Genomic DNA, 901,733 nt, shown 5'->3' with positions numbered 1-901,733 from the left:
CAGGCCATGACCCTGCGCGGTCTGGGCCGCGAATTCGGCGTCTCGATGACCCCCGCGCGCGAGGCGGTGCGCCGGCTCGTCTCCGAGGGGGCGCTGTTCCTGTCGGCCTCGGGGCGCGTCTCGACGCCCGAATTGTCCAACGAACGGATCGAGGAACTGGCCGCGATCCGCGCCCTGCTGGAGCCCGAACTGTCGGCCCGCGCCCTGCCCCGCGCCCACCCCGCCCTCGATCGACGGATGGAGGCGATCAACGCCGCCATCGCGCAGAACGTCGCCCGCCCGGGATGCCGTCGCCTATATCCGCGCCAACCTCGAGTTTCACCGCACGCTCTATCTGCGGGCGCAGGCGCCCGCGATGCTGGCGCTGGCCGAAACCGTCTGGTTGCAAATGGGCCCGACCATGCGGGCGCTCTACGGGCGATTGAACCGGACCGAGCCACCCCAGCACCACAAACTGATCCTAGGCGCGCTCAAGGCCGGCGACGAGCCGGGCCTGCGCCTCGCCGTTCGGGCCGATGTCACCCAAGGGCTGCGATTGCTCGCCACCTGATCTCCTCTTTATCCCGGAAATATGCACGCGCGGCACGCGCGTCAGCCTTGCAAGGGGGTCAAGACCCCTTGCAAGGCTTGCCCGGGCGACGCCACAGGCGGCGCGGCCCTCGGGCCTCAATCCCCGATCGACAGAACGCTTTCGGGCAACCAGCCGTGACGCCCGTCGCCCAGACGACAAAACCACCACCCCGCATGGGCCCGGACCAGCGTGACACGCGTGCCCGGTGCGACCGTCGCTTCGGTCGTATCGAACGCCCCTTTTGCGCGGCCGTCCACGACCCAACCCTCGGGCAACCAGCCGCCCAGTCCCTTTTCATTGACACACCAGCGCCAGCCGGGGTTCTCGGGGTCCGTGCCTCCGAGCGTCAGGGCCTCGCCCCGCGCCACGCGCAGCGCAGGTGTGTAGCTGGCCGTCCAGGGGGCGGTAACGCGGGCTGTCTCAGCTATGGATCGGCCCGTCCCCGCAGGCCAGCGCGGCCTCGCGCACGGCCTCGGAATAGGTCGGGTGGGCGTGACAGGTCAGCGCCAGATCCTGCGCGCTGGCGCCGAATTCCATCGCAACGCAGATCTCGTGGATCAGGTCCCCCGCCATGGGCCCGATGATATGCGCGCCCAAAATGCGGTCGGTTTCCTTGTCGGCCAAGATCTTGACGAAGCCGTCGGCGGCGAAATTCGCCTTGGCGCGACCGTTCCCCATGAACGAGAACTTGCCGACCTTGTAGGCGCGGCCCGCCTCTTTCAGGGCGTCTTCCGTCTGGCCGACGCTGGCGACCTCGGGGTGGGTGTAGATCACGCCGGGGATCACGTCGTAATTCACGTGCCCATGCTTGCCGGCGACCACCTCGGCCACGGCCATGCCCTCGTCCTCGGCCTTGTGGGCCAGCATCGGACCGGCGATGGCGTCGCCGATAGCATAGACGCCCTTCACATTGGTCGCCCAATGGCCATCGGTCTTGATCTGGCCGCGCTCGGTCATCTCGACGCCAAGCGCATCGAGGCCAAGGCCGTCGGTATAGGGCTTGCGCCCCGTCGCCACCAGAACGACATCGGCATCGACAGTCGCCTCGCTGTCATCCTTGCGCAGCTTGTAGGTGACTTTCGCCTTGGTCTTTGTGGCCTCGACCTTCTGCACGGCCGCGCCGAGGGTGAAGGACAGGCCCTGTTTCGTCAGCAGCTTCTGGAAGGTCTTGCAGACCTCGCCATCCATGCCCGGCGTGATCTGGTCGAGAAACTCGATCACCTGCACCTCGGTGCCCAGCCGCGCATAGACCGAGCCAAGCTCAAGCCCGATCACGCCCGCGCCGATCACGACCATCTTCTTGGGGATCTTGGGCAACGCCAGCGCGCCCTCGGAGGTGACCACGACCTTCTCGTCGACCTCGATGCCAGGCAGGGCGGAGGGTACGGAACCACTTGCGATGATGATGTTTTTCGCCTCGTGCACCGCGTCGCCGACCTTGACCTTGCCGGCCTCGGGGATCGAACCCCAGCCTTTCAGCCAGTCGATCTTGTTCTTCTTGAACAGAAACTCGATGCCCTTGGTGTTCTGGCCGATCACGTCGTCCTTGTACGCCTGCATCTGTTTCCAGTCGACCGAGGGGGATTTACCCTTGAGGCCCATCTTCGCGAAATTGTGTTCCGCTTCATGCAGTTGGTGCGAGGCATGCAAGAGCGCCTTGGAGGGGATGCAGCCGATGTTCAGGCAGGTGCCACCGAGCGTCTCGCGCCCCTCGACGCACGCGGTTTTCAGGCCCAGCTGCGCGCAGCGGATGGCGCAGACATAGCCGCCGGGGCCGGATCCGATCACGATGACATCGTACTGGGACATGGGGGACTCCTATCCAATTTCTTGCGGTCACAGGGCGTACACACCCTGTACACACCCCGTACATACACGAGGCTGGGTTGCGATGCGCGGCAGAGCGGGACGCCGCGCGATGAAAATGGCCGTCGCGGGGCCTAGATCAGCGCCGCGATCAGCATGGTGACGGTCGCGACAAAGCCCACCGCCCAGATCAGGCTGCGCCACGGGGTCAGACCCTGCGCATAGGCCGGCACGTAGAAGATGCGCGAGATCAGGTAAGCATGCGCGCAAAGCTGCGTCACAGTGGTGGACTGGTCCGAGATCGAGATGACGACGGCGGCGATGCCGAAGAGGATCAGCCCCTCGAAATGGTTGTTCATCGCGCGCTGGAAGCGGCCCGCGATGCCGGTCAACTCGCGCTTTTCATCGCGCGGAGAGGCGGCATAGTCGGTGCCGACCTGCCCCTGCGCCGTGACGGAGAAAAGGGCGATCTGCACGACCTGCCAGAGCGCGGCGAGGGTGAGGACGGTGAGTTCGGTGGTCATTTTAATTCTCTGCTTCTTAAATACCGACTAGCTCAACCCGAATGAGCCGTGTCACTCGCTGCGCGTGAAGCTCTCAACCGAAAAAAGTATCATCTCGATTTCGATACCATCGGCCAAGTTATCGTCCTCGTCGTCGATTGAAAGTTCTACCGTTCCTTCAATTTGACATGGCGATTGAAGCGTTTCGAACAATTCCAACTCACACCCTTCAATGTCTCGCCGAACATTGCGCCCCGCATCGAGCAAAATGCGATATCGCCCCGTCCCATCCGCAAAGTAGATTCGATCGCCGCCGAAGAGGGTGCCAATTGCGCCAGAAATCTGAGTCTCTGACCCGTTAAGCCCCTCATAAAAGGCGCTTACAGCGGCTTCCAAAGCTGGCGTGCCTGAAAGCACTTCTTGGCTGGAAGAAATGCTGGGCAACATGATGGACGTTGCGGCCACGATCACTGTTAAGGCGTTTTTTCGAAACAAGCTCTATCTCCATTTCACAGATCCATCAGCAGGCGCCGGGGATCTTCCAACGCCTCTTTCACGCGGACGAGGAAGGTCACGGCGCCTTTGCCGTCGACGATACGGTGATCGTAGCTGAGGGCCAGATACATCATCGGGCGGATCTTGATCTCGCCGTTGATGACCATCGGGCGGTCCTGGATCTTGTGCATGCCCAGGATACCCGATTGCGGCGGGTTAAGGATGGGCGAGGACATGAGCGAGCCGTAGACACCGCCGTTCGAGATGGTGAAGGTGCCGCCCTGCATCTCGGCCATGGACAGTTTTCCGTCGCGGGCGCGCTTGCCCTTTTCGGCGATCGCCTTTTCCAGCCCGGCAAAGGACATCTGGTCGGCGTCGCGGATGACCGGCACGACAAGGCCCTGGGGCGTGCCGGCGGCGATGCCCATATGGACGAAGTTCTTGTAGACGATTTCATTGCCGTCGATCTCGGCATTCACTTCGGGCACTTCGCGCAGGGCGTGGCAGCAGGCCTTGGTGAAGAAGGACATGAAGCCCAGGCGCACGCCGTGCTTCTTCTCGAACTCGTCCTTGTACTGTTTGCGCAGGGCCATCGTCTCGGTCATGTCCACCTCGTTAAAGGTGGTCAGGATCGCGGCGGTGTTCTGCGCGTCCTTGAGGCGGCGGGCGATGGTCTGGCGCAGGCGGGTCATCTTGACCCGTTCCTCGCGCGCGGCATCCTCGGCCGGGCTGGGCGCACGCGGGGCTGCGGCGGGGGCCGGGGCCGGGGCGGCGGCGGTTGCGGCGGCGGCAGCACCCGAGGCGGCCTTCATCACGTCTTCCTTCATGATGCGGCCATCCTTGCCGGTGCCCTGCACATTGGCCTGATCGATGCCCTTTTCGGCCATCAGCTTCTTGGCCGAGGGGGCGTCTTCGACATCCTTGCCGGTGCCGGCGGCGGGGGCGCTGGAGGTCGGCGCGGGGGCGCTGGCCTGCGCCGAAGCGGCGGCCCCTTCGCCCGCCGTCAGGAGGGCCAGCTTGCCGCCCGCCTCGACCGTATCACCTTCCGCGGCGAGGATTTCGGACAGGACACCCGCGGCCGGGGCCGGCACCTCGACCGAAACCTTGTCGGTTTCCAACTCGCAGAGCATTTCATCCTGCGCAACGCTGTCACCGGCTTTCTTGAACCAGGTCGACACGGTCGCCTCGGTCACGCTTTCGCCCAAGGCGGGGACCATCACGTCAACGGCTTCCCCACCGTCCGAGGCGGCGGGGGCAGCCTCGGCTTTGGCCTCGGGCTTGGCGGCGGGGGCCGCGCCCGCGCCTTCGCTGAGCGTGGCCAGCAAGGCGTCGACGCCCACGGTGTCGCCCTCGCCGGCGACGATCTCGCCCAGAGTGCCGGCGGCGGGGCTGGGCACCTCGACCGTCACCTTGTCGGTTTCCAACTCGCACAGCATTTCGTCTACCGCGACGGCATCACCGGGTTGCTTGAACCAGGTGGCCACGGTGGCCTCGGTGACGCTTTCGCCCAAGGTGGGGACGCGAACTTCGATCGACATGTCTTGTTACCCTTCGATGGTCAGCGCGTCGTTCACGAGCGCGGCTTGTTGGGATTTGTGTTGGCTGGCGAGACCCGTCGCCGGCGAAGCGCTGGCGGCGCGACCGGCGTAGCGGGGGCGCGCATGGGTGGCGCCGATGCGGCCCAGCACCCATTCGAGATTCGGCTCGACGAAGCTCCAGGCGCCCTGGTTCTTGGGCTCTTCCTGGCACCAGACGATCTCGGCCTCCTTGAAGCGGCCCAGCTCCTTCATCAGCGACAGCGCCGGGAAGGGGTAGAACTGTTCGAGACGCAGGAGATAGACGTCGTCGATGCCGCGGGCGTCGCGTTCCTCGAGCAGGTCGAAATAAACCTTGCCCGACGAGATCACGACGCGGCGGATCTTGTCGTCAGCCGCCAGTTTCGTGTCGGAATGGCCCTTTTCGGCGTCATCCCACAGCACACGGTGGAAGCTGGACCCGGTGGTGAAATCGGCGGCGTCGGAAATCGCCAGCTTGTGCCGCAACAGCGATTTCGGCGTCATCAGGACCAGCGGCTTGCGGAAGCTGCGGTGGATCTGGCGGCGCAGAATGTGGAAATAGTTCGCCGGGGTCGAGCAGTTGGCGACGATCCAGTTGTCCTCGGCCGACATTTGCAGGAAGCGTTCGAGACGGGCCGAGGAGTGTTCGGGCCCCTGCCCTTCGAAGCCGTGCGGCAGCAGCATGACAAGGCCCGACATGCGCAGCCACTTGCGCTCGCCAGAGCTGATGAACTGGTCGAACATGATCTGGGCACCGTTGGCGAAATCGCCGAACTGCGCCTCCCACATCACCAGCGCGTTGGGTTCGGCGAGGCTGTAGCCGTATTCGAAGCCCAGCACCGCGTATTCCGACAGCATCGAGTCGATGACTTCGTATTTCTGCTGCCCCTCGCGGATATGGTTGAGAGGATAATACCGATCCTCGGTCGTCTGGTCGATCAGGCCGGAATGGCGCTGGCTGAACGTGCCGCGCGTGCTGTCCTGCCCCGACAGGCGGACGGGGTAGCCCTCGGTCAGCAGGCTGCCGAAGGCCAGCGCCTCGGCGGTGGCCCAGTCGAAGCCCTGGCCGCTGTCGAACATCTGCTTTTTCGACTCGAGCAGACGCCCCACCGTCTTGTGCAGGCTGAACCCCTCGGGAACGGTGGTCAGCGCGCGGCCCACATCGGCCATGGTTTCGGGCGCGATGGCGGTTTCGCCGCGCTGGTATTCCTCGCCCTCGCGATTGAGATGTGACCAGCGCCCGTCCAGCCAGTCGGCCTTGTTGGGCTTGTATTCCTTGCCGCGCTCGAACTCTTCGTTCAGATGGCTCTGGAAGGCCGCCTTCATGTCCTCGATCTCGCCCTCGGGGATCAGGCCGTCCTGGACCAGACGCTCGGTATAGAGCTGCAGCGTGGTCTTCTGCGTCTTGATCTTCTTGTACATCAGCGGGTTGGTGAACATGGGCTCATCGCCCTCGTTGTGACCGAACCGGCGGTAGCAGAACATGTCGATGACCACGTCCTTGCCGAATTTCTGGCGGAACTCGATGGCCACCTTGGCGGCGTGAACCACGGCCTCGGGGTCGTCGCCGTTGACGTGGAAAATCGGCGCCTCGACCATCAGGGCGATGTCGGTGGGATAGGGCGACGAGCGCGAGAAATGCGGCGCGGTGGTAAAACCGATCTGGTTGTTCACCACGAAATGGATCGTGCCGCCGGTGCGGTGCCCGCGCAGGCCCGACAGGCCAAAGCCCTCGGCCACGACACCCTGCCCGGCAAAGGCCGCGTCGCCGTGCAACAGCACGGCCACGACCTGCTTGCGTTCGGCATCGCCCAACTGGTCCTGCTTGGCGCGCACCTTGCCGAGGACCACGGGGTTCACCGCCTCGAGATGGCTGGGGTTCGCCGTCAGCGACAGGTGCACGGTGTTGCCGTCGAACTCGCGGTCGCTGGACGCGCCGAGATGGTATTTCACGTCGCCCGAGCCATCGACATCCTCGGGCTTGAAGCTGCCGCCCTGGAACTCGTTGAAGATGGCGCGATAGGGTTTCTGCATCACGTTGGCCAGAACCGACAGGCGGCCCCGGTGCGGCATGCCGATGACGACCTCGTTCACGCCGAGAGCGCCGCCGCGCTTGATGATCTGCTCCATCGCGGGGATCAGCGATTCGCCGCCATCCAGGCCAAAGCGCTTGGTGCCCATGTACTTGACGTGCAGGAATTTCTCGAAGCCCTCGGCCTCGACCATCTTGTTCAGGATGGCCTTGCGCCCCTCGCGGGTAAACGCGATTTCCTTGCCGAAACCTTCGATGCGTTCCTTGAGCCAGGCGGCCTGTTCCGGATCGGAGATATGCATGTATTGCAGCGCGAAGGTGCCGCAATAGGTGCGTTTCACGATCTCGAGGATCTGCCGGATCGAACCCATTTGCAGGCCCAGCACATTGTCGAGGAAGATCGGCCGATCCAGATCGGCCTCGGTGAAGCCGTAGGATTTCGGGTCAAGCTCGGGGTGCGGGGTCTGGTCGCGCATGCCCAGCGGGTCGAGATCGGCCACCAGATGGCCGCGGATCCGGTAGGCGCGGATCAGCATCAGCGCCCGGATCGAGTCGAGCACGGCGCGCTGCACCTGGCTGTCGCTCAGCTCGACGCCCTTTTCCTCGGCCTTTTCCTTGATCTTGCGGCCGGCTTCCTTGACCTCGGCCTGGGCTGCGGGCCAGTCGCCGGTCAGCGCGTTGGTCCAGTCGTCGCTGGGCTGCGGCGGCCAGTCGGCGCGCGCCCAGGACGGGCCCTGCGCCTCGGCCTTCACGTCGATCTCGGAGTCGCCCAAGGCCGCGAAAAACGCGCGCCAGCCTTCGTCGACCGCATTCGGATCATTGGCGTATTGCGCGTAGAGCTGTTCGAGATAGGCGGCGTTGTGCCCCTGCATGAAGCTCGAGGCATGGAACTGGTCGTTGGGGGACTGGTCGGTCATTTGAGCACCTTTGGTGAGCGGGTCGCCGCCGGCGCGCAAGACCGGGCGCGGCGGCGCAGTGAAATATCAGTCGTTCGACGCCATGGTGATCGCCGCACCCTCGGACAGGGGAACGCCAAGCGGTACGGGCGGCGCCATCTCGAGCGCGGCTTGCGGCGGGGTGGGCAGCGCGACGAAGGTCGCGGCGGCCAGCGCCAGAAGGGCCGCGGCCCCGAGACCGTGGGCCATGCGCCAATAGGCGATCCGGCTGAGTTCCTTTTCCGTCGTCATGGCTGCGGCTCCTCCCCGTAGCTATACGCCTGTCCCTTGCGGCTGCCGGGCCATGTCACGGCCCCCCCGTTGTCCGGGGGGCGTGTTCCGGCCGGCGGTCACGGACCGGGCGTGGCGTGCCCCGTCCCGACCGGGTGTGCCCCCCGCGCAGGCCGGCCAGGCGGTCACGGGCCGCGTGCCCGTGGCCCGCCCTGCGATCCGGCATGTGTCTGCGCGGGTGGGCATGATGTCAGCCGATCGCTTTCAGGACTGCCTCGCCTAGACCGGCGGGGCTGTCGGCGACCACGATCCCGGCGCTTTGCATCGCCTCGATCTTGTCCTCGGCACCGCCCTTGCCGCCGGCGACGATGGCGCCGGCGTGGCCCATGCGACGGCCCGGCGGGGCGGTACGGCCCGCGATGAAGCCTGCGGTCGGCTTCCAGCGGCCCTTTTTCTTCTCGTCGGCAAGGAACTGGGCGGCCTCTTCCTCGGCCGAGCCGCCGATCTCGCCGATCATGATGATCGCCTCGGTCTCGTCATCGGCGAGGAACCATTCCAGCACGTCGATATGTTCGGTCCCCTTGATCGGGTCGCCGCCAATGCCGACGCAGGTCGACTGGCCAAGGCCCACATCGGTGGTCTGCTTGACCGCCTCGTAGGTCAGCGTGCCTGAGCGGGACACGACGCCGACCTTGCCACGCTTGTGGATATGGCCGGGCATGATGCCGATCTTGCAGGCGTCGGGCGTGATGACACCGGGGCAGTTCGGCCCGATCAGGACCGCATCCGAGTTTTCCAGCGCGCGCTTGACCTTCATCATGTCGAGCACCGGGATGCCTTCGGTGATGCAGACGATCAGGTCCATCTCGGCGTCGATCGCCTCGAGGATCGAGTCGGCGGCAAAGGGCGGGGGCACGTAGATGACCGATGCGTTGGCCTCGGTCGCGTGCCTGGCCTCGTGCACCGAGTTGAAGACGGGCAGGTCCAGATGGGTCTGGCCGCCTTTGCCGGGGGTGACGCCGCCGACCATCTTGGTGCCGTAGGCGATGGCCTGTTCGGAGTGGAAAGTGCCCTGAGAGCCGGTGAAGCCCTGACAGATGACCTTGGTGTTCTTGTCTACGAGGACTGCCATTTTCCTTACCCCTTGACCGCTTTGACGATCTTCTCGGCACCGTCCTTGAGGTCGTCTGCCGCGATCACGTTCAGGCCCGAGGATGCGATGATCTCCTTGCCCTTTTCGACATTGGTCCCTTCGAGGCGCACCACCAGCGGCACCTGAAGGCCGACTTCCTTCACCGCAGCGATCACGCCCTCGGCGATGATGTCGCAGCGCATGATGCCGCCGAAGATGTTGACCAGGATGCCCTTCACGTTCTCGTCGGAAGTGATGATCTTGAACGCCTCGGTCACTTTTTCCTTGGTCGCACCGCCGCCCACGTCGAGGAAGTTGGCCGGTTCGGCGCCATAGAGCTTGATGATGTCCATGGTCGCCATGGCCAGGCCCGCGCCGTTGACCATGCAGCCGATCTCGCCATCGAGCGCGATGTAGTTGAGGTCGTATTTGGACGCTTCGAGTTCCTTGGGGTCCTCCTCGGTCACGTCGCGCAGGTCGGCCACGTCGGGCTGGCGATAGAGCGCGTTGCCGTCAAAGCCCAGCTTGGCGTCGAGCAGCTTGAGATTGCCGTCGGTCGTGACGATCAGCGGGTTGATCTCGAGCATCTCCATGTCCTTCTCGGTGAAGGCCTTGTAGAGGCAGCCGAGAAGCGACACGCATTGCTTGACCTGCGGCCCCTCGAGCCCGAGGGCGAAGGCGACGCGGCGGCCGTGATAGGGCATGTAGCCCGTGACCGGATCGATCGAGAAATTCAGGATCTTCTCGGGGGTCGAGGCCGCGACGTCCTCGATATCCATGCCACCTTCGGTCGAGGCGACGATCGAGATGCGGCTGCTCTGACGGTCGACGAGAAAGGCAAGGTACAGCTCGCGGGCGATGTCCGAGCCGTCTTCGATATAGACGCGGTTGACCTGCTTGCCGGCAGGGCCCGTCTGATGCGTGACGAGGGTACGGCCGAGCATCTTCTTGGCCTCTTCGGCGGCCTCTTCGACCGACCGGGCCAGGCGCACACCGCCCTTTTCGCCCGCGATCTCCTCGACGAAGTGGCCCTTGCCGCGGCCGCCGGCGTGGATCTGCGCCTTGACCACCCAAATGGGTCCGTCGAGTTCGCCCGCAATTGTCTTTGCCTCTTCGGCCCGGGTCACGAGGTGACCTTCGGAAACCGGGGCGCCGTAGTCGCGAAGCAGGGCCTTCGCCTGGTATTCATGAATGTTCATGAAACTGTCCCGTCACTGGTGCTAGTCGCCTAACGCTTAAGCACAACCGGAACGCGCATTACAGGCAAAAACCGCGCGAAGCCCTGTTCAGGCTACAAAAACCGACATTTGTGATCACAGCCGGAAAAAGTGTGATCACACGTTAGCGGCATCAGATGTATGCGGCGGCATACTGAAACGACTCAGGACGTCGCCGGCGACTCGGTCTGGACCGCCCGCTGTGTCAGCGTCAGGCAAAGCCGCGTGGCCAGGGCCATGTCCTGCACCGAGATCCATTCCAGCGGCCCGTGAATATTCTGCATGCCGGTAAAGAGGTTGGGGCACGGCACCCCCATTTCCGTCAGGCGCGAGCCATCGGTGCCGCCCCGGATCGGCACGCTGACCGCCTCCAGCCCAAGTTCGCGCAGTGCATCGCGCGCAAGCTCGACCGGCGTCATGTCCTGCTCGAGCCAGTAGCGCATGTTGCGATACTGCTTGCGGATCTCGCAGGTGATCCTGGCGCGCGGTTCGGTCGTCTGCACAGCGGCGCAGACCTGTCTGATCATCTCTCCCTTGGCGGCCAGGCCCTCGCGCTCGAAATCGCGCAGGATGAACCGCAGGCTGGCATGGGCCGCATTGCCATTGAGGTCGGTCACCATCCAGAACCCGTCGCGATCGGCGGTCGTCTCGGGCGTCATGGTGGCTTGCGGCAGCATGTCGATGATCCTGGCCGCGAGGTGCAGGGCGTTGACCAGCTTGCCGGTGGCGAAGCCGGGGTGGATCGACACGCCCTCGATCTCGACATGGGCGCCATCGGCCGAGAAGGTCTCGTATTCCAGTTCGCCGACCTTGCCGCCATCGAAGGTGTAGGCGAAATCGGCGCCCAGATCCTGCGGCAGGCGTTCGTCCACACCGCGTCCGATTTCCTCGTCGGGGGTAAAGGCGATGCGCACGGGGCCGCGTGTCATGGCGGGGTCGGCCAGCATCTGGCGCGCGGCGGTCATGATGATCGCGACCCCCGCCTTGTCATCGGCCCCCAAGAGCGTCGTGCCCGAGGCGGTGACGATGTCATGGCCCTGCTTTTCGGCAAGGTAGGGAAACGCCTCGGGGGTCAATTGCAATTCGGGCGCATCGGGGTAGGTGATCGCGCCGCCATTATACCCGCGGATGACGCGCGGCTTGACCCCGGTGGCGTTGAACTGCGGGGCCGTATCGACATGGGCGAGAAAGCCGATGGTCGGGCCCGGCACGGTGCCGGGAATGGTGGCCAGCACCGCGCCATAATCGGTGAGGGTCACGTCCTGCGCGCCCATTTCCCTCAATTCCGCCACCAGCAGGTGCTGCATGTCGAGCTGGATCGCGGTCGAGGGCTGGCTGGGCGAGGTCTCGTCGCTCTGGCTGTCGATGGCGGTGTAGCGCAACAGGCGCTGTTCCAGTTCGGCGTCGAAATCGCGGGGCATGGGCGGCGTCCTTTTGGTCACGCGGCGATGAAGCGACCGGACGGGGGTGAAGTCAACCACCCCCGGATGAGAAAACCCTTGCCCAAACCCCGGTGTGGTCGGCATTTTTCCAACCGACGTTATCGTTTGCGAACAGGGATTTGAGATGCGCATTCTTACCGTCGGTCGCGCCATAGGGGCGGCTGTGCTGGTCGGCCTGGCGGGTGCGGCCCTTGGGTCAGCCACCGCCCAGACGAATGGCTGGGGCCCGATCTTCGACCCCGACCGCTTTGGGCCGGGGCAAGGGGCCTGCTGGACCCGCGGCGAGAATGCCGCTTGCCTGATGCTGACCTGCCGCGGTGGCGGGCCGTTCGAAATCGGCTTGGTGGCTTTTGGCGGTGCATTCGGTCATGAGCCGCTCTTGCCCGTGTTCATTCGGGTGGATGGCGGGCAGACCCACCGCCTCTACATGACGCCGCTGAACCTGGTGGAGTACCAGCATGCAGCGATCCCCTATGACCCGTCCCGCCATGGCACGTTGCTGCGCGCCTTGCGCAACGCGCAAAGCGTGACCGTCGCGCTGTATCAGGCGGACTCGAACCCCCTGCCCTATGTGCTGGGCAACCGCCCGGCGGCGGTGGATCGCGCCATGGCCACCTGCGGTGCGGCCCCATTGACCGCGCCGGTGGTCACGCCCGCAACCGATGGCGCGCGCTTCGTCCGCGTGGACCCGCAGCTGCGCGACCCGCAGGCGACGGCGCTGGCCGCGCAAGTCATGGCGGGCGTCCTCGCGCAACAGCCTGAAACGGATGTGTCAGCCAGCCTGGCTGCCCTGCCGGATGGCCGGCGCATCCTGGTGGTGGAGCATGGGGTGAGCACATACAGCTACGGCATCACGGGGGTGGGCACATTCGTCTTCACCGCCGCGCCGGGTGGTGCGCTTCGGCCGGCCTACCAGACCACCGGCGTGGCGGCCTGGCTGGATACCGCGCAGCTGTCCGAGGGGTTTCCCGACCTCTGGGTACAGAACTACCGTGGGATCAACCAGCCCTATGGCGTCTGGCGACATATCGGCGGACGCTACGTGCATCAGCGCAACGTGCCATCGCAATGAGCCACGAAAAAGGGCGGCCACCAGGGCCGCCCTTTGGCTTTCTCAAAGACCGCCGATCAGGCGAGGGTTTCGTCGATGCCCTTGCAGGCGTCGACAAGGCCCTTCACGGCGTTGACCGAGTTGTCGAACATAGCCTGTTCGTCCTTGGTCAGCTGGATCTCGACGATGCGCTCGATACCGCCCGCGCCGATCACGGTGGGCACGCCGACGTAGAAGCCCTTGAGCCCGAACTGCCCGTCGCACCAAGCGGCACAGGGCAGGACGCGCTTTTGATCCTTGAGGTAGGCTTCGGCCATTTCGATGGCCGAGGTGGCGGGCGCATAGAAGGCCGAGCCGGTTTTCAGCAGGCCGACGATCTCGGCGCCGCCGTCACGGGTGCGCTGCACGATGGCGTCCAGCTTGTCCTGCGTGGTCCAGCCCATTTCGACAAGGTCGGGCAGCGGGATGCCGGCGACGGTCGAATAGCGCACCGACGGCACCATCGTGTCACCATGGCCGCCCAGCACGAAGGCGGTGACATCCTTCATCGAGACGTCGAATTCCTCGGCCAGGAAATGACGGAAGCGGGCGCTGTCCAGCACACCGGCCATGCCGCAGACCTTTTCCGGGGGCAGGCCCGAGAATTGCTGTAGCGCCCAGACCATCGCGTCGAGAGGATTGGTGATGCAGATGACGAACGCGTCGGGGGCATTGTCGCGGATGCCTTCGCCCACGGCCTTCATGACCTTGAGGTTGATGCCCAAAAGGTCATCGCGGCTCATGCCCGGCTTGCGCGGGACACCGGCGGTGACGATGCAGACATCGGCGCCCGCGATATCGGCATAGTCGTTCGTGCCCTTGAGCTTGGCATCGAATTTCTCGGACGGGCCGGATTCGGCGATGTCGAGCGCCTTGCCCTGGGGCGTGCCCTCGGCAATGTCGAACAGGACGACATCGCCCAGTTCCTTCAGCGCGGCGAGGTGGGCAAGCGTGCCACCGATCTGGCCTGCGCCGATCAGTGCAATCTTGGGTCTGGCCATGAGATTGTTCTCCAAGTCCCTCGTTGATATTGCCGGGAGGGGTAGCCGCACGCCCCGCCTCGCGCAAGCCCGCTGCGGCGCGGCGGCCCGGCCAATCGCCGGCGCAGGCCCCGGCGGGGGGCGGCAAACACCTGCTTTGACAGGACAATTCGAGCCGGCACCGCACGCGATGCGGGGGCCGCCTTGCGAGGGACGTCGGCCATTTCACCCCTGCACCGCCGGCGCGGGCCCCGACCGCCAGGGCCCATGGGCCTGCGATTCTCTCTGGCGGGATTGCGGCGATGCGCACGCAACCGGGGATTGAAGAGCGCCCGACTTGCGCCCTCTGCGCAAGCCGCCGACACCCGAAACGCACGGCGGCGCGCAACAATATTTCTTCTGCGGCGCAGCATTTTTAACTTGATTTCACGTCGGCAGCATGGTTCCTGACGCGCCAAAGGATGGCATACCAAGATATGCGGAGGGTCTCATGGGACATCGCGCGCACCCGTATCGGTCGGTTCTGTATATTCCGGGCTCCAAGCCCCGGGCGCTTGAAAAGGCCAAGACCATGGCCGTGGACGCGATCATCTTCGACCTCGAAGATGCCGTCGCGGCCGAGGAAAAACCCAATGCACGCAAGCTTTTGGCCGAAACACTGGCCCGGGGCGGCTATGGCCCGCGCGCGCAGCTGGTGCGCATCAATGGCTTCGACACAGAATGGGGCAATGACGATCTGGACGCCATCGCCGCAATCGGGCCGCAGGCGATTCTCGTGCCCAAGGTGAACAAGGCCACCGATATCGAGAAACTGGCCGACCGGCTGGATGCCTATTCCGAGACCGCGAACACGACCATCTGGGCCATGATGGAAACGCCGATGGGCATCCTGAACGCGATGCATATCGCCGAGGCCCCGCGCATGGCGGGCTTCATCATGGGCACCAACGACCTGGCCAAGGAACTGGGCAGCCGCACGCGTGGCGCGATGCTGACCTCGTTGCAGACCTGTCTTCTGGCGGCGCGCGCGCATGGCATCGTCTGCGTCGACGGTGTCTACAACGCGTTCCGCGATGAGGAGGGTCTGCGTGCCGAATGCGAGGAAGGGCGCGATTACGGGTTCGACGGCAAGACGGTGATCCACCCCGCGCAGGTCGCGATCGCGAACGAGGTCTTCGCCCCGTCGGACGACGAGATCGACCTCGCCCGCCGACAGATCGCCGCCTATGAGGAGGCCGTGGCCGAAGGTCAGGCCGTGGCCGTGGTCGATGGCAAGATCGTCGAAAACCTGCATGTCGACACCGCCCGCGCCACGCTGGCCAAGGCGCGCGCCATTGCCGAGCTGGAGGCCGCCGAGGCCGCCTGACATCTTGCTTGCGGCCCGCACTCGTGTCAGGTCCGCAAGCAACGCAATTCGGCAGCAGTGGAGAGGCTACCATGGGCTACCTACTACTTATTCTCGGCATCGCGCTCTGGATCGGCGGGCATCTGTTCAAGCGGCTGGTCCCGGCCAAGCGGGCCGCGATGGGCGACAAGGGCAAGGGGCTGGTGGCCGTGGCGCTGCTGGCCGCCATCGTGCTGATGGTGATCGGCTATCGGTCGGCCGCGCTGGTGACCGTCTGGGTTCCGCCGAGTTTCATGATCCATATCAGCAACCTGCTGGTGCTGATCGGGTTCTGGTTCTTTGCGCTTTCGGGCGTCGCCGGCACGATGTCGGCCCGCGTGCGCCACAAACAGCTGACCGGCGTGAAAAGCTGGGCGGTTGGGCACCTGCTGGTGAACGGCGATCTGGCCTCGATCCTGCTGTTCGGGGGCATGCTGTTCTGGGCGGTATTGTCGGTGATCCTGATCAACAAGGCCGAACCGACCTGGGAGCGCCCCGCCAATCCCAGCGTCAAGAACGACGCGATCGCCTTTGGTGTGGCGCTGGTGCTCTATGGCATCGTCGCGCTGATCCACACCTGGCTGGGGTATTACCCCTTCCCCGTGGGGGGCGCATGACCCTCTACCGCTTCCTGACCGAAGACGACACGCAGGCCTTTTGCCACAAGGTGTCGGAGGCGATCGCGAAGGGGTGGACGCCATATGGCGACCCGCAATACGCCTTTGACGCGGCCCGCGGCGTGATGCGCTGCGGGCAGGCCGTCACCAAAGAGGTAGACACCCCCTATTCCCCTGACATGAAACTGGGAGCGCAGTGACCTCATGCCCAAGGATGCAGGCCCGCAGGCCAAGACCAACCCCGGCCGTTTCTTCGAGGATTACACCGTCGGCGACGTGATCCAGCATGCGGTGCCGCGCACGGTATCGGGCGGCGAGCGGGCGCTCTATCACGCGCTCTACCCGGCGCGCCACGCGCTCTATTCCTCGGACGAGTTCGCGCGCGCCAGCGGGCTGCCCGAAAGCCCGTTGGACGATCTGGCGGCGTTTCACATCGTGTTCGGCAAATCGGTACCGGATGTCTCGCTGAACGCGGTGGCCAATCTCGGCTATGCCGAGGCGCGCTGGCTGCGGCCGGTCTATGTGGGCGACACGATCCGGTCCTCGTCCGAGGTGATCGGGCTGAAACAGAACAGTTCGGGCAAGACCGGGGTGGTGTATGTGCGCACCACGGGGCGCAACCAGCACGGTCTGGCGGTGATGGAATTCGCCCGTTGGGTGATGGTGCGCAAACGCGACCTCGATGCCCCCGCGCCCGAAACGGTGGTGCCCGAGCTTGCCCCGTCGGTGAAACCGGAAAAGCTGGTCATGCCCGGCGGGATCGATTTTTCGGCCTATGATTTCGTCCAGGCCGGCGAGCCGCATCGCCTGTCGGATTATCAGGTGGGCGAGGTCATCGACCATGTCGATGGCGTCACCATCGAGGAAGCCGAGCACATGATGGCCACGCGCCTGTGGCAGAACACGTCGAAAACCCATTTCGACGCCACCCCGCGCGAGGATCGCAAGCGCCTGATTTATGGCGGTCACGTCATGTCGATGGCGCGGGCACTGTCCTTCAACGGGCTGGCCAATGCGCAATGCCTCGTCGCGATCAACGGCGGCAGCCACACCAACCCGTGTTTCGCAGGCGACACCGTGCGCGCCTGGTCCGAGGTGCTGGAGATCGCCGAAACGCCGGCGCCGGGCGTTGGCGCGATCCGCCTGCGGCTGGTCGCGGTGAAAGAGGGCGGCATGGCCGGGCAGTTGAAGGGCGAGGATGGCAAGTACCTGCCGCATGTCCTGCTGGACCTCGACTACTGGGCGCTGATGCCCGTCTAGGCGGGGCCGGTTTTCTCGAGAAAACCGTCCGGAAAACTCGCGTTTTCCGGACAGGCGTTTGTCGATCGGTGCGCCGTGTGCGGGATCTCTGTGCGATGTGCCGGGGCGGTTTCCGCTGCTGAGCGACGGGCCCTTGCGCAGGGCGGCGGCACCGCGGTGTTTGTCATCGCCAAGACCGTGACGAGGCGCACAGTTCGTGATCACACGTTGAAATTTCGTGATCACAAAATGCAAATTGCGGCGTTTAGACCCAGGATTCGGCCCCGATTTCTTGCCATTCGACGTGACAGTTCCGCAAAACCCGCTATGGATATGGGCAAACGACCCGACCACAGCTCAACCAAAAGGGGTGTCCGCCATGGCCGACGTGAACCGCGGCAACCGTCCGCTGTCACCGCATCTGCAGGTCTACCGCCCGCAGCTCAATTCCATCACTTCGATCCTGAACCGCATCACCGGCAACGCGATGCTGGTCTCGGCGGTGCTGATCGTCTGGTGGCTCATCGCGGCGGCCACGGGGGCGGCCTATTTCGACACGGTGAACGGTCTGATCACCTCGGTGCTCGGCGATATCGTGATGTCGCTGTCGGTGCTCGGCCTTTGGTATCATGCGCTTGGCGGCGTGCGGCACCTGATCTGGGACACCGGACGCGGCCTCGAGGTGGACACCGCCGACAAGATGGGCTGGGGCATGATCATCGGATCGGTCGCGCTCACCTTCCTGACACTGATCGCGATCTGAGGAGACACGCCATGGGCTACATGACCGACCGCAAGCGTGTCGAAGGGCTGGGTTCGGCCCATACCGGCACGCATCACTTCTGGAGCATGACCGTCACCTCGGTGGCGCTGCTTGTTCTGACCCCGTTTTTCCTGGCCGTGATCGGGCCGCTGCTGGGCGCGACACACGCCGAGGTTGTGGCCAGCCTCGGGCGGCCGATCCCGGCGCTGGTCGTCGCGGCCTTTCTGGTTGTGGGCATGCATCACTTCCGCCTCGGTGTGACAACGCTGATCGAGGACTATGTGCAGGGTCTGGCGCGCAAGATCTGGATCATCGCCATGACGATTGTCAGCTACGCCATCGCGGCGGCCGGCATCGTCGCGCTGGCGCAAATCGCGCTCTGAAGCAGGAGAGGTTCCGCGATGAAAGACATGACAAACATGACGGCAAGCTATGACATCACCGAGCACGATTATGACGTCGTGGTGGTGGGGGCCGGCGGATCGGGCCTGCGCGCCACGCTTGGCATGGCCGAACAGGGCCTCAAGACCGCCTGCGTGACCAAGGTTTTCCCGACGCGCAGCCATACGGTCGCAGCCCAGGGCGGGATCGCCGCCAGCCTTGGCAACATGGGGCCGGACCACTGGCACTGGCACATGTACGATACCGTGAAAGGGTCGGACTGGCTGGGTGATACGGACGCGATGGAATACCTCGCCCGCGAGGCGCCCAAGGCCGTCTACGAGCTGGAGCATTACGGGGTTCCGTTCAGCCGCACCGAAGAGGGCAAGATCTATCAGCGCCCCTTTGGCGGTCACACGACCGAGTTCGGCGAAGGCCCCCCGGTGCAGCGCACCTGCGCCGCCGCCGACCGCACCGGGCATGCCATCCTGCATACGCTTTATGGCCAGTCGCTGAAGAACAACGCGGAATTCTACATCGAGTATTTCGCGACCGACCTGCTGATGACCGAGGACGGCCGCTGCGTCGGCGTCGTGGCGTGGAAACTGGATGACGGCACGCTGCATGTCTTCCGCTCCAAGATGGTCGTGCTGGCCACGGGCGGTTATGGCCGCGCCTATTTCTCGGCCACTTCGGCGCATACCTGCACCGGCGACGGCGGCGGCATGGTCGCGCGCCAGGGCCTGCCGCTACAGGACATGGAGTTCGTGCAGTTCCACCCGACCGGAATTTATGGCGCGGGCTGCCTGATCACCGAGGGGGCGCGTGGCGAAGGCGGCTACCTGACCAATTCCGAGGGGGAGCGGTTCATGGAACGCTATGCGCCCACCTACAAGGATCTGGCCAGCCGTGACGTGGTATCGCGCTGCATGACGATGGAAATCCGCGAAGGCCGCGGCGTGGGCGAGGGCAAGGATCACATCCACCTGCACCTGAACCACCTGCCGCCCGAAACGCTGGCCCTGCGCCTGCCGGGCATCTCGGAATCGGCGCGCATCTTTGCCGGGGTCGATGTCACCAAGGAACCGATCCCGGTGCTGCCGACGGTGCATTACAACATGGGCGGCATCCCCACGAACTACTGGGGCGAGGTTCTGAACCCGACGAAAAAGAACCCCGACGCGATCGTGCCCGGCCTGATGGCCGTGGGCGAAGCGGGTTGTGCCAGTGTGCACGGGGCGAACCGCCTTGGCTCGAACAGCCTGATCGACCTTGTGGTATTCGGGCGGGCCGCCGGCATTCGCGCCGCCGAGGTGGTGGACCCGTCCGAGGCGACGCCGGACGTGCCGCGCGCCTCGCTCGACTACGCGCTGGCGCGCTTCGACGGCATCCGCCATGCGAACGGGGCCACGCCGACCGCCGAGTTGCGCCTTGAGATGCAAAAGACGATGCAGGCCGACGCCGCCGTTTTCCGCACCGACAAGACGCTGGCCGAGGGGGTCGAAAAGATGAAAGGCGTCGCCTCCAAGCTCGACGACCTTCATGTGACCGACAAGTCGCTGATCTGGAACTCGGACCTGATGGAAACGCTGGAGCTGACCAACCTCATGCCGAACGCGATGGCCACCATCGTCTCGGCCGAGGCGCGCAAGGAAAGCCGGGGCGCCCACGCGCACGAGGATTACCCCGATCGCGACGACGAAACCTGGCGCAAGCACACACTGGCCGTCGTCGATGGCGAGAAGGTCGACCTGGATTACCGCCCTGTGCACCTGAACCCGCTGATCGGGCACAACGAGGGCGGCATCGACCTCGACAAGATCAAGCCCAAGGCGCGCGTCTACTGACGCGCCCGACGGACCGAGACCGGAGAAAGCATTATGGTTGAACTGGCCCTGCCCAAGAATTCCCGCATCAAGACCGGCAAGACATGGCCCAAGCCCGAGGGCGCCACGAACCTGCGCAAGTTCCAGGTGTATCGCTGGAACCCCGACGATGGCGAAAACCCGCGCGTCGATACCTACTGGGTCGACATGGACACGTGCGGGCCGATGGTTCTGGACGCGCTGATCAAGATCAAGAACGAGATCGACCCCACGCTGACCTTCCGCCGGTCCTGCCGCGAGGGCATCTGCGGGTCCTGCGCGATGAATATCGACGGCATCAACACGCTGGCCTGCATCTACGGCATGGACGAGATCAAGGGCGACGTGAAGATCTACCCCCTGCCCCACATGCCCGTGGTCAAGGACCTGATCCCGGACCTGACGCATTTCTACGCCCAGCACGCCAGCATCATGCCGTGGCTGGAGACCAAGACGCAGCGCCCCGAACACGAATGGCGCCAGTCGATCGAGGATCGCAAGAAACTCGACGGTCTTTATGAGTGCGTGATGTGCGCCTCCTGCTCGACCTCGTGCCCCAGCTACTGGTGGAACGGCGACCGCTACCTTGGGCCGGCCGCGCTGCTGCATGCCTATCGCTGGATCATCGACAGCCGCGACGAGGCGACGGGCGAGCGTCTGGACGATCTGGAAGATCCGTTCAAACTCTATCGCTGCCACACGATCATGAACTGCGCCAAGACCTGCCCCAAGGATCTGAACCCGGCCAAGGCCATCGCCGAGATCAAGAAGATGATGGTCGAGCGACAGCTCTGATCGACAGCCAAACGGCCCGTTTGCGCCGCACGGGATGACCTCTCCGGACCTCCGGGGAGGTTTTTTCATGGCCCGCCCTTTGGACCCGTTGCACGGGCAAGGCCATGATGCAGGCGGTCGAGCGGCTGACCGGCCTGCCGCTGCGTCAGGTTTTCGCGTCGTGCATGGCGGTATTGCCGAACTGTCGGATGTACAGTGGTCCACCAAGGCATACCTTTGCGTCCGAGGGAGGGTCATTGATTACGCCTGAGAGGCACCATGACCGAGCAACAGCACACGCCCGCCCAATCGCCCGCCGAAGAAGCCCTTGCGGTTCTGGAACAGGCCTGGGCCTACTATACCCCCGAGAAGCAGCCCGAGCTGGACGACAACGAGTATATCGACCTGCCCGTCGCCGCCTGAGCGCTGCCGTGTTCCGGGGCCCCGCCGCACCGGCGGACCCTGATCGGGGCGGGGCAGTCGGCCTGTCGCCGGTGCCCATGCTTGCATGGCGGCGGTTTTCTGCGATCCTCGGGCCGTGAAGAAAACAGGCGCCCCGAGATGACATCGCCGCGACACAGCCCCCCACCCGACGCCGAGGCCCGCCGGGCCATTGCCCCGGTGATCTGTTATCCGGTCTCGACCCTGCCGGCGCCCGACCCCATGCGCATGCGGCTGGCCCGTGAAGGGCTGGTGAAACGGCACGAGGTGCGTCGTCCCCCCGCGCGAGGCCCGAACCTTTCGCGCCAGGGCCGGCCAAGTGATCCGCATACGCAGCATCGAGGGGCCGCAGGTGGGCGATCTGAACCTGTGGAATGCCGACGACCTGTCCGAGCGGTTCTATTCCGGCAAGCCCGCGCCCTTCATGGCACCCACGTGACCACCGGCGACCGGCTGTGGTCCAGTTTTCCGGCGCTGCGCCCGATGGCGACGATCGTCGCCGATAGCCTGGATTGGTACGGCATCGACCCGTTCGGCGGGTCGGTCCATGACGTGATCGGCACGCGCTGCGATCCCTACACGCACAACCTCTTGTCGGGCGGACAGTATCACCACTGCTGCCATTCCAACCTGACCCGCGCACTGGCCGAGGAAACCGGCCTGCCCCTGGCCGAGGCCGAGGGCCATGTCCATGACGTGCTGAACGTCTTCATGTGCACCGGGTTCACCCGCGACACCGGCCAGTATTTCATGAAGGCCAGCCCCGTGCGCCCCGGCGATCACATCGATTTTCTGGCCGAGATCGACCTGCTTGGTGCGCTGTCGGCCTGCCCCGGCGGCGATTGCGGGGCCGAGCATTCCAGCGACACCGCGCCCTGTCATCCGCTGTTGGTCGAGCTGTTCGACTGCGCCGCCACGCCGGGCCACACAGCGCCACCCGTAAATGGCTACGTCCGCAGCCACGGGCGCTAGTGGCCGAAAAACGCGCGTTTTTCGAGCAGGAATTCTTGAGAATTCCTTTCCGTTTTCCTCGAGGAAAACGCGTGCAAAGAAAAAATTGTCAGCACTCGAAGAAACCCCTTGATCCGACTCGCGTTTGGCCCCATCTGCCTGCGCACGGACGCCAACGCACGCGCCTCTGTCACGGGTGGCAAGCCCCACAGGCCCAACCACCGCAGTTACGTAGCGACGGTAACGTCTCCTTTCGGCACTGAGCCGGCCTATCCGGGCCCCCGGTCTTATCGGAGATGACCATGACTGCTACGTTTACCGGCCTTTCGGCCGCAGCCCCCGTTTCGTCGCGCCTCGAGTCCTTTGCCCGCGCGCATGTCTTCGAGCGCCCGACGCTGATCCTCGATATCGACCGCGTCGAAGCGCAGTATCACGCGCTTTCCGCCGGACTTGGCCGCGCCGCCATCCACTATGCCGTCAAGGCCAACCCCGCCCCCGAGATCCTCGAGCGTCTGGCCGCCATCGGCGGGCATTTCGACGCCGCCTCGCGCCGCGAGATCGAGCTTTGCCTTGCCGCCGGCGCCCATGCCGAGGACATTTCGTTCGGCAACACGGTCAAGAAACCCGCCGACATCGCCTTTGCCCATGCTGTCGGGGTCGAGATCTTTGCCGCCGACGCCGCCGAAGAACTGGAAAAGATCGCCGAGCATGCTCCCGGCGCGCAGGTCTATATCCGCCTGCTGGTCGACGCCTCGGGCGCAGACTGGCCGCTGACGCGCAAATTCGGCACCTCGCATGACGTCGCGCTGGAACTGATGGCGCAGGCACGCGCGCTGGGGCTGCGCCCGGTCGGCCTGTCCTTCCATGTCGGCAGCCAGACGCGCGACCCGATGATGTGGGCGCCGGTCCTCGACCAGATCGCGCAGGTGTGGCACGCCGGTCGTGCCGCGGGTTTTGAGCTCGACCTGTTGAACATCGGCGGCGGGTTCCCGGCGTTTTACGGCGACGACATTCCGCACCCGACGGCCTATGCCGCCCGCGTGGCCGAGTTGGTCGCCGAGCGGTTTGGCGACGTACCCCGCATCATGGCCGAACCCGGCCGTGGCCTGGTGGCCGAGGCTGGACTGATCGCCGCCGAGGTTCTGCTGGTCTCGCGCAAGTCGCATGACGATCTGCACCGTTGGGTGATGCTGGATATCGGCAAATTCTCGGGGCTGGCCGAAACCATGGACGAGGCGATCCGCTACCAGTTCGTCACCGACCGCGATCACGAGGCGATGGGCCCCTGCATCTTGGCCGGCCCGTCCTGCGACAGCGCCGATGTGCTGTACGAGAAACGTCCCGTGTCCCTGCCACTGGGGCTGAAGGCCGGCGACCGCATCCTGATCCGGGCCTGCGGTGCCTACACGTCGAGCTATGCCTCTGTCGGGTTCAACGGCTTTCCGCCGCTGGATGTCGTGGTGATCTGATCCGGCACCGGGTAGAGCGCGTCAGCAATAGCGCTCCACCCCACCGTATTGCGCATCGGAATAGCGGTCGCCATGGGCAAAGCCCGCGGGCAGGATCGCCTCGATCTCGGCCAGATCCTGCGCGCTCAGGACGATGTCGTCGGCGCGGACGAGGTCGCGCAGGTTCGCCGCCGTTCGCGTGCCCGGAATGGGCAGAATGTGGTCGCCCTGTGCCAGCGTCCAGGCCACCGCCGTAGCGGCCGTGGACCAGCCGCGCGCGCGGCACCAATCCTGGAACGGGGCGATGGCGGCCTTGTTGGCGCTGAAATTCGGCTCGACGAAACGGGGGTTGGCCTGCCGGAAATCCTCGGGCGGGAAGTCTTCGCGCCGTGGAAAGCGATCGGCGAAGATGCCGCGCCCCACGGGTGAGAAGGCCACGAAGGTCACGCCAAGCTCGGCACAGGTCTGGATCATGCCAAGCTCGGGCTGGCGCGTCCAAAGCGAGTATTCCGACTGCACGGCGGCCACGGGATGGACCGCATGGGCGCGCCGCAGGGTCGCGGGGGCCACCTCGGACAGGCCGATGGCCCCGATCAGCCCCTCGGCGATGAAGCCCGCCAGCGTTTCCATCACCTCTTCGATGGGGCGGTCGGCCTCGCGGCGGTGGATGTAGAACAGATCGACACTGTCACGGCCCAAGCGTTCGAGCGATCCTTCGAGCGAGCGGCGCAGCGCCTCGGCGTCGTTGCGGAAATGGCGGGTCGGCTTGGGGTAGATGCCCGCCTTGGTCGCCAGGGTGACCGGCGCGTTCGTTTGCGCCAGATAGGCCCCGATCGCCCGCTCGCTGATGCCCATGCCATAGATCTCGGCCACATCCCAATGGGTGATGCCCAGATCGATGGCGGCGGCCAGGCAAGCGTGGCTTTCGCCCTCGGTCGTGGCGCCGTAAACGCCGCCGAAGCTCATGCAGCCAAGGCCGACGGCCCCAACCTTCTGGCCTGCAATCCTCCGCTTCAGTTTCATGCGAAGGCCGCCTCGAGCGCGATTTCGACCATATCGGAAAAGGACGATTGCCGATCTTCCGAGGGCAACGCCTCGTGCGTCAGCAGATGATCCGACACCGTCAGCACCGCCAGCGCGCGGCACCCGTGGCGCGCGGCGAGGGTATACAGCTCGGCCGCCTCCATTTCGACGGCCAAAATACCGTGGCGGGTCATCTGCTCGTTCAGATCGGGGCGTTCATCATAGAAGACATCCGAGGAATAGATTCCGCCAACATGGGTCGTGATGCCCTTCGCCCGTGCCGCTGCATTCGCCGCTTCGAGCAATCCGTAATCGGCACAAGGGGCGAAATTCAATTCGCGAAAGATACCCCGCGATGGGGTCGACAGGGTCGAGGAGGTCATTGCCAGAACCACGTCGCGCAGTTTGACATAATCCTGCATAGCGCCGGTCGAGCCGATGCGGATCAGCGTCCTGGCCCCGTAATCGCGGATCAATTCATTGGCATAGATCGACAGGCTGGGCATTCCCATGCCCGATCCATGGATCGTGACGGGATTGCCGCGCCAGGTGCCGGTAAAGCCCAGCATGCCGCGGATTTCATTCACGCAGACCGGGTTTTCCAGAAAGGTTTCCGCCGCCCATTTCGCACGCAGCGGGTCGCCGGGCATGAGAACGGTTTCCGCGATCTCGCCCGGCTTGGCGCCAATGTGAATGGTCATGGTTCAGATTGCCAGATCGTCCAGCGACTTGCCTGCGGCAAGGGCATCCTTGATCCATTGCGGTTGACGGCCACGCCCGGTCCAGGTCTGGCTGCCATCGTCGGGGTTGGCGTATTTCGGAACGCCCTTGGTCTTGGTCTTTGCGCCTTTTGCGCCCATGACATCCTCAAGGGAAAACCCGAACTCCTGCGCCGCCTTTTGCGCGGCAATCAGGGCTTCCTGTTTCCTTCGTTTTTCGAAATCGGCAATCGCGGCATCCACCTCCTTGCGGTGGGCCTTCAACTCTTCAAGCGACATCTTTTCGAGGTTCTTGGCCATTCGTTTCGTCCCAATTCCCATTGCCGTAAAGTCATACTTCATTTCCCTTGCGACGTTTTTGTCGCAAGGGCAAGGCAAAAGGTTAACTGGTCGACTTGGCCAAATATTCCGGAGTCACTCGGCCGCAATGGATTCCGGGTCGGCGCAGGCCACGATATCCATCATGATCCGGTTCAATTCGAAGTCCTTGGGCGTGTACACGCGCGCCACGCCATAGCCCAACAGGGTTTGCGCGTCCTCGTCCGGAATGATGCCACCGACAAGGACGGGAATATGATCCATGCCTTCGGCGCGCAGACGGTCCATGACCTCGCGGATCAGGGGAATGTGGCTGCCCGACAGGATCGACAGGCCAATGACATGAACCTCTTCGGTCTTGGCGGCTTCGATGATTTCGGCCGGGGTCAGGCGAATCCCTTCGTAGGAAATATCCATGCCGCAATCGCGCGCACGGAAGGCGATTTGCTCGGCACCATTGGAATGGCCGTCGAGCCCCGGCTTGCCCACGAGGAATTTCAGCCGGCGTCCCAGGCTGTCGCTGACGGCATCCACGGCGGCGCGGATGTCATCCAGCCCTTCGGTCTTGTTCGACACCGATTTCGACACGCCGGTGGGCCCGCGATACTGACCGTGAACCGCGCGCATGACGCCCGACCATTCGCCGGTCGTCGCACCCGCCTTGGCCGCGGCGATCGAAGCGGGCATGATGTTGCGCCCCTCGGTGGCGGCGGCGCGCAGATCGGCCAGCGCGCCTTGCACTGCGGCTTCGTCCCGCGCCTCGCGCCAGGCGTTCAGGCGGTCAATCTGGTCGGCCTCGACACCGGGATCGACGGTCATGATGCCGCCATCCTCGCCCATCAGCGGCGAGGGTTCGGATTGGGTGTACTTGTTCACGCCGACAACGGTCGTGTCGCCACGTTCGATCCCGCCGACGCGATCGGCATTGGACTCGACCAACCGCGACTTCATGTATTCGATTGCGGCGATCGGCCCCGCCCATCGAGTCGAGATTGGCCAGTTCGGCGCGCGCGCCCGCTTTCAACTCTTCGACCTTGGCATCGACAACGGGGTTACCGTCGAACAGATCGCCATATTCCAGAAGGTCGGTTTCAAAGGCCATGATCTGCTGCATGCGCATCGACCATTGCTGATCCCAGGGGCGCGGCAGGCCCAGCGCCTCGTTCCAGGCGGGCAGCTGCACGGCGCGGGCGCGGGCCTTTTTCGAGAGCGTCACGGCCAGCATCTCGATCAGGATGCGGTAGACGTTGTTTTCCGGCTGCTGTTCCGTCAGGCCGAGCGAGTTGACCTGCACCCCATATCGGAAGCGGCGGTATTTCGCATCTTCGACGCCATAACGTTCGGCGCAGATTTCATCCCACAGATCGACGAAGGCGCGCATCTTGCACATCTCGGTGACGAAGCGGATGCCGGCATTCACGAAGAAGGAGATGCGCCCGACCAGGCGCGGGAAGTCTTCCGCCGGGACGCACGGGCGCAACTCATCCAGCACGGCAATCGCGGTGCCCAGCGCATAGGCCAGTTCCTGCTCGGGCGTCGCGCCGGCCTCTTGCAGGTGGTAGGAACACACATTCATCGGGTTCCACTTGGGCACGTTGGTATAGCAGTACTCGGCCACGTCCGCGATCATGCGCAGCGAAGGTTTCGGCGGACAGATATAGGTGCCGCGGCTGAGGTATTCCTTGATCAGGTCGTTCTGCACCGTGCCCTGAAGCTTGGAAATGTCGGCGCCCTGTTCCTCGGCCACGGCGATGTAGAGCGACAACAGCCACGGCGCGGTGGCGTTGATCGTCATCGAGGTGTTCATCTGCTCAAGCGGGATCTCGTCGAACAGCGTTCGCATGTCGCCCAGATGGCAGATCGGAACCCCGACCTTGCCCACCTCGCCCCGTGCAAGGACATGGTCGCTGTCATAGCCCGTTTGGGTCGGCAGATCGAACGCGACCGACAGGCCCGTTTGACCCTTGGCCAGGTTGCCGCGGTAAAGCGCGTTCGACGCCTTGGCGGTGGAATGACCGGCATAGGTACGGATGAGCCATGGCTTGTCACGGGTTTGGGCGGTCACGGGCGGGCCTCCTGAATCAGTTTGCCGCAATTTCATTGCGCACAGTGGGATATATGTAAAACAATCTGTCCCTGTCAATTCGCTGCGTTGCGGCAAGCCGGGGATGCAGGGCTCAGGCGGAACCGTAGCACGAAAAAGTTGAACCATCGTGCCGCGATCCTTTGGCCGGCGCAACGGCAGCGATTGTTTTGCGCGCGCAATACTGCCAGCTTGCAGGCCATGACGACCCCGGTAACCCTGCCGCTCTGGCTGTTCATCCTGATCCTGCTGTTCGCCGCAGTTACCTTTGCCTCGCACTTTCTGTTTCCGTCGGTGCGCTGGTTCCTGCGGCGTAGGCTCGAGGCGGCGGTCGAGCAGCTCAACACGCGGCTGGCCCGCCCGATCCAGCCCTTCAAACTGGCGCGCCGCATGGATACGGTTCGGCGGCTGATCTACGACCCTGAGGTGGCGCAGGCGATCGCGGATCATGCCCATGCAAACGGCATCCGCGAGGATGTCGCCTTCCAGAAGGCCGAACGCTACGCCCGCGAGATCGTGCCCGGCTTTTCCGCCTTTACCTATTTCAGCTTTGCCATCCGTGTCGCGCGCCTGCTCAGCCAGTCACTCTATCGCGTGCGTCTGGCCCATGCCAATGACCCGGCGCTCGAATCGGTGCCGACGACCTCCACCGTCATCTTCGTGATGAACCACCGCTCGAACATGGATTACGTGCTGGTGACGTGGCTGGTGGCCGAACGCTCGGCGCTGGCCTATGCGGTGGGGGAATGGGCGCGGGTCTGGCCTCTGCGGCAACTGGTGCGCGCCATGGGCGGCTATTTCATCCGCCGCCGCTACAACAACGCGCTCTATCGCAGGGTGCTGGCCCGCTATGTGCAGATGGCGACCGAGGCGGGCGTCACGCAGGCGGTCTTTCCCGAAGGCGGGCTCAGCCGGACCGGTGCGCTTGGCAAACCGAAGCTGGGTTTGATCTCGTACATCCTCGACGGGTTCCAGCCGGGCGTCTCGCGCGACGTGGTCTTTGTGCCGGTGGCGCTGAATTACGACCGGGTGATGGAAGACCGCAATCTGATCGACGCGCATCTGAACGGCACGCGGCGCTTTCGGTTTTCCGTCCGCCCGATCTATCGCTATCTGCGGCGGCAGATCTGGTTGCGCCTGACGGGCCGGTTCCACCGCTATGGCTATGCCGCGGTCAGTTTCGGCGACCCGCTCAGCCTGACCGAGTTCCTGTCGCAGGGTCACGTGGACGACGCCGAGGCGCTGGGGGCGAACCTGATGGACCGGATCGCGCGTGTCATGCCCGTGACGCCGGTGCCTCTGGTGGCGCATGCCCTGGCCCAGGGCGTCACCAGCCACGCCGCCCTGACGCGTCGGGTCGCCGCGCAGATCGCCGCGGCTGACGCGGCCGGCATCACGGTTCACGTGCCCCGCGCCGACCCTGACTATACGGTCGAGGTCGGGCTGCGCGGCCTGATGGAGCGTCGCATGATCACGCGCGATGGGGACCGGATCGAGGTCACCGACCCCGGCCGCCCCATCGTGGCGTTCTATGCCAATTCCGTCGCGCATCTGCTCGATCCCATCTCTGAAACGCCCAAGGTGGTGTCGTGCGAATAACCGTACAGACTGATGACAGCCTGATTGTGGATTGTCCGCGCAGGGGCGGTCTGTTCCTGTTTTTCTTCGGCGGGATGGGGGCGCTCCTGGCTATTCTGGCCGGATTGGCGGACCCGCCGAATTTCCTTGCCATTCTGGTTGGCCTGATCTTTGCGGGCTTTGGGGCGGCGGCAGCCTGGCACGCCGGGCCGAACCAGTTGCATCTGAGCAGAACCAACGGTCTGGCAACGGTCAGCCGGCACAAACCGCTGGGCACCAAGACGGAAACCTACCCATTGGCCGAGGTCGACGACGTGATGAGCGGGCGCTGTCTGGACTCCGGCGGCCATGGCCTCGCGTTTGAACTGGCCAGTGGCACGGTGGTCAAAGTGACGGATCCCAACCACCACAATCCCGAGGCGCAAACGGTCGGCCGCGAGATCCGGCAGTGGCTGAAGGCGGCAGGCTACCGCTGACCGCTTGCGACATAATATTTCACGAACCGGCATTTTCCTGTTTGCTTTGTTGCGCGGCTGAATCTATGAGTTGCTGCAGCATCAAGACACGATTCCGCATTGCGGCATCGCACCGACCAAGGAGGACGCCCGGTCATGGCACTCGACAGCAACCCCGCGATCGCGGACTACGATGCGCCCAAGAAAGACCTTTACGAGATGGGCGAGATCCCGCCCCTCGGGCATGTCCCGGCGCAGATGTATGGCTGGGTGCTGCGGCAGGAACGGCATGGCGAACCGACCGAGGCGCTGAAGGTCGAAGTCATCGACACCCCCAAGCTCGACAGCCATGACGTGCTGGTTCTCGTGATGGCAGCGGGCGTGAACTATAACGGTGTCTGGGCCTGTCTGGGGCAGCCGGTATCGGTGTTCCTGCAGCACAAGGCGCCCTATGCGGTGATCGGCTCGGACGCGGCGGGGATCGTCTGGGCCGTGGGCGACAAGGTCACACGCTGGAAGGTTGGCGACGAGGTCGTCGTCCACTGCAACCAGGATGACGGCGACGACGAGGAATGCAACGGCGGCGACCCGATGCTGTCACCGTCGCAGCGTATCTGGGGCTACGAGACCGCCGATGGCAGCTTTGCCCAATTCACCCGCGTGCAGGCGCAACAGCTGATGCCGCGGCCCAAGCACCTGAGCTGGGAAGAGTCGGCCTGTTACACGCTCACCTTGGCCACGGCCTACCGGATGCTTTTCGGCCACGAGCCGCACGACCTGAAACCGGGCCAGAACGTTCTCGTCTGGGGCGCGTCGGGCGGCCTTGGTTCGTTCGCAATCCAGTTGATCAACACGGCCGGCGCCAATGCGATCGGCGTGATCTCCGAGGAGGACAAGCGCCAGTTCGTCATGGACCTGGGCGCCAAGGGCGTGATCAACCGCAAGGATTTCAAGTGCTGGGGCCGCCTGCCCGAAGTCGGCACCGAGGAATACAAGGAATGGTTCGGCGAGGTCCGCAAATTCGGCAAGGCGATCTGGGACATCACCGGCAAGGGCGTGAATGTCGACATGGTCTTCGAGCATCCGGGCGAGGCAACCTTTCCCGTCTCGACCTTTGTCGTCAAGCGCGGCGGCATGGTCGTGATCTGCGCCGGCACCTCGGGCTATAACTGCACCTTCGACGTGCGCCACATGTGGTCGCACCAGAAACGTCTGCAGGGCAGCCATTTCGCGCATCTCAAGCAGGCGTCCGCGGCCAACAAGCTGATGCTCGAGCGTCGCCTCGACCCCTGCATGTCCGAAGTCTTTCCCTGGGACGACCTGCCCGAGGCGCATATGAAGATGCGCCGCAACGAACACAAACCCGGCAACATGGCGGTTCTGGTGCAGGCCCCCAAGACCGGGCTGCGCACGCTTGAGGATGTGCTCGAGGCCGGCCCGACCGCGTCATGATCACCTGACATCGATACGCCGTCACCCTCACCGGCGGCGTCACACCAGCCCCGCGCCCATCCTCACCAAGGCGCGGGGCTGATTTTTTTGCGCCCGCGCTGCGCAGCAGAATTCCCTCAAATCCGCCCCGTTTCCGTCAACACCGGGCGGTAGGACCGGCGTGACTCGAGCTATGCGGGGGCGTCATGGGCGACACCGGTTTCATTGTGGTTGGTATCTTGTTGAGTGTCGTGACGCTTAGACGCTTGGCGACCCGCATTGGGCGGCGGCGGCGCATACGGTCGCCCGCTCCGGCAAGGGCCCGTGTGGTCCAGCGGGCCTTTCCATTTGCGCCGGGGCAACGTGCCATCGCGGCAGAGCGGCGGCGCGCCCGAACGCTCCACATCCCGGACGCCGCAATCGCACGGTTCGTCGCAACCTACCGCGCGCGCGGCATGTCCGAATTGGAGGCGCTGCGGAAGCTGAACGCCGACATTGTCCGCGACCGCGGCCGCTGGCAGGGCGGACATGTGCGGGCGGTGCGCCCCGTTCACAGTGCCCTACTGGAGGGGCGCCCGCACCCATGTTTTGACCGTTTGGTCAAGCTTGCCTTCGCCCGCCGCCCGTGACACGGTTTCGCCCGACCGATCCAAGACAGCGCGACAGATCATGACCGACGCCCAGACCGCCACGGATGCCAGCGTGCGGACCGCTCCGTCCGACCAGTTGCCGCAACTCCATCTACCGCGCAATGCAGGCACTGGGCTCGACCTCGACTGGGTCGCGCGGGTGCAGGCCAACACCTCGGCCATCGAACGTCGCGCCGCCACCCTGCCCGGCCGCCGCAGCGTGAAAAAGGCCTACCAGGCCGCGTGGCTGGCCCGCGCGGTCACATGCATCGACCTGACGACGCTGGCGGGCGATGACACGCCGGGGCGCGTGCGGCGCCTCTGCGCCAAGGCCCGCCAACCGGTGCGCGCCGACATTCTGGATGCGCTCGACCTGCCCGCGATCACGACCGGCGCCGTCTGCGTCTATCACGAGATGGTGCCCACGGCGGTCGAGGCGCTTGAGGGGACGGGCATTCCCATCGCCGCCGTGTCCACCGGCTTTCCCGCCGGTTTGTCGCCCTATCATCTGCGGGTGAAGGAAATCGAGGAAAGCGTGAAGGCCGGCGCGAAAGAGATCGACATCGTCATCTCGCGCCGCCATGTCCTGACCGGGAACTGGCAGGCGCTTTATGACGAAATGGCCGAGTTTCGCGCCGCCTGCGGGGATGCGCATGTCAAGGCGATCCTTGCCACGGGCGAGTTGGGCACGCTGCGCAATGTGGCGCGCGCCTCGCTCGTGTGCATGATGGCGGGGGCCGATTTCATCAAGACATCGACCGGCAAGGAAAGCGTGAACGCAACCCTGCCCGTGACGCTGACCATGATCCGCGCCATCCGGGCCTACGAGGCCGCGACCGGGTTCAAGGTGGGCTACAAACCTGCTGGCGGCATCTCCAAGGCCAAGGACGCGCTGGTCTATCTCTCGATGATCAAGGAGGAGTTGGGCGACCGCTGGCTGCGCCCCGACCTGTTCCGCTTCGGCGCGTCGTCGCTGCTTGGCGATATCGAGCGGCAGTTGGAACATCACGCCACGGGCCAGTATTCGGCCAGTTACCGGCATCCGATGGGATGATTGGAGTGGGGTGTGTTTTCCTGCAGGAAAACACGCCGAAAAACTCGAGTTTTTCGGGTCGGAAACCTGAAGATTTCCGTGTCCGGCAAAAGGATGAGGATCGCAAATGACCGCCCGCGAGATTTTCGACACGATGGAGTATGGCCCCGCGCCCGAAAGCGACGCGGAGGCGCGCGAGTGGATCGCCACGCGCGGCCCGGATTTCGGGCATTTCGTAGAAGGCGCGTTCACCGATGCCGGGCAGGGGTTCGCCGCGAAGAACCCGGCAACCGGCGAGGAGTTGGCGCGACTGACCCAGGGCAGCGCCCATGACGTCGAGGTGGCCGTTGCCGCCGCGTCCAAGGCATTTCCAAAATGGTCGAACCTGCCGGGGCATGCGCGGGCGAAATACCTCTATGCCCTGGCGCGGTTGTTGCAAAAACACGCGCGCTTGTTCGCGGTGCTGGAATCGCTCGATAACGGCAAGCCGATCCGCGAAAGCCGCGATATCGACGTGCCGCTGGCGCAGCGTCATTTCTACTATCACGCCGGTCTGGCGCAATTGATGGACAGCGAGATGCCGGGTCATGCGCCCCTTGGCGTCTGCGGTCAGATCATCCCCTGGAACTTTCCGCTGCTGATGCTGGCGTGGAAGATCGCGCCGGCTTTGGCCGCCGGGAACACGGTGGTTCTGAAACCGGCCGAATACACCTCGCTGACGGCTCTGCTGTTCGCCGATATCTGCCGCGAGGCGGGGTTGCCCAAGGGTGTAGTCAATATCGTCACCGGCGACGGCGCAACCGGCGAGGCGCTGGTCACCCACCCGGACGTGGCCAAGATCGCCTTTACCGGATCGACCGCCGTGGGTCGCCGCATCCGCGAGGCGACGGCGGGATCGGGCAAGTCGCTGACGCTCGAATTGGGCGGGAAATCCCCCTACATCGTCTTCGACGACGCCGACATCGACAGCGCCATCGAGGGGCTGGTCGATGCCATCTGGTTCAACCAGGGGCAGGTCTGCTGCGCGGGCTCGCGCCTGCTGGTGCAGGAAGGCATCGCCGAGGATTTCCACACGCGGCTCAAGACCCGCATGGATCGCTTGCGCGTCGGCGACCCGCTGGACAAATGCATCGACGTGGGCGCGCTGGTGGACCCCATCCAGCACCAGACGATCACGCGCATGGTGGAGGCCAATAGCGAAGGGCAGGTCTATCGCGCGCAGGTGGCGAGCCCGAGACGGGCTGTTTCTATCCGCCGACGCTGATCACCGGCCTCAGCCCCGCCGCGCCGCTGATGCAGGAGGAAATCTTTGGCCCGGTGTTGGTCTCGACCACCTTCCGCACGCCGTCCGAGGCGGTGGACCTGGCCAACAACACGCGTTACGGGCTGGCCGCGACAGTCTGGAGCGAGAACCTGAACCTCGCGCTCGACATCGCGCCAAAACTGGCCGCCGGCGTGGTCTGGGTCAACGCCACCAACCTGTTCGACGCGGCCGCCCCCTTTGGCGGTGTGCGCGAGAGCGGGTTCGGCCGCGAAGGCGGGTGGGAGGGGGTGTCGGCCTACCTGAAACCCACGACCAAGCTGATGCCGCGCAAGCCGGTCGCGCCCTTTCCCGCCCCCGATACGGTCGAGGCACCGGGCCTGGACCGCACCGCCAAGATGTATATCGGCGGCAAACAGGCGCGCCCCGACAGCGGCTATTCGCGGCCCGTCTGGTCGAAACGAGGAGAGCTTTTGGGCCATGTCGGACTTGGCAACCGAAAGGATATCCGCAACGCGGTCGAGGCGGCGCGCGGCGCCGCGGGCTGGTCAAAGACCACCGGGCATCTGCGCGCGCAGATCCTGTATTACATCGCCGAAAACCTGTCGGCCCGCGCCGAAGAGTTTGCCGAGCGTGTCCGCGCCCTGACCGCCATCAACGCGGCCAAGGCCGAGGCGGAAGTCGAGGTCTCGATCGCGCGGCTGTTCAGCTACGCGGCCTGGGCGGACAAATTCGATGGCGCAGTGAAATCCGTGCCGATCCGGGGCGTGGCCATGGCCATGCGCGAGCCGGTCGGGATCATCGGCGCCCTGGCGCCTGAGGACGCACCCCTGCTTGGGGCAGTGTCGCTGATCGCGCCGGCCATCGCCATGGGCAACCGCGTGGTGTTGGTGCCCTCGGGCCCGTACCCGCTGGCCGCAACCGACCTGTACCAGGTACTCGACACGTCGGACGTACCGGGGGGCGTCGTCAATATCGTAACGGGCGATGCGGCGGATATCGCCACGGCGCTGGCCGGGCATCAGGAGGTCGATGCGCTGTGGAATTTCTCGACCGCGGATCAGGCGGTGATCGACAGCGCCTCGGCCGGGAACCTCAAGCGCGTCTGGGCGCCTGCGGGCAGCCCCGATTGGCGCGGCAGCGCGGGCGAGGGGCGTGCCTTTCTCGAGGCGGCCACAGAGGTGAAAACGATCTGGGTGCCCTATGGCGAATGACCGCGGCAGGGATTGCGCCGCGGCCTTGCCGCGTCGCTCGGCAAAGCGGCTCAAGGGGCATCGAGCCCCTTTCGCCGCTGGTTTGCATATTTGAAGGATAAAGATCGAGAGTCGCGGGATCAGCCGCGGCCCGCGGCCCAGTCTTTCAGCTTGGCCCACCGCACGGCGCTGCGATCCGCGATGGGCACGAGCACGCGATCTTCGAACCGCTCCCAGATGCGCCAGGCCATGAACAGGATCAGCGCCATGGCCAGCAGGATCACGATGTTGAGCCATGGGAACAAGGCGGTGTCGGGCCCGTCCACCTGTTCCATGCCGACCGCGTTGGGATAGGTTGTCAGCAGGCGCGACCGCCACCCGTAATGGGTGACCGCCACCCAGGTGGGGTTGTCCGCGGCCGAGGACAGGCTGGCGGCCTCGGCCTGCAGGTCGGCCGAATCGAGCTTGAAATAGGGGGGCCAGCCGAAGCCGGTATCCTCGTTGCGATACACGCGCACATCGCCATTCGGCGCGATCGTATTGATCAGGCGCAAGTCCCGGCTATCGGGATTTGCACCGCCGCTGTCGCCTTGCGCATAGAAGATGCGGTTCAGACCCGAGAAATCGGTTCGAATGATCTCGGTATCCGTGACCCGGACGATATCGCGTTGGGGCAGCGTGTAGTGGAGGAATGCCCCGAGGAAAAGGGCCAGCAGCGACAGGAAGATGATCCGGGGCCAATGCATGGGAAGCGATCCTTCAGTTGGTCAGATACACGGTCAGTGTCAGCCCCGACAGGGGCAGAACATATACCAGAAACACAAGCCATTTCCGCAGGCTCGCGGCGCGCGGCTCCAGGCGTTCGGCAACCCATTCGGCGCGGTCGCCCGGTCGCCCTTCCATCACCCAATCCTCTTCCAGCTGCATTTTCGCGCCGGCGCGAAAGTAGAAATAGAGGCTTATGTAGACGACCGTCAGCCCGACGAGCAGGAAGATCGACAATCGGCCCAGATTCAGCATCAGCCACGGGTCCCTTCATTGGCGTTACCCAAGATATAAGCCATCCGGTCGGTGAATGGCAGGGCTTGCCGGTCGCGTCATGCGGGCGCAGTGTGGGGCCATGACAGCCGACACGCCCTTTCTCGATGCGGTCACCGCGCGCAAGGCCGACCTGGTCGCGTTGACCCGCGACCTGATCCGTATTCCCACGCTGAACCCGCCGGGCCGCTGCTATCGCGAGATCTGCGATTATCTGGCGGCGTATCTGTCCGCGCGCGGGTTCGCCTGCGAGATGATCCGCGCCAAGGGGGCACCGGCCGATAGCGACCGCCATCCGCGCTGGAACCTTGTGGCGCGGATCGAGGGCGCGCGGCCCGGCGATTGCGTGCATTTCAACGGCCACCACGATGTGGTCGAGGTCGGCCATGGCTGGACGGTCGACCCCTTTGGCGGCGAGGTGAAGGACGGGCGCGTCTACGGGCGCGGCGCCTGCGACATGAAAGGCGGCCTCGCGAGCGCGGTGATCGCGGCCGAAGCCTTTGTCGCGACCCAGCCCGATTTTGCCGGCGCGATCGAGATCAGCGCCACGGCAGACGAGGAATCGGGGGGGTATGGCGGTGTCGCCTATCTGGCAGAACGGGGCTATTTCGCCCCGGACCGCGTTCAGCATGTCATCATCCCCGAACCGCTGAACAAGGATCGCATCTGCCTGGGGCATCGCGGCGTCTGGTGGGCCGAGATCGAGACCCATGGCCGAATCGCCCATGGCTCGATGCCCTTTCTCGGCGATTGCGCGGTGCGCCATATGGGGGCCGTTCTGGCCGAGATGGAGGCGACGCTGTTCCCCCTCGTTGATGGGCAAAACCACCGAGATGCCGGTGGTGCCCGAGGGCGCGCGGCATTCGACCCTGAACATCAACGCCATCCATGGCGGCGAGCCCGAGCAGGACCCCGACTATACCGGCCTGCCCGCCCCTTGCGTGCCCGACCGTTGCCGCATCACCATCGACCGGCGTTTCCTGATCGAAGAGGACATCGCCGAGGTGAAGGCCGAGATGACGACCCTGCTGGAGCGCGTGCGCGCCAAACGGCCCGGGTTTTCCTACGAGATTCGCGACCTGTTCGAGGTGCAGCCGACGATGACCGACCGCGACGCGCCCGTGGTGCGCACGGTCGAAGAGGCCATCGCCCGCGTGCTGCATCGGCAGGCCGATTTCGTCGTGTCTCCGGGCACATACGATCAGAAACACATCGATCGTATCGGCAAGTTGCAGAACTGCATCGCCTACGGGCCGGGCATCCTGGACCTGGCCCACCAGCCGGACGAATGGGTCGGCATCGACGATATGGTCGATGCGGCAGCGGTCATGGCGCTGACATTGAAGGAGTTGCTGGGCTGACGCCTCAGGCGCGTTCGACAAAGCCCAGATGCGCCAGCGCGCGGGCCGCCATCTCGCGTGCGGCCTGATCGCCGCTGAGCAGATCGTCATTGAGGTGGCGGATCATCGGCGACAGCGCGCGGGCGCTGGTCTGATCGCGGATGAAGGCGGCGACGTTTTCCTTGGCGACGGCCAGGATGTCCTCGGAATTCGGCACGCTCATCTGTCCCCCGAATCGTGATAGCCCTGCCCAAAGGTTAACGCATTTTCCGCCGCGCGAGTCACCGCACGACAGGAATGCGACAATTGCAATGCTGTGCGCCGCCGCGAAAACATGCATTTTCCCCAAGATTTTTGCACTCTGCCGCGCCAATATGCGGCGACGTGCCACCATAGGGAGAGACGCACATCATGATCCGTTCGCTTCGCACCGGCGCCGCGATCCTTGCGCTGACGGCAGGCACCGCGCTTGCACAACAGACCGACATTACCATCGGGATGGTTCTGGAGCCGCCAAATCTCGACCCCACGGGCGGGGCGGCCGCCGCCATCGACGAGGTGGTCTATGCCAATGTGTTCGAAGGGCTGACGCGCTTTGCTTCGGACGGGTCGATCGTGTCCGGCCTCGCCGAAAGCTGGGAGATCTCCGAGGATGGCACGACCTACACCTTCACCCTGCGCGAGGGCGTGACCTTTCACGACGGTTCGGCGATGACGGCCTATGATGTCGTCTTCAGCCTGGATCGCGCGCGTGCCGAGGGATCGACCAACGCGCAGCCGTCGCTTTTCGCCAACATCGTCCTGGTCGAGGCCGTGGATGACACGACCGTCGAGGTTACGCTGGATGGGCCGGACGGGGCGTTTCTGTTCGATATGGCCTGGGGGGATGCGGTGATCGTGTCGCCCGACAGCGCCGAGACCAACGCGACCAACCCCATCGGCACCGGCCCGTTTCGGTTCGTGGAATGGGCGCAGGGCGACCGGGTAGAGCTGACGCGCTATGACGCCTATTGGGGCGATGCCCCAGCGCTCGAAGACGCGACCTTCCGTTTCGTCTCGGACCCCAACGCCGCTTTCGCCGCGATGATGGCGGGCGATGTCGATGCCTTCCCGAACTTCCCCGCGCCCGAAACGCTGTCGAGTTTCGAGGCAGATCCGCGGTTTTCGGTCATCGTCGGTTCGACCGAGGGCGAAACGATCCTTGCCATGAACAACGCTCAACCGCCGCTGGATGACATCCGGGTGCGGCAGGCGATCAGCCACGCGATCAACCGTCAGGATATCATCGATGGGGCGATGTTCGGCTATGGCACGCCCATCGGCACGCATTTCGCGCCGCACAATCCCGACTATGTCGATCTGACCGCCAATTCGGCCTACGACCCCGACGCCGCCCGCGCCCTGCTGGAGGAGGCCGGGGCCACCGATCTGACCCTGCGGTTGATGCTGCCGCCGCCGTCCTATGCGCGGCGCGGCGGCGAGATCATCGCGGCGCAACTGCGCGAGGTCGGGATCGAGACCGAGATCACCAACCTGGAATGGGCGCAGTGGCTGGAACAGGTGTTCCGTGGCTATGATTTCGACCTGACCATCGTCAGCCATACCGAACCCGCCGACATCAACATCTACGCAAATCCCGAGTATTACTTCCAATACGACAACGACGCCTTCCAGGCGTTGATGGAAGAGCTGGCGACGACCTCGGACCCCGCCGCGCGGACCGCGTTGAACCAGCAGGCCCAGCAGATGATCGCCGCGGATTTCGTCAACGGCTATCTGTTCCAGCTGGCCAAGACGGGCGTGGCGAATGCCGATATCGAAGGCTTGTGGGAGAACTCGCCCACGCAGGCCAACGATCTGACCGGCGTGCGCTGGGTCGAGTGACCGCCGCGTGACTGTCGCCGAAAAGCCCGGCCTGTGCTGGGCTTTTCATGTTCAGGCCGCCTGTACGATGTCCTCTGCCTCGGGCAGTTTCAGCACCACCGCGCCCTTGCGCCGGCGGCTTTCGACATGGGCATAGGCGGCGTGGATCTGATCGAAGGGATAGACGCGGTCGATCACCGGACGCAGGCGCCCCGCCTCGATCATGTCCGACAGGCGTTTCAGACCGGCCTTGCTGTCACCATTCACCTTCAGGATCAGGGTGTGCCCACTGCGCCTCGCCTTGCGCGCGGCCAAAACGTCGCCAAGCCCGAAATTCAGCGGAACAAACCGCCCGCCATCGGCCAGCATCGGGGCCGCGGTTCGGTACTCCATGACGCCGATCGTTTCCAGCACCACGTCGAAGGGGCCGGTCAGCGCCGCCGGATCGCTCTTGCGGTAATCGACGAAGGCATCCGCCCCCAACCCCTCGACTAGCGCGCGGTTTGCGCCACTCGCCACACCCGTCACATGCGCCCCCAGCGCCTTGGCGATCTGCACCGCATACGCCCCGACACCGCCCGAGGCACCGACGATCAGCACCCGCTCGCCCGGTTTGACCTGCGCGAAACGGTCGAGGAATTCCAGCGCCGCCTGCGCGCCGAAGGGGATCGCCGCCGCCTGCGTGTCGGTCAACCCGGCGGGGGTGGCAAGGACCGCACCCTCGGCCTTTACGGCGATGTACTCGGCATGCGCCCCGCCCCAGGCGAAGCCAAAGACACGGTCGCCCGGCCGAAACCCGGTCACGCCCGTGCCCACCGCAACGACCTCGCCGGCATAATCCGAGCCGAGCACCGCGTTGCGCGGTGCGAACAGGCCGAACATCATCCGCCCCGCCAGTTTGCTGATCAGGCCGGGAAAGGCCGCCGCGCGCAGCCGCCAATCCGCCGTCGTCACCCCTGCCGCGCCGACGCGTACCAGAATGTCGCCGGCCTTTGGGTCTGGGCGTGCGATGTCGGTGATATGGACCACATCGGCCGGGCCGTAGGTCTTGTAAACTGCCGCTTTCATGATCGGCCTCCTTTCAAAATCTCCGTCTGCCTTGGAGGTGGATATATTCATGCGCCAAAATTGAATAAATTGACGAATATGGCATTCATGTTATGCGTTTATGCATGGATTGGCGGAGCATCACCTTCGACTGGACCCGCGCGCGCGCGTTCCTCGTCACGGCCGAGGAGGGATCATTGTCGGCCGCCGCCCGCGCCCTTGGCCTGACCCAGCCCACGCTGGGACGGCAGGTGGCGGCGTTCGAAGAGGAGCTTGGCGTGACGCTGTTCACCCGCGCGGGCAAGCGGATGGACCTGACCGAGGCCGGGCTGAAACTGATCGATCATGTGCGCGCGATGGGCGCGGCGGCCAACGCCCTGTCGCTGGCGGCCAGCGGACAGTCGGACGAGATCGCAGGCGAGGTGACGGTCACCGCTTCGGATCTTTATGCCGCGCATATCCTGCCGCCGGTGATCGCCCGTCTGCGGGACGATGCGCCGGGGCTACGCATCACCGTCATCGCCTCGAACGCCGTACGCGACCTGATGCGGCGCGAGGCCGATATCGCCATTCGCCATGTGCGCCCCACCCAGCCCGACCTGACCGCGCGCCTAATCACCCATGACGAGGCGTGGCTTTACGCATCCGCCGACCTGATCGCGCGGCTGGGGCCGGTGCAAAACCCGGCGGACCTGAGGGATGCGCCCTTCATCGGCTATGACGCGACCGATACCTATCTGCGCCTTCTGGGCGAGCAGGGGTACAGCCTGACGCCTGACAATTTCCCCGTCCTGACCGAGGATCACCACGTGCAATGGGCACTGGCGCAGGCTGGGGTCGGCATGATCGCGGCACCGGCCTGGCTGGGCGATGCCGAGTCGGAGTTCGTGCGCGTGCTGCCCGGCACCGACCCGCTGGTGCGGTTCCCCGTCTGGCTGGTCGCCCATCGCGAGGTCCACAATTCCCGCCGTGTGCGGCTGGTTTATGACCGTCTGGCCGAGGAGATTGCTCGCACCGTGCAAACCGGGTGACAGCCGGAAAACTCGAGTTTTCCGTCCCGTTTTCCTCGAGGACAACGCTCCCCCTGACAACCCGACGAAAAAGGCCCCCGCCGGGGCGGGGGCCGGATCGTCATGAAATGACTTTGGGGAATTACATCGGCGGGATGGCGAAGAACATCGTCTCGCCCGAATGGTCGTCGACCCCGTCATTGTCGGTCGAGATCCACATCGTGCCGTCGGGCGCGATGGCCAGACCCTCGACCTTGTCGAGGACATAACCGCCCGTCGACGTCAGATAAGGCAGCAGGTCGACCACCAGGTCCGGTTCCAGCACGGCGGGGGTTTCGCCCAGCGCAACCATGCCGTCCAGTGCCGACAAGTGCACGCGGGTGATGATCTTGGTCACCGCGCGGGTATCAAGCTGGTTGTCGCGCTCGATGAAGTAGACGAAATCGCCATGCGCCACGATCTCCGACAGGCCGACCCAACCGGTGTCGGGATCGGTCAGCGGGTAGTGGATGACCGACCAGTCCTCGGTCTCCAGGTTGTAGCCCAGAACCTTGGCGTGGTTGTCCGGGTCGTCGCGCCATTCGCGCTGCACCGCGATATAGAGCATGTCATCGACGCGGGTGATCCCCTCGAAGCCGAAGCGGCGTTCGACGGCCAGCAAAGCGTCGGGCAACGTGATGTAGTCCTCGATCGCGCCATCGGCACCCACGTGGTAGATCGCGTGCGGCACCAAACGGTCGCTGCGCCCTTCCGAGGCGATCCAGAAACCACCCTCGGCGTCCAGCGTGATGCCTTCCATGTCCAGCAGTTGGGCAGGCTGGCCTTCGCGCGTGACGCGGATGGCATTGACGATGCGGGCCGGGGTTTGGCTGACATCGATGTGGAAGATCGTCGGCTGCATCCCGTAGAAGCTGTCGGAGACGGCGTAGATCGTGCCATCCTCGGCCATGACCTGACCCGAGATCGCACCCCAGCCGGTCAACTCGTCCATGCCGGCACTGGTCAGGTGCGGGTAGACCGCGGGCGCTTCCTGGTATTCGAACAACATGACATGGGCGCGGGGGCCGGCATCGTCGGTTTCGTTGGCCGAGACCAGGAGGTTGCGCTCGGGGATGGTTACATAGCCTTCCGGCCCGATGCCCGAGGGCAGCAGCTGCATCAGCACGGGCGCGGCGGGGTCGGTCACGTCATAGACGCCCACGACCGAGCCACGTTCCGAGCCGACGAAGACCATCGGCGTGCCGCCGAACGTGTCCACCGTGATCGACTCGGGCTCGACACCTTTGTTCGCCGAGCGCCCCTCGGGGTAGTGGCCGATCTCAATGATCGCGCGTTCGAAATCGAGGCCGCTTTCGTAAACCACGGTGCCGTCCTGGTGAAAGATCGTCCAGCCGCGGCTGCCGCCATCCATGTCGCCCTCATTGGCGGTGGCGAAATGATCTGCGTCGATCCAGGCGACCGAATCCGGCTCGCGCGGCACGGTGATGGTCTGGTCGAAGACCAGCGCGCCCTCTTCCTCGGTGTCGGCACCTTCGAGCGTGACCTCACCGGCAGAGAAATGGCTCAGCACCTCTCCCGCCGCATTCAGGACAACCATGTGGTTGTTCTCCTGCATCGTCACGACGATCTCGTTCTCGGCGTTGATCGCCACGAATTCCGGCTCGGGGTCTTCGGGCGACACCTCGGCCAGTCCCGTGACGTCAGCCATGATCAGGCTGTCGCAAACCAGCCCATCCTCGGCGGTCTCGACGATGGCGACGAAACCGGCGGGCATCTGACCGGTGCGGCCATCGCCCAGATCCTCGTCGCGCTCGTTCTCGATGGCGACGGTGACAAAGCTGCCGTCGGGGGCGACGGCGACGCTGTCGGGCTGGCCGCCCAGATCACAGGTGGCCAGGACCTCGCGGCTGTCGACGTCGATCGCGTGCAGCACGCCGGACGTGTTGACGTAATCCGCCGAGGTGTTCTCGCCCAGGTAGGCGATCTGGCCCATCACGGCGACCGAGGTCGGCTCGCCCTCCAGCTCGATCACACCGGCGGCGGCGGGATTGGCCGGGTCGGTGATGTCGATGAACCCGACCACGCCCGCGGGGCTGTCGGTATAGACCAGCGTCATGCCATCCGCCGTGGCGGAAATGATCTCGGCCGAGGATTCGTCCGCCGCCGGCATGTTGTCAGCCACGCGGAACGAGGCGATGCGGTTGAAGTTCATGTCTTGCGCGAAGGCCGGGCCGGCCGTCAGGGCCAGCGCCGAGGTCAGCGTCAGAAAGCGGGTGGTCATACGGATCCCCCAGGGGTTGTCGCAGAATTGCACCCGCTTCCTTTGGCGCATGGCCATGACGGTGACGTTACGGCCACATGTCAGTTTCATGACGGCACGGGGCATGGATCGCAAGCGTGGGCGCGCCGCCCTGCCCCGCGAGCGCCAGGGCCCGATCAGATCACGTTGTGGTCCGGGCCATAAGGGAAACCGGTGATGTCCTCGGCGCCGTCTGCGGTCACGATCAGGATGTCATGCTCGCGGTAGCCGCCCGCGCCCGGCTGCCCCTCGGGGATGGTCAGCATCGGCTCCATCGAGATGACCATGCCGGGTTCCAGCACGGTGTCGATGTCTTCGCGCAGTTCCAGCCCCGCTTCGCGGCCATAGTAATGCGACAGCACGCCAAAGGAATGGCCATAGCCGAAGCTGCGATATTGCAGCATGTCACGTTCGGCAAAGAAATCGTTGATCGCGTGGGTGATCCCGGCACAGGTCGCGCCCGGCTTGATCAGGCTCATGCCCAACTCGTGCGCGCCGACATTCGCCTGCCAATAGGCGAGCGAGGCGTCATCGACCTCGCCCACGAAAAGGGTGCGTTCCAACGCGGTGTAGTAGCCCGAAATCATCGGGAAGGTATTCAGCGACAGGATATCGCCGCGCGCCAGCTTGCGCGCTGTCACCGGGTTATGCGCGCCATCTGTGTTGATGCCGGACTGGAACCAGACCCATGTGTCGCGGTACTCGGCATCGGGGAAGCGCGCGGCGATCTCGGCCTCCATCGCGTCGCGGCCCGCCATGGCCACGTCGATCTCGCGCGCACCTTCGCGGATGGCATCACGGATGGCGTAGCCACCGACATCGGCCACCTTGGCGCCCGCACGGATCAATTCGCGTTCCGCTTCGGATTTCACCATGCGCTGGCGCATCGTCTGCGGCGCGATATCGAGCGTGGATTGCGGCCGCAGCAGATGGCGCAGCTTTTCGCATTGCGCCAGCGTCATGTGATCCTCTTCGATGCCGATGCGCCGCCCGGTGCCCGCCACATGGGCCACCGCGCGCCAGTAATTGTCACGCTCCCAATCGGTGTAGGTGATCGCATCACAGGCACAGCGCCGCCACGGCTGGCCCGCGTCGATGCCCGCGCTGATGACCACCGCGTCCGAGGCCGTCACGACAAGGCCATATGGCCGCCCGAAGGCGCAGTAGAGGAAGCCGGAGTAATAGGCGATATTGTGCATCGAGGTCAGGACGACCGCGTCCAGACCATGCGCATCCATGATCGACCGCAGGCCCATCAGACGGCTGTCATACTCGGCCAGAGTGAACGGCAGCGGGGCCTTTTCGCCATTGTGAAATCGGAAGAACTGGGGGCGCTCCATCGGCCGACCCTCCTTGTACAAGACATGCCCCGGCGTTCAGGGCGGAGGGGCCATGAGGTGGAGCGACGCCATCGCCCCGGCCAAGCGTCATTATCCAAGGCGCGCACGCCTGCGCAAGTCCCCTCTGGCACGGGGCACGCGCGGCGTCTAACGTCGGGGCCATGCTGCGTTACCTCCTGACCCGCGCCCTGTCTCTGACGCTGTCCCTGATCGTGGCCAGCGTGGTGATCTTCGCGGTGATCGAGGTGATCCCCGGCGATCCCGCCACCTACATGCTGGGTCTGAACGCAACCGATGAGACACTGGCCGCCCTGCGGGATGAGCTTGGCCTCGGGGGCAGCGCGCTCGGCCGCTATCTCGACTGGGTCGGGGGCATGCTGACGGGGGATTTCGGCATCTCCTACACCTACCGCGTTCCGGTGGCCGAGTTGGTGCTGGACCGGTTGCAGGTCTCGCTGCCGCTGGCGGCGATGGCACTGGCGCTGTCCACGCTGATCGCCTTTCCCATCGGCATCCTTGCGGCATCGAACCGGGGCGGCGTGGTGGATTACGGCATCATGGGCGCGACACAACTGAGCATCGCCGTGCCGAATTTCTGGTTCGCGATGCTGCTTGTGCTGCTGTTCGCGGTGACGCTGCACTGGTTTTCGGCAGGTGGGTTTCCCGGCTGGGAGGACCCCCTTCTGGCGCTGAAATCCCTGACCCTGCCCGCCATCGCGCTGGCCCTGCCGCAGGCCTCGATCCTTGCGCGCGTCATGCGCTCCGCATTGCTGGAGACGTTCTCGCAGGATTACATGCGCACGGCGCGGGCCAAGGGGCTGACGCGCGGGCAGACCATCCGCCGCCATGCCCTGCGCAACGCGCTGATCCCGGTGCTGACGATCATCGGCCTGCAATTTTCCTTTCTGCTGGCCGGCGCCATCATCATCGAGAACGTTTTCTTCCTTCCCGGCCTCGGGCGGCTGATCTTTCAGGGCATCACCCAGCGCGACCTGATCGTGGTGGAATCCGTGACCATGCTGCTGGTCTTCTCCGTGATCCTCGTGACCTTCCTTGTCGATATCACCTATGCGCTGGTCGACCCGAGGTTGCGCCGCAGATGAGACGCCTGCCCCCTGCCCTTATCCTCGGAGGGGTCCTGTCCGGGGCCTTTCTGATCGTCGCGCTGATCTCGCTCGTCTGGGTGCCCTACCCGGTCGATGGCGTCTCCATCGCGGACCGACTGCAACCCGCCAGCCTTGCGCACCCGCTCGGCACCGACCAGTTGGGCCGCGATGTGCTGTCGCTTTTAATGGTGGGCGCGCAAACCTCGATCGCGGTGGCGATCCTTGCGGTGGGCATCGGCATGGGCCTTGGCGTGCCGCTGGGCCTGGCCGCCGCCGCCCGGCGCGGCAGCCTTCTGGACGAGGTCATCATGCGTGGCAACGACCTGATCTTTGCCTTCCCGTCGCTGGTCATCGCCATCCTGATCACGGCGCGCTACGGCCCCTCGGCCACCAACGCGATCATCGCCATCGGCATCTTCAACATCCCCGTTTTCGCCCGCGTGGCGCGCGGGGGCGCGCTGCCGCTCTGGACGCTGGATTACATCCTTGCCGCCCGCACCGCCGGCAAGGGCCGCATCCGCATCAGCGCGGAACACATCCTGCCCAATATCGCCAACCTGCTGATTGTGCAGGCGACGATCCAGTTCAGCTTGGGCATCCTTGCCGAGGCCGCGCTCAGCTACGTGGGCCTTGGCGCGCAACCGCCCACGCCCAGTTGGGGCCGCATGCTGGCCGAGGCGCAGACGATGATCTACACCCACCCGATGCTGGCCGTCCTGCCCGGTCTGGCCATCGTGCTGATGGTGCTGGGGCTGAACCTGATGGGCGACGGGTTGCGCGACGTGCTCGACCCGCGGCTCAGGCGGGGGCGGTCATGATCGCGCTCGACCGCCTGTCGCTGTCCATCCACGGCCAGCCGATCCTGCACGACCTGTCGCTGGACATCGCGCCGGGCGAGATCTTCGGGCTGGTGGGCGAGTCTGGCTCGGGCAAATCCATGACCGCGTTGGCCTTGATGGGCCTGCTGCCCACCGGCGCGGAAACCACCGGCCGCGCCAATCTCGACGGCACCGACCTTCTGGCATTGTCCGAGGCCGCGCTGTGCCGCCTGCGCGGCAACGAGATCGGCATGATCTTTCAGGAACCGATGACGGCGCTGAACCCGGTGCAGACCATCGGCGCGCAGGTGGCCGAGACGCTGCTGATCCATGGCACCGAAAGCCGGGCCGAGGCCCGCGCCATCGCCCGCGACCGGCTGGACCGCGTCGGCCTCAAGCATATCCCGATGGACCGCTATCCGCACGAGCTGTCGGGCGGCCAGAGACAACGCGTCTGCATCGCCGCCGCCATCGCGCTGCACCCGCGTCTGCTGATCGCCGATGAACCCACCACCGCGCTGGACGTGACCACGCAGGCACAGATCCTCGACCTGCTGCGCGATATCGTGGCGGACGAGGGGATGTCGCTCCTGCTCATCACCCATGACCTCGCCGTGGTGGCCGACATGGCCGACCGCATCGCCGTGATGCAAAAGGGCGAGATCGTGGAAACCGGGCCGACCGAGACCGTCCTCACACGGCAGGACCACCCTTATACTCGCGCGCTCTTCGCCGCCTCCTCGCATCAGCCCCAGCGCGCCGCGCATCCCGACCCGGCCCCCTTGCTGGCCGTCGAAAACGTCACCCGCAGCTATCCCGGCCCGCGTCAGGGGTTTCGCAGTGGCCCGCCCCTTCATGCCGTCGATGGGGTCAGCTTTGCGCTGCATCAGGGCGAAAGCCTTGGCCTTGTCGGGGAATCCGGCTGCGGAAAATCCACCCTCACGCGCGCGATCCTGGGGCTCGACCCGATCCAGGGCGGTGCGATCCGCCTCAACGGCACGCCGGTCAATCCGCAAATGCCGCGCGCTGCGCGCGCCGATATCCAAGTCGTGTTTCAGGACCCATATGGCAGTTTCAATCCCCGCTGGCGGGTCGAGCGGCTGATCGCGGAACCCTTCCACCTGCTGCCCGATCCGCCGCGCGGGACGCAACGCCGCGACCGCGTGGCCGAGGCACTGTCGGCCGTCCACCTGTCGCCCGACGACATGCACAAATACCCGCACGAGTTTTCGGGCGGCCAGCGGCAGCGCATCGCCATCGCCCGCGCGCTGATCACCCGCCCCAAACTCCTGGTGCTGGACGAGGCGGTATCGGCCCTCGACGTCTCGGTCCGCGCGCGTATCCTCGATCTGCTGGCCGAGTTGCAGGACGCCTTTCACCTGTCCTACCTTTTCATCAGCCATGACCTGACCGTGGTGCGCGCCATCACCGACCGCGTCATGGTCATGCAGGCGGGCAAGATCGTCGAAGAAGGGGCGACCGAAGCCGTCTTCAGCAGGCCGCGCCACGCCTACACGCAGACCCTTCTTCGGGCCGCCCCACGCCTGCCCGACCATATCGGAGGATCCCATGACACCCTGGTTTGACCCGACCCAAATCTTCATCGGCGGCCGCTGGCGGCCCTGTGCCGGTGGCCAGACCCTGCCCCTCGAAAACCCCTCGACCGGCGAAGAGATCGGGCGCATCGCGCGCGGCGACCACCGCGACGTCGACTCCGCCGTGCAGGCCGCCGAGGCGGCGTTGCAGGGCGAATGGGGCACCCTGACCGCAGCCGAGCGCGGTCGGCTGCTGCTGCATCTGGGCCAGTTGGTGACCGAGCATTTCGACCAACTGGCCGAGATGGAGGCGACCGATGTCGGCAAACCCCTGCAACAGGCCAAGAACGACGTCACCGCGCTGCGCGCTATTGCGAATTCTACGGCGGTGCCGCCGACAAGGTTATGGGCGAAACGATCCCGTTTCAGACCGGGTTCACCGTCTATACCTTGCGCGAACCCCATGGCGTGACCGGCCATATCGTGCCGTGGAACTACCCGATGCAGATCATCGGGCGCTCGATCGGCGCGGCGCTGGCCATGGGCAATGCGTGCGTGCTGAAACCGGCCGAGGAGGCGTGTCTGACAGCGCTGGCCTTTGCCGATCTCGCGCGGCAGGCCGGGTTCCCGCCCGGTGCGCTGAACGTGGTGGCGGGCCTGGGGGACGAGGCCGGCGCGGCGCTGACCGCCCATCCGGGCGTGCGTCACCTGTCCTTTACCGGCTCCGTCGCCACGGGGCGCAAGGTGCAGGCGGCGGCGGCCGAAAACCTGATCCCCGTCACGCTCGAACTGGGCGGGAAATCGCCTCAGCTCGTGTTCAAGGATGCCGATCTGGACAAGGCGCTGCCCTTCCTCGTCAATGCGGGCATCCAGAACGCGGGCCAGACCTGTTCGGCCTCCTCCCGCATCCTCGTGCAACGCGACCGCATGGACGAGGTGACCGAGCGCATGGCCGAGGCCTATCGCGGCCTGCGGGTCGGCCCGGCGATGGCCGATCTGAATGTCGGCCCGCTGATCTCGGCCCGCCAGAAAGAGATTGTGGAAAGCTACCTGTCGCTGGCCGACCCCGCACAGATTGCCGCGCAGGGCACTGTGCTGGATAACGCCCCCAAGGGCGGCCACTACGTCGCGCCCACGCTGATCTCGGACCTCGCCCCCGACCACCGCCTTGCGCAAGAGGAAATCTTCGGCCCCGTGCAGGTGCTGCTGCCCTTCGAGGATGAGGAGGACGCCGTACGCATCGCCAATGGCACGGCCTATGGCCTCGTCGCCTCGGTCTGGTCATCGGATGGCGGGCGGCAGATGCGGCTGGCCAAACGCCTGCGCGCGGGGCAGGTCTTTTTGAACAACTACGGCGCCGCGGGCGGGGTCGAGCTGCCCTTTGGCGGGGTCGGGCATTCGGGACACGGGCGCGAAAAGGGGTTCGAGGCGCTCTATGGCTTTTCGGCCCTGAAAACCGTCGCCGCCCATCACGGGTAATACCCATCGCCAAGGCCCGCGCTGGCCCGGCAGGGCACACCGGCCTCGCGGGGGCTTTCCCTCTTCCCGCGCGCCCGCTAGCCTCATAACGACCCTCTGGAGGCACCATGTCACGCTTCGGCAAATTCCCCATCTTCGCGCTGCTGATTGCGCTTGCGGCGCTGGCCGCGGCGCTGTTCGGGGCGCTGCACAACCAGATCAGCTATTCCGTCGGCCCCAGCTATTTCACCGATTTCAAGTTCACACAGTTCGGCACCGATCCCCAGATGGCCCCGCGCCTGGCCGCCGCCCTGGTGGGCGCTCAGGCCAGTTGGTGGGTCGGGGCGCTTGTGGCGCTGCCGGCCTTTCTGTTCGGGTTGGTCGCCGTGCCACGCAATGTCAGCTATTTCGCCGCCGGGATCGGCGCCATCGGGCTGGTCGTGGTGCTGGCCACCTTTGCCGCCATCGCCGGCATGCTCGGCGGGATCATCGTGACCGCGACCGGCTGGCTGGAGGGGGCCGTGTCCCTGCCCGAGGGTGTCGACCGGGCAGAGTTCCTGCGCGCGGGCTTCATGCACGATGCCAGCACTATCGGCGCGGGGCTGGGGGCGATCCTTGCCTTCTGGCCCATGCGCCGCGCCCGCCAGATCGACGCGATGCGTCACGCCCGACAGGAAAAGGCCCCGAACGAATGACCCAACTCCCCCATTTCGGCATCGAGACGCTGCGCCGGCCGGTCCAGCCCGCCGATTGCGACATCCTCGGGCACATGAACGTGGCGCGCTACGTCGATGCCGTCTCTGATGCGATGTTTTCGCTGATGACGCGCTTTGGCCTGTCGCGCATCGCCATGGCCGAAAAGCGCGTCGGCCTCGTTGCTGCCCATCTCGAAGCCGATTACCGGGCCGAACTGCTCTCGGGCGACGTGATGGTGATGCAAAGCAGGGTCGAACATGTGGGCACGAAATCGGCCCGCTTCGCGCACCGGCTCTACCGTGTCGATACCGCCGCGCTGGCCTTCGAGGCCAGCCATGTCTCGGTCTTTTTCGACCTCGACGCCCGCCGCGCCGCGCCCTTTCCCGATGACATTCGCGCGGCCTTGCAGGATCTGCTCGGCACGAAAGGAGAGGCCGATGCGGCTTGAGGGCAAAAACGCCATCGTCACCGGCGGCGGATCGGGCTTTGGTGCCGGGATCGCGCGCATCTTCGCCCGCGAGGGCGCGCAGGTGATGGTCGCCGACATCAACGCCGAGGCCGCCCGCGCCATAGCCGAAGAGGTGGGCGGCATCGCGCAAACGGTGGATGTGGCCGACGGCGCCTCGGTCGCCGCGATGACACAGGCCGCCTTGACCGCATGGGGCCGGATCGACATCCTTGTGAACAACGCGGGCATCACCCACCTGCCGAAGCCCCTGGAAGACGTCAGTGAGGAAGAGTTCGACCGCGTCCTCGCCGTCAACGCCAAGTCCGTCTACCTGACCGCGCGCGAAATCGTGCCGCAGATGAAGGCGCAGGGCGCGGGCGCGATCCTCAACATCGCCTCGACCGCCGGCCTTTCGCCGCGCCCCCGGCTGAACTGGTACAATGCCTCCAAGGGCTGGATGATCACCGCGACCAAGGCCATGGCCGTGGAGCTTGCCCCCGCCGGCATCCGCGTCAACGCGCTGGCCCCCGTGGCTGGTGAAACCCCGCTTCTGTCCAGTTTCATGGGCGAGGACACGCCCGAGATGCGGGCGAAATTCCTGTCGACCATCCCGATCGGGCGGTTTTCGACGCCGGACGATATGGGCGAGGCGGCGGCGTTCCTGTGTTCCGACGCGGCCTCGATGATCACCGGCGTCGCGATGGAGGTGGACGGGGGGCGCTGCATCTGATGCCCCGCCTCGCCCGCCTGCCCGCCGAGATCACTGTCTTTGCGGGCGATTTCGCCAGCCAACCCCTGGCCTTCGCACATCTGTGGGATGTCGCGCCCGATCTCGACCTCGACCATGTCGAGGTGATCCCCCGTGCGAATGCCGCAAAACGCCTCGCCCCCTATTTCGACGCGGCCACCATCGCGCGCCTGACCGCCCATCCGCAGGATACCCTGATCCTCGTCCTGCCCGCCGCCCATGCCACGCCCGATTGCCCCCTGGGCGCGACCGACCGCCTGACGGCCCTCGGTCCGATCCGGGGGCAGGTGCCCCAGCTGATCCGGAAAGGCATCACGCCATGATCCGGCCCGGCCCGCGCAACCTGATCACCGATGTCGCGGGGCTGCGCGTGGGCAACGCGCAGGATGAGCGCATCAAGACAGGCGTCACGGTTCTGGTGGGCGAGCGTCCCTTTACCGCCGCCGTGCATGTCATGGGCGGCGCGCCGGGCACGCGCGAAACCGACCTCCTGGCCCCCGACAAGACGGTGCAGGAGGCGGACGCGTTGGTCCTGTCTGGCGGATCGGCCTTTGGCCTCGACGCCGCCTCGGGGGTGGCCGATGCCCTGCGCGCGCAGGGGCGCGGCTTTGTCGTGGGGGACCAGACCGTGCCCATCGTGCCCGGCGCGATCCTGTTCGACCTGATCAATGGCGGCGACAAGGCCTGGCCGGAAAACCCGTACAAGGCGCTCGGCCAAGCCGCGTTGGGGGCCGCGGGAGAGGCATTCGCGCTCGGCAGTGTCGGCGCGGGCACGGGTGCTCTGATCGCCGATCTCAAGGGCGGGCTTGGGTCCACATCGGCCGTGGTGAACGGGGTCACGGTCGGCGCCCTGGCAGCGGTCAATGCGCTGGGGCGCGTGACGGTCGGCGAGAGCGCCCATTTCTGGGGCCGCCCCGTTCGAGATGGGGGGCGAGTTCGGCGGACGGGGCCCGGCGCCACCAGAGGCGTTCGACCCAAACGAGATTCCGCCCGTGAAAGGTGGCGAGGCGCGCAACACCACAATCGCCATCGTCGCCACCGATGCCGCCCTGACCCAGGCACAGGCCACCCGCATGGCCGTGGCCGCCCATGACGGTTTTGCCCGCGCCATCTGGCCAAGCCACACGCCCATGGACGGCGACCTGGTCTTCGTGGCCGCGACCGGCGCACGCTCGCTGGCCGACCCCCTCGGCGATCCGCTGATCCTCGGGCATGTGGCGGCATTGTGCATGGCGCGGGCGATCGCGCGCGGCGTCTATGCCGCGACGGGCCGCGGCGGTGACGTGATGCCCACATGGCAGGACCGCTTCGGCTGACCTCGCCTGCGGGGGGCGGCAAGTTGGGCTTTCCATCCCTATCGAGACGCCAGCGGACGCGGTACACTGACCCACCTGCCTCATTTCGGAAAGCCTACCATGCGCCGCTTGTTCCTCGCTCTTACCGCCACCGCCCTCTGCGCCCCGGTCTCGGCCCAGGCCGATGACATCACCGATGCGCTCTCTGCCGCGATCGCCGCCTATGAAAATGGCGAGATCCAGGATGCGCTCGGCGAAATCGCCTATGCCACCCAATTGCTCAACGAATTGCAGGCCGAGGGGCTCGAGACGTTCCTGCCCGCCGCTCTGGATGGCTGGACCCGCACCATCTCGGACGAGTCCGCCACCGCGCTCGGCTTCATGGGCGGCGGATCCGCGGCCGAGGCCAGCTATTCCGGCGCCGCCGGCAGTTTCACCGTCACCTATGTCGCCGACAATCCGATGGTCGGCGCAATGGCCGGGATGCTGGGCAATGCCTCGCTGATGGCCGCCATGGGGCGTATCGAACGCATCAATGGCGAAAACTTCCTCCAGGCCGATGGCGAGTTGTCGGCGCTGATCGGCGGGCGCGTCCTGATTCAGGCCAGCGGCAGCCCGACCGAGGCGATGATCGCGCATCTCGAACAGGTCGATTTCGACGCGCTTGGCAGTTTCAGCCAGTAGAGGCGCGGGCTATCACTCACCTGAAACGAAAACCGCCCCGGACCAGAATGGCCGGGGCGGTCTCCACATCTCAAAGGCGGTCGGGTCGGACCACGCTCAGTTCAGGCGCGCCTTTACCTCGGTGATCGACTGGTCGATCAACGCGTTGGCATCGGCGGCGGCCAACTGGCCCTGGATCAGTTCGCCGGCGGCACTGATCGCCACTTCGACGGCCCGATCGCGTACCGCGCGGACGGCCTTGGCCTCGGCGCTGCCGATCTGCTCCTCGGCAGCTTGCAGACGCCGCTGGATCGATGCTTCGAGGTCCAGCTTGGCCTGATCGGCCGCCGTCTGCGCATCGGCGCGGGCCTGCGCCACGATCCGCTCGGACTGCTCGGCCACTTCGCGCTGCTTGCGCTCGTAGCTGGCCAGCAGGGTCTGGGCCTCTTCCCGCAGGGCGCGGGCCTCGTCCAGTTCCGATTTGATGCCTTCGGCGCGCTGGTCCAGCATGCCCCCCAGCATCGACGGCACGTTGAAATAGAACAGGATCGAAAGGAACAGAAGGAAACCGATCAACACCACGAAATCGGTGTTGAACAGCGACGTGAAGTCATAGCCCGACTCGCCGGCAGCAAGCGCCGGACCAGCCAGGACCATGGCAAGGGTCAGGGTCAGAGCAGTACGCATCAGGCTTGTCCCCTCATCCGGGCCGTGATCGCGGCGTTGATGGCATTGGCGTCGACCGTTTTACCGGGCGCGACGGCCGCCACGATCTCGGCGGTGACGTCCCGGGCGACCTCTTCAACCGATTGCGCCGCGCTGGCCTGGATCTCGGCGATCCGGGCTTCGCTTTCGGCGGCTTTCGCGGCGATCTGTTCATCGGCGCGTGCGGTGGCTTCGGCCAGCCCGGCCTGAATCTCGGCGCGGGTTTCGTCGGCGATGCGGTGCGCCTCGGCGCGGGCATCGGCCAAGGCCTTGTCATACGCCTTTTCGGCCTCGGCCGCCTGACGCTTGAGGTCTTCGGCTGCCGCAAGGTCGTTGGTCAGCGTCCCCTGACGTTCGGCCAGAACCGCCGCGATCCGCGGCAGCGCGACCTTGTCGAGGATCAGCCAGATCGCCAAGAGCGTGACGACCAGCCAGAAGATCTGGTTCGGGAAGGTCGAAAAATCGAGCTGCGGCATTCCCGGCCCCGCGCTATGCGCGGCGTCCGCGGCCCCGTGCGCGGCGTCTGCTGCGCTATGTGTGGCGTCTTCGGCCATGATGTCCTCCTGGAACCGGGGTTACTGCGGGGCGAGGCGATATCTCGGCCACGCCCCGGCCGTAAGGAAGGTTCGGAAGGTGCCTTAGACGGCGAACATCAGCAGCAGGGCGACGAGGAAGGCAAAGATGCCCAGCGCCTCGGCGAATGCGATGCCGATGAAGAGGGTCGCGGTCTGCCCGGCGGCGGCCGACGGGTTGCGCAGGGCACCGGCGAGGAAGTTGCCGGCCACGTGGCCCACACCGATGGCGGCGGCGCCGGAACCGATTGCGGCGAGGCCAGCGCCGATGAACTGACCCATTTGTGCGATATCGCCTTCCATTGTCCTATCTCCTTACGTTGGAAGTTCGAGAAATCGGTGAGGGGGGCGGGCCAAATGCAGCCCGATCCCTCAGTGATGCGGATGCAGGGCGTCTTTCAGATAGACGCAGGTAAGAATGGTGAACACGTAGGCCTGGATGGCCGACACCAGCACCTCGAGCCCGTAGATCGCCACGACGCCGAGGATGGGGGCGATGCCCGCCAAGCCCATGGCCCCGGCAAAGCCCGCGAACACCTTGAGCACGGCGTGACCGGCCATCAAGTTGCCGGCCAGACGAATGGAGTGGCTGACCGGGCGCACGAAATACGAGATCACCTCGATGATGGCCAGGACGGGGCGCAACGCCAGCGGGGCCGATGCCACCCAGAAGAGGCTCAGGAACCCGGCACCGTTTTTGATGAAGCCGACCGCGGTCACCGTGATGAATACCGCCGCCGCCAGGATCGCGGTCACCGCGATGTGCGAGGTGGTGGTAAAGCTCATCGGGATCAGCCCGAGGAAATTGGCGAACAGGATAAACAGGAACAGCGTGAAGATGTAGGGGAAGAACGGCAGCGCGTCCTTGCCGGCCACGTCCTCGACCATCTTGCGCACGAAGCCATAGGCCAATTCCGCCATCGACTGGCTGCGCGAGGGGATCACGGCCCGCCCGCGCGTGCCCAGCACCATCAACGCCGCGACCGAGGCGATGGCCAGCGCCATCCACAAGGTCACGTTGGTCGGCGTGTACCAATGCACCGGGCCGTCGCCGAACAGCGGGCTCACAATGAACTGGTCCATCGGGTGAATGTTCGGGCCGTCCATGGTGTATTCGTCCACCAGGCCGAGGATGAAGAGCACTGCCGCGATCGCGATCAGCACGAAAAAGACGATACGGCCCGAGCCGGCCTTGCCTTGCGTATTGGTGCTTTCGCTCGCCACGTCCCTCTACCCCTTGTCTTGCCCATCGGCCGCGTCCCGTGCCGCGGCCCTGTCAATTTCGCTCCGCTGTACCTCTTCGGCCGAGCGGATCATCGTCTTGACCCCGGCGATGAAGCCCAGGATCGTGAAAACCACCATCAGCCATGGCCGTGTGCCCAACAGGGCATCGAGGCCGTAGCCGATCCCGAACCCGAGGCCCAAACCGGCCACCAGCTCGATCACCATCCGCCAGGCCAGTTGCGCCTGGGAATAATGCTCTTCCGTGTGGGGTTTCTCCGGCGCTTGCCGGGCTTTTGCCTGCGCCAGCTTTTCCTCCAGCGCCTTCAGGCGGTCGCTTTGGGTCGGCTCGGACATGGCAAAAGACACCCCTGGGGAAGTCGAGCGGAACCTAGGCAGGGACCCGTCCGGAGTCAACGCGCATTAGAGTGAGTCAAATTCACGACAACCCATTGCTTTTGAATGCTTATTTTCATCCGCGGCCAAACGGCCACACCTGCGCCGCCGCAAATCCATATTCAACCGTTCGGTTGACCAAACCCGCCCGGCCTCGCTAACTGCGGCAATGTCCAGGCGGCTCGATCATGTCTTTGCGGCCCTCGCCGACCCGACGCGGCGGGCGATCCTGTCGATGCTGCTCGAGGATGACATGGCCGTCACCGACGTGGCCGAGCCGTTCGAGATGTCGCTGGCCGCGATCTCGAAACACCTGACCATCCTCGCCGGGGCCGGCCTGATCACGCAGGAAAAGCGCGGGCGCGTGAAATGGTGCAAGCTGGACCCGGACGCCCTGAAAGAGGCGTCGGTCTGGATGCAGGGCTTTGGCCAGTTCGAGCCGGTCAACCTCGATGCGTTCGAGGCCTTTCTGGCGCAGCAGTTGCGCGACACCCCCGACGAGGGGCCCGAAGGTTAGGCCCCAGGCCCGTCGCCCACGCGCAAGGACGCCCGGATGAACTTGGCCGCGCTGCGGTAATGGCTGGGGCCCGAGGCCTCGGCATAGCGCCCCGTGGTCCATCCGGTGCCGCCCGGCATCGGCCCACCATAGAGCGTGTCGTCGGACGCCGCCGTGATCCAGTCGAGCAGGCGCCTGTGCTGCGCGCTCAGCCATGCGCGCGCCTCGTCCCAGGACAGGCCGGCATATGTTTCGCGCAGCGCCGCGTTGTAGGGTTTCAGCTGGTTCCATTTCACCCCGTGGTCGGGCATCTCGACCGGGCCGCCGCCGGCCCCCTCCTCCAACCACTGAAAGAACAGGCCGATCCAATGGGCGCGATGGGCCAGCACGTCCTTGATCGTGGTGCCCTCGGCATCGGGCCGGCTAGCATCGGTCTCGGGCAACGCCTCGATCAGGCGGGTCAGCTTGGCCCATTCCTTTTCCGTGATCGCGATCAACCCGGTTTTTGTCGTGGCTGCGGGCATGGTGCATCCTACTGTGCCGCGGATGCTAGGGAGCACGCGCAAGGCGCGCCATGATCCGGCGCAAGCCCCCGGCTATTCCTTGAGCAGCAACGCCACCGCGCCAAAGCTCAACCCCACCCCGACCAGCACAAGACCCGGCGGCACCGGCTGACCCAGCGCCAGTTCCCACAACAGCACCCAGCTGGGCGTGAGGTAGGTATAGGCCATCACCTTGGCCGAGGGCAGGCGCATCGACGCGTATTGCACCAGGAAGACGGTGGTCGAACTGGCGATCAGCGCGACATAGATCAACGTCACCCAGACCAGCGGGCGCAGGCCCATCCAGTCGGTCGCCAGGATATCCCCCGCGCCGTAGATCAACAGGATGCCGGCACAGGCCGACAGCGTCAGCAGGGTAAAGACCAGCACCGGCTCGCCCCGGTTCAGCCAGCGCACGGCGGGTGTATAGGCCGCATGCGCGACGCAGCCCCAGAAAAAGATCGCCTCGCCGCGCCCGACCTCGAAAGCGGTCAAGGCCGCCCAGTCGGCGCGAAAGATCACCCACAGCGCGCCCAGCGCCCCGATGCCCAGCGCCGCGACGATGCGCGGGCTGACCCCCTGGCGCAGCATCAGCCAGCCAAAGCCCGCGCTCATCACCGGGGTCAGGGTGAACACGGCGGCCGCCGACACGGGCGGCGCGGTTTTCAGCCCCTCGAACATCGTCACGAAATAGACGGCAAAGAACCCGCCAAGGATCAGGTAACGCCACGGCGCGGCCCAGGCAAAACCCGGCACCCCACCCCGCACCCGCACCACCGCCCAGATCGCGACGGCGGCAATGACGAAGCGGGTGGCGTTCAGTGCGGTCGGGGCGATCTCGTTGGCGATCTGCCCACCCAGCGAAAACGACCCCGCCACGAGCGCCGAAAAGGCCAGCATCGCCAGATGCCCGCGCCGCCCCTCTGCCGATGGGTCTGCGAAGGCGGTGCTGCTCACTCCACGGGCCAGGTCTTCACCTGTTCCTTGAGGTGCTTGAGAAAGGTCTGCACCTTGGCCGTGCGGTGCAGGTCCATATGGGTGACCAGCCAGACCTTGGCCGACCAATCCTCCATCGGGGGCAGCATGTCGACAAGATCGCCGGTGTTGCGCTGATCCCAGCCGGCGACAAAGCCGATGCCGATCCCGGCCAGAACAGCCTCTTTCACCGTTTCCATGTGCGAGGCGCGGAAGACCACCGCCTGGTCGGGCACGGTTTCCATCAGCCAGCGATAGAAGGGCGCGCGCGGCGTATCCTCGTTCGGCCCGATGAAGCGGTGCGCATCCAGGCTGTCTTCGGTCAGCATGCCATGCCTGGCGACATAGTCGGGGCTGGCGACCAGGCGGATCGTCTGGGTGAAAAACGGCTGCACCACATTGTCGGGCTGATCGGGCAGCTTGCCCGCGCGGATGGCCACATGCGCCTCGCCATATTCCAGCCGGAACAGCCGCGCGTCCGAGATCAACCTGACGCGCACATCGGGGTGGCGATCCTGAAACTGGGCGATCGTCGGCACCAGGAGCGGCGAGAGCGAGGCCAGCGACGTGACCAGCAGATCGCCCGTCACCTCGTCGCCGCGCCCCCTGATGCGCCCGGCCAGTTGCGTGAACTGGTCATCGGCCTGCCCCGCCACCGACAGCAGGTCCTGACCGGCCTCGGTCGCGGTGTAGCCGCGCGCATGGCGTTGGAACAGTTTTGCGCCCAGCCGCCCCTCCAACGCGTCGATATGGCGGATGACCGTCGCGTGATGCACGCCCAGAACCTCGGCCGCACCCGAGACCGTCCCCATGCGCGCCACCTGAAACGCGGTGCGGATCTCGTCCCAATTGTCCATGCGGTCACCGTGCAACTGCTCACAACTCGGCCGGAATGTCGCCTGTCCTGTTCGGCGATGCAATAGAGAAGCGCAGGACACGCGCCCCGGGCCATTCGTGCGTTTTTGCAGGGTTGGCCGCGCCTTTTCGCAAATTGCACGCCCCCGCGAACAGGCCAAGTTTGACGGCAGTGCTCATCCCACCCTGTCACAAGGATCTTCACATGCCCCAGACCGTTCTCCGCATAGATGCCTCCGCCCGCCGCGAAGGCTCCGTGTCGCGCGACCTGACCGACCGCATCCTCGCCCGCCTCGCCCCCGAGGCGCAGGTGACCGTGCGCGACTTGGCCCATGGCCTGCCCCTGATCGACGCGGACTGGGTCGAGGCCAATTTCACCCAGGCCGAGGCCCGCACCCCGGCGCAGCGCCAGACCCTGGCGCTGTCCGACACGCTGGTGGCCGAACTGACCGCCGCCGACCTGATCGTGATCGGGTTACCGATCTACAATTTCGGCGTGCCGGCCGCGCTCAAGGCCTGGGTGGATCAGGTCGCGCGTGCCGGCGTCACCTTTCGCTACACGGAAGCCGGCCCCGAGGGGCTGCTGACCGGCAAACGCGCCATCGTCGCCGTCGCTTCGGGCGGAACCGAGGCCGGGTCCGAAATCGACTTCGCCACCGGCTACCTGCGGCATGTGCTGGGCTTCATCGGCATCACCGAGGTCGAGGTGGTCGCCGCCGACCGGCTGATGCTGGATGCCGACAGCAGCCTGAAAAAGGCCAGCGCACAGGTCGACACCCTGCGCGCGGCCTGATCCCGCACCCTGCCGCACGCGCCCCGTTCTCGCGGGGCGCGCCGCGTGCTAGGCTCCGGGGCATGTGGAAACTGGCCCTTGCCCTTGTCACCCTGCCGCTGGCCGCAGCGGCGCAAACCTGCACGCTGGATTTCACCGTGACCATCACGCAAGGGGTCGGCCCCTTCCCCCCCGGGGCCGAGGTGCAGGGCCATGCCACCTATACCGCCGAAGGGCGCTCCTTCCGGCAGGAGGGGGGCGCCACCGCCCATATGGTCGAGGGCGAGATGGTGCTCGACGGGCTCAGCCACGGCGATGTCTGGACCCTCATCACCACGTCGCGCGCACAGGCCGCAGATCTCGTGGGCCTTTACGTGGCCCGCGCCGAGGGGTTCAGCTTTGCCGGGGTCGAATTCGACGGCCCCATGCAACTGACCCTGTTCGGCGAACCGGGCGCGCGCGCCACGAACGATCCGCCCAGCACGCAGGCCGATTTCGACCTGATGAACCTGCGCCGCGCCTTTACGCTCCATTCCCACCGCAGCGGGCGCGACATGCTCTCGGGCGAAGTCACGCGCCTGATCGCGCAATGCAGCTGACCGCCCGCCACGCTTGACTCGCGGCGCCTGTGCGCGTAACGACCCGCCGACAACCCGGAACGCGCCAGCTTTCCGGTCCTGTGCCATTCGGCAGGATCGCCCCCCGTCAGCGAGGATTCGCCCACGGGGGTCAAGGTCCGTTCGGGCATCGCCCATCGGAGCCTGCCGGATCGGCTGACAGGGCCTTGGTGCAACCCGGACCGCCCCTTACCTTTGGGGCACCCGAGACGAAAAGGGGGCAATGGCCCATGTTCGAGAACCTGTCAGAACGCCTTGGTGGCGTCTTTGATCGCCTGACGAAACAGGGCGCGCTGTCCGAGGATGACGTGCGCACCGCCATGCGCGAGGTGCGCGTCGCCCTGCTCGAGGCCGATGTCTCGCTGCCCGTCGCGCGGCAATTCATCAAGGCGGTCGAGAAAAAGGCCACCGGCGCGGCCGTCACAAAATCGGTCACGCCCGGCCAGCAGGTCGTCAAGATCGTCCATGACGAATTGGTCCATGTCCTGACCGGCGACGAAGACCCCGGCAAGCTGAAGATCGACAGCCCGCCCGCGCCGATCCTGATGGTCGGCCTGCAGGGCTCGGGCAAGACGACGACCACCGCCAAGCTGGCCAAGCGTTTGAAAGAGCGCGAGGGCAAGAAGGTGCTGATGGCCTCGCTCGACACCAACCGCCCCGCGGCCATGGAACAGTTGGCGATTCTCGGCACCCAGATCGGCGTCGACACCCTGCCCATCGTCAGGGGCGAGGACCCCGTCGCCATCGCCAGGCGCGCCAAGACGCAGGCCAGCCTTGGCGGCTATGACGTCTACATGCTCGATACCGCGGGCCGGTTGCATATCGACGAGGAACTGATCGCCCAGGCCGCCGCCGTGCGCGACGTGGCCAACCCGCGCGAGACGCTGTTGGTGGTCGACGGCCTGACCGGTCAGGACGCCGTGAACGTGGCCGAGGAGTTTGACGACAAGATCGGCGTCTCGGGCGTCGTCCTGACCCGGATGGACGGCGACGGGCGCGGCGGGGCCGCCCTGTCAATGCGCGCCATCACCGGCAAGCCCATCCGCTTCGTGGGCCTGGGCGAAAAGATGGACGCGATCGAGACCTTCGAGCCCGAGCGCATCGCCGGCCGCATCCTCGGCATGGGCGATATCGTATCGCTTGTCGAAAAGGCGCAGGAAGTGCTCGAGGCCGAACAGGCCGAGCGCATGATGAAGCGCTTCCAGAAGGGTCAGTTCAACATGAACGACCTCAAGGGCCAGCTGGAACAGATGCTCAAGATGGGCGGCATGCAGGGCATGATGTCGATGATGCCCGGCATGGCCAAGATGCAAAAGCAGCTTGATGACGCCGGCATGGACGACAAGGTGATCAAGCGCCAGATCGCGCTGATCCAGTCCATGACGAAAAAGGAACGCGCCAACCCCGCCCTGTTGCAGGCCAGCCGCAAGAAACGCATCGCCGCCGGCGCGGGGCAGGATGTGTCCGACCTCAACAAACTGCTCAAGATGCAGCGCCAGATGTCTGACGCGATGAAAAAGCTCGGCAAGATGGGCAAGAAGGGCATGATGAAGGGCGGCCTTGGCGCGCTGATGGGCAAGGGCGCGCCCGAGGCGCTCAAGGGCATGGACCCGTCCAAGATGGACCCCGCCGAAATGGAAAAGGCCGCGCGCCAGATGGGCATGGGCGGCCTGCCCGGCCTTGGTGGCGGCGCCCTGCCCCCGGGCCTCGGCGGGTTCGGCAAGAAGAAATGATCGCGCATCTGACCGATACACCGGTCCTGCGGACCGAGCGGCTGGTTCTGCGCGCGCCCAAGGCGTCGGATTTCGACGCCCTGGTCCCGTTCATCACCTCCGACCGGGCGCGCTTTGTCGGCGGTGGCGCGGACAAGACGCTCGGCGATGCGTGGCGCATTCTCGCGATCTTTGCGGGCCACTGGCATCTGCGCGGCTTTGGCCTGTTCGTCGCCGAAGACGCTCGCACCGGCACACCCATCGGGTCCGTCGGGCCGTGGTATCCCGGGGACTGGCCCGAGCACGAACTGGGCTGGACGATCTGGGCCCCCGAGGCCGAGGGCAAGGGCTGTGCCTTCGAGGCGGTGATGCGCGTGCGCGCCCATGCCTATGACGATCTCGGCTGGCAAACGGCGGTCAGTTATATCGACGAGCGCAACGACCGCTCGCTGGCGCTGGCCCGCCGGCTTGGCTGCACCCGTGACCTGGACGCCACCCGCCCCGACCGCGACGAGCCGCTGCAGGTCTGGCGTCACCCCGCCCCGGCCGAGGAGGGCGGCCAATGACCCGCCGCCAGCCGCCTGTGTATGTACGGCCCGTGTACGGGGTGTGTACGCCCTGTGCCCCCCGCCCCACCGCCCTGTCAGAGGCCCGCCCATGACCGATGCCACCACCCGCGCCGCCGAAATCCTCAAGGGCCACCGCGAGTCGATCGACCGCCTCGACGCGATCCTGATCTACACGCTCGGCGAACGGTTCAAGCACACCCAGGCCGTCGGCAAGCTCAAGGCCGAACACGACCTTCCCCCGTCCGACCCCGCGCGCGAAGCCGCCCAGGTCGCACGTCTCGAAGACCTGGCCGAACGGGCCGATCTCGACCCGGTTTTCGCTAGGAAATTCCTGCGCTTCGTCATCGACGAGGTCATCCGTCACCACGAACAACACCAATCGTAGGGCGGAATTTATCCCGCCTTCACAAGCCATATCAAGGAGTTACACCATGGCAATGAAAATCCGACTGGCCCGCGGCGGCTCGAAAAAGCGTCCCTTCTACCGCATCGTGGCCACCGACAGCCGCATGCCCCGCGATGGCCGCTTCATCGAAAAGCTCGGCACCTATAACCCGCTCCTGCCCAAGGACAGCGAAGAGCGCGTGAAGATGAACATGGAGCGCGTTCAGTACTGGCTCGACCAGGGCGCCCAGCCCACCGACCGGATCAGCCGCTTCCTCGAGGCCGCCGGCGTCGTCGAAAAGAAAGAGCGCGCCAACATGAAAAAGGCCCAGCCCGGCAAGAAGGCGCAGGAACGCGCCGAGGAAAAGGCCGCCAAGGCCGCCGCCGCCGAGGCGCCGGCCGAAGAAACGGCCGACTGATCAGGCCATTATCGGGCGCGCACCCATTCGGGCGCGCCCGGTGCGACCGGGCATATTGGCACGATCCGACACCCAGCGCCAAAGCGCGTCATGGCTCTGCCGCCGGAGGGTTACATGATCCTCGTGGCGTTGGGCCTTGCCGCCATAGGCATCTATTTCCTTGTCTTCGGAGATGCGCCCGCGCGCCTTGTCGGGGTCGTGTTCATCGCAATCGCGGCGGTGTTCGCCTTCCTTATGTGGGTGGCCCTGACACAGGACCGCGCCGCACTGCCCCCGCCCCCGACCGCGAGAGGAGCTGTCCATGGCTGACAAGGTCTGTGTCGGCGCAATCGCCGGTTCCTTCGGCGTGCGCGGCGAGGTGCGGCTGAAGAGCTTCTGCGCCACCCCCGACGACATCGCCACCTACGGCCCGCTGAGCACCGAGGACGGCCGCCGCAGCTTCGATATCCAGCTGACGCGCCCCGTCAAGGCGGGTTTCGCCGCCCGCCTCTCGGGCGTCACCTCGAAGGAGGCGGCCGACGCCCTGCGCGGCACCCGCCTCTTCGCCCCGCGCAGCGCCCTGCCCAGCCTGCCCGACGATGAATATTACCATGCCGACCTGATCGGCCTGTCCGCTCAGGACACCGGCGGCCAGCCCCGCGGCAAGGTCTCGGCCGTCCTGAACCATGGCGCCAGCGACCTGCTGGAGTTGCGCGTGCCCGGGCAGAAAGGCACCGTCCTCGTCCCCTTCACGCTCGAGATCGTGCCCACCGTGGATCTGGCCCAGGGTCGGATCGTCATCGACCCGCCCGAGGGTCTCTTCGACGACTGATCCCATCTTTATCCCTCAAATATGCCCGCGCGGACCGCGCCAGCGCCCAATGGGGCTCGATGCCCCTTTGCGCGCTTTCCCGGGCGACGGCAGGGCCGGCGCAAACCCTGCCCATTGCGCAGGGCGGCAACCCATCTTAATCCCACCTCATGACAAACCCGCCGTCGAAATCCCATGGTCGCCTGTCGATCTCGGCCAATCTGACGCCCCGCGATCTGATGGACGAGAGCAAACGCCTGCACGGGGCGTGGTGCGCCAAGATCGTGACCCTCTTCCCCGACGTGTTTCCCGGTGTGCTGGGGGCGTCGCTGACCGGCCGCGCCCTCAAGGATGGGCTTTGGGCGCTCGAACCGATCGACCTGCGTCCCTTTGGTACGGGCAAGCACCGGCAGGTCGATGACACGCCGGCTGGCGGCGGTGCGGGCCTGGTGATGCGCGCGGACGTGCTGGGCCGTGCGCTGTCGATGGCGGCCAGGGGCACGCCCGACGACCCCGCCCGCTGGCCGCGCGTCTATCTCAGCCCGCGCGGCAAACCCTTCACGCAAGCCGACGCACGGCGGTTTGCACGGGCCGAGGGGATGACGATGCTCTGCGGCCGTTTTGAAGGCGTTGATGAGCGCGTGATCGAAGAATACGGGCTGGAGGAAATCAGCCTTGGCGATTTCGTCCTGACCGGCGGCGAGATCGCCGCGCAGGCCGTGCTGGACGCCACGGTGCGGCTGATCCCCGGCGTTCTGGGCAACGCCGCCTCGACCGAGGAAGAGAGCTTCTCCGACGGTTTGCTGGAACACCCCCAATACACCAAGCCCGCCGAATGGAAGGGCCGCAAGATCCCCGATGTGCTGCTGTCGGGGCATCATGGCGAGATCGAAAAATGGCGCCGCGCCGAGGCCGAGCGCCTGACGCGGGCGCGCCGCCCCGATCTTTGGGCGGAGTACCTGAAACGAAAGGGTTGATCGCCCGCCCCGCCCCCCTTATACGGCGCAGGTCCGGGGCCGGAATCGGTCAGCCGGATCGTCGTTCTTTTTACCGCGTGCGCACCTTCGGCGACCGCAAAGGCGGGAGCGACATGACAAGGCAAGGATTGACCGCATCTCCGGCGGGCGCCCCCGAAACGGGATCAAGGCGGACCCGGTCGAAGTTCGGAGCTCTGGGTTGACGAGACACCTTCGCGGGCACAACCGCGAGCATCGATAGATAGGAGACGGGTCCAATGGATCTGATCGCACAACTGGAGGCCGAGCAGATCGCCGAGCTCGGCAAATCCATCCCGGATTTCAAGGCAGGCGACACCGTGCGCGTCGGTTACAAGGTGACCGAGGGCACCCGCACCCGCGTGCAGAATTACGAGGGCGTCTGCATCGCACGCAAGAACGGCAGCGGCATCGCCGGGTCGTTCACCGTGCGCAAGATTTCGTTCGGCGAGGGCGTCGAGCGTGTCTTCCCCCTCTACTCGACCAACATCGAGTCGATCGAGGTGGTCCGCCGCGGCCGCGTGCGCCGCGCCAAGATGTACTACCTGCGCTCGCGTCGGGGCAAATCCGCCCGGATCGCCGAGGACAGCACCTACAAGCCCAAGCCGGGCGCCGAAGCGTAAGGAGCGGCGAGATGAAAAAGGATATCCATCCCGATTATCACGTCATCGACGTGAAAATGACGAACGGCGACATCGTGCAGATGCGCTCGACCTGGGGTTCGGAAGGCGACACCCTGTCGCTCGACATCGACCCCTCGGTGCACCCGGCATGGACCGGCGGCGGCACCCGCCTGATGGACCAGGGCGGCCGCGTGTCGAAGTTCAAGAAGAAATACGAAGGCCTCGGCTTCTGAGCCGTATCGCCGCGCTGGATGTTTTCAAACGCCGTCCTTCGGGGCGGCGTTTTTCTTTGCGTTCACCGCGGCGCGCCTGTTTCGGGCGGTATCACGCGTATCCCGCGACCGGAGCGTGGGTCGCGAACACATGGCGTCGCCCCAGCATGCTGCGCTGTGCCTCCTCCGCCCGGCGCAGCCGCAACAGCAGAGTCAGCCACGTCAGTTCCAGCAGGTCGCGCTGCGCTCGGCTGCCGCCGAGACGTTCATGCTGCCCCATCACGGGTGCAAGCTGGTCCAGTGCAGTCTCGAATTCGCCCCGGGCAATGGCGCCCCAGGCCCGCGCCACCGGTCGAACGAGGTCAGCCGCATAGCCTTTCTGCACATCGACAAGCACCCCCAATCGATCCCCCTCGCCCGCCATGGCATGGGCGAGCGCCGCATGCATATCGACAAAGCTCTGGCCCGGCTCGGGAAAGAAACGGGCGGCATAGGCGCTGATGTCGTGCCAGCGGTCGGGTGCGACCACGGCTCCGGCAATCTCGGCCCGCCACAGAAGTGCGGATGTGTCCGTCAGGATGTTGATTGGCAACGACCTCGACGCCCCCGGCTTGATCGCCGTGTCCAGCGTATCCCACATGGCGGCGAAGTCGCCCCGGTCCAGCGCCCAGAGCGCCCGGTGCCAACTCAGGTGCCCATGCAGGACAGCGCGGCGATCATAGCCCGCGATCCAACGATCCAGAAACGATCGGCCGGCCTCCGCCTCGCCAGTCTCGGATAATGTATGGGCCTTGAAATGCGCGCCATTGGCATTTGAGTCATTCAGGGCAAGCGACCGGTCCATCAGGGTTAGCGCCTCGTCCAGGCGGCCCACCTCGCATAGCGACAGGGCGTGCATCGACATCATCCACCAATCCTCGCCATAGGCGGGCAAAAGACGGGCCTGTAGGCCAGCAACTCGGCCTCCCGCCCGACAACGCCCGAAAAGCCGATGAGACCGAAGATGTTGGTGCAGATCTGAGCCACCAACGCGTCGCGCGGAAACACGTCGATATGGGCGAGAACGGCGGCTCGCGCCTCTGGCATGCGCCCATCGACAAGCAAGCCCAATACGGCGATATGGGCCTTTTCGCGGTCACTGAGGCCGCCGGTCAAAGCGCGGGCGCGGGCCATGGCGGCCTTTGCCCGTGGCGCATCGTTTTCATACATGGCGGCCCGCGCGAGACCGGCATGGGCCAGCGCGAACCCGCAATCGGCGGCGATGGCCTCTTCGAACGCATCGCATGCCCCCCAAGATGCCGCCAGAACATGATCGATACCGCTGCAATAGGCCTCGGTCGCCCTTTCGGACCCTGTCCCGAGGGCATTGCCGTAGCGATCCGAGCGGGTCATCGATATCCTCCCCTGTCGATGCGCCTGTCCAAGTGCCGATGCAGCGGAGTCGCACAGCGGCGAAATTCAGACGGGACAAGCTTAACCTTCTGCACCCGTTTTCGTATATTCGGCCCATAAATCGCGCCCCATTGCACGAGGGCGCCCATATGTTGGGGAACGGGCCGTGGCACATATCATCGTCCTTGGGAACGAAAAGGGCGGGTCTGGGAAATCGACCACCGCGATGCATGTGGCGACGGCTCTGGCGCGTTTGGGGCATGTCGTGGGCGCGTTGGATCTGGACCTGCGACAACGCAGTTTCGGTCGCTATGTCGAGAACCGGCAGAACACCATTGCCAAACGTGAGATGGATCTGGCCTGTCCGATCCTGATGGATCTGCCCGATCTCAGCCCCGATGATCTGGCGCCGGGCGAGAACATCTATGATCGCCGCCTGTCGGCTGCCGTGGCCGAGCACGAGGCGCGTTGCGATTTCATCGTCATCGACTGCCCCGGCAGTCACACGCGCCTCAGCCAAGTGGCCCACAGCCTTGCCGATACCCTGATCACGCCGATGAACGACAGTTTCGTCGATTTCGACCTGCTGGCGCGCATCGACCCCGAGACCTACGAGATAAAGGGCCCCAGCGTCTATTCCGAGATGGTCTGGCATGCCCGGCAGTTGCGCGCCCGCGCCGGGCTGGAGCCGATGGACTGGATCGTGGTGCGCAACCGCCTTGGCGCGCAGGAAATGCACAACAAGCGCAAGGTCGGGCGCGCGATGGAGGACCTGTCGAAACGCATCGGCTTCCGCGTCGCGCCGGGTTTCAACGAGCGCGTGATTTTCCGCGAACTGTTCCCCACGGGCATGACATTGCTGGACCTGCGCGAACTGGGGGTCGAACGGCTGAACATCTCGAACCTCGCGGCCCGGCAGGAGTTGCGCGACCTTGTCCGTGCGTTGAACCTGCCCGGTGTCGAGGTGGATTTCTGAGCCGCCAACCCGGTTGGCGGGGCACAGCCCTGCACAGGGGCTTGATGTGCAGGGCTGGCCGGTATTGGTGACATCCGGCAGGGCTGTGGGGACAGACCGGATGTCATCGCGGGATCACCCCCGCTGCGGGGCGAAGGGAACACGCCACCGGTAACAGCTTTGCGACAGGTCCGGCGCTGCGCGCCGCTTATCCACAACTAATCGCAAAACCCAAAGAAAAAGGCCCCGCGCATCCCAGCCCTTTGCAGTAAATGTTGCAACCGCCGAAGATGTTCTTCGGCGGTTGTTTCCTCTTCAGGCGAAGAGGTCTTTCGCGTAGATTCTACCTTTCGCCAGCCCCAATTTCATCGCCGGCGTTTCCTTGGTCTTGTGATGCCCCATCCAGTTATGGACGAAGCGGTAGATCTCGATGATTTTCACCATTGTCCCAGGATTGTAGAGGTAGTGTCGGTCCCAAGCCCGGCCATTGTTGCTGGGTGTATGCCCCGGACGCGCGGCGAAGCGCAGATTACTGCGCACTTTGTGAAAGTATTGATCGACGCTGCGTAGGGTTGCGAGGCGCATTAGACGGGCTCGCCGATCTGGGTCCATCTCGGGCCGATCTGTCAGGATCCGCACCTTTCGGTTTGGCTCTGCCTTGGTATGAAACGGCCAATCGAACGGAGCGTCGAGAGGATGACCGACGAGCATCTGGCTGATGATATGATCAGTGATCTTAATCGCGTCTTCCGCGGGCATTGTGCTCCATTGAGATCTTCCAATGCCTGACGCGAGTTCCAACGCGATCTTGCCGTCATTGACGATCATATTCCGTTGATCGTTGGACTTGTGCTTGTCGAACGCGACGACTGCAATGTCGGCCTTTCCTTCTTTGATCCGGGGCGCGAAGGCGGAAATGAAGGACAGCGCCAGACCGGAATCCCCGTCGAGAACGAAAACAAATCGCTCATCTCCCTTTCCGAGGCATCGACGCAAATAGAAGGCGTGAGCGGCTTGCAGAATGTCTTGACGCACCAAGGCACCGCGATGGGGTAGTTGGAGGCCGAGATCGACTTCAGGTGCCTCCAAAGGATGGATGGAGACCTTCTGGGTGATCTTGTCTATGTATTTTTTGAACTCAGACTCAGGCCATACCCGTGCCTGTTGGCGGAACGCGCGGGGTAAGGCGAAATCCCCGACGGCAATCATCTCTGCCTCGACATCTGGTAGATCAACATCGGGATCGAGTGCAAGATGAGCGGCCATGATGTATCCGCTATTCGCGTGGGCCGTGCAGAGGTGCTGTGCGGCGATCTGTGCCCGAGTGCGCTTATTCGGCCAGTTGAGATGCAAGGTTTGGGAGTCGGTGGCAAAGCGGCGGCCGACGGTTTCCCAGCGCACGACCTCGAACATCCTTTCGCGCGTGGCGTTGAAGTCGATGACCTGGTCGTAGATGAAGTCGATCTTGGCATACACATCCCGCGCCGACATCTCCGTGAAATCGCAAATCTTCGAGATCGGGGTGCCGTTCGTCAAAAGCCATAGGATGTCGCGGTTGGTGTGGCTGCGCTTCTGCCGGCGGATACTCGATCCCACTGAATAGGACTTCAGGCAGGCCTTACACTTCCACCGCTGTGCGCCGTTCGCGGTCTTCCCCGACTTGCGATAGAGGTCAGGATACGCATCGCGGCCCTTGCCGTGATTACAGCATCCCTCGTTCTGGCAGGCATCTTTCGGCGTCGCCGCTACATAAACCTTCCGCAGGCGTTTGTATTCCTGAACGATGGCCCGGTTGTTCTTGAGAATGGAATGATGGCCGCAGGCTCCGCACGCATACGATTTCTCAGATCCAGAGCCTATCACCTTTCCGTGCGGTTGGTTCGATTTGACAGTGCTGCGGTTTTTCCCTCTTCTGTCATAAGGGTCTGGCGGCACCGTAAATAGCCCGCATTGCGGATTGCGGCAGAAGTTGATGTCGATCCCAAGGCAAGGCTGCGGCAACCGCCGTTTCGGATCTGTCGAAGATATTTTCGAGAGTGCGTTCAACGAAAACCCCTGGAAAACCGCCACATACTGTGTGGTCAGGGGGAAGGTTGGCCAAAATCTGGCCAACCTAAGAAATCACTGCATCATTTACTGCAAAGGGCTGGCCGCGCATCGCGGGGCCTTTCCACATGTCGAACGAGGGGATTGCCTCAGTCGTTGTTCTGCTTGAGGGCAGCGCCGAGGATATCGCCAAGCGAGGCGCCGGCATCGGACGAGCCGAACTGTTCCACGGCCTCTTTCTCTTCGGCGATCTCGCGGGCCTTGATCGACAGGCCCAGACGGCGCGACTTGGCGTCGACATTGGTGACGCGCACGTCGACCTTGTCGCCCACCTGGAAGCGCTCGGGGCGCTGCTCGGCGCGGTCACGCGACAGGTCCGAGCGGCGGATGAAGGACTTCATGCCCTCATACTCGACCTCGATGCCGCCATCCTCGATCGCGGTGACCTCGACAGTGATGATCGAGCCACGCTTCACGCCGTCCACGGCCTCGGCGAAGGGATCGCCGTCAACCGCCTTGATCGACAGCGAGATGCGTTCCTTGTCGGTGTCGACTTCGGTCACGACCGCCTGGACGACATCGCCCTTGCGGTAGTTCTGGATGGCGTCCTCGCCACGACCTTCCCAGGTCAGGTCGGAGAGGTGGACCATGCCGTCGATGTCGTTGTCGAGACCCACGAACAGACCGAACTCGGTGATGTTCTTGACCTCGCCCTCGACCTGCGTGCCGACGGGGTATTGTTCTTCGAACACTTCCCACGGGTTGCGCATGGTCTGCTTGAGACCCAGCGACACGCGACGCTTGGCGGTGTCGATTTCCAGCACCATGACCTCGACCTCTTGCGAGGTGGAGACGATCTTGCCGGGGTGCACGTTCTTCTTGGTCCAAGACATCTCGGACACGTGGACCAGACCCTCGACGCCGGGCTCCAGCTCGACGAAGGCACCGTAGTCGGTGATGTTCGTCACGCGGCCGGTATGCACCGAATCCAGCGGGTACTTGGCTTCGACGGCATCCCACGGGTCGGCCTGCAGCTGCTTCATGCCCAGGCTGATACGGTGGGTTTCCTTGTTGACCTTGATGACCTGCACCTTGACGGTTTCGCCGATCGACAGGATTTCCTTGGGGTCGTTGACGCGGCGCCACGCCATGTCGGTGACGTGCAGCAGGCCGTCCACACCACCCAGATCGACGAAGGCGCCGTATTCGGTGATGTTCTTGACCACGCCGTCGACCACGTCGCCCTCGTTGAGCTTGGCGATGACCTCGGCGCGCTGTTCGGCGCGGCTTTCTTCAAGGATGGCACGGCGCGAGACCACGATATTGCCGCGGCGGCGATCCATCTTGAGGATCTGGAACGGCTGCTTGAGGCCCATCAACGGGCCGGCATCGCGCACCGGGCGCACATCGACCTGAGAGCCGGGCAGGAAGGCCACGGCACCGCCCAGATCGACGGTGAAGCCACCCTTGACGCGGCCGAAGATGGCGCCTTCGACGCGCTCTTCGTCGGCATAGGCTTTTTCCAGACGGTCCCAGGCGGCTTCGCGCTTGGCCATTTCGTGGCTGATGACAGCCTCGCCGCGCGCGTTCTCGACGTTGCGCAGGTAAACCTCGACCTCGTCGCCAACGGCGATCTGGGGGGCTTCACCGGGGGCTGCGAATTCCTTGAGATCGACGCGGCCTTCCATCTTGTAGCCAACGTCGATGATGGCCTGGCCCGCCTCGATGGCGATGACCTTGCCACGCACGACCGAGCCTTCTTCGGGCGTGTCGATTTCGAAGCTTTCGTTCAGGAGGGCTTCGAATTCCTCCATGGTTGCTTTAGCGCACATACGGCAATCAGATCCTTTTCGGTTCTATTCTGGCCGAGCGGTTGTCTCCGCCGGTCTTTCAACGGGTTGGTCTCTTGGCGGCCAGATCAACGCAAACAATCAGGGCCGGGGAATGCCCGACCCTGCTCGAATCCGCGATGTTGACCATCGGCTTGACGCGCGCGGTATAGGCCGGACATCCCTGCAATGCAAGCCTTGGCGCGTAGGTTGGCAATCCACCCCGCGCAGCTCTCCGGTGCCGTCCATCAGCACGGCGACGGCCGCGAAGCGGATCATCGCACCCCCTGCGCGCGCGCCAGCAGCAGCACCCCGCAGGCCCCAAGCCCTGCAACCGCCACCAGCCCGATCGCAAGCGCATGTGGACCCGGCATGGCCGCAACCGTCAGGGCCAAGGCCGCGAGGGCACCACAGGCGGCAAGGCGGAGCGCGGCCGTGACACTGGTTGTCAGCACCGCCAGTCCCGCGAACACCAAGGCGACGACGATACTCCATTTGAGCCAGGCCATTGCCTCGACCCAGAAAAACTTCTGGATATCCGCGCCGATCACAGCCGATACCACGACCGAGGCAAACGCCATCGCCCAACCGAACCGTGCCGCGACGCGGCCGTACGAAATGGCAAGCACGATCAAGGCCGACAGGAACAACGGGGCGCTGACGAACCAGTTTTCGGGACGGCCGTTGACGCCGTCTTCCTCGAGCACAGCCAGCCATGTTTGCGATGCGACGGCGCCCGCCGCAGCACAAGCGAGGATCACCAGAAATGCGCCCGCCAATGCGCGCGGCCTGAGGCCTAGGGTGAGACGGAGCACACCCGCCAGCGGACGGTCGGCGAAGGTCGCCGCAAAGGTCAACGCCGCCGCCAGAAAGGCGATCATGCCGAAGAGTTCGGTGGTTTCCTCGGCGGCGGCCCAGAAGGCGTGGCTGGCACGTCTTGGGACGCCCGCCTCGTCCAGACCCGCGATTTCGAAATGCTCGAACACGGGGATCAAGGTGAAACAGACAACGCCCAGAACGATCAGGCCGGCCCCCAACCGGCTGCGGGAAAGCTGCACGAGGCCAAAGGCGGTCATGTATGCGGGCACCACCAGGATGAACGCCGCGATCATCACGCCCCACGCGGTGTCGGGCCGCCATAGGGCCAGTCTTTCGTGGAATGATCCGAGTCGTCCAAGGAAAGACCCACGAACACGAGCCCCAGGAAAAGCCAACCGAACCGAAAGACGGATCGCCTCTCGTCACGGGGCTCGGCCGCGAAACACAGCAGGAACGCAGACCCGGCCATGAGCAGCACCATGGACGAAAACCAGACCCCGAGGACGTTTTCCTGCGCCAGGTTCCCTTGCAGCAAGAGCCTGTAGGCAAGCGGCCAATCCTGCCAATCCATTTGTTCCCGCCACCAGAACTCCACCACGAGCCAAGTCGCCGCAAAACACACCAGTGTAATGAGCACCAATGTAGCGATCAGAACGAGACCTGCCTTGGCCTTCAGCGGGATCGTTACCCAAGCCTTTCCGGTTTCGTCACGTCCGATATCGCGTACTGCCGGCCGTGCGCCCATTTCTTTGGAAACAGGTGCCAAGGCATCACCTCCAATTCGCCCCTCAATAATGAACATGGCCAATAGACGTGACGCTTTGCAAGCCCTTCGAGTCAGCCGCGGCGCGCCCTGATTTCGGCCACGGCCCGGGCCACCGCCGCCTCGATACTCAGGTCCGATGTATCGACGATCGCCGCATCCTCGGCGGGGAGCAGGGGCGCGACAGCCCTGTTGGCATCGCGCGCGTCGCGCTCGCGCACATCGGACAGCACATCGGCATAGTCGGCCGCGATCCCGCGTTCGGTCAATTCGCTGTGGCGGCGGGCCGCGCGCACCTCGGCGCTGGCGGTCACGAACAGCTTGGCCTCGGCCTCGGGGCAGATCACGGTGCCGATGTCGCGCCCGTCCAGCACCGCCCCCCCTGCCCGCCGCGCAAAGGCGCGCTGATAATCGACCAGCGCGGCGCGCACCTCGGGGATGACGGCCACCTTCGACGCGGCCTGCGCCACGTCCGGGCCGCGCAGGGCATCGGGATCGGCAAGGTCCTCTTGCGTCAGGCCCTCCGCCGCGCCAACGGGGTCTTCGCCGCGCAGCATGCGCGCGCCCACGGCCCGGTAAAGAAGCCCGGTATCGAGATGGGCAAAGCCGAAATGCGCAGCAACAGCCCGGCTGATCGTGCCCTTGCCCGCAGCGGCAGGGCCATCAATGGCCACGGTAAAGCTCATCTTCTTCCCCTTCTGGCGTGAAACACCGCGAAGCCGAGGGCCGAGATCAACACGACACATGCCGCCCCCACAAGCCGGAATTTCCACAGCGTCAGCAGGCTGGCCCGCGCGACGGCCTCGGGCCGCAGGGCATCGGGCCCCTGCATCATCAACCGCGCCACGACCGCGTTCTCGGCCATGTCGAGGGCGAAATAGATCACCGCCGGCAGCGCCGCGAGGGGGGCCAGCCGCGGCGCCACGGGGCGCAGCGCCAGCACCGTACCGAAACCAAGCACCCCCAGCAGACCGATCGGAAAGATCGTGTCGGCCATGCGTTCCGGCCCTATGTAAAAGCGCCGCCCTTCTGGCCCCAGGGCCGTCAGATAGGTGCTAACCGCCGCCAGATCGTACCCCGCGATCCGGGTATCGAGCAGCGCTGCGCCCCCGGCCATCTGCCGCAGCGTCGGCACCGTCCAGAGCTGTAGCAGCCCGCCCCCGAGCAGCAGGATCGCAACGCTGGCCAGCAAGGGGCGCATGGCCTCAAGCCCTGTCGATCTCGGCCCCGAGGCCGCGCATCAGCGGCTCGAAAATCGGGAAGCTCGTGGCAATGGGGCCGCCGTCATCCACGCCCACAGGCGCCTGTGTCGAAAGACCGAGGCACAGGAACGACATCGCGATCCGATGATCGAGATGAGTGGCGCAGGTCGCGCCCCCTTTCACGCCCCCCGCGCCGCGCCCGTGCACGATCCACCAATCGGGGCCATCCTCGACCTCGACCCCGCAGGCGCGCAAGCCGTCAGCCATGGCGGCGATCCGGTCGCTTTCCTTGACGCGCAGTTCCTTGACGCCGCGCATGACCGTGGGCCCCGCGGCATTGGCCGCCACGACCGACAGGATCGGATATTCGTCGATCATGCTGGCGGCGCGGGCGGGGGGCACCTCGACCCCCGTCATGTCGGGCGAATAGCGCGCGCGCAGGTCGGCGACCGGCTCGCCCCCTTCCTCGCGCAGGTTTTCATAGGTCAGGTCGGCGCCCATCTCGATCAGCGTCTCGAACAGGCCGGCGCGCGTGGGGTTCAGCCCGATATTCGGCACCAGCACGTCCGAGCCCTCGGCGATCAGCGCGGCGCAGACCGGAAACGCCGCGCTGGAGGGATCGCGCGGCACGGTGATCGTCTGCGGCCTCAGTTCCGGCTGGCCGGTCAGGGTGATGACACGGCCCTCATCCGTGACCTCGGTGGTGATCTCGGCGCCGAAGCCCGCCAGCATCCGTTCGGTATGGTCGCGCGTCGCCTCGGCCTCGATCACGACGGTCTGGCCCGGCGCGTTCAGCCCGGCCAGCAGCACGGCCGATTTCACCTGCGCCGAGGGGACGGGCACGGTGTAGCGCACCGGCAACGGCGCGGCCGCGCCGACCAGCGTCATGGGCAAACGCCCGCCCGCGCGCCCCACCGACCGGCAGCCGAACAGCGCCAAGGGGTCCGTCACCCGCGCCATCGGCCGCGACCGCAGCGAGGCATCGCCGGTGAAGGTCACGGTAATCGGGGTCGTGGCCATCGCCCCCATGATCAGGCGCACGCCGGTGCCCGAATTGCCGCAGTCAAGCACGTCGTCGGGCTCGGCGAAGCCGCCCACGCCGACACCATGCACATGCCAGGTGCCGTCGCCGTCGCGCCTGACCTCGGCCCCAAAGGCGCGCATCGCCTTGGCCGTGTCCAACACGTCCTGCCCTTCCAGCAGACCCGTGATGCGCGTCTCGCCCACGGCCATCGCGCCCAGGATCAAGGATCGGTGCGAAATCGACTTGTCGCCGGGCACATGCGCCTCGCCCGTCAGCGCGGCGCCCTTGCGGGCCATCATCGGAACCGGATCGCCATGGCCGGACATGCGCCGCCCTCCCCTCGTGTCAGTCGCGGGGGTGATAAACGCGGGCGCGCGCCCCGTCCACACCCCGCACACACGCGCCGGTGAATTGGTGCGGCCAAGCGCCCGGTACGGGCGCAAGGCGCGGGCGATCGCCCCAACGGGGCGTGAGGCCGCGCCTCCCCCGGGCGACGCCGAAGGCGGCGCAATCCCTTTGCGGTGTCAGCGCCGCCGAAAGGTCAGGTAGTGTGGCACGCGCCCCTCGCGCAGAGCCTTCTGCTCATAGCGGGTCGAGATCCAGTCGCCCCAGGGTTCGCGCCAATCGCGCGGCCCCTCGGCCAGCCACTCGAACCCCGCGCGCGGCACCTCCTCCAGCGTCTGGCGGACATAGTCCGGGATATCGGTCGCCACGCGGAACTCGGCCCCCGGCTTGAGAACACGCGCCAGCGGCTCAAGGTGTTCGGGTGTCACGAAGCGGCGGCGGTGGTGGCGCTTTTTCGGCCAGGGATCGGGGTAGAGCAGGAAGGCCTTGGAGATGGATTGATCCGGCAGCACGTCGAACAGGTCGCGCGCATCGCCGGGATGGATGCGCAGGTTGTCCACACCGCTCGCCCGGATCTTGCCCAGCAGCATGGCCACGCCGTTGATGTAGGGTTCTGCCCCGATGATCCCGACCTGCGGGTTCTGCTCGGCCTGATGGATCATGTGCTCACCACCGCCGAACCCGACCTCGAGCCAGACTTCGCGCCCGCCGAACAGATCGCCAAGGTCCAGCGGCCGCCGCTCGGGGTTCTCGTCCCAACCGACAGGCCCGGGCGACAGGGCGGTCAGGTCCTGTTCCAGATAGACCTCCTGACTGTCGCGCAGGTGCTTGCCCTTGCGGCGGCCGTAGAAATTGCGGTGCGGGCGCTTGGGCAGGTCTTGCATGGTCACGATCCTCTGGCGCGGCGGCCCCGTCCTCTAGCCCAAGGGCTGCCGCGCCTCAATCCCCCGGGGCCTCAGACAGCCACGCGCGCGCTGCTGTCCCAGGTGCCGGCCGCGGCAAGGATGCGCTCGGGGGTCTCGAACCGCTGGCGCAGGATGCGTTCGTAAAGCGCCCCTTCGCCGTCGCGATCCACCTCGCCCACCGCGCCGGTCAGCAGGCGCAGCGCCTCGGCCAGCGTATCGACCGTGCCCGAGCCTTCGTCGAATTGGGCCTTCTTGCGCCACACCAGATCGGCGGGCAAAAGATCGGCGCAGGCCTTGCGCAGGATCCATTTCTCGGTCGTCTCGCCGGTGCTTTCCTTGGCCTGCGGGTCGGTGCGGCAGAGTTTCAGGCTGGCCGGGATCGACTGGGCGAAGTCGATCAATTCGCGGTCCAGGAACGGTGTCCGCGCCTCGAGGCTTTCGGACATGGTCACGCGGTCCACCCGTTGCAGGTTGATGTTGTGCATCGTGCCCAGGCTGCGGGTCAGCTCATCGGCCAGGGCGCGGGGGTTGTCCACGTAGTCGTGGTGATAGGCGTAGCCGGCGAACAGCTCGTCCGCCCCCTCTCCGGTCAGGACGGCCTTGACCTCTTTGACGGCCAGTTGGGCGGCGAACAGCGTCGGAATGGCCGAACGCACCAGGTCGATATCGGCGGATTCGAGATGGTAGATCACATGCGGAATGGCGTCGGCCAGATCCTGCGCCGTGAAGACATGCTCGCGGTGGTCCGATCCGATGTGGTCGGCGACGCGCCGCGCGGCCAGCAGGTCGGGCGAGCCTTCGGTGCCCACGGAAAAGGTCTTGAGCGGCCCGCGTCCCTGATCGCGCAGCCCCTTCTGCGCGATGGCCGCGATGATCGAGCTGTCGAGCCCCCCAGACAGGAAACTGCCCACTTCGACATCCGCGACCATCCATTTCGCCACGGCCTCTTCCAGAACCAGCCGCAACTCGCGCGCGGTGCGGTCCACGTCGAACTCGGCCTCGGCCTCGGCGGCGCCATGGGGCGTGCGATACCAGTGCCGCCAGCCATCGCGGCTGTCGAAAAGGGTGCCGGGCGGGATCGCCTCGACGCTTTCGACGGGCACCCCGTCAAACGCCTTGAGTTCCGAGGCAAAGGCATGGCCGCCCCCGATCCTGGCCACGTAAAGCGGCTTGATGCCCAAAGGGTCGCGCGCGGCGATCACGCGCTTGGGCGTGGCCAACACAAAGGCAAACATGCCATCCAGCTTGGAAATCCAGCGGCTTTCGCCCGAGCGGAACAGGTGCAGGATCGTTTCGCTGTCGCTTTCCGTCTCGAAGGCGCTTTCGCCAAGGATCGCACGCAGGTCAGCGTGGTTGTAGATCTCGCCATTGGCCACCAGCATGTCGCCCGTCTGGTAGATCGGCTGGTCGCCATCCTCGGGCCCGATGATCGACAGGCGGCAATGGGCCATGACCACGGGCGCGCCCTCAAGCCGCGCGACCTGCACAGCGTCGGGCCCGCGATGGGCGATCTTGTGGATCATTTTCGACGCGAGCGTTTCGTCTCCGACATTCCAGAGACAGACGAAGCCGCACATGAGGGGCCTTCCTTTCCTTTGGCGAGTGCTTAGTTTTCAAGGGACCCACCATAGTGGTCTCGGCCCGAGACGAAAGGAGGTGTGGGGATGTTTTCTCATTCGATCCGTCTGTTCGACCTGTTCGGGTTCGAAATCCGCATCGATGCCAGTTGGCTGCTGATCGCCGCCCTGATCGTCTGGAGCCTGTCCTCGGGCTATTTCCCGCAGGTTCTGCCGGGACTCGACCCCACCGGGTATCTGATCCTGTCGGTGGTGGCGATGCTGGGCCTGTTCGGCAGCCTGATCCTGCATGAACTGGCGCATTCGCTGGTCGCGCGGCGCTACGGTCTGGGCGTGGGGGGCATCACCCTGTTCCTGTTCGGTGGCGTCGCGCAGTTGGAGGACGAGCCGCAAAGCGCCGCCTCGGAATTCTGGATCGCGATCGCCGGGCCGGCGATGAGTTTCGCGCTGGCCGGGGCCTTTGGTCTGATCGCGCTCGTTGCCGGTGACGGGGTGGCCGGGATGCTTGTCGCTTACCTCGCCTCGATCAACCTGATCCTGGCGGTGTTCAACCTCGTGCCGGCCTTTCCGCTCGATGGCGGGCGGGTGCTGCGCGCCTGGCTCTGGAACCGCTCGGGCGACATGCTCGAGGCGACGCGCAAGGCCAGCACGGCGGGCACCGTCTTTGCCCTGTTCCTGATGGGTCTGGGGCTGTTTTCGGTGATGTCGGGCGGCGGCATCGGCGGGGTCTGGATGGGCCTGATCGGCCTCTTCGTGCTGAATGCCAGCCGCGGCACCTATCAGCATCTCGTCACGCAGACCAGCCTGCGCGGGGTCCGCGTGTCCGAGTTGATGACGTCCAATCCTTATTGCGCGCAGCCCGACATGACATTGGCCGATGTGGCCGATCACGTGATGCTGGCCCATGGCGTCAGCTTCCTGCCCGTGGTCGAGAACGGTGTCCTGCTGGGGCATGTGGACACCGCGCTGATGCGGGCGGTCCCCCGCGCCGAGTGGACGCGGACAGCGGTGGGCGATGTCTTTGCCCCACTGGATGACAGCACGATGATCGCCGCGCATGCCCCGGCGGCCGAGGCACTGGACAAGCTTGCCGGCGGGGGCCAGCGCAAGCTGCTGGTGGCCGATGGGCGCCGATTGCAGGGCGTTCTGAGCGTGCGCGACCTGATGGGCCATATCAGTGTCATGCAGGAACTGGGGCGCGGCGTCGGCTCCCCACCCCGCTAGGTCGACTTGGGACAGGAAAGGCTTGGGCCATGTTGCCACTGTTGATCGCTGTCGTCTCGACCCTGGGGCTTGCCCTTGCCGTTATGCTCAGCTGGCGGGCGGCGCAATCGGCGCGCACCCCGCAGGGCGCGGTGGGTTGGGTCGTGTTCCTGCTGAGCGCGCCTTATATCGGTATCTTCGTCTACGCGATTTTCGGGCCGCACCGCTACATGCGCAAAAGCCGCCTGCGGCGGGCCAGCCGCGACCTGTTCGACGACAAGCGGCCGGACCCGGCGCGGGCGGACGCGGTGGCCGTGGGGGGCTTTGATCGCCGTCCGTTCGAACGCATCGCCAATCTGCCCTTCGTCGCCGGCAACAGCGTCGACTTGCTGATCGACGGTCAGGCTGCCTTCGACGCCATGTTCGCGGCCATCGACCGGGCCGAGACGGATCTGCTGGTGCAGTTCTACACCTTTCGCGACGACAGGATCGGAACCGAGATGATCGACCGGCTGATCGCCGCGGCAGAGCGCGGGGTCGGCGTCAGGCTTTATACCGATGCGGTCGGCTCCAGCGGGTTGAGCCGCGCCGCCATCCGGCGCATGGAAGCGGCCGGGATCGAGGGGGTCGCGGGCCGACGCCGAACACCCCTTGTACGCCGGCTTCAGATCAACTTTCGCAACCACCGCAAGACCCTGATCGTCGATGGGCGCGAGGCCTTCATCGGCGGGCTTAACGTGGGTGACGAATACCTTGGACGCGACCCCGAGATCGGCGCGTGGCGCGACACGTTCTGTCGCATCACCGGGCCGATGGTGCTGCAATTGCAGGTCGTGTTTGCCGAAGACTGGCACTGGCTGACCGGGCAATCGCTGCGCAACGAGATCGGCTGGTCGCGCCCGCAGGAGACCGGCACGGTCGAGGGCCTGACCGTCGCCACCGGCCCCACCGAGGACGAGGACGGCGCATCGGCGATGTATTTCGCGGCCATCTCGGCGGCCCGCCAACGGGTCTGGATCAGTTCCCCCTATTGCGTGCCCGACCTGGCGCTGCTGTCGGCGTTGAAACTGGCCGCTGCGCGCGGCTGTGACGTGCGCCTGCTGCTGCCCGAGCGCATCGACCACCATTTGCCCTGGCTGGCGGCCTTTGCCTATTTCGACGAGTTGACCGCGGCCGGGGTCGGCATCTGGCGGTATCAGGCCGGGTTCGTGCATCAAAAGGTCTTTCTGGTCGATGACGGGCTGTGCGGGATCGGCAGCACGAATTTCGACAACCGCTCGTTCCGGCTGAACTTCGAAACGATGGGGGTGTTTCTGGATCACCCCTTGGCCGAGCAGGTCGAAGACATGCTGAGCGCCGATTTCGCAAACGCCACGCGGCTGACCAAGACCTTGGGCGAACAACCCCTCACCATCCGCCTGGGCGCGCCTCTGGCGCGGTTGGTGGCGCCTGTGCTTTAAGACCCGGATGCGCGTTCTGAGCTATAACATCCGCAAGGCCGTGGGCCTGGATCGGCGACGCAACCCCGAGCGGGTCATGTCCGTCATCGCCGAAAGCGGGGCCGACGTGGTGATCCTGCAAGAGGCGGACAAGCGGCTGCCCCCGCGCCCCGCCGCGATCCCCCGACATCTGATCGATCTGGAAAGCGACTATGACGTGGTGGACCTGGCCGCCACCGATGTGAGCCTTGGCTGGCACGGCAATGCCGTTCTGGTCAAACCGGGAATCGACGTCCTGGGGGTTGACCGGCTGATGCTGCCGGGGCTGGAACCGCGCGGCGCGGTGCGCGTCCAACTGGCCGCGCCGCGTGTGGGCGATATCAGCGTGATCGGGGCGCATCTGGGCCTGCTGCGACGCTGGCGGCGGCGTCAGTTGGCCGCGATCCGCTCGCATGTCGCGCCCCAGGATCGGGCCCACACCATCATCGCCGGAGATTTCAACGAATGGGCGCCGCGCGGCGGGTTCGAGCCGCTGGGGCGCGAGTTCACGGTCATGTCGCCCGGGCGCAGCTTTCACACCGCCTATCCGGTCGCCCCGCTGGATCGCTTCGCCCATGGTGCGGCGCTGAGGGTCACCGACAGCGGCACGATCCGGCACGGCGAGGCACGCCATGCCTCGGATCATATGCCGATCTGGGCGGATTTCGCACCGGCCCGGTAGCGGGCCGGCGCGCGCAACATCGATCAGACGGCGGCCTTGAGCGCCTCGACCAGATCGGTGCGTTCCCACGAAAACCCGCCATCTTCCTCGGGCGCACGCCCGAAATGGCCATAGGCCGCGGTGCGGGTGTAGATCGGGCGGTTCAGACCCAGTTGCGTGCGAATGCCGCGCGGCGTCAGACACATCGTGTCTCGGATGGCCTTCTCGATCTCGGACTCATGCACCTCACCCGTGCCATGCGTCTCGGCATAGATCGACAGCGGTTCGGCCACGCCGATGGCATAGGACAGCTGGATGGTGCAGCGTTTGGCCATGCCGGCGGCGACCACGTTCTTGGCAAGGTAGCGCGCGGCATAGGCGGCCGAGCGGTCCACCTTGGTCGGGTCCTTGCCCGAGAAGGCACCGCCGCCGTGGGGCGCGGCCCCGCCATAGGTGTCGACGATGATCTTGCGCCCGGTCAGGCCCGCGTCCCCGTCGGGGCCCCCGATGACGAACCTGCCGGTCGGGTTCACGTGCCAGACGGTCTGATCGTTCAGCCAGTCCGTCGGCAGAACCTCGCGGATATAGGGCTCGACCACGGCGCGCACGTCGTCGGAGGTCATGCTTGCGTCCAGATGCTGCGTGGACAGCACGATCGAGGCAACCTCGACCGGGCGGCCATCCTCGTAGCGCAGGGTCAACTGGCTTTTGGCATCGGGGCCGAGCGTCGGCTCCTGCCCGGATTTGCGCACCTCGGCCAGACGGCGCAGAATCGCGTGGGAATACAGGATCGGCGCAGGCATCAACTCGGGCGTTTCATCGACGGCGAAGCCGAACATGATGCCCTGATCCCCGGCGCCCTCGTCCTTGTCCTCGGCCGCGTCGACGCCTTGGGCGATATGCGCGGATTGCTCGTGCAGCAGGTTCGTCACCTCGACGGTTTCGTGGTGAAACTTCTCCTGCTCGTAGCCGATATCCTTGATGCAGGCGCGGGCGATATCGCCGATGTGATCCATGTAGTCATGCAGCTTGGCCTTGTCGGACAGGCCCACCTCGCCCCCGATGACCACGCGGTTGGTGGTGGCGAATGTCTCGCAGGCGACGCGCGCCTCGGGTTCCTCCGCAAGGAAGGCATCGAGTACGGCGTCCGAGATGCGGTCGCAGACTTTGTCGGGGTGCCCCTCAGAGACGGACTCGGAGGTGAAGAGATAGTTCGATCGGGCCATGAAGGTTGCTCCATTGAAAACAAGGTCCCCGCGCCAGGAAGCCGTTGCGAGGCTGACTTGGCTTACGCCCTTGTTCCCAGAGGTTCAATGCCGTGCGCGCCTGCGGCCTGCGGCAATTGTGGCAAGGCCGGCGAAAAGCACGACGATCAGGATCGGCACATCGCCCGTCCGCGCATAGAGCGTGGGCGGCAAGGCCGGGGGCAGCGCCACGTCCAGCGCCCCCGCCTCGCCAAGCGGCAGGGCGGCCACGACCCGGCCGCGCGCGTCGATCACGCCCGAGATGCCGGTATTGGCCGCGCGCAGCAGCGGCAGACCCTGTTCGGCGGCGCGCAGGCGGGCCAGCGCCAGGTGCTGATACGGGCCGGAAAACGTGCCGAACCAGGCGTCATTCGTGATGTGCAGCATCCAGTCGGGCCGGGTATCGACCCGGCGGATATCAGTGGGAAAGATCGCCTCGTAGCAGATCATCGGAAAGGCGGTACCCAAGGCGCCCAGATCAAGGGTCGTTGGCCCCTCTCCGGGCGTGTAGCCGCCCGGCAGCACCTCGGCCAGGCCCCGCAGCCCCCAATCGGCCAGCCTGTCGCCGAAGGGCAGGTACTCGCCAAAGGGCACGAGGCGATGCTTGTCATAGACGCCCTGAACGCGGCCATCCGGCCCCAACAGCGCCAGGCTGTTGACCGGCCGATCGTCGCGAAAGCGCTGCGCGCCGATGACGACCGGGGCCGCCCCGGCGGCCTGGGCGATGCGGGCGCGGCTGGCATCCGAGCGGTCCAGCAATTGCGGCAGGCTGGTTTCCGGCCAGACCACCAGATCCGGCGCGCGCCCCTCGGGCGCGGTTGCGGTCAGGTCGAGGCCGCGTTGAAAGAACACCTCGATCATGTCGCGGCGCCATTTCAGATGTTGCGGCGCGTTCGGCTGGATCAATCGCACGACCGGGGCGTCGGCGGCTGGCCGCGGCGCGGATGGCGCGGGCAGCAGGCCGACGCCCACCGCCACGGCCCCGAACACAGCCACCGCCAGCCGCGATCGCCCCCTGTGGACGAGCACGACCAGAGCGGTCGCCGTGAACAGAACCAGCGCCGTCAGGCCAAGGGGCCCGACTAGGGCCGATAGCGGCAAGAGCGGCGTGTCGATCAGGATATGCCCCGGCTGCGCCCAGGGGAAGCCGGTGAACAGGACGCCGCGCGCGGCCTCGGACAGGGTCAGCGCCGCGGCGAACGCGATCGCCCGCAGGGCCGACTCGCCATTTGGCACAAGCCTGGCCGCGATCCACCCGGCCACCGCCCAGAAGAGCGCCAGCCCGCCAGCCATCAACACCAGGGCGAAGGGCGCCATCCATCCGTGACGCTCGGCATCGACGAAAAACGGCTCGACGATCCAATGCAGGGCCGTCGCGAAATGCGCCGTCCCGGCCACCCATGCCAAAAGCGCGGCCCGCCCCGGTGCAGCCGCCACCGATATCAGGCCACACAGCGCGACAAAGCCGGCCAGCGCCAGCCACCACAGATCGAACGGGGCCTGGCCCAACGCCGCCGCGACCCCGCCGAGCACGGCAATGCCAAGCGCCGGCCAGCGCGCCGCGAACAGGCCGGCCGGAACGTCCCGATGGATGCCCGATGGATGCGTCACCGCTGTGGCAGGCGCACGCGCAACCGCTTGATCCGGCGGGGATCGGCGTCGATCACCTCGAACTCGACCCCGGTCTCTTCATGGGGCACGACCTCGCCCCGCGCGGGCACGCGGCCGGTCAACAAGAAGACGAGACCGCCAAGCGTATCGACCTCTTCCTCGTCCTCGTCTTCGGTCAGGGACAGGCCGATCTCGGTTTCGAACTCGGCCAAGGGCGCGCGAGCCAGCGCGATGAAGGATCCATCCTTTTCCCGCGTCCAGGGCTGCGCCTCTTCGATGTCGTGCTCGTCCTCGATTTCACCGATCACCTGTTCGATCAGGTCCTCGATGGTCACCAGCCCGTCCACACCGCCATATTCGTCGATCACCAGCGCCATATGCGTGCGCTGTGTCTGCATCTTGGCCAGCAAGACGCCGATCGGCATGGATGGCGGCGCATAAAGCAGCGGGCGCAGCATGGTGCGCAGCGAGAAATCCGTGGCCGTTCCGTTGAACCCGTATCTCAGCGCCACGTCCTTGAGGTGGACCATCCCCGTCGGGCTGTCGAGCGTGCCGTCATAGACCGGCAGGCGTGTCAGGCCCGAGTCGCGAAACACCTCGACCAGGTCGGGCAATCCCATGTCGCAGGGCACCGAGACGATCTCGACCCGCGGGATGGCCACGTCCTCGACCCGCAGATGCCGCAGGTTGGACATGCCGAAAGGACGCTGGCCCGCAGGCTGCGCCTCGGATGCATGCTGTTGGGAACTGTCGTCCTCGGCCTCGACCGTCGGGGGGGGTGCTGCCGAAGATCCGTGAAAAGAAACCCGGCCTCTGGGCGGGGGTGTCATCCTCTAAGTCCTGCGCGCCATGCGCCGCGGGAGACGAGGGATCGGGGTTCGAGCTCATTGCTCCTTTCCAGATATCCAAAACCGGGCCAGATGTGCCCGTCGCATCAATATGGGTCAGGGACCCCCAGTCTGGCAAGGATGCGCGTCTCAAGACCCTCCATCAATTCGGCATCGGGGTCGGTTTCGTGATCGAACCCGAGCAGATGCAACAGCCCGTGGACCAGCAGATGGCCGAGATGATGCTCGAAGGAGTTGCCGGCCTCGGTCGCCTCGCGTGCGCAGGTCTCGTAGGCCAGGGCGATATCCCCCAACTCCTCGGGCGGGCCCTGCGGGCCGGGCGCGGGCAGGTCGGGCATGGCGCCGGGGGTCGGGGCGGCACGCTCTTGCGATGGCCAGGACAGGACATTGGTCGGCGTGGGTCTGCCCCTGAAATCGGCATTCAGCGCCGCGATGCGTTCATCGTCACAGGCCAGAAGGCTGACGGCAAAAAGGCCCGGGTCGAGCGACATCTCGGACAGTGTCGCATCAAAGGCCGCCTGGGCCAGTGCGGCCAGGGCGTTCTCGTCCCAGTCCGGAGTCTCGATAAGGATGTCGATCTCGGTCATGCGGCCCCCTAGCATCCCGGCCACGGGTCCTGCCAGTCAGTAATGCGGCAGCTTCTCGCCCCGTGCGGCATGACCGGCGATCAGGGCGACGCGCTTGGCGCGCGTCTCGGGGCGCTTGGCCTGGGCAAGATAGCGCAGAACGTTGCGCCGATAGGACGGGGCCGCGCTCGCGAACCACGCTTTCCCGCCCTGCGCCGCCAGCGCGTCGCGCAGATCCTCGGGCACGGCGAAGTCATCGACCGGGTCCGACGTGTGCCATAGCGCGCCCGCCTGCGCCGCCTGCAGGGCGGCCAGTCCGGGCGGCCGCATTCGGCCCTCGGCGATCAGACGCTCGGCGCGGAGTTTGTAGCTGCGGGCCCAAACGCTCTGCTTGCGCGGGGCGATCAGTTGCATGCTGCGGTTTTCGTCCAGCTTCATGCGCCGCCCGTCGATCCAACCATAAGCGACCAGAGCATCCAGCACCTGCTCGCGGCTGACATAATTCGCCCGGTGCGCGGCTTTCCAGGTCACCAGCCAGACCGATGGCCCGGTATGGTTTTCGGCCAGCCACTCCCACAATTGGGACGGGGCGGTGATTTCGATACGCTCAAGGGCAGGTGCTGATGACATGTCGGCATAGCTAGCGCGCTATAGCAGCGCGGCGATGGTTCGTGCTGCACGCTGCCCTGACAGACACGCGCCGCCCACCGTCGTCGCAAGTGGCCCCGGCGCGGCCTTGCCCGCGAAAAATATCCGCTCCCCCACGGGATCCATGGCCGCCAAACGCGCGCCCCCGGCACCAGGCACCGCCCGAGAGCAGCCCCCGAGGCTCAAGGGGTCGGCGACCCAATCGTGCCAGAACACGGTTTCCACCTGTGCGCCGATCACGGCCCCGAGCGCCCCGGAGAGGCTGCGGCGCGGGGCATCTGGATAAAGGTGGATCAAGGCCCCCTGTCCCGTTTCCAACGCGGCAAGATCGAGGGCGAATTCAGGCGCATCGCGCAGCGGCGCGCGGCCGCTTGCCAACGGTCGCCAACCGCCAGACCCGCCAGGGAGCGGGCGGGGTACCCGACCCGGTCACGCGCCTCAACGATGACAACCCGTCATCCTTGCGCCTGCATGTGGCGGGCGGCGGCGATTCCGGCGGCCCCGGCGCCGATGACGGCAACATCGGTATCGACGACCGGCTGCGCATGAAGGCGAGCAGGCATTGCGATGGCAGTTGAGGCGGTGGCAAGGAACCGGCGACGCTGGTTCATGCGCCTGCCGCCCGCATCAGCCCTGCGGCGCCTCCTTGTCATAGGCTTCGATGATCCTTGCGACCATCGGGTGGCGTACGACATCCTTGGCCGTGAAGTAGTTGAAGCTGATCCCCTCGATTCCGCCAAGGATGCGCTCGGCCTCGACAAGGCCGCTCATCTGACCGCGGGGCAGGTCGACCTGGCTGCGGTCGCCGGTGATGACCATGCGGCTGCCCTGCCCCAGGCGGGTCAGGAACATCTTCATCTGCATGGTCGAGGCATTCTGCGCCTCGTCCAGCACGACATAGGCGTTCGAAAGGGTGCGGCCCCGCATGAAGGCCAAGGGCGCGATCTCGATGGTCTTTTCCTCGATCAGCTTGCCCAGTTGCTTGGCCGGCAGGAAATCGTTCAGCGCGTCGTAGAGCGGCTGCATGTACGGGTCGACCTTGTCCTTCATGTCGCCGGGCAGAAAGCCCAGACGCTCGCCCGCCTCGACGGCCGGACGCGACAGGATGATCTTGTCGACATGGCCGTTGATCATCTGGTTCACCGCGACGGCCACGGCGAGATAGGTCTTGCCGGTGCCCGCCGGGCCGATGCCAAAGGCCAGTTCGTTGCCGTAGAGGTTGCGCACATAGTCCTGCTGCGCGCGTGTTCGCGGCTCGATCGTTTTCTTGCGCGTCCCGATTTCCAACGGACCCGCGCCGAACATCTCCATCTGATCACCGTCGCGCGCGCCGGTCTCCTCGCCCGAATTGCCCAGGCGCACGATCGCGTCGATATCGCCGGGTTCGATGGACTTGCCGGTTTCCAACCTTGCATAAAGCCCCTCGAGCACGCCGGCCGCCTCTTCGCGGGCGTCCCCCAGCAAGGCAAGCTCATTGCCCCGGCGCAGGATGTGCACGGAAAGAAGGTGTTCGACCTGGGCAAGATTGCGGTCAAACTCGCCACAGAGTTCGATCAACAGGCGATTGTCCGGAAATTCCAGCAGTCGTTCGACGGGCGGCTCGGCAGCGGGCTGCGGCAGCGTTGTTGTCGCCAAACGGGTTCTCCCATCCTGAGGGTGGCTAACATCTCAAGACTGACCGTGCCGAGGCACGAACGCAACCTGTTGTGTCACCCGTCACGAAAATTTCTTGATCCTGTGTCCAAGGGCATCGCAGGGGCTGAAACCAAAACGGGCGCCCAAGGGCGCCCGCGTCGTTCAAGCAAGGGTCTTGGATCAGAACCCGGGCGTGAAGTCCGGGATGCCGGGGTTCCGGCTGATGTCGCCAACAATAGAATTCGGCGGTGCCACGTTGGTGCAGACCGGCAGGCCCGACACCGGGTCTCGGCGCAGATCCCAGTACCCTTCCAGACCGTCGTCGATCATCCAGTGGTGGCACCCATCGGGATCGATCCAAATGCCGGCTTCAAGTTGGCTCAGGCTGCCCGCATCCACACCTGTGTCCTCGCCGATCGCCACGAGGCGCGCACCATCGGTGCTTTGACAGGCAGTGAGTGCAACAGTCGAAAGGACGAGGACGACAACGGCCCGTGCAGAAAACTTCTCGGTCATGGCGGTCACCTGTAGCACACGATTTCGACGCGACGGTTGCGCTGCATATTCGCGGCGCTGTCGTTGGGGGCGACCGGACGGCGCTCGCCGTAGCCGATCTCGCGCGCGACACGCGCCCCGACCGAGCGGGCCACGTTTGCGACAGACGCGGCGCGACGCTGGCTCAGGCGCATGTTGTATTCATCCGAGGCGCGGCTGTCGGTGTGGCCATAGATGGCATAGGCAAAGGCCCCGGCGCTCGAGAAGAACTGCTGCAACTGCTGCCGCCCCGTGCTGGTCAGGCGCGCACTGTCCGTATGGAACAGGACGTCGGTATTCGAGACAGCGCAGGTGTTGACGTCGAGGCAAACCGGCATGCCATCCTGCGGATTAACGCGGCCCGACATATAACCTTCTACCCCGCCATCGGCGACCCAGTGCAAACATCCGTCGGGATCCACCCAAAGGCCCGGCTCGACACGCCCGGTCACGGTCACGGTATCCTGCGCCAGGGCAGACCCGGCGCCGATGGTCCACGCACTTGCCAACACGGCAATCATGCCGATGGTGCGCGCGGACATGCGTGTAAGTTTGTCAATCACACCATCATCCCCCATTCACTTGACGATCGCATGTTCAGCGTGGCAGCGCGATATGCGAAAACTCTATTGATATCCGAACTTTAGCATCTTTCATCCACAAGGGAAGCGGAATCTGGCGCAGCCTGTTGCCGCCGCGGAAACAGCATCTGGGTGTTTCACCGACTGTTGCGACAACATAGGCCTATCGCACAGGACCAGCGGGGCCGCCGCCCCCCGATGCCCCATCCTTGGACGACATGGGCACAGGGCTGGCCCCTTGGGCACCGGGGGGCCTGCTTGCCCATCAGAACAAGGGGCAAGCCGCGCTATGCCGGCGCCAAAGCTCGGCCAATGACGGTTTTCCGCCCCCCGCATGCGATTCGCCGTGATACGCTTGACCGCCTACGCCGGATGCACGGCCTACCGCTGTCACGGTATGCTGATTGGGTCATGGCCCCGTCCTTGCCCCTGCCTTCGGTCGTTTGAATGTGTCCAACTGGGGGAGGACCAAGACCATGACCAGAGCTCTGATGATGGCCGGCTGCGCCGTCGGTTGCATGGCCGGCGCGCCGGCCGCCATCGCGCAGGACCATGCCTATCAGCTGTCGACCCAACGCCATGTCATCACGATCAGCTGTTATCGCGGCCCGTGGGAAGACGTGATCTGGGACCGGCCGAACCCGGTCTTCACCGACAGCCTCGTCAGCGCCGGCTATACCTTTCCCGAGGCCCACGCCATTGCCGAACGGGTCTGCCGCGACCCGGCGACGGTCAACCGCCCCAACGGGATGGTCAACGTGATGACCCGCATTCTGTCCGAGACCCCGCCGCGCCGCAGGTAGTCCCGTTCAGCCCACCAATCGCCCGGCAAGCGAGTTCGGGCCGCTGTCGACGAGTGTCGACGGGCGCGATCTGCCCCTTGAGCGTCTCGGGGCCGTCGACATGGACGGCGTGCAGGTACTCGGACTTGCCGACCATCTGGCCCGGCATGCGCCCCGGTTTTTCGAACAGAACCGACACCCTGCGCCCGACCATGGCGTCCTGCGCGGCCCGCTGCTGCCGGGTCAGCAGCGCCTGCAAACGTTGCAGCCGGTCGTCGGCCTCGGCCGGATCGACGGTGGCGCGCTCGGCCGCAGGCGTGCCGGGACGCGCGGAATATTTGAAGGAATAGGCCGTGCCGTAGCCCACGGTTTCTACCAGATCGAGTGTCGCCTGGAAATCCGCCTCGGTTTCGCCTGGGAACCCGACGATGAAGTCCCCTGACAGGTGCAGATCGGGGCGCGCGGCGCGGATGCGTTCGATCAGGCGGAGATAAGCCTCGGCGGTATGCTTGCGGTTCATCGCCTTCAGCACCTTGTCCGATCCCGCCTGCACGGGCAGGTGCAGGTATGGCATCAGCTTGTCGCAATCGCCATGCGCGGCGATCAGGTCCTCGTCCATGTCGTTGGGGTGCGAAGTGGTGAAGCGGATGCGATCCAACCCGTCGATTGTCGCCATCTCGCGGATCAGGCGGGCCAGACCCCATTCGCCGCCATCGGGCCCTGCGCCATGATAGGCATTCACGTTCTGGCCCAGCAGGGTGATCTCGCGCACGCCGCGGTCGATCAGGTCGCGCGCCTCGCGCAGCAGACGGTCGGCCGGGCGACTGACCTCGGCCCCACGCGTGTAGGGCACGACGCAGAACGAGCAGAACTTGTCACACCCTTCCTGCACCGTCAGGAACGCCGTCGGCCCGCGCCGCGCCTTGCGGCCCTTGGGCAGATGGGCGAACTTGTCTTCCTCGGGGAAATCGGTGTCGAGCGCCTTTTCCCCGCGCGCCAGCGCCTCCATCATGGTGGGCAGGCGATGGTAGGTCTGGGGCCCCACCACCAGATCGACCATGGGCTGGCGGTGCATGATCTCTTCGCCTTCGGCCTGCGCGACACACCCCGCCACCCCGATCTTGAGATCGGGATTGGCCGCGCGCAGGGGTTTCAGGCGACCAAGCTCGGAATAGACCTTTTCCGCGGCCTTCTCGCGGATATGGCAGGTGTTGAGCAGGATCATGTCGGCGCCTTCGGCGCTGTCCACCTGCTGATACCCCTGCGCCCCCAGCGCCTCGGCCATGCGTTCGCTGTCATAGACATTCATCTGGCAGCCGTAGGTCTTGACGAAGAGTTTCTTTGTCCCGGTCATGGCGCGCGCTTTCCACAAGGGTTTGTTGACCTGCGGGATGTATCGCATGGACGCGGGGCTATCAACGCCCCCAAAGGCCAAGCGGCGCGGACAGACGATTGCAATTCGCCATCTGCAGGGTCACTTTGGCAAAAACCGGGCAGGCATGGATGGAACGGGCAGGCATGGATTTCGACACGCTTGAACAGTTTGCGGGCTCGGCCGCCGGCACGTTCGGCAAAGGCCCCTTCGCCATGGTGATCGCCGAGGATGCCACGGAACTGACCTCGACGCTCGACCATGTGCAGTCCTTGGGGTTTCGCGCCATCTTCGTGGTGGCCCCCGACGGCCTGGCCGTGCCGCCGCCGCCGGCCACGTCGGAAGTCGTGCGGCATGTCATCCGCCATCCGTCCCGCCGCAGGGGGACCGCGCAAAAGGCCGTGAACGCCCTGATCGCGTTGGTTCCGGGGGAATGGATCCACTACTGTTTCAATGGCGAATACCTGTTCTTTCCATTTTGCGAGGATCGCACGGTCGGTGAGCTGACGACCTGGGTCATGGAGGAGCGGCGAACCGCCATCCTCACCTATGTCATCGACCTTTACGCGCCTAACCTGAACACCCATCCCGACGCGGTCTGCCTCGATACCGCGCTTCTGGACAGTTCCGGCTACTATGCCGAAACCCGCCGCAACGACGCAGGCGACATTCTTGACCGGCAACTGAACTTTTACGGCGGGCTGCGCTGGCGGTTCGAGGAACATGTCGCCCAGCCCAAGCGCAAGATCGACCGCGTCGGGCTGTTCCAGGCCATGCCGGGGCTGAAACTGCGCGACGATCACACGCTGAGCGACGAGGAAATGAACACCTATGCCTGCCCATGGCATCATTCCCTATCGGCGGCGATCTGTTCGTTCCGCGTGGCCAAGGCCCTGCGCACCAATCCCGGCTCGCGCTACGACATCTCGGATTTCCGCTGGCACAAATCCGTTCCCTTCCGATGGTCGTCGCTGCAATTGATGGAGCTTGGGCTGATGGAGCCGGGGCAGTGGTTCTGACGCCCTGACAGCGCGCCCGGCCCAGCAAAAGGGGCGGCCCATCGGGACCGCCCCCTGACTTGTGGCGTACGACCGGGATCAGGCGGTTTCCGTCTCGGACGTCACGCCACCGGCCTCGATCGCGGCGGGGCGATGGGACGCGATCTCGATCCTCCGGGGTTTCAACGCCTCGGGCACTTCGCGCACCAGATCGACATGCAGCATGCCGTTTTCATGGGCCGCCCCGGTCACGCGCACATGGTCGGCCAGGTGAAAGCGCTTCTCGAAGGCCCGCGTGGCGATCCCGCGATGCAGGAACGTGCGCGGCGTGTCATCCTTGGCCTTGCGCGCCGAAATCACCAGTTCGGCCTCGCGCTGCTCGACGGTCAATTCGTCTTCGGCGAAACCGGCCACGGCGATCGAGATGCGATAGGCATCCTCGCCGGTCTTTTCGATGTTGTAGGGCGGATAGGTGCTGGTGGCGGTGTCCTGCGTCATGACACGGTCCAGCATGTCGGCCATCCGGTCGAACCCGACCGTGGCGCGGTAAAGGGGCGAAAGATCATAGCTTCGCATGGTCATCCTCCGTTGAGCGACAACATATGTGAAACAGCCCCGTCATTCGGGCGCTGTCATGGAATGTACCGGCCCGTCCGTGGCCCCGGCACATCCGTGATCTGGGAAGACCCGCCGCACAATTCAAGCCCGGCGCAACGGCATCAAGGCCGGATGAAATGTGCCCCGAGGCGCCCGCGATCGGGGCGCATCGTACCGCCGGCAGCGCCCGTCGCGGCCCCGGCCCTTTGCGACAACAGGACAGGCAGCGCAGCCTCGATTGCCACCGAGACCGAACGCGGCTGCCCCGTCGCGGCCCGCCCGGTGGCCGACATCACCGCCACGACCCGAGGGCCATGCGCGGTCATCCGCAGGACCGGGGCGCCGGAACTGCCGCGATCGATGCGGCACGACAGGCTGCGCACCACGCCCTGCCCGCCCAGGATCGTGCACCTGTCTTGCAGGGAGGGCGCGTCTTCGCGGTCTGCCCCGTATGACACCACCGTGACCGCGCCGCGCAGGGGGGCCGCCCCGCCCGCTGCAATCGGCGCGAAACGGGCCGAACCGACGGGCAGATCGAGCTCGAGCAAGGCCAGATCCCGTGCGATCATGTCCATCTCGATACCGCGCAGCACGGAATAGCCCGGCATCACGTGTCCGCGCCGGATGTGGCGAATGGCCTCGGGCCGACCGTTGCGCAACCCCGCCTGAAAGCTGAGGTCACGGTCATCCAGACGCGCCCCGCTGTCGGGATGGAACAGGCAATGGGCCGCCGTCAGCACCAGATCGGGCGCGATCAGGGTCGCGGTGCAAAAGCCGATCCCCGTGTCCAGCCGTCCCACGGCCTCCCAGCCGCGGCTGTCATCGCCGGTCTGCAGGACGCGCAGGGGGCTATCCTGCTGCGCGATGGCGGGACAGGCGAACAGAAGCGTCAGAAGAAAACCGAAAAGGCGTTGCATGCGCGCCTGCGAGTTGGAACCGAGTCGCCCTGACCCTGCCGCGGCAATCCGGCGAAACTTGGGCCGCGCGGCCGGGTGCGGTGTTTTTCATCGCCGACTTGTCGTGGATCAAGGCCGCCGATGGTTCGCAGGTGCAGCCATGGCGGACGCCAACTACCCCGAGGAGATGACGATGGCCCCTGCATGGTCTTGCACCCGTATTCCACAGCTCGCCCTGGCCTTGGCCGTAACCCTCGCCACCCCGGCCGCGGCGAACGACACCTGCCGTTGGGCCAATGACGGCGACTGTGACGATCCGTCGATCTACGGCGCGGTATCGGGGCTGTGCGACCCGGGCACCGACACCAGCGATTGCACGGGTTACGTGCCGCCCCTCGATATCAGCGATATCTGCCTTTTCGCCAATGACGGCGAATGCGACGACCCCAGCGTCGCGGGCCACGTGACCACCTCGTGCGCGCCGGGCACCGACAACACCGATTGCGGCATCGTCTCGCTCGAACCGATGGAGCCGATGGACGACGAACCCCTCGGCGATGCCTGCCCGCCCGGCACGATCGTGGTCGACGGTCGCTGCATCGACGAAGACCTGATGATCGAGGAAGAGCCTGCGGCCGAGAAATAATGGCCGACACGGCCTGAGCCCGCACCGCGCGGCGCGGCGCTGTCTCCGGCAGTGCTCAGCGCAGGATCGGCACCGCCGCTGCGCCATGGCGGGTCAGGGCCGGCGGCATCGGCCCGCCCGTCGCCCAGTCGAGCAATTCGACCGTGTGCACGATCGGGATCTCGGTCCCCGACCCGATCTGCATCATGCAACCGATATTCCCGGCCGAGATGATGTCGGGCTTCGTCATTTCCAGCGTTTCGACCTTGCGCGCCTTCAGTTCCTTCGAAATCTCGGGCTGCATGAGGTTGTAGGTGCCCGCCGACCCGCAACACAGGTGACTGTCGACAGGCTCGACCACCTTGAACCCGGCCGCCTTCAGCAAATCCTTGGGCAATGTCTTGATCTGCTGGCCATGCTGCAGGGAACAGGCCGCGTGATAGGCCACCTTCAGCGGTGTCTCGGACGACACTGCGGCCCCCTCGGGCAGACCCAGGTTGGTGACGACCTCGGACACGTCCATCGCGATGCCGGCAACGGTGGCGGCCTCCCTGGCCAGGGCGTCCTGACGGAACATATGGCCATAGTCCTTGACGGTCGTGCCACAGCCGCTGGTGTTGATGACGATCGCGTCCAGCCCCTCGCCCTGCATCTCCTGCGTCCACGCCCGGATATTCCGCGCCGCCGAGGCATGGCTTTCGTCGGATTTGCCCATGTGATGGGTCAGCGCCCCGCAGCATCCCTGCCCGTCGGCGATCACCACCTCGGCCCCCAGCCGGGTCAGCAACCGGATGGTCGCGTCGTTGATGTCGGTGTTCAATGCCCGTTGCGCGCAACCGGTCATCAGCGCCACGCGCATCCGCCGGTCGCCCTCGGCCGGGAAGACCTGCGCGTCGTCGTTGCGGCTGACCGGCGGGATGTGCTTGGGCGCCATCTCCAACATTGCCTTCAGCCGCGCATCCGGCATCAGAAAGGCAAAGGGCCGCCCGATCCTGGCGCCCCAAAGCGCCAGCCGAAACCGCCCCGGATAGGGCAGGATACGCGCCAAGATCCAGCGCAGGGCGCGGTCGGAAAACGGGCGTTTGTAGGTCTGTTCGATATACTCGCGCGCGTGATCGACAAGGTGCATGTAATGCACGCCCGAGGGGCAGGTCGTCATGCAGGCCAGGCAAGACAGGCAGCGGTCGATATGCTTGACCGTCTTCTCATCCGCCGGGCGACCGGATTCAAGCATGTCCTTGATGAGATAGATCCTGCCGCGGGGGCTGTCCAACTCGTCTCCCAGCACCTGGTAGGTCGGACAGGTCGCGGTGCAGAACCCGCAATGCACGCAGGTCCGCAGGATCTCGTTCGAGCGCGCGGTGGCCGCATCCTTGAGCTGGTCCGGTGTGAAACTCGTCTGCATCGGCTACCCCATCAAGCCGGGGTTCAGGATACCCCGAGGATCGAATTTCTCGCGCAACCCCTGAGAGAGGCGCGCCAGCGGCTCCGGCTCGGGCTGGAACACCGGGATCTCTGCGCGCGTCGCCGCGCTGGCCCGGATCAGCGTCGCGTGTCCCTCGAACCTCCCCAGACGCGCGCGCAGATCCGTGCCCTCGGGCACCAATGCCCAGATCAGCCCACCGCCCCAGTCGAGCATCACCTGCCCCCCGCAGCGCGCAGCGATCTCGGCCCCGTCCGACGGTTTGACCGACAGGCGCCAGACATCCCCCGGCCGGCCGGCAAACACCTCGACATCGCGGATCTGCCGCCACAGGGCCGCGACTTGCGCGCCGTCGGTCTCCACATCCGCCGCACCGAAACCCCGCAAGGCATCGACCAGGCGTTCGGACCGATAGCGCACGCTGTCGGCGAACCCTTCGAGGCGCAGCGCCGTCAGCGGGCCGCCCTCGGCATTGGGCAGATGCGCCGCTCCGCTCACCTCGAAGGGAGAGCCAAGCGCGGCCGCCATTGCCTCGACGGCCTGGGCCGGGGTCAGGCCCGCCACGCTCACACAGGCCTGCGCCGCAGGGGCGGGCAACACCTTGAAGCTCACTTCGCTCAAGATGCCCAAGGTTCCGTAACTCCCGGCCATCAGCTTGACGAGGTCGTAGCCGGTGACGTTCTTCATCACGCGCCCGCCATTCTTCAGGCGCGTGCCCGCCCCGTCGACAAAGCGCACGCCGATCAGGCTGTCGCGACAAGCCCCGGCCTGGATGCGCCGCGGCCCCGAGGCGTTCGTGGCCACGACACCCCCGATGGTCGGGTCGCCCTGCCGCCCCAGGAGTTTCCGAAAATCCACCGGTTCGAAGGGCAGGCGCTGGTTCTCGGCCGCCAGCACCCGCTCGACCTCGGCCAGCGGCGTCCCCGCGCCCGCCACCACGGTCAATGCACCCGGTTCGTAAAGTTCGATACCCGACAGGCCCGCCACCGACAGCGGCGTCCCCTCCACAGGCCGCCCCACCGGCCGGGTCCCCCCACCCATGATGCGCAACGGTCCTTCGGCCAAGGCCACCATGTCGCTCAATTCCGTCTCACTGGCAGGGGTCAGCACCACGCCCGCTCCTTCATCTTGGCAAAAAAACTCCGGGGGGTGCGGGGGGCTGGCCCCCCGCCGGGTCGCCGCCGTCAGGCGGCGAAACCCCTGCGCTCGGCGGACACCGCCAGGGGAAACACCTTGGCCGGGTTCAGCAGCCAGGTCGGGTCGAACACGTCCTTGACCCGCATCTGCGCCTCCAGATCGTCCGGCTCGAACTGCGTCGTCATCAGGTCGCGCTTCTCGATGCCCACGCCATGCTCGCCGGTCAGGCAACCGCCAACCTCGACACACAGCTTCAGGATTTCCGCTCCAAAGGCCTCGCAGGTTTCCAGATCGCCCGGCTTGTTCGCATCGAACAGGATCAGCGGGTGCATGTTGCCATCGCCTGCATGGAACACGTTGGCCACGTCCAGGCCGAACTCCTTCGACATCTCGCCGATCCGCCCCAGCACATGGGGCAGCGACGACACCGGGATCGTTCCGTCCAGGCACATGTAATCGTTGATGTTGCCCATCGCGCCAAAAGCCGATTTGCGGCCCAGCCAGATGCGCGCCGCCTCGTCCGCCGATTGCGCCTCGCGCAGTTCCACCGGGTTGTGACGCCGGGCGATCTGGGTAATGACGCCCAGTTGCTCGGCGATCTCGGCCTCGGACCCTTCGACCTCGACGATCAGCAGTGCCTCGCAATCGGGATAGCCCGCCTTGGCGAAATCCTCGGTCGCGCGGATGCAGGGACGGTCCATGAACTCGATGGCCACGGGCAGAACGCCGGCCTTGATGATGTCGCTGACGCATTCGCCCGCGACCTCGTTGCTGTCATATCCGATCAGAACGGGCCGCGCGCCCTCGGGCTTGCGCAGGATGCGCAGCGTCGCCTCGGTCACCACGCCCAACTGCCCCTCGGAGCCACAGATCAGACCGAGCAGGTCATAACTCGCCGCATCCAGATGCGCGCCGCCGATCTCAATCACCTCGCCCGCCATCGTGACCATGGTCACGCCCAGCAGGTTGTTCGTCGTGACGCCATATTTCAGGCAATGCGCCCCGCCCGAATTCATCGCGATATTGCCCGCGATGGCGCAGGCCAGCTGGCTGGAGGGATCGGGAGCGTAAAAAAAATCTTCCTGTTCGACCGCGCCCGTCACGCTCAGGTTCGTGCGCCCCGACTGCACGCGGATAAAGCGGTTGTCGTAATCGACCTCGAGCACCTTGTTCATGCGCGCGACACCCAGGATCACGCTGTCGGCCGTGGGCAACGCCCCCCCGGCCAGCGACGTCCCTGCCCCGCGGGGCACCACCGGGACGCCTTCGTCGTGGCAGATCTTCAACACGGCCGCGACCTCTTCGGTGGTCGAGGGCAGAACAGCCGCCAGAGGCGGGCATTTATACGCGGTCAGGGCATCGCATTCATAGGCGCGCGTTTCGGTCTCGTCGTGGATAACGGCGGTCTTGGGCAAAACCGATTGCAGGCGCGCCACGATACGTCCCTTGCGGGACAGAACGGCATGATCGGGTGTGGGCATCTCCATGGGCGGTCCTCCTCCGTGTCGCCTAGGAATTGGTAAAGAAATATAACCAATCATACATCAAAGCAATGAAAATTCCCCTGAGACATTCTCGCACCTTGCGCAGCGCGCCGCCGGGCGTCACTGGTGGCGCCATGGAATGGGTTAAAGTCCTTCATTTGTTGTGCGTTCTCGGGTGGATGACGGGCATCTTCGCGGTGCCCCGCGCGCTGATCTACTGGAAACGCGAATACGCGAGGATCGGTGAATTCGGACCGACCGGCGATCTGACCATCCGCATCTACCGCTTTTCCCTGGGTCTTGGCGTGATCGCGATTCTTTCGGGGATCTACCTGTTCTGGTGGTGGGGCTGGCCCGTCTGGGCCTGGGTCAAGCTGGGCCTCGTCACGGCCCTCGCGGCGCATTACGGCTGGACCGGGAAACTGGTGTTGCGCGCCCGCAAGGGGCAGTTCGACGAAAGCGACTTCTATCTGCGCGTGTTCAACGAAATCAGCGTTCTGGCCGTCATCGTCGTGCTGTACCTGGTGGTGTTCAAACCGTTCTGATCCACCCGTTGCACGGGCAATACAGGCCCCCACCTAATGATCCGCGCGTCACGGACGAGCCTGTCCCGTAGCGTCACCACTGGGCCCTGTGCTCAGGCAGCGGTCGGGCTGCGCCGCTGCGCTATTGTCGGCCTTCGCGCAGCCAGCCCGCCAGCATCAGCCCCGCCGCCATCAGCAGCAGCAGCCATGTGGGCAGCAAGGCGGATACGGTCACGTCCGTCGTCAGATAGGCATCGCGCGAGGTCAGGCCGATCCATCCCCGCCCCGAGGCATTCCGCCCCTCGGCGACCCGGCGCAGATCCGGCACCCCGTCCTGCAGCTGGTGAATGCCCCCCGACAAGGGCGCGACCACATCGGCCAGACGGTCGCCCGAGGCGATGGTTTCCTCGAACTCGCGCGGCGCGGCGGGCCCCAGGGCAATAACCGTCTCCAGGTCGCCGTCCGTCAGACGATACAGCCCCTGATCGGCCCCCAGGATCTCGGCCGAGAAGCGGCCGGGCGCGGTTGGCTCCAGCGTGATGACCTCTTCGGTGCCATCGGGCGCGGTGACCACGACATCGCCCACCCCGTCGGCCAGGGTCCGGCGCGTGATCGTGATCGACTGGCCCTCGGCCTGTGCGACAAGGGCCTCTTCCTCGAGATCGGGTTCACCCATCATCCAATGGGCCAGCCGCCGCAACAACTCCAGCTGCGGGCCGCCTCCTTCATAGCCGCGATCCCACAGCCACGCATGATCCGAGGCCAGTTGCGCCACCCGTCCCTCGCCCACACGGTCCAGCATCAAGAGCGGGCTGCCCTCGGCCCCGGTCATCACGGTCTGACCGCCGCGATCCAACAGTTCGATCTGGCGCAACCAGCGGCCCCAGGGGGCATCACTGTCGGCAAGCGCTGTATGCGCCGATTGCAGCCCCGAGGTGACCGGGTGACGTGCGCCCAGATCCGAGATTTCCGGCAGGAAGGGCGCGGAAATTACCCGTGCCGTCGGCTCGCCGGGCAGGATTTCCGACAAAGGCGTGCGATAGAGCGAGGCCGCCGAGGCGAAATCCGGCCCCGCCGCCAGCAACAGGGCGCCGCCATCTTCGACGTAGCGCCGGATATTGTCGATATAGAGCATCGGCAGAATGCCGCGCCGCTGGTAGCGGTCGAAGATGATCAGGTCGAACTCGTCCACCGCCTCCATGAACAACTCGCGCGTCGGAAAGGCGATCAGCGACAACTCGGACACCGGCACGCCGTCCTGCTTGTCGGGCGGGCGCAGGATGGTGAAATGCACAAGATCCACCGCCGGATCGGATTTCAACAGGTTGCGCCATGTGCGCTGGCCCGGGTGCGGCTCGCCCGAAACCAACAACACGCGCAGCCGGTCGCGGATGCCGTTGATCTGAACCACGGCCGCATTGTTGCGATCGGTCAGTTCGCCCGCCGCGTCGGGGACGGTGAATTGCACGACGTTCTGGCCGGCATGGTCCAGCGTCAGCGGCAGTTGCAATGTCTCGCCAACGGGAACCTGATAGCTTTGCGCCTCGCCCCCATCGATGGCGATCCGGATTTCGGCCCGCCCCGCCAGATCCGCGGGCACCGCGCCCTGATCCTCGATGCGCAGCGTCATGGCAAACTCTTCGCCGATGATGGCAAAGGCCGGCGCGGTCTCGATCACCAGGCGGCGATCCCAATCCGTGTCGCGCCCCGTCAGCAAGGCATGGATCGGGGCGGGCATGTCGGGCACCAAGGCGGCGTCATGCAACTGCCCATCGGTCAGCAGGATGGCCCCGGCGATACGGGCGCGCGGCGTTTCGGCCATCATGCGCCCCAACTCGGCCATTAGCAGGGTGCCGGCGTTGTCCGGCGCGTCCGCGACGCGTGCGACACGCAACTCCATCCCAAGGGCGGCGACCTCCTGTTCGAGGCGGCCCAGGGCGTCGGCGGTCTGGTCTTCGCGGTCGGCGAGGCGCTGGCTGGCCGACTGGTCGACGACCAGCAGAACGATGTCCGACAGCGGCTCGCGGTCTTCGGATTGCAGGGACGGGTTCAGCAACGCCAGAAGCAGTGTCGCCCCGGCCAGCAGGCGATAGGGCCAGCCGGACAGGCCGCGCCAGATCGACAGGGCGACGACCACCACCACCGCGGCAGCCAGGCCATAGAGGACCAGCAGCGGCAGAAGCGGATCGATCAGGATCTGTCGGGCGAATTCCATGCTCACTGTCCCAATCGGTCAAGCAGGGCGGGCACATGCACCTGGTCGGATTTGTAGTTGCCCGACAGGACATGCATCACGAGGTTCACGCCAAAGCGATAGGCGATCTCGCGCTGGCGGTCGCCGGTCATGCCGCGGCCCACCGGGAACATCGGGCGGCCCATCTCGGTCACGGCCCAGGCGGCGGCCCAGTCGTTGCCGCCGATCAGGACAGGCGTCACCCCGTCATTGAGGTTGCGAAACGGCATCCCCTCGATCTGTTCGGCATCGGGCGGCGCGGCCTCGACCCAGACATCGGGGCTGACGTGACGGCCGGGAAAAGCCTGCAACAGGTAGAAGGTGCGCGTCAGGACGTGATCCTCGGGGATCGGTTCGAGCGGTGGAATATCCAGTGGGGCCGCCAACGCCCGCAGGTGCCGCCCCTCGGGCGTGCCCGAGCCGAAAGCCCCGATATGCGCGTCCCGCGTGTCGAAGACGATCATGCCGCCGCCCCGCAAATAGTCGTTCAGGCGCCGGTAAGCCTGCGGTGACGGGATCGGCTGATCGACCGTGACCGGCCAATAGAGCATCGGAAAAAACGTCAACTCGTCGCTTTCCAGATCGACACCCATCGGGGCCGCGGGCTCGACCGAGGTTCGGTTCCACAAGACGGTCGACAGGCCCATCAGACCGGCGCGGCTGACCTCGTCCAACTGCGCGTCACCGGTCAGGACATAAGCCAGTGTCACCTCGGACGTAGCCAGCAGGGCCAACTCGTCGTCGCCGGCAGGATCCTGCGCCTGCGCCTCCGGGGCCAGAAGCACACAGGCCAGCACGATCGCTGCCCCGCGCGACAGGCCCGACAGACGCCCCGCCAGCCACAGCGCCACAATCGCGTCCACCAGCAGCAGGATCAGCGCCCCTGTCAGGAAGGCCGCCATAAGGTCCGTCGGCGCGATGGCGGTCATCCCCTCGACAGGGATGCGCGCCGGCCAGTTGGCGGCGGTCAATGTCATGTCCTCGGAGATCACGTTGCGCGCGACGCGGCGCTCGCCATCCGAATAGAGACCGGGCAGCAGATCCGCCGACAGGGGCGCCTCGGCCAGATCCGCGCCGGCGACGCCCGGCCGCGTACCCGCCTCGCGCAATACGCCGAACCCGTCGAGCACCTCTTCCGGCACCCAGGTCGTGCCCGCCAGTTCCGCTGCGTCGGGCGTCGCGGGCCGGGTGGACACGGCAAGACGTTCCAGCATCTGCACGAACAGGCCCGACAAGGGCAGGCTGGACCATTCGGCATTGGCCGTAACGTGAAAGAGCACCACGCTGCCCTGCCCCAACGGAGCCCGCGTGACCAACGGCGTGCCATCCGACAGCGAGGCGATGGTGCGCTCGGACAGGGTCGGATCGGGCTGCGCCATCACCTGCGAGGACACGCGCACATCCTCGGGGATTGCAAGGCCGAAAAACGGCGAGCTCTCGGCAAAGGGGCGCAGGGCCTTTGGCTCGCCCCAGGACATGGCGCCCCCAACCGTCCGGCCGCCCGCGCGCAGACGCACCGGCATCAGCGGTCCGGCACTGTCGCGCGCCAGGTCCGAGGCCGCAAGGCGCGGCCCGGCAAAGCGCAGCAGCAGGCCACCATTTTCGACCCAGTCGATCAGGCGCTCTTCGACCTCGGCCGAAATCGTGGCGACATCGGCCAGGATGATCGCATCGGGGCTGGCCAGCAGCATGTCGGCCAACGTCCCCTCCATCAGGTCGGCGGTCGGGGCGAGCGCCTGGCGCAGGTAATGCAGCGGCGACAGCAGCGCCTGCCCCTCGTCCTCGCCCCCGGCATCGATCAAGGCGACCTCGCGGCGCTGCAACCCGTCATCGGCCAGCGCGACCGCCCCGGCCGATCGTTCGCCCACGATCTCGAAACGCGTGATCCGGTTGCGCAGCTCGGGCGGCAGATCGAATTCGGCCTCGGCCCGCGTCGCGCCCGCGGCAAACGTGGCGCTGGCACGCGACAGTTCACGCGGAATGCCCACAGGGTCCAACCCATGCGCGGCGACCGTGACGTCACGCGGCCCGGTGCCGCCCTGCCGCGTCAGCGGCGCATGGATCACGCCGTCGGCGTAGCGCGGCGGCGACAGGGCCAGCACATCGCGCGCGCCCTGGAAAACCGTGACAGGCCCGACCGCTTCGAGGGCATCGAACAGGTCGTCGCGGCCGGGATGCGCCAGCCCGTCCGAGAACCACAGCACCTCCAGCCCCGGACCAAGCCCCTCGGCCCAGTTTGCGGCCGCGGTGAAATCGGGCACGAAGGGCGACGGCTCCAACCCGGCGACGCGCGCAATCCAGCTGTTGGCCGATTGCAGGGCCAGATCGCCCGGCGGCAGATCGGTCAACTGCACCAGCGCCACCGTGCGCCCGGCGCGCCCCGCCTCTTGCAGGGCCAGCCGCGCCCGGTCCAACCGTGCCGACCAATCCCGCGCCGAGGCCCAGGAACTGTCCATCACGACCAGAAGCGGCGCGTCGCTGTCGCCACGGTCCTGCTGCGGGTTCAGAACCGGGCCGGCAAATCCGACAATCGCCGCAGCGACCGCCAACATGCGCAACAGCAGCAGCCACCATGGCGTCTTGTCCGTCTGGCTTTCGTCATCCTTCAGCCCCAGCAACAAGGCGACACCGGGAAAACGCCGGCGGATAGGTGCAGGCGGCACCGCGCGCAACAGCCACCACAGGATCGGCAGTGCGATAAGGGCCGTCAGGAGCAGCGGCGCGGTAAAGGCCAGCGATCCGATCATGGGCACGCACCCATCCGGTTCGCGAGACCCGTTTTTCTCGAGAGAAACGAGACGATTTCCTCAAGGAAATCGGCCCGGAAAACTCGAGTTTTCCGCTCCCCGCTCATGCCCGCACCTTTTCCAGGGCGCGGTAGATCCACAACAGCGTGGGCTCGGCCGGTTGGTCGGTGTGATGGATTGCAAAGCGCCAGCCGGTCCGCCGGGTCGCGCGGTCGAGGCGATCCTTGCGCTCGGCCAGCCGCGCCAGATACTCGTCGCGCAAGGATTTCGCCTTCAGCGTCTCGAACCGAATGGCACCTGACATCGACTCGAACACCGTGCGCCCGTCATAGGGGAACGCCTCTTCATCGGGGTCGAGCACCTGCACCAGGGCGCCCTTGACGCCGCGATCGGCGGCGCGGCCCAGGACCTCTTCGATGGGGGCCGGGTCGCCAAGGAAATCCGAGAAAAACACCGCACGGCTGCCCATGGGCATGACCTTGGGACGCGGCACGCCATAGTCGCCGGCCTCGTGCCCATCCATCAGCGCCTGCGCCATGCGCACAAGCTGACCCCGGCCGCCCCGCGGCGGCTCGTTCAGATGGGTCAGCCCCACACGCTCGCCGCCATGCACGGCCAGAATGCCGACCGCCATCGCCAATGTCTGCGCGCGGCGCAGCTTCGACGGGCGCGACGCCGACCCGGTAAAGGTCATCGAGGCCGCGTCGTCGACGCCCAGCATCACCGATTGCGCCGCCTGCCATTCCGTCTGGCGCAGGAAATGCCCGTCCGACCGGGCCGAGCGGCGCCAGTCGATCGCGCGCATCGCGTCGCCGGCCTCGGCCGGACGATATTGCCAGAACTCGTCACCCGTGCCCGCCCGTTTGCGCCCATGTGTGCCCAGAAGGATCGTCGCCGACAGATGCTGCGCATCGGCCATGAGCGCGGGCAGCGTGCCGGCCAGCGCCTCGGAGCGCGACCGCAGCGTGTCGGGCGTATGGAGGGCGGATTGGCTCAAGCCGCGGCCTCGATGCGCGTCACGCGCGCCGTGACCTCGTCGATCACCTGCTCCAGCACACGGCCCTCGGCCCGCGCGGCAAAGCTCAGCGCCATGCGGTGCGACAGGACCGCCCGCGCCAGCGCCGCGACATCCTCGACCGACGGGGCGAGGCGGCCATCCAGCACCGCGCGCGCGCGCGCCGTCAGCATCAGCGCCTGCGCCGCACGCGGGCCGGGGCCCCGAGGCGACGGACGATTTCACCACATCGGGTGCCTCGTCGCTTTCGGGGCGGCAGGCGCGCACCAGATCGAGGATCGCCTCGACCACAGCCTCGCCCACCGGCATCTGGCGCACCAGCTTTTGTGCCGCGATCAGCGACGGGCCATCGAACACCTGATGCGCGGTCGCCTGTTGCAGGCCCGTCGTGGCAATGAGAATGCCCCGCTCGGTCTCGCGGTCGGGGTAGTCCACGTCGATCTTGACGAGAAAGCGGTCAAGCTGCGCTTCGGGCAGGGGGTAGGTGCCCTCCTGCTCGATCGGGTTCTGCGTCGCGAGCACGTGAAAGGGCGCGGGCAGCGGCCGGTGTTCGCCGGCAATCGTGACCTCGCGTTCCTGCATCGCCTGAAGCAGCGCGGATTGCGTGCGCGGGCTGGCGCGGTTGATTTCATCGGCCATCAGAAGCTGACAGAAAATCGGCCCCTCGATGAAGCGGAAGGATCGTGTGCCATCGGCGCCCGTTTCCAGAACCTCGGACCCGAGGATATCGGCGGGCATCAGGTCGGGTGTGAACTGGATGCGGTTCTCGCTCAGGCCCATCACGGTGGACAGGGTATCGACCAGCAGGGTCTTGCCAAGGCCGGGCAGACCCATCAACAGCGCATGCCCCCCCGACAGCATCGCGGCCAGCGACAGGTCCACCACCTGTTCCTGCCCGATGATGCGGGTGGCGATCGACGTCTTGGCCTCGGCCAGCCGCTGCCCCAGCGCCTCGATCTCGGCCACCAGGGTTTCCGGCGGCGAAGTGGGGGTGTCGACCATGGCAATGCTCCGCGCAATGAATATGTAGTGACAGGTAACAGACCTATTCCGCCGATCACAAATGGCAAAAGCCGGAAGGGGACAAATCATCGTGACCCGCCAGAGCGACCGCGCCACCGACACCGCCGCCACGCCCGGCCCCGACAGCCTGATCGCCGCCGCGAAACAGGCGCAGAAGGCCGGCAAACTGCCGCCCGTCGATCAATGGAACCCGCCCTTTTGCGGCGATCTCGACATGGAGATCAAACGCGACGGCACGTGGTTCTACGAAGGCACGCCCATCGGCCGCAAGCCGCTGGTGCGGCTGTTCTCGACCATTCTCAAACGCGAAGGCGACGCCTATTTCCTCGTCACCCCGGTCGAGAAAGTCGGCATCCGGGTCGAGGATGCGCCGTTCGTGGCTGTCGATTTCGAGACCGCGGGCGCGGGGCGCGCGCAGGTCATCACCTTCACGACCAATGTCGGCGATACGGTCATCGCAGGCCCCGACCATGCCATCCGGGTGCTGCGCGGCGGCGACGGCGAACCCTCGCCCTATGTCCACATCCGCGCCGGGTTGGAGGCCCTGATCGACCGCAAGAGCTTTTACCGGCTGGTGGATGTCGGAGAGGCGCACCGCGTCGACGGCACCGATTGGTTCGGAGTCTGGTCACAGGGTACGTTCTTCCGCATCATTCCGATCGCGGAGCTGGACCTTTAGGGCGCGATCCGGTCAGGCGGTTTCGAGGCTGGCGAACCGCGCAATTTCCGCCTTGGCCTGCTCGATCGAGCCGATACAGGCATCGACCGGCGGCAACCCCTCCATCAGGTGCGGATCCGAAAGGATGCGCCCCGACAGGACCAGGTGGGCCGTCGGACGGACCTCGCGTACCGCGTGGATCACGCGGACAAGCGCGGGCCGTGAATGCGCGCCCGAACAGGACAGGCCGATCACCGGCCGATCGTCACGGGCAAGGCGGGCCACGACCTCGTCATGCTCCTGCCCGAGGATCAGGCCGACATCCCATCCGTTTCTGCGGAACAGGTCGGCGGCCATGATCACGCCCAGGGTATGCTGCTCGCCCGGAACAGCGCAGAACACCGCTGCGCCAGACGCCGCGGTGGCGGGGGCAGACGTTGTCTTGCGCGGCGCAGGCATCTTTCGCATGATCTGCTGGATGCGCGCCGTGGCCAGGGTGACATCCATGAACGGCAGCCGGTCGCTTTCCCACAGGTCGCCCAGATGACGGGCGGCGGCGGCCAGATGATCGATGCAGACCTCTTCGACCGACACCCCGGCGGCGATCATGTCGGCGACGATCAATTCCGCCGACTCGTCATCGATGTCGCACAGCGCGCAGGCCAGCGCCGCCGCTACCGGCGACCCCAGAACGCCACGCGCGGCGTCCGAGATATCGGCACTGCGACGTTCGGAGCATAAACGGTTCATGGCTTTTTCCACCAAGGCCGCCACGGCATCGTTGGATAGCTGGCAGCGTTCCTGCGGGCCTTGGGTCACCGGGCCCGGTGCATCCGGGGGGGCGAAACGGTCATTCGAATGAAGCGTCACGGTCGTGATCCGTCTGATTAATCTTCGCCGACTCCTCCTGACAGGAGCGGCCGTATGGGGTGAGTCCGACCCGAGCCTATATCAGCGCGTGTGTCAATCAAGATTGACAGCCCGGTTTTTTTCGACATGTCCAAGATAAATGACAGGCGCCACGCGCAGGGCGGAAATTGTCAATTGAAAACAATAGCGCTCGGGTCGTCCGGGCCGCCCGCCGCACCCCTGCGAATCAATCGACACGGGCGTGCAAGGCGCGTGGCCTGTACCCGGCCCGAAGGCGCGGATGGCGAAATCCTGCCCTGCCGCCGCCTACACATGCGACGCCTGCCCAAAATTTCAGTATTTGAGAGAAGTGGCGCACCGGGGAGGATTCGAACCCCCGACCCCTTGATTCGTAGTCAAGTACTCTATCCAGCTGAGCTACCGGTGCGTAGGGGCGGCGTTTACCCCCCTGCGCCGGGGGTTGCAAGCGGGAATTCGCGCTGTCGCCACAATCGTTCCGTTACGGAAGGGACGCGACCCCGGAGGGCAGGAACAGCGAAAAGACCGTCCCGTCGGGGCCGGTTTCCACAAGCTCGAGCCGCCCGCCATGGCCGCGGACGATCTCGGCCGCGATGGCCAGGCCCAGCCCCGATCCGCCCTTGCGCGCCCCGCCGTGGAAGGGCTTGAACAGGTGGTCGCGCGCCTTTTTCGGCAAGCCCGGCCCGGTATCGGCAACGCGGATGCACCATCCATCTTCGGTCTCGCGGCCCTGAATGCTGATCTCACCGGGAACGCCGTGCGCGGCGATGGCCTGACGCGCATTGCGCACGAGGTTGGACAGGACGCGGTGCAATTGTTCGGGATCGGCCCGCAGGATCATGCCGTTTGGCACGTCGCAACCATAGCTGATCAAGGCGTCGGCATCGGTCAGGCGTTCGTTCTCGATCACGTCTTCGGCCAGATCGGACAGGGCAAAACGCTCCAGCTTGGGGGGCGGCTCCTCGGCCCGGCCAAAGGCCAGCGTCGCCTCGGTCAGGTTGACCGCCCGCGTCAACGAGGCCACCAGCTTGGGCGTGGTGCGCTGCACCGCGGGGTCGGTCGAGGTGTCGAGGCGGTCGGCCATCAGCGTGGCGGTGGTCAGGATATTGCGCAGATCGTGGCTGATCTTCGCCACGGCCTCGCCCAGCTGGGCCAGGCGCTCGCGCTGACGCAAGGACGCGGTCAGTTGCGTCTGCAAGGTTTGCAGCGTCGATTCCGCTTCTCTCAACTCGCGCACCGAGGCGCGCGGCTCGAGGATGCGCGACGCGTCTTCTGGGGCATCGGCATAGCTGGTCATCGCAAAGACCAGCCGCTTGATCGGCACCACCAGCAGCCGCTGCACCGCGATGAACAGCAAGGCCGCGGTAAAGATCGAGATCATCGCCGACAGCACCAGGATACGCAGGCCGTAGTCCAGCATCTCGGCCCTCAGCGGCGCGGTGCGCATCGTCACCTCGATCAGCAGGCCCGCCTCTCGCACCGGCTCGCCGATCACACGGATGGTCTCGTCCTGCTGGCGGAGAAGGCGCCGCAACGCATCGCGCACAAGCTCCACACCCGTGGGCGAGCGCAGATCGAACGAGTAGGACACGGGCTGGATGTCGTTCGACGCCAGGATCAGCTGCCGCGCCTCGTCGCGGCGCAAGACGACATTCAGCACCCCCGCGTTTTCAAGCAACTCCGCCTCGAGCGCATCGTCGATCATGCCATCGGTCGCCAACAGCGCCAGCGAGGCGATCTGCGCCCGTTCGAGACGGGCCAGCAGGTAATCCTCGCGGAAGCGCGCGATGGAGGGCACGAAAATGAAGATCTCGGCCAGCATCACGAAGATGATGGTCAGGATCAGAAAGCGCCCTGATAGCGAATTGGCCACGCCGCGCGGTACTCCTTGACGGTGCCCGGGGCCGTCAGGGAACGACGCGCTGGATCAGGCGCACCACCCGTTTGACCCAAGGGTTCTCGAACAGCTTTGGAGAGAAATAGGCCCCCGCGGCGCGTTTGTTAATCTCTCCCATCGTGGGATAGGGCGCGACCATGCCGGCGATGGCCGACATTTTCATGCCATTCGCGATGGCCAGCGCCCAGGTCTGGATCAGATCGCCCGCGCCCGCGCCGACGATGGTGGCGCCTACCGGCTTGCCCTTGACGACCATGACCTTGGCGAAACCTTTGGTCTGCCCCGACGCGATGGCTCGGTCGTTATGGGCAAACTCGGCCCGCGCCACGAACAGGTTGTCACCATGTGCCTTGCGCGCCTGCGCCTCGGTCAGGCCGACCTGCGCCAGTTCCGGGTCGGTGTAGGTCGCCCAGGGGATATGCGCCGTCTTGGCCTTGGCGGGCAGGCCGAACAGCAACGGGCGGATGACCAGCCCGCCGTGATACCCCGCAACGTGGGTGAACTGCATGCCCCCCGCCACATCACCCACGGCATAGACCCGCTTGTTGGACGCGCGCAGGCGGTCATCGACCTTTACCCCGCGTGCGTTTAAAGCCACGCCGGCCTTTTCCAGATCGAGCGTGTCGACATTCGCCTGCCGCCCGACCGCTACCAACAGGTGCGAGCCGGAGAAACTGCGCCCCTCCTCGGTTTCCAGCGTGATCTCGCCCTCGCGGCCCGACACGCGGGCGACCTGCGCGCCTTCGACGATCTCGATCCCCTCGGCGCGCAGCGTCGCCAGAACGATCTCGGCCGCTTCGGGGTCATCTTTTCCGAGGGCCTTGTCGCCCTCCAGCACGGTCACCTCGCAGCCCAGCCGCCGATGCGCCTGCGCCATCTCCATGCCGATGGGGCCGCCACCGATGATCAGCAGGTGTCGCGGACGTTCGCGCAGGTCGAAAACCGTCTCGTTGGTGTAATGCGGCACCGTCTCCAGGCCGGGGATCGGCGGCACCAGCGGGCGCGAGCCGGTGGCGATCACAAAGCGGCGCGCCGTGACCACCGTGTCGCCCGCCTGCACCTCGGTTTCCGAGATGAACCGTGCCATCTGGCGGATGACCTTCACGCCAAGGCCCTCGAACCGCTCCTGGCTGTCCACCGGGGCGATGGTGTCGATCGCCGCGCGCACATGGTCCTTGGCCGCCGCAAAATCGGGCTTGGGGTCATGGCCCGCCACGCCGAACGCCGTCTGCGCGGTGTGATGCGCCTTGTGGCCGGCCGCAAGCAGCGCCTTGGACGGCACGCAGCCGAAATTCAGGCAGTCTCCGCCCATCTCGTGCCCTTCGATCAGCACCACGCGCGCGCCCATCTGCACCGCGCCAGCCGCCACCGACAGCCCGCCAGAGCCCGCGCCGATGATGCAGATATCGGTCTCGATCCGGTCGGTCATGTCAAAGGCCTTTCTTGCCGCGGAAAACGCGCAGAATGATCGGAAGCAGAGCCAGCGCCGCCAAGCCCAGCAGCGGCAGCAGGATCTGCGGCTCGAAGATGATGCCAAGGTCGGGCGTCTCGCCACGGGCGAAGACCTCGGACAGGCCCGCGCCCACGGATGTATAGACAACCGCGCCGGGGATGATCCCGAGGAAGGTCGAGATCGCGAATCGCGACAGCGGCACGTTGACAAGCGCCGGCACGATATTGGCGACAAAGAACGGGACGGCCGGCACCAGTCGGATCAGGAACAGCATCGACCACTGATTCTCGTCGATGCCCGCCTTGATCCGCCGAACCGTACCCTCGGACGCGTCCATGCGCGCGGCCAGTTTTTCGCCCAGCCCCCAGCGCGCGGCGAGGAAGATGGCCGTCGCCCCAAGGGTGGCGGCGATCACGTTGAACAGCGCGCCGGGAAAGGTCGCGAACAGGAACCCGCCCGTCAGCGTGGCGATGGTGGCGCCGGGCAGCGAAAAGGCCACGATCGCCACGTAGATCGCGATGAACACCAGCGCCGTGGCCGCGTAGTTGCCATCGCGAAAGGCGATCAGCCGCTCGCGATTTTCGGCCAGCGCCTCGAAAGTCAGCGTATCGCGCAGGAAATACCAGCCCAGCCCCGCGACCACCGCGATCAGCGCCAGCAGCACCAGCCGCCCAAGGGGGGATTTGCGTGTGTCGTCCGTCACGGTTCGGTCCATTGCAATCACCTTTCCCCAGTCTTGACCAGTGCGATGCCTTCTACATGCGCCCCATCGGTCGCCGGTGACAGCCCCCTCACGCCCGAGTGATGGCGCGTGACGCATGGTGGGTAAACCGTGACGGACCGCATGGTTTTCCGTAACACTCGTGGCCGGAGTGTTACGCGCGAAAGGCCCCGCCCGATGCAGCCCATCCTGGTCAGCGCCTGCCTGTTGGGCCGACCCGTGCGCTACGATGGCCGCGCCAAGCCATTGCAGGCCCCGCTTCTGGCGCGTTGGCAGGCCGAGGGCCGGCTGATCCCGATCTGCCCCGAGGTCGCGGCCGGGCTGCTCACACCCCGCCCGGCATCCGAGATTGCGCCGGGTGACGATGCGGCGGCGGTTCTGGACGGTCACGGGGCGATCCGGACAAGGGACGGCGCCGATGTCACCGCCGCCTTTGTGGACGGCGCCGCGCAAACGGTTGCCCTGGCCCGGCATCATGGCTGTCGGCACGCCTTGCTGATCGATGGCAGCCCGTCCTGCGGGTCGGGCTTTGTCTATTCGGGCCGCTTCGACGGGCTGCGACAACCGGGCCGGGGTGTCGTGGCCGAGGCGCTGATCCGCGCCGGGGTCGCGGTTTTCGCGCCCGCGCAGATCGCGCAGCTTGCCGCCGCGCTGGAAAGCTGAATTTCGCGCGCCGGCTTTGTTGACATGTGACCGCAGAGTCCGTATCAGCGCGCTTCATCATGGATTCCCGCCGTATCGAGAGACGCGCTTCCGCGCGCCCCGGCATGGCCCGAGACGCAAGACGCGGAGAGAGACGATGTCGAAACGCACCTTCCAGCCTTCGAACCTGGTTCGCAAGCGCCGCCACGGGTTCCGCGCGCGCATGGCCACCAAGGCCGGCCGCAAGATCCTGAACGCGCGCCGCGCCCGCGGCCGCAAGTCGCTGAGCGCCTGATCGCGCAACGCGGCTCTGGTGCCATGGCACCCGCTGAGGATACGCCCCTGCCGACCGATGCGTCGCCGGGGGCGTTTTCTGTTGCGACGCTGACCAAGCGGCCGGATTTCCTGCGCGCCGCCCGCGCCGGCCGCGCCCCCTGCCCAGCCTTTCTGCTGCAAGCCCGCCAGCGCGCGCCCGACGAGCCATCCCAGACACAGATCCGCGTGGGCTTCACCTGTTCCAAGAAGGTCGGCAATGCCGTCGCGCGAAACCGCGCCAAGCGTCGACTGCGCGAGGTCGCCCGCGCGGTTCTGCCGCTGGAGGGACAACCCGGTTGGGACTATGTTCTGATCGGGCGCAAGGACGAGACCGCCACGCGCGATTTCGTCGCCATGCAGGACGACCTGCGCCGCGCGTTGAGGAAACTGCACCGATGACCCCGCTGGCCTATATCGTCTCGCTCCCCGTCCGCTTTTACCGCGCGGTGTTCAGCCCCTGGGTCGGCCATTCCTGCCGCTATCACCCGACCTGTTCGGCCTATGCCATGGAAGCCTTGGAAAAACACGGCGCGATCAAGGGCGGCTGGCTGGCCGCGCGCCGCATCCTGCGTTGCAACCCGTGGGGCGGATGCGGCATCGACAACGTGCCGGACTGAGCGGTCAGCCGAAACGTAGCCACGTACCCCCGTCCGAGGCCAGACGCGTCGGGATCTCGCGCCGGTCCACCGCGCCCCGGATCGTGTGCAGAACATCCTCCATGAAATGCGCGTCCTCGAACCACCAGGTATGCGCCGGGTAGTCGAGATGCGCGAAATCCTGGCGATTCGCGTCGAAATAGGGCCCGCAATTGATGTCGATCGCCTTTTGCGGCGGCTCGTCGATGATGCCGATGCGACCCGCGCGCGGGGCCACGCCGATGCGCTTGATGTCGGACAGCGACAGGACGTTGTCGAACGGGTTGTGGTAATTCGTCAGCCGCACGCAGTGGCGGTAGAGCGACGAGGATTTCGAACTGTCCGCCGCCAGCGAGGCCGCCGACACATCCGCCGAGATCAGCATCACCTGGCTGACCGACCAGCTGTGGGCCGCGACGCCGGGGCGATCATCGGCATCGTCAAAGGCCTCGCGCACCACATAGGCGCCGGTCGAATGCGCGATCAGGTGCAGGTTCACGAAACAGTCGGGTCGTTGCAGCCGCGCGAAACTGGCGATGCCTTCGGTGACCAGCCGAAAGGCCGACATCTTGGCGTCCAGCCGATCCTCCAGGTAATTCAGCGCCATGTTTGCCGCCGGCCAGTCAAAGCTGACGACGACGCCCTCGAAACCCATCCCCTCCAGATGCGCGCGGATCCTGCGGTGGCGGGCCAGCATCACCTCTTGCGCGGTGTTGAAGCCGTGGATGTAGAACAGGATATCGCCGCGCGGCCCGTCATTCTGCGGGCCATGGCGGGCGGCCTCGAACACCGCGTCGACCCAGGCGGATTTGCGGATGACATGGGTGGGCGTCGGGGCCGGTTCATGTGCAGGGACCGCCAGGAAATGGCTCGCCCCCGGTTCGGCGATGAAGGCCCCCTGCCGGATGGAGCGGACGGAGAACACGTAATCCATGGAGCAACCCTCCCTTCGTTCCATCCAGTATGCGCGAGGCTGGCGTCGCGGCGAAATGATGGTTTTCCCCTAGGCAGAAGATCGCGCAGGGGATAGACGGGCGCCCATGCTGGACCGCGAAAACCAACCACAGACCGACGAGGCGGGGGACGATATTCACCCGCTGTTTCACGGCGCGCCGAAAACGACCGAGTTCAAGAAACTGCGCAAGCGCATCATCAAGGACACGCGCGAGGCGATCGAGCGTTACGGCATGATCGAACGGCGTGCGCCGGATGCCCCGCGCTAGAAATGGCTGGTGTGCCTATCGGGCGGCAAGGACAGCTACACCCTGCTGGCCGCCCTGACGGAATTGCAATGGCGCGGCCTTTTGCCGGTGGACCTGTTGGCGTGCAATCTCGACCAGGGGCAGCCGGGGTTTCCCGCCACCGTCCTGCCCGAGTTCCTGACGAACATGGGCGTGCCCCATCGCATCGAATACGCCGACACCTATTCCATCGTGATGGACAAGGTGCCCCAGGGCCGGACCTATTGCGCGCTCTGCTCGCGTCTGCGGCGCGGCAACCTTTACCGCATCGCGCGCGAGGAAGGCTGTAGCGCGGTGGTTCTGGGCCATCACCGCGACGACATTCTGGAAACCTTTTTCCTGAACCTCTTTCACGGCGGCAAACTGGCCACGATGCCGCCCAAGCTGCTCAATGACGAGGGCGACCTGTTCGTTCTGCGCCCCCTGGCCCATGTGGCCGAGGCCGATTGCGACCGTTTCGCGCGGGCCATGGGGTACCCGATCATTCCCTGCGACCTGTGCGGCAGTCAGGACGGCCTGCAACGCCAGGCAATCAAGCGCATGCTCGACGGGTGGGAGGAAAAGGCCCCCGGCCGGCGGGGCAAGATGTTTTCGGCCCTGATGAGCGCGCGGCCCTCGCATCTGCTGGATGCGGGCCTGTTCGATTTCGCCAGGCTGTCGCGGTCCGACACGGGCCCTGACGGGGGTTAGCGGACGGTTTCGCGCGCGTCTTTGCACCTGTCAACAAAGGCCCCCGCGCGGAAAACCCCTCTTGACCTTTGCACCCCCCTTCTGTTGAACCCACGTGACTTGAAAGCAAGGGGTCCAACCAATCATGGAAGACAACCGCAACCTCATTCTGGCCACCGGCCTGAGCATGCTGGTCATCCTGGTCTGGTTCGTTCTTTTCCCGCCGCCGGAACCGGTCGAGGATCCGAACGCGACCCCGATCTCGGAACAGGTCGGCGCCGATCCGGGCAGTGCCGACATGGCCGTCGCGCCGCCCGCGGCGGACGATATCGCCGATCCGTCCGCCGCGATGGACCCCGCCGAGATGACCGAGGTCGCGCTGGAAGAGGCTGCGCGCCTCGTCATCGAGACACCCGCTGTCGAAGGCACGATTTCGCTGCTTGGCGGGCGGATCGACGACCTGTCCTTGCGCAATTACGACGAAACGCTCGACCCCGACTCGGAGATCGTGCGCCTGCTGTCGCCGGTCGGCACGGCCGAGCCTTATTATGCGCTTTATGGCTGGGCCCCGGGTGGCGACCTCGGCTTCGATCAGGTGCCGGGCGCGGAAACCCCCTGGACCGTGGAGGAGGGCGACGCGCTCACCCCCGACAGCCCGGTTGTCCTGCGTTGGGAAAACGGCGATGGCCTGATCTTTCGCCGGGTGATCGAAATCGACGACGACTTCATGTTCACCGTCACCCAGTCGGTCGAGAACACCGGCGAGGCAGAGGCGCGCCTTGCCCCCTACGGCATCGTGGCGCGCCATGGCCTGCCCGAGGATCTGCAGAACTTCTTCATCCTGCACGAAGGCGTGGTGCGCAAGGTGGACGGCCAGCTTGACGAATTGGCCTATGACGATCTGCCCGACCTCGACATGATCGCCCGCGAAGGCACCCCGGCCGAGGTGGTCGATGTCCTGGAAAACGGCTGGATCGGCTTTACCGACAAGTACTGGATGACCACGCTCATCCCCGGCGCGGGCCAGGCCTTTACCTCGGTCACGAAATACGTCGCCGGCGCCGATATCTACCAGACCGAGGCGCGCATGCCCGCGATGTCGGTCGCGCCCGGCCAAACCGCCGAGATGACGACCCAGCTGTTTGCCGGCGCCAAGGAATGGGAGACCATCCGCGAATACCAGAACGAAGGCGGCGTTGATCGCTTTGTGGATTCGATCGACTGGGGATGGTTCTACTTCCTGACCAAGCCGATGTTCTGGCTGCTGCACAACCTGAACCTGCTGATCGGCAACATGGGTCTGGCCATCATCGCGCTGACCCTGATCGTCAAGGCCGTGCTCTTCCCGCTGGCCTACAAATCCTACGTCTCGATGGCCAAGATGCGCGAGCTGCAGCCGGAGATGGAGAAACTCAAGGAACGCGCCGGCGACGACCGGGAAGCGCTGCAGCGCGGGATGATGGAGCTTTACAAGAAGAACAAGGTGAACCCCGCCTCGGGCTGTCTGCCGATCCTGTTGCAGATCCCGATCTTCTTTTCGCTCTACAAGGTGATCTTCGTCACGCTCGAGTTGCGCCACGCGCCGTTCTTTGGCTGGCTCAACGACCTCAGCGCGCCCGATCCCTCGTCGATCTTCAACCTCTATGGCCTGCTGCCCTACGCCGCCCCGGAACCGGGCACGATCATGGCGCTGATCTTCATCGGCATCCTGCCGCTGCTGCTGGGGGTCTCGATGTGGCTGCAGCAGAAACTGAACCCGCAGCCGACCGATCCGACGCAGGCCGCGATCTTTGCCTGGCTGCCCTGGGTGTTCATGTTCATGCTGGGCAGCTTTGCCAGCGGCCTGCTGGTTTACTGGATCGCGAACAACACGATCACCTTCATCCAGCAATACACGATCATGCGCAGCCAAGGGTACAAGCCCGACGTGTTCGGCAACATCCGCAGCAGCTTCAAACGCAAGAAATCCGACAGCTGATGCAGGCCCGGCTGGCCCATATCTGGCGGCACCCGATCAAGGGCATCGGGGCCGAACCGCTGGAGCGGGTCGGCCTGACGCCGGGCCGCCCCCTGCCGCTCGATCGCGCCTGGGCGGTGCTTGAGGATGGGGGCGAGGCGGGCCCCGGCTGGCGGTCCTGCCGCAACTTTCTGCGTGGCGCCAAAGGCCCATCGCTGATGGCCGTGACCGCGCGGGTCGCGGGCGACACGATCCATCTGTCCCACCCCGACCGTCCCGATCTGTCGGTCACCCCGCCCGAGGGGGCCACGGCGCTGTTCGACTGGCTGCGCCCGATCTACCCCGCCGATCGCCGCCCCCCCGCCGCGCTGGTGCAAAGCCCGCCCGAGGGGATGTCGGACGCGCCCTTCGCGTCGGTCTCGGTGCTCAACCTGTCCTCGCTGCGCGCACTGTCGCAAAAGGTCGGCCAACCGCTCGACCCGCGGCGGTTCCGCGGCAACCTGTGGCTCGACGGTCTTGCGCCATGGGAAGAGTTCGACCTGATCGGCAAGACGCTGGCCATCGGCCACGCGCGGATGGAGATCGTTGAAGCCATCGGCCGCTGCCGCGCGACCGAGGCCAACCCCGACACCGGCCGCCGCGACGCCCCTACCCTGCAAGCGCTGGAAGAGGGCTGGGGTCATACCGAGTTCGGCGTCTACGCCACGGTGCAAACAGGCGGTGAGATCGCCCTTGGCGACGCGGCGACTTGGGCATGAGCACACCCCTGCCCTTTCCCCTGGCCGAAGACCCCGACGCCGCCACCGCAGAGGCCGCACGCAAACTGTTCGCAGGCGGGGCCGAGTTTCTGAAAGGTGTCGTGGCGATGGACGGGCTGCCACCCGATGATCGCGCCGAGGTCTGCTTTGCCGGGCGGTCGAACGTGGGCAAATCGACCCTGATCAATGCCCTGACCGGCCGCAAGGCGCTGGCCCGTGCTTCGAACACACCGGGGCGGACGCAGGAAATCAACTATTTCACGCTGGGGGATGGCCATTACCTCGTCGATCTGCCCGGCTATGGCTATGCCGAGGCCCCCGTGGATGTGGTGCGCCGTTGGCAGGCGCTGCTCAAGGCGTATCTCTCGGGGCGCGCCACGCTGCGCCGGGCCTTCGTGCTGGTGGACATGCGCCACGGGATCAAACCCGTGGACGAAGAGATCATGGCGTTGCTCGACACCTCGGCGGTGACGTTCCAGGTCGTTCTGACCAAGGCCGACAAGGTCAAGGAGAAGGACCGCGACCGGGTTTTGCGGCAGGTGCGCGAAAAGCTGTCGAAACACCCCGCCGCCTTCCCCGAGATCGTGCAGACCTCGTCGGAAAAAGGTCAGGGCATCACCACGCTGCGCGCCATCATCGCCGGTCTGGCCTGAGCGACCTTCACAATCGGTGCGCCCGCGCCTATTGAGGGGCAACGCTTTTCGGTGCAGCCATGAAGACCCAGGACATGACCCGCGATTACCTCGCCACCGCCCGGACCCTGTCCGAGGCACTGCCCTACCTCCAACGCTATGACGATGCGACCGTGGTCATCAAGTTCGGCGGCAACGCCATGGGCGACGACGCGGCGATGGCCAGTTTCGCGCGCGACATCGTGTTGCTGCGCCAGGTGCGGGTGAACCCCGTCGTCGTGCATGGGGGCGGCCCTATGATCAACGAAATGCTGGCCAGGCTCGGGGTCACGTCCGAGTTTGTGGGCGGCAAGCGCGTCACCGACCAGCAGACCGTCGAAGTGGTCGAGATGGTGCTGTCGGGCCTTGTGAACAAGCGGATCGTGCAGGCGATCAACGCGCAGGGCGGCAAGGCGGTGGGCCTGTCGGGCAAGGATGCGGGGCTGATCACCTGCGATCCGGCCGACCCCAGGCTGGGCTTCGTGGGCGAGCCGAACACGGTGAACCCGCAGGTTCTGACCAACCTGTTCGGCGACGGCATGATCCCGGTGATCGCGCCCCTCGGGGCGGGCCGGAACGGGGAAACATTCAACATCAACGGCGACACGGCGGCGGGTGCCATCGCGGCGGCGCTGAATGCCGACCGCCTGCTTTTGTTGACGAATGTCGCTGGCGTGAAGAACGAGGCGGGCGAGGTGGTGACGGCCCTGAGCGCGGCCGAGGTCGAGCAGATGACGCGCGGCGGCACCATCGCGGGCGGCATGATCCCCAAGACGGAAACCGCGCTTGCCGCCGTGCGCAACGGCGTGCGCGCCTGCACCATCGTGGATGGGCGGGTGCCGAATGCCGTGCTGCTGGAACTGTTCACCGAGCATGGCGCGGGGTCGATGATCCGCGCGTAGCGGGCCCTGGGCGGCGGGTCACAGCCTGTACACATCCTGTACACACCCCGTGCATACATCCTGTCGGACGCGCCATGGCGCTGGCGCCGCGCATCGCCTCTCGCCAGATGGCCGCGGCTGCCCTACCGTCCGACCATGACCAGCTATTCGGATATCGCGACTCGGGCCGCGGCGCAGCACCTGGAGGTTTGCGGCGCCTTTCACCCCGTCGCGGGGGATGGCGCGCCCGAGGGATGCGCGACGCTGCTCCTGCTGGGCCCGCGCGAGCCGGGGTTCTGGGCGCATGTCACGGCCGCGCCCGAGTTCCACGACACCGGCGCGGACCCGGTGGATCGCTGGTCGCGCCGCGTGATCACCGAACTGGCCGACGCGCTGGGGGGCCGCGCGCTGATGCCGCTGGACGGGCCGCCTTGGCAGCCCTTCGTGGCCTGGGCCTATCGCTCGGGGCGGACATGGCGCAGCCCGGTTGCCCTGCTGGTGCATGACGGGGCCGGTCTGATGCTGTCCTATCGCGGGGCGCTGAGCCTGCCGTTTCACGTCGATCTGCCGCCAGCGCCCGCCGCGCCGCCCTGCGCCACCTGTCCGCAGCCTTGTGCGCGGGCCTGTCCCGTCGCAGCCCTGTCGGCCGAGGGCTATGACACGGCCACCTGCCACGCCTTTCTCGACACCGACGCCGGGGCCGACTGCATGCGCGGGGGCGTGCGCCGCGCGGCGGGCCTGCCCGGTCAGCCACGGCTAGGCCGCGACCCTGCCCAATCCGCCTATCACATGCGATCGTTCCACCCATGAGCCGAACCCTGATCCTGATCCGTCACGCGAAATCCGACTGGGGCGATGCCGGCCTGGCCGATCACGAGCGCCCGCTGAACGACCGTGGCCGCAGAAGCGCGCCGCGTATCGGCCATTGGTTGGCAGAAGGCGGGTATCATCCCGATATGGCGATGGTCTCGAGCGCCCGCCGCACGCAGGACACCTGGGACCGGATCGCGCGGGAACTGACGGATGCGCCGGCCCCGATCCTCAGCCATGGGCTCTATAACGCGGCGCCCGCGGATTTGCTGACGGCGATCCGCAGCGTCGAAGGGGTCGGAACCCTTGCGATCGTGGCGCATAATCCCGGCATCGGAAGCCTTGCCTGGTCGCTGTGCGACAGCCCGCCGCAGCATCCGAAATTCGGCCTTTACCCCACCGGGGCGACCCTGGTTCTGCGGTTCCGGGGAAAGGACTGGCGCGACACCGCGCCCGGACGCGGAGAAGTCGTGGCCTTTGTGACGCCGCGCGACCTGCCCGGGCGCGGCTGATTGACCGGGCCGGTTGACCGAACAGGCCGAAAGATGCCTGAGTGTTGCGACGGTGGGGACAGGGGATACAGGGGACATCGATATATGACGAACACCCTCGTCGCGATCATCAAGACCGCGGAGGATATGGGTTTGCTGCACCAGACCGCCGAGGATGAGGCCCTGAACGGCCGCTCGATCCGGCTGGGGGGCGCGATCTGATCAATTTCGCTTCGTGCAGTTACCTTGGGCTCGAGACGGACCCGCGGCTGAAGGCGGGGGCCATCGCCGCGACCGAACGTTACGGGACGCAATTCTCGGCCTCGCGGGCCTTTGTCGCCGCGCCGCCCTATGCCGAGGTCGAGGACGCGCTACGCCGGATCACCGGGCGCCCCACCCTGCTTGCGCCGTCGACATCGCTTGCCCATCAGGCGGTGCTGCCGGTTCTGGTGGATCGCGACGATCTGGTGCTGGTCGACCGCCAGAGCCACGCCTCGGTGCAGATCACGACCGAGATCCTGTCGGCGCGGGGGGCGCGTGTGCAGACGGTCCCGCATAACGATGTCGCGGCCATCGAACGCAAGCTGTCGCAGGCCCCGGACGGCACGCGGGTCTGGCTATTGATCGACGGAATCTATTCGATGTTCGGCGACATGGCCCCGTTCGACGCGCTCGACGATCTGCTGGCGCGGTTTTCGGGCCTGCATCTGTATGTTGACGACGCCCATGCCACCGGATGGATGGGCCGCCACGGGCGCGGTGCGGCGCTGGAGCGTTGGCCCGACCATCCCCGTGTGATCGTGGCCTTGTCCCTGAACAAGTGCTTTGCCTGCGCGGGCGGGGCCCTGGCGCTGGCCGACGACGCGCAGGCGCAGCGCGTGCGCTACCAGGGGGCGGCGTTGATGTTTTCCGGCCCGGTGCAACCGCCCATGCTGGGGGCGATCGGGGCCTCGGCCGCGCTGCATCTGTCGCGCGACCTGGCCGGCCTGCAATCGGAGTTGATGGCGCGCATCCGGCATTTCAACCGCCAGGCGGCGCGCGCGGGGCTGACCGTGATGTCGGAGGCCGAAACGCCGATGCGCTACATCAGGATCGGCGACACCACGCAGACCATTCGCGCCGGGATGGCCCTGCAACAGGCCGGGTTCTTTGTCAGCACGGTGGGCCATCCCGCCGTGCCGCATCGCGACACCGGAGTGCGCCTTTCCCTGACGCGGCATCACCGGATGGCCGATATCGACGCCGTGATCGGCGCGCTGGCCGCCCATATGGGCGAGTCGCAGGCCACAGCGGCGCAGTGACCGGCCGATGGTGCAGACCGGCGCCGCGCTGACCCCCTCGGAACGCATCCTGTGGCGCAGCGGGCCGAACCTGATCACCGTCTTCGCGCAGACACAGGGCGCCATCGACGCCGCGCGGGCGCTGGCGGGGGTGATGGCGCTGGCGCGGTCGGACGACCGGTTGCGCCGCGTGGTTCAGGATGGCCCATTGCCGCAATGGGGGCCCGAACAGGCGCTGGATCCGGCGGCGCATCTGAAAGTGCTGCGCGCGCCGGGGCTGATCGGGCCTGAGGGGGCCGCAACACTGCTGGATACGCTGCGGCGGCAGGCGCTGCCCGGCGACCGGCCCGGCTGGCAGGCGGTGGTGGTCAATCCCGATGGGCCGTCAGACCGGGCGGTGTCGGGCCTTGCGCTGCATCTCGATCACGCGATCGGGGATGGCACGCGGCTGGCGCGCGCCTTGCTTGGGGCTTGGCGGCACGGGTCTGCACCTGACGGCCTGAACATGGCCCTGCCGGTGACCACATTCGAGGACCTGTCCCGCACGGTCGATCCGCGCATCGATGCGGTGCCGCCCGCCACGCTGCGGCTGCGCCTGCCGTCCGGGGGCGCGTCGGGACGGATCGGGGCCTTGATCCGCGCCGGGGCCGTCGTGCTGGAACGGCAAGAGCTCTTCGGTGTCCTGCCGCCGCGCCAGCGCGCGTCGGTGTCCATCGCCCGCTTTGCCAGCCGTCACAGCGCGCAGGGGGCGCTGCGCAATGATGCGCGCATGGTCCGGATGCGCGTGAGCGAAAGCGCCGGCGACATCCGGGGCCTGCGCATCGTGCCGCCCCCGCCCGAGGCGCTGTATCGCCTGAAGCTGGGTCTTGGCGGCGTGCTGCCGGCCCGCTGGCTGCGCCGCGCGGTCGATGCCGAGTTCTCGGCCCCCGGCCAGGTGCTGACGATCATTCCGGGGCATGCGGGGTGGCTCGAGGTCGGCGGGGCGCCGATCCGCTCGGTCATGGCGCTGGCCCCGGCGATGGGGCATCCGCCGCTGGCCCTGACCGGCGTCAGTTATCGCGGCGAGATGCACCTGACGGTCTCGGCCCGCGGGCCGGACGGCCGGGGCGTCTCGGCCGAGGCGGCCGAGACGCTGCGCGACGCGCTGGTGGCGACATAGAAAAAGGGCCGGCGCATCCGGGCGCCGGCCCCTGACCCCGATGTCGGGTGCGCGACGGGCGTCAGTGCCCGAGGATCTGGCTGAGGAACAGCTTTGTCCGGTCGCTTTGCGGATTGTTGAAAAACTCTTCGGGCTCGTTCTGTTCGACGATCTGGCCCGCATCCATGAAGATCACCCGGTTGGCCACCTGCCGGGCAAAGCCCATCTCATGCGTCACGCAGAGCATGGTCATGCCTTCCTCGGCGAGCTGGATCATGGTGTCGAGCACCTCCTTGATCATCTCGGGGTCCAGCGCCGAGGTCGGCTCGTCGAAGAGCATGATGCGCGGCTTCATGCACAGGCTGCGCGCGATGGCGACACGTTGCTGCTGACCGCCCGAGAGCTGGCCGGGGTATTTGTCGGCCTGTTCGGGGATCTTCACCTTTTCCAGGAAATGCATCGCCACTTCCTCGGCCTCTCTCTTGGGCGTCTTGCGCACCCAGATCGGGGCCAGCGTGCAGTTTTCCATGATCGTCAGATGCGGGAACAGGTTGAAGTGCTGGAACACCATCCCGACCTCGGAGCGGATCTTGTCGATGTTCTTGAGGTCGTTGGACAGAAGCGTGCCATCGACGGTGATCCGGCCCTGCTGATGCTCTTCCAGCGCGTTGATGCACCGGATCAGCGTGGATTTGCCCGACCCCGAGGGGCCGCAGATCACGATGCGTTCGCCCCGGTTCACCGTCAGGTCGATGTCGCGCAGCACGTGAAAGGTGCCATACCACTTGTTCATGTTGCGGATCTCGATGGCGACCTCGTCCGAGACGGTCATCTGCGAGCGATCGATATCGCGGGCTTGTGCGGTTGCGTCGGTCATGTGTCAGACCCCCCTCAGCGGTGATCGGTGCGCAATTTGCGCTCGAGATATTGCGAATAGCGGCTCATCGAATAGCACGCGATGAAGAAGCAGAGCCCGATGAAGATGAAGAGCTCCCAGTAGACACCGTTCCAGTCGGTCGAGGCCCGGATCGCGTTGGAGAAGCCGATCGGATCCAGCAGGCCGATGAAGACCACCAGCGTCGTGTCCTTGAACAGGCCGATGAAGGTCGAGACGATGCCGGGGATCGAGATCTTGAGCGCCTGCGGCAGGATGATGAGGCGCATCGACTGCCAGTAATCGAGGCCGAGGCTGTCGGCCCCCTCGTACTGACCGCGTGGCAGGGCGGCGAGGCCCCCACGCACCACCTCGGCGATATAGGCCGAGGCGAAAAGCGTCACCATGATGATCACGCGCAGCATCAGGTCGAAATTCGAGCCCGGCGGCAGGAAGTAGTTGAGCAGCAGCGACGCGGTGAACAGCCAGACGATCAGCGGCACGCCGCGGATCACCTCGATGAAGATCACCGAGAACTTGTTGATGATGAACAGGTCCGACTGGCGCCCGAGGGCCAGAACGATCCCCAGCGGCAGCGACAGGATGATGCCCGCGATGCCGATCACGAAGGCCAGCATGAAGCCGCCGAAATCGTCCGAGGGCACGAACTCGATCCCGATGGGCGCAATGGCGCCCAAGGCCCCGGCCAGAGGACCGGCGGCGAAGAACCAGTACAGGATCGGCACCACGATGGCCGCGATCGTCCCACCCAGGTTGCCAATGATCGGCGTCAGGAACCTGAAGGCGACCCAGCCGACCACAAAGCCGACCGCAACGGCCAGCGGCCCCCAGATGGTGCCGCCCCAGAGCAGCCAGTACAGGACGAACGGGGACATGGCGGTGAATGCGAGAAGCTTGCGTGGCAGACCGTCATAAAGCACCGGGGCGATGGCCCCGAGGAACAGGACCAGCGCCAGAACCGGACGCCAGTACAGTTCGGACGGGTAGAAGCCGAACATCAACTGGTCCCAGCGATCGGTCAGTACGGCCCAGCAGGCCACCTCGACACCTTCGCCATAGCGGGCGTCGCGGATCTCGCGGCATTCCGACAGGCTGCCGGCATCCCAGATTCCGTTGACCATCCAGCCAAGCACATGGCTGAGCAACCAGTAGATGACGTAGATCGAGACCAGCGTCAGGATCGTGTTCGCAACCGAGGAAAACAGGTTCTCGCGCAGCCACTTGATCACGCCCTTCTCGGCGACGGGCGGGTCCTTTTCCGGCAGCATCTCGCGGCGGACGAAGGCGGTGGCAAGGGCGCTTTCTGCGTGCGTATCGCTCATGTCACCGCTCCTTCAGTTTGACGGAGTTGTTGTAGATGTTCATCAGGCCCGAGATGATCAGGGACGTGGCCAGATAGAACAGGCCCAGAAGCAACATGCCCTCGAGCTCGCGCCCGGTCTGGTTGATGGTGATCCCCCCAAGGGTGGATCGCACATCCATGTAGCCCACGGCGATGGCCAGCGACGAGTTCTTGGTCAGATTCAGATATTGCGAGATCAGCGGCGGGATGATCACGCGTAGGGCCTGGGGCAGGATCACCAGGTTCATCGTGCGGTTCGGGCGCAGGCCAAGGGCATAGGAGGCCTCGGTCTGGCCGCGCGACACCGACAGGATGCCGGCGCGCACGATCTCAGCGATGAAGGCCCCGGTATAGAGCGACAGCGCGAACCACAGCGCGATCAGCGAGTTTCGCAGCTGGATGCCGCCGGTGAAGTTGAACCCGCCCAGTTCGGGATAGTTCAGCGACACGGGGCGACCGAGGATGAAATAGAACAGCACCGCGGGCACGAAGAACAACGCCATCGACACCCAGAACACCGGCAGGATGTCCCCGGTGGCCTCTTGCCGCTTGCGGGCATAGCGCCGGAAGGCCCAGATCGCGACCAGCGACAGCAGGAAGACGGCGATCAGGATACCCGAGTTGGGCCCCCAGACAGGCGCCGGAATGAAGATGCCGCGGTTGGTGACCGCGACCGAGTCGAACAGGATCATCGACGCTTCGGCGTCGGGACCTCGGAAATCGCGGGGCTGCGGTGTGGATTCGGTCATCACGGCGAAGATGACGATGATCCACAGAAGCAGCGGAATGTTGCGGAACCCCTCGACATAGACGGACATCAGGCGCGCCACGATCCAGTTCTTGGACAGGCGCAGCACCCCGGCGAACACGCCCAGGATCGTGGCCATGATACAGCCGAGGAAGGCCACCAGAAGGGTGTTGAGAATACCGACGATCGCGGCGCGGCCATGAGTCGAGTCGTTGGAATACTCGATCAGGCGCTGGTTGATGTCATAGCCGGCGCGGTTGAAGAGAAACCCGAAATCGAAATCCTTGCCCAGCGCGGACAGGTTCTGAACGGTGTTGTTGGCCAGCCAGACGAGCCCCGACATGATCAGGATGAAGGCGACCACCTGGATGGTCATCGACCGATATCGGGTGTCGTATATCAGCTGGCTGAGTCGGAAGGAGTCGGAAGGTGGGTCCGATATGGTCGCCATGTCTGCCCCCGGATTTGGATAAAGGGATCCCGCAAGACAACCGCGTTACGCCAGTTCGTCCATGTCGATCCGAATTTCAGCTTGGATGCGGCGTCACGTGCCGCCGAGGCGGAAGGGCGCGGTCATGCCGCGCCCTTCCTTTGGGTAGATCTTAGCGGAACGGGGGCGAGTAGAGCAGGCCGCCATCGGTCCACTGGGCGTTCAGACCACGCGCCAGACCGATCGGGGTGTTTTCGCCGATGTTGCCCTCGAAGATTTCGCCGTAGTTGCCCACCGACGAGATCACGTTGACTAGCCAGTCGCTTTCGAGGCCGAGCATCGCGCCCAGTTCACCCTCGGTGCCGAGCATGCGGTTGATCTCGGGGTTCTCGGTGCCGGCGGCCAGTTCCATGACGTTGGCCGAGGTGATGCCCAGCTCTTCTGCCGAGATCAGGCCGTTCAGCGTCCAGCGGACGATGTCGCCCCATTCGTTGTCGCCGTGGCGAACGAGCGGGCCGAGCGGCTCTTTCGAGACGATCTCGGGCAGAACGACATGCGCCGCGGGATCCTCGAAGGTGGCGCGCGTTGCGGCCAGACCGGAGGCGTCGGTGGTGTACACGTCGCAGGCACCGGCAAGGTACTGCTGCTGAGCCTCGGCATTCGTTTCGATCGGCACGGGCTCGTAGCTCATGTTGTTCGACGCGAAGAAGTCGGCGAGGTTCAGTTCGGTCGTGGTGCCGGTCTGGATGCAGACGGTCGCGCCGTCGAGTTCCATGGCCGACGACACGCCGAGGTCACGCGGAACCATGAAGCCCTGACCGTCGTAGTAGTTCACGCCGGTGAATTCGAAGGACAGATCGACATCGCGCGAGAAGGTCCAGGTGGTGTTGCGGGCCAGCATGTCGATCTCGCCCGAGGCCAGCGCGGTAAAGCGGGTCTGGCCGGTGGTCGGCACGAATTCGACAGCCATCGGATCGCCAAGCACAGCAGCAGCAACGGCGCGGCAGACGGAAACGTCAAAGCCCTGCCATTCGCCGTTGGCGTCGGGCGCGGCAAAGCCGGTCAGGCCGGTGGTCACGCCACAGTTGAGCGAGCCGCGCTCCTGCACCTCTTCCAGCGTCGACGCCGAAGCGAGACCGGCGGTCAGGCCGGCGACGGCGATCGTGCCGAGAAATACGGATTTCTTCATTTTTACCTCTTCCTGATGGACAACCCTTGGGGGCCGTTTTTATGCGCCCCTCGGGCGTTGCAGTGGTCCGTGAGAGTCTTTCACCCCCCTCACTGCCCGTAAAATGGGCAAAGAAGCGCCGACAGGTCAAGGGAAACAGGGAGGAAATCGGTCCGACCGCCGCCAAGCTGCGCCCGCGCGTTAAGCACTTGATGCGTAATTGTGCAATCACGCCTTTGGGATGGCCAGTCGGGCGTCACTCGCCGGATGCGAGATGCCAGAACCACGCGGCATGGGAAAACTGGCCCGCCTTGTGGGCGGCCATGGCGTCGGCTTCTTCGTCACGGCCCCATTGTTCGATCTGCCAGTCTTCATCGATTCGGCTCAGCCGCCACGCGTCGTCGGGGGGCAGGCGGCCATAGGCCACCGCCAGCCCAAGCACCGCCGACCCCGACAGCGTCACCAGATCGTGCAGCGCCGTCAGGCGAAAGGGCCCGGTTTCGGCGATGACCTGCCCCAGACGGTCGAGGCTGTCGCGGGGCTGGGCCACAGGCAGGACCCCGGCGGTCGGAAAAAGGCGCGCGCCAAGCCTGTCGGCGGCCCAATCGAGCAAGGGGTCCCAATCGGCCGTCTGGCGCGCCACCAGTTCATCGGGGTGATCGGCGCGGTGGCACAGAAGGTCGGTTTCTCCGTAGGCGGCCAGCATCTCGGCCACTTCGGCGTGCTGGGTGGCCACGCGGTCGATCGCGGCGTTGGCCGAGCGGGTGACCGGCATGGTCAGGGGGGCGATCTCGTCTTGCTGGGCATCCCATTCGAGCGCGATCGCCTGCGCCATGTCTTCGGAGGGCAGGATCATCGCGGCCTTGGCCGGGGTGCGGACGGGGCGCCCATCGAGCAAGACCTGCCATCCGTCCGCGTCGCGGGTGACGGTGGCCTGTTTCCAGAATCGCTTGGCTTTCCATTCGGTCATGGTCGTTGAAATACCTTTTCGAGCGCGCCCGGCAAGTCGTCGAACCGGTCGAGCACGGCGCAGGCGCCGGCGGCCATCAGCGCCTCGGGCCGGTGATAGCCCCACGCGACGCCCAGCGCGTGAATGCCCGCCGCGCGGCCCATCTGGATGTCATAGGTCGTATCGCCAAGGATCACGGCATGATCGGCGGCGACCCCGGTCTCGAGCAGGCAGGCCGCGATCATCGCGGGATGGGGTTTTGACGGGTGGTCATCGGCGACCTGCACCGTGTGGAACAGCGGCGCGATGTCATGCATCTCGAACAGATGCGTCAGGCCGCGCCGGGATTTGCCCGTCGCCACGCCCAGCAGGGTGAAATCCTGCGCCGCGAGGCCGGTCAACTGGTCGCGCGCGCCGGGAAACAAAGGGGAAAGCGCCGCGTCGTCATCGGCCACGCGCAGGGCGGCAAACGCCCCTTTGTAGGCCTCGACGAGGGGCGCGGTCAGGTCGGGGCGGTCGGGCGCCAGCCGCGCCATGGCGACAGGCAGGGACAGGCCGACGATCTGCAGAATCTCGGCCCGCGGCGGGGTCGACAGGCCGTTGGCGGCAAAGGCCTGCGCCATGGCCGCCAGGATATGCGCCTGACTGTCCACCAGCGTGCCATCCACGTCGAAGATCACCAGACGCAGGTCGGTCATTCGAGATCCTCGAACGGGTCGGTCGGCACGTCATTGGCATGCCAGCCCAGCGTGTCCCAGGTGCGGGCCATGTGATCGGGCAAGGGCGCGGTCAGGTGCAGATGCGCGCCGGTCATGGGGTGGGTTAGCGTGAGGGACCGCGCATGCAGGTGCAGCTTGCGGCTGATCTCTCCGCCCAGTTGCGCCCCCCAGCCATCGCCAAGGTTCTCCTGCCCCGAGCCGCCGTATTTGCCATCGCCGATAATGGGATGCCCCATCTCGGCCATATGCGCGCGCAACTGGTGGGTACGGCCGGTCACCGGCACCAGCGCGCACCAGCTGACGCGCCCGCCAAGGCCCGACAGCACGGCGTAATCGGTCACGGCGCGCTTGGCATCGGGGGTGCTGTCGACCTCGGCGGGATGGATGCAGAGCATCTTTTCGCCCTCGCCCCCCTTGCCGTGACCCGGTGCCTTGACCAGCCCGTAGCGGATCGTGCCCATGCGCGGGATCGGCACGCCGGCAACCGCGGCCCAGTAGATCTTGCGCGTCTCGCGGGCGCGAAAGGCGGCGGTCAGAGCCTTGGCCCCTTCACGCGTGCGCGCCAACAGCAGGATGCCCGAGGTGTCCTTGTCGAGCCGGTGCACGAGGCGCGGCTTGTCGTTGAGCCCGAATTTCAGCGCCTCGGCCATGCCGTCCACGTGGCGCGTCTGCTTGCTGCCGCCCTGGGTGGGCAGGCCCGGCGGCTTGTTCAGCGCGATGATATGGTCGTCGCGGTAGATCACGCAGGCGCGGATCAGCTTGGCGTCCGCCTCGGGCACGGTTTCGCGCACCGGCGCGGGGGCCTCGGCCTCGGGCAGCGGCGGCACGCGCACCGCTTGGCCGGTCTCGACGCGGGTCGAGGCCTTGACCCGCCCGCCATCGACACGGATCTCGCCCTTGCGGCAGCCCTTTTCGATGCGACCTTGGGTGATCTGCGGGAAACGCCGTTTCAGCCAGCGGTCGAGGCGTTGATCGCCCTCACCCTCGGCCACGGTGATGGTTTGAACGCCACTCATGCTGCGAAACTCCGAGACAGGGCGAGGCCGACAAACAGCGCCGTAATGGACAGGACGACATTGGCCAGCACATAGGCCGCGGCAAGGCCCAACGCGCCCCGTTCATACAGCGTGACCGCCTCGAGCGAGAAGGCCGAGAAGGTGGTGAAGCCACCCAGGATGCCCGTCGCCACGAAGGGCGACAGGTGGGTCAGCCCGCGCTGCGCGGCCATGCCGATGAACAGGCCCATGGCGAAGGAACCGAGGACATTGACCGTGATGACGCCCAGCGGAAAGGCCAGATGGCCAAAGGCCCGCACCAGACCGACACCGGTCAGGTAGCGCAGGCTGGCGCCGATGGCCCCGCCAAGGGCGACTTGGAGAACGGTCGAAAACATGCGCCGGGGATGGGCGCGCGCGGGGCGCTTGTCAACCGCGCTGGCGCTTCTTGCGCAGGCCTTCGAACCAGTCGAGGCGCTTTTTCAGGTCACGCTCGAAGCCGCGCTCGACCGGGTGGTAGAAATGCGCGCGCCCCATGCGTTCGGGGAAATAGTTCTGCCCCGAAAACCCGTCTTCGGCATCGTGGTCATAGGCATAGCCCGCGCCATAGCCCTGCTCTTTCATCATCTTGGTGGGCGCGTTCATGATGTGTTTGGGCGGCGGCAGGGAGCCGGTTGATTTCGCCGAGGCGCGCGAATCCTTGTAGGCGGTGTAGGCCGCGTTCGATTTCGGCGCGAGGGCGAGGTAGATCACCGCCTGCGCCAGCGCCAATTCCCCCTCGGGGGAGCCGAGCCGTTCAAAGGTTTCCCAGGCATCGAGGCATTGGCGCTGCGCCTGCGGGTCGGCCAGCCCGATATCCTCGACCGACATGCGGGTGATGCGCCGCGCGAGGAAACGCGGGTCTTCGCCGCCCTCCAGCATCCGCGCCAGCCAATACAGCGCCGCGTCCGGGTCTGACCCGCGCACCGATTTGTGCAAGGCCGAGATCAGGTTGTAATGCGCCTCGCCCGATTTGTCGTATTGCGCGGCACGGCGTTGCAGGCGATGCGCCAGCGCCGAGGTATCCAGCGGTGCGCCCGTCTCCCACGCCGCGACCTGCTCTACAAGGTTGAGCAGCGCACGCCCATCGCCATCGGCCATGTCCCGCAGGGCATGGCGCGCCTCGGGCGTCAGCGGCAGGGTCTTGCCCAATTCCAGCTCGGCCCGTTCCAGCAACTGGTCCAGCGCCCCCTCGTCCAGCAGGTTCAAGACCAGCACCTGCGCGCGCGACAGGACGGCGGCGTTCAACTCGAACGACGGGTTTTCGGTGGTGGCACCCACCAACAGGATGGTCCCATCCTCCATATGCGGCAGGAAGCCGTCCTGTTGCGCCTTGTTGAAGCGGTGGATCTCGTCCACGAAGAGCAGCGTCCCCTGCCCGTTCGCATGGCGATGGCGCGCGGCCTCGAACACTTTGCGCAGTTCCGGCACGCCGGTGAAGATCGCACTGATCTGGACGAAATGCAGGTCCGTTTCATCGGCCAGCAGGCGCGCGATGGTGGTCTTGCCCACGCCGGGCGGCCCCCAGAAGATCAGCGAGGGCAGGCTGCCCGCATCGAGCATGACGCGCAGGCTGCCCTCGGGGCCAAGCAGGTGGTCCTGCCCGATGACCTCGGACAGGGCGCGCGGGCGCAGGCGGTCGGCCAGGGGCCTGGGGCCCCTGGCGGTGTCCGCGGTCGTCGCCGCGGGGGCGGTGTCGAACAGGTCGGGCATGACCGGGCGAGCGTATCCCGCCCGGACGCCCCCCTCAATGCATCTTCGACGCCATCGAGACGAAGTAGACGCGGTGCGGCACGCCGGCGAAACTCATCTCGGGGCCCGCCGGCACCATGTCGATGCCGAGGCGTCGGGCCAGGCGCGGGATCAGCGTGGGCAAGAGGCCGATCAGGATCGTGGCCCCCTGCGCGCGGGCCGAGCGCACCATGTGCCCCATCAGGGACATCTGCACGCGGCGGCGGATCTCGGTCGGCACGTCATCGACCACGAACAGGCGGTTCGCATCCCAGATATGATCGGCGATCGGGGCCGGTTCCCACAGCAGGTTGCCGGGGATCGTATCGAGCAGCCCGCGCTGCGCATCGCGCACCATGTAGCTGTAGATGCCGCATTTCGCCGTGGTGGGGGTCAGGCGCACCCCGGCCATGACCCGGCCGTTTTCATGCACGCAGACCCAGCGGCTCTGCGCGGTGTCATACTGGTCGAATTCCATGCCGGCCTCTTCGGGCAAGTCCCACTGCTTGCCTTCGATGAAGGTGCGGTGGCGCGCCTTGAGCATGTTGGCGAAAAGCGGGCCGTAGGTGTGCATGTTGTCGAAAGAGAGCGTTGCAGTTTCCATGTCAAAGAGTCCTCTCGGGTGGTTGTGGTCAACAAACGCACCGCGGGGACGACCCTTTTGCCTCTGCTGTCATCCAGACCCTAGATGAACCCGTACTCCTTTGCCCTTTGCACCGCTTCGGCCGTTGTGCGGGCCATCAGCTTTTGCCGGGCGGAGGTCAGGCGCGCCTTGAGGGCACTTTCGGAAATTCCAAGTTTGGCTGCGGCAGCTGCATGGCGGTCCCCCTCCGCGATACATTTCAGGGCGTCGGCCTGCGCCTTGGACAGGCGGGCCGGCGGTTCCGACAGGTCGTGCATGCGCTGCACGATCCTGAGAATGTGTTCCATCTCGTTTTCGGCGAACTCGCGGTCCTGGCGGCTGGCGCCGGCGATGGTGCGCGACGACATCGGCCCGATCGAGGCGATCATCCCGTAGGTCAGGCCATACCCCGCGGCCTCCGCCATGATGCCGAACGGATCGGGCAGACCGATCTCGCTCCAGCGGCGGGTGCCGGTATGGCTGAGGCCCCAGGCCAATGTCGGGTCGCGCAATCCGTAGAGCTTCGCGGTGTAAACCTCCTGCCAGGCGTCGGGATAGGTGTTCACCATGATAAGGGGCGAGACGTATCTAATGTGTAAACCGACGGCGAAACCGGCCGGCGCCGCCAGAGACAACTCGTGCAGAAGAAGATCGAGAACGGGTGCTTTAGACATGAACCTGACCAAAAGAACATGTCCTTTTAGACAGGTCCCCGAGTCGGGGGTCAACGCAAAAGCGTATGCGAGCCCGTCTCTCGTTACGTCGCGACACGCGGCAAACGAAAAAGCCCCCGCCTGAACGGCGGGGGCTGTTGGGTGCCACCCTTGGATGGGGGCGGCCTGTCGGGCGGGATTACTCCGCGTCGAACTCGGCCATGTCCTCTTCGCGGGCGCGGTCTGCGGCGCCCTTGGCGTCGGACATCGCGGTCGACGAATTCGATGATCGCCATCGGCGCCATGTCACCATAGCGGAAGCCGGCCTTCAGCACGCGAACATAGCCGCCCTGGCGTTCGGCGTAGCGGGGGCCGAGCACCTCGAACAGCTTGGCGACATGCATGTCCTGCTTGAGCTGCGACGCGGCCTGACGGCGGGCATGAAGATCGCCGCGCTTGCCCAGCGTGATCAGCTTTTCGACGATGCGGCGCAATTCCTTGGCCTTGGGCAGGGTCGTCTTGATCTGTTCATGTTCGATCAGCGACCCGGCCATGTTGGCGAACATCGCCTTGCGGTGTTCATGGGTCCGGTTCAGGCGGCGGTATCCGCGAGCGTGACGCATTTTCTATCTCCTGGTCTCGTTTTGCTTTGTCCGGGGGTCCATGCGTGGCGGACCCCTCTCCTTGGGGCGGGATGCCCTTGTCGTCCCCGGCCGTCCGAGCATTGGCGGGGGCGGCGGACCGCCCCCGAAACCGTCAGAAGTTGTCTTCGTACTTCTTGGCCAGTTCCTCGATATTGTCGGGCGGCCAATCGACGATATCCATCCCCAGATGCAGGCCCATGCCGGACAGCACTTCCTTGATCTCGTTCAGCGACTTCCGGCCGAAGTTCGGGGTGCGCAGCATCTCGGCTTCGGTCTTCTGGATCAGGTCGCCGATATAGACGATATTGTCGTTCTTGAGGCAGTTGGCAGACCGGACCGACAATTCGAGCTCGTCCACCTTCTTGAGCAGAAGCGGGTTGAACTCCAGATCGTCCTCGTCGTCCTGACGGCCGGCGGCCTCGGGCTCGTCGAAATTCACGAAGATCGACAACTGGTCCTGCAGGATGCGCGCGGCATAGGCCACGGCATCATCAGGCGTGACCGATCCGTCGGTTTCCAGCTTGAGCGTCAGCTTGTCATAGTCGAGCACCTGCCCCTCGCGGGTGGGCTGCACGTCGTAGGACACCTTTTTCACCGGCGAGTAGATCGCGTCGATCGGCATCAGGCCGATGGGCGCATCCTCGGGGCGGTTCTTGTCCGCCGACACATAGCCCTTACCGGTGTTGACCGTCAGTTCCATGTAGAGGTCCGCGCCCTCGTCGAGGTGGCAGATCACGTGATCCTTGTTCAGGATCTCGATGCCCGCGCTTTCCGAGATATCGCCCGCGGTGACGAGCTTCGGCCCCTTGGCCGAAATCGACAGGCGCTTGGGGCCTTCGGCTTCCATGCGGATGGCGACGCCCTTGAGGTTCAGAACGATGTCGGTCACGTCCTCACGCACGCCGGCGACCGACGAAAACTCGTGCAGGACACCGTCGATCTGGACGCTAGTGATGGCCGCGCCCTGAAGCGAGCTCATCAGCACGCGGCGCAGGGCGTTGCCCAGCGTCAGGCCAAAGCCCCGCTCGAGCGGCTCGGCCACGACCGAGGCCTTGCGGGCCGGGTCGGTGCCGGGGTTCACGACCAGTTGGGTCGGTTTGATAAGCTCTTGCCAATTCTTGTGGATCATGCGTCGCCTCCATACTTGTACCGGGTGGATCCGATGGCCCGGTACGCCCGAGGATCAAAATGACAGCGGCGGGCCGCGCGCATGCGCACGCAACCCGCCAGAAAAACTGTTCGCTTACACGCGGCGGCGCTTGGGCGGACGGCAGCCGTTATGGGCCATCGGCGTCACGTCACGGATCGACGTGATCTGAAAGCCGACAGCGGCCAGCGCGCGCAGCGCCGACTCGCGGCCCGATCCGGGGCCCTGCACTTCGACTTCCAGCGTCTTGACGCCGTGTTCCTGTGCCTTGCGGCCGGCATCTTCGGCGGCCATCTGCGCGGCATAGGGGGTCGATTTGCGGCTGCCCTTGAACCCCATCGTGCCGGCGGACGACCAGGAAATGGCGTTGCCCTGCACGTCGGAAATCAGGATCTTGGTGTTGTTGAAGGACGAATTCACATGGGCCACACCGGTGGCGATGTTCTTCGAAACCTTGCGCTTGGCGGGACGACGATCGCGTGCCATTGAACCAGCCCTCCCTTATTTCTTTTTGCCGGCAATGGCCTTTGCGGGGCCCTTGCGCGTGCGTGCGTTGGTGTGCGTGCGCTGACCGCGAACCGGCAGGTTGCGGCGATGGCGCAGACCGCGGTAGCAGCCCAGGTCCATCAGACGCTTGATGTTCATCTGGGTCTCGCGGCGCAGGTCGCCCTCGACGGTGAAATTCGCGTCGATATGCTCGCGGATCTGCAGAACCTCGGCGTCGCTCAGTTCGTTGACGCGACGGCTCTCGTCGATGCCGACGGCGGCGCAGATTTCCTTGGCCGAGGACTGGCCAATTCCGGTGATGTAGGTGAGCGCGATCGGAACGCGCTTGGCGGTGGGAATGTTCACGCCGGCAATACGTGCCACGTCAATTGTCCTTTCGTTGCGAGCCCGTAGCGCCAGGCCCTTTTTTCACAACGTTAGCCCGGCGCATCGCGCGACCGGGCCGCAGTCATCTCTACAGGTGGTGTGTCGCGGCCGGGACACCCCGAATCGAGACACGCTTTTCCTTGCGGAAGTGGTGCGCATATTGGGGATCGGTGACATCGTCAACCCCTGCCGCGGCAATCGGCCCCGACACGCGCCGATTCAGCCCAGGATCGCCTTGATCGCGGCCGCGACCTCGTCGATCTGGCCCAGACCGTCGATGGACTGAAGCTGCCCCTTGGCGTGGTAATAGCCGATCAGGGGCGAGGTCTTCTTGTAGTACTCCATCAGCCGCACCTTCATGCTTTCGGCATTGTCGTCGGCGCGCACGGGCTGCCCCGCGGCCGCGGCCTCGGTGGCGCGGTTGACGACCCGTTGTACAAGCACGTCGTCATCGACCTGCATCTCGATCACGGCATCGAGGGTCTGCCCCTCGTCGGCCAGAAGATCGCCAAGGGCATCGGCCTGCGCCAGGGTGCGGGGGAACCCGTCGAAGATGAACCCGGCGGCTTTGACGGTCGCCAGCTTTTCGCGGATCAGCCCGATCACGATCTCGTCGGTGACAAGCTCGCCACGGGCCATGACCTCGGCCACGCGGTTGCCCATCTCGGTGCCGCTGCCCTTGGCCTCGCGCAGCATGTCGCCGGTCGAGAGCTGAACCATGCCGCGCTCTTCGACCAGAATGCCGGCCTGGGTGCCTTTGCCCGCGCCGGGCGGTCCGAGAAGAATGATGTTCATCGACGTGCGGGCCCTTTCCGTGCCTTCGATTTGCCGCCCTTGCGCCCGCGCAGCTGCGATTTCTCAAGCAGCCCCTCGTATTGATGCGCCAAGAGATGCGATTGGATCTGTTGCACGGTGTCCATGCCCACCGAGACGATAATCAGGATCGAGGTACCCCCGAAATAGGCGGTGATGGCCAGGTTGGTGCGCACGATTTCTGGCAGCAACACGACCAGCGCCAGATAGGCCGAGCCCAGAACGAGAATGCGGTTCACCACGTAATCGAGGTATTCGGCCGTCCGCTTGCCGGGACGGATACCCGGCACGAAACCGTTCTGGTTCTTGAGGTTGTCGGCCACGTCCTCGGTCTTGAACGACACATTGAGGGTGTAGAAATAGGTGAAGAAGATCACCATGCCGGCAAAGAACGCCAGATAGAGCGGCTGACCGGGCCCGAAATTGGCCAGGACCCACGACATGACCGGGCTGGTCGCCTGACCGCCCGAAAAGGTCGTCAGCGTCGTGGGCAGCAACAACAGCGACGAGGCGAAGATCGCCGGGATCACACCGGCCGGGTTCACCTTGATCGGCAGGTGGCTGGACCCGCCGTCATAGACCTTCATCCCCACTTGCCGGCGGGGATACTGGATGTGGATCTTGCGCAAGGACCGTTCCATGAACACGACGAAGAACAGCGTCGCGGTCAGCATGAAGATCACACCCAGAACGGCCGGCGTGGTCAACGAGCCGGAGCGCCCCGATTCAAAGAACTGCGCCAAGGCGGCGGGAATCTCGGCGATGATGCCGACAAAGATGATCAGCGAGATGCCGTTGCCGATGCCGCGTTGCGTGATCTGCTCGCCCAGCCACATCAGGAACATCGTGCCGCCGACCAGCGTGATGACGCAGGCCGCGCGGAAGAACCAGCCCGGATCGGCCGCCAGACCGCCGGATTCCATGCTGACGGCAAGGCCATAGGCCTGAGCCGTGGCCAGGGCGACGGTGCCGTAGCGCGTGTACTGGTTCAGCTTTTTGCGACCCTGTTCGCCCTCTTTCTTGAGCTGCTCGAGCGCGGGAACCATCGACGCCATCAGCTGGACGATGATCGAGGCCGAGATATAGGGCATGATCCCGAGGGCAAAGACCCCCATCCGCGACAGCGCGCCGCCGGTGAACATGTTCAGCACGCCGCCAAGACCGGCTGCCGCCTGCTCGAAGAAGTTGCGCAGTTCGACACCGTCGATGCCCGGAACGGGAATGTAGGTGCCGACGCGGTAGATGATCAGAAGACCGAGGGTGAACACGATGCGCTGGCGCAATTCGGTCGCTCTGCCGAATGCCTTCCAGCTCATGTTCGCGGCCATTTGCTCCGCTGCTGATGCCATGCCGCCTCTCTTATGCGCGATGCGCCGCAAGACCGGTCCATGCGGTCCTGCGGCGCGAATAATCCTGAGTTACGATGTAGGCGGCGTGGCAACCGCCCACAAGCGCCGAAAGGGGCAGCCGCCCCCAAACGGGTTATTCCGCCGCAGCCGCTGCCGTCGTCGTCAGCGAGCCGCCGGCCTTTTCAACCGCGGCCACTGCCGCCTTCGAGGCGCCGGTCACGGTGATGGTCAGCTTGGAGGTCACCTCGCCTTTGGCAAGCACGCGCACGCCGTCCAGCTTGCGCCGCACCAGGCCCGATGCCACCAGCGCATCCTCGGTGATCTCGGCCCCCGCATCCAGCTTGCCGGCCTCGACGAATTTCTCGATCAGGCCGAGGTTCACAACAGCGAATTCCTTGCGGTTGGGCTTGTTGAAGCCACGCTTGGGAAGACGCTGGTAGAGCGGCATCTGGCCGCCCTCGTAGCCGGCGATGGCCACACCCGAACGCGACTTCTGGCCCTTGATACCACGGCCGGCGGTCTTGCCCTTGCCCGAGCCGGGGCCGCGGCCCACGCGTTTCTTGGTTTTCGTTGCGCCGGGATTGTCGCGCAGTTCATGCAATTTCATGTCGCTTCTCCTTGGCCGGAACCGCCCCCGAAGCGAGGTGGGACAGACACGGCTTTTCTTGATTGCTTGATGTGGCCCGGTCGGCCACCGGGGGCGTATAGGCGGAGTCGGACGCCAAGGCAAGCCCCAGCCCCTGGAACGCGAAACGCCCCCGGCATGCGGGGGCGGCTGCGATCTTGCAGTCGAAGGGCGGGGTCAGCCGCGCTCTTCGACGATCTCGACCAGATGCGGGATCTTGTTGATCATGCCGCGGACCGAGGGGGTATCCTCCAACTCGCGGGTCTTGTGCATCTTGTTCAGGCCCAGGCCGATCAGCGTCTTGCGCTGGATCTCGGGGCGACGGATCGGCGAGCCGATCTGCTTGACGACGATGGTCTTTGCCATGGGTCTCAGGCCTCCTCGGCGACTTGGCTGGATTCGGCCGGCGCTTCGTCACGCTTGGGCAGGATGTCAGCCACTTTCTTGCCACGACGCGCGGCCACCATGCGGGGCGAGCTTTCGTTGCGGAGGCCGTCCAGCGTGGCGCGGATCATGTTGTAGGGGTTCTGGGTGCCGGTCGATTTGGCGACCACGTCCTTGATGCCCAGCATCTCGAACACGGCGCGCATCGGACCACCGGCGATGATCCCGGTGCCTTCCGGCGCGGTGCGCATGACGACCTTGCCGGCGCCGTGATGGCCCTTGACGTCGTGATGCAGGGTGCGACCCTCTTTCAGCGGCACGCGGATCAGGTTGCGCTTGGCCTGCTCGGTCGCCTTGCGGATCGCCTCGGGGACCTCCTTGGCCTTGCCCTTGCCAAAGCCGACGCGACCCCGCTGGTCACCGACCACGACGAGCGCGGCGAAGCCGAAACGCTTGCCCCCCTTCACGGTCTTGGAGACGCGGTTGATCGCGACCAGACGGTCGGCGAATTCGGGGGTTTCCTCGCGCTCGTCGCGGCGGCGACCCCGGCGTTCGTTACGTTCTGCCATATGTGGCATCCTTTCAGTGTCTGGCGCGTCCCGCGCCCCTTGGTCCGATCGCAGTGGGCGCGATGCCCCCCGATCATCGAGGCGGCGAGACGCCACCCCGCCGCCTGCACATCTTACGTCGCCAGCATGGCGATCAGAACTTCAGCCCGCCGTCACGCGCGGCATCGGCCAAGGCCTTGATGCGCCCGTGATAGAGGAAGCCGCCACGGTCGAAGAAGCATTCCTCGACACCCTTGGCCTTGGCCCGCTCGGCGATGGTGGCGCCGATCTTGGCCGCGGCTTCGGCGTTGTTCTTGCCGACGACGCCGAGATCCTTTTCCAGCGTCGAGGCAGAGGCCAGCGTCACGCCGTTGGTGTCGTCGATCAGCTGCACGCTGATGTTCTTGTTCGACCGATGGACGGACAGACGCGGACGCCCACCCGCCAGGGTGCGAAGCTTGTTCCGGTTGCGCAGACGGCGCTTGAGGAACAGTTCTCGTTTGCTGAGTGCCATATCCGTCGCCCTTACTTCTTCTTGCCTTCCTTGCGGAAGATGTACTCATCCTTGTAGCGGATGCCCTTGCCCTTGTAGGGCTCGGGGGCGCGCCATTCGCGGATATTCGCCGCGACCTGGCCCACCAGTTGCTGATCTGCGCCCTCGACGACCACTTCGGTCTGCTTCGGGCAGGTGACGGTGACACCCTCGGGCACCGCGAATTCCACGTCGTGGCTATAGCCCAGCGACAGTTTCAGGGTGTTGCCCTGCATCTGTGCACGGTAGCCGACGCCCTGGATTTCCAGTTCCTTCTTGAAGCCGTCGGTCACGCCGGTCACCAGGTTCTGAACCATGGTGCGCGACATGCCCCACTGCTGGCGGGCGCGCTTGGACTTGCCGCGCGGGGTGACCGCAACGGTGTTGTCCTCGACCGCGATGGTGACATCGTCGGTCGCGGTGAAGCTGCGGGTGCCTTTCGGCCCCTTCACCTCAACGGTCTGGCCGGACACGGTGGCGGAAACGCCCCCGGGCAGCTCGACCGGTTTTTTACCAATACGAGACATTGCCAAACCTCCTTAGAAGACGGTGCAGAGCACTTCGCCGCCAACATTGGCCGCGCGTGCCGAGGCGTCCGACATCACGCCACGCGAGGTGGACACGATCGAGACACCCAGGCCCTGCCGGACCTGCGGGATGTCGCTGACGCCCATGTAGACGCGGCGGCCCGGCTTCGACACGCGCTTCAGTTCACGGATCACCGGGGTGCCCTCGTAATACTTCAGCGAGATGTCGAAGGTCGGGTGACCGTTCGCATCGGTGGCCTGTTCGTAGCCGCGGATGTAGCCTTCGTCGGCCAGCACGTCGAGCACGCGTGCGCGCTGCTTGGAGGCCGGGGTCGAGACCACGGATTTGCCGCGCATCTGTGCGTTGCGGATGCGTGTCAGCATATCACCAAGAGGATCATTCATCTCTCAAACCCCCCTTACCAGCTGGACTTGACCATGCCGGGGATCTGGCCGTTCGAGGCCAGATCACGCAGCTTGATCCGCGAGATTTTCAGCTTGCGGTAATACGCCTTGGGGCGACCGGTCAGCTGGCAACGGTTGTGCAGGCGCGTGGGCGAGCTGTTGCGCGGCAGTTTCGCCAGCTTGAGGCGGGCCTTGAAACGCTCTTCCATTGGCTTGTCTTCGTCGTTTGCGATCTCTTTCAGCGCGGCACGCTTGGCGGCGTATTTGGCCACCAGCTTCTGCCGCTTGAGTTCGCGCTCAACCATGGATTTCTTAGCCATGTGTCACTCTCCTCCCGCGATCAGCTGTTGAAAGGCATGTTGAAATGCTTCAACAGCGCCTTCGCTTCCGCGTCGGTTTTCGCGGTGGTGCAGATGATGACGTCGATGCCCCAGACTTCGTCGACCTTGTCGAAGTTGATCTCGGGAAAGACGATGTGTTCCTTGATGCCCATGGCGTAGTTGCCACGGCCGTCGAAGGCCGAGCCCTTCACGCCGCGAAAGTCGCGGACGCGCGGCAGGGCCACGGTGACCAGACGGTCAAGGAAGTCGTACATGCGGTCGCCGCGCAGGGTGACCTTGGCGCCCAGCGGCATGCCCTCACGGACGCGGAAGCCGGCGATCGACTTCTTTGCCTTGGTGATGACGGCCTGCTGGCCCGCAATCGCGGTCAGGTCTTCCTGGGCCGACTTGGCCTTCTTGGAGTCCTTCACGCTTTCGGCCCCGGCGCCGATGTTCAGGACGATCTTGTCCAGACGCGGGATCATCATGTCGTTCGAATAGCCGAACTCTTCCTTCATCGCGGCCTTGATCTGGTCGCGGAAGAGCGTCTTGAGGCGCGGGGTATAGGTGGCGGTATCAAGCATCGATCACGTCCCCCGTGGTCTTGGCGACACGCACCTTCTTGCCGTCTTCGATCTTGAAGCCGACGCGGGTGGGTTTGCCGTTGGCGTCCAGCAGGGCCAGGTTCGACAGCTGGATGGGCATCGGCTGCGGAATGCGGCCGCCCTGGCTGGACTGGCTTTGCTTGGTGTGGCGGATGGCGATGTTGATGCCGTCGACGATGGCCTTGCCGTCCTTGGGCATGACGGCGGTAATCTCGCCCTCTTTACCCTTGTCCTTGCCGGCCAGAACGACGACGCGGTCGCCTTTTTTCAGTTTCGCAGCCATCAGAGCACCTCCGGCGCCAGCGAAATGATCTTCATGAAGTTCTTCGCGCGCAACTCGCGAACCACCGGCCCGAAGATACGGGTGCCGATCGGCTCGTTGTTGTTGTTGAGGATGACGGCGGCGTTGCGATCGAAACGGATCGCGGTGCCGTCTTCGCGGCGAACTTCCTTGGCGGTGCGCACGACGACGGCCTTGCGGACATCGCCCTTCTTCACGCGACCGCGCGGGATGGCTTCCTTCACGGACACGACGATGATGTCACCCACCGACGCGTATTTCCGCTTGGACCCACCCAGAACCTTGATGCACTGAACACGGCGTGCGCCGGAGTTGTCAGCGACATCCAGATTGGTCTGCATCTGGATCATTTGGTTTCTCCCGACCTTTGGAGCCGCCTGATCAGGACATAAGGCTCCAGGGTTTCGCTAAAACAGGGGATGTGCGGGCGCGTCAGACGCGCTCGACCACCTCCCAGCGTTTCGTCTTCGACATGGGTGCGCATTCCTGAATGCGCACGGTATCCCCGACCTTGTACTGGTTGTCAGCATCATGGGCGCGGTACTTCTTCGACTTCCGGATCGTCTTTTGCAGAACCGGGTGCTTGAAGCGACGCTCGACCGACACGGTGACGGTCTGGGCGTTGGTGTCCGAGGTGACGGTGCCTTGCAGGATACGCTTGGGCATTCTCAGGCCTCCGTGCTTGCGGCGGCTGCCGCTTTCTCGTTCAGGATCGTTTTCACGCGCGCGGTATCGCGCTTGACGGCGCGCATGCGGGCGGTGTTCTCCAGCTGACCGGTGGCCTGCTGGAAACGGAGGTTGAAGGCCTCCTTCTTCAGCTGGACGAGCTGATCACGCAGCTGGTCCGGCGTCTTGTCACGCAGTTCATTGGCGTTCATCGCCTTGCTTTCCTCTCAATAACACCGGGGCGCCCCAAGGGAATCGGGTCACGCCAAATCCGGTGGATTTCGGAATGAGGGCGCCGGATACTCCGAGTCCCCCGATAAAGCAACCCCCGATGCCGGGTTTGCCCCCTTTTTGCGGGGGCACGGGCCGCGAAACGGGCGCAAGCCCCCTCGCCCCGCCCTGGCGCTTGCGGTATCACGCGGCCATGGCACAGATCAAATCGCTCTTCGCGACCCGTCTCTATCACGCGAAACTCTCCGACCTCGGTCAGCCCGTCGACGCGGAAGAGTTGGAAAACTCCTGCCTCGTCATCGCCGAGGATGACGAGGCGGGGCAGGACTGGTGCGAGGAAAACGGCTATCCCGGCTATACCTCTTACGCGTCGCTGACCGACCTGCCCTGGCGGTTTCCCATCTTCGCCGATCTGGTCAAGGTTCTGGACGCCCATGTCGCGGCCTTTGCCGCGGATCTGGAGTTCGACCTTGGCGAGGGCAAGCTGGTGCTGGAGGATCTGTGGATCAACATCCTGCCCGAGGGCGGGACCCATTCCAGCCATATCCACCCGCATTCGGTGATTTCCGGCACGACATATGTCGCCATGCCCGAGGGCACCTCGGCCCTCAAGCTGGAAGACCCGCGGTCGGCCATGATGATGGCCCGCCCCCACCCGCCGCAAGGGCGCACGAGAGGAATTGCAGCCTTTCATCTATGTGACGCCCGCCGTGGGCGATGTGCTGCTATGGGAGAGCTGGCTGCGCCACGAGGTACCGATGAACATGGCCGAGGACGAGCGCATCTCGGTCAGTTTCAACTACAAGTGGGTCTGATCGGAATTGCCGCAGGCCGGGCTCTGGCCGGCTGAGTGCTGATCGCTACCTCGTCCCGAAACGGATGGAGGCAACGACCATGGACGCGATCGCCCTGTTGACGGCGGCCGTGCTGCTTGGCGGCATGGTGTTTTTCAGTTTCGGCTTCGCGCCGGTGCTCTTCGCGCAACTGCCGATGGAGCGGGTGCGCCCGCTGCTGCGCGGCACATTTCCCTTTTACTACCTAGCCATCGTCGGCTTGTCGGCGGTCGCGGCCTCGCTCGCGGCCTTTGTCGATCTGACGGCCGCCGGCCTGTTCGCGGGGATCCTGTTCAGCACGCTCTATTCGCGCCAGATCCTGATGCACCAGATCAACGCGGCCACGGATCGTGACGATCAACCGGCTTTCAAGCGACTGCACGGCCTGTCGGTCGTGATCCAACTGGTGCAGATCGGGTTAGCGGGCTGGGCCGTGTTGCTGTTGTCCTGAGGCCGCGCCCCGCTGTCATATAAAGAAAAAACCCCCGGACGGGCCGGGGGCTTTCCATTCTCAACCGGGGTGCGGCGCGGACAGCTCTGCGAGACCGGCTCCGCCGCACCCGCGGGGATTGGTTTCACCAATCCTCGCGGACCACGGTGCGGGTCTTGATCGGCAGCTTCATCGCGGCCAGGCGCAGGGCCTCGCGGGCGACGGTCTCGGACACGCCATCGATCTCGAACATGATCCGTCCCGGCTTGACCTTGCAGGCCCAGTAATCGACCGAGCCCTTACCTTTACCCATCCGAACTTCGACGGGCTTCGAGGTGACGGGCAGATCGGGGAAGATCCGGATCCAGACGCGGCCCTGACGCTTCATGTGACGCGTCATGGCCCGGCGGGCGGCTTCGATCTGACGGGCGGTGACCCGCTCGGGCTGAAGCGCCTTGAGGCCGTAGGTGCCAAAGTTCAGATCCGACCCACCCTTGGCGTCGCCACGGATACGGCCCTTGTGTTGTTTGCGGAATTTCGTGCGCTTGGGTTGCAGCATCTCTCAAACTCCTCAGCGGTCGCGGCGCGGACGCGGCCCGCCGCCTTCCTGAAGCTCCGCATGACGACGATCGCGGGCACTGGGATCGTGCTCCATGATCTCGCCTTTGAAGATCCAGACCTTGATGCCGATGATGCCATAGGGCGTCTCGGCCTCGGACAGGGCATAGTCGATGTCGGCACGCAGGGTGTGCAGGGGCACGCGGCCTTCGCGATACCACTCGGTTCGGGCGATCTCGGCACCGCCAAGGCGGCCCGCGACGTTCACCCGAATACCCAGCGCTCCCATGCGCATGGCGTTCTGCACGGCGCGCTTCATGGCACGACGGAAGGACACGCGACGCTCGAGCTGCTGCGCGATCGACTCGGCCACCAGCTGGGCGTCCAGCTCGGGCTTGCGGACCTCGACGATGTTGAGGTGCAGCTCGCTGTCCGTCATCTTGGCCAGCTTCTTGCGCAGGGTTTCGATGTCTGCGCCTTTCTTGCCGATGATGACACCCGGACGGGCGGTGTGGATCGTGACGCGGCACTTGCGGTGCGGACGTTCAATGATGACCTTCGACACGCCAGCCTGCTTGCACTCTTCCTCGATGAATTCGCGGATCGCGATATCCTCGAGCAGGAGATCACCGTACTCTTTCGTGTCGGCGTACCAGCGGCTGTCCCAGGTGCGGTTCACCTGGAGGCGCATACCAATCGGGTTGACCTTGTGACCCATTATGCTTGCTCCTCGACCTGGCGAACCGTGATGGTCAGCTCGCTGAACGGCTTGTGAATACGGCCGAAACGACCGCGGGCGCGCGGACGGCCGCGCTTCATCACCAGGTTCTTGCCGACCCAGGCTTCGGCGACGACCAGTTCGTCGACGTCGAGACCGTGGTTGTTCTCGGCATTGGCGATGGCGGACTGAAGGCATTTCTTCACGTCCATGGCGATGCGCTTTTTCGAGAAGGTCAGGTCCGACAGGGCCTTTTCCACCTTCTTGCCGCGGATCATCGCCGCCACCAGGTTCAGTTTCTGGGGCGAGGTGCGCAGCATGCGCAGCTTGGCCATCGCCTCGTTATCCGCCACGCGGCGGGGATTCTTATCCTTGCCCATGGCTTACTTCCTCTTGGCTTTCTTGTCGGCGGCGTGACCGTAATAGGTGCGCGTCGGTGCGTATTCACCGAACTTCTGACCGATCATGTCCTCGGTGACGTTCACCGGGATATGCTTCTGGCCATTGTAGACGCCAAAGGTCAGGCCCACGAATTGCGGAAGGATCGTCGAGCGGCGCGACCAGATCTTGATGACCTCGTTGCGGCCCGACTCGCGGGATTTCTCAGCCTTCTTGAGGACGTAAGAGTCGACAAAAGGCCCTTTCCAGACGGAACGCGACATGTCTTAGCGCCCTTTCTTCTTGGCGTGCCGCGAGCGGATGATCAGCTTCTGGCTCGCCTTGTTCTTGTTGCGGGTGCGCTTGCCCTTGGTGTCGACACCCCAGGGCGAAACCGGCGTACGGCCGCCCGAGGTCCGACCTTCACCACCACCATGGGGGTGATCGATCGGGTTCATCGCGACGCCGCGAACGGCGGGGCGCTTGCCCATATGGCGGGTGCGGCCGGCCTTGCCGAAATTCTGGTTCGAGTTGTCGGGGTTCGAGACCGCGCCAACCGTTGCCATGCATTCCTGGCGAACCAAGCGCAGCTCGCCCGAGGACAGGCGGATTTGGGCGTAGCCACCGTCGCGGCCGACGAACTGGGCATAGGTGCCCGCGGCACGCGCGATCTGACCGCCCTTGCCGGGCTTCAGCTCGATGTTGTGGACGATCGTGCCGATCGGCATCCCCGAGAAGGGCATCGCGTTACCGGGCTTGATGTCGGCTTTGCTGCCTGCGACGACGCTGTCGCCAACGGCGAGGCGCTGCGGCGCCAGGATATAGGCCTGCTCGCCGTCCTGGTAACGGACCAGGGCGATGAAGGCGGTGCGGTTGGGGTCGTATTCGATACGTTCGACCGTGGCCGGAACGTCGAACTTGGTCCGCTTGAAATCGACGACGCGATAAAGACGCTTCGCCCCGCCGCCGCGGCGGCGTGCGGTGATCCGTCCGGTATTGTTCCGGCCGCCCTTTTTCGTCAGACCCTCGGTGAGGGACTTGACCGGGCGACCTTTCCAAAGCTCCGAACGGTCGATCAGAACCAGCCCACGCTGGCCCGGCGTCGTCGGTTTGTACGACTTGAGTGCCATGCTTTCTGTCTTCCGTTGCTTTGCGGGGGGTCAGCCCCGGTGGTGAAGGGCCCCGAAGGTCCCCGATTCTTTCAAAAACGACGGCCCCGGATGGTGCCGGGGCCGAAGCGATGTCGCCGTCTATTAAAGACCGGTCGACACGTCAATGGTGTTGCCCTCTTCGAGGGTCACATAGGCCTTCTTGACGTCCTTGCGCGTGCCGATCTGGCCGCGGAACCGCTTGACCTTGCCCTTGGTGACGACGGTGTTGACCGCCTTGACCTTCACACCAAAGAGCGTTTCGACCGCTTCCTTGATCTGCGGCTTGTTCGCGTCGATCGCGACTTCGAAAACCACGGCGTTGTTCTCCGACGCCATCGTGGATTTCTCGGTGATGATCGGCTTGCGGATCACGTCGTAATGTTCTGCCTTCACGCTCATTTCAGTCGAGCCTCCAGAGCTTCGACACCCGCCTTGGTCAACACGAGCGTGTCGCGCTTGAGGATGTCATAGACATTGGCACCCACCGACGGCAGCACATCGAGACCCTCGATGTTGCGCGCGGCCATGGCGAAGTTCTCGTTCACCTCGGCCCCGTCGATGATCAGGGCGCGCTTCCAGCCCAGTTCCTTGACCTGCTTGGCCAGGGCGCTGGTCTTGGGCGCGTCCATCGCGGCGGTGTCGATCACGACCAGTTCGCCCGCCGCCATCTTGGCCGAAAGCGCATGCTTCAGGCCCAGCTTGCGGAACTTCTTGGGCAGGTCGTGGGCGTGGCTGCGGGGCGTCGGGCCCTTGTAGATACCACCCTTGCGGAAGATCGGCGCGTTGCGGTCACCGTGGCGTGCGCCGCCGGTGCCCTTCTGGCGATAGATCTTCTTGGTCGAGTAGCTGGTCTCGGACCGGGTCTTGACCTTGTGCGTTCCGGCCTGCGCCTTGTTACGCTGCCAGCGGACGACGCGGTGCAGGATGTCGGCGCGCGGCTCAAGTCCGAAGACATCGTCGCCGAGCTCGACCGAACCGGCCGTGCCGCCGTCGAGTTTGATCACGTCGAGTTTCATTCCTCACCGTCCTTCTTCTCGGCTTCGATCTGGGCTTCGGCCTCTTTCAGCGCGGCCTCTTCGGCGGCTGCCGCTTCTGCGGCGGCGGCTTCTGCGGCGGCTGCTTCTTCGGCGGCTGCTTCGGCGGCGGCGGCTTCTGCGGCCTTGGCGGCCTCTTCAGCGGCCGACTTCAGCGCGGCGGGCAGAATGGCGTTTTCCGGGAACGGCTTTTTCACCGCATCCTTGATCGTCACCCAACCGCCCTTGGAGCCGGGAACGGCCCCCTTGACCATGATCAGGCCCCGCGCGGCGTCGGTCTTGACGACTTGCAGGTTCTGCGTGGTCACGCGGGCGGCGCCCATGTGGCCGGCCATTTTCTTGCCCTTGAAGACGCGGCCGGGGTCCTGACACTGACCGGTCGAGCCGTGCGAGCGGTGGCTGATCGACACACCGTGCGAGGCGCGCAGGCCGCCGAAATTGTGCCGCTTCATGGCACCGGCGAAGCCTTTACCGATCGAGGTGCCCGAAACGTCCACGAACTGACCTTCGAAGTAATGGTCGGCGGTGATTTCCTCACCCACACCGATCAGGTTGTCGGGGTCGACGCGGAACTCGGCCAGCTTCCGCTTGGGCGCGACAGACGCCTTTGCGTAATGGCCACGCATCGGCGCGGACACGCGCTTGGCCTTGGCGGCACCGGCACCCAACTGGACGGCGCTGTAGCCATCCGTGTCGGCGGTGCGCTGCGCCACGACCTGGCAGCCGTCCAGCGACAAAACGGTGACGGGAACCTGACGCCCGTCTTCCATGAACAGCCGGGTCATGCCCAGCTTCTTGGCGATCACTCCAGAGCGCAACATGTTGGTCACCCCCCTCAGACCTTGATCTCGACATCCACGCCGGCGGCGAGGTCGAGCTTCATCAGCGCGTCCACCGTCTGCGGGGTCGGATCGACGATATCGAGAAGACGCTTGTGGGTGCGGATTTCCCACTGGTCGCGGCTTTTCTTGTCAACGTGGGGGCCACGCAGAACGGTGAACTTCTCGATCTTGTTGGGCAGCGGGATCGGGCCGCGCACCTGCGCGCCGGTCCGCTTGGCGGTGTTCACGATTTCCTGCGTCGAGGCATCGAGAACCCGGTAATCGAACGCCTTGAGGCGGATCCGGATATTCTGGCTGGCAATCGCCATGATCTCATTCCTTTCAGTTGAGAGGAGGGAGCGTTGCCGCGCCCCTCGTCGAACCGGTTTCGTTTGGCCGGGCTGGGCACCGGCGAAGGCCGCGCAATATCGCGCGACCTTCGGCTTTTCAAGTCATCGATCGGACCGCCTGGAGGGTTTTTTGCACCCTCGCGTCGCGGCAAGGCGGCGCCGGCCATCGGCCGGCCCCCGGTTCACTCGATGATTTTCGAGACGACGCCTGCCCCGACGGTGCGGCCGCCTTCGCGGATGGCGAAGCGCAGGCCGTCTTCCATGGCGATCGGGGCGATCAGCTCGACCGAGAACTTCAGGTTGTCGCCCGGCATCACCATCTCCGTGCCCTCGGGCAGCGTCACCGTCCCGGTCACGTCCGTCGTGCGGAAGTAGAACTGCGGCCGGTAGTTGGCGAAGAACGGCGTGTGACGGCCACCCTCTTCCTTCGTCAGAATGTAGGCCTCGGCCTCGAACTTCGTGTGCGGCGTCACCGAGCCCGGCTTGCAGAGAACCTGGCCACGCTCGACGCCGTCACGGTCCACACCGCGCAGCAGGGCGCCGATGTTGTCGCCCGCTTCGCCGCGATCCAGCAGCTTGCGGAACATCTCGACGCCCGTGCAGGTCGTCTTGGTGGTGTCCTTGATGCCGACGATCTCGATCTCGTCGCCCACGTTGATCACGCCACGCTCGACACGGCCCGTCACGACCGTGCCGCGGCCCGAGATCGAGAACACGTCCTCGATCGGCATCAGGAACGGCTGGTCCACGGCGCGCTCGGGCGTCGGAATGTACGCGTCGACCGCCGCCATCAGCTCCTTGATCTTCTCTTCGCCGATCTCGGGATCACGCCCCTCCATCGCCGCCAGAGCCGAGCCGGCCACGATCGGAATGTCGTCGCCGGGGAAGTCGTACGAGCTCAGCAGCTCGCGGATTTCCATCTCGACCAGTTCCAGAAGCTCTTCGTCGTCGACCTGGTCCACCTTGTTCATGAACACCACCAGCGCGGGAACGCCCACCTGGCGGGCCAGCAGGATGTGCTCGCGCGTCTGCGGCATCGGGCCGTCGGCCGCGTTCACCACCAGGATCGCGCCGTCCATCTGCGCCGCCCCCGTGATCATGTTCTTCACGTAGTCGGCGTGGCCGGGGCAGTCGACGTGGGCGTAGTGGCGCGCGTCCGTCTCGTATTCCACATGCGCCGTCGAGATCGTGATCCCCCGCGCCTTCTCCTCGGGCGCACCGTCAATCTGGTCATACGCCTGAAAATCACCGAAATACTTCGTGATCGCCGCCGTCAGCGTCGTCTTGCCATGGTCAACATGGCCAACCGTGCCGATGTTCACATGCGGTTTGTTACGTTCAAACTTTGCCTTTGCCATGATGGCCTCCTTGACTTGGTGCGGGCCGGCGCAGCGACCCTACGGTGTGGGGCGGGCGGCGCGACCGCCCCGCCGTTATGCGTATTTCGACTGGATCTCTTCCGAGATGTTCTGCGGAACCGGCTCGTAATGGTCGAACTGCATCGTGAACTGCGCCCGGCCCGAAGACATCGAGCGCAGCGTGTTGATGTAGCCGAACATGTTGGCCAGCGGCACGAAGGCGTTGATCGCGATGGCATTGCCGCGCGGTTCCTGCCCGGTCACCTGACCGCGACGCGAGGTGAGGTCGCCGATGATGCCACCGGTGTATTCCTCGGGCGTCACGACCTCGACCTTCATCATCGGTTCCAGCAGCTTGGCGCCGGCCTTTTTCAGACCTTCGCGCATGGCCATCCGCGAGGCGATCTCGAAGGCCAGAACCGACGAGTCGACATCGTGGAACTTGCCGTCGATGAGCGCCACCTTGAAGTCGATCACGGGGAAGCCGGCCAGCGGGCCGCTATCCATCACCGACTTGATGCCTTTTTCGACGCCCGGGATGTATTCCTTGGGCACGGCACCGCCGACGATGCGGGACTCGAACGAATAGCCTTCGCCCGCCTCGGTCGGCGAGATGATGAGCTTGACCTCGGCGAACTGGCCCGACCCACCCGACTGTTTCTTGTGGGTGTAGGTGTGTTCGATCTCGTGACCGATGGTCTCGCGATAGGCCACCTGCGGGGCGCCGATGTTGGCCTCGACCTTGAACTCGCGCTTGAGGCGGTCGACCAGGATGTCGAGGTGAAGTTCGCCCATGCCCTTCATGATGGTCTGCCCCGACTCGAGGTCGGTTTCGACGCGGAAGGACGGGTCTTCGGCGGCCAGACGGGCCAGACCCTGGGACATCTTTTCCTGGTCGGCCTTGGTCTTGGGCTCGACGGCGATCTCGATCACCGGATCGGGGAAGGTCATCGTTTCCAGAACGACCGGGTCCTGCGCGTCGCACAGCGTGTCACCGGTGGTGGTCTCTTTCAGACCGGCCAGCGCGATGATGTCGCCTGCGAAGGCTTCTTCGATCTCTTCGCGATTGTTCGAGTGCATCATCATCATGCGACCGATGCGCTCTTTCTTGCCCTTGGTCGAGTTGAGGATCGAGTCGCCCTTCTTCATGATGCCCGAATAGATCCGGGTGAAGGTCAGCGAGCCGACGAACGGGTCGTTCATGATCTTGAAGGCCAGACCGGCGAACGGCATGTTGTCATCGGCACGGCGGGCGATGTTGCGGGTTTCTTCCTCGTCGCCGGGTTTGAAGCCCATGTAATCGACCACGTCCAGCGGGCCGGGCAGGAAGTCGATCACGGCGTTAAGCAGCGGCTGCACGCCCTTGTTCTTGAAGGCCGAGCCACCCAGAACCGGCACGAAGGACAGGTTCAGACAGCCCTTGCGCACCAGCTTGCGCAGGGTGTCGACATCGGGCTCTTCGCCTTCGAGATAGGCCATCATGGCATCGTCGTCTTGCTCGACGGCGTTCTCGATCAGCTTGGCGCGCCATTCGTCGGCCGTGGCCTTGAGTTCGTCACGGATCGGCTGACGCGTCCAGGAGGCCCCGAGGTCTTCGCCGACCCAGGTCCACTCTTCCATGGTGATGAGGTCGACGATGCCTTCCAGCTTGTCCTCGGCCCCGATCGGGAAGTTGACCGGAACGGGGGTCGCACCGGTGCGGTCCTTGATCATCTGCACGCAGTTGAAGAAGTCGGCGCCGATCTTGTCCATCTTGTTGACGAAGACCAGACGCGGCACCTTGTAGCGGTCGGCCTGACGCCAGACCGTTTCGGTCTGGGGCTCGACACCGGCGTTGCCGTCGAGCAGCGCCACGGCGCCGTCGAGCACGGCCAGCGACCGCTCGACCTCGATGGTGAAGTCCACGTGGCCGGGTGTGTCGATGATGTTGAAGCGATGCTTCTCGGTCTGGGCGTCGGTGCCCGTTTCGGTGCGTTCCCAGAAGGTGGTCGTCGCAGCCGAGGTGATGGTGATCCCCCGCTCCTGCTCCTGCTCCATCCAGTCCATCGTCGCTGCGCCATCATGCACCTCGCCGATCTTGTGGGACTTGCCGGTGTAGTAAAGGATGCGCTCGGTCGTCGTGGTCTTGCCGGCGTCGATATGCGCCATGATCCCGAAATTGCGGTAGCGCTCGAGCGGATAATCGCGTGCCATGGGGGTGTCCTCAGGCTTGGGTGGGGTGAATTACCAACGGTAGTGGCTGAACGCCTTGTTGGCGTCGGCCATCTTGTGTGTATCTTCGCGCTTTTTCACGGCGGACCCGCGCGAGTTCACGGCATCGACCAGCTCACCGGCCAGACGCTCTTCCATGGTGTTTTCGTTGCGCGCGCGCGCGGCGTTGATCAGCCAGCGGATGGCCAGGGCTTCGCGACGCTCGGGGCGCACTTCGACGGGCACCTGGTAGGTGGCACCACCCACACGGCGCGAGCGAACCTCGACCGCCGGCTTGATGTTGTCGAGCGCCTCGTGGAACACCTCGACGGGTGCGCGCTTGAGGCGGCCCTCGACGCGATCGAACGCGTTGTAGACAATGGTTTCTGCGACCGACTTCTTGCCGTCGATCATCAGGTTGTTCATGAATTTGGTCAGAACGCGGTCGCCGAACTTGGCGTCGGGCAGGACTTCGCGTTTTTCTGCGCGGTGACGACGGGACATGGCTGTATCCTCTTACTTCGGCTTCTTGGCGCCGTATTTCGAACGACGCTGCTTACGATCCTTGACGCCCTGGGTATCCAGAACACCGCGCAGGATGTGGTAGCGCACACCGGGAAGGTCTTTCACACGACCGCCGCGGATCAGGACCACCGAGTGCTCCTGAAGGTTGTGGCTTTCGCCGGGGATGTAGCTGATCACCTCGTAACCGTTGGTCAGGCGCACCTTCGCCACCTTCCGCATGGCCGAGTTCGGCTTTTTCGGGGTGGTGGTGTAGACGCGCGTGCAAACGCCACGTTTTTGCGGGCAGCTTTCCAAGTGCTGGGACTTGGACCTTTTAACTTTGGGCTGCCGCGGCTTGCGGATCAGCTGTTGAATCGTCGGCATTCGGTTCCCCGTCTTGCTCACTCATGTCAGATGGCGCATCGCTTGCACGAAAACACCAAACCCGCATGCATCCCTTCCCTACCTGGAGGACGCTGCGGCGGAATTCTCAGAGGATCGGGGCACCAAAACGGCCCGGATCGTGACCACTCAATTCTGTAGCTCGGCCATGCGAAACACCCGGAAACGCCCGGCCAAGTGGCGCGGGGTATAGGTGGAGTCGCCGCATGTGTCAACAGCACGCCGAGGCGCCGGTTTCTAGCCGTGATCCAGAGCCTGCCACGCCATCGCGAACGCGTCCAGATCAATATCGAATCGGGTTTTCAGAAGGGCACCCAGATCACCCGGCGCATTGGCGACCGGGGCCGTCGCATTCCACGGTGTCCTGGCATCGTTCGTGGCATGGTCGCCGCGAATGAACATCACCTGCTCGGTCAGGCTGACGAAGGGCACGCGATGCCAGATCTTGTGATGCGGAAAGTCCATGATGGTGCCCGTATCGTCCGGGCGCAGATAGAGGGCAAGGCCCGGCGTCCAGCACATGGTCAGGAACAGATGCGGCACGATCGCGCCGGTGTCGCATGCCTCGAGCACCATGCCCTTGCCCTGATCCAGGGCCAGCCGGCCGGTTGCAGACACAAGTTTCCTGACGCGCGGCCAGTTGCGGCGGAGCGATTGCACGTAATTCACCGCCACCGCGTCGTCATCGTCGAGCCGGAACTCGGCGACGGTCGCGGCTTGCGGATCGCGACCGGCCCAAAGCACCTCGCGGCAGACGGATCGATGATCGCCTGCGGCTCGAAACACCGGGACAATCTGGGGCAAATCGGCGATCAGGCGCATCAGCCGGTCGCGCCAGGGCTGGGGGAAATCCTCGCCCAGTAACAGGTGCAGGGTGAAATCCTTGTCCGTCTGGGCCCGCAGCGCCGGCAGGGCCACGTGCTCGAACCATGTCAGGCGCTGGTCCAGCCGGATCGGCGAATAAAGGGCGGCGCGTCGCTCCTCGAGATCTTCATGGTACTTCTTGAACCCACCCGTGCAGGGAAACGAGAACCGGCACAATCCCTGAACCTGCACGCGGTCAACCATGCGCCGCCCCGTCCCGCTCGTGCCGCGCGGCCCGGCGCAGCGCCCGCTCGCGCAGCAGGGTGTAGATCCCTGTTCCCATCACGACCGCCGCCCCGCAAAGGGCCAGGGCATTGGGCCACTCGCCAAACACGGCCAACCCCAGCACGAGCGCGAAGACGAGCGAGGTGTATCGGAACGGGGCCGTGAACCCCACCTGCCCCACCCGCATGACAAGGATGGAAAAGACATAGCCGCCGATGATGAAGACCGAGGCCAACGAGATCAGCCCGGCCTCGCGCCAGCCGATCGGCGCCCACGGTTCGAACGCCGAGGCGACGCCGCCAAAGACACAGACCGCGGCCGCCGTGATGACGGCCACGGTGCTGCTGGGGACCTCGGCGCTGAAGGAGCGCGTGGCCATTTCGCGCCCGGTGATCAGCAGGACGGCCACCAAGGCAAACAGCGAGTAGGCGTTGAACCCATCCGTTCCCGGTTGCACGATCATCATTACACCGGCAAAGCCCACGCCCACCGCCGTCAAGCGACGCCACCCCAACGGTTCGCGGAATACCAGCGCTGCGGCCAGGGTCACCGTCAGCGGCAGGGCCGACAGGATCGCTGTGGCGTTGGCTATGGCCATGTTCACCAGCGCCGTCAGAAAGAACACCATGGCCGCCACCTCGAACACGGTGCGCCAGATCACCCGCCCCCGATCGCCGCGCGGGATGCGAAAGCTGAGCCGACCAAAGGCCGCCACGGTCATCGCCATCAGCGCGGTCGTCAAAAGCCCGCGCAGGAACACGATCTGGAACAGCGGCACATCGTCGGCCAACAGCTTGACGCAGGCATCATTCAAGGTGAAGGACGCCATGCTGGCCATCATGTACAGCGCCCCGCGCAGGTTCGAGGCGTCGGTCATTCGGCTTCCTGCTGCAATTCGGCCATCTGGGGGATGATCTTTTTCGGTGCCAGCGCAAAGCGCTTGCGCAACAGGTTGCGGGCCTGCCAGTCGGGCAAGGCCCGCGCGCCCGGCGGGATCGAACGGTCGCTATCGTTATGTCCATGCAAGGTGCGCACGAACATGTAGTCGTTGGGGTCGATCCAGCAGCGCACATGCGACGCCAGTTTTCTGTGATTCCACCGAAAGATATTGGCGGTGCTGTCCAGCGTCGTGATCATGGCGCTGGCCAGACCCAGGGGCTCTTTCTCGGAAAAATCGTAGAAGCGTTCATTCTCGGGGCGGTTCATGTCCCAATAGACGCCGCGATGAAAACACACGGCAGCGGGGGTCTCGGCATCCGCCCAGCCAAGGTCAATCAGTTTGTCGGCAATCGCGCGCGTGCGTTCGATATAGTCGATGGCGACGGCGTCGTCGTCGTCGATGCGAAACCCGGTGATGAAATCCGGCTCGCCATCCACGCCGCGCCGAAACGCGCGGCGGGTCGAGTTGAGCGGCCCCGCCGCCTCGAGCGTGCAAACCTCGAGAAACGGGTAGACCCCCATCAACCCTTTGAGCCGCTTGCGCCAGCGATAGGGCATGGTGTCCCCGATCAGGGCGACAAGGCGAAAATCGGGGTCGGTTTGGGCGGCCAGCGAGGGCAGGCAGATATTCTCGAAATACGCAAAGCGGCGGCGCATGCGCGCAATGGCATAAAGCTCTTGCTGGGCCTTTTCGAAACCACCCTTCTGCGTGACGAAGCCCCCTTCGCCCAAGTAGGAAAAGCGGCATACACCCACGATCTGGTTTTCGGCGCCCATGTCACCCCGTGCACTGATCCATAGCCCCCTCGCCCGAGACCCTAGGGCAAAGACGGAGGCGGGGGAATCCCCCTGACTGATGGTCAGAAATCAGGCTCGGTGATCTCGAACTGCTGGCCTTCGGTTTCCGCCCCCGGCATCGCGCTCAGATGATCGACCCGGGCACGCAATGGGCCCGAATTCATCGCCGCCAGCATTGCATCCACGGCCTCGGGCGCGCCTTCGATCAGGGCCGAAACCGAGCCGTCACGTTCGTTTCTGACCCATCCCACGACCCCGCGGCGCGTGGCCTCGCGCCGCGTCCATTCGCGGAAGCCCACACCCTGCACGCGGCCGGTGACGCTGACCATCATCGATTTGACCTCGGTGTTCATCGTGTCTCCTTGCCGTAGCTGCGTCTTGCACGGGTCAAAGATGGCCCTCCGGCATAGCGCTGCAAGGGTGTGACGCTGGACTCTGGTGGGCATGCTCTGCATCTTCGCGCCAAACCCTGCGGGCAAACGACACGGTCCGACCATGTTCCAAAACGACACCGACAGCGCGCGGCCGCCGTTCTTTTGGCTGCATATCAAGAAAAGCGCCGGTCAATCGACGCGCGCCCGTCTGCACCCGCATTACGTGACCGTGGACCGAACGCATCGCATTCAGAACTTTCCCGACAGCACGCCGCGCGAATGGAACGACATCCTCAACAATTACCGCGTGCCCTTGGGCCGCTGGCAGTTCCGGCGCGCGCTGTATGCGCGCGATTTCTTGTACAAGGATGAATGGCCGGCCATGCCGCGCTTTGCCTTCAGCCGCGACCCGCTGGACCGATGCCTCAGCGCCTTTTTCTATCTCGACAAGCCCGGGCGGCGCGGCGGGGTAATCAGCCGTGGTGCGATGATCCCGTTCCGTCCCTTGCGGCAGGCCGCGATCGGCTACCGGTTCGATCGCTACCTGCGCAAGATCGAGGATGTCCGAGCCAGCGATCGTAACGACGCGCCACATGGTCTGCATTTCGCGACCCATACGGCCGCCATGTGGCCCGACATTTCGGATGACGCGGGGACCTGCCTTCTGTCGCATGTCTTTGACCTGCGGCAGATGGAACTGGGGCTGGCGCTGATTCACGACCTGTGTGGGTTGCCGCTGCCAGAGCGGCCAAGGACCGAGCGGGTGAACGAAAACAAGCGGCGACTGGAGTTTACCCCGACGCGCCGCCAGATCACCAAGGTCGAACAACTCTATGAACAGGATTTCGTCCTGCATCACGATCGGCTGCACCGGTTCGACTGACGCGCAATCGGGCGAAACGAAAAACGCCCCGGCGAAGCGGGGCGTTTTCCAGGTTCTTCTACAGGGCGATCACTCGGCGGCGTCGCCGGCCTCGTCCTGCTCGGGGGCGGCCAGGGCTGCGGCCGCTTCGGCCTCGGCCCGGGCGGCTTCGATCACGTCGGAGTCGCGCGACTTGGCGATGCGCTCGACCCGCTGGGTTGCGCCGCCGGTCCCGGCCGGGATCAGACGACCCACGATGACGTTTTCCTTCAGGCCGACCAGCTTGTCCCGCTTGCCCTGAACCGAGGCTTCGGTCAGCACGCGCGTGGTCTCCTGGAAGGACGCGGCCGAGATGAAGGACCGGGTCTGCAGCGAGGCCTTGGTGATGCCGAGGAGGATCGGCTCGCCTTCGGCGGGGCGGCGCCCGTCGGCGATGGCCTTTTCGTTCATCGCGTCGAACTCGGCCTTATCGACATGCTCGCCCTTGAGTAGCGTGGTCTCGCCGGAGTCGAGGATCTCCCACTTTTGCAGCATCTGGCGAACGATCACCTCGATGTGCTTGTCGTTGATCTTCACACCCTGCAGGCGATAGACGTCCTGCACCTCGTCGATGAGGTAATCGGCCAGCGCCTCGACCCCCATGATCCGCAGAATGTCATGCGGCGCCGGGTTGCCATCCATGATGTAGTCGCCCTTCTGGACGAAATCGCCCTCGGCCACCGGGATGTGCTTGCCCTTGGGCACCATGTATTCCACGGGCTCCAGGCTGTCGTCGGCGGGAACGATGCCGATGCGACGCTTGTTTTTGAAGTCGCGGCCGAATTTCACGTAGCCATCGAGCTCGGCGATGATTGCGTGATCTTTCGGACGGCGCGCCTCGAACAGTTCGGCCACACGCGGCAGACCGCCGGTGATGTCCTTTGTCTTGGCGCCTTCGCGCGGGATACGGGCGACCACGTCGCCGGCTTCGACCTTCTGGCCATCCTCGATGGACAGGATCGCATCCACCGACATCGGATAGGTCACCGGGTTGCCCGCATCGTTGCGGACCGGTTCGCCATCTTCGCCGACGATCAGGATCTCGGGCTTGAGCTCGTTGCCCTTGGGCGCCGTGCGCCAGTCCGAGACGATCTTTTGCGTCATGCCGGTTGCGTCATCGGTATCCTCGCGGATCGACACGCCCGAGACGAGATCGACGAATTTCGCCGTCCCCGCCTTTTCGGCGATGATCGGCAGGGTGTAGGGATCCCATTCGAACAGGCGGTCGCCGCGGGCGACCTTCTGGCCGTCCTTGACCATCACCTTGGTGCCGTAGCCCAGCTTGAAGCTGGCCCGCTCGGCGCCCTGATCGTCCTTGACCACCAGTTGCATGTTGCGGCCCATCACGATCTGCTCGCCAGCCGTGTTTTCCAGCAGGTTCGGGTTGGCGAAATCGACCGTGCCTTCGACGTTGGCCTCCTGGAAGGACTGTTGACCACCCTGCGCAACGCCGCCGATGTGGAAGGTCCGCATCGTCAGCTGCGTGCCCGGCTCGCCGATCGACTGCGCCGCGATGATGCCGACGGCCTCGCCGACATTCACCTTGGTGCCGCGCGCCAGGTCACGCCCGTAGCAGGTGGCGCAGACGCCTTCCTCTGCCTCGCAGGTCAGCGGGCTGCGGATCGCGATCTCAAGCACACCGGCCTGCTCGATCGCGTCGGCCTTGCGTTCGTCGATCAATTCACCCTTGGCGCAGATCACCTCGTCGGTGCCCGGCACCATCACGTCCTCGCCGGCGGTCCGGCCAAGGATACGCTCGGCAAGCGAGGCCACGACCTCGCCGTCATTGACGGCGGGCTTGGCGGTGATCGTGTTCTCGGTCCCGCAATCGTTCATGCGCACGATGCAATCCTGCGCCACGTCCACCAGACGACGGGTCAGGTAGCCCGAGTTCGCGGTCTTGAGCGCGGTGTCCGACAGACCCTTGCGCGCACCGTGGGTGGAGTTGAAGTACTCCAGCACGGTCAGACCTTCCTTGAAGTTCGAGATGATCGGCGTCTCGATGATCTCGCCCGAGGGTTTGGCCATCAGGCCGCGCATCCCGCCCAGTTGCTTCATCTGCGTGACCGAACCACGCGCACCCGAATGGGCCATCATGTAGACCGAGTTCGGTTCCATCTCGGCGTCGTTCTCGTCGCGCTTGGCCGACGAGATGGTGGCCATCATGGCATCCGTCACCTTGTCGTTGGCTTTCGACCAGGCATCGATGACCTTGTTGTACTTCTCACCCTGGGTGATCAGGCCATCCATGTACTGCTGTTCGAATTCCTTGACCTGTTCGCGGGTCTCGTCGACCAGCGTCCACTTGGTGTCGGGGATGACCATGTCATCCTTGCCGAAGGAAATGCCGGCCTTGAACGCCTCGCGGAAGCCCATCGTCATGATCTGGTCGCAGAAGATGACCGACTCCTTCTGACCGCAATAACGGTAGACGGTGTCGATGACCTGCTGCACCTCTTTCTTGCGCAGCAGGCGGTTGACCAGATCGAAGGGTGCCTTGGCATTCAGCGGCAGCAGATCGCCCAGCAAAACGCGACCGGGGGTCGTGTCGAAGCGTTGGAACACCTCGTTGCCTTCTTCGTCGATCTGACGCACGCGCGCCTTGACCTTCGAGTGCAGGTGAACCTCGCCAGCGTCGAGCGCGTGGCGCACCTCCTCGACATCGGCGAAGATCATGCCCTCGCCCTTCATGCCTTCACGTTCGAGGGTCACGTAGTACAGGCCAAGGATCATGTCCTGCGACGGCACGATGATCGGCGCACCGTTGGCGGGCGACAGCACGTTGTTCGTCGACATCATCAGCACACGGGCCTCGAGCTGGGCTTCCAGCGAGAGGGGGACGTGTACGGCCATCTGGTCACCGTCGAAGTCGGCGTTGAAGGCCGAACAGACCAGCGGGTGCAGCTGGATCGCCTTGCCTTCGATCAGAACGGGCTCGAACGCCTGGATGCCCAGGCGGTGCAGCGTCGGCGCACGGTTCAGCATAACGGGGTGTTCGCGGATCACCTCGTCGAGGATATCCCACACCTCGGGGCGTTCCTTCTCGACCAGCTTCTTCGCCTGCTTGACGGTCGAGGACAGGCCCTTGGCCTCGAGCCGCGAGTAGATGAACGGCTTGAACAGCTCCAGCGCCATCTTCTTGGGCAAGCCGCACTGGTGCAGTTTCAACTCCGGACCGGTCACGATGACCGAGCGGCCCGAGAAGTCGACGCGCTTGCCCAGAAGGTTCTGGCGGAAGCGGCCCTGCTTGCCCTTGAGCATGTCCGAGAGCGATTTCAGCGGGCGCTTGTTGGCCCCCGTGATCACGCGGCCGCGGCGGCCGTTGTCGAACAGAGCATCGACCGATTCCTGCAACATCCGCTTTTCGTTGCGGATGATGATGTCGGGCGCGCGCAGCTCGATCAGGCGCTTGAGGCGGTTGTTGCGGTTGATCACCCGCCGATACAGGTCGTTCAGGTCCGAGGTCGCAAAGCGGCCACCATCCAGCGGCACCAGCGGGCGCAGTTCCGGCGGGATGACCGGAATGACCGTCATGACCATCCATTCGGGGCGGTTGCCCGACTCGAGGAAGTTCTCCACGATCTTGAGGCGCTTGATGATCTTCTTGGGCTTCAACTCGCCCGTGGCTTCCTTGAGGTCCTCGCGCAGTTGCGCGGCCTCGGCCTCGAGGTCGATATTGGCCAGCATCTCGCGGATGGCCTCGGCGCCGATATTGGCCTGGAACGCGTCGGCGCCATAGGCGTCCTGCGCATCCATGAACTCTTCCTCGGTCATCATCTGACCGTAGGTGAGGTCGGTCAGGCCCGGCTCGATCACCACGTAGTTTTCGAAATACAGCACGCGCTCGAGGTCGCGCAGTGTCATGTCCAGCATCAGGCCGATGCGCGAGGGCAGCGACTTGAGGAACCAGATATGCGCCACGGGCGAGGCCAGCTCGATATGGCCCATCCGCTCGCGGCGGACCTTTTGCAGCGTCACCTCGACGCCGCATTTCTCGCAGACGACGCCGCGATACTTCATGCGCTTGTACTTGCCGCAGAGGCATTCGTAATCCTTGGTCGGGCCAAAGATGCGCGCACAGAACAGGCCGTCACGCTCGGGCTTGAACGTGCGGTAGTTGATCGTCTCGGGCTTCTTGATCTCGCCGTAGGACCAGCTGAGGATGCGCTCGGGGCTGGCCAGCGACACCTTGATCTCGTCGAAGGCCTTGGGCGGGGTCAGCGGGTTGAACGGGTTGTTGGTGAGTTCCTGGTTCATATCGAATCCTTAAAAGACAGGCGCAGAGGGGCGGGGGCGACCGCGTTGGGCCGCCCCGGACAGGGTCGTGCGGTTATTCCGCGGCGATCCCGTCTTCGTCGTCCTCCGCATCCAGGAGTTCCATGTTGAGGCCCAGGCCGCGGACCTCCTTGACGAGCACGTTGAACGATTCCGGCACGCCGGCTTCGAAGTTGTCCTCGCCCTTGACAATCGACTCGTAGACCTTGGTCCGGCCGGCCACGTCGTCCGACTTCACCGTCAGCATTTCCTGCAGGGTGTAGGCGGCGCCGTAAGCTTCCAGCGCCCAGACCTCCATCTCGCCGAAACGCTGGCCACCGAACTGCGCCTTGCCCCCCAGCGGCTGCTGGGTGACGAGGCTGTAGGGCCCGGTCGAACGCGCGTGGATCTTGTCGTCGACCAGATGGTGCAGTTTCAGCAGGTACTTGACCCCCACGGTGACCTGACGGGCGAATTGCTCGCCCGTGCGGCCATCGAACAGGTCCGACTGGCCCGACTGGTCAAAGCCGGCGCGCACCAGCGCGTCGTTCACGTCGGGCTCTTTCGCACCGTCGAAGACCGGGGTCGCGATCGGCACACCCCGCGTCACGTTGCCAGCGGCCTCGAGCACCTGATCCTCGTCCATCTCGGCAAAGGCCATGTCATAGACCTCGTCGCCATAGGCGATTTTCAACGCGTCCTTGACCGGCGTCATGTCGCCCGAACGGCGATACTCGTCCAGCGCCTCGTCGATCTGGATGCCCAGACCGCGCGCGGCCCAGCCCATATGCGTCTCGAGGATCTGACCCACGTTCATACGCGAGGGCACGCCCAACGGGTTCAGCACGAAATCGACGGGGGTGCCATCGGCGAGGAACGGCATGTCCTCCATCGGCACCACCTTGGAGATCACGCCCTTGTTCCCGTGACGGCCGGCCATTTTGTCACCCGGCTGCAGCTTGCGCTTCACGGCGATGAAGACCTTGACCATCTTCATCACGCCCGGCGGCAGGTCGTCGCCACGGCGGACCTTTTCGACCTTGTCCTCGAACCGGTGATCGAGCGCCCGCTTCTGCGCCTCGAACTGCTGGTTCAGGGCCTCGACATGGGCCGCGTCCTGTTCGTCGCCCAGCGCCAGTTGCCACCACTGGCCGCGGCTGAGCGTGCCCAGCAGATCCTCGGTGATCTCGGAGCCGGACTTGACGCCCTTGGGCCCCTTCACCGCGGTCTTGCCGAGGATCATGGTCTTGAGGCGCGCGTAGATGTTGCGCTCGAGAATGGCCATCTCGTCGTCGCGGTCCCGCGCGAGGCGTTCGACCTCTTCGCGCTCGATCTGCAGCGCGCGCTCGTCCTTCTCCACACCGTGGCGATTGAAGACGCGCACTTCGACGACCGTGCCGAAATCACCCGGCGGCAGGCGCAGCGAGGTGTCGCGCACGTCCGAGGCCTTTTCCCCGAAGATGGCGCGCAGAAGCTTTTCTTCCGGCGTCATCGGGCTTTCGCCCTTGGGGGTGATCTTGCCCACGAGGATGTCGCCCGGCCCCACCTCGGCGCCGATATAGACGATGCCCGCCTCGTCGAGGTTGCGCAGGGCTTCCTCGCCGACATTCGGGATGTCGCGGGTGATTTCCTCGGGCCCGAGCTTGGTGTCGCGGGCGGCGACCTCGAACTCCTCGATATGGATCGAGGTGAAGACGTCGTCGCGCACGATGCGTTCCGAGATCAGGATCGAGTCCTCGTAGTTGTAGCCGTTCCAGGGCATGAAGGCGACGACCACGTTCTTGCCGAGCGCGAGTTCCCCCATGTCGGTCGAGGGGCCGTCGGCGATGACCTCACCCTTGCCGACCTTGTCGCCCACCTTCACCAGCGGGCGCTGGTTGATGCAGGTGTTCTGGTTCGACCGCTGGAACTTGCGCAGGCGATAGATGTCCACGCCGGCATCGCCAAGCTCCAGATCCTCGGTGGCGCGCACGACGATACGCTGCGCATCGACCTGGTCGATGACGCCGGCGCGACGCGCCTGGATGGCCGCGCCCGAGTCGATGGCCACCTTGCGCTCCATCCCGGTGCCCACGAAGGGGGCATCGGCCTGAAGCAACGGCACCGCCTGACGCTGCATGTTCGAGCCCATCAGCGCGCGGTTGGCGTCGTCGTTTTCCAGGAACGGAATGAGCGAGGCCGCGACCGACACCAACTGCTTGGGCGACACGTCGATCAGATCCACCGCCTCGTTCGGGGCCAGCGTGTATTCACCGGCCTGACGGGTGTTGACCATCTCGTTGATGAACTTGCCACCCTCGTCGAGATTGGCGTTTGCCTGCGCCACCGTATGGCGCATTTCCTCGGTCGCGGACATGTATTGTACATCGTCCGTCACCTGGCCGTTCTCGACCTTGCGATAGGGCGTTTCGATGAAGCCGTACTTGTTCACGCGGGCAAAGGTGGCGAGGCTGTTGATCAGGCCGATGTTCGGACCTTCCGGCGTTTCGATCGGGCACATGCGACCGTAGTGGGTCGGGTGGACGTCGCGCACCTCGAAGCCCGCACGTTCGCGCGTCAGGCCGCCCGGCCCGAGCGCCGACAGACGACGCTTGTGCGTCACTTCCGACAGCGGGTTGGTCTGGTCCATGAACTGCGACAGCTGCGACGAGCCGAAGAATTCGCGCACCGCGGCGGCGGCCGGTTTCGCGTTGATCAGGTCCTGCGGCATGACCGTGTCGATCTCGACCGAGGACATGCGCTCCTTGATGGCGCGCTCCATCCGCAGAAGGCCCACTCGATACTGGTTTTCCATCAACTCGCCGACCGAGCGCACCCGACGGTTGCCGAGGTGGTCGATGTCGTCGATATCGCCGCGCCCGTCCCGCAGATCCACCAGCGCCTTGATACAGGCGATGATGTCCTCGCGGCGCAGGGTGCGCTGCGTATCCTCGGCATCGAGGTCGAGACGCATGTTCATCTTGACCCGGCCCACGGCCGACAGGTCGTAGCGCTCGCCATCGAAGAAGAGCTGATCGAACAAGGCCGAGGCTGCGTCGACGGTGGGCGGCTCGCCCGGACGCATGACGCGGTAGATATCCATCAACGCGGTTTCCCGGTTGAGGTTCTTGTCGGTCGCCATGGTGTTGCGCATGTACGGGCCGACCGACACGTTGTCGATGTCGAGCACCGGGATGTCGGTGATGCCGGCGTCCAGCAGTTCCTTGAGGGTGCCGCCGGTGACCTCACCGTCCTTGTCGACCTCCCAGGTCAACTCGTCGCCGGCCTCGACATAGATCGCGCCGGTGTCCTCGTTGATGATGTCCTTAGCGACATAGCGGCCGACGATATGGTCGAACGGCACCAGCAGGTCCGTGATCTCGCCCGCGTCGATGATCTGCTTGACTGCGCGCGGGGTGACCTTTTTGCCCGCTTCGCAGATCACCTCGCCGGTGGCCGCGTCGACCAGATCGAAACTGGGCCGCGTGCCGCGCACCCGCTCGGGGAAGAACTTGGTGACCCAGCCCTTGTTCTTCTCCAGCTTGAAATCGACCGTGTCATAATAGGCATCCATGATGCCTTCCTGATCGAGGCCGAGCGCATAGAGCAGCGTGGTGACCGGCAGCTTGCGGCGACGGTCGATGCGCGCAAAGACGATATCCTTGGCGTCGAACTCGAAATCCAGCCACGAGCCGCGATAGGGGATGATCCGGCAGGCGAACAGCAGCTTGCCCGAACTGTGCGTCTTGCCCTTGTCATGGTCGAAGAACACGCCGGGCGAGCGGTGCATCTGGCTGACGATCACACGCTCGGTGCCGTTGACGATGAAAGTGCCGTTGGGCGTCATCAGGGGCATGTCGCCCATGAACACGTCCTGTTCCTTGATGTCCTTGACCGATTTCGCGCCGGTGTCCTCGTCGACATCGAACACGATCAGACGCAGGGTGACCTTGAGCGGCGCGGCATAGGTCAGGTCGCGCTGCTGGCACTCTTCCACGTCGAATTTCGGCTGTTCCAGCTCGTATTTCACGAACTCCAGCACGGCGGTCTCGTTGAAGTCCTTGATCGGGAACACCGACTGGAACACACCCATGATGCCTTCGCCGTCGGTCGGGTTTTCCTGATCGCCGGATTTGAGGAACAGGTCGTAGGACGACTTCTGCACCTCGATCAGGTTCGGCATTTCCAGCACTTCGTGGATCTTGCCGTAGAATTTGCGGATACGTTTCTGGCCTGCGTAGGTCTGAGCCATGCTCGTGCGCACCTTTCCGTTGTCTCGTGCCGCCCACGCGCCGTCGGGTCACCGGCGGAGGCGCACTGAAACCTCAAGACGGGCGAGGTCCATTCATGCGCGCCCGCCCAATGGCACGCTCCCGACCTCTTGTTTCGCCGCCTTGGGGAAGGCCCTGACCTGCAGGGCCCTCGCCAAGACGCGGACGGCTGGACCCGGGAAAGACCCGGGCCCAGCCCATTTTTTGTGCGGGTCGGCGCCGGGCATCCCCCGGCACCACCGCTATCGTCCGGCTCAGGCCAGCTCGACCTCGGCGCCAGCTGCTTCCAGCTTGCCCTTGATCTCTTCGGCTTCGGCCTTGTCGACGCCTTCCTTGATCTTGCCGCCCGACTCGACCAGGTCCTTGGCTTCTTTCAGGCCCAGACCGGTGATCGCGCGCACTTCCTTGATCACGTTGATCTTCTGGGCGCCGGCGTTCTTCAGAACGACGTCGAATTCGGTCTGCTCTTCGGCGGCGTCTGCGCCGCCCTCGGCGGGACCAGCCATCATCACGGCGCCGCCGGCGGCGGGCTCGATGCCGTATTCGTCCTTGAGGATGGTCTTGAGTTCCTGGGCTTCCAGGAGGGTCAGACCGACGATCTCTTCTGCGAGTTTCTTCAGATCAGCCATTTTTCAGATTCCGTATGTAAGTGTGTGTTCCAACGCCGCAAGATGCGGGGATGTCGGGATGCCTTAGGCCGCCTCGGCCTTTTCCTCGATGGTGGAAAGGATGGAGGCGATATTCGAAGCAGGTGCGCCAATGGCCCCGGCGATGTTCGACGCGGGTGCCCCGATGCAGGCGGCGATGGAGGCGATAAGCTCCTCGCGCGACGGCAGCTTGGACACCGCGGTAACACCGGCGCGGTCCAGAACGTTTCCATCCATGGCCCCGCCCAGGATCTCGAACTTGTCGTTATCCTTGGCATAGGCTTCGGCGACCTTGGCCGCAGCCACGGGATCTTCCGAATAGGACAGAACGGTCATGCCCGTGAGAAATTGGGCGATGTCGGCGACATCGGTCCCCTCAAGGGCGATCTTGGCGAGCCTGTTCTTGGCGACGCGAACGGACCCACCGGCGTCGCGCATGCGACCCCGCAGATCCTGCATCTCGGCAACCGTGAGACCCTCGTAGTGGGCAACCACCACGACGCCAGAGCTTTCGAAGATCTGGCCGAGTTCCTCGACCACTTTCTCTTTCTGGGCTCTATCCACAGGTTTTCTCCAGTTTGGGGGTTTCCCCCCGGCTCTTGTCTACCGGATCACTCCGGCGGTTTTGGTCCGTGGACAACGGGAACCAACCCCGCCGGGCGCTCGACGGGAGCCCTCGGCAAAATGGTCTGATCCCGTCTCGGGCAGGATTTATTGAGGTCCTATCACCTCAACCCACCGTCTAGGACGAAACACAAAAGAGCGCGTGACGAATCGCGCGCTCCGATGCAAGGGGGTGGATATCGCCAAGAACGCCATTTGCCAAGCCCCCTCGCGCCCAGCAACGCGGGCCATGAAAAAAGGCCGGGCGTTGCCGCCCGGCCCAATTCACATCGTCTCCGACTGCACTCAGTCGTTGCCGGTGGCGCTGTCCAGGGCGATCGAAACCCCGGGCCCCATGGTCGAGCTGAGCGAGACCTTCTTGAGATACGCCCCTTTTGCACCCGACGGCTTGGCCTTGTTCACCGCATCGACGAAGGCGCGCACGTTCTCGGCCAGCTTCGGCGCATCGAAGGACGCCTTGCCGATACCGGCATGCACCACCCCGGCCTTTTCCGCCTTGAACTGGACCTGACCGCCCTTGGCCGCCTCGACGGCCTCTTTGACGTCCATGGTCACGGTGCCGACCTTGGGGTTCGGCATCAGGTTGCGGGGGCCCAGCACCTTGCCCAGACGGCCGACGATCGGCATCATGTCGGGGGTGGCGATGCAGCGGTCGAAGTCGATCGTGCCGCCCTGGATGGTTTCCATCAGGTCCTCGGCGCCGACGATATCGGCCCCGGCCTCTTTCGCTTCGTCGGCCTTGGGGCCACGGGCGAACACGGCAACGCGCACGGTCTTGCCGGTGCCGTTGGGCAGGTTGACCGTGCCACGAACCATCTGGTCGGCGTGACGCGGGTCAACACCCAGGTTCATCGCGATCTCGACGCTTTCGTCGAACTTGGTGTTCGAGTTCGCCTTGATCAGGTCCACCGCCTCTTCGACGGTGATGTCTTCCTTGCCGGCGAAGGCTTCGCGGGCGGACTTGAGACGCTTTCCAATCTTGCCCATGATTTACCCCTTCACCTCGATACCCATCGAGTTGGCCGAGCCAACGATGATCTTCATTGCGGCCTCGACGTCATTCGCGCTGAGGTCCTTCATCTTCGCTTCGGCGATCTCGCGCACCTGGGCGACGGTCACGGTTGCCACGGTCTCGCGGCCCGGATTCTCGGCGCCACGGGGACGGTTGCGCTTGCCCTGGTTCTTCAGACCGGCCGCCTTTTTCAGGTAGTAGGACGCCGGGGGCGTCTTGATGTCCATGGTGAAGGACTTGTCCTGATAATAGGTGATCACGGTCGGGCAGGGGGCGCCCTGCTCCATCTCCTGGGTCTTGGCGTTGAACGCCTTGCAGAATTCCATGATGTTGATGCCGCGCTGACCCAGGGCGGGGCCCACCGGCGGCGAGGGGTTGGCTTGACCTGCAGGGATCTGCAGCTTCATGGTGCCAGCAAGTTTCTTGGCCATATGGCCTCTCCTTCTGTCCAACAGCCCCCCGACGCGTCAGGCGGCCTTTGTTAGCGTGGTTGCGGTCCGGCGGTCGCGACCGCCTCGCCTCCCACGATGGAATGCCGTCATCGACGACCCGCGCGCTTTACATCCCGGTCGGGTCGATTGCAAGGACCGTTCCGGCCGCCCCACAGATCCTTGACAAAGATCAAGGCGACGGGCGCGCACTGGCGCAGACTTGGCCCGCGACAGGCGTCGCTACAGGCAAACGCGGGGGAGGACATCATGATCGGCAGGGTTACGATCTGCATCGCGATGGCGGTGTGCTCGGTCATCCCGGCGTTCGCGCAGATGAGCGTCGCCGAACGGCTGGACGACAACCGGCCCCTCATCGCCGCCTGGCGCAGCGTATCCGGCGGCTTTCCGGAGGGCACCCTGGCAGGCATTCGGCACGCGCTCGAGCATGGCGTCGACATGATCGACCTGCATGTGCAACGCACTGGCGACGGTCGCCATATCGTGTTTCACGACGCCTACCTCAACCGCATGACCGATGTGCAAACAGTCTACCCCGAGGGGACCCCAGGCGGCCCGTCGCGCGCGGCGCGGGGCGGGCGCGATTACCTCGGGGACTATACGCTCGACGACTTGCGCGCCCTCAGCCTGCTGGTCGACGGCGCAGCATCCGAGCACCCGATCCCGACCCTCGAGGAGGCGCTGGATCTTATCGACGGTCGCGCGCTGGCCGTTCTGACCTACAGGCCTTCGATCGCGAGGGGTTGGTGGCATTGCTGGCGGCGCGCGAAACCGGGCATCTGCTCGTCTACAGCGTTGACCCCAACATCGTGCGTGACATCGCCGAAACGACGGGCGTGGCAGGCTACGCGGCCATCCACCGATCGCGGGTGTCGGACATGACCGATACCATGAGTGTCTTCGAGACGGCGCGCGACACGATCGGCGGGCATCTTCTGGCAGCGCATGTGCGCCACCTGCAAGATCTGACGTCCGAGCTGATGGCCCGTGCCGAGGTCTACGGGATCGCCCTGTCGGTTTCCGGGCACAGTCCAGAGGATACGGCCCTGGCCGAGACCGGCGATGCAGGGCCGTGGCGCGAAGCCTTGGCGGCGGGGGCCGATATCTACTGGACCAGCCTTCCGGCGCGGGTCGTGGCCATTCGCGACGAATAGGCCCCGAAGCGTCAGATTTGCTTGGACACCTGGGTGAATTCCAGTTCGACCGGCGTGGCGCGACCAAAGATCGACACCGTCACCTTCAGGCGCTGGTTGTCGTCGTCGACCTCTTCGACCATGCCGTCGAAATCCTCGAACGGGCCTTCGTTGACCTTGACCTTTTCACCGACCTCGAAGGTGATGGTCGAGCGCGGTTGTGCCTCGCCTTCTTCAACGCGGTTGAGGATCGTGTTCACCTCGTCATCGCGCATGGGCATGGGGCGGCCCTGCGGCCCGAGAAACCCTGTCACGCGGGCGATCGAGTTGATCGCGTGATACCCTTCGTCCGTCATTTCCATGCGCACCAGCACGTAGCCGGGCATGAAGCGGCGCGGCACGGTCACTTTCTTGCCGCGGCGCACCTCGATGACTTCCTCTTCGGGCACGAGCACTTCCTCGATCACCTCTTCGAGGCCCTTCTCGGCCACGGCGGTGCGGATCTGTTCGGCCACCCGCTTTTCGAAATTGGACAGCACGCTGACCGAATACCACCGTTTCGCCATGTCTCGTCTCAGCCCCTTGACCGCCCGACCCTGATGCGGGCCGGTTCACTTGCATTTCATCACCCGGGCGTGCCGGGCAGGCCCCCAACAAAAACAGCGCGCATCACATGTCCGACGCGCGCCAATTTTCGGGAGTGACCGCGCCTTACCCTTGCGACCGGGTAAAATCAAGGGGGCGGCGCATCGGTCAGCCGAAGATCGTCAGGATCAACTCCAACCCCTGCCGGATCACCCAATCGACGAAAAAGAAGAAAATGGCGAAAACAACGGCCATCAGGAACACCATGGCGGTGGTCACCAGCACCTCGCGGCGGGTCGGCCAGACGACCTTGGCGATCTCGGCGCGGGTCTGCTGGAGAAACTGGAAAGGATTGGCCATGGCTTGGTCCCTTGTGTCGGATCAGGGTGCATATACGCATGACGATCCCAGGGCGCAAGCGATGCGTCACCGCAAGATCACGGCTGGCGCGCGCCGGGCTGCATGATAGCCTGAAGCCACCCGTTCGGAGGCACGACAGTGGACGCCGCACATGACACCGATCGCCCGGACGAGGCGATCCTCATTCTGGGTGCCGCCGTGTGGCCCGGCGAACGGCCCTCACCCACGTTGAAACGGCGGACCGAAATGGCCGCGCGCCTTTGGCATGCCGGGCGCGGGCGTGCGGTCATACCCTGTGGCGGGCTTGGGCGACACCCGCCCTCCGAGGCCGAAGTGATGCGCCGCCTGCTCATCGCGGCCCATGTCCCGGCCGAGGCGATCCACCTCGAGGACCGCTCGGTGCGCACGGGGGAAAACATCCGTTTCGCCCAGCCGATCCTTGCGCGACTGTCCCTCGGACGCGCGCTGATCGTGACCGACCGCTATCACCTGCCCCGCGTGCGGTTGCTCGCGCGGCGCGCGGGGTTGCGCGCCGACGTGGCCGCCCCGCCGCTGCGCGGGGGGCGGATCTGGCCGCAGATCAAAGGGGCCTTGCGGGAAATCGCGGCCTATGGTGTTGCGCTGTTGGGGTTCCGCAACTGAGCCGCCCCCCTAGCGATAGACCTGAACGTCGATGCGCGAGGGTTGGCCGTTCCAGCCATAGACCTGCACCACGACCGTCGCACCGCCATTGATGATGTTCTGGCGCGCAACGGGGTCGGCGCTGCCCTGCATGATCAACTGTTCCATCCGGCCACGGGCGTTGTAGTCGCCGAACCAGGGGTCCCATTCATCCCCGGGCTGCGAAATGCCGAAGCGATGCACATTCGCCCGATCCGCCGCAGGATCTGCCAATGCTCGGTCAGGCGCAAACCGTTGGAATTATACAGGTCCTGCCCGCCGATATAGGCCGTGTACTGGCCCAAGAACTGCTGCGCGACGGCGGGCGCCGCCGCCAGGCCGGACAGGGCCACGGCAAGGGCGGTGACAAGGGCGAGATACGCGGTTCGAATCATGGCTGAAACCTCCTGGGGGTTCGTTTCAGCAGCAATCATAAACCGGCCCGTGCCAGTGGGGGCATGACGCAGGTCAAGGCGTCGGACCGCAGATGGCATGCGCCCACGCGCCTGCCAGGCGTGCCGCGGCGGCCAGGCCACACTAGTGCGCCATGCGTTGAGGTTCTTCAAATGGTCGGATCTGACTTGGCAGGGGCGGAGGGACTCGAACCCCCGACCGTCGGATTTGGAATCCGATGCTCTACCAACTGAGCTACACCCCTGTGTCGCACAGCGGGATAGGCGCATTTCGCAGACTTGTCCAGACGCGAAACCGCGGTTTTCCCGGCCTGTCATGGGGCAAGCCACGGCTAGCCAGAGCGGATCGCGCCATGCGCCGAGGCACGGGCGCAGGGACACGCCGGTTTTTCAGCGAATGCGCGACACGGCACGCGCGACTGCCCCCTGACAGAGCAACCCGTCAGGCCATGTCACGCGTCGCCCCACGGCCCGTGCAGCCCGGTTTCCCCCGGCCTGTCCAGCCGTTCGAACCCATGCGCGCCGAACCTGTCGCGCAGCCCCTGGATCAGGTTGGCCGTTCCCCGCGCCTGCCTGAGCTGGTCGAAATGGCCCAAGGCCGCGGACAGCGCCGGCACCGGCACACCGGCCAGCGTCGCCTCGGCGACAACGCGCCTGAGCGCGGGAACCCCGTCTTGCAGGCGGCGGGCAAATCCGGGGGCAAAGGCCAGCAGGCTGTCGGGCCCATCTTGCGCCAGGGCGTCGGCCATTTCGTCAAGCAGCCCCGAGCGGATGATACACCCCGCCCGCCAGATCTGCGCCACCATGGCCAGCGACATGTCCCACCCCTCGTCACGGGCCGCGCGGGCCAACAGGGCGAAGCCCTGAGAATAGGCCAGGATCTTGCCCGCCAGCAATGCCCGTTCAAAGTTGTCATCGGGCAGAGCGATCGCGCGCTTGGGTTGCGGGAACAGGCGCGCGCCCGCGCTGCGCCATGCGTCTTCACCCGACAGCACCCGCGCCGTCACCGCGGCCTCGACAGCGGGCAAGGGGGCGGCCCGGCGCTGCGCATCCATCACCGTCCAGCGGCCCGTGCCTTTTTGCCCGGCCCGGTCGCGGATCAGCGACAGGATGGGCTTGCCGGTCTCGGGGTCGGTCGTGCCCGCGACCTCGGCGGTGATCTCGATCAGATAGCTTTCCAGCGGCCCCGCGTTCCACCGCCCAAAGACCTGCGCGATCTCGGCATCGGGGCGCCGTTGCCCGTCGCGCATCAGGCCATAGACCTCGGCGATCATCTGCATGTCGGCATACTCGATGCCGTTGTGAACGGCCTTGACGAAATGCCCTGCCCCGCCGTGACCCAGCCACGCCACACAGGGGGTCGCGTCGAACCGCGCCGCGATGTCATCAAGGATCGGCCCCACGGCCGCATAGGCCTCGGGCGCACCCCCGGCCATCATCGACGGCCCATGCCGCGCGCCCTCGGCGCCGCCCGACACGCCCAGCCCGAGATACCCCAGACCGTCGCGCTGCAGGCTTTCGGCGCGGGCCGCGCTGTCCTGCCAGTCCGAATTGCCGCCGTCGATGAGAATATCCCCGGTGTCCAGCAGCGGGCGCAGCGCGGCGATCTGCTCATCGACCGGCGCGCCGGCCGGAACCATCAACAGGATGCGGCGCGGCCGCGCCAAACCGTCAACGAAAGCGTTCAGCGTCTCGGCCGGCACGATCCGGTCGGCAAGCGGCCCCGCCCCCTCGACAAAGCGCCGCGTCCTGTCCGACGTGCGATTGAACACGGCGATGACATGGCCTGCCTCGGCGATATTGAGGGCAAGGTTCGCGCCCATCGTGCCAAGGCCGATCAAGCCGATCTCGGGGGTGCGCGTCATCAGGGGCCTCCTTTGCTGTGCGGCAGTCCCTGTCAGATGGGTTCTTTCACGCCGCAACCAACCTGCCTCAGCGGCGGGTGGCCTGTTCAAGCATGCTCAGATCGGCCCCGCAAATGGCCGCCTCATGGGCGAGGATTTTCTCGATTGGCCAATCCCACCACGCGATGTCGAGCAGTCGGGCCGCCACCTCGGGGGCAAAGCGTGGTCGCACGCGCCGCGCCGGGTTGCCCGCCATCACCGAATAGGGCGCAACATCGCCCGCGACGACCGCCCCGGCGCCGATGATCGCGCCCGAGCCGATGCGCGCACCCGGCAAGATGCGCGCGCCCGTGCCGATCCAGACATCGTTGCCGATCACGGTATCGGGACCGGGCGCGGGCATGGAGGCCCGCCCCTCGACCGGGCCGCCCCCGAACACCGCGAAGGGGAAAGTGGAAAACCCGTCATGACGGTGATTGGCCGATGCGGTGATGAACTCGACCCCGCTGGCGATCTGGCAGAATTTCCCGATCACCAGCCGTTCGGGACTGAACGGATAGAGATAGGGCGCCAGATGCGCGGCCCAATCGGCGGGCGGATGATGCGCCGAGGCGTAGGAATAGGCGCCGACCCCCATGCGCGGATGGTCGATGACGGCGGACAGAAAGACGGTGCCGGCGTGGCGGCTGCCATCGGGCAGCGGGATGGGATGCGGCATGTCGGGGGCGGGAAAAGGACGGAGTCCGGGCATGGATAAGCCTTTGTCTTTGTTGCGATCAGGACTGAGCAATCAAAGCGGCTGATCCATCTGCGCCTCCCGTTGTCGATAGGTCCTGCTATCACGCCGACGCGACCGGCGCAAATCGCGGCAAAGGCCGCTCAGGGTCGGGGGCGGCCCTGTGCAAACAGCAAAAAGCCGCGGGCGATGCCGCGGCTTTTCTCGATGTCAGTCGGCCCGTGGACCGTTGGACTGTCGGACGAATGGCCTGATGGCCATCGGCCGGCCCCCGGTTCACTCGATGATTTTCGAGACGACGCCTGCCCCGACGGTGCGGCCGCCTTCGCGGATGGCGAAGCGCAGGCCGTCTTCCATGGCGATCGGGGCGATCAGCTCGACCGAGAACTTCAGGTTGTCGCCCGGCATCACCATCTCCGTGCCCTCGGGCAGCGTCACCGTCCCGGTCACGTCCGTCGTGCGGAAGTAGAACTGCGGCCGGTAGTTGGCGAAGAACGGCGTGTGACGGCCACCCTCTTCCTTCGTCAGAATGTAGGCCTCGGCCTCGAACTTCGTGTGCGGCGTCACCGAGCCCGGCTTGCAGAGAACCTGGCCACGCTCGACGCCGTCACGGTCCACACCGCGCAGCAGGGCGCCGATGTTGTCGCCCGCTTCGCCGCGATCCAGCAGCTTGCGGAACATCTCGACGCCCGTGCAGGTCGTCTTGGTGGTGTCCTTGATGCCGACGATCTCGATCTCGTCGCCCACGTTGATCACGCCACGCTCGACACGGCCCGTCACGACCGTGCCGCGGCCCGAGATCGAGAACACGTCCTCGATCGGCATCAGGAACGGCTGGTCCACGGCGCGCTCGGGCGTCGGAATGTACGCGTCGACCGCCGCCATCAGCTCCTTGATCTTCTCTTCGCCGATCTCGGGATCACGCCCCTCCATCGCCGCCAGAGCCGAGCCGGCCACGATCGGAATGTCGTCGCCGGGGAAGTCGTACGAGCTCAGCAGCTCGCGGATTTCCATCTCGACCAGTTCCAGAAGCTCTTCGTCGTCGACCTGGTCCACCTTGTTCATGAACACCACCAGCGCGGGAACGCCCACCTGGCGGGCCAGCAGGATGTGCTCGCGCGTCTGCGGCATCGGGCCGTCGGCCGCGTTCACCACCAGGATCGCGCCGTCCATCTGCGCCGCCCCCGTGATCATGTTCTTCACGTAGTCGGCGTGGCCGGGGCAGTCGACGTGGGCGTAGTGGCGCGCGTCCGTCTCGTATTCCACATGCGCCGTCGAGATCGTGATCCCCCGCGCCTTCTCCTCGGGCGCACCGTCAATCTGGTCATACGCCTGAAAATCACCGAAATACTTCGTGATCGCCGCCGTCAGCGTCGTCTTGCCATGGTCAACATGGCCAACCGTGCCGATGTTCACATGCGGTTTGTTACGTTCAAACTTTGCCTTTGCCATTGGCTGGCGCCCCGTCCGTTCGGGGGCCCCTCCGCACGGTTCGTGCCGGGGCCCGGTTCAACATCGCGGGCGACGTATTCGGCCCGCGCGAAAAAATCAAGGTGCGATCTGACCTGCGACCGGGGAACCGGCCCCACGACGGCCGCGTGCCCCAGCGCTCTCCCCGGTTACTGCGTTGCGGCCGCGGCGGGCTCGGGCGTGGCCTCGGCCTCCTCGGCAAGCGCCTCGACGGCGTCGAGCGACTCTTCCGCCGCGTTGGGGTCGATGCTGAACCAGTCTGGGTTTTCCAGCATGAACAACTGGATACGGCGCGCGGCATTGCGGGCGAGGATCTGCATCTGCTCGTTTCGGCTGCGCGCGATCCCCGATCCGACCAGCATGGTCTCGGCGCTTGCGCCTTCGAACACCATGATCTGCTCGGGTTCGTCATGCAGTTTGCGGCCCAACTCGTCATCCCAGATGTTGACCGACAGGATCAAAACCGAGCGCGGCTGCAACACGATCGGAATGCCCGGGGGCGCAAGGGCGTAACCGTCGACGGCCACGCCGATATGGTAGAGGCGGTCGCCCTCATAGGCGCCGAACCGGCGGTCGATCTCGGATTCGAGGATCGCGACCCATTCCTCGGGTTCGGCATTGCGCGAGGGCGGGACCTGCTGCGCGTTGTCGGCCACCACGATGTTATGGGCCAGGCGGAAGTCGCCCATATCGGGAAGGTCTTCCTCCAGCGGGTCGCCGGCGGCACAGGCCGCCAGAAGCGCGACAAGGGCAAGCGGGGCAAAGCGGGACAGGCGCATCTGGATACGTCTCCTCGGCAAGGTGTTGCCGCCGTCGATAACGCAGGCCGGGCCGAAAGGTAAACCCACCCGCCATCACAGCCCGGTCAGCGTGACCTTCCTGCCGATGCGGCGCGACGCAGGGCTCAGGTGAACCGATTGTCGCGCGGGAAGCCGCGCGGCGCCATCCGGCCGGCGCTGGCGCGTTTTCCGGCCCATTCGGTCAGGTCGGCCTCGGTCCGGGTGCGCCCGGCGGGATCGAGCCAGCTCAGCCCATCGGAAAGGCGGAAGCTGCGCGCGTCCGACAGGCCGCCATCCTTGTATTTCTGCAGGCGCACGCCCTTGCCACGGGCCATCTCGGGCAACTCGGCAATCGGGAACACCAGCAACTTGCGGTTTTCGCCGACCACCGCGACCTCGTCGTCGCCGTCGGCCAGGGGCACGCAGACCTTGGCCACCACATCGCCACGGACGTTGAGCACCTGCTTGCCGGTGCGGGTCTGCGCCAGCATCTCGTCCTCGGGCACGATGAACCCATCGCCCGACGACGACGCCAACAGCCGCTTGCCGCCGGGCCGGTACACGAACAGGTCCACGATCTCGGCCTCATTGGGCAGATCGACCATCAGGCGCACGGGCTCGCCCAGGCCGCGCCCCCCAGGCAGATTGGCCGCCGGCAGGGTGTAAACGCGGCCCTGCGAGCCGAGGATCAGCAACTTGTCCGTGGTTTCGGTATGAAAGACGAAGCGCCCTTCGTCGCCATCGCGGAACTTCAGGTCCGAGGACAGGTCGATATGCCCCTTCATCGCCCGGATCCAGCCCATGCGCGAACAGACCACCGTAATCGGCTCGCGCTCGATCATCGCCTCGATCGGCACGTCCGGGGTTTCGCCCGCCTCGGCAAAGCCGGTGCGCCGCGCCCCGCCCGGCGTCTTGGCACCGAAGCGCGCGCGCACGTCGCGCAGCTCGTCGGCGATGCGGCCCCATTGCAGGGCCTCATCCGACAGAAGGTCCTCGAGGTCGGCGCGCTCCTCCATCAGGGCGTCACGCTCGCGGATCAGTTCCATTTCCTCGAGCCGCCGCAAGCTGCGCAGACGCATGTTGAGGATGGCCTCGGCCTGCACCTCGGTCAGTTCGCCATCGCCCGGCGGCGGCGTGGCGTAATCCGCCTCGGAGGTGGCGCGCACGAAGGACCGGCCCCAATCCTCGCGCATGAGGGCCGGCTTGGGCGCCTCGTCGTAGCGGATGATGTCGATGACGCGGTCGAGGTTCAGGAACGCGATCAGGAAGCCTTCCAACACCTCGAGGCGATGGTCGATCTTTTCCAGCCGGTGCTGCGCGCGGCGCAACAGAACCTCGCGGCGATGATCGAGAAATGCGCGCAGAACCTCCTTCAGCGAACAGACCTTGGGCGTGCGCCCGTCGATCAGCACGTTCATGTTCAGGCTGAACCGGGTTTCCAGATCGGACTGGCGAAACAGTGTGCCCATCAGCACGTCGGGGTCCACGTTCTTGCTGCGCGGTTCGAGAATGATCCGGATGTCATCGGCCGATTCGTCGCGCACATCGGCCAGGATCGGAACCTTCTTTGTCTGGATCAGCTCGGCCAGTTTTTCGATCAGCTTCGATTTCTGCACCTGATGGGGGATCTCGGTGACGACGATCTGCCACTGTCCCCGGCCCAGATCCTCGGTCTCCCATCTGGCGCGCAGGCGGAACGCGCCGCGGCCTGTGCGATAGGCCTCGGCGATGTTTTCGCGCGGCTCGACAATGGTGCCGCCGGTCGGGAAATCGGGACCAGGCACATAGTTCAGCAGCGTCTCGTCGCGCGCGTCGGGGGTCTTGATCAGGTGCAGACAGGCGCCGACCAGCTCGTCGAGGTTATGCGGCGGAATGTTGGTCGCCATGCCCACGGCGATCCCGCTTGCGCCATTGGCCAGAAGGTTCGGCACCGTGGCGGGCAGAACCTCGGGCTCTTGCAGCGTGCCATCGTAATTGTCGCGAAAATCAACGGCGTTCTCGTCGAGACCCTGCATCAGCGCCTCGGCCATCGCCGTCATGCGCGCCTCGGTGTAGCGGCTGGCGGCGGGGTTGTCGCCGTCGATATTTCCGAAATTGCCCTGACCGTCGACAAGCGGGTAGCGAATGACGAAATCCTGCGCCAGACGGGCCATCGCATCGTAGATCGCGGCGTCGCCATGCGGGTGATAGTTCCCCATCACGTCGCCCGAGATCTTGGCCGATTTCCGAAACCCACCGGTCGAGCCGAGGCGCAGTTCGCGCATCGCATACAGGATGCGCCGATGCACCGGCTTCAGCCCATCGCGCGCATCGGGCAGGGCCCGGTGCATGATCGTCGACAGCGCATATTGCAGGTAGCGCGATCCAATCGCGCGCGAGAGCGGCTCGGCGCTTAGCCGGTCATCATCCAACCGGTCATCTTGTGGGGGGTCCTGCTCGGTCATACTATGGGCTGTGATAGACCGGCCGGAAACATGCGGCAAGCCGACAACGGCTGGCCAACGGGAATGAGTTGTGGAAAAGGTCGGGGGGGCGGGACCGGTCGGCGCCCCATACACCCGCGAGACGCCAAGCAAGGGATCCGAGCGGCACATGTTGCGACTGACGCTGATCTTGTTCGTGGTGATCTGGGCGGTGCTGATCATCTTTTCCGACGCCCCGCCCGAGGTCATGACGCGCGCGCCCGCGCCGACCGAGGATGTGCCCGGCGCGCCGGATGCCGCCCCCCGGGACGCAGCCCTGCGCGAAACAGCGGATGGGCGGCTGGTGCTGACCACCGAGACGGGGGACGAACTGGTGATCGACCTGGTCGTCGACCCCGGCCAAGGCGCCCTGGACAGGCCCGCGCGCCCGCTGTCGCCAGACGCCCCGGTATCCGCCGCCCCGCAAGAGCCCTCGGCCGATCCCCTGCCCCCAGCGACCCCCGCGCGGACCGAGGCCGCGCCGCGTTTGCGCGTGACCGGCGATCGCGTCAATTTCCGGGCCGGCCCCTCGACGGATGACGCGATCCTGACGGCGCTGACCCAAGGCGAGATCGTCGAACTGATCGAACGCGCGCCCGATGGCTGGGCGCATCTGCGCGTGGTCGCAACCGGTTTGACCGGCTACATGTCCGAGGATTTCCTGGCGCCGGCCAACTGACGCCGGTTGCCCGGCGGCGCGGCCTGACCTAACCCTTGCGCCAAACGGCATGCACGCGGAGACGCCCATGGGCAGGTCCATCCTCATCACCGGCAGTTCGTCGGGCATCGGCCACGCCGCGGCGCATGGGCTGAAGGCGCGCGGCTGGCATGTGATCGCCAGCGTCCGACAGGCCGCCGATGTCCAGAAACTGCGCGACGCGGGGTTCGACAGCGTACAGTTGGACTATGCCGACCCCCGCAGCGTCGACCAGGGGCTGTCCGAGGCGCTGGAGCTGACCGGCGGCCGCCTAGACGCCCTGTTCAACAACGGCGCTTTCGGCCTGCCCGGCGCGGTCGAGGATCTGCCCCGCGGCGCACTGGAGGAGATTTTCGCGGCGAACCTCTTCGGCGTGCATGACCTGACCCGGCGTGTCATTCCCCTGATGCGGGCACAGGGAAAGGGGCGCATCGTGCAGCATTCCTCGGTTCTGGGCTATGTCACATACAAATGGCGCGGGGCCTATGTCGCGACGAAATACGCGCTCGAGGGGCTGACCGACACGTTGCGCCTGGAAATGCGCGATACGCCCTTGCATATCGTCACGCTCAACACCGGGCCGGTCACCTCGGACCTGAGGGTCAAGTCGATCCCACGGTTCGAACGCTGGATCGACTGGGAGAACAGCGCGCGCGCCGACCTCTATCGCAGCAGCCTGCTCAAACGCCTGTACGAGGCGCGCGGCCCCGATCCGTTCGAACTTCCGCCCGAGGCGGTGGTGAAGAAACTGGTGCATGCCCTCGAAAGCCCCCGCCCGCGGGCCCGCTACTACATCACCGCCCCCGCCCATATCGCGGCCGGGTTGCGGCGGGCTCTGCCGACCCGCGCGCTCGACTGGGTGCTCGACCGGGGTTAAACAGGTCGGACCGCCGCGCAGTTTGTGGACCGCGTGCCCATGACATCGCCCTCGACCCGGCCAAGAAAGAGACGTTCCCATGACCGAAGACCCGCTACTGATCATCGCGATGCTGGCTTGCCTCGTCGTGCTCGTGATCCTGCTTCTGGGCATCAACTCGTTCCGCAAGGGCGGGGCGGACGCCTCGAAGCAGTCGAACAAGTACATGCAATGGCGCCTGATCGCCCAGTTCGTCGCGGTCGTGCTGATCGCGATCTTCGTCTTTTTCCGCGGGCAGCAGGGGGGCTGACAGTGCGCGCGGCCTCGGGGCGCCCCCCGGTTGCGCGGGCGGATCGGCGCTCAAGACGATGAAAAGGCTTCAAAACGCTCGCCCGGCGACAAATTTTGTTGTACATTGACATTATGTCGCATGTTGCAGGTCCCCGTCCCTACTCTCGCGCGGAATATGTTTCCGACGCCGTCGTCCATCTCGCCGGAATTGCCGCGGCGCTGATCGCGGGCCCGATCCTGGTCGCCCTGGCGGCCATCCGGATCGGGGACGCGACGGCCATCACGGCCATGACCATCTACGCGCTGACCTTGCTGGCGATGCTGACATGTTCGGCGCTTTACAACATGATCCGTCGCCCCGACTGGGCCGACAGGCTGCGCCGCCTCGACCAATCCGCCATCTATTTCAAGATCGCCGGCACCTACACGCCCTTTGTGGCGCTGATGCCCGGATCGCCCGGCTTTCTGGCCGCGATCTGGGGCGTGGCGGCGGCCGGGGCCTCGATCGTGATCTTCAGCGCGCGCAAGCGGATGCTGATCGCGCTGGTGCTGTATCTCGGGCTTGGCTGGGCCGGCGCGGTGCTGGGCGGCCCGCTCTTGTCCGGGCTCAGCGGTTGGGGCCTGGCCCTGTTGGCGACGGGCGGCATCCTCTATTCCTCGGGCGTGGTGTTCCTGATGTGGCACAAGCTGCCGTTTCACAACACGATCTGGCATGTCTTCGTTCTGGCCGCGACCATCGCCTGTTACGCCGCCATCTGCATCGAGGTGCTGGGCCGCTCGGCGGTGGCGTGAAACGGCCCAGGCCGCTTTGACGCGGCGTCGATGATGCGCCCCGCGTCGATTTTGGCCTGTTTTCGCCTGACCGATATGTCTATCACTCACCCTGGTGAGGATTGGACGGGGCCCTAAATCCCCTGAATGATCGAAAGAGGAGACGTGCCGATGAAGGTCCTGGTACCTGTAAAGCGCGTGATCGACTACAACGTGAAGGTCCGTGTCAAGGCGGATGGGTCCGGTGTCGATCTCGCCAACGTGAAGATGTCCATGAACCCCTTTGACGAGATCGCCGTCGAAGAGGCGATCCGCCTGAAAGAGGCGGGCAAGGCCGACGAGGTCGTGGCCGTGTCCATCGGGGTCAAGCAGGCCCAGGAAACCCTTCGCACCGCGCTGGCGATGGGTGCCGACCGCGCGATCCTGATCGTGGCCGCCGACGACGTCCACCAGGATATCGAGCCGCTGGCCGTCGCCAAGATCCTCAAGGCCGTGATCGACGAGGAACAGCCGGGGCTGGTTCTGGCCGGCAAGCAGGCGATCGACAACGACATGAACGCCACCGGCCAGATGCTTTCTGCCCTTCTGGGCTGGAGCCAGGCTACCTTCGCCTCGGGCGTCGAGATCGAGGGCGACACCGCTAATGTCACGCGCGAGGTCGATGGCGGGTTGCAGACCATTGCGGTCAAGATGCCCGCGATCGTCACCGTAGACCTGCGCCTGAACGAGCCGCGCTATGCCTCGCTGCCCAACATCATGAAGGCCAAGAAAAAGCCGCTGGATGAAAAGACCGCCGCCGATTTCGGCGTCGACATCACGCCGCGCCTCGAGGTGCTGAAAACCAGCGAACCGGCCGAACGCAAGGCCGGCATCATGGTCGGATCGGTGGATGAACTTGTCGAGAAACTGAAAACCGAAGCGGGGGTGATCTGATGGCTGTTCTGCTTCTTGCCGAAGTGACGGGCGGGGAACTGGCGATGGACGCCACGGCCAAGGCCGTGACCGCCGCACAATCGCTGGGTGAGGTCACCGTGCTGTGTGCGGGGGCCTCGGCCAAGGCCGCCGCCGACACGGCCGCCACGATCGAGGGTGTGGCCAAGGTGCTCTGCGCCGAGGGCGACAGTCTGGGCCACCGTCTGGCCGAGGCGACCGCCGATCTGATCGTCGGTCTGGCCGGCGATTACAGCCATATCGTTGCACCGGCCACGACCGACGCCAAGAACATCATGCCGCGCGTCGCGGCCCTGCTGGATGTCATGGTGATCTCGGATGCCTCGGGCGTCGTCGATGCCGATACGTTCGAACGCCCCGTCTATGCCGGCAACGCCGTGCAGACCGTGAAGTCGTCGGATGCGACCAAGGTCATCACCTTCCGCACCTCGACCTTCGATGCGGCGGGCACCGGCAACGCGGCCCCGGTCGAGATGGTCGATGCCCCGGCGGCCTCGGGCCTGTCGGAATGGGTCGAGGACAAGGTCGCCGAAAGCGATCGTCCGGAACTGACCAGTGCGGGGATCGTCGTGTCGGGTGGCCGCGGCGTCGGCTCGGAAGAGCAGTTCGCCCTGATCGAGACCCTGGCCGACAAGCTGGGCGCTGCCGTTGGCGCCAGCCGCGCCGCGGTCGATTCGGGCTATGCCCCGAATGACTGGCAGGTGGGCCAGACCGGCAAGGTTGTCGCGCCCGAACTGTACATCGCGGTCGGGATCTCGGGCGCGATCCAGCACCTTGCGGGCATGAAGGACAGCAAGGTCATCGTGGCCATCAACAAGGACGAGGAAGCGCCGATCTTCCAGGTGGCCGATTACGGCCTCGTGGCCGACCTGTTCGACGCGGTGCCGGAACTGACCGGCAAGATCTGATCGCGCATCGCATCGACCGTCATTCGAACGCCCCGCGCCCGTGACCGGACGCGGGGCGTTTTTCGTTCATCCGGATGCTTGGCACGGCTGCATCAGCGCGGCCAAGCCTTCGGCCGCGCATCGATGCGCCTCCGGGCCCGGCAAGGCGCGCGCGGCCGCTTCCTCGCCCGGGCCGTAGAACATGCCGCGCAACGCATGGGTCCGTTTGGCCCGAGAGGAGACGGCGACTGTCAAAGACGCGGCCTGCGCGGCGACCTCCTCCAACAAAGGGGCGGTGATGAACATCGGTTCGCCGGCCGCGACACGACCACCCGGCGTCACCTCCTCGGGCGGACGCCGCGACAGCCAGAGCAGATGGACCGGGGCCGGGGCCGACGCGAGGAACCTGAGCATTCGGGCCCGCCATGCCGTGCGCAGCTCGTGCTGCAGAATGGCAAAGCGGTCCCGTGAACAGGCGCGCAGATGCGTCAACAAATGGCCGGTAAAGTGGAACTCGGTGAAATCCACCTCGGGATAAACGGTTTGCAGCATGGTCGAGGCCTTGAGAAACCGGTCATTGCGACGCGGGTGGACGGTATAGAACCGGTTCGACATGTTCTGCGCCCCGGTGATCTGCAACACGATCGCCCGCGCCTTGTGCATCCCAGCGCGGATCGCGCGATCGCCCAGGATCACGTCCAGCCCGGCACCCATCACCCCCATATTCACGACCGGCGCCTCGAGCCGGCGCATCAGTTGCGCAGGATAGGGGTCGTGAACGAAACGGCCGAAGGTTTCGGTCGCCCCGAGACACAGGACGAAAGGCCGGGTCAGATCGCTTGCCGGCCCCCGGAACCGCAGAACGGAACCGGGGTAGGCAACGGGCTGATAATCGAGGGGCATGTGCCCCCTGTATTCGAAACTCATGCTGTTGCTCCCACCAATGGTTGGACTCACCCGCAGCCACGGTCTCAGGAAGAGATTTCGACTTTCCTAAAGCGCTGTTTTTCAGTTATTTTTTCGGAATCTTGATTTGATTGCGACAGTCCGCGCCGCAAGCGCTCAATGACTTGTGCCCGGGTGGCACTGGCGCGTAATCTCTGCGCGCAGGGCAGCCCGCCCATGCACCCAGACAGGAGAACACATCCATGCAGGTGGCAAAGATCGGAATCGTGGGCGCGGGCCAGATGGGCAATGGCATTGCCCATGTCTGTTCTCTGGCGGGATATGATGTCGTGATGTCCGATATCAGCGAGGACGCCCTGGCCAAGGCGATGTCGCTGATCGACAAAAACATGAGCCGCCAGGTCAGCCGCGGCAAGATCAGCGATGCCGAAAAGGACGGAGCCCTGGGCCGGATCACGACGACCACCGATCTGGCGCAGGTCGGTCCCTCGGACCTGATCATCGAGGCGGCGACCGAACGCGAAACCGTCAAGCAGGCAATCTTCGAAGATCTCGGGCCGCATTTGCTGCCGCACACGATCCTGACCTCGAACACCTCGTCCATCTCGATCACGCGGCTGGCCAGCCGCACCGACCGGCCCGAGAAATTCATGGGGTTCCACTTCATGAACCCGGTGCCGGTGATGCAACTGGTCGAGCTGATCCGCGGGATCGCCACCGACGAAGAGACGTTCCGAGCCTGCAAGGAAGTCGTGGATCGCCTTGGCAAGACCTCGGCCACGGCCGAGGATTTCCCCGCCTTCATCGTGAACCGCATCCTGATGCCGATGATCAACGAGGCGGTCTATACGCTCTACGAAGGGGTGGGCAGTGTCCGCTCGATCGACGAGTCGATGAAGCTTGGCGCCAATCACCCGATGGGGCCGCTGGAACTGGCGGATTTCATCGGGCTGGATACCTGCCTTGCCATCATGAACGTGCTGCATGACGGGCTGGCCGACACGAAGTACCGCCCCTGCCCCCTGTTGACGAAATATGTCGAGGCCGGCTGGCTGGGCCGCAAGACGCAGCGCGGCTTTTACGATTATCGCGGCGACGAGCCCGTGCCCACCCGCTGACGGGCGGTCGCGCAGCGCTTCAAACGCGCCGGTCGGGATCGTCCTTGAGCGAGAGCGTATGGGCGCGCAGCCACGCCATGAACTCGCGCGGTTTGCCGATACGTCCCGACCATTCCGCAGGCGTGATGGGGTGCCCGATGATCGGCGCCTGCGGTTTGTCGAAACTGTGCACCACCTCGTGGATCAACAGCCCCTGACGCAGGATCGGCGAAATGCGGTTGGCCATCTGGTACCAGCGCGAATTCGCGCCGGTGAAATTGCACGGTACGATCGTGGCGCCAGTGGTGCGGATCAGCTTGGCGGTGAACACGTTCCACTCGCCCTCGATCGCGGGTCCGAACATGCTGTCGGCGGCCGCGACCGCGCCCGACGGAAACAGCGCGATCAGACCGGACGCCTTCAGATGCGTCATCGCCTCGTGGCGCATGGCCAGCATCTTTTTCTGTGCATCGGGCTCATGCGGAAACGGGACCGGGATCATGAAGCTGGCCGCCGCCTCGTCGATTCCGGTCAAAAGGGCGCGCGTCAGGATGCGGTAATCCAGACGGCGCCGACCGATCAGATCGGCCAGGATCATCCCGTCGACCAGGCCATGGGGATGATTGGCGACGAAGACGACCGGCCCCTCGGCCGGGATGCGCGCAAGTTGGTGTTCGGGCGTCTGCAGGTCGATGCCCATCACCTTCATCGTCGCGGGCCAAAAGGCCTGCCCTTTATGGTCGCCCAACTGTTCGAATTGCCGCACGCGGCGGATGATGGTGACCTTTCCGGTCATCCATTCGATGGCCTTGATCGTCGTGCGCACCAGAGGGTTGGCAAAGCTGTTGGCGTAGGTCAGCGAGCGGCGGTCATAGATGTTTCCGCCATCCGAATGCAGCGCCGGAGCAGGCGGAGAGACCGTGTTATGGTGTTGGGTGTCCGTCACGCGCCCTGGTCCCATAGCCGTGTGGCTTTTCGACCGGCCCGCTCAGTTCCCTTCGCCGAACCGGTCTGCCACGAGGTCCTCGAGCGCATCGGCCAATGGTTCCGCCTCGGGGCCCGAAGTTTCCACTTCAATAGTGGTTCCCATGGAAGCTGCCAACATCAAAAGGCCCATGATCGAGTCACCGGCAGCGCTCAGCCCATCCTTGCGCACGGTTGCCGTTGCGTCATGCCCTTCGACCACTTCGACGAACCGGGCCGAGGCCCGCGCATGCAGACCTTTGACATTCACGATCTTCAAATCGCGTGTGATCGTGTGGCCATGGGTCATTCCGGGGCTCCGTCGAAACTGTTGATGTAGCGCCGGCCGGCCTCGGCGGCGCGGTCCACGGCCTCGTCCACGGGCAGGTTGCGCGATTTCGCAAGCTTGATCATCATGGGCAGGTTCACCCCGGTCAGGATCTTCCGGTTCGACGGGCGGCAAGCGCGCAGGCTGAGGTTCGAGGGCGAACCGCCATACATGTCCGTCACCACGACCACCCCGTCCCCGACATCGACAGTGTCGGCGGCGTCGCAGATCTCGCGCGTGCGGGCGGCGCGGTCGTCTTCGGGACCGACCGAGATCGCAACCATCGCCGGCTGCGGGCCGACCACATGTTCGGTCGCCCGCATCAACTCGGATGCAAGCCCCCCATGGGCTACGATGACGATCCCGATCACCTCAGCTAGGCCTCTGACATGTCTCGCCGCGATGCCGACAGGCGTCGCCGCTCCACTTCCCTGTGCCGTTTAGACACCTGCCAACCGGCCTCTGCAAGATGCGCGTACAGCTTTTCGGCCATCGCGACCGACCGGTGTTGCCCGCCCGTGCATCCGAACGCGACCGTCAGATGGCTTTTGCCTTCGTCGCGAAAGGCCGGCAGCAACAGGTCCAGCATCTGGCGCACCTGCGCTTCGAACGGGGCGCAGCGCGCATCCTCGGCGATGTAGGTCTGCACCGCCGCATCCCGTCCATCCGCCGCTCGCAGGCCTGCGTCCCAATGCGGGTTGCGCAGAAACCGGCAGTCAAAGACCAGGTCCGCCCCCGTCGGCACCCCGCGCCGATACGAAAACGACAGAACCGTCACGGCAAGGCTTTGAGTGCCGTCCGGCGCGAACAGGCGCGTGATCTCCTTGCGCAGGTCGTGCGGCGTCAGGCCGGAGGTGTCGATCAGGATCGAGGCGTCGCCGCGCACCGGGCCGAGAAGGTCGCGCTCGAGCACGATCCCGTTGAACGGATCGGCATCCGGGGCCAGCGGATGCCGCCGCCGCGTTTCGGAATAGCGTCGCTGCAACGTATGTGGATCGCAGTCGAGAAACAGCAGATCGACCGCAACACCCGGCGTCGCCTTGAGCCGCCCCAGCGCGTCGAGCAGGCGCTCGGCGCTGAAATCCCGGTTGCGCGCATCCATCCCCAGCGCCATCGGGCGATCGGGCGCCCCGCCTTCGAGCAGGCGCGGCAGCAGGCTGAGGGGCAGATTGTCGATCGCCTCGTAGCCGAGATCCTCCAGCGTGTTGATGGCGGTCGATCTCCCTGCCCCCGATGGCCCGGTCACAAGGACGACAGGCACCGATGCGCCGCCGGGATTGGTGGGGGGCGTGGCCTCGGGGTCGGTGGGGTCCGTCATGATCGCGTGTCTCGCCGATGGGAACAGGGGGATGAGATGTCAGAACAGGTGGCCTGTTTTCGCAGAAGTCAAACGTCATGGCGCCCGAACCGCACCATCTGCAGAACCGCAGCCGCCAGGCCGGGCGTGTTGGCGCCCAGGACCAGCGGGATGTCATGGGCCCCGACCCTCAGCCTGCGGTTGGGGGGCAGGCGCGCCTCCTCCGCACGGTCGAGATCGACGACCAGGGCCAGCGACGCCTGCGCGGTAATCGGCCCCGCCTGCAAAAGGCCGACCTGCCGTGCCTCGATGAGGGGCGGCGCATCATCCGGCCGCAGAAGGACAGGCCCCTCGGCCGAGGGCGCAAGCCACACGCCATCGTCGCTGACAAGCGAGGTGCCATGGGCCATCAGCGCCAGGGCCAGCATGGATTTCCCACGGCCCGAGGCCCCGAGGATCAGGACCGCGCGGCCCCCATGCGCGACCGCCGTTGCGTTGAAGTAGTAGCGCCCGTCTTTCTGGGACACAGCGCGTGCGGTCAGGTCGTCGGCCGTGTTCAGGCGCGCCATGGCGGCCGCGCCATCATCAAATGGGCAAGCCCACGACGAAGCGGGCCCCCAAAGGCTCGGACGTGGCGTCGAAATCTGTCGGCCGTATGTTTTCAGCCCAGATCACGCCGCCATGCGCCTCGACGATCTGTTTCGAAATCGCAAGGCCGAGGCCGGAATGGTTGCCGAACTGCGACACGGGGCGTTCCGAATAGAACCTGTTGAAGACCTTGGTCAGGGCCTCTTCGGGGATGCCGGGGCCGGTATCCTCGACCACGACGAGGACGCGGTTTTCGCGGCGACGCGTCCACAGGCGGACGGCGTCCCCCTCCTCGCAGAACGAGATGGCATTGCCCAACAGGTTGACGAATACCTGCGCCAGCCGCCCCTCCAGGCCCGAGATCACGATCGGATCCGCGGGCAGGTCGGTGATGAAATCGACGCCTTTCTTGCCCGCCTCCTCGGAATGGTATTGCGACAGGTTTTCCAGCGTGTGGACGAGATTGAACTCCTCCTCCTCTTCCTTGACCAGTTCGCTGTCGAGGCGCGAGGCGTTGGAGATGTCGGACACCAGACGATCGAGCCGCTGAACATCGTGTTCGATCACTTCCAGCAGGCGGTTGCGCTGCTCGTCGGTGCGCGCGACGCGCATCGTGCCGACCGCCGAGCGCAGAGAGGCCAGAGGGTTCTTGATTTCATGGCTGACATCGGCGGCGAATTGTTCGTTCGCGTCGATGCGGTCATAGAGGGCCGAGACCATGCCGCGCAGCGCCCCGGAAAGGCGTCCGATCTCGTCCGGGCGTCCGGTCAGATCCGGGATGCGCACCCGTGTCGGGCTCATCTTGCGGGCGTTCTTGTCCCGCCCCAGCTCGGCCGCGGCGGCCAGGTCGGACAAGGGGTTCGCGATGGTTGACGCCAGAACCAGGCTGAGCCCGATGGAGACAAGCAACGCCACGACGAACATCTGCAAGAGCTGTTCGCGTTCGACGCGGACCAGCTGATCGATCTCGCCCGCCGCCGTGGTCACCACGAGAACGCCGAGCGTGCCGCCCGCCCCCTCGACCGGGGTGGCGGCGGCGTAGGACGTGCCGCCCGCCCCGGCCCCGCGCCGCAGGATGGTCACCCCCTCCAGGGCGGGCGCGACAAGCGATTGCGCGAACTCGACCGAGGCCTGGCGCGGCGGGTCCATTTGCGTCGCCCCGAAGAGCCGGGACAAGGCGTTCCATGTAACGTTCAGAAACTCGGTAATGACCAGGGGATCGTCGGTCTGCACCTCGAGCCCGCGCACGGGTCGGGCCGGCGCGCCAGGCGTCTGCCGGGTCGAGGTCACCAAGGTGCCGTTGGGATCGAAGATGTAGATCTCCACGCCTTGCGCCACACCGATCCGGCTGAGGACCAGATCGGCATCGATGCCGTCCCCCGTCAGCAGATTGGCCGGCGCATTGGCCGGCAGGCTGGCCTCGACCACATCGGCGAGCAACTGCGCCTCGACCGCGAGGGCCCGCTCGCGCTGCTGCACGAGGCTGTCGCGAAACGGGGTCAGATACATCACCCCCGCGACCAGCACCACGATGCTGAGCAGGTTGAACATGATGATCTTGCGCGCAAGCGGCGACCGGTTGAGCGCAATGACGTTGCGGCGCTGCCGGGCGGCGCGCAGTTCCGATTCAACGGTGCCCCCGGGCCGGTCCCAATCCTCGCCCAGCACGATATCGGCGCGCGCATCGGCACGGCGATTGGTCATGGAAAGATCCGCGGGCACAGTGGCGCCCCCTTATTCTTCGTTGTAGCGATAACCGATCCCGTACAGCGTCTCGATGGCCGAAAAGTCGTCATCCACCGAGCGCATCTTCTTGCGCAGCCGCTTGATGTGGCTGTCGATGGTGCGGTCATCGACATAGACCTGTTCGTCATAGGCGACATCCATCAACTGATCGCGGCTCTTGACGAAGCCGGGACGCGAGGCCAGCGCCTGCAGCAGCAGGAATTCGGTCACGGTCAGGGACACATCCTTGCCCTTCCAGCTCACTGAATGGCGCAGCGGGTCCATCGACAGTTCGCCACGCACCATGACGGCGCTCTCCTCGGGCACGCCGGCGGCATCCGAGGCGATCGCCTCTTGCCGGCGCAGGATCGAGCGTATGCGTTCGACAAGGAGACGCTGCGAAAAGGGCTTTTTCACGTAATCGTCGGCGCCCATGCGCAGACCCATCAATTCGTCGATCTCGTCGTCCTTGGACGTCAGGAAGATGACCGGAACCTTGGATTTCTGGCGCAGCCGTTGCAGCAGATCCATACCGTCCATGCGCGGCATCTTGATGTCGAACACACCCAGATCGGGCAAGCGCCGGCTGAACGCATCAAGCGCCGACTGGCCATCGTTGTAGGTTTCGACGTCGAAGCCTTCGGCCTCGAGAGTCATGGAGACGGACGTCAGGATATTCCTGTCGTCATCGACCAAAGCGATCCTCGCCATCTTGTGTTCCCTTTTACTGCTCAATTTGCCTTATTTTTATCACATTCTCCCGTTTCCGCGGGCGATAATCAATCTGAAACTTGCGAATCGTCCCGGCCACGCCCCTCTCACCCTGCCAAAAACCCTTTAATGAGTCGTTTAGGGCACACTTGCCGCAGCAGGGCGCCCTGCGTTGCGTATTCCGAACGCCATTCGCACGAAAATTTCGCATGGTTGCGCTAACTGCGCCCAAGCGTCCTGTTCAGATGCAAAAACGTCATGTTATACGCGCCGCAGCGCGAGACGGTCGGCCTGTGCGTGGGCCCGCCACGCCATGGAAACAGCCCGCAACGGCCCAGGAGCATTCAGACATGATCGAAGGACGCGTGAACCCGGCGCAGACGCTGGAAAAACAGGGTATCACTGGCCTTGGCACGGTCCATTACAACCTGCTTGAACCCGCGCTGATCGAAGCGGCGCTGCGCAGGGAGGAAGGCAAACTGGGCAATGGCGGCACGTTGCTGGTGTCGACGGGCAAGTTCACGGGCCGCTCGCCCAAGGACAAGCATGTCGTCAAGACGCCCGACGTCGCGGATGAGATCTGGTGGGACAACAACGCCGAAATGGCGCCCGACGCCTTTGACCGCCTGCATGCCGACATGCTGGACCACATGAAGGGACGTGAGTTTTTTGTCCAGGATCTGCACGGCGGCGCCGACGCGGAATTGAAACTGGACGTGCGCGTGGTGACCGAGCTGGCCTGGCACAGCCTGTTCAGCCGCACGATGCTGCGCCGACCGATGCGCGAGACACTGGACAGTTTCGCGCCCGAGTTCACCGTGATCAACTGCCCCAGCTTCAAGGCCGACCCCGAGCGTCACGGCTGCCGCACGGAAACCGTCATCGCGATGAACTTCGCCAAGAAGCTGATCCTGATCTGCGACACGGAATATGCCGGCGAGATCAAGAAATCGGTGTTCACGCTGCTCAACTACATCCTGCCGAGCAAGGGTGTGATGCCGATGCATTGCTCGGCCAACCACGCCATCGGCGCGCCCGCCGACAGCGCGGTGTTCTTCGGCCTGTCGGGCACCGGCAAGACGACGCTGTCGGCCGACCCGTCGCGGACGCTGATCGGTGACGACGAACACGGGTGGTCGGACAACGGCATCTTCAATTTCGAGGGCGGCTGTTACGCCAAGACGATCAACCTGCGGCAAGAGGCCGAGCCCGAGATTTACGCCACGACGCAGAAATTCGGCACCGTGATCGAGAACATGGTCTACGACCCGGACACGCTGGTCCTGGATTTCGACGATGACAGCCTGACGGCCAACATGCGGTGCGCCTACCCGCTGGAAGAGATCTCGAATGCCTCCGAAAGCGGGATGGCCGGCCATCCCAGGAATATCGTGATGCTGACCTGTGACGCGTTTGGTGTCCTGCCGCCGATCGCGCGCCTGACCCCGGCGCAGGCGATGTATCACTTCCTGTCCGGTTTCACCTCGAAGGTGGCCGGCACAGAGCGCGGCGTGACCGAGCCCGAGCCGACCTTTTCCACCTGTTTCGGCGCGCCCTTCATGCCGCGCCGGCCCGAAGTTTACGGCAAGCTGCTGCAGGACAAGATCCACGCGCACGAGGCGACCTGCTGGCTGGTCAATACCGGCTGGACGGGGGGCGCCTATGGCACCGGCTCGCGCATGCCGATCCGCGCCACCCGCGCGCTGCTGACCGCCGCGCTGGATGGATCGCTGAATGCGGTCGAGTTCCGGCGCGATGCCAATTTCGGCTTCGACGTGCCGACGACCTGCGAGGGCGTCGATGACCTGCTGCTCGATCCGCGCCGCACCTGGGACGACCCCGAGGCCTATGACCGCCAGGCGGCCAAGCTGGTGTCGATGTTCGCCGAGAACTTCGCGCAATATGTGCCGTATATCGACGAGGATGTGAAAGACGCCGCGATCGGCTGATCCCGGCATCACCGGCATGACGAACCACGCCCGCAGGCCGCTTGCTTGCGGGCGTGGTTGTTTCTGGCCCTTGCGCTGCTAGGCTTCTGGCGGTGTCACGGGGTGTTCAGCGGGGGAATTTCATGTTTCGCGCCTTGGTCTTGTCGCTGTGTCTGGCCGCTGTCCCCGTCTGGGCACAGGACGCCGCGCCGCCGGACCCTGCCGAGCCCTTGGAGAACCCCTATTTTGGCCCGGCCGTTTCGGATGTGGAATGGGGTGTCTATTGCGCCCAGGACCCGGTGCGCGTCGAAGAGGCCCCCGGCACCGCCGCAGGCAGCATCAACATCGTCCCCGACCTGCCGCGCATCCGCTACCAGCAGACCGTCGTTCCCGCCGAGATCGGCATCGCCTTTGGCGTTCTGGCGCGCGTCTGGCCCGACAGCGGTATCGAAACGGTCGATGTGACGGTCACCCACCCACCCTACCCCGACAGCGGCATCACGGTCGAGCGCTGGCAGAACATCATCAGCGACGCGGAGTTGTCGCTCTACGGGTTCAGCTTCGAGGTGCCGGAGGAGCTGGTGACAGGCTCCTGGACCCTGAGGGCCGAGGCGAACGGCGCAGTGTTGTTTCAGGTGCGCTTTGACGTCGTGCCCCCCGACCTTGCCCCCCACTGTGATCGCGGCCTGTCAGGGCGGGTTCATGTCCTGAACGGCCTCAGCCCATCAGGCCGCGCCGCACCAGGTTGGCCCCGGCCAGAATCAGCACGATCAGGGTCGCGCGGCGAAACACGACCGGGTTCAGCCGGTCCGACAGGCGAAACCCGACCTGCATCCCCAGAAACGCCGGGATCAGAAGGGCCGCCGAAAACGGGGCGGTGGTCAGGTTCAGCACGCCCGATTGCAGATGCCCGGCCAACAGGCTGACGGACCCCAGACCATAAACGACGCCCTGCACCAGCATCTGCTTGGCCTTGGGCGTTTCCAAGGCGATCAGATACAGCACGGTTGGCGGCCCCCAGGTGCCGGTCATGCCCCCCAACGCCCCCGACAAGGCCCCGATGCCCCATTCGGCCAGACGCCTTCGGTGCTGGGGAATGTGAAAGGTGACCCCCATCAGCTGGATAACCGACAAGACCACCACCGGCACACCGAGGATCAGATAGAAGAGTTGCGTTGGCACCGCGGTCACGAATTGCGCGACGATGACGATCATCACGCAGACGATCAGGATATAGCGCCAGTATTGGCGGATCGTGGCCATCGCCTCGGCCCCGCCGAATCGCGCGACCTGCAGGATGTTCGACAGGACGATCGGCAGGATGATGCCAGCGATCGCGATCAGAGGGTCAAGAAAAAGTGACAGGCCCGAGATCATGATCAACGGCATGGCAAAGCCGATGGCGCCTTTGACGAAGCCGGCGCACAAGGTGACCCCGACAGCGGCGACGAAAGCCCATAAAGGCATGAGTGACAAACTGTCCTGAAGCATGGCACGATCCTGTTTGTGACCTCATATCCCCGTTCGCGACGCGCTGCAGCGCAAAAATCACCGCGACACTTTCGTGCGCAACATGGCAAAAACTGGCATTTTTGTTGCGCTGCAGGTGCAAACGCCCTAAGTCAGCCGATAACCACACGAGATGTGCCATTTTGAAGGAGACCGACGATGCCCCGTGACGGACAGCCGATCCCCGAAACCGACGTGATCCTGCCGGATCTGTTGTCGCTGACGAAGGCCGCCATCGCGCCCGCCCAGGTGATGCTGGACACCGCCAAGGAGCGCCTGCGCGCCGAGGTCACCAAAGATGGCCGCATTTCGGGCGGGCTGGTCGAGGCGAACCAGACCGCCGCGCATGGGTTGGCCTGGCTGGCCACCTATGTCGAGGCCCTGCGCCAGATGCAGGCCTGGGCCGAAAAACTGCAGGGCGAGGGCAAGTTCGGCGAGGTCGAGCAGCTGATCCAGCAGATCGCGTTCGGCGAATACCTCTGGCAGCTTTATGGCGGCATCCCGATGAGCCAGGGCGAAATGCTGCGCCCGCAGGACATCGGCCTGACGCAGGAAGACCAGCGCGCGCTCATGATCCCCGAGGTCATGACCCTGGCCCAGGGCGGCAACACGCAGGCCGCGCGCACCCGCCTTGTCGAGTTGATGCAGGAGCGCGCAGCCGAGATCACGGTCGGCGCGTCGGGCCTCGACGAAGAACTCGAAATGATCCGCGAGCAATTCCGCCGCTACTCGGTCGATCGCATCCTTCCCCATGCCCATGAATGGCACCTGAAGGACGAATTGATCCCGATGGAGGTGATCGAGGAACTGGCCGAGATGGGTGTCTTCGGCCTGACCATTCCCGAGGAATACGGTGGCTTTGGCCTGTCCAAGGCGTCGATGTGCGTCGTGTCCGAGGAACTGTCGCGTGGCTATATCGGCGTCGGCAGCCTTGGCACCCGCTCGGAAATCGCGGCCGAACTGATCCTGGCCGGCGGCACCGAGGAGCAAAAGCAGAAATGGCTTCCGGCGCTTGCCTCGGCCGAGAAGCTGCCGACCGCCGTCTTCACCGAACCCAACACCGGGTCCGATCTGGGCAGCCTGCGCACCCGCGCGGTCAAGGACGAGACCGGCGACTATAAGGTGACGGGCAACAAGACCTGGATCACCCACGCCTCGCGGACCCATGTCATGACGTTGTTGGCGCGCACCGATCCGAACACGACCGACTACAAGGGCCTGTCGATGTTCCTGGCCGAGAAGGAGCCGGGCACCGACGAGCACCCATTCCCAACCGAGGGGATGACCGGCGGCGAGATCGAGGTTCTGGGCTATCGCGGCATGAAGGAATACGAGCTGGGATTCGACGATTTCCACGTGAAGGGTGAAAACCTCTTGGGCGGCGAGGAAGGCAAGGGCTTCAAGCAGCTCATGGAGACGTTTGAATCGGCTCGCATCCAGACCGCCGCCCGCGCCATCGGCGTCGCGCAGTCGGCGCTGGACGTCGCGATGCAATACGCACAGGATCGCAAGCAGTTCGGCAAATCTCTGATCGCGTTTCCGCGCGTGTCGGGCAAACTGGCCATGATGGCGGTCGAGATCATGATCGCGCGTCAGCTGACCTATTTCTCGGCCTGGGAAAAGGACGAGGGGCGGCGCTGCGATGTCGAGGCCGGCATGGCGAAATTGCTCGGCGCCCGCGTGGCTTGGGCCTGTGCCGATAACGGGTTGCAGATCCACGGCGGCAACGGTTTCGCGCTGGAATACACCATCAGCCGCATCCTGTGCGACGCGCGCATCCTGAACATCTTCGAGGGTGCCGCCGAAATTCAGGCGCAGGTGATCGCGCGGCGCTTGTTGGGCTGAGCGGGTCGGCGGGGGCTGTCTGCCCCCGCACCCCCGAGAGTTTTTTCGCCAAGATGAAGGGGCGGGTTGCCAAAGGGCAGCCCGTCCTTTTTCGTTGCAGCATGCGTGCCTTCCTCGCCCTGCCCCTCCCGCCTGACACCGCAACGGCCCTCTTGCGTCTGCAAGAGGGGTTTTCCTTCGGCAAACCGGTGCCCGAGGAAAACCTGCACCTCACGCTCGCCTTCCTCGGTGATGTGTCCGAGACAGAGCTTGCCGACATCGACATGGCGCTTGGCGGGTTGGGCTGGCCATCCTTTGACGTGGCATTCGAGGGGCTGGACAGTTTTACGGAGATGGATCGCGGGTTGATCTTTGCCGCGGTGCGCCACTCGGACGCGCTCGATGGGTTGCAGGCCAAGATCACACGCCTTGTGCGCGCCGCCGGGATCGCTCTGCCCCGGCGGCGGTTCCGGCCCCATGTGACGTTGATCCGCGCCAATCGCCGGCCGAGGGGCATGGACCGAGACCGGATTGCCGCACAGTTGGGCGCCCGCGCGGAGATGCCGGGCTTCAGGGCCGAGGCCGTGGTGCTGTACGGGTCTACCCTGACACCGGGTGGGGCCATTCACGAGGCCTTAGCCCGCTATCCCCTGGCCGATCCGTTGGCCTGACGCGCAAGCAGATCGACAAAGCGTTGCCGCGCGGGCGGAAGCGGTTTTTCCCCTAGGGAGGGTGCAAGATGGTGTGCCAGGAAATGACCGGTTGTCGTCAGGCCGGCCAATACCTCGTCCGGGCCGCTTGCCGGCGCGCCTGACAAGCAGGCCGGGAAGGGCAGCAGACGATCGGCCCAGTCGCCCGCCCCCTGGCGCGACACGGCCCGCCCGGTCCGCGGCGAGATGAAGGCGAGGTCCTCGTTCGTGCCGGTGACGGCGCAGGCATCCAAAGCCAGACCGAACCCTGTTTCATCCAGCAGCGCCCGTTCCCAGCCCAGATAGGCCTCGGGCCATCTGGCCGCCCCGAGCCCATCGAGCAGCGCCTTTGATCGGGCATAGAGCGCCGGGTGCGCCTCGCGTTCCGGCAGGCAGAAGGACAAGAGCGCGCAGACAGCGCCCAACCCTGCCAGCGCCACGCGGTCGCCCATGACCTCGGGGGCACGGGCCGCGATGGGTTCGACCTTGAAACTGCCCAGATGGTCCGACAGGCGCGCGCGCCATGTCACGTCGAGCTGTGCGCCCGGCTGCAAATGCGGTGCCAGGCGGCGCGAGGCCCCGCCCGGCACGACCCCGAGATGGCGGCCCTGCGCTTTGGTGAACATCTCGAGAATGGCAGCGGTTTCGCCGTGCCGCCGCATCGTCAGCAAGATCCCGTCCGCGCGCCATTCCATGGGGCGCACTATCCGGCGGGCCGGTGTGCTTGTCCATGGCCGGGCTGCGTGGCAGGGTCTGGCGCATGTTTCCGACCCTGACCCGACCAGCCCGCCGACGCGCCCTGCTGATCGCCCTCGGGGCGTGGTTCGCGTTGCTGGCGCAATGGGTCTATCTGGTCGACCAGATGGGCACCGGGCCGGTCGAAACCCTGTTAGCCATGACCCGGTTCTTTACCATCCCGACGGCGGCGCTGGTGGTCGTAACTCTGGCTGCGGTGAATTTCCGCAAGATACGGGGCGTCGGGGCGCCCTGGCTGGCCGCCCTGACCCTGTCGGAATTGGTCGTGGCGGTGGTCTATCATGCGCGGTTGTCCCAGCTTTGGGAGCCGACCGGCATCGGGTGGTGGGCCGATCTTGGGTTGCACACGATCCTTCCCGGCGCCGTGCTGCTATGGTGGCTGTTCGATGCTCCCAAGCGGGCGCTGGTCTGGGCCGATCTGCCGATCTTCATTTTGTGGCCGTCGATCTACGGGGCCTATGTGCTGGGATGGGCGGCGCAGGATGGGATCTATCCCTATCCGTTCATGGATGTGAGCGCCTTGGGGCCGGCGCGGGTTGCCGCGACATTGGGCATGTATCTGATCGCGATGCTGTTGGCCGGCGTCGTCTTTATCGCAATCGGCCGCTACGCAGACCGCTAGGTCAGACCAGGCTCGTCCAACAGATGACGGCCCGCGCGATCCTCGACCTCGACGACCCAGAGATCGGGGTCGACGTCGCGCTGCCGCGCGATGGCTGCGTCAACCGTGGCCTCCTGCCCCTCGGCCAGCACGACCCACGCCCTGTCGCCGGTCATCAGATCGAAACTGCGCTGGAACGCACGCGCCGTGCCGTCGAGCGTGTTGAGCTTGACCAGCACCGCTCCGGCGGTGTCATCCCCATGCGCCACGACAAAGGCGGGGATATCGGCCAGCCGCAGCCGCGCCAGATAGGCCTGCACCCAGAACTCGGCCGTCAGCCGTGCCATGCGCTTCAATTCCCGTCGCGGAAATCGAGACCCATTTCCGAATAGCGCTCGGCCTCGTCCAACCAGTTGGGCCGCACCTTGACCTGTAGGAACAGGTGAACCTTTCGCCCGAGGAACTCTTCCAACTCTTCGCGCGCGGCCTTGGAGATCGCCTTGATGGTCTCGCCGCCCTTGCCCAGCAAGATGCCCTTGTGCCCGTCGCGCGCGACATAGACCACCTGGTCGATCCGGGCCGAGCCATCCTTGCGTTCTTGCCAGCTTTCGGTTTCGACGGTCAGTTGATAGGGCAATTCCTGGTGCAGGCGCAGGGTCAGCTTCTCGCGGGTCATCTCCGCGGCGATCATGCGCATGGGCAAATCCGCGATCTGGTCCTCGGGGTAAAGCCATGGCCCCTCGGGCATCGCTTGGGCAAGCCAGCGGCGCAGATCGTCGACGCCGTATCCCTTTTCCGCCGAGATCAGGAAGGTTTCCTCGAACGGGTAGGCGGCGTTCATCTCTTCGGTCAGCTTCAACAAGACGGGGGCCTCGACACGGTCGATCTTGTTGATGGCCAAGGCGATGCGGCGACCCCCGGCCTTTTCGGTCAGGCTGTCGAGAATGGCCTGAACCCCCTCTGTCTTGCCGCGATGCGCCTCGATCAGCAGGACGACCACATCGGCATCCGCTGCCCCCGTCCAGGCGGCGGCGACCATGGCGCGATCCAGCCGTCGGCGGGGGCGGAACAGGCCTGGCGTGTCGACAAAGACGATCTGGCTGTGATCCTCGATCGCCACACCGCGAATGCGGGCCCGCGTAGTCTGGACCTTGTGCGTGACGATCGAGACCTTGGCCCCGACCATCCGGTTCAAAAGGGTGGATTTGCCCGCGTTGGGCTCTCCGATCAGGGCAACGAATCCGGCGCGGGTGGTCATGGCGGGTATCCTCGTGACATCAGACCGAGGGCTTTAGCCGCAAACGCGCCACGACGCCAGCCCACGCCGCGCGCAGCGCCGGTCAGCCGGAGGTCAAACGCTCCAGCAGGGCGCGGGCGGCGGCCTGTTCGGCCTGCCGTTTCACGCGGGCCTCGGCGCGGGCGCTTTCGCCTGTTTCCATGCGGGCCTCGACCGTGAAGACCGGCGCATGATCCGGGCCGGTGCGCGCCACCTCGGTGTAGCGCGGCGGGGTTTGGCCCCGCGCCTGTGCCCATTCCTGCAACGCCGTCTTGGGATCGCGCGCATCCTCGGCCACGCGTTCCAGACGCTCGCCCCAAAGACGCAGGACAAGATTCTGCGCCACGTCGAACCCGGCATCGAGGTAGACGGCCGCGATCACGGCCTCCATCGCATCGCCCAAAAGGGCGGTCTTGCGCCGCCCCCCCGTCGTCATTTCGGATTTGCCCAGGCGCAGAACGGCACCCAGATTGATCTCGCGCGCGACCTCGGCGCAGGCTTCCTTGCGGACCAGTGCATTGAAGCGCGGGGCAAGCGTGCCTTCCTTGGCGGTCTGGTCGCGCTGCAGCACGGCCTGTGCCATCACCAGCCCCAGCACCCGGTCCCCAAGGAATTCGAGCCGCTGATTATCGGGACGACTGGCCGAGGATAGCGAGGAATGGGTCAAGGCGCGCAGGATGAGATCCTCATCGGAAAACCGATGCCCCAGCCGGTCACAAAAGGCGATCACTTCGCGCGCCAGCGCCATGGTCAGTCGATCCGGTGAAAGAAACGATCCGCGCGCCAGGTCCAGAAATAGATCATGCGCTGCCCGGCAGAAGAGAAAATGACACGGTCCGCGCGGCCGAGAAGGTTTTCGAACGGTACGAACCCGACGCCCCCGACAGATTGCGGAAACCGAGAGTCGACAGAGTTGTCTCGGTTGTCACCCATTACGAAATACTGGCCCTCGGGCACGACATATTCCGGCGTGTTGTCGCCACGCGTCCCATCCTGAATGTTAAGGATCGAGTGGCTGACACCGCCCGGCAAGGTTTCGGTCGCCCGCTCTTTCTCGCAGGTTGCGCCCTCTCCGACCGGCGCGTTGGAACAGCGCGGCAAGTGGCCGATCGGGCCCTGCCGTTCATAGATTTCCTCGAACGGAGCCTCGGGTGTGATCTCGACCGCTTCGCCATTGATGTGCAGGCGGCCGTCGATCACCTGCACCCGGTCCCCCGGAAGGCCGATCACCCGTTTGATGAAATCCTCGCCGTTCACCGGGTGACGAAAGACGACGACATCGCCGCGTTCGGGTTCGCGCCCAAAGAGCCGTCCGTCGAAGGGACACATCGAGAACGGGCAGGAATGGCGCGAGTAGCCATAGGCCATCTTGTTGACGAACAGGAAATCGCCGATCAGCAACGTGTCTTTCATCGACCCGGACGGAATCCAGAACGGCTGAAAGAACAGGGTCCGAAAGACGCCTGCGATCAGCAGGGCGTATATGATGGTCTTGATCGTTTCCCAGATACCGTCTTGCTTGGCTTTTGCCGCTGCCATGGTCCTGCCTTTTCGCTGCCTGCCTCTCGACCGTTCCCGCGGTTCATGCGGCCCGCGGGGGCGCAAGTCAAGCAACCCCCTGCGCCTTGCGGCCCCGGCTGACCGTCAGCTCAGACGCCGCCGCGAGACCGGTCCGACCTGTGGGCGCTTTGCCTCTTCGTCCTCGGGCAGGGCTTCGATCAGGACCTGCGCATGCGCCCAGGGGTGATCATCGGTCAAAGTGACATGGATCACGGCGACATAGCCCTCGGGCGTCATCTGGTGCAGGCGTTCCTTGGCCCAGCCGGTGACCTCCATCACCGGTTGCCCCGATTGCAGGTTGGTGACGGCCATGTCGCGCCAAGCGATCCCCATGCGAAGGCCGGTTCCGAGCGCTTTGGAACATGCCTCCTTGGCGGCCCAGCGTTTGGCATAGGTCGCGGCGGGGTCTTTCATGCGTTCGGCGCGGGTCTGCTCGGTCACCGTGAACACGCGGTTGCGAAAACGATCGCCGAAGCGGTCAAGGGCACGCTGGATGCGTTCGATATTCGCAAGGTCTGTACCGATGCCGAGGATCATCTGGTCGTTTTCTCTCTCAACGGAGGGTCCGGGGGCGTGGGGCCGGGCGCCGGATGGTGCCGGGCGGCCCGCCGCCCTTGTCGCCCCCACACCTGCCGATTTGCGCCACGGGATGCAAGATCGCGCGTGCGCCGCGCCGGATGCGCAACGCCTTAGGCGCGGGCCGCGTCCATCGCCGCGCGCATTTGCGCAATGGCGGCCGGCAACCCCACGAACACGGCCTCGCCGATCAGGAAATGGCCGATGTTCAACTCGGCCACCTCGGGCAGGGCCGCGACGGGCGCGACGGTGTCATAGGTCAGGCCATGGCCCATATGCACCTCGAGCCCGAGATCCGCCGCCTGTTTCGCACCATCAACCAGCCGGGCCAGTTCCGCGTCGCGCGCGGCCATGTCGCCCTCGGCATGGAAATCGCAATAAGCCCCGGTGTGCAGTTCGATGACCGGGGCCCCGATGCGGTGCGCCGCCTCGATCTGGGCCGGATCGGACGCAATGAACAGCGACACGCGCATGCCCGCATCACGCAAAGGTGCAATGAAATCGGCCAGCCTGTTCTGATCGGCGGCCACTTCGAGGCCGCCTTCGGTCGTGCGTTCCTCGCGGCGTTCGGGCACGATGCAGGCGGCGTGCGGACGATGGGCGAGGGCAATACGCTGCATCTCGTCGGTTGCGGCCATTTCGAAATTCAGCGGAATGGAAATGGCGTCCATGATCGCGTCGATATCGGCGTCGCGGATGTGGCGGCGATCTTCACGCAGATGGGCGGTGATGCCATCGGCCCCGGCCTGCTGGGCCATCACCGCCGCGCGCACCGGATCGGGCAGCGCCCCGCCACGGGCATTCCTGAGGGTGGCCACATGGTCGATATTCACACCCAGACGCAACTTGCGCTCTGTCATCTCATCCCCTTTCGGCCTCGGCCTGTCGGCTGAGCTTTTCCATCTTGGCCCGCAATCGCGACGCGCGGCGTTTCTGATATGCGCGGATGACCGAAACGCTCAGGTAGTAGCAGGTCAGCGCACAGATAAGCCCCGGCACAACCCCGCCAACCATCCACGGAAAAAAGACATCGTTATAGAAGATCCGCAGATCGCCCCAATGGGCCTGTGCCGGGGTGAACATCGCGATGATATTGTGCCACAGGTCACCGGCCGCACCGCCGAATTTGGCGAAGATCGATTCGTCCACCTCGCCGCGCGGGCTGGTGCCCAAAAGGAAATGCCCGGTCTGTATCGAGATGATGGCGATCGGCACATAGGTCAGCGGATTGCCCAGAAAGGTGGACAGAAGGGCCGCCAGGATCGAGCCGCGCATGACCTTGGCCAGAAGCGCCGCCACCACGAAATGCAGGCCGAAGAACGGCGTGAAGATGGTGAAGGTGCCTGCGAAGACCCCGCGGGCGATCTGTTCAGGCGTTCCGGGCAGTCGACGCAGCCTGTGCTGCACATACTGAAAGGCCCGGCCCCAGCCACCGCGGGGCCAGATCGCTTCGGCCACGATCCTGAGCCATGACCGTTGGTCCCGCCTCTTGAAGACCAAGCTGCCTTTCCTCTCCTCATCGGGCCCGTCCGCCGGGGCACCGCCTCGTCCTTGCGGGCTGCCTCAGGGGCGCCGGTCGAGATCGCGCACCCGGTGCATGCTGGCAACGTCGCTATCTGCCTCGACCGCCATCATCGCCGCGTGCAGATGCTCGGCGTCCCGCACATCAACATCGACAAGGATACGGTAGAAATCCGGCTTCCGATCAATGAAATGCAGATCCGAGATATTTGCGTTCTGCTCACCGATCAATGTGCAGATGCGCCCCAAGGTTCCCTTTTGATTCGAGAGCGTGACATCCAGCGTCACGTTGTGGGTCGGGGCGTGGCGACCCTCGGTCCAGTGCAGATCGATCCAGCGCTGGGGCGTGTCGTCGAAATCAGCCAGCGCCTCGCAATCGATCGCGTGCACGACAGGCCCCTTGCCCGGATAGGTGATGCCGACAATGCGCTCGCCCGGAACGGGCTGACAGCATTGCGCACGGCGCGTCTCGGCACCCGGCGGAAGACCGATGACGGCGCGGCGTTCCTCGATCTCGCCGCCGATATCGTCGTTGACCAGTTCGGGGTAGAGCATCGACACGACCTGCCGCCCCGACAGTTCGGCCGATCCGATTCGCGCCAGAACCTCGTCGCCTGTCGCAAGGTTCAGCGCCTTGGCCGCGGTCATCAGCGCCTTTTCGGTGGCCCGCTTGTCCACCTGCTCGAAGGCCACGCGCGCCAGTTCGCGGCCCAGCTTGATGTAGCGTTCGCGGTCGACCTCGCGCAGGTTGCGCCGAATCGCGGCCTTGGCCCGGCCCGTGGCCACGATATCCAGCCAGGTCGCCTGCGGCGTCTGCCCCTCGGCGGTGATGATCTCGACCGATTGACCGTTCTTCAGCCGCGTCCACAAGGGCACGCGCAGACCGTCCACCTTGGCCCCGACGCAGGAGTGACCGATTCGCGTGTGAATCGAATAGGCGAAATCGATCGGCGTCGCCCCTTTGGGCAGTTTCACGACATCACCCTTTGGCGTGAAGCAGAACACCTGGTCGGAATACATCTCGAGCTTCACATGTTCGAGAAACTCGTCGTGATCCTCGGCATTCTCGAAGCGTTCGGTCAGGCTTTCCAGCCATTTCGCCGGATCGACGGCAAAGGGGTTCTTGGCGCGCACACCGTCGCGATAGGACCAGTGCGCGGCCACGCCGGCCTCGGCCACTTCGTGCATCTGGCGGGTGCGGATCTGCACCTCGACCCGTTTGCCGTCACGCCCCGAGACGGTGGTGTGGATCGAGCGGTAGCCGTTCGATTTCGGCTGGCTGATATAGTCCTTGAACCGGGTGGGAACGGCGCGCCAGCGCTGGTGGATGGCCCCCAGCACGCGGTAGCAGTCATCCTCGGTCTCGGTGATGACGCGGAACCCGTAGATGTCGGACAGACGCGAAAAGGCCAACTGCTTTTCCTGCATCTTGCGCCAGATCGAAAACGGCTTTTTCGCGCGACCGAACACGTCGGCCTTGACCCCGTGCTTGTCGAGGATGTGCTCGATATCCTCGGTGATCTTGGGGATCACGTCGCCGGTTTCCTTTTGCAACGTGATGAAACGGCGAATGATCGAGGCGCGCGCCTCGGGGTTGAGCACGCGAAAGGCAAGGTCCTCGAGTTCTTCGCGCATCCATTGCATCCCCATGCGGCCGGCAAGCGGTGCATAGATGTCCATGGTTTCATGCGCTTTTTTCGCCTGCTTCTCGGGCGGCATGTGGCGGATGGTGCGCATGTTGTGCAGCCGGTCCGCCAGCTTGACCAGGATCACGCGCAGATCCTTGGACATGGCCATGAACAGCTTGCGGAAATTCTCGGCCTGCTTGGTTTCGCGGCTGGACAGTTCCAGGTTCGTCAGCTTGGTGACACCATCGACCAGTTCGGCCACGTCACGGCCGAATTTCTGCGCGATCTCGGAATAGGTGCCCTTGGTGTCCTCGATCGTGTCGTGCAACAGCGCGGTCGCAATGGTCGCATCATCCAGCCGCTGTTCGGTCAGGATGGCGGCCACTGCAACGGGATGGGTGAAATAGGGCTCGCCCGAGTGGCGCGTCTGCCCCTCGTGCATGGCCTTGGCATAGGCGTAGGCGCCGCGGAGCAGCGCCTCGTTCGTTTTCGGATTGTAATTCTTTACAAGGCTGAGCAGGTCGTCGGCGTCGATCATGAACGGGTCGTCAGCTCCACCAACACCGGGCTACCGCGGCGGCTTACTTCTGACCCTGCGCTTCCATAAGGGCACGCAGCATCTGCTCTTCGTCCATGTCATCCTCGGCGGGGCGATCACGCTCAACGCCCTGCAAAAGCGCCATCGCGTCCTCTTCGGGCTCATCGACCTCGATCTGGGTCTGATGACTTTCGATCAGACGCTCGCGCAGGTCGTCGGCGCCTTGGGTTTCCTCGGCGATCTCGCGCAGGGCGACGACGGGGTTCTTGTCGTTGTCGCGATCGACGGTCAGCGCCGCGCCCGAGGCGATCTCGCGCGCCCGGTGCGAGGCGAGCATCACCAGCTCGAACCGGTTCGGAACCTTGTCAACGCAGTCTTCAACCGTCACGCGGGCCATGGAGCACTCCGACCTTGCTTTGGGATAAGTTCGAACGGATGTCATAACGGCCTTTGCGGCCCTTGACAACCGGAATTCAGGTCAGGGGGACGACCGCCTCCAGCTCGGGCCGTGGCAGCGCCAACGCCAGATCGCGCGCCGTCTTGCCCAGCGCGGGGTGGCGCCAGTCCGGCGCGAAAAAGACCATCGGTTTCAGCACGAAGGCGCGTTCCTGCATCGCGGGGTGGGGTATCACGATTTCGTCGTCGGTCAGAACGCGATCGATCGGCGCCATGTCGCGCAGCGCCTTGTGCCGCGCCGGATCGGGCCAGATCCGATCGCCCAAGGCCACAATGTCGATATCGATGGCCCGCGGGGCCCATCGCCCTGCCTTGCGATCCTCGGCGCGGTTGAACTCGGCCTCGATACCAAAGGCCGCCTGTATGAAGGCCGCCGGGTTGTCAGCCTCGATCGCGACGACCGCATTCACGAAATCCGGCCCGTTGCCTGCCGGGTAGGCCGGCGTCCGATACAACCCGCCGCCATGCAAGCGCCTGCCCCCCGGCAGAGCGCAAAGGCGCTCCAATGCATGCAGCACGCCTGCCTTGGGCGACGCGAAGGGTCCCGGCAGATTTGCGCCGAGCGCCACATAGACGGTGCCCGGCGCGTTTGCGGCCTGCACGGAAAGGGGGGCTACATCAGTGGGAAGGTGCATGTCATTTCGTTTGCAAATGGACGCGGTTCGTCGCCATATGGCAGATGACGTCACGGCATGACAATTGCACGGTCGACAAAGAACCGAACAACAGGTTTGAGCATGGCGGGCAGGTGCTATGCGCCATTGCGCCTTGCACATCGGTGGCCGATACTTGATGACGCGTCTTCGGGTCGCGAGGGGATCCGGGAGCTTGCCCGGGTGGGGACAGCCTCGCGCGAAGCTTTTGAGAACGGGGTTGTTTCGAATGTTTTATCGGGACGAACGGCTGGCGCTGTTCATAGACGGCTCGAACCTTTACGCTGCTGCAAAGGCGCTGGGGTTTGACATCGACTATAAGCTGTTGCGCCAGGAATTCATGCAGCGCGGCAAGCTGCTGCGCGCCTTCTACTACACCGCGCTTCTGGAAAACGACGACTATTCACCGATCCGCCCGCTGGTGGATTGGCTGCACTACAACGGCTTCACCATGGTGACCAAGCCCGCCAAGGAGTTCACCGACTCCAGCGGCCGGCGCAAGGTCAAGGGCAACATGGACATCGAACTGGCCGTGGACGCGATGGAAACCGCAGAACACGTCGATCACATCGTCCTGTTTTCGGGTGACGGCGATTTTCGCCCCCTGGTCGAGGCGGTGCAACGCAAGGGCGTGCGCGTCTCGGTGGTATCGACCATCCGCAGCCAACCGCCGATGATCGCCGATGACCTCCGGCGGCAGGCGGACAATTTCATCGAGCTGGACGAGCTGAAGGACGTCATCGGCCGCCCCCCGCGGGAACCGCGCCAAGATCGCGTCGACGCCGAAATCGACGCCGACTGACCGGCAGCCCTTCCGTCGCGCCCTACCGCCCCGCCGACGGGGCAGACATCGTCGGGCGCGGCAGTTCGCCCGCGCAGCTTGGGCTGGACGGGCCGGGGGGCGGGCGATACCTGTTGGACATGCCTGATCTGTTTTCGTCGCCATAGGCCGCATCATGACCAAGCCCCCCCTGACCCTTTACCTTGCCGCACCGCGCGGGTTCTGTGCCGGCGTGGATCGCGCGATCAAGATCGTCGAGATGGCGCTGCAGAAATGGGGCGCGCCCGTCTATGTGCGGCACGAGATCGTGCATAACAAATTCGTGGTCGACGATCTGCGCGACAAGGGCGCGGTCTTTGTCGAGGAACTGGACGAGTGTCCGCAGGATCGGCCCGTCATCTTCTCGGCCCATGGCGTGCCGAAATCCGTCCCCGCCGAAGCGCAGCGCCGTGAGATGATCTATGTCGATGCGACCTGCCCGTTGGTGTCGAAGGTGCATATCGAGGCCGCGCGCCATCATGAGAACGGCCTTCAGATGATCATGATCGGCCACGAGGGGCACCCTGAGACCGTCGGCACGATGGGCCAACTGCCCGAGGGCGAGGTCTTGCTCGTCGAAACGGTCGAGGATGTGGCCACGGTTGAGGTCCGCGACCCCGACACCCTGGCCTTTGTCACGCAGACCACCCTGTCGCTGGACGATACCGCCGACATCGTGGCCGCGCTGAAAGCACGCTTTCCCAACATCGTCGGCCCCCACAAGGAAGACATCTGCTACGCCACAACCAACCGGCAAGAGGCCGTCAAGGCGATGGCTCCAAAAGCCGAGGCGATGTTGGTCGTGGGGGCGCCGAATTCCTCGAACTCGCGACGGCTGGTCGAGGTGGGTGCGCGGGCCGGCTGCCAGTATGCCCAGCTGGTGCAACGCGCGACCGATATCGATTGGCGCGCGCTCGAGGGGATCTCGACCCTTGGGATCACCGCCGGCGCCAGCGCCCCCGAGGTGCTGATCAACGAGGTGATCGACGCCTTTCGCGACCGCTACGACGTGACCGTCGAAGTTATCGAGACCGCCCAGGAAAACGTCGAGTTCAAGGTGCCGCGGGTGTTGCGCGTTCCTGCATGAGCGACGCCGCCACGATCGCCGTCTATGCACGGGCGGCAAGGCGCTATGCGGCGAAAGACCTTGCCCCGCATGACCTCGACCATGGCGACGACATCGCCGCCTTCTCTGCCCTCCTGCCACCGGGCGGGCGAATCCTCGATCTCGGCTGTGGGCCGGGGCGTTGGGCCGCCGCCTTTCACAAGGCCGGGTATCTGGTGGATGCCACCGATGTGACACCCGAAATGGCGGCCCTTGCGCGGCGCCGCTATGGGCTGACGGTACGTGTCGAACCTTTCGAGGCGCTCTCGGCCCGGTCGTACTACGACGGCATCTGGGCCAATTTCAGCCTTCTGCACAGTGCGAAATCCGATCTGCCTGGCCTGCTGCAGCGGCTGCACATGGCGTTGATGCCCGGCGGCGCACTGCATCTCGGCATGAAGCTGGGAACCGGCGAACAGCGCTGCGATCTTGGCCGCCGCTTTGCCTATTACGGGCAAGACGAGCTTCGCTCGCTGCTCGCATCCACCCGCTTCACGGTGACGCGCAGCCGCACCGGCAACGGATGGGGCGACCCGTCGGGGGGCGATACCTTCGTCATTCTGACGGCGATCGCGTCCGGCTGAACCCGATTGACGCAGGACCCGATCCCGGCCTTCATGATCCCATGCTGAGCACGCAATTCCTGCTGACCGCCCTTGTCGTCGTGATCGCCCCCGGAACGGGGGTGATCTACACCCTTGCCGTGGGTCTTGGACGCGGGCGCATCCCCTCGATCTGGGCCGCGCTTGGGTGCACCTTCGGCATTGTTCCGCACTTGCTGGCCGCGACACTGGGGCTGGCCGCCGTGCTGCATACCTCGGCGGTGCTGTTCAACATAGTGAAATTCGCAGGCGTGGCCTACCTGCTATACCTTGCCTACAGCGCCTTGCGCTCGGGCGGCGCGCTCAGGGTCGAGCCGCGCACACAGGCTGAACCGGGCCTTGCCGTTGCGCGTCGCGGCGCGCTGATCAACATCCTCAACCCCAAGCTGTCGATCTTCTTCCTGTCGCTGCTGACCCCTTTCCTGAGTGGCTCGCCCGAAACGGTGACGCGGGAAATCCTGGTCTTGGGGGGTGTTTTCATGGCCATGACATTTGCGGTGTTCGCGGTCTACGGCCTGTTCGCGGCCGCGGCACGGGATTGGATCCTCGGCTCGGCGCGCGTGATGGCATGGTTGAACAGATCCTTCGCCGCGATCTTTGCCCTGCTGGCGGGACGTCTTGCGTTCGAACGCTCCTGAGGGGTCTTGCCCCATGCGCGTTCGACAGGCAGATAACGCCCCATGACGCGCATACCCCTGACCCCGCTTCTGCTCGGCCTCGCTGGCCTGACCCCCTTTGTCTGGGGGGCCGATCACCAGCATCTGGCCCGACCTTGCCCCCTTGTCCTCGGTCATCCTGCCGCCGCGCCTGAACGGGCCGGTCCTGCTGCAGGTCTACGGCCTGACGATCCTGAGCTTCATGGCCGGTGTCATCTGGGGGTTTGCCACACGCTTCGACGGGCCGACCGCCAACCTGTTCTATGCCTTGTCCGTCCTGCCGCCGATCTGGGGGTTTCTGACGGCATCCGGCGCGACACAGCCCGCCCTGTGGACCCTGATTGTCGGGTTTGTCGTGCTGCTGCCGATCGACTGGAGCGCGCATCGCGCCAAGGTCGCGCCGGAGTGGTGGATGAGCCTGCGCCTGTTGCTGACGGCTGTCGTCGTGATCTGCCTCGGTCTTGGGGCCGTGCTGGCATGAGCGACGCGCGCACACTGGACGCCTATCGCGATCGCGCGGATCAGTATGCCGCCCTGCCGATCACGGATACGCAACGCCGCAGCCTCGAGGGGTTCCTGGCGCGCCTGCCGCCGGGCGCGCATATCCTCGACCTCGGCTGCGGGCCCGGCGTGCATGCGCGCCTGATGTCCGAGGCCGGCATGCGTGTCATCGGATACGACCCATGCCCCGAGTTCGTCGCAACAGCCCGCCGCCATCGCGTCGATACGCATCTTTGCGGCGCGGAGGATCTGACGGCCACGGCCGCGTTCGACGCGGTCTGGGCCAGTTTCAGCCTGCTGCACGCCGAAAGACACCAGATGGGACGGCATCTGACGGCCATCGGCCGGGCCCTGACGCCCAACGGGCTGCTGTTTCTGGGCCTCAAACTGGGCACGGGCGCAGGGCGCGACAGGCTGGGCCGCTTTTACACCTACTATTCCGAGGAAGAGCTGGTCGCGCTGCTGGCGCAAACGGGGTTCGAGGTGATCCATACCGAAACCGGCAAAGAGACGGGGCTTGCCGGCCGGGCAGAGCCTTTCATCCTGATGACGGCGCGCCATGGCTGAGTTATTCGCCTATACAGATGGCGCCTGTTCCGGGAACCCCGGACCGGGCGGTTGGGGGGCGCTGTTGCAGGCCAAGACCGGCGAGACCGTCCTGAAGGAACGCACCCTGAAAGGCGGCGAAGCGCAGACCACCAACAACCGGATGGAGTTGCTGGCCGCGATCTCGGCGCTCGAGGCGCTGGAACGCCCCTCGAAGATCACCGTCGTGACCGACAGTGCCTATGTCAAAGGCGGCATCACCGCATGGCTGTTCAGCTGGAAAAAGAACGGCTGGAAGACCTCGACGAAGAAACCGGTGAAGAACGAAGACCTGTGGCGCCGGCTGGACGAGGCCGCACGCCGCCACGATGTGACATGGGAATGGGTCAAGGGCCATGCCGGGCACCCCGAAAACGAACGCGCCGATGAATTGGCGCGCGCCGGAATGAAGCCGTTCAAATGAACGTCGTGCTGGCCCTCGACTATGTCTCGGCGCTGATCTTTGCGCTGTCGGGGGCACTGGCGGCCAGCCGCGCGCAACTGGACATCGTGGGCTTTGCCTTTCTGGCCGGCCTGACGGCGGTGGGTGGCGGCACGGTGCGTGACCTGCTGCTGGACCGGAACCCGGTGTTCTGGATCGCCGATCCCGTGCCCTTGCTGATCGCGGGGGCTGCTGCGCTGATCGTTTTCTTCACCGCTCATCTGCTGGAGAGCCGAAAGACCGTGCTGGTCTGGCTGGATGCGCTGGCCTTGCCGGTCGCCGTCGCAGCCGGGGTGCGGGCGGCGACCGAAATGGACCAAAGCCTGACCATCGTCATCCTGATGGGTGTGACGACGGGGTGCTTCGGCGGTCTGTTGCGCGACATCGTCGCGAACGAGGTGCCATTGCTGATCCGGCAGAACGAGCTCTATGTCACAGCGGCCCTGGGCGGGGCCTGCGCCGCGGTCGGCGCGGGCCTGATCACCAGCCAGCCCGCAGTGCCAATGGCCACCTGTATCGCCGTCAGTTTCGCCCTGCGCGCCGGGTCGCTTGCGTTCGGATGGTCGCTGCCCGTCTACAAGCCCCGCCCCCCAAGATCCTAGGCGCGCTGCAAGCCGAAAATCCTTTTCGAAGGATTTTCGGCCAGGACTCAATCGAAGGTGCCCGTCACCCGCCCCAGCAACATGAAGGCCCGCGCAGTCCGTGTATCGGCCAGGCGGGCGATTTCCTCGTCGCTGGCATTCTTCTCGAACCCCATGAAGGTTCGGTCGAAATGGCGCAGGAAGTGATGCGCCGCATCGCGAAACACCGGGTCCTTTTTCATGCGGCCCGCCGCCAGCACGAGGGACGAGCGATCATGGATCCCCCCCAGGGCCGCGACAGGGCGACCGCGTTCGCCTTGCGCAAAGCGGCGCCAGATCTCGGGCCGCGCGCGATCGGGGCGCAGATCGTCCATGTAGATGCCATCCTGGCTGAGCAACGTCAGAACGTCCTGGCTGGCCCGGATAAGGCGTTCGGTCCCCCGATCCTCGAGCGCGCGGCGCAGCGTGCGAAAGCCTTCCTTGTCGTGCTCGTTCTCGGGAAAGTTCAGTGCCTTGATGAAGTCGGAGACGGAAATCGGATCGCGTTCGGGCGTTTGCGACAGCGCCAGCGCGAGGGCCGGCTGCGGCGCCTCGGATTCCGGATCGGCAGAGGGGCCGATCGCCGCCCGCACCTCGGGCGGGGGCGCGGCGCGCATCGATGTGAACGTGGCCGGGCGCGCATCCGACGCGCTACCCCCCTGGCTGGCCACCAGTTCGTCGAGCTTTCTCACCAGGTCCGGCTTGAGGTCGAGTGCCTGTTTTTGCTGTTGCTCGACATAGGCCGCCCGCATCGCGTCGATGGAGGCCTGCAGTCGCGCCGCTTCCTGCCGCAACGCGCGGGCGGTTCGGGCCGCCATGGCCGCCACCCAGATCAGGGCCACCGGCAAAAGGATCGCCAGCACCGACAGGATCATGCCGGCCATTCCGGCGCCGCCATTGTCGCCATCGTCGAAGCCGAACAGCACCACCGCCGCCAGCCAGATCAGGGACAGCGCACCTGCGATGATTTCGATGGCCGTGATCCTGGGCTCGGGCCCGCTGCGGGCGTAAAGACCGAGGTCCAGGGACGAAGGCTTGGAGTCATCTTGCATCGGGTGGCGGCGACCTCAGCACAGGCAGTCAGACAGGGTGTGGCCGTCCGCGAGCCCGTTCAGACGTAGGAGATCGTGAGGATCTCGTATTCCTTGGTGCCGCCCGGCGTCCTGACATCGACGGTATCGCCCTCTTCCTTGCCGATCAAGGCGCGCGCAAGGGGCGACTTGATGTTGAGAAGGCCCTTTTCGATATCCGCCTCGGCCTCGCCCACGATCTGGTATTTCTTTTCGACGTCATCTTCGTCGACCAGCACGACCGTGGCGCCGAACTTGATGGGTCCCGACAGGGTTTTGGGGTCGATGACCTGCGCAAGGCCAAGCATGCCCTCAAGCTCCTTGATGCGCCCCTCGATGAATGACTGCTTTTCGCGGGCCGAATGGTACTCGGCGTTTTCCGACAGGTCGCCATGTTCCCGCGCTTCGGCGATCGCCTGGATGATCGCCGGGCGCTCGACGGTACGCAGTTTTTTCAGTTCGTCGTTCAGGGCCTTGTGGCCCGCGGGTGTCATCGGGATCTTTTCCATTGGACCTGTTCTTTGGAAAAAAGCGTAAGGGTTCGGCACGTTGGTTGATGGACCGTAAGGCCGGAACCTTGCGGGTTCAACACCGATCATGGGGCGCGCGCCCGGCGCGGCGCGACCGGTCCATGGGGCCTAGCGCGACCCGCCCCTGAGCCCGATTTCGACCGTGCCGGAGACAGACACCCCCGGCGTCGCGCGATCGGGCGTTTCGGGCTCGCCATCCGCACCGCAGGCCGCCAGCAGGACGGCGCAGAGCGCCAGGGGCAACAGGGACCGTTTCGTCGTCATGCCAGCCTCTCCTTCCAGCGGGCGATTTGCAGGCGCACCTGGTCCGGGGCCGTTCCCCCGTACGAGGTGCGCGAAGCGATCGAGTTGTGAACGCCCAGCACGTCGAAGACACCCTCGGTGATCCCGGAGTTGACGCCTTGCATGTCCGCAAGCGTCAGGTCGGGCAGATCACACCCCTTGTCTTCGGCCAGCTTGACCAGAGCGCCCGTGACATGATGCGCCTCGCGGAACGGCATGTCCAGTTCCCGCACCAGCCAGTCGGCCAGATCGGTCGCGGTGGAAAACCCGCTGGCCGCGGCCGTTTCCAATGCGGGGCGGTTTGCGGACATATCGCGCACCATCCCCTCCATCGCGGCTAGCGCCAGCATCAGGCTGTCGGCGGCGTCGAAGACCTGTTCCTTGTCCTCTTGCATGTCCTTGGAATAGGCCAGCGGCAGCCCCTTCATCACCGTCAGCAGGCCCACATTGGCCCCCAGGATGCGCCCGATCTTGGCGCGGATCAGCTCGGCCGCGTCGGGGTTCTTTTTCTGCGGCATGATCGACGACCCGGTCGAAAACCGGTCCGACAGGGCGACGAAACGGAACTGCGCCGAGGACCAGATCACCAGCTCTTCCGAGAAGCGCGACAGGTGCATGGCGCAGATGGTCGCCGAGGACAGGAATTCCAACGCGAAATCCCGGTCGCTGACGGCGTCGAGCGAATTGGCGCAAGGCGCTTCGAACCCCAACGCCTCGGCCGTCATGTGCCGGTCGATGGGAAAGGAGGTGCCAGCCAGCGCCGCCGCGCCGAGGGGGCATTCGTTCATGCGCGCGCGGGCATCGCGGAACCGGCTGGCGTCGCGGCCGAACATTTCGACATAGGCCATCATGTGATGGCCCCAGGTCACCGGCTGCGCGGTTTGCAGATGGGTAAAGCCGGGCATGACCCAATCGGCCCCGGCCTCGGCCTGTGTCAGCAGGGCGCGCTGCAGCGCCTCGAGCCCCGCGATGGCGGCGTCGATCTGATCGCGCACCCAAAGGCGAAAATCGGTCGCCACCTGATCGTTGCGCGACCGGGCGGTGTGCAGGCGGCCCGCCGGTTCGCCCAGCAGATCCTTCAGCCGGGCCTCGACATTCATGTGGATGTCTTCCAGCGCGGTCGAAAACGCGAATGTGCCGGCCTCGATCTCTGACAATACGGTGAGCAGCCCTTCCCGGATGGCCTCGGCGTCGCTATCCCTCAGGATGCCCGTGGCTGCCAGCATGGCGGCATGGGCGCGGGAGCCTTCGATGTCTTGCCGCGCCAGTCGTTTGTCGAACCCGATCGAGGCATTGATCGCCTCCATGATCGCGTCCGGCCCGGCGGCAAAGCGGCCGCCCCACATCGTGTTGGAGCCCGTGTCAGACATGTCCAGTCGCCCTTCGGAGGGAGTGAAAAGATGATCCGCAGCATGTGCGCGTTCGTGCTCTACATCGGCCTTGGCCTCGGTGCAAATGCCGCCGCCGCGCAGGACCTGTCGGATTTGACCACCGGCGAGATGCGCGGCCTCGTGCTGCACGATACGCCGCAGGACATCTCGACCGGCCCCTATCTGCGCGAAGACGAGACCGAGGGGCGCCTGTCCGATTTCGAAGGCCAGGTGATCGTCCTGAATTTCTGGGCCACGTGGTGCGCCCCCTGCCGCGAGGAAATGCCGGCGCTCAACACCTTGCAGGAAACCCTGGGCAGCGACACGTTCCGGGTGGTGACACTTGCCACCGGGCGCAATCCGCCCCAGGCCATTCGCCGCTTTTTCGAGGAAGAGGGCGTGACCGCCCTGCCCCAGTATCGCGATATCAACCAGCAGATCGCACGTGATATGGGCGTGTTTGGCCTGCCGATCACCGTCATTCTCGACCGCGACGGGCAGGAAATCGCCCGGCTGCGGGGCGACGCCGACTGGGCCAGCCCCGAGGCGATGACCCTGATCGAGGCGCTGATCGCCGACGGGTGATCGCCGATTTCCCTACGGGACAACAGACGAAAAAACCGGGTTTCTCCCTCGCGACGCCGCAACGCCGGTCGAGGGAAAAAACGTTTCCCGCCGAACCTTACCCCTGCGAAAGCGCCGCGACAGGTGCGTAACGCGGGCAACCGACGAGGTGGTCGTTGATCAACCCGGTGGCCTGCATCCAGGCATAGACGATCGTCGGGCCGCAGAACCGAAAGCCCGCCCGCTTCAGATCCTTCGATATGCCCTCGGACAGGGGGGTGAAGGCCGGCACCTCGGCCAATGTCGTCCACCTGTTCTGGATCGGGGTGCCGTCGACGTAATCCCACATGCGGTCTGCGAACCCGCGGCCCTCCTCCATCTCGAGGAAGGCGCGGGCGTTTCCGATCGTCGCCTCGATCTTGCCACGGTGGCGGACAATCCCCGGATTCTCCAGCAGCCGCAGGACCTCGGGCTCGCCCCAGGCGGCGATCACCTCGGGGTCGAACCCGGCGAAGGCGTCGCGAAACGCCTCGCGCTTGCGCAGAATCGTGATCCAGCTGAGGCCGGCCTGGAACCCGTCGAGGATCAGTTTTTCCCACAAGGCCCGGCTGTCGCGTTCGGGCACGCCCCATTCGGTATCGTGGTAGGCGACATAAAGCGGGTCGGTGCCACACCATCCGCAACGCCCGCTTTCCGTGTCACGCATTGTCCGCGCCTTTCTGCCTGCAATTAGAACAAAATGTGAAATTTCACCGATTCTTAAGAGCTGTGGCGGCATTACGTCCATCGAAGGATGCACGGAGGTGGAGATATGCGGCGCAAAGGGCACGATCTGATCGAACCCGGCCTTGGCAGCCCGCTCGAGGTCGCAATCAGCCAGCGGGACCGCGGCACCATGGCCATGGTCGAACAGGCGCTGGCCCGCAACGATGCCGTGCTCGCCTTTCAGCCGATCATCCGCGCGGACGGGCAAGGCGTCGCCTTCTGGGAGGGGTTGATCCGGATCCTCGACGAAACCGGCCGGATCATACCGGCGCGCGATTTCATGGGTGCTGTGGAAGACCGCGATCTTGGCCGCCAGATCGATTGTGCCGCCCTGCTTGCGGGTCTGCGGACATTGCATCAGCACCCCACCCTGCGCCTGTCGATCAACATGTCGGCCCGGTCGGTTGGTTACCCGAAATGGATGAAGATCCTGAAAGGGTTTCTCAAGTACCGGCCCGACGTGGTCGAACGGCTGATCCTCGAAATCACCGAAAGCTCGGCCATGCAGATGCCCGAGATCGTGGCCATTTTCATGGAGGAATTGCAGGACAAAGGCGTCACCTTCGCGCTGGATGACTTTGGCGCAGGCTATACGGCCTTCCGCCACCTCAAGCAGTTCTGCTTCGACATCCTCAAGATCGATGGCCAGTTCTCGCGCGGGGTACACGAAGACGCCGACAACCAGGTCCTGTCCGAGGCGCTGATTTCCCTCGGCCGGCATTTCGACATGCTGGTCGTTGCCGAAGCGGTCGAGACCCAGGCCGAAGCACAATGGCTGACACAGGCCGGCGTCGATTGCATGCAGGGCTATCTCTTCGGTGCGCCCAGCCTGAGGCCGCCCTGGGCCCAGACGGCCGACCCCACCGCGCGCCGCGCCTGACCAGGCACCTGGTCCCGACCACGCAATCGGCCGGCCCCGGACGCGGGCGGGACAAAGCGTGACGCTGGGACACACTGTCGGTTGTATCGACCCCATACGGATTCTATCAAAGATGGCGAGACAGCTGCGAACGACCCCCTCTCGGGTGAGTGGGACGGCTGCAGGACACAAGGAAAGGGACATTCATGACCAACGTCGTCATCGCCTCGGCCGCGCGCACCCCCGTGGGAAGCTTCTTGGGCTCATTCGCAAACACACCGGCCCATGAGCTGGGCCGCATCGTTCTCGAGGCGGTGGCTGACCGCGCCGGCGTCGACAAGTCCGAGATCAGCGAAACCATCCTCGGGCAGGTCCTGACCGCCGCGCAGGGTCAGAACCCCGCTCGTCAGGCCCATATCAACGCGGGCTTCCCGAAAGAGGCCGCGGCATGGGGCATCAACCAGGTCTGCGGGTCGGGCCTGCGGGCGGTGGCGCTGGGTGCACAGCACATCATGCTGGGCGATGCGGAGATCGTCATTGCAGGCGGCCAGGAAAACATGTCGATGAGCCCCCACTGCCGCCCCCCTGCGCCAGGGTCAGAAAATGGGCGACATGCAATATATCGACACGATGATTCGCGACGGCCTGTGGGATGCCTTCAACGGCTATCACATGGGCCAGACCGCCGAAAACGTGGCCCAACAGTGGCAGATCAGCCGCGACATGCAGGACGAATTCGCCGTCGCCAGCCAGAACAAGGCCGAGGCCGCCCAGAAAGAGGGTCGGTTCGCCGACGAGATCACGGCCGTGACCATCAAGACCCGCAAGGGCGACATCGTCGTGGACAGCGATGAATACATCCGCCACGGCGCGACGATGGAAGCGATGCAGAAACTGCGCCCCGCCTTCACCAAGGACGGCTCGGTCACGGCCGCGAACGCAAGCGGCCTAAACGACGGCGCCGCCGCAACCCTCCTGATGAGCGCCGACGAGGCCGAGAAGCGCGGGATCGAACCGCTGGCACGGATCGCGTCCTACGCAACGGCCGGTCTCGACCCCTCGATCATGGGCGTCGGGCCGATCTACGCCTCGCGCAAGGCACTGGACAAGGCGGGCTGGTCGGTCGACGACCTCGATCTGGTGGAGGCAAACGAAGCCTTTGCCGCGCAGGCCTGTGCCGTGAACAAGGACATGGGCTGGGATCCGGCCATCGTGAACGTGAACGGCGGTGCCATCGCCATCGGCCACCCGATCGGCGCCTCGGGGGCCCGCGTCCTGAACACGCTGCTTTTCGAAATGAAGCGCCGTGACGCCAAGAAAGGCCTCGCGACCCTTTGCATCGGCGGCGGAATGGGTGTGGCGCTGTGCGTCGAACGCCCCTGACCGACATTGAACACGAAAACGGGCCCCGCGCGGCCCGTTTTTCGTGATGGCCGCCCTGCCGGACCCCGAGCAACTCGTTTTCTCTGGCGGTGGCCTGCGCTGCTTCTGGCAGGGGGGCTTTCTGTCACGCGTGCAGCAGGCGCGGCGCTTGTCCCCGGCGCGCATCACGGGGGTCGAGCGGCGGGGCGCTGGCGGGTGCGGCCTGGATATCTGGGACCGAACACCGGCTGCTCGAGGAGATGTGTGCCGCCTTCGAGTCACGCGATCATAACCTCGACCTGTTCAACACCGATGGCGACGGCATCACCCCGCACCAACGCATTTATTGCGATGTCGTGGCCCGCGTGCTGGATGCCGACGCAGCGCAACGGCTGGCGGACGGCCCGCAGTTTCAGATCCAGATCGCCCACCCCCCGGACCAGTGCCCACCCGACGCTGACGGGCACCGCGCTGACCGCAGCCTACGAGGCCGAGTTGCACAGCGTGAACAGCCCGCATTTCAGTTGGGCCGAGAAACTGGGCCTGCACGCCCATCTGGTCGATGCAAACACGGCCGCGCGCGAGGGGCGTCTCGTCGATCTGGTCACCGCCGCCGCGGTGATCCCGCCCGTGTTCGAACCGCCCCTGTGGGAGGGCAAGCGCGTGGTCGATGGCGGCATGGCCGACCAGGCCCCGATGCCCACACCCGATCGGGGCGTCACATGGGTGTTACTGACGCGGGCCTACAAGCGGCTGCCGCAGGTCGAGGGGCGCCATTACATCTGGCCCGGAGATGAAACACCGGCCGACAAGATCGATTTCACCGACCCGCAGAAATTGCGCGACACATGGGATCTGGGCGTAAGTGACGCAGAAAAATGGCTTTCTGCATGAGCAATATTGTTGCGCTTGCAGGCGCAGCACAATAACAAAGTTTCCAATTATCCAAGCCAGAAACGGAGGAGACCATGGCTAGAGTTGCGCTCGTCACCGGCGGCACCCGCGGGATCGGGGAAGCCATTTCCAAGGCACTGAAGGCCGAGGGCTACGAGGTCGCCGCGACCTATGCCGGCAATGACGAGAAGGCCGCCAAGTTCACGGAAGAAACCGGGATCAAGACCTACAAGTGGAATGTGGCCGACTACGAATCCTCAAAGGACGGGCTTGCCAAGGTCGAGGCCGATCTTGGCCCGATCGACGTGGTTGTGGCAAATGCGGGCATCACGCGCGATGCCCCGTTTCACAAGATGTCGCCCGAGCAGTGGCACGAGGTGATCGATACGAACCTGACCGGCGTGTTCAACACGGTCCACCCGATCTGGCCCGGCATGCGCGAGCGCAAGTTCGGCCGCATCATCGTGATTTCCTCGATCAACGGTCAAAAGGGCCAGTTCGCGCAGGTGAATTACGCCGCGACCAAGGCCGGTGACCTGGGCATCATCAAGAGCCTCGCCCAAGAGGGCGCGCGCGCCGGCATCACGGCAAATGCCATCTGCCCCGGCTACATCGCGACCGAGATGGTCATGGCCGTTCCGGAAAAGGTGCGCGAATCGATCATCGGGCAAATCCCGGCAGGCCGCCTGGGCGAACCCGAAGAGATCGCACGCTGCGTCGTGTTCCTGGCCTCGGACGATGCCGGCTTTATCAACGGGTCGACCATTTCGGCCAACGGCGCCCAGTTCTTCGTCTGATCCGCGCCGCAGCAATGAAAAGGCCGGGGTCTGCCCCGGCCTTTTTGGCATCGGTCATGCGCGTCGTTCAGCCACGGCGCAGATGAAACAGACGGCCGACCAGGCCGGCCACATATCTCGCGCGCTCGCGACGGGCGCGGTCGACGATGTCATTGATGTGTTTCTGAGACGAAATCGCGTACATCGGTGAGTTCCTTGTCCTAAGGTCTTCACCTCCCCTGCGTATTGAAATAGGGGCTTACGGCTCCCCAAACCACCAGAATTACGGAAGATCGGGGTTTCCCCAAACGCAATGCTTGACAGGGGTCAACAAATCGGATCGCAGGGTCGACCCGATGTCGTCTGGGCTGTGCCCTGCACAGGCCGGGCACGCCAAATCGCTGGGGCGTGGCGCGGGCCCGGTGGACCCGCGCCGGCCCGATCAGATTTCCAGACGGGTGATTTCTTCTTTGAGGCGGAGTTTTTCTTTCTTCAACTCTCGCACGGTGAGGTCGTCGGTTCCGGGACTGCGCTCAGCCTCCTCGACGCGGGCAGAAAGGGTCGCATGCTTCTTCTTGAGTTCCTGAAGATGTGCACCAAGCGACATCGGCCGTCCTCCTCTGGTTATGTAACACTTGCATGTACACTGCAGCACGGATTTCGCGTCTTGTCATCCCTTGCAAATGTCCGGAAATTGCCTACCGGCGATATCGATTTCACCCCCAGTCGATCGGCGCCCCGTCCCGCAGGACCGACGCGGCCACGGGGGCGAAATCATCGCCGTCCTTTTCATGCCGAACCCCGGCGTGCAGGACCAAAGGGGCCAACAGGGTGAACGGCGCCTTGCCCCCCTTTCGCGCCCGGAGCAGAATGCGCCGTGCGGGCCGGCCCATCCGCGATTGCAGCGGCAAGATCGAGATCGCCCCAAACCCGCCCGCCAGCGCCGCCAGGCAGTCGGGCAAACGGTCGGCCGATTGTATCATCGTGAGCCAGCCTTTCGGCCTGAGCCGTGCCCGTGCCGCCCCAATCCAGACCGACAGGGGCGTGGCCTCGCGCAAGGCCGCCTCGCGCCCGTCGTCGCGCGCCGCCGTGCCGTCGCCTGTCGCGAAATAGGGCGGGTTGGCAATCACATGGTCGAAGGATCGCGCCCGAAGTGCCGCCGGCAATGCCGCAAGATCGGCCAATGTCACGTCCAGCCCGTTGCGGCGGGCCAGATCGGCATAGGCGGCCTGCCGTTCAACGCCCATGATCCGCACATCCGGCACACGGGCCCGCAGACACAGAGAGGCCACCCCGACCCCACAACCCAGTTCCAGAACGGACTGCCCCGCCCGTGCCGGACAGGCGGCCGCCAGAAAGACCGGGTCGGTGCCCGCACGATAGCCGCGGGCCGGTTGCCATGCGTGGACACGCCCCCCGAGGAAGGCGTCGCATGTCAGACCGCCCTCGTTCATTCCGTCACGGGCAGGTCGTTGTCACGCAGAATCGCGCGCGCCAGATGGGCATCTTCGCGGCGCACCATCAGGCGACGCGGCAATACGCCTATGGACCCTTCGAGAACGCTCATATGGACGTCCATCTCGAAGACCTCTATACCCTCGCCCGACATGAGCGCCGAGGCAAAAGCGATCTGGGTCGGGTCGTTGCTGCGCATCACCTCTAGCATGAGTCGGCATGTAGGCCCCCCGCCTGCACTTGTCGAGTGACACGGAAGGACTGGGCCCATGAGCCTCGACGATGCCGCCACGAAACCGCACGAGCGGATGCAGGCCGCGCTGGCCGATGACCTTGCCGCCGTGGGCGACCTGATCCGGGCGCGGATGGCGTCGCAGCATGCCCCGCGCATCCCCGAGGTCACGGCGCATCTGGTCGAGGCGGGCGGCAAGCGGGTGCGCCCGATGCTGACGCTGGCGGCGGCCCGGCTGTGCGGCTACGATGGCGACGCGCATCAGAAACTGGCCGCGACGGTCGAGTTCATCCATACCGCCACCCTGCTGCACGACGATGTCGTGGACGAAAGCCAGAAGCGGCGCGGACGGCCCACCGCCAACCTGCTGTGGGACAACAAGTCGAGCGTCCTGGTGGGCGACTACCTGTTTGCACGCTCGTTCCAGTTGATGGTCGAAACGGGAAACCTGCGGGTCTTGAACATCCTGTCCAACGCGGCCGCCACGATTGCCGAAGGCGAGGTGCTGCAACTGACTGCGGCCATGAACCTTGCCACGACCGAAGAGATCTACCTGCAGGTGATCCGAGGCAAAACCGCGGCCCTGTTCGAGGCGGCCTGCGAGGTCGGCGGCGTCATCTCGGGCCAGGACGAGCGCGTGGTGACGGCGCTGGCCACCTATGGCGATGGGCTGGGCGTGGCCTTCCAGATGGCGGATGACCTGCTAGATTGGGGCGGGGCCGGCGGTGAGATCGGCAAGAATACCGGCGACGATTTCCGCGAACGCAAACTGACCCTACCCGTGATCCGCGCCGTGGAACGCGCGGATGCCGATGAACGCGCCTTTTGGAAACGGACCATCGAAAAGGGCGACCAGCAGGATGGCGATCTGGAGCAGGCCATGGACCTGTTGCGCCGCCACGGCACGCTGGAGGAAACGCGGGACGTCGCCAACGGCCATGTCGCGAACGCCAAGGCCGCCCTGTCGATCCTGCCCGAGCATCCGCTGCGCGAGATGATGATCGACCTGGCCGACTATGTCGTGGCCCGGCTGAACTGAGGCCGAATAATCTTCGGCAAGATTATTCGGCGCGGCGGCCTATGCCGCGCGCACGGCGCCCGAGTCGACCCACCAGTCGGGTTTGCTCTCGCCGATCCGGGCGGCGGCCATCTGTGCTGCCTCGGCGCTGCCGAACAGGCCAAAACAGGTGCCGCCCGATCCGCTCATCCTTGCCAGCAGGCAGCCCGGTTGCGCCTCGAGATGGTCAAGAACCTCTCCGATAACGGGCACCAGCGCGCGGGCCGGGGCCTCGAGGTCGTTGCGGGCGTGGCAGAGATAGGCGACCAGCGACGGCAGATCCGTCCAGTCGGGCTCCGGCAATGCGGCATTCTCGGCGTGGGTGAGCGCCTTGAAAACCGGGCCGGTGGGCACCTCGACGCCGGCATTGGCAAGGACCATCCACAAGGCGGGCAGGTCGGGCAGGTCGCACACGACCTCGCCGATCCCTTGCATCCGTGCCGGGCGTCCGAACAGGCACACGGGCACATCGGCGCCGAGGGGCAGGACCTCTTGTGGCGCGGGTCGTGGCCGCGCCCAGAGGTCGGACAAGCCGCGCAGGGCGCTTGCGGCGTCCGACGATCCGCCGCCGATGCCCCCGGCCGGCGGCAAGGTCTTGTCCAGCGTGATCGCTGCACCGCGCCCTGCCGCCAACCATTCGGCTGCGCGCCAGACGAGATTGCGGCTGTCGGTCGGAATATCGGCTGCCCGCGGGCCCGTCACCGAAAGGCTCAGGTCCGGGGCGTCGGATATCGTCAGACGATCACCGATATCCGCGAAGACAACGATCGAGTCGAGCAGATGATAGCCGTCGTCGCGCCGTCCGGTGACGTGCAGCGCCAGATTGACCTTTGCGGGGGCGAATTCTTGGATCACTGGGTTTCGCCAACTCCGCCTTCTTCCTCGAGGACGCGATCCAGGCCGATCTCCAGCTTGCGGCGGATGCGGGTCGCATCTTCGTCCTCGGGGTCGAAACTCAGGGCGCGTTCCCATTGGAACCGCGCCTCGCGTTCGCGTCCGACCATCCAGTAGACGTCACCAAGATGGTCGTTCACGATCGGATCGGTCGGCAATAGCTGCACGGCCCGTTCCATCGGCTCGACCGCTTCGTCGAAACGTCCCAGGCGGTAAAAGACCCACCCCAGCGAGTCGACGATATACCCGCTGTCGGGACGGGCCGCGACGGCGCGTTCGATCATGCCAAGGGCCTCGTCAAGGTTGCGGCGCTGTTCCACCAGGGAATAGCCCAGGTAATTCAGGACCTGCGGCTGTTCGGGATTGAGTTCGAGAGCCCGGCGGAAATCGGCCTCGGCGGCGTCCCAATCATCGGTGCGATGATGACAGATCCCGCGGGCGTAATGCACGAACCAGTAGCGGGGCTGGTCGGTATCCACCAGGTCGAGCGCGGCGGTGTAGGCGTCGATCGCCCCCTGGCAGTTTTCGGCCCGCCGGAGCATGTCGGCATAACCGGCCAGAACGCTGGCCAGGTCCGGGCGCTCTTGGGCCAGTTGGGCCAGCACATCGGTCGCCCGCTCGATATCGCCCATTTCCTCGATGGCCTCGGCGCGGCCCATCTGGGCCTCGACATACTGGTCGCTGTCGGCGGGCACCGCGCCATAGGCGTCGGCGGCAAGCGCAAACTGTCCGCTGTCATAGAGCAGCTCGGCCGCAAGCATCCTCGCGTCGGCATGATCCGGTGCGATCTCTGCGGCCGCGCGGGCGTAGATCAGGGGCAGGTTGGACGGGGCATCACCACCCAGCGCCTGAGCGACGGTGAAAAAGACCTCGGCCACCCCTTCGGCGGCGGTGGCGACAAACCCGTAGGGCCCTTCGGCCCCCGCCCCGATGCGCGCCTGCAATTCGAGCAGGGCCGGGTCCGGAACCTGCTGCGTATACCCATCCAGCAGATCGAGGGCGTCGGCCCGGCGGCCCAGTTGCACCAGGATTTCGGCCCGCCCGCGGACAACACGTTCCGTCTGGCTGATGCGCACCATCGCGTCGCTGGACAACAGGGCGTCGGCCCGCTCGAAATTGCCCGTGGCCGCATGGGCCAGCGCCAAGTGCAATGCACCCAGTTCGGCCATCAGCCGATCCTCGGCGATCGTTTCGAAAATGCGCACTGCACGGGACATGTCACCCGCCCCAAGGCTGAGCCAGCCCAGTGCCAGATCGTCGATGAAGGGCCCGGCCCCGCGGCCTTGCCCGATTTCGGCGCGCACGCGATCCCATTCCTGCAACCGGATCAATTCGACCAGTCGCACGAGGTTGATCAGCTCTTGTCCACCGGTGCTGTCGGGCATGTCTTCGGCAATCGCGGCGGCACGCCCGAAATTGCCCAGCGCCGCATTGGCAAAGACGGCATTCCCGATCAGCAGCGGATTGCCGGGATCGGCCAGCAGGGCACTTTCGAAATAGGCGGCCGCCTCGCGGTGATCGCCACCGATCACGGCCGCCCGCGCGGCGAGGTAGGGCCCGGCGAGGCCGCTTTGCGCCGCGCCCATGGCGGCATGCCCCCCTTCCTCGGCATGGGCGGACGGCACGAGAGTCCCCAGCGCCCCCGCCGATCAAGGTCGCGCGAAAGAACGAGCGAATGGCAGCCATGCAGTGTCTCCTCGGTGCGTCATGGGGGAGACTAGGTCGCGTGCGGGGCAAGGGCAATCCGACCGCCCCGCCCCGACGCGGCCTTTTCATCACATGTTCGGGTAATTCGGCCCGTCACCGCCCTGCGGCACGGTCCAGTGGATATTCTGCGACGGATCCTTGATGTCGCAGGTCTTGCAGTGCACGCAGTTCTGGAAATTGATGACAAAGCGCGGCGCCTCGTCCTTTTCCTCGACCACCTCGTACACGCCGGCCGGGCAGTAACGCTGCGCCGGTTCGGCGTATTCGGGCAGGTTCACCTTGATCGGGATCTCGGGATCCTTGAGTTGCAGGTGCGAGGGTTGGCTTTCCTCGTGGTTGGTCATCGAGAAGCTGACATTCGTCAGCCGATCGAAGCTGATCTTGCCGTCGGGCTTGGGGTAGTCGATCGGCTTGTATTCCTCGGCCTTGCCCGTGTGCTCGGCATCGGACATACGATGCTTGAGCGTGCCGAAGGGGTTCCAGCCCGTCAGGCTGCCGACCCACATGTCGATCCCGCCCAGGATGACACCGCCGACGATCCCGTAATGCGACCAGAGCGGTTTGACGTTGCGCACCGGCTTGAGGTCGCGCGCGATGGGCCCGTCCTCGTGGATGTAGTCGTCATAGGCGGTCAATTCGTCGCCCGAACGCCCCTCGGCGATGGCGGCGGCCGCGGCCTCGGCGGCTTCGATGCCGGACAGCATCGCGTTGTGGTTGCCCTTGATGCGCGGCACGTTCACCAGTCCGACGCCACAGCCCAGCACCGCCGCGCCGGGCGCCACCGCCTTGGGCATGGATTGCCAGCCGCCCTCGGAAATGGCGCGCGCGCCATAGGCCACGCGCTTGCCGCCTTTCAGCAGGTCTTCGATCATCGGGTGATGCTTGAACCGCTGGAATTCCTGGTAGGGCGACAGGTAGGGGTTTTCGTAGTTCAGATGCACCACGAAGCCCACGTAAACTTGGTTGTTCTCGAGGTGATAGACGAACGATCCGCCGCCCGCGTTCTTGCCCAGAGGCCACCCCATCGTGTGCATGACATGGCCCGGCTTGTGTTTGGCGGGGTCGATTTCCCAGATCTCTTTCATGCCGATGCCGAATTTCTGCGGGCATTTGCCGTTCTGCAGACCGTATTTCGCCATCACCTCCTTGGTGAGCGAGCCGCGCACCCCTTCGCCCAGGAAGACATACTTGCCGTGCAGTTCCATCCCCGGTTCGTAGCCGTCGCCGGGTGTGCCATCGGGGTTCTTGCCGAACTCGCCCGCGACGACACCCTTGACCTCGCCATTTTCGCCATAGACCAGTTCCGAGCAGGCCATGCCGGGGAAGACTTCGACCCCCAGTTCCTCGGCCTGTTCGGCCAGCCAGCGGCAGACATTGCCCATCGAGACGATGTAATTGCCGTGGTTGTTCATCAGGCGCGGCATCACCGAGTTGGGGATGCGCATGCCGCCGGCGGCGCCGATGATGTAGAACTTGTCGTCGGCCACAGGCGTGTTCAGCGGCGCGCCCTTTTCCTTCCAGTCCGGGATCAACTGGTTCAGGCCGACCGGGTCGAGGATGGCCCCCGACAGGATATGCGCCCCGACTTCCGACCCCTTCTCGAGCAGCACGACGCTGAGATCGGGGTTGATCTGCTTGAGACGGATCGCGGCGGACAGGCCCGAGGGGCCGGCACCGACGATGACCACGTCATATTCCATGCTCTCGCGTTCGATATCGGACATCCACTTCCCTCTGGTTCGTGTCGTGACCCTGCTCTGAGACCACATCTCGCGCAACAATCTTTCGCGAAGGCCTATTGGACAAGACGGCGGTGGTCAATCATGACCCGGCAGCACGTTGTCGCAGCGCAGCATCGGATCGGCAATTTGTCCAGCCCTTGACGACATGCCTCGGGCGATGTGACCTCGGCCCGCGTCGGGCTAGGTGCCCGTCGAGACCATATCGGGGGTGTCATGCGTTACGTCTATCTTCTGCTCGTCATCGTCGGGGCGATTGTGCCCTGGATGTATTTCTATGCCTGGTTCGCCGAACATGGCTGGGCGTTGGGCCCGATGATCGACGCCTGGTATGTCAACGATGCCACCAGCGCGCTGGTCTACGATCTGACCATCGCTGCCGTGGCCCTGACGGTCTGGGCCCTGGTCGAGGCGTTCGGGAAAAGGGACTGGTGGTTCCTTCTGGTCATTCCGGCGACCTTCGGCATCGGGGTCAGTTGCGGCCTGCCGCTGGCGCTGTTCCTCAAGACGCGGACGCCCGCAACCGCCTAGGCCCCTGGCCAGGTGTCCGACAGGCGATAGCCCGCCGGAAAGGGATCGGTCGGGTCGAGCATGTGCTGATGCGTGCCGGTGATCCAGGCCTGACCCGAGATCTCGGGCCGGATGGCAGGGCGTTGCCCGACATGGGCCTCACCCAGAATCTGCCCCTCGAATTCCGTCCCGAGGATGGACACCCCGGTGAACCGATTCCCCACGCCCATCCGGCCCGTGGCGTGCAACAGCGCCATGCGGGCCGACAGGGCCGTGCCGGTGGGCGAGCGATCGATCTTGCCGGGGCGGATGGCGACAACGGATTGCGCGCGATAACCCCCGGGCGCATCCAGCAGCGTGCCCGCAAAAAGGCAAAAGGAATGGTGCGTCCAGTCGGGTCGTTCCGGGTGGTCGAAGCTCATCGCGGCATCGGCGGCGGCCGTGATCCGCACCCCAAGTTCGGCCAGGGCGCGCGCATTGGCGGGCGTCAGCTCCAGCCCGATATCGGCGGCGTCGACAACCACGAAACTGTCACCGCCAAAGGCGGTATCGACCCGCAGGCGGCCAAGGCCGGGCACCTCGATCCGCGCGTCCAATTCGACGGCAAAGGCGGGCAGGTTCTCGACCGTCACGCGCGTGACCTTGCCGCCCTCGCATCTGGCGCGAATGTGGATCAGGCCGCCGGGCGCCTCGAGCGTCAGTTCGGTCACGGGCTCGACCATGGCGATGATGCCGGTTTCCAAAAGGACGGTGGCGACGCAGATCGCGTTCGAGCCTGACATGGGCGGCGTATCGTCAGGCTCCATGATGATGAACCCGGCATCGGCGCGCGGATCCTTCGGCGGCACCAGAAGGTTCACATGCCGAAAGACACCACCGCGCGGTTCGTTCAGGACCAGCGCCCGCAAGGTGCCATCGCGCGCGATCCAGCGGCGCTGGTCCCACAAGGTGTCGCCCGGCGGCGGCGCGACACCGCCGGTGATGACATCGCCGACCTCGCCCGCCGCATGGGCCGAGACGGTGTGGATGACGCGACTTGTCCTCACACCGTCAGGATGGTGGAGCCGGTGGTCTTGCGCGCCTCGAGCGCGCGATGCGCCTCGGCCACATCCTCGAGCGGGAACCGCTGATCGATGCGGATCTTCACATCCCCGGCCGTGACCTTTTCGAACAGGTCGCGCGCCATCTGCTGGCAGGTCTCGTGATCGGCGATATGGGTGAACAGCGTCGGGCGCGTGATCTTGAGCGAGCCCTTGGCCCCCAGCGTGGCGACCGCAAAGGGTGGCACCGGGCCGGACGCATTGCCGAACGAGATCATGAAGCCCAAGGGCCGCAGACTGTCCAGCGAGCCCTCGAACGTGTCGGCGCCCACGGCGTCCATCACGACGTCCACACCCTTGCCATCGGTCAGGTCCCGCAAGCGGGCGACCCAATCCTCGTCACGGTAGTTGATGCAGGCATCCGCGCCGTGATCGAGCGCCAACTGGCACTTGGCCTCGGTGCCTGCGGTCCCGATCAGGCGAATGCCGTCAGATTTCGCCCATTGGCAGGCGATCAGCCCCACGCCCCCGGCAGCGGCGTGAAACAGAACGGTGTCGCCCGCCGCAATCGGTGTCGTGCGCCGGAACAGGTATTGCACGGTCAGCCCCTTGAGCATCATAGCCGCGCCATCTTCGAAGCTGATGGCATCGGGCAGCGGACAAACCTGTGCCGCGGGCATCACGCGCTCTTCCGTGTAGGCACCGGGCGGTTGCGCGGCATAGGCGGCGCGATCACCGACCTTCAGATGCGTCACGCCCTCGCCCACAGCCTCGATCACGCCGGAGGCCTCCATCCCCAAAGCGTGCGGCAGGGTCATCGGATACAGGCCGGATCGCTGGTAGCAGTCGATGAAGTTCAGCCCTACCGCCTTGTGCCGGATGCGGATCTCGCCGGGGCCGGGCGCGCCGACCTCCCGGTCGATGATCTTGAACTGTTCCGGGCCGCCATGGGCCTCGATGATCGCGGTTTTTGCCATGGTCTTCCCCCTCGCGCTTTGGTCACGGGTCAGCCTAGCCGGGACACGGGCGGCGTCCAGCCTATTTGAATGTGCGGTGGGGGATGATATGCGGCCCCGCGCAGGTGAACAGGGCGCAGACAGCGCAAGGGCAGAGCCATGGACCATTTTCTTTATCGCGACGGCACGCTTTTTGCCGAAGACGTGCCGATCCGCGACATCGCCGCGTCTGTGGGAACGCCGTTCTACGTCTATTCCTGCGCGACCCTGACCCGTCATTACCGCCTGTTCGAAGAGGCGCTGTCGGGCCTCGATCACCTGGTCTGCTTTGCCGTGAAATCGAACGGAAACCAGGCGGTTCTGGCCCATTTGGCCAAGCTTGGCGCAGGGATGGACGTGGTGTCCGGCGGGGAATACCGCCGCGCCAGGGCCGCGGGCGTGCCGGGTGAGCGGATCGTCTTTTCCGGCGTCGGGAAAACCGCAGAGGAAATGCGGCTGGCGCTGGAGGGCGGCATCCGGCAATTCAACCTGGAATCCGAACCCGAAATGCAGCGGCTGTCGCGCGTGGCCAGCGAGATGGGCACGATCGCCCCCGTCACCGTTCGGGTGAACCCCGATGTCGACGCGCGCACCCACGAAAAGATCGCCACCGGCAAATCCGAAAACAAGTTCGGCATCCCCATCGCCCGCGCCCGCGAGGTCTATGCCGAAGCCGCCGCCCTGCCCGGTTTGGATGTCATCGGCATAGACGTGCATATCGGCAGCCAGTTGACCGATCTCGAACCGTTCGAGATCGCCTATGAAAAAGTGGCCGAGCTGACCCGTCAGTTGCGTGCCGACGGGCATGACATCCGCCGCCTCGACCTGGGAGGCGGCCTCGGCATTCCCTATGAACGCTCGAACAGCGCCCCACCCCTGCCCATCGAATACGGCGAGGTGATCAAGCGCACGGTCGGCGATCTGGACGTCGAGGTCGAGATCGAGCCGGGGCGCCTGATTTCGGGCAATGCCGGGCTGCTGGTGTCCGGGGTCACCTATGTCAAACAAGGCGAAGGGCGCGATTTCCTGATCCTGGATGCCGCGATGAACGACCTGATCCGCCCGGCCATGTATGGCGCGTGGCATGACATCATCCCCGTCGAGGAACCCGCGCCCGGTGTCGACCAGACCCCTTACGACATTGTCGGGCCGGTCTGCGAATCGGGCGATACCTTTGCCAAACAGCGCCATATGCCCCCCTTGGCCGAGGGCGATCTGGTCGCCTTCCGATCCGCAGGGGCCTATGGCGCGGTGATGGCCTCGGAATACAACACGCGCCCCCTGATCCCCGAGGTGCTGGTGAAAGACGATCACTTCGCCGTCATCCGGGCCCGACCGACATTTGACGAGATCATCAAACGCGATACTGTTCCCGAGTGGCTATGAGGCCCGGCAACCGGGGCAGATGCACCCCGAGAGGGAAATCTTGACCGATCAGACCACCCCCAAGGATGCGGCGCTTGCGCGCCTGATCTGGCCCCTGCGCCTGACGCGCCTTGGGATGGTGGCTGAACGCGTGGCGCGGGCATTCTGGCCCTTGTGGTCCATTGTTTTCCTGGCCGTGGCGGCGTTTGCCTTTGGTCTGGCCACCGCGCTGTCGCAGCCACAGCTATGGGCGGTGATGGGGACTGTCGGCATCGCGGTGATCTGGGCAATCGTCCGCGGCCTGCGCCGGTTCCGCATGCCAAGCCGTGGCGAGGCGCTGGACCGTCTGGATGCAACCATGCCGGGGCGACCGATCACGGCGCTTCTGGATCACCCCACCGTCGGCGCCGGCGACCCGGCCAGTCAATCGGTCTGGGCGGCGCATATCGCGCGCATGGCCGACCGCGCCAGCCATGCCCAAGCCCCGCCCCCCGATCTGCGACTGTCTGCAAACGACCCCTATGCCCTGCGCTACATGGCAGCCACCGCGATCGCGATGGCGCTGTTGTTCGGCACGTTGGGTCGGGTGGCGGATGTGGGCCAAGCCGTCGTACTGGGGCCGGGTGCGGCCTCGGCCAGCGGCCCCTCGTGGGAGGGTTGGGTCGAACCGCCGATCTATACCGGCCTGCCCTCACTCTATCTGGCCGACATCACGGACGAGCGCTTCGACGCCCCGGCAGGGTCGCGCATCAGCTTGCGGTTCTATGGCGACCCGAACGACATCACGGTCGAAACCGATGTGGGCGATCTGCCCCCGGTCGGCGAAAACCCGACCCTGTCGCGCAACGTGACGCTGGAACGCTCTGGAACGCTGTCGATCTTTGGCCCCTCGGGGGCGCGGAGTTGGGACATTTCGATGCTGGCAGACGCCCCGCCCGCCGTCGCGCTCGAGGGCGAGGTGGAACCGGGGCCGCCGGGACAGATGCAGCTCAGCTTCACGGCCACGGACGATTACGGGGTCGTGTCGGGCACGGCCACCCTGCGCCTGAACCCCGACGCCGCCGATCGCCGCTATGGCCTGCGGATCGCGCCGGAACCGCGCGAGGCGCTGGTCCTCAGCCTGCCCATGCCCTTCCGCGGCGGGCGCGAGGCGTTCACCGAGGTGATGGTCGAGGACCTGTCCGAGCATCCCTTCGCCAACCTGCCCGTCAGCCTGACACTGACCGTTACCGACGATGCGGGCCAGATCGGCACCGTCAGCTACGATGTGCCCCGCCTGCCCGGACGACGCTTTTTCGACCCCCTCGCCAATGCCGTGATCGAAATGCGCCGCGACATCCTGTGGAACCGCGAAAACGCAGCGCGGGCCGCAGACCTGTTGCGCGCCATCACCTACCACCCCGAGGAGGGCCTCGACGAGGGCGCTTACCTGCAATTGCGCACGGCGATCAGACGGCTTGAATCGGGCATCGACTCGATCAGCGCCGAAACACGCGATCAGGTGGCCGAGATCCTTTGGAACGTGGCGCTGGAATTGGAAGATGGCGATCTGGACGACGCGCTCGAGCGGCTGCGCCGGGCCCAGGAACGCCTGTCCGAGGCGATGCGGCAAGGGGCCAGCGACGAGGAAATCGCCCAGCTCATGCAAGAGTTGCGCGAGGCGATGAACGACTACATGCAGCAACTGGCCGAGAATGCCGAGCCGAGTGACGGCACCGATGAGCCGGATCAGGGCGAGCGCATGGAAATGTCGATGGCCGATCTCGACGAGATGCTGCGCCGGATCGAAGAGCTGATGCAGGAAGGCCGCATGGCCGAGGCGCAGGAAATGCTCAACGCGCTTCAGCAGATGCTGGAGAACATGGAGATCACCCAGGGCGAAGGCGGCGATGGCCCCCAAACCCCCGGCCAACAGGCGATGGAGGGGCTGCAGGACACGCTGCGCGACCAGCAGGACCTGTCGGACGACAGCTTCAGCGAGTTGCAGGAACAGTTCGGCGGCCAGCCCCAGGGTCAGCCGCAGCCGGGCCAGCAGCCCGGACAGCAGGGCCAGCAGCCCGGCCAGCAACAGCCGGGGCAACAGGGGCAGCAGCCCGGTCAACAACCCGGTCAGCCCGGCCAGCAACCCGGTCAGCAGCAGGACGGGCAAATGCCCGGCAATCAGCAGGGCGCAGGTCAGGGCGGCGAGAATGACGGCATGACGCTGGCCGAACGCCAGGAGGCGCTGCGCCGGCAACTCGAGGAACAGGCCCGTCGCCTGCCCGGCACCGGCAGCGAAGCGGGCGACGAGGCCCTGCGCCGTCTGGACGAGGCCGGACGCGCGATGGACGAGGCGGCCGAAGCGCTGGAAAACGGCGATATCGCCGGCGCGCTCGACCTGCAATCCGAGGCGATGGAAGGCCTGCGCGAGGGAATGAGCGAACTGGGCCGTGCCCTGGCGCAGGACGAGGGGCGCGAGCCGGGCCAGGGCCAGGCCGAGGGGTCGATGGCCCCCGACCGTCCCTTGCAGGACCCGCTGGGTCGGCAGGCTGGCAATGCGGGGTCGATGGGATCGGACGAAGACATGGAAGCGCGCGAAGAGATGTTCCGCCGCTCACGTGAATTGCTGGATGAATTGCGCCGCCGCTCGTCCGAGCAGGACCGCCCGCAGATCGAGCTGGACTACCTGCGGCGCCTGTTGGATCAGTTCTAGGGCGTCCGCGTCACTTCGCCTGATCGCGTCCGGGTCACAGCTGACGGTCGTCGCCCAAAAGCCCCTGAACAACGCCGTCCAGCCAAATCCGCGCCGCATCCACCAGACCGACGAAGCGCGCGATCACGGGCTCGGCCTGCGGCAGCCAGTCGGTCAAGAGGCCGGCATTGACATAGGCCCATGTCAGCGCCGCCGCGACCATCAGGCTCAGGGCAAAGCCCAGCCGCGTGCCGCGGCGGCGACGCAGCGCCGTATCGACGGTGTCCACATCGCTGGCGTCCGCCTCGCTGGCCGCGCGGTCGCCCGTGGCCCGCAGGGTCGAGTTGATCTCTTCGATATCCGGCAAAAGGTCACGTCGCGTTCCCTCGGCATGTCGCGTGCTGCCTTGGTGCACATCGAACGCGTCGCGCGCCTCGTGTAGATCGTCGGCATCCGGGGTCGGCTTGGCACGGCCGCGCCCGGCAGGTTGATCCAGCGGCATCTCGGCCTGGGTTTCGACCGGATCGGGCTGACCGCGCCGCAACCGCGCTTCGCGCTCGGCTTCCTGCCGCAGGATTCGCGCACCTCGGGGTCGATCGGGCGCCGCGGTCTGGGGCCCGCAGCCGCCGTCCTGTCCGACCCTTGCGGGTCGGTCGCGCCGGGATCCTGCGCCTGTGTGGCCGCGTCCGCCTCGGCGGGGTCCGGGCCGCGGGTCGGATCGGCGGACGGCCCAGCCTCCGCCTCGGGCGCGGCGGGCGCTTCTGGTTCGGGGCGTCGTCCGGGTTGAAACCAGGTCGATCCGCAATTCGAGCATTGGACATCCCGGCCATCGGGCGGAATGAGACCATCGTCCACCTCGTAGCGGGCACCGCAATTGGGGCAAGTCAGCCGCATGAGATCCAAGCTTTCTCTGTCAGCGCTGCGGGTCCCGGTCCGTGCCGCAACCAGCCTGTTGACAACTTGTATCAACGCCCCCCGCGCTTTCCAAGCATCCCTTTTCAGACAGCTTTTTCGGTCTTGCACCACCCCCACGCGGCGGACCCTGCCCACCGACAGAGGCCCCTGCGATTGCAACGCCGCCTCATTAGTTGCAAGACAGGGGCGGACAGAAGCGGGGGCAAACCGTGATCGAAATGGACGAGGCCGCCTATGGCTATGGCAACGAACCCTTGCTCGAGGGGCTGTCGCTGCAATTGCCGCGGGGGTCCTTTCACTTTCTGACCGGGCCGTCGGGCGCGGGCAAGACAACGTTCCTCAAGCTCTGCTATGCCGAACTGCTGCCAACGGCGGGCCATGTCACCCTTCTGGGTCAGGACGCGGCGGCCCTGGCTCGCGATGACGTGGCCGATCTGCGCCGCCGGATCGGCGTCGTCCATCAGGATTGCCAGTTTCTCGACCATTTGCCGACAGCCGAGAATATCGCCCTGCCCTTGACCGTCGCGGGGCGCGCCACGCCCGATCAGGCCGCCAACCTGTCCGAGTTGATCTCGTGGGTCGGTCTGAAATCGCGTGCCCATGCGCTGCCCCCGGAACTGTCGGGCGGCGAGAGGCAACGCGCCGCCCTGGCCCGCGCGATCATCATGGATCCCGACGTCATCCTGGCCGACGAGCCCACGGGCAATGTCGATTGGGACATGTCGCTGCGGCTGCTGCAACTGCTTGTCGAGTTGAACCGCATGGGCAAGACGGTGGTGATCGCCACCCACGATCTGCCGCTGATCCGCGCGGCGAAAAGCCAGGTTCAGGCCCGTGTGCTGCGCCTGCAGAGTGGGCGCATCTCGGTTGCGGGGGCGGACCTATGAGCATCCTGAGCGACCTTGTGGCCCTGATGCGGGGCGATGCGCAGGCCGATCGGGTGGTTCCCCGAACGGGACAGGCCGCGCGGCTGTCGCTCGCAACCTCGGCGGCGATGGCGTTTCTGGCGGTGTTCGCGATGGCGCTGTCCATGGCCTCGGGCCGGCTGGCCGATCGCTGGTCGGATGCCTTGGCGCGCACCTCGACCATACGGCTTTCGGCCCCGGCCGCCGAAGTCGAAGCGCAGACCTGGGCGGTGCTGACCGTTCTGCAGCAAACGCCCGGCGTCGACTCGGCCCGCGCCCTGACGGACGAGGAACAACAGGCGTTGCTGGCCCCCTGGTTCGGCCCGGAACTGCCGGTCGAGGATTTGCCCATCCCGCGCCTGATCGAAGTGACCGAAACCGCCCAGGGTTATGACGCCGACGGGTTGCGCCAACGGCTGGCGGCCGAGGCACCGGGCGCCGTTCTGGACGATCACACGCGCTGGCGGCGGCCCCTGGTCGAAGCGGCGGGGCGCCTGCGCCTGTTGGGGGGGATCTCGCTGATCCTGATCCTTGGCGCGACCGGGGCGATGGTGACGCTGGCCGCGCAATCGGCGCTGGCCGCGAACGAACAGGTGATCCGCGTCACAAGGCTGGTAGGGGCGCGCGATGCCTATATCGCGCGGGCATTCGTGCGCCGCTTCACCTTGCGGGCCTTGACGGGCGCTGCAGTGGGCACCGCCTTGGGCGTATTGGCCGTGGTGCTGTTGCCCGGCGCGGGGGACAGCGACAGCTTTCTGACCGGCCTTGGCTTTGCCGGACGCCAATGGCTTTGGCCGCTGACGATCCCGATCCTGGCGGCCATCACCGCATTCGCCGCGACGCGCGTCGCGGCCTTCCGTACCTTGAGGGGCCTGAAATGATCCAGTGGGCGCGATCGCTATTGTTCATCCTGCAGATGTATGCCGCGATGCCGATCATCGCGATCCTCTATCTGCCCTGGGCCTTGGCCAGCCGGGCGGGGGCCCATGCCGCCTGCCATGCCTATTGCCGCTGGGTGATCTGGACAGCGGGCTGGATGGTGAACCTGCGCTCCGAGGTGCGGGGCACCCCGCCCACGGACGAGGTTCTGATCGCCGCCAAGCATCAGTCCTTTCTGGATATCATCCTGATCTACAACGCCATCCCGCGCGGTAAATTCATCATGAAACGCGAGTTGATCTATGCCCCGATCCTCGGGCAATACGCGCTGCGCATCGGCTGCGTGCCGGTGAACCGGGGCAAACGCGCCCAGGCGATACAGCAGATGATGGAGGGGGTGAAATCGGGAAAGCAGGAGCCCGGGCAACTGATCATCTACCCACAGGGCACCCGCGTCGCCCCCGGCGTGGATGTGCCCTACAAGATCGGCAGTGGGGTGCTCTATCGCGAGTTGGACCAGCCCTGTGTGCCGGTCGCCACCAATGTCGGCGTCTTCTGGCCACGCCACGGACTCTATCGCAAGCCGGGGCTGGCGGTGGTCGAGTTCCTGCCACGGATCGAGCCGGGTCTGCCAACCGAGCAGTTCATGGCGCGCCTGCGGGACGAGGTTGAAACCGCCTCGACGGCGCTGATGGCAGAGGCCGGCTTTCAGCGGGACGCGGCATGAGGTTCATCGACACGATTGCGCAGCTCGACGCCGTCTATGACGCCGATGTCGTGCGCGCGTCCCTGACCAAGGTCGCCGATCATCTGACGCCGCTTTACCGCAAATGGATCGAGGCCGCGCGGTTCTGTGTTCTGGCCACCGTCGGCCCCGAAGGCACCGACGCCAGCCCGCGGGGCGATGACGGGCCCGTGGTGCGCGTGCTGGATGCACGCACCCTCGCCCTGCCCGACTGGCGCGGCAACAACCGCATCGACAGCCTGCGCAATATCGTGCGCGACGGGCGCGTCAGCCTGATGTTCATGGTCCCGGGCTCCGACAATGTGATGCGCATCAATGGCACCGCCCGGCTGACCGCCGACCCGCACATGACCGGCAGCTTTCTGCAAAGGGGCAAACATCCGCGGAGCGTGATCGTCGTGACGGTGGACGAGGTCTACTATCAGTGTGCCAAGGCGCTGATGCGCTCGGACCTTTGGGCGCGCGGTGACGAAAGCGCGCGGGTGCCCACGGCCGGTCAGATGACCCGCCAGATGGACGCAGGCTTTGACGCCGAAACCTACGACCGGACCTATCCAGAACAGGCAAAGGAGCGGATGTGGTAACGCGGATCCTGAGCCGGGTGTTCTTTGGCGCGGCGGTCGTCTTTCTGGCCCTCTTGGCCGTTCTCGCCGGCTATGCCCTGACCGGGAACCTTTACGACTGCGCCGAGGGCGGCCGCATATGCCGCGAAGGGATCGGCGCGCTCTATATCGGGTTGATCCTGCTGACGGCCTCGGCGGCCAGCTTCACCATTGGCGCGTGGATCAGGTCTGCGGGCTAGGCCGCACCGATCTCGGACAGCGAAACATCCGCCTCATGGTCGCGGCCATAGGCGACAAGCCCGATCGAGCGCACCTCCTCGGGGGCGATACGGCTGCGCATCAAGCGGCCGGAGGGCTCGAACCCGGACAAGGGCAGGGTCACCTCGGACCATGTCGCCGTCGTCGGAAAGCCCGCCTGAAAATATTGCCAGGGCAGGCGGGTGCGGGTTGTGCGCAGATGAATGAAATAGCGCTCGCCATTGCCCCGCACGCGCAGGCGCAGCGCCGTGGTGCCCGCGGGCAAACCGTCGGGAAGGGCCGTTCGCGTCTGGATGAACCCGCCCCTGTTTTCGGTCGATACGGTGCCTGTCAGGCGGATCGCGCCGCCCTCCATACGCGCCTGCCCCTGCGAGACACCGCCCATGACGGTATCGGCAAGGTAGGACCAGTCGAGATCTGCAACCGGGGTCATGGTGCCAAGCTGTAACGCATGCGCGTCCCGAGGCAAGGCCAACAGGCTGGCAGGTAGCGCGGCGAGAAGCGCGCGGCGCGAAATCACGCCGCCAGCCCCTTGGACCCCATGTCGAGGTATTTGCGCCGCCGCGACGCGATCAACTCGTCGCGTGTCGCGTCCTTGAGTTGGGCCAGCATCGCGCGGATGGATTTGCCGACCTCTGTGATGGTGGCCTCGGTATCGCGTTGGGCACCGCCCAAAGGCTCCTTGATGACCAGGTCGCAAACGCCCAGCTTGTGCAGATCCTGCGCCGTCAGGCGCAGGGCCTCGGCGGCCTCTCGCATCTTTTCGGCGTCCTTCCAAAGGATCGAGGCGCAACCCTCGGGCGAAATGACCGAATAGACCGAGTGTTCCAGCATCGCCAGTCGGTCGGCGGTGGCAAAGGCCACGGCCCCGCCGGACCCGCCCTCACCGATGATGATGGAAATCACCGGCACACCGACTTGCAGGCATTTCTCGGTCGAGCGGGCAATCGCCTCGGACTGGCCGCGTTCCTCGGCCCCCTTGCCGGGATAAGCCCCGGGCGTGTCGACCAGGGTGATGACCGGCAGGCCAAAGCGATCGGCCATGTCCATCAGGCGCACCGCCTTGCGATACCCCTCGGGGCGGGCCATGCCGAAATTGCGCTCGATCCGGGTCTTGGTGTCATGGCCCTTTTCATGGCCAATGACGATGACGGGCTGATCGTCGAATCGCGCCAGCCCCCCCATGACCGCATGATCGTCGGCAAAGTTCCGATCGCCGGCCAGCGGCGTATACTCGGTGAACAAGGCCTTGATATAGGCCTCGCAATGGGGCCGTTCGGGGTGACGGGCCACCTGGCATTTCCGCCAGGGGGTCAGGTTCTTGTACAGATCGACCAGCATGTCGGCCGCCTTCTTGTCCAGCGCGGCGGCCTCGTCCTCGACATTCGCCTCTTCGTTGCGGCGCGCCAGGGCGCGCAATTCCTCGGCCTTGCCCTCAAGCTCGGCCAGCGGTTTTTCGAAGTCGAGATAGTGCATGGCGGCGTTCACCCGTTCCGTTGCGTCCTGCGGTATATGGCCGGGGTGCCGCCCGGATGCAACAAGCCGCGGCAAGGGCCGCGACCCGGATCTGATGTGCACCATCGAAAAACCTTCCAGAAGGTTTTTCGGCGCCGAAGATTGTTCGTGAACAATCTTCCCGTCAGCTGGCGGCGATCATCTCGGCCTGCTTGACGATCACCTCGGCCTGCTTGATCGAGGCGATATCGACCAGACGTCCCTTGTAGACGGTTGCGCCGGCGCCTTCGGCCTTGGCCTTTTCCATAGCTTCCAGGATTTCGCGTGCCTCGGCCACGGCGTCCTCGGACGGGGTGAAGACCTCGTTGGCCAGCGTCACCTGCTTGGGGTGGATCGCCCATTTGCCGACCATGCCCAGCGTGGCCGAGCGGCGAGCCTGTGCGCGGAAGCCCTCATCATCCGAGAAATCGCCGAACGGGCCGTCGACCGGCAGAACCCCATGCGTGCGGCAAGCGGCGACTATGGCGGCCTGCGCCCAGTGCCACGGATCGCTGTAATGGCGCTGTCCCTCGTGGTGCATGTAGTAGTTTTCCTGCGTGCCGCCGATGCCCGTGGTCTGCATCCCCATCGACGCCGCGAAATCGGCGGCGCCCAGGCTCATGGCGTGCAGGCGGGGGCTGGCGGCGGCGATGTCCTCGACATGGGCGATGCCGGCGGCCGATTCGATGATGACCTCGAACCCGATGGCTTTGCCCCGCCCCTTGGCGGCCTCGATCGACGACACGAGCGCGTCGACGGCGTAGATGTCGGATGCGTTGCCCACCTTGGGGATCATGATCTGGTCAAGGCGCTCGCTGGCCTGTTCCAGCAGGTCGACCACGTCGCGATACCAGTACGGGCTGTCGAGCCCGTTGATCCGAACGCTCAGCGTCTTGCTGCCCCAATCCACATCGCCGATGGCCGCGATGACGTTCTTGCGGGCCTCGGTCTTGTCATCGGGGGCGACCGAATCTTCGAGGTCGAGGTTGATCACATCCGCGTCCGAGCCGGCCATCTTCTCGAAGATCGCAGGGCGCGAGCCGGGGCCGAACAACTGGCAGCGGTTTGGGCGGGCGACGGGTTGCGGCTGAATGCGAAAGCTCATGGCAGCTCCTGGGATGTATGCGACAGTATATTTCGTACAATTCGGGCCGAGGGATAGAATGCTGCGCAAGCAAGCGCAAGTGCTGCACTGCCGCAAACCCGTGCGGCATGGCCACCCCGGGGACCCGCCCGCCCTAGCGCCGGCGATCGCGCTTTCGCGTCCGGCGGCGTTGCGCCGCCTCGGTCGGGATCAGGATCAGCGCCGCGCTTGCGCCGAGGATCGCGTCGATGCCCGGGGAACCAAAACTCAGGTGAAACAGCGACCTGAGAAAGTACAGGACCAGAACGGCGCCAAAGGCGATCAGGATGGATGGCACGATGCCATTATGCGTCCAGCCCCATTTCTCGAACAGGTACGCCACGATACCGGCCAGCATCAGCGACCCGAAGAACGAAAACAGGATCATGTCAGGCTGTCCCTTCCTCTGTGCCCAGCATCGTGCCGGGGCTGAGCCTTGCGCCGCGCAGCCAGTCGGCGGTCGCCATGGGCGGCTTGCCTTGGGGCTGCACGCGCGTGATCTCGACCGCACCCCGGCCGCAGGCGACGGTCAAGCCGTCCAGCACCTCGCCCGGCCTGCCCGCACCCGCTGCCATTCGCGACCCCAGCAGTTTCACCCGCGTGCCCGCGATCATGGTCCAGGCGCCCGGAAAAGGCGAGAGGCCGCGGATCTTGCGATCGATCGCCTCGGCTGGCTCGGTCCAGTCGACACGCGCCTCGGCCTTGTCGATCTTTTCGGCATAGGTCACGCCCTCATCGGACTGCATCTTGGGCGACAGATCGGGAAGACGACGCAGCGCGTCGACAATGGCCTCGGCCCCCAGGACCGAGAGGCGGTCATGCAACGCGGCGGCGGTTTCCTCGGGGTGGATGGGGATGGCCCGGCGCAACAGGACCGGGCCCGTGTCCAGACCCGCCTCCATCTGCATGATGCAAACGCCGGTTTCCGCATCACCCGCCATGATCGCGCGCTGGATCGGCGCTGCCCCGCGCCAGCGCGGCAGCAGACTGGCATGGATGTTCAAGCAGCCATGCAGTGGCGCATCGAGCACGGGCTGCGGCAGGATCAGCCCGTAGGCGACCACCACGGCAACATCCGCCTGCAGGGCGGCAAAATCCGCCTGCGCCGCGTCGTTGCGCAGGCTTTTGGGGTGGCGCACCGGCAGGTTATGCGCCTCGGCCGCGACATGCACGGGGCTTTTGCGATCTTTCTTGCCGCGTCCCGCGGGCCGGGGCGGTTGGGAATAGACACAGGCCACCTCGTGCCCCTCGGCCACGAGCGCCTCGAGGACGGGAACCGAGAACTCGGGCGTGCCCATGAAGATCAGGCGCATCAGGTGGCTTTCCTTGCTTTGCGCAGCAGCATGTCACGCTTTACCTTGGACAGGTTGTCGAAATACATGCGCCCGTTCAGGTGATCGATCTGATGCTGAACCGAGGTGGCCCACAGGCCCGTGAACTCGCGCCGGACGCGCAGGCCATGATGATCGGTGAAGGCGACGACCACAGGGTCAGGCCGAACAATGCGGGCATGCACCCCCGGCAGGTTCGGGCTGCCCTCGTCATGGGGGCGGGTGCCGGGGCCCGATGCAACGATTTCGGGGTTGGCCAGCCGCACGGCAAAGCCGCGTTCGTCGCTGGCATCGACCACGGCAAGGCGCAGCATCACGCCGATCTGCGGCGCGGCAAGGCCAACGCCCGGCACCGCCTCCATCGTGTCGATCATGTCGTCCCAGATGCCGCGGATCTCGTCGGTGACCTCGGCCACGGGCTCGGCCGGGGTGCGCAGGCGTTTGTCAGGCCACGGAATACAGGGGCGTGCGGTCATGGCGCGGCGGCCTCGGTGATGAGGATGCCATCGAGGTGGTCACGCTCGTGCTGGACGCAGACGGCGTCGAACCCGTCAAACCGCGCCTGACGGACCTCGCCCGACAGAGCGCACCAGCGCAGGTCCACCCATGCGGGCCGCGTGACGCGCACGGCACGGTCGGGGATCGACAGGCAGCGTTCCTCGTAGATCGCCGTGTTCTCGGACGCGGCAACGATCTCGGGGTTCACGAAGACCGTGGGGCTCGGCTTTCCCGCCTTCCACGTCGTGTCAGTGACGAAGATGCGCGCCGACACACCGATCTGCGGCGCGGCAAGGCCGCGACCCTCGGCCGCATAAAGCGTTTGCAGAAGGTCCATCGCCAACTCGCCCAAGGCTCCGTCGAACCGCTCGACCGCCGCGCAGCGCCGCGACACCACCGGGTCGGGGGCAAGGACGACCGGGCGCACCGCCATCAGCCGGCTTCCCGCGCGCGCTCTTTCTTGAGCTTGACCATTTTGCGGGTGATCATCTGACGCTTGAGCGGCTTGAGGTAATCGATGAACAGCTTGCCGTTCAGATGGTCGATCTCGTGTTGCACACAGGTTGCCCACAGCCCGTCGAAGGTTTCGCGCTGTGCGTTCCCGTCGCGGTCCATCCAGGCGACCGTCACCTCGGCGGGGCGCTCGACATCGGCAAATATCTCGGGAATTGACAGGCAGCCTTCCTCGTAGACATTCATCTCGTCCGACTGTGCGACGACCTCGGGGTTGAACATGGCGACAGGACGGGACGTGCCCCCTTCGTCCTTGGCGCAGTCCAGCACGATCAGGCGGTTCATCACGCCGATCTGCGGCGCGGCCAGGCCGATACCGGGCGCCGCATACATGGTTTCCAGCATGTCATCGGCCAGCACCCGCAAATCGTCCGAAAGGTCGGGAACGGGCGCGACCACCTTTTTCAGACGCGGGTCGGGATGGATCAGGATGGGTCTTATCATGCCGTTCAAATAAGCGATCCGGGCCGCGCTCGCAACTCGGGCCCGGCAGGCAACTTGACCTTGCGCGGGCAAGACGGGAGAAATCTTGCGATCCCCTTGGTGGCTGGTTGCGCATGCGTGGCGAAATATCCCTATCATCGGGAATAACTAGGACATATGTTCCATTTTTTGGGATTGATTTGGAACCATCATTCTGGTTCTTGACGAAAAGACGAACAAAACCGGTTGCAGGGCACAGACATGAGTTTCGACGAGATCATCGACCGACGCGGCACGCATTGCGTCAAATGGGATGCCATGGAGTCCATTTATGGTGTTTCCCCCGACACCGGGCTGGCCATGTGGGTCGCCGACATGGATTTCCGCCCGCCAAACTGCGTGCAGGACGCCGTGCGTGCGATGCTCGATCACGGGATCTATGGCTATTTCGGCGACGACAGCGCCTACAATGCTGCGATCCAGTGGTGGATGGACCATCGCCACGGCTGGATGGTGAACCCCGAGTGGATCTTTACCACCCATGGGCTGGTGAACGGCACGTCCATGTGCCTCGACGCCTTCACGAACGAGGGCGAAGGGGTGGTTTTGTTCACGCCCGTCTATCACGCCTTCGCCAAGGTGATCCGCGCCTCGAACCGCGACCTGCGCGAATTGGAGATGGCGATCGAGGATGGCATCTACCGCCTCGATTTCGAGGCATTCGACGCCCAGATGACCGGCAACGAAAAGATGCTGGTCTTCTGCTCGCCCCATAATCCCGGTGGCCGCGTCTGGACCCGCGAAGAGCTCGAGGGCGTGGCCGAGTTCGCGCGCCGCCATGACCTGATCGTCGTGTCCGACGAGATTCACCATGATCTGGTGATGCCGGGGCAGTCGCATATCCCGATGGCGAAAATCGATGGTCTGGCCGACCGGCTGGTGATGATGACGGCCGCCACCAAGACCTTCAACATCGCCGGCGCCCATGTCGGCAACGTGATCATTGCCGATCCCGACCTGCGCGCCCGCTTCGGCGCACGGATGATGGCCCTTGGCATGTCCCCCAACAGTTTCGGCCTGCACATGGTTACCGCCGCCTACTCGCCCGAGGGCGCGGCCTGGGTGGACGAGTTGATGCGCTATGTCGCCACGAATGCCCAGGTGTTCGATGCCGGGATCGCGGACATTCCCGGCGTCACCTCGATGCCGCTGCAATCCACTTACCTGTCCTGGGTCGATTTCTCGGGCACCGGCATGGCGCGCGAGGAATTCACCGCCCGTGTCGAGAAACAGGCCGGGATTGCCGCGAACCACGGGCCGACCTTTGGCAAAGGCGGCGACAGTTGGCTGCGCTTCAACCTTGCCGCGCCGCGCTCGGTGATCGAGGATGCGGTCTCACGGCTGCAACGCGCCTTCGGCGATCTTCAATAGACGTCACGCGCCACGGCGCTGACGCAACAGATACAGGGCGAGGCTGCCGATGACGACGGCCCCGCCCGCCAGCATCAGCGGCGTGGGGGCCTCGCCATAGCCCAGCCAGACCCACAGCGGCCCCAGCACGGTTTCCAGCAGCATCAGCAGCGACACGTTCGCCGCCGCCGTGTGACGCGCGGCGACTGACAGCGCAAAGAACCCGGCTGGCAGGATCAGCACGCCTGTGATGGCAATCGCCCAGACCGCGCCGTGGTCCATCTGCGCCGGCCCGGTGAGGGCCACCCCCACCGCGCCTGCCACCAACGCGCCACCCCCGACGGCCGGCAGAATGGGCAATCCGCCCGCCCGCCGGATCAGCACGAAGGAAAAGGCAAGGCAGGCCGCCACACCCAACCCCATCAGACCGCCCCAAAGGCTGGCCGCGTCCCACGGGGCGCTTGCATCGGGCTTTCCCAAAATGGCCAGCGCGATCCCGGCCAGAACAGCGGTGATGGTCACCCATGTTGCGCGACTGGTCGGCTCGCCCAGCATCAACCGCGAGAAAACGGCGGCAAAAACCGGCACCGTCGCCACGCCAAGCAGAACAACCGTGACCGGCGCGATGGCGATCCCGATGGAGAACAGGGCCCCGTTCACCGCCTGAGACAGGACAACGCCCAGCCCCGCCAGACTGGCCAGCGCCGCGATATCGGCACGCCGTTTCCCATGGCGCAACACGGCCCAGACAGACAGCATCACCGCGCCCATCAGCACACCGCGCCAGCCCAGCATCTGCAGGCCGTCCATACCGGACATCCGCATCAACAGCGTGTCGGGGGTCAGCATCAGGGCCCCGACCGCCGCCAGCGCGACACCGAAAAGGGGATGGTGCCGGCTCATGCCAGTGCCCTGATCAACTCAGCCTCATGCCCATGGCCAAGGATCCACCCCTCGACAGGGTCCCCTTCGGCCAGCATGACGTTTAGCCGCGCGGGCGACAGCCGCGACAGGGCCCGCGCAAGCGACCTGACCTGCACCGCATCGAGGATGTCGCCGTCGCGCATCTGCGACTTGATCGCCCCATCGATCAGGCCCGGATACAGCTCGGCCAGCACGATCGGGCGATCCGCCTCTTGAAACGGGGCGACGGCCAGGTCATCGCCATAGCGGTCCCGCAACGCCTGCAACCTGGGGATGCCCAGCAGCGCCTGCGACCCGACCGACCCTGCGCCCATCAGCTGAAAACAGGATTTCGCGCGCGGCACCCGGTGTTCGATCCGGCGGCGTTCGTCGAAGGCAAAACCTGCATAGGCGGGTTTGCGAAACGGCAGGCCGGCCACCGCCCGGGATTGGGGGTGGCCCCAGAACGGCCCGTCACCCTCGAACAGGCTGTTCAGCGCGGCGGCCACATTAAAACGATTGTTCGCGTTGCGGTCGTCATCCTCGATGCGCCGGGCCAACTCCGCCCACAGCGCCAGCGGATCGTCCGAGCCTGTGACCGCCCGCCCAAAGCCCATCGGATAGGCGAAAGGAAAATCGAAAACCACAAGAACCCGCCGCCCGGCCCGAAGCTCTGCATCCATAAGGCCGGTCAACCAGAGCAGCGCATGGGCCCTTGTGCGATGGTAGCTGCCGGCCAGCCGCCCGTTCCGCGCCATGCCGATATGAATCGCGTCCTTGCTGGGTTTCGCGGGCGAGGGGGCGGCCCGCGCCGACCAATCCACCACCAGGATGGTGTCGAACGCCGCGGTCCGGGCCTGCAGGATCATGTCCGCCTTGGCCAGGTCTTCGGGCGTGTTCACGTTGAAGAACGCCTCCGCATCCTCGAACAGCACGCTTTGCGCGCCCACGCTGTCGGCCCAGAGCCGGACCTTGCGCATGCTCTGCGCCAAGGCGGCGCGCAAATCGTCCCGCAACCCGACGGACCACAGGCCCGCCACCGGATGCAGCCCATCGGCCGCCTCGGCCAGCACCGCCGGGGCGTCGATGCGCGCCAAGCGGGCGACAAGGTCCGGCGGCAGGAACGGCGTGTCGACCGCCACCGTCACGACCCGCCCTGCGCCGCAGGCCGCGGCCCAGTCCATCGCCGCGAGGATGCCGCCCAAGGGGCCCTGCCCCGGCACGGCGTCGGGGATCACGGGCAGCCCCACGGCGCGAAACGGGTCAGCAAGGGGCGCGTTCACCGCCAGCGCGGAACACTGCGCCGCCATACGCGCGGCGACATGCGCCACCAGCGGGCGGCCCGCCAGGTCGGCAAACGGCTTGTCCCCGCCGATCCGCCGCCCATCGCCCCCGCAGGATCACACCGGGCACATCGTTCAACGCCGCCGCCATGACACCCCGTCATTCCCCCCATCACCATTGCGCGTTTGCATCCCGCGCCGCGCCGGTCTACCCCGCCCGGAAACACAGGGGTAGACCACGCCATGCCATCTGCCAATTCCCCCCGCGCCGCATTCTGGCGCGGCGCCCGCGATGCCGCGCCCTTCACCATCGTCGTCGTGCCCTTCGGCGCGCTTTTCGGCGTGGTCGGCACCGAGGCCGGCCTCGACCTGTGGCAGGTGATGGGGTTCTCCTTTCTGGTGATCGCCGGGGCCTCGCAATTCGCCGCCCTGCAACTGATGACGGAAAACGCCCCTGCCTTTGTCGCGGTCGCCTCGGCGCTGGCCGTCAACCTGCGCATGGCGATGTATTCCGCCTCGCTCGCGCCGCATCTGGGGGCCGCACCGATCTGGAAACGCGCCCTGATCGCCTACCTGACCGTCGATCAGACCTATGCCCTTGCCGTCCAGCGCTACGAGGATGAGCCCACCGCGCCCCTTGCGGAAAAGATCGCCTTTTTCTTCGGTGCCTGCCTGCCCATCGTCCCGCTCTGGTATCTCGCCTCGCTCGGCGGGATCCTCGCCGGAAGCGCCATTCCCTCGGACTGGGGCCTCGACTTCATCGTTCCGATCACCTTCCTCGCCCTGGTCGCACCGGGGCTGCGCACCATGGCCCATGTCGCCGCCGCTCTGGCCGCCGTCATCCTCGCGCTTCTGGCCGCGGGTTTGCCCTGGAACCTCGGGCTGCTGGTCGGCGGCCTGGGCGGCATGATCGTCGGGGCCGAGGTCGAACGCCGCATGACACGCGCGGGGACCTTCCAATGACATTCAGCGACGCCGAAATCTGGATGATCATCGCCGCGCTCGGGGCGGGCACGTTCCTGATCCGGTTTTCCTTTCTCGGGCTGATCGGGGACCGCCCCCTGCCCGAATGGTTGCTGCGTCACCTGCGCTACACGCCCGTGGCCATCCTGCCCGCCCTTGTCGCGCCGCTTGTCGTCTGGCCCGAGGCCACGGGGGGCCAACCCGACCCGACGCGCCTGGGCGCGGCCGCGATCACGATCGCCGTCGGCTACATCCTGAAAAGCCCACTTTGGGCCATCGTCAGCGGCATCGTCGCCTTCCTCGGCCTCGGCGCGCTTTTCTGACCCATCTTTATCCTTAAAATATGCTCGGGGGAGCGCGAGGGGGCAGACAGCACCCTCGCACGGGTCGACGCGCGTCAGCGCGGCGAAACCCCGCTCAGACCGGCAAGGCGGTGGTCTTGAACACGGTCTTCAGGGCAAAGCTCGACTGCATCTGCGCCACGCCGGGTAGCCGCGCCAGCGATTGGCGGTGGATGCGCGCGAAATCCTCTGAATCCCGCGCCACAACCTTCAGCATGTAATCCGCCGTGCCCGCCATCAGGTGACATTCCAGGACATCGGGCACCCGCGCCACGGCCTTCTCGAAGGCATCCAGGATTTCATCCGACTGCCCCCGCAAACTGATCTCGACGAACACGGTCGTTACCCGCCCCACCGCGCGCGGGTGCAACAGGGCCACGTAATCGCGGATCACCCCGGCCGCCTCCAGCCGTTGCACCCGCCTGTGGCAGGCCGAGGGCGACAGATGCACCTTCTCGCTCAACTCCGCATGCGTCATTCGCCCGTCGCGCTGCAGAACCCGCAGAATCGAACGGTCCATATCGTCCAGCTCGGGGAATGCGCGGATTTCCTGCGCCATCACCGCCTCCATCGGTAAAATCTTGCAAATGACATGCCAGACCGGGGGCAGGTTTCAAAGCATGTGATCGCAACTTGCGGCAGGATTGGGGGGATCCAGACGGAAAGGGAGGTTTCCATGCTGATCGGTTGCCCGAAAGAGATCAAACCACAAGAGTACCGCGTCGGCCTGACGCCCGCCGCCGCGAACGAGGCCATCGCCCACGGCCATCACGTCCTGATCGAGGCGGGCGCCGGGGCAGGCGCCGGGTTCGAGGACGAGGATTACCGCGCCGTCGGGGCCGAGATCGTCGCCACGGCCGACGCCGTGTTCGACCGCGCCGAGATGATCGTCAAGGTCAAGGAGCCACAGGCCATCGAACGCCAGCGTCTGCGCGCGGGACAGGTCCTGTTCACCTACCTGCATCTGGCCCCCGACCCGGACCAGACACGCGATTTGCTGGACAGCGGCGTCACCGCCATCGCCTACGAGACCGTGACCGCGCCCACAGGCGGCCTGCCTCTGCTGGCCCCCATGTCCGAGGTTGCCGGCAAACTGGCCCCACAGATGGGGGCCTGGGCGCTGCAAAAGGCCAATGGCGGGCGCGGCGTTCTGTTGGGCGGGGTGCCAGGCGTCGCGCCCGCCCGCGTGCTGGTCATCGGCGCCGGTGTTGTCGGCACCCAGGCCGCGCGCGTCGCCGCCGGGATGGGGGCCGACGTGACGGTCCTCGACCGGTCCCTGCCACGCCTGCGTCAACTCGATGACCTGTTCCGCGGGACATTTCGCACCGGCTATGCCAGTGCCGAGGCCGTGGCCGAGGCCCTGCCGACAGTCGACATGGTCATCGGCGCGGTCCTGATCCCCGGTGCCGCCGCGCCCAAGCTGGTCAGCCGCGCGCAACTGGCCAGCATGCAGCACGGCGCGGTCATGGTGGATGTCGCCATCGATCAGGGCGGGTGTTTCGAAACCTCGCACGCCACGACGCACCAGGACCCGATCTACGAGGTGGACGGCATCATCCATTATTGCGTCGCCAACATGCCGGGCGCGGTGGCGCGGTCCGCGACCCAGGCCCTTGGCAATGCCACCATGCCCTTCCTGTTGGACATCGCCGACAAGGGCTGGCGGCAGGCCTGCGCCGACGATCTGCATCTGCTGGCGGGCCTGAACGCCCACGAGGGCAGGCTGACGAATTACGAGGTTGGCAAGGCCCTCGGGATCGACGTGACCTCGCCCAGCCTGATCGTGAAAAATTGACCTGATCGCGACGGAACCCTACGGCGGATGCGTGGGACGAATATTGCCACTCGAATCCCGCCGGAGTTTTCCCGATGTTGAACCGTCTTTCCCCGTATTGGCTTTGGGCCTTGCTCAGCCTTCCCCCGGTGCTCTGGACCTACGAGGCGATGACCTCGAGCAATGAGCGCATCATCCACATCCTCGTGCACCCGACCGGCGAATGGGCCGCGCGCCTCTTGATCGTCACGATGATGGCGACCCCGCTGATGCTGCTGTTCAAGGGCTGGCGCGGCCCGCGCTGGCTGCGCAAGAACCGCCGTTACCTTGGCGTTGCGGCCTTTGGCTATGCCGCCTTGCACACGGTGTTCTACCTGATCGACAAGGGCAGCATGACCCGCGTGCTGGGCGAGTTGGAGCGCACCGATATCTGGGCGGGCTGGATCGCCTTCCTGATCTTTGTGCCGCTGGCCATCACCTCAATGGATGCTGCGCAAAAGGTGATGGGCAAGCACTGGAAGACCCTGCAACGCACCACCTATATCGCCGCCGCCTTCACGCTGTTGCACTGGGCCGCATTGCATGACTGGGGCCATCCGGGCGCCGCGATCGTCCATTTCGCGCCTCTTATCGCGCTCGAGACCTATCGCGTCTGGTACTGGTACCTGCGTCCTCGGGGCCCACGCCTGGCGAACGCCTGAAGCCCTCGATAGAACCCGAGACAGGCCCGACGCTTTCGGCGGGCCTGTTTCTTGCACGCCAGATGCATCAGTTCGTTTTCAAGGCGTCGCGGATTTCCAACAGAACTTCCAACTCGGTCGGACCTTTCGGCGTCTCGGCCTCGGTGCCGGCATCCTCAGCCTCTTTCGCGGTCGCTTCCTTGATGCGGTTCACCATTTTCACCAGCATGAAAACGACGAAAGCCACGATCAGGAAATTGATGACCGCCATGATGAAATTGCCGATGGCAAAAACCGGCGCGCCGGCCTCCTGCGCGGCGGAAAGCGACGCATAGCTTTCGCCATCGAGCGAATAGAACCAGCCCGAAAAATCGATACCGCCGGTAAAAAGTGCGATGATCGGGTTGATGAGGTCGCCCACGAGCGAGGTGACGATCGCGGTAAAGGCCGCACCGATGATGATACCCACGGCCATGTCCATGACATTGCCGCGCGCGATGAAGTCCCTGAACTCGTTGAGCATTTGGTCGTTTCCTTGGTGCCCGTTTCCCTGGTGGCCGGACCTTCGCCCGAGCCACCCGCGACGGAGTGTAGCACCCGGCAATCGAACAGTTGCAAGAAAAACAGGGCTCAGCTGCCGGCGCGGATCATGTCGGCGGCCTTTTCCGCGATCATCACTGTCGGCGCGTTCGTGTTGCCCCCGACGATGCGCGGCATCACCGAGGCATCGACAACGCGCAGCCCGTCAACACCATTCAGCCGCAGATCGGGCGCCACGACAGCCTCGGCATCATCGCCCATCCGGCAGGTGCCGACAGGGTGATAGATCGTGTCGGCCCGCGCGCGAATATCGGCCTCGAGCGCGGCATCGCTGCCATCGTTGGGATAAAGCCGCTTGCCCCGCCACGGCGCGAGCGCCTCGGCCCCCATGATCGCCTCAAGGCGCCGGGCCGCCTTGACCATCACCGCCAGGTCGCGCGGGTCGGACAGGAATTTCGGATCGATCCGCGGGGGCGCGCCCGGCTTTGCGCTCGTCAGGCCGACCTCGCCACGCGACTGCGGGTAAAGCGCGCAGATATGCGCCGAAAAGCCATCGGCGCCGTGCAGTTTGCGCATGTGTTGATCCACGATGCCGATCACGAAATGGATCTGCAGATCGGCATGATCGAGGCCCGGATCTGATTTCAGGAAGGCCCCGCCCTCGGCCATGGGCGAGGCGAACAGCCCCTCGCCCGTTTTGCGCCATCGGAGCGCGGCCTTGCCCAACCGCCCGAACCCGCGCGGGTTGAGACCGACGACATCGCGCCGGAGCGAGCGGTACGAGATCGTGTGATCGAGATGATCCTGCAGGTTCTTTCCGACACCCTCGGACAGGTGAACCGGCGCAATGCCATGGGCGCGCAATTCCGCCTCGGGGCCGATGCCCGACAGCATCAACAGCTGCGGCGAGCCGAAGGCCCCAGCCGACAGGATCACCTCGCGACGCGCCCGGATGCGGCTGCGCCGGCCCTTGCGGCGCAGGCGGATGCCGGTGGCGCGCCCGTCCTCGACCACCAGTTTTTCCACCAGTGCCCGCGTGAGGACGGTCAGGTTCGGCCGACCCATGGCCGGGAACAGGTAGGCCGCCGCGACCGAGCAGCGTTCCCCCACCTGCGGCCCGTCATGGAACTGGGTCACGTGGTAGAGGCCCGCACCATCGGGCGCGCCGTTATTGAAATCATCACAGCGCGGGATCTGGCATTGCCCGCACGCGTCCAGAAAGGCGCGGCTGATCTTGCGCGGCGCGGATTGGGCGCGCACCTGCAACGGCCCATCACCCCCATGATGCGGCCCGGCCCCGCCCTGAAAGCGTTCGGCGCGCAGAAACAGGGGTTTGACACTGTCCCAATCCCAACCGTCGCAGCCAAGATCGGCCCAATGGTCGTAGTCCGCCGGGGTCCCTCGGACATAGAGCATCGCGTTGATGGCCGACGATCCGCCAAGGGCCTTGCCGCGCGCCTGAAACCCGCGCCGCCCGTTCAATTGCGGCTGCGGAACGGTCCGATACGCCCAGTTGTTGATGCGAGGGCGGCCCGACACCATCGTGGCCACCAAAGCGGGCGCGCGGATAAAGATGTCGCGCCCGTCGCCCCCGGCCTCGACAAGGATGACCGAGATCTTGGGGTCCTGCGACAGGCGCGCGGCCAGAACGCACCCCGCGCTGCCGCCGCCGACGATGACGTAATCCGCCTGCATGCTCGCAACACTGGCGCGCGACCGGGCTTCGGCCAAGCGGAACCCTGCGTCAGCCCGGCAGTTTGCCGGTCAGGACGTAGCGCAGAACCTCGACCACCTGCCGCGGCTCTTCAGCCACGGCCAGGGCCGCGGCATGCACCTCTTTCAGCGCATGCTGATGCTCGGGCATCGACAGTACGATCATCGGCTTGCCCAAAGCGGCGGCGTAGCCCGCGTCAAAGGCCGCGTTCCACTGCTTGTACTTCTCGCCAAAGCGCACAACGACCACATCGGCGTTCTCGATCCCGTGCCGCGTGCGGATGGCATTCACCATCGCGCCCTTGTGGTCATGCCAGTACTTGTTCGGCTCGTCGCCAAGGATCGCAACACCGCAATCATCGCTGGCGGCATGATCGGTCACCGGGCCTGAAAATGTCACATCCAGGTCCTTCGCGCCCTCGACGATCTGTTCGCGCCAATCGGTGTGGATCTCGCCCGAGAGGTATACTTTCATGTCTCGCTCCCTTTTCGCTTTCCCCTGTCGACCGGCGCGCTGGCTCAGCCGCGCAGCGTCCCGCCGGTGGCCTTGCCGACCTTTTCGACGATCTTCGCCCCGACCGCTTCGATCTCGTCCTCGGTCAGGGTGCCCCTGGTGGGCTGCATCCGCACCGTCAACGCGATGGATTTCTTGCCCTCGCCAAGGCTGCCGCCGACGAATTCGTCGAAGACGCGCACCTCTTCGATCAGGGCCTTGTCGGCCCCGGCGGCGGCATTCATAAGGTTCAGCGCCTCGACCTGGGCGTCGACGACAAAGGCGAAATCGCGTTCGACCGCCTGGTATTCCGGCATGACCGCCGCACCCCGGCTGGCGCCCTGCGATTTCGGCATCGGCACCTCGGCGGGGAAGAGGGTAAAAGCCATCGCGGGGCCCTTCACGTCCATCGCCGACAGCACGCGCGGATGCACTTCGCCAAAGATGCCCAGCACCTTTTTCGGGCCCAGACAGATCACACCATGCCGGCCGGGATGCCACCAATCGGGCCCGCCGCGTAGGATCTGCGCCTTGGCGGGCGCGCCGATGGCCGACAGCACGGCCTCGGCGTCGGCCTTGACGTCGAACAGGTCGATCGGGCGACGCGCGCCATGCGGATCACGCGGGCCGGTATGCCCCACCAACAGGCCGGTGGCCTGCAGATGCTGCTCACCCGGCTCGCCGCCCTGGAAGGCATGTCCGACCTCGAACAGGGCCAGATCCATCATGCCGCGCGCCTGGTTGCGGGCCGCGGCCTGCAACAGACCCGGCAGCAGATGCGGGCGCATATGGCTCATTTCCGAACTGATCGGGTTCTCAAGCATGACGTCATCGGTGCCGCCGCCAAACAGCGCGGCCGAGGCACGGTCGATGAAGCTGTAGGTGACGCATTCGTTGTAGCCCAATGCCGCACAGGTCCGCCGCGCCGCGCGTTCGCGCAGTTGCATCGGCGTCAGGACCGGGGCGGGCACGCCCGGCTTGGTCCTGCGCATCGGCTTGGGCTCAAGCTTGGTCAGCGAGGCGACGCGCGCGACCTCTTCCACAAGATCGGCCTCCCCCTGTACGTCGCGACGCCAGGACGGCACCCAAACCTCGAGCACATCGCCCGTGCCCGTTGCCGAAAAGCCCAGATCGGTCAGGATGCGCGCCTGCTCTTGCTTGGGGATCTCCATCCCGACAAGGCTGATGACGCGCGCGGTATCGAGCGGGTAGCTGCGCGCGGTTTTCAGCGCGGCGCCGGCCTCGACCACCTCGGACGGCGCACCGCCACACAGGTCGAGGATCATGCGCGTCGCGGCCTCAAGTCCCGGCAGCGTGTAATCTGGGTCAACGCCGCGCTCGAACCGATAGCGCGCGTCGGAGTGGATTTTCAGATCACGTCCCGTATAGGCGATCTGGATCGGGTCCCAATAGGCGGATTCGAGGAACACGTTCACAGTGTCTTCGGTGCAGCCCGACTCTTCGCCGCCCATGATGCCGGCGATGCTTTCTGGGCCATCCTCGCCCGATATGATGATCTGCCCCTTGGCGAAGGTATAGGTCCGCTCGTCCAGGGCCAGCAGCTCCTCGCCACCCTCGGCGCGGTGCACCCGGACGTCGCCCTTGACCTTGTCCGCGTCGAACACGTGCAGCGGGCGGTTCATGTCATAGGTGAAGAAATTGGTGATATCGACCAAGGCCGAGATCGGGCGCAGACCGATGGCGCGCAGACGATCCTGCAACCATGCGGGCGACGGGCCGTTCTTGACGCCCCGGATCAGGCGGCCGGTGAAATGCGGCGCGCCGTCCAGCGTGTCGTCGTCGATGGTCACGCCGATGGGGCACGGAAACGCCCCCGGCAACGGGTCGACCGAATAGGGCTTCAGCTTGCCGATCCCCCGCGCGGCCAGGTCGCGGGCGATACCGCGCACGCCCAGCGCGTCCTGCCGGTTCGGGGTGATCGCGATCTCGATCACCGGGTCGACCTTGGCCGGATCATTGGCGGCCAGCCAGTCGACGAAGCGCTCGCCCACCTCGCCCGAGGGCAGTTCGATAATGCCGGAATGCTCGTCGCTCAGTTCCAGCTCACGTTCCGAGGCCATCATGCCGTGGCTTTCGACGCCACGGATCTTGCCCACCGACAGGGTGACATCGATCCCCGGCACATAGTCGCCCGGCTTGGCCAGCACGACGGTAATCCCCGCACGCGCATTGGGGGCCCCGCAAACGATCTGCTTGTCGCCCTCGTCGGTCTCGACCACGCAGACGCGCAGGCGGTCTGCATCGGGGTGCTGCTCGGCCGAAACGACCTTGGCGAGCGTGAAGGACGACAACCGCGCACCGCGATCCTCGACGCCCTCGACCTCAAGGCCCAGATCGGTCAGCGCCTCGGCGATCTCATCGACCGACGCCTCGGTTTCGAGGTGATCCTTCAACCACGACAGCGTGAATTTCATTGGCCGCAACCCCTTCGCAAGTCCGGCCCCGCGCTTAGCGCAGACAGGCCCGGATTGGAAGGCTGCCGCGCCTGGATGGGTCGGGATTCCCGCCATTTCGCGTTTGCAGGTCGCAGTGTATCTGAAGGGTCATGATCAAACGGCCCTGCGGGGGCGAGGCCGACACGCGAAAGGACGATCCAGATGCGCCGTTTCATGGCCCTTGCCGCGCTTGCCTGCGGGCTTGCTGCCCCTGTTGCCGCCACTGCCGAACGGGTGGCGATCCAATCCTGGCAGAACCGCGAATATGCCTGTTTCGATGGCGGCTATCTTGCCGCCAGTTGCCCCGGCAACCGCGCCCATGTCTTCGAGATCGAACGCCTTGGCGGAAACGAAGTGGCGTTCCGCGATCCGGCCTCGGGGCGGTATCTAAGGGCGGGCGTCACGGAAAACGCGCTGATGGCCCTGGGCGGGGATCGCATCGGTGGGTGGGAGCGTTTCGAGATGACCCAGACGGGCGGCACGTTCCACCTCCGATCGGTGCAGAACGGCCAATATGTGCGCGCCGGGATCGGGCAGCAGACGCTGTTCGGGGCCGTCTCGCCCCATGCGCGCGGTTGGGAAGAGTTCCGCATTTTCCCGGTCGGCACCCCGTCGGAGGTTTCCTTGGAAAACGACCACGAAACACCCGTCCTTTTCGCCGGCGCCTGGGTGCTGGACCGCGTGCTCGATGCCTCGGGGCAGGATGTCCGCTTCAACGACCGCATGGCCCGCATGCGCCCGGTCGAGATCGACGCGCAGGGGCGGCTGCATTTCACCTTCGGCTGCAACCAGATCAACGGCCAACTGCTGCAACGCGGCGACCGGATCGGCGTCGCCGGCGGCGGGGTCATGACCACGCGCATGGCCTGCCCCGGCCCCGAGATGGAGCTTGAGCGCATCGTCTCGGCGAGCTTTGCCAGCGCCGCGCATTTCGCGATCAACGGCAACCGGTGGAGCCTTCGCGACGCCAATCACCAACTGCGGCTGGAATTCGTCCGCCAGTAAAGGCGTCATTCCTCGTCGCGGACGATATCGGGCACGCCCAGTTTCGCGGTCAACCGCTCCATCTCGCGCTGGACGAGGCTGATATTGCTGTCGCGCACGGTGGGCAAGAGGGCGCGGGCGCGGCGCACCTCGGCATAGTCGAGTTTCGCCGCGATCACCTCTTCGCCCTCGCCCGCCTGCGCCAGAACGCGGCCGAACGGGTCGAGGATGCGCGAGCCGCCCCAGAAGGTTAGATCTTCCTCGACGCCGCAGCGGTTCACCATGATCGACGGCGCGCCGTACATCATGGAATAGAACTTCATCGTCGTGGCCCAACTGTCGGGGTTGTCGAACTCGTCCCCCACGGCCTCGCGCCCCGAAGAAATCGGCGCGGTCAGCAGGGTCGCCCCGTGCAGAAAAGACAGGTGCACCAGCGCGGGATTATACAGATCGGCACAGATCAGCAGCCCCATGCGCCAATCGCCCGGCATCGGGTGCGTGTCGACGAAGCGGCCCAGCGCGTAATACTTCGTCTCGATCAAGCGGCCATAACTGGGCAGGTTCAGCTTGCGGTGGATATAGACCAGCTTGCCGTTCTTCAGCACCGCGGCCGCGTTGTAGAACTGCGCGGCGGGGCCTTCCTCGATGAAGCCGACCACGACCTCCATCTCGCCCGCCGCCTTCGACAGGTCGAGCAGCCGTGTATCGTCGCGGTGCATCGCCACGTTCAGCAGGTTTTCAGCGCCGTAATGGCCCGCCAGCGACAGCTCGGGGAAGACAAGGCAGTCGATCCCGAGATTTTTCGCCTGCCGGATCAGCCTGTGATGGGTGGCGAGGTTCGTGTCGAGATCCCCGATGGCCGAGGCCATCTGCGCCGCGCCGAGATTCAGATAGCGTGTCATGGAAGCCCCCTATGCCATTTCCCCGCGCCCCGTGCCGAAAACCGGCGCTTGGGTCAAGCTTGGCTGTCGTCGGGCGGGGTGTCGCGGTTCCTGACGCGGATCGAGGTCAGCCAGCGATCCACCAGAAAGACCGGCGCAAGGATGATCGTCCAGGTCAGCGTGTTCAGCAGCGTCCAGGTCAGTTTTTGCCCCGTAGGCATGTCGGAGCGCCACAGGAACACATGCGCGATCACGATCAATGTGACGAGGGCGAGAACGATCCAGGTGGAGCGGCGGAGCTTCGGCATGGGGAACAGATGGCGCGTGTCAGCGCGATGGCAAGGTAGGGCGGGACTTGTCCCGCCTCTCCCGGCGCGGCGGGACAAGTCCCGCCCTACGCAATGCGGCGGCCGGGCGCGTGATGCCCGTGGCGGTGAGGGCCGAAGCAAAAAGGCTCCGCTGGGGCCTTTCAGGCCCGAACGGGCGGAGCCCCGGACAGGCGCTCGCCCGGCGCCTTCGGCGCTATTCGGGCATGCAAGGAAACTCGGTTGCCAGCGCAATTATTGCTACATCGATAGGGTCTTCGCCCCATGATCGGGGTGAGTTCCTTAGCCAGTTAACATACGCCTGAACCGCCGCTTCGACGGATGGAGGTTGTCCAGCAACGAACTCGGGCGCGAAACCTCTACCAATCGAGTTACAATTGTAGGCCAATACCTGACCGACACCGCGCATAATGGATGCGCACTGGGTTGCTGAGTTGACACGGTTGAAAAACTGAGGCGTTGGATCGACCGCTAAATCGCCTCCGGAAAGACTTAGGAACGCTTCGCAGCCGCCCAGTAAATCTCTAGCAGTTTGCATACTGTTGGTCTGTCCGAATGCTACGCTCGTAGCGAACAGGAAACCAAAACAAATCGCGCTTAGCCCTTTCACCCCTCACACCCCGCTATGCACCGCCGGCACCTGCAACGCGCTGAACCCATAATGCCGCAGCCAGCGCAGGTCTGAATCAAAGAATGCCCGCAAATCGGGAATCCCGTATTTCAGCATCGCGATGCGGTCGATCCCCATGCCGAAGGCAAAGCCCTGCCACTGGCCCGGGTCCACGCCCGCTGCCTGTAGCACCTTGGGGTGCACCATGCCGCTGCCCAGCACTTCCAGCCAGTCGTCACCCTCGCCCACTTTCACGGTGCCGCCTTCGAAGGAGCACTGGATATCGACCTCGGCGGAGGGTTCGGTGAAGGGGAAATGCGAGGCGCGGAAGCGGGTTTTGACCTTGGTGCCGAAATAGGCGGTGAAGAATTCCTCCAACACCCATTTCAGGTTCGCCATGGATAGGTCACGGTCGATGGCCAGCCCCTCGACCTGGTGGAACATGGGCGTGTGCGTCTGGTCGTAATCGGCGCGATAGACGCGGCCCGGGGCGATCACGCGGCAGGGCGCGCCATGCGCCTCCATATGGCGGATCTGCACGGGGCTGGTGTGGGTGCGCAGCACGTGGGGCGGGCGGCCATCCCCCTCGGCGCGGTGGGTATAGAACGTGTCCATCTCCGCGCGGGCGGGATGGTGGCCGGGGATGTTCAGCGCGTCGAAATTGTACCAGTCGGTCTCGATCTGCGGGCCCTCGGCCACCGAGAAGCCCATATCGGCGAAAATCGCCGTGACCTCTTCGGTCACTTGGCTGACGGGGTGGATGGTGCCGGCGCGGCGGTGGCGCGCGGGCAGGGTCACGTCGAGCCACTCGGCCTGCAGGCGGGCATCCAGCGCGGCATCGGCCAGCGCCTGTTTCTTGGCGGCCAGCGCGCTGTTCACCTCGTCCTTCAGGGCGTTCAGCGCGGGGCCGGCGGTCTGGCGTTCCTCGGGCGTCATCTTGCCCAGCTCGCGCATCTTGAGGCTGATCTCGCCCTTCTTGCCGATGGCCGCCACGCGGATTTCTTCCAGCGCGGCCTCGTCGCCCGCCTTACCGATCCGCTCCAGCCAGGTGGCGCGCAAGCTGTCCAAACCGTCCATCGAAGCCATCTCCGCCCAAGAAAAAATCCGCGCCCTCACCTAGCAGAGAGGGGGCGGATTGCAAGGCGGCCGCGCAGCCGACGACCGGGCGGGGGGAGGCCCGGCGACGCCGATGCCGTCAGGTGCCGTCCTTGCCGGCAAAGGCCGATTTGCGGCCCCGCACCTCGAGCGCGCGGCGCGACAGCGTCACCTTGCCGTTCTGCGCGTAGATCGTGGTCGGTGGGTCGGCCTTGTGCCGTTTCTCGGCCACGGTGATCGAGTCGTAGAACCGCACACCCTGCAACTCCTTCGCGATCTCGTCGAAGGGAAACATCGCGTCCTGATCGGTGTACCAGCTATGCATCCGGTCCACGAGGCGCTTGGCGTATTCGATCCAGCTTGCCTCGTTACGATAACCGCCACCAAATCCGGGCCAGTACGAGCTATGGCAATCCTCGACCACGTAGATACCGCGATCGCTGACATGGGGCCAAAGCGCCTCGAAGCTGGCGATCTGGTGGGCGCAGACATGGCTGCCGTCATCAAGGATCACGTCGAAGGGCCCGTGTTTCGCCGCCAGATCGGCCAGAAAGCCCGGATCGGCCTGGTTGCCGATCTCGACACTGGTTCCGTCCTCGGCGTGCCGGGCACAATCGGGGTCGATATCGACGAAGGTCAGGCGCGATCCGTCGGCAAAGAACCCTTTCCACATCGGGATCGAGCCGCCCTTGAACACGCCGATTTCCAGAAACGAGATCGGGTGCTGGCGAAACCGGGTCATCTCGCGCTCGTAGACCTCGAAATAATGCACCCATTTCGAGAGCAGCCGATCATCGGTGCGCTTGAGATAATCGGAAAAATAGCTCATCGGCCCTGCCCGCAAAGAAAAACCCCCGCCAGACTGTCGCCCGGCAGGGGTTGAAACTCAAGCGATCCGAGGTCGGATCAGAGCGCGGCCTTGGCCTGATCCACGATGGCGCCGAATGCCTCGGGCTCGTGCACGGCCAGATCGGCCAGAACCTTGCGGTCGACCTCGATACCGGCCAGCGCCAGACCGTTGATGAAACGCGAATAGGTCAGGCTTTCATCATGGGCGCGCACGGCGGCGTTGATGCGCTGGATCCAGAGCGACCGGAACTGACGCTTGCGGGCCTTGCGATCGCGCGTGGCGTACTGGTTGGCCTTGTCGACGGCCTGGGTCGCCGTGCGGAAGTTGCGCGACCGGGCGCCATAGTAACCTTTGGCCTGGTCGATAACCTTCTTGTGGCGGCGATGGGTGACGGTTCCACCTTTGGTGCGGGACATTTCAGCGCCTCCTCAGCGGTCGTAGGGCATGTAGGACTTGACGATCTTCGCATCGGGTTCGGACAGGGTCGTCGTCCCGCGTGCGTTGCGGATGAACTTGTTCGTCCGCTTGATCATCCCGTGCCGTTTGCCGGCCTGAGCAGCGACCACCTTGCCGGTGCCCGTCACCTTGAAGCGCTTCTTGGCGCTCGATTTCGTCTTCATCTTCGGCATTTCCGTCTCCTTGTCTCGAAGCGGTTCGGGCGCGACTCGGCATGCCGTATCAAGGCCGGCCGCACCGTTGGAGCGCGTCGCATACCGCCAAACCCCGCCGCTGGCAAGCCTCAGTTCAGGATGCGCGCCGCGACCAGGACGAAGGCGTCGGGAATGTCCCAGAAATCCAACCCATCCGGCAGGGCCATGTGGACATAAACGAACAGGCCGATCCCGATGCCAAGGCTGATCAGCGCCGCGACCGGCCAGGTGCGGTTGACCCAGCCCGACAGAACCGACGCAAAGGCCATGCCCGAGACGATGGTGGCGATGACCAGCAGGATGTCGGCGGGCACGGCGGGCAGTGTCAATCGCGGGTCACTCCGGATCGGTGGCGTAAATCAGGCGTTCGGCACAAGGTGCCACGCGCAGGATGTTGGTGGAACCCTGCACGTTGAAGGGGACGCCCGCGACCACGATGATCTGGTCCTCTTCGCCGGCGAACCCGCCCGAGCGCGCGGCCCGCGCGGCCGAAACCACCGCCCCCTTGAAGCGCGTCAAGGCGTCGGTCATGAAACAGCTCGTCCCCCAATGCAGGCACATGCGCCGCGCCACACCGACAAGGGGGGTCAGCGCGATGATCGGCACGCGCGGGCGTTCGCGCGCCACCAGCGCGGCGGTGGTGCCAGACTGGGTGAAGCAACAGATCGCCTTGATATCGACGGTTTCGGCGATCTCGCGTGCCGCGGCGACGATGGCATCGGCGGTCGAACTGCGGTCGACGGCGCGCGAGGCCACCATGATGTCACGAAAAAATCGGATCGCCTTCGACCTCGAGCGCCACGTTATGCATGGTGGCGACGGCTTCGACCGGGTAATTGCCGGCCGCTGACTCGGCCGACAGCATGACCGCATCGGCCCCCTCGTAGAGTGCGGTGGCCACGTCCGAGACCTCGGCGCGGGTGGGCATCGGGCTTTCGATCATCGACTCGAGCATCTGGGTCGCCACGATCACGGGCTTGGCCGCGGCCCGGCATTGCCGCACCAGACGCTTCTGGATCGGGGGCACGGCATGCACAGGCAGTTCCACGCCCAGATCGCCGCGCGCCACCATGATCCCGTCCGAGGCCGCGAGGATTTCGTCAAACGATTTCACCGCGGCCGGTTTCTCGATCTTCGACAGGATCGCTGCACGCCCACGGGTCAGGCTGCGCGCCTCGTCCACATCGGCGGCGCGCTGAACGAAACTCAGCGCCAGCCAATCCACCCCCAGGCTGCACACGAACTCCAGATCGTCGCGGTCCTTGTCCGAGAGCGCGGCCAGGGGCAGAACCACGTCGGGAACATTCACACCCTTGCGGTTCGAGATCGGCCCGCCCGACATCACCGTGCAATCGGCGAAATCCGCCCCGCAGGCATCGACGCGCAAACGCACCTTGCCATCGTTGACCAGCAATCGCGCGCCGGGCTCAAGCGCTTCGAAGATTTCCCGGTGCGGCAACTGCACGCGGGTCGCATCGCCCGGCGTGGCGTCAAGGTCGAAGCGGAAGGCCGCGCCATCCTGCAGCTCGTGCCCCTCGTCATTCGCGAACGTGCCGCAGCGCAGCTTGGGCCCCTGCAGATCGGCGAGGATCGCAATCGGACGGCCGGTGTCCTTTTCGACCTGACGGATCGCGGCATGCCGCGCGCGGATCTCGTCATGGCTGCCATGGCTCATGTTGAGGCGGAACACGTTGGCCCCTGCCTCGAACAGGGCCCGGATCATGTCATACCCATCCGAGGCCGGCCCGAGGGTCGCGACGATCTTGACGTTTCTTCCGGTGTTCATGGGCCTGATGCCCCCCTTGGTGCTCGTTATTCTCGACCCTCACAGGGCTATGTTTGCGCTCACATCCGCGCCTTGCGCCTCTCTTGGCGCAAAAGAGGCCGCAGGACAAGCTGGCAGCCTTGGCGCCCTCTGGCGCTTTTGTCCGCCACGTTCTAAGTGCCCAAGGCGAATGACGCGAGGATGACAGACAGGTGACCGCCCCGTTTCATATCGAAGGCAGCGACCGGGACAGCCGCTGGGTCGTGACCTGCGACCATGCTTCGAATCGCGTCCCGCCCGAGGTGGCAAACGGCGATCTGGGCCTGCCGCCCGAGGACATGGCCCGACACATCGCCTATGATGTCGGCGCGGCGGGTGTGGCGCGCAGCCTGGCTGCAGCGCTGAACGCCCCGGTGATCCTGTCGGATTTCTCGCGCCTGGTGATCGACCCCAACCGGGGCGAGGACGATCCGACCCTGCTGATGAAGATCTATGACGGGTCGATCATTCCCGCGAACCGGCACGCCGAAGCCGCCGAGATCGAACGGCGGCTGGACCTGTTTCATCGACCCTACCATCGCGCGCTCGAGGGGCTGCTTGCGGCGCGCACGGACCCGGTGATCGTGTCGATCCATTCCTTCACGCGACAACTGCGCGGGCACGCAGCACGCCCGTGGCATGTGGGTGTCCTTTATGCCGGGGATACGCGCCTGGCCCTGCCGCTCTTGGCGCGGCTGAACGACGATCCCGACCTGTGCGTCGGCGACAACGCGCCCTATTCCGGGCATCTGCCCAACGACGCGCTGGACCGTCACGGCGTGCAACCGGGCCGGCCGCATGTACTGATCGAGCTGCGCAACGACCTGATCGCGCAAGAGGCCGATCAGGTGGCTTGGGGCGCAAGGCTGGCCCCCATGCTTGACGCCGCGTTGAAGATTTCCGAGGTCTGAATCCAAAGGGAGGACACGCGACATGGACGACAAGACGAGAACCGAGCTGGAAGCCGCCGCCTTTCGCCGGCTGCTGCAACACCTCGATGAACGGAAGGACGTGCAGAATATCGACCTGATGACCCTGTCGGGGTTCTGTCGAAACTGCCTGAGCCGCTGGTATCAGGAAGCCGCTGTCGAGCGCGGCATCGACATGGGCAAGGAAGAAGCCCGCGAGGTGGTCTATGGCGAGCCCTACACGGAGTGGAAAGCCAAGTACCAGACCGAGGCGAGCGCCGAGCAGAAAGCCGCCTTTGCGAAATCGCACCCGGATCACTGAGCGCCACCCTTGGGGGCGCTGCCCCCCAAACCCCCGGAGGTTTTCTGCCAAGCTGAGCAGGGCCGGGCGCGAGCGGGTCGGGCGATGGGCCGGCCGGTTCAGGCTGCCTTTGCGCTGGCTTCAGCGCGCAAAAAGGCCGGTTTGTCCGGCTGGCTGAGCTCGGGCGCGTGGCGGTAGCCGCCAAGGTCGAACTCGACAATCCCGGCAGGATCGGTCAGGCGGCGTTCGGTGATGAACCGGGCCATCGCGCCGCGCGCCTTTTTCGCATAGAAGCTGACGATCTTGGGACCGCCGGGCTTGTCTTCGAGAAAGACCGGAGTGATGACCTTGAGCGTCAGGGCCGCACGGTCGGCGGCCGTGAAGTATTCGACCGAGGCGCAATTTATCAGCGTGTCGGTGCCCAGCGCCCTGGCCTGTGCATTAAGCGCCTCGGCAATGCGGTCGCCCCACCAATCATAGAGCGTCTTGCCGCGCGGCGTGGCCAGCCGCGTTCCCATTTCCAGACGGTAGGGGCGCATCGCGTCGAGCGGACGCAGCACCCCGTAAAGCCCCGAGAGAATGCGCAAACGATCCTGGGCAAAGCGCAGATCGTCGGCGTCGAGGCTGGTCGCCTCCAGTCCGGCATAGGTGTCGCCCGCAAAGGCCAGCGCCGCGGGGCGCAGATCTTCAGGCTCTTCGGAATAGCGCGCAAAGCGTTCAGCGTTCAGCTTGGCCAGATCCTCGGAAATGCTCATCAGCTTTTGCAACTCGCCAACCGAAAGGCCGCGCGCGACATCAGCCAGGTCATCGGCCTGATCCTGGAAGACAGGCGTGGTCATTTCAGCTTTGCGGGGCGCCCAATCGAGACGTTTCGCAGGGGAAATGACGGTCAGCATGGGCGATCCTCCGAGGCGGTCTTGGGGTGATTCTGGGGGGATGTAAGGCGGCGGTGCGGGGTTATCCAGCCTCGCGCAGCACATCGAGAAAGGCATCGGCGTAGCGCTCGGCACGACGTTCGCCCAACAGACGCTCGACCGTGGACCTGTCGCTGGGGCGCAGATCGGCCAGTTTCGCCAATTGCGCCGGCGAACAGGACAGTGGCTTGTCGAGGCCCGTATCGCCACGCGCCAGATCGGTCTGCACGGCCAGCAGCCGATCATAGAGGGATCCGGCCGCGCGCCCTGCCAGCTTGCGCCGGGCGGGGTGCAGGGGGGCTGCGGCCTCGCCGGTGATGACGCCCAGAAACGCATCCCCGTAGCGCTCCAGCTTGGTCGCGCCGACGCCCGAGATCCGCGCCACGTCGTCCAGCGTCTGCGGGCGTGTCTCGGCCATTTCGATCAAGGTGCGGTCGGTAAATATGACATAGGCCGGAACGCGCGCCGCCTCGGCCAGGGCGCGGCGCTTGGCCTTGAGCGCGGACAAGAGCGGCGCGTCCTCGTCGGAGACCAGCATCCGGGCGGCGGGGCGGCGGCTGGCGGATTTCGCGATGGTGTCGCGGCGCAGCGTGATCTCGGCCTCGCCCTTGAGGATCGGGCGCGCCGCCTCGGTCATGCGCAGCGCGCCGTGCCGTGCCGGATCGGGGCGCACCAGATCATGACCCATCATCTGGCGAAACACGGCCTGCCATCCCCGCCGGTTGAAATCCGTGCCCACGCCGAAGGTCGGCAAACGATCATGGCCACGGGCCTGCACCTTGTCGGTGGGGTTTCCCAGCAGAATGTCGATCAGGTGGCCGGTGCCGAAATACTCGCCCGTCCGCAGAATGGCGCTGAGCGCCTTGCGCACGGCGGTCGTGGCATCGAAGGTCTCGGGCGCTTGGGTGCACAGATCGCAGTTGCCGCAGGGCTGCGCCTCTTCGCCGAAATACCCCAGCAGCTTCTGACGGCGGCAGGTGATCGCCTCGGCCAGACCCAGAAGGGCGTTCAGGCGCGCGTGATCGGCGGCCTTGCGTTCCGGCGGGGCCAGGCCCTCGTCGATCTGCTGGCGGCGAAACCGGATATCGTCGGGCCCATAGAGCGTGAGCGTATCGGCCGGTGCGCCATCGCGGCCGGCGCGCCCGATCTCCTGGTAGTAGGCTTCGATGCTTTTGGGCAGATCGGCCTGCGCCACCCAGCGAATATCGGGCTTGTCCACCCCCATGCCGAAGGCGACGGTGGCGACCACGATCAGCCCGTCCTCGGTCGCGAAGCGGTGTTCCACATGGCGACGGTCCTGTGCCTCCATCCCGCCGTGATAGTGACAGGCCGAATGCCCCGCCTCGCGCAATGCGGCCGCCAACGCCTCGGTCTTGGCGCGGGTGCCGCAATAGACGATGCCGGACTGGCCCTTGCGGGCGGCGGCATAGCTGAGGATTTGCTGACGCGGCTGGTTCTTGACCTCGAAGGCCAGCGACAGGTTCGGGCGGTCAAAGCCGCGCAGAAAGGTTTCGGGCGGCGCACCGTCGAACAGGCGATTGACGATTTCGGCCCGCGTTTCAGCGTCGGCGGTGGCGGTAAAGGCGGCCAGCGGCACGCCCAGCGCCCGCCGCAGCGCCCCGATGCGCAGGTAGTCGGGGCGGAAATCATGGCCCCACTGGCTGACGCAATGGGCCTCGTCCACGGCGATCAGTGACACCCCCGCGCGGGTCAGCAGACGTTCGGCCCCCGACGAGGCAAGCCGCTCGGGCGCGATATAGAGAAGCTTCAGCCGCCCCTCATCAAGGGCTTGCCACACGGCATCGGTTTCTTCCGGTGTGTTGCCCGAGGTCAGCGCGCCGGCCTCGACCCCCAGTTCGCGCAAGCCGCGCACCTGATCGCGCATCAGCGCAATGAGGGGCGAAATGACCACGGTGACGCCCGTCCGCATCAGCGCGGGCAACTGAAAGCACAAGGATTTGCCGCCCCCCGTCGGCATGATGGCCAACACGTTATGGCCCGCGGCGACGGCGCCGACGATCTCTTCCTGGCCGGGGCGGAACCCCGGAAAGCCAAAGACCTGCGAGAGGAGGGCGGATGCGTCTGGGCGGGTCTCCAGCATGGATGTGCGGGGGCCTGTGTTTTTTTGGGGTCTGCTCGATTGCCGATAAGCGTCCCATATTGCGGTTTGGTTAACAAGCCCTGCCAGATGTGGTGCGCTGTTCGCTGTGTCGCATCTCGACAAATTCCCCTTAAGTTGGAAAACGTCTTTGGCTAAGACGTGATGCGAAAAATCCTGATATGGGAGGGTTGGCACGCATGCTGCCCCGTCTTACCGCCTTGATCCTTGCTTCGGCGCTTGCAGGCGTGCTGCCTTTGGCCGGACCCGTCGCCGCGCAGGACGCAGACCCCGAGGTTACCCTGCGGTTCCAGCATTTCGTCTCGCCGCTCTCGGCGAACCCCAGCCATTTCATGGAGCCTTGGGCGCAGGCGATCGAGGATCAGTCGGGCGGCCGCATCGCGGTCGAGATCTACCCGTTCATGCAATTGGGAGGCGCCGCCCCCAGCCAGTATGACCTGATCCGCGACGGGGCGATCGATGGTGGCTGGGTGATTCCCGGCTATCAGCCGGGCCGGTTCCCCGAGGCCGAGGCGCTGGAGCTGCCCTTCATGGTGACGAAATCCGGCGAAGAGGCCAGCCGTGCCGCCTGGCGCTTCACGCAGGAATACCTGATGGACGATTTCGCCGATGTGCACCTGATCGCGGCGCATATGCACGGGCGCGGCCTGATGCATGTGAACGGCCCCGCCATCGAGGACATCGCGGATCTTGACGGGCTGCGCCTGCGCGGGCCCTCGCGGCCGGCGACGCTATTGCTGGAGCGCCTTGGGGCGACGCCGGTGGGCATGCCCGTGCCCGCCTTCCCCGAGGCGCTGGCGCGCGGAGTTGTGGATGGCGGCGTGATCACGTGGGAGATGTCGCCGTCGCTGCGGCTGGACGAACTGGTGCAAAGCCATACCGACGTGGCCGGCGACCGGTCGCTCTACAACCTCTATTTCATCTGGGCTATGAACCGCGACGTCTACGAGGGGCTGCCCGAGGACCTGCGCGCGGTGATCGACGCCAATTCCGGCATGATGGCCAGCGCATGGGCCGGGCGCGCCCATGATATCGGCGATGCCGAAGGCCGCGCCGCGATGGAAGCGGCCGGCAACGAGATCGCGACTTTGTCCGAAGACGTGACCGCCCAGGATCCGCGCCCTCGGCGAAGAGGTGACGCAGGCCTGGATCGAAGAGGTCACGGCACGGGGCCTCGCGGGGCGGCGCTGGTCGACTCGGTTCGCCGCTACGTTGCAGAGGAAACCGGCACCGGCACGGTGCCCCTGGCGGAATAGTCCACTTTACGAGTGTTTTCGTAACGAGTGGGAAGGCCGTTCCTTTTGGGACGGCCTTCTTTATTTCGGCGCTGGTTCCACACGCGCGGCGGGAAGACCGAGCATGGCGGCAATCTCGGCCATATCCCGAATGATCCGCGCCCCCTGCGCCGACAGACGCGCCCCGTCACCCGTGGGCGCATAGCCAAGACAGGGCATGTTGGCGCGGCGGGCGGCCTCGGCCCCCGTAGCGCTGTCCTCGACCACAATGCAGCGCTCTGGCGCGACGCCACACGCGCGGGCCGCATGCTGGAACAGCGCCGGGTCCGGCTTGGCGGTGCCAAGCGTATGGGCCGAATACCGGCGCCCCTCAAAACGCGGTGCCAACCCGGTCGCGCCCAGCGTGATCGCCATCTTTTCCTCGCTGCCGTTGGACGCCACGCAATAGGGCAGACCGGCGGCGTCGAGCCTGTCGAGCAGCGCCGAAATACCCGGGATCGGGTCCACCCCCTCGCGCAGCCTGGCGTAGGTTTCGGCATAGATCCGGTCGACCCAGTCATCGGGCAGATCGGCCCCGAGGTCGCGGGCCTTGGCCCCCACCCCGGCCATCGTGCCGCCGACGAACAGGCCCATCGCCTGGTCCAGCGTCAGCGTCAGGCCGTGACGCGCGAGGTTGTCCACCAGCACCCGGTTGGACAGCGGCTCGCTATCGACCAGCACGCCGTCACAGTCGAAAATGACAAGATCGGGCGTCATGCGGTGCCCTCCGCGCGCAGCAGGGTCAGGGTGGTGCCGCCATAGCTGCGCTGATCGATCTGGCTCAGGCCCGCGGGCGGCAGGGGCGGGGCGTTTTCCTCCCACACGATCATGGCCCCCGGCGCGATCCAGCCACCGGCCAGCGCGCTGCGCACTGCAAGATCCCCAAGGCCCTGCGAGTAAGGCGGATCGAGAAAAACCAGATCGAAGGGCTTGCCCCGGTTCTCGCCAAGCGTCGTCGCATCGCGTCGAAACACCTTGGTCGTGCCCTGCGCGGCGCAAAGCCCGATATTTTCGCGCAGCAGTGCGCGGGCCGCCCCGCCATCATCGACAAAGGTGACATGGGCGGCACCACGGCTGAGCGCCTCGAGCCCCAGCGCCCCGGTGCCCGCGAACAGATCCAGCACGCGCGCGCCGGTCACCGGGTCGGCGTGCCTGCCGTTCATCAGCAGGTTGAACAGGCTTTCGCGCACACGGTCGGTGGTGGGGCGCAGGTGCGCGCCCGCGTCTCCCGCGCCAAGCTCGGCCAGTTTCTTGCCACGCCAACGCCCGGCCACGATCCGCATGGCGCTCAGCCTTTCAGCAACGGTTTCAGATCGGCCGCGGCGTCCGCGATGATCGCCGGATCGGGCGATTTGCCCGCCTCGATCAGACGCTTGCCGATCATGTAGCCGCGCGCATCGTTCATCGCATCGACGGCCAAGAGCCTCTCGCCCGCGTAATACCAATGCGACCGCGCCCCGTCCCCATCGCGCACCACAACACGGTCGTAGCCCCGGTTCAGGCCCGCGATCTGGAGTTTCACGTCATACTGGTCGGACCAGAACCACGGCTTCGGGTCATACGCCTCGCCCGCGCCGAGAATGTTCTTGGCCACCACCTCGGCCTGGTCGATGGCGTTCTGCACCGATTCCAGCCGGATACGGTCGCCGCGAAACGGCAGCGAGGCGCAATCCCCTGCGGCCCAGATCGCCGGATCGCTGGTGCGGCCCTGCACGTCGGTGGCGATGCCGTTGTCGATCTCGACGCCCGCCACCTCGGCCAATGTGGTCGCCGGTGTGATCCCGATGCCGACAATCACCAGATCCACCGGCACCTGGGTGCCGTCGCCAAGGATGGCGCCGGTGACGTGATCCTCGCCCACCAGACGCTCCAGCCCCACGCCCTCGCGGATCGTCACATCGTGGCGCGTATGAAGGTCGCGGAACCAATCACTGGTCTCGGGGGCGGCCACGCGTTGCAGGATGCGCTCGGCCATTTCGATCAGCGTGACCTCCATCCCCTTCTTGCGGCAGACGGCGGCGGCCTCCAGCCCGATATAACCGCCCCCCACGATCAGGGCGCGGCGGCCATCGACCACTTCTGGGGCCATCTCGTCCACATCGCGCAAGGTGCGCACGACATGCACGCCCGGCAATTCGCCCCCGATGGCGGCGGGCAGGCGGCGCGGCACCGACCCCGTGGCCAGCACCAACGCGTCGTAATCCAGCGGATGCCCCGCCGCGATCACCTTTCGGTCGGCGCGGTCGATGGCATCGACGCGGGTGTCCAGCATCAGGTCGATCCCGTTTTCGGCGTAATAGCTTTCCGGACGCAGGAACAGCCGCTCGAGGGCCATCTCGCCCAGCAGATAGGCCTTGGACAGCGGCGGGCGCTGGTAGGGCGGCACATGTTCCTCGCCGATCAGGGTGACCTGTCCCGCGAACCCCTCGGATCGCAGTTTGGCCACGCAGGCCGCCCCGGCCTGCCCGGCCCCCACGACAACGATCTTTTCCATGGTCCCTGCCCCTTTGCGACTGGCGTCCTGCGCGGCGGACCCTATATGCCGCTGGTGCGGATAGACAAGCGAAGGAGACGCGCCAAATGCCCATTTCCGTCGGAGATACCCTGCCCGATGCAACGCTGGTTCAGATGGGCGCGGACGGGCCCGAACAGGTTCAGCTGAGCGACAAGGTGAAGGGGCGCAAGGTGGTGATTTTTGCCGTGCCCGGTGCCTTTACCCCCACCTGCCATTCGGCCCATGTGCCCAGTTTTGTCCGCACCAAGGGCGATTTCGACGCCAAGGGCGTTGACGAGATCATCTGCATCTCGGTCAACGACCCCTTCGTGATGGGCGCCTGGGGCGAGGCCACAGGCGCAACCGCGGCCGGCATCACCATGCTGGGCGATGCCGAAAGCGCCTTTACCACCGCCATCGGTATGGATTTCACCGCGCCGCCCGCCGGGTTGATTGCGCGCTCGGGGCGGTATGCGATGTATGTCGAGGACGGGGTGGTCAAGGTCTTGCACGCCGAGGAAAACCCCGGCGTCTGCGAAACCTCGGGCGGCGAAGCGCTGCTGTCCGCGATCTGAGGCGCGGGATGGTCGCGATCGGCGATACACTGCCCGATGCGCGCTTCGTCCGCATGGGCGAGGCCGGACCGGAAGAGGTCTCGCTGACCGACAAGGCCAAGGGCCGGCGCATCGTGCTTGTCGCGGTGCCCGGTGCCTTCACGCCGACCTGCGATGCCAGGCATCTGCGCAGTTTCGTGCGCACCAAGATCCAGTTCGACGCCAAGGGCATCGACGAAATCCTGTGCATCTCGGTCAACGATGCGCATGTGATGCGGCTATGGGGCGAGACGACGGGCGCGACGGCTGCGGGGATCACCCTGCTGGCGGATGCCGACAGCAGCTTCACCCGCGCCATGGGGATGACCTACACCAAGCCCGAGGTCGGGTTCCACGACCGGTCCAGACGCTACGCGCTTGTGGCCGAGGATGGCGTCATAACGCACCTTCAGGTCGAGCAACCCGGCGAATGCGCGATCTCGACCGGCGAGGCTTTGCTTGCCGTGATCTGACCCGCGCCGGCCCTGCGGGCTGCGGGCCGGTTTTCATTGCCAAGCGATCCGGCGGCCCGCATCTTGATGCAATGACACCCATGCCCAAGCTGATCGCGACGCTTTTCCTTTTGGCGGCCGTCCCCGGATCGGCACAGCCTGTCGCTTGCCCGACCGGAACACTTACGGTGGATGCCGGGTCCGACGCCCTGCGCGGCAGCCTTTGCCAATCGGCAGAAACCCTGCTGGCACGGCTGGCCGACTGTGGCTTGCCCCAGCAGCGCCCGATCAACATCGTCGAGGTGGACACGGTCGCGCACCCCTTTGCCGACTGTCTTGCGGCATATGATTGCGCCTTCGACCGGATCAGGCTTGTTGTCCGCGACGACTATGGCGACCTGGTTGCAGCCGACGATCCATACATGTCTTTCCCGCCCGAGGTGCTGATCCACACGCTCCTGTCGCACGAGTTGACCCACGCGTTGATCGAGCAGAACAGCGCCGATCGTGAGGTTCCCCTGATCGATCACGAGTACATCGCCAACGCACTTGAGCTTGAATTGATGGACCCCGCATGGCGGCAGACGATCCTTGATCACGCGATGCTCGACCGGCCCAGCGACAGCCGGATCGACATCTGGATCTATCGGATGAGCCCGCGCCGCTTTGCCGCCAATGCCTGGCTGCACTTCCGACAGGCGGACAACGGGTGTGCCTTGATCGGTCGGCTGCTGTCGGGTGAGGTCAGCTTTGATGCGGCCAAACCATGAACCTGACACAAAGCCGGTGACCTATTCGGCCGCGCTTGGCGCTGCAACCCGGATTGGCGCGTTGTCATGCACCACGGTGCGCGTCGGGAACGGAATGCCGATGCCGCCGGCGTCGAACGCCTCTTTCATCGCACGCGTCATGTCGGCCTGATAGGCGAAATACTCGCCGGAATCGACCCAGGCGCGGACAAGGAAATCGACCGAACTGTCCCCCAGGCTGTTCACCTGCACGAAAGGTTCGGGGTCGGAATGGGTGCGGCGGTCCGCGATCAGGGTTTCGCGGATGATGCGTTCGGCTTCGGCCAAGTTCGAATCGTAGCTGACCCCGAATGTCCACTCGGCCCGGCGGGTGGGGTAGGCCGAGTAATTCTTGATCTCGTTGCCCCAGACCTCGGAATTGGGGATCAGGATCTGCACATTCCCCAGGGATGCAAGCTCGGTCATGTTCAGAGTGATGGATTTCACCGTGCCCATCTCGCCCGCCACCTCGACGAAATCACCCACCTTTATCGGGCGGAAGATGATGATCATGATCCCCGCCGCGAGGTTCGACAACGTCCCTTGCAGCGCCAGACCGATGGCGACGCCGGCGGCACCGATGGCGGCCACCAGCGACGTGGTGCGCACACCGAACGTGTTGAGAATGAACAGCACCGCAAAGGCCAGGATGACGTAACGTGCGATATTGGCCAGAAAGCCGAACAGCGTTTGGTCAAGCTGCCGGTGCGCCTCGGCCAGACGCGCGATCCGGCGACGCACCCAGCCCGCCACCACGAAGGCCGCGACCAGCAGCACGATGGCCAGCACCACGTCCCCCAACAGGGCTGCCAGAAACTCGACCGTGAACAGATCGCCGATGGTCACGCCATTGGCGATCTCGGTGGACAGGATGCTGTCGAAATCCATGCAAGCTCCTTCCCGTGCCACGCGCAGGTGGTACGGCCTTATCCGTTGTCTGTGCGAGGTGGGTCAGGTGCCGTCGGCGAAACGGTCCATCTTCGAGGCCATGGCCACGTCGAGATTCGACAACCCGCCCACGTCATGGGTGGTCAAGGTGACCTCGACGGTCTTGTAGACGTTGAACCATTCGGGGTGGTGCCCCATGTGCTCGGCCACCAGCGCGACGCGTGTCATCCAGCCGAAGGCGTCGTTGAAATCGTCAAATGTGAACCGCTTGGCGATGGCATCGCGGCCCTCGACCTCGGCCCACCCGTGATTGGCCAGCGCGCTCAGCGCATTGGCGCGGTCATCCCCGGTCAACTTGTGCGGCGTGGTCATTCCTGTTCCTCCACATGGGCTTTCTTGAACGGACCATAGGTGGTCAGCACTTCGATCTCTTCGTCTACCGCCGCGCGCTCGGCCTGCAGGTAGCGCGCGATGGCCTCGGCAAAGCCGGCGTCGCGCACCCAATGCAGCGAATGGGTGGTCACCGGCATGTAACCCCGGGCCAGCTTGTGGGTTCCCTGCGCGCCGGCCTCGACGGTTTTCAGCCCGTGTTCGATGGCGAAATCCATCGCCCTGTAATAGCACAGTTCGAAATGCAGGCAGGGGTGGTCTTCGATGCAGCCCCAGTAGCGGCCATACAGCGACTCGCGCCCGATGAAGTTCAGCGCCCCGGCCACGGGGCGGCCGCCGCGCACGGCCAGCACCAGCAGCATGTCGTCGCGCAGACTGTCCTGCGCGACGTCGAAAAAGCGGCGCGTCAGATACGGCGTGCCCCATTTCCGCGCGCCGGTATCCTGATAGAACCGCCAGAAGCTGTCCCAGTGTTCGGGGCGGATCTGATCCCCGGTCAGGGCGACGATCTCGCCGCCGAACGCCTGCGCCCGCTGGCGTTCCTTGCGGATGTTCTTGCGCTTGCGCGAACTCAGCGACCCGAGGAAATCGTCGAACGTGTCGTACCAGTGGTTTTCCCAGTGAAACTGCTGGCTCCAACGGCGCATTAGGCCCATGCGGTCGCCGTCCTGCGCCTCACCCTCGGTGCAAAAGGTGATGTGCAGCGAGCTCAGGTCATGATCGGCGGCCAGTTGCACCGCGCCTTGCACCAGGGCGGCGCGGCCGGTCTCTTCCCAGCCGGGCCTGGTCAGCAGGCGACGCCCGGTGGCGGGGGTAAAGGGCACGGCCATTTGCAGCTTGGGGTAATAGCGCCCACCGGCGCGCTCATAGGCGTGCGCCCAGTTGTGATCGAAGATGTACTCGCCCTGGCTGTGCCCCTTGGCATAGAGCGGGGCGGTGCCGATGACCTCGCCATTGGCGCGCGCGACGAGGTAGCGCGGCTCCCACCCGCTGCCGGGCCCGACCGAGCGCGAGGTTTCCAGCGCCGCAAGGAAGCGATGGGTGGTGAACGGATCGGCCGGACGCCCCCCGTCGGCGGCTTCGGGGCAGGCACAGGCATCCCATTCGGCCGGGTCGATCCCGGAGAGGGTCGAAAGGACCTCGATCTCGATGGTGGGGCTGCCGTCCACGGGCCGCAACCTCCGGTCTTGTCGCTGCAATACGCTTCAAGATGGGGCCGCGTGCGGGCGCGTCAATTCCCTTGGCGCCTCGCGCGCCGTCAACCGGGGATGGGCGGCACATACCCTTCGAAGGTGATGTTGTCGGCCACGCGCCGCGCCTCGGCTTCGACCTGGGGGCTGGTGACCGTCCAACACAGAACCGGGGTGCCCTGCCCCTTCAACTCGGCGACGCGGGGACTGCCCAGATCGGTCCAGTCGTGGCTGATGAACCCCGCACCAACCTGCCCGAAGGCCCGGATCGAGCGCAAGGCATGGCAGGTCTCGGCGGCGAGATGGGGCCATTTCGACGGAATGAACCCGCAGGTGACGAGGCCGCGGGGAACCGCTGGGGCGATCTCGCGCAGCACGCCGATCATGTAGGGGTTGAAACTCATGACCGCCGCCGGGCCGTCATAAGCCGCCAAATCCTGAGCCACGGCGCGTTCCAGCGCCCCGTCATCGGCGCCAATGCCGCCCGACTGGTCCTTGAGCTCGATCAGCAGCGGCACCTGCCCGCCCACGACCTCGAGCACATGGCGCAGGGTCGGAATGTGATCCTCGGACCCGGCAAGGCGCAGATCGCACAACTCGCGCGCCGGGCGGCCCCGCACGGGGCCCGAGGCATGAGTCATCCGGTCCAGCGTGTCGTCGTGAAAGACCATCGCCTGCCCGTCCGCCGAAAGCTGGACATCAATCTCGATGCCGTATCCCGCCCGCATCGCCCGGCGGATCGCCGCCAGGCTGTTTTCCGGGATACCCTGCGACATGTCGTGCAACGCACGATGTGCGATCGGGGCCTTGAGGAATTCGGGGGCGATGAGCATGGTCTCAACTCCGGATCTGGAAGATCCCCTCGATTTCGACCGCGACGCCAAAGGGCAGCGAGGCCGCGCTGACCGCCGAGCGGGCATGCCGCCCCTTGTCGCCCAGCGCCTCGACGAGGAAATCCGACGCCCCGTTCACCACCGCCGGCTGCTCGCCGAATTCGGGGGTCGAGTTGACGAAACCGGTCAGCTTCACCACGCGTTCCAGCCGGTCGATCTCGCCGCCGCAGGCGGCCTTGAGCTGTGCCAGAAGCGCGATGGCGCAGTGCCGGGCAGCGGCGGCGGCGGTGGCCGTATCCATATCGGCACCCAGCTTGCCCTTGATCATTTGGCCATCGGCCATCGAGATCTGGCCGGACACATAGACCATGTCGCCCGCAACCACGAACGGGACGTAATTGGCCGCGGGGGCCGGGGCATCGGGCAGGGTCACGCCCAGCTCTGCAAGGCGTGTTTCGATCTCACCGCTCATCGGGGTCTCTCCGTTTCTGAACCGGCCCGCGCCGTCGCGGCGCGGCCGGATTAGGTCGTCGCGCCGGAGGCTAGCGGGGACGCCACCAAAGGGAAAGGGCCGAAACGGCGCGCCCGCCGATCAGCTTTCGCGGAAGGCGCGGTTGAAATAGTCGGCAATCGGTTCCAGCAGGTATTCCAGCGGAGTCCGGTCGGCGGTGCGGATGAACGCCTGCACCGGCATGCCGGGAATCAGCCGTTTGTCCCCCAACAGCGCGATCTGGCTTTCATCCATGACGATCTCGGCGCGGTAGAAACTGCCGCCCGTGGCCTCGTCGACGAAGGCATCGGCCGAAACCAGCGTGACCTGCCCGGTCAGATCGGGCACTTCGCGCTGCGGAAAGGCCGGAAAGCGCAGCATCACATCCTGCCCGACAAACACCTGATCGACATCGATGGCGGGCACCTGCACGCCAAGGACCAGCGGCCGGCCGTCGGGCACGATATACCCGATCGGATCGGCGGGCCGTACGACGCCGCGGTCGCCGAACACCGTCAGGCCGAACACGATGCCCGACACCGGCGCCCGCAATTCGCGCTCGGTTAGGTTCCGCTCCAGAGCCGCGACCCGTTCGGCGGCTTCCTGTTCCGAGGCGCGGATCTCGCGCAGTTCCGCGATCGCCTCCTCGCGCCGCGAGATCGAGCGCTGCAAGATGGCCAGCTCGACCTCGACCGTTCGCTCGGCTGCCTCGGCCCGGCTTGCCTCGATCCCGGCCAGCTGCCCGCGCATCCGGGCCGCCTCGCGTTGCAGGTTCAGCACCGGCCCGCTCAATCCGACACCGCGCTCGAGGGCATCGCTCTGCCGCGCCAGATCCTCTTCGACGATGGCCAGCTGCTCCTGCAGCGCGGTTTCCTGGGCGTCGAACCCGTCGATCTGCAGGGCGATCTGACTGAGGCGGCGCGACAGTTGGCGCACCTCGCTCTGCAGCGTGTCGGCGCGGGCCTGAAACAGGTTGCGTTGCCCGTCGAGGAAATCGGCAACCTCCGGGTCCTCGGCCGCCTGCGCCAGCAGATCGGGGGCAAACTGCACGGCCTCATCGCCGTCGCGTTCCGCCTCCAGCCGGGCGCGGCGCGCCCGCAACTCGGCCAGCCTGTCACGCTGCACCGCAAGGTCGCTTTGCACATCCGCGCCATCAAATCGCAGGATCAGCGCGCCTTGCGCGATCCGGTCGCCCTCGTCGACGAACAATTCGGCCACCAGCCCGCCCTCGGGGTGTTGCAGCGGCTGACGGTTGCGATCGACCTCGATCTGTCCCGCGGCAATGACGGCCCCGGCCAGCCGCGATGTCATCGCCCAGCCGAAAAACCCGGCGATCAAAAGCAGCATCGCAAACAGCCCGATCAGCATGGGTCCCCGCACCGACCAGGCCGGTCGCGCGCGCTCTTTCTCGACCGGGTGGGGCATCTTGTCGGGCGACCCGCCGCGTTCGGGGCCGGTCGGCGCGGGGCCGCCGCTGTCGCGCGGGCTCATGTCACACCTCCGGGGCCGGCATCGGGCCGCTTGATGTCCTTGTAGTTGCGCAGCGCCTTTTCCAGCACCTCTCGGGTCGGGCCGAAGGCGGTGGGCACACCATCCTTGAGCACCATCAAGCGGTCGCATTCCTTGATCGCGCTGGGGCGGTGCGCCATGATCAACACGGCCCGACCGTCGGCCTTGAGGTCCTGCACGACGCGGTTCAGCGCCTCGGACCCGTCATTGTCCAGGGCCGAGTTCGGCTCGTCCAACACCAGGATCACCGGGTCGCTGTAAAGCGCCCGCGCCAGGCCGATCCGCTGGATCTGTCCACCCGACAGCCGCGCCGACATGCCGCTGACGCGCGTGTCGTAGCCGTTCGGCAAAGCCAGGATCAGGTCATGGGCCGCGGCGCGTTTCGCCGCCTCGACCACGCGCGCGCCATCGAATTGACCGTCGAGGCGCGCGATGTTCTCGGCGATGGTGCCGTTGAACAGGGTCACCGCCTGCGGCAGATAGCCGATCAGTTGCCCCAGAACATCGGGATCGTACTGGTCGAGGGACGCCCCATCGAGGCGGATTTGTCCGGCCGAGGGCTGCCAGACGCCCGTGACCGTCCGCGCCAGGGTGGATTTCCCCGACCCCGATGGGCCGATCACGCCAACGGCGCTGCCCGGCGTCACGACCAGGTTCACACCCCGCAGGGTCGGGCGCCCGCTGCCCGGCGGCACCACCGACAACTGCGACACCTCGAGTCGCGCGCGCGGGCGCGGCAAGGGCATGCGCGGCAACTCCTCGGGCTCCGCCTCCAGCAGATCGCCCAATCGGCGCCAACCCTGCCATGCCTCGGCGATCGCCTGCCATTGGCCGATGGCCAACTCGATCGGGGCCAGCGCGCGCCCCAGCAGGATCGACCCCGCGATCATGGCCCCGGCCGACAATTCGCCACGCAGGACCAGATAGGCCGCAAGGCCCAGGATCGCCGATTGCAGGAACAGGCGCAGCGTGCGGGTCGTCGTGGTGAACCCGCCCACGCGGTCGGCGGCCAGCATCGCGTCATCCAGCGCCTGCGCCCGCTGTGCGTGCCACCGGTCGAAGGCCGCCCGCGTCATGCCCAGCGAGCGGATCAATTCCGCCTCGCCCTGCATTTCGGCGGCCATCTGTTCGGCCTTCTGGTTGGCCATCGCCGCCTCGGCCAATGGGTCGCGCGAGACCCGCTGGTTGAGCAGCGTGATCGCGATCAGCACGCCGCCGCCGGCAAGCGCCAGCCAGCCCAACCACGGGTGAAACATGAAAATCGCCGCCACGAAAAGCGGCGTCCAGGGCAGGTCGAACACCGCCATGAACACGGGCGAGGCCGTCAGCCGCTGCACCGCAGCCAGATCGCGCAGCGCGGGCTGTGTCGCGCCGCTGCGCCGGGCATGGGCCAGCGACGCCCGGAAGATGCGGTTTTCCATGTCTTCCTGCAGACGTGCCCCGAACCGCGCCCCGACGCGCCCCCGCGCGAAATCCAGAAACCCCATCATCAGGAAAAGAAACGCCACCAGGATCGTCAGCGCCAAAAGCGTTTCTTCCGAGCCCGAGCCCAGAACCCGGTCATAGACCTGCAACATGTAGATCGGTCCGGTCAGCATCAGAACGTTCACGCCCATGCTGAACGCGCCGATCGACCACAACAGCCACCCGTTGCGCCGTCGGAATGCGCGCAACTCGGCGCTGCCCGTGCGCCCCTTGGCCCGTGCTGCCGCCGACCCTGCCGTTTTCGCGTTCTGGCGCGTCACCTGTCCTCCGATTTCTGCAACGCCGATCCGGCCGCAACTGTCTGTCACATGCCCGCTTCTGTCTGGCACGGCAAGGTTGACGCTTTTCTAATGGGCGCCGGTGTGGCCCGCCGACCGCGCGCACCCTTTCGCATGGCGGCGGTTAGGCATAAGCTTGGGACGTGATAGGTTGTCCGGGGATGCTGCCAAGTGCCTTGCAAGTCACATCTGCCGCGCCGTTCAGGGCGTGACGTCGCGTTGCGCCTCTGGTCGCTTGGCGCCCTTGCCGTGTTGACGGCCTGCGGGCCGGCGACCCTGCCACCCGGCGACATGATCGAAGACGCGCACGAGGCGCAGAATCGCTCGGCCCACGCGCTGAACCTGGCGCTGGACCGGGCATTGGTCGGGCCGGCCTCGGACGGGTACGGCGATGCCATCCCGCAACCCGTGCGGCGCGGCGTCAGCAATTTCGCCTCGAACCTGAGCCAGCCGGGCTATGTGCTGAACAACCTGTTGCAGCTGCGGCTGGACGATGCGGCGCGCAACACGTTGCGTTTCGCGATCAACACGACCGTCGGGATCGGGGGGCTGTTCGACCCCGCCGGCGAGATCGGCCTGACCGCCGAAGAGACCGATTTCGGCGAAACCATGCATGTCTATGGCCTGCCCGAGGGCGATTATGTCGTCCTGCCGGTCGTGGGCCCTTCGACCACGCGCGATACGGTCGGCATGGTCGTCGATTTCGCCCTGAACCCGCTGCGCCACGTTGTCGACCCGCCCGAAAGCGCCTACCTGACCCTCGCCCGGATCGGGGCCGGGGTGGATAGCCGGTACGAGTTCGGCAGCACCGTCGAGGATGTTCTCTACGGCTCTCAGGACAGCTATCTGCAGATGCGTTCGCTCTATCTGCAAAACCGCCGCTACGAGTTGCGCGGCGACGATCCGTCCGCCTATCTCGATCCCTATCTCGAGGGCGACACGGCCCAGGCCGGGCCCGCCCCCTCCGCCGATCCGCTGGCCGACCCCTATTACGATCCCTATTCGGACCCGTATTTCGACCCTTACGCCCAATGACCGCCCATCGCCCCAGACCCAGACCCAGACCCAGACCCAAGGATTGCCGAGAATGCCCCGCACTGCCCTGCGCCCAGATCGCCGCCGCGCCCTGACCCGATTGGGGGCGGCAAGCCTTGTCGCGGTCGTGCCGGCCCTCGGCGCGCCTCGTCCGGCCCTGGCCCAGTCGGGGCCGCAGGCCGAGGCCTTGGTAACGCGCGCGGTGGCCGATGTGATGCGCATCATCAATTCCGGCCGCAGCGAAGGGGCCATGCTGCGCGACTTTCGCACCATCTTTCGGAATTACGGGGACGTGCCCGTGATCGCGCGCTCGGTGCTCGGGCCGCCGGCGCGCACCGCCAGCAGCGCCCAGTTGCGCGCCTTTTCCGAAGCCTTCGAGATCTACATCTCGAACAAGTACGGCCGCCGTTTCCGCGAATTCATCGGCTCGCAGATCACCGTCACCGGCTCGCGCCCGGTGCGCAGTTTCATCGAGGTCATCTCGGTCGTGGATCAGCCCGGCTATGCCCCCTACGACCTGCGCTGGTTCGTTTCGGACGGGTCGGGCAGCCCGCGGTTCTTCAACCTGATCATCGAAGGCGTGAACCTGATGATCTCGGAACGGACGGAAATCGGCTCCATGCTCGAGGCCCGCCGCGGCGATATCGATGCGCTGACCCGCGACTTGCGCGCCATGTGACGGGGCGGGCCCCCGAGGCGCCCTTGCGCCGAGCGGCCCGACCGAGCGGCTTCCCCTTGCGGGAAGCCCGAGGAAGGGCCGATTGCCCTGCGGCGCCTGGCCGGGGCCTCAGTTTCGGCCCAACAGCCCGCCAAGCACCTCCATTAGGATCTGTTCGGCAAGGTCGGGGCGGCGGCCCTGCGGCTGCTCCTCGACGATCTGCGGGGCGGGGCGGGCCTCGGCCACGGGGTCGATCATCGGCAACGGGCGTGGCGGCAGATCGCGGTGGATCTCTTCCATCGTCTGCCGCCAGATCTCGGCCGGCAAGCCGCCGCCCGTGACGCCCGACAACGGGGTGTTGTCGTCATATCCCATCCAGACGCCCGCCACGTAATCGGCGGTAAATCCCAGGAACCACGCATCGCGCGCCGCCTGCGTGGTGCCCGTCTTGCCCGCGACCGGCCGGTCGGGCAGCGCCGCGCGGCGGCCCGTGCCGCTGGCGACGACCTCGGACATCATGTAGGTCAGTTGCCGCGCCGCGAATTCCGAGATCACGCGCTCGCGAATGCCGGTGCGTTGTTCGAACATCGGCGTGTCGTCGCCCAGCAGGCGCAATTCCTGCACCGCATAGGGGCGCACGGCGGACCCGCCGTTGAGGATGCCGGCAAAGGCGCCGGTCATTTCGATCAGGGTCGATTCCGAGGCCCCCAGCGCCAGCGCGGGGCCCGCCGCCAGATCGCTTTCGATGCCGAATTCCGAGGCGACGGTGCGCACCAGATCCAGGCCCACCTCATCGGCGATCCGCACCGCCGGCGTGTTCAGCGAGGTCCTCAGCGCGTCGGTCAGCGTCACTTCGCCGTAATACTCGCCCGTGTAATTGGTCGGCGAATACGGCCCCGAACCGGGCACGTTCAGGGTCAGCGGCGCATCCAGGATCATGTCGTCGAACCGCCAGCCCAGGTCCAGCGCCGTGGCATAGACGAAGGGCTTGAAGGCCGATCCCGTCTGCCGCATCGCCTGGCTTGCGCGGTTGAACAGGCCCGCCCCTTGTGTGTCGCGGCCCCCGACCATGGCCCGCACCGCGCCATCGGCGCTCATCACCACGATGGCGGCCTGCGCCTCGGACCCGGCGCGCACCTGGTTTTCGAACACGTTTTGCAGCGCACGCTCGGCGGCGGCCTGCATCTCGGGGTCGAAGGTGGTGCGGATGACCACATCCTCGGTGGTCTCGCGCGTCAGGAAATCCGGCCCCTCGGCCATGATCCAGTCGGCAAAGGACCCGCCGATATTCTGCTCGGCCGCCTGGGACAGACGCGCGGGGTTGGCGCGCGCGGCATCGGCCTCGGCCGCGCTCAGGTAGCCCTGCTCCTCCATCAGGTTGAGAATGACATTGGCGCGTTCCTGCGCCCGTTCCAGATTGCGCGTGGGCGCGTAATAGGACGGCGCGACCAGCAAGCCGGCCAGCATCGCGGCCTGCTGCGGGGTCACCTCGGCGGCCGAAACGCTGAAATAGCGTTGCGCGGCGGCCTCGAACCCCCGGGCCCCGGCGCCCAGATAGGCGCGGTTGAGGTAGATCGACAGGATCTCGTCCTTGGAATAGCGCAACTCCATCGCCAGCGAGAACGGGACCTCCTGGATCTTGCGCCACAGCGAGTTTTCGCGGCAGTCGGATTCATACTCGGCCTCGGTGGCCCAGATCTCGGGGTCATAGGCCACACCCAGACACATCAGCTTGGCCACCTGCTGCGTTATGGTCGACCCGCCGTGCCCTGACAGGGGGCCGCGCCCCTCGCTCAGGTTGATGCGGATGGCGCTGGCGATGCCGCGCGGCGAAATTCCCAGATGCCGGTAAAAGCGCCGATCCTCGGTCGCCACAACGGCGTTGACTAGATGCGGGCTGACGGTTTCGGCGTCAATCATCCCGCCGAACTGTTCGCCGCGCCAGGCAAAGACATTGCCGTCGCGATCCAGCATCGTGACGGATCCGCGCGCCCGGGCGTCGCGACGGCGCCGACCTCCTCGGGCAGTTGCATGTAGTAATAGCCCGTGGCGGCGGCCAGGATCAGCATCACCGCCACGGCCCCGCGCCAGATCAGCCCCCAGATGATGCGAAACACCAACCGGACGCCATAGGCGATCCAGCCGAACAGGCCGCGGGGCCGTGGCGCCGCGGCGCGACGACGGCGCGCCTTGCGGCTGCCGGCGGTACCGCCACCGCCCGACCCGGCCTTGCGGCGCGGGGCCTGCGCGCGCTTGGCCTGCGGCTGCGACCGGCGGTCGGCCACGAGTTTGCGCGGTCCGCGCGTGGATGGCCTGCGGCCTTGTCCCGAAGTGCTCATGTGAAAACTGCCTTTCGGCGGCTGCCTGCATTTTGCCCGAATGTAGTCAAAATCGAGTCGCATGTGGAGAGGCGACGCCGCGGCGCCGCATAATTGTGCTGCTCAAAACTTAGGCACTGCGCGCGATTTGCGCAAAAAATTTGCATAATCACCTCTGGGTTGTGCAAAATCTGCACCCCTTCGTTGCTCTACGCGTTGTCGCAGCCTGTCTTGAGGTCCGTGACGTCCCCACGCCGTGCCCTGCGGCCTTCGGGGGCGGGGACACCAGCAACCGGAAGGGTGACAGCAGTGAAACTCATCATCGCAGCGATCAAGCCGTTCAAGCTCGAGGAGGTGCGCGAAGCGCTCACCTCCATCGGTGTGCGCGGCATGATGGTGACCGAGATCAAGGGCTTCGGCTCTCAGTCGGGTCACACCGAAATCTACCGCGGCGCCGAATATGCCGTGAACTTCGTGCCGAAAGTGAAACTCGAGATCGTGGTGGCGGCCTCGATGGCCGACCAGGTGGTCGAGACCATCCAGACAACCGCCAAGACCGACAAGATCGGTGACGGCAAGATCTTCGTTCTCGATGTGGAAAGCGCCGTGCGCGTCCGCACCGGCGAGACCAATGACGACGCTCTCTGAGCGCCCCTTTTCACGAAAAGGACATGACTCGATGAATACCAAGTATTTCCTGCCTCTTGCCGCCGTCGCCACGGCTGCAATGCTGCCCACCATGGGCTTTGCCCAAGAGGCCGAGGCCGCCCCTGCCATCAGCGATGAGGTGGTCTGGATCTTCAACACCCTGCTGTTCCTGATCGGCGGGTTCCTCGTCTTCTTCATGGCCGCGGGTTTCGCCATGCTCGAAGGCGGGCTGGTGCGCTCGAAGAACGTCACCATGCAGATGACCAAGAATGTCGGCCTCTTCTCGCTGGCGGCCATCATGTATTGGCTGATCGGCTACAACCTGATGTACCCGCTGGGGGATTGGGCGATCGAAGGCTACTTCTCGGGTCTGTTCCCGTCCTGGGGCGTGCTCGAGCCGGTCTACCTCAACGACATGGGTCTCGAAGGCGCCGATGACGCCGCCTACGCCTCGACCGGGTCGGACTTCATCTTCCAGCTGATGTTCTGTGCCGCAACGGCCTCGATCGTCTCCGGTGCGCTGGCCGAACGGATCAAGCTGTGGCCCTTCCTGATCTTCACCATGATCCTGACCGGCTTCATCTACCCGCTCACGGCCTCGTGGCAGTGGGGCGGCGGCTGGCTGTCCGAAGCCGGTTTCTCGGACTTCGCCGGGTCGACCGTCGTGCACGCCTGCGGTGCCGCCGCCGCTCTGGCCGGTGCCATCGTGCTGGGCCCGCGTCTGGGCAAGTACGGCAAGGATGGCAAGATCCACCCGATGCCGGGCTCGAACCTGGCGCTGGCAACGCTTGGCATGTTCATCCTTTGGCTCGGCTGGTTCGGCTTCAACGGCGGCTCGCAGCTGGCGATGGGCTCGGTCGGTGACGTGGCCGACGTGTCGCGCATCTTCTCCAACACCAACATGGCCGCGGCCTCGGGTGCTGTCGCCGCACTGGTCCTGACGCAGCTGGTCTATGGCAAGGCCGACCTGACGATGGTGCTGAACGGCGCGCTGGCCGGCCTGGTCTCGATCACAGCCGAGCCGCTGGCCCCCACGCTCTTCGGCGCGCTGTGGATCGGGGCGATCGGTGGTGTCATCGTGGTCTTCACCGTCCCTTTCCTCGACAAGCTCAAGATCGACGATGTCGTCGGCGCCATCCCCGTGCACGGCTTTGCCGGGATCTGGGGCACCATCGCCGTCATCTTCTACGGCGACGCGGCGATCGGCACGCAGCTTCTGGGGATCGTCGCGATCTGCGGCACCACCTTCGTGCTGTCGCTGATCTTCTGGTTCATCCTCAAGGCCACCATGGGCATCCGTGTCTCGGAAGAGGCCGAGATGGCGGGCCTCGACGTGGCCGAGCTGGGCATGGAAGCCTACCCCGAGTTCGCCAAAGGCTGATCTCGCGCAGACATCAATCGGAAAGGGCGTCCCGCCGGGGCGCCCTTTTCGCATTGCGGCACAGGGTCGGCAGCCGCGACACGATCCTGGCGGGTGACAGGCACGCGCGACATCCCTAGCCTGCCCAAGGGGAAGGAGGAGGCCCCGTGCATGCCGAACCATCTGATCCGTGCAGCCTTTGCCCTGGCGCTCTCCGCCGCCCCGCTCTCGGCCCAGGGTCTCGAGGCCGAACAGATCGCCCCCGGCATCTGGGTCCTCGAAGGCCCGGCCGAACAGCGGAGCGCCGATAACCTTGGCAACAACGCCACCTTCGGCCTGATCGACACCGCCGACGGCGCGATCCTGATCGATCCGGGTGGAACATGGGCGGGGGCCGAGGCGCTGGACGCGGTCATCGGTCGCCTGACCGACCACCCCATCACGACGGTCATCAACACCGGCGGGCAAGACCACCGTTGGATGGGGAACGGCTATTGGCAGGCCCAGGGCGCCGAGGTCATCGCGTCCGAGGTCGCCGTGGCCGATCAACAGGCCCGCGCCTCGCTGCAACTGAGCATGCTGCGGGAACTGGTGGGCGAGGCGGGGCTGGCCCGAACGAACCCCGCCCCGGCCGATGTGACCTTTTCCGGGCACTATGCCTTCACCCAAGGTGGGGTGTCGGTCGAACTTTTTCACCAGGCCCCGGCCCACACGCCCGGCGACAGTTTCGTCTGGCTGCCCGAGGCCGGCATCGTCTTTGCCGGCGATATCGTCTTTGTGGGGCGCCTGCTGGGGATCCTCGAGGTGTCCGACAGCGCCGGCTGGATCGAAAGCTTCGACGCCATGGCAGCGCTTGAGCCGCGCATCGTCGTGCCCGGCCACGGGCCCGCGACATCGCTTGCGACCGCCCGCGCCGACACCCGCGACTACCTCGTCGCGATGCGGGCGGCGATGCGCGCCCATATCGACGCGGGCGGCGACATTCTGGGCGCGGTCGCCGTGGATCAATCCGCCTTTGAGCATCTCGACCAGTTCGAGGCCCTGGCCGGTCGCAACGCACAAACCCTGTTCCAGCAGATGGAATGGGAATGACGCGCGCGGTGCGCGCGCAGAATTTTCCGGAAAATTCTGCGGCCCGGAGGCTCAGACCTGTTTGCGCATCTTCTTGGGGGCGCCATCGGCGGGGTTGGTGCCCATGTAGTCCAGGCCACTTTCCTTCCAGCCGGTGAACCCGCTGCCCATATGGGCGACCTTGTCCACGCCCGAGGCCAGGATGCGTTCGGCGACCATCCTGGATCGGATCCCCGACCCGCAATGCAGCACCAGGGGGCGTTCGTCATGGGGCACGAAACTGGGCTCGAAATCCTGCATCGGCAGCAGCAGGGCGCCATAGATATGTTCGTGCACGTATTCGTTGGGCGTGCGCACATCCAGCAAAACGATCTCGCCGTGTTTCAAGGCGCGCTCGACCTCTTCGGGGGTCCATGTCTCCAGCGTTCCGCCGGCCAAGTCCTCGGTGTCCATTGCGTGTCCTTTCTCGTGCATGCTGTTGGGGACGCGGGATCAACTCGGGCAACGTCCCATCCGCCGGCAGGGTTTCACATTCCGGCGGAAAAACAATCCGTCTTCCCTGCAATCCGGCTATGTCACAACAAAAAAGGGCGCCCCGTGGGGACGCCCTTTTTCAACGTGATCCGTCGGACTGCCAGATTACACGGCCTCGTCGATCCACTTCTGCAGCGCGGCCTTGGGGGCGGCGCCGATCTTGTTCGAGACGACCTCGCCGTCCTTGAACATGAACAGGGCCGGAATGCCGCGCACGCCCATCTGCATCGGCGATTGCGGGTTCTCGTCCACATTCACCTTCACGATCTTGACCTTGCCGTCATATTCGTCCGACAGCTCTTCCAGCGCGGGGCCGATCTGCTTGCAGGGGCCGCACCACTCGGCCCAGAAATCGACGACCACGGGGATGTCGGACTGGCGCACTTCGGCATCGAAAGTGGCGTCGGTAACGGGAACGGTTGCCATTGACTTGGCCCTCCTGAGCGGGATCCTTGGGGGTGTCTGTTAACGCGGACGCAAGGTATGGACGGTCCTTGGCAAGGTCAAGCGCGCGCGGCACGGGCCAGGGCCGCACTCACCAGATCGTGCGGCAGCGGCATCAACGCGCGCGTCCGCGACCACAGGATCGCAACCTCGACGCGCCGGTCCGGATAGATCGCGCGCAGCATCTCGTCATACGCCCCCATTTGCCGCAAAAGGCCCTCGGGCGTGTCCTCGGGGCGGTCGGGGACCACGCGGTTGGTCTTGTAATCCACGGCCAGCACATGATCCGGCGTCACGATCAGCCGATCGATCACGCCCATCATCGGCGCCTGCAACACGGTGCTGCGGCCGACCAGTTCCACCTCGGCCAGGGCCTCGGGCGCAAAGACATGCGCCAAGGCCGGATCGGTCAGCACACCCGTGGCCTCGGCCAACAGCGGGGCGAGCGCGGCCGCGTCGACATCCGGCGCCTCGAGCGCGGCGATGCCCGGCGCGGCGGCGGCCCAGGACGGTTGCGGCAGACGCGGCAGATGTTCCAGCAAATGATGCACCAGACGCCCCCGGCGCAACGCATCGGCCGCGCCCGCCCCACCCTCGGCCGGAAGGGCCTTGTCCCCGCCGAGATCCGAGGGGGTGATCACCCGCTCGGCGCGCTGCACCACCGGGGCCGGCGCCGCAACCCAAGCCGGCAGTGACGGCCGCGTCGCCCGCTCGGCCCCCGCCCTGCCCCGCAGCGGAAAATCGCCCCGTTGCAGGCGCACCCCCTCGCCCTCGGCCCCCGGCACGGTCAGGGGGGTGGTGCCCATCCCCTCCATCGCGGCTTTGACGATGTTGTACCACGACCCGTCCGCGGCCGTCCCGACGGGCCCCGCCGCCGCCACGATCAGCCAGCTTTCGGCCCGTGTCAGCGCGACATAAAGCAGGCGGTTGGCCTCTTCGCGGTCACGCTCGGACTTGGCGATCTGGCCTGCGCGCACCGGGTCGGTCATGTCGCCGCGCACGCCCGCCCAGACCAGCGGGCCGCCGCCCTCGGGGGTGACCAGATGCACACCGGGCGGGCGCCCGCGCATCTGCGCGCAATCGGGCAGGATGACCACCGGTGCCTCCAGCCCCTTGGCCCCGTGCACCGTCATCACGCGGATCTGGCCCTTGGCCTGCGCGAGGTCACGCTTGACCATCACCTCACCCGACTCCAGCCAGCCGACGAACCCGGTCAGGCTGGGCACCTCCATCCGTTCGTAATTCAGTGCCTGCGACAGGATGGCGTCGATCGCATCCTCGGCCTCGGACCCCAGCCGCGCGATCAGACGCCGCCGCCCGTCATGGCGCACCAGCGCACGTTCCAGCAGGTCATAGGGCCGCAGGAAATCCGCCTGGTTGCGCAAATCGCGCAGCATCGCGACGGTCTCGGGCCAATCGGCCTCCCGCGCACGCAGCGCGCCCCAAAGGTAGCCCTTGCGCCCATGCGCCAGCCGGAAAAGCGCATCTTCGTCCCACCCGGCCAGGGGCGAGCGCAGCACGGCGGCCAGCGACAGGTCATCCTCGGGGGTGGCCAGAAACCGCATCAGCGCGATCAGGTCCTTGACCGCAATGGGCGCGGTCAGTTGCGCCCGATCCACCCCGGCGATGGGCAAATCGCGTTTCTTGATTTCCGAGATGATCTTGCGAAACAGGGCGGAGCGGCGCTGCACGAGGATCAGGATATCGCCCGCCTGAACCGGGCGGCGCGTGCCGTCGACCTCGATCTCGGGTCCCTCGGCCAGCATCGCGTCGATCCGGTCGGCCAGCAGGCGGGCCAGACGCGCGCTGTGGTGGTCTTCGGCCACGATGTCGCGCGGATCGTCCCAATCGGGGTCTTCGGGGTCGTCGGCCTTGGGGATCACCGGCCACAGATCGACCCGTCCCGGTTTGTCGGCCTTGAACGCCCTGTGCAGAATGCCCTCGCCCACCCCCGGCGCGGCCCCGCCTGCGCAGACCGCGTCGACCAGATCGAGGATCGGCGCGGCCGAGCGGAAGGACCAGACCAGTTCGCGGTCGGCCAGCGTCTGACCGATGCCGCGCAACCGGTCCGAAAACAGATCGCGCATCCGGTCGAAGCCTGCCGGGTCCGCCCCCTGAAAGGAATAGATCGACTGTTTCTTGTCGCCCACAACGAAAATGGTGCGCGTCACGTCGGCTCGCGCGCCTTCGCCTGCCGCGAAATCCTCGGCCAGGCGGGCGACGATATCCCATTGCTCGGGGCTGGTATCCTGCGCTTCGTCTACAAGAATGTGATCGATCCCGCCGTCCAGACGGAACAGCACCCATTGCGCCACCCCCGGCGCATTCAACAGCGCGCGCGTCTTGCCGATCAGGTCGTCGAAATCCAGCCAGCCGCGCGCCTGCTTGGCCCGCCCGTAGGCCGGCAGGAATGCGGCGGCGAACAGGTGCAGCGCATGGATGCGCCGCGCCGTGATCAGGCCCACGCGCAAGGGGCGCGTTGCCTCCATCCGCTCGGTCAGCGCGACCCACCCGGCCAGCGCGTCCGGGTCCATCTGTTTGCGCATGGCGGCATTGCCGATCTTGTCGCCCTTGGCGTTAAAGGGCGTTTTCGTCTTTTCCCCCGACAGGCAGAGGTCTTCGAGCGCGGCAAGCGTGGACAGGGTCATCTCTTCCCACGGCATGTCGCGCAATTCACGGTGCAAGCGGCCGGTATTGCGCGCCTCGGGGTCCAGATGCGGCCAGATCGAGTCGCAAATGTCCCGTTCTTCGCCGGTCAGGGCATGGGCGATCACACCCTCGTCCGTCAGGCCCGCATCGATGCCCACCCAGGCGCAGATGTCTTCCCAACCCATCGGGTCCGACAGCGCCTCGGCCTTGCTGGCCGCGGCACGCGCCAGGGCGACGATCCCGGCCTCGTCCGACAGGTAGGGCACCACCGCGTCGATGGCGTGCTGTGCCGCCGGGTCATCGGCCATCTGGTCCAGGATCTCGGCGATCAGACGGGCCTGCACGCGTTCGTCGATCTCGGTAAACCCGGGCGAGACCTGCGCCTCGAGCGGGAAGCGCCGCAGCACCGAGGAACAGAAGGAATGGATCGTCTGGATCTTGAGACCGCCCGGCGCCTCGATCGCGCGGGCAAAGAGCGTGCGTGCCTCGGACAGCAGGTCGGGCGTCAGCCGATCCGCGCCCACGCCCACCTGCATCAGCACGTCGCGCAAGGCGTCATCCTGCGCCATCGCCCAGGCACCAAGACGTTTGAACAGGCGGTTCTGCATCTCCATCGCGGCGGCCTTGGTGTATGTCAGGCACAGGATGCGCTCGGGCTCGACCCCATCCAGCAAGAGCCGCGCCACACGGTCTGTCAGCACCCGCGTCTTGCCCGAACCCGCATTGGCCGACAGCCAGGTCGAGGCATCAGGCCGTGCCGCAATCACCTGTGCCTCGGTCGCGGCGGTCATCTGCCCCGTCTCAGTCATCGGTCCGCCCCACCGGCAGCACCTGCGCCGCCTCGGTTTCATCCCATTCGCCATAGCGCGCCAGATGGTCGAAATCGCGCGTATAGCGCGCCTCGAACACCGCGCGCCGCGCGCTATAGCCCGTGCGCGGGTCGTTGAAATGCCCCAACAGGCGCTGCAGGCCGGCCCGAATCTCGGCCAGATCCTGCGGCGTCGGATCATGGGCCACCGTCGCCGGGGTCGCGCCCAGCCCCAGATAGGCGATATGCGCCGCCAGATCGGGGCCGTCCTGCCCGTCAAAGGCGCCATCCTCGGCCATCAGCGCCTCGATCCACAATTGCTTGGTAAAGGCGCGCTCCTGATCCTCGCTGGGCACCTGTCCGGTCTTGTAGTCGTAGATGGCCACGCCCCCGTCGCTCAGGCGGTCCAACCGGTCGGCGGTGCCGGTCAGGGTCACCGCCATCCCCGGCACGCCCCAACTGGCAGGGCTTTCCAGCAACCATGGCGCGCCACAGCTGCGCCGCTCGGCCTCGGTCTTGAGGAAATGCGGCGCGACACGGTCCAGCCTTGCGCGCCAGACCCGGCGCGCGGCCGGCCATGGGGCACGCGCGGCCAGAACATCGTCGGCGATCTCCATCAAGCGGGCCGCCGCATGCGCGGGCAGGCCGGCGCGCGTTTCCTCGACAAAGACCCGCAGGATATCGTGCAGCACGGTGCCCCGCTCGCCCGCGTCGGGGTCCTGGCGCAACGGCTCCAACGGCTTCAGGCGCAAGACTTTGCGCGCGTAGATCTCGTAGGGGTCGCGGATCAGCGTCTCGACCTGCGTGACCGACAATTGCCGGGGCCGAGCCGCAAGCGGCGGGGCCGGGGCCGGACGCGAGGCCGGGCGCGCCGCGGCGAGTTGCGCCTCGGTCGGGCTGGCCAGCGCCTCGGCCATCGCGATCCAGGCATCGCCACGGTGGCGCATCCCGTCCAGAACCGCCTTGGAGGTCTCGCTCGCCCCGTCCAGCAGGTTCGTCAGACGGTTCAGCCAGCGCGCCGGCACCGTGTCGGTTTCGGCATCGCGTCTGGCCCGCGACAGCCAGACCTCGGGCGCGGCGATGGCCTGCTGGAAATCATGCGCCGACAGGCCGATCACCCGGTCCGGCAGGCGCAGGCCCGCCGCCGCCCGCAAGGGGCGGTTCATCCACGGGTCGGCCTCGGGCGCGGCGGGCCAGGTGCCCTCGTTCAACCCCGCCAGTATCACCAGATCGGCGCCCTGAACGCGGGCTTCCTGCGTGCCCCAGATCAGGACCTGGGCATGCGGGCGCAGCCCGTCGCGCACCTGCCGGTCGGCGATCAGCCCGCCGAACATGTCGGCGTAGTCGCGCGCACTCATCGCGCCGCCCGCGCCCCCCTCGGCCCGCAATTCGGCCAGAAGCCGCGCCAGATCTTCGCCCGCCGCCTCGCGGTACAGCTCGCCCGTATCGGCCCCCGCCTGCCCCGTCGCCAACGCCTCGGCCAGCACCACATGGCGGGCGACATGATCGGCAAAGGGCAGATCGCCATTGGCCTGCGGCGGCAACAGGACGCGACCCACCCAATCCGCCCACTCTTGCGCGGCCGGATCCTCCTGGCGCGCGGCCCAGGCGTTCAACGTCGCAGGGTCGGGAAACCCCGTCTTGCCGCGCAACCCGCGCAACTCGAATTCGCGCAGCAGGCGCAGATGCGGGCCGCGATCCGTTCCCGAATGGCACATCGGGTTCGACAGGATGGCCACGAAGACCTCGGCCGTGACCGGCCCGCAAAAGACCTCGGCCACCAAGCGCAGAAAACGCCCCGCCACGGTCTGATCCAAGGGCGTGCCCGCGCTGTCATCGGGCGTGATGCGCCAGCGATCCAGCGCGGCGGCCACCTGCCGCGTCAGGATCCGGTCGGGCGACACCAGCGCGCCGCGCCGCCCCTTATCCACCGCCTGTCGCAGGCGCAGCGCGATGGCCCCGGCCTCGATCTGCGGGCTGGGCGCCTCGAGCAGGGTCACGCCCTCGAACGCGCCGCCAAGATCGGGCAGGTGCGGCCCCTCCTTGCGCCATTGATCGGTCACCGGGGCCGGGCGCAGGGCCAGTGATACGGCGGCGTTGCGCGCGCGGTTGACCGGGGTCATGGCCGGCGCCCAATCGGGCAGGGTCGCAGGATCCAGCCCCAGCATCTCGGCAATCCGCGCCAGCCGGAATTGCGGATGATCCTCGCCCGCAAGGCCCTGCCCCTGACGGTCCTGCAACAGGCGCGCCCAGATCGCGGCCGGCATCTCGCGGTCGAGGCCGGGCAGGATCACCGCCCCCTGCGGCAGGCGCGCAACCGCCGCCATCAGCCGTGCGGTCGCCCCCCGCGACCCGGTCGATCCGGCCACGATCACCGGGTGGCCGGGCGGGGCGACCTCCCACTGGCGGATCAGGTGGTCGGTGACACGCGCCGCGCGCGCCTCGGGCGTCAGCGACGCCTCTTCGGCGAAATACGCGGTGATCGCGGTGACAAAGGTCTGCGCCCGCGCCCAGTGGTCCGAATGGCTGCCCACGTCCAGATCATGGATCATCTCGGGCGTCACGCGTTCCTCGAACATCTCGGCCATCAGGTCGGCCAGACTGTCCGACAGGTCATAAAGCGCGGTGCGCGGGGCCAGATCGGGCGCGGCATCGATCAGCCGCCCGATCTGCTCGGCCAGCATCAAGCGCAACCGCAGGGGCGAGATCGCCGGGGGCAGGCCCGCCAGATCGGCCAGATCGCCCAGCGCCGTGACCGGCCGGATGCGGGGCAAGAACCCCGGCCCGCGTTCGGCATAGAGCGTCTGGATCCGGCGCTGCAGACGGGCGTTCGCCACATGGATCTCGACCCGCGCGATCGCCTCGGGCGGCTGTGTGGCCAGGCGCGCATCCAGTCCCACGATCAGGGCGGCGCAGAAATCGACGCCGATCGGGGTGGCGAACAGCCGCGGCGCGGCCTCGTGGTCAAACAGCATGGTCACCGTCCAGCATCCGTTCCGCCGCCGCGATCCCGTCGGGATGGCCCACATCGGCCCAATGCCCGGCATGGACCACCCCGAACAGGCGGCCTTCGTCCATCATCTCCTGCCAGATGTCGCGCAGCGAGAACACGCGCTCCCTCCGCGCAGCCACCGGTGCGGGGTCGAGGATTTGCGCCCCGGTATAGACAAACCCGTCCGGTCCCTTGTCCCAGTGCAGCCGCCCCTCAGCCCCCAATCCGAAATCGCCGCCGCCCGTGCGCCCCACCGCCCGTGCGCGCGGTACCAGCAGCAAAAGCGCCCCCATGCGCCCCCCGTCCCAAGCGGCCTCGAGCGTCGGCAACGCGTCGGGGCCGGACCAGACCGCATCGGCGTTCAGCGTGAAAAGCGGGGCCTGCCCCAGCACGGACAGCGCATTCTTCACACCGCCCCCCGAATCCAGGATATCCGGCGTTTCCTGCAGGAAATGCAGGTCATCGCCGCGGCGGGTGACGGCGTCGCGCATCTGCGCGGCCCGGTAATGGCCATTGACCGCGATCGGGGCCGCCGCCCCGGCGCGGGCCGCCGCCAGCGCATGATCGATCAGGGCCTGCCCCCCGACCTCGATCAGGGGTTTGGGCCGGTCCTGCGTCAGGCTGCCCATGCGCGTGCCGAACCCGGCGGCCAGGATCATGCAGGCGCGCGTCATGGCAGGCTCCAATGCGCCGTGCGCTGCAACAGCTCCTCGACCGGCGCGCGTAGCGGCGCAAGTTCGGGCGAGGCTAGCGCGCGACGGATCAGGCTGCGCGTGCGCGGCAGAAACCGGGCATACCCGGCCTTGCCATGCAGCGTCGCAAGGCGCCGAAAAACCCCAAGGATGCGGATGTTGCGCTGCAACGACAGGGTGTCGATGCGCGCCTGGGCCTCTTGGCGGGGCATCGCGGTCTGGGCCGAAAAATCTTCTACAAGATTTTTTCGCCAACCCGCGGGGATGTCACGCCGCACATCATCGAGCAGCGAGGCCAGATCATACCCCAACGGCAGACGCAGCGCGTCCTGATAATCCAGCAGGCCGATCCGGGCCGCGCCCGCGCGGTCGGGCAGCCAGATCAGGTTGTCGCCATGAACATCGCGCAGCGCAAGGCCCGGCGCGCCCCCGGAATGTTGCCGCAGCGCCTGGGTCAGGGCCGCGCGCAGCCGGGCGCGCAAGGCGCCGACATCACCGCCCTCAGCCTTCAGCAGGGCACAAGGCAGATCGGCCATCTCGGCCATTTCCCCGGCATCGGGCGCACGCAAGCCCGCCGGCGGTGCCTCGGCCGCCAGCCGCGCCAACACCCGCGCCGTTGTGCCATAGGCGTCCGCGGCGACAGCCGGGCTCTCTTGCAGCAGGCGCGACAGGGTCATGTCGCCCAGATCTTCCATAAGGATCAGGCCCGCGTCGGGCTCGGCGGCGAATTCCTCGGGGGCGGACAGGCCCAGGTGACGCAGATGCCCCCCGATGCGCCGAAATGCATCGAGGCTGGCGCGCTCGGCGGGCGTCGCACAGGGCGCGACCATCAGGATCGCGCGCGCCCCGTCGGCGGCTGTCAGCCGCAAATAGAACCGCTGTGAGGCATCGCCGGCCAGACGCACCGCCTGCGCGCCGCCCCAGCCTGACCGCTCCAGAAACGCCTCTTGCCGGTCGCTCATGGCGCGGCCCCGATACAGGCCGCAAGGCGCGCGGCCAGATCCCCCGCACCCGACAGATCCAGCATACGCGCGTCCTCTCCGCTCACCGTCAGCCGAGCCAGCGCCGCCCCGGTGGGCCAGTCCGGGGCCATGCGTTCGGGCCATTCGATCAGGCAGATCGCGCCCTCCATCGCCTCGTCGAGGCCCAGTTCGAAGATCTCGTCGGGATGCGACAGGCGATAAAGATCGGCGTGCCAGATCTCGGCCCTCGGGGCCTCATAGGTCTGCACGAGGGTGAAACTCGGCGAGGGGATGTCCTCTTGCGCCCCGTCAGGCCCCAGTGCCGCCCGGATCAGCGCCCGCGCCAGATGCGTCTTTCCGCTGCCCAACTCGCCCGACAAGAGCAGCGCGTCGCCCTTGCGCAACACGCCCGCCCAGCGCCGCGCCAAGGCGTCGGTTGCCTCGGGCGCGGGCAAGGCGACACGGGCCAGCACGGGCCAGTCGGGCAGATCGTCGGATCGGGGGGCGGTCGTCATCGGCGGCAGTGTAGCCATCCGACAACGCCCCGCAAGCACGACCGTTCAGCGGTCGTCCGGGACCGGCGGCGCATAGGGCGGGATTGCCGCTTCGGCCATGCCGGCGACGGCGCGGGGCCGGGGCGGCGGGGCATAGGTCGCCTGACTGTCCGAGGCGATGGCCGGCCAGGCCAGCGGGTCCGTCCAATCGCTTTCGAGGGACTGGAACCGCACAAGCGTGGCCCCGCCGCGCAAGGGGGCGACACGGCAGGCGATGCGCTCGTCCTCTTGCGTGGTGACCACGTCGACCCAGGGCGCGCGGTCGATCTGGAACGCGGCGAACTGACGGATATCGCTCCACAGGCCGGTGGGCTGGCATCGCGCCTGCCACAGGCGGGTCGCATCGATCAGGCGCGGCGGGATGTCGGCCGTGCGCGGGTCATCCCCCCACGAGCTTGGCATAGGCGGCATTCGACAGCATCATCTGCCCGTCGCGCCCAAAGACCGCCAGGGCCGCGGCATCGTCCTCGAGCACGGACCGGTAGAGGTCCAGATCGGCCCGGAACTGCCGCGTCAACGTCACCTCCTGGCTGATATCCTCGAACAGCAGCGCAACCGCGCCGTCGGGGTGGGGCCGGCCCGTCACCCGCAAACTGTCGCCGTCGGGCAGGGTCCACAATTCCTGATAGGTGCCATCGGCCGCCCCCTCTTCCAAGCGGGCGATCTGGTCACGCCAGCTGCGGTAATCGCGCGGCTCGGGCATGCGCCGCCGCTCGCGCAGATGGTCGAGAAACTCGACCAGGCTGGGCCGCGCCGACAGAAAGTCGATCCCGAGGGTCGATTGGGTCACCAGTGCCGGGTTGAACATCACAAGGTTCCGGCGCTTGTCGAAGACGGCCAGCCCGGTGGGCAGGCTGGCAAAGGTCTTGGACAGGGTCTGCACGAAACTGCGCAGAGAGGTTTCGGCCGCAACCAGCCGGTCGATCGGGCGCGCCATGCAGATCGCCGCGCCACCCGGCTGCGGCTCGGCCGAGACCTCGAACCACGCGGCGGCGTCGGGGTCGGCCGCCGCGAGGCTGCATCGGCGCACGGTGCCTTGTGCCGGCAGGGGGGTCACCTGGTCGCCGAACACCTGCGGCAACGGCCAGCCCAGCGATGCGCGCCCATGCTCGCCGGCCAGAAAACGCTCGGCCAGCGCCAGATAGGCGGCGTTGGCCCAGACAATGCGCCGCTCGTCGTCCTGTTTCCAGGTCGGGATCGCCGTCGCGTCCAGGATCGCGCGCATGTCGCCGACCTCTTCCTGCAACTTGGCAAAGGTCTGGCCATCGACCACGGCGCGGCCATCGCCCGGCTCGGCCGGCCCGACCGACAGGACCAGCCGCCCCTCTTCCTGCCGGCCGGAAACCGATAGCCGGTCATCCCCCATCTGTCCTGTCAGGGCAAAGGCCTCGCCGCGTTTGCGCAGCGCGCGCATGCATCCGGGCACGTCCGGGTGCAGCCCGCCCAGGACCTCGCCAAGCATGTCATAGGCCCCGGTGCGGTCGGCGTTCTCCGGCAGAAAGGCGTCCCCCTCGGCGACCGGCGACAACAGGTAGCCTTCGCGGAACTCGTAACGGTGCAGCAGGTCGAGTTGCGGCCGCAAGGCGGCGGGCCGCAGCGCATCCGGCGCGGCCCGCCCCGGCGCCAGCTTTGCGGTCATGATCAGCGCCAGAACCGCGGTCAGCAGGCTGATCGCCGCGAATGCGAGATATGCCACCCCGTCCGGAAAGATCATGCTTCAGCCTCGCGCCAGGTTGCCCCCGACGCTCAGCGTGACGCAGAACGGTTAACAGGCGGTTAAGCGCAGGCGCGCGCATCAACGGTACGTCATCCCTCAGGCCGTGATCGGCTGGTTCTGCCCCAGCGGCGCATTGGCCTCGTCCTGGTGCAGGGCGATGGCGTCGCGCGGCCAGACCAGTTCGACCATGGCGCCATTGCGCGGCGGCGTATCCTCGTCCAGCAGGAACGGGTCCGAGGCATTGTGAAAGGTCACCTTGGCCCCGGATCGTTCGAGCAACGTCTTGGCGATGAACAGGCCCAGGCCCATCCCCTCGTAGCCGGGCCTCTGGCTGTCGCTGTCGCGCGAGCGGCGGCGCAGGAACGGGTCGCCCAGACGCCCCAGCAGGTCGGGCGGAAAACCCGGCCCGTCATCGACGATCTTCACCTTGATCTCGCCATTGATCCACTGCCCGTCGATCCAGACGCGGGTTTCGGCGAAATCGACGGCATTCTGCACGAAATTGCGCAGACCGTGGATGATCTCGGGCTTGCGCCAGACGATCGGCTGGGGCCCGGTGCAGCCGCCCGCCGGGCCGAAGGCGGTCACGATCTCGATCCCGCGGTCGGAATGGGGTTCGGCCGCCTCGCGCACGATTTCTTCCAACGGGGCCGAACGCATGTGCAGATCGTCCTTCCCGGCCCGGCCCATCGAGCGCATGATATCGCGGCAGCGATCGGCCTGATCGCGGATCAGGCGCGCATCCTCGGCCAGTTCGGGGTAGTTCTCCAACTCTTCGGCCAGTTCGGTCGACACCAGCTTGATCGTGGCCAGCGGTGTCCCCAACTCGTGCGCGGCGGCGGCCACCACGCCGCCCAGGTCGGTCAGCTTCTGCTCGCGCGCCAACGCCATCTGCGTCGCCAGCAGGGCCTGGCTCATCGAATGCGATTCCGAGCTGATGCGCCGGGCATAGGCCGACAGGAAGACGATGCCGATCACGATCGCCATCCAGAACCCCAGGATGTAGAGATCGGGCAATTCCATGATCTCGCCCGTCGACAGGGTCAGCGGCACGTGGAAATACGCCAGGAGCGAGATCAACCCGATGGCCAGGGCCCCCAGAATCGCCGTCGAGCGCATGGTCAGCGCCGTCGCCGAGATCGTCACCGGCCCCAGGATCAGCAGGGCAAAGGGGTTGTTCAGCCCGCCGGTCAGAAACAGCAGGAAACTCAACTGCGCCAGGTCGAACAGCAGCGTCAGCATCGCGTCGCGATCACTCAGGCGCTGGTTCTCGGGGAAAATCGTCATCGCGATGAGGTTCGACACGACGCTGGCCCCGATCGCCAGGAAACACAGGCCCAGTTCGACCCGCAGGCCGAAATAGAAACTGGCCAGCACCACCGTCATCGTCTGCCCCAGGATCGCCAGCCAGCGCAGAACCAGCAGCGTGCGCAGGCGCACCCAGTCGCTGCGCGTGTCCTGGCGCACCAGGTCGAGGGCGGGATCGGTCGTGAGGCTCATCAGGGGCGTTCCGTCGCAGGGACAACGAGATGAATTGATAGGCCGGCCCACTTAGGTATTCAACGACGCCCTGACTGCAAACGACCGGATCACCGCCATGTCCCGCATCTATGCCATTGCCTCTGTCATCCTGATCGCCCTGCTTCTGGCCGGCGCCGGGATCGCCGTTCTGATGGGCCGCATGAGCGGCGCGGAGGACCAGTTTGCCCAATGCCGCGGCAGCGCCATCGCCGGCGGCGGCGCCCAGTTGGGCGGCCCCTTCACGCTGGTGTCGGAAACCGGCGATACCGTTACCGATGCCGATGTCGTCACCGGGCCCACGATCCTGTATTTCGGGTATACGTTTTGCCCCGATGTCTGCCCTCTGGATACGGTGCGCAACGCCGAGGCGGTCGATATCCTCGACACGATGGGGCACGAGGTTCTGCCCGTCATGATCTCGGTCGATCCCGAGCGCGACACGCCCGAGGTGATGGCCGCCTTCACCGACAACGTGCATCCCCGCATGCTGGGCCTGACCGGCACGCTCGATCAAACCGATGCCGCGGCCGATGCCTATCGCGTCTATTACCGCGTGAACCGCGAAGGCGACGATCCCTATTACCTCGTCGATCACTCGGCCTTTTCCTACCTCGTGCTGCCCGAGCATGGCTTTGTCGAGTTCTTCAATCGCGAGACCACCCCGCGGCAGATGGCCGACACCACCGCCTGCTTCATCGAGGCCGCCGCAGGCGGCAGTTGAGCCCGGCGGCTCGTGCAGAAAACCGGGGCGGAAAAACCGACAGAGCGGATATCACAATCGATGCGCGACAAATTGACCCCGCGTCGCACTGCTCTATAAGGAAGCTCTAGCAAGACCGAAGGACATCAGCGCATGACGCAAGACCGCAACCTGAGAGACATCGGGGCAGACAAGTCCCTGCTGATCGTCGATGACGACGAACCGTTTCTGCGCAGGCTGCAACGCGCGATGGAAAAGCGCGGCTTCGAGGTCGAGGCCGCCGGGTCGGTCGCCGGCGGCAAGGCGATCTGCACGGCGCGGCCGCCCGCCTATGCGGTGGTCGATCTGCGGCTCGAGGATGGCAACGGCCTCGACGTGGTCGAAACCCTGCGTGAAAAACGCCCGGACAGCCGCATTGTCGTGCTCACGGGCTATGGCGCCATCGCCACCGCCGTGGCCGCGGTCAAGATCGGCGCGACCGACTACCTGTCGAAACCGGCCGATGCCAATGACATCACCGCGGCCCTGCTGGCCGAGGAAGAAGAGATGCCCGCCCCCGCCCGAGAACCCGATGTCGGCGGATCGCGTGCGGTGGGAGCATATCCAGCGCGTCTACGAGCTTTGCGACCGCAACGTGTCGGAAACCGCGCGCCGTCTGAACATGCATCGCCGCACGCTTCAGCGCATCCTTGCCAAGCGCAGCCCGCGCTGACACCACCCATCTTTGCGTCGCGCGCGCCTTGCGCTATAGCGCGCGGGGCCCTTGGCCCGTTGCCTGACCCGAGCGAAAGACTTGCCCATGCGCCGCCCCGTCGCCCTGATTGCCCTGTGTGCCGTTCTGCTGTCGGCCTGCGTCGGCACCCGCGAACCCGAGATCCCGCCCCTCACGCTGGATGGCCAGGGGATCGAACCCACCGTCTCCGGCCTGCGCATCGATTTCGGCCGCGCACAGGTGGGCGTGATCGAAACCGTGTCGCGCCTGCTGGATGAGCGTCCGGCCCAGGTCGTCACCCAGACCGAATGCGGCGCAGGCCCCATCACCGCAGCAAGCTGGGAGGATGGCCTGACGCTGAATTTCGTCGAGGGCAGCTTCCTCGGCTGGACCAGCAGCGACCCTGATCTGCCGGTCGCAGGCGGCTTCCGTCCCGGCCAGTTGCGGGTGCAGATGCCGCAGGTCAGCTTTCAGGTGACGACCCTGGGCGACGAGTTCTCGCGCGGCGGGGTGGCCGGCCTGCTGGACCCGACGGGCGAACAGATCGCGCTGCTCTGGTCCGGCGTCACCTGTTTCTTCCGATAACCGGTTTCAGGGCGTCATCGATCGCCTGAGCCACGTGACGAAGGTCTTGACCCGGGGCGGCATCGGCCCCGGCAGATGCACGAGGTGATAGGCCAGCGGGCTGTCGGATTGCTCGGCCAGCACCACCAACCGCCCCTCGGCCAGATCGCCCTCGACCACCGCGCGCGGTTGCACCGACACGCCGGCCCCGCTGCGGCAGGCGGCCAGCACCATCGGGTTGGTTTCCAGCCGCGTGGCCTGCAAGGCATCGGGGTCGATACCGCCCGCGCGCAGCCAGGCGTAGAACTCCGCATCCTGCGGATCGACCAGCCAGCGCAGCCTGTCCAGGCGTTTCAACGCGCCCTCCGCCTCGGGGTCGGGCCAGGCCCCGGCCAGCCGCTGCGCCACCTGCGGCGCGGCGACGGCCACGATGCCGGGGTCGGTCAGGCGCAGGGACTCGAGCCCCGGCCAGTCGCCGCGCCCATAGCGGATCGCCAGGTCATAGCCGTCGCGCCGCAGGTCCGACACGCGCGCCTCGGCCGACACGCTCAGCGGCACCTCGGGATGCGCCGACCAGAACTGCGCCAGGCGCGGCATCAGCCAGGCTTCGGCAAAACTGGGCGTCGTGGTGACCGTCACCGGCCGGTCGGCGCGCCCCTGCATCAACGCCCGCACGCCGCCCGCGATTTCCCCGAACCCCGCCGACAGGTCCCGCGCCAGGCGTGCGCCGGCCTCGGTCGGGGCCACGCCCCGCCCCGCCCGCGCCATCAGGGCCTGGCCAAAATGCGCCTCGAGCGTGCGCACATGCTGGGCAATGGCGGCATGGGTGACGTTCAGCGCGCGCGCCGCCTCGGAATACGAGCCCAGCCGCGCCGCCGCCTCGAACGCCCGGAGCGCCGAAAGCGAGGGGATATCACGCCAGTCCATCTGAAAGTTCTGCTAACATGTTGGCAGTATTGCTGACTCGGCCCGTCGGCACAATACGGCTAGGGTCAAACCCATCACAAGCCGCAGGAGACCCGCCATGTTCACGATTTTCGCAAACAGCTTCATGACCGCCTCGCGCCAGAAAGACTGGGGCGCACCCGATCCGCACCCGATCCCTGAGCGTCGCGTGCGCCACAAGCCCCGGACCGAACGCCGTGAACTGAACGGCCCGCGCCGCTGGCTGTAAGCCGTCGGCCCACAGGCATGGAACTTACAGGTTCGGGCGGCGGTCAGACCAGGTCATAACGCTTCAGCACCTTGTCCACGATCTGCCCGTCGCCCAGCCGCACGCCCTTTTGCCGCCCCCAATCCTCGAACCCGCAGGATTGGTAATAGGTCAGCCCGCTGGCGTTATCGGCACGGATATTGGCGTTGATCCACGCATATCCGAGGGTTCTGGCCGCCGCCTTGGTCGCCTCCATCAGCCGCGACCCGATGCCAACCCCCTGCCAGCCCGGTTTGGCGAAGGTGGCGATCTCGGCGGCCTCGGGCGGCAGATAGGCACCGCCGCGCGTGATCCATTGAAAGCCCACGATTTCCCCATCGGGCGTTTCGGCCACCAGCCACGACGCGGCGTCGCGCTCGGCCCTCATCCGGTCCACGAAATAGGACGCGTCGATGCGCCCGGTCATTGCGGTCGTCCCGCCGATCGCGATCACGTCGTTCAGAATGGCCGCCATTTCGCGCGCGTCCAGATCATGGGCGGGGCGGACGTGCAATTGCGTCATGGCTCAAGCTCCAACAGGTGATGAATGATACGGCCCTCCTGCCGCGCGGGGCGAAAGCCCATGGCGCGGTAATAGCCAAGGGCCTGCGCGGATGTGGCAGAGATCGAGGCGACGATAATGCGCAGCCCGGCCGCCCGCGCGGCCTGTCGCGACTGCGCGAACAGGCGCCGCCCGGCGCCTCGCCCTTGCATTTCGGGCGCAAGATGCGTCCCGATGATGCCCCACCCCGCAGGCACCCCCCAACGGGTGTCGCCGGTTGACCGCCTGAGCGATTGCACCCCGCCAAGGCCGCCATCCGCTTCGACCACATGAACGGCGATCCGGTCGGGATGGGCGATATAGTCGGCCAGCACCGCATCGGCATCCTTGGTCCAGGACCGGATGCCCGAGGCAAGGATCGCGTCGAAAACCGGGGCCAGCGCGGCCGCATCCTCGGGCCGAGCCGGGCGGATCCGCAGCAGACCCTCGCTCACAGCGCCGCCATCAGCGCCGCGTGGCGCGCGGTGAACTCGGCGCGGACCTCGGCCGGCGGGCGCAGGCGCAGGGTCAGGCCCTCGACCAACGCCGCATCCGGCCGGCCAAAGAACCGGTCGGCCTCGGCCTCGGCGAACCCGGCCAGTTGCACCGCCTCCAGCCAGGCCGAGATGCGATCGGCCCGCTTGATCGCCGCCTTCACCGTCTTGGGCAGGATGGCCGGCAACCCGAACCTCAGGTGGATCGCGGCGGTCAGGCGCGTATCCAGCTCGCCATAGCCCGGCCCGACCGCGGCCTTGACCGGGCTTATCATGTCGCCGATCACGTACTCGGGCGCGTCATGCAGCAGCGCGGCCAGACGCCATTTCACCGGCGCCTGCGGCTGCAGGCGGGTGTGGATTTCCTCGACCAGGATGGAATGCTCGGCCACCGAATAGGCGAAATCGCCCCGCGTCTGCCCGTTCCAGCGCGCAACAAAGGCAAGGCCATGGGCGATATCCTCGATCTCGATATCCATCGGCGTCGGGTCCAGCAGGTCCAGACGGCGGCCGGACAACATGCGTTGCCACGCGCGCGGGGGGGCTTTGGGCATGGGCGGGTCCCGTTGGCAGTTTCGCGCCGGGTTTAGCAAGGCCCGGCCGGCACGAAAAGCGCATACGCCCCCGCATTGATTGCGCCCACATGCCGCCGCGTTGCCGTTGCCCATGTCCGGTGCTATGTGCCCGCCCAACGCATTCGCTGTAAATGGAGCCTCGGACATGGGCACGGACTATATCGTCAAGGACATCACGCTCGCCGACTATGGCCGCAAGGAACTGGACATCGCCGAAACCGAAATGCCGGGCCTGATGGCCCTGCGCGAGGAATACGGCGCCTCCAAGCCGCTCAAGGGCGCGCGCATCGCCGGGTCGCTGCACATGACGATCCAGACGGCTGTCCTGATCGAGACGCTGGTCGAGCTGGGCGCCGATGTGCGCTGGGCCTCGTGCAACATCTTCTCGACACAGGATCACGCCGCCGCCGCGATCGCCGCGGGCGGCACGCCGGTTTTTGCCGTCAAGGGCGAAACGCTCGAGGAATACTGGGACTATTGCGACCGCATCTTCCATTTCGAGGAAGGCGGCGCGAACATGATCCTGGACGATGGCGGTGACGCGACCCTGTATGTTCTGCTGGGCGCCCGTGTCGAAGAGGGCGAGACCGACCTGATCGAGGTGCCGACCAGCGAGGAAGAGGTCGCGCTGTTTGCCCAGATCAAGAAGCGCCTGGCCGAAAGCCCCGGCTGGTTCACCAAGCAGCGCCACATGATCCAGGGCGTGACCGAGGAAACCACCACCGGCGTGCATCGCCTGTATCAGATGATGGAGAAAGGCCACCTGCCCTTCCCCGCCATCAACGTGAACGACAGCGTCACCAAGTCGAAATTCGACAACAAGTACGGCTGCAAGGAAAGCCTTGTCGACGGCATCCGCCGCGCCACCGACACGATGATGGCCGGCAAGGTCGCCGTCGTCTGCGGCTATGGCGATGTGGGCAAGGGCTCGGCCGCGTCGCTCAGCGGGGCGGGCGCGCGCGTCAAGGTAACCGAAGCCGACCCGATCTGCGCGCTGCAGGCCGCGATGGACGGCTACGAGGTCGTCCTGCTGGAAGACGTGCTGCACGACGCCGACATCTTCATCACCACCACCGGCAACAAGGATGTCATCCGCATCGAGCACATGCGCGAGATGAAGGACATGGCGATCGTCGGGAATATCGGCCATTTCGACAACGAAATTCAGGTCGCCGCGCTGAAGAACCACAAGTGGACCAACATCAAGGATCAGGTGGACATGATCGAAATGCCCTCGGGCAGCCGCATCATCCTGCTGTCCGAGGGGCGTCTGTTGAACCTTGGCAACGCCACAGGCCACCCGTCCTTCGTGATGTCGGCCAGCTTCACCAACCAGGTGCTGGCCCAGATCGAGCTGTTCACCCGCGGCGAGGACTACGAGAACCGCGTCTATATCCTGCCCAAACTGCTGGATGAAAAGGTGGCGCGCCTGCATCTGAAGAAGATCGGCGTGAAACTGACCGAACTGGCCAAGGAACAGGCCGACTATATCGGCGTGCCGGTCGAGGGCCCGTACAAGCCCGAACACTACCGCTACTGAGGCCAAAAAGCTTGCACCGGGCGGCAGGGTCGCGTTCATGGTTGGCATGAACCGACCTGTCGCCCGGTGCATCCTACTGCCGGCATGGATGTCGCCCCGCTGCAGGGCCCATCGGCGGGACGGGCCGCGCTACGACGGGCGCTGAACAGTCACAGGGCATCGGGGGCGGCGCAATGCGCATCATCATCTATGGCATGGGCGCGGTCGGGGGCGTTGTGGCGGCGGCGCTGGCGCGGTCGGGCCAGTCGGTGATCGGCATCGCGCGCGGCGCGATGGCACAGGCGGTTGCGGCGCGGGGCCTGCGCCTGCGCGCGCCGGGTCTGGACGCGTGGGTCCCGGTTCCGGTGGTGTGCCACCCCTCCGAGATCGACTGGCGCGATGACGACCTGATCCTGCTTTGCATGAAAAGCCAGGACACGCAGGCCGCGCTCGAGGATCTGCGTAGCGCCGGCGTCACGCGGCAGGCCCTTTTTTGCGCCCAGAACGGCGTGGCCAACGAAAGCGCGGCGCTGCGGCTGTTTCCCAATGTGCATGGCGTCACGGTGATGATGCCCGCGCTTTACCTTGTGCCGGGCGAGGTCGCGGTGTTCACCGAGCCGAAATTCGGAATCTTCGATCTGGGCCGCTACCCCGGTGGCGTCGACGCGGACGACCGGCGCATGGCCACCGCGCTCGAGGCGGCGATGATCGCCACCAATCTGCTGCCGGACGTGATGGCCAGCAAGCGCGGCAAGCTGCTGCTGAACCTTGGGAATATCCTGAAGGCGGCCCTCGGGCATCAGGCCGAGACCGGCACGTTGGGCCAGCGGGTGCGCGCCGAGGCCGAAGCGGTCTTTCGCGCGGCGGGGCTGGACTGGCAGCCACCGGAAGAAACCGACGCCCAGCGCGATGCCCTGATGCGGCCGGTCGACTCGTTGCCCGGGGTCGCACGGGTCGGCGGCTCGACGAATCAGAGCCTGCTGCGAGGGGCGATCCGGTTGGAAACGGATTACCTGAACGGGGAGATCGCGCTGTTGGGTCGGTTGCATGGCCTGGACACGCCGCTGAACGCGGGGCTATGCCGCGTGGCGGCGCATCTGGCGGTCAAGCGTCTGCGCCCCGGCGACATGACCCTGCCCGAGGTGGAGGCCATGCTGGCCATGGATCAGACCGAACCGATCTGAACGCAGACTCGGGGGGGCAGGCATCCCGCGGCGATACGGAACACGCGTCGGAGCGGCGCCGCCCCTTTTGCGGGGCACGGCCTCGGCCCGCCGAAAGACCGGACGGGTCGGAGAGAGTGCGCATATCCGATCCCGCTGAACCTGGGCCCTTCGGGGGCTGTCTTCGGCCAGGGGCGAGACCATGCTTGAGAGAGATCGCGATCACGGGCCACGTTAGCCCGAAAGGGTAAAGATCTCGCTAACGGCACCGCGAAACGGGGCGGCGCGCCCCGTGGGGCAAAGTTTTTCTTCGCAGACCTGCGGGTTGCGGGTAACGTCCACGCCGCGCCGGTGCGCCAGACGAAGGGCTGGCCGGAAAAGCCCGATGCGCAAAACGACACTTGAAGGGGGAACCAAAGATGGGCAAGCGCGACGACCTGATCGCTCACTACGCCGAGGACCTGCGCAACAAATGCGGGATCGAGCCGGATATGGACCTGTTGACCAAGGTCACGATCGGCTGCGGCCCGGCGATCTACGATGCCGATGCCTCGACCGTGGCCGGCAGCCAGGAGCACGAGCTGGAAACGGTGAAGAACAACTTCCTGGTCAAGAAGCTGGGCCTGTCCGACGGCCCCGAGCTGATGGACGCCATCAACAGCGTGATCGAGACCTACGGCAAATCCGAGCGCAACAAGTATCGCGCCGTGGTCTATTACATGCTGACCAAGCATTTCGGCAAAGAGAGCGTTTACGGCTGATCGCGCGCGTTGCGACGGCAATGGGTCCGCCGGAAGGCGGGCCTTTTTCGTAGGGTTTGAAGACAAATCGCCTCGAATGCTGCGGGCATTTCCTTTGATCCCCGGCACCCGGTTGCGGTAAACAGGGATCAGCCCGGCAGGATGACGGGCCCGACATTCGAACACACGTGGAGCGAGCAAATCGTGTGTGGGTGATGGAGGGTCCCGCCGATCGGGGCCCTCCATTTTTTCAGATGCCAGGCGGTGTCAGATCACAGGCCGCCCATCGCGCAGATGGTCTGGAACTCGGCCTCGGTCACGGGCTGGACGGACAGGCGCGAATTGGTCACCAGCACCATCTGGGCCAGATCCTCGCGCGCCTTGATCTGTTCGAGCATCACGGGATCGGGCAGGCTTTCCAGCGCCTTGATGTCCACGCACTCCCAGCGGTCGTCATCGGTGGTGCTGTCGGGATGGGCTTCGGCGATCACCTCGACCAGGCCAACCACCGCCTTTTCCTTTTGCGAATGGTAGAAGAACCCCCTGTCGCCCACCGCCATCTCGCGCATGAAATTGCGCGCCTGGTAGTTGCGGACGCCATCCCATTCCTCGCCTGCGTCGCCCTTGGCGATCTGATCGTCCCACGACCATGTGGACGGTTCGGATTTGAACAGCCAGTAGCGCATCGGGCTCACTCCGGTTTCAGGGGGCGTGACAGCAGGGTTTCCAATACCGTCGCCAAGTCAACCCGCCCATCGGCCAGGGCGGCGACCGCATCGGCCAGGGGCGTCTCCAGCGTGGCATCGGCCGCGATCTGGCGCGCGGTGTGCAGCCCTTCGACGGTCACGTCCTCGGGCAGGGTTTCGCCATGGGCCAGCGCCACGCCAAAACGGAAATTGCGCGATTTCTCGGACCCGCAGGTCAGGATCAGGTCACCCAGTCCGGACAGGCCCGTCAAGGTCTCTTCCCGGGCGCCGGCGGCGCGGGCGACGCGCGCCATCTCGGCGAAACCGCGCGCGATCAGCGCGGCGCGGGCCGAGTCGCCCAGCCCCGCGCCGATGACCGCGCCCGCGGCAATGGCGATGACATTCTTCAGCGCCCCGCCCAGTTCGGCGCCGACCACATCGGTACTGCGATAAAGCCGCAGCGCTGGGGTGGACAGCGCGTGCTGCAGCGTTTCGCCCACGGCATCATCGGCGCAGGCGATGGTCAGCGCCGTGGGCAGACCGGCGGCGATATCCACCGCGAAACTCGGGCCGGTCAATTGTGCCGGCACCGCACCGGGTGCGGCATCGGCGATCAGCGCGGTCGGAAACCGGCCCGTCGCCCGGTCGATCCCCTTGGCGCAGGAAACGAGGTAGCGGGCGGTCGGCCGCGTGTCGCGCAGGAACGCCCCGAGCGATTGGGTCGGCACCGCCAAAAGGGCGATCGGGGCCTCGGTCGCGGGGTCGTCGGTGACGCGCACCCCGTCGGGAAAGCGCACACCGGGCAGGCGACGGGTGTTTCGCGGGCGGCCTGCATCCGGGATGCGCCTTCGCGCGCCCAGAGCGTCACCGGGTGACCCGCGCGCGCATAGGTGATGGCCAGGGCCGTACCAAAGGCGCCCGCGCCGTAGACCATCAAGGGCGTGCTCATGCCTTGGCCCCTTTCCTGCCCGATCCGATCAAGGGTTTCGCCGCGCGATCCAGTGGCCAGCGCGGCCGCGCCGACAAGGTCATGTCATCCCGGCGCCCGGCCTCGAAGGCCAGCAATCCGGCATAGGCGATCATCGCCGCGTTGTCGGTGCACAGGCTGAGTGGCGGGGCGAGGAACGGCACACTTGCCGCCTCGGCCACCGTTGTCAGGCGCGCGCGCAGGCTCTGGTTGGCGGCCACGCCCCCGGCGACGGCAAAGGCGGTCAGCCCCTGGCAGGCGGCCAGCGCGCGGGCGGATTTGCCCGCCAGCACATCGGCCGCCGCCGCCTGGAACGCGGCGCAAAGGTCGGCGCGGTCCTGCGGGGTAAGCCCGCCCTGCGCCTCGGTCAATTGATCGCGGGTGCGGATCACGGCGGTTTTCAGGCCCGAGAAACTGAGGTCGCATCCGGGGCGATCCATCAGGGGGCGCGGCAGCGCGAAGCGGGTCGCGTCGCCCGCCCGCGCCTCGGCCTGGACCGAAGGGCCACCGGGTTGCGGCAGGCCGAGGATGCGTGCGACCTTGTCGAAGGCCTCGCCCGGGGCGTCGTCGATCGTGCCGCCGAGACGGCGGAACGTCTCGGGGCCGTCGACGCGCAAGAATTGGCAATGCCCGCCCGAAACCAGCAGCATCAGGTAGGGAAAGGCCGCCCCGTCGGTCAGGCGCGGGGTCAGGGCATGGCCAGCGAGGTGGTTCACCCCGATCAGCGGTTTGCCCGCCCCCATGGCCAGCCCCTTGGCGGCCATGACCCCGGCCAGCACCCCCCCGATCAGGCCGGGCCCACTTGTAACCGCTATCGCGTCAATATCGGTTAATGCAGCGCCTGCCTCGGCCAGGGCCTGCTCGACCATCAGATCCAGCTTTTCGGTATGGGCGCGCGCGGCGATCTCGGGCACCACGCCGCCGAAGGCCGCGTGCAGATCGGTCTGGCTGGACACGACCGAGGACAGGATCGCGGGCGCATCGCCCGGCCCGCGCAGCACGGCGGCGGCGGTGTCGTCGCAACTGGATTCCAGGCCGAGGATCAGGGGCGCGCGGGGCATGTGGCAAAGACGGCCGAACCCGGCCTTGGCATTTGTGTCGTTGGAGCAAGGCAGGTAACACTCTGCCCGATGTCTGACAATCCACCCCCCCTTGTCCTGCTGACGCGCCCCAGGGCGCAATCCGAGCGGTTCGCCCGCGCGCTGGACACACGCCTGCCGGGGGTCGCGGTGGCCATCGCCCCCCTGATGGAGGTGGTGCCCCTGCCCGCCCCGCCCGAGGCGCGGACGGCACCGACCATGATCTTCACGTCGGAAAACGCGGTCCCGCAGGCCGGGGCCGGACAGGGCCGGCTGGCCTGGTGCGTCGGGACCCGGACCCAGGCGGCCGCCCGCGCGGCGGGGTTCAGGGCGCATTCGGTGGACGGCACGGCCAATGACCTCGTGGCACGGCTGGCCCAGGACCCGCCCCCCGGCCCGATCTGGCACCTGCATGGCGTGCATGTGCGCGGCGACGTAGCCAAACGGTTGTGCCGCGCCGGGCTGGATGTCCGCGAGGCGGCCGTCTACGATCAGCGCGAAATGCCGCCGGACGCGACCCTTGACGCGGCCCTGGCGCGGGACGGGGTGATCGCGCCGGTCTTTTCGCCGCGCTCGGCCAAGCTGCTGGCGCAGGCCGCCGAGGGCGCGGACGCCGCGCGACTCACCCTTGTCGCGATCAGTGCGGCGGCGCGCGATGCCCTGCCGGCGGCCTGGCAAGACCGGACGATCTTGGCCGAAACCCCGGACGCGGCGGCCATTCTGGAGGCGATCGCGCGACGGATTGGCACCTAGCGGCCGGTTGAGCCGCATGAAACGGTAATTTAGGCTGACTCTCGCCCGGTGTCAGGTTAATTAGACAGTCGGGCGCGCAAGATAGAAGGACTCAGGTGGTGGCGAGACGATCCTCGAAAGGCTCTGACGGGGCCAGCGATACGCGCGACGAAACCCAGATCCCCGAAACGACCCCGCCCGAGGGGGACATCGGACAGGATAGCATCCCCCCCGAAACCGGGAGCGGGGCCGACGAGGCGATGATGCCCCCCGATGACGGGGCCGAGACCGTCACGGTGGCAGATGCCGAAACGGTCGCCCCGGATGCGGATATGGCCGACACCCCCGAAACGACGTCAGACCCGGTGCCCGACGCGACGGGTATCTTCGCGGATGTTCCTGCAGATCCCGCCGAGGACAGCATGTCGCCCGAGGGCGAGGACACCATCGACGCCGAAGCCGCTGAGACGGCCGACGCGGACGGCGACGCATCTGAGCGGGACGACGAGACGCCCGGCACCGAGGGTGAAGACACTCTTGCCGCCGTCGAGGCCGACAGCGATGCCGCGCCCGAGGCACCCGAGGCACCCGAGGCTAAAACACCCGAAACCGAGAAACCGAACACCCCGCCGCCGGCGACCGTCGTCGAAAAGCGTGGGCCGGGTTTTGTGCCGCTGCTCCTGGGGGGTGTGGTCGCCGCCGGGTTGGGCTATGGCGCGACCTACATGGGCTATCTGCCGATGCCGGCCGATGATGCCGCCGCCAGCCGCCTGGAAAGCGTGATCGCGCAGCAATCCGAAACCCTCAGCGCCCTGCAGGCGCAGGTGACGGCCCTGGGTGAGGCCCCCGCCACCGCCGGGGTCGATCTTGCGCCGCTGAGCGAGCAGATCGGCGCGCTCGAGACACGCCTGAGCGAAACCACCGATACGATCGCGGACCTGGCGACGCGGATCACCACGCTGGAGGATCGGCCACTGTTTTCGGGCGATGTCGACGCCGATCTTGCGGCCGCGGCCGAAACCGTGACCGAGTTGGAAGGCCAGTTGCGCGCCCAGGAGGAAGAAGCCGCCCGGATCGAGGCCGAGGCCACCGCCGCGCAAGACGCCGCCGCCGAGGCGGCCGCCCAGGCCGAGGCCGCCATCGCCGAGGCCGAGGCCCAGGCGCAGGCCGCGCTGGAAGAGGCCGCCGCCGAGGCCGCGCTGGGCGAATTGCGCATCGCGGTCACGACCGGTGCCCCCTTTGCCGAGGCCGTCGCCACCATCTCCGCCGCGACCGAGGTGCCCCAGGCCCTGACCGCCGCCGCCGAAAACGGTGTCGCCACCGTCGAAGAGTTGCAGGATGGCTTTCCGGCCGCCGCCCGCGCGGCCCTGCCGGTCGCCTTGCGCGAAACCGCCGGCGAAGACCCGGTGGAGCGGTTCACGGCCTTCCTTCAGGGGCAGGTCGGCGGACGCTCGATCGAGCCGCGCGAAGGCGATGACCCCGACGCGGTGCTGTCGCGGGCCCAGGCCGCCGTCGATCGCGCCGATTTCGCCGCCGCGCTGACCGAGATCGCGGCCCTGCCCGAAACGGCACAGGCCGAAATGGCCGACTGGATGGCCCAGGCCGAAACACGCGCCGCTGTAGATGCGGCCCTGGTGACCGTCGCCGACGCGCTCGCCGGCAGCAACTGAGAAGGGACGCCGCAAAATGCTCTGGTCTCTGCTGAAAGTACTGATCTTCATCGCCATCGTGGGTTTGCTGACGCTGGGCGTCGGCTACCTGACCGAGATGCAGGATGCCGCCGTCCTGACGGTGGCCGGGCGCGAGTTCGTCCTGACGCCCTTGATCGCGATCCTCGGGGCGCTGGCGCTGCTGATCTCGGTCTGGGTGTTGTTCAAACTCGTGGGGCTGCTGATCGCCACCTTGCGGTTCCTCAACGGGGACGAAACCGCCATCAGCCGCTATTTTGACCGCCGCTCCGAGCGCAAGGGCTATGAGGCCCTGAGCGAGGGCATGATGGCACTGGCCGCCGGCGAAGGGCGACTGGCCATCCGCAAGGCCGAGCGGGCCGAGAAATACCTCGGGCGGCCCGAACTGACCAAGCTGGTCGTGGCCCAGGGCGCCGAGATGGTCGGCGATCGCAAGCTTGCCACCGACACCTACAAGGCGCTGGTCACCGACGACCGCACCCGCTTCGTGGGCGTGCGTGGCCTGATGAAGCAAAAGCTCGAGGATGGCGACACCGACACCGCGCTCGAGCTGGGCAAACGCGCCCTGGTCCTGCGGCCCAAGAACGAGGAGGTGCAGACCAAACTGCTGGATCTTCAGGCCCGGTCCGAGGATTGGCAGGGTGCGCGTCAGACGCTGGCCGCGGCGCTCAAGTCCGGCAACATACCGCGCGACATGCACAAGCGCCGAGATGCCGTTCTGGCTCTGGCCCATGCGCGCGAGGCCATGGCCGAGGGCAAGGTGGCCGAGGCCACGCGCGAAGCGAACGCGGCCAATGCCATGGCGCCGGGGCTGGTGCCTGCCGCCGTCATGGCCGCACGCCTGGCGATTGCCGATGGCAAGCCGCGCGTCGCCACCAAGATCCTCAAGACAGCCTGGGACAGCACACCGCACCCCGATCTGGCCGCCGCCTTTGCCGCCATCGCGCCAGACGAGTCGCCGTCCGATCGCCTCAAGCGCTTTCGTCCGTTGCTGGCCAAGCATGCCAGCGATCCCGAATCCAAGATGCTCGAGGCGGAGTTGCACATCGCGGCCGAGGATTTCCCCGCCGCCCGTCGGGCCCTTGGCGATCTGGCCGAAACCCTTCCGACCGCACGGTCGCTGACCATCATGGCGGCGATCGAACGCGGCCAGGGTGCCGAGGACCGTGTCGTGCGGGCGTGGCTGGCCAAGGCCGTGACCGCCTCGCGCGGGCCGCAGTGGATCTGCGAGGTTGACGGCAAGGCCTATCCCGAATGGCAACCGGTCACCGATGGCGGCTTTGACACGCTGACCTGGAAGACGGCCCCGCAATCCGAGGCGGCGCTGGCCGGCCCGGCGCAGATGCTGCCCCTGATCGTTGGCGCGCTGGAGGATCAGACACCGGGATCGGCAGCGGCGCAGGAGGCCGAGATCGTCGAGGACGCCGCCCCGGCCCAGGCCGCGGATACCGCAACCCCCGGCGATGCGCAGCCCGCCGAGGCGCCAGCCGAAGAAAGGCCGACGCCGGAACGGGCCTGAGCCTGATATCGACAGCAAAAGGGGGCGGCCTGCCGGGTCGCCCCCTTTTCTTTTCGCTTGCGTCATTTGATGCGGAATTGGGTCGCAGCATGTGATTGACGCCGCAAGACCATCTGATAAAAGCAGGCCGTTCTCGACAGACGGCCCCTGGCCGTCACGGTGAACGCCGCTGTAGCTCAGCTGGTAGAGCACGTCATTCGTAATGATGGGGTCGGGGGTTCGAGTCCCTTCAGCGGCACCAGACCTCCTGAACAGTCAAGGCACGTCAAGAACCTGCGATCGGCCGCGCTGAAGCAGGCCGACGGGTGGCCTCGCGCCCCCTGACGCTTCGTGAGTCACGGGACACGCAGGCGGGACGGTCGGCCGGGCGACGCAGTCCGACCCGGTTGTGCCGTGCTGCGCGCCCTTGCGCCATTCGGCCCGGAGAAGACGCGTGAAAGGGAAAGGCGCGCCATGCGCTCACCCCCCCGCCTGAGGCGGGGAAAGCCCCTGTCAGCCACGCGAGGCGCCGGGACGGTACGGCGGAACCAGACCTGCGCCCGTTTCGGGAAACCCGAGGGCGCGCGGCCGGCGGTGCCCACGCCGCAACGGCGAACGGGTGGCTATGGGGCCGACTGTCAGGGCCCGACCAGTTGCTTCAACGGAGCGACAGGATCACTTTTCGCGATCCATGCCTTATCGCTCCAGAGCAGATCGTGGATGGTGCTGGACGGAATATACCCTGTCGGCGCATCCGAGATCAGCCGCAGGATCCGCGGGATGTCATGCTTGGAACATGCCTTGTCCAATTGCTCCAGCAGGACGGTCAAATTCTCGAATGACAGGCAATCCTCGGAGGCACACATGATTCGCGGGTGGCTTGTCGGCTGCGGATTGTCGCCAATCAACAGCTCTTCATAGAGCTTTTCGGCCGGTCGCAAGCCGGCGATCACGATTTCGATGTCGCCATCTTGCTCGTTTCCGGCATCGGTGCGCCGATAGGGTTTGAGGCCGTGCAGCCGCACCATCTGCTCCGCGAGGTCGAGAATTCGGACGGGCTGCCCCATATCGAGCACGAAGACCTCGCCCCCCCGCGCCATGGCGCCGGCCTGAATCACCAGTTCGGCGGCCTCGGGGATGGTCATGAAGTAGCGCGTCATCTCGGGATGGGTCACCGTCACGGGCCCGCCCTTGCGGATCTGGTCGTGAAACCGCGGAATCACCGACCCGGAGGACCCGAGAACATTGCCGAAGCGCACCATCGAGATCGTCATCCCGACCTCGTCGAGCGCCAGGGCCTGACAGATCAACTCGGCCAACCGCTTGGACGCCCCCATGGCGTTGGTCGGGCGCACGGCCTTGTCCGTCGAAACGAGGGTGAAGTCGCGCACGCCATGATCTCGCGCCGCCTTGATCAGCGAGAAGGTCCCGAAAACGTTGTTGCGGATGCCTTCGATGACATTCTGTTCGACCAGCGGCACATGCTTGTACGCGGCGGCGTGAAAGACGGTATTCACATTGTAGCGGATCATGATCTTGGCCATCCGATCCGCGTTCTGCACCGACCCCATCAAGGGAACGATATTGGTGGTATAGTCGCCCTCGAGCTTCGCGATCTGCAATTCCTCGTGGATCGTGTAGAGCGCAAACTCGGAAATATCCAACAGGATCAGGGTCTCGGGGCGACTGGTCAGGATCTTGCGGCACAGTTCACTGCCGATCGAGCCGCCCGCGCCCGTCACAAGCACCGTCCGGCTTTCGATCTTGCGGTGCATCAGATCCGCGCGCGGCGGAACGGGGTCGCGCCCGAGAAGGTCTTCGGGGGCCACGGAGCGCAGCTCGTTGATGGCATGCTTGCCCGACACCAGGTCGGCCAGCCCCGGCACCGTCATCACCTGCACCGAGAGCGGCTCGAGTCGGGAGACGATCCTGTTTCGCTCGGCGCGACCGAGTTTCGGCATGGCGAGCAGAACGACTCCGGCCTGATAGCGGTCCAGCAGATGCTGAAGCATGTGGGGGGCATAGACCTTGCACCCGCCGATCTGGCTTTTGTGCAGGCTGGCGTCGTCATCGACAAAAGCCACCGGGTTGAATTCGATCCCCTGGCGCAGCCCATGCATCAGCTGACGCCCCGACGATCCGGCCCCGTATATGATGACATTCCGCGACTTGTTCGCGCGCCGCGCGATACTGAGCAACCGCACGACCATGCGCGCGCCGCCGACCAGCAGGAAGAGCACGATCGCATAGATGCCCGGCACCGACCGCGGCACCGGCAGATCCATCTGCAACGCGGCCGCGAACATCACGATGGCAGACGCGATCGCGCCTATCCCGATGGTCCGGATCATCGAACTGGCGATGTAGCGCACCACGGCCTGGTACAGACCCAGGGCCCAGAATGCCGCGATCGTGAGCGGAATGACGGGCAGCAGGACGCTCCAACTCGCCGTGTTGGAAGCGAAGCGCAGACCATCGAGCCGAAGCAGCATGGCGAGGGCAAAGGCGACGCAGATGATCGCGACATCGATGAAGGCCTGAACCAGGCGCTTCTGCCGACGGCTCAGTGCAAAGATGAAATCCAGAAATCGTTCCATTGTTCCATTGTTCCACCACCGCGAAAACTACATGTGCGCGCCGTGGTCGCGCCGTCGTGAACAAACGTCGTAACGTTCCCTGAGGTTATCGAAGGTCCGGAGTCATTGCCGCCTCATATGCTGCACTCGCAGCATTTCGTGGGGGCCGTGGCATAAATGCGCTGACCTTGTCGGGTTTTCCCTTGCGCGGCATGGTCATCACCACGGTGTCGGCCAAGGTCGGCACCCCTCGACAGAGTGGCAGATCACAAGGACCGCGCCGGACAGCGCGCCCCCTGGCCACCCGTGTGCTGCGGCTACGTCAACTTTGCGTGCTGTAGTACTTCGAGGAATAACTGTCATAGCCGTACTGGCCGGCGTAGCCGTAGGTCTTGAGCTTTTTCAGATCCACCTGCGACATGACGATCCCGTCTGCCGGATGACCGACCGTTTCGAGCATCTGGAGCCCCTGGCGCAGTTGCGTTTTCGACGTGCTCGACCAACGGGCTGCGAAGACGGTGACATCGGCATAGGCGGCCAGAACGCGCGCATCGGGCACGGCCAGCACGGGCGGTGCGTCGATCACGATGTAATCGTAGCGGTGGCGCAGGGCCTCCATCAGATCGCCAAAGCGGCGTGACGAGAACAGGTCCACGGCGTTGACCTTTGCCTCGCCGCCGCTCAGCACGTCGACGCCAAGATCGGGGTCGAGCAAATCCGCGGCATCGAGATCGAGACGCCCCAGAAGAACATCCGCAAGCGATGCGCCGGGGTCATGATCGACATAGGCGCGCAGTGTCTGCCGCCGGATGTCGGCCTCGAGCAGCAGGGCGCGTTTCCCCTCCATGGCACCCAGCAGCCGGCTCAAGGCGATGGCAAGCGTGGTTTTGCCCTCGGACGGTATCGAAGATGTCATGAGGATGACCTGCGGCTGGCGGTCGATGCTGGCCATCAGGATGGATGTGCGCAGGTTCCGCACGGCCTCGGAAAAGACGGAATTGGGCTGCGAGTTGAGCAGCGCCAGAACCTCGCGCCGGTCGGTGGTCGGCAGGGCCGGCACCGTGCCCAGCACCGGCATGCCCGTCAGGTCCCGCAACTCGTCGGTGGTGCGGAAACCGGCAAACCGCCATTCGCGGACGAGGACAATCGCGATGCCGAGCAACGCCCCGAGCATCAGGCCAAGCATGACATAGAGGGATTTCCTCGGGCTCGACGCGCCGCGTGGCACCGCCTCGGACAGGACGCGCGCGTCGGCGGTTTCCAGACCCTGCTGGACGCTGGCCTCCTGCAGGCGGGTCAGAAACGTCTCGTACAAAAGGCGGGCGGCGTTCACTTCACGCTCGAGCTGCTGCAAGGCGATCAGTTCCGCGGATTGTGCCGCGATACGGCTTGCCAGATCGCTTTCGGATTGCCGCAATGTCTCAAGCTGCTGGGCCGCGCGCTCGCTGTTGGCGATAAGGGTTGCGATCACGTCTTCGACGGCTGCATTCGCTTCGACCCTGTCCAGACGCCCCATGCGGAAGCGCTGGGTGATGGACAAAAGGCGCGACTCGCCACTGGCCTCTGCGGCGGAGATCAAGGCGTCGAAATCGCCCCGCGCCGAAACCAGGTTGGCAAGAATGGATTGCTCATCGGCAAGGCGCTGTGCCTGATCCTCGATCCGCTCGCGCAATTCGCGCAACTGGATGTTCTGCGCCTGCACGAGGTCGGCCGACACGACGTTGGATTCCTCGGTCTGCGCGGCCAGTTGCCGTTCCAGTTCGGCCACATTGGCCTGCAATTCGGTCGTGCGGTCGCTGAGAAAGCTGATGGCGCGCGTCGTGGCGTCCAGTTTGCGGCGAATCTGGCTGTCGATATAGATCCCGGCCAGGCGGTTCACGATCATGGCCGATTTCTGCGGATCCGTGGTTTCGATCTCGATGTTGAACACGCGCGTGGAGCGGAGGTTTTCGACATTGACGCGATTGATGACCGAGTCGATCACCGAGGCGCGCATCCGCGCATCGCTGGGCAAGGCCCGCTCGATCCCGCGCACCCAGTTCAAAGCCCTCGTTCGAAACGGCAGATCCCGGAGCGCACCGTTGAATTCCGGGTCGGCGACAAGGTCGAGGTCATCCACCAACTGCCCGATCAGATCGCGTGACAGGATCACCTCGATCTCGGTATTCAACGCCACCGAGTCCGTGCCGGCGCCGGAAAAGACGCTGTCGATTTCCGAGATCACCATCTGCGTGTCGCCGCTTTCGACGGCGACGGTCGCACGCGCCGGGTACAGCGGCACGGCCACGACGAAGGCCTGATAGACCGCAAACAAGATGCCCAGAACGGTGGTGAGGACGATAACCCACTTGCCGCGCCAGATCGTTCTCAGCAGTTCGACCAGATCGATCTCGTCCTGCGAGTCCTGTTCAGGTCCATTGCTTGGGAACGAGGTCATGTCTTGCATTTTGTCCGCCACCATCCGCACCGAGTATTCCCGACCCCTGCCGGGCTGCATTGGCCGTAGCGGCAATACACACCCATGCCAAGTCTAGACGACCCGTCCGTTACTGCACAGCGCGCGTCCGACGGGATGCGCGCCGGCTCCACGCTGTACGACATTCAGTTGTTCAAACGATTACCCAGGTTCAGGGTCGGAAGCGCCAGGGAAATGAAGCGGTTCCAGCGGGCAATCGGTTGCGCTGCGACAAAGACCACATCGCCCGGCCGCATTTCAAAGCGCGTTGCCAGCACCATGTTCGCCGCGTTGCGGCCATCCAGTCGATAGGCGGTCACACGGCGCAGCGTCGTTCCATCTTCGTAGGGCGCGCGCATCACGTAGATCTGACCGGGGTTGCCGGTGCTTTGCTGCACGCCGCCGGCATCCAGCAACACATCCGCAAGCACGGCGACATTCTCGTAAGGAAGAGCGAACCGGCCCGGATTCGGCACCTCGCCCATGATGTAGACATGCTCGCGGCTTTCCGCGCCAAGATCGAGACGCGCCTGGAAGTTGCTGCGCGTTTCCTGCAGCGCCCCGCGACGAATCGAGATCTCGGCCTGCAATTCCGAAATCGCGGCCGCACGCACCGAGCGGTTGTAGTTCGCGCGCGCGATCTGTTCCTGGAAAAAGGCCTGCGCCAGGTCGAGGTCGTAGTCGGTATCGACAAAGACACTGTCCCCGCTCAACATCCGCAGGCGGCGCAAGGAGTTTTCGGCATAAAAATCGTTGAGCGGGATCTGGTACAGCGTGCCATCACGATAGATACGGATCACGGTGTAATCGGCATCCCGCGCGTTCACGCCGCCCCGCTGCGCCAAGACCTCGTCCAGGGTGACGGACTGGATCGTGATCGGCACGACGCCGGGGCTGCCGACGGCGCCGCCGACCGACACCCGCTGCGAGTTGAACTCGGCAATCTCGAGGCTGAAGGTCGGATCGATCCGGGCGTCGATCAGCCTTTGGAAAATCGCATCTTCGGCCGCATCCAGCGTCATGCCGCCAACCATGATGCGCCCGATCGACGGCACCGAAATCATGCCATCGTCCTGAACGGTGTATCCTTGGCGCTGGTTCTGAGCCGCGACGAGGCCGGCAAGTTCCTCGACGGTGGATTGGCCGCGCGGCGTGGCCAGGATCAGCACGTCGCCCACGCCGATGCGATACGGCTCGGGGTTCACGACGGGCGGCGCGCGCAGGACGGTTGCGCCGGGGCGGGCCTCGGGATCGAAAACCTGGTCCGGCAGGCGCGGCGCCCGGGGCGGTGTCGATCCACTTGCGATCAAGGAAAACGCATCCGGCAAATCCTGCGGTGCGTAGGGCGCATTGTTTGCCTGACGCACGACAAAGGCCGAGATGTCGACGACCTCGATCTCCTCCACGCCGGCCACATCGTTGATATCGCTGGCAACATAGGCGGAGCCGCATCCCGACACCAGAAACGCAATTGCCACGGCAACCAAGGATTTAAGATACATGTTCGACAGCCGTCTTGTTGTGTACGCCCCTGCAAAGCGACAAATTGCGGGACGTCTTGGCAGCAACACCGCGGGTGTTGCTATGCGTCCGCCCACCTGCTTCGCAGTTGTTCTTTTGATCGCGGTTTTACCGGCCTTGCTTGCGCGGTACGAGGCGTGAGGATATGGCCCTCGGGATTGAGGCCCAACCGATGCATTTTCGGCACACCAATTGGCGGCCACAAGTTGAGACAGGGAACACATGACGAAACGGGACAACTGGGCATCGCCATCTCCAACCCGGACGACCTTTCTGGTGGGCGACATCCATGGGTGCGCCGCCGAACTCGAACATCTCATGCAACTGGTCGAAGCCGAGTTCGACTATGCGATATCGGGGGATCCGGCCCTTGTCTTTGTTGGCGACTACATCGATCGCGGGCCGGACTCTGCCGTGGTTCTTGAGTTCCTGCACGGGGCGCAGACCGAAGCGCCGGATCTGATCACCTGCCTTCTGGGCAATCACGAGCGCATGATGCTCGACTTTCTCGACGATCCGACCGGCCCGGCAAAACGATGGCTGCGTCATGGCGGGCTGGAAACGGTGGCCAGCATGGGGTTGCGTGCGCAGGTCACCAGCGAAGGCGGCGATGCGGCCGCGCTTGTCGATCTTGCCTTCGACATCCGCGCAGCCTTGGGCGCCGACAGGATCGCATGGTTGCAAGCGCTGCCGCTGTCCTGGAACTCGGGCACGTTGTGGGCCGTTCATGCCGCCGCGGATCCGGCCCTGCCGATGCCTGCGCAAGAGGCAAACACGTTGCTCTGGGGCACCAGCAGCTTTGGCCGCATCGACCGCACCGACGCCCAATGGGTCGCTTACGGGCATGTCCCGGTCGAGGACCCGAAGGCGGAGCGCGGCCGCGTGCCCCTGGACACCGGGGCCGTTTACGGCGGGCCGTTGACCGCCGCACGGATCGACCCGGACGGGTTGGTGCGCTTCATCCAGACCAGATAGCCCGCTGTCTCCGTTACCGCCGTCAGAGCGAGAGGGTGACACCCGACCGGAGGGCCAGATACGCCTCGGTCTGCGCGATCTCGGACGGTGTGAAGGACGCGCCGCGAATGACGAGCCCATGCAGACAGATCGTCGCGAACGATCCGTTGCGTGCGCCGATCACGACCGGATCATTGCGAAAACCCGGCCCCGTCGCATCGTCCCCCGCAAGGGCAACTGTCGGCGGTGGTGCGCCATTGATCCGCAAGCCGATCTTGGCGACTTGCCCCGTCGCCGACATGTCGAAATACACGCCATGCACATCGTCGCGCTGACCGGAAAAGGGGCGGCCGACAACCGTATTGAAATCGGACATCTGCCGATACCCGCCGCGATAGGTGTCGCGCAGGACCGGGGTGCTGCCGGGAAAAGACGCGCCAACGGCCAGATCCCACGCCCCGAGATCGCCCGCGGTCCAATCGCCTTGTCCGACATAGGGCCCGAAGATGTCTGCCGGCTTTCGCACCCCGGCGAAAGCGCCCAGCTGCGGTGTCTGCGTCAGATCGATGCCCGGGGTCGAAAGCATGTCGTCCAGACCGTCGAACTCGAGCGAATGGATATCCCCGAACCTGCGATACATGGGGCGTGCGGCGGGATCGTCCTGTGTCGCGTGACAGCCCCGGCCCGACAGATCGAGCATGCAACCCACCGGCTGATCGGGCCCCGTGACCGGAATGGTGGCCGCTGCGTCCTGAAACAGCGCCCCGGGCGCGGATGGATCGAACCATGCGCCCGGCTCACCCGCCGCGAACAGGGCGGCGGGTGTCCACCCCACCGCCACCGCCGCAGGTCGGGATGTCAGCGAAACATCGGTGACCAGTTTCATGCCAGCACCATGGCGTGGATGCCGCTGGCCGTCGTGCCCGTGGCCCTGACACGCCGCACGCCAAGCGGCAGGATCGAGAAATCGGCCACGGACAGGGACCGCGTCTGACCATTCACGGTCACGACCGAAAGGCTGCCGCCGGTTTCGACATACAGCCCGATGGCGACGCGCGACAGGTCGGCCCCATCGTCGGGGGTGACGGGCAAGGCATCGGTGGCGGGGCCGGACAGTTGCGGGGCGCGGTTCTGAAAGGGATTCATGCGGGCAGGCTCCTGAACAAGAAAAGGCCGCCTGCGCGAAATGCGGGGCGGCCTCGGTGAGTGACGGAGCTACCTTGCCCTTAAAGGGTTGAGGAATGATTAACGCCCGGTGATTTTCCGCGACGCCGACGGGTTTCCCGTCAGCGAAGGCGTTTGAACACCGTCTTGAGCATCACCATCATGTCCATGCAGACAGTGCGGTTTTCCTGATAAATCAGGTCCAGATGCGCCTTGCGCGGGATACAGGCGCGGGAATAGACCGCGTCGGTTTCCTCGCGGCTGGAGGTGCGGGCCAGCAGGTGTTCCTCGTGCGCATGAAAGTAGATCGAGGCCAGCCCGGTGATGCCGGGGCGCGATTGCAACACGCGCCCGTAGAGGTCGGGGAAGCGGTCGACATACTGGCGCAAGGGCGGTCGCGGCCCGACGAAGCTGATGTCGCCGCGGAGCACGTTCCACAATTGCGGCACCTCGTCGAGTCGCGTCCGCCGCAGGAAGGCGCCGGTCCTGGTGATGCGGTCCGACTTGTCGCCACCCGAAACGCCGCTGTCGCCCGCGACCGGTTTCATGGTGCGGAACTTGACCAGATCGAACCCCTGGGTCGAGGATCTCATCCGCTCGGAGATGTAGAATATTGGCCGGCCATCGAGCACGAGGATCAGCATCGCGACAAGGACGATCACCGGCGCGAGCAGGATCGACAGGAGGATGGCGCAGACAAGGTCGAACAGGCGTTTTGCGGGGGTCATCGGGGCAGTGTTTCTTTCCATTGCGTCACCAGCGCGGCGGGATCGGCGGCGTCGGGCGCAAAGTCATGCAGCGCGGCAAGGCGGGCACACGCGAGCGTGATGGACTGATACGCGGTCGGCGGCGCATCGCGAAAGTCGAACGGGTGCCCGGCGGCCCTGGCCAGATCCTCCATCCAGACATGGCCGGGGGCGGCGACATTCAGCACCTCGGGCAAGTCACGCGGCGTCGTGGCGAGGGTCAAAAGCACATCGGCCATGCTGCGCGCGCCGATATAGGACCGCACCGGCCCGCGGCCATCGGCGAAGCGGTCGATCACCAGGGGCTGATCGGGCGCGCTGCGCGCCACGTTCAGCAACAGCGCATCGGCGCCCGCCACGTTGCCGATCCTGAGGCAGCAGACCTCGACGCCCTTGTCCCGCCAGGGGGCGCAGGCGCGTTCCATGTCCAGTTTGGCGGCGCCGTAGGCATTGACGGGATCGGTGCGGGCGGTTTCGGAAAACGGTGTCCCATCCCCCGCCCCGTAGACCGCCGAGGACGAGGCCACCAGCACGCGGCCGATCCCGGCGCGATGGGCGGCGGTCAAGGCCGCTTCGGCCAGGCCTGTGTTCAGGGACAGGTCCGCCCCCGGCCCCGGCGTCACACCCGCAAGGCAGATGGTCGCGTCAAACGCGCCGGGCTGCGGGCCCTTGGCCGAGGGGTCGAGCAGGGGCCAGAACAGGCCGTCGGCACGATCGGGATCGCGGTGTTGCGCCGTGATGACGGCACCATTGGGCGGCGCACGTCGCCAGTGATGCGTCACCATGCGCCCGACACGGCCCGAGGCCCCGAGCAGCAGCAGACGCGAAGGCTCAGCCACGGGCGTAGACGTCGTCGTAGCGGATGATGTCGTCTTCGCCCAGGTAGCTGCCGGTCTGCACCTCGATCAGCACCATCGGAACCTTGCCGGGGTTTTCCATGCGATGCACGGCGCCGAGCGGGATGTAGACGGACTGGTTCTCGGTCACGAGTTGTACCCTGTCGTCCACGGTGACCTTGGCCGTCCCCTCGACGACGATCCAGTGCTCGGCGCGGTGATGGTGGCTTTGCAGGCTCAGCGCCGCGCCGGGATGCACGACGATGCGCTTGACCTGGAACCGCGCACCGACCACCAGGCTTTCGTACCAGCCCCAGGGCCGGTAGTCGCGCGGCAGGGTATCGGCCTGCGACACGCCCTGGGCCTTGAGCGTTGTGACGGCGCGCTTGACCTCTTGCGCGCGGTCCTTGTGGGCGACCAGCACGGCGTCGGGCGATGGCGATGGCCACGATATCCTGCAGGCCGATGCCCACCAGCTGCTGATCCTCGGATTCGGCGCGCAGCAAGACGTTGTGACACTCGATCGCCGTGGCCGGCCCGTTGGTGACGATGCCGGCCTCGTCCGGGCCAGCCTCGCGCCAGACGGCTTCCCAGCCGCCCAGGTCGGACCAGCCCCCCTCGTAGGGCATGACCGACAGGTTGTCGGCCTTTTCCATCACGGCATAGTCGATCGACAGATCCGCGAGACCGGCCCAAGGGGCGGGCGCCAGCCGGGTGAAGCCAAGGTCCTGGCTGCCCTCGGCGACGGCCTGGCGCACGCCGGCCAACATGTCGGGGGCATAGGCCTCGAAAGCGGCAAGGATGGCCTCGGTGGAGAACAGGAAGATCCCGGCATTCCAAAGGTGCTTGCGGCCATCGAGCATGGCCTGCGCCGTGGCGGCATCGGGCTTTTCGACGAAAGCCTTGAGCGGTTGCAACCCATCGGGTTCGGCGACGGGTTCCAGCCAGCCATAGCCGGTTTCGGCCCGGTCGGGGCGGATGCCGAAGGTGACGATGCGCCCCGACCGGGCGGCGGCGACCGCGGCGGCCACCGTGTCGCGGAATGCGTCGGCATCGGGGATCACGTGATCGGAGGGCGCCACCAGCATCAAGGCCCCCGGCGCGCGGTCATGCAAGGCCACCGCGGCCGCACAGATCGCCGGCGCGGTGTTGCGCGCCTCGGGTTCGATCAGGATGCCGGCGGGCGCGATTTCCACTGCGGCCAATTGCTCGGTGACGATGAAGCGATAATCCGACCCGGTAATGACCGTCGGCGCGGCGAAACCGGGCCCTGACAGGCGCAGCGCCGAGGCCTGAAACAGGCTGCGTTCGCCGGTGAGGGGCGCGAATTGCTTGGGGTAGCTCTTGCGCGACAGCGGCCACAGCCGCGTGCCGGAACCGCCGCAAAGGAGAAGGGGATGAATGTCTTGCGTCATGGAAGGCTCCGTGGGCGAATGCGGCAGTGGCGTCAGAGACGGGCGGTATCACGATGGTCGAGGAACCAGCGATAGGCATCCTCGATGCCGTCGCGCAGGCCGATCCGCGCCGTCCACCCCATCGCGGCCAGGCGCGACACGTCCATCAGCTTGCGCATGGTGCCGTCGGGCTTGCTGGTGTCGGTGCCGATGCGGCCTTTGAAGCCGGTCACCTCGGCGACCATCTGCGCCAGTTCGAGGATCGACACATCGGTGCCGGAGCCCACATTGATGTGGCTCAGCATCGGCTCGGTATTGGCGGCGTAGTCTTCGTGCGGCAGGTCCAACACGAACAGGCTGGCCTCGGCCATGTCGTCGACATGCAGGAACTCGCGGCGCGGGATGCCGCTGCCCCAGATCACGACCTCGTCGCGGCCCTCTTCCGTCGCCTCGTGAAAGCGGCGGATCAGGGCGGGCAGAACATGGCTGTTTTCGGGATGAAAATTGTCGCCCGGCCCGTAAAGGTTGGTGGGCATCACGCTGCGGTAATCGGTGCCGTGCTGGCGGTTGTAACTCTCGCACAGCTTGATGCCCGCGATCTTGGCGATGGCGTAGGGTTCGTTCGTGGGTTCCAGCACGCCGGTCAGCAACGCGTGCTCGCGCATCGGCTGCGGCACGGCGCGCGGGTAGATGCAGGACGAGCCCAGTTGCAGCAGGCGCGTCACCCCGGCGGCAAAGGCCTGATGGATGACGTTGCACTCGATCATCAGGTTTTCGTAGATGAAATCCGCCGGATAGGTGTTGTTGGCCATGATCCCGCCGACCTTGGCCGCGGCCAGGATGACGACATCGGGCGCCTCGGCCTGCATGAAATCGCGCACGGCCGCCTGATCGGTCAGATCGACCTCGGCATGGGTGCGGGTGACGAGCCTCAGATCCTCGCCCGCCGCCTGCCGCGCCTGCAACAGGCGCAGGATCGCGCCGCCCACCATGCCCCGATGGCCGGCGATGTAGATCTTGGTCATGCGTCTTACCCCTCGAGCGCCACGGGAAGCTCGTACCCGTGTTCTTTCAACAGCGCGTGACGCCGGGCGGTTTTCAGATCGTCGGCGACCATTTCCGCGCACATCTCCTGCGCCGTGATTTCCGGAACCCAACCCAGTTTCTGCTTGGCCTTGCTCGGGTCGCCCAACAGGGTTTCGACCTCGGCGGGCCGGAAATAGCGCGGGTCGATGCGCATGACGACATCGCCGGGTTTGACGCGTGGGGGCCATGTCACTGGTGACCGAGGCCACCGTGGCAATCTCGTCCACGCCCTCGCCGCTGAACGCCAGTTCGATCCCCAATTCGCGCGCGGTCCAGGTGATGAACTCGCGCACCGAATACTGCACCCCGGTGGCGATCACGAAATCCTCGGGGGTATCCTGTTGCAGCATCATCCACTGCATGCGCACGTAATCCTTTGCATGGCCCCAGTCGCGCAGCGCGTCGATATTGCCCATGTAAAGGCAATCCTCGAGGCCCTGCGCGATGTTGGCCATGCCGCGCGTGATCTTGCGGGTCACGAAGGTCTCGCCGCGGCGCGGGCTTTCGTGATTGAACAGGATTCCGTTGCAGGCATAGACGCCATAGGCCTCGCGGTAATTCACGCAGATCCAGTAGGCATAGAGTTTCGCCACCGCATAAGGGCTGCGCGGGTAGAAGGGCGTCGTCTCGGTTTGCGGGATCTCGACCACCTTGCCGTAAAGCTCCGAGGTGGACGCCTGATAGAACCGCGTCTTTTTCTCGAGGCCGAGAAAGCGGATCGCCTCGAGCAGGCGCATGGTGCCCATCGCATCGACATCGGCGGTGTATTCCGGCGCCTCGAAGCTGACGGCGACATGGCTCTGGGCCCCGAGGTTGTAAACCTCGTCGGGTTCGACCTGTGACAGGATTCGGGTCAGGTTCGAACTGTCCGTCAGATCGCCGTAATGCAGCTTGATCTTGGGGTCGGGCGTGTGCGGATCCTGGTAGATGTGATCGATCCGCTGCGTGTTGAAGGACGAGGCACGGCGCTTGATGCCGTGCACCTCGTAGCCCTTTTCAAGCAGGAACTCGGCCAGATAACTGCCGTCCTGGCCGGTAATGCCCGTGATGAGTGCTTTTTTCATGGGGATCCTCTCGTTCGCCGTCGCACAAGCGGTCGCTCAGCGCAGCAAGACCTGTTTGAACTTGATGAAAAGGTTGAGAAACAGGGCGGCGTCGACCACGCCACTGCCGAGCCGCCGGCGCCGGATTTCCAGCATTTCGCGGCTGTTCTTGAGAATGGCCTTCGCGCCACCCGTGCTTTCGCCGCCGATGCGCATGTCGACGATCACATCCTCGATCACGGAATGGGAAAACCCCTCGACCTCGAGCGCGCGCATCAACCAATCATAGTCGCCGGCGCTGCGGAAATCGGTGCTGAAGTCCCCGACGCGCTCCAGCACCGCGCGGCGGGCATAGGTGGCCGGGTGCGGCAGGGTGAACCCGCGCGCATAGGCACCGGGGCGATGGCGATCCGCCTGCCAGACCCGGACCGGCGCACTGCCATGCTCGCGCACGAAATGCAGACGCCCGCTGACCAGGTCCGCCCCTTGCAACGCGCGGGCCAGTTTGCCCAGCACGCCCGCATCGTGGTACCGGTCGTCGGAATTGAGGCACCCGAAGGCCTCGCCCGAGACGCGCCGCAAGCCCTTGTTCATCGCATCGTAGATCCCCTTGTCCGGGCCGGAATGCAGTTGGATCAGGGGACTGTCAAAGCCGCGCACGATTTCACAGGTGCGATCCGTGGAGGCCCCGTCGATCACGATCAGTTCCTTGTCGGGATGATCCTGCGCAAGGAACGACTCGATCGCCGTGCCGATCGTGGCCTCGGAGTTGTAGGCGGCCATCACGACAGAGGTTTTCATGGTATGCAGGGCCGTCCTTTATGGTTTTCCGAGAGCGATGTCGCCGCCTGCGGGGGCAGCAGCAAGCGCGGCCTCGACCTCGCCGGTGGCGACGACATGGGCCGTGCCCTTCGGGACGCGGCAAATCGCATCCAGGGCGTCTATGGTCTCGGGGGCGAAGTCATTGCCGTATTGTCGTGCGATCGGGGCGATCAGGGTGCTCTTGTCGGATTGCCACCGGCAATGCTTGTGGCGCGGGTCATTTCGGGCCGGGTCGCGATAATTGAGAACCGGCGTGCCCAGACGCAACAGGGACAAAAGCAGATAATTCGTACCCGATCGCTGCAAGCCGTGATGCATCGCCATCCGCCCCCCACGAAATCCGGGCCCGGGTTAGAAGGACCTCGGCACGGGCCGTAAGGCGTGCTGATAAAAGAGCCGTTCTGAGACTTTGCTTGCTCATATGTCTATTACTTCATGATCTCTGACTACCCGAGCACACTCATTTAGGGTGATCTCAAGATCTTCGTTATTCTCGCATCAAATGAACTGGGTGAGAATCTGATTTCTGCTTCGGCTCTGTGCGCTTCCGTCACATCTGTTTTTGCCGAACTGGACTCGATCAGCTGTAGCAAACCCTGCGCGATAGAGTCTGCCGTTCGATCCACAAATACCGCAGGATAATTGCCCAGCGTTGCGCAAAGAGCCGGTGTATCCGCAACAAGTATCTTTCGGCCAACCGTCATCGCATGGATGATCGACAGAGGTTGGCACTCACTTGGATAGGTTGACGGTAGTGCGACCGCATCGCAGGCCTCCAGGTATTGCGTGACCGCCTCGGGCGGCACGGCCCCAACCAGATGCACCCAATCATGCAAACCAAGCTCATCGAGTGCAGATTTTATCTCTTGTTCCGTTTTCTCCGCGTCGGCATGCGGCCGCCCTAGAACAACGAGGCACAGTTTCGGATGGGATTTCCGAGCCAGTTTCATCCCGTCCACAAGATCGAAGAAGCCCTTCGAGGACATGATATTGGAACTCCAGAGCACTTGGAATTCAGCGTCCTTTCGCAACGGCGCAACGTCAGATTGAGGGCAGCCTTCAGTGACCTTGCCGAAATTCTCGCACACGACCAGTCTCTTGAAATCCTTTTCTACGAGTTGCGGAACCAAGTGCGCCGATGGAAGGATGATTTCGCAATTACTATATATCCACTTTGCAATCCTTCCGACAAATGGCTTTGCGAAGAGCTCTGGGAAATCTGATCCATGGATATGGACGACCGCCCGAATCGAAGACCGACTTATGAGGAGTGCTGGAATATCTCTCACGAAACCAAGTGTTGAGCGCGCACAGACTAGATACGCGACATAGGGGCGCCTGACTATTGATGCGGAGAGAAAACGAAAACCCGCCCAAAAGGCACTTGGAATTGAAAGGCCCCCACCGGCGGGATATTCGAAGACTGAAATGTCAAAATCATTCTGATGTTTCACGACACGGCGAGTGACGATATTCTGCCCATTCACAACGGTGGTGTCCGGGGTCCATACAAAGACTGCTGGGCGATCGTCGGGAAGACTTGTCATTCAACCGGCTCTGCCTTCATCAGACGATCTGCAAAAGCCAGAAACCGCTCGGCCATTCGGGCGGTCGTGTACGCATCCTCCACTATCTGGATACAGCGGGCCGCCATGGCCTCACGTTCGGCGGGCGTCTCGAGCAAGGCGACAGCCGCCTGCGCCAGGGACTCGACCGACCCTCTCTCGAACATGCGCCCCGTTTTGCCGTCTTCAAACGCCGCGATTTCCGGCATCTGTTGTGCCGAGTCGCCATGGACGAGGCACGGCAGCCCATACCCCATAGCATGGATCAGAGACAGGCCGACTTGTCCGGGATAGATGAAGGCCGCGCATCGATTGGCCACCTCGCCGATGCGGCGCTCGTCCGTTGTGCCGCCATGCCAGACGATGCGGTCGGCCACGTTGAGGGCCTCGGCCTGCGCCCGAAGTTGCACGCGTTGATCGCCGTCGCCGATGACATGCAGGGTCACGTCGGACAATTCGGGGCGGGCCAGGGCATGGATGGCCAGCCCAAGGTCGGCCTTCGCCGTGAGCCGTCCAATGAACAGCAGGCTCCGTCCGCGCGCACTCGCTTGGTATGGCTGTCGGGTTCGCACCACATCGGTCAGGTCCAACCCGTTGTTGAGCGACCCGACCGGCCCGCGATGGCGCCAACCCTCAGCGTGGAAGCGTGCGACCTCGGCATCAGTGTAGAACAGGATGGCATCGGCCAGATGAACAAGGCGCATGGTCATGCGCTGCCGCCGGGGCGAAGCGCCAGCGGTCCAGTACTGGCCCCACCAGATGCTGCGCGCGCCTTTGAGCCGTGCCTTGAGCAAGACCAAAAGCGTGCTTAAGGTGCGCGGCGCGCCGCAGACCACCACCAGATCGCCGCGGTTGATGCGCACGGATAACGCGCCGACCTGCCATTCCACACCGCGCACGGGATGCCGCATGACACCTATGGGGCGCTCCCACGGCTGAACGTCATGTGCCGAGGTAAGGGCACCCATATCCACAGGCGAATAGTATAGAGCAAAGCAAGATCCGTAGGCCTGCGCGAGCCTCCGAAAGAAATCCACCCGATAGGCCGGCAGAGCGGGCTGGAACACGGCGACCTTCATCTTACCCGACTTATGCGAAAGCGCATCCGCGACCCGTCGCTCAACAAGAGGACAAGCCAGATCGCCACCAGGGTGCCCACCATGTAGGAAAACGCACTGATCAAGGCGCCGCGGAACACAAACACCGCCCCTCCAAGAAAAAACAGGTAATAAGCTTGAAACGTGTAGGAGAAGCGACGGTCACGCCAAAACGCCCGGTCCAACTGGCCACAGAAGAACCCGAAGGCCAGAGCAAACAAGATGACGCCTAGCACCCCGAAATTCATGTAGCCTTCGCCAAGAATATTCATTCCAATATTTTCATGCACGAGATTAGACTCTATTGCAATCTGCGCCCCCGAGCCAATTGGTTTATCTGGCCAAAAGCGCCTTGGGACGAAAAAGAATAGCACGCCCAAAATTTGCTGGCCGTATGAGATATATTCGTATTCCAACGCCCGCGCGAAATTCTGGAAGGAATCGAGGTGGCCATGCTCCATCCAGGCCAATGACCAACGTAGGCTTACATCTTCGGTGAAACGACGAAACACATTGAGAAGCGGAAAAATGAAGAATAGCCCGAAAAACAGAGATCCAGCTACGAAATGAGGTGTTTTCAGAAGTGGGCGAAAGGTCGCTAGAATCGCAGCAAGGTACAACATCGCGCCTTGCCAACGAGCAAATCCAGTGATCGGATTACCAACGAGCATGAGTATAAACAGGATAATGGCTACCTGAGGGCGTCGCGCGCCAAATAGCATATAGACAACAAATATAATGGACGGCATGGAACGGATGGCGGTACTGTAGATCAGATGAAAGTGTTGCGGCAAACGAAAAATATTATTCGCATCCGAGGTGTCACGAAAAAGTATATTGACTACAGAAAAGCCATTTAGAAAGTATATCAATAAAACCACTAATAGACTCATGAAAATCAGTCGATGCCCAGATAGAGCTACTTCGTGCAATTGGGCGCTTTTCCTTAGACCGAAGCTTAGGCGACTTCGCATGCCTAGCGAGAAGCCAGCCATATAGACCCACATTCCAATCAATGCATATAGCGCAGCGATTTCATAATAGGAGAAAACAGATGAGCTCCCCAAGTAATACGGGATACGCTCGCTGAACTCTATCCTTGGCGAGATCGCATAGAAAATCAGACTGCTTATCGCAAACACATGCCGCAAAGAGGTGGGCGCACGATCGAACAAGAAGAGCCACGAGAGTGCCGTCAACGCAATTAGAGCATTCAGGACTGAAAAGAGAAACGGCACTTCGAAGCTAGAAGCGAAAATCAGGTAAGCTGCGCAGGATAGAACAAAAAGGAGAAAATTCGTAGAATATCGCGCCTTTCGAACCGGCCCGATATCATGAAGATTTTTTTGAGAAGCCGTCGTCATGCGGCCTCGACACAACTCAAAAGGGTCTCCGAAGATAGCCGGAATTGATGTGCGCCGGCGTTCTCGCCTGCTGGATCGCACGGTGTACAGAGCTCGCGCAGCAACGCGTTATCGGGGTCGATCGTTAATGCAGGGCCAAGCCTGAACGGGGCTTGAGTCATGCGGGCGAGGTATGAGCCACCTCGCACCAAGGATGTCCGCTCCAACTGCACAGCGCGTCCGAAAATGCCGGACGCCTGATCATAGTCAGGATGATAGCAGCACCATATGAAATCCGAAATGAGATAGAGGCTTTCCAACTCCTCATCGGAGATGAATCGATTGACGATCTGCGCTCCATCCGCTTCCAAGCGCTTGGCATCCTCATCGCATTCTTCTGTGACGCGTCCGGCGACGATCAACAGGATCTCTTCGGACCAATTCGGGCTACTGGCCAGCATATCGGCCAGAATTCCGAACCCTTTGCTATTCCGGACGAGGCCCAGAAATGCAATGATCCTTCGCCCATTGGCTCTTTGAATCAGATGCTTGGACAGTGGCGTCTGCTCGATCCGGCCAAGGCGCCCCGTCGCATGCAGGTCCCACAATTGGGGGTCATAGATCCACCCCGTGGCAACCTTTTCGTACTCGGGGGCGATCTCGAACGGCACGATGGTCAGGACGGACGTCCTCGGCAGGCGGCGCAATGCGGCGTAGAGGGCGTGTTTCACCCGGCTTTTCCATCCGCTGCCAAAGCAGGATTGGGGTCGGAGGAAAATTCCGGTCGTTTTTCGACCCAAGAGGCTCCGCACAAGACTGATCGCGGCGAAGGCAAGATCTTCACCATCTATCGTCGCAAACAAGAGCTTTCGGCTGCGCACCAATGCCGGGAAGGCACGCCATGCCGATCCCGTGCTGGGGGCGAGGCCGAGGAGCTGGCAAAACAGGTCCTGATACGACCGCCGGTGTCCGGAATGACTCCGGACATGGACAAGATCGGTTGGAGCGCTTTCATCGCGTTTGGTCATAGGGCGACCCTGATGCCTTGATGATGACGCAAGAGCCGGACCAAGCCCATGACCGACCGACGAGCCCGCCCTGCTCGCGACGCCACGCGGTGCGGCACCGTATCATGGCAGCCCACTGTGCGGCGGGCCTTTTCCTTCCACTCCGCGTGCCGCGCGCGGTCGGCCGAGGACAAGCCCTTGTCATGCTGCATGTAGATCGTGCCGAGGCCGCCGCTATGCACCCAATCGGCGCCGGTTTGCGCAAGGCGCATCTTGAACTCCCAATCCTCGTAAAGCGGCATACCGTGGGTGAACCCGCCCGCCTCTTCGAACAGCGCCTTCGACAGCAGCATGTCACGCGGGATCGCGCCCGCCCGCGCCACGAGGCGGTCAAAGGCCGTCGTTGCGTCGCCGACGGTTTCGGCGGGGTCCAGCACGCGGGTGCGCCAGAATTTTCCAGGCCAGACGCGCGCCACCAGGGAATAGGCGACCGCGTCGTGGCGTCCGTTCAAGGCGCGCCATTCCGTGGCGATCTTGTCGCGGGCAAACAGGTCGTCGCCGTCGAGATGCGTCACAAAGGGCTGGGCCGCGGCGCGGATGGCCAGATCGCGGTTCGCCGCGACGCCGAGGTTGCGGTCGCGCAGAACGGGCGTGATTGTGTCGGAGTCCCGCGCCAAGGCGGCGATCAGGTCACGGGTGCCATCGGTCGACCCGTCATCGGCGAGAATGATCTCGGATACCGGCAGAGACTGGCGCAGCACCGATCCGACGGTCGCCTCGAGCGTCTCGGCGTCATTGTAACAGGTGATGACGCAGGTGACGGGCGCGCTCATTCGGCGGCATCCTGTTGCGGCTGGCTGACGGGGCCGAAGGCGTGATCGAACCAATGCGCGACGCGGGCGGCAAGCGCGTCGCCCATACACAGACGCTTTTGCGTCGCGCGCCGTTGCAGGCCGAGTTGCGCCCAGACGAGGCCGGGCGTCAGGACCCGGTGCATCGCCCGCGAGTGGCAGGCCGAGGCGCAGCCGAACTCGCGCATGATCAGCCATGTCTTGCTGCGCTTACGCTCGAGCGGTGTGCGGTGATAGATGTCGATGGCCACCGCGGGCACACCGGCGGTGAGGGCCACGACCACCGGGTGAAAGCGGCCGCCGACATACCCCTCGGAGCGGGCGATCAGCGCGGCCCAGTCCAACGGGTCAAGCGGCAGATCGATGCGCCGGGTGGTGCCGTCGTCGCAGATGCCCTCGGGGTTTGGCACCGCGACAGTCTCGACGCCTCTGCCCTCGGCCCGCGCCGTCAGCGCCTTGACCCAGGCGGCATCGCGCCGCCCTTGGGAGCAGATGACGATATAGGGCCGGCCCTCGGGGCGTGTCGCCCGCATCTCGCGGATCTGAGGCAAGAGCGAAAAGACCGGGTCGGGCACCAGGGTCGGATCGCCGCCAAGGCCCTTGATCTGTTCGGCGGTCCACGGGTCCCGGACCGAAAGCGCGTCGAACTGCGCCAGCGCTGCGGCAAGGCCCGCCCGCGTTTCGGCTGGCAGTGCCGACAGATCACAGCCCATGGCACTGGGCGCCACCGAAACGCGCCGCGGCGGCGCCCCGTTCGGTCCGGTTGCACCCACCAGCCAATAAGGGTTGGGAAAGCACAGGTCCGCCCGGCCGCTATCCGGCTGCAAGCGGAACACCGCATCCGAGCCGCTCACGTAGAGGTCGGCCGGCTCGGCCCGACACAGCGCTTCGAAATCGGCCAGCGTTTCCACCGGCGATGTCAGACGCAGATGCTGCGAACAGAACGCGGCATGGGCGGCCCGCTGTGCCTGGGACACGCCGGCCCGGTATTTCGCGTCCAGCTCGGGCGGGCGGAAATCGACGTATCGCGCGTCGATCCCCCGGGCCGCCAGCGCGCGCGAAGTGGCATAGGCCTGCAGGTTCGCACCGAAATTCGGCACGGAATGGTGCGTCAGGACGTAGGCCGAGGTCATCCGTCGTCCCCAGCGAAAAGCCGCTTGGTCAGGCGATGCACCAGCCGCAGATCCGGTGCCTCGGCCCCGTCATGCAGCGCCGCAAGGGCGGGATCGGCCATCAACATCGGGTGGCGACCCTTTTGGCCGGAATGCATGCCGCCGACCCCCTGCACGCTGCGCACGGGCCCGAAATTGGGGTTGCGGGCGTACCAGCCCCCCACCGTGGCCGAAGGGAAGGCGTGGCCGGATTGCAGGATGGTGATGTCGGGCAAGATCGCCTCTTGCGGGGCGTCGCCGAAGGTTCTGCGATAGGGGGCCGCGCGCATGTCGATGCCATTGCGCATCGCTTCCCAATTGAAGGCGTCGATGATGGCGTCGGTTTCACCGGTGACATCAGCGCCGGGCACAGGCCCGCCAAAGCGGTCGCCATCGTTAACGTAGATCCCGTAGACATAGGTTCCCGAGAACGCTCGCGGCGCGCCGGCAAGGCCCGCATTGGCCGTTCTCATCGTTTGCGCCAGCCGCGACACAGGCACCTGGCCCAGTTGCTTGCGGAATTTCGGCCGCAGCGCGGCCCGCGCCCCATTGCGCAGCAAGGTTTTGGCCGAGCCGGCTGCGCGGGCAAAGCCGGATTGCGTCAGGAACCCGTTGAAATCCACGTTATGGGTCCAGGGCACCATGGAATGATCCGAGGCGACGATGTGATGCTCGGGCTGCAGACGATCAAAAAGTCGTGCGAGTGCGTCGTCCATCGCCTTCATATGTCTGTTGACCAGGGCCAACCAAGGCGACGACCAGGCCCTTCGGTCAGGATGATCCAACGGCAGCCGCATGATATGGGCGATCTCCGACATCGCCAGATACATGAGTACGGTTGGCGCTCGAAACGTAAGGAACCCGAAATCGATCTGTTGTTGCAGCGCAATCTCGCTGAAACAGCGGGCGCGCGCGTCGAGCATGCTATCCAGCCGTTCGAAAAGCTGCTGATGGGTCTTAAAGCTCTGCGCGCCAAGGCGCGTGTCGAACACGTAGCCCAAGTCATTCAACTGCTGTGCCAGCTCTGGCGGATAGGCGGCGTTTTCGGGCAGACCGCCCTGCATGATGCCGCCCCCGCCGCCGCTGATATAGAACCCGTTCACGGGCTGCGCGGGCGAAGTGGTGGGGACATTCATCATGCCAACTCTGGCACCGGCTGCTTCGGCCAGCTTCCAGATCGGCGTGAATCCGGGTGTCTTGGCCAGATCCTTGTAGCCATAGGAAATGGAGAACTTGCGAGACGCATCCATTGCAGGCCGCATATACAGCCCGCCGGTTTCCTCGGCGCCCTTGCCCGACAACATCCGCGCCCACCCGCGCTGGTTCAGGTCCTCGGTCACATCGAAGGTGACATCCGACTTTCTGAGCGACGCCCAGAACGGCATGTCGAACGCGTCGAATACGTCCGCCGTGCCGCCATCAATCCCGACTACAAGCAGTTTCATGCCATACACCCTATTTAAGTGATGGAGGTTTGCGAGCAACTACAGTAAATCTCTTGCGTAGATGTGGGAATAATTTTGCAATTATGCCTTTTTTACCAGAGTACTCGCCACGCCAAATGATCCCCTCAGTTTGGAAGCCAATTCGAGCCAAGAAATCGATTGTCTCAGTTGCGGTGTATTCACGCATGTGCCCCATGTGTCCAAGAGAATTAAGTTTCTCAAATTGATCGTATACCGACGGGGTGCTTGAATAGCAAAGGTCGCGCACAAGCAAATTGTAAATTCCACCCACTGAACGAATGTTGGGCGTTGAAAGGAACAGAACGCCACCGGGCTTGAGGACGCGAAACAACTCCGACATCGTAAAGATTAGATTGATCCTCATGTGTTCAAATACCTCATTAAAGAGTATCGCATCGAAGTAAAAATCTTCGAATGGAATACTGTCGGTTTCGATGTTGCATGTGGTGGGGGCGATATCGATTTGGGAAATGATATCGCCCAATCGCGACGCATCTGCATCTAAGGCAAACATTTGGTAGCCCAGCTTGGCGTGAGCGAGTGTAGAGAAAAAGGGCCAGGCTCCACAATCCAGAACCTTGGCGCCGCTATCCAGATAATTCTTGGAGTAATCTAGATCGTACGCAAACCTTACCCTATGGTTGTCTCCATACTTTTTAATTCTCTCATTTTCTATCCCATAGCTCAAAATCTCCTCAATTGATTCATCAACTATGGATTGAGAAGACTTCGTTGGCGTCGCTTTTTCAACTTGACACCTCATTGAGGCACTCCTTCGGTTTTTATGGATGCGGTCAGCATAAGCCTTTACCTAGATAGCTACTTTGACAATTGTTAAATCCCTATAGCCGCTCTGGAAGCCCGCTAAACAATAGCCATAAACTCACTTTCACCTAAAGTTTTTCCAATCCATTGCGCCTTAATTTGGCAGAGATGATGCTGGATAATTCAAGCCTTAGTAGATGGTCGCCTACCCACGCCATGACAATGTATACCATCAAGCCGATACCTGCCGGAGCGACGGCGCCAAAAGAAACACCATATTGACGGAATAGCTGGCTTGTGAAAATAGAAAATATCGCGAACGCAATTGCCGCGAACATTATATATCTTAACGAGAGAAGGGTATTGATAGTATTAAAATTCAACTTTCGCCCAAGGACCAGAAAAGATAGTGGTTCTACAATAATACTCCTAGCAAGAAGGGCAATTGCTACAGCTATGAGACTTTGGCCGCTCGCCATCGAGAGCAATGCTGTTCCCAGCAGCGCCCGGACAAGCGAGAACCAAAAGCGCCATTCTGGATATCCAATTGACACGAGCGCAGCGCCGTTGACAAAATTAAATACAGTCAATAATCCCGCCCAGCACAAGAATGAAAAAATAACCGCGACTTCCGCCCAATTTGGCCCAAGGATCAAATCAACGATTTCATTTCGCAGCAGAAACATGAGAAGAAACGCAGGTAGAATTAGAGAGGTGACCATTCTTATTAGACGAAGGTAGATCTCCTTAGTTCGCTCCGGCGAGGTCCGGTTGACTTGCGACATGACGGGCAGTGTCACCTTGGTCAGCGTGACGCCCACCACTTCCAGCATCAGGTTCATCACCCGCATCGCCATGGCGAAAATGCCGAGCGCCTCGACCCCGAGGAACAGGCCGACAAACAGTTTGGGGCTTTCGCGGTTGTAATAGGTCAGCAGGTCCGCCCCCGTCACCGGGGCTCCGAACCGCAACATCTCGCGCGCAACGCGGATATCGAAGGTGAACTTGACCGGCCACCCCACAAGCAGGACGGTCAGGACAAGGGTCAGGATGGCACCGCCCACCGACTGGATCACCAGGCCCCAGGCGCCAAATCCCGACAGGACAAAGGGCGTTGCGATCGCACCGGAGACGGCGTTGGCCAAAAGCGTGCGCCGCGCGATGGCCTTCATGTTCAGGTCCCGCCGCAACAAGGCCGTCACAAGCGCCGCCGCCGCACCGGCGACCATGCCGACCCCGAGGACGGGAATCAAAGCGGCGATCGCGGGGTTGCCGAACACCCTCGCAACCACGGGGGCAAAGGCGCTCACCCCGACGGCCAGCAGCACCGAGGCCCCCAGCGCAATCCAGAACGCCGTGCTGAGCGCGCGGGCGATCCAGATCGGGACGTTGCACGACCACGGTGTTCAGCCCGAACACGGCAAGCCTGGAGGCGAACCCGGTCGCCAGCGTCGCCGCCGCGAACAGCCCGAAATCCTCGGGCGTCAGGTAGCGCGCGAACACGATCATGAAGATCGTCGCCAGTCCCTTGGCCCCGATCTGCTCGACCGCCGACCAGAGCGTTGCCGACACTGCGCGCGACTTGAGCGTGGTCATCGTGGCTGAGCCTCGATGGATGGCGCTGCTACAGCCGGTTTCGCCGGTCTGGACGTGCCCCGCTGCCACCCCGACAGATCCCGCCCGATCCGTTGCTCAAGCGCGCGGATATTGTCGGCGTAGTAATGGGTCAGGCGGGCCTTGAGATCCGCGGACAAAACGGGTTTTCCGTTCGGCAGAACCCGAGCGATGGCTGGGTCGTCAATCACGCGCCCCGTCTCGAAAAGCGCCCTCCGCGCCCTGATGACGACGAAATCGGGCGTGTCGCGGCTCATGACAACACCTGACAACGGGGCAAGGCCGCAATCCGTGCGTCCAACTCGGCATAGCTGGCGGCGAAGCGGGCGCGGGTTTCGGCATCGGCTGCGGTGGCCCCGCTTCGGGCGCGGCGGGCGGGCAGGGTGACGGGCACACCGACGAAACGCGACAGCGCCTCTTCGGTGTCCCAAAGCGCATCGTAATGCAGGATCATGCGCGGCGTTCCCGTTTTTCCGATCCAGCCATCGAGCTGATCGCCAAAGCGCAGCACGTCGCGGTCGCCCAGTTCCTCGAACGGGCCCGAGGCACGCAGATGTGCGAAATGATCGCGGATCCAGCGGTCGCCATAGTGGTCCCGGCAGGCCAGAACCGACAGCGCGGCATCGGTCGCCGAGCCGAACAGGAACACGACCTTTGCGCCGCTGTGGTCTGGCAGTTCCTCGGCCAGGCCATGCGTCTTGTAGACGATGCCGGGCGCGAAGGGCCGGGCGTCGAGGTCCCACGCCTGATCGGTGACGATCCGCAACCCCTGCCCCTGCAAGGCTGCGGGAAAACGGGCGCGGGTCACGGCCTGGCACAGGGCATCATGCACCAGTGTCGAGCCGGATCGGCCCATCGACGCCACGATCACCGGCGGCAGCGACGTGGGCAACGTGCGTTGCAGCACGTGTTTCACACGCGTTTTGAATGCGATCGGCTGCGGCTGTTCGGTCATTTGCGTCCTTCGGCTTGTGCGCACCGGGCCGGAGAAGCCGTTACTGGCCGGTGTTGCGGGCCCGCACGATGCGACCGTCCGGGCCCAGATGGATGCCGCACTCGACCTTGTCGGGCATTTGCGGCCAGCGGCCCGCGCGCGGGTCCTCGCCCTTGCGCACGCGGCGCGTGCAGGGCGCACAGCCGATCGAGGGGTAGCCCTTTTGCGTCAGCGGATGATGCGGCAGGTCATGGGCGCGGAAATACGCAGCGATGTCCGCGCTGCTCCAATGGGCAAGCGGGTTGATCTTGATCCGCGCGCCGTCGCGCTCGATCACCGGCAGCGCGGCCCGCGCGCCGCCCTGCGCCCGTTTGCGCCCGGTGATCCAGGCGTCGAACGGAACCAGCGCATCTTGCAAGGGAAAGGTCTTGCGCAGGCGGCAACACGCATCGGGATCGCGCAAATGCAGCGATCCGTCAGGGTCATCCCCGGCGACGGCCGCCGTATCGGGGCGCACGTCGATGACATCGATATCGAGACGCGACTCGAGCTCCTTGCGGTAGGCGAGCGTTTCGTCGAAATGCATTCCGGTGTCGAGGAAAATGACCGAGATGCCCGGCAGCGCGCTGGAGACATAATGCATCAGAACCGCGCTTTCCGCCCCGAAGGACGCGACCACACCGCGCCGCCCAAGCGCGGGATCGCGCAACAACCCCAGGATATCCATGCTCGAGAGGCTTGGCAGATACCGCTGTTGCAGCCGGCTGAGCGCCGCATCGACGCCGCCGGGGGGCCAGCTGTCGGGGATGCTCGGGGGGGGATAGCCTTCTGCGCTCATGTCCTCATCTCCTTTGAGAAAGAGTGTCGGTCTTCGGGCAATCGGTGTCTCGTGTGATCGACCGGGCGCGGGCCCGGCCGTGGAAGGGGATCATTCGCCCATGGCAAACAGGGAGGCGGTCGCGTCAGCGCCTTTGCGTCCGACGCTTTCGTAGGCGTCGAAGCCTGCGCGCTTGGCGTCGCGGGGGGAATAGACATTGCGCAGGTCGGCCATGCGGGGCGTGGACATCTTGCGCGCCAGCTTTTTGAGATCCAGCGCGCGGAACTCGTTCCACTCGGTCAGGACGACGACCAGATCGGCGTTCTGCGCGGCCTTGTAGGGGTCATCGAGCCAATGCACCCCCGGCAGCAGCGCCTCGCCCTCGCGCTGGCCTTGCGGGTCGACCACGCGCAGCTTGGCCCCGCCGCCGACCAGCGCCGGCACGATCGTCAGGCTGGGCGCATCGCGCATGTCATCGGTGTTGGGCTTGAACGTCACCCCCAGCACCGCGATCGTCTTGCCGTTGAAGGAGCCGTCGCACATGTCGCGCAGCTTTTCGATCATGCGCAGCTTGACCGCATCGTTGACGCGGATGACCGTCTCGACGATCTGCTGCGGCACCGCGTGATCCTGGCCGATCCGGGCCAGCGCGCTGGTATCCTTGGGAAAGCACGAACCGCCATAGCCCGGCCCGGCATGCAGGAACTTGTTGCCGATCCGGTTGTCCAGGCCGATGCCCTTGGACACCTCCTTGACGTCGGCGCCCACACGCTCGCACAGCGCCGCGATCTCGTTGATGAAGGTGATCTTGGTCGCCAGGAACGCGTTGGCGGCGTATTTGATCATCTCGGCCGATTCCAGGTCGGTGGTGATGATCGGGAAATCACGCAGGAAAAGCGGGCGGTAGATCTCGGCCATCACATCGCCGGCGCGGTCGGTCTGCACGCCCACGACAACGCGGTCGGGACGCATGAAATCGTCGATGGCGGCGCCTTCGCGCAGGAATTCCGGGTTCGAGGCGACGTCGAACTCGGCGGCCGGGTTGGCCTTGGCCACGACCTGCTTGACCTTGCGGTTGGTGCCGACCGGCACGGTCGATTTCGTGACGATCACGGCATAGCCCGTCAGCGCCTGCGCCACCTCTTCGGCGGCGGCCATCACATAGGTCAGGTCCGCATGCCCGTCGCCGCGCCGCGTGGGCGTGCCCACCGCGATGAACACCGCCTCGGCCCCGTCGACCGCGCTGGCCAGATCGGTGGTGAAGGACAGCCGCCCCGCCTCGACGTTCTTTTCCATCAGCGTGTCGAGACCGGGCTCGTAGATCGGCACCTCGCCCGCGTTCAGCATCTCGATCTTGCGCGGATCCTTGTCCACGCAAATCACGTCATGCCCGAAATCGCTAAAACACACCCCCGAAACGAGCCCAACATAGCCCGTGCCAATCATCGTGATCTTCATGTCCTACCTGCCTTGGCTGATTTCGCCGGCGCCGTGCGCTCTGGCGGCGTCTCGATCGATGCCCTTTCGGCATCGGATTGCGCGTCCACTTCCTGCTGAAGGGCCTCGATCTCGGCCTTCAAGGCCTCGTATTCTTCCAGCTTGCGGCGCAGGAACCGCGAGGTCAGAGCGGCCTTGGCCGACAGTCCCTTGGGCGTCAGGATATAGGCATAACGGCGGCGGTCGTCGGAGGCGGTGAAATTCCCCAGCTTGACCAGACCCTTTTGGACCAGTGCGTTCAGCACGTAATGCATGCCGCCGACACTGACCCCGACACGAGCTGCCAATTCCCTTTGCGAAAGTTCGGGGTTCTCCTCGAGCAGGCGCAACACGCGAAACCGCACCTCTTCGCGCATCTTTTCGCGCTGACCGCTCACCGCGTGCCCCGCAGCCCCACGGCTACCGCATGAACGCTGCCTTGGGTGGCGCGCCTGACAGAAGTCAGAAAATGATCGCACATGCGGGTCATATTCGTTCAGTTTTGAGCGATATCCCGGTTGGCGACGGTTTTAAACCCGGATTTTCGGAAAGATGAAGGCGGCGATGCACCAGAGTCGCACCTGAGCAGGCAGCGCATGACGATCTTCGGGATCCGGGGTCATGCTGCACCCGCAAACTGAATGTCGGCACCTTGGACGCGGTGCCTTTAGCCAACAAATCAATGTCGTTTTCATGACAGCCCATCGCAGGACAGGATCATGCATACACGACTTCGCAGGTGCAGCATCCGCTGTGCGGCAGACACGACGTCCATTTGCGGGATTTCGCCCGATGCCGTGGCCACCGCGCAATACCCAAGTCGAGGTCTGGCGATTGATCTGCGCAACCGCCAGCTTGCATCCGGTGGCAATTCCGCTTTCCATGCCGCCCGAGTCCCTGGAGCGTCAGATGACAGCGATTGACCGCGATACATCCTGGTTTCTTGCGCAACTGAAGCCAAACAGCGCCAAGATCGCGGAAAGGAACCTGCACAGGCAGGGCTTCCGCACCTTCCTGCCGCTCGGCGAAGAGACGCAACGAAAGGGGGGCCGCTTCATCCCGATCAAACGGCCGCTCTTTCCCGGCTATATTTTCGTGGCGCTTGATGTGACCCACGGGCGCTGGCGCGCCGTCAACTCGACACAAGGCGTTGCGCGCCTCGTCAGTTTCGGGCGCGATCCGGCCGTGGTTCCACCCGCGCTTGTCGAGGCGTTGATGTTGCGCTGCACCGAAGATGGCGCGATGCAGCTGCTCGATGACCTGGCGCCCGGCGACAGGGTAAAGCTGACCAAAGGGCCGTTTTCCGATTTCGTGGCCGATGTCGCAACGATAGATCCCCAACGGCGTGTTTGGGTGCTTTTGGATATCATGGGCGCGCCGACACGTGTCGCGGTCCCCCCGGATGGTGTGCGGCCCTTCTGATGCGTCACGACACACGCGGCCGCCATGCGCACCCTGCCTTGTTCCGTGACCGCGGAACGCGCTAGGCATGAACGCGCATGCGAGGCTGTCCAGCCCGCCACGATCCGAAAGGCACGCCGACATGAAGACACGCAAAGGCATCATCCTGGCCGGCGGCTCGGGAACGCGGCTCTACCCGATCACTCTGGGTGTCTCCAAGCAGCTCTTGCCGATCTATGACAAGCCGATGATCTACTATCCCCTGTCGGTGCTGATGCTGGCGGGCATTCGCGACATCGCGATCATCACCACACCCGAGGATCAGGCGCAATTCCAGCGCAGCTGGGCGAGTGGGGGGGCAATGGGGGCTGATGCTCAGCTATATCAGCCAGCCCTCGCCGGACGGGCTGGCCCAGGCCTATCTGCTGGCGCACGATTTTCTGGCCGGGGCGCCCTCGGCGATGGTTTTGGGCGACAACATCTTTTTCGGGCAGGGTCTGTCGGCCCTGCTGGCCGAGGCCGATGTCGCGACGACGGGTGGCACGGTCTTCGGGTATCGCGTGGCAGACCCGGAACGCTACGGCGTGCTCGATTTCGCCGACGACGGATCCGTCCGGGCGATCATCGAAAAGCCGCAGACACCCCCCTCGCAATATGCTGTGACGGGGCTTTATTTTCTGGATGAAACCGCATCGGACCGGGCGGCCGAGGTGACACCCTCGGCCCGGGGCGAACTTGAGATCACCACCTTGTTGGAGAGCTATCTGGCGGAGGGCGCCCTGGCGGTGCAGACCATGGGGCGCGGATATGCCTGGCTTGATACGGGCACCCATGGCAGCCTGCTGGATGCCGGAAATTTCGTGCGGACGCTGGAACAGCGCCAAGGCATGCAAACCGGCTGCCCTGACGAGATCGCCTTTCTCAAGGGCTGGATCGACGGTGACGCCCTGAGCGCACGCATCGCACTCTTTCACAAGAACGCCTATGGACGCTACCTGCAGTCGCTGCTTTAGCGCGGGCTGGCGCAAGGCAGGCCCTCGGTCTACGCTGACAGGCGGCATGAGCCAGAGGCGCAAGGAGGGTGGACACGGCGGCCGCTGCCATAGGCAGCGCGTCAACTCGTCCCGTCTTAATGTGCAATATGGCATGGACCGACGACGCACGGTGTACTATGGCATACCGTTAGGAAGGGACGGGAGCAGCCCCCGCCCGTATTGTAGTGGGACACGGATCCGATGAGCGCAGAGAACACCCCCGACATCATCTACACCAAGGTCGACGAGGCGCCTGAACTGGCCTCGGCCTCCCTCCTCCCGATCATCCAGCGCTTCGCCGATGCGGCAGGTGTCAGCGTCGGCACCAGGGATATCAGCCTCGCGGGCCGGATCATCGCCGCTTTCCCGGAGACCCTGACCGAGGAACAGCGCCAGTCCGACGACCTCGCCGACCTGGGCGAGCTGGTGAAAACGCCCGAGGCGAATGTCATCAAGCTGCCCAACATCTCGGCCTCGGTGCCGCAGCTGGTCGCCGCCATCAAGGAATTGCAATCGCAGGGCTATGCCCTGCCCGACTATCCCGAAACGCCACAGACCGACGCCGAGAAAGAGACCCGCGCGCGCTATGACGCGATCAAGGGCTCGGCCGTGAACCCGGTCCTGCGCGAAGGCAACTCCGACCGCCGCGCCGCCGCCGCCGTGAAGTCGTTCGCCCAGGCCAACCCGCACCGCATGGGCGCGTGGTCCTCGGGCAGCAAGACGCGCGTCGCCTCGATGTCGGGCGGCGACTTCTTCTCGAACGAGGTGTCGGCGACGCTGGACAAACCCGCGACCGCCAGGATCGTGCTGGAAACCGCCGCGGGCGAGACCGTTTTGAAAGAGGGCGTCTCCTACCCCGAGGGCACCGTGGTCGACGCCACCTACATGAGCGCCGCCGCGCTGGACGCGTTCCTGGCCGAGGAAATTGCAAAGACCAAGGACGAGGGCACGCTGTTCTCTCTGCACATGAAGGCCACGATGATGAAGGTGTCCGACCCGATCATCTTTGGCCACGCGGTCAAGGCATGGCTGGCCCCGGTCTTCGAGCAGTTCGGCGACGAGATGGCCGCACTTGGGGTGAACCCCAACTCGGGCCTCGGCGACCTGCTGGACCGGGTCAAGGGCAACGCCGAGATCATGGCCGCGATCGAGGCCGTCACCGCCGACCGCCCGCCGATGTACATGGTCGACAGCGACCGCGGCATCACCAACCTGCACGTCCCCTCGGACGTCATCATCGACGCCTCGATGCCCGCCCTGATCCGCGCCGGCGGCAAGGGCTGGGGCCCCGATGGAAACGAGGCCGACGCCAACTGCGTCATCCCCGACAATTCCTATGCCCCGGTCTATGACGAGGCGATCGCGTTCTTCAAGGAAAACGGCGCGCTGAACCCGGCCACCGCCGGCACCGTGCAGAACCTTGGCCTTATGGCGCAGAAGGCCGAGGAATACGGCAGCCACCCCACCACCTTCGAGATCCCCGAGGACGGCACCGTCAAGATGATCCTCGAGGACGGCACGGTCCTGCACCAGCATGCCGTCCAGGCAGGCGACATCTGGCGCTCGGCCAGCGCGCGCAAGGCCCCGATCGAGGATTGGGTGAACCTTGCCATCGAGCGGCAGGCGGCCACCGGCTACCGCGCGATCTTCTGGCTGGATGAGACCCGCGCCCACGACGCCGAGCTGATCAAATACGTCAAGCCCATCCTCGAGGCCAAGGGCGTGTCCGACCGCTTCGAGATCATGGCCCCGCGCGAGGCAACCCGTGCCTCGCTGGAGACCATCACCAAGGGCGAGAACACGATCGCCATCACCGGCAACGTGCTGCGCGATTACCTGACCGACCTGTTCCCGATCCTCGAGCTGGCCACCTCGGCCAAGATGCTGTCGATCGTCAAACTGATGCAGGGCGGCGGCCTTTTCGAAACCGGCGCCGGCGGCTCGGCCCCCAAGCACGTGCAGCAGTTGCAGGCCGAGAACCACCTGCGCTGGGACAGTCTTGGCGAATTCTGCGCCCTTGGAGAAAGCTTCAAGTTTCTCGCCGACGCCAAGGGCAATGCCAAGGCCCGCGTTCTGGGCGAGGCGGTCGAGGTCGCCACGCAGGGCATTCTCGACCATGGCCGGTCGCCCGGGCGCAAGGTCGGGCAGACCGACAACCGCGACAGCCACTACTGGTTCGCCCGCTACTGGGCCGAGGCGCTGGCCGCGCAAGGCGACGATGCCGATCTGGCCGCGCATTTCGCCCCCATCGCCAAGGCCCTTGCCGAGGGCGAAGAGGCCATCGTGGGCGAGCTGGCCGCGGCACAAGGCAGCCCGGCGGACCTTGGCGGCTACTATCACACCGACCCGGCCAAGACCGCCGCGGTGATGCGCCCCTCGGCCACGCTGAACGCGATCATCGGCTGACGCGACCCGACAAGGGGGGGCGCGGGCAGACCGGCCCCTCCCGAAAGACCGGCGGCGCTTCCTGATCGGGGGGCGTCGCTTTTTCGTGACAGTCGGTCTTAACGCCGTTTTCACGACTCCGCGCTAGGCAGGTTCGAACCAAGGCGGAGGTTCAGGATGGCCGAGGGCACAAACCAGCGCCCCATCATCATCAAGCGCAAGAAGGTCGTTTCGGGCGATGGCCACCACGGCGGCGCGTGGAAGGTCGCCTATGCCGATTTCGTCACCGCGATGATGGCGTTCTTCATGCTCATGTGGCTGCTCAACGCCACGACCGAGCAACAGCGCAAGGGCATTGCCGACTATTTCAGCCCCACCATTCCCATCAGCCGCATCTCGGGCGGCGGCGACGGCAGTTTCGGCGGCGACAGCGTGTTTTCGGAAACCACGATCGCGCAGAACGGCACCGGGGCCACCAACCGTCGCCCGACCGAGGGGCGGCAGGCCTTGGGGCTTCAGGGCACCGACCATTCGGCCGAGCGTGAGATCGCCACGCTCGAGGCCCTGGAGGATGCGCTGATGGGGCGCGGCGGCGACAGCATGGTCAGCGACCTCGCCCTGCCCCATGTCAACTCGCGCCTGACCGACGAGGGGTTGGTGATCGAGGTCTTTTCGCGTCCCGGTGCGCCCCTTTTCGACCCGGTCACGGGCGAACCCGCCCCGTGGCTGCCCGGTCTGGCCGCTGTCATGGCGCAGCTGTTTTCCACCGTCACCAACCGGGTGGGCATTGCCGGGCATGTCGCGGCCGAGCCCCTTGTCGTGGCCTCCGAAAGCCGATGGCAGACATCGACCGACCGGGCCCAGGTCATGCGCCTTCTGCTCGAGGCGGGGGGGCTGCCCGCGCGCCGTATCGCCCGTGTCACCGGCCACGCCGATCGCGCCCCGGTCGCCGCCGACCCGATGGCCCCTCGCAATGACCGACTCGCGGTCGTGCTGATCCGAAACGACGTGTGACCCCGCAAAATTCCTAAAATTCGATCTGTTAGGCTGGCCTTAACACACACAAGGGCAGACTGGCGAAAACCCGAGTGCAGCAGAAAGGCGCATGAGATGACGATTTCCTCCTCGCTCAATTCCGGGGTGGCGGGCCTGACCGTGAACGCCAGCCGCCTGGCCACGATTGCCGACAACATCGCCAATGCCGGATCCTACGGCTACAAACGGGCGGTGGCCGATTTCCACTCGATGGTCGTGATGCAATCGGATGGCAGCTATTCGGCCGGCGGTGTGCGCGCGACCGTCTCGCGCATGATCGACCAGCGCGGCACGCTGGTCTCCACCGACAACCCCACCGATATCGCTATCGGCGGCCGGGGCCTTTTGCCGGTCACCTCGGCCGCGGCCCTGAACGATGGCGGCGAGGATCTGCCGGTGATGCTGGCCTCGACCGGGTCGTTTCGCCCCGATGCCGACGGCATCCTGCGCACCCAGACCGGTGAGGTCCTGATGGGCTGGCCGGCCAATGCCGATGGCTCGATCCCGGCCTATCCACGCGACACCTTCGCGGGGCTCGAGCCGATCATGCTCAACACAAACCAGTTCATCGGTGACCCGACCACGCGGATGGAATTGTCGGTGAACCTGCCCGCCACCTCGACCGAGGCCGGCGGCGATGGCGACAGCATGATCATGTCGGCGGAATATTACGACAATCTCGGCACATCGCAGTATCTCGAGATCGAGTTCTCGCCCAGCGTCCCCGCCACCGGCAGCTCGAACGAATGGACGATGACGATCCGCGATTCCGCCAGCGATGGCGCCGTGATCGGGGAATATACCGTCACCTTCGACGATGCCCGCGGCAATGGCGGCAACCTGCAGACGGTGGCACCCATCACCGGCGGCCCGTTCGACCCGGCCACCGGCACCCTGTCGCTGACGGTCGATGGGGGGCCGCTCGATCTCGATATCGGCATTCCGGGCGAACCGGGCGGGCTGACCCAGCTCTCCGATACCTTCGCCCGCGCGCCCGTCGTCAAGGATGGCTCGCCCGTCGGGGACCTGAGCACGGTCGAGGTCGATGCCAATGGCCTGCTGCATGCGATCTACGACAATGGCATGACCCGCGTCATCTACCAGATCCCGGTGGTGGATGTGCCGAACATGAACGGGCTGATGGCCCATGACAATCAGACCTATTCGATCACCGCCAACAGTGGTGGCGCCTTTCTGTGGGATGCCGGTGACGGGCCGACGGGGGAAATGGTCGGCTATGCCCGCGAGGAGTCAGCCACCGATGTCGCCGCCGAACTGACGCAGTTGATCCAGACCCAGCGGGCCTATTCCTCCAACGCCAAGATCATCCAGACCGTGGATGAGATGTTGCAGGAAACCACGAACATGAAGCGCTGAGATCGCTGGCCTGTCTGCCGGGGTCCGCCCATGAGCATCTCGAGCACCCTTTCCAACGCCCTGTCCGGCCTGACCGTGGCCGGACGCGCGGCCGACGTGGTGTCTTCGAATATCGCCAACGCGATGACCGAAGGCTACGGCGTCCGCAGGCTGGAGGTCAGCGCCCGCATCACGGGCAATGCCGGGGCGGGCGCGCAGATCGGCGGCATTCTGCGCCAGGAAGACCTGATCCTGCTGGGGCAGCGCCGCCTCGCGGATGCCGACCTTGCGGCGCTGAGCACCGAGGCCGGGTTCATGACCCGGCTCGAAAACCTGATCGGGACGCCGGATGCCCCGGGCAGCCTGTCGTCCCGACTGGCCGAATTCGAGGCCACGCTGGTCGGGGCCGCCAATGCCCCGCACAGCCAGACGCAGCTTGCCGCCGCAGTCGAGGCCGCGGGCGCCCTGGCCACGCAGATCAACGACATATCGGACGGCATCCAGGCCGAACGCTTGCAGGCCGACACCGCCATCGCGCGGAGCGTCGACAGGATCAACGGGGCGCTTCGCCAGATCGCGGACCTCAACACCCAGATCCGCAGCGCCATCGACAACGGCGGAGAGGCCGCCGCCCTGATGGATGCCCAGGCCGCTTTGGTCGAAGAGATCGCCCCCCAGATCCCCCTTCAGGCCCGTCGCGACGCCTCCGGCGCCCTCTATCTCTACAGCCGCGATGGCGAGGCGCTGGTCGATGGACAGCCCGCGACCCTCGGCTTCACGCCTGTCTCGGTCATGGCCGCCGACATGACCCGCACCTCGGGGACGCTCTCGGGCCTGACGCTGAACGGGCGCGACCTGCGGCTGGATGGCGCGACCCCGGCCCTCGCGGGCGGCGAATTGGCGGCGCTGTTCGAACTGCGCGACGGATGGGGCGTGGCCGCACAGGGCCGGATCGACGCGGTCGCGCGCGATCTGGCCGAACGCCTGCAGGCACCGGGTCTCGACCCGACGGGGACCGCCGGCGGGGCCGGCCTGTTCACCGATACCGGCGCCCGTGTCGACCCCGCGACCGAGGTCGGGCTGGCCGGGCGCCTGCGCCTCAACGCGGCACTCGACCCGGCCGCGGGCGGGGCCGTCTGGCGCTTGCGCGACGGTCTCGGCGCCGCGTCCGAGGGCGCGCCGGGCAATGCCGCGTTTCTGACGGCCCAACTCGATGCGCTGAGTGCGCTGCGCCCGACGCAATCGGGCGGCTTTTCGACGGCCAGCCGGTCCATGGCGGGCCTTGTTTCGGATCATCTGTCGCTGACCGGGCTGGCGCGCCAGACGGCCGAAACCGATGCCGCCCATGCCGGGGCGCGGCAATCGGCCCTGAAACAGGAGGAACTGGCCCGCGGCGTCGACACGGATGCCGAAATGCAGCGATTGCTTCAGATCGAACAGATGTTCGCGGCCAATGCCCGCGTCATGCAGGCCGCCGAAGAGATGATCGACGAATTGATGAGGATCGGCGCATGAGCCTGAGCACCCTTGGCGACGCGGCCCGCTACGCGCTGTTCCGACGCGACTCGGGGCAGTTGAAAACCGATCTGGCGCGGCTGACCTCCGAGCTGTCCACAGGACAACGCTCGGATCTCGGGCGTGCCACAGGCGGCGATTTCTCGGCCCTGTCCGACATCACGCGGCGGCTGCGCCTGAGCGACAGTTTCGCAACCGGCCTCGCCCAGGCGGCCCTGACCGCCGAGGCGCGGCAAAGCGCGCTGGGACGGGTCGCCGCCGAGATCGAGGGCCTGGGGCCATCGCTGCTGGCCGTCAGCAGTTCCGGGGCGGATGGCGAGTTGCAGCTGCGCCTTGCCGATGCGCCCGACAGGTTTGCCGCGGCCATTTCCAGCTTGAACACCCGCGTGGCCGGACAGGGCCTGTTTTCCGGCGATCGGCCCGATCAGCCGGCGCTGCGGTCGGCCGAGGACATCCTCGACGCCCTGCGCCCGATTGCGGCGGCGGCACCGGACAGCGCCAGCCTGATCGCCGATCTCGATGCCTGGTTTCACGATGCCGGCGCGGGCTATGACGGTTTCGCCGTCACCGCCGGGGCCGGCCCTACCCCCAAGGTGTTGGTCGACGAGGGGCAAGCCATCGACATCGGTGTCGATGTGCGGGACACGGCGATCCGTACCGCGCTGGCGGGGTTGGCCCTGGCCGCGCTGACCGCCGAGGGCGCGGGCCCGGCCGAACCGGCAGCTCGCCGCGCCTTGACCGAGGCCGCGGCCGACCGTTTGCAGAGCGGCGAGGCGGGTCTGATCGCGTTGCGCGCCGGTCTCGGCACCGCCGAGGGGCAGCTCGAGGCCGCGCGCGTCCAGAACGAGGCGATGCGCAGCGCCATGCAAATCGAACAGGGCCGCATCACCAGCGCCGATCCCTATACCACCGCCACAGAGCTCGAAGAGCTGAGCCAGCGCCTCGAAAGCCTTTATGTCGTCACGGCCCGTCTGTCGCGCCTGTCTTTGTCGGAGTATCTCTAGATGTCCCGTTTTCTGTCTGCGCTTCTCGCCCTCTGGCTGTCGCTGTCGATGGCCATGGCCATGCCCGTCCGGATCAAGGATCTGGTCGAGTTCGACGGCGTGCGTGGCAACGATCTGGTGGGCTACGGCCTTGTGGTCGGGTTGAACGGCACAGGCGACGGCCTGCGCAATGCACCCTTCACCGAAGAGATCATGGTCAACATTCTCGAAAGGCTCGGGGTGAACGTGACGGGCGAACAATTCCGGCCACAAAATGTCGCGGCGGTGATCGTGACGGCCGAACTGCCGCCCTTTGCGCGCCAGGGCGGTCAGATCGACGTGACGGTCTCGGCGATCGGCGATGCCGACAGCCTTTTGGGCGGCACATTGGTCATGACCCCGCTGACGGCCGCCGATGGCGAGATCTACGCCGTGGCCCAGGGTGCCGTGATTGCCGGCGGCGCCTCGGTCGAGGGCGACGGGGCCAGTGTGGTGCAAGGCGTCCCGACGGCCGGCGTGATCCCGAATGGCGCGCGGGTCGAACGCGAAATCGATTTCGAGCTTGCGTCGCTCAGCCAGGTGCGCCTGGCGCTCAACAGCCCGGATTTCACCACCGCCGCCCGGATCGAAGCGGCCATCAACCATGCCTTCGACCGGGGCGTCGCGGTCATGCTGGATGCCGGCACCGTACTGCTTGATATCGGCGCCACGCGCGCGCCATCGCCCGCCCATGCACTGACGCGTGTCGAAAACATCCTGGTCGAGCCCGAGGCGCGCGCGCGGGTCGTGGTCGATCAACGCTCGGGCACCATCGTGATGGGCGAGGACGTGCGCATCAGCCGGGTCGCCGTGGCCCAGGGCAACCTGACCCTGCGGATCCAGGAACAGCCCCTGGCCGTTCAACCCAACCCCTTCGCAGACGGGGAAACCGTCATTCTGCCGCGCACGGATGCCGATATCGTCGAGGAGCCCGGCACCGGCCTGGCCGAAATCAGCGGTGGCACCTCCCTGTCCGAGGTCGTGGCCGCCCTGAATGCGCTCGGGGTGTCGCCGCGCGAGATGATCGACATCCTGTCGAGCATCGAGGCCGCCGGCGCCCTGCACGCCGACTTCATCGTCCGGTAGGGCGCGATCGTCCAAGTCCAATCCGCGACCGACCGTATGGCTCAGGTTGTGAAGAAGACCGGCCAATCTGGCCGTTTTTCTTATACTAGAATTATCCCGGCCGTTGTCGGGTTACACCGTCACCGGACGGGCAGGCCATTGCGCAGACGCTGGATCGCGGCGCGTGCGACCGATCCCGGCAGCGCATGCAGGGTCGCCACACGCGACGACCTGTCCATGCCGCGCAGGATATGGGCCAGGACGGCAGGGTGCTCGTCGGCCAGGCGCATGGGATCAAGCGCAGATGCGATGCGCGCATCAATCCCGCCTTGCGGCCGCGGTGCGGCCGCGGCGGCGATGGGCGCATCACCCGGCGCCTCGGCGACCGGGTCCGGGTCCGGGGTCGGGCGGTCCGGGGACGGCCCCGGTGGCGCGGGCGGCGCCTGGTCGAGACGATCCCGCAGGCGCTGCAACAGGCGGTTCTGATGCCAGGCCAGACGATCCGGCGCCACGCTGGCCGGGGCCGCCTGATCCGGCACATGCGCCGGCAGGCCACGCGCCCGCAACCGCGCCAGCGTCTCGGGGCCGAGCAGGGCCGCAATGGCCCCGAGTTTTTCATCCCGCGACGATGCGGGGGTTTGGGGACGGGCATCCATGATCGGCATCTCCTTGCAGGGACCTAGAAGTAACTGCGCACCAGCGCGCCCGTGATCAGTGCCCACCCATCGGCGACAACGAAAAACGCCAGTTTGAACGGCAGCGACACGATGGCCGGAGGCACCATCATCATGCCCATCGACATGAGGATCGCGGCGGCCACGAGGTCGATCACGAGAAAGGGCAGAAAGATCAGGAAACCGATCTGAAAGGCGCGCTCGACCTCGCTGAGCATGAAGGCGGGGATCAGCACAGAGGCCTCGGGCGCGTCCCCGGCCGTCGCCTCGAGGTCGATCTCGCGCAGCAGGGCGAGGCTGCCGAGCGTTTCGGGATCCACCCGCGCCATCATGAACCCGCGAAAGGGGGCGTAAGCCGCGGACAAGGCCTCGACCGGGGGCGTCTCGCCGGCGATCAAGGGCGCGATGCCAACCGCGTAGGCCTCCTGAAACACGGGGGCCATCACGAAATAGGTCAAGAACAGCGCCAGACTGACGATCAGCATGTTCGGCGGCGACTGTTGCAGACCCAGCGCCTGGCGCAGGATCGACAGCACGGTGACGACAAAGGGAAAACAGGTGATCATCACCGCGATCCCGGGGGCGAGGCTGAGGATCGTGATCAGGGCGATGAGCTGCAGCGCCCGGGCCGTCAACTCGCCGCCCTCGCCAAAGGCCAGGGTGATCTCCTGCGCGGCAAGCCCGGTCGGCCAGAGGACAACCGCCAGGGCAACCGCCAGGCCAAGCGCGGGCAGCTCACGCGCCCGCATCGGCCCGGTCCGCCATATCCGTGATGCGCACCGCCAATTGCCCGGCGCGCGCGCCGTCCAGTTCCACAAGCTCGCCCTCGGCGATCAGGCGATCGCCAACAAAAAGCCCCACCTTGTCGTCGACGCGACTGTCCAGCGGCAAGACCGTGTCGGGCTCCATCGACATCATCTCGCCCAACCGCGGACGCGCGCGGCCCACGTAGACACGGATCTCGATGGGCAGCCCATGCAGGGAATGGGACCGCAGGGCAGCGGCTTTGGGCATGTCGGGCATCAGGCGGCTCCTTTCTGGGTCAGGTCGGGCGGCTGCGGCGCGGCGCCCTGCTGATCGGCGATGTCTCTGGTAAAGGCGCGAATGGCCTCGGCCATCTGCTCGGCCGCGGCCCCGAGGTCGATATCGCGCTGCTCGGATGCGAACCGGATCGACACTTGCGCATCGGCATAGGCCGGCTCTGGCTGCAGGCGGATGTCATGCTCGGGCATGGTTTCGACGAGTCTTTCGAGCACGGGGATCGCGGATGGCGCCGCGACCAGTTCGGCCCGGCCGCCCGACAGCTCGGTTGCGATACGGGACAGTTCCGCCTGGACGACGGGAATGACCGCCGCCGCCGCGAGATCGGGCAAAAGCCGGGCGATCACGGCCTCGAAGAGCGGGTCCAGTGCCATGAGCACCTCGCGTCGCGTGGCCTCGTAGCCATGCGACATGTCCCTGAGATTGGCGGCCAGATCCGCGCCGACGCGGCCACGCTCTTCGGCCTCGGCGGCGGCGCAATCATCCCAGCCGCTGCGATACCCCTGTTCAAACGCGGCGAGGCGCGCCTCCTCCTGATCGGACTCGGTCGCGGCCTCCGGGGTGGCAGGGGCGGACGCGTCGGCGACGGCGGGGCCCTGCGGCACGGCGAAATCGGTCAGAGACAAAGGCCGGCTCATTGGCGCAGATCCTCCTCATCCTCTTCCATCCAGCTGCGCAGAATCTCGACGGTTTCCTCTTCGCGTTCCTCGATCAGGCGCCGCAGCCGCTCGACGGGATCGAGAGGCAGCGGTTCGGCGCCCGACGCCCCGGTTTGCGGCAGGCCGGGGTCGGGCGCGGGCAGTCCCGGCATCGTGTCTGCGGGCAGACCCATCGCCGACATACCCGCGGCCAGCGGCGGGGGCGTGGCGGGGGCGTCGGGGGCCGCGGGCGCGGTGAGGGTCGGCTGGAGCGCCGCATCGCCGCGGGACCCGTCGCTCTCGATCCGCGCCATGTCGCCCGAGACGGCCGGATCGGCGCGCAGGAGCGGACGCAGCAGGCCGAACGCAATCGCCAGGGCCACCGCGCCCAGCACGACGCTCTGCACGACCCGCCCCATATCGAGGTTCATCCGGTCGGTGAACCCCGCCTCCTGAAGGCCTGTCACGGCCGAAGCGTCGAAGGCCATCGACTCGATCGTCACCGTATCCCCGCGCGCGGCGTCGTAGCCGACCGCGGACCGCACCAGAGCCTCGAGCGCGGCGATTTCTTCGGCGGGGCGTGGCACAAGCCGAACCGCCCCATCCGTGCCCGCGTCGGGAATGCCGTTGAGCAGGACCGCCACCGAGATCCGCCGCACCGCCCCTGGGGCGCGTTCGACCTCGCGCTGGGTTTCCGACAGGTCATAGCTGACACGTTCGCGCGTTTCGGTGGATTGCGCCGTCGATCCGTCGCCCTCCTGCGCGTCGCCATCAGGCAGGTTCGAGGCAACCGTCACATCGCCGCGGGCCCCGCCGCCATCGCGCGAGGCATCCTCACGCTCTTCGGTTTCGGTGGCGATGACCACGCGACTGTCGGGGTCGATCACGCGCTCCAGAATCGTTTCTCGGGCGGTGTCCAACTCGACCGAGACCTGTACCACGGCATTGCCCGGGCCGACGCGCGCGGCCAGCAGACGTTCGATGCTGAGGCGCAGGGAATCGGCCCGTCCGGCCGCATCCGCGGCCGGTGTCAGGCGATCCTCTCCGCCCAGAACATGGCCCGAATCCGCGTCGATCACGGTCACGTTCTCGGGGCTGAGCCCCGGCACCGAGGACGCCACGAGATACCGCAGCGCCTGGGCGTGGCCGGGCGCTAGGCCGCCGGCCGCAGGGCGCAGCGCGACCGAGGCCGTGACCGCGCGCTCGGGCTGGAACGGATCGGAGGACGGATTCGCGATATGCACCCGCGCCGCGCGGATTCGCGGGCTGGCCAAAATGGTGCGCGACAGCTCCCCCTCCTTCGCGCGCCAATAGGCGGCATCGAACATCTGCGAGGTCGTGCCGAACCCCGAAAGGGAATCGAGCAGCTCGTATCCCTGCGGGCCGTTCGCCGGCAGGCCGTCGCCCGCAAGCGCCATGCGCAGGCTGTCGCGCTGGCTGGCCTCGACCTCGATCGCCGTGCCGCTGACCCGGAACGGCACGCCGCGCGCCTCGAGCGCCGTGACGACCTCGCCCGCCGCGGCGGGGTCCAGCCCGGAATACAGCAATGCATAGGACGGCGCCGTGGCCACACGGGCCAGAATCACCACCACGACCAACAGGGCCGCGCCACCCCCCACGAGAAAGGCGCGGCGGCGCGTGTCGAGACCGCCCCAGAACTTGGTCAACGTGTTTTCCACGACCGCAAACTCCTCAAGACCCTTCTGGTCTGTTCGGGATCGGTCATAGCGCGGGGCCGATTAACAAACGGTTAGGGCTGACGCGGTATCACGGGGCAGAACGGAACGTGATCATCGGAATCGACATGGCGGAAGAAACCCCTGACACAGTCGCCCCGCGCAAACCTGGCCTGCTGGTCCCAATTCTTGTCGGCGCCCTCTTGGCGGCGGCGGCGGGGGGCGGCGGTTTTTGGGCCGTGACCACCGGGCCTTTCGCCCCCGAATCGCCCACGACCGCCCCCCCCTCTGCCGCGGCCGCGGATGACGCCGACGCCCAGGCCCAGGCCCCCGCCGCCCATCGCTCGGGTGCATCCGCGGCCGATGTGGCCTTTGTGCCGCTGGATACCATCGTCATCACGCTCGGGTCCGAGATCGGAAATCGCGACCTGATTTTCACCGCCGCGCTCGAGGTCGCCCCCGAGCATGAGGGGGCGGTGACCCATCTGACCCCGCGCGTTCTGGACGTGCTCAACGGCTATCTGCGGGTGATCAGCCTCGATGAGGTGAACGACCCCACCAGCCTTGCGCGGATCCGCGCGCAGCTTTTGCGCCGCATTCAGGTCGTGACCGGCGACGACCGGGTGAGCGACCTTCTCGTGACACAATTCGTGGTGAACTGAATGACGAGCCTTTTTTCATACGCCGCCGATATCCTGCTGTTCCTCGCCAGTTTCGGCGCAGCGGCCTATTGCATGATCCTGTCGCGGCGCCTCGCGCGGCTCAGCAGCTTCGACAAGGGAATCGGGGGCGCCATCGCCGTGATGTCCGCCCAGGTCGACGACATGCAACGCGCCCTGGCCGAGGCCCGGACAGGATCGGACGGGGCGGGGCAGCATCTGAACGATCTCGTGCGGCAGGCCAGGGACATCTCGGCGGAACTCGAGATGATGATCGCCGCCTGTCACGACTTCGCCGAAACCGCCATCGAGGTGCAGTCGGCCGCCGCGCCCGCAGCCTCGGACCCGGCCGATCCCCCCGCCGACATGCCGATCTTCGGGTCGCGGCGCAACGGTGCGACGGATACGGAGGCCACGGCACAGGGCGCGACGCCGCTGTTCCGGCATCGCCCGCAAAGCGCGGAGGCCTGAGATGGGGACCGTGCCGATCCCGCGAAAACGCCGGCCGCGCCGCGGATGGTTGCTCGTGTGCCTGGGGCTGATGTTCGCCGCCTCGGGCGTCCTGCGCCTCGGCGCCCTCGATGGGGCATGGGCAACGGAGCCCGCCGCCCCCGCGACCGAAACGGCGGGGCTCGGCCCGACCGGGCCGCTGCGCACCGCGCTCGAAGAAGCGACCGCCCTGCGCGCGCGCCTGACGGAACGCGAAGCCGAACTGGATGTACGCGAGGCCGCCGTCGAGGCCGCCCAGGCCCTGGTCGAAGAACGCCTAGCGGCGCTTGAACAGGCCGAGGCGCGGCTCGCCCGTCTTGTCGCGCTCTCCGACAGCGCGGCCGAAACCGATCTGGGGCAACTGACCCGCGTCTACGAGACGATGCCGCCCGAGGCTGCCGCCCCCCTGTTCGAACGCATGGAACCCAGTTTCGCTGCCGGCTTCCTGTCGCGAATGGCCCCGGCCACAAGCGCGGCCCTGCTGGCCGAGCTTGACCCGGCGGCGGCCTATGCGATCTCGGTCGTCCTGGCCACACGCAATGCCACCGCACCGACGCGACGGCCCCCCGCGGGCGCGGAGGCCCCAGTGGCAGAAGATACGGAAAATTAAGCAATTCCGGAGATGACAGGCATGCAACCGCAGGAGGCTCGTCCATGATCGGCATCATCGGTATTGTCGTCATCTTCGTGATGGTGTTCGGTGGCTATATCGCCGCCGGCGGCAAGATCGGGATCATCCTGAAATCGCTGCCCTATGAGATGACGATGATCCTGGGCGCCGCAGTCGGTGCTTTTCTGATTTCCAACGACATGAGCGGCGTGAAACACACCCTTGGCGCCATGGGAAAGGTGTTCAAGGGGCCCCGCTGGACGCCGACGGATTATCGCGACCTGTTGTGCCTGTTGTTCGAACTGATCCGGCTGGGTCGCCAGAATGCCGTCACGCTTGAAGAACATATCGAGAACCCCTCCGGCTCGGAGATTTTCGGCCGCTACCCGCGCATTCAGGCCGATCCCGAGGCGGTCGAGTTGATCTGCGACACGCTGCGCTCGGCATCCATGAACTACAACGACCCCCACCAGGTCGAGGAGGTGCTGGACAAACGGCTCGAGCAGAACCTCCACCATGCCGAACACCCCGCGCACGCCTTGCAGACAGTGGCCGACGCCCTTCCGGCCCTGGGCATCGTGGCGGCCGTTCTGGGTGTCATCAAGACGATGGCCTCCATCGACCAACCCCCCGAAATCCTCGGGGCTTTGATCGGCGGCGCTCTGGTCGGCACTTTCCTCGGGGTCTTTCTGGCCTACGGGTTCGTTGGCCCTTTCGCGGCGCGGGTGAAAGCCGTGGTCGCCGAAGACCACCAGTTCTACCTGCTGATCCGCGAAGTGCTGGTGGCGAATCTGCACAACCACGCGACGAATATCTGCATCGAGGTGGGCCGTCAGAACACCCCGCACCACATTCGCCCGAATTTCAACGAGCTTGAGGATGCGTTGCGCGGCCTCAAACAGGCGGCGGCATGAGACTTGCCCGGAACATACGGTCGGGCGCGCTGGCGATCGCGGTCGGTCTTTGCGTGCTGGCCGGTTCCGTCAAACCGGCCGAGGCCCAAATGCTGCCGGTCCGATCGGGCGAGCATGACGGGTTCACGCGGCTGGTCGTGACGCTTGGCCCTGACCGGAGTTGGGCCCTCGAGGGCGCGGCGCGACGCTGGCAGCTGACGGTCGACCCGGCGCCCGACGGCTTCGAGACTGGCACGGTTTTCGATCTCATTCGCCGCGACCGTCTGGCAGAATTGAGCGCGGACGGCGCACTGACCCTCACGCTTGCCTGCGACTGCACCCTGGATGCCTATCGCTTTCGTGACCGCTATCTCGTCATCGACATCGCCGATCCGGCCGAGGATGCCGCAAATCCGCGCGCCGCGGAGGACGCCCAGCGTCGTGCCACTGCCGCCGCGGCCCTGCCCGATCTTGCCCGCCTGCTCACGCGCGGGCTTGATACCGCCGCCCCTGCGGTGCCCGCCGCCCGCGCACTGACCCCCGCTGCGGCGGCCGAGATCGACCTCGGCGAAGCCGCGGCCATCATGGCCGAACAACTGGCCCGGGCGGCCGCGTCCGGCTTGCTCGAGGCGACGCCCGGACGCCCCATGCGCGACGCGGATCCGGCCATCGCAACGCCGGCCGACCCCGATACGCCCGGTGCCGCACGGCCCGACCCGCAGCCGCCGCTGCCCCCGACGGCACCCGGTTCGGGTACACCGGCTCTCGGGCCGGAGGCGGGCGCGGAGTCCGGCCAAAGGCAGGCACCTCCGATCCGGGCCGAAACGGCGTTCGATGCCGCCCATCATGCCGACGCCGCCGCCGAGCCGCGTCGGCCGCCTCTGGCCTGCGCGGGCCGGAGCCTCGGGGTTGCAGACTGGGCCGATGGGGCCGGGGTCGACCGGGGGCTTGGCGCGCTGCGTCGCAGCCTCTTCGACGACCGCGACCAGCTCGTCCGCGATGGGGCGATCGCCCTGGCCCGGCATTATCTCTACTATGGGTTCGGGGCCGAAGCGGCCTTCTGGCTGCACCAGGTCGATGCCGACCCCAGCCCGCTTCTGGTGATTGCCGCCCTATCTGGACGGACAGGACGCCCCCGATTTCCCGCGCCGACGGAGACCGTCGCCTGCAGCCCCGACGAACTCTTCTGGCGCTACGTGACGGGCAGCGACACACAGCCGCTCTCCGACGAGCAGATGGGCCAGATCCAGCGCTATCACGCCGGACTTCCGCACATCCTGCGCGATCATCTCGGCCCGGATCTTGCCCGAAGGCTGCAGGCCGACGGGCACATCGCGGCCGCGCGCAACGTGGCCGACGCCCTGGCGCGCGGCGGTCGACAACGCCCCGTGGCGGTGGCCCTGCTCGACCTCGATCTCGGTATTGCCCCCCCGTCTGAGGGGCTGCGGCCCATTCTCGACCGGGCCCTGGAACAGGATGGCGCCAATCCGGCGGAAACGATGGCGCATGCGTTGGCCCTCAATCGCGGCAATGGGCGGCCGCCTGAGGACCGAACGCTGACCGCCGCCGAGGCGCTGTTACGCGAAACGCCGCCCGGTCCCACCCGCGCCCGGCTTTGGCACGAGGTCGTGATGGCCCATGCCGCCGCGGGCGACATGGATCGGGCGATCGCCATGGTGTCGGACGCCGAGGTCCAGTCGCCCGATATCCGACAGCCGGTGATTACGTCGCTTCTGGAAAACCGCCTCGAGCATGGGGATACGGCCGCGCTGTCGGTGTTGGCCCATTTTTTTGGGCGCGATTGGGCGGCCACGGGGTCCGAGGCCGGGCGCATTCGGGTGGCCGTGATCGACCACCTCCAGGCGGCGGGCTTGTGGCGCGCGGCCGCCGCCATGCGCGATCGCGACCGTATCGTGATCCTGCCGGCCCGCCCGGATCGCGACGCAGGGCCCGAACCGAGCCTGCCGGCCGCCTGGGCGCGCCGGGATTGGGCCGTCCTGGCCGACCAAGCGGAGGGCGCAGGCCAAGGCCTGGCTCAACGTATGCTGCGCGCGCGCCAGGACATCGGCGCGCCGAGCCCGGCCCAGACGCCCGCCGCGGCGACCGCGCCAGACCTGTCCAAGCTTTCGCAGCTCGTCGAGGACAGCCGAGCCTTGCGCGCGACGATCACATCGCTGTTTGCAGGACCGATGCCATGAGGGCCAGCGTCGTCAGAGTCCATCACGCCCATGCCGGCACAAGACGGCGCATGGCGACGCGCGGCCGTTGGCGTGCAGACCTTCGGCGCGCCTGCGCCGCCGTCCTCGCAGCCTTGGCAATGGTGGCCGGGGTGTCGGCCCAGGGCACCCCACCGGCGGCTCTCGGCGCCGCAGGGGTCACCGATTGCGACGCGGCGGCCCGGATCGCCGCACGCGAAACCGGCGTGCCGCGTGATATCCTGTTTCTCATCGCCCGACTCGAGTCAGGGCGCGGGCGCGATGGCCAGTTGGCGCCATGGCCCTGGACGTTGAACATCGCCGGCCGGGGATACTGGATCGACACGCACCACGAGGCCCTGGCACGCTTGCAAGCCTACCTGTCCACAGGGCGGCGCAATGTCGATGTCGGTTGTTTCCAGGTGAACCACAGGTGGCACGCGGAGGGCTTCGCTTCGGCTGCCGCGATGCTCGATCCTTTGGCCAATGCACGCTACGCGGCCCGGTTTCTTGCCCGGCTCCATCGCGAATTGGGCGATTGGACGGCGGCAGTTGCAGCCTATCACTCGCGCACACCGGACCATGCCGCGCGATACCTTGACCGCTACCGGGCGCTGCGCGCGCGCTTCACACCCCCCGTCGGCGCCGAGCCGTCCGGGGAACGCGAACCGGCGCAACCGCGCCGTGGCCCTCGGCCCGCCGCGCCCCTTTCCATGGCGCGCCGCCCGCCCCTGTCGGTGCTGGCAGGGCGCAGTGCGGCCCCCTTCCTGATCGCGCCCAATGCGTCGCCCTTGCCAAGGATGCTGCCATGAAACGGATCGAGGTGCTTTTCCAGCCCACCATCCTGTTCGCCCTGGCCCTGATGACGGTCATCGTGATGATGATCCTGCCGGTGCCCAGCTTCGTGCTCGACATCGGGCTGGCGGCCTCGTTCGGCCTCGCCATCCTGATCTTCACCGTGACGCTGTTCATCGAACGCCCCTTGGATTTTTCATCCTTCCCGACGGTCTTGCTGGCCTCGCTGATGCTGCGCCTGTCGCTGAACGTGTCCTCCACGAAACTCATCATCGGGCAGGGGCATACCGGGACGGGGGCGGCGGGCGGCGTCATCGAGGGGTTCGCAATGTTCGTGATCGGCGGCTCGGTGGTGATGGGCCTGGTGATTTTCTGCGTCTTGCTGATCGTGAATTTCATCGTGATCAACAAAGGCGCCGCGCGCATGGCCGAGGTGGGCGCGCGGTTCGCCCTCGACGGGATGCCGGGAAAACAACTGGCCATCGACAGCGACATGGCCGCCGGGGCGATCGACCATGCCGAGGCCAAGCGCCGGCGCGAAACCGAACAGGCCGAAACCACCTTTTTCGGGTCGCTCGACGGGGCCTCGAAATTCGTCAAGGGCGATGCCATCGCGGGCCTTCTGATCACGATGCTGAACCTTGTCGTGGGGCTGATCATCGGGACGACCATGCATGGCATGCCCTTGGCGCAGGCGTTCGAAACCTACTCGATCCTGACGGTGGGCGACGGGCTGGTCAGCCAGATTCCCGCCGTCATCATCGCCATCGCCTCGGCCCTGCTGCTGGCGCGGGGCGGGGCTACGGGCGCCACCGACAGCGCCCTGCTCAGCCAGTTGGGCAAACACCCCTCTGCGCTGGCGACCGTGGGCATTCTGATGGGGGTCTTCGCGCTTGTCCCCGGCCTTCCGTTTCTGCCCTTCGTCCTTGGCGCCCTGGCCCTGGGCGGGGCCGCCTATCTGCGTCACCGGGCGCTCACCGCCGAGGGGGAAGGCGCCGCCGACGCTGCGCCACCCCCCGCCCCGCCCGAAGAGAAGATCGGCGATCTCCTCGATGTCGACGACATCCACGTGGAATTCGCCCCCGACCTCGTGGCGCTGGCGCTCGACCCGGCCACGGGCCTTGACGCCCGCATTCGCAACATGCGCGAGCATGTGGCCCGCGGCTTTGGCCTGATCCTGCCCGAGGTGCGCCTGACCGACCGGGGTGACCTGCCATCCGGCACTTATGCCATTCGCCTTCTCGGGGTCGAACATGCCTCGGCGCGGTTGCAGCCGGACCGTGTGCTGGTCCTGGCCGGGGACGACGCACAGGACCTTCCGCAGGGCGAAGATGTCGAAGAACCTGTCTACGGCGCCCCGGCCCGCTGGATCCTGCCCGAAGATCGCGAACGCGCGGCGCTGATGGGCCTGACGGTGGTGTCCCCGTCCGAGGTTCTGGCGACCCATCTGCTTGAGGTCATCAAGCGCAATCTCGACCGGCTCCTCACCTTTAAGACGCTGCAGCGGCAGCTCGATGCCGTCGTGGCGCTTTCCGACGGCACCCGATCCGAGGAAAACCGCCGCCTCCTCGACGAGATGGTGCCCGACAAGGTGCCGCTCGACCTGCTGCATGCGATCCTGCGTCTGCTGCTGGCCGAGCAGGTCTCGATCCGGAACCTGCCACTGATCCTCGAGGCCATCGCCGAGGCGCGCAGCGGCGCGGCCCAGCCCGAGTTGATCTGTGAACATGTGCGCCAACGCCTGGGGTTCCAGTTGATTAACGATCTCAAGCGGGCCGATGGCACCCTGCCTCTCGTGCAACTCGCCAATGAATGGGAGGATGTCTTCCTGCGCCACCAGGTCGGCGGCGAGACCACCCTGCCCGAGGTCGCCCTGCCCCCGGATCAGTTCAACGCGCTGGCGAAATCGGTCGGCGAAAAGGTGGCGCAGGCCACGGCCAAGGGCAGCTATCCCGCGGTCGTGACCTCGTCCCTGCGGCGCCGGTTCCTGCATACCGTTCTGACGGCGCGGGGCATTTCGAACCCGGTCTTGTCCTTCGAGGAGATCGGGCTCGAGGCCAAACCCGCCCTTGTCGGGCTGGCGGCCCCATGATCGAGCTGCTGCAACAACTGCTGGGCCTGACCCAGCTGTGGCTGGCCACCGCATTCGCGGTATTTCTCAGGGTGGGGGCGGCGTTTCTGGTCCTGCCGGCATTGGGGGACCAGATGATCCCGGTGCGGATCCGCCTGGGCGCGGCGCTGGCGCTGAGCGTTTTCCTGACACCGCTGATGATCGGGGAGCTGGGCGGCCTCGGGCCGGGCGCGCCGCCGATCCGGGCCTTTTTCAGCGAGGCCGTGGCCGGCCTGATCCTCGGGCTGTCACTCCGGCTGACGGTCCATGCCTTGCAGATCGCCGGCAGCATCGCCGCGCAATCCACGTCGCTCAGCCAGATCATGGGTGGGGCCTCGCCCGATCCGCAACCGGCGATGGGGGCGATCCTGATGCTGGCCGGCGTCACCCTGGCGCTGATCTCGGGGCTCCATGTCCACCTGGTGGAGAGCTTTCTGCGCTCTTACGCGCTGCTGCCCTTCGGCGATCTGCCCGGCGCGCGCGATCTGGGCGGATGGGGCGTCGCCAAGGTGGCGGACAGTTTTGCCCTCGCCTTTTCGCTGGCCGCGCCGTTCATGGTCGCGTCGCTGCTCTACAATGTGGCGCTTGGCGTCATCAACAAGGCCATGCCGCAGTTGATGGTGGCCTTTGTCGGGGCGCCGGCCATCACCTGGGGCGGGTTGGCCCTGCTGCTTGTGTCCATGCCCTTCATCCTGCCGATCTGGCTGGCGAGCTTCGAGGGCGCGCTGTCAAACCCGTTGGGGGCCCCCTGATGAGCGAGGCGGAAAAACCGGCGGACAAGCCACACGAGCCGACGCCGCGCAAACTCGAGGACGCCCGCAAAAAGGGCGAGATCCCGCGATCGGCCGACCTGAACACCGCGGTGACCTATGGCGGGTTCCTTCTGGCGGGGGCCATGCTTGCCCCGTGGCTTGTTCAGACACTGGGCGATCTGATGCGCGCAAGCCTGGGCCAGGCCGACCGTATGGCCGCGGTGATCCTGGCACCCGGCGGCACCACGACGGCGGCCGCGGTCATCGGCCCGGTAATCCTTGCGCTTGGCGCGCTGATCACCGTGCCCGCCGGGGTGTTGCTGGTCACCCTCTTCGGGCAACGGGGCCTTCTGTTCAGCCCGGCCAAGCTCGAGCCGAAACTGTCGCGGATCTCGCCGATCTCGAACGCGCAGCAAAAATACGGCGCGCAGGGCCTGTTCCAGTTTGCCAAATCGGCGGTCAAGCTGTCGGTCGTCTCGCTCCTGCTGGCGCTGTATCTCTGGGCCCGGGCCGAACCGATCATGACCTCGATCTATGCCGCCCCGGGACAGGTCATGCTGTTGCTGGGTCGCCTCGTGCTGGATTTCCTGATCGCGGTGACCGGGATGTCCGCCGTGATCGGCGGGATCGACTGGCTTTGGGAATGGCAGCAGCATCAGACGAAGAACCGCATGTCGCGACAGGAACTGATGGACGAGGCGAAAACCGCCGAGGGCGACCCGCACATGAAGCAGGAGCGTCGCCAGAGGGGCCAGGCCATCGCCATGAACCGCATGCTGGGCGATGTGCCAAAGGCCGATGTCGTGATCGTGAACCCGACCCATTACGCCGTCGCGCTGCAATGGGATCGTGCCAGGGGCGGCGTTCCGATCTGTCTCGCCAAGGGCGTGGACAGCATCGCGGCCCGGATCCGGGAACGCGCGGCCGAGGCCGGTGTGCCCATCTTTTCGGACTCCCCCGACGGCCCGCGCCCTTTATGCCGGGATCGAGATCGGGGCGGCGATCGAACCGGACCATTACCGGGCGGTGGCGGCGGCGATCCGCTTTGCGGATCTGATGCGTCAGAAGGCGCGGCGGAGGGCGCGTCCGTGAAACGGCCCGATCCGCGCCTCGAACAGCTCTGCGCCGTTTCGCGCCTCTTGGCGGATTGCGCCCAGGCCCCGGTGACCGCGGCGCGGACCGCGCGCGACATCATCAAGGGCAGGATCGAGGCGATGGCCGCGCACCGGCGGCAATTGATGCAATCCGCCACCGACCCGGTGCTGGCCGCGACCATGCTGGCACAGGCGGAACGTTTGCGGCAGGCGCAAGCCCGGGAAATGATGGCGCTGGCCCGTGCCGAGGCCCGGCTGGCCACGGCCCAAAAGGCCGCGGCCCGCGCCGTCGGGCGCAAACATGCCCTGGCCGAGTTGCAGCGGAAGGACGTGGCCCGGCACAAACGCCACGCGGCGCGGCGACGAAATTACGGGTAGCGCGCTCAGGCGTCCTGCCGCGTGATATCCACGATCAGCACATCATGGACCGAGTCGCCCAGCACCTGCATCGCCGCCTCGCGCAGGCCGATGCGCAACGGCTCCATCGCCGCGGCCTCGGTGAAACTGCCGTCGAACCCGCCGGCGTTTGCATGCGCGAACATCACCCGCAGGAACGAATCCCGCAGGCGCGGCTCGTGTTCGAACACCAGTTCATTGTCGCCGGTGAACACCTCGAGCGTCAGGGCCATGACAACGAGCGAGCGCACCATGCCGTGCCGGATGATCGGAACGATGAACTGGTTGTTCAGCCGCACATATTCCGTATCGGCGCCGGCGGGCGTGACCCGGATCGTGCTTGTGCCCTGCGCCGGGCCGGCGGCGGCATCCGTGGGGGGCGCGGGCGGCGCGACGGGATCGGGCGCGCCATCGGCGGCTGCCTCGGGCGGGGCGCCACCAAGGATCATGCCCGCGCCGATGCCCCCGGCCAGGCCAACGAGCAAGAGCAGAATCGGGATCAGGATACGCAGCATGGGGCCCCTCAGAACGGCAGCAGGATATCGGTGATCTGCTGGCCGTAGCGCGGCTGCTGCACATCGCTGATCTGACCGCGGCCGCCATAGGAAATGCGCGCCGCCGCGATCCGGTCATAGGCAACCTCGTTCTGGCGCGAGATGTCCTCGGGCCGCACGTAGCCAGAGACCAGAAGCTCCCGCAGCTCGTGGTTGACGCGCACCTCCTGGCTGCCCTCAAGGCGCAGAACGCCGTTCTGCAGCACATCGGTAATCGTGGCGGCAATGCGCAGGGTCAGTTCCTCGTTGCGGCGCACCGCGCCGTCACCGGCATATCGACTGCTCGAGCCGGTATCGACCGCCCCCGACATCGAAGCGCCATCGGGCAATTCCACGTCGGCCAGCTCCGGCAAGCCGAACAATCCGGTGACGCCCATCTGTTCGGATCCCGATCGCCCGCGTTCGGAACTGTTCGATATCTCGGCGCTGTCATCGATTTCGATCACGACCGTCAGAATATCGCCGCGCTGACCTGCGCGGCGGTCGCCGAGCAGGGATTGTCGCCCCGACGCCCAGAGCGACGCGCCCCGATGCCGGGCCGGGTGCTCGACCGCCTCGGGCATGGGGGTCACGCTCATGGCGAACACCTCGTTGCCGGATATGGGCGTGCTGAGATCGGGCACCTGCCCGACCTCGGCGATGCGGCCGCAGGCGGCGGCCAGGCACAAGAGCGAAACGAGGAGGGCACGGGAGGGGAAACGGGTCATGGCAAAGGTCCGACAATGGCAAGGCCGGGCGCGGCGGCCACGGCGGTCACGGTGTTTCGGGAAGACAGGTTCAGCACGCGCAGCGCTTCACCCCGGGCGGCGCGATCCAGGGCGCGGCCCTCGGTCACGATCAACAGGCCGCCCGCGTCGTAGCGCAGCGTGATGATCGCGTTGCGTTCGACGATGGCCGGTGGCCGCAGGTCCCCGGCGCGGATCGGGCGGCCCGGATAAAGATTGACCCGCGCCTCCATGCCGATGGCCTGCGACAATTCGGAAAGCGCGCCGGGCGTCGTCCCCTCGGCCAGGGCCACATCCATCGGGCCGATCAACTGCTGACCGCGGATCGTGCCCGCGGCGATCACGGTCTCGGCGGCGGCGGGCTGCATCGCGAGCAGCAGGAAAACCAGCCAGCGCATCACCGCACCTGCGTGGTGGCGCCGAGCATCTGGTCGGCGGCGGTGATGACCTTGGCGTTCAACTCGTATCCGCGCTGTGCCTCGATCAGTTCGGTGATCTCGCGCACGGCATCGACCGACGAGTTTTCGACATAGCCCTGTCGCAGCGTGCCCAGGCCGTCCTCGCCCGGTTGTGCCTGCAGCGGCGGGCCCGAGGCCGCGGTTTCCAGAAACAGGTTCGAACCGATCGCCTCGAGCCCCTGATCGTTCGAGAATCCGACGAGGGTGAACTGGCCCAGAAGCTCGGGCTCGACCTGGCCCGCGAAATAGGCATAGACCTCGCCATCGGCGTTGATGGCGATCTGACGGGCGTCATCGGGAATGGTGATGCCGGGGGTCACCTCGTAGCCATCGGCCGTCACGATCAGGCCGTCGCCGGTGCGCCTGAGCGCGCCATCCCGCGTATACCCCGAGGCCCCCGACGGCAACGTCACCTCAAGATACCCGCGCCCTTCGATGGCGATGTCCAGATCGCCGCCCGTCTGGGCAAGGCTGCCTTGTTCGAAGGTCACGGTCACGGCGGCCGGCCGCACCCCGAGGCCCAGTTGCACCCCGGCGGGCACCACGGTGCCGTCGGCGGCATTGATCGCGCCGGCCCGCGTCATCTGCTGGTAATGCAGGTCGGCGAAATCGGCGCGGCGCGGGCTGTAGCCGGTGGTGGACATGTTGGCGAGGTTGTTGGAGATGACCTCCACCCGCATTTGCTGAGCGCTCATGCCGGTGGCGGCGATATCAAGGGCGCGCATCGATATGACTCCTTTCTGGCGTCAGCCGCGGCTGCCTGCGGTTCTGAGGAATTCACGCAGGCGGTTGTCCTCGGCATCGAGGAAGCTCTGGCCCAGCTCATAGGCGCGCTGGACCTCGATCATGCGGGCGATCTGACCCACGGGATCGACATTGGATTGCTCGAGCACGCCTTGCAGAAGGCGCGCGGGCGGGGCGGGCGCGACGCCCGAGGGCGCCTCGAACAGGACCCCGGCGCGCCGGCTGAGCTCGGTGGGATCGACCGGCTGCCAGAGACCGATCTGCGTCAGGGGCTGGCCGTCGGCCGACAAGGTCCCGTCATCGGCCAACATCACCGAGGCGGCGGTTGCGGGCACGAAGACGGGCGCGCCGCCGGCGTCGAGCAGGCGGTGGCCATCGGGCGTGACAAGCTCGCCCTGGTCGGAGCGGATGAAGCTGCCCGCGCGTGTCAGCGCCTCGCCCTGCGGGGTTTGCACCAGGAAAAACCCGTCGCCCTCGATCGCGAAATCGAAGGTGCCGCCGGTCGCGCGAAGGGTCCCTTGCGCGGGCGATACGGAATGCCCGGCCGCCGTGGCCATGGACAGGCTGTCTTCGCCCCGGCCCGTGGCGCGGACATGTTCGGCAAAGATCACCCCCTCGGCCCGAAACCCCGTGGTCGAGAGATTGGCGATGTTGTGGGCGACCACCTGCATTTCGCGCATCAGGCCCGATTGGCGCGTCAGGGTGACATATCCGGCGTTTTCCATGAGCGTCCCCCGTCACATGCCCGCGATCATGGGGATCAGCGTGTCGGTGAAATACGAGGTGAGCGTCTGGCTCATGAACCCCATCGACACCCAGAAGACCGCGACGATCGCCAAGAGTTTCGGCACGAAGGTCAGCGTCATTTCCTGAATCGAGGTCAGCGCCTGGAACAACCCCACCACAACCCCCGAGATCAGCGCGGCCGCCAGGATCGGGGTCGAGGTGATGACCGCGACCCACAGGCCCTGGCGCAGCGTGTCGAAGAACAGCATTTCATCCATCACGCCGCCCCGCTCACACCGGCATCCGCAGGATTTCCTGATATGCCTCGACCACGCGGTCGCGGATCGTCACGGCGGTCTCGACCGCCAGTTCCGTCTGCGCCAGTGCCGTGACGAGGGCATGGGGATCTGCGCCGGTCGTCATCGCGGCGCGGGCCTGCGCCTCGCCGTTCTGGACGGTCTGGGCGAAATCCTCGACCGCCCGGGCAAAGGCCGGTCCGGCCGCGGGGTCCGCCGCCTCGGGGCGCAGCGCCGGGCGGGCCTGGCCATAGGCCTGGGCGGCGAGTGTGTTGCGGATATCCATTCTGGATCCTCCTTTTCACCGCGCCTAACGGCGCAACAAGTCGTTCAGGGACGATGACATCTGGCGCACCTGGTCGAAGACCCGCAGATTGGCCTCGTAGCTGCGCTGCGCCTCGCGCGCGTCGGCCAGTTCCACCACCAGATCGACATTCGAGCCCGCGTAATGCCCGCTGTCATCGGCCAGCGGATGCGCCGGATCGTGGATCAGGGGCAAACTGGCCTGCGACAGGCGCACCGGGCCGGGCCGCACCGTGCCATGGGGTGCGTCCGGGCTGCGGTCGGCCTCGAAGCTGACCAGTTTGCGCCGGTAGCCCGGGGTGTCGGCATTCGCGATGTTTTCCGAGACGTGCTGCAGGCGCTGCGCCTGTGCGCGCATCCCGCTTGCCGCGACAGAAAGGGCCGAGCTGAAATCCGTCATCACAATCCTCTACAAGATCTACCTGCGCCCGAGGCTGGAGCGCAGGATGTTCAAGGCACTGTCATAGACACGAACGGCCCGGTCATGGTCGCGCTGCGCGTCGATGCCGCGCAGCATCTCCAGCTCGAGCGAGACGGTGTTACCGTTCGGCGATGCGGGCGTGTTGGCATCCATGGTGCGGATGGGCAGCGGCCCGGCTGCATTGCCCGCATCCATGCGGCGCCACATCTCGGCGAAATCGCTGACTTCACGCGCGCGATAGCCGGGCGTATCCGCGTTGGCGATATTCTGGGCCACCACGGCCTGGCGCGCTGCGGCGTGGCGGGCGCGGGCGGTGGCGAGCTGAAAAATCTCGAGCCTGTCGAACATTGGGGCTTCTCCCTCATCGGCTATACGGATGCTTAACGGTGATTCCTTTAAAAACGGTTTCAGCGGGCCAAACGCCCCGCCGACCGCCGAAAGGACCTGCCGATGACCGCCGCCGCCGCGCCACATGCCCCCCGCCAGGATGTCTTCGAGACGTTGCTGGCCCGTCTGGGCACGATCCGCCCCTGCCACAGTGTCGGGCGCGTGACCGCCCTTGGCAGGACGCATGTGAGCGTCGAGGGCCTCGATCGCGTCGCGGCCCTGGGCGACCGGGTGCGCCTGGACGACGGGATCGAGGGCGAGATCCTGGGCCTGACGCAAGGGGCGGCGCGCGTGATGCCCGAAGGCACGCCCGAGGGGCTGCGCCTTGGCCAACCGGTCCGACATCTGGGCCCGCAAACCATCGCCCCTGACGACAGTTGGCTGGGCCGTGTCGTCGACCCCAACGGCCAGCCGATGGATGGGCGACCCTTGGCACATGGGGCGCGGGCCTGCCCGCTGCTGGCCGCGCCGCCGCCGCCTGCCGCCCGTCGCGGGTTGGGCGCGCGGTTGGAGACGGGCCTGGCCGTTTTCGACACCTTCCTGCCGCTGGTGCGCGGGCAGCGCATCGGGTTGTTCGCCGGCTCGGGCGTCGGCAAATCGCGCCTGATCGGGACGCTGGCGCAGAACATGAGCGCGGATGTCGTGGTCATCGGCCTGATCGGAGAGCGCGGACGCGAAGTGCGCGATTTCGTGACCGATGTGCTGGGCGAGGAGGGGCTGAAACGCGCCGTCGTGATCGCCGCCACGTCGGACCGGCCGGCGCTGCTGCGTGCGCGGGCGGCGTGGACGATGATGGCGGTCGCCGAATACTTCCGCGACAAGGGTCAGCAGGTGCTGGTGCTTGCCGATTCGATCACCCGCTTTGCCGAAGCCCAGCGCGAGGTGGCCGCCGCTGCCGGCGAACCCTTTGGCCCCGGCGGCTTTCCGGCCTCGATGGCGCAGATGGTCATGGCGCTGGCGGAACGCGCCGGACCCGGCTGCGCGGGACAGGGCGACATCACCGCCGTCCTGTCGGTGCTGGTGGCCGGGTCCGACATGGAGGGGCCGGTGGCCGATGTGATGCGCGGCGTCCTGGACGGGCATGTGGTGCTGGACCGCGAGATCGCTGAACGGGGCCGCTACCCGGCCATCGATCTGTTGACCTCGGTGTCGCGCGCGTTGCCGGCAGCCGCCGCGCCGGCGGAAAACGCCCTGATCGCGCGCGCCAGGCACCTGCTGGCCGCCTATGCCAAGGCGGAATTGATGCTGCGGGCCGGTTTGTACACACCCGGTTCCGACCCGCTGACGGATGCCGCGATTTCGGTCTGGGAGGATCTGGACAGCTTCATCGGGGCAAGCGCGCCCGGTGGGATTGCCGAGAGCTTTTCCCGGCTGGAATCGCTCTTGGCGGGCGCGGCGCCACTGGGGGCAACGGCGGCCGCGCCGGGCAGCGGCTGATCGACCGCTCACGTCATGTTCGACAGCAAGGTAATGGCGGCGTAGCCGGGCGTCGTGAGCGGCGGCCCCGCCGAGATCTGGGCGCGCAGCGTGAAATTGCGCATCAGGTCCTCGACCTTGTCGGGGTCGGTGAATTGCGCGAAATCGGGGCTGCCAAAGACACGTGCGGCCGCCGTGCGGAAACTGTCGACCTGCCGATCGAGATCGAGGGTCGCGATCGACGCCGGTAGCCCGAGCGCGGTTTCAAACACGCTGCGCAAGGGCGGTGTGCCCAGAACGGTCAGCCAGGCCGTCGTGTCGCCGAGCGCACTCTGGGCCAGCTCGGGCACCTCGCGCGATGCGTTGAGCGCAAGGCGCATGTCCTCATCCTGCGCGCCGACCGCGGTTTCGAATTCCTGTCGGTCGAAGCGCGACAGAATCCGGTCGGCAAAACCGGGCGATTGCGTTCGCGGCGGCAAGGGCGATCCGAACCCGAACGCTTCGGAAAACTTTCGATACCGGGTGTCGGCCAGTTTGTTGGCCAGCGCGTCATCATCCACCGTGCCCTCGGACAGGACACGCTCGACAAAGGCCCGGTTCGGCATGTCATCGGACAGACCGAAAGCCGAAAGCGCCACGCGCCGCAGTCGGTAATCGGCCACAAGCGCCTCGGCCGAGGTGACAGTGCCGATCGTCTCGCGGAAATAGGCGCGATCGCGCGCCTGCACCGGGGACGCGGCGTAGCGTTCGACCTGGGTGTCGAGGCTGGCGGAGATGAACCGCCAGCCTGCATACCCGGACAGGGGCACGATCGGGGTCATCGGCCCTATCCAGCCGCCGCGGCCAGAAGACGCTCTTCGCGCGGCAGCAGGGTGCGCAGGGCCTTCAGGGCCTGATACACCTGCCCTTCGACCATGAACTCGGTGGCCCGGCCGAGTTGGGCGCGGCTGTCGGGATCGGTAAAAACCTGGCTCAGCTGTTCCATGCCGCGCAGGATCTGCGGCTTCGCCTCGTCCAAGTCGGCGTCGCCCGACAGCACCAGCTGGGCAATGTAGCAGACGCGGCGCACCGGCGTCGTGACCTCCTCGGGGTGGATGGCATCGCGCAAGCGCAGGATATGCGCATTTGGCGTGACGATGGACAAGCGGGCCCGGCGGTCGCCATTCTCGATCACCGCGCCGTTGACGAGGACCCGTTCCTTTGGCCCGAGTTTCAGAACAAGACCGCTCATGCTGCCTCCGCCATGCCGGAGAGCCCGCGCATGACCGCGGTGTTGATGTCGATCAGCGCGCGCAAAGCCTCGGCCTCGCGCAGGGCCTGACTGCTTTGAATGAGCGAGAATTCGGCGAGATAGAACAATTGTGCCCGCAATTGCTGTGGCAGGCCGTTTTCGGCCCCGGCAAGATCCGTGGCCAGCAAGGTCCACAGACGGCGGTTGTCATGCAGGGCCGCCGCCCGCGTGGGCATGTCGGTCGGGGCCTGCAGCGCGCGCGACAGGCGCGCGGTGACGGATTGAAAGGCGGCATATTCCGTGCCGCGGTCGGTTCGTACCGGCTGTGACGCGGCGGCATAGGCGGTTTGAGCGAGCGATGTGGCGATCACGTGAGAACTCCTTGGGCGGTAGGAACCGCGGGACCCGGATCACCGCCGGATGCTTTTCGTCCCGGCGATGGGATGGGGCGCGGTCCCCTGTCGGGTCAGGGACATCAGCATGCGGCGGGGCGTTGCGACGCCCCGCCGTCAGCGACGGATCAGCGGAAGAGCGACAGAATGTTCTGCGGCGCCTGGTTCGCGATGGACAGGGACTGCGTCGCCAGCTGCTGCTGGACCTGCAATGCCTGCAACCGCGCCGAGGCCTCTTCCATGTTCGCATCGACAAGGGTCCCGATGCCCGATTTCAGCGAATCGACCAGTTTCGAGACGAAGTCGGATTGCGTTTCGATCCGCCCCTCGACCGAGCCGAAGGACGCCGCCGCATCGATCGAGTTCTGGATCAGCGTTTCGACATTGTCGAGCGCAGCGTCCGCCCCGGCGTTCGTCGTGACGTCGATATTGTCCAGACCGAAGAGGCCGCCCGAGGCCTCGCCCCCGGTCGATGCGCTCAAGGAAATCGTGGTGGTCGAGGCATTGTCGTAGTCGACGGCCAGTGACCATTGACCGGTATCGGCGTCCTGCTGGACCTTGGTCGTCACGTCGGCGGGCGGATTGGAGTCGATGGCGGTCTTCAGGCCGCGGGCGACATCCTCCATCGTTTCGCCCTGCCCGGCGACATAGCGGAAGGCCGCGCCCGCCACGGTTACCTCGAACCCGTCGCCTTCGGTCACCTTGGCGGTGGTCGAGAAATCGACGGTTTCGGCCCGCTGCCCGATGGTGCCCGAGCTTTGCGTCAGGCCGTTGTTGCCGTTCAATCCCTCGATATTGGCACCAGCGCCACCGGCAGTGTCATCCAGATTCGCCGCGACCGCGACATCGACCTCCTCGAAGGCGTTCGTGTTCGAGATCACCAGCTCTCCGGGATTGGCGCCATCGGTTGCGGTGATGCCTTCGATATCGCGTGCGTTGATCTCGCCCTTGATCAGGTCGCGCACGCCATCGGCATCCTCGGTGCCATCGAGGGTCACGGTGATAACCGATCCGCCGACCGTCACGCTGAAGGTGTCGTCGGCGGCGAACCCCGTCCCGGTCCCCTCGGTGATCTGGACCTGGGCATTGAGGCCGGCCTGCGCCGTGCTGCTGCCCGACGGCCCGCCATCGACCGAGACCAGGGCCGTCAGGTCGGACCCCGTCACGGCGGTGCTGCCGTATTTCCCGGAATCGGTGGTCAGGTCCTGCCGTGCCACGGTGATGTTGCTGGCCGTCACGTCGCCATTGGCCGAGCGGTCGAGCGAGGCCAGAACATTCACGTCGTCGGTGCCCTGCACAAGGTTGAGGCCGTTGAACTGGGCCGCGCCGACGACCGATCCGATCTGATCGCGCAGCGCGTCGATGTCGGCCTGGATCTTGGCCCGGTCCACGTTCTCTTCCTGGGCGGCGACGATCTTGCCCTTCACTTCGGTCAAAAGCTCGGTGACGGTTTCCGCCGCGTTCCGTGCGACGGCGACGGTCGACTCGCCAAGGCTGAGGCTCTCGGAAATGCCCTTGAAGCCCTTCACATCCGATTCCATCACCTTCGAAATCGACCAGACGGCCGAGTTGTCGCGCGCCGAGGCCACGGATTTGCCCGTCGAGATTTCAGCCTGCGTCTGGTTCAGGTTCGAATTCACCGATTTCAGGGTCTGCAGCGCGACCATTGCGCTGTTGTTCGTCAGAATGCTGGACATGACGTCCCTTTCCTAGATTGGTTCGAGGCGCCTGTTTCGCGCCATGCGGATCACAGCCCGTTCGGGCCACTCACGTCGTTCTGACGGCTGCGCCCCACCTGACGCGGGCCACGCCACCCGTTTCCGGGTGCACGGCCACGATGCGTCGAAAACCTTGACCGAAGCTTGATACACGCCCGGAAACGACGGCGATTTGCATCGAGTTTTAAGGGTTCGAATCGGCCTGGCGCTTAACCGCGGGCAAGGGTGCGCCCCCCCCCGGCGGAGGGGCCCTTGCGCTGCCCGTAGGCGTCATAGGTTGTCAGAACCGTGGATTGTGCCGATCGCATTTCGCCGCGCGCCCGTGCCACGCCGTCGCGCGCGGCACGCAACAGGTTGGCCGTATGCCGCGCCTCGTCCTTCAGCGCCGCCAGAGCCGCCCGGTCGCGCACCGGGTCGAGGGCCGAGATGGCGGCCATGACCCTCTCCGACACCAAGGCCGGATCCGAGAACTGCCCCGCGCGCAAGGCGGCACGTTGTGCGGCAAACAGTGCGCGCACCGCCTGTACGGCGCCGTCAGGCCGAGCCGTCATGGGGCGCCTTGCCCGTCTTCGCTGCGCGCGACCAGTGCCTGGAACAGCGATTCGGCCAGGCCAAGGCCGCCCCGTTCCGCGATGGCGCGCGCCTGCTCGGCCCTGAGCAGCGAACTGAACTGATCCTCGCCCGCGCCGCCGCCGAAACTGCCGCGGGTCGCGCCCATGCCTGCGTGTTTCAGCATTTCTGCCAGGAATGCGGCCTCAAGCTCTTGCGCGGCCTCGCGCAGCGCGGCGTGCCGGTGATCGCCCGCGGCGCGGGGCGGCGGTGCTGACAGGGCGGTCGCATCGGTCAAGACGGTCATCGAATCCCTCGATTGGATGGGCAGGGGCAGAATGACCGCGGGACGTAAAGAATTCGTAAGGGGATTTGTGAGATGGTCGGATCATGACAGGCGATTGGATTTCCAGAATGGATGACCTGATGACGGGCCTTTTCGGGGGAACAGCCCCGGCGCACAGCGGCCCGACCGGAAAGGGCGGAGCCGTGCACATGCCCGATTCGGCCCCGGACTTTGCCGCGTTGGTGTCCGTATCGCGAGACGAGGCACCCCCACCACATGGGCCGTCGGGAATTGCATCGGCGTCACAAGGTGCAGCCGCGCCGATCACCGCCGAGGCCGCTGCGGCGGTCTCCGACCGGCCGTCTGCCCGTGCGGCGGGGCCGATCGCTGCATCCATGGACCAAAACGCATGCGACGGGCCGGCTTGTGCCCCCGCCCCCACACTGGTGGACGGCACGGGCGGCATGGGTGGCGCGGTCGCGCCCCAAATTGCCAGCCCGCCCCCAGCACAAGGACCCGAGGGGAGCGATCCAACACACGCCGACGAACCCGACAGCGCTTTGGGCCTGTCCGGGCCGAGCGACCTTGCTCTTGTGCAGGGCCACCTCCATGCCGCACCCGTGACGGCGGGCGCGACGCCCGGCACGATCCCGCTGTCCCATATGGCGGACCCCGACACGGTGGCTGTGGTGGGCAAGGGGCGCGCCGCACGACAGGGCGGCGACACCGCTTTACCAAGCGGCCATGCCGGCATGTCACCGGCCGCAGGGGGCGGCGTGCCGGTGGTGTTGGGCCCCTCCGGCCACATGACACCGCCGGCGCAGACCACCGCCCCCGCTGCGGGCATTCCGGCAGACCGCGCGCGTGACGCTGCGCCTGCGCAGGGTGCAGCCTCGCCAAGGCGCGCGGAGGGGCTCGGCCCAACGGGGACCGGGCCAACCCCGCCCGTCGCCATGGCGACAGGCGGGGTGTCGGTCGAGGGCGCCGCCCTGGCGACCACCCGCGCTGCGACGCCGCCCAACACCGCGTCGCAGCCGGTGCCCATGGGACCCTCCGGGATGCCTTTTCCACTGGGGCGGGCGACGGAACTTCCCCTCCAGCCGGCTGCCGGCAATGGCCTCGCCATCCCTGGCCTCGCGCTTGGCTCCCACCCCACGCCGCGGGCTGAAATGGCCCAGTCTGCACAGGGGGGCAGGCCGGCAGAGCTATCGGCCACACCCGCGCCGCCCCTGCCCGGCCAGCCGCCCGACACGCCGCAGCCGGTTCAGGCGCACCCGCCAACCCTCGCCCCGGGCGGAACCGGGACCTCGCCGGTGGGCGGGCGCACCGATCCGGCGCGTCCCGCGAACGTGTCATCCGCATCGCGGATTGCACAGGGGCCCACACCAGCCGCAAGTCCCGGCGCGCCCCCCGCAGCATCGCAGCCGACCCCGGTCGACAAGACCGCCGCTGATCGGTTTTCGACGGCGCGCGCCGACAGGGGCGCAGCTTACGGCGCGGACAAGGTCGCCGGCGTGCCCCCCCAAGGTCAGCCACCGCGCGCCCAGGCATCGCAAGCGGCGCCCCAGCTTCGGGCACCGCCGAGGCCAAGACCGACACCGGCCGGGGCCCCGCCGCGCAACGCGCCGCCGGGAAGGCCGACATGGCCCAGACCCCGGCGATCCAGATCCGAGGGCCTGACCGACCCAATCCCCCGGCCCACGGTGTTGCGCCCGCAATCGCCGCGGCCCCCCCGCGCCACGAGCCGACGGCCCCGGACGAGGCCGGCCCCTTGGGCGGCGCGTCGATCCAGCCGTCGACGGCGGGGCCGGTCTCGGCCGGTGTGCCCGTCGGCACAGGCGCCGGGTTGGGGCCGGGCCTGGGGGCCCACCCCTGCAGACAGCCGTCGCACAGCAGATCACGACAGCCCTGCAAATGACCGAGACCGGGCGCGAGGGCGTGATCGAAATCGCGCTGGATCCGCCCGAGCTGGGGCGTGTACGGCTCAGCCTCGCCGAAGCGGGCGGCGGCCTGACCCTGTCGATTTCCGCCGAGCGACCGGACACGGCCGAGCTGATGCGGCGGCATCTCGACCTGCTGCAACAGGAACTTGCGCGTGCAGGGTTCGACGGGCCGTCATTGCGCCTTGCCCTCGATCAAGACGGGCGAAGCACCCCGCCCACAACCCGACCTGACGCCGCCGAGGCCGAGCCCGCCGACAGCGGACCGGCGCCCGTGCCCCCCCAAGCGGGCCGCGCCGCCCCCCTGTCGGCGCTGGATCTGCGCATCTGACCGAAAACGGAGAGACGTGATGGAGATTTTTCCAACCACAGCACGCCAGTCGCCCACGGGGCTGAGCGCGGCACAGACCAATCAGACCGTGCTGAGTGCCGATTTCCAGACCTTCCTTCAACTGCTGACGACGCAGATGCAGAATCAGGATCCGTTGAACCCGATGGAATCCACAGAATACGCCACACAACTGGCCACGTTTTCAGGGGTCGAACAGCAGGTTCTGACCAACGATCTGCTGGCCGAGTTGCAGGCCGGCCTCGGCACCTTGGGCATGGGCGAGCTGGGCGGCTGGATCGGCATGGAGGCCCGCGCCGAAATGCCCGTCTATTTCGAGGGCCAGACCGTCACCCTGCAGGCCGTTCCGAACCAGTTGGCCGACCGGGCCGAGTTGCTGGTACGCAACGAGGCCGGCGAGGTCGTGCAGCGCCTGCCCATCCCGCTCAGCGATCAACCCTTTGAGTGGACGGGGGAAGATCTGGATGGCGCGACCCTGGAGGAGGGCATCTACAGCTTTTCCATCGAAAGCTGGCAAGGCGAGGACCTGCTCGATGAGCGCAACGTCATGGTGCGCGCCGAGATCGAGGAAGCCCAACTGGTGAATGGCGCGGTCTGGCTGACGGTCGAGGGGGGGCTGTCGATCCCGGCCGAGGCGGTTCTGGGCCTGAGGAACCCGTCGATCTGAGCGAAACCTACAGCAGCGCGACCAAGGCCATTATCCCCGCGCCCGCCGCCGTCCCGGCCAAGGCATAGCCGGCCCGCTCGGGCCACGGGTTGCGGCGCGGCGGCGTCTGCGGGTTGGCTTGCGCCAGCAAGGCGGCCTCGGCCAGGTTGGGCAGACGGGGCCCGAACCGCGCCAGCACGCGGGCGGTGTGAAACAGGTCGCGCGCGACGGCCTTGGGGCCGACATTGTCGCGGATATACTCTTCGACAACGGGTTGGGCGACCGTCCAGATATTGATCTCGGGGTCCAGCGAGCGCGACACGCCCTCGACCACCACCATGGTCCGTTGCAGCAGGATCAGTTCGGTCCGGGTTTCCATGCCGAAGCGTTCGGTCACCTCGAAGAGATAGGCCAGAAGCCGCCCCATCGAGATTTTCGACGCTTCCATGCCAAAGATCGGCTCGCCGACGGAGCGCAGGGCCTGCGCAAACTCGCCCACGTCGCGGTCGGCGGGCACATAGCCGGCCTCGAAATGCACCTCGGCGACACGGCGATAATCCTTGCGGATGAACCCCATCAGGATCTCGGCATAGACGCGGCGGGTGTATTCGTCGATGCGGCCCATGATGCCGAAATCCAGCGCCACGATATCGCCGTTCGGCGCGACCTTGAGGTTGCCGTGATGCATGTCGGCGTGAAAGAACCCGTCGCGCAGTGCATGGCGCAGGAACATCTGCAAGACGCGCGTGCCCAACTCGCGCCGGTCATGGCCGGCGGCGTCGATCGCGTCGATATCCGACAGGGTGATCCCGTTCGCCCAGGACAGGGTCATCATGCGGCGCGAGGACAGGAACCATTCCACGGACGGCACCACGAAACCGTCGTCCTTGGCGGTGTTGGCGGCGAACTCGCCGGCAGCCGATGCCTCGATCCGCAGGTCAAGCTCCTGCATCACGACGCCCTCGAAATGCCGGATCACGTCGCGCGGTTTCAACCGCCGCGATGCGGGCGAGAGCGTTTCGACAAACCACGCGATCAGGTAGAAGGCGTCGATATCCTTGCGAAAGGCCCGCTCGATGCCTGGACGCAGCACCTTGACCGCGACATCCTGGCCGGTTTCGAGCAACCGCGCGCGATGCACCTGTGCGATCGAGGCGGCGGCGACCGGTTCGGAAAAATCGGAAAAGAGGGTGTCGACGGGGCGCTCCATCTCGTGCGCGATGACCTGCTTGGCCGCGTGGCGCGAAAACGGCGGCAGCTTGTCCTGCAAGACCTGCAACTGCTTGGCCAGGGCGGTGCCCACCACGTCGGGACGGGTCGACAGGATCTGCCCGAACTTGATGTAGGCCGGCCCCAACGCGTTCAACGCGCGCGGCACGGGCGGCAGCGACGGGTCGCCGCGCAAGCCCAGAAAGGCGAAGGGCCAGCCGAGGATGCGCGCGGCGACGCGCACGGATCGGGGCGCATCCATTGCCTCGAGAACGGCCCCCATGGCCCCGGTTCGTTCGAAGGTGGCGCCGGTGCGGATCAGACGCCAGATGTTGTGCGGGCCCTTCACGTCAGATCTTCCACCCCGAATGCAGTGCCGCGATCCCCATCGACAGGTTGCGGTAGGTGACCTGCTCGAACCCGGCGTCGCGGATCATCGTGGCAAAGGTTTCCTGATCGGGGAATTTGCGGATCGACTCGACCAGGTACTGGTAACTGTCGCGGTCATTCGCGATCAGCCGCCCCATGCGCGGGATCACATTGAAGGAATAAAGGTCATAGAGCTTTTGCAGCCCGTCATTGGGCAATTGGCTGAACTCCAGCACCATCAGCCGCCCACCGGGCTTGAGCACGCGGTAAGCCTCGGACAAGGCGTCGGGAATGCGGGTGACGTTGCGGATGCCGAAACTGATCGTGTAGCGGTCGAAGCTGTTGTCGTCGAACGGCAACGCCATGGCATCGCCGACGATCCAGTCGAGCTTGTCTGACTGGCGCTGCGCCTCGGCGCGCTTTTGCCCTTCGATCAACATCGACTCGGTCATGTCGAGCACGGTGCAATGCGCCCCGGGCGCGCGGTCGAGAAACCGGAAGGACACATCGCCCGTGCCCCCGGCCACATCCAGCAGGCGCTGCCCGTCGCGCGGCGCCAGCCAATCCATGAGGGCGTCTTTCCAGATGCGGTGAATGCCGACGCTCATCACGTCGTTCATGATGTCGTATTTCGACGCCACATTGGTGAACACGCCGTGGACCAGGCCCGCCTTTTCCTTTTCGTCAACGGTCTGAAAGCCGAAATGCGTGGTGGTGTCGGCGGGCGCTTGGGTGTCGTCGGTCATGGGGTCTTGTGCTCCGGCTGAGTCGCGCCAGTTATACGCTTGGGTCGGGGGGCTGCAACGCGGCGTTACATCCCGGTCGAGCCACAAGGAAAGCCCGTTTTGCCCGAACTTCCAGAAGTCGAGACAGTCCGTCGCGGGCTGGCCCCCGTGCTCGAGGGGGCACGTCTGACCGAGGCGCTGGTGCGGCGGCCCGATCTGCGCTGGCCCTTTCCCGACCGGATGGCCGCCCGTCTGACCGGCGCGCGGGTGCTCCGGTTGCGGCGGCGCTCGAAATACATCCTGGCCGATCTCGACACCGGCGAGACGCTGATCATCCATCTGGGCATGTCGGGGCGGATGCTGATTTCCGGCGACGGCGCGGCGCAGATGCCCGGTGCCTTTGCCCATGATCACGGCCAGATGGACAAACATGACCATGTGATCCTGACAACCGACGCGGGCGTGCGCATCACCTTCAACGATGCCCGACGCTTCGGTGCGATGGATCTGGCACCGACCGAGCGTGTCGAGGATCACTGGCTGCTGTCGGGTCTCGGCCCCGAGCCCTTGGGCAACCACTTCGATGCGCCCTATCTGGCGGGTCGGTTCGCGGGCAAACGCAGCCCGGTGAAATCGGCGCTGCTGGATCAGCGCATTGTGGCCGGGCTGGGCAATATCTACGTCTGCGAGGCGCTGTGGCGGTCCGGAATCTCGCCCCTGCGCCATGCCGGGCGCATTTCGGAGGCGCGTATCGCGCGACTCGTTCCCGCCATCCGCGATGTCCTGTCCGAAGCGATCGAGGCCGGCGGATCCTCGCTGCGCGACTATCGGCAGGCCGATGGCGATCTGGGATATTTTCAACACAGGTTCGCGGTCTATGGACGCGAGGGCGAACCATGCCAAACGCCTGACTGCCAAGGCGAAATCCGGCGCAAGGTGCAATCTGGTCGCTCCAGCTTCTACTGTGCGGCCTGCCAAAGATAGCTTGAACCTGTCGGCGGCGGTGCTAACCCTGCGCTCTTGAGTCAACAGGTGGGGACCCCGACGCATGGCCTACGAAACCCTGATCGTCGAGATCGAAGACCACATCGCGCTGATCAAGCTGAACCGGCCCGATGCGATGAATGCGCTGAACACGCAACTGCTCGAGGAATTGTCGAAGGCCCTGCGCGCCTGTGAAAGCAACGACAAGGTGCGTTGCGTCGTGCTGACCGGGTCGGACAAGGCCTTTGCCGCCGGCGCAGACATCAAGGAAATGTCCGACAAGAGCTTTGTCGAGGCGTTCACCAACGATCTGTTCGGGCGCGAAACGCAGGAAATGCTGCGCTGTCGCAAACCGATCATCGCCGCGGTCGCGGGCTATGCCCTGGGCGGCGGATGCGAATTGGCCATGATGTGCGATTTCATCATCGCCGCCGATACCGCGAAATTCGGCCAGCCCGAGATCAATCTGGGCGTCGTGGCCGGCATCGGCGGCACGCAGCGCCTGACCCGCTTTGCCGGCAAGTCCAAATCGATGGACATGCACCTGACCGGCCGGTTCATGACCGCCGAAGAGGCCGAGCGGTCCGGCCTGGTCAGCCGTGTCGTCCCCGCCAAGAAACTGATGGAAGAGGCCATGGGCGCCGCGGCCAAGATCACCGAGAAATCGGCCCTGACCGCCATGGCCGTCAAAGAGGCCGTCAACCGCGCCTACGAGGTGCCCTTGAACGAGGGGCTGCTGTTCGAGCGTCGGCTGTTCCACGCCTTGTTCGCGACCGACGACCAGAAAGAAGGCATGGCGGCCTTCCTTGAAAAACGCGAGGCGCAGTTTCGCGACAAGTGAGCGGAACGCCCCCACATCTGGGGGCTTTCCTTTCTCGGTCGCGGCCGTTATACGCCGCGCCAGACACGCGTGTGAGGCCCGCTATGGCCAGAGTCGCTCGGTAGTGAACCCGAGGTCCGGGGTTTCCCGCGCAGAACCATTTGCATTCGGTCTGCCACAGACCCCAGAGACGAGAGAGACACCACCATGGCAAATTCGCCCCAAGCCAAGAAGCGCGCCCGTCAGAACGAACGCCGCTTTGCCGTGAACAAGGCCCGCCGGTCGCGCATCCGCACCTACCTGCGCCGCGTCGAAGAGGCGATCGCCTCCGGCGATCAGGCTGCCGCCCAGGCCGCCCTGCGCGCCGCCCAGCCCGAGATCATGCGCGGGGTCACCAAAGGGGTGTTGCACAAGAACACCGCCGCCCGGAAAATTTCGCGTCTGTCGGCGCGCGTGAAGGCGCTGTCTGCCTGAATTTCATTCCGCAGACCCCTTGTTTTGAAGGCGCTCCGGCTTGGGGCGTCTTTTTTTTCGCGTGAAAATCCGTTGCGCCACAGGGCGCTAAATCGTGGAATCGGATTCGGCTTCTGACGACATCCAAGTCAAGCGCGAAGATATGTTGCGGGCCGTCCGCGACTCCCGCTAGCTTCACGGTGCGATTCAGACGCCTGGGGGGCGGATGGAGCGACGAAGGGATCTACGCCTTGGGTGAGACCCGCCATCGTGGGACAGTTCGTTGGCAGGTCGGTTGGTGCTTGGCATCAAAGCCCGAGACGCCCTGGAAAGAGGGGCCTGACCAAAAACGGTTGGATCGAAACGGCCGATTGGCCGGGGTTCCCTTGTCGTCGTTCGGATCCGTCGCCGGTACATGAAATGATCACGAGGGAGCTTGCCTGGCGTCGGTGCTGTCCGTTGCCATCGGGGTGACCTTTTGATGCCGTTTTCATGTGCCATACCGCCGCCTGGCGGGGCCCGGATGGAGCGCACGAGGCCGCCCGGAACGGCGCGGCGGGGTTGGGTGAAAAAATGGCCGGCTGGCAGGCGGGCAACGAAAAAAGACGAGGGTAGACAGAGAAATGACCAATGAAACCTGGGGCATGGTGCGCGGCGAGCTGCTCAAGTCGATCGGCAAGAACAACTTTTCGGCCTGGATCGAACCGATCACCTTTGACCGCCTCGAAGACCGCACAGCCAGGTTTCATGCGCCCACCAGCTTCATCGGTTCATGGGTGTCGCAGAATTTCGGCGACCTGATTCTGCGCCATCTCGCGTCGGCCGGCGTCGGGGTAGATCGTGTCGAGATCGCCGTCGGCAAGCCCACGCGCGCCCCGGCCCCCGCCACTAACGGCGCACCCGCCGCCGAGCCGGTGGCCGCGACCGCCACGGCCGAGATCGCGCCTGTGCCCAGCCCGGCCCAATTGCGCAGCCCGGCCGCCCCCGTCACGACGGCCGCGCCCGCCGCCCAACCGCGCGCTGGCAAGGCCGACGACCTGCCCGGCGCGCAACTGAACCCGAATTTCACCTTCGACGCCTTCGTCGTCGGCAAGCCCAACGAACTGGCCCATGCCGCCGCGCGGCGCGTGGCCGAAGGGGGCGAGGTCACCTTCAACCCGCTCTTCCTCTACGGTGGCGTGGGCCTGGGCAAAACGCATCTGATGCATGCCATCGCTTGGGAATTGCGCGCCAACATGCCCGAGGCCCGCATCCTTTATCTCTCGGCCGAGCAGTTCATGTACCGTTTCGTTCGGGCCCTGCGCGAGCAGGACACCCTGGGGTTCAAGCAGATGTTCCGCTCGGTCGATGTGCTCATGGTCGATGATGTCCAGTTCATCGCCGGCAAGACATCGACCCAGGAAGAGTTCTTTCACACCTTCAACGCGCTGGTCGAAATGGGCAAACAGATCGTCATTTCCGGCGACCGCGCGCCCGTCGACATGGACGAGTTGGACGCACGCATCGCCTCGCGCCTGCAATGCGGCCTGGTCGTCGATCTGCACCCCACCGATTACGAGCTGCGCCTGGGCGTCTTGCAACACAAGGCCGAGACGATGCGCCAGCGCAACCCGTCGCTCAACATCGCCCCCGGCGTTCTGGAATTCATCGCGCAAAAGGTCTCGTCGAACATCCGCGTTCTCGAAGGGGCACTGACCCGACTGTTCGCCTTTGCGGATCTGGTCCGCAAGGACATCTCGATGGAGATGACGCAGGACTGTCTGTCGGACATCCTGCGCGCCACGGACCGAAAGGTCACCATGGACGAGATCATCAAGAAAACCTGCGAATACTACAACATCCGCCAGGCCGACATGATGAGCGCCAATCGCGCCCGCGCCATTGCGCGCCCCCGTCAGGTGGCCATGTTTCTATGCAAGAAGCTGACGACCCGCTCGTTGCCCGAGATCGGGCGCAAGTTCGGGGGCCGCGATCACACCACGATCCTTTACGGCGTGCGCAAGATCGAGGAATTGATGCAGGTCGACAGCCAGATCGCCGAGGATGCCGAGATCCTGCGCCGCGCGTTGGAGGCCTGATCGCACCCTTGCCGTGCGTTTTCTACGCTTCGGGGATTGACGCGCGCCGCGCTGTCGCGAAACTCCGTGAAAACACTTGTGCTTGCGGGGCGTGAGAGTAGTCTCACAGCCCCGCGATCTGTCGGAGCCAGGGCATGAAACTCTCCATCGAGCGCGCCACGCTGCTGCGCGCTGTCTCTCAGGCGCAATCGGTCGTCGAGCGTCGTAACACCATCCCGATCCTCGCCAACGTGCTGATCGAGGCCGAGGGCGATACGGTCAGCTTTCGCGCGACCGACCTCGACATTGAGGTGGTCGACCGTGCCCCGGCGCAGGTCGAACGGGCGGGGGCCACGACGGTTTCGGCCGTGACCTTGCACGAGATCGTGCGCAAACTGCCCGATGGCGCGCTGGTCAGCCTGACCGAGGATGGCGCGGCGGGCCGCCTGACGGTGCAGGCCGGGCGCTCGACCTTCCAGCTGGCGACGCTGCCGCGCGAGGATTTCCCGGTGATGACGGCAACCGAGTATGCGGCGAATTTCTCGTGCCCCGCACCGGTGCTGCGCCGCCTGTTCGACAAGTCGAAATTCGCGATCTCGACCGAAGAGACCCGCTATTACCTGAACGGGGTCTATTTCCATGTGTCCGAGGGTGAAACCGGCCCGGTGCTGCGGGCCGTGGCCACCGATGGGCACCGCTTGGCGCGGATCGACGCCGCCCTGCCCGAGGGCGCGCAAGACATGCCGGGCGTGATCGTACCCCGCAAGACCGTGGGCGAGTTGCGCAAGCTGCTGGATGATGACGAGGCGCAGATCGCCGTATCGGTCTCGGAAACCAAGATCCGCTTCGCGACACCCGAGATCACCCTGACCTCGAAGGTGATCGACGGCACCTTCCCCGATTACACGCGCGTCATTCCCATGGGCAACTCGCGCCAGATGGAGGTCGATGCCAGCGATTTCGCCAAGGCCGTCGACCGCGTGGCGACCGTGTCCTCGGAACGCTCGCGCGCGGTAAAGATGCAACTCGACGAGGATCGGCTGGTCTTGTCGGTGAATGCCCCCGACGCGGGCAATGCCGAGGAAGAACTGGCCGTGGCCTATGGCGACGAAAAGCTCGAGATCGGGTTCAACGCGAAATATCTGCTGGAAATCGCCAGCCAGGTCGATCGCGAGAACGCGGTTTTCCTGTTCTCCTCGCCCGCCGAGCCGACGCTGATGCGCGAAGGGACAGACACCTCGGCGATCTATGTCGTGATGCCGATGCGGGTGTGACCGGGGAACGGAGATCTCGAGATTTCCGGCCCGGAAAACTCGAGTTTTCCGCATCGTTTTCCTGCAGGAAAACGCGCCCATGACGCCTTACATCGCCCAGCTTGCCCTATCGCATTTCCGCAGCCACCGGCGCACGCGGCTGCAGTTCGATGGCCGCCCCGTGGCGCTTTATGGGCCGAACGGCGCGGGCAAGACGAACCTGATCGAGGCGGTGTCGCTGCTCTCGCCCGGTCGTGGTCTGCGCCGCGCCGCGGCCGAAGAGATCATTCGCCGCCCCGAAGCCATCGGCTGGAAGATCACGGCGTCGATCGAGGGGCCGGGCCTGGGCCACGAGATCGAGATCACGGCCGAACCCGGCCAACCCCGCAGCCTTTCTCTGGATGGCAAATCCGCGCCGCAACTGGCCTTGGCCCGCCTGATCCGCATCGTCTGGCTGGTGCCTGCGCAGGATCGGCTGTGGATCGAGGGGGCCGAGGGGCGGCGCCGGTTCCTTGACCGCATGACGCTCAGCTTTCTGCCCGATCATGGTGAGGCGGTGCTGACCTACGAGAAATCCATGCGCGAGCGAAACCGCCTGCTGAAGGATGACGTGCGTGACCCCGGCTGGTACCGCGCGCTGGAACACCAGATGGCCGAGGCCGGCAGCCGCATCATGGAAAACCGGGCCGAGGCGCTGTCTCGCCTCTCCGCCGCGCAGGATGACACGGCCACCGCCTTTCCGGCTGCCGACCTGTCCTTGATCGAGGTCGAGGGCACGCCCGCGCCCGGCCGCGATGCCCTGACCGAGGCATTGGCCGCCAACCGTCCGCGCGATCTGGCTGCGGGGCGCACCCTGATCGGGCCGCATCGCAGCGATCTGGCCGCCACCTACCGCGCCAAGGACATGGCCGCCGCGCAATGCTCGACCGGCGAGCAGAAGGCCCTTCTGATCTCGCTTATCCTCGCCAATGCGCGCGCCCTCAAGGCCGAGACCGGCGCCGCGCCGCTGGTCCTGCTGGACGAGGTCGCCGCCCATCTCGACGCGGGCCGCCGCGCCGCGCTGTTCGACGAGATCTGCGCCCTGGGCGCACAGGCCTGGATGACGGGAACGGGGCCGGACCTGTTTGCGGACCTAGACGACCGCGCCCAGCATGTCGCGGTCGAGGACCGGGACGGCGAAAGCGTTGCCCGGATCGAGGAGGCATCCCCATGACCGACCTGCCCGTCAACCGTGTCACCATGATCACGCTCGGCGTCCATGATATCGGGCGGTCGCGTGGGTTTTACGGCGCCTTGGGGTGGACGGAAGCGCGCGCCATGGATGGCGTCGTCTTCTACCAGATGGACGGGATGCTGCTGTCCTTGTTCCGCCTTGGGCCGCTGGCCGCCGATCAGGGACGGCCGGGGGCCGAGCTTGGCGCAGGCGCCATGACACTGGCGCAGAATTTCCGCGACACGGCCGCGGTCGATGCCGCATTCGCCCGCGCGCTGGATGCCGGGGCGACCGTGTTGAAGGCCCCAGCCAAAACCCTTTGGGGCGGATACTCGGGCTATTTCGCCGACCCGGACGGTCATGTCTGGGAACTGGCCTACAACCCGCATTGGCCGCTGGACGAGGCCGGGCGCACGGCGATCCCCGAATGACGCTGACCCTTTCGCAACTGGTCCTCTATGCCAGCGCGCTTTTCATTCTGTTCCTGATCCCCGGCCCGGTGTGGCTGGCCACGGCGGCGCGGACGCTGGCCCATGGCTGGCTGGCCGCGATCCCGCTGATCCTCGGTGTGGCGCTGGGCGATATGCTGTGGTCGCTCCTGGCCGTGCTGGGCCTGTCATGGATCGTCGCCGCCTATCCCTGGATCATGGAGGCATTGCGCTGGGTGGCGGTGGGGGTTTTCGCGCTGATGGGCTGGCTGCTCATCCGGCATGCCGAGGCGCCCGTCGCGGGCGACAGCCGCCTCAATCGGCCCGGTGCGTTGGCGGGGTTCCTTGCCGGCCTGGTCGCGATCCTGGCCAATCCCAAGGCGATCCTGTTTTATGCCGGGATGCTGCCCGGGTTCTTTGACCTGACCGCCGTCACCCGCGCCGACATCGTCGTGATCGCCGCGATTTCAATGGGCGTGCCCATGGTCGGCAACACCGGTTTCGCCCTTCTGGTCGATGTCGCGCGGCGCCGGTTTTCCAGCCCGGAGCGCCTCGCGCGGATCAATCGCGTGGCCGGCGCGCTCCTGATCCTCGTGGCTGTGGTGATCGCCCTGCCCAGCCCCTAAATATTGGGGTCAAAGGCGTGACAATCCCCCGCCCGACCGGTATAAAATCGGCAAACAGACAGGCAGAAGAACACATGGCAGACAACGCCCCCGCGCCAGAGGAATACGGCGCCGATTCCATCAAGGTTCTCAAAGGCTTGGAGGCGGTTCGCAAACGCCCCGGCATGTATATCGGTGACACCGACGATGGCTCGGGCCTGCATCACATGGTCTACGAGGTCGTCGATAACGGCATCGACGAGGCCCTGGCCGGCCATGCCGACGCCGTGACGGTCACGCTTCACCCCGATGACAGCGTCTCGGTCAGCGACAATGGCCGCGGGATTCCCGTGGGCATCCACGAGGAAGAGGGCGTCAGCGCGGCCGAGGTCATCATGACCCAGCTGCATGCGGGCGGGAAATTCGACAGCAATTCCTACAAGGTGTCGGGCGGTCTGCACGGCGTGGGCGTTTCGGTGGTGAACGCCCTGTCGGATTGGCTGGATCTGCGCATCTGGCGCGACGGCAAGGAGCATCACGCGCGCTTCGAACGCGGCGAAACGGTCCAGCATCTGGAGGTGGTCGGCGATGCCAATGGCAAGACCGGGACCGAGGTGCGCTTTCTCGCCTCGACCACGACCTTCTCGAACCTCGATTACTCGTTCAAAACGCTGGAAAACCGTCTGCGCGAACTGGCCTTTCTGAACTCGGGCGTGAAGATCGTGCTCGAGGATCTGCGCCATGCCGAACCGCAGCGCGTCGAATTGATCTACGAGGGCGGCGTGCGGGAATTCGTGAAATATCTCGACCGCTCCAAGACCCCGATGATCGAGGACCCGATCTATGTCGAGGGCGAGCGCGACGGCATCGGCATCGAGGTCGCGATGTGGTGGAACGACAGCTACCACGAGACCGTGCTGCCCTTTACCAACAATATCCCGCAGCGCGACGGCGGCACCCATATGGCGGGCTTTCGCGGTGCGCTGACTCGCACGATGAACCATTACGCCAACTCCACCGGGTTGGCGAAGAAGGAAAAGGTCAACTTCACCGGCGACGATGCGCGCGAGGGGCTGACCTGCGTCTTGTCGGTCAAGGTGCCCGATCCGAAATTCTCCAGCCAGACCAAGGACAAACTGGTCAGCTCCGAGGTGCGCCCCGCTGTCGAGGGGCTGATGAACGAGAAACTGGCCGAATGGTTCGAAGAGCACCCGCAAGAGGCGCGCCAGATCGTCGGCAAGATCGTCGAGGCCGCACTGGCGCGCGAGGCCGCACGCAAGGCCCGCGAACTGACGCGGCGCAAGACGGCGATGGATGTGGCCAGCCTGCCCGGCAAGCTGGCCGATTGCCAGGAAAAGGACCCGGCGAAATCGGAACTTTTCCTTGTCGAGGGCGACAGCGCCGGCGGCTCGGCCAAGCAGGGCCGCTCGCGCCACAACCAGGCGATCCTACCGCTCAAGGGCAAGATCCTGAACGTGGAACGCGCGCGGTTCGACCGGATGCTCTCCAGCCAGGAGATCGGGACGCTGATCACCGCGCTTGGCACAGGCATCGGGCGGGACGAGTTCAACATCGACAAGCTGCGCTACCACAAGATCGTCATCATGACCGACGCGGACGTGGACGGCGCGCATATCCGCACGCTTCTGCTGACGTTCTTTTTCCGGCAGATGCCCGAATTGATCGAACGCGGGCATCTCTATATCGCGCAGCCGCCGCTCTACAAAGTCAGCCGGGGCCGCTCCGAAGTGTATCTCAAGGACGAGGCGGCGTTCGAGGACTACCTGATCGCCCAAGGGATCGAAGGCGCCGTCCTGCGCCTGCCGAATGGAGAGGAACTGGCCGGGCAGGACCTGGCCCGCGTGGTCGAGGGCGCGCGCAACTTCAAGCGCATCCTCGATGCCTTTCCCACCCATTACCCGCGCCACATCGTCGAACAGGCGGCCATCGCCGGCGCTTTCGACCCGGGCCGCGCCGATGCCGACCTTCAAGGGGTGGCCGACGAGGTCGCCAAGCGGCTGGACCTCGTGGCCGTGGAATACGAACGCGGCTGGCAGGGGCGCATCACCCAGGATCACGGCATCCGCCTGAGCCGCGTGCTGCGCGGGGTCGAGGAGATCCGCACGCTCGATGGCGCGGTCCTGCGCTCGGGCGAGGCGCGCAAGCTGTCCTCGGTCAGCCAGGAAACCCGCGAGGTCTATCGCGACCCGGCCACCCTGCAACGAAAGGAGCGCGCGCAATTGATCCACGGCCCCAGCGAGTTGCTGCAAGCCATCCTCGACGAAGGGGCCAAGGGCCAGCAGATGCAGCGCTACAAGGGCCTGGGCGAGATGAACCCCGATCAGTTGTGGGAAACCACGCTGGACCCGGACGCGCGGACGCTTTTGCAGGTCAAGATCGACGATCTGGCCGAAGCAGATGACATCTTTACCAAGCTGATGGGCGACGTGGTGGAACCGCGCCGCGAGTTCATTCAGGCCAACGCGCTGAGCGTCGAGAACCTGGATTTCTGAGGCGCTGTAGGTGCGCTCATTTTTTTTCGCGGTGCGCATATTTTTTCGCGCCGCGAGGGTATCGAGCTCGGCCTCATACGCTTAAAATCAACAGCTTAGGGCAAACCGACCGATTTGAAGGGATTGTCACCCACGACGGTCGATCGTTCGCGGAGAACCGATGACGAGCATGCGAATTCTCACATGACGATCGATGAAAACCACCATTGCCCATAAACGCAAATGCGGGGGGCCTCTGATCGGCCTTGTTGCACAAATCGGGTGAGGGACTCACTGCATGAATCCAGCGTGATAGCTGGGAGGCATGAGCAGTTGGGCCACGACGAAGTACAAGACCACGAACTGGTCGGCTTACAATGAGGCACTGAGGCGGCGCGGTTCGCTGACAGTGTGGTTTGATCCCGATATGGTGTGGAGGCCGCCTCCGACGGGCAAGCGCGGTCGGCAACAGGCTTTAAGCGATGAGGCCATACAAACCTGCCTGACGATGAAGGTCCTCTTTGGCATGCCGCTTCGACAGACGACCGGGTTCGTACAGAGCCTTCTGCGCCTGGTCGGGCTGGACTGGACGGTGCCGGACTTCAGCACCCTGTGCCGACGTCAGCGGACGCTGAATGTGAGCATCCCCTATCGCGGCGGCAACGGGCCGCTGCACCTGCTGATCGACAGCACCGGCCTCAAGGCCGAGGGTGAAGGCGAGTGGAACGCCCGCTAGCATGGCGGCCTCAAGCGGCGCATCTGGCGCAAGATACACATCGGGATCGACGAGGAAACGCTGGAGGTTCGGGCTCTCGAGGTCACCGGCAGCAACATAGGTGATGCACCCATCTTGCCTGATCTGCTCGACCAGATCCCGACAGTTGAGCAGACCGGTTCCGTGACCGCCGATGGTGCCTACGACACCCGCAAATGCCATGAGGCGATTGCCGCCCGCGGTGCCGCGGCCGTCATCCCGCCCCGTAGGAACGCCAAGCCGTGGAAGCCGACGAGCCCAGGCGCCGTCGCTCGCAATGAAGCACTGCGCGCCTCGAAGTACCTGGGCCGTGCCATCTGGCGGCGTTGGAGCGGCTACCACCGCCGGAGCCGGGTCGAGACAAAGATGAACTGCATCAAGCTGCTCGGCCAATCCCTCATGGCGCGCGACTTCGATCGCCAGGTTGCAGAGCTGCAGGTCCGCATCTCAGTGCTCAATGGCTATACCGCGGTCGGCATACCTGTCACGCAGCCCGTGGAATAAGTCCGTCTGGGGAAAGGGGCGCTGCGATCAGACCTCGATTTGTGCAACAACGCCATACCCATATCCATTTAACCTTGTTCGGCGGGTTCTTCGGGTGATATTGCCACATCGATGTTTGTTGAGGTTCTAACTGACAACAAAACTCCAGATGCGATTGAGTTGGCGGACGCCGTTCGCGCCTGGCGCCTTGGCCTCAATCTGTCCCAAGACGATCTCGCGAAGACGAGCGACGGTCCGCTATCTACTCTCAAGAAATTCGAGCAAACTGGTCAGATTTCCCTGCCATCCTTTCTCTCGCTCTGCGATGCCCTTGATGTTGGACACAAGCTCAAAGGCATTGTCCCACCTGCGCCCCCGTCTTCTCTGGACGAGGTCGAGGGCAAGGCACGGCGGAGGCCGCGAGAGCGCGCCTCGCCGCGAGAGCGCGCCTCGCCGCGAAGGGGTAAAGCATGAGACTTCGCGCCTCTCTCGATTTCCACGACGATCAGACTCCGATCACTGTTGGAACATTGGCCCGGAATGATGCAGGGCGCCGCGCCTACGTGGAATGGAGTGACGATGCACGCGAGCTTGACCTGAAGATATCCCCATTTCTCGTCAGGGATTGGACGCGCCTGCAAACGTCGGACAACTACCGCGCATTTCATGGCTTGCCAGCGGTTTTCGGGGACAGTGTTCCGGACGGCTGGCCGCGTAACTAAATGAAATCAGGCTCAGGCAAACCCGGCGCAGTCCATAAGACCGCACACCGGAACAGGTCACGAGGCCTGTGATTTCTGGCGACGGTGCATGTCCAGCATGTCTTGGTTGTCGACGGCATACCGCCCCGCACCGGGCTGCCACACGAGTTCTTTCTCGACGAGGGACTTCATTGCCTGCTGGACCGCGCTCTTACTCACGCTCTTAGCGCGGGCCCGTCGTGCAACATCCTCGAGCGCTGGCTTCGAGAAGGGCGAGAACCCCTCCCCGCCGTCCATCAGCGCCTCGAAGAGGGCGCGCTGTATCCCGGAGAGGCCGTCCAGTTCCGCCTCGAGATTGCCCCACAGCGCGGCGCGCACCGCCTCCGCCCGGGCCCGCAGGTCGAGCTTCTCCCCCGAGAGCGCGGCCTCGAATATCTCGTCGCGCACCGCCTGCATGAAAGCCTCCGGCCGGTGCATCAGGATCTCGAAGGCCGCGACCCCCTCATCGATCGGGATCGAGACATTCTGCGCGGCGGCGAGCTGTTCGAGGACGGTCCGGACGAAGCTTTCGCCGAGCACCGGAAAATCTTGCACCGAGCCGCCATAGAACGGCGCCCGCGCGCTGATCACCAGTTCGGCAAGCTTGCTGCGATGCGAGCCGGTCATGATCAGGAAGAGCCTCGGCCCGTCCGCCCTTATATTCATCACGTCACGCGCAGCCTTGAGTGCGAACATCGCATCCATGCCACCTTCGGAGACAAGCGCCTGCTGGGCCTCGTCGACCACCAAGACGACGTCCCGGCCGACCCCGGCACCGATGCGCTCCAGCCCCTCCGGGATGGTCCCCGAGAAAGGCTCGAGATCTGCCAGAGCAACCGAAAAGCCAGGCGCCGAGATCCGCCGCAGGCGTGAGCGGTCAATCGCCTTCTCCGCCGAGCCCTTGAGGTCTTCGATCGCCTGACCGATGCGGCGCCTGAGGATGTCGGACGGGTCCCTGCTTCGGTCTTCCCAGAGATCGACCACGATAGGGAACTTGTCGGCCTCCAGGACTGCGGGCACGAGATCACGGCGCAGGAAGGTGGATTTACCCGTGCGCCGCGGGGCGGCGAGATGTAATCCCGATAGCGCTCCGAAAATCGGATCCGGTGTCATCTGCTTGACTATAGAGGCGGCCAACTCGGGGCGCGGGAAATGAAAGACGTCCAAGTACACCTCCGATATTGCTACGACAATACCAGTATATAAGGTAAAATACCACTCCATACCGCGATGTCAACGCACGCGGTCTACTCCTGTCTTCCTTGCTGTGGCTCCACCCACAAGAAGGCATGCACGACCCTGCGTGCACGTGAGATGAGGTAGACACCGGGTGCGAAAAAATCTGCGCACATTCCGCGAAAAAAAAATCCCGCACGAACTGATGGCTAAACCGTTGTTCTGAAGGCTCGCAGACGAAGAAATACGCGCGCGCCTACAGGCGCTGTAGGCGCGCGCCTCAGCCACGCTGTGTTTCGTGCATTTTTCGAAGGCTTACCCCAATACCAGCGGGGGTGTGATCACACTCCGCCGCCCTTGGGCCTCGGCGTGACGGGGCCTTTGTGCCTGGGCAATGCTGGCAACCGTGGCAATCCGCCTTTGCTGGACGGCCTTGGGCAAGACCCCGGCGGGGCAGTTCAGGCCAAAACCTCAGCAGCGGATCTGCCCGACGCGACAAGCCGCGCCATGTCACTCAGGCGCTGCCCAGCGTGGTGAAAGAACATCGTGTAGCTTTCACAGAAGTAATTGTGCCCACCCTCGCCGCTGCGCGATGTGGCAAAGCGGTGTTTGGGGCAGCCGCCGTTGCAGGCCGCCCGGAACGCGCAGCCCCGGCATTGCGCGGTCAGGCTGTCGCGCTTGTGCTGGCCAAAGGCCGTCTGCCGATCCGTCCACAGCATCTGGTCAAGCGGTGTGTCGGTGATCCGCCCCAGCCGGTATTCTGGAAAGACGTAGTGGTCGCAGCTGTAGAGGCTGCCGTCATGTTCCAGCGCCAGCCCATCGCCACAGGTTTCCGCGAACACGCACAGCCCGCCGGGGCGGCCCAGCCATTTGCCCAACATGGCGTCGAAATGCTGAACAAAGATCCGCCCGACATCGCGCTTGATCCAGGTGTCGAAGACATCGCACAGGAACTTTCCATAGGCGCGGGGCCGGACGCTCCAGTCAGTGACGGGAGGACCGGGGTCGCTGTCGACCTGCGGCACCGCGGCCAACCCATCTGGCCCGCCCCGTTCGGCGATCGGGATGAACTGCATGTGCTCGATGCCCAGACCCTTGAGAAACCGATAGACCTCGCGCCCTTTTCCGCCATTGGCGCGATGCACCGTGGTCAGCGCGTTATGCGCAACGCCATGGCGCTGAAGCAGGTCGAGCCCACGCATCACCGCGTCAAAGCTGGGCCGCCCGGCACGGTCGAGCCGATACCGGTCATGCACCTGTTTCGGCCCGTCGATGCTGATCCCCACCAGGACCCCGTTATCGTGCAGGAACCGCCCCCAATCGTCATCCAGCAACATCCCGTTGGTCTGGAGCACGTTGGTCACCGTGACCCCGGCAGGGGCATGTTTGCGTTGCAATGCCAACGCCTTGGCGTAGAAATCGAGCCCCAGCATCGTCGGCTCGCCCCCCTGCCAGGCGAACGTGACCTCGCCCATGCCGGCGGCCAGTGAGGCATGGATCAGGTGGCGGGTGTAAGCCTCCAACACCTCGTCGGACATGCGGAATTTCTTCTCTTCGGGGAAGAGCTTTTCCTTGCCGAGGTAATAGCAATAGCGGCACGCGATATTGCACCGCGGCCCGATGGGCTTGGCCATTATGTTGAATGGGCGTGGGGTCATGGGCATGTGTCCCCGAGCAGGACCTGTCGGCTGAACCGGTGTCATCCGTCGATACCCCACGACAAAAGCGGGACGCAGCGCCTCTGTGCAAAGCGGGTCATTGTCACAGGCGCGGTTGCATCGCCGTGGGTCGGCCTGCGCCCCGTGCGACGGCACGGCGGGGACGCCGGGCCATGTTCGCGCGATGCCCATGGCCCGCCCGCGCGCGACGCGCAGCGTCGACGCGGCGCGGAGGCCGGTCGCGGCACGGAAAGGGCCCCACCCTCACTCGTCGGGCGTACGCCGGGGCTGACGCAGGCGCCAGGCGTTGGCACCGACCGGGTAAAGGTTTCGACGCTCGGTCGCGTGCAGCCCCTCATTGAGCAATTGGTCCAGATCGTCGCCAACGGCAGGGCTGTAGATATGGTAAAGGTGCCCGGTCGGGCTGTTGGCGGGCAGATCGCTGACGTCGATGACCTCGACGCCCTCCAACGTCTCGATATCATTTCCCGCTTCGCCCAGCCGGGGGTAGCCATGAAGCTGCGCCGAAAGGGCCAGCGGCCGATCGCCTGTCGTGACATAGACGGTGATATTCTCCGCGATCGGCCGAATACGCGGCAGCATGCGCTGGAAAATCCCGAAATCCATGTCGGGCGCCAGCAGCACCACCTCGTCAATGCGTGTCTCGGGCGCGCGACTGGCCACATCGTATAGCGCCAATACGACCCCCCGCGCCCCAAGGCTGTGACCCAGCACGTCCACCACTCCGCCGCCGAACCGATCCTCGAGGTCGATGATTGCGTCGGCGATATCCGGCACGCTCCAGTACAGGTCCGCCTCGTCATGGGTGTAGGAGGCCAATGACCCGTCCGACGGCCAACTGAACCACAGGAAACGGCCCTCAAGGCGCGCGTTCTCCATCAGCAGGGAGGCGCGGCGACATCCTTTTTCGAAACCGATATAGTAGCCATGGACATAGAGCGCGGGGGCGACCAGGGCCTTCGCCGCTTTGCAGACTGGCGATCACGTCGGCGGGATCAGACAAGGTGACATCTTCGACAGTCAGAAACTCTTCTCTCAGAAAGGTCGGGGCCGCCTCGGCCAGCGGCGCAAGACCCTGAAAATCAAGCTCGCGCACCTGGCAGCGGCCGGCGCTCAACCCGCTGCGTTCTTCCCCGAAAAGATCGCCCGGATGGTCCCCCCCGGTCTGGTTACGCAGCGTCAGGAAGGGCACCTCACCGAAAGTGACATCGCTTTGCGCGCTTGACGGCTGCGCCATGGCCATCGTCAATGCAACAGTGGCCGCACGTGCGCTGAACTTCGGACAATAGCTTGAAAAAGGCAGACGCATCCCATGCTCCTTGACCCGCGGACCGAGATCACCCTGCTGTTATGCGGCGATTGCGCGGCCAAGGAAACCGCGAACCGGCCTGCGCATGGCAGGGCGTCATGACCAGGGCGATCCTGTCCCGCGTGATCGGCCCGTTCTCGGTGCCCTGTTTTCTGCTTGGACTTGTCTTTTTCGCCGCGTCGCTGACGCCATCGCTGATCCCGCGCGGGCCGGAGATGCAGGGCGTTCTGGGGGGCCTCGTCACGGCGCTGGGGTATCTTGTGGCCAGGGTCGTGGCGCTGCTGTGGCGCGCGGCCGATCTGCCCGAGCTTTCGGGACGCCCCGCGCGCATCGCGACCTGGGTCGTGTCGGCCGGTATTCTGGTCCTGTTTGCCTGGGTGCTTGGGTCCAGCCTGACCTGGCAGAACGACCTGCGGCAAAAGATGGGGATGGCCCCGGCCGACGCCCTGAACCTTGCACGGATCGTTCTGATCGCCGGCCTCGTTTTCGCCGCTGCCTTCCTGGTTGGCCGGCTGGTTGCCGCGCTGTTTCGGCTGATCCGGCAATGGTTCTATCGCGTCATGCCGCCCAGGCGCGCCAACGTGCTGGGCGTCGTGACGGTCGTGCTGCTGCTGGGGGTCGTGACCCGAGACGGCATCCTCGACCATGTGGTGCTGGCCCTTGACGAAAGCTACGAGGCCGCCCAGGCGCTGTTCGATCAGGCGCCCCCGGCGCCGACCGACCCCGCGATGGTGGGCAGCCCCGCGTCCCTAATCGATTGGGCGGCCATCGGCACCCCCGGGCGCGACTTCATCCAGTCCGGCCCAGATGCCGAGGCGATTTCGGCATTCACCGGGCGCGAGGCGATGGACCCGATCCGTGTCTATGTCGGGCGCGCCAATGGCGACACACCGCGCCGGCGGGCCGAGCTGGCACTGGCCGAATTGCAGCGGTTGAACGCCTTCGAGCGCGAGCTGCTGATCATCACCAGCCCTACCGGAACCGGCTGGATGGACCCCGGCTCTCATGATCCGGTCGAGTACATGCATAACGGCGATATCGCCACCGTCGCGGCACAGTATTCCTATCTGCAATCACCGCTGGCGCTGATCCTTGAAACGAATACCGGCCTGGAACAGGCCACGGCGCTGCAAGAGGTGATACACGGCTACTGGCAAACGCTGCCCGCCGACGACCGCCCGCGGCTCTACGTTCATGGTCTCAGCCTCGGGGCGTGGTCGTCGATGCATGCCACAAACCTTTTCCGTTTGCTCGACGATCCGATCGACGGCGCCTTCTGGGCCGGGCCGCCCTTTCCCTCGGCTTTCTGGACCTATGTCCAGAACCAGCGCAACCCGGGCAGCCCGTGGGTTCTGCCCGAGGTCGGGGATGGCTCGCTTGTGCGCTATGCCTCGCACACGACCGACGGCGCGCAGGCACGGGCCGATTGGGGCCGCATGCGGATCATGTTTCTGCAATATTCCAGCGACCCGGTCGTGTTCTACGAACCCGCCTCGCTATGGCGGGCACCGCAATGGATGCGCGATCCGCCGGCCGCGGACATGTCGGAGCATTTCGTTTTCATGCCGATCGTCACGCAGTTCCAGCTCGCGCTGGACATGGCCCTGTCCTTTGGGTCACCGCCGGGCCATGGGCATGCCTATTACGGGCCGGATTACGTGGGTCCCTGGGTGCAAGTGACCAACCCCGCGAATTGGACCGAGGCCGACACGCAACGCCTGATCGCGCATTGCGACAACGGGGTGCAGGCCGGCTGCTCCAACGATCGGCGATAGGCCCCGGTCGCGTACCAATTCATCAACGATATGTGCGCCGCTCGATCGGGGTGGTCTCGATCCTGGTCTTCAGGTCCTCCAACATGATCTGCTCGGCACGGTTCAGTTTCGAGCGCGGGTTCCATACCAGATGCACGTCGATGGCGGGCAGATCGTCATAGGGCGGCACCTGCCAGATCTCGCCCGCCGCCACGTCGCGTGCCGCCACATGCAGCGGCAGCGGGCCGACGCCCAGGCCCGCGATGATCATGCGCCGCACTTCCTCGAGATGGCTGGAGGTGCCGACGATATGATCCTCGAGGTCCGAGGCCGCGCGCATCAGGGCCACGGGTTTGAGCACATCCTGCAGACGATCGGTCTGAAAACTGACCGAGGCCAGCCCCTTGAGGTCCGCGCGGGTCAGGTCACGACGCCCGAACAGCGGATGCGGTGGGCCGCAGAACAGGCCGAAAAACTCGCGATAGAGCCGACGGTATTCCAGTTTCGGGTTCTTCGCGCGCACGAGACAGATGGCAAAGGACGCCGCACGCGCCTCGACCGCCGCGATGGCGTCGCTGCTGGTCATCACGTCGATCTGGCACGTGGCCGAGGGGTGGGCGGCGTGAAATTCGGCCAGGGCGGAATCCAGCAAGGGGCAGACCACATGCGAGGCGACGGTCATCCGAACATGGCCGCGCACCTCGTCGGTGGTTTCGCGCAACACCGTCGCCAGGCGCAGCACGGCGCCCTGGATGTCCAGCGCCTCGGCATAGAGCAGCTCGCCCGCCTCGGTCAGATCGAAACGCCCCGGCGCACGGTCGATCAGGCGGCGACCGATCTGATCCTCCAGCCGCTTGAGCGCCGACGAGACCGAAGGCTGCTGCAAACGCAGCTTGCGCGCGCCATCGGTGATGGATCTCGACTGCGCCAGCACGACGAAGGTGTGCAGCAGGTTCCAGTCGAGATCGCGCAAGACGCGGTGGGCGGATCGTGTATCGGGACGCATCGGGTATTGATAGCATCAATAGTCGGAATACCAATTAACTATTTGAGGAATGGTTCAGACATTCTCATCCTTTGGCGCGAACGCCACGGGGGAAATGGATGTCGATCGAGGCCCGCGAAGCACGTCAGCCTTGGATCCTGCTGTCGCCAAGCCTGACGGCGATCACGCTGCTGTTGTTCGTGCCGCTTCTGTTCATCCTCGTCTATTCCTTCTGGCTGCGCACGGCCGTGGGCGATGTCGAACCCGCCTTCTCGCTGGAGAACTGGCGCGATGCGGTCACCGACCCGTTCTATCGCGACATCCTGTTGAACACGCTCAAGATCGCGGCCATCACCACGGTGGTCTGCGCCCTGATGGGCTATCCGGCGGCCTATTTCATCGCGCGGGCGCGCGGCAACAAGGCGTTCCTGCTGCTGTTGCTGATGCTGCCCTTCTGGATCAGCTACATCATCCGCACGATGAGCTGGATCTACATCCTCGGCACGTCCGGGGCGCTGAACACCACGCTGATGTGGCTGGGTCTGATCGATGAGCCGATCCAGATGCTCTATAACGAGACGACCGTGATCCTGGGCCTCGTGCATTTCCTGCTGCCGTTCATGGTGCTCAACGTCTATGTCAGCCTCGAAGGGATTGATCGCACGCTCGAGGATGCGGCCGGATCGCTGGGTGCCACCAAGTGGCAGGCGTTCCTGCAGGTCGTGCTGCCGCTGTCGCTGCCCGGCCTCGCCGCCGGGGCGCTTTTGTGCTTTGTCCTCGGGGCGGGCACCTACATCACCCCCGCCGTTCTGGGCGGGCCGCGCGATGCGATGTTCGCCAATCTCGTGTTCGAGGCGATCATTACGCAACTCAACTGGCCGCTCGGGGGCGACGCTGTCGCTGCTCCTGCTGGCGGTGCTGGGTACGCTGGTGATGGTCTACAACCATTTCCTCGGCCTCGGTCAGTTGATGAAGGGGCTCAGTTGATGGGGTGGCGCGCAATCCAGATCTGGACCGTCCTGGTCTACCTGTTCATGTTCCTGCCCATCGTCGTGGTGGTCATGCTCAGCTTCAACGACAGCCAGTTCGGCAGCTTTCCCATGACCGGCCTGTCGCTGCGCTGGTTCGAGGAACTGTTCCAGAACGAGGCGATCCTGCGTGCGCTGCGCACCTCGCTGATCCTCGGGCTGCTGACCGCGTTGATCTCGACCACGCTGGGTGTTTTGGCCAGCCTCGCGCTGGTGCGCTACAACGTGCCCTTCCGCAACGCGATCTCGACCGTGCTGATCGCGCCGATCCTGGTGCCCGAGGTGGTTCTGGCCGTCGCGCTGTTGCTGTTCTTGCAGTTTCTCGGCGTCCACAAAAGCTTCACCCTGCTTCTGCTGGGCCATGTCATCTTTACCCTGCCCTTCGTCATCCTTGTCGTGCAGGCGCGCCTGATGGGCATTCGCCGCGACGTGGAAGAGGCCGCGATGAGCCTTGGCGCCTCGCCGATCCAGACCTTCTTCACCATCACCTTGCCGCTGCTGACGCCGGCGGTGGCGGCCGGGGCGCTGTTCGCCTTCACCATCAGCTTCGATGACATCACCGGCACGCTGTTCTGGAAACCGGGGGGCGTCGAAACGGTGCCCACCCAGATTTTCGCCATGCTCCGCAACTCGATCTCGCCCGAGATCAACGCACTGGGCTCTCTCATGATCATGATCACCGCAGGGTTGCCCATTCTCGGCATGGCGATTTCGCGCTGGCTGTCCGTCCGCAAGAGCCGGCAGCAGGCCAAGTAACCACAAGACCAAGGACCCAAACCCAGGGAGTTTGACGACATGGACAACACCACTCGCTATCAGCGCCTGCTCGAGCGCTATCGCAACGGGGATCTGGATCGCCGGAGTTTCCTCGGCCTGATCGGGGCCGCGGGCCTTGCCTACGGCGTGCAGACCCCCTTTGCCCGCTACGCCCGCGCCCAAGAGGTGACGCAGGTGCGGTTCGACGGCTGGGGCGGCATCGTCTCTGAGGCCTTCCGCGAGCACGCCTTTGCGCCCTACACCGCGGCGACCGGCATCGACGTGGTCGATGGCACCTTCGGCGGCGGCGACGAATACCTCGCCCGCGTGCGTACCAGCCAACCCGGCGAATTCAACATCGCCCACCTGTCGGGCGTGTTCGATTATGCGCGCTATCACAACCTCGGGCTTTCGGTCGAACTGAACGAGGACAATATTCCGAACCTCGGCCTCGTCATGCCCGCGCTCAGCGAGGCATTCCGCTCGATCAGTGGCGGGCCGCTCTCCTGCGTGCCCTACAATTACGGCACGACGGGCATCGCCTATAACCGTGCCTACATCTCGGACGAAGAGGCGCAGGAACAGGGCGCCAACCTGCTGACCAATGCCGCCTACGAGGGCAAGATCGGCGGTTGGAACGACTGGCGCACCCGCGTCTGGTACGGGGCGCTGCAAACCGGGCAGGACCCCAACAACATCGAGGATATGGAGGCCGTCTGGAACGCCGTGCGCGAACACCGCGACCTCGCGCTGCGCTACTGGACCTCGGGCGCCGAATTGATGAGCCTTCTGGCCGAGGAAGAGATCTACGTGACCGAGGGCTGGTCCGGCCGCATCTATGCGCTGCAGGAGCAGGGCCACGATATCGGCTATATCGATCCGCCCAACGGGTTCGGCTGGCAGGAATGTCTCTTCGTCATCGCAGGCTCGCCGGTCGAGGCCTGCGAGGAATTGCTGAACTTCATGCTGGAGCCCGAAACCTCGATCGCCGTGGCCGAAGGGCAGAACTATCCGCCCGCGCTCGACCCGACGCAGGTGGATCTGGGCGACAAGATCCCGACGCTGCCCGCCTTCGATCCGACCGGCACGCTGGATGGCCTGACCTTTGCCGTGCCGGGCTACTGGAACGGCAACGAGCAGGATTGGTCCGAAACCTTCAGCCGCGTCGCGCGCGGGTACTGAAGACACAGACGCGAAACAGGGCGGCCCCACCCACGGGGCCGCCCCCGTCCCGCCAGCCGGAGATCGCCCCCGTGAGCGCCGTCACCCTGACCAATATCGAAAAGAAATTCGGCACATTTACCGCCGTCCACCCGATGTCGCTGGAGATCCCGGAAGGCGAATTCGTGACCCTGCTGGGGCCATCCGGCTGCGGCAAGACGACGACGCTGCGCATGATCGCGGGGCTGCTCGACCCGACGGCGGGCGAGATCACCATCAAGGGCCGGCAGGTGAACCGCCTGCCGATTCACAAGCGCAACCTCGGGATCGTTTTCCAGAACTACGCGCTGTTTCCGCACAAGACGATCGCCGACAACGTGGGGTTCGGCCTGCGCTATCGCAACGTGTCCAAGGCCGACGCCGCCCGCCGCGTGCAAGAGGCGCTGGACCTGGTGCAACTGCCCGATGTGGGTGGCCGCTACCCCTCGGCGCTGTCGGGCGGGCAACAGCAACGTATCGCCCTGGCCCGCGCCATCGTCATCGAACCCGACGTGCTGCTTCTGGACGAACCGCTGTCGGCGCTCGACGCCAACCTGCGCGAGGATATGCGGGTGGAGCTGAAACGCATCCAGCACCGCATCGGCGTGACCTCGATCTTCGTCACCCATGACCAGGCCGAGGCCCTGGCCATGTCCGACCAGATCGTCGTGATGTCGGATGGCCGCGTCGAACAGGTCGGCCCCCCGGAAGCGGTCTACAACGCCCCGGCCAGCGAGTTCGTGGCCAATTTCCTGGGCGCGTCGAACATCTTGCCCGCCGAATGCACCGCACGCGCAGACGGGACGGCCCTGCTGGACGCCGAGGTGTTCGGCCCCGTCCCCGTCCCGGCCGAGAAGGCGCCCAATATCGGCGGGGCCGGGCCGGCCAAGCTGGTCTTGCGCGCCGAAAAGCTGTACCTCGCGCCCCCCGGCCCCACGCCCGAGGGCCATATCGGTGGCGAAGCTACGGTCGAGACCGTCGATTACCAGGGCCAGGCTGTGCGCTATTTCGTGCGCACCCCCGATGGCCGCCAGTTGCAGGCGATCAACATGATCGACGAGCATCCATTCAACGAAGGCGACAACGTGCAGATCCGGTTCCGCCCCCGCGACTGCGCCGCCTTGCCGGGGGCATGACGCCATGACCGAACGACCAAGTTACCTGTTTTACCAGGGCCGTGGCCGCAAACCCGTGCTGGACCAGGCGCGCGGCATCTACATGTGGGACACCGACGGCAAGCGCTATATCGACGGCTCTTCGGGTGCGATGGTCTGCAATATCGGCCATGGCAACGAGAACGTGCTGGCCGCCATGCGCGACCAGATGGAGCGCGCGACCTTTGGCTACCGGCTCCATTTCGAGACCGAAGCGTCCGAGCGCCTGGCCGCGCGCACGGCCGATCTGACGCCCGAGGGGCTGGATCGCGTGTTCTTCGTCTCGGGCGGGTCCGAGGCGGTGGAAAGCGCGATGAAACTGGCGCGTCAGCATGCGCTGGCCACCGGGCAGGCGCAGCGCTGGAAGGTCATCAGCCGGTCCCCCTCGTACCACGGTTGCACGCTGGGGGCGCTGGCCATCACCAGCTATGCGCCCCTGACCGCGCCCTTCGACCCGATGATGCGCGCCATGCCCAAGGTGCCCGCGCCGCGCGCCTATCTCGACGGGCTCGACCCCGAGGACGAGGCGACGGGCCTGCACTATGCCAACATGCTTGAGGACCGGATCATCGAGGAAGGTCCGGAAACCGTGCTTGCCTTTTTCGTCGAACCGGTTGGCGGCGCCTCGACCGGGGCCCTCGTGCCGCCCAGGGGCTATATGGAGCGGGTGCGCGAGATCTGCGACCATTACGGCGTCCTGATGATCCTGGACGAGGTGATGACGGGGGCGGGCCGCACGGGCCGTTTCCTCGCCTCGGAACATTGGGGCATCAGCCCCGACATCATCGTCCTGTCCAAGGGCTATGCCGCGGGCTATGTACCCCTTGGCGCGATGGTGGCCCATACCCGCCTGGTCGAACCTGTTCTGGACGAGGGCGGGTTCCAGCACGGGTTCACCTATGCGGGCAACCCGCTGGCCTGTGCCGCCGGCGCCGCCGTTCTGGAAGAGATCGAACGCCTCGGCCTCGTGCAGAACGCCGCGACCATGGGCGACGCGCTGAAATCCCGGCTTGAAACCCTGATGGACCGCTACCCGATCATCGGGGACGTGCGGGGCAAGGGGTTGCTTCTGGCCTTTGAATTCATGGCCGACCGCCGCAGCAAGGCCCCGCTGCCCGCCCATCTGCGCGCTTTCGACCGGTTCGTGCAGATCGCCTATGACCACGGGCTGATCGTCTATTCCCGGCGCACGCGGGGCGGGGTCGATGGCGATCACGTGCTGGTCTGCCCGCCCATGATCGTGTCCGAGGCGCAGTTGGACGAGATTACCGATCTTCTCGACCGTGCGCTCGCCCAGTTCATGGACGAAATCCGCCCGACCCTTCCCCGCAGCGCCTGACAGGTTCCATGTCCAAGATCCTCATCACCTGCGCGGTCACCGGCTCGATCCACACACCGTCCATGTCGCCGCATCTACCGGTCACGCCCGACGAGATCACCGAACAGGCCCTTGCGGCGGCCGAGGCCGGGGCGGCGGTTCTGCACCTGCACGCGCGCAATCCGCGCACCGGCCAACCCTCGGCCGGGGTCGACGATTTCATGGCGTTTCTGCCACGCCTGAAACAGGGGACGGACGCGGTTCTGAACATCTCGACCGGCGGCAGCGCCGTGATGACGCTGGACCAGCGTCTTGCCGCGCCCAAACGCGCCGAACCCGAGATGTGCAGCCTGAACATGGGCACGATGAATTTCGCACTCTATCCCGCTGCCGACCGGATCACCGAGTGGAAACACGACTGGGAAGAGCCGTTCCTGCGCAACTCCGACGACCTCGTGTTCAAGAACACCCCGCGCGACATCGCCCGCATCCTGACCGAGATGGGAGAAGACCGCGGCGCACGGTTCGAATTCGAATGCTACGATGTCAGCCATCTCTACATGCTGCGCCATTTCGTGGATCGCGGTTTGGTCAAGGCGCCGTTCTTCATCCAGTTCGTCTTTGGCGTTTTGGGCGGCATCGGGCCGGACCCCGAGAACCTGAGCCACATGAAGCTGATTGCCGACAAGCTGTTCGGGGCGGATTACGCCTTTTCCGTGCTGGCCGCCGGACGTCACCAGATCCCGCTTGTCACCATGTCGGCGGCGATGGGGGGGCATGTGCGCGTGGGCCTTGAGGACAGCCTGATGATCGCGCGCGGCGAACTGGCCCGCAGCAATGCCCAGCAGGTCGCCAAGATCCGACGCATCGTCGAGGAGCTGGGCCGCGAGGTCGCCACCCCGGCCGAGGCGCGGGCGATGCTGGGCCTCAAGGGCGCCGAGCGGACTGCGATCTGAGCCATGCCCGACCCGATCACGATCCGCACCGCGCAGAAAGACGACCTGTCCCATCTCGACGGTGCGTTGCGGACGCTGGCCGAAGACCTCGGCGATCCGTATCCCACCGACATCGCGACGCTGGAGCGCGCCGCCTTCGGCGCCTGCCCCTCGATCCGCGCGCAATTGGCCCTGGCCGTGGCCGGGCCCTGTGTCGGCATCGCGCTGGCCTCGCCGCTCTTCTCGACGATGAAGGGCGGCACCGGCGTCTTCGTGTCGGATCTCTGGGTATCCTCCGGGGCGCGGGGGCGCGGCCTTGGCCCGCGCCTTCTGTCCGCCGCCCTGCGCGACGCCACCCGGTCCTGGGGCCGGCCCTTGTTCCTGCGCCTCATGGTCCATGACAGCAACGCCGATGCCCGCCGGTTCTATGGCCGGATGGGGTTCGACGCCTTTCGGGGCATGGACCTCGTGACCCTCGAAGGGGAGGCCCTGACCAATCTGGAGGATTTGCCGTGAGAGCGTTTCTGGACCCCCGCCAGGCCCGCCACGAGCCGCGCCATTTCATGGCCAATGGCGAACGCCTGCCAAACCCCGAAGTGTCCCAGCGGATCGAGATCCTGCGCGCCGGGGCCGAGGCTGCGGGGTGTCGCTTCGAGGCCCCGTCAGATGCCGGTCTCGGCCCCATCGCGGCCGTGCATGGCGCGGATTACATCCAGTTCCTGCGCAACATCTACACCCGCTGGCGGCGCATCGACGGCGCGGGGGACGAGGTCATCCCCAACATCCACCCCGCCACCCGCACCGATGGCTACCCGAAATCCGCCGTCGGTCAGGCCGGGTTTCACCAGGCCGACACGGCCTGCCCCATCGCCGAAGGCACGTGGGAGGCCGCCTATTGGTCGGCGCAATCGGCCATCGCCGGGGCCGACGCGCTGTTGGAGGGCACCCGCACCGCCTATGTCCTCAGCCGCCCGCCGGGGCACCACGCCTTTGCGGATCTTGCCGGGGGGTTCTGCTTTCTCAACAACTCCGCCATCGCGGCCCAGCGCCTGACGGCGGCGGGACGGCGCGTCGCGATCCTCGATGTCGATGTGCATCACGGCAATGGAACGCAAGGCATCTTCTACGCGCGCGGCGACGTTCTGACCGTCTCGATCCATGCCGATCCCGAACGCTTCTACCCGTTCTTCTGGGGCTATGCGCAGGAACGCGGCCAGGGGCCCGGCCTCGGCCAGAACCTGAACCTGCCCTTACCGCGCGGCACCGATGACCAAGCCTATCTCGCCAGCCTCGAGATCGCGTTGGAACGGGTCGCGGCGTTCGGGGCAGATGCGCTGGTCGTGGCGCTGGGTCTCGACATCCATATCGACGACCCGTTCCAGGGTTTCGCGGTGACGACAGAGGGCTTGCGCGCGATCGGTCGCCGGATCGCGCAAACCGGGCTGGACTGCCTGATGGTTCAGGAGGGCGGCTATGTCTCTGACGCGCTGGGGCGTAACCTGACGGCGTTCTTGTTGGGACATGGGGACAACGCCTGAGCCGGCGCGGTCAGGCGGTCTTGGCACCGGGGGTGACGGCGCGCGGCCGGCCCGCCGCGGCCGAGGGGCGATTGGCGCGCTGGCCCACCCAGACCGAGCCCAGCACGACCACCGCGCCCAGCGCCTGCAGGGGCGACAGCGCTTGGCCCAGCACCACCCAGCCCAGCGCCACGGCGGTAACGGGGCTCATCATGCCCAGCATGGCGACCGCACCGGGCTCGATCCGGGCCACCCCCCGGAACCACAGCGCATAGGTCGCCGCCGCCCCCACAAGGCCAAGCCAGACCAGCCCCGCAAGGTTCGTGCCCGTCAGCGGCGGCAGCGCAGGCTCGAGGATCAGCGCAAGGGGCAAAAGGATCAGACCGCCCGCCGTCAACTGCCATGCGGTGAAGCTGAGGGCCGAGACAGGCGGCTGCCATTTCCGGCTAAGGACCGTGCCCGCCGCCATGGACGCCGCCCCGCCAAGGCCCGCCGCAACCCCCACGGGGTCCAGCGCCGCGTCGGGGCCGACCAGCAGCAACGCAACGCCCGCGACGCCCGTCGCGGCGGCCGCCACGGCCCCTGCGCGGATCGGGGTGCCCAGCCAGCCGCGCGCCATGAAAAGGACCATCATGGCCTGCAACGAGCCCAACGTGGCCGCGACACCGCCCGGCAGCCGGTAGGCCGCCACGAACAGCAGCACCCAGAACAGGGCGAAATTGAAACTGCCCAGCAGAAAGGCCCGCCCCAGCCAGGCACGGGGCGGCAGACAGCGCGTCACCGCCAGCAGCAGCAGCCCCGCCGGCAAGGCGCGCAGCGCGGCCATCGTGACGGGATAGCCCTGGGGCAGTGCCTCGGTCGTGACCAGATAGGTGCTGCCCCACACCGACGGGGCCAGCGCCGTCAAAAGGATGTCGGTCGTGCGTGACATGGCGCGGTTCCTTTCCGGGCTTACCAATAGAGATGCGATCGCAGGCTGGGCGGGGCCGGCCAGGGGTCGAGGCCGATGTCCCGCATCAGATGCGGGGACAGGTGGCGTGGCACCCCGCGAGGAACGCGGCGACGGTGCAGGGTTTCGCGGCGGAAGAACGGGAAGGTCATGGGGGATCCTTTCATGCGGCAAGGCGCAGCGCGGCGCGGATCTGCGCGGCAAGATCGGCGCGCGGACCGTTGACAAGGCGGCTGCCGGTTTCGCGGATGATGAGGGTGGGGACCGAGCGGACCTGAAGCGCGCGGGCCAATTGCCGGTCCGTTTCGACCGCCTGCGCGGTGGCCGGGTCGTCGAACAGCGTGGCGAAGGCGGCGGCCTCGAACCCGAGGTCGCGCGCGACCTCAAGCACGACCTCGGGCTCCGCGATATTGCGCGCCGCGCTCAGATGCGCGCGCTGCGAGCGGTCGAACATGTCCCAATGGGCGCCCTGACCTGCCAGCCGTTCGGCGGCCTTGCACCCGCGCGCCGCCGTCATGCCGTGCGGATAGTCGAACGGGGCGGCCCGCATCGCATCGATATCGACAAGATCGGGCCGGTCGCTGACGGATCGGCAGGCCGCCCAGTGGTCCAGAATGGTGGCGCGGGCCTGTGCCGGGGTGCCCCAGCGCGCGGCCATCTCGGCGCGACTGGCCTGCAGAACAAAGCTGCGATGCCGGATGTCGAGGTCGAATTCGACCGCCAGGTCGCGCATCCGCGACGAGACTTTGAAGCACCAGCAGCACACGACGTCGTGAAAGAAATCGATGGTCAGCGACGGCATCACGCGGCCTCCTGCGACAGGTCGGCCCCGGCCAGCCGCGCGGCGATGCGCGCGACATGCGCGCCCTGGAACCGCGCGCCGGCAAGGTCGGTCTCGGTGGGGGCGCGCGACCCGTCGGCCCCGGCGATGGTTCCCGCCCCGTAGGGCGCACCGCCGATGATCCCCTCGGCTGTCGTCTGCCCGGCAAAGCTGTAGGGCATGCCGGCGATCAGCATGCCGAAATGCTGGAGCGGGATCTGGCTGGACAGCAGCGTCGCCTCGTGCCCGCCATGCTGCGACCCGGTCGAGGCAAAGACGGCGGCGACCTTGCCGACCAGCGCATTGCGCGCCCAAAGGCCACCGGCCTGGTCGAGAAAGGATTTCATCTGCCCGGCCATCATCCCGAACAGGGTCGGCGTGCCGAGGATGAGGCCGTCATACCCCTCCAGATCGGCGGGGCTGGCGACGGGCGTGTCGTCGGCGGCGAACCCGGCCTTGTGCCGGATCTGCTCGGGGACGGTTTCGGGCACGCGCCGCAACTCGACATGGGTGCCTGGCACGCTGCGCGCGCCCTCGGCCTCGGCCTGCGCCAGGGCGCGGACATGGCCGTAGCTGGAATAGTAGAGAACGAGAATGCGGGTCATGGGATCCTCTCGGGGCAAGGGGTGTCACTGCCCGAAAAGATCGGCGATGCGGCCGGCCGGAATAACCGGTGCGGTCTCACATCAGTCTTAACGCTGGTTGAAGAATGTCAGGCCCGCAGCACCGCACCCAGATGGTCGAGAAAGGCCGTGACCTTGGCGTCCATCCCCAGGCGCGAGGCCGTCACGGCGAAGACCTCGGGGGCGGGCAACGCCCACTCCGGCAGCACGCGGACAAGGGCACCTTCGGCTTCGGGCGCAGCCGAAACGAAATCCGGCAAGGTGCCGATGCCCTGCCCGGCCATCAGCAGGTCCCGCAACACAAGGCTGTTGCCGACCCGCACCGGGGGATCGAGCTCGACCGGGGTGGTTCCATCCGGCCCGCGCAGGGCCCATGACGTCAGATGGTCGGCCAGCAGAAACCCGATCACACGGTGTTGCTGCAACTCTTCGGGGGTCGATGGCACCCCGACGCGCCGCAGATAGGCGGGCGCGGCAAAGATCCGTTGCCGGACCGTGCCGATCTTGCGCGCCACCAGCGCCGAATCGGGCATAGACGGCCGGATACGGATCGACAGGTCGAAGCCACCCTCGACCATGTCGACCACCCGGTCATCCATCGACAGGGTCAGGCGCAGGTCGGGATACGCGTCCAGAAAGGCGGGCAGCATGGGCGCGATGACCATCTGCCCGAACGAACTGGGCGCGTTGACCTTCAGGTCGCCCCCGCACCGCCCCCGCCCCGTCGCGAATGCGCGTCTCGGCCTGCGTCACCGCGTCGAGGATGCCCGCCGCCGCGTCATAATAGAGCCGCCCCGCATCGGTCAGGGACATGGACCGCGTCGTCCGCGTCAGCAGCGTCGTGCCCAGGCTTTCCTCCAACAGCTTGATCTCGCGGCTCAGCAAGGCGGGCGACACGCCCAGATCCTCGGCCGCGCGCCCAAAGCTGCCGCGGTCGACGATGCGGCGAAAGGCATGCATGACGGAAAGCTTGTCCATATCGGGTCCGGGTCAGTCGGTGCAGGGTCGCCGCGTGGCCGCCGGCGACAGACAGAGCCTAGCACGGACGGGGCCGGCGCGCATGGCGGCGATCGACGGCGCCTGTCGGGGCGGCCGCGCGCCCCCGGCCCATCGCGCCACGAACGCCCCGGCGATCGGCGCGGGGCGCTTGATACAGAACAAAGAAACCGGGGCCGAAACCGGCGACGGTGCGCGCGCTCCCTGTTATGGCTACCTATGGGATTCATCATGTCCGTTTCACTGGATCACCGCGCCCCCCGCGTTCCGGCGGCCGCCCTGCTGGCCTTTCTGGTTCTGGCATTCGCGATCACATGGGGTGTGATCGGCAGCTACATCTACTGGCCCGATGTCATGACCGCGCGTTTCGGCGCGATCAGCGGCGCGCACCCGTTCTTCTTTCTGGCCACCTGGGCCCCCGCCATCGCGGCTTTTGCGGTGGTCCTGCTGTTCGGCGGCCTGTCCGGCCTGCGCGGGTTCCTGTCACGGCTGCTCATGTGGCGCTGTCCGGCGCCCTGGTGGGGGATGATCCTGGTTGTGATCCCGCTTGTGTTCATGGCCGGCTCGCTGATCAAGGGCGGGCCGCTGCTTGCGCCGATCCCGCCCGAAGGCGTGGGCGCGGTGGTGGCGTTGATGTTCATGATGCTGCTGCTCGGCCCGATCGAGGAGTTCGGCTGGCGCGGTGTCGCGCAACCGTTGTTGCAGCGCTTCATGGCCCCCGTCTGGGCCGGGGCGCTGATCGGGGCGATCTGGGGCATCTGGCATCTGCCGGCCTTTTACCTGGCCGGGGTGGTCTTTGCGGAATGGAGCTTTCTGCCCTTCTTCATCGGCAACGTCACGCTGGCCATATTGGTCACGCCGATCTTCAACGCCGCGCGGGGCAGCCTGCTGTTGCCGATGCTGTTTCACTGGCAATTGATCAACCCGTTCTGGCCCGACGCCCAGCCCTGGGACACGTGGCTGCTGGTGGGCGTCGCGGCGGTGGTCGTCTGGTGGAAGCGGGACATGATGTTCACGCGCATGGGCGCCGTGACCGAGGTCATCCCCGGCGAGGCGCGGACATGATCCGGCGCGCTTGCGCCACGCTTGCGGCCACATGGGTCGCGCTTTGTGGGCCGGCCTGGTCCGACACGCTGGCGGATCGGATGCAGGGGGTGCTGGACGAAGTCCGGCAAGACTACGGCTTTCCCGGCGCGACGGCGGCGATCGCGCTGCCCGACGGTCAGGTCGTCACCGTCGCCTCGGGTCTGGCGGATATCGAGGCGGCCATCCCGATGACGCCGCAAACCCGGATGCTGGCCGCCAGCATCGGCAAGAGCTTCGTCGCCATGACCGCCCTGTCGCTGGAGGCCGAGGGCCTTCTGGACCGGGCCGACCTCGTCTCGGATCATCTGGGGCATCACGACTGGTATTCCGACCTGCCCAACCACGCCACCATGACCGTGGGCGACCTGATGCGCCACGAGGCCGGCTTGCCCGACCACGTCCACCTTGCCCTGTTTCAGGCCGAGATGGCGGCGCGCATGGCGGCTGGCGCGGCCGCAATCCCGCCCGAGGAGGCCATCGCCTTCCTTGCCGGGGCCGACCCGCTGTTCCCCGCGGGGCAGGGGTGGGCCTATTCCGATACCGGCTACCTGCTGCTGGGTCTGGTGATCGAGGCGGCAAGCGACAGCGCCTATTACGATCTGGTGGCCGCGCGTCTGCTGCGGCCCCTGGGCCTGACCGCGACCACCCCGTCGGACAGGCCCCGGTTGCCGGATCTCGCCGTGGGATATGTGGCCGAGGGCAATCCCTTCGGCCTGCCCACGCGCACGATGGACGCGGATGGCGCGCTGCTCTGGGACCCCGGCATGGAATGGACCGGCGGCGGCCTCGTCTCGACCTCGCGCGATCTGGCGTCCTGGGGCCATGCGCTGTTCGGCGGCAACGCGCTCGACACCCCCTATCTCGACCAGTTGCTCGACGGCATTCCCGTTGCGCCCGAGGCCCCCGATATCCGCTATGGCGCGGGCGTGGCGATCTATGCCGACACGCCGCGCGGCGCGGTCTATGGCCATGGCGGCTGGATCCCCGGCTATGTGTCCAGCCTGCGCCATTATGCCGATCCCGGCGTGACCGTCGCGTTTCAGATCAACACCGATATCGGCATCGCCGATGACGGCACCGATCTGGTGCCGACACTCGAGGCGGCGCTTGCCGATCTGGCCCTGTCCTTGGTCGGCGCAGCAGACCGTTAGCCCCCGCGGCGGCCTGACGGGGTGCCTTTCGCCCCCGAAACAGGAACCTTCCGGCGTTCCGCGTGTTCCTTCCCAAATTCCAAAGGAAGCGACATGCCAACCATCACGACGATCAATCCCGCCACCGAAGAGGAGATCCAGACCTATACCCTCATGACCGAGGAGGAGGCGACAGACCGGGTCGCGGCCTGTCACAAGGCCTTTCTGGATTGGCGCAGGCTGTCGCATGCGGACAGGGCCCCGTACCTGACCCGGATCGCGAAGAAACTGCGCGACAATGCCCAAGACCTTGCCGCCCTGATGACCCGCGAAACCGGCAAGCTATTGAAGGACGGGTTGACCGAGGTCGAGATCTGCGCCGCAATTTTCGACTACACCGCCAAGACCGGCCCCGATGCGCTGGCCGATGAAAACCGCACCCACGGCCCCGAGGGCAAACGCGGGATCGTCACCTATCAGCCCATCGGCGTGATCTACTCGATCCAGCCGTGGAACTTTCCGTTGTACCAGCCGGTGCGGGTTCTGGCGGCCAACCTGATGGCGGGCAATGGCTGTGTTCTGAAACATGCCAGTATCTGCACCGGCAGCGGCCTGCGTCTGCGCGAGTTGTGCATCGAGGCCGGTCTGCCCGAAGACCTGTTTCAGGTCATCCTGATCGACCATGACACCAGCGACAAGGTGATCGAACATTCCCTTGTGCGGGGCGTCACCATGACCGGCAGCGACGCTGCTGGGCGCCATATCGGCGCCACCGCCGCCAAAGCGCTGAAAAAGTCGGTGCTCGAGCTTGGGTCGAACGACGCCTATCTCGTGCTCGGGGATGCCGATATCGAAACGGCGGTCAAATACTCGGTCGTCGGGCGGCTCTACAACAACGGGGAAACCTGCGTGTCGGCCAAGCGCTTCATCGTCACCGACACGGTCTATGATGCCTTTGTCGGGGCGTATGTCGATGCGATGAAGGACGTGGTCATGGGCGACCCCACGGACGAGGCGACACAGCTTGGGCCGCTGTCCAGCGCCGACCAGTTGGACACCGTCAAGGATCAGGTCGCGCGCAGCGTCGAACAGGGGGCCACCGTCCTGTGCGGCGGCACCGCGCCCGATCGCACCGGGGCCTATTACCCCGCGACCGTTCTGGCCGATCTGGCCCCCGGCATGCCCGCCCATGACGACGAGATCTTTGGCCCCGTCGCATCGATCATCCGCGCCCGAGATGATGCCGACGCCATGCGTCTGGCCAACAGCAGCCGCTATGGCCTGGGTGGCGGCATCTTCTCGCAGGACGAAGACCGCGCAATCGCGCTGGCCCGCACCGAGTTCGACACCGGTATGGTGCGCATCAACTCTTTCGGGGCGGCCGACCCGAACATGCCGTTCGGCGGGGTCAAGGACTCGGGGTATGGGCGCGAACATGGCGGCTTTGGCATGAAGGAATTCGTCAACGCCAAAGCCGTGTTCTTGCCCTAGGGCGCGCCCCGTCCTCCGACAAACCGGTCGCCCGGCCCCGTGGGCGGCCGGGTGCCTGGCCCGCCCCGGCCGCGCAGCATACACGACCGCGCCCGCGTGCAATCGCGGGGCGTTGGCCTATGCCAATCGCTTTGCGTCCTGTAACCAGCCCAAGCTGCCCTCGACCGGACCGGCAGGCCGATACTCGGCCCCGATGGGGCGCGTCCACCCCGCCTGCGCCAGCATCGCGAACACCTCGGCATAATCCACCGCGCCGTGATCGGGCGGGCCACGGTCGGGCACGGCGGCGATCTGGATATGCCCGATCAGCGGCAGCAGCGCCGTCAACCGCCGGGTCACATCGCCCTCGGTCCGGCCCACATGGTAACAGTCGAACATCAGCTTCAGGTTTGGGGCATCCATGGCCGCAATGATCTCGGCCGCCTGCGCCGTGTCGCACAGGAAATACCCCGGTGCATCATGGGCGTTCAGCGGTTCGATCAGCACCGTGATGCCATAGGGTTCGGCCAGATCGCAGGCAAAGCGAAGGTTCGACCGAAAGATGCCATCGGCCTCGCGCCCCGTGGCAAAGCCGGCCATCACATGCACCGCCTCGGCCCCGGTGGCGACGGCATAGGCCATCGCATCCTCGATGGCCCTGCGCGCTTCGGGCTCGCGGTCGCATAGGGCCGACAGCCCGAAACACCCGTCGCCGTCCCCGCGCGCGGTATTCAGCCCCAAGAGCGGCAGGCCCGTTTCTTCCAACGCGGCGCGGACCGCCCCGGCATCCTGCTTATGGGGCCAATGGCATTCGACCGCGTCGAACCCCGCCGCCGCCGCCCGGCGGATCGCGTCCGGCAGGGGCAACTCGGCCCACAGAAACCCCAGATTCGCAGAAAAGCGCATGCCGCCCCCCATTTTACCCCGTGCGCGCGCCGCCGTGCCCGCCGATACACGCCCTTAAGCCATGCTTAATCCCCGCACCCGCCGCCAATGCGCCCGGCCATTCGGCCCGTCAGGCGATAACGCCGCGGCACGCCCAAAAAACACAAGGATATCACCAATGGTATCGCATCGGACGCCGGGCGAACAGAGATGCATCAAACATCTGTTTTAAAATATATTTCTGGACTGTCATTGGATAACCGGCCGCTGTCATCGCCTTTCCCGGCGGTGAAATTGCCTGACATCGGGGGCTTGGGCAAATGTTTGGTCATCGGCTCACGGGGCGCACCCCAACCGGCCGATAACCGAACACGACACCGCAACCACCTGAAGCAAACCTTCAATTAAAGGACCTTCCGACATGACCTTCTCGATCCTCAAGACCGCCACCGCCTCGCTGGTTCTGGCAGCCGCATTTTCGGCCCCCGCCATGGCGAACTGCAACAGCGCCTACCTGGAACAGTGGGGCGGCGGCAACGGCGTCGCCATCGAGCAGTACGGGTTCTGCAACGGAACCAGCGTCATCCAGAACGGCTGGGGCAACACGACCATGACCTTCACCGACGGTGCCTTCAACACCACCGCCATCGGCCAGCAGGGGTACGGGAACGAGGCCTATACCGCCCAGGGCGGGGTGGGCAACGCCACCGGCATCGCGCAATTCGGGCGCAACAATCGCGCCGACACCACCGTGGGCGGCCGCAACAACGCCGTCGGCGTGATCCAGGTGGGCAACGGCAACAGCGCCGAAACCCGGCAATACGGTTCGGGCAATGTCGCGCTGATCATCCAGGACTGACCGGATCATCGGGTGCGCGGCCCGCCGCCGCGCGCCCGCCACCTTCCCACCCCGATCGAAAGGACCGGCCCATGACCCTCAACGCATTCCCCCGCACCGCGACGACCCGTATCGCCCTCGGCACCGCATTGGTCGCGGCCGTCCTTGGCTGCACGGCCATCGCCGGCTCTGGCCCCGAGGCCGCGCCCTCGGCCCCGCTCACCTGTTCCGTGGCGGTCACCGAATCCGGCCCCAGCCTGGTGATCGAGGGCGTCGTCGAAGCCCGCCGCGCCCTGTCGGGCAGCTACAGCCTGATCGTCACCGGCCCCGGTACCCACATGACTCAGGGCGGCCCGATCTCGGCCATGGCCGGTGAAACCCTGCGCCTGGGCCGGGTGCAGATGGGCGGCACCGCGACCCGTGGCCTGCAGGCCGATCTGACCGTCGAGGTCGGCGGCGACACCTACCACTGCCCGACCGACCTTTGAGATCCCGGCGGCGCGCGCGCCCTGTGCCGCCGCCCCCCACCACCCCCTTCTGCCAAAGGACCAAACCCATGTTCAAGAAAGCCACCCTCGCCCTTGCCCTCGTTGCGTCGACCACGCTTGCCGCGGTGCCGGCTGCGGCCAACGGCACGCTCAGCTTCACGCTGAACGCCAACACCCAGCAGGAGGCCGACGCCATCCGCGCCGGGTTGACGCTCTACCAGATCGTGCAAGGCGTCGAATCCGGGGCCTTCGTTCACCAGAACGGCCGGTTGAACGGCGCGGCCATCGCGCAGGTCGCCGGTGCCGGATCGGTCGGGGTCATCCATCAGGACGGCAACGGCCATAATGCCACGCTGCGCCAGCAGGGCCATGGACAGGCCCACGGCATCTTTCAGTTCGGCAACGGCGCACAGGCCAATGTCGTTCAAAGGGCCCATGGTCAGACCGGTCTGACCTTTCAGTTCGGCCTGGACTGAGGTCCAGCCGATGCCGGGCGTCTGGCCCTTTTCCTGGTCCCGTTTCCCCGGCCAGGCGCCCGGCACCCCACATGCGTGGTCACCAACCAGACTGCCCCCTCGCGCCACGCCGGGGGGCTTTTTTCTGCGCGTTCCGGGCGCAACAGGCTAGGCTGGGCGAAACACGACGCAGGGGGACATATGGAAATCGACCTCGAAAGCCTGAAGGATCACGGCGATCTGCGCGTGGCGATCAACACCGGCAACCGCGCCCTCGTCCAGCAGGTGGACGGCGGTCTGCGCGGGGTCAGCCCGGCACTTGCCCGCCGTCTGGCCGATCACCTGAAGGCCCGGATGATCCCGGTGCTCTATTCCGGCGCGGGTCCTGTCTTTGCCGATGCCGACAAGGATGTCTGGGATGTCGCCTTTCTGGCCATTGACCCGATCCGCGCCCGCAAGGTCAGCTTCACGCGCCCCTATCACCGGATCGAGGCCACCTTCGCCACCCGTCGCGGCAGCCCGTTTTCCACGCCGGGTGAGGTTGATCGCCCCGGCGTCACGATCCTCAGTTCCGTCGGCTCGGCCTATGACCTCTGGCTCAAGGCCAACCTGCAGCACGCCACGCTCGACCATGCCGCCACGCCGGGCGAAAGCTTCGCGGCGTTCCGCGCCGGTCAGGGCGACGTGGTCGCGGGCATCCGCGCGTCGCTGCACCGGGCCTTTTCCGAAGACGACGAGATCGAGGTAATGGACGGAACACTGACGTCGGTCGATCAGGCCATGGTCCTGCCCCGCCCCAAGGACCCGCGCATTGCTGCCCTCGACATGTTCGTCGAACATTCCATCGCGGATGGCTTCGTTGCGGATGAACTTGAAAAATCCGCGAGGTAGAGGGACGTATCAGCCCAATCCAGCCGCGCCGTATTTAAGGATAACGGGCACGATCAGGTCTTCCTCATCCTCAAGGTGCCGCCCGATCAGCCGGTCAAGCTCGATCAACCCGGCGTGCAGCGCCCCGGCCGGTGTGCGCGCATCGGCCCCGCCGACGCCTCGGATCGCGCCGTTCGCCTGTTCGACGAACCGGTTCAGGATCCCGTCGAGCGCATGATGATCCGCGTCCAGCAGGTCGAACCCCGCCTCGATCCGCGCATCCTTTTCGCGCAGAACCGGGAAATAGTGGTGATCCTCGATATGGTGATGCCCGTGCAATTGCTGCACGAAGACGCCGCCATAGCGCCCGATGCCCCGTGCGAAATCCTGCGGGTCACGTGCGCCGGTCAGAAACCCCTCGGTCTCGGCCCGCATATGCGCCATCAACTGGCGGAACATCATGTGCCGCTCCAGCCAGAAACTGACCAGACCGTGGAAATTCGGGTCCGCATCCCACGCTTCGCGCGGGACCTCCTGCAGCAGGACCTGAAGGGCATCAGGCAGCCCTAAACGGGTATCGAGGGACAGATCACGCATGCGCCTGAGCTAGACGGCCACGGGGCGACCGCAACGCACACATCCTGTGCGCGCGTTCACTCGGGCCGCGCATCCGCCCCGATATGCGCCGCGCCGCGCGCCTCGGCCAGTTGCATCTGGCGCTGACGCTCGCGGAACCGGGCGCGGTCGGCCTCGGAATACGCGTCCACGCATTGGTGGCACTGCACGCCCTCTTCATACTCGGGCCGCGCCGTATCGGCCTCGGCCAAGGGCCGCCGACAGGCCCGACAAAGCGTGTAGGGCAGTTGCGCCAAGCCATGGCCCACGGCCACGCGCTCGTCGAAAACGAAACACCCGCCCCGCCAAAGGCTTTCTGCCTCCGGCACCTCTTCGAGGTATTTCAGGATCCCGCCCTTGAGGTGGTAGACCTCATCTATCCCCTCCTGTTTCAGGAAGGCCGTCGATTTCTCGCACCGGATGCCACCGGTGCAGAACATCGCGATGCGCTTGTTGTGAAAACGGTGCTTGTTTTCCGCCCACCAGGCCGGGAAATCGCGGAATTTGTCCGTCGCGGGGTCGACCGCACCCGCGAACGTGCCGATGGCGACCTCGTAATCGTTGCGCGTGTCGATCACGGCGACATCGGGCGAAGAGATCAAGTCGTTCCAGTCCGCCGGGTCTACATAGGCCCCGACCGCGCCCAACGGGTCCACATCGGGCTGGCCCATCGTCACGATCTCGCGCTTCAGCCGCACCTTCATCCGGCCAAAGGGCATCTCGGCGGCGGTCGATTCCTTCCACTCCAGCTCGGCGCATCCGGGCAGCGCGCGGATATGCGCGAGCACCGCGTCGATCCCGGCGCGCGGCCCCGCTATGGTCCCGTTGATCCCCTCGCGCGCCAACAACAACGTACCGCGCACGCCATTCGCCTCGCAAACGGCGCTCAACGGCCCGCGCAGCACGGCAGGGTCAGGGAAGGGGGTGAACTGGTAGAGGGCGGCGACAATCATCATGCCCGCCAGATACGTCGTTGCATGCCCGCGCTCAAGGCGTAGGCTGGCCAAACCTGACAGGAGGCTCAAGATGCGCGACGCCACCCATGCCCTGATCGTCATCGACGTGCAAAACGACTTCTGCCCCGGCGGCGCACTGGCCGTGCCGGGGGGCGATCAGATCGTGCCCGGCATCAATTCCCTGATGGAGAAGTTTCCCGCCGTGATCCTGACGCAGGATTGGCACCCGGCAGATCACTCCAGCTTCGCCAGCCAGCACCCCGGCGCAGCGCCGATGGACATGACCGAAATGCCCTATGGTCCACAGGTCCTGTGGCCCGACCATTGCGTGCAGGGCACGAAAGGCGCGGCGTTCCATGACGATCTGAACACAACCCGCGCCGACCTGATCCTCCGCAAGGGGTTCCGGCGCAAGATCGACAGCTACTCCGCCTTTTTCGAGAACGACCAGACCACGCCCACGGGGCTCGAGGGCTACCTGCGCACGCGCGGGATCGACCACCTGACCATGGTGGGCCTGGCCACCGATTTCTGCGTGAACTTCTCGGCCGTCGATGCCGCGAAACTGGGCTTCGCGGTCGAGGTGCGGGGCGACCTCTGCCGCGCCATCGACCTGAACGGGTCACTGGCGGCGGCGCGCGACGGCATGGCCGCGGCCGGTGTCACTGTGACCTGAGCCTTCCCCGCATGTCGCTGCGCCTGATCCTCGGCCTGTGCCTCGCGCTTTGCGCCCCCCTGCCCGCCAGCGCGCAGGACTGCGTCGCGCCGCCCTATTCCGCCCCGTCCGGCAGCGCGCTCGACAGGCTGCTGTCGCGCGCCCTGCCCGTCATCGCCGGCTATCCCTCGCTGCAACGGGCGCTTCAGGCCGAGGGCCCGACGATCTGCCTGGCCGCCGATATCGGCGTGGCCATGGGATATTACGAGCCATCCACAAACACCGTGATGGTCGATGCTGCGTTGAACGCGGATCTGCAGGTGGTGATCCTCGCCCACGAGATCCGCCATGTCGAACAATTCGGGCGCGGCATCTGCCCCCATGATGGGCTGTCGATGCGCGAATATGCCCGCGCCACCTGGGCGATCGAGGCCGACGCCATGACCATCACCCTGATCGTGGCCTGGGCCCTGCGCGAGGGCGGCGCCCCCGGCCCGTGGCAGGCCCTGGCCGACCTGCCCCGCTACGCCGACATGACCAGCGCCTTCGCCGCCGGCATGGCCGACCACGGCGATCTGTTCACCGCCAGCGAGGCCGCCTTCACCCTGTGGTACGAGAACGAAAGCCGCCGCCAGGATTACTACATCGCCAGTTGCAGCGCCTATCTCGACCGACTCGACGCAACTCACGCCCTGCCGCGTTATGAAACCCTGCGCGATGATTTTTTCGACCAGCTCTGCGTCCTGCCCGATGGCACGCCCTTCAGCTGCGATGAACCGGCCCTGCCCTAACCGCCCAGGCCCGGCGCGGGTGCCGTGATCTGCAACAGACCCAGCGCCTCCAACCCGCCCAGAACCGAGTCGACCGCGACAGTGGCCAGGATGATCCCCATGACCCGGCTGATGACGCTTGCGCCCGTCGTCCCGATGACCCGCACAAGGTAGGGCGCGGCCAACAGGATCAGCAAGGTGATCAACAGCACCAGCACCAGCAACCCGGCCGTCACCACCTGGTCCGAGACCGGGTTGGTGTGATTGTCCGTCAGGATCACGATGGCCAGCATCGCCCCCGGCGACGCGATGGATGGCATGGCCAGCGGAAAGACCGCCCCGGCCAGATGGTCGCGCTCGGCCTCTTCGATCTCGCGCGTGGATTTCGACTCGCCAAAGATCATGGACATGGCGAACAGGAACAGGACCAGCCCCCCGGCCACCTGGAACGAGCCCAGCCGCAACCCCAGCGATTCCAGCAGGATCTGACCGCCCACCAGAAACGCCAGCAGCACCAGCGCGGCCACCAACACCGCGCGGATCGCAAAGCGTCGATGCAGGTGACGCGGGACCGAAGCCGTGGCGAACAGGAACACGGGCAACGACCCGATCGGGTCGATCACCACGAAAAGCGTGATGAACTCACGCAACAGGGTCGGCCAGTCGAGGCTTGGCATGCGGTCAGCTCTCCTGGGTCGGGGCGGCGCCTGCCCCGGTCTAACGGCTCAGATGCGCCCGCGCCACAGGGTCACCTTGGTGCCCGAATGATCGATCGGCCCGAACGGGTCCAGCGCCAACTCCGTCGCCTTGGCCAAGCCCCCGTCGCTGGTGACGATCCCGACGGACCAGCCCGCGAAGCGCTCGGCCAGCACCTGCCCCAGCGCGCCATAAAGCCCGAACAGCAGTTTCCGGTCCCCGATCCGCCCGCCATAGGGCGGGTTCACCAGAACGATCCCCGGCGCGACGCCCTGGGGCGGCTGCAAGTCGCTGATCGCCTGCCGCTCGAACCGGCACAAATCGGCCACGCCCGCCCGCTCGGCATTCTCGCGCGCGCCGCGGATCGCCCCGTCATTGCGGTCAAATCCCAGGAACCGCCCTGCCCCATCTTTATCCTGCAAATATGCCTGCACGGCCTCGGCCACGGGCCAATCATCCGCCGCTGACAGAGCCTCGCCCCGCACAAGCCCGTGATAGGCAAAGCTGCGCGAGCGCCCCGGCACCAGCCCGGCCGCGATCTCGGCCGCCTCCAGCACAATCGTCCCCGACCCGCACATTGGGTCCACCACCGCCTGGCTGCCGTCAAAGCCCATTTCCCACAGGAACGCCGCGGCCATCGTTTCGCGCAGCGGCGCCTTACCGACGAAGGTCTTGTGCCCGCGCCGGTGCAGCGCCTCACCCGTCGTATCCAGGCTGATCGTGCACAGGTCATCGTCGATCCGCACCTTCACCACGATCCCGGCGTCTTTCGCCACCGGCACGCCTGCCGCCTCGATCGCGCCGCTGACCCGCTGAACGGCGGCCTTGTTGACGTAGATCTTCGAGCGTCGACAGGTCGCCTCGACCCGCACGGGGACGTCAGGCCGCAGCCACGCGCGCCACGCCACCTTGCGCGCCCGCTTGTCCAGCTGCGCCAGGTGCATCGCCCGGAACGCGGCCACGCGCATCAACACCCGCACGGCACAGAGCATCTGCCGGTTGGCGCGCGCGGCCTCCTCCAGCCCGCCAGCCACCTCGACGCCGCCCGCCACGCGCCGCACGCCGGCAAAGCCCAGCCGCCGTGCCTCGTCCTCCAGCGCGCCTTCCAGCCCCGGCACGCCGACGAGGAACAAACCATTTTCGTTCGATTGGCTCATGAGCACGCCTTATCTTGCGCCACTCCGTTTGACGAGGCTTCGCAGAGATTGAGATATCATTGCAATGACGTAAGCTGGTGCAGCTCACTGAGGCGCGCGCATGACCAGACAACATCCCGTCACGTACCTGATGTGGGGCCTGCTTGCCCTCGGTGCTGCGGCTAGGTACTGATTTCTCAACGGACGCCACCGCGGCCTGTCGGCCACGATCGCCCGCATGGCGAACGGCCGCTTCGGCCCGCGTCCACCCGAGGCAAGGTGACCCTGTCCGGCCAGATCCTCGCAGGGCTGGCGGTCTTCGTGATCGCTTGCCTTCTCCACCTGCTGGTGCTGTTGCGGCTGTCGCGTGTCGTCGTCGCCACCCCGGCCATGCGCCTTGCCCTCGCCGCGCGGCTTTTTCTCGTCATCGCGGGGTCGCACACGCTGCAGGTGGCGCTTTGGGCCATCCTGATCGTCGTCTTCGACGGGTTGCCCCGGTTCGGGGATGCGCTCTACTTTTCGCTCGTGACCTACACCACGCTCGGCTATGGCGACGTGACCCTGCCCAATGGGCTGCCCATCTTCGGCGCCATCTCGGCCATGGCCGGCATCCTGACCTTCGGGATGAGCACGGCGCTTCTCGTGTCGCTCTTTGCGCGCGTCCGGCACTGACGGGGCCTTGCATCCAACCCGCGCCCTTTGCTCTAACCGTCTCCAATCAGCCGGAGACGCCCCCATGGTCGATATCGCCACCCGTGTCTACAATCACAAATGGAAGATCGACCCGATCGTCCGGTCGCTCATCGACACGGATTTCTACAAACTGCTGATGTGCCAGTCGGTGTTCCGCAACCGCCGCCACACGCAGGTCACCTTTTCGCTCATCAACCGCACCACGCGCATTCCGCTGGCCCACCTGATCGACGAGGGCGAGTTGCGCGAACAACTCGACCACATCCGCACCCTGCGCCTGAAGCGCGGCGAAAGCACCTGGATGCGCGGCAACACCTTCTACGGCAAACGCCAGATGTTCACGCCCGAATTCATGGACTGGTTCGAAAACCTGCAACTGCCGCCCTACCACCTCGAACGCATTGGCGACCAGTACGAGCTGACCTTCGAAGGCCTCTGGCCCGAGGTCATGCTGTGGGAAATCCCCGCGCTTGCCGTGTTGATGGAGCTGCGCAGCCGCGCCGTCCTCGCCCATATGGGCAAGTTCGAGCTTCAGGTGCTCTACGCCCGCGCCATGACGAAGCTCTGGGAAAAGGTCGACCGCCTGCGCGCCATCGACGGGCTGCGCATCGCCGATTTCGGCACCCGCCGCCGCCATTCCTTCCTGTGGCAGGACTGGGCCGTGCAAGCCATGTCCGAGGGGTTGGGCGACGCCTTCACCGGCACCTCCAACTGCCTCATCGCGAAAAACCGCGACCTCGAGGCGATCGGCACCAACGCCCATGAACTGCCCATGGTCTATGCCGCGCTGGCCGATAGCGACGCCGACCTCGCCCGCGCCCCCTATGACGTGCTGTCCGATTGGCACGAGGAGCATTCGGGCAACCTGCGCATCATCCTGCCCGACACCTACGGCACCGAGGGCTTCCTCGCCCACGCGCCCGACTGGCTGACGCAATGGACAGGCATCCGCATCGACAGCGGCGACCCCGCCAAGGGGGCCGAGATCGCCATCGCCTGGTGGAAATCCCGAGGCGAGGACCCGCGCGAGAAACTGGTGATCTTCTCCGACGGTCTGGACGTGGACAAGATCGAAGAGCTTCACGCCCAATTCGCCGGCCGCGTGCGGGTCAGCTTTGGCTGGGGCACGCTTTTGACGAATGATTTCCGGGGGTTGGTACCAGATGACGCACTTGCGCCGTTTTCACTGGTCTGCAAGGCTGTCAGCGCCAATGGCCGCCCGACGGTGAAGCTGTCGGACAACCCCGAGAAGGCCATGGGGCCGGAAGACGAGATCGCCCGGTACAAGAGAGTGTTCGGCGTGGGCGAGCAGGAACGCGTTGAAGTGGTGGTCTAGGCTAAACCGAGAATATCATCAATTGAAGCTGATTTTTCCTCTCTATCTTTCTCAAGCTCACCGACAAAATTGCCAATCGCCTGAAATATTTCCCCAACATCAGTACGAATCTGATTGAACAAGACGTCAGAAGAGTCAAGAAAATCGCTTCGGATACTAGCCACTTGATCAATCGCCAGCTTTTCCTGGCCTATATTTCGAACGCTTAATTTAAAATTACCATCCTCAAAGCTTATTGAGATACGCACGACGATCTCAGTGGAGTTCTGTGGCGCAGCCTTTCGTATGGCGCTTCTTAAGAAGTCATAAAAGATTTTATGCATCACGCTCACCGCAGAGCCATACGGCCAGTCGGAGCGAAGCCTTTGACACGCATCAATGAAATCAAGCATACCAGACGCATCGTGCGCAGGTTGAAATTCAATATTCATTAAACCAGAAACAGACTCTCTCACTAAAAACTCATAACGAACCTCCGAATAAATATCACCCAAGAATTCAACTCCAGTCTTGGCCAATTTTAACTTATCATGGAACTCGTGGAAACGCGAAACCCTTGGCTCAAAATATGCGTCAAAAGTGAGTTCCGGGTGTAGCTCAAAACACATAAGAAAGACATTGTCCCTAAGTCGCTTTGAGAAAACGTCTAAAAACTTTTCAGCCTTCCCTGAGACCACGTGCATCGCACACTCGGCAGCAAAGTACTCTTGGAAAGACCTATGGACGAATACATACTTAAGTCCGTCGCGCTGAAGCAAGTTTACCGACTCGCAAAAGTCCAATCTGACGTCTTCGATTTCGGCAAGGAATTTATGGTAGCGCAGCGCCTTACCAATATATTTTCGCAGCTCTGAATCGTTAAACTCTAAGACTGAATCGTAATACGATAGAAGCGCAAAAGTAGAGAAAACCACCCGAAACTCGTCCACAGAAAGGGCGCGATCCCTTTGGAATGAGTCCTTTGTGGCATCATGCCAAGTAAGAAGAGTTTGGAACGCACTATCATAAAAGCCTGTGAGCTTACTTGGTATGGTTGCGTTTTCGTTGAATGTCATTAGCATCATTACCGCAAGGAGCGGACTTGAAAGAAAGCTCTTGTGTTGCTGGTAAAAATCCTCATCAAGAGCCTCAAGAAACTTCTTTTTTACCTTCGTATCGAATCTTATCTTTTCAATCAGCTCGCGCACCTCCTCAATACTTAGGGGCGCGACTGTATACACCTCAAAGTCACTCCAAGAAGAAAATCTATCGTCTTCTCGGCCCGACACCAAAAAGCTACAGTCTCGATAACTGTCGGCTAGTTCGATAATTTGCCGCTCTACAATTCTTCTCTTGTCGCGAACCACCTCATCAAAGCCATCAAAAATGAATGAAAAGCGCCCCCTCTCACAGAGCTTTTCAAAGACACCGTTTGTAAGTACGCTTTCAGCTTGCAACTCAGACCGGCAGAAGGACTTCACGTTTATTGTTTGAAGATCATTCAAGCGGCGCAGTTCGACAAAAACTGGAATTTTTTCCTTTTTTTGTTTTAGAAGGCTTACCCAAAGGTGTTTAAGGAAGACAGTTTTTCCGGAACCCCCATTACCCTTGACAATCACTCGCTGCCCATTAACAAAGTTTGTTACAAGCTCCTTTTCCGAAAATCGTTCCTTGTCAAAAAAATCCTCCCCCACCTCAAAACTTGACTCAACGTAAATATCAAAAAGAGAAACTGGTGCGTTTTTTGAATGAAGAGTTCTTATTTGAGTGTTCTTCGCATACATGTGAGAGCAATATCTCTCAAAACCCTCTATGAACTGGGCTCTGCCAAGGCTGAGCTTGTCATTCAGACTGTCAAAAATGGCGCCTAGTCCATCCTTGATCAACTGTGCCGCTGCCTGTGCGGCAATTTCCTTAGTCTCTTGCTCCACTTTTGCCACCATAGCCTTAGGATCTTCATTTAACAAAATAATATACTCGGAGTTAAGCGCAACCGTTCGGTGTTTCACCGATATTTTTTCACTTCACCTTCCCCCGCAACGCCTTCACCTCGGCGCGTTTCTTCTTCGCCTCCACCCGCTTGCGCTTTTGGTTCAGCGACACGCGCGTCTTGATCCGGGGTTTGGGCCGCACCGTCGCCTGACGGATCAGCGCCGCCAGACGCTCGCGCGCGATCTCGCGGTTGCGCGCCTGTGACCGTTCCTCGGTCACCTGGATCACCACCGCGCCCTCTTTCGTCCAGCGCCGTCCGGCCAGCCGTTGCAGCCGCCGCTTGACCGGGTCGGGCAGGTTGGGCGAGCGCGCGGCCTCGAACCGCAGTTCCACCGCGCTCGACACCTTGTTGACGTTCTGGCCGCCCGGCCCGCCCGCGCGGATGAACTGTTCGATGATCTCCCAATCCTCGATCTGGATCGTGTCGGTGATGGTCAGGGGCATCGGGGCCTCCGGGACGGTGCGGGCGCGCGTATGTACAGGGTGTGTACAGCCTGTGTACCGGGTGTGACGCGCGGATTCAGCCCGGCAAAGCGAAAAAGGGCCGCGTCTTGCGACACGGCCCTTTCGAGAAATCCGGAGGTGGGGTGCGGTTAGGACACGCCCACTTGAGAGGGGGTTTCGCCCCCAAGGGTTGCCTTAAAGGCGCACCTCCCAAGCTGTCCCGACCCACTTCTCCAATGCTTCTCTAGACACTGGATCACCTCCTTTCACTACGTTGCTGTTGAGCTCAGCCTGCCACAGATTTCGTGGTTGTCAAAACTTTTTACGCAACCTGTGCCATCAAACGGCGCGTAATCAGGCGAAACGGCACCAGCGCGATCAAGGCGAGGGCAAGTTTGACACCCCAGTCCGCGATGGCCAGCGACACCCAAAGCGGGGCCTCGGGGCCTGCGCCCAGGATCGGCAGAACCTCCGCCGCCCAGGACACGTCATTGGCGGGTTCAAGGAAGGTCAGGCTGGCCGAGAACGCGATACTGAAGAACAGCGCCGTATCGACGGACGAGCCGATAACGCTAGAGAAAACAGGCGCTTGCCACCATTTCCCGCCGCGAAGACGGTCGAAGATGGCGACGTCCAGCAGCTGCGCGGTGAGGAAGGCAAGCCCACTGCCCAGCGCGATGCGCAGCGTCACCAGCGGGCCAAACTCGCCCATGATCTGCGTGCCGATCAGCGAACAGGCGACGCCGGTCAGAAAGCCAACGAAAACAACGCGCCGCGCGGCTTGCACACCGTACACGCGGTTCATGATATCGGTGACGAGAAAGGCCAGCGGGTAAGTGAACGCGCCACAAGTCAGCCATTGGCCGAAGAGGAACTGAACAAGGATATTCGACGCGACGACAATCGCCGCCATGGCAAGAATACCAGGAAGGTAACGGGAGGTCATGTTGTGATCCGTTTTTACAAGGTGCTCGGAGACTTGGCCCCACAGGGGACAGCGGCCCCCTTACGCCCCTGGAAACGGTCTGACAAGCCCTAGGCCAACACCTGTGCGATGGCGCGGGCGACCCGCGGGATGGTTTCCGCCGTCAGCCCCGCCACGTTCATCCGCCCGTCCGAGACAAGGTAGATGGCGTGATCCTCGCGCAGTTGCGCCACCTGCGCCTCGGTCACCGGCAGGAGAGAGAACATCCCACGTTGCGCCGCGACGAAGCCGAAGCGGTCAGATCCCGTCTCGGCCCGCAGCGCCTCGGCCAAGGTACGGCGGTTGGCGGTCATGCGGGTCCGCATCGCGTCGAGTTCTGCGCGCCACTGGGCGGTCAACTCGGCATCGGTCAGGATCGTCTCGACCACCCGCGCGCCGTGATCGGGCGGAAACGCATAGGATTGCCGGTTGAGATGCGCCAGCATCGCGGCGGCGGCTGCGCGTGCCTGACCGAGGTCGGTCACGGCGAGGACGATGCCCACCCGTTCGCGGTAGAGGCCGAAATTCTTCGAGCAACTGGCCGCGATCAGCATCTCGGGCACGCGCGCGGCCAGCGACCGCAGGCCTGCCGCGTCCTCGTCCAGCCCGTCGCCAAAGCCTTGATAGGCGATATCCACAAAAGGAATGGCGCCGGTCGCCGCGAACACGTCCGCCAGATCGACCCAATCCGGCGCGGCCAGGTCGGCGCCGGTCGGGTTGTGGCAGCAACCATGGAGCAGAACGATGTCGCCCCGTTTGGCGCCCGCCAGATCGGCCAGCATTCCGTCGCGGTCGACCCCGCCGGCGTCGACATCGTAGTAGCGGTAATCAACCTGCGTCAGCCCTAGATGCCCAATGATCGCGGCATGGTTGGGCCAGCTTGGGCTGGGCACCCAGATACGCGCCTGAGGCGTCAGGCGTTGCACCATTTCCAACACTTGCCGAATGGCCCCGGTGCCCCCCGGTGTTGCGCAGGCGGCGACCCGTTCGGGCGTGACCGCATCGCCCAGGATCAGACCGCGCATCGCGGCATGGAAGCCGGCATCACCGGCCAGCGCGACGTAGCCCTTGCTCTCCTGCGCTTGCAGGATCCGTGCCTCGGCGGCCTTGACGGCGGCCATGACCGGGGTGCGCCCGCCCTCGGTGCGGTAGACGCCGACGCCGAGATCGACCTTTTCGGGCCGGGCATCGGCGGCATAAAGGCCCATGATATCGATGATCCTGTCCTGTGGCGGCGGGGTCAGCGTCTCGAACATGAAGGTGCCTCAGGCGGGGTGGCGGGACGTGTCCCGGTCGCGCACAAGGGTGCGGGTGCAATCCTCGGTGCGGATCGGGCGAAAACCCACCTTCTTGTACAGGTCCAGGGCGCGTGGGTGGTCCAGCGTGCAGGTGTTCACGGTCATGCGCAGGACACCGGGCAAGGACCAGCCCATGGCGATCGCGGTTTTCAGCAGCACGCCCCCAAGACCGCGCCCGACCGCCTCGGGCACCATGCCGAAATAGGCCAGATCGCAGGTGCCCGGCTGCCGCGCATCGAGTTGAAAGAACCCCTGCGGCCAGCCATCGGCCAGCGCGGTCCAGAGCATGACATCAGGGTCGGCCACGAACGAGGCCAGCGCGGCGGGGGTCTGCTCGGCCTGATCGAACCGGTCGCGCCATTCGTAGTCGCGGCCCACGGCGTCATAGAGCGACAGGAAATACCAGACCGGCGGGTTGATCGCTCGCTCCAGCCGGACCCCCTCGGGCAAGGCCGGGACGGGCCAATCGGGCCTGTCGGTCATCTCGAGATAGGTGATCGTATAGGCAACCTCGGTTCCCGCCGGGATGACGCTCATCCGGTTTCGACCTTGAGTTGGTCGAACTGGCCCCATTCCGACCATGACCCGTCGTAAAGCGCCACGTCGCCATTGCCCAGACGCGCAAGCCCCAGCATCAGGATCGCGGCGGTGACGCCCGAGCCACAGGTGGTGATCGTGCGCTTTTCGATATCCACGCCCCCGGCCTCGAAGGCGGCGCGCAAGGCGTCCCCATCCTTGAGGGTGCCGTCCTCGTTCAGGAGGCTGGCGTAATGCACGCCGAGCGAATTGGGGATGCGTCCCGACCGCAGCCCTTCCCGAACCTCGGGCTCGGTGCCGCGGAAACGCCCCTCGGAGCGGGCATCAACGATCTGCCAATCCCCCAGTTTGGAGGCGGCCGCGACCTGCGTGACATCTTTTACAAGATGGGCCTGCCGTTGCGCGGTAAAGTGACGATCCCGGATGATCGGGGCCATGTCCTCGATCGGGCGGCCCTCGGCCTGCCATTTGGGCAGGCCGCCGTCCAAGACCGCGACATCCGTCTTGCCCATCAGGCGGAAATTCCACCACGCACGCGCCGCCGAAAACAGGCCGACCGCGTCATAGACGACAATCTGGTGCCCGTCGCCAACACCGAGCGACCGCATGCGGCTCATGAATTTTTCGGGGGGGGCGGCCATGTGGGGCAGGTCGCTGCGGGCATCGGCGATATCGTCGATATCGAAGAACCGCGCGCCCGGAATATGGGCCGCGTCATACTCGGCCTTCGCGTCGCGCCCCATTTCGGGCAGATAATAGGATGCATCGAGGATGCGCAGATCCGGATCGTCCAGATGCGCGGCCAGCCACTCGGTCGAAACCAGGGTCTTGGGGTCGTCCCCCGTGATCGGCTTGCCCATATCGGCCCTCGTCGCTTTGATCCTCACCTGGGAATAGGCGTAAGCGGCAAGGCGCATTTCCGCAAGGGGACGCCGCGCCTCAGCCGTTCTGCTTGAGCAGACGCTGTTTCTGCCGCTGCCAATCGCGCTTGGCGCTGGTTTCGCGCTTGTCAGCGGTTTTCTTGCCCTTGGCGATGCCGATCTTCATCTTGGCGATGCCCTTGTGGTTGAAATACAGCACCAGGGGAACCAACGTCATGCCCTGCCGCTGCGTGGCATTCCACAGCTTGGACAATTCCTTTTTCGACGCGAGCAGTTTGCGGCGGCGTTTTTCTTCGTGGCCGAAGGTCTTGGCCTGCACATAAGGCGCGACGTAGCTGTTGATCAGCCACAACTCTCCGTCTTCGACATTGGCGTAGCTTTCGGCGATGTTGGCCCCGCCCTCGCGCAGGCTTTTGACCTCGGACCCTTCCAGAACGATCCCCACCTCGAGATCGTCCTCGATGGCGTAATCGTAGCGTGCGCGCCGGTTTTCGGCGACGACCTTGTAATTCGGGGTGTCGGGTTTCTTGGCCATGGGAGGCGGATATAAGCGTTCAGCCCTCGGGCTGCCAGCCCGGCGGCACATCAACCGTCGGAATCCATGGCTTGATGTCCAGAACCGGCGTGCCGTCGAAGGCGTCCGTGGCGTCTATCCCGATCACCCCGGTGGCGCGGTCGAGCGAGGTGATCACCACCGTCCCAAGCGCGATCGGGTTGGGGCGTACCGGGCTGCGGATCGCGAACACCCCGCGCGCGCCGTCGGCATGGCGCGGGTTCTGCACGATCAGACGGCGTTCACCGCGATCGACCCAGTACATCACCTGGATCGCGCGCCCGACCTCGAGGCCCAGCAGTCCCCCGACATAATCCGGCAACAGCTCGATCCGCGCTGCCTCGCCGCTTTCGCGCGCGGTGCGCAGGTTGCGCGGCGCGTTGCCCTGCGACCAGGTCGACCGGATATGCCCGATGAAGGTGACGCCGGCCTCGGCGCGGTCGGCCGGATCGAAGGTCAGCGCGACCTCGCCCGCGCGGCGCGCGGCCACCCTAGCTGATGATCCCGGCATAGCGCATGGCCGCCTGGATCTTTTGCTTGGTAGTGTCATCCAGGCCCGTCAGGGGCAGGCGCACCTCGTCCGAACACTTGCCGAGGACCGAAAGGCCATATTTCGCGCCACACACGCCCGGTTCGGCAAAGATCGCCTCGTGCAGGGGCATCAGCTTGTCCTGGTAGTCCAGCGCCGTGGCATAGTCACCGGCCAGCGTCGCCTCTTGCATCTGGGCACAAAGCGTCGGGGCGACATTGGCCGTGACGCTGATGCATCCGCGACCGCCCTGGGCGTTGAAGCCGATGGCCGTCGCATCTTCACCCGACAGTTGGACGAAATCGGTACCGCAGGCGATGCGCTGCTTGGGCACGCGGGCCAGATCGCCGGTCGCGTCCTTGACGCCCACGATGTTCGGCAGCTTGGCCAATTCGCCCATGGTCGCGGGGACCATGTCGACCACCGAGCGCGGCGGGATGTTGTAGATGATGATCGGGATACCGATCTCGTTCAGCGCGCTGAAATGGGCGATCAGGCCCTTTTGCGTGGGCTTGTTGTAATAGGGGGTGACGACGAGGGCCGCGTCTGCGCCGACCGCCTTGGCATGCTCGACAAAGCGGATGGCCTCGACCGTATTGTTCGAGCCTGCCCCCGCGATCACGGGTACCCGGCCGGCAGCGGCCTGCACCACGGCCTCGATCACCTGCTCATGCTCGTCATGGGACAAGGTGGGCGACTCGCCCGTGGTGCCCACCGGCACCAGACCGTGCGACCCTTCGGCGATCTGCCATTCGGCCAGCGCTTTGAGCGCCTCGAAATCCACCTTGCCGTCCGTGAACGGGGTGACGAGGGCGGGCATCGAGCCTTTGAACATCGCGCAGGTCCTTTTCCTGATCGCGGGCCGCGTGGCTGCGGCCCTTGTCGAATTGCGGCGGAACCTACCCCTGCCGCCTGCAAATGCCAAGTTCTTGAGTTGCATGAAAGACACGCGCCGCCCATCCTGACAGGAAGGCAAACCAGACCGGAGGGGCCGATGCGCCGTCTGCTAAGTACGATCGGCACAGCCATTTTTGCGGCGCTCGCGCCACCGCCCGCAAGCGCGACGCCCGAAGCGCTGGGATTGGCGCTCGATGCCTTGGCGCAAGGCGATCTGACCCTGGCCGCCGAGGCGACCGGCGCGATCGACGATCCCATCGCGCTGGACGTGGTCGAGTGGACACGACTGCGCCGCGGCGGGGCCGCGTTCGACGACTACATCGCCTTTCTCGATCGCAACGCGGATTGGCCCGGATTGCCCTATCTGCGCACGCGTGGCGAATCCTCCATCCCGGTCGGGGCCGAGCCGACCCAGGTGATCGCCTATTTCGAGCCTCAACTCCCGCAAACCGGGGGTGGCGCCCTTGCCCTGGCGCGGGCCCTCAGCGCGCAGGGCGACACCGATGCGGCCGAGGCCGAGGCCATCCGCGCCTGGACGACCCTGACCCTGAGCAGCGGCACCGCCGGCGATCTGCGCGCGGCCTTTGGCGATGTTCTCAATAGCGGCGATCTGCATATTCGGCGCCTCGACCATCTGTTGTGGGAAGGGGCCGAGGATCGGGCCCGTGCCATGTACCCCCTAGTGCCCGATGCCTGGCGCGCGCTGGCCGACGCGCGGTTGGCGCTGCGCGAACGGCGCCCCGGCGTCGACGATCTGATCGAGGCCGTTCCGGCCGATCTGAGCGACCATCCCGGGCTGGCGTTCGAACGCTTCCTGTGGCGCGTCCGGTCGGGGTTCTGGGATACGGCGGGCGCGTTGATGCTGGAATACTCGACCTCGGCCGAGGCCCTGGGCCGACCGGCGGCATGGGCCGACCGGCGCGCCGATCTGGCCCGCGATGTCGCCCGCGAGGGGCAGTTCGGGCTGTGTTACGACTATGCGGCCAATCATTTCGTCGCCCGCGATGATGACTATTTGGCCTTTGCCGATCTTGAATGGATCGCCGGGTATTGCGCCCTGCGCGACGGCAGGCCCGACATCGCCGTCGGCCATTTCGAGGCGTTTCGCGACACCGTCTTTTCGCCCATTTCGGCCGGTCGGGCCGGCTACTGGCTGGGCCGCGCGCATGAGGCGCGCGGCGATGCCGAGGCGGCGGGTTTGGCCTATGCCCTTGGCGCGCGCAACCAGTCCAGCTTTTACGGGCAACTCGCGGCCGAACGCGGCGGCCTGCCGGTCGATCCGGCCTTTCTGGCCGATACCGACTACGGCGATTGGCGCGCGGCCGATTTCACGAACTCGACCGTGTTTCATGCAGCGCTCTTGTTGTACGAGGCCGGTCAGCGCAACCTGGCCGAACGCTTCCTGACCCATCTGACCGAAAGCCTGACCCGCGACGAGGCCGGCATGCTGGGCGATTTCGCGCTCGACCTGGGCGACCCGCATCTGGCCCTCAAGATCGCCAAGCGCGCCGCCCAGAGCGGATTCGAGATCATGCGCGCCTATTACCCCATCGCGGATCTGGAAGGCGTCGACTTGCCGGCGCCCCAGGCCTTTGCCCTGTCGATCGCCCGCCGCGAATCGGAATTCGACCCCGATGTCGTCAGTTTTGCGGGGGCCATCGGGTTGATGCAGGTGATGCCGGGAACAGGGGCCGATACCGCGCGCCTTTTGGGACTGCCCTTCTCCGAGGCCCGGCTGCGCACCGACCCGGCCTATAACGTGCTGTTGGGCAGCACCTATATCGCAGGGCTGATCGACAGCTATGGCGGCAATCCGGTGCTGGTCTCGGCCGGCTACAACGCGGGCCCCGGCCGCGCCAACCAGTGGATCGAGCGGTTTGGCGATCCGCGCGGGCTGGACCAGGACGCCATCGTGGATTGGATCGAGGCGATCCCCTTCACCGAAACGCGCAACTACATCATGCGCGTGACCGAAAGCCTGCCGATCTACGAGGCGCAATTGACCGGCGTGCTGCCCACGCTTGGTCTGTCCGAACGGCTGGCCCGGTAGCGGCCCCGGCGGCGCATGCCGCCAGGCGCGGGCGATCGCCCCAACGGGGCGTGAGGCCGCGCCTTCCCCGGGCGACGTCGAAGACGGCGCAAACCCTAGTCTCGCAGTTCCTTCTGCCGCTGCCGCCACAAGGTGAACAGCCCGGCCGAAACGACCAGACCCGCCCCGATCACCACATTCGTCTCCAGCGTTTCGCCGAACACCAGCAAGCCGAGGGCCGAGGCAAAGACCAGTTGCAGATAGGCAAAGGGCTGCACGGCGCTGGCCTCGGCCAGTTCATAGGTCTTGATCAGCAGGAAATGCCCGCCCGCCCCCGTGACGCAGAGCAGGGCCATCCAGCCCCAGTCCGGGGCGCTCATCGGTTCCCAGAACCACAGGCCGACGGCGGTCATCACCACGGCCCCGGTCGTTCCCGTCCAGAAAAAGCTCGTCGCCGCCGAGTCCTTGCGCGCGACATAGCGGGTCAGCAACCCGTAGAGCGCAAACATGAAGGCCGCGGCCAAGGGGATCAGCGCCTCGATCTGGAACACCCGCATCCCCGGCTGCAGAATGATCAGCACGCCCACGAACCCGACCGCGATGGCCGCCCACCGGCGCCAGCCCACCCTTTCGCCCAGAACCGGGCCCGAAAGGGCGGCGATCAACAGCGGGTAGGAGGTGAACACCGCATGGCTTTCGATCAGGCCCAGCAGAACAAAGGCCAGGATCATCACGCAGATCTCGGTGGCCAGCAGCACCCCGCGAAACGCCTGCACAAGTGGCTGCTCGGTCGCCGCCGCCGCGCGCAGGCCACCGGCCTTGCGCACCGCCACCGCGATGACGAAGGCGGCAAAGAACCAGTACCGGATCATCACGACCATCAGCACGTTGTATTCGCCGGCGAGGTGGCGGCTGATCCCGTCCTGCATCGCAAAGACGAAGGTCGTGGCCACCATCAGCCAGATGCCCAGGCGCGTGTTGTCCGCGCTCATGGCCGCACCCCGACACTCATGTGCCGCTTGCGCCCGTAGCCGGGCCGCCGCTCGATGACAAAACCCGCCTCGGCCAAGGCACGGCGTACGGCCCCGGCGGCGGAATAGGTGGCGCATGTCCCCCCGGGCGCGGTGTGGTCGAACACGGCCTGCATCAGTGGGGGCTCCCAAAGCTCGGGGTTCTTGGCGGGGGAAAACCCGTCGAGGAACCATGCATCCGCCCCCCCGCCCCAGCTGGGCAGCGTATCGCGCGCGTCGCCGCGCACCAGCGTGAAATCCAGCATGAGCGTTTCGATCCGGCCCGATCCCGCCAGCGCCTCGGCGATCAGGGGGGCCAGGGGTGCGGCCTCGGGGAAATGGGAAAGCGCGCGCAGCGCCTCCTCCGGCGCAACCGGAAACGCCTCGAAACTGGTAAAGCGCAGCGGATCGGCGCGACCGTCCGCCACCCAGGCCGCATGCGCCGCGACAAGGTTCAATCCCGTCCCGAACCCCAGTTCGGCCACGCGAAATCCGGGCCGAAACCTTGCGGGCAGGTCATTGCCGGCCAAAAAGACATGGCGCGTCTCGTCCAGGCCGTTGTCCAACGAATAGAACGGGTCATCGAACCGCGTCGAGATCGGCACCCCTCCGCGCCAGTCCAGCCCGTGACCTTGCGTTCTCTGGTTCTCCGCCATCGGTTCCCCTACACCCCGCGCCAACGCGCGCGAGAGTTAACCGAACGGAGGCCATGCGCAATGAGGGACGTCACCATATTCGGGGCCGGAGCCTTTGGCCTTGCCATCGCCTGGGCCTGTCGCGCGCGGGGGGCATCCGTGCGGGTAATCGACCCGAATGGCGTTGGCCAGAGGGCGTCCAACGGGCTGGTCGGCGCACTTGCGCCGCATGTGCCGGAAAACTGGAACGACAAGAAGGAAATCCAGTTTCAAAGCCTCGACATTGCCGAGGCATTCTGGCGCGAGACGGCCCAGATCGCCGGGCGCGATCCCGGCTATGCCCGCCTCGGCCGCATTCAGCCGCTGATGGACGATCGCGCCGTCGCGCTGGCACGGGCTCGCGCCGAAACCGCAAGGGACCTGTGGAAAGGCCGCTACGCGTGGCGCGTCATCCCGGCAGAAGACGCCGGCATCCCCGTCGTCTCGCCCACCGGCCTTGTCATTTTCGACACGCTGACCGCCCGCATGCATCCCCGTCACGCGACCGCGACCCTGGCCGAGGCACTGCGACGCAAGGGGGCCGAGATCGTGACGGACGGGGCCGCAGAGGGGCGGGTCATCCATGCCACCGGCGTCGCCGGATTGCTGGAGTTGAACGGTCTGGCAGGACAGAAGATCATCGGCTCGGCGGTCAAGGGGCAGGCCGCGCTGCTGGATGCCGATCTGCGGGGTCGCCCGCAATTGTTCGCGGATGCCGTCCATATCGTGCCGCATGCCGATGGGACCACGGCCATCGGCTCGACCTCGGAACGCGCGTTCGACGCGCCCGACACCACGGACGATCAACTTGACGCGGTGATCGCCAAGGCGCGCGCCGCGTGCCCCGCGCTGGCCGAGGCCCCGGTGATCAAACGGTGGGCGGGCCTGCGCCCCCGCGCCCGGTCGCGGGCACCGATGCTGGGGCCGCACCCGCTGCATGAAGGCCAGTACATCGCCAATGGCGGCTTCAAGATCGGCTTTGGCATAGCGCCCATCGTGGCGCAAATGATGGCCGATCTGGTGCTGGACGGCCGCGATACGATACCGGACCTGTTCAAACCCGACGCCAGCATGCGCTAGGCGCGATCGCGCGACGACGGGCGCTGGCCCGGCCCCCGATCCGTCAGGTCAACCGGGCCTCGACCCGCAGGCGAGCCATCAGCGCCTCCAACGCCTTGAGATTGATCTCGTTGATCAACCGGCCGTCCGCGTCGAACTGGCTGTCGGTGATCCCCACCAGCACCTCGGGCCCCTGCAGGATCAGCGGCTGGAACGGCACCATCGCCAGGCGCAACGAAAATTGCGTGCGCTCGCCGCCTGCGCGCCCGCCAGTGGCCGACATGATGGCGACGGGCTTGTCCTTCCACGGGTTGCCTTTGGTACGGCTGACCCAGTCGAGCGCGTTCTTCAAAACGCCCGACAGTGCCTTGTTGTATTCGGGCCCCGCGATCACGACCGCATCGGCCTGCGCGATCTGATCGGCCAGTGCCTGCACCTCGGGCGGGATGCCCTCGGCCTCTTCGAGATCACCGTCATACAAGGGAAACCTCAGATCGCCCTCGGCGAATTCGGCCGGGTCGAAAAGGCGCGCGGCCTCTCGCATCAGTTTCCGATTGAACGATCCCGCCCTGAGCGAGCCGCAAATTCCCAAAAGCCTGCCACTGGACAAGGTCTCATCCTCCGATCACAAACCGATCCAACGCACCTATCGCGGGAGAGAGACATGTCCAACCATCACGGCGGAAAGATCCTGGCCGATCGACTGGCAACACATGGGGTCGACAGGGTCTTCTCGGTTCCGGGTGAAAGTTTCCTCGCGGCGCTGGACGGTCTTTATGAACACGACATCCAGAACATCGTCTGCCGGCAAGAGGGCGGCGCGGCCATGATGGCCGAAGCCCATGGCAAGATGACGGGTGCCCCCGGTGTGCTTTTCGTCACGCGAGGCCCCGGCGCGACCAATGCCAGTGCGGGCCTGCATATCGCCATGCATGACGCCACGCCGCTGGTCTGTTTCGTGGGACAGGTGCCGCTGAAACATCGCGACCGCGACGTGTTCCAGGAGGTGAACTATCGCGCGGTCTTCGGGTCGCTGGTCAAATGGGTGGCCGAGGTCGAGCGCACCGACCGCCTGGCCGAATATGTGGACCGCGCCTTTGCCATCGCGACATCGGGCCGCCCCGGCCCCGTCGTCATCGCCCTGCCCGAGGATGTGCTGTCGGCCGAGGCCAAGGCGCCGGCCACCGGGATCATCGGGGCCAAGCCGGAAAGCGGGCTGTCCGACGCCCACATTGGCCGGATTTCCGAGACACTGCGCACGGCCGAACGCCCGATGATCATAGCAGGCGGGTCGCTGTGGAGTGCCGAGGCCGCCGAAAAGGCCGCCGAACTGGCGAAACGGCTGGACGCGCCCATCGCCGTCACGTTCCGCCGGCAGGATTACATCGACAACGACCACCCGAACTATGCCGGCGATCTGGGCGTGGGCATGAACCCCAAGCTGGGCACGCGCCTGTCGCAAGCCGACGCGATCCTGCTGTTGGGCGCGGAGTTGAATGATATCACTACGAAGGACTTCACCCTGCTCGACCCGGCGACAGCGCCTGAGATCATCCAGATCGCGCCGGACCCGGGGATGCCCAACAAGGTCTATCCGACCGCGCTGTCGCTTGTGTGCGACCCACGCGACGCCTTGTCCCCGCTGTTGGAGCGTTTGCCCGAGGAACCAGACACCGACCGTGGTGCCATCGAGGCGCGGGCCGACTACGAGGCGTGGCAGACCCCGCAAGAAACCCCCGGCGCCGTGAAGCTGGAAGAGGTGATCTGCTGGCTGCGCGATCACGCCGGACCTGATGCGATCCTCACCAATGGCGCGGGCAATTATGCCGCGTTTCTGCACCGCTACTACCGCTTTCGCCGCTTTGGCACGCAACTCGCCCCGACATCCGGGTCAATGGGCTATGGCCTGCCTGCCGCCGTCTCGGCCAAGCTGCAGCATCCCGATCGTCCGGTGATCTGCCTGGCCGGGGATGGCTGCCTGCAGATGACGCTGCAGGAACTGTCCACCGCCCGTCAATACGGCGCCGACATCATCGTCATCGTCGCCAATAACGGGCGCTACGGCACGATCCGCATGCACCAGGAACGGGAATACCCCGGTCGTGTCTCGGGGACCGACCTGTTCAACCCCGACTATGCCGCGCTCGCCGCGGCCTATGGCGGCACGGGGCACACCGTGACCGAAACCGCACAGTTCGCCGCGGCGTTCGAAACCGCCCGGTCCGGCGGCCTGCACGTGATCGACCTGCGCCTCGACCCGCAGATGCTCAGCACCACGATGTCCCTCTGACCCGATCTTTATCCGATGAAATATGCTGGGGGTTTGGGGGCAAAGCCCCCATTCACCCAAAAAAAGCAATGCGGCGACAGCCGCACCGCTGGATCACCTGCCTGGCGGCGTCGAGTCGCCCAGCATCCGAACCTCGCGCTGCGGAAAGGGGATCGAGATGCCGTTTTCCTGAAACGCATCCCACAGCGCGAGGAAGACGTTGCCGCGGATATTGGTCAGCCCACCGGTCGGATCGCGGATCCAGAAGCGCAGGATGTAATCGACACTGGAATCGCCAAAGCCGATGATATGGCAGACCGGCTTGCGATCGGTCAGCACACGGTCGACCGCCATCGCGGCCTCGATGGCGATGCGACGCACCAGATGCGGATCATCACCATAGGAGGTGCCGAAATGGATATCGAGGCGCACGAACTCGTTCGTATGCGACCAGTTTACCACCTGGTTCGTGATCAGGTCCTCGTTCGGGATCAGGTATTCCTTGCCGTCCCGCGTCACGACACTGGCATAGCGGGCTCCAAGGGTCTGGATCCATCCGAACGTGTCACCAAGGCTGATGACGTCGCCCGGCTTGATCGACTTGTCCAGCAGGATGATCACGCCTGAGACCAGGTTCGACACCACCTTTTGCAGACCAAAGCCAAGGCCGACGCCGATGGCGCCAGACAGCACCGCCAATCCGGTCAGATCCACCCCAGATGCGCGCAGCCCGATATAGATCGCCGCACCGTAGAGAAGAACCTGAATGGCCTTGACCACGAGCACCCGCATCGAGGGCGAGAGGTCTTCGTTCTTTTCGATCCGGGCGGTTGATGTGCGCGTCAGGAACCGGGCCGCCATGACAAGAAGCGCGACAAACAGGACAGCCTGCAGCAGGCCAAGCAGCGACAGGCGTATCCCCCCAAGGCTGAACCCCACCGAATCGAGCAGCGCCCCGACCTCTTCGCGCAGGTTCAGGATGGCGATGGTCACGTAGATCCACGCCCCATAGCGGGCGAGACTGCGCAGCACGGGCGACCGGATAAGACGCGCCACGACCGCCACGAACAACCAGGCGGTCGCCAGTTCGGCAAAGACCGAGAGCAGGTAACTGCGCGACGGCCACGTCACTTCGCGCATGATCAGCACGACCGACCAGAGCAGCAGCACGAAGAAGATCAGGAACAACCGGCGGTGAACGATCACGAGGATGCGCATCCGCCAGGTTGGCCACCCCTCGCGCGAGGCCATCCAGGCGCGGATGCGCGGGCCGAACGCCCGTGTCAGAACCCAGGCCAGCGCGATCAGGCCCAGCGCGATGGCGACCTGATAGGCGTTCCAGGGCCGCAACAGGCCCTCGGCGAACACGCTGCCCTGGTCCAGCAGGCCCTCGAAGGCGAGGGTCAACTGCTCGAGGGGCGTTGCCTCGGAAAGTGGGGCGTCCGGCGTTTCCGTCTCGGGCTCCATCGCGGTCCTTTCTGCTGCCCCTTTCGACCCTAGGGCCCAGCCAGGGTTTCGCCAAGCGTGACACTTGGCAAGGGCCGGGCGCATGTGTATCCCGTCCGCATGAAACGGGTTTTCGACATGGACGATCGGGCGCGCCTGCCATGGCGCTTTTTCGGCGCGCGTTGCAGCGTCCTCGGGCACCTAGGCACGGCCTGACACCCCAGCCGAACCGACGACCATTTCCCGCCCATCCGGAGACTGACCGATGGCCCCCAAAACGCTCTATGACAAGATCTGGGACGCCCACCTCGTGCATGAGGCCGAGGATGGCACCAGCCTGCTGTATATCGACCGCCACCTGGTCCATGAAGTGACCAGCCCCCAGGCCTTCGAAGGGCTGCGCATGGCGGGCCGCACGGTGCGCGCGCCCGACAAGACGATTGCGGTGCCCGACCATAACGTGCCCACGACCGAGGGGCGCGAAAACCCCGAAAACATGACCGAGGACAGCCGCATCCAGGTGGCCGCGCTGGACCAGAACGCGCGCGATTTCGGCATCCACTACTACCCGGTGACCGATGTGCGCCAGGGGATCGTGCATATCGTCGGCCCCGAACAGGGCTGGACCCTGCCGGGCATGACCGTGGTCTGCGGTGACAGCCATACGGCCACGCACGGCGCCTTCGGCGCGCTGGCGCATGGCATCGGCACCTCCGAGGTCGAGCACGTGCTGGCCACGCAGACGCTGATCCAGAAGAAATCCAAGAACATGAAGGTCGAGATCACCGGGCAACTGGCGCCGGGCGTCACGGCCAAGGATATCGTCCTGACCATCATCGGCGAGACCGGCACCGCCGGAGGCACCGGCTATGTCATCGAGTATTGCGGCGAGGCGATCCGCAGCCTGTCGATGGAAGGCCGCATGACGATCTGCAACATGGCGATCGAGGGCGGCGCCCGTGCCGGCCTGATCGCGCCGGACGAGACGACCTATGCCTATGTAAAGGGCCGCCCCCACGCGCCGAAGGGCGCCCAGTGGGAGGCCGCGCTGGCCTGGTGGAAGACGCTTTATTCCGACGAAGACGCCCATTGGGACAAGGTCGTGACCATCCGTGGCGAGGATATCGCCCCCAGCGTGACCTGGGGCACCTCGCCCGAGGATGTTCTGCCGATCACCGATGTTGTGCCTGCACCCGAGGCTTTTGCGGGCGGCAAGGTCGAGGCAGCCAAGCGCTCGCTCGATTACATGGGGCTGAAACCGGGGACGCCGCTCAAGGATATCGCCATCGACACGGTGTTCATCGGCTCCTGTACCAATGGCCGGATCGAAGACCTGCGCGCCGCCGCCGCCGTGGTGAAAGGCAAGAAAATCAAGGACGGCATCCGCGCCATGGTCGTGCCAGGCTCGGGCCTTGTGCGGGCCCAGGCCGAGGAGGAGGGGCTGGCTGACATCTTCAAGGAGGCCGGATTCGAATGGCGCCTTGCGGGCTGTTCCATGTGCCTTGCCATGAACCCCGACCAACTGGCCCCGGGCGAGCGCTGCGCGGCCACCTCGAACCGCAATTTCGAGGGGCGTCAGGGCCGCGGCGGGCGCACCCACCTGATGAGCCCGGCCATGGCCGCCGCCGCCGCCGTGACGGGCCATCTGACCGATGTGCGCGAGCTGATCGAGATGCATGCGGTCCTCGGGTATGGGGCCGCAGGCATCCCTCTCGCAGGGCGATGGAAACGGGGTCCTTTCGTGGCCCCGTTTGCGTTTGGGGGGCGGCCCGGATGAGCGACCTGCCCGAAATCGCCAGTTTCTGGATCGGCCCGCGCCTGCGCTGGATCGACAAGTTGTCGCTTGCCAGTTTCGTGGCGCTCGGGCACCCGGTGACGCTGTTTCATGCCGGAGATGACCCCGCGCCCGAGGTGCCGGACGGGGTCACGGCCATGCCCGCCGCAGAGGTCTGGCCCGAGATCGGCGCGTCCCTCGGCGTCTTGCCGCCAGCGCCTTTGTCCGATGTGTTTCGCCTGCACCTGATGCGGCGCACCCCGATGATCTGGGCCGATACCGATGTGATCGGCCTGCACCCCCTGTGGCCCCGGCAGGGCTATCTGATCGGTCGGCAGGAGGGCGACTGGATCAACAATGCGGTCCTGCGGGTGCCGGACACGTCGCCGGGGCTGGCCATGCTACAGGCTGCCTTTGCCGACCCGGCCACGGTGTTTCCGTGGTTGGAGCCGGCCCACCAGGCGACGATCCGCAAGGCCCGCCCACGGGATAGGCAGGCGGAAACCGCCCGTCTGGTTGGCAATGCCTTTGGCCCCATCGCCCACAGCCACGCACTGACCAAAACGGGCGAGATCGCCCATGCCTTGCCGCAAGAAGCACTCAATCCGATCCCCTGGTGGTTGGGCGATCTCTATTTCGATCCGCGCGGCACGCTGGATCACTGGGTGACGGAGAACACCCTGTGCCTGCACCTTTATGCCTCGCGCATCCGGCCGTTCTTCAAAAGGCGGCGCCCGCCCAAGGGGTCCCCCCTGGCGCGGATCGCGCGGCGGATCGGGTTCGACGATTTTCGCTAGCCGGCCCGCAGCTCGCGCCGATAGCGCAAAAGGACCGGCACCATGGCCACGGACAGCGCCAGACACCACAGGCCCATGGCCGCGCCCTGTTGTGGAAAGCTCACCCCACGGTCGATCAGAACCCCGGTGATCCCCGGTCCGATCGCCGTGGACACCACCATCACCGCCGTCACGGTCGCGCGCACAGCGCCCAGGTTGTCGGTGCCATAGGCCGCCGGCAGGAACGCGCCCCAAAGCGCGCCCGACAGGCCCTGGCTGATCCCCACGATGCCGAGGGCCAGCACCCACATCACCGGCGTCGTGGCGGGGCCGATCAGGAACATGGCCAGCCCCATCGGGATGAGCAGAACCGGCAACAGCCGCTCGGGGCCGAACCGGTCCGCCGCCCAACCCGCGACCAGCGACATCACCACGGTTGTGCCCGCGAATGCCGGGTAGGCCGGGGCCATGGAAATCAGGCTCCAACCCTTCACCTCGGCCACATGGGCCTGGTGAAAGAAGACGACCGTTCCGATGAAACCGGGCGTCAGGATCATCGGGATCAACGCCCAGAACAGCCAGTGGCGCACCACCTCGGCCCGCCGCCAATGACGGGCCCCCAGGCCAGGGCTGCCCGTGACATGGGCCTGACCGGTTGGGGCGCGTTCCCGCCCCAACAGCCACAGCAAGAGCGGCAGCAAAACGACGAGGATCACGATGGCGGTGACACCCCATGTGGCCCGCCAGCCGATCCAGCCGATCAGCAGCACAACGCCAAGCGGCAGCGCCACCTCGCCCAGGGGGTGGCCCAGATTGGCAATGGACACGGCCTTGCCCCGTGTGGCGACAAACCAACGGCCCATCGCCGTGATGCCCATATGGGTGAACATCCCCTGCCCGCAGAATCGCAACAGGAACACGGATAGCCCCAGGATCCAGACCGACTGCCCCAAAGCCATGCCGAGACAGGCGAGGGCGAACAGGGCGGACACCAGCGTCACAAGGCGCGACAGCGGCATGGTGTCGGCCAGGCCCCCGCGGCTGAGCAGCAGCGCGGCCGAGGACAGGGTGGCAATGGTGTAGAGGCCGCCCCATTGCCCGTCGCTGAGGTCATGGGCGTCGCGGATGCCGCCCGCGAAGAGCGAGATGAACCATGTCTGTCCAAAGGACGAGCCGAAGGTCAGCAGGACGCCGGTGGCCAGCCAACGCCGGTTTTCGAACAGAAACGCACGCATGTGTTTGCCTTACGCCTCTCGCAGGGCAGGCGAAAGGCCCGTCAGAGGCCCGTCAGAGGATCGTGCGCTCGACCACCCACCAGGCGCCGATGCACGCGATCACCAGCGAGGCCGGGATGGCGATGGCCTTGCGATACCACGCCCGCGACATGAACCAGCCCACCAGCGAGAACGCGATCAGGATGACGGCGAGTTGCCCGAATTCGACCCCGATATTGAACCCGACCAACGCGTAGAGGAACCGCCCCGAGGCGATGCCGTAGTCGCCCAGGACACTGGCAAAGCCCAGTCCGTGAAGCAGGCCGAAGACAAAGACCAGCGCCGTGCGCCCCTTGACCGTGCCAAAACCGAGCGTGTTTTCGATGCCGACGAAAACGATTGTCGCCGCGATCAAGGGCTCGACGATGCTGGCGGGGACGGTCACGACCCCGGTCGCCGCCAAGGCGAGCGTGATGGTGTGCGCGACCGTGAAGGCGGTGACTTGCCACAACAGGGGGCCGAGCTGCGTCGCGAAAAAGAACAGGCCCAGCACGAACAGGATGTGATCCATTCCCAGCGGGACGATGTGTTCGAACCCGGCGCCGACATAGCGCAGGAAAAGCGCCCCGGCCCCTTCGGTCAACACCTGGGCGCGCGAGATCTCGGGGGTCAGCGCGCCGCCATCGAGAAACCCCTCATAGGCATCCTCGCCGGCGCCGATCTGCCGCGGAATGAAGGTGCCGAACCGCGGCGCGAGGCCGAGGCGGACACCGGCATCGCCCGGCGGCAGATCGGCGCCCACCGTCAGGATCGAGTCGCGCGGCAGATCGAGATTGCCCACGGCCGGGATGGCGACCGATACGATCTCGGGGGGCAGCCGTTCGCCCGCAACCTCGATCAGGAAACCCTGCCGGATACGCGGCCAGGCGTTGCGCAGCGCCGCCTCGAGCGGTACGGGGCCAAGCGCGCGCAAGCGGTCATAGATCGCGGCCTCGGGGGCATTGTTGGTGTTCTCGACCTCGGACAGGTCGATCCCTGCGATCAGGCTCTCCAGCGTCACGGTCAGCATCATGGTGACCCGGTCGCCGCCCACCTCGACATCCGCGATGGTGGGGCGGATTTCGTGCGCTGCTGCTGGAAGAACCGTGAAGACCAGAACCATTGACAGCAGCACGCGGCGGGTGATGGTCAGAGCCGACATGAGAAAGGACGTTCCGATGCTGCGTTGCCTGTGCGCCGCCACACTTGCCGCGATTTCGCTCGGCGACAAGGTCGCGGCCCATGAATTGTGGATCGACCCGGCATCCTATCGCGTCGCGCCGGGCGGCACCGCCGCGGCCCAATTGCGCGTCGGAACCGAGTTTCGCGGCGTGCCCCAGGCCTATATACCGCGCCGAACCGTGCGGATTGACGTGGTGAGCGGGGGTGTGCCGCTGCCGGTCGATGCACGCATCGGCGACATGCCCGCGTTTTCCATCGACGAGATGCCCGAGGGCCTGGCCATTCTGGTCTACGAGACGACGGCCTTCGACCTGACCTGGGGAACATGGGAACAGTTCGTCCGCTTTGTGGACCAAAAGGACCTCGGAGATGCGGCCGCAATGCAGGCCGCGCGCGGGCTCGACCGGATCGACGTGCAGGAACATTACTTACGCTTCGCGAAATCGCTGATCGCGGTGGGCAATGGCACGGGCGCGGATCGCGTCATGGGGATGCGGACGGAACTGGTCGCGCTTGCCAATCCCTATACGGACGACCTGAGCGCGGGGATGCCGGTGCAACTCTGGCTCGATGGCGTGGTGCGTGCCGATGCGCAGATCGAATTGTTCCGCGAGGCGCCGGATGGTGCGATCGACATCACCCTGCATCGCACGGATGCCGATGGGATCGCCATCTTGCCCGTCGAGTCCGGGCACCAATATTTGGTGGACTCGGTCGCGATCGAACCGATGGACCCCGCCGCTGGCGCCGAGTGGCGCACCCTTTGGGCCAGCCTGACCTTCGAAGTGCCCTGAGTCGGCCGCGATCCCTTGCCGATGCGCCCCGCGCAGGCTATCGACACACCCGACCGAGAGGAGAGCCCGATGGACAAGTTCACCAAGCTGACCGGAATCGCCGCACCGCTGCCGCTGATCAATGTCGACACCGACATGATCATCCCCAAGCAGTTTCTGAAAACGATCAAACGCTCGGGCCTTGGCGTGAACCTGTTCGACGAAATGCGCTACGACGATGACGGCAACGAGATCCCCGATTTCGTGCTGAACAAGCCCGCCTATCGCGACGCGCAGATCCTGGTCGCGGGCGACAATTTCGGCTGCGGATCGTCGCGGGAACATGCGCCTTGGGCGCTGCTCGATTTCGGCATCCGCTGCGTGATCGCGCCCAGTTTTGCGGATATCTTCTTCAACAACTGCTTCAAGAACGGCATCCTGCCGATTGCCCTGCCGCAGGAGGAGGTCGACAAGCTGATGGACGACGCCGAGCGGGGGGCCAATGCGGTCATCACCGTGGATCTGGAAAACCAGACCATCACCGGCCCCGATGGCGGCTCGATCAGCTTCGATGTCGATCCCTTCCGAAAGCACTGCCTGCTCAACGGGCTGGACGATATCGGCCTCAGCCTGGAAAAAGCCCCCGCCATCGAGGCGTTCGAGACCAAATCCGCGCAGGAGCGCCCCTGGGTCTAGGCCCCAGACACCGATCACTGATGCATTTCGGGCACACCCGCCCCGCCATTGTGCGGGGCGTTTGTCATTGATGGAAAAGGTTTTCTTGCCAAAAACCGCCAATCTGGGCAGTTTTGTGGCAAAATTCGGGCACGCGTTCCGGAGTTTTGTCCAATTTTCCCAAAATTGGACGGAGCAGGTCACAGGCGCGACCCATTCAAATGCAAAAAGTCGGAGAAACCGGCTCTTGGTATTGAGGTAGAAACAGTGTTTTCCCAGCTGGCAGGTGCTGTGCTGAGGGGGTTCATCACGCTTGTCGTGATCGCGACCCCGTCCCTTTTGATCCCCGGGTCCACACCCGAGGCGGCACAGGTCGTGATGCTGGTTGGCCTCATCCTGGGTGCATTCATCGCGTTCGAATACGCCACGACCTTTCCCGGCCTGGTCGAGTTTCGCGACGCGCCGCCTTTCAACCGGGTGCGCATTCTGGCCCTGTTCCTGCTCTTGTTCTTTCTCAGCCTCGTGCTCAAGACACAGCCGGGCGAGTCGAACCTGGCCAGCGTCGCCACGGCGCTTGGCCTGTTTGTCGCCGATCTTGCGGGGTTCCGGTACGGGCCGATCCATCTGGTCATGAGCCATCTGCCCGACGGCCTGTCGCCGATCCTGTTGATCAAGATCCGGGCGATGGCCGGGCTGTCGCTGTTGATCTCTCTGACCGCGATCGTCGCGTTCGCGATGCTGGTACGGTTCCATAGCTGGCCGGCCCGCGGCTTTGCGTTCAATGTCTGGGTCAACCTGCCCACATTCGACCCCACCGCCGGCGGCGACGTGATCAAACGGTTGCGCCGGGACGGACGCGTTAACGTTATCTTAGGTCTTTGCACGCCATTTCTGGTCCCTGTCGTGGCCGTGGTCGCGGCCGAACAGGCCGGGGCGTTCGTTTGGTCGTCGCCGCACAGCATGGTCTGGGGTCTGACATTATGGACGTTCATTCCGCTCAGCTTTCTCATGCGCGGGCTGGCGATGGGGCGCATCGCCGACATGATCATGCGCAAGCGCGCCCAACTGACGGCCTCGGTCGCAAGCGACGCACCCTCGGATATGGCGCTGTCGCGCTAGGGTTTGTCTGCGCGCTGCTGCCTGCCATCGCAGCGGCACAGACGCTGCGCCTTGCGCAGTTCCACACAGACCTGACGCGGCGCGGACCCGGCCTGTTGCTGCGCGACATCCTCTCGGGGGAGGACCCTCAGGTTCTGGCGGTTTTGGCGGTCATTCGCGCCGCGGGTGCCGATGTACTGCTGTTGCAGGGGCTCGACACGGATGCCGGCGGCGCCACCGTCGAGGCGCTGGCCCAGGCGCTCGACGCCGAGGGCATGGCCTATCCTTACCGCGTGACATTTCCGGGCAATGCCGGCCGGCCCTCGGGCCATGACCTTGACGGCGACGGGCGTCGCGACGGGCCGCGGGACGCGCATGGCTACGGGTATTTCACCGGCCAGGGGGGCATGGCGATCCTGTCGCGGCTGCCGATCGGAACGGTTCGGGATTTCAGCGCACTGCCATGGGCCGCGCTGCCGGGCAGTATCGCCGCGACGGTCACGCCGGCTGCGGCGCTGCCGGATCTGCGGCTGCATTCGGTCGCGGCCTGGGATGTCGAGTTGATCCTGCCGGACGGGCCCTTTCACCTTCTGGCCAGCCACGCATCGGCCCCTGTTTTCGACGGCCCCGAGGATCGCAACGGCCTGCGCAACGCCGCCGAACTGCGGTTCTGGCGCATGTATCTGGATGGCTGGTCACCGGACGGGCAGCCCTTTGCCGCATCGCGCTTCGCCCTGGCGGGCACGTTCAATGTCGATCCCGACCGTGGCGAGGGGCGCCGCGACGCCATACGCGCCCTTCTGGACCACCCCGCCTTGCAGGACCCGCGGCCGCAACGCCCCGACGGCGGCCTTCGGACCGTGGATTGGCCCGAGCCGACCCCGGGCGATCTGCGGGTCGATTATATCCTTCCCGCCGCAGAGATCACCGTCCTGCATGGTGAGGTGCTCTGGCCCGTGGCGGGGCAAGAGGGGCTTACGATCGCAGTGGTCGAGGCCGCCTCGGATCATCGTCTGGTGGTCCTCGACCTCGACCTTTGAGACCGCATGCCGAGCGGGCGCCTTTCTTGACCCTTTCCGCGCGGCAAGCTACGCGACCTCAACGCGATTTGAACAAGGGGTACCCCGATATGACCACCCGCTCTCTTCTGATCCTGCCCGGCGATGGAATCGGCCCCGAAGTGATGGCCGAGGTGCGCAAGATCATCGACTGGTTCGGTACACAGGGCCTCGCGTTCGAGGTCAGCGAGGACCTGGTGGGGGGCGCCGCCTATGACGCGCATGGCACACCGCTGCACGACGACACGATGGCAAAGGCGCAAGAGGTCGACGCCGTTCTGCTGGGTGCTGTCGGCGGCCCGAAATACGATGCGCTGGATTTCAGCGTAAAGCCCGAGCGCGGGTTGCTTCGCCTGCGCAAGGAAATGGACCTTTATGCCAACCTGCGCCCGGCCCAGTGTTTCGATGCGCTGGCCGATTTCAGCAGCCTGAAAAAGGACGTGGTCGCCGGCCTCGACATCATGATCGTGCGCGAGCTGACCTCGGGCGTCTATTTCGGCGAGCCGCGGGGCATCCACAAGGAAGGCAACGAGCGCGTCGGCATCAACACGCAGCGCTACACGGAAAGCGAGATCGCCCGCGTCGCGCGCTCGGCGTTCGAACTGGCGCACAAGCGTGCTGGCAAGGTCTGCTCGATGGAAAAGGCCAACGTCATGGAATCGGGCATCCTTTGGCGCGACGTGGTGCAGGAGGTGCATGACGCCGAATACCCCGATGTCGAGCTGTCGCACATGTATGCCGATGCCGGCGCCATGCAGCTGACCCGTTGGCCCAAGCAGTTCGATGTGATCGTCACCGACAACCTGTTCGGCGATCTTCTGTCGGACCTCGCCGCGATGCTGACCGGCAGCTTGGGCATGCTGCCCTCGGCCAGCCTTGGCGCGCCGATGGCCAATGGCCGACCCAAGGCGTTGTATGAACCCGTCCATGGCTCGGCCCCCGATATCGCCGGTCAGGGCAAGGCCAACCCGATCGCCTGTATCCTCAGCTTCGCGATGGCGCTGCGCTATTCCTTCGACCTCGGGGCCGAGGCCGACAAGCTGGAAAAGGCGGTCGAGGCCGTGCTGGCCGACGGTTTGCGCACCGCCGACCTTTTGGGCGAAGAGGGCACCACCCCGGTCAGCACCGCAGAAATGGGCGACGCGATCGTCGCGAAACTGGCAGCTAGCTGATCGCCTCGACGGGGAGGGGTTTACGCCCCTTCCCGTCTGCGCAAGGCTCGGGCGGCCATGTCCGACAATAGCAATCTCAAGGGTGTTTTGCTGGCGCTGGTCGCCTTCGGGGTGTTCTCGACCCATGACGTGGTCGTGAAATACCTCGGGGGTACCTATTCCCCGTTCCAGATCGTGTTCTTCAGCGTACTGTTCGGGTTTCCGCTGGTCACGCTCATGTTGCTCAGGGACCGGGCCGAGGCCAACCTGATCCCCAAACACCCTTTATGGGCGGGGGCCCGTACCCTTGCCGCTGTCGTGACCGGATCCTGTGCCTTTTACGCCTTTTCGGTCCTGCCGCTGGCGCAGGTCTATGCGATCCTGTTTGCCTCGCCGCTGCTGATCACGATCATGGCCATCCCCTTGCTGGGCGAACGGGTGGGCCTGCGTCGCGGCGCAGCCGTGGTCGTTGGGCTGGCCGGTGTCATCGTGGTCCTGCAACCAGGCCAGACCGAGTTGACCCTGGGCCATGCCGCCGGGCTTTTGGCGGCCTGTACCGGGGCCTTTGCCTCGGTGGTGGTGCGCAAGATCGGACGCGACGAACGCCCGGTGGTGCTGATCCTGTACCCGATGATCGCCAATTTCCTGTTGATGGGGGCGGCGCTGCCCTTTGTTTATGAGCCGATGCAGGGGCAGGATGTGGCCGGGATTGCCGTGATGGCGGCCTTCGCGCTTATCGGCAGCAGTTGCCTGATCTTTGCCTATCGCCTTGCCCCGGCGGTGATGGTCGCCCCGATGCAGTATTCCCAGATCCTGTGGGCGACGCTGTTTGGCGTTCTGCTGTTCGACGAGGGGCTGGACGGCGCCACCGTCATCGGGGTGGCGATCATCATCGCATCGGGCCTTTATATCGTGCTGCGCGAGGATCGGCGCCGCGCGTCCTCGACCACACCGGTGCTGCGCACCCGCATGCGCCCCGGTATGCCGGGCGCGCCCAGGATCTCGCCCTTCCTGCGCCGGAACAAGGACGACGACGACCGCAAGGATTAGACGTGCGAAGCCTCTTGCAAAGGGACACGCACAGCGCTATCCCGCGCGGCACGGTCGGAGTGTAGCTCAGCCTGGTAGAGCACTGTCTTCGGGAGGCAGGGGTCGGAGGTTCGAATCCTCTCACTCCGACCATTTCAACGAAAAGATGCGCGCAAGGTGCCCGGTGTCCGGTCGGTGTCGCCGTCCGGTGGGAGCGGCTTGCAGTCGCCTTACCGCTTCACGGCCTGTGCGGCCAGGGCCTGCGCCAACGCCTCGAGATCGATGGGTTTGGCAAAGATCCCCGCCGCCTTGCCGTCCATGAGCCTTGGGTCGGACAGGCGTTTGGACAAGGCGGTCACCACGAAAACGGGCAGGTCGGGCGCCGCCGCTATCGCCGCCGCCGCAAGGGCCCCGCCGCTCATGGCCGGCATGTCGTAATCGGTGATCAGGGCGGACCATGCGGCCGGGTCTTCCTCTATTACGGCCAGCGCATCGCGCGGATCCTCGCATCCGGCCACCTCGGCGCCCCGCGCCTCGAGAAACGAGGCCAGGACGGCGCCCACATTGGGGTCATCGTCCACCACGAGGATCGTCAAACCGGTGAGATCGTCATCCGCGGCCAAGGTCGCCGCCTCGGTCCGGGGTCGCAGCTCGGCGATGGGCCAATACACCGTCAATCTTGTGCCCGCCCCCGGTGCCGTTTGAACCCCGAGCGCACCGCCGACAGATCGGATCTGCATCGCCGCCGTGGCCAGACCCAACCCCGTACCCTGCCGCCCCTTGGTGGTGAAGTAGGGCCGGAAGATATCGCTCGCCGTTTCGGCATCCATGCCCGCGCCCGTATCCTGCACGGCCAGCCGCGCATAAGTGCGGCCCGGGTCAAGGGAGCCGACGGCAAGATCCTTTGCCTGCGTCGCCGCGAACCGCGTCACCGAGAGCGCGATCCGGCCATCCGCCGCCCCGATGGCATCGCGCGCGTTCAGGATCAGATTGATCAGGATCTGGCTCAGGCTGCTGGCCGTTCCACGCAAGGCGACCGGCGGTGTTCCGTCTTCGATCGCGAAGGCGATTCGCCCCGGCAGGCTGGGCGCCACGAGGCTTGGCAGATCGGCGAGGATCGAGGAAAGCGCGAACGTCCCGGTCGTCTCGGAGCCGGCCCCGATATCCAGCAGCCGCGCAACCAGCTTCGCCGATTGTGCACCGGCGGTGGCGATCCGCTCGAGATGCGGTTTTACCTCGGCAGGCAGGTCGTCGATCATGCCGATCAGGGTGGCCGAGCCATTGATCGCCGAGAGCAGGTTGTTGAAGTCATGGGCGACCCCGGCAGTCAGTTGCGCGATCGCCTCTTGCCGCTGCATCCGCAGAAGCTCGGCCATGAGGTCCTCTTCCCGCGCCGCCGTGGCCAGGTTCTCGGTAATGTCGCGGATCACGATGACCGATCCGCCGCCATCCAGAGGCGCGCCACTGATTTCATGGGTTTGCACTGTCTCGCCACTGGCACGGCTGAGGGTCGTGGCAAAGGGCGCACCCGGCCTTGTGCGCTCGGGTCCGGGGGCGTAGCGGTCCCGCCAGCGCTGGCCAAGGCCGCTGCGCGCCTCGGCAAACCCCAGCAGATATGACGCGGACGAATTCAGGTAGATCAGGCGGCCCCCATCGTCGGTGACCGCGATGCCGTCCGATGTCGCTTCGATGGCGGCCAGACGCTGCGACAAGAGGCGCTCGGCCGACTTCATCGCCGTGATATCTGTGGCGGACACCACGAGGCCGCCATCATCCAGCACCCCCGCCCGCATCAGCACGTTGCGGCCGTCGGGAAGGTCGACCTCGCGGCCCGATGGCAGATGGGACAAGGCCGGGATGTCGGGGTTGCGCAGCAGCGCGGTGACCCGGCCCGGAAGGTCGCGGCACCCCTCGAGATAGCGGGCCCAGTTCTGGGAAAAATGCGTGCCGCGCGCCCATTGCAGCCCATCGGCCGGAAACAGCCCCTCGACCGCATCGTTGGCGAAGACGACGCGCTGGTCCCGGTCGAGCAGCAGAAAGGCATCCTCGGTCGCCGCCAGGGCCCGCCGCATGCGGTCGTTGGCCTGGTCGCGCTCGGCCGCGGCCGCCACCCGGTCGGAGACATCCGACTGCGTCGCCACGAGGTTGCGGACGGTGCCGGCCGTATCGCGCACCGGGAAAAGGGTCAACTCGTTCCAGAAAAGCTCGCCCGATTTGCGGCGATTGCGCAGGAGAAAGGTACCCCCCGTGGCCTCGGCCACGGCGCGGCCTAGGCGAACGCGTTCCGGCGCGCCCTCGGGCTCGGCGTTCAGAAAGCGGCAGTTCCGGCCAAGGGATTCGGCCGCGCTGTAACCCGATATCCTTTCGAACGCCGCGTTCACGTAGACAAGCGGACGGTTCGGATCGGTCGCATCGGCAATGGCAAAGCCCGAGGACGACCCCGAAATCGTGGCGGCGAGCAGGTCCTTTTCCGCGGCCACCTCGCGGTTCTGGAGGGCTTGCGCGGCCAGTCCGGAAAGACGCTGAACCAGGGGAACGTCGGTCTTGCGAAACGGGTGCGGCGCCTTGCGCAAGGCCATCAAGGCCAGGCTGTCGCTGACCGGCGCGACGATCAGGCCGGGAAAGGTTTCAGGATCGATCGCACCGGACCATTCGCCCAACAGGTTGAGGTCGGCGATATTGCGCGGGCGCGCAAAAACATCGACAGGGGCGCGCAAGGTCTCGCCCAGATAGGCCGCCTCGCTGCAGGCAACGACCCTGAGGCTGCCGGCCTCGTCCGGGACCACCAGCATGGACAGGTCTGCCCCGATCTTCTGTGCCAGGGACACGAAGATCGACGCAAGCGCGGCACCTGCACTGGGCGCCGTCGAATACGCTTCGACGCACTCCAGCAGGGTGCGTGTCTCTTCCAGGACGCGCGCTTCCCGCTCGCGCAGAATCTGCAGTTCGAGCAGGGCCTCACGCAACCGCTCATCATCTGCCATCGGTCTATCGGAGGGTTGTGTCAGCCGAACACTATGCAGGAAATCATGAGATTTCCATGGCGATTTCCCGCCCGCAAGAGCGAGCCCTGTTCCCCAAAGGTGAAGGCCCCCAGGAACGGCGCGCCATCGAGGGCCGTATTCACACCCGAGACCACATCGTCCAGACGCTCGCGCACCGACAGCATGCAACCGCCGCAATAGATCATCAGCGCGCCCGAGATCGGCCTGTTACCCAGCCCCCCCGCCGCACGAGCCAGCGCCGCGACCCTTCCGGCGCGCTCGGTCAGGCCCTGTTGCGTGCCCGTCATGAGCGTTACGCGCTCGCCGGGATCGACGCGTGCAAACAGGTCTATCGAGCCATCGGCATGCGTCACGGCCGGATGGGCCAACAGGTAGAACGGGACATCGTCCACTGTGGCAATCTCGCGGCCGAGCGGCCACAGGGTGCTGTCGGACAGGATCGCACGGGCCTCTTCGGCTGCATCGGCCGGCGCGACGGCGCCGTCCGTCCATGCGGCATAGACCTCCATCGCCGGACGACCGTCGATCTGGGCGACGCGGCGTCCGTTGGTGGCCGTGACCACGCCCGACTTGTCGGTGGGCGAATACCCGTTCTGGTAGGCGAAGGACACGGGGCGAGAGGGGAAAAGCACCGATACGACCACACCGGCCGTCATCTTTCGGCTGCTGTCGAACACGAACCAATCGCCGGCAACCGAATTGTCCGCGGCGCTGCCGCCGATGATGGGAATGTCGGGTCCGACCACATCTTCGATACCGGCCAGAACATCCTCTTCGGTGCCGGGCGTGGCCGAGACCCAGACAAGATCCGGGCGTTCCCCGACCCTGTCCGCCGCCGCGAGGGCCTCGCGCGTGGCCATTTGCGCCGCGTCGCGCGGCCCCGCGTCAAAGGCGGCAAGGGCCGTTCCATAGGCACCGTCCGGGTCCGAGATGGCGAAAGCGGCCATTCCCTGCGCCGGGCCGGCCTGGGTCATGGCGCCAAGGCAGGAGGTGGCCCCGTGGATCACGGCCGGCCGGCTCAGCGTGCCAAGCGGGGTGATGTCGGTCCTGCAATCGGCATGGACCGAAAGAAAGTCAAAGGGCCGATCGCCAAGCTGTGCAAGCAGATCCGTTGCATCTGCGGCCTGTGTCACGACGATCTGCACACGATCCTCCCTAGTCGTCCCATACGATATCGCATCGCCACAGCGGCTGCGCACGCACTCTTTGGAATAGGCCCCTATCCGAAAGGATAGCTCATGCCGGGTAGGCCGCCGCAACCATTGCATCGGACAGGGCCTGATAGGTGTCGCGCCATGCCTTTTCGTCGGCATCGGTAAAGGCCGGGCCCAAAAGCTGCTTGAAGGTCTGGATCAAGGCGGCCCCGACCGAGGCATATTGATCGGCAACGACCCCGTAGCCGACGTGTCGCCGCGCCAGTTCAACGGCAGAGGGCATCAGGCTGTCGGCGTCTTCGAGGTGGTCGACGATGTAGCTGAGTGTTTGCGTCAGCTTGCGCCCCTGCAAGTCCAGATCGCCGACGAAGAGCGGCTTGGTCGTCGGGTCCAGACGGAACAGGTTCGAGTAGAAGACACGTGCCGTGCGATCGGCATCGCCTGCCGCAAGCGCCCAGGTCGCGCGCACCCGCCCAACCCTTTGATCCATTGTCTGGTCCATGATTGGGCCCACTTTCGCTGATCACGCAACCGGCCTAGCTTACTTGACGGTGCCAGTCGACTCTTCGGTGCGGGGATGCCCGCCCGAGCGTGCAAACCAACCGGCGCGTTTCCCCGCCCGCACCGATCGTGCCCAGGCACGGCCCCGGCCCTGACCATGACGCAAATGCACCGACGGACAGGCGCATGATCGGGGACAGGGCGCAAACCTGCCTGCCCGGTCGCATTGCATTTCAGGCCATATCCCGACAAAAACGGTCGACAGGTCCCTACCGGACCGGCAGGAAAGACGTGATGTTTCAACGAAAGGCGTATTCGTCGCCCGGTTTGCTGGGCACCCTGGCGTGGATCGCGGCCGGCATTTGCCTGTTGCCGATGGCGGCCGTGGCGCTGGCGGCTGCCACGGGCGGAGGTGAAACCGTCTCGCGCCTCGCCGATACGGTGTTGTGGCGCTACACGGGTGCGACGCTGTGGTTGATCGTGCTGGTCGGTCTGGGCACGGGCATCATCGGCACGGGGGCGGCATGGCTGGTGACGGCGACGCGCTTTCCGGGTCGTCGGATCCTCGAGGTTGCCCTGGCCCTTCCATTGGCCTTTCCGGCCTATGTCCTTGCCTACGCCTATACCGATTTCCTCGATCATCCCGGCATCGTGCAAACGACGCTGCGGGATCTGACCGGCTGGGGCCCGCGCGATTACTGGTTCCCCGAGATCCGGTCACTTGGTGGGGCGGCGGCCATGCTGACGCTTGTCCTTTATCCGTATGTCTACCTGCTGGCGCGGGCCGCGTTTCTGCAGCAATCCGCCACGGCCTATATCGCGGCCCGCACACTGGGACAGGGGGCATGGCAGGCGTTCTTCCGGGTCTCACTGCCCATTGCGCGCCCGTCCATCGCGGGCGGTGTCCTGTTGGCCCTGATGGAGACGCTGGCCGATTACGGCACCGTTTCCTATTTCGGGGTCCAGACCTTTGCCACCGGCATCTATCAAAGCTGGTTCTCGTTCTTCGATCGTGGGGCCGCCGCGCAATTGGCGCTGTGCCTGCTGGTCGTCGCCCTGACGCTGGCAACGTTCGAGCGGGCGCAAAGACGCCATCAACGCCACCATGGCGCGGGCCGCAGGTTCGAGACGATGCAACCTGTGCAGTTGGGCGGCATCCGCGCGGCCGGGGCCCTTGCCTTTTGCCTGTTCCCCGTGGCTCTCGGGTTCGTGTTGCCGGTCATCCTGCTGGTGAGCATGGCGTGGGATTCGGGACAGTTGCTGTTTACCGAGCGATACCTCGGGTTCCTGCGCAACTCGCTGGTGCTGGCCTCGATCGCGGCCGTCGTCACCGTCGCTGCGGCCATCGTGCTGGGCTTCAACGCCCGGCTGCGCCCGTCGCGCGCATCGGCGCTGGCCATGCGCGTTGCCGGATTGGGCTATGCCGTTCCCGGTGGGGTCATCGCGGTGGGGTTGCTGGTGCCGTTTGCGGCCTTCGACAATGCCCTCGACGCGTTCATGGAGGCCCGGTTCGGCATCGACACCGGCCTGTTGATCACGGGCTCGATCTGGCTGCTTGTGGCGGCCTACATGGTTCGGTTCATGGCCGCCGCCCTGTCGGCCTATGATGCGGGGCTGTCCACCATAAATCCCAATATCGACGCGGTCGCGCGCACGCTGGGCCGCACGCCAAGGTCCATGTTGCGCGGCGTGCACCTGCCGATCCTGCGCCCCTCGATCCTGACGGCGCTGTTGATCGTGTTCGTGGACGTGATGAAGGAATTGCCCGCCACGCTGATCATGCGTCCGTTCAATTTCGACACGCTTGCGGTGCAGGCACATCGGCTGGCCGCGGACGAGCGCCTTGCACAGGCCGCCGTGCCCAGCCTTGTGATCGCGGCCGTCGGCCTGCTGCCGGTGGCGGTGCTGTGCTGGGGGTTGGGGCGCGAGACACGCACCGGGCGCCGCTTCATCCCAGAACCGGCGCAAAATGTCTCGGCCGCGGAATAGCCCGCGGAGATGAAAACGGGCGCCCACAAGGGGCGCCCGCAATCGGCCGGAAACGGGGAAGAGATCACTCCCAGCCAACCTCGTTGAAGATCTGCTGCGCCAGAGCGACGTTTTCGGCGACGGCGGCAAGATCGACATCGTCGGCTTCCCATTCGCCGAGGGCCTGCACGCTTTCGGCGACCGGGACACCGGCCACGACCGGGTATTCGTCATTGCCCGCGCTGAAATAGTCCTGAGCCTGATCGCTGGCGAGGTATTCAAGGAAGGCCACCGCCGCCTCGCGGTTGGGCGCATTCGCTGCAACGCCGCCGCCCGACAGGTTCACATGCGCGCCGTTGCCGCCCTGATCGGGGAAGACCCAGCCGATATTCGCGCGCTGCTCTTCCGACAGGCCGTCGACCTCGGTGCGGATCGCGCGGGCGAAGTAGTAGGTGTTCGAAATCGAGATGTCGCATTCGCCCGACACAAGACCGCGCAGCTGGTCGGTATCGCCCCCCTGCGGTGCGCGGGCAAAGTTCTCGGCCACGCCGGCGGCCCATTCACGGGCGGCCTCTTCGCCGTGGTTCTCGATCATCGCCGCCAGCAGCGTTTGCGAATAGACGTTGGTGGATGAGCGGTGACACACCATCCCTTCATAGGCATCGTCGGCGAGGTCCATGTAGGTCTGCGGCGGGTTTTCGACATCGGCGGTGTCGTAGAAGATGATCCGCGCACGCTGGCTGAAGCCGAACCACAGGTTGTCATCGTCGCGCAGGTTCGCGGGGATACGTTCGGCCAGCACGTCCGACTCGACCGCTTGCAGCAGCCCCATGTCAGCCGCGCGTTGCAGGCGCGAGGTGTCGACCGTCAGGAACACGTCGGCCAGCGAGTTGGCGCCCTCGGCCTGCATGCGCGCGATCAGCTCATCGGCATTGCCTTCGATGCGGTTGATCGTGATGCCGGACATTTCCTCGAAATCGGAATACAGGCGTTCGTCGGTGTCATAGTGGCGCGACGAGTAGAGGTTGAGTTCCTGCGCCTGGGCGGCGGTCAGGGTAGAGGCGGCGATGGTCGTCCCAAGCAGGGCGGCAATCGTTCGGGTCATGATCTTTCCTCGCATGTCCTGTTCATGATTCCGACTGTTTTTGTCGGATGTAGCAACTTCAAAACGCAGAATCATGCCAGCGTCAAGAAAGACCGATAAAAATTATCGGAATTTAGATTTTCCTATGGTCGCGATTTCTTTCGCGTTGCCGCGCGGTCCCTGTGCGGGCAAAACCAGAATGCCATGGGGGAGGGGAGGGCCTGACATGCGCGCCGGGATCGCGTTCTTGATCGTCGCCTACATGCTCAGCCAGTTCTACCGCGCCTTTCTTGCGGTGTTGGCGCCTGTCCTTGCGCAGGATATCGGCACGACAACGGGGGATCTGGCGCGGGCCTCGGGCCTGTGGTTCGCGGCCTTTGCTTTGATGCAACTCCCGGTCGGGTGGGCGCTGGATCATATCGGGCCACGGCGTACAGCCTCGATCCTGTTTGCCCTTGGCGGGGGCGGCGGCGCCGTGCTTTTCGCCCTGGCACAGGGGCCAGGGGCCATCACGCTTGCCATGATCCTGATCGGGGTCGGCTGCGCGCCGATCCTGATGTCGACCTATTACATCTTTGCCCGCCAGTACTCGGCCGCCATTTTCGGCACGCTTGCGGGGATCACTGTCGGTGTCAGTTCGCTGGGCAACATCCTGTCCACCGCGCCGCTGGCCTGGGCCATCGAGAGTTTTGGCTGGCGACAGACGGTCGGGGGCTTTGCCGTCTTCACCCTGCTGATCGCGCTGGCCATCGCCGTGCTGGTGCGTGACCCCGCCAAGCCCGAGGGCGAGGCCAAGGGATCGTTGCTTGACCTGCTGCGCATGCCCGCCCTGTGGCCGATCCTCGTGATGATGTTCGTCTGCTACGCGCCCGCGGCCGGCATTCGTGGCCTTTGGATCAGCCCCTACGTGGCCGATATCCACGACGCCGCGTTGAGCCAGATCGGCACGGCCACGCTGGTCATGGGGCTGGCGATGGTCCTGGGCAATTTTCTGTACGGGCCGGCCGACCGGATCTTTCACAGTCGGAAATGGCCGATTCTGATCGGCAATCTCTGCGTGGCGCTGTTGTGCCTTTGGCTATGGCTCGTACCGCCATCGGGGCTGTGGGGCGCTGTCGCGATCTTTGCCGTGATCGGCATGCTGGGGGCCTCGTACCCCATCGTCATCAGTCACGGGCGCAGCTTTTGCCCCCCGCATCTGACGGGGCGCGGCGTGACCTTGCTGAACCTGTTCGGGATGGGGGGCGCCGGGGTCATGCAATTCGCCTCGGGGCCTGTCTATGCGGGCCTTGCCGCGCAGAACGGGGCAGAGGCCGCCTATGGCCAACTCTTCGCGCTGTTCGCGCTCGTCATCCTGATCGGGCTCAGCGTCTATCTTTGGGCGCGTGACAGCACCGGATGAAGAAAGGGGCGCCGATGGGCGCCCCTTTGGGTCTGCTCAGGCCGCGCGGCGACGCCGCTGCCGACGGGGTTGCCGGTGCCCTGCGCGGGCTTGTCGAACCGCTGCCCGCTGCCTTTGCCCAGACCTTTGCGATTGCGACCGTCGCCGCCGCCACCACCGCGACGACGCGGCTTGTCTGCCTTGACCGGCTCGGGACGATCGCCGCTGGCCACGGGGATCTGGATCTTCATCAGCTTTTCGATCTGGTTCAGCAGATCGACCTCTTCGGCCGCACAAAAGGCGATGGCCTCGCCCTCGCGGCCCGCGCGGGCGGTACGGCCGATGCGATGCACGTAATTGTCCGGCACCTCGGGCAGGTCATAGTTCACGACATAGGCGACACCAGGAATGTCGATGCCGCGCGCTGCGACGTCGGTGGCCACCAGCGTCGTGATCTCACCAGCGCGGAACGCCTTGATGGCGCGGTCGCGCTGCCCCTGGCTTTTGTTGCCGTGGATCGAGGCGGCGTTGTAGCCATCGGCCACCAAGCCCTTCATCAGCTTTTCCGCGCCATGCTTGGTGCGGGCGAAGACCAGCGTCAGGGCATCCTCGTCCCGCGACAGGATTTCGCGCAGCTTGCCCGGTTTGCCAGGCTTTTCCACGAAATGGATCGACTGCGTAATCTTGTCGGCGGCCTTGCCCGGCGGGGCGACCTGCACCCGTCGCGGATTGTCGAGATAGGCGCGCGACAGCTCTTCCATCTGTTTCGGCATCGTGGCCGAGAACAGCATGGTCTGGCGCGGCGTGCCCAGTTGCGGCGCGATCTTGCGCAGCGCGTGGATGAAGCCGAGGTCCAGCATCTGGTCGGCCTCGTCCAGCACGAGATGGCGCACGGTGTGCAGGGAAACCGCCCCGCGATCCATCAGGTCGATCAGGCGGCCGGGGGTGGCCACCAGGATATCGGTGCCGCGCGACAACACGCTGATCTGCCGGCCGATGGACTGTCCGCCGACCACGGTCGTGACCTTCAGCGGCGTATCATGCGTCAACAGGCGCAGGCTGTCGGCGATCTGGTTCACCAACTCGCGCGTGGGCGCAAGGATCAGCGCCTTGGCGGTCTTGGGGGCGGGTTTGCCGGGCTGATCCAGCAGGTGGTCCACCAGCGGCAGGCCGAAGGCCATGGTCTTGCCGGTGCCGGTCTGCGCCAGGCCAAGGATGTCATGCGCATCCATGGCCAGGGGGATCGCCTGGTTCTGGATCGGGGTGGGGGTGTCGAAGCCCTGTTTCTTGAGGGCCAAGAGAAGCACGGGCTTCAGCCCGAGCATGTCGAAATCGAACAAAGGGTGTCCTTTCAGGCGGCCAACGGCGGCGCCATGGTCATTGACCGCACGCAGAGCGTGCGGCGGGGCGAGGGTGCGACCGGGCCGCTCATCGGCGCGATCGTCAGAACCCTGCGTGATGGGGACCTGTGAGAATGTGTCTGTCGCTGTCAGATCGGGGCGTGGCCCGGCGACCGACTGCTCACGCGGCAGTGCAGCGACATGCAGGTCACATGATCGTTCGCAGCGCCCCTGTCAAGCATGGCACCCCTTTTCCTTGCGCGGCGCTTCCTCTATGTGCCGCCCATCCACCACCCGAAAGGTACAAGGACCATGGGTTACAAAGTCGTCGTCGCGGGCGCCACGGGCAATGTGGGCCGCGAAATGCTGAACATCCTGGCCGAGCGCCAGTTCCCCGTTGACGAGATCGCCGCGCTGGCTTCGCGCCGCTCGCTCGGCACCGAATGCAGCTTTGGCGACAAGACCCTCACTACCCAGGACCTCGATACGTTCGATTTCACGGGCTGGGACATCGCGTTGTTCGCCATCGGGTCCGAGGCGACCGAGAAATACGCGCCCAAGGCGGCCAAGGCCGGGTGCGTGGTGATCGATAACTCGTCGCTTTATCGCTATGACCCCGACGTGCCGCTGGTGGTGCCCGAGGTGAACCCCGAGGCGGTCGACGGCTACGCGAAGAAGAACATCATCGCGAACCCCAACTGCTCGACCGCGCAGATGGTCGTGGCGTTGAAACCGCTGCATGACCGCGCGCGGATCAAACGCGTTGTCGTGTCGACCTACCAATCGGTCTCGGGCAGCGGCAAGGACGCCATGGACGAGCTGTGGGACCAGACCAAAGGCATGTATGTGCCGGGTCAGGAGAAAGAGCCGGACGTCTACCCCAAACAGATCGCCTTCAACGTCATTCCGCATATCGACAAGTTCATGGAAGACGGGTCGACCAAGGAAGAATGGAAAATGGTCGCCGAGACGAAAAAGATCGTCGACCCAAAGATCAAGGTCACCGCCACCTGCGTGCGCGTGCCGGTCTTTGTCGGCCATTCCGAGGCGATCAATATCGAGTTCGAGGATTTCCTCGACGAAGACGAGGCGCGCGACATCCTGCGCGAGGCGCCGGGTATCTTGGTTGTCGATAAACGCGAAGATGGCGGCTATGTCACGCCGGTCGAATGCGTCGGCGATTACGCCACCTTCATCAGCCGCATTCGGCAGGATTCGACCATCGAAAACGGCATCAACCTGTGGTGTGTCTCCGACAACCTGCGCAAGGGGGCCGCGCTGAACGCGGTTCAGATCGCCGAAACGCTCGGCAACCGGGTGCTGCAAAAGGGGTGATCCCTTTGACCGTGTGTTCGCAAGGCCGCGTGCGTCGCATGCGGCCCTTTTTCTGCCGTCGGCAAGGCCCCGCCCTTTCGTCCCGGCGGGGCATCCCCATCTTGGCAGATCGCGCTGCAGGGCCGATGCTCCCCTCATCGAAGAGATGAGGACACCCCCCATGACCCGTTTTTTGCTGACCACCGCGCTTGTTGTCGGTGTTCCTTGTGCTGCCCTGGCTGACGATATCCTTCTGCGTGCGGATATCACGGGCGCAACGGTTTTCGCCTCGGGCGCCGCCGTGGAACGGACCGCTACCGTCACCATCCCCGCCGGGCAGCATCGTCTGCTGATCGCGATGCCCGATCAGGCCTCGGCCGATCTGGTCCAGATTTCAGGTCCTGACGGTGTGGTCCTTGGCCTGCCTCAACCGGCACAGGCCATGCCCATCGCCGAAGGCGCCCTTGACAGTGCCGCCGAGGCCGAGGCCCGCGCCGCCGTCGACGCCGCCCGCGATGCCCTGCTGAGCGAGCAGGATCGTCTGGCCGCTGCCGATGGCGAGATCCGCGCCATCGAGGCGCAGGCCGCATATCTGACGGCCCTGACCCGGCCGACCGATGGCGCCGCGATACCCGAGGACCCGGCCATGGTGGCGCAGGTTCTGTCGACCCTGGGGGCCGAGTCGGCGCGGGTCGCGGCCGAGTTGCAGGCGGCGCAGATCGCCCGCCGCGATCTGGCCGAAGCCGTGACCGAGGCGCAGGACGACCTGCGGATCGCCACGGATGCCTTCCAGCGTCTGCGTCCGTTTGGAACCCTGGTCGACATGGTCGAGGTCGCCATAACCGCCGAGGCCGAGACCGAGGCCGATCTGACGCTGCACTACCTCACCCCCGAGGCGCAATGGGCGCCAAGCTATGAGATCGACCTCGATAGCGAGAGCGGGATCGTCGAGATCGAGCGTTTCGTCACCCTGACCACCTATGGTCAGGCCCGCTGGCGCGATGTTGCGGTGACCTTCTCCACCGCCACGCCGGACCGTGCGCGCGCACCCTCGGGCCTGTCGCCCGACCCGGTGCGGATCGTTGAGCCCGTCATCGTCGAGTCGCGTGACAGCGGCCGCATCGCCGGTGCCGCGATGCCGGCACCGGCGCCCGTGATTGCCGGGGTCATGGCCGAAGACATGCGCCCGCGCGCCCAGATGCAGGTCGAGGGTTTGTCGATCAGCTACACCTATGGAGACCCGGTGACGGTGGGCCCCTCGGGCGAGGTGGTGCTGCCCTTCGATACGCTGAGCCTGCAGATGGATACCGAAAACCGCGCCGTGCCACGACACGACGAAACGGCTTTCCTGATCGCGCTTGGCGAGAATGACAGCGGCGCGCCGATCCTGCCGGGTCAAACGCGGTTCTACCGCGACGGCGCCTTGATCGGCGAGGACTGGTTGCCGATGATCGCGATCGGGGCCGAGATGGAAATCGGCTTTGGTCCGCTCGATCACCTGCAGCTTGTCTGGATCGACCGATCGCTGGCCGAAGGCGACCGCGGGCTGTTCGTGTCATCCGACACGCAGGTTCGCGAGTTGGAATTCGGCGTCGAGAATACATCGGACCAAGCCGAAACCGTCCGCCTGCTCTATGCCACGCCCTTCACCGAGCAAGAGGACCTGGCGATGGACCTGACCCTCGACCCGGCGCCGGATGCGCGCGATGTCGACGATATGCGCGGGGTCCATGCCTGGGAGTTGCAGGTCGCACCAGGTCAGCGCGCGCTGATCGGCATGACCGTCGACCTGAACTGGCCCGAGGGCATGATGCTGACCTGGCAGCCCTGAGCCATCGGCCGTCGCCGCACCGTGACACAAGGTGCGGCGACAACCGGATCCTTAGAAGCGTTCGGCGCGCAGCACCTCGCAATCGACGATGCTGACAACGCCGATATGCCGATCGACCACCGAAAACGCGGCGTCGAGCAACGCGTCGAGGCGCTCGGGGCGGATGATGCAGATCACCGAGACCATGCCGCCGGCCCGCGTCACCTGGCCCTCGCGGCTCCAATGGCCCGACCGGCCCGAGCCGCTCAGCACGGGCAGCACCGTGAACCCGGTGACCCCGGCCTCGAGCAGGGCCTTTGCAAGGCGGTTTTCCATGACCGCCTCGATGGTGATTTCCACGCGTTTTGCTTGATGGGTCTGCATTGTGGTCAAGCTCCGGTCAGGGCGCGGACAACCGCCAGATAGAGCGGAATGCCGAGCGTCAGGTTGAAGGGGAAGGTCACGCCAAGTGACAGCGTGAGGTAGATCGAGGGGTTTGCCTCGGGCAGGGCCACGCGCATCGCCGCAGGCACCGCGATATAGGAGGCCGAGGCCGCCAGCGTCATCAGCAGGACGACACCGCCCGGGCTGAGGCCGAGCAACAGGCCAAAGCCCAGACCCAAACTTGCGCCGATGGGTGGCATGAGGATCCCGAACAGGAACACGCCGGGCCGCAAGACGGACCGTGCCTCGCGCAGGCCGCGGCCCGCGACCAGCCCCATGTCCAGCAGGAACAGGCACAGGACACCCTGGAACGGCGCCACGATGAAGGGCGCGATCATGTCCAGGCCATCCTGCCCGGTGATCCAGCCGATCAGGAACGACCCGACCAGCAGCACGATCGACCCGTTCAACAGGATTTCACGGATCAGGCCGCTTTCCATCTGTGCCGAGGAATTTCCGAACCGTGCGATGATCCATAGCGCCGACAGGATGGCGGGTGCCTCCATCACGGCGGCGACGGCGACCATGTAGCCCTCGGCCTGCAATCCTGCGCTTTGCAGCACCGAGGAGGCCGCCACGAAGGTCACGATCGAGATCGAGCCATAGTGCCCGGCGACCGCCGCGGCATCCATGACGCTCAGCCCCGACATCGCGCGCAACAAGGCGAATGCGATCAGCGGCATCGCGAAGGACAGGATCACCCCCGCGCCAAGGGAAAAGAGCAATGTCGCGTCGATCCCGTGATCGGCCACGCTGGCCCCGCCCTTGAAGCCAATGGCAAACAACAGATACAGCGACAGCCCCTTTGCCACGGCCTCGGGGATGGACAGATCCGACCGCGCAAAGGCCGCGGCAAACCCCAGCACGAAAAACAGGATGATCGGCGAGAGAAGGTTACCAACGGCGAGTGCAAGCATGTCGCCCATGACTCTTTACTCCCTTTCTTCTGGTTTGTGCCTCGGCGTGCGGCGGCCCGCACGCCAAGGGAACGAAGGATCAGTTGTGGCTGAACCGGCGGACGGCCCCGTCAAAGGTTTCAAGCCCCATATCGGAAATGTCGGCCCATATGCCGTGCAGTGTCAGCCGACCGTCATCGACCGCCCGTTTGACGAAGGGATATCCCAGCAGGTTTTCGAGGCTGATCTGGATACCTTCTTTCTCGAGGGCGACCTCGCGAATACTGGCATCCTCGATATCCTTCACCCGGTCGAAACCGGGGCGCAGAACGTCCAGCCAGCGGCCCACGAGGCTGTCTTTCTCCAGCAGGGCGTCGTTCTTGCCGGAACACATGTCGATACAGCCACGCACCCCGCCGCAATGGGAATGCCCCATGACCAGAATGTGCTGCACCTTGAGGGTTTCGACCGCGTATTGCACAGCGGCCCCGGTGCCGTGGTGCTGGCCGTCGGGCGTGTAGGGGGGCACCAGATTGGCGATGTTGCGGTGCACGAACAATTCGCCCGTCCGCTGCCCGAAGATCGACGTGATCGCGACCCGACTGTCACAACAGGCAATCACCATCGCACGGGGGCGCTGCCCTTTCTCGGCAAGCTGGCGGAACCACTCCTGGCTTTCGGGAAAGGTGTGTTCCTTCCACTCTTGATACCGGTCCAGCAAGTATTGCGGCAGCGATTTGACACGGTGCATGCTTTGTCCCTCATGTTCTGGGTCCCTGTTACCCCGCATTCAGGGCAAATTGCATGCGCTTTTCGTCTCGTGTTCAATCGTTTCTTCAGCGAGACCGTGGCAAGACCGGCGACACGGTGGGGGCCGTAGGTGGAGTGGAGTGAGGAATGAAGCCGTTCGTTCGAGAACTGCGGCCGGAAGAGCCCGCGCGGTTCAATCCAGACAAGCTGGAGGATCTGTGCCTGCGCATCGGGGAACACCGGGCCGAGGCCGAGGTTGCCAAGGCCCTGGAACGTATCTCGCTGGCCTTGCGCGAGCTGGCCGATAGCTGCGGCGCGCCGGATCGGCTGCGCGCGGCAACAACGACGCTGATGCAGGACGCCGAATTTATCGGCATGGCGACATTGGCGCGGGTGGCGCGCAATGCGCTCGATGCCATGGACACCGGCAATGCCGTCACGCTGGCCGCCACGCTGGCCCGACTGGAACGGGTCGGCGACCGGTCGATCCACGCGGTCTGGGACCTCGAGGACCTCTCCGGCTGATCTGCCCTTGCGGCGGGGCCTGCAAAGGGTAGGTTATGCGCGACTTACCGATGGGGGCCTTGATGCCGCTTGCATTTTCCGCGCCGGTTGATGGTGCGATCCCGATACTCTTGATCGCACCCGAGGCGTGTGACGACGCCATGACCAACCTGCCCGACAACGCGGCAGCATGGGCGAAATTCCACCGTTTCAGCGGCGGATTGGGTGAGGTCTGTGTTCTGCCAGGCCCAGCGGGCGGACCTGAGACCGTGCTGATCGGCCTTGGGGGCGCAGAAGATCGCGCGCGACAACGCTTCGCGATCGGGGCGGCCATCGCCAGACTGCCCGAGGGCGACTACCGGATCGAGACCCTGCCAGACGCGGCCGATGCCGAGGAAATCGCACTGGGCTACCTGCTGTCTCTGTACCGCTTTGACCGCTATCGCGCGCAATCCCCGGCCAGCGCGCGCCTTGCCGCGCCCGAGGGGTTGGATGCCGCGCGTCTGGAACGCATCGCCACCGCCGAGGCGATGACCCGCGATCTGGTAAACACCCCGGCCGAGGATATGGGGCCCGACGCGCTCGAAGCCGCGCTGCGCGATCTTGCCGCGGAATTCGGTGCCGAGGTCCACGCCACCCATGGCGACAGCCTGCTGGATGCGAACCTGCCGCTGATCCACACGGTCGGGCGCGCCTCGGACGAGGCGCCGCGCCTGCTGGACATGACCTGGGGCGATGGCGGGCCGTCGCTGACCCTGGTCGGCAAGGGCGTGTGTTTCGACACCGGCGGGCTGAACCTCAAGCCCGGCGCGTCGATGGCGCTGATGAAAAAGGACATGGGCGGGGCCGCGAACGTCCTGGGCCTGGCGCGCATGATCATGTCCGAGGGGCTGAAGCTGCGCCTGCGTGTCCTGATCCCGGCGGTGGAAAACGCCGTGTCGGGCAATGCGTTTCGGCCCGGCGACATCTCGACCGCGCGCAATGGCATGACGGTCGAGATCAACAACACCGATGCCGAGGGGCGGCTGGTGCTGGCCGATGCGCTGTGCCTCGCGGCCGAGGACAACCCCGACCTGTTGATCTCGATGGCGACGCTGACCGGGGCCGCGCGCGTCGCCGTTGGCCCGGATATCGCGCCGTTCTTCACCGATGACGAGGGCCTGGCCGCGGCCCTGTCGCGCTGCGCGGTCGAGGTGGCCGATCCGGTGTGGCGCCTTCCGTTTCACACCCCCTATGAGGCGATGATCGAACCGGGGATCGCCGATCTGGACAATGCGCCCAAGGGCGGTATGGCGGGTGCGATCACCGCCGCGCTGTTCCTGCGCCGCTTTGCCGCCCCGGCACCGCGCTATGCGCATTTCGACATCTACGCCTGGCAACCGTCCGCTGCCCCGGCGCGCCCCAAGGGCGGCGTGGGCCAGGGCATCCGCGCGCTGTTCGAGGCCCTGCCCGAGGTCCTGCAGCCATGACCGACCCGCGGACGACCCCGACCAACGGCGATGTGGCCCACAGTTCGCTCAAGGGCGAGGTCGAGGCTGAACGCTATACGGACGGCCGCTGGATGATGGTGCAGCAGCCCATCGTGAACATCGCGGTCGAACCGCGCGGCCCGCGCGCCAGCCAGTTGATGTTCGGCGAACGCTTCCTGGTGCTTGACACCCGCGACGGGTTCTCGTTCGGGCAGGCCGAGCGGGACGGCCAGGTTGGCTGGGTCCTGTCCGGGGCATTGACCGGGGCCGAGGAGGCCACGCATTGGGTCGTTGCGCCGGCCACGCACCTCTACCCCAAGCCCGAGCTCAAGGCGCCGCCCGACGTCGCCCTGTTTTTCGGCAGCCTTGTGCGTGTCACAGCCGAACGCCCGCAGCACATGCGCATCCATACCGGGCATTTCATTCCGCGCCAGCACCTTATGCCGATCCAAGCCAGGTTCGCGGACCCGGTGGGCGTGGCGGACCTGTTCCTTGGCACGCCGTATCTTTGGGGCGGCTCCAGCCGCTGGGGGCTGGATTGCTCTGGGCTGATCCAGATGGCTCTGATCGCCTGCGGCCTGCCCTGTCCACGCGACAGCGACCAGCAGCAGGAGCAGTTGGGCGACGAGATCGGGCCTGACGAAACGCTGGAACGGGGTGACCTGATCTTCTGGGAGGGGCATGTCGGCTTTATGGCCGGCCCCAAGATGCTGTTGCACGCCAACGCGCATCACATGGCCGTCGCCTATGAACCGCTCAAGGATGCGGCGGCGCGGATCGCAGCAGACGGCGGCGGACCGATCACGGCGCGCGAACGCCTGACGCTGGGCTAGATCACTCGATGGCGCGGATCAGCTTGCGGTCCAGCACGCGCAGAACCGTTTTCAGGTCGTGGCCGCGTTTCAGGATCTGACCATCCATGCCGATCACCGCATACTGGCCCTGCTTGTCCCGCAGCTTGGGCCGTTTCTCGATCCGGTAGATCGGGTGTTCGGCCGTGCGCCGGAATACGGCAAAGACCGCCACGTCGCGCAAATGCGAGATCCCGTAATCGCGCCATTCGCCTGCGGCGACGAACCGGCCATACAATCCCAGGATCGCCCCAAGCTCGCGCCGGTCAAAGGCCACCTGTTCGGCGCGCGGTTGTGATCCGGTGGGCTGGAAATGCATGACCATTCGTCGATGGTGGGACCGGACCTGTCACAAATCAAGTCACTCAAGGAAAAAAGGCCCCGGCAGGGTCACCGGGGCCTCTTGCCTTTGGCGGGTTCAGGCGCGCACGAGCGCCTCATAGGCGTTCGAGATGTCGCGCGCCATGGCACCCACCTCGAAATTGTAGTCGCCGATCTGCCCCACCGGCGTCACCTCGGCCGCGGTGCCTGTGAGCCAGCATTGCTCGAAGCTTTCCAGTTCCTCGGGCATGATGTGGCGCTCGTGGACCTTGATCTGCCGGTCCTGCAGCATCCCGATCACCGTCTGCCGCGTGATCCCGTTCAGGAAGCAGTCGGGCGTGGGGGTATGCACTTCACCATCCTTGACGAAGAAGATGTTCGCACCGGTCGCCTCGGCCACATAGCCACGGTAATCCATGAACAGCGAGTCCGAGCACCCCTTGGCCTCGGCGGTGTGCTTGGACATCGTGCAGATCATGTAAAGGCCCGCCGCCTTGGCATGCACCGGGATGGTTTCGGGGCTGGGGCGTTTCCACTTGGAAATGTCCAGCTTGGCGCCCTTGAACTTGGCGTCGCCATAATAGTTGCCCCATCCCCATGCCGCCACGGCCAGACGCACCGGGTTCTTGGCCGAACTGACACCCATATCCTCGCCCGAGCCGCGCCAGGCCACCGCGCGCACATAGGCATCGCTCAGGCCATTGGCTTTCATCACCTCGTATTTGGCGGCTTCGATCTCGTCCACGGTCCAGGGGATCTCGACATCCAGCATCCGCCCCGAGGCCAGCAGACGCTCCGAGTGGCGGCGGGATTCGAAAATCTTGCCGTTATAAGCGCGCTCGCCCTCAAAGACGCTGGACGCGTAATGCATCGCATGGGTCAGGATGTGCACGTTCGCCTCGCGCCAATCCACCAGTTTGCCATCCATCCAGATGACGCCGTCACGATCGTCATAAGCTCCTGCCATCGGTCCCTTCCTTGTGCCAATGGGCCGGCCTTCCGGCGGTTTCTTTTCGAAAGTTGCGCGATTTATGTCCGAAACGGGCATAAAGTTGCGCCAAATTCTAGCTTCGCTAACAATTGATTCTTGGAAAGTCAACAACGCTGACTTAAACTGCGATCAATAGCCGAACCGAAGCGGCAAGGAAGGGACGGGCCGATGGCCGAACGGAATTTGGGCACCGCCATGAGCAGCCGGGGCGAGAGCCTGCTGTTCCTGACGGACGAGCAACTGCGCCGCGGAATCGAGGCCATGTTTTTTGCCTATCGCGGGTTTACCGCCGATCCCGATCGCATCCTGCAGGAATACGGGTATGGGCGCGCACATCACCGCGCCATCCACTTCATCAACCGAACGCCCGGCACCACGGTCAACAACCTGCTGTCCATTCTGGGGGTCACCAAGCAGTCCTTGAACCGGGTGCTCAGAACCCTTGTCGAGGATGGGCTGGTCGAAAGCCGCGTGGGCACGCGCGACAAGCGGGAACGCCACCTGTACCTGACCGAGACGGGCCAGACGCTGGAACGCAATCTTTCCGAGGCGCAGCGCGCCCGCATGCGCGCAGCCTTTCGCGAGGCCGGCCCCGAGGCCGTGGCCGGCTTTCGCGCCGTGCTCGAACAGATGATGGACCCGGACATGCGGCGGCACTATCGCGATGGTACGGAGAGCGGCCAATGACCCAAGTCGGTGCGCACCTGTTGATCGTCGATGACGACGAGCGCATTCGCAGCCTGCTGCAGAAATTTCTCATCCGAAACGGGTTCATGACGACGGTGGCGCGGGACGCGGGTCATGCAAGGCGCCTGCTGGCGGGGCTGGATTTCGACCTGATCGTTCTGGATGTCATGATGCCCGGCGAGGACGGGATCAGCCTGACCCGCGACCTGCGAAAGTCGATGGCGACGCCGATCCTGCTGTTGACCGCCAAGGGCGAAGCCAGCGACCGGATCAGCGGCCTCGAGGCTGGGGCCGACGACTATCTGCCCAAGCCGTTCGAACCCAAGGAACTGCTGCTCAGGATCAATGCGATCCTGCGGCGCGTCCCGACACAGCCCGACGAGGCCGAGGTGCCACAGGTGCTGTCGCTGGGTCCGATCCGATACGACATCGAGCGGGGCGAGATGTGGCATGGGGCCGACACCGTGCGCCTGACCGCGACCGAGGCCATGCTGATGCGGATCTTTGCCGGGCAACCGAACGCCCCGTTCAGCCGTGCCGATCTGGTCACCCTGCTGAACAAGGACAAGGGCGGCCCCGCCGACCAGGTACAGGAACGCGCCGTGGACGTGCAGATCACGCGCCTGCGCCGCAAGATCGAGACAAACCCCAAACAGCCGCGCTACCTGCAGACCGTGCGGGGCGCGGGCTATATGCTGGCCCCGGACTGAGGCACCCATGACCACATTGCTTGTCACGAACATGGCCGGGCTGTCCCACCAGATGCCAGCCGGCCACCCCGAACAGATCGCCCGGCTGGAAGCCGTTCTTGCCGCGCTGTCGGATCCGGCCTTTGACGCGCTGATCCGGGCCGACGCCCCGCCCTGCACCGAGGATGATCTGCTGCTGGGGCATCCGCCCGAGCATATCGCCGCCGTTCGCGCGGCCATGCCGGAAGCGGGTCTTTCATCGCTCGACCCCGATACGCATGCTTCACCCGGCACTTGGGATGCCGCGCTCAAGGGTGTGGGTGGCTGTCTGATGGCGGTCGATGCCGTGCTGTCGGGGCGCGCGACCAATGCCTTCGTGGCGACGCGCCCGCCCGGCCACCATGCTGAAAAGACGCGGGCCATGGGCTTTTGTTTCTTCGGCAACGCCGCCATTGCAGCCCGCCATGCGCTGGATCGCCACGGCCTGTCCCGCGTCGCGGTGGTGGATTTCGACGTGCATCACGGCAATGGCACGCAGGACATCCTGTGGGACGAGACGCGCACGCTGTTCATCTCGTCCCACCAGATGCCGCTGTTTCCGGGGACGGGCAGCGCCGGCGAACGTGGAGCCAGCGGCAACATCCTGAACCTGCCGCTGCCGCCCAATTCCGGCGGGCCCGAGATGCGCGCCGCCTATGAAAACCGCGCCTTCCCGGCACTGCGCGCCTTCCAGCCCGAGTTGATCCTTGTCTCGGCCGGGTTCGATGCCCACCGCGACGATCCCTTGGCCAATCTGTTTTGGGAGACCGAGGATTTCAACTGGATCACCCGCGCCCTTCTGGACCTTGCCGACGAGCTGTGCGGCGGTCGCGTGGTCTCGACACTTGAAGGCGGCTATGATCTGTCTGCGCTCGCGACAGCGGTCGCGGGTCATGTAACGGAACTGATGGAGCGTACCGGATGAGCGACGAAAAGCCGATCGAGACCATGAGCTTCGAAGAGGCGATCCGCGAATTCGAACAGGTGGTGACCGCCCTTGACCGGGGTGATGTCGCGTTGGAAGAATCCATCGAACTGTACAAACGCGGCGCCAAGCTGAAGGCGCATTGCGAGGCCAAGCTGAAGCAAGCCGAAGAACAGGTCGAACAGATCACCCTCGACGCGGGCGGGCAGCCCACAGGGACGACGCCAGCCGAGGGACTTTGACGACCTATGTTCAAGACCGCACTTGCCGAGGCACAGGACGCCATTGGTGGTTTCCTCGATCACCAACTGGCGCGACTGGGCGACGACCGCGTGGCCGCGGGGATGCGCTATGCCACATATGGGGGAAAGCGACTGCGCGGGTTCCTCGTGCTGGAAACCGCCGGCCTGTTCGACGTCCCGCCGATGCAGTCGCTGTTCGCCGCCGGGGCCGTTGAATGCGTCCATGCCTACAGCCTTGTGCATGACGACCTGCCCTGCATGGACGACGACGACCTTCGCCGGGGCCAACCGACCGTCCACCGGAAATGGGATGAGGCGACGGCCGTTCTGGTGGGCGATGCGCTGCAGACCTTCGCCTTCGACTTGCTGGCCCGCCCCGATGCGGGTGATGCGGCGCAGCGGATCGATCTGGTCGCCACATTGGCGCACTCCAGCGGGGCCGCCGGGATGGTTCTGGGCCAGGCCCAGGACATCGCCGCCGAAACAGCGGGCGCGCCCCTGACGCTGGACCAGATCACCGAGTTGCAGGGCAACAAGACCGGGCGCCTGATCGAGTGGCCCGCCATGGCCGGAGCGATCCTTGGCCGCGAGGATCCCGAGGCGCTGTTGATCTATGCGAGGGCCATCGGTCTGGCCTTTCAGATCGCCGATGACATCCTGGATATCGAGGGCGACGCGGACAAGGCTGGCAAGGCCCTTCGCAAGGACGCGGAGGCGGGCAAGGCGACCTTTGTCTCGCTCCTCGGGCTGGACGGGGCCAAGGCCCGCGCCGCCGATCTTGTAGAGGAAGCCTCTGCGGCACTCGCGCCCTATGGCGAAAAGGCGCAGAACTTGCAGGCGCTGGCGCGCTACATTATCGCTCGCGATATGTAACGTTGATCTGACAGTTCTCGGCCCGGGAGGCCAGCGATGAGCGAGCGACCCAAAACCCCGATCCTTGATCGCATCACGAGCCCCGCCGATTTGAAGGGCCTGAGCGACCTCGACCTCGACCACCTTGCGCATGAATTGCGCGCCGAGGTGATCTGGTCGGTCAGCCAGACCGGCGGCCATTTCGGGGCCGGGCTGGGTGTCGTCGAGATGACGGTGGCCATTCACGCCGTGTTCGACACGCCCCGCGACAAGCTGATCTGGGACGTGTCGCACCAATGCTATCCGCACAAGATTCTGACGGGCCGCCGCGATCAGATGCAGACGATCCGTCAGAAAGACGGGCTGTCGGGTTTCACGAAACGGTCCGAGTCACCCTATGACCCGTTCGGCGCGGCGCATAGCTCGACCTCGATCTCGGCGGCGCTTGGCTTTGCCATGGCGCGCGAGTTGGGGGGCGATTGCGACACGGGGCATGGCGACGCGATCGCCGTTATCGGCGATGGCGCGCTATCGGGCGGCATGGCCTACGAGGCGATGAACAACGCGGGCCATCTGGGCAAACGCCTGATCGTCATCCTCAATGACAATGAAATGTCCATCGCGCCGCCCACCGGGGCGATGTCATCCTACCTGTCACGCCTCTATGCCGGGGCCCCGTTTCAGGAACTGAAGGCGGCGGCCAAGGGTGCGGTATCGCTTTTGCCCGAACCGTTCCAGGAAGGGGCGCGTCGCGCCAAGGAATTGCTCAAGGCCGCGACCGTCGGCGGGACACTCTTCGAGGAACTTGGTTTTTCCTATATCGGCCCCATCGACGGCCATGACATGGAGCAGCTTCTGGCCATTCTGCGCACCGTCAAGGCGCGGGCCGACGGGCCGATCCTGATCCATGCGATCACGAAAAAGGGCAAGGGCTATGCCGAGCATCGCCCAGATCGCGGCCATGCCACGGCGAAATTCGACATCGCCACGGGCGAACAGAAAAAGGCCCCCTCGAACGCGCCAAGCTACACCAAGGTCTTTGCCAACGCCCTGATCCATGAGGCCGAAAACGACCCCCACATCACCGCGGTCACCGCCGCGATGCCCGATGGCACGGGGCTGGACCTGTTCGGCAAGCGTTTTCCCGCGCGCACCTTTGACGTCGGCATTGCCGAACAGCACGCCGTGACATTTGCCGCCGGCATGGCGGCCGGCGGGCTGAAACCGTTCTGCGCGATCTACTCGACCTTCCTGCAACGCGGTTATGACCAGATCGTTCACGACGTGGCGATCCAGCGCCTGCCGGTCCGCTTTGCCATCGACCGCGCCGGGCTGGTCGGTGCCGACGGCGCCACCCATGCGGGCAGCTATGACACCGCGTTTCTTGCCAACCTGCCGGGCATGGTGGTCATGGCCGCCTCCGACGAGGCGGAGCTGGTGCATATGGTGCGCACGGCACTGGAGATCGACGACCGCCCCTCGGCCTTCCGCTATCCGCGCGGCGAAGGGGTCGGGGTCGAGATGCCCGAACGCGGCATCGCGCTGGAAATCGGCAAGGGCCGCATGATCGCCGAGGGCAACCGCGTGGCCCTGCTGAATTTCGGTGCCCGCCTGAAAGAGGTGCAGGACGCCGCCGAGGCCCTGTCGGCGCGCGGCATCACCCCGACCATCGCCGACGCGCGCTTTGCCAAGCCGCTGGATGAAGAGATGATCCTGCAACTGGCGCGCCATCACGAGGCGCTGATCACGGTCGAGGAAGGCGCTGTGGGTGGCTTTGGCAGCCATGTGGCGCATCTGCTGGCCGAACGTGGCGTGTTCGATACAGGGCTGAAATACCGCTCGATGGTGTTGCCCGATATCTTCATCGACCAGGCCAGTCCGCGGGACATGTATGCGGTTGCAAAGTTGAACGCCGAGGATATCGAGGCCAAAGTGCTGGATGCGCTGGGCGTCGCCCGGATGGAAAAGCGCGCCTGAGCCACAGCCCGGCGCGCCGGCAGCGGCGGGATTAATCCCGCCCTACCGGTCCAACCGCTCTTCGATCTTGCGCAGACGCTCCAGCACCTCGTCGCGATAGGCATCGGTTGCGGCGTTGCTCTCCTCGGCGTGCGCGTCCTGCATCGAGTTGACGATCAGGCCGACGAGCAGGTTCACCACCGCAAAGGTCGTGACCATGATGAAGGGCACAAAGAACAGCCACGCATAGGGATAGACCTCGAGCACCGGGCGCACGATGCCCATGGACCAGGATTCCAGCGTCATGATCTGAAACAGGGTATAGAGCGAGTCGCCCAAGGTGCCGAACCAGTCGGGGAAGGTCGCGCCGAACAGTTTCGTCGCCATGACCGCGCCGATGTAGAAGATGATGCCCATCAACAGAAAGACCGACCCCATGCCGGGCAATGCGGTCACGAACCCCTCGACCACCCGGCGCAGGCGCGGCGCGACCGAGATCACGCGCAAGACCCGCAGGATGCGCAACGCGCGCAGAACGGACAGGCCCTGCGCCGCCGGCACAAGGGCGATCCCCACGATGACGAAATCGAATATGTTCCACCCCGAGCGGAAAAAGCGCGATCCATAGGCCAACAGCTTGGCCGCCAGTTCGATCACAAAAATGCTCAGGCAAACCCGGTCGAGCGCGACGATAAGCCCCCCGGCCGAGGCCATGGCGCTATCCGAGGTTTCCAGCCCCAGAATGACCGCGTTGAAGACGATCACGCCGATGATCGCGTAGCGCACCTGTGGACGCTCCAGCCAATCGGCCAGTCGCTGCCGGAAACCGGTTGTGGTGGTTGTATCGCTCATCTTTGCCCTCGCGCGGTTACGCGGGGATATGGGCAAGGCGCAGCGCCGCCGCAAGTTCGACATGCGCGCTCCAGCGGAATTGGTCCACGGGCTGCACCCATTCGATCACATATCCGGCCGCGGTCAGAATGGCCGCGTCGCGCGCGAAGGTAACCGGATTGCAGGAAACCATTGCAATGCGCGGCACCTGTGCCATAGCCAGTTCGCGCATCTGTGCCTCGGCCCCGGCGCGCGGCGGATCGATGACAACCGCATCGAACCGCTGCACCTCTTCGGCCAGAAGCGGGCGGCGAAAGAGGTCACGGGCTTCGGTCGTGATGGGGCGCAGGCCCTGCGCATGGCGCGCCCCCGCCCCGAGCGCATTCAGAAGCGCGGCGTCGCCTTCGACAGCGTGGACCGGCGCGGTTTGCGCCAGGGGCAATGCAAAGGTGCCGCACCCGGCGAAGAGATCGGCCACGGCGGCGGCCCCTTGGGTGGCCTCTTGCACGGCGGTCAGCAACGCGGCCTCGCCCGCCTGCGTGGCCTGCAAAAAGGCGCCGGGGGGTGGTATGACGGCGGCCGGTCCGAAATGCTGCCGTGGCGCCGCATCGAGGAAAACAGGCTCGTCGCCCCAGGTCAGCCGGGTGAAATGACGAGCATATTGCGGCAGGGCAGCGCGCAGCGGGCCGTCGAGCGGTTTGCCACCCGTGACGGCAAGGTCGATGCCCGCGCCGCTTTCGGTCAGTGCAAAGGACAGCGTGGCCGAGCGCGACGCGCCAAGGCGGGTGATCTCACCCAACACCGGGACGCAGGCCATCAAGGCAGGCGTCAGAACGTGGCAATCGGTGATCGGCACGATGACATCGGATCGGCGCGCATGAAAGCCGACCAGAGCGCCCTTTTTGGTGCGGGTCCCCGCCAGGGTGGCCCGACGGCGCGACCGCGGCGGCGAGGTCGTCGTGGGCCTGATCGGCGCGCTCAGCCCGTGGGCGTCAAGCGCGGTCGCAATAACCTCGGCCTTCCACGCGGCCACGAACGCGTCCGAGGCATGCTGAAGCGAGCACCCCCCGCACTGTCGAAAATGCGCACAAGGCGGGCGGACACGGTGCAGCGACGGCGATTGCACCTTTGGCGCGACCATCCGATCGCCCTCGACCTCGCCCGTCACCTGGTCACCCGGCAGGGTCAGGGGCACGAAAACGGGGCCGTCCGGCCCCGCCCCGATGCCGTCGCCATGATGACCGAGGCGCTCGATCAGAACCTCAGGTGTCATGCGGGACGGCGGGCGTGAAGGCATAGCCTTCGGGCGACAGGATGGTGGCCTCGCGCAAGCCGTGGGGCTTGTCGGCCGCAGCTTCCAGCACCAGATGCCCCGCTGCATTGGCCCGGGACACGGCCCGGTCGGGATCGATCCCGAAAAGGTAGAATTGCGCCCCTGCCCCACGCGGCGGGTTTTCGGGCATGAGGCTGATCAACGGGTGCCCGCCATATGTCGGATCGGCATGCAGTTGCAGGATTGTCCCGTCATGGCGGATGATCGCGAAATCATCGGATAATCGATAGACGGAAAGCTCGAACATTTCGACCAGAAAGGCCGCAAGCCCCCGCACATCGCCCGTCAGCAGGTTTATCCCGACCCCTTTCAGGCTGCGCCCCAATTCCGCGGCGGGAATGGTGTCGAAATCCATGGTCTGCCCTTCGCAATTCGCCGGACCGCAAGCTGCCGGAAAGCCCGCGGAAACACCAGCCTATTCGGCCGCCGCCGCCGCGTCGGACTGGATGAAGCCACCCGATTGCCGCGACCAGTAGCGTGCATACAACCCGTCGCGCGCCAGCAAGGCATCATGGCTGCCATCCTCGACGATGCGACCCTGATCCAGAACGATGATGCGGTCCATTTCCGACAAGGTGGACAGGCGGTGCGCGATGGCGATCACGGTCTTTCCCTCCATCACGTCGTGAAGGGTTTTCTGGATCGCGGCCTCGACCTCGCTGTCCAGGGCGCTGGTGGCTTCGTCCAGGACAAGCACCGGCGCATCCTTGAGAAAGGCACGCGCCAGCGCGATGCGCTGCCGCTGCCCGCCCGACAGTTTCACACCGCGCTCGCCCAGATGCGCGCCGTAGCCGCGCCGCCCGCGATGGTCGACCAGTGTTTCGATAAAGTCATGCGCCTCGGCCCGATTGGCGGCGGCGATAACCTCGGCATCGGTGGCGTCGGGGCGACCGTAGCGGATATTGTCCATGGCCGAGCGATTGAACATCGCGGTTTCCTGCGTGACCATCGCCACCTGCTGGCGCAAGCTGTCCTGTGTCACCTGTCGGATATCGACCCCATCCACCGTCACGCGCCCGACCTCGACATCATAGAGCCGCAACAGGATCGCCACGAGTGTGGACTTGCCGGCACCGGACGCCCCGACAATGCCCAGTTTCTGGCCCGGCTCGATGATCAGGTCGATGCCCTCGACCCCGCCGACCTGCCTGCCATAGGCAAAGCTGACGCCCTCATAGGCGATGCGCCCCGCGATCGGCGGCATCGGCGTGGCATCGGGCGCGTCGGTCAGACCATGCGGCGGGGTCAGCGTGCGCATTCCGTCCTCGACCTCGCCGACATTGGCGTAGATGGCCATCAGGGTGAAACTGACCCAGCCGGTCATCTGCGCGATACGCATGGCGATGGCGCCTGTTGCGGCGATCTCGCCGGCGCTGACGCCGCCCTGCTGCCACAACAGCACGGCCCCGAGCACCAGAACCACCGGCAAGACCCCCGCCGTGGTCATCAACGCAAAGCGGAACCCGGTCGAGAGATAGCCGAACGACAGTGCCTCCTCTCGATACCCGCCAAGCGCCTCGAGCGCGGCTTCGTCCTCTTGGCTGGTATGGCCGAACAGCTTGACCGTCTTGATGTTGGTGATCGTGTCGACGATTTGCCCGGTCACATTGGCGCGCGCGGCCGCCCGGCGTTTCGACCGTTCGCGGATGCGCGGCAGGAACCACCGGATCATCAGCGTGTAAAGCCCCAGCCACAGCACCAACGCGGCCGCGATTCGCCAATCGATCAGCACCAGCATGCCCACTGCGCCGATGAGCGTGGCAATGGCAAAGGCGGCGGCGTTGATGACCTCGGTCACGACATTGACCAGCGCCGTGGCCGTCTGCGCCTGCTTCTGCGCGATGCGACCGGCGAAATCGTCGTCGAAGAAACTGACGGCATGACCCAGCGACCAGCGATGCAACCGGCTCTGGATCAAGGGGGCGAGGTTGGGCGGCAGAACGATCCCGTTGAAGGCCGCCGACGCGCCGAAAAACAGCGGCCGCAGAAGGAGGTAGAATGCCGCGTATCCAAGGATCATCAGCCAATGGGTGGCGAAATAGCCATCAGGGTCGGCCCCGACCGTCGTGTCGATCACGACACCCAGGAAATAGGCCGCGCCGACCTCGAGGATGCCGGCAAGCGCCGACAGAAAGGCCGCAAGGATCAGGATGCGCCACGACCCGGCAAGGCACCAGCGAATGAACGCCCACAGGGTCCGCGGCGGCGGCCCCTCTGCCCGTGCGAAGGGTTCGATCAACGAGGCCAGCCAGTTCAGCAGGGGATCGAACCGGGTCATTCGGCGGCCTCCGTTTCCTCGGTTCCGATAAAGCCACCCGATTGGCGCGCCCAGAACCCGGCGTAAAGGCCGCCGCGCGCCAGAAGGTCGTCATGGGTGCCTTCCTCGGCGACGCGCCCGTCCTCGAGCACCAGAATGCGATCCATTTGCGCGATGGTCGACAGGCGGTGCGCGATGGCGATGACGGTCTTGCCCTCCATGACACCATAAAGCGTCTTTTGAATGGCGGCTTCGACCTCGCTGTCGAGGGCGCTGGTCGCCTCGTCCAATACGAGAATCGGCGCATCCTTGAGGATCACGCGCGCGAGCGTCACGCGCTGCCGCTGCCCACCCGACAGCTTGACGCCGCGCTCGCCCACATGGGCGTCATAGCCCTTGCGCCCCTGCGGGTCCTCGAGATCGAGGATGAAGTCATGCGCCTCGGCCCGCTTGGCGGCGGTCAGCATCTCGTCCTCGGCGGCATCGGGCCGACCGTAAAGGATGTTGTCGCGGACCGAGCGATGCAGCAGCGAACTGTCCTGCTGCACCATCCCGATCTGATGGCGCAGGCTGTCCTGTGTCACGCCGCGGATGTCCTGACCGTCGATCAGGATGCGCCCGCCTTCGACATCGTAGAACCGCAGCAGCAGCTTGACCAAAGTCGATTTCCCGGCCCCCGACCGACCGATCAGGCCCACCTTCTCGCCGGGATGGATCGTCAGAGATATCCGATCAAGGCCCCCTGCCCCCCGACCGTAATGGTGGCTGACCCCGTCAAAGGTGATCTCGCCCTTTTCAAAAGCCAGCGGTTTGGCCCCCGGCGTGTCCGTCAGGGTGATGGGGTCGGTGATCGTCTCCATCCCCTCGGCCACCACGCCGAGCGACCGGAAAAAGCTGCTGACCGCCCACATGATCCAGCCGGTCATGGCGTTCAGGCGCAGCGTCAGCGCGGTCGCGGCGGCCACGACACCGACACTGGCCGATCCTGCGGACCACAACCAGATCGCCCAACCGACAACGGCCACGATGAGCAGCCCGTTCAAGGCGGTCAGCGCGACGTCCATCACCGTGAAGATGCGCATCTCAGCCGCAAAGGTCCGGCGCGTGTTTTCGATCGATTCCCTTGCGTAGTCGATTTCCCGCTCGTGATGGGCAAACAACTTGACCGAATGGATGTTCGTGTAGCTGTCCACGACGCGGCCCGTGGTGGCCGAACGGGCATCGGCACTGGCCTTGGACGCGGGGCCGACCCGCCCAATGGTCCAGCGCAACAACAGCGCATAAAGCGCGAACCAAGCCAAAAGCGGCAGGACCAAGCGCGGATCGGCCCCGGTCAGCAAAACCGCCGCGCCAATCAGATAGGCCAGTGAAAAGGTGATCGCGTCGAAGATCTGGAACACCGCCTCGCCCCCGCTGGTGGGGGTTTGCATGATGCGATTGGCGATGCGCCCGGCAAAATCGTTCTCGAACCAGCCAACCGACTGACGCAGCACCTGTTTATGCGCGCGCCACCGGATCAGCGTGCCGAAATTCGGCAGGATCGCATTGTTCAGAAGCGCGACATCGAGACCCTGGATCAACGGCCGCAGGATCAGGATGAACAGCGCCGCCAGGATCAACTCGACCCCGTGATCGGCCAGCACGGCCGCCGGTTCGCCGCCACCCATCAGATCGACGATCCGGCCCATGTACCAGATCAATCCGATCTCGATCGCGGCCACGACGACCGACATCACGGCAGTCAGCGCGTAAAGCTTCTTGAACGGCTGCGAATAGTCCCAAAGAAACGCAAAAAGCCGACGCGGCGGCGCGTCGGTTTCGGTGTAGCCGACATAGGGGTCGACCAGGTTTTCGAAAAAGCGGAACATGACTGGGGCTCGCGAACCTGAACCCATGATATAGGGCACCGGCTAAGTAAAGACCATGACAGCCGACCCCGCCAATGCCAACGCCATGACCCGAGAGAACAACCGCCACGCCGCAGGCGTGGTCAAAAGCATGGCCAGAAGCGACCCGGCCAGGCTCCAGAACAGGCAAACGAACAGGTTGATCCCCGAAAACGCGGTGGACAGGCGCACCGCCTCGCCCCACGGCCCCAGACCGGCACCATAGGCCGAGGCCGCGCTCAGGATCACGGCCCAGACCTTGGGGTTGACCCATTGAAAGAGGATCGCGCGCCAAATGGTCCAGGGCTTGTCCGCGCGGGTCTCTGGCGGGCCGGTCGCGCGCGCCCGCCACAGGTCGACCGCCATCCAGAGGATCCAGCCGGCCGCCACCAGTTTCAAACCCAGTTCCACACCCGGCACCGTCACCACCAGCACCCCGATGCCAAGGCCCGCCAGCGCCGCGATGACGCCAACGCCCAATGCCACACCCGCAACATGCGGCAGGCTGGCCTGAAAACCAAAGCGCGCCCCCGACGCGGTCAGCAGGATGACATTGGGCCCAGGCGTGAAGAGGCCCAGAAACACAAAGACATACAAAGGGTCCATGACCCGCCCAAAACCTCGGCAGGGACGGGCTGTCAAGGGACGCGTCCAACCCATCTTTATCCTGAAAATATGCCGATGCGCGGCACGCGCATCCGCGCGGCAAGGGGTTCGATACCCCTTGCCGCGCGGCACCGGGCGTCGGGCAAGGCCCGGCGCAAACCGTCAGGACAGCAGCGCCTCTTTCGACATGGCAAACCCCGAGGCGATCCAAAGCGCTTCGAGACGGGCCAGTTCGCGCCCCAGCTGCGGCCCTTTATGGTCTGGCATCAGGTCGGCCGCCCGCACCGGGAAAACCGCCTCGGCCCCGATCCGCGCCGCGTCGATATCTGCCGCGGAGACGGGCGTTTCCAGCATCGCGGCGCGCAGCAGCAGGATATCGCGCGCTGTCGTCAGCCCGTTGCGATACCCCAGTTCGCCGGCCGGTGTGACGCCTCCCATCCCTTGGCGCAGGCAACCCAGCCGCGCCGCGTCGGCCCGGCTCAGGCGCAGGTGCCCGGCCACATCGTCGCCGCCCAGCACCGCCAGCCGCCGGATCGGATCGGGGGTCAAGCCACCCTCCACCTCGACTAGAACCGGCAAAAGGCGCGCATCGGCCCCTGGCAAGGTCTGGCTCAGCACGCCCGACTGCGCCATTGCCGCCACCGCCGGTGCAGGGTCGCGAGCGGCCAGCAATTTGGTCATCTCGGCGCCGATGCGTTCCTTCGACAGGCCGTTGATCCCGCTGGCCATATCGGCACAGGCAGCCAGACCCGCAGGGTCAAGCCCCCCCATCGGGTCCGCATACCACGCATGAAATCGAAAGAACCGCAGGATCCGCAGGTAATCCTCGGCGATGCGGTCATGGGCGTCACCGATAAAGCGCAAGCGCCCCGCGCGCAGATCCGCCCGTCCCGCGCCTGTCGGATCGATCACCGTGCCGTCCCGTGTGGCATAAAGCGCGTTCATCGTGAAATCGCGGCGATGGGCGTCCTCTTCCAGCCGCTCGGTGAACGCCACGGTGGCGCGGCGGCCATCGGTGGACACGTCGCGCCGCAAGGTCGTGACCTCGTAGGGCGTATGCGCGGCCACCAGGGTTACCGTGCCATGGTCGAGGCCGGTTGGAACCGCCTTGATGCCGGCCGCCTCGGCCAATTCGACCACGCGGTCGGGACGGGCATCGGTGGTGATGTCGATATCCGATACGTCCAACCCCAGCAGCCCGTTGCGGACGCACCCGCCGACGAACCACGCACGGTGCCCGCCGGTCTCGATCGCATCCAGGACGGCCTGCGTTCCGGGGGCGCTCAACCAATCGGCGGTCAGCTTCATTTTGCGACCCGATCCGCCAGAGATTTCAGGATCCGCGCCGTGGCCCCCCAGATGTAATAGGGGCCGTAGGGAACGACGTAATAATGCCGCCATGTCCCGCGCCACCGGCGACGTTCGATCCGGTAACGCGCCGGGTTCATGAGAAAGGCCAGCGGGACGCGAAACACCTCGGCCACCTCGCCCTCCTCCGGCTGTTCGCTGAACTCGGCCCGCACGCGGCCCAGGATGGGGCTGACCGAATAGCTTGTAACCGTTTCATGTGGCGGCAAATGCGCCAGCAACTCGACGTTTTGGGGATCGAGGCCGATTTCCTCATGCGCCTCGCGCAGCGCGGCCGCCGCGGCATCGGCGTCGGTCGCATCGATCCGCCCCCCGGGCAGGGCGATCTGGCCGGGGTGGTGCTTCAGATGCGAGGCCCGCTTGGTCAGAATGACCCGCCCCCCCAAGACCGGGATCAAGACGGCAGCCGGGCGCAGTGTACGCTCGGCGGGCAAGACCACGTCCCGGTTCAGGTCATAATCTGATGACGGCGGCGCCGGGGTCTGCCCTAGCCGCGCCAGCATCGTATCGAGATCAATGCTTCGGGTCATCCTCGCCTTCCTCGGGGGGGCGTTCCGCCTCGAACCCAAGCGTCTTGGGGTCGAATTCGTAGTGCGCGCCGCAGAACTGGCAGTCGGCGGTCACGATCCCCTCATCCGTGGTCATATGGCCGATATCCTTGGCCGAATAGATCGACAGGCTTTCGCGCACACGCTCGGGCGAACAGGTGCAGCCGAACTGAACCGGCTGGGCATCGTAGACACGCGGACCTTCTTCGTGAAACAGCCGCAAGAGCAGGTCGGTTGGCGCGACGCTGGGCCCGATCAGTTCCAGACCCTCGACGGTATCCAGCAGGATGTTGGCGCGGTTCCAGTTCTCGCCTTCGTCCTCGCCCAGCAGATCGGCGCCCGACAACAGGCCCCCCTCGGCGGTTCCGCCCTCGGGCGAGGTAGCAAAGGGCGACGCCTTGGGCATATGTTGCAGCATCACGCCACCGGCGCGCCATGCCTCGGGGCGCCCCGGTTCGGTCGACCGGCCGTAGCCCAGCGCAAACCGTGTGGGGAGCTGTTCTGACTGGGCAAAGTAGGTCTCGGCGCAGGAGGACAGCGATCCGCCCGCAATCGGCGTGATCCCCTGATACGGCGCATTGCCCTTGCCCTGGTCCAGAAGAATGGCGAAGTATCCCTTGCCGATCTGGCCGAATGCATCGGCCGTTTCGCTCAGGCGTTCGCTGTCATAGCTGGCAAAGCCCCGGATCTGCGCCGGCGTTCCGGCCTCGGGGGCGGCGTAGTAATCGGTCGCGATCAGGCGGATCGGCCCGTCGCCGCGCACCTGCAGCGACAGCTTCCAACGCAGGTCGATCGTCTGACCGATCAGCGCGGTCAACAGCGCCAGTTCCGCCACCAGCGCCTCGACCGGGGCCGGGTAATCATGCTGTGTCAGGATGCGCTCGAGCGTCTGGTCCAGCCGGGCGATCCGGCCGCGGATATCCGAACGGTCGAGTTGGAAGGGCAATACCGTGTCATCCCAGGCGATCCGGGTCGTCAAAGTCATGGGTCAGGTCCTAGAGCGTTTCGGAGGTTGCGTTCCCATATAGGCGCGCGCCCCGCAATCCCCAAACCGGCGCCATGCTGCTGCCACGGACTTGCCTGACCGATGGGCTTGCACGAAACATGGTCCCTGAGAGGAACGGGCAAAGGCAAGCCGGGCAGCGCATGAAGATCCTATTCGTTCATCAGAATTTTCCGGGCCAGTACCGAGAGCTGTTCAAGTGGTTCGTCGAACAGGGCGACCACGAGATTGTCTTCCTGACGCAGCGGACCGAGGTCCCGCACATCAAGGGGGCGCGCATCGTCACGTACAAGCCGCACCACAAACCCGCCAAGGATGCCTATGCCCTGACCCAGTACTGGGAGGAATGCGCCGGCGCCGGCTTCGGGGCCGCCATGGCCGCGCAGTCGATGGACAAGGCCGGGTTCAAACCGGATATCATATTGGGTCATGTGGGTTGGGGCGAGTTGACCTTCATGAAAGAGGTCTGGCCCGATGTCCCGATCATCGGCTTCTTCGAATACTACTTTCTGGCCAAGGGTGGCTCGGTCGGGTTCGATCCGGAATTTCCGGCCAGCGCACATACACCCTTTGTCATGCATGCCCGCAACGCGGTGAATTTCGCCAATATCCAGACGGTCGACCTTGGCCATTCACCGACCGCATGGCAGCGCGACACCTTTCCCGAGACCTTTCACGACAAGATCTATGTCTGCCACGACGGGATCCGTACCGACCGGCTAAGGCCCAACCCCGAGGCGTCCGTGCCTTTGGGACGTCTGGGGCGGTCGGTCACGCGGCAGGACGAGATCTTTACCTACATGGCCCGCAACATGGAGCCGACCCGCGGCTTTCACGTCTTCATGCGGGCCCTGCCCCATATCCTGGCGGCGCGGCCGAATGCGCGCGCGCTGATCATCGGCGGCAACGAGGTGTCCTACGGCAAGGCGAGCGATCGCAAGGGCGGCTACCGGGCCGACATGGAACGCGAGGTCGGGGACCGGGTCGATTGGGACCGGGTGCATTTCCTCGGGCGCGTCCCCTACGAGGCGTATCAGCAGATCATCCGCATCAGCCGGTGCCACATCTATCTGACGGTTCCCTTCGTCCTGTCCTGGTCGTTGCTTGAGTCGATGTCGATGGGGGCCACCATCGTGGCCTCGGACGTTGCCCCCGTGCGCGAGGCCGTGACCCATGGGAAAACCGGTTTGCTGGTCGATTACTTCCAGCCCGAGAAGCTGGCGCAACAGGTCGCCGACGTACTGGAACGGCCGGGCACCTACGCCCATCTCGGGCCCGCCGCCCGACAGCACGTGATCGAAACCTACGATTTCAGGACGCGGACGCTGCCCGTGCATCTGGCGCGCATCAACGATCTGTTGCCACGCGCCAAGCAGGTCGCGCTGCCCTGAGGCGGGCAGGCACCTGTTCAGTTGACGCCCAGGCGCGACCCTTGCCCGACCAGTCCGAAAGCCGATCCGATCAGGGCGAATATGGTTTGTGTGCGTGTCACCGGGCTTTCGGTGACAAGGACCAGATCACCCGAGTTCAGGTGGAAATTCCGTGCGCTGAAGAGGCCATCCGCATTGGTCAGGTCGAGTGTGAAAACCACGCGCTGTTGATCCGGGCCGGCCGCATCGGGCCGCACAGCTGACGCCGGATATTCGCGCAAGACCAGGATACCGCCCGGATCACCCCGGCTGCTTTGCACCCCACCGATGATCGACATCGCATCAAGCGCTGAGACCGTATCGCGCGGAAAGGTATGTTGGCTCTGCTCGCCGGCAGCACCAAGCGACAGGAAATAGCGGCGATCTTCCTCGACGATCACACGGTCCCCGGCATGGAGCAGCGTATCAAGGCCCGGCTCGGCAAAGAGACGGTCCACGGACACGCCGTAAATCGCGCCATTGCGCATCAGGCGCACCTGCGCGTTCGACAGGCCATTCTCGACACCGCCGCCATCCGCCAGCAGGTTCAGGATGGTGTAATTGCGATCCGGCATCGGGAACCGCCCGGGATTGGCCACGCCGCCCACCAGGTCGATGGAATTTCCGCGTCCGCTTTCGACGGTCAACTGCACCTGCGCCTGCGGCACGATCAGGCTCATTTCATCCTGCAGATGCTCGCGCGCAAGCTGCAGCGTCATCCCCGAGACCCGCGTGTTGCCGAGGTACGGGACGAAGATCGTTCCATCCGGCGCCACGACGATCGATTCCAGCACCGCGGAGGGTTCCCCGTTGGTGATCAGCGAATCGTCGATGCTGTCCCAGACTGTCACGCGCAGGCGATCCCCGGGCGCGAGCACCTGCGTGCGTGCGCCGCCCGAGGTCGAAATCCAGCCAAGGTGACGTTCGCCCGTGTCGGGCCAGTCGGACAGGATGGGCAAAAAGGCTCGATTGACCGTGTAGACGGCGAAATCAGCCGCGGCCTCGTCGCCGGACGCTTCGACGATCTCGCGCTGCACGGGCGCGCCGCCGGGCAGGCCCGAGCATGCGACAAGTGACGCGACCATTGCCATGGCCGCAATCCCCTTCAGGATCGAGATCGCCCGCATGTGGTCCGCACATCCCCTTGTCGGCCCCGTTCTGCATTCGTGATACCCGATGTGCGCGATTGGTCAATGATTGGGCGGCAAATCCCCGTCGGCGGTGCATATTTGCCGTTTGGGGGCCCTTGGGCTTTGACCCCCTTGGGTTTCCATGGTTTGACGCCCGTATTTGAAGATCATTTGGTGGTGCCATGGCAAAGCGCAGGATTCTATTGACGGGTGGGGCGGGATATATCGGCTCACATACCTATCTGGCGCTTCACGCCGCCGGGCATGCCGTGACCATTCTCGACAACTTCAACAACGCCCGGCGCAACGTCGTGGAGCGGCTGGCCGCGATCACGGGACGCCCCGTTCCGGTCGTCGAGGCAGATGTCCGGGACGCCGCGGCATTGGAACGCCTGTTTCAAGACACGCCGTTCGACGCCGTGGTGCATTTCGCCGCGCTCAAGGCGGTGGGCGACAGTGTCCGGCGGCCGCTGGAGTATTTCGACGTCAATGTCGGCGGGTTGACGACGCTGCTGCGCTGCATGGATGCGGCGGATTGCCGGCGCCTGGTCTTTTCGTCCTCGGCCACGGTCTATGGTGTACCCGATGTGACCCCGACCCCCGAGAGCGCCGAGATGCGGGCAATGAACCCCTACGGTCAGACCAAGATCGTGTCGGAACAGATTCTGCAGTGGCTGTCGCAATCCGATCCGCGGTGGGCCATCGGCGTGCTGCGCTACTTCAACCCCGCGGGGGCCCATGCCTCGGCCATGATCGGCGAGGATCCCAGGGACATCCCCAACAACCTGATGCCCTATATCGCCCGTGTGGCCAGCGGGACGCTGGAAAAGATCTCGGTCTACGGGGATGATTACGACACGCCTGATGGGACCGGCGTGCGCGATTACATCCATGTCGAAGATCTGGCGCGTGGGCATCTTCTGTCCCTCGAAAGCCTGTTTGAGACCGGCAATGGCCATCTCGTCAATCTGGGCACCGGCCGAGGCTACTCGGTGCTTGAGGTGATCGACGCCTACAAACGCGCCTCGAACCGGGATCTGCCGTTCGAGATCGTGGATCGCAGGCCGGGCGATGTGCCGATCTACGTGGCCGATGCAAGCAAGGCAGCCACGCTGCTGGGGTTCGAGACGGAAAAGGGCATTGACGAGATGTGCGCCAGTTCCTGGGCCTGGATCAACAGTTCCCATAGCGGAGAAGACGAATGAGCGACACGCGCACCGCGCTGGTGACCGGCTCGGCCGGGTTTATCGGCTACCATCTGTGTCAGCGCCTTCTTGATGACGGGTGGCGGGTGATCGGGCTGGATGCGCTGACCGATTACTACGACGTGACGCTCAAGGAACGGCGGCAATCCATGCTGCTGCAATCCAGCGGGTTTTCAGCCGTTAACGACCGGATCGAGACCCCCGGCATCCTGCATGACCTGATGGCGGCGCATCGCCCAGATGCGGTGATCCACCTCGCCGCGCAGGCCGGGGTGCGGTATTCGATCGACGCGCCGGAAAGCTATGTCGAGGCCAACCTCATCGGCACGTTCCGCCTGCTCGAAGCGATGCGGGCCTTTCCACCGGCCCACAGCCTGTTGGCCTCGACCTCGTCGGTCTACGGGGCCAATACCGAAATGCCCTATGCCGAAACCGACAAGGCGGACACGCAGATGTCGTTCTACGCCGCCACCAAAAAGGCCAACGAGGCCATGGCCCACAGCTATGCGCATCTTTATGGCCTGCCTGTCACGATGTTCCGGTTCTTCACCGTCTACGGACCGTGGGGGCGGCCCGACATGGCGCTGTTCAAGTTCACCAAGGCGATCCTCGACGGCGATGCCATCGATGTCTACAACCATGGCGACATGCGGCGCGATTTCACCTATGTGGATGACCTGGTTGACGGGATCGTGCGACTGATCGACAGCGTGCCGGTGCGACCGGCCTCGCCCGATGACGTGCCCGAGGGCGACAGCCTCTCGCCCGTGGCGCCCTACCGTATCGTGAATATCGGCAATTCCGAGTCGATCCCGCTTTTGCAATTCATCGAGGCGATCGAGGCGGCGACCGGCCGGACGGCGCGAAAGACCATGATGGACATGCAGCCCGGCGATGTGCCAGCGACATGGGCCGACGCCTCGCTGCTGACGACGCTGACCGGCTACCGCCCGCAAACCAAGGTCGCGCGTGGTGTGGCCGAATTCGTCACGTGGTACCGCGACTACTACCGTATCTGACGTCGCAAGACGGCGCCCCGCGCCATGGTTTTCGGCGTTTCCGGCGACGGAGGCGGCAGTCGCGCGCCGAAATCCGCCAACCGACGGCAAACAACCGCGCAAATCACCGATGCGGCGCCGCATTGCTACGCGGTCGGTCAGGCTTGGCCTATGTTGCCCGAAACCGATCGGGGGCGGGTCCGGCATCCATGTGCTTCAGGACGCGTCGCACCGGCCAAAAACATAAAATGCAGGGGCAGGGCAGCGTGACCTACTGCATCGATTCCTCGCGAAATGGCCACTTGGAAATCCAAGAGTGGCCGGATTCCGACCGTATTTGCGACCTACCTTCAAGGCTCGGGTTGCCGGAAGTGACCATCAAGGCTGGACCGATCGAAGGTCTCGCAACGGAGTCTTAATCGTTGGCCCGTATCGTGAGAAAAAATGAGGTGACGGAATGAAACTTCCCTTCTTGTCGATACTGGCGACATGCGTCGCCCTTATCGTCGGGTTGCCGGTACAGGCGGAACGTGTCGCTCCCGGTCGCCCGGCAGTCGTTGTGGCAGGTAGCAATGGCGGCAGCGTGATCGAATATGCCCGTCGGGCGAATATTGCGCGGGCAACCGGCGCAACGGTGCAATTCAGAGGTCGCTGTCAATCGGCCTGCACCATGTACCTGTCCCTGCCGCGCGCGAACACGTGCATCATGCCCGGTGCATCCTTCACATTCCATGCGGCCTATGGCGCGACATCGGACATGAACCGATGGGCGACACGCTACATGCTCGACCGCTACCCGTCATGGGTGCGGGCCTGGATCTCGGCCAATGGCGGGTTGTCGCAACGTCTGTTGCGCATGGACTACTCCTATGCATCCCGCTTCATCCCAACCTGCGGTGGCCGTCGCTACGCAAGTGTCGACATTCGCAGCTGATCGACGGCAAAGCTGATCCAAAGGTCTTGGACCACCTGACAGAGTTGGCACTAGACCCTTGCGATATCGATGATGGGGGCGTCGCGCAGCGGCGCCCCCATCGCATGAGACATCTGTGTTCGCCAAGGCGCGGCAGTTCTGGCATCAGGCCATCCAACCCCTTAGTGCATTGACAGATCAGCGCGATCTCGGGCAACGATTTGTGACCTGGCTTATTTCATTCCTCATTCGCAACGAAGAATTCGCAAACACATGTCCGACGAGGAAGACAATTCAGCCTTCGACGTGATCCTCCTCGCGAACATGGCGCGCCCGAGCGATACCGGCTTGCGCCTCAGTCGGGAAATCCAGACCCTGCATGGCCAGGGATACCGCGTCGGGCTTCGGCATCTCCCGCCCCAGGCCGGGCGAAAGGCTATCCTACCCGATCTTGCAAAATGCGTGCGCGACGGACTGGCCTACCCGATCACACCGGGCGCGACCGTTCATACCAAGCTGGCCGTCGTCTTCACACCTGGCCTGTTGAAGGAACCGGTCACCGATCTGACCGGGCTCCGCGCCGACAAGGTCGTTCTGGTGCACGACCGCGCCCCCAACATCGAACAGATGGGTCTTTGGCTCAGCTTCAATGTCGGACCGATGTCATGGGCGCCGACCAATCGTTGGGTGCGCGCCAAGCTGGAGGAACTGGGGTTTCCGATCGAGATCGAGGAAGAGGATTGGCGATCGATCGGCCGCGCCGTCAGACCGGCCTATGATGACAGTCCCGCCGCGCGGACAACGGTCATTGGCCGCGTCAGCGCCCCCGGCGCCGCGCAATGGCCCGCAACCGCGAAGGAGATCGCGGCGACATACCCGACCGATGCCACGACGGATTTCCGCGTCATCGGCCCGCCCCCTTCGACCGCCGTCGCGAAATCGAACGTCACGAAACACTGGTCGGTGCTGGATGTGTCCGATACCACGATCGAGCGGTTTATCGAGGCACTGGATGTGTTCCTCTACTTTCCCGGTGCGGCGACGCCGGAGTTCCCCGAGGCGGCAATCGCCACCGCCATGGCCACGGGCAAGTTGGTTGTGCTGCCGCCGCATCTAGAACCTCATTTCGGCCCAGGGGCCCTCTATTGCGAGGCCGAAAGCGCCCCGACAGAGGTCGAGCGGCTGTTGGCGGACGAAGACGCGCTGGACGACCTGCGCGCGCGCGCAAAAAGCAACGTGGCACTTCTGTTCGGCGAAGACACCTACCTGCGGCGTATCTTTCGCCTGGCGGGGCCACCCGCCGCCAGAACCCAGCGGAAACCCAGCCCTGTGGACCCACCGCGCATTTTGTTCATTCCATCCAACGGGGTGGGTCTGGGGCACGCGGCCCGGCTGTTGGCCATCGCCCGGCGCATGGATCAGGATATCGAACCGATCTTTCTGAGCTTCGGAAAGGCGACAGAAATCCTCGAGTCCTTCGGATACACGACCGAGTATTGCCCCTCCTACACCGATATTGGCGCGGAGATCCCCGATTGGGATGCCTGGCTGCGCTACGAACTGGGCGACGTTGTCGAACGCCACAATCCCGCGGCGATCGTCTATGATGGCAACAACCCCACGCCGGGGCTGGTCCATGCGGCCCTTTCGCGCGGCGATTGTCGGCTTGCCTGGGTGCGGCGGGGCATGTGCCCGGCCCAGCCCTCGCCCTATCTCGGCAATTCCCGTTTCTTCGACTGCATCATCGAACCCGGCGAGTTGGCCAGCGCTTATGACACGGGGCCGACCGCGCTGCGCCGACACGAAACGACCGCCGTTGCGCCCATCCGCCTGCTGGACAAGGACGAGCTGTTGTCACGCGAAAACGCGCGGGCCAAGCTGGGTCTTGAGGGCAACGCCCCTGCCGTCCTGGTGCAACTTGGCGCCGGGGCCAATCGCGACATCCTTGATCTGACCGACCGGATCGTGACCGAATTGCAAAAGGTCGCGGGCCTGCAGATCGTCATCGCCGAATGGACCAACACCGCTGTTCGCATGCCGCACTGGCCGGGCACCCGGCTGTTGCGGGGGTTTCCGATCAGCCAGGTTTTCAATGCGTTCGACTTTTCCATCTCGGCGGCCGGCTACAACACCTATCACGAGGTTCTCGCCTTTGGGCTGCCGACCATCTTCGTCGCAAACCGGCATCCCTCGATGGACGATCAGGGGGCAAGGGCAGGTTTCGCACAGGATAGCGGCGTCGGCTTCGACCTTTGGGAAGAGGAGATGCATCTTTTTCCATCGCTCGTCGAAGCGATGCTCAACGAAAAGGCCAACGCTTTCCTGCGTGAGAATTGCGCCGCTTTCGATGGCACCAACGGCGCCGACGAGGCGGCGCGCATCCTGAAGAAATTGGTGATGGGCCCATGACAAAGTCAGCAAAATCCAGCAAGGTGCCCGCAAGCAAAGCCCCACCTCAAAGCTTTCCGGCGACAGATGTCTATCAACGGCTCGCCGAACTGGCCTCGGAAGACCAGATTGTCGAAATCGGCTGGGCACGCGATCGCGATCCGGCGCCCGTTCGAGCCCATCATCCGACCCCTGAAGATCGCGCTGCGGCCTGGCCTGCGCCGCCGCCACCGGGCAAGTCGCTGCAACCGCGCGTCGGCAGTACCGCGGCCGCGCCGCTTTCTGGCGCGGGTGTCATGGTCGTGGCGCTGTTCGGCCTCGACTCGGAGCAAATCGCAGCCGCCGTGATGCGTATCCAGCGGCAGTATCGCAGCACGCGCAGTTTTCGGCCCCTGTTCCTGACGGACAATCCCGACACCACGGCCTTTCGCCATGCCGGATTGACCTACGAGTATTTCCCGGCCGCCGTCTATGGCGGCGAAGATCGTGCCGATCTGTTCGAGGAGCGTTTCCAGCGGCTTTGGCGGAAATGGCGCGGCGGCATGCTGATCGATTTCAGCAAGGCGGGCTATCTGGCGTCGAGGATCAGCAACTACGCGGATCTGATCGAACGCGAAGATGTCCCAAAGGACCGCTACAATCCGCGCAAGAGCCGCCCGGCCCCGCCCAAACCGGCCCCGACCGATGTGATTGCCTTGCGCGCCGCCTATCAGGCCAGCGGGCTGGATGCAGAATCCGATACCTTCGTGCTCTATCGGATCATCGGCAACGACCTGCCGCCCCGGCACGAGGTTGGCCAAACGCTCAGAAGCCTGCGCTTCATCCTTGATAACGAACCACCCTTGCGCCTGTGCGAAAAGCGCTGGGTCGTGAACCGCATCGCCGACCCCGAGCAGGAAGCCGCGGTCATCGCCCTCCTTGAGGCGTATGGGCAACCCTACCTGCACATACCTTTCGTTCTTGCAGACTATGCCGAGACGGACTGGGATCTGTGCAGTTTCCCCGACCCCGCTTTTTTCTTGCACGGCAGATACGCGCAGATGGCGGAGTATGATCAAAAGCGGGCCGAGGCGCACGCACAGCGCTTCAAGAACAACTATGTGATCAACAACAACGGCGCACGCAACGCAGCCCTGCGCGACGGGCGCGACCGGGCGAAATGGGTCCTGCCATGGGATGGGAACTGTTTCCTCACGGAATCGGCCTGGGATGAAATCGTCGAGGGGGTCACCGCGCGCCCCTATCTGAAGTATTTCGCGGTGCCCATGTCACGCACCCTCGACAATGCGGATTTGCTGGACCCCGGCTATGCCCCCGAGGCGGACGAGGAACCACAATTGCTGTTCCGACGCGACAGCGAGGAAGAGTTCAACGAGGCCTTTTATTACGGACGGCGGCCAAAGGTCGAATTGTTCTATCGCCTCGCCATTCCCGGCAAATGGGACGCATGGGCAGACGATGTCTGGGATCTGCCGCGCGCCGAACGATCCCCCGACGCCGGCGCAACCGGGCAAGCGGGCTGGGTGGCCCGGCTGTTCTCGGGTCTGACACAGCTCGAGGCCGACAAGGTCACCGGCCTGCGGTCACGGGGAGAGGCGCGGATCAGCGCGATTTCCCAGATGCTGGAACGTCTCGACATCGAAGCCATGAAACTGGTTTACAGGCCCGAGACCCTTGTGGCCTACGACGCGGACAAGATCACCGCCTTGCCCAAGGCCGAACCGGACTCGCCCGAACATCGCGTGTTTGACCGGTTGATCGCAGAGGCCGATCTTGCCCTGCAACGGGGCCCCTACGCCGTTACGGACAAGACGACCGTTGCCCCCAGCGGCGACCCCCACGACTACTACCATCCCGCCCCCTATTGGTGGCCCAACCCGGCCACACCAAACGGCATGCCCTTCGTGTTCCGCGACGGAGAACGCATTCCCGGCACACGCCTGTATGAGCCGGACAGCGCACGCTACGATCGCACCCGCCTGCAACAACTCTTCGACGATACGACCACCCTCGGGCTTGCGTGGCTTGCCTCGGGCCAGGATGCGTATGCCGAGCATGCGGCCGGATTGGTGCGCGCATGGTTCATCGCCCCGGAAACCCGGATGAACCCGCATCTGCTTTATGCGCAGATCCGGTCGCAAACCATGTCGGATGTGGGTGCGAAGTCGGGCCTCATCGAGATGAAAGACCTGTATTACTTTCTCGATGCGGTGCGGATCGTGGAACGGGCCGGAAAACTTGCCCCGTCCGAACGCGATGCCTTCCGCGCCTGGCTGCGAGACTATGTCGAATGGCTGCAGACCAGTGAGCAGGGCGTGGCCGAACACGCAACCTCCAACAACCACGGCACCTGCTATGACTTGCAGGTAGGTTCCATCGCCGCGTTCCTCGGCGATACGGCGCTGTTGCAAAAGGTCTTTTTCAACAGTCGCGAGCGTATTCTCGAACAGTTCACCGAGGACGGCCAGCAACCGCACGAAATGAAGCGAACGCAAACCGCGCATTACTGCTGCTTCAACCTGCAGAGCTGGGTCAATCTTGCGACCCTGGCCGACGCCTGCGGGCATTCGGTGTGGCAGTTCGAGGGCCCGGACGGCCGTGGCATGGCAAAAGCCTTTGGATGGCTCCTGCCGCACCTTGCGCAGAAATCCTGGAACTATCAGCAGATCGAACCGTTCGACCGCGCGCGCTTTCTGCCGCTGTTTTTCATCGCGCGCGACGCCGCCGGATATTCGGGGATCGCGCGCCTGTCCGATGCGATGCAGGCGAAGCCGCTGTTTTTTCCGCATGACGGGATAAAACCGTTCTGGATGTTGGGGCAGACGCCGGCGCGCGTGGCGGAAACGGACGCCTGGAAGGTGCTGTCGGGCAAACTGCGCAAGCTGGAACAACCGGTGTTCGAGATGATTGCCGGCACCGAGGGCCCGTCGGCAGACGATCTCAATGTGCCGACACTGGACAAGAAGCTTTGGGGCGGGTTTTCGTCCAACTCGATCGCTGCGCTCGAGATGGTTCGCGACGATGCCAAGTCCGAGCTGCGGGACGTCAGCCGCGCGGCACGTGTTCTCGCCCGGTGGCATTTCACACATGGGGACTATGCCGAGACACTGGCCAATATCGACAGGATCGGCGACCTCGGGCCGACGTGGCGTCGCGAGCGCGCCCTGTTGCAGGTCTACTGCCTCGACCATATGGGCCGTTCGGATGAGGCCGTCGCTGAAATCTCGTCTCTTCTGCGGATGTTCCCCAAGGATACGGGGCTTTGCCTTGCCATGGCGAATCTCCAGACTGCACCTGTTGGCGGATCCGGGCACTCGGGCTTTGCTGAATGGCTCAACCGCGCCTGCCGTCATGCCGGATTGTCGGATTTCCTCGACCCGGCGGCGGAAGGCGTTGTGGGTTTGCAGGAACCGGCGGCGATAGGGGCCTCATCCGAGGCCAGCCATCAACAGCCGAGACCGTTGGTGAGTGTCATCGTGCCGATCCGGCGCGCCAACTCGACGCTGTCTCTTTCTCTGGCGTCGTTGCGTGCGCAGACATGGGGTAATATCGAGATCATCATTGCCGATTGTTCGGGCGATCCAGACGTGCGGGCGATGATTGCCGACGTGCTGGCGAACGATCCGCGTGCCTCCAGGCTGGACCTTGCGGTCGGCACGGCCGAGCATGCGCTGCGCAATCAGGCGCTAGGCCGTGTGACAGGGACCTATGTCACCTTGCACGACCCGACGGATATCGCCCACCCGGCCCGTCTCGAAATGCAGGTCGACGCACTGGAGGACAGCGACGCCATGGCCTGTCTCGTCCAGCGGGCGCGTGTAACGGACGGTCCGCACCTGATTGGGGGTTGGTTCCCCGATTTTTCGCTCGTCGGGCCGCATCGCAAAAGCCTGATGCTGCCGGCGGATGTGTTGCGCGACTTTGGCGGCTGGGATGATGCCACCGACTACCCCGAGAACTATCTGATCTGGCGTCTCAGGCACATTTACGGCAAGGCCGCTATCGACACCGTGTTGCCGGGTGCGCCTGTTGTGCTGACGCAATCAAACGACACAGGCGGCGAACCGACACATCTCGAATTTCCCTATGGTGCTCGGCGTGACCGGTTGCGCGCCCTCTTGCGCGTGACGCGCCTTGCCGAAACGGAAGAATACCCGACAACACCGCCGGCCAGCATCCCGCTTGCTCGGTTGGCAGAGGGCGAGTCGCTGGACGACGCCCTTGTCGGGGATTTCACGAAGGCCGCGACAGCGATCGATGAATTGCACGCGTATATCAGGGCGCGTGTGGCTGACGGCAAAACGGTTGGCCTGTTCAACTGGCCCGATTACCACAGCAGTTGGAGTGATGATCTCAACCCCGACATCGCAGAACTGGTGGACACCGGACAGGTCGTGCAGATCAGTGCCTTTTCACGGGTCAAGGCGGCCCGCCTGATCCTGTGCAATCCTTACGTCATTCACCACGCGATTGACGGATTGCCCGATTTTGATGTCGAGCAGTTTCTTGTCTTCGGGGATCCCGGACTGAACAGTGCCGAATTTTACAACGGGGTCCGGCGCGTCATGCCGACGCGAGACGAAATCACCTCGGTTTTCGGGCGGGACTTCAGACGCATCGCTTTGGAATGATTCTGTTCTGATTGCAGCTCGATAGCCCGGAGTAGAGACTCCCACAGCTTCAGCCGGCATGTGCGCAGTCCTGCTCTGCCGCAAGGCACCAGCTTTTCCGTAGTATGTTGTGTGCATTGGCCGCAAGGCCGCAACATGTTGCGGCCTGCAAAATGCGGCAACATCGTGGCGGCACAACGTTGTAAATCTGGCAATATTGTGAAAAGGTTAATGAATATTAAAGCGAGCAGTTAGCCGACCGAAGAGTTTGGAAGAACGAAATTTCCTCGGGCTTCGGCCCATCATGGTAGGAACGTAACAGATGAAACGCAAAATCTCGACGCTTGCAGCCTTGGCGGTTCTGACTGCCTCGGTCGGCGCTCCGATGCCGGGCGAGAGTCAGGGTATAGATCTGGATGTTTGTGAGGTTTATGACAGGATGGACCGCTCGTCGCTGCAGCGAGAGTTGGCCGTGCTCCTCGATGAAGACCCCACAAATGTCTGCGTCGACTACATTGTGAGCCTTCTTGGTGGCACGCCGGTCGCGCAAGTGACGCCGACGCCGCTTCCGTACTAGGCCGAAAAGCGACCGAACTGCTTGTAAAGAAACCCGCCTTGGCGGGTTCCTTGTGTTTATTGTTTCATGTTTCATAGCCGCGGTGGACACGGCAGCCCGGTTTGTCAGTCAAGGGCTTCCAACCAGTCGACCGAGCGTGCGGGCAAGCGCGGCGCCGTCAGAAGGCGGCCGTTTTGCCAGCTTTCGCGTGGCGTATCGGCCCCGAACAGAAACCGCACACCAATGCCAACGGTCAGATCCGACAGATCGACGTCTCCAACGCTGATCTCGTAGAAATCCCGACGGGCAAAATAGGTGATCTCAAGCGGAACGTCGGTCGGCAAGACGGTTTCACCGGAAAGGCCAAACGAACTGAAATCACCCGAGTCGTCGCCACCGTTAAGGAAGCTGTCAGCCGACGCATTTTCGTATTCGAAGGTGATGGCGGTGCTGTCCAACGGGAACCAGGTCACACCGGCCCGCACAAAACGGGCATCCCGAAATCCTTCGTGATCGTCAGAGGACTGGTCGGGCGGGAATTCGAACGTGTTGCCGACGCCGGCCTGACCGAACAGCATGAAGTCATCGCCAAAGAAATACTGCGCTTCCAGCCCGCCATAGATGGTTTCATAGGGTTCGCGCTGCAGGTCATCGGTGACCAGCGCCGTTCTGGAATATGCCCCGAAGGCCCCGATACGCAATGCCGGGGTCACGACGTGAGAGTAATGCAATCCGACCCGCACCTCGCGTTCAGGATTGTCGGGGTCGAAATCGGTCTGAGACGTGTCCCAGTCGGCATACCCGAAGTAGCCTTCGGCGCCGAGATATCCCATATCGAGAAAGGGGAACGCATACTGCCCTTCCAGGTAGAAGGGCATATACGAGACGTTGCTGTCCGGCGCGCGGGTTTCGACAACCTCACCGTATGACAAGCCTCCGCCGATGTACCCGACGCCATTTCCAAAGCCTTGAGCCGCGACAGGCCCGGCTGCCGTCGCAATTGCGATGGCCGTCACAAAAAGCTGTTTCCGCATTCGCCACAATCCACTGTGAAGTTTGGTTCTTTCTACTAAGCAAGAACAAAAAAAGCACCACAATCTGCGGCACATGTGCGGCTCGCCCCAACAGGTTGTGTTCTTGCAACACAATTGCGTTCACATATGCACCGTCGGTACGCGCCAAGGTACCCGCAGATTTCCCAAGTCGCCCGTTCGCGTCATAAGAAATCGAAATCCGAGTCCGTCAGGCCGGTCGCGCCAATCTCGATCACGTGACTATCGGCCGAAGCGCCATAATGGCCGGACAGATCGATGAAGGTATGCCCCCCTGTCACAACCACGACCGCGTCGCCGTCGTCGAGACGGCCGTTGCGATTGGTGTCGAGGTCTGTGAAAGAATCGAGGTTCGCGCCGAACCCATCGAACAGCACAAGGTCATCGCCGGACCTGAAATCCTCCACCTCGTCGTGATCGAACGCAAGCTCGGCCCTAAAGACGAAAACGTCGTCATCGCGGCCGCCGACAAGAATGTCGTCACCTGTGCCCGCAACCAGCGTATCATGCCCATCGTCGCCTCTGACCAGGTCGTCCCCGTCGCCATCGGCCAGCAGATCGTTGCCCTTGCCGCCGCGGATTTCGTCGTCGCCTGCACCCCCATTCAGACTGTCGTTTCCATCGTCGCCGTTCATGCGGTCATCACCCGCGCCGCCATCGATCCAGTCGGACCCATCTTCGCCGCGCAGCCGGTCATCACCCGCACCGCCATCCAGCAGGTCATCGCCTTTGCCGCCGCGCAACTCGTCGCGGCCAGCGCCCCCGATCACAGTGTCGTCGCCGTCGTCGCCGTTGATGCGGTCATCGCCACTGCCGCCATCGATCCAGTCCGATTCATCTCCGCCGCGGGCGTCGTCATTGCCATCACCGCCAAAGATCTGATCCTGGCCTTCCTCGCCGCGCAGTTTGTCGTCATCGGCGCCACCCCAAAGCGTGTCTTCGCCGTCACCGCCCCAAAGCTCGTCTTCGCCCGCACCGCCGTCGATAACATCGTTTCCAGCGTCGCCTTCGAGATCATCCTCGCCCATACCGCCCGAGATCAGGTCATCGCCACGTCCGCCTCGGATGTCGTCGCGACCATCCATGCCCCAAAGGTCGTCATGACCGTCGCCGCCGCGCAATTCGTCGTCCCCACCGCCACCGATCAGGGTGTCTTGGCCGGCGTCGCCCCATAGCTCGTCCTCGCCTGCACCGCCGTCGAGGTAGTCGTCGCCCCCTTCGCCGACCAGCTTGTCACGGCCGTCATATCCGAAAATGAGATCGTCCTGATCTGACCCGTAGATCCGATCAGAGTCGTCCGTGCCGTCGATTCGGTTGCCCGGCTCAGGCTCAGGCTCAGGCTCAGGCTCAGGCTCAGGCTCAGGCTCAGGCTCAGGCTCAGGAACGGGTGGCACCGGGATCGGGTCGGGGTCAAGCGCGTCCATCCACGCGCCGTCAAACACGGCGGCGGCGGCGTCGCCCCAGAAGAGTTCTGCCTCGGCAGACCGGTCACGCAACCAGTCGCCGCCGATGTCGTTCCCGGCGAACCCGATCATGTCGCTAAACCAGGGGTCGTGGAACTTGGCCGAGTCGTCGATCTTGATCACGTCGCCCGCGCCACTGATCGCGTTTTCGGTTATCAGTACATGCGTGGCCCCGATCAGTCGCAGCGCTGAATTACCGGCGTCAGAGATGGCATTTCCAGAAACCAGAACATTCGTCGCCTCATAGGCCAACCCGGCGTCGAGAAAGCCGGGCGGGTAAGAGTGTAGGTTGGTGTATCCGCCAACCTCGATCGCATTATGGCCAGACCCCGAAATGGTGTTTTCGACGATCGCGATATTGCTGGAACCGCCTTTCACCATGATGCCGACATAGCTCAGGTCGGTCATCGTGTTGCCCTCGATCACCGCGTTCTCGACGCCGACGAAATCGATGCCGGATTCGCGGCCTGAGCCACCCTCGATGGTGTTTCCGAGGATCTGGATATCGCTCGACTTGCTGACCTTGATCCCGTCGCCTTCACCCTTGAAGATCGTGTTGTTGGCGATGACGATGTTGCTGGCCGGATCGGTATTCCCGTCGACGGCATGGATGTGGACGACGGGTCTGGTGCCCGTCTCACCGCCATGCAGGTCAAAGCCGTCGATCACGATGTGATCGCTTCCATCTATCTGGATCGTGGACTCGGCATCATCTGCCGGGCGTATCACGGCCGCGCCCGGTCCATCCGCCGACACGAGCGTGATCGGCGCGCCGTCGGTGCCGCTGACCGAGATCTCGATGTTTTCTTCGTAGGTGCCTGCGGCGACCTTGATCACGGCACCGGGCCCTGCGGCATCGAGCGCGGCCTGGATGCTGGAATACGGATTTTCAGGCGACCCATCGCCTCCGTCTGCCGCATCGGCAGAAACCCAGATTTCTTGTGCCAATTCTCGCCCTCCGGAATGGTAACGGGGCACGTACGTGGGAAATGCGTCAAACCTGTGCCGAGCCTATGGCACTGGCATGCCCGCTGGCAACGAAAGGCCATGCCACTTGGCGGGAATATCGACGCGGTGCCAGATCTTTCGGCAAGGCGCCCATTCTTGTCGCACCATGCCAACGTGATCGGAGATCGCCGCAGTGAATCGGCCAGGCCCTCCTGCCGTGACCCTCAACTGGGCGGCAAGTCGGACGGCGCCATGAAATAGAGGCTGAGATAACCGCCGAGACTGCGGTTGTAGAACGGCCTGCGGCCCTCCATCAGCGCGGCTGCACGGGGATCGCCGGTTCGGGCAAAGTAGGGTTCGAGCCACGCAAGGAACTGTCCGTCGCGTTCGTGGGGCAGGATTTGTTCGTCGAACACCCCATACTTCTGCACCAGCGCCGGGTCGAGCAGCATGTCGAGCGCCACATCGATGAGGCGCTGCAAACCCACGCCGTCGACCTCGATCTCATAGGCCTCGATGCCCTGCCGTTCCATCATTTCGGCAATCATGACCAGATACATGACCGCGAAGTTCTGATAATGCACGGCCCGCCGGCCACGGATGATCTCGAAGGGAAGATGCCCATCATCCTCGGCCTGCCACAAGGCGCCCAGATAGGCCCTCACGGCGTATTGGAACAGGCCTTCATCCTCGGTCATGATCCCGATCGACATCGCATAGACCGCGCGCCGGTACAGGTGATTGTTGCAGCAAGACGTTGCCGGCAGACCGGATATCGCCGAATGACGCCGCGCAAGGGAAAGGAACCAGGCGTCGATCTCGGCCAGGTCGCCGGCACGGCTTTCGGCCACCTGTGGCCGCACGACCATCAAGGCGAGCGACGCGCTGAAAATCGTGCTTTCGGTGGTGTACCAGGCCTGCCGATGGTCGGTGGAGTAGTCGAAATCCATCATGGCCCCGGCTCGCGCCCATTGCAGCAGAACGTCCACGATGCAGTCGGCGTGATAGCCGTCATTGTTGATCACCTCGGCGGCAGCCAGCGCGCTCATGGCGTCTTCGAAGCCCAGGAACACCCCGACCATGCGCCGCCAGGAGGCATTGTCGACGTAAAATCCTGGCAGGATGATCCTGTGATCCGGGATCGGCAGGGTCAGGGCCGATTGACAGCTATGCCCGATGCCGTGTCGGTCGATCCGGTCGAGCAGCAGTGGGTCGCGCGTGCGCGACAGGCGATCGCGCCGCGCCGCGACATCGAAATACCCCGCCAGGGGGTCCGTCACCGAATAACCCGAGACATCCTGAAGAACGAAGTTGGCAAACGCCTCTTCGGCGGTGAAGCCGGCGGCGTGCTGGCCCATCATGGAGAACCACAAGGCGGCCGCCCAGGATGTGATGGCGCGCAGGCCCATCAAGGTTGATCGGCGTTCGCCGCCGCATCGAACAGGCTGGTGCGATGAATGGCAACCTGCATGGGCTGACCGATCATCGACGGATCGAGGGGCTCGTCGACCGACAGGATGACCGAGGCGAGGGTCGGTTCCTGCCGCAGCCATTGCGGAAAGCCGACACGCGGCTGTTGCCGCGGATCGAGGGTGATGCGCTCGACCTCGGCCGGGATGGATCGGCCGGTGGCCTCGTCGGTCACCACGGCCGAGCGGCCGGTGTGCACATCTGCGATCTCGGATACATGCACCAGAGCTTCGACCCGCAAGGTTTCGCTGTCCGTGCGCGCAAGCACTGCCACCGTATCGCCAGGTACGACCCACGCGCCGTCTTCCTGAAACCAGCTGACCATGCAGTCGCAGGGCGCATAACCGTCCAGTTCGGCCATGCGCAACTGCAGCGCGCGCAACTCTCCTTGCGCCAAGGCCAAGGCGCGCCGCGCTTCGTCCGACGATGCAAAAGGCACGCCATCCGGCGAGAGAGCGAAGGCATCGGGGTCGTTCTCCATTTCTTCGCCGATCTCGGAAAGGTAATCGACGCGCGCAAGAAGCGAGGCTTCGGCACTGGCCAGCTCGGCGGACGAAATGCTGTAGATGGGATCATCCCGCTCGACGATCTGACCGACCGTTGCGATGGGGGTCCGGACCTGCCCCATTTCGGCGCTGATCATCTCGACCTCGGGGGCCGTGATGGTTGCAAATTGCGCGTCGATCAGCACGAACCGGTCGTAAAGGGCCATGCCGATGAAGGCGAACGTGCCCATGATCACGCCGACGGACAAGCCCATTCCAATCACATTGCGCAGCCGCAGACGCCGATTGTCAGCGGCGGCTTCGGGCTCTTTTTCGCTCAAGGTCTGGGGATCGTGATTTTCCAACAGATCGCTGGGGCTTGCGACATAACCCGCATGATAGCTGCGTGCGATGCGCCGCAGGGCCTCGCGCGAGGGGCGCGACATGTCCTTGAAGGCAAATCGGACCACAGGGTCGTCCTTGTCGTCGACGACCTCGACCACCTCGGCCACAGCATCGACCTCGCACACAAAGCCGTACAGCGAAATGCGCAGGCGCACTTCGGCCTCGGTTCCAACCTCGATCGCGACCGCATCCTGTCCTCGCGGCCAGGATGGCTCGTGGTGGGCCTCGAACTCGTCCAGAGACAGGGATCGGCCATCGAGAATCACGTCATCCATCACCACGAAAAACGGCAGTTGGACACCGTGATGCAGGCGGGTGTTTCGCCGAATAGTTCGAATGCCGTTCTGCTTTGGGCGAGTCGGCTCGGGCGGGCTGTCGAGCCCTTTGGAATTCACAGTCACTCCGTCCCCCTTGCAAACCCGTCTGTGGCGTCATCATGCGTTTGCAGCCCGATTGACCCTAAAAAGGTCGTACCGGGCCGCATCGCTGGCCGCGCTCAATTGTCCTGTGAACACCCCGATCCCGATCACGAATGTCGAGACGGCCGCAGCATGGAGCAGGGTTCCCCCGATTGCCTTTGCCGTCTGCCCATGCGCTGCGCCATCGATGGATTGACGCGTCCAGCTTTGGCGGTCGAGATGAAAGAGCAGCTTGCTTTTCATGAGCGCACCCCAAACCTGATTGTAATACAGCAAAAAGGGCCAAACCGGTGCGATGCGCCCGTAGTTCGTGGCCGTGGCCAGTGCCATGACCGTGCGTGTGAGAATGGCCCAGGCGAGGTAATAGATGATGAAAAGGGGGGACAAAAATATCGCCAGCAGGATCGTGGCAACGGGCCCCGCCAAGGACGACCAGATCGACACACGCTGATCCAGCAGCGACCACCAGACAAAAAAGCCGAGCCGGGGCGTGCCGAGTGAAACCGCGCGGGCATTCGCGCGGAGCATGTTACCGAACCAGCGTTGCATCAGCTTGGTCGAGGCAGGAAAGAACCGCCCGGGCGCTGGCAGTTCCTCGAGCCCGTAGGTGACGACATCCGGCACATAGAGCATCTTGCCGCGCGACCTCAGCACATGGAACCAGGTGCTTTTGTCGTCGCCGGTCAGGAACTTGATCTCGCCAAGACGCCAGTGCCAGATGCGGTCATCCTCGACCTGCGCGATGAAATCGCGAGAGGTGGCGATATCGGTGCGGAAAAAAGAGCATCGCCCTGTCAGCACCAGAAGCCGTTTGGAAAGAGCCATGGAGGCCATCAGGGTGTGGCGTTGCGCCAGGCGCAGGACATACCAGTTCCGTGTCAGATAGGTGCCTTTGACAATCGCATCGTTGTTCGTGGTCGCTGCGGCAAGGTCGGGGTCGGCCGAAAAGAACGGGAGAACCCGCGCGATAGCCCCATCGCCAAGAACAGTATCGCCGTCCATGAGGATGGTGACGGACCGGTCGGGTGGACAATCCCGCGCGACGACCCGCAAACCTTCACCGATGGCCGATCGCTTGCCGTCGCCTTTTTGAAACTGGGCGATGATCTCGACCTTCTCCGGGCATCCGGCGGCGAGATAAGCCCGGTGCAAAAGGCGACGGTCCCGGTCGGTCGTGATGGACGCCACGATAGTGGTTGGCACATCACTTTCGACAGCAGCGTCGATCAGCGACGCATAGCATTTCACGAAATCGGCCTCGTCGATATTGTAGGACAGGACAACCGCATAGACGTGATCGAGCGGTGTCGCGACGCGTTCGGCTTGCGCCCTGAGCCTCGGGAACACGCGCTTGAGAAAGATGCGGGACCGCACCTGATGAACCAGCCACCACGAGTATCGCCACAAGGCGATGATGCCGATCGTCGTGAAAAAAAGGCCCGAGGCTTCAGGCCGAGGCGTGGACAGGGCGACATACCATACGCCGATGGCGACCGAGCAGTAGATCGCCCACCATCGCAACGACGCCTGCATATCCCTTGAAGCACCGACCATACAGGCCCACCAAAAATGGCTAAAATAAACTTTGATTAACCATACAGAGAGGTCGGCGATTCCCCAACGAATTCAGCCCATGTGCAGCCATCAGGTGTTGCGGCGCTACAGCGTGGACGGCCACTGGCATCACCTGCCCAAAAAATGGGCTGCGCATGAAACCAAAAAGGATTTGAGCATGGCTGCGCGCCATCTACCGTTCGCGAAGAGTTCATTTCGAGGCGTCTGGGCATGTCGAGTTTGAAACGCCTTCACAAGGTGGACCGCAGCCGCGCACGACGCAGGGGGCTTGCCTCGAGAGTCCTTGGACCGACTACGGAAAATACACCGCTGATCCTGTCAGCTTGCGATGGCAACGGGTTGACCTGATGACCACACCACCCCTTCACCCCCCTTGGGAACCGGATGCTGGCCCGCTCGATATCGGGTATGGACCAAATGGAGAGGAAACCGCCGAAAACCCGCCTGCCTTTTTCTGGATGCCCGCGCCCTCGCCCGATGCGCGATACATGCTGCGGGTATCGCGGGACCCGTGCTTTCCAAAGGACGCCACCTGGTTTTTCGACGATCTCCGATGGAATTTTTTCAAGCCGGATGTCGCTTTCCCTGCCGGAAGGTACCATTGGGCCTACGCATATCTAGACGCAGGCAACAGCCCAGCGCCGCGATGGAGTGCGGCGAGGACGTTCGAAGTCACGGAACAAACCCCCATCTGGCGGTTGCCGAACCTTGATCGAAGCCTGAAGGGCGTGCGTGCGGGGCACCCGCGGCTATGGCTCGGCCCACAGGGCCTTGAGGCGTTTCGGCAGGCTGTAAGGGACGTTCCGGACCAGGTCGGCTGGTCGTCTTTTCTCGACCGATCGGTGCGTCCGTGGATCGACCGTGACCCGATTCCCGAACCTCTGGGGTATCCCGATGACCTCCGTGTCGCGTCAATCTGGCGACAGACCTACATCGCCTGTCAGGAGGTACTTTACGCGATCCGGCATCTGTCGATCGCGGGGCGCGTGGCCGGGGACCGCGACCTTGTCGAGCGGGCGAAAACCTGGCTGTGCCATGTGGCGGAGTGGGACACGGCAGGACCAACATCTCATCGGTACTCGGATGAATGGGCGTTCAGGATCTGCCTTGCGCTGGCTTGGGGCTACGACTGGCTGCATGACATGTTGGATGTCGAACAGCGCCAAAAGGTGCAGCAGGCGCTCTACTTGCGGACACGCGATATTGCAGAGCATGTAATCGGGTCGGTTACACGCAACCCCTATAACAGCCACGCAATCCGCGCCGTGCCGGCGGTGCTGTTACCGGCCAGCCTTGCGCTCCTCGACGACTGCGACGAGGCACGACAATGGCTTGATTTCGCGATCACTTTCCTGGCCACCGTGTATCCACCTTGGGGCGACCGCAACGGTGGCTACGCCGAAGGGCCCCATTACTGGATGACGGCGATGGCCTATCTGGTTGATGCGGCGACCCTGTTGCGCGCGGCCACGGGCATTGATCTGTTTGAACGGCCTTTCCTGAAGGAAACAGGCGATTTCCCCCTTTATGTCAGGCCACCCGACACAAGACGGGCCTCCTTTTGCGACGACACTACCTTGGGCGACCCGCCGGGCTTGAAGATGGCGCAGATCATGCAGCAGCTGGCCGCCACGACGAATAACGGCGCGTATCAATGGTTTGCCGACAAGGTCCGGGCGCAGGACGAAGGCAGTGAAGATCGCTATTTCAACTATGGATGGTGGGACCTTGCCTTCGACGAGATGGTTTTTCGGCACGAGTTCAATCCAACCCCGCCGGTTGCACCACGGGACCTGCCGGCGTTGAAATGGTTCAAGGGAATTGGTTGGGTCGCTTTCCAAAACAAACTGCACGACCCGTCACAGCACGTGCATTTCATTTTCAAGTCCAGTCCCTTCGGTTCACTCAGCCACAGCCATGGCGACCAGAACGCCTTTGTCCTGTCAGCCTATGGCGAGGATCTTGCAATTCAGTCAGGGCATTATGTGGCCTTCAACTCTGCGATGCATCGCAACTGGCGGCGTCAGACCATTTCGAAGAACGCCATTCTGATCGACAGCCAAGGCCAATATGCCGGTCGCAACAAGGCCGCGTGCCGTGCGGCCAGCGGGCGCATCGACGGGGTGGAAACGAGGGAGGATCACGTTTTTCTGCGCGGCGACGCCCGCGAGGCCTATGCGCCCAACGTGCCCGGCCTCGACCGCGTTGCCCGCGAGGTTCGCATTCTGAGCAACCGCTATTTTCTGATCCTCGACATCATCGATGCGTCACGGCCTGTTTCGATTGACTGGCTGCTGCATTTCAATGCGCCCTGCGTCATCGACGGTACGGGTTTTCGCTATACGGGCCGCAAGGCGGGCCTGACAGGTCGGTTCCTTCATCCTGCAGACGGGCCAATTCAGGTCGCGCAGAGAACCGGATTCGAGGGTGTCGATCCCGCCGAGATCGCGGACAAACCGGAAAGCACCTGCCTGATCGCGCGCTTCGCACCGGCCAAGTCGCATCGGATCGGCGTCCTGCTAGCCCCGTTTCCAAGCCAACAAAGCCCCGCGTTAGAAGCCGCGCTAACACCCATCGGGGACATGCTGCATTTCACGCTTCGGGATGCTTCCGGCGTGGATCTGGCGCTAGAGATCGATCCGAACGCCGCGTAAGGGCACGCGCCGACTGTGCACCGCGCCCGGCAAGATCAGCTTGCTTTCACTCGAGGCGGATTGAGGGATACCTGCAGGCAGTCCTCGAGGAACTCGGTGAACTCGCCCGAGAGGTCATCGCGCTCCAGCGCGACGGCCACCGTGGCCATGAGAAATCCAGTCTTCGATCCGCAGTCAAACCGCGTACCGCGGAAGCGGTAGCCATAGACCGGGCGGCCCTCGTCGATCTCGCGGGCGATGGCATCGGTCAACTGAATCTCGCCACCGACGCCGGTCGATGTCTTGCCGAGGTTCTTCATCACGTCGGGCGACAGGACATATCGCCCGATCACGGCGAGATTCGATGGCGCCACAGCCGCATCGGGTTTTTCGACAAGCCCCTTCACGGACACCACATGCCCCATGTCTTCCTGAATATCCAGCACGCCATAGGACGAGGTCTTTTCGGGCGGCACTTCCATCGCCGCAACGATCGACCCGCCGGTTTCCGCATGCGCCTCAATCATCTGCCTCAGGCAGGGCGTCTCGCCGCGAATGATGTCATCGGGCAGAATGACCGCGAATGGCTCGTCGGACAGAAGCCTGCGGGCACACCAAACGGCATGGCCCAGCCCCTTGGCCTGGTGCTGCCGGATATAGGCGATCGCGCCAGAGTCCATATTGGTCGACTTGAGCGTTTCCAGCAGCTCGGTCTTGCCCTTCTTGCGGAGCGTCTGAGCAAGTTCCGGCGAGTGGTCGAAGTAATCCTCGAGCGCGCTCTTGCCGCGGCTGGTCACGAAAATGAACTCCTCGATGCCGGCGGCGCGCGCTTCGTCAATGGCGTACTGAATCAGCGGCCGGTCCACGAGGGTCATGATTTCCTTGGGAATGGATTTGGTGGCTGGCAGGAACCGCGTTCCCAAGCCAGCCACCGGAAAAATTGCTTTGGTAACTTTTTTCGTCATCAAAGGTCGCTCCGTTAATAATGGATTAATCCTTGCACGATTCGCGAAAGAATCCGATTCATTTGTCGGCCGCGACTTTCCTTGAGACGATGCCCGGCACCGCACGCCCAAACGCGAAAGCGATGTAAGTATCTGTTTATGTTTTGAAAATCGTTTCGATACAGAAAATCGCTTTCCTGACTCTATCGTTTCCGCATTGAATACAGTCTTTTTAAATTACGTAATTGCAACCATTCCGTTTCGATAATGGAAACGGACTTTTTCAAAACAGAAAACCACCGAACCGTCCTGCGGCATCACAGTCGGTCGAGAGCGTCTCTAGCATAGCATAACCGACGAGCGATGGGTCTCGGCATTTCCACCAGATCGGCATGCCTGTGCCCCGAGAAACATACTCGAACAAGTCTGCAACCGCATCATGGGTGACTTGGCCAGGCGCTGCTCGCGGCAACATGGCCGCGTCGATTCGTCGGGTCGGCTCAGCAACCACGGGCTTGGCCTTGGCCGTATGTGACACTGACGTAGACGTTATGTGAATTTTTCATTACAGTTTTGTGACGCTGGCTGAGAGGAACGCTGTTTTTCTTCGGCGAGGCATTGGGAGACTCTGATTTGAAACCTGATTTCATCTTCGTCGGCCCGCACAAAAGCGGCACCACTTGGATCGACAACTACCTTCGAAGCCGGGGCGACGTGCAGCTTCCGGTAGCGCTCGGCAAAGAGACCTTTTTCTTCGACAAGCTCTACCATAAGGGCTGGGATTGGTACTCGGGCACCTTCGGAGAGCGTACGAGCGACCACAAGATCTGCGTCGAGGTCGCGCCGTCGCTGTTGGACAAGCCCGAGGCGATCGAACGCCTCGCAAGGGATCTCCCAGACGTCACCATTGTCGCGACCTTGCGCAATCCGATCGATCGGGCGATCGCGCACTACTTTCACTATCTAAAGGGTGGCGAGCCTGACCTGGGCTTTCGCTGGATGGCCGAGAACCACCCGGCCATGATAAACAACGGGCTGTACTACAGAAACCTGAACTGGTGGGCCGAAGTTCTGGGGCGCGATCAGATCAAGCTCCTCAACTATCACGATCTCAACGATAGCCCGTCCGGCTATGTGTCCAGCATCTGCAAAGCACTGGACCTGCCCGAGGTGCAGCCCAGCGACGACGTTCTCCATGCCCGGATCAACGAGGATGGCGACCCCCCGGTGCGGTTCATCGCCAAACTCGCCCGCCGCAGCGCACGGACCCTGCGCCTTGCCGGCGTTCATTGGTTGGTCAATGCGGTGCGTCAGCCCGCGGTCAGGCGCGCGGTCTACGGCCCGCCCCCGACCAAGGAGAAGCGGGAACGGATTCGCGAAGAGGCAAATACGTACTTCTATGACCTGTTCTTCGAGGATTTCTCGAAGCTCGACGATGCTTACGGGTTCGACACGTCGGCCTGGCGCATGCCCGAACGGGTCAGCGAAACCACCGACGCAGACTACTGCCCTACGCCGCCAAGGTTGGCGGTTGGGTAACCGGCCCGATTCGGCTGGTTTCAGACGTGTCGGTTGTATGCTCTCGGGCTGGGCCCGAGGGAGGCCGCCTGCCACTGGCAGGTCGCGGCGCAGTTCTACAACCAGGATTGCTGGTCGAGGGACTGAATTCAAAAGGCGTGAGTCGCGACCACTGCGACGATGCAGGCAAGCCGACCGCATCGAGTTGCATGCCCCACCAACCCAGAAACCGTCAGGCGTCAGTCTTTGTCAGGATGGTTGCACGGGGCATCGCCGCATGGGATCAATTGCGGCAAGCTGCGCTGTCCGTACGGGCGGATGGCCCCGTGGTCACAGCGGCAAGTCTGCCCAGGCGGCCTTCACCTTGCCTCGGCCGGACAAGAGGTGTGTCGACGACTTGCGGCTTTACAACGACCACCAAGTTGCGCTCGTGTCGGATGAAACTCGAATCTCGTTCAAAGATCTGAAAGCCATCACAGCCAAATCACGTTTCTTGCACGTTCCCATCGTACCGTTTCAAGCTACCGCTCGTCCTTGCATTCAACTTTTCGGCAGAATTCCATAGAAGTGGCGCAAAAACACTCAGACCGGACATGACCGTGACTGGCAGGTGATTATCAAGTCGATGGATGGACGGACGGCCCCACACTGCTGCACTGTGCGGTCAAGACAAAAAGGATCGCGTCGCAAGACACCGACACATGGATGAACAGTATCCCGGGGACACATGAACAAGGCCCATACGCCTCTCTCTGAGACAAGGATGCACCTTGCCGCCCGGGGCGTCGAGAACCGGGCGATCCATTTCTACCTGCCCTCGTTCGAAGGCGGCGGGGCCGAACGTTTTTTTGTTAGGCTCGCGAACCACATCGCATCGCGCGGCATACCGGTCCACCTTGTCGTGAACAATGACAACGGGCCGGTCAAAGACCTGCTTTCGGAGAAGGTCGACCTCCATGTCCTTGGCAGTCGCAAAGCCGTTCTATGCCTGCCAAAGCTGGTCGCGCATCTCAAGGAAACACAGGCACAGACCCTGATCTCGGCGCTGACCCGAACGAACGTCGCCGCCTTGGTTGCAGCCCGTCTTGCGCGAACGGGGACGCGGGTCATCGTGTGCGAGCGGAACCAGTACACTGCCTTGCTGCGCGGCATGGACCCGCTTCGGCGCGTCGCGATGAACGCTCTGGTCCGGCATCTTTATCCCAAAGCCCATGCCGTTATCGGAAACACCGATCTGGTGACCAGAGATATCGCCGAGTTCGCCAGCCTGCCCAAAGAAGCAACCGGCGTCATCCATAATGCGGCACCCGATGCGGCGCAGTTGGACGACGCGCGCGCCGCGCCGACCGGGCACCCCTGGTTTGATGACGACAAACCCACAGCCATCGCCATCGGGCGTTTGATGCCGCAAAAGGACTACGCAACGATGCTGCGCGCTGTTGCACAATCCGGCAGCGATCTGCGCCTGATCATTCTGGGCGAAGGTCCGGAGAGGCAGAAACTGGAAGATCTGGCCAGAGAGCTGGGCATCGAAGATCGCGTCGACTTCCTCGGGTACCGCATGGACCGCTTCAGGTATCTCGTGGCCGCCGATCTCTTCATCATCAGTTCCGTGACCGAAGGATTCCCGAACGCCTTGATCGAAGCGGTCGCAGCAGGCATTCCCGCGATCTCGACGGATTGTCTTGGCGGCGGCGCGCGGGAAATTCTCGGCCGTGAATTTCCCGACCGCATCACACCGATTGGCGACCCTGAGGCCATGGCGATGGCCATCCGTTCGGTGCTCGACGCGCAAGATGCCGCGTCCTTGAACCTGCAATCCGAACGCATCGCGCGCATTGCCGAAAGATATCAGATGTCCGAGGTCGCTGACGCCTTTCTGGCGAGGGCCTGGGAATGAACACACCGATGCGCAGCATTGAATACGCCATCGCGATGTTCGGCCTGTTCTTCATGTCCGGCACCCTGACAACGGCCCTGACACCGCAAGGCTCGGAAACGGCCCCAATGGTGCAGCTGCTGGGTGCGTCGCTTGGCCTGTTCGGTGGCATCGCCTTGCTGACCATCAAGGGATCGCTCTCACGCATATTCTCATTGTACTGGGCATCGATCCTGCCCGTGTTGTTTGCGCTTGCCACCCTTGCATGGACGGCCGCCCCGGACCTGACCTTGCGACGTGTTGGCAGCCTGGGGTTGACCACGGCCTTTGCATTCTGGATCGCCTTTCGGTTTTCGCCGAAGCAACTGTTTCATCTTGTTGTGCTGGCCTCGGCGGTGATCATACTCGCCAACTTCGCCAACATTCAGCTCAACCCGGCGAAGGGCATTCATCAATCCTATGACGAGATCGCCGCACACCACGCCGGCAGCTGGCGGGGCCTTTTCGGTCACAAGAACGATTTTGGCCGTGTGATCGCGCTGACCGCATCGATCGTTGTGCTAGGGTTCGTTTTCGATACCGGGGGCCGTTATGGTCGGTGGCTGATGCTACCGATCTTGGCCATCGCCGGACTGATGGTGCTGAGATCGAATTCGTCGCAGGCGGTCCTGCTCGCCGCGACGATTCCGTTTGGCATCGCGCTGTTTCTCGCCATGCGGCGCATGTCGCCGGCGGGCCGTTCCCTGTTGATTCTGATGGCACTCCCTGTCGCGGTGATCTCCGCGGTGTCTGCCCAGATGATCTTTGAGTATACACTGCACCTGCTTGGGCGGGACGCCACCCTCACGGGTCGAACGGTCATCTGGGAAGGGGTGATCGTTGCACTGGGCAGCACAAGCGTCGCGGGGGGCGGCTATGGTGCCGGTTGGATCATCATCGGCCCGCGACTGACGGCCCTGACCGGGGCCGATGTCGGCCACGCGCATAATGGCTTTCTCGATTTGCTGGTCGATGTGGGTTATATCGGCGTCGGCCTGACACTGTTCTTCATCGCCTGGCTGGGGGCGCGGGCATTCGGCAACCTGATGCGCAACGCCAAACCCGAGCTTTCGGCACTGGCGTTGACCTTGGTCCTCTTTTCGCTGGTGGGGAATGTGGCCGGCTCGTTCCTGTTGGAGCACAACAGCATCTACTGGGTGCTGTTGGTTGCGACATTCGCAAAACTGCGCGATGCGCCCGACGCCGAGTTCCTGCCGCAACGCTTTTCGACACACCCCCACCCTTCCTTGATGTATCGATCGGGTCTGCATGAAAACTGATCGCGATCGTCCAAGCGAAATCGCATCGGTGCCACGCGTGGCACCGGGCACACGCATTTCATTTCTCATCAACTCGATGGAGGGCGGAGGCGCCGAACGGGCAATGGCCAACCTGCTTGGGCATTTGCAACCGCACCTGGATGGCTGCGATGTCGACCTCATCCTGCTGGACGATCTTCCCAGGAAACAAGCCCTGCCCGAAGGCCTCAGGATCGTCACTCTGGATGGCAGGCAGAAGATGGCGCGCAGCCTGGTCCAGCTTTTCCGGCATTGGTCGGGGGCGGATCGTCGCCCGGATGTCTGCATCAGCTTTCTGGCCCGCGCCAATGTGATCAATGTTTTACTCGCCTACCGTTTCGGCCACCATGCCATCATCAGCGAGCGCGTGAACACCTCGAGCCATATTGCCGGGTCCCGCGCCGAGCCGCTGTTGGCATGGATCACAACGCGAACCTATCCGAAAGCGGCCCGTGTCATACCCGTCAGCAGCGGGGTCGCCGACGATCTAGCCGGGCGGTTCGGTGTGCCAAGATCGCGTATGTCGGTCATCGGAAATCCGATCGATGCCAGCAAGCTGAATGCCATGGCCAAAGCGCCGCCGACGATCCCACTGCCCGCAGACTTCTTCCTTGGTGTTGGGCGGCTGGTGCCCAACAAGAATTTCAGCCTTCTCATAGAGGCATTCGCGCAGTCGGAAACGTCGTCGTCACTGGTGCTTCTGGGCCAAGGTCCCGAGCTCGAGGCCCTGAACGAGAAGGCCGAACAGCTTGGGGTGTCGGATCGGGTGCATTTCGCGGGTTTCGTTGAAAACCCCTATCCGATCATGGCGCGCGCACGCGCTTTGGTATCGGCATCGCGCGCCGAAGGTTTCCCGAACACCCTGATCGAGGCGATGTCTGTCGGCTGCCCGGTCATCGCGACGGACTGCCCATCCGGCCCGGCGGATGTCCTGGCCAGCGTGTCCGCGCGGCATGCCCCCTGGCCCGACGAAGCACACGGATTGTTGGTCCCGATGGAGGATCGCGCAGCCATGGCCGAGGCGATCGCCGTCATGGGAGATGACGCCACACGCAAGCGCTATGCGTCCAAGGCATCGTCCCGCGCCATGGATTTTGGGCACGACGCCGTCACCAAGGCCTATCTCGACCTGATCGCGTCAGTCACACGGGGGCCCAGCGCGCGATAGACTAGAATTTCTTCGTTAAGATAATGGCCGAATCATGCAACGGTCTGTTGATGGAATTTAAGGACGTAGGACTATGACATTAGCCCGTATGATGGCTCGAGTTTTTTGCGCAGGTGTTACTCTCTGGCTCATGGTTGGCACGGCCGCAACGGCGCAGGATCGCTATCTGATCGGCCCAGGTGACCGGCTGAGCGTCACCTTCCTGGCTAACCCCACGTATGATCGGCAGGTTCAGGTTGGAATCGACGGTGCCGTTCACCTTCCGCTGCTCGGGGAACTCAATGTCGGCGGTCAAACCATCAACGAATTGCGGGAACAAATTCCCAGTTTGATGACCGGCGCCGTGTATCGAGAGCGCGTGAATGGTGAATACCTCCTGGTCTCGATCGAACCCGAAGAGGTGTTGATCGACGTCGTGGAGTATCGCCCGGTGTATTTCGACGGCGCGATCAACAGCCCCGGTCAACAATCGTTCCAGATAGGCATGACGGTTCGGCAGGGGATCGCCGCGGCATCCGGGCTTGCGATTGCGGATCAAGGTTCCATTTCCGGATCGGAACTGCGGAACCATCCTAGGGTGCTGATGGCCGATCTGATCGGATTGCTTGCGGAAATGGCGGTTCATGAAGCCATCCTTGCCGGTAGCGATGAACTCGACCTGTCCGACCTCCAGGCACTCAATGCGCCGGCAGATCTGATCGAGGAGGCGATTGCCCTTGCCCGTAGCCAGGTCCAGACCTCTGGGGACATCCTGAGCGAAGAGATCACGTTCCTCGATACCTCGGTGCAAGAGGCGGAGGCACGGGTCATCGCAGCGCTTCGCCATGAAGAGACGATGACCGAAATCGCCGAAACCGAAGCCGCCGAAGTCGAGCGTGTCGAAGGCCTCGTGGCGCGGCGCATCGTGTCGAGCGAGTTGCTGACAACCACGCGTCGGCTGTATCTGCAGGCGATCGAAAGGTTGGGGGATGTGCAGGCGGAGCGATTGGAAGCGGAAGCTTCGCGGCGTGAACTGGTCCTCGAGCGCAATCAGGCCATGCGCGAGCGCGCGCTTGAAATCCAGGCACGCCTGCAAGAGCTGTCTCAACAGGTCGCGCAGCTGCGGGTCCGGATCGAGCTGAGTTCGGCGGTTCCGACGACCGTGGCCCTTGACGAAGCGCCCACGACCGTTCCGCGCATTGTCATTTTCCGCCAAATCGGTGGGCAATCCCAAGAGATCGACGCACGGCCGGACACCCTGCTGTTACCCGGTGACGTCGTGAATGTTAGTTTCCGAAACTGAAAGGGACTATGCGCGTTTGGGGCATAGTCCCTCTTCCGACCAACACGTATTGGTATGCATATTCATGTCGAGATCCTTTGGCCGTGATTTTTCTGGGGCGGGGCTGTCATGGCCTGATCCCAAGGAGAGGTTGAATGAACAATAATAACTCTGGCGCGAAGCAGAGTGGTTTTCGCCAGGCTCCGCCGCTCATGATTGGCGGTGAGGACGGGCGCGACGCCGGCCGTCCTTCGTCGGCGCCCCTCTTCGATTTCCGGTCGGTGCGGCGTCTGCTGCGCCGGCATCGTCTGTTCATTGCCATCGTGTGTGCAATCTGTATCGCCGCCACCGTCGTTCTGGATCGCCTGACGCCGACGGTCTATTCGGCCTCGACGCGCATCTTGTTGGACGAACAGGCCATCAACCCGTTCGGCCGCGATGAAATCTTCTCGGACCTGAGCCTGAGCAACCCGGCTGTGGAAAGCCAGATGCAGGTGATGCGATCGCCCTATCTGCTGTCGCGCGCGGTAGATCGCCTGGAACTCGGCGAAAACGAGGAATTCATGGCGCCCGCCACCACGGAGATCGGCGAAAGCATTCGACGGCTGAGAGACCGCGTGTTCCCGATGTTCGCCGAAGAGCCGCCGGAGACCACACCGGCCGAGCGGTTTCAAATGGCGGTGGAGAAACTGGGCGACAACCTTCGCGTCACGCGCAATGCGCAAACCTTGGTGATCCGGCTTCAATACACGGCCAGTTCGCCGGAACTGGCCGCCGAGATCGTGAACGCGGTGGCACAGACATATATCGACAACCGCCTTGGCGTGCGCCAGGAGACCGCGCAACGGGCCGCCGAATGGTTCGATGCCCGCATGGCCGAATTGAATGTCAGGGCGCTGGAAGTCGAGCAGCGCATGGAACGGATGAGCGGCGGCGGTGGCGATGCGCTGGACGCCTCGGAAACGGCGGCCAGCCTGCAACGCGCCAGACAAGAACTGCAGAACGCGCTCGCGGAGCGCGCGCGCGCCCAGACAGACGCCTTGCGGCTTCGGGCTCTGGTCGAAAGCGGACGCGGGTTGAGGGGCGTTCCGTCGACCCTCGAGTCCGATGCGCTGCAGACTCTGACCGAAGAGGCGAATGAAGTGCGTGCCGAGCTTGCCTTGGCGCTTCAGGCCTCGCCAACCGACAGCGCCGAGGTCGCAAGCCTGACCGATCGGATCGAGTCCCTCGAGTCCGCGGGCGCTGCGGTCCTGAACGGTTTGCTGCAAGACGCCGAGGCCCGCGCGACCGAGACCGAGACGAATGTTCAGACGGCGCAGGCCCTTTTTGACGAGGCCCGCGACTCCAGCGGCGGCAGCGTCACGAACGCCATCGACGTCGAACTGCGTTCGCTCGAAGGCGAAGCGCGGATCTACCGGGAACTCAATGAAAGATATCTGCAAAGCTATCTCGAAGTCGTTCAACAACAGAGCTTCCCCTCGACCGAGGCGACGATCATCGAAACCGCCCTCCCGCCAGAGTACCCCGACGGGGCAAGCCTGAGGGAGCTTGGCATCCTCGCGTTTCTGATCGGGCTATCGCTCGGTGCCGGCGGGGCTTTCTTGCGCGAAACAATGGATGGAAGCATCCGCACCACGTCGCAACTTTCCAAGAGCGCCCGCGCGCCGGTTCTGGGGCTCTTGCCGCCTGCCACATCGCGTGTCGACGAGGAAAAGGAGAAAGGCGAGCAAAGGCGATTGCCGGCCATCAGCGTGCCGAAAAGACGGGTCAACTACACCCACGAAGTGATCGCGCTGCCGGAAAACAGGGTCTCGCTGACGAAAACCGCGCCCCAGATCTACGCGACGATCTCGGCACCTCTGTCCGCCTATTCCGAGTCGATCCGCCGCGTGAATGTCGAGGCCGACAACATGCGGTCCCTGGTCGCCGGCGACAGAGCGCTCTACCCGAAATGCATCGGGTTCATTTCCGACCGCCCCAGCCAGGGCCGCAGCGTCGCTGCCGCAAATTACGCCGAGATGCTTGCGGTCGGTGGTGGGCGCACGCTCCTGATCGATATGGACTGGACGGGTCTTTATCTGACGGAATGCATCAGCCCCGCGGCACATTTCGGCTTGGCGGAACTTACCGCGGCCACGTCGTCGATCGAGTCGAACGAAGCCTTCTGGTACGACGAGCGGACATCTCTGTATTTCATGCCGAACCGTTCCATGGACAAGGAAGCCACGATCGACCCGGGTGTCTTCGATCAGGCGCGGCTCAAGTCGCTGCTGCATGCACTGACCGCCAAATTCGACAACGTGGTCCTCGACATATCGCCGATGGCCCATTCGTCCGATGCGGCCGGTTTCAGCGATGTCGTGCTTGGCTACGTGGCTGTTGCCGACTGGGGGAACACGCGATCGGACTCCCTCGCCAAGGAACTGCGCCGTGCGGCGATCTTCCCTCCCAAGCTGCTGGGCACCTTGTTGAACGGCGTCTCGCAACGAGAGCTGGATGAATACGAAACCGCTGTGTGACACCGACCAGGAGAGAAGGATCGGCTGACATGGCCATCACCCCGCCTTTTGCGTTGTTCGTCGGCCCGACCAAGTCGGGCACGACGTGGATACACGCGTATCTCGAATGGCGCGGAGACGTCGCTTTGCCATCAGCGATGAAAGAGACGTTCTTTTTCGACAAGGTCTACGACCGTGGGTTCGATTGGTACGCGGGGTTGTTTCCGCCCGAGACCGACACACGCCTGCGCGTCGAAGTAGCCCCGTCGCTGTTTCACAAACCTATCGCCTGCGAACGTGTGAAGGCGCATGTGCCCGATGCCAGGATCATCTGCACGGTCCGCGACCCTTTCGATCGGGCCGTGTCGCATTTCTTTCACTACCGACAACGGGGCGCCCCGCCGTCGAGCCTGAAGGACATGGCTGAAATCTATCCAGACGTGATCGAAGCTGGTCTTTACGCCAAACACGCCCCCCGTTGGGAGGCCGCGTTTGGGGCAGACCGCTTTCACCTGATGTCCTACAAGCTATTGCGCGACGATCCCGAAAGGTTTTGCCGCGAACTCTGCGAGATCCTTGACCTTGACTACCGCGCGCCCCCGGCATCGCTGAGCGATCAGCAGGTCAATGCGGCCAAGCTGCCGCGCAACCTTTTCCTGGCGCGGATCGTTCAGGGCACCCTGACGCGCCTCAGGCGTCACGGTGCTCATAAAATCGTGTCGCTGTTGAAGCACACCCAGATCAAGAAATGGCTCTACTCTCGCGGGGACTCGCTCGCTGATGAACGGGCCGAGATCAAGGCGCAAGCCGCGTCCTTTTCGCCCGCCCTGACGGCGGACTGGGCCGCGTTTCAAACCCAAAGCCCGCTCTCCGACACGCAGACGGCACAGTAGGTCGGTCCTGCGGGTGTTTGACATAGGAAAGCCGCGCAAACCGACAAGCGATACCCTTCATGGCCATGGGCGGATGGACGTCCATTCCGGGTGGCAAACCGCATGCGCAGGCAGGCCGCGCATGGGGACAGCCCCAAGAGAAGTGGCGAGGACTTGTTGACTTGGTGCCGGACACAACGCAAAACTACTTGGGTTTGCTGCAGGACAGCAATTGGTTGTTTCTGAAATATTTTTATCAGTCATGACTTCGAAACGGTGACCATGGAGCGCGACCGATGAGCAGATCGGAGGAAGATTTGCCGAGCTCTCAGGGGTCGCCGCCAAAGCCGCCAAAAGAAGAACTGACTGGCCGCACCCTCAAGAATTTCTTCTGGATGTTTGCGGGCGGTAGCGCAGAAGCCGTCCTGAAAATTGTCGTGGTGCTGATCCTTGCACGACTCCTCCTGCCGGAGGAATTTGGCGTTGTCAGTGCCGCCTTGACGGTTGTCGCCCTTGCCGAAGTCATGGGGCGGATCGGCGTCGCGCCGTCGATCATTCAGGTCAAGACCCTGACCGACGATCACGTTGCGACCGGATTCACCACGACCCTGGCTTCGGGCATTCTGATGACGGGGGTGTTCTTTTTCCTCGCCGGTCAGATCGCCGACCTGTACCGAATGCCCGATCTCGAGATTATCGTTCAGGTTTTTTCCCTCCTGTTCATCATCAAGGGGGCAGGGCTTGTCAGCGAGGCACTGCTGCAGCGCAAGATGCGCTTTCCCGAACTGGCGGTCATACGTCTGGCCAGTTACCTGTTCGGCTACGCCATCGTGGCGATTGTGCTGGCATTCCTGGATTTCGGCCCATGGGCGCTGGTTTGGGCGCAACTCGCCCAGACGCTGCTGTCGACCGGGCTGTATCTGCGCCTTGCCTGGGACGGGATCGCCATCGGCTTCAATTGGTCGACCTTCGTGACCATGATCCGCTTTGGGCTCGGCGTCACGCTGACCCAGATCGGAAACTATGTGTCCCAGAACGCCGATTTTTTCGTTGTGGGCCGCTGGCTCGGGGCCGAGGCGCTTGGGTATTATTCCAGATCATACCTGTTGCTTCAGCAAGGCGCCCAGTTGGTGGGCCGCATGGGCGACCAGGTTCTGTTTCCGACCCTTGCAACGATCCAGGACGATCATCCAAGACTCGAGCGCGCGCTGAACCGGGCGCTCGCGCTGACGGCAATGACCCAGATCCCCCTGACCGCGCTTTTGGTCGTGGCCGGCCCAGAGATCGTCCTGACACTTCTGGGGCCGCAATGGGAACGTGCGGTGCTGCCATTTCAGATCCTGATCTCGGTGTTGCTGTTCAGAACCGGATACAAGTTTGTCGGCTCCATCCTGCGGGCCGCGGGACGGGTCTATATCGCCGCGCTCTGGCAATGGAGCCACGCACTGGCCGTCATACTGGGGGCCTTGATCGGGCAAAGCTTCGATCTCGAAGGGGTTGCAGTCGGCGTGTCGCTGGCCATCACCTTTTGCTATTTCTCCGGGCTTTACCTTGTCGGGAGGTTCATCGGCGTGAGCGGGCGCGACAGCCTGCGGCGCCTGGTCGGATACACCGCCCTCGGACTGGCTTTCGCCGCGCTGCTCGTCACCTCCAAGGCGGTGCTTGCGCCCCTCGGGTTGGCGAATCCGTGGATGCTTTTGATCCTGTTCGCCGAGTTTTTCGTTGTTTATGTTTTACTATTCACCTTCGCGCCAAACATGTTCGGTCGTGAGGGCGAGATCCTGAAAGAGCAGATTCTCAACCGAATTCGTCGTCGCCGCACGAAAACCTGAGGAAGACCGCGATGCCCGCATTCCACATTGGCGAGAAACGGATCCTCTTTATCCACATCCCCAAATCCGGGGGGACATCCATCAACGTTTGGTTGGCCTCCTTGTCCGGGCAGAGCCTGTATCAGAAACACCGGCCGAGCGCCTTTCCTTGCGTTCCGCAACACTTCCACGGGGACCTGTTGGACACCTTGTTCGCCCCAGGATTCTTCGACTACAGCTTTTGCGTCACGCGCAACCCGTATGCGCGCATCCTGAGTGAATACAACTATCGCATCACACGTCCCAGGCTGAAAAACCGGATCCTCCCGAAACCGTCTTTCAATCGGTGGCTGAGCACGGCCTTTGCCGGTTTCGCCCGTGACCCCTACATGCATTCCAACCACATCCGACCGCAGCACGAATTCCTGATCGACGGGACCGAGGTGTTCAAGCTCGAGGACGGCCTCGATACCCTCCGTGCAAAACTCGCGGATCTGACCGGGATCGCACTGGATGCCGAGGTTCCACGAAAGAACCCCTCGATCAAGTCTGTCACATCGATCGCCGAAGACGCCGCCGAAAAGATCTACCGATTTTACGAAGCCGACTTTGAGCGGTTCGGATATGACAAAGACAGCTGGCAGTCGTTGTAGGCGTCTTACCATCGACGGCGCAATCGCCGCCCCGTCCAATGGAACCGCCCGCTGGTTTCCACGCCGTTGACCATGACATTCTCCAACTCGAGGTCCCCGGCTGTACCGGTCACGAGCCTTTCACGTGCGTCATAGGAAATCTCGCCACCCTGGATCCTGAGATGGGAATCCGGCGTTCCATCGGCCCCGGCCCCGAACCGGATCGGTGACATGGACCCTGCAGAGTTCAGCGAACAGTTCCGGGCCGTCAGATTGCCGGCAAGCCAAAGGCATGATCCATCGTTGTGAGGGCGCGTGACCGGTTCGGACATCACGCAATTCTCGATCAGATTATCTGGATGATGGCTCCAGATACGGATACCAAGCTTACATCGCTCTGTCCGGCAATTCGCCATGTAGACATGCTCGGATTTGAGGTCGAACCCGCCGTCGCCCATGTCGGCGGCGTAGCAATCCTCGATACGCACGTTCCGGGTTTCTTCCTCCAGAACAAGGCCATCCCCCTGAATATAGGTCGATCCCCGCTCCTCGGCCGCGAGGCTGTTGACGGCTTTTACAAGGCGCAGGTTACGGAATGACAGATCGCTTCCGCGTTTCACGCTGATCATCTGGCAGACAGCCCCGCCACCACCATCGACAAAATCGGCATCCAGGTCGAGGTCACGGAACTCGGCATCGAACAGGTCATGAAAACGGGCAAAACCGCGGATCATGCCGAGCGTCGAGCAGCGCTCGACCATAAGCCCACGCACCGATGTGCCCTGCTCGGTTTCGATGACGCGGCCCACGTTGACGGCGTGGATATCTGCAAAGGAGAGGTTCCGCATCTCGCCGCCGGTGTCGAGATTGAAGAACCCGTTTCCGCCAGAGCGCAGGTAGGACGGCCCGGAAATGGCCAGGTTCGAGCTGTTCTCCTGAAACACGACAAAGGGGGCGCCCCCCACATCGGGGCGCTCGTCTGGCCCGGTTTCGTTGCCGATCATCTGCAACACCGGGGCCTCGCCGGCATGATCGGGTTGATGGAACCCCTCGCCCTCGCGCAACGCTCCAAAGTGAAGCGAAATGGCGTCGCCCGGCGTGCCGGAAACCGCCCAACGTAATTGCTGGCCCGACCATGGGTGTGGGGTTTCCGCCTCGGGCACGCCCACGAAAATGGATTGCCCCGGCCGCGCCGATGCCGCCAACCGGTTCAGGCGAGACAACGGCAGGGCGTTATCCCAGTCGCGGCCGTCTGCATCGCCGCTTGCCCGCAACGACACATGCACAGCCCCGTCAGTGGGCTGTGCCCATCCGGGCAGTGGCAGCGCCGCCGCAGAGGCCATAAGGCCGCACAGCACCGTGCGACGGGTCAAAACCGCGCCCGCGGCCATGGCCAAGGCGTCACGGGGTGTCGAGTTGGACGGCATCGCTTCCATAGGATTGAGTGTAAATCTCAACCGTTTGATGCGCAATTGACGTCCAGTTGAACGCAGGATCCAGCGGCTGTGCGGGAATGTCGTCGGCATCATCGGCCAAACGGGCCGCCAATGCACCGACATCTCCGACCGGGAAGTAATGCGCGGGCGAAAGCCCGAGATCCAGGTTCGGTTGAATATCGCTCAGCAATACTGGCGCCCCGAGGGCCCACGCCTCGAGCGCCGCGATGGGCAGCCCCTCGTGATGCGACGGAAGGATGAACATCTTCGCATTGGCCAAAAGCTGCGCAACCTTGGCCTGAGGTAACGCCCCCGTCAGGATAACGTCGGAATGGGCAAGTTCGCTTAGCATCCGGTCGTGATCCGAATTGCTATGGCCGCCCACGATCACCAGTGGCGTGCGAATGCCCGATGCCTTGTGGGCGCGGATCAGATCGGCAAAGCCCTTCTCAGGCACCAGGCGACCGACAGTCATCATGTAGCCTTCGGGCTGCAACCCGAATTCGCCCAAGGTAGAGGGGCCGTTGGCAGCAAGGGCACGCCCGACGATGTGATCGGCACCGTTGGGAACATAGTCGATCTGCTCCGCTTTCGCGGGATAGTCACGACGCAACCGCTCGGCCAGTGTGGGGGAAACCGCAATCGTCCGACACGCACTTGCAACGCCGATGCGCTCGCCAAGTCGCAGGACGAACCGGGCAAAGGCATTCCATTTGTCGCGTCGGAAATCGTCGCCGTGATGCGTCAGGATGACCGGCATCCCGAGCAGCCGGGCCAACGGGGCCAGCAGGCCCGGACCGATGGCATGGATGTGGACACAATCGGCATGTTGCGAGAAACGGGCGCGCAGGATTGCCACAAGACTGTTGGACAGTGTTTCCAGATAGCCGTTGCGCATCGCGTAGGCAGGCACAACTTCTATGCCCACGCTGGTTTTGTAGGGGGTATCGCCGATATAGGGCTTTCGCCCGAAAACGACGATGTCCAGATCGGGTCGCTCGCGCTTCATCCTGTCGTAAAGGTTTTCGCAATGCGTCTCGATCCCGCCGGAAACGTCGGGAATACCGCGCAGACCGACGACGCAGACCTTCATTTCGAGTTTCCTTCCGTTTTCGGCGCGCGCTGTCCGATGGGATCGGCTATCGCCATAGCGTTGCGCAATCGGATGGCAGGGGCAAGGTGGGGGGACTTTGAGAATACAGTGTTTCGCATCTGGAAATGATCAAAGGCCGATCGGTGAAAGTGTCGTCTGGCAAGGGGTCACATGCAGGATCCTGAGACCTGATTGTTGCCGAATCGGCACCAAGACCTGCATCGCAAAAGTATTGTTTCTATTCCAGAAACAGCTGGCTGCGGTGTCGTCGAGGAGGGTTTTTTCGCCCGAACACCAACTACACCGGCGGTTTCTTGCCTCTCAAAATGCACCTCAATTCACTGAAATAATTAGTCTTTCCTTTTCCCGTAGCGAAATCGAGGCCTCGCACAGCACGCCACATTGATGCCGTTTTCCTTCTATAGCATCTTTCATATCAACCTTTCGTTAACTCGGCGGCGTTATTGAAGGGAGGGACGAGGTTGCGAATCGGGTAGGGGAAGCAACGGGCATGTATGACGATCGAAACATAATCGAAGCAGAGCTTTTCAAGGCCGAAGCCGAGCCAAGGCGCACCACATCAAAGCGGGTCGACAAATCGGTACTCATTGCGCGCAATCTCATGTTCTGGAGTTCTGCTGCCTTTAGCTGTGGGGCCGTTTACCTGGTGCTGACTGCCATCACCTAAGAACGTCCGAAACGTTCGTTTCGGTCCGTCGAGACTGCCTGCGACCAGGGCGACTGAGTATAGAGATCAGTAGCCAGACCCGCGAAAGAATTCCGTCCAGAACGTCTGAGCCGTGATCTTCACATCCAGGAGAAGCGACTGCCGCTCGACATAGTCCAAATCGTAGTCCAGCCGCTTGCGTGCTGCATGTGAGGTCGAGGTTTCCCCCCTGAACCCTTTCACCTGAGCAAGGCCGGTGAGCCCCGGCTTGACCACATGACGTGCCATGTAGCGCGTATCGAACTCCTCGTAGAGCATGCCGTTGGCCAACATCCCCGGAACATGCGGGCGCGGACCGACCACCGACATCTCGCCCCTCAGAATGTTCAGCAGCTGCGGAAGTTCGTCAAAGCTGGTTTTCCGCAGAAAACGGCCGATCCTCGTCACCCTCGGATCGTTCTTGGTGGTCTGGGCGACCCCGCTGACATCGCACTGGTCGATGCGCATCGTTCGAAACTTGTAGATTTTGAACAGGTCACCGTTCAGCCCATACCGATATTGCCGGAAAAATACCGGGCCAGGGCTGCTCAGTTTGATGATCACGGCAAGCACGATGAAAAGTGGCGCAAGCAAGGCAAGAGCGACAGTTGCGACCAGCAAATCGTAGGCGCGGCTCAAGTAGCGATACGTGACGTCGTTGCGCGGCAGGTGAACGGCCCCCAGTGATCGCAGGCCGGGGTACGGGGAAAACAGCACAGCCCGTCCCACACCATCCACTCCGGTACGATGCGTCAGGGTATGCAAGTCTTTGACATCTTTAGAATGCTTCATGGCAGCCTCATAAAAGCAGGACTGCTTGCCAAAAAAAAATGTGCGCGCAGTCTCAACAGCAAGTTTTCAAAATTCTTTCCCCACCTTCCTAGGTATGCACCATCTCACGTTTCAGAACAACACAACCCATTGATGGTGTTCGAGCCTGAAACCGGCCCAACATCTGCCCAGTTTTCGCCGTTTTTTTCGGTCATTGCCTAGTTTTTAATCATGAGCGACTCAGCCTTGGTGCGAATCGACGTGACCTCTTGGCTTTGGTCCGAGCATGCGTTGGACCTGTAGCATGTGCTTCAAAACCCTTGATTTCCTGATGCTTCATGCGAATGTCCGGCAGCCCGCGTGCGGATTGAAATTTGGCGTATCTGCTGTGATTTACGGCTGATGGTCTCTTGTGAAGGACTGAGATTATGAGATTTTTATCTTTGATTTTCACCGTAGCACTGGGAATGAGCCTCGTTCCGTCCACGGTGCTGGCTCTCGACGACCTGCCCCTTTGCAGCGAGGAAACCGTCGGCATCGAGTGCGTCGAACGGCGCGAAGAAATCGGACCGTGGGAAATCGTCGAGGTGGTACCACCGGTCGGAACGCAGAATGCGCTCGTGATGGCGTCGCTCTCCTTCCAGGATCTTCCTGGTATCTTTGCGCGCTCGGCACCTGCAGAACTCGTGCTGTCCTGCATAGAGAACACCACCCGGATCGAAGTGCGCTTCGGCGAGAACTTCATGTCCGATGTCGGTGCCTACGGCACGCTGATCTACAAGCTCGACGACGACACACCAATTTCGTTGGAGGCCGCTGTTTCCGCCGACAACACCGCCCTGGGCCTGTACAGCGGCGCCGATTCGATCCCGCTCATCCGCAGCTTCTTTGGCGGCGAACGGTTGCTGGTCAGCGCGACGTCGTTCACGGGCAGAACGCTGAACGCGATTTTTTCGATCGAAGGGATGGAAACGGCCATCGAGCCATTGCGAGACCTCTGCAATTGGTAGGGTCAAGTCACCGTTAAGCCGCCCGCCCCGGATACATCAGTCGATCCATAAAGGCGAACGGCCTCAAGAGTTTGGCAGGAGAATTTCATGAAGATCACGATGATTGGCACGGGCTATGTTGGGCTCGTTTCGGGGGTGTGTTTTAGCGATTTCGGGCATGACGTGATTTGCGTGGACAAGGATCCGCGCAAGATCGAGATGCTGAACGCGGGCGAGGTGCCGATCTACGAGCCCGGTCTCGACACGCTGATGGAAAAGAACGTCGAGGCGGGGCGGCTGTCCTTCACCACCGATCTGGCCAGCGCGGTCGACGGGGCCGAGGCGGTGTTCATCGCGGTGGGCACGCCCACGCGGCGCGGCGACGGGCATGCGGACCTGACCTATGTGATGGCCGCCGCCGAAGAGGTGGCGCAGGCGCTGACGGGCTATGCCGTGATCGTCACGAAATCGACCGTGCCGGTCGGCACCAACCGCAAGGTCAAGCAGGTCGTGGCCAAGGCCAACCCGGCCGCCGAGTTCGACGTCGCCTCGAACCCGGAATTCCTGCGCGAAGGCGCCGCCATCGACGATTTCATGCGTCCCGACCGCGTTGTCGTGGGCGTGCAGACCGACCGCGCCGGCGATGTGATGGCCGAGATCTACCGCCCGCTTTTCCTGCGTGATTTCCCGATCATCACCACCGACCTGGAATCGGCCGAGATGATCAAATACGCCGCCAACGCGTTCCTGGCGACCAAGATCACCTTCATCAACGAGATCGCGGCGCTGTGCGAGCGTGTGGGCGCCGACGTCAAGGAGGTGTCCAAGGGCATCGGCCTGGACAACCGGATCGGCAACAAGTTCCTGCATGCCGGGCCGGGCTATGGCGGTTCGTGCTTTCCCAAGGATACCAGCGCGCTGGCCCGGATCGGCCAGGATCACGCGGTGCCGCAGCAGATCGTCGAGACGGTCATCCGCGTCAACGATGCGGTCAAGCTGCGCATGATCGAAAAGCTGCGCGACATGTGCGACGGCTCCTTCAACGGCAAGACGATCGCGGTGCTGGGGGTGACGTTCAAGCCCAACACCGATGACATGCGCGATGCGCCCAGCCTGACGATCGTGCCGGCGCTGGTCGGCGGCGGGGCCAAGCTGCGCGTGGTCGACCCGCAAGGCCAGCGCGAGGGCGAGGCGCTGCTGCCGGGGGTGCATTGGCTCGATGACCCCTACAAGGCCGCGCAGAACGCCGATCTGGTCGTCGTCCTGACCGAGTGGAACGAGTTCCGCGCGCTGGATCTCAAAAAGCTGGCGCGCAAGATGTCCACGCCCCGCATGGCCGACCTGCGCAATGTCTATTCCCCCCGCGACGCCAAGCGCGCAGGCTTCGACGCCTACGAAAGCGTCGGCCGAAAAGGCGCTTGCTGAACACGCGATTGCGCTTGGGTGCCCTCGGGCGCAACATGGATTGAAGCCGAGGCAAAGGTGCGTTTTCTGGGCGCATCCGAGCCGAGAGATCTTGCGCCGGGAGCCTCGCTCTAACCGGAACGTCCCGGTGCCGGCCATGGGGCCGTTGGAACAGGCGAAATCAGACCAGGCCTGCCCGCAAGCAGTCATGCAGGTGCAGAATGCCGACGGGCCGGTTGGCATCGTCCACGACGAACAAGGCCGTAATCTTGTTTTCCGACATCATCGCCAGGGCTTCCGATGCCAGCATATCCGGCGCGATCGAGCGTGGATTTCGCGTGGCGACCTCGCCTGCGCTACGCTCCATCAAATGGGCGATATTGCGCCGCAGGTCCCCGTCCGAGATGACGCCGCAGAGCCGATCCTGTTCGACGACCCCGGCAATACCGAACCCCTTTTCGCTCATCACGACCAGGGTCTCGGGCATGGATTGGGTCGTGGGCACCAGCGGCAGGCGGTCGGGTCCGTGCATCAGTTGCGACACCTTCGACAGGCGCGCGCCCAACTTGCCGCCCGGGTGGAACGTGTGGAACTCCTCGGCAAGGAAGCCACGCCGCTCCATGACGGCGACGGCCAAGGCGTCGCCCATGGCCAGCGTCAGTGTCGTCGACGTGGTCGGTGCCATCCCGAGACTGCAGGCTTCGGGGGCCGACGGCAGAAGCAGCTTGTAATCGGCGGCCTGCATCAAGGTTGACCCAAGCCGCCCCGAAATCGCAAGCAACGGGATGGAGAAGCGCGTCACATGGGCGACCACATCGCGCAGTTCGGATGTTTCGCCGGAATTCGAGATCAGAATTGCCAGATCGCCGGGCATGATCATTCCGAGATCGCCGTGACTGGCCTCGGCCGGATGAACGAAGGCCGAGGGCGTCCCGGTTGAGGCGAAGGTCGAGCTGATCTTGCGCGCGATATGCCCGGATTTCCCGATCCCCGACAGGATCACGCGGCCCTGCGTCTGCAGAATGGCCTGAACGGCGGGGGTGAAATCCTCGGGCAGCGTGTCGGCCATGGCGGTAACGGCCAGCCCCTCGGTCTGCAGCACACGCCGCGCGGTGGCGCGGATCATATCGACGACGCTTTGTTCCATGCCGGTCCCATAGCCCAAGCGATCGCCCTTGGCGAGAGGTCGCGCTTTCGCAACGCAGGCGTCGCTGGCATGTAGGCGGCAGTGTCAGGAGATGAATGATGAACAGACGATTCGGGCCGGTTCCCGACCCCGGCATCCGGTTTGCGCCCAGGCCGGGGGCCTATGCCATCATCGATACGGGCGATGGCGTGCTGGCAACCTTTCAAGAGACGCCGCGCGCCGAACTGCAATTGCCCGGGGGCGGCATCGACCCCGGCGAGGCCACGCTGCCCGCGCTGATACGAGAGATCCGCGAAGAGACCGGCTATTCCATCACCGCGCCCCGGCGGCTGGGGATGTTTCATCGCTACACGTTCATGCCCGAATACGGCTTTCACGCCCACAAGCTGTGCCACATTTACGTGGCCCGGTTGGGTCGGCGCCAATCGGACCCGATCGACCCGGGTCATAGCGCCGTTTTCCTGCCCTGGGATGTGGCCCTGACCGAGTTGGCCGTGGCGGGCGATCGGCATTTTGTGGCCATGTGGCTGCGGCGGCGCGGCCGAGGGCATCAGGCCGGCGGCCCCTTGTAGTCGAGCACGATGGCCGAGGCGTCATCCGAAAACTCTTCGGCGCGGGAAAACCCGACAAGGTCCTGCTTGAGCCGTTGCAGAAACTCCGGCCCTGCACGGTGACGGTGTCTGTCGCAAATGGCCAGCAAGCCAGGCTCGTCCAGCATCGTCCCGTCGGGATCGGTGCATTCGGTCAGACCATCGGTGTACAGGATCAATCGGTCGCCCGGCCGCATCCACATCTTGCAGATGTCGAAACTTGCCTCTTGCAACAGACCGATCGGCAGCCCGCCCTGCCCCAAAACCTCGGTCGCGCCACTGCGGCGCAAGAGGATCGGATGCGGATGCCCCGCCTGTACGAAACTGACCGCCCCCGTGCCCACATCCAACAGCGCCAGGGCCAGCGTCAGATACCTGTCACCGGTCAATTCCTTGTGCATCAGGCTGTTCAATCGAGCCGCCACCAGATCGGGGGGGAGGCGCGCGGAAAATTCCCGCACCCAACGGTGACAAGGCGATGTTCTGATCGGGCGCGGCCCCCGAAAGCATCGCCGCGACCCGCGCCCCGATCATGGCCGACGCCACCCCGTGCCCGGCGACATCGATACTGTGAATGCCGACCATGCTGCGATCGGCCTCGAAATAGCCGACCATGTCGCCCCCGACATGCCCCGACGACTCGAGCCATAAGGAGATCTCGGCCCCTTTCACCTGTGCCACCGCGTCCTGCAGGAACGAATGCTGCAGGCGCCGCGCCTCATCGAGATCGGCGTCGATTGCATCATAAAGACCACGCAATTCGGTCAGGGCGTCGCCAAGGCGGCGGTTCTTGTCGACCAGTTCACGCTGCATGGCCACCGTCCGCGCGCCGGCCTGAAGGCGTGCGCGCAATTCCGTCGGTCGCAACGGCTTGGTCAGGAAATCATCCGCCCCCGATGCCAACCCCTCGGACAAGGCCTCGTCCGCGGATTTCGATGTCAAAAGAATGACATAGGCGTAATCCTCCCGCTCGGCCCGGCGCAAGCGGCGGCAAAACTCGGGCCCGGTCATCTGTGGCATCATCCAGTCGCAGATCACCAGGCCCACGCCGGCGGTTTCGGCGATCTGCAACGCCTCTTCCGGGTCGCCGGATGCGATCGGCCGCATCCCCCACCTGTCCAACAGGGCGCACAGCAACTGCCGCTGCGCGGCGCTGTCGTCCAGAACAAGGACAGCATGATCCCCTGCGGGAGAGGTGGGGACAACCGGCATCGACCCGGCCGTGACCTGTTGGGCGCTTTGCGGAAACATCGAGACCCTCTTGAACACATGAAAAAATATGCGGGCGAGCCTTCATCACCGAGCGTTAAAAGGACGTAAAAGGACAAAGGCGCAATGTTTTGCCCGTCGCCTTAGGACTTTCTTCACGGCTTGGGCTCAGCTTTCCCCCGGGGCGAGGAGGTCCGAGATGGTATTTATCGATCAGACGCGATTGCGGGCATTACGTGACGACATTGGCGAGGACTGTTTCGCGGACGTGGCAACCATGTTCATCGGCGAAATAGATGCGCATATGCGCAAACTTCTGGCCAACCCCGCGCAGGCCAAGCCGGCGGATTTCCATTATATGCATGGCAGTGCCGCGAATATGGGGTTCTCGGCCCTGGCAACGGCCTGCAAAGCGGCCGAGGATGCCTGTCACACCGGCAATCTGCCTGACATGGCGGGGATCGAAATGGCTTTTCACGGGGCATTGGACGACCTGCAGGCGGCCATGCCGAATATCCTGTTGCCGGCCTGAGCGGGCGCTTCAGATCAGGAAATCGGCAAGAACCTCGTCATCGGTGACATCCCGGAAGGTAAAGCCACGTCCGTTCACACGCTCGAACAGGCTTGGGAAATTCGCGGCATCGCTGGTTTCGATCCCGATCAGAACCGACCCGAAATTGCGGCTGTTCTTCTTGAGATATTCGAAGCGCGTGATGTTGTCGTCGGTCCCGAGAAGATCGAGGAAATCACGCAGTGCGCCGGGGCGCTGGGGCAGGCGCAGGATGAAGTATTTCTTCAGCCCCTGCCAGTTCATCGCGCGTTCCTTGACCTCGGGCAGCCGCTCGAAATCGAAATTGCCGCCCGAGGTCACGCAGACGACGGTCTGCCCGGCGATCTGCGGGCGCAAATCCTCGAGCACGTCCAGAGCCAACGCGCCGGCGGGTTCCAACACGATGCCTTCGCCGTTCAGCATCTCCTGGATCGTGACACAGATCCGGTTCTCGGGGGCCAGCAGGACATCGGCGGGGGCAACCGATTTCAAAACCTCGAAGGTCCGGTCCCCGATGCGGGCAACGGCCGCGCCGTCCACGAAGGTGTCGGTGATCTCGATCGTTTGCGGCGCGCCGATTCGCAGAGCCGCCGTCAGGCTGGGGCCGCCGACAGGCTCGACCAGCGTGACCTTGGTTTCGGCGCCCACCGCATGAAAGTAGGACAGCATGCCCGCCGACAAACCGCCGCCGCCGACCGGCAGGATCAGGCGATCGGGCACTGCCCCCATGTCGTCCAGCAATTCCACCGCAACCGAGGCCTGTCCCTCGATCACGTCCGGGTCGTCGAAGGGGGACAGGAAATGCGCGCCCGTCTGCTGGCAATAGGCCTTGGCCGCGGCCAGCGTGTCGTCGAAGAAATCCCCGGTCAGCTCGATCGTGACGGCACCACCGCCAAAGCGCCGGGTCTTCATGATCTTTTGCTCGGGCGTGGTCACCGGCATGAAGATCGTGCCCTCGACCCCGAAATGGGCGCAAACGAACGCCACGCCCTGCGCGTGATTCCCGGCACTGGCGCAGACGAATTTCCGCTTTTCGGGGGCCTGCGCCAGCACCTTGCGCATGGCGTTGAAGGCGCCTCGGATCTTGTAGGACCGTACCGGGCTCAAGTCTTCGCGCTTGAGCCAGATATCGGCACCGAACCGCTCGCTCAGGTGAACGTTGCGCTGCAGCGGCGTGGGCGGGAACAGATCGCGCACGGCCTCGGTGGCGGCGCGGGCGGTATCGGAAAATTCGGTCATTCCCACGGCCTGCCCCAACCGAGGCAAACTGTCCAGCCTCAGTTCAGTTGACGGCCCTCGATCAGGTTACCGTAGAGCGTCGTCATCAGGGCGAGATTGACCAGCAATTGCAGCCACGAGACCACGGCCGAGGCCAGCACCCCGACCAGCGTGGGACCGAACACCAGGATCAGGGCCTGACCGGCCAGGCCGGACACGACAGCGATCACGATGATCGGCAACAGGATCTGGCCCGAGACCGGCTTGGTGACCTGCCAGCTTTCCCCGATGGTCAGCGGCGCACCGATGGCCGCCGCCGGCAAGACGAGGCCCACGCGCGTCCCGGCCCAGCTGACGCCCACGACAAGGCCGATCCCCAGCAGCATCGCAACCCCGAACACCGGAAGGATCATGATGACCATGCCGATGAGGATCGTCATCAGGATCACGGCCCCCAACAGGATCAGGCCGACCTGGATCGCCCGCAAGAGGTATCGGCCGTTATTGCCACCATGCCATTGCGGCAGGATGCCATCGCCGTATTCCTCGAGCAGGACGAAACGGTGCCAGGCGACGGCCGCCCATACCCACGCCACAAGGCTGAGAACAGCGCCGACAAGGGCCATCAGCCAGTTGATCTGGGGCATGGCATTGGGGTTGGACGGATCGGGCAGACCCGTCCCGGTCAGCAGATCGGGGTTTGTCAGGAACAGGAACAGGGTCGGCGCCATCGCCAACAACAGGGTCAGGCGCGCAGCCTGGGCAAAATTGCCGAAAACCTGCTGCACAGCGTGCCGCAACAACTGATATCCATAATCCATCTTGCACTCCGCTCACCTTGCCCCGCCCTTGAAAACCCGCTATCGCCCCGTCGGTCAATGAAAAAGCCTGACGGAGCCTGCCCCATGTCCGCACCCAAGAAGGTCGTGCTTGCCTATTCCGGCGGTCTCGACACCTCGATCATCCTGAAATGGCTGCAAACCGAGTATGGCTGCGAGGTGGTGACTTTCACCGCCGACCTTGGCCAGGGGGAGGAGTTGGAACCGGCGCGCAAGAAGGCCGAGATGTTGGGCGTCAGCGAGATCTACATCGAGGATCTGCGCGAGGAATTCGTGCGCGATTTCGTCTTTCCGATGTTCCGCGCCAACGCGGTCTACGAAGGGCTGTACCTGCTGGGGACGTCGATCGCGCGGCCGCTGATCTCGAAACGTCTGGTCGAGATTGCCGAGGAAACCGGCGCCGACGCCATCAGCCATGGCGCGACGGGAAAGGGCAATGACCAAGTCCGCTTTGAACTGGCGGCCTATGCGCTGAACCCCGAGATCAAGGTGATCGCGCCCTGGCGGGAATGGGACCTGACCAGCCGCACGCGCCTGATCGATTTTGCCGAAAAGAACCAGATCCCGATCGCCAAGGACAAGCGCGGCGAGGCGCCCTTCTCGGTCGATGCGAACCTGCTGCACACCTCGTCCGAGGGCAAGGTTCTGGAAGACCCCGCCGAGATGGCGCCCGATTACGTCTACCAGCGCACGGACGACCCGCTGACCGCCCCGGACACGCCCGAATACATCGACATCACGTTTGAAAAGGGCGACGCGGTCGCGATCAATGGCGAGGCGATGTCGCCCGCCACCATCCTGACGACGCTGAATGCCTATGGCAAAAAGCACGGGATCGGGCGGCTGGATTTCGTCGAGAACCGTTTCGTCGGCATGAAATCGCGCGGGATCTACGAGACACCGGGCGGCGACATCCTGCTCGAGGCGCATCGCGGGATCGAGCAGATCACGCTCGATAGCGGCGCGGGCCACCTGAAGGACTCGATCATGCCGCGCTATGCCGAACTGATCTACAACGGCTTCTGGTTCAGCCCCGAGCGCGAGATGCTGCAGGCCCTGATCGACAAGAGCCAGGAACATGTCACCGGCACCGTCAAGCTGATGCTGTTCAAGGGTTCGGCCCGCACCGTCGCGCGCTGGTCCGATCACAGCCTGTATTCCGAGGCGCATGTCACCTTCGAAGAGGATGCAGGAGCCTACGACCAGAAGGACGCGCAAGGTTTCATCCAGCTCAACGCGCTGCGCCTCAAGCTATTGGCCGCACGAAATCGTCGCCTCAAGGGGTGAGCCTGTCGCGCTTCATCGCGGCGCAGGACGAGAGTCACGACACCGCCTTGGCCGAGCTTCGTGCGGGGCGAAAGCGAACCCATTGGATGTGGTTCGTCTTTCCGCAACTCGCGGGGCTCGGTCGATCCGAGATGGCGCAACGCTACGCGATCCGCGATCTGGATGAGGCGCGCGCCTATCTGGCACATCCAGTTCTCGGGCCGCGCCTGGTCGCCGCTGCGCGCGCTATACTGTGTGCCGACACGGCCGATGCCACACAGATCCTGGGCACCGTCGATGCGATGAAGTTGCGCTCATCGGCGACCCTGTTTGCCAGCGTCGAGAACGCCGAGCCGATCTTTCAGAAGATCCTTGATCGGTTCTTCGACGGAATCCCTTGCCCGCTGACGCGGGGGCTGCTTGCGCCAACGGGCACGGCGCCGTCATCCGATCCGGCTTAGATGGTGGCTTTCGTCATGGACGCGCGCAAGGCGCGGCGATTTGAAGTCGATTTCGACAATCCGCCGGGTTGTGTTTCACCCATCAACGTGGCGAAAGCGGAATGAGTCGCGCGTCAGGTTGCCCGGCACCATAAGCCACCGCACGATCCCGCGGGTCAGTCCCTTGTAGGGGGCCATCAGGTCGATGATCCACATCCGGTCGCCTGCACGCCAATCCTCGGGATCGAGGGCATCGCCGGCGATCAGTTTGCGTTCCGCCGTTTCCGACAGAAACCCCCCTGTCACGGCGGCACGCGGAACCTCGTCGATGCGAAAGATGCGGAATTGCCCGAGCATGACCGGCGGCTCGATATAGCGCCGCAAGACGGCAAGCTGCATCTGCTGGTGGCGCGGGCTGCGAAAGGCCAGGAATGACAGATCGCCATTTACCCTCAGGGCATCGGCGCTCGGCGTCTCCAGCGGCGGCAGGCGGCGACCGGTGCTGTCTGCAAGCGCCCTCATGCGGCCTGCCCCCAGGCACTGCACAGCAATCTCCCCTCCCATGGGTGCAGGGACGGGCGCGCCGATTGTCCATACTGGCCATCGACGGCAAGGTCGGGAAACAGGCGCAACAGCTCGCTGCGCACCGCCTGATCCATGGCAGACAACGAATATGCGCCCGGAAAGAAGCTTTCCGTCGGCAGGCCCCCTGCCAGCATGATCTCGTGCCGGTCACGGTGAAGGTGATGACTTGGTTCTTACCGGTTGCAGAAACGGCGGGCCAATGGACCTCGAACGTGAACTCGCCGGTCGTCTCATCGAAGGACAGTGTGCCAAGGCTTGGGTCGGACAGCCGCGAGAAACTTTGGGTGTCCGCCTCGCCCATTGACGCCCCGGACACCAGGCTGACCACGTCGACATCACCCGACACGGTCGTCGCACCACTAAGCGTGCGATCGGGAATGAATGTGAACTGGTCCGGTCCGCCGGTCGACCCGACGCCCACGTCCTCGATATTGTAGCCCATCTGAAACCTGCTCGTTGCGCCCCGGTGTTCGGGATGGCGCTATCCTCGTTTGGATGGCTTGCTTTTCCAGTAATGCTCACGCCGGCGCCTGCACACAGCCATCTGTGTCGCAAAAGCGGTGAAGACATGCAGCAAAGGGATCACACCCGGAAAAAGCACGGCCCCTTCGGCCCGGATCTGCGCCTACAATGCGGCGGCCAAGCGTGTGCCTTGGTCGATGGCGCGTTTGGCATCCAGTTCGGCCGCGACATCCGCGCCGCCGATGACGTGACAAGCGATGCCAGCGGCCCCGAGCGCGTCGGCAAGGCTGCGTTCGACGACCTGCCCCGCACATAAGACAATCGTGTCGACCTCGATCAGCGTCGGATCGGCATGATCGCCGCCAAAGCTGATGTGAAGGCCGTCCGCATCGATCCTTTCGTAATTCACGCCCGACAGCATCTTGACGTTCTTCATCTTGAGGCTGGCGCGATGGATCCAGCCTGTCGTCTTTCCCAACCGCTTTCCGGGCTTTTCCGGTTTGCGCTGCAACAGCACCACATCACGGGCTGGCGGGGCGGGTTGTGGGCCTTCGGGGGCCAATCCGCCGCGATGGGTCTCCGGGTCGGCCACACCCCATTCCTTGCGCCAAAGGTCTGGGTGTTCGGTCGGGCTTTCGTCGCCCTCCACAAGGTATTCGGCCACATCGAAGCCGATGCCACCCGCCCCGATGATGGCCACCCGCCGTCCGACCGGGGCCTTGCCGGCCAGAACGTCGATATAGGACACAACATTCGGCCCGTCCTGACCTGCGATACCGGGATCGCGCGGGTTGACGCCGGTTGCCACGATCACCTCGTCGAAATCAGCAAGGTCAGCCACTGCAGGCGCTGTCGACAGACGCAGATCGACACCGCGCCGGTCGATCATGGTTTCGAACCAGTGCACCAGCCCGTGAAATTCTTCCTTGCCGGGGATTTCGCGGGCCATGTTCAGTTGCCCGCCGACACGATCGGCCTTGTCGAACAGGGTCACCTTGTGCCCGCGCTCGGCGGCCGTCAGGGCCGCGGCCACCCCGGCCGCACCGGCCCCAACGATGGCAATGCGCTTGGGCGTATCGGTGGGATCAAGGCGCAGTTCGGTTTCGTGGCACGCCCGCGGGTTGACGAGGCACGATGTCAGCTTGCCCGAGAACGTATGGTCGAGACAGGCCTGGTTGCAGGCGATGCAGGGTGCGATCTCGTCCGCGCGGCCTGCCGCGGCCTTGGCCACGAAATCGGCGTCCGCCAGAAACGGGCGCGCCATCGACACCATGTCGGCGCAGCCCTCGGCCAGAACCTCTTCGGCGACGTCGGGCATGTTGATGCGGTTCGAGGTGATGATCGGAATACCCACCTTGCCCATCAGTTTCCTGGTGACCCAGGCAAACCCCTTGCGCGGGACGCTGGTGGCAATGGTGGGGATACGCGCCTCGTGCCAGCCGATGCCGGTGTTCAGGATCGTGGCGCCAGCGACTTCAACGGCTTTGGCCAGTTGCACCACCTCGTCATGGGTAGAGCCGCCGGGGACAAGGTCTATCATCGACAGGCGATAGATGATGATGAATTCCGGCCCCACGGCCTCGCGCGCGCGGCGCACCACCTCGACCGGCAGGCGCATGCGGTTCTCGTAAGAGCCGCCCCAACGGTCGGTGCGCTTGTTGGTATGGGTGACGAGGAACTGGTTCAGGAAATACCCCTCGGAGCCCATGATCTCGACCCCGTCATAGCCGGCCTCGCGGGCGCGGACGGCGGCCGTGACGATATCGGCGATCTGTTTCTCGATTCCGTCTTCGTCGAGTTCCTTGGGCGGGAAGGGCGAGATCGGCGATTTGATCGCGCTGGGGCCCACGCAATCGGGCGAATAGGCATAGCGCCCCGCATGCAGAATCTGCATCGCGATCAGGCCGCCGGCCTCGTGGACGGCATCGGTCACGAGGCGATGGTTTGCGATGTCCTGATCGCCGAACAAACCCGCGGCCCCCGGAAAAACGCCGCCTTCCTTGTTCGGGGCCATACCACCGGTCACGATCAAGGCGGCGCCGCCACGGGCCCGCTCGGCAAAAAACGCCGCCACGCGCGGCCAATCCCTCGTTTCTTCCAAACCCGTGTGCATGGACCCCATGAGCACTCGGTTCCTGAGGGTCACAAACCCAAGGTCGAGGGGGGCGAGCATGTGTGGATAAAGCGTATCGGCCATCGGCGGTTCCTCCCGCCGCGCAGGTAAGCGCGCGCGCAGCGCTCTGTCACCCCCTACGCCGCGTCATGGCGGCTGCGCGACGTCAGGACATCATGCGCCACGCCAGAACGCCGAGCCCGATCAGGATGCAGACAAGCGCCACGACGACACGAACTCGCGCAAAGGGTGCGACAACCTCGGTGCTGTCGCGCGGGTGACGGCGGTCAGGGTCGTTGTCCTGATGATCCCGTCCCGGCATGCGCGCCCCCTACAACCATCGTCAGTTCGGCATTGTCCCCTTGCGGCTATGCCCCTGCGGCGACATAACGGCGAAATGCTGCCTTCAGGATTTCCAGTTCATCCCGCAGCAAGGCGATCTCACCGCGCAGGTCGTCATCCAGGGCGTCGCCCGCCATGAACGTGATGCGGTCCAGGATCTCGCCTGTCGTCGTGCTGCGCATCGCGATGACCTGCACGCCGCTCGACAAAACCTCGGCCGGCAGATCAACGCTCACCCGAACGGCGCCGGGTTGGTCTGGGATGCCGACCATGCGGGCGACGGCAATGACCTTGCCATGATGCACCGCCTCGAGCCCCGTCTCGGGCGGACCCTCGAAGACCGCCTGGTACTGGCCGGCCTGCAATCCGGTTTGCGTAAGTGTTTCCAGTCCGCTCATCGCACCCTACCCTTGCATCACCGGTTACAGATCCGCGCGCGGCGCGCGGGACACGGTCATGTCCCACAGGGCGATGCGCGTCATTTCCGGCCCTTCGATAATGAGATCCAGCCAAGCCTTCTCGATCCGTTTTTCATTCACCTTGGAATAGGCAAGGTCGAACTCGGCCCGTCCGGCGCCATCACGGATATCGAGTTGGCGCACCATCGTTTCGGTATTTGGGCCATGCTGGATGTTCAGGCGGGCATAGACCTCGACCGGATGCTCGCGCTCGACCCGGATATCGACGGTGATGACATGGGCCAGTGTCAAACCGTCGATGGCGGCCTGCGGCAAATCCTGCACCAGCGACACGAACGATCCGTCGAACTGATAGACCTCGAGCACCAGACCGAAAAGCGCGCCTTCGATCCAATGCGGAACGCGATCCTGCCGAATGCTCAGATCGGCATGGGCGGCATCATGAAACAGCTTGACCGCACCGGGCAGTTCCATCGGCGAGGCGACCGAGACAAGACCACGCGGACGCATCTCGACGCGCCACGGCGCGGGGCGCATGGCCCAGTCGCACTGCTCGGGCCCGCCGGGCACATCGTCGGGGCTGACCCGCGACAACAACTCGGTCCGCGCCTTTGCCGCAAGGGTGTCCAGACGATCGCGCATTGCGCGCATGGATGAATTCATCTCGCTCAAGGCCGAGGTGGACAAAGCCGAGGGCGCGGCCATCGCCCGCTGCCACCGTGTCAACGGATCAGCAGGCCGAAACCGACCGAACAATCCCGCCTTCTCTTCACCCATGATCCCTATGCCCCCAATCACTAAAGAAACCCGAAATGCCCAAACTTTCCATATCTTAACAGAAAATCTGACGCGGGCTCACTCGAATATCCGCCGGAACAGCCCGATTTCGAACAAACCGCCGCGCGGCGGCGGGGGTGCGGCCGGCGTAACGGGCGCAACAGGCGCGACGACGGGGGCGAGATCGCCCTGCCCGAAATTGGCCGACTGCACCGCGCCCGCAAAGGCCCGCAGGGTGGCAAGGCTTTCCGCCTCGCTGACGTCACGATCCTCGAGGGCCAGAACGGACAGCGTCGCGATGCGCGGCCCGAGGTCCAGATAGGCACGCCAGTAGTCGTCTTGCACGCCCTCGACCGGGCCGGCGCTGATGTCGCTTGCATGCAGCAGGAACATCGCGCCCTCGGTGCGGGTATCCAGCACCGAAACGGTAGCCGCCTCCTCGGTACGGCTGAGCAGGGTCCGGCCCTGGTCCGTGCGGAAGAACGCATCCAGATCGGGCAGGCTGTCCGCGATCGAGCCGGAATCGGAGGGGGCGGAGATCGCCGCTGTCAGGACAGCGGGCACCGAGGGTTGATCCGCCCGACGCGAATTGGAAATCGCGGCGCAGTTTCCCAGCAGGACAAATGCCGTCGCCCCATCGTCGCGCGTGGCGGTCTCATCGACGCAGTACCCCTCGGGTCCGGTGACGACAACGGCGGATTGTGTCACCACCGCCTGCCTTGGGGCCGACGCCCCCGCGCCGAACCCCGTGCCGCATCCTGTTAGCGCCAGGCAGATGAGACCGCCCAGCGCCCCTTTCGCCCAACGCAGGTCAGATGTCGGCGTAGACATGCTTCTCCTCTTTGCCACCGGGGTGGGTGACGGCGCCAAAGCGGGCATTGCCGACGAGCTGGGCGTATTTCCACAGCACCCCGGTTGCGTAGATGGTGTCGCGCGGGCCGGACCAGTCGCCGCGGCGTTTTTCCAGCTCCTCCTCGGTCACATCGACGGACAGTTCGCCCTTGATGGCGTCAATGGTGATCATGTCGCCATCCCTGAGCAAACCGATGGGGCCACCCACGGCGGCCTCGGGGCCGACATGGCCAACACAGAACCCACGCGTCGCCCCCGAGAAACGGCCATCGGTGATCAGGGCCACCTTCTTGCCCATGCCCTGACCCGACAAAGCGGCCGTCGTCGCCAGCATCTCACGCATGCCGGGGCCGCCCTTGGGGCCTTCGTTGCGGATGACGATCACCTCGCCTTCCTCGTATTTGCGGGCCTTCACGGCCTCGAACGCGTCTTCCTCGCATTCGAAAACACGCGCCGGGCCGGTAAAGACCTGGTTCTCGCTTGCCATGCCCGCGACCTTCACGATGGCGCCCTCGGGGGCGAGGTTGCCCTTGAGGCCCACGACACCACCGGTCGGCGTGATCGGCGTGGCCGCAGGGTAGATCACGCGACCATCCGCCTCGCGCTCGATCAGGTCCAACTCTTCCCCCATGCTGCGCCCGGTGGCCGTGACGCAGTCTTCATGGATCATGCCGATCTTGCGCAATTCCTTCATCACGACGGGCACGCCGCCGGCCTCGTAGAGGTCCTTGGCGACAAATTGGCCGCCCGGCTTCATGTCGACGAAATAGGGCGTATCCTTGAAGATGTCGCACACGTCGAACAGGTCGAAATCGATCCCGGCCTCATGCGCGATCGCGGGCAGGTGCAGGCCGGCATTGGTCGACCCACCCGTGCAGGCCACGACGCGTGCGGCATTTTCCAGCGACTTGCGCGTCACGATATCGCGGGCGCGAATGCCTTTTTCGAGCAGGTTCATCACCGCCTCGCCCGAGGCCACGCCGTACTGGTCGCGGCTCTCGTACGGGGCGGGCGCCCCGGAGGAGTTGGGCAAGGCAAGGCCGATCGCCTCGGACACACAGGCCATGGTGTTGGCGGTGAACTGGCCCCCGCAGGCGCCCGCACTGGGGCAAGCCACGCGTTCGATCACGGCCAGCATTTCGTCGGACATGTTGCCGGCCTGATGCTGGCCCACGGCCTCGAACACGTCCTGCACGGTGATGTCCTTGCCGTCCAGACGCCCCGGCAGGATCGACCCGCCATAGATGAAGACCGAGGGCACATTCAGCCGCACCATCGCCATATCATGCCGGGCAGCGACTTGTCACACCCGGCAAGGCCGACCAGCGCATCGTAGCAATGGCCACGCATGGTCAGTTCGACCGTGTCGGTGATCGCGTCGCGGCTGGCCAGCGACGAGCGCATCCCCTCGTGCCCCATGGCGATGCCGTCGGTCACGGTGATGGTGGTGAACTCGCGCGGGGTGCCGTTGGCATGCTTGACACCCATCTTGACCGATTGCGCCTGACGGTTCAGGGCGATGTTGCAGGGCGCGGCCTCGTTCCAGCAGGTCGCCACGCCGACGAATGGCTGGTGGATTTCCTCGTCCGAGATCCCCATGGCGTAGAAATACGACCGGTGCGGCGCGCGCGACGGGCCTTCCGTCACGTGGCGGCTTGGCAATTTCGACTTGTCCACCTTGCCCTTCAACATCGCTGGCTCCCTTCCGATATCTAGCGTGCGGCCCGACGCGGATTTGGCCGGGCTTTGCACTCGAATAGACCCCGGCCCTGCTTGACACAAGATCGTTGGGCCCCAGCACTGCGGGCATGATTGCCGCGCCCGGCAATGCGCGGTAACCTGCACCAAACAAAAAGGCAGGCAGGCCGATGCAGTATACAGCCCACGCGGCATTCGTGGCGCCCGCACGTGCGCATCCTCAGGTATGGCGACTGGTTGTCGGCCTAGCGCTGGCAGCCGTGGTCTATTTCGCCGGCATCTTCGTCATTTTCGGGGTCCTGCTGGTAACCAGCGGCCCCGACGGGGCGCAATGGTGGATGGCCTCGATGACCGAGGCCACGGGCCCGACCGCGACATTGCTCTTGCTGGCGACGTTCATCGGCATGGCCCTTGGTCCGATGGCCGCGGCCAGGCTGATGCACAAACGCTCGGCACAATCGCTTTTCGGCGGGTCGCTGCCGCGTCTCGGACGGCACTTTGCCATCGCGGCGGGCATCTGCGTCGCGGTCTACGGTGTCACCCTGTTGATCCCCACCCCCGAAGAGGCCGCCCTGCAACCCAATCTCGAACTGTCGCTTTGGGCCAGTTTCCTGCCCCTCGCGCTGGTTGGGGTGCTGGTGCAGACCGGCGCCGAAGAGGTTCTTTTCCGCGGCTACATCCAGCAGCAACTGGCCGCGCGGTTCAGGTCGCCCCTCGTCTGGATGCTGCTGCCCTCGGTTCTGTTCGCTTTGGCGCACTACCAACCCGATCTGATGGGCGACAACACGTGGTACATCGTTCTTGCAACCGGGGTCTTTGCCCTGCTGGCCGCCGACCTCACCGCGCTTACCGGCAATATCGGGGCCGCATGGGGCCTGCATTTCGCGAATAACTGCGCCGCCATCCTGGTGGTCGGCAGCGACGGGCCGCTGTCGGGCCTTGCGCTCTACACCATGCCGGTCGATCCGTCCGCGCCTGCGATGCAGCCGCTGATCCTGCTGGATATCGCCGTCACGGTGGCGATCTGGCTGGCGATCCGCGTGGCGGTGATGCGCCGCGCCGCGTGATTGCATTTCCCCACGGCGGGGCCTATTTCGGTCGCAACCTGTCCGACCCGTCGTGAGATCGCGCATGAACTGGATCACAAACTACGTCCGCCCCCGGATCAACTCGATCTTCTCGCGCCGCGAGATGCCCGAGAACCTTTGGTCCAAATGCGATGAGTGCGGCACGATGCTGTTTCACCGCGAGTTGAGCGACAACCTGAATGTCTGCACCAACTGCGGTCATCACATGGCTCTGGTGCCGCGTGACCGGTTCACCGCCCTGTTCGACAATGGCATCTTCACCGAGGTCGAGGTTCCCAAACCCATCGAGGACCCGCTGAAATTCCGCGATCAGAAACGCTATCCCGACCGGTTGAAGGCCGCCCAGAAGCAGACCACCGAGGCCGAGGCCATGCTGGTCGCCGAGGGCGAGATCGGGCGCACGCCCATCGTGGCCGCCGCGCAGGATTTCAGCTTCATGGGCGGGTCGATGGGGATGTATGTGGGCAATGCGATCATCGCCGCCGCCGAACGCGCCGTGGCCCTGAAGCGCCCCCTTATCCTGTTTTCCGCCGCCGGTGGCGCCCGCATGCAGGAAGGTATCCTGTCGCTGATGCAGATGCCGCGCACCACGGTGGCCGTGCAGATCCTGAAGGAGGCGAACCTTCCCTATATCGTGGTGCTCACGCATCCCACGACGGGCGGGGTGACGGCCAGCTACGCGATGCTCGGCGATGTGCATATCGCGGAACCCAATGCGTTGATCTGTTTCGCCGGGCCGCGCGTGATCGAACAGACCATCCGCGAGAAACTGCCCGATGGGTTCCAGCGCGCCGAATACCTGCTGGATCACGGCATGCTCGACCGCGTGACGCCACGCAGCGAGATGCGCGAAGAACTGATCACCATCACGCGGATGCTGTTGGGCCTGCCGCCGGCCATCGCCGGCGATCTGCCCGCCCCGCCGCAAGAGGCGCAGGACACGCCCAGCCCGGCCGCTGCGCCGGCACAGGACGGCGACCACCCAACGTGAGTGCCGTGACATCCGACATTCTCCTCGACCGGATGATGTCGCTCCACCCCAAGGTGATCGATCTTACCCTGGATCGGATGTGGCGCATCCTCGGGGCGCTCGAGCACCCCGAACGCGCGCTGCCCCCTGTGATCCATATTGCCGGAACCACGGCAAAGGGTCGACGCAGGCGATGATCCGCGCGGGCCTCGAAGGGGCCGGCGCATCGGTGCATGCCTACACCTCGCCCCACCTTGCCCGGTTTCACGAACGTATCCGGCTTGCCGGTGAATTGATCGACGAGGACGCATTGTCCGCGATCCTCGATGAATGCCTCGCGGCCAACGGCCCCGATCCGATCACCTATTTCGAGATCACGACGGCCGCTGCGCTCCTCGCTTTCGCCCGCACGCCCGCCGATTTCACCCTGCTGGAGGTGGGCCTTGGCGGGCGTCTGGATGCAACCAACGTGATCGAAACCCCGCGCCTGACGGTCATAACGACGGTCGATATGGACCACCAGCAATTCCTTGGCGACACGCTGGCCGCAATCGCCGGGGAAAAGGCCGGGATCATCAAGCGCGGGGTGCCCTGCATCGTCGGGCGACAGCAGGACGCGGCATTGGAGGTGATCGAGGAACGCGCCGCACGCCTTGGCGCGCCGATCCTGGCCCATGGCCAACACTGGCATGTCTGGGAAGAACGCGAGCGGCTGATTTTTCAGGATGAAACCGGCCTGCTGGACCTGCCCCTGCCCGCCCTGCCCGGTGCGCATCAGGTCGAGAACGCAGGCATGGCCTTGGCCGCGCTGCGCAGCCTCGGCCTGAAGGATGACGCGTGCGAGGCCGCGATGCGCGACGTGACATGGCCGGCCCGGATGCAGCGATTGCGTCACGGTCCCCTTGTCGCGGCTGCCCCGCGCGCGGAGCTCTGGCTGGACGGCGGCCATAACCCCCATGCGGGCCACGCCATCGCCGCCTATCTGCGGACGCTGCCACAGCGGCCCACTTATCTGATCTGTGGTATGCTCAACACCAAGGACCCGGCAGGGTATCTTGGGCATTTCGCCGGGCTGGTGACACGCCTGCATGCCGTGCCGATCCCCGACGCGCCTGCGACCCTCTCTGCCGCTGACACCACCAACGCTGCCCGGATGGCCGGCCTCGACGCGGTCGAGGCCGCCTCGGTCAAGTCGGCCTTGGCGGATATCACGGCAACAGACCCCGGGGCGCGCGTGCTGATCTGTGGCTCGCTCTACCTGGCTGGCGATGTGTTGAAAGCGAACGGGTAAACATGCCCTTGACCCAGGGGGACGGCAGTCCACACTCTGGGTCATGCGCCGAACGATCCTGACCGCCATCGCGCTTGCCTTGGCTGCCCTTCCTGCCCACGCAGCCCGGTTCCAGTTCTGCTGGATCGGCAACGCGGGTTATACGATGGAGGGAATCATCGAGGTGCCGCAGCGCCTGCTGAACACCGGCATCATCACGGAACAGGATGTTACCGCCTTCTTTATCCAAGGCTACCATGATGGCGTTCCGATCGGGTCATGGAACATGCGGCAACGCACGACGGAAACGACCTGGACCCTGTTTTTCGATACGACGAACCTGGAATTCCCGATGGGCGGCCATTTCCTGGAACAGAGTTACCAGGCCTGGAACGCCAATGGCGAAGTGAACGATTGCGGCATTGGCGGCTTCGGCTTCAACGGGGGCAACTGGGCGCAGGATGTCTGCATCGACAATGTCTGGATCGCGGCCAGTTCCATCGACCCCGACACCCCCTTGCCCGTTTTTGGCATGGGCACAGAGATGTCCTGTCAGTCGGTCGTCCCCCTCAGCTGAGACCGCCGGTCAGGTCGACGGCGAGATAGAGCACCAGGATGGCCCCAAGCCAGGATGCAACGACGCGCCAGCCGATCCGCATCCAAGGGGCCTGCACCTTGTCCAACGCCACGCGTGCCGCGCCCGCTGGCAAGGCCACGGCGATATTGACGCCCAAAATCAGGCCCAGGTGAATGAACACGGACAACTCGAACAACCCATGGCCTTCCAGCCCGACGGCAAGCGCCCCGAGGCCCGTGACCGCCGCCAGCATCATGGCAATTGCCGTGGTCGGACGCGGCAACAGGGCAGCCGCCACCGCCGTGACAATCCCCAAACCGACGAACACCGTCGTGATCCACGCACCGACGAACGCGGCCGTCACCACGCCTGACACCTGCGCCAACAGGTAGACGGGCCACACCTGCGGCAACCCCTCGGGCCGCCAAAGGCTCAGCAGAACCCCGAGGGCAAAGATCGGTATTACCAGGCCAGGGTCGGTCAGGACCACGGCGGTTCCCTCGACAAGCTGGTTGTAGGCGTCGGCCCCTGTGTCGAAGCTATGCGCGCCGACCGGCCCGGCACACAGCATCGCGGCAGCCGCCATCGCGGTCCGTTTCAAAAGGTTTTCCTCAGGCCAGACCAAACAAGAAGGCCGCGCCGACCAGGGCGATCACCCCACCCGCGCCGCGCACCGCGATCCTGCCCGCCTGCGAGGCCGTGAGAAACCCGAACCCGATGCCAACCATATGTAGTAGCCCGGTGCCCACCACAAAGCCCACCGCATAGCCATAGGGGCTGAAGGCTTGCGGCAACTCGGTGCCGTGCGCGTGGCCATGGAAAATGGCGAACACGCCCACGATCACGGCGGCCACCCAGATCGGCGCGCGGACGGCAAAGGCGATCAGCAGGCCAAGGACGACACCGGACAGGGCAATACCCGCTTCGACAGCAGGAAGCGGAACGCCAGCAACCCCAAAGGCCCCGCCCAGGGCCATGACCAGCGGAAAGACCACGGGCAGAATCCAGATCGCCGGCGCCCCGAGGAATGCACCCCACAGCCCAACGGCCACCATCGCAACCACGTGATCCCAACCCAGGATCGGATGCCAGAAGCCACTGGCGAATCCGGTGTTGATGCCCTCGCCCGTATGCGCCCCGGCCTGCGCCGCGATCAGAACCAGGGGAATGGCCAACAGAACGGCATGGATGCGCAGGGATCCTTCTCGCATGGGGAGCCTCCTCAACTCAGCTGTCGAGAGGGTAACAAGCGGTCAAGTCCGGTCAACCGCGCCTGCGCAAGAAAGCGGGCGCAACGGCAGGGATTTCAGAGCGTTTCACGATTGGCGCCCCAATCGGCCCCCTGCATCTCGCGCAGGCGGCTGGCGGTGCGTTCGAATTCGAAACTGCCGGCGCCTTCGAGATAGAGACGTTCCGGCTCGTCCTCGGCGGTCGCAATCAGACGCACCTGGCCCTCGTACAGCGCATCGACCAAGGTGACGAAGCGTTTGGCCTCGTTGAACTTGCTGGCGTCCAGTCGCGGGATACCCTCGAGCACCAACAACTCGACGGCGCCCACCAGCGCCAGATAATCGCCGGGCCCCAAGGGCTGGCCGCACAGGTCCCAGAACGACGCCCGCGCCATCCCTGCCCAGAACCGCGGCAAACGCACCTCGCGCGCCTTGACCTTGAGACACAGCTCTTCCTCGTGGCCACCGGTCAGGTCGCGCCAGATCGCATCTATGGTTTTCGTCGCCTCGGCCCCGAGCGGGCAGAAATAGACCGGCTCTCCGGCAAGACGATCCTGGCGGTAATCGGCCATCGCCTCCAACTGCTCGACCTCGAGCCGATCTTGCAAAAGATCGATGAACGGGAGGAACAGCTGCCGGTTCAATCCATCCTTGTAAAGGTCGCTCGGATGCCTGTTCGAGGTCGTCACAACCATGACACCCGCTTCGAACAGCTGTTGAAACAGGCGCCCAACGATCATGGCATCGGCGATGTCGGTGATCTGCATTTCGTCAAAGCACAACAGCCGCGTGTTCCTGGCGATTGCCGCGGCCACCGGCTTGATCGCGTCGTCCACATCGGTCTTGCGCGCCTCGTGCAGCGCCGCCTGCACCTCTTGCATGAAGGCATGGAAATGAACGCGCCGACGCTCCTTTATGCCGACATGGGTGTGGAACAGATCCATCAACATCGACTTGCCGCGCCCGACCCCGCCCCAGAGGTAAAGCCCCTGCTTGCCCACAGGCTCGGACCGCTTGAACCGCGACAACAACCCCTTGCGTTGCGGCGCCTCAAGCCGCCCGCGCAGGGACTCCAGGTGCAGCAGGGCCGCGCGCTGCGCCGGATCGGGGCGCAGCAAACCCTCGGCCACGCGGGTGTCGTAGATCGCTTGCAGGTGTTGTCCCATGTCCCGGTTCCTAGCGCGCCGACGCCTCGGGCGCCAGCGCCGCCATCACGGATACTGATGGCGGCCAACACCGTTTGCGCATTGACCCGAGTGCCGGCAGCCGCAATCCTGCGCACCGCGAACAAGGACAGCAACAATGACCCAATCCCGGCTTGTCACACCCGTGCTGATCGGCGGCTCGATCATCATTCTGGTCAGCTTTGCCATCCGGGCCAGTTTCGGCGTTTTCCAGATTCCCATCGCCGACGAGTTCGGTTGGCTCAGGGCCGAATTCAGCCTCGCCATCGCAATCCAGAACCTGGCCTGGGGCATCGGGCAACCGATCTTCGGCGCGATCGCGGAACGCTTCGGTGATCGCCGCGCGATCATCCTCGGCGCGCTGACCTATGCCCTGGGCCTTGTGCTTTCGTCCATGGCCGTCACGCCCGGGCAACATCAATTGCTCGAAATCCTCGTCGGCTTTGGCATCGCCGGCACCGGCTTTGGCGTGATCCTCGCCGTCGTGGGCCGCGCCGCCTCGGATGAACATCGCTCGGTCGCCCTTGGCATTGCCACGGCCGCCGGGTCCGCAGGCCAGATCGTTGGTGCGCCGCTGGCCGAAGGGCTGCTGACCCTGTTTCCCTGGCAGACCGTCTTTCTGATCTTTGCCGGCATGGTCCTGGCGTCCCTGCTGGCGCTGCCGCTCTTGCGCGCGCCCCAGACCGCCTCGAAAGCCGACCTCGAGGAGAGCATGGGCGACATCCTGGGCAAGGCATTTCGGGACCCGTCCTTCACGTTGATCTTCGTCGGCTTCTTTTCCTGCGGTTATCAACTCGCGTTCATCACCGCCCATTTTCCTGCCTTCGTGACCGAACTATGCGGACCAATCGATCCGACCGGCATCCTGGCGGGGATGGGCGTGACCACCACATCGGGCCTCGGCGCGCTGGCGATTGCCTTGATCGGTCTGGCAAACATCGTCGGCACGATCACCGCGGGCTGGCTGGGCAACCGCTTTCCACGCAAATACCTCCTGACGCTGATCTATGTGGGGCGGACGTTCGCGGCGGGCATCTTCATTCTCCTGCCGATCACGCCGGCCACCGTCATCGTGTTTTCCATCGTCATGGGGGCCTTGTGGCTGGCCACCGTGCCGCTGACCTCGGGCCTTGTCGCCTATATCTACGGGCTGCGCTACATGGGTACGCTTTACGGGATCGTTTTCTTCAGCCATCAGCTTGGCGGGTTTCTCGGCGTATGGCTGGGCGGTTGGATGTACGATCTTTATGGCGACTACACGGCCGTCTGGTGGGTCGGCGTCGCCGTCGGCGCGCTCAGTGCCATCGTCCACCTGCCGATCAGGGAAACCCCGCTCAAGGAGCGAGCGGCCGCCACCGTCGCCGCCTGATCTGCATCTTTATCCTTCCAATATGCTGGGGGAGCGCGAGGGGGTAAAACCCCCTCGCACGGGTCGCCTGCGCAAGCAGGTGAAACCCCTCAGGTGGTCTGCACCACGTCGAGGATGTAACGGGCCACCATCAGGTCCAGATGCGCGCCACCGCCATTCTTGAACAAGGTGATGTCTTCGGCGGACCGCCGTGCAAAGGCCCCGCCCGGAAAATCGTAGTAATCGGCCACCACGTCCGATTCCGCGATCACGCCGGCCTCCAACGGGATCTTCAACTCGCCGATATGACCCAGAACGGTGTCGCGACTATCGAGAAAGATGCGCGACCGCGTCAGCGCCCTGTCGTCGGCCTCGCGCATGTCCGGGCGATAAGCCCCGATCAGGTCCAGATGCTGACCCGGTTTCAACCAATCGCCTGCGATCAGGGGGCGGTCGGCCATGGTGGCGCAGGTGATGATATCCGCTTCGGCCACGGCAGCGGCGAGGTCCGTCATCGGGGTGGTATGCCCATAGTGGTCGGCCAGTTGCGCCGCGGGTTCGGGCGAACGGTTCCAGACAATGAACGAGGCTTTTGGAAACAGGGCGCCATAGGCTTCGCGCAGGGATCGGCCCACCGTGCCCGCACCGACGATCAGGATCGTTTCGCTATCCGGCCGCGCCAGCTTGCGCGCCGCCAGCAGGCTGTCGCCCGCCGTCTTCCACTTGGTCACAAGGTGAAAATCCACGATGGCCGACAGCTGACCAGTTTCGTCATCGTAAAGGGCCACGCCCCCGTTCACCATCGGTTTGCCGCGCGCCGGGTTGCCGGGAAAGATCGTCGCCGTTTTGACGAGACTGCCCAACCCGTCGATCCAGGCCGCGCGGCTGAGCATCGTGTCATTGCCACGGTAAAGAAACGTATCGCCGATTTCGGCCCTGGGTCGCACATGCCCGGCCTCTATCGCCTTGGTCAGGGCGATCCAGTCGAGTTTCTCTTCGGCCTCGGGTCCGATCATCGCAATGCTCATGGCTTTGCCTCCTCCTCGGTCAACAGTCCCGCAGCGACCAGCCGCGCGGCCCAGCCCGATGGGCCATCGAAATGATGTGCCTGCCAGCCGCGCGCCCGGGCGGTGGCGACGTTGTCCTCTCGGTCATCGGTAAACAGGATCGCGTCGGGTGCGACGCCCAGGTCCTCCTCAACGATTTCATAGATCCGCGGGTCGGGTTTGATCACTTTTAGCCGGCCTGAGACGAACTCGACGTCGAACTCGTTGAGAAAATCGTACTGTGTCTGGGCATAGGCATAGCTTTCGACCCCGAAATTCGTCAGGCAATGCACCGCAACGCCCTTGCTGCGCAGGCGGCGCATCAGCGTGACCGAGTGCTCGATCGCAGGCTTGGCAAGCTCGATCCAGTTGTCGTGCCAGTCGCGGATCTCGGCCCGCCAGGTCGGATGCGCCTCGGCCGTTTCATAGACCAGGTCGCGAAACGGCGCGCCCAGATCGACACTTGTGTTCATTCCGTCCAGATCGACCTCGGCGAACAGGGCCTTTCGTCGGTCGACGCCATAAACACGGTCGTAATAGCGTTCTGGTGCCCATTCGATCAGGACGTTCCCGATATCGAAGATCACCGCGTCGGGGGTCATTGCGTGACCCCATAAAGCGCCTCGGCATGAAACGCGACATGGTCTTCGATGAAGGTCGAGATGAAATAGTAGCTGTGATCGTACCCCGGTTGCAGCCGCAACGTCGCGTGTTGCCTGCGTGTGGCCATGGCCTCGGCCAATGCCTCGGTCCCGAGCAGGTCGCCGAACTGGTCCGCCGTGCCGGTATCGATCAGAACCGGGCCGGGAAAGCCCCGCTGGCGCATCAGCACAGTGGCGTCATGGGCCTCCCACAAGGCCGTGTTCTCTCCAAGGTAGGCGGTGAACTGCTTGCGGCCCCAATCGCTCTCCATCGGATTGCAGATCGGGGCAAAGGCCGAGACGCTGGCAAATCGGTCCGGAAAGCTCATCGCGATGGTCAGTGCGCCATGCCCGCCCATGGAATGCCCGGTGATGCCCTGCCGCGCCTCGTCCAGCGCGAAACGCTCGAACAGGACACGGGGCAATTCCTCGGTGATGTAGTCCCACATCTGGAAATGCTCGGCCCAGGGGTCTTGCGTGGCGTTGACGTAGAACCCCGCGCCTTGCCCGAGGTCGTAGGCGTCATCATCGGGCACCCCCGCACCCCGTGGCGAGGTGTCGGGAAAGACCAACGCGATGCCCTGTTCCGCCGCCCACATCTGCGCGCCGGCCTTGGTCATGGCGTTTTCATGGGTGCAGGTCAGGCCGGACAGGAACCACAACACCGGCACCGGGCCGTCCTGCGCCTCGGCCGGCAGAAAAAGGCCAAAGGTCATGTCGGTGCCCGTGGCGTCCGACGGCCGGCGATAGACCCCTTGCGTGCCACCGAAACAGCGATTTTCCGAAACCGTTTCCATCAGGCGCATTCCTTCCATGGGTTGCCTGCGCCAAGGCCTAGCGCGCGCCGCGCCCCGGCTCAACCGCCCAGGGTGATGCCTGCCATTTGCGACACCCAGCCGATGATGACCGAGACGGTCAGGATCGAAATGGCCGTCGACACCAGGATCGCCGTCGAAACCCGCTGCGGCGCGACACCGTAATGCTGCGCCAGGATATATACATTGCCCGCAACGGGCAGGGACGCCGCCGCGATCATCACGGCCGCGTCGAAGATGTCGACCGGGAACAGCACCAGCGCCGCGAGGGCAACCGCCGCCGGGTGCAGCACCAGCTTGCAAAAGCTCAGCCACCCCGCCACCGACATGCGTTCCGCCGATTTACCCGCCAAGGAGGCCCCGATCGCGAACAAGGCGCCCGGTGTGGCCGCTGCCCCCAGGATGGCAAGGAACTCGTTGATCGGGCCGGGCACGTCCCATCCCGTCGACGACCAGGCAAGGCCAAGGACGATCGACACGATCATCGGGTTTTTCAGCAGGCCCAGACCAACCGTTTTCAGGGTCGACAGACGCACGCGGCCTTCGCGACTTCCGGTGACGAGGATCACGATCAGGCTGGAGAAGACAACCAGATCCAGCGTCAGAACCATCAGGACAGGGCCCGCCGCCGCCTCGCCCAACAGCACAACCAGCATGGGCACCCCGAGAAAGCCCGTATTGCCGATCACCGCGCATTGTGCCTCGACCGCGGCCTCGGCCACTGGCCTGCGGTGCAGCATCGCGACCGCCGTGGCCAGTAGGTAAACGACGAAACATCCCCAAAGATACGCCGCCACGAACCACCAGTCGAAAATCTCGGCCAGCGACAGGTTCGCGGCAAAGCGGAACAGCATGGCCGACAACGCAAAGTAGAACACGAATTTGGTCAGGTAGGCGGCGGCCTCGGCCGTGAAGAACCCGGTACGACAGGCCTGAAACCCCAATGCGATCAGCGCAAAGAACGGCAATGTCTTGAGAAAGATCTCGACCATGCGTCCGGGCTACGCCACGCCGCGCGCCCTGTCCAGAGATGCGACAGGCTGACAGTTTTCAAACTGAACCGTTCGGTTTATTTCTGCGGATGCGTACTGAACCGTTCGGTTCATTTTGAAAGGAGAAGCCGATGTTTCCGTTCAAACCCACCACTTTGGCATTTGCGATCCTTGTCGGTTTCGCCGCCGTCTCGGCCCCGGCGCAAACGATCCTGCCAGATCCCGATTTCTTCGGCCCCCTGTTTCAGCCCGACACCAACACCGCGCCGACGCAGGCCACGGCAACCCAACTGGATCATGACCTGCCGGCACCCATGCCCCCATGCACGCAGGTTGACGGATCAGCCGCATCGTCGGCCGTGACCTGCGGCGCGGTTCCACTGGATGAGTTGACCCGACCGTCCCCCAAGGACTGAGCCGCGATCACTGCGTCCGCCTTGCCTGAACTGAACCGCTTGGTTTACGCTTTGCCCGGGGAACGGCACAAGGCCGAGCGGGGGCAGCGCGCAGGAATGGACGTCGAAGGGCAGGTCAAGAAGGGCCGAAAATTCGATCAGGTGCTCGAAGGCGCCCGCGCGGTGTTCATGCGCGAGGGGTTCGAGGGCGCAAGCGTCGATGAAATCGCCCGCGATGCCGGCGTATCCAAGGCGACGCTCTACAGTTACTTTCCCGACAAGCAGCACCTGTTCATCGCCGTGCTGCAAGCTGAGTGCGACCAGCAATCAGAAATCGAATTCGTGATTGCCGGATCGGATATGCCGGTGCCCGACGCGCTGCGCCTGATCTGCCGGACACTGGTCAGCTTTGTCCTTTCGGATGTCGGGCAGGATATCTTTCGCGTCTGCGTGGCCGAGGCCCAGCGCTTTCCCGAACTTGGCCACGCCTTCTACGAAAGCGGCCCACATCGCTGGAACCGAAAGATCGCGCAGTTTCTGGAAAGCCCCGCCGCACAGGCCATGCTGGATATCGAGGACAGCAACCTGGCGGCCGACCAACTGGCACAGCTTTGCCGCACGGACCTGATGTTGAAGAAGGTTTTCGGCATTCAAACCGAAGTGCATGACGCCGATATCGAGCGGATCACGAACGAGGCCTGCGAGACCTTTCTGGCCCGGTATCGGAGGGCCTGAGCGTGGACGGCCATATCGACCCGACGCGCGATAGCTTTGCCGCGTTCCGTGAAATGCGGCGCGACGGGCCGGTTCACATGCTGAACCTGCTGAAATTTCACCCGAAGGCCATGTAAGACGACGGCACCGCGTGTTCCGGGGCCGATGCCTACCGCGCCTATGCCCTCGAAAGTGCGCCGATCTTTCGGCGCCTCGGCGGTCGCCAGGTCTGAGCCGGGCGGCCGGAACTTGTGCTGATCGGCCCAGAAGAAGACCTTTGGGATCTCGCCTTTAGCGCGGAATACCCCAGCGTCGACGCCTTTGTCTCGATGCTGCGCGATCCAGACTATCGCAAGGCCGTGCGCCATCGTCAGGCCGCGGTCGCGGATTCGCGCCTGATCCGGATGGCGCCGGGCACCCCCGGTGGTGCCTTTGGCGAAATGCCGGATTAGTCGATCCGGCGCACCAGCAATTGGTTGCCCTGACCGCGTTTGACCTCGAGCGTCCTGATCGTCTGGACAAGGTCGCTCAACTTGCGCTTTCCATAGGTCCGGGTGTCGAAATCGGGATTGGCGCTGGTCATGTACTGGCCCAACTGGCCCAGGGAATACCAGTCATCCTCCTGTCCGATCCCCTCCATCGCGCGATAGATCAGGTCGCGCGCCTCGGCGATGGGGCGCTTGTCGCCAGATGGCTTGTCCTGAGTCTGCGATCCGGCCTCGTCCGAGCCGATGATGTTTTCCACGAAGATGAACCGCTTGCAGGTCTTGCGAAACGCCTCGGGCGTCTTCTTCTGGCCGATCCCGTACACGTCGAGCCCCTGTTCGCGGATACGGCTGGCCAGGCGGGTAAAGTCGCTGTCCGAACTGACCAGGACAAACCCGTCGAAGCGCCCGGAATGCATCAGATCCATTGCATCGATCACCAACGCGATGTCGCTGGCGTTCTTGCCCACGGTATTGGCGGGCTGGTGGTGCGGCACGATCCCGAACTCGGCCTGCACGTTCGACCAGCCCTTCATGTGGGTCGAGCTGAAATCCCCGTAAATGCGCCGGACGCTGGCCTCGCCGAACCCGGCAATCTCGTCAAAGATCGCCTTGGCGTGTTTATGGCTGGTGTTGTCGGCATCGATCAGGACCGCAAGCAGCGGCGTATCATTGGGCATGTCTGGCCTCCTCACGCCCATGGGTCGCATGTGCCGGGGCCAAGGTCCAGCCACCCCATGCGCCGCTCATCCGGCCTCGGCCCTCAGGTCCTTCATCATGACGAGGGCATCCACATACCCCGCCGTCGGGTGATGAAAGGCCTGCGGCAATCGCCCGACGGTTTGAAACCCGGCTTTTTCCCAGGTCTCGATGGCCCGTGTGTTCGTCGAAACCACGAAATTGTATTGCATGGCGCGATAGCCCATGGCGCGCGCCGTCTCGATCGAATGATGCAGCATCGCCCGCGCAATGCCCTTGCCCTGCGCGGCAGGTGACGTGACATAGCCGCAGTTGCAGACATGCGCGCCGCCCCCATCCTGGTTTCTGCGAATGTAGTAAGTGCCCAGGACCCGCGCCTGTGCATCCTCTGCCAGAAACACGGTTTTGCCGGGCGCGGTCCAGACCGCAACCGCGCCGGTCGCATCGATGTCAGGATCGACGGTATAGGTGTCGCCGGCGCGGAACACGGGCAGCAGCAGGTCTGCCAGTGCGGCCTTGTCGCCCTCGGACAGGTCCGAGGGCGCGCATCGGATTGTCAGGGTGTCGTCGGGCAAGGGGCTACTTGCTGCCGCCGCCGCCGATGGTGCCGCCGCCCATACCGCCCGGAATACCATTTCCGGCCACGACCTCGTCCCAGATATCGCCCAGGCGATCCGCGATCATCTCGCGTGCATTCGAGTCGTCATCGACGTTGTAGACGACAAGGAACGGCGCCACGAGGCCGGACTCATCGGCGCAAATGAACAGGGCGTCGATCACCTCGCCGCGCAGATCGTACCCCCCCCAGCGTCCAGTCGGAGCGTCCGGTAAACCCGTCCGATCCGAACCGGCTGCGATAGGTATTCACGGTTGTCTCGGCGTAATTCATGCACGTCGCCCGATCAGGCAGAGACGAGAAATCAGTGACGGTCCACCCTTCGGCGTGGACAGGGCCGGCCAGCCCGAGGGCCATCAGGCCAAGTGCAAGGCCGTGTTTCGCTTTCATGTCGAAATCCTCCTGTTGTGGCACGGCGCATGGCCGAACCGGGAAATGGAAAGGTCAATAGACCACAACGGAGCGAATCGACTCTCCGGAATGCATCAGGTCAAATCCCTTGTTGATATCCTCCAGCGGCATGGTGTGGGTGATCATCGGATCGATCTCGATCTTTCCCTCCATGTACCAATCGACGATTTTCGGCACGTCGGTGCGCCCGCGCGCCCCGCCAAAGGCCGTTCCGCGCCAGCTGCGTCCGGTCACCAACTGGAAAGGGCGCGTGCTGATCTCGGCGCCGGCCGGCGCCACGCCGATGATGATCGACTCACCCCAGCCCTTGTGCGCCGATTCCAGCGCCGCGCGCATCACCTGCACATTGCCGGTGGCATCAAAGGTGTAATCGGCCCCGCCATTGGTCAGTTCGACCAGATGCGCGACCAGATCGCCCTGCACATCGGTCGGATTGACGAAATCGGTCATTCCGAAATGCCGCGCCATCTGGCTTTTGCCGTCGTTGATGTCCACACCGACGATCTGGTCGGCCCCCGCCATGCGCAGACCCTGGATCACGTTCAACCCGATCCCGCCCAGCCCGAAGACAATGGCGCGGCTGCCGATCTCGACCTTGGCGGTGTTGATCACCGCGCCGATCCCGGTGGTCACGCCGCAGCCGATATAGCACACCTTGTCGAACGGCGCGTCCGGGTTGATCTTGGCCACGGCAATCTCGGGCAGGACCGTGTGGTTCGCGAAGGTCGAACAGCCCATGTAATGCAGGATCGGCGTGCCATCGAGCATCGAGAACCGGCTGGTTCCGTCCGGCATCAGGCCCTGACCCTGGGTGGAACGGATCGCCTGGCACAGGTTGGTCTTGGGGTTCAGGCAGTATTCGCATTCGCGGCACTCGGGCGTGTAGAGGGGGATGACATGATCGCCCGGCGCCACGCTGGTCACGCCTTCGCCCACCTCCAGCACGACGCCCGCCCCCTCATGGCCTAGGATCGCCGGGAAAAGCCCCTCGGGGTCGGCACCGGACAGGGTGAAATCATCGGTGTGGCACAGGCCCGTGGCCTTGATTTCGACCAGCACCTCGCCCGTCTTGGGCCCCTCGAGATTGACGTCCATGATTTCCAGCGGTTTGCCCGCTTCGACTGCGACGGCGGCACGTGTGCGCATGGTCTTGTCCCTCCCCAAGGGTTGTTTTGACGAAAGCTTGTGCCAATCTGTTTTTTGAATCAACGGAAAGGAAGAGATATGCGTCTGTTGCCGATCCTGATGGCGTCGCTGTTGCCGACCATCGCCTTTGCCAATGGCGATCCGGCACGTGGTGGCGACACCGCCGCCGATACATGCGGGGCCGCGCAATATGCGCATCTGCTCGGTCAACCCCATGAGGAGGCCGAGGCCCTGACATTCGACGGGCCGGTGCGGATCTTTTCGAACAGCCAGCCGGTGACGATGGACTACCTGCCCCACCGCATCAATTTCCAATATGATGAAAGCGGCATGATCCGCCGTATCTACTGCGGCTGACCCGCCAACCATGGGCGCGATCTCATGGGCCTTGCGCCCCGCCGAGATTGCGCCTATATCGCCCACATCAGCGGCGCGGTCTGGTTACGATCGGAAAGCACCACCGGGAAAGAGCAACGGGCCGCGCGCCCGTTTTTTTGTGTTCGAAATCTGACAAGGGACGGTATGACCGACCTGATTGCCAAAACCGCGATCGACCGCCGCATGGCCGAATCCTCACGCCCGTGATCGAGGGGATGGGGTTCGAGGTGGTGCGCATTCGTCTGCTCGGCGGCAAGACCAAGACGCTGCAGATCATGGTCGAACGGCCCGAGGGCGGGATCGAGGTGGATGAATGCGCCGAGATTTCGAACGCGATTTCCGCCGTTCTGGATGTCGAGGACCCTCTGGAAGACGCCTACGCGCTCGAGGTGTCGTCACCGGGCATCGACCGTCCCCTGACGCGGCTCAAGGACTTTGACGCGTTCGAGGGCTACGAGGCCAAGATCGAGACGACCGACATGATCGACGGCCGCCGCCGCTTCAAGGGCGTGCTGGCCGGAACCGAAGGTGACGAGGTGCTCATCAATATCGACGGCGACGGCAAGGATGCCGAGCCGGTCACGATCGGGCTGCATTATGACTGGCTGTCGGATGCCAAACTTGTGCTGACCGATGACCTGATCAAGGAGATGCTCAAAAGCCGCAAGGCCGCCGGCATCATCGACGAAACCCAATTTGACGAGATCGTGGAAGAGCCCGCCGAAGGGGCTTCCAAGGCGGAGGACTGAGACCCATGGCCATCACATCGGCAAACCAGTTGGAACTGTTGCAGACGGCCGAGGCCGTCGCGCGCGAAAAGATGATCGACCCGGGTCTCGTGATCGAGGCCATGGAAGAAAGCCTCGCCCGCGCCGCCAAGTCGCGCTACGGGGCCGAACTGGATATCCGTGTCTCGATCGACCGCAAGACGGGCAAGGCCACCTTCACCCGCGTGCGCACCGTGGTCGAGGATGACGAGGTCGAGAATGAAAAGGCGGAATTGACGGTCGAACAGGCCCGCCCCTACCTGGACGACCCCAAGGTCGGCGACGTCATCGTCGACGAGGTTCCGCCGGTCGACATGGGCCGGATCGCCGCGCAATCGGCGAAACAGGTCATTCTGCAAAAGGTCCGCGAGGCCGAGCGCGACCGCCAATACGAGGAATTCAAGGATCGCGCCGGCACGATCATCAACGGCACCGTCAAGCGCGAGGAATATGGCAACGTCATCGTCGATATCGGCCGTGGCGAGGGCATCCTGCGCCGCAATGAAAAGATCGGCCGCGAGGCGTATCGCAACGGCGACCGCATCCGCTGCTACATCAAGGATGTGCGCCGCGAGGCCCGCGGCCCGCAGGTCTTCCTGTCGCGCACCGCGACCGAATTCATGGCCGAGCTGTTCAAGATGGAAGTGCCCGAGATCTACGATGGCATCATCGAGATCCGCGCCGTCGCCCGCGACCCCGGTTCGCGCGCCAAGATCGCCGTGATCTCTTACGACAACAGCATCGACCCGGTCGGCGCCTGCGTCGGGATGCGCGGCAGCCGTGTACAGGCCGTCGTCAACGAACTTCAGGGCGAAAAGATCGACATCATCCCCTGGTCCGAGGATATGCCGACCTTCCTCGTGAATGCGTTGCAACCGGCCGAGGTGACCAAGGTCGTGCTCGACGAAGAGGCCGAGCGCATCGAAGTCGTCGTGCCCGACGAGCAGCTGTCGCTGGCCATCGGTCGCCGCGGCCAGAACGTGCGCCTTGCCAGCCAGTTGACCGGATTGGATATCGACATCCTCACCGAGGAAGAGGAATCCAAGCGCCGTCAGGCCGAATTCGAAGAGCGTACCAAACTGTTCATGGACACGCTGGACCTCGACGAATTCTTTGCGCAGCTTCTGGTCGCCGAAGGGTTCACCTCGCTCGAGGAAGTCGCCTATGTCGAGGTTGACGAGCTGTTGGTCATCGACGGCGTCGACGAGGCCACCGCCGAGGAATTGCAGGCCCGCGCCCGCGATTACCTCGAGGAACAGAACCGCAAGGCGCTGGAAAAGGCTCGCGAACTGGGCGTCGAGGACAAGCTGGTTGAATTCGATGGCCTGACCCCCCAGATGCTGGTGGCGCTTGGCGAAGACGGCGTGAAGACGCTGGAAGACTTCGCAACTTGCGCCGACTGGGAGCTGGCCGGAGGCTGGACCACGGTCAACGGCGAACGTGTCAAGGACGAGGGCCTGCTGGAACCCTTCGAGGTCAGCCTAGAGGAAGCTCAGAACATGGTCATGACGGCCCGCCTGCAACTGGGCTGGGTCACCATCGAGGAACTCGAGGAAAAAGCCGCCGCCGAAGCGGCCGAGGCCGCCGCGGATACCGAGGAGGCCGGGGCCTAACGGCCCGGTCCGGGGGTCGCGCGCATGTCTCGCGGTGGCCGAAAAAAGGACACGGACGGCCCGGAACGGCGCTGTATCGTCACCGGGGAAACGGCGCCGAAGGCCGGCTTGATCCGCTTTGTCGTGGGGCCCGATGGACAGGTTGCCCCCGACCTGCTGGAAAAGCTGCCGGGGCGCGGCATCTGGGTCAGCGCCGATCGCGCCGCCTTGGAAAAGGCGGTGTCGAAGAACCTGTTTGCACGCGCAGCACGGCAACAGGTCCGCGTACCCGACGGGTTGATCGACGGCATCGAGGCCGGGCTGGCCCGCCGCCTGACCGACCTGATCGCCCTCAGCCGAAAGGCGGGCGATGCCGTCGCCGGGTTCGAAAAGGTCAAGGACTGGCTGGCCACGAAAAAGGTCGCCGTCCTGCTTCAGGCCAGCGACGGGTCTGAGCGTGGAAAAAGCAAACTCTGGACGCCGACCGGCGCCCGGTACTTCAGCGTCCTGACCGCCCGGGAATTGGGTTTGGCATTCGGACGCCAAAGTGTGATACATGGCGCGCTTGCCGCTGGTGGTCTGGCCCCTCGTGTAGTAGAGGGTGCCGCGAAACTACAGGGACTGCGCAAGGCAGACGGCGGAGTGACCGCCGAGAAGGACGAACGGAACGCATGAGCGATCAGGACGGAAAAAAACCCCTTGGCCTTTCGGGCGGTGCGCGCTCGGGCCGCGTGAACCAGAGCTTCTCGCGGGGGCGCACGAAAAGCGTGGTCGTCGAGACCAAGCGCAAGCGTGTTGTTGTGCCCAAGCCGGGCCAGCAGAGCGCTGCAGCGCAGAATGCCGAGGGAAACAAGGGCCGCAAGACCGTCAACGACGCCGAACTCGAGCGCCGTCTGAAGGCGCTGCAGGCCGCCAAGGCCCGCGAAGCCGAGGAAGAAGAGCGTCGCAAGCGCGAAGAAAAGGAACGCGAAGAGGAACGCGCCCGTCGCCGCGCTGAGGCCGAGGCCAAGGAGCGCGAAGAGCGCGAGCGCGAGGAAGCCCTGCGCGCCAAGGAAGAAGAAGAGAAGCGGCGGCGTGAAGAGGCCGAGTCGCGCAAGAGCGCGCCGGCAGAGCCTGCCGCGCCCGCGCCGGCAGCCGCCCCTCAGGCCGACAAGCAACCGCGCGGCGGTGCCAACAAACCTGCCCCGCAGCCCGCGCGCCGCAAGGAAGACGACGATCGCGGCGGTCGTGGCAAGGGTGGCGACCGCGGTGGCCGCCGCTCGGGCAAGCTGACCGTCAATCAGGCCCTGGCCGGCGGTGAAGGCGGGCGTCAGCGCAGCCTCGCCGCCATGAAGCGCAAACAGGAACGCGCCCGCCAAAAGGCGATGGGTGGGACCGAGTCGCGCGAAAAGGTCGTGCGCGACGTTCAGGTGCCCGAGACGATCGTGGTATCGGAATTGGCCAACCGCATGGCTGAACGGGCCGCCGATGTGGTCAAGTCGCTCATGCAAATGGGCATGATGGTCACGCAGAATCAGTCGATCGATGCCGACACCGCGGAACTGATCGTCGAAGAATTCGGCCACAAGATCGTTCGCGTGTCCGATGCCGACGTCGAAGACGTGATCGACCAGGTCGAGGACAAAACCGAAGATCTTCAGCCACGCCCGCCGGTCATCACGATCATGGGCCATGTCGATCACGGTAAGACCTCGCTTCTCGACAAGATCCGTCAGGCCAATGTAGTGTCTGGCGAGGCCGGGGGCATCACCCAGCATATCGGCGCCTATCAGGTAACGACCGAATCGGGCGCGGTTCTGACGTTCCTCGATACGCCGGGCCACGCCGCGTTCACGTCGATGCGGGCCCGCGGGGCACAGGTGACGGATATCGTCGTGCTCGTGGTTGCCGCCGATGACCAGGTCATGCCGCAGACGGTCGAGGCCATCAATCACGCCAAGGCCGCCAACGTGCCGATGATCGTGGCGATCAATAAGGTCGACAAGCCGGCGGCCGATATTCAGAAGGTGCGCACCGACCTGCTGCAACACGAGGTGATCGTCGAGGCGCTGTCAGGCGACGTGCAGGATGTCGAAGTGTCGGCAAAGACCGGGCAAGGCCTGCCTGAGTTGCTGGAAGCCATTGCGCTTCAGGCCGAGATCCTTGAACTCAAGGCCAACCCGGACCGTCCCGCAGAGGGCGCCGTGATCGAAGCACAGCTGGACGTGGGCCGCGGCCCCGTGGCAACCGTGCTGGTTCAGAAAGGCACGCTGCGCCAGGGCGATGTGTTTGTCGTCGGCGAACAGTGGGGCAAGGTCCGCGCCTTGATGAACGACAAGGGCGACCGCGTGACGGACGCTGGCCCATCCGTGCCGGTCGAGGTCCTTGGCCTGAATGGCACGCCCGAGGCCGGTGACGTTCTGAACGTCGTTGAAACCGAGGCTCAGGCCCGTGAAATCGCGGAGTACCGCGAACAGGCCGCCAAGGACAAACGCGCCGCTGCCGGTGCCGCAACCACGCTGGATCAGCTGCTGGCCAAGGCCAAGGCCGACGAAAACGTCGCCGAACTGCCCATCGTGGTGAAGGCCGATGTTCAGGGCTCGGCCGAGGCGATCGTTCAGGCGTTGGAAAAGATCGGCAACGACGAAGTGCGGGTGCGCGTCATCCACTACGGCGTGGGCGCCATCACCGAAAGCGATATCGGTCTGGCCGAGGCATCGGGCACGCCGGTCATCGGTTTCAACGTCCGTGCCAATGCACCGGCCCGGAACGCCGCCAACCAGAAGGGCGTCGAGATCCGGTATTACTCGGTGATCTACGACCTTGTTGACGATGTGAAGGCAGCTGCGTCCGGCCTGTTGGGGGCCGAGATTCGCGAGAACTTCATCGGCTATGCCCAGATCAAGGAAACCTTCCGCGTCTCTGGCGTTGGCAATGTCGCCGGCTGTCTCGTTACCGAAGGTGTCGCGCGCCGCTCGGCCGGTGTGCGCCTGCTCCGCGACGATGTGGTGATCCACGAGGGCACTCTGAAGACGCTCAAGCGCTTCAAGGACGAGGTCAAAGAGGTCCAATCCGGCCAGGAATGCGGCATGGCCTTCGAAAATTACGATGACATTCGCCAAGGCGACGTGATCGAGATTTTCGAGCGCGAAGAAGTCGAGCGCACGCTGGCCTGATACGCATCACCACGACAAAAAACAAAGGGCGCCCAAGCGGGCGCCCTTTTGTTCATTGCGGGTGATCCCGGCCGCTTGCGGATCAAATCGCCGGTCCGGCGTCAGGCCGCAGGCACCACATTCGGATTGCGGAACACAATGGAAAGGTTCAGGGCCGCTGCATAGCTGACCCAGACCGCATAGGGGGCCAGCAACAGGCCGGCGATCGGGTCCAGCATGAAGAAGCTGACCATGGTTCCGACCACGGCCGCCCACAACATGGCGATCACGACCGCGCCAGCCTTGAGGCGGCGCAGCCCAAAGAACACAGGTGTCCACAGGGTGTTGAGCGCAATCTGCATCGCCCAGAACCCCATGGCATGCGCATTCCCCTCAAGCACGGCGACGCGCGTGGCGGCATAAGCCGAGGCGAGGTAGAGGAACGTCCATGCAATCGGAAACAGCCAATTTGGCGGCGTCCAGTCGGGTTTCGAAAGATCGCGATACCACCGTCCCGGCGGAAACATCGATCCCGTCGCGGCCGCGGCGCAACAGGCCGCGAGGAACAAGATGAAAACTGACCAATCCATGTTCTACACGTAAGTCGCCTTGGCAGGTTAATCCAGTCGCATCACAAAAAACAGCCCGGAGGGCGGGTCAAGCCGTGGCTTGGATCGGGCTGCCCATCTGCTCTGCGCGGTCGCGGGCCTCGAGTTGTCGGAACACATTCAGAACTTGCTCGCCACGGACAGGTTGGCGCGCGTCGGGATGCGCCGCAGCGTCGACCAGAAACGCGACCTCGGGCAGAGGTTTTGCATAAATCACGGCGCTTTCGGGCGTGATGGAGACCCAGGCAGCCCTGACAAGTGACAACCCAAGCAGACCCAGTTTGTGGCGACCGGTCGTGCAGACGCGCTGCGACACCGAATCGTAACCGCGCCGTGCCAGTTTCCGCCCGATCGCATCGTAACAATGCCGCGCGGCGAAGATTCCGGGCCGCGACGTCAGAGGCAGGCGACCGACTCCAGGCTCCGAGCGCATGTATAGGCGGTTCGCCTCGGCCAACAGACGCTTCACCATCCGTCGCACCTCGGGCGTTGGCCGCGGGTCGTCAAAGAACTGCTCTTCATCCATGCCGGCATCTTTCAACCAGTCGGTCGGCAGATACAGGCGACGGGCGCGGGCATCCTCGCCCACGTCGCGGGCGATATTCGTCAGTTGCATCGCCACGCCCAGGTCGCAGGCACGGGCCAAGGCATGTTCGTCGCGCACGCGCATCAACACGCACATCATCGCGCCCACGGCCGAGGCCACCCGTGCGGAATAGCTGCGCAGATCCGACAGGGTGGCGTAACGGCGTTCGATCCCGTCCCAGGCCAGCCCCTCCAGCAGCGCTTCGGGCAAGGCGCGCGGCATGTCGAATTCCTCGATGATGGCCGCAAAGGCCCGGTCGGCGGGGGCATTGCGGGGCGTTCCGGCATAGGCGAGGTCCAACCGGTCGCGCAGGTCGAGCACGGCAGCGGGCTTGTGCACGCCGAAATCGACCTCATCATCGGCCAATCGGCAGAACGCATAAAGCGCCAAGGCAGGGTCCCGCACCCTTTCGGGCAACAGTTTCGAGGCGGCGTGAAAGGAATAGGACCCTTCGCGGATCGCCTCTCGGCAGTGGTCGAGGTCGGCCGGATCGATCATTCGGCCGCGACCTTGACCGGGGTGCTGATCGGCTTCGGGGCATCCGGCACAAGCTGCGTCAATACCTCGGACGAGGTGACCACCGATGGAATACCGGCGCCGGGATGCGTGCCCGCGCCCACAAGGAAAAGGTTTTCCAACTCTTCCGAGATATTGTGCGGGCGGAACCAGGCCGACTGGAAAATCCGAGGTTCCAGGCTGAACCCCGACCCATGTGGCGCAAGATAGCGCGTTCCGAAGGTTTCCGGCGTGAAGATCTCGCTGGCCGAAAGGCGTTCTTCGAATCCCGGGATCAGTTTTTGATCGAGGACACGGGCGACCTTCTGGCGATAGCTTTCCTGCATCTCCTGCCAGTTGACGGCATTGGGACCATGCAGGTTCGGCACCGGCGACAGCAGGTAAAAGGTGTCGTCGCCTTCGGGGGCGGCGCTGGGGTCGGTCACCGTCGGACGGTGCAGGTAGACCGACATGTCATCGGCCAGCTTCTGCTTGATGAAGATGTCGTGCAGCAGGGCCCGGTAGCGCGGGCTGTTGAGGATGGTGTGGTGCCCGATATCGGGCCACATGTCGCGCGTGCCCTTGGTGCCGAAATACCAGACGAACAGGCCCATCGACCACCGCGCCTTGTTCAGCTTTTCCGGTGTCCAGCGCCACTTGGTCCGTTTTCGCAACAGCTTGTCATAGGTCGTGCCCGGATCGGCATTCGACACCACGATATCGGCGGTCATACTGCGCCCGTCCTTGAGAATGACGCCGGTGGCACGTTCACCTTGGGTCGTGATCTCGTCCACCTCGGCCCCTTGAAGGATCTGGCCGCCCTGGTCCTTGATCACGCCGACCATGGCATCGGCCATCGCCTGCACGCCGCCCATGGCGTAATGCACCCCGAATTCCTTTTCGAGGTGGCTGACCAGAATGTACATCGAGGTGACGTTGACCGGATCGCCGCCAATGAACAGCGGATGAAAACTCAACGCCATGCGCAGGCGCGGGTCACGGACGCGGGCCGCGGCATGACCAAAGACCGACCGATCGGCGCGCAGCCGGACGAAACCGGGCAGCTCCTTGATCAGGTCCATCAGCTTGTTCATGGGGCGCCGGCCCATCCCTTCGAAGCCGAATTGGTATCGCGCTTCGCTGTCCTTGAGGAACCTCTTGTAGCCCGGCACGTCATCGGGAGAGAGGCGGCGCACCTCTTCGATCATGGCGTCTTCGTCCTGACGCACGGCAAAATGGCTGCCGTCATCCCAGCGGATCTCGTAATATGGATCGACGGGGCGCAGGTCGACATCCTTGTCGAAATCGCGCCCGCATTCCTGCCAAAGCTGGCGGAAGACCTGCGGCACCGTCACGATGGTCGGCCCAAGGTCGAAACGATGCCCGTTCTGGGTAATCGACGACCCCCGTCCGCCGGGCCGGTCGAGGCGGTCGATCACCGTCACCTCATACCCCTTTGCGCCAAGGCGCATTGCGGCTGACAACCCGCCCAGACCCGCGCCTATGACGATGGCGCGTGACGGTTCGGAGGGAAGGGAATGGTCGCTCATGGCCTTTGCCTCATACTGTCCAGTCAGATTGACAATACGTGATACTGCGCGCTTTTGCCAAGGCTTGGGTCCGGGAAACCCGCTTCAATTGCCGCGACAAATGTGTCAAGATAAGTTGACACGTAGGAGTTTGACCATGCAATCCGTGACCCTCAGTTTCTTTCGTTTCAACTCCATCCCTTCGCGTCTGTGGGCCTTTGGGCAAATGGCGAGCGCCCGATTCGCCCTCAGGGCGGTGCCGGACCTGCAGACGTTCAAACTGTGCGGTTCGGGCTCGGGCGAAGGGTTCACGCCGATCCCGAACACCGCTGTCTACGCGATTCTGGCCACCTGGCCCGACCACGATGCCGCCCGCCGCGCGATGCATGGCCAACGCGTTTTCCGGCGCTACCGCGAGGTAGCCGACGAGGCGCTGACCATCTTTCTGACGCCGGCCAGCGCACGCGGAAAATGGGCGGGGGTCGAGCCCTTCGAGCCGCAGGATATCGAAGTCGGGGAACCGATCGCCGCGTTGACCCGCGCCACGGTAAAGCCCAAGGTGGCGCTGAAGTTCTGGGGACAGGTGCCCAATATTTCCGACGTGGTCGGCAAGGATCCGAACGTCATGTTCAAGATTGGCATCGGCGAAGTGCCTTGGGTTCAGCAGGTCACCTTCTCGATCTGGCCCAACAAGCGCACCATGGCCGAATTCGCCCGCCATGACGGGCCACATGCACGGGCCATCAAGGCCGTCCGCGACGGCCAATGGTTCAAGGAAGAGCTTTACGCGCGGTTTCGCGTCGACGCCGTAGAAGGCGAATGGGAGGGACAGACCCCCAACCTGACCGAAGTGCCGCAGACCGCAACGCCAAACCCAATAGAGGTAGCCGCAGAATGACCGAACCCGCGACGACGGGCCCCTTCCCGTTTTCCGCCATCGTTGGCCAGGACGATATGAAACTGGCCATGATCCTCACAGCCATCGACCCCGGTATCGGCGGTGTGCTCGTTTTCGGTGACCGTGGCACCGGCAAATCCACCGCCGTGCGCGGCCTGGCCGCCCTGCTGCCGCCGATCAAGGCCGTCGCCGGGTGCCCGGTCAACTCGGTCACCGAGGCCGACGTGCCGGACTGGGCGCAGGTGCATGACCATTCCATCGTCGAAAAGCCCACGCCCGTGGTGGACCTGCCCCTTGGCGCCACCGAGGACCGCGTGGTTGGCGCCCTCGATATCGAAAAGGCCCTGACCCACGGCGAAAAGGCGTTCGAACCCGGCCTGCTGGCCAAGGCGAACCGCGGGTATCTTTATATCGACGAGGTCAACCTGCTTGAGGATCACCTTGTCGACCTGCTGCTGGACGTGGCGCAATCGGGCCAGAACGTGGTCGAACGCGAGGGCCTGTCCATCCGCCATGCCGCGCGCTTTGTGCTTGTCGGATCGGGCAACCCCGAAGAGGGTGAACTGCGCCCCCAATTGCTGGACCGTTTCGGCCTGTCGGTCGAGGTCGAAAGCCCCAAGGACATCGACACCCGGATCGACGTGATCCGCCGACGCGACGCCTATGACCGCGATCAGACCGGCTTCCTCGCCGAATGGCACGATGCCGACATGGCCCTGCGCGCCCAGATCGTGACCGCACGCGATGCGCTGGCCCGCGTCGATGCCGATGACAGTATCCTGCGCGATTGTGCCGAGCTGTGTATCGCGCTCGGCTCGGACGGGCTGCGGGGCGAGTTGACCCTTCTGCGCGCCGCGCGCGCCCTGGCCGCGTTCGAGGGCGATCCGGCCGTGACGCGCGACCATGTGCGGCGCGTTGCGCCCAGCGCCCTGCGCCACCGTCTGCGGCGCGACCCGCTGGACGAGGCCGGCACCACGACGCGGGTCACCCGCACCGTGGAGGAGGTTTTGGCGTGAGCACCGGCGAAGAGCGCTGGCAGAGGGCCAATCTGGCGCTGGCCTGTTTCGCGCTCTGCCCCTCGGCCATGGGGGGGATCTGGTTGCGTGCGCGGGTCGGGCCCGTGCGCGACCGTTTTCTTGCCGGTCTGGACCTTGCCTTGCGCGGCCACCAGGTGCGGCGCCTGCACCCCAATATCGGGGACGATGCCCTTTTCGGCGGGGTCGACCTGGCGGCAACGCTGGACAGCGGCACATTGACCAGGACGCGCGGCTTGCTGGAAACGCCGGGAATGCTGGTGTTGCCGATGGCCGAAAGGGCCAAGCCCGGCCTTGCGGCGCGTCTGGCCGGCGCCCTGGATGCCGATCGTGGCTTGTCGCTTGTCGCGCTGGACGAAGGCGCCAGCCCCGACGAAACCCTCGCGCCCGCCCTGGCCGACCGTCTGGCCATTCATCTTGACCTCGGCGACCAGCGTCTGTCGGATGCCCCGGACCTTGCCATCGACACTGACGCCTTGGTCGAGGCACGGCGTCTCTTGCCAAAGGTGACCGTGCCGGACACGGCAGTGTCCGAGCTGGCCGAGGTGGCCATGCGCCTTGGTGTCTTGTCGTTGCGGGCCCCGTTGCAGGCGCTTGCGGTGGCGCGCGCCTCGGCGGCGCTTTCGGGCGAAACCGAGGTGGACGAACCCGATCTCATCACGGCGATCGAGTTGGTCCTTGCCCCGAGGGCCACCCAATTCCCCGAAGCCCCCCCGGAAGAGGCCGAGGCCCCCGAGGATCAGCCGGAACCCGAAGCGCCGGATGACACCGCCGAGGACGAGTCCGACGAAGACGACACCCCGCCCCTGCCCACCGAGATCCTGCTCGAAGCCGCCAAGGCCATGCTCCCGCCGGACCTTTTGGCGCGGCTCGAGGCCGGACGTGCGGCGCGCAACGCGCCGGGGGCCAGCGGCTCAGGCGCGTCGAAAAAGGGAAACCGTCGCGGGCGCCCGATGCCGTCGCGCGCCGGGCGCATGGGCGGCGAGGCCCGCGTCGACCTTGTCTCGACCTTGCGCGCAGCCGCCCCGTGGCAACCGCTCAGACGGCGCGCCACGGGGATAGACGACCGTATTCATGTCCGCATGTCCGATATCCGGATCCGACAGTTCGAGGAAAAATCGGATCGGGCGATCATATTCGTCGTCGATGCCTCGGGCTCGTCGGCGTTGGCCCGCCTTGCCGAAACCAAGGGTGCGATCGAGTTGCTTTTGGCCGAAGCCTATTCGCGCCGCGATCATGTGGCGTTGGTGGCGTTCCGTGGCGATGGGGCCGAGGTGCTGTTGCCGCCCACACGATCGCTCGTGCAGACAAAGCGTCGTCTTGCCCAGCTGCCGGGCGGGGGCGGCACACCGCTGGCCTCAGGGCTGAAATCTGCCCTCGATCTGGCCGATCTTGCGCGCAGCAAGGGGCTGACGCCTTCGGTGGCCTTGCTGACGGATGGGCGCGCCAATGTCGATCTGTCGGGCACGGCCGACCGCGTCAAGGCCGCAGAAGATGCCACCTTGATGGCGCGGGCGCTGCGGTCGCGCGGCATGCCGGGGCTGGTGATCGACACCGGCCTCAGGCCGACGCGCGGGCTGGATGGGCTCGCGCGCGAAATGGGGGTTCCCTACCTGCCGCTGCCGCGAGCCGATGCGCAAGCGGTCTCGGCCGCCGTCGAGACGGCGCTGGACCCGGCATGACGGCGCCGATCCCGCCCGAGGATTGGCCCCACCGCGGGGCCAGTCGGATCGTGCCGGTATCGCCGCATCGGTGGCATATTCAAACCTTCGGCACCGGCGAAGACGTGCTTTTCCTGCATGGTGCCGGCGCCTCGGCGCATAGTTGGCACCGGCTGGTGCCGTTCCTGGACCACCGGTTCCATATGATCGTTCCCGACCTGCCGGGGCACGGGTTCACCCGCAGCCCGCGGGGGCGGTCCCGATTGTCGGATGTGGCGCGGGATCTGGGGGCCTTGCTGACCGATCTGGGCGCAAACCCAAGAATGATCGTCGGGCACTCTGCAGGCGGGGCCATCGCGTTGGAAATGGCGCGGCAGGGTGTGGCGGCGCCCGAGCGTGTGGTCGTCGTGAACGGTGCGCTGGAAAACTTCCGCGGGCCGGCCGGCTGGCTGTTTCCGATGATGGCGCGGGTCATGGCGCTGAACCCCCTGACAGGATTTCTGCTGAGCAGCGGGTCGCCATCGCAGGTGCGGGGCCTGATCGGTGCAACCGGAACCGAGTTGGACGACGAGGCGCTAGCGGTCTACCAGCGCTTGATCAAGCGTAAGGCCCACGTCGATGGCACCATGGCGATGATGGCGCAATGGTCCCTGAACGATCTGAACCGTGCCTTGGGGGACATCGAGGTGCCGACCCTGTTTCTGCATGGTGACCAGGATCAGGCCGTTTCAGTGGCTGTGGCCGAGCGGGCCGCAGGCCTGATGCCAAACGCCACGCTGCGGGTCCTGAACGACGTGGGCCATATCGCACAGGAAGAGGCCCCCGAGGCTGTCGCGGATGCGATCGACCAGTTCCTTGCGCGTCCGGCAACGGTTTGACCGGTGGAACGGAAAAGGGCGGCCCGATAGGGACCGCCCCATTCGACATAGACGTACGGACCTGTCACTCGGCCTGAAGCGAGGCCAGGTAAGCGTAGAGATCAGCCGCCTGATCGGCCGAGCGCACGCGGAACGACATCGAGCCGCGCAGGCTGTTGTTGCCGGTTGCCTCGCGGATATAGGCGGTCGGATCCTGAACGTAGGCGACGAAGTTTTCTTCTTCCCAGACGATCTCGTTTTCGGCGAGCGCCTGCAGGCCGGCCGAGTAGCGGAAATCTTCGACAACGCCGGCGGCACGCCCGACGACACCATAAAGGTTCGGCCCGGTGCGCGCGTTGCGTCCGGCCAGGGTTTCACCTTCGTCATTCACCACGACGTGGCAGGCGATACACTGACGAAAGGCGGCTTCGCCGGCCTGTGCGTCACCCGTGGGTTCGGCATCTTGTGCGAAAGCCACCGGCGCCGCCAGCATGGTCGCGGCTGCGGCGAGGAGAATCTTGCGGGTCATTTAGGTCTCCCTTCTGAAACGGTCCCAGCGCATATAACTAGGGGAGGACCCGCAGGGTCCACCCCTATTCGTCAAGTTTGCGTGATTGCCGACCGCGTCAGGCGACCGCATGCGAGATGGCGCACTGCTTCCAGAGCGTTTTCAGGGCCATCACGAGATACTCGATATCGTCATCGGTATGCAGCGGGCCGGGCGTGAAGCGCAGGCGCTCGGTTCCCTTGGGCACGGTCGGGTAGTTGATCGGCTGCACGTAGATGCCGAACTGATCCATCAGGATATCGGACAGCATGCGGCATTTGACCGGGTCTTTCACCATCACGGGAATGATGTGGCTGGGGTTGTTCACATGGGGAATCCCCTCGGCATCCAGCCGCGCCCGCAGGCGCGCAACCTGCCGTTTCTGCATGTCACGCTCGTACGAGCTTTCCTTGAGGTGCCGGATCGAGGTCGTGGCTGCGGCGGCGACGGCCGGCGGCAGGGCGGTCGTGAAGATGAAGCCGCTGGCAAAGCTTCGCACGAAATCGACCAGCGCGTGGCTGCCGGTGATGTAACCACCGACACAGCCATAGGCCTTGCCAAGCGTGCCCTCGATCAGGGTGATGCGATCCATCAGACCCTCGCGTTCGGCCACGCCACCGCCGCGCGGCCCGTACATGCCGACCGCGTGCACTTCGTCGATATAGGACATCGCGCCATGCTTTTCGCAGACATCGAGGATTTCAGCGATGGGCGCGATATCGCCATCCATCGAGTAGACCGATTCGAACGCCACGATCTTGGTGGCGTTCGCCGGCAGAGTGGCCAGCTTGCGATCCAGATCCTCGGGGTCGTTATGCTTCCAGATCACCTTTTGCGCGCGGGAATGGCGGATGCCCTCGATCATCGAGGCATGGTTCAACTCGTCCGAGAGGATCACCGCGTTGGGCAGGCGCGCGCCCAGTGTCGACAAGGCGGCCCAGTTCGAGACATAGCCCGAGGTGAAGAGCAGGGCGGCTTCCTTGTTGTGAAGGTCGGCCAACTCTTCTTCCAGACGCTTGTGGTGCCAGGCATTGCCCGAGATGTTGCGCGTCCCGCCGGCGCCGGTGCCGCAGCTGCGCACCGCGTCGACCATGGCCTGCACCACCTTGGGGTTCTGGCCCATGCCGAGATAGTCGTTCGAGCACCAGACCGTAACGTCACGCTTGCCGTCGTCATGGTGGTTCACGACCTTGGGAAACGTGCCGCATTGGCGCTCGAGCTCGGCGAAGATGCGATAGTTGCCTTCTTCCTTCAGTTCATCCAGCTGGGCCTGGAAAAGCACGTCAAAACTCATTGGGCGTCCTCGCTCTGCAGTATGGCTTGGGTTGGTGTTGGGCGCTCGGGTAGCATCCAGCGCCAAAGTTTCTCGTCCGGCAGCGGCAGCACCATGAACCAGTGTTCAAGGAGTGCCAGAACGGTCAGGGCCGCGAGCAGGGCGAAGCCGACGGTATCCGCCGGCCCCGTCGAAGCCCAGATGCGTTCCAGCCAACAGGCCGCGGCAAAGCTCAGGCCCGTGATCGAGATCGGGAACAGCCAGTTCATCCGCGCGGTGCGGAAATGGCTGGGAAGATGGTTCAGGGGTTCGGGGATGAACTCCACATTGATTTTGCGCACACCAAGATAAAGATTCAGCTTGGCGCTGATCCGGGCGAAGAACAAAACCGCAAAGGTCCAAAGGCCAAACTGGTTCTCGGCCCCGTAAGACAGCACGATCATCCCGATGAAAAGCCCGGCAAGCAGCATTTCGTGATAGGCGATGGTGCCCCAGGCGCGAATGAACCGCTCCCACTCGGGCAGGCCCTCTTGCATCGGAACGCGGACAGGCCCGGTGATGACGCCGGTCAGAAACGCCAGTTCGACCCACCCCCAAAGCGCCAGCGCCGCGAAAAAGGCCACATAAGCCCCCGCGACGCTGGTGTCGTTGAGCGTATCGACAAACCCGGCCGCCCCGAGGACGAGGAAGGGCAGGTTCATCAGAACGCACCACAGGCGGGCATGTGCGCCCTCGCGATCCGCCCGGCGGACCGCGAGAAGGATCACCCCGGTGGAGAACCACCAGAGAAACAGGGCGACAAGGCCCGCGATCCAGGGCGAACTCAGCATCAGTAGGCAGGCTCCAGCCGGGTAGAGTCCGGCACGCGGTGGGTGATGGCCGGGATGGTGAACAGGCTGACAAAGGCCGCCGCCGCACGGGTCATTGCACCCACACGCTTGACGATATTGCCGGTTTCCTTGGCTTGGGCGAGATCGGCATTGGCCCTTTGCAGCGCTTCAAGGCCCTTTTGCCAGCGCGGATGCTCGATATCGAGCGTGATCGGGAAGACCTGCTTCGAGATCTCGGAGGTCTTGGTAAAGACCTCATGTGCATACCAGTCGGGGTCGACCCCCAGCGCGGCATGGAAAGCAGGCCGCTGATGGTCGCGCACATACATCGTGGAGTAGACGGCCGTCAGAAAGAACTTGATCCACAAGACGTTCAGACCGCTGGTCAGTTTGGGGTCGGTCTTCATCAGCAGGGCAAAGGCTTCGCCATGGCTGAACTCGTCGTTGCACCATTCCTTGAACCACTTGAAGATCGGGTGAAACCGATGTTCGGGGTTCGCCTCGAGATGGCGGTATATGGTGATGTAGCGGGCGTAGCCGATCTTTTCCGACAGGTAGGTGGCGTAGTAGATGAACTTGGGCCGGAAGTACGTGTACTTCTTCTTCTGGGTCAGAAAGCCCAGGTTCACCGCGATCCCCGCCTCGCGCAGGGCATCGTTGATGAAACCTGCGTGGCGCGCCTCGTCACGGGCCATCAACTGAAACAGCGTGACGATATCCTCGTTGTTGCCGCGGCGCTTCATTTCCTTGTAAAGGACACAGCCCGAGAACTCGGCGGTACAGGACGACACCAGAAAGTCGATGAACTCGGCCTTCAGTTTGGGCTCCATCCCGTCCCAATCGATATGGTCCCAGTCCTCGTTCTTCTTGAAATGGCCCTTGTTCGGGTCCGATTTCATCTGGTCGATCAGCTTGTCCCAGTCTTCGCGGACCGGAGACACGTCGATCGCGTCAAGTTCGTCGAAATCGGTGGTGTAGAACCGCGGCGTCAGAAGGGTGTTCTGCATGGCCAGCGCGGTCGCGCCTTCGCTGTCTACAATGGCCTTTTCATAGTTCTGCGCGGCCATGGCCTCTTCTACGGTCGAGGCGTCGGCGGAATGAGCGAGATCCTTCATACCGTCACCTCCTCGGAGAAGCTGAATTCGCACAGTTCCATGAACTCGAAATCGCCGGTGGCACGTGTCCACAGCTGTTCAAGCTTGGAAGCGCGGGTGATACGTGCCATCCGTTCTTCGCGCACGACCTCGCCATAGGGCGCCATCACGGGCGGGCCCTTGACCTGGACCTCGTCGCCGGGGTTGATCGTGGCGCCGTTCAGAAACTTCACATGGGCATGGAGCGAGTCGAAGCAGTGGCTGACTTCGACCACGCACGGCACGGTCTCATAGTCTCGGGTCAAAAGTCCCATCGGTCATTCCTCCAGCAGGCGGGCAAAGACCGCCTCGTTATCCGCCCCGAAACCGACAAGCTCGGCCCGGAAATCGGTGTAATCATCACGAAGCCCAATGCGCCCGTCTGAAAAGCGCACCAGCCGGATCGGCTCGGATGCAGTGAGGCCGACGGCCCCGCGTTCGCGTTCCAGCACGCGATAGATACCAGCGACAAACGCCCCCCTCCTCGGGGCTGAAGCTGGCGATGAGATGGCCGTCCACGTCCATGACCCGCGCAGATCCGTCCATCTGGCCGAAAATGCGGATCGTGCGTTCCTGCACGGCGGGAACTTCGCTGACGGGGGGTGGTGTGGCCTCGAGCGGGCGATCGGTCAGCCGTGCATAGGTGACGATCAGCAAAACGCACAGGCACAGGATGAACATTGCGCGGACCAGGATGGTGGGAACCATTTCCTTGTCACGCTTGACGAGTTTGCCTTCTTCACGGGCTTGGGTCGTTGCCATGGATCAGCCCCCCTTATTCGGCCGCGACGGGGTTTTGGCCCCCGCCGTGCTGGGTGTCGGTGGCGATCTCGACCACCGGATGCGACACGGCCGTTTCCGCCGCTTCGGACAGAATCTGGGCGACCTTCTGCGCCTCGGGGATGCAGCGCAGCGCGGGCTGCGTATCCTTCATCTTCCACGGGCGGACATGGGGCCAGGTATTGAGGTAGGAGGGGCGGAACCCGCTGTCTTCTTTCAGTTCCAGCGCGATCGTGCCGGTGCCGTTGCGCCGCAAGCCGAGGCTGGCGTTGGCCACCTGCCGGAACGGCAGGTTCAGCGTCACCGTAAGGGCGGCGCCGATGCGCATCGCCACGCGCTTGTTCGTGACGGTGTACATGGTCGTCTTGGCCTGGATCAGGCCCATGATGATCAGGAGCAGGCACACGAACCCGCCCAGGACCAGAAAGAACGAGGCCGCCGTTGCGCTGTCGATCCAGCTTTCGGTGGCGGCCCCGCTGATGGTGCGCCAGGCGAACAGGAAGAAGAAATACCCCGCGACCCACCAGAAGCTGAGGGACTCTTTGGTCAGGGCCCACCAGTCGGGCTGGCCTTGCCAGAGGATGTGTTCCCCCTCTGGCAGGTTTTCGGGAAGACCACGGACGGGCTCGGTCTGAAAGTCGTCGTGGGACATGGGGTTTTCTCCTTCCGGTCGATGTCAGGCGTCCGTTGCGTCAGAGCAGCGGGTCCACCCGGTCTTGTGAGGCATAGAGCGTGCCGCCGCCGTAGTAGGTCGAGATCTTTTCTTCCTCGAGCTTGGTCACCTGATTGGGCGACTTGATCGTCGGAACGCCGGCGAAATGCTTGCCGTAGACGGCATAGACCTTCACCTTGCTGGGCCAGATCCGGCAGAAGTGGATCGGGATCAGACGGCTGCCGCCGCCATGGGCCTCGTCCAGTTCGACCTCGAGGTAGCGCACCAGGCTTTCCGGGGCGTCCACCCACATGTCGGTCACGGTGCCAACCGTTTCACCGTCACCGGCCACCAGGGGCAGGCCGCGCGGATCGAACCCGGCCGACACGCGGTAGGCCTCGGTCTGACCCATCGGGACAATCTTGGGATGGCCGTGACCGTCCAGTTCGGGAACGTCGGCGCGTGGTGCCCATGCGGCCGGCCCCACACCATCGGCCATCGGGTCGCCGGTGGGTTCATAGGGAAAGCCGTTGACGGCAGCCGTGCGTTCCATCGCCAGATCCTGACGGCGGTGTGCGGCTTCGTTCTCGGGCGAGGGCATCACGACCTCGCCGCGGCCATGCGGCAGAATGAAGGTCTTGGCATTGGGAACGGGGAACGGGCCCTGGTTGGGGGCGGCGGTGCCGTCCTCGTTCTCGAGGGGGTAACCCTCGCGCATGTTTTCGGTCTGCAGATAGTAGATCAGCAGGGCGAAGAAGATCCAGAAGAGCCAGATCGACAGGCTCGCCAGATCGAAGTTGCCGAAGAATACAGCTTCCATTGGACTTTCCTTTCCTTTCGGCGGTTCAAGTGGGCAGGTCGGCGAGCCCGATCTTGCCGGCCTCCCCGCGGGTGGAGTTCGTGACGGTTCGGACAAGCGGACCAAGCGCCACGAGCGTTGCGAACAAGAGTAGAATCTCGAAGTGATAGACGACCGAATAGCCGGTCGCCGGGTTGTTCAGGGCCTCGCCCAGACCGCCGCTGATCGCGACCTGGTTGATGGTATCGCGGACACCGCCGCCAATGGCGGTCGAGAGGCCGGCCGCCGTTGCCTGCGCGGCGCCCCAGGCACCCAGGGCAAGGCCGCGGCCCGCCATGCCGTTGGTCGGCATGGTCATCGCAGCCGTCAGCGTCGCGACCGAGAAGAGGCCGCCGCCAAAACCGATCAGGCTGGCCCCCACAAAGAACAGCGTGGCCGAGTCCATCGGGTTGGAGAAGATGACCGCACAGAACGCCGCGACCCCGGCGAGGACACCGCGCCCGGCCATGCGGTAGGGATTGATGCCGTCTGCCAGCCATTTCGCGGCCAGGGCAAAGCCGATCAAGGCACCCACGGCCCAGGTCGCCGTCAGCAAGGTCGTCGACGACACCGAGAGGCCCAGGATCTCGCCGCCATAGGGCTCGAGCAGAACATCCTGCATGTTGAAGGCCATCGTGCCGAGAAAGACGACAGCCAGCAGACGGCCAGCAGACCCGCCCGAGGCGTAATCGGCCCATGCGTCGCGGAACGTGGGGCTGTCGGCCTCGCGCTCGGCCTTTGACATCGGACGCACGCGCTCTTGTTTCCACAGGGCGATCACGTTCAGAACCAGGGTGGCAACGGCCGTACCCTGCACCACTTGGATCAGTTCCAATCCGTTGAAATCGCGCAGAAGGAAACCGATGACGATGGACGACACCGCCATGCCCGCCAACAGCATGACATAGAGCAACGCAACGACGCGCGGGCGCGTCTCGTCCGTGGCGCGATCGGCGGCCAGCGCCAGACCCGCGGTCTGGGTCATGTGCATGCCCAGACCAGTCATGACAAAGGCGATCCCGGCCAGTATCTCGCCGGCGAAGGGCACGTCATAGGCGACATTGGCCGTTTCGCCAGACAGAACCAACAGCGCCGCGGGCATGATCGCCAAACCACCGAACTGCCACAGCGTGCCGAACCACAGGTAGGGAATGCGCTTCCACCCGATGGCGGATTTATACGTGTCCGACTTGAACCCAAGCAGCGCGCGGAACGGCGCGATCAGGACCGGCAAGGCCACCATGACCGCCACGAGAAAGGCGGGCACCTGCAACTCGACGATCATGACACGGTTCAGCGTGCCCAAGAGCATCACGCCAGCCATGCCGACCGACACCTGGAACAGCGACAGCCGCAACAGCTGGCTGAGCGGCAACGCGTCCGAGGCGGCATCGGCGAAGGGGAGATACTTGATGGACAGGCGTTTCAGCGCGCTCATCGTGCATACTCCAAGCAGGTGGAGATATAGAAGCCGCGGCTGACGCGTTCGACCTCGGTCATGGTGCCGCTGGCCCCGTGCCGCGATGCCATGCGTGCCAGCTTGGCCGGAGCATGGGGGATCATCGTCGGCGAGCGGTCGGACCGCGGGAAAAGTTTGCCAACCCCCCAGAACGCCATCAGGAACGGCGTGCGCGGTGCGACCGTGAACACAATCGAGGAGCGAACTCGCGGACACAGGTTGGCCAACGCCTGCCCCAGATCGTCGGCGGTGTAGTAGATCATCGAGTCCATCGCCATCACATGGTCGAACGACCCCAGATCGGCCGACAGCATGTCGCCCGATGTGAACGTCACCTGATCGGCCAGTTCGGGCGGCAAACGTTTGGCCGCGATGTCGACCAGGGCCGGCGAAATGTCGATGGCGACGACCTCGGCCCCGCGACGGGCCAGTTCCTCGGTCATCGCACCGGTCCCGCACCCGGCATCCAGAACGCGCTTGCCGGTCAGATCCTCGGGCAGGCGCGACAGCATGATCGCGCGCATCCGGTCGCGTCCTTCGCGCACCGTCTGACGGATGCCGGAAACCGGCGCGTCAGAGGTCAATCGCTCCCATGTCTGGGTCGCGGTACGGTCGAAATAGTGTTCGACCCGGTCGCGCGTGGCGCCATATGTCGGCGTCGCCACCATCAATCGAACCCCAGCAACTCGAAGATATCGCGGTCTTCCATCGGCGCGGGGGCCAACGGGTCGGTGCCCGCATAAAGCAGCTCGGCCAGACGGATGTATTCGGCGCGGCACTGCACGATATCCTCGTCATCGGGCATTTCGAACAGCGTCTTCTTCTTCAGGCGCGACCGGCGGATCGCATCGACATCGGGCATATGCGCGATGCGCTTGAAGCCGACCTCTTCGCAGTAGCGATCGACCTCGTCCGTCTCGCGCGAGCGGTTGGCGACGCAACCGGCCAGGCGCACGTTGTAGTTCTTGGACTTGGCCTGAACCGCGGCGATGATCCGGTTCATCGCATAGATGCTGTCGAAATCGTTGGCCGTGACGATCACGGCGCGGTCGGCATGCTGCAGCGGCGCGGCAAAGCCACCGCAGACGACGTCGCCCAAAACGTCGAAGATCACAACATCGGTGTCTTCCAGCAGGTGGTGCTGTTTCAGCAGCTTGACCGTCTGGCCCACGACATAGCCGCCACATCCGGTGCCGGCGGGCGGGCCGCCGGCCTCGATGCACATGACGCCATTATACCCTTCGGTCACGAAATCCTCGGGGCGCAGTTCCTCGGCGTGGAAATCGACCTCTTTCAGAATGTCGATCACCGTCGGCTGCAAATGGCCGGTCAGGGTGAAGGTGCTGTCATGCTTGGGGTCGCAGCCGATCTGCAGCACGCGCTTGCCCAGCTTGGAAAACGCCGCCGACAGGTTCGAGCTGGTCGTCGATTTGCCGATCCCGCCCTTGCCGTAGACCGAGAACACCGTCGCACCCTCGATCTTCATGCTGGCGTCCTGATGCACCTGCACCGAGCCTTCGCCATCCTCGCCCTTGTTCAGGACGGGCGGCGCGCCAAGGCCGCGTTTCGCAAGGCCCTCGGCCTCGCGCGCATTGGCGCGGGCGGCGGGGGGGTTCTGGTATCGAGGGGGCTCATCCGGTCGTCTCCTCTGTCATTCCGCGGCCATTCCGGGGGTGAGGCCTTCGAGGGTATCCTCGAGCTCGTCCGCGCCGGCCTGAAGGGCGGCGAGCGTAGCCTCGTCGGGTTGCCAGTAGTTGCGCTCGAACGCCTCGAGCAGGCGGTTGGCCATGCGCACCGAGGCTTGCGGATTCAACTCCGCCAACCGCCGACGCATGTCTTCGTCGAGAACGAATGTCTCGCTCAGGCGCTGGTAGACCCAAGGGTCGACCTGCCCCGTCGTGGCAGACCATCCCAGCGTGTTGGTGACCTGCGCCTCGATCTGGCGCACGCCCTCGTGACCGTGCTTGAGCAGGCCCTCGAACCATTTGGGGTTCAGGCTGCGCGAACGGGTTTCCAGCGCCACCTGCTCCTGCAGGGTGCGCACCTTGCCCTCGCCACGGGTCTGGTCGCCGATGAACACCGGGGCATCCTTGCCCTTGGCGCGTTTCACTGCGCGCGAAATGCCGCCGAGCGTGTCGAAATAGTGGTCCACCGTGGTGACACCCAACTCGACCGACTCGAGGTTCTGATACGCCAGATCCACGTCTTTCAGGGCGTTCTGCAAAAGACCCGCATTCTTGCGCGCCTTGCCATCCATGCCATAGGCGAAACTCTTGCGCGCCTCGTAGGCATCGGCAAGTTCGTCTTCCTCGCCCCAGGCGCCGCTGTCGATCAGGGCATTGACGTTCGATCCATAGGCCCCTTCGGCATTGGAAAAGACACGCAGCGCGGCCTCTTCCATCTCGACGCCCATTTTCTGCATGTAATCCAGCGCATGCGCCCGGACGAAGTTCATTTCGGCCGGTTCCTCGGCGGTGGCCGCCTTGTAGGCGGCTTCCGCCAGCATCCGGGTCTGGAGCGGCAGCAGGTCGCGGAAGATGCCCGACAGCGTCATCACCACGTCGATGCGCGGGCGGCCGAGCTCCTCCAACGGGATCAGATCGGCCCCGCAGAGACGACCGTAACCATCGAAACGCGGCGTCGCGCCCATCAGGGCCAGCGCCTGGCTGATCGGGCCGCCATCGGATTTGATATTGTCCGAGCCCCATAGAACCAGCGCGACAGACCGGGGCATTTCACCGGCCGCCTCGATCAGTTTCTGGGCCTGTTTCGCACCGTCCTGCAGCGCAAAGGCCGTTGGCATGCGGAACGGGTCGAACGCATGGATATTGCGGCCCGTCGGCAGAACCTCGGGCGAGCGGATCAGATCGCCGCCGGGAACAGGCTCGATATAACGGCCGGAGAGCGCGCGCATCAGCGCGCCCAATTCGGTCTCCTGCCTCAGCAGGTTTTCGACCCTGTTGCGCGTTTCAGGGTCTGTCTCGGCCATCACCCGCAGGTGTTCCTGCAACTCGGCCTCGGCGATGGGGCGTCCCACGACATGCAGACCATCGGGGATCAGCGCATCCTCGGTTTCCAGTAGCGTCAGCCACAGCTTGTCGGGGTCGCGTTCGGTCAGGTCGACGGCCTCGGCCTGCGCCTCGATCAACTCGGCCAAATCCTGGCGCTCGGGCGCGTCGGGCGACAGCGCACGCCAGCGCGTCAGGCTGTCCTTCAGTTCCGAAAGCCCCTTGTAGAGACCGGACGCCGCCAGCGGCGGGGTCAGGTGTGTGATGGTCACCGCATTCGAGCGACGCTTGGCCAAGGTCGCCTCGGACGGGTTGTTCGAGGCATAGAGATAGACATTCGGCATCTCGCCGATCAGGCGGTCGGGCCAGTCGCGCGCGCCAAGACCGGCCTGCTTGCCGGGCATGAACTCCAGCGCGCCATGCATGCCGAAATGCAGCAGGACATCTGCGCCGAAGGTGTTCCTGAGCCACAGGTAGAAGGTGGTGAAGGCATGGGTCGGCGCGAAACCATGTTCGAACAACAGGCGCATCGGGTCGCCCTCGTACCCGAAGGTCGGCTGCACCCCCACGAAAACCTTGCCCAGCTGCGCCCCCAGCACGAAGACACCGCGGCCATCCGACTGGATCTTGCCCGGTGCGGGGCCCCAGACGCTTTCGATGGCTTTCAGCGGCGGGGTCGTGCGCACGATGGTGTCGGCATCGACATGGGCGGCGACGTTGGCCTCTTGCCCGTATTGTTTGGCGTTACCCTCCAGCACGGCGCGGCGCAGGTCATCGACGGTGGCGGGAACCTCCACGTCGTAACCGTCGGCTTTCATCTGCTTGAGCGTGTTGTGCAGGCTTTCAAAGACGCTGAGATAGGCGGCGGTGCCGATGGCCCCGGCATTGGGCGGAAAGCCGAACAGGACGATCCCCACCTTCTTTTCCGCGTTCTGCTTGCGCCGCAACATGGCAAGGCGGCGGGTCTTTTCCACCAGAGATGTGACCCGTTCGGTGCAGGGGGCCATCGCCCGCGTATCGGATCGGCATGCGCAGGCCAGCGAGCAGCCCTGGCAGCCATCGACGCCATGACGCCCGCCGAACACCGTGGGGTTGGTGGCGCCGTCGATTTCCGGCAAGGCGACCAGCATGGTGGTCTCGACCGGGCCGAGCCCGCCATTGGACGACGACCACTGGCCGAGCGTCTGAAACTCGATCGGGTGCGCCGCGATGTAGGGCACATCCAGGTCTTTCAGCACCTCGACCGCGGCTGCACTGTCGTTATAGGCTGGGCCACCGATCAGGCTGAACCCTGTCAGGGACACCAAGGCGTCGATGCGACCCTTGTCGAAATAGGCGGAGATCGCAGGCCGCCCGTCGAGGCCACCGGCAAAGGCGGGGATCACGGCCAGCCCCGATTTCTGCATCCGGCGGATCACGGCATCATAATGTGCGGTGTCACTGGCCAGGATGTAGGAGCGCATCATCAACAGGCCGACGGTGCCGACCGGGTTTTCGGGTTGCGGAAGATCCGCCAAATCCGTGGTGATGTGATGATCCGGAAGATCGGGGTGGTAAAGGCCCACCTCGGGGTAGTCGATTGGCGCGGCGGCGTCTGCCCCGGCAAAGTCGCGATCGGTGGCATAACGGCCGACCAGGAACCGGACCATCTGTTCGACATTGTCGTCAGACCCGCCCAGCCAGTATTGCATCGTCAGGAACCAGGCGCGCACGTCTTGTGCCTTGCCCGGAATGAATTTCAGGATCTTCGGCAGGCGACGCAGCATCTTCATCTGCTTTTCGCCGGATCCGCTGGGGGCGCCGTTGCTGCCCTCTTTCGAGCCGCGCAGCTTTTTCAACAGCTTCATCGGCCCGCTGGCCGGTTTGGTCATGTCCAGATCGCCCATGCGGGTCAATTGAACCACTTCCTTGGCCGAGATGATGCCGATCATCGCATCGCAGTGATCGCGGCGCGCCTGCAGATCGGGCAGGATTGCCCGGATATGTTCCTCGATGAACAGCAGGTTGGCGACGATGATGTCGCCATGCTTGATGGCGATCTTTGCCTCTTCCAGCGCTTCGGGGTTTTCCGCCCACTCGGCACTTGCGTGAACCGAGACGTTGAGACCCGGGAACTCCTTGCCCAATCGGTCACTAACCCGCGCGGCAGGGCCTGCCGCATGGGCGTCCAGCGTGACGATCACGACCCGGTAGCCGGGGATATGGTCACTATCACCGCGCAAAATGTGCCTTAGCCTCATACAAAGTGTCGATGCTGATCTCGGAAACGCCACGTTCGGCGGCGAATTTTTCGGTGTTGCGACGGGCCTTGCCGCGCACGAAGAACGGGATTTTCTTCAACTCTCGCTCGGCATCGGCCAGCCAGACCATGACATCACCGCCCGTTTCCGCCGGAACCTCGGGTTCGGTGGCAACAAGGTCGGACACCGGCGCCTCGGACAAGGGTTTCGGCGCGTGGCCGCCGTGGTGGCTGGCGCCGGCTTCGTCATGGAATTCGAAATCCTCGCGGAACATGTGCAGCAGGTGTTCCTCGAGACCCATCACCAGCGGATGGATCCAGGTGTCGAAGATCACGTTCGCACCTTCCCAACCCATCTGGGGCGAGTAGCGCGCGGGGAAGTCCTGCACATGGACGGGGGCCGAGATCACGGCGCAGGGAATGCCGAGGCGTTTGCCGATGTGGCGCTCCATCTGCGTGCCGAGGATCATCTCGGGCGCCAGATCCTCGATGGCCTTTTCGACCTCGAGGTAATCGTCGGTGATCAGCGCCGCGACGCCATATTCCTTGGCGAGGTTGCGGATGTCACGGGCGAACTCGCGGTTGTAGCAGCCGAGACCCACAACCTCGAAACCCATTTCGTCCCGCGCGATGCGTGCGGCGGTTTTGACGTGGGTCGCATCGCCGAACAGGAACACGCGTTTGCCGGTCAGGTAAGTGGAGTCGACCGATTTCGACCACCACGGCTGGCGCAGGCGGCTGAGGTCTTTTTTCGGCTCGACACCGCAGATATGGGCCACTTCCGCCACGAAATCATGGGTCGCGCCGACGCCGATCGGAACCGTCTTGGTGTAGGGCTGGCCGCAGGTGCGTTCGAGATGCCGCGCGGCGGTTTCCGCGTGCTCGGGGTACATCAGTACGTTGAAATGCGCCTGGCCCAGCTTGGCGATATCCTTGGGCGTGGCGTCGAACGGGGCCACGACATTGACGCCGATCCCCATCTCGTAGAGCAGGCCCTTGACCTCTTCGATGTCGTCGCGGTGGCGAAAGCCCAGCGCCAGCGGCCCGATCAGGTTTGCCGTGATCTGGGGGGTGCGGTCCATGGGCTGCACCAGCGCGCGCACGATCTGGTAGAACGTCTCGTCCGAGCCGAAGTTTTCCTTGCGCTGGTAGCTGGGCAACTCCAGCGCGACGACCGGCACGGGAATGTCCATCGTTTCCGCCAGACCGCCGGGATCATCCTGGATCAGCTCGGCCGTGCAGGACGCGCCGACGATCATCGCCTGGGGGCGGTACCGGTCATAGGCATCCTGACAGGCGGATTTGAACAGGCCAGCCGTGTCTTCGCCAAGGTCACGGCCCTCAAAGGTCGTGTAACTGACCGGCGGGCGGTGGTTGCGCCGCTCGATCATGGTAAACAGCAGGTCGGCATAGGTGTCGCCCTGCGGAGCGTGCAGCACGTAATGCAGACCCTTCATCGCGGTGGCGACGCGCATGGCACCGACATGCGGCGGGCCCTCATATGTCCAGACGGTCAGCTTCATTCCGCCGCCTCCAGTTTCAGAAGCTCACGGCGCCGCACGGGGCGGCTGAACAGACCGGCCAGATCGCCCGCCTGTTCGTAGAAATGCACAGGCGTAAAGACCAGTTCGATCGCCCATTTGGTGGTCAGCCCTTCGGCCTCGAGCGGGTTGGCAAGGCCAAGGCCGCAAACCGTCAGGTCGGGACGCGCGGCGCGCACCCGGTCGAGTTGCTTGTCGACGTCCTGTCCTTCGGAAATCGTGGGGCCGGCCGGGATCAGATCCATATCGGGGCCGACAAGGCCCTTGTGGATGTAGGGCTGCCCGATCTCGACGGCCTCCATCCCGCATTCGCGGGTCAGGAAACGCGCCAGCGGGATTTCCAGCTGGCTGTCGGGCATGAAAAAGATGCTCTTGCCCTGCAGCGCCTTGGCGGCGTTGGCGATAGCGGTGCGGGCCCGGGCGCGCGGCGCATCGGTCACACGGGCAAAGGTTTCGTCGTCCACGCCGAATTCATCGGCGATGGCGCGTAGCCACAGGGTCGTGCCCTCTTCGCCAAAGGGGAACGGGGCCTGGATCATGCACGCGCCACGACGGTCGAGCGCAGCGGCCGTGTCGCCAAGGAACGGCTGAAGGCAGGCGTAGACGGTATTCGGGCCAACGGCGGGCATTTCGGCCGAGCGATGCGCGGGCAACACCCGGATCGGGCCGATCCCCATCTTGGTCAACAGGTCGACGGCCTGATCCTCGACCACGTCGGGCAGCGCGCCGACCAGCAGCAATTCGCGCGCGTCGGTCTTGGGCAGAACCGGCACCATCGAGGCAAGGCATGCATCCTCGCCCTGGGTGAACGTGGTTTCGATTCCGCTGCCGGAATAGTTCAGCACCCGCACATGCGGCGCGTGCTTGACCGTCAGACGCTCGGCGGCGCGGTGCAGGTCCAGCTTGATCACTTCGGACGGGCAAGAGCCGACGAGGAAAAGCTGCTTGATGTCCGGGCGGCGCGAGAGCAGGCGATCAACCTCGCGGTCGAGTTCCTCATGCGCGTCGGCCATACCGGCAAGGTCGCCCTCTTCCAGAACGGCAGTGCCAAAACGCGGCTCGGCAAAGATCATGACGCCCGCCGCCGATTGCAGCAGATGCGCGCAGGTGCGGCTGCCGACAACGAGGAAGAACGCATCCTGCATCTTGCGGTGCAGCCAGATGATGCCGGTCAGGCCACAGAACACTTCGCGCTGACCACGCTCTTTCAGGACGGGGGCGTCGCGACAGGTTGCGCCTGCGATATGCGTCGGCTGGTTCACAGGCGACCCTCCGACTCGAGCCGCGCCATGCGCAGCTTCCACAGGAATTGCGCCGCGTTCACGACATAGGCGGCATAGGCGGCCAGGGCGATCCACATCTGGGTGTCATGCGGCCACCCCGCGAACAGCGCCCAGACATAGGCCAGGTGCAGGGCGATGACGGCAAAGCTGAAGACATCTTCCCAGAAGAAGGCATGGGCAAACAGGTACTGGCCGAAGACGACCTTTTCCCAGATCGCACCGGTGACCATGATCGTCAGCAAGACAAGCGTCTTGATCACGATCGACACCGTCGCCGCCGCATATCCGACATCTGTCAGCATGTAACGCAGCACAAGCGCGAGCGAGACGAGGAAAACGAGGAACTGCAGCGGAGCCAGCACACCCTGCACGGTCGTCCAGGCGGTTGAATCCCGTCGCGCACGCTCTTCCGGCGTGTAAAGCTGCCTTGACGGCGCTTCTGTCAGAGTGTCGCTCGGCATGTTCCGTCGATTCCTTTGGTCCGTCTTTGAAAGTTAGGAGTGTAAACCCGATAGTGTCAATCAAAACTTACACTTTTCCTGCGTGGTTTTCGATGCGGCAAAAGCCTGCATCATGAACCAAAATACACTTGTTTTTCTGGCTTTAACCTTGATCTGGCGCAATAAATCGGGCGTTTCGACGCCCATGGAATGTGGCTGTGTCAATTTCCTTTGACAGATAGCCGACGATGAAAGACACTTTGGGTGAATATCTCGCCGACTGCCCCCCATGCGAGACACCGCACCAAGCGGGGGGTCAGAGGCCAACACATTGAAACCGACATGCCCGATGATCGACAAAGGATAACCCGGACAACAGCCGGGGAGGCGTTTGCTGCGCCGCACGTCGTCGCTGGGCGCGGCATGATTGACGGCGACCTTCGCGGCTTTGCCCATCACGCCATTCACCTTATGACAAAAACGACCTACGCGAACACCAACCTGCCGAAACACCGCCTGGACCTGATGTGCCAGGCATTCATCGACGTCCACGACGATCCGCGCCGTCTGGTGATCATGCGATTGCGCCAGAACGGCGTCAGCGTCGAAGACATCGTCGACATCATCATTCCGGCCATCGCCCGGAGCCTCGGCCAACGCTGGGCGGATGACGAAATCAGCTTTGCCGAGGTTTCGATCGGCAGCGCCCGCCTGCAGGAAACGGTGCGCGCGCTGGGCTCCCCGACTCGCGCCGGACACCTTGGCATCGGTGCATCGATCCCCGACAAGCCCCAGGCAGACCCCGCGCCCCGAACCGGCGATGAGGCGGAAAAGCGCGTGCTTTTGATCATCCCGCGATCCGAACATCACAGTCTGGGCGCGTTCGTCTGCGCAGACCAGCTCAGGCGGATGGATTACGCGGTCGACATTGCGGTGGACCAGCATCTCAGGGACATCACCAACACCGTGCGGCAAAGGCGTTACGCAATGATCGGTATCACGGCCGCGGGGCGCAGGGCGCTTGCATCGGCAAGGGATTTGGTCCAATGCATACGTATTAACACGGTGCGCGCGACCCCCATTGTACTTGGCGGCTCCATTCTGGAGTCGAGATCCGATTTGCGAAAATTGACGGGCGTGGACCATGTGGCGTCTGACATGGCGTCGGCATTGGCGCTGTGCGGACTTGAAAGTAACGGGCGCAATGCCCTTCTTGAGGTGGATGCAAACGAATAAAACTAAGCATCTTGCCTCGGTATCGGGACAACGTTTCTCATGAATACGCGTGGAACAGATTTCTGGGATTACCCGTCGCCCCCGCCGATCGGGCCGGAGCAATTCAACGAGATCGTCACCACGGCTGCTGATCTTGCCATTGTTCTCGATACCGCAGGCACCGTGAAGTCGGTGGTCACCAACCCCTTGAATCCGTCGCTTGGCCAACTTGATCATTGGAAAGACCGCGACATTCGCGAGTTCACCGCAGAAGACAGCCTCGGCAAGCTCGAGGCGCAACTGACCGCGTATCGCGAAGGGAAAAAGCCCAAGGTCGATGCGATCGAGGTGAACCACTTCGACAACGCGAATTGGGAATTCCCGATCCGCTACACCATCCACAAAACGGGCAACCCCGACATCATCCTGATGCTGGGCCGCGACCTGCGCCCGATTGCCGAGTTGCAGCATCGCCTGGTCAAGGCGCAGCTCGCCCTCGAAAAAGACTATGAAAGCCATCGCGATTACGAAACGCGCTACCGCGTCGTGATGGAGGCCGTTCGCGATGCACTTGTCCTTGTCGATGTGGCATCGGGCCGGGTCCTCGATCTGAATACGGTTGCGGCGCAGATCCTTGGCGCTGAGGCGGATGCGCTGACCGGGTCGGCCTTCACGCAGGAATTTGACGGACGACGCCGGGGCGAATTCCTTGAGGAACTGGTGAATGCCGCCGGCGACGAGGCCGCGGGTTCGACCACGGCCAAGACCCGCCGCGGAAAGGTCGAGGTCGCCATTTACCCGACCGTGTTCCGTGCTGCCGGTGAAAAGACCCTGCTGTGCCGCATGGAAGTGGCCGGGTCACAGGAAAGCGTTGCGGCCGAGCTGACACAAACCCTGACAGGGATGTATCGTGACGGCCCGGATGCCGTCGTCTTCACTGACAACCATGGGGTCATCCGTTCGGCGAACGAGGCGTTTCTCGGGCTCTGCGATGCAGGGCAACTGGCCGACGTCAAGGGCAAGTCCCTCGGCGACTACCTCTTGCGGGGCAGTGTCGATCTCAAGGTGTTGATCGAAAATGCGGCGCGGCATGGCAAGATGCGGCTCTATTCCACCCGTTTCGAAGGCGCCTACGGCAGTCAGCTTTCGGTCGAGGTGTCCGCGACACATCTGGCCGGTGGCGGCATGAATGGCTTTGGCTTCGTGATTCGCGACACCTCGCGGATGGAAGTCGTCCGCGAACCGGGCGGCCCGACCCAGCCCAGCCCGGCCCCGATGTCGGATGATGCAATGCGCAATGTGATGGACCTTGTCGGGTCGGCCCCGCTCAAGGATATCGTGTCGGCAACGACCGATGTGGTGGAGAAGATGTGCATCGAAACGGCCGTCGAGTTGACTGACAACAACCGTGTCGCTGCGGCCGAAATGCTGGGCCTGTCGCGTCAGTCGCTCTACGTCAAGCTGCGTAAGTACGGCCTTTTGCACAAGAACGGCGGCTGAACGCCAACCCCATAATTCAATGGGCTTGATGCCGGGTTTGCCGCGACCCCCTTGGCATGCCTGAGACATATGGCGTCAGGCGTATTTTACACTTGCCGATTCGCATACTGTCAACTTATCCTGACAGTCATGAGTGTAACGACCGACCTCACCCCGACGCAGCCGCGCAAACTGCCCGAACCAAGGGCCGTTCTGACGCTCTTGAAACCCATTACATGGTTCCCGCCCATGTGGGCCTATCTGTGCGGCGCCATCAGCGCCGGCGTTGCGCCCTCAGGTCACTGGTTGGCCCTGGGGCTGGGGGTCGTGCTGGCCGGGCCCGTTGTCTGCGGCATGAGCCAGGCGGCGAACGACTGGTGCGACAGGCATGTCGATGCCATCAACGAACCTGACCGCCCCATCCCGTCGGGCCGTATACCCGGCCGATGGGGCCTGTGGATCGCCCTCGCCATGTCGGGTCTGGCGCTGCTGATCGGTCTGGCGCTTGGGCCTTGGGGCTGGGGCGCGACGGTCGTCGCCGTTCTTGCGGCCTGGGCCTATTCGGCCGAACCGGTTCGCCTGAAGAAATCGGGCTGGTGGGGGCCCGGCCTTGTCGGCCTGTCCTACGAGTCGCTGCCCTGGTTCACCGGCGCGGCCGTCCTGTCTGCCGGTGCGCCAGCCTGGCCCGTCGTGATCGTTGCCCTGCTCTATGGCATCGGCGCCCACGGGATCATGACACTCAATGACTTCAAGGCACTGGAGGGGGATCGCCAGATGGGCGTCAACTCCCTTCCCGTCACGCTTGGCCCCGAACGTGCGGCGAAACTGGCCTGCGTGGTCATGGCGGTGCCGCAGATCATCGTGATCGGCCTGCTGTTTGCGTGGGATCGTCCCTGGTACGGGCTGGCCATTGTCGTGTCGCTGATCCTGCAGTTCTATGCCATGAGCGTCATGCTGCGCGACCCCAAGGCCAAAGCGCCCTGGTATAACGGCACGGGTGTCACGCTCTACGTGCTGGGCATGATGGTCACGGCCTTTGCCATCCGTACGCTCGAGGTCGCGCCATGACCCTGACCTGGGTGCAGATTGTCCGACTTGGCCTTGTACAGATGGCCCTGGGCGCCATCGTGGTTCTCACGACCTCGACCCTCAACAGGCTGATGGTCGTCGAACTGGCCTTGCCGGCCGTACTGCCCGGTCTGCTGGTCGCCTTGCATTACGGAATCCAGATTACCCGCCCGCAATGGGGCTACAAGTCCGATACGGGGGGCCGCCGGACCCGCTGGATCATCGGCGGCATGGGAATGCTTGCCCTCGGCGGCCTTGGCGCTGCCTACGGCGTGGTGATGATGGAAAGCAGTTTCACCCTCGGGCTGATCATCTCGATCCTTGCCTATGCCGCGATCGGTGTCGGGGTTGGCGCGTCGGGCACTTCCTTGCTGGCGCTGCTGGCGACGGCAACCGCCGACCATCGTCGCCCTGCGGCGGCCACCATCACCTGGTTGATGATGATTGTCGGCATCGCGGTCACGGCCGGGGTCTCGGGGCAGTTCCTCGACCCCTATACACCCCTGCGCCTGATGCAGGTGGTCGCCACGGTGACCGGCCTTGCCTTTGTCATCACCGCCCTTGCGGTGTGGGGGATCGAGCGCACGGTCGTCGCCCGCGCCGAGCCCGAAGCCGCTCCTTTCCTCGAAGGCATGAAAGAGGTCTGGGCCGAACGAAAGGCCCGTTTGTTCACGATCTTCGTGTTCCTCAGCATGACGGCCTATTTCATGCAGGAGCTGATCCTGGAACCCTATTCGGGCCTCGTGTTCGAGTTCACGCCGGGGCAATCGACCTCGTTGTCGGGGGCGCAGAATGGCGGGGTGTTCCTCGGCATGGTCGTCGTCGGCCTGGCCGGGACGGCTCTGCGCTTCGGGTCGCTCAAGGCTTGGGTGATTGCGGGGTGCATCGGCTCGGCCGGGGCGCTTGTGCTGATCACCAGCCTGGGCCAGATCGGGCCCGAGGCACCCTTGGTGCCGGCGGTAGTGTTGATGGGGTTCTTCAACGGCATGTTCGCGGTGGCGGCCATCGGCTCGATGATGGCCTTGGCCGGCGAAGGGCGCGACGCGCGCGAAGGCACCCGGATGGGCCTTTGGGGCGCGGCCCAGGCGATTGCCGCCGGTTTCGGCGGGCTTGCCGGTGCGGCGATGGTCGATTCCATGCGGGGGTTCCTGCCTGATCCAACGGCCTTTGGCGCCGTGTTCCTTTTCGAAGCGGTCCTGTACCTCGCCTCGGCCTACATGGCCGTGCGCGTCATGGACCGCCACCCTGCCATCGGCCCTGCGCGGGCCGCCGTACCGGGAGAATGACCATGATGTACGATGTTGTCGTAGTAGGGGGCGGGCCTTCGGGCGCGACCGCGGCAGAAGACCTTGCGCGGTCGGGCCACAAGGTGGCCTTGCTGGATCGCGCTGGCCGGATCAAACCCTGCGGTGGGGCCATTCCGCCGCGTCTTATCAGGGATTTTCACATCCCCGACGAGCAGATCGTGGCCAAGATCACCACCGCCCGCATGATTTCGCCCTCTGGGCGCAAGGTCGACATCCCCATCGAGAACGGGTTCGTCGGCATGGTCGATCGCGAACATTTCGACGAGTTCCTGCGATGCCGCGCGGCCGAGGCCGGCGCCGACCGGATCACCGGGACCTATACGCGCATCAGCCGCGATGCCGAGGGCACCCATGTCCACTACCGTGACAAGGCGACGGGCGAAGATCGCGCCCTGACCTGCAAGATCGTGATTGGCGCGGATGGCGCTCGCTCGAACGTGGCCCGAACCGAGGTCAAGGGCGGTGACAAGATCCCCTATGTGATCGCCTATCACGAGATCATCGAAGCCCCCGAAAAGGGGGCACATTACGATCCGGAACGCTGCGACGTGATCTATGACGGCCGCATCAGCCCCGATTTCTACGGCTGGGTCTTTCCCCATGGCACATCGGCCAGTGTCGGCATGGGGTCGATGGTGAAATCGGTCGATGTGAAACAGGCCACTGCCGATCTGCGCGTGGCCTCGGGCCTGCAGGATTGCAAGACGATCCGCCGCGAAGGCGCGCCCATCCCGCTCAAGCCGCTGGATGAATGGGACAATGGCCGCGACGTGGTTTTGGCCGGGGATGCAGCGGGCGTCGTCGCCCCCTCCTCGGGTGAGGGGATCTATTACGCGATGGCGGGCGGCCGCTGCGCCGCCACCGCTGCGGCGGCCAAGTTGCAGACCGGCCTCATCCGTGACCTCAAACTGGCCCGCAAACTGTTCATGCGCGAGCACAAGAACGTCTTCAAGGTGCTGGGCGCCATGCAGGATGCCTATTACAAGTCGGATGAACGGCGCGAACGGTTCGTCAGCCTTTGCCACGACATCGATGTTCAGCAATTGACGTTCGAAGCCTATATGAACAAGGAACTGGTCAAGGCACGCCCGATGGCGCATCTCAAGATCGGCTTCAAGAACCTGTCCCATCTGACCGGCCTCGTTCCGGCGACACGCATATGACAATCGACATTCCCACCTGGGTGGATGGCCGCCTGACACCCGTCGAAAAGCTCGAAGCGCATGTCAAAGGGCTGCGTCACAAGGCGATTTCCGTGTTCCTTCTGCGCGAGGGGCGCGTGTTGCTGCAGCGGCGCGCGATGGGCAAGTACCATACGCCGGGGCTTTGGGCGAATACCTGCTGCACACATCCGTTCTGGGGTGAAGACAGCCTGACCTGCGCCAGCCGACGCCTCGCTGAAGAGCTTGGGTTGCATGACGTGACCCTGACCTATCGCGATACGGTCGAGTACCGGGCCGATGTCGGCGGCGGGCTGATCGAGCACGAGGTTGTCGATATCTTCGTGGGTCAATTGCCACAGGGGACCGAGCCACAGCCCAACCCCGACGAGGTGATGGATACCATCTGGCAGCCGCTCGAGACGCTGGCGGAGGATGTGGCGCGACAACCGGATGGGTTCACGCCCTGGCTGCAGATCTACATGCGCGACCACGCCGAGAAGATTTTTGTCGAGGCCGATCCCGCCTGACAACAGCAAGGTGGATACTAAAAAGGGCTGCTTCTGGCAGTCCCTTTTTCTGTTTCCGGCAGGCTCAGGCGCGCTTGGGCGCGACGAAATCCGGCGTGGCCACACCCATCGCCTGCAGCGCGGTCGCCGCGATATCGGTGGCGGTCAGCCCGGCATCTTCATACATGTCGGACGGGCTGGCCTGATCGATGAAGCGATCGGGCAGGAACATGGGTCGAACCGCGCAACGCCCGTCCAGCTGCCCGGTCGCGGCAAGGTGGTGCAAGACCAACGCCCCGAAGCCGAGCATCGACCCCTGTTCCACCGTGACTAGGGCGGCATGATTGGCAACCAGATCGTCGATCAACTGGGTATCGAGTGGTTTCGCGAACCGTGCATCGGCAATCGTGACCGAGATGCCCTTGGCCTCGAGGGCGCGCGCGGCCTCCTGAACCTCGGCCAGATGTGCGCCGAGGGAGAGCAAGGCAACATCATGACCGTCTTGCAGGAGACGACCCTTGCCGATCTCCAGCACGGTGCCGGGGTCGGGCAGATCGACGCCGACCCCCTCGCCCCGCGGATAGCGCAAGGCGATCGGCCCATCGTCATAAGCCGCGGCCGTCGCCATCATGTGAACCAGTTCGGCCTCGTCCGCGCAGGCCATGACCGTCATGTTGGGTAATGCGGCAAGGAAACTGATGTCGAACGCCCCGGCATGGGTCGGCCCATCGGCCCCGACCAGGCCGGCGCGATCAATCATGAAGCGCACCGGCAGGTTCTGCAGGGCCACGTCGTGAACGATCTGATCGTATCCGCGTTGCAGGAAACTGGAGTAGATCGCGCAGAACGGTTTGAGACCCCCGGCGGCAAGACCGCCGCAGAAGGTCACGGCATGCTGTTCCGCAATGCCGACGTCAAAGACACGCCCAGGCATGGCCTTTTGCAACACGTTCAGCCCGGTACCGCCAGGCATGGCCGCGGTAACACCAACGATCCGCGAGTCCGTCTCGGCCATGCGGGTCAGGGTCGATCCAAACACGCCGGTATAGCTGGGTGCGTTCGATTTCGATTTCTTCTGCTCGCCGGTTTTGACATCGAACTTGGCAACGCCATGGTAGCAATCGTCGGCACCTTCGGCCGGGGCATAGCCTTTGCCCTTGACCGTCACGGCATGAATCAGGACCGGCCCCGTGGCACGGGCCTTGGCCGCGCGCAGCACCGCGAGCAACTCGGCCATGTCGTGCCCGTTCACGGGCCCCAGATAGGTGAATCCCAGATGCTCGAACAGCGTCGCGGATTTCGGGTGCCCCGTAACCAACTCGCGCGCGCGTTCGGCCCCCTGGCGCAATGGCTCAGGCAGGTGCTGGGCCACGCCATCTGCAATATCCTTGAGGGCGGCCAGCGGGGAGTTCGTGGCCAGGTTCGACAGGTAGCGCGACATGGCGCCCGTCGGAGGGGCGATCGACATTTCATTGTCGTTCAGAATTACGAAAAGGCGGCGCCCGTAATCGCCGGCATTGTTCAGGGCCTCATAGGCCATGCCGGCACTGATTGACCCGTCGCCGATGACGGCCACCGCATCCCCCGTGGCTTCGCCCAGTTCGCGCGCCATGGTGAAGCCTAGCGCGGCCGAGATACTGGTCGAACTATGCGCGGCGCCAAAGGGGTCATAATCGCTCTCGGAGCGTTTGGTGAAACCGGACAGGCCGCCTTTCTGGCGCAGGGTGCGGATCCGATCGCGCCGACCAGTGACGATCTTGTGCGGGTAACACTGGTGCCCGACATCCCAGATCAGCTTGTCATAGGGCGTGTTGAACACGGCATGAATGGCCACCGTCAATTCGACCACACCCAAGGACGATCCAAGATGGCCGCCGGTTTGGGAAACCACGGAAATCGTCTCGGCGCGCAACTCGTCGGCGCATTGTTTCAATTCCGCGTCACTCAGACGGCGCAAATCCGCCGGATAGGTCACGCGATCGAGAATAGGGGTGTTCGGTGTGTCGGTCATTCTCAGGGTCCTCTCGAACCGGGTCGCCAAAGGCGAAAAAGCCGCGGATAGGGTCTGAGCCTATCCGCGGTCAAGTTAACCTCACGAAGGGACGTAAGGGTCTTTCAGATCCGCGGGCGGCGTGAACCGCCCGCGGTCAAACTTGCTATGGCACACGGCCCTCATGGCTCACTCGAAGGCCGAGTAGTCTGGCTCACCGTCAAGGACGGCCAGCTCGGGCCAGTTGCGGATGACGTTCAGGCCATTGAGCGGCTGCTGCTCGTACTGGTGGCACGTGCGGCACGCGGCAAGCGGCATGTCGGCATAGACCGGGCCCAGGCGTTCTTCGGGCAACACATCCTGCAGCGGCAGGAGGTATTCCGCTATGATTTCCTGAACCATGGTGATGCCCAGGGTCGCGGTGGCCCATTGCGGGGTCACCTGGCCGGGATCGTAGAACGCCCGCGTGTTGTGGCAGAAGGTACAGTTCACACCCAACGAGTTCGAGATGTAGTTCATGAACGCGTAGGTCCGTTCCGTCTGCTGGATCAGCGGATCGCCCGGTTGCTGCTGCACACGGCTGGCCAGATCGTGGACGTTGATGTCGTTGTAGAAGCCTTCCTCGTTCTCGATCAGGTAGTGCTCGAGATAGTCCGAGGGCAGCGACGTGAAGTTCGACGCCATCGTGACCCGGTTCTGGTTGGCGCTCCAGCCCGCAACGTTTTCGTTCACGGGGCTGACCCGATACCAGATGTTGTTCGGCACCGGCATCCCGCGGTGGCAGGAGTAACAGGTTACACCCACCTCTGCGTTCGCCTGAACGTGTGCCGCCCAGTTCTGGTTGATATTCTGGGTCATCTGGATCATCCGCCGGGCGACCGTGGTCTGGTAGTTGTCCAGACCAGGTTCGAGCAGATCGGGAATACCCGTCCAGCTCCGCATCGCCTCGATCAGCCGGTTGTAGTTCTCCACCGAGAGGTCGGCCAAGAGCGGCTCGGCCCCTTCGATGACGTCCCCGGCCCGCTCGGAGTCTGCGGTCGGCACCACCGGTTCCGAGGTGAAGTACCCCGCAATCGTTGGATCACCGGCCTCGAGATCCGAGACGAATTCGGCGACGTGCATACCGGTCCCGCGGGGTCCGGTCTGCATGCTGTCTGTTGCGTAGGGTTGTCCCCAGGTCACGAGCATCGCTGCTACGAACACCGCCGATCCCGCGACACCGACAGCAACTGCGGGGCCGAAGATATTGGTGGGGTTCTCCCGGTTCCAGTTGTCAAACCACTTGGGAAACATGGCTCACTCTCCTGTCGGGGCGATGCCGCCGAAGTCGCTGTACGTACCGTAGGCTTCGTAACCATAGGCACCCAGATACTCGGGGGCGAAGTTGTGTTCCTGGGCCCAGATGAACCAGTTGTCCACGACGGTCCCGGTGAGAAGGATGCCAATACCGCCGGTGATCGGGGTCAGGACCGCGAACCACCAGGCCCACCGGTGAATCCCCTCCATCGTGGCATTGAAGCCCATCGTCCAGCGCCAGAACAGCGCCGCCCGCTCGGAAGCCGTGCCACGGTCGACGATCTGCTCCAACTCCCGGTCGCCGCCATAGCGGGTCACGGCCATGATGGTGCCGCCGTGCATCGCGAAGAGCAGGACAGAGCCATAAAGGAACACGATCGAAAGGGCGTGGAACGGGTTGTAGTAGAGGTTCCCGTAGCGGATCGAGAAGGCCGTGGTCCAGTCGAGGTGCGGGAAGATGCCATAGGGCACCGCCTCGCTCCAGGATCCCATCAGGATGGGGCGGAACAGGCCAAGGACAAGGAACAGCCAGATCGCGGCAAGGAAAGCCCAGGCGATGTGCTTGCCCATCTTGTGCTGGGTGGCCAGCAGATAGGTGCGCACCCACCATGCCATCACCGAAACGAGCAGGAAAAAGCTCGCGATGATGTACCAGCCCCCGTCATTGAGCGGCGGGAATCTGAGGCCCCATTCCGGCCCCGGCGGTTCAAGGGCCAGCCAGAACAGCTGACGCAGGAATTCGGGGATCGACCAGCCGACTTGCGCCAGCATGTTGAGGCCCACGATGAAGAACCAGGTAAAGCCGGTGGCAAGGCTGGTAAGGCCGGCCCAGCCCAGGTAGATCGGGCCAAGCTGGGCGTTGCCGACCCAACCCAGGAGTTTGGAGAAGGTCGTGCCATCGGTGCGACCGCCGCCGAGAACGTTTTCCTTCAACTCCATGCCCATCTCGGGCTCGCCCTGGACCTGGACCTGCGTGAAGATGTTTTGATATTCGAAGTAGGCCATGGCTCATTCTCCCCCAATGACGGTGGCGGAGGCTTCGGTGCCGTAGGTGGCCATACCGGTGCTGTCGTAGACAACGCCTTGGTCGGGCCAGATCGGCAGGTCGAGCCACCAGTTCCACCACTCGGGCCAGCCTGCGGTCCAAACCGGTCCGGAAATGATGATGCAGACCGCGCTCCAGAACACCGCCGCGATGGCCAAGAGCAGGCCAAGACGGTGGATGCCCAGGGTGCCGATCGAGTAGCCGATGAAATCACGGAAGAAGGTATCCTCGTGATCCGGCGTCTTCATCTCTTCGCCCTTTTCAGGGTTGGCCGCCGACAGGATCAAACCGCCGTGCAGCGCCAGGGCCAGGGTCGTGGTGAAGAACAGCGTCACCGCCAGCATGTGGGCCGGGTTGTAGTGGAAGTGCAGGTAGGCGTAGCCAACATTCGACACCCAATCGAGGTGGCTGAAGATCCCGTAAGGGAAGCCGTGCCCCCAGGCCCCCATCAGAAGCGGGCGAAAGATCACCAGCGTCACATAGGCCAGGATGGCGAAAGCAAAGGCAAAGGGCACGTGATACCCGATCCCCAGCTTGCGGCAGATTTCGACCTCGCGAAGGGCCCAGCTGATGAATGCGCCGGTGGCACAGAACGTGATGATCTGCCACAGACCGCCTTCCATCAAGGGCGCCATCCCGAGACCGTAACTTAGGTCAGGGGGTGCGATATTGATCGTCCAGGGATTGAACGTGCCTTGCATGGCCGCCCCCCAGAAGATCAGAACCGTTCCCAGAACGGCGAAAAATGCTGTCGTGACTCCGAAGAAGCCCACGTAGAAAGGGCCCACCCAGAAATCGAACAGATCGCCGCCGATCAGCGTCCCTCCGCGGACGCGATATTTCTTTTCGAAGCTCAGCAAAGCCATGCGTCAGTCTCCGCGGGTTTGGCGGCAACAAATGCATCGCTCCAAGGCAAGGCTACGTCACCGTCATTTTACATTGCTAATCGCTGCGGGCGAAACACGGATGCGCCGCCCGCAGCAACTGCCTTAGTGCCTGTGCGGCTACAGGCTTGGCGGCTCAGCCGCCGAAGCCTGCGGTTGCAGCGGCGTTTTCCATCCAGTTCAGGCCGGACGAGAGCACCGCGAGGTGAATCAACACAGCCAGAAGGAACAGGAAGACGCCCTGGGCCACGAACACGCGGCGGGGGTCAAAGATGAGCCAGATCTTGTAGAACTTAGCCATGATTTAGCTCCTTCCTCAGAACCAGGGTGCCCAGATGTACGTGGCAAGGTGGGCGACGACGGCAACGGCCGAAAACAGCCAGAGCCCGCTCATATACACCGCGTGCAGCTCCTGGGCTTGCTCGTCGGTCAGACCCGTGAAGGACAGGTCGGTATTGTCAGCCATAAACTTTCCTCCGGAACGTTAGACTGATGCCGCGAACCCCGCGGCCGGGCCCCGACAAGGCCTCATTGCCCTGTCGGCATTCCATCCGATCCGAGGCTCAGCCCCGTCTCGAATGAACTCAGTATCGGCTCCGGTCGTCACGCCGAGTATCTCTTGGGGCCAAATCCGCCAGCCGGGTCTGAATCGGCTCTGAATGGCGGGTTCGGCAGAATTTTTCAGGCCGAGAAGATCATCGGAGTGATGATCCGCGCCTGGCTCCAGGCGCGCTTGATCGGCCCTTTCTCGGTCCAACTCCCGGTGCGGATCGCGGCCAGCATCCAAGTCAGGAGTGCCAAGGGCAGCGTCGCAAGGAAGATGATCCCGAAATAGATCATGAATTCCGTCTTGGGCGGTTTGTGCCGTGTGACGGGGGTGTTCGAGGTCATGTCAGTCATTGTGGTCTCCCTCGGTGAACTCGAATCCGGCGGGCGCAAGCGCCTTGACCGTGTCGCGCATGACCCGTTCGGCACCATTGGCGAGCGCGGCCTTCTCGGCGGCGTCGCGCAGCGTCTTCGCGGCGGAAATGCGCGTCAGAATGGGGTGTTCGGCCACGATCCGGTCGAGCAGCGCCTGCGCGTCCTCGTCCCATGGGAAATCGCGGCGGAGCGTTGCCGGCGTCGCCTCGGCGCTGTCCATCTCGCTACCGAGCGGCAGGATATGGAAAAGCGCGTCGAACAGGCCGTTGCAAACCTCTTGGATCAGGTAGGTCGCGCCGGCATAGCCCATGAAGGGCGTGCCCGTGGCGCGACGGATCGCGGCGCCGGGGAAGCTGGCGGGAATGAAGGCCGGTTTCGGGCCATGGCCCGCGCTCATCTCGGCGAGATACATCTTCTCGTTGATCGACCCCATCAGCACCAGCGGGCGCTTTTGGCTGACCATCGCGCGGACCTGGTCGTTATCGGTCTTCTTGCCGGCGCAGCGCGCCACGGCAAAGGCGCAGGGCAGGCCCATGTCTTTTTCAAGGAAGTTCCGCACGCCGCGGGCATAGGTCTCGTTCGCCACGATGCCGAAACTGGCGGTGGCAAAGAAATCCTGCGTGACCGAGCGCCACAGATCCCAGATCGGCTTGATCGTCGAATGCTTTTCACGCGCGATGAAGGGCTCGGGGTCGAGGCCCGTCAATTCGCCCAGTTTGCGCAGGAACTTGGTCGTGCTGTCCACGCCGATCGGTGCCTGCAGGTAGGGCTTGCCCAGCACCTCGGCCAAACCGCGGCCGAACTCGCGATACATCACGATGTTCACGTCGGCATTCACAAGGTTGCGCATCTCGGCCAGATGGCTGCCCAGCGGCATCACCATGTTGACCTCGCACCCGATGCCTTCGACCAGGCGACGGATTTCGTGCAGGTCGGAGGGCATATTGAAGGTGCCATACATCGGCCCGAGAATGTTGACGCGCGGTGCGGCGCCCTCTTCACGTTTCTTTTCCGGGGGCATCCGGCCCTTGGTCATGCCGAACTCGGTGAAGATCCAGGTCATCGCGCGATCGGCGCTTTCCCATTGGTCCTCGTCGATGGTGCGCGGCAGGAAACGCTGGATGTTGGTGCCCATGGGCGTGACGCCGCCGCCAATCATCTCGGCGATCGAGCCGGTGACGACGACACTGGGCAGTGCGGGGTCGAGCACGTCCCAGGCGCGCTTCATCGCGCCTTCGGTACCATCGCGGCCCAACTCTTCTTCGCCGAGGCCGGTGGTGACGATGGGCAACTCGTGCGGGGGCAAACCGTCGGTATAGTGCAGAACGCTGGTTACCGGCAGGTTTTCACAGCCGACCGGGCCGTCGATGATGACTTGCAGGCCCTTCACCGCCGTGAAGGCATAGACCGAGCCCCAGTAGCCACCTGCGCGATCGTGATCTTGAATGAGCATCAGATCATCTCCTGCGCTTTGGCCGCTCGGGCGAGTTTGTCCAGTTTCTTCTGGTGCTGGGCGCGGAAATCGGGCCGAAGGTTCGGGGACCCTTCCCAGATCCCGGCGGTATCGCCCTCACCCACGCCTTCGAAGAACTCGCGCATGTGATCCATGCGCGCCTTGTTCGCCATGGCGGCATTCACGACCTGCCCCAACGACCCGGCCCCGGCGGGGCCCATCAGCGGACGTGCCGAGATGAGGTTGGTGAAGTAGAGGCTGGGGATGCCCAGCTCCTTACCCTTCTGGACGACCGGCGTCGTGCCGATGGCCAGATCGGGCTGAATCGCCTCCATCGCGGCGCAGTCATCTTCGAGACTGGCGCGGAACTTGATCTTGACGCCCTTTGCTTCGAGCCATTCGACATCCGGCGCGGACCAGGGCGTTTTCGGGCAAGCCGTGCCGACATAAGGCACCTCGGCGCCGCTTTCGATCAGCAGGCGCGCGACCAGCAATTCGCTGCCCTCGTAACCAGACAGCGTGATCGTGCCGTCGATCGGGGCCGATGCAAGCGCGCCCTTGATCGCGGGCAGAAAGGCGTTTTGCGCCGCGGCCACCTTGTCGGGCGCGACATTGTACGCCTCGCCGATCGCGGCCAGCCAGGCAGCGGTGCCGTCATGGCCAACGGGGGCGGACCCCACGATGGTGCGGCCGGCGGCCTGAAACTCGCGGATTGCGCTGGTGTAGAAGGGGTGGATCGCGGCCACCACTTCGCTGTCCAGCGCGGCATAGAGCTCGCGCCACTCACGGCAGGGAACGACCGGACCTGCCGCCAGACCGAGTGGCGCGAGCATCCCTCCGACTCCAATCGGATCCGCAGGGAACATTTCGCCCAACAGGGTCACTGTCGGACGGTCTGATTTACCCGAGACAGGGGCCTGAACGGGACCGGCCTCCACCTCCTGTCGGGCATAGTTGAGCATCGCCCCGGCGAGGACATCCTTGGCCTCGGCATGGGTCGGCACCCCAAAGCCCGGAACGTCGATGCCGACGATCCGAACCCCATTGATTTCGTCCGGCAACAGCCGGAGCGGCACACCCGACGCCGTGGGCACGCAAAGATTGGTGATCACGATTGCATCGTAGCGCTCGGGATCTGCCATTTCGTGCACGGCATCGCGAATGTCTTCGAAGAGTTTCCCCGTCACCAGGGTCTCGGAATTGAACGGAACGTAGCCGACCGAGCGGCGCGCGCCGTAGAAATGCGACACGAAGGTCAGGCCATAGACACAGCAGGCCGATCCGGACAGGATCGTCGCGGTGCGCCGCATCCGCAGACCCACCCGCAGGCTTCCGAAAGCCGGGCACATGGATTGCGGTTTGTCATGGGGACCCTGCGGATAGTCGGCCGCATATTGGTCAAGAATGTCGGATTTACCGGCCATGCGGGCGGCTTTTTCCATCTCGGCCGCCCCTGCATGGCAGCCCATCCCGTCGCCGTGAGGCAGAGACGGGACGGCCGCATCGGCACGGTCATCGCGGGCATCGCCCTGGATGATCTCGGCCGTGTCGGCGTCGTCGTATCTGATCTCGTCGGTCATTCTCTCATGCCTCGTCGTAGACGACTTCGAGGGATTTCTTGGGCTCGGCATCCTTGCCGCGCATGTCTTCGTCGGTAGCGGGCTCGAGCACGACACCGGCGCCTGTGTCTGACCCGTCGAACAACTCCAGCAGCTCATCCTGGCTGAGGGCGGTCGGGCGCATCGGCGGCGCCTTGGCGACGTTCTCGCCCAGCGCGGCGAACAATTCGCCCCAATGGCTCTCGGCGGTGCCGACGATCTGGTAGTTCGCAGATTTCTTGCGCAGGTCGTCATCCTGCGGGATCGACGCCAGGACAGGGATGTCCACCGCCTTGGCAAAGGCCTGAGCCTCGCCCGAGCCGTCATCCTTGTTGATAACCAGGCCCGCGACGCCGACATTGCCGCCCAGCTTGCGGAAATATTCCACCGCCGAGCACACGTTGTTGGCCACATACAGCGATTGCAGGTCGTTCGACCCGACAAGGATCACCTTTTGCGCCATGTCGCGCGCGATCGGCAGGCCGAAGCCGCCACAAACCACGTCACCCAGGAAATCGAGCAGGACATAGTCGAAATCCCAATCGTGGAAGCCGAGCTTTTCCAGCAGCTCGAAGCCGTGGATGATGCCGCGCCCGCCGCAGCCGCGACCGACTTCGGGGCCGCCAAGCTCCATCGCGAACACGCCGCCCCGCTTGAAGCACACATCGCCGATCTGCACCTCTTCCCCGGCCAGTTTCTTCTGGGTCGACGTTTCGATGATCGTCGGGCAGGCCTTGCCGCCGAACAGCAGGCTTGTGGTGTCGGATTTCGGATCGCAGCCGATCAACAGAACGCGCTTGCCCTGTTCGGCCATCATGTGGCTGAGGTTGGCCAGCGTGAAGGATTTGCCGATGCCACCCTTGCCGTAGATCGCGATGATCTGGGTCTTTTTCGTCGGCTCGGATTGGGGAACCTCGAGCGTGGGCTCGGACGCTTCGTCTTTCAGCCGCGCGTCATAGTCTTTGAGGTTCGGTACATCGAGGGTCATGCGGCGTTCTCCCAATTCAGGATCATCTTGAGACACGCCGGATCTTCGAACGCCGTCTGGTAAGCGTTCGCGGCGTCGCTCGCGGGTACGGAATGCGTGATCAGGCCCGAAAGGCTGAGCGCTCCGTGAGTGATGAGGTCACGCGTGGCAACAAGGTCATCGCGGGTCCATTCGGCCGCGATGCGGAATCGCGCCTCGCGCAGGAACGCGGGCGGGAACGAGAATTGCAGCGGCTCGGGGTAAAAACCGGCCAGCACAATCTCGCCACCCTTGGCAAGACGTCCGACTAGGGTGTCAAGCAGGCTGGACACACCCGAGGCGTCGTAAATGCAGCGATAGTCGCGCCGTTCATCCTCGTCGGGATGAATGACGGGATAGCCCGTCGCACCCTTTGCGCGGTCGGCGTCGATCTCCCAAACCGTAGGGGCGGCGCCACCGGCGGCCATCGTCAACCGGGCCAGCAGACGCCCAAAGACACCGTGCCCCACAATCAGGTCGGGCAACACCGTGTCCATCCCCGCCACGGCATGGCGGGCGGTCGCGGCCAAGGCCAACAGGGCCCCTTCGGCCCCCATGTCATCGTCGATCTTCACGACACGCTCGGCCGGGGTGACCAGGCGACTGGTTGCGCCGCCGAACAGGCCGCGCACGTCGCCGTAGCAATTCGCACCGGGCACGAAAACGATGTCGCCGGTCTTGAAGGCTGTGTTGGCGCCGGCCTCGACAACCTCGCCCGCGGCCTCATAGCCGGGAACAAGGGGGTAGCCCATGCCGGGGAACGGCGGCATCTGGCCCGACCAGAACAGCTTTTCCGTACCGGTCGAAATACCGGAATGGCGAACCTCGACCACCACATCCTCTTTGCTGGGGTCGGTCAGGGTGACCTGCCCCAAGCCCAGGGTCTTCGGACCTTCGAGAATGACGGCGGTGGCGTTCAACTCTTTCGACCTTTCGTGGTGGCGGCAGGTCGAGACTCACAGAATCCCCTACCTGTCGATTTAACATGTGTAAGTTTAACCTGACACTTTTGAATGTCAATGAGAATGGACATGTTACACCGGCTTTCTGGCTGGCTTGGTGGCCGTCACAAGCCCGGTGATGAACATCCGCCCGATCCGCGGCGCGCGGATGTCAGAAAATCCCTCTTTTTCAAGAAGTTCCGAGATTTCCGCGGCACTGCGGGCACGACCGGTGCGCATCGCCATGCAATAGATTGCGAAATAGGCATCGCCGGCCCGCTCGGGGTGGTCGCCGCCTGACATCGGCTCGGCCACGATGACGCGGCCGCCGTCTGGCAAGGCCGCGAAGACCTTCTTCAGCAAGGCTTCGACCGTTTCATCGCTGTGATCATAAAGCACCCGAACAAGGCTGATGGCATCGGCCCCACTGGGCAGGGCGTCGGTGCGGAAACTTCCACCGCTGATCGTTGCCCGTTCGCTCAGCCCGTGGCGTTCGAACCTTGCGCGGGCCCCCTGTGCGACAACAGGCAGGTCGAACAGCTGCAGGCGGATTTCTGGATAGGCAAGCCCGACGGCCGTCAGAAAGGCACCAGTCCCACCGCCGACATCCAGCAAGGTTTCGACGTTGCGCAGATCAAGGTGGCGCAAGGCCTCTTCCGCGACCAGCGTCTGGCTTTCGGCCATGAGGTCGGAATAGGTCTCGGCCGTTTCGGTATCGATCTCGCCGGTGGCGCCAAAGACATATGGCCAGAAATCGGCCAGTTCCGTGGTCGACCCATCGCGGAAGAACACCACCGGATCCATGAGATCGCGATAGAGCACATCGTGATGGGCGATCATCATCTCAAGGCCCGGTATCCCAGGCAGGGCCGCGCCAAGACGGCCCAGCGCGTAACGGCCGTTGCGCGTGCGCTTCATCAATCCAAGCGAGGTCGCGGCCTGGCACAGCACCCGCATTCGCGACGCCGGGACCTGCGTGCGCAGGGCAAGATCCTGGACGCTGCGCGGGGCATGGGCCAAGTGATCGGACAGCTTCAAAATGACAAAGGCCTGAAGCACCTGCGCGTGGATGAACCCGGCGACCAGATCGAACAGCGCCTCGCCATCTTTCTTGGCGATCCGCGCGGCAAAGGGTGTGCGCGCGGCCCATTTCTGGAATTTCCGTGACCGCAGCAGCGCCGTGCGCCAGCCATAGATGCGGTCGCTCAGGCTTGGACGGCTCAGATCGGTCTGATCCGCGGTCGCCATGGCTTACACCGTTTGATGCGCTGGCACGACGGGTGTCAGACGCTCGGCGGTTTTGCGAACCATGTCGCACAGCGCCGCCTCACCAGGGCAGGACGGGATCGACGCGATGGCCCCCGACAGGATATCTTCCAACCGGCGGATGGCGCCTTTGACGCCCAGCGCGGACACCGCGTTGGGGCGACCGTTGATCTGATCCTGCATCGCCGGTTTGCCAAGCGCGTCTTCGTCGTAAAGCGCATCACGCAGATCGTCAGCAACCTGGAACGCTTCGCCGATGCGTGCGCCCAGTTCGGTCCAGGCGTCATGCTCTTCACCGGCGGCAGCTGCCCCCATGCGCGTCGCCGCCGTGAACAAGGCGCCCGTCTTGGCCTTGTGATAGGCCGAGAGGTCGATCTTGTCCTCACTCTCCCACCCCTGGCCGGCACAGATGCCGCCGGGCATGCCAGTCGATTCCGCGAGAATGCGGATCAGGGTGATGGCGCGGGCCGGATCGGCATCGGCGGCGCGCGCCAGAACATCGAAGGCGGCGATGATCAGCGAGTCGCCGGTCAACAGGGCGAGTGGCTCGGAATAGGCAAGATGAACGGTCGGCTTGCCGCGACGCACATCTGCATTGTCGAAACACGGCATGTCATCGTGGACGAGACTGGCGCAATGGATCAACTCGATGGCGGTGGCGGCCGCGTTCGACATCTGGGGTTTGTCATCGCCGCAGGCCAGCGCAACGGACAGGCAGATCGTGGGGCGAATACGCGCACCACCGGGGGTGACGGCGTATTCCAGAGCCGAGGCCAATTGCGGCGGCGCGGCCCGGTCGGCCCCTTGCGCGGTTGCAATGGCGGCTGAAATCGCCTGCTCGATGCGGTGGGTCAACGGCATGGCACCCTCGTCTGTCAAAGATTCTGCAGTATAACGTCTGGTGTAAATCAGACTGGACATATTGCCGGGTTCTGTCAACAATAACTGACAGTCATGTTGGAGGCTTTTTTGCCGGAACGATCGGACGCACCCCCAAAGGCGATCATCATCGGGGCTGGCATCGGTGGACTGTCGGCCGCGTTGCGGCTGGCCCATGCTGGTATCCGTGTCGAGCTTGTCGATATGGGCGAAGGCCCCGGCGGCAAGATGCGCACCAGGGCGTCAGACGCAGGGCCGATTGATATCGGCCCCACGGTCATGACCATGAAAAACGTGTTCGAAGACCTGTTTGCCTTTTCTGGCGAACGGTTAGCCGATCATGTGACCTTGACGCCCAATACCGTTCTCGCGCGGCATTGGTGGCGCGATGGATCGACCCTCGATCTGCATCACGATCCCGACCTGAACGCCAAGGCGATCAGGGAGTTCGCCGGCGCCGAGGCAGAGGGGCAATTCACCAGCTTCTGCACCAAGACCCGCCAACTGTTCGACGCGTTCGAGCAGCCGATCATGGGGGCCGCAGCCCCGCGTTTGGGGTCGTTGACCGCGCATGTGATGACCCACCCTGCCCTGATTCCGGCGATGGCCCCCGGCCTCAGCCTGGCGCGCAGTCTGGCGATGCAATTCAGTGACCCGCGCCTGCGGCAATTGTTCGGCCGTTACGCGACCTATGTCGGCGGGTCGCCGTATCACAGTCCGGCGGTTCTGGGCCTTATCTGGCATTCCGAGGCATCGGGCGTCTGGAGTGTCACGGGCGGCATGAATGCCCTCGCCCGCGCCGTGCACAAACTGGCCGAGGCGCGCGGTGCCCGCTTTACCTTTGGGGTCAAGGCCGAGCGTATCGAACGGCAAGGGGCCCGCGCCCACGCCATTCACCTGTCGGATGGTCGCAAACTCACGGCCGACACGATCCTGTTCAACGGCGATCCCAAGGCCCTTTCGGACGGCCTGCTTGGACCGGCGGTCAAAAAACTTTTGCCCAGCGCGGCAACCCGGCCACGCAGCCTGTCGGCCTTTGTCTGGGGGTTCGCGGCGGAACCTCATGGCGTCGAGCTGTCGCACCACAACGTCTTTTTCTGTGGCGATCCCAGGATCGAGTTCGGCGATATCGCCGCCGGAAAAATGCCGCGCGACGCCACATTGTACATCTGCGCGCAGGATCGGGGCGGTGATGCCCGGCCAACCGGTCTGGAACGCTTCGAGATCATCATGAACGGACCTGCCGGCCACCAGGCCACGGCAGAGGAGGAACAGACATGCCGACGCAAGACCTTCGAAACCTTGCAACAGATGGGGCTGCGTTTCGACCCGACGCCGGCCACGAGCAAGCTGACGACGCCGGCGCGCTTCGCGCAGGCCTTTCCGGGGTCGGACGGTTCCCTTTACGGGCGGAGCCCACATGGAATGATGGCAACCTTTCAGAGGCCCACGGCCCGAACACGCCTGCCGGGTCTGTACCTGTGCGGGGGCGGGACACATCCGGGGGCGGGGATTCCGATGGCCTGCCTCTCCGGCAAGCACGCGGCCGAGGCGATCTTGAGCGACCTTGCTTCGACATCGACGTTCCGCCCGACGGATACGCATGGTGGTATCTCGACGGGATCAGCGACGATGGCGAGCGCGCCATCTCGATCATCGGCTTCATAGGATCGGTCTTTTCGCCTTGGTATCGTTGGTCGGGCCGCCGAAATCCGGCAAACCATTGCTGCCTGAACGTCGTCACCTACGGGCGTGGCGGCCGGTGGACCATGACCGACCGTGGCACCGAAGCCTTGGGCCTGTCGCAGGATCGGTTGCAGATCGGGCCATCGGCCATGGTCTGGGACGGCGAGAAGCTGATCGTCGAAATCGACGAGATGACGACCCCCCACGCGCAAAAGCTGACGGGAACCGTCACGGTTCGCCCCTCGGCCCTGACCAGTGTCGAATTGCCCCTGACCGAATGCGGCACGCATATCTGGCGGCCCTTCGCCCCGAAATCGGACATCGAGGTCAAGTTGAACCGACCCGGCTGGAGCTGGACAGGGCATGGCTATTTCGACGCGAATTTCGGCACGCGCGCCCTGGAGGCGGATTTCAATTACTGGACCTGGGGGCGGTTTCCCCTGTCGGACGGGGCAGCCTGTTTCTACGACGCGACGCGACGCGACGGAAGCGACCTTGCCGTGGCCCTCGGGTTCGATGACGACGGCACGCCGCGCGCGATCGAGATGCCGCCCAAGGCGGCCCTGCCCCGCCCGTTCTGGCAAGTGCGCCGCGAAACGCGCGCAGATCCGGGCTATCGCCCGCATCAGGTCAAGGCCATGCTGGATGCGCCCTTCTACAACCGATCCGCCGTCAGAACCAAAATCAACGGAGAGGAAACCGTCGGCGTTCACGAGGCGCTTGACCTCGATCGCTTCCGCGGTCCGTGGCTGATGCCGATGCTGGCGGTCAGGGTGCCGCGCCGCGCCCGCTGGCCCAGGGGCCTCGGTCGCTAAGAAAAGGCACCCGGTTGTCGGTGCCGCCCCGCCTCTCCATATAGGCCAAAAGACAAGGAGGCCCCATGGCAGAGAACGAGTTTCCCGGTTGGCACGGCACCACCATCGTCGGAATCCGAAAAGGCGGAGAGGTGGTCGTCGCCGGTGACGGTCAGGTCAGCCTGGGCCAGACGGTGATCAAGGGCAGCGCCCGCAAAGTGCGCCGGCTCAGCCCCGGTGGGCATGACATCGTTGCCGGGTTTGCAGGCTCGACCGCCGATGCCTTCGCCCTGCTCGAACGTCTCGAGGCCAAGCTGGAGGCCACGCCCGGTCAGTTGCAACGCGCCAGTGTCGAACTGGCCAAGGATTGGCGAACCGACAAGTATCTGCAAAAGCTCGAGGCGATGCTGATCGTGACGGATGGCACCGACCTGTTCGTGATTACCGGGGCCGGCGATGTTCTGGAACCGGAATACGGGATCGCGGCCATCGGCTCGGGTGGCAACTATGCTTTGGCGGCGGCGCGCGCCCTGATCGACACAGATGCGGATGCCGAGACGATTGCGCGCAAGGCCATGGGCATCGCCGCCGAGATTTGTGTCTACACCAATGGCAACCTGACGGTGGAACGGATCGGCCAATGACCGATGTCACCCGCGACGACCTGCGCGCGGCCGTGTCATCCGGCGTCATGACCGAGGCACAAGCCGCATCGCTGATCGTGCTAAGCGAAGAACGATCCGGCGCGCGTGCGCGACGCTCGGGCCTCGATGAACCGTTCGAACTGTTCAAAGGGTTCAACGAGATCTTCATCGTGGTCGGTCTTGTGATCCTGTTTGCAGGGTGGATGGGCACCACCGGCCTCAGCCTTTTGTCGATCGACAGCGGGTATATCCTGGGCCTGGTCTTTTCTGCGCTTGCCATGGGGGTGATTGCGCTGCTGGCGCGGTATTTCACCGTGGCCCGGCGCATGGTGGCCCCGTCCATCGCGCTGGCCGTGATGTTCGGAATATCCGCCGGACAGGCCGGGCTGTCGCTGGCCGCGGCACTGGACACGGAGTTGCAAAGCACCATCACCCTCGCCTCGGGCACGGCTGCGGTAATGCTGAGCGTCTATTACGCCTTGTTCCGTGTGCCGTTCACCGTCGCCTTGATCGCATTGGGGGTTTTTGGAACCTGCTTTGGCCTTCTCACCCTGGGCGGATCAGTGCCCAGCGCGCCCGAAGATCTGTTCCTTTTATCGGCCGACGGCCCCTTTGCGCTGTTGACGGTGGTGCTTGGGCTTGTGGGCCTGGTGATCGCGCTGCGTTTCGACATGAGCGATCCGCATCGCGTGACGCGCCGGGCGGCCTCGGGCTTTTGGCTGCACGTGGTTGCAGCCCCGGCGATCGTGAATACCGTTGCCCTGACGCTGTTCGACAATGGCAGCCTCATGGCGCGGCTCGTCCTGGTCGGGTTTGTGGCCATGATGGCCCTGTTTGCCGTCGTGATCGACAGGCGATCCTTCCTCGTTTCCGGGGTCGGCTATGTCGTCGCGCTGTCGATCACCGTTGTCGAAGACAACGCCTTTTTCGTCATCCTGCTCCTTGGTGCAGGACTGGTTCTGCTTGGGGCGCAGTGGGAGGTGTTGCGCGCCGCCCTGATGCGCACGCTCCCCGCGTTTCCCGGCAAGACCAGACTGCCACCCTGGAGCATCCAACCCCCTCAGGAGCAGAGATCGTGACCGACCTGACCCCCCGCGAAATCGTGTCCGAACTGGACCGCTTCATCATTGGCCAGAAGGACGCTAAGCGCGCCGTGGCGGTTGCGTTGCGCAACCGCTGGCGCCGCAAGCAACTGGGTGATGACCTCAGAGAAGAGGTGTATCCAAAGAACATCCTGATGATCGGCCCGACCGGTGTTGGCAAGACCGAGATCTCGCGCCGTTTGGCCAAACTGGCCCGCGCGCCCTTTATCAAGGTCGAGGCCACGAAATACACCGAGGTCGGTTATGTCGGCCGCGATGTTGAACAAATCATCCGCGATCTGGTGGACGCCGCGCAGATCATGGTGCGCGAGCACATGCGCGAAGAGGTCAAGGCCAAGGCGCACGAGGCCGCCGAAGACCGCGTGATCGAGGCGCTGGCCGGGACGGATGCCCGCGACCAGACGCGCGAGATGTTCCGCAAGAAACTGAGATCCGGCGAGCTGGACGACACCGTGATCGAACTGGAAGTCGCCGATACCAGCAACCCGATGCCGATGTTCGACATCCCCGGCCAACCCGGCATGGGCGGGCCCGGCGGAATGATGAATCTGGGCGACATCTTCGGCAAAGCCTTTGGCGGTCGCAGCGTGAAACGCCGCATGACCGTAGCCGCGAGTTACCAGATCCTGATCGAGGAAGAGGCCGACAAGCTGCTGGATCAGGAGACCGTGACCAAGGAGGCCATCCGCGCCGTCGAACAGAACGGCATCGTTTTCATCGATGAAATCGACAAGGTCGCCGCCCGGCAGGACGTGCGCGGCGGCGATGTCAGCCGCGAAGGTGTGCAGCGCGATCTGCTGCCCCTGATCGAAGGCACCACGGTGTCCACCAAGCATGGGCCGGTGAAAACCGATCATATCCTCTTTATCGCGTCGGGAGCGTTCCACATCGCGAAACCGTCCGATTTGTTGCCGGAATTGCAGGGTCGGCTGCCGATCCGGGTCAATCTGCGGCCCCTGACCGAAGAGGATTTCGTGCGCATCCTGACCGAGACGGACAATGCCCTGACACGCCAGTACTCGGCCCTGATGGCGACCGAACAGGTGACCATCACGTTCTCGGATGACGGGATCGCGGCGCTGGCCAAGATCGCGGCGGACGTGAACGACAGCGTTGAAAACATCGGTGCGCGCAGGCTTTACACCGTGATGGAGCGTGTTTTCGAGGAGTTGAGCTTTGCCGCGCCCGATCGCAGCGGAGATGCGATTACCGTCGATGCCGATTTCGTCGAAGAGAACTTGGGCGAGTTGACGCGCAGCACTGATCTCAGTCGCTACGTGCTGTGAAAATCTGGTAGGCTTTGGCCATGCGCTTGCACCTGGTCTTTGTTGTGTCCCTTGGCCTCGCCGTCACGGCGTGCTCGGGCCGGTCGAGTATTCAGCTTGCGCCCGAGCTGGCCGGGATCGGGGCCAACGAGCGGGTGTATGTTGCCAGCACGCGGGCCTTTCTGAACGGCAATTTCACCGATGAGCGGCTTGAGGGTCTCGATTACCTAAGGTTCGATGTCAGCGTGCCGCCCGACCGGCTGCCGGGTGAGGTCGAACTGGCCGACGCGACACCAAACCCAAACCGCGAATTCCTGACCACGGCGGCCGATCGCTACAACGGGCCCTCGACGTTTCGATCGGCACTGGCCGGCGAGTTGGCCAGCCGCCCGCCGGAGCAGCGCGAAGTCATGCTGTTTGTCCATGGTTACAACAGCACCTTTGCCGATGGCCTCTACCGCACGGCACAGATCCGGTATGATTTCGAAATTCCGGGGATACCCGTTCACTATGCGTGGTCCAGTGCGGGGCACCCGTTTGGCTATGCCTACGACCGTGACAGTGCGCTATTTGCCCGCGACGGTCTGGAAACCCTGATTTCCGAGATTTCCGCCGTTCCCGGCGCGCGCATGATCGTGATCGCGCATTCCATGGGCTCAAGCATGGTGATGGAGGTTCTGCGGCAACTGCGGATCGGGAATCGCGATGACGTCATCGCCGACATCGCGGGCATCGCCCTGTTGTCGCCGGATGTCGATATCGACGTCTTTCGCAGCCAGGCCCACCGCATCGGGCACCTGCCGCAACCGTTCTTCATCTTCACGTCCCGCCGCGACCGCGCGCTACTGATTGCGGCCCTGATCACAGGGCAACGCAGCCGTTTGGGCACCTTGGGCGAGGTCGACGACGTGTCCGAGTTCGAAGTCACGCTGATCGACACGTCCGAGTTCCGGGGCGGCGAAACGGATTCGATGAATCATTTCACCGCGGCATCCAGTGCGGCCATGGTTCAACTCTTGCGCCAGATCCCGGCGGTGAACCTGGCCCTTGCCAACGATCCGTCTCAGCAACTCGACCTGTTACAGGGGACGGTCCTGACCGTGCGCAATGCCACGCAGATCATCTTGGCGCCGCAGGTCCCCTAGCCCCGGCGTTTGAGATAGACGTAATAGGCCCCGCCTCCGCCATGTCGCTGATGGGCCTCTCGGACATCCAGGACAATCGCGCCAAGGGGTGGCGCGTGCAGCCAACCGGGCACTTGCTGTCGCAGCACCCCGCGCCGGATCGGAATGGGCCCGTCATTGGGATCATCCGGATGGCCGCGGCCCTTGCCGGTGATGACAAGAACAAGGCGATGGCCTGCATCGAAACTGTCGATGATGAAATGCACCAGGGCCGGATGTGCCTGGGCCAGCGTCATGCCATGGAGATCGATCCGCGCGGCGGGCTTGAGTTTTCCACGCTGCATCTTGCGGTAGGTGCCGTGATCCATCCGAACGGGCGCGTGGGCGACACGATGGGACACCTCGTCACCAGGCATGTGTGGATGTGATGAGGCAACGGGGGCGCGTTCCCCGATCCGGAAACCCTTCAGTTTGGATTTTTCAGGCTCGACCGTGCCCTTTTGTATCGGCTTGGGAGAAAGCGGGTCATGCACCCCATCGCTATCGACGGGTTTTTTCTTGTGAAGCGGCCGTGCCGTTCGGGCCACCCTTGACCAAAGATCGCGGTCCTCGGTGCTCAGGCCCTTTTTTCCCGGTTTTCGCATGCCCCCGCTCACGCATCCGGGACGCGGCGGTGCGCCTCTTCGATCGGCAAAAGGACGATCATGCGCCCGGCATCGCGGATGGTGCCGGCCTCTCGGCCCGCCGCATCGCCGTACCCGAAAAAGATATCGGCCCGTTGTGCGCCACGAATGGCACCGCCCGTATCCTGCGCGATCATCAACCGTCGCATCGGTGCCGCGCCATCCTTTTCGATCCAGACGGGTGCACCCAGAGGTGTGAAGCGCGGATCGACGGCGATGGTTCTCATCGGTGTGATCGAGCGGTTCATAGCGCCCAGCGGACCGAGCGAGGGATCGGAAATTTCGACCTCACGAAAGAAGACATAGGACGGGTTGTGATACATCAGGTCACGACCAGCGGCCGGGTTGCGGCGGACCCAATTCTGGATCACCTGCGCCGAGACCTGATGCGCATTGTAAATTCCGCGGCGCACAAGCTCTTGCCCGATGGAACGGTATTCGTGTCCGTTTCTGCCACCATACCCCACGCGGATGACCCGGCCATCGGTCAAGCGAATGCGCCCGGATCCCTGGATCTGCAGAAAGAACAACTCGACCGGGTCGTCGACCCAGGCAATCTCCAAACCGCGGTCTTCAAGAACGCCACTCTCTTCGATCTCGCGCCTGCTCAACCAACGGCCCGTCGCCTCTGGGGGCATGCGATAAACCGGGTAGCGATAGCGCGAAGTCCGGCGTGTCGACCCCTGCAACTCTGGTTCGAAATAGCCGGTGAACAGGGCCGTGGCCTCACCGCCGATCAAAACGGGTCGGAACAACAGTTCGAAAAAGACGCGCGCATCGGTGGTGGTTTCAGCCATCGCACAAACCGCCGGCCATTCGGCCCCATCCATGTCGCGACAGGTGCTTTGAAAAACCGAAAGGGCGGCGGCGTGGTCGTCCTCCGCCCACCCGTCGAGATCGGCATAGTCGAGAAGTCTGACCGATGTCTCAGCCAAAGACGGCCTCGGCAGCAGGGCGATAACCAGCCCAAGCGCCAGAATTCGGCCAATCCGCGCCATGCCTCATCCGTCTGTTGCCACCAGCATCCAGTTGGGGTCGTCCCGGCCCATCGTGCGGGCGAATGTCCAAAGATCACGCTGGCGCTTGATTTCGGTCGGGTCGCCTTCGATCACCTGACCCTCGGCATTCTTCACGACCGAGGTCAATTCGCCCACGAAACGCACCGTGATTTCGCCCACCTGGGTGTCGCGATCGTATGTCGCCGCCTCAAGGGCAAGTTCCCGGATACCGACGAACTCGGCCTCGATGGTCAGGCCCTGCTCTTCGCGCTGCTGGATTACTGTCTCGAACATCTCGAGCACATCGCCAGACAGGAAATTGCGCAACTCGTCGACTTCGCCCCGCTCGAACGCCATCAGGATCATTTCGTAGGCGCCCCGCGCGCCGTGCAGGAACTCGCTGACGCGAAAACCGGGCTCGGCCAGTTTCATGGCGGCCAGCGCCTTGGCGGCCTCGGTCCCGTCGGCGACGTGGTCGATGATGTCGTCGTCAGGCCCGCCTTCGATCACTTCGAATTCGCGGCGCGCTTCACGGCGCACGGTTTCCGGCCGCGGGGCCGGTTTTTCAAACCCTTCACGGGTGCCCAACACGCTGCGCAGGCGCAGGATCAGGAAAATCGCAATTCCCGCAAGAACCAGCAGGGACAGGAGGGAGGAGTTCATGCGCAAAAACCTTTCGGGGGCGGCGATGGGCTTACATCGTGGGTCGCAAGGCACATATGTAAGGCAGCGTAGCGGTCAAGTCCATCTTGGGCCGACCCGAACCTTGGCTGTCGTCGACATACTGTGGAGCGGAGCGAGAACAATGTGGCTTTTCCTTCTTTTTCTGGCGGTCCCGCTGATCGAGATCGCGCTGTTCATTCAGGTCGGCGGATGGATCGGATTGTGGCCAACGCTTGGAATTGTCGTGATCACGGCCATTGCCGGGACCATGCTGGTCAGGTCTCAGGGGGCGCAGACCATGCATCGTCTGCGACGCAGTTTCGACGAATTGCGCGACCCGACCGAACCGCTGGCGCATGGCGCGATGATCCTTTTTTCCGGCGCATTGCTGCTGACACCTGGTTTTTTCACGGATGCCGTGGGGTTCGCCTTGCTGGTTCCGGGCTTTCGCAACCTCGTTCTGCGCGAACTCAAGAAACGGATCGAGGTTCACTCGGTCGTCAGTCGAAACGGTCAGTGGCAGTCTGCCGAGGATGACGTGATCGACGGCGATTTCACGGTCGAGGATCGCCCGCCGCATTCGGGCCCATCGGGCTGGACGCGCCATTGAGGGTTTCTGCGCGCCCTGATAGATGACGAAAAATTTTTAGTTGAAGGAGGCTTTGATGGCCCAGGACGATACCGGGGCGCCCGCCGCCCAGAACGGCGCACAGGCGCAGCCCACCCTGCCGAAAATGCAAATCCTCGGGCAGTTCGTCCGTGACCTGTCATTCGAGAATATTGCGGCACAGAAATCGACCCAGTCGCAGCTGCAGCCCGACATTCAGGTGCAAGTTGCCCTTGATGCCCGCAAGCGCAGCACCGAAGGGCAGTACGATGTGCTGATGAAACTGAAGATCGACAGCAAGACCAAGGGTGAAACGCCCGAACCGATCTTCTTGCTGGAACTGGAATATGGCGGGATCTTCTCGATCGAGAACGTCGCCGAAGAACAACTGCATCCCTTCCTGCTGATCGAATGCCCGCGGATGCTGTTCCCCTTCGTGCGTCGCATCGTGTCGGATGTCACCCGCGATGGCGGCTATCCGCCCCTGAACCTCGACCAGATCGACTTTATCGCGCTCTATCGCCAGCAACTGGCGCAGCGCCAGGCCGCGCAAAAGGCCGACGCCTGATCGACCTCAGGCGAAGCGGTTCCAGACAGCCGCTTCGCCCATTTCGCCCACGAATTCCTCATGTGCCGCGCGTTCGGCATCCGTCAGGCGCGCTGGCAAAGGTGCTGGGCGTGGTCGGGGACGCCATGTTTCGTCCACAGCGCTGGAGGTGCGTCGGCTTTCACGGGGTGCAAGGGCGAAATCCGGCTGTTTGCCGCCGGTCAGTTCGAGATAGACCTCGGCCAGGATCTCGGAGTCGAGCAGGGCACCGTGCTTTTCACGTTTGGAATTATCGATGCCAAAACGCCGGCACAGCGCATCCAGCGACGCGGGCGACCCCGGAAACCGCTTGCGCGCGATCATCAACGTATCAAGTGCCTGATCAGACGGCAGGGTTGGCATACCGCACCATTCAAGTTCGGCATTCAGGAAGCGCATGTCAAAACTGGCATTATGAATGACCAATCGGGCGTCGGTCACGAAATCGCGAAACGCCTGCGCGATGGACTGGAACACGGGCTTGTCCGCCAGAAAATCATCGCCGATGCCATGCACCTCGAAGGCTTCGGTGGGCATGTTGCGTTCCGGGTTGATGTACTGATGGTACGTCCGACCCGTCGGCACCTGGTTCCACAGCTCGACGGCGCCGATTTCGACGATCCGATGCCGTGGGGTGTCGAACGGATCAAGGCCGGTTGTCTCGGTATCCAGTACGATTTCACGCATGAGCAGAGCCTGTAAGCTTTGACACGAGTTCTTTCACGGTCTCGCGTGTTTGTTCAAGACTGTCGGTCCGAATGATATGATCCGCACGCGCCCGTTTCACTTCATCGGCAATCTGGCGTGCCTTGATCGTTTCAAACTGGTCTTCGGTCATGGTCCTTCGGTCGAGTACACGTTGGCGTTGCGTCTCGGCGTCGGTGGTCACGACGGCCACGGCATCCACAAGGCTTTCGCCGCCCGTCTCGAACAGAAGCGGGATATCAAGCACCACAATCGGGGCTTTGGCATGATCGCGGAGAAACGCCTTGCGATGTCCGGCCACAAGGGGATGCACCACCTTTTCCAGCTGATCGAGCAACTCCGGGTTTTCCGCCAGCGCCGCCTTGAGCCGATCGCGATCAATTCCTTCATGCACTTTTGCCGAGGGCGCGAGGTCGGCCACCGGCCCGACAGCGGCACCCCCGGGCGCGTACAGTGCATGTACCGCTGCGTCTGCATCCCAAACGGGAATGCCGAGATCGGCAAACATGCGCGCCGTGGTGCTTTTGCCCATCCCGATCGAGCCGGTCAGCCCCAAAACGAAACTCATTGAGCGAGAACCGCCTGGCGCAGATCGTCGTCAACCATCGGGGTGTAATTGAACCAACGCTCAAATCCCGGCACGGCCTGATGCAGCAACATCCCCAATCCGTCGACCGTTTCACAGCCGCGGGCGGCCGCATCCTCGAGCAATTGTGTCCGCAATGGCGCATAAACGATATCGGTCACGACCGTGGGCGGTGTCAGCCGCGACAGATCGACAGACAGGGGCGGCTGCCCGGTCATGCCCAGCGATGTCGTATTCACGATCAAGGCGGCATCTGCGACACGATCGGGGATCGCCGTCCAATCGACTGGCGAGACACGAGCACCGAACTGATCGCGCAAGGCGTCTGCGCGCGCCCGGGTTCGGTTGGCGACGTGAACGACGGGCGCGCCATCGGACAACAGCGCCCAGACGATGGCCTTGGCGGCACCGCCGCTCCCCAGCACCAAGGCCGGGCCGACCGAGGCCGTCCAGCCCGGCAGGCTTTGCTTGATGCTGGCAAGAAAGCCCAAACCATCGGTGTTATCGGCCTGGATCGCGCCGTTCGATTGAAAGGTGAGGGTGTTGGCCGCCCCGATCAGTGCGGCCCGATCGGTTACGTTATCGGCCAGCGACAACACATGTTCTTTGTGGGGGAGCGTGACGTTCACGCCGGCAAAGCCCATTTTCGGCAAGGTGCGCAACACCTCGGCCAAGTCGGCCTGGTTGACGTGCAAAGGAACATAGTGACCGGGCAGACCGTAGCGCGATAGCCAATGTCCATGCAGGCGGGGCGACAGGCTATGTGCGACGGGGTCACCGATCACACCGGCCAGCCGGAGGGCAGGGCGCGACATCAGGACATCCAACCTTTCAAACGCAGAAACGAGAGCAGCTCCAACAGTGGCAATCCAAGCACGGTGAACCAATCGCCGTCTATACGAGAGAACAGACGCGCCCCTATTTTTTCAACCTGATACGCCCCCACACAATAGGATACATCCGGCCAGGCTAGATCCAGATATCGGTCGATCTCGGAGTCGGTCAGGGCATGCATGGTCAACCGGGTTTCGCCGACATGGCGCCAGATTGGTGTGCCATCCTCATAAAGAACGGCGGACGATAACAAGTGATGTTGCTTGCCGGCCAGACGGCGCAGTTGATCGACCGCATCATCGCGGGTCATCGGTTTGCCTGGAAGGTCGCCTTCGATCGCAAGAATTTGATCACAGCCAAGAACGCGGGGCGATCCGAACTTTTCAAAGGCCTTGCGTGCTTTGAACTCTGCCAATGCATCCGCCACATCGCGCGGCAAGGCACCCTCTGCCTGAAGAGACAGGCGCAAGGCCTCTTCGTCGATTCGCACGGGTTTGACCTCGATGCGCAGACCGGCGTTTTCCAACAGGCTGCGCCGGATCGGAGAGCTGGAGGCGAGGGTCAGATGCGTCATGCCGCGTGATTTCCTGTGGGTCGACTTGTTGAGATCTGGACGAGGAAGCGCTTGGCCGAAAGTGAGCCAAGTGCCGGGTGACATGCTTTGTGCGTAACCCGCCACATCTTTCCGTCCTTACCCCCGACTTGTCCCCGTGGACATAGATGTTCATGTGAGCGGTGCAAAATCCCGCAACGGCGGCGTGACCGAGATCATATCCACAGGTAGTTCCACCAGTTTTTCCATTACAAGTGATTGAAAATAAAATACTTTCTGTCTTTTCACTGATGTCGCAACAACTTCATCCCACAAAGTCATGGTCAGGACAATCCTGTTGAAAAAGAACCAAAAACAGTGCTGTCCCGTTTGCTAACGCGACTACTACACCCCCAACTTTTAAAATTTCTTTTCATATTTATTGGAAGGTCACGGTCGAGAAGCCAGAATTGACAATCGGTCGTTCGCAGCCTAGCAGGGAGACAAGGCCATCGTCCGATGGCGGTAACCCCATGACAGTGCCATCACCCATGCCAAGCGTATTTGGCATAGATGATGATGATCGGTGACCAGCGATGAGCAACAACACCCTGCGTCTTGCAGACCTGAAGGCCAAATCCCCCAAAGACCTGTTGTCGATGGCCGAGGAATTGGAGATCGAAAACGCCTCGACCATGCGCAAGGGCGACATGATGTTCGAGATCCTGCGCGAGCGGGCCGATGAAGGCTGGGAAATCGCCGGTGACGGCGTTCTCGAGGTTTTGCAGGATGGGTTCGGTTTCCTTCGCAGCCCCGAGGCGAACTATCTCCCCGGTCCCGACGATATTTACGTGTCGCCGGACATGATCCGTCAACATAGCCTGCGTACGGGCGACACGGTCGAAGGCGTCATCGCCGCGCCGCGCGAGAACGAACGCTATTTCGCGCTGACGAATGTGTCGAAGATCAATTTCGAAGACCCGGTCAAGGCCAAGCACAAGATCGCTTTCGACAACCTTACGCCGCTATATCCCAACGATCGCCTGAAGATGGAGATCGAAGATCCGACGATCAAGGATCGCTCGGCTCGGATCATTGACCTGGTTTCACCGATAGGTAAAGGCCAGCGTGCCCTGATTGTCGCGCCACCGCGTACGGGCAAAACGGTGTTGCTTCAGAACATCGCCCATTCTATCGAGACGAACCACCCCGAGTGTTACCTGATCGTCCTTTTGATCGATGAACGCCCAGAAGAGGTCACGGACATGCAGCGTTCGGTGAAGGGAGAGGTCATTTCCTCGACCTTTGACGAACCGGCAACGCGGCACGTCGCGGTCTCGGATATGGTCATCGAAAAGGCCAAGCGCCTGGTAGAACACAAGCGCGATGTCGTCATTCTGCTGGACTCGATCACGCGTCTTGGTCGGGCCTTCAACACAGTGGTGCCATCGTCCGGCAAGGTTTTGACCGGCGGCGTCGATGCTAATGCGCTCCAGCGGCCCAAGCGGTTCTTTGGTGCCGCGCGCAACATCGAAGAAGGTGGCTCGCTAACCATTATTGCGACCGCGCTCATCGATACGGGTAGCCGAATGGATGAGGTCATTTTCGAAGAATTCAAAGGTACCGGTAACTCTGAGATCGTCCTCGATCGTAAAGTTGCCGACAAACGCGTTTACCCGGCGATGGACATCCTGAAATCCGGTACCCGCAAAGAGGATCTGCTGGTCGAGAAGGGTGATCTGCAAAAGACCTTTGTTCTGCGTCGGATCCTGAACCCGATGGGCACGACCGACGCGATCGAGTTCCTGCTGTCCAAGCTCAAGCAGACCAAAACGAATTCGGAATTCTTCGACTCGATGAATACCTGATCGGAAGACATGGCCATGAGCACCATCTTTGCCCTGGCCACGGCGCGGGGAAAGGCGGGCGTGGCTGTGATCCGGGTGTCGGGGCCGCAGGCGTTTGGGGTTGCGGATCGCCTGGTTTCCACCCTGCCGGATTCCGGTCGGTTTGGGTTGAGGAAGATACGGTCTACGGCCGGGGAAATCCTCGACGACGCGTTGGTGCTGGTTTTCAGCGCACCCCACAGTTTTACCGGAGAAGATGTCGTGGAGTTTCACCTCCATGGCAGTCGTGCGGTCATCAATGCCGTGGAGTCAGCTATTCTGAATACGGGCCTCGCCCGACCTGCAGAGGCCGGAGAATTCACGCGGCGGGCTTTGATGAACGATCGGCTGGATCTGGCGCAAGTCGAGGGACTGTCGGATCTGATCGAAGCCGAAACTGAAGCGCAGCGGCAACAGGCGATGCGTCTTTACGAGGGCGGATTGCAAGAGACGTCAGAGATCTGGCGAAGGGACCTGATCCGCGCGGCCGGGTTGATCGAGGCGACGATTGATTTCGCGGATGAAGATGTTCCCGTTGATGTCGCCCCAGAAGTTCTGGATTTGCTGGAGCGGACACGTTCGACAATTCGACGCGAGATCGAGGGCTCGCGCATTGGCGAGCGGATACGGGAAGGCTTCGAGGTGGCAATCCTCGGTGCGCCGAACGCGGGAAAATCCACCTTGCTCAACCGGATCGCAAAGCGCGATGTCGCGATAACCTCCGAGATTGCGGGGACGACGCGTGATGTCATCGAGGTGCGCGTCGATCTTGGCGGATTGCCGGTGGTGTTCCTGGATACGGCGGGGCTGCGAGAGACCGAGGACCAGATCGAGAAAATCGGAGTCGCGCGAGCCAGGGAGCGCGCAAAAGCCGCGGATCTCAGGGTACTTTTGCTGTCGGACGATGAGGCGGATGGTAGCGACGTGATGTGCCAAGGGGATATCGCTGTGCGATCCAAAGGGGATCTGCGGGATGGCGATGGGATATCGGGGTTGACCGGGCAGGGGGTGGATGCCCTGTTGTCAAGTATCACGGCGGTATTATCGGAACGGGCGGACAAGGTTGCAACGGCCACGACGGCGCGCCATCGGCATGCGTTGCAGCAGGCGGAAACGGAGCTGGACGTTGCAGAACAGTTGTTGGTCGCAGAGGCGGGGTTGCCCGAATTTGCGGCAGAACATTTGAGGTCGGCGGTGACAGCGCTTGACTCGTTGATCGGTCGTGTCGATGTAGAAACCGTTCTGGGCGAGATCTTCGCAAACTTCTGTATCGGAAAGTAGGAGTGTTTCACGTGAAACATACCGACTTCGACGTCATCGTGATTGGCGGCGGCCATGCGGGGGCAGAGGCCGCCCATGTCGCTGCACGCGCCGGGGCACGCACGGCTCTCGTGACGCTCACACGGGATGGGATCGGTGTGATGTCGTGCAACCCGGCAATAGGCGGGTTGGGTAAAGGCCATTTGGTTCGAGAAATCGATGCCCTAGGGGGGATCATGGGCTTGGCCGCTGACCGGTCAGGCATTCAATTTCGTCTGCTAAATCGGCGGAAGGGCCCCGCCGTCCGCGGACCGCGGACGCAATCGGACCGCAAGCTGTATCGGCAAGCCATTCATGCGTTGATGGACGATCAGGCTGGGCTCAGCGTGATCGAGGGCGAAGTTTCAGATCTGATCGTTACCGACGAAGAAATCGGAGGTGTCGTGCTTTCCGATGGGTCCGAAATCACAGCGCTATCAGTGGTTCTGACCACGGGCACATTCCTGCGCGGCGTTATTCATATCGGCGATCAGAGAACGGCCGGCGGGCGGATGGGTGACAAGCCGTCGATCAAACTTGCGCAACGCCTTGACGACATGAGCCTCCCGTTGGGTCGTCTGAAAACCGGCACGCCGCCAAGGTTGCGGAAAAGCTCGATCAATTGGGATGATCTTGATCTGCAGCCGGCCGATGATGACCCGTTCCTTTTCTCGTTTTTATCGCACGAGCCATCGGTTCCTCAGATCGCATGCGGAATCACGCATACGAACGAAAGAACCCACGACATCATCCGCGCCAACCTTGACCTATCTGCCATGTATGGCGGGCATATCGAAGGCGTCGGGCCACGCTATTGCCCCTCGATCGAGGATAAGGTGGTCAGGTTTGCCGACAAATCTTCGCATCAAATCTTCCTCGAGCCTGAGGGACTGGATAGCGATGTGATTTATCCTAACGGGATTTCGACCTCGCTGCCACAAGACATCCAGGTCGGCTATGTTCGATCCATCGCCGGTTTGGAGAAGGCCGAGATCCTGCAGCCCGGATACGCCATTGAATACGATTATGTCGATCCACGTTCGCTCGACGTCCATCTGCAACTCAAGGCGCTGCCCGGTCTGTACCTCGCAGGTCAGATCAACGGAACGACCGGGTATGAGGAAGCCGCGGCGCAGGGCTTGTTGGCCGGCCTGAATGCCGCGAAGCGTGCCCAGGGAAAAGAGCCAGTTTCCTTTGCACGAGACGAGGGGTATATCGGCGTGCTTGTTGATGACCTTGTGACCCGAGGGGTGTCCGAGCCCTATCGGATGTTCACCTCACGAGCCGAGTATCGGTTGTCGCTCCGCGCTGATAATGCAGATCAACGCCTGACGCCCCGCGCGATCGCACTTGGGATTGTGGACGAAACGCGGCAGTCCATCTTCGAGGCGAAGATGGAGCGTCTGGAGCATGGTCGGACACTCCTCGAATCCGTGTCCATTTCTCCGCGCGACGCGACTGCGATTGGCCTCAAGATTAATCAGGATGGGCAGCGGCGTAACGGATTCCAGATGCTGGCCATACCGGATGTAGGTTTTGACGCACTGACGCAATTGGCGCCGGAGGTTCAGAACCTCGATAGTGACACCAAGGATCAGTTGGCCATCGAGGCGCTGTACGCCACTTATGTGGCTCGGCAGCAACGCGATGCCGAGGCGCTAAGGCGCGATGAAAACCTGATGATTCCGGATGGATTCGCATATGGCGATTTGACAGGGCTCTCAAACGAGTTGCGGGGCAAGTTGTCGCAGATACGGCCGAGAACACTGGGGCAAGCAGGCCGGATCGACGGGATGACGCCTGCTGCCTTGGCTTTGATCTTGACCAAGCTACGACAGAGCGAACGGAAATCGGCATGACCGAGGACGCGGCGCGCGCGCGGCTTTTTTCAGGTGTTTCACGTGAAACATCGGAGAAGTTGATCGCTTATCACACCGCTTTGCTAAAATGGCAAAAGGCGATCAATCTGATATCCCCGTCCACACTCGGCACCGCGTGGGAGCGTCATTTCCTCGACTCAGCGCAGGTGTTCGAAGCGGCCACCAAAACCGAAGGGAAGTGGCTGGATCTCGGCAGCGGGGGTGGTTTCCCCGGTATGGTGTGCGCCATCCTCGCGTCGGAGAAGGCGCCGCAGCTTTCCTTCACATTCATCGAGAGCGACATTCGCAAATGCAGTTTCCTGAGAGAGGTCGGCCGGCAAGTCGGGGCTTCTGTCAATGTGCTAAGCCGCCGGATTGAGGACGCTCCGCCGCAGAGGGCCGATGTGATCTCGGCCCGCGCACTGGTCAATCTTGATCAATTATTGGGCTATGCGCATCGGCATCTCGCACCAGACGGGGAATGCCTGTTTCAAAAGGGTGCAGCCTATCGCGAAGAACTTGCGTCCGCTCAGGCCAACTGGCAGACGGATGCCGACTGCATCCCCTCGACGACGGCCGCAGATGCCGCCATCCTGCGTATAGGAAATATCTCGCATGTCTGACGCTCAGGCCCCCAGGATCCTGGCCATCACCAATCAAAAGGGTGGCGTGGGAAAAACCACAACCGCCATCAATCTTGGTGCCGCCCTAAGCCGGATCGGAAAGACCGTCCTGATTGTCGATATCGACCCGCAAGGGAACGCGTCCACCGGGTTGGGGATCGAACCGTCCGCACGTGATCTGACGACCTACGATTTGCTGCTCGATGACGCCCCCTTGGCCCAAGTGATCCAAAAGACCGAGATCTTGGGGATGTCCATCGCGCCGGCGACCACGGACCTCAGCTCAACGGATGTCGAGTTGGTGTCGCAAGGCAACCGCGTATTCCTGTTGAAAGAGGCGCTGAACGGACCGACCGCCGCTGCGTTCGATTATGTCCTGATCGATTGCCCGCCTTCTCTCAGCTTGTTGACGGTGAACGCTTTGGTTGCCAGCGACGCCGTTCTGGTCCCGCTCCAGTCTGAATTCTTCGCGCTCGAGGGGCTGTCGCAACTCATGCTGACGGTCCGAGAGGTCCGGGAAACCGCAAATCCCGGCCTGCGGATCGAGGGCATTGTTCTGACGATGTACGATTTGCGCAACAACCTGTCGCGACAGGTCGAGGCCGATGCCCGCGAAAACTTGGGCGAATTGGTGTTTCAAACCCGTATACCTCGCAATGTTCGCGTGTCCGAGGCCCCGTCTTACGCGATGTCGGTGATCGATTACGATCCGGCGTCAAAAGGTAGCCAAGCCTATATGGCACTGGCTGAGGAATTGCTGGCGCGGGCAAGTGTCGAGAAGGAGCAGGCGTGATGGCGCAGAAAAGAGATCGTAAAGGTCTGGGCCGTGGGCTGTCGGCCCTGATGGCCGATATTCAGCCCGAGGAAAGCGAACGCGCTGCAGTACCTTCAGAGGTCGAAACGACCAGCCCGCGCAGGGCTGATCAGCTTGTTCCGATCGAACGCATTTTCGCCAACCCGGATCAGCCACGCCGCGCCTTCTCGGATGAGGCTCTCGATGAACTCGCCGCATCGATTCGCGAAAAAGGTGTCATCCAACCCCTCATTTTGCGGGTCGATCCCGCCGACTCGGGCCGATATCAGATCGTCGCGGGCGAGCGTCGCTGGCGGGCGGCGCAACGGGCGCAACTGCACGAGTTGCCCGCCATCATTCGCGATTTCACCGATACGGAAGTATTGGAGGTCGCGATCATCGAAAACATCCAGCGCGCCGATCTGAATGCCGTCGAAGAGGCGCAAGGTTATCGGCAACTGATGGATCGCTTCGGTCACACGCAGGACCAACTGGCCACGGCCATGGGCAAGAGCCGTAGCCACATCGCCAACCTGATGCGCCTTCTCCAGTTGCCTGACGAGGTTCAGGATATGCTGCGCGATGGCCGGCTGTCTGCCGGTCATGCCCGAGCGCTGATCACGACGGAAAACCCGGTCGAGTTGGCTCGGAAAGCGGTGGCCAAGGGATTGTCGGTACGCGAGGTCGAAAAACTGGCCAGGAAACCGGCACAGGGCGGCCCGTCGAAACGTTCTGCCAAAGGTCAGTCGTCGAAAGACGCCGACACGCGCGCTCTTGAGGGCGATTTAAGCGCGGCACTGGGCATGAAAGTGTCCATCTCGCATGACGAGGCCAAAGGAACGGGGAATATATCGATCAATTACAAAGACTTGGGAGAGCTGGACGACCTGATGCGCCTGTTGTCGGCGCAGGTGACCTGATCAGATCAGCAGATCACGAAGGATCGCATTCAAGACAGGCCGGCCCGCCGCCGTCGTGCGAAGCATGCCATTCTCGACCGCCACCAGCCCAAGACCTTGCAAATGGTCGATCCGATCCGGGGCTAAATTGGTCCCGCTGATGCAGCGGAGTCGGTCCAGCTCGACGCCATCACGCAGGCGCAAACCCATCATGATATATTCGACCCCATGATCCTCAGGCGATAAAGCCTGTCTCAGGGTTTCGCCAGTCCCGGCGCGTTCGACCGCGCCAATCCACGCCATGGGCGCCAGTGGCGTTTCGGTGGCATAGCGTGTGCCATCAAGCGTCAAGCGGCCATGCGCGCCTGGTCCAATGCCGGCCCAATCCCCCGATCTCCAATAGATCAGGTTGTGTTGCGATTGCGCGAGGTCCCCCGCATGATTTGAGATCTCGTACGCCGGCAAACCCGCCTTGTCACAGAGCTCTTGCGTGACCTCGTACATGTCGGCGGCAAGGTCATCCTCGGGCAAACCGGCCAGACCGCCCCGCGCCTGGCGATCTGCAAAGGCAGTGCCAACCTCGATTGTCAGCTGGTAGAGCGACAGATGGTCGATCGCCATCGACAGTGCTTCGCCAAGTTCGGCGGACCAGTCGGTCAGGCTTTGGTGTTGTCGCGCATAGATCAGATCGAAACTGACGCGGTCGAACACGGACCGCGCGATATCGTAGGCTGCCTTTGCCTCGGCCGCGGTATGTAAGCGTCCAAGGCCGCGCAGATCGGCGTCATTCAGCGCCTGAACGCCCATCGAAATACGGTTTACCCCCGCGTCGCGGTAGCCTTGAAAGCGTCCGGCCTCGACGGATGTGGGATTCGCCTCGAGCGTGATTTCGATGTCATTTGCGGTTGGCCACGCGCTACGTACCGTGTCCAACACTGCCGCAACGACCTCGGGCGCCATCAACGATGGGGTTCCGCCGCCGAAAAATACGCTGCGCAGAACGCGATCGGGCGTCTCTGATGCGACGCGCCGGATCTCGGAGACATAGGCGTTTGCCCATCGCGTCTGATCAATGTGCGAGACGACATGACTGTTGAAGTCGCAATACGGGCATTTGGCCTGACAGAAAGGCCAGTGGATATACAGGCCGAACCCAGCCGTTTCCCAGTCAGGTCGGCTCAAAGACCGTCACCAGTTTGCGGAACGCATCGGCCCTGTGGCTGATGCGGTTCTTTTCCCAGCGATCCATCTCCCCAAAGGTGATGTCGTACCCCTCGGGCTGAAAGATCGGGTCATACCCATGCCCCTGATCCCCCCGCATGGGCCAAACCACCTGTCCTTCCATGACACCGGGGAACACCTCGTCATGGCCATCAGGCCAGGCCAGAACCAGGGTACAACAGAACCGGGCCAGGCGTGGGCGAGGGGCATTTACCTTGTCCAATGCCTCGTTCGTTTTGCGCATGGCCATCTCGAAATCGCGCCCATTGGGTGTTTCGGCCCAATCGGCCGTGTACACACCGGGCGCGCCGCCAAGCGCGTCGATCTCGATTCCACTGTCATCGGCCAGCGCCGGCAGACCGGTCGCCTTGGCGGCGGCGTGGGCCTTGATACGGGCATTCTCGACAAAAGTCGTGCCAGTTTCCTCGGGTTCGGGCAGATCGTGATCCTTGGCCGATGACACGGTGATGCCGAAATCCGCCAAAAGATGCGCAATCTCCTCAAGCTTGCCGTGGTTATGCGTGGCGACCAGCAATTCCTTTCCCTGGAACCGGCGCATCAGGCAATGGCCGCTGTCTGTGTCGCAACCAGCTCGGCTACGCCTTTCTCGGCAAGGCTGAACATCTCTTCAAACTGCCCCCGGCTAAAGGCGGCCCCTTCGGCGCTGGCCTGAACCTCGATCATCGTCCGGTTGCCGGTCATCACGAAATTGCTGTCAGTGCCGGCCTCGGAGTCCTCGGCGTAGTCGAGGTCGAGCACCGCCTGCCCGGCATATATCCCGCAGGACACGGCCGCGATGTGATCGACGATGGGGTCGGTGATCAGATCACCGGATTTCAAAAGCTTGTTCACCGCAAGGCGCAGCGCCACCCAACCGCCGGTGATCGAGGCACAGCGCGTACCGCCATCGGCCTGGATCACATCGCAATCGACAGTGATCTGGCGTTCACCAAGTGCCTGCCGGTCGACACCGGCGCGCAACGCACGGCCGATCAGGCGCTGGATTTCCTGTGTCCGGCCCGATTGCTTTCCGGCCGCGGCCTCGCGTCGGCCCCGCGTGTGGGTTGCGCGAGGCAACATGCCGTATTCCGCCGTAACCCACCCCTGGCCCGAATTGCGCAGAAACGGCGGCACGCGTTCCTCGAGCGAGGCGCTGCACAGAACATGGGTATCCCCGCATCGGATCAGGCACGACCCCTCGGCATGGCGCATCACCCCCGTTTCGATGGAAATTGAACGCATTTCGTCTAGGTTTCGACCGGAAGGACGCATAGATATCTCCTGATTTTCCACTCGCGGGATAATCTGCCAACGATAGGCGGACAACCCCGAATGGCGACGCAGAGGAACGGATCTGGCAAGACAGAGACGGACGATGACGGACCAGAAAGACATTTTCGACGACCTGAACAACCGCTCGCGCGAGGTCTTTCGCCGGGTTGTCGAAGGATACCTTGAAACGGGTGCGCCGGTCGGGTCGCGGACCTTGACCCGCACCTTGTCGGAAACGGTCTCGGCCGCGACGGTGCGCAACGTGATGCAGGATCTCGAATATCTCGGTCTGCTGGGCAGCCCCCACGTTTCGGCTGGCCGTGTGCCGACGCAACTGGGCCTGCGGATGTTCGTCGACGGGTTTCTCGAAGTCGGCGACCTCAGCGCACAGGAAAAAGCATCCATCGACGGCACGCTCGGATCAAATGCCGCCGATGTGAACGGATTGCTCGATCGTGTGGGCTCGGCCCTGTCGATTGCGACCCAAGGGGCAAGCCTGGTTTTGTCGCCCAAGCACGAAGCGCCGATTCAGCATATCGAGTTCGTATCGCTGTCGCCCCAGCAGGCCTTGGTCGTGCTGGTTTTCTCCGATGGGCATGTCGAAAACCGGCTGTTCACGCCGCCCCTCGGAGCAACGCCCAGTTCCATGCGCGAAGCGGCCAATTTCCTGAATGCGCGCTTGGTGGGTCAGACGATCTCGTCGTTGCGCGCGCTGATGCAGGCCGAGGTTGAAACGCGAAAACGCGAAATCGACACGTTGGCAGACCACCTGATCGAGTCTGGTCTTGCGGTTTGGGAAAACGAGGGGGACCGCACCGAGCGTTTGATCGTCAGGGGCCGCTCGAACCTTTTGTCGGAGTCATCCGAGGCCGAGGACCTCGACCGCATCCGCCAGCTTTTCGACGATCTCGAGCGAAAACGCGACATCGCCGAGTTCCTCGAATTGACCGAGGGAGGCGACGGTGTGCGCATTTTCATCGGGTCGGAAAACAAGTTGTTTTCACTTTCGGGTTCCAGTCTCGTCGTGTCTCCTTATATGAACGCTGACCGAAAGATCGTGGGCGCGGTCGGTGTCATTGGACCGACCCGGCTCAACTATGGCCGCGTTGTCCCGATCGTGGATTACACAGCACAACTGGTCGGACGTCTGATTTCCGACCGGTCTTGAGAGGGTAAGATGGCAGAGCCGAAACAGGACCAGGTTGCAGAAGATCAAACCGCAGAGGACTTGACCGAAGGTCAGGACGAAGAGGTGTCCGCAGATCCGTACGTCGAGTTGGAGATCCTGCGCGCCGAACGTGACGAATTGCGCGACCGCATGTTGCGCGCCTTGGCGGATGCCGAAAACAGTCGAAAGCGCGCCGAACGCGACCGCCGCGAGGCCGAGCATTACGGCGGCTCGAAGCTCAGCCGCGATTTGCTGCCGGTCTATGACAACCTCAAGCGCGCGATCGAAGCGGCGAGCGAGGAAGAGCGCAACATCGCCGGTGGCGTCATCGAAGGGGTCGAGCTGACGATGCGCGAATTGCTCAACATCTTTGCGAAACACGGCGTGACGCCCGTGTCGCCCGAGGTTGGCGATACCTTCGACCCCCAGATGCACCAAGCCATGTTCGAGGCCCCCGTGCCCGACACCAAGGCCGGCGAGATCATTCAGGTGATGGCCGAGGGGTTCATGCTGCATGACCGCTTGTTGCGGCCGGCCCAGGTGGGTGTGTCGTCCAACCCCGGCTGATCGATCAGTCGCCCATCAGCGCCTTCAACTCGTAGACAAGGTCCAAGGCTTCGCGCGCGGTCATCTCGTCGGGATGCACCGCGCGAATGCGGTCTTCGATGGGCGAGGGGGCCGCCGCGCGCGCCACCGGGGCGGGCGCCACCGAAAAAAGCGGCAGATCATCGATCAAGGTCGATCTTTCGGGTCCTTCGCGCTCGCCTTTTTCCAATGCATCCAGCACGATCTGGGCGCGATCTATCACCGGTCCGGGCAATCCGGCCAGTTTTGCGACCTGCACGCCGTAGGATCGATCCGCCGCGCCCGGTCGCACCTCATGCAGGAAGATGACCTCGCCCTCCCACTCCTTGACGGCCACTGTGGCGTTGGACAGCCCGTCCAGTTTAGCAGCCAGGGCCGTCATCTCGTGGTAATGGGTGGCGAAGAGCGCGCGACACCGGTTCACCTCGTGCAGGTGCTCCAGCGTTGCCCAGGCAATCGACAGGCCGTCATAGGTGGCCGTGCCGCGCCCGATCTCGTCCAGGATGACAAGCGCCCGGTCATCGGCCTGGTTCAGGATGGACGCGGTTTCGACCATCTCCACCATGAAGGTCGACCGCCCCCGGGCCAGGTCATCGGATGCACCAACGCGGCTGAAAACCTGACTGACCAGGCCGATTTCGGCCTGATCGGCAGGCACGAAACTGCCCATTTGAGCCAGAATCACGATCAGCGCGTTCTGGCGCAGCCATGTCGATTTCCCCGCCATGTTCGGGCCGGTCAGCAAGGTGATCGCCGCGCCATCGGTTTGCGGTGTCAGCGTACAGTCATTGGCGACGAAGGCCTCGCCGCTGCGGGACAGGGCCGCCTCGACAACCGGATGACGGCCGCCGACAATGCGAAAGCTGCGGTCCTCACTCACCCTCGGGCAGGTCCAATCCCCTTCGATGGCGCGGCGGGCAAGGGCCGCGGCAAGGTCCAGTTCCGACAGGGCGCGGGCCGTGCCACCGATCCGGTCATGGCATTCCAGGATTGCCGCGCGCAGGGATTGGAACAGCGCACGCTCGATTTCCAGGGCGCGGTTGCCTGCGTTCAGGATACGTGTTTCCAGCTCGGACAGCTCGACCGTGGTGAACCGCACCGCATTCGCCGTCGTTTGCCGGTGTATGAAACGCTCTGACAGGGGGGGCGACAGCATCTTGTCCGCATGGGTCGCTGTCGTTTCAATGAAATAGCCCAAGACGTTGTTATGCTTGATCTTCAGCGAGGTGACCCCGGTGGCCTCGACATAATCCGCTTGCAGGCTGGCGATGACACCGCGGCCCTCATCGCGCAGCGTCCGCACCTCGTCCAACTCGGCACTGTAGCCCGCGGCGATCAGCCCGCCATCGCGCAGTTGAACCGGCGGTTCATCGACCAGGGCCGACGCCAGCATGGTGCAAAGCGCGTCATGACCTTCAAGGCCAAGGCGCGCCTCGGTCAGCAAAGCGGGCAATTCGATATCGCTCAGACGCCCGGCAAGCCGCGCCGCGCCGGCCAGGCCATCGCGAATAGCCGCCAGATCACGCGGCCCGCCACGGTCCAACGCCAACCGTGACAGCGCGCGATCAAGGTCCGGGATTTGCCGCATCAGGGCATCCTGATCGTCTCGAACCTGCGTATCAGACACGTAAAACGCCACGGCTTCGTGACGCGCCCGGATGGTTTCCAGCGATGTGGACGGCCCCGAAAGGCGACGTTCCAGCAACCGGCCGCCGCCCGCCGTCAATGTGCGGTCGAGAACGGCCAGCAAGCTGTTGGCCCGCCCGCCCGACAACGCGTGGGTCAGTTCCAGATTTCGGCGCGTTGCGGCGTCAATCTGCAGGATTCCGCCGCTGGCTTGCTGCCGCGGGGCCCGCAACAAGGGCAAGCTGCCCTTCTGTGTCAGATCGAGATAGTCGATCAGCGCGCCCATGGCCGACAGTTCGGCGCGCCCGAAGGTGCCGAACGCCTCGAGCGTCGTCACACCGAAAAGGCCGCACAGCCGCTTTTCCCCCGATTGAGAGTCGAAACTGCCCGGCGACAGCGGCGTGATTGCACAGCCCACCTCGCCGATCGCATCTTGCCGCCCAATCTCCATGCTGTCCTGCACCAGGATCTCGCGCGGGGCCAAACGCGCAAGTTCCGGGCCCAAGCGAACCGGCGGGCAGGGCAACACCCGAAAATCGCCCGTCGAGATATCGGCCCAGGCCAGAGCGCCTTCCCCGCGAACCTCGGCATAGGCCGCCAGGAAATTGTGACGCCGCGCCTCGAGAAGGCTGTCTTCGGTCAAGGTGCCGGGCGTGACGAGGCGCACAACCTCGCGACGTACCACGGCCTTTGATCCGCCACGCTTCTTCGCCTCGGCGGGGTCCTCCATCTGTTCGCAGATCGCCACGCGAAACCCTTTACGGATCAGGGTCAGAAGGTAGCTTTCGGCACTGTGCACAGGGACACCGCACATCGGGATGTCGGCGTCGTTATGCTTGCCACGCTTGGTCAACGCGATGTCCAATGCCTCGGCCGCGGCCACGGCGTCGTCAAAGAACATCTCGTAGAAATCCCCCATCCGGTAGAACAGCAGCGCATCGGAATGCTGCGCCTTGATCTCCAGATACTGCGCCATCATCGGCGTGACTTGTGCGGTCATGCCCTTCCCCCGTTTCGGCTGGGCGACCCTACGAAAGCCGGCGTCGGGATTGAAGCGGCAAAGCCGTCATTGTCGTGGCTTTTTGTGCCCGCTATGACGTGTCGAACCAGCAAGCACGGGGTAACGGATGGCCGAAAAAACGAGGATCACACGGGATGAGGCGCTGGCCTACCATCTGGATCCCACACCCGGGAAGATCGACGTTTCCGCCTCGACCCCAATGGCGACGCAACGCGACCTCAGCCTTGCCTATTCGCCCGGCGTCGCCGTGCCCTGCGAGGTGATCGCCCAGAACCCCGAAACCGCCTATGACTACACCACCAAGGGCAACATGGTCGCCGTGATCTCGAACGGGACGGCCGTTCTGGGGCTGGGCAATCTTGGGGCCTTGGCGTCGAAACCGGTGATGGAGGGCAAAGCGGTGCTGTTCAAACGCTTTGCCGACGTCAATGCCATCGATATCGAACTGGATACCGAGGACCCGGACGCATTCATCAAGGCGGTCGAGTTGATGGGCCCCAGTTTCGGCGGGATCAACCTCGAGGATATCAAGGCGCCCGAGTGCTTCATCATAGAGCAGACCTTGAAGGAGAAGATGGATATTCCCGTCTTCCACGACGATCAGCACGGTACGGCCGTGATCTGTGCCGCCGGGCTGATCAACGCTTTGCATATCTCCGGCAAGAAGATCGAGGATTGCCGGATCGTCCTGAACGGGGCCGGGGCCGCCGGGATCGCCTGTATCGAGTTGCTCAAGGCGATGGGCGCACGGCACGAGAATTGCATCGTCTGTGATACGAAGGGCGTGATCTATCAGGGCCGCACGGCCGGCATGAACCAGTGGAAATCGGCGCATGCCGTCGCCACCGACCTGCGCACGTTGCAAGAGGCGATGGAGGGGGCCGATGTGTTCCTGGGGGTGTCGGTGAAGGGTGCGGTGACCCAGGACATGGTGAAATCCATGGCCGACAACCCGGTCATCTTCGCCATGGCCAACCCCGACCCCGAGATCACCCCGGAAGAGGCTCATCAGGTTCGTATCGATGCCATCGTGGCCACTGGTCGGTCGGACTACCCCAACCAGGTGAACAACGTTCTGGGCTTTCCGTATCTGTTTCGGGGGGCGCTCGATATTCATGCACGCGCCATCAATGACGAGATGAAGATCGCCTGCGCCGAGGCCCTTGCCGCCCTGGCGCGCGAGGATGTACCCGACGAGGTCGCAATCGCCTATGGCCGCAAGCTCAGCTTTGGACGCGACTACATTATCCCCACGCCGTTCGATCCGCGCCTGATCTACACCGTTCCGCCGGCCGTGGCCCGCGCCGGGATGGATACAGGCGTGTCGCGGCGTCCGATCGTCGATCTCGATGGGTATGCCGACAAGTTGCGCGCCCGCATGGATCCGACCAGTTCGATCCTGCAGGGCATTTATGCCCGTGCCCGGAACGCGCAGGCCCGCATGATCTTTGCTGAAGGGGACGAGGTGCGCGTGTTGCGTGCCGCCGTCGCCTATCAGCGAAACGGCTTGGGCAAGGCGCTGGTCGTGGGGCGCGAAGCCGACGTCAAGGAAAAGCTCGAGACCGCCGGCCTTGCGGATGCGGTGCGTGAGCTCGAGGTCGTGAATGCCGCCAATACGCAGCATCTCGAAAGCTACAAATCCTTTCTGTACCAACGGTTGCAGCGAAAAGGGTTCGATCGGCACGACATCCATAAACTCGCCGCGCGGGATCGACATGTCTTTGCCTCCCTGATGCTGGCACACGGCCATGGCGACGCCTTGGTGACCGGCGCCACGCGCAAATCGGCACATGTGCTGGAACTGATCGGCAAGGTGTTCGATGCCAGCGCCTCCGACGGCGCCGTCGGGATCACGGCCCTGTTGCACAAGGGTAAGATCGTTCTCGTCGGGGACACGCTGGTGAACGAGTGGCCCGACGACAATGACTTGGCCCTTATCGCCGAGCGTGGTGCCCATGTGGCCCGTGAGCTGGGGCTGGACCCGCGTGTTGCGTTCGTCAGTTTTTCGACATTCGGGTATCCGGTCAGCGAACGGGCCGACAAGATGCACCGCGCCCCGGCCGTTCTGGACGAGCGCGGGGTCGATTTCGAATATGATGGCGAAATGACCGTGGATGTGGCGCTGAATCCGGCCGTGATGGCGCAATATCCGTTCTGCCGTCTGTCCGGCCCGGCCAATGTTCTGGTCGTTCCGGCGCGCCACTCCGCCAGCATCAGCGTCAAACTCATGCAGGAAATGGCAGGGGCGACCGTGATCGGGCCGATCCTGACGGGGTTGCAGCACCCGGTTCAGATTGCTTCGACCGTTTCGACGGCGAATGACATCCTGAACATGGCGGTGATGGCCGCTTGTGAAATCGGGCGTAACTCGTGACCAAAAAAAGGGCCCCGTTAGGGGGCCCTTTTCATCCTGCCGGAAAGCTTCAGCTGGCGAGATCGTCCCAGAATTTCTTGACCTTGTCGAAAAAGCCCGAGGCGTTGGGGTTGTTCGACTTGGAAAAACTGTCCTCGAACTGGCGCAGCAGGTCCTTTTGATCGCTGGTCAGTTTCACCGGGGTCTCGACGGCCAATTCGATATACATGTCGCCCTGACCGGGCCCCCGCAGCGCCGGCATACCCTTGCCGCGCAGGCGCATCTGACGGCCGGACTGGCTGCCTTCGGGCACCTTGACCCGGGTCCGACCGCCTTCGATCGTGGGCACCTCGACCTCGCCACCCAGGGCGGCGGTCACCATCGACACGGGCACCCGGCAGAACAGATCCATACTGTCGCGCTGGAAAAGCGAATGATCCGCAACCTCGATGAAGATGTAGAGATCGCCGGCAGGTCCGCCGCGCAACCCGGCCTCGCCCTCGCCTGACAGGCGGATGCGCGTGCCGGTTTCGACACCGGCCGGGATGTTCACGTTCAGCGCGCGATCCTTTTGCACGCGACCGGCACCGCCGCAGGAACTGCAGGGGTTCTTGACGATCTGCCCCACGCCGGAACAGGTCGGACAGGTGCGTTCAACCGTGAAAAAGCCCTGCTGCGCGCGCACCTTGCCCATCCCGGAACAGGTGGGACAGGTGACAGGTTCCGACCCGCCCTCGGACCCTGTGCCGTTGCAGGCAGAGCAGGCCACCGAACTGGGCACGGTTATCTGCTTTTGCAGGCCCGAATACGCATCTTCGAGATTGATCCGCAGGTTATAGCGCAAGTCCGAGCCACGGGTCGCGCGGCTTTGGCGGGCGCCGCCGGCGCCGCGTTGACCGCCCATGAAATCGCCGAACAGATCCTCGAAGACATCGGAAAAGGCACTGGCGAAATCCCCTTGGCCGGGCCCGCCACCATAGCCGCCTGCGCGCGGCCCGCCCGCCATGCCGCCGTCAAAGGCCGCATGACCGAACCGATCATAGGCGGCTTTCTTTTCCGCATCCTTCAGAACGTCATAGGCCTCGTTCACTTCCTTGAACTGTGCCTCGGCATCGGGGTTGTCCGAGTTGCGGTCGGGGTGAAGCTCTTTCGCCTTCTTGCGATAGCCCTTCTTGATCTCATCGGCCGATGCGCCCCGCGCAACGCCCAATACCTCGTAATAGTCGCGTTTTGACATGGGTTTTCCGTTTCCTCCGGAAATGCGTGGGCCGGTACGGTCTTTTCCGCACCGGCCCCGGCAAAGGTCACATCACGCGATCACGACCGCTTCTTGTCGTCGTCGAGATCCTCGAAATCGGCATCGACGATATCGTCGTCCACGGGGCGTGCGGCGTCGTCATCCTCGGCTTCTTTGGCCTCGGATTCCTCCATCTGCGCCTTGTAGATCGCCTCGCCCAGCTTCATCGAAGCTTCGGTGACGTTCTGGATGCCGCCCTTGATCTTGCTGGCTTCGCCGCTTTCGAGCTGCTCCTTGAGGTTCTTGATGGCCAGTTCGATCGCCTCGACCGTGGTCGGATCGACCTTGTCGCCATGCTCTTCCAGCGACTTTTCGGTCGAATGGATCAGGCTTTCGGCCTGGTTCGTCGTCTCGACCAGTTCCTTGCGCTCCTTGTCGGCCTCGGCGTTTTCCTCGGCCTCGCGCACCATGCGGTCGATATCATCGTCCGACAGACCGCCCGACGCCTGGATCGTGATCTTCTGTTCCTTGCCGGTACCTTTGTCCTTGGCCCCGACCGACACGATGCCGTTGGCGTCGATGTCGAAGGTCACCTCGATCTGCGGCACGCCACGCGGGGCGGGCGGGATGCTTTCAAGGTTGAATTGACCCAACATCTTGTTGTCTGCGGCCATTTCGCGCTCGCCCTGGAAGACCCGGATGGTCACGGCGTTCTGATTGTCTTCAGCGGTCGAGAAGATCTGCGCCTTCTTGGTCGGGATCGTCGTGTTGCGATCGATCAGTCGGGTAAAGACACCACCCAGCGTCTCGATCCCCAGCGACAACGGCGTCACGTCCAGCAGAACCACGTCCTTGACATCACCCTGCAGCACGCCGGCCTGAATGGCGGCGCCCATGGCGACGACCTCGTCGGGGTTCACACCCTTGTGCGGTTCCTTGCCGAAGAAGTTGGTCACCTCCTCGATCACCTTGGGCATGCGGGTCATGCCGCCGACCAGCACAACTTCGTCGATGTCGCCCTTGGACAGGCCCGCATCTTTCAGGGCGGCCTGGCACGGTTTGATCGACTGCTTGATCAGGTCGTTCACCAGGCTTTCCAGCTTGGCGCGGGTCAGCTTCATCACCATGTGCAGCGGCTGACCATTGGCGCCCATCGAGATGAAGGGCTGGTTGATTTCGGTCTGGCTGGCGCTGGACAGCTCGATCTTGGCCTTTTCGGCAGCTTCCTTGAGGCGCTGCAGGGCCATCTTGTCCTGCTTGAGATCAACGGAATGCTCTTTCTTGAACTCGTCGGCCAGGTAGTTGACGATCCGCATGTCGAAGTCTTCACCACCGAGGAACGTATCCCCGTTGGTCGACTTCACCTCGAACAGGCCATCGTCGATTTCCAGGATCGTGATGTCGAAGGTCCCGCCGCCAAGGTCGTAAACGGCGATGGTCTTCGTGTCTTTCTTGTCGAGCCCATAGGCCAGTGCGGCGGCCGTCGGCTCGTTGATGATCCGCAGAACCTCGAGACCCGCGATCTTGCCGGCATCCTTGGTCGCCTGGCGCTGTGCGTCGTTGAAATAGGCGGGAACGGTGATGACCGCCTGCGTCACTTCCTCGCCAAGATAGGCCTCGGCGGTTTCCTTCATCTTGGTCAGGATCTGCGCCGAGATCTGCGAGGGGCTGTATTTCTCGCCCTTCACCTCGACCCAAGCATCGCCATTGCCGCCATCGACGATCTTGTACGGCACAAGATCCTTGTCCTTTTCAACCTCGGCATCGCCCAGGCGGCGGCCGATCAGGCGCTTGACGGCGAAGATCGTGTTTTCAGGGTTGGTAACCGCCTGGCGCTTGGCCGGCTGACCAACGAGGCGTTCGTCATCCGTATAGGCCACGATCGAGGGGGTGGTGCGGGCACCTTCGGCGTTCTCGATCACGCGCGGCTGGCTGCCGTCCATGATCGCAACGCACGAGTTCGTGGTGCCGAGGTCGATACCAATTACTTTGGCCATGGCTGTCTGGTCCCTTTCTTCAAGCGAACTGGCGGGGCGGGTCCGATTGCGGCCCCCGTTCCGCAACTCACGGTTTGGATATATCCGGCACGGGTTGCACGCCGCGCCGGTTTCCGAGGGTATATAAGAAGGGGTCCATACCCCTGCAAGCGTTCGCGACACGAGGAAAGGACAACACCCGCAGATGACCGAGATCACGGTGAATGGTGTCCGGGTCCTGCCCGGTTTTCTGGATGAGGGCGAACAACGTGCCCTTGTCGAGGACCTGAGGGCCGTTGTCGCGGCCGCGCCGTTGTTTCACCCGGTCACGGCCAGAGGCAAGTCCATGTCGGTGCGCCTGACTTCGGCTGGTGATTACGGTTGGGTGTCGGACCGCCGAGGCTATCGCTATGAAGCACGGCATCCGCAGGGGATGCCCTGGCCGCCGATCCCGGAACGTGCGCTGCGCGTCTGGCATCAAGTATCCGGCGTGGGCCGGGCACCTCAGTGTTGCCTGGTCAATTTCTACTCGGATACCGCACGCATGGGGATGCATCAGGACCGCGACGAGGCGGATTTCGACATGCCGGTGGTGTCGATTTCCCTGGGGGACGAGGCGCTGTTTCGCGTCGGCGGCGTCGTGCGGGGTGGGCCCACGAAATCCGTCTGGCTGCGGTCCGGCGACGTGGCCATCTTGTCGGGAGAGGCGCGCCTGGCCTTTCACGGGATCGATCGCGTCAAGGCCGGCAGTTCGACACTTTTGCCCAAGAGGGGCCGGATCAACCTGACCATGCGGGTCGTCGATTAGCGCTTGGCGTCCCAGCTGGCCGAGGCGTGCTTGCGGGTGTAGAAATCACCCAGCATTCCCAGAAAGATCAATCCGATCGTCACGTAGAACGCATACTGCCAGTTGGTGTTGTGTGGGAAGTAGTTCACAAAGGTGTACCCGCGCGCCTGGTCGATGATGTGGAACAGCGGGTTCCAATCGAACATGTTGATCATGAAACCCGGCAACATGTTGGCCACGAACATCTTGCCTGACGCGATCATGTTGGCGCGGATATAGACCATCTGCGCGATGTTCACGAAATCCGGCGCCCACGGTTTCAGCGCCAGGAAAACAAGCCCCACGGCGCAGCCCGACCCCCAGGCCAACAGATACATCATCAACGCGCCGGACCAATTGTGGATCTCGACGGGTTCCATCAGGACGTGGATCACGAACAGGATGACCAGGAGGCTGATCATCTTGACGTACAGCGTCGACAGCGCCGCAGACAGAATGGCCACAAGCGTGTTCATCGGCGCATGCTGCATCATGGACGAGGTTGGCCCCTCGGCCTTGAGGATCTGGCTTACGGCCTGGATGTGTGTCAGGTACAGAAAGATCCCCGTCAGCAGATACAGGGTGAAGTTGCCCCGGATCGCGGCGGTGCGCGTGCCCATCAGGTTGAACATGAAATAGAACGCGGCGATGAACATCAGGCTCTGCAGCAGGCTCAACCCGATGGCCAGAAGCGCATTGCCATGGGTCTGGCGCACCTTGCGCACCGAGGCATGGTACGTGACTTCGAGGAAGTTGAAGACCAGCGCCCGTGTCGATGTCGGTTTCGCGGTTTGAAACATGCCGCCCGTCCTGTACCCAGCCAGAGCCAACTGTGTGACGTCTCAATATGTCGATTATAAGGCTCTGCGCGACCGCATCACTTGCTGATGTCGTTTAACGCGACGATAACCAGAGGCAAACGCATTATCAATCTAACGCAAGGGAACAGACCTTTGGATCATGCCCATTTGATGCAGGTTCTGCGCAGCGCCGCCCTGGAAGGCGGCCGGACGATCATGGAAATCTACGAGGCGGATGATTTCGAAATTCGCTCGAAATCGGATGACAGCCCGGTCACCGCCGCCGACGAGGCTGCAGACGCGATCATTTCGGACCGGCTGCGCCGCGCGTTTCCCGATATCGCCCTGGTCACCGAGGAACAGGCCGACAGCCACGAGCAAAGCGCCGAGCGCTTTCTGATCGTCGACCCGCTGGACGGCACCAAGGAGTTCATCCAGCGACGCGGCGATTTTACCGTGAATATCGCGTTGGTGGAAAATGGTGTGCCAACCTTTGGCGTTGTCTACGCGCCGGCCAAGGGGCGTCTGTTCTACACCGACGCGAGCGGTCAAAGTGTCGAAGAGTCGGGCCCGTTCGAGCTGGACACCGTTGGCGAGGTGAAAAAGATCGCCGTATCCCAGCCCGACAACACCGCATTGCGCGTGGTCGCGTCGAAATCGCACCGCGATGCCGCGACCGATGCCTATATCGGCAAATACGCCTGCGCCGACATGAAAAGCGCGGGCTCGTCCCTGAAATTCTGTCTTGTCGCCACCGGCGAGGCCGATCTTTACCCGCGCCTTGGCCGTACGATGGAGTGGGATACGGCCGCGGGCGACGCGGTGCTGCGGGGGGCCGGCGGCGCCATGGTTCGGTTCGACGATCACGCGCCCTTTACCTATGGCAAGGACGGGTTCGCGAACGTGTTCTTCATCGCCTATGCCCCCGGTGTCGCGTTGAAACCGGCATGAGCATCGTCTGCATCATCCCGGCGCGCTATGCCTCGACCCGTTATCCCGGCAAGCCCCTGGCCGAGTTGCGAGGGGCCACCCGCGTCGCCCGCAGCCTGATCGAACGCAGCTGGCGCGCGGCCTGCGAGGTGTCGCGCTTCGATGCGATCTATGTGGCGACCGACGATGACCGGATCGCCGAGGCCGCGCGCGGCTTTGGCGCCGCGGTGCTGATGACCTCGGACCGGTGCCGCAACGGGACCGAACGATGCGCCGAGGCGCTGGGCCTGCTTGGGGACACGGTCGAGATGGTCGTCAATCTGCAGGGCGATGCGCCGCTGACCCCGCCGTGGTTTCTCGAGGCGTTGATCGACGGATTGCAGGCCGACAGCCAGGCTGCCCTCGCCACGCCGATCTTGCGATGCGATGGCCAAACGCTGGCCGCGCTCAAGGCCGATCGCGCCGCCGGACGGGTTGGCGGCACCACGGCCGTCTGTGACAGCGAACGCCACGCGCTTTATTTTTCCAAAGAGGTGATCCCGTTCACCAGCACCGACTATGCGCCCGAGGCCGACACGCCCGTCTTTCACCATGTCGGCGTCTATGCCTATCGGCCATGGGCTTTGCATGCCTATCCCGACTGGTCCATGGGCGTTCTGGAAACGATGGAGGGTCTCGAACAACTGCGGTTTCTCGAAGCCGGGCACAAGGTGCGCTGCGTCGAGGTCGAGGCGCGCGGCCGAAAATTCTGGGAGCTCAACAACCCCGAAGACATCCCCCGCATCGAGGCCATGCTGGCGGAGATGGGGTTGCCCTGATGGCCTCGATGCGGCTCAGCGTTGTGGTGGTCAGCCATGGCCGGCCACGTCCGCTATGCCGTTGTCTGACAGGAATTCATCAGCTTTCGGGTCCCGACATCGAACTGGTCGTGGTCAGCGACGACGACGGATTGGCGGCGTTGGACCGCCTGCCTTTCGCCGATCGCATCAAGACAGCCAGCCAGGCGCAGCCAAACATTTCGCAGGCGCGAAACATCGGGCTCTCCCGCGCCGCGGGGGAGATCGTCGCCTTCATCGACGATGACGCGGTTCCAGCCCCCAGCTGGGCCAAGGCGATCATGACCGCCTTTTCGGATAGCCCGGACCTTGCCGCCGTGACCGGCCCCGTTCTGGGCCGCAACGGCATCAGCCTGCAATGGGGTCACATGACCGTTGATGCCTTGGGGCGCGACGGACCGCCCGCCGAGGGACGTTTCATCAAGCTGCACGGCACGAACATGGCCTTTCGCCGCCAGATCTTGGAGGATCTGGGCGGGTTCGATACGGGGTTTGCCTTTTTCCTCGATGACACCGACCTTGCGGTGCGCATCGGGCGTGCGGTGTTGATGACACGTTGGCTGGACAGCGCGATCGTTCACCATGGCTTTGCCGCCAGTGCGCGACGCAGGGCAGATCGGGTTCCCCTCAGCCTGTATGATATCGGGGCATCGACCGCTGTGTTTCTACGCAAACATGCCCCCGCCGATCAGCACGCCATCGAACTGGACAGGTTGGTCAGCGATCAGCATGCGCGACTGCTGCGCCTTGCGCGGCGTCGCAAGCTGGGTGCCCGGCAGATGCATGCGTTGATGCAAGGCTTGCATGACGGCATCTCCGAGGGGCAGGCGCGGCCGATGTCCGAAGGGCTGATTCCCCCACCGTCCATCCCGTTTCAAGCCTTGCGTGAAGTCGAAGCGGAGGCGCCGGTCGTTCTGTCGGGCTGGCGGCATCAGGCACGTCGTCTCAGGGCCGAAGCGGCCCGGCTGACCGGCGAGGGACGGATCGTCAGCCTGTTCCTGTTCGAGCCGACACCACGCAAGCATACCGTGTCGTTTACCGACGGGGGGTGGTGGGAACAGATCGGTGGCCTTTACGGCCCATCCGATCGGTCGGGCCCCCGGTTGCAGGCCTGGGGCATGGCCGGTCGCGTTCGTGCCGAAATCGCAAGAACCCGGCGGGAAAGAAGTCACAACCGACGCTTATGATAAATTCGATGCTTACTGCGATTCGGTAATGATGGTACTGCAATGCTGCGGGCGACTGGCGGGGCGGCCGGGCGGTTTAATGAGGGATATGATGAAAAAGAAGGTTACCAAAGCGATCTTTCCGGTTGCTGGTCTTGGGACACGGTTTCTTCCGGCGACCAAATCCATCCCGAAGGAGATCATGACGCTCGTGGACCGGCCGTTGATCCAATACGCGATCGACGAGGCGCGGGCCGCCGGGATCAAGGATTTCATTTTCGTCACCAGTCGCGGCAAAAGCGCGTTGGAGGACTATTTCGATCACTCGCCCGAGCTTGAGAACGCTCTTCGCAAGAAGGGCAAGGACGATCTCCTTGCGACGCTGAAAACAACCAACATGGACTCGGGCGCCATTGCCTATATCCGGCAGCACAAGGCGTTGGGCCTTGGGCATGCGGTGTGGTGCGCACGGCGTTTGTTGTCGAACGAACCTTTCGCGGTCATTCTTCCAGACGATGTCATCGCGGCGGAAACGCCATGCCTGAAACAGATGGTCGAGGCGTATGAGGAAACGGGCGGGAACATGGTCGCCGCCATGGATGTGCCCGATGACAAGACCCACGCCTACGGGGTTCTCGACATCAACGAAGACATGGGCAACGTGGTGTCGGTAAAGGGCATGGTCGAAAAGCCCGAGCCGGGAACGGCCCCCTCGAACCTTGCCGTCATCGGGCGCTACATCCTCAGCCCCAATGTCATGAACCATCTCAACAAGATCAAATCCGGTGCCGGCGGTGAAGTTCAGCTTACCGACGCGATCGCGCGCGAGATTTCCGAGGCGAACAACGTCTATGGGTTCCGGTTCCGGGGGCAACGCTTCGATTGCGGATCAAAGGCGGGCTTCCTTCAGGCCACCGTCGCCTTCGGCATGGCCCGCGACGACCTTCGAGACGAATTCACGGACTACCTGATCGACGTGATTTCGGCCCGAAACGCCGCACAGTGACCCTGGTGTCCGGATTGCCGGGCACACTCTGGTTGGATGTCACCCGGCTTTTGACGCGCGTGGGGCGTGGGGCTCTTTCGGGCATTGATCGGGTCGAACTGGCCTATGCCGAACAGCTCCTGACCGAAACGCCCAAGGCACGGTTTCTGTGCAGAACGACGCGGGGATACCTGTTGCTCGGACCGGACGGGGCCGCCTGTCTCCTCTCGATGGTCAAGGGCGATACGCCCCTCGGCCAAGCCGATGCCTGGTCACGCTGGACCGGCCGTGGCCAGCGCCCGCGACATCGCGCCGAGGCGGCCCTGCGCCCATTTGCGCTGGACCGAAGCGCTCACGGGGCGTTGGCCCGCCTGCTCGCACGTCAGCGTGTCAAACCCATAGCCTATCTCAACACGGGGCACTCGAACCTCACCCGTCAGACCCTTGCACCCCTCAGGTCATCAGGGGTTCGGGTCGCGATCCTCGTGCATGACATCATACCGATCCGCCACCCAGAGTTCGGGCCCCCGAAACAGGCTGGCTCCTTCACGATCAAGCTTACGAACGTCGCCAGCTTCGCCGATCTCGTGATCTGCAATTCGCACGACACGCAACGCCAGCTATCCGACCTGTGGCGTGGCAGAGAACCGTGCCCACGGACCCTTGTCGCGCATCTGGGTCTGACCCCGATGCCCCGTATCGCCGGGGTCGCGCGCGATCCGGCGCGCTTCGTCATGCTGGGCACCATCGAGCCGCGCAAGAATCACGCGCTTGTCCTGCAGGCATGGCGACTTCTGGCCGATTCACTGCCGGATACGCATATGCCGGAGCTGCATATCATCGGCGCGCCGGGTTGGCAGTCGTCCCGGATCATCGCGACGATCCGGGCGCATCCCTTGTTTGGGCGCAAGATCCATTTGCATGGCGCCTTGCCCGACACCGAGGTCGCCGCGCATCTGGCGGCGGCCAGTGCCTTGCTCTACCCATCCCATGCCGAGGGGTTCGGCCTGCCGCCGATCGAGGCTTTGGCGCAGGGGGCGTTGCCGATTTGTGCCGATCTTGCCGTTTTGCGCGAGGTTCTGGGTCAGCACGTCGTTTACCTGACTCCAAACGATGCGTATCCTTGGTCGGAAACGATAAAAAAACGAATTTCGGGTAATCTGACCGCACCTGTCGGAACGGTGTATGATTTTCCCGACTGGCAGGATCATTTCTCCCTTGTTGCGTCTGCCCTCGGGTCCAAGGACGCAGCCGAGCAGGAAGGCACAGAATGAAGGCGGCCCGACGCTACGCCTTGCGCCTTGAGCGCCGCAAATACCTGATCCGCGCCTGGCGAAAAAGCCGGAGCGTGCTGCCCGTCGTTGATCGGACCGACGCGATCCGCCCCCGCGACGTGCTGTGCTTTTGCACGCTCAGAAACGAGCGTGTCCGGCTAAAGTACTTTCTGTCCTATTACCGCGAACGGGGTGTTTCGCACTTTTTCTTCGTAGATAACGACAGTGAGGACGGCACGCGCGAATACCTTGCCGAACAACCCGATTGCTCGGTCTGGACCACTTCGGCCAGCTACAAGCGCTCGCGCTTCGGGATGGATTGGATCAATCGTCTGCTGCGCCTTTATGGCCACGGGCATTGGTGCCTGACGGTCGATCCCGACGAGTTTCTGGTATTTCCGTTCTCCGACACGCGGCCGATCCCGGCCTTGACCGATTGGCTCGATGCATCCTCGATCAAGAGCTTCGGAACAATGCTGCTGGATATGTACCCGAAGGGGGCGATCACCGCGCAGCCCTATTCCGAGGGCGACGACCCGTTCAAGATCGCCTCGTGGTTCGATGCCGGCAACTACACGATCACGCGCAATTGGGTCTATGGAAACCTCTGGATTCAGGGGGGGCCGCGCGCGCGATGCTTCTTTGCCGATAAACCGGCCCGCGCCCCGGCGCTCAACAAGATCCCGCTGGTGAAATGGCACCGCTCCTATGCCTATGCCAGTTCGACCCACATGTTGCTGCCCCGGGGGCTGAACCTCGTCTATGATGAATGGGGCGGGGAAAAGACCTCGGGCGTGTTGTTGCATGCCAAGTTCCTCGACATCTTCACCGAGAAGGCGGCGGAAGAGCTCGATCGCAAGCAACACTATGCGGCCAGTGCCGAATACCGGGCCTATCACGAGGGGTTGAGCCAGAATCCCGATTTCTGGACGCGCTGGTCGGAACGTTACATCAATTGGCGCCAACTCGAGATCCTCGGCCTCATGTCCAAGGGGAACTGGGCATGAGCACTTTGGGCTTTGTCATGCTGTGCCATACCGCGCTGCATCGTGCTGCGCAGGTCGCGCGACACTGGGCAGAACGTGACTGCCCCGTGGTGATCCATGTCGACAAATCCGTCGGGCGCGACCGGTTCGAGGAGTTTCGGCGCAGGTTGTCGGACCTTGAGAATGTGCATTTCAGCAAGCGGCATCGTTGCGAATGGGGCACCTGGTCGTTGGTTCAGGCCAGCCAGACCGCCAGTGAATTGATGCTGAACACGTTTCCCGGTGTCCGGAATGTCTATCTCGTATCGGGGTCCTGCCTGCCGCTCAGACCGGTGGACGATCTGCGAGCCTATCTGGCCGCGCGGCCGACGACGGACTTCATCGAAAGTGTCACGATCCGGGATGTGGACTGGACCGTGGGGGGTCTGAATGCGGAACGCTTCACCTTTCGGTTTCCCTTTTCGTGGAAGCGGCACCGACATCTCTTCGATCGCTATGTCGACCTTCAGCGTCGGGTCGGGTTTCAACGCCGCATTCCCGATGGGGTCGTGCCCCATCTGGGCAGCCAATGGTGGTGTCTGACGCGGCAAACCCTGTCGGCGATTCTGGACGATCCGCGTCGTCACGAATTGGAACGGTACTTCAAACTCGTCTGGATCCCGGACGAAAGCTATTATCAGACGCTTGTCCGAAACTATGCGCGCAATATCGAAAGCCGGTCACTAACACTGTCCAAGTTTGATTTCCAGGGCAAGCCGCATGTGTTCTACGACGATCACCTGCATCTTCTCAGGCGGTCGGATTGCTTTATCGCGCGCAAGATCTGGCCGCAGGCCAACCGCCTGTACCGCACGTTCCTCAGTGCCGAACATACCGGTGAACGCATGGCCGAACCCGCACCGGGCAAGATCGACAAGGTGTTCTCAAAGGCCTTGGTGCGTCGGACGCGGGGGCGCGCGGGTCTCTACATGCACAGCCGGTTCCCCAATCTTGGCTGGGAAAACGGGCGCACCGCCGCCCCCTATTCGTTGTTCCAGGGGTTCAACGAGTTGTTCGATGATTTCGAAGGGTGGTTGTCGCGCCGCCTTGGCACGACCGTGCATGGCAACCTGTTCGCACCGCAAAAGGTCCGGTTCGCGGGGCATGGCGATGTCTATGCCGGCTGCCTGTCCGCCGACCCCAAGCTGCGTGATTACAACCCCGAGGCGTTCCTGAAGAACCTGGTGTGGAACACGCGCGGCGAGCGGCAGGTGTTCATGTTCGGGCCGCAGGACAACCAGCGTCCGGGCGCGTTCATGGCCAACGATGCCAATGCGCAGATCTCGGTCATCACCGGGGCCTGGGCGGTGCGGCTGTTCACGGCGAACCGCAACTTCGCCGATATCCGGGCCGAGGCCGCCCGCCTGCAACGGCGCGAGGTCGAGTTTGTCGAGGTTCTGCGCGACCGCGGGGCCCGTGCGGATATTCGCATCTGGACGCTTGCGGATTTCATCGAGGAACCGATGGAGAACCTTCAAGGCATTCTCGACGCGATGGAGGGTGCCCCCCTTCAGCGCCTGACCGAGGCACCGCGCATGCGCGATCTGCGCGGGTTTCCGCAGTTTCTGCAAAACCTCAAGAACCAGGGCATGAACCCGTTCGTCGTGGGAGATTTCCCGCAAGAGGGGTTCGCCCCGAAAAATCAGACCGGCGATGGCGGCCGGCCCTATCTGGTGCGCTGAGACATGATCCGACCTTTCGATGCATTCGTTCTTTTCGCCGAAATGCGCACCGGCTCGAACTATCTCGAGGAGTCGTTGAATGCCTTCCCCGACATCACCTGTTACGGCGAGGTCTTCAATCCGACCTTCCTGGGACATCACAACCGGTTCGAGCTGTTCGATTACGACATGGAACGGCGCGAGCATGATCCGCTTGGCCTGATCGCGCGGATCATCGAGCAGACCGAAGGAATCCCCGGCTTTCGCCTTTTCCATGACCATGACGATCGGGTGGTGGATGCGATTTTGCCCGATCCGCGCATCGCAAAGGTCATCCTCACGCGTAATCCGCTGGACAGCTATGTCAGCCGCAAGATCGCCACCGCGACCGGCCAATGGCGTCTGACCGACATGAAGAATGCGAAATCGGCGCGGATCACCTTTGACGCCGGCGAATTCGACGATCTGCTGGATGCGCTGATGCCGTTTCAGGACCGGTTGCGCCATGGCTTGCAGACCACGGGTCAGACAGCGTTTTACATCCGCTACGAGGATATCAACGATCCCGACATCCTGAACGGATTGGCGCGGTTTCTCGGCGCATCGGGGCAGGTCGATCAGACATCGAAGAAACTCAAGAAACAGAACCCCTCGGATCTGCGCGACAAGGTCGAGAATTACGAAGAGATGGTTACGGCGCTGCAAGACCTCGACAGGTTCGGTTTGGACCGTGCCCCCGATTTCGAGCCGCCACGGCAGGCAGGGGTCCCCCGGATTTGTCGCGCATCCCGATGTCGGTTTGCTGTTCATGCCGATCAAGGGCGCACCGGAACAGGCCATCCTCGACTGGATGGGCCAGATCGGCGGCGTCGGGCGCGAGAACCTGTTGCGCAAGATGAGCCAGAAGGATTTGCGGGCCTGGATGAAATCACATCCCGGCTATCGCAGTTTTTCGGCGCTCAGGCATCCGTTGTTGCGGGCGCATGTCGTGTTCAACCGCTTCATTCTGCCGACCGACAGACCGGCCTATGCCGACCCCCGCAAGATCCTGCGGCAGCGCTACAACCTGCCCATCCCCAACAAGGCGCCCGACGAGACCTGGACGCCGCAGCACCAGAAGGAGGCCTTCGCCGCCTTCTTGGCGTTTCTCAAGGGCAATCTGGCAGGGCAGACCAGTATCCGTGTCGATCAGGCGTGGGCTAGCCAGACAGCTGTCTTGCAAGGGGTGTCCGCCGTGGCTCTGACCCATGCCATTGTGCAGGAAGACGATCTGGCCGAGCAGTTGCCAGCGCTGGCGCGTGCGGTGGGGGTCGCGACATGTCCCGAATACCGGCCCGAGCACTTGCCCGGTCCGGTGGCGCTAGACGCGATCTATGACGGCAAGGTCGAGAAAGCGGCGATCGAGGTGTATCGCCGCGACTATCTCAATTTCGGCTTTCCGCGTTGGAACCGCCGGTAGCGGATCAGGCGGCCTGACTGGCCTGTGCCTCGGTCAACAGGGTGTGAAGCGTCGCGGGATCGGAATTCGCCCTGAGCTTGGCACAAAGCGCATCGTCACGCAGGGTGCGCGATACCAGCGCCAGCGCCTTGAGGTGATCGACACCCGTGTCGCTGGGGGCAAAGAGCGCAAAGACAAGGTCCACCGGCTGACGGTCGGCCGAGTCGAAATCGATGGAGCGTTCCAGTTTCAGGAATGCGCCCTTGACCTCGGTCAGATCGGTCAACCGCGCATGGGGCAATGCCACACCATGGCCCACGCCCGTCGGGCCCAGGCTTTCGCGTTCCTGCAGCGCATCGAAGATCTCGGACGATTTCAGCCCGATCAGACCTTCGGCCAGATCCGCAATGCATTGCAGCAGGCGCTTCTTGCTGGTCACGTCGCTGACGACCTTGACGGCCTGCGGACTGAGCAGTTGCGAAAGGTCCATTCCGGAATCCCTTGTTCGCAGCCGCCCCGGCCCAAGTCGGTTGGACGGAGGCGGCGCATGAAGTCTGTTTCAGTCGAGGGTCGGATCGATCCAGCCGACATTCCCGTCGTCGCGGCGGTAGACGACATTCACGCCATCATGTTTCTCGTTGCGGAACACCAAGAGCGGTGCGCCGGAAATTTCCATCTGCATGACGGCTTCGCCGACCGAGAGCGAGGGAACCTTGGTCTCCATCTCGGCCACGATGATGGGCTGGAGGCTTTCGGGTTCGGCGTCCTCGTCATGGCTTTCGGAAGAGGCAAGGATATAGGACGCGGCCTGCATGACATCGATGGGCTGCGTGCGTTCGCGGTGGTGATCCTTCAGCCGGCGCTTGTAGCGGCGCAGCTGCTTTTCCATCTTGTCCGCCGTCTTTTCGAACGCGGCATAGATCTCGTGCGCCGACGCCTTGGCCGAGGCCGTCATGCCGGTCGACAGGTGCACGGTCGTTTCGCACACGAACTCGGCCCCCGATTTCGAAAAGATCACCGTCGCGTCCGTCGGACGTTCGGCGTATTTGCCCACGACACTGTTGAGGCTGTCCTTGACATGAACCTGCAGGGCATCGCCGATGTCGATCTGCTTACCGCTGATTTGATAACGCATGTTGTCTCCCGATTTATTGGGCGCGCATACTAGAAAGGCCGTCGCAGGCCAAGCCTCCGCGCGAGGGTTTTTGCTGTTGTCCGGGGTTCTTCCGCGCCTTCGGTTCGGCCGCAATGCGGCGCGACGTCCTGCAACCGGAAGGGGATGAAGCAAGTGCGGTCATCGTCCCCATTTGGCCGTGAGTCTGGGCCGGATGTCAATGTAATCACGGCGCGCAGCCAAGGCTTCACTTGATGCTGAAGGTTTCGCCCAGATAGACGCGGCGCACGTTTTCGTCGCGCACGACCTCGTCCGCCGTCCCGGACATGATGATCATGCCGTCATGCAGGATATAGGCGCGGTCCACGATCTCGAGGGTTTCGCGCACGTTGTGGTCGGTGATCAGCACACCGATGCCGCGTGTCTTGAGCTCGCCCACAAGATGCCGGATGTCGCCGACCGCGATCGGGTCGACCCCGGCAAAAGGTTCGTCGAGCAGCACATAGCGCGGGTCCGAGGCCAGGCAGCGCGCGATCTCGGCCCGCCGGCGTTCGCCGCCGGACAAAGACAGTGCGGGCGCACGGCGCAGATGCTCGATGGAAAACTCGCTCAGCAGCTCTTCGAGGCGCTCCTTGCGACGGGCGCGGTTCCTTTCGACGATTTCGAGGATCGCCATGATGTTGTCTTCGACCGAGAGACCGCGAAAGATCGACATTTCCTGTGGAAGATAGCCAATCCCCGCCCGGGCACGGCGATACATGGGTAACAGCGTGACATCCTGTCCGTCGATCGTGACCTTGCCACCATCGGGCGTGATCAATCCCGCGATGCAGTAAAAGGACGTGGTTTTGCCCGATCCGTTCGGGCCCAGCAGGGCCACGACTTCGCCCCGGTTCAGGTGCAACGAGACATCCCGGATCACCAGCCGTCGCTTGTAGCTCTTGCGCAGGCGGTCGATGCGCAGGCCCGTGGCGCCGCCACCGGCAACGGACAGGTGCAGCCGGTCGGTCATTCCGAGCCGCCGGTGTCCAGAACCGTGCGGACGCGCCCATCAACCGATCCGTTGCCTGTGCGCATGTTCACCACCAGTTGGTCGCCTGCGACGGCGGTGCCGCCCTGGGTGACCAGCACATCGCCCCGCATCGTCAGAACCGCGGTGGCCACGTTGTAGCGGGCTTCGCCACCCTCGGCGGCATCGGCGCCACGCGTCACCAACACGCCCCCGGTCGCGACAACCTCCTGCACTTCGTTGCGGCCGGTACTGTCGGAGTACAGAACACGTACCCGGCCGGCGGCCATCCGCAGATCGCCCTGCACGACTAGGACATTCCCGTCGAAAACGGCTTCGCCGGTGGTCTGGTCGATCGTCAGGCTGTTGGCCGTCACCTCGACCGGCTGGTTCGGGTCATAGGCCACCCCGCCAAAGCCGATGGCGACCTGTGCCGCACCCGCTGCCGGAAAAACCGCAAGGGCGATCAGGCAAACCAAGCTATGGATAAGAAATCTGCGCATCCGCGCTCCCTAGTTCTGTGCCTGATATAGCAGTCGAACGCCGTTGGTGAAACTGACAACCGTGCCGCCCGCCTGATCGGTGACCTCCATGGCGCCGGCGCTCAGCATCAGGCCGGGGCCGGTGATTTCGACGGCGGTTTCGGACAAAAGCCCGGTTTGCGCCAACTGCATGCGGATGGCATCGGTGATGACCGTATAGCCCGTTTCCGTTTGCGCCCTTACGCCGCCGCGCAGGTCGGCCACCTGCGCCGCCATGTCGATGGTGCCATGTGCTGCCTCGAGTTGCAGGATATCGCCATCGGCCAGTTCCAGGCGACCGGCTACGTTTTCGGTCACGATGGCGTTGGTCGTCATCCCGTCCGAGGCGAAACTGGGCGTTGCCGCATCCGCGACCAGCGTCAATGCGCGGCCATCCTCGAGCACGCCGGCAAAGCGCGGCTGTGACAGCCGCTGCTCACGCGCCAGTTGCGCCACATCGACATCGGCGTAGGGGATCGCCTGTTCGGGATCGGGCGGGTTGGAAAACAGGAACATCGTCGACAAAAGCCCGATCGCCGCCAGCGGAAGGGTCAGCTTGAGCCCGGTGACCAGTTTGCTGTAGCGACTCGCGGCTGGCATTGGCGTCGGCCGGTCAATGCGCGAAGATGTCGATATCCGGCCAACCGGCCAGGTCAAGCTTGGCCCGTGTCGGCAAGAACTCGAAACAGGCCTTGGCCATCTCGGTGCGATCCTCGCGATCAAGGCGCGCATTCAACGCGTCGCGCAGGCGGTGCAGATACAAGACATCGGATGCGGCATAGGCCATTTGTGCCTCGGTCAGGTCCGGCGCGCCCCAATCCGAGGTCTGCTGCTGTTTCGAGATATCGATCTCGAGCAGTTCCTGGAGCAGGTTCTTCAGCCCGTGCCGGTCCGTATAAGTGCGGATCAGTTTCGACGCGATCTTGGTGCAATAGACGGGCGCGGCAAGCGCACCGAAGGCATTGTACATCGCCGCGATATCGAAGCGCCCGAAATGGAACAGCTTCAGAACGTCTGGATCCGTCAGCAGGCGGCAGAGGTTCGGGGCCTCGGTCTGGCCCTTCGCGATCTGCACCAGGTGGGCATGGCCGTCACCCGACGACAATTGAACCAGGCACAAGCGGTCGCGCTGCGGGATCAGGCCCATGGTTTCGCAATCGATCGCTACCTTGGGGCCAAGGTCCAACCCATCCGGTAGGTCGTTCTGGTAAAGATGGATGGTCACGCCCGTTCCCTTTCCTGCATGCTATGGCCCGTGTTGCGGACCCCGGAAGGGGATGGTGCCCAGGAGAGGACTCGAACCTCCACGTCCATACGGACACTAGCACCTGAAGCTAGCGCGTCTACCAATTCCGCCACCTGGGCCGGTGTCGTGGGAGCGGCTGATATCGTGGGTCCGGGGGCGTGTCAACAAGGCTTGGGGTGTTTTCTGCGGATGGCGGGAAACGCCTAGTAATCACGTTCGAAAAACACACCGACCGAGCTGTTGCCATCCGAAGAAAAACTGCCGCGCGCGGTGATATCCGGTGACAGGTCGATGTTCAGCGAAAGGTCCGCTTCGCCGTCGGCGTTCACGGTGACATCGGTATAGATGTTGTCCGACAGATACCGCCCCGCCCGCACCGCCGCGTTGCCTTCATCATCGGTTTGCAGGTCCAGATCGTCGAGGCCAAGGCCCGTCCTGAGATTGGCGAGAAAGCCGCTGTTCGTACTGCCACCCGCAAGCGATGTCGCGGCATCGGCCAATTGCAGCAACTGCACCGGCGACAGCGACGACACCGAGCGGCCGAACAGCAATTGCGCCAGCACTTCGTCTTCGGGCAGGGCGGGGTCCGAGGCAAAGGTGATCTCGGGCGCCGAGGCCGGCCCGCTGACCCCGATGCTGATCACGTAGCCCCCCGACCGGCTTTCGGCGGTGAGGTCCAGAAAGGGGTCGAAACTGCCTTGCAGGGTTGCGCTGCCCTCGGTGAAATCCAGTCGCGTTCCCAGGATCGAAAGCCGGCCGCGGATCAGATTGAACTGGCCCGATGGAATGACCTGTGCGCTTGTCCCGTTCAGGCGGATCTCGCCGCCGAATTCGGCATCTATGCCGCGCCCCCGCAGGTAGATTCGCCCCGGCGCCGCAATCGTCAGGTCCAGACCGACCCCGCCGCCGGCCGACGCCGGGTTGCTACGCGCCAAAAGCCCCGCGAAACGCCGGGTCTGACGCTCGGCCGTGGTTTCGTTCACGTGGCGGATCTCGGGAATGGGGGCCGCGCCGCCAAGCCCGGTTTCCGGCACACGCAGTTCCGTTTCGCCCAAGGTCACAAGGCCGCCGACCTCGAAGAACCGGGTCAACGGGCCCGATACGCTCAGATCCGCGCGGGTGATGCGCGCCTCGAACAACTCGGGGTCGACCAGTCGGGCATTGTCGGCCGTGATCGCGATATCGGCCGGCATGCCCGCGGCGGACAGGTTGATCGTGCCACGTGCCGAGACCTGCCCCCCGGTATTCAGCCGCCCGCCGCCATCCAGGCGGATCTGCCCCTGCGATAGGGTCGCCGACAGCGCCAAATTCTCGAGCGCGGCCTGCAAGGTCGGTAGCGACACCCGCGCCCCGTTGGTCGTAAGCGTGCCTGACACCGCGGACAATCCGGGCTGCCCGCGCACGGCCAGGTCAAACCCCAGCGTGCCATTGACGGATCGCGGCCGGATGAAGCGATTGGCCAGCGCCAGGGGCAGACTGCCCTGTGCCTGCAAATCGACGCTGCCATCCGGCAGGCCGACACCGCCCGTGACCCCCGCGCGCATGCCGCCCGGCCCGTTCAGCGCCACGTCGATCTGCCATGGGGCCGTGCCGCGCCGGGTGACCTGGGCATCGGCGCTGATCGGTCCGCTCAGCGCATCGGTGAACAGGCCCACGTTGCGCAGGCGCAGATCGGCGGCGAACTGCCCCCCGGCCGTGTGGAGCGATCCGTCACCGGACAGCGCCAGCTCGGCATTGTCGAGGGCAATCCGTTCGACCCGAAGGCCCCCCGTATCGCGGATCGCATGCAGGCTCAGCACGGTTTCTCCGGCGAAAAGGGCGGGGGGCAAGCCGGCCCCGAACCCGAGACCCTGGCCGCTGCCCTCGACGACAAGGTCGAATGCACCCGAGAGCGGTTCGACACGGCCCGACAGGCCGGCATCGAGTTGACCGTCGAGGTCCTGGCCGGTGAGGGGCGACAGCCGCGACAAATCCGCGATGCGCAGCGCCAGATCCAGCGCCGTGTCCAGCCGCGCCTGTCCGACCTGCACACTGGCCCCGCCCCCGGCGATGATGTCACCGGCCGTCAGCGACAGGCCCGAAATCAGGATCGCGGCTCCTTCCGTCCAGGATACCTGGCTGCGAAAGCCGACCGTTTCGCCGATGGCCCGGGCAAGGGCGGGGTCGCGATGGGCCAGGCCATCGATATCGGCCGTCACGGTTGCGGCCACGGCGCCGATGCCGCTGGCACTGGGCGTGATTGTGCCATTCGAGCTCAGCGCGATTCGGCGAATGCCGAGATCATCCGTTTCGAACGCCGCGATATCGGCCTCCAGAACAAAGGCATCGCTGTCGGTGGCGTCGAAATTCAACGCCAGGGTCGCGCGCCGCAGGCGGGCCTCCATGCCAACAGGCAGGCGCACCGGGCCTGCGCCGGCCGGGTCGGCCAAGGTGCCAGTGACGTCGATCACCTGCGGGCGCCGCGCCGCGTCCAGCGCGACCGAACCGGTCAATTCCAGGGCCCGCGCGCTGAGGTTCATGTCCTGAAGCGAGATCGCGCCATCGGCATGCAGGCGCACCAAGGCGGCAAGGCTGGTGTCGTCGCCGAAAAAGCCGTGATATTCGACCGGCATCATCGGTGTCAGGTCGCCGCCGAGATCCAGGGCGATCACGTGATCGCCGCCCGTTTGCGCCATGCTGGTGATCATACCCCCCAGCCGACGCGCGCCATCGGTCTCGAGGGCGATCTCAGCAGTGAAATCGTCGATTGGGCCTTCGCCATCCACCGCGAACCGGAGCGCGGGCCGCCCCGGCAGGTTCAGCAGTTCCGAGGCCAGACCGCCCGCCTCTTCGGTCAGCAACAGATCGACGGACAGGATGTCGGTGTCATTGGCGTAACTGGCCGACAGATCGAACACGTCGCCGGGCCCATCCAGCCGCACCAGTTCGATATCCGCCGCGCCATCGCCATCGGCCAGTCGCGCCGCGCCATCGAGGGAGAATCGCCCGCCTACCCCGATGACCGACACATCGAGGTCGATCTCGTCGATGGCCATCTGGTCGATGGCAATGCGGACCGGCAACTCGGGCAGGGCAAAGGGCTGCGCCTCGGCCGGGGGCAAATCCAGCGACGCGTCCGCATCGGTGACGGGCCGACGCAGGATGACCAGCCGTTCGGCTGTAAGTTCATCGATCTGGAGGGCACGCCTGAACAGCGCCGATCGTGTCCAGACCAGACGCGCGTTTTCAAGGATCAGCCACTCGCCCTCGGCGTCGGCGATGGACAGACGATCCAGTTCCGCGGTCGAAGACAGGGCCCCGCGAAACCCGTCGATCCGGACCTCGCGCGCGCCGTCCGACAGTTGCTCTTCCAGAAACTGCACGATGCGGCCGCGATCGCCGTCGGCGTCGCTTTGGGCCTGCGCCATAAGGGGCAGCATCAGGGCGATGCAGAGAGACAGCCAGATGTTCCGCATCAGAATGCCTGCCCGATGCCGATATAAAGAAAGACGTCCTCGCCCGTGCCGCCGCCGCGCACCGGGGTCGCCAGATCAACACGGATCGGCCCGAAGGGCGTTGCATAGCGCAGTCCCAGCCCCGCCCCCGCGTGCCATTCAGGGTCGTCCTGAAACCCGGCATCCGACGAGATCAGACCCATGTCGGCAAAGGCGACGATCCCGAAATTCGACTCGCCGATATCCTGACGCAGTTCGGTGGACAGCGCCGCAAAGCCGCGACCCCCGGCTTCGACGCCGCCATAATCCGCACCGAGCGATTGATACTCCTGTCCGCGAACGGTGCCAGACCCTCCGGAGTAGAACAGGAAATCCGGCGGAATCTCGGCGATATCGGCACCGATGACGCTGCCGATCTGACCGCGGGCCGCCAGCCTCGTACGATTCTCGGCGCCAAAGCCCAGATACCCGCGGGCGTCCAGCAGCAGGCGTGCGCCCGCGCCGCCCTCGGTCGTCAGAAACGGCGTGGCCGCGGCGGCGACATAAACCCCATCCGCCGGGTCGAGCGGATCGTCGCGGTTATCCCAGCGCAGTTCGGTCGGCAGAAAGGCATAGCCGATATCGAACTCGCCAAAGGGCCCGTCGATCCGCATGCCGATCAGCCCCAGCGCGATGGACCCCTCAAGGCGCTCGTCGAACACATGCTCGACCCCGACCTCGCCACCAAGGGCGGTTACGGTGAACCCAGGTTCTTGAAGCCGATAGGCTCTGAGCTCGGCCACGGCCGTCGTGTCGGGCGTAAAGGTCGCGGGGCGCGAGAACCGGACACCGAATTCAAGGTCGATCCCCTCGATCGCCTCGGTCGAGATCTCCTGCTGGCCGATCCCGGTGATGGCGGCGTCGAAGCGCAGACGCTCGGCCCCGCCGAAAAGGTTGCGGTGCAGCCAATAGGCATAAAGCGACCCGCCATCCTCGGTCGAAATCTCGGCCCCGAATCCGAACCGGCGCAAGGGCGACTCGGCCACGACGGCGGTGAAATCCATGACGTTCCCGCTGCTCGGGTCGGTCTGTGTCAAAGCCACGGCCGAGAAGACGCCCGACTCTCTCAGGCGTTCCTCGGCGCGCGCGACCTCTTGCGGTGAATAGGTCAGTCCGGTTGGCAGGCCCGCGATCTCGACGATCCGTTCGGGCCGCATGCGGTCATGGCCCTGCGGGATCAGGGCGCCAAAGGTGATAACCGGGCCGGGGTCGAGGCGGATATCCGCGTCGAGCCGCGCGTCACGGTGCCGTGCGGTGATTTGCTGGCCGGCGACATCGGCCAGGGCATGCCCGCGATCGCGCCAGCCGTCGATGGCGGCAGCGGCGGCGTCGCGCAGAACGGATGTGCTGGCCGGTTCGCCGCGCGCGAATTCGGGAATCGCGTCGCTGCGCCCGGCCAAGGGGCCAATCTCGACCTCGCCAAATCTGTAGTCGGGGCCGGGATCGACCCGGATCTCGACACGGGCGATGGCCGCCGGGACCGCAAAGGGCGAAATTGTGGCCGCCTCGCGACCGTCCAGTTGGATGCGAACCACGGGCGAGAAATGACCGGCATCATAAAGGGCCGCCGTCAGGCGCGCATAATCGGCGCGCGCGGCTGCAAGGATATCCTGTGCGCTGCGCGGCTCCTCCGAGGCCGGCCGAAACAGCAAGGAGGCCGCGCGGAGTGTCTCCTGCAACTCCTCGGACGTCTCGGGCGCGCGCAATTCGACCTGTTGGGCGGACACCGGCAGGGTGACCCCCACGGATCAGCAGCGTTGCGACAGCGGCTTTCAGATGAGCAAACATATCTTCGATGGATAGGGCGTCTGGCGACACCTGACCAGTAGCATCCGCGCGATCACACCGCTTGCGCGGCAGTTTGCGGCCCCCGGAGGCGTGAATTGCGACTTGTCCGCCCCTCGCGCAAAGCCTATTTCCGACCAAACGACGACCGGAGGTGGATGCCATGGCCAAACTCGTGACGATTTTCGGCGGCTCAGGGTTTGTGGGGCGCTACATCGCGCGACGCATGGCGAGGGAGGGCTGGCGCGTGCGCGTGGCCGTCCGGCGCCCGAACGAGGCGTTGTTTGTCCGCCCCTACGGCGCAGTGGGACAGGTCGAGCCGATCTTTGCCAATGTGCGCGACGATGACTCGGTTCGTGCGGCCATTCATGGCGCGGATGTCGTCGTCAACTGCGTCGGTATCCTGTCCGAGCGCGGCAAGAACAAATTCGGGATGATCCAGCATCACGGCGCGGCCCGCGTTGCGCGAATCGCGACCGAAGAGGGCGTGACCTCTTTCGTGCAGATTTCGGCAATCGGCGCGGACAGCGAAAGCAACAGCCTTTATGCCGAATCCAAGGGCAAAGGCGAGGAAGCGGTGCTCGAGGCGTTTCCGACGGCCATCATCTTGCGCCCTTCGATCGTGTTCGGCCCCGAAGACGAATTCTTCAACCGCTTCGCCAAGATGACCCGCACCGGGTTTCTGTTGCCGGTTGTCGGTGCGTCGACCCGGTTTCAGCCGGTCTATGTGGATGACGTTGCCAAGGCCGCGGTCAAGAGCGTCAAGGGCCAGGTCGAGCCCGGCATCTACGAATTGGGCGGCCCCGATGTGAAGACCTTCCGCGAATTGATGGAACAGATGCTGGAGGTCATTCGCCGCCGCCGTCTGATCGTGAACGTGCCGTTCTGGATCGCCAGCATCATGGCGGGGGTTCTGGATACCGTTCAGATGCTGACCGGCGGCCTGCTGCACAACGCGCTGCTGACGCGCGATCAGGTGCGCAACCTGCGCCGCGACAATGTCGTGTCCGAGGGTCGGATGGGTCTGTCGGATCTGGGGATTGAGCCGGTTGGGATGGACGCGGTCCTGGAAGACTATCTTTGGCCGTATCGCCCGTCGGGCCAGTATTCCAAGATCAAGGAAAGCGCCAAGAACCTCGCCGCCGAAGATCACACTCAGGCATAGGCGATCGCCAGCAGCACCACCCCAAGGACGATGCGGTAGATCACGTAAGGTGTGAAACTGACGCTCTGCAACAGGCGCATCATCATCGCCAGCGCCGCGAAGGCTGCGACAAAGGACATGGCGGCGGCAATGGCGCCGTCGCGGGCCATTTGCATGTCGGCCGTGGCGACGACCTCGGCCCCGAGCAGCAGCGCAGAGGCCGTGATCGTCGGGATGGACATGAGCATCGCGATGCGCGCCGCGCTTTCGCGGTCATAGCCCAGCAACCGCCCCGCCGTGATGGTGATCCCCGAACGCGACGTGCCCGGTATCAGGGCGACGGCCTGCCACAACCCCATGACGATGGCGTCGCGCAGGGTCCAGTCCGCGCTTTGCTTGACGGTGCTGCCGCGCTGGTCAGCCCAGTAAAGCACGATACCGAAGACGATCATGGCCCATCCGATCACCGCGACCGAGCGCAACAGGTCGCTGGCGCCGGTCGCGTGCAGGACAAGGCCGACCCCTACGACGGGGAGGGTCGCGATGACCAGAAGAAAGGCCAGTTTCGCGCCGGGCGTGTCCAGACGACCGGTCAGCAGGCGCGGGATGCCTAGAATGGCAAGCTTCACCTCGCGCCAGAAATACAGGATGACAGCGCCAAGCGTGCCGGCGTGTACCGCCACGTCGATGACTTGTCCCTGATCCTCGAAGGACGAGAGATTCGGCAGCAGGATCAGATGCCCCGACGAGGAGACGGGCAAAAACTCGGTAATCCCCTGGATGACGGCCACTAGGAAGAGGTGAAATAGACTCATCTATGGATCCTGGATGTATCAGAGGGAACATCATAAGCGATTGAAAGAAAATATACTTCTGAACAGTAAGTCAGTATATATGACATTAAATTGCTAGCGAGTGGCGGATTTGGTGTATATGAGATTGAAAAACGCCCTTATAGGTCAGCATTGTTGTCTTTTTATCCTGTCAGCCAGTCGGTATAGGAGCGGCAGCAAGATGGGAGATATTCGGTGGCCAAGCAACCCATGCTGAAGTTTGTCAGCATCCCGAAAGAGATGCCGTCGAAGCGCGACGCCGACCAGCGGCGCGAGGATTTCAACGAAATCTACGGCGAGTATGTAACGGAAAAAGCACGCCAGCAGGCGGGCCGCTGTTCGCAATGCGGTGTGCCCTACTGCCAGTCGCATTGCCCGCTGCACAACAATATTCCCGATTGGCTGAAACTGACCGCCGAGGGCCGCCTGCAAGAGGCCTACGAGGTCAGCCAGGCCACCAACACCTTCCCCGAGATCTGCGGCCGCATCTGTCCGCAGGATCGCCTGTGCGAAGGCAATTGCGTCATCGAACAGTCGGGCCACGGCACCGTGACCATCGGCGCGGTCGAAAAATACATCACCGACACCGCCTGGGAAGAAGGCTGGGTCAAACCCATCTCGCCCGCCGAGGAACGCCCCGAATCCGTCGGCATTATCGGGGCTGGCCCCGGTGGTCTGGCCGCGGCGGACCGCCTGCGCCGGGCCGGTCTGCAGGTGACGGTCTATGACCGCTACGACCGCTCAGGCGGGCTGATGATCTATGGCATCCCCGGCTTCAAGCTGGAAAAGGACGTGGTCATGCGTCGCAACGCCCAGTTGGAAGAGGGTGGCGTGACTTTCGTGCAGAACTGCAATGTCGGCGAGGACATCACCTTTGACGAGTTGCGCGGAAAGCACGATTTTGTCCTGATCGCCACCGGTGTCTACAAGTCCCGCGACCTGCCCGCGCCGGGTGTCGGGGCCAATGGCATCGTGCGCGCCATCGACTACCTGACCGCCAGCAACCGTATCGGGTTTGGCGACAGCGTGCCGGAGTTCACCTCGGGCGAGTTGAACGCCGAGGGCAAGCGCGTCGTGGTCATCGGCGGCGGCGACACGGCGATGGATTGTGTGCGCACCGCCATCCGTCAGGGCGCCACCAGCGTGAAGTGCCTGTATCGTCGTGACCGGGCCAACATGCCCGGCTCGCAGCGCGAGGTGCAGAATGCCGAGGAAGAAGGCGTCGAGTTCGTCTGGCTGTCGGCGCCCAAGGGTTTCACCGGCGGTGACGCGGTCGAAAGCGTCATGGTGCAGAAGATGCGCCTGGGTGCCCCGGACGCCACCGGCCGCCAAAGCCCCGAGGTGATCGAGGGCGCGGATTACGTCGAAGACGCGGACCTCGTCATCAAGGCGCTGGGTTTCGAGCCCGAGGATCTGCCGAGCCTTTGGAACGTGCCCGAGCTGGAAGTGACCCGTTGGGGCACGATCAAGGCCGATTTCCGCACCCATGAGACCCAGATCGAAAATGTCTATGCAGTCGGTGACATCGTGCGCGGTGCCAGCCTGGTGGTTTGGGCCATCCGCGACGGGCGCGAGGCCGCGGACGCGATCCTGGACAAGGTGATGGCCGCGGTCCCCTCGGCCACCGAGGTCGCCGCCGAGTAACCGGCCCATCCCTGCCCCGAGGCGCAAGGTCGGCTCTGGGCAGGGGGCACACCCCGTACACAGGCTGTACACACCCTGTACATACGCAGATCGCGCGCGAGAAAAGCATCGGTATCCCAATGGTCAGAAAGGCTGACATGATGACACGCAAAGGACTGGCGCCGCTCGTGGCCGCAGCCATTGCCGGGCTGTCGGCCGCGCCTTTGGCGGCGCAGGATGGCGGGCGCCTGTTTCAGGTGCCCGAGGGCTGCGAGGCGTTTCTGACGGTGCAATCGCGGTCCTGTCTGGTGTCGCATCACTGGCGCTGCGAGGCCGATCCCGAGGGCAGCAGCTGGCGGGCCACGCTGGATCAGGACGGGGCCTTTTACCTGAGCTTCACCGATGCCGAGTTCCGCTGGCTGCGGAGTTGGAGCCTGCGCAGCGGCAGCAACGACACCCTGATCGAACCCGAGGAAGACCCTGCCAGCCTGTCCGAGCTGTTGGCGACGGGCCGCGACGCGATGGTGTTCTCGATCCGCGAGGAAAGCACGTTGGGCACGTTCCAGCGTGACTATACCGGGTATGACGAGTTGACCGGCGAAAGCGTCGAGGTCGATGGCCGCACGTTGCTGGTGACGCGGTTCGCCTATCAATACGACGCCGCCGGCGGCACGCGCCGGACCGAAGGCAACCAGTTTGTCCACGAGGGATGGCGCCTGTTCTTTGGCGGTCTGGAAACGACGACGCGGCCCGATGGCGAAACCTTCGAGGGCAATTTCAGCCCGATGGAGTTTGCCGAAGCGGGCGAGCGTGGCTTTCTCAGCGTCGAACCGATCTATGATTGCGGCGACATGATGTCTGCGCTGCCATCCCCGGTCTGGAGGGTGCGCCAATGACCGGAACGACCGGCGGATGTCTGTGCGCCGCGGTTCGCTACACCCTGGCCGAGGCTCCGACGACGTATGGGGCCTGCCATTGCGGCATGTGTCGGAAGTTTTCCGGCGGTGTCGAACTGGGCATCGAGGTGCCGCCGGGTGGTCTGTCCTTCGACAACGACGCCACCCTGGAGACCTATCGCTCGTCGGACTGGGCCGAGCGCGGATTCTGCCGCATCTGTGGGTCGAGCCTGTTCTGGCGGTTGACGATGCCGGGGCCGATGCAGGGCCTCTACAGCCTGGCGGCGGGATCGCTGGACGATATGAGCGGACTGACCTTCACGACCGAGGTGTATATCGACGCCAAACCCGACAACTATGCCTTTGCGGGCGATCGTGCGCGCCTGACCGAGGCGGATGTCATGGCCATGGTCAATGCCGGGCCGGAGGATCAGGCATGACCCTGTCGCCCGAACGGAAGGTGCGCCGCCGGGCCGGGGGCGCGCGATGAGCGGTCTGGAGGGTACGTGTCTGTGTGGGGCTGTGTCGGTCTCGGTCAGCGCCTACACGCCCGAGGTGTCGGCCTGCCACTGCCGCCTGTGCCGGGTGTGGTCGGGGGCCGTGCAGATGGGCTTCGAGGCGCCGGTGGACGCTGTGCACGTGCGCGGCGATGTGCGCCGCTATCGCGCGACGCCCTTTTCCGAGCGGGCCTTTTGCCCGACCTGCGGCACCGCCCTGTGGCTGAAGGACGACACGGGCGGCTACGAGTTCGTGCCGGGCCTGTTCGACGGGGCGCGCGAGCTGCCCCTCGTCCGAGAAGTCTATGCCGACCGCGCCTTTGCCTGTGTGCCGCTGGCCGGCACGCATCCCCGCGTATCGCGGGCCGATTATGAACGCATCAACCCCCACGTGGAGGGAGACACGCCATGACCAAATATGATGCCGATTGGGCCGCCGCCGAGCAGGCCAAGCGGGAGTGGATGGCCGAGAACGCCATGTTCCGCGAAGAGGACGAGCATTCCTCCTGCGGGGTGGGCCTTGTCGTGTCGATCGACGGCAAACCCAGCCGCGCCGTGGTGGAAAACGGTATCAGCGCGCTCAAGGCGATCTGGCACCGCGGCGCCGTCGATGCCGATGGCAAGACGGGCGACGGGGCCGGCATCCATGTGCAGATCCCGGTGCATTTCTTCTACGATCAGGTGCGCCGCACGGGCCACGAGCCGCGCATGAACGAATTGATGGCGGTGGGCCAGGTCTTCCTGCCGCGCAACGATTTCGGCGCGCAGGAAACCTGCCGCACGATCGTCGAGTCCGAAGTGCTGCGCATGGGCTATTACATCTATGGCTGGCGTCACGTGCCGGTCGACATCACCGTGCTGGGCGAAAAGGCCAACGCCACCCGCCCCGAGATCGAGCAGATCATCATCTCGAACTCGAAAGGCGTGGATGAAGAGACGTTCGAGCGCGAGTTGTATGTCATCCGCCGCCGCATCGAAAAGGCCGCCGCCGCGGCGCAGGTCGGGCAGCTGTATCTGTGTTCGCTGTCCTGCCGCTCGATCATCTACAAGGGCATGATGCTGGCCCAGGACGTGGCCGAGTTCTATCCCGACCTCAAGGATGAACGATTCGAGAGCGCTTTCGCGATCTATCACCAGCGCTATTCGACCAACACGTTCCCGCAGTGGTGGTTGGCGCAGCCGTTCCGCATGCTGGCCCATAACGGCGAGATCAACACGCTGAAAGGCAACGTCAACTGGATGAAGAGCCACGAGATCCGGCTGTCCAGCGCGTATTTCGGCGAGATGGCCGAGGATATCAAACCGATCATCGCGCAGGGCGCGTCGGATTCGGCCGCGCTGGACGCGGTGTTCGAGGTGCTGGTGCGCGCGGGCCGCTCGGCGCCGATGGCCAAGACCATGCTGATCCCCGAGGCCTGGAGCCAGACGGCCAGCAAGTTGCCGCAAGCGTGGCAGGACATGTATTCCTACTGCAATTCGGTGATGGAGCCGTGGGACGGCCCCGCCGCCCTGGCGATGACCGATGGCCGCTGGGTCTGTGCCGGGCTTGACCGCAACGGCCTGCGCCCGATGCGCTATGTCGTGACGGGCGAGGGGCTGCTGATCGCCGGGTCCGAGGCGGGCATGGTGCCGGTGGACGAGGCCACAGTCGTCGAGAAAGGCGCGCTGGGCCCCGGTCAGTTGATCGCCGTGGACATGGCCGAACAGAAGCTGTTCCACGACACCGAGATCAAGGACGCGCTGGCCGCCAGCCGCCCCTTTGGCGACTGGGTGGGCAAGATCACCGATCTGGCCATCGAGACCAATGGCGTGACGGAAACCGCGATCTTCGAGGCCACCGAACTGCGCAAGCGGCAGGTCGCGGCCGGCTATTCCATGGAAGAGCTGGAACAGATTCTGGCCCCGATGGCCGAGGACGGCAAAGAGGCCATCGCCTCGATGGGCGACGACACGCCGGCTGCGGTGCTGTCGAGCATGTATCGCCCGCTGAGCCATTATTTCCGGCAGAACTTCAGCCAGGTCACGAACCCGCCGATCGACAGCTTGCGCGAATACCGGGTGATGAGCCTGAAGACGCGGTTCGGCAACCTCAAGAACGTGCTGGACGAGGATAGCAGCCAGACCGAGATCCTGGTGCTGGACAGCCCCTTCGTCGGCAATGCGCAGTTCGACGAGATGGTGAAGCATTTCGGCGCATCGCTGGTCACGATCGACTGCACCTTTCCGGTGGGGGGCAAGTCGGGCGCGCTGCGCGACAACCTGGCCCGCATCCGGCAAGAGGCGGAAGATGCCGTGCGCTCGGGCGCCGGACATATCGTGCTGACCGACCGGTTCCAGAGCGAAGATCGCGTGCCGATGCCGATGATCCTCGCCACCAGCGCGGTGCATAGCTGGCTGACGCGGCAGGGGCTGCGGACCTTCTGCTCGCTCAACGTGCGCTCGGCCGAATGCATCGACCCGCACTACTTCGCGGTGCTGGTCGGTTGCGGGGCCACGACCGTCAACGCCTATCTGGCACAGGACAGCATCGCCGACCGTATCGAGCGCGGCTTGATCGACGGCACGCTGACCGAGGCGATGGCGCGCTACCGCGCCTCGATCGATGCGGGTCTGCTCAAGATCATGTCGAAAATGGGCATTTCGGTGATCTCGTCCTATCGCGGCGGTCTGAATTTCGAGGCCGTGGGCCTGAGCCGCGCGATGGTGAACGAGTATTTCCCCGGCATGCTCAGCCGCATTTCGGGCATCGGGGTCAGCGGCCTGCAAAAGAAGGTCGAGGAAGTCCATGCCAAGGGCTGGCAGGGGGGCGCGGACGTGCTGCCGCTGCCCATCGGTGGCTTCTACAAGGCGCGGCGCTCGGGCGAGAAACACGCCTGGGAAGCGCAGACCATGCACATGATGCAGATGGCCTGTAACCGCTCGTCCTACGAATTGTGGAAGCAATATTCGAAAAAGATGCAGAGCAACCCGCCGATCCATCTGCGCGATCTGCTGGACATGAAGCCGCTGGGCGAGCCGATCAATATCGAAGAGGTGGAAAGCATCACCTCGATCCGCAAGCGTTTCGTCACGCCGGGCATGTCGCTCGGCGCGCTGTCGCCCGAGGCGCACAAGACGCTGAACGTCGCGATGAACCGGATCGGGGCCAAGTCGGACAGTGGCGAGGGCGGCGAAGACCCGGCGCATTTCGTGCCGGAGCCCAATGGCGACAATCCGTCGGCCAAGATCAAGCAGGTGGCCTCGGGCCGGTTCGGCGTCACCGCCGAATACCTCAACCATTGCGAAGAGCTGGAAATCAAGGTCGCTCAGGGCGCCAAGCCCGGCGAGGGTGGGCAGCTGCCGGGGATGAAGGTCACCGACCTGATCGCGCGGCTGCGGCACTCGACCAAGGGCGTGACGCTGATCTCGCCGCCGCCGCACCACGATATCTACTCGATCGAGGATCTGGCGCAGCTGATCTACGACCTCAAGCAGATCAACCCGCGCTGCAAGGTGACGGTGAAACTGGTGGCGTCGTCCGGTGTCGGCACGATTGCGGCCGGTGTGGCCAAGGCCAAGGCCGACGTGATCCTGATCTCGGGTCACAATGGCGGCACGGGGGCCTCGCCCGCGACGTCGATCAAATATGCCGGTCTGCCATGGGAAATGGGCCTGACCGAGGCGCATCAGGTTCTGGCGATGAACAAGCTGCGCGACCGCGTGACGCTGCGCACCGATGGTGGCCTGCGCACGGGGCGTGATATCGTGATGGCCGCGATGATGGGGGCCGAGGAATATGGCATCGGCACCGCCGCGCTGATCGCGATGGGCTGCATCATGGTGCGCCAGTGCCAGTCGAACACCTGCCCCGTGGGCGTGTGTACGCAGGACCCGGCGTTGCGTGAAAAGTTCACCGGCAACGCGGACAAGGTGGTGAACCTCATCACCTTCTACGCCCAAGAGGTGCGCGAGATCCTCGCCTCGATCGGGGCGCGCAGCCTCGACGATGTGATCGGGCGCGCCGATCTGCTGACGCAGGTCAGCCGCGGGGCGGCGCATCTGGACGATCTGGACCTGAACCCGATGCTGATCACCGTCGATGGCGCTGATCGGATCGTCTATGACCGCTACAAGCCGCGCAACGCCGTGCCCGATACGCTGGACGCGCAGATCGTGAAGGATGCGCATCGGTTCCTCGAAGACGGGGAAAAGATGCAACTGTCCTACGCGGTGCAGAACACGTTGCGCACCATCGGCACGCGCACATCCAGCCACATCGTCAAGAATTTCGGGATGCGCAACCACCTGCAGCCCGATCACCTGACGGTGAAGCTGGAGGGGTCGGCCGGTCAGTCGCTGGGCGCCTTTGCCGCGCCGGGCCTCAAGCTGGAGGTGTCGGGCGATGCCAACGACTACGTGGGCAAGGGTCTGTCGGGGGGCACGATCGTTGTGAAGCCGCCTCAGGTCAGCCCGCTGAAGGCCGATGACAACGTGATCGTGGGCAACACGGTGCTGTACGGGGCCACCGATGGCTACCTGTTCGCGGCCGGACGCGCGGGCGAACGCTTTGCCGTGCGCAATTCGGGCGCCAAGGTCGTTGTCGAGGGCTGCGGCTCGAACGGGTGCGAATACATGACCGGCGGGGTTGCCGTGATCCTGGGCTCCATCGGGGCCAATTTCGGGGCCGGCATGACCGGGGGCATGGCGTATCTCCATGACCCCGAGGGGCAGACCGGCGTGAACATGAACATGGAAACGCTGGTGACCTGCCCGGTGACGGTGGATCATTGGGAACAGCAGCTGCGCGGCCTGATCGAGCGCCATGCCAAGGAGACGGGCAGCCGCAAAGCCGCCGACATCCTGCAGCACTGGGACCTGGAGCGCGGGAATTTCGTTCAGGTCGTGCCGAAAGAGATGCTGGACAAGCTGGCCCATCCCGTGGGCATCGAGGCGGGGGCCGTGCCGGCCGAGTGACGCCACGCCCTTGCGCCAACCAGTTAGAACGGCCCCGTGCAGCCCGCTCGGGGCCGTTTTCGTCAGGCGGTGACGAACTCGTCGATGGCATAGCCCTGCAGATAAAGCAGTGCGCTCAGATCGCCATGGTTCACCCGGTGCGGGGCCTTGGCCTGAACGGCGGGTTTGGCATGCAGGGCCACGCCGGTGCCGGCAAGCTCGATCATGCCGAGGTCATTGGCCCCGTCGCCCACGGCGATCACATCGGCCGGGGTCAGGCCTAGGCGCGCGCTGATCTCGTGCAGGGCCTGCACCTTGGCATCGCGCCCCAGGATCGGGCGGGCGACATCGCCGGTCAGGATGCCATCCTCGGCCAACAGCGTGTTGGCGCGGTGCTCGTCAAAGCCCAGTGTCGCGGCAACGGCGGTGGTGAAGGCCGTGAACCCGCCCGAGACAAGCGCGGCATGGGCGCCGTGGGCCTTCATCGTCGCAATCAGGGTCGCGCCCCCCGGAATCGGGGTGATGCGCTTTTCCAGCACCTCGGCGATGACTGTTTCGGGCAGCCCCTTGAGCAGTTCCACACGCTCGATCAACGCCCCTTCGAAGCCAAGCTCGCCATTCATGGCGCGCGCCGTGATCTTGGCCACGCGGTCCCCCACCCCGGCCTCGGCGGCCAGTTCGTCGATGCATTCCTGCCGAATCATGGTCGAATCCATATCGGCCAGCAGCATCTTCTTGCGCCGTCCCGCGCTGGGCTGGGCAATCATGTCGACACCTTCGCCCTGCAGGCTTTCCCAGACCGAGTCGATGTTCGAGGGCAGGCGTGCGACCTCGAACTCGGCGGCGTGGTTCGGGTTCAGCCAGATGGCATCGCCGCCGCCCATGGCATTGCGCAGGCTGTCCACCAGGGCAGGGTCGAGATACATGGCTGAATTGGTGATGAGCGTGATGGTATGCATCGGACCGGCTCTGTTATGGACGTTCGCCGCAGCGTAAAGCATGCAATCGCGCAAAGGGCCAGTGGTTCAGGGGCCGGGCCACGCTAGGTCTGCCCCGAGGTGAAAGGGTGAGGTACAGGGTGACACGCAGAGCAATTTTGGCGGTGCTGGCCGGTTTGGCCATTCTGGTGGGGCTGATCCTGTTGGAGCGCCCGCGCGCCGGCCTGGAGATCATGCATATGGATGTCGGCACGACGCCGGTCACCGTCATGCGCCAGCCCCGGGCAGAGGCACCAGTGGTGATCGTCACCCACGGTTTTGCCGGGTCGCGGCAGTTGATGGAGGCTTATCAACTGACGCTGGCGCAGGCGGGATACATCACCGTCAGTCTCGATTTCGAGGGGCATGGCCGCAACCCGGTGCCGATGTCCGGCGATGTCACGGCGGTCGGGCCGGGCGGCACAACACAATTGCTGATGGACGAGATCGCCCGTGTGACCGAGGCGGCGCTGGCCCTGCCGGGCGCCGAGCCGCGCGTTGTCTTGCTGGGGCATTCGATGGCCTCGGACATCATCGTGCGGCAGGCCATGCGCGACGACCGGGTGGCCGGGATTGTCGGCTTGTCGGTGTTCAGCCAGGCGATCACCGAGGAAAGCCCCGAGAACCTTTTGATCGTCAACGGCGCATGGGAAACCATGCTGCGTGAAGAGGCCCGCCGCGTCATGGCCGGGCTGGACGCCGCCGAGGGCGAGACGGTTGGCACCCCGGGCGAGGGGTTTGCCCGCCGTGCCGTGGCCGCCCCGCTCGTCGAGCATGTGGGCATCCTGTATTCGCCCACGGCCCTGCGCGAGGCGCGCGCCTGGCTGGACGCGACCTTTGACCGAGAAGGCGGCGGGCCGGTGGCGGCGATCGGGTGGCCCATCCTGCTGACGCTGTTCGGGATCGTCCTGTTGGCGCGTCCGGCCAGTGCGCTGCTGCCGTCCGGGCCGGCCCCCTGGGCCCCATCGCGACGCATCTTCTGGCTGTTGGCGAGTGTGCCCGCGATCGTGACGCCGTTGATTCTGGCCCTGTTCGAGACGCGCGTTCTGCCCGTGCTGGTGGCCGATTACCTGGCGCTGCACCTGGCCCTGTATGGCGCGCTTGTCCTGATCAGCGCGGCGTGGTTCGGCGGCCTGCCGGCGCGGCGCGGATGGATCTGGGGGCTTGCCCTGGCGGCCTATGGTTTGCTGGCCTTTGGCGGTGTGATGGATCGCTACGTGGCCAGTTTCGTGCCGGTTGCCGGTCGGTTGCCGGTAATGGCGCTGATCCTGCCTGGGGCGATTTTGGCGATGCTGGCCGATGCGGTGCTGCTACAGGCGGGTCAGGCGCGGCCATGGCGGCGCTGGGTGGCGCGGTTGGCCTTTCTTCTGTCCCTCGGGCTGGCCGTGGCCCTCGATTTCGAGCGACTGTTCTTCCTGATCATCATCTTGCCAGTGATCGGCCTGTTCTACGCGAGCTTTGGCGTGATGGGCCGTTGGGTCGGCCAGCGCACGGGATCGGTGCTGGCGATGGGTCTGGGCCTCGGGCTGGTGCTGGGCTGGGCGCTGGGCGTCAGTTTTCCGATGTTCGACCCGTCGCTCTAGCCTGCTCAGGGGGCAATCCACTGTCCCTGCCAGCCGGTTTCGGCGGTATAGAGCGCCCGTTGATGCGGGTCGGCCAGAAGCAGGGCGTCGATCTGCGTCACCTGACACCGGATCAGGGCAAAGCGGCTGGCATCGGGTGTGGGTGGCTGGGTGTGCGGCCCGGCTGTGCCCGGCGCGGGGCCACCGTAATTCGCCTGTGCCTCGGGCGGCAGGGCGGCGAAAAGGGCCGGATCGCCCGGTTCGAGACGCGCCAGACCCCGCGCCCTGATCTGCAGCCGCGCCTTGGGGATCCAGACATGCAGGGCGATCAGGGGATCCCGGCGGATTTGCGCGTATTTGGGCGAGGCGGCGTCGGTGTGCAGATCGAGGCGTGCGCTGTCGCGGTGGGCGGCGCGCAAAACCAATGTGCGCATGTCGGGGCCGTCGGGGCCGATGGTGGCGAGCGTCGGGTGCCGGGCGGGATGTCTGCGGTCGGACACGCCGCGTGACAGATGGCCCCAGACCATGTCGAACATGCCTGTCAGAGTCTGTTCACTCATAGCCCGTCATCTCCAGGTAACCGCGCCCCTCATGCGTGCCGGAAAAGGTTATCGGCCCTTCCCAATAGGCAAAGGACGTCTCCATCCAGCTGTCGGGGTTCAGGGCGGTGGCCACGATATTGAGATCGCGCGCGGGCAGCTCGAGGCGCCAGATGGTGGGGACATTGCGCCCGGCAACCGAATGCGTGCCCAGCGGTGTCAGCCGCAAGGCCCCATCGGGATAGGCGGTGGTGGTGCCATCGGCCTCGATCCAGGTGGCCGAGGTATACAGCCCGCCTCCCGCCTCGCGCAGGCCAAAGCCCATCATGCGCCCGCCATCTGGAAGCTGCAGGGAAAACCAATCCCACCCCCGCTGATTTTCCGACAGCGGCTGCGACGACCATTCCCGGTCGAGCCAGGCATTTCCCGAGACCTCGACCGGCCCATCGGGCAGGGTGATCGTGCCGCTGACGCGATAGAAAGGCTGCGAGTAGTAGTAGCTGGCTTGCCCCTCGGCCGATTTGACCGAGTAACCTCCGTCGCCATGAAAGACGAGCGGCCCAGTGGCCGACAGGTTCAGGTCATAGGAAAACGTGTCCCCGCGCGCAGATAACGACAGGTCCGACAACGCATCGTCCCCGGTCTCGGCGCGCGAGGTCATGTGCCAATCGTCGATCCAGGCGCGGAACGGCTCGGCGGTGACACCGGCCTGCCCGATGCCGCCGCGGGCAAGGCGTTCGGCGCTGACATGCAGGTCGGGCGTGGTGATGGCAGCATGCCCCATGAAGAGTTGCGGGGCCTCCCACCCCTGGGCCTCGCGCGGGGCCAGGGCGCTGCGAAACAGGGTCCATTGCGCGCCGTAGTCCCGGCCATCGGCCCCTTGCAGCGTGGCGGTCAGATACCACCACTCGATGCGATACTCGGGGTGCGGCCCGTGATCGGTGGGAAATGAGAACTCGGGTGTCGGGTCGGGCACGGCGAACCCGTCGGCCGTGGTGCCCAGACCGGCGAACCCCTGGGCGTTGAGCGGCGTCGCCAGGGCGACAAGGAAAAGGACAAGGCAGCGCATCATCGTTCCTGTGCAAAGACTTGCAAAAGGCGTGCGGGCGGGATTCGGGCCAGCCGCAGCGCGGGTAACAGGGCGGCGAGGCTGGCCGCCAGAAGCGACAGGAGAAACAGCCGCAGCCAGTCGCCCGGAAAAACCTGCAAGGGCAGACGCCAGCCGAATGCCTCGACATTGACCACGGCCAGAAGGACCCAGGCCAGCGCCACGCCGACCGGCAGCGCCAACAGCCATGTCAGCGCCGCCAGAACGAGACTGCGCGCCAGTTCCGTGCCCGCCAGGATGCGGCGCGGCAGCCCCACGGCCCAGACCGGCGCCAGTTGCGGCAGACGCATGGTGGCGAGCGTCAACAGGCTGGTCAAAAGCGCAAGACCGGCCACCCCGAGCGTCAGCACGTTCAGTGCGCCCGTGACGCGAAAAGTCTGTTCGAACACGTCGATCGAAAAGCGCTTGATCTGTGCCTGGTTACGCACCGCCTCGGCGGGAAGGCCGAAGGTTTCGCGGAGATCCGAGGCCAGGTCGGGCGCCTGCGCGGGGGGGATGCGAATGGCGAAATTCGACACGTCGACAGCGGGGAAACTGGCGCGAAAGAGGTCGAGGCCAAGAATGACCTGCCCGGTCGGATTGCCGTAATCGGAATAGACTCCACCGATCGGCAGGGTCAAAGCCTCGCTCAGCATGACCGGATCGCCCAATCTCAACCCCTCGCGGCGGGCCAGCTGTTCATTGACCAGTGCCACCTCGCCGGAAAACAGCCTGTCCCACGTATCGTCCGTTGCGTCGAGCAGGGGCCAGTGATCGCGGTAGGTGGCATGATCGGCCATGCCGAACACGTCCCCCGGCAGGCCGAACAGGCGCAGATCGGTCGAGACGATGGGCAGGACGGCCTGCGCCCGCGGGTCCAGCCAGGCCGCGATCTCCCCGGCCTGGGTCGGGTCGTTGGCGCGCACATAAAGCTCGGACGCCAGTCTCTGGTCCAGCCAACCCAGGAACGTGGCGCGGAACGACCCCACCATGGTCGAGACCCCAATATTGGCCGCAAGGGCCAGCAACAGGGCCATGAGCGCCAGCGACAGGCCCGGGATCTGCTGGCGCATGTCGGCCAGGACCCATTGCGAAAACGGGCCGTGCACGCGTGTCTCGACCGTTTTCAGCGCCCATGTCAGCAGAACCGGCAGCGCCAGCGCCGCGCCAACCAGCAAAGCGGCCAAAGCGGCGAACCCGGTCAACAGGCCCGTGCCGAACAGGATCAACCCGCCCGAGGCCGCCAGAAGCGCCACCGCCGCCAGCCCCTGTGCCCGGATGGTGCGGGCCGAGGCCTGCGCCCAGGCCCGCGGCTGGGCGGGTGACAGGATCGGCATGCGTGCCGTGCGCAACATCGCCTGCGCGGCGGCGGCCCCGGCGCCCACAAGGGTGATCCCGAGGGCCGATATGGCCCAAACAGGGTCGAACGACAGGGTTCCGGGCACATTCGCGCCGTAAAGACCGCTGAGCGTGCCGGCCACACCGGGCATGAGGGCCGCCGCGATCGCATAGCCCAGGACGACCCCGACCAGACCCGACACAAGGGCGATGGCGGCAATCTCGACCGCCAAGGCCAGCAGCAGGCTGCGCAAGGGCAGGCCGATGGCCCGCAGGGTCCTGAAGCTGCTGCGGCGCTGCTCGAACGCCAGCCCGATGGCCGCATGGACGATGAACAGCCCCACCGCAAAGGACAACAGGCCAAAGGCGGTCAGGTTCAGGTGAAAACTGTCGGTCAGCCGCCCGATATCGCTGGCCTCCTGTGGTTGCGTCACGATCAGGTCGGTGACGTCAGACAGAGGCGGCAGACCCGCGGGCTGTTCCGGCGCGACCAGCAGGAACGAGGGGTCGTCCTGCCCGATCAGGCGCGCCGCGGTCGAAATGTCGGTCAGGGCGGCACCGGGGGGCATCCCGTCGGACAGGCGCAGGGGCGGCAGACCGGGGGGCAATGGCCCCGCCGCCGTGTCCGGCGAGACGATCAGGATACCCGGCGCGGTGAAGAACGCCGCCAAATCGAGATCGCCGTCAAGGGCCGGGCCCTGCGCCTCGGCCGGGGCGGTCAGCGAGTCGATCCCCTGAACGCGCAAGCGCGCGTCCGCCGTGCGCAACTCGCCCGCAATGACGGGGGAGACCTGGTATCCAGCCTGTCGGAGGGCAAGAAATTCGGCCAGCGGCACCGGCTGCCCGTCGGCACGTGACAACCTCGACAGGCTGTCCTGCCCCAACGTTTGCGCCGCGCGATCGTAGCTGGCGCGGGCCTCGGCATTGATGGCCTGCACACCCGACCAAAGCGCGGTGGCCAGAGCCAGCCCAAGGGCCAGCATGGCAAGCTGCCCGGGGCGGCGTCGCCAATGTGAAAACAGGCTCTGCAATGCGGTATAGAGCATGATTTCAAACGCTCGTATCGGCCGGTGCGATCTGGCCATGGCTCAGGTGAACGCGCCGTGACAACAGGTTGGCAAGACGCGTGGAATGGGTGACCATCAACAGCGCGGCATCGGTTTCCGCCACGAGGTCGAGCAAAAGGGCCAGCACCGTGTCGCCGGTGGTTTCATCGAGATTGCCGGTCGGTTCATCGGCCAGGATCAGCGCCGGTCGCGCGGCCAGGGCGCGTGCGATGGCGACGCGTTGTTGCTGACCGCCCGACAGCTGTTCGGGATAGCGTGTGGCAACGGCCTGCAGGCCGAGACGGTCGATCAAACGCGCGCACAGGTCAGGATCGGGCCGCCCGGCCAGACGGGCCTGCAAGCTGATATTCGCCGCCACGCTCAGCGACGGCACGAGGTTGAACTGTTGAAACACCAGTCCGACCTTGTCACGCCGCAACGCGGCGCGGGCAGGGTCGCCGAGGGCTGCAAGCTCGACCCCGTCCATCCGGATCGAGCCTGTGTCCGGGGCATCGAGGGCTGCGGCCAGATGCAACAGCGTGCTTTTGCCCGAGCCGCTCTCGCCCGTCAGGGCCAGGGTTTCCCCGGCCGTCAAGGTCAGGTCGATCCCTTGCAGGACGGGAACCGTCCCCTCGGACCCCGTGTAGGACTTGTGCAGGTTTGCGATGTGCAGAAGTGGCGTTGTCATACCCGGCCACATAGCAGCCGGATGCCGCACGAACAGCCCTCAGCGAAAGGTAACGGGCAGGGAAAAGCCGTAGCTTGCCTCGGTCAGTCCGTCGGGGGCGGCCGGAAACCGCCCCGCGCCGCGCACGGCCTGCAACGCGGCCTGATCCAGCCCGGGGTTGCCCGAGGATTGCGCGATACCAACGCCCGTCAACTGGCCGGCGGGCGTAATCGTCAGGCGCAGAACGGCGCGCCCGGTGTCGCGCACGCGCGGGCGGGCACGCTCGATCCGGCGTTGGATCTGCGCGCCCCAGCGGGCCATCAGGCTCTGGCGTTCGCCAGCAGACAGGCTGGGCTGCGGCGTCGGTTGCGGGTTTGCGCCGGCCACGGACCCGCCGCCATCGCCAGCGGCCTGGCGCTGTGGTGCCGGTGCGGAAGGCGGGGTTGGAGCAGGGGCTTGAGGTCTCTGTACCGCCGGTTCGGGTCGTGTATCGGGGCGGATTTCGGGCCGGGGCGATCTCGTTACGGCCAGCTGAGAGCTGGGCGGCGGCGGTGTCATCCGGTCGACCCGAGGCGGCGCCGACATCTGCGGTGGCGCAAACCGGGGCTGCGCCATTTGCGGGCGTGGATCCGTGCTTGGTGCAAGATCTGGCGCCGCGTCGGGCAGGGTTGGCATGAAGGTCGGGCGCGGCGCGGTCTGGGCCTGAATGCGTGTGGGGGCCGGTTCTGCTTGCGGCAGGGCGGCCGGCGCGCTTTCGGCCGTTGGCCGCGCGGGCGCGGTCGGAACGGGGCGGGGCACCGGGGCCTCGGCGCTGGGGCGCGCCGTCTGCAGCGCCGCGAGCCGGGGCGGGGCAGTGCCGTGGGGGTCGTGACATCGGGGGGGGATTGCCACTGTTCCAGAAGGGCGGCGACGCTGTCGGGGCTGGCTTGCAAATGCGCCATATCCTGCCCCCCCGCGCCCGGCCCGCCGCCGCCCCCGGGGTCGGACAGATGCAGCGCGAGACCCGCGTGCAACCCTGCGGACAGGATCAGAAAGCTGCCGATCTCGATCATCCGCCTCATGGCTGCACCGTGATCAGGCGCACATCCCGGACACCGATTTGCGACAGACGCGGCAGAAGGGCCGCAAGATCGGCCGCCGCAAGCGTCGCGTCTGCCTGAATGGCAAGGGTGTCGCGCGGACCGATGGCGGCAAACACCGCGTCACCACGGGCATCGCCGAACGCCATGCGCCCGTCGCCCGCGATATAGAGCGTGTCTGGCCCGCGGTCGCCCGGTGTGCCCGCGGCCAGGGCCGGGTCGAGCGCGAAGGGCGGAGGCGGCGTCAGGCTGGCGGTCATCAGAAAGAAGATCAACAAAAGGAACACGATGTTGATCATCGGTACGATGGCCCGATCCTGGGTGCCGCGTCGCGGTCGGGGTGCGGCGAAGTTCATGGCGCCTCCGCCAAGATCAGAGACGAAAACCCAGCCGCACGCAATTGCGCCATGACGTCGAGCAAGCGCTGCAGCGTCACCTCGTCATCCGGCATCAGGATCACCGGATCGTCGCGGGATTGGACCAGCGGCTCAAGCATGTCGGACAGGTCGGGCAACGCGGCGGGCACCCCGTTCAACCGAATGCCGTCGGCCGCGATCTGCACAAGGCGCGGTGGCCCTTGCCAGTCGGCCGTCGCCGCACCGGGGGACGCGGGGGACAGGGCGATTTCGGTTTCCACCCCGAACCGCGCCGCCAGCATGAAAAACACCAGCAGCAGAAAGACGACGTCGATCATGGGCGTCAGGCTGGGCCGCCGCCGGACGCGGGGGGATGCGAAGGAAAAACTCATGACACAGCCGCGTGCGGGCCGCGGATGAAGATGCGGGTGGCGTCATCCTCCATCTCGGCCTGAATGCGATCGGCGACCGCGTCGAACCAGGTCAGCGCCATGGAGGCCGGGATGGCAACGCCCATGCCGGCCGCTGTGGTCAGAAGGGCCTCCCAGATACCGCCGGCCAGCGTTGCCGGGTCGGCCTGAATGCCGGCCTCTTGCAGGGCCTGAAACGCGGCGATCATGCCAAGCACCGTGCCCAGCAGCCCCAGCAGGGGCGCAATCGTCACGATCAGATCCAGCGGGCGCAGGCCCATGCGCATCTGCCCCAGCAGGGCGCGGGCCTGACGGGCGGTTTCCTCGCGCGCGGCTGCCTCGGTGAGGCTTGCGTCGCTGCAGGCGGCCATTGCGGCGTGGGCCAGCCGTGCCCGCACAGCGCGCCGCCCGTCCAGACGGGCCAGGGCATCGGTCGCCCGGCCAGACTGCCACAGGGCGATGGCGTCGGCCGTGATCCGTTCGCCCGACCAGGCCCCCGACAGGGACAGCCGCCAGAGTTTCCAGAGGATCAATGCCACCGTCGCAACCGACAGCGCGGCAATGATCCACAAGACGACGCCACCATTTGCGATCAGGTCGGTCATGTCAGCCACTCCGCGTCTCTAGCTGCCCCTGCAGGGCTTCGGTCTCCATCCAGTCGCGCACACCGCGCGCGACGGCCGCGTACACAGCGCGTCCGAGGGCCTCGCCCACCTCGGTATGCAGGCCGGCATGGGCAATGTCACCCTCGGGACAGGCCAGAACGATACAATCGGTTCCGGTTCCGGTGGCCCGGCCTGTCTTCAACTCGGGGCCGTGGTCGAGGATGGCCGCGGTGCGGGCCTGTGTGACGATCGACAACGCTTCGAACATCGCGACATCCGACAGCGGCGCATCGGTTGCGGCCAGCAGGTTCACCGTTCCGCAAGGCTGTGGCACGACCGGCCGCCTGTGCCCGACCCGTTCGGCATTGCCAAGCCCGACAGTGGCGAGGCAACTGGCCTGTGTCAGGCCCGAATCCGCATGTTCGAGACAATAACGCCCGATATCGCGCGAGGTCAGCATGCCGATATCGCCGCCCGAGTTCCTGGCCTGCATCTCGGTGGACAGCCATGAGATCGCGTCGAAATCACGGGTCAGATCGGCGTTGCGCACCTCGCGCCACAGGATGTGCCGGGCGCGGACCAGACCGGGGTTGTGCGGGGCCCAGCTCAGGCAGCGCATGGCACGCGCGAGCGTGGCGGTCAGCCACGGGCGGTCGAGCCGGACCGAGATCATCGCAACACCTCGAGCGGCTGAAAAATCATGCCATCGGGCCCCTCGGTCAGATGCGCGGAAATGCCAAAGACGTCGTGCAGGTTCTTCGGCGTCAGAACGATGCGCGGCGTCCCATCGGCCACGATCCGGCCCTGATGCATCAGGATCAGCCGCGAACAATGGCGCGCCGCCAAGCCCAGATCGTGCAGTGATACGAGGACGGATTTCCCCTGTCTCGCGATCCGGGCAAACAGGTCCATCGTGGCGATCTGATGCGCCGGGTCCAGCCCGGCAATCGGTTCGTCCGCCACGATCAGCGGACAATCCTGCGCCAGTGTGCGCGCGATCAGCACACGCGCCTGTTCGCCGCCGGACAGATCGGTGGCGGGGCGGGTTTCGAACCCGACCAGCCCCATATCGGCGATGGCCTCGGCCACCGCGGCATGATCGCGTTCGCTGGGTCTCTGGCCCCCGGCCAGATGGGGGACACGCCCCAGCATGACGAGGGTTTCGACCGCGATGGGCCATGCGATTTCGCGGGCTTGCGGCATCCAGGCGGCGGCGCGGGCGCGATCGGCTGGCGACAGCTGCGCAAGCGACGAGGTTCCGGAATGGGAAATCAGGCCCAAGGCGCCCCGGAACAGGGTCGTTTTCCCGGCACCGTTCGGGCCGATCAACCCCACCACCTCGCCACGATCGACCGACAGGCTGACCCCATTGACCACCGGGCAGGGCCCGCGTTTCACCGTCAGTTGGTCTAGCGCGAGAAGGGTCATGCCATTCTCCGCCGTGTCTTGTAGATCAGGTGCAGGAAGAGCGGCGCGCCGATGATCGCCATCAGAACCCCCAGTTTGAGGTCCCTCTCCGGCAGGACAAGGCGCACCGCGATGTCGGCCGTCAGCACCATGGCCGCCCCCCCGAGGGCCGAGGCCGACAGCAGGCGGCCGGGCCGTGCGCCGACCAGCGGGCGCAGCAGATGCGGCACCACAAGGCCAACGAAGCCGATGGCGCCCGCCACGGCGGTGGCCGCGCCGACACTAGCGGCCGTGCCGACGACCAGCATCAGGCGCAGGCGGCGCAGGTTGATGCCGAGCGCTTGCGCGGCGTCCTCGCCAAGGGTCAGGGCGTCCAGCCCGCGTCCCGTCAGGGCCAACAGCACCCAGCCCACCGCCATGAAGGGCAGGGCGATCCAGACATGCGCAAACGACCGGTCGGCCAGCGAGCCCAGCATCCAGAAGACCGTTTCACTGACGGCGAAGGGGTTGGGGGAGAGGTTCAGCGCCAGCGAGGTCAAGGCCCCGGCCAGCGCGGAAATCGCGATCCCGGCGAGGATCAGGGTGATCGACCCGCCCCGTGGCCCGGCCAGCAGCAGGATGAGCAGAACCGCGACCATCGCCCCGGTCAGCGCCGCAAAGGGCAGGGCGAGCGCAAATAACGCCGCAAATCCGGTTTGCAGCGCGATCACCGCGCCCAGTGCGGCCGAGCCCGACACGCCGATCAGCCCCGGTTCGGCCAGCGGGTTGCGAAGATATCCCTGAAGCGCGGCCCCAGACAGGCCCAGCGAGACGCCCACCATCACCGCCAGAATGGCGCGCGGCAGGCGGATTTCGCGCATCACGAGGGTCACGGCGTCGCCTTGTCCCGCGACAAGCGCCCTGAGCGAGTCGCCCGGCCCGAACCCCGCCGGACCGATCAGCAGCGACAGCACGAACAGGACCGCGACCAGGGCCATGAGCGCCGAAATCAGGGCAGAGTGCGTCATTCCCCGCCCTCCATCGCGCGGCGGATCACGGTCAGATCGACCAGCGCATCGATGACATGGGGCGTGCCACAGACCCAGTCGGGGCCGCTCACCGTACCCCGGCCAGCGGCAATCAGGGCCTGTAGCGCCGGATGGCGCAGGATCTCCTCCGAGCGGGACGCCCCGGCATAGGGGGTACTGCCGATCACGAGGTCGGGTTGGGCAATCGCCAGAAGCTCCAGCGCCAGACGCCCCGAGGCGCTGCGCCCCAACTCGTCGGCGATATGGGTAAAGCCCGCAGTGGTCAGAATGTCATGCGACAGCGTCTCGGTGCCGACGGTATATCCGTTGGGATAATAGAAGGCGGCACGCGGGCCGCCCGGTTCTGCGGTCAATCGGGCCAGATTCGTCTCGAAAGTGGCGATCAGGCTCTCGGCCCGGTCCATCTGATCTAGATGGCCGGCCACCTCTCGCAGGCGGTCGGGAATGTCGATCAGGCTTTGCGCGACCTGGATCTGTTCGACCCGGATGCCGAGATTGCGCAGCATGGCGACCGTGGCGGGGTCGGAATAGACACCGGCCAAGACCAGATCGGGGTTCAGAAGATAGATTTCCTCGGCGCCGCCATGGTTGCGCGGATAGCCCGCCGCCCGATCCGACATGGGCGAGATCAGCGGGTCGGTCGCGATCGCGCTGACCGAGATCAGTTGCCCCGGCGCGGCCAGCAGCATGGCGAACTGATCGGTGCACAGGTTCATGGAAACGACGCGGGCGGGGGCATCCGCCCATATCGATGTGGTGGCGGAGAGGGTCACCCCCACTGCCACCAGAAGATGCTTCAGCCGATCAGAAGCGCGAGCGCAGGCCAATGTAGAATGCCCTGTCGCTGGTGCCGTAGCCGGTTGCGGTCTGATACTCTTCGTCAAAGATGTTCTCGATCCGCAGGTAGATCTCGGCCTCTTCGGTGATACCGTAGCCGATCTGTCCATTGGCGAGAACATAGTCGTCCATCGGGGCCGGATCGACGCGATCCGCGACATTTTGCAGGCTGAAGCTGCCCGACCAATTGGGCCCGAACTCGCCCGCGATCCCCAGCGTGGTATCGTGGCGCGGCACCCGCCGCAGGCGTGCCCCCGTCTGATCCTCGGCCTCGGTGTAGGTGTAGTTGGCGAAGGCTGTCACCGCATCGCTCAGCATGTAATCGGCGGTCAGTTCGACGCCCTGCGTCGTGCTGGTGCCAGGTACCTGGTTATAGCCGCCGCCAGAGAACCTGATCAGGTCGTCGATTTCGGTGTAGAACACGGTCGCGCCCAGCGTCAGGTCACCGAATTCCCGCTCGATGCCCAACTCGATGCTGCGGCTCTGTTCCGGTTCGAGGTCAGGATTGCCGAAGAACCCGGAATACAGCTCGAACAGAGACGGCGCGCGAAACCCCGTTGCGATCGATCCGCGCACCACCGTGCCTTCGGCAGGGCGCCAAGCCGCCGCGATCCGGCCCGTGGCCTGCCCGCCGAAAATGGAGTGTTCGTCATAGCGCAGCGAGGTCGAGAGGTCGAAATCGCTGCCGAACGCCGCGACATATTCGGCAAAAACCGCAGCCGTCTCGACATCGCCCGAATCAGCACCGGCTTCGAAGTCTTCCTCGGTCACATCGATGCCGAATGTCAGCGTATCGGCCTGGCGCACGCTGGCCGTGCCGAGATAGGACAGGGTCACGCGGTCGCCGCGAAAGTCCTCGGTGAAGCCGCCGGGATAATACCGCTCGGTGCGCGACCCGCTGGCCGCGATTTCATGCTCGATGCCAAACGCATCGAAATTGGCATAGGCGCGCAGGCCATAGCGTTCGTCTTCCTGCTCGTCTTGCGTGTCCGCCAGCGTGAAGGCCGGGGCGGGGAACCCGTCGATCTCGCTGAAGCTGTCGATGTAGAAGGCGCTGAACCCCAGTGTCAGCGCGTCGGTGGCGTCGTATTCACCCGTCAGCATCAGGGTGGTGGACTGGTGACCATCCTCTTCGGAATTGCCATCATTCTCGTCGGCCGCCGAGAATCCTTCGGTCACAAGCTCGGTCGCCGAGAAGGACAGCGTCCCGCGTTCGAAGCGCGCCCCGATGCCGAGGCTTGCCAGATACGTCTCGTAGCTGCCGGCCTCGAGGCTGATGGTCACCTCGGTCCCGAGGTCCTCGGGCGCGAGATCGGTGGTGATGTTCACCACCCCGCCGATGGCCTCGGATCCATAGATCGCCCCCTGAGAGCCACGGAGGATCTCGACGCGCGTGGCCGCTGCGCCCGTGAGAACGCCGAAATCGAAACCCATCTGGGCCGAGGACGGATCGGTCACGTCGATGCCGTTCAGGAAAACGGGAATGTAGTCGCTATCGAGGCCCCGGATCCGCACCGTGGTCGCGGTGCCGACCGGGCCGTTCTGGCTGACGCTCAGGCCCGGAACCGTCGCCAGCGTGTTCGACAACTGGATGTCGCCGGCATAACGCAAGTCCTCGGTCGTCAGCACATCGACCGTCACGCCGGTGCGGTCTTCCTCGATCTCGGTCAGGCCGGCCGAGAAGATGATCTCGTCCAGTTGGAAAAGGGTTTCCTGCGCCAGCGCCGGATTCGCGGCAACCAGCGCGCAGACGGCCGTCATGGCCAATCGTTTCGTCATGTGTAGTCCTCCATCGATACCGGCCCCCGGTACTCGGACGTTTTCGATATGTGTCGTTGGAGGCATGTCCCCCGCAGACGGTGCAGTTACGTCACCACTACGGAAGGGTCCGTTGCCCGCTGCGCCACCCGCGCAAGGACAGGGTGATCGCTTTGGCAGGTCTCCTGACTTCGCGGGTCTGGGCGTGGATCGGGCCTTCCCGGGTTGCCCCAGTGGCATATGCCGATCACGCTCACCGCTTACAGTTGCGGGGGCAGTTGCGGAATTTCACCGCATTCCCTTTTCACCGGACGGTTGTGCCGCCCGGACCAAAGCGTCCCTTCGATACGACTGTCAGATTTTTTTGACAAGCGTTTGGATCGCCGCAAGCGACACATGCTGTGCAAATGCAACAGGCGCTTGGGTCAGCCGGGTTCGCCCCAGCCACCGCCGCCGGGTGTCAGCATCTCGATCGCGTCGCCGATCTGCAGCTCGGCCCGCGCGTTCCCGGCAAGGTCCTCGTGCCGCCCATCGCGCCGCAGGACACGGTTTTCCCCGACGGCCCCATCGCCGCCGCCCGCCCGGCCCGGCACGGATACCTTGCGATGCGACGACAGGATGGTGACGGTCATCGGTTCAAGAAACCGAAGGGTTCGGTGCATCCCCTCGCCGCCCCGCCAGGCGCCCGCGCCGCCCGATCCACGCCGATGCGCCATGCGCTCGACCCGCACGGGGAACCGTGTTTCCAACACCTCGGGATCGGTCGCGCGGGTGTTGGTCATATGGACCTGTACGCAGGACGCCCCGTCAAAACCCGGCCCGGCCCCGGCGCCGCCCGCGATGGTTTCGTAATTCTGGATGCGGTCGTTGCCCCAGACGAAGTTGTTCATCGTGCCCTGGCTGCCGGCGATCACGCCCAGCGCGCCATACAGGCATTCGGTGATGGCCTGGCTGACCTCGGTATTGCCGGCGATCACGGCGGCGGGGTGGACGGGGTTGATCATGCTGCCTTCGGGCAGGACGGTCCGCAGAGGTTTCAGACACCCCTCGTTGAGCGGGATGTCGCGCCCCACAAGCGTACGGAACACATACAGCACCGCCGCCGTCGCAATGGCCTTGGGCGCATTGTAGTTATTGCGATGCTGAGGCGAGGTTCCCGTGAAATCGATCACCGCGCGCCCTGCGCCCTGATCCACGGTGATCTTCACATGGATCGCGCTGCCATCATCCAGCGGATAGGTGCAACTGCCATCCTTGAGCGATCCGATCACGCGGCGCACGCTGGCCTCGGCATTGTCTTGCACATGGCGCATATAGGCCAGAACAGTCTCTAACCCAAAGGTATCGATCATCGACCGTACCTCGCGCATGCCGGTGGCATTGGCGGCGATCTGCGCCTCGAGATCGGCCATGTTATCGTCGATATTGCGGCACGGATACCGCCCCGAGGCCAGTAGCGCGCGAGTGTCTTCGGCACGAAAGCGGCCCGCCTCGACCAGCTTGAAATTGTCGATCACGACGCCTTCTTCCTCGATCCGGGTGGAATCGGGTGGGGCGGAGCCGGGGGTTTTGCCCCCGATATCGGCGTGGTGGCCACGGCTGCCGACCCAGAACAGGATCGTTGTGTCATCCGTGTCGAACACGGGCGTTATGACCGTCACATCGGGCAGGTGGGTGCCGCCGTTGAACGGCGCATTCAGCATGAAGGCATCACCGGGCACGATCGCGCCGGCGTTCAGGCGCGCGACCGTGCGCACCGCATCCGACATCGAGCCCAGATGCACGGGAACATGCGGCGCGTTCGCAACCAGATTGCCGGTCGCATCGAACAGCGCGCACGAGAAATCGAGCCGTTCCTTGATGTTCACGGAATAGGCCGTGTTTTGCAGCGTCGCGCCCATCTGCTCGGCGATATTCATGAACAGGTTATTGAACACCTCCAGCATCACGGGGTCGGCCTCGGTTCCCAAGGCGCGTTCGGTTTCTTTCTTTTCCCTGCGCTCCAGGATCATGTTCCCCAGCGCGTCGATGCGACCCTGCCAGCCGGGCTCGATCATGGTCGTGCCGGTGTCTTCGCTGACGACAGCAGGCCCCGATATTCTTGCCCCCACTGGCAGTGCGTCGCGGGCGTAGAGGGGCGTCTGCAGGGTTTCGCCAGACAGATGAACCGACAACAAATCCAAGGGCGCTGGCGCTTGGGTGGCGTCGGGCACGGGGGCATCTGGCGCGTCGGTTGTTCCAATGGCTTCGACTTCGAGCATTTCGAACACGATGTCGCGTCCGGCTGCGGTGAACCCGTATCGCCCATGATGCGCCGCCTCGAAGCCCTCGATCAGGGTCTCTTTCGGGCCGAACGGCACGGCCAGCGATTGGTGCGAGCCTGCATAGCGCAAATGCGCCCGCTGCTCGACATGGATGCGGTCGGGCGCGATCCCTTGTGCCGCCACTTCGCGCGCTGCGTCCTGCGCCAGCTCCTCCAGTCTCTGTTGTGCATGATTGAGACGATCCAGCCCTGCGTCGAACTGTGTCTCGCGCAGCGCGCGGATATCGGCCAATCCCATTCCATAGGCGGACAGGACCCCGGCATAGGGGTGCAGGATCACGGTCGTCATCCCGAGGGCATCGGCCACAAGGCAGGCATGTTGTCCGCCAGCACCGCCGAAACTCGCCAGCGCGTATTTCGTCACGTCATAGCCGCGCTGCACACTGATTTTCTTGATGGCGTTGGCCATGTTCTCGACCGCGATGCGCAAGAACCCTTCGGCGACATCCTCGGGAGAGCGGCCCTCGCCGATCTCGGCGGCAAGCGCTGCGAACTTCTCGTGGACCACGGCGGCGTCGAGCGGTTGATCGGCCTTTGGCCCGAACACGGCGGGGAAATGCGCGGGTGACAGCTTGCCCAGCATCACGTTGCAATCTGTCACGGTCAGGGGCCCGCCACGCCGATAACAGGCCGGGCCGGGATCGGCGCCGGCGCTTTCGGGGCCCACCTGCAACCGACCATCGCGATAGGACAGGATAGATCCGCCCCCGGCCGCGACCGTGTGGATATGCATCATCGGGGCGCGCATGCGCACGCCGGCGACCTCGGTCTCGAAGCTGCGTTCGTACTTGCCGGCGAAATGGCACACGTCGGTCGAGGTGCCGCCCATGTCGAAGCCGATCAGCTTGTCGAATCCGGCCGCTTGGCCCGTGCGCACCATGCCCACGACACCCCCCGCCGGCCCCGACAGGATCGCGTCGCGCCCCTGGAACAGCCGCGCATCGGTCAGCCCGCCGTTGGATTGCATGAAGAACAGGTGCTCGCACCCGCCCCGGCCGAGGTCCAGCGCATCGGCCACCTGATCGACATAGCGGCGCAGGATCGGCGACAGGTAGGCGTCGACGACCGCCGTGTCGCCACGACCCACCAGCTTGATCAGCCGGCTGGCCTCGTGACTGGGGGTGATCTGGGTAAACCCGACCTCGCGCGCGATGTCGGCGGTGCGGGCCTCGTGCGCCGGATTCAGATAGGAGTGCAGATAGGCAATGGCGACAGACCGAATGCCCGTCGCATGGGCGCGGGTCAGCGCGTCGCGCACTGCGTCTTCGTCCAGCGGGGTGAGAGGGTCGCCCGCGGCATCCAGCCGCTCGGGGATCTCTGCGACATCTTCATAGAGCAGTTCGGGCAGCCGCACGTTCAGGTCGAACAGTCGGGGCCGGGCCTGCGTGCCGATCCGCAAAAGGTCGCGGAACCCTTCGGTCACGAGCAGCAGCACGCGCGCGCCCTTACGCTCCAGCAGGGCATTGGTGGCCACCGTGGTTCCCATCTTGACCGCTTCGATCGGGGCATCCGACCCGGCCATCAACCGCCGGATCCCTTCGACGGCGGCATCGGCATAGTGTTCGGGGTTCTCGCTCAGCAATTTGGTGGTGACGAGCGTGCCATCCGGACGCCGCCCGACCAGATCGGTGAAGGTGCCGCCGCGATCGACCCAGAATTGCCATTTGCTCATGATCCGCTCCGCTCTGCCCGTGCCTTGCTACCAAAGCCGACGCAGGCTAGCCAGATGTCGGGGAGGGTCGCATATGCAGATCACCGATTGGGACGATGCCTATCAGAACGGCGCCTATATCGCGGATGCGGATCGCCTCGTGGCCGGTTGGGCCGAGCGCGCGGATACCTTTCGCACCGATCACGCTGGCCAGGAACTGCGATATGGGAAGGATTCGCGCCAGTTTCTCGATCTTTTTCGACCCGATCGCGCCTTGCGGGGTCTGACGGTCATCGTGCATGGCGGCTATTGGCACAAGTTTGAGGGGCGCGCGTTCTCGCATCTTGCGGCCGGTCCGTTGGCCGCCGGTCAGGCGGTGGCCGTCGTCACCTACACTCTGGCCCCCGAGGCCCGGATCGCCGACATCACGCAAGAGGTGCGTCGCGCCATCATTCTGGCGGCGCAAAAGGTGCCGGACGTGCCGCTGTACCTGACCGGTCATTCCGCCGGGGGCCACCTTGTCAGTCGGATGGCCTGTCGCGGGGTTTTGCCCGAAGATGTCGCCGCGCGTCTGGCCCATGTGATGTCGATCTCGGGCGTCCACGACCTGCGGCCGCTGCTGCGGACAGAGATGAATGCGATCCTGCGGATCGACGCGCAAGCGGCGGCAGACGAAAGCCCCGCCTTGCAGACGCCGATCGACGGGGTGCGTCTGACTTGTGTGGTGGGGGCGCAGGAACGACCCGAGTTTCTGCGTCAGAACGATTTGCTGGCGAATATCTGGACAGGCCTCGGGGCTGATACCCGCGCGGTCCACATCCCCGACACCAACCATTTCACGGTCATCGCCGGCCTCGAACGGCCAGATGGCACGCTGACGCGCCTGCTGCTCGATCAGAGTTGATCGAACAATTCGCCGATGGCGGTTTTCAGCTGTGCGCGATCCTCGGGGCCGAGCGCGTCTAAGAACAGGCTCTCGGCGTCGCGGGCCAGAATGCGCAGCCGCGTGACCTCGTCACTGCCCTTGTCGGACAGGCGCACGACCAGCCTCCGGCGATCATCGGTATCCCGAATCACCGAGATCATCTGCAATTCCTCCAACCGGCGCTGGGCACGGCTGACCCGCGCAGCATCCATCGCCGTCAGAATGCACAGATCCTGCGATGAACAGGGTTGGTTCGCTGGCAGGGCCATCATGATCCGCCATTCGGGTACCTGCAGTCCTGCGTCTTCCATGACTTGCTGGAAAACGCGGCCCGAGATGACAGACATCTGAAAAGGCAGGTAGTCGCAGAGGTCGAAAAGCAGGGATTGGGCTTGATCCTTCACGCGCCGCAATCCTTTCAATAGGGGTGAATTCGCCAATAAGTTTAGTGTGGCATTGCCTGCTCGCGCAAGCAGAATGTCAATCCGGGTGGACAAGACGAGCGCCGAAAGGTGCCTAGTTCAGTTTACTTACAGCGAAATCAAGGGATTGCGGTCTCGCGGTCTATCGCCACGGGCAGGCTTGGGCAAGATGCGACGCTTTGGGTTGATTTTCCGGCTTGCCCAGGCCCGCCGCTGGGCCTATCCCCGGCGGCGGGACACCCCTCCCCAACGAGGGGCGCATATCTGTGAGGGTATCAGATAATGGCTATCGACCAACCGGCGACGCGGCCGGCCAATCCGCGTTTTTCCTCTGGCCCCTGTGCCAAACCCCCCGTGTTTTCGCTCGACAAACTGGCCGGCGCAGCGCTGGGCCGCTCGCACCGTGCCAAGGTCGGCAAGGACAAGCTGAAGGCCGCGATCGAAACGACGCGCGAGGTGCTGGGCGTGCCCGCCGAATATCGCATCGGCATCGTGCCCGCCTCCGACACCGGCGCGGTCGAAATGGCCATGTGGTCGCTGCTGGGCGCGCGTCCGGCGACGATGATCGCATGGGAAAGCTTTGGCGCGGGCTGGGTCACCGACGCGGTCAAGCAGCTCAAGATCGAGGCCGAGGTGAAGACCGCCGAATACGGCCAGATCGTCGATTTCGCCGAAGTGGATTTCAACTCCGATGTCGTCTTCACCTGGAACGGCACCACCTCGGGCGTGCGCGTTCCGAACGGTGACCTGATCCCGGCTGACCGTGAGGGTCTGACCATCTGCGACGCGACCTCGGCCGCCTTCGCGCAGGACCTGCCCTGGGACAAGCTGGATGTGACGACCTTCTCCTGGCAGAAGGTGATGGGTGGCGAAGCGGCCCATGGCATGCTGATCCTCAGCCCCCGCGCGGTCGCGCGTCTGGAAAGCTACACCCCTGCCTGGCCCCTGCCCAAGATCTTCCGCCTGACCAAGGGCGGTAAGCTGATCGAGGGCATTTTCGAGGGCGCCACGATCAACACCCCCTCGATGCTGGCGGTCGAGGATTACCTGCTGGCGCTGGACTGGGCACAAGCCATCGGCGGCCTGCCGGCCCTGATGAAGCGGGCCGATGCCAACGCGCAGGCGATTTTCGATTTCTGCGCCGAGCGCGACTGGATCGACAATCTTGCCGAGGATCCGGCGACGCGGTCGAACACGTCGGTCTGCCTCAAGTTCACCGATGACCGCATTGCCGACGGCGCCGCCTTTGCCAAGGCCGTGGCCAAGCGGCTGGAGGCCGAAGGCGTGGCGCTGGATATCGGGGCCTATCGCGATGCCCCCGCCGGTCTGCGGATCTGGTGCGGGGCGACGGTGGAAACCGCCGATATCGAGGCGATGCTGCCCTGGCTCGACTGGGCCTTCCACGCCGAGATCGACGCACAGGCCCAAGCCGCCTGAAGCCCCGGATCGCGCCCTCCGACAAGGCAGGATTTTCCTGAAAATCCTGCCGGGCCGAAAATCCTTCGTGAAGGATTTTCGCGCCGGGTGGCGCCGTCTTTCCCGATTTTCAAACGACAGGACCCATGACCATGGCCCCCAAAGTACTGGTGAGCGACAAGCTCTCTGAAACCGCTGTCCAAATCTTCCGTGATCGCGGCATCGACGTGACCTTCGACCCCTCCATCGGCAAGGACAAGGACAAACTCCTTGACGTCATTGGAGATTACGACGGCCTGGCGATCCGCTCGGCGACCAAGGTGACCGAAAAGATCATCGCCGCCGCCCCGAACCTCAAGGTGGTCGGCCGGGCCGGGATCGGCGTGGACAATGTCGATATTCACGAGGCGTCCAAGAAGGGCATCATCGTGATGAACACGCCCTTCGGCAACTCGATCACCACCGCCGAACATGCCATCGCCATGATGTTCGCGGTTGCCCGCCAGATCCCCGAGGCCAACGCCTCGACCCATGCCGGCAAGTGGGAAAAATCCCGTTTCATGGGGGTTGAACTGACCGGCAAGACCCTTGGCGTCATCGGCGCGGGCAATATCGGGTCGATCGTCTGCGACCGGGCGCGCGGCCTGAAAATGAAGGTCATGGCCTACGACCCGTTTCTGTCCGAGGAGCGCGCCAAGAACATGGGTGTGACCAAGGTCGAGCTTGATGACCTGCTGGCGCATGCCGATTTCATCACCCTGCACGTGCCCTTCACGGAAAAGACCGCCAACATCCTGTCCGCCGACAACCTGAAAAAAACCAAGAAAGGCGTGCGGATCGTCAATTGCGCCCGCGGCGGCCTGGTGGACGAGGCGGCCCTTGCCGCGCTGATCAAGGACGGGCACGTTGCCGGTGCCGCCTTTGACGTGTTCAAGGAAGAGCCGGCCACCGAGAACCCGTTGTTCAACCTGCCGAATGTCGTGGTCACGCCCCATCTCGGCGCCGCCACCACCGAGGCGCAGGAAAATGTGGCCCTGCAGGTGGCCGAGCAGATGTCGGACTATCTGCTGACCGGGGCCGTCACGAACGCGCTGAACATGCCGTCGGTCACCGCCGAAGAGGCCGCCATCATGGGACCCTGGGTCAAGCTGGCCGAGCATCTGGGCGCTTTCGTCGGCCAACTGACCGAAGAGGTCATCGAGTCGATCGAAATCACCTATAACGGGCTGGTCAAGGACATGAACCTTCAGGCCCTGAACTGTGCCGCCATCGCGGGCCTGATGAAACCGTCGAACCCCGGCGTCAACATGGTCTCGGCCCCGGTGATCGCCAAGGAGCGCGGCATCGAGATCTCGACCACCACGCAGGACAAGACCGGCGTTTTCGACGGCTATATCCGCCTGCATGTGAAGACATCCGTCAAGGAGCGTTCGATCGCGGGCACGGTGTTCTCGGACGGCAAGCCGCGCTTCATCCAGATCAAGGGCATCAATATCGATGCCGAGATCGGCGAACACATGCTGTACACCACCAACAAGGATGTGCCGGGCATCATCGGCCTGCTGGGGCAGACGATGGGCGAGCATGGTGCCAACATCGCCAACTTCACCCTCGGTCGGTCCGGTGCCGGACAAGAGGCGATCGCCATCCTGTACCTCGATGAACAGCCGCCGGAAGGGGCCCTGACCCAGCTGCGCGAGACCGGGCTGTTCCAGCAGGTCCGCCCCCTGCAGTTCGACGCGGCCTAGCGCGCGCTGTCACAAACCCGCACCGCCCGGCCCAGCGCCGGGCGTTGTGTTTGCCCGATGTGCCGTGGCGTCGCGTCGATCTTGCCGACGCCCGGTTTTCGCGTCAGACTCGCCCGACGTTCAAAGTGTATGTGTTCCCATGTCCGATCCGTTCAAACTCGACGATTTCCTGCCCTATCGGCTTTCGGTTCTGGCCGGTCGCCTCAGCCGTGAATACTCGCAGGTTTACCGGGAAAAGTTCGGAATCGGCCGGGCCGAGTGGCGCGTGATCGCGCATCTGAGCCAGGAAACCGCCGTCTCGATCCGCGAGATCCACCAGCGCGTGGACATGGACAAGTCCAAGGTGTCCCGCGCCGCGGCCCGGCTGGAAGAGGCCGGGATCATTACCAAACGCGTGAACACGAATGACCGGCGTTTGGTGGAATTGTCCCTGACGCAAACCGGTCAGGAGATGATGCAAGCGCTCGAGCCCCTGGCCCATGCCTTCGAGGCCGAGATCCGCGACCGGCTTGGGCCGGACGCCGATGGCTTTCTGTCAGGGGTCGAGCGCCTCTTGCAGCACAAGGACTGAGGCGCGCCGCGCGCAAACGCAACGTCGCACTGGACCCGGCCCCCGGGCTTTGGCTTAACGGTGCAAACCGTTCAGTCATCAGGGAGGGGAAAACCCATGGACGATATCGTGATCCTGTCGGGCGCGCGCACCGCGATCGGCACCTTTGGCGGATCGCTCGCCGGTGTGGCGCCGATAGACCTGGGCGCGACGGCGGCCAAGGCGGCGCTGGAGCGGGCCGGGGTCGAAGGCGGTCAGATCGGCCATGTCGCCTATGGGCATGTGATCAATACCGAACCGCGCGACATGTATCTCAGCCGCGTCGCCGCGATGCAGGCCGGTATCCCCGACACGACGCCCGCGATGAACGTCAACCGACTGTGCGGGTCGGGCGCGCAGGCCATCGTGTCGGTGATCCAGTCGCTGGCGATGGGCGATGCCGCGTTCGGCCTTGCCGGGGGGGCCGAAAGCATGAGCCGGGCGCCCTACATCATTCCGGCGGCCCGCTGGGGGCAGAAGATGGGCGATGTCGGCACCCGCGACATGATGCTCGGCGCGCTTAACTGTCCCTTTGGAACCGGCCATATGGGTGTGACGGCGGAAAACGTCGCCAAAGAGCATGACATCAGCCGCGAGGCACAGGATGCCTTTGCCTTGGAAAGCCAGACGCGCGCCGCCAGGGCCATCGAGGAGGGCCGTTTCAAGGCGCAGATCGTCCCCGTCGAGGTGAAGGTGAAGCGCGATCTCGTGCCTTTTGATACCGACGAACACCCCAAGGCCACCACGGCCGAGGCCTTGGCCGGCCTGCGCACCGTGTTCCAAAAGGACGGCACGGTAACCGCCGGCAATGCCTCGGGCATCAATGACGGTGCCGCGGCGCTGGTGCTGGCCCGTGCCGAGGCCGCCGAAAAGGCCGGCCTGACGCCACGTGCCCGTGTTCTGGGCTATGCCCATGCCGGGGTGCGGCCCGAGGTGATGGGGATCGGCCCGGTCCCCGCGGTCGAGAACCTGCTGGCGAAAACCGGCCTGTCGGTCGCCGATTTCGACGTGATCGAGTCGAACGAGGCCTTTGCCGCGCAGGCCTTGGCGGTGAACAAGGGCCTCGGGCTGGACCCGGCCCGCGTGAACCCCAATGGCGGGGCCATCGCGCTGGGCCATCCGGTCGGGGCGACCGGCGCGATCATCGCCGTCAAGGCGCTCTACGAGTTGGAGCGGATCGGCGGGAGCAAGGCGCTGATCACCATGTGTATCGGCGGCGGCCAGGGCATTGCGCTGGCCATCGAGCGGGTGGGCTGAGGTCGCAGCCTCGTGGCCCTACGGGGCCGCGATCTCGAGGGCGCGCCGCTGCGCGCGCCCTTCGGCGTCGATGACCGTCAGTTCGCCGAACCCGATGCCGGGGTCCTCCAGCGTGACCTCCCGGTCATGTCGCCCCGTGGCCAGCGGTGCGCCGTTCCACAGCCATGTAAAGGGTGGGCGGCCCTCGGCCACCCGCGCGACAATCGGCAGATCCGGCTGTCGGGCCAGAACCGCGCCCTCGGGTGGAAAGGTGATGTCTGGCCCATCGGACGCGGGCAAAGGGCCCTGCCGCGGCGAAAACCGCTGTAATGGGGCCGGGAGCTGTGACCGGCTGACGATCAGCGCCCCCGCCGGCGGGGCGGGGCGCCGTGTCATGGTCGGTCCGATACGCGCAAAGGCCTCGAACAGAACGGGTGCGGACAGGTCGGCACCAAAGGCCCCCGGGACCGAGGCGCCATCGGCCCGCCCCATCCAGATGCCGACGACATGCCGCCCGTCAAATCCAAAGGCCCAGGCATCGCGGTGCCCATAGCTGGTGCCGGTCTTGTACGCCAGGCCGCTGCGCGGTGCGCTGGCCGGCGGCGGGACATCACCCAGGATATCGCTGAGATACCAGGCTGCCGTCGGCCCGATGACGCGCTGCCCCTCGGGCGCGGCGTCGCCCTGTCGCCAGTGCCACGGCGCAGCAACACCCCCACGCGCCACGGCCGCATAGAGCCGCATCAGATCCTCCATCCGGGTTCCGATGCCGCCAAGCGCAATGGCAAGGCCGGGTTCTTCGCCCACGGGCAGGTCGATCTCCATACCGGCCCGACGCATGGCCGACAGCATCTGCGCCGGTCCCAGTTCCCGCAACAGGCTGACGGCCGGGATGTTGAGCGACATTTGCAGCGCCTCGGCGGCGGTCACTTCGCCGCGAAACAGATTGTCGAAATTCCGGGGGGCGTAATTGCCAAACCGGGTCGGGCGGTCACCGATCAGACTTTCGGGGTGCAAAAGCCCGGCATCAAAGGCAAGGCCGTAGATCAGCGGTTTCAGGGCCGATCCGGGCGAGCGCACGGCACTGGTCATGTCGACGAAGCCTGCGCGCGTCACATCTGTGTAGTCGGGCGAACCGACCGAGGCCAGCAAGGCCCCGCTTAGGTGATCCATCACCATGATCGCGGCGCTCATGCGCGGCCCATGGCCCTCGACGGCGCGCGCGGCAAGGTCTTCCATCCGGCGTTGAAGATCCGCATCCAGGGTCAGGTGATGCGTGCCTTGTGTCGGGCGCTCGGCCAGGGCGCGATCGGCAAGGTGGGCGGCCAGGGCCGGAAAGGCCCGTCGCTCGGTCGGGATGGGCTCGGCCCGCGCCCAGGCGATCTGGCTTTCGGTCAGGGCGGTGAAGCGCACGGCGCGGTCCAGCACCCTGTCGCGGGCGCGTTGAGCCGCCTCGGGGTATCTGTCGGGGCGACGCGAACTGGGCGCTTGGGGCAATGCCACCAGCAGCGCCGATTGCGCCGCGGTCAGGCGGGCAGGCTCGGTGCCGAACCAGGTCAGGCTGGCGGCCCGAATCCCCTCGATATTGCCGCCATAGGGGGCGAGATGCAGGTAAAGCGTCAGGATCTCGCGCTTGCTCAGAATGCGTTCCAACGCCAGCGCCAACCTGATCTGGCGCAGTTTCCCCTGCCATGCCCCGGTGCCGGAGTTTTCCAGCAGACGCGCCACCTGCATCGTCAGGGTCGAGCCCCCCGAAACGATTCGGCCCGATGTGATCCCCTGCCACGCCGCGCGGCCGAAGGCGCGCAGATCGATGCCAGGGTGCCGCCAGAACCGCCGGTCCTCGTAAGCGATCAACATCTCGACAAATCCGGGGTCGACGGCGTCATAGCTGACCGGCAGACGCCAGCGGCCATCCTCGACCGTGTAAGCGCGCAACAGGCGCCCATCCCGGTCCAGCACCTCGACCCCTGTTTCCACGACCAGGGGCGGGATGTCGGTGGTGGCAATCCAGCGGTCCAGTCGCCACGCGCCCAGACCGGCCGCCAGCACCACCAGCACGAGCATTCCAAGGAGGACGCGCCGCATCATTCGCCCGAGATCACCACGCGGCCCGAGCCGGTTTGCGCGCGGTATTGCGGGCGGTACATGTCTTCGACGCTGGCGGCGGGGTGATGGAATGCACCGGGTGTCACCGCGCGCACGATATAGGCAAGGTGAAAGGCGTCGGCCTCGGCCCGTCGGTCCACCGCGGCGACAAAGCGATCCTGCCGGAACTCGGTCATGGCGGTTGCGGTGTGAAACGCCTGCCCTTGCAGGGCGCCGATGTCGCCTGACCGCAAGAGGTTGGGATTGTCGATCTCGAACCCGGCGGGCAGGGGGTCGGTCACGATCAGACGTCCTTCGCGCAGGCCGGCCGTCGGGGTGACCGTCAAGACGGCAACCAGGCGCGTGCCATGTTCGACCTGCGCCGGATCGGTCGGTTGACCATCAAGCCGCAGATAGCTGCGCGTGATCCGAAAGCCGTTGCCGAAGGCCTCGGTCGCGCCCTCGCGCACGCCAAAGCGCGTGATGGTCAGGGCATGATCCGTGTCCCCGGTGTTTTCGATCAGCCGTTGGCCCGACTGACCGGCGCGGATCAGTTCGACAAAGGGCCCGGTGATCGCCGTGCCGTCCAGCTCCAGCCCGGTGGCGCCGGGCGCGTCGATCAGCGCATGGGCGGCCAGCAGGGTCCAGACGGCCTCTTGCGTCGAGACGGGCGCATCGGTGGGGCGCAGGGCTTCGGACAGGTCGGCCACCGGGATCGCCTGCGACCCGGCGGCGGCGGCGAGGGCCAGCAAACCCGCCGCATCGCGCCGGTCGCTGCCATAATCGACGCGCCAGACCTGGCCTTCGCCTTCGCCCTGCAGGGAGTGCAGCAGGGCATAGCCCGCCCGGAACATCGCATCGGCGCGTGGCTGATCGCCATACATGGCCAAGGCCGCGCCAAGCTGCCCAAGGGCAAGCGGCGTGGCGAAATCGTCGGCTTTCACATCGGCGTAATAGCGCAGATCGCCCATGCTGACCTGCCCCTCGCGCGCCAGAACCATCAGGGCATAGGCCAGCCCCTGGCCCGCATCCTCGAAATCGGGATACGCCGCCGCGCGGTTGGCCAGGTTGTCGAGCGCGGATTGAAAGGCCGTCGCGGGCACGTGATGGCCCGCCCCGCGCGCACGGCTGAGGAAATCCGTCACATAAGCGTCGAGCCACAAGTCGCCCGACCCCGCGCGCCACAGGCCGAACCCGCCATTGGCTGATTGGTTCGTCAGCACCCGTGCGATCGCATCGTCGATCCGCGTGGCCAGATCCCCGGAAGTTTCCAGGTTCAGGGCGCTGGCGACCGAGGACAGGTACAATAGCGGCAAGGCCTGGCTGGCCACCTGTTCCGTGCAGCCATAGGGGTAGCGGTCAAGCAGCGTCAGCAGGCCCGGCACGTCGAACCGCGCCAATGGTGGTCCGACCGACACCGTCGCCATGCCGGTGGAGGCGCGGAACCCGGCGAAAATGGCCTCGTCAATGGCAAAGGATTGCCCCGGCGCAAGGCTGAGCCGGGTGGTTTCGGCCACCTCGGGGTCGTTGACCTGAACGGGCAGGGCGAGGGACTGCGTCAAGACGGTTCCATCCGGTGTGGTCAGACGGATCGTGATCTCGCGCAGGCCGGGCCGGTCGCCCGCGCTCAGCGGAACGGAAAGCTGCCGCGCCCCGTTTTCCGCCAGTGTCACCGTGTCGGGATAAGCACCAAGCGTCAGTCCGTCACCGGCATCAATGGCAACCGCGACCTCGCCGGCGGGACCCTCGGTATGCGTCAGGTCCAGCAGCAGCCGGGTCGTATCGCCGGGCGCCAGAAACCTGGGCAGGCTGGCCGACACGACCACGGGGTCGCGCAGGATGACGTCGCGCGCGGCTTGCCCCACCGCCGTGTCGGACCATGCGATGGCCATGACGCGGACGGTACCGTTGAAGGCGGGCATGTCGAAACTCGTGCGAACCTGCCCATCCGCCCCGACGGTCAAAGCACCCGAGAACGCGGCCACGAGGTCCTGGGTCGGCGGCGGGGCTTGCATGCGCAGGGATGCCCCGGCATCGCCCCCTTGGCGGATCCGCCCCTCGGCGCCGTCGCGGCTGTCGATCAGGCGACCGTAGACATCGCGGATGGCCATCCCCAACCGGCGTTGCCCAAAGTAATGGGCGCTTGGATCGGGGCTGTCGAACCCCGTCAGGTTCAGGATGCCCAGATCCACGGCCGCGATCGTGGCATAGACGGTGTCACCCGGCTGCGCACCGGCCACCTGCAGGGTCACGTCCAGCCGGTCGCGCGGTCGCGCGATTTCGGGGGCTTGCAGCGTGACATCCAGTGCCCGGTCGCCCGGATCGATCGCGGTATGGACAAGGCCCAGGGCGCGCGCCGGAACCGGGCCGGACACCGACCCCAGCGGCCGGATCAGCGATGCGGTGACATAGGCCCCGGCCCCCCAATCCTCGGTCACGGGCAGGGCCACCTCGGCCACGTCGTCGCCCAGTTCGACGATCCGCATGTCGATCAGCCGATTCGACATCACCTGCACCAGGGCAATGCCGCCCTGTCGCGGGACGATCCGCAAGGTGGCCGTCTCGCCGGGGCGGTAGCGCTCGGCATCGAGCGAGACCTCGAGCACATCGGGCGTATCCGTCGCGCCTGTTGCGCCATACCAACCGGCCTCGAAAGCCACCGAACTGATCGCGTACCCGTCCACGTCGCTTTCGACGCGCAACTCGTAGCGGCCCCAGTCCAGCGGCAGGGTCAGGCGCTGCGCTGTCCGGTCGAGGTCGATCTCGCCATTGGCGATACGGGTGCGGGTCGTGATCGGCTCCCACGTCCAGTTGCCGTTCTGGCGATACCACTGGTAGCGCTGTTCGACCCGGTTCAGGACCCAACGGGCGGGCAGGGTCCCGGCCCCGGTGGCGATCAGGTCGAACGCGGCCTCGGCCCCCTCGGGCAAGGTCGTGTCGAACAGCGGGCGGATGCCGATCATGGCGTTTTCCGGTAGGACATCGCGGCTTAGCTCGCGCTCGACCGGCCGCCCCGAAGCTTCGGTGATCTCTGCGGTGACGTTCAGGCGGGCGGGTTGCGGCGCCCCCGTCAGCGACGGGATCGGCAGGCGCATCTCGGCCGACCCGTCCGCTGCGGTGGTGGCGGGGGTGAGGGTCACGAACTCGGCATTGGGTTGATCGTCGTGCCGCCCGAACAGGTAGCCCGGAAAGACCTCGGTCCGGCGCATGGGACGCAGGGCGGCCCGCCCGGTCACGTCGAGGTCGCCGGCAGGCGCGCCGAACAGGTAATCGGCCTGCACCCGCAGCATGGGTCGGTCGCCGGGGGCGAAGGACGCGTCGTCCATGTCCAGCGCAAGGTCGATGCGCTCCGGCAGGAAATCCTCGACTAGCAGACTCGTGCTGACAAGGGGCGCATCCTCGGGGTCGGCATGGATCGACAGACGCCATGTGCCGCGCGGCACGTCCGCGCCAAGCACGAAATCGAAAACATATCCCCCGGCGCCGACCTCCTCCAGGACCTGTCGCCGGTATTCCACGCCATCGGCACGGGTCAGGATCGCCGTCAGGGGCAGATCGGTGATCGCGCCGGCCGCCATATCGCGGGCCAGGGCCGTGGCATGGATGGTTTCACCGGCCCGATATGCGCCGCGCTCGGTCGTCAGGAACATGTCTATGGCGCCGGCCGGTTCGCGGCCCTCGACACCCCTGTCGCTCAGGTCGAACTCGGCCTCGCGCAGGCTGAGAAAGGCGAAATCCGTGTCGCCGTCGCGCAGGCTGACCATGGCGGGGGTGGCCGCGGCCTGACCGCGGGACAGCCCCGCCGCGAACTGTGCGTAGCCGTCGGCATCGGTCACCGCCTCGCCCAGCACCCGGTTGGACTCCGAGATCAGGCTGACCGTCACGCCGGCGCGCGGCCCCGCCGTTTCCAGAGAGCGGACGATGACGTGTACACCATCCTCACCGCTCAGGGTCGTGACGCCCAGATCGCTGACCAGGAACCATTGCGTGGCCCGATCCGCGCGGTCGCCCGCCCCACCGACCGAGGCCTCGAGGGCATAGAGCCCAGGTGCGCGCCCCTCGAGCACGTCGCCGATCGGAATGCGCGTCGTGACCGAGCGGTTCTGCTCCATCGCGACGTCGGCCTCGCCGTGCCAGACCTCTTCGCCGACCTCCTCGGCGAACCGCGTCAGTTCCCAATCGGCAAGGGGGCGGCCAAAATACTGCTCCTGCAGGGTGCGCAGGATATTCCGGTCGGACACATGGTAAAGACGCAGATCCACGAGATCCGCGTTCACCGCCACCAGCGGGATGGTGCCGCCGGCACTGGCCGGCAGGATATAGGCGCGCCCGGCAAAGCGGACGCTGGGTTGGCGGTCGCGCACGTATTGGCGCAACGCCACCGGCGCGCGCAGCACCTCGCCCGATGCGGCCGGCAGCCCGGCCCGTAGCGTGAACGCATAGCGCACGCCATGTGTCACGCCGGTGATGCAGAACTGCCGATCCTCGGCCTCGACTGCCAACCCCTCGACCGTCGTTTGCAGAAAATCGTCGTAAACAACCCCACCGGGGGCCAACGGTTCAGAGAAGACGGCGCAGATGCGCGGAAACTCGGCTTCGGCCTCGACCGTCGTCTCGATGACGCGAAATCCATAAAGGCCCAGAACCCGGTCCAGCGCCGCGGCGCGACTGTCCGAGGGCGCTTCGGCCATCGCGAGGCGCAGGGCGGGGATGGCGTCGCGGCCGCGGCCCTGCGCCTCCAGCGCGCGGGCCAGAACCGTCGCGGCCAGCGCCAGATCCTCGCCGGGTGCGGCGCGCAGGCTGGCGTTGACGGCCGCCTGCAACGCTGCCTGCCGATAGCGTCGCTCGGCGCCGCGATCCGTCGTCTCGATCTCCAGCAGCAGCCGGGCGTAATCGCTCCAATCGGCGGCCAGATCGCCCCGCGTCACGCCTGCCCCGATCAACCGCATGGCCCCCACAAGGTTGCCATTCGCCTCTTCGCGGGCAGAGACGGCGCGCCATTCGTCCGCGCTGGACAGATTGCCGTAATGGGCCAGCGCCATGCCAAGGGCCTGCTGCCGTGCCGCGCTCAGATCGGCCGATCGCAGGAAAGACAGCTGATCCAACCGCGACTCGAGGCGCGCGGCCACCTCGGTCGCGGTGGGACGAAAGACACCGGACAAGGCACCGCTATAGGCCACCGCCTCGCCAGTGGCGGATTTCGGAAAGCAGCTGTCATTCCGGGTGTTGTAGGTAAAGGCGACACAGGCGGGGTCGGCCCGACAGGCTGCGGCGCAGGTTTCAATCGTGGTGTCGAACAGCGGCCGCAGATCGTTTCCCGGGTAATCGACATCCCGCGCGATGGACAGGATCCTGTCGGGCACAGCCTCTTGCGCGGCGCTCGGCAGAGGCAGAAACAACCCCAGGCCGAGAAAAATGGCGGCCAAGCCTCGCATGTCTCTTTCCATTGCAGCCGTCAGGGACGGGTCGACCGTGCCACGCCCGCAACACCCGAGTCCATGATTCCCACGGTCGGGGCGGGTTATCCTTACCCTTAACCGGTTGTTCAGCAGGCTTGCGCCAATATCCCGCCAAGCCTTTGGAACAAGGATGTCGATGCGGGTATGGGATTGAACGGTTTCGACGACCGTCTGGCGCAGGAACGTCGCGCCCGGCTCCAGGCCGAGCGGCTGCTCGCCCTGCGGTCCGAGGAACTGTATTCGGCCAACCGCAAACTGGCCGAACACGCCCATGCGTTGTCGCACAAGGTCATCACCCAGCGCGAGGAAAACGCGACGCTCAGGGGGCAGCAGGAACAGGCCTCGGTGGCGCTGGATCTTGCCACGGATCGGGCCGCGCTGGCCGAACGGCGCCTTTGGGACGCCCTGACCACGGCCGAGAACGGCTTTGCCATCTTCGACGCCGATTGCCGTCTGGTCATCGCCAATCCGGCCTGGCTGGTGCCTTTCGACGGGCTGGCCGATGTCGCACCCGGCGCCTCATACGAATCGATTCTGCGCCTCTGCGCCGAGGAAGGCATCGTCGATCTGCAGGGCGACGCCCCTGAGGATTGGGTGGACACCATGTTGGCGCGTTGGGAATGCACCCCCACTCCACAGACGGACATCAAGCTGTTCAACGGCACCTTCGTCCGTCTCAACGACAAGCGCAGCCCTCAGGGCGACACCGTCTGCCTGGCGGTCGACATCACCCACAGCGTCCGGCGCGAGCAGCAATTGCGCGAGGCGCGCGATGCCGCCCTTGCCGCCAGCCGCGCCAAGTCGGCCTTTCTGGCCAACATGAGCCATGAGATCCGGACACCGATGAACGGCGTGTTGTCGATGGCCGAGTTGTTGCGCGACAGCGGTCTGACCGAGGATCAGATGCTGTTCGCCGACACGATCCGAAACTCGGGCGAGGCGCTCTTGGTCATCATCAACGACATCCTCGACTACTCCAAGATCGAGGCCGGCAAACTGGTCCTGCACCGCGAGGCCTTTGACCTGCCGGGCATGATCCACGAGATCTTTCGCCTGTTGCGCCCGTCGGTGCAGGGGCGCGATCTCAGGCTCAGTCTCGATTATGACCTGTTTTTGCCGGATCGCATGATCGGCGATCCCGGTCGCGTGCGTCAGATTCTCACCAACCTGATCGGAAACGCGGTCAAGTTCACGCCCAAGGGCGATGTTCTGGTGCGCGTCGTCGGCGACCCGCCGCCGCCCGAGGGCGAAACGCCCGCGCGGATTCCCCTGCGCATCGTGGTCGAGGATACGGGGATCGGAATCGCCCCCGAAATGCAGTGCCATATCTTCGGCGAATTCAACCAGGTCGAGGATCAGGCGAACCGGCGGCACGACGGCACAGGGCTGGGTCTTGCCATCACGCACCGCCTGGTGCGCTTGATGGGCGGTGAAATCTGGCTCGACTCGACGCCGGGCAAAGGGTCGTCCTTCGGCTTTCGACTCGAGCTCGAAACCGACCCCGCGACCCCGTTCGAGCCGGTCCCGCCCTTGCCGCAGGGGTTCGGACGGGTCCTGATGGTCGGCGAAGCGGGGGATGCCGGGCATGCGCTCCAGTCCTTGCTGCTCAGGCTCCAGGCCGATGTGCAAAGCTGCAGTGACCCGACCGCGCCCGGCGATCTGTCGGATGTCGGGGCCTTCGTGTTTCTGACGCCACCCGACAAGCCCGATGCCGTGCTCGCGCAGATGCAGGATGCGGGCCTCAGGGGGCCGGTCCTTGGCCTTGCCACGGACAAGGCGCCCGCGGTTCCGGGCGGGATGACGCCCTTGTCCTCATCGACGTCGCTGGCAGAATTGCGTGTGGCGCTGATGCGCCCGGCGGCCGCGCCCCCGTCCGGTGACACGGCCGCGACCGACAAAGGGGCGCAGCGGCGCTTGCGCCTGCTGGCGGCCGAGGACAACAAGACCAACCAACTGGTCTTTCGCAGCATGCTGAAATCCCTCGATATCGACCTGACGCTTGTCGAGGATGGGGCTGCATTGGTCGCCGCCTATCACAACGCGGTTCCCGACCTGATCTTTACCGATATCTCGATGCCCGGCATGGATGGCACCGAGGCGGCGGGCCGGATCCGCGCCTTTGAACAGGAGAACGGTCTGGGGCCTGTGCCGATCGTGGCCATGACGGCCCATGCGATGGCCGGGGACCGTGATCGCATTCTGGCCTGCGGCATCGACGATTACATGACCAAGCCCTTGAAAAAGGACGAGTTGTTCACGCGGATCGCGACCCACGCGCCCGCGGATCTGAACCCCGTTCCCCGGGTCCCGGCTTAGGGGCGCCACCGGGCCAGATCGTCACTGACCTTCAGATGCCCGGTTTCGATGCCTCGCCAGTTGCGGATCGGTCCGTGGGAAAAGGCCACCGCGTCGGGGTGATCCGGGTCCAGGACACCCATCGCGATCAGGATCTGCGTGATGACGGCCTCGGCCGCGCGGGTGCCGCCATCGTCGATCTTGACGGCCACGCCCATGCGGCGTTCTGGGATGATCGCGGCGAAAACCGCCTCGGCCCCGGTCTTGATGCTGGCGCGTCCGTTCATCGCGCGCATCAGGCGGGTACAGGCTCGCCCCTCGCCGGCGACGAGGTCGGGATGGGCCGCCATCGCGTCGCGCAGGGTGACCATCGCATCGTCGCGCACGCCGCCGCCTGCCCCCGCTGCTGCATAGGCCGCCATGGCGCGTGCAAAAGCCTTGAGCCGCGTTGCGAAATTCGGGGCCGAGCAGCCGTCGATCCCGTATCCGGGGCTGTCTTCGCCCGTCACCTCTTCGAAGGCATGGCGCACGGCAACCTGAACGGGGTGGTCGATGTCCAGGTATTCCGGCCCGGCCCCAAGGTGCTGTGCCAACGTCAGGAACCCGGAATGCTTGCCCGAGCAGTTGTTGTGCATCTGATCGGGGGCGCCATGGGCCCGAATCAGGCGGTCGCGTTCCTCGGTGTCGTTGGGCCATTGACAGCCGCACCGCAGCGCGCGCTCGTCCAGGCCCAGATCGCCCAGCCAGTCGGACACCATCCCGTGATGCAGCGCCGCCCCCTGATGCGAGGCACAGGCCAGCGCCAGGTGCCAAGTCGTCAGCCCGGCGGCCTTGGCCGCGCCGCTTTCGACCAGCGGCAGGGCCTGGATCATCTTGGCGGAACTGCGCGGCAGAATGACGGCCTCGGCATCGCCCCAACTGGCCACCAGACCCGTGTCGTGATGCCAGATCGCGACATGCCCGCGGTGGACGCCCTCGCGGAACGGCCCGCGCCAGATTTCCAGCAACTCGTCGGCTTGGTCCGCCATGGATTTGCCTCTCCTATCGTATCGTCTTCACAGACTGGCGATTTTCCGCCGCCGGGTCTTTCTCACTTCGGCGCAATCGCCTATGTTCCCTCTGTGGATAAGGTGTGCGACCCGGCTCTTCCTGAACCAAAATCCAGGCGCGCGCCAGAGGCAGTAAAAAGGGCTGGAGGCTCTCGTGTTCATGAAGAATACCATTGTCGGCATGGTTGCGGCGGCGGCATTTGCCTGGGGCTCTGCCGCAGTCGCGCAGGAAGAATCGTCGAACCGCGTGGCCGCCGAAACGGATTGGAGCGTGTTCGTCGAAGACGATCCGACCCAATGCTGGGTCGTGTCCACACCGAGCGAGACGTTGAACACCCGCGATGGACGCGAGGTGTCGGTGCGTCGCGGGGAAATCCTGATGTTCGTCAGTTTCTGGCCGGGCCAGGATCGTCTTGGCGAAGTGTCCTTTACCGGCGGGTATCCCTTTGCCGATGGCTCGACCGTCAGCGTTGAAATCGGCGATTCGACCTTTGAACTGTTCACCGAAGGCGAAATGGCCTGGGCTGCCTCGCCGCAGGACGATCAGCGCATCATCACCGCGATGAAACGCGGGGCCGAGGCCGTGCTGACCGCGCGTTCCAGTCGCGGCACGCAGACCCAGGATACCTTTTCGCTGATGGGCTTTACCGCCGCCGTCGAGGATGCCGAGGCTCGCTGCTCGGGCTAAGGCCTGGGTTTGCGAAATCGCGGCGGCCTCTATATGTGAGCCTCGACCCCGATCCGAGGAATCTGACCGATGACCGCCAGCGCCCCTGTCACGCAGGATGTTCTGACCATTCCGCGCAAGCTGCCCGAGGGCTGCAAGGCCAATCTCGTGGGGTTGACCCGCGAGGGGTTGCGCGATGCCCTGATCGCCGCCGGCACCCCCGAGAAACAGGCGCGCATGCGTACCGGGCAGATCTGGCAATGGATCTACCAAAAGGGCGTCCGCGACTTCGCGGCGATGACGAACCTGTCCAACGACTATCGCGCGCAGCTCGACGCGCATTTCACAATCTCTGTGCCCGAGATCGTCTCGAAACAGGTTAGTTTGGATGGCACGCGCAAATACCTGATGCGGATCGCCGGCGGCCACGAGGTCGAGGTCGTCTACATCCCCGAGGAAGATCGCGGCACGCTGTGCATCTCGTCCCAGGTGGGCTGCACGCTGACCTGCACCTTCTGCCACACCGGCACGCAGAAACTCGTCCGCAACCTGACCGCGGGCGAGGTGATTGGCCAGATCATGGTGGCGCGCGACGATCTGGATGAATGGCCACGCCCCGGCGAAGGCTCGGATGCGCGCCCGCGCCTGATTTCGAACATCGTGCTGATGGGCATGGGCGAGCCGCTTTATAATTTCGACAATGTCCGGGACGCGATGAAGATCGCCATGGACGGTGAAGGCATCGCCATTTCGCGCCGCCGCATCACGCTGTCCACCTCGGGCGTCGTGCCCGCGATCGCCAAGACCGCCGAGGAAATCGGCTGCATGCTGGCCGTGTCCTTCCACGCCACCACGGACGAGGTGCGCGACGTGCTGGTGCCGATCAACAAGAAATGGCGCATCAAGAAACTGCTCGACGCGCTGCGCGACTACCCCAAAGCGTCCAATTCCGAGCGGATCACATTCGAGTATGTCATGCTCAAGGATGTGAACGACAGCGACGAGGACGCGCGGCGTCTGGTCAAGTTGATCGCGGGGATCCCCGCCAAGATCAATTTGATTCCGTTCAACGAATGGCCCGGCGCGCCCTACCAGCGGTCTGATTGGGACCGGATCGAGAAATTCGCCGACATCATCTACAAGGCGGGCTATGCCAGCCCGATTCGGACACCGCGGGGCGAAGACATCATGGCCGCCTGCGGACAGTTGAAATCGGCCACCGAACGCGGCCGGAAATCCAAGGCCGAGATCGACGCCGAAATCGGGCTTTGAACGATCGGCACCGCAAGGCAAAGCCGCCCCATCGAGGGCGGCTTTTTTTCATCGGGGCACACGCCCAAAAGAAAAGACGGCCCGCCATGGCGGGCCGCCTTTCCAATCACGTCTAATCCGTGAGGATTAGTGGTGATGCAGAGCAGCTGCGATCAGGATCAGAGCGATCACCGGAACGATGATGCCGCCGGCCGAGCTGGACGTGTCTTCGACGATCACGACGGGCTCGATGACGGTGGGTTCAACGTACCCGCCGGCGAACGCACCAGTGGCGACGACCGACAGAGAGCAGCGAGAGCGAGTTTCTTCATAGTATCCTCCAAGATACGCCCCTATATGCGCAACATGCACAGGTTTGGGGCACCCAAGACTGTACCTCGTACACGTGTATAAGCAGCTATGCCTAGCGATTGCAACGCCGCTCGAAATGCGCCCAGCAGGTGTCAGACGGTGTCGTCAAATCCGCAACACTCGCCTGCCCGTCTGAACGGCAAAACCCGTCCGAGGCCATAATGCACCCTTAGCGTGCCAGATCGGCGCGGGCGAATGGCTTGCGCACGGGCTCTGCGTGCCGGGTATCGGCTGCGACAAAAATATCACGACCACCGCGGGTCTTGGCCGGATGCGCCCCCGACGGGCCGCGTTTACCGAATCTCAACCCACCCGGCATAGCGTTCAACGCCATGACCCGCAGACAGTTCCTTTTGGCGAGTGCTGCGTTCTTTCCGGTGCCCGTATCCTGCGGGCGGACTAGCCCCTTTGGTCATGGCGGTGCCCTCCCCGCCAACACCGTCGCCAGATCGCCCAACCCCGTCTCCCTGCGGCGCAGCGTGCTGTCGGCGCTGAATACCGCGCGCCGGTCTGACGGCCAGGGGCCGCTTGTCATATCCGAATCCTTGTGTCGGGCGGCCCTGTCGCACGCCCGCGATCTGGCGGGGCAAGGACTGGTCGGGCACCGCGGCACCGATGGCAGCACCCCGGCGATGCGCGCCCCGCGCACCGGCTTCGATGGCCGCGTTCTGGGCGAGGTCGTGGCGCGCGCGCCGGATCACGAGGTTTCGGTGCTGCGCGACTGGCTCGACCAACCCGAAAGCCGCGCGGTGCTGCTCGACCCGCAGGCGCGGCAGATGGGGGTTGCGCGGCACGTCACGCCCGACGGCATGGGCTGGTGGGTTCTGTTGGTGGGAACCGGGGGCGATCAGGGATGAATGATGATCGGCGTGCCATCCTCGACCATCGCGTAGATGCGCCGCATCTCGCGATTCGTCACCGCGATGCAGCCGGCGGTCCAATCCTCGGTGCCGCGGAATTCGCGGGGCGTGCCATGGATGAAGATGTCGCCGCCCGGGCTGACTCCGGCCTCTTCTGCGGCGGCGATGTCAGCCGCGTTGGGATAGCTGATCCCGATGGAAAGGTAATAGGCGCTGTCCGGATTGCGCCGGTCGATGACATATTCCCCCTCGGGGGTGCGGCCATCGCCCTCGCGTTCCTTGTGGCCATCGGGGTCAAAGCCCAGCTCGATCGGCATGGCGTCCAGCACCTCTTCATGATGATAAAGCACCAGGAACCGTTCGGATTTGTGCACCTCGACCCGCGTCACCTCGGGGCCGTCATACTCCATGAAACGCGAGCACCCCGCGCCAAGCGACAGAAACAGGGTCAGCGACAGGATAAGGAAGGCGCGCATAAAGGTTTGACTCGGTCAGGCAGCGGATATCGAAGCTTTACACCGGCGGCCCAATCCGGGCTAGCGATCTTGATGTGGCTCGGCGGAAAGCAGCGCGGCCAAACCCTCTCGGTAGGTGGGGTAGAGCAGTGTCACGCCCAATTCTTCCTTGATGCGATAGTTCCTGACCCGCTTGCTCTCGGCATAGAAACTGCGGGCCATGGGGCTCAACTCGACCTCGTCAAACGGGACTGGGGGTGGAACCGGCAGGCCCAGCAGCCCTGCGGCATGCGCGATCACGTCTTGCGGGGGGGCCGGATCATCGTCGCACACATTGTAGACCGCACCGGGCACAGGCCGCGCCATCGAGGCGCGCAGAACCTGCACGATATCGTCCACATGGGTACGGCTGAACACCTGCCCCTCCTTGATGATGCGGCGTGCGGTGCCGTTGCGCACCTTTGCAAAGGGTCCGCGCCCCGGCCCGTAAATCCCCGCCAGACGGAAGATATGCAGCGGCAGGCTATGATCGCGGTGCAGATCCTGCCACGCGGCCTCGGCCGCGACGCGCGCCTGCCCCCGCGCGGTCGAGGCGGTCAGCGGCGTGGCCTCGTCCACCCAGCCGCCATCGTGATCGCCGTAGACCCCCGTGGTCGAGAGATAGCCGACCCAGTCCAGCGTCGGGGCCGCTGCCAGCAGCGCGTCGCGCAGGCGGCCGATGACCGGGTCCGCCCCGTCCACCGGCGGGATCGAGGCCAGGACATGGGTACTGTCTGCCAGGGCCTCTGCGATCCGATCCTCGTCGCCGGGAAACCGGGCGATGTCCAATCCCGGCCCGTCGAGATCGTGCAACCGTTCCGGCGTGCGGGTGGTGGCAAGGGTCGGCGTGCCCTCGGGCAGGCTCTGCCACAGGGCACGCGCCGTGTATCCCATCCCCAGTATCGTCAGGCGCATCGCAGTTTCTCCATCGCCCAGGCGGCGGCATCGGCCACGGCCGCGTCAGGGTCGTCCAGCAGGCGTTGCGCCACCGCGCACAACCGGGCCTCTCCGGAATTGCCGATGGCATACAACACGTTTCGCACAAAGCGGTCACGCCCGATCCGTTTGATCGGGCTGCCCGAGAACATCGCCCGAAATTCCGCATCGTCCAGCATGGCGAGCGTTTCCAACGGGGCACACAGAAACTCGGGCCGGGCGGCATAGCGCAGCTCGCGCGCCTCGGTCGCGAACTTGTTCCAGGGGCACACCGCCAGACAATCGTCGCAGCCATAGATGCGGTTGCCCAGCCCGTCCCGCAAGGCGGGATCGACAGGCCCTTTGTGCTCGATCGTCAGGTAGGAAATGCAGCGCCGCGCATCCAGCTGGAACGGGGCCGGGAAGGCCCGCGTCGGACAGATATCGAGGCAGGCGGTGCAACTGCCGCAATGCTCGGCTTCTGGCGGGTCGGGCGCAAGCTCGACCGTGGTGAAAATCGCACCCAGAAAGAACCAGTTGCCCAGATCGCGCGACAGAAGATTCGTATGTTTGCCCTGCCAGCCCAACCCGGCCGCCTGCGCCAGTGGTTTTTCCATGACCGGGGCCGTATCGACGAAAACCTTGATGGCGTGTTCGGGGCGCTGCTCCAGCAGCCAGCGGCCCACGCGTTTCAGCCGCTTTTTCACGATGTCATGGTAATCGCGGTTCTGGGCATAGACGCTGATCGCCGCGCGATCGCGATGGGTCAGCGCCTCGAGCGGGTCCTGCGCGGGCGTGTAGGGCTCGGCCAGCATCACGACCGACCGGGCCTCGGGCCACAGGGCGGCGGGGTTGCCACGCCAGGCCATGCGCTCGGCCATCCATTGCATCTGGCCATGGCGTCCCTGTTCGACGAACGCGGCGAGGCGGTCCGCCGCCTGCGGGATGGCATCGGGCCGGCAGACGCCCATCGCCGCAAAGCCCGCGGCGCGGGCCTCGGCGGCGAGGGCGGTCTTGAGATCGGTCAAAAGTCCAGGTTCGCGTAATGGGGCGGTTGAATGAAACCGGGGATCTGATCGGCCAGGATCGACCGGAAGGCCGGGCGCGATTTCATCGTCGCGTACCAATCCTTGACCGAGGGCGACAGGTTCCAGTCCACGTCCGAGATATAGTCGAGGCAGGACAGATGCGCCGCGGCGGTGAAATCGGCCAGGCTCATGCGGTCGCCGGCCAGCCAGCGGCGATGATCCAGCAGCCATTCCATGTATCGCAGGTGGAACTTGATGTTCGCCGCCCCCGCCTTGACCGAGCGCCCGTCGGGGTAGCCGCCACGCATGATCTTCTTGTTCACGCGCTCATAGACAAGGTTGCGCGTCACCTCGTGATGGAACTTGTCATCGAACCACGCGATCAGGCGCCGAACCTCGGCCCGCGTGGCAGGATCGGCGGGCATCAGCGCCGGGTCGGGAACGGTCTCTTCGAGGTATTCGCAGATCGCCTGAGAATCCGACAGGTTCATGCCGTCGATCTTGAGCACCGGCACCTTGCCGGCGGGATTGCGACGCAGAAACTCGGTCGAAGGTTCCCAATACCGTTCCTCGATCAGTTCGACATCGATCCGTTTCTCGGCCAGCACAAGCCGGACCTTTCGACAAAAGGGCGAGAGGGCGAAATGATAGAGGCGAACCATGACTGCTCGGGAAAGGGGGTGATGCGTCCTCCTCGTCTTTGCAGAAAAAACGGTCGGGGTTCAATTCGCAAAGCACGCGTCGCGTCCATCCGCGCGGATCGTTGCCGCCCCCTCGGCGATGGACGTGGCCCGCCGTTCGACCCAGGCCGAGGGTGCCGATGCGCTGCGTTCGCCGGGGTTTGGCAGCACCGCGGCCAGCAGCGCGGCCTGCCGTTGCGACAGGTCGGCGGCAGATATGCCGAAATGATGTTGCGCCGCGGCCTCGGCCCCGAAAATGCCCGGCGCGAACTCGGCGATATTGAGATAGACCTCGAGAACCCGGCGCTTGGGCCAGAATGCCTCCATGACCGGGGTGATGGCGGCCTCCAGCGCCTTGCGCAGCCAGGATCGACCATGCCACAGGAAGGCGTTCTTGACGACCTGTTGGCTGATCGTCGAGCCGCCACGCGCCGCCCCTGCATCGATGGCGGCGCGGATCGCATCCATGTCGAATCCCCAATGCAGACAGAAATTCGCGTCTTCGGCGGCGACGGCGGCGCGCTGCAGGTGGGGCGAGATCTGATCCATCGGCACCCAGTCATAGCTGACCGAGTCCAGGCGCCGGGCCTCGGCAAGGATGTAGGGTGTCGTGGGCGGGGCGACGACGGCATAAAGGCCGACCCAGCCCAGCCCCAGAACGACCGCGCCCAGCATGCCGCGCAGCAGCCATCTCCGCAGCCCGCGCGCCACGCGCCGCGCCCGCGATTCGCGGCGTACCGCCTTCGACTTGCGTGTTCGTTTTGCCATGCCGCCTGCCTGTGGGGTTTTCCCTTTTTTTGGAACGATAGCGGCAAGCGGGCGGCAAACAAAGGGACCGCTGGGGCACGCCTTACTGTCGGCGGCGTTACGCGCGGCGCCGCTCAGTCGGCATAGCCCGGATCCTCGGCGTCCAGAACGGCGCGCATGCCCGACAGAAACTCGGCCTCGGCCTGTGTGTCGCCCTCTTGCTGCCGCGCGGTCGTTTCCGCCACCTCGGGCGAAAGCTCGCGCAAGGGGCGACCCGTGGACAAGGCGATGACATAGGTGCGCGCGGCGCGTTCGAAATAGTACAGGCGCATCAGGGTTTCGGCGACCGTCTCGCCAATGACCAGAACGCCGTGATTGCCCATGATCATGGTGCGCACGCTCGGGTCCTGGAACAGGCGGGCGCAGCGTGTGCCCTCTTCCTCCAGCGCAAGCCCGCCATAAGCCTCGTCGACGACCTGCCGATTGTAGAAGATGGCCGAGGACTGATCGATCGGCGGCAGGCGGCTGTCGGCCAGACTGGCCAGGACGGTGGCATAGGTCGAATGCACATGCATGGCGCAGCGGGCATGGGGGACATGGCGATGCAGGCTTGCATGCAGACCCCAGGCCGTTGGATCGGGCGCATCCGGCCCCTTGGCGCTGTCGGGGTCATTGGCGTCGATGACCCAAAGGTCCGAGGCCCGCATCAGGCTGAAATGTTTCTTCGGGTTGATCAGAAACTCGGTGCCATCTGCGTTCACGGCGAGCGAAAAATGGTTCGCGACACCTTCGTGCATGTTCTCGCGGGCGGTCAGGCGAAAGGCCGCGGCCAGATCGGCGCGCTGGGTGGCGTGATCCATCGAATTCCTCCGGGTCGTTTTGGCCGCACCCTGACGACCACCGCCGCCAAGGGCAAGGCCTGCACCAAGCTCCGGTCCAAGGAAAACGCCGGGTAAATTTCTGTTGCGTGGACATGAACGATCCTCGCAATTTCCCGGCTTTGGACAAGGCGCCACCCCAATGGCGCCCCAATTGCGGGCAAGTATCACGGTCGAGCAGAACGAATGCAGGTAGACGCATCATGGATCGTTTGACGGAAATGGAGGCTTTCGCCACGGTTGTGGACCAAGGGGGATTCACCGACGCCGCGCGCAAGCTCGGGATTTCGAAGTCGGCCGTGTCCAAGCATGTCTCCAGCCTCGAGGCGCGGCTTGGCGCGCGCCTGCTGAATCGCACGACGCGACGGGTCAGCCCCACCGAAATCGGCCTGGCCTATTACGACCGTGCGCGCCGCGTTCTGAACGACGCGGGCGAAGCCGATGCCCTGGTGACCGCCATGCAATCCGCCCCCTCCGGCACCCTGCGCGTCTCGATCGCGACCGATTTCGGGGTGAACCACATTTCGCCGATTCTGGGCAAATTCCTGCACGAGTACCCCGACATCACCGTGAACATGGTTCTGAACAATCGCTATGTCGAGCTGATCTCGGAGGGGTTCGACCTGGCCATTCGTGTCGGCGAGTTGGAGGACAGCAGCCTGCGCGCGCGCAAGATCTGTGAAACGACACGGCGCATGATCGCATCGCCCGCCTATTTCGAACGCTACGGGCGACCGCAAAAGATCGACGACCTGAACGAACACAAGCTGCTGCACTATTCCAACAACTCGGCCAGCAATGTCTGGAAGATCACGGCCCCCTCTGGCGAACAGCGGCAGGTCCGCTCGGCCGGGTGGTTGACCGTGAATGACGGGCAATCGCTGCTGAACGCGGCCATCGGCGGGCTGGGCATCGCCTATCTGCCCAGTTTTCTATATGCCGGGGCAATGCGCGACGGTTTGCTTGAGGATGCGATCCCCGATCTGCCCGTCGAGATACAGGGCATCTATGCCGTCTATCCGCCCGGCCGGTTCATTCAGCCCAAGGTGCGATCTTTCATCGATTTTCTGGTGACTGCTTTCAAGGACAAGGGGCCAGCCGACTGGTAGCCCCGCAAACCGATCTTTGCCGACGTGCCAGCGCCCTGTCATCCCGACGGGCGCCGACTATGCCCCGACCCGGGTCTTTCCGGTGTCGGGGTTTTTTCCGCGGTCGCCTTGCCCTAGTCGGTTGTGGACAGCACGACCTCGACCCGGCGGTTGGCCTGACGCCCGGTATCGGTGTCATTGGCCGCGCGCGGGGCAAGAAAGCCGATCCCGGCCGCCGCCACCTGGTCGGGCGACACCCCAAGGATGTCGATCAGATGCCGGCGCACGGCCTCGGCGCGGGCCTGGCTGAGGGCGATATTTCCTTCGAGCGAGCCTTCGGCATCCGTATGCCCCACCAGCACGACGCGGCGCGCCGGTTCCTCCGCGAGGAACTCGGCCAAGGTCACCAGCGAGGGATAATTCCGACCACTCAACTCGGACGCGCCGGTCTGGAAATTCAGATCGTCCAACGCCGCGGCGCCCGTTGCGAAAAGGCGCTCGATCAGCCGAGGCGACGTGGTCGGCGACAGAACCGGCGCGGTCTGCTCGGGCGTGCGGCTCGACCCGGTGACGGGCGGCGGCGCAACCTCGGGCGGTGTGATCGTGGCCAGATGCAGATAGGCCGTGCGCCCACCGCGAGACACCATCACCGCAACATGGTTGCGTTCGCCTGTCTCTTCGACGCGTTCCGCGGCGATGTAGCGATAATCGCTGAGGTCCACATGCATCATGGGGGCTTCGCCCACCGAAAGGGCATGGCGAAAATCGAACCCCCCACAGGCGCGATCGGCACAGGCAAAGACGATCTCGTAGCCCTGCTCATCCAGTTGTGCGCTGACCGCCCCGGCAAGGATGGCGCTGCTTTGGGTGGCGGCGTCGGGCACCTGCCAGGTGAATTCCTGAACGATGCCGCGCGCAAGCGTGGTGAACCCTGCCTCAGCCGTGAACGGCCCGTGCGCAATGGAAAGATCGCCGGGATGCGCCGGTTCCGTCGCCACAAGCTCCGCACCGGGCGGCAGATTCAGGTCAAGCGCGCCCGCGCCACCGGCAAACATCACCGTGGCCACTGTCGCAATCAGGGGGCGGCACAGGCCACGACCGACGTGGCCAAAGGCTGTCATTTTTGGGCAGTCTCGCCAAGCTTCACTCGATAGTAGTATTTTCCCACAGGATTCATCCCCAAGGAAGTGTAAAGCCCAAGCGCCGGCGAATTCTTGCGCGTGACAAGAACGGCAAAGATCTCGGCCCCCTGCGCTTCGGCCCAATGGGCCACCGCGCGCATCATATGCGCGGCCAACCCCTGACGCCGGGCGCGCGGTGCCACTTCGAGCGCGTGGAGCATCGCGACACCATCTTCGATCGCGATGAACGCGGACCCTGCGGGCCGATCGCCGATGCGCCCGAAAAGGCTGGTCTTGGGGCCTGTCACCCGGTTCATGATCGCCAGGCGCGCAGGCCCGATGCCGCCCTGTGCCCAGATCTCTTCCTGCACGGCGAGGGGTGGCCAGATGTCGAAACAGGTCACACGCGGTGGGGGGGCGGCCAGGTCGGCGGCGGCGACGGTCAGCGCGACGGTTTCGTCACGGGTGGTGTAGCCCTCGGCCTCGAGCAGGCCATCAAGGCCGGTCTGGTGGCCCAGCACCATGAAGAGTGCCTCTTGTCCCAAGGCGCGCTGGGCCGCTGCAACGCTGTCGATCTCGTCCCGCGACACCTCTGACCCGGACGCGCCGGCGTTCAACAGCCGCGCGGCCGAGACGCGGTTTCCACCCCCGCCCCCATGCGCCATGGCGAAGGGGCCAATGGTTTCGACCCGCTCGGGCGGCCACGTCTCGGCGATGACGCGCGCCAGCCGCTCGGGCGTCAGGCTCGCGGTCACCGCGCCTCTCCGAACAGGGCGGACAGCTCTTGCATCACGGCATCCACAGCCTGTCCGTCCTGACTGCGGACGACGATGTTCGACCCATGCACCCCGTCGCGGATGAACGGGTAGGAGCCGATCGAGACCTCGGGGTGATCCTTGGCCAGTTTGCCGAGCTTTGCCGCGATGTCGCCCTCGCCCTGCCGCACCATCAGGCTTTGTGACAGCATCGGCGCGCCGCCCGTCAGCGTCGGCAACAGCCCTGCCAGCATCGCCTCGAAGATCGACGGAACGCCCGCCATCACATGCACGTTCCCCAGGGTGAACCCGGGCGCCGCGGAAATCGGGTTGTCGATCAGGGTCGCGCCATCGGGGATCCGGGCCATGCGCAGCCGGGCCTCGTTCAACTCCTGCCCGCGGGCGTCGTAGTGCGCCTGCAGGATCGCGCGTGCGTCGTCGCGGATGCCGATTGCAGCACCCAGTGCCTCGGCCACGGCCTCGGCCGTGATGTCGTCATGGGTCGGCCCGATGCCGCCCGAAGTAAACAGATGGTCGTGGCGCGCGGCCAGGTCGCGGACGGTCGCCACGATGGTTGCGTGATCGTCCGGGATCACCCGCGCCTCGCACATCGGGATGCCGTGATCGGTCAGCGCGCGGGCGAGGTGGTACATGTTCGCGTCGCGGGTGCGTCCCGACAGGATCTCGTCCCCGATCACGAGCATCGCGGCGGTTGGGGATGGCATGGGCAGGCTCCGCGCTTGAGGAAAGGTCGATAATCGGTATACGGGCGGGCCCATGCGCTTTCAAACCCCTCTCGTGCCTGCGCGCCTGATCCGGCGCTACAAACGCTTCCTCGCCGATATCGTGCTGGAGGACGGCACCGAGGTGACCGCCCATTGCCCCAATCCCGGTTCGATGATGGGGCTGAACGCACCGGGCAGCCGCATCTGGGTCGAGCCGAACGACGACCCGAAGAAAAAGCTGAACTATGGCTGGCGGCTGGTCGAACTGGACGGTGGCCACCTTGCGGGCATCGACGCCGGCCTGCCCAACCGCATCGTGGGCGAGGCGCTGGCCGAGGGGCGCATCCCGGCGCTGACGGGCTATGACGGCATCCGCCCCGAACAGAAATATGGGGCCAACAGCCGCATCGATTTCCTGCTGTCGTCCCCGGGCCGCCCCGACGCCTATGTCGAGGTCAAGAACGTCCATCTGCGGCGCGCGGGCGATTGGGCCGAGTTTCCCGATTGCGTCACCGCGCGCGGCACCAAGCATCTGGGCGAGTTGTCGCGTATTGCGCAGGACGGCGGTCGCGCTGTCATGCTCTATGTCATCCAGCGCACCGATTGCGCCCGGTTTCGCCTTGCCGCCGATCTCGACCCGGCCTACGCGGCAGCCTTCGATGCGGCCCGCGACGCCGGGGTCGAGATGGTGTGCCACGCCACGCGGATCGATCGCCACGGGGTCGCGTTGGCCGGCCCGCTGCCCATCGACGACGCGCCGCAAGCCCTGCGTTGACCCATGCGCGCGGGGCGTCTGGAAAACCGGCCCTGAAAGGCATAAATTCTGCGCAAGCACAGGAGGCTTGTTTTGGACGAATTCAAAGGCCGTCTGACCAAGGACGGTATCCGCATCCATAATCCCGAGGATTTCGCCGGCATGCACAAGGCCGGGCGGCTGGCGGCCGAGATCCTCGACCGTATCGCGCCGATGATCGAACCCGGCGTGACCACCGCCGCGCTGGACGCCGAGATCGAGCGCATGGTGGACGAGGCCGGGGCCAAATCGGCCACCATCGGCTATCGCGGGTATCAGCACGCCTCCTGCATCAGCGTGAACCATGTCGTGTGTCATGGGATCCCGGGGACGAAGGTGCTCAAGGATGGCGATATCCTGAACATCGACGTGACCGTGATCGTCGATGGCTGGTTCGGCGATACCAGCCGCATGTATGTGGCGGGCAATCTGGGCCGCAAGGCACAGCGCCTGATCGAGGTCACGCACGACTCCCTGCTCAAGGGGATCGAGGCGGTCAAACCCGGCAAGACCTTTGGCGATATCGGCCACGCCATCCAGAGTTTCGTCGAAGGGCACCGCATGTCGGTCGTGCGCGATTTCTGCGGTCATGGGCTGGGGCAGGTGTTTCACGCCCCACCCAACGTGCTGCATTACGGTCGCCCCGGCACGGGCCCGGTCCTTGAGGAAGGTATGTTCTTCACCATCGAGCCGATGGTGAACCTTGGCCGCCCCGAAACCAAGGTTCTGGCCGATGACTGGACGGCGGTGACCCGCGACAAGAGCCTGTCGGCCCAGTTCGAGCATTCCATCGGGGTGACGGCGACGGGCTACGAGATCTTCACCCTGTCGCCGGCGGGCAGGTTTCACCCCACTTGGTCCTAGTACGGTAACCTCGCGTTAACCCGTCCATGGCACCGTGTCGGCATGTCACACGTCATGCCGAACCAGCCGAGCTTTTCCTTCGACGAGGTTTCGCCGCGTTTCGTGACGGCGGTTCCTGCCGCGTCGAAACCGGCCCCGACGGCGCGGTCGTTGGCCGGCGGCCCGTCGAAAGGGGCGGAACTGCACCGGCACAAGCATCGCGACCGGCTGCGCCAGCGGTTTACCGAGGGCGGGGCCGATGCCGTGCCGGATTACGAATTGCTGGAGATGATCCTTTACCGCGCGATCCCGCGCGGCGACACCAAACCACTGGCCAAATCGCTGCTGAAGCGCTTTGGCGATATCAACCACGTCCTCGCCGCGCCCGAGGCCCGGTTGAAAGAGGTTGTGGGCGTGGGCGACCGCGTGGTGTTCGAGTTGAAGCTGATGCAGGCCTTGGGGCACCGTATGGCCCGCGCCAAGGTGCTGAAAAAGCCGATTCTTTCTTCATGGGACGCGCTGCTGGAATACTGCCAGACCGCGATGGCCCATCGCGACCTCGAACAGTTCCGCGTGCTCTATCTCGACCGCAAGAACGTTTTGATCGCCGACGAGGCGCAGGCCGACGGCACGGTCGATCACGTCCCCGTCTATCCGCGCGAGGTTGTCAAACGCGCGCTGGAACTGAACGCCTCGGCGCTGATCCTGGTGCACAACCACCCCTCGGGCGATCCCACGCCCAGCCAGGCCGATATCGACATGACCTATGCCATCCGCGACGCGGCCGAGGTGTTGGGCCTTGTGATCCACGACCATCTCGTGATCGGCAAGGCTCGTGAACTCAGCTTTCGGGCCGAGGGGTATCTGTAAGCCTGCGGGCTCGTTCACTCCAGCCAGACCTCGACGCGCCGGTTGACGGCCCGGCCCCAGTCGGTGTCGTCGCAGGCCATGGGCATCGCCTCGCCAAAGGCGTCTACCGTCATCTCGACCCGGCCTGCGCCCGCATCCCCGGCGGCCGTCCGCACCGCCGTTCGCACGGTTTCGGCACGCCGCAAGGCAAGGCGCCGGTTGACCGCCGCCGATCCGACCCCGTCGGAAAAGCCCACGAACATCAGGCGCCGCCCATCAAAGGCCCCACGGTCGATCGCATCCACCAAGCGCAGGACCGAGGCGCGAGATTGCGTGTCCAGATCGGCCGTGCCGTCGCCAAAGCGAAAGGTCGAGGACAGGCGTTCCGCCCCGTCCAGACGGTCGACCATGTCCTGCAGATCGGCCAGCGCCACGTCATCGCCCGCGGCGGTGACGGCATTGGCCAGTCGCGCACCCTGCAATGCCAATGGCGTGCGCGTCAGGCTTTGGTTGACGTAGCCGGCCGATCGCACAAGGCGCTCGGCGCTTTCCGAGCGCGTGAAATCGAGGAACCGGCGCACCAGTTGCGGCAAGCGATGCGGCGCCAGATAGAGATAAACCGGCGCTGTCAGGGGGTAGTCCTCGGCCTTGACAGCATCGGGCGTCGCCATTTGCGCAAAGCCGCAGCTCCCCCGCAGGGCGAGGGCGCGGGCCGGGCCACGGGCCGAGCGCGGCATGATCCCCACCGCATAGGCATCGCGGGCAACGGCCGCGGCCAGGGCGGTCGCACTGTCGTGACGGACGATACTGTCGGCGAGGCCCGTCTCGGCCGGCACCAGCACCCGGTTCGAAAACCCCTGCGCCAGCCCCAGCCCGGGTGCCAGCATATGCAGCGCGACGGGCGCATCAGGCCCGTCAAGATCGGCCCAGCTTACGATGTCGCCGCTGAACAATCGCGCCAGATCAGGCAGGGACAGCGCATCGATCGGGTTTTCATGCGAAACCACCGGAACCAGTGCGTCGAGCGCCAACACCCGCACCCGCCGTTCGAGCGGAGGATCGTCGGGCGCCTGCGCCATGGCGGCGCGCCGTTCGGCGCTGTTGGGTTCGCGCAGGGCAAGGGCGATGTCGGTCTCGCCGTTCAACAGCGCGAGAAACCCCTGATCGGTGGTGCTGGGCGTCACATGAAACCGTGCGGCCGGACTGCCATCGCGACGGGACAGGGTGAAGACCTGTGGGCCATCCGCCGCACCCGCGCCGCGCGTCAGGGTCATGCCCTGGATGTCCGCAAATCCTTCGAGCAGGGCGGGGATCAAGCCGTCGGCCACGGTTGCGGCGCCGGCGATGCGCGCCTCGGCGACAAAGGTCGTCAGATCGGGGCAACCGGGGCCGGCGCAGGACACCCCCTGTGCCGAAATGGTCATCGGGCCAAACTGCGTCTCGACCCGGTAATAGGCCCCGTCATAGGAAATCAGGTTGCCGTCCAGTGTGACCGATCCGTCGAACGACCGCAGTTCGACATCCTGCGCAGGCGCGACAGCGGGACTCGACACGGTGAAAAGGGCGGCCATCACTGCCGCCCCGAGGTATCTGATCATGGATTCAGGAAACTGCGCGGGGCCTCAATTCGAGGCGAGTCTCAGGTCCCCCAGCAGATTTTGCAACACCAGAAAGTCGCCCACCGCATCACAGTCGGGGTGGGTGAAGGTCAGTGGCGTGATCTCGACCGGTCCGGCGGCTTCGCTGCGCAGGGTCAGGGCCTCGGCCGGCCGGGTGCAATTGGCCTCGGTGATCTCGGCATCGAGCGTGATGCGCACCGAATTGCCTTGCGACAGCGTCGCACGCGGCAGCGTGTAGACCTGGGCAAGCATCCGGTCGGTCATATCCGGATCGCCAAGTTGCGTCAGGAACCCGCCCGCGCCCTGCGATACGGCGTCGGTGGCGCGGGGGTTTTCGGCCCAGACATGACCGTCGTCGCCAAAGCGCGCGCCGAATTCCATCGCGTGCAGGTCAAGCTCGGCTTGATCGGTCCAGGACACGCCGATGCGGTCGAACTCGCGCAGGTCGGGCAGCGCGACGAGCAGCGACTCCTCGGTACCGTCGTCCATGCGCACAGTGAAGAAAGCCGGTGTTTCAAAGGCTGGGATATCGATCGTCAGCAACCCCATGGCGTCGGTCGTGGCCCCGATGGTCATACCGGAATGCGCGATCCGGACCGGGGCGTTGGGTTGACAGGGGTCCATGATATCCAGCGCCACCATTGCCGCCGGTTGCGCCGTGCCCGTGACCGACAGCCCGCAGGGCAGGCCGAGCGGTGACAGGGCGGGTGCCTGGGAAATCTCGGGCCCCGGGCCCGGGATCGGTGGCATGACAGGTTGCGGAGTGGGGTCGAGGTCGTCGGCCGTGTTCTGCAGCGGTGATTGCGCCTCGGCCAGATCCGGAGCGATATCATCGGTCGCGGGCAATGTCAGCGCGGCCTCGACGGCGGTCTGCGGCACCTGAAGGCCGGCCGGAGGCGTGGCGACCACAGCGGCGGTGACCGCGGCCGGGACCGTTGGCGCGGGCGTGGGCGGCAGCAAATCCACCTCGGCCTGCGCAGGTGCGGCCGGAGCTGTGGTGTTGCCGCCCGGCAGTGGCAGGAACCCCTGCGAGGCCGCGTAGACCGCGCCACCGGCCAAACCGACGGTGACGGCCGAAGCACGAAGGATCATGGTTCTCGACAGCATGGGCGACCTCTGGCGTGGTGACGTTCACGCATCAGGGTCGCAATCGAATGCGGCGGAAATCGGGAAAGAACCGGGGCGCTTTTGCGGAGTGTCGCCCCGGTTTCGAGATGTCAGGCCAGGCGCCCGTGGCAGTGCTTGAACTTCTTGCCGGACCCGCAGGGGCAGGGATCGTTCCGGCCCGGATTGCCCCAGGTTGACGGGTCGTTTTCGTCGAACCCTTCGACCAGCGGCGCGCCCTCGCCGCTGACGGGTGTGCCGGCGGCGGCCTCGGACGCGGCGGCACCGGCGGCGTCGGCCTGTTTCTGTTGCGCCTGCTGTTGCGCCTGAAGCTGGCGGATCAACTGTTCCTGCTGTTCCGGGGTCAGCGGCTGAATGCGCGACAGTTTCTGCGTCACATCGGCCCGCAGACCGTCGAGCATGATCTCGAAGAGTTGGAAGGCTTCGGTCTTGTATTCGTTCAGCGGGTCACGTTGGGCATAGCCGCGGAATCCCACGACCGAGCGCAGATGTTCCAGTGTCAGCAGGTGGTCGCGCCATTTCTGGTCGATGGTCTGCAACAGCACCTGTTTCTCGATGTTGCGCATCTGCTCGGGGCCGAATTGCGCGGTTTTCGACGCCATGTATTCATCGGCCGCCGTTTCCAGACGCTCGCGCACGACCTCCTGATCGACGCCATCCTCGTCGGCCCATTCCAGCACGGGCACATCGACGCCCAGGGTCTCGCGCGCGGCTTGCTGCAACCCTTCGCTGTCCCACTGGTCGGCGTAGGTCTTGGGCGGCATGTGGGTGTCGACCATATCCTCGATCACCTGGTGGCGCATATCGCGCGCCACTTCGGCGATGTCCTCGGCGCCCATGATCTCGTGGCGCTGGCCGAAGATGACCTTGCGCTGGTCGTTCATCACGTCGTCGAACTTCAGCAGCTGCTTGCGGATGTCGAAATTGCGCCCCTCGACCTTGGCCTGAGCGCGTTCGAGCGACTTGTTCACCCAGGGGTGAACGATGGCTTCGCCCTCTTGCAGGCCCAGCTTGGTCAACATCTTGTCCAGACGTTCCGACCCGAAAATGCGCATCAGATCGTCTTCCAGAGACAGGAAGAAGGACGAGCGGCCGGGGTCGCCCTGACGGCCCGAGCGGCCGCGCAACTGGTTGTCGATCCGGCGGCTTTCATGCCGTTCGGTGGCCAGCACGTAAAGGCCGCCCGCATCCTTGACCTTTTGCTCGTCGGTGGCGTGCTCGGCCTCGATCCGGACACGCACCTCGTCGGGATGGGCCTCGGGGTCGGCCTCGAGCGCTTCCATGATCTTGAAGTCGACATTGCCGCCCAGTTTGATGTCGGTGCCGCGACCGGCCATGTTCGTGGCAATCGTGACCGCACCCAGCTTGCCGGCGTCGGCGACGATCTGGGCCTCCTGCTCGTGCTGGCGGGCGTTCAGCACGTTGTGGGGCAGCGTCGCCTTGGTCAGCATCTGGCTGAGCATTTCCGATTTCTCGATCGACGTGGTGCCGACCAGAACGGGCTGCCCCTTGCCATGGGCCTCGCGGATCGTCTCGACGATCGCCTCGTATTTTTCCTTGGCGGTGCGATAGACCTGATCGTCGTCGTCGATCCGCGCAATCGGGCGGTTCGTCGGGATCTCGACCACGCCGAGGCCGTAGATCGACATGAATTCCTCGGCTTCGGTCGCCGCGGTGCCGGTCATGCCGCCCAGCTTGTCGTAGAGGCGGAAATAATTCTGGAACGTCACACTGGCCAGCGTCACGTTTTCGGGCTGGATCTTGCAACCTTCCTTGGCCTCGATCGCCTGGTGCAGACCGTCCGACAGGCGGCGCCCCGGCATCATGCGGCCAGTGAATTCATCGACCAGCACCACCTCGCCGCCGCGCACGATGTATTGCTGATCCTTGAGGAACAGCTTGTGCGCGCGCAGGGCGTTGGTGACATGGTGCACGACGGTGGTCGACTCGGGGTCGTACAGGCTTTGATCCTCGGGCAGCAGACCCGTTTCGTGCAGTTTCTCTTCCAGAAATTCGTTGCCTTCGTCGGTGAAGGTCGCGTTGCGCTGTTTTTCGTCCAGCGTGTAATGCTCTTCGCGGATCTCGGGGATGACCTTGTCGATGGCGACATAGAGGTCGGAGCGGTCCTGAGACGGCCCCGAGATGATCAGCGGCGTCCGCGCCTCGTCGATGAGGATCGAGTCGACCTCGTCCACGATGGCGAAGTTGTGCCCGCGCTGTGCCATGTCTTCGAGGCTGCCGCGCATGTTGTCGCGCAGATAGTCAAAGCCCAGTTCGTTGTTGGTGGCATAGGTGATGTCGGCGCGGTAGGCGGCGCGCTTTTCGTCGTCGGGCTGGCGCGGGTAGACGACGCCGGTGGTCATGCCGAGCGCGGTAAAGACCTTGCCCATCCAATCCGCGTCGCGCTTGGCCAGGTAATCGTTGACGGTGACGATATGCACGCCTTTGCCCGTCAGCGCGTTCAGATAGGCCGGAAAGGTCGCGACCAGCGTCTTGCCTTCGCCGGTCTTCATCTCGGCGATGTTGCCCTGGTGCAGGAAGATGCCGCCGATCAACTGCACGTCGAAGGCCCGCAGGCCAAGGGCGCGGCGCGCGCCCTCGCGACAGTTGGCAAAGGCCTCGGGCAAGAGATCATCGAGGCTTTCGCCATTGATGGCGCGGTTGCGCAACTCGGCGGTCTTGGCGACGATCTCGGTATCGGTGAGGGTTTCGAACTCGGGCTCGAGCGCGTTGATGCGGGCGACGATGGGGCGGACGGACTTGACCCTGCGGTCATTCGGTGTGCCGAAAACCTTTTTTGCGATCGTACCGAAACCCAGCATGCGTAACGCCTTTTCCCTGCGGACGCGCGGCGCACGCGCAGCCCGGACATCTCAAATCATCGTGTGGGGCATCCGGGTTGTTCGACCCATCGCGGCGGTCTATCAACGGCGGCAAGACGGCCAAGGCCCCGATGCGAAACCCGCAAGGGACATAAGGGGCGGCCACATCCGTGTCAACGCGGCCAAAGGGGCGTCGTCGCCCGGTCGTTCAACCAAGGGAAGTTTTCCATGAAATCGTTTTTCGCCGGTGTCGCCGTTTCGGCCCTGATCGCCCTGCCTGCCCTTGCCCAGGACGAGGTGACCGCCGAAACCGTTCTGGCCACCGTCAACGGATCCGAAATCACCGTGGGCCATCTGATCGCCATGCGCGCGATGTTGCCGGAACAGTACCAGCAATTGCCGGCCGAGGTTCTTTTCGACGGCATGCTGGAGCAGTTGGTGCAGCAGCAGGTGCTGGCCGATGTCGCCGCCCAGGACATGACCGCGGCGATGGAATTGAGCCTTGCCAATGAACGCCGCGCGATTCTCGCCTCGATGTTCCTCGACGAGGTCGCCATGGCCGAAATCACCGACGAAGAGATCCAGGCCGCATATGACGCGCAATATGCCAATGCCGAGCCGGTGACTGAATACAATGCCAGCCACATCCTGGTGGAAAGCGAAGAGGACGCGCAGGCCCTGATCGACGACTTGGCCGAAGGTGCCGATTTCGCCGAGCTTGCCGCCGAGCATTCCATTGGGCCGTCGGGCCCGAATGGCGGGTCGCTGGGGTGGTTCACCGCCGGCATGATGGTGCCCGCGTTCGAGAATGCCGTCATGGCGCTGCAACCCGGCGAGGTCTCGCCCCCCGTCGAGACGCAGTTCGGCTGGCATGTCGTGCTGCTGTCTGACACCCGCGAGCAGGAGCCGCCCGCGCTCGAGGATGTGCGCGCCGAATTGATCGAAGGCATGCGCCGCGCCCGTGTCGATGCCCGCGTCGACGAGTTGATGACCGCCGCCGAGATCGACCGCGCCACAACGGAGATTGACCCCGCCGTGATCGCGGATACTGAATTGCTCGACCAGTAACATCGGGGCTCAGGGGCGCGATGGCGAAACACGACAAGAAGGCCAAAAAAGGCAAATCAAAGGACAAGTCCGCCAAAAAGGCCAAGAACACGTCCGGCAAGAAAGGCGCGAAAAAGGCCAGGAAGACCGCGCCCAAGCGCGTGGCCGCCGTCAAGGCCGCGCCGCTTGTCTCGCCACTCGCGCCCGCGCGTTTCCCCGATCTGCCTGTTATCGACGGCGTGCGCTTCGCCACCGCGCAGGCCGGGGTGCGCTACAAGAACCGCACCGATGTCATGTTGGCCGAGATCGCACCGGGCAGCACCCTGGCGGGGGTTTTCACCCGGTCGGCCACGCGCTCGGCTGCCGTTCTCGACTGCGAGGACAAGCTCGAGATGCTGGGCGATGCGCCCAAGGGCGGCTTCGCCATCGTGGTGAATTCCGGCAATGCCAACACCTTTACCGGGCAGCGCGGGGCCAGCGATGTGGCCACGATCGCACAAGCCGCCGCGGCGGCGCTGAATGTGCCGGCCGGGCATGTGTTCACCTCGTCCACCGGCGTGATCGGTGAACCGCTGCCGGCCGAAAAGATCACCGACGCCCTGCCGGGGCTGGTAGAGCGTCTGTCGCCGGATGCCGCCGAGGATGCGGCGCGCGCCATCATGACGACCGATACCTTCCCCAAGGGCGCGATGGCCGAGGTCGAGATCGGTGGCGTCCCTGTAAAGGTCATGGGCTTCGCGAAAGGCTCGGGCATGATCGCGCCGGATATGGCGACGATGCTGGGCTATGTCTTCACCGATGCGGCTGTCACGCAGGACGGGCTGCAATCCATCCTGTCCGCCGCGACCAAGCGCAGCTTCAATGCGATTTCGGTCGATAGCGATACCTCGACCTCGGACACTGTGTTGCTGGCGGCCACGGGCGCGGCGGGGAATGTCCCCTTGTCCTCGGGGCGCAGCGCCGATGGCAAGGTGCTGGCCGCCGCGATCGAAGCGGTCATGACCGACCTCGCCCTGCAGATCGTCCGCGATGGCGAAGGCGCGACCAAGCTGGTCGAGGTGCGTGTCACCGGAGCCAAGACTGCGCGCGATGCGGACAAGGTCGCGCGGGCCATCGCCAATTCCCCCCTCGTGAAAACCGCCGTCGCGGGCGAGGACCCCAATTGGGGTCGCATCGTCATGGCGGTTGGCAAGTCCGGCGCGACCGCCGACAGGGATCTGTTGACCATTCGGCTGGGCGATATCGTCGTGGCCGAAAAGGGCTGGGTCGCCGAAAGCTACCGCGAAGAGGACGGGGCCGCCTACATGAAGGGGCAGGAGGTGTTGATCGCGGTGGATATGGGCCTGGGGAAGGGCGAGGCGGTCATGTGGACCTGTGACCTGACCAACCGCTATATCGAGATCAACGCGGATTACCGCTCGTGAAGGTGGTTCTGGTTTCCGCGGTGGCGCTGATCGACGCGGACGGGCGCGTTCTGTTGGCGCAACGGCCCGAAGGCAAGTCGATGGCCGGGATGTGGGAGTTTCCGGGCGGCAAGGTCGAACCCGGTGAGACGCCCGAACATGCCCTGGTGCGCGAACTGCACGAAGAGCTGGGCATCGAGACTTGGGACAGTTGCCTTGCACCGATGACCTTTGCCAGCCACAGCTACGAGGATTTCCACCTGCTCATGCCGCTGTTCGCGTGCCGCAAATGGCGCGGCGTTCCGCAGGCGCAAGAGGGGCAGACGCTGGCCTGGGCGCGTGCGGGCGAGCTGCGTAATTACCCGATGCCGCCGGCCGATATCCCGCTGATCCCACTGTTGCGGGATTGGCTTTGACGCAACACCTGCGGATTTTTGCCGATTGCCCGCATTTTGAGCGCTTGTTTCCCCTTTGCGAACAATTTGTCAGTGCTTTTTTAATTCTGTCGCCTAAAGTCGAAGCCCAGTCATATGGGGGATAGGCTGTGTTGACGACAATCACGATCGGAAGCTGCGTTTCGATTCAGGGCGCCTTCGTCAAGCAACTGAGCAACGGGTTTGTTCAGGTCAGGGTCGGCGACCGGCTCTATAGCGGCCGCCCGGTCAGGTCGCGCGCGGCGGCCTGATCACTCAAGCCAGCCCTTCAGGTTTTCTTCGACAACGGCGGCGAGCGCTTTCATATGCGCGTCGTCGTCGTTCAGGCACGGGATATAGGTGAAGTCTTCACCGCCGGCCTCTTCGAAGCTTTCCTTGATCTCTTCGTTGATCTCTTCCAGCGTCTCGATGCAATCGGCCGAGAATGCGGGCGCGCAGACGGCGATACTCTTCTTGCCCTCTTCTTCGGCAAGGCGCGCGACCTCGTCCACCGTGTAGGGTTTCAGCCACTCCTCGGGACCGAAGCGCGACTGGAAAGTCGTGGTGATATCGGTGTCGTCCCAGCCAAGACGTTCCTTGAGCAAACGTGTCGTCTTCTGGCACTGGCAGTGATAGGGGTCACCCTCCATCAGGTAGCGCCGCGGCACGCCATGATAGGAACACACCAGAATGTCCGGGCGCTTGTCCAATTCGCCATAGGCACGCTCGATCGACTGCGCCAAGGCGTCGATATAGTGCGGGTTTTCGAAATACGGTTCGACCGTCCGGGCGATGGGCTGCCACTTGATGTTCTGCAGCGCGCGGAAGAACTCGTCACAGGCCGTGGCCGAGGTTGCGCCGGCATATTGCGGATATAGCGGGAAAAACAGGATCTTGGTGCATCCTTGGGCCACCAGTTCATCGACCTTCGACTTGGTCGAGGGGTTGCCGTAGCGCATGCAGAAATCGACGATGACGTCGTCGCCATAGCGCGCGTGCATCAGCGCCTTCATCTTCGCCGTCTGATCCTTGGTGATCGTCATCAGCGGGCTTTCCCCCGCCTCTTCGTTCCAGATCGACTTGTAGGCCGCGCCCGAGCTGAACGGCCGTTTGGTCAGGATGATCAGTTGCAGCAGCGGCTGCCAGATCCACGGGCTGTAATCGATCACCCGCTTGTCCGAGAGGAATTCGTTCAGATACCGGCGCATCGACCAGTAATCGTAGTTGTCCGGCGTGCCGAGATTGGCGAGCAGAATCCCGACCTTGCCGAAGGTCACCTTGGGGTGGTCGGCAGGGGCATGGGTCGTCGGCGTTTTCGTCTTGGGCATCTGCTGCATCATGTTCATCTGTGGCAAGCCTCACTCATCGGGTCCGTGTAGGGCCGGAATGGCGGTTTCGTCAAACTCTGTCGTGTTCAGCGCGTCGGCGAGGCGATGTCGGGCCGCGCCGGGCCGCAATGGTTTCTGTTGGCTGTCATGCGGCGCCCAGCCGGTCAGGAACGCCAGATCGAACGTGGCGGCCACACGCCCGTCGGGCGTGCCGAACCGGTCCGCATAGAGCGCGGCCATCTGGGCGAAAACCGTTCTGGGCACCGGGCTGCGGTGCCGATCGGACAGGGCGTTGCCCTCGCCCATGTCACGCAGATCGCGCATCAGCGCGAACGCATCCGAATAGTGGACCGTGCGTTTGACGCGGTCTGCCACCGGCAGGGCCAGGCCCGCCCGCTGCAGCAGCGACCCCATGTCGCGGATCTCGGCCATGGGGGCCACGCGGGGCGACAACCCGCCAAGGGTCGCGATTTCGGCCTCGGCCAGTGTCTGGCGCAATTCGATCAACGTCTCGCCGCCGAAACAGACGGCCAGGAAAAGCCCGTCGGGTTTCAAGGCACGGCGGCATTGCACGATCTGTCCGACGGGGTCGTTCGCCCAATGCAGACCCATCGCATGGATCACAAGATCATGCGCGCCCGGTTGCAGATCGAGCAGCTCGTCATCGGCGACAAGGCGGGCCTTCGGCAGAAAACCGGTCCATTTCGCCGCGAATGGCGTGACGATCGCAGGCGACGTAAACCTTCTGTTAACGTCGATGAGCCTTTCCTCGATCTCGACCATCGCCTCGTCGTGCAGGAACCCGGCCCGGTCCAACCGCGCGCGGGCGCGGCGCTGCGCAAGCGCGCCGGCATCCACCAGGCGGGGCTGTTGGTCGGGGCGGGTCATCGAGGTCTGTCCTGTTCCGTGACCCGACGCAACTTAGGGGGCGAAGTTGAGATTGCAAACTATGCTCCATGCGGTGTTTCCGCCGGAATGCCTGAATTGCGGCGCGCGGGTGGAAAGCGATTTCGCCATTTGCGGATCCTGCTGGGCCGACACACCGTTCATTCTGGGCGCCTCCTGTGACCTGTGCGGCGTTGCGTTGCCGGGGCAGGCCGCCGATGACGAGGCACTGATCTGCGAGGAATGCCATCAGATCGCGCGCCCATGGTCGGCCGGGCGTGCGGTGATGGGCTATGGCGGGGTCGGGCGCAGGCTGGTGCTTGGCCTCAAGCATGGCGACCGGGCCGAGATTGCGCGGGCCTCTGGCCCGTGGTTGGCGAGGGTGGGGGCGGATCTGGTGCGGGGGGCGCCGCTACTGGTGCCGATACCCCTGCATTGGCGGCGGTTGGCGCAGCGGCGCTACAACCAGTCGGCCCTGCTGGCCCAGGCTTTCGGGCGCGAAGCGGGTGTCGAGGTCGCCCCGCAGGCCCTGCTGCGCGTGCGCGCCACGCCGTCACAGGACGGACGCGACCGCGAGGCGCGGTTTCGCAACCTCACGGATGCGATTCGGCCACATCCGCGCCATGGCGACTGTTTGAAAGGGCGCGATATCGTCCTGGTCGATGATGTTATGACCTCTGGCGCGACCTTTGCCGCCGCGACCGAGGCCTGCCGCATGGCCGGCGCCAAAGAAATTGGCGTGATCGCTCTGGCCCGCGTGTCGCGAGATGCCTAGGTTGCCCCGGTGACGAGCGAAAAGGATAGCGCGGCATGTCGACCATCGAGATCTACACATCGCCCTTTTGCGGCTTTTGCCATGCCGCCAAGCGGATGTTACAGAGCAAGGGCCTCAGCTTTGTGGAATATGACGTGATGCAGGACCCGTCCAAGCGGACCGAGATGCTGCAGCGCGCCAATGGGCGTCACACGGTGCCGCAGATCTTCGTCGGGGCGCATCATATCGGCGGATATGACGATATGGCCGCGCTGGAACGGGACGGAAAACTGGACCCGATCATCGCCGGGGGCTGACCTGACGCGACCACGCGTCCCTTGCGCGATGGACCGTGAACCGTTGAACATGTGCCATGTCCAATTCCGATGATCCGCTGTCTGTCGCCCTGTTCAGCGAAATGTTCATGGCCGACCAGTTGGCGCGCAACCGTTTGTCGCGCGCGCTGCCCAAAGGCATGGAGTTGAGCCATTTCTCGGTGCTCAACCACCTGGCGCGATCCAGCGAAGAGAAATCGCCGGCGCAACTGGCGCGGGTGTTCCATGTCACCCGCGGCGCGATGACCAACACCTTGAATCGTCTGGAATGGGCTGGTCACATCCATATCCGCCCCGATTGGGACGACGCGCGACGCAAGATGGTCGCCATCAGCACATCGGGCCTGCGCGCCCGAGAGGCGGCCATTGACGCCATCGCGCCAATTCTGGCCGAGACCGTGCGCGAAATCGGCGCCGACCGCGTGCGACAGGCGCTGCCGGTGATCCGGGAGTTGCGCCTGCGCCTTGAGGATGACGAAGGCGTTTAAGCGGGTTTTGTCGAGGCCGTGACGTAGTTGACGGACAGGTCCCTGTCCGAGATCGACCAGCGCCAGGCGATCGGGTTGAAGACAAACCCCTTGCGGTCCACCGGGTCGAGGCCCGCGTTGCGGATCAGGTCATACAACTCGTCGGGCGTGATGAATTTCGACCATTCATGCGTGCCCTTTGGCAGCCAGCGCATGACATATTCGGCCCCGACGATGGCCAGGGCAAAGCTTTTGGGGTTGCGGTTGAGCGTCGAGCACACCATCAGCCCGCCGGGCTTCAGAAGCTGGCGACAGGCCGTCAGGTAGGCCAGCGGGTCAGCGACATGTTCGACCACTTCCATGTTCAGCACCACGTCGAATTGCTCTTCCGCCGCTGCCAGCGCCTCGGCCGTGGTGTGGCGATAGTCGATGTTCAGGCCCGACTGTTCGGCATGGATGCGCGCAACGGGGATGTTGCGCTCGGCCGCGTCGGCCCCGACCACGGTGGCCCCAAGCCGCGCCATCGGTTCCGACAAAAGCCCGCCGCCACAGCCGATATCCAGCAGACGCAGCCCTTCGAACGGGGTCTCGGCGGTCAGGTCGCGCCCGAACTCGGCGGCGATCTGCATCGTGATGTAATCCAGACGGACCGGGTTCATCTCGTGCAGCGGCTTGAACTTGCCATGGGGGTCCCACCATTCGGCGGCCATGGCCTCGAACTTGGCGATTTCGGCAGGTTCGACCGTATCGACGATTTGAGTTGTTGTGTTCATGGACATCCCCCCGGCTTGGTGCGAGTTTGGTGGTGCCTGTGTCTGCAGGGTCTATATAGGAAGCCCATGGACAAGTTCTCTGGCCAAAAGCGCGCAGCCGCCCATCTTTTCCCGCCGATCGACCCGTTCGACCAGCGTATGCTGGAGGTCGGCGGGGGGCATCACATCTATGTCGAACAATGCGGCAACCCCAAGGGGGCGCCTGTTGTCGTGCTGCATGGCGGGCCGGGGGGCGGGGTGGCAGTCCGGCCATGCGGCGCTATTTCGACCCCAAGGATTGGCGCATCATCCTGTTCGATCAGCGCGGATGTGGCCGATCGCGCCCCCATGCGGGCGTCAACGACAACACCACATGGCATCTGGTCGCCGATATCGAGCGGATTCGGAATACGCTGGGCATCGACCGATGGGCCGTGTTCGGGGGCAGCTGGGGGGCCACGCTGGCCCTTGTCTATGCCGAAGCGCATCCCGAGGCGGTGGGCTACCTGGCCCTGCGCGGGGTGTTCCTGTCGATGCAGCGCGAGCTGGATTGGTTCTACGGCGGCGGTGCCGGGCAATTCTGGCCGGATCAGTGGGCCCGATTCGTCGCCCCCATCCCCGAGGACGAGCGCGGCGATCTGATCGCGGCCTACAATCGGCGGCTGTTTTCCGGGGATCTGATGGTCGAGACGCGCTATGCCCGGGCCTGGGCGGCGTGGGAGAATGCTCTGGCCTCGATGGATAGCGACGGTATGGTCGGCGAAAGCCCTGCGGATTACGCACGGGCCTTTGCGCGGCTGGAAAACCACTATTTCCTGAATAAAGGTTTTCTCGAGGAAGACGGTCAGATCCTGCGCGATCTGCACCGCATCGCGCATATCCCCGGCACCATCGTGCAGGGCCGCTATGACATGATTTGCCCGCCGCTTTCGGCGCATCGCCTGGCGGCCGGATGGTCCTTGGGGCGGCTGCACATGATCCGCAATGCCGGGCACGCCCTGAGCGAGGGCGGCATCAGCGAGGAACTGGTGCGCGTGATGAAGGGCGTCGGGCACAATCGTGACAAATTCGGGCTGTAGGCCACGCGCCTATCGCGTTGCATCGGGCCTTTTGGGCAACAACCCGATCTGAGCGGGGCCTTTCAGGAGGCGGCGATCGATGCGCGGGCTCAGGCGATGGCGGATCAGCGCCACGGGATGCGCGCGCAGCGTCAAGCGCATCGACACGTAATCCTCGACCACCTCTTCGCCTTGCGTCATGCGGGGCAGATGGGCGGCGGGCTCCACGATCGCTTCGCCATCCAGATCGCCGGCGAACAGGGGCAATTCACGCTTGGGGGTCAGGGCCCGTGCCGCCCATAGCGCCGCGCGCCGGGTCAGGCCCAGGCTGGCAAAGGCGTCGGCCTCGGCCAGAATGGTCAGGCTGCGCGCGTCCAGGCCCGCGCGCCGCCAGACATCCTCGACCGAGGTATAGCCGTTGCCGCGCGCCGCGATCAGCCAATCGGCGTCGTCCTCGCGCATCGACTTGATTTGCCGAAACCCCAACCGTAGGGCCAAGTCGCCTGTCTCGGTCCGCTCTATCATGTTGTCCCAGTGGCTGCGATTCACGCAGATGGGCCGTACCTCCACCCCGTGTTCGCGGGCGTCGCGCACGATCTGGGCGGGGGCGTAGAAGCCCATGGGCTGGCTGTTGAGCAGGGCACAGGCGAAGATGCCGGGGTGATGCCGTTTCAGCCAGGCGCTGGCATAGACCAGCAGGGCGAAACTGGCGGCGTGGCTTTCGGGAAAGCCGTAGCTGCCGAAGCCTTCGATCTGGGAAAAGCACCGCTCGGCGAATTCGTCGTCATAGCCATTGGCGCGCATGCCCCGCAGGAACCGGGTGCGAAATTCGCTGACATTGCCATGCTTCTTGAAGGTGGCGAGCGCGCGGCGCAGGCGGTCGGCTTCTTCCGGCGTGAATCCCGCGCCGGTGATGGCGATCTGCATCGCCTGTTCCTGGAACAGCGGCACGCCCAACGTCTTGCCCAGCACGCGGCCCAACGCGTCCGAGGGAAAGCTCACCTCCTCCTCGCCGTTGCGGCGGCGGATGAAGGGGTGAACCATGTCGCCCTGAATGGGGCCGGGGCGGATGATCGCGACCTGGATCACGAGGTCGTAGAAACAGCGCGGGCGCATGCGGGGCAGGAAGTTCATCTGCGCGCGGCTTTCCACCTGGAACACGCCCAGACTGTCGGCGCGGCACAGCATGTCATAGACCGCCGGGTCCTCGGGCGGGAGGGTCGCCAGCGTGTAATCGGCCTGATGATGCATCGCCAGCAGGTCGAAGGCCTTGCGCACGCAGGTCAGCATCCCAAGGGCCAGCACATCGACCTTGAGGATGCCGAGCGCGTCGATGTCATCCTTGTCCCAGCAGATGACGGTGCGGTCCTCCATCGTGGCGTTCTCGATGGGGACCAGTTCATCAAGGCGGCCTTCAGTGATGACGAAACCGCCGACATGCTGGGACAGGTGGCGGGGAAAGCCGATGATCTCCTCGATCAGGCGGATGGTCTGTTTCAGGCGCGGGCTGTCGGGGTCGAGGCCAATTTCGCGCATGCGGTCCATCTCGGGGCCGGTTTTCGACCATGACCCCCAGATCTGGCTGGACAGCGCCGACAGCACATCCTCGCTCAGCCCCATGGCGCGGCCGACCTCGCGCACGGCACGCTTGCCGCGATAGTGGATGACGGTCGCGCACAGGCCCGCGCGGTGGCGGCCATAGCGTTCATAGATGTGCTGGATCACCTCTTCGCGGCGCTCATGCTCGAAATCCACGTCGATATCGGGCGGCTCGTTCCGCGCCTCGGACACGAAGCGTTCGAAGACCATGGTCCCGATCTCGGGCGAGACACTGGTCACGCCAAGCGCGTAGCAGGTGATCGAATTGGCCGCCGACCCGCGCCCCTGGCACAGGATGCCGCGCGACCGGGCGAAGGCGACGATATCGTGGACGGTCAGGAAATAGGGCTCGTAACTCAGCTTGGCGATCAGGCGCAGCTCGTGTTGTAGCTGTTTTTGCGCACGCTCGGGGATGCCTTGGGGATAGCGCCAGGCCAGCCCCTCCTGCGCCAGTCGGGTCAGGCGTTGGGCGGCGGTTTCGCCATCGGCGATTTCCGAGGGGTATTCGTAGCGCAGGCTGGCGATGTCGAATTGCAGGCGCGCGGCGATCTGCGTCGTGCGCGCAACCGCGTCCTCGTGGCCGGCGAAGATCCGGCGCATCTCGGCCTCGCCGCGCAGGCGCTGTTCGGCATTGGCCTGCGCGGCGGTGCCCAGATCCTCGACGCGCAGCCCCTCGCGGATGCAGGTCAGAACATCGGTCAGCCGCCGCCGCGATCCGTGATGCATCAGGGGCCGGGCCGAGGCGACGGTGGGCAGGCCCAGCCGGTCGGCCAGTCGCGCGGCGGCGTCGAAACGCGCGGCATCCTGCCCGTCATAGCGCGGCGCCATCAGCAGGCTCATCTGTGGCCCGAGCGCGCGCACCAATCGGTCTGCCGGGCGTTGCCAGTCGGGGGTGGCGCGGTCAGGCGCGTGCAGCAGCAACTCCAACCCCCGCGCCTGCCCCAGCAGGTCATCGACATGCAGCACGCAGTCGCCCTTTTCCGCGCGCAGTTTGCCCACCGACAGCAGGCGGCACAGGCTGGCCCAGCCGCTGCGGTCGCGGGGCAGGGCGGTCAGGCGCAGCCCGTCGGCCAGTGTCAGACAGGCGGCGGGCAACAGGCGCGGCACATGGTCGATGGGCGCGCGCGGCGGATCCGGCAGATGCGCGGGCTTGGGCGGGCCGATCGGGTCGGTGCGGGCGGATTTGGCATCGGCGATCTCTTCCTCGATCTTGCGCAGTTCGGACCACGCCCGCACCACGCCCGCGACCGAGTTTTCATCGGCAATCGCGATGGCCTCGATCCCCAGCAGGGCGGCACGCCGCGCGTATTCCTCGGGGTGCGAGCCGCCCCTGAGGAAGGTGAAGTTCGAGGTGATGCTCAGCTCGGCGAATCCCATGGGGATGGATTATATTCACCTTTTGTTCTCATTTGGAGTCGGTGTCAGCGCAACTCGAATTCCGTCAGGACGCGGGCATAGATGTCGCGCTTGAACGGCACGATCAGATCCAACAGGTCGCGGCCCGTCATCCAGCGCCAATCGGAAAACTCGACATCTTCATGGGTCAGGTCGATCACGTCATCCCCGGCATCCAGCCGCATTAGCACCCACTTCTGCGTCTGGCCGCGATACTTGCCGCGATAGGGCAGCACCTCGGGCGGGAGGTCGTAGGGCAGCCAATCGGCGGTTTCGCCCAGGACGGTCACATGCTTGCGCTTGACCCCGGTTTCCTCGCGCAATTCGCGCAACGCCGCCGCCACCGGGGTTTCGCCGGTGTCGATCCCGCCCTGCGGCATCTGCCAGGCGGGGGTGTCCATGTCGGCACGTTGGCCGGCAAAGACACGGCCCTGCCCGTCCGTCAGGACCACGCCCACGCAGGGGCGATAGGGCAGGGCCGCGATCTCGTCCGGTGTCATCGGCCTAGTTGGCGCTTGGGCCAAGGGCGCCAAGACCGGTGAGGATGTCGATGGCATAGGCCAGTTGATAATCCTCGTTGCGCAGGCGGGCCGTCGCCTCGGCCTCGGCACGCTCTTCCTCGCGCTGGCGCAACTCGTCCTCGGTCAGGGTCGAGTTCTGCAGTGCGCCGCGCAGCGATGCCTCGGTCCGGGCGGGGCGGTCTTCGTCCTCGGGCATCTCAACCGGATCGCGCTGTTCGACGATGATGTCGGGGGCCACGCCAAGGGCCTGGATCGAACGGCCCGACGGCGTGTAGTAAAGCGAGGTCGTCAGCCGCATTGCCCCGTTGCCCGGCAACGGCATGACCGATTGCACCGACCCCTTGCCAAAGGTATTCGTCCCCACGATTACGGCGCGGCGATGGTCCTGCAGGGCGCCGGCAACGATCTCGCTGGCCGAGGCCGAGCCGCCATTGACCAGAACGACCATCGGCAACCCGTCGATCAGGTCACCGGCGGTGGCGTTGTAGCGTTCGCCATCGGCGGCTTCGCGCCCGCGGGTCGAGACGATCTCGCCGCGTTCGAGGAAGGCATCGGACACCCGGATCGCCTGACTGAGCAGCCCGCCGGGGTTGTTGCGCAGGTCCAGAACGACGCCATTGAGGTTTTCGAGGCCACCAACCTCGGCGATCATCTCCTCGAGGCCCTCGGCGAGGTTCGGGAAGGTCTGGTCATTGAAGGTCGACACCCGCAGGATCGCGGTGTTCCCCTCCAGCCGGTGGCGCACGGCGGTCAACTGGATACGGTCACGGACGATGGTGACGTCAAAGGGCTCGTCCTCGCCCTCGCGGACGATGGTGATCACGATCTCGGACCCGACCGGACCGCGCATCAGGTCGACGGCCTGTTCCAGCGTCAGGCCAAGCAGGGCCTCGCCATCGACATGGGTGATGAAGTCGCCAGCCTCGACACCGGCCTCCATCGCGGGGGTGTCGTCCATCGGCGTGATGACCCGAACGAACCCGTCTTCCTGCGTCACCTCGATGCCGAGGCCACCGAACTCGCCACGGGTCTGCACCTGCATGCTGTCGAAGTCACGCGGCGGAAGATAGCTGGAATGCGGATCGAGCGAGGTCAGCATGCCGTTGATCGCGGCTTCGATCAGGGCGGCCTCGTCCACTTCCTCCACGTAATTGCCACGGATGCGTTCGAATACGTCGCCGAACAGATCCAACTGCTGGTAGACCGAGGCATTGCGCGCGTCTTCCTGCGCCAAAAGGGGGCCGGCCACCTGCGTGGACAAAAGCACGCCCCCGGCGATGCCTCCGATGGCTGCGACGATCAGCTTGTTCATGGGTTTGCGTCCTTGTCCGTCTGTCGTTCGTTCCGTCTGTTCTGCGGGGCCCGTGCGGTCAATCGATGATGAACCACTGGCCCGGGTCGACCGGGCTGCCAGCCTCTCTCAACTCCATATAAAGCGTTTCCGACAATCCGGCACCACCGCCTTCCGCGTCGGAAACGATCAATTCGCCGCCAGTGGCCACCGGCCCTGGCATCAACCCGAGCGCGGTGTCACCGCCGACCAGTTGGCCCGCGACGACATAAAGATCGCCCAGACCGCCCAGGACCAGCAGGTAATCTGCATCGGGTTCAAGAATAATGACATTCCCGTAATCCAGCAGCGGCCCGGCGTAGCGGATCGTCGCGGGCCAGGGCGCCGTGACGAGGGCGCGGGGATAGGTGGCCAGCACGATACCGGGGCGGCGCACGCCGGCGGCATCCGTTTCATCATAGCGGCGCAACAACGCACCCAGCACGGGAAGGCGCAACGCGCCGCGCGCCTGCGCAAAGTCCGGCCGATCGGCGGCATCTGCCCTGGGATCGGCGCTGAGGATCTCGGCGAAACTGTCGAGCGAGTCGGCGTTTTCCAAGATCTGGCGCATGGCCTCGGGGTCGGTGTCAAAGCGCGGCGGCAAGTCCCGGCGATCGGCAATGGCCTGTGACAGGTCCGCGCGGGCCTGCTGGGCCCCCTCCAGCCCTTGGCCCAGTTGCCGCAGGGCGTTTTCCTGCAAGGCCCGGAGCAGGGCCAGTTCTTCGAGCTGGGCGCGCAGCGCCATCGCCTGATCGGCGACGGCGGGCGCGACCTCGGACACGATCATGCCGGATCGGGCGGTGCCCACCGGCCCCTCGGGGTGCAAAAGCAAAAGGGGGGCCGGGGCGGCTTCGATGGATTGCAGCACGGCCAGCAGGCGGGCCAGACGATCCCGCTCGGCCTCGAACAGCAGCAGGATGGTCCGTTCGCGCAGGGCGGCCTGCCGAACGCCGCCGCGCATCGCCAGGAGGCCCTCCTCGTAGGCGCGCACGGTTTGCGTCAACGCCTCGACCCGGTCGCGCGCGCTGCCTGCGTCGGCCAGGGACGCGGCGGCCTCATCCAGCAGCCGCGCGGCGCGGGCGGCGGTTTCGGCGGCATCCGTCTGGGCCAGACCCGTCCCGCCGGTCAGCAACGCGGCTGCAAGCAGGATCGCCTGTGCCCACAGCTTCATGTGAGCAGGCTTTGGCCGGTCATCTCGGCCGGTTGCGGCAGGCCCATCAGCGACAGAAGGGTGGGCGCCAGATCGGCCAGTTTCCCGCCAGGCCGCAACTGCGCCCCCTCGGGGCCACCCACAAGGATCACGGGGACGGGGTTCAGCGTATGGGCGGTATGCGGGCCGCCGGTCACGGGATCGACCATGGTTTCGCAATTGCCGTGATCGGCGGTGACGATCATGGCGCCCCCGGCCTTTTCCAAAGCGTCCAGCGCGCACCCAAGACCCGCATCCACCGCCGCGCAGGCGGCGATGGCGGCATCCAGATCGCCGGTATGGCCGACCATGTCGGGATTGGCATAGTTCACGACGATCAGGTCATAGTCATCCTCGATCGCCGCAACGAGGTGGTCCGTCACCTCGCCGGCCGACATTTCGGGTTGCAGATCGTAGGTCGCCACCTTGGGCGATTGCGCCATGTAGCGCACTTCGCCCTTCTCGGGCGGTTCCTTGCCGCCGTTCAGGAAAAAGGTGACATGGGGATATTTCTCGGTCTCGGCGATATGGAACTGCCTGAGCCCGTGCTGCGACACCCATTCGGCCAGCGTGTTCACGATCTGCTGTTTGGGAAAGACCGTGGTCATGTACCGATCGTGGCTTTTGGAATAGTCGACCATGCCCAGCTTGCCCGCCAGATCGGGGCGCGCGCCCGTGTCGAACCCGTCGAACTCCGGGTCGCCGATGGCGGCGAGAATCTCGCGGGCGCGGTCGGCGCGAAAGTTGAGGCAGAACACGCCGTCACCATCGGCCATCCCGCCATAGTCGCCCACAACGGTGGGCTGGATGAACTCGTCCGTTTCGCCGCGCCCATAGGCCTCGGCCACGGCATCGGTCGCATTGCCTGCTACGTTTAGTGTGCCCTCGGCATCCTTGCCGCGCACCATGGCGTTGAACGCGCGTTCGACCCGGTCCCAGCGCTTGTCGCGATCCATGGCAAAGTAGCGCCCAATCACTGTGGCAATGCGCACGCCCTCGGGGCTGTTGGCCTGAATATCCTCGATGAAGGTGCTGGCCGATTTCGGCGCCACGTCGCGCCCGTCGGTGATGGCGTGGATGCACACCGGCACGCCCGCCGCTGCGATGACCCGCGCGGCCTCGGTCATATGGGTGTACTGGCTGTGCACGCCCCCGTCCGACACCAGCCCGAACAGATGCGCCGTGCCGCCGGTTTTCTTCAGGGCCTCGATGAATTCGACCAAGGCGGGTTCGTGCGCGAAACTGCCATCCTCGATAGAGGCGTCGATGCGCACGAGGTCCATCATCACCACACGCCCGGCCCCGATATTCATGTGCCCGACTTCCGAATTGCCCATCTGCCCCTCGGGCAAACCAACTGCCCGGCCATGGGTGGTCAGCGTCGCATGCGGGCAGGTGTCGTGGATCCGATCGAAATTCGGCGTTGCCGCCAGACGCGGGGCGTTGTCGGTCTCGGTCGGCCCAAGGCCCCACCCGTCGAGAATGCACAGGACAACGGGGCGCGGTCGGCTCGGCGCGGGGTTGGGCATTGTCAGTCCTTCAGATTGCGTTTCCGTGAAATAGCCCCGCCGCGAGACAGGCACAAGGTCATCGGCGGGGCGGGCACGGGCCTGTCTGGCCTGAAAAAGCGCGCGTTCCGGTCGCTGCTTTTTCTTGATTACAAGTTGCAGACACCTTAAAAACCACGGCGACGGTATTCCCCGCACTTATTCATACCCCAAGGTTTTTGCCATGAGCTACAACTCCAACCCGCTTTACTCGCAACAGTGGCACTTTAACCTGATCGGCGACATCGAAACCATCTGGGCTGAGTATTCCGGCGATGGGGTGTTGGTGGCCGTCTACGATGACGGGGTTGAAGACACGCATGACGATCTGGACGGCAACTACGACTATGGTTCCGAGCTTTCGTACGATAACGGCGACCCGAACTTTTCGGGCGATGCGCACGGTACCAGTGTTGCAGGCATCATTGCGGCCGAAAACAACAACGAGGGCGGTGTCGGCGTTGCCTGGGGCGCGGATCTGGTCGGGGTCGATTTCCTGAACGACGCATTCGGCAGCGCGGCGTTGCGCGATATGTCCCAGTTCGACGTCATCAACAACAGCTGGGGCTACAGCGGGTTCTACTCGACATTCGATATCAACGGCGGGGGATGGGCGTCGACCTTTGCCGCCGACATGATGTTCGCGGTCGAGAATGGGCGCGGCGGTCTCGGCTCCATCGTCGTGAAATCGGCGGGTAATTCCGGCCGGAATGTCGACCACAGCTCGCAGAATGATCCGTTCAGTGTCTTGCACGAAGCCATCATTGTCGGCGCGACTGATGCCAATGGCTTCACCGAGGACTATTCGAGCTACGGCGTGAACCTGTTGATCACCGCACCGTCGGCGGCTGTGACCACCGACCGCGAGGGTTTCGCAGGCTATGAGGCCGGCGACTACAATTTCGGCTTCAATGGAACGTCGGCTTCGGCCCCGGTCGTGTCCGGTGTCGCGGCACTGATCCTGCAGGCCAACCCGAACCTCGGGTGGCGGGATGTGCAGCAGATCATGGCAATGTCGGCCTCGCATACGGGCTCGGCCTATGGCAGCGCTGCGGCCGGTTTCGAGGATTATAGCTGGTTCGCGAACGGGGCCGATAACTGGAACGGCGGTGGCATGAGCTACCATAACAACTACGGCTACGGCATGATCGATGCCTTCGCCGCGGTTCGCATGGCCGAGGTGTGGTCCGAGTTCTTTCCGGTGCCGCAGGACTCGTCCAACGTTGTCGAAAGCCTCAGCTACTATACCTCGCCCGCGTTTGCCGAAACGATTTCCTCGACCCAGCCGCCGGTCGTAGACACGATCTTCGTGTCCGAGACGATGGATATCGAGCATATCTATGTCATCGTTGATGGCAGCCACAGCTGGTCTGCCGACCTGGAAATCGTTCTCACCGCGCCCGACGGGACCGAGTTCATCCTGAACGACAACAATGGCGGCTATACGGATCGCTTCGGCAATTTCATCGAGGGCACGGCATTCGCCGGGTACACCTTCGGCGTGACCGCTGCGATGGGCATGGACAGCTACGGGCTATGGACCATTACCATCAGCGACACCGTTAATCTTGATGACGGTCTCTATACCGGCTTCGGCCTCGAATTTGCGGGCACGACGCCCGACAATGATGACGTCTACCACTTCACCGATGATTTCCTGTCCTATGAGGCCGTTGAGGGCACTCGTGGCGACATGACCGACACCAATGGCGGCACCGATTGGCTGAACCTTGCGGCGGTCACGGGTGACGTCCTGTGGGATGTCGGGTTGTTCACGGGCGTCCGATTCCTGGCCGTTGACACCGTGCGCTGGGTGGATTTCGGCAACGACGAGATCGAGAATATCGCGACCGGCGATGGCGATGACGATATCTGGGGCAACGACTACGGCAACATTGTCATGACCGGGCGTGGAAACGATAGCGTCTGGGGGTCCTTCGGCGACGATAGCGTGTATGGCGGCGCCGGCAACGACACGTTGCGCGGCGCGTATGACGACGACATGCTTCTCGGGGAAGAGGGCAATGACACACTCGAAGGTGGCACCGGCAGCGACACGCTGAACGGTGGCCTCGGCAATGACGAGTTGAGCGGGGAAAGCGGCGCCGACCATTTCATCTTCGATGGCGGCAATGACTGGATCCTCGACTTCACGGCCGAAGACCTCGTGTTCATCGACCCTGCCATCTGGGGCGGCACCATTGCCGGCCTTCTGGCTGGGGCTCAGACGATCAACGGCGATCTGTTCCTGGATTTCGGGTCCGGCAACAGCCTGACCTTTGCGGGGGTCACCAACACGAGTGAGCTTCAAGGCAAGGTTCTCTTCGTCGGCGAAACACCGCCCCCGCCGGTCACGACGCCCAATGCGATCACCATCGACATTTCCGCGGCCGGTCAGGCGGCCGGTCTTGCGTTGCAGGATGTCGAGGGGGCGCTGTCGGACCTCGTGATCGACGCCGAGATCCAGGCCGGGCAGACGTCGACCGGGTTCACCAGCATTTCCGTCGGCGGTGGAGAGACGATTGTCTACGCGGTCACGGGCACCGGACTGACCTATGGCACCGACGCGTTCGGCACTTTCCTGACTGGCGGCACGGTCACCAATGTCAACGTGACGATCAACGGCACGTTCGTGGGCAGTTTCTCCGGCACGGTCGACGCTGCGCAACTGTCTGCTGCAGCCTTTGCCGAGGTTGGCGGCTCGCTGGGCGCGCTCGAGGCGTTCTTCAGCGCCGTGAACTGGACCTATAACGGCTCGTTCAACAACGATATTCTCCCCGAGGGCTTTCTCAGCGAGGACGGTGTCCCGTTCGCGCTCAACGGCGAAGACTCGCTCAACCTCGGCGGCGGCAACGATTCGGTGTTTCTCGCGAACGGTGATGATTTCGCCAATGGCGGCGATGGCGATGACAGCATCGGTGGCGGCGACGGCAATGACACGCTCGAAGGCGGCAACGGCACTGATACGCTTGAGGGCGGGTCTGGGTCGGACACGTTGGAGGCGACGGGGGGCAATGGCAACCTGCTGCGTGGCGGGGCCGGCGACGATGTGCTGATCGGCGGCTGGGGCTCCGATATCCTGCAGGGCAACGATGGCGCGGACAGTTTCTCGGGCGGGACCGGGGCGGACGATCTCTATATCGACGGTCAGGACACGTTCTTCGACGGCGGCGGTGGCTATGACCGGCTGATCGCGGTGGATCCGGGCGGCGTGAACGTGGCGCTGTCGGGCACCAATATCGAGCGGGTCATCGGCGGCACCGGCGATGATGTCTTCGACGGCACCGGCGTGGCCCTGGGCCTCGTGATCTCGGGCGAAGGCGGCAATGACACGCTGACGGGCGGCTCGGCGACGGACCAGGTGTCGGGCGGCGCGGGCGACGACGTGCTGATCGGCGGCGGCGGGGACGATTTCCTGTTCGGCGACGGCGGCTCGGATTCCTTCGAGGGCGGCGCGGGCGACGACCGGTTCTTCGCCGAAAGCATCGACCAGTCCTTCGATGGCGGGGCCGGGTATGACCGCCTGTTCCTGCTGGACAACGGCGATTTCACCTTCGCGCTGGCCGGCACGGGGATCGAGCGGGTGAATTCCGGCGATGGCAACGACGTACTGGACGCCACCGGCGTGACGGACGCGGTGGTTCTGTCGGGGGCCGGCGGCAACGACGCGCTGACCGGCGGGTCGAACAACGACGTGCTGGCGGGGGGCGACGGGCAGGACACGCTGGAGGGCGGCTCCGGGTTCGACTCGTTCTTCGGCGGGGCCGGGGCGGACAGCTTCGTGTTCGAGGACGGCAGCGGCGTCGACTTCCTCGTGGGCTGGGAAGACGGGCTCGACCTGCTCGATTTCAGCGGCCACGCGCAGGTGAACGGGCTGTCGGACCTCACGATCACCGACAACGGCGTCAACAGCCGGATCGAGTTCGCCGACGGCGACGCCCTCATCGTCATCGGATACACCGGCGGCTTCGACGCGTCGGATTTCGACTTCGTGTAGGGTGCGGTTCGACATACACGTCTCGATCAGCATGCCTGGCTGGGCTACATCGGTGTGACGCACAGATTATTCCAGCCGGCGCGCTTGCGGTGACCTTATCGTTGAATTACCGCAAGCTCGAACGGTTCTGGATTTTCGCGACAACCCCAAGGCGTTGACATGCTATCGAAATACCTGTCGGCCCTCGGCAACAGATCAGCGCGCATTGACCCCGTCGATGCCATACGCGATCTTTTCGACGCTTCATTCTACGGCGTGAATTCGTCCGAGCCGGCCATAAGCGATGACGAACTCGCCCGCCACTACCTGGATGTCGGATGGAAGCGTGGCTTCGATCCGGCACGTTGGTTTTCAACCAAAGGTTATCTCGACGCGAATCCGGATGTTGCCGAAAGCGGCATGAACCCCTTGCTGCATTATGCACTCTATGGACGCGCCGAAGGGCGCGCGCCCGTGCCGCCCGAAGGAAATCCGACCCATCCGCTTCAACGGTCCGGATCAGTCAAACCCTCGGACTACGATGCTGTCACACCGTGGTTCGATCAGGCTTTCTACCGGGCCAGCTTTCGACGAGCAGACGTGCCCGACGATCCGATCGAACACTACCTGTCGGAAGGATGGCGCGAAGGTCGAGATCCAGTGCCGTGGTTTTCCACGCGCCACTATCTTGCAACGAACGAGGATGTCGCAGAGGCCGGCGTGAACCCATTCGTTCACTACTGTCTGACTGGTCGCTTTGAGCGTCGCCGCCTGACGCCGCTCGGTCACGCGGCCCAGGGACTCTACGACGCGCATCACAGCGCCCTGTCTCCAGGCCCATTTTTCGAAGACGTCGACCCGTCCATCGGTGTCGATGGAGAGCCTGCTGCGATGGTTCTGAGCTACTACCTTCCGCAATTCCATCGTCACCCCGTGAACGACCGGCATTGGGGAGATGGCTTTACCGAATGGCGCAACCTTCCACGGGCGCTGCCCCGGTTCGAGGGCCATCTGCAACCGCGCGTGCCACGCGATCTGGGGTTTTACGATCTTTCTAACAGGGACGTCCTCAAGCAGCAGATCCAGATGGCGCGGGCTGCCGGAATTCACGGGTTCTGTTTCTATCATTACTGGTTCGACGCAACGCGCGTGCTCGACGACCCGGTCGAGGCGTTCCTGGATGACCCGAGCCTCGAGTTTCCGTTTTGCCTCATGTGGGCGAACGAGAATTGGACACGGACGTGGGACGGTGCGGAAACCGATGTGCTCCTGGCGCAAACCTATGATCCCGATCACGATGATGCCCTCGTGGCCGATTTCGCCCGGCATATGATCGATCCCCGTTACATCCGGCTTGAGGGCCGCCCGTTACTGTTCCTGTATCGTCCCGGCCATGTTCCGAACGCCAAAGCCACCATCGCGCGCTGGCGCGAGATTTTTCGGCAAACGCATGACCTTGACCCTCTGGTCTTCATGGCACAGGGCTTTGGCGACACCGATCCCGGGGACTACGGATTGGATGGTGCCATCGAGTTTCCGCCGCACAAATTGCTGAACGGGCTGGATCCGATCAACGACAGTCTTTCTTGGATCGACGATCGGTATAGAGGCCATGTTTTCGATTTTGACGCGGTTGTCGAACGTTCTGTCGGGGAGCCGGCGCCAGATTTTCCATTGATCAAGACCGCAGTGCCCTCGTGGGATAACGAGGCGCGCCGCCCCGGACGGGGCATGATCCTGCATGGCGCGGCTCCGGATAAATTCGAGGCATGGATGCGTCAGCTGGTCGAGCACGCGCGGCAACATCCGGTGTTCGGGCATCCTATCGTCTGCGTGAATGCTTGGAACGAGTGGGCAGAGGGCGCCACCCTCGAACCTGATGTTCACCACGGGGGCGCCTATCTCAACGCCTTGGCGCGAGCCACGTTCGGCAAGATGGGATCGATCCGAGGATCCAACCTCCAGGTTTTGCTGGTCGGCCATGACGCAGAGCGGAATGGTGCGCAGATGCTTCTGCTGCACATCGCTCGGGTCCTCTCCGCCAGGATGGGCGTCAAGGTGCATTTCCTGCTTTTGCGCGGTGGGCCGCTTTTGCCGGATTACGAGGCCATCGGCGAGGTTTTCCTGGCTGACCCCGGTGCGTCGGAAGAAGACCTGAGGTTGCATCTGGCGCGCCTGCACATGCACGGCGTCCGCTGCGCTTTGACCAACACGGTTGTCGCTGGGCAACTCAGCCCCGAGCTCAAGCGCGCCGGGATGCGGGTTGTTTCACTGATTCACGAATTGCCGGGGATCATTTTGGAAAACGGACTGGAGGACGCGGCGCGGCGGGTTGCGGAACACGCCGATCAAGTCGTCTTCCCCGCAGTCATTGTGAAAGAGCGTTTCGAAAATCTAACCGGGCCGATTTCGAATTCGGCTGCGATCTCGCCGCAAGGGGCTTATGCCGAAAGGCCCGAAGCCGATGATTTGGCGCGTGAAGCAACGCGTGCGGAACTGGGCGCCGACGCGGCGAACAGTATCGTGCTCGGCGTCGGTTATGGCGACCTGCGGAAGGGGCTTGACCGCTTTGTTGCCGTAGCGCTTGCCGCGTGTCGCGCAGACCCCGGTCTGGTTTTCGTTTGGGTCGGATCGGTGGCGCCAGAGATGAAAATCTGGATCGAACCGGACATCGTTGCGGCCGGGTTGGCCGATCGGATCCGCATTCTCGGGCATCAGGAGGATGTCGGGCGGTTCTACGCCGCGGCCGATCTTTTCTATCTTTCGTCGCGCGAGGATCCGTTCCCCTCTGTCGTGATCGAGGCGCTTGCATGGGGTTTGCCGGTCGTCGGGCATCGCGGGTGCGGGGGCTGTGACGCCTTGATCGAACGACACGGGGTTCTTTTGGACAGAGCCCTTACAGAAGGCGTGAGCGCTGCGATCATTGACGCCGTGAATGTGCCGCCGGAGGTTCGCGCCACGCAGGCCGCTGCGCGTAAGCAAGACGTCGAAACCTCGTTCGATTTCTCCACCTACGTTTTCGACCTGCTGCAGCGGCTTGTCCCGGATTTGCCATCCGTGTCCGCTGCCATCCTCAGTTACAACTACGAACGTTACATGCCGCTGCGTGTGAATAGCGTGCTTGCGCAAACCCACCCGCTCAGAGAAGTGTTGCTGCTTGATGATGCGTCCCGCGATGACAGCGTCACGATCGCCTGCGATGTGGCGAGGACCGCCCGGCGCGAAATGGATGTCGTGGTTAACGAGACAAACTCCGGCTCGGCCTTCCGGCAATGGCGGCGCGCTGCGGAAATGGCACATGGCGAATACATCTGGTTGGCCGAAGCTGATGACATTGCCGACCCGGAGCTGGTCGCAACTCTGCTCCCCCGAATGACCAAGTCCGGTGCGATCATCGGGTTTTGCGACAGCACGCGCGTGAATACCCAAGGCAAGGTGATATCTGACAGCTACATGGCGCACCTCGATGATATCGAAGGTGCCGATTTCTCGAACCCCTTCGACATGGACGCCGAAAGCTTTCTTCGCAGCTGCCTTTCGATCAAGAACGTCATCCTCAATGCATCGGCGGTCGTGTTCCATCGGGGCGCGTTGCTCGCTGCTTTCGAGACGTTGGGCGATGAACTGGACTCGTACCGCATCGCAGGTGATTGGCGGCTGTACGTGGAAATGTGTCTGACGCGCTCCGCAAAGGTCTGTTACACGCCCCAAAGCTTGAACGCGCATAGATATCACGAGGACAGCATCACCCAGACTACCGACATAAAGCGACATCTGGACGAGATCACGCGCGTGCAATCGACGGTTCGGAACCTTGTTGATCTCGCGCCCGAAACCATCCTCCAACAACACCGGCACTTTGAAAGCTGCCGAGATTTCCTGGGTGCGCCATGACTGATCCCCAGCCCGGTTTGATCACAGCCGCCCGGAAACCAGAATGAAACGGGTTTTCGTTCATATCGGACTGCACAAGACCGGAACGACGTCGCTGCAACGTTTCCTGTATCAGAACCGCGGCGAACTGGGTGCCGAGGGCGTGCTTTACCGATGTCTTGACGAAGAATGGCCCAATCATCATCCGGTGGCGGTCGGTTGGCGCAAGGGACAAACAAGCGACAAGGTCGCCCACTTTCTGGACGACTGCCTGTCCTCTGAGCATCATCATACGGTTATCTTCAGCTCGGAAATGTTCGCGGAAGAGGCCTTTGATGTTTCCGGATTCCTCGAGGTGCTGGCCCCGCATGACGTGACCGTCGTGGCATACCTGCGCAATCCTTGCGCGCAACTGGTCAGCGTCTTCAACGAAGTGGTCCGTGATCAAAAGGTACAATGGACGCACCCGATAGGAAGCGATCCATCCCCCTACGATGTGTCCTATCATGCCCTTCTTCGCGACTGGTTACAGGCACCAAGGCTGATCTTGTGCCCTTACGATCCACCGCAATGGATCGGGGGCACACTCGAAGCCGATTTTCTGGCTACTCTGGGGGTAGACAACGTCGAACTGGCACCTTTGCCGTTTCGCGAGAATGTCAGCCTGCCGTTTTCCGTTGTCGAGATCGTGCGCCAGGCCAATCGGGCCGGGCTCGTCGAACCGGACCGCTCGGACCTGATCCGCTTCCTGAAGGCGGCAAGTTTCGATCCCGACCTTCCGGCGCGCTACCCTCTATCGGAAGTTCAGTGTCAGACACTCATTGAACGACTGCGCGCCTGCTATTCACTCTACAAGCCATTCATGAGAGACAATTTCGATGAATCATTCCTGTTCGAAATGCCCAGCGCTCTGCAGTTCGACAGCAAGCATTCGGATTTTCTTCCGTAGCCTTCGGTAAAGGACCAGAAGATGCGCCTTGACCCCAATGCCCAGTTTCGCCTTGATCAACCGATTGATCAAGATGTCGATCTGTACGTAGACTCGGACTGTCTCGGCAAGCTAGCGGCGGGCGTGCGCGATGTGCCCCTCGATCAATTGGCCCTGCATTTCGATCAACTGGCCGAACATAAGCTCGCTGCGAAATCAGTTGATGGCGAAAAGGTCTTTCATATCGATACCCACGATTTTGAAGAGGCTTATCAGACTGGCGACCTTCTTTCAGCGATGCAAACCGCTTTGGGCGCCGGAAAATGGCGGATCTACGAAATCGGTATCAAGGACGGTTCGATATACGCCGATGTAGGATTTGTTTTCCCGCTTTCGATCAGAACGCCCGTCCGCGTGGACCTCTTGTGCAACGGGGCGTCGGGGGTGTTGCTCGAAACCGATTACGACACGCATTTCGGTCGGACCCACTGGTTCATGCCGCCCCAAAACGTGGTGTGCCACAAATATCGCTTTCCGTTCTCACAAGTCGAGGGTTGGGCCCAGTTCCATCTTCGTGCCCTCAATGGCAATATGTCAGATGCTGCGCATTATCGGGATCAGTGGAATTTCACGAACCGCGATATGCTCGCTCAATTGCCTGATGATACGCGAATTCGGCGTGTCGCAAGCGCACAGGCCAACCGCGCGTCTTTTCTCAATGGCGGCAAAGCAGCGTACGAGGTCATTCAAAAGCTGTTCCAACGCTATGGATGCGGGGCATCGACATCCGAAGTTCACGTGTTGGACTGGGGTGTGGGTTGCGGCCGCGTTGCGCGGCATTTCGAAAGGGATCGCACGTTTCGGCTAACGGGTATTGATATCGACAAGGATAATGTAGATTGGTGTTCCGACAATTTGGCGGGCGATTATCTGCATGTGGAAACCTCCCCTCCCACGCCCCTTCCGAACGCAACATTCGATCTTGTTTACGCCTGTTCGGTGTTGTCGCATTTGAAGGAGGAGTCCATCGATCTATGGCTGGCCGAAATCGCACGGCTTTTGCGCCCCGAGAGTTTGGCGCTATTGTCATTTCATGGAACCTCGAATGCCGTGTCTTATCTCTCACGTCGTCCGAATGAATTGCGCGCTGTACTGAGTGGGGAATTGTTTGACGCCGACCAAAACCATGAACTTCAAGGGTTCATTTCGGATGACGATTACTATCGACAGGTCTTTTCGTCGGATTCATGGTGGCACCGAAAATTTTCCGAGTTCTTCGAGGTCATGGAGATCGAGCCTGCAGTTCTAAGCGGGTTCCAACATGTTGCGGTATTGCGCCCAAGGTGACGACGGGCGCTGTCTGATCTCCTGTCTGTCAGGAAAACATGAAATCCGACGCGTCGAAGCCGCCGGTGTATCCGATGACGATGAGGGCGTCGCCGTCGGCGAACTCGATCCGGCTGTTGACGCCGTTGTCGGTGATCGTGAGGTCCGACAGCCCGTTCACCTGCGCGTGGCCGCTGAAATCGAGCAGGTCGAGCCCGTCTTCCCAGCCCACGAGGAAGTCGACGCCGCTGCCGTCCTCGAACACGAAGCTGTCCGCCCCGGCCCCGCCGAAGAACGAGTCGAACCCGGAGCCGCCCTCCAGCGTGTCCTGCCCGTCGCCCCCCGCCAGCACGTCGTTGTTCGACCCGCCGGTCAGCGCGTCGTTGCCGCCGGCCCCCGACAGAACCACCGCGTCCGTCACGCCGGTGGCGTCCAGTACGTCGTTGCCATCGCCGGAATTCACCCGCTCGATCCCCGTGCCGGCCAGCGCGAAGGTGAAATCGCCGTTGTCCAGCAGGAACAGGCGGTCATACCCGGCCCCGCCATCGAAGGACTGGTCGATGCTTTCGGCGAAGAACCGGTCGTCGCCCGCGCCGCCCTCGAAGGAATCCGAGCCGCCGTCGCCGAACAGGAAATCGTCCCCGCCGCCGCCGATCAGCACGTCGTCGCCCGCGCCGCCCGACACCTGGTCCGTCGCCGAGCCGCCCGTCAGCGTGTCATTGCCGCCTTCGCCCGAGATCACGAGGCCCAGGGCCACGCCGGTGCCGTCGAAGACATCATCGCCGGTGCCGCCGATGACCCGCTCGATATTGGTGCCCGACAGCGCCACGTTCACGCCGCCCGGATCCACCGCGATCAGCCGGTCATAGCCACCGCCGCCGTCGAAGAACGTGTCCTGACCGTCGATATAGAGATCGTCCGCCCCGGTCCCGCCCGAGAAACTGTCCGCGCCATCGTTGCCCTGCAGGATATCGGAGCCCCAGCCGCCGATCAGCACATCGTCGCCGGCCCCGCCACGCAGCAGGTTGCCATTGCCCCCCGTCGCCTCCAACGTGTCCGACCCAGACCCGCCGAGCAGCGTGTCGGTGCCGTTGCCGCCTTCCAGATGGTCGTCGCCGCGGTCGCCGAAAAGATAATCGTCGCCGGCCTCGCCGCGCAGGGTGTCGCCGTACTCACTCCCATCCAGCCGATCGTCACCACTCGTTCCGAAGATGGTTTCCCCCGCGCTTTCTAGTGGCAGATTGACGGTCGGTATCCGGTTGGGCGCAAAGAGAAAGGCGTCGAAAATGTCGCCTGATGTCAGACTCTGGCCGGTGGTCGTCAGGATTTCCAGTGTCTCGCCGCGCCATTCGATGAGCGCGCCGGTCAACGTCGACGTGATCGTCAATTGCGCCGGATCGTAGAGCATGGACCAACCGGACAGATCGATACGGTCGATGCCCGGTTCGAAATCGGCGATGATATCAAGCTCGCCATCCGCGCGGAAAATGAAGGTGTCCGCCCCCGCCCCGCCCCGCAGCGTATCTGCCCCCGCGCCGTCCTCGATCAGGTCCCGGCCCGCACCACCCTGCAACAGGTCGGCGCCAGCCCCGCCCAACAGGATGTCGTCCGCCTCGGTTCCCGTCAGCGCCCCGCCGCCCCTTTCGGCGACAAGTTGGGCACCCTGTCGCGACAGGTCGATGGCCAGTTGGGTGATGCCGCCTTCGGCTTGCGAGGCGACGAATATTTCCAGGGCATTGCCCTCGACATGCGTGGCCATCGCCGTCACGTTGCTCAGCCCTGTCCGGAAATCGTCAGCCAGCACATCGAGCATCTGAAGGCGCCCGTTCGGCAGAAGTGTGAACAGGGTCAGCCCGTCATCGCCGCCGCCCGCAAGGACATAGATGCGGCCGTCCACATCGATGACCTCGAGGCTGTTGACCATGCCAAAGCGCGTATGGGTCGTGTCGATGACGTGATCGGTCGGGGTCAGAGACCCGTCGGCGCCAAGTTCCAGAATGCTGATCGCGCCGGACTGGCCCTGGCCGTCGCCGGGTGCCGAGGCGACGACGACGAAACTTCGCCCCTCGATCGTGGCGACCTGAACGCCCGTTGGCACCATGATGCCCAGACCTTCGGCCATCCCGATGCTGCCGGTCGCGACCAGTCCCTCTTCGGCGATGCGATAGGCCGTGACGCCGTGCTCGGCCTGGCAGGCCGAGATCAGATAGGTGGCGTCGTCCTTGGCGAGCGTATCGAGGGACACGACATTTGCCGCATAGGTCGTCTCGGTATCCGCGACCGTCCCGATCCGGGCGAGGGTGCCCTGAGGCGAAATCGCGTAGACCTGTATCGTGTTGGTGCCCGCGTCAGACAGGATCAGCGTTTCGGTGTCCAGTTGATCGAGGTCGAGGATTCGTGCCGTGGTCGCGTCGAGCCCCTGATACTGCGTGAGCTGGTCGAAGGTGCCGCTGTCCGACAGGGTCAGCGCGGTCAGCTGATCCTCGCCATTGCCGGCAACGAACAGTTCCGCCCCGGTCTCGGTGGCAAACAGGGTCAGTTCGTGCAGGGCGCCATCCGCCCATGCCCCGTCATAAAGGGTGAAATCCATCAGGTCGGGCGCCGCCGCGCCCGCGACATCAAAGGCGCTCAGCCCGCCTGTCGGCCCCGAGGTCGAATACAGCACGCGACTGCCATCGGCAGCCGTCGTGACCATCAGATCGGTGATCCCGAAATCGAGCGCGGTCTGTCCGGTCGCGAACGTACCCCGCACCATCAGATATGACATCCGTTCCTCGCGTCGCCGCAGGCCGCGCCGACCAGGCAGCGGGCCAAGAACCCCCCGGGTGTCCGTGCGTTCGAAAAGAACGCCGTGCGGTCCCGTTCACCGCGGTCGAACGTGGCGCTGCGGCGGGACGTCAGATGGTTGGTTTCTTGACGGAGTTGAGGAGAAAAGCAGGAATTGCGCAGAGCGCGTTAAGCACGGCGTCGGGGCCCGCTCAGGTTCCCATGTTGCGTTTGTGAACCTCGATGGCCTCGTCGATATCGGCGAAATACTGCAATCGACCATGTTCCAGAATGATGGCCTCCTGGCAGTAGTCGCGCAATTCGCCGAGGTTGTGGTTTACCATGATGGCCCCGGCCTCGGCCATGCGGGCCTCGAAAACGGCCTTGCTCTTGGCGCGGAAGGCGGCATCCCCGGCGGCCGTGACCTCGTCGACGAGGTACAGGTCGAACCGGATGCCCATGGACAGGCCAAAGGTCAGCCGGCTTTTCATGCCCGACGAATAGGTGCGCACGGGCATGAAAAAATGCTGCCCCAGCGCGGCGAAATCGCGGACAAAGGCGATCAGTTCATCCGTATCGACACCGTAGACCCGCGCGAGAAAGCGTGTGTTCTGGGCTCCGGTCAGTTCCGGATGGAAAGAGCCGCCAAAACCGACCGGCCAGGAAATCGTGCCGTCGGTCACGATCCGGCCGTGGTCGGGGCGCATGTTGCCGGCGATGATGTTCATCAGGGTCGATTTGCCCGCCCCGTTGCGCCCCAGCAGGGCCAGCGACCGCCCCGTGGGCAGCGTCAGGTTGAGGTCGTCGATCACGATCTTGCGCCGCCCGTTGACCATGAAACTCTTGGTCAGGTTCTCGAACCGGATCATCGCGTGTGCCCTCTACGCCGGTCTACTGCCGATCGCGGATCGAATAGTAGATCAACGCCAGGATCGACCAGCCCAACACAAGGAACAGGGCCGACAGCCCCAGAATGACGCCACGCCGCGGAAAGGCCGCGCTTTCGGGACGGGTGGGTTGGATATAGACCGCCAGATATCGGCTTTGGCGCGCGGCATTGGTGCGCGCCACATCCAATGCCGTCAGCGCGGCGCGATAGCTTTCTTCGGCGAATTCGCGGTCGACGACCAACCCCTCGTATTCCGCCATGAGGGTTGGATAATCTTCGCCGGCGGCCCCGATATCGTCGAGCGTGAAGGTCTCGCGTTCCTGCACAATGCGTTGGCGAATGACCTCGATGCGCCGGTCGGCCTGCAACAGCCGGGGATCGTTCTGGTTCGACGTGTTTTCGGTCAACAGGTCGTATTCGATCAGGGCCTCGGCCAGTTGCTGTTGCAAATTGTTCAGAACACCCATGCGCCCCTGCAGGTCGGATTCCGGGTCGACGATCTGGGTGCGCGTCCGAAAGGCGGTCAGCGCCTCGCGGGCCGACCTGAGACGCGCAAGCGCGCTTTCGAGATCCTGCTGGGCAAAGGTGATCGCATCGGCGCGTGCATTCGCATTCAACTCGTTCACGAGGTTCGTGCTTTCGCTGATGATCGCCAAGGCGAGGCGATGCGCCATGTCGGGGGTGAACGCCAATACCCGCAACTCCAGCAGACCCGAGGCAGAGTCGAAGGAGATGCGGACAACGCGTGCCCAGTGATCGGTCAAATCCTCGATCGAGGCGTCTGGACGGATCGTGTAGATCGGGTCGGAGTGACGCAGCGCCGAATAGTGTCCTACAAGGTCCAACTGCGCATCGAGCCGGCGCACCAATTCCTGGCTGACGATGAACTCGTAAAGGATATCGGCGTCGCTCGCGGCCCCGGCGCCGGTGAATTGCGCGATGCCCCCGATCACGTCGGTGGCCGCACCGGTTTCATTCTGGCGCACCGTGAAACCCGTGGTCGAGGCATACTGGTCTTCGGCGACAGCGAACATGTAGATGGCCACCACCAGCAGCGGAATCAGAACGAGCCCCAGGAAAGACAGCATCAGGCCGAAATGACGCGGGCGCATCAGGGCCGGGCCCGCCATCGGTGCCACGGGTGGCCTGACATTGGCTTTCCGTGTGCGGGCGACCACGCCCGGCACGGTCGGATGCGCCGGCTCACCGGCGGGGCCGGTGTGCGGATCGTCCATGGTTCGGGGTTTCTCGTCCAACGTGTCGTCTGCTCTTGTTGCATCGTTTGAACTCGGTGGGTCCGTCATACATACTCGGGCAACGCAAGGCCAGTCGCATGGCGCTCGGGGCGTTGCAGCGGACATCAGGGAACGGAACGGCAGGGTGACCAACAGCGCGCAGGAGTCTCCGGCAACGGGCATGCCCCGGCGCGGCCCCGTCTGGCTGGCCGGGCTGCGTGCGATCGTTGCCCTGATGCTGCGCGAGATGTCGACACGCTATGGCCGGTCGCCCGGCGGATATATCTGGGCGATTGTCGAACCGTTGGGGGCTCTGCTGGTCATGGCCTTCGCCTTTTCGCTGCTGTTGCGCGCACCGTCGCTTGGCAACAGTTTCCTGCTTTACTATGCGTCCGGGTATCTGCCGTTCCTCGTCTACGCTCAGGTGCAGGCGGCGGTGCAAACCGCGTTGCGGTTTTCGCGTCCGCTCTTGATGTATCCGGCGGTGTCCTGGATCGATGCCATTCTTGCCCGGTTTTTCCTGAACGTGCTGACATCCGTTCTGGTTATGGGGATCGTTTTCGCAGCCATGATCGAGGTGACGGGGGCGACCGCCGTGCTGAGCTACGGGCCGATGATCTGGGCCACCTGTCTGTCGGCGGTGCTGGGCCTTGCGCTTGGCACGCTCAACGCCGTGCTGGTGGGATTGTACCCGGCCTGGGGCAACATCTGGTCGATTGCCTCGCGCCCCCTGTTCCTGATCGCCGGTGTGATCTTCATCTACGAGGATTTGCCGCGCACCGTGCAGGACTACCTTTGGTACCTGCCCTGGATCCACATCACGGGCCTGTTTCGCACGGGGGTCTACCCGACCTACGAACCGCAATACATCAGCCTGACGCTCGTGATGGTCTGGGTTCTGGTGCCGCTGGCCTTGGGTCTGGTGCTGATGCGCCGGTTTCGCCAAGATATCCTGACGCGCTAGGCGCGGTGATAGGGCCCGCCTGCCAAGATACTGGCCGCCCGATACAGCTGTTCGCTGAGCATCACTCGCACCAGCATATGCGGCCAGACCATGTGGCCCAGGGAAATGGCGGTGTCGGCCTCGGCGCGCAGGGACGGGTCAAGCCCATCGGCGCCACCGATAACGAGGGTCAGATCGCCGCGGCCCTGATCGCGCAGGGTGGCCAGCATCTGTGCGAAATCCGGGCTGCTGGGTGTGGTGCCACGCTCGTCCATGACCCAGACGGCGGAGCCTTGGGGAATGGCGCGGCGCAGCAAGTCCGCCTCGGCCGCCATGCCGCCGCCCTTGCGATCCTCGACCTCGATTACCTTGCCAAGCGTCAGGCCAAGCTGTCGCCCGGTCTTGTCGAACCGGGACAGGTAGTCATCGACAAGGCTCCGTTCCGGGCCTTTGCGCAGACGCCCGACAACACACAGGTGAATGCGCATTGCAGCGTCGACCTACGAGGCCGAGGCGCTGGCCGGCAGCCACATCTTCTCGAGCTGGTAGAAGTCGCGCACTTCGGGGCGGAACACATGAATCAGCACGTCGCCCGCATCGATCAGAACCCAGTCGCCCGCATCCTTGCCTTCGACCTTGCAGATCAGGCCCATCTCCTGCTTGAGCCGGTCCACCAGCTTTTCCGAGATGGCGGCGACCTGACGTGACGAGCGGCCCGACGCGACCACCATGAAATCGGCGATCGAGGATTTGCCGCGCAGGTCGATCTGCACGATATCTTCGGCCTTGTCGTCATCGAGAGAGGTCAGAACACGCGACAGCAGGGCATCGCCTGCGAGGGGTTCGGTGTGCGGCGCGGTTTGTGCGCCTGTAGCGGCCGCGGGGGCCACCGCTTGGGTCGGTCCGGTCAGGACTCTGTCCTCCTTACTGTTCTGCGCCGAAAAACCGGCGCTCCACACAAGAAAGATAGCACTGCGGTGGCGCATTCTCAACGGGCCGCGCCCGCGGAAAGTGGAAACGCCCCCCGGCTCATGGCCGAGGGGCGCCTTGGGACGCATCGGAAGGGAGAGACGATGCGCGAGGGAACGTTCCCTCAGGCCGCGGCGACAGCGCCTTGCGGCAGCGGGCGGAAATGCTTGGTGGCCAGCATCCACACCAGGACGATCATCGCCACCTGAAAGCCCACCGCCAGGGCCGAGATGGTCCAGTAGGCGGCCGAGAACTTGGCCAAGATGCCGGCGGCCACCAGCCCCTTGTTCAGCCAGAAATGCAGCATGACCGACAGGGCGACACCGGGGCAGATCAGTGCGTAGGACCCGGCCGAGGTTTCCTGACCCGTGATGAAGCGGCGGAGGTAACCAACACGCGACAGAACGGCGATGCCAAAGAGGCCGAACAGCACCTGCACCGACAGAAGACGGGTCAACAGCATCATCGTCTCGGGGTTCGTGGTCGGCGAGGCGAAATTGGCCTCAAGGCCGTAATTCTGGCGCATCAGGGCAATCCCGATCACCGTCATCAACGGGATCACCACCATGATCGTCGGCGCGGCCTCGACATTGACGCCATGCTCCATCATGGGCCGGATGCTCATCGCCATCACCACCAGCGTGATGATCACGGCCGCCGTGATGAAGAAGCTCGACAGCACCAGGCTGATCCCCGACACCAGCGGCAGCGTCGACATGGCCGCCGGGGCGGCCAGGCCAACGCCGATCATCGACAAGGCGAAGGCCGGCAGCATCTGGGCGAAACTGTTGTTGCCCTCGCAGCTGAAGCCACCCGAGTGCAGGCGCGAGGCGATGAAATGACCCAATTGGCGCAGCGCCAGATAGCCGATCGCAAGGAAGGCGACCATGGCGGCAGGGAAGAGGTATTCCACCACGCTCCACAGCCCGGGCACAAAGGTCATGCCCAGGATGAAGCCCACATTGACCGACATGGCCAGGGCCAGCGGCATCGCCAGGATCTGACTGCCGGCGTTGGCCTGGGCAAAGGTTTCGAACCCTTCCGAACGCTTGAACTCGGCGTATTTGCGCAGATTGAAGATCAACAGCTTGATGTTGAGGAACGCGAAGAACGCGATGCCCGTCCAGGCGGTCAGGATCATTGCCTGTTGCAGCAGCGTGCCGCCCGTCAGCACCGGCCAGACGTCTTCGAAGACCGGAACGGGCTGGTTCGGGTGGGGCACCCAAAAGAACAGGTACATGAAAAAGGTGACTGACAAGCCGCCCATCCCCAGCGACGCGAGGAAGTAAAGCGGCGAGTATTTCGTTGCTGCATGTGACATGTTTTGCACCTCGGATATTTAACCTTGCAAACTAAATGGCATGGTTCGAGCGTGATTGCAATGCACAATGCGTCGCAGTGTTTGCCGTTTCGGTGCACGAGTGCAGAGAGAGGCTGTCGACATCACCCCACATTTGGTGAAAAGCCACATATCTTGGGGATAAGCGGCCACAATCCTCCATATCCAGTGGGCTGAGGTTGACTTGAACCGGCTCGCGCACGGACACTTCCCCTCCATCGGAATCGTAATCACCCAAGGGCGACCTCGTGCGCTTTTCGCGACTCAGGCTCAATGGCTTCAAATCCTTCGTCGACCCGACGGACCTTGTGATCGCGCAGGGTTTGACCGGCGTCGTCGGGCCGAACGGGTGTGGCAAATCCAACCTTCTCGAGGCGCTGCGCTGGGTCATGGGCGAGAATCGACCGACCGCCATGCGCGGCGACGGGATGGAGGATGTGATCTTTGCCGGGGCCGCCACCCGACCGGCCCGCAACTTTGCCGAGGTTTCGGTTCAGATCGACAATTCCGACCGGCTGGCCCCCGCCGGTTTCAACGACGCCGACCAGATCGACATCGTGCGCCGCATCACGCGCGATGCGGGGTCTGCCTACAAGCTGAACGGCAAGGATGTGCGCGCTCGCGACGTCCAGATGCTGTTTGCCGATGCGTCCACGGGCGCGCATTCGCCCGCGCTCGTCCGGCAGGGCCAGATCAGTGAACTGATCAACGCCAAGCCCAAGAACCGCCGCCGTGTTCTGGAAGAGGCGGCCGGCATTTCGGGCCTTTATCAGCGCCGGCACGAGGCCGAGTTGAAATTGCGCGGTGCCGAGACGAACCTTGCGCGAGTCGAGGATGTGCTGGAGCAGTTGACCAGCCAGTTGGCCACCCTAGCCCGTCAGGCACGGCAGGCCGCGCGCTATCGCGAGATCAATGCGGATCTGCGCCATGCCGAGGGTCTGCTGCTCTTTCTTCGCTGGCGCGATGCCGATCTCGGGCGGGCCCGTGCCGAAGAGGTCCTGCGCGACAGTCTGACCGCCGCCGCGCGCGCCGAGACCGCTGCGCGCGAGGCCGCCGGACTGCGCGAGACCGCCGAGGCCGCGCTGCCCGCGCTACGCGAGGAAGACTCGATCGCGGCCGCGATCCTCCAACGCCTCGTCATCGAACGTGACACGCTGCAGGACGAGGCCACCCGTGCGGCACAGGCCGTCGATGCGCTGACCGCGCGGATCAGTCAGTTGAGCCGTGACATCGACCGCGAGACCGCGCTGAATGCGGATGCGGGCGACAGCATCGCCGCCCTCGCACACGAGCGTGACCGACTGATGGCCGAGAGCGAGGGCCACCACGAAGCGTTGGCCGAGGCTGCCACAGCCGCGACCGAGGCCGCCGATATCCTCGGCGAACGCGAGGGGGCTTTGGCCGCCGCCACGGAACAGGCCGCGGCCTTGTCTGCCCAGCATCAGCAAGCCGATCGCCGCGTCGCCGAAGCCGAGAAATCCGCCCGCCGCAACACCGAAGAGGCCGCCCGCGCCGGTCAGGCCGCCGACGCGGCCGCCGCCCGCCTGTCCACCCTTGATCGCGAGCAGCAGGACGCCGCCGATGCCCTCGAGGCAACGCAGGCCCTTGCCACGCGGGCCGAGGAGACACTGGCCGAGACCGAGGCCGCCCGTGCCGCCGTCCTGACCCAGGAAAGCGAGGCCCGCGCCGCAAGGTCCGAGGCCGAAGGGCGCGCCGGAACGCTGGCCGCCGAGGTGGCGGCCCTGTCGAAACTGCTCGATCGCGAGCGGGGCACGGGGGATCAGCTGCTCGATCAGATCCGCGTTGCATCGGGGTTCGAGGCCGCCGTGGGCGCGGCATTGTCCGACGATCTCGAAGCACCGATGGCTGCGACGCCGGGCGGCACCGGCTGGACAGGGCTGGATCCGTATGCCGATCCGGCCCCGCTGCCGGCCGGGACCACGCCGATCAGCGATCATGCCGAGGGTCCGGCCGCGCTTGCGCGCCGGTTTTCGCAGATCGGGCTAGTCGAGGCCGCCGATGGTCCCCGCCTGCAGGGCGAACTGCGGCCCGGCCAGCGTCTGGTGTCCCGCGCGGGCGACCTGTGGCGGTGGGATGGCTACAGCGTTGCCGCGGTCGATACCGTGTCCAGCGCGGCCCGCCGCCTTGAGCAGAAGAACAAGCTGGCGGGTCTGCAGGCCGATGCCGAAGCGGCAAGGGCCGCGGCCGAGACGGCCAAAGAGCGCCATGATACGCTTGCGGCCCGGCTGACGGCTCTGACCGAGGCCGATCGTGCGGCCCGCACCGCGCGGCGCGACGCCGAAACGCGTCTTGCCCAGGCCAGCCGCGCCTTGTCGAAGGCCGAGGCAGACCGTTCGGTTCTCGGGGGCAAGCTCGAAACCCTGCGCGCAACGGCGGCCCGCCACGGGGACGAGGCCGGCCGCGCCCACGCGGAATTGCAGACGGCCCGCGACGCGCGTGCGGCGCTGGATGATCTGGACCAGGTGCGCGCCCGGTTGGCCGACACCCGCACGACGGTCGAGGCGGCACGCATGGCCATGATGGCTCGCCGCACCGCTCATGACGAGTTGAAGCGCGAGGGTGAATTGCGCACCGCCCGCATCCACAAGATCGCGCAGGAAATCGACGGCTGGAGAACGCGCCTCGACAGCGCGGCCAGCCGCCTGTCCGAACTGGAAAAGCGTCGGGACGAGGCCGCGGCCCAACTGGACGAGGCGAAAAAACGGCCCGACCAGATCGCCCAAAAACGCGAAGGTCTGGCGGAAAAGATCACCGACGCCGAAAACCGTCGCGCGATGGCGGCGGATGCGCTGTCAGGGGCCGAGCGTGCCCTGCGTGACGCCATAACCGCCGAGCGCGACGCCGAACGCAGCGCGTCCGAGGCGCGCGAAGCCCGTGCCGCAGCCCAGGCGCGCCGCGATGCCGCCGCCGAGGCCGTCACCACCGCCGCCGAACGCATCATGGAAGAACAGGAGGTCACGCCCGAGGCCCTGCTGGACAGCCTTGGCGATCTGCCCGATCCGATGCCGAGCGTCGAACGGATCGAAGGCGATGTCAGCCGCCTGCGCCGTCAACGCGATGCGCTGGGCGCGGTCAACCTGCGCGCCGAGGAAGACGCCCGCGAGGTGCAGGAAGAACACGACACCCTGGCCACGGAAAAGACCGATCTCGAAGAGGCCATCGCCAAGCTGCGCACCGGCATTTCCGCGCTGAACCGCGAGGGGCGCGAACGCCTGCTCAAGGCGTTTGACGAGGTGAACGGCAATTTTTCGCGGCTGTTCACGCACCTGTTCGGTGGCGGCGAGGCGCGGCTGGTGCTGGTCGAGTCCGACGATCCGCTCGAGGCCGGGCTCGAGATCCTGTGTCAGCCGCCGGGCAAGAAACTGTCCACCCTATCGCTGTTGTCGGGCGGGGAACAGACGCTGACCGCGCTGGCGCTGATCTTTGCCGTGTTCCTGGCCAATCCCGCGCCCATCTGCGTGCTGGACGAGGTCGACGCGCCGCTGGACGACGCAAATGTCACGCGGTTTTGCGACCTGCTCGACGAGATGACGCGCCAGACGGACACCCGGTTCCTGATCATCACGCACCACGCGGTGACGATGGCCCGGATGGACCGCCTGTTCGGCGTGACCATGGCCGAGCAGGGCGTGTCGCAACTGGTGAGTGTCGATCTGAAAAAGGCCGAGCAACTGGTGGCCTGAGGCCTGAACGAAAACGCGGCGCCCTGGGGCGCCGCGTCGTTGTCTTACCACTCGCCGCGCCTAGAGCGCGTTCAGCAACTGCCATGTTGGCCAGGCATCCGCCGGAAGGCCAAGCCGACGCTGTTCCTGCCGCACCGCCATCCGCGTGCCCGCGCCAAGGATGCCGTCGATCCCGCCGACATCATGGCCTAGCGCCTGCAAGCGTCGCTGCAACTCGCGCATGGAATTGCCGTCGAGGCCGGCATCGGGATTGCGGGCGTCCATCACCGGCGCGCCCTCCAGCCGCGTGCCGAAATAGGCCGCCGTCAAGACGTAGGTGAAGCTTTCGTTCCATTCGAACAGCACGTTGAAGTTCGGATAGGCCAGAAAGGCCGGCCCGTTGCGCCCTTGCGGGATCACGACCGAGGCCTGTGCGTTGCGCATCGGCAGTGCGCCGCCATTGCGCGCCCGAACGCCGTCGGCCTCCCACTCCGAGACACTGCGCGAGGTGTGGATGCCGGTCTGAAACCAGTCCAGATCGGAGGGCACCGTGATCTCGACCAGCCAGGGCTCGCCGGCCCGCCAGCCAAGCGAGCGCAAGACATTGGCCCCCGACATCAACGCATCGGCCGCCGAGGTCTGCAGGTAGACATGCCCGTCGCCATCGCCGTCGATCCCGTTTTCAAGGATGTCCTCGGGCAGCATCTGCACCATGCCGATCTCGCCCGCCCAGGCCCCCATCGTGTTGACGGGATCGAAATCGCCATGCTCGTACAGTTCGAGCGCGGCAAAGATCTGTGGCCGGAAGATATGCGGCCGCCGGCAATCATGGGCCAGCGTCACCAGGGCATCCAACGTGTTGTAATCGCCCTGGAACGCGCCGAAATCCGTCTCGAAGGCCCAAAAGGACAGCAGGATGCCCCGGCTGACGCCAAAACGCCGCTCGATCTCGTCGAAAACCGCGGCGTAGCGTTGGCCGTTCGCACGGCCGTTGTCCAATCGGTTCTGCGAAATCAGCCGCCGCGCGAACTCGGTGAACGGCACGGTAAAGATGCCCTGCCTGCGGTCGGCATCGACCGCGCGTTGGTAATAGTTCGCATGCGAGAAAAAGGTGTTCACGCTTTGGGCGGAATGCCCGCGGGCAAGGGCCTCTTCGCGCAGGCCCTGCACGAACTGGCCGAAATCGCCGCCGCATTGCTGGGCTGTCGCCGCCCCACCGGAAAGGCCAAGGGCGCACAGCCCCGCCATCACGAAACGCTTCATCGGAAAATACCCTGTTGGTCCTGATGCCGGCAGAGTATCAACCCCGCGCCATCCCGCAAGGGACAAGCCGCGCCCGACACCGGGCGGGGCGCAAACGGGGGCAGGGCCGGCTCAGGCCGCGCGCATCGCCTCGCGACCATGGGGGGCCCACCAGTCGATCCGCGGGTTGATCGGGATGATCCGGTGCGGATTGATGCTGTCGTGGCTGTAGTGGTAGTGGCGCACGAAATGGTCAAAATGGATCGTTTCGGCCATACCGGGCCATTGATACAGCTCGCGCGCATAGGCCCAGATATTGGGATAGTCGATGATCCGGGCGCGGTTGCATTTGAAATGCAGATGATAGACCGCATCGAACCGGGCCAGCGTGGGGAGCAGCCGCCAATCGGCCTCGGTGATGCGGTCGCCGGCGAGGTAGCGGTTTTCCGACAGGATGCCCTCGACCCAGTCCAGCGCGTCGAACAGGGCGGTCACCGCCGTGTCATAGGCCTTTTGCGTTGTGGCAAAGCCGGATTTGTAGACGCCATTGTTGATCTCGTCGTAGACGCGGGCGTTGATGGCGTCGATCCGGTCGCGCAGCGCATCGGGGTAATAATCGTCGCGGTTGCCGGTGACCCCATCGAAGGCCGAGTTGAACATGCGGATGATCTCGGCGGATTCGTTCGAGACGATCGTATTCTGCACCTTGTCCCAAAGGACGGGCACCGTCACACGCCCGGTCATGGTCGGGTTGGCGCGCAGATAGACCTCGCGCAGGAACTCCGACCCGAACAGCCTGTCGCCCGTCGCGCCATCGAAATCGGTGCCAAAGGTCCAGCCATCGCTCAGCATGCCGGGATGCACCACCGACACGTCAATATGATCCTCCAGCCCCTTGAGGCTGCGAAAGATCATCGTGCGGTTGGCCCAGGGGCAGGCATGGCTGACATAGAGATGGTACCGCCCGCTTTCGGCCTTGAAGCCGCCCGTACCGGTGGGGCCGGGCGCCCCATCGACCGTCACCCAGTTGCGGAATTTCGCCTCGGAGCGTTCGAACGTCCCGCCGCTTTTCTTGGTGTCGTACCATTGGTCGTGCCATTTGCCGTCGATGAACAGGCCCATGCTTCCCTCCTGTCGGCTGTGCATTTCTGCCATCGGATTTAGCGGCCGCGTCGGTGCAGAAACCGGCAGGGACGCAGGGCGCGTCCCGCATGTGTGCACAGCGCGTGGGGTCAGCCGGGGCTTTGCCCGTGGCGTTTGCGGGCCCGAAAGCTTTCGGCCTTGGCACGGTTGCCGCAACGCGACATCGCGCACCAGCGTCGCCCCGGGCCGCGCCCATGATCGAGGAAGAGGCGCGTGCAGCGCTTGCATTCCCTCAGGCGCGAAAGGTCCGCACGCGTCATCAGGTCCAGCGCGGACAAGGCCAGAAGATCCTGCAAACCGCCCAAAGGGCCGGGCTGAAAGGTTGCGCCGGCCTCGCGATGGAACCTCAGCGTTGCGTCGGCGATGGCCGATTTGATCGCCGCCTCCAGCATCAGGGTTTCCTCGCGGCCGGGGCGCCTTTTGGCGGCCAGCGCGCTCAACACGGCGTGGGCCGCCTCGCGCAGCGACACGAGTTGCGCAATCTGAGCGCGCGTGGGCGGGCTTTCGGTGACGGAAACGGGCAGGCCCGCCGCGCGCAGAATGTCCAACAGGGCGGTGCCGTCGCCAAAGCTGTTCATGGACCGTGTCTTGCCATCGTCGGACACCGTGTTCACGAAATCGAGGAACGGATGCCCCGTCTCTTCGCCGCTGTGGCGGTCATGTCTTGGGGGCATGATCGGATCGGGGTGCGCATATGCCATGACTGCCTGCCAGATCCTCTTGTCCGCTGCCGGGGCTTGTGCTCAGTGATTAACCGAAAAATGACAAAAAATGGTTTACGCCACAAGCGGACACCGACCCGCACGCCTGTCGCGGACCCGAGGGCGTGGCCCCGTGGCCAATCAGCCACGGTTGCACCTGCGGCAAAGACCTTGCGTTGACGGAATCGCCGCAAGGGTCATTTCTTTCGTCATATCCACCGCTTGCAGGATCTGTGTGCCCCGATGATCGACTTCTTGCCCAAGGAATTCCAGGACGAGCTTGCGCAAGCGCGGCGCCGCGACCGTCGCAAACGCGCCACACGGTTCGTGCATGTCGGCGACGAGGCTTTCGCCATCCTGCACTACACGGATCATGGCTTCGCCGTGGATGCCAAGGACGTGCCGCGCCTGCGGGGACTGATCGACATTTTCGACGGGCCGCGCCACCTGTATCAGGCGTTGATCGTGGCCTCGGAACAGGATGGCGATCTGATGCGCTACGAGTTCAAGCGCAACACCGCGGCGGCGGCCACGGCCCCGGTCGATTTCGAGCGGCCGGGCGATGCGCCCGCGGGGCTTCTGCCCTCGGACTGAGGCGTTGCGCGCACGGATCTTGTGCGCAGGCCGCCTGTTGCGCAAAAACTTTCGACACCGGCGTCGGCGCGCGGTGCTTTTCCCGAAACACTCGCGTTCGACCTGCCTTACCCTGCGCCGCGACTCGCAATTCGCAGCCCGGAGGCCGCCATGATCGAAACGCCCTATCTCCTCTTTCTCGGCGACGCGCCCGACCAACTGGCCGCCAAGGTCGCCCAGGGCATCCGTGACTGGCGCCCGGACAATGCCATCGGCCAGTTCCGGATGGAGGGGTGCAAGGCCGATGTCGGCCTGCCGGACATGGACCTGAACGCGGCCAGGGACGCCGGGGCCAAGACCCTTGTGATCGGTGTCGCCAATCGGGGCGGCGTGATCTCGGCCGCCTGGAAAAAGGTTCTGGTTCAGGCGCTGGAGGAAGGGTTCGACCTTGCCAGCGGGCTGCACAACCTGCTGCGTGACGAGGAGGACCTCGCCGCCGTCGCCCGCGCCACCGGGCGCAGGCTGCATGACGTGCGGGTGCCCGACGTGACATACCCCATCGCCAACGGGGTCAGGCGGAGCGGCAAGCGCTGTCTTGCCGTGGGCACCGATTGTTCGGTCGGCAAGATGTACACCTCGCTTGCCGTCGACCGCGAGATGAAGGCGCGCGGCCTGAAATCGACCTTTCGCGCGACGGGGCAGACCGGCATCCTGATCACCGGAAACGGCGTGCCGCTCGATGCCGTGATCGCCGATTTCATGGCCGGGTCGATCGAATGGCTGACGCCCGACAACGATGCCGATCACTGGGATCATATCGAGGGGCAGGGCAGCCTGTTCCACGTCAGCTATTCGGGCGTGACCATGGCGCTGATCCATGGCGGGCAGCCCGACGCCCTGATTCTCAGCCATGAACCCACCCGGACCCATATGCGCGGCCTGCCGGATTACGATCTGCCCTCGCTCGAGGCGCTGCGCGATGCCGCCCTGCCGCTGGCCCGCATCGCCAACCCCGCCTGTCAGGTCGTCGGCGTGTCGATCAACACCGCCGCGATGGGCGAGGACGCGGCACTGTCCTACCTCGCCGAGGTCGAGAAATGCATGGGCCTGCCCACCGTCGATCCGTTCCGCCAAGGGGCCGCCCGTCTGGCCGATGCGTTGGAGGCCCTATGATCCGCGTCACCCGTGACAGTTTCCCGTTTCGCGAAACCTTCACCATCTCGCGCGGGTCGCGCACCGTGGCCGAGGTACTGACCGTCACCGTCACCCGTGACGGGGTAACCGGGCAGGGCGAATGCGTGCCCTATGCCCGCTATGGCGAAAGCCTCGACAGCGTGACCGATCAGATCGAATGGATGCCGGCCGACATCACGCGCGGGGCACTGCAAGGGGCCTTGCCCGCCGGGGCCGCGCGCAACGCGCTGGATTGCGCGCTGTGGGATCTCGAGGCGAAGGCCACCGGACAGCCCGTGTGGCAGCTGGCCGGCCTGACCGCCCCCGGCCCGGTCACCAGTGCCTTCACCCTGTCGCTGGACACGCCGGAGAACATGCGCGCGGCGGCGGCGAAACACGCCCACCGCCCGCTCTTGAAGATCAAGCTGGGCACGCCCGATGACATGCCACGGCTCGAGGCCGTGCGCGCGGGGGCGCCCAGCGCGCGTATCATTGTCGATGCGAACGAGGGCTGGACGGCCGAGGTCTATGCCGACCTCGCCCCGCATCTTGTGGCGCTGGGCGTCGAGTTGGTCGAACAGCCCTTGCCAGCGGACGATGATGATCTTCTACAAGAAATTGCACGCCCCTTGCCCGTTTGTGCGGATGAATCCTGCCATGACCGCGCCAGCCTGCCCGACCTGAAGGGCAAGTACGACATGGTGAACATCAAGCTCGACAAGACCGGCGGCCTGACCGAGGCGCTGGCGCTCAAGGCCGCGGCCGAGGCGCAGGGCTATGACATCATGGTCGGCTGCATGGTCGGCTCGTCGCTGGCCATAGCCCCTGCCGTTCTGGTTGCGCAGGGCGCGGCGATCACCGATCTGGACGGCCCCCTCCTGTTGGGCAGCGACCGCGACACGCCGCTGACCTTCGAGGGCTCGACCGTCCATCCCCCCGATCCGGCGCTTTGGGGCTGACCCTGCGGCGCCCCGCCCCTTGACGCGGCCGCGCCAACCCCCGAAAGCGATCACAGCTTGATAGGAGATCCGCCCATGTCCCGCACCGTCTATGTCAACGGCCAATACCTGCCCGAGGAAGAGGCCAAGGTATCGATCTTCGACCGTGGGTTCCTGTTTGCCGATGGCGTCTACGAGGTCACCAGCGTGCTGGGTGGCAAACTGGTCGATTTCGGCGGCCACGCGAAACGGTTGGAACGCTCGCTCAAGGAACTCGACATGGCCGCCCCGGTGGACATGGACGAGTTGCTGGAGATCCATCGCCAGCTTGTCGAGAAGAACGGGATCGACGAGGGGCTGATCTACCTGCAGATCACGCGCGGGGCCGCCGCCGACCGTGATTTCGCCTTCCCGCCCGAAGATACGCCGCCGACCATCGTGCTGTTCACCCAGTCCAAGCCGGGCCTTGCCGACAGCCCCGCCGCAAGGACCGGCATCAAGGTCATCTCGATCGAGGATCAGCGCTGGGGCCGCCGCGACATCAAGACGGTGCAACTGCTCTATCCGTCGATGGGCAAGATGATGGCCAAGGCCGCCGGGGCCGACGACGCCTGGATGGTCGAGGACGGGTTCGTGACCGAGGGCACGTCGAACAACGCCTACATCATCAAGAACGGCACGCTCATCACGCGCCACCTGGGCAACGAGATCCTGCACGGCATCACCCGCGCCGCCGTCCTGCGCTTTGCCCGCGAGGCGCAGATGACGGTCGAGGAACGCCCCTTTACCATCGACGAGGCGAAAGAAGCAGACGAGGCGTTCATCACCTCGGCCTCGGCCTTTGTCATGCCGGTGGTCGAACTGGATGGCCAGACGATCGGCGCCGGCGCGCCCGGCGCGGTCAGCGCCCGCCTCCGCGAGATCTATCTCGACGAGATGCGCAAAGCCGCCGTGTGATCCTTGTGATCCTCCAAGACCACAGGTGGACGGGCATGCCATCCCACCTGTGCCCAGGTGATCCGATCAGAAGACGTCGGTTTCGACGTTGACCGTGGCCGCCGAGGGGACACCGTTCAACAGAACGATCACCTCGCCGCCGTTCGGCACCTCCAGACCTTCGCCTCCGGTCGCGTCGCGGAAGGTGACGTCGAAATTGGGCGACCCCGACCCCGGGCCGTCGATCGAGAGCAGCAGGCTTTCCGAGGTCGGGTCGAATCGATGATCGTGGCTTGGCCTTCGATCTGGTCAAAGTCAAAGGCCCCGAACTCCTCCGTTCCTGTGCCGCCGGAAACCATGTCACCATTGATAATCAGGTCGTCGTCGCCATCCGTCCCGCCGAGCGTTTTCGACCCGCTGCCATCGTCGTCATCGTCGCCATCGTGAAAAGCGTGGCCGACAATGAGGAGGAGAAGGAGCAGAAGAATGCAACCCGACATGGCGCGCTGCTGAAAAAAAGCCAGGGGGCGGCGGTGATCGAACTTGGGTGTGCCCGTGGCAGCGGGCCGGTTCTGTGCGGGCACAGCCCCCGGTGTGCGACGCGACCCGTAGAGGGTAACGGTTCTTTAACGTTTGGGAAGGGGGTTTGATTTCAGGTAATTACCTGATTTCGGGGACAATGCCGCGTGTTGGCGGGGGGGGTGTTCGCGAGCGGGGTTCAATCGCACGCGATGCCTTGTTTCAGTCAAAGCAGCCCTGGGCGAACCACCCCCCCGAGAGGCTGCCGCCATGGGCGAAATACAGCCACAGACTCACCCCGTCGGTCGTCGTGACGCGCCAGTAATCGCGGACACCGCTGCGCCAGGCGGGGTCGTCCAGCCACCATTCCGGGGCAATGCGTTCGGGGCCGCTGGCCGCCCGTATCCCGAGCGTCCGCCCGCGCCAGCGAAACTGCGCGGGCGGTTCGGGCCCGTCCGGGGCCGCGATGGGTTCGGGGGCAAACAGGACCAGCGGGCGCGGCCGGGACGGTGCGGGCCAGGTCTCGACCGGGTCCGACCAGGCGGCCGCCAGGGTGACGCTGGTCTTCTCGGGGATATGACTGTCGGCGGGGCGTTGACGGGTGATGGCCTCCAGACCGACGCGCGCGCCGATCCGCGCGATCAGGTCGGCCATGGCCTGGGCTTCGCCGCGCGGGGTCTGCGCATCGGCGCTGACGGCCCAGCCCCCCTTGTGTTCGGTCGGGTGCAGCGGCTCGGTCACATCGGCCACCAGCCGCAGCCTGTCGATTCCGAACCCGGCCTCAACGTCGCCCAGCTTCATCTCGAACAGGGGGCGCATCCGGTCGGGGTGGTCGGCGGGGCGCGCCAGCCCGATCTCGACCACCTGGGTGTCGCCATCGACGCGGCTCAACTCCAGCCGCAGATGCCGGGCACCGCGCGCCTGCGCCCGCAACTTGGCGCAGAGCGGCGGCAACAGGCGATCCAGCCCGGCCATGATGTCGTCCAGCAAGCCGATCGGGTCCGGCAGGCTGAGGCGCAGGGCGAAATTTAGTGGCGCGCGCGCGGGCGAGATCGGTTCGGGCATCACCCCCAGGGCCTGGTCCAGCCGGTGCACCAGTTGCGCCCCGAAGCGACGCGTCAGACCGGCCCGCGGCATGCCCCAAAGATCGCCGATACGGCGCAGCCCCAGGCGCGCTAGGCCGGTGACCGTCTCGGGGGGGAGCCGCAGCGCGGCAATGGGCAGGGGCGCCAGCGCTTGCCGCGTGGTGCCGGGTGGGGCGATGTGCTGGCCCTCCTCTGCGCCCGCCCCCGCCATGGGCGCCGCCACCCTTGGCCGGTTGCGTTTTCCGGCGCGGGACCGGGTGGCGCGGGCCTCCTGGTCGATGGCATCGCCATTCCGTCCGGCCATGATGTCCGAGGATCTGTGTGCGAACCGTGCCAGTGCCCAGGCCGCGCCGGCCGTGTCGGCGATCCCCGTGCGCACGCTCAGCCCAAGGTCGGCGCAATCGGATCGAACCTGCCGCACAAGGGCCGCCTCGCCGCCAAACAGATGCGCGCATCCGGTCAGGTCCACCATCAACCCGTCGGGCGCATCCTCGGCCACCCAGGGGCTGAACTTGCCGGCCCATCGTCGCAGCGCTGCCAGAAAGGCCATTTCGGCCGCCGGGTTGGCGGGGCGGGTCAGCAGGCCGGGGCACAGCGCGACCGCGTCGCTCAAGGGCTGGCCGCGCGTCAGTCCGCGTGTTTCGGCGGCCTGGGTCAGGGCCGCCACCTCGCGCAGGTTTCCCGTTTCGGCAATCACGGCCAGGGGGGCGTCGGCCAGGGCCGGGTCACCGCGCAAAAGCCGTTCGGCCGCCAGCCGTGGAAACCACAGCGACAGGATACGCCGAGCGGTCCTCGGGTCGTGATGGGGCGTCGGAGCGGACAAGGCAGGGCAGCTCTGCTTTTGTTCCCTATTTGTTCCAATTTATCCGGATCACCGCCCCGAGTCGAGTGGAGTCGGGCACCCGATGCTTCAACTGCCATGACCGAGATGCCCAAGGCGGGGTGTGCCGTGCCGACCGGCCGATACGGGCCGCTCGGGCAGGCGACGAGGCCACGCCAGAGGCGGTCGCCTTGGGCGCGCGTGTCAAACCCCGTCAGGAGTTGCGCAACCGCTCCAGAACGCGCGACGAAGCGTAGCCGTCGGGCACATCCCCGATGGATTGCTGAAAGCGGCGCACCGCCTCGATCGTGTTCGGGCCGATGATCCCGTCGACGCCGTAGGTGGTAAAGCCCGCCGCGGTCAGCCGCCGCTGCAACTCGCGTCGTTCATCTGACGAAAGGACCCGATCCTCGCGCGGCCAATCGGCCCGGAACCGGGGGCCGCCCATGATCCGGTCGCCCAGATGGCCGACGGCGATGACATAGGCATCGGCCGGATTGTAGCGTTCGATGACGCGGAAATTGTCAAAAACCATCAGGGCGACGCCCTGCGAGCCTGCCGGAAGCAGGATCGAGGCGTCCCCGTGATCGGGCACCTCGCCGCCATCGGCCAGGCGCACGCCCTGGGTGCGCCAGAACGCGGCGCTCCGGCGGGTGCGTTCGCCCGCCAGGCCAAAGTCGAACCCGTCCGGCAGACGTACCTCGACCCCCCAGGGTTGGCCGCGCTCCCACCCGAAATGGGCCAGATAGGCCGCGGTCGAGGCCAGGGCATCCAGCGGATCGTCCGACCAGATGTTGCGTCGCCCGTCGCCGTCGAAATCCTGCGCATGCTCGAGATAGCTGGTCGGCATGAACTGGGTGTGGCCCATCGCGCCCGCCCAACTGCCCTGCATGTCGCGCGGGCGCACATCGCCCGATTGCAGAATGCGCAAGGCGGCGATCAACTGCGCCTCGAAGAAATCCTGCCGCCGCCCTTCATAGGCCAGCGTCGCCATGGCCTCGATGATGTCGTCGGACCCGCGCAACGCGCCATAGGCGCTTTCCAGCCCCCAGATCGCCACGATGACGCGCGCATCGACGTCATATCGCGCCTCGATCTCGGCCAGTTCGTCCTCGTATCGGCGATAGGCCGCGCGGCCGTTTTCGACGCGCGCCGTCGACACGGCCGAGTCGAGGTAATCCCACAAAGCTCGTGTGAATTCCGACTGGTTGGCGTCACGCTCCAGCACGCGGGTGTTCAACTGAACCCCGGTAAAGGCCGCCTCGAGCGTGCCCGTGGTGATGCCCTGCGCGCGGGCGCGGCTGAAAAACCCGTCGATCCAGCGACGAAACTCAGGGTCCTCGACCCGGCCCATCCGGTCGGCGGCCATGCGTTCGGTCCGTGCCACGAACCCTTCGGGCGGGGCGCCCCTGTGGCTGGGCCGCATGGACGAGGCCACGGCCAGCAGGCTGGTGGGTTGCGCCCGCGTTTCGGTCTCGGCCCGGGCCGGGGCCGAGGAGACCAGCGTCACGGGCTGGACCGCGCCGGCATCGGGTCTGGGCATCGGCACCAGAGACGTTCGCGGCGGGGCCGCGGCCGCCAGGCCGGTCCACAGTGCCAGTATCAGGGTCGATATGAAAAAAGTGCCACGCATGAGGGGGCCAGTCGCCTGTGAGTCTGTTTCGAGCTTTGTTGTGGATAATATAACCGATTCCAAGAAAACTTGTATGGACCACGCAACAATGCGCGATCTCTTGCCGGTCACTCTGACACGGTCAGGTTAAAACAAGGTTAGGATCGCCGCGCGGCCTTCTTGCGCAGCTTGACCTTCTTGCGCGCGGCCTGGCCGGCCTTGCGCCGCGGGGGCGCGCCGCGCTTGCCCCTTTGCGGACGGCGCGGCAGGCTCTGGCCCTCCAGCTCGACCAGATCCAGCGTCAGGCCGCCGGTCACCGGCACGGCCTCGGCCAGTTTGACGGTGACACGGTCGCCGATGCCGATGGTCAGGCCCGAATCCGCCCCCATCAGCGTCTGTGTATCGGCGTCGAAATGGAAATACTCGTGCCCGATGGCGCGCATGGGCAGCAACCCGTCCGCCCCGGTTTCGTCCAGCTTCACGAACGCGCCAAAGCGCTGAATGCCCGAGATCCGCCCCGTGAAGGTCGCGCCGACCCGGTCCGACAGGAAGGCGGCAAGGTAGCGATCGTTGGTGTCGCGTTCCGCCGTCATCGAGCGGCGTTCCGTGTCAGAGATATGCTTGGCGGTCTCGTCCAGCCGCTCGACCTCGTCGGGGCTGAGCCCGTCGCGCCCCCAGCCATGGGCCGAGATCAGCGCGCGGTGCACCACAAGGTCGGAATAGCGCCGGATGGGCGAGGTGAAATGCGCGTAAGTCTTCAGCGCCAGCCCGAAATGTCCGAAATTCTCGGGGCTGTAATAGGCCTGCGTCATCGACCGCAGCGTGGTCATGTTGATCAGCTCGTCGAACTCGGTCCCCTCGGCCTGGGACAGCAGGGCGTTCAACTGGCGGGTTTGCAGGACCTGCCCCTTGGCCAGCGAAAACCCCGAGGCTTCGGCGGTTTCGCGCAGGGCCTCGATCTTTTCGGGTTTGGGTTCCTCGTGGACACGGAACAGCAGGGGTGTGCGTTTCTCGATCAGGGTTTCGGCGGCGGCGACATTGGCCAGCACCATGAATTCCTCGATCATGCGATGGGCATCGAGCCGGTCCTTGTAGGCGACCGAGGTGACATGCCCGTCCTCGGACAGTTCGATCCGCCGCTCCGGCAGGTCGAGGTCCAGCGGCTGGCGGCGGTTGCGTGCATCGCGCAGCGCGCGGTAGGCGGCGTAAAGCGGCGCGATGACCGGCGCGACCAGGGGTGCGGTCTTGTCGTTGGGCGCGCCATCCTCGGCGGCCTGAACCTCCTGGTAGTTGAGCGACGCGGTCGAGCGCATCAGCCCCCGCACGAAGCGGTGGCCGATCTTGTTCCCCTCGGCGTCGATGACCATGCGCACGGCGATACAGGCGCGCGGAACGCCTTCGTGCAGCGAGCAAAGATCCCCTGACAGGCGATCGGGCAGCATCGGCACGACGCGGTCGGGAAAATAGGTGGAATTGCCGCGCTTCTTCGCCTCGCGGTCCAGCGCGCTGCCCGCCGCCACGTAATGGGCGACATCGGCGATGGCCACCCAGATGACATGGCCGCCCCGGTTCCTGGGGTCGTCATCGGCATGGGCATAGCAGGCGTCGTCATGGTCGCGCGCATCCGCCGGGTCGATGGTGACAAGGTCCATGTCGCGCAGGTCTTCGCGCCCCGACAGGCCCGCGGGCTTTTTGCTGTCGGCCTCGGCGATGACGGCATCGGGAAAGGCATCGGGGATGCCATGTTCGTGGATCGCGATCAGGCTGACGGATTTCGGCGCGCCGGGGTCGCCCAGACGGTCGGTGATCCGCGCGCGCGGCAGACCCATGCGCCCCTTGGGGCCGGCCTGTTCGCCTTCGACGAGTTCCCCGTCGCGCGCGCCATGGGTGTCGCTGGCGCGCACCTGCCATTCCTTGTCGGCCCCCTTCGAGATGGGCACGATGCGCCCGCCCTCGGCCCCCTTGCGGTAGATGCCCAGGATCTTTTTCGGGTTCGTCCCGATGCGCCGGATCAGGCGGGCGATATAGTGGTGATCCTCGCCCTGCACCTCTTGCAGGCGGGCAAGGATGCGGTCGCCCGCGCCGATGGCCGGGTCGGTGGCGCGGGCGGAAAACAGGATGCGCGGCTCGGCCCCTTCGCCCTGCCATTCCAGCGGACGGCAGAACATGTCGCCCAGATCGTCCGGCCCGGTGACCTGCAACACCGCCACGGGCGGCAGCTTGTCGGGGTCGCGATAGGTCTTCTTGCGCTTCTCGAGATGGCCCTCGTCCTCGAGTTCCTTGAGCATGCGCTTGAGGTCGATCCGGTCGGCCCCCTTGATCCCGAAGGCGCGGGCGATATCGCGTTTCGAGGTGCTGGCGGGGTTGTCCGAGATCCAGGCGAGGATCTGGTCCTTGGTGGGAAGCGTGCTCATGCGTTTGGCGTAACACGGGGCCGCGGGCGCGTCATGCGGGAAGTTGGCGGGTGTTGCGCCGCGCCTTGCGCGCGTCGCCCGGGGAAGCGCGGCAAGGGGCAAGGGGCCCCTTGCCGCGCTGACGCCTTCGGCGGGCATATTTGAAGGATAAAGATGGGGCAGGTCAGCCCGTGAAATAGTCGGTGAGGATCTGGGTGTAGATGCGTTTGAGGTCGTGGATGTCCTGCACCCAGACACGCTCATCGACCTCGTGCATGCGATGCCCCACAAGGCCGAATTCCACGGCTGGGCAGTGCGATTTCACGAAACGCGCGTCCGACGTGCCGCCGGTGGTGGAGAGTACTGGCTGGCGGTTGGTGGCCTTGGCAACGGCACCCGAGACCAGCTTGGACAGGTCGCCAGGGGGCGTCAGGAACGCCTCGCCCGAGATATGGGGGCGCATCTCGATCCGCGTGCCGGTTTCCTCGGCGACGCGGTCGGCCTCGGCGCGCAGCCAGTCGGTCAGGCTGGCGCCGGTGTGCAGATCGTTGAAGCGCAGGTTGACCGTCATGCGAGTGCGGGCGGGGATGACGTTCGAGGCCGGGTTGCCGGTGTCGATGGTGGTGACCGACAGGGTAGAGGGGTCGAAATGATCGGTGCCCTCGTCCAGCGTGTGACTGGACAGTCGATGCGCCAGCAGAGCGACCGCGGGCATAGGGTTCAGCGTCTTGTGCAGATAGGCGGAATGGCCCTGCTTGCCGATCACCTCGAAATGGGCGGTCATGGACCCGCGCCGTCCGATCTTGATCATGTCGCCGATCACCTTGGGGCAGGTGGGTTCGCCCACGATGCAGACATCCATGCGTTCGCCCGCCTGTTCCATCCAGTCGAGGATGGCGATGGTGCCGTCGCGGCCAGGCCCCTCCTCGTCGCCGGTGATGGTCAGGACGATCGCGCCATCGGGGGGCGTGTCCTTGACGAAGTCGATCGCGGCGGCGGCAAAGGCGGCGACGCCCGATTTCATGTCGGTCGCCCCGCGCCCGTAAAGCCAGCCGTCCTCCAGATGTGCGGAAAAGGGTGGATGCGTCCAGGCGCCCTCGTCGCCCACGGGCACGACATCGGTGTGTCCGTTGAAGCCGAATGTCTTTTCCGCGCCCTTGGTGCCCCAGCGCGCGAACAGGTTGGGCGTGCCGTTTCGATCCACGCGGGTGCAGGTGAAGCCGGCCGCGCTCAAGGTGGTTTCGAGCAATTGCAACGCGCCGCCTTCTTCGGGGGTCACCGAGGGGCATCTCACGAGGGCGGTGGTCAGGGCGGCGGGATCGGTGGGCATGGCGGCTCCGGGGGTTTGGCGATGGTTGCCCGCTGAGGTAGCGCCGTGACCCGAAAGGCACAATGGGGGCCGCCATCCCGTCGGCCTGCGGCGACGGGATTCCAATTGCGACGAAATTCGGGCAAGGTGATGGAAACAAAGAAAAACCGTCGAGGCAGGCGCGGCAACGACCGCGGGACGGATGACAGGCACGAAAAACGCGACCCATTTCGCCCCGGCGCGAAACGGGGCGTTTCGCGCAGCGCCGCTTGCCACGACCGAGGACGAGGGCAGGCATGGCGACGGGGCAAGAACTCAACTACGACACCGGTGCGAACGCCACCGAGATGGCCGAAACCATCATGGGCGAGGGCGTCACCGTCGTCGGGGCCAGCTATGACGGGGCGAGGGGTTCATCGGCGATTTATTCGGGCGGTGACAGCATCGCGCCGGGTGTGACGCCGGGCGACAGCGGGGTCATTCTGTCTACAGGGAACGCCCGCAGCTTCACACGGTCGAACGGTGATCCGAACCGCAGCACGGGAACCTCGACGAACACGAGCGGCGACAACAACGATCCGCTGCTGAACGCGGCGGCCGGCGGGGCCTCGACCTTTGACGCATCGATCCTGACGATCGATTTCATCCCTGACGGCGACACGATGACGATGCAGTTCGTCTTCGCGTCCGAGGAATACCCCGAATTCACCGGTTCGCAATTCAACGATGTCGTGGCCTTCTACATCAATGGCGAGCTTGTGACCTCGCCCGTGGTGAATGTCACGCAGATCAACTCGGTCAACCAGACCGAGAACGCCAACCTGTTCAACGACAATACCGGCGACGCGTTCAACACCGAGATGGACGGGTTCACCGTGACCCTGTCGGTGCAGATGGCGGTGAACCCCGGCACGGTGAACGAGCTGTTGATTGCCATCGCCGATGTCGGCGACAGCTCGTATGACTCCAACATCCTGATCGCCGCGGAAAGCGGGCAGACCGCCTTTATCGCCGAGGATGACGCAGTGACCCATTTCGAGGGTCAGAGCGTGATCATGGACGTGCTGGCCAATGACGGCACCGGCGGGGTGATGACGATCACCCATGTCAACGGCCAGGAAATCGCGGTGGGCGAAACGATCACCTTGCCCAGCGGTCACCAGGTGACGCTTTTGGCCGATGGCACCCTGGAGGTCGTGCCGCCCGCCGGTCAGACCGGCCTGACCGGGCCGGTGACCGAGAGTTTCACCTACACGGTGCAGGACGAGAACGGCATCACGGACACCGCCTTTGTCACCATCACGGCCGTTCCCTGCTTTGCCCGGGGCACGATGATCCGCACCCCCGACGGCGAGGTCGCGGTCGAGGATCTAGCGGTGGGCGACCTTGTCGAGACGCGCGATAGCGGCGCGCAGCCCCTGAAATGGATTGGCGCGCGCCGCGTCCGCGCCGAGGGGCGGTTCCGCCCCGTGGTGATCGAGGCCGGCACCTTCGGCCTGCACGGGCGGCTGGTGGTGTCACCGCAGCACCGCATCCTGCTGACGCATTGGATGGCCGAGCTGATGTTCAACGAGGACGAGGTCCTGGTGGCGGCCAAGGACCTGGTGAACGGGTGTTCGGTCCGGTTCGCCGAGGACATGGACGAGGTCGAGTATTTCCACCTGCTGTTCGACCGGCATCAGATCGTCTGGTCCGCCGGTCTGGAGACCGAGAGCTTTCAGCCCGGCCCGGGCGTGATGAACGACATGGAGGCCGCCGTGCGCGACGAGATCCTGTCGCTGTTCCCCAAGATCGACCCGGCCAGCCACGAGGGGTACGGCCCTGCCGCGCGGCGCTCGTTGAAACCATACGAAGCCCTGGCTCTGGTGGGGTGACGCCGATGACCTGGGTCGCGATCTGGCAGAATGGGGGCATGTGCCCGACGCCCGGCACGGGCGCGCGCGCGATCGCCCCGGACCGCGAGCACGAGGCGCTGACCCTTTGGCTCGAGATGCGCATGCCGACGCCGGGGCGGCGCCCCTTGCGGATCTGGCGGGGGTCTGGCGGGTGCGCGCGCGACTGTGCGCTTCTCCTGATGCCGGACGGGGCCTTGCGGTTGCGCATGGACGAGATGGATCTGTTCACGCCGCCCGGCTTTTTCTCGGGCGGGCACATGATGGTGCTGCGCCTCGTGCTCTGCGCGCGCGGGCGGCGCGACATGGTGGATATCCTGAACGTGACCAGCGCCGAGCGGCACATGGCGCGCCTCGGGCTGGCCTGGCCCGCGCGCCTGCGCGATCTCTGGCCGGCCGAGCATGGCTATACCCGCCTGGCCTGTGTGGCGGGTCTGGCCACCATGGCGCTTCCGGCAACGGATCTGCCGGGCATCGAGGCCGGGGCGCGCATCCTGACCGAAGCGGGCCCGACCCCCGTCGAACGCCTGTCTGTGGGCGACCGCGTGATCGGCCGCGACGGCCGCGCCCATCCTGTCTGCTGGATCGCCGCCCGTGACCGGCTCTGCCTGGGCCATGCCGCGCCGATCCTGATGCGGGCGCCCTATTTCGGTCTCGACCGCGACATCTGCGTCACGCCGCAGACGCGCATCCTGCGCAGCGGCCCCGATGTCGAATACCTCACCGGCCAGGACGAGGTGCTGCTCCGCGCCGGGGATCTGGTCTCGGATCATGCGGCGCGGATCGACCGGACACAGGCCGTTCGCCGCTTCTATCACCTGATGCTGGACGATCCCGACTGCCTTGCCATCGGGCGCTGCCGCATCGAAACCGCCACCTTGTCCGAGGTCGTCGCGGCCGAAGAGGCCCCCGGCGGTGTGGCGATGCTCGTCCCCCGCGATGGGCAAACCTCGCGCCTGCTTCTCGACCGGGCGGGCACGCGCGCGCTGCTTGGCACCTCGGCCACGGGCCATGGCGCGTTGATCTGAGGATCAGTGCACACCGTCCTTGCCGAAAAACGGCGTGACCTGCACGACGATCACCGCGTTTTCCTCGGCCGCGCGCTGCATCAGCGCGGCGTCGTCCTCGGTGATCTCTTCGCCCTGGCTTTCGCGTTCCTCGCGGGTGCCATAGCCGGTCACGTCCAGCGGGTTCAGATCGGCCTGTTTCAGCACGGCCACCGTTTCGCGCACCGCCTCGGCCTCGTCCACGCCCGAGGCATAGCAGACCAACCCGGCCCCCGTGGCGCCCTCGGGCAGGCCGTCGCCATCCTTGCGGCCGACCTCGACCACCAGCATGAAGACCGAATGCGTGCGGGGCGTTTTCTTGTCCTTGCTCATGGCGCGGGCATGCGGCGGGCCGGGCGCGCTGTCAAGCGCCGTTGACCTTGGCGCGGGGGCGCGGAATGGTCGGGGTCCTCGCAAGACCGCCAAAGGCAGCCCGCGCATGTCCCGCCCGTTTTCCGCGCCCAAAGGCACCGTCCTGTTCCGTCCAGGCCAGCCCTGCCCAGGCTTTCTGGTGTTGACCCAGGGGTCGATCCGCGTGTCGCTGACCGGGGCCAACGGGCGCGAGGTCGTGCTGTATCGGGTGCAGCCCGGCGGCATCTGCCTGCAGACATTCGCCTGCCTGACGCTGGATCGCACCTATTCCGCCGAAGGCATCGTCGAGGCCGACATCACGGGCGACCTGGTGCCGCCCGGACAGTTTCGCACCCGCGTGGCCGAGGACGCCGCCTTTCGCGATCTGGTCTTCGGGTCGGTCGCCCACCGCTTTGGCGAATTCGAACAACTGGTCGAGGATGTGGCCCTGACCGGGTTTGACGCCCGTCTGGCGCGGGCGTTGTTGCGCCTGACGGATCAGGGCGGTTTCGTTGCCGCGACGCATAGCCAGCTGGCCGCGGAAACGGCCTCGGGCCGGGCCTTCGTCACGCGGCGCCTGGCCGAGTTCGGGAAATCCGGCCTTGTCAGCCAGGAGAAGGGCGGCCTGCGCCTGCTGGATCGGGCCGGGCTGGAACGGATTGCCGCAGATCGCCGGTGACTCTGTCACCGTCATCCGACGGCCGACTGCCTATACCTGCCGTCAGACGCCAGTTGGACAACCAAAGGAGATATCCCATGCCCCGCAACGAAGGCACCATCGACCGCGCCCTGCGCATCATCGCCGGCCTCGTGCTGATCTCGCTCGTGTTCGTCGGACCCCAGACCGCCTGGGGTTGGGTCGGCCTTGTGCCGCTTTTGACCGGCGCGCTGGGCTACTGCCCCTTGTATTCGGTGCTCGGCATCAACACATGCGGCATGAAGAGTTAAGCAAAGCCGTTTCTCCGGACGGTTGGAAAGGGGGGTCATTGGCCCCCCTTTTCTTTTTCACGGCCGCGATGGGCCGCGATCAGTCGCGCAGCAGATCGTTGATCGAGGTTTTCGAGCGCGTCTTTTCATCGACCCGCTTCACGATGACGGCGCAGTACAGGTTCACGCCGTTCTTCGACGGCATCGAACCGGCCACGACGACCGACCCGGCCGGCACTTCGCCATACATGACCTCGCCGGTTTCGCGGTCGACGATCTTGGTGGACTGGCCGATGAAGACCCCCATCCCCAAAACCGAGCCTTCGCGCACGATGACGCCTTCGACCACCTCGGACCGCGCGCCGATAAAGCAGTTGTCCTCGATGATCGTGGGGCCGGCCTGCATCGGCTCCAGCACGCCGCCGATGCCCACGCCGCCCGACAGGTGCACGCCCTTGCCGATCTGCGCGCAGGACCCGACCGTCGCCCAGGTATCGACCATCGTGCCTTCGTCCACATAAGCGCCCAGGTTCACGAAGGACGGCATCAGCACCACGCCCGGCGCGATATAGGCCGAGCGGCGCACGATGCAGTTGGGCACGGCGCGGAACCCGGCCTCGCGCCATTCGGTGTCGCCCCAGCCCTTGAACTTGCTGTCGACCTTGTCCCACCAGTGGCCGCCCTGCGGGCCACCATCCTGGCTTTCCATGTCCTTCAGGCGAAAGCCCAGCAGAACGGCCTTTTTCGCCCACTGGTTGACGTGCCAGGTGCCGTCGGCCTGCTTTTCGGCCACGCGCAACGTGCCGCTGTCCAGCGCGGTCAGCGTCGCCTCGATGGCGTCGCGGGTTTCGCCCCCGGTCGAGGGCGTGATCGTATCGCGCACGTCCCATGCGGCTTCGATGGCGGTTTCCAGCTGGGCGTTGGACATCGGTGGTTCCCTTCGGTCAATGCGTTGGCTGGGCTATATCCGGCGCATCCCCGGCTGGCAATCCGGCAGGGGGCGGGCTAGGTCTGGCGGGCAATCATCACGAGGTCACCGGCATGGAAGACGATTCCAGATACGCCCCCTTCCGCCAGGCGCAGGACGATGTGGAGTCCAGCCGCCATCTGCCCGACACACCACAGGCCCGGTCGCCCGCCTACAGGCTGGCCTTCGACGACTTCGATTTCATCAATCGCGACGAACTGCGCCCCGTGCGCCTGCAACTGGAATTGATGAAGCCCACGCTTCTGATGGACGAGCACGGGATCGTATCGACCGTCGTCCTGTTCGGCGGCGCGCGCATTCCCCGCCCCGAAGCGGCCGAGACCGCGCGCACCGACACCCTGCGCGATCTGACGCGGTTCTACGACGAGGCCCGTTATTTCGCCCGCGCGGTCACCGAACGCTCGGTCGCGACCGGCTGCAAGGAAATGGTCGTGGTCACGGGCGGTGGCCCCGGCGTGATGGAGGCCGGCAATCGCGGCGCCGCGGATGCGGGCGGCTGTTCCATCGGCCTGAACATCGTGCTGCCGCATGAACAGGTGCCGAACGAATTCGTCACGCCCGAGCTGTGCTTCAACTTCCACTATTTCGGCATCCGCAAGATGCATTTCCTGCTGCGCGCCAAGGCCATCGCGGTCTTTCCCGGCGGGTTCGGCACGCTGGACGAACTGTTCGAAAGCCTGACCCTGATCCAGACCGGCCGGATGGAGCAGGTGCCTGTCCTGCTGTTCGGCGAAGAGTTCTGGCGCAAGATCGTCAACTGGGATGCGCTGGCCGAGGCCGGCACGATCTCGGCCGACGATCTGGCGCTGTTCCACTTCGTCGAAAGCGCCGAGGCCGCGCTCGCCATCATCGATGGCTGGGAATACACCGGCAAGCGCGGCGAAATCCCGGGCCGCTAGGCAAGACCGCCTCAGTCGGGCAGGCGGTAACTGACAAGGCTGTTGGGGCGGAACCGGATCAGGTCGTTATCGGCGACCATGCTGGCGATGAGCCGCCCCTGTCCATCGCGCCACAGGCTCAACCCCTCGAGGTTGCCATGGATGCCGGGGCGGGTTTCCAACAGCACCTCTTGCGGGCCCAGACCATCGGCGGTCACGCCATAGCGCGTGATCCGCGCGGCGAAACCGCCAAGCGGGGCAAAGCGCCGTTCCAGCAAGGTCAGCCGCCCCCGGTCATCGAAATCCAGCGCCACGGGGCGAAACCCGCTCTGGCGCGGCAGGCGCGCAAAGACATGCCAGCCCCCCTCGTCATGGCGCCACAGGGCGTGGGGCGCGCTGCCCGGTGCGCGTTCGGCCACGGTGTAGAGACGCCCCTCTGCGTCGGCGGCCAGGGCCTCGTAACCGCCATTCGGGGGCAAAAGGCCCGCCTCGGGCGGCGGGGCGATGCGGGCCAGTTCGCGCCCATCGGCGGCATGGATCGCAAACCGCATGTCGCCTTCGAATGACAGCGCAAGCCGACCGTCGGCCAGACGCGCCATGCCTTCGCTGTCCATGGCGGCGCGGCCGTCCGGCAGGGTCCCACCCGGCGTGGTCAGGGTCGTGTCCCCGATCAGGGCGGCCTCTGGCAGGCCGTCGCCCGCCCCATCGAGGCGCAGCGTGAAGAGCCGCCCCCGGTCCGACAGCAGCAGGGCCTCGGCCCCGCCCTGGCGCATCTCGATGGCCGACAGACCACCGAACGCGTAGGCGCGCGGCAGGTCAAAGGCGACCTCGCCGATCAGGCGCGCCTCGCCCGTGGCCAGCGCGGGAGACGCGACCAGCCCCAGGATCAGCGCCGCGCGTTTCACAAATCGCTGAGCAGCGACAGGCATTGGCCGGGAACCTGCGACAGGGTGATGCCGTTTCCGCGCGGCGGGCCGGGCCTCACGGGGGGGCGCGGCTCGGTGCTGGGCGGGGGCGGGTTCAGGATGCGCGCGGCGCGTTCTTCGGCCTCGGCGCAGCCATCGCCGGGGGGCGGCGGCGTCTGATCCTCGCAATCGCGCGACCCGGCGGGGCAGGACAGGCGCACATGGAAATGATAATGATGCCCGGTCGCCGGCCGGATCACGCGCAGCCAGTCGCGGTCGCCCTGGGGCGTGTTGCGGCACAGCCAGACCTTGACCCCGGGGTGACGAAAATGCGCGCCACGCGCGGGTCGCTGGCCGCGCTGCGCAGCACGCTGGCATGCTCGGTCGTCCAGTTGTCGTTGATCCAGGCGCCGCGCTGCGACCGGACCGAGATCGAGGACAGGCTTTCGCGCTCGGCGCGTGTCAGGGTCAGGTCGCGCGCCGCCAGCATCCAGATATCGACATCGAGGCCGGACTGATGGCTGACATGACCGGTCAGCATCGGGCCGCCGCGCGGCTGGCTCATGTCGCCCACATACAGCCCCGCCCAACTGGTGGTGCGCGCCACCTCGCGGCTCAGGTCCTGCACGAAATCGATGGTTTCGGGATGCGACCAGTTGCGGTTGCGGCTCAGGCGCATGGCCTGCCATGTCGGGCCGGTCTGGGGGAGTTGCTGCGCCCCCGCGACGCACCCGTTGGAATAGAACCCGATCACCTCGGCCCGGTCGCCCGTGGCCACCGCCTCGGCCCCGAACAGGTGGCGCGCCTGCATGGCCGATTGCGTGGCGTCCAGGCGCATGGCGGGGCCGCTGCCGACACAGGCCGCCAGGACAAGGCTCAGCGCGCCCAGGGCAAGGCGTCGGGCAATCTTGGTGCTAGGGCCTTTGCGAAACCGTGTCATGGCGCCCCTCGGCATCGACGAAAAACAGCAGGATCAAGCCCAGCATGAACAAAACGATCAGCGGCGTCACCCCCATCTGCTGACTACCGCTGAGTTGTGTGGCCACACCGATGCTGAGCGGTGCGATGAACGACGTTGCCTTGCCCGCCAGCGCATAGAGGCCAAAGGCTTCGGTCATGCGGTCGGGCTGGGCCTGGCGCACCATCATCGTGCGCGAGGCCGATTGCAACGCGCCCGCCCCCCGCCCCGATCAGGGCACCAAGCACGTAAAAGGCGATGTCAGGCAGGGCCGACTCGGGCGCGACCGGAATGCCGAAGACGCTGTCGCGGCTGATGAACACCACCCCCAGTGCCACCAGCGTCAGCATCAGCACATTCAACAGGATAACGGGTTTTGGGCCAAAGCGGCTGTCGGCCTTGCCGCCCAGCCACGCGAACAGCGCGCCGGTCAGAACCGCGAGAATGCCGAAGACGCCCACATCCACCACCGACCAGCCCAGGACACCGGCGGCGTAGATCCCGCCAAAGACATACATCCCGTTCAGCGCGTCGCGGTAGAACATGGACGAGGCGAGGTAGGCGAACAGGCTGCGCTGTCGCGGCAGGCCGCGCAGCGTGCGGCGCAACTCGGGCCAGGCGCCGGCCACGGCGGCGCGCACCGGGATCGCCTGGGGCGCGCGCGGGTCGCGCACCCACAGGAAGAACGGGATCATGAACACCGCGTACCAGATCGCCGTACCCGGCCCTACGGCGCGGGTGCCCTCGCGCGCCTCGGCGTCCAGCCCAAGGATCGGATCCAGCCCGATCAGGGTCTTTCCGGTCTCGGCATTTTCGGCAAAGAGCAGCAGCATCGCCACCAGCGCCACGAACCCGCCCAGATAGCCAAAGGCCCAGCCCGACCCGGAAATGCGCCCCAGATCCTCGCGTCGGCCCAGGCTGGGCAGCAGCGCGTTGGTGAAGATGGTCGCGAACTCCATCCCGATCAGGCCGATGGCGAAAAAGGTCATCACCACGAACAGGTTGAAGGCCTCCGGCACCGCCAGCCACAGGCCCGACGCCCCCACGATATACATGCCCGAGAACAGCCAGATGAAGGGCATGCGCCGCCCCGACAGGTCGGCGATCGCGCCCAGAAACGGCGCCATGAGCGCAATCAGCAGGCCCGCGGCCCCCACACCGTAGCCCCACGCGGTTTGCGCCGCCGTGCCGTCGCCCAGCAGATCGTTGATGTAAGGCCCGAAAATGAAGGTCAGCAGCAGCGTGTTATAGGGCTGGCTGGCCCAGTCAAAGGCCCACCACCCCCAGATGCGCCGCTTGCCGGCAGGGTCCAGGTGCCGCAGCGGCGGCAGGGGTTTGGGATCGGTCAGCGTCTTCATGCGCCGACCATCCGCCCAAGCCACGGCGTTGTAAATGAAATTGCCGCGCCGTCAGATCTTTGGCGGCCACGGGCGTGTCCGATCCGCCCTAGCCCAGGCCTCGACCCACGCGGGCAGTGGCGGCGAGGTGCGCTCGAGCCCCAGCGCATCGGCCACCCGCAGCGGGTCGATCAGGCGGCCCTTTTCGGTGACGCCGGTGCGCAGCAGCGCGTGGTTGCACACGGTCTCGCCGCGGACCATGGCCTGTTCGAGATAGATGAACTTGTCATCCCAACCCAACAGGCGCGTGCGGATGTCAAAGCGCTGAAACGGCCGGATGCGGGCCCGGTAGCGCACCGAGCTGCCCGCCACGACCAGCCCCCATCGTTCGCGCTTCAGCGTGTCCCACAGGCCGGTGCGAATCGACAGGCCGAACCGGCCAAGGTCGAACAGCGTCAGGATTCGGCCATTGTTCATCTCGACAAAGCCGTCGATATCCCAGGGCAGGCAGGTCATCGGCAAATGATGCGTGTCGAACGGGGCCAGTGCCGGCTTGCGCCGTTGGGCCACCGTCAGGGCAAAGAGGCGAAGGAACGGATACATGCCCGCAGCCAAAGCGCGACCGGCCGCCCTGTGCAAGAGGGATCGTTGCGTCACCGCCTGCGCTTGCGCATGCGCGGCACAGGACCTATCTGGCCAGCAACCCGTTTTTCCGAAAAGGCCGTGCAATGACCTCGCTATTCCAGATCCTGATGCTGCTGATCGACGTGGTGTTCTTCGTCGTGATCGTCCACATCATCATGAGTTGGCTGATCAGCTTCGGGGTGCTGAATCTGCGCCAGCCGATGGTCGCGCAGATCTGGGATGGTCTGAACCGCCTTGTCGAGCCGATCTATGGCCCGCTGCGCCGCATGCTGCCGCCGATGGGCGGGCTCGACCTTGCACCGCTGATCGTGATCATCGGCCTCTACGCGCTGGAAATCATCCTGCGCAACAACGTGGCCCTGTTCCTGTGACCGCGCGCTAGAGGAACGGCGCGTCCGGGCCCCAGATCGCCTCGACGCGCGCATCGCGTCCGCATCCCTCGCGATAGAGGCCGTAGGCGACAGATTTCCGGCGCGGGCCGAAGCGCGTCAGGATCAAGTCGTCGCTCAGGTAGTAATCCTGGTGGTACGCCTCGGCCGGGTAGAATGGGGCTGCGTCGCGGATCGGTGTCACCACCGGGGCGCCCAACTCGGCCTCGGCCGCGGCGATGGCGGCCTCGGCCATGGCGCGTTCCTCGGCCGTCTCCACGAAGATCGCGGTGGTATAGCTGAAACCGCGATCGCAGAACTGCCCGCCATCGTCCAGCGGATCGACCGAGCGCAGGAACAGGTGCAGCAACCGGTCATAGGGCAGAACATCGGCGTCATAGGTGATCTCGACCACCTCCAGATGCCCGGTGCCACCGCCGACAACCTGCCGGTAACTGGGGGTTTCGACTGTCCCGCCGGCAAAGCCCGACACCACCTCGATCACGCCATCGACGCGCTCGAAATCGGCCTCGACGCACCAGAAACAGCCGCCCGCGACCACGGTCGTGCGGATATCCTCGGCATGGGCGCGGCCGCCCTGCACGGCCAAAGCCGCACAGATCGCAAGGCCGAGCATGCCGGATTTCAGACTGTCCTTGATCGGGGCGCGGGCCATCTGGGTCCTCCATCTTCGGAATCACGCTCGCCCGAGGGGCCTTGAAATACAACGCACAGGGGTGTGAGGTCACGCGGCGGTGAACCGCGGCGACGCGAAAGGGCAAGCATGGTCAGCACGCATCAGTCCGAAGAGGACGCGCGCAACGAGAACATCCTGATCTGGGTCAACGGCGCGTTGCAGCCGCGCGCGCAGGCCATGGTCAGCGTTTATGACAGCGGCTTCATGCTGGGCGATGGCGTGTGGGAAGGCTTGCGCCTTTACGATGGCAAATGGGCGTTTCTCGATGACCATCTCGACCGCCTGTTCGAGGCGGCGCTGGCGATCGACCTCGATATCGGTCTCGACCGCGCGGGCGTTGTTGCCGCGCTGGAAGAAACCCGCGCCGCCAATGGCATGACCACCGATGCCCATGCCCGGCTGATGGTCACGCGCGGCGTCAAGATGCGGCCCTTCCAGCACCCGGCGCTATCGGTCTCGGGGCCGACCATGGTCATCATCATGGAGCATTCGCGCCCCTCCATCCCGCGCCCGATCCGGCTGGCCACCGTGCCGCATCAACGTGGCCTGCCGATGACGCAGGACCCCAAGCTCAACTCCCATTCCAAGCTGAACTGCATCCTCGCCTGCATCGCCGCCGAAAAGGCCGGCGCGGACGAGGCGCTGATGCTGGATGTGCATGGCTTCGTGAACACGACCAACGCCTGCAATTTCTTTATCATCCGCAAGGGCGAGGTTTGGACCAGCACCGGCGATTACTGCATGAATGGGATTACCCGCCAAAAGGTCATCGACGTCTGCCGCGCCGACGGCATCCCGGTCTTCGAGCGGAACTTTTCGCTGGTCGAGACCTACGGCGCGGACGAGGCCTTCCTGACCGGCACTTTCGGGGCACAGACCCCGGTAGGTCAGATCGACGGGCGCGTGATCGGCCACGGGCAGTTGGGGCCGATGACCAAGCGGATTCGGACGCTCTACAAGGATCTGGTGGCCCGGTCCTGAGCGGGCTGCGCGTATGTACGGGGTGTGTACAGCATGTGTACGGGGTGTGACCCATGAAAATCGCGATGTGGTCGGGGCCGCGAAACCTCTCGACGGCGATGATGTACAGCTTCGCCGCGCGGGGCGATTGCGCGGTGTGGGACGAGCCGTTCTATGCCCCCTACCTCGCCGCGACCGGCATGGATCACCCCCTGGTCGCAGAGATCGTCACGGCGCATGAGGCCGACCCCGAGAAGGTCGCCGCCGCCTGTGCCGGCCCGACCCCTGGGGGCAAAAAACACTTTTACATGAAGCACATGCCCCATCACATGCTGCCCGGTTTCCCGCTGGATTGGGCCGAGGGTTGCGTGAATGTTCACCTCATCCGCCACCCCGCCCGCGTCATCGCCTCTTACGCGGCCAAGCGGGGCACGGTCACGCTGGAAGACATCGGGTTTCCCCAGCAAATGCACCTGTGGCGGGCGCTGCCCGGCCCCGTGATCGACAGCGCCGATATTCGCCGCAACCCACGGGAAATTTTGCAGAAAATCTGCTCGGAAATCGGCATGGATTTCACCGACGCCATGCTCCGCTGGCCCCCCGGCCCGCGCCCCTATGACGGCATCTGGGCTCGGCACTGGTACGGCGCGGTCCATGCCTCGACCGGCTTCGCCGAGGCCGAGGGGCCGTTGCCCGATTTGCCCGAGGCGCACCGCCCGCTCTTGGCCGAGGCCCTGCCGATCTACGAGGAGATGCGCGCGCAGGCCCTCGCCCTCTGACGCCCGTGTCATGCAATCGTCGCTTGAAGCCGCGCGCGGCTTTTGTGACCATGGGCCATGCAGGATACGACCCTTTCCCCCGTCCCAAGCTGGCCCGCCACCGCGTCCCGCCTTGTTGCCGTCGCCGCGGGGCGCGAACCCGCCGATCTGGTTCTGACCGATGCCGCCGTCGTCCTCGTCCAAACGCGCGAGGTGATGCAGGGCTGGCAGGTTGCCGTCGCCGCAGGCCGATTTGCCTATGTCGGCCCCGACGCGGGCCATTGCATCGGGCCGGAAACGCAGGTCGTTGACCTGCAAGGAAAATACCTGATCCCCGGCCTGTGCGACGCGCATATGCATATCGAATCCGGCATGCTGACGCCGGCGGAGTTTGCGCGCGCCGTGATCCCACATGGCACGACCAGCATGTTCACCGATCCGCATGAGATCGCCAATGTCTTCGGCCTGCGCGGGGTCAAGTTGATGCATGACGAGGCGCTGATGCAGCCCGTCAACATCTTCACGCAGATGCCCTCTTGCGCGCCGTCCGCGCCGGGGCTGGAGACGACGGGGTTCGAGATCACGCCCGAGGATGTGGCCGAGGCGATGACGTGGCCCGGCATCGTGGGCTTGGGCGAGATGATGAACTTTCCCGGCGTCGTGTCGGGCGACCCCAAGATGCTGGCCGAAATCGCCGCGACGCAGGCCGCGCGCAAGACGGTCGGTGGCCATTACGCCAGCCCCGATCTTGGCCCCGCGTTTCACGCCTATGCCGCCGGCGGCCCCGCCGACGATCACGAAGGCACCTGCGAGGAGGACGCCATCGCCCGGATGCGGCAGGGCATGCGCGCGATGATCCGGCTGGGCAGCGCGTGGTACGATATTGAGGCACAGATCACCGCCGTGACCGAACGGGGCCTCGACTCGCGCAACATGATCCTGTGCACCGACGATTGCCACTCCGGCACGCTGGTCCATGACGGGCACATGAACCGCTGTGTGCGGCACGCCATCGACTGCGGGGCCGACCCGCTGCTGGCCTTGCAGATGGCCACGATCAACACCGCCACACATTTCGGGCTGGAGCGTGAATTGGGACAGATCGCACCGGGCCGCCGCGCGGACATGATCGTCACCAGCGACCTGCGCGCCCTGCCGATCGAGGTGGTCTATGCCCGTGGGGTCAAGGTGGCCGAAGACGGGGTGTGCCTTGTCGATTGCCCGCATCTGGATTGGCCCGAGGATACGCGAACCTCGGTCCATCTGGGCAAGGCGCTTGAGGCCGCCGATTTCGAGGTGACAGCCCCAGACGGCGCCAATGCCGTAACCGTCAAGGTGATCGGCGTGGTCGAGAACCAGGCCCCGACCGAGGCGCTGACTGCCGAGTTGCCGGTCGTGAACGGCGTCGTCGAGGGACAGGGCGGTGTGTGCCAGATCGCGCTGGTCGAACGCCACCGGGGCACCGGGCAGGTGACCAACGGCTTCGTGTCGGGCTTTGGCTACACGGGGCGCGTTGCCGTCGCCTCGACCGTGGCGCATGACAGCCACCACATGATCGTCGTAGGCACCGATCGTGACAGCATGGCCCGCGCCGCGATGCGCTTGGGCGAGGTGGGCGGCGGCGTCACCGTCTGGAAGGATGGCGAAGAACTGGCGCTGGTGGAGCTGCCCATCGCCGGCCTGATGTCGGACAGCCCCGCCGAAGAGGTCGCCGCCAAGGCCCAGGCGATGGTCGAGGCGATGGCCGCCTGTGGTTGTACGCTCAACAATGCCTATATGCAGCATTCCCTCTTGGCGCTGGTCGTTATCCCGTCGCTGCGGATCTCGGACCTCGGGATCGTGGATGTGACCCGCTTCGAGGTGACCGACCTGTTCGTGACGGAGGATGAATGACCGCGCCGATGAAGCACCTGCCCGTTGAGATGCCCGATTTGCCAGGGGTAAAGGCCTTTTCCGATGCGGCCGAGGCCGTGGCTTATTTGGAAGAGTTGTACCAGACGGGCACCCTGTTCCTGCGCGATCGCTTCTCGGCCGTTGTAAGGGCTGGCGAGGCGCCGGGCGTGCGCTATCGTGCGTGCTACCCCGAGATTCGGATCACCACGGCCAGCTACGGGCAGATCGACACGCGCCTGGCCTTTGGTCACGTCGCCGATCCGGGCACCTATGCCACGACCGTCACGCGGCCCGACCTGTTTCGCCATTATCTGACGCAGCAGATCGGCCTTTTGCTGTCGAACCATGATGTGCCGATCTATATCGGCCCCTCGCAAACGCCGATCCCGGTGCATTTCGCCGTGCTGAACGATGCCGATGTGCAGATCCCGCAAGAAGGCGCGCTGGCCTTTCCGCTGCGCGATGCATTCGACGTGCCGGATTTGCAGACCACCCATGACGATATCGTCAATGGTTTCGGTTTCACGCACGAGGACGGCGCGGGCGCGCTGGCCCCCTTCACCGCGCAGCGCATCGACTACTCGCTGGCGCGATTGGCGCATTACACCGCGACCAAGCCCGAGCATTTCCAGAACCACGTCCTGTTCACGAACTACCAGTTCTATATGGACGAGTTCGTCGAATACGCCCGCGCCGCGCTGGCCGATCCCGATAGCGGCTATACCGCGCTGGTGGGGCCGGGGAACGACGTGATCACCGACCATACGCAGCCCCTGAACCCGCCGGGCAAGCTGCCGCAGATGCCGACCTATCACCTGACGCGGGCGGGCGGGGGGGGCATCACGCTGGTCAATATCGGGGTGGGGCCGTCGAACGCGAAAACCGCGACCGATCATATCGCGGTGCTGCGCCCGCATGTCTGGCTGATGGTCGGCCATTGCGCGGGCCTGCGGAACACGCAAAGCCTTGGCGATTACGTGCTGGCCCATGCCTATCTGCGCGAGGACAAGGTACTGGACGACGATCTGCCCGTCTGGGTTCCAATCCCCGCACTTGCCGAGGTACAGATCGCGCTGGAAGAGGCGGTCGCCGATGTGGCCGAGGTTTCGGGCTATGAGCTCAAGCGGATCATGCGCACCGGCACCGTCGCCACCGTCGACAACCGCAATTGGGAACTGCGCGACCAGACCGGCCCGGTGCAGCGCCTGAGCCGTCGCGCGCCATCGCGCTGGACATGGAAAGCGCCACGATCGCGGCCAACGGGTTCCGGTTCCGGGTGCCGTATGGCACGTTGCTCTGCGTCTCGGACAAGCCGCTGCATGGCGAATTGAAGCTGCCCGGCATGGCCTCGGCCTTTTACAAGACGCAGGTGTCGCGGCATTTGCTGATCGGCATTCGCGCCATGGAAAAGCTGCGAGAGATGCCTCTGGACCGGCTTCACAGCCGCAAACTGCGCTCGTTCGAGGAAACCGCGTTCCTTTGACATGGCAAAAACGCCGCGTAAGCCCTGTTTTTCACGGGTTTTCGACCGCGAAGCGTTGTGTGGCCACACAATATTCGGTTAGCTTCGCGCCAACGAGCCCCCAGGGTTCGGGCAGTATCAGGAGAGAATGAACATGGCACAGAAACCCATGACCAAGACTCAACTCGTGGCCGCGCTGGCCGAGGAGATGGGTGCTGACAAGAAAACCGCCGGAGCCGCCCTTGACGCCGTGACCTCCGTTGTCACCAAGGAAGTGGCCGCAGGTGGCGCCGTCACGCTGCCCGGTATTGGCAAGGTGTATTGCCGCGAGCGCCCCGAGCGCATGGTGCGTAACCCCGCCACCGGCGAGCAGATCAAGAAAGAGGCCGACAAACAGGTGAAGGTCACCGTTGCCAAGGCCCTGAAAGACAGCGTGAACGGCTGATTGCCGAGTGCCGCGAATTCTGAAAGGGTCGCGACCGACGGGTCGCGGCCCTTTCCTTTTTGACGGTACCTCCATGGATCTTCGCGCATTGGCGATGGGGCTTCTGTTTGCCCTGATCTGGTCTTCGGCCTTTACCTCGGCCCGTATCATCGTCGAGGCGGCCCCGCCGATCATGGCTCTGTCGCTACGGTTCTTCATCTCGGGGGTGATGGGTGTGGGCATTGCCCTGGCGCTTGGGCAGAATTTTCGCCTGAGCCGGGTTCAATGGGCGTCTGTCCTGATCTTCGGGGTCTGCCAGAACGCGCTCTATCTCGGCCTCAACTTCATCGCGATGCAGACGGTCGAGGCCTCGCTGGCCGCGATCATCGCCTCGACCATGCCGTTGTTGGTGGCGACAGCCAGTTGGCTGGTCTTTCGCGAACGTTTGCCCGGTCTTGGCATCCTGGGCCTGATCGTGGGGTTTGCCGGGGTCGCGCTGATCATGGCGCAGCGGTTCTCGGGCGGGGCCGACATGGTGGGTGTCGTGCTGTGCCTTGTGGGGTCGGTGGCGCTGACGGTCGCGACGCTGGCGGTCAAGGGCGCCTCGAGCGATGGGGCGAACCTGATGATGATCGTCGGGTTGCAGCTGCTGGTTGGCAGCATCGCCCTCGCCCCGTTTGCCGCGATGTTCGAGACCTACGCGGTGACCTGGTCGCCGTCTCTGGTGGTGGCCTTTGTCTACACGACGCTGATGCCGGGCCTTTTCGCCACCTTCCTCTGGTTCCGTCTGGTCGGGCGGATCGGCGCGACGCGGGCGGCGACGTTCCATTTCCTCAACCCGTTTTTCGGGGTCGCCATCGCGGCCGTCCTGTTGTCCGAGGCGCTGACCTGGATCGATGCGGTTGGCGTCACGATCATCGCTGCGGGCATCCTTGCGGTGCAGATGGCACGGCAAAGCCCGCGCCCGGAGACATGACATATGGCTCACGCGGACGTTTGGTGACTGTGTTCGGCATTTCCCGCAGACACATGGCATGGAACTGGTCCTGTCATATGCCGCGGGTCTGCTGACCCTGATCAACCCCTGCGTTCTGCCGGTGCTGCCCATCGTGCTGGCCGGTGCCTTGCAGGCCAGTCGCTGGGGGCCTGTGGCCCTGGCCGCCGGGATGGGGCTGGCCTTTGTCACGCTTGGGTTCGGGGTCATCGCGGCCGGGCATCTGGTGGGGTTGACCGAACAGACGGTCGCACGCGCAGGCGCGGTCCTGATGATCGCCTTCGGTCTGGTATTGCTGATCCCGCAGGCCTCGGCCCGGTTCGCCACGGCCACGGCGGGCATGTCGGCGCGCGCGGATCAGGAAATGCACGGGATCGCGGCCCAGGGCTGGCAGGGGCAATTCATGGGCGGCCTGTTGCTTGGCGCGGTCTGGAGCCCCTGTGTCGGACCCACGCTGGGGGGCGCCATTTCGCTGGCCAGCCAGGGCGAGGAACTGTTTCGCGCCTTCGCCATCATGGTGTTCTTCGCCCTTGGCATCGGAACGGTGATCGTTCTGCTTGGATATGGCGCGCGGTCCGTTCTGCAACGCCGCGTCGGGGCGCTCAGGCGCTTCGCCCATGCCTCGCGCCCCGTGCTGGGTGGCGTTTTCCTTTTCGTCGGTGTGGCGATCCTGCTGCGCTGGCATCACATGGCCGAGGCCTGGCTGCTGGATCGCATGCCGATCTGGTTGCAGGATCTGTCGGTCGCCCTCTGACCTGGATCGGGAGAGATCGATGACACGACGCGAATTGTTTCTGGGGGCCTCGGCCCTCGCCTTGACGCCGACACTGGCCCTGGGGCAGGTCGCCCCGATGATCGAGTACGAAGCCGGCTTGCCCGAGCGGCTGTTGGCCGAGGGGCATACCGTGTTCCTCGACTTCGCGGCCAGTTGGTGCGGGACGTGCCGGGCCCAAGGCCGGATCATCGAGGACTTGCGCGCCGCAAACCCGGCCTATGACGACGCGATGACCTTTGTCCGCGTCGATTGGGACAGGTACGGGCAGTCCGAATTCGCCTTGATGCTGGGTGTGCCGCGCCGTTCGACCCTGATCGTGTTGCGGGGCGAGGATGAATTGGGCCGCGTCATCGCCTCGACCCGAGACGCGGATATCCGCGCCCTGATGGAAACGGCGCTGGCCGAGGCCTGAGGCGTCAGGCCCCGTTCGGGCGGTGGGCGATCACCACGAAATTGTCCAGCGCCCATGCGCCCCCGCGCGTGCCCGAAAGGGCGATATCGAGTGTGGGGGCGGTCGATCGCAGCCGCAGGGAGATCCGGCTGCGGCGGATGCCGAGGCTGCCGAACGGCCTGGCCGACGCGGAGGTCGTGATCGTGCTGCCGCCAACGGTGATCGTCGGCAGGCGTGCCTGATCCAGAAGGTAGAGATCGAAGGCCAGCGTGATCGCCGCCGTGTTTTCGGGCAAGCTGATCGTGCGCGTGATCGCGTCATTGGAAAAAGGGCCAAGGACCCGGCCCAAACCCGGCCTGTCCCACAGCCGATCCTCGGACCAGCCGGAGGATTGATGCGAAAGATCCTCGAAGGCGACCAAGTGGTCCGTGTCTTGGAGAATCAGTAATCCTCCGCCGCCGGTGTCATCGGTTCGGGGCCCCGCATCGATGCGAATCATGGCACTGACAACGATCACCACCGCGAGGATAACCAGGGCGGCGAGGGTCCGATCCAGCGAAATCCGTCGAAAAGCATAGGTCTGGCTGGCAGGCAAGCCCATCGCAACAACATCCATTTCTACCCCAGTGTGTCTTTTTACCGCCGCAAATGTGGCGGGAAGACGGCGGCGGTAAGGTGGATTTGTTGCATTGTCCGGCACACGGCCCCAATGGATCCTGGCGCCGTGAATTGGGTGCGTAGCCGCGACGATCGGGGTGTTTCGCGCCGTCTCGACCCCAGCTTGCCGCGTTGACGTCGCACTGCCGCCACATTCATACGAACGCGGCGCGCGCGGGAGTGGGGGCTTTCAGCCGATCCGGCCCTGGTTCTCACCCACATGGCCGCGATGCCACAACACATGGTCGAGGATCACACAGGCGGCCATCGCCTCGGCCACAGGAACGGCGCGGATGCCGACGCAGGGGTCATGCCGTCCCTTGGTGACGATCTCGGTCTGCTCGCCGGATTTCGTGATCGTCTTGCGCGGGGTCAGGATCGAACTGGTGGGTTTCACGGCGAAGCGCACGACCACATCCTGGCCGGTCGAGATGCCTCCCAGGATGCCGCCGGCGTGATTGGTGCCGTAGGCCGGCCCATCCGGGCCTATCGTGATCTCGTCGGCATTCGCACTTCCGGTCAGGGCGGCGGCGGCCATGCCCTCGCCGATCTCGACGCCTTTGACGGCGTTGATCGACATCATCGCGGCCGCAAGGTCGGTATCCAGCTTGCCATAGACCGGCGCCCCGAGGCCCGCGGGCACGCCGCGCGCCGTGACTTCGATCACCGCGCCGACGCTGTCGCCCGATTTGCGCAGACTGTCGAGGTATTCGGCCCAATCGGCGGCGGCCCGTGCATCCGGCGACCAGAACGGGTTTCTGTCGATCTCGTCCCAGTTGAACCTGGCGCGGTCGATGCCGTGCGGCCCCATCTGAACCATGTAGCCGGTGATGCGCAGGTCGGGGACCAGTTTTGCCAGCGCGGCGCGGGCCACGCCCCCCGCCGCCACCCGCGCGGCGGTTTCCCGCGCGCTGGAGCGCCCACCACCGCGATAGTCGCGGATACCGTATTTCTGCCAATAGGTGATGTCGGCATGGCCGGGACGGAATTTCTCGGCGATGTCGCCGTAATCCTTCGATCGCTGATCGGTGTTGCGGATCATCAGCTGAATGGGATGGCCCGTCGAGTGCCCCTCGAACACGCCCGACAGGATCTCCACCGCGTCGGGTTCGCGGCGTTGCGTGGTGAACTTGTTCTGGCCCGGTTTGCGCAGGTCCAGCCAGTGTTGCAGCGCCTCTTCCGTCACGGGCACGCCGGGGGGGCAGCCATCGACCGTGGCGCCGAGGGCCGGCCCATGGCTTTCGCCCCAGGTCGTCACGCGAAAGATATGGCCAAAGGTGTTGAAGCTCATGTGCGCTGCCTCGCTGCTGGTGTCCCTCGGTTAGCGGCCTCTGCGCGAAATGCCAAGTCGCAAGGCCCTTGCCGAGCGTCGCGGTCTGCCATACCTCTTGCCGTACCTCGGGGTGGCCGGTCACCGGCCTGAGATGCGTGGGGTGCCACGCGAACCCGTTGAACCTGAACCGGTTAGGACCGGCGGAGGGAAGGTTTCGGGACCATGCAGATGTCTCGGCTTCACTTCGCCCGTCGCAAGGAGGAGTGATATGAGACACACCATCATTGCCGCGGGATTGACCATGATGGCTGGGGGCGCGCTGGCGCAAGCCCCGGTTCTGACGGTCTATACCTACGACAGTTTCAACACCGACTGGGGCCCCGGCCCGGCCGTCGAGGCCGCGTTCGAGGCGGTCTGCGGCTGCGACCTGCAATTCGTCACCGCGGGCGATGGCGCGGCCCTTTTGTCGCGCCTGCGGCTGGAGGGTGCGCGCAGCGACGCCGATATCGTCCTCGGGCTGGACACCAACCTGACGGCAGCGGCGGTGGAGACCGGCCTGATCGCCGAGCACGGGGTGACGGCCGAGGGGCTGACCCTGCCGGTCGCGTGGGACGATCCGCATTTCCTGCCCTATGACTGGGGCTACTTCGCTTTCGTCCATCGCACCGATCTGGCGGATGCGCCCACCAGTTTCGAGGCGCTTGCCGACAGCGACCTGTCCATCGTCGTGCAGGATCCGCGCAGTTCGACCCCAGGTCTGGGCCTGCTCTTGTGGGTTCAGAACGCCTATGGCGACCGGGCGGGCGAGATTTGGGAGGGGTTGGCCGACAATATCGTCACGGTCACGCCCGGCTGGTCCGAAAGCTATGATCTGTTCCTCGGGGGCGAGGCGGACATGGTGCTCAGCTACACGACCTCGCCGGCCTATCACCTGATCGCCGAGGAGGATGACGGCTACACCGCCGCGCCCTTTGACGAGGGGCATTATATGCAGATCGAGGTGGCGGGCGTTCTGGCCAACAGCGATCAGCCCGACCTTGCGCGCGATTTCCTCGCCTTCATGCTGACCGGCGCATTCCAGGAGATCGTTCCGACGACGAACTGGATGTATCCCGCCGCGCTGCCGGCCGAGGACTGGCCGCAAGGGTTCGAGACGCTGATCCAGCCCCAAACCGCGCTCCTCTACGACCCCGAGGAGGCCGCCGAGATCCGTGATGCGGCTTTGGCCACATGGCAAAGCGCGCTCAGCAACTGAGACCTGTCGACTGGGCGGGCGCGGGATTGGCCGCGCTCGTCTGCCTTGCCCTTCTGGGGCCGCTGATGGCCGTGATGTTGCGGGCCGAGGGGCCGGCGCGTCTGGGCCCGGCCGATTGGGCGGCCATCCGCTTTACGCTGATCCAGGCCGGTCTGTCCGCCGTTTTCAGCGTGCTTTTCGCGATCCCGGTGGCAAGGGCGCTGGCGCGTCGGCGGTTTGCCGGGCGCCGCCTGTTCGTGACCCTGACAGGGGCGCCCTTCATCCTGCCGGTGATCGTGGCAGTGCTCGGGCTGTTGGCTATCTTCGGTCGTGCGGGGTGGCTGAACGCGGCGCTGTCCGCGCTGGGGCTTGGGGCGATCGACATTTATGGGTTGGGTGGTGTGGTTCTGGCCCACGTGTTCCTGAACCTGCCGCTTGCCGTGCGCCTGATCCTGCAGGCGTGGCTGGCGCTCCCGTCCGAGCGTGTTCGGCTGGCAACGGCCCTGGGGTTTTCCGATGCCGACATGCGCCGGCATTTCGAACGCCCCCTGCTGCGCGAGGTTCTGCCCGGTGCGGCCCTGGTCATCTTTCTGATCTGCACCACCAGTTTCGCCGTTGCCCTGACCTTAGGGGGCGGGCCACGTGCGACAACGGTGGAACTGGCGATCTATCAGGCGTTCCGCTTCGATTTCGACCTCGGGCGCGCCGCCCTTTTGGGGGTGGTGCAGGTGGCCATCTGCGTTGCGGCCGGGGCGATCGCCCTGCGCGCCGCACGGGTCGAGGCGATGGGGGCGGGGCTGGATCGCCCGCCGATGCCATGGCCGGGCGACAACCTGCGCGCCCGGATCATTGATCTTCTCGCCATCGCGGGGGCCGGGGCCTTTCTGGTGCTGCCGCTTGCGGCTGTGATCGGCGAGGGCGCCGTGGCGATTCTGACCCTGCCCGAGAGTGTCTGGTGGGCGGCTTTGCGCTCGGTCCTGGTTGCGCTGGCCTCGTCGGCGTTGTCGGTCGCCCTGGCCCTGCCCATCGCGCTGTTCGTCGCCGGGGGGCAGGGGCGGGGGGCGGTGGAACTGGTGGGGTTTCTGTCAATCGCCATCTCGCCCCTGGTTGTCGGCACGGGGCTGTTCATCCTTGTCTACCCCATAGCCGACCCGGTGGCGCTGAGCCTGCCGATCACGGGGCTGGTGAACGCCCTTGTGGCCCTGCCGTTTCTGTTGCGCGCCCTGGTACCGGCCGCGCGCGCGGCCGAGGCGACCCAGGGCCGATTGGCCGATGCCCTGGGGATGCGCGGCATGGCGCGGTTGCGCCTTGCGATCCTGCCACGGCTGAAGCGCCCGCTCGGGTTCGGTGCGGGACTGGCCGCCGCGTTTTCAATGGGCGATCTTGGTGTGATCGCCTTGTTCTCGGCCCCGTCGCAGGCGACCTTGCCGCTCGAGATGTATCGCTTGATGGGCGCGTATCGGACCGACGACGCACAAGGGGCGGCTGTCTTGCTGCTCGGGCTCAGCTTGGGGCTGTTCTGGATCTTCGACAGGGGGGCGCGCGTCGATGCTGCGGCTTGAGACGACGGTGACGCGATGGGGCGGGTTTCGCCTGAAGGCGGATGTCTCGATAGCGGCGGGCGAACGGGTCGCCCTGCTAGGGGCATCGGGGTCGGGGAAAAGCAGTCTCTTGGCGCTGATCGCCGGGTTCCAGCACCCCGATGAAGGCCGCATCCTGATCGACGGGCAGGACATGACCATGACGCCGGTCGCGGATCGCCCTTTGTCGATCCTGTTTCAGGATGGCAACCTGTTCCCGCATCTGAGCGTTTTCGACAACGTCGCCCTTGGGCTGCGGCCGGACCTGCGCCTGGATCCGGCGGATCGCGCGCGGGTCGAGGGCGCGTTGGACAAGGTCGGCCTGGCCGGCATGGGCGCGCGCGCGCCCTCTGCCTTGTCGGGCGGGCAGCAGAGCCGCGTGGCGTTGGCGCGCATGTTGCTGAGAGATCGTCCATTGGCCCTGCTGGATGAGCCGTTTGCCGCGCTCGATCCGGGGCTGAGGGCCGAGATGCTGGGGCTGGTCGCGGCGCTGTGCGACGACACGGGGCTGACGCTGATCATGGCCAGTCACGATCTGAGGGATGCGGAGCGGTTGTGCGACCGCCTGATCCTGTTGGCCGAGGGGCAGGTGGTGCTGGACGACCGCCTTGACGTGGCCCTGCGTCAGGCGCCCGAGCCGCTGAAACCCTGGATGTAGCGACAAAGAAAAAGCGCGCCCGAAGGCGCGCTTTTCCGTCATTGTCTTGTGAGTTGCTCACTCGGCGGGCTGCTTGCCCTTGGCGCGGGCCTTGACCGGCGCCCAGAGACGCTTGTTGGTCAGGTACAGCAGAACCGACAGCAGACCCAGCAGCAGCACGGCGGTAAAGCCCATCTGCTTGCGATCCATCATGTGCGGCTCGGCCGCCCACATCAGGAAGGCCGAGACGTCCACGGCCAGGCTCTCCATGTCGTTGGGCGCACCATCGGCATATTCGACCATGCCGTCCCACAACGGGGGCGCCATCTGGGTCCAGCCGCCCTCGAAGGTGGTGTTGCCGTAGAGATAGGTCCCGTACAGCTCCTGCTCTTCGCCGGTGTAGTTCACGAGGTAGGAGGCCATGTATTCGGGGCCGCCGATCCCGTTGAACAGCTGGTTCAAGCCCAGGCCGTAGGGGCCATGGAAGCCGGCGCGCGCCTTGGCCATGACCGACAGGTCCGGGGCACCTTCATAGCTGCCTTCGGGGAAGTGATCGTTCGGCGTGGCGGGGCGCCAATCTTGAAGATCTTCATCGTAGACTTCGATGTAGTTCATCTCGATATAGGCGCGCACCTCGTCGTCGGTCAGACCCGGACCGTCTTCGTCGGTGAGCGAGCGGATCGGCACCAGGGTCATGCCGTGACAGGCGGCGCAGACCTCGGTGTAGACCTGAAGACCGCGCTGCAGCTGGTTCTGATCGAATGTGCCGAACGGCCCTTCGAACGAGAAGCTGTAGTCGGTCACGTGCCCGCCGCCGCCTGCGGCCAGCGCGGCCCCCGTTCCGAGGGCCAACGCGGTTGCGGTGGTGATGGCTAGTTTCCTGAACATCGTCCTATGTCCTTTCCGCGTCACTCGGCCGGGGACGGGATGCGCTCACCCGAGGGGGTGCCGCCCGAACCGTCATCATTGCCGTAGTGCTCGTTGAAGTCGTCTTCGATCGTCGCGGGTTGCGGCAGCGGCTTCTCGATCACACCCAAAAGCGGGATGACGACCAGGAAGTAGGCGAACCAGACAGCCGACCCGATCAGGGCGATGTAGGGATAGATCCCTTCGGCGGGCATGGCGCCAACCCACATCAGCACGAAGAAGTTGACGAAGAAGACCCAGAACCATGCCTTGAACATCGGGCGGTAGCGGCCCGAGCGCACCGACGACGTGTCGAGCCAGGGTAACAGGGCCATCACCACGATCGAGCCGAACATCGCCAGCACGCCGAAGAACTTGGCGTCGATGATGCCGCCGGTGATGAAGCTGGCCAGCTGCACGACCCAGACCTCGCCGTCAAAGGCACGCAGGATCGCGTAGAACGGCAGGAAGTACCATTCGGGCACGATATGCGCCGGGGTCACCAACGGGTTCGCCGGAATGTAGTTATCCGGGTGGCCCAGGTAGTTCGGCATGAAACCGACGACCGCGAAGAAGGCCACCAGGATCACGGCCAGGGCGAACAGGTCCTTGATCACGAAGTAGGGCCAGAAGGGCAGGGTGTCTGCCTCGGCTTCCTTCTTCGAGGTGCGGCGCACTTCGACCCCGGTCGGGTTGTTGTTGCCGGTGGTGTGGAACGCCCAGATGTGCACCAGCACCAGGCCCAGAATGACAAAGGGCAGCAGGTAGTGCAGCGACAGGAAGCGGTTCAGCGTGGCATTGTCCACGGCGGGCCCGCCAAGCAGCCAGGTCTGCAGCGACTCACCCACGAACGGGATGGCGCCGAACAGGCCGGTGATCACGGTGGCCCCCCAGAAGGACATCTGACCCCAGGGCAGAACGTAGCCCATGAACGCGGTGCCCATCATCATCAGGTAGATCAGCATGCCGATGATCCACGTCACCTCACGCGGGGCCTTGTAGGACCCGTAGTACATGCCGCGGAAAATGTGCAGATAAACCGCGATGAAGAACAGCGATGCGCCGTTCTGGTGGATGTAGCGCATGGCCCACCCGCCGTTCACGTTGCGCATGATGTGTTCGACCGACTCGAAGGCCATGTCGACATGCGGCGTGTAGTGCATGACAAGCACGATGCCGGTCACGATCTGCAGAACAAGGCAGAACACCAGCACGATACCCCAGATCCACATCCAGTTGAGGTTCTTGGGGGTGGGAATCATGATCGTGTCGTACATCAACGACACGACCGGAAGACGGCGATGCAGCCACTTTTCGGCGCCCGTCTTCGGCTCGTAGTGGTCGTGGGGAATGCCAGACATGGTCGAGTTCTCCCTCGGGTTTATCCGAGCAGGATCGTGGACTCGTCCACGAACGCTGCGACGGGGATGTGAAGGTTTTCAGGCGCGGGACCGCGACGAATGCGGCCTGCGGCATCGTAGTGCGAACCGTGGCAGGGGCAGAACCAGCCGTTGAAATCGCCGGCACCATTGCCCATCGGCACACAGCCGAGGTGCGTACACACGCCGATCTGCACCAGCCATTCGCCGGTGTTGTCGCCCTCGTACGGGGCAAGCGTCCGGTTCAGGTCGGTTGCGGGCGCGTCGAAATCACCATTGGGATTGCGCGAAACCGGGTCGACCAGATCGTCGACATCCACGGCGCCGGCCTCGGCGATCTGCTCGGGCGTGCGGCGGCTGATGAACACCGGCTTGCCCAGGAACAGGATGGTCAACTGAGTGCCTTCCACGACGCCCGACACGTCGACGCGCATCTGGCTGGCGGCCTGGACATCAGCCGACGGGTTCATCTGATCGACCAGCGGCCATACGGCGGCCCCGGCAGCAACGGTGCCCACACCTGCTGTTGCGTAATACAGAAAGTCGCGGCGGGTACCGGAATGGTCTTCTGCGTGTGACACTTGAAGCGTCCCCCTTGTCTGGGCCCGAGCGGACAATCAGGGCCTGGAAAAAACCACATCGGGCCACGGTGCACCCGCCGTAACCCGACGCGCTCTGGTGTATGGGCGATTACTATAGGCGTCTAGCGGACAAACGCGCGCAGTGAGGCCGAAATGTCGCAAGTAACCGTGCAAAATCTCACAGAAACGTGATCGCGCACGCGTTTCGCGATACGCCACTCGGGGCCGAACGCGTCGAGATTGCACGCCCCGGCGTGATCGTCCGCTTTACGGCAGCTTTTGTGCGCCAGTTCGAATCGTGGGCTGTGGCCATGCAGTCCGCGCCCAGGCCGCTGTCCGGCGCGGTCAAATACAGGCTGTAAGACGCACCGATCCGCTTTGCCAAGCGATGGCACGCGGGGCATCTTTGGCGGCCGTTTCCCCCCGCGTCTGCGGCCTTATAGCGGCCGGGTCATGCGGCGATGCAGAATGCCCGACCCATCGTCGTATTCCGGCCCCTCGGCGATGAACCCCAGCCCTTCGTAGAACGAAATGGCGTAAACCTGCGACTCGAGCTCGGCCGCGGCAAAACCCCGTTCACGCGCACAATCCAGGCAGAACGCCATCAGCGCTCGCCCCAGGCCGCCGCCGCGATAGGCGGGCAGGACGGCGACGCGACCGATCTTGGCATGGCGGCCCTTGGCAATGATGCGCGCAGTGCCGGTCGGGGCGGACAGGTCGTCCTGGGCCAGCACATGTGTGCAGGTTTCATCGTGGTGGTCCCATTCCTCGGCCTCGGGGATTTGCTGTTCCTCGATGAACACCGTGCGCCGAATGTCGAAACACATCTGGCGGGCGGCCTCGTCCGCCGCCACACCGATCCGTGTCATGGCGCCGTGGCCACCATCGAGGGTCGGTCCGCGAAGGTTGCGAACCACGCGGCCAGGGCCGGGTGATCGGCGCGCCAATCGCGATCGCCATGGCGGAAATCGAGATAGGCCAGGGCACATCCAACCGCGATCTGACCCATATCCAGCGGACCGGTCAGATGGCTCATCCACTGGCGCTCGATCGCATCCAGTGACCGCGCGATCTTTGACCACTGACCGTCGAGCCAAGGGGCGAACCACATCTCTTCGGGGCGATGGCGCTTTTCATAGGTGATGGCGACGGCGGCATCCATGATCCCGTCTGCGGTTGCTTCCAGGGTCAGGGTTTCCCACAGGCGGGTGGCGGGATAGAGGCCCGCATTGTAGCGCGCATCGAGAAAGCGCGTCACCACGCGGCTGTCATAGAGCGTCGGACCATCCTCGCGCGACAGGGCCGGGATCTTGCCCAAGGGGTTGGCGGCGTTCAGGCCATCATCCCCCCCAAGGGGCGAGGCAGTGACCTCGACAAACGGAATATCGTCGATCCCGGCCTCGGCCATCACAACGCGGGCCTTGCGCACGAAGGGCGAGGCGGGGGACCCCAGCAGGTGCATCGTCAGACCCGCTTGAGCTTGAGACGACCCAGCAGGGTCAGATCCACATGCACCCCGGGGCCGCGCGAGCCGACGCGAAAGGTGCTGTTCCAGCGGGCCGAGCCATTCGCCTGCTCCTGCGATTTGCGCAGGGTCAGCCCCTCGGGCGTGGCGTCCATCTCGTCCTCGACGGGTTGGGCCAGACGCCCGGGCGCGATGGCGCGGCTGGCCGCGTAGGTCGCAAGCGCGACAGCGCCGTAACGCAGGGCAATCCCGGCGATCGGGGCGAATTGCAGGGCCATGGTCGTCCTCCCGTTCCGATCCGTTCCCGTTAGATGTAAGTGACCGAGGCGTCCTTGTCTATTTCCGGCACGCCGCCTTTCATCAGGCAGGCCAGAGTTTCCACCTCATGCCCGATCGGGGAATGGCGGATCGCCGCCGCCGCGCCTTCGCGGGCGGCATCGGGCTTGTTCTGGTTCAGCTTCCACGTGCCGTCGACCGCCTCGACGGCGAATCTGAACGGCAGGATCTGCCGCATCATCCGGTCCAGCGCCTCGTCGGGCATCTTGTCGACTGTCCAGGGGCGCTTGGGAAGCCTGTCCTCGAACTGGGCCGACAGGATATCGAGATGCGCGCGCATCGTGGTCGGGTCGGCCGGGAGTCAGGCGGCCCCGCAGGTGGACCGCCACGTAATTCCCATGTCGGCACCCTGCGCCGGGTCGCCATACCAGTCGGGCGAGACATAGCCATCGGGCCCCGACACCGCGATCACGGCCGGGGTCGGCGCGGTCACCGCCCGCGCGATCGGGTTGGAGCGGACAAGGTGCAAGTCCGCCTCGCTCCCCGCCTCGTTCAGGGCAAAGGGCACGTGGCTGATCAGGGGCACCGGGTCGCCGTTCAGGCAAAGCGTCCCGAACCCGCGCTTGCGGGCAAGATGCAGATTCAGGAACTCCGGTTCCTGTCGAAAGGCGGGGTTCGGGTGCATGGCGGATCTCCCTCATGGTCGGTCAGACCAGGAGCTGCCGTCCATCCTGCCCGGTGATCCGCGCGGTCACGACCTGCCCCTCGGGCCGGTCTATCGCAAAGGCGACCTCGGTGAACTGTTCCGTCCGCCCCATCCGAGGGTTTTCCATGAGGATGTGGTGTTCGCGTCCTACCTGTTCCGACAGGTGGCGGGCCACGGCCGCCTGCCCCGCCGCGCGCAACCGGGCCGCCCGTGTCTTGATCGTGCCCCCGTCAAGCTGCGGCATCCGCGCGGCCGGTGTCCCCTGCCGCGCCGAATAGGGAAAGACATGCAACCATGTCAGCCCGCACTCATCCACCAGCCGAAGCGAATTTTCGAAATGCGCCTCGGTCTCGGTCGGAAAGCCCGCGATGATGTCGGCACCAAAGGTCATGTCGGGGCGCAGGCGCCGGGCCTCCTCGCAAAAGGCGGTGGCGTCGTCGCGCAGGTGGCGGCGCTTCATGCGCTTGAGGATCAGGTCGTCGCCATGCTGCAGGCTCAGGTGCAGATGCGGCATCAGGCGCGGCTCGGTCGCGATGGCCAGCATCAGGTTTTCGTCGGCCTCGATCGAGTCGATCGAACTGATGCGCAGGCGGGGCAGATCGGGCACGAGTTTCAGGATGCGCATGACCAGATCGCCCAAGCGCGGCGCACCGGGCAGGTCGGCCCCCCAGCTGGTCAGGTCCACGCCGGTCAGCACCACCTCGTTATAGCCGCGATCGACAAGGCGCTTGATCTGGTCGACAACCACACCGGCCGGCACGCTGCGCGAGTTGCCCCGGCCGTAGGGAATGATGCAAAAGGTGCAACGGTGATCGCAGCCGTTTTGCACCTGCACATAGGCGCGCGAGCGGGTGCCGAACCCGTCGATCAGGTGACCGGCGGTTTCGGTGACCGACATGATGTCGTCGACCTGCACCTTTTCCGTCCGGCCGATGAAATCGGGCCCCATGCGCGCCCATGTTTCGGGCTGCATCTTTTCGGTATTGCCGATGACCAGATCGACCTCGGCCATGTCGCGGAAGGTCTCGGGCTCGGTCTGCGCGGCGCAGCCGGTGACGATGACCTTGGCGTCCGGGTTCTCGCGGCGCAGTTTGCGGATCTCCTGACGGGCCTTGCGCACGGCCTCGGCGGTGACGGCGCAGGTGTTGACCACCACGGCGTTCTCGACACCGGCCGCAGCCGACAGCTCGCGCATCGCTTCGGTCTCGTAGGCGTTCAGGCGGCAACCGAGCGTGTGGAAGACAGGGGCGCGGCGGTCCATCACGGCGCCCTCAGGAAATCGTCGGTCAGCACGCCGCTGAACACATGGGCGGTCGGCCCGGTCATCCAGACGCCATCGTCGCGCCAGTCGATCCCGATCTCGCCCCCGTCGAGCGTCAGTCGTACCCTGCGCCCGGTCAGTCCGCGCCGGGCGGCGGCCACGGCGACCGCGCAGGAGGACGAGCCAGAGGCCAGCGTGATCCCGGTGCCCCGTTCCCAAACCCGCATGCGCAGATGGTCGGGGCCGATCACGCCGGCGAACTGGACATTCGTGCGCTCGGGGAAAAGCGGGTGGTGTTCGATCTCGGGGCCGCGCATGGCAAGGTCCACCGCCTCGGCATCGTCGACGAAAAAGGTGCAATGCGGATTGCCCATCCCGGTCGCAACGGGGTCGCCCGCGACGGGCAAATGGTCCGGGTCCACCGCCTCGGCCAACGGGATCTCGCGCCAGTCCAGAACCGGCGCGCCCATGTTGACCGAGGTCAGCCGGTCGCCCGCATCCACCGCCCGCAATATCCCGCGCTCGGTCCGCAGCGTCAGATCCGTCGCGCCGGTTCTGTCCATCTCGTGCCGCGCGATGCAGCGTGTGGCATTCCCGCAGGTCGCCGACAGGGACCCATCCGCGTTGAAAAACGTCAGCCGCAGATCGGCGCCCTGATCTGCGTCGATCACTGCCAGCTGGTCGAACCCCACGCCACGATGCCGGTCCGCCACCGCACGCGCCAAGGACGCGGTGACCTCGACGGCGGTTTGGCGCGCGTCGATCACCACGAAGTCATTGCCCAGCCCATGCATTTTCATGAAGGGCAGGCCATTGGGTTTGCTCCGACCGGACATGCGCGCGGCTATACAGGGCGCCGCGGCGTGTGAAAATCCCTTCTTGCAGAAAGGAGTGGATTTCCGCTTGACGCACCGGGCATGCCTGCGTAGTTAGCCCGCCTGAGTGGGCCCGTAGCTCAGTTGGTAGAGCAGTTGACTTTTAATCAATTGGTCACAGGTTCGAATCCTGTCGGGCTCACCATTTCCCCGTTTCTATGAAAGAATTTACGCAGGCCGTCGTTCGCCCGTGTGCCTGCCCGCCCCGTCAGCTATGTCCAACACTGCCTCAGGCGCCGCCAGCGCCTGCGTGGGCCGTCGCAAATGATCTATATCAAGGCCCGGTCCTTTCTGCCGTCCAAAGATTGCGCACAGTGCTTAGCGGGGGGACGGCATTACCCACATCGATATCCATGATCCGGCGCTCGTCCGCGGTCACGTCGACGCGTCGCCGGCGGATCGGGACAACGGACAGGGTTTTCGGAACGGGTCTGTCAAGGCGTTGGGTCTTGTTTCGCCATCCTTCCCGGTCGTGGCCACATGGAGGAAGAACTGATGGTCTTGCAGCCCAACCTATCCCGTATCGTCTTGTGGACGGTCAGATCGCTCGCCTTCGTCATGGCCGTCGCCATGTTCGCCGGTCTTGCGCCGAGCGTGGCGGAAGCCCAGCTTCGCAATCCCTGTCCGGTCGAGTGGCAGAATGACGGCGATTGCGACGAACCCAGCGGGTTGGGATTGTGTGATTGGGGCACGGATGTAGCGGATTGCTCGAACCCGAATTCCAACTTCGGAACGTTGGCGAACCCCTGCCCCTACACCAATGATGGCGATTGTGATGAATGGAACGGCCTCGGGCTCTGCGCGCGTGGCACCGATGTTGCCGATTGTTCGAACCCGAATTCGAATTTCGGCGGAAACCCGATCGGATATCAGCCTCCGGTCGGTCAGCCGCCGAACGGGGGGAATGTCGTGGTCGATCCCTGCCCCGAGGGATTTGCCCTGCAAAACGGCGTCTGCATGCCGACGCAACAGCAACCGCCCGCATGCCCCGAGGGGTTCATGTTGCAAAACGGTGTTTGCGTCCCCGCACAGCAGCAACCGCCTGTCGTCTGCCCCGAGGGCTTTACCTTCATGAACGGCGCCTGTCAGCCGACCCAATCCGGGCAGGTCTGCCCGCCGGGCCAGACGCTGGTGAACGGCGTTTGCCAGGCTGCTCAGCAGCCCCCGTCCGGTGACTCCTGTCCGCCGGGTCAGGTGAGCATCCTCGGCGTCTGCCAGGACCCCGGCGGCACGCCCATCGACTGAGTTCGGCGGTCTGCGGCGGGGGGTGCCCCTTGCCGCAGCCAAACCCACCATGAGGCAAGGGGGAGTGGCTATGAACGAATGGTCCACAAGCATCTTGGCATACTTGCGCCGGTCGCATCGCGCGACGCTTGGCGTGTTGACCGGCGCGGCCCTGTCGATCGGGGCGGCTGCGGCGCAAGAGTGCCCCGACCCGAACGGCAGCGCGACCGGCGTGAACCTGTCGGCAGGCCAGCTTGCAAGTTCGAGCCGCGATTTCTCAGCCCGTTACGTTGCGGGCGAGTTGACCAGTTCGACCTGCCCCGACGTGATCCGCGTGGGGTATTTCAACCGCGCGCCCAGCGTGAATATTGTCCTGTCGGGCGCGACGGCCGGCGGCAACCTGCGGTTGAACCTGCGCACCAATGACGATGAATGCGATCCGGTGGTGCTTGTGCGGTCGCCCGATGGCGAGTGGTACAATGACGATGACAGCGGGCGCGACATCGGGCGGCATTGGGATTCCCTGATCGACGTGCCGACCCAGATGAATGGCACCTACCGCGTCTGGTTGGGTCATTTCAGGTCCGGGGAAACCTGCGAGGGCACCCTGAGGGTTGGCTACGGGCAGGGCAGTGGCGACCCTGTCGGGACCACGACCTTTTCCGAGTGGAGTTCCGTCACCCCCGACCAGCGCCAGTTCAGCGGGCAACCCGGGGGGGTCATGCCGCTGGCCGTAAACCCCGGCCCGCATTTCGCGGCTGGCGAATACCACATCTATCTGGCCAACGCCGGCCCCAACGGGTTGGGCCCGTATACCGAGATCCAGCGCTATACCGTGAACCTGGGGTCCAACCGCCTCTACCGGGTCGATGTGGGTGCAGATGATACCTTGCGCATCCGCGAGGATAGCACCCTGGGCCTGCATTACGGCGAGCCCGGAGACCAACAGGCCATGATCTACGTGCGCAACACGAATACCCGCACCTGGCGCGGAATTTGTGTCTTGCCGTCCAGCGCACCGGCCACGGATTGCGGCGATGTGGGGGCACCGCCGACGACCTTTTCCGAATGGAACGCGATCACGACCGATCAGCGCCAGTTCGGCACGCAACCGGGCGGTGTCATTCCGCTGTCGGTCAATCCCGGGCCGCATTTTTCGGCGGGGGCCTATGACATCTACACGGCCGATGCCGGGCCGAACGGGCTGGGGCCGTTTACGCGTATCACCCGCTATTCGGTCACGCTGGCGTCGAACCGCCTTTACCGGGTCGACCTGGGGCCAACCGACACCCTGCGGATTCGGGAAGACAGCACCCTCGCCCTGCATTACGGCGAGCCGGGCGAAGGGCAGTCGATGATCTATGCCCGCAACAGTTCGACCCGGTCGTGGCGGGCGATCTGTGTGCTACCTGCGGGGGCGCCGAGATCGGATTGTGGCGATGTGGGGGCACCGCCGGCGACCTTCTCCGAATGGAACGCGATCACGACCGATCAGCGCCAGTTCGGCACGCAACCGGGCGGTGTCATTCCGCTATCGGTCAATCCCGGGCCGCATTTCGCGGCCGGGGCCTATGACATCTACACCGCCGATGCCGGGCCGAACGGGCTGGGTCCCTATACGCGCGTCACGCGCTATTCGGTGACGCTGGCCTCGAACCGTCTCTACCGTGTGGACGTGGGGCCAACCGATACCCTCAGCATCCGCGAGGACAGCACCCTTGGCCTGCAGTATGGCGAGCCGGGGGAAGGGCAGTCGATGATCTACGCGCGCAACAGCTCGACCCGGAGTTGGCGGGCGATCTGCGTGCTGCCGGCCGGATCGCCATTCGAAACGTGCGGGGGTGGCGGCCAAACCGTCTATACCGAATGGCATACGGTCACGAACGATCAGCGCCAGTTCGCCACCCAGCCCGGCGGTGTCACGCCGATGCGCACCTGTGATCGCGCGACGCAGACCTACGGCGGCGATTTCCCGGCTGGCGCGTATGACTTCTATGTCGGAAACGCCGGAGAAAACGGGTTCCTGCCCGTGACCGATATCCGGCGGTTCACGGTCAATCTCGGGTCAAACAGGAACTATGCCGTGGATCTGGGCGGTGGCAGCGGGTTCAGCATTTCGGACAATGCGGCGGGCATGAACATGTACTCCGGTCCGGGCGAAGGCTATGCGCGGGTCTATTACCGCAACAGCAGCACCATGTCCTGGCGCGGGTTGTGCGTTCTGCCATCGGGGTGGCCGATCAGCTGGTGCGATATCGGTGTGCCGAATCCCTGCAACGGCCCTGCCAATCGGTGACATGTCCATTGTCTGCGGCGCGCGCTGTCGCAGACCGCGCGTTCCGTGTCGGTTGCGATGCGATACGGGGTGACCTTGACGATATGCTGCGCCAAAACAGGGAGGGCGCGGTGTTTCTGAGTGTCTTCGACATTTTCAAGATCGGGGTCGGCCCGTCCTCGTCCCATACCATGGGGCCGATGACGGCGGCGGCCCGGTTCCTCGCGGATCTGCGCGGGGGTGGCGTGAAAGAGCCGGGCGCGGGCGATCTGGCGGCCCTGCGATGCAGTTTGCATGGATCCCTGGCCTTCACCGGCAAAGGGCACGCCACAGACCGGGCCGTGATCCTGGGCTTTGCCGGGTTCGAGCCGCATACGCTGGACCCCGACAGGGCCGAGGTGATCGAGGCCCGCATCCGTGCCGAGGCGATGGTCACGCCCCCCGATCTGCCGCCTCTGCGTTTCGACCCCTCCATCGACCTTGTCTTTGACTACGGCCCACCCCTGCCAGGGCATGCGAATGGCATGATCCTGCAGGCCTTCGACCGGGCGGGGAACCTCTATATGGAGGAGACCTACTATTCGATCGGCGGCGGCTTCGTGCTGACCGCGCGCGAGTTGGCCGGGCAGGATCAGGGCGGCGCATCGGCGCTCCATGCCGAAAAGGCAGAGGCGGGCTTTCCCTATCCGTTCGGCTCGGCGGCCGAAATGCTGGCGATGGGCCGTACGGCGGACATGACCATCGCCCAGATGAAATGGGCGAACGAAGCGTGCCTGATGCCCCGCGCCAAATTGCGCGACCGGGTCGATGCGATCTGGGCCGCGATGGACGATTGCATCGAGCGCGGCCTGCGGATGGAGGGCGAACTGCCCGGCGGATTGCGCGTCAAGCGTCGCGCGCGGGCAATCCATGAACAACTCAAGGCCGAGGCCGGCACCAATATCGCCCAGCCCCACACGGTGAACGACTGGCTGTCGGTCTACGCGATGGCGGTCAACGAAGAGAACGCCGCCGGTGGGCGCGTCGTCACCTCGCCCACCAACGGGGCGGCCGGGGTGCTGCCCGCCGTGATGCGCTATTACCGCGATCACTGCATCGGCGCGACCGAAGAGGGGCGGCGAAATTTCCTGATGGTCGCGGCCGCGATTGGCGGACTGATCAAGCACAACGCCTCGATTTCGGGGGCCGAGGTGGGTTGTCAGGGCGAGGTCGGATCAGCCAGCGCCATGGCCGCCGCCGGGTTGTGCGCGGCGCTTGGCGGCACGAACGAACAGGTCGAGAACGCCGCCGAGATCGCGCTGGAACATCACCTTGGCATGACCTGCGACCCGGTGGCGGGTCTGGTGCAGGTGCCCTGCATCGAACGCAACGGCCTGGGCGCGATCAAGGCCGTCTCGGCGGCCTCGCTGGCGCTGCGCGGGGATGGCACGCATTTTATCCCGCTGGACAATTGCATCGAGGCGATGCGCCAGACCGGGATAGACATGTCCCACAAATACAAGGAAACCAGCCAGGGCGGGCTGGCCGTGAACATTCCCGAATGCTGATCACGCCTGGGCCAGCAGGGTCTTGAGCATCGGGTGCGGAAAGCTGCGCGGCACGGTCACGGCGAAAAAGGTTTCGAGAATGTCGAGGTCGAAGGGCGCGCGGCTGAGGGTGCCTGACGCGATCTCGTCGGCAAAGACGACCGGCGGCGCAATGGCCACGCCGATCCCCTCGCGTGTCAGCAGTCGGACCATGGCCATGTCATCCACCTCCGCCGCCACATGGGGGCGAACGCCCAGTGTTGCCGCCAGCGCGTCGAACCCTGTGCGGATCGTGCTTTCGGTCGGAACGATGAATGGCTCGGCCTGAAGCAGACCCTGCAGGCTGTCATGATGCAGACGGCCGGGCACACCATGCAGGCTGACGGGTTGATCGGCGATCCTGTGTGCGGTGAAGCTGGCGTTTTCGTCGTAGATCGGGGCCTCGTTCGTCAGCACGACATCAAGGGCCAGCGATTTCAGCGCATCCAGCAGCGTTTGCGCATTGCCGGACCTCAGAACGATGCCAGTCTCGGGGTGGCCTAGCACGGGGCGCAGAAACTCCATCTGAAAATTGCGCGACAGGGTGGAAAGCGCCCCGATCCGCAGGGGCGTGCGGGCCGGCCCCACCCGGGCGAGCGTGGCGAGCAACTCTTCCCCGGTGCCGAAAATCCGATCCGCATGGTCCAGCGCGATACGCCCGACCTCGCTCAATCGCAGCTCGCGGCCAACACGATCGAACAGCGGATGACCCAAGCGCGCTTCGAGGGTCTTGATCTGGCTCGACAGGGCCGATTGCGACAGGTTCAGCCGCTCGGCGGCCCGTGTGAGGTTGCCTTGATGGGCGACCTCGCGGAAATAGCGCAGGTGATGATAGTTCAACTGATCCATATTGGCAGAATATAGAACGATACCGAATAAAGGTCAGATTTTTTGCAATCCGCCGGCTCAGCCGCGGCGGACTGTGTCCCCCTCGAGGAACACCGGATCGAACCGGACGACCTCATCGGTCAGTTCGTTGGCGGCCACAAGCTCGGCGGCGCGGCGGCCGATATCCTTGCGCCGACTGTCCATCGAGGCGATCCGCAAGGGCAGGCCGTTGAGAACTTCGAAACAATTGAAGCCGGCAAGGCCGATTTGATCCGGGATCGAAACACCCTTCTCAAGCAGGTACAGCAACCCGCCCGCGGCATTCATGTCGGTGTTGTAATAGAGAAAATCGAGATCAGGGGTTTTCGCCAGGATTTCCTGCGTCATCGCCCGCCCGGTGCCGAAGCCCGAACTGCCTGCATAAAAGCATTCGTCGCTCAGCGGGACCCCGGCCTCGGCCAGACCTTGCCGGAACCCTTTCAGCCGCTTCTGTGCCCGATGATCCGCGATGGAGGACGAGCCCAGATAGCCGATGCGGCGATACCCGCGGCGCACGATCTCGCCCGCCATCTGCCGTCCGGCGGCCTCGTGGCTGATCCCGACGGCGGCCGCGACCGGGTCGCCGTCGACATCCATCACCTCGACCATCGGGATGCCGGCATTGGCCATCATCGCGCGGGCGGCCTCGGTGTGTTCCAGGCCCGCAACGATCAGCCCCGAGGGCCGCCAGCTGAGCATTTCGTAGATCACATGCTCTTCGTGGACGGGGTCGTATTTCGACGTGCCGATCACCGGCTGCAGCGGCGTTTCATCGAGGATATCGCCAATACCGCCAAGCACATCGGGAAACACCATGTTCGACAGCGACGGGATCACGACGCCGACAAGGTTGACGCGGTTCGAGGCGAGGGCCCCCGCGATCTTGTTCGGCACATAGCCAAGCTGGCGCGCGGCGGCAAAGACACGTTCGCGGGTCTTGGCCGAGACATCCCCCCGTTGCCGCAAGACCCGGCTGACCGTCATTTCAGAGACGCCCGCGACCTCTGCCACATCGCGCAGGGTCATCTGGGGTTTGCCGTCAAAGGGATTGCGTCCGCGCAAAGATGTCGTTCCCAAAAAGATAGCGCTAGCACCCATTGATACGCGCGCAACGGGCGGCACCGCAACCCGCCTTGAGCATGGTTGCACGGCCCGTGGAAATCGTCGACAAAGGCGATGTCGGCCCCGTGGCTCAACTGGATAGAGCAATCCCCTCCTAAGGGATAGGTTGCAGGTTCGAGTCCTGCCGGGGTCACCAGCCTTTTGTTATATGCCGAATGTGCCCGGGGTTTGCCCTGGGGGCGCTGTCCGCCTGGCCCGAGACGGACGGGGTGCCGGGGCGGTCGCTTGCGGGGGCTGGCGTGTGATCTGGGTGAAATCAACCTTGACGTGTGTCACCGCTCTGCGCTCCCTTGGGGCCTAGGGTTGAGGCAACGAACAGGGGAGGATTCTCGAATGGCCACCGGTGAAGCGGGCGCATCGACGCCAAGTATCATCTGGTTCGACGACCTGAGCCGTGGCGATGTCGGACTTGTCGGCGGCAAGAACGCGTCGCTGGGGGAAATGGTGCAGGAGTTGTCCCAGGCCGGCATTCGGGTGCCGCCGGGTTTTGCCACCACCTCCGATGCGTTCTGGGCGTTCCTCGATCACAACGACCTGCGGCCCGGCATTTCGGCGGCCATCGACGCATGGGATGGTGGCAAGGCCAGCCTGCAACAGACCGGTCAGGCCATTCGCAACATGGTGCTGCGCGGGGACTGGCCCGAGGCGTTGCGCGCCGATCTTCTGTCGGCCCATGCCAGGCTGTGCGACCGCACCGGCCATCCCGATCTGTCGGTTGCCGTGCGATCCTCGGCCACGGCCGAGGACCTGCCCAATGCCAGTTTCGCCGGGCAGCAGGAAACCTTTCTCAATGTCAGCGGGGGTGAGGCGCTTCTCGATGCCTGTCGGCGTTGCTATGCCTCGCTGTTCACCGATCGCGCGCTCAGCTATCGGCGCGTGCAGGGCTTCGATCACCTGTCGGTGGCCTTGTCGGTCGGGGTGCAGCAGATGGTGCGCTCGGACACGGGCGGGTCGGGGGTGATGTTCTCGATCGATACCGAGTCCGGCTTTGACAAGCTGGTGCTGATCAACGCGGCCTGGGGCCTTGGGGAAAACGTGGTGCAGGGGGCGGTGACCCCTGACGAATACCAGGTGTTCAAGCCGTTTCTGGACGATCCCGATCTGGTGCCCGTGGTCGAAAAGGCGCTCGGGGCGAAAGAGATCAAGATGATCCTGTCCTCGGATCCCGCGCGCCCGACCCGCAATGTCCCGACCTCGAGGGCCGAACGGGCCCATTTCGTCCTGTCCGATGCCGAGATCGTCGAGCTTGCGCGGGCCGCCGTCACGATCGAGGCGCATTACGGCTGTGCGATGGACATGGAATGGGCCCGCGATGGCGACACCGGCGATCTGTTCATCGTGCAGGCCCGCCCCGAAACGGTGCAGTCGCGCCTCGAAGATGCTGCCATGAAAAGCTACACGGTCAAGTCGCCGGGCAAACCCTTGCTGACCGGGCTTTCCGTTGGCAGCGCCGCCGCAAGCGGGCAAGTGTGCCTGATCGAGAGTGCCGCCGATATCGACCGCTTTGTCGATGGGGGCATCCTGGTGACCGGCACGACCGACCCCGATTGGGTGCCGATCATGAAGCGCGCCAGCGCCATCGTGACGGATTCGGGCGGGCGCACCAGCCATGCCGCCATCGTCAGCCGGGAATTGGGTCTGCCAGCGATTGTCGGGACCGGCAATGCGACGTTCCTGTTGCATGACGGGCAGGAGGTGACGGTGTCTTGCGCCGAGGGGTCGGGCGGCGTGGTCTATGACGGTCTGGCCGAGATCGAGGTCGAAACCCTTCATCACGACACGATCCCGGACACGCGCACACGGGTCATGCTGAACATCGCCAACCCCTCGGCCGCGGCCCGGTGGTGGCGCCTGCCCGCCGCCGGGGTCGGTTTGGCACGGATGGAATTCGTGATCGCCAACACGATCAAGGCGCATCCCATGGCGCTGCTGCATCCCGACCGTCTGGGCGAGGCCGAACGCGTGGAGATCGCCCACCTGATCCGGGGCCATGACAGCGCCGAGGATTCTTTGTGAAAACGCTTGCGCGCGGCCTTGGCCAGATCGCTGCAACGGTCTGGCCCGAACCGGCCATCGTGCGGATGAGCGACTTCAAGACGAACGAGTATTCCGCGCTGCTTGGCGGGGCGGGGTTCGAGCCGGAGGAGGAAAACCCGATGATCGGGTTCCGTGGTGCGGCCCGCTATACCTCGGCCGAGTACAAGGCCGGGTTCCAGCTGGAATGCGCCGCGATCCGGTATCTGCGCGACACGATGGGCTTTGCGAATGTGATCGCGATGATCCCGTTCTGCCGCACCCCCGAAGAGGCGGATGGCGTGCTTGAGGTGATGGCCGCGGCCGGACTGAGACGAGGCGAGAACGGCTTTCAGGTCTATGTCATGTGCGAGGTGCCCTCGAACGTGATCCTGGCCGAGGCATTTGCCGAACGCTTCGACGGGTTTTCCATCGGGTCGAACGACCTGACCCAACTGACCCTGGGGGTCGATCGCGACTCGGGCGCCCTTGCGCATCTGTTCCGCGAGCGCGACCCGGCGGTGTTGTGGATGATCCGGCATGTCATCGAGCGCGCCCATGCCGCGGGCCGGAAGGTGGGCCTGTGTGGGCAGGCCCCCTCGAACGATCCGGCCTTTGCGCAGATCCTCGTCGATGCAGGGATCGATACGATCTCGGTGACGCCGGACAGCTTTTTCGCGGTCAAGACCATCGTGGCCGAGGCCGAGCGCAACAGCTCGACCGGGTGATCGTGGCGGGATGCCCCGTCTGGCGACCCGCGACAGGCCGACATCACCGAACCGCCCGTCCAAGGGGGCGCGCGCCCCTTGCACAGGTTGCGTCATGCAGCGTGGCGGATCAGTGCAGCATCAACAGGCCTTCGCGGATCAGCCGCTTGACCAGAACCAGTTTGCCGGCATCGTCCAACTCGCCCGGCATGTCCGCAATCGTGAAATCATCGTGCGACACCGCATAGGCCAGCGTGTCATGGGCAAAATCGGGCATCACGATTTCGGTCCCCTGGGACACCAGCCGGACGATCCCGTCCTCGTCCAGCCGCGCAAGGTCGTAGATCAGATGCGGGCGCGCACCAACGCGGTCACCGACGCTCAACCCGTCCAGCCGGGCCAGTTGCGCCATCTGCCCTTCAACCCGTGGCACGCGGTTCATCAGGAACTCCATCTTGAAGCTGGCCAGCAGCTTGGCCAACGGCGCATCGGCCAGTTTGTCGATCAGGGCCGCGTAGGTCGCGGCATGCTCCGTGGCATCGAACCCGGCATTCGCATGGCCGGGGGGCAGCGCGCGACGAAACGCAACATCGTCATGGGCCAGAACATGCACGGCCTCGGCCATCAGGTCGGCCCATGTCCGCAGCATCAGGCCGGTGGTGATGTGCAGCGACGGCTCGCCCGTGGCGACGGCGTCGTGGGCCAGACCGCGCGGCACATACAGCATGTCGCCCGGATGCAGCAGGAACCGGTCGGTTTCCTCGCCGATCTCGACATCGTGCGGGTTGAAGGCCTGACTGTTCAGGGGCAGGTCGACCGGCGTGTCGTAGATGCGCCATTCCTTGGTGCCTTCGATCTGCAGCACGACGACATCGTGGTTGTCGTAATGGGCCTTGAACCCCTGGGTCTGGGCCTGGGTCATGTAGATGTTCGTCTGCACACGGCAGGACATGACCGCCTCGAGCGCGCGGCAATACCGCGCCAGTTTGGGCAGACGTTCGTGCAGCCCCGACAGGATCACCGTGGCCCCGTCGGCAAACAACTGGTTCACCCGGACGGGATCAATCATGCCGGACTCGTAGGCGAAATCCTCGGGGGTGATGGTGCCCCCGGCCTTGGTGACGTTGATCTCGGGATGGTGCAGGCCCATCGTGGTGATGACCCGGTCGATATCCTCGTAGCTCAGCAACGCCTTGTAGTAATCGGGATCGTTGCGGCGCACGACCATCGGTTTCTTTTCGAAATAGTCGGTGAAAAAGGTGTCGCGCTTTTCGGGCGCAATGGTCCAGTCGAAGCCGAAATCGCTGTCAGTCATCTTTCATCCGTCAAAATTTTGCATTCCTTAGAAAAAGGACAGAGCATGCCAGCACGGTCTGCACAGTCTTTCCGTGTATCTTTTGAACGGCTTTCGTTGACGCAGCGACATCAACACGCCTAAGGTCGCGCGTTTTTTACCAGCCAGACGGCGCGCACAGGAGTTTTGCCCCAATGTCCAGCGAAGACGACAAGAAGAAGACACTGACCGACGATCAGATCACAACCGACCATCAGCCCCAGAAGACGGACCGCCGTGGGTTCCTTGGGCTGATGGCGGCCGGTGGGGCCGCCGCGGGCACCGCGACACTGACCGGAGGGTCGGCCCATGCCCAGGTGATCGATAGCGACAACGGCGCGTGGAGGGACCGTGGCGGCTGCGGCCGTGGGTCGGGTGGTGTCTATACCGGCTATACCGACGCCGATAACGGATCGGGTGGCACCGACCGCCCAGGGTATGGCCGCGGGGCGCCCTACTGCTGATTGGCCGCGATGGCATGAAATCCTGAACGCGGTGCCCCGGCATCGCGTTTTTTCATTTCGGCGCGCGGATCATCCGCATCACATCATGCGGATGACCTTCTTGTCGATGGCCAGCACATAGCCCTTGCGCGCGATGTTCTTGACCAGCAATTCGCTGACGATCTGGTTGCCCAATGTGTCGCGCAACCGCTTGATGCGGGTCGCGCCGGCGGCCTCGTCCACGTCGGATTCCAGCTTGCCCGACACCATGGCCTCGATCTGCGAACCGGTCAGAACATCGTCGTCCATACGCGCCTCGGCCAGAACGCTCAGCGTTTCCATCGCCGCCTGTGTCAGCTTGAACTCGAGGTTGTTGATCAGAACGACCCCCTCCTCGCGGCTGAGGATCAGCGACGAAACCTGGATGCCCTGGCGCTCGATCTCGCCCATGCGGCGGTTGAGGGTGATGATCGTGATCAGAAAGATCAGACACGCCACCAACAGCGCCGAGGCGAAGACCATCAGCACGAAGATGATGGTGCGATAGCTGCCCAGAACCTTGGAAAAGGTGGTGCCGGTTTGCGCCAGTACCTCGAGCATGCGGATCGCGTCGGGGTCGCGCACGTCGTTCACGACGAAGATGGTTTGAACCGCCTCGTTGAAGGCGTCGGCATCGGGCAGGTTCACGAACAGCAAGACCGCCGAGGCCACCAGGATGGCGACCACGACCAGAACCCCCAACTGGATGACACGTGTCGTGCCGACCCGTGTTTCAGTAACGGAGGTAGTACTCTCCGGCATCGGCCCTCCTCGAGGCGAGCCCCGAGTCGTCGAAGACCGAGATCACCTGCAGCAATGTCCAACCGCCCGACGCGATGCGACCGGCGATCACCGGCGCGGCGGCCGTGACCGTACAGGCGTTGTCGGGCACTTGGATCACACCGTAATGCAGTCGCAGCGGGTTATCCATATTCGCGCGATAATCCGCGTAGCACGCGGCCTGCAGTGGCGCGGCGACCGCCGCGAAGGCGGCGGCGATGAGCGACATTTTCAGAAGGCGGTTCATCTGGGTCGGGTCTCTGGCTCGGTTTTCCTCGCGGCGCAGTCCGGTCGCCTCGCAACCCTGCTGCACCGTCCCCCTGATCGCAAGAGTGTGCTGTGTCATGCAATGACAGCCCGCTTCAACGCGCCGGTTATCGGATAACCACGCGACGATATTGCCTGTCCGCGCGCGGCTGGGGGAGCGTTGGGGCATGCTCTGCGGCCGCATTGCGCCTATGTTCAGGTCGCGGCCCATCCCTTGCCAAATCAGGAGGTTCCGCCATGCCCCCCATCCTTTCCCGTTTCCTGCCCGCCGCAGGCTTGTCTTTGCTATTGATCCTCGGTGCGATCGGCGCCTCGACCCGGCCAGCACAGGCTGATGGCGAGGATGCCGCCGCGCTGATCGGCGGCCTCATCGCGCTGTATGCTCTGGGTCAGGCGCTCGACCCGGATCACCGGGGGGGCGTGATCGAGGTCGATCGCATCTATGACTGGCCGCGCCACGGGCATCCGCCGCGTGACATCCGTCCGCCGCGCCGCCACCTGCTGGTGGCCCCCGCGCGCTGCTTTGTTCAGGGGCGGGATCGCAACGGCGTCTATCGTGGCTATGTCCGCCGCTGCATGCGCAACAATGTGCGGGTGCCCGACCTGCTGCCGCATAATTGCCTGCGCCGCGTACAGACCGAGCGCGGGCCGCGCATGATCTACGGCGGCCGGTGCCTGGCCCGAAACGGCTGGCTGCGCGAGGCCGACCTGCGCCGCCACTGATCCCCGCCATATTCGAGCAGCACCACAAGAAGGGGGCGGCGTGCCAAAGGTACGTCGTCCCACCTTGTGCCGGGGGAGCCCGCGTGGAATGACATCGGCATGCGCAGTGTTCCCGATTTCAGCCGCGAGGCGGCCCTTGGCGGTCGCGTCGCCGGCGTGGACGAGGTGGGCCGCGGCCCGCTGGCGGGTCCGGTCACCGCCGCAGCGGTCGTGCTGGACCCTGGCAGGTTGCCGCCCGGCCTGAACGACTCCAAGAAACTCACCGCCGCGCGCCGCACGGCGTTGGGGACGGCCATCGAGGCCCATGCCGAGGTCAGCCTGGGGTGGGCCAGCGTCGAAGAGATCGACGCGATCAACATTCGCAACGCCGCCCTGCTGGCCATGCGCCGCGCGGTCGAGGGGCTGCCGACGCCGCCCACCCATGCGCTGATCGACGGCAACGCGATCCCCGACGGGTTGCCTTGCCCGGCCACGGCCGTGGTCAAGGGCGATGCCCTGTCGCTGTCGATTTCCGCCGCCTCGATCATTGCCAAGGTCGCCCGCGACGCGGTGATGATACGCTTGGCCGAGGAATTCCCCGGCTACGGGTGGGAGAAGAACGCAGGCTATCCGACAAAACTGCATCTTCAGGGACTCCAAGATATTGGGGTCACACCGCACCATAGACGTTCCTTCCGCCCCGTGCACAATATCTTGTGTGCCTAAATTTCGCCCAAGTCTCTGATTCAAAAAAATAAATTGACGGCGAATCGCGTTTCGGCGACTCTCTGCGCAAACGAACCAAACGCCCGTCAGAGGCGTCGGAACGAGGCAGACGATGACCACGAATACCAAGACACCGGCAGCTGTGCTGCCGCTCAATTCCATTTTGTCCGGCGATTGCATCGAGGCGATGCGCGCGCTTCCTGATGCGTGCGTGGACCTGATCTTTGCCGATCCGCCCTATAATTTGCAGCTCAAGGGCACCCTGCATCGTCCGAACAACACGCAAGTTGACGCCTGCGACGATCATTGGGACCAGTTCGACAGTTTCCGCGCCTATGACGAGTTCACCCGCGCCTGGCTGGCCGAGGCGCGTCGCCTGTTGAAACCCGACGGCGCGCTGTGGGTCATCGGCAGCTATCACAACATCTTCCGCGTCGGCGCCGAATTGCAGAACCAGGGCTTCTGGATCCTCAACGACGTGGTCTGGCGCAAATCGAACCCGATGCCCAATTTTCGGGGCAAGCGCCTGACCAATGCCCATGAGACGATGATCTGGGCCAGTCGCGACGAGGGGGCGAAATACACCTTCAACTACGAGGCGTTGAAAGAGTTGAACGACGGCGTGCAGATGCGGTCAGACTGGGTCATCCCGATCTGCAATGGCGGCGAGCGGCTGAAGGACGACAAGGGCGACAAGGCCCACCCGACGCAAAAGCCCGAGGCATTGCTGCATCGCATCCTTGTCGGGTGCACCAAGCCGGGCGATGTCGTGCTCGACCCGTTCTTCGGCACCGGCACCACCGGGGCCGTGGCCAAGATGCTGGGCCGCGACTGGATCGGGATCGAACGGGAAGAGGCCTATCGCAAGGTCGCCGAAAAGCGCCTGTCAAAGGTCCGCCGCTTCGACAAGACCGCGCTGGAGGTCACGCAATCCAAGCGGGCCGAACCGCGCGTGCCCTTTGGTCAGCTGGTCGAGCGGGGCATGTTGCGGCCCGGCGAGATGCTGGTCAGCCCACGGGGCCAGATGGCCAAGGTGCGCGCCGACGGCACGCTGATCGCCGATGACGTCAAGGGGTCGATCCACAAGGTTGGCGCGACGCTCGAGGGGGCGCCATCATGCAACGGCTGGACCTATTGGCATTTCCGCCGTGATGGGAAAACCGTGTCCATCGACGTGCTGCGCCAGCAGATCCGCGCCGAGATGGGCCGCTGACCTGATACGAAAACCGTCCTGCCGGTGCATTCGCATCGGTGGCCCCTTGCCCCGCCACCGATCCGGTCGGCGGGGTCTTTTCATTGCGTTGTCATGCGAGGCACCTATCTCGGTGGGGTAGGAGGTATCGTCATGCGGATCACGGTTATCGGAGCGACCCGCGGCATCGGCCGCAAGGTGATGGAAGAGGCCCTGTCGCGCGGCCACCACGTGCGGGCCGTCGCGCGCAGCGCCGACAAGATCGACATCGAGGATGAGAACCTCGAAAAGTTGCCCGGCGATGCCACCGACGCAGAGGACATGGCCAAGGCCGTCGCCGATGCAGAGGCTGTCATTCTCGCTATTGGTGTGCCCCGCAATGCCAAGGCGCTGATGCCCACGACGCTGTTTTCCGACGCCGCGCGGGCGATCATCCCCGCGATGGAGGCCGCTGGCATTAAGCGGTTTCTGACCGTCACCGGCTTTGGGGCGGGCGACAGTTATGCCAAGCTGTCATGGCCCGAGAAGGTGACGTTCAAGGCGATTCTCGGCCGGGCCTATGCCGACAAGGCCGTGCAAGAGGATCTGATCAAGGCGTCGTCACTGGATTGGACGATCGCGCGCCCCGGCATCCTGACCGACAACAAGGGGACGGGCCGCTATCAGGTGCTGGTCGAGCCAGAGACGTGGCGCCAGGGCGTGATCGCACGCGCCGATGTCGCCCACTACCTGGTCGGCGCGGCCGAGAACGGCACCGAGATCCACAAGACCCCGGCCATTCAGCGTTAGGCCGCGCCGCGCGGGGGCGGATTCAGCCCTTTGTTGTAGGGGTGCCAATCCGCGATGTCGGGGTAGTATTTCCTGCGCCACGCCTTGACGCGCTTGTTCATCACGCGTTTCCAGACCGGCGGGATCATCGCGGCAACGGTCATCACCGGGTAGCCGAAGGGCAATTGCGGGGCCTCGTCCTCGGAATGGTTCTGCAACAATGGAAAGCGGCGGTGCGGCTTGTAGTGGTGATCGGAATGGCGCTGCAGATTGATCAGCAGCCAGTTCGACGCCGTGTGCGCCGCGTTCCAGCTATGGCGGGGCAGGACATGTTCGTATTTGCCATCGCCAAGGTAACGCCGGGTCAGGCCGTAATGCTCGACGTAATTGGTCAGCTCCAACTGCCAGACGGCGACAAAGGCCTGAAACACGAACAGGCCAAGGCCACCCCAGCCGCCAAGCGCATAGGCCAAGGCCAGGCATGCCGCTTGGAGCGCCCAAAATGTCCAGAACGGGTTGGCGGGGTGATACCACGCCCGCCCCTTGCGCCGCAGCATGGCCGCCTCGGACCGAAAGGCCGACCCGTAGCCTTCGACCAGAACGCGCGGGAAAAAGCGGTGAAACCCTTCGTTGTAGCGCGCCGTCACGGCGTCGCGTGGCGTGCCGACATACCGGTGGTGTACCAACAGGTGTTCAGACCTGAAATGCGAGTACAGCACCGTCGCCAGAAGGAGATCGGCCAGCCAGCGTTCGGATCTGGTTTTCTGGTGCATCAACTCGTGGCTGTAGACGATGCCGATGGTGCCCGAAATCACGCCGACGCCAAAGAACAGCCCCAGCTTTTCGCCGATGCTCAGGTGGGTGCTGTGCTGGGCGTACCAGATCAGGCCGAAGATCACCGCGAATTGCAGCGGAAACCAGATCATCGTGATCAGGCGATACCAGAAAAGCTGATCTTCGGTCGTGTCCAGATCGGCGTTTTCCAGGTTCAGCCCCGTGATCGCATCCAGCAGCGTGAACAGCCACCAGGTGCTGAGCGGCATCAGGATCAGCCACCACCCTCCTTGTGTCGCCACGAACAGGATCAGCGGGATCAGCAGGATCGACGCCCAAAAGGGCATGGCATTTCGAAATCTTTGTACTTGTTCAGCGGGGATCATGGCCACGGCTCCGTTCACCCAGTTACAGCGAAAGGGTCTGCCTGTTGTGGCGTGGCGTCAATGCGGCGCCGATGTCGCGGGCATGGCCCCCTTGGCGAGGTCGAAGGCTTTTCGCATGACCGTGGGCAGGTTCGCGGGCCGGAATGTGGCAAGGTCATGGAATTCGCCCCTTTGCGGCACCGTGTCCAGCCCAACGCAGGCCAGTCGCAGCGACAGGGACAGGTGGAAATGCGTAAAGGTATGGCGCACCTCCAACCCCGGATCGCGCCAATCGGCGGCAACGGGCGGCGCATCCGTAGGCGCGCCCTCGGTCCAGTCGCTGCCGGGCCAGCCCAGCATCCCGCCGAGCAGCCCCTTGTCGGGTCGCGTTTCCAATAGCCACGCCCCATCCACGCGCTGCACCAGATAGGCGATGCCGTGGCGCGTGGGCTTGGCCTTCTTCGGTGCCTTGGTCGGCAAGTCTGCGGCGATGCCCGCCTTGCGCGCGGCACAGGCCGTCATCACCGGGCAAATCCCGCAGGCCGGGTTCCTCGGGGTGCAGATCGTGGCGCCAAGGTCCATCACGGCCTGCGCGTGACACCCCGGCCGATCCGCGGGCGTCAACCGCGCGGCAAGGGTCTTGAGCTCGGGCTTGGCGGCGGGCAGGGGCGTTTGCACGGCGAAAAGCCGCGCCATCACCCGTTCGACATTGCCGTCCATCACAACGGCTGGCCGGTCAAAGGCGATCGAGGCGATGGCGGCGGCGGTGTAGGGGCCGATCCCGGGCAAGTCGCGCAATCCGTCCTCGGTGTCGGGGAACCGCCCGCCGAACTCGCCGGCCACCACCCGCGCGCATTTCAGCAGGTTCCGCGCCCGCGCGTAGTATCCAAGGCCCGCCCATTCGCCCATCACCGCCGCATCCTCGGCCGCGGCCAGATCGCCGACCGTCGGCCAAAGCGTCGTGAAGCGCAGAAAGTAGTCCCTGACCGCCGCAACGGTGGTCTGTTGCAGCATCACCTCGGACAACCAGACGCCATAGGGGTCGGGCAAGGCGCCGTTTTTCCGTGCCGTGGGGCCGACCCGCCATGGCAGGTCGCGGGCATGGGTGTCGTACCAGCCCAAAAGGGCATTCTGTATCCCCTCGTCACGCAAGCTTTATCCCGCCCCCGGTCGGTCTGTTATTGGTTAGCACCCCGATGCGGCATAGATTGCCCGAGAACTGAGGAAAGCAACCCATGGCCCGCACAGCCACCCCATCGCCCAAACCGCCCGCCCGCCGCAAGCGCGGGTTCGAACGTGCGGCCACGCTTGTGGCCGGGGATCTGCGGGGGCCCGCGGAGAAGCGCGGCTTTGCCGAGGCGCGGCTGTTGACCCACTGGCCCGAGATCGTCGGCGCCGAGATTGCCGAGATCGCCCTTCCCGTGCGCATCACCTATGGGCGCGGCTTTGGTGGCACCTTGGTGCTGCTGACCACCGGGGCCAATGCGCCGATCCTCGAGATGCGGCGCGAGGATATCGTTGTGCGCGTGAATGCCTGCTACGGTTACCGCGCCGTCAGCCGGGTCCAAGTGACCCAGACCGCGCCCACCGGTTTTGCCGAGGGGCGCGTCGCCTTTGCCCCGAAACCCAAACCGGGCAAGGTGCCACCCGATCCCGAGCGCCTGGAACGGGCCACCGCCGGCTTGACCCATATCGAGGACGAGGGGCTGCGCAACGCGCTTGCGGCCCTTGCCCGGAACGTTTTAACCAACAGACAGACTTGAGGAGCGTTTCATGACCATCGACCGCAGAACCCTTTTGATCGCCGGCGCAGGCGCGGGCGCACTGGGCCTTGGCGGCTACAGCCTGCTGCAAGGGCCGAAAACGCCCGCCCCGCTGTTGCCCATGGGCATGGCCCATGCCCAGACCGCTGCGGATGGCGCGGCCCCCGAGGTGCTGGACATGGCGCTTGGCGCCGAGGACGCGCCGGTGACGCTGTATGAATACGCCTCGTTCACCTGCCCGCATTGCGCGACCTTCCACAGCAATGTGAAGCCACGCCTGATCGAGGACTACATCGAACCCGGCCTTGTCCGGTTCATTTATCGCGAGGTCTATTTCGATCGGCCCGGCCTGTGGGCGGGCATGGTCGCGCGCTGCGGCGGCGAGATGCGCTATTTCGGGATCGTCGACCTGATCTATGAGCGCCAGCGCGACTGGGTGCAGGGCAGCCCGGCCGACATGGTCGAAAGCCTGCGTGCCATCGGCCGCACCGCCGGCCTGACGAATGACGAACTGGACGCCTGCCTGACCGATGCGGACATGGCCCGCGCCATGCTGGCCAGCTATGAGGCCAACATGGAGGTGCACCCGATCGAGGGGACTCCCGCCGTGGTGATCAATGACGAGGTCCTGGGCAACATGAGCTACGAGGATCTGTCCGGCCTTCTGGATGCCGCCCTCGAAGAGGCCCAGGCCGACGGATGACCGCCCCGCTGACCGGCGTTCGGGTCCTTGAACTCGCCCGTATCCTGGCCGGCCCCTGGGCCGGTCAGACGCTGGCCGATCTAGGGGCCGAGGTCATCAAGGTCGAGGCCCCGCAAGGCGATGATACCCGCCGCTGGGGGCCGCCTTTCGTCGTCCGGGACGGCGACACCTCGGCCGCATATTTCCATTCCTGCAATCGCGGCAAGAAATCGGTTACCGTCGATTTCCGCACCGAAGCCGGGCAGGCGCGCGTCACGGAGCTTGCCCGCGACGCCGATGTCGTCATCGAGAATTTCAAGCTTGGCGGGCTGGCGAAATACGGCCTCGATTACGACAGTCTGCGCGCCATCAACCCCGGTCTGATCTACTGTTCCATCACCGGGTTCGGGCAGACGGGGCCTTATGCCCACCGCGCGGGGTACGATTACATCATCCAGGGCATGAGCGGCGTGATGTCCGTGACGGGTGACCCCTCGGGTCAGCCGCAAAAGGTGGGCATTGCGGTCACCGATATTCTCACCGGTCTCTATTCCGTCAATGCCATCCTTGCCGCGCTGCGCCTGCGCGACCAGACGGGGCAGGGCCAGCATATCGACATGGGCCTTTTCGACGTCGCAACCGCCTTCATGGCGAACCAGGCGATGAACTACCTGACCACCGGCACCCCGCCTGAGCGGATTGGCAACGCGCATCAGAACCTGACGCCCTATCAGGTGTTCGACTGCGCCGATGGCTGGATCATCATCGCCACGGGCAACGACGCGCAATACCAGCGGCTGTGCCGTCTGCTGGGCCTCGACGACATGGCCGCAGCGCCCGAGTTTCTGACCAACGCCGACCGCATCGCCAATCGCGACGAGATGACCCGGCGATTGACCGAGGCGACGCTGAAACGTTCCAAGGCCGAGTTGCTGGCCGCCTGCGAGGCGCAGGGCGTGCCCGCCGGGCCGATCAACGACCTGGCCGAGGTGTTCGCCGATCCGCAGGTGCAGGCACGTGGCATGCAGATCGAGTTGGATGGCGTACCGGGCGTGCGCCCGCCTTTCCGCTTTTCCGATGCCGAGCTGGCGCTGGACCGGCCCGCGCCCAAGCTTGGGGAAGATGACGACATCCCCGGCTGGAGTTGAGGCGCCTTCGCCTCGGCCCGTCAGGTCTGAAAGATGCGATTCAGCTGCGCGTCGATCGGGGCCCAGTCGGGCACCTCCAGCCTGACGGGGACCGTCATCACCTTGGGGCGCAATTCGGTGGGCAGACGCACGGCGTCCTTTTCGGTCGTGACGACTTGGGCACCCAGTTGCTTGGCCTCGCGCAGCATCCGCGTCATCAGCGTGTCGGTCAGGGGCTGGTGATCGTCCAGCGCGTGAACCGAGCGGAGATCGGCCCCTAGCCCCTTGAGCGTCTGAAAGAACTTTTCGGGATGCCCGATTCCGGCAAAGGCCAGAACCGGCAAACCGTTCAGCGGTAACCCGGTGGGCAGCGCCGCAAGGTGCCCCTTGGCGTGCGGTATCGGGATATTGTCGCCCCATTCTGCCGCAAATCTGTCCTGCGCGCCCTCGGGTCCGATCGACAGCAGCAGATCGGCCCGCGCCAGGCCGGTCGCAACCGGCTCGCGCAAGGGGCCTGCCGGGATCACGCGGCCATTACCAAAGCCTTTATGCGCATCGACCACGACGAGGGACAGGTCATGGGCCAGTGCCGCGTTCTGAAACCCGTCATCGAGGATGATCGCCTCGGCCCCGGCCTCGACCGCGGCCCTGGCCCCGGCGGCGCGATCCTTGGCCACCCATGTCGGCAGAAAGGCGGCCAGCAGCAGCGCCTCGTCGCCGGTTTCATCGGCCGTGTGCGATAGCTCGCGCACCTGCACCGGTCCCTCGAGGTTGCCGCCATAACCGCGCGTGACGGCATGCGCCTTGATCCCGCGGGCCGACAGGCGCATCGCAAGCGCCATCGCCGTGGGGGTCTTGCCCGTGCCGCCCGCGTTGATGTTGCCGACGCAGATCACCGGCACACCGACCCGCGCGCGCGACCCCCGCGCCAGCCTGCGCCGCGTTCCGGCCGCGTAAACCGCCCCCAGCGGCCCCAGCAATGTCGACACCACACCGGGCGCTTGATGCCAGAACAGCGGCGCACGCATCAGTCGGGGCGCTCCTTGCGCTTGTCCAGATGCTCCAGCACCAGATCGACGGCCCGGTCGGTGATCTCGGACCCGGCCGAGACCACCTCCCACGCGGCATGCGCCATCGACGCGGCCCGGTCGGGGTTCAGCAGATCGTTGACCGCAATCGCGAGCTTGTCGGGCCCCGAGATCAGCCAGGCGGCCTTGGCCTCGGTCAGGCGCTGGTAGATATCGACGAAATTCGTGACATAGGGCCCATGCAGGATGGCCGACCCAAGCGCGGCAGGCTCGAACGGATTGTGCCCGCCGATCGGTTCCATCGACCCGCCGACAAAGCTGATCGGGGAAATCCGATACCACAGGCCCAACTCGCCCATCGTGTCGGCCAGATAGACGTTGGCCTCGTCATCGGGCAATTCGTCCGCCGTGCGGCGGTTGAAGCGCCAGCCATCGGCCTGGATCATCTGCGCGATCTCGTCACCCCGTTCGGGGTGGCGCGGCACGATGATCAGCAAAAGGCGCGGGTTGGCCCTCACGGCGATCCGGTGGGCATCCAGCACCATGCGTTCCTCGCCCGCATGGGTCGAGGCGGCCAGCCAGACCGGACGCCCGCCCAGATGCGCGGCGGTGGCGCTGCGCTCGTCCTCGTCACAGGGCAGGGCGGCGGCGCCTTCCTTGAGGGTGCCGGTCACCTCCATCCGCCAATGCGGCAGCCCGAGCCGGCGCAGATACATCTCGCTCAGGTCATCCTGCACCAGCGCGTGATCGAAGCGGCGCAACAGCGATTTGGCCATGCCGCGCAAGAATCGCCACTTGTCATGGCTGGTCTTGGACATGCGTGCGTTGATCATCAGCATCGGAATGCCGCGCGCATGGGTCTCGCAGATCAGCGTGGGCCAAAGCTCGGATTCGGTCCAGACGGCGACATCGGGCCGCCAGTGATCGAGGAACCCGGTCACGAAACGACGCGCATCGAGCGGGATATACTGATGCATCGCCCGTTCCGGCAGGCGTCCGGCCATCACGCCGGCCGAGGTGACCGTGCCGGTGGTCACCAGAACCGACAGGTCGTCGCGGTCCTCCAGCAGGCGCCGGATCAACTCGAGAATGGCCAGCGATTCCCCGACCGAGGCCGCGTGGAACCAGATCAGGGACCCCTCGGGGCGCAGCAGGCGCGGCTCGCCCCGGCGCTCGTTCAGGCGCTCGCGGTCTTCCTTGCCCTCTTCCAGCCGCTCGCGCAGCTTGCGCTCGGCAAAGGGCGCGACGCCACGGCCGGACCATGCCAGATATAGCGCAAGTGCCGGTGACACCCCCATGCGCGCCCTCAGCCGCCCAGTTCCTCGGTCGGCGAGACCTCCTGCTCTTCGTCGCGCAGGCGATGGATATGGGCGATGAAATAGCGCATATGGGCGTTGTCCACGGTGCGCTGTGCTTCGGCCTTCCAAGCGTCATAGGCGCTGGCATAATCGGGGAACATGCCGACGATATGGATGTCGTCGGTATTGGCGAATTCCGTGCGCTGCGGGTCGACCAGTTCTCCGCCGAAAACGAGGTGCAGGCGTTGGGGCATGGCGGGGCCTTTGCTGTGTGTCGTTGATGTCAAGTTTGCCGCACCCTACGCGCGGACTTGTGGGCGTCAAGCAGGCGAAATGCCCGTCAGGCGGTGCGGCGCCGCCCCAGCAGCGCCGCATGCAGGCCGGGTGACGCCGTCAGTACGCCATCGGCCTGGGGGTGGCGCCGGTTGAAACGCAGGTCCCTGCCATGGCCATCCGTGACGATGCCGCCAGATTCCTCTATAAGAATGGCGCCTGCGGCGATGTCCCATTCCCATGTCGGGCGAAACGTGGCCATACCGTCGAAATGTCCCTCGGCCACCAAGGCCATTCGATAGGCCAGCGAGGGGCGGTAGACCCGTTTGACCGGCGGGATGCCGCCGGGCCAATGCGCCTCCTTCATGGTGGGTTTGGTCGCCAGCAATTGCGCGCCGGCCTCGCTGCGTTGCGCCGAGGCGCGAATGGGCTGCCCGTTCAGCGTTGCGCCCAGATCCCGCGCAGCGGCATAGAGTTTGTCCTTCTCCGGCAGGTAAACGACACCGGCGATCACCCGGCCATGTTCGGCCACGGCCAGCGCGTGGGCGTAGCTGTCCTGACCATCGATGAAGGCGCGGGTGCCGTCGATCGGGTCCAGGATGAAGACGCGATCATCGTCCAGCCGCTCGGCATCATCCTCGGTCTCTTCCGACAGCCAGCCGTATCCCGGCCGCGCCGCCAGCAGATCGGTGCGCAGGACACGGTCGATGGCGATATCGGCCTCGGTCACGGGGCTTTCGTCGCCTTTCTGCCAGATCTCGGGATTGGCGCGAAAATGCTGCTGCGCGATCGTGCCGGCGGTGCGGGCCGCCGCGATCAGCAGGTCCAGGTCTTCGGCAGGTGTGGTCTCAGGCACCGGCAAGCGTCATCCCTTCGACCAGCAGCGATGGGACTACGCGGCTGAGATGGGTGCGCGCATCATTGGCGGGCCGGATCGACAGCAGCATGTCGCGCAGATTGCCCGCGATGGTGCATTCGTTGACGGGATAGGCAATTTCGCCCCCCTCGATCCAAAAGCCCGACGCACCGCGTGAATAATCGCCCGTGGTGGCGTTGATCGACGATCCGATCAGCGAAGTCACCAGCAGGCCCGTGCCGATCTCGGCCATCAGATCCTGCAAACTCTGGTCGCCTTGTGTCAGCGCGATGTTGCCAACCGAGGGCGAAGGCGGCCCTCCCGTTCCGCGCGCGGCGTTGCCGGTCGAGGGCAACCCGAGCTTGCGCCCGGTGGCCAGGTCGAGTGTCCATCCCGTCAGCACGCCGTTTTCGACGATGGCACGGCGCGTGGTCGGCAACCCCTCGGCATCGAAGGGGCGCGAGCCGGAGGTGCGGGGGCGATGCGGATCCTCTACAAGATCAAGATCCGTGGGCAGGACCTGCTGTCCAAGCAGATCGCGCGCCCAGCTTGCGCCGCGCACGATGGCGCTGCCATTGGTGGCGGCCAGCAGATGCCCGATCAGACCCGAGGAGATGCGTTCATCGTAGATGACGGGGTAGGCGCCGGTCTTGGGCTGGCGGGCATTGGCGCGCGCCACGGCACGCTCGGCAGCGCGGCGGCCGATCTCTTCGGGCGACAGAAGGTCGGCGGCATGGTTGCGGCCATCGCCGAAATAGTCGCGCTCCATCGACAGCCCCTTGCCGGTGATGGCAACGCAGGACAGACCGAAATCGCTGCGCGCGTAACCACCGGAAAAGCCGTTGGTCGCGGCCAGGTGGATACGGTGGCGCGAATAGCCAGCACTGGCCGATTGCACTTGGCTGACGCCTGAGACCGCCAGTGCGGCGGCTTCGGCGCGCAGCGCGGCCTGTTCCAGCGCGGCCGGGTCGGGGTCGTCATTGGGGTCGAGCATGTCGAGCCCGGCGCCATCGCGCCGCTCGCTCAACTGATCGGCATCGGCCAGACCGACGGTTGCATCCTCCGGTGCAAGGCGGGCCATGGCCACCGCGCGCTCGGCCATTTCGGCCAGGGTCTCGGGGCGGGTATCCGAGGCCGACACCGTCGCCTGCCGGGGCCCGACCGTGACGCGCAGGCCGATCTCGATGCCCTCGGCGCGCTCGGCCTGTTCCAATGCGCCTTTCAGAACGCCGATGGACAGCGACGTGCCGTCGACGACCAGCGCATCGGCGGCCTCGGCCCCGGCCCGTTGCGCGGCCTCGATCATGGCATGGGCAAGCGGGGCAAGTGAGGTTTCGGTCATCGGGCGTCCTTCGCGGGGTGTCATTCGCTACAGGACCTAGGGCCGCGCCCCGGCATGCGCAAGCGGCCAAGCGCGTGGCCGCGACGCGCCGCCCGTGGTCACACCGGGTTATTGCAGCGGAACGCCATTGGCCGTGACGGTCCCGCCCTCGCCGAACGCGATCGTGGTCTCGAGCGTATCGGGGAACGCCCCCGGCCGGCTGAACATGCCCGCGATGCCGCGCGCCATCGCCGCCTGTTCGGCGGGGACAAGACCCGCGGCCACCAGTTGATCCAGCAGGCCATTGCCGCCCGACAGGTTCAACTCGACCGCCCCCACCGGCATCGGAACCTCCTGCCCCTCGGCAAAGGTCATGTCCCCTGTGCCGGTCAATTCGGCCCCACCCAGCGACAGGCGCATGTCGTTCAGCGTCAGGGCGCGCAGTTCGCCCGGCGGCGTCTCCATCGCCATCGCCTCGGGTGCGGTCAGGTCGAGAAACAGGCGCAGTTGCGCCGTCAGGTCCAGCACGACCGAGGCCGGATCGCGCGGGATCTGGCGGGTCGGGTCGAACATGGCCCACATCGCCTCGGCCATGGTGACATCCTCGTAGGCGAGGGTCAGGGCGGCGTCCTGCGGTTGCTCTGAGGCCGAAAGCGGCGCGGTCAGGCTGATCTCGGCCGCCCCGACAGACAGGTCGATGGGGATCGGGATCTCGCTGCCGGAAATCCGGGTCGTCATGTCCCGCGTGGCGATGTCATAGCCAAGCGCGCCCTGGGACAGCGTTGTCGCAAAGCGCCCGCCGCCATTGACATAGCTCATGTCGAATACGCCCGACCCGTCATCGAAGGCGATATCCATCAGAAAACGCGCATAGGCGATGTCGCCGCTGATATCGAACCCTTCGGGCAGCGCGCCGGTCGCCCCGGCCTGTCCCGCCAGGGCCAGCGCGCCCACCGCCCCGTCCGCGGTCGAAGCGATTTCCGCGATGGTAAAGGCCACCTTCAGGCGGCCGTCCAGACCCTCGGGCGGGATGACCTCGAACATGGCCTCGGCCGCGCCCATCGTGCTTTCGCTGGTGAAGCGCTGAGTGGCGGGGTCGGTCCCCTGCTGGTCGTAGCTGCTGATCAGATCGCGGCCCTGCATCGTGAAGGTAATCTCCGGCGGGGAGCTCTCGGCGCTGATCTCGGCGAGGTTCAGCGCGATGGCGTCGGCGCTGTAGTCGTAGCTGCGGCTGTCTTCGTCGCCGCTGGCCACGATGTCCAGCCCGTCATGCGTCAACTCGAAGGTCAGCGTGACCAGCGGCCCGCCATCGTATTCCGGGAAACTGACCGTCGCGGTGTAGGTGTCCGACAGCGTGATCTCGACCTGTCCGTCGGGCATCTCCGTCAGGGTGATCTGCGCGACATGGCCGGTGTTGGTGGTGCCATCCTGTTCGAAGGAGGTGGTGAAATCGGTCAGGACAAGGCCGGTCTCGGTCTCGGTGACCTCGGCGGTCATCTCCTGGCCCGATGCGGCGGCGGTTGCCTGCCAGTCGGCCCACAGATCTGCGGCGCTGACCTGGGCATGGGCGGGGGCGGCCAGTCCGAGGGTGCAAATGAAAAGGCTGCGGGCGATCTGTGGGATATGCGACATGGGCTCCGTCCGACACTGAATACGTGGGATCACGAGGCCCGAGTGTTCGGGCGCGCGGGCGCAGCGTCAAGGCGGGAAAGCCTGACCTTCGATTCTTTGGGCTGGCCGTCCCGCGCCATGGCAGGTAGCCCTTGGGAAAGCGACGCATCCACGCAAGGGGGAGAGGGCGATGAACAACGATCTGACCGGAAAGACCGCCGCCATCACCGGGGCCAGCCGCGGCATCGGCGCGGCCACCGCGCGGGAACTGGCCGCGCGCGGGGCCAACGTGGTGCTGCTGGCCCGTGATCGCGACGCCATCGCCGGGCTGTCCGGCGAGATCGGGGCGCAGTCGCTGGCCGTGCCCTGCGACGTGACCCGCTACTGGGAGGTCGAGTCCGCCCTGTCCGCGGCCCAAAGCGAGTATGGCAGTCTCGATATCCTGATCAACAACGCGGGTGCGATCGAGCCAGTGGCGCATTTGGCCACCGTCGATCCCGACGCTTGGGCCCATGTGATCGACATCAACCTCAAGGGGGTCTTTAACGGCATGCGGGCCGCCTTGCCGCTGATGCTGGATCAGCCCGATGGCGGAACCATCATCACCATCAGTTCGGGGGCCGCGCATAACCCGCTCGAGGGGTGGAGCCATTATTGCAGTTCCAAGGCCGGGGCCGCGATGCTGACCGACTGCCTGCACCTGGAATACGGCGCGCGGGGCATCCGCGCGATGGGCCTGTCGCCCGGCACCGTGGCCACGCAGATGCAAAAGGACATAAAGGCCTCGGGTGTGAACCCCGTCAGCCAGCTGGAATGGTCCGATCACATTCCGCCCGATTGGCCCGCCAAGGCGCTGGCCTGGATGTGTACGCGCGATGCGGACGCGTTTCTTGGGCAGGAGATTTCGCTGCGCGATCAGGATATACGCGCGCGGCTGGGCTTGGTCGCATGATCGACGTCACCCGCGAAGGCGGGCTTTGGACCGTTACCCTGAACCGCGCCGACAAGGCCAATTCGCTGACCTCGGACATGCTGCGCCGTCTGGTCGAGATCACGGCCGAGGCCGCCGCCGACGACGATCTGCGCGCGATGATCCTGACCGGCGCGGGGGACAAGGTGTTCTCCGCCGGTGCCGATCTGGACGAGGCGCGCGCCGGTCTGGCCACCTCGCCCTTGTGGGAGCAGGTCTCGGGCGGCATCGCGGCCCTGCCCTGCCTGACCATCGCGGCACTGAACGGCACGCTGGCGGGCGGAGCCTTTGGCATGGCGCTGGCCTGCGATCTGCGCATCGCCGTGCCGGGGGCGAAATTCTTCTATCCCGTTGCGCGCCTCGGGTTCTTGCCGCAACCATCGGACCCCGGTCGCCTGCGCGATCTTGTCGGGCCGGCGCGGGCCAAGCTGTTGCTCTTGGGCGGTCAGAAACTCGTGTCCGACGAGGCGCTGTCCTTCGGGCTGGTCGACCGGGTGATCCCGCGCGACCGGCTCTTGGCGGCGGCGCACGAGATCGCCGAGGCCGCGCTGCAGGGCAAGCCCGACATCCTGCGCGGCATCAAGGCGATGTGCGACGGGTGACGCCCCTATCGACGTTTCCATCCGCGCCGCGCGCCGGGGGTCTTGGAATGGAAATCGGGCGGGCGTCTGGCCACCCAGCCAATGAATCTCGCAAGGCGGGGGTGGGCCTGCAACGCCTCGATCGTATTGTAATTCCTGGCCAATTCGGCCTCGGACAGGGTGGCGTGGATCTCGTTATGGCAGATCTGGTGCAGCAGGACGGTCGGCCCGCCCTTGCCGCCGCGCAGACGCGGGATCAGGTGGTGCAGGCTTTGCTTGGCCTCGGGCGGAATGGGGCGCTGGCACAGGGGGCAGATCGGGGTGTCGTCCATGACAGCTGAGGATGGCACGGATAGGCCCGAGGGCAAGGTCGTAGCCCTCGACGCGCTGGTCATCGGGGCCGGACCTGCCGGGCTGATGGCAGCCGAGGAACTGGCCCGCGCCGGGCGTGACGTGGTGCTGGCCGAGGCCAAGCCGAGCGCCGGCCGCAAATTCCTGATGGCCGGGAAATCGGGCCTGAACCTGACCAAGGACGCGCCGGTCGACGCCTTTGTTGCGGCCTATGGCGATGCGGCGGACTGGCTGCGGCCGATGCTGGAGGAGATGGGGCCGGAGGCGGTGAAAACTTGGGCCGAGGGGTTGGGCCAGCCCCTGTTCACGGGATCGTCCGGGCGGGTCTTTCCCGAGGCAATGAAGGCCTCCCCGCTGTTGCGGGCGTGGCTGGGGCGTATTCCGGCGACCTTGCGCCTGGGCTGGCGCTGGACTGGATGGCTGGGCGACGCGTGGCGGTTCGAGACGCCGGAGGGGCCATGTTTCCTGGCGCCGCGGGTGGTCGTTCTGGCGTTGGGCGGGGCATCATGGCGGCGGTTGGGGTCGGACGGGGCCTGGGCCGATTGGATGGCCGAACGGGGGATCGAGATCGCGCCGTTCAAGCCCGCGAACATGGGGTTCGTGGTGGAATGGTCGGATCATATGCGCCCGCATTTCGGCGCGCCGGTGAAGGCTATCCGTCTGATTACAGGCGAAAAATCGGTGCGAGGCGAGGCGGTGATCTCGGCCCGCGGGATCGAGGGGGGCGGGGTCTATGCCGTATCCGCTGCGGTGCGGGACGGGGCGGAATTCGCCTTTGACCTGACGCCTGACCTGAGCAAGGGCGAGGTCGCCGCGCGCCTTGCGAAAAAGCCGAGGAAACAGACCTTGTCGCGATACCTTGGCAAGGCACTGGGCCTTGACCCGGTCAAGCGCGCGCTGTTGCAGGAATGGGGCCGCCCCCTTCCGCAGGAGCAGGAATTGGCACGACTTATCAAGCATTTGCCCGTCCGGCACCAAGGGCCGCGCCCGATCGACGAGGCGATTTCGACGGCCGGTGGCATCCGCGAAACGGATGTGGACGACACGCTGATGATGCGCGCCATGCCGGGGGTGTTCGTGGCCGGCGAGATGCTGGATTGGGAGGCCCCGACCGGCGGCTACCTGATCACCGGCTGCCTGGCAACGGGGCGCTGGGCGGGGCTGCACGCGGCGCGCTGGCACGGCTGAACGCCGCAGGCCACACCCCGTACACAGCCTGTACACACCCTGTACATACGCGAGATGCTAGGCTTCGAGCGCGCGTTTGAAGGCGGGGCGGTCGCGCATCATCGCGGCGTGCGCCCGGATGCGCGGATCGGAGACCGGGAATTTCGCGCTGACGGCCCAGCCCATGCAATGGGCAAGCAGAATGTCGGGGAGAGTCATCGTTTCACCCATCAGGAAGGGCCCATCCTCGGCCATGCGATGGGTGAATCCCTCTTGCGAGCGTTCGAATTCCCATTTGAGCGAGTCCTTCACCTCAGGGGTGCGCTTGTCCTCGGGCAGGATGAAGCTGTGGCGCGCGGCGGTCCAGAGGACGGCATCGAACTCGTCATTGATGGCGTGGGTCAGACTATCCTGCCTTGCGCGTTCGATGGTGCCGGCGGGGTGGGTGAACTGCCCGTGCTTGTCGGCGAGATAGGTCATGATCGCCACCGAATCGGTGATCGGGACGCCTTCGGCGATCAGGACGGGGATCTTGCCTGCGGGGCTGAAGCGCGTGACCTCGTCCGAGCGGGGGGCGGCGGGGACATGCTCGTAAGGCAGGCCCATTTCCTCGAGCAGCCAGAGCACGCGCAACGCGCGGCTCTTGACGCTGCCGATCACCTTGTAGTCGTCGGACATGGTCCCCTCCCGTTTTGTCGTTTAGCGCCCGCGGCGGTTGGGCAGCATGGCCAGCCGGATCAGCGCGCGTTCCATCACCGCCATCTGAGGCGCGGCGGTGGAGGAGCGCAAGGTCAGATCGGTGTCCACCAGGAGCGACAGCGCCTGTTCCAGTTGCGGGCGGCTCCAGCGACCCAACTGCCGCATCAGGCGGTCGCGGCGCGGGCCGAACACCGGCGGGCGCTGCGCGGCCAGCCCGGCGGCGGTGCCCTTGGGGTGGCAGGCGGCGGCATGGAGCGTCTTGAAATGCCGCAAGGCCGAAATGCAGAGCGTGACCGGCGCGACGCCCTGTGCATTGAGGCGTTGCAGGATCGGGCCGATGGCGCCGGAATCGGCCTCGGCCGCGGCGTGCAGGATGTCGTCAAGCTCGGCCTCGCGCGAGAGGGGGGCCACGGCCTCGAGATCGGCGGGGGTGACGGGCGCATCGTCGCCCAGTTTGTAGAGGCCCAACTTGTCGATCATCTGCCGGAAATCGCCTGGGGCAAGGCTGCGGGCCAATGCGTCGAGATCATTCGCGGCCTCGCGGTCGACCTGCCCGACGCCGGATGCGCGCAGCATCTCCTCGATCTCGGCACGGCCGGGAGGGTCGTCGTAGATCGCGGCGCAATAGGCGGTTTTCGCGCCTTCGAACAGCTTGCGCAGCGCCGATTTGGCGGTCAGGCGCGCGGCGGTGGCGATGATCTGGGCATCGCCCGGCGCCCAATCGGTCAGCGCATCCTTGAAGACCGGGGCAAGCCCGTCGGTCGCGCCCTCGACCAGCACGGCGCGGGGACCGGGGAAAAACCCCACGGCCTTGACGGCATCGAGCAATGCGGCGTGATCCGAGCGCAGATCGGCGGCGGCGATGCGGGCAAGGCGCATTTCCTCTTCGGCAGTGGGGCCGAGCAGGTTGGCCAGAACCTCTTGCCGCTTCTGGCCGACGCGCACGGGATCGTCGCCGTAGATCAGGCAGCCCGCGGCCGAGGTGTCGGGGCGTTTGAAATAGGCCGTCGCGTCGCGCGCGCCGAGCTTCATGACCAGGCGCCGGCGCCCGAGATCAGGCGCGAGACGATCTGGTCGGCCAAGGCGATCATCAGGCGGGTTTCGGCATCGCGTTCCGCCGCCGAGGTCGAGACCGGCGAGGCGGAGGTCGCATAGGCGGTAAAGGTCGACACCTCGCCCGTCTGCACCTGAACGCCGGTCGCGGTATCGGTCACGCTATAGCTGACCGTGCCATAGATATTGACCCGGTTGATATCCTCGGTGTCCGAAATCGCCAGATCGCTGGTCGAGGTTTCGATCTCGTAGCTCAGGGCATAGGGCGCTGTGGCGACGCGGCCCAGACGATCCTCGAGTTGCGAGACCAACTCGAACTCCAGCCGGGTTTCGGGCGTGGCCAGCGACAGGCGATCGCGGATTTCCAGCCCCGGACCGCCGGGGCCATAGACGGGCGTGAACCCGCAGGCCGCCAGCGGCAGCACACCCAAAAGGGCCAGCAGGCTGCGACGATCACACGACGACATTGACGATCCGACCCGGCACGACGATCACCTTTTTCGGGGCCCCGCCATTCAGGGCCTTTTGCACAGCGTCGTCTGCAAGGGCGATCTTTTCAACCTCTTCCTTGGCCAGATCCTTGGCGACGGTGATTTCCGAACGCCGCTTGCCGTTGATCTGGATCGGCAGGGTGACGGTATCCTCGACCAGCATCGCCTCATCCGCGACGGGCCATGGGGCGTTGGCGATCAGGCCCGCACCGCCCAGCATGGCCCAGATTTCCTCGGACAGGTGCGGGGTCATCGGCGACATGAGTTGCGCGAGCGTTTTCGCTGCGGTCTTGCGTGCCTCGGCCCCGGCCCCGGATTTGGCCAGCGTGTTGGTGAAGGCGTAGAGTTTTGCGATGGCCGCGTTGAAGCCGAAGGATTCGACGCCGTTCGTCACATCCTGGATGGTCTTGTGCATCTCGCGCAGCAGCGCCTCGTCCTCGGCCCCGGCGGGCGTGGTATCGCCCGCGATCTCGCTGGCAAGCCGCCAGACGCGCGACAGGTGCTTGTTTGCGGCTTCGGCCCCGCTGGCCGTCCATTCCACGTCCCGTTCCGGGGGCGAATCGGACAGCACGAACCAGCGCGCCGTGTCGGCCCCGTATTGCGAGATGATGGCGACCGGATCGACGACGTTCTTTTTCGATTTCGACATCTTGGCCGAGGGGATGATTTCGACTTCGGTGCCATCTGATAGCACCGCCTTGCCATCGCGCAATTCCACATCCTCGGGGAAGTGGTAGACGGGGCGGCCGTTTTCATCGCGGGTCTGGTAGATCGCGTGGGTCACCATGCCTTGGGTGAAGAGCGCGTTGAACGGTTCCTTGGATTTTTCGGGCAGGTGGCCGGTGATGTGCATCGCCCGGGCGAAGAAGCGCGAGTAGAGCAGGTGGAGAATCGCATGTTCGATGCCGCCGATATACTGGTCGACATTCATCCAGTACTCGGCCTCGGCCATATCAGTGGGCGTGGCGGCGTGGGGCGCTGTGAAACGGGCGAAGTACCACGACGAATCGACAAACGTGTCCATCGTGTCGGTTTCGCGCTTGGCCGGCGCGCCGCAGGAGGGGCAGGCGCAGTCGCGCCAAGTCGGGTGGCGGTCGAGCGGGTTGCCGGGAATCGACAGGTCGACATCGCGGGGCAGTTCGACGGGCAGGTTTTCTTTTTTCTCGGGGACCACGCCGCAGGTCTCGCAATGCACGACGGGAATCGGGCAGCCCCAGTAGCGTTGACGCGACAGGCCCCAGTCGCGCAGGCGAAACTTGGTCACGCCATGGCCGACGCCCTTCGATTCGCAGAATGCGATGGCGGCGTCGATGGCGGCCTCGCCCGTGGCGTCCTCGTCCCAGTTGAAGGGCAGGGTCCAGCGCACCTTGTCGGATTTGGGCGGCACGAAGGCCTCGCCCCCGTCCTCGGGCAAGGTGTGATCGCCCGCGAGCGGCACGAAGGTCGAGGTGACGGGCAGCCCGTATTTCCGCGCGAAATCGAGGTCGCGCTGGTCATGCGCCGGGCAGCCGAAAATCGCGCCGGTGCCGTAATCCATCAGGATGAAATTGGCGATATAGACCGGCAATTCCCACGAGGTGTCGAACGGGTGGCGGCATGTCAGGCCGGTGTCGAAGCCCAGCTTTTCGGCCTTTTCAAGCGCTTCCTCGGTGGTGCCGCCGCGCCGCGCCTCGGCGCAGAAGGCCGCGACCTTGGGGTCATGGGCTTCAAGCTCCTTGGCGATGGGGTGGTCGGGCGAGATGCCGATGAAGGACGCCCCAAGCAGCGTGTCGGGGCGGGTCGTGTAGACCTCGATCCGGTCATGGCCCTGGGTCGGCTCGGTCAGGCCGAAGGCGAATTCCAGACCGCGCGAACGCCCGATCCAGTTGGCCTGCATCAGTTTGACCTTGGCGGGCCAGTCATCGAGGCCGTCGAGCGCCTCGAGCAATTCCTCGGAAAAATCGCTGATCTTGAAGAACCACTGCGTCAACTCGCGGCGCTCGACCTCGGCCCCCGAGCGCCAGCCCTTGCCGTCGATCACCTGTTCGTTGGCCAGAACGGTCATGTCGACGGGGTCCCAGTTCACGGTGGCGTTCTTGCGGTCGATCAGCCCGGCCTTGAGGAAATCGATGAACAGCGCCTGCTGCTGGCCGTAATACTCGGGGTCGCAGGTGGCGAACTCGCGGCTCCAGTCGATGCTGAGGCCCAGGGGCTTCATCTGGCCGCGCATCGTGTCGATGTTCTGATAGGTCCAGTCGGCGGGGTGGCCGCCATTGTCCATCGCGGCATTCTCGGCGGGCATGCCGAACGCGTCCCAGCCCATCGGGTGCAGCACGTTATGGCCGGTGCTGATCTTGTAGCGCGCGATCACGTCGCCCATCGTGTAGTTGCGCACATGCCCGATATGGATGCGGCCCGACGGGTAGGGGAACATTTCCAGCACGTAATACTTGGGCTTGTCGCCCGAGCGCTGGGCGAGGAACGTCCCGGCCTCGTCCCAGGCTTTCTGCCATTTGGGTTCCAGCGTCGCGGGGTCGTAGCGGGACATTGCGGTCTCCAGTCGGGAAAAACGAAAAACGCCGGGCGATCAGGCCCGGCGCGTGTTTATGCGGCGATTCCCCCGCGGTCCAGAGGCGCAAGACCTCAGAGGCCGCCGTCGCGGATGCGAATCTGCCGCGCGCGGGTGAGAATCGCGTCTTCGATCTGGCGCGCGGTTTCGCGGCTGACCGGGCCGCCGCGCGTTTGCAGGGCGATACGCAGGCTGCGCGCCTCGAGCGCGGGATCGGTGATGTAGACGGTCGCGCGATAGGCGGTGCCGCCGCCGGGCGGCGTGCCATAGCCATAGGCGATGATTCCCGTGAAGGGGTCGGCCGCCTCGATCGGCATGAAATCGAGAATCTCCAGCGACGCCTGCCAGAGATAGCGGTTCACCTCGACCGAGGTGTTCGGGTCGTCGCCGCCGCCGAAAAGATCCCAAAGCGTTTCACGGCTGTCGTCCACGATCAGGCCATCCGCGGCGAGGCTTTCATTCTGTCGCTCGCGATCCGCGCCGGCGCCGGCACAGCCGGACACAAGCAGGGCAAGGCCCATAATGGTGGCCATCTTTCCCAAAGGACGCAGCGGCAGTGTCATCGCGGATCGCCTTACAAGTCTGTTGCAACAATGATTGCGCCCCTTGCTACAGAAGCGCCCCTTTCCCGGCAAGGGCCAAGCCCGACAGCCGCGTTCGCCGAGGTGTGGCATGTCTGCACCACGAGTCCGACAAGATGGCGGGCAGGCGGGGCGCTTTCTTGCAATCAGGGGGGTGTCGGGCGACAGAAGGGCATACTCAATTCGGAAACCCGTCTTGGGGTGCACCTTTCAAGTGAATACGAGGGAAACAACATGAAAAAGGTTCTCTTCGCTACGACCGCGCTCGTCGCGACCGCTGGCGTGGCAGCAGCTGACGTGGCAATCACCGGTGAGGCCGAAATGGGCATCGTTGGTGGCGACCGCTACGGTGACGAAACCGAATTCTGGACGAGCGTCGACGTCTTCTTCACCATGTCCGGTGAAACCGATGGCGGCCTGCAGTTCGGCGCGAAAGTCGACCTGGACGAAGCCGACAACATCAACGGCGACGGCAGCGACGGCGTGGAAGTCTTCCTGACGGGCGACTTCGGCGGCATCTACATGGGCGACACCGATGGCGCCTATGACCGTGTCCTGACCGAGAACTACGGCAACCCCGGCTCGATCGACGACTCCGAGACGCTGCACGCCGGCTACAACAATGGCGCCGGCCTCGACGGTGACTACGGTGGCGAGATCATGCGCTACGAGTACTCGATCTCGGGCTTCCGTGTTGCCGGTTCGTTGGAGCTGGAAAACGGCGATGACGACTACATCTGGGCACTGGGTGCAAGCTACACGTTCGACTTCTCGGGCGGTTCGGCTGACGTTGCTCTGGCCTACCAGGAAGACACCGGCACCAACGCCGAACTGATCGGTTTCACCGCAGGCGTCACGCTGGACGGTGGCTTCACCGGTGGCATCATGTACCAGGAAGGTGACTCGAACAACGGTGGCGTGGACGAGACCTTCATGGGCATCTCGGCCGGCTACACGTTCGACGCCATCTCGATCGGTGTGAACTACGGCATCTACGAAGAAGATGGCTCTGGCGACGAGAACGACGGCTTCGGCATCGCGGCCACGTACGACCTGGGCGGTGGCGCGGAAATCCGTGCGGCCTATGCAAATGGCGACGTTGGCGGTGCCGGCGCCGGCACCGGCAACGACGGCGACGCTTGGTCGCTGGGTGTCCGCATGTCGTTCTGATCCACCCGGATCATTCGATTGGGAAAGAGCGGGCCTTGCGCCCGCTCTTTTTCTTTTGGCCGGCCGCCGTGCCGCGCCACTTGCAGCGCGGGTCGTGTTCTGGCCTATAGCGCCCATGGCTTTGCACGATATCCAGACCCGCCTAGATGCCGCCGTGGCCGAGGCCGGCCGCGCGCCCGGTTCCGTCACGCTGATCGCCGTCAGCAAGGTGCAACCGCCCGAACGGGTGGAGGCCGTGTTGACCGAGGGTCACCGCATTTTCGGCGAGAATCGCGTACAGGAGGCACAGGGCCGCTGGCCCGCCTTTCAGGCGCGCTATGACGGGATCGAACTGCACCTGATCGGCCCGCTGCAGACCAACAAGGCGCGGCAGGCGGTTGAGATGTTCGACGCCATCCACACGCTGGACCGGCCCAAGCTGGCGACCACGCTGGCCCGCCTCGCGCAGGAGCGTGGCGCCTGCCCCGACCTGTTCATCCAGGTGAACACGGGCGAAGAGCCGCAGAAAGCCGGTTGCCTGCCCGCCGAGGCCGACGCCTTCATCGCCCAGGCGCGGGAATTGGACCTGCCGGTGACGGGGGTGATGTGCATCCCCCCGGTCGAGGAAGAGGCCAGCCTGCATTTCGCGCTGCTGGCCAAGATCGCCGAGCGCAACGGGCTGGACGGGTTGTCGATGGGCATGTCATCGGATTTCGAAAAAGCCGTGAAATTCGGCGCGACTCATGTTCGTGTCGGTTCGGCCATTTTCGGCGATCGGGTCTACGCGTAGGGCGGGACTCGTCCCGCCGCTGCCCTATGCGGCCAGGCTGTCGGGAACGATCAGCCGCGTCCGATACCGGATTCTTGGAACGATCCACCGCAAATGCATGGGGTCGAGACCGATACACCCCTCGGTCGGTCGGCCGGCCGCGCGCCAGCGGTGGAGGAAGATCGCCGATCCACGCCCCCGCTCGGCCCGGGGCCAGTTCCAGTCGGTCAGCAGCACCAGATCATACAGCGGATCGGCGCGGCGCAGCGCCTCGTGACTGTAGGGGTGGGGGGCGCGGACCATCAGGTTGTAGTCCGCGTCCTGCGGATCGTCGGACCACAGGTCGCGCGGCCCGATCGGCAGCGCCCAGTCGCAGGGCCGCGCCATGCGGTCGGGCCGATAGAGACAGCCCACCAGCCGATGCGTCCCGTTCGGCGTGGCGCCGTCCCCCTCGCGCTTGTCCGCGCGCACGCCGCCGCGCCCGATGGTGCAGGGAAAGACCCGCCCCATGAAACGCAGCCCCATCGGGGTCAGAACCATGTCGGTTGGTGTCACGAGCGGGATTCCGTTCTGGGCTCAGACGCCTGAAACGATCCGAAGATCCGTATCGGCGATGGCTTCGCGGATCGCCTTCGCCGACGTGTAGCCTGCGGACTCGTAGAAGCGTTGCGCCGTTTCGACATCGTCGAATTCGACATGAACAGAGATCCCGGTCACAGCCCCTTCGCGGTTGTCCGGTGCCGGGTCGCGGGCAAGGATCCGACCGCCATATTCCGCGATGACAGGGGCCGAGGCGTCGGCAAATCGTTTCATTCCGTCCATGTCATCGGTTCGAATGTTCGCCACGATATAGCCTTTTGGCATGGGCCGGTCCTCCGTGTTGCCTGACATGACCGTATCACAGGCCCCCCAATGACACCTAAAGAAGATGCCCCGATTTGCGCGCCTTGGTTTCAAGGTAGTGGGCGTTGTGACGATTCGTGCCGGTGACCAGCGGCACACGCTCGGTGACGGTGATGCCCTCGCCCTCCATCATCGTGACCTTGCGGGGGTTGTTCGTCATCAGCCGCACCGCGCCAAAGCCCATGCGCCGCAGGATGTCGGCGCCGATGCGGAAATCACGCTCGTCATCCTCGAAGCCGAGGCGGTGGTTGGCCTCGACCGTGTCGAAACCCTGATCCTGCAGGGAATAGGCGCGCATCTTGTTGGTCAGGCCGATGCCCCGCCCCTCCTGGTTGAGGTAGAGCAGCACGCCCGCCCCGGCGCGACCCATGTCGGCCAGAGCGGTGCGCAGCTGCGGGCCGCAATCGCATTTGAGGCTACCCAGCACGTCGCCGGTGAAACAGGCCGAATGCAGCCGCGCCAGCACCGGCGCGTCGCGGTCGGGTTGGCCGATCTCGATGGCGTAATGCTCGATCCCGCCATTGTCGGGCCGAAAGATGTGCAGGCGCCCGGCCTCGCTGGCCTCGATCGGCAGGCGGGCGGCGGCCACCGGCAAAAGCGGGTGATGCTGGGCCAGATCCTCGGCCGCGGTTTCGGGCCGCAACAGGGTCAACAGATGGTCGGACGCGAATTGCGCCGGGTCGGGCAGGGGGGTGCAGACCATGGCCGGCAGCAGATGCGCGGATTTCGCCAGCAGCAGGGCCAGCCGGTGCAACCCGGCGCTGCCATCGCGCGCGGTGAGCAGCGGCCCTTTCATCGGCGCGATCAGGTCGCGGGCCGGATCGGCAAGATCGCGCAGCCACCCGGCATCGGCGTCGGGCGGCATCACAACGCGGGCAAGGTCGCCGTCATAGGCGCGGGCCTTGAGCGTTTCGGCGCGCCGTTCGGTGATGGCTACGGTGACCGGGCCGGGCAGGGCGCGCAGGGCGGCCAGCCGGTCGGCCCGCGCGGTTTCGGCGGCCAGGACAAGCACCCCTTCGGCCCCGTCACCCAACACGACGGGCAGCCCCACACGCAGGTCCGAGCGTGCGCGTGCCATCAGTTCTGCCGGTGTTGGAAGGAGGATCATTCGTGCGCCTTTTGCCTGCGCTCTCCTGTAGCGCGGCCTGACAGGATTTGAAACATTCCCCCGCATCGTGACACGGCTGCGTGAGAAAAGATTGCGGTTGCTTGCCTTGGGCGTGAGGGCCCCGCATCTGATCGGCAGGGAAACATGAAAACGGGAGGGGCCGCCATGGCCACGTTGCGAAAGATCCTGCTGGTCGATGATGATGACGACCTGCGCGAGGCCTTGTCCGAACAACTGGTCATGACCGAGGATTTCGACGTGTTCGAGGCCGACTCGGGCAGTTCGGCGATGGAGAAGGCCCGCGAGGGGATCTATGACCTCGTGATTCTCGATGTCGGCCTGCCCGATACCGACGGGCGCGAACTGTGCCGCCTGATGCGCAAACAGGGGGTGAAATGCCCGATCCTGATGCTGACCGGCCATGACAGCGATGCCGACACGATCCTGGGTCTGGATGCCGGGGCCAACGACTATGTGACCAAGCCGTTCCGCTTTCCGGTGTTGCTGGCCCGTATCCGCGCACAGTTGCGGCAGCATGAGCAGTCGGAAGACGCCGTGTTCCAGCTGGGGCCCTATACGTTCAAGCCGGCGATGAAGCTGCTCGAGACCGAGGATAACCGCAAGGTCCGCCTGACCGAGAAGGAGACCAATATCCTCAAGTTCCTGTACCGCGCGCAATCGGGCGTGGTGGCGCGCGATGTGCTGCTGCACGAGGTATGGGGCTATAATGCGGGCGTCACGACCCACACGCTGGAGACCCATATCTACCGCCTGCGCCAGAAGATCGAGCCCGATCCCTCGAACGCGCGGCTGTTGGTGACCGAGTCCGGCGGCTATCGCCTCGTGGCCTGACGTGCTCGCCTTATGGGTTTGATGTATGTCAAAGTGCAACCCTGGGTTGCCGGATATGACATATGTATTACCTCCCTGTTGGACTTGGCCCGGACCGCGCGTTCGGGCCTTCTTTTTTGCGGACACCCCGTGTTGAGGATCACCCGCCGCGCGGATAGGGTCGCGCCCTGATCCAGACCAGCCGGAGCGCGCCGCATGCCCTTCACCCTTGCCACGTGGAACATCAATTCTGTCCGGTTGCGCGCCGATCTAGTGTGCAAGCTGCTGCGCGAGGAAGGGCCGGACGTGCTGTGCCTGCAGGAATGCAAGAGCCCGGTGGACAAGATCCCGGTCGAGGTGTTCGCCGCACAGGGCTACACCCACATGGTTGCGGCGGGGGCAAAAGGGCTATAACGGCGTGGCGATCCTGTCGCGCCTGCCGCTCGAGGATGTGGGCCACCGCGATTTCGTCGCCAAGGGCGATGCGCGCCACGTGGCGGCGCGGCTGGAGAATGGCGTGGCGATCCACAATTTCTACGTGCCCGCGGGCGGTGATGTGGCCGACCGCGACGTGAACGAGAAATTCGGCCACAAGCTGGATTTCCTGACCGAGATGCGCGACTGGTTCGGCGCGGACCGCCCCGAAAAGGCGATCCTCGTGGGCGATCTGAACATCGCCCCGCGCGAGGATGACGTGTGGTCGCACAAGCAGTTGCTCAAGGTCGTCAGCCATACCCCGATCGAGGTCGCGCACATGGCCGAGGTGCAGGAGGCTGCGAATTGGGTGGATATCACGCGCAAGGACATCCCCGACGGGCTGCTGTATAGCTGGTGGTCCTATCGCGCCCGCGACTGGGACGCCGCAGACAAGGGCCGCCGCCTCGATCATGTATGGGCCACGCCCGATATCGCGAATGCCGGGCACTCCAGCCGCGTGTTGCGCGCCGCGCGCGGGTGGGAGAAACCCAGCGATCACGCCCCGGTCTTTGCCAGTTTCGACCTTTGACCCCCCTTGGCGTGCGCAGCCTGTGCACGCATATAAACGCAAACGCTTATTTGACGGAGACAAGCGATGATCGAGCTTGGGCAATCCAACCCGCAAGCCCCCGCCGGTGACCTGATCAAGGATGCCACGGATCAGACCTTCATGGTCGATGTGATCGAAGCCTCGCAAGAGGTGCCGGTGATCGTCGATTTCTGGGCGCCCTGGTGTGGCCCGTGCAAGACGCTTGGCCCCCAGCTTGAGGCCGCGGTGCAGGCGGCGGGCGGCAAAGTGCGCATGGTCAAGGTGAACGTCGACGAGAACCAGGCCGTTGCGGGGCAGTTGCGGGTGCAATCGATCCCGACCGTCTATGCCTTTTTCCAGGGCCAGCCCGTGGACGGGTTCCAGGGCGCGGTGCCGCAAAGCCAGATTACCGAGTTCGTGACCAAACTGGCGGGCATGGCCGGGGATGGCGGCCTGTCCGAGGCGATCGAGGCCGCCGAGGAGATGCTGGGCCAGGGGGCCGTGGCCGATGCCGCACAGACCTTTGCCGCCATTCTGGGCGAGGACCCGGCCAATGCCGCCGCGATGGGCGGTCTGGCCCGCGCGCATATCGCCATGGGGCAGCTGGATCAGGCCGAGGCGCTGTTGAACACCGCCCCGCCCGAGATCGCCACCGCGGCCGAGATCGAGGCCGCGCGCGCGCAACTGGACCTGGCCCGTCAGGCGGAAAATGCCGGCCCCCTGACCGATCTGGCCGCCGCGGTCGAGGCCGACCCGGCCGACCATCAGGCGCGGTTCGATTATGCCAACGCGCTGCACGCCGCAGGCGAGGTCGAGGCTGCTGTCGATCAGTTGCTGGAACTGTTCCGGCGCGATCGCGAGTGGAACGACGGCGCCGCCAAGACGCAGCTTTTCACCATCTTCGACGCGCTCAAGCCGCAGGACCCGATTGCCCTGAACGGTCGCCGCAAACTGAGCTCGATGATATTTGCCTGAGGCCGCTGTCAGGCTAGGTGGCGTGACATGATGAAACCCGCCGATCTGCCCCGGACCATCCCGGTCTTTCCGCTGCCGGGTGCGCTGCTATTGCCGCGCGCCCGCCTGCCTTTGCACATCTTCGAACCCCGCTACCTGGCGATGCTGGACGACACGCTGAAAACGCCGCATCGGCTGATCGGCATGGTGCAGCCGCGCGAGGTGCCGGGCGGCGACCAGAACCGCCTGCACGCCATCGGTTGTGCAGGCCGGGTGACGCAGTTCTCGGAAACCGAGGATGGCCGCTACATGATCACGCTGGCGGGCATGTCGCGGTTCCGCGTGCGCGAAGAGGTGCAGGGCTTCACCCCGTATCGCCGGTGTGACGTGTCATGGGACGGGTTTGAAAGCGACCTTGGCCCGACCGAGCATGACGCCGGGTTCCGGCGCGAGACGTTCCTCGACCTGCTGGGGCGCTATTTCGATGCCATGTCGCTCTCGACCGACTGGGACAGCCTCAAAGAGGCGGATGACGAGTTGCTGATCAACTCGCTGTCGATGCTGTGCCCCTTCGACCCCGAGGAAAGGCAGGCCCTGCTGGAGGCGCCGTCGCTGTCCACCCGGCGCGAAACGCTGGTCACGCTGATCGAGTTCGCCCTGCGCGGCGGCGCGGACGAGGAAACCATGCAATGAGCGAAAGCGGGCGCACGGACCCCGACGCGACGCCGCCCGAAACGGAAACCGGCCCGATCGACCGGCGCATGCTCGAGGCGCTGGTCTGCCCGATGACCCACGCGACACTCAGCTATGATGCCGAGCGCCAGGAACTGATATCCAAGGCGGCGCATCTGGCTTACCCGATCCGCGGGGGCATCCCCATCATGCTGGAAGACGAGGCGCGCAAGCTCGACTGAGCCTGCGCGCGCGCCCTCAGAGCGGGCGGCCCTGCAACAGGCGTGGTACATCGCCCGTCAGGCCCGCCGCCTCGCGTATGAAGCGCCGCCGCAGGCCCGGCATGGCCTGCACCGCGCCCATGCCCAGATCCCGGACGGTGCGCAGGATCGGGTTGTCGTTCGAGAACAGCTTGTTGAACGCATCCGTCGCCACGGCCAGCGTCGCGGTGTCGAACCGCCGCCATGTCTGGTAGCGTTCCAGCACGTCGAGGCGGGCGAAATCCTCGCCCCGCCGCTTGGCGTCGGTCAGCACCTCGGCCAGAGCGCCGACGTCGCGCAGCCCGAGGTTCAGGCCCTGTCCTGCGATGGGGTGGACCCCGTGCGCGGCATCGCCGATCAGCGCCAAGCGCTCGGCCACGAAGGCATTCGCGATGGTCAGGTTCAGCGGATAGGTAAAGCGCGTGCCGGCCAATTGGATCTCGCCCCGGAAATCGCCAAAGCGCGGGCGCAGCACCTCGAGATAGGCCGCGTCATCCAGCGCCTGGATCTCGGCCGCGCGGGCGTGGGTTTCCGACCAGACGATCGAAGACCGGTTGCCCGGCAGCGGCAGAATGGCCAGCGGCCCGGCGGGCATGAAGAACTGATGCGCGACGCCGTGATGCGGCAGTTCGTGCGCGATGGCGCAGACCAGCGCTGTCTGGCCGTAATCCCAGCCGCTGCGGGAAATGCCCGCGCGCTCGGCGGTGCCGCTGCGCCGCCCGTCCGCGCCGACGATGATCTGCCCGGTCAGGACCCGGCCATCGGCCAGTGTCAGCCGCGCGGCCCCGTCCTGCACATCCTGCGCAGTCGCGGTCGTGCCCGGCATGTGGGTGATGTGCTCGCTGGCCTCCATCGCGTCCAGCAGGGCGCGGCGCAGGTAACGATCCTCGATCATGTGGCCCATGGGGCCTTCCTCGATCTCGGCATGGTCGAAATGCAGGAAAAAGGGCGAGGGCCCTTCGCCCGCGCGCCCGTCGCTGGCCTTGATCTCGAGGATCGGTTGGGCGTTGTCCTCCAACCCGTCCCACAGGCCAAGCGCGCCCAGCATCCGCACCGAGGCCAGAGCCAGCGCATAAGAGCGCCCGTCAAACGTGTCGCTTTCGCGCGTCTCGGCGGGCAGGGCATCGATCACGACCGAGGTGATCCCGGCACTGGCAAGCGACAGGGCAAGGGCCGGGCCGTTCAGCCCGCCGCCGACGATAAGAACATCTGCGTCATGGGTCATGCGCCTGACTATGGCGCGGTGCCGGGGATTGTCCATGCCGCGTGCGGTCGCTAGCGTCGCCCGCGACAGTTTGGCGTGGACGAAGGGGGCGGATATGGACGATTGGCGAGGGATGAGCGCGGGTGACCTAGGGCGCGCGATCGGCGCGGGGCGGATCGATCCCGTGGACCTGACCGAGGCGTTCCTGGGGGCCTGCGACAGCCACGCATACACCGATCGGATCTATACTGTCCTGACGCCCGATCGCGCACGGGCCGAGGCCAGGGCGGCCAGCGAGCGCGCGAAAAACGGCGTGCGGCGCGGGCTGCTGGACGGGGTTCCGATCAGCTGGAAGGACCTGTTCGACAGCGCCGGCGTGGCGACAGAGGCAGGCTCGGCCCTTTTGCAAGGCCGGGTGCCCGACACGGATGCCGAGGTTCTGGCGCGGGCCACGCGCGCGGGGTTGGTGTGCCTTGGCAAAACCCACATGTCCGAACTGGCGTTTTCCGGACTGGGCCTAAACCCGGCCTATCGCGGCAGCGTCGAGGCGGGCACGCCGCCCAACGTGAACGACCCCGCGCTGATCCCCGGGGGGTCCTCCTCTGGGGCGGCGACCTCGGTTGGCTACGGCTTGGCGGCGGCTGGCATCGGCTCGGACACGGGCGGGTCGGTGCGGGTGCCGGCGGCCTGGAACGATGTCGTCGGCCTGAAAACCACCAGCAGCCGGCTGTCGCTGAAAGGCGTCGTGCCCTTGGCTGCGCGGTTCGACACGGTCGGCCCCCTGGCCCGCACGGTCGAGGATTGCGCGCATCTGCTGGCGGTGATGGAGGGCGGGCGCGCGCCCGATCTGCGGGGTGCCACGCTGACGGGGCGGCGGTTTCTGCTGCTGGAGCCCTACAGCCGCGATGTGCGCGAGGCCCCCGGCGCGGGCTTTTCCGCAGCGGTCGAGCGGATGGCCAGGGCCGGCGCCCGGATCGAGACAGGCAGCGTGGACGGTATCGAAGAGGCGATGGACCTGTCGGCCGTGTTGTTCGCCCCCGAGGCCTATGGCACGTGGAAAGACGTGATCGAGGCCGCGCCGGACAAGATGTTCCCGCGGATCCTCGAACGCTTTCGCGGCGGGTCCGAGGTGTCGGGCCCCGATTTCGTCGCTTCATGGCAACGGCTGGACGCCCTGCGTGACAGCTGGCTGGCGCAAACGGCGGGCTATGACGCGGTGATCCTGCCAACGGTGCCGAACCTGCCGCCCGACACGCAGCGCCTGATGACCGATGCGGACTACTACGTGACCGAGAACCTCCTGACGCTGCGTAATACCCGTGTGGGCAACCTGATGGGCCTGTGTGGCCTGTCGCTGCCGACAGGGGTGCCGTCGACCGGGCTGATGCTGTTGTGCCCGCCCATGGCCGAGGAACGCCTGCTGCGCCTGGGGGCGGCGGCCGAGGCGGCCCTTGCCTGAACGCCACATCCCGCCGCGATATCGGTCCTTTTTCTGGACAGATGCGGCGGGCCCAAGGTAGATTGCCACAAAACCGGGGCGCAATGATCCCGGAGCATCGAGGCAGTCATGGTGTTTCCCGAGCGGTTTTCGAACCTGCCAGATTACGCGTTTCCGCGTTTGCGGAAGCTTCTCGACGTCCATGAACCGGGCGACGCGCCGATTGCCATGACCATTGGCGAGCCGCGTCATGCCTTTCCCGACTGGGTGGGCAACGTGCTTGCCGACAATTTGCAGGGGTTCGGGCGCTACCCGCCGAACGATGGCACGCCCGCGCTGCAAGGGGCCATCGCGCGCTGGATCGCGCGGCGCTATGGCGTGAGTGTCGCCGCCGACCGCCAGATCCTGCCGTTGAACGGCACGCGCGAGGGGCTGTTCAACGCCTGTCTGGCGCTGTGCCCGGAGGCCAAGGGCGGCACGCAGCCCGTGGTGGCCATGCCCAACCCGTTCTATCAGGTTTATGCCGTGGCGGCCCTCGCCGTGGGGGCCCAGCCCGTTTATGTGCCCGCAACCGACGACACCGGGAACCTGCCCGACTTCGCGGCGCTGCCGGGCGATGTTCTCGACCGCATGGCCGTGGCCTATATCTGCTCGCCCGCCAACCCGCAGGGTGCTGTCGCCGACCGGGCCTATTGGACCGATCTGCTGGCCTTGGCCGAAAAGCACGATTTCCGCATCTTCGCCGACGAGTGCTATTCCGAGATATACCGCGACACGCCGCCCGTGGGCGCGATGCAGGTTGCAAGCGATACCGGTGCCGACCCCGAGCGCGTGGTGATCTTTCATTCGCTGTCGAAGCGGTCGAACATGCCCGGCCTGCGCTCGGGCTTTGCCGCCGGTGGCGAGGAAAGCATCGCGCAGCTGAAGCAGCTCAGGAATTATGCCGGTGCGCCGCTGCCCTTGCCGTTGCAGGCCGTGGCCGAGCGCGCCTGGAACGACGAGGCGCATGTCGAGGCGAACCGCGCCCTTTACCAGGAAAAATACGCCATCGCCGACGCGGTGCTGGACGGTGTGCCGGGGTATCGCGGGCCCGAGGCCGGGTTCTTCCTGTGGTTGCCGGTCGACAATGCCGAGGCGGCGACGCTGCGGCTGTGGCGCGAGACCGGCGTGCGGGTGCTGCCCGGCCACTACCTTGCGCGCGAGGTCGATGGGCAGACCCCCGGCGCCGACCGCATCCGCGTGGCGATGGTCGCGGAAAAAGAAGAAATGCGTCGCGGCCTGATCCGGCTGCGCAAGGCGCTGTACGAGTGAGGACGACACTGGATGGCTTATCAGACGCGACAGCGTGACCCCCTGCTGGATGACCAGACACAAGCGGCACTTGTGCGCCGTGGCCAAGAACTGGTGGGTGTGGTCCTGCTGGGGCTGGGGGCCGTTTTGACGGCGATGCTGGTCTCCTACGCGCCGGAAGATCCCAACTGGATGGCCGCCACCGATGCCCTGCCGCAAAACCTGATGGGGCGGACGGGGGCCACGGTCGCGGCGATTGCGATGATGATCGTGGGCTATGGCGCCCTGATCCTGCCGGTGGCCTGTTTCGCCTGGGGGCTGCGGTTCGTTCTGCATCTGGGCGAGCATCGCGCCCTGGGTCGGTTGATGTTTCTGCCGATCGTACTGGCGCTGGCCTCGATCTACGCCGCCAGCCATGTCCCGGCCGAGGACTGGACCCACAGTTTCGGTCTTGGCGGGCTGTTCGGTGACACGGTGCTGGGGGCCGTGCTGAATGCGCTGCCGATGCCGCCTCAGGCCGGGCTGAAGCTTGTGGCCGGTCTGGCGTTTGTCGCCGGTCTTGGCCTCATGCTTTATGTGATCGGCACCAGTCGGGCCGAGATGCGCGCCGCGCTGCGCTTTCTGATCCTTGGGTTGCTGGCCTCTGGCGCGATGCTGTCGACCAGTTTGCGGGGGCTGGGCCGCGGGGCCGGTCAGGTGGCGTCGCAACTGCGCGACGCGCGCGCGGCGCGGCGCGCCGACGGTGGTTTCGCCATGGGCGCGCCCGCCGAGGACGCGCCACGCGGGTATGCCGAGCGTCGCGCCCCCCATTCCGATGATCCACATGACGCGGTTGCCGCCCGACCCGAGGCCGAGCCGCCCCTGCGCCGGTCTGCTGGCCTCCTGTCGCGGATGCCGCTTTTGCGCCCGCGCGAGCCCGAGCCCGAAGACCTGGAGCCCGAATTGCCCGAACGTGTGCCGCAGGCCGCCTCCGAAATCGAAGCCCCGGACGAGGATCGCATTCGCGCGCGCATCTCGGATGTGATCCGCAACCGGGTCCGCCGGCCCAGCCCGGTGACTGCCGCCGCGCAGCGCCGCTTGCAGGCTGGTCCGGCTGTGGCCGCCTCGCCGGCCCTGCGGGCGGAACCGCCCCTGACGGCCTCGCACGCGACCGCGCCCGATCCCGGTCTGGTCGATGACAACGGTCTGGACGATATCAACCTGTTCCATGACGAGTCCGCGGCGCCGGCCGCGCCGGCCAAATCCGCAGCCCCGACCGAGTTGCAGCGTCGTGTCGTGCAGCATGCGATGAAGCGTCAGGCCACCCCGTCGCGCCGCGCGGTGGCCGAGGCCCAGCCCACCCTGCCGCTGCAGCCACAGGCGGAGGTGTTCGAATACCCGCCGCTGACCCTGCTGACCAACCCCGACACGATCCAGCGACATCACCTCAGCGACGAGGCGCTGGAGGAAAACGCGCGGATGCTGGAAACCGTGCTGGACGATTACGGTGTGAAGGGCGAGATCGTCAGCGTCCGCCCCGGCCCCGTCGTCACCATGTACGAGTTGGAACCGGCGCCGGGCCTCAAGGCCAGCCGCGTCATCGGGTTGGCCGACGATATCGCCCGGTCGATGTCGGCCCTGTCGGCGCGGGTGTCGACCGTGCCGGGCCGGTCGGTCATCGGTATCGAACTGCCCAACCAGCACCGCGAAAAGGTCGTTCTGCGCGAGATCCTGGCCAGCCGTGAGTTCGGCGACGGCACGCAGAAACTGCCACTGGCGCTGGGCAAGGATATCGGCGGCGAACCCATTGTCGCGAACCTGGCCAAGATGCCCCACCTGCTGATCGCGGGCACGACCGGCTCGGGCAAATCCGTGGCGATCAACACCATGATCCTCAGCCTGCTGTACAAGCTGCCGCCCGAGGATTGCCGGATGATCATGATCGACCCCAAGATGCTGGAACTCAGCGTCTATGACGGCATTCCGCATCTTCTGTCGCCGGTCGTGACCGACCCGAAAAAGGCGGTCGTCGCCCTGAAATGGGTCGTGGCCGAGATGGAAGAGCGGTATCGCAAGATGTCGAAGATGGGCGTTCGCAACATCGACGGCTACAATGGCCGCGTCGCCGATGCGCTGTCCAAGGGCGAGATGTTCAGCCGCACCGTTCAGACCGGCTTTGACGACGACACCGGCGATCCGATCTTCGAGACCGAGGAATTCGCGCCCGAGAAGATGCCCTACATCGTGGTGATCGTCGACGAGATGGCCGACCTGATGATGGTCGCCGGCAAGGAGATCGAGGCCTGTATCCAGCGCCTTGCGCAAATGGCGCGGGCCTCGGGCATCCACCTTGTGATGGCGACGCAGCGCCCGTCGGTCGATGTCATCACCGGCACGATCAAGGCGAACTTCCCGACGCGGATCAGTTTCCACGTCACCTCGAAGGTCGACAGCCGCACCATCCTGGGCGAGCAGGGGGCCGAGCAGCTTCTGGGCATGGGCGACATGCTGTACATGGCGGGCGGATCGAAGATCACGCGCGTACACGGGCCCTTCGTCAGCGACGAAGAGGTCGAGGAAATCGTCCGCCACCTCAAGAGCTTTGGCCCGCCGGATTATGCCGCCAGCGTTCTGGACGGCCCGGATGAGGATCGCGAAAGCGATATCGATGCGGTGCTGGGCCTGAACACGGGGGGCAACACCAATGGCGAGGATGCCCTTTACGACCAGGCCGTCGCCATCGTGATCAAGGACCGCAAATGCTCGACCTCGTATATCCAGCGCAAGCTGGGGATCGGCTATAACAAGGCCGCGCGGCTGGTCGAACAGATGGAGGAACAGGGCCTCGTTTCGGCGGCCAACCATGTCGGCAAGCGCGAGATCCTCGTCCCCGAGCAGGAATGAGCCGCGTGATGACAAAGCCGAGAGCGCGCGTTGCAGGGGCTTTGCCATGGCCCGTGCACACCCCTAGATAGTTCTCATGAAACAGGTTTCCCTTTCCCTCGCGCTCGTCCTTGCGCTGTCCGCCCCAGTCATGGCCGATCAGATCCCGCTGCGCGAGTTGTCGCGGTATCTGAACGCCATCACGACCGCCGAGGCGGATTTCACCCAGATCAACGACGATGGCAGCGTTTCGACCGGCCATGTCTATCTGCGGCGGCCCGGCAACATGCGGTTCGAATATGCCGATGACGATTTGCTGGTGATGGCAGGCGGTCAGCAGGTGGCCATTTTCGACGGCCGCTCTAACGCCCGGCCTGAACAGTACCCGCTGCGTGAAACGCCCCTGTCGATCATCCTGGCCGCCGAGGTCGATCTGGGACGTTCGGACATGGTGGTCTCTCATGCCTATGACGGAACCACGACCCGCGTCGTCGCCCAAGACCCCGACCGCCCCGAGATCGGGTCACTGACGATGGTGTTCACGCCCGACCCGACCGAGCTGCGGCAATGGATCGTGCGCGACGATACCGGGGCGGAAACCACGGTGATCCTGGGGGCCCTCGAACAGGGGGCGGAGATTCCGCTGATCCAGTTCAACATCACCCATGAGATCCGGCGCCGCGAGGGCGATTGACCGCGATCAGCGACAGTTGGCCAGTTGCGCCTCGTAGATGGCGGCGCGCTGGGCGACGCGGTCGGCCACGCGCATGAGCCACGGCTTCGCGCGATAGCTTTGCCGCCGATAGCCGGCATGCCCTTCGTGATAGGCGAGGTACTGGTTTCGGGCATCTTCCAGCGCGATGCCGTTGCGCTCGCGGCTGAGGTTCATGTACCAGCCCATGAAATCCGTGGCGTCGCGGATGTCGTCGCGCCGGGCCCGGCGGTTGCGGGTATCGCGCAGGTATTCCTGCCACGTGCCGTCCAGCGCCTGGCTGTAGCCAAAGGCCGAGGACATGCGGCCCATGGGAATGACCTCGAGCGCGTAGACATGCGGCGGGCGGGCATCGCCGACGAAACGGCTTTCCTGATGGAATGTGGCCATCTGGACATGCACAGGCACACCCCATTCGCGCTCGGCCCGGCGCATCGCCCGCATGTAGGCCGGGCGCTCATCCGCCAGGTCGCAGGCATTGTCGAGGTTGCGCGGCGCGGAAAACTCGCGGGCCCCACAGCCCGCCAATGCACCGATGACGCAAATTGCGGCAATCGCTTTCTTCATGATGTCTGCTCGGCTTTGTGGCCCGTTCGGGCTTGTTGTTAGGCACCATACGCGAAATGCGCGCTTGGGGAAACAGCGGCGCTGCCGCTGGGTCACAGAAGAAACGACAATGTGATGGGCAGGGTGACCACCGCCATCAGGGTCGAGACGACGACAAGCCCGGCAACGGCGTCGGCGTCCACCTCGTAGCGTTCGGCCAACAGATAGGACGTGACGGCCACCGGCGTGACCATCTGCACGATCAGCACGGCCAGGGCGACAGGGTCGAGCGTGAAATACCACCCGGCGGCCAGGGCAGCCGCCAGGCAGGCCACGAATTTCACCGCCGACAGCCACAGCGCTTGCGCGATGCGGCCCGGACGCAGGCGGGCCACCGCGACACCCAGTGTGATCAGCATGAGCGGCACGGCCAGTTGCCCGATCAGGTCCAGCGTGTTGGTCAGCCAGACCGGGGTTTGCCAACCCTGCCACAGGAACAGCGCCCCCAGAATCGTGCCGTAAAGGATCGGCTCGCGCAGGACCCGCGTCGGGTTTGCGGTGCCCGCGACCATCCAAAGCCCCACCGTGAAGGTGAGCAACGCCATCACGGCAAAGACCACGACGGCCAGACCCAGCCCCGTCTCGCCAAAGGCGAACAGCGCCAGCGGCAGGCCGATATTGCCCGTGTTGCCAAAGACCAGTGGCGCCAAAAGACTGGCGCGATCGAGCCGGAAGACCGCGATCAGCGCCCACATGGCGACGATCACAAGCCCATAGGCCGACACGGCGGCCAGGCTGAGGGCGGTCAGCGCCGCGGGCGCGATCTGGGTCTGCATCAGGGCGGTGAAGATCAGACAGGGCACGGCCAGGGTCATGACGAGGCGGGTCACGAACTCGGTCGGATAGTCGTAGCCGGCCCGCCGCCAACCATAGCCGATGCCTGCCAAAATCAGCACCGGCGCGACCACGCGCGCCACTGTCAGGGCAAGTTCCACAATCTGTTTCCTTTAGAATTTGCCCGTTCGCATGGACAAGGCCCCCGGCCTTTCGTTAGGGAGAAGTTAGGGGGCCTATGCCATGCTTAAGACATTCGCAAAATACAACATCGGCCAGGTGGTCCGTCACCGGAAGCATCCCTTTCGCGGCGTGATCTTCGATATCGACCCCGAGTTTGCCAATACCGAAGAATGGTACGATGCCATCCCCGAAGAGGCGCGGCCGGCCAAGGGGCAGCCCTTTTACCACCTGCTGGCCGAAAACGATCAGACCTATTACGTGGCCTATGTGTCGGAACAGAACCTCGTTCCCGACGAGACCGGCGAACCGGTCGATCACCCGGACCTGCCCGATCTGTTCGGTGAGTTCCGCAATGGGCGCTACCCGCTGGAATATCAGTTGAACTGACCGACGCGCGGAGGTGCCACGCGCCGGCCCGCTCCGTCAGTAGCCCAGGGCGATCCCGTCCTTGCGCGGGTCGGACCCGCCCTCGAGAACGCCAAGATCATGGTCGATGCGGATGGCCTGCGCGCCGCCGATGCCCACTTGCGGGGTCGAGACGCTGTGGCCCAAATCGGCCAGCTCCTGACGAACCTTATCGGAATAACCCGTTTCGACCTTCATGTCGCCATACTCGCTAAAGCAGCGGGGGGCGTCGATCGCCTCCTGCGGGGACATGCCGTAATCGACGACATTGGTCACGAAGCGCGCATGCCCGGTCGATTGGTACTGACCGCCCATGACGCCGAAGGGCAAGACGACGCGCCCGTTCTGGCGCAGCATGGCCGGGATGATCGTGTGCATCGGGCGCTTGCCGCCATTCGCCTCGTTCGGGTGCCCGTCTTCGAGAGTGAAGCCCGCGCCGCGATTCTGGAACAGGATGCCGAACTTGTCCGAGGCGATGCCCGAGCCGAAATCCTTGAACACCGAGTAGATCAGCGAGACCGCCATGCGGTCGCGGTCCACCATGGTCAGATAGATCGTTTCCTTGTGCACGGCCTCGGTCAGGGGTTTGGCACTGGGCATGGCGCGGGCCGGGTCGATCAGGGCGGCCAGTTTCCTGGCCGTGGACGGATCGAGCATATGCGCCAGGCGCGTCATGTGATCCATGTCCGACAGGAATCGATCGCGCGCGTCATAGGCCAGTTTGGTCGCCTCGGCCTCGATATGGGCGCGCGCGGTGCCGAACGGGTCCATCGACGGCAGGTCGAACTCCGCAAGGATGTTGTTGAGCAGGATTGCCGTCGCGCCCTGGCCGTTCGGCGGATGCTCGACCAGTTCGATCCCCTTGTATGTGCCGCTGATCGGGGTGGTGTAGGTGCAGCGCGTTTCGGCGAAATCCTCGAGCGTGTGAACACCGCCAAGCGCGCGCAGCGAGGTGACCATATCCTCGGCCACTTCGCCCTCGTAAAACCCGGCACGGCCCTGGGCGGCGACACGGCGCAGGACCTCGGCCTGTTGGGGGTGGCGAAAAAGCTGCCCCGGTTTCGGCGCGGCGCCGTTCAAAAGGTAGAACTCGCGCGCCTTGGGCGTCATGTTGTCACTGTGGTGGAGCCAGTCGAACGCGGCGCGCGGGGCGGCGGGAACACCGGCCTCGGCGTAATGGATCGTCGGTGCCAGCACGGCGTCGAGGCCGAGCTTTCCGTGATCGGCCGAAAGGGTGCAAAAGGCGTCAACCGCCCCCGGAATGGTGACCGAGGCGGGATCGCCGAAAACCGGCATGGTGGTATGGCCGGCCGCACGCAGGGCCGCCCCGCTGAGGGCCGCCGGGGCCCGGCCCGACCCGTTGAGAGACAGGATCTCGTCCGATCCGGCGGGTTTGACCAGCACGAAACAATCCCCGCCAATGCCCGTCATCGCCGGCTCGCACAGGCCCAGCAACACCGCACCGGCAATCGCAGCGTCAACCGCATTGCCACCCGATTGCAGGATGGACACGGCGGTTTGCGCAGCCAGCGGGTGCGACGTGGCGCAAATGCCGTTCTCGGCAAACACGGCCGATCGCCCCGGCTTGTGGAAATCACGCATCCCTCTCTCCCTTCTTGTCATGCCGCACGCACCCTAAGCCACCGGCGCGCGGTGGCAAGGTGCGGGTCAACAAGGCGGGAGGGAACGTAAGCTGCAGAGTACCTCGACGCCGCGCACTGGGTGGGGGCTTGATACGCACGACGCCGAGGGAAGCCTCTGCAGCTACAAGTCTCTTATCGCCGGCGATGGCGGCGGAGATGGGAACACAATGGGGCTTTGGCGTGGCAAACAGCCGATTTTCGGGGGTTTTCCCGCTCAACGTGCCGGAAGAGTCAGAGAAAGCCGGTTTTCACCGCCGTCACGGCGGTAGGTCAGCGCGGTGGAAATCTGGTGGATCAACAGCCAGCCGAACCCGCCTTCGGGCAGATCCGTCGCTGCGTGGCCGGCTAGGGTCGGGGGGGGTGGGCGATGGCAGGCGTCCATATGGCATCGGCCGGCCATGATCGCGAATGCGACACCGGATCTCTGCGTGGGTCAACCAGAGATCGATGAGAATGGCCTCACCCGCCGCGCCGTCATAGGCGTGTTCCACGATGTTGTTCAGCACCTCGCCCAGAACGATCTGCGCGTCGGCGATCCGGTCTTTCGGAATGTCGCCATCGCGCAGATGCTGCACGATCGCGTCAAGGGTGCGTCGCACCTCGGCCGGCTGAGACAGCAATGACAGCTGCCTGTGCGTTTGGTCCCGTCGTTGCGGCCCGTCAGGGCCATCGTCGCGGTCGGTCATCCGCCGGTCACGAGGCCGTGCCACGGGCGGCCAGCGCCGAGGGCAGATCGGGGTGGATTTCGAAGACCGTATTCATGCGCGTCAGACGCATCACCTTGTCCACGGCCGGTGTCAGGCCCGCCAGGCCCAGTTCCTTGCCGGTCGGCATCAGCTTGCGCGCCGCGACGACCGCCCCAAGGCCACTGGAATCGAGGAACTCCACCTGCGACAGGTCAAGGATCACGTCGCTCTCCGCCCCGGCGATCACCTCGCGAAAGCGATCCTTGAACTGGATCGCGGCGCCGGCGTCGATGCGGTTGCTTTCAACGCGGACGATGCCGACCTCCCCACAACGGTCAAAACTCAGATTCATCGGTGCACTCCCGCTAACGGCTCTGTTAAGAGGCTAGGGCACAAGTCTTGCCAAATCGTATCCATCAGGGAGGGGACGCGCATGGAAGAGGTTGTCATCGTGGGGGCGGCCCGCACACCGATGGGGGGCTTTCAGGGGGCGCTGTCAGGGGTCAGCGCGCCCGAGCTGGGCGGCGTAGCGATGGCTGCGGCGATCGACGCGGCTCAGGTGTCGCGCGCCGATGTGGACGAGGTGCTGATGGGTTGCGTTCTGCCCGCCGGTCAGGGGCAGGCCCCCGCGCGACAGGCCGGGTTCAAGGCCGGTCTTGGCGAAGAGGTGCCGGCCACCACCCTCAACAAGATGTGCGGCTCGGGGATGAAGGCGGCGATGCTGGCCTGGGACCGGCTGGCGCTGGGGCAGGCCGGTGTGATGATCGCCGGCGGGATGGAGAGCATGACCAATGCACCCTACCTGCTGCCGGCCATGCGTGGCGGGGCGCGGATCGGCCACCAGAAAACGTTCGATCACATGTTCCTCGACGGTCTGGAAGATGCCTATGACAAGGGGCGCCTGATGGGCACCTTCGCCGAGGATTGCGCCGAGGCGTTCCAGTTCACCCGCGAAGCGCAGGACCAGTATGCGTTGGGCTCGCTGTCGAATGCATTGGCCGCGATCGACGGCGGGGCCTTCGAGACCGAGGTCGCGCCGGTCACCTTGCGTACCCGCAAGGGCGACACCACCGTGTCCGTCGATGAACAGCCCGGCAATGCGCGCCCCGAAAAGATCCCGCATCTCAAACCGGCCTTCCGCGACGGCGGGACGGTTACCCCGGCCAATTCCTCGTCGATTTCCGATGGCGCCGCGGCTCTGGTGCTGGCGCGCGCAGATGTGGCCGACAGCAAGGGCCTGCCGGTTCGGGCGCGGATCCTTGGGCATGCCAGCCATGCACAGGCCCCCTCGCAATTCCCCACGGCCCCGGTTCCGGCCGCGCGCACGCTGATGGAGCGTTTGGGCTGGACCGTCGACGATGTCGATCTGTGGGAAGTGAACGAGGCCTTCGCCGTCGTGCCCATGGCCTTCATGCACGAGCTTGGCGTTGCGCGCGACAGGATGAACGTGAATGGCGGGGCTTGCGCATTGGGTCATCCGATCGGGGCGTCGGGGGCCCGAATCATGGTGACCTTGCTCAATGCCCTCGAAAAGCGCGGCCTGAAACGCGGGATCGCCGCGATCTGCATCGGCGGCGGCGAGGGGACGGCCATCGCGATCGAACGGCCCTGACCGGCGGGATCGTTTCTCCGGTCGCAACGGCCCGGCGCCGTCCCGCATTCACGAGAATGCTACTTGGGCGTGATTGAGCCCCGCCGCACGGCGTCTACGTCCTGCCGCAGGAAAATTTCAGAAATTCCTGAAATGACAGGACGGAGAAATCGAATGGCTGTTATCGACAATTTCGTTCGGATCACCGAACGCGCGCCCCGTTTCGGACTGGGTCAATGGATGCTGCGTATTCCGCTTGCGGCAATCCTCGTGAACCAAGGTCTGCTCAAGGTTTATGGTGGCATGGCCTCGAATGCCGAGGCCTTCGGCATCCCCGTCTGGGCCTTCGCGCTGGCGACACTGGCCGATTTCGCGGCGCCGGCCGCCCTGATCCTTGGGGGGCTGTACCGGCACTGGACGGCCGATCTGCTGACCCGCGTGGGCGGTTTCACCGTTGCGGCCTCGACCATCGCGGTGATCGCCGTGGTCTATGGCGGCGGAAGCTGGCTGGGGTGGCAATTCCAGGCCCTGATCACCGCCGGGGGACTGTTCTTTCTGATCCGGGGCAATGAAACCCAGCCGCGCGGGGCCTGACGTGGGCAAACCGTTCCCCCGCGCCGAGGCCCTTGTCGCCCGCGCGGGGGGCGGATATCAGGCCCCATGCCTGATTATGCGACCCTATCCAAAACAATCGCCAGCCTGACCGAGGGCGAGACCGATCCTGTCGCGCTGATGGCCACCTTGGCCTGCGAAATCCATCATTCGGACGACAAGTTCGACTGGACGGGGTTCTACCGCGTGACGGAACCCGGTCTGCTCAAGATCGGCCCCTATCAAGGGGGGCATGGGTGCCTTGTTATCCCCTTCGATCGTGGTGTCTGCGGCGCGGCGGCGCGTAGTGGCGAAACCCAATTGGTGCCCGAAGTCGATGCCTTCCCCGGCCACATCGCCTGTGCGTCATCGACGCGCTCGGAATTGGTGATCCCGGTTTTCGACTCTCGTGGGGCCGTGATCGCGGTGCTCGATATCGACAGTGACCAACCGGACGCCTTCACCGAAACCGACGCGGCACATCTCGAGACCATCCTCAAAGACGTGTTCGGATCGCTCTGATCCGGGCCGAAAAATCTTCTAGAAGATTTTTCGGCTCAGCGACCGGGCAGTTTGACGAGGTCGGCGGCCTCGCCTCGGTCAGGCGACAGTTCTTCGAAATCGAAATTGTCCAGTCGTTCGGCACGTTTCCCGGCGCGGGCGGTGGCCGTCAGGATGCCGGAAACATCGTCCCCGGCTTGGCGCAGATGCGTTTCCAGTTTGCCGGCCCGCTCCTCGATGATCTCGACATCGCGATGCAGGTGTTTCAAAGCCTTTCGGATCTCGCCGGCCTGTTCGCGCATGCGCGCGTCCTTCATCACGGCGCGCATGGTGTTGAGGGTGGCCATGCAGGTGGTGGGCGAGACGATCCAGACGCGGGCATGGAACCCTTCGCGGATCACCTCGGGCAGGCGGGCGTGCAATTCGGCATAGATCGCCTCGGAGGGCAGAAACATCAGCGCACCATCCGCGGTTTCGCCTTCGATGATGTATTTCTCTGAAATCGCCTTGAGATGTACCCGAACGGCGGCGGCCAGGTCACGCAGGGCGCGGCGCTGTGCGTCGGGTGTGTCGGCGGCGGTCAGCGCTTCATAGGCCTCGAGCGGGAACTTGGCATCGATGACGATGGGGCCCGGCGGGTTCGGCAACAGGATCAGGCAATCGGCGCGTTTGCCGTTCGAAAGCGTCGTTTGCAGGGCATAGCTGTCGGATGGCAGGGCGTTCGATACGATATCGTTGAGCTGGATTTCCCCGAACATGCCGCGCCGTTGCTTGTTCGACAGGATATCCTGCAAGCCCAGAACGTCAGAGGACAGTTTTTCGATATTCGTTTGCGCCTTGTCGATGGTGGCCAGCCGTTCCTGCAGTTTGGTCAGCGACTCGGTGGTCTTTTCGGCATTGCCGGCCAGGGTCTTGTCGATGCGCTGATTGAGTTGTGCCAGAACCTCGGCCTGTTTCAGCGCCGTCTGCGCCATCTGTTCGTTCATCCGCTCTTGCAGATCCGACAGGGCGTTGCCCTGTTTCAGGGCGTTGACGTGTAACTGTTCGTTCAGCCGTTCCTGCAAGGCGGCAAGGGTCTGCGACTGGCGGTTGGCGGCCTCGTGCATGCGGTCGCCCATCGCGCCCTGCACCTCGGACAGGCGCAGTTCCATCGTCTGCATGATCTGCAAGTTGGCCTGCGCCTGCCCGTCCGAGGTGGCCTGCAGGCGCTCGGCCAGCCGTTCCTGCCCGCGCGCCAGATGCTCGATCGCGCCCATCGACCGCCGCGCCCCGCTGGCCGCCGCGATCAGCAGCCACAGGACCAGCAGAACAATGCCCGCCGCCGCCAAGAGCGGCCAGAGGGTCGCCGGGTCGGACAGGTCGAACGTGATGTCACCGATCTGGATCATGTGCGGCCGAAAAGCCTTTCAATGTCGCCGAGTTTCAATTCGACATAGGTGGGGCGGCCATGGTTGCACTGGCCGGAATGGGGGGTCGCCTCCATCTCGCGCAAAAGCGCGTTCATCTCATCAGCGCTCATGCGGCGGCCCGAGCGGATCGATCCGTGGCAGGCGACGCGGCTGAGGATCGCCTCGATCCGGGATTGCAGCGTCTGGCTATCGCCAAGGTCGTCCAATTCGTCGAGCACATCGCGCAGCAGCGCCTCGGCGTTGATCTCGCCAAGGATGGCCGGTGTCTCTCGAACGGCAAGTGTTCCCGGCCCGAAGGCTTCGATGACCAGACCCATCTGTTCCAACTCTGCCGCGCGGTCCAAAAGACGGTCCGCGTCGCCGCCGAGATTGACGATCTCGGGGATCAAAAGGGCCTGCCGCGCAACGCCGGTTTCGGCCATTTGCCTCTTGAGCCGTTCGTAGACGAGGCGTTCGTGCGCTGCGTGCTGATCGACCAGAACCAGACCATCGCGCGTCTGGGCCAGTATGTAGTTTTCATGAAGCTGCGCGCGGGCGGCCCCAAGGGGGCGGTCCTGCAAACCCTGCGTGTCCTCGGGCGGCGGCTCGACCCGGGCCGAGGGCGTGGCCTCCCACAAGGGTTGATTTTCCGAAAACCCGTTCGGGGCCTGCCAGTCGCGGTTGGCGGCGAGCGTCGTGGGCGCGGGCCTGTCCCGACCGCGCCGATCCATCTGGTAGACGCGCGGGGTGTCACACTTTGGTTCCGGACGAAAGGTGCCGAGGGTCGCGCCGGCAACGGTGGTCGAGGCGCGGTGCCCTGCCCCGGCCAACGCGTGACGCAGGCCCGAGACGATCAGGCCCCGCGCGATGCCGGGTTCGCGGAACCGCACCTCGGATTTCGCGGGATGCACGTTCACGTCCACCCTCTCGGGCGGGCAGTCGAGGAAGAGGGCCGCCGCCGGGTGGCGATCGCGGCTGAGGAAGTCCATGTAGGCGGCGCGCAAGGCCCCTACCAACAGCTTGTCGCGCACGGGGCGGCCATTGACGAACAGGTACTGCGCCACGGCCGAGCCGCGCGAATAGGTGGGCAAGGCCGCGTAGCCGGTCAGGCGCAACCCCTCGCGTTCCGCATCGATGGGCAGGGCGTTCTCGGCAAAATCACGGCCCAGAACCGCGGCCAGACGGGCGCGCAGGGCACTGAACAACTCGCCCTGTTCGGCCTCAACCCGAAAGGTGACACGCGGCGCGTCGGTCATGTCCTTGAGGGTGAAACCGATGGCCGGTTCGGCCATGGCGAGGCGTTTGACCACATCGCCGATCGCCTGCATCTCGGCCCGGTCCGAGCGCAGGAATTTCAGCCGGGCGGGGGTGGCATGGAACAGGTCGCGCAACTCGACCACGGTTCCGCGTGTCAGGGCGGCGGGTTTGACCCGGCCCAACGCCCCCCCCGACGACATGCAGTTCGTGGGCATCGTGGCCCGCCACCCGACTGGTCAGGGTCAGCCGACCAACGGCCCCAAGCGAGGGCAGCGCCTCGCCCCGGAACCCGAAGCTCTGGATATTCAGCAGGTCGGTGCCGTCGATCTTGGACGTGGCATGCCGGCTGAGGGCCAGCGGAAGATCGGCGGCGGACATCCCGCACCCGTCATCAGTGACGCGGATCAGCGTCTTGCCGCCATGGGCGACCTCAATCGTGATCCGGCGTGCGCCCGCGTCGATGGCGTTTTCGACCAATTCCTTGACCGCGCTGGCCGGGCGTTCCACGACCTCACCGGCCGCGATGCGGTTGATCGCGGCTTCGTCGAGCTGTCGAATGACAGGGCGGTTGTCGCTTATGTTGGGGTCACCGAGGGGCATGCCACGATACCTAGCATGCCCCGGCGGGATTCGAAAAGTGCCGGCTTTGGCCGACCGTCCGTCGTGCCTATTGGGTGGTTTCCAACCCCTCGGGGCGTCCGACGACGACGAAATGCAGGTCCTCGGGGCGCAGAACACGAGCGGCGACCCGGCGGATATCGTCTCGCGTGACGGCATTCACCCGGTCGTTGCGGGTCGCGATATAGTCGAGCGGCATGTCATCGGCCTGCATCGAGGCGAGGATACCCGCGATCCGCCCGTTGCCGTCGAAACGCAACGGGTAGGCCCCGGTCAGGTAGCGCTGCGCGGCCTCCAGTTCCTCGGCCGTGACGCCGTTCTCGGCCAGATCGGCCCATTGGGCGCGCGTCACCTCGATGGCCTCGGCCACCAGATCGTTGGACGACGAGAACTGGCCGGCAATGCGCGGCCCGTAATCGGCCAGCGACAGGAAGGACGCGATGCCATAGGTCAGGCCGCGGTCCACGCGCACCTCGCGCATGAGGCGCGACTGGAACCCGCCACCGCCAAGGATCTGGTTCAGGACAAAGGCGGGAAAAAAGTCGGGATCGTCACGCGCGATGCCCTCATGTCCAAAGATCGCAACCGATTGCGGCGAAGGGAAATCGACCACCGTGACCCCGCCCTCGGCCTGCCATTCGCTGGGGGCGGGCATCTCGGCGCCGGTTTCGGGAAGGTCGCCCAACAGGTGGTCGATCAGGGGACCCAGTTCCTCGGCGGTGATGTCGCCGGCGGCCCCCACGACGACACGGTCGCGGGTCAGAACGGCGCGATGCGCGGCGACGATATCCGCCCGGGTCAGGGCCGACACGCTGTCTTCGGTTCCTTCCAGCGACGTGCCATAGGGGTGATCACCAAAGGCGAGCGCGTTGAAGGTTGCCGCGGCGATATCGTCCGGGTCGCGCGAATTGCCCTCGATGATCGACAGGACCTGACCGCGGACGCGTTCGATGGCGTCCTCGTCAAAGCGCGGCTCGACCAGGGCGGCGCGCAGCAAATCGGCGGCGGCATCGCGATTTTCGGTCAGCATCAGCGCACTGACCGTCAGATCGTCGCGAAACACATCGAAGCTGAAGCTTGCCGCCATGCCTTCGGCCGCCTGGGCAAAGGCGGTGGCGTCCATGTCGCCAGCCCCCTCTTCCAGCAGGCCGGTCATCAGGTAGGTCGCGCCGCGCTTGCCCTCGGCATCCAGCGAGGCGCCGCCGCTGAACCAGATTTCGATGGCCACGAACGGGTTCGTGTGATCCTCGACCAGCCAGGCCTCGATACCGCCGGGCGACGTGACCTGTTCGATGTCGATCTGGGTGGCGTGGGCCGGGCCCGTGGCCGAGAGGACCAGCGCGGCAAACAGTCCGGTCAGGCGCGGAATCATTGGGTCACCTCCTGGGTGGCGGGCAACTCGGGGCGGGTCAGATAGCCCGTGACCGAGGTGGTCTCTTCGAACAGGCGGCGGGCGGCCGCCATCACGTCGTCGATGGTCGTCGCGGCCAGGACATCCGGCCAGGTTTGCACGTCCTCGACCGTCAGGCCGCTGGTCAGGGCCACGCCGTAGCGCCGGGCAAGGCCCTGGGCATTGTCGGCGGAATAGATCGCATCGGCCTGGATCTGGAACTGGATGCGCGCGAATTGCTCGGGGTCCACGCCGGTTTCAAGGAAACTGGCCAGAACCCGGTCGAGATCGGCCTCGGCCTCGTCCAGCGGGGTGCCCGGAAGCGGAACATTGACCACCGAAAAGCCCGAGGGATCGAGGCTGGTCGCGTCATAAAAGGCCGAGGTGTAGATCGAGCGCTGGTCCTCGACCTCCAGCTTTTGCGACAGGACCGAGGTGCTGCCCGACCCACCGAGAATCTCGGCCAAAAGGCTCAGCGCCGCGGCTTCTTCCTGCGCACCGCTGCGCCGCACAGGGGCAAGGTAGCTGCGGGATACATAGGGGTTTGCGACGCGCTCATCCTCGAGCACGATGCGACGATCGGCGATCTGGGGTGGCTCGGCCGGGCGGGCGCGCGGCGCGATCTCGGCGCTGGCGGGGATCGGGCCGTAATGCTCCTGGGCCAGGGCGCGCACCTCGTCCGGGGTCACGCCACCGGCCACGATCAGGATGGCGTTGTTGGGCGCGTAATGCTGCCGAAGAAGGCCATGGCATCGTCGCGGTCCAACTCCTCCATCTCGTGGCGCCAGCCGATGATCGGAATGCCGTAGGGGTGGTTGAGATACAGCGCAGCGCGCATCTGTTCGTTGAAAAGGCCGCCGGGGCTGGAATCGGTTCGCTGCGCGCGCTCTTCCAGGATCACGCTGCGTTCCGTCATCACCTCGCCCGCGCTGAACTGCAGATCGGTCATGCGGTCGGCCTCCATCTGCATCATCAGGCCCAGGCGATCCGACGCGACGCGCTGGAAATAGCCGGTATAGTCCCAACTGGTGAAGGCGTTGTCGGACCCGCCGTTTTCTTCGACCACGCGGCTGAATTCGCCGGTTTCCAACTCGTCGGTGGCCTTGAACATCAGGTGTTCCAAAAAATGCGCCACACCCGATGTGCCAGGGGGCTCGTCGGCGGCGCCGGCGCGATACCAAAGCATGTGAACGACCGCTGGCGAGTTGGGATCCTCGATCACGACGACATCCAGCCCGTTGTCGAGCGTTAATTCGGTGACGTTCTCGGCCGCGAGTGCCGCCAAAGGCGCAAGCACGACGGCAATCATGGGTCCGAACCCGGCGATCATGCGATGCAACATGCGCATCCTCCGATTGATGGCGTAACAGGCATGAGATATGCGCCCGCGCCCCCGCATCAACGGTGCTGACGCAAGCGTTACGGCGCAAGAGGTTTCAGGGGCGTTACTGCGCGGGCGGCGCGGTCGGGGTGCGCACACCGGCACGGCGCAGGCGCTCCAACTCGGCGTAGCGGTCCAGCGACATGCTGCGATAGGCGCGGAAATACACGGTGCTGCCGAACATCCGTTCGAGGATGCGGCCATCGTTGCGGCGGCGGAATTCCTCGTCCTCGGCGGCAAGGGTCGGCCGGATATCGGCACTGATGCCAAAACGTCCCACATGCTGCATCAGCGTGTTCGAGCCGCGTGCCGCGCGCGCCGGGTTGCCGCCAAGCGCCGCGATCGCGTCCGCCTCGGGGTCGGGATCGGCAAGGTTCCGCGCACCCGGTGCGGGCGTGGGCAGCTCGCGCAGGTTGCCGGGGATCTGCAATGGCTCGTTCGGCACGACCGAGAACTCGTCCGGCCCGGCCTCGGTATTGGTCAGGTTCATCAGCGTGGGGGTCCTGTCACTGCAGGCCGCCAGGGCCAGCAGGGCAATCCCGAGAATCGCGGATGATGTCAGACGCGTCATGCCGTCCCTCCTTTGCGCGGGGATGGGTCTAGCGCAAACGTGCCCGTCCGTCACGGGGTCATCTTTGTGGTATCGGCAAAGATGAGCAAGCCGATCGCGCCCCCCACGATCGCGATATCGGCCACGTTGAAGGCAAACGGGTTGTCGATGCCACAACAGGACATGTTCAGGAAATCGATCACCGCCCCCTGCAACGCGCGGTCCATGGTGTTGGCCAGCGCCCCGCCGATCACCGCGCCGGCTGACAGAAACGAGATCGCGCGATGCATCCCGTTCCTGGCCCACCACAGCAACCAGGCCGAGATGACCAGCGCGATGCCGATCAGCAGATAACGCGTGGCCTCGGGGCCGCCGGCAAAGAGGCCGAAATTGATCCCGGTGTTATAGCCTAGATGAAACACGAGGTAGGGGGGGAACACCTCGATGATGCCGCGCTCGGCCAGACCGGCCCAATGAAGCACGGCATATTTGCTGGCCTGATCCAGGACGAACCAGAAAACCGCAGAAATATAGAGTAGCCGCATGGTCAGCCCGCTCCGGTTGATCGCTCAATGGCGGAAGTGCCGCATTCCGGTGAAGACCATGGCAAGCCCGGCCTCGTCGGCGGCGGCGATCACCTCGGCGTCGCGCATGGAACCGCCGGGCTGGATGACCGCCGTCGCGCCCGCCTCGGCCGCGGCCAGCAGGCCATCGGCAAAGGGAAAGAATGCGTCCGACGCCACGACCGAGCCCTTGGCCAGGCTCTCGGGCAGGCCACATTCCTTGGCCATGCGCTCGGCCTTGAGGGCGGCGATGGTCGAGCTGTCCACGCGGCTCATCTGGCCCGCGCCGATGCCGACGGTCGCGCCGTCACGCACATAGACGATGGCGTTGGATTTGACGTGCTTGGCGACCGACCAGGCAAAGATCATGTCCGACATCTCGGCCGCACTGGGGCGTCGCCTGGTGACGGGTTTCAGGTCTTCCTCGTCGACCCGTCCGGTATCCTTGTCCTGCATCAGCATCCCGCCCGAGACCTGCCGGATCGTGCGCGCGGGTGCTGCGGGGTTGGGCAGGCCACCGGTGGTCAGCAGGCGGAGGTTCTTCTTGGCGGCAAAGATCGCCTTGGCCTCGTCGCTGGCCTCGGGGGCGATCACGACCTCGGTGAAGATCTCGACGATCTTGGCGGCGGTGGCGGCATCGAGCGGCTGGTTCAGCGCCACGATCCCGCCAAACGCACTGGTGCGGTCGCAATCGAAGGCGCGGGCATAGGCCTCGGCCATCGTCGCGCCGCGCGCCACGCCGCAGGGGTTGGCATGCTTGATGATGGCGCAGACGGGGCCATCGGCGGGGTTGAACTCGGCCACCAGTTCGAACGCGGCATCGGTGTCGTTGATGTTGTTGTAGGACAGGTCCTTGCCCTGATGCTGCACGGCGGTGGCGACGCCGGGGCGCGCGCTGCCATCGGTGTAGAACGCGGCCTTTTGGTGCGGGTTTTCACCATAGCGCAGGGGAAGGGCGAGCGTGCCCGCCACCGCCCGGCGGCGCGGGGTCTCGGCCCCGATCGCATCGGCCATCCAGCCTGAGACCGCGGCGTCATAGGCGGCGGTGCGGGCATAGGCCGTCTGCGCAAGGGTTTGGCGCAGGGCATAGGGCGTGCTGCCATCGTGGTCATCCAGCGCGGCCAAAACGGCGTCGTAATCGGCGGTGTCCACCACCACGGCCACATGGGCGTGGTTTTTGGCCGCGGCGCGGATCATCGCGGGGCCGCCGATATCGATATTTTCGATGCAGGTGTCGTAGTCGGCGCCCTTGGCCACGGTTTCCTCGAACGGATAGAGGTTGACGACCAGCAGGTCGATGCCGCCGATGCCGTGCTCCTCCATCGCCGCGACATGGGCGGGATTGTCGCGCAGGGCCAGAAGACCGCCATGCACCTTGGGGTGCAGCGTCTTGACCCGGCCATCCATCATCTCCGGAAAGCCGGTGACCTCGGCCACGTCGATGACGGTCAGGCCGGCGGCGCGCAGGGCCTTGGCCGTGCCGCCGGTCGACAGGACCTCGACGCCACGCTGTGCCAGCGCGGTGGCAAAGGCCTCAAGCCCGGTCTTGTCGGAAACGGAAATCAGCGCGCGGCGCAGGGGCACGGTTGTCATGGGGGGTCCTTCGGGTCAATCGCGGTCAGTCGGGCGTGGCGCGGGCAAAGCCCACGGGCGCGGGCAGAAAGGCGGTTGGGCGCGCCAGGCTCCAGCCAATGACATTGCCATAGCCCTTCATGCGCGCGGTGAGAACGATCTGTTTTGTCGCGCGCGGCCGCAGCCGCCCGCTATCGAGATAGACGGACGGCTGAAGGCCCAGTTCCGCCGACCCGGTGTGTCGAAAGACCCAGGTTTCGCCCGAGGCCAGCGTCAGCGACACCGCCGCGCCGCCCATGTCGACCTTGGCGTCGACATCGGGGTGCAGGTGGAACCGCACGGTGTACTTGACGCCCAAGCCATGCGGCAGGCGCGCATAGACCCGATCAAGGCGCTGGCGATCGGCGCTGGTCATGGCGGCCAGTGCATCTTCGCCCCGCAAGAGCGATCCGTTGTCTTCGAGCGTGAGGCTGCGCAGATGGATCAGGCCATGGCTCTTGCGCCACCCGTCATGCGACATGGCAACGCCCTGGGCGCTTTTCATGTCGCTTTCCTGCACCGCGACATCGCTGGGGCCATCGGCGAAGGGCTGTTTCTCGGGGGCATTGCGCGAGGCCTTCGGGGCCAGCCGGGACGAGGAATACCCCTCGAGGCACAGGGTCGAGTGGCTGAGCGTGGCCCGCCCCGCGCGCCGCCACTCGGGGCCAAGGCGCGCGCCCGATCCGCAGCTGACGATCAGGGGCTCGGAGCCGCTGGTCAGTTCCATGGCCAGGGTGCTGGCATGGGCGTTGGCACTGCGGAGGCCCTGCATCGGCAAGGCGGCATCGACGATGATCGACACATTGTCGGTGGCCAGCCGGGCAAATCCCATCGCCAACCCCTTGACCTGCGCGGGGCGCACGCGGCTTTGCACCAGGGCGCTGACCAGCCGGCCGGGCGCGCCGCGCCCCCCGCCATGGGCACGCACCAGCCCACCATCGACATGGCGCAGGCTGCGCAGCGTGGGCGCGATCCGGGCGATGGCGGTGTTCACGGCCGGGTCGGGTTCCTTGCCGGTGTCCGACAGGATCTGCATGACCCATGTCAGCAGCACGAACACCTCGAGCAGTTCCTCGGGGTTGCGCGTCACGATCCCGCCCGAGGCGTCGATCTCCTGCGCGCATTCCTGTGCCAGCGCCTTTAGCGCGGGGTCGAGGTCGGATTCCATCCCCATCAGGGTACAGGCCGAATAGATCAGGCCGGTCAGCGCCTCGAACCGCGGCAGACCGGGAGAGGCCCTGCGCCAACGGCGCGACAGGAACCCCGCCTGCCGTCCGAGCGACGCCATGAAGCGGCGGCTCTCGGCGGATTCCATCCCGTTCAGCAGGAACAGGGCGTGGCTGATCCAGCGGATCTGTCGCCGCCCGGTCAGATCGGGGGTCCAGCCCAGACCGGCGCCGCGCCCATAGCGGCGGACCCAACCCGAAAGCCACGCCTGAGCGGTTTTCCGCCCTTCACCGTCGTCGATGGCCGCCAGATCGTCGAGCCAATCGAACCCGTGCAACCCCTCTTCGAAACTGTCATTGGGCGCGGTGATGTCCCATGGGCTTTGGCCGTGGGCCTCGATCAGCGCGCCGCCAAGGCGATAGTTCCCGGCCATGAACTGCCGTCCGCGCGCCGCCGAGCCCGGAAACCGCGGCTCGGGCCGCCAGAGAAAGCCGCGCACGCGCCGGTCGAAGCCCGCCTGCACGGCGGCCAGCCGGTTGGCGACACGCCCGCTGGTGCTCGGGCGGGGCCGCGGCGCCGCCGCGGGCGTCGGATCTGTCAGGTGACTGTCGGACATTCTGGCCCGGTGCTGCTCTGCCTTTTCGTTCCCGGCAGGATACAGATGGCGACGGGCAGAGTCACGCCGTCGACGCATCCCGTGTGAGGCAAGCCATGTAGAACCCGTCAAGGCCCCCGTGCTCGGGCCAGAGATCGGGGCGCAGGCGCAGCCCGCCCTCGGGGCTGGCCCAATCCGGCGCGCCGCCGAGTGTCTGGGGGTCTAGCGGAACGATCGACAGATCGTCGTGCCGTTTGAGGGCCGCGCCCACCTGATGCTCGCCTTCGACCGGCAAGAGAGAACAGGTGCAATAGACAAGCTTGCCACCCGGCGCGAGCAGCCTCAGCGCATGGTCGAGCAGGCGCATCTGCAACCGCGTCAGCGGTTCGACCTCGGTCCAGCTTTTGACAAAGGGCAGGTCGGGATGGCGTCGCAAGGTGCCGCTGGCCGTACAGGGGGCATCGAGCAGGATCGCCTCGTAGGGGCCGCCGTGATGGTCCAAGGCATCCGAAACGACGATCTCGGCCGACAGCCCGGTGCGCACGAGGTTCTGCCGCAGGCGGTCAAGTCGGGTGTCCGACAGATCCAGCGCGGTGACCTGCGCGCCTGCCGCCGCCAGTTGCAATGTCTTGCCGCCGGGCGCGGCGCACATGTCCAGTACCGTCTGCCCCGCCACATCGCCCAACAGGCGCGCGGGCAGGGCGGCGGCGGCATCCTGGACCCACCAGGCGCCGGCGGAAAAACCGGGCAGGGCGCTGACCTGCCCCGTCGCGTTCAGCCGCAAGCTGCCGGTGGGCAAGCGCTTGGCATTGGGGATGTCGACATCCGGGGCCTTGCCGGTGATGTCGATCGCGGCGCCGCGTTCATGGGCGGCCTCGATGGCGCGCAAAACCTCCGTGCCCCAGCGTTTCTTGATCGGCCCGCCGATCCAGCCCGGCAGCCGTTGCGGGGTATGGCCCTGCCACAGCGCATCGCCCCCTTCGGACACGCGCCGCAGCACCGCGTTGACCAGGCCGGCGCCCCGTTCCGTCCGGCGGCCTGTGCGCGCCAGGGCGACCATCGCGTTGACGACGCCATGGGGTTCTTCGCCGGCGATCAGCAATTCGGCGGTTCCGAGGCGCAACAAGGCGTTCACGGCCGGCTGCGGTTTGCGCTCGACGAACCGGGCGATGACCGCGTCCAAAGGCTCCAGGTGGCGCAGGACCATCAGGCTCAGCCGCGTGGCGCGGGCCGCTTCGGGTGGGGTCAGGCCGGGGTCTTGCGGCAGGTGTGCCAGCATCCGCTTCCGGCGCAGCACCTGATCGAGGATCGACAGGGCGGCCTGCCGCGCCACGAGGCTGCGATCAGGTGATTGGGGGGCGTGTTTTGCCAGACGGCGGCCCGGCTTGGGGCGCTTCCCCGCGCCCTTTCTTGTCTTGCCGCGCCCTTCGGTCGCCATGGTGATGCTCGCGCTTGTTCTGAAAGGCTCAAGGCGTATATCACCCCGTACAGTCACACAAGCCGGAGTGCCGTGCCCATGGTGGACGCCCCCTCTGATCACGACAAACAACCCGACCTGCCGCCGGCCGCGCAACGCGCGCTGGCCGAGGCCGAGGCACGGCGCAAGAAGGCCAAGGCGCTGGACCTGCCCACCGAACTGGGCGGCCGCGATGGCCCCGAGCCCGTGCGCTACGGCGATTGGGAGAAGAAGGGCCTGGCCATCGACTTCTGACGCGAGATGCACGCCGCTTGGAAGCGCGCGCTCACCTTAGCGTCAGGTCCGCGAAGTCACCCGTTCCCTGATCCGAGGTGAAGCGCAACGTGCGCCCCGACAATTCGACCTGCTGGCAGTTGAAGCCCAGATCCTCGTCGCCGAAAAACAGGTCACGGCAGAAATAGCTGCCATCCCAATTCCACGCACCCGATACAGCTGTGCCAAAGGCGCGGCCAGTGATCCGCCCGTCCGGGGTAACCGTCAGGCGAATGCCGAGGCGGCGCAGTTCGCGCCCCTCGATGAGGCTGACGAAACTGTCCCGGCTGGTCAGGGTGGTGAATTCCTCGGCCGAGGCGGGCGCGGTCGGCCCGATCAGGCCCAGCAAAAGCCCGGCAAAGGCGGATGGCAATATGGCGGTGCGGCGCGGCATGGCCCCATCTCCCTGTTCGGTGGTCGCGTTCCGATCAGGGAAATAGCGGGCCGGCGCGCCCGATCAAGCCAGGCCCAGAACACTCGCCATCGAGAAATGGCCCGGACCCTTGCCTTGTCCCCACAGGGCCGCCTTGAGCGCGCCGCGCGCGAAAATCGCCCTGTCGCTGGCCACATGCCGCAGGACGATCCGTTCCCCCGCCCCCGCGAAAATCACGTCATGTTCCCCGACGATGTCGCCGCCCCGGATGGCCGAGAACCCGATATGCCCGTCGGTTCGCGCCCCGGTGATGCCGTCGCGGCCCCGGTCCGAATGCGACGCAAGCTCGATGCCCCGGCCTGCGGCGGCGGCCTCGCCCAGCATCAGCGCGGTGCCCGAGGGGGCGTCGACCTTGTGCTTGTGATGCGCCTCGACGATCTCGATATCGAAATCCTCGTCCAGGGCGGCGGCGACCTGTTGCGCCAGACGCGTCAGCAGGTTGACCCCAAGGCTCATGTTCCCGGCGCGAATGATCGTGGCATGGCGCGCGGCGGCGTCCAGCGCGGCGATATCCTGATCGCTGAAGCCGGTCGTCCCGATGACATGGATGCACCGCGCCTGCGCGGTCAGCGCGGCATGGGCCAGCGTCGCCTCGGGCGTGGTGAAATCGATGATCGCCTGGGCCTTCACGATCAGATCCAGCGGATCACCGTAAACCGGCACGCCCATGGGCGGACGGCCAAGCGCCTCGCCAAGGTCATGACCGATCCAGTCGTGTCCGGGCCGTTCGGTGACGCCGATCAGGTCGGCCTTGTCGCTGTCGAGGATCGTATCGATCAGCATGCGGCCCATGCGGCCCGACGCGCCCATCACAGCTATCTTCAGTTTTTCGCCCATGCCGACCTCCGTTGCTTATGGCAATGTCCTAGCGGATGGCCGCTCGGGCGAAAAGGCGTCGCTTGCGACCGGGGGCATGATGGCCTACCTGCGACAGGTAAGGAGAGCGTCATGGGCAAGAACAGGCATCACGAGGGCAGCGGCCCGTCGCAACGGCAACTCAGGGTCGGGGAACTGATCCGGCGGACGCTGTCCGACGTGCTGATGCGCGGCGACGTACACGACCCCGAGCTGAACCGCATGTCGATCACGGTGGGCGAGGTGCGCACATCCCCCGATCTCAAGATCGCGACGGTGTATGTCATGCCGCTGGGCGGTGCAGGCCGCGCCGAGGCGATCGACGCGCTCAAGCGCAATCGCGGCGAGTTGCGCCGTCAGTTGATGCGCGACATGACGTTGAAATACGCCCCCGATCTGCGGTTCCTCATCGACGAAACCTTCGACCAGATGGACGAGACGCGCAGACTGTTTTCCGATGAGACGGTGCGCCGCGACGTCGAGGCCCGGCATGCGGAGGACGAAACGGGGGAGGGGGGCGCATGATCCGCGAGGTCATGCTGTCGGCCTTGCTTGCCGCGACCCCGGCCGCAGGCCAGACATGCGAGCGCGTCCAGTTTGACGGGGCGCCCTTTACCGCCTGTGATGTCGATCTGTCCGATGCCGAACTGCGCCTGTTCCTCAGGGACGATGAGGGCGCCATTCTGGGCACGTTTTCGCGGGTTCAGGACACGCTCGGCGCGGGGGAACGCCTCGGCGTGGCGATGAATGCCGGTATGTTCCACGAAAACCGCGCGCCCGTGGGCCTTTATATCGAGGATGGCGAGCAGGAGATGCGGATCATCACATCGGATGGTCCGGGCAATTTCGGGTTGCTGCCCAATGGCGTGTTGTGTCTGGGCGAGAGGGCGGCCGCCGTGATCGAAAGCCGCGCCTTCGCGGACGATCCCCCCGACTGTCGGCATGCCACCCAATCGGGCCCGATGCTGGTGATCGACGGGGCGCTGCACCCTCGCTTCCTGCGTGACAGCGACAGCCTGAATATCCGCAACGGCGTCGGTGTCAGCGCGGATGGGGACCGCCTCTTCATGGTGATCTCGGACGAGCCGGTGAACTTCCACCATTTCGGGCGGTTCTTTCGCGATCATCTCGGAACGCCGAATGCGCTGTATCTCGATGGGCGCGTCTCGCGCCTGCATGCCCCGGGTATCGGCCGGTCGGATATCGGCTTTCCGGTCGGGCCGATCCTGGGGGTCGTGGTTGACGCGGACACAGGCTCAGAGTAGCAGACCCGCCTTTCGCAAGGCTGAGGGCATGGCATGGCACGCAAGCGCAAGGGACGCGACATTTCCGGCTGGGTTCTGGTGGACAAGCCCGCTGGCGTGACCTCGACCGCGGTCGTGGGCAAGGTCCGGTGGGCGTTCGAGGCCAAGAAGGCCGGGCATGCCGGCACGCTGGATCCCGATGCGACGGGGATGTTGCCCATTGCCCTCGGCGAGGCGACCAAGACCATCCCCTATCTCGGCGACGCGCTGAAAGCCTATGATTTCCTCGTGCGGTGGGGGCGCGCGACGACGACCGACGACGCCGAGGGAGAGGTCATCGAAACCTCTCAGGCCCGCCCGACCGAGGCCGAGATCCACGCGGCGCTGCCCGCCTTCGTTGGCGATATCCGGCAGGTCCCACCGCAGTTCTCGGCGGTCAAGGTTGATGGCGCTCGGGCCTACGACCTTGCCCGCGAGGGCGAGGTCATGGAGCTGGAGTCGCGCGATCTCTATGTCGATGAGCTGAGCCTGACCGCGTGCCCCGACCGCGACCATGCGCGCTTTCATTTCGTGTGCGGCTCGGGCGGCTATGTGCGGTCGATCGCGCGCGATCTTGGGAGCGCCTTGGGCTGCCTCGGACATGTGGTGACCCTGCGCCGCACATGGGTCGGCCCCTTCGATATCGAGGAGGCCGTCGCGCTGTCGCGGATCGAAGAGCTTGCGCGTACGCCCGAGATCGACGCCCTTCTCGCGCCGGTGGCCACCGCACTGGACTACATGCCGGAATTGCGGGCGACCGAGTTGGGGGCGCATCGGTTGAGACACGGCAATCCCGGCCAGGTCTTGCCCGGTGCGGTCGAGTATGGCGATCTGGCCTGGGCCTCGTTCGATGGCCAGCCTGTTGCCGTCGGACGTTTCCGCGCCGGGGAATTGCACCCCGAGCGTGTCTTCAACCTGTAGGGGGGCATCGGGCCCTTTCCCCGGCGGCCGGTGCCGGTCATACATGGCGACATGATCACGCGCGAGTTCCAGAAAGGCGATGCGGCCTCGGTCGCCATCTACTCGGATTGCGAGGCCTATCGCTATGCCCTGACGCGCGTCTGGTCGCCCGAGGGGCGGCGCGCCCTGTTCATCATGCTCAATCCGTCGACAGCGACCGAGGTGCAGAACGATCCGACCGTCGAACGGTGCGAGCGGCGGGCCCGTGCGTTGGGCTTTGGGGCGTTTCGTGTCCTCAATATCTTTGCCTATCGCGCGACGGATCCGCGCGACATGCGGGCGGCTGCTGATCCGGTCGGCCCCGAAAACGACGCCGCCATTCTGGACGGGGTGACATGGGCCGATCAGGTCATCTGCGCCTGGGGCACCCATGGGGCGCATCTGGCCCGCGGCCCTGCGGTCGCGCGGTTGCTGCGGCAGACCGGTATGCCGCTCTATCATCTGGGGCTGTCCAAGCAGGGGCATCCGAAACACCCGCTCTACATCGGCTATGCGGTGCAGCCCCTGTTGTGGGAGGAGATCGCCCATGCCGATTGACGGGTTCACACAATCGCGGATCGAGACGAACGGGATCGGGCTGAGCGTGCATCAGGCCGGGCAGGGCGCGCCGCTGATCCTGCTGCACGGCTATCCGCAGAACCACATGTGTTGGGAAAACCTGGCACCTCGTCTTGCGCGGGACTTTCATGTCATCATTCCCGACTTGCGGGGCTATGGCGACAGCGATGCTCCGCCCGCCGACCCCGAGAACCGCGCCTATTCCAAGCGCGAGATGGCCCGCGACATTGCCGGGCTGATGGATGCGTTGGGTTTGGAAAAGGCACATGTCCTTGGCCATGATCGCGGCGCCCGCGTGACATATCGCCTTGCCCTGGACCATCCGAACCGTGTCGATCGCATCGGGATCATCGAGATCGTGCCGACGGGCGATTTCTGGGCGGCGTGGTCGGCAGATCTTGCGTTGAAAGCCTATCACTGGACATTCCTGGCCCAACCCAGCCCCTTGCCCGAGCGCATGATCCTGTCGGATGGGCCGGGCTATATCGACTGGACCCTGGCCAGTTGGACGCATGCGGGCGATCTGTCGCCGTTTTCCGAGGCCGCGCTATCAGGCTATCGGGCGCAGGCCGCGGACCCCGCGCGCGTGGCGGCGATGTGCAGTGATTACAGGGCCGGGGCGACGGTGGACCGAGCCCTGGACGAGGCCGACCGCGCCGCGGGCCGCACCATCGCGGCCCCGTTGCATTTCGTCTGGTCGGAGCACGGATTTCCCGCGCGCACCGGCGACCCGTTGGGGGTTTGGCGTGGGTGGGCGCCACAGGTGACCGGCCAGGAAATTGCCGGCTCGGGGCATTTCGCGATGGAAGAGGTGCCCGACGCGGTTCTTGCGGCGCTGCTGCCGCATTTCGGATCGCGGGGTTAGGCGGTCTCGAGATCCAGTTCGCGCAGTTCCACAAGGGAGGGGTCCAGCCCCTGCGCCCCTGTGACCTGCAGCACGATCTGCCCATTCAACAGGATGTCGGCCCCCGTACCGTCGGCGAAATCCACGACCGTGATTTCCGGGTTCGGGGTCAGGTCGGGATCGAAAAGAACCTCGATCACATCCTCGGCGGGGTCGAAATCGCTGACGCTGCCGGCCGCATCGCCCTCGCCGATATAGTCGCCCGAGGCGAAGATGTCCGCGCCTTCGCCGCCGCTGGCCAGATCGCCCGCCCCCAGCACCAGGATGTCGTCGCCATCCCCGCCCGAGAGCGTATCGCCGTCATCTTCATCCGTCGGTCCAAAGGTGCCATGCCCGTTCGAGAAGGTGCCATCGATCCGGTCGTTCCCGTCCCCGCCCGAGAGGCTGTCGGCCCCGAAGCCGCCTTGCAGGAAGTCGTCGCCCCCGCCGCCCGACAGCGTATCATCGCCATCGCCGCCGAACAGCAAGTCGCCATCCGCGCCGCCAGAGACACTGTCATTGCCGTCGCCCCCGGACAGGAAATCGGAGCCCTCGCCGCCCAGGACGGTATCGTCGCCTTCGTCGCCATAGACCTCGTCGTTGCCGGCCTCGCCCGAGACGTAGTCATCGCCTTCATTTCCGAAGAGTGCGTCGTTTTCCGTGCCGCCATCCAGGATGTCGTCACCCGGCCCGCCGGTGATGGCGTCTTCTCCGCCCTCGCCGAACAGGCTGTCGATGCCTTCGCGGCCGCGCAAAAGGTCGTCGCCGGTGCCGCCATTCAACAGGTCGTCACCGGCATAGCCGTCGATCGTGTCGTCGCCCGACCCGCCGGCCAGGGTGTCGTCCTCGGGCGTACCTTCGACCAGGCTACCGCCCTCAGACGGATCTTCCGGCGCGCCCTCGGCCGGGCCGGTCATCACCACGTCCACGATGCCGGGGTCCAGAACCGAGACCCCCTGGAGGACAGTCACCGGCACGCCATTGGCCAGGACAAGCGTGTTTCCGGGGTCGCTTTCGACATCCATGGCAATCTCGGGCGCTTCAGCCTCTTCGCCCGGGAAATCGAGGATCAGCTGGTCGGTGCCCGGTTCGAAATCGGACACGCTGGCAATGCTCTCGCCATTGGTCAGTTCGGTCGATGTGAAGACCTCGAAGATATCGGCCCCTTCGCCGCCGCTGGCGACATCGGACATGTCCAACACGAGGTGATCATCACCCTCGCCGCCATCGAGTGTGTCGGTCCCTTCGCCGCCGTCGATCGTATCGTCGCCCTCGCCGCCCATGATCATGTCGTCGCCGAACAGGCCTAGGATTTCTTCGTCTGCTTCGGTGCCGTAAAGATCGTCGTCATCCAGGGTGCCGAACAACAGGTCAGCCAGCCCACTCCCTTCGCCTTCGCCGGGGTCGAGCGAGGTTTCCTCGTCATCCGCTCCGAGGTCTTCGGAGTTCTGATCCTTGTCATCGTCGTCGCTGTCTGCGCCGACGAACCCGGTCGCAGCGACGCCCATGAGCAGCAGGGCCAATAATCCTCCGGCGGCAAGCATGGTCTCAGTCCTCGCATGGTGAACATCATCTGACAACTTTCCCCCCGACCAATCGATCGCGGGGCGCACGCCGTTCTGACAATGCTCACCGGGTTATTCCGGTCATCGCGGGCCATGGCCCCGACCGGCATACCGCCGGAGATGGACAGGACCTTCACCCGAAAAGATTTCACAGTCCTGAACCATGGTCGGTGATCTAGGCGCAATTGTGCCGAAAATTCGCCGTTCCTGTAGCTTGTGGTCAAGCTGCAACAGACAAGTTGGTTAATCGGTGGCCCGCGCGCCGGGCTTGGGCTATGCAAGCGCGAGGAATTCGATTAACAGCCCCTTTCCATGTTGCCCGACCGGGCGGCTGATTCCCTCCACGGGCCCTGCTGGACGACATCCCGGCTTGTGCCATGATCCCGAAAAGGAGCCCCCGATGTCGATTACCGCAGAAGAAAAAACCCGCCTGATGAAGGAATATGCCACCAAGGACGGCGACACCGGGTCGCCCGAGGTTCAGGTGGCCATTCTGACCAGCCGGATTTCCACGCTGACCGAGCATTTCAAGACCCACAAGAAGGACAACCATTCGCGCCGGGGTCTTCTCAAGCTGGTCGCGCAGCGCCGCAAGCTGCTGGACTACCTCAAGGGCAAGGACGAAGCCCGGTATCAGGACCTGATCCAGCGTCTCGGCATTCGCCGCTGATCGGCGCAGATCGTCACGCATTGGCGCCCGCCGGATCCCGCGCGGGCGCCTTTTCTTTGTTCGGCTGATGCTCAGACCTCGAACTTGTGCCGCCGCAGGATTTCCACCGGCTCCACATAGGCGATCCCCGAATAGTGTTGGAAATATTTCGTCGCCACGGCGGTGATGATCTCTTCGGCGGTCTTGCGGTCGGCGACGATCGACTCGATTTTCACGTTCGACATTACGCCGCTTATTCCCGGGCGGCTTGCGCTGCGCTTGCCCCGGCTGCCCTTGCCGCCGGCATCGACATGCGTGTAGCCCGTTGCGCCGCCTTGCTCGATCAGGGCGGTCACCCCGTCCAGGATCGTGCGTTCTGTGATGATCACCAATTTGGTCGCGTCATACATGGTCGCCTCCCTCACACTCCGATGGTCATGTTTGCCAGCGCGATCCACAGCGGGATCGACAGGATCGCGACCGGCGTGCCCAGCCCGGTGGATGTGCCTACGTAGGCCGAGGGGTTCGCCTCGGGCAAGGCGCCGCGCAGGGTCGGGGGGCCGGAAATGTCGGAACTGGAGGCCGCCATCACGGCCAGCAGCACGACGCCGCCGCCGGAAAACCCCGTGAGCTGATGCACGATCAGCCCCGCGCCGAACCCCAGTGCGCCATGGGCAAGGGGGGCCAGCAGGCCATAGGCGATGTAGGCATGGGCCACCTGTCGCAATTCCGACAGCCGCGACCAGGCCTCCATCCCCATGATCAGCATCAGGATCGACAGAAGCCCGCGGAACAACACGTCATAGAAATTCTCGTAAACGCTGTCGGGCCGCGCAAGGATGCCGAGGGCCAGACCCAGCAGAAGGGCCGAGATGGCCGCGCTGCGGAAGGTCTCGGACAGGATGCCGCGGATCATTTCGCCATTGTCGCTGCCGGGTTTGCCGACCGCCACCGCACCACCGGGCTGCGCGGTGGTTTCCGCCGCCGCCTTGCGCTCGGCGCTCAGCCGCGCAAGCAGGATCGCCGTGACAAGGGCTGCGATATCCATGAACGGGTAGAGCGCGCCGATGAACCCCTCATAGGCGATCCCTTCTTCGTCCAGCATCGCCATGCCCGCCGCGAGGGTCGAGGCCGACACCGCCCCGAAGAGGCCCGCGGTGGCCATGCCGTCCATCGATGACACGCCGCGCAACCGTGCCAGCGTTCCCGACCCCAAAAGGACAATCGCGATCCCCACCAGGGCCGCGCCCACCGCAGGGATGGCAAGGTCGATGAAGTTTGCCTCTCGGATCGAGATGCCGGCCCCGAGGCCGACCTTCATGAGCAGCAGGAACACGATGAACTTGTAGACGGGTTCGGGGATTTCGAGCTTTGAACCGAACGCCGCAAGCGCCATCCCGCCGATCAGGAAGGCGAGGGTGGGTTTTTGCATCTGCGCGATCAGGCCCGAGACGATATCGACGATGATTTCCATTTCGCTCTCCCTTGGGGCTGGGTGACCGACGATCTAATGAGGACGCCGAGGAACATAAAATATAAATAATTCCGACTTACGTTCTATTTTTTAGATGAAGACGATCCGGCAAGACGCCGAAATGCCGGATGCACGGGTTTCTTGTGGGCGCGTCACGGGCGCGACCCGATGGACGGTTGCGCGGCCTTCGCCTGTGCCTAGTGTGGCGCCATGATTGATACGCAGACATGTCCGGGGCACCGCGTCCTGCTGGTCGGCGGCACGGGCACCATCGGGCGTGCCACCGCGTCGGCGCTGATGGCGGCAGGCCATGATGTCACCGCTCTGGTGCGGCCGGGGGCCGATGCCACGGGACTGCCCGCCTGCACCGTGGTCGAGGGGGCCGTGACCGACAGCGACGACAGGCGCCGGACCCTGGCGCGTGGTTTCGACGCGGTGGTGTCGTGTCTGGCCTCGCGGACCGGGGCGCCCAAGGATGCCTGGGCCATCGACTACAAGGCCCATTCCGACCTGCTGGCCGATGCGCAGGTTGCGGGGATCGGACAGTTCGTCTTGCTGTCGGCCATCTGTGTGCAAAAACCGCTGCTGGCGTTTCAACAGGCAAAACTGGCCTTCGAGGAGGAATTGCGCGCATCCGGGCTGACCTGGTCGATCGTCCGGCCTACGGCGTTCTTCAAATCGCTCTCCGGCCAGATCGACAGGCTCAAGGCGGGCAAGCCTTTTCTCGTTTTCGGGAACGGAGAACTCACCGCCTGCAAACCGATCAGTGACGCCGACCTTGGCCGCTATGTCGCGCGCTGCCTGAGCGATCCCGACCTGCAGAACCGTATCTTGCCGATCGGCGGTCCGGGGCCGGCCCTGACCCCGCTCGATCAGGCGCAGATGCTGTTCGACCTGATGGGGCAGAAGCCCAGTGTCCGTCACGTCTCGCCACGCGTGTTGGATGGCATCATCGCGGTGCTGGGGCTGGCCGGTCGCGTTTCCGGAAAGGCCGCTGAAAAGGCGGAACTCGCGCGTATCGGGCGCTACTACGCGACCGAGTCGATGCTGGTGCTTGATCCTGCGACGGGGCGCTACGACGCGGACGCCACCCCGGAATTCGGCGAAGACACGCTATACGCGCATTACCAAAAGCTTTTGCGCGGTGAGGTTGCCGACGACCGTGGGGCCCACGCGGTGTTCTGAGGCCGGCGCCAAACGGACAATCCCCTTTCAAATGGGGCCCATCTGCTGTATGGCCCCCGCATCTGAGACGTGACGCTTTGACCCCGGCGCATGGCATGATGAGGGGGTCGGCGGCAATGGGGCCGCCATGAAAACGGGAGACCCGGCAGGGGCCGGGAGAGCTCCCCGATAGGAAACGATTGATGTTCAATATCTCGAAGAAAAGCATGCAGTGGGGCGAAGAGACCCTCACGCTTGAGACGGGCAAGGTTGCCCGTCAGGCCGACGGGTCGGTGATCGCCACGCTTGGCGAGACCTCGGTCATGGCGAATGTGACCTTCGCCAAGGAACCCAAGCCAGGGCAGGATTTCTTTCCGCTGACGGTGCATTACCAGGAAAAATACTATGCCGCGGGCAAGGTGCCCGGCGGCTTTTTCAAGCGCGAGGCGCGTCCGACCGAGAAAGAGACGCTGACCGCACGCCTGATCGACCGTCCGATCCGTCCGCTGTTCGTGCCGGGCTTCAAGAACGAAGTTCTGGTGATGTGCACGGTTCTGTCGCATGACCTGGTCAACGATCCCGACATCGTGGCGATGATCGCCGCCTCGGCCGCGCTGACCATTTCGGGCGCGCCGTTCCGCGGCCCGATCGCCGGCTGCCGCGTGGGCTACGAGGATGGCGAGTACGTCCTGAACCCGACGGTCGACGACATGCACGACCTGCGCAACAACCCCGACCAGCGTCTGGACCTTGTTGTCGCCGGCACCAAGAACGCCGTGATGATGGTCGAGTCGGAAGCCTACGAACTGTCCGAGGCCGAGATGCTGGGTGCGGTGAATTTCGCGCACGAACAGATCCAGCCGGTGATCGACCTGATCATCTCGCTTGCCGAAGAGGCCGCCAAGGACCCGTTCGATTTCACGCCGCCGGATTACAGCGACCTCTACGAGGCCGTGAAAGCCGCCGGTGAGGACAAGATGCGCGACGCTTATGCGATCCTCGACAAGCAGGAACGCCAGGCTGCCGTGTCCGCCGTCAAGGACGAGATCATCGCCGCCCTGACCGAGGACCAGCAGGAAGACGCAATCTCGGCTCGGCCCTGAAAAAGCTGGAATCGACCGTGCTGCGCTCGGACGTGGTCAAGAACGGCCGCCGCATCGATGGCCGCGCACTGGATCAGGTGCGCCCGATCGTCTGCGAAACCGGGCTGCTGCCCCGCACGCATGGCTCGGCCCTGTTCACCCGTGGGGAAACCCAAGGCCTTGTCGTCACCACGCTGGGCACCGGCGATGACGAACAGATGATCGATGCCCTACAGGGCACCTATCGTTCGAACTTCCTGCTGCACTACAACTTCCCGCCCTACTCGGTCGGTGAAGCGGGGCGCGTCGGCCCTCCGGGTCGTCGTGAAATCGGTCACGGCAAACTGGCATGGCGCGCGCTGCAGGCCGTGCTGCCCGCACCCACCGATTTCCCCTACACCGTGCGCGTCGTGTCCGAGATCACCGAGTCGAACGGCTCGTCCTCGATGGCGTCGGTCTGTGGTGGGTCTCTGTCGATGATGGATGCGGGCGTGCCCCTCAAGGCGCCGGTGGCCGGTGTCGCCATGGGCCTCGTGCTGGAAGAGGATGGCTCCTACGGCATCCTGACCGACATCCTGGGCGACGAGGATCACCTCGGCGACATGGATTTCAAGGTCGCGGGCACCGAAAACGGCATCACCTCGCTGCAGATGGATATCAAGGTGGCCGGCATTACGTCCGAGATCATGGAAAAGGCGCTGGATCAGGCCAAGGCCGGCCGGATGCACATCCTGGGTGAAATGGCCAAGGCGCTGACCGAAGCGTCCGAGTTCTCGGTCCACGCGCCGCGCATCGAAACGATGCAGGTGCCCACCGACAAGATCCGCGAAGTGATCGGTTCGGGCGGCAAGGTGATCCGCGAGATCGTCGAAGTCTCGGGGGCCAAGGTCGACATCAACGACGACGGCATCATCAAGATCGCCAGCCCCAACGGCGAAGCCATCGAAAAGGCCCGCGAGATGATCCATTCGATCGTCGCCGAGCCGGAAGAGGGCAAGGTCTACAAGGGCAAGGTCGTGAAGATCGTCGATTTCGGCGCCTTCGTGAATTTCTTCGGCAAGCGTGATGGCCTCGTGCATGTCAGCCAGATCGAGAACCGCCGCCTGAACCATCCCTCGGACGTGCTGAAGGAAGGTCAGGAGGTTTGGGTCAAGCTTTTGGGCTTCGACGATCGCGGCAAGGTGCGCCTGGCGATGAAGATGGTCGACCAGGAGACCGGCAAAGAGATGTCGAAGGAAGACGCCGCGGCCGACTGACGCCACGGCTTTCGTCTTCATGACACTGTTACGGGCGCGTCCAAGACTGGGCGCGCCCGTTTTCTTTGCCCATGGACGACCGCGATGCGAACGACCCGCGCTGCCTTGGCTGCCTTGCTTGTGCTGATC

General features: G+C 65.0%; 853 protein-coding genes, 7 tRNA genes, 40 pseudogenes and 3 riboswitches (2 of these 903 only partly in view). Of the genes and pseudogenes, 382 read left to right on the top strand and 518 right to left on the bottom strand.

Features of this window, described 5'->3' with window-relative positions:
* Nucleotides 1–550: pseudogene (locus ROSELON_RS08155) on the top strand (GntR family transcriptional regulator); it begins 105 nt to the left of the window's first position.
* Between the two features lie 116 nt (nt 551–666).
* Here ROSELON_RS08155 and ROSELON_RS08150 read toward each other — a convergent pair.
* From ROSELON_RS08150 to pepT, 10 genes are all read right to left on the bottom strand, one after another.
* Entirely contained in the window at nt 667–939 is a 273-nt protein-coding gene (locus ROSELON_RS08150; protein ID WP_025311918.1) for an SH3 domain-containing protein, read from the bottom strand.
* A gap of 52 nt (nt 940–991) precedes the next feature.
* On the bottom strand, nt 992–2,380 hold the full coding sequence (gene lpdA, locus ROSELON_RS08145) for a dihydrolipoyl dehydrogenase (protein WP_025311917.1): 1,389 nt from the start codon (nt 2,378–2,380) through the stop codon (nt 992–994).
* Between the two features lie 131 nt (nt 2,381–2,511).
* Entirely contained in the window at nt 2,512–2,901 is a 390-nt protein-coding gene (locus ROSELON_RS08140) for an MAPEG family protein (protein WP_025311916.1), read from the bottom strand.
* Between the two features lie 51 nt (nt 2,902–2,952).
* Nucleotides 2,953–3,351 carry a hypothetical protein gene (locus ROSELON_RS08135; protein WP_156945896.1) on the bottom strand — a complete coding sequence of 133 codons (399 nt, stop codon included), beginning with the start codon at nt 3,349–3,351 and terminating at the stop codon, nt 2,953–2,955.
* Between the two features lie 38 nt (nt 3,352–3,389).
* Nucleotides 3,390–4,913 carry a 2-oxoglutarate dehydrogenase complex dihydrolipoyllysine-residue succinyltransferase gene (gene odhB / locus ROSELON_RS08130; protein WP_025311914.1) on the bottom strand — a complete coding sequence of 508 codons (1,524 nt, stop codon included), beginning with the start codon at nt 4,911–4,913 and terminating at the stop codon, nt 3,390–3,392.
* A gap of 6 nt (nt 4,914–4,919) precedes the next feature.
* The gene (locus ROSELON_RS08125; protein WP_025311913.1) at nt 4,920–7,880 is read right to left on the bottom strand and encodes a 2-oxoglutarate dehydrogenase E1 component; all 2,961 of its coding nucleotides are present in this window, start codon (nt 7,878–7,880) and stop codon (nt 4,920–4,922) included.
* Between the two features lie 66 nt (nt 7,881–7,946).
* Entirely contained in the window at nt 7,947–8,150 is a 204-nt protein-coding gene (locus ROSELON_RS08120) for a hypothetical protein (RefSeq protein ID WP_025311912.1), read from the bottom strand.
* Between the two features lie 229 nt (nt 8,151–8,379).
* Entirely contained in the window at nt 8,380–9,261 is an 882-nt protein-coding gene (sucD, locus tag ROSELON_RS08115) for a succinate--CoA ligase subunit alpha (protein ID WP_025311911.1), read from the bottom strand.
* A 5-nt stretch (nt 9,262–9,266) separates the two neighbouring features.
* A complete protein-coding gene (gene sucC, locus ROSELON_RS08110) occupies nt 9,267–10,460 on the bottom strand; it encodes an ADP-forming succinate--CoA ligase subunit beta (protein WP_025311910.1) in 1,194 nt (397 codons plus the stop codon).
* Between the two features lie 182 nt (nt 10,461–10,642).
* Nucleotides 10,643–11,899: a peptidase T gene (pepT, locus tag ROSELON_RS08105; RefSeq protein ID WP_025311909.1), complete on the bottom strand. Its 1,257-nt coding sequence runs from the start codon at nt 11,897–11,899 to the stop codon at nt 10,643–10,645.
* 145 nt (nt 11,900–12,044) lie between these two features.
* On the opposite strand from pepT, the gene ROSELON_RS08100 reads away from it, so the two are divergent.
* A complete protein-coding gene (locus tag ROSELON_RS08100) occupies nt 12,045–12,992 on the top strand; it encodes a hypothetical protein (protein ID WP_156945895.1) in 948 nt (315 codons plus the stop codon).
* Nucleotides 12,993–13,048: 56 nt separating this feature from the next.
* On the opposite strand, the gene mdh is transcribed toward ROSELON_RS08100, so the two are convergent.
* On the bottom strand, nt 13,049–14,011 hold the full coding sequence (gene mdh / locus ROSELON_RS08095; RefSeq protein WP_025311907.1) for a malate dehydrogenase: 963 nt from the start codon (nt 14,009–14,011) through the stop codon (nt 13,049–13,051).
* Between the two features lie 469 nt (nt 14,012–14,480).
* Between mdh and ROSELON_RS08090 the strand changes: the two genes are divergently transcribed.
* The 11 genes and pseudogenes from ROSELON_RS08090 to ROSELON_RS08045 all read left to right on the top strand — a co-directional run bounded on the left by ROSELON_RS08090 (nt 14,481) and on the right by ROSELON_RS08045 (nt 23,874).
* Nucleotides 14,481–15,356 carry an HpcH/HpaI aldolase/citrate lyase family protein gene (locus ROSELON_RS08090; protein WP_025311906.1) on the top strand — a complete coding sequence of 292 codons (876 nt, stop codon included), beginning with the start codon at nt 14,481–14,483 and terminating at the stop codon, nt 15,354–15,356.
* Between the two features lie 71 nt (nt 15,357–15,427).
* A complete protein-coding gene (locus ROSELON_RS08085) occupies nt 15,428–15,991 on the top strand; it encodes an NnrU family protein (protein WP_025311905.1) in 564 nt (187 codons plus the stop codon).
* Nucleotides 15,988–16,191: a DUF1737 domain-containing protein gene (locus ROSELON_RS08080; protein ID WP_025311904.1), complete on the top strand. Its 204-nt coding sequence runs from the start codon at nt 15,988–15,990 to the stop codon at nt 16,189–16,191. The genes ROSELON_RS08085 and ROSELON_RS08080 overlap by 4 nt, the downstream gene beginning before the upstream one ends.
* Nucleotides 16,192–16,195: 4 nt before the next feature.
* Nucleotides 16,196–17,251: a MaoC family dehydratase gene (locus ROSELON_RS08075; protein ID WP_025311903.1), complete on the top strand. Its 1,056-nt coding sequence runs from the start codon at nt 16,196–16,198 to the stop codon at nt 17,249–17,251.
* A gap of 358 nt (nt 17,252–17,609) precedes the next feature.
* Entirely contained in the window at nt 17,610–17,993 is a 384-nt protein-coding gene (gene sdhC, locus ROSELON_RS08070) for a succinate dehydrogenase, cytochrome b556 subunit (RefSeq protein ID WP_025311902.1), read from the top strand.
* 11 nt (nt 17,994–18,004) lie between these two features.
* On the top strand, nt 18,005–18,376 hold the full coding sequence (gene sdhD, locus ROSELON_RS08065; protein ID WP_025311901.1) for a succinate dehydrogenase, hydrophobic membrane anchor protein: 372 nt from the start codon (nt 18,005–18,007) through the stop codon (nt 18,374–18,376).
* Between the two features lie 27 nt (nt 18,377–18,403).
* Complete coding sequence (gene sdhA / locus ROSELON_RS08060; RefSeq protein ID WP_407059680.1) at nt 18,404–20,221, top strand: succinate dehydrogenase flavoprotein subunit; 1,818 nt, start codon at nt 18,404–18,406, stop codon at nt 20,219–20,221.
* A gap of 33 nt (nt 20,222–20,254) precedes the next feature.
* On the top strand, nt 20,255–21,034 hold the full coding sequence (locus tag ROSELON_RS08055; protein ID WP_025311899.1) for a succinate dehydrogenase iron-sulfur subunit: 780 nt from the start codon (nt 20,255–20,257) through the stop codon (nt 21,032–21,034).
* A gap of 258 nt (nt 21,035–21,292) precedes the next feature.
* Nucleotides 21,293–21,436 carry a hypothetical protein gene (locus ROSELON_RS18410; RefSeq protein WP_198020797.1) on the top strand — a complete coding sequence of 48 codons (144 nt, stop codon included), beginning with the start codon at nt 21,293–21,295 and terminating at the stop codon, nt 21,434–21,436.
* A 138-nt stretch (nt 21,437–21,574) separates the two neighbouring features.
* A pseudogene (locus tag ROSELON_RS08050) lies at nt 21,575–22,426 on the top strand (urea carboxylase-associated family protein).
* Between the two features lie 281 nt (nt 22,427–22,707).
* Nucleotides 22,708–23,874: a type III PLP-dependent enzyme gene (locus ROSELON_RS08045; RefSeq protein ID WP_025311898.1), complete on the top strand. Its 1,167-nt coding sequence runs from the start codon at nt 22,708–22,710 to the stop codon at nt 23,872–23,874.
* Between the two features lie 21 nt (nt 23,875–23,895).
* Here the strand turns inward: ROSELON_RS08045 and ROSELON_RS08040 are convergent, their stop codons facing one another.
* The 4 genes and pseudogenes from ROSELON_RS08040 to ROSELON_RS08025 all read right to left on the bottom strand — a co-directional run bounded on the left by ROSELON_RS08040 (nt 23,896) and on the right by ROSELON_RS08025 (nt 28,014).
* Nucleotides 23,896–24,876: an aldo/keto reductase gene (locus ROSELON_RS08040; protein WP_025311897.1), complete on the bottom strand. Its 981-nt coding sequence runs from the start codon at nt 24,874–24,876 to the stop codon at nt 23,896–23,898.
* Nucleotides 24,873–25,577 (bottom strand): purine-nucleoside phosphorylase, encoded by a 705-nt coding sequence (gene deoD / locus ROSELON_RS08035; protein WP_025311896.1) that lies wholly within the window; start codon nt 25,575–25,577, stop codon nt 24,873–24,875. Before deoD ends, ROSELON_RS08040 begins: the two co-directional genes overlap by 4 nt.
* A gap of 3 nt (nt 25,578–25,580) precedes the next feature.
* Entirely contained in the window at nt 25,581–25,895 is a 315-nt protein-coding gene (locus ROSELON_RS08030; RefSeq protein WP_025311895.1) for an H-NS histone family protein, read from the bottom strand.
* Nucleotides 25,896–26,009: 114 nt separating this feature from the next.
* Nucleotides 26,010–28,014, bottom strand: a pseudogene (locus ROSELON_RS08025) (protein meaA).
* A 183-nt stretch (nt 28,015–28,197) separates the two neighbouring features.
* On the opposite strand from ROSELON_RS08025, the gene ROSELON_RS08020 reads away from it, so the two are divergent.
* The 6 genes and pseudogenes from ROSELON_RS08020 (at nt 28,198) to ROSELON_RS07995 (ending at nt 35,597) form a co-directional block, all read left to right on the top strand.
* Nucleotides 28,198–29,595: a 1-acyl-sn-glycerol-3-phosphate acyltransferase gene (locus ROSELON_RS08020; protein ID WP_025311894.1), complete on the top strand. Its 1,398-nt coding sequence runs from the start codon at nt 28,198–28,200 to the stop codon at nt 29,593–29,595.
* Nucleotides 29,586–30,050, top strand: a complete 465-nt coding sequence (locus ROSELON_RS08015) for a hypothetical protein (RefSeq protein WP_156945894.1) — start codon at nt 29,586–29,588, stop codon at nt 30,048–30,050. Before ROSELON_RS08020 ends, ROSELON_RS08015 begins: the two co-directional genes overlap by 10 nt.
* A 135-nt stretch (nt 30,051–30,185) precedes the next feature.
* Entirely contained in the window at nt 30,186–31,481 is a 1,296-nt protein-coding gene (ccrA, locus tag ROSELON_RS08010) for a crotonyl-CoA carboxylase/reductase (protein ID WP_025311892.1), read from the top strand.
* 185 nt (nt 31,482–31,666) lie between these two features.
* Nucleotides 31,667–32,089 carry a hypothetical protein gene (locus ROSELON_RS08005; RefSeq protein ID WP_156945893.1) on the top strand — a complete coding sequence of 141 codons (423 nt, stop codon included), beginning with the start codon at nt 31,667–31,669 and terminating at the stop codon, nt 32,087–32,089.
* Between the two features lie 40 nt (nt 32,090–32,129).
* Entirely contained in the window at nt 32,130–33,143 is a 1,014-nt protein-coding gene (deoC, locus tag ROSELON_RS08000) for a deoxyribose-phosphate aldolase (protein WP_025311890.1), read from the top strand.
* 106 nt (nt 33,144–33,249) lie between these two features.
* Nucleotides 33,250–35,597 (top strand): annotated as a pseudogene (locus ROSELON_RS07995) (aldehyde dehydrogenase family protein).
* Between the two features lie 119 nt (nt 35,598–35,716).
* Here the strand turns inward: ROSELON_RS07995 and ROSELON_RS07990 are convergent.
* Nucleotides 35,717–36,322, bottom strand: a complete 606-nt coding sequence (locus tag ROSELON_RS07990; protein ID WP_025311889.1) for a DUF1523 family protein — start codon at nt 36,320–36,322, stop codon at nt 35,717–35,719.
* 13 nt (nt 36,323–36,335) lie between these two features.
* Complete coding sequence (locus ROSELON_RS07985) at nt 36,336–36,596, bottom strand: hypothetical protein (protein WP_025311888.1); 261 nt, start codon at nt 36,594–36,596, stop codon at nt 36,336–36,338.
* A 100-nt stretch (nt 36,597–36,696) separates the two neighbouring features.
* Between ROSELON_RS07985 and ROSELON_RS19190 the strand changes: the two are divergent.
* Nucleotides 36,697–37,975: pseudogene (locus ROSELON_RS19190) on the top strand (acetylornithine deacetylase/succinyl-diaminopimelate desuccinylase family protein).
* A 4-nt stretch (nt 37,976–37,979) separates the two neighbouring features.
* On the opposite strand, the gene ROSELON_RS07975 reads toward ROSELON_RS19190, so the two are convergent.
* Nucleotides 37,980–38,177 carry a hypothetical protein gene (locus ROSELON_RS07975; protein WP_025311887.1) on the bottom strand — a complete coding sequence of 66 codons (198 nt, stop codon included), beginning with the start codon at nt 38,175–38,177 and terminating at the stop codon, nt 37,980–37,982.
* Between the two features lie 188 nt (nt 38,178–38,365).
* Here ROSELON_RS07975 and ROSELON_RS07970 point away from each other — a divergent pair, with 188 nt between their 5' ends.
* Nucleotides 38,366–39,838: an ABC transporter substrate-binding protein gene (locus ROSELON_RS07970; protein WP_025311886.1), complete on the top strand. Its 1,473-nt coding sequence runs from the start codon at nt 38,366–38,368 to the stop codon at nt 39,836–39,838.
* A 51-nt stretch (nt 39,839–39,889) separates the two neighbouring features.
* On the opposite strand, the gene ROSELON_RS07965 is transcribed toward ROSELON_RS07970, so the two are convergent.
* Nucleotides 39,890–40,885 (bottom strand): NAD(P)-dependent alcohol dehydrogenase, encoded by a 996-nt coding sequence (locus ROSELON_RS07965; RefSeq protein ID WP_025311885.1) that lies wholly within the window; start codon nt 40,883–40,885, stop codon nt 39,890–39,892.
* 104 nt (nt 40,886–40,989) lie between these two features.
* Here ROSELON_RS07965 and ROSELON_RS07960 point away from each other — a divergent pair, with 104 nt between their 5' ends.
* Nucleotides 40,990–41,895 carry a LysR family transcriptional regulator gene (locus ROSELON_RS07960; protein ID WP_025311884.1) on the top strand — a complete coding sequence of 302 codons (906 nt, stop codon included), beginning with the start codon at nt 40,990–40,992 and terminating at the stop codon, nt 41,893–41,895.
* Nucleotides 41,896–42,016: 121 nt separating this feature from the next.
* On the opposite strand, the gene ROSELON_RS07955 is transcribed toward ROSELON_RS07960, so the two are convergent.
* Nucleotides 42,017–44,155, bottom strand: coding sequence for an esterase-like activity of phytase family protein (locus ROSELON_RS07955; protein ID WP_025311883.1), 2,139 nt, complete (start codon nt 44,153–44,155; stop codon nt 42,017–42,019).
* A gap of 155 nt (nt 44,156–44,310) precedes the next feature.
* A complete protein-coding gene (locus ROSELON_RS07950; RefSeq protein ID WP_025311882.1) occupies nt 44,311–45,513 on the bottom strand; it encodes an aminopeptidase P family protein in 1,203 nt (400 codons plus the stop codon).
* Between the two features lie 161 nt (nt 45,514–45,674).
* Between ROSELON_RS07950 and ROSELON_RS07945 the strand changes: the two genes are divergently transcribed.
* The 10 genes and pseudogenes from ROSELON_RS07945 to ROSELON_RS07900 all read left to right on the top strand — a co-directional run bounded on the left by ROSELON_RS07945 (nt 45,675) and on the right by ROSELON_RS07900 (nt 54,301).
* Complete coding sequence (locus tag ROSELON_RS07945; protein ID WP_025311881.1) at nt 45,675–46,616, top strand: ABC transporter permease; 942 nt, start codon at nt 45,675–45,677, stop codon at nt 46,614–46,616.
* On the top strand, nt 46,613–47,437 hold the full coding sequence (locus tag ROSELON_RS07940) for an ABC transporter permease (RefSeq protein ID WP_025311880.1): 825 nt from the start codon (nt 46,613–46,615) through the stop codon (nt 47,435–47,437). Before ROSELON_RS07945 ends, ROSELON_RS07940 begins: the two co-directional genes overlap by 4 nt.
* Nucleotides 47,434–49,023 (top strand): ABC transporter ATP-binding protein, encoded by a 1,590-nt coding sequence (locus ROSELON_RS07935; RefSeq protein WP_025311879.1) that lies wholly within the window; start codon nt 47,434–47,436, stop codon nt 49,021–49,023. Before ROSELON_RS07940 ends, ROSELON_RS07935 begins: the two co-directional genes overlap by 4 nt.
* Nucleotides 49,007–50,451 (top strand): annotated as a pseudogene (locus ROSELON_RS07930) (aldehyde dehydrogenase family protein). Before ROSELON_RS07935 ends, ROSELON_RS07930 begins: the two are co-directional and overlap by 17 nt.
* Before the next feature lie 107 nt (nt 50,452–50,558).
* Nucleotides 50,559–51,125 (top strand): hypothetical protein, encoded by a 567-nt coding sequence (locus tag ROSELON_RS17430; protein ID WP_025311878.1) that lies wholly within the window; start codon nt 50,559–50,561, stop codon nt 51,123–51,125.
* On the top strand, nt 51,122–51,574 hold the full coding sequence (locus ROSELON_RS07920) for an acyl-CoA thioesterase (protein ID WP_025311877.1): 453 nt from the start codon (nt 51,122–51,124) through the stop codon (nt 51,572–51,574). The genes ROSELON_RS17430 and ROSELON_RS07920 overlap by 4 nt, the downstream gene beginning before the upstream one ends.
* Nucleotides 51,564–52,304, top strand: coding sequence for a glucose 1-dehydrogenase (locus tag ROSELON_RS07915; RefSeq protein ID WP_025311876.1), 741 nt, complete (start codon nt 51,564–51,566; stop codon nt 52,302–52,304). The genes ROSELON_RS07920 and ROSELON_RS07915 overlap by 11 nt, the downstream gene beginning before the upstream one ends.
* Entirely contained in the window at nt 52,304–52,645 is a 342-nt protein-coding gene (locus ROSELON_RS07910) for a hypothetical protein (RefSeq protein ID WP_025311875.1), read from the top strand. Before ROSELON_RS07915 ends, ROSELON_RS07910 begins: the two co-directional genes overlap by 1 nt.
* Nucleotides 52,642–53,638: pseudogene (locus ROSELON_RS07905) on the top strand (P1 family peptidase). The gene ROSELON_RS07910 and the pseudogene ROSELON_RS07905 overlap by 4 nt, the downstream one beginning before the upstream one ends.
* A gap of 99 nt (nt 53,639–53,737) precedes the next feature.
* Nucleotides 53,738–54,301: a hypothetical protein gene (locus ROSELON_RS07900; protein ID WP_025311874.1), complete on the top strand. Its 564-nt coding sequence runs from the start codon at nt 53,738–53,740 to the stop codon at nt 54,299–54,301.
* Nucleotides 54,302–54,397: 96 nt separating this feature from the next.
* Here the strand turns inward: ROSELON_RS07900 and ROSELON_RS07895 are convergent, their stop codons facing one another.
* The 5 genes from ROSELON_RS07895 to ROSELON_RS07875 all read right to left on the bottom strand — a co-directional run bounded on the left by ROSELON_RS07895 (nt 54,398) and on the right by ROSELON_RS07875 (nt 57,135).
* Complete coding sequence (locus tag ROSELON_RS07895; protein WP_025311873.1) at nt 54,398–54,967, bottom strand: F0F1 ATP synthase subunit B; 570 nt, start codon at nt 54,965–54,967, stop codon at nt 54,398–54,400.
* Nucleotides 54,967–55,539 (bottom strand): F0F1 ATP synthase subunit B', encoded by a 573-nt coding sequence (locus ROSELON_RS07890; protein ID WP_038650314.1) that lies wholly within the window; start codon nt 55,537–55,539, stop codon nt 54,967–54,969. Before ROSELON_RS07890 ends, ROSELON_RS07895 begins: the two co-directional genes overlap by 1 nt.
* Nucleotides 55,540–55,623: 84 nt before the next feature.
* Nucleotides 55,624–55,860 carry a F0F1 ATP synthase subunit C gene (locus ROSELON_RS07885; RefSeq protein ID WP_011453893.1) on the bottom strand — a complete coding sequence of 79 codons (237 nt, stop codon included), beginning with the start codon at nt 55,858–55,860 and terminating at the stop codon, nt 55,624–55,626.
* A gap of 69 nt (nt 55,861–55,929) precedes the next feature.
* Nucleotides 55,930–56,664: a F0F1 ATP synthase subunit A gene (locus ROSELON_RS07880; protein WP_156946002.1), complete on the bottom strand. Its 735-nt coding sequence runs from the start codon at nt 56,662–56,664 to the stop codon at nt 55,930–55,932.
* Nucleotides 56,665–56,787: 123 nt separating this feature from the next.
* Nucleotides 56,788–57,135, bottom strand: a complete 348-nt coding sequence (locus ROSELON_RS07875) for an AtpZ/AtpI family protein (RefSeq protein WP_025311870.1) — start codon at nt 57,133–57,135, stop codon at nt 56,788–56,790.
* Nucleotides 57,136–57,343: 208 nt separating this feature from the next.
* On the opposite strand from ROSELON_RS07875, the gene ROSELON_RS07870 reads away from it, so the two are divergent.
* The gene (locus ROSELON_RS07870; RefSeq protein ID WP_025311869.1) at nt 57,344–57,691 is read left to right on the top strand and encodes an ArsR/SmtB family transcription factor; all 348 of its coding nucleotides are present in this window, start codon (nt 57,344–57,346) and stop codon (nt 57,689–57,691) included.
* On the opposite strand, the gene ROSELON_RS07865 is transcribed toward ROSELON_RS07870, so the two are convergent.
* The 3 genes from ROSELON_RS07865 to ROSELON_RS07855 form a co-directional block, all read right to left on the bottom strand.
* Nucleotides 57,688–58,194: a ClbS/DfsB family four-helix bundle protein gene (locus ROSELON_RS07865; RefSeq protein ID WP_025311868.1), complete on the bottom strand. Its 507-nt coding sequence runs from the start codon at nt 58,192–58,194 to the stop codon at nt 57,688–57,690. The genes ROSELON_RS07870 and ROSELON_RS07865 overlap by 4 nt on opposite strands.
* Before the next feature lie 72 nt (nt 58,195–58,266).
* On the bottom strand, nt 58,267–59,169 hold the full coding sequence (locus ROSELON_RS07860) for a DMT family transporter (protein WP_025311867.1): 903 nt from the start codon (nt 59,167–59,169) through the stop codon (nt 58,267–58,269).
* Nucleotides 59,166–60,044, bottom strand: coding sequence for a LysR family transcriptional regulator (locus tag ROSELON_RS07855; protein WP_025311866.1), 879 nt, complete (start codon nt 60,042–60,044; stop codon nt 59,166–59,168). Before ROSELON_RS07855 ends, ROSELON_RS07860 begins: the two co-directional genes overlap by 4 nt.
* A 203-nt stretch (nt 60,045–60,247) precedes the next feature.
* On the opposite strand from ROSELON_RS07855, the gene ROSELON_RS07850 reads away from it, so the two are divergent.
* From ROSELON_RS07850 to rpmE, 11 genes are all read left to right on the top strand, one after another.
* A complete protein-coding gene (locus tag ROSELON_RS07850) occupies nt 60,248–60,835 on the top strand; it encodes an FMN-dependent NADH-azoreductase (protein WP_025311865.1) in 588 nt (195 codons plus the stop codon).
* 62 nt (nt 60,836–60,897) lie between these two features.
* Entirely contained in the window at nt 60,898–61,413 is a 516-nt protein-coding gene (locus tag ROSELON_RS07845) for a hypothetical protein (RefSeq protein WP_025311864.1), read from the top strand.
* 248 nt (nt 61,414–61,661) lie between these two features.
* Complete coding sequence (gene ffh, locus ROSELON_RS07840) at nt 61,662–63,164, top strand: signal recognition particle protein (RefSeq protein ID WP_025311863.1); 1,503 nt, start codon at nt 61,662–61,664, stop codon at nt 63,162–63,164.
* Nucleotides 63,161–63,709 (top strand): GNAT family N-acetyltransferase, encoded by a 549-nt coding sequence (locus tag ROSELON_RS07835; protein ID WP_038650303.1) that lies wholly within the window; start codon nt 63,161–63,163, stop codon nt 63,707–63,709. The genes ffh and ROSELON_RS07835 overlap by 4 nt, the downstream gene beginning before the upstream one ends.
* A 91-nt stretch (nt 63,710–63,800) precedes the next feature.
* Nucleotides 63,801–64,097, top strand: a complete 297-nt coding sequence (locus ROSELON_RS07830) for a chorismate mutase (RefSeq protein ID WP_025311861.1) — start codon at nt 63,801–63,803, stop codon at nt 64,095–64,097.
* A gap of 46 nt (nt 64,098–64,143) precedes the next feature.
* A complete protein-coding gene (rpsP, locus tag ROSELON_RS07825; protein WP_025311860.1) occupies nt 64,144–64,515 on the top strand; it encodes a 30S ribosomal protein S16 in 372 nt (123 codons plus the stop codon).
* A gap of 90 nt (nt 64,516–64,605) precedes the next feature.
* Nucleotides 64,606–64,824, top strand: coding sequence for a hypothetical protein (locus ROSELON_RS07820; RefSeq protein WP_025311859.1), 219 nt, complete (start codon nt 64,606–64,608; stop codon nt 64,822–64,824).
* Nucleotides 64,817–65,326 (top strand): ribosome maturation factor RimM, encoded by a 510-nt coding sequence (gene rimM / locus ROSELON_RS07815; RefSeq protein WP_025311858.1) that lies wholly within the window; start codon nt 64,817–64,819, stop codon nt 65,324–65,326. Before ROSELON_RS07820 ends, rimM begins: the two co-directional genes overlap by 8 nt.
* Before the next feature lie 149 nt (nt 65,327–65,475).
* Complete coding sequence (trmD, locus tag ROSELON_RS07810) at nt 65,476–66,282, top strand: tRNA (guanosine(37)-N1)-methyltransferase TrmD (RefSeq protein ID WP_025311857.1); 807 nt, start codon at nt 65,476–65,478, stop codon at nt 66,280–66,282.
* Between the two features lie 257 nt (nt 66,283–66,539).
* A complete protein-coding gene (rplS, locus tag ROSELON_RS07805; RefSeq protein WP_025311856.1) occupies nt 66,540–66,923 on the top strand; it encodes a 50S ribosomal protein L19 in 384 nt (127 codons plus the stop codon).
* 11 nt (nt 66,924–66,934) lie between these two features.
* On the top strand, nt 66,935–67,156 hold the full coding sequence (rpmE, locus tag ROSELON_RS07800) for a 50S ribosomal protein L31 (protein WP_025311855.1): 222 nt from the start codon (nt 66,935–66,937) through the stop codon (nt 67,154–67,156).
* Between the two features lie 91 nt (nt 67,157–67,247).
* On the opposite strand, the gene ROSELON_RS18705 is transcribed toward rpmE, so the two are convergent.
* Together ROSELON_RS18705 and ROSELON_RS18700 are read right to left on the bottom strand one after the other, a co-directional pair.
* Nucleotides 67,248–68,042, bottom strand: coding sequence for a hypothetical protein (locus tag ROSELON_RS18705; RefSeq protein WP_245605432.1), 795 nt, complete (start codon nt 68,040–68,042; stop codon nt 67,248–67,250).
* Nucleotides 68,039–68,527, bottom strand: coding sequence for a hypothetical protein (locus ROSELON_RS18700; RefSeq protein ID WP_245605431.1), 489 nt, complete (start codon nt 68,525–68,527; stop codon nt 68,039–68,041). The genes ROSELON_RS18705 and ROSELON_RS18700 overlap by 4 nt, the downstream gene beginning before the upstream one ends.
* Before the next feature lie 166 nt (nt 68,528–68,693).
* Here ROSELON_RS18700 and ROSELON_RS07790 point away from each other — a divergent pair, with 166 nt between their 5' ends.
* Complete coding sequence (locus tag ROSELON_RS07790) at nt 68,694–69,503, top strand: division plane positioning ATPase MipZ (RefSeq protein WP_025311854.1); 810 nt, start codon at nt 68,694–68,696, stop codon at nt 69,501–69,503.
* Between the two features lie 294 nt (nt 69,504–69,797).
* On the opposite strand, the gene ROSELON_RS07785 is transcribed toward ROSELON_RS07790, so the two are convergent.
* The 9 genes from ROSELON_RS07785 to asnB all read right to left on the bottom strand — a co-directional run bounded on the left by ROSELON_RS07785 (nt 69,798) and on the right by asnB (nt 79,992).
* Complete coding sequence (locus ROSELON_RS07785) at nt 69,798–71,528, bottom strand: hypothetical protein (protein ID WP_156945892.1); 1,731 nt, start codon at nt 71,526–71,528, stop codon at nt 69,798–69,800.
* A gap of 149 nt (nt 71,529–71,677) precedes the next feature.
* Complete coding sequence (rpsA, locus tag ROSELON_RS07780; protein ID WP_025311852.1) at nt 71,678–73,360, bottom strand: 30S ribosomal protein S1; 1,683 nt, start codon at nt 73,358–73,360, stop codon at nt 71,678–71,680.
* Between the two features lie 272 nt (nt 73,361–73,632).
* Entirely contained in the window at nt 73,633–74,469 is an 837-nt protein-coding gene (locus ROSELON_RS07775; protein WP_025311851.1) for a hypothetical protein, read from the bottom strand.
* A complete protein-coding gene (locus ROSELON_RS07770; RefSeq protein ID WP_156945891.1) occupies nt 74,469–74,978 on the bottom strand; it encodes a hypothetical protein in 510 nt (169 codons plus the stop codon). The genes ROSELON_RS07775 and ROSELON_RS07770 overlap by 1 nt, the downstream gene beginning before the upstream one ends.
* Nucleotides 74,979–75,013: 35 nt before the next feature.
* Complete coding sequence (locus ROSELON_RS07765; protein ID WP_025311849.1) at nt 75,014–75,625, bottom strand: (d)CMP kinase; 612 nt, start codon at nt 75,623–75,625, stop codon at nt 75,014–75,016.
* On the bottom strand, nt 75,622–76,140 hold the full coding sequence (locus ROSELON_RS07760; protein WP_025311848.1) for a hypothetical protein: 519 nt from the start codon (nt 76,138–76,140) through the stop codon (nt 75,622–75,624). Before ROSELON_RS07760 ends, ROSELON_RS07765 begins: the two co-directional genes overlap by 4 nt.
* A 4-nt stretch (nt 76,141–76,144) precedes the next feature.
* Nucleotides 76,145–77,491 (bottom strand): 3-phosphoshikimate 1-carboxyvinyltransferase, encoded by a 1,347-nt coding sequence (gene aroA / locus ROSELON_RS07755; protein ID WP_025311847.1) that lies wholly within the window; start codon nt 77,489–77,491, stop codon nt 76,145–76,147.
* A 198-nt stretch (nt 77,492–77,689) separates the two neighbouring features.
* Nucleotides 77,690–78,394 carry a tRNA (guanosine(46)-N7)-methyltransferase TrmB gene (gene trmB / locus ROSELON_RS07750; protein ID WP_025311846.1) on the bottom strand — a complete coding sequence of 235 codons (705 nt, stop codon included), beginning with the start codon at nt 78,392–78,394 and terminating at the stop codon, nt 77,690–77,692.
* A gap of 71 nt (nt 78,395–78,465) precedes the next feature.
* A complete protein-coding gene (asnB, locus tag ROSELON_RS07745) occupies nt 78,466–79,992 on the bottom strand; it encodes an asparagine synthase (glutamine-hydrolyzing) (protein ID WP_025311845.1) in 1,527 nt (508 codons plus the stop codon).
* 87 nt (nt 79,993–80,079) lie between these two features.
* Here asnB and ROSELON_RS07740 point away from each other — a divergent pair, with 87 nt between their 5' ends.
* From ROSELON_RS07740 to ROSELON_RS07730, 3 genes are read left to right on the top strand one after another with little or no spacing between them, the layout of a single operon-like run.
* Complete coding sequence (locus tag ROSELON_RS07740; RefSeq protein ID WP_025311844.1) at nt 80,080–81,216, top strand: site-2 protease family protein; 1,137 nt, start codon at nt 80,080–80,082, stop codon at nt 81,214–81,216.
* 29 nt (nt 81,217–81,245) lie between these two features.
* Complete coding sequence (gene cls, locus ROSELON_RS07735) at nt 81,246–82,655, top strand: cardiolipin synthase (RefSeq protein ID WP_025311843.1); 1,410 nt, start codon at nt 81,246–81,248, stop codon at nt 82,653–82,655.
* Nucleotides 82,656–82,662: 7 nt separating this feature from the next.
* Nucleotides 82,663–83,355, top strand: a complete 693-nt coding sequence (locus ROSELON_RS07730) for an endonuclease/exonuclease/phosphatase family protein (protein ID WP_025311842.1) — start codon at nt 82,663–82,665, stop codon at nt 83,353–83,355.
* Nucleotides 83,356–83,378: 23 nt separating this feature from the next.
* Here the strand turns inward: ROSELON_RS07730 and metK are convergent, their stop codons facing one another.
* The 6 genes and pseudogenes from metK to ROSELON_RS07700 form a co-directional block, all read right to left on the bottom strand.
* Nucleotides 83,379–84,560: a methionine adenosyltransferase gene (gene metK / locus ROSELON_RS07725; RefSeq protein WP_025311841.1), complete on the bottom strand. Its 1,182-nt coding sequence runs from the start codon at nt 84,558–84,560 to the stop codon at nt 83,379–83,381.
* Nucleotides 84,561–84,566: 6 nt separating this feature from the next.
* Nucleotides 84,567–84,616: riboswitch (SAM-SAH riboswitch) on the bottom strand.
* Nucleotides 84,617–84,644: 28 nt separating this feature from the next.
* Complete coding sequence (lnt, locus tag ROSELON_RS07720) at nt 84,645–86,189, bottom strand: apolipoprotein N-acyltransferase (RefSeq protein WP_025311840.1); 1,545 nt, start codon at nt 86,187–86,189, stop codon at nt 84,645–84,647.
* Nucleotides 86,186–87,077: pseudogene (locus ROSELON_RS07715) on the bottom strand (transporter associated domain-containing protein). The gene lnt and the pseudogene ROSELON_RS07715 overlap by 4 nt, the downstream one beginning before the upstream one ends.
* A gap of 46 nt (nt 87,078–87,123) precedes the next feature.
* On the bottom strand, nt 87,124–87,624 hold the full coding sequence (ybeY, locus tag ROSELON_RS07710; protein WP_025311839.1) for an rRNA maturation RNase YbeY: 501 nt from the start codon (nt 87,622–87,624) through the stop codon (nt 87,124–87,126).
* 36 nt (nt 87,625–87,660) lie between these two features.
* Complete coding sequence (locus ROSELON_RS07705) at nt 87,661–88,233, bottom strand: YdeI/OmpD-associated family protein (protein ID WP_025311838.1); 573 nt, start codon at nt 88,231–88,233, stop codon at nt 87,661–87,663.
* Between the two features lie 18 nt (nt 88,234–88,251).
* Entirely contained in the window at nt 88,252–88,629 is a 378-nt protein-coding gene (locus tag ROSELON_RS07700; RefSeq protein ID WP_025311837.1) for an FAD-dependent oxidoreductase, read from the bottom strand.
* Between ROSELON_RS07700 and ROSELON_RS18170 the strand changes: the two genes are divergently transcribed.
* On the top strand, nt 88,623–88,829 hold the full coding sequence (locus tag ROSELON_RS18170; RefSeq protein ID WP_156945889.1) for a hypothetical protein: 207 nt from the start codon (nt 88,623–88,625) through the stop codon (nt 88,827–88,829). The genes ROSELON_RS07700 and ROSELON_RS18170 overlap by 7 nt on opposite strands.
* A 49-nt stretch (nt 88,830–88,878) precedes the next feature.
* Here the strand turns inward: ROSELON_RS18170 and ROSELON_RS07695 are convergent, their stop codons facing one another.
* The 3 genes from ROSELON_RS07695 to ROSELON_RS07685 all read right to left on the bottom strand — a co-directional run bounded on the left by ROSELON_RS07695 (nt 88,879) and on the right by ROSELON_RS07685 (nt 90,962).
* The gene (locus ROSELON_RS07695; RefSeq protein ID WP_025311836.1) at nt 88,879–89,886 is read right to left on the bottom strand and encodes a PhoH family protein; all 1,008 of its coding nucleotides are present in this window, start codon (nt 89,884–89,886) and stop codon (nt 88,879–88,881) included.
* A 180-nt stretch (nt 89,887–90,066) separates the two neighbouring features.
* Nucleotides 90,067–90,402: a hypothetical protein gene (locus ROSELON_RS07690; protein WP_038651164.1), complete on the bottom strand. Its 336-nt coding sequence runs from the start codon at nt 90,400–90,402 to the stop codon at nt 90,067–90,069.
* 5 nt (nt 90,403–90,407) lie between these two features.
* The gene (locus ROSELON_RS07685; protein ID WP_025311834.1) at nt 90,408–90,962 is read right to left on the bottom strand and encodes an OmpA family protein; all 555 of its coding nucleotides are present in this window, start codon (nt 90,960–90,962) and stop codon (nt 90,408–90,410) included.
* Between the two features lie 515 nt (nt 90,963–91,477).
* On the opposite strand from ROSELON_RS07685, the gene ROSELON_RS07680 reads away from it, so the two are divergent.
* Entirely contained in the window at nt 91,478–91,804 is a 327-nt protein-coding gene (locus ROSELON_RS07680) for a hypothetical protein (RefSeq protein ID WP_156945888.1), read from the top strand.
* A 6-nt stretch (nt 91,805–91,810) separates the two neighbouring features.
* Here ROSELON_RS07680 and miaB read toward each other — a convergent pair.
* Nucleotides 91,811–93,137: pseudogene (gene miaB / locus ROSELON_RS07675) on the bottom strand (tRNA (N6-isopentenyl adenosine(37)-C2)-methylthiotransferase MiaB).
* 164 nt (nt 93,138–93,301) lie between these two features.
* On the opposite strand from miaB, the gene ROSELON_RS07670 reads away from it, so the two are divergent.
* Nucleotides 93,302–94,174, top strand: a complete 873-nt coding sequence (locus ROSELON_RS07670; protein ID WP_025311832.1) for a hypothetical protein — start codon at nt 93,302–93,304, stop codon at nt 94,172–94,174.
* Nucleotides 94,175–94,252: 78 nt separating this feature from the next.
* Here the strand turns inward: ROSELON_RS07670 and ROSELON_RS07665 are convergent, their stop codons facing one another.
* Together ROSELON_RS07665 and ROSELON_RS07660 are read right to left on the bottom strand one after the other, a co-directional pair.
* Nucleotides 94,253–94,729 carry an Hsp20 family protein gene (locus ROSELON_RS07665; RefSeq protein WP_025311831.1) on the bottom strand — a complete coding sequence of 159 codons (477 nt, stop codon included), beginning with the start codon at nt 94,727–94,729 and terminating at the stop codon, nt 94,253–94,255.
* A gap of 143 nt (nt 94,730–94,872) precedes the next feature.
* Nucleotides 94,873–95,667, bottom strand: coding sequence for a trypsin-like serine peptidase (locus ROSELON_RS07660; RefSeq protein ID WP_025311830.1), 795 nt, complete (start codon nt 95,665–95,667; stop codon nt 94,873–94,875).
* A gap of 139 nt (nt 95,668–95,806) precedes the next feature.
* Here ROSELON_RS07660 and ROSELON_RS07655 point away from each other — a divergent pair, with 139 nt between their 5' ends.
* Nucleotides 95,807–96,292, top strand: coding sequence for a hypothetical protein (locus ROSELON_RS07655; RefSeq protein ID WP_025311829.1), 486 nt, complete (start codon nt 95,807–95,809; stop codon nt 96,290–96,292).
* 55 nt (nt 96,293–96,347) lie between these two features.
* On the opposite strand, the gene glcF is transcribed toward ROSELON_RS07655, so the two are convergent.
* The 3 genes from glcF to ROSELON_RS07640 form a co-directional block, all read right to left on the bottom strand.
* Complete coding sequence (gene glcF / locus ROSELON_RS07650) at nt 96,348–97,676, bottom strand: glycolate oxidase subunit GlcF (RefSeq protein ID WP_025311828.1); 1,329 nt, start codon at nt 97,674–97,676, stop codon at nt 96,348–96,350.
* A gap of 3 nt (nt 97,677–97,679) precedes the next feature.
* Nucleotides 97,680–98,801, bottom strand: a complete 1,122-nt coding sequence (locus ROSELON_RS07645; RefSeq protein WP_025311827.1) for an FAD-binding protein — start codon at nt 98,799–98,801, stop codon at nt 97,680–97,682.
* Between the two features lie 77 nt (nt 98,802–98,878).
* Entirely contained in the window at nt 98,879–100,318 is a 1,440-nt protein-coding gene (locus tag ROSELON_RS07640; RefSeq protein WP_025311826.1) for an FAD-linked oxidase C-terminal domain-containing protein, read from the bottom strand.
* A 131-nt stretch (nt 100,319–100,449) separates the two neighbouring features.
* Here ROSELON_RS07640 and ROSELON_RS07635 point away from each other — a divergent pair, with 131 nt between their 5' ends.
* Nucleotides 100,450–100,860: a CopD family protein gene (locus tag ROSELON_RS07635; protein WP_025311825.1), complete on the top strand. Its 411-nt coding sequence runs from the start codon at nt 100,450–100,452 to the stop codon at nt 100,858–100,860.
* A 121-nt stretch (nt 100,861–100,981) separates the two neighbouring features.
* Here ROSELON_RS07635 and ROSELON_RS07630 read toward each other — a convergent pair whose 3' ends face one another.
* The 4 genes and pseudogenes from ROSELON_RS07630 to ROSELON_RS07615 all read right to left on the bottom strand — a co-directional run bounded on the left by ROSELON_RS07630 (nt 100,982) and on the right by ROSELON_RS07615 (nt 107,836).
* Nucleotides 100,982–103,054 carry a membrane protein gene (locus tag ROSELON_RS07630; protein WP_025311824.1) on the bottom strand — a complete coding sequence of 691 codons (2,073 nt, stop codon included), beginning with the start codon at nt 103,052–103,054 and terminating at the stop codon, nt 100,982–100,984.
* A gap of 2 nt (nt 103,055–103,056) precedes the next feature.
* Nucleotides 103,057–105,825 carry a DUF4159 domain-containing protein gene (locus ROSELON_RS07625; RefSeq protein WP_025311823.1) on the bottom strand — a complete coding sequence of 923 codons (2,769 nt, stop codon included), beginning with the start codon at nt 105,823–105,825 and terminating at the stop codon, nt 103,057–103,059.
* Nucleotides 105,826–105,922: 97 nt separating this feature from the next.
* The gene (locus tag ROSELON_RS07620) at nt 105,923–106,816 is read right to left on the bottom strand and encodes a DUF58 domain-containing protein (protein ID WP_025311822.1); all 894 of its coding nucleotides are present in this window, start codon (nt 106,814–106,816) and stop codon (nt 105,923–105,925) included.
* Nucleotides 106,813–107,836, bottom strand: a pseudogene (locus ROSELON_RS07615) (AAA family ATPase). Before ROSELON_RS07615 ends, ROSELON_RS07620 begins: the two are co-directional and overlap by 4 nt.
* A 61-nt stretch (nt 107,837–107,897) precedes the next feature.
* On the opposite strand from ROSELON_RS07615, the gene ROSELON_RS07610 reads away from it, so the two are divergent.
* Nucleotides 107,898–108,536 (top strand): DUF1285 domain-containing protein, encoded by a 639-nt coding sequence (locus ROSELON_RS07610; RefSeq protein WP_025311821.1) that lies wholly within the window; start codon nt 107,898–107,900, stop codon nt 108,534–108,536.
* A 12-nt stretch (nt 108,537–108,548) separates the two neighbouring features.
* Here the strand turns inward: ROSELON_RS07610 and ROSELON_RS07605 are convergent, their stop codons facing one another.
* The 5 genes from ROSELON_RS07605 to ROSELON_RS07585 form a co-directional block, all read right to left on the bottom strand.
* Nucleotides 108,549–109,385: a cobalamin B12-binding domain-containing protein gene (locus tag ROSELON_RS07605; protein ID WP_025311820.1), complete on the bottom strand. Its 837-nt coding sequence runs from the start codon at nt 109,383–109,385 to the stop codon at nt 108,549–108,551.
* Nucleotides 109,386–109,735: 350 nt separating this feature from the next.
* Nucleotides 109,736–109,812 (bottom strand) — tRNA-Arg (locus ROSELON_RS07600).
* Between the two features lie 72 nt (nt 109,813–109,884).
* Nucleotides 109,885–111,276, bottom strand: coding sequence for a sensor histidine kinase (locus ROSELON_RS07595; RefSeq protein WP_025311819.1), 1,392 nt, complete (start codon nt 111,274–111,276; stop codon nt 109,885–109,887).
* 34 nt (nt 111,277–111,310) lie between these two features.
* On the bottom strand, nt 111,311–112,729 hold the full coding sequence (locus ROSELON_RS07590; RefSeq protein WP_025311818.1) for a dihydrolipoyl dehydrogenase family protein: 1,419 nt from the start codon (nt 112,727–112,729) through the stop codon (nt 111,311–111,313).
* Nucleotide 112,730: 1 nt separating this feature from the next.
* A complete protein-coding gene (locus tag ROSELON_RS07585) occupies nt 112,731–113,468 on the bottom strand; it encodes a TVP38/TMEM64 family protein (protein WP_038650296.1) in 738 nt (245 codons plus the stop codon).
* A gap of 183 nt (nt 113,469–113,651) precedes the next feature.
* Here ROSELON_RS07585 and ROSELON_RS07580 point away from each other — a divergent pair, with 183 nt between their 5' ends.
* The 4 genes from ROSELON_RS07580 (at nt 113,652) to yidD (ending at nt 115,048) form a co-directional block, all read left to right on the top strand.
* Nucleotides 113,652–114,137, top strand: coding sequence for a DUF523 domain-containing protein (locus ROSELON_RS07580; RefSeq protein ID WP_025311816.1), 486 nt, complete (start codon nt 113,652–113,654; stop codon nt 114,135–114,137).
* A gap of 136 nt (nt 114,138–114,273) precedes the next feature.
* Entirely contained in the window at nt 114,274–114,411 is a 138-nt protein-coding gene (gene rpmH / locus ROSELON_RS07575; RefSeq protein ID WP_025311815.1) for a 50S ribosomal protein L34, read from the top strand.
* Between the two features lie 23 nt (nt 114,412–114,434).
* Nucleotides 114,435–114,830, top strand: a complete 396-nt coding sequence (gene rnpA, locus ROSELON_RS07570; RefSeq protein WP_025311814.1) for a ribonuclease P protein component — start codon at nt 114,435–114,437, stop codon at nt 114,828–114,830.
* Nucleotides 114,827–115,048 carry a membrane protein insertion efficiency factor YidD gene (gene yidD, locus ROSELON_RS07565; RefSeq protein WP_025311813.1) on the top strand — a complete coding sequence of 74 codons (222 nt, stop codon included), beginning with the start codon at nt 114,827–114,829 and terminating at the stop codon, nt 115,046–115,048. The genes rnpA and yidD overlap by 4 nt, the downstream gene beginning before the upstream one ends.
* Before the next feature lie 4 nt (nt 115,049–115,052).
* Here yidD and ROSELON_RS07560 read toward each other — a convergent pair whose 3' ends face one another.
* A complete protein-coding gene (locus tag ROSELON_RS07560; protein ID WP_025311812.1) occupies nt 115,053–116,000 on the bottom strand; it encodes an alpha/beta hydrolase in 948 nt (315 codons plus the stop codon).
* Between the two features lie 106 nt (nt 116,001–116,106).
* Here ROSELON_RS07560 and ttcA point away from each other — a divergent pair.
* The 9 genes and pseudogenes from ttcA to ROSELON_RS07515 all read left to right on the top strand — a co-directional run bounded on the left by ttcA (nt 116,107) and on the right by ROSELON_RS07515 (nt 124,983).
* Nucleotides 116,107–116,997, top strand: a pseudogene (gene ttcA / locus ROSELON_RS07555) (tRNA 2-thiocytidine(32) synthetase TtcA).
* Between the two features lie 124 nt (nt 116,998–117,121).
* Complete coding sequence (yidC, locus tag ROSELON_RS07550) at nt 117,122–118,954, top strand: membrane protein insertase YidC (RefSeq protein WP_025311811.1); 1,833 nt, start codon at nt 117,122–117,124, stop codon at nt 118,952–118,954.
* Complete coding sequence (locus ROSELON_RS07545; RefSeq protein WP_025311810.1) at nt 118,954–119,691, top strand: MOSC domain-containing protein; 738 nt, start codon at nt 118,954–118,956, stop codon at nt 119,689–119,691. The genes yidC and ROSELON_RS07545 overlap by 1 nt, the downstream gene beginning before the upstream one ends.
* Nucleotides 119,688–120,344 carry a ribosome biogenesis GTP-binding protein YihA/YsxC gene (gene yihA / locus ROSELON_RS07540; protein WP_025311809.1) on the top strand — a complete coding sequence of 219 codons (657 nt, stop codon included), beginning with the start codon at nt 119,688–119,690 and terminating at the stop codon, nt 120,342–120,344. The genes ROSELON_RS07545 and yihA overlap by 4 nt, the downstream gene beginning before the upstream one ends.
* Before the next feature lie 59 nt (nt 120,345–120,403).
* Nucleotides 120,404–121,264, top strand: a complete 861-nt coding sequence (gene argB / locus ROSELON_RS07535) for an acetylglutamate kinase (RefSeq protein ID WP_025311808.1) — start codon at nt 120,404–120,406, stop codon at nt 121,262–121,264.
* A 135-nt stretch (nt 121,265–121,399) separates the two neighbouring features.
* Complete coding sequence (locus tag ROSELON_RS07530; protein WP_025311807.1) at nt 121,400–122,053, top strand: hypothetical protein; 654 nt, start codon at nt 121,400–121,402, stop codon at nt 122,051–122,053.
* Nucleotides 122,050–122,565 (top strand): SixA phosphatase family protein, encoded by a 516-nt coding sequence (locus tag ROSELON_RS07525; RefSeq protein WP_025311806.1) that lies wholly within the window; start codon nt 122,050–122,052, stop codon nt 122,563–122,565. Before ROSELON_RS07530 ends, ROSELON_RS07525 begins: the two co-directional genes overlap by 4 nt.
* Nucleotides 122,566–122,762: 197 nt before the next feature.
* The gene (locus ROSELON_RS07520; RefSeq protein WP_084613726.1) at nt 122,763–123,845 is read left to right on the top strand and encodes an aminotransferase class I/II-fold pyridoxal phosphate-dependent enzyme; all 1,083 of its coding nucleotides are present in this window, start codon (nt 122,763–122,765) and stop codon (nt 123,843–123,845) included.
* A gap of 7 nt (nt 123,846–123,852) precedes the next feature.
* Nucleotides 123,853–124,983, top strand: a complete 1,131-nt coding sequence (locus ROSELON_RS07515; protein ID WP_025311804.1) for a hypothetical protein — start codon at nt 123,853–123,855, stop codon at nt 124,981–124,983.
* 61 nt (nt 124,984–125,044) lie between these two features.
* On the opposite strand, the gene ROSELON_RS07510 is transcribed toward ROSELON_RS07515, so the two are convergent.
* The 29 genes and pseudogenes from ROSELON_RS07510 to rpmC all read right to left on the bottom strand — a co-directional run bounded on the left by ROSELON_RS07510 (nt 125,045) and on the right by rpmC (nt 145,204).
* Nucleotides 125,045–125,839 carry an amino acid ABC transporter ATP-binding protein gene (locus tag ROSELON_RS07510; protein WP_025311803.1) on the bottom strand — a complete coding sequence of 265 codons (795 nt, stop codon included), beginning with the start codon at nt 125,837–125,839 and terminating at the stop codon, nt 125,045–125,047.
* Nucleotides 125,840–125,853: 14 nt separating this feature from the next.
* On the bottom strand, nt 125,854–127,179 hold the full coding sequence (locus tag ROSELON_RS07505) for an amino acid ABC transporter permease (RefSeq protein WP_025311802.1): 1,326 nt from the start codon (nt 127,177–127,179) through the stop codon (nt 125,854–125,856).
* Nucleotide 127,180: 1 nt separating this feature from the next.
* A complete protein-coding gene (locus tag ROSELON_RS07500) occupies nt 127,181–128,398 on the bottom strand; it encodes an amino acid ABC transporter permease (RefSeq protein ID WP_025311801.1) in 1,218 nt (405 codons plus the stop codon).
* Nucleotides 128,399–128,549: 151 nt separating this feature from the next.
* A complete protein-coding gene (locus ROSELON_RS07495) occupies nt 128,550–129,566 on the bottom strand; it encodes an amino acid ABC transporter substrate-binding protein (RefSeq protein ID WP_025311800.1) in 1,017 nt (338 codons plus the stop codon).
* 235 nt (nt 129,567–129,801) lie between these two features.
* Nucleotides 129,802–130,515, bottom strand: a complete 714-nt coding sequence (locus ROSELON_RS07490) for an ATP12 family chaperone protein (protein WP_025311799.1) — start codon at nt 130,513–130,515, stop codon at nt 129,802–129,804.
* On the bottom strand, nt 130,512–131,192 hold the full coding sequence (locus tag ROSELON_RS07485; protein ID WP_025311798.1) for an HAD-IA family hydrolase: 681 nt from the start codon (nt 131,190–131,192) through the stop codon (nt 130,512–130,514). The genes ROSELON_RS07490 and ROSELON_RS07485 overlap by 4 nt, the downstream gene beginning before the upstream one ends.
* Nucleotides 131,189–132,229, bottom strand: a complete 1,041-nt coding sequence (locus ROSELON_RS07480) for an RluA family pseudouridine synthase (RefSeq protein WP_025311797.1) — start codon at nt 132,227–132,229, stop codon at nt 131,189–131,191. Before ROSELON_RS07480 ends, ROSELON_RS07485 begins: the two co-directional genes overlap by 4 nt.
* Nucleotides 132,226–132,606 (bottom strand): fluoride efflux transporter CrcB, encoded by a 381-nt coding sequence (crcB, locus tag ROSELON_RS07475; protein WP_025311796.1) that lies wholly within the window; start codon nt 132,604–132,606, stop codon nt 132,226–132,228. The genes ROSELON_RS07480 and crcB overlap by 4 nt, the downstream gene beginning before the upstream one ends.
* Nucleotides 132,607–132,637: 31 nt before the next feature.
* Entirely contained in the window at nt 132,638–133,960 is a 1,323-nt protein-coding gene (locus ROSELON_RS07470; protein WP_025311795.1) for a replication-associated recombination protein A, read from the bottom strand.
* Nucleotides 133,961–133,994: 34 nt separating this feature from the next.
* Nucleotides 133,995–134,582 carry an acyl-homoserine-lactone synthase gene (locus ROSELON_RS07465; protein ID WP_025311794.1) on the bottom strand — a complete coding sequence of 196 codons (588 nt, stop codon included), beginning with the start codon at nt 134,580–134,582 and terminating at the stop codon, nt 133,995–133,997.
* Nucleotides 134,583–134,662: 80 nt separating this feature from the next.
* Nucleotides 134,663–135,274, bottom strand: a complete 612-nt coding sequence (locus tag ROSELON_RS07460) for a helix-turn-helix transcriptional regulator (protein ID WP_025311793.1) — start codon at nt 135,272–135,274, stop codon at nt 134,663–134,665.
* A gap of 178 nt (nt 135,275–135,452) precedes the next feature.
* A pseudogene (gene rplQ, locus ROSELON_RS07455) lies at nt 135,453–135,876 on the bottom strand (50S ribosomal protein L17).
* Nucleotides 135,877–136,009: 133 nt separating this feature from the next.
* Nucleotides 136,010–137,026: a DNA-directed RNA polymerase subunit alpha gene (locus ROSELON_RS07450; RefSeq protein WP_025311792.1), complete on the bottom strand. Its 1,017-nt coding sequence runs from the start codon at nt 137,024–137,026 to the stop codon at nt 136,010–136,012.
* Between the two features lie 114 nt (nt 137,027–137,140).
* Entirely contained in the window at nt 137,141–137,530 is a 390-nt protein-coding gene (rpsK, locus tag ROSELON_RS07445) for a 30S ribosomal protein S11 (protein WP_025311791.1), read from the bottom strand.
* Between the two features lie 15 nt (nt 137,531–137,545).
* Nucleotides 137,546–137,914 carry a 30S ribosomal protein S13 gene (gene rpsM / locus ROSELON_RS07440; protein WP_025311790.1) on the bottom strand — a complete coding sequence of 123 codons (369 nt, stop codon included), beginning with the start codon at nt 137,912–137,914 and terminating at the stop codon, nt 137,546–137,548.
* 222 nt (nt 137,915–138,136) lie between these two features.
* Nucleotides 138,137–138,712 (bottom strand): adenylate kinase, encoded by a 576-nt coding sequence (locus tag ROSELON_RS07435; RefSeq protein ID WP_025311789.1) that lies wholly within the window; start codon nt 138,710–138,712, stop codon nt 138,137–138,139.
* Nucleotides 138,709–140,079: a preprotein translocase subunit SecY gene (secY, locus tag ROSELON_RS07430; protein ID WP_025311788.1), complete on the bottom strand. Its 1,371-nt coding sequence runs from the start codon at nt 140,077–140,079 to the stop codon at nt 138,709–138,711. The genes ROSELON_RS07435 and secY overlap by 4 nt, the downstream gene beginning before the upstream one ends.
* A gap of 133 nt (nt 140,080–140,212) precedes the next feature.
* Complete coding sequence (rplO, locus tag ROSELON_RS07425; RefSeq protein WP_025311787.1) at nt 140,213–140,686, bottom strand: 50S ribosomal protein L15; 474 nt, start codon at nt 140,684–140,686, stop codon at nt 140,213–140,215.
* A 195-nt stretch (nt 140,687–140,881) separates the two neighbouring features.
* On the bottom strand, nt 140,882–141,070 hold the full coding sequence (gene rpmD, locus ROSELON_RS07420) for a 50S ribosomal protein L30 (protein ID WP_025311786.1): 189 nt from the start codon (nt 141,068–141,070) through the stop codon (nt 140,882–140,884).
* A gap of 5 nt (nt 141,071–141,075) precedes the next feature.
* Nucleotides 141,076–141,657: a 30S ribosomal protein S5 gene (gene rpsE / locus ROSELON_RS07415; protein WP_025311785.1), complete on the bottom strand. Its 582-nt coding sequence runs from the start codon at nt 141,655–141,657 to the stop codon at nt 141,076–141,078.
* A 133-nt stretch (nt 141,658–141,790) separates the two neighbouring features.
* Entirely contained in the window at nt 141,791–142,150 is a 360-nt protein-coding gene (gene rplR, locus ROSELON_RS07410; RefSeq protein WP_025311784.1) for a 50S ribosomal protein L18, read from the bottom strand.
* 11 nt (nt 142,151–142,161) lie between these two features.
* On the bottom strand, nt 142,162–142,695 hold the full coding sequence (gene rplF, locus ROSELON_RS07405; RefSeq protein WP_025311783.1) for a 50S ribosomal protein L6: 534 nt from the start codon (nt 142,693–142,695) through the stop codon (nt 142,162–142,164).
* Between the two features lie 12 nt (nt 142,696–142,707).
* On the bottom strand, nt 142,708–143,100 hold the full coding sequence (rpsH, locus tag ROSELON_RS07400; RefSeq protein ID WP_025311782.1) for a 30S ribosomal protein S8: 393 nt from the start codon (nt 143,098–143,100) through the stop codon (nt 142,708–142,710).
* A gap of 14 nt (nt 143,101–143,114) precedes the next feature.
* A complete protein-coding gene (rpsN, locus tag ROSELON_RS07395; protein WP_025311781.1) occupies nt 143,115–143,420 on the bottom strand; it encodes a 30S ribosomal protein S14 in 306 nt (101 codons plus the stop codon).
* Nucleotides 143,421–143,440: 20 nt separating this feature from the next.
* Entirely contained in the window at nt 143,441–144,004 is a 564-nt protein-coding gene (rplE, locus tag ROSELON_RS07390; RefSeq protein WP_025311780.1) for a 50S ribosomal protein L5, read from the bottom strand.
* A complete protein-coding gene (gene rplX / locus ROSELON_RS07385) occupies nt 143,997–144,308 on the bottom strand; it encodes a 50S ribosomal protein L24 (protein ID WP_025311779.1) in 312 nt (103 codons plus the stop codon). The genes rplE and rplX overlap by 8 nt, the downstream gene beginning before the upstream one ends.
* On the bottom strand, nt 144,308–144,676 hold the full coding sequence (gene rplN / locus ROSELON_RS07380) for a 50S ribosomal protein L14 (protein ID WP_011567679.1): 369 nt from the start codon (nt 144,674–144,676) through the stop codon (nt 144,308–144,310). Before rplN ends, rplX begins: the two co-directional genes overlap by 1 nt.
* A gap of 82 nt (nt 144,677–144,758) precedes the next feature.
* The gene (gene rpsQ, locus ROSELON_RS07375) at nt 144,759–144,992 is read right to left on the bottom strand and encodes a 30S ribosomal protein S17 (RefSeq protein ID WP_038650285.1); all 234 of its coding nucleotides are present in this window, start codon (nt 144,990–144,992) and stop codon (nt 144,759–144,761) included.
* A gap of 2 nt (nt 144,993–144,994) precedes the next feature.
* On the bottom strand, nt 144,995–145,204 hold the full coding sequence (gene rpmC / locus ROSELON_RS07370) for a 50S ribosomal protein L29 (protein ID WP_025311777.1): 210 nt from the start codon (nt 145,202–145,204) through the stop codon (nt 144,995–144,997).
* A 212-nt stretch (nt 145,205–145,416) separates the two neighbouring features.
* On the opposite strand from rpmC, the gene ROSELON_RS07365 reads away from it, so the two are divergent.
* Together ROSELON_RS07365 and ROSELON_RS07360 are read left to right on the top strand one after the other, a co-directional pair.
* A complete protein-coding gene (locus tag ROSELON_RS07365) occupies nt 145,417–146,073 on the top strand; it encodes a TIGR02466 family protein (protein WP_455363791.1) in 657 nt (218 codons plus the stop codon).
* A gap of 44 nt (nt 146,074–146,117) precedes the next feature.
* Complete coding sequence (locus tag ROSELON_RS07360) at nt 146,118–146,507, top strand: DUF4149 domain-containing protein (RefSeq protein ID WP_025311776.1); 390 nt, start codon at nt 146,118–146,120, stop codon at nt 146,505–146,507.
* Nucleotides 146,508–146,631: 124 nt separating this feature from the next.
* Here the strand turns inward: ROSELON_RS07360 and rplP are convergent, their stop codons facing one another.
* The 17 genes from rplP to ROSELON_RS07275 form a co-directional block, all read right to left on the bottom strand.
* Complete coding sequence (gene rplP, locus ROSELON_RS07355; RefSeq protein WP_025311775.1) at nt 146,632–147,045, bottom strand: 50S ribosomal protein L16; 414 nt, start codon at nt 147,043–147,045, stop codon at nt 146,632–146,634.
* A gap of 12 nt (nt 147,046–147,057) precedes the next feature.
* A complete protein-coding gene (rpsC, locus tag ROSELON_RS07350) occupies nt 147,058–147,762 on the bottom strand; it encodes a 30S ribosomal protein S3 (protein WP_025311774.1) in 705 nt (234 codons plus the stop codon).
* Nucleotides 147,762–148,142, bottom strand: coding sequence for a 50S ribosomal protein L22 (gene rplV / locus ROSELON_RS07345; RefSeq protein ID WP_025311773.1), 381 nt, complete (start codon nt 148,140–148,142; stop codon nt 147,762–147,764). The genes rpsC and rplV overlap by 1 nt, the downstream gene beginning before the upstream one ends.
* A 3-nt stretch (nt 148,143–148,145) precedes the next feature.
* Nucleotides 148,146–148,424, bottom strand: coding sequence for a 30S ribosomal protein S19 (gene rpsS, locus ROSELON_RS07340; protein WP_025311772.1), 279 nt, complete (start codon nt 148,422–148,424; stop codon nt 148,146–148,148).
* A 3-nt stretch (nt 148,425–148,427) separates the two neighbouring features.
* A complete protein-coding gene (gene rplB, locus ROSELON_RS07335) occupies nt 148,428–149,270 on the bottom strand; it encodes a 50S ribosomal protein L2 (RefSeq protein ID WP_025311771.1) in 843 nt (280 codons plus the stop codon).
* Between the two features lie 123 nt (nt 149,271–149,393).
* The gene (locus tag ROSELON_RS07330; RefSeq protein ID WP_025311770.1) at nt 149,394–149,690 is read right to left on the bottom strand and encodes a 50S ribosomal protein L23; all 297 of its coding nucleotides are present in this window, start codon (nt 149,688–149,690) and stop codon (nt 149,394–149,396) included.
* The gene (gene rplD / locus ROSELON_RS07325; protein WP_025311769.1) at nt 149,687–150,307 is read right to left on the bottom strand and encodes a 50S ribosomal protein L4; all 621 of its coding nucleotides are present in this window, start codon (nt 150,305–150,307) and stop codon (nt 149,687–149,689) included. The genes ROSELON_RS07330 and rplD overlap by 4 nt, the downstream gene beginning before the upstream one ends.
* Complete coding sequence (gene rplC, locus ROSELON_RS07320) at nt 150,304–151,146, bottom strand: 50S ribosomal protein L3 (protein ID WP_038651155.1); 843 nt, start codon at nt 151,144–151,146, stop codon at nt 150,304–150,306. Before rplC ends, rplD begins: the two co-directional genes overlap by 4 nt.
* Before the next feature lie 14 nt (nt 151,147–151,160).
* Nucleotides 151,161–151,469, bottom strand: coding sequence for a 30S ribosomal protein S10 (gene rpsJ / locus ROSELON_RS07315; RefSeq protein ID WP_025311767.1), 309 nt, complete (start codon nt 151,467–151,469; stop codon nt 151,161–151,163).
* Nucleotides 151,470–151,678: 209 nt separating this feature from the next.
* A complete protein-coding gene (tuf, locus tag ROSELON_RS07310; protein WP_025311745.1) occupies nt 151,679–152,854 on the bottom strand; it encodes an elongation factor Tu in 1,176 nt (391 codons plus the stop codon).
* Nucleotides 152,855–152,929: 75 nt separating this feature from the next.
* Nucleotides 152,930–155,047, bottom strand: a complete 2,118-nt coding sequence (gene fusA, locus ROSELON_RS07305; protein WP_025311766.1) for an elongation factor G — start codon at nt 155,045–155,047, stop codon at nt 152,930–152,932.
* A 30-nt stretch (nt 155,048–155,077) separates the two neighbouring features.
* Nucleotides 155,078–155,548, bottom strand: a complete 471-nt coding sequence (rpsG, locus tag ROSELON_RS07300; protein ID WP_025311765.1) for a 30S ribosomal protein S7 — start codon at nt 155,546–155,548, stop codon at nt 155,078–155,080.
* Between the two features lie 12 nt (nt 155,549–155,560).
* Nucleotides 155,561–155,932 carry a 30S ribosomal protein S12 gene (gene rpsL, locus ROSELON_RS07295; protein ID WP_025311764.1) on the bottom strand — a complete coding sequence of 124 codons (372 nt, stop codon included), beginning with the start codon at nt 155,930–155,932 and terminating at the stop codon, nt 155,561–155,563.
* 255 nt (nt 155,933–156,187) lie between these two features.
* Nucleotides 156,188–157,018, bottom strand: a complete 831-nt coding sequence (locus ROSELON_RS07290; RefSeq protein ID WP_084613724.1) for a putative rhamnosyl transferase — start codon at nt 157,016–157,018, stop codon at nt 156,188–156,190.
* The gene (locus ROSELON_RS07285; RefSeq protein ID WP_025311762.1) at nt 157,011–157,916 is read right to left on the bottom strand and encodes a DMT family transporter; all 906 of its coding nucleotides are present in this window, start codon (nt 157,914–157,916) and stop codon (nt 157,011–157,013) included. Before ROSELON_RS07285 ends, ROSELON_RS07290 begins: the two co-directional genes overlap by 8 nt.
* Nucleotides 157,913–158,755 carry a glycosyltransferase gene (locus ROSELON_RS17425; RefSeq protein ID WP_025311761.1) on the bottom strand — a complete coding sequence of 281 codons (843 nt, stop codon included), beginning with the start codon at nt 158,753–158,755 and terminating at the stop codon, nt 157,913–157,915. The genes ROSELON_RS07285 and ROSELON_RS17425 overlap by 4 nt, the downstream gene beginning before the upstream one ends.
* Before the next feature lie 83 nt (nt 158,756–158,838).
* Nucleotides 158,839–159,129, bottom strand: a complete 291-nt coding sequence (locus ROSELON_RS07275) for an acylphosphatase (protein ID WP_025311760.1) — start codon at nt 159,127–159,129, stop codon at nt 158,839–158,841.
* Between the two features lie 142 nt (nt 159,130–159,271).
* On the opposite strand from ROSELON_RS07275, the gene ROSELON_RS07270 reads away from it, so the two are divergent.
* Nucleotides 159,272–160,033, top strand: a complete 762-nt coding sequence (locus tag ROSELON_RS07270) for a sulfotransferase family protein (protein ID WP_025311759.1) — start codon at nt 159,272–159,274, stop codon at nt 160,031–160,033.
* Between the two features lie 69 nt (nt 160,034–160,102).
* Here the strand turns inward: ROSELON_RS07270 and rpoC are convergent, their stop codons facing one another.
* The 6 genes from rpoC to rplK form a co-directional block, all read right to left on the bottom strand.
* Nucleotides 160,103–164,308 carry a DNA-directed RNA polymerase subunit beta' gene (gene rpoC / locus ROSELON_RS07265; protein WP_025311758.1) on the bottom strand — a complete coding sequence of 1,402 codons (4,206 nt, stop codon included), beginning with the start codon at nt 164,306–164,308 and terminating at the stop codon, nt 160,103–160,105.
* 73 nt (nt 164,309–164,381) lie between these two features.
* Nucleotides 164,382–168,536, bottom strand: coding sequence for a DNA-directed RNA polymerase subunit beta (rpoB, locus tag ROSELON_RS07260; RefSeq protein ID WP_025311757.1), 4,155 nt, complete (start codon nt 168,534–168,536; stop codon nt 164,382–164,384).
* A gap of 273 nt (nt 168,537–168,809) precedes the next feature.
* On the bottom strand, nt 168,810–169,184 hold the full coding sequence (gene rplL / locus ROSELON_RS07255; protein ID WP_025311756.1) for a 50S ribosomal protein L7/L12: 375 nt from the start codon (nt 169,182–169,184) through the stop codon (nt 168,810–168,812).
* 63 nt (nt 169,185–169,247) lie between these two features.
* Nucleotides 169,248–169,766 carry a 50S ribosomal protein L10 gene (gene rplJ / locus ROSELON_RS07250; RefSeq protein ID WP_025311755.1) on the bottom strand — a complete coding sequence of 173 codons (519 nt, stop codon included), beginning with the start codon at nt 169,764–169,766 and terminating at the stop codon, nt 169,248–169,250.
* A gap of 345 nt (nt 169,767–170,111) precedes the next feature.
* Nucleotides 170,112–170,813 (bottom strand): 50S ribosomal protein L1, encoded by a 702-nt coding sequence (rplA, locus tag ROSELON_RS07245; protein WP_025311754.1) that lies wholly within the window; start codon nt 170,811–170,813, stop codon nt 170,112–170,114.
* Nucleotides 170,814–170,816: 3 nt separating this feature from the next.
* Nucleotides 170,817–171,269, bottom strand: coding sequence for a 50S ribosomal protein L11 (rplK, locus tag ROSELON_RS07240; RefSeq protein WP_025311753.1), 453 nt, complete (start codon nt 171,267–171,269; stop codon nt 170,817–170,819).
* A gap of 180 nt (nt 171,270–171,449) precedes the next feature.
* Between rplK and ROSELON_RS07235 the strand changes: the two genes are divergently transcribed.
* Nucleotides 171,450–172,169 carry a glycerophosphodiester phosphodiesterase gene (locus ROSELON_RS07235; protein ID WP_025311752.1) on the top strand — a complete coding sequence of 240 codons (720 nt, stop codon included), beginning with the start codon at nt 171,450–171,452 and terminating at the stop codon, nt 172,167–172,169.
* Complete coding sequence (locus ROSELON_RS07230; protein ID WP_025311751.1) at nt 172,166–172,441, top strand: hypothetical protein; 276 nt, start codon at nt 172,166–172,168, stop codon at nt 172,439–172,441. The genes ROSELON_RS07235 and ROSELON_RS07230 overlap by 4 nt, the downstream gene beginning before the upstream one ends.
* An 11-nt stretch (nt 172,442–172,452) precedes the next feature.
* On the opposite strand, the gene nusG (ROSELON_RS07225) is transcribed toward ROSELON_RS07230, so the two are convergent.
* Together nusG (ROSELON_RS07225) and secE are read right to left on the bottom strand one after the other, a co-directional pair.
* Nucleotides 172,453–172,986, bottom strand: a complete 534-nt coding sequence (gene nusG, locus ROSELON_RS07225; protein WP_025311750.1) for a transcription termination/antitermination protein NusG — start codon at nt 172,984–172,986, stop codon at nt 172,453–172,455.
* Nucleotides 172,987–173,173: 187 nt separating this feature from the next.
* Nucleotides 173,174–173,365 (bottom strand): preprotein translocase subunit SecE, encoded by a 192-nt coding sequence (gene secE / locus ROSELON_RS07220; protein WP_025311749.1) that lies wholly within the window; start codon nt 173,363–173,365, stop codon nt 173,174–173,176.
* 138 nt (nt 173,366–173,503) lie between these two features.
* Between secE and ROSELON_RS07215 the strand changes: the two genes are divergently transcribed.
* The gene (locus tag ROSELON_RS07215) at nt 173,504–174,007 is read left to right on the top strand and encodes a YdcF family protein (protein WP_025311748.1); all 504 of its coding nucleotides are present in this window, start codon (nt 173,504–173,506) and stop codon (nt 174,005–174,007) included.
* Nucleotides 174,008–174,016: 9 nt separating this feature from the next.
* On the opposite strand, the gene ROSELON_RS18690 is transcribed toward ROSELON_RS07215, so the two are convergent.
* From ROSELON_RS18690 to ROSELON_RS07180, 8 genes are all read right to left on the bottom strand, one after another.
* Entirely contained in the window at nt 174,017–174,154 is a 138-nt protein-coding gene (locus ROSELON_RS18690) for a hypothetical protein (protein ID WP_245605430.1), read from the bottom strand.
* The gene (locus ROSELON_RS07210; RefSeq protein WP_245605429.1) at nt 174,142–174,420 is read right to left on the bottom strand and encodes a hypothetical protein; all 279 of its coding nucleotides are present in this window, start codon (nt 174,418–174,420) and stop codon (nt 174,142–174,144) included. The genes ROSELON_RS18690 and ROSELON_RS07210 overlap by 13 nt, the downstream gene beginning before the upstream one ends.
* 187 nt (nt 174,421–174,607) lie before the next feature.
* Nucleotides 174,608–174,683, bottom strand: a tRNA-Trp gene (locus ROSELON_RS07205).
* 207 nt (nt 174,684–174,890) lie between these two features.
* Nucleotides 174,891–176,303: an NADP-dependent phosphogluconate dehydrogenase gene (gndA, locus tag ROSELON_RS07200; RefSeq protein ID WP_025311747.1), complete on the bottom strand. Its 1,413-nt coding sequence runs from the start codon at nt 176,301–176,303 to the stop codon at nt 174,891–174,893.
* Nucleotides 176,304–176,370: 67 nt separating this feature from the next.
* Nucleotides 176,371–177,000, bottom strand: a complete 630-nt coding sequence (locus ROSELON_RS07195; protein WP_038650279.1) for a CatB-related O-acetyltransferase — start codon at nt 176,998–177,000, stop codon at nt 176,371–176,373.
* A gap of 294 nt (nt 177,001–177,294) precedes the next feature.
* The gene (tuf, locus tag ROSELON_RS07190; protein WP_025311745.1) at nt 177,295–178,470 is read right to left on the bottom strand and encodes an elongation factor Tu; all 1,176 of its coding nucleotides are present in this window, start codon (nt 178,468–178,470) and stop codon (nt 177,295–177,297) included.
* A 167-nt stretch (nt 178,471–178,637) separates the two neighbouring features.
* Entirely contained in the window at nt 178,638–179,267 is a 630-nt protein-coding gene (locus tag ROSELON_RS07185) for a hypothetical protein (protein WP_025311744.1), read from the bottom strand.
* A gap of 125 nt (nt 179,268–179,392) precedes the next feature.
* Nucleotides 179,393–181,711 (bottom strand): DNA topoisomerase IV subunit A, encoded by a 2,319-nt coding sequence (locus tag ROSELON_RS07180; protein WP_025311743.1) that lies wholly within the window; start codon nt 181,709–181,711, stop codon nt 179,393–179,395.
* Between the two features lie 148 nt (nt 181,712–181,859).
* Here ROSELON_RS07180 and ROSELON_RS07175 point away from each other — a divergent pair, with 148 nt between their 5' ends.
* The 6 genes from ROSELON_RS07175 to ROSELON_RS07150 all read left to right on the top strand — a co-directional run bounded on the left by ROSELON_RS07175 (nt 181,860) and on the right by ROSELON_RS07150 (nt 186,203).
* Nucleotides 181,860–182,408, top strand: a complete 549-nt coding sequence (locus ROSELON_RS07175) for an SH3 domain-containing protein (protein WP_025311742.1) — start codon at nt 181,860–181,862, stop codon at nt 182,406–182,408.
* A 67-nt stretch (nt 182,409–182,475) separates the two neighbouring features.
* Nucleotides 182,476–183,303: an SDR family NAD(P)-dependent oxidoreductase gene (locus ROSELON_RS07170; RefSeq protein ID WP_084613720.1), complete on the top strand. Its 828-nt coding sequence runs from the start codon at nt 182,476–182,478 to the stop codon at nt 183,301–183,303.
* Between the two features lie 79 nt (nt 183,304–183,382).
* Entirely contained in the window at nt 183,383–183,592 is a 210-nt protein-coding gene (locus tag ROSELON_RS07165; protein WP_025311740.1) for a twin transmembrane helix small protein, read from the top strand.
* A 113-nt stretch (nt 183,593–183,705) separates the two neighbouring features.
* Nucleotides 183,706–184,365, top strand: a complete 660-nt coding sequence (trhA, locus tag ROSELON_RS07160; RefSeq protein WP_025311739.1) for a PAQR family membrane homeostasis protein TrhA — start codon at nt 183,706–183,708, stop codon at nt 184,363–184,365.
* A 150-nt stretch (nt 184,366–184,515) separates the two neighbouring features.
* On the top strand, nt 184,516–185,277 hold the full coding sequence (locus ROSELON_RS07155) for an electron transfer flavoprotein subunit beta/FixA family protein (protein ID WP_025311738.1): 762 nt from the start codon (nt 184,516–184,518) through the stop codon (nt 185,275–185,277).
* Nucleotides 185,277–186,203, top strand: a complete 927-nt coding sequence (locus ROSELON_RS07150) for an electron transfer flavoprotein subunit alpha/FixB family protein (RefSeq protein WP_025311737.1) — start codon at nt 185,277–185,279, stop codon at nt 186,201–186,203. Before ROSELON_RS07155 ends, ROSELON_RS07150 begins: the two co-directional genes overlap by 1 nt.
* A gap of 66 nt (nt 186,204–186,269) precedes the next feature.
* On the opposite strand, the gene ROSELON_RS07145 is transcribed toward ROSELON_RS07150, so the two are convergent.
* Nucleotides 186,270–187,109, bottom strand: coding sequence for a DUF6473 family protein (locus tag ROSELON_RS07145; protein WP_025311736.1), 840 nt, complete (start codon nt 187,107–187,109; stop codon nt 186,270–186,272).
* A gap of 221 nt (nt 187,110–187,330) precedes the next feature.
* Between ROSELON_RS07145 and ROSELON_RS07140 the strand changes: the two genes are divergently transcribed.
* On the top strand, nt 187,331–188,206 hold the full coding sequence (locus tag ROSELON_RS07140) for a 3-hydroxybutyryl-CoA dehydrogenase (protein WP_025311735.1): 876 nt from the start codon (nt 187,331–187,333) through the stop codon (nt 188,204–188,206).
* Nucleotides 188,207–188,225: 19 nt separating this feature from the next.
* Here ROSELON_RS07140 and ROSELON_RS07135 read toward each other — a convergent pair whose 3' ends face one another.
* The 7 genes from ROSELON_RS07135 to ROSELON_RS07105 form a co-directional block, all read right to left on the bottom strand.
* Nucleotides 188,226–189,131, bottom strand: a complete 906-nt coding sequence (locus ROSELON_RS07135; protein ID WP_025311734.1) for a lysophospholipid acyltransferase family protein — start codon at nt 189,129–189,131, stop codon at nt 188,226–188,228.
* A 42-nt stretch (nt 189,132–189,173) separates the two neighbouring features.
* The gene (locus ROSELON_RS07130) at nt 189,174–189,458 is read right to left on the bottom strand and encodes an HPr family phosphocarrier protein (protein WP_025311733.1); all 285 of its coding nucleotides are present in this window, start codon (nt 189,456–189,458) and stop codon (nt 189,174–189,176) included.
* Nucleotides 189,455–189,847, bottom strand: coding sequence for a PTS sugar transporter subunit IIA (locus ROSELON_RS07125; RefSeq protein ID WP_025311732.1), 393 nt, complete (start codon nt 189,845–189,847; stop codon nt 189,455–189,457). Before ROSELON_RS07125 ends, ROSELON_RS07130 begins: the two co-directional genes overlap by 4 nt.
* Before the next feature lie 5 nt (nt 189,848–189,852).
* A complete protein-coding gene (rapZ, locus tag ROSELON_RS07120; protein ID WP_025311731.1) occupies nt 189,853–190,794 on the bottom strand; it encodes an RNase adapter RapZ in 942 nt (313 codons plus the stop codon).
* A gap of 68 nt (nt 190,795–190,862) precedes the next feature.
* Nucleotides 190,863–191,342 (bottom strand): HPr kinase/phosphorylase, encoded by a 480-nt coding sequence (locus ROSELON_RS07115; RefSeq protein ID WP_156945885.1) that lies wholly within the window; start codon nt 191,340–191,342, stop codon nt 190,863–190,865.
* Nucleotides 191,343–191,358: 16 nt separating this feature from the next.
* Nucleotides 191,359–193,065: a sensor histidine kinase gene (locus ROSELON_RS07110; protein WP_038650274.1), complete on the bottom strand. Its 1,707-nt coding sequence runs from the start codon at nt 193,063–193,065 to the stop codon at nt 191,359–191,361.
* Nucleotides 193,066–193,095: 30 nt separating this feature from the next.
* On the bottom strand, nt 193,096–193,797 hold the full coding sequence (locus ROSELON_RS07105) for a response regulator transcription factor (protein WP_025311728.1): 702 nt from the start codon (nt 193,795–193,797) through the stop codon (nt 193,096–193,098).
* A 350-nt stretch (nt 193,798–194,147) separates the two neighbouring features.
* Between ROSELON_RS07105 and ROSELON_RS07100 the strand changes: the two genes are divergently transcribed.
* On the top strand, nt 194,148–195,746 hold the full coding sequence (locus ROSELON_RS07100) for a phosphoenolpyruvate carboxykinase (RefSeq protein WP_025311727.1): 1,599 nt from the start codon (nt 194,148–194,150) through the stop codon (nt 195,744–195,746).
* A 122-nt stretch (nt 195,747–195,868) separates the two neighbouring features.
* Nucleotides 195,869–196,363 (top strand): annotated as a pseudogene (locus tag ROSELON_RS19185) (DUF3859 domain-containing protein); the annotation flags it as partial.
* Between the two features lie 79 nt (nt 196,364–196,442).
* Here ROSELON_RS19185 and ROSELON_RS07090 read toward each other — a convergent pair.
* Nucleotides 196,443–197,216 (bottom strand): sulfite exporter TauE/SafE family protein, encoded by a 774-nt coding sequence (locus tag ROSELON_RS07090; protein ID WP_025311725.1) that lies wholly within the window; start codon nt 197,214–197,216, stop codon nt 196,443–196,445.
* Nucleotides 197,217–197,393: 177 nt separating this feature from the next.
* Here ROSELON_RS07090 and ROSELON_RS07085 point away from each other — a divergent pair, with 177 nt between their 5' ends.
* Nucleotides 197,394–199,079, top strand: a complete 1,686-nt coding sequence (locus ROSELON_RS07085; protein WP_025311724.1) for an acyl-CoA dehydrogenase family protein — start codon at nt 197,394–197,396, stop codon at nt 199,077–199,079.
* Nucleotides 199,080–199,180: 101 nt separating this feature from the next.
* The gene (thpR, locus tag ROSELON_RS07080; protein ID WP_025311723.1) at nt 199,181–199,729 is read left to right on the top strand and encodes an RNA 2',3'-cyclic phosphodiesterase; all 549 of its coding nucleotides are present in this window, start codon (nt 199,181–199,183) and stop codon (nt 199,727–199,729) included.
* Here thpR and recO read toward each other — a convergent pair.
* Entirely contained in the window at nt 199,702–200,442 is a 741-nt protein-coding gene (gene recO / locus ROSELON_RS07075; protein ID WP_025311722.1) for a DNA repair protein RecO, read from the bottom strand. The two genes, thpR and recO, sit on opposite strands and share 28 nt — an antisense overlap.
* Nucleotides 200,443–200,507: 65 nt before the next feature.
* Here recO and ROSELON_RS17420 point away from each other — a divergent pair, with 65 nt between their 5' ends.
* Nucleotides 200,508–201,125: a Pr6Pr family membrane protein gene (locus ROSELON_RS17420; RefSeq protein ID WP_156945884.1), complete on the top strand. Its 618-nt coding sequence runs from the start codon at nt 200,508–200,510 to the stop codon at nt 201,123–201,125.
* Here ROSELON_RS17420 and ROSELON_RS07065 read toward each other — a convergent pair.
* The 10 genes from ROSELON_RS07065 to folK all read right to left on the bottom strand — a co-directional run bounded on the left by ROSELON_RS07065 (nt 201,122) and on the right by folK (nt 209,261).
* Nucleotides 201,122–201,451, bottom strand: coding sequence for a DUF1491 family protein (locus ROSELON_RS07065; RefSeq protein ID WP_025311720.1), 330 nt, complete (start codon nt 201,449–201,451; stop codon nt 201,122–201,124). The genes ROSELON_RS17420 and ROSELON_RS07065 overlap by 4 nt on opposite strands.
* 5 nt (nt 201,452–201,456) lie before the next feature.
* Nucleotides 201,457–202,362, bottom strand: coding sequence for a GTPase Era (era, locus tag ROSELON_RS07060; RefSeq protein WP_025311719.1), 906 nt, complete (start codon nt 202,360–202,362; stop codon nt 201,457–201,459).
* An 82-nt stretch (nt 202,363–202,444) separates the two neighbouring features.
* On the bottom strand, nt 202,445–203,128 hold the full coding sequence (gene rnc, locus ROSELON_RS07055; RefSeq protein ID WP_025311718.1) for a ribonuclease III: 684 nt from the start codon (nt 203,126–203,128) through the stop codon (nt 202,445–202,447).
* Between the two features lie 2 nt (nt 203,129–203,130).
* Entirely contained in the window at nt 203,131–203,919 is a 789-nt protein-coding gene (gene lepB / locus ROSELON_RS07050; protein ID WP_025311717.1) for a signal peptidase I, read from the bottom strand.
* A gap of 105 nt (nt 203,920–204,024) precedes the next feature.
* Complete coding sequence (acpS, locus tag ROSELON_RS07045; RefSeq protein ID WP_025311716.1) at nt 204,025–204,477, bottom strand: holo-ACP synthase; 453 nt, start codon at nt 204,475–204,477, stop codon at nt 204,025–204,027.
* A 152-nt stretch (nt 204,478–204,629) separates the two neighbouring features.
* The gene (locus ROSELON_RS07040; protein ID WP_025311715.1) at nt 204,630–205,376 is read right to left on the bottom strand and encodes a pyridoxine 5'-phosphate synthase; all 747 of its coding nucleotides are present in this window, start codon (nt 205,374–205,376) and stop codon (nt 204,630–204,632) included.
* Between the two features lies 1 nt (nt 205,377).
* A complete protein-coding gene (locus tag ROSELON_RS07035) occupies nt 205,378–205,974 on the bottom strand; it encodes a DUF2062 domain-containing protein (protein ID WP_342665325.1) in 597 nt (198 codons plus the stop codon).
* A gap of 105 nt (nt 205,975–206,079) precedes the next feature.
* Entirely contained in the window at nt 206,080–208,203 is a 2,124-nt protein-coding gene (locus ROSELON_RS07030; protein WP_025311713.1) for a RelA/SpoT family protein, read from the bottom strand.
* A gap of 43 nt (nt 208,204–208,246) precedes the next feature.
* On the bottom strand, nt 208,247–208,600 hold the full coding sequence (rpoZ, locus tag ROSELON_RS07025) for a DNA-directed RNA polymerase subunit omega (RefSeq protein ID WP_025311712.1): 354 nt from the start codon (nt 208,598–208,600) through the stop codon (nt 208,247–208,249).
* 76 nt (nt 208,601–208,676) lie between these two features.
* Nucleotides 208,677–209,261, bottom strand: coding sequence for a 2-amino-4-hydroxy-6-hydroxymethyldihydropteridine diphosphokinase (gene folK / locus ROSELON_RS07020; protein ID WP_025311711.1), 585 nt, complete (start codon nt 209,259–209,261; stop codon nt 208,677–208,679).
* 280 nt (nt 209,262–209,541) lie between these two features.
* Here folK and ROSELON_RS07015 point away from each other — a divergent pair, with 280 nt between their 5' ends.
* The 8 genes from ROSELON_RS07015 (at nt 209,542) to ROSELON_RS06980 (ending at nt 214,625) form a co-directional block, all read left to right on the top strand.
* Nucleotides 209,542–210,114 carry a LabA-like NYN domain-containing protein gene (locus ROSELON_RS07015; RefSeq protein ID WP_025311710.1) on the top strand — a complete coding sequence of 191 codons (573 nt, stop codon included), beginning with the start codon at nt 209,542–209,544 and terminating at the stop codon, nt 210,112–210,114.
* A 154-nt stretch (nt 210,115–210,268) separates the two neighbouring features.
* Nucleotides 210,269–211,219, top strand: coding sequence for a 4-hydroxy-3-methylbut-2-enyl diphosphate reductase (gene ispH, locus ROSELON_RS07010; RefSeq protein ID WP_025311709.1), 951 nt, complete (start codon nt 210,269–210,271; stop codon nt 211,217–211,219).
* Nucleotides 211,216–211,821, top strand: coding sequence for a class I SAM-dependent methyltransferase (locus ROSELON_RS07005; RefSeq protein WP_025311708.1), 606 nt, complete (start codon nt 211,216–211,218; stop codon nt 211,819–211,821). Before ispH ends, ROSELON_RS07005 begins: the two co-directional genes overlap by 4 nt.
* A 41-nt stretch (nt 211,822–211,862) precedes the next feature.
* A complete protein-coding gene (locus ROSELON_RS07000) occupies nt 211,863–212,477 on the top strand; it encodes a LysE family translocator (RefSeq protein WP_025311707.1) in 615 nt (204 codons plus the stop codon).
* Between the two features lie 142 nt (nt 212,478–212,619).
* The gene (locus tag ROSELON_RS06995; RefSeq protein WP_342665323.1) at nt 212,620–212,976 is read left to right on the top strand and encodes a DUF3429 domain-containing protein; all 357 of its coding nucleotides are present in this window, start codon (nt 212,620–212,622) and stop codon (nt 212,974–212,976) included.
* Nucleotides 212,973–213,563, top strand: coding sequence for a class I SAM-dependent methyltransferase (locus ROSELON_RS06990; protein ID WP_025311706.1), 591 nt, complete (start codon nt 212,973–212,975; stop codon nt 213,561–213,563). The genes ROSELON_RS06995 and ROSELON_RS06990 overlap by 4 nt, the downstream gene beginning before the upstream one ends.
* On the top strand, nt 213,556–214,005 hold the full coding sequence (gene rnhA / locus ROSELON_RS06985) for a ribonuclease HI (RefSeq protein ID WP_025311705.1): 450 nt from the start codon (nt 213,556–213,558) through the stop codon (nt 214,003–214,005). The genes ROSELON_RS06990 and rnhA overlap by 8 nt, the downstream gene beginning before the upstream one ends.
* Nucleotides 214,002–214,625, top strand: a complete 624-nt coding sequence (locus ROSELON_RS06980) for a trimeric intracellular cation channel family protein (RefSeq protein WP_025311704.1) — start codon at nt 214,002–214,004, stop codon at nt 214,623–214,625. Before rnhA ends, ROSELON_RS06980 begins: the two co-directional genes overlap by 4 nt.
* A 47-nt stretch (nt 214,626–214,672) precedes the next feature.
* On the opposite strand, the gene ROSELON_RS06975 is transcribed toward ROSELON_RS06980, so the two are convergent.
* From ROSELON_RS06975 to argH, 4 genes are all read right to left on the bottom strand, one after another.
* On the bottom strand, nt 214,673–215,695 hold the full coding sequence (locus tag ROSELON_RS06975; RefSeq protein WP_025311703.1) for a hypothetical protein: 1,023 nt from the start codon (nt 215,693–215,695) through the stop codon (nt 214,673–214,675).
* 59 nt (nt 215,696–215,754) lie between these two features.
* On the bottom strand, nt 215,755–216,222 hold the full coding sequence (gene greA, locus ROSELON_RS06970; protein ID WP_025311702.1) for a transcription elongation factor GreA: 468 nt from the start codon (nt 216,220–216,222) through the stop codon (nt 215,755–215,757).
* Between the two features lie 129 nt (nt 216,223–216,351).
* A complete protein-coding gene (locus tag ROSELON_RS18165) occupies nt 216,352–216,507 on the bottom strand; it encodes an argininosuccinate lyase (RefSeq protein ID WP_156945883.1) in 156 nt (51 codons plus the stop codon).
* Complete coding sequence (gene argH, locus ROSELON_RS06965; protein WP_025311701.1) at nt 216,504–217,895, bottom strand: argininosuccinate lyase; 1,392 nt, start codon at nt 217,893–217,895, stop codon at nt 216,504–216,506. Before argH ends, ROSELON_RS18165 begins: the two co-directional genes overlap by 4 nt.
* Before the next feature lie 30 nt (nt 217,896–217,925).
* Between argH and ROSELON_RS06960 the strand changes: the two genes are divergently transcribed.
* Nucleotides 217,926–218,480 (top strand): TlpA family protein disulfide reductase, encoded by a 555-nt coding sequence (locus ROSELON_RS06960; RefSeq protein WP_038650269.1) that lies wholly within the window; start codon nt 217,926–217,928, stop codon nt 218,478–218,480.
* Between the two features lie 97 nt (nt 218,481–218,577).
* Here the strand turns inward: ROSELON_RS06960 and ROSELON_RS06955 are convergent, their stop codons facing one another.
* Nucleotides 218,578–219,165, bottom strand: coding sequence for a DNA-3-methyladenine glycosylase I (locus tag ROSELON_RS06955; RefSeq protein ID WP_025311699.1), 588 nt, complete (start codon nt 219,163–219,165; stop codon nt 218,578–218,580).
* Between the two features lie 105 nt (nt 219,166–219,270).
* Here ROSELON_RS06955 and ROSELON_RS06950 point away from each other — a divergent pair, with 105 nt between their 5' ends.
* The 4 genes and pseudogenes from ROSELON_RS06950 to phbB all read left to right on the top strand — a co-directional run bounded on the left by ROSELON_RS06950 (nt 219,271) and on the right by phbB (nt 223,136).
* On the top strand, nt 219,271–220,104 hold the full coding sequence (locus tag ROSELON_RS06950) for an EAL domain-containing protein (protein WP_025311698.1): 834 nt from the start codon (nt 219,271–219,273) through the stop codon (nt 220,102–220,104).
* Between the two features lie 185 nt (nt 220,105–220,289).
* A pseudogene (locus ROSELON_RS06945) lies at nt 220,290–221,466 on the top strand (acetyl-CoA C-acetyltransferase).
* A gap of 351 nt (nt 221,467–221,817) precedes the next feature.
* A complete protein-coding gene (locus ROSELON_RS19045) occupies nt 221,818–222,339 on the top strand; it encodes a patatin-like phospholipase family protein (protein ID WP_342665322.1) in 522 nt (173 codons plus the stop codon).
* Nucleotides 222,340–222,413: 74 nt separating this feature from the next.
* Complete coding sequence (phbB, locus tag ROSELON_RS06935; RefSeq protein ID WP_025311697.1) at nt 222,414–223,136, top strand: acetoacetyl-CoA reductase; 723 nt, start codon at nt 222,414–222,416, stop codon at nt 223,134–223,136.
* 421 nt (nt 223,137–223,557) lie between these two features.
* Here the strand turns inward: phbB and ROSELON_RS17800 are convergent, their stop codons facing one another.
* The 3 genes from ROSELON_RS17800 to ROSELON_RS06925 form a co-directional block, all read right to left on the bottom strand.
* Nucleotides 223,558–223,722 (bottom strand): YdcH family protein, encoded by a 165-nt coding sequence (locus tag ROSELON_RS17800; RefSeq protein ID WP_084613714.1) that lies wholly within the window; start codon nt 223,720–223,722, stop codon nt 223,558–223,560.
* Between the two features lie 109 nt (nt 223,723–223,831).
* Nucleotides 223,832–224,569: a tRNA1(Val) (adenine(37)-N6)-methyltransferase gene (locus ROSELON_RS06930; protein ID WP_025311696.1), complete on the bottom strand. Its 738-nt coding sequence runs from the start codon at nt 224,567–224,569 to the stop codon at nt 223,832–223,834.
* A complete protein-coding gene (locus ROSELON_RS06925) occupies nt 224,566–224,781 on the bottom strand; it encodes a putative signal transducing protein (protein WP_025311695.1) in 216 nt (71 codons plus the stop codon). Before ROSELON_RS06925 ends, ROSELON_RS06930 begins: the two co-directional genes overlap by 4 nt.
* A gap of 58 nt (nt 224,782–224,839) precedes the next feature.
* Between ROSELON_RS06925 and ROSELON_RS06920 the strand changes: the two genes are divergently transcribed.
* Entirely contained in the window at nt 224,840–225,841 is a 1,002-nt protein-coding gene (locus tag ROSELON_RS06920) for a polyprenyl synthetase family protein (RefSeq protein WP_025311694.1), read from the top strand.
* Between the two features lie 39 nt (nt 225,842–225,880).
* On the opposite strand, the gene ROSELON_RS06915 is transcribed toward ROSELON_RS06920, so the two are convergent.
* The 3 genes from ROSELON_RS06915 to ROSELON_RS06905 all read right to left on the bottom strand — a co-directional run bounded on the left by ROSELON_RS06915 (nt 225,881) and on the right by ROSELON_RS06905 (nt 230,184).
* Nucleotides 225,881–226,714: a 4-(cytidine 5'-diphospho)-2-C-methyl-D-erythritol kinase gene (locus tag ROSELON_RS06915; RefSeq protein ID WP_025311693.1), complete on the bottom strand. Its 834-nt coding sequence runs from the start codon at nt 226,712–226,714 to the stop codon at nt 225,881–225,883.
* Nucleotides 226,711–228,378: a tetratricopeptide repeat protein gene (locus ROSELON_RS06910; RefSeq protein ID WP_038650266.1), complete on the bottom strand. Its 1,668-nt coding sequence runs from the start codon at nt 228,376–228,378 to the stop codon at nt 226,711–226,713. Before ROSELON_RS06910 ends, ROSELON_RS06915 begins: the two co-directional genes overlap by 4 nt.
* Nucleotides 228,379–228,528: 150 nt before the next feature.
* Nucleotides 228,529–230,184, bottom strand: a complete 1,656-nt coding sequence (locus tag ROSELON_RS06905; protein ID WP_025311691.1) for an electron transfer flavoprotein-ubiquinone oxidoreductase — start codon at nt 230,182–230,184, stop codon at nt 228,529–228,531.
* Between the two features lie 231 nt (nt 230,185–230,415).
* On the opposite strand from ROSELON_RS06905, the gene ROSELON_RS06900 reads away from it, so the two are divergent.
* Nucleotides 230,416–230,730 carry a DUF2834 domain-containing protein gene (locus ROSELON_RS06900; RefSeq protein WP_025311690.1) on the top strand — a complete coding sequence of 105 codons (315 nt, stop codon included), beginning with the start codon at nt 230,416–230,418 and terminating at the stop codon, nt 230,728–230,730.
* Here the strand turns inward: ROSELON_RS06900 and ROSELON_RS06895 are convergent.
* Both ROSELON_RS06895 and ROSELON_RS06890 read right to left on the bottom strand, forming a co-directional pair.
* Entirely contained in the window at nt 230,727–231,755 is a 1,029-nt protein-coding gene (locus ROSELON_RS06895) for a trans-3-hydroxy-L-proline dehydratase (protein WP_025311689.1), read from the bottom strand. The two genes, ROSELON_RS06900 and ROSELON_RS06895, sit on opposite strands and share 4 nt — an antisense overlap.
* Nucleotides 231,752–232,726 (bottom strand): quinone oxidoreductase family protein, encoded by a 975-nt coding sequence (locus ROSELON_RS06890; protein WP_025311688.1) that lies wholly within the window; start codon nt 232,724–232,726, stop codon nt 231,752–231,754. Before ROSELON_RS06890 ends, ROSELON_RS06895 begins: the two co-directional genes overlap by 4 nt.
* Nucleotides 232,727–232,864: 138 nt before the next feature.
* Between ROSELON_RS06890 and lysA the strand changes: the two genes are divergently transcribed.
* Both lysA and ROSELON_RS06880 read left to right on the top strand, forming a co-directional pair.
* Complete coding sequence (gene lysA, locus ROSELON_RS06885) at nt 232,865–234,130, top strand: diaminopimelate decarboxylase (RefSeq protein WP_025311687.1); 1,266 nt, start codon at nt 232,865–232,867, stop codon at nt 234,128–234,130.
* A 19-nt stretch (nt 234,131–234,149) separates the two neighbouring features.
* On the top strand, nt 234,150–236,801 hold the full coding sequence (locus ROSELON_RS06880; protein WP_025311686.1) for a TIGR02302 family protein: 2,652 nt from the start codon (nt 234,150–234,152) through the stop codon (nt 236,799–236,801).
* Nucleotides 236,802–236,835: 34 nt separating this feature from the next.
* On the opposite strand, the gene ROSELON_RS18685 is transcribed toward ROSELON_RS06880, so the two are convergent.
* Nucleotides 236,836–237,324: a hypothetical protein gene (locus tag ROSELON_RS18685; RefSeq protein ID WP_025311685.1), complete on the bottom strand. Its 489-nt coding sequence runs from the start codon at nt 237,322–237,324 to the stop codon at nt 236,836–236,838.
* Between the two features lie 254 nt (nt 237,325–237,578).
* A pseudogene (locus ROSELON_RS18935) lies at nt 237,579–237,674 on the bottom strand (zinc-ribbon domain-containing protein); the annotation flags it as partial.
* A gap of 230 nt (nt 237,675–237,904) precedes the next feature.
* Here ROSELON_RS18935 and ROSELON_RS06870 point away from each other — a divergent pair.
* The 5 genes from ROSELON_RS06870 to ROSELON_RS06850 are packed head-to-tail and all read left to right on the top strand — an operon-like array spanning nt 237,905 to nt 241,026.
* Entirely contained in the window at nt 237,905–238,582 is a 678-nt protein-coding gene (locus tag ROSELON_RS06870) for a cell division ATP-binding protein FtsE (RefSeq protein WP_025311684.1), read from the top strand.
* On the top strand, nt 238,579–239,481 hold the full coding sequence (locus ROSELON_RS06865) for a cell division protein FtsX (protein ID WP_025311683.1): 903 nt from the start codon (nt 238,579–238,581) through the stop codon (nt 239,479–239,481). Before ROSELON_RS06870 ends, ROSELON_RS06865 begins: the two co-directional genes overlap by 4 nt.
* On the top strand, nt 239,478–240,206 hold the full coding sequence (locus ROSELON_RS06860; protein ID WP_025311682.1) for a lysophospholipid acyltransferase family protein: 729 nt from the start codon (nt 239,478–239,480) through the stop codon (nt 240,204–240,206). Before ROSELON_RS06865 ends, ROSELON_RS06860 begins: the two co-directional genes overlap by 4 nt.
* Nucleotides 240,203–240,808: a pyridoxamine 5'-phosphate oxidase family protein gene (locus tag ROSELON_RS06855; protein ID WP_025311681.1), complete on the top strand. Its 606-nt coding sequence runs from the start codon at nt 240,203–240,205 to the stop codon at nt 240,806–240,808. The genes ROSELON_RS06860 and ROSELON_RS06855 overlap by 4 nt, the downstream gene beginning before the upstream one ends.
* Nucleotides 240,802–241,026 (top strand): hypothetical protein, encoded by a 225-nt coding sequence (locus ROSELON_RS06850; protein WP_156945881.1) that lies wholly within the window; start codon nt 240,802–240,804, stop codon nt 241,024–241,026. The genes ROSELON_RS06855 and ROSELON_RS06850 overlap by 7 nt, the downstream gene beginning before the upstream one ends.
* Here ROSELON_RS06850 and ROSELON_RS06845 read toward each other — a convergent pair.
* The 8 genes from ROSELON_RS06845 to def (ROSELON_RS06810) all read right to left on the bottom strand — a co-directional run bounded on the left by ROSELON_RS06845 (nt 241,023) and on the right by def (ROSELON_RS06810) (nt 246,448).
* Entirely contained in the window at nt 241,023–241,478 is a 456-nt protein-coding gene (locus ROSELON_RS06845) for a CIA30 family protein (RefSeq protein ID WP_025311679.1), read from the bottom strand. The two genes, ROSELON_RS06850 and ROSELON_RS06845, sit on opposite strands and share 4 nt — an antisense overlap.
* An 83-nt stretch (nt 241,479–241,561) precedes the next feature.
* Complete coding sequence (locus ROSELON_RS06840) at nt 241,562–242,521, bottom strand: acetyl-CoA carboxylase carboxyltransferase subunit alpha (protein ID WP_025311678.1); 960 nt, start codon at nt 242,519–242,521, stop codon at nt 241,562–241,564.
* A gap of 163 nt (nt 242,522–242,684) precedes the next feature.
* Nucleotides 242,685–243,644 carry an L-malyl-CoA/beta-methylmalyl-CoA lyase gene (locus ROSELON_RS06835; RefSeq protein ID WP_025311677.1) on the bottom strand — a complete coding sequence of 320 codons (960 nt, stop codon included), beginning with the start codon at nt 243,642–243,644 and terminating at the stop codon, nt 242,685–242,687.
* A gap of 133 nt (nt 243,645–243,777) precedes the next feature.
* On the bottom strand, nt 243,778–244,050 hold the full coding sequence (locus tag ROSELON_RS06830) for a hypothetical protein (protein WP_025311676.1): 273 nt from the start codon (nt 244,048–244,050) through the stop codon (nt 243,778–243,780).
* A gap of 1 nt (nt 244,051) precedes the next feature.
* A complete protein-coding gene (fmt, locus tag ROSELON_RS06825) occupies nt 244,052–244,975 on the bottom strand; it encodes a methionyl-tRNA formyltransferase (RefSeq protein WP_025311675.1) in 924 nt (307 codons plus the stop codon).
* Nucleotides 244,975–245,469, bottom strand: coding sequence for a peptide deformylase (gene def / locus ROSELON_RS06820; protein WP_025311674.1), 495 nt, complete (start codon nt 245,467–245,469; stop codon nt 244,975–244,977). Before def (ROSELON_RS06820) ends, fmt begins: the two co-directional genes overlap by 1 nt.
* On the bottom strand, nt 245,466–245,924 hold the full coding sequence (gene def / locus ROSELON_RS06815) for a peptide deformylase (protein WP_025311673.1): 459 nt from the start codon (nt 245,922–245,924) through the stop codon (nt 245,466–245,468). The genes def (ROSELON_RS06820) and def (ROSELON_RS06815) overlap by 4 nt, the downstream gene beginning before the upstream one ends.
* Nucleotides 245,924–246,448, bottom strand: coding sequence for a peptide deformylase (gene def, locus ROSELON_RS06810; protein WP_025311672.1), 525 nt, complete (start codon nt 246,446–246,448; stop codon nt 245,924–245,926). The genes def (ROSELON_RS06815) and def (ROSELON_RS06810) overlap by 1 nt, the downstream gene beginning before the upstream one ends.
* Nucleotides 246,449–246,688: 240 nt before the next feature.
* Here def (ROSELON_RS06810) and ROSELON_RS06805 point away from each other — a divergent pair, with 240 nt between their 5' ends.
* Nucleotides 246,689–247,858 (top strand): MalY/PatB family protein, encoded by a 1,170-nt coding sequence (locus tag ROSELON_RS06805; RefSeq protein ID WP_025311671.1) that lies wholly within the window; start codon nt 246,689–246,691, stop codon nt 247,856–247,858.
* Between the two features lie 3 nt (nt 247,859–247,861).
* Here ROSELON_RS06805 and ROSELON_RS06800 read toward each other — a convergent pair whose 3' ends face one another.
* Together ROSELON_RS06800 and ROSELON_RS19040 are read right to left on the bottom strand one after the other, a co-directional pair.
* The gene (locus tag ROSELON_RS06800) at nt 247,862–248,740 is read right to left on the bottom strand and encodes a DMT family transporter (protein WP_038650262.1); all 879 of its coding nucleotides are present in this window, start codon (nt 248,738–248,740) and stop codon (nt 247,862–247,864) included.
* Nucleotides 248,737–250,089, bottom strand: a complete 1,353-nt coding sequence (locus ROSELON_RS19040; RefSeq protein ID WP_342665333.1) for an NTP transferase domain-containing protein — start codon at nt 250,087–250,089, stop codon at nt 248,737–248,739. Before ROSELON_RS19040 ends, ROSELON_RS06800 begins: the two co-directional genes overlap by 4 nt.
* 177 nt (nt 250,090–250,266) lie before the next feature.
* Between ROSELON_RS19040 and ROSELON_RS06790 the strand changes: the two genes are divergently transcribed.
* Together ROSELON_RS06790 and ROSELON_RS06785 are read left to right on the top strand one after the other, a co-directional pair.
* Nucleotides 250,267–250,986 (top strand): AzlC family ABC transporter permease, encoded by a 720-nt coding sequence (locus ROSELON_RS06790; RefSeq protein ID WP_025311669.1) that lies wholly within the window; start codon nt 250,267–250,269, stop codon nt 250,984–250,986.
* Nucleotides 250,983–251,309 carry an AzlD domain-containing protein gene (locus ROSELON_RS06785; protein ID WP_025311668.1) on the top strand — a complete coding sequence of 109 codons (327 nt, stop codon included), beginning with the start codon at nt 250,983–250,985 and terminating at the stop codon, nt 251,307–251,309. Before ROSELON_RS06790 ends, ROSELON_RS06785 begins: the two co-directional genes overlap by 4 nt.
* A gap of 94 nt (nt 251,310–251,403) precedes the next feature.
* On the opposite strand, the gene ROSELON_RS06780 is transcribed toward ROSELON_RS06785, so the two are convergent.
* A complete protein-coding gene (locus ROSELON_RS06780) occupies nt 251,404–251,886 on the bottom strand; it encodes an Lrp/AsnC family transcriptional regulator (protein ID WP_038651119.1) in 483 nt (160 codons plus the stop codon).
* 117 nt (nt 251,887–252,003) lie between these two features.
* Here ROSELON_RS06780 and ald point away from each other — a divergent pair, with 117 nt between their 5' ends.
* Together ald and ROSELON_RS06770 are read left to right on the top strand one after the other, a co-directional pair.
* Nucleotides 252,004–253,122 carry an alanine dehydrogenase gene (ald, locus tag ROSELON_RS06775; protein ID WP_025311666.1) on the top strand — a complete coding sequence of 373 codons (1,119 nt, stop codon included), beginning with the start codon at nt 252,004–252,006 and terminating at the stop codon, nt 253,120–253,122.
* 74 nt (nt 253,123–253,196) lie between these two features.
* The gene (locus tag ROSELON_RS06770; RefSeq protein ID WP_025311665.1) at nt 253,197–253,802 is read left to right on the top strand and encodes a protein-methionine-sulfoxide reductase heme-binding subunit MsrQ; all 606 of its coding nucleotides are present in this window, start codon (nt 253,197–253,199) and stop codon (nt 253,800–253,802) included.
* Between the two features lie 67 nt (nt 253,803–253,869).
* Here ROSELON_RS06770 and mscL read toward each other — a convergent pair whose 3' ends face one another.
* From mscL to pheT, 4 genes are all read right to left on the bottom strand, one after another.
* Entirely contained in the window at nt 253,870–254,304 is a 435-nt protein-coding gene (gene mscL / locus ROSELON_RS06765; RefSeq protein ID WP_025311664.1) for a large conductance mechanosensitive channel protein MscL, read from the bottom strand.
* 107 nt (nt 254,305–254,411) lie between these two features.
* On the bottom strand, nt 254,412–256,016 hold the full coding sequence (locus tag ROSELON_RS06760) for a GMC family oxidoreductase (RefSeq protein WP_025311663.1): 1,605 nt from the start codon (nt 256,014–256,016) through the stop codon (nt 254,412–254,414).
* A 49-nt stretch (nt 256,017–256,065) separates the two neighbouring features.
* On the bottom strand, nt 256,066–256,509 hold the full coding sequence (locus ROSELON_RS06755) for a YtoQ family protein (RefSeq protein ID WP_025311662.1): 444 nt from the start codon (nt 256,507–256,509) through the stop codon (nt 256,066–256,068).
* Nucleotides 256,510–256,553: 44 nt separating this feature from the next.
* Nucleotides 256,554–258,962: a phenylalanine--tRNA ligase subunit beta gene (pheT, locus tag ROSELON_RS06750; RefSeq protein WP_025311661.1), complete on the bottom strand. Its 2,409-nt coding sequence runs from the start codon at nt 258,960–258,962 to the stop codon at nt 256,554–256,556.
* 183 nt (nt 258,963–259,145) lie between these two features.
* Between pheT and ROSELON_RS06745 the strand changes: the two genes are divergently transcribed.
* Nucleotides 259,146–259,988, top strand: a complete 843-nt coding sequence (locus ROSELON_RS06745; RefSeq protein WP_025311660.1) for an META domain-containing protein — start codon at nt 259,146–259,148, stop codon at nt 259,986–259,988.
* A 5-nt stretch (nt 259,989–259,993) separates the two neighbouring features.
* Here ROSELON_RS06745 and ROSELON_RS06740 read toward each other — a convergent pair whose 3' ends face one another.
* The 8 genes and pseudogenes from ROSELON_RS06740 to pyk all read right to left on the bottom strand — a co-directional run bounded on the left by ROSELON_RS06740 (nt 259,994) and on the right by pyk (nt 266,165).
* Complete coding sequence (locus ROSELON_RS06740; RefSeq protein ID WP_025311659.1) at nt 259,994–260,869, bottom strand: nitrilase-related carbon-nitrogen hydrolase; 876 nt, start codon at nt 260,867–260,869, stop codon at nt 259,994–259,996.
* A gap of 53 nt (nt 260,870–260,922) precedes the next feature.
* Nucleotides 260,923–261,156 carry a hypothetical protein gene (locus tag ROSELON_RS06735; protein ID WP_025311658.1) on the bottom strand — a complete coding sequence of 78 codons (234 nt, stop codon included), beginning with the start codon at nt 261,154–261,156 and terminating at the stop codon, nt 260,923–260,925.
* A gap of 631 nt (nt 261,157–261,787) precedes the next feature.
* Nucleotides 261,788–262,852, bottom strand: coding sequence for a phenylalanine--tRNA ligase subunit alpha (pheS, locus tag ROSELON_RS06730; RefSeq protein ID WP_025311657.1), 1,065 nt, complete (start codon nt 262,850–262,852; stop codon nt 261,788–261,790).
* 127 nt (nt 262,853–262,979) lie between these two features.
* Nucleotides 262,980–263,708 (bottom strand): class I SAM-dependent methyltransferase, encoded by a 729-nt coding sequence (locus tag ROSELON_RS06725; protein WP_025311656.1) that lies wholly within the window; start codon nt 263,706–263,708, stop codon nt 262,980–262,982.
* Nucleotides 263,709–263,785: 77 nt separating this feature from the next.
* The gene (gene rplT / locus ROSELON_RS06720; RefSeq protein ID WP_025311655.1) at nt 263,786–264,145 is read right to left on the bottom strand and encodes a 50S ribosomal protein L20; all 360 of its coding nucleotides are present in this window, start codon (nt 264,143–264,145) and stop codon (nt 263,786–263,788) included.
* 12 nt (nt 264,146–264,157) lie between these two features.
* Nucleotides 264,158–264,358: a 50S ribosomal protein L35 gene (gene rpmI, locus ROSELON_RS06715; protein ID WP_025311654.1), complete on the bottom strand. Its 201-nt coding sequence runs from the start codon at nt 264,356–264,358 to the stop codon at nt 264,158–264,160.
* A 110-nt stretch (nt 264,359–264,468) separates the two neighbouring features.
* Nucleotides 264,469–264,708, bottom strand: a complete 240-nt coding sequence (locus ROSELON_RS06710) for a hypothetical protein (protein WP_025311653.1) — start codon at nt 264,706–264,708, stop codon at nt 264,469–264,471.
* A gap of 7 nt (nt 264,709–264,715) precedes the next feature.
* A pseudogene (pyk, locus tag ROSELON_RS06705) lies at nt 264,716–266,165 on the bottom strand (pyruvate kinase).
* Between the two features lie 191 nt (nt 266,166–266,356).
* Between pyk and ROSELON_RS06700 the strand changes: the two are divergent.
* Entirely contained in the window at nt 266,357–267,094 is a 738-nt protein-coding gene (locus ROSELON_RS06700; protein WP_025311652.1) for an N-formylglutamate amidohydrolase, read from the top strand.
* A gap of 22 nt (nt 267,095–267,116) precedes the next feature.
* Nucleotides 267,117–267,413, top strand: a complete 297-nt coding sequence (locus tag ROSELON_RS06695; RefSeq protein ID WP_025311651.1) for a DUF1244 domain-containing protein — start codon at nt 267,117–267,119, stop codon at nt 267,411–267,413.
* Nucleotides 267,414–267,511: 98 nt separating this feature from the next.
* Here ROSELON_RS06695 and yaaA read toward each other — a convergent pair whose 3' ends face one another.
* Both yaaA and recQ read right to left on the bottom strand, forming a co-directional pair.
* A complete protein-coding gene (yaaA, locus tag ROSELON_RS06690; protein ID WP_025311650.1) occupies nt 267,512–268,288 on the bottom strand; it encodes a peroxide stress protein YaaA in 777 nt (258 codons plus the stop codon).
* A gap of 61 nt (nt 268,289–268,349) precedes the next feature.
* Nucleotides 268,350–270,407: a DNA helicase RecQ gene (recQ, locus tag ROSELON_RS06685; RefSeq protein ID WP_025311649.1), complete on the bottom strand. Its 2,058-nt coding sequence runs from the start codon at nt 270,405–270,407 to the stop codon at nt 268,350–268,352.
* 197 nt (nt 270,408–270,604) lie between these two features.
* On the opposite strand from recQ, the gene ROSELON_RS06680 reads away from it, so the two are divergent.
* Nucleotides 270,605–271,681, top strand: a complete 1,077-nt coding sequence (locus ROSELON_RS06680; protein ID WP_198020818.1) for a TRAP transporter substrate-binding protein — start codon at nt 270,605–270,607, stop codon at nt 271,679–271,681.
* A gap of 60 nt (nt 271,682–271,741) precedes the next feature.
* Here the strand turns inward: ROSELON_RS06680 and ROSELON_RS06675 are convergent, their stop codons facing one another.
* The 3 genes from ROSELON_RS06675 to ROSELON_RS06665 are packed head-to-tail and all read right to left on the bottom strand — an operon-like array spanning nt 271,742 to nt 274,193.
* The gene (locus tag ROSELON_RS06675; protein ID WP_025311648.1) at nt 271,742–272,416 is read right to left on the bottom strand and encodes an HAD family hydrolase; all 675 of its coding nucleotides are present in this window, start codon (nt 272,414–272,416) and stop codon (nt 271,742–271,744) included.
* Nucleotides 272,413–272,982, bottom strand: coding sequence for a 16S rRNA (guanine(966)-N(2))-methyltransferase RsmD (rsmD, locus tag ROSELON_RS06670; RefSeq protein WP_025311647.1), 570 nt, complete (start codon nt 272,980–272,982; stop codon nt 272,413–272,415). Before rsmD ends, ROSELON_RS06675 begins: the two co-directional genes overlap by 4 nt.
* 5 nt (nt 272,983–272,987) lie before the next feature.
* Nucleotides 272,988–274,193: an NAD(P)/FAD-dependent oxidoreductase gene (locus ROSELON_RS06665; protein ID WP_025311646.1), complete on the bottom strand. Its 1,206-nt coding sequence runs from the start codon at nt 274,191–274,193 to the stop codon at nt 272,988–272,990.
* Nucleotides 274,194–274,279: 86 nt separating this feature from the next.
* Here ROSELON_RS06665 and ROSELON_RS06660 point away from each other — a divergent pair, with 86 nt between their 5' ends.
* The 3 genes from ROSELON_RS06660 (at nt 274,280) to ROSELON_RS06650 (ending at nt 276,008) form a co-directional block, all read left to right on the top strand.
* On the top strand, nt 274,280–274,768 hold the full coding sequence (locus tag ROSELON_RS06660; RefSeq protein WP_025311645.1) for a peroxiredoxin: 489 nt from the start codon (nt 274,280–274,282) through the stop codon (nt 274,766–274,768).
* An 8-nt stretch (nt 274,769–274,776) separates the two neighbouring features.
* On the top strand, nt 274,777–275,259 hold the full coding sequence (locus ROSELON_RS06655; RefSeq protein ID WP_025311644.1) for a peroxiredoxin: 483 nt from the start codon (nt 274,777–274,779) through the stop codon (nt 275,257–275,259).
* A gap of 71 nt (nt 275,260–275,330) precedes the next feature.
* On the top strand, nt 275,331–276,008 hold the full coding sequence (locus tag ROSELON_RS06650; protein WP_025311643.1) for a DUF6639 family protein: 678 nt from the start codon (nt 275,331–275,333) through the stop codon (nt 276,006–276,008).
* A gap of 21 nt (nt 276,009–276,029) precedes the next feature.
* Here the strand turns inward: ROSELON_RS06650 and ROSELON_RS06645 are convergent, their stop codons facing one another.
* The 7 genes from ROSELON_RS06645 to ROSELON_RS06615 form a co-directional block, all read right to left on the bottom strand.
* The gene (locus ROSELON_RS06645) at nt 276,030–276,914 is read right to left on the bottom strand and encodes a mechanosensitive ion channel family protein (RefSeq protein ID WP_025311642.1); all 885 of its coding nucleotides are present in this window, start codon (nt 276,912–276,914) and stop codon (nt 276,030–276,032) included.
* Between the two features lie 63 nt (nt 276,915–276,977).
* Nucleotides 276,978–277,286 (bottom strand): 4a-hydroxytetrahydrobiopterin dehydratase, encoded by a 309-nt coding sequence (locus tag ROSELON_RS06640; RefSeq protein WP_025311641.1) that lies wholly within the window; start codon nt 277,284–277,286, stop codon nt 276,978–276,980.
* Nucleotides 277,283–278,473: a GNAT family N-acetyltransferase gene (locus tag ROSELON_RS06635; protein WP_025311640.1), complete on the bottom strand. Its 1,191-nt coding sequence runs from the start codon at nt 278,471–278,473 to the stop codon at nt 277,283–277,285. The genes ROSELON_RS06640 and ROSELON_RS06635 overlap by 4 nt, the downstream gene beginning before the upstream one ends.
* 89 nt (nt 278,474–278,562) lie before the next feature.
* Complete coding sequence (locus tag ROSELON_RS06630) at nt 278,563–279,327, bottom strand: glycerophosphodiester phosphodiesterase family protein (protein WP_025311639.1); 765 nt, start codon at nt 279,325–279,327, stop codon at nt 278,563–278,565.
* A 4-nt stretch (nt 279,328–279,331) separates the two neighbouring features.
* Nucleotides 279,332–279,799 carry a RidA family protein gene (locus ROSELON_RS06625; protein WP_025311638.1) on the bottom strand — a complete coding sequence of 156 codons (468 nt, stop codon included), beginning with the start codon at nt 279,797–279,799 and terminating at the stop codon, nt 279,332–279,334.
* A 120-nt stretch (nt 279,800–279,919) separates the two neighbouring features.
* Nucleotides 279,920–281,308, bottom strand: coding sequence for an HlyD family type I secretion periplasmic adaptor subunit (locus tag ROSELON_RS06620; protein ID WP_245605428.1), 1,389 nt, complete (start codon nt 281,306–281,308; stop codon nt 279,920–279,922).
* On the bottom strand, nt 281,305–283,071 hold the full coding sequence (locus ROSELON_RS06615; protein WP_025311636.1) for a type I secretion system permease/ATPase: 1,767 nt from the start codon (nt 283,069–283,071) through the stop codon (nt 281,305–281,307). The genes ROSELON_RS06620 and ROSELON_RS06615 overlap by 4 nt, the downstream gene beginning before the upstream one ends.
* Before the next feature lie 309 nt (nt 283,072–283,380).
* On the opposite strand from ROSELON_RS06615, the gene ROSELON_RS06610 reads away from it, so the two are divergent.
* Nucleotides 283,381–284,124 (top strand): MlaA family lipoprotein, encoded by a 744-nt coding sequence (locus ROSELON_RS06610; protein WP_084613864.1) that lies wholly within the window; start codon nt 283,381–283,383, stop codon nt 284,122–284,124.
* A gap of 52 nt (nt 284,125–284,176) precedes the next feature.
* Nucleotides 284,177–284,803, top strand: coding sequence for an MlaC/ttg2D family ABC transporter substrate-binding protein (locus ROSELON_RS06605; RefSeq protein WP_025311634.1), 627 nt, complete (start codon nt 284,177–284,179; stop codon nt 284,801–284,803).
* A 108-nt stretch (nt 284,804–284,911) separates the two neighbouring features.
* On the opposite strand, the pseudogene ROSELON_RS06600 reads toward ROSELON_RS06605, so the two are convergent.
* Nucleotides 284,912–287,121 (bottom strand): annotated as a pseudogene (locus ROSELON_RS06600) (transglycosylase domain-containing protein).
* A gap of 288 nt (nt 287,122–287,409) precedes the next feature.
* Between ROSELON_RS06600 and ROSELON_RS06595 the strand changes: the two are divergent.
* The 3 genes from ROSELON_RS06595 to ROSELON_RS06585 all read left to right on the top strand — a co-directional run bounded on the left by ROSELON_RS06595 (nt 287,410) and on the right by ROSELON_RS06585 (nt 290,200).
* The gene (locus tag ROSELON_RS06595; protein WP_025311633.1) at nt 287,410–287,748 is read left to right on the top strand and encodes a P-II family nitrogen regulator; all 339 of its coding nucleotides are present in this window, start codon (nt 287,410–287,412) and stop codon (nt 287,746–287,748) included.
* Between the two features lie 31 nt (nt 287,749–287,779).
* Complete coding sequence (locus ROSELON_RS06590) at nt 287,780–289,129, top strand: ammonium transporter (RefSeq protein ID WP_025311632.1); 1,350 nt, start codon at nt 287,780–287,782, stop codon at nt 289,127–289,129.
* 150 nt (nt 289,130–289,279) lie between these two features.
* The gene (locus tag ROSELON_RS06585; RefSeq protein WP_025311631.1) at nt 289,280–290,200 is read left to right on the top strand and encodes an MBL fold metallo-hydrolase; all 921 of its coding nucleotides are present in this window, start codon (nt 289,280–289,282) and stop codon (nt 290,198–290,200) included.
* A 51-nt stretch (nt 290,201–290,251) separates the two neighbouring features.
* Here ROSELON_RS06585 and ROSELON_RS06580 read toward each other — a convergent pair whose 3' ends face one another.
* The 10 genes from ROSELON_RS06580 to regB all read right to left on the bottom strand — a co-directional run bounded on the left by ROSELON_RS06580 (nt 290,252) and on the right by regB (nt 303,031).
* Nucleotides 290,252–290,632, bottom strand: coding sequence for a rhodanese-like domain-containing protein (locus tag ROSELON_RS06580; protein ID WP_025311630.1), 381 nt, complete (start codon nt 290,630–290,632; stop codon nt 290,252–290,254).
* 186 nt (nt 290,633–290,818) lie between these two features.
* Nucleotides 290,819–291,139 carry a thioredoxin gene (trxA, locus tag ROSELON_RS06575; protein WP_025311629.1) on the bottom strand — a complete coding sequence of 107 codons (321 nt, stop codon included), beginning with the start codon at nt 291,137–291,139 and terminating at the stop codon, nt 290,819–290,821.
* Nucleotides 291,140–291,216: 77 nt separating this feature from the next.
* Nucleotides 291,217–294,615, bottom strand: coding sequence for a double-strand break repair helicase AddA (gene addA / locus ROSELON_RS06570; RefSeq protein WP_245605427.1), 3,399 nt, complete (start codon nt 294,613–294,615; stop codon nt 291,217–291,219).
* Nucleotides 294,608–297,589: a double-strand break repair protein AddB gene (gene addB, locus ROSELON_RS06565; RefSeq protein WP_051508374.1), complete on the bottom strand. Its 2,982-nt coding sequence runs from the start codon at nt 297,587–297,589 to the stop codon at nt 294,608–294,610. The genes addA and addB overlap by 8 nt, the downstream gene beginning before the upstream one ends.
* Nucleotides 297,579–298,280 carry a nucleotidyltransferase family protein gene (locus ROSELON_RS06560; RefSeq protein ID WP_025311626.1) on the bottom strand — a complete coding sequence of 234 codons (702 nt, stop codon included), beginning with the start codon at nt 298,278–298,280 and terminating at the stop codon, nt 297,579–297,581. Before ROSELON_RS06560 ends, addB begins: the two co-directional genes overlap by 11 nt.
* Complete coding sequence (locus tag ROSELON_RS06555; protein WP_038650256.1) at nt 298,277–299,260, bottom strand: aminoglycoside phosphotransferase family protein; 984 nt, start codon at nt 299,258–299,260, stop codon at nt 298,277–298,279. Before ROSELON_RS06555 ends, ROSELON_RS06560 begins: the two co-directional genes overlap by 4 nt.
* A complete protein-coding gene (gene tsaE, locus ROSELON_RS06550; RefSeq protein ID WP_025311624.1) occupies nt 299,257–299,775 on the bottom strand; it encodes a tRNA (adenosine(37)-N6)-threonylcarbamoyltransferase complex ATPase subunit type 1 TsaE in 519 nt (172 codons plus the stop codon). The genes ROSELON_RS06555 and tsaE overlap by 4 nt, the downstream gene beginning before the upstream one ends.
* A 45-nt stretch (nt 299,776–299,820) precedes the next feature.
* On the bottom strand, nt 299,821–300,216 hold the full coding sequence (locus ROSELON_RS17410) for a hypothetical protein (RefSeq protein ID WP_051508373.1): 396 nt from the start codon (nt 300,214–300,216) through the stop codon (nt 299,821–299,823).
* Nucleotides 300,194–301,528, bottom strand: a complete 1,335-nt coding sequence (locus ROSELON_RS17405) for a PAS-domain containing protein (protein ID WP_051508372.1) — start codon at nt 301,526–301,528, stop codon at nt 300,194–300,196. The genes ROSELON_RS17410 and ROSELON_RS17405 overlap by 23 nt, the downstream gene beginning before the upstream one ends.
* Nucleotides 301,529–301,627: 99 nt before the next feature.
* Complete coding sequence (gene regB, locus ROSELON_RS06540; RefSeq protein WP_025311623.1) at nt 301,628–303,031, bottom strand: sensor histidine kinase RegB; 1,404 nt, start codon at nt 303,029–303,031, stop codon at nt 301,628–301,630.
* 97 nt (nt 303,032–303,128) lie between these two features.
* Here regB and ROSELON_RS06535 point away from each other — a divergent pair, with 97 nt between their 5' ends.
* The 3 genes and pseudogenes from ROSELON_RS06535 (at nt 303,129) to ROSELON_RS06525 (ending at nt 305,049) form a co-directional block, all read left to right on the top strand.
* On the top strand, nt 303,129–303,773 hold the full coding sequence (locus ROSELON_RS06535; RefSeq protein WP_025311622.1) for an SCO family protein: 645 nt from the start codon (nt 303,129–303,131) through the stop codon (nt 303,771–303,773).
* Between the two features lie 132 nt (nt 303,774–303,905).
* A pseudogene (locus ROSELON_RS06530) lies at nt 303,906–304,464 on the top strand (ActR/PrrA/RegA family redox response regulator transcription factor).
* A gap of 87 nt (nt 304,465–304,551) precedes the next feature.
* The gene (locus ROSELON_RS06525; RefSeq protein ID WP_025311621.1) at nt 304,552–305,049 is read left to right on the top strand and encodes a hypothetical protein; all 498 of its coding nucleotides are present in this window, start codon (nt 304,552–304,554) and stop codon (nt 305,047–305,049) included.
* 6 nt (nt 305,050–305,055) lie between these two features.
* Here ROSELON_RS06525 and ROSELON_RS06520 read toward each other — a convergent pair whose 3' ends face one another.
* Nucleotides 305,056–305,955 (bottom strand): LysR family transcriptional regulator, encoded by a 900-nt coding sequence (locus ROSELON_RS06520; protein ID WP_025311620.1) that lies wholly within the window; start codon nt 305,953–305,955, stop codon nt 305,056–305,058.
* 97 nt (nt 305,956–306,052) lie between these two features.
* Here ROSELON_RS06520 and ROSELON_RS18155 point away from each other — a divergent pair, with 97 nt between their 5' ends.
* Nucleotides 306,053–306,202, top strand: coding sequence for a hypothetical protein (locus ROSELON_RS18155; RefSeq protein ID WP_156945878.1), 150 nt, complete (start codon nt 306,053–306,055; stop codon nt 306,200–306,202).
* A gap of 43 nt (nt 306,203–306,245) precedes the next feature.
* On the opposite strand, the gene ROSELON_RS06515 is transcribed toward ROSELON_RS18155, so the two are convergent.
* From ROSELON_RS06515 to ROSELON_RS06505, 3 genes are read right to left on the bottom strand one after another with little or no spacing between them, the layout of a single operon-like run.
* Entirely contained in the window at nt 306,246–306,743 is a 498-nt protein-coding gene (locus ROSELON_RS06515; protein ID WP_038650254.1) for a GNAT family N-acetyltransferase, read from the bottom strand.
* Nucleotides 306,740–307,216, bottom strand: a complete 477-nt coding sequence (locus ROSELON_RS06510; RefSeq protein WP_051508371.1) for a GNAT family N-acetyltransferase — start codon at nt 307,214–307,216, stop codon at nt 306,740–306,742. The genes ROSELON_RS06515 and ROSELON_RS06510 overlap by 4 nt, the downstream gene beginning before the upstream one ends.
* Nucleotides 307,213–307,809, bottom strand: coding sequence for an HD domain-containing protein (locus ROSELON_RS06505; RefSeq protein ID WP_025311617.1), 597 nt, complete (start codon nt 307,807–307,809; stop codon nt 307,213–307,215). The genes ROSELON_RS06510 and ROSELON_RS06505 overlap by 4 nt, the downstream gene beginning before the upstream one ends.
* A gap of 166 nt (nt 307,810–307,975) precedes the next feature.
* Here ROSELON_RS06505 and ahcY point away from each other — a divergent pair, with 166 nt between their 5' ends.
* From ahcY to ROSELON_RS06490, 3 genes are all read left to right on the top strand, one after another.
* A complete protein-coding gene (gene ahcY / locus ROSELON_RS06500) occupies nt 307,976–309,370 on the top strand; it encodes an adenosylhomocysteinase (RefSeq protein ID WP_025311616.1) in 1,395 nt (464 codons plus the stop codon).
* A 173-nt stretch (nt 309,371–309,543) separates the two neighbouring features.
* Nucleotides 309,544–310,533, top strand: coding sequence for a ketopantoate reductase family protein (locus ROSELON_RS06495; RefSeq protein ID WP_025311615.1), 990 nt, complete (start codon nt 309,544–309,546; stop codon nt 310,531–310,533).
* A gap of 398 nt (nt 310,534–310,931) precedes the next feature.
* Nucleotides 310,932–311,273, top strand: a complete 342-nt coding sequence (locus ROSELON_RS06490; protein ID WP_025311614.1) for a DUF2853 family protein — start codon at nt 310,932–310,934, stop codon at nt 311,271–311,273.
* 251 nt (nt 311,274–311,524) lie between these two features.
* Here ROSELON_RS06490 and ROSELON_RS06485 read toward each other — a convergent pair whose 3' ends face one another.
* The 3 genes and pseudogenes from ROSELON_RS06485 to tsaD form a co-directional block, all read right to left on the bottom strand.
* A complete protein-coding gene (locus ROSELON_RS06485; protein WP_025311613.1) occupies nt 311,525–311,938 on the bottom strand; it encodes an EVE domain-containing protein in 414 nt (137 codons plus the stop codon).
* 5 nt (nt 311,939–311,943) lie between these two features.
* Nucleotides 311,944–312,887: pseudogene (locus ROSELON_RS06480) on the bottom strand (NAD(P)H-dependent glycerol-3-phosphate dehydrogenase).
* Nucleotides 312,884–313,966, bottom strand: a complete 1,083-nt coding sequence (gene tsaD / locus ROSELON_RS06475) for a tRNA (adenosine(37)-N6)-threonylcarbamoyltransferase complex transferase subunit TsaD (protein ID WP_025311612.1) — start codon at nt 313,964–313,966, stop codon at nt 312,884–312,886. Before tsaD ends, ROSELON_RS06480 begins: the two are co-directional and overlap by 4 nt.
* Before the next feature lie 69 nt (nt 313,967–314,035).
* On the opposite strand from tsaD, the gene ROSELON_RS06470 reads away from it, so the two are divergent.
* From ROSELON_RS06470 to ROSELON_RS06455, 4 genes are all read left to right on the top strand, one after another.
* Complete coding sequence (locus ROSELON_RS06470) at nt 314,036–314,737, top strand: uroporphyrinogen-III synthase (protein ID WP_025311611.1); 702 nt, start codon at nt 314,036–314,038, stop codon at nt 314,735–314,737.
* A 98-nt stretch (nt 314,738–314,835) separates the two neighbouring features.
* Nucleotides 314,836–316,386: a COG4223 family protein gene (locus ROSELON_RS18930; protein WP_156945877.1), complete on the top strand. Its 1,551-nt coding sequence runs from the start codon at nt 314,836–314,838 to the stop codon at nt 316,384–316,386.
* Between the two features lie 16 nt (nt 316,387–316,402).
* Complete coding sequence (locus tag ROSELON_RS06460) at nt 316,403–317,923, top strand: heme biosynthesis protein HemY (RefSeq protein ID WP_025311609.1); 1,521 nt, start codon at nt 316,403–316,405, stop codon at nt 317,921–317,923.
* A gap of 165 nt (nt 317,924–318,088) precedes the next feature.
* Nucleotides 318,089–318,164 (top strand) — tRNA-Thr (locus ROSELON_RS06455).
* A gap of 376 nt (nt 318,165–318,540) precedes the next feature.
* Here ROSELON_RS06455 and ROSELON_RS06450 read toward each other — a convergent pair.
* The 3 genes from ROSELON_RS06450 to ROSELON_RS06440 all read right to left on the bottom strand — a co-directional run bounded on the left by ROSELON_RS06450 (nt 318,541) and on the right by ROSELON_RS06440 (nt 324,435).
* The gene (locus ROSELON_RS06450) at nt 318,541–320,499 is read right to left on the bottom strand and encodes a nucleoside-diphosphate sugar epimerase/dehydratase (RefSeq protein ID WP_025311608.1); all 1,959 of its coding nucleotides are present in this window, start codon (nt 320,497–320,499) and stop codon (nt 318,541–318,543) included.
* A gap of 301 nt (nt 320,500–320,800) precedes the next feature.
* Complete coding sequence (locus tag ROSELON_RS06445; protein ID WP_198020796.1) at nt 320,801–322,915, bottom strand: GumC family protein; 2,115 nt, start codon at nt 322,913–322,915, stop codon at nt 320,801–320,803.
* 164 nt (nt 322,916–323,079) lie between these two features.
* Nucleotides 323,080–324,435 (bottom strand): polysaccharide biosynthesis/export family protein, encoded by a 1,356-nt coding sequence (locus tag ROSELON_RS06440; protein ID WP_025311606.1) that lies wholly within the window; start codon nt 324,433–324,435, stop codon nt 323,080–323,082.
* 241 nt (nt 324,436–324,676) lie between these two features.
* Between ROSELON_RS06440 and ROSELON_RS06435 the strand changes: the two genes are divergently transcribed.
* Nucleotides 324,677–325,429 (top strand): metallophosphoesterase, encoded by a 753-nt coding sequence (locus ROSELON_RS06435; protein ID WP_038650250.1) that lies wholly within the window; start codon nt 324,677–324,679, stop codon nt 325,427–325,429.
* A gap of 22 nt (nt 325,430–325,451) precedes the next feature.
* Here ROSELON_RS06435 and ROSELON_RS06430 read toward each other — a convergent pair whose 3' ends face one another.
* The 24 genes and pseudogenes from ROSELON_RS06430 to ROSELON_RS06330 all read right to left on the bottom strand — a co-directional run bounded on the left by ROSELON_RS06430 (nt 325,452) and on the right by ROSELON_RS06330 (nt 346,983).
* Nucleotides 325,452–326,294 (bottom strand): hypothetical protein, encoded by an 843-nt coding sequence (locus ROSELON_RS06430; protein ID WP_025311604.1) that lies wholly within the window; start codon nt 326,292–326,294, stop codon nt 325,452–325,454.
* Nucleotides 326,291–326,554, bottom strand: coding sequence for a spike base protein, RCAP_Rcc01079 family (locus ROSELON_RS06425; protein WP_025311603.1), 264 nt, complete (start codon nt 326,552–326,554; stop codon nt 326,291–326,293). Before ROSELON_RS06425 ends, ROSELON_RS06430 begins: the two co-directional genes overlap by 4 nt.
* Before the next feature lie 140 nt (nt 326,555–326,694).
* A complete protein-coding gene (locus ROSELON_RS06420; protein WP_025311602.1) occupies nt 326,695–327,300 on the bottom strand; it encodes a sugar transferase in 606 nt (201 codons plus the stop codon).
* Entirely contained in the window at nt 327,297–328,157 is an 861-nt protein-coding gene (locus ROSELON_RS06415) for an NAD-dependent epimerase/dehydratase family protein (protein WP_025311601.1), read from the bottom strand. Before ROSELON_RS06415 ends, ROSELON_RS06420 begins: the two co-directional genes overlap by 4 nt.
* Nucleotides 328,150–329,569: pseudogene (locus tag ROSELON_RS06410) on the bottom strand (mannose-1-phosphate guanylyltransferase/mannose-6-phosphate isomerase). Before ROSELON_RS06410 ends, ROSELON_RS06415 begins: the two are co-directional and overlap by 8 nt.
* Nucleotides 329,570–329,601: 32 nt before the next feature.
* Nucleotides 329,602–330,573, bottom strand: a complete 972-nt coding sequence (gene fcl / locus ROSELON_RS06405) for a GDP-L-fucose synthase (protein WP_025311598.1) — start codon at nt 330,571–330,573, stop codon at nt 329,602–329,604.
* Nucleotides 330,574–330,578: 5 nt separating this feature from the next.
* Nucleotides 330,579–331,698, bottom strand: a pseudogene (gmd, locus tag ROSELON_RS06400) (GDP-mannose 4,6-dehydratase).
* Nucleotides 331,699–331,734: 36 nt separating this feature from the next.
* Nucleotides 331,735–332,478 carry a glycosyltransferase family 2 protein gene (locus ROSELON_RS06395; RefSeq protein ID WP_025311597.1) on the bottom strand — a complete coding sequence of 248 codons (744 nt, stop codon included), beginning with the start codon at nt 332,476–332,478 and terminating at the stop codon, nt 331,735–331,737.
* 18 nt (nt 332,479–332,496) lie between these two features.
* Complete coding sequence (locus ROSELON_RS06390) at nt 332,497–332,823, bottom strand: hypothetical protein (protein WP_025311596.1); 327 nt, start codon at nt 332,821–332,823, stop codon at nt 332,497–332,499.
* Between the two features lie 140 nt (nt 332,824–332,963).
* Complete coding sequence (locus tag ROSELON_RS17785) at nt 332,964–334,046, bottom strand: glycosyltransferase family 4 protein (RefSeq protein WP_084613708.1); 1,083 nt, start codon at nt 334,044–334,046, stop codon at nt 332,964–332,966.
* Entirely contained in the window at nt 334,043–335,143 is a 1,101-nt protein-coding gene (locus ROSELON_RS06385) for a glycosyltransferase family 4 protein (protein ID WP_084613706.1), read from the bottom strand. Before ROSELON_RS06385 ends, ROSELON_RS17785 begins: the two co-directional genes overlap by 4 nt.
* Nucleotides 335,140–336,525 (bottom strand): O-antigen polysaccharide polymerase Wzy, encoded by a 1,386-nt coding sequence (gene wzy / locus ROSELON_RS06380; RefSeq protein WP_156945876.1) that lies wholly within the window; start codon nt 336,523–336,525, stop codon nt 335,140–335,142. Before wzy ends, ROSELON_RS06385 begins: the two co-directional genes overlap by 4 nt.
* The gene (locus tag ROSELON_RS06375; protein WP_156945875.1) at nt 336,522–337,532 is read right to left on the bottom strand and encodes a glycosyltransferase family protein; all 1,011 of its coding nucleotides are present in this window, start codon (nt 337,530–337,532) and stop codon (nt 336,522–336,524) included. Before ROSELON_RS06375 ends, wzy begins: the two co-directional genes overlap by 4 nt.
* Nucleotides 337,529–338,344: a glycosyltransferase family 2 protein gene (locus ROSELON_RS06370; RefSeq protein ID WP_025311592.1), complete on the bottom strand. Its 816-nt coding sequence runs from the start codon at nt 338,342–338,344 to the stop codon at nt 337,529–337,531. Before ROSELON_RS06370 ends, ROSELON_RS06375 begins: the two co-directional genes overlap by 4 nt.
* A complete protein-coding gene (locus ROSELON_RS06365; RefSeq protein WP_025311591.1) occupies nt 338,341–339,495 on the bottom strand; it encodes a polysaccharide pyruvyl transferase family protein in 1,155 nt (384 codons plus the stop codon). The genes ROSELON_RS06370 and ROSELON_RS06365 overlap by 4 nt, the downstream gene beginning before the upstream one ends.
* Entirely contained in the window at nt 339,492–340,997 is a 1,506-nt protein-coding gene (locus ROSELON_RS06360) for an alkaline phosphatase family protein (RefSeq protein ID WP_156945874.1), read from the bottom strand. The genes ROSELON_RS06365 and ROSELON_RS06360 overlap by 4 nt, the downstream gene beginning before the upstream one ends.
* Nucleotides 340,969–341,742 carry a class I SAM-dependent methyltransferase gene (locus ROSELON_RS17780; RefSeq protein WP_084613702.1) on the bottom strand — a complete coding sequence of 258 codons (774 nt, stop codon included), beginning with the start codon at nt 341,740–341,742 and terminating at the stop codon, nt 340,969–340,971. Before ROSELON_RS17780 ends, ROSELON_RS06360 begins: the two co-directional genes overlap by 29 nt.
* 130 nt (nt 341,743–341,872) lie before the next feature.
* A complete protein-coding gene (locus tag ROSELON_RS06355; protein ID WP_281172863.1) occupies nt 341,873–343,120 on the bottom strand; it encodes an oligosaccharide flippase family protein in 1,248 nt (415 codons plus the stop codon).
* A 7-nt stretch (nt 343,121–343,127) separates the two neighbouring features.
* Nucleotides 343,128–343,340: pseudogene (locus tag ROSELON_RS19180) on the bottom strand (oligosaccharide flippase family protein); the annotation flags it as partial.
* Entirely contained in the window at nt 343,337–343,615 is a 279-nt protein-coding gene (locus ROSELON_RS06350) for a hypothetical protein (protein ID WP_025311588.1), read from the bottom strand. The pseudogene ROSELON_RS19180 and the gene ROSELON_RS06350, both read right to left, overlap by 4 nt.
* Entirely contained in the window at nt 343,612–344,313 is a 702-nt protein-coding gene (locus ROSELON_RS06345; RefSeq protein WP_025311587.1) for a hypothetical protein, read from the bottom strand. Before ROSELON_RS06345 ends, ROSELON_RS06350 begins: the two co-directional genes overlap by 4 nt.
* 40 nt (nt 344,314–344,353) lie before the next feature.
* The gene (locus tag ROSELON_RS06340) at nt 344,354–345,130 is read right to left on the bottom strand and encodes a phosphoadenylyl-sulfate reductase (RefSeq protein ID WP_025311586.1); all 777 of its coding nucleotides are present in this window, start codon (nt 345,128–345,130) and stop codon (nt 344,354–344,356) included.
* 90 nt (nt 345,131–345,220) lie between these two features.
* The gene (locus ROSELON_RS06335) at nt 345,221–346,567 is read right to left on the bottom strand and encodes a UDP-glucose dehydrogenase family protein (RefSeq protein ID WP_025311585.1); all 1,347 of its coding nucleotides are present in this window, start codon (nt 346,565–346,567) and stop codon (nt 345,221–345,223) included.
* Nucleotides 346,564–346,983, bottom strand: a complete 420-nt coding sequence (locus tag ROSELON_RS06330) for a MarR family EPS-associated transcriptional regulator (protein ID WP_025311584.1) — start codon at nt 346,981–346,983, stop codon at nt 346,564–346,566. The genes ROSELON_RS06335 and ROSELON_RS06330 overlap by 4 nt, the downstream gene beginning before the upstream one ends.
* Before the next feature lie 223 nt (nt 346,984–347,206).
* On the opposite strand from ROSELON_RS06330, the gene nusG (ROSELON_RS18665) reads away from it, so the two are divergent.
* The 8 genes and pseudogenes from nusG (ROSELON_RS18665) (at nt 347,207) to ROSELON_RS06290 (ending at nt 357,419) form a co-directional block, all read left to right on the top strand.
* Complete coding sequence (gene nusG, locus ROSELON_RS18665) at nt 347,207–348,007, top strand: transcription termination/antitermination protein NusG (RefSeq protein ID WP_245605426.1); 801 nt, start codon at nt 347,207–347,209, stop codon at nt 348,005–348,007.
* A gap of 121 nt (nt 348,008–348,128) precedes the next feature.
* Nucleotides 348,129–348,999: pseudogene (gene rfbA / locus ROSELON_RS06320) on the top strand (glucose-1-phosphate thymidylyltransferase RfbA).
* A 222-nt stretch (nt 349,000–349,221) separates the two neighbouring features.
* Entirely contained in the window at nt 349,222–351,426 is a 2,205-nt protein-coding gene (locus ROSELON_RS06315; RefSeq protein ID WP_025311582.1) for an NADP-dependent isocitrate dehydrogenase, read from the top strand.
* A gap of 156 nt (nt 351,427–351,582) precedes the next feature.
* Nucleotides 351,583–352,419 (top strand): flagellar motor protein MotB, encoded by an 837-nt coding sequence (locus ROSELON_RS06310; RefSeq protein ID WP_025311581.1) that lies wholly within the window; start codon nt 351,583–351,585, stop codon nt 352,417–352,419.
* 96 nt (nt 352,420–352,515) lie between these two features.
* The gene (locus ROSELON_RS06305) at nt 352,516–353,817 is read left to right on the top strand and encodes a flagellar hook protein FlgE (RefSeq protein ID WP_025311580.1); all 1,302 of its coding nucleotides are present in this window, start codon (nt 352,516–352,518) and stop codon (nt 353,815–353,817) included.
* 30 nt (nt 353,818–353,847) lie between these two features.
* Nucleotides 353,848–355,311: a flagellar hook-associated protein FlgK gene (gene flgK / locus ROSELON_RS06300; protein WP_025311579.1), complete on the top strand. Its 1,464-nt coding sequence runs from the start codon at nt 353,848–353,850 to the stop codon at nt 355,309–355,311.
* The gene (locus tag ROSELON_RS06295; RefSeq protein WP_025311578.1) at nt 355,308–356,315 is read left to right on the top strand and encodes a flagellin; all 1,008 of its coding nucleotides are present in this window, start codon (nt 355,308–355,310) and stop codon (nt 356,313–356,315) included. The genes flgK and ROSELON_RS06295 overlap by 4 nt, the downstream gene beginning before the upstream one ends.
* On the top strand, nt 356,316–357,419 hold the full coding sequence (locus tag ROSELON_RS06290) for a flagellar basal body P-ring protein FlgI (protein WP_025311577.1): 1,104 nt from the start codon (nt 356,316–356,318) through the stop codon (nt 357,417–357,419).
* Nucleotides 357,420–357,538: 119 nt separating this feature from the next.
* Here the strand turns inward: ROSELON_RS06290 and ROSELON_RS06285 are convergent, their stop codons facing one another.
* Genes ROSELON_RS06285 through fliF form a run of 5 tightly spaced genes read right to left on the bottom strand, consistent with a single transcriptional unit; the run spans nt 357,539 to nt 361,430 of the window.
* Nucleotides 357,539–358,054 carry a hypothetical protein gene (locus tag ROSELON_RS06285; RefSeq protein WP_156945871.1) on the bottom strand — a complete coding sequence of 172 codons (516 nt, stop codon included), beginning with the start codon at nt 358,052–358,054 and terminating at the stop codon, nt 357,539–357,541.
* Nucleotides 358,055–358,077: 23 nt separating this feature from the next.
* Nucleotides 358,078–358,821, bottom strand: a complete 744-nt coding sequence (gene fliP, locus ROSELON_RS06280) for a flagellar type III secretion system pore protein FliP (protein WP_025311575.1) — start codon at nt 358,819–358,821, stop codon at nt 358,078–358,080.
* Entirely contained in the window at nt 358,808–359,095 is a 288-nt protein-coding gene (locus ROSELON_RS06275) for a FliM/FliN family flagellar motor switch protein (protein WP_156945870.1), read from the bottom strand. Before ROSELON_RS06275 ends, fliP begins: the two co-directional genes overlap by 14 nt.
* Nucleotides 359,095–359,751: a hypothetical protein gene (locus tag ROSELON_RS06270; protein WP_025311573.1), complete on the bottom strand. Its 657-nt coding sequence runs from the start codon at nt 359,749–359,751 to the stop codon at nt 359,095–359,097. Before ROSELON_RS06270 ends, ROSELON_RS06275 begins: the two co-directional genes overlap by 1 nt.
* Entirely contained in the window at nt 359,748–361,430 is a 1,683-nt protein-coding gene (gene fliF / locus ROSELON_RS06265) for a flagellar basal-body MS-ring/collar protein FliF (protein ID WP_025311572.1), read from the bottom strand. Before fliF ends, ROSELON_RS06270 begins: the two co-directional genes overlap by 4 nt.
* A 236-nt stretch (nt 361,431–361,666) precedes the next feature.
* On the opposite strand from fliF, the gene ROSELON_RS06260 reads away from it, so the two are divergent.
* From ROSELON_RS06260 to flhB, 9 genes are read left to right on the top strand one after another with little or no spacing between them, the layout of a single operon-like run.
* Entirely contained in the window at nt 361,667–362,089 is a 423-nt protein-coding gene (locus ROSELON_RS06260; RefSeq protein ID WP_245605425.1) for a flagellar basal body-associated FliL family protein, read from the top strand.
* The gene (locus ROSELON_RS06255; protein WP_025311570.1) at nt 362,090–362,557 is read left to right on the top strand and encodes a DUF6468 domain-containing protein; all 468 of its coding nucleotides are present in this window, start codon (nt 362,090–362,092) and stop codon (nt 362,555–362,557) included.
* Nucleotide 362,558: 1 nt separating this feature from the next.
* A complete protein-coding gene (locus ROSELON_RS06250; protein ID WP_051508369.1) occupies nt 362,559–363,185 on the top strand; it encodes a MotE family protein in 627 nt (208 codons plus the stop codon).
* A 44-nt stretch (nt 363,186–363,229) separates the two neighbouring features.
* Nucleotides 363,230–364,099, top strand: a complete 870-nt coding sequence (gene motA / locus ROSELON_RS06245) for a flagellar motor stator protein MotA (RefSeq protein ID WP_025311568.1) — start codon at nt 363,230–363,232, stop codon at nt 364,097–364,099.
* On the top strand, nt 364,096–366,276 hold the full coding sequence (locus ROSELON_RS06240; RefSeq protein ID WP_025311567.1) for a hypothetical protein: 2,181 nt from the start codon (nt 364,096–364,098) through the stop codon (nt 366,274–366,276). The genes motA and ROSELON_RS06240 overlap by 4 nt, the downstream gene beginning before the upstream one ends.
* Nucleotides 366,273–367,085 (top strand): transglycosylase SLT domain-containing protein, encoded by an 813-nt coding sequence (locus tag ROSELON_RS06235; RefSeq protein WP_156945869.1) that lies wholly within the window; start codon nt 366,273–366,275, stop codon nt 367,083–367,085. The genes ROSELON_RS06240 and ROSELON_RS06235 overlap by 4 nt, the downstream gene beginning before the upstream one ends.
* Entirely contained in the window at nt 367,082–369,160 is a 2,079-nt protein-coding gene (gene flhA / locus ROSELON_RS06230) for a flagellar biosynthesis protein FlhA (RefSeq protein WP_025311565.1), read from the top strand. The genes ROSELON_RS06235 and flhA overlap by 4 nt, the downstream gene beginning before the upstream one ends.
* Nucleotides 369,157–369,930: a flagellar biosynthetic protein FliR gene (locus ROSELON_RS06225; RefSeq protein WP_025311564.1), complete on the top strand. Its 774-nt coding sequence runs from the start codon at nt 369,157–369,159 to the stop codon at nt 369,928–369,930. Before flhA ends, ROSELON_RS06225 begins: the two co-directional genes overlap by 4 nt.
* On the top strand, nt 369,930–371,402 hold the full coding sequence (gene flhB, locus ROSELON_RS19275; RefSeq protein WP_455363790.1) for a flagellar type III secretion system protein FlhB: 1,473 nt from the start codon (nt 369,930–369,932) through the stop codon (nt 371,400–371,402). Before ROSELON_RS06225 ends, flhB begins: the two co-directional genes overlap by 1 nt.
* Nucleotides 371,403–371,407: 5 nt before the next feature.
* Here flhB and ROSELON_RS06210 read toward each other — a convergent pair whose 3' ends face one another.
* From ROSELON_RS06210 to ROSELON_RS06170, 9 genes are read right to left on the bottom strand one after another with little or no spacing between them, the layout of a single operon-like run.
* The gene (locus tag ROSELON_RS06210; protein WP_038650243.1) at nt 371,408–371,935 is read right to left on the bottom strand and encodes a flagellar basal body-associated FliL family protein; all 528 of its coding nucleotides are present in this window, start codon (nt 371,933–371,935) and stop codon (nt 371,408–371,410) included.
* An 8-nt stretch (nt 371,936–371,943) separates the two neighbouring features.
* A complete protein-coding gene (flgH, locus tag ROSELON_RS06205) occupies nt 371,944–372,681 on the bottom strand; it encodes a flagellar basal body L-ring protein FlgH (protein ID WP_025311561.1) in 738 nt (245 codons plus the stop codon).
* The gene (flgA, locus tag ROSELON_RS06200; RefSeq protein ID WP_025311560.1) at nt 372,678–373,097 is read right to left on the bottom strand and encodes a flagellar basal body P-ring formation chaperone FlgA; all 420 of its coding nucleotides are present in this window, start codon (nt 373,095–373,097) and stop codon (nt 372,678–372,680) included. Before flgA ends, flgH begins: the two co-directional genes overlap by 4 nt.
* Nucleotides 373,097–373,882: a flagellar basal-body rod protein FlgG gene (gene flgG / locus ROSELON_RS06195; protein WP_025311559.1), complete on the bottom strand. Its 786-nt coding sequence runs from the start codon at nt 373,880–373,882 to the stop codon at nt 373,097–373,099. Before flgG ends, flgA begins: the two co-directional genes overlap by 1 nt.
* Nucleotides 373,883–373,903: 21 nt before the next feature.
* Entirely contained in the window at nt 373,904–374,626 is a 723-nt protein-coding gene (locus ROSELON_RS06190; RefSeq protein WP_025311558.1) for a flagellar hook-basal body complex protein, read from the bottom strand.
* A gap of 12 nt (nt 374,627–374,638) precedes the next feature.
* Nucleotides 374,639–374,905 (bottom strand): flagellar biosynthetic protein FliQ, encoded by a 267-nt coding sequence (locus ROSELON_RS06185; RefSeq protein WP_407059673.1) that lies wholly within the window; start codon nt 374,903–374,905, stop codon nt 374,639–374,641.
* Between the two features lie 13 nt (nt 374,906–374,918).
* Entirely contained in the window at nt 374,919–375,209 is a 291-nt protein-coding gene (gene fliE / locus ROSELON_RS06180; protein ID WP_025311556.1) for a flagellar hook-basal body complex protein FliE, read from the bottom strand.
* 24 nt (nt 375,210–375,233) lie between these two features.
* Nucleotides 375,234–375,626, bottom strand: a complete 393-nt coding sequence (gene flgC, locus ROSELON_RS06175) for a flagellar basal body rod protein FlgC (RefSeq protein ID WP_025311555.1) — start codon at nt 375,624–375,626, stop codon at nt 375,234–375,236.
* Between the two features lie 18 nt (nt 375,627–375,644).
* Nucleotides 375,645–375,995, bottom strand: a complete 351-nt coding sequence (locus ROSELON_RS06170; RefSeq protein ID WP_025311554.1) for a FlgB family protein — start codon at nt 375,993–375,995, stop codon at nt 375,645–375,647.
* Nucleotides 375,996–376,097: 102 nt separating this feature from the next.
* On the opposite strand from ROSELON_RS06170, the gene ROSELON_RS06165 reads away from it, so the two are divergent.
* Nucleotides 376,098–377,471, top strand: a complete 1,374-nt coding sequence (locus tag ROSELON_RS06165; protein ID WP_025311553.1) for a FliI/YscN family ATPase — start codon at nt 376,098–376,100, stop codon at nt 377,469–377,471.
* An 8-nt stretch (nt 377,472–377,479) separates the two neighbouring features.
* Here ROSELON_RS06165 and ROSELON_RS06160 read toward each other — a convergent pair whose 3' ends face one another.
* From ROSELON_RS06160 to ROSELON_RS06135, 6 genes are all read right to left on the bottom strand, one after another.
* A complete protein-coding gene (locus ROSELON_RS06160; protein ID WP_025311552.1) occupies nt 377,480–378,271 on the bottom strand; it encodes a DUF1217 domain-containing protein in 792 nt (263 codons plus the stop codon).
* A gap of 5 nt (nt 378,272–378,276) precedes the next feature.
* Nucleotides 378,277–378,681: a flagellar biosynthesis repressor FlbT gene (flbT, locus tag ROSELON_RS06155; RefSeq protein ID WP_025311551.1), complete on the bottom strand. Its 405-nt coding sequence runs from the start codon at nt 378,679–378,681 to the stop codon at nt 378,277–378,279.
* Nucleotides 378,678–379,052, bottom strand: a complete 375-nt coding sequence (gene flaF / locus ROSELON_RS06150; protein ID WP_025311550.1) for a flagellar biosynthesis regulator FlaF — start codon at nt 379,050–379,052, stop codon at nt 378,678–378,680. The genes flbT and flaF overlap by 4 nt, the downstream gene beginning before the upstream one ends.
* Nucleotides 379,053–379,201: 149 nt before the next feature.
* Nucleotides 379,202–380,770, bottom strand: a complete 1,569-nt coding sequence (locus ROSELON_RS06145) for a flagellin N-terminal helical domain-containing protein (protein ID WP_025311549.1) — start codon at nt 380,768–380,770, stop codon at nt 379,202–379,204.
* A gap of 230 nt (nt 380,771–381,000) precedes the next feature.
* On the bottom strand, nt 381,001–381,342 hold the full coding sequence (locus ROSELON_RS06140; protein ID WP_198020795.1) for a hypothetical protein: 342 nt from the start codon (nt 381,340–381,342) through the stop codon (nt 381,001–381,003).
* Entirely contained in the window at nt 381,339–381,647 is a 309-nt protein-coding gene (locus ROSELON_RS06135) for a rod-binding protein (protein WP_025311547.1), read from the bottom strand. The genes ROSELON_RS06140 and ROSELON_RS06135 overlap by 4 nt, the downstream gene beginning before the upstream one ends.
* Nucleotides 381,648–383,540: 1,893 nt before the next feature.
* Between ROSELON_RS06135 and fliK the strand changes: the two genes are divergently transcribed.
* Together fliK and ROSELON_RS06120 are read left to right on the top strand one after the other, a co-directional pair.
* Nucleotides 383,541–383,897, top strand: a complete 357-nt coding sequence (fliK, locus tag ROSELON_RS06125) for a flagellar hook-length control protein FliK (RefSeq protein ID WP_051508368.1) — start codon at nt 383,541–383,543, stop codon at nt 383,895–383,897.
* 19 nt (nt 383,898–383,916) lie between these two features.
* On the top strand, nt 383,917–384,582 hold the full coding sequence (locus ROSELON_RS06120) for a flagellar hook capping FlgD N-terminal domain-containing protein (protein ID WP_025311545.1): 666 nt from the start codon (nt 383,917–383,919) through the stop codon (nt 384,580–384,582).
* 7 nt (nt 384,583–384,589) lie between these two features.
* On the opposite strand, the gene ubiB is transcribed toward ROSELON_RS06120, so the two are convergent.
* Nucleotides 384,590–386,119 carry a 2-polyprenylphenol 6-hydroxylase gene (gene ubiB / locus ROSELON_RS06115; protein ID WP_025311544.1) on the bottom strand — a complete coding sequence of 510 codons (1,530 nt, stop codon included), beginning with the start codon at nt 386,117–386,119 and terminating at the stop codon, nt 384,590–384,592.
* A 1-nt stretch (nt 386,120) separates the two neighbouring features.
* Entirely contained in the window at nt 386,121–386,885 is a 765-nt protein-coding gene (ubiE, locus tag ROSELON_RS06110; protein ID WP_025311543.1) for a bifunctional demethylmenaquinone methyltransferase/2-methoxy-6-polyprenyl-1,4-benzoquinol methylase UbiE, read from the bottom strand.
* Nucleotides 386,886–386,984: 99 nt separating this feature from the next.
* Between ubiE and mutM the strand changes: the two genes are divergently transcribed.
* From mutM to ROSELON_RS18140, 11 genes and pseudogenes are all read left to right on the top strand, one after another.
* Nucleotides 386,985–387,848: a bifunctional DNA-formamidopyrimidine glycosylase/DNA-(apurinic or apyrimidinic site) lyase gene (mutM, locus tag ROSELON_RS06105; RefSeq protein ID WP_025311542.1), complete on the top strand. Its 864-nt coding sequence runs from the start codon at nt 386,985–386,987 to the stop codon at nt 387,846–387,848.
* Between the two features lie 64 nt (nt 387,849–387,912).
* Nucleotides 387,913–388,689 carry an enoyl-CoA hydratase gene (locus ROSELON_RS06100; RefSeq protein ID WP_025311541.1) on the top strand — a complete coding sequence of 259 codons (777 nt, stop codon included), beginning with the start codon at nt 387,913–387,915 and terminating at the stop codon, nt 388,687–388,689.
* A gap of 186 nt (nt 388,690–388,875) precedes the next feature.
* Nucleotides 388,876–389,142 (top strand): 30S ribosomal protein S20, encoded by a 267-nt coding sequence (gene rpsT, locus ROSELON_RS06095; protein WP_025311540.1) that lies wholly within the window; start codon nt 388,876–388,878, stop codon nt 389,140–389,142.
* Nucleotides 389,143–389,744: 602 nt separating this feature from the next.
* Nucleotides 389,745–391,199 (top strand): chromosomal replication initiator protein DnaA, encoded by a 1,455-nt coding sequence (gene dnaA, locus ROSELON_RS06090; RefSeq protein ID WP_025311539.1) that lies wholly within the window; start codon nt 389,745–389,747, stop codon nt 391,197–391,199.
* 134 nt (nt 391,200–391,333) lie between these two features.
* On the top strand, nt 391,334–392,452 hold the full coding sequence (dnaN, locus tag ROSELON_RS06085) for a DNA polymerase III subunit beta (protein ID WP_025311538.1): 1,119 nt from the start codon (nt 391,334–391,336) through the stop codon (nt 392,450–392,452).
* A 79-nt stretch (nt 392,453–392,531) separates the two neighbouring features.
* Nucleotides 392,532–393,644 (top strand): DNA replication/repair protein RecF, encoded by a 1,113-nt coding sequence (recF, locus tag ROSELON_RS06080; protein ID WP_025311537.1) that lies wholly within the window; start codon nt 392,532–392,534, stop codon nt 393,642–393,644.
* A gap of 5 nt (nt 393,645–393,649) precedes the next feature.
* Complete coding sequence (locus ROSELON_RS06075) at nt 393,650–394,075, top strand: VOC family protein (RefSeq protein WP_156945998.1); 426 nt, start codon at nt 393,650–393,652, stop codon at nt 394,073–394,075.
* Nucleotides 394,072–394,698: a LysE family translocator gene (locus ROSELON_RS06070; RefSeq protein ID WP_025311535.1), complete on the top strand. Its 627-nt coding sequence runs from the start codon at nt 394,072–394,074 to the stop codon at nt 394,696–394,698. Before ROSELON_RS06075 ends, ROSELON_RS06070 begins: the two co-directional genes overlap by 4 nt.
* 74 nt (nt 394,699–394,772) lie before the next feature.
* A complete protein-coding gene (gyrB, locus tag ROSELON_RS06065) occupies nt 394,773–397,190 on the top strand; it encodes a DNA topoisomerase (ATP-hydrolyzing) subunit B (RefSeq protein WP_025311534.1) in 2,418 nt (805 codons plus the stop codon).
* Between the two features lie 304 nt (nt 397,191–397,494).
* Nucleotides 397,495–398,427: pseudogene (locus tag ROSELON_RS06060) on the top strand (IS5 family transposase).
* Nucleotides 398,428–398,538: 111 nt separating this feature from the next.
* Entirely contained in the window at nt 398,539–398,880 is a 342-nt protein-coding gene (locus ROSELON_RS18140) for a helix-turn-helix domain-containing protein (protein WP_156945868.1), read from the top strand.
* 305 nt (nt 398,881–399,185) lie between these two features.
* On the opposite strand, the gene ROSELON_RS06055 is transcribed toward ROSELON_RS18140, so the two are convergent.
* The 4 genes from ROSELON_RS06055 to ROSELON_RS18655 all read right to left on the bottom strand — a co-directional run bounded on the left by ROSELON_RS06055 (nt 399,186) and on the right by ROSELON_RS18655 (nt 403,310).
* Nucleotides 399,186–400,313, bottom strand: a complete 1,128-nt coding sequence (locus tag ROSELON_RS06055; RefSeq protein ID WP_156945867.1) for an ATP-binding protein — start codon at nt 400,311–400,313, stop codon at nt 399,186–399,188.
* A 467-nt stretch (nt 400,314–400,780) separates the two neighbouring features.
* Nucleotides 400,781–401,980 carry an anaerobic sulfatase maturase gene (locus tag ROSELON_RS06050; protein WP_038651057.1) on the bottom strand — a complete coding sequence of 400 codons (1,200 nt, stop codon included), beginning with the start codon at nt 401,978–401,980 and terminating at the stop codon, nt 400,781–400,783.
* 264 nt (nt 401,981–402,244) lie between these two features.
* Nucleotides 402,245–402,880: an alpha/beta hydrolase gene (locus ROSELON_RS18660; protein ID WP_051508367.1), complete on the bottom strand. Its 636-nt coding sequence runs from the start codon at nt 402,878–402,880 to the stop codon at nt 402,245–402,247.
* Complete coding sequence (locus tag ROSELON_RS18655; RefSeq protein ID WP_245605424.1) at nt 402,861–403,310, bottom strand: hypothetical protein; 450 nt, start codon at nt 403,308–403,310, stop codon at nt 402,861–402,863. Before ROSELON_RS18655 ends, ROSELON_RS18660 begins: the two co-directional genes overlap by 20 nt.
* 98 nt (nt 403,311–403,408) lie before the next feature.
* Between ROSELON_RS18655 and ROSELON_RS06040 the strand changes: the two genes are divergently transcribed.
* Nucleotides 403,409–405,085 (top strand): alpha/beta hydrolase, encoded by a 1,677-nt coding sequence (locus ROSELON_RS06040; RefSeq protein WP_025311531.1) that lies wholly within the window; start codon nt 403,409–403,411, stop codon nt 405,083–405,085.
* Between the two features lie 22 nt (nt 405,086–405,107).
* Here ROSELON_RS06040 and ROSELON_RS06035 read toward each other — a convergent pair whose 3' ends face one another.
* Nucleotides 405,108–406,070 (bottom strand): LysR family transcriptional regulator, encoded by a 963-nt coding sequence (locus tag ROSELON_RS06035; protein ID WP_025311530.1) that lies wholly within the window; start codon nt 406,068–406,070, stop codon nt 405,108–405,110.
* Between the two features lie 98 nt (nt 406,071–406,168).
* Here ROSELON_RS06035 and ROSELON_RS18650 point away from each other — a divergent pair, with 98 nt between their 5' ends.
* The 7 genes from ROSELON_RS18650 (at nt 406,169) to ROSELON_RS05995 (ending at nt 413,978) form a co-directional block, all read left to right on the top strand.
* Nucleotides 406,169–407,833: an ABC transporter permease subunit gene (locus ROSELON_RS18650; RefSeq protein WP_245605423.1), complete on the top strand. Its 1,665-nt coding sequence runs from the start codon at nt 406,169–406,171 to the stop codon at nt 407,831–407,833.
* Between the two features lie 39 nt (nt 407,834–407,872).
* Nucleotides 407,873–409,015 (top strand): extracellular solute-binding protein, encoded by a 1,143-nt coding sequence (locus ROSELON_RS06020; RefSeq protein ID WP_025311528.1) that lies wholly within the window; start codon nt 407,873–407,875, stop codon nt 409,013–409,015.
* Between the two features lie 71 nt (nt 409,016–409,086).
* Nucleotides 409,087–410,169 carry an ABC transporter ATP-binding protein gene (locus tag ROSELON_RS06015; RefSeq protein ID WP_025311527.1) on the top strand — a complete coding sequence of 361 codons (1,083 nt, stop codon included), beginning with the start codon at nt 409,087–409,089 and terminating at the stop codon, nt 410,167–410,169.
* 4 nt (nt 410,170–410,173) lie between these two features.
* Entirely contained in the window at nt 410,174–411,526 is a 1,353-nt protein-coding gene (locus ROSELON_RS06010) for an aminotransferase family protein (protein WP_025311526.1), read from the top strand.
* Nucleotides 411,527–411,534: 8 nt separating this feature from the next.
* A complete protein-coding gene (locus ROSELON_RS06005) occupies nt 411,535–412,461 on the top strand; it encodes a BKACE family enzyme (RefSeq protein ID WP_025311525.1) in 927 nt (308 codons plus the stop codon).
* A 3-nt stretch (nt 412,462–412,464) separates the two neighbouring features.
* Nucleotides 412,465–412,956, top strand: coding sequence for a GNAT family N-acetyltransferase (locus tag ROSELON_RS06000; protein WP_025311524.1), 492 nt, complete (start codon nt 412,465–412,467; stop codon nt 412,954–412,956).
* Nucleotides 412,953–413,978 carry a histone deacetylase family protein gene (locus ROSELON_RS05995; protein ID WP_025311523.1) on the top strand — a complete coding sequence of 342 codons (1,026 nt, stop codon included), beginning with the start codon at nt 412,953–412,955 and terminating at the stop codon, nt 413,976–413,978. The genes ROSELON_RS06000 and ROSELON_RS05995 overlap by 4 nt, the downstream gene beginning before the upstream one ends.
* 10 nt (nt 413,979–413,988) lie before the next feature.
* Here the strand turns inward: ROSELON_RS05995 and ROSELON_RS05990 are convergent, their stop codons facing one another.
* The 6 genes from ROSELON_RS05990 to ROSELON_RS18640 form a co-directional block, all read right to left on the bottom strand.
* Nucleotides 413,989–414,888, bottom strand: coding sequence for an EamA family transporter (locus tag ROSELON_RS05990; RefSeq protein WP_025311522.1), 900 nt, complete (start codon nt 414,886–414,888; stop codon nt 413,989–413,991).
* A gap of 20 nt (nt 414,889–414,908) precedes the next feature.
* Complete coding sequence (locus ROSELON_RS18135; RefSeq protein ID WP_156945866.1) at nt 414,909–415,073, bottom strand: hypothetical protein; 165 nt, start codon at nt 415,071–415,073, stop codon at nt 414,909–414,911.
* Entirely contained in the window at nt 415,070–415,708 is a 639-nt protein-coding gene (locus ROSELON_RS05985; RefSeq protein ID WP_025311521.1) for a DsbA family oxidoreductase, read from the bottom strand. The genes ROSELON_RS18135 and ROSELON_RS05985 overlap by 4 nt, the downstream gene beginning before the upstream one ends.
* Nucleotides 415,708–416,331, bottom strand: coding sequence for an NAD(P)H:quinone oxidoreductase (gene wrbA, locus ROSELON_RS05980; RefSeq protein WP_025311520.1), 624 nt, complete (start codon nt 416,329–416,331; stop codon nt 415,708–415,710). Before wrbA ends, ROSELON_RS05985 begins: the two co-directional genes overlap by 1 nt.
* Before the next feature lie 107 nt (nt 416,332–416,438).
* On the bottom strand, nt 416,439–417,014 hold the full coding sequence (locus tag ROSELON_RS18645; protein ID WP_245605422.1) for a substrate binding domain-containing protein: 576 nt from the start codon (nt 417,012–417,014) through the stop codon (nt 416,439–416,441).
* Complete coding sequence (locus ROSELON_RS18640; protein ID WP_245605421.1) at nt 416,941–417,327, bottom strand: LysR family transcriptional regulator; 387 nt, start codon at nt 417,325–417,327, stop codon at nt 416,941–416,943. The genes ROSELON_RS18645 and ROSELON_RS18640 overlap by 74 nt, the downstream gene beginning before the upstream one ends.
* A 249-nt stretch (nt 417,328–417,576) precedes the next feature.
* Here ROSELON_RS18640 and ROSELON_RS05970 point away from each other — a divergent pair, with 249 nt between their 5' ends.
* From ROSELON_RS05970 to ROSELON_RS05960, 3 genes are all read left to right on the top strand, one after another.
* The gene (locus ROSELON_RS05970) at nt 417,577–418,410 is read left to right on the top strand and encodes a CPBP family intramembrane glutamic endopeptidase (protein WP_025311519.1); all 834 of its coding nucleotides are present in this window, start codon (nt 417,577–417,579) and stop codon (nt 418,408–418,410) included.
* Nucleotides 418,407–419,582, top strand: a complete 1,176-nt coding sequence (locus tag ROSELON_RS05965) for a serine hydrolase domain-containing protein (protein ID WP_025311518.1) — start codon at nt 418,407–418,409, stop codon at nt 419,580–419,582. Before ROSELON_RS05970 ends, ROSELON_RS05965 begins: the two co-directional genes overlap by 4 nt.
* Nucleotides 419,583–419,675: 93 nt before the next feature.
* The gene (locus tag ROSELON_RS05960) at nt 419,676–421,052 is read left to right on the top strand and encodes an NAD-dependent succinate-semialdehyde dehydrogenase (RefSeq protein WP_025311517.1); all 1,377 of its coding nucleotides are present in this window, start codon (nt 419,676–419,678) and stop codon (nt 421,050–421,052) included.
* A gap of 117 nt (nt 421,053–421,169) precedes the next feature.
* Here the strand turns inward: ROSELON_RS05960 and ROSELON_RS05955 are convergent, their stop codons facing one another.
* Nucleotides 421,170–421,937, bottom strand: coding sequence for a hydroxypyruvate isomerase family protein (locus ROSELON_RS05955; RefSeq protein WP_025311516.1), 768 nt, complete (start codon nt 421,935–421,937; stop codon nt 421,170–421,172).
* Between the two features lie 400 nt (nt 421,938–422,337).
* Between ROSELON_RS05955 and ROSELON_RS05950 the strand changes: the two genes are divergently transcribed.
* From ROSELON_RS05950 to ROSELON_RS05935, 4 genes are all read left to right on the top strand, one after another.
* Nucleotides 422,338–422,775, top strand: a complete 438-nt coding sequence (locus ROSELON_RS05950) for a hypothetical protein (protein WP_025311515.1) — start codon at nt 422,338–422,340, stop codon at nt 422,773–422,775.
* Between the two features lie 71 nt (nt 422,776–422,846).
* Complete coding sequence (gene csgH / locus ROSELON_RS05945) at nt 422,847–423,242, top strand: curli-like amyloid fiber formation chaperone CsgH (protein WP_025311514.1); 396 nt, start codon at nt 422,847–422,849, stop codon at nt 423,240–423,242.
* A 68-nt stretch (nt 423,243–423,310) separates the two neighbouring features.
* Nucleotides 423,311–423,718: a hypothetical protein gene (locus tag ROSELON_RS05940; RefSeq protein ID WP_025311513.1), complete on the top strand. Its 408-nt coding sequence runs from the start codon at nt 423,311–423,313 to the stop codon at nt 423,716–423,718.
* 180 nt (nt 423,719–423,898) lie between these two features.
* A complete protein-coding gene (locus ROSELON_RS05935; protein WP_025311512.1) occupies nt 423,899–424,588 on the top strand; it encodes a transporter substrate-binding domain-containing protein in 690 nt (229 codons plus the stop codon).
* Nucleotides 424,589–424,597: 9 nt separating this feature from the next.
* Here ROSELON_RS05935 and ROSELON_RS05930 read toward each other — a convergent pair whose 3' ends face one another.
* Nucleotides 424,598–425,164, bottom strand: a complete 567-nt coding sequence (locus ROSELON_RS05930) for a hemerythrin domain-containing protein (RefSeq protein WP_025311511.1) — start codon at nt 425,162–425,164, stop codon at nt 424,598–424,600.
* Nucleotides 425,165–425,220: 56 nt separating this feature from the next.
* A complete protein-coding gene (gene trhO, locus ROSELON_RS05925; RefSeq protein WP_025311510.1) occupies nt 425,221–426,138 on the bottom strand; it encodes an oxygen-dependent tRNA uridine(34) hydroxylase TrhO in 918 nt (305 codons plus the stop codon).
* A gap of 70 nt (nt 426,139–426,208) precedes the next feature.
* Here trhO and pncA point away from each other — a divergent pair, with 70 nt between their 5' ends.
* Entirely contained in the window at nt 426,209–426,814 is a 606-nt protein-coding gene (gene pncA / locus ROSELON_RS05920; protein ID WP_025311509.1) for a bifunctional nicotinamidase/pyrazinamidase, read from the top strand.
* An 11-nt stretch (nt 426,815–426,825) separates the two neighbouring features.
* Nucleotides 426,826–427,584, top strand: a complete 759-nt coding sequence (locus ROSELON_RS05915) for a DUF6782 family putative metallopeptidase (RefSeq protein WP_025311508.1) — start codon at nt 426,826–426,828, stop codon at nt 427,582–427,584.
* Here the strand turns inward: ROSELON_RS05915 and ROSELON_RS05910 are convergent.
* Both ROSELON_RS05910 and ROSELON_RS05905 read right to left on the bottom strand, forming a co-directional pair.
* Entirely contained in the window at nt 427,581–428,240 is a 660-nt protein-coding gene (locus ROSELON_RS05910) for a MarC family protein (protein WP_025311507.1), read from the bottom strand. The genes ROSELON_RS05915 and ROSELON_RS05910 overlap by 4 nt on opposite strands.
* A 48-nt stretch (nt 428,241–428,288) precedes the next feature.
* Nucleotides 428,289–429,416 carry a THUMP domain-containing class I SAM-dependent RNA methyltransferase gene (locus ROSELON_RS05905; RefSeq protein ID WP_025311506.1) on the bottom strand — a complete coding sequence of 376 codons (1,128 nt, stop codon included), beginning with the start codon at nt 429,414–429,416 and terminating at the stop codon, nt 428,289–428,291.
* Nucleotides 429,417–429,674: 258 nt separating this feature from the next.
* Between ROSELON_RS05905 and ROSELON_RS05900 the strand changes: the two genes are divergently transcribed.
* Together ROSELON_RS05900 and pncB are read left to right on the top strand one after the other, a co-directional pair.
* The gene (locus ROSELON_RS05900; protein ID WP_025311505.1) at nt 429,675–430,067 is read left to right on the top strand and encodes a potassium channel family protein; all 393 of its coding nucleotides are present in this window, start codon (nt 429,675–429,677) and stop codon (nt 430,065–430,067) included.
* A gap of 64 nt (nt 430,068–430,131) precedes the next feature.
* Nucleotides 430,132–431,424, top strand: coding sequence for a nicotinate phosphoribosyltransferase (pncB, locus tag ROSELON_RS05895; protein WP_025311504.1), 1,293 nt, complete (start codon nt 430,132–430,134; stop codon nt 431,422–431,424).
* Here pncB and ROSELON_RS05890 read toward each other — a convergent pair.
* The 9 genes from ROSELON_RS05890 to dapA form a co-directional block, all read right to left on the bottom strand.
* Complete coding sequence (locus ROSELON_RS05890; RefSeq protein ID WP_025311503.1) at nt 431,421–433,346, bottom strand: NACHT domain-containing protein; 1,926 nt, start codon at nt 433,344–433,346, stop codon at nt 431,421–431,423. The genes pncB and ROSELON_RS05890 overlap by 4 nt on opposite strands.
* A 76-nt stretch (nt 433,347–433,422) precedes the next feature.
* Nucleotides 433,423–433,839 carry an alternative ribosome rescue aminoacyl-tRNA hydrolase ArfB gene (gene arfB / locus ROSELON_RS05885; protein ID WP_025311502.1) on the bottom strand — a complete coding sequence of 139 codons (417 nt, stop codon included), beginning with the start codon at nt 433,837–433,839 and terminating at the stop codon, nt 433,423–433,425.
* A 322-nt stretch (nt 433,840–434,161) separates the two neighbouring features.
* On the bottom strand, nt 434,162–434,785 hold the full coding sequence (locus tag ROSELON_RS05880; protein WP_025311501.1) for a queuosine precursor transporter: 624 nt from the start codon (nt 434,783–434,785) through the stop codon (nt 434,162–434,164).
* A gap of 89 nt (nt 434,786–434,874) precedes the next feature.
* Entirely contained in the window at nt 434,875–436,059 is a 1,185-nt protein-coding gene (locus ROSELON_RS05875) for an amino acid aminotransferase (RefSeq protein WP_025311500.1), read from the bottom strand.
* Between the two features lie 9 nt (nt 436,060–436,068).
* A complete protein-coding gene (locus ROSELON_RS05870) occupies nt 436,069–436,638 on the bottom strand; it encodes a GNAT family N-acetyltransferase (RefSeq protein ID WP_025311499.1) in 570 nt (189 codons plus the stop codon).
* Nucleotides 436,635–437,498 carry a 3-mercaptopyruvate sulfurtransferase gene (sseA, locus tag ROSELON_RS05865; RefSeq protein ID WP_025311498.1) on the bottom strand — a complete coding sequence of 288 codons (864 nt, stop codon included), beginning with the start codon at nt 437,496–437,498 and terminating at the stop codon, nt 436,635–436,637. Before sseA ends, ROSELON_RS05870 begins: the two co-directional genes overlap by 4 nt.
* 79 nt (nt 437,499–437,577) lie before the next feature.
* Complete coding sequence (smpB, locus tag ROSELON_RS05860; RefSeq protein WP_025311497.1) at nt 437,578–438,054, bottom strand: SsrA-binding protein SmpB; 477 nt, start codon at nt 438,052–438,054, stop codon at nt 437,578–437,580.
* 19 nt (nt 438,055–438,073) lie between these two features.
* Nucleotides 438,074–438,562 (bottom strand): tRNA (N6-threonylcarbamoyladenosine(37)-N6)-methyltransferase TrmO, encoded by a 489-nt coding sequence (gene tsaA, locus ROSELON_RS05855; RefSeq protein WP_025311496.1) that lies wholly within the window; start codon nt 438,560–438,562, stop codon nt 438,074–438,076.
* 1 nt (nt 438,563) lies between these two features.
* Entirely contained in the window at nt 438,564–439,436 is an 873-nt protein-coding gene (gene dapA / locus ROSELON_RS05850) for a 4-hydroxy-tetrahydrodipicolinate synthase (protein ID WP_025311495.1), read from the bottom strand.
* 159 nt (nt 439,437–439,595) lie between these two features.
* On the opposite strand from dapA, the gene ROSELON_RS05845 reads away from it, so the two are divergent.
* Nucleotides 439,596–441,548 (top strand): lytic transglycosylase domain-containing protein, encoded by a 1,953-nt coding sequence (locus ROSELON_RS05845; protein WP_025311494.1) that lies wholly within the window; start codon nt 439,596–439,598, stop codon nt 441,546–441,548.
* A gap of 95 nt (nt 441,549–441,643) precedes the next feature.
* Here ROSELON_RS05845 and ROSELON_RS05840 read toward each other — a convergent pair whose 3' ends face one another.
* Both ROSELON_RS05840 and mnmD read right to left on the bottom strand, forming a co-directional pair.
* On the bottom strand, nt 441,644–442,519 hold the full coding sequence (locus ROSELON_RS05840; RefSeq protein WP_025311493.1) for a DMT family transporter: 876 nt from the start codon (nt 442,517–442,519) through the stop codon (nt 441,644–441,646).
* Nucleotides 442,516–443,193: a tRNA (5-methylaminomethyl-2-thiouridine)(34)-methyltransferase MnmD gene (mnmD, locus tag ROSELON_RS05835; protein ID WP_025311492.1), complete on the bottom strand. Its 678-nt coding sequence runs from the start codon at nt 443,191–443,193 to the stop codon at nt 442,516–442,518. Before mnmD ends, ROSELON_RS05840 begins: the two co-directional genes overlap by 4 nt.
* A 60-nt stretch (nt 443,194–443,253) precedes the next feature.
* On the opposite strand from mnmD, the gene ROSELON_RS05830 reads away from it, so the two are divergent.
* Nucleotides 443,254–444,291 carry an NAD(P)/FAD-dependent oxidoreductase gene (locus tag ROSELON_RS05830; RefSeq protein WP_025311491.1) on the top strand — a complete coding sequence of 346 codons (1,038 nt, stop codon included), beginning with the start codon at nt 443,254–443,256 and terminating at the stop codon, nt 444,289–444,291.
* 43 nt (nt 444,292–444,334) lie between these two features.
* Here the strand turns inward: ROSELON_RS05830 and ROSELON_RS05825 are convergent, their stop codons facing one another.
* The gene (locus ROSELON_RS05825) at nt 444,335–444,880 is read right to left on the bottom strand and encodes an NADPH-dependent FMN reductase (protein WP_025311490.1); all 546 of its coding nucleotides are present in this window, start codon (nt 444,878–444,880) and stop codon (nt 444,335–444,337) included.
* A 54-nt stretch (nt 444,881–444,934) separates the two neighbouring features.
* On the opposite strand from ROSELON_RS05825, the gene ROSELON_RS05820 reads away from it, so the two are divergent.
* Nucleotides 444,935–446,560: a thiamine pyrophosphate-binding protein gene (locus ROSELON_RS05820; RefSeq protein ID WP_025311489.1), complete on the top strand. Its 1,626-nt coding sequence runs from the start codon at nt 444,935–444,937 to the stop codon at nt 446,558–446,560.
* A 93-nt stretch (nt 446,561–446,653) separates the two neighbouring features.
* On the opposite strand, the gene ROSELON_RS05815 is transcribed toward ROSELON_RS05820, so the two are convergent.
* Nucleotides 446,654–448,006 (bottom strand): mechanosensitive ion channel family protein, encoded by a 1,353-nt coding sequence (locus ROSELON_RS05815; RefSeq protein ID WP_025311488.1) that lies wholly within the window; start codon nt 448,004–448,006, stop codon nt 446,654–446,656.
* A 244-nt stretch (nt 448,007–448,250) separates the two neighbouring features.
* On the opposite strand from ROSELON_RS05815, the pseudogene leuC reads away from it, so the two are divergent.
* Together leuC and ROSELON_RS05805 are read left to right on the top strand one after the other, a co-directional pair.
* Nucleotides 448,251–449,654, top strand: a pseudogene (leuC, locus tag ROSELON_RS05810) (3-isopropylmalate dehydratase large subunit); the annotation flags it as partial.
* A gap of 104 nt (nt 449,655–449,758) precedes the next feature.
* Complete coding sequence (locus tag ROSELON_RS05805) at nt 449,759–450,556, top strand: hypothetical protein (protein WP_025311486.1); 798 nt, start codon at nt 449,759–449,761, stop codon at nt 450,554–450,556.
* Here the strand turns inward: ROSELON_RS05805 and ROSELON_RS05800 are convergent.
* On the bottom strand, nt 450,553–451,770 hold the full coding sequence (locus ROSELON_RS05800) for an MFS transporter (RefSeq protein WP_025311485.1): 1,218 nt from the start codon (nt 451,768–451,770) through the stop codon (nt 450,553–450,555). The genes ROSELON_RS05805 and ROSELON_RS05800 overlap by 4 nt on opposite strands.
* 52 nt (nt 451,771–451,822) lie before the next feature.
* A complete protein-coding gene (locus ROSELON_RS05795) occupies nt 451,823–452,950 on the bottom strand; it encodes a HupE/UreJ family protein (protein WP_038650230.1) in 1,128 nt (375 codons plus the stop codon).
* Here ROSELON_RS05795 and ROSELON_RS05790 point away from each other — a divergent pair.
* The 7 genes from ROSELON_RS05790 to ROSELON_RS05760 all read left to right on the top strand — a co-directional run bounded on the left by ROSELON_RS05790 (nt 452,949) and on the right by ROSELON_RS05760 (nt 458,907).
* Nucleotides 452,949–453,764, top strand: a complete 816-nt coding sequence (locus tag ROSELON_RS05790; RefSeq protein ID WP_038650227.1) for a DUF4198 domain-containing protein — start codon at nt 452,949–452,951, stop codon at nt 453,762–453,764. The genes ROSELON_RS05795 and ROSELON_RS05790 overlap by 2 nt on opposite strands.
* A gap of 69 nt (nt 453,765–453,833) precedes the next feature.
* Entirely contained in the window at nt 453,834–454,439 is a 606-nt protein-coding gene (leuD, locus tag ROSELON_RS05785) for a 3-isopropylmalate dehydratase small subunit (protein ID WP_025311482.1), read from the top strand.
* Nucleotides 454,440–454,709: 270 nt separating this feature from the next.
* Nucleotides 454,710–455,537 carry a hypothetical protein gene (locus tag ROSELON_RS18130; protein ID WP_245605420.1) on the top strand — a complete coding sequence of 276 codons (828 nt, stop codon included), beginning with the start codon at nt 454,710–454,712 and terminating at the stop codon, nt 455,535–455,537.
* 95 nt (nt 455,538–455,632) lie between these two features.
* Nucleotides 455,633–456,556, top strand: coding sequence for an endonuclease/exonuclease/phosphatase family protein (locus ROSELON_RS05775; RefSeq protein WP_025311480.1), 924 nt, complete (start codon nt 455,633–455,635; stop codon nt 456,554–456,556).
* An 89-nt stretch (nt 456,557–456,645) separates the two neighbouring features.
* Nucleotides 456,646–457,746 (top strand): 3-isopropylmalate dehydrogenase, encoded by a 1,101-nt coding sequence (gene leuB, locus ROSELON_RS05770; protein ID WP_025311479.1) that lies wholly within the window; start codon nt 456,646–456,648, stop codon nt 457,744–457,746.
* Nucleotides 457,747–457,803: 57 nt separating this feature from the next.
* Nucleotides 457,804–458,775 (top strand): DMT family transporter, encoded by a 972-nt coding sequence (locus ROSELON_RS05765; protein ID WP_025311478.1) that lies wholly within the window; start codon nt 457,804–457,806, stop codon nt 458,773–458,775.
* Between the two features lie 55 nt (nt 458,776–458,830).
* A tRNA-Pro gene (locus ROSELON_RS05760) sits at nt 458,831–458,907 on the top strand.
* A gap of 77 nt (nt 458,908–458,984) precedes the next feature.
* Here the strand turns inward: ROSELON_RS05760 and ROSELON_RS05755 are convergent.
* The 3 genes from ROSELON_RS05755 to ROSELON_RS05745 form a co-directional block, all read right to left on the bottom strand.
* Nucleotides 458,985–461,738 (bottom strand): PAS domain-containing hybrid sensor histidine kinase/response regulator, encoded by a 2,754-nt coding sequence (locus ROSELON_RS05755; protein WP_025311477.1) that lies wholly within the window; start codon nt 461,736–461,738, stop codon nt 458,985–458,987.
* 20 nt (nt 461,739–461,758) lie between these two features.
* Entirely contained in the window at nt 461,759–462,904 is a 1,146-nt protein-coding gene (locus tag ROSELON_RS05750) for an FIST signal transduction protein (RefSeq protein WP_025311476.1), read from the bottom strand.
* A 91-nt stretch (nt 462,905–462,995) separates the two neighbouring features.
* Nucleotides 462,996–463,403: a globin domain-containing protein gene (locus ROSELON_RS05745; protein ID WP_084613692.1), complete on the bottom strand. Its 408-nt coding sequence runs from the start codon at nt 463,401–463,403 to the stop codon at nt 462,996–462,998.
* 305 nt (nt 463,404–463,708) lie between these two features.
* Between ROSELON_RS05745 and ROSELON_RS05740 the strand changes: the two genes are divergently transcribed.
* On the top strand, nt 463,709–465,403 hold the full coding sequence (locus ROSELON_RS05740; protein ID WP_038651030.1) for an ABC transporter permease: 1,695 nt from the start codon (nt 463,709–463,711) through the stop codon (nt 465,401–465,403).
* A 64-nt stretch (nt 465,404–465,467) separates the two neighbouring features.
* On the opposite strand, the gene ROSELON_RS05735 is transcribed toward ROSELON_RS05740, so the two are convergent.
* The gene (locus ROSELON_RS05735; RefSeq protein ID WP_025311473.1) at nt 465,468–466,487 is read right to left on the bottom strand and encodes a Fe(3+) ABC transporter substrate-binding protein; all 1,020 of its coding nucleotides are present in this window, start codon (nt 466,485–466,487) and stop codon (nt 465,468–465,470) included.
* Nucleotides 466,488–466,692: 205 nt separating this feature from the next.
* Here ROSELON_RS05735 and ROSELON_RS05730 point away from each other — a divergent pair, with 205 nt between their 5' ends.
* A complete protein-coding gene (locus ROSELON_RS05730) occupies nt 466,693–467,868 on the top strand; it encodes an MFS transporter (protein WP_025311472.1) in 1,176 nt (391 codons plus the stop codon).
* Here the strand turns inward: ROSELON_RS05730 and ROSELON_RS05725 are convergent.
* Entirely contained in the window at nt 467,838–469,187 is a 1,350-nt protein-coding gene (locus ROSELON_RS05725; RefSeq protein ID WP_025311471.1) for a DEAD/DEAH box helicase, read from the bottom strand. The two genes, ROSELON_RS05730 and ROSELON_RS05725, sit on opposite strands and share 31 nt — an antisense overlap.
* 312 nt (nt 469,188–469,499) lie before the next feature.
* Between ROSELON_RS05725 and ROSELON_RS05720 the strand changes: the two genes are divergently transcribed.
* Both ROSELON_RS05720 and ROSELON_RS05715 read left to right on the top strand, forming a co-directional pair.
* Nucleotides 469,500–470,522, top strand: a complete 1,023-nt coding sequence (locus tag ROSELON_RS05720) for an aspartate-semialdehyde dehydrogenase (protein WP_025311470.1) — start codon at nt 469,500–469,502, stop codon at nt 470,520–470,522.
* 160 nt (nt 470,523–470,682) lie between these two features.
* On the top strand, nt 470,683–472,332 hold the full coding sequence (locus ROSELON_RS05715) for a DUF4139 domain-containing protein (protein ID WP_025311469.1): 1,650 nt from the start codon (nt 470,683–470,685) through the stop codon (nt 472,330–472,332).
* A gap of 51 nt (nt 472,333–472,383) precedes the next feature.
* On the opposite strand, the gene ROSELON_RS05710 is transcribed toward ROSELON_RS05715, so the two are convergent.
* The 3 genes from ROSELON_RS05710 to ROSELON_RS05700 all read right to left on the bottom strand — a co-directional run bounded on the left by ROSELON_RS05710 (nt 472,384) and on the right by ROSELON_RS05700 (nt 474,402).
* Nucleotides 472,384–472,695: a P-II family nitrogen regulator gene (locus ROSELON_RS05710; protein ID WP_025311468.1), complete on the bottom strand. Its 312-nt coding sequence runs from the start codon at nt 472,693–472,695 to the stop codon at nt 472,384–472,386.
* 5 nt (nt 472,696–472,700) lie between these two features.
* Complete coding sequence (locus ROSELON_RS05705; protein ID WP_025311467.1) at nt 472,701–473,681, bottom strand: sodium-dependent bicarbonate transport family permease; 981 nt, start codon at nt 473,679–473,681, stop codon at nt 472,701–472,703.
* Between the two features lie 70 nt (nt 473,682–473,751).
* On the bottom strand, nt 473,752–474,402 hold the full coding sequence (locus tag ROSELON_RS05700) for a carbonic anhydrase (protein ID WP_025311466.1): 651 nt from the start codon (nt 474,400–474,402) through the stop codon (nt 473,752–473,754).
* A 146-nt stretch (nt 474,403–474,548) separates the two neighbouring features.
* On the opposite strand from ROSELON_RS05700, the gene ROSELON_RS05695 reads away from it, so the two are divergent.
* From ROSELON_RS05695 to ROSELON_RS05685, 3 genes are all read left to right on the top strand, one after another.
* Complete coding sequence (locus tag ROSELON_RS05695; RefSeq protein WP_025311465.1) at nt 474,549–474,926, top strand: hypothetical protein; 378 nt, start codon at nt 474,549–474,551, stop codon at nt 474,924–474,926.
* Between the two features lie 62 nt (nt 474,927–474,988).
* Nucleotides 474,989–476,374, top strand: coding sequence for a leucyl aminopeptidase family protein (locus ROSELON_RS05690; RefSeq protein WP_025311464.1), 1,386 nt, complete (start codon nt 474,989–474,991; stop codon nt 476,372–476,374).
* A complete protein-coding gene (locus ROSELON_RS05685) occupies nt 476,371–477,207 on the top strand; it encodes a C40 family peptidase (protein ID WP_025311463.1) in 837 nt (278 codons plus the stop codon). The genes ROSELON_RS05690 and ROSELON_RS05685 overlap by 4 nt, the downstream gene beginning before the upstream one ends.
* Nucleotide 477,208: 1 nt before the next feature.
* On the opposite strand, the gene ROSELON_RS05680 is transcribed toward ROSELON_RS05685, so the two are convergent.
* Together ROSELON_RS05680 and ROSELON_RS05675 are read right to left on the bottom strand one after the other, a co-directional pair.
* Nucleotides 477,209–477,544, bottom strand: coding sequence for a DUF2794 domain-containing protein (locus tag ROSELON_RS05680; RefSeq protein ID WP_038651024.1), 336 nt, complete (start codon nt 477,542–477,544; stop codon nt 477,209–477,211).
* A gap of 99 nt (nt 477,545–477,643) precedes the next feature.
* The gene (locus ROSELON_RS05675) at nt 477,644–478,513 is read right to left on the bottom strand and encodes a branched-chain amino acid aminotransferase (protein ID WP_025311461.1); all 870 of its coding nucleotides are present in this window, start codon (nt 478,511–478,513) and stop codon (nt 477,644–477,646) included.
* 192 nt (nt 478,514–478,705) lie between these two features.
* Between ROSELON_RS05675 and ROSELON_RS05670 the strand changes: the two genes are divergently transcribed.
* Genes ROSELON_RS05670 through dxs (ROSELON_RS05645) form a run of 6 tightly spaced genes read left to right on the top strand, consistent with a single transcriptional unit; the run spans nt 478,706 to nt 483,948 of the window.
* The gene (locus tag ROSELON_RS05670) at nt 478,706–479,224 is read left to right on the top strand and encodes a MarR family winged helix-turn-helix transcriptional regulator (protein ID WP_025311460.1); all 519 of its coding nucleotides are present in this window, start codon (nt 478,706–478,708) and stop codon (nt 479,222–479,224) included.
* The gene (locus tag ROSELON_RS05665; protein ID WP_025311459.1) at nt 479,221–479,934 is read left to right on the top strand and encodes a response regulator; all 714 of its coding nucleotides are present in this window, start codon (nt 479,221–479,223) and stop codon (nt 479,932–479,934) included. Before ROSELON_RS05670 ends, ROSELON_RS05665 begins: the two co-directional genes overlap by 4 nt.
* 7 nt (nt 479,935–479,941) lie before the next feature.
* Complete coding sequence (locus ROSELON_RS05660; RefSeq protein WP_025311458.1) at nt 479,942–480,877, top strand: histone deacetylase family protein; 936 nt, start codon at nt 479,942–479,944, stop codon at nt 480,875–480,877.
* Complete coding sequence (locus ROSELON_RS18125) at nt 480,874–481,119, top strand: exodeoxyribonuclease VII small subunit (RefSeq protein WP_025311457.1); 246 nt, start codon at nt 480,874–480,876, stop codon at nt 481,117–481,119. The genes ROSELON_RS05660 and ROSELON_RS18125 overlap by 4 nt, the downstream gene beginning before the upstream one ends.
* A 6-nt stretch (nt 481,120–481,125) precedes the next feature.
* Nucleotides 481,126–481,992 (top strand): polyprenyl synthetase family protein, encoded by an 867-nt coding sequence (locus tag ROSELON_RS05650; RefSeq protein WP_025311456.1) that lies wholly within the window; start codon nt 481,126–481,128, stop codon nt 481,990–481,992.
* Nucleotides 481,993–482,028: 36 nt separating this feature from the next.
* Entirely contained in the window at nt 482,029–483,948 is a 1,920-nt protein-coding gene (gene dxs / locus ROSELON_RS05645) for a 1-deoxy-D-xylulose-5-phosphate synthase (RefSeq protein WP_025311455.1), read from the top strand.
* Nucleotides 483,949–483,990: 42 nt separating this feature from the next.
* On the opposite strand, the gene ROSELON_RS05640 is transcribed toward dxs (ROSELON_RS05645), so the two are convergent.
* The 9 genes from ROSELON_RS05640 to hslO form a co-directional block, all read right to left on the bottom strand.
* Nucleotides 483,991–484,779 carry an ion transporter gene (locus ROSELON_RS05640; protein WP_025311454.1) on the bottom strand — a complete coding sequence of 263 codons (789 nt, stop codon included), beginning with the start codon at nt 484,777–484,779 and terminating at the stop codon, nt 483,991–483,993.
* A 16-nt stretch (nt 484,780–484,795) separates the two neighbouring features.
* A complete protein-coding gene (locus ROSELON_RS05635; RefSeq protein ID WP_025311453.1) occupies nt 484,796–486,031 on the bottom strand; it encodes a class I SAM-dependent RNA methyltransferase in 1,236 nt (411 codons plus the stop codon).
* On the bottom strand, nt 486,021–486,446 hold the full coding sequence (locus ROSELON_RS05630) for a VOC family protein (protein WP_025311452.1): 426 nt from the start codon (nt 486,444–486,446) through the stop codon (nt 486,021–486,023). Before ROSELON_RS05630 ends, ROSELON_RS05635 begins: the two co-directional genes overlap by 11 nt.
* A gap of 60 nt (nt 486,447–486,506) precedes the next feature.
* Entirely contained in the window at nt 486,507–488,369 is a 1,863-nt protein-coding gene (locus tag ROSELON_RS05625; protein WP_156945863.1) for an ABC transporter ATP-binding protein, read from the bottom strand.
* Entirely contained in the window at nt 488,366–490,216 is a 1,851-nt protein-coding gene (locus ROSELON_RS05620; protein WP_025311450.1) for an ABC transporter ATP-binding protein, read from the bottom strand. The genes ROSELON_RS05625 and ROSELON_RS05620 overlap by 4 nt, the downstream gene beginning before the upstream one ends.
* Nucleotides 490,217–490,258: 42 nt before the next feature.
* Nucleotides 490,259–490,840, bottom strand: coding sequence for a LysE family translocator (locus ROSELON_RS05615; RefSeq protein ID WP_025311449.1), 582 nt, complete (start codon nt 490,838–490,840; stop codon nt 490,259–490,261).
* 162 nt (nt 490,841–491,002) lie between these two features.
* Nucleotides 491,003–492,148 carry a CCA tRNA nucleotidyltransferase gene (locus tag ROSELON_RS05610; RefSeq protein WP_025311448.1) on the bottom strand — a complete coding sequence of 382 codons (1,146 nt, stop codon included), beginning with the start codon at nt 492,146–492,148 and terminating at the stop codon, nt 491,003–491,005.
* The gene (locus ROSELON_RS05605; RefSeq protein WP_084613688.1) at nt 492,145–492,738 is read right to left on the bottom strand and encodes a CoA pyrophosphatase; all 594 of its coding nucleotides are present in this window, start codon (nt 492,736–492,738) and stop codon (nt 492,145–492,147) included. The genes ROSELON_RS05610 and ROSELON_RS05605 overlap by 4 nt, the downstream gene beginning before the upstream one ends.
* The gene (hslO, locus tag ROSELON_RS05600) at nt 492,722–493,741 is read right to left on the bottom strand and encodes an Hsp33 family molecular chaperone HslO (protein WP_025311446.1); all 1,020 of its coding nucleotides are present in this window, start codon (nt 493,739–493,741) and stop codon (nt 492,722–492,724) included. The genes ROSELON_RS05605 and hslO overlap by 17 nt, the downstream gene beginning before the upstream one ends.
* Before the next feature lie 161 nt (nt 493,742–493,902).
* On the opposite strand from hslO, the gene ROSELON_RS05595 reads away from it, so the two are divergent.
* On the top strand, nt 493,903–495,150 hold the full coding sequence (locus ROSELON_RS05595) for a glycosyltransferase (protein WP_025311445.1): 1,248 nt from the start codon (nt 493,903–493,905) through the stop codon (nt 495,148–495,150).
* Between the two features lie 17 nt (nt 495,151–495,167).
* Here ROSELON_RS05595 and ROSELON_RS05590 read toward each other — a convergent pair whose 3' ends face one another.
* Complete coding sequence (locus ROSELON_RS05590) at nt 495,168–496,295, bottom strand: polysaccharide biosynthesis/export family protein (protein WP_025311444.1); 1,128 nt, start codon at nt 496,293–496,295, stop codon at nt 495,168–495,170.
* Nucleotides 496,296–496,480: 185 nt separating this feature from the next.
* Here ROSELON_RS05590 and galE point away from each other — a divergent pair, with 185 nt between their 5' ends.
* The 6 genes from galE (at nt 496,481) to ROSELON_RS05560 (ending at nt 506,989) form a co-directional block, all read left to right on the top strand.
* Entirely contained in the window at nt 496,481–497,503 is a 1,023-nt protein-coding gene (galE, locus tag ROSELON_RS05585) for a UDP-glucose 4-epimerase GalE (RefSeq protein ID WP_025311443.1), read from the top strand.
* On the top strand, nt 497,500–498,522 hold the full coding sequence (locus ROSELON_RS05580; RefSeq protein WP_025311442.1) for an NAD-dependent epimerase/dehydratase family protein: 1,023 nt from the start codon (nt 497,500–497,502) through the stop codon (nt 498,520–498,522). The genes galE and ROSELON_RS05580 overlap by 4 nt, the downstream gene beginning before the upstream one ends.
* Nucleotides 498,523–498,958: 436 nt before the next feature.
* Complete coding sequence (locus ROSELON_RS18120) at nt 498,959–499,435, top strand: hypothetical protein (RefSeq protein WP_156945861.1); 477 nt, start codon at nt 498,959–498,961, stop codon at nt 499,433–499,435.
* Between the two features lie 441 nt (nt 499,436–499,876).
* Nucleotides 499,877–501,823 (top strand): glycosyltransferase, encoded by a 1,947-nt coding sequence (locus ROSELON_RS17395; protein ID WP_156945858.1) that lies wholly within the window; start codon nt 499,877–499,879, stop codon nt 501,821–501,823.
* Between the two features lie 23 nt (nt 501,824–501,846).
* The gene (locus tag ROSELON_RS17765) at nt 501,847–506,433 is read left to right on the top strand and encodes an alginate lyase family protein (RefSeq protein ID WP_025311439.1); all 4,587 of its coding nucleotides are present in this window, start codon (nt 501,847–501,849) and stop codon (nt 506,431–506,433) included.
* Nucleotides 506,434–506,734: 301 nt separating this feature from the next.
* On the top strand, nt 506,735–506,989 hold the full coding sequence (locus tag ROSELON_RS05560) for a hypothetical protein (protein WP_025311438.1): 255 nt from the start codon (nt 506,735–506,737) through the stop codon (nt 506,987–506,989).
* 104 nt (nt 506,990–507,093) lie between these two features.
* Here the strand turns inward: ROSELON_RS05560 and ROSELON_RS05555 are convergent, their stop codons facing one another.
* From ROSELON_RS05555 to ROSELON_RS05535, 5 genes are all read right to left on the bottom strand, one after another.
* Nucleotides 507,094–508,077: a hypothetical protein gene (locus ROSELON_RS05555; RefSeq protein WP_217520196.1), complete on the bottom strand. Its 984-nt coding sequence runs from the start codon at nt 508,075–508,077 to the stop codon at nt 507,094–507,096.
* Nucleotides 508,078–508,184: 107 nt separating this feature from the next.
* Complete coding sequence (locus tag ROSELON_RS17390; protein ID WP_025311436.1) at nt 508,185–510,431, bottom strand: right-handed parallel beta-helix repeat-containing protein; 2,247 nt, start codon at nt 510,429–510,431, stop codon at nt 508,185–508,187.
* A gap of 224 nt (nt 510,432–510,655) precedes the next feature.
* Complete coding sequence (locus ROSELON_RS05545) at nt 510,656–511,840, bottom strand: alginate lyase family protein (RefSeq protein WP_025311435.1); 1,185 nt, start codon at nt 511,838–511,840, stop codon at nt 510,656–510,658.
* On the bottom strand, nt 511,840–513,192 hold the full coding sequence (locus ROSELON_RS05540; RefSeq protein ID WP_156945855.1) for an HlyD family efflux transporter periplasmic adaptor subunit: 1,353 nt from the start codon (nt 513,190–513,192) through the stop codon (nt 511,840–511,842). Before ROSELON_RS05540 ends, ROSELON_RS05545 begins: the two co-directional genes overlap by 1 nt.
* Before the next feature lie 33 nt (nt 513,193–513,225).
* Nucleotides 513,226–514,743 carry a glycosyltransferase gene (locus tag ROSELON_RS05535; RefSeq protein WP_025311433.1) on the bottom strand — a complete coding sequence of 506 codons (1,518 nt, stop codon included), beginning with the start codon at nt 514,741–514,743 and terminating at the stop codon, nt 513,226–513,228.
* 389 nt (nt 514,744–515,132) lie between these two features.
* Between ROSELON_RS05535 and ROSELON_RS05530 the strand changes: the two genes are divergently transcribed.
* A complete protein-coding gene (locus ROSELON_RS05530) occupies nt 515,133–517,439 on the top strand; it encodes a DUF4962 domain-containing protein (protein WP_025311432.1) in 2,307 nt (768 codons plus the stop codon).
* 35 nt (nt 517,440–517,474) lie between these two features.
* Here ROSELON_RS05530 and galU (ROSELON_RS05525) read toward each other — a convergent pair whose 3' ends face one another.
* Nucleotides 517,475–518,383 carry a UTP--glucose-1-phosphate uridylyltransferase GalU gene (gene galU, locus ROSELON_RS05525; RefSeq protein ID WP_025311431.1) on the bottom strand — a complete coding sequence of 303 codons (909 nt, stop codon included), beginning with the start codon at nt 518,381–518,383 and terminating at the stop codon, nt 517,475–517,477.
* A gap of 612 nt (nt 518,384–518,995) precedes the next feature.
* On the opposite strand from galU (ROSELON_RS05525), the gene ROSELON_RS17385 reads away from it, so the two are divergent.
* From ROSELON_RS17385 to ROSELON_RS05480, 9 genes are all read left to right on the top strand, one after another.
* Nucleotides 518,996–519,901: a sulfotransferase family protein gene (locus ROSELON_RS17385; RefSeq protein ID WP_025311430.1), complete on the top strand. Its 906-nt coding sequence runs from the start codon at nt 518,996–518,998 to the stop codon at nt 519,899–519,901.
* A 742-nt stretch (nt 519,902–520,643) separates the two neighbouring features.
* Nucleotides 520,644–521,780, top strand: coding sequence for a glycosyltransferase (locus ROSELON_RS05515; RefSeq protein ID WP_025311429.1), 1,137 nt, complete (start codon nt 520,644–520,646; stop codon nt 521,778–521,780).
* A 35-nt stretch (nt 521,781–521,815) separates the two neighbouring features.
* Nucleotides 521,816–523,078, top strand: a complete 1,263-nt coding sequence (locus tag ROSELON_RS05510) for an O-antigen ligase family protein (RefSeq protein ID WP_156945852.1) — start codon at nt 521,816–521,818, stop codon at nt 523,076–523,078.
* Entirely contained in the window at nt 523,068–524,264 is a 1,197-nt protein-coding gene (locus tag ROSELON_RS05505) for a glycosyltransferase (protein WP_025311427.1), read from the top strand. Before ROSELON_RS05510 ends, ROSELON_RS05505 begins: the two co-directional genes overlap by 11 nt.
* Nucleotides 524,265–524,394: 130 nt before the next feature.
* On the top strand, nt 524,395–525,546 hold the full coding sequence (locus ROSELON_RS05500) for a polysaccharide biosynthesis/export family protein (protein ID WP_025311426.1): 1,152 nt from the start codon (nt 524,395–524,397) through the stop codon (nt 525,544–525,546).
* A gap of 191 nt (nt 525,547–525,737) precedes the next feature.
* Nucleotides 525,738–528,044 carry an exopolysaccharide transport family protein gene (locus tag ROSELON_RS05495; protein ID WP_025311425.1) on the top strand — a complete coding sequence of 769 codons (2,307 nt, stop codon included), beginning with the start codon at nt 525,738–525,740 and terminating at the stop codon, nt 528,042–528,044.
* Nucleotides 528,045–528,073: 29 nt separating this feature from the next.
* On the top strand, nt 528,074–528,916 hold the full coding sequence (locus ROSELON_RS17380) for a sulfotransferase domain-containing protein (RefSeq protein WP_084613675.1): 843 nt from the start codon (nt 528,074–528,076) through the stop codon (nt 528,914–528,916).
* A gap of 275 nt (nt 528,917–529,191) precedes the next feature.
* Entirely contained in the window at nt 529,192–530,727 is a 1,536-nt protein-coding gene (locus ROSELON_RS05485) for a lipopolysaccharide biosynthesis protein (protein ID WP_025311423.1), read from the top strand.
* 11 nt (nt 530,728–530,738) lie between these two features.
* Nucleotides 530,739–531,359, top strand: a complete 621-nt coding sequence (locus tag ROSELON_RS05480; protein WP_084613673.1) for a sulfotransferase family 2 domain-containing protein — start codon at nt 530,739–530,741, stop codon at nt 531,357–531,359.
* Between the two features lie 5 nt (nt 531,360–531,364).
* Here ROSELON_RS05480 and ROSELON_RS05475 read toward each other — a convergent pair whose 3' ends face one another.
* The 3 genes from ROSELON_RS05475 to ROSELON_RS05465 form a co-directional block, all read right to left on the bottom strand.
* A complete protein-coding gene (locus ROSELON_RS05475) occupies nt 531,365–532,774 on the bottom strand; it encodes a right-handed parallel beta-helix repeat-containing protein (protein WP_156945849.1) in 1,410 nt (469 codons plus the stop codon).
* On the bottom strand, nt 532,740–533,867 hold the full coding sequence (locus ROSELON_RS05470) for a glycosyltransferase family 4 protein (protein WP_025311420.1): 1,128 nt from the start codon (nt 533,865–533,867) through the stop codon (nt 532,740–532,742). Before ROSELON_RS05470 ends, ROSELON_RS05475 begins: the two co-directional genes overlap by 35 nt.
* Before the next feature lie 754 nt (nt 533,868–534,621).
* Entirely contained in the window at nt 534,622–535,365 is a 744-nt protein-coding gene (locus ROSELON_RS05465) for a sugar transferase (RefSeq protein ID WP_084613671.1), read from the bottom strand.
* 446 nt (nt 535,366–535,811) lie between these two features.
* Here ROSELON_RS05465 and ROSELON_RS05460 point away from each other — a divergent pair, with 446 nt between their 5' ends.
* Both ROSELON_RS05460 and ROSELON_RS05455 read left to right on the top strand, forming a co-directional pair.
* Nucleotides 535,812–536,354, top strand: a complete 543-nt coding sequence (locus ROSELON_RS05460) for a type VI secretion system-associated protein TagO (RefSeq protein WP_025311418.1) — start codon at nt 535,812–535,814, stop codon at nt 536,352–536,354.
* Between the two features lie 87 nt (nt 536,355–536,441).
* Nucleotides 536,442–537,758, top strand: coding sequence for a UDP-glucose dehydrogenase family protein (locus ROSELON_RS05455; RefSeq protein WP_025311417.1), 1,317 nt, complete (start codon nt 536,442–536,444; stop codon nt 537,756–537,758).
* Between the two features lie 160 nt (nt 537,759–537,918).
* Here the strand turns inward: ROSELON_RS05455 and ROSELON_RS05450 are convergent, their stop codons facing one another.
* Nucleotides 537,919–538,884, bottom strand: a complete 966-nt coding sequence (locus ROSELON_RS05450; RefSeq protein ID WP_025311416.1) for a KpsF/GutQ family sugar-phosphate isomerase — start codon at nt 538,882–538,884, stop codon at nt 537,919–537,921.
* A 98-nt stretch (nt 538,885–538,982) separates the two neighbouring features.
* Between ROSELON_RS05450 and ROSELON_RS05445 the strand changes: the two genes are divergently transcribed.
* Nucleotides 538,983–539,456: an NUDIX domain-containing protein gene (locus ROSELON_RS05445; RefSeq protein ID WP_025311415.1), complete on the top strand. Its 474-nt coding sequence runs from the start codon at nt 538,983–538,985 to the stop codon at nt 539,454–539,456.
* Here the strand turns inward: ROSELON_RS05445 and ROSELON_RS17375 are convergent.
* A complete protein-coding gene (locus ROSELON_RS17375; protein WP_051508360.1) occupies nt 539,435–539,875 on the bottom strand; it encodes a PP2C family protein-serine/threonine phosphatase in 441 nt (146 codons plus the stop codon). The genes ROSELON_RS05445 and ROSELON_RS17375 overlap by 22 nt on opposite strands.
* Complete coding sequence (locus tag ROSELON_RS05440; protein WP_051508359.1) at nt 539,853–540,725, bottom strand: response regulator; 873 nt, start codon at nt 540,723–540,725, stop codon at nt 539,853–539,855. Before ROSELON_RS05440 ends, ROSELON_RS17375 begins: the two co-directional genes overlap by 23 nt.
* A gap of 157 nt (nt 540,726–540,882) precedes the next feature.
* On the opposite strand from ROSELON_RS05440, the gene ROSELON_RS05435 reads away from it, so the two are divergent.
* The gene (locus tag ROSELON_RS05435; protein ID WP_025311414.1) at nt 540,883–541,215 is read left to right on the top strand and encodes an Hpt domain-containing protein; all 333 of its coding nucleotides are present in this window, start codon (nt 540,883–540,885) and stop codon (nt 541,213–541,215) included.
* 9 nt (nt 541,216–541,224) lie between these two features.
* Here ROSELON_RS05435 and ilvA read toward each other — a convergent pair whose 3' ends face one another.
* Nucleotides 541,225–542,472, bottom strand: a complete 1,248-nt coding sequence (gene ilvA / locus ROSELON_RS05430; protein ID WP_025311413.1) for a threonine ammonia-lyase IlvA — start codon at nt 542,470–542,472, stop codon at nt 541,225–541,227.
* Nucleotides 542,473–542,510: 38 nt separating this feature from the next.
* Complete coding sequence (locus ROSELON_RS05425) at nt 542,511–543,272, bottom strand: hypothetical protein (RefSeq protein ID WP_025311412.1); 762 nt, start codon at nt 543,270–543,272, stop codon at nt 542,511–542,513.
* Between the two features lie 84 nt (nt 543,273–543,356).
* Between ROSELON_RS05425 and ROSELON_RS05420 the strand changes: the two genes are divergently transcribed.
* Complete coding sequence (locus tag ROSELON_RS05420; RefSeq protein WP_025311411.1) at nt 543,357–544,577, top strand: argininosuccinate synthase; 1,221 nt, start codon at nt 543,357–543,359, stop codon at nt 544,575–544,577.
* Entirely contained in the window at nt 544,574–545,017 is a 444-nt protein-coding gene (locus ROSELON_RS05415) for a DUF1810 domain-containing protein (protein WP_025311410.1), read from the top strand. Before ROSELON_RS05420 ends, ROSELON_RS05415 begins: the two co-directional genes overlap by 4 nt.
* Nucleotides 545,018–545,092: 75 nt before the next feature.
* Here ROSELON_RS05415 and ROSELON_RS17370 read toward each other — a convergent pair whose 3' ends face one another.
* From ROSELON_RS17370 to ilvD, 8 genes and pseudogenes are all read right to left on the bottom strand, one after another.
* On the bottom strand, nt 545,093–545,518 hold the full coding sequence (locus ROSELON_RS17370) for a toxin-activating lysine-acyltransferase (protein ID WP_025311409.1): 426 nt from the start codon (nt 545,516–545,518) through the stop codon (nt 545,093–545,095).
* Nucleotides 545,515–545,715, bottom strand: a complete 201-nt coding sequence (locus tag ROSELON_RS18115; RefSeq protein WP_025311408.1) for a hypothetical protein — start codon at nt 545,713–545,715, stop codon at nt 545,515–545,517. Before ROSELON_RS18115 ends, ROSELON_RS17370 begins: the two co-directional genes overlap by 4 nt.
* Nucleotides 545,716–546,206: 491 nt before the next feature.
* Nucleotides 546,207–548,240, bottom strand: coding sequence for an NADPH-dependent 2,4-dienoyl-CoA reductase (locus ROSELON_RS05400; protein ID WP_025311407.1), 2,034 nt, complete (start codon nt 548,238–548,240; stop codon nt 546,207–546,209).
* Between the two features lie 82 nt (nt 548,241–548,322).
* Nucleotides 548,323–548,478, bottom strand: coding sequence for a hypothetical protein (locus tag ROSELON_RS18110; protein WP_156945846.1), 156 nt, complete (start codon nt 548,476–548,478; stop codon nt 548,323–548,325).
* Nucleotides 548,479–548,524: 46 nt separating this feature from the next.
* Nucleotides 548,525–548,896 carry a hypothetical protein gene (locus ROSELON_RS05395; protein WP_025311406.1) on the bottom strand — a complete coding sequence of 124 codons (372 nt, stop codon included), beginning with the start codon at nt 548,894–548,896 and terminating at the stop codon, nt 548,525–548,527.
* Nucleotides 548,897–548,920: 24 nt separating this feature from the next.
* Nucleotides 548,921–549,694: a DUF6478 family protein gene (locus ROSELON_RS05390; RefSeq protein ID WP_038650218.1), complete on the bottom strand. Its 774-nt coding sequence runs from the start codon at nt 549,692–549,694 to the stop codon at nt 548,921–548,923.
* 78 nt (nt 549,695–549,772) lie between these two features.
* Entirely contained in the window at nt 549,773–550,525 is a 753-nt protein-coding gene (locus ROSELON_RS05385; protein ID WP_156945840.1) for a hypothetical protein, read from the bottom strand.
* A pseudogene (gene ilvD / locus ROSELON_RS05380) lies at nt 550,506–552,238 on the bottom strand (dihydroxy-acid dehydratase). Before ilvD ends, ROSELON_RS05385 begins: the two are co-directional and overlap by 20 nt.
* Nucleotides 552,239–552,414: 176 nt before the next feature.
* On the opposite strand from ilvD, the gene ROSELON_RS05375 reads away from it, so the two are divergent.
* The 4 genes and pseudogenes from ROSELON_RS05375 (at nt 552,415) to ROSELON_RS05360 (ending at nt 556,149) form a co-directional block, all read left to right on the top strand.
* On the top strand, nt 552,415–553,311 hold the full coding sequence (locus ROSELON_RS05375; RefSeq protein ID WP_025311403.1) for a CPBP family intramembrane glutamic endopeptidase: 897 nt from the start codon (nt 552,415–552,417) through the stop codon (nt 553,309–553,311).
* 64 nt (nt 553,312–553,375) lie between these two features.
* Nucleotides 553,376–554,323, top strand: a complete 948-nt coding sequence (gene accD / locus ROSELON_RS05370; protein WP_025311402.1) for an acetyl-CoA carboxylase, carboxyltransferase subunit beta — start codon at nt 553,376–553,378, stop codon at nt 554,321–554,323.
* Nucleotides 554,320–555,593, top strand: a pseudogene (locus ROSELON_RS05365) (bifunctional folylpolyglutamate synthase/dihydrofolate synthase). Before accD ends, ROSELON_RS05365 begins: the two are co-directional and overlap by 4 nt.
* Nucleotides 555,594–555,636: 43 nt before the next feature.
* Nucleotides 555,637–556,149, top strand: coding sequence for a hypothetical protein (locus ROSELON_RS05360; protein WP_025311401.1), 513 nt, complete (start codon nt 555,637–555,639; stop codon nt 556,147–556,149).
* Here the strand turns inward: ROSELON_RS05360 and ROSELON_RS05355 are convergent.
* From ROSELON_RS05355 to zapE, 3 genes are all read right to left on the bottom strand, one after another.
* On the bottom strand, nt 556,142–556,750 hold the full coding sequence (locus tag ROSELON_RS05355; RefSeq protein ID WP_156945837.1) for a hypothetical protein: 609 nt from the start codon (nt 556,748–556,750) through the stop codon (nt 556,142–556,144). The genes ROSELON_RS05360 and ROSELON_RS05355 overlap by 8 nt on opposite strands.
* Nucleotides 556,751–556,760: 10 nt before the next feature.
* Nucleotides 556,761–557,360 (bottom strand): HupE/UreJ family protein, encoded by a 600-nt coding sequence (locus tag ROSELON_RS05350; protein ID WP_038650216.1) that lies wholly within the window; start codon nt 557,358–557,360, stop codon nt 556,761–556,763.
* Between the two features lie 95 nt (nt 557,361–557,455).
* Nucleotides 557,456–558,544, bottom strand: a complete 1,089-nt coding sequence (gene zapE / locus ROSELON_RS05345) for a cell division protein ZapE (RefSeq protein ID WP_025311398.1) — start codon at nt 558,542–558,544, stop codon at nt 557,456–557,458.
* A gap of 136 nt (nt 558,545–558,680) precedes the next feature.
* On the opposite strand from zapE, the gene ROSELON_RS05340 reads away from it, so the two are divergent.
* Nucleotides 558,681–559,931 carry an MFS transporter gene (locus ROSELON_RS05340; protein ID WP_025311397.1) on the top strand — a complete coding sequence of 417 codons (1,251 nt, stop codon included), beginning with the start codon at nt 558,681–558,683 and terminating at the stop codon, nt 559,929–559,931.
* Between the two features lie 89 nt (nt 559,932–560,020).
* Here the strand turns inward: ROSELON_RS05340 and ROSELON_RS05335 are convergent, their stop codons facing one another.
* The 4 genes from ROSELON_RS05335 to ROSELON_RS05320 are packed head-to-tail and all read right to left on the bottom strand — an operon-like array spanning nt 560,021 to nt 563,404.
* On the bottom strand, nt 560,021–560,938 hold the full coding sequence (locus ROSELON_RS05335; RefSeq protein WP_025311396.1) for an ornithine cyclodeaminase family protein: 918 nt from the start codon (nt 560,936–560,938) through the stop codon (nt 560,021–560,023).
* Complete coding sequence (locus ROSELON_RS05330; protein WP_025311395.1) at nt 560,935–561,558, bottom strand: HAD family hydrolase; 624 nt, start codon at nt 561,556–561,558, stop codon at nt 560,935–560,937. The genes ROSELON_RS05335 and ROSELON_RS05330 overlap by 4 nt, the downstream gene beginning before the upstream one ends.
* Entirely contained in the window at nt 561,555–562,394 is an 840-nt protein-coding gene (gene fghA / locus ROSELON_RS05325; RefSeq protein WP_025311394.1) for an S-formylglutathione hydrolase, read from the bottom strand. The genes ROSELON_RS05330 and fghA overlap by 4 nt, the downstream gene beginning before the upstream one ends.
* Before the next feature lie 59 nt (nt 562,395–562,453).
* Nucleotides 562,454–563,404, bottom strand: coding sequence for an AEC family transporter (locus tag ROSELON_RS05320; protein ID WP_025311393.1), 951 nt, complete (start codon nt 563,402–563,404; stop codon nt 562,454–562,456).
* Nucleotides 563,405–563,535: 131 nt separating this feature from the next.
* Between ROSELON_RS05320 and ROSELON_RS05315 the strand changes: the two genes are divergently transcribed.
* The 3 genes from ROSELON_RS05315 to ROSELON_RS18635 all read left to right on the top strand — a co-directional run bounded on the left by ROSELON_RS05315 (nt 563,536) and on the right by ROSELON_RS18635 (nt 564,965).
* The gene (locus ROSELON_RS05315; RefSeq protein ID WP_025311392.1) at nt 563,536–563,820 is read left to right on the top strand and encodes a hypothetical protein; all 285 of its coding nucleotides are present in this window, start codon (nt 563,536–563,538) and stop codon (nt 563,818–563,820) included.
* Between the two features lie 96 nt (nt 563,821–563,916).
* On the top strand, nt 563,917–564,534 hold the full coding sequence (locus tag ROSELON_RS05310; RefSeq protein WP_025311391.1) for a TetR/AcrR family transcriptional regulator: 618 nt from the start codon (nt 563,917–563,919) through the stop codon (nt 564,532–564,534).
* Between the two features lie 230 nt (nt 564,535–564,764).
* Nucleotides 564,765–564,965: a DUF1330 domain-containing protein gene (locus ROSELON_RS18635; RefSeq protein WP_245605418.1), complete on the top strand. Its 201-nt coding sequence runs from the start codon at nt 564,765–564,767 to the stop codon at nt 564,963–564,965.
* Here ROSELON_RS18635 and ROSELON_RS05300 read toward each other — a convergent pair.
* The 4 genes from ROSELON_RS05300 to ROSELON_RS05285 all read right to left on the bottom strand — a co-directional run bounded on the left by ROSELON_RS05300 (nt 564,962) and on the right by ROSELON_RS05285 (nt 567,870).
* Nucleotides 564,962–565,678 carry an NYN domain-containing protein gene (locus ROSELON_RS05300; RefSeq protein WP_025311390.1) on the bottom strand — a complete coding sequence of 239 codons (717 nt, stop codon included), beginning with the start codon at nt 565,676–565,678 and terminating at the stop codon, nt 564,962–564,964. The two genes, ROSELON_RS18635 and ROSELON_RS05300, sit on opposite strands and share 4 nt — an antisense overlap.
* Nucleotides 565,679–565,744: 66 nt before the next feature.
* A complete protein-coding gene (locus ROSELON_RS05295) occupies nt 565,745–566,272 on the bottom strand; it encodes a GNAT family N-acetyltransferase (protein WP_245605417.1) in 528 nt (175 codons plus the stop codon).
* 4 nt (nt 566,273–566,276) lie between these two features.
* Nucleotides 566,277–566,477: a hypothetical protein gene (locus ROSELON_RS05290; RefSeq protein WP_025311388.1), complete on the bottom strand. Its 201-nt coding sequence runs from the start codon at nt 566,475–566,477 to the stop codon at nt 566,277–566,279.
* 280 nt (nt 566,478–566,757) lie between these two features.
* Nucleotides 566,758–567,870 (bottom strand): S-(hydroxymethyl)glutathione dehydrogenase/class III alcohol dehydrogenase, encoded by a 1,113-nt coding sequence (locus tag ROSELON_RS05285; RefSeq protein ID WP_025311387.1) that lies wholly within the window; start codon nt 567,868–567,870, stop codon nt 566,758–566,760.
* A 78-nt stretch (nt 567,871–567,948) separates the two neighbouring features.
* Between ROSELON_RS05285 and ROSELON_RS05280 the strand changes: the two genes are divergently transcribed.
* From ROSELON_RS05280 to infB, 5 genes and pseudogenes are all read left to right on the top strand, one after another.
* On the top strand, nt 567,949–568,227 hold the full coding sequence (locus tag ROSELON_RS05280; RefSeq protein ID WP_025311386.1) for an I78 family peptidase inhibitor: 279 nt from the start codon (nt 567,949–567,951) through the stop codon (nt 568,225–568,227).
* A gap of 165 nt (nt 568,228–568,392) precedes the next feature.
* A pseudogene (gene rimP / locus ROSELON_RS05275) lies at nt 568,393–568,997 on the top strand (ribosome maturation factor RimP).
* A gap of 5 nt (nt 568,998–569,002) precedes the next feature.
* On the top strand, nt 569,003–570,628 hold the full coding sequence (gene nusA / locus ROSELON_RS05270; protein WP_025311385.1) for a transcription termination factor NusA: 1,626 nt from the start codon (nt 569,003–569,005) through the stop codon (nt 570,626–570,628).
* 24 nt (nt 570,629–570,652) lie between these two features.
* Nucleotides 570,653–571,282 (top strand): RNA-binding protein, encoded by a 630-nt coding sequence (locus ROSELON_RS05265; RefSeq protein ID WP_025311384.1) that lies wholly within the window; start codon nt 570,653–570,655, stop codon nt 571,280–571,282.
* Entirely contained in the window at nt 571,279–573,762 is a 2,484-nt protein-coding gene (gene infB / locus ROSELON_RS05260; RefSeq protein ID WP_025311383.1) for a translation initiation factor IF-2, read from the top strand. The genes ROSELON_RS05265 and infB overlap by 4 nt, the downstream gene beginning before the upstream one ends.
* Nucleotides 573,763–573,863: 101 nt before the next feature.
* Here infB and tspO read toward each other — a convergent pair whose 3' ends face one another.
* The 3 genes from tspO to ROSELON_RS05245 form a co-directional block, all read right to left on the bottom strand.
* Nucleotides 573,864–574,331 (bottom strand): tryptophan-rich sensory protein TspO, encoded by a 468-nt coding sequence (tspO, locus tag ROSELON_RS05255; RefSeq protein WP_025311382.1) that lies wholly within the window; start codon nt 574,329–574,331, stop codon nt 573,864–573,866.
* Nucleotides 574,332–574,398: 67 nt separating this feature from the next.
* Nucleotides 574,399–575,433, bottom strand: coding sequence for a 15-cis-phytoene synthase (gene crtB, locus ROSELON_RS05250; RefSeq protein WP_025311381.1), 1,035 nt, complete (start codon nt 575,431–575,433; stop codon nt 574,399–574,401).
* The gene (locus ROSELON_RS05245) at nt 575,430–576,980 is read right to left on the bottom strand and encodes a phytoene desaturase (RefSeq protein ID WP_025311380.1); all 1,551 of its coding nucleotides are present in this window, start codon (nt 576,978–576,980) and stop codon (nt 575,430–575,432) included. The genes crtB and ROSELON_RS05245 overlap by 4 nt, the downstream gene beginning before the upstream one ends.
* Before the next feature lie 136 nt (nt 576,981–577,116).
* On the opposite strand from ROSELON_RS05245, the gene crtA reads away from it, so the two are divergent.
* The 4 genes from crtA to bchO are packed head-to-tail and all read left to right on the top strand — an operon-like array spanning nt 577,117 to nt 581,430.
* Complete coding sequence (gene crtA / locus ROSELON_RS05240; protein WP_025311379.1) at nt 577,117–577,857, top strand: spheroidene monooxygenase; 741 nt, start codon at nt 577,117–577,119, stop codon at nt 577,855–577,857.
* The gene (gene bchI, locus ROSELON_RS05235) at nt 577,854–578,873 is read left to right on the top strand and encodes a magnesium chelatase ATPase subunit I (RefSeq protein WP_025311378.1); all 1,020 of its coding nucleotides are present in this window, start codon (nt 577,854–577,856) and stop codon (nt 578,871–578,873) included. The genes crtA and bchI overlap by 4 nt, the downstream gene beginning before the upstream one ends.
* Nucleotides 578,870–580,573: a magnesium chelatase subunit D gene (locus ROSELON_RS05230; protein WP_025311377.1), complete on the top strand. Its 1,704-nt coding sequence runs from the start codon at nt 578,870–578,872 to the stop codon at nt 580,571–580,573. Before bchI ends, ROSELON_RS05230 begins: the two co-directional genes overlap by 4 nt.
* Nucleotides 580,570–581,430, top strand: coding sequence for an alpha/beta fold hydrolase BchO (gene bchO / locus ROSELON_RS05225; protein ID WP_025311376.1), 861 nt, complete (start codon nt 580,570–580,572; stop codon nt 581,428–581,430). The genes ROSELON_RS05230 and bchO overlap by 4 nt, the downstream gene beginning before the upstream one ends.
* A gap of 64 nt (nt 581,431–581,494) precedes the next feature.
* Here the strand turns inward: bchO and ROSELON_RS05220 are convergent, their stop codons facing one another.
* The 16 genes and pseudogenes from ROSELON_RS05220 to ROSELON_RS18925 all read right to left on the bottom strand — a co-directional run bounded on the left by ROSELON_RS05220 (nt 581,495) and on the right by ROSELON_RS18925 (nt 597,639).
* Nucleotides 581,495–581,938, bottom strand: coding sequence for a c-type cytochrome (locus tag ROSELON_RS05220; RefSeq protein ID WP_025311375.1), 444 nt, complete (start codon nt 581,936–581,938; stop codon nt 581,495–581,497).
* A gap of 97 nt (nt 581,939–582,035) precedes the next feature.
* Nucleotides 582,036–583,250 (bottom strand): 5-aminolevulinate synthase, encoded by a 1,215-nt coding sequence (gene hemA, locus ROSELON_RS05215; RefSeq protein WP_025311374.1) that lies wholly within the window; start codon nt 583,248–583,250, stop codon nt 582,036–582,038.
* Complete coding sequence (gene puhE, locus ROSELON_RS05210) at nt 583,247–584,059, bottom strand: putative photosynthetic complex assembly protein PuhE (protein WP_025311373.1); 813 nt, start codon at nt 584,057–584,059, stop codon at nt 583,247–583,249. Before puhE ends, hemA begins: the two co-directional genes overlap by 4 nt.
* On the bottom strand, nt 584,059–585,174 hold the full coding sequence (gene acsF, locus ROSELON_RS05205) for a magnesium-protoporphyrin IX monomethyl ester (oxidative) cyclase (RefSeq protein WP_025311372.1): 1,116 nt from the start codon (nt 585,172–585,174) through the stop codon (nt 584,059–584,061). Before acsF ends, puhE begins: the two co-directional genes overlap by 1 nt.
* Complete coding sequence (locus ROSELON_RS05200; protein ID WP_025311371.1) at nt 585,171–585,467, bottom strand: hypothetical protein; 297 nt, start codon at nt 585,465–585,467, stop codon at nt 585,171–585,173. Before ROSELON_RS05200 ends, acsF begins: the two co-directional genes overlap by 4 nt.
* A gap of 3 nt (nt 585,468–585,470) precedes the next feature.
* A pseudogene (gene puhC, locus ROSELON_RS05195) lies at nt 585,471–585,873 on the bottom strand (photosynthetic complex assembly protein PuhC).
* Nucleotides 585,874–585,967: 94 nt separating this feature from the next.
* Nucleotides 585,968–586,624: a photosynthetic complex putative assembly protein PuhB gene (gene puhB, locus ROSELON_RS05190; protein WP_025311370.1), complete on the bottom strand. Its 657-nt coding sequence runs from the start codon at nt 586,622–586,624 to the stop codon at nt 585,968–585,970.
* Between the two features lie 40 nt (nt 586,625–586,664).
* Nucleotides 586,665–587,444 carry a photosynthetic reaction center subunit H gene (gene puhA / locus ROSELON_RS05185; RefSeq protein ID WP_025311369.1) on the bottom strand — a complete coding sequence of 260 codons (780 nt, stop codon included), beginning with the start codon at nt 587,442–587,444 and terminating at the stop codon, nt 586,665–586,667.
* A 25-nt stretch (nt 587,445–587,469) separates the two neighbouring features.
* Nucleotides 587,470–588,900, bottom strand: coding sequence for a PucC family protein (locus ROSELON_RS05180; protein ID WP_025311368.1), 1,431 nt, complete (start codon nt 588,898–588,900; stop codon nt 587,470–587,472).
* Complete coding sequence (gene bchM / locus ROSELON_RS05175) at nt 588,897–589,589, bottom strand: magnesium protoporphyrin IX methyltransferase (RefSeq protein ID WP_025311367.1); 693 nt, start codon at nt 589,587–589,589, stop codon at nt 588,897–588,899. Before bchM ends, ROSELON_RS05180 begins: the two co-directional genes overlap by 4 nt.
* Nucleotides 589,589–590,407, bottom strand: a complete 819-nt coding sequence (gene bchL / locus ROSELON_RS05170) for a ferredoxin:protochlorophyllide reductase (ATP-dependent) iron-sulfur ATP-binding protein (protein WP_245605415.1) — start codon at nt 590,405–590,407, stop codon at nt 589,589–589,591. The genes bchM and bchL overlap by 1 nt, the downstream gene beginning before the upstream one ends.
* Before the next feature lie 165 nt (nt 590,408–590,572).
* Nucleotides 590,573–594,169, bottom strand: coding sequence for a magnesium chelatase subunit H (locus ROSELON_RS05165; RefSeq protein ID WP_156945831.1), 3,597 nt, complete (start codon nt 594,167–594,169; stop codon nt 590,573–590,575).
* Entirely contained in the window at nt 594,141–595,691 is a 1,551-nt protein-coding gene (gene bchB / locus ROSELON_RS05160; protein ID WP_025311364.1) for a ferredoxin:protochlorophyllide reductase (ATP-dependent) subunit B, read from the bottom strand. Before bchB ends, ROSELON_RS05165 begins: the two co-directional genes overlap by 29 nt.
* The gene (locus tag ROSELON_RS05155) at nt 595,688–596,971 is read right to left on the bottom strand and encodes a ferredoxin:protochlorophyllide reductase (ATP-dependent) subunit N (protein WP_025311363.1); all 1,284 of its coding nucleotides are present in this window, start codon (nt 596,969–596,971) and stop codon (nt 595,688–595,690) included. Before ROSELON_RS05155 ends, bchB begins: the two co-directional genes overlap by 4 nt.
* The gene (gene bchF / locus ROSELON_RS05150; protein WP_025311362.1) at nt 596,968–597,453 is read right to left on the bottom strand and encodes a 2-vinyl bacteriochlorophyllide hydratase; all 486 of its coding nucleotides are present in this window, start codon (nt 597,451–597,453) and stop codon (nt 596,968–596,970) included. Before bchF ends, ROSELON_RS05155 begins: the two co-directional genes overlap by 4 nt.
* A 60-nt stretch (nt 597,454–597,513) precedes the next feature.
* Nucleotides 597,514–597,639 (bottom strand): hypothetical protein, encoded by a 126-nt coding sequence (locus ROSELON_RS18925; RefSeq protein WP_281172854.1) that lies wholly within the window; start codon nt 597,637–597,639, stop codon nt 597,514–597,516.
* A 135-nt stretch (nt 597,640–597,774) separates the two neighbouring features.
* Here ROSELON_RS18925 and ROSELON_RS05145 point away from each other — a divergent pair, with 135 nt between their 5' ends.
* The 6 genes from ROSELON_RS05145 (at nt 597,775) to idi (ending at nt 604,191) form a co-directional block, all read left to right on the top strand.
* Nucleotides 597,775–598,668 (top strand): cobalamin-dependent protein, encoded by an 894-nt coding sequence (locus tag ROSELON_RS05145; RefSeq protein ID WP_084613663.1) that lies wholly within the window; start codon nt 597,775–597,777, stop codon nt 598,666–598,668.
* Between the two features lie 39 nt (nt 598,669–598,707).
* Nucleotides 598,708–600,147: a transcriptional regulator PpsR gene (gene ppsR / locus ROSELON_RS05140; RefSeq protein WP_025311360.1), complete on the top strand. Its 1,440-nt coding sequence runs from the start codon at nt 598,708–598,710 to the stop codon at nt 600,145–600,147.
* A 129-nt stretch (nt 600,148–600,276) separates the two neighbouring features.
* Nucleotides 600,277–601,194 carry a chlorophyll synthase ChlG gene (gene chlG, locus ROSELON_RS05135; RefSeq protein WP_025311359.1) on the top strand — a complete coding sequence of 306 codons (918 nt, stop codon included), beginning with the start codon at nt 600,277–600,279 and terminating at the stop codon, nt 601,192–601,194.
* On the top strand, nt 601,191–602,480 hold the full coding sequence (locus ROSELON_RS05130; protein WP_025311358.1) for a BCD family MFS transporter: 1,290 nt from the start codon (nt 601,191–601,193) through the stop codon (nt 602,478–602,480). Before chlG ends, ROSELON_RS05130 begins: the two co-directional genes overlap by 4 nt.
* 2 nt (nt 602,481–602,482) lie before the next feature.
* Nucleotides 602,483–603,664 carry a geranylgeranyl diphosphate reductase gene (locus ROSELON_RS05125; RefSeq protein WP_038650960.1) on the top strand — a complete coding sequence of 394 codons (1,182 nt, stop codon included), beginning with the start codon at nt 602,483–602,485 and terminating at the stop codon, nt 603,662–603,664.
* Nucleotides 603,661–604,191, top strand: coding sequence for an isopentenyl-diphosphate Delta-isomerase (idi, locus tag ROSELON_RS05120; RefSeq protein ID WP_025311356.1), 531 nt, complete (start codon nt 603,661–603,663; stop codon nt 604,189–604,191). The genes ROSELON_RS05125 and idi overlap by 4 nt, the downstream gene beginning before the upstream one ends.
* Before the next feature lie 64 nt (nt 604,192–604,255).
* Here idi and dxs (ROSELON_RS05115) read toward each other — a convergent pair whose 3' ends face one another.
* The 13 genes from dxs (ROSELON_RS05115) to ROSELON_RS05055 all read right to left on the bottom strand — a co-directional run bounded on the left by dxs (ROSELON_RS05115) (nt 604,256) and on the right by ROSELON_RS05055 (nt 617,431).
* Nucleotides 604,256–606,181, bottom strand: a complete 1,926-nt coding sequence (dxs, locus tag ROSELON_RS05115) for a 1-deoxy-D-xylulose-5-phosphate synthase (RefSeq protein WP_025311355.1) — start codon at nt 606,179–606,181, stop codon at nt 604,256–604,258.
* 168 nt (nt 606,182–606,349) lie between these two features.
* Complete coding sequence (gene pufC / locus ROSELON_RS05110) at nt 606,350–607,453, bottom strand: photosynthetic reaction center cytochrome PufC (protein WP_025311354.1); 1,104 nt, start codon at nt 607,451–607,453, stop codon at nt 606,350–606,352.
* Nucleotides 607,454–607,456: 3 nt separating this feature from the next.
* Nucleotides 607,457–608,461 carry a photosynthetic reaction center subunit M gene (pufM, locus tag ROSELON_RS05105; RefSeq protein ID WP_025311353.1) on the bottom strand — a complete coding sequence of 335 codons (1,005 nt, stop codon included), beginning with the start codon at nt 608,459–608,461 and terminating at the stop codon, nt 607,457–607,459.
* A 3-nt stretch (nt 608,462–608,464) separates the two neighbouring features.
* Nucleotides 608,465–609,367 carry a photosynthetic reaction center subunit L gene (gene pufL, locus ROSELON_RS05100; RefSeq protein WP_025311352.1) on the bottom strand — a complete coding sequence of 301 codons (903 nt, stop codon included), beginning with the start codon at nt 609,365–609,367 and terminating at the stop codon, nt 608,465–608,467.
* Between the two features lie 154 nt (nt 609,368–609,521).
* Nucleotides 609,522–609,686 carry a light-harvesting antenna LH1, alpha subunit gene (pufA, locus tag ROSELON_RS05095; protein WP_025311351.1) on the bottom strand — a complete coding sequence of 55 codons (165 nt, stop codon included), beginning with the start codon at nt 609,684–609,686 and terminating at the stop codon, nt 609,522–609,524.
* Nucleotides 609,687–609,701: 15 nt separating this feature from the next.
* Nucleotides 609,702–609,851 (bottom strand): light-harvesting antenna LH1, beta subunit, encoded by a 150-nt coding sequence (gene pufB / locus ROSELON_RS05090; RefSeq protein WP_025311350.1) that lies wholly within the window; start codon nt 609,849–609,851, stop codon nt 609,702–609,704.
* Nucleotides 609,852–610,066: 215 nt separating this feature from the next.
* Complete coding sequence (pufQ, locus tag ROSELON_RS05085; protein ID WP_025311349.1) at nt 610,067–610,285, bottom strand: cytochrome PufQ; 219 nt, start codon at nt 610,283–610,285, stop codon at nt 610,067–610,069.
* Nucleotides 610,278–611,759 (bottom strand): chlorophyllide a reductase subunit Z, encoded by a 1,482-nt coding sequence (gene bchZ / locus ROSELON_RS05080; protein ID WP_025311348.1) that lies wholly within the window; start codon nt 611,757–611,759, stop codon nt 610,278–610,280. The genes pufQ and bchZ overlap by 8 nt, the downstream gene beginning before the upstream one ends.
* Nucleotides 611,759–613,339, bottom strand: coding sequence for a chlorophyllide a reductase subunit Y (gene bchY / locus ROSELON_RS05075; RefSeq protein WP_025311347.1), 1,581 nt, complete (start codon nt 613,337–613,339; stop codon nt 611,759–611,761). Before bchY ends, bchZ begins: the two co-directional genes overlap by 1 nt.
* Before the next feature lie 4 nt (nt 613,340–613,343).
* Nucleotides 613,344–614,345, bottom strand: coding sequence for a chlorophyllide a reductase iron protein subunit X (locus ROSELON_RS05070; RefSeq protein ID WP_025311346.1), 1,002 nt, complete (start codon nt 614,343–614,345; stop codon nt 613,344–613,346).
* Nucleotides 614,342–615,283, bottom strand: coding sequence for a chlorophyll synthesis pathway protein BchC (bchC, locus tag ROSELON_RS05065; protein ID WP_025311345.1), 942 nt, complete (start codon nt 615,281–615,283; stop codon nt 614,342–614,344). Before bchC ends, ROSELON_RS05070 begins: the two co-directional genes overlap by 4 nt.
* A gap of 114 nt (nt 615,284–615,397) precedes the next feature.
* Nucleotides 615,398–616,552 (bottom strand): methyltransferase, encoded by a 1,155-nt coding sequence (locus tag ROSELON_RS05060; protein ID WP_025311344.1) that lies wholly within the window; start codon nt 616,550–616,552, stop codon nt 615,398–615,400.
* Nucleotides 616,553–616,555: 3 nt separating this feature from the next.
* Entirely contained in the window at nt 616,556–617,431 is an 876-nt protein-coding gene (locus ROSELON_RS05055) for a polyprenyl synthetase family protein (protein ID WP_025311343.1), read from the bottom strand.
* 93 nt (nt 617,432–617,524) lie between these two features.
* Between ROSELON_RS05055 and crtD the strand changes: the two genes are divergently transcribed.
* From crtD to ROSELON_RS05025, 6 genes are all read left to right on the top strand, one after another.
* The gene (gene crtD, locus ROSELON_RS05050) at nt 617,525–619,117 is read left to right on the top strand and encodes a 1-hydroxycarotenoid 3,4-desaturase CrtD (protein ID WP_051508357.1); all 1,593 of its coding nucleotides are present in this window, start codon (nt 617,525–617,527) and stop codon (nt 619,115–619,117) included.
* The gene (gene crtC, locus ROSELON_RS05045; protein WP_084613858.1) at nt 619,072–619,950 is read left to right on the top strand and encodes a carotenoid 1,2-hydratase; all 879 of its coding nucleotides are present in this window, start codon (nt 619,072–619,074) and stop codon (nt 619,948–619,950) included. The genes crtD and crtC overlap by 46 nt, the downstream gene beginning before the upstream one ends.
* Nucleotides 619,951–620,015: 65 nt before the next feature.
* Nucleotides 620,016–620,573 carry an ATP-dependent protease subunit HslV gene (hslV, locus tag ROSELON_RS05040; RefSeq protein WP_025311340.1) on the top strand — a complete coding sequence of 186 codons (558 nt, stop codon included), beginning with the start codon at nt 620,016–620,018 and terminating at the stop codon, nt 620,571–620,573.
* Nucleotides 620,570–621,652 carry a hypothetical protein gene (locus ROSELON_RS05035; protein WP_025311339.1) on the top strand — a complete coding sequence of 361 codons (1,083 nt, stop codon included), beginning with the start codon at nt 620,570–620,572 and terminating at the stop codon, nt 621,650–621,652. The genes hslV and ROSELON_RS05035 overlap by 4 nt, the downstream gene beginning before the upstream one ends.
* A complete protein-coding gene (hslU, locus tag ROSELON_RS05030; RefSeq protein WP_025311338.1) occupies nt 621,649–622,962 on the top strand; it encodes an ATP-dependent protease ATPase subunit HslU in 1,314 nt (437 codons plus the stop codon). The genes ROSELON_RS05035 and hslU overlap by 4 nt, the downstream gene beginning before the upstream one ends.
* A gap of 20 nt (nt 622,963–622,982) precedes the next feature.
* Nucleotides 622,983–624,086 (top strand): alpha/beta hydrolase, encoded by a 1,104-nt coding sequence (locus tag ROSELON_RS05025; RefSeq protein ID WP_025311337.1) that lies wholly within the window; start codon nt 622,983–622,985, stop codon nt 624,084–624,086.
* Here ROSELON_RS05025 and ROSELON_RS19030 read toward each other — a convergent pair.
* From ROSELON_RS19030 to ROSELON_RS05010, 3 genes are all read right to left on the bottom strand, one after another.
* Nucleotides 624,083–624,481 (bottom strand): Smr/MutS family protein, encoded by a 399-nt coding sequence (locus ROSELON_RS19030; RefSeq protein ID WP_342665319.1) that lies wholly within the window; start codon nt 624,479–624,481, stop codon nt 624,083–624,085. The genes ROSELON_RS05025 and ROSELON_RS19030 overlap by 4 nt on opposite strands.
* A gap of 236 nt (nt 624,482–624,717) precedes the next feature.
* On the bottom strand, nt 624,718–625,746 hold the full coding sequence (gene mltA, locus ROSELON_RS05015; protein WP_025311335.1) for a murein transglycosylase A: 1,029 nt from the start codon (nt 625,744–625,746) through the stop codon (nt 624,718–624,720).
* Nucleotides 625,747–625,749: 3 nt separating this feature from the next.
* Complete coding sequence (locus ROSELON_RS05010) at nt 625,750–626,409, bottom strand: Tim44/TimA family putative adaptor protein (protein WP_025311334.1); 660 nt, start codon at nt 626,407–626,409, stop codon at nt 625,750–625,752.
* Between the two features lie 142 nt (nt 626,410–626,551).
* Between ROSELON_RS05010 and ROSELON_RS05005 the strand changes: the two genes are divergently transcribed.
* Both ROSELON_RS05005 and secB read left to right on the top strand, forming a co-directional pair.
* Nucleotides 626,552–627,019: an FxsA family protein gene (locus ROSELON_RS05005; RefSeq protein ID WP_025311333.1), complete on the top strand. Its 468-nt coding sequence runs from the start codon at nt 626,552–626,554 to the stop codon at nt 627,017–627,019.
* A 55-nt stretch (nt 627,020–627,074) separates the two neighbouring features.
* A complete protein-coding gene (secB, locus tag ROSELON_RS05000) occupies nt 627,075–627,584 on the top strand; it encodes a protein-export chaperone SecB (RefSeq protein WP_025311332.1) in 510 nt (169 codons plus the stop codon).
* Nucleotides 627,585–627,590: 6 nt separating this feature from the next.
* Here the strand turns inward: secB and dnaQ are convergent, their stop codons facing one another.
* The 5 genes from dnaQ to ROSELON_RS18105 form a co-directional block, all read right to left on the bottom strand.
* Entirely contained in the window at nt 627,591–628,289 is a 699-nt protein-coding gene (gene dnaQ / locus ROSELON_RS04995; RefSeq protein WP_025311331.1) for a DNA polymerase III subunit epsilon, read from the bottom strand.
* The gene (gene coaE, locus ROSELON_RS04990; RefSeq protein WP_025311330.1) at nt 628,282–628,875 is read right to left on the bottom strand and encodes a dephospho-CoA kinase; all 594 of its coding nucleotides are present in this window, start codon (nt 628,873–628,875) and stop codon (nt 628,282–628,284) included. Before coaE ends, dnaQ begins: the two co-directional genes overlap by 8 nt.
* Nucleotides 628,872–629,708, bottom strand: a complete 837-nt coding sequence (locus tag ROSELON_RS04985) for a shikimate dehydrogenase (protein ID WP_025311329.1) — start codon at nt 629,706–629,708, stop codon at nt 628,872–628,874. Before ROSELON_RS04985 ends, coaE begins: the two co-directional genes overlap by 4 nt.
* Nucleotides 629,708–630,301, bottom strand: coding sequence for a Maf family protein (locus ROSELON_RS04980; RefSeq protein WP_025311328.1), 594 nt, complete (start codon nt 630,299–630,301; stop codon nt 629,708–629,710). The genes ROSELON_RS04985 and ROSELON_RS04980 overlap by 1 nt, the downstream gene beginning before the upstream one ends.
* Nucleotides 630,302–630,451: 150 nt before the next feature.
* Nucleotides 630,452–630,601 carry a hypothetical protein gene (locus tag ROSELON_RS18105; RefSeq protein ID WP_156945817.1) on the bottom strand — a complete coding sequence of 50 codons (150 nt, stop codon included), beginning with the start codon at nt 630,599–630,601 and terminating at the stop codon, nt 630,452–630,454.
* A gap of 254 nt (nt 630,602–630,855) precedes the next feature.
* Here ROSELON_RS18105 and rho point away from each other — a divergent pair, with 254 nt between their 5' ends.
* Genes rho through ROSELON_RS04950 form a run of 6 tightly spaced genes read left to right on the top strand, consistent with a single transcriptional unit; the run spans nt 630,856 to nt 637,639 of the window.
* The gene (gene rho / locus ROSELON_RS04975) at nt 630,856–632,127 is read left to right on the top strand and encodes a transcription termination factor Rho (protein WP_025311327.1); all 1,272 of its coding nucleotides are present in this window, start codon (nt 630,856–630,858) and stop codon (nt 632,125–632,127) included.
* 15 nt (nt 632,128–632,142) lie between these two features.
* The gene (mnmE, locus tag ROSELON_RS04970) at nt 632,143–633,426 is read left to right on the top strand and encodes a tRNA uridine-5-carboxymethylaminomethyl(34) synthesis GTPase MnmE (protein WP_025311326.1); all 1,284 of its coding nucleotides are present in this window, start codon (nt 632,143–632,145) and stop codon (nt 633,424–633,426) included.
* Between the two features lie 2 nt (nt 633,427–633,428).
* Nucleotides 633,429–635,303, top strand: a complete 1,875-nt coding sequence (gene mnmG / locus ROSELON_RS04965; RefSeq protein ID WP_025311325.1) for a tRNA uridine-5-carboxymethylaminomethyl(34) synthesis enzyme MnmG — start codon at nt 633,429–633,431, stop codon at nt 635,301–635,303.
* A complete protein-coding gene (gene rsmG / locus ROSELON_RS04960) occupies nt 635,300–635,926 on the top strand; it encodes a 16S rRNA (guanine(527)-N(7))-methyltransferase RsmG (RefSeq protein WP_025311324.1) in 627 nt (208 codons plus the stop codon). The genes mnmG and rsmG overlap by 4 nt, the downstream gene beginning before the upstream one ends.
* Nucleotides 635,919–636,719 (top strand): ParA family protein, encoded by an 801-nt coding sequence (locus ROSELON_RS04955; RefSeq protein WP_038650204.1) that lies wholly within the window; start codon nt 635,919–635,921, stop codon nt 636,717–636,719. Before rsmG ends, ROSELON_RS04955 begins: the two co-directional genes overlap by 8 nt.
* On the top strand, nt 636,719–637,639 hold the full coding sequence (locus ROSELON_RS04950) for a ParB/RepB/Spo0J family partition protein (RefSeq protein ID WP_025311322.1): 921 nt from the start codon (nt 636,719–636,721) through the stop codon (nt 637,637–637,639). The genes ROSELON_RS04955 and ROSELON_RS04950 overlap by 1 nt, the downstream gene beginning before the upstream one ends.
* Here the strand turns inward: ROSELON_RS04950 and hemW are convergent, their stop codons facing one another.
* The 3 genes from hemW to rph are packed head-to-tail and all read right to left on the bottom strand — an operon-like array spanning nt 637,640 to nt 640,111.
* A complete protein-coding gene (gene hemW, locus ROSELON_RS04945) occupies nt 637,640–638,800 on the bottom strand; it encodes a radical SAM family heme chaperone HemW (RefSeq protein WP_025311321.1) in 1,161 nt (386 codons plus the stop codon).
* The gene (gene rdgB, locus ROSELON_RS04940; RefSeq protein ID WP_025311320.1) at nt 638,787–639,398 is read right to left on the bottom strand and encodes an RdgB/HAM1 family non-canonical purine NTP pyrophosphatase; all 612 of its coding nucleotides are present in this window, start codon (nt 639,396–639,398) and stop codon (nt 638,787–638,789) included. Before rdgB ends, hemW begins: the two co-directional genes overlap by 14 nt.
* A complete protein-coding gene (gene rph / locus ROSELON_RS04935; RefSeq protein ID WP_025311319.1) occupies nt 639,398–640,111 on the bottom strand; it encodes a ribonuclease PH in 714 nt (237 codons plus the stop codon). Before rph ends, rdgB begins: the two co-directional genes overlap by 1 nt.
* 103 nt (nt 640,112–640,214) lie before the next feature.
* Here rph and hrcA point away from each other — a divergent pair, with 103 nt between their 5' ends.
* The gene (hrcA, locus tag ROSELON_RS04930) at nt 640,215–641,279 is read left to right on the top strand and encodes a heat-inducible transcriptional repressor HrcA (RefSeq protein WP_025311318.1); all 1,065 of its coding nucleotides are present in this window, start codon (nt 640,215–640,217) and stop codon (nt 641,277–641,279) included.
* 9 nt (nt 641,280–641,288) lie between these two features.
* Nucleotides 641,289–641,846, top strand: coding sequence for a nucleotide exchange factor GrpE (locus ROSELON_RS04925; RefSeq protein ID WP_025311317.1), 558 nt, complete (start codon nt 641,289–641,291; stop codon nt 641,844–641,846).
* Between the two features lie 4 nt (nt 641,847–641,850).
* On the opposite strand, the gene mutS is transcribed toward ROSELON_RS04925, so the two are convergent.
* Nucleotides 641,851–644,490, bottom strand: coding sequence for a DNA mismatch repair protein MutS (gene mutS, locus ROSELON_RS04920; RefSeq protein ID WP_025311316.1), 2,640 nt, complete (start codon nt 644,488–644,490; stop codon nt 641,851–641,853).
* A 127-nt stretch (nt 644,491–644,617) separates the two neighbouring features.
* On the opposite strand from mutS, the gene ROSELON_RS04915 reads away from it, so the two are divergent.
* Complete coding sequence (locus ROSELON_RS04915) at nt 644,618–646,885, top strand: NADP-dependent malic enzyme (protein WP_025311315.1); 2,268 nt, start codon at nt 644,618–644,620, stop codon at nt 646,883–646,885.
* Between the two features lie 49 nt (nt 646,886–646,934).
* On the opposite strand, the gene dnaJ is transcribed toward ROSELON_RS04915, so the two are convergent.
* On the bottom strand, nt 646,935–648,101 hold the full coding sequence (gene dnaJ / locus ROSELON_RS04910) for a molecular chaperone DnaJ (protein WP_025311314.1): 1,167 nt from the start codon (nt 648,099–648,101) through the stop codon (nt 646,935–646,937).
* A gap of 80 nt (nt 648,102–648,181) precedes the next feature.
* Nucleotides 648,182–650,098, bottom strand: coding sequence for a molecular chaperone DnaK (gene dnaK / locus ROSELON_RS04905; protein WP_025311313.1), 1,917 nt, complete (start codon nt 650,096–650,098; stop codon nt 648,182–648,184).
* A 184-nt stretch (nt 650,099–650,282) separates the two neighbouring features.
* Between dnaK and ROSELON_RS04900 the strand changes: the two genes are divergently transcribed.
* Nucleotides 650,283–650,885: an alpha-ketoglutarate-dependent dioxygenase AlkB family protein gene (locus ROSELON_RS04900; protein WP_025311312.1), complete on the top strand. Its 603-nt coding sequence runs from the start codon at nt 650,283–650,285 to the stop codon at nt 650,883–650,885.
* On the opposite strand, the gene ROSELON_RS04895 is transcribed toward ROSELON_RS04900, so the two are convergent.
* Nucleotides 650,882–651,703, bottom strand: a complete 822-nt coding sequence (locus ROSELON_RS04895; protein ID WP_025311311.1) for an ABC transporter permease — start codon at nt 651,701–651,703, stop codon at nt 650,882–650,884. The genes ROSELON_RS04900 and ROSELON_RS04895 overlap by 4 nt on opposite strands.
* 171 nt (nt 651,704–651,874) lie before the next feature.
* Between ROSELON_RS04895 and cysQ the strand changes: the two genes are divergently transcribed.
* The 8 genes from cysQ to ROSELON_RS18630 all read left to right on the top strand — a co-directional run bounded on the left by cysQ (nt 651,875) and on the right by ROSELON_RS18630 (nt 661,039).
* Nucleotides 651,875–652,654 (top strand): 3'(2'),5'-bisphosphate nucleotidase CysQ, encoded by a 780-nt coding sequence (cysQ, locus tag ROSELON_RS04890; protein WP_038650949.1) that lies wholly within the window; start codon nt 651,875–651,877, stop codon nt 652,652–652,654.
* Nucleotides 652,651–653,451 carry a 3-deoxy-manno-octulosonate cytidylyltransferase gene (locus tag ROSELON_RS04885; protein WP_025311309.1) on the top strand — a complete coding sequence of 267 codons (801 nt, stop codon included), beginning with the start codon at nt 652,651–652,653 and terminating at the stop codon, nt 653,449–653,451. Before cysQ ends, ROSELON_RS04885 begins: the two co-directional genes overlap by 4 nt.
* On the top strand, nt 653,451–654,656 hold the full coding sequence (locus ROSELON_RS04880) for a glycosyltransferase family 2 protein (protein WP_025311308.1): 1,206 nt from the start codon (nt 653,451–653,453) through the stop codon (nt 654,654–654,656). Before ROSELON_RS04885 ends, ROSELON_RS04880 begins: the two co-directional genes overlap by 1 nt.
* Nucleotides 654,657–654,747: 91 nt before the next feature.
* Nucleotides 654,748–655,641 carry a UTP--glucose-1-phosphate uridylyltransferase GalU gene (galU, locus tag ROSELON_RS04875; RefSeq protein WP_025311307.1) on the top strand — a complete coding sequence of 298 codons (894 nt, stop codon included), beginning with the start codon at nt 654,748–654,750 and terminating at the stop codon, nt 655,639–655,641.
* The gene (locus tag ROSELON_RS04870) at nt 655,638–656,894 is read left to right on the top strand and encodes a glycosyltransferase family 4 protein (protein WP_025311306.1); all 1,257 of its coding nucleotides are present in this window, start codon (nt 655,638–655,640) and stop codon (nt 656,892–656,894) included. Before galU (ROSELON_RS04875) ends, ROSELON_RS04870 begins: the two co-directional genes overlap by 4 nt.
* The gene (locus ROSELON_RS04865; protein ID WP_025311305.1) at nt 656,891–657,901 is read left to right on the top strand and encodes a glycosyltransferase family 2 protein; all 1,011 of its coding nucleotides are present in this window, start codon (nt 656,891–656,893) and stop codon (nt 657,899–657,901) included. Before ROSELON_RS04870 ends, ROSELON_RS04865 begins: the two co-directional genes overlap by 4 nt.
* Nucleotides 657,898–659,601, top strand: a complete 1,704-nt coding sequence (locus ROSELON_RS04860) for a DUF5927 domain-containing protein (protein ID WP_025311304.1) — start codon at nt 657,898–657,900, stop codon at nt 659,599–659,601. The genes ROSELON_RS04865 and ROSELON_RS04860 overlap by 4 nt, the downstream gene beginning before the upstream one ends.
* Nucleotides 659,602–660,388: 787 nt before the next feature.
* The gene (locus ROSELON_RS18630) at nt 660,389–661,039 is read left to right on the top strand and encodes a hypothetical protein (protein ID WP_245605414.1); all 651 of its coding nucleotides are present in this window, start codon (nt 660,389–660,391) and stop codon (nt 661,037–661,039) included.
* A 4-nt stretch (nt 661,040–661,043) separates the two neighbouring features.
* On the opposite strand, the gene ROSELON_RS04850 is transcribed toward ROSELON_RS18630, so the two are convergent.
* From ROSELON_RS04850 to ROSELON_RS04810, 9 genes are all read right to left on the bottom strand, one after another.
* Nucleotides 661,044–661,508 carry a PTS sugar transporter subunit IIA gene (locus tag ROSELON_RS04850; protein WP_025311303.1) on the bottom strand — a complete coding sequence of 155 codons (465 nt, stop codon included), beginning with the start codon at nt 661,506–661,508 and terminating at the stop codon, nt 661,044–661,046.
* 69 nt (nt 661,509–661,577) lie between these two features.
* Entirely contained in the window at nt 661,578–662,153 is a 576-nt protein-coding gene (gene hpf, locus ROSELON_RS04845; protein WP_025311302.1) for a ribosome hibernation-promoting factor, HPF/YfiA family, read from the bottom strand.
* Between the two features lie 226 nt (nt 662,154–662,379).
* Nucleotides 662,380–663,144, bottom strand: coding sequence for an LPS export ABC transporter ATP-binding protein (lptB, locus tag ROSELON_RS04840; protein ID WP_025311301.1), 765 nt, complete (start codon nt 663,142–663,144; stop codon nt 662,380–662,382).
* Nucleotides 663,141–663,644, bottom strand: a complete 504-nt coding sequence (locus ROSELON_RS04835) for an LptA/OstA family protein (protein WP_038650201.1) — start codon at nt 663,642–663,644, stop codon at nt 663,141–663,143. Before ROSELON_RS04835 ends, lptB begins: the two co-directional genes overlap by 4 nt.
* A 9-nt stretch (nt 663,645–663,653) precedes the next feature.
* Nucleotides 663,654–664,262, bottom strand: coding sequence for a hypothetical protein (locus ROSELON_RS04830; RefSeq protein WP_025311299.1), 609 nt, complete (start codon nt 664,260–664,262; stop codon nt 663,654–663,656).
* 13 nt (nt 664,263–664,275) lie between these two features.
* The gene (locus ROSELON_RS04825) at nt 664,276–664,887 is read right to left on the bottom strand and encodes a ribonuclease D (RefSeq protein ID WP_025311298.1); all 612 of its coding nucleotides are present in this window, start codon (nt 664,885–664,887) and stop codon (nt 664,276–664,278) included.
* Between the two features lie 53 nt (nt 664,888–664,940).
* Nucleotides 664,941–665,027: transfer RNA gene (locus tag ROSELON_RS04820), tRNA-Leu, on the bottom strand.
* An 84-nt stretch (nt 665,028–665,111) separates the two neighbouring features.
* Complete coding sequence (locus tag ROSELON_RS04815) at nt 665,112–668,363, bottom strand: translocation/assembly module TamB domain-containing protein (RefSeq protein ID WP_025311297.1); 3,252 nt, start codon at nt 668,361–668,363, stop codon at nt 665,112–665,114.
* Nucleotides 668,363–670,126 (bottom strand): autotransporter assembly complex protein TamA, encoded by a 1,764-nt coding sequence (locus ROSELON_RS04810; RefSeq protein WP_025311296.1) that lies wholly within the window; start codon nt 670,124–670,126, stop codon nt 668,363–668,365. Before ROSELON_RS04810 ends, ROSELON_RS04815 begins: the two co-directional genes overlap by 1 nt.
* A 203-nt stretch (nt 670,127–670,329) precedes the next feature.
* Between ROSELON_RS04810 and ROSELON_RS04805 the strand changes: the two genes are divergently transcribed.
* Nucleotides 670,330–671,331: a complex I NDUFA9 subunit family protein gene (locus ROSELON_RS04805; RefSeq protein ID WP_025311295.1), complete on the top strand. Its 1,002-nt coding sequence runs from the start codon at nt 670,330–670,332 to the stop codon at nt 671,329–671,331.
* On the opposite strand, the gene ROSELON_RS04800 is transcribed toward ROSELON_RS04805, so the two are convergent.
* Nucleotides 671,322–672,125, bottom strand: coding sequence for an undecaprenyl-diphosphate phosphatase (locus ROSELON_RS04800; RefSeq protein WP_025311294.1), 804 nt, complete (start codon nt 672,123–672,125; stop codon nt 671,322–671,324). The two genes, ROSELON_RS04805 and ROSELON_RS04800, sit on opposite strands and share 10 nt — an antisense overlap.
* A 213-nt stretch (nt 672,126–672,338) precedes the next feature.
* On the opposite strand from ROSELON_RS04800, the gene ROSELON_RS04795 reads away from it, so the two are divergent.
* The 5 genes from ROSELON_RS04795 (at nt 672,339) to gltB (ending at nt 680,112) form a co-directional block, all read left to right on the top strand.
* Complete coding sequence (locus ROSELON_RS04795; RefSeq protein WP_025311293.1) at nt 672,339–673,787, top strand: NAD(P)-dependent oxidoreductase; 1,449 nt, start codon at nt 672,339–672,341, stop codon at nt 673,785–673,787.
* Nucleotides 673,788–673,924: 137 nt separating this feature from the next.
* Nucleotides 673,925–674,662, top strand: coding sequence for a hypothetical protein (locus ROSELON_RS04790; protein ID WP_156945814.1), 738 nt, complete (start codon nt 673,925–673,927; stop codon nt 674,660–674,662).
* Nucleotides 674,659–675,102, top strand: a complete 444-nt coding sequence (locus ROSELON_RS04785) for a GFA family protein (protein ID WP_025311291.1) — start codon at nt 674,659–674,661, stop codon at nt 675,100–675,102. Before ROSELON_RS04790 ends, ROSELON_RS04785 begins: the two co-directional genes overlap by 4 nt.
* A 46-nt stretch (nt 675,103–675,148) precedes the next feature.
* The gene (locus tag ROSELON_RS04780) at nt 675,149–675,571 is read left to right on the top strand and encodes a GFA family protein (RefSeq protein ID WP_025311290.1); all 423 of its coding nucleotides are present in this window, start codon (nt 675,149–675,151) and stop codon (nt 675,569–675,571) included.
* Nucleotides 675,568–680,112, top strand: coding sequence for a glutamate synthase large subunit (gene gltB, locus ROSELON_RS04775; protein ID WP_025311289.1), 4,545 nt, complete (start codon nt 675,568–675,570; stop codon nt 680,110–680,112). Before ROSELON_RS04780 ends, gltB begins: the two co-directional genes overlap by 4 nt.
* Nucleotides 680,113–680,174: 62 nt before the next feature.
* Here gltB and serB read toward each other — a convergent pair whose 3' ends face one another.
* Nucleotides 680,175–681,050 (bottom strand): phosphoserine phosphatase SerB, encoded by an 876-nt coding sequence (gene serB, locus ROSELON_RS04770; protein ID WP_025311288.1) that lies wholly within the window; start codon nt 681,048–681,050, stop codon nt 680,175–680,177.
* A gap of 119 nt (nt 681,051–681,169) precedes the next feature.
* Here serB and ROSELON_RS04765 point away from each other — a divergent pair, with 119 nt between their 5' ends.
* Nucleotides 681,170–682,651, top strand: a complete 1,482-nt coding sequence (locus ROSELON_RS04765; RefSeq protein ID WP_025311287.1) for an alpha/beta hydrolase — start codon at nt 681,170–681,172, stop codon at nt 682,649–682,651.
* Between the two features lie 5 nt (nt 682,652–682,656).
* Here ROSELON_RS04765 and ROSELON_RS04760 read toward each other — a convergent pair whose 3' ends face one another.
* From ROSELON_RS04760 to ROSELON_RS04695, 14 genes are all read right to left on the bottom strand, one after another.
* Nucleotides 682,657–683,190 (bottom strand): pyridoxamine 5'-phosphate oxidase family protein, encoded by a 534-nt coding sequence (locus ROSELON_RS04760; RefSeq protein ID WP_025311286.1) that lies wholly within the window; start codon nt 683,188–683,190, stop codon nt 682,657–682,659.
* Nucleotides 683,183–684,238, bottom strand: a complete 1,056-nt coding sequence (locus tag ROSELON_RS04755; RefSeq protein WP_025311285.1) for a lipocalin-like domain-containing protein — start codon at nt 684,236–684,238, stop codon at nt 683,183–683,185. The genes ROSELON_RS04760 and ROSELON_RS04755 overlap by 8 nt, the downstream gene beginning before the upstream one ends.
* On the bottom strand, nt 684,238–686,679 hold the full coding sequence (locus tag ROSELON_RS04750) for an FtsX-like permease family protein (protein ID WP_245605413.1): 2,442 nt from the start codon (nt 686,677–686,679) through the stop codon (nt 684,238–684,240). The genes ROSELON_RS04755 and ROSELON_RS04750 overlap by 1 nt, the downstream gene beginning before the upstream one ends.
* A complete protein-coding gene (locus ROSELON_RS04745; RefSeq protein WP_084613855.1) occupies nt 686,645–687,328 on the bottom strand; it encodes an ABC transporter ATP-binding protein in 684 nt (227 codons plus the stop codon). The genes ROSELON_RS04750 and ROSELON_RS04745 overlap by 35 nt, the downstream gene beginning before the upstream one ends.
* A 39-nt stretch (nt 687,329–687,367) precedes the next feature.
* Entirely contained in the window at nt 687,368–687,694 is a 327-nt protein-coding gene (locus ROSELON_RS18400; RefSeq protein ID WP_198020789.1) for an energy transducer TonB family protein, read from the bottom strand.
* 670 nt (nt 687,695–688,364) lie between these two features.
* Nucleotides 688,365–688,742: an ExbD/TolR family protein gene (locus ROSELON_RS04735; RefSeq protein WP_025311281.1), complete on the bottom strand. Its 378-nt coding sequence runs from the start codon at nt 688,740–688,742 to the stop codon at nt 688,365–688,367.
* A complete protein-coding gene (locus ROSELON_RS04730; RefSeq protein WP_025311280.1) occupies nt 688,739–689,134 on the bottom strand; it encodes an ExbD/TolR family protein in 396 nt (131 codons plus the stop codon). The genes ROSELON_RS04735 and ROSELON_RS04730 overlap by 4 nt, the downstream gene beginning before the upstream one ends.
* Nucleotides 689,131–689,757 carry a MotA/TolQ/ExbB proton channel family protein gene (locus ROSELON_RS04725; RefSeq protein WP_025311279.1) on the bottom strand — a complete coding sequence of 209 codons (627 nt, stop codon included), beginning with the start codon at nt 689,755–689,757 and terminating at the stop codon, nt 689,131–689,133. Before ROSELON_RS04725 ends, ROSELON_RS04730 begins: the two co-directional genes overlap by 4 nt.
* Nucleotide 689,758: 1 nt before the next feature.
* Nucleotides 689,759–690,430 (bottom strand): adenosylcobinamide amidohydrolase, encoded by a 672-nt coding sequence (locus ROSELON_RS04720; RefSeq protein ID WP_025311278.1) that lies wholly within the window; start codon nt 690,428–690,430, stop codon nt 689,759–689,761.
* Nucleotides 690,427–691,185, bottom strand: coding sequence for an ABC transporter ATP-binding protein (locus tag ROSELON_RS04715; RefSeq protein WP_025311277.1), 759 nt, complete (start codon nt 691,183–691,185; stop codon nt 690,427–690,429). Before ROSELON_RS04715 ends, ROSELON_RS04720 begins: the two co-directional genes overlap by 4 nt.
* A complete protein-coding gene (locus tag ROSELON_RS04710; RefSeq protein ID WP_025311276.1) occupies nt 691,182–692,171 on the bottom strand; it encodes a FecCD family ABC transporter permease in 990 nt (329 codons plus the stop codon). Before ROSELON_RS04710 ends, ROSELON_RS04715 begins: the two co-directional genes overlap by 4 nt.
* Nucleotides 692,168–692,908 (bottom strand): ABC transporter substrate-binding protein, encoded by a 741-nt coding sequence (locus ROSELON_RS04705; protein WP_198020817.1) that lies wholly within the window; start codon nt 692,906–692,908, stop codon nt 692,168–692,170. The genes ROSELON_RS04710 and ROSELON_RS04705 overlap by 4 nt, the downstream gene beginning before the upstream one ends.
* An 88-nt stretch (nt 692,909–692,996) precedes the next feature.
* On the bottom strand, nt 692,997–694,808 hold the full coding sequence (locus ROSELON_RS04700) for a TonB-dependent receptor plug domain-containing protein (RefSeq protein ID WP_025311274.1): 1,812 nt from the start codon (nt 694,806–694,808) through the stop codon (nt 692,997–692,999).
* Between the two features lie 137 nt (nt 694,809–694,945).
* Nucleotides 694,946–695,136, bottom strand: a riboswitch (cobalamin riboswitch).
* 76 nt (nt 695,137–695,212) lie between these two features.
* Nucleotides 695,213–698,782, bottom strand: a complete 3,570-nt coding sequence (locus ROSELON_RS04695) for a hydantoinase B/oxoprolinase family protein (protein ID WP_025311273.1) — start codon at nt 698,780–698,782, stop codon at nt 695,213–695,215.
* Nucleotides 698,783–698,855: 73 nt separating this feature from the next.
* Between ROSELON_RS04695 and ROSELON_RS04690 the strand changes: the two genes are divergently transcribed.
* The gene (locus ROSELON_RS04690; protein WP_025311272.1) at nt 698,856–699,665 is read left to right on the top strand and encodes an alpha/beta hydrolase; all 810 of its coding nucleotides are present in this window, start codon (nt 698,856–698,858) and stop codon (nt 699,663–699,665) included.
* Here ROSELON_RS04690 and ROSELON_RS04685 read toward each other — a convergent pair.
* Nucleotides 699,656–700,090 (bottom strand): MarR family winged helix-turn-helix transcriptional regulator, encoded by a 435-nt coding sequence (locus ROSELON_RS04685; protein WP_025311271.1) that lies wholly within the window; start codon nt 700,088–700,090, stop codon nt 699,656–699,658. The genes ROSELON_RS04690 and ROSELON_RS04685 overlap by 10 nt on opposite strands.
* Nucleotides 700,091–700,390: 300 nt before the next feature.
* Between ROSELON_RS04685 and ROSELON_RS04680 the strand changes: the two genes are divergently transcribed.
* The 4 genes from ROSELON_RS04680 (at nt 700,391) to ROSELON_RS04665 (ending at nt 705,118) form a co-directional block, all read left to right on the top strand.
* Nucleotides 700,391–701,545, top strand: a complete 1,155-nt coding sequence (locus tag ROSELON_RS04680; RefSeq protein ID WP_025311270.1) for a phosphoserine transaminase — start codon at nt 700,391–700,393, stop codon at nt 701,543–701,545.
* A gap of 131 nt (nt 701,546–701,676) precedes the next feature.
* Nucleotides 701,677–703,272 (top strand): phosphoglycerate dehydrogenase, encoded by a 1,596-nt coding sequence (gene serA / locus ROSELON_RS04675; protein WP_025311269.1) that lies wholly within the window; start codon nt 701,677–701,679, stop codon nt 703,270–703,272.
* Between the two features lie 139 nt (nt 703,273–703,411).
* Nucleotides 703,412–703,843 carry a MarR family winged helix-turn-helix transcriptional regulator gene (locus tag ROSELON_RS04670; protein WP_025311268.1) on the top strand — a complete coding sequence of 144 codons (432 nt, stop codon included), beginning with the start codon at nt 703,412–703,414 and terminating at the stop codon, nt 703,841–703,843.
* A 96-nt stretch (nt 703,844–703,939) separates the two neighbouring features.
* Nucleotides 703,940–705,118, top strand: a complete 1,179-nt coding sequence (locus tag ROSELON_RS04665; RefSeq protein ID WP_025311267.1) for an acetyl-CoA C-acyltransferase family protein — start codon at nt 703,940–703,942, stop codon at nt 705,116–705,118.
* A gap of 18 nt (nt 705,119–705,136) precedes the next feature.
* Here ROSELON_RS04665 and pbpC read toward each other — a convergent pair whose 3' ends face one another.
* Together pbpC and ROSELON_RS04655 are read right to left on the bottom strand one after the other, a co-directional pair.
* Nucleotides 705,137–707,188, bottom strand: coding sequence for a penicillin-binding protein 1C (gene pbpC, locus ROSELON_RS04660; protein ID WP_025311266.1), 2,052 nt, complete (start codon nt 707,186–707,188; stop codon nt 705,137–705,139).
* Nucleotides 707,185–712,620, bottom strand: coding sequence for an alpha-2-macroglobulin family protein (locus ROSELON_RS04655; protein WP_025311265.1), 5,436 nt, complete (start codon nt 712,618–712,620; stop codon nt 707,185–707,187). The genes pbpC and ROSELON_RS04655 overlap by 4 nt, the downstream gene beginning before the upstream one ends.
* 168 nt (nt 712,621–712,788) lie before the next feature.
* Between ROSELON_RS04655 and ROSELON_RS04650 the strand changes: the two genes are divergently transcribed.
* Nucleotides 712,789–714,960, top strand: coding sequence for an ATP-binding protein (locus ROSELON_RS04650; protein ID WP_025311264.1), 2,172 nt, complete (start codon nt 712,789–712,791; stop codon nt 714,958–714,960).
* On the opposite strand, the gene ROSELON_RS04645 is transcribed toward ROSELON_RS04650, so the two are convergent.
* Complete coding sequence (locus tag ROSELON_RS04645; RefSeq protein ID WP_025311263.1) at nt 714,957–715,967, bottom strand: asparaginase; 1,011 nt, start codon at nt 715,965–715,967, stop codon at nt 714,957–714,959. The two genes, ROSELON_RS04650 and ROSELON_RS04645, sit on opposite strands and share 4 nt — an antisense overlap.
* A 181-nt stretch (nt 715,968–716,148) precedes the next feature.
* On the opposite strand from ROSELON_RS04645, the gene ROSELON_RS04640 reads away from it, so the two are divergent.
* From ROSELON_RS04640 to ROSELON_RS04630, 3 genes are all read left to right on the top strand, one after another.
* Nucleotides 716,149–716,676, top strand: coding sequence for an invasion associated locus B family protein (locus ROSELON_RS04640; RefSeq protein WP_025311262.1), 528 nt, complete (start codon nt 716,149–716,151; stop codon nt 716,674–716,676).
* Between the two features lie 69 nt (nt 716,677–716,745).
* Entirely contained in the window at nt 716,746–717,927 is a 1,182-nt protein-coding gene (gene rlmN, locus ROSELON_RS04635) for a 23S rRNA (adenine(2503)-C(2))-methyltransferase RlmN (protein WP_025311261.1), read from the top strand.
* Between the two features lie 830 nt (nt 717,928–718,757).
* Entirely contained in the window at nt 718,758–719,135 is a 378-nt protein-coding gene (locus ROSELON_RS04630; RefSeq protein ID WP_025311260.1) for a CAP domain-containing protein, read from the top strand.
* Here the strand turns inward: ROSELON_RS04630 and ROSELON_RS04625 are convergent.
* The 6 genes and pseudogenes from ROSELON_RS04625 to ROSELON_RS04600 all read right to left on the bottom strand — a co-directional run.
* Nucleotides 719,126–719,614, bottom strand: a complete 489-nt coding sequence (locus tag ROSELON_RS04625; protein WP_025311259.1) for a L,D-transpeptidase family protein — start codon at nt 719,612–719,614, stop codon at nt 719,126–719,128. The genes ROSELON_RS04630 and ROSELON_RS04625 overlap by 10 nt on opposite strands.
* Nucleotides 719,615–719,674: 60 nt before the next feature.
* On the bottom strand, nt 719,675–720,547 hold the full coding sequence (locus tag ROSELON_RS04620) for an SDR family oxidoreductase (RefSeq protein WP_025311258.1): 873 nt from the start codon (nt 720,545–720,547) through the stop codon (nt 719,675–719,677).
* The gene (queG, locus tag ROSELON_RS04615; protein WP_025311257.1) at nt 720,538–721,575 is read right to left on the bottom strand and encodes a tRNA epoxyqueuosine(34) reductase QueG; all 1,038 of its coding nucleotides are present in this window, start codon (nt 721,573–721,575) and stop codon (nt 720,538–720,540) included. Before queG ends, ROSELON_RS04620 begins: the two co-directional genes overlap by 10 nt.
* A complete protein-coding gene (gene fzlA, locus ROSELON_RS04610) occupies nt 721,572–722,237 on the bottom strand; it encodes an FtsZ-binding protein FzlA (RefSeq protein WP_025311256.1) in 666 nt (221 codons plus the stop codon). Before fzlA ends, queG begins: the two co-directional genes overlap by 4 nt.
* 60 nt (nt 722,238–722,297) lie before the next feature.
* Nucleotides 722,298–723,023, bottom strand: coding sequence for a monofunctional biosynthetic peptidoglycan transglycosylase (mtgA, locus tag ROSELON_RS04605; protein ID WP_025311255.1), 726 nt, complete (start codon nt 723,021–723,023; stop codon nt 722,298–722,300).
* Nucleotides 723,024–723,136: 113 nt separating this feature from the next.
* Nucleotides 723,137–723,877, bottom strand: a pseudogene (locus tag ROSELON_RS04600) (class II aldolase and adducin N-terminal domain-containing protein); the annotation flags it as partial.
* A 206-nt stretch (nt 723,878–724,083) separates the two neighbouring features.
* Here ROSELON_RS04600 and ROSELON_RS04595 point away from each other — a divergent pair.
* Nucleotides 724,084–724,989, top strand: a complete 906-nt coding sequence (locus ROSELON_RS04595; RefSeq protein WP_025311253.1) for a LysR family transcriptional regulator — start codon at nt 724,084–724,086, stop codon at nt 724,987–724,989.
* 113 nt (nt 724,990–725,102) lie between these two features.
* On the opposite strand, the gene ROSELON_RS04590 is transcribed toward ROSELON_RS04595, so the two are convergent.
* Genes ROSELON_RS04590 through ROSELON_RS04580 form a run of 3 tightly spaced genes read right to left on the bottom strand, consistent with a single transcriptional unit; the run spans nt 725,103 to nt 727,569 of the window.
* Nucleotides 725,103–726,089, bottom strand: coding sequence for an OmpA family protein (locus tag ROSELON_RS04590; RefSeq protein WP_038650185.1), 987 nt, complete (start codon nt 726,087–726,089; stop codon nt 725,103–725,105).
* Nucleotides 726,086–726,844, bottom strand: a complete 759-nt coding sequence (locus ROSELON_RS04585; RefSeq protein WP_025311251.1) for a GNAT family N-acetyltransferase — start codon at nt 726,842–726,844, stop codon at nt 726,086–726,088. Before ROSELON_RS04585 ends, ROSELON_RS04590 begins: the two co-directional genes overlap by 4 nt.
* Nucleotides 726,841–727,569, bottom strand: a complete 729-nt coding sequence (locus ROSELON_RS04580; RefSeq protein ID WP_025311250.1) for a competence/damage-inducible protein A — start codon at nt 727,567–727,569, stop codon at nt 726,841–726,843. The genes ROSELON_RS04585 and ROSELON_RS04580 overlap by 4 nt, the downstream gene beginning before the upstream one ends.
* A 52-nt stretch (nt 727,570–727,621) precedes the next feature.
* On the opposite strand from ROSELON_RS04580, the gene sfsA reads away from it, so the two are divergent.
* The 3 genes from sfsA to radC all read left to right on the top strand — a co-directional run bounded on the left by sfsA (nt 727,622) and on the right by radC (nt 730,075).
* On the top strand, nt 727,622–728,344 hold the full coding sequence (gene sfsA / locus ROSELON_RS04575) for a DNA/RNA nuclease SfsA (protein ID WP_025311249.1): 723 nt from the start codon (nt 727,622–727,624) through the stop codon (nt 728,342–728,344).
* Nucleotides 728,345–728,416: 72 nt separating this feature from the next.
* Complete coding sequence (map, locus tag ROSELON_RS04570; RefSeq protein ID WP_025311248.1) at nt 728,417–729,226, top strand: type I methionyl aminopeptidase; 810 nt, start codon at nt 728,417–728,419, stop codon at nt 729,224–729,226.
* A 54-nt stretch (nt 729,227–729,280) separates the two neighbouring features.
* Nucleotides 729,281–730,075: a RadC family protein gene (gene radC / locus ROSELON_RS04565; protein ID WP_025311247.1), complete on the top strand. Its 795-nt coding sequence runs from the start codon at nt 729,281–729,283 to the stop codon at nt 730,073–730,075.
* 14 nt (nt 730,076–730,089) lie between these two features.
* Here radC and ROSELON_RS04560 read toward each other — a convergent pair whose 3' ends face one another.
* From ROSELON_RS04560 to secA, 3 genes are all read right to left on the bottom strand, one after another.
* Nucleotides 730,090–731,652, bottom strand: coding sequence for a phosphate ABC transporter substrate-binding/OmpA family protein (locus ROSELON_RS04560; protein ID WP_084613651.1), 1,563 nt, complete (start codon nt 731,650–731,652; stop codon nt 730,090–730,092).
* A gap of 24 nt (nt 731,653–731,676) precedes the next feature.
* Nucleotides 731,677–732,765 (bottom strand): hypothetical protein, encoded by a 1,089-nt coding sequence (locus tag ROSELON_RS17365; RefSeq protein ID WP_156945811.1) that lies wholly within the window; start codon nt 732,763–732,765, stop codon nt 731,677–731,679.
* Nucleotides 732,766–732,890: 125 nt separating this feature from the next.
* Nucleotides 732,891–735,620 carry a preprotein translocase subunit SecA gene (gene secA / locus ROSELON_RS04550; RefSeq protein ID WP_025311244.1) on the bottom strand — a complete coding sequence of 910 codons (2,730 nt, stop codon included), beginning with the start codon at nt 735,618–735,620 and terminating at the stop codon, nt 732,891–732,893.
* A gap of 228 nt (nt 735,621–735,848) precedes the next feature.
* Between secA and ROSELON_RS04545 the strand changes: the two genes are divergently transcribed.
* Genes ROSELON_RS04545 through mutT form a run of 3 tightly spaced genes read left to right on the top strand, consistent with a single transcriptional unit; the run spans nt 735,849 to nt 738,486 of the window.
* On the top strand, nt 735,849–736,688 hold the full coding sequence (locus ROSELON_RS04545) for a peptidylprolyl isomerase (protein WP_025311243.1): 840 nt from the start codon (nt 735,849–735,851) through the stop codon (nt 736,686–736,688).
* A 20-nt stretch (nt 736,689–736,708) separates the two neighbouring features.
* Nucleotides 736,709–738,091, top strand: a complete 1,383-nt coding sequence (gene argJ, locus ROSELON_RS04540) for a bifunctional glutamate N-acetyltransferase/amino-acid acetyltransferase ArgJ (RefSeq protein ID WP_025311242.1) — start codon at nt 736,709–736,711, stop codon at nt 738,089–738,091.
* Complete coding sequence (gene mutT / locus ROSELON_RS04535; protein ID WP_025311241.1) at nt 738,088–738,486, top strand: 8-oxo-dGTP diphosphatase MutT; 399 nt, start codon at nt 738,088–738,090, stop codon at nt 738,484–738,486. Before argJ ends, mutT begins: the two co-directional genes overlap by 4 nt.
* Nucleotides 738,487–738,755: 269 nt before the next feature.
* On the opposite strand, the gene hemH is transcribed toward mutT, so the two are convergent.
* A complete protein-coding gene (hemH, locus tag ROSELON_RS04525; RefSeq protein WP_245605412.1) occupies nt 738,756–739,811 on the bottom strand; it encodes a ferrochelatase in 1,056 nt (351 codons plus the stop codon).
* 30 nt (nt 739,812–739,841) lie between these two features.
* Nucleotides 739,842–740,699 carry a methyltransferase domain-containing protein gene (locus ROSELON_RS04520; protein WP_025311238.1) on the bottom strand — a complete coding sequence of 286 codons (858 nt, stop codon included), beginning with the start codon at nt 740,697–740,699 and terminating at the stop codon, nt 739,842–739,844.
* Between the two features lie 46 nt (nt 740,700–740,745).
* On the opposite strand from ROSELON_RS04520, the gene ROSELON_RS04515 reads away from it, so the two are divergent.
* Genes ROSELON_RS04515 through ROSELON_RS04505 form a run of 3 tightly spaced genes read left to right on the top strand, consistent with a single transcriptional unit; the run spans nt 740,746 to nt 742,273 of the window.
* Nucleotides 740,746–741,471 carry a ComF family protein gene (locus ROSELON_RS04515; RefSeq protein WP_025311237.1) on the top strand — a complete coding sequence of 242 codons (726 nt, stop codon included), beginning with the start codon at nt 740,746–740,748 and terminating at the stop codon, nt 741,469–741,471.
* 35 nt (nt 741,472–741,506) lie between these two features.
* On the top strand, nt 741,507–741,767 hold the full coding sequence (grxC, locus tag ROSELON_RS04510; protein WP_025311236.1) for a glutaredoxin 3: 261 nt from the start codon (nt 741,507–741,509) through the stop codon (nt 741,765–741,767).
* A gap of 56 nt (nt 741,768–741,823) precedes the next feature.
* Nucleotides 741,824–742,273 carry a MarR family winged helix-turn-helix transcriptional regulator gene (locus ROSELON_RS04505; RefSeq protein WP_025311235.1) on the top strand — a complete coding sequence of 150 codons (450 nt, stop codon included), beginning with the start codon at nt 741,824–741,826 and terminating at the stop codon, nt 742,271–742,273.
* Here ROSELON_RS04505 and ubiG read toward each other — a convergent pair.
* Complete coding sequence (gene ubiG, locus ROSELON_RS04500) at nt 742,270–743,025, bottom strand: bifunctional 2-polyprenyl-6-hydroxyphenol methylase/3-demethylubiquinol 3-O-methyltransferase UbiG (protein WP_025311234.1); 756 nt, start codon at nt 743,023–743,025, stop codon at nt 742,270–742,272. The two genes, ROSELON_RS04505 and ubiG, sit on opposite strands and share 4 nt — an antisense overlap.
* A 66-nt stretch (nt 743,026–743,091) precedes the next feature.
* Between ubiG and pip the strand changes: the two are divergent.
* Nucleotides 743,092–744,083: pseudogene (gene pip, locus ROSELON_RS04495) on the top strand (prolyl aminopeptidase).
* Nucleotides 744,084–744,092: 9 nt separating this feature from the next.
* Here pip and ROSELON_RS04490 read toward each other — a convergent pair.
* The 5 genes from ROSELON_RS04490 to gpmI are packed head-to-tail and all read right to left on the bottom strand — an operon-like array spanning nt 744,093 to nt 751,625.
* Nucleotides 744,093–747,038, bottom strand: coding sequence for an error-prone DNA polymerase (locus ROSELON_RS04490; protein WP_025311233.1), 2,946 nt, complete (start codon nt 747,036–747,038; stop codon nt 744,093–744,095).
* Between the two features lie 44 nt (nt 747,039–747,082).
* A complete protein-coding gene (locus ROSELON_RS04485) occupies nt 747,083–747,556 on the bottom strand; it encodes an RNA pyrophosphohydrolase (RefSeq protein WP_025311232.1) in 474 nt (157 codons plus the stop codon).
* A 4-nt stretch (nt 747,557–747,560) separates the two neighbouring features.
* Nucleotides 747,561–748,889 carry a S41 family peptidase gene (locus tag ROSELON_RS04480; protein WP_025311231.1) on the bottom strand — a complete coding sequence of 443 codons (1,329 nt, stop codon included), beginning with the start codon at nt 748,887–748,889 and terminating at the stop codon, nt 747,561–747,563.
* A gap of 58 nt (nt 748,890–748,947) precedes the next feature.
* Nucleotides 748,948–750,078 carry a murein hydrolase activator EnvC family protein gene (locus tag ROSELON_RS04475; protein WP_038650179.1) on the bottom strand — a complete coding sequence of 377 codons (1,131 nt, stop codon included), beginning with the start codon at nt 750,076–750,078 and terminating at the stop codon, nt 748,948–748,950.
* A complete protein-coding gene (gene gpmI / locus ROSELON_RS04470; protein ID WP_038650176.1) occupies nt 750,075–751,625 on the bottom strand; it encodes a 2,3-bisphosphoglycerate-independent phosphoglycerate mutase in 1,551 nt (516 codons plus the stop codon). Before gpmI ends, ROSELON_RS04475 begins: the two co-directional genes overlap by 4 nt.
* Nucleotides 751,626–751,827: 202 nt before the next feature.
* Between gpmI and ROSELON_RS04465 the strand changes: the two genes are divergently transcribed.
* The 4 genes from ROSELON_RS04465 to ROSELON_RS04450 all read left to right on the top strand — a co-directional run bounded on the left by ROSELON_RS04465 (nt 751,828) and on the right by ROSELON_RS04450 (nt 761,767).
* Nucleotides 751,828–755,640: a S8 family serine peptidase gene (locus ROSELON_RS04465; RefSeq protein ID WP_025311228.1), complete on the top strand. Its 3,813-nt coding sequence runs from the start codon at nt 751,828–751,830 to the stop codon at nt 755,638–755,640.
* A gap of 159 nt (nt 755,641–755,799) precedes the next feature.
* On the top strand, nt 755,800–759,513 hold the full coding sequence (locus tag ROSELON_RS04460; protein WP_025311227.1) for a glycoside hydrolase family 99-like domain-containing protein: 3,714 nt from the start codon (nt 755,800–755,802) through the stop codon (nt 759,511–759,513).
* Nucleotides 759,514–759,556: 43 nt separating this feature from the next.
* Complete coding sequence (locus tag ROSELON_RS04455) at nt 759,557–760,441, top strand: hypothetical protein (protein WP_025311226.1); 885 nt, start codon at nt 759,557–759,559, stop codon at nt 760,439–760,441.
* A gap of 21 nt (nt 760,442–760,462) precedes the next feature.
* Complete coding sequence (locus tag ROSELON_RS04450; RefSeq protein ID WP_025311225.1) at nt 760,463–761,767, top strand: class I SAM-dependent methyltransferase; 1,305 nt, start codon at nt 760,463–760,465, stop codon at nt 761,765–761,767.
* 28 nt (nt 761,768–761,795) lie between these two features.
* Here ROSELON_RS04450 and ROSELON_RS04445 read toward each other — a convergent pair whose 3' ends face one another.
* The 3 genes from ROSELON_RS04445 to ROSELON_RS04435 all read right to left on the bottom strand — a co-directional run bounded on the left by ROSELON_RS04445 (nt 761,796) and on the right by ROSELON_RS04435 (nt 766,636).
* The gene (locus ROSELON_RS04445; RefSeq protein ID WP_025311224.1) at nt 761,796–764,501 is read right to left on the bottom strand and encodes a calcium-binding protein; all 2,706 of its coding nucleotides are present in this window, start codon (nt 764,499–764,501) and stop codon (nt 761,796–761,798) included.
* A gap of 223 nt (nt 764,502–764,724) precedes the next feature.
* Entirely contained in the window at nt 764,725–765,381 is a 657-nt protein-coding gene (locus ROSELON_RS04440) for an ABC transporter ATP-binding protein (protein ID WP_025311223.1), read from the bottom strand.
* A gap of 22 nt (nt 765,382–765,403) precedes the next feature.
* Nucleotides 765,404–766,636 (bottom strand): sugar transporter, encoded by a 1,233-nt coding sequence (locus tag ROSELON_RS04435; protein ID WP_245605411.1) that lies wholly within the window; start codon nt 766,634–766,636, stop codon nt 765,404–765,406.
* A gap of 181 nt (nt 766,637–766,817) precedes the next feature.
* On the opposite strand from ROSELON_RS04435, the gene ROSELON_RS04430 reads away from it, so the two are divergent.
* Complete coding sequence (locus tag ROSELON_RS04430) at nt 766,818–767,600, top strand: ABC transporter permease (RefSeq protein ID WP_025311221.1); 783 nt, start codon at nt 766,818–766,820, stop codon at nt 767,598–767,600.
* Here the strand turns inward: ROSELON_RS04430 and rlmH are convergent.
* From rlmH to ROSELON_RS04415, 3 genes are all read right to left on the bottom strand, one after another.
* Nucleotides 767,597–768,067 carry a 23S rRNA (pseudouridine(1915)-N(3))-methyltransferase RlmH gene (gene rlmH, locus ROSELON_RS04425; RefSeq protein ID WP_025311220.1) on the bottom strand — a complete coding sequence of 157 codons (471 nt, stop codon included), beginning with the start codon at nt 768,065–768,067 and terminating at the stop codon, nt 767,597–767,599. The two genes, ROSELON_RS04430 and rlmH, sit on opposite strands and share 4 nt — an antisense overlap.
* A 12-nt stretch (nt 768,068–768,079) precedes the next feature.
* Nucleotides 768,080–768,469 (bottom strand): ribosome silencing factor, encoded by a 390-nt coding sequence (rsfS, locus tag ROSELON_RS04420; RefSeq protein ID WP_025311219.1) that lies wholly within the window; start codon nt 768,467–768,469, stop codon nt 768,080–768,082.
* 203 nt (nt 768,470–768,672) lie between these two features.
* Nucleotides 768,673–769,869, bottom strand: coding sequence for a TsoY family (seleno)protein (locus tag ROSELON_RS04415; protein WP_038650170.1), 1,197 nt, complete (start codon nt 769,867–769,869; stop codon nt 768,673–768,675).
* A gap of 266 nt (nt 769,870–770,135) precedes the next feature.
* On the opposite strand from ROSELON_RS04415, the gene ROSELON_RS04410 reads away from it, so the two are divergent.
* Nucleotides 770,136–773,591: a chromosome segregation SMC family protein gene (locus ROSELON_RS04410; RefSeq protein WP_025311217.1), complete on the top strand. Its 3,456-nt coding sequence runs from the start codon at nt 770,136–770,138 to the stop codon at nt 773,589–773,591.
* 60 nt (nt 773,592–773,651) lie between these two features.
* On the opposite strand, the gene ROSELON_RS04405 is transcribed toward ROSELON_RS04410, so the two are convergent.
* The 3 genes from ROSELON_RS04405 to ROSELON_RS17360 all read right to left on the bottom strand — a co-directional run bounded on the left by ROSELON_RS04405 (nt 773,652) and on the right by ROSELON_RS17360 (nt 776,656).
* On the bottom strand, nt 773,652–774,833 hold the full coding sequence (locus tag ROSELON_RS04405) for a lytic murein transglycosylase (protein WP_025311216.1): 1,182 nt from the start codon (nt 774,831–774,833) through the stop codon (nt 773,652–773,654).
* A 111-nt stretch (nt 774,834–774,944) separates the two neighbouring features.
* Nucleotides 774,945–775,934 carry a glutathione S-transferase family protein gene (locus tag ROSELON_RS04400; RefSeq protein WP_025311215.1) on the bottom strand — a complete coding sequence of 330 codons (990 nt, stop codon included), beginning with the start codon at nt 775,932–775,934 and terminating at the stop codon, nt 774,945–774,947.
* A gap of 110 nt (nt 775,935–776,044) precedes the next feature.
* On the bottom strand, nt 776,045–776,656 hold the full coding sequence (locus ROSELON_RS17360) for a CGNR zinc finger domain-containing protein (RefSeq protein ID WP_025311214.1): 612 nt from the start codon (nt 776,654–776,656) through the stop codon (nt 776,045–776,047).
* A gap of 243 nt (nt 776,657–776,899) precedes the next feature.
* Between ROSELON_RS17360 and ROSELON_RS04390 the strand changes: the two genes are divergently transcribed.
* The 5 genes from ROSELON_RS04390 to ROSELON_RS18100 all read left to right on the top strand — a co-directional run bounded on the left by ROSELON_RS04390 (nt 776,900) and on the right by ROSELON_RS18100 (nt 780,926).
* A complete protein-coding gene (locus ROSELON_RS04390) occupies nt 776,900–777,250 on the top strand; it encodes a hypothetical protein (RefSeq protein WP_025311213.1) in 351 nt (116 codons plus the stop codon).
* A gap of 150 nt (nt 777,251–777,400) precedes the next feature.
* On the top strand, nt 777,401–778,402 hold the full coding sequence (gene dgcN / locus ROSELON_RS04385; RefSeq protein ID WP_025311212.1) for an N-acetyltransferase DgcN: 1,002 nt from the start codon (nt 777,401–777,403) through the stop codon (nt 778,400–778,402).
* Nucleotides 778,399–779,361 (top strand): N-acetyl-D-Glu racemase DgcA, encoded by a 963-nt coding sequence (gene dgcA, locus ROSELON_RS04380; protein ID WP_025311211.1) that lies wholly within the window; start codon nt 778,399–778,401, stop codon nt 779,359–779,361. Before dgcN ends, dgcA begins: the two co-directional genes overlap by 4 nt.
* 75 nt (nt 779,362–779,436) lie before the next feature.
* On the top strand, nt 779,437–780,297 hold the full coding sequence (locus tag ROSELON_RS04375; RefSeq protein WP_025311210.1) for a D-amino-acid transaminase: 861 nt from the start codon (nt 779,437–779,439) through the stop codon (nt 780,295–780,297).
* Nucleotides 780,298–780,569: 272 nt separating this feature from the next.
* Nucleotides 780,570–780,926 (top strand): hypothetical protein, encoded by a 357-nt coding sequence (locus ROSELON_RS18100; RefSeq protein ID WP_156945805.1) that lies wholly within the window; start codon nt 780,570–780,572, stop codon nt 780,924–780,926.
* Nucleotides 780,927–781,017: 91 nt separating this feature from the next.
* On the opposite strand, the gene ROSELON_RS04365 is transcribed toward ROSELON_RS18100, so the two are convergent.
* From ROSELON_RS04365 to dapE, 4 genes are all read right to left on the bottom strand, one after another.
* Nucleotides 781,018–782,703, bottom strand: a complete 1,686-nt coding sequence (locus ROSELON_RS04365) for a DUF6504 family protein (protein ID WP_084613647.1) — start codon at nt 782,701–782,703, stop codon at nt 781,018–781,020.
* Between the two features lie 211 nt (nt 782,704–782,914).
* Nucleotides 782,915–784,333 carry a lytic murein transglycosylase gene (locus ROSELON_RS04360; RefSeq protein WP_025311207.1) on the bottom strand — a complete coding sequence of 473 codons (1,419 nt, stop codon included), beginning with the start codon at nt 784,331–784,333 and terminating at the stop codon, nt 782,915–782,917.
* A 137-nt stretch (nt 784,334–784,470) separates the two neighbouring features.
* Complete coding sequence (rnr, locus tag ROSELON_RS04355) at nt 784,471–786,726, bottom strand: ribonuclease R (RefSeq protein ID WP_025311206.1); 2,256 nt, start codon at nt 786,724–786,726, stop codon at nt 784,471–784,473.
* Between the two features lie 163 nt (nt 786,727–786,889).
* The gene (gene dapE / locus ROSELON_RS04350; RefSeq protein ID WP_025311205.1) at nt 786,890–788,035 is read right to left on the bottom strand and encodes a succinyl-diaminopimelate desuccinylase; all 1,146 of its coding nucleotides are present in this window, start codon (nt 788,033–788,035) and stop codon (nt 786,890–786,892) included.
* A gap of 275 nt (nt 788,036–788,310) precedes the next feature.
* Between dapE and ROSELON_RS04345 the strand changes: the two genes are divergently transcribed.
* Both ROSELON_RS04345 and ROSELON_RS17355 read left to right on the top strand, forming a co-directional pair.
* Nucleotides 788,311–789,888, top strand: coding sequence for a choice-of-anchor L domain-containing protein (locus ROSELON_RS04345; RefSeq protein WP_038650166.1), 1,578 nt, complete (start codon nt 788,311–788,313; stop codon nt 789,886–789,888).
* Nucleotides 789,889–789,893: 5 nt separating this feature from the next.
* Nucleotides 789,894–790,934 carry a Hint domain-containing protein gene (locus tag ROSELON_RS17355; RefSeq protein WP_025311204.1) on the top strand — a complete coding sequence of 347 codons (1,041 nt, stop codon included), beginning with the start codon at nt 789,894–789,896 and terminating at the stop codon, nt 790,932–790,934.
* A 3-nt stretch (nt 790,935–790,937) separates the two neighbouring features.
* Here ROSELON_RS17355 and ROSELON_RS04335 read toward each other — a convergent pair whose 3' ends face one another.
* Nucleotides 790,938–791,285 carry a hypothetical protein gene (locus ROSELON_RS04335; protein WP_025311203.1) on the bottom strand — a complete coding sequence of 116 codons (348 nt, stop codon included), beginning with the start codon at nt 791,283–791,285 and terminating at the stop codon, nt 790,938–790,940.
* A 106-nt stretch (nt 791,286–791,391) separates the two neighbouring features.
* Between ROSELON_RS04335 and ROSELON_RS04330 the strand changes: the two genes are divergently transcribed.
* Nucleotides 791,392–791,982 (top strand): Crp/Fnr family transcriptional regulator, encoded by a 591-nt coding sequence (locus tag ROSELON_RS04330; RefSeq protein ID WP_025311202.1) that lies wholly within the window; start codon nt 791,392–791,394, stop codon nt 791,980–791,982.
* A gap of 77 nt (nt 791,983–792,059) precedes the next feature.
* On the top strand, nt 792,060–792,251 hold the full coding sequence (locus ROSELON_RS04325) for a YgaP family membrane protein (RefSeq protein WP_025311201.1): 192 nt from the start codon (nt 792,060–792,062) through the stop codon (nt 792,249–792,251).
* A 79-nt stretch (nt 792,252–792,330) separates the two neighbouring features.
* Here ROSELON_RS04325 and dapD read toward each other — a convergent pair whose 3' ends face one another.
* On the bottom strand, nt 792,331–793,158 hold the full coding sequence (dapD, locus tag ROSELON_RS04320) for a 2,3,4,5-tetrahydropyridine-2,6-dicarboxylate N-succinyltransferase (protein WP_025311200.1): 828 nt from the start codon (nt 793,156–793,158) through the stop codon (nt 792,331–792,333).
* A 113-nt stretch (nt 793,159–793,271) separates the two neighbouring features.
* Here dapD and ROSELON_RS04315 point away from each other — a divergent pair, with 113 nt between their 5' ends.
* Nucleotides 793,272–794,117, top strand: a complete 846-nt coding sequence (locus tag ROSELON_RS04315) for an LOG family protein (RefSeq protein WP_025311199.1) — start codon at nt 793,272–793,274, stop codon at nt 794,115–794,117.
* Between the two features lie 11 nt (nt 794,118–794,128).
* Here the strand turns inward: ROSELON_RS04315 and ROSELON_RS04310 are convergent, their stop codons facing one another.
* The 4 genes and pseudogenes from ROSELON_RS04310 to ROSELON_RS04295 all read right to left on the bottom strand — a co-directional run bounded on the left by ROSELON_RS04310 (nt 794,129) and on the right by ROSELON_RS04295 (nt 797,899).
* A complete protein-coding gene (locus ROSELON_RS04310; protein WP_084613645.1) occupies nt 794,129–795,025 on the bottom strand; it encodes an esterase-like activity of phytase family protein in 897 nt (298 codons plus the stop codon).
* Nucleotides 794,998–795,941: pseudogene (gene mepA / locus ROSELON_RS04305) on the bottom strand (penicillin-insensitive murein endopeptidase). The gene ROSELON_RS04310 and the pseudogene mepA overlap by 28 nt, the downstream one beginning before the upstream one ends.
* Nucleotides 795,916–797,317: pseudogene (locus ROSELON_RS04300) on the bottom strand (MFS transporter). The pseudogenes mepA and ROSELON_RS04300 overlap by 26 nt, the downstream one beginning before the upstream one ends.
* Before the next feature lie 51 nt (nt 797,318–797,368).
* Complete coding sequence (locus tag ROSELON_RS04295) at nt 797,369–797,899, bottom strand: acyl-CoA thioesterase (RefSeq protein WP_025311197.1); 531 nt, start codon at nt 797,897–797,899, stop codon at nt 797,369–797,371.
* Between the two features lie 125 nt (nt 797,900–798,024).
* On the opposite strand from ROSELON_RS04295, the gene ROSELON_RS04290 reads away from it, so the two are divergent.
* Entirely contained in the window at nt 798,025–798,312 is a 288-nt protein-coding gene (locus ROSELON_RS04290; protein WP_025311196.1) for a YggT family protein, read from the top strand.
* A gap of 7 nt (nt 798,313–798,319) precedes the next feature.
* Here the strand turns inward: ROSELON_RS04290 and msrA are convergent, their stop codons facing one another.
* Nucleotides 798,320–798,985 (bottom strand): peptide-methionine (S)-S-oxide reductase MsrA, encoded by a 666-nt coding sequence (gene msrA, locus ROSELON_RS04285; protein WP_025311195.1) that lies wholly within the window; start codon nt 798,983–798,985, stop codon nt 798,320–798,322.
* 108 nt (nt 798,986–799,093) lie between these two features.
* Here msrA and ROSELON_RS04280 point away from each other — a divergent pair, with 108 nt between their 5' ends.
* The 8 genes and pseudogenes from ROSELON_RS04280 to ROSELON_RS04245 all read left to right on the top strand — a co-directional run bounded on the left by ROSELON_RS04280 (nt 799,094) and on the right by ROSELON_RS04245 (nt 806,684).
* Nucleotides 799,094–799,987: a D-amino acid aminotransferase gene (locus ROSELON_RS04280; protein ID WP_025311194.1), complete on the top strand. Its 894-nt coding sequence runs from the start codon at nt 799,094–799,096 to the stop codon at nt 799,985–799,987.
* A gap of 53 nt (nt 799,988–800,040) precedes the next feature.
* Nucleotides 800,041–800,745 (top strand): sulfotransferase-like domain-containing protein, encoded by a 705-nt coding sequence (locus ROSELON_RS04275; protein ID WP_025311193.1) that lies wholly within the window; start codon nt 800,041–800,043, stop codon nt 800,743–800,745.
* Between the two features lie 57 nt (nt 800,746–800,802).
* Nucleotides 800,803–802,617, top strand: a complete 1,815-nt coding sequence (ade, locus tag ROSELON_RS04270) for an adenine deaminase (protein ID WP_038650163.1) — start codon at nt 800,803–800,805, stop codon at nt 802,615–802,617.
* A gap of 8 nt (nt 802,618–802,625) precedes the next feature.
* Nucleotides 802,626–804,100 (top strand): annotated as a pseudogene (locus ROSELON_RS04265) (AMP nucleosidase).
* Nucleotides 804,101–804,233: 133 nt separating this feature from the next.
* On the top strand, nt 804,234–804,524 hold the full coding sequence (locus tag ROSELON_RS04260; protein WP_025311192.1) for an HU family DNA-binding protein: 291 nt from the start codon (nt 804,234–804,236) through the stop codon (nt 804,522–804,524).
* A 73-nt stretch (nt 804,525–804,597) separates the two neighbouring features.
* Nucleotides 804,598–805,479, top strand: coding sequence for a DMT family transporter (locus ROSELON_RS04255; protein ID WP_025311191.1), 882 nt, complete (start codon nt 804,598–804,600; stop codon nt 805,477–805,479).
* Between the two features lie 58 nt (nt 805,480–805,537).
* A complete protein-coding gene (locus ROSELON_RS04250; protein WP_025311190.1) occupies nt 805,538–806,251 on the top strand; it encodes a cytochrome c biogenesis CcdA family protein in 714 nt (237 codons plus the stop codon).
* Nucleotides 806,252–806,270: 19 nt separating this feature from the next.
* Nucleotides 806,271–806,684 (top strand): thioredoxin family protein, encoded by a 414-nt coding sequence (locus ROSELON_RS04245; RefSeq protein ID WP_025311189.1) that lies wholly within the window; start codon nt 806,271–806,273, stop codon nt 806,682–806,684.
* Between the two features lie 4 nt (nt 806,685–806,688).
* Here ROSELON_RS04245 and ROSELON_RS04240 read toward each other — a convergent pair whose 3' ends face one another.
* Nucleotides 806,689–807,363, bottom strand: coding sequence for a hypothetical protein (locus ROSELON_RS04240; RefSeq protein ID WP_217520194.1), 675 nt, complete (start codon nt 807,361–807,363; stop codon nt 806,689–806,691).
* Between the two features lie 147 nt (nt 807,364–807,510).
* Nucleotides 807,511–808,611 (bottom strand): chorismate synthase, encoded by a 1,101-nt coding sequence (gene aroC / locus ROSELON_RS04235; protein WP_025311187.1) that lies wholly within the window; start codon nt 808,609–808,611, stop codon nt 807,511–807,513.
* A 98-nt stretch (nt 808,612–808,709) separates the two neighbouring features.
* Nucleotides 808,710–808,819, top strand: a riboswitch (TPP riboswitch).
* A 42-nt stretch (nt 808,820–808,861) separates the two neighbouring features.
* Between aroC and thiB the strand changes: the two genes are divergently transcribed.
* From thiB to ROSELON_RS04220, 3 genes are read left to right on the top strand one after another with little or no spacing between them, the layout of a single operon-like run.
* A complete protein-coding gene (gene thiB / locus ROSELON_RS04230; RefSeq protein ID WP_025311186.1) occupies nt 808,862–809,848 on the top strand; it encodes a thiamine ABC transporter substrate binding subunit in 987 nt (328 codons plus the stop codon).
* Nucleotides 809,824–811,389 carry a thiamine/thiamine pyrophosphate ABC transporter permease ThiP gene (locus ROSELON_RS04225; RefSeq protein ID WP_025311185.1) on the top strand — a complete coding sequence of 522 codons (1,566 nt, stop codon included), beginning with the start codon at nt 809,824–809,826 and terminating at the stop codon, nt 811,387–811,389. Before thiB ends, ROSELON_RS04225 begins: the two co-directional genes overlap by 25 nt.
* Complete coding sequence (locus ROSELON_RS04220) at nt 811,376–812,065, top strand: thiamine ABC transporter ATP-binding protein (RefSeq protein ID WP_025311184.1); 690 nt, start codon at nt 811,376–811,378, stop codon at nt 812,063–812,065. The genes ROSELON_RS04225 and ROSELON_RS04220 overlap by 14 nt, the downstream gene beginning before the upstream one ends.
* Nucleotides 812,066–812,122: 57 nt before the next feature.
* On the opposite strand, the gene ROSELON_RS04215 is transcribed toward ROSELON_RS04220, so the two are convergent.
* Genes ROSELON_RS04215 through petA form a run of 3 tightly spaced genes read right to left on the bottom strand, consistent with a single transcriptional unit; the run spans nt 812,123 to nt 814,910 of the window.
* Entirely contained in the window at nt 812,123–812,932 is an 810-nt protein-coding gene (locus tag ROSELON_RS04215) for a cytochrome c1 (protein WP_025311183.1), read from the bottom strand.
* Nucleotides 812,933–812,952: 20 nt separating this feature from the next.
* A complete protein-coding gene (locus tag ROSELON_RS04210) occupies nt 812,953–814,311 on the bottom strand; it encodes a cytochrome b (protein WP_025311182.1) in 1,359 nt (452 codons plus the stop codon).
* Between the two features lie 20 nt (nt 814,312–814,331).
* The gene (petA, locus tag ROSELON_RS04205) at nt 814,332–814,910 is read right to left on the bottom strand and encodes a ubiquinol-cytochrome c reductase iron-sulfur subunit (protein ID WP_025311181.1); all 579 of its coding nucleotides are present in this window, start codon (nt 814,908–814,910) and stop codon (nt 814,332–814,334) included.
* A gap of 188 nt (nt 814,911–815,098) precedes the next feature.
* On the opposite strand from petA, the gene ROSELON_RS18095 reads away from it, so the two are divergent.
* Nucleotides 815,099–815,272 (top strand): hypothetical protein, encoded by a 174-nt coding sequence (locus ROSELON_RS18095; RefSeq protein WP_156945796.1) that lies wholly within the window; start codon nt 815,099–815,101, stop codon nt 815,270–815,272.
* 75 nt (nt 815,273–815,347) lie between these two features.
* Here the strand turns inward: ROSELON_RS18095 and ROSELON_RS04200 are convergent, their stop codons facing one another.
* The 6 genes and pseudogenes from ROSELON_RS04200 to dapF form a co-directional block, all read right to left on the bottom strand.
* A complete protein-coding gene (locus ROSELON_RS04200; RefSeq protein ID WP_025311180.1) occupies nt 815,348–815,779 on the bottom strand; it encodes a GNAT family N-acetyltransferase in 432 nt (143 codons plus the stop codon).
* Nucleotides 815,776–816,372: a glutathione S-transferase gene (locus ROSELON_RS04195; protein WP_025311179.1), complete on the bottom strand. Its 597-nt coding sequence runs from the start codon at nt 816,370–816,372 to the stop codon at nt 815,776–815,778. The genes ROSELON_RS04200 and ROSELON_RS04195 overlap by 4 nt, the downstream gene beginning before the upstream one ends.
* Before the next feature lie 2 nt (nt 816,373–816,374).
* A complete protein-coding gene (locus ROSELON_RS04190; protein ID WP_025311178.1) occupies nt 816,375–816,653 on the bottom strand; it encodes a hypothetical protein in 279 nt (92 codons plus the stop codon).
* A 29-nt stretch (nt 816,654–816,682) separates the two neighbouring features.
* Nucleotides 816,683–817,336 (bottom strand): annotated as a pseudogene (locus tag ROSELON_RS04185) (FMN-binding negative transcriptional regulator).
* A 22-nt stretch (nt 817,337–817,358) separates the two neighbouring features.
* On the bottom strand, nt 817,359–818,618 hold the full coding sequence (mtaB, locus tag ROSELON_RS04180; protein ID WP_025311177.1) for a tRNA (N(6)-L-threonylcarbamoyladenosine(37)-C(2))-methylthiotransferase MtaB: 1,260 nt from the start codon (nt 818,616–818,618) through the stop codon (nt 817,359–817,361).
* The gene (gene dapF, locus ROSELON_RS04175) at nt 818,618–819,454 is read right to left on the bottom strand and encodes a diaminopimelate epimerase (protein WP_025311176.1); all 837 of its coding nucleotides are present in this window, start codon (nt 819,452–819,454) and stop codon (nt 818,618–818,620) included. The genes mtaB and dapF overlap by 1 nt, the downstream gene beginning before the upstream one ends.
* A 108-nt stretch (nt 819,455–819,562) precedes the next feature.
* On the opposite strand from dapF, the gene ROSELON_RS04170 reads away from it, so the two are divergent.
* From ROSELON_RS04170 to ROSELON_RS04155, 4 genes are all read left to right on the top strand, one after another.
* Nucleotides 819,563–819,638: transfer RNA gene (locus ROSELON_RS04170), tRNA-Lys, on the top strand.
* A 335-nt stretch (nt 819,639–819,973) separates the two neighbouring features.
* The gene (locus ROSELON_RS04165; protein WP_025311175.1) at nt 819,974–820,738 is read left to right on the top strand and encodes a hypothetical protein; all 765 of its coding nucleotides are present in this window, start codon (nt 819,974–819,976) and stop codon (nt 820,736–820,738) included.
* Nucleotides 820,739–820,802: 64 nt separating this feature from the next.
* Nucleotides 820,803–823,013 (top strand): hypothetical protein, encoded by a 2,211-nt coding sequence (locus ROSELON_RS04160; RefSeq protein ID WP_156945793.1) that lies wholly within the window; start codon nt 820,803–820,805, stop codon nt 823,011–823,013.
* Nucleotides 823,014–823,123: 110 nt separating this feature from the next.
* Nucleotides 823,124–824,539: an L-serine ammonia-lyase gene (locus ROSELON_RS04155; protein WP_025311173.1), complete on the top strand. Its 1,416-nt coding sequence runs from the start codon at nt 823,124–823,126 to the stop codon at nt 824,537–824,539.
* On the opposite strand, the gene ROSELON_RS04150 is transcribed toward ROSELON_RS04155, so the two are convergent.
* Both ROSELON_RS04150 and ROSELON_RS04145 read right to left on the bottom strand, forming a co-directional pair.
* A complete protein-coding gene (locus ROSELON_RS04150; protein ID WP_025311172.1) occupies nt 824,540–825,406 on the bottom strand; it encodes a LysR family transcriptional regulator in 867 nt (288 codons plus the stop codon).
* Nucleotides 825,407–825,463: 57 nt separating this feature from the next.
* Nucleotides 825,464–826,450, bottom strand: a complete 987-nt coding sequence (locus ROSELON_RS04145; RefSeq protein WP_038650158.1) for a LacI family DNA-binding transcriptional regulator — start codon at nt 826,448–826,450, stop codon at nt 825,464–825,466.
* Nucleotides 826,451–826,605: 155 nt separating this feature from the next.
* Here ROSELON_RS04145 and ROSELON_RS04140 point away from each other — a divergent pair.
* The 3 genes from ROSELON_RS04140 (at nt 826,606) to ROSELON_RS19175 (ending at nt 829,287) form a co-directional block, all read left to right on the top strand.
* Nucleotides 826,606–826,682: transfer RNA gene (locus tag ROSELON_RS04140), tRNA-Arg, on the top strand.
* 197 nt (nt 826,683–826,879) lie between these two features.
* The gene (gene ppsA, locus ROSELON_RS04135; RefSeq protein WP_245605410.1) at nt 826,880–828,562 is read left to right on the top strand and encodes a phosphoenolpyruvate synthase; all 1,683 of its coding nucleotides are present in this window, start codon (nt 826,880–826,882) and stop codon (nt 828,560–828,562) included.
* Nucleotides 828,559–829,287, top strand: a complete 729-nt coding sequence (locus ROSELON_RS19175) for a putative PEP-binding protein (protein ID WP_245605409.1) — start codon at nt 828,559–828,561, stop codon at nt 829,285–829,287. The genes ppsA and ROSELON_RS19175 overlap by 4 nt, the downstream gene beginning before the upstream one ends.
* A gap of 109 nt (nt 829,288–829,396) precedes the next feature.
* Here ROSELON_RS19175 and ROSELON_RS04130 read toward each other — a convergent pair whose 3' ends face one another.
* The gene (locus tag ROSELON_RS04130) at nt 829,397–830,581 is read right to left on the bottom strand and encodes a cupin domain-containing protein (protein ID WP_025311170.1); all 1,185 of its coding nucleotides are present in this window, start codon (nt 830,579–830,581) and stop codon (nt 829,397–829,399) included.
* Between the two features lie 173 nt (nt 830,582–830,754).
* Here ROSELON_RS04130 and ROSELON_RS04125 point away from each other — a divergent pair, with 173 nt between their 5' ends.
* The gene (locus ROSELON_RS04125) at nt 830,755–831,063 is read left to right on the top strand and encodes a twin-arginine translocation signal domain-containing protein (RefSeq protein WP_025311169.1); all 309 of its coding nucleotides are present in this window, start codon (nt 830,755–830,757) and stop codon (nt 831,061–831,063) included.
* A 78-nt stretch (nt 831,064–831,141) separates the two neighbouring features.
* Here ROSELON_RS04125 and ROSELON_RS04120 read toward each other — a convergent pair whose 3' ends face one another.
* Both ROSELON_RS04120 and ROSELON_RS04115 read right to left on the bottom strand, forming a co-directional pair.
* Nucleotides 831,142–831,843, bottom strand: coding sequence for a winged helix-turn-helix domain-containing protein (locus ROSELON_RS04120; RefSeq protein ID WP_025311168.1), 702 nt, complete (start codon nt 831,841–831,843; stop codon nt 831,142–831,144).
* Nucleotides 831,815–832,207, bottom strand: a complete 393-nt coding sequence (locus tag ROSELON_RS04115; RefSeq protein ID WP_342665318.1) for a hypothetical protein — start codon at nt 832,205–832,207, stop codon at nt 831,815–831,817. Before ROSELON_RS04115 ends, ROSELON_RS04120 begins: the two co-directional genes overlap by 29 nt.
* 158 nt (nt 832,208–832,365) lie before the next feature.
* On the opposite strand from ROSELON_RS04115, the gene ROSELON_RS04110 reads away from it, so the two are divergent.
* The 4 genes from ROSELON_RS04110 (at nt 832,366) to ROSELON_RS04095 (ending at nt 835,537) form a co-directional block, all read left to right on the top strand.
* Complete coding sequence (locus tag ROSELON_RS04110) at nt 832,366–832,851, top strand: hypothetical protein (protein ID WP_025311166.1); 486 nt, start codon at nt 832,366–832,368, stop codon at nt 832,849–832,851.
* A gap of 99 nt (nt 832,852–832,950) precedes the next feature.
* Nucleotides 832,951–833,556: a ribonuclease HII gene (locus ROSELON_RS04105; RefSeq protein ID WP_025311165.1), complete on the top strand. Its 606-nt coding sequence runs from the start codon at nt 832,951–832,953 to the stop codon at nt 833,554–833,556.
* A gap of 112 nt (nt 833,557–833,668) precedes the next feature.
* Nucleotides 833,669–834,769, top strand: coding sequence for a site-specific DNA-methyltransferase (locus ROSELON_RS04100; protein ID WP_025311164.1), 1,101 nt, complete (start codon nt 833,669–833,671; stop codon nt 834,767–834,769).
* 132 nt (nt 834,770–834,901) lie between these two features.
* The gene (locus tag ROSELON_RS04095) at nt 834,902–835,537 is read left to right on the top strand and encodes an NAD(P)-dependent oxidoreductase (protein WP_025311163.1); all 636 of its coding nucleotides are present in this window, start codon (nt 834,902–834,904) and stop codon (nt 835,535–835,537) included.
* On the opposite strand, the gene ROSELON_RS04090 is transcribed toward ROSELON_RS04095, so the two are convergent.
* Together ROSELON_RS04090 and mutY are read right to left on the bottom strand one after the other, a co-directional pair.
* Entirely contained in the window at nt 835,534–836,676 is a 1,143-nt protein-coding gene (locus ROSELON_RS04090) for an alkane 1-monooxygenase (protein WP_025311162.1), read from the bottom strand. The genes ROSELON_RS04095 and ROSELON_RS04090 overlap by 4 nt on opposite strands.
* 57 nt (nt 836,677–836,733) lie before the next feature.
* Entirely contained in the window at nt 836,734–837,807 is a 1,074-nt protein-coding gene (gene mutY / locus ROSELON_RS04085) for an A/G-specific adenine glycosylase (RefSeq protein ID WP_025311161.1), read from the bottom strand.
* A gap of 83 nt (nt 837,808–837,890) precedes the next feature.
* On the opposite strand from mutY, the gene ROSELON_RS04080 reads away from it, so the two are divergent.
* Genes ROSELON_RS04080 through ROSELON_RS04070 form a run of 3 tightly spaced genes read left to right on the top strand, consistent with a single transcriptional unit; the run spans nt 837,891 to nt 840,248 of the window.
* Nucleotides 837,891–838,418 (top strand): DUF721 domain-containing protein, encoded by a 528-nt coding sequence (locus ROSELON_RS04080; protein WP_025311160.1) that lies wholly within the window; start codon nt 837,891–837,893, stop codon nt 838,416–838,418.
* Between the two features lie 10 nt (nt 838,419–838,428).
* Nucleotides 838,429–839,121, top strand: a complete 693-nt coding sequence (locus ROSELON_RS04075) for a DsbA family protein (protein ID WP_245605408.1) — start codon at nt 838,429–838,431, stop codon at nt 839,119–839,121.
* On the top strand, nt 839,118–840,248 hold the full coding sequence (locus tag ROSELON_RS04070; protein ID WP_025311158.1) for a CaiB/BaiF CoA transferase family protein: 1,131 nt from the start codon (nt 839,118–839,120) through the stop codon (nt 840,246–840,248). The genes ROSELON_RS04075 and ROSELON_RS04070 overlap by 4 nt, the downstream gene beginning before the upstream one ends.
* Nucleotides 840,249–840,268: 20 nt before the next feature.
* Here the strand turns inward: ROSELON_RS04070 and lpxK are convergent, their stop codons facing one another.
* The 6 genes from lpxK to ROSELON_RS04040 form a co-directional block, all read right to left on the bottom strand.
* Entirely contained in the window at nt 840,269–841,255 is a 987-nt protein-coding gene (gene lpxK / locus ROSELON_RS04065) for a tetraacyldisaccharide 4'-kinase (RefSeq protein ID WP_025311157.1), read from the bottom strand.
* Complete coding sequence (locus ROSELON_RS04060) at nt 841,255–842,553, bottom strand: 3-deoxy-D-manno-octulosonic acid transferase (protein WP_025311156.1); 1,299 nt, start codon at nt 842,551–842,553, stop codon at nt 841,255–841,257. The genes lpxK and ROSELON_RS04060 overlap by 1 nt, the downstream gene beginning before the upstream one ends.
* 8 nt (nt 842,554–842,561) lie before the next feature.
* Entirely contained in the window at nt 842,562–842,807 is a 246-nt protein-coding gene (locus tag ROSELON_RS04055; protein ID WP_025311155.1) for a DUF4170 domain-containing protein, read from the bottom strand.
* An 86-nt stretch (nt 842,808–842,893) separates the two neighbouring features.
* Nucleotides 842,894–843,682: a 3'(2'),5'-bisphosphate nucleotidase CysQ gene (locus ROSELON_RS04050; protein WP_038650900.1), complete on the bottom strand. Its 789-nt coding sequence runs from the start codon at nt 843,680–843,682 to the stop codon at nt 842,894–842,896.
* Nucleotides 843,675–845,024: a TldD/PmbA family protein gene (locus tag ROSELON_RS04045; RefSeq protein ID WP_025311153.1), complete on the bottom strand. Its 1,350-nt coding sequence runs from the start codon at nt 845,022–845,024 to the stop codon at nt 843,675–843,677. Before ROSELON_RS04045 ends, ROSELON_RS04050 begins: the two co-directional genes overlap by 8 nt.
* Before the next feature lie 108 nt (nt 845,025–845,132).
* On the bottom strand, nt 845,133–846,635 hold the full coding sequence (locus ROSELON_RS04040) for a DUF2125 domain-containing protein (protein WP_025311152.1): 1,503 nt from the start codon (nt 846,633–846,635) through the stop codon (nt 845,133–845,135).
* 169 nt (nt 846,636–846,804) lie between these two features.
* Here ROSELON_RS04040 and ROSELON_RS04035 point away from each other — a divergent pair, with 169 nt between their 5' ends.
* Both ROSELON_RS04035 and ROSELON_RS04030 read left to right on the top strand, forming a co-directional pair.
* Nucleotides 846,805–847,566 (top strand): SDR family oxidoreductase, encoded by a 762-nt coding sequence (locus ROSELON_RS04035; RefSeq protein ID WP_025311151.1) that lies wholly within the window; start codon nt 846,805–846,807, stop codon nt 847,564–847,566.
* The gene (locus ROSELON_RS04030) at nt 847,563–848,186 is read left to right on the top strand and encodes an enoyl-CoA hydratase/isomerase family protein (RefSeq protein WP_025311150.1); all 624 of its coding nucleotides are present in this window, start codon (nt 847,563–847,565) and stop codon (nt 848,184–848,186) included. Before ROSELON_RS04035 ends, ROSELON_RS04030 begins: the two co-directional genes overlap by 4 nt.
* A 5-nt stretch (nt 848,187–848,191) precedes the next feature.
* Here ROSELON_RS04030 and ROSELON_RS04025 read toward each other — a convergent pair whose 3' ends face one another.
* Nucleotides 848,192–848,497, bottom strand: coding sequence for an HNH endonuclease family protein (locus ROSELON_RS04025; RefSeq protein ID WP_025311149.1), 306 nt, complete (start codon nt 848,495–848,497; stop codon nt 848,192–848,194).
* Between ROSELON_RS04025 and ROSELON_RS04020 the strand changes: the two genes are divergently transcribed.
* Nucleotides 848,496–849,704 carry a TIGR03862 family flavoprotein gene (locus ROSELON_RS04020; RefSeq protein WP_025311148.1) on the top strand — a complete coding sequence of 403 codons (1,209 nt, stop codon included), beginning with the start codon at nt 848,496–848,498 and terminating at the stop codon, nt 849,702–849,704. The genes ROSELON_RS04025 and ROSELON_RS04020 overlap by 2 nt on opposite strands.
* Before the next feature lie 57 nt (nt 849,705–849,761).
* Here ROSELON_RS04020 and ROSELON_RS04015 read toward each other — a convergent pair whose 3' ends face one another.
* The 5 genes from ROSELON_RS04015 to ROSELON_RS03995 all read right to left on the bottom strand — a co-directional run bounded on the left by ROSELON_RS04015 (nt 849,762) and on the right by ROSELON_RS03995 (nt 855,037).
* A complete protein-coding gene (locus tag ROSELON_RS04015) occupies nt 849,762–850,361 on the bottom strand; it encodes a glutathione S-transferase family protein (RefSeq protein ID WP_025311147.1) in 600 nt (199 codons plus the stop codon).
* A gap of 21 nt (nt 850,362–850,382) precedes the next feature.
* Nucleotides 850,383–851,414, bottom strand: coding sequence for a DNA polymerase III subunit delta (holA, locus tag ROSELON_RS04010; RefSeq protein WP_025311146.1), 1,032 nt, complete (start codon nt 851,412–851,414; stop codon nt 850,383–850,385).
* The gene (lptE, locus tag ROSELON_RS04005) at nt 851,411–851,902 is read right to left on the bottom strand and encodes an LPS assembly lipoprotein LptE (protein ID WP_025311145.1); all 492 of its coding nucleotides are present in this window, start codon (nt 851,900–851,902) and stop codon (nt 851,411–851,413) included. The genes holA and lptE overlap by 4 nt, the downstream gene beginning before the upstream one ends.
* Nucleotides 851,889–854,453, bottom strand: coding sequence for a leucine--tRNA ligase (gene leuS / locus ROSELON_RS04000; RefSeq protein WP_025311144.1), 2,565 nt, complete (start codon nt 854,451–854,453; stop codon nt 851,889–851,891). Before leuS ends, lptE begins: the two co-directional genes overlap by 14 nt.
* 95 nt (nt 854,454–854,548) lie before the next feature.
* The gene (locus ROSELON_RS03995) at nt 854,549–855,037 is read right to left on the bottom strand and encodes a DUF3576 domain-containing protein (RefSeq protein ID WP_038650153.1); all 489 of its coding nucleotides are present in this window, start codon (nt 855,035–855,037) and stop codon (nt 854,549–854,551) included.
* A 252-nt stretch (nt 855,038–855,289) separates the two neighbouring features.
* Between ROSELON_RS03995 and ROSELON_RS03990 the strand changes: the two genes are divergently transcribed.
* Nucleotides 855,290–856,225 (top strand): porin, encoded by a 936-nt coding sequence (locus ROSELON_RS03990; protein ID WP_025311142.1) that lies wholly within the window; start codon nt 855,290–855,292, stop codon nt 856,223–856,225.
* Between the two features lie 115 nt (nt 856,226–856,340).
* Nucleotides 856,341–856,994: a YggS family pyridoxal phosphate-dependent enzyme gene (locus ROSELON_RS03985; protein WP_025311141.1), complete on the top strand. Its 654-nt coding sequence runs from the start codon at nt 856,341–856,343 to the stop codon at nt 856,992–856,994.
* A 24-nt stretch (nt 856,995–857,018) separates the two neighbouring features.
* Here ROSELON_RS03985 and ROSELON_RS03980 read toward each other — a convergent pair whose 3' ends face one another.
* Genes ROSELON_RS03980 through ribA form a run of 3 tightly spaced genes read right to left on the bottom strand, consistent with a single transcriptional unit; the run spans nt 857,019 to nt 858,984 of the window.
* A complete protein-coding gene (locus ROSELON_RS03980; protein ID WP_025311140.1) occupies nt 857,019–857,528 on the bottom strand; it encodes a L,D-transpeptidase family protein in 510 nt (169 codons plus the stop codon).
* A 21-nt stretch (nt 857,529–857,549) separates the two neighbouring features.
* Nucleotides 857,550–857,837 (bottom strand): DUF1330 domain-containing protein, encoded by a 288-nt coding sequence (locus ROSELON_RS03975; protein ID WP_025311139.1) that lies wholly within the window; start codon nt 857,835–857,837, stop codon nt 857,550–857,552.
* 55 nt (nt 857,838–857,892) lie between these two features.
* Nucleotides 857,893–858,984, bottom strand: a complete 1,092-nt coding sequence (gene ribA / locus ROSELON_RS03970) for a GTP cyclohydrolase II (protein WP_025311138.1) — start codon at nt 858,982–858,984, stop codon at nt 857,893–857,895.
* 165 nt (nt 858,985–859,149) lie between these two features.
* Here ribA and ROSELON_RS03965 point away from each other — a divergent pair, with 165 nt between their 5' ends.
* From ROSELON_RS03965 to ROSELON_RS03945, 5 genes and pseudogenes are all read left to right on the top strand, one after another.
* A complete protein-coding gene (locus ROSELON_RS03965) occupies nt 859,150–859,836 on the top strand; it encodes a response regulator transcription factor (RefSeq protein WP_025311137.1) in 687 nt (228 codons plus the stop codon).
* Nucleotides 859,837–860,031: 195 nt separating this feature from the next.
* A pseudogene (locus tag ROSELON_RS03960) lies at nt 860,032–860,821 on the top strand (exodeoxyribonuclease III).
* A gap of 66 nt (nt 860,822–860,887) precedes the next feature.
* On the top strand, nt 860,888–861,796 hold the full coding sequence (trxA, locus tag ROSELON_RS03955) for a thioredoxin (protein WP_025311136.1): 909 nt from the start codon (nt 860,888–860,890) through the stop codon (nt 861,794–861,796).
* Nucleotides 861,797–861,823: 27 nt separating this feature from the next.
* Nucleotides 861,824–862,468 (top strand): LON peptidase substrate-binding domain-containing protein, encoded by a 645-nt coding sequence (locus ROSELON_RS03950; RefSeq protein ID WP_025311135.1) that lies wholly within the window; start codon nt 861,824–861,826, stop codon nt 862,466–862,468.
* A gap of 68 nt (nt 862,469–862,536) precedes the next feature.
* Complete coding sequence (locus ROSELON_RS03945; protein ID WP_156945990.1) at nt 862,537–862,689, top strand: Trm112 family protein; 153 nt, start codon at nt 862,537–862,539, stop codon at nt 862,687–862,689.
* Nucleotides 862,690–862,705: 16 nt separating this feature from the next.
* On the opposite strand, the gene ROSELON_RS03940 is transcribed toward ROSELON_RS03945, so the two are convergent.
* On the bottom strand, nt 862,706–863,932 hold the full coding sequence (locus tag ROSELON_RS03940; protein ID WP_025311133.1) for an FAD-dependent monooxygenase: 1,227 nt from the start codon (nt 863,930–863,932) through the stop codon (nt 862,706–862,708).
* Between the two features lie 112 nt (nt 863,933–864,044).
* Here ROSELON_RS03940 and ROSELON_RS03935 point away from each other — a divergent pair, with 112 nt between their 5' ends.
* From ROSELON_RS03935 to ROSELON_RS03920, 4 genes are all read left to right on the top strand, one after another.
* Nucleotides 864,045–865,370: an amidase gene (locus ROSELON_RS03935; protein WP_407059672.1), complete on the top strand. Its 1,326-nt coding sequence runs from the start codon at nt 864,045–864,047 to the stop codon at nt 865,368–865,370.
* Between the two features lie 108 nt (nt 865,371–865,478).
* Nucleotides 865,479–866,660, top strand: coding sequence for an aminotransferase class I/II-fold pyridoxal phosphate-dependent enzyme (locus ROSELON_RS03930; RefSeq protein WP_025311131.1), 1,182 nt, complete (start codon nt 865,479–865,481; stop codon nt 866,658–866,660).
* 12 nt (nt 866,661–866,672) lie between these two features.
* A complete protein-coding gene (locus tag ROSELON_RS03925) occupies nt 866,673–869,522 on the top strand; it encodes a DNA translocase FtsK (RefSeq protein WP_025311130.1) in 2,850 nt (949 codons plus the stop codon).
* A gap of 76 nt (nt 869,523–869,598) precedes the next feature.
* Nucleotides 869,599–870,195: an outer membrane lipoprotein carrier protein LolA gene (locus ROSELON_RS03920; protein ID WP_025311129.1), complete on the top strand. Its 597-nt coding sequence runs from the start codon at nt 869,599–869,601 to the stop codon at nt 870,193–870,195.
* Between the two features lie 6 nt (nt 870,196–870,201).
* Here ROSELON_RS03920 and ROSELON_RS03915 read toward each other — a convergent pair whose 3' ends face one another.
* Together ROSELON_RS03915 and ROSELON_RS03910 are read right to left on the bottom strand one after the other, a co-directional pair.
* Complete coding sequence (locus ROSELON_RS03915) at nt 870,202–870,780, bottom strand: transglycosylase SLT domain-containing protein (RefSeq protein ID WP_025311128.1); 579 nt, start codon at nt 870,778–870,780, stop codon at nt 870,202–870,204.
* Nucleotides 870,781–870,872: 92 nt separating this feature from the next.
* Entirely contained in the window at nt 870,873–871,754 is an 882-nt protein-coding gene (locus tag ROSELON_RS03910) for an AEC family transporter (RefSeq protein ID WP_025311127.1), read from the bottom strand.
* A gap of 82 nt (nt 871,755–871,836) precedes the next feature.
* Between ROSELON_RS03910 and hspQ the strand changes: the two genes are divergently transcribed.
* Nucleotides 871,837–872,163, top strand: a complete 327-nt coding sequence (gene hspQ / locus ROSELON_RS03905; RefSeq protein WP_025311126.1) for a heat shock protein HspQ — start codon at nt 871,837–871,839, stop codon at nt 872,161–872,163.
* A gap of 36 nt (nt 872,164–872,199) precedes the next feature.
* Here the strand turns inward: hspQ and ROSELON_RS03900 are convergent, their stop codons facing one another.
* From ROSELON_RS03900 to ROSELON_RS03890, 4 genes and pseudogenes are all read right to left on the bottom strand, one after another.
* On the bottom strand, nt 872,200–873,783 hold the full coding sequence (locus ROSELON_RS03900) for a gamma-glutamyltransferase family protein (RefSeq protein WP_025311125.1): 1,584 nt from the start codon (nt 873,781–873,783) through the stop codon (nt 872,200–872,202).
* Nucleotides 873,784–874,038: 255 nt separating this feature from the next.
* On the bottom strand, nt 874,039–874,224 hold the full coding sequence (locus tag ROSELON_RS18620; protein ID WP_245605407.1) for an ATP-binding protein: 186 nt from the start codon (nt 874,222–874,224) through the stop codon (nt 874,039–874,041).
* Nucleotides 874,225–874,228: 4 nt separating this feature from the next.
* A pseudogene (locus ROSELON_RS19170) lies at nt 874,229–874,510 on the bottom strand (ATP-binding protein); the annotation flags it as partial.
* A gap of 7 nt (nt 874,511–874,517) precedes the next feature.
* Complete coding sequence (locus ROSELON_RS03890; protein WP_025311123.1) at nt 874,518–874,862, bottom strand: STAS domain-containing protein; 345 nt, start codon at nt 874,860–874,862, stop codon at nt 874,518–874,520.
* Nucleotides 874,863–874,943: 81 nt separating this feature from the next.
* On the opposite strand from ROSELON_RS03890, the gene ROSELON_RS03885 reads away from it, so the two are divergent.
* From ROSELON_RS03885 to ROSELON_RS03875, 3 genes are all read left to right on the top strand, one after another.
* Complete coding sequence (locus ROSELON_RS03885; protein ID WP_025311122.1) at nt 874,944–876,122, top strand: thiolase family protein; 1,179 nt, start codon at nt 874,944–874,946, stop codon at nt 876,120–876,122.
* Between the two features lie 153 nt (nt 876,123–876,275).
* Complete coding sequence (locus ROSELON_RS03880) at nt 876,276–876,695, top strand: hypothetical protein (RefSeq protein WP_025311121.1); 420 nt, start codon at nt 876,276–876,278, stop codon at nt 876,693–876,695.
* 66 nt (nt 876,696–876,761) lie between these two features.
* Nucleotides 876,762–877,214, top strand: a complete 453-nt coding sequence (locus ROSELON_RS03875; protein ID WP_025311120.1) for a GAF domain-containing protein — start codon at nt 876,762–876,764, stop codon at nt 877,212–877,214.
* 35 nt (nt 877,215–877,249) lie between these two features.
* On the opposite strand, the gene ROSELON_RS03870 is transcribed toward ROSELON_RS03875, so the two are convergent.
* The 9 genes and pseudogenes from ROSELON_RS03870 to ROSELON_RS03830 all read right to left on the bottom strand — a co-directional run bounded on the left by ROSELON_RS03870 (nt 877,250) and on the right by ROSELON_RS03830 (nt 889,046).
* Nucleotides 877,250–878,581 (bottom strand): DNA recombination protein RmuC, encoded by a 1,332-nt coding sequence (locus tag ROSELON_RS03870; RefSeq protein WP_025311119.1) that lies wholly within the window; start codon nt 878,579–878,581, stop codon nt 877,250–877,252.
* Nucleotides 878,578–880,438: pseudogene (gene mutL / locus ROSELON_RS03865) on the bottom strand (DNA mismatch repair endonuclease MutL). Before mutL ends, ROSELON_RS03870 begins: the two are co-directional and overlap by 4 nt.
* Before the next feature lie 67 nt (nt 880,439–880,505).
* Nucleotides 880,506–881,828 (bottom strand): M16 family metallopeptidase, encoded by a 1,323-nt coding sequence (locus tag ROSELON_RS03860; protein ID WP_038650148.1) that lies wholly within the window; start codon nt 881,826–881,828, stop codon nt 880,506–880,508.
* A pseudogene (locus ROSELON_RS03855) lies at nt 881,825–883,176 on the bottom strand (M16 family metallopeptidase). The gene ROSELON_RS03860 and the pseudogene ROSELON_RS03855 overlap by 4 nt, the downstream one beginning before the upstream one ends.
* Before the next feature lie 115 nt (nt 883,177–883,291).
* Nucleotides 883,292–883,798 carry a DUF3035 domain-containing protein gene (locus ROSELON_RS03850; protein WP_025311117.1) on the bottom strand — a complete coding sequence of 169 codons (507 nt, stop codon included), beginning with the start codon at nt 883,796–883,798 and terminating at the stop codon, nt 883,292–883,294.
* A 50-nt stretch (nt 883,799–883,848) separates the two neighbouring features.
* A complete protein-coding gene (gene lspA, locus ROSELON_RS03845; RefSeq protein WP_025311116.1) occupies nt 883,849–884,322 on the bottom strand; it encodes a signal peptidase II in 474 nt (157 codons plus the stop codon).
* A 24-nt stretch (nt 884,323–884,346) separates the two neighbouring features.
* Nucleotides 884,347–885,933 (bottom strand): bifunctional phosphoribosylaminoimidazolecarboxamide formyltransferase/IMP cyclohydrolase, encoded by a 1,587-nt coding sequence (purH, locus tag ROSELON_RS03840; RefSeq protein WP_025311115.1) that lies wholly within the window; start codon nt 885,931–885,933, stop codon nt 884,347–884,349.
* Nucleotides 885,934–885,958: 25 nt separating this feature from the next.
* Complete coding sequence (locus ROSELON_RS03835) at nt 885,959–887,734, bottom strand: heparinase II/III family protein (protein WP_025311114.1); 1,776 nt, start codon at nt 887,732–887,734, stop codon at nt 885,959–885,961.
* A 61-nt stretch (nt 887,735–887,795) separates the two neighbouring features.
* Nucleotides 887,796–889,046, bottom strand: a complete 1,251-nt coding sequence (locus ROSELON_RS03830) for an RsmB/NOP family class I SAM-dependent RNA methyltransferase (protein ID WP_038650887.1) — start codon at nt 889,044–889,046, stop codon at nt 887,796–887,798.
* A 183-nt stretch (nt 889,047–889,229) separates the two neighbouring features.
* Between ROSELON_RS03830 and ROSELON_RS03825 the strand changes: the two genes are divergently transcribed.
* On the top strand, nt 889,230–889,424 hold the full coding sequence (locus ROSELON_RS03825) for a DUF1674 domain-containing protein (protein WP_025311112.1): 195 nt from the start codon (nt 889,230–889,232) through the stop codon (nt 889,422–889,424).
* Between the two features lie 31 nt (nt 889,425–889,455).
* Here the strand turns inward: ROSELON_RS03825 and ROSELON_RS03820 are convergent, their stop codons facing one another.
* Together ROSELON_RS03820 and dapB are read right to left on the bottom strand one after the other, a co-directional pair.
* Nucleotides 889,456–889,836, bottom strand: coding sequence for a hypothetical protein (locus ROSELON_RS03820; RefSeq protein ID WP_025311111.1), 381 nt, complete (start codon nt 889,834–889,836; stop codon nt 889,456–889,458).
* A gap of 63 nt (nt 889,837–889,899) precedes the next feature.
* The gene (gene dapB / locus ROSELON_RS03815) at nt 889,900–890,712 is read right to left on the bottom strand and encodes a 4-hydroxy-tetrahydrodipicolinate reductase (protein ID WP_025311110.1); all 813 of its coding nucleotides are present in this window, start codon (nt 890,710–890,712) and stop codon (nt 889,900–889,902) included.
* Nucleotides 890,713–890,823: 111 nt separating this feature from the next.
* Between dapB and rbfA the strand changes: the two genes are divergently transcribed.
* From rbfA to ROSELON_RS03790, 5 genes are read left to right on the top strand one after another with little or no spacing between them, the layout of a single operon-like run.
* Entirely contained in the window at nt 890,824–891,255 is a 432-nt protein-coding gene (rbfA, locus tag ROSELON_RS03810) for a 30S ribosome-binding factor RbfA (protein WP_025311109.1), read from the top strand.
* Entirely contained in the window at nt 891,252–891,995 is a 744-nt protein-coding gene (locus ROSELON_RS03805) for a phosphodiester glycosidase family protein (protein WP_025311108.1), read from the top strand. Before rbfA ends, ROSELON_RS03805 begins: the two co-directional genes overlap by 4 nt.
* 33 nt (nt 891,996–892,028) lie before the next feature.
* The gene (truB, locus tag ROSELON_RS03800; protein ID WP_025311107.1) at nt 892,029–892,934 is read left to right on the top strand and encodes a tRNA pseudouridine(55) synthase TruB; all 906 of its coding nucleotides are present in this window, start codon (nt 892,029–892,031) and stop codon (nt 892,932–892,934) included.
* Between the two features lie 51 nt (nt 892,935–892,985).
* Entirely contained in the window at nt 892,986–893,510 is a 525-nt protein-coding gene (locus tag ROSELON_RS03795) for a DUF1643 domain-containing protein (protein ID WP_025311106.1), read from the top strand.
* Entirely contained in the window at nt 893,500–894,396 is an 897-nt protein-coding gene (locus ROSELON_RS03790; RefSeq protein WP_025311105.1) for an alpha/beta fold hydrolase, read from the top strand. Before ROSELON_RS03795 ends, ROSELON_RS03790 begins: the two co-directional genes overlap by 11 nt.
* On the opposite strand, the gene ROSELON_RS03785 is transcribed toward ROSELON_RS03790, so the two are convergent.
* The gene (locus ROSELON_RS03785) at nt 894,393–895,958 is read right to left on the bottom strand and encodes a calcium-binding protein (RefSeq protein WP_156945787.1); all 1,566 of its coding nucleotides are present in this window, start codon (nt 895,956–895,958) and stop codon (nt 894,393–894,395) included. The two genes, ROSELON_RS03790 and ROSELON_RS03785, sit on opposite strands and share 4 nt — an antisense overlap.
* Before the next feature lie 421 nt (nt 895,959–896,379).
* On the opposite strand from ROSELON_RS03785, the gene rpsO reads away from it, so the two are divergent.
* A complete protein-coding gene (gene rpsO, locus ROSELON_RS03780) occupies nt 896,380–896,649 on the top strand; it encodes a 30S ribosomal protein S15 (protein ID WP_025311103.1) in 270 nt (89 codons plus the stop codon).
* A 71-nt stretch (nt 896,650–896,720) separates the two neighbouring features.
* Here the strand turns inward: rpsO and ROSELON_RS03775 are convergent, their stop codons facing one another.
* A complete protein-coding gene (locus ROSELON_RS03775) occupies nt 896,721–897,038 on the bottom strand; it encodes a P-II family nitrogen regulator (RefSeq protein WP_025311102.1) in 318 nt (105 codons plus the stop codon).
* 11 nt (nt 897,039–897,049) lie between these two features.
* Entirely contained in the window at nt 897,050–898,102 is a 1,053-nt protein-coding gene (locus ROSELON_RS03770) for a sodium-dependent bicarbonate transport family permease (protein ID WP_025311101.1), read from the bottom strand.
* A 210-nt stretch (nt 898,103–898,312) separates the two neighbouring features.
* On the opposite strand from ROSELON_RS03770, the gene ROSELON_RS03765 reads away from it, so the two are divergent.
* The 3 genes and pseudogenes from ROSELON_RS03765 to ROSELON_RS03755 all read left to right on the top strand — a co-directional run.
* Nucleotides 898,313–899,287: an NAD(P)H-binding protein gene (locus ROSELON_RS03765; RefSeq protein ID WP_025311100.1), complete on the top strand. Its 975-nt coding sequence runs from the start codon at nt 898,313–898,315 to the stop codon at nt 899,285–899,287.
* A gap of 182 nt (nt 899,288–899,469) precedes the next feature.
* Nucleotides 899,470–901,604, top strand: a pseudogene (pnp, locus tag ROSELON_RS03760) (polyribonucleotide nucleotidyltransferase).
* An 84-nt stretch (nt 901,605–901,688) separates the two neighbouring features.
* Nucleotides 901,689–901,733, top strand: partial view of a c-type cytochrome gene (locus ROSELON_RS03755; RefSeq protein WP_025311099.1) — the 5' end (the start) only. 243 nt of this gene lie beyond the right edge of the window; 45 of the gene's 288 nt are visible here — the first part of the coding sequence; its start codon is at nt 901,689–901,691; its stop codon lies off the right edge, out of view.

The organism is Roseibacterium elongatum DSM 19469, from assembly GCF_000590925.1.
Lineage (GTDB): Bacteria > Pseudomonadota > Alphaproteobacteria > Rhodobacterales > Rhodobacteraceae > Roseibacterium > Roseibacterium elongatum.
The sequence above is the reverse complement of the archived record's forward strand: the minus strand, read 5'-3'. Positions and strand labels throughout refer to the sequence as shown.

Excerpts from the sequence above, each read along its gene's own strand:
- lpdA (WP_025311917.1), bottom strand. The coding sequence starts at position 2,380 with ATGTCCCAGTACGATGTCATCGTGATCGGATCCGGCCCCGGCGGCTAT.
- ROSELON_RS08140 (WP_025311916.1), bottom strand. The coding sequence starts at position 2,901 with ATGACCACCGAACTCACCGTCCTCACCCTCGCCGCGCTCTGGCAGGTC.
- odhB (WP_025311914.1), bottom strand. The coding sequence starts at position 4,913 with ATGTCGATCGAAGTTCGCGTCCCCACCTTGGGCGAAAGCGTCACCGAG.
- ROSELON_RS08125 (WP_025311913.1), bottom strand. The coding sequence starts at position 7,880 with ATGACCGACCAGTCCCCCAACGACCAGTTCCATGCCTCGAGCTTCATG.
- ROSELON_RS08120 (WP_025311912.1), bottom strand. The coding sequence starts at position 8,150 with ATGACGACGGAAAAGGAACTCAGCCGGATCGCCTATTGGCGCATGGCC.
- sucD (WP_025311911.1), bottom strand. The coding sequence starts at position 9,261 with ATGGCAGTCCTCGTAGACAAGAACACCAAGGTCATCTGTCAGGGCTTC.
- sucC (WP_025311910.1), bottom strand. The coding sequence starts at position 10,460 with ATGAACATTCATGAATACCAGGCGAAGGCCCTGCTTCGCGACTACGGC.
- pepT (WP_025311909.1), bottom strand. The coding sequence starts at position 11,899 with ATGCCCCGCGATTTCGACGCCGAACTGGAACAGCGCCTGTTGCGCTAC.
- ROSELON_RS08100 (WP_156945895.1), top strand. The coding sequence starts at position 12,045 with ATGCGCATTCTTACCGTCGGTCGCGCCATAGGGGCGGCTGTGCTGGTC.
- mdh (WP_025311907.1), bottom strand. The coding sequence starts at position 14,011 with ATGGCCAGACCCAAGATTGCACTGATCGGCGCAGGCCAGATCGGTGGC.
- ROSELON_RS08090 (WP_025311906.1), top strand. The coding sequence starts at position 14,481 with ATGGGACATCGCGCGCACCCGTATCGGTCGGTTCTGTATATTCCGGGC.
- ROSELON_RS08085 (WP_025311905.1), top strand. The coding sequence starts at position 15,428 with ATGGGCTACCTACTACTTATTCTCGGCATCGCGCTCTGGATCGGCGGG.
- ROSELON_RS08080 (WP_025311904.1), top strand. The coding sequence starts at position 15,988 with ATGACCCTCTACCGCTTCCTGACCGAAGACGACACGCAGGCCTTTTGC.
- ROSELON_RS08075 (WP_025311903.1), top strand. The coding sequence starts at position 16,196 with ATGCCCAAGGATGCAGGCCCGCAGGCCAAGACCAACCCCGGCCGTTTC.
- sdhC (WP_025311902.1), top strand. The coding sequence starts at position 17,610 with ATGGCCGACGTGAACCGCGGCAACCGTCCGCTGTCACCGCATCTGCAG.
- sdhD (WP_025311901.1), top strand. The coding sequence starts at position 18,005 with ATGGGCTACATGACCGACCGCAAGCGTGTCGAAGGGCTGGGTTCGGCC.
- sdhA (WP_407059680.1), top strand. The coding sequence starts at position 18,404 with ATGACAAACATGACGGCAAGCTATGACATCACCGAGCACGATTATGAC.
- ROSELON_RS08055 (WP_025311899.1), top strand. The coding sequence starts at position 20,255 with ATGGTTGAACTGGCCCTGCCCAAGAATTCCCGCATCAAGACCGGCAAG.
- ROSELON_RS18410 (WP_198020797.1), top strand. The coding sequence starts at position 21,293 with ATGACCGAGCAACAGCACACGCCCGCCCAATCGCCCGCCGAAGAAGCC.
- ROSELON_RS08045 (WP_025311898.1), top strand. The coding sequence starts at position 22,708 with ATGACTGCTACGTTTACCGGCCTTTCGGCCGCAGCCCCCGTTTCGTCG.
- ROSELON_RS08040 (WP_025311897.1), bottom strand. The coding sequence starts at position 24,876 with ATGAAACTGAAGCGGAGGATTGCAGGCCAGAAGGTTGGGGCCGTCGGC.
- deoD (WP_025311896.1), bottom strand. The coding sequence starts at position 25,577 with ATGACCATTCACATTGGCGCCAAGCCGGGCGAGATCGCGGAAACCGTT.
- ROSELON_RS08030 (WP_025311895.1), bottom strand. The coding sequence starts at position 25,895 with ATGGCCAAGAACCTCGAAAAGATGTCGCTTGAAGAGTTGAAGGCCCAC.
- ROSELON_RS08020 (WP_025311894.1), top strand. The coding sequence starts at position 28,198 with ATGACGACCCCGGTAACCCTGCCGCTCTGGCTGTTCATCCTGATCCTG.
- ccrA (WP_025311892.1), top strand. The coding sequence starts at position 30,186 with ATGGCACTCGACAGCAACCCCGCGATCGCGGACTACGATGCGCCCAAG.
- ROSELON_RS08005 (WP_156945893.1), top strand. The coding sequence starts at position 31,667 with ATGGGCGACACCGGTTTCATTGTGGTTGGTATCTTGTTGAGTGTCGTG.
- deoC (WP_025311890.1), top strand. The coding sequence starts at position 32,130 with ATGACCGACGCCCAGACCGCCACGGATGCCAGCGTGCGGACCGCTCCG.
- ROSELON_RS07990 (WP_025311889.1), bottom strand. The coding sequence starts at position 36,322 with ATGCATTGGCCCCGGATCATCTTCCTGTCGCTGCTGGCCCTTTTCCTC.
- ROSELON_RS07985 (WP_025311888.1), bottom strand. The coding sequence starts at position 36,596 with ATGCTGAATCTGGGCCGATTGTCGATCTTCCTGCTCGTCGGGCTGACG.
- ROSELON_RS07975 (WP_025311887.1), bottom strand. The coding sequence starts at position 38,177 with ATGAGCGTGCCGAATTCCGAGGACATCCTGGCCGTCGCCAAGGAAAAC.
- ROSELON_RS07970 (WP_025311886.1), top strand. The coding sequence starts at position 38,366 with ATGATCCGTTCGCTTCGCACCGGCGCCGCGATCCTTGCGCTGACGGCA.
- ROSELON_RS07965 (WP_025311885.1), bottom strand. The coding sequence starts at position 40,885 with ATGAAAGCGGCAGTTTACAAGACCTACGGCCCGGCCGATGTGGTCCAT.
- ROSELON_RS07960 (WP_025311884.1), top strand. The coding sequence starts at position 40,990 with ATGGATTGGCGGAGCATCACCTTCGACTGGACCCGCGCGCGCGCGTTC.
- ROSELON_RS07955 (WP_025311883.1), bottom strand. The coding sequence starts at position 44,155 with ATGACCACCCGCTTTCTGACGCTGACCTCGGCGCTGGCCCTGACGGCC.
- ROSELON_RS07950 (WP_025311882.1), bottom strand. The coding sequence starts at position 45,513 with ATGGAGCGCCCCCAGTTCTTCCGATTTCACAATGGCGAAAAGGCCCCG.
- ROSELON_RS07945 (WP_025311881.1), top strand. The coding sequence starts at position 45,675 with ATGCTGCGTTACCTCCTGACCCGCGCCCTGTCTCTGACGCTGTCCCTG.
- ROSELON_RS07940 (WP_025311880.1), top strand. The coding sequence starts at position 46,613 with ATGAGACGCCTGCCCCCTGCCCTTATCCTCGGAGGGGTCCTGTCCGGG.
- ROSELON_RS07935 (WP_025311879.1), top strand. The coding sequence starts at position 47,434 with ATGATCGCGCTCGACCGCCTGTCGCTGTCCATCCACGGCCAGCCGATC.
- ROSELON_RS17430 (WP_025311878.1), top strand. The coding sequence starts at position 50,559 with ATGTCACGCTTCGGCAAATTCCCCATCTTCGCGCTGCTGATTGCGCTT.
- ROSELON_RS07920 (WP_025311877.1), top strand. The coding sequence starts at position 51,122 with ATGACCCAACTCCCCCATTTCGGCATCGAGACGCTGCGCCGGCCGGTC.
- ROSELON_RS07915 (WP_025311876.1), top strand. The coding sequence starts at position 51,564 with ATGCGGCTTGAGGGCAAAAACGCCATCGTCACCGGCGGCGGATCGGGC.
- ROSELON_RS07910 (WP_025311875.1), top strand. The coding sequence starts at position 52,304 with ATGCCCCGCCTCGCCCGCCTGCCCGCCGAGATCACTGTCTTTGCGGGC.
- ROSELON_RS07900 (WP_025311874.1), top strand. The coding sequence starts at position 53,738 with ATGCGCCGCTTGTTCCTCGCTCTTACCGCCACCGCCCTCTGCGCCCCG.
- ROSELON_RS07895 (WP_025311873.1), bottom strand. The coding sequence starts at position 54,967 with ATGCGTACTGCTCTGACCCTGACCCTTGCCATGGTCCTGGCTGGTCCG.
- ROSELON_RS07890 (WP_038650314.1), bottom strand. The coding sequence starts at position 55,539 with ATGGCCGAAGACGCCACACATAGCGCAGCAGACGCCGCGCACGGGGCC.
- ROSELON_RS07885 (WP_011453893.1), bottom strand. The coding sequence starts at position 55,860 with ATGGAAGGCGATATCGCACAAATGGGTCAGTTCATCGGCGCTGGCCTC.
- ROSELON_RS07880 (WP_156946002.1), bottom strand. The coding sequence starts at position 56,664 with ATGGACGGCCCGAACATTCACCCGATGGACCAGTTCATTGTGAGCCCG.
- ROSELON_RS07875 (WP_025311870.1), bottom strand. The coding sequence starts at position 57,135 with ATGTCCGAGCCGACCCAAAGCGACCGCCTGAAGGCGCTGGAGGAAAAG.
- ROSELON_RS07870 (WP_025311869.1), top strand. The coding sequence starts at position 57,344 with ATGTCCAGGCGGCTCGATCATGTCTTTGCGGCCCTCGCCGACCCGACG.
- ROSELON_RS07865 (WP_025311868.1), bottom strand. The coding sequence starts at position 58,194 with ATGCCCGCAGCCACGACAAAAACCGGGTTGATCGCGATCACGGAAAAG.
- ROSELON_RS07855 (WP_025311866.1), bottom strand. The coding sequence starts at position 60,044 with ATGGACAATTGGGACGAGATCCGCACCGCGTTTCAGGTGGCGCGCATG.
- ROSELON_RS07850 (WP_025311865.1), top strand. The coding sequence starts at position 60,248 with ATGCCCCAGACCGTTCTCCGCATAGATGCCTCCGCCCGCCGCGAAGGC.
- ROSELON_RS07845 (WP_025311864.1), top strand. The coding sequence starts at position 60,898 with ATGTGGAAACTGGCCCTTGCCCTTGTCACCCTGCCGCTGGCCGCAGCG.
- ffh (WP_025311863.1), top strand. The coding sequence starts at position 61,662 with ATGTTCGAGAACCTGTCAGAACGCCTTGGTGGCGTCTTTGATCGCCTG.
- ROSELON_RS07835 (WP_038650303.1), top strand. The coding sequence starts at position 63,161 with ATGATCGCGCATCTGACCGATACACCGGTCCTGCGGACCGAGCGGCTG.
- ROSELON_RS07830 (WP_025311861.1), top strand. The coding sequence starts at position 63,801 with ATGACCGATGCCACCACCCGCGCCGCCGAAATCCTCAAGGGCCACCGC.
- rpsP (WP_025311860.1), top strand. The coding sequence starts at position 64,144 with ATGGCAATGAAAATCCGACTGGCCCGCGGCGGCTCGAAAAAGCGTCCC.
- ROSELON_RS07820 (WP_025311859.1), top strand. The coding sequence starts at position 64,606 with ATGGCTCTGCCGCCGGAGGGTTACATGATCCTCGTGGCGTTGGGCCTT.
- rimM (WP_025311858.1), top strand. The coding sequence starts at position 64,817 with ATGGCTGACAAGGTCTGTGTCGGCGCAATCGCCGGTTCCTTCGGCGTG.
- trmD (WP_025311857.1), top strand. The coding sequence starts at position 65,476 with ATGACAAACCCGCCGTCGAAATCCCATGGTCGCCTGTCGATCTCGGCC.
- rplS (WP_025311856.1), top strand. The coding sequence starts at position 66,540 with ATGGATCTGATCGCACAACTGGAGGCCGAGCAGATCGCCGAGCTCGGC.
- rpmE (WP_025311855.1), top strand. The coding sequence starts at position 66,935 with ATGAAAAAGGATATCCATCCCGATTATCACGTCATCGACGTGAAAATG.
- ROSELON_RS18705 (WP_245605432.1), bottom strand. The coding sequence starts at position 68,042 with ATGATGTCGATGCACGCCCTGTCGCTATGCGAGGTGGGCCGCCTGGAC.
- ROSELON_RS18700 (WP_245605431.1), bottom strand. The coding sequence starts at position 68,527 with ATGACCCGCTCGGATCGCTACGGCAATGCCCTCGGGACAGGGTCCGAA.
- rpsA (WP_025311852.1), bottom strand. The coding sequence starts at position 73,360 with ATGTGCGCTAAAGCAACCATGGAGGAATTCGAAGCCCTCCTGAACGAA.
- ROSELON_RS07775 (WP_025311851.1), bottom strand. The coding sequence starts at position 74,469 with ATGATCGCGGCGTTCATCCTGGTGGTGCCCGCATACATGACCGCCTTT.
- ROSELON_RS07770 (WP_156945891.1), bottom strand. The coding sequence starts at position 74,978 with ATGTTCATTATTGAGGGGCGAATTGGAGGTGATGCCTTGGCACCTGTT.
- ROSELON_RS07765 (WP_025311849.1), bottom strand. The coding sequence starts at position 75,625 with ATGAGCTTTACCGTGGCCATTGATGGCCCTGCCGCTGCGGGCAAGGGC.
- ROSELON_RS07760 (WP_025311848.1), bottom strand. The coding sequence starts at position 76,140 with ATGCGCCCCTTGCTGGCCAGCGTTGCGATCCTGCTGCTCGGGGGCGGG.
- aroA (WP_025311847.1), bottom strand. The coding sequence starts at position 77,491 with ATGTCCGGCCATGGCGATCCGGTTCCGATGATGGCCCGCAAGGGCGCC.
- trmB (WP_025311846.1), bottom strand. The coding sequence starts at position 78,394 with ATGCAAGACCTGCCCAAGCGCCCGCACCGCAATTTCTACGGCCGCCGC.
- asnB (WP_025311845.1), bottom strand. The coding sequence starts at position 79,992 with ATGTGCGGCTTCGTCTGTCTCTGGAATGTCGGAGACGAAACGCTCGCG.
- ROSELON_RS07740 (WP_025311844.1), top strand. The coding sequence starts at position 80,080 with ATGTTTTCTCATTCGATCCGTCTGTTCGACCTGTTCGGGTTCGAAATC.
- cls (WP_025311843.1), top strand. The coding sequence starts at position 81,246 with ATGTTGCCACTGTTGATCGCTGTCGTCTCGACCCTGGGGCTTGCCCTT.
- ROSELON_RS07730 (WP_025311842.1), top strand. The coding sequence starts at position 82,663 with ATGCGCGTTCTGAGCTATAACATCCGCAAGGCCGTGGGCCTGGATCGG.
- metK (WP_025311841.1), bottom strand. The coding sequence starts at position 84,560 with ATGGCCCGATCGAACTATCTCTTCACCTCCGAGTCCGTCTCTGAGGGG.
- ybeY (WP_025311839.1), bottom strand. The coding sequence starts at position 87,624 with ATGACCGAGATCGACATCCTTATCGAGACTCCGGACTGGGACGAGAAC.
- ROSELON_RS07705 (WP_025311838.1), bottom strand. The coding sequence starts at position 88,233 with ATGTCATCAGCACCTGCCCTTGAGCGTATCGAAATCACCGCCCCGTCC.
- ROSELON_RS07690 (WP_038651164.1), bottom strand. The coding sequence starts at position 90,402 with ATGACCGAGAAGTTTTCTGCACGGGCCGTTGTCGTCCTCGTCCTTTCG.
- ROSELON_RS07685 (WP_025311834.1), bottom strand. The coding sequence starts at position 90,962 with ATGTCCGCGCGCACCATCGGCATGATTGCCGTGTTGGCAAGTGCGTGG.
- ROSELON_RS07680 (WP_156945888.1), top strand. The coding sequence starts at position 91,478 with ATGACCAGAGCTCTGATGATGGCCGGCTGCGCCGTCGGTTGCATGGCC.
- ROSELON_RS07670 (WP_025311832.1), top strand. The coding sequence starts at position 93,302 with ATGGATTTCGACACGCTTGAACAGTTTGCGGGCTCGGCCGCCGGCACG.
- ROSELON_RS07665 (WP_025311831.1), bottom strand. The coding sequence starts at position 94,729 with ATGCGAAGCTATGATCTTTCGCCCCTTTACCGCGCCACGGTCGGGTTC.
- ROSELON_RS07660 (WP_025311830.1), bottom strand. The coding sequence starts at position 95,667 with ATGCAACGCCTTTTCGGTTTTCTTCTGACGCTTCTGTTCGCCTGTCCC.
- ROSELON_RS07655 (WP_025311829.1), top strand. The coding sequence starts at position 95,807 with ATGGCGGACGCCAACTACCCCGAGGAGATGACGATGGCCCCTGCATGG.
- glcF (WP_025311828.1), bottom strand. The coding sequence starts at position 97,676 with ATGCAGACGAGTTTCACACCGGACCAGCTCAAGGATGCGGCCACCGCG.
- ROSELON_RS07640 (WP_025311826.1), bottom strand. The coding sequence starts at position 100,318 with ATGGAGATGCCCACACCCGATCATGCCGTTCTGTCCCGCAAGGGACGT.
- ROSELON_RS07635 (WP_025311825.1), top strand. The coding sequence starts at position 100,450 with ATGGAATGGGTTAAAGTCCTTCATTTGTTGTGCGTTCTCGGGTGGATG.
- ROSELON_RS07630 (WP_025311824.1), bottom strand. The coding sequence starts at position 103,054 with ATGGAATTCGCCCGACAGATCCTGATCGATCCGCTTCTGCCGCTGCTG.
- ROSELON_RS07610 (WP_025311821.1), top strand. The coding sequence starts at position 107,898 with ATGGCAAAAGCCGGAAGGGGACAAATCATCGTGACCCGCCAGAGCGAC.
- ROSELON_RS07590 (WP_025311818.1), bottom strand. The coding sequence starts at position 112,729 with ATGACCGACCGGATCGAGACCGATATCTGCATCATCGGCGCGGGCTCT.
- ROSELON_RS07585 (WP_038650296.1), bottom strand. The coding sequence starts at position 113,468 with ATGGACCGAACCGTGACGGACGACACACGCAAATCCCCCCTTGGGCGG.
- ROSELON_RS07580 (WP_025311816.1), top strand. The coding sequence starts at position 113,652 with ATGCAGCCCATCCTGGTCAGCGCCTGCCTGTTGGGCCGACCCGTGCGC.
- rpmH (WP_025311815.1), top strand. The coding sequence starts at position 114,274 with ATGTCGAAACGCACCTTCCAGCCTTCGAACCTGGTTCGCAAGCGCCGC.
- rnpA (WP_025311814.1), top strand. The coding sequence starts at position 114,435 with ATGGCACCCGCTGAGGATACGCCCCTGCCGACCGATGCGTCGCCGGGG.
- yidD (WP_025311813.1), top strand. The coding sequence starts at position 114,827 with ATGACCCCGCTGGCCTATATCGTCTCGCTCCCCGTCCGCTTTTACCGC.
- ROSELON_RS07560 (WP_025311812.1), bottom strand. The coding sequence starts at position 116,000 with ATGGATTACGTGTTCTCCGTCCGCTCCATCCGGCAGGGGGCCTTCATC.
- yidC (WP_025311811.1), top strand. The coding sequence starts at position 117,122 with ATGGAAGACAACCGCAACCTCATTCTGGCCACCGGCCTGAGCATGCTG.
- ROSELON_RS07545 (WP_025311810.1), top strand. The coding sequence starts at position 118,954 with ATGCAGGCCCGGCTGGCCCATATCTGGCGGCACCCGATCAAGGGCATC.
- yihA (WP_025311809.1), top strand. The coding sequence starts at position 119,688 with ATGAGCACACCCCTGCCCTTTCCCCTGGCCGAAGACCCCGACGCCGCC.
- argB (WP_025311808.1), top strand. The coding sequence starts at position 120,404 with ATGAAGACCCAGGACATGACCCGCGATTACCTCGCCACCGCCCGGACC.
- ROSELON_RS07530 (WP_025311807.1), top strand. The coding sequence starts at position 121,400 with ATGACCAGCTATTCGGATATCGCGACTCGGGCCGCGGCGCAGCACCTG.
- ROSELON_RS07525 (WP_025311806.1), top strand. The coding sequence starts at position 122,050 with ATGAGCCGAACCCTGATCCTGATCCGTCACGCGAAATCCGACTGGGGC.
- ROSELON_RS07515 (WP_025311804.1), top strand. The coding sequence starts at position 123,853 with ATGGTGCAGACCGGCGCCGCGCTGACCCCCTCGGAACGCATCCTGTGG.
- ROSELON_RS07510 (WP_025311803.1), bottom strand. The coding sequence starts at position 125,839 with ATGACCGACGCAACCGCACAAGCCCGCGATATCGATCGCTCGCAGATG.
- ROSELON_RS07505 (WP_025311802.1), bottom strand. The coding sequence starts at position 127,179 with ATGAGCGATACGCACGCAGAAAGCGCCCTTGCCACCGCCTTCGTCCGC.
- ROSELON_RS07500 (WP_025311801.1), bottom strand. The coding sequence starts at position 128,398 with ATGGCGACCATATCGGACCCACCTTCCGACTCCTTCCGACTCAGCCAG.
- ROSELON_RS07495 (WP_025311800.1), bottom strand. The coding sequence starts at position 129,566 with ATGAAGAAATCCGTATTTCTCGGCACGATCGCCGTCGCCGGCCTGACC.
- ROSELON_RS07490 (WP_025311799.1), bottom strand. The coding sequence starts at position 130,515 with ATGACCGAATGGAAAGCCAAGCGATTCTGGAAACAGGCCACCGTCACC.
- ROSELON_RS07485 (WP_025311798.1), bottom strand. The coding sequence starts at position 131,192 with ATGACCGACCTGCGTCTGGTGATCTTCGACGTGGATGGCACGCTGGTG.
- ROSELON_RS07480 (WP_025311797.1), bottom strand. The coding sequence starts at position 132,229 with ATGAGTGGCGTTCAAACCATCACCGTGGCCGAGGGTGAGGGCGATCAA.
- crcB (WP_025311796.1), bottom strand. The coding sequence starts at position 132,606 with ATGTTTTCGACCGTTCTCCAAGTCGCCCTTGGCGGGGCCATCGGCGCC.
- ROSELON_RS07470 (WP_025311795.1), bottom strand. The coding sequence starts at position 133,960 with ATGCCCGACCTGTTCGACACCGCCCCCGCGGCGACGACCGCGGACACC.
- ROSELON_RS07465 (WP_025311794.1), bottom strand. The coding sequence starts at position 134,582 with ATGGAAACTGCAACGCTCTCTTTCGACAACATGCACACCTACGGCCCG.
- ROSELON_RS07460 (WP_025311793.1), bottom strand. The coding sequence starts at position 135,274 with ATGTCTAAAGCACCCGTTCTCGATCTTCTTCTGCACGAGTTGTCTCTG.
- ROSELON_RS07450 (WP_025311792.1), bottom strand. The coding sequence starts at position 137,026 with ATGATCCACAAGAATTGGCAAGAGCTTATCAAACCGACCCAACTGGTC.
- rpsK (WP_025311791.1), bottom strand. The coding sequence starts at position 137,530 with ATGGCACGCGATCGTCGTCCCGCCAAGCGCAAGGTTTCGAAGAACATC.
- ROSELON_RS07435 (WP_025311789.1), bottom strand. The coding sequence starts at position 138,712 with ATGAACATCATTCTTCTCGGACCGCCCGGCGCGGGCAAAGGCACCCAG.
- secY (WP_025311788.1), bottom strand. The coding sequence starts at position 140,079 with ATGGCATCAGCAGCGGAGCAAATGGCCGCGAACATGAGCTGGAAGGCA.
- rplO (WP_025311787.1), bottom strand. The coding sequence starts at position 140,686 with ATGAAATTGCATGAACTGCGCGACAATCCCGGCGCAACGAAAACCAAG.
- rpmD (WP_025311786.1), bottom strand. The coding sequence starts at position 141,070 with ATGGCAAAGACCATCGTCGTCAAGCAGATCGGCTCGCCGATCCGTCGC.
- rpsE (WP_025311785.1), bottom strand. The coding sequence starts at position 141,657 with ATGGCAGAACGTAACGAACGCCGGGGTCGCCGCCGCGACGAGCGCGAG.
- rplR (WP_025311784.1), bottom strand. The coding sequence starts at position 142,150 with ATGGCACTCAGCAAACGAGAACTGTTCCTCAAGCGCCGTCTGCGCAAC.
- rplF (WP_025311783.1), bottom strand. The coding sequence starts at position 142,695 with ATGTCTCGTATTGGTAAAAAACCGGTCGAGCTGCCCGGGGGCGTTTCC.
- rpsH (WP_025311782.1), bottom strand. The coding sequence starts at position 143,100 with ATGAATGATCCTCTTGGTGATATGCTGACACGCATCCGCAACGCACAG.
- rpsN (WP_025311781.1), bottom strand. The coding sequence starts at position 143,420 with ATGGCTAAGAAATCCATGGTTGAGCGCGAACTCAAGCGGCAGAAGCTG.
- rplE (WP_025311780.1), bottom strand. The coding sequence starts at position 144,004 with ATGCTTGATACCGCCACCTATACCCCGCGCCTCAAGACGCTCTTCCGC.
- rplX (WP_025311779.1), bottom strand. The coding sequence starts at position 144,308 with ATGGCTGCGAAACTGAAAAAAGGCGACCGCGTCGTCGTTCTGGCCGGC.
- rplN (WP_011567679.1), bottom strand. The coding sequence starts at position 144,676 with ATGATCCAGATGCAGACCAATCTGGATGTCGCTGACAACTCCGGCGCA.
- rpsQ (WP_038650285.1), bottom strand. The coding sequence starts at position 144,992 with ATGCCCAAGCGTATCCTGCAAGGCACCGTCACCTCGGACACCAACGCC.
- rpmC (WP_025311777.1), bottom strand. The coding sequence starts at position 145,204 with ATGAACGCCAATGAACTGCGTGACAAGACGCCGGACCAGCTGCGTGAT.
- ROSELON_RS07365 (WP_455363791.1), top strand. The coding sequence starts at position 145,417 with ATGGCACAGATCAAATCGCTCTTCGCGACCCGTCTCTATCACGCGAAA.
- ROSELON_RS07360 (WP_025311776.1), top strand. The coding sequence starts at position 146,118 with ATGGACGCGATCGCCCTGTTGACGGCGGCCGTGCTGCTTGGCGGCATG.
- rplP (WP_025311775.1), bottom strand. The coding sequence starts at position 147,045 with ATGCTGCAACCCAAGCGCACGAAATTCCGCAAACAACACAAGGGCCGT.
- rpsC (WP_025311774.1), bottom strand. The coding sequence starts at position 147,762 with ATGGGTCACAAGGTCAACCCGATTGGTATGCGCCTCCAGGTGAACCGC.
- rplV (WP_025311773.1), bottom strand. The coding sequence starts at position 148,142 with ATGGGCAAGGATAAGAATCCCCGCCGCGTGGCGGATAACGAGGCGATG.
- rpsS (WP_025311772.1), bottom strand. The coding sequence starts at position 148,424 with ATGTCGCGTTCCGTCTGGAAAGGGCCTTTTGTCGACTCTTACGTCCTC.
- rplB (WP_025311771.1), bottom strand. The coding sequence starts at position 149,270 with ATGGCACTCAAGTCGTACAAACCGACGACGCCGGGCCAGCGTGGGCTG.
- ROSELON_RS07330 (WP_025311770.1), bottom strand. The coding sequence starts at position 149,690 with ATGAGCGTGAAGGCAGAACATTACGACGTGATCCGCAAGCCGATCATC.
- rplD (WP_025311769.1), bottom strand. The coding sequence starts at position 150,307 with ATGAAACTCGACGTGATCAAACTCGACGGCGGCACGGCCGGTTCGGTC.
- rplC (WP_038651155.1), bottom strand. The coding sequence starts at position 151,146 with ATGTTGCGCTCTGGAGTGATCGCCAAGAAGCTGGGCATGACCCGGCTG.
- tuf (WP_025311745.1), bottom strand. The coding sequence starts at position 152,854 with ATGGCAAAGGCAAAGTTTGAACGTAACAAACCGCATGTGAACATCGGC.
- fusA (WP_025311766.1), bottom strand. The coding sequence starts at position 155,047 with ATGGCACGCGATTATCCGCTCGAGCGCTACCGCAATTTCGGGATCATG.
- rpsG (WP_025311765.1), bottom strand. The coding sequence starts at position 155,548 with ATGTCCCGTCGTCACCGCGCAGAAAAACGCGAAGTCCTGCCCGACGCC.
- rpsL (WP_025311764.1), bottom strand. The coding sequence starts at position 155,932 with ATGCCGACGATTCAACAGCTGATCCGCAAGCCGCGGCAGCCCAAAGTT.
- ROSELON_RS07290 (WP_084613724.1), bottom strand. The coding sequence starts at position 157,018 with ATGGTTGACCGCGTGCAGGTTCAGGGATTGTGCCGGTTCTCGTTTCCC.
- ROSELON_RS07285 (WP_025311762.1), bottom strand. The coding sequence starts at position 157,916 with ATGACCGACGCCTCGAACCTGCGCGGGGCGCTGTACATGATGGCCAGC.
- ROSELON_RS17425 (WP_025311761.1), bottom strand. The coding sequence starts at position 158,755 with ATGGGCGCCGAAAACCAGATCGTGGGTGTATGCCGCTTTTCCTACTTG.
- ROSELON_RS07275 (WP_025311760.1), bottom strand. The coding sequence starts at position 159,129 with ATGAACACCGAGGTCAAATCGATGATGGTCAGCGTCACCGGCCGCGTG.
- ROSELON_RS07270 (WP_025311759.1), top strand. The coding sequence starts at position 159,272 with ATGTTCCAAAACGACACCGACAGCGCGCGGCCGCCGTTCTTTTGGCTG.
- rpoC (WP_025311758.1), bottom strand. The coding sequence starts at position 164,308 with ATGAACCAGGAACTCACCAACAACCCGTTCAACCCGCTGACCCCGCCC.
- rpoB (WP_025311757.1), bottom strand. The coding sequence starts at position 168,536 with ATGGCTCAGACCTACGCAGGCCAGAAACGTATCCGCAAATTCTACGGC.
- rplL (WP_025311756.1), bottom strand. The coding sequence starts at position 169,184 with ATGGCTGATCTGAAGAAACTCGCAGAAGAGATCGTCGGTCTGACCCTC.
- rplA (WP_025311754.1), bottom strand. The coding sequence starts at position 170,813 with ATGGGCAAGATTGGAAAGCGTCTCAAGTCCGCCCGCGAAGCCTTCGCC.
- rplK (WP_025311753.1), bottom strand. The coding sequence starts at position 171,269 with ATGGCCAAGAAACTTGCTGGCACCATGAAGCTGCAGATCCCTGCAGGT.
- ROSELON_RS07230 (WP_025311751.1), top strand. The coding sequence starts at position 172,166 with ATGACCGATACCATGAGTGTCTTCGAGACGGCGCGCGACACGATCGGC.
- nusG (WP_025311750.1), bottom strand. The coding sequence starts at position 172,986 with ATGGCGAAACGGTGGTATTCGGTCAGCGTGCTGTCCAATTTCGAAAAG.
- secE (WP_025311749.1), bottom strand. The coding sequence starts at position 173,365 with ATGGCCAATCCTTTCCAGTTTCTCCAGCAGACCCGCGCCGAGATCGCC.
- ROSELON_RS18690 (WP_245605430.1), bottom strand. The coding sequence starts at position 174,154 with ATGGAACAGTTGATCATGCAGGGCAGCGCCGACCCCGTTGCGCGCCAG.
- ROSELON_RS07210 (WP_245605429.1), bottom strand. The coding sequence starts at position 174,420 with ATGATTCGAACCGCGTATCTCGCCCTTGTCACCGCCCTTGCCGTGGCC.
- gndA (WP_025311747.1), bottom strand. The coding sequence starts at position 176,303 with ATGACGCGCACCCCCGAGATCGGCTTGATCGGCCTTGGCACGATGGGC.
- ROSELON_RS07195 (WP_038650279.1), bottom strand. The coding sequence starts at position 177,000 with ATGCCGCATCCCATCCCGCTGCCCGATGGCAGCCGCCACGCCGGCACC.
- tuf (WP_025311745.1), bottom strand. The coding sequence starts at position 178,470 with ATGGCAAAGGCAAAGTTTGAACGTAACAAACCGCATGTGAACATCGGC.
- ROSELON_RS07185 (WP_025311744.1), bottom strand. The coding sequence starts at position 179,267 with ATGCGCCTGTCCCGCTTTGCCCCGCTTGCCCTTGTCGCGCTTCTGGCG.
- ROSELON_RS07180 (WP_025311743.1), bottom strand. The coding sequence starts at position 181,711 with ATGACCGAGCAGGACCCCCCACAAGATGACCGGTTGGATGATGACCGG.
- ROSELON_RS07175 (WP_025311742.1), top strand. The coding sequence starts at position 181,860 with ATGTTGCGACTGACGCTGATCTTGTTCGTGGTGATCTGGGCGGTGCTG.
- ROSELON_RS07170 (WP_084613720.1), top strand. The coding sequence starts at position 182,476 with ATGGGCAGGTCCATCCTCATCACCGGCAGTTCGTCGGGCATCGGCCAC.
- ROSELON_RS07165 (WP_025311740.1), top strand. The coding sequence starts at position 183,383 with ATGACCGAAGACCCGCTACTGATCATCGCGATGCTGGCTTGCCTCGTC.
- trhA (WP_025311739.1), top strand. The coding sequence starts at position 183,706 with ATGTCGCATGTTGCAGGTCCCCGTCCCTACTCTCGCGCGGAATATGTT.
- ROSELON_RS07155 (WP_025311738.1), top strand. The coding sequence starts at position 184,516 with ATGAAGGTCCTGGTACCTGTAAAGCGCGTGATCGACTACAACGTGAAG.
- ROSELON_RS07150 (WP_025311737.1), top strand. The coding sequence starts at position 185,277 with ATGGCTGTTCTGCTTCTTGCCGAAGTGACGGGCGGGGAACTGGCGATG.
- ROSELON_RS07145 (WP_025311736.1), bottom strand. The coding sequence starts at position 187,109 with ATGAGTTTCGAATACAGGGGGCACATGCCCCTCGATTATCAGCCCGTT.
- ROSELON_RS07140 (WP_025311735.1), top strand. The coding sequence starts at position 187,331 with ATGCAGGTGGCAAAGATCGGAATCGTGGGCGCGGGCCAGATGGGCAAT.
- ROSELON_RS07130 (WP_025311733.1), bottom strand. The coding sequence starts at position 189,458 with ATGACCCATGGCCACACGATCACACGCGATTTGAAGATCGTGAATGTC.
- rapZ (WP_025311731.1), bottom strand. The coding sequence starts at position 190,794 with ATGACGGACCCCACCGACCCCGAGGCCACGCCCCCCACCAATCCCGGC.
- ROSELON_RS07115 (WP_156945885.1), bottom strand. The coding sequence starts at position 191,342 with ATGGCGCGCCTGAACACGGCCGACGACCTGACCGCACGCGCTGTGTCC.
- ROSELON_RS07110 (WP_038650274.1), bottom strand. The coding sequence starts at position 193,065 with ATGACCAATCGCCGTGCCGATGCGCGCGCCGATATCGTGCTGGGCGAG.
- ROSELON_RS07105 (WP_025311728.1), bottom strand. The coding sequence starts at position 193,797 with ATGGCGAGGATCGCTTTGGTCGATGACGACAGGAATATCCTGACGTCC.
- ROSELON_RS07100 (WP_025311727.1), top strand. The coding sequence starts at position 194,148 with ATGATCGAAGGACGCGTGAACCCGGCGCAGACGCTGGAAAAACAGGGT.
- ROSELON_RS07090 (WP_025311725.1), bottom strand. The coding sequence starts at position 197,216 with ATGCTTCAGGACAGTTTGTCACTCATGCCTTTATGGGCTTTCGTCGCC.
- ROSELON_RS07085 (WP_025311724.1), top strand. The coding sequence starts at position 197,394 with ATGCCCCGTGACGGACAGCCGATCCCCGAAACCGACGTGATCCTGCCG.
- thpR (WP_025311723.1), top strand. The coding sequence starts at position 199,181 with ATGCGTGCCTTCCTCGCCCTGCCCCTCCCGCCTGACACCGCAACGGCC.
- recO (WP_025311722.1), bottom strand. The coding sequence starts at position 200,442 with ATGGAATGGCGCGCGGACGGGATCTTGCTGACGATGCGGCGGCACGGC.
- ROSELON_RS17420 (WP_156945884.1), top strand. The coding sequence starts at position 200,508 with ATGTTTCCGACCCTGACCCGACCAGCCCGCCGACGCGCCCTGCTGATC.
- ROSELON_RS07065 (WP_025311720.1), bottom strand. The coding sequence starts at position 201,451 with ATGGCACGGCTGACGGCCGAGTTCTGGGTGCAGGCCTATCTGGCGCGG.
- era (WP_025311719.1), bottom strand. The coding sequence starts at position 202,362 with ATGACCACCCGCGCCGGATTCGTTGCCCTGATCGGAGAGCCCAACGCG.
- rnc (WP_025311718.1), bottom strand. The coding sequence starts at position 203,128 with ATGGCGCTGGCGCGCGAAGTGATCGCCTTTTGTGACCGGCTGGGGCAT.
- lepB (WP_025311717.1), bottom strand. The coding sequence starts at position 203,919 with ATGGCAGCGGCAAAAGCCAAGCAAGACGGTATCTGGGAAACGATCAAG.
- acpS (WP_025311716.1), bottom strand. The coding sequence starts at position 204,477 with ATGATCCTCGGCATCGGTACAGACCTTGCGAATATCGAACGCATCCAG.
- ROSELON_RS07040 (WP_025311715.1), bottom strand. The coding sequence starts at position 205,376 with ATGACAGAGCGCAAGTTGCGTCTGGGTGTGAATATCGACCATGTGGCC.
- ROSELON_RS07030 (WP_025311713.1), bottom strand. The coding sequence starts at position 208,203 with ATGATCGACGCCGACGACCTGCTCAGCCTTGTAAAGAATTACAATCCG.
- rpoZ (WP_025311712.1), bottom strand. The coding sequence starts at position 208,600 with ATGGCCCGCGTGACGGTTGAAGACTGCGTTGACAAGGTTCCGAACCGG.
- ROSELON_RS07015 (WP_025311710.1), top strand. The coding sequence starts at position 209,542 with ATGTTTTATCGGGACGAACGGCTGGCGCTGTTCATAGACGGCTCGAAC.
- ispH (WP_025311709.1), top strand. The coding sequence starts at position 210,269 with ATGACCAAGCCCCCCCTGACCCTTTACCTTGCCGCACCGCGCGGGTTC.
- ROSELON_RS07005 (WP_025311708.1), top strand. The coding sequence starts at position 211,216 with ATGAGCGACGCCGCCACGATCGCCGTCTATGCACGGGCGGCAAGGCGC.
- ROSELON_RS07000 (WP_025311707.1), top strand. The coding sequence starts at position 211,863 with ATGCTGAGCACGCAATTCCTGCTGACCGCCCTTGTCGTCGTGATCGCC.
- ROSELON_RS06990 (WP_025311706.1), top strand. The coding sequence starts at position 212,973 with ATGAGCGACGCGCGCACACTGGACGCCTATCGCGATCGCGCGGATCAG.
- rnhA (WP_025311705.1), top strand. The coding sequence starts at position 213,556 with ATGGCTGAGTTATTCGCCTATACAGATGGCGCCTGTTCCGGGAACCCC.
- ROSELON_RS06980 (WP_025311704.1), top strand. The coding sequence starts at position 214,002 with ATGAACGTCGTGCTGGCCCTCGACTATGTCTCGGCGCTGATCTTTGCG.
- ROSELON_RS06975 (WP_025311703.1), bottom strand. The coding sequence starts at position 215,695 with ATGCAAGATGACTCCAAGCCTTCGTCCCTGGACCTCGGTCTTTACGCC.
- greA (WP_025311702.1), bottom strand. The coding sequence starts at position 216,222 with ATGGAAAAGATCCCGATGACACCCGCGGGCCACAAGGCCCTGAACGAC.
- ROSELON_RS18165 (WP_156945883.1), bottom strand. The coding sequence starts at position 216,507 with ATGACGACGAAACGGTCCCTGTTGCCCCTGGCGCTCTGCGCCGTCCTG.
- argH (WP_025311701.1), bottom strand. The coding sequence starts at position 217,895 with ATGTCTGACACGGGCTCCAACACGATGTGGGGCGGCCGCTTTGCCGCC.
- ROSELON_RS06960 (WP_038650269.1), top strand. The coding sequence starts at position 217,926 with ATGATCCGCAGCATGTGCGCGTTCGTGCTCTACATCGGCCTTGGCCTC.
- ROSELON_RS06955 (WP_025311699.1), bottom strand. The coding sequence starts at position 219,165 with ATGCGTGACACGGAAAGCGGGCGTTGCGGATGGTGTGGCACCGACCCG.
- ROSELON_RS06950 (WP_025311698.1), top strand. The coding sequence starts at position 219,271 with ATGCGGCGCAAAGGGCACGATCTGATCGAACCCGGCCTTGGCAGCCCG.
- ROSELON_RS19045 (WP_342665322.1), top strand. The coding sequence starts at position 221,818 with ATGCCGACGCAGCGCAACGGCTGGCGGACGGCCCGCAGTTTCAGATCC.
- phbB (WP_025311697.1), top strand. The coding sequence starts at position 222,414 with ATGGCTAGAGTTGCGCTCGTCACCGGCGGCACCCGCGGGATCGGGGAA.
- ROSELON_RS17800 (WP_084613714.1), bottom strand. The coding sequence starts at position 223,722 with ATGTCGCTTGGTGCACATCTTCAGGAACTCAAGAAGAAGCATGCGACC.
- ROSELON_RS06930 (WP_025311696.1), bottom strand. The coding sequence starts at position 224,569 with ATGAACGAGGGCGGTCTGACATGCGACGCCTTCCTCGGGGGGCGTGTC.
- ROSELON_RS06925 (WP_025311695.1), bottom strand. The coding sequence starts at position 224,781 with ATGCTAGAGGTGATGCGCAGCAACGACCCGACCCAGATCGCTTTTGCC.
- ROSELON_RS06920 (WP_025311694.1), top strand. The coding sequence starts at position 224,840 with ATGAGCCTCGACGATGCCGCCACGAAACCGCACGAGCGGATGCAGGCC.
- ROSELON_RS06905 (WP_025311691.1), bottom strand. The coding sequence starts at position 230,184 with ATGTCCGATATCGAACGCGAGAGCATGGAATATGACGTGGTCATCGTC.
- ROSELON_RS06900 (WP_025311690.1), top strand. The coding sequence starts at position 230,416 with ATGCGTTACGTCTATCTTCTGCTCGTCATCGTCGGGGCGATTGTGCCC.
- ROSELON_RS06890 (WP_025311688.1), bottom strand. The coding sequence starts at position 232,726 with ATGGCAAAAACCGCGATCATCGAGGCCCATGGCGGCCCGGAACAGTTC.
- lysA (WP_025311687.1), top strand. The coding sequence starts at position 232,865 with ATGGACCATTTTCTTTATCGCGACGGCACGCTTTTTGCCGAAGACGTG.
- ROSELON_RS06880 (WP_025311686.1), top strand. The coding sequence starts at position 234,150 with ATGCACCCCGAGAGGGAAATCTTGACCGATCAGACCACCCCCAAGGAT.
- ROSELON_RS06865 (WP_025311683.1), top strand. The coding sequence starts at position 238,579 with ATGAGCATCCTGAGCGACCTTGTGGCCCTGATGCGGGGCGATGCGCAG.
- ROSELON_RS06860 (WP_025311682.1), top strand. The coding sequence starts at position 239,478 with ATGATCCAGTGGGCGCGATCGCTATTGTTCATCCTGCAGATGTATGCC.
- ROSELON_RS06855 (WP_025311681.1), top strand. The coding sequence starts at position 240,203 with ATGAGGTTCATCGACACGATTGCGCAGCTCGACGCCGTCTATGACGCC.
- ROSELON_RS06845 (WP_025311679.1), bottom strand. The coding sequence starts at position 241,478 with ATGACCCCGGTTGCAGATCTCGACTGGTCCTACCTTGCCGATACCGTC.
- ROSELON_RS06840 (WP_025311678.1), bottom strand. The coding sequence starts at position 242,521 with ATGCACTATCTCGACTTCGAAAAACCGCTGGCCGAGCTTGAGGGCAAG.
- ROSELON_RS06835 (WP_025311677.1), bottom strand. The coding sequence starts at position 243,644 with ATGAGCTTTCGCATTCAGCCGCAACCCGTCGCCCGCCCAAACCGCTGC.
- ROSELON_RS06830 (WP_025311676.1), bottom strand. The coding sequence starts at position 244,050 with ATGATCCTGTTTTCGTTCTTCGGGTCGCTGATGCTGGCCGGTATCGTG.
- fmt (WP_025311675.1), bottom strand. The coding sequence starts at position 244,975 with ATGCGCCTGATCTTCATGGGCACGCCCGAGTTCTCGGTTCCCGTCCTC.
- def (WP_025311674.1), bottom strand. The coding sequence starts at position 245,469 with ATGACCGCACGCCCCTGTATTCCGTGGCCTGACAAACGCCTGCGCACC.
- def (WP_025311673.1), bottom strand. The coding sequence starts at position 245,924 with ATGGCGGTGCGCCCGGTCGTCCTTGCCCCCGACCCGGTGGTGTCGCGG.
- def (WP_025311672.1), bottom strand. The coding sequence starts at position 246,448 with ATGATAAGACCCATCCTGATCCATCCCGACCCGCGTCTGAAAAAGGTG.
- ROSELON_RS06805 (WP_025311671.1), top strand. The coding sequence starts at position 246,689 with ATGAGTTTCGACGAGATCATCGACCGACGCGGCACGCATTGCGTCAAA.
- ROSELON_RS06800 (WP_038650262.1), bottom strand. The coding sequence starts at position 248,740 with ATGAGCCGGCACCATCCCCTTTTCGGTGTCGCGCTGGCGGCGGTCGGG.
- ROSELON_RS06790 (WP_025311669.1), top strand. The coding sequence starts at position 250,267 with ATGCCATCTGCCAATTCCCCCCGCGCCGCATTCTGGCGCGGCGCCCGC.
- ROSELON_RS06785 (WP_025311668.1), top strand. The coding sequence starts at position 250,983 with ATGACATTCAGCGACGCCGAAATCTGGATGATCATCGCCGCGCTCGGG.
- ROSELON_RS06780 (WP_038651119.1), bottom strand. The coding sequence starts at position 251,886 with ATGGCGCAGGAAATCCGCGCATTCCCCGAGCTGGACGATATGGACCGT.
- ald (WP_025311666.1), top strand. The coding sequence starts at position 252,004 with ATGCTGATCGGTTGCCCGAAAGAGATCAAACCACAAGAGTACCGCGTC.
- ROSELON_RS06770 (WP_025311665.1), top strand. The coding sequence starts at position 253,197 with ATGTTGAACCGTCTTTCCCCGTATTGGCTTTGGGCCTTGCTCAGCCTT.
- mscL (WP_025311664.1), bottom strand. The coding sequence starts at position 254,304 with ATGCTCAACGAGTTCAGGGACTTCATCGCGCGCGGCAATGTCATGGAC.
- ROSELON_RS06760 (WP_025311663.1), bottom strand. The coding sequence starts at position 256,016 with ATGCAGGCGGATTACGTCATCGTCGGCGGCGGCAGCGCGGGGTGCGTT.
- ROSELON_RS06755 (WP_025311662.1), bottom strand. The coding sequence starts at position 256,509 with ATGAAAGTATACCTCTCGGGCGAGATCCACACCGATTGGCGCGAACAG.
- pheT (WP_025311661.1), bottom strand. The coding sequence starts at position 258,962 with ATGAAATTCACGCTGTCGTGGTTGAAGGATCACCTCGAAACCGAGGCG.
- ROSELON_RS06745 (WP_025311660.1), top strand. The coding sequence starts at position 259,146 with ATGCGCCGTTTCATGGCCCTTGCCGCGCTTGCCTGCGGGCTTGCTGCC.
- ROSELON_RS06740 (WP_025311659.1), bottom strand. The coding sequence starts at position 260,869 with ATGACACGCTATCTGAATCTCGGCGCGGCGCAGATGGCCTCGGCCATC.
- ROSELON_RS06735 (WP_025311658.1), bottom strand. The coding sequence starts at position 261,156 with ATGCCGAAGCTCCGCCGCTCCACCTGGATCGTTCTCGCCCTCGTCACA.
- ROSELON_RS06725 (WP_025311656.1), bottom strand. The coding sequence starts at position 263,708 with ATGAGCTATTTTTCCGATTATCTCAAGCGCACCGATGATCGGCTGCTC.
- rplT (WP_025311655.1), bottom strand. The coding sequence starts at position 264,145 with ATGTCCCGCACCAAAGGTGGAACCGTCACCCATCGCCGCCACAAGAAG.
- rpmI (WP_025311654.1), bottom strand. The coding sequence starts at position 264,358 with ATGCCGAAGATGAAGACGAAATCGAGCGCCAAGAAGCGCTTCAAGGTG.
- ROSELON_RS06695 (WP_025311651.1), top strand. The coding sequence starts at position 267,117 with ATGGACGACAAGACGAGAACCGAGCTGGAAGCCGCCGCCTTTCGCCGG.
- yaaA (WP_025311650.1), bottom strand. The coding sequence starts at position 268,288 with ATGCTGACCGTCATTTCCCCTGCGAAACGTCTCGATTGGGCGCCCCGC.
- recQ (WP_025311649.1), bottom strand. The coding sequence starts at position 270,407 with ATGCTGGAGACCCGCCCAGACGCATCCGCCCTCCTCTCGCAGGTCTTT.
- ROSELON_RS06680 (WP_198020818.1), top strand. The coding sequence starts at position 270,605 with ATGCTGCCCCGTCTTACCGCCTTGATCCTTGCTTCGGCGCTTGCAGGC.
- ROSELON_RS06675 (WP_025311648.1), bottom strand. The coding sequence starts at position 272,416 with ATGACGCCCGATCTTGTCATTTTCGACTGTGACGGCGTGCTGGTCGAT.
- rsmD (WP_025311647.1), bottom strand. The coding sequence starts at position 272,982 with ATGCGGATCGTGGCCGGGCGTTGGCGTGGCAAGAAACTGGCCGAGCTT.
- ROSELON_RS06665 (WP_025311646.1), bottom strand. The coding sequence starts at position 274,193 with ATGGAAAAGATCGTTGTCGTGGGGGCCGGGCAGGCCGGGGCGGCCTGC.
- ROSELON_RS06660 (WP_025311645.1), top strand. The coding sequence starts at position 274,280 with ATGCCCATTTCCGTCGGAGATACCCTGCCCGATGCAACGCTGGTTCAG.
- ROSELON_RS06655 (WP_025311644.1), top strand. The coding sequence starts at position 274,777 with ATGGTCGCGATCGGCGATACACTGCCCGATGCGCGCTTCGTCCGCATG.
- ROSELON_RS06650 (WP_025311643.1), top strand. The coding sequence starts at position 275,331 with ATGACACCCATGCCCAAGCTGATCGCGACGCTTTTCCTTTTGGCGGCC.
- ROSELON_RS06645 (WP_025311642.1), bottom strand. The coding sequence starts at position 276,914 with ATGGATTTCGACAGCATCCTGTCCACCGAGATCGCCAATGGCGTGACC.
- ROSELON_RS06640 (WP_025311641.1), bottom strand. The coding sequence starts at position 277,286 with ATGACCACGCCGCACAAGTTGACCGGGGATGACCGCGCCAATGCGCTG.
- ROSELON_RS06630 (WP_025311639.1), bottom strand. The coding sequence starts at position 279,327 with ATGCTCATCGCCCCCGAATTCCTCAAGGCCCCGATCGCACATCGTGCG.
- ROSELON_RS06625 (WP_025311638.1), bottom strand. The coding sequence starts at position 279,799 with ATGAGCGGTGAGATCGAAACACGCCTTGCAGAGCTGGGCGTGACCCTG.
- ROSELON_RS06620 (WP_245605428.1), bottom strand. The coding sequence starts at position 281,308 with ATGAGCCCGCGCGACAGCGGCGGCCCCGCGCCGACCGGCCCCGAACGC.
- ROSELON_RS06610 (WP_084613864.1), top strand. The coding sequence starts at position 283,381 with ATGATCGAAGACGCGCACGAGGCGCAGAATCGCTCGGCCCACGCGCTG.
- ROSELON_RS06605 (WP_025311634.1), top strand. The coding sequence starts at position 284,177 with ATGCCCCGCACTGCCCTGCGCCCAGATCGCCGCCGCGCCCTGACCCGA.
- ROSELON_RS06590 (WP_025311632.1), top strand. The coding sequence starts at position 287,780 with ATGAATACCAAGTATTTCCTGCCTCTTGCCGCCGTCGCCACGGCTGCA.
- ROSELON_RS06585 (WP_025311631.1), top strand. The coding sequence starts at position 289,280 with ATGCCGAACCATCTGATCCGTGCAGCCTTTGCCCTGGCGCTCTCCGCC.
- ROSELON_RS06580 (WP_025311630.1), bottom strand. The coding sequence starts at position 290,632 with ATGGACACCGAGGACTTGGCCGGCGGAACGCTGGAGACATGGACCCCC.
- trxA (WP_025311629.1), bottom strand. The coding sequence starts at position 291,139 with ATGGCAACCGTTCCCGTTACCGACGCCACTTTCGATGCCGAAGTGCGC.
- addA (WP_245605427.1), bottom strand. The coding sequence starts at position 294,615 with ATGACTGAGACGGGGCAGATGACCGCCGCGACCGAGGCACAGGTGATT.
- addB (WP_051508374.1), bottom strand. The coding sequence starts at position 297,589 with ATGCTGTTTGACCACGAGGCCGCGCCGCGGCTGTTCGCCACCCCGATC.
- ROSELON_RS06560 (WP_025311626.1), bottom strand. The coding sequence starts at position 298,280 with ATGACGCGCGCCTGCATGATCCTGGCCGCCGGGTTCGGCACGCGCATG.
- ROSELON_RS06555 (WP_038650256.1), bottom strand. The coding sequence starts at position 299,260 with ATGAGCGACCGGCAAGAGGCGTTTCTGGAGCGGTCAGGCTGGGGCGGC.
- tsaE (WP_025311624.1), bottom strand. The coding sequence starts at position 299,775 with ATGACGACCGCCCCCCGATCCGACGATCTGCCCGACTGGCCCGTGCTG.
- ROSELON_RS17410 (WP_051508373.1), bottom strand. The coding sequence starts at position 300,216 with ATGCCAAGCTCGTGGGGGGATGACCCGCGCACGGCCGACATCCCGCCG.
- ROSELON_RS17405 (WP_051508372.1), bottom strand. The coding sequence starts at position 301,528 with ATGATCTTTCCGGACGGGGTGGCATATCTCGCATTCGCGGCGATCAGC.
- regB (WP_025311623.1), bottom strand. The coding sequence starts at position 303,031 with ATGAGCCTCACGACCGATCCCGCCCTCGACCTGGTGCGCCAGGACACG.
- ROSELON_RS06535 (WP_025311622.1), top strand. The coding sequence starts at position 303,129 with ATGTCCCGCATCTATGCCATTGCCTCTGTCATCCTGATCGCCCTGCTT.
- ROSELON_RS06525 (WP_025311621.1), top strand. The coding sequence starts at position 304,552 with ATGCGCCGCCCCGTCGCCCTGATTGCCCTGTGTGCCGTTCTGCTGTCG.
- ROSELON_RS06520 (WP_025311620.1), bottom strand. The coding sequence starts at position 305,955 with ATGGACTGGCGTGATATCCCCTCGCTTTCGGCGCTCCGGGCGTTCGAG.
- ROSELON_RS18155 (WP_156945878.1), top strand. The coding sequence starts at position 306,053 with ATGTTCACGATTTTCGCAAACAGCTTCATGACCGCCTCGCGCCAGAAA.
- ROSELON_RS06515 (WP_038650254.1), bottom strand. The coding sequence starts at position 306,743 with ATGACGCAATTGCACGTCCGCCCCGCCCATGATCTGGACGCGCGCGAA.
- ROSELON_RS06505 (WP_025311617.1), bottom strand. The coding sequence starts at position 307,809 with ATGCCCAAAGCCCCCCCGCGCGCGTGGCAACGCATGTTGTCCGGCCGC.
- ahcY (WP_025311616.1), top strand. The coding sequence starts at position 307,976 with ATGGGCACGGACTATATCGTCAAGGACATCACGCTCGCCGACTATGGC.
- ROSELON_RS06495 (WP_025311615.1), top strand. The coding sequence starts at position 309,544 with ATGCGCATCATCATCTATGGCATGGGCGCGGTCGGGGGCGTTGTGGCG.
- ROSELON_RS06490 (WP_025311614.1), top strand. The coding sequence starts at position 310,932 with ATGGGCAAGCGCGACGACCTGATCGCTCACTACGCCGAGGACCTGCGC.
- ROSELON_RS06485 (WP_025311613.1), bottom strand. The coding sequence starts at position 311,938 with ATGCGCTACTGGCTGTTCAAATCCGAACCGTCCACATGGTCGTGGGAC.
- tsaD (WP_025311612.1), bottom strand. The coding sequence starts at position 313,966 with ATGCCCCGCGCGCCCCTGATCCTCGGCCTGGAATCCAGTTGCGACGAC.
- ROSELON_RS06470 (WP_025311611.1), top strand. The coding sequence starts at position 314,036 with ATGTCTGACAATCCACCCCCCCTTGTCCTGCTGACGCGCCCCAGGGCG.
- ROSELON_RS06460 (WP_025311609.1), top strand. The coding sequence starts at position 316,403 with ATGCTCTGGTCTCTGCTGAAAGTACTGATCTTCATCGCCATCGTGGGT.
- ROSELON_RS06450 (WP_025311608.1), bottom strand. The coding sequence starts at position 320,499 with ATGGAACGATTTCTGGATTTCATCTTTGCACTGAGCCGTCGGCAGAAG.
- ROSELON_RS06445 (WP_198020796.1), bottom strand. The coding sequence starts at position 322,915 with ATGACCTCGTTCCCAAGCAATGGACCTGAACAGGACTCGCAGGACGAG.
- ROSELON_RS06440 (WP_025311606.1), bottom strand. The coding sequence starts at position 324,435 with ATGTATCTTAAATCCTTGGTTGCCGTGGCAATTGCGTTTCTGGTGTCG.
- ROSELON_RS06435 (WP_038650250.1), top strand. The coding sequence starts at position 324,677 with ATGACGAAACGGGACAACTGGGCATCGCCATCTCCAACCCGGACGACC.
- ROSELON_RS06430 (WP_025311604.1), bottom strand. The coding sequence starts at position 326,294 with ATGAAACTGGTCACCGATGTTTCGCTGACATCCCGACCTGCGGCGGTG.
- ROSELON_RS06425 (WP_025311603.1), bottom strand. The coding sequence starts at position 326,554 with ATGAATCCCTTTCAGAACCGCGCCCCGCAACTGTCCGGCCCCGCCACC.
- ROSELON_RS06420 (WP_025311602.1), bottom strand. The coding sequence starts at position 327,300 with ATGACCCCCGCAAAACGCCTGTTCGACCTTGTCTGCGCCATCCTCCTG.
- fcl (WP_025311598.1), bottom strand. The coding sequence starts at position 330,573 with ATGACCAAGATCTACATCGCCGGCCATCGGGGCATGGTGGGCGGCGCG.
- ROSELON_RS06395 (WP_025311597.1), bottom strand. The coding sequence starts at position 332,478 with ATGAAAACCTCTGTCGTGATGGCCGCCTACAACTCCGAGGCCACGATC.
- ROSELON_RS06390 (WP_025311596.1), bottom strand. The coding sequence starts at position 332,823 with ATGGCGATGCATCACGGCTTGCAGCGATCGGGTACGAATTATCTGCTT.
- ROSELON_RS17785 (WP_084613708.1), bottom strand. The coding sequence starts at position 334,046 with ATGACAAGTCTTCCCGACGATCGCCCAGCAGTCTTTGTATGGACCCCG.
- ROSELON_RS06385 (WP_084613706.1), bottom strand. The coding sequence starts at position 335,143 with ATGAAGGTCGCCGTGTTCCAGCCCGCTCTGCCGGCCTATCGGGTGGAT.
- wzy (WP_156945876.1), bottom strand. The coding sequence starts at position 336,525 with ATGACGACGGCTTCTCAAAAAAATCTTCATGATATCGGGCCGGTTCGA.
- ROSELON_RS06375 (WP_156945875.1), bottom strand. The coding sequence starts at position 337,532 with ATGACCAAACGCGATGAAAGCGCTCCAACCGATCTTGTCCATGTCCGG.
- ROSELON_RS06370 (WP_025311592.1), bottom strand. The coding sequence starts at position 338,344 with ATGAGCGCGCCCGTCACCTGCGTCATCACCTGTTACAATGACGCCGAG.
- ROSELON_RS06365 (WP_025311591.1), bottom strand. The coding sequence starts at position 339,495 with ATGACCTCGGCCTACGTCCTGACGCACCATTCCGTGCCGAATTTCGGT.
- ROSELON_RS17780 (WP_084613702.1), bottom strand. The coding sequence starts at position 341,742 with ATGAGGTGTCAAGTTGAAAAAGCGACGCCAACGAAGTCTTCTCAATCC.
- ROSELON_RS06350 (WP_025311588.1), bottom strand. The coding sequence starts at position 343,615 with ATGAGCCGCGACACGCCCGATTTCGTCGTCATCAGGGCGCGGAGGGCG.
- ROSELON_RS06345 (WP_025311587.1), bottom strand. The coding sequence starts at position 344,313 with ATGACCGAACAGCCGCAGCCGATCGCATTCAAAACGCGTGTGAAACAC.
- ROSELON_RS06340 (WP_025311586.1), bottom strand. The coding sequence starts at position 345,130 with ATGAGCGCAGAAGGCTATCCCCCCCCGAGCATCCCCGACAGCTGGCCC.
- ROSELON_RS06335 (WP_025311585.1), bottom strand. The coding sequence starts at position 346,567 with ATGAAGATCACGATGATTGGCACGGGCTATGTTGGGCTCGTTTCGGGG.
- nusG (WP_245605426.1), top strand. The coding sequence starts at position 347,207 with ATGCTGCACCCGCAAACTGAATGTCGGCACCTTGGACGCGGTGCCTTT.
- ROSELON_RS06315 (WP_025311582.1), top strand. The coding sequence starts at position 349,222 with ATGAGCGCAGAGAACACCCCCGACATCATCTACACCAAGGTCGACGAG.
- ROSELON_RS06310 (WP_025311581.1), top strand. The coding sequence starts at position 351,583 with ATGGCCGAGGGCACAAACCAGCGCCCCATCATCATCAAGCGCAAGAAG.
- ROSELON_RS06305 (WP_025311580.1), top strand. The coding sequence starts at position 352,516 with ATGACGATTTCCTCCTCGCTCAATTCCGGGGTGGCGGGCCTGACCGTG.
- flgK (WP_025311579.1), top strand. The coding sequence starts at position 353,848 with ATGAGCATCTCGAGCACCCTTTCCAACGCCCTGTCCGGCCTGACCGTG.
- ROSELON_RS06295 (WP_025311578.1), top strand. The coding sequence starts at position 355,308 with ATGAGCCTGAGCACCCTTGGCGACGCGGCCCGCTACGCGCTGTTCCGA.
- ROSELON_RS06290 (WP_025311577.1), top strand. The coding sequence starts at position 356,316 with ATGTCCCGTTTTCTGTCTGCGCTTCTCGCCCTCTGGCTGTCGCTGTCG.
- ROSELON_RS06285 (WP_156945871.1), bottom strand. The coding sequence starts at position 358,054 with ATGGATGCCCGTCCCCAAACCCCCGCATCGTCGCGGGATGAAAAACTC.
- fliP (WP_025311575.1), bottom strand. The coding sequence starts at position 358,821 with ATGCGGGCGCGTGAGCTGCCCGCGCTTGGCCTGGCGGTTGCCCTGGCG.
- ROSELON_RS06275 (WP_156945870.1), bottom strand. The coding sequence starts at position 359,095 with ATGCCCGACATGCCCAAAGCCGCTGCCCTGCGGTCCCATTCCCTGCAT.
- ROSELON_RS06270 (WP_025311573.1), bottom strand. The coding sequence starts at position 359,751 with ATGAGCCGGCCTTTGTCTCTGACCGATTTCGCCGTGCCGCAGGGCCCC.
- ROSELON_RS06255 (WP_025311570.1), top strand. The coding sequence starts at position 362,090 with ATGACGAGCCTTTTTTCATACGCCGCCGATATCCTGCTGTTCCTCGCC.
- ROSELON_RS06250 (WP_051508369.1), top strand. The coding sequence starts at position 362,559 with ATGGGGACCGTGCCGATCCCGCGAAAACGCCGGCCGCGCCGCGGATGG.
- motA (WP_025311568.1), top strand. The coding sequence starts at position 363,230 with ATGATCGGCATCATCGGTATTGTCGTCATCTTCGTGATGGTGTTCGGT.
- ROSELON_RS06240 (WP_025311567.1), top strand. The coding sequence starts at position 364,096 with ATGAGACTTGCCCGGAACATACGGTCGGGCGCGCTGGCGATCGCGGTC.
- ROSELON_RS06235 (WP_156945869.1), top strand. The coding sequence starts at position 366,273 with ATGAGGGCCAGCGTCGTCAGAGTCCATCACGCCCATGCCGGCACAAGA.
- flhA (WP_025311565.1), top strand. The coding sequence starts at position 367,082 with ATGAAACGGATCGAGGTGCTTTTCCAGCCCACCATCCTGTTCGCCCTG.
- ROSELON_RS06225 (WP_025311564.1), top strand. The coding sequence starts at position 369,157 with ATGATCGAGCTGCTGCAACAACTGCTGGGCCTGACCCAGCTGTGGCTG.
- flhB (WP_455363790.1), top strand. The coding sequence starts at position 369,930 with ATGAGCGAGGCGGAAAAACCGGCGGACAAGCCACACGAGCCGACGCCG.
- ROSELON_RS06210 (WP_038650243.1), bottom strand. The coding sequence starts at position 371,935 with ATGCTGCGTATCCTGATCCCGATTCTGCTCTTGCTCGTTGGCCTGGCC.
- flgH (WP_025311561.1), bottom strand. The coding sequence starts at position 372,681 with ATGACCCGTTTCCCCTCCCGTGCCCTCCTCGTTTCGCTCTTGTGCCTG.
- flgA (WP_025311560.1), bottom strand. The coding sequence starts at position 373,097 with ATGCGCTGGCTGGTTTTCCTGCTGCTCGCGATGCAGCCCGCCGCCGCC.
- flgG (WP_025311559.1), bottom strand. The coding sequence starts at position 373,882 with ATGCGCGCCCTTGATATCGCCGCCACCGGCATGAGCGCTCAGCAAATG.
- ROSELON_RS06190 (WP_025311558.1), bottom strand. The coding sequence starts at position 374,626 with ATGGAAAACGCCGGATATGTCACCCTGACGCGCCAATCGGGCCTGATG.
- ROSELON_RS06185 (WP_407059673.1), bottom strand. The coding sequence starts at position 374,905 with ATGGATGAAATGCTGTTCTTCGACACGCTGCGCCAGGGCCTGTGGGTC.
- fliE (WP_025311556.1), bottom strand. The coding sequence starts at position 375,209 with ATGGATATCCGCAACACACTCGCCGCCCAGGCCTATGGCCAGGCCCGC.
- flgC (WP_025311555.1), bottom strand. The coding sequence starts at position 375,626 with ATGACGGATTTCAGCTCGGCCCTTTCTGTCGCGGCAAGCGGGATGCGC.
- ROSELON_RS06170 (WP_025311554.1), bottom strand. The coding sequence starts at position 375,995 with ATGTTCGACAGGCTCGAGATTTTTCAGCTCGCCACCGCCCGCGCCCGC.
- ROSELON_RS06165 (WP_025311553.1), top strand. The coding sequence starts at position 376,098 with ATGACCGCCGCCGCCGCGCCACATGCCCCCCGCCAGGATGTCTTCGAG.
- ROSELON_RS06160 (WP_025311552.1), bottom strand. The coding sequence starts at position 378,271 with ATGACCCCGATCGTGCCCCTGTCCGGGTATGCAGGCTGGCGGTTCATC.
- flbT (WP_025311551.1), bottom strand. The coding sequence starts at position 378,681 with ATGAGCGGTCTTGTTCTGAAACTCGGGCCAAAGGAACGGGTCCTCGTC.
- ROSELON_RS06145 (WP_025311549.1), bottom strand. The coding sequence starts at position 380,770 with ATGTCCAGCATTCTGACGAACAACAGCGCAATGGTCGCGCTGCAGACC.
- ROSELON_RS06140 (WP_198020795.1), bottom strand. The coding sequence starts at position 381,342 with ATGACGGCTCGGCCTGACGGCGCCGTACAGGCGGTGCGCGCACTGTTT.
- ROSELON_RS06135 (WP_025311547.1), bottom strand. The coding sequence starts at position 381,647 with ATGACCGTCTTGACCGATGCGACCGCCCTGTCAGCACCGCCGCCCCGC.
- fliK (WP_051508368.1), top strand. The coding sequence starts at position 383,541 with ATGACCGAGACCGGGCGCGAGGGCGTGATCGAAATCGCGCTGGATCCG.
- ROSELON_RS06120 (WP_025311545.1), top strand. The coding sequence starts at position 383,917 with ATGGAGATTTTTCCAACCACAGCACGCCAGTCGCCCACGGGGCTGAGC.
- ubiE (WP_025311543.1), bottom strand. The coding sequence starts at position 386,885 with ATGACCGACGACACCCAAGCGCCCGCCGACACCACCACGCATTTCGGC.
- ROSELON_RS06100 (WP_025311541.1), top strand. The coding sequence starts at position 387,913 with ATGGCCTACGAAACCCTGATCGTCGAGATCGAAGACCACATCGCGCTG.
- rpsT (WP_025311540.1), top strand. The coding sequence starts at position 388,876 with ATGGCAAATTCGCCCCAAGCCAAGAAGCGCGCCCGTCAGAACGAACGC.
- dnaA (WP_025311539.1), top strand. The coding sequence starts at position 389,745 with ATGACCAATGAAACCTGGGGCATGGTGCGCGGCGAGCTGCTCAAGTCG.
- dnaN (WP_025311538.1), top strand. The coding sequence starts at position 391,334 with ATGAAACTCTCCATCGAGCGCGCCACGCTGCTGCGCGCTGTCTCTCAG.
- recF (WP_025311537.1), top strand. The coding sequence starts at position 392,532 with ATGACGCCTTACATCGCCCAGCTTGCCCTATCGCATTTCCGCAGCCAC.
- ROSELON_RS06070 (WP_025311535.1), top strand. The coding sequence starts at position 394,072 with ATGACGCTGACCCTTTCGCAACTGGTCCTCTATGCCAGCGCGCTTTTC.
- gyrB (WP_025311534.1), top strand. The coding sequence starts at position 394,773 with ATGGCAGACAACGCCCCCGCGCCAGAGGAATACGGCGCCGATTCCATC.
- ROSELON_RS18140 (WP_156945868.1), top strand. The coding sequence starts at position 398,539 with ATGTTTGTTGAGGTTCTAACTGACAACAAAACTCCAGATGCGATTGAG.
- ROSELON_RS06050 (WP_038651057.1), bottom strand. The coding sequence starts at position 401,980 with ATGACCCCACGCCCATTCAACATAATGGCCAAGCCCATCGGGCCGCGG.
- ROSELON_RS18660 (WP_051508367.1), bottom strand. The coding sequence starts at position 402,880 with ATGGAGAACGCGCGCCTTGAGGGCCGTTTCCTGTGGTTCAGTTGGCCG.
- ROSELON_RS18655 (WP_245605424.1), bottom strand. The coding sequence starts at position 403,310 with ATGCGTCTGCCTTTTTCAAGCTATTGTCCGAAGTTCAGCGCACGTGCG.
- ROSELON_RS06040 (WP_025311531.1), top strand. The coding sequence starts at position 403,409 with ATGACCAGGGCGATCCTGTCCCGCGTGATCGGCCCGTTCTCGGTGCCC.
- ROSELON_RS06035 (WP_025311530.1), bottom strand. The coding sequence starts at position 406,070 with ATGCGTCCCGATACACGATCCGCCCACCGCGTCTTGCGCGATCTCGAC.
- ROSELON_RS18650 (WP_245605423.1), top strand. The coding sequence starts at position 406,169 with ATGTCGATCGAGGCCCGCGAAGCACGTCAGCCTTGGATCCTGCTGTCG.
- ROSELON_RS06020 (WP_025311528.1), top strand. The coding sequence starts at position 407,873 with ATGGACAACACCACTCGCTATCAGCGCCTGCTCGAGCGCTATCGCAAC.
- ROSELON_RS06010 (WP_025311526.1), top strand. The coding sequence starts at position 410,174 with ATGACCGAACGACCAAGTTACCTGTTTTACCAGGGCCGTGGCCGCAAA.
- ROSELON_RS06005 (WP_025311525.1), top strand. The coding sequence starts at position 411,535 with ATGTCCAAGATCCTCATCACCTGCGCGGTCACCGGCTCGATCCACACA.
- ROSELON_RS06000 (WP_025311524.1), top strand. The coding sequence starts at position 412,465 with ATGCCCGACCCGATCACGATCCGCACCGCGCAGAAAGACGACCTGTCC.
- ROSELON_RS05990 (WP_025311522.1), bottom strand. The coding sequence starts at position 414,888 with ATGTCACGCACGACCGACATCCTTTTGACGGCGCTGGCCCCGTCGGTG.
- ROSELON_RS18135 (WP_156945866.1), bottom strand. The coding sequence starts at position 415,073 with ATGAAAGGATCCCCCATGACCTTCCCGTTCTTCCGCCGCGAAACCCTG.
- ROSELON_RS05985 (WP_025311521.1), bottom strand. The coding sequence starts at position 415,708 with ATGCCGTCGCTGACCATCGATTTCTTTCACGACGTCGTGTGCTGCTGG.
- wrbA (WP_025311520.1), bottom strand. The coding sequence starts at position 416,331 with ATGACCCGCATTCTCGTTCTCTACTATTCCAGCTACGGCCATGTCCGC.
- ROSELON_RS18645 (WP_245605422.1), bottom strand. The coding sequence starts at position 417,014 with ATGGTCATCGCGCCCATGCTGCCCGCCTTTCTGGACGCGTATCCCGAC.
- ROSELON_RS18640 (WP_245605421.1), bottom strand. The coding sequence starts at position 417,327 with ATGGACAAGCTTTCCGTCATGCATGCCTTTCGCCGCATCGTCGACCGC.
- ROSELON_RS05970 (WP_025311519.1), top strand. The coding sequence starts at position 417,577 with ATGTCCGTTTCACTGGATCACCGCGCCCCCCGCGTTCCGGCGGCCGCC.
- ROSELON_RS05965 (WP_025311518.1), top strand. The coding sequence starts at position 418,407 with ATGATCCGGCGCGCTTGCGCCACGCTTGCGGCCACATGGGTCGCGCTT.
- ROSELON_RS05960 (WP_025311517.1), top strand. The coding sequence starts at position 419,676 with ATGCCAACCATCACGACGATCAATCCCGCCACCGAAGAGGAGATCCAG.
- ROSELON_RS05955 (WP_025311516.1), bottom strand. The coding sequence starts at position 421,937 with ATGCGCTTTTCTGCGAATCTGGGGTTTCTGTGGGCCGAGTTGCCCCTG.
- ROSELON_RS05950 (WP_025311515.1), top strand. The coding sequence starts at position 422,338 with ATGACCTTCTCGATCCTCAAGACCGCCACCGCCTCGCTGGTTCTGGCA.
- csgH (WP_025311514.1), top strand. The coding sequence starts at position 422,847 with ATGACCCTCAACGCATTCCCCCGCACCGCGACGACCCGTATCGCCCTC.
- ROSELON_RS05940 (WP_025311513.1), top strand. The coding sequence starts at position 423,311 with ATGTTCAAGAAAGCCACCCTCGCCCTTGCCCTCGTTGCGTCGACCACG.
- ROSELON_RS05935 (WP_025311512.1), top strand. The coding sequence starts at position 423,899 with ATGGAAATCGACCTCGAAAGCCTGAAGGATCACGGCGATCTGCGCGTG.
- ROSELON_RS05930 (WP_025311511.1), bottom strand. The coding sequence starts at position 425,164 with ATGCGTGATCTGTCCCTCGATACCCGTTTAGGGCTGCCTGATGCCCTT.
- trhO (WP_025311510.1), bottom strand. The coding sequence starts at position 426,138 with ATGATGATTGTCGCCGCCCTCTACCAGTTCACCCCCTTCCCTGACCCT.
- pncA (WP_025311509.1), top strand. The coding sequence starts at position 426,209 with ATGCGCGACGCCACCCATGCCCTGATCGTCATCGACGTGCAAAACGAC.
- ROSELON_RS05915 (WP_025311508.1), top strand. The coding sequence starts at position 426,826 with ATGTCGCTGCGCCTGATCCTCGGCCTGTGCCTCGCGCTTTGCGCCCCC.
- ROSELON_RS05910 (WP_025311507.1), bottom strand. The coding sequence starts at position 428,240 with ATGCCAAGCCTCGACTGGCCGACCCTGTTGCGTGAGTTCATCACGCTT.
- ROSELON_RS05905 (WP_025311506.1), bottom strand. The coding sequence starts at position 429,416 with ATGAGCCAATCGAACGAAAATGGTTTGTTCCTCGTCGGCGTGCCGGGG.
- pncB (WP_025311504.1), top strand. The coding sequence starts at position 430,132 with ATGGTCGATATCGCCACCCGTGTCTACAATCACAAATGGAAGATCGAC.
- ROSELON_RS05890 (WP_025311503.1), bottom strand. The coding sequence starts at position 433,346 with ATGGTGGCAAAAGTGGAGCAAGAGACTAAGGAAATTGCCGCACAGGCA.
- arfB (WP_025311502.1), bottom strand. The coding sequence starts at position 433,839 with ATGCCCCTGACCATCACCGACACGATCCAGATCGAGGATTGGGAGATC.
- ROSELON_RS05880 (WP_025311501.1), bottom strand. The coding sequence starts at position 434,785 with ATGACCTCCCGTTACCTTCCTGGTATTCTTGCCATGGCGGCGATTGTC.
- ROSELON_RS05875 (WP_025311500.1), bottom strand. The coding sequence starts at position 436,059 with ATGTTCGAGACGCTGACCCCGCCGCCACAGGACAGGATCATCGATATC.
- ROSELON_RS05870 (WP_025311499.1), bottom strand. The coding sequence starts at position 436,638 with ATGAGCGTCATCCCGGCGGGAACCGAGGTTGCCTATACGATCACCTAT.
- sseA (WP_025311498.1), bottom strand. The coding sequence starts at position 437,498 with ATGGGCAAGCCGATCACGGGGGACGACCCCAAGACCCTGGTTTCGACC.
- smpB (WP_025311497.1), bottom strand. The coding sequence starts at position 438,054 with ATGGCCAAGAAACCCGACACCCCGAATTACAAGGTCGTCGCCGAAAAC.
- dapA (WP_025311495.1), bottom strand. The coding sequence starts at position 439,436 with ATGTTCAAAGGCTCGATGCCCGCCCTCGTCACCCCGTTCACGGACGGC.
- ROSELON_RS05845 (WP_025311494.1), top strand. The coding sequence starts at position 439,596 with ATGCGCCGTCTGCTAAGTACGATCGGCACAGCCATTTTTGCGGCGCTC.
- ROSELON_RS05840 (WP_025311493.1), bottom strand. The coding sequence starts at position 442,519 with ATGAGCGCGGACAACACGCGCCTGGGCATCTGGCTGATGGTGGCCACG.
- mnmD (WP_025311492.1), bottom strand. The coding sequence starts at position 443,193 with ATGGCGGAGAACCAGAGAACGCAAGGTCACGGGCTGGACTGGCGCGGA.
- ROSELON_RS05830 (WP_025311491.1), top strand. The coding sequence starts at position 443,254 with ATGAGGGACGTCACCATATTCGGGGCCGGAGCCTTTGGCCTTGCCATC.
- ROSELON_RS05820 (WP_025311489.1), top strand. The coding sequence starts at position 444,935 with ATGTCCAACCATCACGGCGGAAAGATCCTGGCCGATCGACTGGCAACA.
- ROSELON_RS05815 (WP_025311488.1), bottom strand. The coding sequence starts at position 448,006 with ATGGAGCCCGAGACGGAAACGCCGGACGCCCCACTTTCCGAGGCAACG.
- ROSELON_RS05805 (WP_025311486.1), top strand. The coding sequence starts at position 449,759 with ATGAGCGACCTGCCCGAAATCGCCAGTTTCTGGATCGGCCCGCGCCTG.
- ROSELON_RS05800 (WP_025311485.1), bottom strand. The coding sequence starts at position 451,770 with ATGCGTGCGTTTCTGTTCGAAAACCGGCGTTGGCTGGCCACCGGCGTC.
- ROSELON_RS05790 (WP_038650227.1), top strand. The coding sequence starts at position 452,949 with ATGAGAAAGGACGTTCCGATGCTGCGTTGCCTGTGCGCCGCCACACTT.
- ROSELON_RS05795 (WP_038650230.1), bottom strand. The coding sequence starts at position 452,950 with ATGTCGGCTCTGACCATCACCCGCCGCGTGCTGCTGTCAATGGTTCTG.
- leuD (WP_025311482.1), top strand. The coding sequence starts at position 453,834 with ATGGACAAGTTCACCAAGCTGACCGGAATCGCCGCACCGCTGCCGCTG.
- leuB (WP_025311479.1), top strand. The coding sequence starts at position 456,646 with ATGACCACCCGCTCTCTTCTGATCCTGCCCGGCGATGGAATCGGCCCC.
- ROSELON_RS05765 (WP_025311478.1), top strand. The coding sequence starts at position 457,804 with ATGTCCGACAATAGCAATCTCAAGGGTGTTTTGCTGGCGCTGGTCGCC.
- ROSELON_RS05755 (WP_025311477.1), bottom strand. The coding sequence starts at position 461,738 with ATGGCAGATGATGAGCGGTTGCGTGAGGCCCTGCTCGAACTGCAGATT.
- ROSELON_RS05745 (WP_084613692.1), bottom strand. The coding sequence starts at position 463,403 with ATGGATCAAAGGGTTGGGCGGGTGCGCGCGACCTGGGCGCTTGCGGCA.
- ROSELON_RS05740 (WP_038651030.1), top strand. The coding sequence starts at position 463,709 with ATGTTTCAACGAAAGGCGTATTCGTCGCCCGGTTTGCTGGGCACCCTG.
- ROSELON_RS05735 (WP_025311473.1), bottom strand. The coding sequence starts at position 466,487 with ATGACCCGAACGATTGCCGCCCTGCTTGGGACGACCATCGCCGCCTCT.
- ROSELON_RS05730 (WP_025311472.1), top strand. The coding sequence starts at position 466,693 with ATGCGCGCCGGGATCGCGTTCTTGATCGTCGCCTACATGCTCAGCCAG.
- ROSELON_RS05720 (WP_025311470.1), top strand. The coding sequence starts at position 469,500 with ATGGGTTACAAAGTCGTCGTCGCGGGCGCCACGGGCAATGTGGGCCGC.
- ROSELON_RS05715 (WP_025311469.1), top strand. The coding sequence starts at position 470,683 with ATGACCCGTTTTTTGCTGACCACCGCGCTTGTTGTCGGTGTTCCTTGT.
- ROSELON_RS05710 (WP_025311468.1), bottom strand. The coding sequence starts at position 472,695 with ATGCAGACCCATCAAGCAAAACGCGTGGAAATCACCATCGAGGCGGTC.
- ROSELON_RS05705 (WP_025311467.1), bottom strand. The coding sequence starts at position 473,681 with ATGGGCGACATGCTTGCACTCGCCGTTGGTAACCTTCTCTCGCCGATC.
- ROSELON_RS05700 (WP_025311466.1), bottom strand. The coding sequence starts at position 474,402 with ATGCACCGTGTCAAATCGCTGCCGCAATACTTGCTGGACCGGTATCAA.
- ROSELON_RS05695 (WP_025311465.1), top strand. The coding sequence starts at position 474,549 with ATGAAGCCGTTCGTTCGAGAACTGCGGCCGGAAGAGCCCGCGCGGTTC.
- ROSELON_RS05690 (WP_025311464.1), top strand. The coding sequence starts at position 474,989 with ATGCCGCTTGCATTTTCCGCGCCGGTTGATGGTGCGATCCCGATACTC.
- ROSELON_RS05685 (WP_025311463.1), top strand. The coding sequence starts at position 476,371 with ATGACCGACCCGCGGACGACCCCGACCAACGGCGATGTGGCCCACAGT.
- ROSELON_RS05680 (WP_038651024.1), bottom strand. The coding sequence starts at position 477,544 with ATGCATTTCCAGCCCACCGGATCACAACCGCGCGCCGAACAGGTGGCC.
- ROSELON_RS05675 (WP_025311461.1), bottom strand. The coding sequence starts at position 478,513 with ATGGCAGGAGCTTATGACGATCGTGACGGCGTCATCTGGATGGATGGC.
- ROSELON_RS05670 (WP_025311460.1), top strand. The coding sequence starts at position 478,706 with ATGGCCGAACGGAATTTGGGCACCGCCATGAGCAGCCGGGGCGAGAGC.
- ROSELON_RS05665 (WP_025311459.1), top strand. The coding sequence starts at position 479,221 with ATGACCCAAGTCGGTGCGCACCTGTTGATCGTCGATGACGACGAGCGC.
- ROSELON_RS05660 (WP_025311458.1), top strand. The coding sequence starts at position 479,942 with ATGACCACATTGCTTGTCACGAACATGGCCGGGCTGTCCCACCAGATG.
- ROSELON_RS18125 (WP_025311457.1), top strand. The coding sequence starts at position 480,874 with ATGAGCGACGAAAAGCCGATCGAGACCATGAGCTTCGAAGAGGCGATC.
- ROSELON_RS05650 (WP_025311456.1), top strand. The coding sequence starts at position 481,126 with ATGTTCAAGACCGCACTTGCCGAGGCACAGGACGCCATTGGTGGTTTC.
- dxs (WP_025311455.1), top strand. The coding sequence starts at position 482,029 with ATGAGCGAGCGACCCAAAACCCCGATCCTTGATCGCATCACGAGCCCC.
- ROSELON_RS05640 (WP_025311454.1), bottom strand. The coding sequence starts at position 484,779 with ATGAGCGATACAACCACCACAACCGGTTTCCGGCAGCGACTGGCCGAT.
- ROSELON_RS05635 (WP_025311453.1), bottom strand. The coding sequence starts at position 486,031 with ATGACACCTGAGGTTCTGATCGAGCGCCTCGGTCATCATGGCGACGGC.
- ROSELON_RS05630 (WP_025311452.1), bottom strand. The coding sequence starts at position 486,446 with ATGGATTTCGACACCATTCCCGCCGCGGAATTGGGGCGCAGCCTGAAA.
- ROSELON_RS05625 (WP_156945863.1), bottom strand. The coding sequence starts at position 488,369 with ATGACCCGGTTCGATCCCCTGCTGAACTGGCTGGCCTCGTTGATCGAA.
- ROSELON_RS05620 (WP_025311450.1), bottom strand. The coding sequence starts at position 490,216 with ATGTTCCGCTTTTTCGAAAACCTGGTCGACCCCTATGTCGGCTACACC.
- ROSELON_RS05615 (WP_025311449.1), bottom strand. The coding sequence starts at position 490,840 with ATGGACCCTTTGTATGTCTTTGTGTTTCTGGGCCTCTTCACGCCTGGG.
- ROSELON_RS05610 (WP_025311448.1), bottom strand. The coding sequence starts at position 492,148 with ATGAAGCTGACCGCCGATTGGTTGAGCGCCCCCGGAACGCAGGCCGTC.
- ROSELON_RS05605 (WP_084613688.1), bottom strand. The coding sequence starts at position 492,738 with ATGACCCGAAGCATTGATCTCGATACGATGCTGGCGCGGCTAGGGCAG.
- hslO (WP_025311446.1), bottom strand. The coding sequence starts at position 493,741 with ATGACTTTGACGACCCGGATCGCCTGGGATGACACGGTATTGCCCTTC.
- ROSELON_RS05595 (WP_025311445.1), top strand. The coding sequence starts at position 493,903 with ATGAAGATCCTATTCGTTCATCAGAATTTTCCGGGCCAGTACCGAGAG.
- ROSELON_RS05590 (WP_025311444.1), bottom strand. The coding sequence starts at position 496,295 with ATGCGGGCGATCTCGATCCTGAAGGGGATTGCGGCCATGGCAATGGTC.
- galE (WP_025311443.1), top strand. The coding sequence starts at position 496,481 with ATGGCAAAGCGCAGGATTCTATTGACGGGTGGGGCGGGATATATCGGC.
- ROSELON_RS05580 (WP_025311442.1), top strand. The coding sequence starts at position 497,500 with ATGAGCGACACGCGCACCGCGCTGGTGACCGGCTCGGCCGGGTTTATC.
- ROSELON_RS18120 (WP_156945861.1), top strand. The coding sequence starts at position 498,959 with ATGAAACTTCCCTTCTTGTCGATACTGGCGACATGCGTCGCCCTTATC.
- ROSELON_RS05560 (WP_025311438.1), top strand. The coding sequence starts at position 506,735 with ATGAAACGCAAAATCTCGACGCTTGCAGCCTTGGCGGTTCTGACTGCC.
- ROSELON_RS05555 (WP_217520196.1), bottom strand. The coding sequence starts at position 508,077 with ATGTGCCGCAGATTGTGGTGCTTTTTTTGTTCTTGCTTAGTAGAAAGA.
- ROSELON_RS05545 (WP_025311435.1), bottom strand. The coding sequence starts at position 511,840 with ATGGGCCTGCGCGCCATCACATCCTGGGCGGCCGCCTTGTGGTTCTCC.
- ROSELON_RS05535 (WP_025311433.1), bottom strand. The coding sequence starts at position 514,743 with ATGCAGGCGTCGTTGCGATGGTGGGCGATCTACTGCTCGGTCGCCATC.
- ROSELON_RS05530 (WP_025311432.1), top strand. The coding sequence starts at position 515,133 with ATGACCACACCACCCCTTCACCCCCCTTGGGAACCGGATGCTGGCCCG.
- galU (WP_025311431.1), bottom strand. The coding sequence starts at position 518,383 with ATGACGAAAAAAGTTACCAAAGCAATTTTTCCGGTGGCTGGCTTGGGA.
- ROSELON_RS05515 (WP_025311429.1), top strand. The coding sequence starts at position 520,644 with ATGCACCTTGCCGCCCGGGGCGTCGAGAACCGGGCGATCCATTTCTAC.
- ROSELON_RS05510 (WP_156945852.1), top strand. The coding sequence starts at position 521,816 with ATGTTCGGCCTGTTCTTCATGTCCGGCACCCTGACAACGGCCCTGACA.
- ROSELON_RS05505 (WP_025311427.1), top strand. The coding sequence starts at position 523,068 with ATGAAAACTGATCGCGATCGTCCAAGCGAAATCGCATCGGTGCCACGC.
- ROSELON_RS05500 (WP_025311426.1), top strand. The coding sequence starts at position 524,395 with ATGGTTGGCACGGCCGCAACGGCGCAGGATCGCTATCTGATCGGCCCA.
- ROSELON_RS05495 (WP_025311425.1), top strand. The coding sequence starts at position 525,738 with ATGATTGGCGGTGAGGACGGGCGCGACGCCGGCCGTCCTTCGTCGGCG.
- ROSELON_RS17380 (WP_084613675.1), top strand. The coding sequence starts at position 528,074 with ATGGCCATCACCCCGCCTTTTGCGTTGTTCGTCGGCCCGACCAAGTCG.
- ROSELON_RS05485 (WP_025311423.1), top strand. The coding sequence starts at position 529,192 with ATGAGCAGATCGGAGGAAGATTTGCCGAGCTCTCAGGGGTCGCCGCCA.
- ROSELON_RS05480 (WP_084613673.1), top strand. The coding sequence starts at position 530,739 with ATGCCCGCATTCCACATTGGCGAGAAACGGATCCTCTTTATCCACATC.
- ROSELON_RS05475 (WP_156945849.1), bottom strand. The coding sequence starts at position 532,774 with ATGGAAGCGATGCCGTCCAACTCGACACCCCGTGACGCCTTGGCCATG.
- ROSELON_RS05470 (WP_025311420.1), bottom strand. The coding sequence starts at position 533,867 with ATGAAGGTCTGCGTCGTCGGTCTGCGCGGTATTCCCGACGTTTCCGGC.
- ROSELON_RS05465 (WP_084613671.1), bottom strand. The coding sequence starts at position 535,365 with ATGAAGCATTCTAAAGATGTCAAAGACTTGCATACCCTGACGCATCGT.
- ROSELON_RS05460 (WP_025311418.1), top strand. The coding sequence starts at position 535,812 with ATGAGCCTCGTTCCGTCCACGGTGCTGGCTCTCGACGACCTGCCCCTT.
- ROSELON_RS05455 (WP_025311417.1), top strand. The coding sequence starts at position 536,442 with ATGAAGATCACGATGATTGGCACGGGCTATGTTGGGCTCGTTTCGGGG.
- ROSELON_RS05450 (WP_025311416.1), bottom strand. The coding sequence starts at position 538,884 with ATGGAACAAAGCGTCGTCGATATGATCCGCGCCACCGCGCGGCGTGTG.
- ROSELON_RS05445 (WP_025311415.1), top strand. The coding sequence starts at position 538,983 with ATGAACAGACGATTCGGGCCGGTTCCCGACCCCGGCATCCGGTTTGCG.
- ROSELON_RS17375 (WP_051508360.1), bottom strand. The coding sequence starts at position 539,875 with ATGCACAAGGAATTGACCGGTGACAGGTATCTGACGCTGGCCCTGGCG.
- ROSELON_RS05440 (WP_051508359.1), bottom strand. The coding sequence starts at position 540,725 with ATGTTTCCGCAAAGCGCCCAACAGGTCACGGCCGGGTCGATGCCGGTT.
- ROSELON_RS05435 (WP_025311414.1), top strand. The coding sequence starts at position 540,883 with ATGGTATTTATCGATCAGACGCGATTGCGGGCATTACGTGACGACATT.
- ilvA (WP_025311413.1), bottom strand. The coding sequence starts at position 542,472 with ATGACCGAATTTTCCGATACCGCCCGCGCCGCCACCGAGGCCGTGCGC.
- ROSELON_RS05425 (WP_025311412.1), bottom strand. The coding sequence starts at position 543,272 with ATGGATTATGGATATCAGTTGTTGCGGCACGCTGTGCAGCAGGTTTTC.
- ROSELON_RS05420 (WP_025311411.1), top strand. The coding sequence starts at position 543,357 with ATGTCCGCACCCAAGAAGGTCGTGCTTGCCTATTCCGGCGGTCTCGAC.
- ROSELON_RS17370 (WP_025311409.1), bottom strand. The coding sequence starts at position 545,518 with ATGAGGGCGCTTGCAGACAGCACCGGTCGCCGCCTGCCGCCGCTGGAG.
- ROSELON_RS18115 (WP_025311408.1), bottom strand. The coding sequence starts at position 545,715 with ATGCTGGCAGGGGGCCTGCCGACGGAAAGCTTCTTTCCGGGCGCATAT.
- ROSELON_RS05400 (WP_025311407.1), bottom strand. The coding sequence starts at position 548,240 with ATGGCCGATACGCTTTATCCACACATGCTCGCCCCCCTCGACCTTGGG.
- ROSELON_RS18110 (WP_156945846.1), bottom strand. The coding sequence starts at position 548,478 with ATGCCGGGACGGGATCATCAGGACAACGACCCTGACCGCCGTCACCCG.
- ROSELON_RS05395 (WP_025311406.1), bottom strand. The coding sequence starts at position 548,896 with ATGAGCGGACTGGAAACACTTACGCAAACCGGATTGCAGGCCGGCCAG.
- ROSELON_RS05390 (WP_038650218.1), bottom strand. The coding sequence starts at position 549,694 with ATGGGTGAAGAGAAGGCGGGATTGTTCGGTCGGTTTCGGCCTGCTGAT.
- ROSELON_RS05385 (WP_156945840.1), bottom strand. The coding sequence starts at position 550,525 with ATGTCTACGCCGACATCTGACCTGCGTTGGGCGAAAGGGGCGCTGGGC.
- ROSELON_RS05375 (WP_025311403.1), top strand. The coding sequence starts at position 552,415 with ATGCAGTATACAGCCCACGCGGCATTCGTGGCGCCCGCACGTGCGCAT.
- accD (WP_025311402.1), top strand. The coding sequence starts at position 553,376 with ATGAACTGGATCACAAACTACGTCCGCCCCCGGATCAACTCGATCTTC.
- ROSELON_RS05360 (WP_025311401.1), top strand. The coding sequence starts at position 555,637 with ATGCGCCGAACGATCCTGACCGCCATCGCGCTTGCCTTGGCTGCCCTT.
- ROSELON_RS05350 (WP_038650216.1), bottom strand. The coding sequence starts at position 557,360 with ATGCGAGAAGGATCCCTGCGCATCCATGCCGTTCTGTTGGCCATTCCC.
- zapE (WP_025311398.1), bottom strand. The coding sequence starts at position 558,544 with ATGGGACAACACCTGCAAGCGATCTACGACACCCGCGTGGCCGAGGGT.
- ROSELON_RS05340 (WP_025311397.1), top strand. The coding sequence starts at position 558,681 with ATGACCCAATCCCGGCTTGTCACACCCGTGCTGATCGGCGGCTCGATC.
- ROSELON_RS05335 (WP_025311396.1), bottom strand. The coding sequence starts at position 560,938 with ATGAGCATTGCGATGATCGGACCCGAGGCCGAAGAGAAACTCGACTGG.
- ROSELON_RS05330 (WP_025311395.1), bottom strand. The coding sequence starts at position 561,558 with ATGACCCCCGACGCGGTGATCTTCGATATCGGGAACGTCCTGATCGAA.
- fghA (WP_025311394.1), bottom strand. The coding sequence starts at position 562,394 with ATGGAAACGGTTTCGGAAAATCGCTGTTTCGGTGGCACGCAAGGGGTC.
- ROSELON_RS05320 (WP_025311393.1), bottom strand. The coding sequence starts at position 563,404 with ATGGTCGAGATCTTTCTCAAGACATTGCCGTTCTTTGCGCTGATCGCA.
- ROSELON_RS05315 (WP_025311392.1), top strand. The coding sequence starts at position 563,536 with ATGTTTCCGTTCAAACCCACCACTTTGGCATTTGCGATCCTTGTCGGT.
- ROSELON_RS05310 (WP_025311391.1), top strand. The coding sequence starts at position 563,917 with ATGGACGTCGAAGGGCAGGTCAAGAAGGGCCGAAAATTCGATCAGGTG.
- ROSELON_RS05300 (WP_025311390.1), bottom strand. The coding sequence starts at position 565,678 with ATGCCCAATGATACGCCGCTGCTTGCGGTCCTGATCGATGCCGACAAC.
- ROSELON_RS05285 (WP_025311387.1), bottom strand. The coding sequence starts at position 567,870 with ATGCGCACACGTGCCGCCGTCGCAGTCGAAGCGGGCAAACCGCTGGAA.
- ROSELON_RS05280 (WP_025311386.1), top strand. The coding sequence starts at position 567,949 with ATGCGTCTGTTGCCGATCCTGATGGCGTCGCTGTTGCCGACCATCGCC.
- nusA (WP_025311385.1), top strand. The coding sequence starts at position 569,003 with ATGGCCATCACATCGGCAAACCAGTTGGAACTGTTGCAGACGGCCGAG.
- ROSELON_RS05265 (WP_025311384.1), top strand. The coding sequence starts at position 570,653 with ATGTCTCGCGGTGGCCGAAAAAAGGACACGGACGGCCCGGAACGGCGC.
- infB (WP_025311383.1), top strand. The coding sequence starts at position 571,279 with ATGAGCGATCAGGACGGAAAAAAACCCCTTGGCCTTTCGGGCGGTGCG.
- tspO (WP_025311382.1), bottom strand. The coding sequence starts at position 574,331 with ATGGATTGGTCAGTTTTCATCTTGTTCCTCGCGGCCTGTTGCGCCGCG.
- crtB (WP_025311381.1), bottom strand. The coding sequence starts at position 575,433 with ATGATCGATCCGGCCGACCTCGACCACTGCCGAGAGGCGATCCGCGAA.
- ROSELON_RS05245 (WP_025311380.1), bottom strand. The coding sequence starts at position 576,980 with ATGAGCGACCATTCCCTTCCCTCCGAACCGTCACGCGCCATCGTCATA.
- crtA (WP_025311379.1), top strand. The coding sequence starts at position 577,117 with ATGCAATCCGTGACCCTCAGTTTCTTTCGTTTCAACTCCATCCCTTCG.
- bchI (WP_025311378.1), top strand. The coding sequence starts at position 577,854 with ATGACCGAACCCGCGACGACGGGCCCCTTCCCGTTTTCCGCCATCGTT.
- bchO (WP_025311376.1), top strand. The coding sequence starts at position 580,570 with ATGACGGCGCCGATCCCGCCCGAGGATTGGCCCCACCGCGGGGCCAGT.
- ROSELON_RS05220 (WP_025311375.1), bottom strand. The coding sequence starts at position 581,938 with ATGACCCGCAAGATTCTCCTCGCCGCAGCCGCGACCATGCTGGCGGCG.
- hemA (WP_025311374.1), bottom strand. The coding sequence starts at position 583,250 with ATGAGTTTTGACGTGCTTTTCCAGGCCCAGCTGGATGAACTGAAGGAA.
- puhE (WP_025311373.1), bottom strand. The coding sequence starts at position 584,059 with ATGCTGAGTTCGCCCTGGATCGCGGGCCTTGTCGCCCTGTTTCTCTGG.
- acsF (WP_025311372.1), bottom strand. The coding sequence starts at position 585,174 with ATGAAGGATCTCGCTCATTCCGCCGACGCCTCGACCGTAGAAGAGGCC.
- ROSELON_RS05200 (WP_025311371.1), bottom strand. The coding sequence starts at position 585,467 with ATGGGACTTTTGACCCGAGACTATGAGACCGTGCCGTGCGTGGTCGAA.
- puhB (WP_025311370.1), bottom strand. The coding sequence starts at position 586,624 with ATGTCCCACGACGACTTTCAGACCGAGCCCGTCCGTGGTCTTCCCGAA.
- puhA (WP_025311369.1), bottom strand. The coding sequence starts at position 587,444 with ATGGAAGCTGTATTCTTCGGCAACTTCGATCTGGCGAGCCTGTCGATC.
- ROSELON_RS05180 (WP_025311368.1), bottom strand. The coding sequence starts at position 588,900 with ATGAGCGCGCTGAAACGCCTGTCCATCAAGTATCTCCCCTTCGCCGAT.
- bchM (WP_025311367.1), bottom strand. The coding sequence starts at position 589,589 with ATGGTGGCGACGCCGACATATGGCGCCACGCGCGACCGGGTCGAACAC.
- bchL (WP_245605415.1), bottom strand. The coding sequence starts at position 590,407 with ATGAAGATCGAGGGTGCGACGGTGTTCTCGGTCTACGGCAAGGGCGGG.
- ROSELON_RS05165 (WP_156945831.1), bottom strand. The coding sequence starts at position 594,169 with ATGAGGCTAAGGCACATTTTGCGCGGTGATAGTGACCATATCCCCGGC.
- bchB (WP_025311364.1), bottom strand. The coding sequence starts at position 595,691 with ATGAAGCTGACCGTCTGGACATATGAGGGCCCGCCGCATGTCGGTGCC.
- bchF (WP_025311362.1), bottom strand. The coding sequence starts at position 597,453 with ATGCCGAGCGACACTCTGACAGAAGCGCCGTCAAGGCAGCTTTACACG.
- ROSELON_RS18925 (WP_281172854.1), bottom strand. The coding sequence starts at position 597,639 with ATGGGCGTCGAAACGCCCGATTTATTGCGCCAGATCAAGGTTAAAGCC.
- ROSELON_RS05145 (WP_084613663.1), top strand. The coding sequence starts at position 597,775 with ATGCCCGATGATCGACAAAGGATAACCCGGACAACAGCCGGGGAGGCG.
- ppsR (WP_025311360.1), top strand. The coding sequence starts at position 598,708 with ATGAATACGCGTGGAACAGATTTCTGGGATTACCCGTCGCCCCCGCCG.
- chlG (WP_025311359.1), top strand. The coding sequence starts at position 600,277 with ATGAGTGTAACGACCGACCTCACCCCGACGCAGCCGCGCAAACTGCCC.
- ROSELON_RS05130 (WP_025311358.1), top strand. The coding sequence starts at position 601,191 with ATGACCCTGACCTGGGTGCAGATTGTCCGACTTGGCCTTGTACAGATG.
- ROSELON_RS05125 (WP_038650960.1), top strand. The coding sequence starts at position 602,483 with ATGATGTACGATGTTGTCGTAGTAGGGGGCGGGCCTTCGGGCGCGACC.
- idi (WP_025311356.1), top strand. The coding sequence starts at position 603,661 with ATGACAATCGACATTCCCACCTGGGTGGATGGCCGCCTGACACCCGTC.
- dxs (WP_025311355.1), bottom strand. The coding sequence starts at position 606,181 with ATGACCGACACACCGAACACCCCTATTCTCGATCGCGTGACCTATCCG.
- pufC (WP_025311354.1), bottom strand. The coding sequence starts at position 607,453 with ATGTTTCCCAAGTGGTTTGACAACTGGAACCGGGAGAACCCCACCAAT.
- pufM (WP_025311353.1), bottom strand. The coding sequence starts at position 608,461 with ATGGCCTACTTCGAATATCAAAACATCTTCACGCAGGTCCAGGTCCAG.
- pufL (WP_025311352.1), bottom strand. The coding sequence starts at position 609,367 with ATGGCTTTGCTGAGCTTCGAAAAGAAATATCGCGTCCGCGGAGGGACG.
- pufA (WP_025311351.1), bottom strand. The coding sequence starts at position 609,686 with ATGGCTAAGTTCTACAAGATCTGGCTCATCTTTGACCCCCGCCGCGTG.
- pufB (WP_025311350.1), bottom strand. The coding sequence starts at position 609,851 with ATGGCTGACAATACCGACCTGTCCTTCACGGGTCTGACCGACGAGCAA.
- pufQ (WP_025311349.1), bottom strand. The coding sequence starts at position 610,285 with ATGACTGACATGACCTCGAACACCCCCGTCACACGGCACAAACCGCCC.
- bchZ (WP_025311348.1), bottom strand. The coding sequence starts at position 611,759 with ATGCTCATTCAAGATCACGATCGCGCAGGTGGCTACTGGGGCTCGGTC.
- bchY (WP_025311347.1), bottom strand. The coding sequence starts at position 613,339 with ATGACCGACGAGATCAGATACGACGACGCCGACACGGCCGAGATCATC.
- ROSELON_RS05070 (WP_025311346.1), bottom strand. The coding sequence starts at position 614,345 with ATGACCCTCGATGTACCGAACCTCAAAGACTATGACGCGCGGCTGAAA.
- ROSELON_RS05060 (WP_025311344.1), bottom strand. The coding sequence starts at position 616,552 with ATGGCGACCGCGGATCAGACCGATCTGAGCCGTCCAAGCCTGAGCGAC.
- ROSELON_RS05055 (WP_025311343.1), bottom strand. The coding sequence starts at position 617,431 with ATGCCGTTGACCCACCGCATCGAGCAGGCGATTTCAGCCGCCATTGCA.
- crtD (WP_051508357.1), top strand. The coding sequence starts at position 617,525 with ATGTTGGAGGCTTTTTTGCCGGAACGATCGGACGCACCCCCAAAGGCG.
- hslV (WP_025311340.1), top strand. The coding sequence starts at position 620,016 with ATGGCAGAGAACGAGTTTCCCGGTTGGCACGGCACCACCATCGTCGGA.
- ROSELON_RS05035 (WP_025311339.1), top strand. The coding sequence starts at position 620,570 with ATGACCGATGTCACCCGCGACGACCTGCGCGCGGCCGTGTCATCCGGC.
- ROSELON_RS05025 (WP_025311337.1), top strand. The coding sequence starts at position 622,983 with ATGCGCTTGCACCTGGTCTTTGTTGTGTCCCTTGGCCTCGCCGTCACG.
- ROSELON_RS19030 (WP_342665319.1), bottom strand. The coding sequence starts at position 624,481 with ATGCCTGGTGACGAGGTGTCCCATCGTGTCGCCCACGCGCCCGTTCGG.
- mltA (WP_025311335.1), bottom strand. The coding sequence starts at position 625,746 with ATGGCGCGGATTGGCCGAATTCTGGCGCTTGGGCTGGTTATCGCCCTG.
- ROSELON_RS05010 (WP_025311334.1), bottom strand. The coding sequence starts at position 626,409 with ATGAACTCCTCCCTCCTGTCCCTGCTGGTTCTTGCGGGAATTGCGATT.
- ROSELON_RS05005 (WP_025311333.1), top strand. The coding sequence starts at position 626,552 with ATGTGGCTTTTCCTTCTTTTTCTGGCGGTCCCGCTGATCGAGATCGCG.
- secB (WP_025311332.1), top strand. The coding sequence starts at position 627,075 with ATGGCCCAGGACGATACCGGGGCGCCCGCCGCCCAGAACGGCGCACAG.
- dnaQ (WP_025311331.1), bottom strand. The coding sequence starts at position 628,289 with ATGCGTGAAATCGTACTGGATACCGAGACAACCGGCCTTGATCCGTTC.
- coaE (WP_025311330.1), bottom strand. The coding sequence starts at position 628,875 with ATGAGTTTCGTTTTGGGGCTGACCGGCTCGATCGGGATGGGCAAAAGC.
- ROSELON_RS04985 (WP_025311329.1), bottom strand. The coding sequence starts at position 629,708 with ATGTCGCGCCCTGCCCTCCGGCTGGCCGGTGTGATCGGTGACCCCGTC.
- ROSELON_RS04980 (WP_025311328.1), bottom strand. The coding sequence starts at position 630,301 with ATGACGCATCTGACCCTCGCCTCCAGCTCTCCGATCCGGCGCAGCCTG.
- ROSELON_RS18105 (WP_156945817.1), bottom strand. The coding sequence starts at position 630,601 with ATGACTTTGTGGGATGAAGTTGTTGCGACATCAGTGAAAAGACAGAAA.
- rho (WP_025311327.1), top strand. The coding sequence starts at position 630,856 with ATGAGCAACAACACCCTGCGTCTTGCAGACCTGAAGGCCAAATCCCCC.
- mnmE (WP_025311326.1), top strand. The coding sequence starts at position 632,143 with ATGAGCACCATCTTTGCCCTGGCCACGGCGCGGGGAAAGGCGGGCGTG.
- rsmG (WP_025311324.1), top strand. The coding sequence starts at position 635,300 with ATGACCGAGGACGCGGCGCGCGCGCGGCTTTTTTCAGGTGTTTCACGT.
- ROSELON_RS04955 (WP_038650204.1), top strand. The coding sequence starts at position 635,919 with ATGTCTGACGCTCAGGCCCCCAGGATCCTGGCCATCACCAATCAAAAG.
- ROSELON_RS04950 (WP_025311322.1), top strand. The coding sequence starts at position 636,719 with ATGGCGCAGAAAAGAGATCGTAAAGGTCTGGGCCGTGGGCTGTCGGCC.
- rdgB (WP_025311320.1), bottom strand. The coding sequence starts at position 639,398 with ATGCGCCGGTTCCAGGGAAAGGAATTGCTGGTCGCCACGCATAACCAC.
- rph (WP_025311319.1), bottom strand. The coding sequence starts at position 640,111 with ATGCGTCCTTCCGGTCGAAACCTAGACGAAATGCGTTCAATTTCCATC.
- hrcA (WP_025311318.1), top strand. The coding sequence starts at position 640,215 with ATGACGGACCAGAAAGACATTTTCGACGACCTGAACAACCGCTCGCGC.
- ROSELON_RS04925 (WP_025311317.1), top strand. The coding sequence starts at position 641,289 with ATGGCAGAGCCGAAACAGGACCAGGTTGCAGAAGATCAAACCGCAGAG.
- mutS (WP_025311316.1), bottom strand. The coding sequence starts at position 644,490 with ATGACCGCACAAGTCACGCCGATGATGGCGCAGTATCTGGAGATCAAG.
- ROSELON_RS04915 (WP_025311315.1), top strand. The coding sequence starts at position 644,618 with ATGGCCGAAAAAACGAGGATCACACGGGATGAGGCGCTGGCCTACCAT.
- dnaJ (WP_025311314.1), bottom strand. The coding sequence starts at position 648,101 with ATGTCAAAACGCGACTATTACGAGGTATTGGGCGTTGCGCGGGGCGCA.
- dnaK (WP_025311313.1), bottom strand. The coding sequence starts at position 650,098 with ATGGCCAAAGTAATTGGTATCGACCTCGGCACCACGAACTCGTGCGTT.
- ROSELON_RS04900 (WP_025311312.1), top strand. The coding sequence starts at position 650,283 with ATGACCGAGATCACGGTGAATGGTGTCCGGGTCCTGCCCGGTTTTCTG.
- ROSELON_RS04895 (WP_025311311.1), bottom strand. The coding sequence starts at position 651,703 with ATGTTTCAAACCGCGAAACCGACATCGACACGGGCGCTGGTCTTCAAC.
- cysQ (WP_038650949.1), top strand. The coding sequence starts at position 651,875 with ATGCAGGTTCTGCGCAGCGCCGCCCTGGAAGGCGGCCGGACGATCATG.
- ROSELON_RS04885 (WP_025311309.1), top strand. The coding sequence starts at position 652,651 with ATGAGCATCGTCTGCATCATCCCGGCGCGCTATGCCTCGACCCGTTAT.
- ROSELON_RS04880 (WP_025311308.1), top strand. The coding sequence starts at position 653,451 with ATGGCCTCGATGCGGCTCAGCGTTGTGGTGGTCAGCCATGGCCGGCCA.
- galU (WP_025311307.1), top strand. The coding sequence starts at position 654,748 with ATGAAAAAGAAGGTTACCAAAGCGATCTTTCCGGTTGCTGGTCTTGGG.
- ROSELON_RS04865 (WP_025311305.1), top strand. The coding sequence starts at position 656,891 with ATGAAGGCGGCCCGACGCTACGCCTTGCGCCTTGAGCGCCGCAAATAC.
- ROSELON_RS04860 (WP_025311304.1), top strand. The coding sequence starts at position 657,898 with ATGAGCACTTTGGGCTTTGTCATGCTGTGCCATACCGCGCTGCATCGT.
- ROSELON_RS18630 (WP_245605414.1), top strand. The coding sequence starts at position 660,389 with ATGCCGATCAAGGGCGCACCGGAACAGGCCATCCTCGACTGGATGGGC.
- ROSELON_RS04850 (WP_025311303.1), bottom strand. The coding sequence starts at position 661,508 with ATGGACCTTTCGCAACTGCTCAGTCCGCAGGCCGTCAAGGTCGTCAGC.
- hpf (WP_025311302.1), bottom strand. The coding sequence starts at position 662,153 with ATGCGTTATCAAATCAGCGGTAAGCAGATCGACATCGGCGATGCCCTG.
- lptB (WP_025311301.1), bottom strand. The coding sequence starts at position 663,144 with ATGACCGACCGGCTGCACCTGTCCGTTGCCGGTGGCGGCGCCACGGGC.
- ROSELON_RS04835 (WP_038650201.1), bottom strand. The coding sequence starts at position 663,644 with ATGCGCAGATTTCTTATCCATAGCTTGGTTTGCCTGATCGCCCTTGCG.
- ROSELON_RS04830 (WP_025311299.1), bottom strand. The coding sequence starts at position 664,262 with ATGCCAGCCGCGAGTCGCTACAGCAAACTGGTCACCGGGCTCAAGCTG.
- ROSELON_RS04815 (WP_025311297.1), bottom strand. The coding sequence starts at position 668,363 with ATGCGGAACATCTGGCTGTCTCTCTGCATCGCCCTGATGCTGCCCCTT.
- ROSELON_RS04805 (WP_025311295.1), top strand. The coding sequence starts at position 670,330 with ATGGCCAAACTCGTGACGATTTTCGGCGGCTCAGGGTTTGTGGGGCGC.
- ROSELON_RS04800 (WP_025311294.1), bottom strand. The coding sequence starts at position 672,125 with ATGAGTCTATTTCACCTCTTCCTAGTGGCCGTCATCCAGGGGATTACC.
- ROSELON_RS04790 (WP_156945814.1), top strand. The coding sequence starts at position 673,925 with ATGATGACACGCAAAGGACTGGCGCCGCTCGTGGCCGCAGCCATTGCC.
- ROSELON_RS04785 (WP_025311291.1), top strand. The coding sequence starts at position 674,659 with ATGACCGGAACGACCGGCGGATGTCTGTGCGCCGCGGTTCGCTACACC.
- ROSELON_RS04780 (WP_025311290.1), top strand. The coding sequence starts at position 675,149 with ATGAGCGGTCTGGAGGGTACGTGTCTGTGTGGGGCTGTGTCGGTCTCG.
- gltB (WP_025311289.1), top strand. The coding sequence starts at position 675,568 with ATGACCAAATATGATGCCGATTGGGCCGCCGCCGAGCAGGCCAAGCGG.
- serB (WP_025311288.1), bottom strand. The coding sequence starts at position 681,050 with ATGCATACCATCACGCTCATCACCAATTCAGCCATGTATCTCGACCCT.
- ROSELON_RS04760 (WP_025311286.1), bottom strand. The coding sequence starts at position 683,190 with ATGAGTGAACAGACTCTGACAGGCATGTTCGACATGGTCTGGGGCCAT.
- ROSELON_RS04755 (WP_025311285.1), bottom strand. The coding sequence starts at position 684,238 with ATGCGCTGCCTTGTCCTTTTCCTTGTCGCCCTGGCGACGCCGCTCAAC.
- ROSELON_RS04750 (WP_245605413.1), bottom strand. The coding sequence starts at position 686,679 with ATGGCCAGATCGCACCGGCCGATACGAGCGTTTGAAATCATGCTCTAT.
- ROSELON_RS04745 (WP_084613855.1), bottom strand. The coding sequence starts at position 687,328 with ATGACAACGCCACTTCTGCACATCGCAAACCTGCACAAGTCCTACACG.
- ROSELON_RS04735 (WP_025311281.1), bottom strand. The coding sequence starts at position 688,742 with ATGAACTTCGCCGCACCCCGACCGCGACGCGGCACCCAGGATCGGGCC.
- ROSELON_RS04730 (WP_025311280.1), bottom strand. The coding sequence starts at position 689,134 with ATGAGTTTTTCCTTCGCATCCCCCCGCGTCCGGCGGCGGCCCAGCCTG.
- ROSELON_RS04725 (WP_025311279.1), bottom strand. The coding sequence starts at position 689,757 with ATGACCGACCTGATCGCAAATGGTGGCGTCGTCTTGTGGATCATTGCC.
- ROSELON_RS04720 (WP_025311278.1), bottom strand. The coding sequence starts at position 690,430 with ATGATCTCGGTCCGGCTCGACCGCCCGTGGCTGACCGCCACGCTCGCG.
- ROSELON_RS04715 (WP_025311277.1), bottom strand. The coding sequence starts at position 691,185 with ATGACCCTTCTCGCGCTAGACCAACTGACGGTGAAACGCGGGCCCTGC.
- ROSELON_RS04710 (WP_025311276.1), bottom strand. The coding sequence starts at position 692,171 with ATGACGCACTCTGCCCTGATTTCGGCGCTCATGGCCCTGGTCGCGGTC.
- ROSELON_RS04705 (WP_198020817.1), bottom strand. The coding sequence starts at position 692,908 with ATGAACCTGTGCACCGATCAGTTCGCCATGCTGCTGGCCGCGCCGGGG.
- ROSELON_RS04700 (WP_025311274.1), bottom strand. The coding sequence starts at position 694,808 with ATGACGAAACGATTGGCCATGACGGCCGTCTGCGCGCTGGTTGCCGCG.
- ROSELON_RS04695 (WP_025311273.1), bottom strand. The coding sequence starts at position 698,782 with ATGAGCAAATGGCAATTCTGGGTCGATCGCGGCGGCACCTTCACCGAT.
- ROSELON_RS04690 (WP_025311272.1), top strand. The coding sequence starts at position 698,856 with ATGCAGATCACCGATTGGGACGATGCCTATCAGAACGGCGCCTATATC.
- ROSELON_RS04680 (WP_025311270.1), top strand. The coding sequence starts at position 700,391 with ATGGCTATCGACCAACCGGCGACGCGGCCGGCCAATCCGCGTTTTTCC.
- serA (WP_025311269.1), top strand. The coding sequence starts at position 701,677 with ATGGCCCCCAAAGTACTGGTGAGCGACAAGCTCTCTGAAACCGCTGTC.
- ROSELON_RS04670 (WP_025311268.1), top strand. The coding sequence starts at position 703,412 with ATGTCCGATCCGTTCAAACTCGACGATTTCCTGCCCTATCGGCTTTCG.
- ROSELON_RS04665 (WP_025311267.1), top strand. The coding sequence starts at position 703,940 with ATGGACGATATCGTGATCCTGTCGGGCGCGCGCACCGCGATCGGCACC.
- pbpC (WP_025311266.1), bottom strand. The coding sequence starts at position 707,188 with ATGATGCGGCGCGTCCTCCTTGGAATGCTCGTGCTGGTGGTGCTGGCG.
- ROSELON_RS04655 (WP_025311265.1), bottom strand. The coding sequence starts at position 712,620 with ATGCGAGGCTTGGCCGCCATTTTTCTCGGCCTGGGGTTGTTTCTGCCT.
- ROSELON_RS04650 (WP_025311264.1), top strand. The coding sequence starts at position 712,789 with ATGGGATTGAACGGTTTCGACGACCGTCTGGCGCAGGAACGTCGCGCC.
- ROSELON_RS04645 (WP_025311263.1), bottom strand. The coding sequence starts at position 715,967 with ATGGCGGACCAAGCCGACGAGTTGCTGGAAATCTGGCGCGGGCCGTTC.
- ROSELON_RS04640 (WP_025311262.1), top strand. The coding sequence starts at position 716,149 with ATGAAGAATACCATTGTCGGCATGGTTGCGGCGGCGGCATTTGCCTGG.
- rlmN (WP_025311261.1), top strand. The coding sequence starts at position 716,746 with ATGACCGCCAGCGCCCCTGTCACGCAGGATGTTCTGACCATTCCGCGC.
- ROSELON_RS04625 (WP_025311259.1), bottom strand. The coding sequence starts at position 719,614 with ATGCGCGCCTTCCTTATCCTGTCGCTGACCCTGTTTCTGTCGCTTGGC.
- ROSELON_RS04620 (WP_025311258.1), bottom strand. The coding sequence starts at position 720,547 with ATGCGCCTGACGATACTGGGGATGGGATACACGGCGCGTGCCCTGTGG.
- fzlA (WP_025311256.1), bottom strand. The coding sequence starts at position 722,237 with ATGGTTCGCCTCTATCATTTCGCCCTCTCGCCCTTTTGTCGAAAGGTC.
- mtgA (WP_025311255.1), bottom strand. The coding sequence starts at position 723,023 with ATGGCAAAACGAACACGCAAGTCGAAGGCGGTACGCCGCGAATCGCGG.
- ROSELON_RS04595 (WP_025311253.1), top strand. The coding sequence starts at position 724,084 with ATGGATCGTTTGACGGAAATGGAGGCTTTCGCCACGGTTGTGGACCAA.
- ROSELON_RS04590 (WP_038650185.1), bottom strand. The coding sequence starts at position 726,089 with ATGACAGCCTTTGGCCACGTCGGTCGTGGCCTGTGCCGCCCCCTGATT.
- ROSELON_RS04580 (WP_025311250.1), bottom strand. The coding sequence starts at position 727,569 with ATGCCATCCCCAACCGCCGCGATGCTCGTGATCGGGGACGAGATCCTG.
- sfsA (WP_025311249.1), top strand. The coding sequence starts at position 727,622 with ATGCGCTTTCAAACCCCTCTCGTGCCTGCGCGCCTGATCCGGCGCTAC.
- radC (WP_025311247.1), top strand. The coding sequence starts at position 729,281 with ATGCCGAACCAGCCGAGCTTTTCCTTCGACGAGGTTTCGCCGCGTTTC.
- ROSELON_RS04560 (WP_084613651.1), bottom strand. The coding sequence starts at position 731,652 with ATGATCAGATACCTCGGGGCGGCAGTGATGGCCGCCCTTTTCACCGTG.
- ROSELON_RS17365 (WP_156945811.1), bottom strand. The coding sequence starts at position 732,765 with ATGATCCTTCGTGCTTCGGCCGTCACCGTCGGTTTGGCCGGTGGCGCG.
- secA (WP_025311244.1), bottom strand. The coding sequence starts at position 735,620 with ATGCTGGGTTTCGGTACGATCGCAAAAAAGGTTTTCGGCACACCGAAT.
- ROSELON_RS04545 (WP_025311243.1), top strand. The coding sequence starts at position 735,849 with ATGAAATCGTTTTTCGCCGGTGTCGCCGTTTCGGCCCTGATCGCCCTG.
- argJ (WP_025311242.1), top strand. The coding sequence starts at position 736,709 with ATGGCGAAACACGACAAGAAGGCCAAAAAAGGCAAATCAAAGGACAAG.
- hemH (WP_245605412.1), bottom strand. The coding sequence starts at position 739,811 with ATGCCCAAGACGAAAACGCCGACGACCCATGCCCCTGCCGACCACCCC.
- ROSELON_RS04520 (WP_025311238.1), bottom strand. The coding sequence starts at position 740,699 with ATGACCCGCCCCGACCAACAGCCCCGCCTGGTGGATGCCGGCGCGCTT.
- grxC (WP_025311236.1), top strand. The coding sequence starts at position 741,507 with ATGTCGACCATCGAGATCTACACATCGCCCTTTTGCGGCTTTTGCCAT.
- ROSELON_RS04505 (WP_025311235.1), top strand. The coding sequence starts at position 741,824 with ATGTCCAATTCCGATGATCCGCTGTCTGTCGCCCTGTTCAGCGAAATG.
- ubiG (WP_025311234.1), bottom strand. The coding sequence starts at position 743,025 with ATGAACACAACAACTCAAATCGTCGATACGGTCGAACCTGCCGAAATC.
- ROSELON_RS04490 (WP_025311233.1), bottom strand. The coding sequence starts at position 747,038 with ATGGGATTCGCCGAGCTGAGCATCACCTCGAACTTCACCTTCCTCAGG.
- ROSELON_RS04485 (WP_025311232.1), bottom strand. The coding sequence starts at position 747,556 with ATGACACCGGACGAGATCGCGGCCCTGCCCTATCGCCCCTGCGTGGGC.
- ROSELON_RS04480 (WP_025311231.1), bottom strand. The coding sequence starts at position 748,889 with ATGAACAAGCTGATCGTCGCAGCCATCGGAGGCATCGCCGGGGGCGTG.
- ROSELON_RS04475 (WP_038650179.1), bottom strand. The coding sequence starts at position 750,078 with ATGAAGCTGTGGGCACAGGCGATCCTGCTTGCAGCCGCGTTGCTGACC.
- gpmI (WP_038650176.1), bottom strand. The coding sequence starts at position 751,625 with ATGCCCAACCCCGCGCCGAGCCGACCGCGCCCCGTTGTCCTGTGCATT.
- ROSELON_RS04465 (WP_025311228.1), top strand. The coding sequence starts at position 751,828 with ATGAGCTACAACTCCAACCCGCTTTACTCGCAACAGTGGCACTTTAAC.
- ROSELON_RS04460 (WP_025311227.1), top strand. The coding sequence starts at position 755,800 with ATGCTATCGAAATACCTGTCGGCCCTCGGCAACAGATCAGCGCGCATT.
- ROSELON_RS04455 (WP_025311226.1), top strand. The coding sequence starts at position 759,557 with ATGAAACGGGTTTTCGTTCATATCGGACTGCACAAGACCGGAACGACG.
- ROSELON_RS04450 (WP_025311225.1), top strand. The coding sequence starts at position 760,463 with ATGCGCCTTGACCCCAATGCCCAGTTTCGCCTTGATCAACCGATTGAT.
- ROSELON_RS04445 (WP_025311224.1), bottom strand. The coding sequence starts at position 764,501 with ATGGTGCGGGGTACGTTCGCGACCGGACAGACCGCGCTCGATTTCGGG.
- ROSELON_RS04440 (WP_025311223.1), bottom strand. The coding sequence starts at position 765,381 with ATGATCCGGTTCGAGAACCTGACCAAGAGTTTCATGGTCAACGGGCGG.
- ROSELON_RS04435 (WP_245605411.1), bottom strand. The coding sequence starts at position 766,636 with ATGGACGATCCGCACACCGGCCCCGCCGGTGAGCCGGCGCATCCGACC.
- ROSELON_RS04430 (WP_025311221.1), top strand. The coding sequence starts at position 766,818 with ATGCCCCGGCGCGGCCCCGTCTGGCTGGCCGGGCTGCGTGCGATCGTT.
- rlmH (WP_025311220.1), bottom strand. The coding sequence starts at position 768,067 with ATGCGCATTCACCTGTGTGTTGTCGGGCGTCTGCGCAAAGGCCCGGAA.
- ROSELON_RS04415 (WP_038650170.1), bottom strand. The coding sequence starts at position 769,869 with ATGTCACATGCAGCAACGAAATACTCGCCGCTTTACTTCCTCGCGTCG.
- ROSELON_RS04405 (WP_025311216.1), bottom strand. The coding sequence starts at position 774,833 with ATGAAGCGTTTCGTGATGGCGGGGCTGTGCGCCCTTGGCCTTTCCGGT.
- ROSELON_RS04400 (WP_025311215.1), bottom strand. The coding sequence starts at position 775,934 with ATGGGCCTGTTCATCGACGGCAAATGGCACGACCAATGGTACGACACC.
- ROSELON_RS17360 (WP_025311214.1), bottom strand. The coding sequence starts at position 776,656 with ATGGCATATGCGCACCCCGATCCGATCATGCCCCCAAGACATGACCGC.
- ROSELON_RS04390 (WP_025311213.1), top strand. The coding sequence starts at position 776,900 with ATGATCGACTTCTTGCCCAAGGAATTCCAGGACGAGCTTGCGCAAGCG.
- dgcN (WP_025311212.1), top strand. The coding sequence starts at position 777,401 with ATGATCGAAACGCCCTATCTCCTCTTTCTCGGCGACGCGCCCGACCAA.
- dgcA (WP_025311211.1), top strand. The coding sequence starts at position 778,399 with ATGATCCGCGTCACCCGTGACAGTTTCCCGTTTCGCGAAACCTTCACC.
- ROSELON_RS04375 (WP_025311210.1), top strand. The coding sequence starts at position 779,437 with ATGTCCCGCACCGTCTATGTCAACGGCCAATACCTGCCCGAGGAAGAG.
- ROSELON_RS04360 (WP_025311207.1), bottom strand. The coding sequence starts at position 784,333 with ATGCGTGGCACTTTTTTCATATCGACCCTGATACTGGCACTGTGGACC.
- rnr (WP_025311206.1), bottom strand. The coding sequence starts at position 786,726 with ATGAGCACGCTTCCCACCAAGGACCAGATCCTCGCCTGGATCTCGGAC.
- dapE (WP_025311205.1), bottom strand. The coding sequence starts at position 788,035 with ATGCCCACCGATCCCGCCGCCCTGACCACCGCCCTCGTGAGATGCCCC.
- ROSELON_RS04345 (WP_038650166.1), top strand. The coding sequence starts at position 788,311 with ATGGCGACGGGGCAAGAACTCAACTACGACACCGGTGCGAACGCCACC.
- ROSELON_RS17355 (WP_025311204.1), top strand. The coding sequence starts at position 789,894 with ATGACCTGGGTCGCGATCTGGCAGAATGGGGGCATGTGCCCGACGCCC.
- ROSELON_RS04335 (WP_025311203.1), bottom strand. The coding sequence starts at position 791,285 with ATGAGCAAGGACAAGAAAACGCCCCGCACGCATTCGGTCTTCATGCTG.
- ROSELON_RS04330 (WP_025311202.1), top strand. The coding sequence starts at position 791,392 with ATGTCCCGCCCGTTTTCCGCGCCCAAAGGCACCGTCCTGTTCCGTCCA.
- ROSELON_RS04325 (WP_025311201.1), top strand. The coding sequence starts at position 792,060 with ATGCCCCGCAACGAAGGCACCATCGACCGCGCCCTGCGCATCATCGCC.
- dapD (WP_025311200.1), bottom strand. The coding sequence starts at position 793,158 with ATGTCCAACGCCCAGCTGGAAACCGCCATCGAAGCCGCATGGGACGTG.
- ROSELON_RS04315 (WP_025311199.1), top strand. The coding sequence starts at position 793,272 with ATGGAAGACGATTCCAGATACGCCCCCTTCCGCCAGGCGCAGGACGAT.
- ROSELON_RS04310 (WP_084613645.1), bottom strand. The coding sequence starts at position 795,025 with ATGCCTGTCGCTGCTCAGCGATTTGTGAAACGCGCGGCGCTGATCCTG.
- ROSELON_RS04295 (WP_025311197.1), bottom strand. The coding sequence starts at position 797,899 with ATGTATCCGTTCCTTCGCCTCTTTGCCCTGACGGTGGCCCAACGGCGC.
- ROSELON_RS04290 (WP_025311196.1), top strand. The coding sequence starts at position 798,025 with ATGACCTCGCTATTCCAGATCCTGATGCTGCTGATCGACGTGGTGTTC.
- msrA (WP_025311195.1), bottom strand. The coding sequence starts at position 798,985 with ATGGCCCGCGCCCCGATCAAGGACAGTCTGAAATCCGGCATGCTCGGC.
- ROSELON_RS04280 (WP_025311194.1), top strand. The coding sequence starts at position 799,094 with ATGGTCAGCACGCATCAGTCCGAAGAGGACGCGCGCAACGAGAACATC.
- ROSELON_RS04275 (WP_025311193.1), top strand. The coding sequence starts at position 800,041 with ATGAAAATCGCGATGTGGTCGGGGCCGCGAAACCTCTCGACGGCGATG.
- ade (WP_038650163.1), top strand. The coding sequence starts at position 800,803 with ATGCAGGATACGACCCTTTCCCCCGTCCCAAGCTGGCCCGCCACCGCG.
- ROSELON_RS04260 (WP_025311192.1), top strand. The coding sequence starts at position 804,234 with ATGGCACAGAAACCCATGACCAAGACTCAACTCGTGGCCGCGCTGGCC.
- ROSELON_RS04255 (WP_025311191.1), top strand. The coding sequence starts at position 804,598 with ATGGATCTTCGCGCATTGGCGATGGGGCTTCTGTTTGCCCTGATCTGG.
- ROSELON_RS04250 (WP_025311190.1), top strand. The coding sequence starts at position 805,538 with ATGGAACTGGTCCTGTCATATGCCGCGGGTCTGCTGACCCTGATCAAC.
- ROSELON_RS04245 (WP_025311189.1), top strand. The coding sequence starts at position 806,271 with ATGACACGACGCGAATTGTTTCTGGGGGCCTCGGCCCTCGCCTTGACG.
- aroC (WP_025311187.1), bottom strand. The coding sequence starts at position 808,611 with ATGAGCTTCAACACCTTTGGCCATATCTTTCGCGTGACGACCTGGGGC.
- thiB (WP_025311186.1), top strand. The coding sequence starts at position 808,862 with ATGAGACACACCATCATTGCCGCGGGATTGACCATGATGGCTGGGGGC.
- ROSELON_RS04225 (WP_025311185.1), top strand. The coding sequence starts at position 809,824 with ATGGCAAAGCGCGCTCAGCAACTGAGACCTGTCGACTGGGCGGGCGCG.
- ROSELON_RS04220 (WP_025311184.1), top strand. The coding sequence starts at position 811,376 with ATGCTGCGGCTTGAGACGACGGTGACGCGATGGGGCGGGTTTCGCCTG.
- ROSELON_RS04215 (WP_025311183.1), bottom strand. The coding sequence starts at position 812,932 with ATGTTCAGGAAACTAGCCATCACCACCGCAACCGCGTTGGCCCTCGGA.
- ROSELON_RS04210 (WP_025311182.1), bottom strand. The coding sequence starts at position 814,311 with ATGTCTGGCATTCCCCACGACCACTACGAGCCGAAGACGGGCGCCGAA.
- ROSELON_RS04200 (WP_025311180.1), bottom strand. The coding sequence starts at position 815,779 with ATGACACGGATCGGTGTGGCGGCGGACGAGGCCGCCCGCCAGATGTGT.
- ROSELON_RS04195 (WP_025311179.1), bottom strand. The coding sequence starts at position 816,372 with ATGCACCTGCTGGGGTCCCCCGCCTCGCCCTTCGTGCGCAAGGCCCGC.
- ROSELON_RS04190 (WP_025311178.1), bottom strand. The coding sequence starts at position 816,653 with ATGGCCCTGCAATTCGCCCCGATCGCCGGGATTGCCCTGCGTTACGGC.
- mtaB (WP_025311177.1), bottom strand. The coding sequence starts at position 818,618 with ATGGACCGCCGCGCCCCTGTCTTCCACACGCTCGGTTGCCGCCTGAAC.
- dapF (WP_025311176.1), bottom strand. The coding sequence starts at position 819,454 with ATGTCCGGTCGGAGCAAACCCAATGGCCTGCCCTTCATGAAAATGCAT.
- ROSELON_RS04165 (WP_025311175.1), top strand. The coding sequence starts at position 819,974 with ATGGAGGAAGAACTGATGGTCTTGCAGCCCAACCTATCCCGTATCGTC.
- ROSELON_RS04150 (WP_025311172.1), bottom strand. The coding sequence starts at position 825,406 with ATGGATCAGTTGAACTATCATCACCTGCGCTATTTCCGCGAGGTCGCC.
- ROSELON_RS04145 (WP_038650158.1), bottom strand. The coding sequence starts at position 826,450 with ATGACCCTGCGCGATGTGGCAGAGGTCGCGGGCGTCTCTGAAATGACG.
- ppsA (WP_245605410.1), top strand. The coding sequence starts at position 826,880 with ATGGCCACCGGTGAAGCGGGCGCATCGACGCCAAGTATCATCTGGTTC.
- ROSELON_RS04130 (WP_025311170.1), bottom strand. The coding sequence starts at position 830,581 with ATGACTGACAGCGATTTCGGCTTCGACTGGACCATTGCGCCCGAAAAG.
- ROSELON_RS04125 (WP_025311169.1), top strand. The coding sequence starts at position 830,755 with ATGTCCAGCGAAGACGACAAGAAGAAGACACTGACCGACGATCAGATC.
- ROSELON_RS04120 (WP_025311168.1), bottom strand. The coding sequence starts at position 831,843 with ATGCCGGAGAGTACTACCTCCGTTACTGAAACACGGGTCGGCACGACA.
- ROSELON_RS04115 (WP_342665318.1), bottom strand. The coding sequence starts at position 832,207 with ATGACACAGCACACTCTTGCGATCAGGGGGACGGTGCAGCAGGGTTGC.
- ROSELON_RS04110 (WP_025311166.1), top strand. The coding sequence starts at position 832,366 with ATGCCCCCCATCCTTTCCCGTTTCCTGCCCGCCGCAGGCTTGTCTTTG.
- ROSELON_RS04105 (WP_025311165.1), top strand. The coding sequence starts at position 832,951 with ATGCGCAGTGTTCCCGATTTCAGCCGCGAGGCGGCCCTTGGCGGTCGC.
- ROSELON_RS04100 (WP_025311164.1), top strand. The coding sequence starts at position 833,669 with ATGACCACGAATACCAAGACACCGGCAGCTGTGCTGCCGCTCAATTCC.
- ROSELON_RS04095 (WP_025311163.1), top strand. The coding sequence starts at position 834,902 with ATGCGGATCACGGTTATCGGAGCGACCCGCGGCATCGGCCGCAAGGTG.
- ROSELON_RS04090 (WP_025311162.1), bottom strand. The coding sequence starts at position 836,676 with ATGATCCCCGCTGAACAAGTACAAAGATTTCGAAATGCCATGCCCTTT.
- ROSELON_RS04080 (WP_025311160.1), top strand. The coding sequence starts at position 837,891 with ATGGCCCGCACAGCCACCCCATCGCCCAAACCGCCCGCCCGCCGCAAG.
- ROSELON_RS04075 (WP_245605408.1), top strand. The coding sequence starts at position 838,429 with ATGACCATCGACCGCAGAACCCTTTTGATCGCCGGCGCAGGCGCGGGC.
- ROSELON_RS04070 (WP_025311158.1), top strand. The coding sequence starts at position 839,118 with ATGACCGCCCCGCTGACCGGCGTTCGGGTCCTTGAACTCGCCCGTATC.
- lpxK (WP_025311157.1), bottom strand. The coding sequence starts at position 841,255 with ATGCGTGCGCCGCTGTTCTGGCATCAAGCGCCCGGTGTGGTGTCGACA.
- ROSELON_RS04060 (WP_025311156.1), bottom strand. The coding sequence starts at position 842,553 with ATGGGGGTGTCACCGGCACTTGCGCTATATCTGGCATGGTCCGGCCGT.
- ROSELON_RS04055 (WP_025311155.1), bottom strand. The coding sequence starts at position 842,807 with ATGCCCCAACGCCTGCACCTCGTTTTCGGCGGAGAACTGGTCGACCCG.
- ROSELON_RS04045 (WP_025311153.1), bottom strand. The coding sequence starts at position 845,024 with ATGACCGAAACCTCACTTGCCCCGCTTGCCCATGCCATGATCGAGGCC.
- ROSELON_RS04040 (WP_025311152.1), bottom strand. The coding sequence starts at position 846,635 with ATGTCGCATATCCCACAGATCGCCCGCAGCCTTTTCATTTGCACCCTC.
- ROSELON_RS04035 (WP_025311151.1), top strand. The coding sequence starts at position 846,805 with ATGAACAACGATCTGACCGGAAAGACCGCCGCCATCACCGGGGCCAGC.
- ROSELON_RS04030 (WP_025311150.1), top strand. The coding sequence starts at position 847,563 with ATGATCGACGTCACCCGCGAAGGCGGGCTTTGGACCGTTACCCTGAAC.
- ROSELON_RS04020 (WP_025311148.1), top strand. The coding sequence starts at position 848,496 with ATGACAGCTGAGGATGGCACGGATAGGCCCGAGGGCAAGGTCGTAGCC.
- ROSELON_RS04025 (WP_025311149.1), bottom strand. The coding sequence starts at position 848,497 with ATGGACGACACCCCGATCTGCCCCCTGTGCCAGCGCCCCATTCCGCCC.
- ROSELON_RS04015 (WP_025311147.1), bottom strand. The coding sequence starts at position 850,361 with ATGTCCGACGACTACAAGGTGATCGGCAGCGTCAAGAGCCGCGCGTTG.
- holA (WP_025311146.1), bottom strand. The coding sequence starts at position 851,414 with ATGAAGCTCGGCGCGCGCGACGCGACGGCCTATTTCAAACGCCCCGAC.
- lptE (WP_025311145.1), bottom strand. The coding sequence starts at position 851,902 with ATGTCGTCGTGTGATCGTCGCAGCCTGCTGGCCCTTTTGGGTGTGCTG.
- leuS (WP_025311144.1), bottom strand. The coding sequence starts at position 854,453 with ATGTCCCGCTACGACCCCGCGACGCTGGAACCCAAATGGCAGAAAGCC.
- ROSELON_RS03995 (WP_038650153.1), bottom strand. The coding sequence starts at position 855,037 with ATGACACTGCCGCTGCGTCCTTTGGGAAAGATGGCCACCATTATGGGC.
- ROSELON_RS03990 (WP_025311142.1), top strand. The coding sequence starts at position 855,290 with ATGAAAAAGGTTCTCTTCGCTACGACCGCGCTCGTCGCGACCGCTGGC.
- ROSELON_RS03985 (WP_025311141.1), top strand. The coding sequence starts at position 856,341 with ATGGCTTTGCACGATATCCAGACCCGCCTAGATGCCGCCGTGGCCGAG.
- ROSELON_RS03975 (WP_025311139.1), bottom strand. The coding sequence starts at position 857,837 with ATGCCAAAAGGCTATATCGTGGCGAACATTCGAACCGATGACATGGAC.
- ribA (WP_025311138.1), bottom strand. The coding sequence starts at position 858,984 with ATGATCCTCCTTCCAACACCGGCAGAACTGATGGCACGCGCACGCTCG.
- ROSELON_RS03965 (WP_025311137.1), top strand. The coding sequence starts at position 859,150 with ATGGCCACGTTGCGAAAGATCCTGCTGGTCGATGATGATGACGACCTG.
- trxA (WP_025311136.1), top strand. The coding sequence starts at position 860,888 with ATGATCGAGCTTGGGCAATCCAACCCGCAAGCCCCCGCCGGTGACCTG.
- ROSELON_RS03950 (WP_025311135.1), top strand. The coding sequence starts at position 861,824 with ATGATGAAACCCGCCGATCTGCCCCGGACCATCCCGGTCTTTCCGCTG.
- ROSELON_RS03945 (WP_156945990.1), top strand. The coding sequence starts at position 862,537 with ATGCTCGAGGCGCTGGTCTGCCCGATGACCCACGCGACACTCAGCTAT.
- ROSELON_RS03940 (WP_025311133.1), bottom strand. The coding sequence starts at position 863,932 with ATGACCCATGACGCAGATGTTCTTATCGTCGGCGGCGGGCTGAACGGC.
- ROSELON_RS03935 (WP_407059672.1), top strand. The coding sequence starts at position 864,045 with ATGAGCGCGGGTGACCTAGGGCGCGCGATCGGCGCGGGGCGGATCGAT.
- ROSELON_RS03930 (WP_025311131.1), top strand. The coding sequence starts at position 865,479 with ATGGTGTTTCCCGAGCGGTTTTCGAACCTGCCAGATTACGCGTTTCCG.
- ROSELON_RS03925 (WP_025311130.1), top strand. The coding sequence starts at position 866,673 with ATGGCTTATCAGACGCGACAGCGTGACCCCCTGCTGGATGACCAGACA.
- ROSELON_RS03920 (WP_025311129.1), top strand. The coding sequence starts at position 869,599 with ATGAAACAGGTTTCCCTTTCCCTCGCGCTCGTCCTTGCGCTGTCCGCC.
- ROSELON_RS03915 (WP_025311128.1), bottom strand. The coding sequence starts at position 870,780 with ATGAAGAAAGCGATTGCCGCAATTTGCGTCATCGGTGCATTGGCGGGC.
- hspQ (WP_025311126.1), top strand. The coding sequence starts at position 871,837 with ATGCTTAAGACATTCGCAAAATACAACATCGGCCAGGTGGTCCGTCAC.
- ROSELON_RS03900 (WP_025311125.1), bottom strand. The coding sequence starts at position 873,783 with ATGCGTGATTTCCACAAGCCGGGGCGATCGGCCGTGTTTGCCGAGAAC.
- ROSELON_RS18620 (WP_245605407.1), bottom strand. The coding sequence starts at position 874,224 with ATGGCCGGCCGATGCCATATGGACGCCTGCCATCGCCCACCCCCCCCG.
- ROSELON_RS03890 (WP_025311123.1), bottom strand. The coding sequence starts at position 874,862 with ATGAATCTGAGTTTTGACCGTTGTGGGGAGGTCGGCATCGTCCGCGTT.
- ROSELON_RS03885 (WP_025311122.1), top strand. The coding sequence starts at position 874,944 with ATGGAAGAGGTTGTCATCGTGGGGGCGGCCCGCACACCGATGGGGGGC.
- ROSELON_RS03880 (WP_025311121.1), top strand. The coding sequence starts at position 876,276 with ATGGCTGTTATCGACAATTTCGTTCGGATCACCGAACGCGCGCCCCGT.
- ROSELON_RS03875 (WP_025311120.1), top strand. The coding sequence starts at position 876,762 with ATGCCTGATTATGCGACCCTATCCAAAACAATCGCCAGCCTGACCGAG.
- ROSELON_RS03870 (WP_025311119.1), bottom strand. The coding sequence starts at position 878,581 with ATGATCCAGATCGGTGACATCACGTTCGACCTGTCCGACCCGGCGACC.
- ROSELON_RS03860 (WP_038650148.1), bottom strand. The coding sequence starts at position 881,828 with ATGATTCCGCGCCTGACCGGACTGTTTGCCGCGCTGGTCCTCTCGGCC.
- ROSELON_RS03850 (WP_025311117.1), bottom strand. The coding sequence starts at position 883,798 with ATGACGCGTCTGACATCATCCGCGATTCTCGGGATTGCCCTGCTGGCC.
- lspA (WP_025311116.1), bottom strand. The coding sequence starts at position 884,322 with ATGCGGCTACTCTATATTTCTGCGGTTTTCTGGTTCGTCCTGGATCAG.
- purH (WP_025311115.1), bottom strand. The coding sequence starts at position 885,933 with ATGACAACCGTGCCCCTGCGCCGCGCGCTGATTTCCGTTTCCGACAAG.
- ROSELON_RS03835 (WP_025311114.1), bottom strand. The coding sequence starts at position 887,734 with ATGTCCGACAGTCACCTGACAGATCCGACGCCCGCGGCGGCGCCGCGG.
- ROSELON_RS03825 (WP_025311112.1), top strand. The coding sequence starts at position 889,230 with ATGGTGGACGCCCCCTCTGATCACGACAAACAACCCGACCTGCCGCCG.
- ROSELON_RS03820 (WP_025311111.1), bottom strand. The coding sequence starts at position 889,836 with ATGCCGCGCCGCACCGCCATATTGCCATCCGCCTTTGCCGGGCTTTTG.
- dapB (WP_025311110.1), bottom strand. The coding sequence starts at position 890,712 with ATGGGCGAAAAACTGAAGATAGCTGTGATGGGCGCGTCGGGCCGCATG.
- rbfA (WP_025311109.1), top strand. The coding sequence starts at position 890,824 with ATGGGCAAGAACAGGCATCACGAGGGCAGCGGCCCGTCGCAACGGCAA.
- ROSELON_RS03805 (WP_025311108.1), top strand. The coding sequence starts at position 891,252 with ATGATCCGCGAGGTCATGCTGTCGGCCTTGCTTGCCGCGACCCCGGCC.
- truB (WP_025311107.1), top strand. The coding sequence starts at position 892,029 with ATGGCACGCAAGCGCAAGGGACGCGACATTTCCGGCTGGGTTCTGGTG.
- ROSELON_RS03795 (WP_025311106.1), top strand. The coding sequence starts at position 892,986 with ATGATCACGCGCGAGTTCCAGAAAGGCGATGCGGCCTCGGTCGCCATC.
- ROSELON_RS03790 (WP_025311105.1), top strand. The coding sequence starts at position 893,500 with ATGCCGATTGACGGGTTCACACAATCGCGGATCGAGACGAACGGGATC.
- ROSELON_RS03785 (WP_156945787.1), bottom strand. The coding sequence starts at position 895,958 with ATGCTTGCCGCCGGAGGATTATTGGCCCTGCTGCTCATGGGCGTCGCT.
- rpsO (WP_025311103.1), top strand. The coding sequence starts at position 896,380 with ATGTCGATTACCGCAGAAGAAAAAACCCGCCTGATGAAGGAATATGCC.
- ROSELON_RS03775 (WP_025311102.1), bottom strand. The coding sequence starts at position 897,038 with ATGTATGACGCGACCAAATTGGTGATCATCACAGAACGCACGATCCTG.
- ROSELON_RS03770 (WP_025311101.1), bottom strand. The coding sequence starts at position 898,102 with ATGGAAATCATCGTCGATATCGTCTCGGGCCTGATCGCGCAGATGCAA.
- ROSELON_RS03765 (WP_025311100.1), top strand. The coding sequence starts at position 898,313 with ATGATTGATACGCAGACATGTCCGGGGCACCGCGTCCTGCTGGTCGGC.